This window comes from Nocardia sp. NPDC003963 (assembly GCF_053605105.1).
Genome location: NZ_JBSGIP010000001.1, coordinates 1031654 through 1853543, shown reverse-complemented (window position 1 = coordinate 1853543; position 821890 = coordinate 1031654). Strand labels below are relative to the sequence as shown.

The following is an 821890-nucleotide window of genomic DNA, read 5'->3' as shown; positions in this document are numbered from 1 at the left end:
CACCCGTTACGCCAAGCGTGCCGCTTACTACCAGGCCGAACTCACCATCGCCGCGATCGTGCTCTGGTTGCGATGAATTACAGGACAGGCCCTAGCCGACGAGCTGACGCGTGTCACGCGGCCACTGCCGGTGCTCTGCGTCGATGACGTAGGGGTGGGTGTGCCGGTAGAGGCGGTCGCTGACACGGATCGCATCGACCAGGCGGACAGGGTCGATGGTGCCGACCTCGTGCAGGTGGGTGATCCGCTCGGGGTCGTGACGCGGCCAGGACCGCAGCGCGACTGTGGTTCCGACGGTGGCGAGCGCCACCAACACCACCCAGGTGGAGGTGAAACCGACTGCGCTGGTCAGCCATCCGGCGATCGGATAGGTGAGCAGCCAAGCCAGGTGCGACAGCGAGAACTGGGCAGCGAACAGTGCGGCGCGGTCGGCGGGCTGCGATGAGCGGCGCAGGATCTGCCCGGTGGGGGTGAGCACTGCGGCGGTGCCCGCGCCGATCACGGCCCACACCGCGATCGCGGCACCCCAGCGCCATTGTTCGCCGGTGGCGGTCGACAGTGCGACGGCCGAGCCGAGTCCGAAGATCAGCATTGCCGCGCCGGACAGCATTACCGGGCGAGGGCCGATTCGATCCAGGACCCGTGGCAGTGACAAGGCGCTTACCATCGTTCCGAAACCGTTGGCGGCCAACAACAGTGCAACGCCGGTTTGCGTTCCGCCGAGGGTGTCACGAACATAGTTGACGGTGTTGACCATGATCACCGAACCTGCTGCGGCGACGGCCAGGTTCAGGCCGAGCAGCCCGCGCAGCCGAGGAGTGGCGGCGAAGATCCGCATGCCGACCGAGATCCGTTCGCGGAAGCTACCCTGGGTGGTTCGGCCCGCGTCGGGGATTCGAGTCGAGATCACCAGTGCGGCCGAGACCACGAAGCCGATCGCGGTGCCGACGAACAGCCAGTGGAAGCTGATCAGGGTCAGCGCGGCCGCGGCCAGCATGGGGCTCAGCAGCGTTTCCATGGTCGCTGCGAGTTGAGCTGCCGACAGTGCGCGGGTGTAGTCCCGTTCGTCGGGCAGGATATCGGGGATCACTGCCTGGTAAGTCGGGGTGAAGGCGGCTGAGGCGGTCTGCAGGACGGCGATCAGTACGTAGATGTGCCAGATCTGGTCGATGAAGGGCAGTGCCAGTACGACGCCGCCACGAATCATATTGAGCGAGAAGAGGAAAAGTCGGCGGGGGAATCTGTCGGCGTAGGCGGCCACGATCGGGGCCACGGTGACGTAGACGGCCATCTTGATGGTCAGGGCGGTGCCGAGCACGGCTCCGGCATCGGCTCCGGCGAGCTCGTAGGCGAGCAGTCCGAGCGCGACCGTGGTCAGGCCGGTACCGAACAGGGCAGTCATCTGTGCGGTGAACAACCGCAGGTAGTCGCGGTCGGCGAACAGTGACGTGATCATCGGGGTCGTCCTTCTGTTTTCTGTGTCGGTGCGTGGCACCTGCTGAGCGCGGGCACCCGTCCGGACGTGCCGACTTCCCCGGGGAAGGCCACCGTGTCATCGAGTCGGAGTCGATGACACGGTGGTGGGGGCGTCAGTTCTGGACGAGTTCGTAGCCGAGGTTCTCGACGGTGTCCTGGATCAGCGCGTCGTCGATCGCGCTTGCGCCGATGACGGTCATCCGGCCCGTGGCGAGTTCGATATCGACACCGTCGATGCCGTCGAGCTTGCCGATCTCGTTCCTGACCTTGCCGACGCAGCTGCCACAGGATATGCCCGAAACGACGTAGGTGCTCGTGCCGTTGTTGGTGCTCATGACCGCTTTTCTCCTTGTGTTTCAGGGGGTTCCGAGAACGGACGATACGACAATTGCCGCGGATTGTCTACCCCTAGGGGGTATGGGTATGAGTCCCGTCGCTGCCGTCGAGGGGTATGCGTGGTGGTGGCATGACGAAGTTGAATCAGGTCGTCGTTGTCGGAGCATCGCCGGTGGGTCTGCGCGCGGTGCAGGCGCTACACGCTGCGGATTTCCCCGGTGGCATCACGTCGATCGGCGCGGAAACCACGCACCGATCAACCGGCCGCCCGTGTCGAAAAGCGTCCTGGACGGCGGCGACGACATCAACCCGCCCGGCGCGGAGCAGCCTCCACAAAGTGGCCTACACAGAATCCGAGCGTGCTGCGGCGGATGGTCAGCGGAGTTCGTCTTCCGCGGCGGCCAGTGCGGCGAACTCCTCGTCGGGGGAACCGGTGACCAGTCGCGACCGGCTGTAGAGGGCGAAATACAGCATGAACAGCACGAATACGACCAGACAGCCGAAGGCTGCCGTGGAATCGACCAGGAAGGTCGCGATTACCGACAGGACAGCGATCACCAGGGCGAAACCGGCGGTCAGGAGGCCGCCGGGCGTCCGGTAGGGCCTGACCATACCCGGTTCCCGGATCCGCAGCACGATATGGCTGACCATCATGAGTACGTAGCTCAGCGCGGCGCCGAATACAGCCATATTGAGCAGTGTCGCGCCGTTGCCGAAGATCGACAGCACGAAGCCGATGACGCCGGGCACGATCAACGCGAGCGTGGGAACCTTGCGCGCGTTGGTGATCGAGAGCCCACGTGGCAGATAGCCGGCGCGTGACAGCGCGAACAGCTGTCGTGAGTAGGCGAAGATGATGGAGAAGAAACTGGCGACCAGGCCGGCCAGGCCGATGTAGTTCACGACCGTTGCCGCCGTACCCGAGCCGAGCGCTTCGACGAGGGGATTGCCGGACGCCTGCATCGCCGCCGCGCCGCCGGCGCCCGGAACCAGGATCAGCACCACCGCTCCGGTCACGATGAGGACGGTCATCGCCGCGATGATGCCTCGCGGCACATTGCGCGCGGGATCCCGGGCTTCCTCCGCGGCGAGCGGGACCCCTTCCACGGCGAGGAAGAACCAGATGGCGAAGGGCAGCGCCGACCAGATCCCGAGGTAGCCGAACGGGAGGAACTCGCCGGCGCCCGCGGCATCGGGGTCGGGCGCGATATCGGTCAAGTTCGACCAGGAGAAGCTGCCGAGGCTCGCGAACGCGAAGATCACGAGACCGATGAGCGCGATGGCGGTGATGACGAACATCGCCTTCAGGGCCTCACCGACCCCGGCCAGGTGAACACCGACGAAGAGTGTGTAGACCGCGAGATAGACCCACCACCCATCGACGATGCCGAACAATCCGAGGGATTCGACGTAGGCGCCGATGAATGTGGCGATCGCGGCCGGCGCGATCGAATATTCGATCAGCACCGCCGTCCCCGTCGCGAACCCGCCCCACGGACCCAGGGCCCGGCGCGCGAACGTGTAGCCGCCACCCGCTGTCGGCAGGGCGGCCGACATCTCGGCCATACTCAGCACCATCGCGCTGTACATGGCCGCGATCACGACCGTGGCGACGGCCAGGCCGCCGAACCCGCCCTCCGCCAGGCCGAAATTCCATCCGGAATAGTCGCCGCTGACCACATAGCTGACGCCGAGCCCGGCCAGCAGCACCCAGCCCGCTGTTCCGGTACGCAGCGTCCGCTTGCCGAGGTATTCCTGGTCGATTCCGGGGTCGGACCGGCCGGGTTCGGTGACGCTCATTCGATACTCCCCGCAACGGTGCTGCCCGTCCGGATTTCATCTCCGCCGGGTCGACACAGGACATCTGGACAGCGTGAGAGTAATGATCCGATATTTCACAACACTTGCGGGTGTGTTTCGGTGGCGAGTATCCGGCGCGCCGATCACCGGTGAACTCGCCGTCGGTGCCTGAAGTTCCCCGCAGGCGCCCCACCGGCCCGCCGAGACGGCGAGAAGGCAAGGGCCGCCCGACCCGGCAGCCGCGACGGGTCGAGCCCTCGTCAGGAGTTCTCGATCTGCGCGACGTAGGCGGCGTAATCGTCGGCTTCCATCAGCAGATCAGTGGTGGCGTCATAACCGGTGACCTCCAGTTCGAACAGCCAGCCTTCGCCGTACGGGTCGTCGAGAACCAGGTCCGGGTTGTCGATGACCCTGCTGTTGAGGACTGTGATGCGACCGTCGACCGGCATGCAGAGCTCGAAACCCTCGTCGTTGTAGTCGTCGTCACCCTCATAGCCCCAGCCCAGATAGCCGAAGATGTCACCGCAGATGTGGGTGCTGTCGATCTCCGGCAGGCTCATCACCAGATTCGGTTTGCCGGCGGCCACTTCATTCACCACAGCGGTGAAGCCGACCTTCACCCGGTCGCCGGCCCGGTAGAGCCCGTCGCTGTCGTTCTCGCCGCAACCCTGTCCCCATACCTGCATTTGGGAGTACAGGCGGTCCCGGGGGTACTCAGCCATCTTCGTCCTTCTCGCTGATGTAACTTGCTCGTCAACTACATACGAAAGATAGCGCAGCCCTTCATATTTCGTGATCAATTGCCTTTCGGGCGCTCGGCCGACCGTCGACGTCGAGGTGACGATTCGACCCGCGGATCGCGCGGCCCATTCGGGTGTGGATCAGGAAGCCTCTGTGTGACTGTTGATCCGATGGGGTTCTTCCGTGACCGCGGTGCCGTGGCCTGATGTGGCAGCGATCCAGTCTCAGGCGAGGGGCGGGCTCGGTATTCGGGTGCGCGGACCGCGGGCATCTGGGATGTTTGCCAGATGCCTCACCATCGAGGTCTCGCTTCGGATCGGTGCCGTCCCGTCCCGTGTGTGCGCATAGTGCACTTGAACCGCGCGGTGTTCGAGGCGCTCGCCGAAGGTGATCGTGCAGCCGCGAACACGGCCAGCCCGGTCCCGCTGACGGTTCACTTCGCCGGACCGGACCGGCGACGGCTGTGGCAGATGCGTAGCGAACAGGTCCGGCGGGAACCGGCCGGCGCGGGGTGGGTCACTGGCGTCATCTGGGACGAACAAGAGCAACTGGCGGTGGGCAGGGCAGGCTTCCACGGGCTTCCCGACGGATCGGGGATGGTGGAAATCGGATACGCTGTCGACCCCGGGTACCGACGCCGCGGTTATGCGCGCGGCGCTGGAGTCTTTGTTGCGGCGCGCTGCTCGCGAGCCGAGGGTCGGAACCGTTCGGGTCAGCATCAGCCCCGACAACCTGGCGTCGTATCGGTTGGCATCGTAGTACGGCTTCGTCGAGGTAGGGCAGCAATGGGACGACGAGGACGGGCTCGAGATCATCTATGAGATCGCTGCGGATAGTTGGTAGGCCGCTGCGGTGCTCGCCCATGTCGGCCCGGCGGGCAGTTCGGCGGTTTCCTCATCGGGTTCGAGTGTCGGGCCAACGGTCGGCGCAGGTGATCGCGAACAGGTTGATCGCAGGGTTCCAGCACCTGGTCCAGCGTGCCCGACAGGCGCCGGTCGCATCGAGTGCGCGGGTCACCGACACGGCACCGATATCGGGCCGGCGAGATGGCCGAGGGCGGTCTGTAGCGCCGCGCCCGGCGATCGTCCTACGGTTTCCGCCCGCTGAACCGGCGGTGGTCGCGCGAGCGTTCACACGGTGCGCCTGTTCGCGGCCGGGCCGTACGTCAGGCGGCGCAGCAGAGTTTCGGCGAGGCCGGGGCTCGCCCGCCGTTCGAGCAGGACGGCGCCACCGAGGGTGACGAGCCATACCGCGACGGCGAAGGCGGCCATACCTGCGCTGCCGAGCGTGCCACCGAGTCCGAGACCCCATGCCGCCAGGATCGGTGCGCACAGCACCGACTGTGCCAGATAGCAGGTCAGCGAACGTCTGCCCACCGCGGTAACCGCCTGTGTACCCGGTCCGATCCGGCGGTCCGCCAAGCGGCCGCCGATCAGCCCGAACACCGCGACGTAACCGAGACCGCATGTGAGGCCGGTGGCCAACTGCGGTGCCGCGAACGACGCCATCGCCGGTCCCGCTCCGCTGATCACCCCGGCGTGGGCCAGGGCGTGTACGAGCCCGAACCCCCAGCCGATCCCGATCCCTCCGATCGCGGTTGCCCACAGCAGTTTCCGGTGTTCCTGTGGCCGTTCCAGAACCCGGCGGCGCGCGGCCCAGAGGCCCAGCAGGATCGATACGGGCACCACCATGCCGAAGATGCCCTGGATGAACGTCACTTGGAGGGGCCACATCGCCATCCGAGCCACCGCCGCGGCTCCGACACTCTCGGCCGAGACACTGGAGTACGCCGACTCCAGGAGCTCCGGCTCGAGACCGGGCGCGGTGCGCTCACCGGCCAGGACGGCCACGGCCTCGAGCGCCGACAGGCCCGCCACCAGAACAACGATCGCCGTGCCGATCCCGGCCCAGACCAGAAGTGTGCGGTCGGACCGGTGCATGAACAGCCAGACGAGGATCAGACCGGTGAGACCGTAAGCGCCGAGAATGTCGCCCCCCACAGGAGCAGGGCGTGCACCGAGCCGAAGACGATGAGCCACAGGTTGCGGCGTTGCACCACCCACCGGGTCTCCCTCTCGGAGAGCCCGTGTCGCTGCTGCTGCCGGGCGATCAGCACCAGGCCGTAGCCGAACAAGAACGCGAACATCGGATACACCCGCAGATCGACTGTGGTGATGAGTGCCCCCTGCACCACCGTGTCCAGCGCCGAACCGTCCACCGGATGAGCTCCGGAGGCCGAACGCTCCCGACCGAACAGATAGTAGGCCGAATTGGCCAGCACGATCAGCAGCAGCATGAACCCCCGGGCCAGATCAGGTCCGGGAATACGCTCGGTGTCGCCGCGCGGTGCGGAGTTGTGTGTAATTGCCTGATCCATTGCCATTGCTACTCCGGGAGCGGGATGAACTGGGTCGACGGGTGGCGGTGACCCCGTGTGCGAAAGATCGGTCGGCTCCGCGGCGTGGGTCTCGAGATCATGATCGGGGTAGGAGTACGAGCGGGCGATCATCGCGTCGATATTGCGGGTTGGAGTGTCGCACTCAGGTGACCGTCGAGCCAGGTGTGGATGTCGTCGAGCGCGGCCGGCGCCATCCGGGTCGGGCACTCTCGGTCTCGGGAATCGACGGTCGCCCGGCCGAGAGCCAGGCATCGAGCCGGGTGACGGCGCTGTCGCGTGGATTGTCGAGCGCGTTCGCCCCGACATCGAGGAGATACTGCTTCATCAGGCGAAGCGCACCGTGTTCCAGTGATATCAGGTGGTCGCGGAGTTCGGCGGTGCGCTCGTCGAGCCGGTCATCGGCTACCACGTGGCTGATGAGTTGTGCTCGTAGTGCCTCCCCGGCCGACAGGGAACGCCCGGTGAAGATCAGATCCGCGGCTGCCTTGTGGCCGACATAACGGGGTAGATATTCGGCGACGATCAACGGGGCCAGTCCGTGGAGCACTTCATCGAAGGCGAAGGTGGCGCTCTCCTCCGCGAGGGTCAGATCGGATTGCACGGCCAGGCCCGCTCCGAAGCCGAAGGCCCGGCCCCGGACAGCACAGATGCTGATCCCGGGGAACCCACGTAACGTGTCGTTGGCGGTGAGGATCATCCTGAGCGATTCGTCACGGCCCACACCCTCGACACGCTCATTCTGATCGCGGCCCATTGTGAAGTCGTGTCCGGCGGACCGGATGACCAGCAGGAGGGCGTTCTCGAGGGTCGCTGTCCGGAAAGCTTCGATGAGCAATCGCATCGCGCCCACGGTGATCAGGCCGGTCGGGCTGTCGATGACCACGTCCATGACTCCGCCGCGCAGTTCGGATCGGATCGGCCTGTGACGGTCCGGCATGATCACGCTTCCTTCGGTGGAGGGGGCGTACGCAGTCCACGACGTTCGAGGATCGGCACGACTTCGGCGACGAAGAATTCGAGTTCGGGCGAGTAGTCGTAGAACCCGATCTGTACACCGTGGACCCCGGCGCGATGCAGGCCCTCGAGCTGGTCGGCGACCTCCACGGGGTTTCCGACGATCTGGATATGCCCGCCGACCACGCGATCCGCCGGGACATGTTCGGGCCAGCCCTGGGCATCGCCTGCGCGGTGCCGGGCGTCGTAGTTGACGATCGACCCGGTATCGGGTGCCGCCGCGATCGCCTCGTACGCCGCGATCGCTTCGTCGTGAGTTTCCCGGCAGACGATCATCGGGAAGACGATCGTACGGTGGTGTCGGCCGGTTTTCTCGTACGCGTCGTCGATCTCGGTGGTGATGGCGGGTATCGACTGCATTGCTTTCTCGTACGGAGCGCCCGACTTGCTGGAGGTGAAGATGATGTCGGAATGTTTCGCCGCGTACTCGAAACCGGCGGCCGAGGCGCTGGCCGACACCATGATCGGGCGTCCGAAGGCCGGCCGGGGCGACACATAGGCATCTTGCAGGTCGTACCACTTGCCGTCGAAGGTCAGATTGTCCGCGCCGAGCCAGAGATCTTCCATCACCGAGGAGAATTCGTCGGCCCGCCGATAGCGCTCGTCGTGTTCGATTCGTTTCATGCCGAACATCAATGGCTCGCGGGCGTCGTATCCCGTGACGATGTTGAGCCCGAAACGGCCACCGGCGATATGGTCCGCTGTCGCCGCGAATCGGGCGAGCATCAGTGGATGCCAGGATCCGTAGAGGACATGCACGGTGGAAATGGTGATGATTCGCGAGGTGACCGGAGCGAGCGCGACCGTGGAAATGAATGGGTCGAGGAAGTTTTCGCGGTAGTTGGATTCACCACCGAAACCACCCTTGCCGACCCATTGCTGAAGCCCGAAGACGAAATCGAAGCCGGCTTCCTCGGCTCGGGTGGTCAACTGCCGATTGAAGTCGAAATCCCATCGCGTTCCGCGGGGCAGCAGCGATTGGGAGAAGCCGCCGGTCTGGGTCGGGAGGAAGAGTCCGAGCATCAGTGGCTGACGCGCCGCCTCGGAGAGCGGACTGTGCGGGTCCTCCAGCGGAGACGGTGCACGATTGAGCGGGCGGGTCATGTGAAACGTTCTTTCTTCTTCAGGGGTTCGACCGGCGCATCGCCGGATCACGCAGCGTCGGGCAGCGGTCTGCCTTTTGTTTCCGGCCCGATGACCGGGGTTACCAGAGCGCCGATGCCGTAGGCAGCACAACCGATAACGATGGCTGCCGCCGCGATGGATCCGAACGCCGTGATCAAGGCGGGTGTCACCAAGGCCCCGATCGCGGCAGGGAAACGCGCGAGATTGAACACCACCGACATCGCGGTGGCTCGAATATTGGTGGGGAACAGTTCGCTCGGATACAGCGCGAGCCAGGTCATCTGACCGAGGGTGAAGAAACCGTTGGCGAAGGCCAGGACGATCAATTGTGTTCTGTTGTCGGGTACGAGGAAGAACACGGGCGTCATGATCACCGAGCCGGCGAAGAAGGCACACAGCACCGGCTTGCGGCCGAGCACATCGGTGAGCCACCCCATAGCCAGATAGCCCAGAACCCCCGCGGCGTTGTAACTCACGACGACCAGCGTCATGGAGGTGGCGAGATCGTCCACCTGTCCGTCCATCACCGAGCGGGCGAACTCCGGCACCCAGGTCGATACCGCCCACCAGCCGAGCATGGAAGCCAGAGCGGCGACCAGGAGTCGCCACACCTGCCTGCGCCGTGCCTGGTCGGAGAACAACTGGACCAGGTGTGCCCTCGCCAGGATCCGGGTCTCCGGTGCTATATCCGCCCCGGAGTCCACCAGATCCGCGACCCGTCGTCGTTCACGATCCGCCCGTTTCCACAGTGCGGAGTCCTCGACATTGCGCCGGACGAAAAGGACCAGTAGCGCCGGAAGGACTCCGATCGCGTACATCCAGCGCCAATCGCCGGAATTGCCATTGTTCACCAGCTGCCACAGCCCGGTCGCGAGCAGGAACCCGACTCCGAACCCGCTCTGCAGGAACGCGATACGACGCCCGCGCGTCTGCGGGGACGCGGTCTCGGATACGAGGGAACTGCCACCGCCCCACTCGGCGCCCATACCGAGCCCGGTGCAGAACCGCAACACCAGCAGCACCGCGTAATTCGGCGAGAGCGCCGTCAGACCGGCACAGACGGCGTACCACAGAATCGAGAACATCATGACCCGGCGCCTGCCGAACCTGTCGGCGAGTGTGCCGGACACCAGGCCGCCGATGGCCCACGAAACGAGAGTGACCGCGAGGATGCCACCCACGTAGAGCGGCGCCGTCCGGGAGGTTCCGGGTCCGACCAGGTCGTTGACCACCAGGGCGGCGACGAGCACCGTCGCGAACGTCTCGTATCCGTCGAACATCCAGCCGAGGTACGCGCCGACGAACGCATTCCGGCGCTGGGTTCCGGTATCGGTAACCGTGTCGGCGGCCGGAGGCGATTTCGTCGTCACAACGGGCTCTCGGTGGTCAGAGTGGGGAACCGCGCCGACAGGAAATCGACTGCGGCGACGGCGACATCGTGATCCTGTGCCGAGTTTCCACCACTGATGCCGATACCACCCACCACGACTCCACCGTCCTCCACGATGTGGACGCCGCCGCCGATCGCGGTGAAATGACCGCCGTTGGTTCCGTCGATACCCCAGGCCGGCGCCCCGGGCTGGGAGACCTGCGCGTAGAACGTCGTGTGATTCCGTGCCCCGGCGGCGGTGAACGCCTTGTCGATCGCGATCGAGATGCTGGTGGGCTTCGCGCCGTCTTCGCGTACGAAGGCCGCCAGGTTGCCGCTTTCGTCGGCCACCGCGATGCACATCGCGACACCGATCTCGCCGGCTCGGCGCCGCGCCCCTTCCACGAGAATCTCCGCTTCTTCCAGGCCCAATCTCCGAATGGTCTGCATCAGTTCGTCACTCCGGAATTCGTTTCGACGGCCGGTAGGTCCGGCCATGTCTGGGTTATCTCGGCTATGGCATCCAGGACCGCGGCGGGTGGCGCGTCGAACGGGGCGGCCGGTGCGCCCAGCGGCCTGCCGATGGCCCGCATCGCGGCTTTCGCGAGCGGAAGCAGACCGTGACCCGCCCACGCGGCCGGCAGGCGGGCGATCATCGACTGGGCCCGGCCGGCCCGGGCGAGATCGCCCGCGGCGACGGCATCGCGGATCTCCGCGCCGACGAGCGTGAAGGGCGGCGGCATCATCGCGCCCGCGCCGCCGCTGAGGAGGATGGCCAGCATCGGTTGTACGGTCCCGAGATACTGCGCATGACCCGCGTCCTGAATTTCGGCGACCGCGCGCAGGTTGCGCGATATATCGCGTGAGCTGTCCTTCAGCGCCACGACACCGTCGACGGCACAGGCTTCGACGATGAGATCGAAGGCAGGGTCGGCGCCGAGTCCCGGCTGGTGGTACAGCACGAGGGGCAGCGGGCTGCGCTGCGCGACCTGCTGAACATAGGACAGCAATTCGTGCCGCCCGGGAGTCCCGCCCCAGGTCCGCTGTGGCAGCAGGAGCTGGCCGAACTCGGCACCTGCCGCCGCGGCGATCTCGGCCAGCTCGACGGCCTCCGCCACCGTGGGGGCGCTGATGCCGGCGAGGACCCGGGTCCGGTCCCGGAGAGCGTGAACGGCTTCCACGAGAAGTTCGCGACGCTGAGAGCTGGTGAGAGCCCGATATTCCGATACTTCGGCCCCCAGCACGCTGACCGCGTCGCAATGTCCGCTCAGGAAGTCGTATTCGTCTTCCAGTAGATCGTGGTCGGGGTTGCCGTCTTCGGCGAACGGGGTCAGCAATGCGCCGACGACCCCTGCCAGCGGATTCATATTCACTCCTCGATGTAGGTCGGTACCGCGGCGGATGACGTCGACGTCAGCCGGAACGCGGGCTGCCCAGTGCGGTGATCGCATCACGCGCCGCGCGCAGGGCCACTAGTGCGGAATCCCGGTCGACCCGATGGTGGGGACCCACCAGGGTGAGTGCTGTGGTGCGCAGACCGAACTGGTCGTACAGCGGAATGGATACTGCCGATGCGTGGTCGACGAACGCGTCGACCGTATGAGCGAAACCGGCCGAATGTACTGCTGTGATCTGCTCTTCGGGAGCCACCGCGGCGCCGGCGGCCCGAAGAGATTCTCGCTGTTCGGCCGTGGTCGCGAATGCCAACAGGACAAGATTCGAGGCGCCGTCACGCAACGGCAGCCGACTGCCGACGCGAATATCGGCGCTGACCACCCGGTCGCTCTCTGCCCGCTGCACGATCAGCCCGGCGTCGTTGTCGAGTGCGGCGATCGTGGCGCATTCGCCGGTGGAAGCGGCCACCCGTTCGAGAACCCGCTGGACTTTCTCGCCCAGCCCGGATTGCCGGAGGGCGGCCTGTCCGATACGTACGGGCAGCAGGCCCAGGTGATAGCGGCCGAGGGCGTCCTGTTCGACCCATCCGGAGGCCACCAGGGTCGAGAGCTGTTTGTGTACCGTGCCGCGCGACGATCCGAGCAGCTGCGCCAGCTCCGAAACTCCCACCGGTGCCCCGCACTGCGCCATGACCTCCAGCACCCGCAGCGTCTTGAGACTGGAACTCAGAACGTGCGGTCCGGACTCGGCCGCTGACGTATTCGATACGGATACGCTGTCATCAAACACGATACGAAGGTTGGTGGTTCGGCGGTATCCCAGCAACGGTTGGGGGTCACCTGATCCGTACTCTTGACGGCAAGGCGTTTCCGGTGTTAAAGGCTGCCGAACTCATCGCCTTCTGTCGTTCGGAACCGGTCGGCCGCAAAATGCCCGCGTTCGATCGATGTCATCGCGGCACCACCGCGTGATCCGGGCGGCATGCTCTACCGACGGAAGTTGCGGCAGGGAGGACCGGGAGAAGCTCATCCGCTGAGGGAATTCGGCGGATCGGATACGGTGTCCGTCGGTGCTCGCCGGGCGAGGCGGAGTGCCTGCGCGCTCTTCTATGCTGGGGCGGTGAGCCGTGGTGAGCAGGCAAGAGCGGAGATTCTGGATGCCGCGGAGCGTTTGATCGCGGAGCGGGGCGCGCAGGTCCCGCTCCGCGAAATCGCTGTCGCCGCGGGCCATCGCAACAATTCCGCGGTGAATTACCATTTCCGGAACCGGCAGGAACTCATCCACGCGGTGGTCGAGCGGCGACTGGAGCCGATGGAGCGCGACCGCGCGGTCATGCTGAAAGCGCTCGGCGATGACGGGCGCGGTGATGTCGAGGCACTGCTGCGGATTCTCGTCGTTCCGCTGATGTCGGTCCGGAGTCGGTATTACGCGCGGTTTCTCCAGGCGGCGGCACTGTATCTGCCCACCGATCTGGACGGGACCCAGGGTTCGGTGTGGCCCGAGGTCCTGTACGAGCTCGCCCGGGCGATCCCGACGGCGGATCCGGCGGCGAAGCGGCGCCGGATCGACGGGGTCGGGACGGCCATGTTCGCGCTACTGGCCGAATGGGAACGTAGGGCGGCCGCCGCGCCACCGCCGCCGACCGCGGCGGCGGAGGTCGTCGTCCTGCTCGCCGCGATGCTGTCGGCGCCGGTTCCGTAGGTTTCGGCCGGCCCGAGCGGCGCGGAGTGTCGTCGCGGTGGAATCGCTGGGCCGCTGTGGTCAGCCCGCGGTTTTGCCGTTGTCGACGAGGTGGACCGCACCGTGGACGGCGGCGGCGTCGTCGCTCGCCAGGAAGGCGATCACCTTCGCGACATCGGCGGGATCGCTCATCCCGCGTGGTGCGGCAGCACGCATCACCAGGCCGAGGTCGGCATCCTCGGGCAGCGTGAATCCGGTGACCTGCGGTGTCGGCATACCACCGGGGCATACCGCGTTGACGCGTAGCCGGTCGGCGCTGAACTCCACCGCCAGCGCCCGCGTCAGCCCGATGAGGCCGTGCTTGGCCGCGCAGTATCCCGCCGAATAGGCCTGCCCTTCGACCCCGGCGATGGATGCCACATTGACGATGTTGCCGCCGGCGTCCAGTAGATGAGTGAGGGCGGCGCGGCACAGGTGGAACGGGCCGTCGAGATTGACCGCGAGGTCGTGGCGCCACTGTTCATCGGTGACCTCGGTGGTGTGGCGCATGCGGTGGAAGCCCGCGACGTTGATCAGCGCGTCGAGACGCCCGAAGTGTTCGACGCATTGCTCCACCACCGAACGGCAGGCCTGCGGGGTCGATATATCCGCCACCGTGAACCGCCCGCCGGCCGCGGCGGCGAAGGTGTCCGACAATCGCTGCTCGTCGCGCGCGACCCCGAATACCGACGCGCCCCGGCTCGCCAGCAGTTGCGCTACCGCCGCTCCGAGACCGGACGACGCTCCGGTCACCAGCACCACTTTGTCCGACATATCGCTCAATTTCCGCTCCTGTTCAGCTGTGCTCACCGGGCGCCGTTTCGTATACGGCACTCGTATCGCTTCGGTTCGCGCCGGTGCGCGGCCTCGCCGGATGCCGGTGCGTTCCAGAACTCTGGACAATTTAAGCAGAAATGCTTAATCTCTGGGCGAGCGGTCGGGAGTTGCCGAAACTCGGTGACCGGGCGTCCGGTGTGTGGTCGCGCGAGCGTCCACACCGCCGGCGCCGACCGGGCGCGACCATCGGTAACCGGGTGGAACAGGAACGATCATGACCACTGATGCGGACGTCCGTTCGATCGATATCGGAGCGCGCCGGACGCGGTACGCCCGGGGCTGGCACTGCCTCGGCCCGGCCGCCGGCTTCCGCGACGGCAGACCCCACTCCGTACAGGCTTTCGGTACGAAACTGGTGATCTGGGAGGACAGCACCGGCGCACTGCGGGTGCTCGACGCCTACTGCCGGCATATGGGCGCGGACCTGTCCCGGGGGACGATCAAGGACAACTCCCTCGCCTGCCCGTTCCACGACTGGCGGTGGGGTGCCGACGGGCGTTGCACAATGGTGCCCTACGCGAAGCGGATCCCGAAGCTAGCGCGCACCCGCACCTGGATCACCGCCGAACAGAATCTTCAGCTGTTCGTGTGGAACGATCCGGAAGGCAACCCGCCGTCGGCGGAAGCGGTCATCCCGGCCATCGACGGGATCGGTACCGACCGGTGGAGTCCGTGGACCTGGGACTCCGTCCTCATCGAAGGCTCCAACTGCCGCGAGATCATCGACAACAACGTCGATATGGCCCATTTCTTCTATATCCACGGCGCCTACCCCGTCTATTTCAAGAACGTGTTCGACGGCCATGTGGCCACCCAGCTCATGCATTCCCGGCCGCGCCCCGATATCCAGAAGGTCGAGGACGCGCTCCTGCGTTCCGAAGCCTCGTATTACGGGCCCGCCTACATGATCAACTACCTGCACAACGATTTCGGTGGCAACACCGTCGAAGTCGTCCTGACCAACAGTCACTACCCGGTGACCCAGGACTCGTTCGTCCTGCAATGGTCGGTCAGTGTCCAGCGGATCCCGGGTATGTCCGCGGACGCGGCCGGTAAGCTCGCCGCCGCGTTCTCCGGCGTCTTCTCCACCGGCTTCCTCGAGGACGTCGAGATCTGGCGCAACAAGACCCGGATCGACAACCCGCTGCTCACCGCCGAAGACGGCCCGGTGTATCAGCAACGCCGCTGGTACGAACAGTTCTATGTGGACGTCGCCGATATCACCCCGGATATGACCGCCCGATTCGAATGTGAAGTCGATACCCGCCACGCGCACGAGGAATGGAAGAAGGAGGTCGCCGCCGGTCTCCGCCGAGCGGAAGCCCGTACCGGCCGCTGACCTCGCTGCCGGAGGAAGATGCCGGCACGGACAACCGCACCGCGGGCGAATCGCGGTGATCAGACCAGGCATTCACCGTTGCGCGCCACGACCCGGCCGCGCTTGAGCACGAGACGGTCCACCGGCCGCTCGATGATGGTCTGGACATGCGTTTCGCCGGGTAGCAGCACGAGGTCGGCGTAGCAGCCGACTGCGAGGCCGTACGATTCGGCGCGCATCACCCCGGCTCCGCCGTAGGTGGCCAGGTCGAGCGCGATCTCGAGTTCGTCGTCGCCACTGAGACGGCTCCGGAACGCCACGAGATACGCGCGGTTCAGCACGTCGGGACGGTTGAAGGGATTCCAGGTGTCGCCGATGCCGTCGTTGCCCATACCGCAGGTGACGCCGGCTTGATGCAGGCGCTTCACGGGCGGGTTGGGATGCGCGCCACCCGGGCCGTTGCTGGTGATCGAGATGCGGTTCTCGGCGAGCTCTTCGATCAGCCGGTCCGCGTACGCGGCCTCGATATCACCGAGGAAGTTCGGATGGCTGATCACCGTGCGATCGTGCCAGCCCAGTGCCTTGACGCGCTCGATGATCAGCTCGCACGTGAACGCGCCGAGTGTGCCGACCTCGTGGAAGTGGATATCGACGTCCTTGTCGTACTTCTCCGCGAGACCGAAGATGACATCGAGGTGCTTGACCGGGTCGCGATCGTAGTAGGCCGGGTCCATTCCGCCGACCGAATCCGCTCCGTTGCGCAGCGCTTCCTCGAGCAGTTTCTCGACGCCCGGGGTGACGAGCAGGCCGCTCTGCGCGAACGCGACGATATTGATCGTGAGCGCGCCGTCGAGTTCCGCCCGGGTCTCGAGGACACCGTCGAGGCCCTTCAACTGCGCACTCGGGTCGATATCGACGAAGGTGCGTAGGTGGGTGGTCCCGGCCGCGATCGACGCGCGCGCCTGCCGGGCGGACTGCACATGATGGTCGAAGTCCGGCCGCTCGCGGTAGTCCTGGCCGTCCTGGATCATCTCGGCCCACGATCGTCCCGATCGCCGGCTGTACCAACCCATTCCGAGGGTGCATTTGTCGATATGGGTGTGCGCGTCGGCCAGTCCGGGCAGGACCAGGAGCCCGTTTCCGTCGATCACCTCGGCGTCCGGAGTTTTCGCTGCCAAGGCCGTACCGATCGCGGCGATCCGTTCGTCCTGGACGAGGATGTCGACGGGTTCGCTGGCGAGTGGACGGACGTTCTGGATCAAGATTTCCTGCACGGGTCTTCCCTCCGATAGGGGATGGATATTCGCGCCGGCCGGGCGCAGAGGCAGTCTATGGACTAACCAGTCCATACATTAACTCGCCCGTTACTCGCATGCAAGAGTGCCCACGCGCCCGTTACGGAGGCGTGAATGTCGCGGGGGGACGGAACGACAGAGGCGGTCCGGCACCGCTGGTGCCGGACCGCCTCTGTCGGCCTGCGGGCTTGTGGCCCGGCCGGTATTCACTCCTGGCGGGGCTGCCGCGGGTCGGTCGTGAGATAGCTGACGACGAGATCGCCGATCATGGCGCGGTAATGATTCCGGTAGTCGGGATCGCGCAGGTCGCGCCCGAACAGGGTCCGGAAGGTGTACCGGTTCGCCACATGGAACACGCAATAAGCGCTGATCATCATGTGGACGTCCAGGGGGTCGGCCCGGCGGACGAAAACGCCCTGTGCCCGGCCCCGTTCCAGGACTCCTTCGATCACCCCGAGCGCCGGCGTGCGCAGGTTGCCCAGCATCTCCGACTTCTCCAGATGCTGGGCTTGATGGACGTTTTCGATCCCCACCAGCTTGAGGAGGTTCGGGTTGGCGTCGTGGTGGTCGTAGAGCAACGCGGTGATACTGCGGATGGCCGTCACGGGGTCGAGCCGGTCGACATCGAGCCCGTCCTCGGCCGCCTGAAGGGCGAGGTAGGCACGTTCCAGGACGGCGATGAACAGCTGTTCCTTGCCGCCGAAATAGTAGTAGACCATGCGTTTCGCGGTGCCGACCTGGTCGGCGATCCGGTCGAGGGTGGCGCCGGTGTAACCCATCTGCGCGAATACCTCGGTTGCCGCGTCCAAGATCTCTTCGCGCGTTCTTTCCTTGTCACGCTTGCGCGTCACCCCTGATGACACCACATCTCCTTCTCGACGTATCCGGGCAATGGTAGGTGCTGCGGGCGGGGGTCCGGTGAGTGGCGGCAGGGCCGGCTTCGCGGCCGTCGTGCGGCCGGGTGGCCTTCGCTCGCCCTCGTGCCCGGCGCCTCCTTCGCCGGCGGGGTCGCCGATCCGCCCGCCGGAAAAAACTTCCGGAAAGGGACTAGCGGTAGGTGACGGAGGACCCCATAATGGACTAACTGATCCATACATAACCGATCAGTTGTCACTCTACTCTTCGCGCGCCAACGATCTGGGACAACGTCGCCCAGCCGCCGGGCGCTTCAGCATCGAACGCACAAGGCTCATCGCATATGAACGATAATCCCGCGTCGACACAGTCGGCCAGCGCGCTCACACCCCCCTCGCTCCAATCGGAGAAGGAACGTCGGAGAGATATCCGGCGAGTCCTCATCGGAGCTCCGATGGGAACCATGCTCGAATGGTTCGACTTCGGGCTCTACGGGGCAGTGTCTGCCATCGTCCTGCCGCAGGTGTTCTTCCCTGGGCTCGACCCCGTGGCCGGCACTCTCGCATCGCTGGCCTCCTTCGGTGTCGGATTGGCAGCCCGGCCGCTCGGCGCCGTGGTGTTCAGCCATATCGGCGACCGCGCCGGCCGGAAACAGGCCATGGTTATCGCGATCATCCTGATGGCCACTGCCTCTCTGGGTATGGCTGTTCTACCCGGCTACGACTCCTGGGGGCTCTGGGCGCCGCTGGTGCTCGTCGTCCTGCGATGTCTGCAGGGCCTCAGCCTGGGCGGGGAATCCACCGCCGCCCAACTGATGGCCATGGAATACGCCCCACCGGGGCGCCGGGCCTTCTACGGCTCGCTGGTCAATGTCGGCGCTCCGCTCGGCCTCGGCCTCGTCTCGCTGACCCTGGTCGCCATCCGCGGCGCGGTCGGTGAGGAAGCGTTCATCGACTGGGCGTGGCGCATCCCGTTCCTCATCGGTTTCGTCATGGCGATCACCGGCTTCGTCATCCGCCGCTATGTCAACGAGACGCCGGTGTTCGAGGAGTCCAGGAAGAAGCAGGCGCCCATGCGCCGGCCGATCATCACGATGTTCACGAGCTACCCCCGGACCGTCACCCGGCTGACCCTGCTGTGGGCCGCCAATGTGGCGACCGCCTATATCGTCAACACCTATTCGGCCGCCTACATCACCAAGAACCTGGGGATGTCGTCCCAGACCGTGTTCACCCTCGTCCTGACGGCGACACTGCTCGGCGCGATCGCGACGCCCACCGGTGGATACCTCGCCGATCGGTTCGGCCGGAAGAAGGTCCTCTACGCCGGTACGATCATCAGCCTCATCGGTGTCGTCGCCTACTTCCCGTTGCTCGATACCGAGGTCTGGCTGCTGATGGAGCTCGGCATGATTCTCGCGCTGAACGGGCAGGGATTGGCATTCGGTGCCCTGGGCGCGGTACTCGCGGAACATTTCCCCACTCCCGTCCGGTACTCGGGACACGCCGCCACGTACACCCTCACCAACCTGGTCGGCGGTGCGGCGACACCGTTCATCGCGGCCTGGCTGATCGATGTATCCGGTACGACATGGAGCATCGTGTCCATCTTGATCGTCGGCTACACCGTGAGCCTGACCATGATCTTCCGGACTCCCGAGACCCGGGATGTCGATTTCTACGCGGACGAGATGAACATCGTCGCCGCGAAATAGGGCACGGGCGGGCTGCCGGTGATGCGATACCGCGAGCCGGCCCCGCCATCCCTCGATCGATTCCACCAGACCCGTACGAGATGGCCGAGGTTGTCGCCGTGTACAGAGAAGACCGCATGCGGGAAGTCGTCGACCTGTCGGCGAACGCGATCGGCCGGCCGGGCCGCGCTCCGTTCGCCGCGATGGTCACCCTCGGCGGGTCCCCCGTCGGGATTGGATACAACGACGTCGGAGAATCGGCCGATCCCACAGCACACGGCGAGATCTCGGCGATCAGAGCGGCCTGTCGCACACTCCGGCGTACCGAACTGGTGGGCTGCGAACTCTACACCTCGTGCGAACCGTGTCCGCTCTGTACCGCGGCGATCTCGATGACAGGCATTTCTCATGTGTACTACGCCGTCGGCCGGACCGGGGCACGGGCCCTGATCGGATCACCCCGTTCGGGCCGCCCGCCCTTGATGCGGATCGACCGGGTTCTGGCCGATATCGCGTCACCGATTTCCGCGCGCAGCGCATCGGCGTCCCAGCACCTGGAAGCGGAAGCCTCGACGGTACTCAGGTCGTGGGCGGAGACGCGCTGAGACCCGCGCACCGATGCGGCCGATATCGAGCGCGCCGGGCACGCCCGCGTACCTCCGGAAACCACTGTGCGGAAACACCTGTCGATATCCACGAACAAACGGAAAGGAAGGTGAGTGCCATGCCCTCGGTTCTCGTTCTCAACGGTCCCAATCTCGATCTCCTCGGTAGCCGCGAGCCGGGTCACTACGGCTCACAGACACTTCAGGACGTCGAACGACTGTGTCGCGGCGCCGGGGCGGATCTGCAGGTCGACGTCGACTGCCGGCAGTCGAATCACGAGGGCGAGCTGATCGACTGGGTACACGAGACGGCCGAGGGGCTGCGTGCCGGTACGACCCTCGGCGCTGTGGTCAATCCGGGTGCCCTCGCCCATACTTCCATCGCGCTTCGCGACGCGATCGTGGGCGTACAGCTGCCGGTGATCGAGCTGCACATCTCGAATGTGTATGCCCGGGAAACCTTCCGGCACCGATCGTTCATCGCACCGGTAGCGGCCGGTATCGTCGCCGGCCTGGGCATCGATGGCTACGAATGGGCGCTGCGCGCGCTCGTACGCGCAACGGCGCGCCTCGGATGAGCGCCTCGACCGCCCCGCGAGCAAAGGCGATCGCGACGGTATGCCTCTCGGGCACACTCGAGGACAAGCTCGTCGCGGCAGCGCATGCCGGTTTCGACGGAATCGAACTGTTCGAGCCGGATCTGCTCGGATCGGAGCTCGCACCCGCACAGATCCGGGCGAGATGCGCGGAGCTCGGGCTCGATATCGTCCTCTATCAGCCCTTCCGGGACCTGGACAGCACCGATCCCGATCGCTTCGCGGCCAACCTCCGCCGATTCGAACACAAACTCGAGATCATGGCGACGCTGGGGACGGACACCGTTCTCGTCTGTTCCAGCGTCGGTGCAGATGCCGTGGCCGACCCCGGCGAGCTCGCTCGCCAGCTCGCCGCGGCGGGCGATATCGCCGGGCGGCGCGGTATCCGTATCGCCTACGAAGCACTGGCCTGGGGACGTGAAGTCAATACGTGGAGCCGGTCCTGGGACGTGGTCCGGCGCGCCGCGCATCCCGCGGTCGGCCTGTGTCTCGACAGTTTCCACATTCTGTCGCGGGAGCCCTCCATCGACGGTATCGCCGGCGTGCCCGGTGAGAAGATCTTCTTCCTGCAGCTCGCCGACGCCTCCGCGAAGGAGGGGGACGTCCTGCAGTGGAGCAGACACCACCGGCTCTTCCCCGGGGAAGGGTCGTTCGACCTACCCTCCTTCGTCCGTGCGGTCCTCGCGACCGGATACACCGGTCCGCTGTCGCTGGAGGTCTTCAACGACGTCTTCCGGCAGGCCGCCCCGGTGCGCACCGCCGTCGACGCGATGCGGTCCCTGCGCGTGCTCGATATGGCGGTGGCGGGCACAGATGCCGCGCCCGCGGCCGTGCGGGCGGCATTCGTCGAGGTTTCCGTCACCCCGGACGTTGCCGGGCCGGTCCGGAACGCGCTGTCGGGATTGGGATTCGCCCGAGCTGCCACGCACCGGTCCAAGGACGTCACTGCGTGGACCCAAGCCGATGCGGCGGTCCTGCTGACCGTTTCCGCCGATTCGAGTTCCGACAGCACGGCATCGCTGGCGGCGATCGCCTTCGAGATCGAGGCGCCCGGGGAAGCTGCCGCGCACGCGCGGGCCGTACTCGCCGACCCGCTCCCTCGTGTCGTCGGTCCCGGGGAATCGCCCCTGCCCGCCGTTTCGGCACCGGACGGCACCGCCGTGTTCTACGTCTCCGGCGCGGGGGGCGAATTCGACTGGCGCCGGGATTTCGTCGCGACCGGCGTGACCGGGGGCAGTCGCGGTATCACCGGAATCGATCACATCTCGACCACCCCGCCGTTCGACAGGTACGCCGAATCGCTGCTGTTCTACCGCTCCGTCGCCGCGTTGACCACGGCGGACGTCTCCGAGTACCCGGGTCCGTACGGTCTGGTGCGCAGTACGCTGCTCCGCGGTGCCGCGGGAACCGGGCCGGGCGTCGCGCTCGACGGACCGCTGCTGCGGCGGGGAAAGTGGAGTCCCGGAGTGCGGACGCCACAGCACATCGCGTTCACCACGACCGATATCTTCGCCACCTTGTCCGCGCTCGGGGACGAGGCGCCGATGCTGCCGATTCCCGACAACTACTACGCGGATCTCGCCGCGCGCTTCCAGCTCGAGCCGCGGTTACTGCGGGAGCTGCGCCGGTACGGCATTCTCTACGACCGCACCGGTACCGGCGAATATCTGCACGCCTACACCACGGTGTTCGGCGGGCAGCTGTACTTCGAGCTGGTGGACAGACGTGGCAACTACCCGGGTCGCCCCGCGGCGAACGCGCCGATTCGGATGGCCGCACACGTGAACGCCCGCCGCGGCCGGCCGGCCGCGGCCCGGGAGACGGTCTGAACGTATCCCCCGATCCGCCGAAGCCTCGGCGGTACGCGGTGTCCGGCACAACGCCGGAGCCCGGTCACGCACGCTCGTCCGGTACCGGACGAGCAGCGGCCCCCTTGGACAGTAGATATCGCATCGCCCGGAAGTGAGCGCACCTTGGCCGTAACCGAAACTGCCCGTACCGATATCGATGCCCCGGCCCGTATCGAGGCGCCGTCCGCCCCGGCCTTCCTGTGCGGTCTCGTCGGATCGGGGATATCGCGATCGCTGACACCGACCCTGCACGAGGCAGAAGGGCGCGCGCACGGCGTCGGGTACGTGTACCGGCTGCTCGATATCCGGGAACTCGGCGGCATCGAAGCGCTTCCCGAGATAATCGGCGGCGCAGTCGGTTTCGGATTCGATGGGCTCAACGTCACGCATCCCTGCAAACAGGCGGTGGTACCGCTGGTCGATGATCTGACCCCGGACGCGCGTTTCCTCGGTGCCGTCAACACCATCAAGATCCAGGGTGGCCGACTGCTGGGGGCGAATACCGATTGGACGGGTTTCGGACGCAGTCTCGACGCGGGCCTCGGTGACACCCCGATCGGCCGAGTCGTCCAACTCGGGGCCGGTGGCGCGGGCGCCGCGGTCGCCTATGCGACTCTCGTGCGGGAGCCGGCGGTTTTCACGATCATCGATATCGATCGGGACAGATCGCGCGCACTCGCGGAGCTGCTGTCCGAACAGTTCCCGCAGCGTGTCATCGTCTCCGGTGGCGTGGCCGACCTGCCCGCGGCAGTGCGCGCGGCCGACGGGCTCGTCCACGCGACGCCGATCGGCATGGCCGCGCACCCCGGGACGGCCCTGGACGCCGCACTGCTGCGACCGGACCTCTGGGTCGCGGAGGTCGTCTACAGACCCACCGAGACCGAACTGCTCCGCCGGGCGCGGGCGGTCGGGGCACGCACGATCAGCGGGATCGGAATGGCTGTCGGCCAGGCGGTCGACTCGTTCCGGATCTTCACCGGTCTCGAACCCGATACGGCGCGGATGACCGAACATATGCGCCGAGTGCTGTCCGCTGAATAGGAGCGTGCGCGACCGCTGTTCCAGCTGCTCCGGGAGGGCGGATCCGGCGAGTTCGACAGCCGGTACCCCGCCTGCCGTTCGTCGTGAAAGTGGTTCCCGCCGTGGCGATCCGGCGATCTCCCGCACTACACCTGTGCCTCGGAAAGGATGTACTGCGGGGGTTTCGGTTCCGGTACCCGCGAACAGCGCAGTTCCTTGCGCACTTGTGTTCTGCCGCCGCAGTAGGCAGGCTGGCCGATCGTGCGGTGCGCCGGTTTTCCGATGGCCGGGCGAGCACGATCGGGTGGAGGGTATTGAGGTGTTGACGGCGAAGCTGCCGGATTCGATCGAGGTCTCGGAGGGGGTTCCGCAGCGTAGCGGCCGGTCGTGGCCGGCGCCGGTGGCAGCGGTGGTCGGCGGTGCGGTGTTGCTGGGGTGGCGCGCGACCGAATACGGCAACTGGATCGTCGACGACGCGGGTATCACCTTCGCGTACGCGCGCAGTGCCGCCGCGGGCCTGGGCCCGGTGCTGCAGCCCGGTGCGGCGCCGGTCGAAGGGTTCTCGAACCCGACCTGGCTGCTGGTGCTGATGGTGGGCAAATGGTTCGGTCTCTTCGATCGAGGTGCCGTTTTCGGTATTCCCGACTATGCCCTCTATCCGAAGGCGGTCGCGCTGATCTGCTGTGCGGTGATCCTCACCGCGTGCTACGCCGCCGCGCGACGGGTATCGCGGTGGCCCGCGCTGACGACGTTCGCGACGGGCGCGACCCTGGCAGCGATCCCCTCCTTCGTGATCTGGTGCTTCTCCGGCCTGGAGAACGCGTTGTTCGCCGCGGCGGTATGTGTGCTGGCCGTCCACTTGTTCCTGGCGGTGCTGGACGATCGGTTGTGGACGCCGGTGGTGGCGGTGATCGCCGGCGCGCTGGCGGCGTTCGCCGCGTTGACACGTCCCGACGGCCTGATCTACCTGGCCGCGTACCCCGTGGTCGCGGCGATTCTGATGCGGCGCACGACGCTACCCGTGGCGCTTCGATGCGGACTGTATTCGGGACTCGCGTTCGCGATTCCCTTCGGGACCTATCTGGTGTGGCGGATCATCGAGTTCGGCAGGGTCGTGCCGAATACCGCGGTCGCCAAACATCAGTCGCCGCCGTCCCCCTACGACCTCATCAGGGCCGGCGAACTGGTGCAGTACGCGGGGGTACTCGCGGTGGGCGCGGCCGCGGCGATGATCGCGTTCTCGCTGTGGCCGCCGAGCAGGTGGCGTGACGGTGCCGTCGCACTGCTGGTGCCACTGGCGTTGGCGGTGATCGCCTACTGTGTCCTGGAGCAGGACTGGATGGCGCAGTTCCGGTTCGCCACCCCGGCATGGACGCTGGGCGCGGTCGTTCTCGTGCTCTCCGCCGGGCAGGTGCTGTCGAGGCTGCGCAGCCAGGGCCGAGCGCTGGTCGTGCTGGTACTGATCGGTGCCCTGATCCCCTCCGGCTGTGCGTTCGCCGCGGCATCCGAGTCCTATAGTGCCGACGAGGATGTACCCGTGTGCTGGATCGCCCTTCGATTCGGGCGCCTGTTCAACGGTTACGCGGATATCCTCGGTATCCGGAACGGCACCCTGCTCACCCCCGATATGGGTGGAAGTTCGCTGACCTCGCGGCTGCAGGTGATCGATATGGCCGGGCTCACCCATACCCGGATGGCGGACATCATCTCCGGCGCGGATCGCACCACCTTCGGAGACTATGTGTTCGAGGAGCTCCGGCCCACCTTCGTGCATTCGCACGGGCCCTGGCTGGAGAACAACATCACCACCGACCCGCGCATCACCCGCGACTACTACGTCCTGCAACGATCCCAGGATCCCGCCGTGCCGGACGAGGACTGGGTCCGCAAAGACGTTGTGCGCGACGAAGGACAGCTCCGGCAACTCCGCGACTACGCGGGCGCGGCCATCCCGCCCCTCGTCGAGAGACAGATGACGGTCGGTTGCGGACCGACGCTGCGTCCGGGCCAGACCCTCCGGGACTGACCGGTTCCGCGGCGCGCGGGAGGAGTGCGGGAGTCGGTCGGTCCGGGGTCGCACTTCGCGCCGACCACGCCGCATCGTCACGGCTCGAGATACGCGGCGAGGTTCGTCAGCGACGACATGATCCCGGCCGCGTGGTCCCGGGCGCGAATCCCGTCCGGGACGTTGCGCGCCTCGATCTCGACCACGGTGCCTTCCTCGGCACCGTGGATCCGCCACTCCATCTGCATCGTCGCCTGCAATGCCGGATCGTCGGATTCGAAGTCGACCTCCTGCACGACGCGCTCGCCCGGAACGAGCTGCGCGATGCGGACTTCGGCGATATCCGAATCGGCCGATGTCTTGCCGGGGGAGAGGGAAGCGTCGTCGTAGGTCAACACGAGGCGGTACGAACCTCCGGGACGCATATCGAAACGTTCGAACCGGCCGTGCATCCCCTCGGGCGGTAGCCAGGTGAGCAGTGCGTCGGGGCTCACCAGGGCCTGGAATACCGCGGCCGGGCCGAGATGGATCAGGAGGCTCGCACGATCCGTTCTGCTCATCCCTCGACCCTAGGCGTTCCGCTCGTCGCCGGTGTCCCGGATCCGGCGCACGTTCGTCACGTGTTCCGCCACTCGGCCGGGCCGGAGCCGGTCTGTGCGCACGGTGGCCGCGAGGAGTGCGACCGCGCCCAGGGCGATCGTCGCGTACGGCCACCATCGGCGATCGGCCGTCGTGACAGTCGGTTCCGCCGCCGCGGTGGTTGTGCGGGGCAGCGCGTCGGTCGCCGATCGCACATTGTCGGTGATCCCCGCGACGACCCCGCCGACGGGCCCGACACCCTCGACGAGCTGTCCCGTACCGTCGGTCAACGCGCGCCCGCCGTCGTCGAGCAGCACGAGACCGTCGCGGAGCCGGCGGGATCCGTCGGCTGCCGCGGTCATACCTGCCACGAACTCGGCATCCGGGTCGGTGAGTTCGTAGGTGAGCCGGCGGGCGCCGTCGCGTAGCAGGGTGAGCTGTTCGAGAGTGTCCGGACCGAGCCCCTGGGTGTTCAGCGTGTCCACGAGAGTGCGCAGTTGTGCCGCGGTGCCGCGGGCCGCCGGGTCCGGTGATACCCCGAGCGTGTCGGCGACGGACGTGAGTTGCGCGATCACTCCATTCTGGATATCGCCGAATCCGAGGAGCCGGCCGACGACCTCGTCCACTCCGGCGCTGATCTGGGACGCGCCGTCGCCGAGCAGGTGTACACCACCGTTGAGCTGGTCGAGTCCGGTCGTGAGTTGTTCCCCGCCGTCCCGTGCTTGCCGGAGACCGTCGGCGAGCAGATGGGCACCGTCGTCGAGCTGGTGGCTGCCGTCGGTCAGTTGCCCGACGCCGCCGTCCAGCATTGCCAGCGGTAGTCCGGCCCGCTGCAGGTTGCTCCGGGCCGCGCCGAGGCCGTCGTCGGATCCGCCGGACTGCTCCGCGGGCCGGTCCACGGTCACGGTTGTTTCCGGGACGTCGAGGTAGGCGAATATCGAACCGGTCGCGAGGAAGGCGAGACCGGCTACCGCGACGGAGAGGGTGACAACACGTGAACGCACGATCGCCGACAGTAGTGTTCGTCATTGTGGATTCTCTGAGGCCCGATCCCGCGCCGGCGAGCAATGAGCGCACCGACCGCGCAGCTCCAGCGTGTGGCTGATCTCGGTGAAGCCGGTCGACCCACTCCTCGACGATTTCGATATCCAGGACCGTGCTCCTTCCCCATCTCCGGCAGATCGGATGATGCCGATGGTGCGGGCCGGCGCCGGAATGGTGGGCCGCTCGTGGGCCGGGTACCGGCTCGGCTCGGCCGGTGCTCAGCCGCGCGTACCGAGTGGGACCTTCGTGCCGAGCAGCTCGAGTGCGTTGTCGCGCATCACCTTCCGGGTGTCCTCGTAGGAGAACTTCGGGAACTGCGGGATATCCGCGGTGAAGGTGGTGGGATCGGCGAGCCCCTCGCCGTGGGGCCAGTCCGATCCGAACAGGATCTTGTCCACGCCGATGGTCTCGGCGAGCAGTTCCACATCGTCCTCGTAGTACGGCGCGATCCACACGTTGTTCCGCAGCTGCGCCACCGGATCCTCGGTGAAGTGGTAGGGCGCCGTATTCGCCGCCTTCTTCAGTCGTTTGATCAACCGGTGCACGAAGTACGAGCCGTTCTCGATGCTGACCACCTTCAGCGCCGGGTGGCGGGTGAACACCTGGTGCACGATCATCGAGGCCATCGTGTCGTGGATCGCGCGGTCGTCGAGCAGGATCTGATCGAGCGGGTCCTTCTTACCGAACCCCTCGAAGGTCGCCTTACCACCCCACAGCGCGGCGATGGCGAGGTAGCCGCTGTCGGACAGGTGGAATCCCACCGGCACACCGGCTTCGGCCAGGCGGGCCCACACCGGATCGTGCCGCGGATCGCCCAGGGAACGGGGGCCGGTCACTCCCGGCACGGGTGCGGGGCGCACCAGCACCAGTTTCGCGCCGCGCTCCAGGACGAAATCGACTTCGGCGACAGCGGCTTCCGGGTCGGCGAGGGAGATGATCGGTGCCGAGATGAACCGCCCGTCCGGTCGATCGAACCCCCAATCCTCGTCCAGCCACAGATTGAACGCGTGCAGTGACGCCATGGTGGCGGGGATATCGTGCTTGAGCGCCTCCTCGACGCCGCAGGCGAAGGTGGGCAGCATGAAGACCGTTTCCAGCTTCTGCCGGTCCAGGACCTGAACCCGCGCGTCGCGGTTCTGGTACTCCGGGTGGTCCGGTAGCCGGTCGAGTTTCATCAGCGATCCCGGATCCACCCCGTCGGGAATCTCACCGCGGAACAGCAGATCGAGGCAGCCCGGTTCGACGATCGGATCGAAGGTCGGATTGGGGACGAAATGGTTGACCTTCTCGCCCATCACCGCCAGCGTGCGCCTGCCGCTGGTGACCATCTGCACCCCGCGCGTCCGGAACTCCTTGGGCAGATGGCGGGTGAACGCGTCCAGCGGTTCGTAGTAGTGGTTGTCGACGTCTACGGCCAGATAGTCCAGTGTCGTCATATTCGTATCCTTTCGGTCCGGTCGGCCGAGTTCCCGATCGTCGGGGGACCGCTATTCGGCGGCGGTGTGTGCGGTGGCTGCCTCGATCTGGCTGCGGAAGGCCGCCAGTTTCTCTGTGGCACTGCTCTGGTGCCGGCTGCGCGCCCTGATGCTCACATCGTGATCCGCCGAGGCCGCGCGCAGCGCGCCGACGGTCGCCTTCTCTCGCGGTACGTGCGTGAAGGGGTCGAACGAGTACCACTTCATGGCATTGAGGTGGGTCATCTTCTGGATCTCGTCGTCGGTGACGTTCTCCGCGCCGAATACCGAGTTCAATTGCTCCGGTGCTCCCGGCCACATCGAATCGCTGTGGGGATAGTCCATTTCCCAGGCGATATTGTCGATGCCGATCTCCCGGCGCAGCCGGACGCCGATCGGGTCGCTGATGAAGCAGGTCAGGAAGTGCTCACGGAAGACCTCGCTGGGCAGTTTGCCGCCGAAGTCCTGCATCGTCCAGGTGGAGTGCATCTCGAAGGTCCGGTCGACGCGTTCCAGGAAATAGGGAATCCAGCCCGTGCCACCCTCGGACAGCCCGATCTTGAGATCGGAGTACTCCTTGACCGGGCGCGACCAGAGCAGGTCGGCGGCCGCGGAGACGATATTCATCGGCTGCAGCGTGATCATCACATCCGGTGGCGAATCCGTGGCGGGGATGGAGAGTTTGCCGGACGAGCCGATATGCACGTTGAGTACGGTGTCGGTGTCCACCAGGGCTTTCCACAGCGGGTTCCAGTAGCCGTCGTGGAAGCTCGGGTAGCCCAGCGCCGCCGGATTCTCGGTGAAGGTGAGCGAATGCACGCCCTTCTTCGACACGCGGCGGACTTCCTCGGCGCACAGTTCGGCGTCCCAGATCACGGGCAGCGCCATGGGAATGAAACGGCCGGGGTAGGCGCCGCACCATTCGTCGATATGCCAGTCGTTGTACGCCCGCACCAGGGCCAGCGAGAAATCCGAATCCTCGGTGGCGAACAGGCGGGCGGCGAAACCGGGGAAGGACGGGAAGTTCATCTGCGCCAGCACACCGCCGGCGTTCATATCCTGGACCCGTTCGTCGACGTTGTAGCAGCCGGGGCGGATCTCGTCGAGGCCCTCCGGTTCCAGGCCGTATTCCTCTTTCGGGCGGCCCGCGACGGCGTTGAGCGCCACGTTCGGGATCACCCGGTCCCGGAATTTCCACATATCCGCGCCGTTCTCCATCCGGACCAGGCGCGGTGCGTCGGCGGCGTACTTGGCGGGCAGGTGGCCGGTGAACATATCGGGTGGTTCGATGATGTGGTCGTCGACGCTGATGAGGATCATCTCGTTCTTGTCCACGGAGGTACTCCCTTCGAGCCCTTTACTGTAAGTAGAACTACGACGTGGCCGACGCCGCGGTGACCGGTGGGTCGGTGGCGGCCGGATCCGGATTCCGGATCGGCAGACCCATGAACCGGCGAGCGTTGTCGCCCAGGAAATCCCAGGTCCGCCGGTTGTCCATACCCTCGGCGTACCTCCAGTACGCGTTCGGCTCGGGCAGCCCCTCCGGATGCGGGTAATCCGAGCCGAACATCACCCGATCCCAGCCGACGGTGTCGACCACGTCGGCCACCGAACCCTCCCAGAACGGGCTGACCCAGATATTGCGGCGGAAAACGTCCAGGGGGTCTTCCGGGAAGTTCTGCGGCATCTTCTTGGTCAGATCGGCCAGATCGTGGAACAGCGGGTGGATCCACGAGCTGCCGTTCTCCACGCTGGCGATACGCAGTCGGGGGAACCGGGTCAGCGTGCCGTGGCAGATGAGGCTGCCGATCATGTCCGAGATCTCGCGGTGCCCGAGCGCCAGCCAGCGGAACGAACTCATCGCCATGAAGTTCTTCGTGGCGGGCGGTTCCCATTTGTTCACGTACTCGTCCAGTGGGGGCTGGCTGGCGTGCAGCACGATAGGCAGGCCCGCGTCCTCGACATCGCGCCAGAACGGATCGAACTCGGGTAGGGCGGGTGAGCGCCAGCCGTGCACGCCCTTCACCGGCGCCGGTTTGATCAGTGCCACCTTCGCGCCGTTGTCCAGGATGTACCGGAGCTCGCGCCGGGCGCCGTCGACCTCGGCGCAGTTGATGATCGGAGTGCTGAAGATCCGGTCCTCGTAGGCGTAGCTCCAGTGCTCCAGCATCCACCGGTTCAGCGCGTGGATGACGGCCATGGTCAGCTCGGGGTCGTCGGCCGCGGAGTGTTCGACCAGACTGGCCAGTGTGGGGTAGTTGAGTGTTTCGCGGACGCCCTGGTGATCGAGTTCGGCGATCCGGTCCGCCGGGTTCCGGGTGGCGGCCGGTGCCTCGATGGCATCGCCCTGCATCTCCCGAAGGGTGCGGCCCTCGGTGTTCTCGCCGGCGAAGAACTTCTCGTGGGCACCCGGTGCGGCGACCCGCTCGAAGGTCGGGTTCGGGATGAAATCGGTGATCCGGCCGTTGACGGCGAGCCGGGTATGCCGTCCGATCCGTACGTACTGCACCGCGTGCCGATATCTGTCGGGCAGGTACCTGGTCAGCGCGTCGGCCGTCTCGTACATATGCGAGTCGGCGTCGAAGAGCGGGATATCCGGTGCTCGGGTCATATCGATGTTCTCCTGAACGGCTATTTGGCGACGAACCTGGTCGCGTCGAGAATCAGGACCACTCGGTCGTCCACATCCGCGGGGGGCTCGCCACCGGCGCCCCCGTAGCGCTCGCCGAGTTCCGCGTAGAACTTTCCGTCCGCGTCGCCCTGGACGGTCACCAGCCAGCCGCGGGTCTCCAGGCAGCGCGACGGCGCGTCCGGATCGGTGAGGAGGAACGAGTAGTTCGGATTGGCCTGCAGGCTGGTGAACTTCCGCCGCGGGATCGTATGGCTCATGCGCAGGTGCGCGCCGTCCCAGGTGAAGCGCATGGGGGATTGATCCGGTGATCCGTCGGGGGTCACGGTCGCGAGGATGCCCACGAGGGGCCGGTGCAGTAGGTCCTCGAGGCCGCCGGGAATTTTCGAGCTCATGACTCCACCTCGCGACTAGCGGGTCGAAACAGTTACCGTTGATATTACCGTAAGCTACCATTCCATGGTCGGGTACGGCGCGCCGTCCGGACGCCCACCTATACTGTAAGGCTATCGGTAAAAGCGAGGGCAACGATGCAGCGAATGATCGCACCGGAAATATCGACCTGGCCGGATGGAGACTTCCGGCTCGTCGGTGGGGCCTGCGCCGAGTGCGGGGCGACGGTCTTCCCGGTGCAGGAACTGTGCCCGCGGTGCAGCCGCCCGTCGGTCGCGGCGGTGAACCTGCCCGGCGAGGGTGTGCTGGTGGCCTGGACGACCCAGGGATTTCTCCCCGGACCGCCCTACCTCGGCGACACGACCGCGCAGACGTTCGTCCCGTTCGGCGTCGGGCTGGTGCAACTCGGCGATGTCATCCGGGTGGAGGGCAGACTCACCGAGAACGACCCGGCGAAACTGGAATTCGGCATGCGGGTCGGCCTGACCACCGTTGCGCTCGGTACCGACACCGCCGGCGACGACGTACTCACCTTCGCCTTCCAGCCGCTGTAGACGACCAGGAGTTCCGGATGAGCAACGATATCGCGATCATCGGAGTCGGCCTGCATCCGTTCGGCCGCTTCGCGGGTAAGACGGCGATGCAGATGGGTGCGGACGCGATCCGGGCCGCACTGGGCGATGCCGGATTGGAGTGGAGGGATATCCAGTTCGCGGTGGGCGGCAGCTGGGAGGTGGCCAACCCGGACGCGATCGTGAGCCTGATGGGGCTCACCGGCCTGCCCTTCACCAATGTGTTCAACGCCTGCGCCACCTCCGCGAGCGCCACCGAAGCCTGCGCCGACGCGATCCGGCTCGGCAAATACGATATCGGGATCGCGATCGGGATGGACAAGCATCCGCGCGGCGCGTTCACCGTCGATCCGACCCTCGTCGGGATGCCGAAGTGGTACGGCGAGAACGGCCAGTACCTGACCACCCAGTTCTTCGGTATGAAGGCCAACCGTTACCTGCACGATCACGGTATCTCCCAGCGCACCCTGGCCAAGGTGGCGGCGAAGAACTACCGCAACGGCATGCTGAACCCGAATGCGTTCCGCCGCAAGCCGATCGCGGAGGACGATATCCTGGCGTCACCGATGCTGAACTACCCGCTGACGCACTACATGTTCTGCGCGCCGGACGAGGGCGCCGCCGCGGTGATCATGTGCCGGGCCGATCTGGCACACCGTTTCACCACCGTGCCGGTGTACGTGCGGGCGGTCGAGATCCGGACCCGCCGATACGGTGCCTACGAGGTGAACACGACCTACGCGCCGGTGCGCGAGGATGTCGCACCGTCGGTCTATGCCGCGCGGGCCGCGTTCGAGGCCGCGGGGATCGCACCGTCCGATATCGATATCGCTCAGTTGCAGGACACCGACGCCGGCGCCGAAGTGATCCATATGGCGGAGGCCGGGTTGTGCGCGCACGGTGATCAGGAGAAGCTGATCGCCGAGGGTGCCACCGAGATCTCCGGCTCGATGCCGGTGAACACCGACGGCGGGCTCATCGCCAACGGCGAACCGATCGGCGCCTCGGGGCTGCGCCAGCTGCACGAGCTGGTGCTGCAATTACGCGGCACCGCGGGCGAGCGGCAGGTGCCGAACGAGCCGAAGGCGGGCTTCGCGCTGCTCTACGGTGCCCCCGGTACCGCCGGGGCGACGATCGTCACGACCTGAGTGGTTCCCCTGGGCGCGTCCGCGAGCCGGTGGGCCGCGCGCTGATCTCTGGCATGCCGGGCCTGTCTCATCGCGGCCTACTGCCGGTGCGTGCGGTCCCGCTGTTCAGGTGAAATCCGAACCGCCGTCGACATTGATATCGGCACCGGTCATGTAGGAGTTGCGCCGCGAGGCGAGGAAGGCGACCACCGGTCCTATTTCCTCGGGGAGCCCGGCGCGCGGTAGCTGGGCGGGATGCCCGAAATGCTCGCCGATCGCCGCCATGAGCCGGTAGGGGTCGGCACTGTCGATACCGGTCGAACGGGCCCAGTTCTGTAGCGCCGGCGTCACGAAGGTGCCGGGCGAGACCACATTGACCAGGATTTCCTCGGGAGCGAGCAGCAGGGACAGATTCTTGGAAACGCTGGTGACCATCGCCTTGGCGGCGGTATAGGCCACCAGGCCGGTGCTCTGCCGCCGGGTGGACTGCGCGGAGAAGTTCACGATGCGGCCCCACTCGGCGCGGCGCAGCAGCGGCAGCGCGGCCCGGACGCAGTGCACCATCGTCATCGCCCCGTGGTCGATCGCCTCGCGCCATTGGCCGGGGGAAAGGGTGTCGAAGGTGCCTCGGACATCCGGACCGACCGCATTGATCAGTACATTCAGCCGGCCGTCCCAGCGGTCGCCGAGTTCGCCGAAAAGCGCGCTGACGGCGGTGGTATCGCGCACGTCCGCGGACAGGCCGACCGCGTCCGGGCTGCCCCGTCCGGTCAGCTCCCGGGCCGCGTTCGCGACACGGGTCGCCGAGCGCCCGACCACGGCGACGCGCGCTCCCTCCTCGGCGAGGCAACGCGCGGTGGCGAGTCCCATTCCGCTGCTGCCACCCACTACGACCGCGGTCGCGTCGGCGAATCCGAGATCCATTGTCGGTGGCTCCTGTCGGTTCAGCGGCGCGCGCCGATTCTCCGGCGTCTCGGGCCCGCGGGTCCCGGCCGTCCCGGTACGGTCGCGTCCCCGGCGCAGTCGGTCGAACGGTTCGTCCACGTGCCTCGGCGATGAGACGGTAACTACAACGGTATACATTACCGTATGGTGTCCGAGGGTGGCGGGATCTGCGGTGAACCGAATCGGCGACCGACAGTCACCGGAGGGCGGTGTGGTCGATGTGCGGATGCGCGCGAGATGCGACGCCGCGGGCCCGGCCCGGAAGGTCCGGTCGTTTCCGAGACCTTATGGAAGGGCAAACAGTATTCTTTACTATAAGTGTTCATCGGGCTGTGGCCGGCGTCCGCCCGCTCCGGTCCGGGCCACCTGCCGCAATGAGCCGACCACCGCGTCGAGAGGACGAGAATGACGAACGCGCGAGGCTGGAAGGAAACGCTCGAGGATCTCGACGGCCGCAGAGAGCGGTCGGCGGCCATGGGCGGACCGGAGCGGGTGGCCAAACATCGGGGGAAAGGCAAACTGACGGCGCGGGAACGGATCACGTTTCTGCTCGATCCCGGGACGTTCCAGGAATTCGGTGCCCTGGTCGGCGGTGAGGTCGCCGCCGACGCCGTCGTCACGGGCTCGGGACTGATCGACGGCGCGCCGGTCATGGTGGGCGCCGAGGATTTCACCACCATGGCGGGAACCATCGCACCGGGCAGCAATGCCAAACGTTATCGTCTGGCCGAACTCGCCGAACGCAACAAGATCCCGCTCGTGATGCTGCTGGAGGGTGCGGGCTTCCGGCCCACCGGGGCACACTACGGGCGGACCCCCACCGATCTGCTCGCCCAGGCGCGGTGTTCGGGCCGGGTACCGATGGTCACCGGAGTGCTGGGGGCCTCGGCCGGCCACGGCGCGCTCATCGCGCCGGTATCGGATTTCGCGATAATGAGCAGGCAGGGGGCCATTTTCACCGCGGGCCCGCCGGTGGTGCGCGAGTCGACGGGGGAGGACATCAGCAAGGAGGATCTCGGCGGCCCCGGCGTGGCGGTACCGAGCGGCCTGATCCACAATCTCGCCGACAACGACGAAGACGCCCTCGACGATATCCGGCGGTACCTGTCCTATTTCCCGTCCAGTGCGTGGTCGTATCCGCCCGCGCTGCTCTCCGACGATGCCACCGAGCCGCGGCCCACCCCGGAACTGCTCGACATCATCTCGCGGGACAACCGCAACACCTACGACATCCGGGCGGTCCTCGACGCCGTATTCGACACCCCCGACTGGTTCGAGGTCCAGCCCGGCTTCGGCACCGCGATCGTATGCGCCCTGGCGCGTCTCGGGGGACATCCGGTGGCGGTGGTCGCCAACCAGCCGCAGGTCCTGGCCGGGTCCATCGACACCGCGGCAGCCGACAAAGCCGCGCATTTCATCTCGGTGGCGGATTCCTTCCATCTGCCGCTGGTGTTCCTCGCCGACAATCCGGGGATGCTGCCCGGCAGCGAATCCGAACGCGAAGGCGTCCTGCGGGCGGGCGCCCGGATGTTCGTCGCCCAGACCACGGCGACCACGATCAAGCTGCATGTGACGCTGCGCAAGGCGTACGGTTTCGGTTCGATGGTCATGTCGCTCATCGGCTTCGACAACCAGACCGCGGCCTTCGCCTACCCCGGGGCGACCATGGGGGCGATGAGCGCGGCGGCCCTCGGGCTGGCCTCGGGCGCGGACGAGGATATCGCGGCGCAATTGCGGGAGATGGAACTCCTCGCCTCCTACCACTCCGCCGAACATATGGGTTTCGACGAGCTCATCCGGCCGGAGGAGACCCGCGACGCCCTGCTCACCGCCCTGCGGCGCGGGATCTTCGCACGCCAGGAGGCGCCACAGCCGGTGACGCGCTCCGCGATCGTCCCCTGATCCGGATGCTTCGGCCCGATATGCATCCTGTGGTAACGACTTCGATAGGAGACTTCCTACGACTTCCCTGTTCGCCGCTTCAGCGCCCCCACAATGAGTGCTCGGGCGGCGTCGTTGTACGCGGCCTGTTCGCCCAGCAGGGTGAAGGTCCTCTCGTGCAGTGTGATTTCGGACGGCCGGGTGATGTTCGGCTCGGCGCTGACGGTCTCGGTGACCACCCGGGTGCGGTCGTACACGACGAAGTTCGTCGCCGCGGCGCGGTACTCGGCGTCCAACGGGGGCACTCCGGGCCGAACGTCAGGGCGGTCCAGCCCGCCGCGGAGGTAATCGAGCTGCGTAGTCAAGACCGCGCCATCACCGACGGTCCGGTGTAGCGCCGCCTCGCCGACCAGGGTGTGGAAGCGTTGTCCGGTGATGGCGGCCTGGCGATTCTGCTCGGTTCGCTCATGGCGGTCGGCGTGCCGGTGGCGGTGCTGCTCTGGGCTGTGTGGTGTAGCCGTAGCGGTGACCGACCGGACCTGTCCTTCCGATTGCGCTGTGCGTCGTTCGTGCTGTGGTCAGCCGCGGGCCGGTACCCGATGGCCGATGGTTTTCGTCTCGAGGTACTGCTGGAAGCCCTCCAGGCCGCATTGCCGCCCGACACCGCTGTTCTTGTAGCCGCCGAACGGGGCGTCGGCGCCGTAGAACATGCCACCGTTCACCCCGATGGCTCCGGCCCGGATCCGTCGCGCGATTCCCATCCCGCGGTCGAACGAGGCGGACAGGACCGCGCCGGCGAGCCCGTAGGCACTGTCGTTGGCGAGGCGGACCGCCTCGTCGTCGTCGGCAAACGGGGTCATCACCAGAACAGGGCCGAAGATCTCGTCGCGGGCGATGGGCAGACTCGGGTCCTCGCAGACGAACACGGTCGGTTCGACGTAGTGGCCGCCGGCCAGATGCGGCGGCAGCCCTTTCGGCGCGCCGCCGCCGACGATCAGGCGGGCACCGTCGCGGACCGCCCGCTCGTAGGCGTCGAGCACCCTGGTGCGCTGGGCGGCGCTGATCAACGGCCCGACCAGGGTTTCCGGCAGAGCCGGGTCGCCCACCGGCACCGCGTGGAAAGCTGCCGCGACGCCGGTGACCATCTCGTCGAATATCGACCGGTGCACCAGCATGCGGCTGGTTGCGGCACAGGCCTGCCCAGCGTGGACGCAGACACCGGCCGCACTGCGCAGGGCGGCCCGGGGATCGGCGTCCGCGAGCACGATGAGCGCGGATTTTCCGCCCAGTTCGAGAAAGGTCCGTTTCATGGTGTCCGCGCCCTGCCGCACGAGCATGCGGCCGACCGCGGTCGAACCCGTGAACGAGATCAGATCCACGCGCGGGTCGGTGGCCAGCAGTTCGGCGACCTCGTTCGACGGGGTGGGCACGACATTCACCACCCCGGCGGGGAAATCGGTGTGCTCGGCCACGATCCGCCCGAGCCGGGTCGCGTTCCACGGCGTATTCGGGTCCGGTTTCAGCACGACTGTATTACCCGCGGCGAGTGCGGGTCCCAGCTTGTTGAGGACGACCTCGACCGGGAAGTTCGACGGGCAGATCGCGGCCACCACGCCCACCGGCTCCTGGACGACTGTGCGTACGTTGCGGTCACCGAACAGGCCGCCGCCGGGGAGTGCACGTTCCCAGGGGAATTCGTCGATCAGGCGCGCGGGGTAACGCAGAGCTTCGGCCAGCGGCCAGTCCAGCTGGGCGATCCGCGTGGTGGAGACCGGGCAGCCGACCTCGGCGACGAGTTCGTCACGCAGGAATTCGCTCTCGGACTCGAGTGCCTGCTGCAATTGTTCGAGGCAGCGCTGTCGCAGCGGCCGGTTCGTGGACCAGTCGGTCTCGTCGAAGGCGCGCCGGGCGGCCGCGATCGCGTGGAGCATATCCTCGGCGCCGGCCGCTGCGGTGGTGCCGAGTACCCGGCCGGTCGCCGGGCCGACATTGTCGAATGTCTCGCCCGAGACAGCCGGCACCAGCTCCGCGTCGATCAGCATCCGGGGTTCGCGGCGCTCGGCGGCCAGCCGGCCCAGTTCCAGGCTGGGGGCCTCGCTCTGCCTGTCGACCTCGCTCATATCTGCCTCCTGCCCGGCGCTCCCGCACGACTGACTGGATATAATACGGTATAGCGAACCGTGCATCTTACGGTATGGCGGGAGTAGAGCGCTCCGGGTGCTCGCTCGCGTGAACCGGTCGCCGATCGGGCGCTGCTCGGTACGGCGCTGCTCGTCACCCGCCCCTCGGTGCTCGTCTGCCGGGATGCGTGGCGTGTCGTCGGAATCGTTCTCGCGGGCGGTAGTTGTGCACGGTTCCCTCGTCGATGGCGCTTTCCCGGACTTCGCCGATGAGCGTCAGCGGAGCTTCGCGCAGGGGTGGTGTCCGGTTTCGTATCCGGTGGGTGTCCGGTTGCTGTCGGCGAGCCTCGGGTCGAATTCGCGAACGGTCCTCCCATTGGGTTCCCGAGTGCTACTGTTGCCATTACTGGATGGATCTCTGTCAGTGGGTTGCCCGGTCGGTCCGCGCGGCGGCGAGCTCGGGCTCATCGCTAGTGAGGAGCATCGATGTCGCAGGTTGTCGGGTTTGTCGGAGCGGGCCGGATGGGCGAGCCGATGGTGTACCGGCTGGTCGCCGCGGGCCACCGTGTGCAGGTGTACGCCCGGCGGGAACCGGTGCGGGAACGGCTGCGCGCCGGCGGTGCCACGGTGGTGGATTCGGTCGCCGCGGCCGCGTCGTCCGCCGATCTCGTGATCCTGTGCCTGTTCTCCGACGCTCAACTCGTCGAAGTGCTGAGCGGGCCCGGCGGGGTGCTCGCCGCGGCGCCGCCGGACGCCGTCGTCGTATCGCACACCACCGGTGCCGTCACCACCGTGACCGGCGCGGCCGACGGCACTCCCGGCGGACCGACCCTGCTCGACGGACCGGTGAGCGGCTCCGCCGACGATATCGCCGCTGGTGAACTCACCGTACTGCTCGGTGGCGCCGCGGCGGCGGTCGCGCGGGCCCGGCCGGTGCTCGAATCCTATGCGAGCACCGTCGTCACGACCGGTGCGCTCGGTACGGCGTTGAGCGTCAAACTGGTGAACAACGCCCTGTTCGCGGCGAACGCTCAGATGGCCGCGGCGGCCGTGGAACTGGGCATACGCCTCGGTATCGGGGAGGAACAGCTACTGGACGCGCTGGCCGTATCCAGCGGCCGTAGCTTCGCCGCCGGTTCGATCGGCCGGACCGGGGGGCTGGGGAAGTTCGAACAGGTGGTGGCGCCCTTCCTGCGCAAGGACGTGGCCGCCTGCCGGGCGGCCACCGCCGACCTCGGAATCGATATCGGCCGGCTCGGCACCGTTGTCGACGGTGGCCCCCTCGACCTCGGCTAGCCCAGCGGAAAGTGCGCACACTATGGACAGCAGTACCCCGGATACGACCGTGGAAGAGAGCGGGACCGGTACGCCGTCGGCCGGCGGTGCCGATCCGGCCGCGATCCTGGACCGCCAGCGGCAGGCATTTCTTCGTGCGGGCCCGCCGACCGCCGCGGTCCGCCGGGATCGCATCGACCGGTTGATCGCCATGGTCCTGGACAACACCGATGCCTATGTCGCCGCCCTCGTCGCGGATTTCGGTACCCGGTCCCGGACCGGCATCCTGTTCGCCGAGATCATGGGCATGCTCACCGCGATCGAATACGTCCGCTCCCATACGACCCGCTGGATGCGGCCGCGGCGCCCCGGCCGACCGGCCCGCCTGTACGGGATCCGCGCCGAGGTCCGGCCGTGCCCGCTCGGTGTGGTCGGCATCGTCGGGCCCTGGAACTTCCCGCTGAACCTGGTGATCCTGCCCGCCGCGACCGCGTTCGCCGCCGGGAACCGAGTGATGATCAAGATGTCGGAGATCACCGCGCAGACGGCCGAACTCACGCGGCGGCTGGCGGCGCAGTACTTCGACGAATCCGAACTCGCGGTCGTCACCGGCGGTCCGGAGGTGGGGGCAGCCTTCACCGAACTGCCGTTCGACCACCTGTTCTTCACCGGCTCCACCCGGGTGGGCCGGCTGGTACAGCGCGCCGCGGCACGGAATCTGGTGCCAGTGACACTGGAACTCGGGGGAAAGAATCCGGTGGTCGTGGCCGCCGACGCCGATCTGGACCGGGCCGCGGACCGGATCGCCCGGGCGCGGATGGTCAACGGCGGGCAGGTCTGCGTCTGCCCGGATTATGTGCTGGTGCCACAGGACCGGATGGACCGCTTCGTCGCTGCCCTGGCCGGGGCCTGGCGGCGGATGTTCCCCGAGATCGTCGGTAACGAGGACTACACCGCGGTGGTGAACACGGCGAACTACGAGCGCATCATCGCGCTGATCGACGATGCCCGCGACCGCGGTGCCCGCGTGGAGCCGATCGCTCCCGCCGCCGAGGTATTGCCCGATCCCGGCCTGCGGAAGATCGCGCCGACGATCATCAGTGGGGTGACCGAAGATATGGCCATCGCCTCGGAAGAAGTGTTCGGCCCGGTCCTCACCGTGCTGCCCTACCGGGAATTGAACGAGGTCGTGGACTACATCAACCGGCGGCCCGCGCCCCTGGTCGCCTACTGGTACGGGCCGGACCGCGCCGATTTCCGTACCTTCGTCGCATATACCCGCAGCGGTGGGGTGGCCCGCAACGAATTCGCCATCCAGATGTTCCCCGACGACGCACCGTTCGGTGGTGTCGGGGAAAGCGGTATGGGGGCTTACCACGGTAAGGCCGGATTCGACACGTTCAGCCATCACCGCACAGTGGTCGGTACCGATCTGCCCGTACCGATCACCAGCCTGGCCGCCCCGCCCTTCGGCCGGTGGACCGGGCGTCTCGTCGGCCTCGCGCTGCGCACTGCGCACCGGCGCACCCATCGGCGGCTGCGTTCCGCTCCGGCCGCCGGCGAACTCACCGCACCATCCCGTACTTCGCCGCCGGCCCGGTCCGTCGCCGGTGGCCCCGCAGCATCCCCCGGATCTGATCCGGCCTGCGTCACCGCGCAGCAGACGAACGAGGAGTCACCGTTGTCCCCTTCTTCCGCGACCGGATCCGAACCACTGTTCACCCTCGTATCCGCCACCGACGCTGCCGCCGCTGTGATCCCGGACCGGGAACTGATCGTGCAGGGCGCGTGCCGACGCACCTATGCCCAGGTCGCCGACCGCTCCCGGCGGCTGGCCGCGTATCTGCACGCGCACGGGCTGGGGTGCCGTGTCGAACGTCCGGATCTGGCGAATCACGAAGTCGGCCAGGATCTGCTGGGTATCTACGCCTACAACGGGCCGGAATTCGTCGAGAGCATGATCGGCGCCTTCCGGGCGCGGGTGGCGCCGTTCAATGTCAACTACCGCTACGTGAAGAACGAACTGCAGTACCTGCTGGCCGATTCGGGGGCCACCGCGCTGGTGTATCACGCCGCGTTCGCACCGACGCTCGCCGAAGTACTGCCGGAACTGCCCGGGCTGCGGGTACTGATCCAGATCGCCGACTCGTCCGGTAACGAGCTGCTCGACGGCGCCGTCGACTACGAGACCGTGCTCGCCACCACGGAACCGGAGCCGTTGCCGGTCGAACCCTCGCCGGACGATCTCTACGTGCTCTACACCGGAGGTACCACCGGGATGCCCAAGGGCGTGCTGTGGCGCCAGCACGATATCTATATGGGAGCCTGCGGTGGCCGGGACGCCGGCAGCGGCACCACGATCGCGTCCTACGACGAGATCGCGGAACGGACCCGGGCCAACCCCGGTATGAAATTGCTGCTGGTCCCGCCGCTGATCCACGGTGCGGCGCAATGGGCGGTGCTGACGGCCATGACCACCGGGCAGACGATCGTGATGTCCTCGGTCACCGACCGTATCGATGCCGAGGAGATCGTAGGCACCATCGAACGGGAGAAAGTATCGGTGGCCATGGTGGTCGGCGATGCGATGGCGCGTCCGATACTGGCCGCCGTGGCGGGCGGGACCGCGGATCTGTCCTCGATGGTGGCGCTCGCCAACGGCGGCGCGGTGCTCAGCCCGGCCGTCAAAGAGCGCTGGATCGCCGCGGTGCCGGGATTGGCCGTGCTCGACGGAGTCGGCTCCTCGGAGACCGGGGCCCAGATGCATCATGTGTCCGCGGCCGGTTTCGTCTCGACCGGGAGGTTCTCGGCGGGGGCCGATACCCGGGTGGTCGCCGAGGATTTCGGCACCGTGCTCGAACCCGGGCACGACGGTATCGGCTGGCTCGCGCAGCGCCGGTTCACGCCCCTCGGCTACAAGGGCGATGCGAAGAAGACCGCGGCCACCTTTCCGACGATCGACGGTGTGCGCTTCGTCCTGCCCGGTGACCGGGCCCGCCTCCTGGCCGACGGGTCCGTCGAATTGCTCGGCCGCGACGCCGTCACCATCAATTCCGGCGGGGAGAAGATCTTCGCCGAGGAGGTGGAGGTCGCGGTCTCCTCGCATCCGGCCGTGGCCGATGTGCTGGTGGTGGGCCGCCCGAGCGAGCGCTGGGGCCAGGAAGTGGTGGCTGTCGTCGCGCTCGCCGAGGGCGCCACGGCCGCTGCCGACGAGTTGATCGCCCATGCCGCGCAATCCCTGGCGCGGTACAAACTTCCGAAAGCGGTGGTGTACCGGCCCGAGATCATGCGGAGCCCCGCGGGAAAGGCGGACTACCGCTGGGCCCGTGAACAGGTGGCCGCGAATCCTGATCGCCGCCGGTTCGGCTCGCTGTCCTCGTGACCGAAGCATCGTTTGATCTGGCGTTCGCGCTGGGTGTCCAGGGCATCGGTGCTCGAGAGCCGGGAAGCGCGGCGACTCCGACGGCCGGCACCTGATGGCGCAGGGGCTGAAGACCAAAGCTCAGGAATTCGTACCCGGCCGCCGCCGAGTACCGGAGCTCGAGACCATGCGCCACGACAGTGAAAGGGTCGTCAGCCACACCTACCTGTCGCGTCTATGCAGTGTCGAGACGTGGGAACAGAACTTCCTGAGCGATCAAATGCAGGGCGGCCGCGACCGGGATTGCCACCAGTGCCCCGACCAGTCCGAGCAGTGCCCCTCCGACGAGGACAGCGACGAGGGTCGTCAAGGCCGGCACCTTCACCGACCGTCCGATAATTTTGGGTACGAGTAGATAGTCCTCGCCGAGGCGGAAGGCGACGAAGAACACGACCGTGGCCACGCAGACCGGCACCGAGACCGTCAGCGCCACCGCTGCCACCGCTGTGCCCGCGATGGTCGACCCGACCACCGGTACCAGATCGAGCACGGCAACGAACAAGGCCAGCAGCAGCGCGTACGGCACCGAAAAGGCAGTCAGCCACAGAAACGTTGCCGCTCCCGCGATCACCGAGATGAGTATGTTGCCGGCGACGTAGGCGCCGACCTTGGCGAAGATCTCGTCGCCGAGCAGAATCGCACGGGGTCGGCGGGAATGGGGGATGAACCGGTACAGCGCGGCCCGTAAACGTGGCAGGCCGGCCAGGAAGTAGACGGTCAGGACCGTGACGATCACAGTGTCGGTCAGGGCAGTGAAAACCGCCGCACCGGCCGTGGCGACGTCGCCGATCACCGACGAACCAGCGCCGTTCCACATCTGGCTCAGCCGATCCTGCAGGTCGAACCGTTCGTTGAGACGCCCGGTCCACGACGAGGGATCGGTGAGCCGGTCGAGATAGTGCGGGGCCGCATCGATCAACTGCGACGCCTGCTGGGTCAACGGCGGAACAGCTGCTGCCACCAATCCCGCTACCGCCGCACCACCGAGGACGAACACGATGGTGACCGCGGCCCACCGCGGAATATGCCGTGCCGTCGCCCATCGGACGAGTGGTTCGAGGCCGAGGGCAAGGAAGAATGCGACTCCGATCAGAATCAGAACAGATTCCACCGCCCGCAACGCCAAGACCGCTGCCACCGTGGTGAACACTCCGGCAGCGCCGGCCATCCCGACGAAGAACGGCGAACTCCGGTCGAATCGCGGCCCTGGACCGCCGCGCGGGAGCGCGCCGCTGCTCAGTGCCGCCGCGGTGCGTTCGGCTTCACCGATCGGATCGGCGCCGATATCGGAGACCGGTACGGGATCCGGTGACCGGGACGATCGTGGCTCGTTATCGGGAGTGCTCATCACCGCACCTCATGAGTCGTTTTTCGGTGTCTCGGCTGATCAGGTGTGCAACACCGTAGCCATGCGCACCCGCCTTCAGCGTGGGTGTAGTGATCGGTATCGACAGCGGGCGGGCGATGGTCGGCGGTGCCTCCGAACCTGTCGTCGTGGCCGCTGTGGTATCCGGGGCGGGGCGAGGGACTCGGGCCGGGGACCGGGCGCGGTCGGTAAGGCACACCGGCAACGGCCCCGGTTCGAAATGCAGCCTGGTCTTCGGTCGCGGCGCGCTCTGGTCGTGCAGTAGTTGCTTCCACCAGGGGCCGGCGACGTGTTCGGGAATCATGATCGTCACGACGTCGCGGGACAGCCGCAGCGCAGCCGGTGAACAGAGCCGGGGATCGGCCGGGTGATCTCCCGGTAGGGGACTCGACGATTGTCAGCGGGATATCGAAGTGGTGGCGCCTCCATCGGACGCGGAGTCGATGGGCTTCGGACTCGTCGCCGGCGACCGACAGCGCGGTGAGCTGGGTCGGGGTGGGTGAGTTCAGCGCAGCCGACTACGAACACGGTGGGCTGATCGACCTGAGAAACCAGGACGGTGGCACGGTTGCGGCTGGGCTGGACCAGTTCGGCGTTATCGGGCACCGACATCGCCTCACCGGACCGGTGGTCCTGGCCGGGCCGGCCACTCGGGCACCAATCGCCCCCGCTCGCGTTCGGTACGCAACGCGGGCACCACCAGCAGTCGCTCGACGACGCCGACCACTTCCGAAGCATAGATCTACACAGCACCAGCGAACAGAGTCCTTGTTCCACGGCTCTCGAGGGCCGCTCACCCGATCCGAGGCCCCGGCCCAGGACGAGACACCACGGTCTCGCCGCTGTTCAACCGCGGTCTCAGCGGCACCGAGGACACGGGCGCCGCGGTCGCTGCAGGAGACGCCCATACCGGTCGATACGGTCAGCGTCGTATGCGCACCAGGTGTCGAGCTTCCGGGCACCGATGGCACCCGTCCGCACGACATAGCAACCCGGCCACGTCCACCGCGTATTCGCAGAAAACCTCCAGCGCTATACTTCAGGTGTTCATTGAGGTGTCTACGATGGCCTCACCAGCACGGATGCGCATCGGGTCGATACCGGAGCGGGCAGGCGCGACATGGTGCGTTTCTCCGGCGACAACGCAATCATCCATATCGAGACCCCTGGGGACCCGGCGAACTCCCCGTGCGAGCGCTCGGAGCGAACACTGCAGCGTGCTGGTGGAAACCTCGGGAGGACCACCGTGACCGGACAATCGCGGCCGTGCGAGAGCCGCCCGGGACAGGCCCCCGTGGGCCCGCCTCGCGGGGTTACCCGCGCCGGCTACCGTGACATGGCATACACCACTGCGTCCCCGGCGCGCAGCGCGCTTTCCGTCGTGACTCTGGTGGTGGTACTGGTCTCGGCCTACGGAGCCGACATCACCTCCCACACCGGCGTTCACTCGTGGTTCACCTCTCTTGCCCTGGCGAGCCTATTCGTGGCCCGCGGACTTCACCTACGCCGCCCGATCACGTTCGCGCACGCCACTGCCTCGCTGCTGATAGTGGCCCTTGCGAACATCGCCTACCGTGCCGGCCATCCCGGTGCGGGCTTCGTGCTCCTCGCTGCAACCGGCTTCGTCCTGGTTCTGCCACAGAGCACCCGGCCGCAGCCCGACCAGGCCGGCCGGGTCGCCGAACTGGTCGCCCGCACCGAGAGCGACCCGCTGGCACCGTTCGCCCTGCACTCGTCCAAGGCATACTTTTTCAACACGCTGTCGACCGCGGTCATCGGCTACCGGACCCGCTTCGGTATCGCCGTCGTCGGCGGTGATCCGGTCGGCGACCGCGACGCGTTTCCCGAACTGATCCTGGCATTCTCCGAATTCGCCGCCGCTCGCGGCTGGCGGATCGCAGTGCTGGGCGCCAGTCCCGGCCTGGCCGGACTGTGGCAACTGTGCGCGGTCGAGCACCACGGACTCCATCCTGTGCCGATCGGCCACGACGTGGTACTCGACGTCGACGAATTCGACCTCGCCGGTCGGAGATTCCGTAATCTGCGCCAGGCGGTGAGCCGCACCGAGAACGCCGGTGTCGGCACCGAGGTGGTGGACGAATCTGCGTTGACCGGGACGCGGCAGTCCGAACTGCTGGCCATCGTCGATCAATGGGGCAAGGGCCGACAGATTCGAGGCTTCTCGATGATCCTCGACCACCTACTCGACAGCCGGCACCCGAACATGCTGGTCATCGTCGCCAACGACCGGGACGGCGCCCCGATCGGCTTTCAACGCTACGGCATCTCCGGGCGGGGGCGGGAACTGAGCCTCGATGTTCCGTGGCGGCGCAAGGACGCGCCCAATGGCGTCAACGAACGCATGATCGTAGACATGGTCGGTTATGCCAGGACACATGACATCCATCGGATCTCCCTGACATTTGCGCCATTTCCGGAGATGTTCGACGCGAAATCGCTCACCGCCAGACTGACGTGCGGGGTGGTGCACTTGGGCGATCCACTGATACGACTGGAATCGCTCTATCGTTTCGTGGCGAAGTTTCATGCGCTGTCCGACCAGCGTTATGTCCTGGTCCGCCGCCGCGAAATGGCCGCCGCAGCAGCCGCTCTGATCACCCTGGAGTTCCTACCGCACCGTCGGCAACACTAGCCCGGGACCCTGTCCACGAGAGTCGTCACCGCCGATTCCGCCTCCATCCATTTCGCCCTCGATCAGGTTGCCCGCCACCACTGGTGGTCCTGCTGGTGCTGTCACGGTGCCATTGATACGGGGATGCCCGACAGCGCGGCTGCCGATGTAGCGATCGCTTCGATCGGCTCATCGATCACGCCGTCCATGAGGACCAGTGGAGAGGTAGGTCTTCCTGTTCATTTGTGCGAGCAATGCCTGCCGGCTCGGGAGTCGGCCGCCCAAGCTACATCACCTTGTCGAGATGCCGTGAAGTCATACAGGTTGTGGGCCTGCACCGGCGGTGAGGGCGCGAAGTTCTGGATGAGTGTGTTCACCGAGATCCGGCACCGCGGGGTCGAGGACGTGCTCTTCCTGGTCTGCGACGGGTTGTCGGAGGTGATCGGGAACGTGTGGTCGCCGACCACGGCCCAAACCCGCATGATCCATCTGATCCGCAACACCTTCCGCCGGGCCGGGCCTCGACCCGGCGATACTGTGGCCGGCCCCGGAATCGACGATCAGGCCGGTGTGCCCTGCTGCCGGGCGCTCGCGACCAGGCCGCGTCCGATGATCAGTCGCTGGATTTCGCTGGTGCCCTCGTACAGGCGCAGCAGCCGGACATCGCGGTAGATCCGCTCGACCGGTACATCGCGCATATAGCCCGTCCCGCCGTGGACCTGGACCGCGAGATCGGCCACCCGACCGGCCATTTCGGTGCAGTACAGTTTCGCCGCCGACGGCGCCGTGCGCCGGTCCGCGCCGGAAACCCAGCGCCGGGCGGCGTCGCGGACCAGCGCCCGCCCTGCCAGCACACCGGTCTGCATATCGGCCAGCATGGCCTGTACCAGCTGGAATTCGCCGATCGGCGTATCGCCCTGGGTGGCCGTGGCGGCGTAGCCGACCGATTCGTCGAGCGCACGCTGGGCGGTACCGACCGCCAGTGCGGCGATATGGACGCGACCGCGCGCCAGCGAGGTCATGGCGGCCCGGTAGCCGATATTCTCGCTGCCGCCGACGAGGGACTCCGGTCCGACCCGCACATCCCGGAACCGCACCGCCGCGGTCCACGCGCCCTCCTGCCCCATCTTGCGGTCCTTCGGGCCGACCTCGACACCGGGGGAGTCGGCCGGAACGAGGAAGACGGCGATCCCCGCGCCCTTCTCGTCGGCCGGCCGGGTGCGGGCGAAGACCACGAACAGGTTCGCCACCGGCGCATTGGTGATGAACCGCTTCTCCCCATCGATCAGCCAGTCCGCGCCGTCGCGCCGCGCGCGCGTCCGCAGCGACACCGGATCGGATCCGGCCCCCGATTCGGTGAGCGCGAACGAGGCCACCACGGTGCCCGCGGCGATGGGTTCGAGCCAGCGCGATTTCTGGTCGCCGGTGCCGAAACCCACCAGCACCTGGCCGGCGATCCCGTTGTTGGTGCCGAACATCGACCGTAACGCGAGGGTGGTGTAGCCCAATTCCATGGCGAGTTCGACATCCTGCGTCAGATCCAGGCCGAGCCCGCCCCATTCCTGCGGTATCGCGTAGCCGAACAGTCCCATGGCCCGGGCCTGCTCGACGATCTCGGCGGGCATCCGGTCCGCCTCGGCGATATCGCGTTCCCGCGGCACCACGACGCCGCGGACGAAGCGGCGGGTCTGGGCCAGGATCTCCCGGAAATCCGCTTCGGTGACCGGTTCGTTTCCGGTGGGCGCGCTCGTCATGGCCGGACCTCCCCGGCTCGGCGGTCATCCCGGCTACCCGCGCGTGTGTTGTGCCCGACGACCGCGAAACTCACCGTGGCCAGCGCGGCGAGCTGGTCCCCGGGCATGTTCCGCACCTCGACCTGTACGACTATCGAGCGTTTTCCGGCGTGCACGATCGTGGACACCGCACGGGCGGTGCCGGTGGTGACGGCGCGGAAATAACGGACACTCGGATCCGAGGTCACCACACCGCCGGTCGCCAGGTGCTCCAGTGCCACGGTGCCCGCGGCGATATCGGCCGGCGTGGCGATCAGTCCGCCCTGCAGTCCGCCGGCGGTGTTGACGACATGCGGTGCCACCGGCAGTTCCCAGGTCACCGCGCCGGATCCATCCGGGTCTCGACGGAAACCGATGTGGTCGAGTAGGTCATCGATCGCCTGAGTCGTGCTCATAACATATTTCCCTGTCGAGTCGTGTCCGAGACGCATGGCCGGTTCCGGATGCGTGGGTGGATCGGCCGACGCCGCGCCGGCGGCCGGTGTTCAGCGAGGTGGCCCGGTGGCCGTATCGGCGTCGATACCGCGCTCGGCGAGCAGCGTTCGCAGCGCGGCGATATCGACCTTGCCCGTCGCCCCGCGCGGAATATCGGCGTCGGAGTCGAGCAACAACCAGAGGGTCGGCACCTTGAACGAACTCAGGATCTCCTTCGTCCTGGTGCGCAGCCGGCCGATGCCCGGGCGGCCCGTGACGATCAGGGCCGCGGCCACCCGGTCGCCGTCGCCGCGGTCGATATCGGTGACGAACGCGCCGGTCACGCCGTCCAGCGACCGCAGCGCTCTCTCGACCTCGCCGGGGTACACGGTGGCGCCGTTGACCTTGAACATATCGTCGCGGCGACCGTGATAGAAGAGGAAACCCGCTTCGTCGAGGCGCCCGAGATCGCCGGTGGGGTAGTAGCCGTCGGCAGTGAACAGGTCTTCGCGGGCGCGACCGCAGATCCCGCGCAAGATATGCGGGCCGCGCAACTGGATCTCACCGATGGTGCCGGCGGTCACCGGATTTCCCGCGGGATCGGCGATGCGCACCCGCATCCCGTCGAACGGTCGGCCGCAGCTGCCGTGCGCGGACTCGGGCATATCGGTATCCGCGGGGTATCCGCAGTAGGGACCGAAGGATTCGGTCATCCCGAACAGGTTCGCCCGGGCGCCGGGCCGCGCGCGTTGTGCGGGCGGTAACAGTGCCTCGAGACTGCCGGGCCGCAGCGCGGACAGATCGGTGCCGAGGATCTCCGCGCGGCGGGCGAGGGCGGCGGCCTGGTCGGGCCAGCCCCGGAACAGCGTGACCCCCTCGCGTTCGAGCAGCTCCAGGGTCGATTCGGGCCGCGGTATCTCCTCGGTGACCAGGGTGGCGCCCGCCGCGAGTGCGGAGAGAATCCCGCCACCGAACCCGCCGATCCAGAAGAACGGCATCGGGAGGTAGAGCCGGGTCTCGGCGTCGATACAGCGGGCGGTGAGCCCGGAGCGTACGGCGGCCAGTGCGTTCCCGTGCGAATGGATCACGCCTTTGGGCAGGCCCCGGCTGCCGGAGGTGAACATGATGAGCATCGGGTCGGCCGGGCGCACAGTAGCGGCGAGTGCCTCGGCGACCGCGTTCGCGGTCGGTGTCACCGTGAATTGCGCATCGGCCGGCGTATCGGGGTGCCGTGTGCCGCTGGGTTTCCGAGCGGGCCGAATGCCGATGCGCGGGGGGTCGTGTGGGCGCGGAACGTCGGGTGGGTCAGCAGGTCCGATGGCGGTCGGTGCGTGTGCGCGCGGAGCATCGGGTGTGCAGGGGAGTTCGGCGGGGATCGGTGTCGCTACGATCTCGGTGACTGCCTCGACGGTGTAGATCTGCCGGAGCGCGGGCAGTTCGGCCCGGCGGATCGGTGCGGTGTCGATCGAGTCGCCCAGCTCGGCCCGTAGCCCGTCGAGACAGCGGTGGCCGCGGAATTCCGGGGCGGCGATCAACACCTCGACACCGGCAACGCGCAGCTGGGCGATCAGTTCCGGCGGTTTCAGCAAGGTACTCAGCGGGACGAGGACCGCACCCGTCCGGGTGAGCGCGAGCGCGATCCGTACCCAGCCGACACTGTTGGGAGCCACCAGAGCCACCCGGGTACTCTTGGCGATCCCGGCCGCGACGAACGCGGCGGCCATCCGGCGGGTCGTGCTGTCGAGGTCGGCGTAGGTCGTGCGCGTGTGCGGATCGATCACCGCCGGATGGTCCGCGCGCTCGGCGGCGCGACGGCGCAGCAGTGTGTCGATGGTATCGGCCGCCGCGGTGAGTTCAGACATCGAAGATCTTTCCGAGTCGCTGGATATCCACTTTGCCGCCGGGCCGCAGCGGCACCTCGCCGGGAGACAATGTGGCGAATCGCCGGGGAACCTTGTAGGCCGACAACTCCCGCCGGAGGCGGTCGCGCAGTGCGGTGCCGTCGACGGACGCGTCCGCGGTGACGAGTACGGCGGCCACGATCTGCCCGCGCTCGGGGTCGGGCAGGCCGAGCACATGCGCGGGCATACCGGTTACCTTCGTGATGGCCTTCTCCACCTCGGGCGGGGAGACATTGGCGCCCGCGGTTTTGATCACGGAACCGCGCCTGCCGAGGAAGTAGACGAATCCCTCGTCGTCCACCCGGACCAGATCACCGGTGGGGAACCAGCCGTCGGCGTCGAAACACTCCTCCCGGCCGCGCCCGTAATAGCCCTGCATCAGATACGGACCGCGGATGTACAGTTCACCGGTCGCGGCGTCGGCGCCGGTATCGGGATCCACGATCCGGGTGTCGAATCCGGGTGCCGGCCTGCCGAAGGAGCCACGCCGGTGTTCCGGCTGATCGGAATCGTCGCCGCTGAGCAACACCACGCTGCCCGCTTCGGTCATCCCGAGCATGTTGTGCCGCAGTTCGGGGTCGGCGGGGCGCGTACCGGCGGGCATGACGGCGTACAGGTTGCCGCGGCGCATCGAGGACAGATCGCGCCCGGCGAAACTCGGATGCCGGGCCAGCTGGGCGACCCCGGCCGCGAAACCGTTGGTGACCGTCGGCCTCTCGGTTTCCAGCAGATCCAGGGTGGCGCCCACGTCGGTGGCGTCGGAACAGATCAGCGTCGAACCGGCCAGCAGGCTCGCCAGCAAGGCGAAACCGAAACCGCCGATCCAGAAGAACGGCGAATTGCAGAACAGCCTGTCGTCGGCGGTGAGGCGGCGGATCTCGTTCAAGTTGCGCTGATGGCCGAGCAGCGCGCCGTGGGTGTGCACGACGCCCTTCGGGGCACTGGTCGAACCGGAGGTGTAGATGATCGCCAGCGGATCACCGGCCCCGACATCGTGTTCCATCGCCGCGAGGAGTTCCTCGTCGACGGTATCGGCGAACCGGTCGAGTTCGCCGATATCGTGCGGCAGCGGTCCGGTGCCGGTACTGCCGTGATTGATACCGATGTGGCGCAGCTGTGGGATTTGCGCGCACAGCAGCCGGACCCCGGCGGGTGGCGCGTCCGCACCGAATGCGCCGGGCAGCAGCTCGGCCAGCCGGGCGACGTAGTCGTGTGCGCGATAGCTGTCGGTGGTCAGCAGTATTCGAATATCGCTGCCTACCAGCTGTTCACCCAGTTCGCGTGCCGTGGCGAAGGTCGAGAAAGGTACTACTACGGCCCCGATCCGGGCCGCGGCGAACGCGGCGATCACGAAATCCGCCCCATTGGGATACAGCAGCCCGATATGCGTGCCCCTACCGGCGCCGAGGGCGATCAGCGAGCGGGCGAGCCGAGCGGAGCGGGATTGTGCCTCGGCGTAGCCGATCCGCTCCAGGTCACAGATCAGCAGGGGGTGTTCGCCTCGATCCCTCGCCTGCCGGCGAAGCAGCGAGGCCAGGGTGTTGTCATCGGCCGGCACGGTCGCCTCCCCCGAGGTCTGCCCGACAGGGGTCGGGGTGGCGTGCCGGTCCACTTCGCGCCGCCGTATCGTCGAAATGACTTCGTACCGCCCGCAGATCCGGTTTGCCCGAAGGGGTGCGGGGAATCGCTTCTACCACAGCCACTTCCGCCGGAATCTCGTAACGCGCCAGTCGAGTCCGCAGGAACGCCGTCAACTCGCCGGCGGCGGCAGTCACGTCCGCACGCAGTTCCACCATGGCCACCGGTGTCTCGCCGAGTCGTGCGTCCGGCCGGCCGACCACCGCGGCACCGCGCACCGCCGGATGGCTTTCCAGGGCACCGCGTACCTCCTCGGGCATGATCTTGAAGCCGCCCCGGATGATCGCCTGGTCCGCCCGGCCCAGGATCCACAGGAACCCGTCCGCGTCGATCCGCGCCATATCGGTGGTACGGATCCACTCCGCTCCGGGCCCCAGCTGGCCGGGGATCACTTCGAGCAGACCCGGTTCGCCGGCGCCGAGAACCCCGCCGTGCTCGCCGACCACCCGTAACCGGGCGCCGCCGGTGGCCCGGCCCACACTGCCGCGTTTGGCCGTCCGGTACCGCGCGTGATCGGCCAGCGTCCAGCCGGCCACGCCGCCGCCGAATTCGGTGGCGGCGTAGGAGGTCAGTACCGGGATGCCGTACTTCTCGTAGAAGGCGTCGGCGTCGTCGGCGGACAACGGCGCGGTACCCGAGGTGACGACACGGATTCCGGCGAGATCCGCGCGCCGCAGATCGGAATGCAGCACCATTCGCAGCGCCGCCGGCACCAGTGAAACCGCACCCGGGCGGTGTGCGCGCACCGCCCGCACCCAGGATTCCAGCTCGAAGCGGGGCAGCAGGACGAACGGCCGGGCCTCGGTGACGCATTGCAGCACCCGGAACACGCCACCGATGTGCACCAGCGGCGCGTTGACGATCGCGATACCTTTCCGGGGCCGGGCCGGTGCCGCGGCCGTCGCCGGATCGGTGCCCATGACGCTGCGGGCCAGCATGTCGTAGGTGATGTCCACCCGCTTCGGTGGTCCGGTGGTGCCGCTGGTCAACATGCGGACAGCCACGCCGGGCCGTGCCGCGCCGGCGTACGGGTCGGTGGCCCTGGTCCGGATCCGGGGCGGCGCGTCCGGACCCGGAAGCGTGACGACGGTGGTCTCCGTATCCGGTGCCACCAGCGCATCGAGGTCGCCGGGCGCGCCGATGAGCAGCGGTAGCCGTAGGGCGGCGATATCGTCGCGGGTCCGGTCGTCGCCGCGCGACGGGTTGATCACCACCACCGTATCGCCGGTGCGCAGCACCGCCAGCAGCGCGGCCACGTGCTCGGGCCGGTTCCGCAGCAGGATCCCGACCGGGCGCGGCCCCGGGTCCGATTCGACGATCGCCGCGACGCGTCGGGTCAGGTCATCGATATGCCCCCACGAGTACCAGCGCTCGTCGAATTCCAGAGCGGGTGAATCCGGTCGCAGTGCCAGGACATCGGCTATCCGGCGGCTCAGCGGATGAGTATGCGGTCGGGTGCCGGTCATCAGCGGAGCCTCGGTTCGGTCGCGGTGGGTGCCTCGGCGGCCAGTTCGGATCTGCCGATCGGATTGCCCAGGCGGGTGTAGACGAGCCCGTGGTCGAGCGCCGCCCGGTAGGGCTTGTCGAGCGATTCCCAGATCGCTTTGACGGTGCCCTGGGTGGCCGTCGGTGGTTTGGCGGCGATGGTCGCGGCGACGGCGTGGGCGCGGGCCCACAGCTGCTCGCGGGCGACGACCTCCGATACCAGGCCGATCCGCAGCGCGGTCTGCGCGGTCACCCGCTCGTCATTGCCCATCAGCGCCATCCGCAGCGTCTCTCCGAGCCCGATCCGGCGCATGAGTCCGACCGGTTCCAACGCCGAGACCAGGCCGGCCGAGACGTGTGAGTCGAAGAAGGTCGCCTCGTGCGAGCAGAGCACCACATCGGCTTCGTTGACGAAGTAGAACGCCCCCGCCGTGCAGATTCCGTGTACCGCGCACACCACCGGCTTCCACATCTTCTGCCATTTGGGACTGAGCGACTCACCGGGATCCTCGTGATGCCAGATACCGGCCGGCTGCCCGTAGGGGACGGTGATGTCGAGGCCGGCGCTGAAGGCCCGGTCACCCGCCGCGCGGAGGACGACGGCATTGACCGAATCGTCGAGTTTCACTATTTGCCAGGCGCGTTCGACCTCTGCGCACATCGTCCGGTTGAACGCGTTCAGCCGTTCCGGGCGGTTCAAGGTGAGTGTCGCGACTCTGTCGACCGGATCGACCTCCAGCAGAATCGTTTCGAATTCGCCGCTGTAGTAGCGCGCTACCGCTTCGGTTGCCGGGCCGGGACTCGTGACCGCGGATGTCTCGGTCCGATCGTTCGTCGAACCAGGGTTCGAGGTCTCGGATTCCCGGGGCGCGGGGCTCATCGGCATTGCCAGACGGGCGCGCGCTTCTCGACGAACGCGCGGGGACCTTCGAGCGCGTCCTCGGTGCGGGTGACGCGTTCCCGGAACGATTCGGCGAGCATCTCCGCCTCGTGCAGCGGGATATCCAACCCCTTGACGATCGCCAGCCGGGTGCCCCGGACCGCCAACGGCGCGTTGGAATTGACGATTCCCGCGATCTCGTGCGCGCGTTCGAGCAGCCGGTCGTGCTCGACGATCTCGGTGACCAGACCCAGTTCGTAGGCACGCTGGGCGCTCATACGCTCGTGTCTGCCCATCAGGGCCATCCGCAGCGCGACGGTACGCGGCAGGACCCGGGCCAGCCGAACGACCTCACGCCCGGCGACCAGGCCGATACTGACATGCGGATCGAAGAAAGTAGCCCTATCGGAGGCGATGACGATATCGCCGGTGGTCACCCAGTCCAGCCCGGCTCCGCAACATACACCGTTGACCGCGGTGAGTACCGGTTTGGTCATGGTCCGGAACGGAGGAGTGCCCTCCTGGGGTGCCTCCCACTGCTCATAAGTGGACAGGTACGGCCGTTCGTTGATCACCTTGCCGTCGCCCGGGATGGCCTTGACGTCGGCGCCGGTGCAGAACGCGCGGCCGGCGCCGGTGACGATGAGCGACCACACCGTGTCGTCGTTCTCGGCCTCGTCGTATGCGGCGCGCAGCTCGGTGATCATCCATGGGCTGAGCGCGTTGAGGGCGTCGGGTCGATTCAGCGTGATCGTGGCCGTATGTCCGTCGACGGTGTAGCCGATGGTGTCGAACGGCATGGTTCCCTCCTGGGCGGACCGGGGGCAGGGTGCATACTGATATAGATACAGTAGACAGTACCGTTGTCATTCTGCCAAGGTTTGGGTGGACGTATCGGCGACGAAAGCAGGGTTCGATGGCCGCGAACGAGATATCCGATCCCGAAGTGGTGAGTACCGCGGCGCCGCTCCGCTTCGGCGAACAACCCCTGGCGCAGACGGTGGCCGCGGCCGGTGCGCTGCGCCGGATCGCCGGTCTGCTGATCTCCCTCGAGCATCCGCATCCGGCGGCCGACACGATGATCGAACATCTCGACCGATGGGAGCGGGAACTGGCCGCCGCGGCGCCCCCGGACCCCGCACCCCGGGTGGGTACACAGCCGAGCGAAACCCAGCGGGTCTACCTGGACCACGCCTTCGATATCGGCGCCTACAACCCGTGTTTTCCCGAATACCGTTTCGACCTGCTCGGTCCCGGTCACGCCGCCGGCCGGATCACCTTCCCGCTGGTGCACGAGGGCCCGCCCGGTTTCGTGCACGGAGGTTTCCTCGCCGTGTTCTTCGACGCGGTGGTCCAGCATCAGAGCTGCGCGGTCGGCGTCACCGGGAAGACCCGGTCGATGAACATCACCTATCGCCGGCCGACGCCGATTCTGGTGGAATTGCGCTTCGAGATCGACCGTGTCGTGCACGAGGCCGGAATCCGGTCGACGGCCCGGTTGCTGTGCGACGACCTCCTGCTGTGCACCGGAGATGTCGAGACCGTCGCGGCCTCCGCGGCCGCACTGGCCGGAACCCGGTTCGGCCGGCGCCGGGCATCCGACCGGTCCGCGGCCCCGGTCCGCGATATATCCGGTGAAGAGAACAGGAATACACGATGAGCAGCTCCAGCGGCGCCGGCGGCCGAGTCCACTACGACGTGGACCCCGGCGGCCGGATCGTCACCATCACCCTGGACAACCCCGCGCGGCGCAACTCCTACAACGCCACCATGCGGGACGAGCTGGCCCGGCACCTGGACCGCGCGGCCGAGGACGACGACGTCACCGTCGTGCTGCTGCGCGGCGCCGCGGGGGTGTTCAGCACCGGCGCCGATATGAACAACGCCTACGGCTGGTACGGCGAACGCCCGGGCACCGGCGGCGACGGTAACGGCATACCGGCGAAAAGCCGTCCGAGCCAGCGCCGCCGGCTGACCGTGGACCGGAAATCGTTCGGCTTCTATCACGATCTCATGGGCTATCCGAAGGTCACCGTGGGCGAGATCGCCGGTTACGCGCTGGGCGGTGGTTTCGAGATGGCGCTGATGACCGATATCGCGGTGATCGCGCGCGACACCAGGATCGGTATGCCGGCCACCCGCTTCCTCGGACCGGCGCTCGGCAGTCTGCACCTGTTCTTCCACCGGCTCGGCCCGGTGCTCGCCCGCCGCATGCTGCTGACCGGCGATATCCTCGAAGCGGGCGAGGTCGAACATCTCGGTGTGTTCACCGAGACCTGCGATCCGGCCGCGGTGACCGCGCGGGCCCGCTATTGGGCCGAGAAGACCGCGAAAATGCCCGCCGACGGCGTCGTCATCGCCAAAGAGGCGTTCCGGCTGGTCGAACAGAACCAGGCGTACCAGGGGGAAGAGGTCGCCGGCTACCTCATCCACGCCTTCGGCACCAACCTCCAGTTCGCCCCGGGCGAATTCAATTTCGTCAGAACCCGCGCCGAACACGGCACCCGGGAAGCTTTCCGGTTGCGGGACGAACACTTCCACGTCCCGGAACCGGACGTCGGCTGAGCGTTCGATACCGAATCGCGGACCGCTCTCGCCTGCTCCCGAGCCTCAGTCGCCCGGACCGAACCGTGCGAGTCCGGTGACGCGGAGCGATTCGAGGGCCGCGGCGGTGGCGGTGCCGGGAGCTGCCGAGTAGACGACGACTGTCTGGTCGTCCTCGGGCACGAGCAGGGCATCGCAGTCGAATACGAGAGTGCCGAGGTCGGGGTGCGCGATGGTCTGCGTGAGGCTGCGCAGCTGCCCGGAACGCCCGGCCGACCACAGCCGGTCGAATTGCGCACTCCCGGCGCGGAGTTCGGCGATCAGCCGGGCCAGGCCCTGATCCTTCGGGTATTTGGCCTGTGCCGTACGCAGACAGCCGACGCAGGCCGAAGCGTTGGCCGCCGCCTCCTCGGGCGTCATGACCAGCCGGTCGGCGCCGGACCCGAGGAAACGCTGCCACATGATGTTGCGCCGGGCGGCCGGTCGTTCGGAGAAGTCGCCGAACAGCGCCACCGCCGGTGCGTTCCAGGCCAGAACATCCGATTTCGCGGATATCACCAGGGCGGGCAGATCGGCCATGCGGTCCAGCAGGCGTAGGACACTCGGCCGGATCCGCAAGGGAATCCGCCCGGCCCGCGGCGGATCGGATCCGGCGAGCCGGAAGATCAGGTCGCGGTCGGAGTCGGTCATCCGCAGCGCCCTGGACAATGCGGACAGCACCTGATCGGAGGGTCGCGGGCCGCGGCCCTGCTCGAGGCGGACGATGTAATCGACACTGAGCCCGGCCAGCTGCGCGACTTCCTCGCGCCGGAGGCCGGGTACCTGTCTCCGGGGCCCGGCCGGTAGCCCCACCTCGGTGGGCTCGACGCGCGCTCGCGCTGTGCGCAGCACAAGAGCCAATTCGGATCTGTCCACCTACCCATCCTGCCGTGGGACGGCGGAACCGGGGTGGTACCGCCGGTCCTATGCCCGGCCGGCCCTGGAGACCGGTCGCGACCGGTGTGAGGCTGCGACCGTGACGACGAAGACGATTGCCGTGGTAACGGGTGCGAACAAGGGACTCGGACGGGAGACCGTACGCCGGCTGGCCCGAGGCGGATGGGAGGTGTTTCTCGCCGCGCGCGACCAGGTGCGCGGCGCCAGGGCCGTGGACGAGTTGGCCCGAGAAGGCGTACAGGCCCACTTTCTGGCACTCGATGTGACATCCGAGGAATCCGTGGTCGCGGCGGCCGCCGCGGTGCGGAATCGTGCCGGACGGGTGGACGTACTGATCAACAACGCCGCCGTCGGCGGGTCTGCGCTACCTCCGGCCGCTACCGGCGTCGACGATGTGCGCGAGGTATTCGAAACCAATGTCTTCGGTCCCATCCGGGTTGTTCGCGCCTTTCTGCCGCTGCTGCGTGCTTCCGGCCACCCGCGCATCGTCATGGTTTCCAGCGGTATGGGTTCGATCCCGACTGTCACCGACCCGCGCTGGCAGGACCACCTGCGACCCACGCTCGGCTATCCGACGACCAAAGCGGCGCTGAACATGCTCACCACCATGTACGCCCTCGCCCTGCGCGATATCCGGATCAACGCGGTCGACCCCGGTTATACGGCGACGGACCTCAACGATCACACCGGTCCGCAGAACCTCACGGAGGGGACCGACGCCATCGTCGAACTGGCCTCCATCGGGCCCGACGGGCCCACCGGCGCGTTCTTCGACAGGAACGGTAAAGTCTCGTGGTGAAGGCAGTGCTCGGTGCGGTGGCTCTGCTGACACTGGTCGCGGCGCTGTTCGTATTCGTGATGAGATCGCAGAATTATCCGATGGACCAGAAGGATCCGAATGAGATGACCGTCCTGTCGATAGGGCTGCATCCCGGCGCGGTCGACTACAGCCGACATCCGGCGATCGACGAAGCCACCCTCACCGCGCGTATCGAGGCGGGCGATGCAGCGCTCCGCGATGCCGGATTCGATATCGTGTCCTGCCGGGTGCCCGCGGATCCGGATGCGGCCGAGGCGGCAGTGCGCCGATGCGCCGCGACCGGGTCGTTCCGGGTGGCCATGATCGGCGCGGGTGTGCGCATGGCGGCCGAGCACACCCTGCTGTTCGAACGGCTCGTGAATGTGGTCACCGAGGTGGTGCCCGGAATACGGCTGTGCTTCAACACTTCACCGGAGACCACTGTCGACGCCCTGCGGCGTTGGGTACAACCCACCGACAGGTGAGGTTCGGCCGAGCAGTCCGCGGTTCGGTGTGCATTCCCGCCGAAGTGGTGGTCCACTATCGGTCGGCTTCGATCAGCCGGCTCACGTGTTCGAGGAGACACTGCAGGCCGTATTCGAAATTGTGCTCGTCCGGCGCCCCCGACTTGCGGCCCTGCGACATCGCCTGGGAGAGCAGCGGTGTCTTCTCCGGGTCGACCTGGATCCCTTCGTAGTAGGCGCGGGCCGAGCCGTCGAGTTCGGAGTTCCTGTCGTAGAGCCGTTGCAGCACCACCGAACCCCTGATGTGCAGGTTCACCGCCGAATAGATATCGAATGCCTGCTCGACGGTCAGCCCCGCCTCGACCAGTGCCGCCACCGCCCGCTCCATCCCGCGGGCGCCGAGGCGGGCGGCGGGTGGGCTCAGCGCGGACCGGATGAGGACGAGATCGCACAGGATGGGGTTGCCGAGGAAGGCCGCGCGCATGGTCCGGGCATGCCGACTCAGCGAATCCCGCCAGTTCGCCGGATCGATGAACGGGGTGTCGAAGACATGCCGGCTCAGTGCGCGGTCGGTCATGGCATTGAGCAGATCGTCCTTCTTGCGGAAATACCAATAGATACTGGTGACACCCACATCGAGGTGCTTACCGAGCAGCGGCATGCTCAGCCCGTCGATCGATACCCGCTCGGCGAGTTCGAAGGCACCGTCGATGATGTCCTCGGGATCGATCGAGCCACGTTCACGCCGGCGGCGCTTCACGCCGGTAGCTTTTCGATTCACAGCGGACCTCGTTTCTTCCGGAGGGTCGGGCATCCGCCCCGCGGGTGTACACCGGATCGCGTTTCTCGCTGAACGCGGCGAACGCCTCGAGTACATCGGGACAGGTCAGATTGATCCGCTGCGCGTGACCTTCGTTGAGCAGCGCTTCACGCATGGTGCGGTCGGCGCCTTCGTTCAGCAGGGATTTGGTGTGCGCGAGGGCGGTGGGCGGTCCGGCCGCCAGGCGTGCCGCCGCCTCGTCGACGAATGCGTCGACGGTGTCCTCGGGTCGTATCCAGGTGACCAGGCCCAGCGACCGGGCTTCTGTGGCATCGATGGTGTCGGCGAACATCGCGAGCCGCTTGGCCTGCTGGAGTCCGATCAGTCTGGGCAGCAGCCAGGAGCCACCGCAATCCGGTGAGAGTGCCCGGCGGGTGAAGATCTGGCAGAACCTCGCCTCAGGGGTGGCGACGACGAAATCGCAGCCGAGCGCGAGATTCCAGCCGGCGCCGGCCGCGATTCCGCGCACCTTCGCGATCGTGGGCACCGGTAGATCGTGTAACTGCAGTACCGCCTCGTTGATCGCGCGCATCTCCGCGGCGGGATCGGGGAACTCGTCCATTCCGGCGGCGTCGGCGATATCGGCGCCGGAACTGAACGCACCGCCCGCTCCGGTGAGAACGACCGCGCGGACCTCGCCGCCGTAGGCGATATCGCGGAGTTCGTCGCGCAGCGCGGACCACATCGCGCGGGTGATCGCGTTCTTGCGGCGCGGCCGGTTGAACGTCAGCGTCCGTACGCTTCCGCTCTGATGACTGAGCAGTTCCGGCTCTTCGGTCACGATATCGTCCTTTCCACTACAGCCCCGCGAGGAGTCGCGGGACTTGTCGCACTTCGATCACGCGGCGTCTGCCGGGCCCGGCAGACGCCGGTCGCGAACTGTGGACCAGCGGCCGGATCGGACCCCGCCGCCATCACCCATCTCCGGGCCGCCGGAGACCGGAAAGCTCCGGCCGATCACGAATGGGCCTGTTTCGGAGAGGAAGAGGGGCGGTGGATCAGGCGACGACATCGAAGGTCACCGGGAGTGCGTTCGGCGAACGGAAGGGCTGGCCGAAGATATGCGGATCGCCCTCGGCGAGTAGTTCGAAACCGGTCAGCCGGGTGAGCAGACGGTCCAGCGCGACCCGGGTCTCCATCCGCGCCAGGTGCAGGCCGAGACAGGTGTGCGCGCCCGCGGTGAAACTGATGTGCGGGATGCGGCGCCGGTGGATATCGAATTCCTCCGGGCGTTCCCAGCGGGTCTCGTCCCGGTTGGCCGACCCCAGGCACAGATCCAGTACCGCGCCGCGGGGGATGGCGACACCATCCAGTTCGGTGGCCTCGGTGACGTACCGTTGCACCAGGGTGAGCGGGGTCTCGTAGCGCAACCCCTCCTCGATCGCCGCGGGGAGCAAGCGGTGATCGGCTTGTACGTCCGCGAACTGGTCCGGGTGTTTCAGCAGCAGGTAGAGCAGATTGCCGGCGGATCGGTAGGTGGTCTCCAGGCCGGCCGGCAGCAGGAGCCGCAGGAACGAGTAGATCGCCTCGTCGGTGAGTTTCTCGCCGTCGATCTCCGCGGTCGCCAGATCGCTGATGATGTCGTCGGTCGGGGCGCGGCGGCGCTGTTCGATATGCCCGAGGAAATACCGCTGCAGATCCTTCGACGCCGTCAGGGCGCGACCCACATTGCCGGCGTAGCTGATAATCGATACCGCGGCCTTGCGGAAGAACGGCAGATCCTCCTCGGGCAGGCCGAGCAGGCGGGCGATGACCCGGGTGGGGAATTCGAAGGTGAAATCGCGGACCAGATCGGCACGACCGCGTTCGGCGAATTCGTCGATGAGCGCATCGCAGATCGGCCGGACGATTTCGGGCTCCCAGGTGAGGAGCGACTGCGGTTTGAACGCCGCCGAGACGAGACCGCGGTGCGCCCGATGCCGGGCGCCGTGCATCGCGAGGATGGTCGGCCCCATGAAGACGCCGATCGTGGAATCGTAGAGTTCGGTGCTGAAGACCGGACTGTTGCGCAGGGCGGAGTTGACCGCGTCGTAGGAGAACGCCGCGTAGGAATCGCTGGGCCGCAGCGATTCCGGGGTTTTCGAGTAGTCCATCACCGTACCGTGCGAAACGCCGCTCTCGGCGCGCCGCGCGGCGAAATACGGGTAGGGGTCGCGTAGCTCGAGGGCGTCCCCGACCCGGGTCGATTCGTCCTGTACAGGGCTGTCCACAGCTCACCTCTAGCGTTGTCGGGACCGTGCGGGATCCGCGATTCTCAACATACTGTAATACATACAGTAAATGTCATTGTCTGCCTCGGCAATCCTGGTCGGCATGGTGACTTGCCCGATGCTCCGGCCGGGGTCCGGAGGTCCCCCCGGCCGTGCGGTTCGGGCGGGCGGTGATTTCCGCCGGTGCTGTCAGAGTTGTCTCGGCGCTCCGGCCGCCATCGGCGCCACGAACCCGCCGTCCACGTGCAGGTCCTGGCCGTTGATCCAGCGGGCAGCCGGTGAGGCCAGGAAGGCGATCACCGGGACGATATCGTCGACGCTCGCATGCCGACCCACCGTCGCCTTGACCATATCGAGGACATCCTTGCCCATGCTGGTCTCGAAATCGGTCAGGATCGGGGTCTCGGTCGGCCCCGGGCTCACTGTGTTGATCCGGATCCCGTACTGCTGCCACGCGGCCGGGGCCAGGCGTTTGGTGTGGATGATCGCCGCCTGTTTCGAGGTGCTGTACACCGGGTAGTCGGGATCCTGGCTGTCCTGCCAGCGCCGGACCGTTTCGAGATCGGCCGCGTCGAGCAGGCCGGCGAGTTCTTCGATCCGCTGCTGCCAGCCGAGTGCCGCGACCGACGCGACGGTCACGATAGCGCCACCCTCCCGCAGTCGGGGGAGCATCCCCTCGGTCATCAGTCGCATACCGAAGTAGTTCACCGCGAGCACATCGTGGGCCGGGGCGGTGCCGGGTACGCCCGCGATATAGGCCAGAACGTCCCACCCCGTGCCGATGCGCTCCAGTAGCCCGTCGATCGCCGCGGCGTCGCGGAGGTCGCACCGTTCGTGTCGGGTGGCCGGGGTGTCGCTCGCGCGCAAGTCCACCGCGAGGACGAAATCCCCCTGCCGGTGGTAGTGCGCGGCGGTCGCCGCGCCGATTCCCGATCCGGCGCCGACGACGACGATCCTGCGTTGCTCAGGGGACATGACTACCACCGCTCCAGTGCCCGGTACGAGTTATAGAATGCTTGACAGTAAGGCTGACTATAAATCACTCTGGTGGACGGCACAACGCGCCGGACCGGCCGTCGGCTACGGGGTCCGACCAGGAGCGTTACGAACATACGGAACGGAAGAACCGCATATGAGCATGCCGATCGTCGATGATGCCGCGAAGGTACTTGCGGACCCGGCCGCCTACACCGACGAGGTGCGATTGCACACCGCGCTGAGCTCGCTGCGGGCGAATACCCCGGTATCGCTGGTGGACGTACCGTCCTACGAGCCGTTCTGGGCGATCACCAAACACGCCGATGTCATGGCCGTGGAACGTGCCCACCGGGTGTTCACGAACTGGCCGCGGCCGGTGCTGATGCCGGCCGCCTCGGACGAGATGCAGGCCGCGGCCGGTATCCGGACGCTGATCCACATGGACGATCCGCAGCACCGGGTCGTGCGGGCGATCGCCGCGGACTGGTTCAGCCCCAAGTCCATGCGCGCGATGGGTGAGCGGATCGAACAGCTCGCCGTCCGTTTCGTCGACCGGATGCGCGATACCGGCGGTGAATGCGATTTCGTGCAGGAGATCGCGGTCGACTACCCGCTGTATGTGATCATGTCGCTGCTCGGCGTTCCCGAATGCGATTTCCCGCTGATGCGCAAGCTCACGCAGGAACTGATCGGAAGCGACGACGACGAGTACAAGCGCACGATCTCGGAAACCGAGACGATGAACGCGCTGGCGGAAATGTTCGCCTACTTCAAGACATTGACCGATTCGCGACGGGCCGATCCGACCGACGATCTCGCCTCCGCCGTCGCCAACGCGACGATCGACGGCGAACCGCTGTCCGATATCGACACCATGTCCTACTACGCGATCATCGCCACCGCCGGGCACGACACCACCAGCGCCACGATCGCGGGCGGTATGCGCGCCCTGGTCGAACATCCGGGACAGCGCGCGGAGCTGCGCGCCGACCTCGGTCTCGTGCCGCAGGCCACCGAGGAGATGATCCGCTGGGTCACCCCGGTGAAAGCGTTCATGCGGACCGCGGCGCGGGACACCGCTGTGCACGGCGTACCGATCGCGGAGGGGGATTCGCTGCTGCTGTCCTACGTATCGGCGAACCGGGACGAGGAAGTCTTCGACAACCCGTTCCGGTTCGATATCCACCGCGAACCCAACAAACATGTGGCGTTCGGATTCGGTATCCATTTCTGCCTGGGTGCGGCGCTGGCCCGGATGGAGGTCGGCAAATTCTTCGCCGAACTGCTGCCGCGACTGTCGTCGGCCGAGCCGGCCGGCGAGCCCGAGCTGATCGCGACGACCTTCGTCGGCGGGCTCAAGCATCTGCCGATCCGCTTCTCGCTCACCTGAGAACCTCGGCCCGGCGGTCTCCGGCGGCGTTCGCATCGTGGCGCTGCCGGGGGACTTTCCGGACAGGCGGGAGCCGCCGGATCGTCAGCGACCTCGGAACCGCGGCGCCCGGCGCTCCCGGAACGCGGCCAGCCCCTCCTTGAAGTCCGCAGTACGGCAAGCGAGTTCGAGGGTCAGCAGTTCGTGGCTCAGCGCCCGGGGCAGGCTCGCGCCCAGGTTGTCGTGGACGGCCTGTTTGCTCAGCCCCAGCGCGACGGTGGGGGCGGCGGCGAGCCGGCCGACCAGCGCTGAGCTGTTCCGGTCGAGATCTTCCGGTGCGCACGCCTCGTGGATGAGTCCCCACCCGGCCGCGTCGCTACCGGCGACCTTCTCGCCGAGCAGCAGCATACGTTTGGCCCGGGCGAGGCCCACGAGGCGCGGCAGCAGCCAGGTCGACCCGGTATCGGGACTGAAGCCGCGGCTCAGGAACGGTTCCCAGAACACGGCGTCGCCGGCGGCGACGGTGAAATCGGCGGCGAGGGCGAGGTTGCACCCCATCCCGGCCGCCCAGCCGCGCACGGTGCACACCACGGGGAGATGGATGGTGTGCACGAGCTCGATCAGCCGGTTGGCGGTATGGGGGATCCGGCGTACCAGGTCGCCGGTGCGGGGTCGCCGCTCGTCGCTGTTGGTGGCCACCCAGTCCACGCCGGAGCAGAAATCGGCGCCGGTGCCCTCGATATGCACCACTCGCAGGCTTTCGTCGGTCGCCGCCCGGGTGAGCGCGTCGATCAGTTCGGTGATCATCCCCGGCGCCAGCGCGTTCCGCCGCGCCGGCCGGTCGATGGTCAGTCGCAGCACCGGACCGTCCTGGTCGCGGTGGACTGTTCCCGCCGAGGGTGATGCCTGGATATCGTCGCTCACTGCTCTCCCGCGTCTTTCTGGGTGTCCAGTCGATCCGGCTATACCGTTGACCATACCGTAAGAGTGACCAAAGCTGGGTCGGTGATGTTCGCCGACGGTGGGTGCGACCTGCCCGCCCCGCCGCTCATCCGCTGCTCCGTCCTCCCCGCCGCTTCCGGTGTCCCGGCTGCTGATCCGCGGTCGCGGTGGAGTGGCGGCGGGTGTGGATTCCGGCCGACGGCTGCCTGTCGGCCCGGGTCCGGTGCCGTCGCCGGGTGCGACGTCGCTTCCGGTCGATCCGGTGGTGCGGTCTCGCCGGGTATTCGGTAAACCTTGCGCCAAGCAGTACTGATAGCTATACAGTAGATGCAACTATCAGGTGTGCGGGAGTGCGCGGCAATGGAGGTGGCAGGTGGACGGATCCGACGGTGTACCGGCGCCGCAATACGGTCGCCGAGTGGGCGGCCGGCCGGTCCTCGCCTCCGGAGGTCCCCGGTGACCGAATGGAGTATCGGCGCCGTATTCGACGCGGTCGCCTCCGCGGCCGGCGACCGCACCATGACCATCTGCGGCGGTCGCCGGACCACCTTCGCCGACTCCGCCGTGCTGACCCGCCGGTTCGCCGATTTCCTCGCGGCCCGCGGGCTCGGCGCGCATACGCCGCGCGAACGGCTGGCCCGCTGGGAATGCGGCCAGGACCGGGTCGCGCTCATCATGCGCAACGACCGGTACCTCGACGTGATGATCGGCTGTATGAAGGCGCGTACGGTGCCGGTGAACGTCAATCATCACTACACCCAGCACGAGATCGCCGACCTGCTCGCCTATATCCGGCCGAGCGCCGTCGTCTACCACCGCTCGTTCGGGCCGGTGGTCGCCGCCGCCGTACCCGCCGATGTGCGGCTGCTGATCTCGGTGGACGACGGTAGTGATGTCGACGAGCGACCGGACGCGGTGCGGTTCGCGGAGGCGGTGGCCGCCGGCGACGCCGACCGGGTGATCGAGACATCGCCCGACGATGTGGTGATGCTGTGCACCGGCGGTACGACCGGGCGCCCCAAAGGTGTGCTGTGGCGGCAGAGCGATATGTACGTATCGTCGATGAACGGTGCCGACCACGAATCACTGGCGCCGCTTCGGGAACTGGTGGCGGCGACCGGATACGTATGGTTCGCGGTCTCCCCGCTGTCCCATGCCGCCGGTATCTGGACCGCGTTCGCGGGGCTGCTCGCCGGCCAGACGATTCTGCTCTACGACGACCGGATGACGTTCGACGCCCGCACCGCCCTGGCGGCGGCACAGCGGGAACGGGCCGCGCTGATGACCATCGTCGGCGATGCCTACGCCGGTCCGCTGGTGCGTGAACTCCGGGCGCGCCGGTACGACCTCGCTGCGCTCATGGCGATCGGAACAGGTGGTGCCGCGACCAATCCCGCGCACCGGCACGCGCTGCTCGAACTTCTGCCACACGCCACCGTGGTCGAAGGATACGGTTCCTCGGAGACCGGCGGGATGGGCTACGGCCGCAGTAGCAGAGGCGCGGAGGTGGACACCTTCGCACCGATGGCCGGCGGAACCGCTGTCTCGCAGGACCGCAGCCGTTTCCTGGAACCCGGGGACACCGAGATCGGATGGGCGGCCCGCACCGGCCGCGTACCGCTCGGGTACTTCGACGACCCGGACGCGACGACGCGCACCTTCCCGGTCGTCGACGGCCGGCGCCTGGCGATCCCCGGTGACCGGGCCACGGTCGCCGCCGACGGGAGCCTGCGCCTACTGGGCCGGGATTCGCTGGTGGTCAATACCGGGGGCGAGAAGGTCTTCGTCGAAGAGGTCGAGGAAGTACTGCGGGCCGCGTCCGGCGTGCACGACGCACTGGTCGTCGGGCGGCGGAGTGCGCGGTGGGGGAAGGAAGTCGTGGCCCTGGTGTGTATCTCGGACGGTTCGGAGGTCACCGAGCTGATCTTGCGGGATGCCTGCAAACTGCGCCTGGCCGGCTTCAAGGTGCCCAAGGAGATCATCTTCGTCACCGAGATCAGACGGCTCGGCAACGGGAAACCGGATTACCGCTGGGCGTCGCGACGCGCGACCGCGCGGGTCGCGGCGGAAAACGAGGTCTGAACTATGCGCAAGGTCATCGATTGCCTGGTCAATGTGCACTTCGGCGAGCAGGAACAGCCGGCCTGGATGTTGCAGGTCCGGGACGACTACTTCAAGGGCCCGAAATCACTGTACGAACAGGTGGAGCTCGGTGCGCTGCTCGACGAGATGGACGAACAGGGCGTCGAGAAGGCCGTCCTGATGTATTCGATGCGGAAGCCGTCGGCCACCGCGCTGAAATTCGCCGACGCCCATCCGGAACGGTTCGGTCTCGCGCTCAACGGTGTGGATCTGCGGCATCCGGTGTCGTCCCTGCGGGAACTCGGAGCGCTGGTGAAAGATCTTCCCGTCGTCTACACCACCATGGGACCCAGCTTCTGGGGCGACGGGCAGTTCCCGCCTACGGACGCGATGTACTACCCGCTGTACTACAAATGCGCGGAAATGGATCTGCCGCTGTGTATGAACACCGGACTGCCCGGTCCGCCGATTCCCGGCGAGGTACAGAACCCGATCTATCTCGACCGTGTCTGCTACCGCTTCCCCGAATTGCGCCTGTGCATGATCCACGGGGCCGACCCCTGGTGGGACGTCGCGATCCGGCTGCTCATGAAATACCCGAACCTGCGGCTGATGACTTCGGCTTGGTCGCCGAAACGGCTGCCCGACAGCCTGATCCATTTCATGCGGACCCGGGGCAAGGACAAGGTGATCTTCGGTTCCGACTGGCCGGTGCTCACCATGCGCCGAGTGGTTCCGGAAACCCGGGCCCTCGATCTGCCCGGCGACGTCCTCGACAACTACCTCTACCAGAACGCGCAGGATTTCTTTTTCGGCGACCGGTCCGCCGGGGATTGAGTCGCGCGGGACCAAGGAGCACGCAGAATGGATCGCTACGAATTGCGCCGACAGGACTACAGCCTCGCCGAGGACCAGTCCGAATTACAGGCCGCCTATGCGAAATTCTTCAGAACCCGCTGCCCGCTGGAGGTGGTGCGGGCGGCGGAGCCCACCGGTTTCGACAAGAACCTGTGGGAGCGGCTGTGCGGTACCGGCGCGACCACGATGGCGCTGCCCGAATCCGTGGGCGGCGACGGTGCGACGCTGGTCGATCTGGTCCTCGTCGCGGAGGAACTCGGCCGTGCGATTGCCCCGGTCCCGTGGATCGACCATATCTGTGCCTCCCGTTTGCTCGCGCGGCTGGGCATGCTGGACACCGGTGACACCGCGGTCGTGGAGGGTCGCCGGCTGATGGGGCTGGAACCCCGGCTCGGGGCCGGAACGGCCGGTGCCCGGCTGATACCGGCCGGGGCGGTCGCCGACCATATCGTCATCCGCGCGGGCGACGAGATCGTGCGCCTGAGTTTCGATACCCGTCCGGCTCGCGTGGACAATATCGGCCGGCTGCCGATGGCCTGGATCGATCCGGCCGCGGCCGACCGGCGCACCGTATTGGCCGCCGGCGCGGCGGCGGTCGCCGAGCACGACCGCGTGCTCGACGAATGGCGGGTACTGATGGCGGCCGCGCTGGTCGGGCTGGTCGAGGAAACACTGCGTATCGCGGCGGAATTCGCCACCACGCGGTACACGATGGGGGTGCCGATCTCCACGCTGCAGGGTATTTCGCATCCGCTGGCCGATATCGCCGTCACGGTCGAAGCCGCGCGCAATCTCACCCGGCGCGCAGCCTGGTTCCGCGAATTCGAGCCCGGCGTACAACCGGCCCTCGCCCCGGCGGCGTTCGTGTACATCGCCGAGGCGGCCCCCCGGGCCGCCACCACGGCGGTGCATGTCCAGGGCGGTCTCGGGGTCTCCGACGAATCCGCGGCCGGCGCCTATCTGGTTCGGGCCAAGGGCTGGCCACTGGCGGCAGGCGACATCGCCGCCGACGCGGTGCGAGCCGCCGAACTGTACGCCGCCGCACAGATCTAGAACGGAGCACCTCCATGGATTTCTCACTGGTCGAACTGTCCGACGAGGATCGGGCGTTCCAGGAGCGGGCACGGGCGTTTCTCGACACCCGTGTCACCGACGAGGTCCGGCGCCGGGACCGCGAAACCGGCGACAACTTCGACGAAGGTGTCCACCTGGCGATGGGTGCCGAGGGCTGGCTCGCCGCGGAACTGAACAGGCCGGGCGAGGGCGGGCTGAACCGGCTGCGGCGCCGCATCTGGGACCTGGAGAAGCGGCGCGCCCGCGTGCCGTGGGTGACCTGGGGCACCACCGCGATCGTGCTCGGTTCGGTGCGCGACTACGGCTCCCGTGAGCTGAAGGAAGAGGTCCTGCCGCGGGTGGCCGCCGGCGAGGTGCGGCTGTGCCTCGGGTATACCGAACCCGAGGGTGGCTCCGATGTGGCGACCTGTAAGACCCGCGCGGTCCGTGACGGCGATCAGTGGGTGATCAACGGCGCGAAGATGTTCACCACCGGCGCGCACAACTGCCAGTACGTCTTCCTGATCACCAATACCGATCCGGAGGCGCGGAAACACAAGAGTCTCACCATGTTCCTGGTCCCGCTCGACACCCCCGGTATCGAGATCCAGGGTATCCGCACCGTCGACGGCGACCGCACCAATATCGTCTACTACAGCGATGTCCGGGTCGACGACAAATACCGGCTCGGTGCGGTGAACGCGGGCTGGTCGGTACTGATGGGCCCGCTCAACACCGAACACGGCGTGGTGGACGCCGCCGGCGACGGTCTGCAGGACGTATCGATCATGACCCACCAGGGCGCGATGATGGCGGTGGCGGTCGACCGGATCGGCGCACTGGCCGCGCGACCGCGTCCGGACGGCAGCCGCCTGCTCGACGACACCTCCGTGGCGTACCGGTTGGGGCGCAGTGTCGCCCGGATGGAGGCCGCGCTGGCCGCACCGCATATGTTCGGCCGCGTGGCCATCGCGCAGGCCATGCGGGATATCGCACCGGATCTGATGGACCTGCTCGGCCCGGCCGCGGCGCTGCCCGCGGATACCGAGGGCGCCGCGGACGACGGGGGAGCGGAGTACATCTACCGCTGGGCGCCGCTGTGCGGTATCTACGGCGGCACCCTCGAAGTGTTCCGCAATATGATCGCTCAGCACGTACTCGGTCTGGGGAAGCCCCACTACTCGTCGCCGGCCGCGCCGAAGGCCGCCTGACGGGCTCCGCGGGAACCGACGAAGGAGCGTGCGAACATGCCTCGGTACCGCACCGGTACACCGCTCGCCGATACCGGCGCCACCGGTCGGCCGGTGCCGGTCACCGAACGGATCGTCGAGGTCGACGGTATTCCGATATCGGCGCGGTGCGTCGCGGTGGACCGGCCCCGGGCCGTCGTGGTCGCCGTGCACGGCGGCGCGACCACGGCGCGCTACTTCGATTTTCCCGGATTGCCGCAGCTTTCGCTGCTGCGGCTGGGCGCCCGGCTCGGTTTCACCGTGCTGGCCCTGGACCGTCCGGGATACGGTGCGTCGGAGCCGTACGGGGACGCCTTCGACGCACCGGAGCGCCGGGCCGAGGTGACCTATCGTGCCATCGATGCGCTGCTCGGCCGGGGCCACCGGGGCGCCGGGATCTTCGTGACGGCCCATTCCGCGGGCTGCGATCTGGCCGTGCACATGGCCGCGCACGTCCGCGGTGGATCACTGCTCGGGATCGAGCTGGCGGGCACCGGCCGGCGTGGGCACCCGGAAGCACTGCGCCGGATCGAGGAGGTCCGCCGAACCGGTAGTGGGGCCGCCGTGCGGGCACTGCTGTGGTATCCGGAAGCCGGCTACCCGCCGGAACTCGCGAGCGGACGGGCGATCTCGTCGGCTTCGCCGCCCTACGAAAGCGCGGTCGTGCGGGACTGGCCGGCGAATTTTCCCCGGCTCGTCGCGGGGATACGGGTTCCGGTGCGATTCAGCTACGCCGAGTACGAACGGGTATGGCGTTGCGACCCGGCCGCGCTCACCGAGATCACCGGGTTCTTCACCGCGTCCGCGCGCTTCGTACTGCACCGGCAGCCCGGTGCCGGGCACAACATGAGCGTGAGTTTCGCGGCCGAGTCCTACCACCGCAGCGTGTTCTCGTTCGTCGAGGAATGTGTGCGCACCGAAACCGACTCGTAGACATCGGAGTTATCCCGTGCAGGTTCCATTCACCTGGAAAGTCACCGGCTGGTTCATGGTCGGCTGGTCCGCCGAGTTCCCGCTCGGCGAGGTGCGGCCCCTGCGCTATTTCGGCGAGGACCTGGTGGCCTACCGCGACGAAGCGGGCGTTCTGCATATCCTCACCGGCCACTGCCGCCACCTCGGCGCGCATATCGGCCACGGCGGCAAGGTGGTCGGCGACTGCGTCGAATGCCCGTTCCACGGCTGGCGGTGGGGCCCGGACGGGCGCAACCGCAGGATACCCGGTGAGGACCGCGTCAACCGTGGCCTCCGGTTGCGGGTCTACCCGGTGAACGAGCAGAACGGCTGCGTATTCATGTGGCATCACCCCGACGGGAAGGCGCCGCACTGGGAGATGCCGGATATCCTGCGGATGTTCCCCGAGCTCGGTGGTGATCCGGCCGGCTACTACCGCCCCTATCCCGAATTCTCGCGCAGAACCGAGCGGGAACCGGTGCATCCACAGGTCGTCCTGGAGAACGGTCCGGACAGCCTGCATTTCGAGTACGTCCACGGCGCCACCGTCACTCCGCGGATGCTGGACTACGCCGCGCAGGGGCACATCTGGTCGTTCCGCACCGGCTGGCCCGATGCCCGCAGTGCCGATCCGGACCGGATGGCGCTGAAGATCCACGCCGAGATGTTCGGCCTCGGCGGCTCCATCAGCGCATTCGAAGGGTCGTCCGACCACCGGCTGATCTTCGCGACCACGCCCGTCGACGACGAATGTTCGGATCTGTTCTACTCGATCTGGTGGCCCAGGAATCCACGCGACGAGTCCGATGTTCCGCCACCCGAGGTCCGGGAACGGGTGGAGCGGCAGTTCCTGGTCACCGTATGGGAGGACCTGAGCATCTGGCGATACCAGAAGTACGTCGAGCATGCGCCGCTGTCACCGAAGGACGCCGAACCGTATCTGTCCCTGCGCAAGTGGGCGAAACAGTTCTACGATGTCCCGCCCGTGCAGGCCGGTCACCCGTGATGCTCCCGGGCTACGGCCGCGTAACCGATCGTGGGTGAGCGGGCCCTGCGCGATCTGGTGGACCCGGCGCGCACCGCGCTGGTCACTCAGGAGTGCCAGGGCGCGGAGTCGATATCACTCCGGGCAGCCCCGGCGCGCGGTTGCTCCCCGAATTCGGGCCCGAACCGGCGGATCTGGTGCTGACCCGGAGTCACGGTCTCGGGCCCATGGGCGGCACCGACCTCGACGCGGTGCTGCGCAACCTGGGTGTTTCGACGATCGTCGCGGTGGGTGTGTCACTGAATGTGGCCATCCCGAACCTGGTCATGGACGCGGTGAACGCCGCCTACGAGGTGGTGCTACCCCGGGACGCGGTGGCCGGCGTGCCGGCCGCGTACGGCACCGCGATGCTCGACAACACCCTGTCACTACTGGCCACGGTCACTTCCACGCGGGAACTGCTCGATATCTGGAGGGGATGACGATCGCGCGGGAACCGGGCGATCAGGCGCCGGGGGAACCGGCACCGGGATCCACGGGTGAGCGCGCCGCGCCGGCGCGATAGGCGCGGATCAGCACGACACCACCCTCGACCACCCGGCCCAGCACGATCCCCGCCGCCACCGACACCACGTTCACCCAGATGCCGTCGAATCCGAACCCCACGACGAGGACCGCGGCGACAACCAGGGCGGCGGGGAGAGCACAGGCCGTCTCGCGGAGAATCTTCTTCAGCTCCGGCATATCGGCTCCCTCCCCAGGACATGCGGACCGCCAGTTTATCCGATGCCGCTGTACCGAACTACTTTTCCCGACAGCCGGTGCCGGGGGCTCGGCCGATCCGCGGGCGAGGACGGTCAGTCGCTCGCCGGGAGCGGTTTCGCGGCTCTGATCGCGAGCGGCACCGTATCCACACTGAGGGTGCCCGCGCCCCCGCGGGTTACCAGGATTTCCGCGCCGCTCTCGTGGACATATCTCTTGCCGATGCCGGTGCCCCCGGCGAATGCGGGATCGAGCACCGCACCGGCCGGTTTCGCGGTACCGAGGGCGACCATGGGCGCGCCCCCACAGCACAGCCCGGCCGGCGCGCCGGTGGCGCGGATGACGATCACCTGCGTCTGACAGACCTGGCTCTCCAATCGGCTGCCGCTCTCGATCACGATGGTTCCTCCCGGTACGTTCCGGTCACAGAATCGCTCCCGCGTCCTTGGCGGCGATGATCTCGTCCCAGTCCATACCGAGTTCCAGCAGGATCGTCTCGGTGTGCTCGCCGTAGGCCGGGGCCCTGCTCGGCGGGGCGGGAGTCTGGTCGAACTGCACCGGGGCGGCGACGGTGCGGTAGTCGCGGCCGGCATCGTCGCGCACCGACATCAGATAGCCGTTCGCCGCGACCTGGGGATCGTCGAGGACCTCTTGTGGGCTGGCGATCGTCGCCCATACGCCCGGTTCGTCGGCGAGCATCCGCTGCCACTCGGCCAGATCGCGTTCGGCGAAGATCTTGCGCAGTTCGGTGGTGGCGGCCTCCTGGTGCAGTACCAGGTTCGCCAGCGGTACGAATCGTTCGTCGGTGCCGAGCTCGGGCCGACCGATCCGGTCGCAGAAGCCCTTCCAGTAGCGATCGGTCTGCAGGAACATCAGCTGGACCCAGCGGCCGTCGCGAGTGCGGTACCGGTTCACAGCGGGGTTCAGCGCCGACCCCGCCGGCCCGGCGGGGATCCGATCGACGCCGTAGTAGTCCGCGGCCGAGATATCCGGGGCCACGGCCCACATGCCCTGGGCGAGCAGCGAACTGTCCACGACCGGTGCGTGCCCGGTCCGTTCGCGGTGGAACAGTGCCGCCGTGATTCCGCCGGCCAGGGTGATACCGCCCTGGAGGTCGCCGAAGGCCGGTCCCTGGCTCACCGGATATTCGGTGTCCGGCGGGCTCAGTGCGTAGGCGACACCGGCGCGGGCCAGGTAGCTGGCCGCGTCGAAGCCGCCCCGGTCCCGCTCCGGGCCGCGGCTGCCGTGACCGCTACCCCGGGCGATGATCATGGTGGGATTCGCTTCGCGTAGGCGCTCCATCGTGAGACCGGCGCGTTCGAGGGGGCCCGGCAGCCAGTTGGTGAGGAAAACATCGGCCTGGGCGAGCAGCGCGGCCAGGATCCCGCGGCCGAGCTCGGATTTGATGTCCACGCCGATACTGCGTTTGCCGTGATTGCCGATCTCCATCATGAAACTGGCCTGTACCGGGGAATCCTCGACGGTCAGTCCGCCGACGACCAGATTCCGGCACGGATCGCCACCGCGGGTGTCCTCGACCTTGATCACATCGGCACCCCAGTCCGCCAATGCCGCACCCGCGCTGGGCACATACGTCCACGAGGCCAATTCGACCACTCTGACACCGTCGAGCAGACCGGTCATCGGTGCTCCCTTCCGAACGAGCAGCTGTCGTGTAGAACTATACGGTAATGATTACAGTTGATCATCCTGGATGGTGTTGACGGTGGCAAGGCGGGAGGGCGCCGCGAGTGCTCCCTGGGTTCCTGTAGTTGTTACTGTATGTAATACTGTTGGAAGACATCCACGATGCACACCGCTACATCACGTATGTGGCTCGAGCAGAGGTCGAGAGATATGGCCGAACCCGTCGTCGTCGGCGCCGTCAGAACAGCGATCGGGCGCTCGTTCAAAGGCGCCCTGGCGAATGTGCCGACCGAAACCCTCGCGACCACCGTGCTGCCGGAAGTGGTCCGCCGGGCCGGTCTGCGGCCCGGCGCGGTGGACGATGTGGTGTTCGCGGAATTGAATTACGGCGGTGGCGATCTGGCCCGCCACGCGGCGGTGGCCTGCGGGATCGAGAACGTCCCGGGTCAGGCGGTCAACCGGCACTGCGCGGGCAGTCTCACCGCGATCGCCAACGCCGCCGCGCATATCCGATCCGATATGGAGCGGGTACTCGTCGCGGGCGGTGTGCAGTCGCTGTCCACCGCCCCGCTGATGAAGTGGCGAGTCCCGGACTCGGGGCCGGAGACGCGGTTCGCCGAACCCTGGATTCCGCCGTCGCATCCGGAGACTCCCGACGCCCCGACCATGGATATGTCGGTCACGGTGGGCTGGAACACCGCGAAGGCGGCCGGTATCACCCGGGCGGAGATGGACGCGTGGGCGCTGCGGTCACATCAGCGCGCCTGTGACGCCATCGAAGCCGGGAAGTTCGTGGACGAGATCGTGCCGCTGAAGGTCACCCGGGCCGACGGCACGGTGATGGATTTCGCGGTGGACGAGCATCCGCGCCGCGATACGACGCTGGAGCGCCTGGCCGCGCTGCCGGTACTGCATCCCGAAATCGACGGATTCTCGATCACCGCCGGGAACAGCAGCGGTATCAACGATGCCGGTGCCGCGGTGGCGCTGGTAGGCGACGATTACGCCGCCGCGGAAGGGCTCGAGGTGATGGCGACGGTGCGCGCCTGGGCCAATATCGGGGTGGCGCCACGGGATACCGGACTGGGTGCGGTGCAGGTGATCGGCAAAGTCCTGCAGCGGGCCGGGCTCGGCGTCGCGGATGTGGCGCTGTGGGAGATCAACGAAGCCTTCGCCTCGGTGCCGATCGCCGCCTGCCGCGAGTACGGGCTCGACGCGGAACGCGTGAATTTCTTCGGCAGCGGATGCAGCCTGGGGCACCCGATCTCGGCCAGCGGTGCCCGCATGGTGACCACGCTGATCTACGAACTGCGCCGCCGCGGTGGCGGTATCGGTGTCGCCGCGATGTGCGCCGGTGGCGGTATGGGCGGTGCCCTGGTGCTCGAGGTCTGATATCGCCGCCATCCGCGTCCCCGGCCGCACGCTGGTGATCACGATCAGCGGAGAAGCGACCTCCCGAGTGGACCGGTACCTGAACGGTGCGTGCACGCCTCCGGTACACCGGATCCTCACCTGTCGATCCCGGAGAGTCCGTCGACCCCGAAGAGTAAGGAGAACCTCGTGTCGTTCGAGGGAGAAGTCGTCCTGGTGACCGGCGGCGCCGGCGGACTCGGAGCCGCTACCGTACGCCGGCTGCACGGCGCCGGAGCGGCGGTGGTCATCGCCGACGTCGCCGACGAGAAGGCCCGGGAGCTGGCCGACGAGTTGGGCAACAAGGCCGTCTACGTGCGCACCGATGTGCTGGACGAGGATGCGGTGAACGCGGCGCTGGACACCGCGGCGGAATTGGGCGAATTACGCTACTCGGTGATCGCCCATGGTGGCTTCGGAGTACTCGAGAAGGTGGTGAACCGCGACGGCAGCCCGCACACCCTGAAGGGTTTCACCGACACCGTCGCGCTGTATCTCACCGGGACCTACAACGTGCTGCGGTTGGCCGCGGCGCGGATGGCGACACTGGAGCCGAAGCCGAACGGTGAACGTGGCGCGATCGTGATGACGAGTTCGATCGCCGGGTACGAGGGGCAGATCGGGCAGTCGGCGTATTCGGCGGCCAAAGGGGGCGTTGTCGCCCTGACGCTGACCGGCGCGCGGGATCTCAGCTCGCTCGGGATCCGCCTCAACAGCATAGCTCCCGGCACCATGCTGACTCCGATCATGGAGTTGATCGGGGAAGAGGGCCTGGCGAAATTCGCTTCGACGGTACCGTTCCCGAAACGTTTGGGTACGCCGGGCGAATACGCGAACCTGGCCCAGCATCTGCTGGAGAATCCCTATATGAACGGGGAGGTCGTGCGGATCGACGGCGCGCAGCGTTTCCAGCCCCGTTGAGTCGCCGAACAGGCGCATATCGGAGCCGATCGGGCTCCCACGCCAGCGCGTATCCTGCGGCGACTATCGGCCGATCGGATTCCGGCCGGCAGCGTCGTAGGGGGCCAGTAGTGGTGGTGGGTCGGTCAGCGCGCCCCCGAACGCGGGGGCGGCGCACCGCGCGGCGTGCCCGGGGCCGTTCTCGGGGACGAGGACAGAGCCGGTGATCGTCACCGGAGGGTCGAGCGGTATCACCACCACCCGGGTGGAGGCGATCTCGGTGACCTGATCGGCAGGCAGGACCGTCCACGTGTGCGGATCGGAGCCGACTTCGACGGCCGTGTCCTGCGCCGCGCCCGCGGGACGCCCGAGCCGGAGTTCCGATCCGTGCACGGCGCCGGATACCGCGTCGTGCAGATGGCGGTCGTGCCGGCGCGCGGGTATCCGCAACGCGCCGCCGGCCAGTTCACGCGGCCCGACCGCGCCACGGTGGGCGAGTGGGTGCCGGGCGGATACGATCGCCACGAGCGGTTCGGTCCAGGTCGGGATCGCCGTGAGTCCCGGTTCGGTGGGTTCGCCGCGGGCCAGCACCAGATCGAGTTCGCCCCGGCGCAGGGCGTTGAGGCGAGCGGTGAGCGGGAGATCGACCAGCACGACCTCGAACGGTGAGCCGGCAGTGCGCAGTGCGTCGATTCCGTGTTCCAGCCGGGTGGTGAGTCCGGCGGCGGCGCCGATTCGCAGGGAACCGGCGGGCGGCTGTGCCGCGAGCCGGACATGTTCGGCCGCCGCGAGCGCCGTCCGCGCGGCATCGAGGACCCGGGCGCCCGCCGCGGTGAGCCGGACCCGGCGGGGCGAACGTTCGAGCAGCCGGACGCCCAATTCCCGTTCCAGCCGGGCGATCTGCTGGCTGACCGCGGGTTGCGCGATACGCAGTCGTTCGGCCGCCCGGCCGAAATGCAGTTCCTCGGCCACCGTCACGAAGTACCGCAGCGCCCGCAGTTCCATCGCATCCTCCTGCCGGACTCGACATCGTGGACGATAAGCGCAGCTTATCGCTGCGCATGCGTTCCGGGTCTGGTCGCCCCTCCGCCGGCCTGCTGAAGTCGTTGTATGACTATCGAATCGGGACTGCTCGGCGCACATCTACGCGAGCACGAGGTGACCCCGCCGGATGCCCGGCTGCTGGAGGAAGCCGGTTACGGCACGCTGTGGCTGGACGCGTCGCCGCCCGCCGACCTGGCGCTGGTCCAGCGACTGCTCGAGGCCACGACCCGGATGACCGTCGCGACCAGCGTGGTGAACGTATGGACCGCCGCCCCGGAAACGGTCGCGGCCTCCTACCACCGCCTCGAGGCCGCACATCCCGGCCGGTTCCTGCTCGGCGTCGGTATCGGCCACCGTGAGACCGATACCGAGTACGCCTCGCCCTACGACACACTCGTCTCCTACCTCGACGTGCTCGGCGGCGCCGGTGTACCCGCGGAGCGGATCGTCCTGGCGGCGCTGGGCCCGCGGATGCTGCGACTGGCTCGCGACCGCACCGCGGGCACCGTCCCCTGCATGGTCCCGGCCGCCCATACGCGCGGCGCCAGGGCGATTCTCGGCGCGGACCGGTTGCTGCTACCGGGTCATTTCGTGGTACTCGACGCCGAGCGCGAGCGGGCCCGGGCGACCGCCCGATCCGGTCCGCCGGGACAGGCACTCGGAGTCGCCAACTACGCGAACAACCTGCGCCGGCTCGGCTGCACCGACGCCGATCTCGCCGACTCCGGCAGTGACGAACTGATCGACGCGCTCACCGCGCACGGGGACCCCGCCACGGTCGCCGCGCGGCTCACCGCACACCTGGACGCCGGAGCGGACCATGTGGGCGTCTACCCGCTGGGCGCCGACCCGATCACCACCCTCCTGGGTGTGGCGGAGGCGTTCCCCGGCGCGCACACACCACGATGAGCCGGGTATCCGGTGCACGGCCGCCACCCGGATTCCCCTCAATTGCGGCTCTCGCGGCTCTTCCGGACGATGAGGTAGATCAGATAGGGAGCGCCGAGTACCGCCGTGACGATGCCGACAGGTATTTCCGCGCTGCCGAAAGCGGTCCGGGAGACGAGATCGGCGGCCAGGACGAGCGCCGCGCCCAGGACCATGGACAGGGCGAGTGGCGGTCGCGGCGACCTCGCCAGGCGTAATGCGATCTGCGGGCCGCAGAGCGCGACGAACTGGATCGGCCCCGATACGGCAGTGGCGATCGCCGCGAGGGCGATCGCCACCAGCAGGGTGACGGCCCGGGCGATATCCAGCCGGACGCCCAGGGTCCGGACATTGTCGTCGTCGAACTGCATGATGTCGAGCAACCGGGAGAAGAGCAGCGACGGTGGCACGAGCAATACGAGCGCGAGCGCGAGGGCCAGGGTGGCGTCCCAGCTCACTCCGTTGAGGCTGCCGGTGAGCCAGACCAGCGCCCGTCCGGCGTCGTTGACCTCGCCGGCGCTGAGGAGCCATACCGTGGCGCTCGACGCGATGGTCGTGACACCGACGCCCACGAGCAGCAACCGTAGCGAGTCGAGCCCTTCTCGATAGGTGAGGCCGAATACCAGCAGCCCGGCCAGGAGTCCGCCGGCGAGCGCGGTCAGCGGGAGTCCGAGCGTCTCCAGGACCGCCCCGGTGGTTCCGCCGAGGACGATGGCGGCGGTCACCGCGGCCCCGGCACCCCAGGTGACACCCAGCGTGTCCGGGCTCGCCAGGGGGTTACGGGCGACCGTTTGCACGATCGCGCCGGAAAGTCCCAGTGCGGCGCCTACGAGCAGGGCGGAAACCGCGCGGGGTAACCGTAGTTCCAGCACGGCCAGGCGATCCGCCGGATGGCCGCCGCCGAGGAGGACCCCGACCACCTCGGCGGGCGCGATCGTGAAGGTGCCCAGACCGAGACAGAGCACGAACAAAACGGCGAGCAATACCGTCGCGATACCCAGCACGAGCAGCATGCCGGGGCGCAGCACCAGGGAGAGCCGTCCGATCCGCACCGCCCTGTGCTCCGGGGGGAGCAGCGCGGCCCGTATCGGCTGCGCGGTCCGATTGCGGTTCACAGGCGCACCAACTTCCGGCGTCGGACCAGGTAGATGAAGAACGGAGCGCCGATCAACGCCAGCATGACACCGACTTCGACCTCGCCGGGACGGGCGACGAGCCGGCCGGCGGTATCGGCCACCAGGACCAGGATCGCGCCGGCCAGTGCGGAGAAGGGGAGCAACACCCGATAGTCGGGGCCGGTCACCACCCGGACCGCGTGCGGGACCACCAATCCCACGAAACCGATCGGCCCGCAGACCGCCACGCTCGCGCCGACCAGGATGGTGATCGCGGCCAGGCCCAGGCCGCGAACTCGCCGGATCCGGTGTCCGAGTGCGCGTGCCATATCGTCGCCGAGGGCCAGTGCGTTCAGCCCCGCGGCGCCGGCGAGACCGACGGCGAGGCCGATCAACAGGAACGGCAGCACCTGCCACACCATGGTGAAACCGGCGACCGCGATGGAACCGACCTTCCAGAATCGGAAAGTGTCCAGACTCCGCTGGTCCACGAGCACGAGCGCGAAGGTGATCGCCTGGAGCAGTGCGCTGATCGCGGCGCCTGCCAGGACGAGGGTCAACGGCGTGGGTCCGCTCCGGCCCATGGATCCGACCGCGAAAACGGCGCCGGCGCCCAGTGCGGCCCCGGCGAAACCGAACCAGATGAATCCGTAGAGGGTGGTGATACCGAACGCGTAGGTCGCGAGGACAACGGCCAATCCGGCGCCCTGGGTGATCCCGAGGATGCCGGGATCGGCGATGGGGTTCCGGGTGTGCGCCTGGGTCAGCGCGCCGGCCAGGCCGAGCGCGGCCCCCACCAGCGCGCCGATGAGTGTGCGGGGTAGCCGCAGGTCCCGGACGATCGTATCGTCCTCGCTGCCGGTCGGTGTGACGAGCGCGTGCCACACACCGTCGATCGCGATCGGTTTCGCCCCCAGGGAGATACTCAGCAGGCAACTCGCGACCAAGAGCGCGAACAGTATCGCGCCGCCGGTCAACTGGGTTCGATTGCGGGACAGGAATCGGCGAACGGCCGAGTCGGCAGGGTCGGCGGAACCGGCCGCCGAGGTGGCTTCCGGGCCCGGTATCCCGGAGCGCGGACTCGATGTAGTGCCCCGCATACGTGGACTCCTCTCGCGCCGTTGCGGCGAAACCGGGCTCGAGTCGGATGAGCCCGTCGGTAGCGGCCGCGGAGAGCGGCCACCCCATTGTGACCCAAACTTAGGATAGGCTTTTCAAAATCGAGGCTGGATGTGGGAGGGCTCGTGCGCCTGGGAGACATGGTTGTCGACATCACCCCGCTGCGGGCCGTTCCGCAATTCCGTTTGGTCTTTGCCGCCCAGGCGATTTCGATGCTCGGCACGAATCTCACCGTGGTGGCGGTGAATCTGCAGGTATACGAGATCACCCGTTCCTCGCTGCAGGTCGGCGCGGTGGCGTTCGTGTTCGGGATTTCGCTGCTGGCCGGGATGCTGACCGGCGGAGTGCTCGCGGATCGGGCCGACCGCCGCACGATCGTGGTCGCGGCGCGGGCGGCCGTGGTGATCGTCTTCGCGGTCCTCGCGGTGAACGCCCTGCTCCCCGATCCGAAGCTGTGGGTGGTGTACGCCGCCGCGGTGACCGCGGGTGGTATCAACGGACTGGGCGGTCCCGCGCTACTCGCGATCGTCCCGTCGCTGGTCGGGCCGGGAAGCCTCGCGGGTGCCGCGGCATTGACCGCTCTCGCGACTCAGTTCGGCGCGGTGATCGGTCCCGCCGTCGCCGGAATGGTCGCCGCCGGTCCGGGCTTGGCGGTGTGCTTCGCCGCCGACGCGGTGTGTTTCGCGATCAGTGCCGTGCTGTTGTGTTTCCTGCCCCCGATGCCGCCGGATGCGGGTGAGAGTCCGCGACCGGTGCAGGCGATGCTCGAAGGTTTCGCGTTCGTCCGCCGCGATCGGGTGGTCGGCGGCGTACTGCTGATCGATACGCTGGCAATGGTTCTCGCTATGCCGTACGTGCTGTTCCCGGAGCTGGCCGCGGAACATTTCGGTGGCGGTCCGCAGACGGTGGGACTGCTGTACGCCGCACCCGCGGTCGGCGCCCTGCTGGGTGCCCTGGCCAGCGGTTGGGCCGGGCGGGTCACCGGTACCGGAACGGTACTCACCGGGGCGGTGCTCGTCTGGGGTGCCGCCATCGCCTGTGTCGGGCTGACCGCCTCGCTGTGGCTGGCTCTGGTGGCGCTGGCCGTCGCGGGTCTGGCCGACACCATCTCCGAGATCGTGCGGCGCGCGTTGTTGCAGAACCGCACACCCGACCGGCTGCAGGGCCGGGTCGGCGGGTTGTGGCTGGCGCAGGCGATCGTGGCACCCGGTACGGGCAATATGACGGCGGGTCTGCTGGCGCGGGTACTTCCGGTGTCCGCGGTTCCGGTACTCGGCGGTGTCCTCAGTGTCGCGGCGACGGTCGTGCTGATCGTGCGGATGCCACAGCTGCGCCGCGCGAGCCTCGTCGCGGCGGACCGGGTCGACACGGTCGTCGACGACCGGGTCTGATAGCGCGAAAAACGTTGGTGGCGAACGTCCTACCGTCGAGGTGAATCGGTCGAATCCGCGCAAAGGGGTTGCCATCATTAGGTAAGGCTTGCTTTACTGTCGCGGGGTCGGTTGTGATCGCCGCCAACGGTGCCGGTGCGCAGGCGCGCGACAATGCCGGCCCTCCACTCGAAGGAGGAGACACTTTGTCCCGCAATCCATTCGATGATGAGAGCCTGCTGTTCCAGGTGCTGGTCGACACCGAGACGCAGTACTCGCTGTGGCCACTGTTCGCCGAAATTCCCGCAGGATGGTCGATCGTGCACGGTCCGGCGAATCGCCGGGACTGTGTGGAGTACGTCGAGCGCGTCTGGACCGATATGCGTCCGGCGAGCGTGGCGGCAGATATCGGCCGCTCTACTGCGCAGGCCTGAAGCCCGATGACCAGGGAAGGAGAACCGGGCGGGACACCGGATCCGGTTCTCCTCGATACGAAAGGCGGCCCCGGATGAGTACGGACGGCGCAGCGAGCCCGGCCGAACGTCGCAACGAGTTGATCCGCCGTCGCCTGGCGGAGGCCGATCTCCTGCACGCTCCCGCACCACGGCCGGACCGCCCGGATCCACCGGCGCAGCGGACCCTCTCACCGGGACAGCAGCGGATGTGGTCCATTCAGCAATTGGACCCCGGGACAGTCGGTTACAACGTCACGATCGCGATCGATATCACGGGCCACCTCGATCCGGATCTGCTGGGGCGGGCGGTGCAATGCCTCGTCGCGCGGCACGACATCCTCCGCACCACCTACCGGCTCGCGCACGAGCGCGTCGTCCAGGTGGTCGCCGACGATCTGCCGGCGGTGTACGACCGGCACGATATCGCCGAGCTCGCCGCGGACGACCGAGCGGCGCGCCTCGACGAACTCGCCGGCGCGCTCGCGGGCCGCCCCTTCGATCTGTCGGCGGATACACCGTTGCGGGTCGGCTGGATTCGAACCGGCGAGGAGACGGGCACACTGATCGTCGTCGCGCACCACATCGTCTGGGACGACGCCACGACAGCCGTGTTCTTCGGCGAACTGATGGACGACTACCGGCAGTTGGCGGCGGGCCGCCCGGTGCGCTACGAACGCGCGGCGCACCAGTTCTCCGATATCGCGGCCGGCGCGCGTGGTGCCGACGAATCCGGCCTGGCCTACTGGCGTACTCGGCTCGACCCCTTACCGCCGTTGGTGGACCTGCCCGGCCTGTCCGGCGGCGCCGGGGGCCCGGGGCGGGAACGGTCACGGAAGACGCGCCCCGGTACCGGCGGCCGCGTCCGGGAATTCGCCCGCCGCGAGGGCGCCTCGACCTACATGGTGCTGTTCGCCGCGGTATCGGCCCTGCTGCACACCCATACCGGCGCGCGTGACTTCCTCGTCGGGGCACCGGTGGTCAACCGCGATTTCAGCGGCGCCGAACGGGTCGTCGGATACCTGGGCAATACGATTCCGTTGCGGGCCGAGATCGACCCGCACGAGGATTTCCGATCGCTGCTCGCCCGGTGCCGGACCACCTGCCTGGCGGGCTACACCCACCAATACGTCGAACTCGACGATATCGCGCGGACCGTATCGGATCAGCGTTCCCCGGGCGGCGGCCGGCTCTTCAACGTCGTGCTGTCGTTGCGCTCGCCGATGCTGGATGCCTTCCGGCGGTCCGGGTTCGGAGCGACCCGGCGCCATGTGCCGGGTACCGACGCCCGTTTCGATCTCACCCTGGCGGTCGAGATCGACGGGGACGAACTGTCGGTGGAGGCCAACTACCCGGCCGGTCGCACGTCCGACGAGCAGGTGGACGGGCTGCTCGACCGGCTCGACGAGCTACTCGACACCGTTCTCGCCGACCCCGGGGTGTCCATCCTGGAGTCGGTGCCGATCGCCGCCGCCGATCGCCGCCGCGTGGTGCGCGAATGGAACGACACCGCCGCCGAATCCGATATCCGGCTGCTGCCGGAACGTTTCACCGCACAGGCCGGACGATCCCCGGACGCGCTCGCGGTCGTCACCCCGGACGCGTCCGACGCGGGCGAACTCACCTACCGGGAACTGGATATCCGCGCCAACCGGCTCGCCCGGCAACTCGCCCGGATGGGTATCGGACCGGAGAACATCGTCGCGCTGGCCGTGCCCCGATCGCCGGCCGTGCTGGTGGCGGCGCTCGGGATTCTCGCCGCGGGCGCCGCGTATCTCCCGGTGGACCCGTCCTACCCGCCCGACCGGGTGCGGTTGATGCTCGGCGACGCACGTCCCGATCTCGTGGTCACCGTGCGCTCGGTGGCCGGAACGCTTCCCCACGACGGGGTACCGAGGTTGGTGCTGGACGACGCGGAGGCGGTGGCGCAGGCGGCCGGTCTGTCCGGAGATACCGTCCGCGATTCCGAACGGGTGGCTCCGCTGCACCCGGACCATCCCGCGTACATCATCTACACCTCGGGGTCGACCGGTACCCCGAAAGGTGTCGTGGTCACCCATCGGGCGGTGAGCAACCATCTCGATTGGGCGGTCCGGCGTTTCACCGGACTGGGTGGCCGGACACCGTTGCATTCCTCGATCTCGTTCGATTTCACGGTGACTCCGCTCTTCGGCACGCTGTTGCGCGGCGGAACACTCGAACTGTGCGACGACGGGCCGGATGCCCTGGCGACAGCGCGCGGGCCCGCGACCTTCCTCAAGATCACCCCGAGCCATCTGCCGCTGCTGCCCGCCGTATCGTTCGCCACCGAAGGACCGCGCACGGTGGTGATCGCGGGGGAGGCGTTGCACGCGGAAGCGCTGGCCGGCGGCCTCCCGCCGGCGATCGCGTCCGCCGCGGTGATCAACGAGTACGGACCGACCGAGACCACGGTCGGCGCCACCCTGCACGAGATCGTGACCGACGGTGCGGACGCACCGGTATCCGGCCCGGTCCCGATCGGGCGGCCGGTGTCGAACACCCGGTGCTATGTGCTCGATCCGGCGCTGCGTCCGGTGCCGGCCGGGTCGGTCGGTGAACTCTATATCGGCGGGGTGCAGGTCGCCCGGGGTTACCTGCGGCGGCCCGGGCAGACCGCACCGAGGTTCGTCGCCGATCCGTTCGACGAATCGGGCCGCGGTGCGCGGCTCTACCGCACCGGCGACCGGGCGCGCTGGAGCGCGGAGGGCGCGCTCGAGTTCCTGGGCCGGGTCGACGATCAGGTGAAGATCCGTGGCTTCCGAGTCGAACCCGCGGAGATCGAATCCGTGCTGACTCGGCATCCGGCGGTCGCCCGAGCCGTGGTCGTCGGGCGCTCGGACGGGCCCGGCGGAATGCATCTCGCGGCCTATGCGGTCCTGCACGACCGGTCCGAGGCCGATATCGACGGGGCCGCGCTGCGTGACCATCTCGCCCGCGCACTGCCCGAACATATGGTGCCGGCCGGTGTGCAGCTGCTCGGTGAGCTGCCGCTGTCGCCCTCCGGCAAGATCGAACGCCGGGCGCTGCCGGCGCTCGACTTCACCGCGACCGCGACGGCGACCCGAGCTCCCGCCGGAGCGGCGGAAGAGATACTGGCCCGGATCTTCGCCGAGGTGCTGCACCGGGATTCCGTCGGCGTCACCGATTCGTTCCTCGAGATCGGCGGCGACAGCATTCTCACGATCCAACTGGTCGGCCGGGCGCGGAAGGCGGGACTGAAGATCCTGCCGAAAGACGTCTTCGAGTACCGGACGATCGAGGCACTCGCGGCCTTCGCGTCCCGCGCCGCCGCGCCGGAGCCGCGGCCGGTCGCCGAGCGTGCCGCCGGGGCGGTCGAACCCTCCCCGATCATGCGGTCCTTCGCCGAGCGGGGTGCGCTCGGCGATCGGCACCGGATGTCGTTGCTGCTGGATATCCCGCCCCTCGCGCACAGCACTCTCGTAGGTGCGGTGGCCGCGGTGATGAACACCCACGACGCGTTACGGTCACGGCTGGTCCGCGGGGAACGACCGCATCTGATGATCGGCGCGGAGGGCAGCGGGGACGCGGCCGCACTGATCCGTCGTATCGAGGTTCCGGAACTACCGCCCGAAGACGTCGTCGCCGCCGAACTCGCCGCGGCCGCCGAGCGGCTGGATCCGGAGAACGCGACAATGGCGCAGTTCGTATGGTTCGACGCCGGTCCCGAGCCGGGCCGGCTACTGCTCGTCCTGCATCATCTCGTGGTCGACGGGGTCTCCCTGCGCATCCTGGTGGAGGATCTGGCCGCCGCGGCGCGCGCGCTCGCGGCGGGTGCGGAACCGGCCCCGGCGCCGGCCGGGACATCGCTGCGGTCCTGGGCACGCGGTCTCGCGGACCGGGCATCGTCGCGGGCGAACGAGTACACATACTGGGAATCGGTCCTGCGCGGCACCGACAGCCTGCTCGGAACGCGGCGCCCGGATCCGGCGAAGGACATCTGGTCGACCGTCGAAACGGTCACCGTCGCACTGGACGACGAGACCACCGGTGCCCTGCTGGATACGGTGCCACAGGCTTTCTTCGGATCCGTCGAGGACGTATTGCTCACCGCTTTCGGCCTCGCGGTGGCCGGGTGGTCCGCCGAACGCGGCGATATCACGGAATCGGTGCCGGTTCTGATGGAAGGGCACGGTCGCGAGGAATCCGCCGTTCCGGGAGCCGATCTCTCCCGGACGATCGGCTGGTTCACCACGCAGTACCCCGTGCGGCTGGACTTCGCCGGTATCGATATCGCGGAGGCGTCGGTGGGCGGGCCCGCGGCCGGTGACGCGGTCAAACGCGTCAAAGAACATCTCCGTTCGATACCCGATCACGGTATCGGCCACGGAGTACTCCGCTATCTCGACGGCGACGGGCCGGCGCGGTTGGGCGGGTACCCCGGCCCACAGCTGGGTTTCAACTATCTGGGCCGGATGGACGCCGGCGGCGGTGACTGGTCGATCGCCGACGGGGGAGTGGGCGCGGCCTACGACCCCGAGATGCCGGTGCCGACCGCGCTGGTCGTCAACGCGGTCACCGAAGTCGGTCCCGCGGGTAAGCGGCTGACGGCGCACTGGATGTACGCCGGCGGCATTCTCGACGCCGCCGATATGCGCGCCCTGACCGCGCGGTGGACCGATGTCCTCGACGGCCTGATCCGGCATGCGGCCGGACCGGGCGCCGGTGGGCACACCCCCTCGGATCTGTCCCTGGTGTCACTGGACCAGGGACAGCTGGATGCACTCGAAGCCAAATGGAGGGCCCTGTGACCGCGACCGGATCGAAGATCGAGGACATCCTGCCGCTGTCGCCGCTCCAGCACGGCCTGCTGTTCCACGCCACCTGGGACGAGCATGACGAGGACGCCACCGATGTCTATGTGGCACAGCTCGTTCTGGACCTGGCCGGTCCGCTCGAGCTGGATAGATTACGGAGTGCTCTCACGGCGCTGACCGCACGGCACGCGGTGCTGCGCAGTGCGATCGTCCGGGATTTCGACGAGCCGATGCAGATCGTGCTGCGCGGGGTCGAGGTGCCCTGTGCGCATATCGATCTGTCGGGTCACGCCGATCCCGCCGCCGCGGCGCGGCACCTCGTCGACGCGGATCGCCGTACGCGGTTCGACCTCGAGCGTCCGCCGTTGATCCGCTGCACGGTGCTCGAGTTCGACGAGCAGCACTACCGTCTGATCCTGACCAACCATCACATCATCAGCGACGGCTGGTCCACCCCGCTGCTGATGCGTGATCTCTTCGCGCTCTACGCGACCGCGGGCCGGGCGGGCAGCGGTGCCGCACCGCGGCCCTATCGCGACTATCTGGCGTGGCTGAAACTCCGTGACAACGACGCTTCCGCGGCTGTATGGGCCCGGACCCTGGCCGGGGTCGACGAACCGACCTTGCTCGCTCCGCGGGTCCGTGGCCTGCCGCCGGTCCTGCCGGACAGGCTCGTGCGGCCGCTGCCCACGGATCTGGCATCGGGGCTCGACGGGTCGGCCAGGCGTCTGGGCGTAACCGTCAATACCGTCCTGCAAACCGCATGGGGTCTACTCCTCGCGCGTCTCACCGGCCGCGACGATGTGGTGTTCGGGACGACCGTATCGGGCCGCCCCGCGGACCTGCCCGGGGTGGAATCGATGGTCGGCCTGTTCATCAACACCGTGCCGGTCCGGGTTCGTCTCCGACCGGGTGAGCGTCTCGCCGATCTGCTGACCAGGATCCAGTCCGAGCAGGTGGCGCTGCTGGAGCATCACCACGTGGGCCTGGCCGATATCCAGCGGGCGCTCGGCATCGGGGCCGGGGAACTCTTCGACACCCTGGTCGTCTTCGAATCGTTCCCGTTCGATGCGGCGGCGATCACCGTCGCGCAGCAGGACGCCGGACTGAGTTGTACCGCCGTCGAGCGGCCGATCGCCACGCACTATCCGCTCACACTCATGGCGATGCCCACGGGCAGTACCTTCGAACTCACCCTCGACTACCGCGCCGACGCGTTCGACGGTACTGCCGTCGAGGTGCTCTACGAGCGGCTGAACGCCGTGCTGACCGCGATGGTCCGCGGCGCGGACCGCTGTGTCGCGAATGTGGATCCGTATACCGAGGGCGAACGGGCGGCGTTGCTCCGAGCCGGTCGCGGCGGGGCGGTCGGCGTCCCCGGCGCGACACTTCCCGAACTGTTCACCGCCCGGGTACAGCGGGATCCGGAGGCCGGTGCGGTGATCTGCGGCGAGACGACTCTCACCTACGCTGCTCTCCACAGCCGGGCCCGCGGGCTCGCACACAGGTTGGCCCGGGCGGGAATCGGCCCCGGCGACCGGGTGGCGGTCCTGCTCGGACGGACCGCGGATCTCGTGGTCGCGGTGCTGGGCATCCTGAAGTCCGGCGCGGCCTACGTCCCGATCGATCCCGCCTATCCGGCCGACCGTATCCGGTTCGTACTCGCGGACGCCGCGCCCACCGCCGTGGTCACCTCCGGCGATATCGCCCATCCGGTCGACGGTGAGCTGCTGCGCTTCGACCTCACCCCGGGGTCCGATGATCCGGTCGACGAGTTCACCCCGGTCCGGCCGCCGCGTCCCGACGACGCCGCCTATGTCATCTACACCAGCGGATCCACCGGCACACCGAAAGGTGTCGTCGTCTCCCATCGCAGCGTCGTCGCCATGCTCGCCGCGACGCGGCAGCAGTTCGACTACGGCCCCGGCGATATCTGGACGCTGTTCCATTCCTGCGCGTTCGATTTCTCGGTCTGGGAGCTGTGGGGGCCGCTGCTGAGCGGTGGGTGTTCGGTGGTGGTACCCGCCGAGATCACCCGGTCGCCGGAGGATCTGCTGGAGCTGCTCGCCGAGCACGGGGTGACCGTACTGAGCCAGACGCCGTCGGCATTCGAGGAACTCGCGCGGGCGGCCGCCGAGCGGGCCGGTCCACCGCCGGCCCTGCGCGCCATAGTGTTCGGCGGTGAGGCCCTCGACCCCTCGCGGCTGTCGGGCTGGTTCGCGCGTTACGCGGACGGCGGGCCACGCCTGATCAATATGTACGGGATCACCGAAACCACGGTGCACAGTACATTCCTGGAGCTGAGCCCGGACCACGCCGGATCGACCGCGAGCGTGATCGGCCGGGGACTGCCGGGGATGGATCTGTACCTGCTCGATCCCGCGTTGCGGCCGGTCCCCGACGGGGTGGCCGGCGAAATCTACCTCGGCGGGTCACAGTTGGCCCGGGGCTACCTGGGGCGTCCGGGCCCGACCGCGGCCCGGTTCGTCGCCGACCCTTTCGGCGGCGCCGGACGGCGCCTCTATCGGTCCGGTGATCTGGCTCGCCGTGGACCGGACGGCCGGCTCGAATACGCCGGCCGTGCCGACGATCAGGTGAAGATCCGCGGTTTCCGGATCGAACCGGGTGAGGTGTCCGCCGCCTTGGCGAGCCATCCGGAGATCACGCAGTGCACGGTCGTCGCCCGCGACGACCGGCCCGGCGGAGCCTATCTCGTCGCGTACCTCGTCGGGGGTTCCGTCGATCCCGCCGACCTGGGCGCGTACCTGCGGTCCCGGTTGCCCGAGCATATGGTCCCGAATATCTTCGTCGAACTACCGCGACTCCCGCTGACGGCCAACGGCAAACTCGACCGGCGCGCCCTGCCGGCCCCCGATTTCACCGCGGGCGCGGACAGGCGAGCTCCGGTGGGCGAGACCGAGCGGGCACTCGCCGAATCGTTCGCCGAGATCCTGGGCCACGACCTCGCCCGGATCGGCGCCGACGATTCCTTTTTCGCGCTGGGCGGGCATTCGCTGCTGGCCACCCGGCTCGCCGCGCGGGTCCGGACGCGTCTCACCCGTGAGATCAGCGCCCGTACGGTGTTCGACCACCCGACCGTGGCGGGACTCGCCACCGCGATCGATGACACCGGCGCGGGCGCCCGGCCCGCGCCGGCGGCGAGCGCGCGGCCGTCGCGCGTTCCGCTCTCCTACGCCCAGCAGCGGTTGTGGTTCCTCTACCGTTTCGACGGGCCGACCCCGCTCTACAACATCCCGTTCGCGCTGCGCCTGCGCGGGGCACTCGACGTATCCGCACTGGGCCGCGCGATCGTCGACCTGCTGGACCGCCACGAGAGCCTCCGCACGATCATCGCCGTCGATGTCGACGGGCCGTATCAGTACGCGGGCCCCCTGGACGACTGCCTTCCGGATCTCGAAGTCCGGGATCTGTCCCCGGAGCGGGCGGACGAAGCGATCGTGGAAGCCGCGGCGGTATCGTTCGAACTCGATCGCGTCGTCCCGATCCGATTCCGGCTGTGGCGGCTGGGATCCGCGGACGACCACCTGCTGTCGATCGTGCTGCACCATATCGCGGGCGACGGATGGTCCATCGGTATCCTCCTGAACGATCTGGCCACCGCCTATCACGCTCGCCACGCCGGGCACCCGCCATCGTGGGCGCCGCTACCGGTGCAGTACGCGGACTACTCCCTGTGGCAGCGCGTGCTGCTCGGGGACGAGGCGGACCCGGAGAGTCTCGCCGCCGGGCAGATCCGTTACTGGCAACGGGAACTGGAAGACCTGGGCGACGAACTCCCCCTGCCCACGGACCGCCCGCGCCGCCGGCAGCCGTCTCACCACGGTGGCACCGTGGCCGCGGGCGTCGATGCCGCGACAGCTGCCGGGCTCCGCGCACTCGCGCGCAGCCTGGGCGCCAGCGATTTCATGATCGCGCAGGCGGCCGTCGCGGTGACACTCGCCAAGGTCGGTTCCGGCCACGATATTCCGCTGGGTGCGCCCATCGCGGGGCGTACCGACGAATCACTGCACGATCTCATCGGCTTCTTCGTCAACACCCTGGTGGTGCGCAACGATGTCTCGGGCAATCCGACCTTGCGGGAGGTGGCCGCCCGCGCCCGCGATGCCGTCCTCGGCGGCCTGGAGAACCAGGATCTTCCGTTCGAGCGACTGGTGGAATCGCTGAACCCGGACCGGACACCGGCCCGGCATCCGTTGTTCCAGGTCATGGTGAGCCACGACGACGCCCCACCCGGTATCGACCTGGACGGCCTGGATACGAGGCTGATCGTGCCCGACCTGCGGGTCGCCAAATTCGACCTGTCGTTCCGATTCGCCCACCGTCCGGACGATTCCGGTCTCGATATCGAAATCGGGTACAGCAGCGATCTGTTCGACCGAGCGACCGTGACCGGCGTGCTGGACAGGCTACGGCGGGTCCTCGCGGTCACCGCCGCCGCGCCCGATACCCGGATCGCCGAACTGGATGTGCTGGATCCGGCCGAACGCCGGCAGCTGCTCGACGAGTTCAACGACACCGCCGCGCCGGAACCGGAAACCACCCTGACGGCGCTGTTCGCGGAGCAGGTCCGGCGGGCACCGGACGCGATCGCCCTGGTGGGGGCGGGTGCGCGATACACCTACGCCGAACTCGACGCTCGATCCACCGCGGCGGCGGTACGTCTCGCCGCGCACGGCGTGGGCCCCGAACAGATCGTGGTGGTACATCTCGACCGTGGTGCCGAGCTGATCGTCGCACTACTGGCGATCCTCAAATGCGGTGCGGCGTTCGCCCCCGCCGAACCGGCACTGCCGGCGGCGCGGATCGCCGAGATCTGCCGGGGATCGGGTGCGGAACTCGTGCTGACCACGCAGGGTAACCGCGCGGACCTCCCCGATCTCGACGGTGTGGCGGTGCTCTGCGTCGACTCGACGGACGTACCGGTCCCGGGGGAGGCCGCGGCCCCGTCCGCGGCGGTCTCCGGTGACGGTCTCGCCTACGTCATCTACACCTCCGGAACCACCGGGCGTCCGAAGGGCGCGATGATCCGGCAGCGGTCGATCTGTTTCCGACTGCTGTGGCAGGCGGATCTATTGGGATTCGGCCCGGGTGACGCGGCACTGTTCAAGGCGCCGCTGAGTTTCGATATCTCGATCAACGAGATCTTCCTGCCCCTGGTCACCGGGGCGCGTCTGGTGATCGCCGAACCCGGCGCCGAGCGCGATACCTCCCGGCTCCTGGAACTGATGACCGAGCACCGGGTGAGTTTCACCTATCTGGTCGCCTCCGTACTCGATGTACTGCTGGGGCTTCCGGGAGTCCACGAGGTGTCGGGGACGCTGAAGCATGTGTGGTGCGGTGGGGAAGCGCTGACTCCCGAACTGTTCACGCGGTTCCGCGACCGGCTCGGCGACGCCGTCATGTATCACGGATACGGTCCGGCCGAGGCGACGATCGGGGTGAGTCATCTGATCTACCGGCCCGGCACCGAACGCGGTTCGGTGAGTATCGGGCGCCCCAATCCGAACACGCGGATCTACGTGCTGGACGAACTGCTCCGGCCCGTCCCGATCGGGGTGCAGGGCGAACTGTACGTGGCCGGAATCTTCCTCGGCCGCGGCTATGTGCGCGATCCCGGTGCCACCGCCGCCCGATTCGTCGCGGATCCGTTCGGCACCCCGGGCGAACGGATGTACCGGACAGGGGATCTGGGCCATTGGACAGCACACGGGGAACTGGAATTCCGGGGCCGCTCCGACGATCAGGTCAAGATCCGCGGTATGCGGGTGGAACTGCAGGAGATCGAATCGGTGCTCGCCGAACACCCGGCGGTCCGCAACGCCATCGTCACCGTCGGGTCGCGGTCGAATGCGGCGGCCCCGATCGGCTACGTCACCACGGACGCCGATTCGATCACCGGTGAGCAGTTGCGGGGCTGGCTGCGCGGACGGCTGCCCGAGCATATGGTGCCGCTGGCGGTCGTACTGCTCGCCGAATTCCCGTTGCGACCCTCGGGCAAGGTGGACCGGCGCGCGCTGCCGGTTCCGGAGCTGGGTGCGACGGCCGATCACCGTGCGCCCGCGACTCCGACCGAGGAGGTGTTGTGCGCGCTGTTCGTGGAGGTGCTCGGGATCGATACCGTCGGTGCGGACGATTCGTTCTTCGAACTGGGCGGTTATTCGCTGCTGGCGACCGCGCTGGTGGCCCGGGTGCAGGCGGAGTTGGGCGTCGAAGTGGCCCTCCGGACCGTTTTCGACGCGCCGACCGTAGCGGCCCTGGCCCGCATCGTCGACGTCGGTGACGTCGCCGCCCTGCCCGCGGGCCGCCGGGAGGACGGCGCGTTCGCGCCGCTGCTGCCGATCCGCCGGACCGGTGACCGGCCGGCCCTGTTCTGCGTCCATCCCAAACTGGGCCTGGCGTGGATGTATTCGGGCCTGCTGCCACATCTGGATCGTGATCGGCCGGTGTACGGCCTGCAGGCCACGGCCGTCGATCCCGCATACGCGGCCGCGCCGGATATCCCGTACCTGGCCCGGAGCTATGCCGCCCGGATCGTCGAGCGGCAGCCACAGGGCCCGTACTTCCTGCTCGGCTGGTCGCTCGGGGGCCGGATCGCCCAGATGGTGGCCTGTGTTCTCGAAGAGTGGGGGCACGAGGTTCCGCTGCTGGTCCTGCTGGACGCCTATGCCGAGACCGATGCGGCCGTCCCGGCGGACGATCCGCCGCCGGATCCGTCGACGCTGTATTTCCGGTGGCTCGAGCGCGCCGGCTACGACGTGCACGATCTGGATCCACACGCCGTCACCGCGGCGACCGTGCGGCACCGCGCCGCGGCGGCCGGTGGGGTGTTCGGTGGACTGGAGGAGAACGAGATCGACGAACTCGTCGACAGTCTGCTCTCCATCACCCGGATCGATCGCTCGGCCGCACCGCAGCGGTTCGGCGGTGACGTGCTGTTCTTCTCCGCCGAAGACGGGGACGGTTCGGCGCTGGCGGGGTGGCGGCCGTTCCTGTCGGGCCGCGTGCACGAACACCGGGTCGATTTCGGGCACGACGATCTCATGGCACCGCATTCGCTGAAGCAGATCGGTCCGGTGGTCGCCGAATATCTGCGGGGCCGGTGAGGACGCCCGATCCGGCCGCGTGGTGGTACGCGGCCGGACCCGTCACGAATCCCGCTGTCTCAGGTGAGCTGCTCTTTCAGCAGCGGCACCAGGCCCTCGACCGCGAAGGGGATACTCAGCACCGACCCCGCCGCGAACGCCAGCGAGATATCGAAATCGTCGACGATGACGACCCGGTTCTCCCGGACCGCGCGCGATGCCGCGAGCGCGGGATACTGCGCCAGGGTGTCGGCTCGGCTCAGCCCTTCGCGAGTGAGGACGATGACGATATCGGCGTCGGCTTCGTTGACGAGTTCCGCGGATACGTCCACGAAGTACTTCGCGGGGTCCAGCCCGGCCACATACGGCGAGGGAACCAGACCCAGCGCTGTCGCCACCTTCATCCGGGTGTCGCTGACGGTGAAGACGCCGAGCTGCCGGGAACTACCGAGCAGAATCGATACCGTCTTCCCGTGGAAGGCCGGATTATCGTTCCGGGCCCGATCCAGCAGCGCCGTGGTGTCGCCGATCAATCGTTCGCCGTCGGCCTTCCGCCCGACCGCGGTGGCGATCATCCGGGTCGATTCCTGCCAGGTGACCGTATTCGGGGCGGTGCCGGGGGGCAGGCCGACGGTGGGAGCGATCTTGCTCAGCGCCCGGTACTCGCCCTCGTCACCGGTGGACTGCACATTGAGGACGAGGTCCGGCCGGGCGGCCAGCACCTGTTCGATATTGATCGGGTTGGTGAGTATCGCCGGTTCCGCGGCACCGAGCCGGGATTCGGCCCACACGCCGACACCGCGCTTCATCGTGGGCACGAAGCGGTACACCGTGGCCGGAACGATCCCCAGCGCGAGCAGTACGTCGTGGTCGGTGCGACCCACCGACGCGATCGTCGAGGGCGAACTCTCGATGGTGACTTCGCCGAATTTATCGCCGACCGTCACGGGGAAGGTATCGGTCGAGCCGGCCGATGTGGTGTCCCCGCCGGGGCCCGAACCGTCTCCGCAGGCGGCCAGCAGCATCGCGGATCCCGCGGCCGCCGCGCCGAAGCCGAGGAACCGGCGTCGGCTCCACCGTCGCTCGGCCCTGAGTGTTTCTCTGGTCATAGGAGATGCTCCTTGGGAGGGACGAGCCGACAGCCCGGTCGATCTGCCACGGCAGTCTCGCAGGTGTGCAACGGCTTTCGCCGCAACGGACATTTCACCGCGTAAAGTAGCATAGGCTAACCTATTTTCAGTGACCATTCGGGAGGATGAATGACCACCGAGGCGGTTTCGATGCCGGTAGCAATGCCCTGGGTGATCGACGGCGAGGGCGCTGCCGCCGACCATCTGCTCCATGATCGGACGGCGATCCGCCGGCGTCTCTTCGAACACGGTGCGGTACTGATGCGTGGTTTCGATATCGGCGGCACCGATGGATTCGAGAGCTCGGTACGTGCGTTGTCGGGTGGCCTGCTCACGTATACCGAGCAGTCGACGCCGCGCACCCGTATCAAGGGAAACGTCTACACCTCCACCGAATATCCACGGCACGCCGAGATACCCCTGCACAACGAGATGTCCTATCAGGCGGTGTGGCCCCTGGTGTTGTTCTTCCACTGTGTGGAACCGCCGGAGACCCGGGGTGCGACCCCGCTGGCGTCGACGCGGAAGGTGTACGAATCGATCGATCCCGCGGTCCGGGAAGAGCTCGAACGGCGCCGGTGGATGGTGGTCCGCAACTACGGCGACGATATCGGCCTGCGCTGGTGGACGGCCTTCGGTACCGATGATCGCGCCGCGGTGGAGGAGAAGTGCCGGGCCGGCGGGGTACGACCCGAATGGCGTCCGGACAACGCGCTGCGTACCCGCGCGGTTCGCGAGGTCGTGCACACGCATCCGGCGACCGGCGCGGCACTGTGGTTCAACCATATCGTGCTGTTCCACGAGAGCAGTCTGGATCCGGCTGTCCGCGAGGGCCTGCTGGACATCTACGGTCCGGACGGTCTGCCGAACAACACCTATTACGGTGACGGCGCACCGATTCCCGATGACGTCGTCGATCACCTGCGGCGCTGCTATCGGGACGCGGCGGTGCGTTTCGACTACCGCCGCGACGATCTGCTGATCATCGACAACATGGCGACAGCGCACGGGCGTGAGCCGTACACCGGCCCGCGCAGTATCGCTGTCGCCATGTCCGAGGCCTCCGACGCCGCCGATCAGGCTCCCAGGTAGCCGCCCATGGTGTGGAAGTAGTCGCGGGCGGCGAGCTCGGTGCCGTCCTCGGTGCGCACCCGCTCGACGACGAGTCCGCGATTGCGGCCCCGGCGGGCGTCGGCGCCCGCCACGATCACCACACCGTCGCCTTCGGGAATGAAGATGCGGCCCGGTGTGCCCCCGTACGGCCGCCGGGATACCGAGGCGCGGATGATCCGGAGCCGTCGGCCGCCGTGGGTGGTGAAGGCGTTCGGGTACGGATCGGACTGGGCGCGGACCAGTCGCTCGATATCCGCGGCGGGCCAGGTCCAGTCGATCCTGCTGTCCTCCACGGAACGTTTGTGGAAGAAGCTGGCCTGTGCGGGATCCTGGCGTGCGCCGCCCGGATCGCCCGAGGCGATGAGCTCCAGCGCATCGGTGACCACCGGTTCGATGAGATCGACGGTCTTGTGGAACAGATCGGCCCCCGTGTCGGTCGGGCCGACCGGTACCGCGCGCTGTAGCACGATATCGCCGGCGTCGAGTTCCTCGTTCATCATATGGGCCGTGACGCCGACCTCCTGTTCGCCGTTGATCAGTGCCCAGATGACCGGTGCGAAGCCGGCGTAGGAGGGCAGTAGCGAATCGTGCACATTGAGCGTGCCCAGCGGGGGTGCCGTGAAGATCTCCGGGGGAAGCCAGGTACGCCAGTTGTTGGCGACGATGATGTCGGGTTCCGCGGCCTCGACCGCGGTCACTACATCATCGTCGGGCCGGTTCCGGACGAGTACGGGTATGTCGTGGTCGGTGGCCAGATCCGCGACCGAGTCGGCCCAGATCCGCTCGTAGGCGTGCTCGCTTCTGGGATGCGTTACCACTTGGACGATTTCGTGACCGCCGTCCAGCAGAGCCTTCAGGGTGCGGTGGCCCCAGGTCTGGTACCCGAACATCGCTACGCGCATGCTTGCTCCTTCTGACCGAATGTCCGATTTGCCGACTAAGTTAACCAATCCTCTCCTAATTTAGGTTAGGCTTGGCTCGATCTGGAATCGAACGAATGGGACGAATATGGCGTTACGTCAGGATGTTTCGGTCCATGACCTCATCGGAGTCGGCTTCGGGCCTTCGAATCTGGCACTGGCGATCGCGATCAGCGAACACAACTCGGCCGAAGGTACGCCGGTCTCGGCGCACTTCCTGGAGAGACAACCTCGATTCGGCTGGCATCGGGGGATGCTCATCGAGAACGCCACTATGCAGGTGTCGTTCCTGAAAGACCTTGTCACCATGCGCAACCCGACCAGCGAATACAGCTTCCTCGCCTACCTGCACAGCTGCGGACGCCTGGTCGACTTCGTCAACCACAAGAACCTCTTTCCGCTGCGTATCGAGTTCCACGACTACCTCGAGTGGGCAGCGGCCGCGATCGACCACATGGTGTCCTACAGCAGCGAAATCGTCTCGGTGGTACCCGTGGACGATCTGTTCGAAGTGCGCACCGCCGACGGGTCGGTCCACCGCGGTCGCAATGTCGTGTTCGGTACCGGGCTGCGCCCCCGGCTGCCGGACGGGGTGGCCCTGTCCGATCGGATCTGGCACAACCAGGATCTGCTCCATCGGATCGACAGCGTCGAAGATCCGTCCGTATGCGTGGTCGTCGGCGCCGGCCAGAGCGCGGCCGAGGTCACGGCGTACCTGCACGATCAGTTCCCCGCCGCGGAAGTGTGTTCGGTCTTCGCGCGGTACGGCTACAGCCCCTCCGACGACAGCCCGTTCGCGAACCGGATCTTCGACCCGGACGCGGTCGATGCCTTCTATTCCGCGCCGGAGGACATCAAACAGCAGTTGATGGACTATCACGGCAACACCAACTACGCCGTGGTGGATCTCGAACTCATCGAGGACCTCTACCGGCGGGTCTATCGGGAGAAGGTGCGCGGCGAACACCGGCTGCGCGTGTTCAACGCCTCCCGCCCGGCGGATGTGGTCGAACTCGGTGACCAGGTACGGGTGGTGGTGGAATCCCTGACCAGCGGCGAGAAGACCATGCTCGACGCGGATCTGGTCGTCTACGCCACCGGCTACCTGCCCGCCGACCCTTCCGCGCTGCTCGGGCCGTCGGCCCGGTTCTGCCGGCGTGACGACCGGGGCCGCCTCCAGATCGAACGGGACTACCGGCTGGTGGCCCCGGAGGTGCCCGGTGGACTGTATCTACAGGGCGGAACCGAACATACGCACGGCATCACCTCGTCGCTCCTGTCCGCCACGGCGATACGGGCCGAGGAGATCCTGCGCTCCATCGTGGATCATCGGGAACCCGCCGGACGGGCCGCTTCCCGGCCCGGGGCCGAGGATCCGTCATGATCGAGTACGACACCGAGACGATCTCGTTCCGCCACGATCCGATCGGCCGGGTCGCTCGACTCGCACGTACGGACTTCGACGAGTACGTCGTCTACGAACGCGCCGGGGAATACGTTTTCGCCGGGGGCGCCCTGGCCACGATCAGCCTGGACGCCCAACGGGTCCACTACCGTTGCGGCGACGAAGAATACAGTGAGACCTGGTCCGGTTCGTCGGGCGGGCCGCTCCAGCGGGCGCTGTCCCGCCTGCCCATCCGGGACTGGCACGCCTACGGGCGAATCGACTTCGGCTTCGCCGAGATCGTGCCGGGATTGCGATTACAGGGAACCCCGGTCCCGCCGGGTGAGCTGATCCGGCTCATCGTGCCCCGGGTCGAGGTCCGGTTGAACGGGCAGCGGGCATTCGTCCGCAGTGTCGACCCGGTGGAGCGAGAGCGCGTGCTCATCTGCCTGAGCGCATCGCCGGAACCGGTCGATCATGTGGTTGAGCAGATCGACGTTCGCGGCGGTGGTCCCGCCTACCGGGAGCGGGTCGCGCAGGCGGTCAAGGAAATCCGGCAGGGGCAGTATCAGAAGGTCATCCTGTCGCGGAGCGTGCAGATTCCCTTCCCGATCGATCATGTCGCCACCTACGAACTCGGTCGGCGCCACAACGCGCCCGCGCGATCGTTCCTGTTGCGGCTCAACGGTATCGAGGCGGCGGGTTTCAGCCCCGAGGTGATCGTGACCGTCGACCGGGACCGGAAGGTCACCACCCAGCCGTTGGCCGGAACACGGGCGTTCGGGTTGGGCACCCGGGCGGACGCGGCCGCCCGGCTGGACCTCGAGACGAACCCGAAGGAGATCTACGAACACGCGGTATCGGTGCGTACCGCGGTGGCGGAACTGGCGCCGATCTGTCGATCCGATTCGGTGCACGTCCAAGAGTTCATGGGGGTCAGGGAACGCGGCAGTGTCCAGCATCTGGCCTCGCTCGTCACCGGTTCCCTCGCGGCCGATCGCACGGTCTGGGACGCCCTGGAGGCAGTGTTTCCGGGGGTGACCGCCTCCGGTATCCCGAAGCGGGAGTCGCTCGACGCGATCGCCCGGATGGACGATCCCCGCGGCCTGTACTCGGGGGCGGTACTCGGGTTGTCCCAGGACGGGACCCTCGACGCCGCACTCGTCCTCCGCGCCGTCTACCAGGAAGGCGATCGGGCCTGGCTACGCGCGGGCGCGGGGATCGTCGCCGATTCTACGCCCGAAAGAGAATTCGAGGAGACATGCGAGAAGCTCGCATCGGTAGCGCCCTACATCGTGAGCGCGTAGACCCGGCCGCCCGGCGGCGGTAGCGGGCCGATCGGCTCCGCCGGGACCACCGGGTCGGCAGACCCGCCCACCAAGGCCCCATCGAGTGGCCGTTCACCATATCGGTTCGGACAAGGGAAAAATGATGAGGGAAATATTCCGGCACCCACTGCGCCGGCACGGCCGGCTGACCGGAGTAGTGGTGGCAGCGGTGGTGAGCGTGGGCGCGCTGGCCGCGGGCTCGGCGCACGCGGACGTGTTCCTGCAACTACCGGACGGGAGCAAGGACGGGGCCGGTGTACGGATCGACCGGGTACACGAGCGCGCCCTGCTCTCGCCGTCGATGGCCGCCAACGGCGCGGGCCGGGTCGTGTGGGTATCCGGGATCGTCACGGCCGATGTCACGGTCACACCCGAAGGAGAAGTGGGCCCGACCAACGGCGCCACCGGCGCGCCCGGAACCAACAACTCGTCGACATCGGGCCAGTCCCGGATCAACACCGGCTATATCGTGGGCTGCCAGGTCAGTATCGGAAGCGACGCCGTCGGGGCGGGCCTGAGCGCGGGAACCAGCGTCCAGCGCGGCGGCTCGGTCAGTGGTTCGGTCGGAATCCAGCTCGCTCCGGGCGAGGTGAAACTCGTCGCCATCGACGGCAAGAACATCCCGGCCCCCGGTCGCTATTCGATCCAGTACCGGGACCACGAACTCGAGATCCAGGGCTGTGCCGGCTACGCGCAGGCCCGCTCCTACACCGTGGTGGAGATCATCGGCGAACACTACTCGAAGACCACCCTCTACGGGGCACCGTTCAGCATCGGCTGACGATCACCGATCACCCCTTCAACCGTGGCCGAACGGCACTCATCGATCGAGGTAGTAAGCAATGATCAACATTACGACCGGCCTGCTGCGCGCCGCGGGAATCGGGGCCGTCGCGGTCCTGGCGAGCAGCATACTGTCGCTGGGCACCGCGGGCGCCGACACCTTCGTGCCGCTGCCCGGCGGTGAGCTCACCGAGACCCTGGTCGACGGCACCGTGGTCACGGTGCGCACGGCGGCGGAATCGGCGACCATCGGTCCTTCCGTCGGCGGCACGCCGCTGCACCGCAACGCCTGGGTATCCGGGACCGCGCAGGTGCAACTGGCCGGCCGGAACCTGAAGGGCGGCTCGATCAGTCCCGGGTACGTGGTCGGTTGCCAGGTCGATATCAGTGGCGGCGGCGTCAACGGCGGTGCGGGCGCGTCAACCGATTTCGAGGGGCAGCGGCCGGATCTCAGCAACAGCGGCGGCGCCCAACTGACCCTGGGACCCGGACAGGCGCGGTCGTTCTTCCTGCTCGATATCGAACGACCGAACGACTACGGGGACGAATCGCATAAGAAGTTCACCATCTTCCGCGGCCCGAACGGCTCGGTCACCTGGAGCGATTCCACCATCGAGCTGACCGGGTGCGGCGGCTACGCACAGGCGCGTTCGTTCGTCCGGGTCAAGGTGGAGACCGCGGGAGTGCTGACCTGGGTCACGCTCTGGGGACAGCCGTTCAGCCTCGGCTGATCCGTATACGACCGATCCCGGAGCAGCCGTATCCCGCCGGGCCGCTCCGGGCACAGGCCGCCGAGACAAGGAGACGCAGGGGCCATGCCATCATCGCCGAAGCCGGAACCGGGCATCACCCGGGACGAGATCCGTAGCGCGGTAGCCGGACAACTGGGCCGCGACGATATCGAGATCGCCGACCTGGACGACCTCATCCAGCTGGGATTGGACTCCATCCGCACCATGAAACTCGCGGGTGCCTGGCGTAAGCGGGGCGCCGCGGTGAACTTCGCGGAACTCGCGGCGGAACCGACCGTCGACGCCTGGCACCGGCTGCTCGGGGGCGACCCGGATCCGCGCGCGGCGGCCGCGGAGAACGCCGGAGTATCCGGCGGGCCCTCGTCGCCGGATCCCGCCGGACCGATCGACCCCGGTACCCCCTTCGCTCTGGCTCCCATGCAGCACGCGTACTGGATCGGGCGCTCCGAAGAACAGGAACTCGGTGCTGTCGCCGCGCATCTGTACGTCGAATTCGACGGCGAGAACGTCGATCAGGAGCGGTTGCGCGCGGCGGTCGACGAACTGATCCGAAGGCACCCGATGCTCCGGACACGGTTTCTTCCGGACGGGACGCAGCAGACCCTGCCGCGTCTCCCACGGGATGTTCTGGATCATCTGGATCTGCGATCCGCCGACCCGGCGGAAGCCGCGCGCGTACTGGAGTCGCTACGCGAGCGCCGGACCCATCAGCGTCTTGCGGTGGCCGACGGTCAGGTACTCGAAATCGCGCTGACGCTCTTGCCCGAGCACCGCTGCCGCCTGCACATCGACGTCGATATGCTGGCCGCGGACGCCGCGAGCTATCGGATCCTGGTCGACGACCTCGCTCGGCTGTACCACGGTGAACGAACCGAACCACCGGGCTACACCTTCCGCGAGTATCTCGCCGGGCAGCGGCCGGCCGGTACCGAATACGAGCGCGATCGTCGATGGTGGCAGCAACGGCTGCCCGATCTCCCCGGCGCGCCCGATCTTCCGCGGGTGTACGGGGCCGGCCCGGGCAGGGATCCGCGCACCGCCGCCGACCGGCAGCCGGCGCGGACGGTGCGTTTCCACCACTGGCTCGGCCCGGAGTCGAAAGGCCGGATCTTCGCCGAGTCCCATCACCGCCGGGTGACCCCCGCCATGGCCTTGGCCTCGGTATTCGCGGAAGCGATCGGTGGCTGGTCCGCGGACGACCGCTTCCTGCTGAACCTCCCGCTGTTCCATCGCGATCCGGTGCATCCGGAGGTGGACGGCGTGATCGGCGATTTTACCTCGTCGGTGCTCTTGGAGGTGGATATCTCCGAACCGGCCACGGTGCTCGAAAGGGCCCGTGCCCTACAGCGCGAACTGCACGCCGCCGGTGCGCACACCGCCTATTCGGGTCTGGAGGTACTGCGCGATCTCGGCCGGGCCCGCGGCGAGCCGGTCCTCGCTCCCATCGTCTACACCAGCGCCATCAACCTGGGTGAGCTGTTCTCCGAGCGGGTCACCGAAACCTTCGGTGAGCCGGTGTGGATCATCTCCCAGGGCCCGCAGGTACTCCTCGACGCGCAGGTCACCGAGGTGAGTGGGGGACTGCTGCTCAACTGGGATGTGCGGGCCGACGCTTTTCCGCCCGATACGGTCGCCGCGATGTTCGCCCGGTACATCGAATCGGTGCGGGCACTGACCGGCCTGGAGAACGCCGGTACCCCCGAGACCGGCGAGAGTTCCGGCGCCCGCGACGGCTGGGATACCGCGGCGGCGGTGCGACTACCGCCGGAACAGGCGGAGGTCCGGCGCCGGGTCAACGACACGTCCGGCCCGGTGACCGGGCGACTGCTGCACCAGGGCCTGTTCGAATACGCCGCGACGGAACCGGACGCGGTGGCCGTCATCTGGGAGAGCGACCCGGAATCGGCGGGGCCCGAGAGTGTTCCGGTCGCGGAAGGCCCCGAGCGTGCGGCGGCCGGCTCGCGTGTTCCCCCGGAGTGCCGGGCGCTGACCTACCGGGAACTCGCCGACCGGGCGCTGGCGATCGCCGGTGCCCTGCGCGAGGCCGGAATCCGCCCCGGGGACGCGGTCGCGATCCAGCTCCCCAAGGGCCCGGACCAGATCGTGGCGACGGTGGGGGTGCTGGCCGCGGGGGGTGTATACGTGCCGATCGGGTACGACCAGCCGGCGGCCCGGCGATCGGAGATCGTGCGCGCGGGAGAGGTACGGGCGGCGGTGACCGACGGTGCGACGATCCCCGGCATCCCGACCGTGACCGTGGGAGACGCCGCTTTCCACCCCCGCCCGCTGGAACGACCCGTACTGCCCGATACCGAATCGATTGCCTACGTGCTCTTCACCTCGGGATCGACCGGGCAGCCCAAAGGTGTGGAGGTCCCACACCGTGCCGCCATGAACACCGTCGACGATCTGAACGAGCGGTTCGGCCTCGGCCCGGCCGATCGGGTGCTGGCGCTGTCGGCCCTGGAGTTCGACCTGTCGGTCTACGATATCTTCGGACCGCTCGGCGTCGGCGGTGCCGTGGTGACGCCGGATCCCGGACAACGGGAAGACCCGGCCCGGTGGGTGCAAATGACAGGGCGGCACCGGGTTTCGATCCTGAACTGTGTCCCTAGCCTGCTGGATATGCTGCTGACCGCGGCCGGCGATACCGGTCTGGGCACGCTGCGGACCGTGCTCTCCGGTGGTGACTGGGTGGATGTGGCGCTCCCGGCGCGGCTGGCCCGCTCCGCACCGGACTGCCGGTTCGCCGGCCTCGGGGGCGCCACCGAGACGGCGATCCACTCCACCATCTGTGAGGTCGTCGACGCGCGCGTGCCCGCCGACTGGGTCGCGGTGCCCTACGGCACCCCGCTACGTAATGTGCGCTGCCGGGTGGTCGGTCCGTCGGGCCGGGACTGCCCGGACTGGGTGAGGGGCGAACTCTGGGTGGGCGGCGCGGGTGTGGCGGCAGGCTATCGCGGTGACCCCGACCGCACGGCACAGCGGTTCGTCGACCACGAGGGCCTGCGCTGGTACCGCACCGGTGATCTCGCCCGCTACCGCCCCGACGGCGTCATCGAATTCCTGGGGCGCGCCGATCATCAGGTGAAGATCCGCGGTTACCGGGTAGAGCTGGGCGAAGTGGAGAGTGCGCTGCGCTCGCTGCCCGAGGTCCACCATGCCGTCGCGGCGGTCGTCGGCACCGCCGCGCCCGCACTGGCGGCGCTGGTGGTCCCGGCGGACGGCTGCGCACCCGATGCGGAATCCCTCCGAGCCGCCGTGGCCGAGCTCCTGCCCGGCTATATGGTGCCGGTCCGCATCGAGTCCCGTCCCCGGCTACCGTTCACCGCCAACGGCAAACCCGACCGGAAAGCTGTTGCGGCGCTGCTGGCCTCGAACGATCCCGGCATCGAGTTCGTCGCTCCGGGTACGCCGCTCGAGAGTGCCCTCGCCGATATCGTCGCCACGGTGCTGTCGGTCGAACGCGTGAGCGTGACCGGTGACTTCTTCGCGCTGGGCGGCGATTCGGTACTCGCCACCACCGTGGTGGCACGGGTGCGTGAGTTACTGGACTGCCCCGAGACCGTCGTCGCGGATTTCATCGTCGACGGTACGATCGCCGGCCTCGCGCAGCGCCTGCGGGATCGAGCGGCGCGCCGCGGCGCGGTGGATCGGCTGACCGCGGTCGCGCGGGTGTACCTGGAGGTCGCCGGGATGAGCGACGAGGAGGTTCTCGCCGAATTCTGACGACGACCTGCGGCTCCGGCTGTGCCCGGCCACCTCGGTGTCCGGAAACGGATCGAGGCCGGCTCGGCTGTCGCGGACCGCGCGGCCCGCACCACCCGCGGACCCGGCATTATGCTGGGGGCGATGAGTGTATCGACGGTCGACCGGCGGACACTCCGGGAGACGATCGGGGACCGAGTATCCGACAGCGCCCTGGTCCTGGTGGCCGTCGCGATAGCGCTGGTCGCGGTCGCTCATCGGCTGGCGGTGCCGCAGCCGGTGCCCGCCTGGATCGTGTACGGGGATTGGTTCATCGGGGCGCTCGGCTGTGCGGCGCTGTGGTACCGGCGTCGCTTCCCCGTTTCACTGGCCGGCGTACTCATCGTGTGCAGTGCGTTCTCCGAGACGGTTTCCGGGGCGGCGATCGTGGCGTTGTTCACGGTCGCCGTGCACTGCTCGACCCGAGCCACGGCGTTGCTGTGTACGGCGAGCGTGGCGGCGCTCAGTACATATCAACTGCTCCGGCCCGAACCGAATGCCGCGCCGGTTGTCGTATTCGCCGCCATCGTCCTCGGGCATATCGCGGTGGTGGGGTGGGGGCTGTTGGTGCGCAGCCGGCGGGAACTGATCACCTCGTTGCGGGAGCGGGCCGCGGCGGCCGATGCCGAGGCGCGGCTGCGGGCCGAACGCGCTCAGCACGAGGCACGGTCGGCTCTCGCGCGCGAGATGCACGATGTGCTCGGTCATCGGCTGTCGCTGCTCAGCGTGCACGCCGGTGCCCTCGCCTACTATCGTGACGCGCCCGCCGGGGATATCGCGAACGCGGCCGAGGTGGTCCGGGAGAACGCGCATCGCGCCCTGCAGGACCTCCGCGAAGTGATCGGGGTACTCCGGGCTCCGGTGGGGGAGCTGCCGTTACCTGTCGTCGAGGATGTGCTGGAGCTGATCGACGAGGCGGAGCGGGCGGGTTCGACGGTCGAACTCCTGGACGAGACGGGAGTGACCACCGACGGCCGGATGCTCTCGGCGACGCAGGGCCGGACCCTGTATCGCCTCGTCCAGGAATGCCTGACCAATGTGCGCAAACACGCCCCGGGTGCGTCGGTCGTCGTCCGGATCACCGGGCAGCCCGGGACTCGGCTGGTCACCGAGATCGTCAACGACGCGCCGTCGAACGCGCCGGCACAGTGCGGCGGCTCCGGCGAAGGGTTGCGCGGGCTGGCCGAGCGGGCGCGGCTGGTGGCCGGGCGGCTCGAGTACGGCCCGACCACCGCGGGCGGCTGGCGGGTGCGGATGTGGCTACCGTGGCAGACGTGACCGACTCTGTGCCGACCATCGATGTACTGGTCGCCGACGACGACCCGGTGGTGCGTTTCGGGTTGAAGATGATGCTGCGCGGTGCCGCCGATCTGCGGGTGGTCGCGGAGGCGAACGACGGTGCGGAAGCGGTGGAGCTGGCGCGCCGGCACAATCCGGCTGTCGTGCTGATGGATATCCGGATGCCCGGTACCGATGGGCTCACCGCGACCGAGATATTGCGGTCCGGGCGACGCGCGCCCGAGGTCATCGTGCTCACCACCTTCGACGCCGACGCCCATGTTCTGCGGGCGCTGCGGGCGGGTGCCGTGGGGTTCCTGCTCAAGGACACCCCGCCGGACGAGCTCGTCGTCGCCATCCGGCACGCGGCCCGGGGTCGACCCGTGCTCTCACCCGAAGTGACCCGGCGGCTCATCGCCCGGGTCGCGGAGTCGGAGTACGACACCCGGCGTAGCGCGGCCCGCCGACGCCTCGACCTGCTCGCCGACCGGGAACGCACGGTCGCGCTCGAGATCGGTACGGGGCGTTCCAACGCAGAGATCGCCGCGCGCCACCACCTCGGCCTGACCACGGTCAAAACCCACGTATCGGCGATACTCACCAAACTCGATCTCAACAACCGCGTGCAGGTGGCCCTGCTGGTCCACGATGCCGAACTCGACCTCCCGGACTGAGCGGTCCGCGCCGCTCCGGTCACCGGGTGTGCCACCGGGGTAGCGCGGCACTCCTACTTCGGTCGGAATATGCGGACCTTCGGGAGGATCAAATCCACCGGGTCGCCTTCCTAGCATGTTTCCATGCCCGGACCAACACCACCGCCCGGTCGGTGGGCTGCTTCTCCACCGAACACCACACTCGTCCGACCCCTGCCGAGAAAATTATCGTGGCGCGTCGCGCGCCACAGCGCGGCGGGATTCGCCGCCGCGCTGGTGCTGACCGGATGCGCCGGTGGATCGGTGGCGTCACCGGCCGGCAGCTCGTCGGCCACGGCCCCTGCCGCTATCGCCTGGCGCGAGTGCGGACCCGAACTGGAATGCGCCACCGTCGAGGTGCCCCTGGAATACACCGAACCCGACGGCGCGCAGATCCCGATCGCGGTGAAACGCCACCGCGCCACCGACCCGGCCCAGCGCATCGGCAGCCTGTTCATCAATCCGGGTGGACCCGGCGTCCCGGCCACCGAGGTGATCGGCACCATCGATCCCGGCAGCGACACCAGCCCCTTTTCGCCCGCCCTGGTGGCGCGGTTCGACATCATCGGCATGGATCCGCGTGGCGTCGGCGAATCCGGTGCCGTCCGCTGCCGCACGGACGAACAGCGCGCCGCGGTCGCGGCCATCGATCTCGACCCGGCCGTCCCGGGCGGGAAGCCGCTACCGGACCTGCTCGCCGACACCACCGCCTTCGACGACGGATGCCTGGCGCACCAGAGCCCGGAATTCCTGGCGAGCCTGTCCACCGATAATGTCGCTCGCGATATGGACCGGGTCCGCGCCGCGCTCGGGGAGGAGCAGATCTCCTACTACGGCATGTCCTACGGCACCGTGCTCGGACCCATGTACGCCACCCTGTTCCCGGATCGCGTGCGCCGGATGGTGATCGATGCCCCCGTCGACACCGACCTATGGCGAAACGACTCACTGGCACTTCTCGACGACGTCTCCCGCTCCAACGAAGCGACGCTGAACGCGTGGTTCGAGACCTGCCGCACCGAAGGACCGCAGGTGTGCCCGTTCGGCGACGGAAACCCGGAAGCCGCATTCGACTCCCTGATCACCCGGCTGGAGGCGCAGCCTCTCCGGGTTCCCGCGGCGGCCGGCCGGGCGGGCGGGACGATCGACGGTGCCGTGGCGCTCGAAGCGGTGCGGGCCGCCGCGGGGGTAGCGCAACTGTGGCCCGTACTCACCGCGGGGCTGCTGGCCGCGCAACAGGGCCAGGGTGAACTGCTCCAATTCCTCGTATCGAATGTCACGGTCGCCCCCTTCGGCGGTCCGTACGCGATTCTCCAGGAACCCCATATCGCCGTGCGCTGCGCCGACTGGCAGGTACCGGCCGATATCGCCGCGCATACCGCCGCCGCGACCGCTATCGCCGAACGCGATACACGTCTGGCGGGCCGGGCCGGCTACAGCGCGCTCGACTGCGCGATATGGCCCGCGCCGAACGCGGACCGGGTCACCGAGCCGCTCACCGGCGCGGGTGCCCCGCCGGTCCTGGTGGTCGGTGGGCGGTTGGACAATGTGTCCCCCTACCACTGGGCCGAGCGCGTGGTCGAGACCATGGAGAACAGTGTCCTGCTCACCCGAGAGGGCGTCGGCCACACGTCTTACCGCCGCGGTATCCCGTGCATCGATACCGCCGTGGACGCCACGCTGATCGACGGCGACCTGCCCGCCGACGGTACCGTCTGCGCCGTGCCTCCGGCCACCACCGCGCCCGTCGGGACGACCGGGTAACAGGACCGATGAGGCGTATGCGGTCGGGCACGGTGGGGCCGGCTCCGGAATACGCCCTAGCGTTTGCGTCCCCGAGCCGATTTCTTCCCGGAAGCGACCGGTTTCCGCGCGGGGCGCGGTCGCTTTCCGGCGGGGCGCGGCTTCCGCGATTCCGGTTCGGTGGTCTTTCCGGCGGGGGAGCGGGAGCTGTGCGCCGAGCGGCCGCGCACTACGCCGATGAACTCCTCGACCGCGTCGGTGGTCTCGGTGAGCGGCCAGACCAGGGCGATTTCGGTATCTTCGGTATCGGTCACCGTGCGGTAGACGAGGTCGCGCCGGTGGTGCAGGCGGGCGATCGAATGCGGCACGATGGCGACGCCGACTCCGGCGGCGACGAGTTCGACGGTATCCCTGACGGCGTCGATATCGGCGGCGTCCTGTAGGCGTTCGTCGGCGAGATCGGCCATGGTGACCTCGTCGAACAACGCGATCGCGTGGTCCTTGGGTACCACGACGACAGGCAACTCACGGTAGAGCGGGATCGCGTTCATACCGCTGCGGTCGATCGGCAATCGGACGAAGCACATATCGACCCGGCCTTCGCGCAGCGCCGCCTCCTGGTCGGCCTGGGCGACCGCGACCAGCTCGAGCGGAGTATCCGGGAACCGCCGGCCCCAGATCCGCTCCCACTTGCTGACGGTGACGCCGGGCACGAACCCGACCCGCAGCGGGGCGGGGGCGGCGACCGCCGCGGTATCCACCTCGTTCTCGGCACGCGCGATGACGTCGCGAGCCTCCTGCAGCAACTCCCGCCCGGCGTCGGTCAGCTGGGTCGGCTGTGCTCCGGGCACGAACAGCTTCGTGCCGAGCTCGGCCTCCAGGTCGATGACCGTATGGCTGAGCTTCTGGCGGGAGATGTGCAATGCCTTCGCGGCGCGGGCGAAGTGCAGCTCCTGCGCGACTGCGGCGAACCAGCGCAGGCGCTGCACATCGATCGAGGAGAACCGGCTCATACCGGCAAGCGTATGGCACCGCGGCGGCCGGACCGGCTCGGCGGCCCGATACGCTGTTCCGGTGAGCCTGGACAAGAAACCGCAGATGATGAAGCCGCTGACCGCGGCGAACAAACTCGGCATCTATCTTCCGGCGGCTCCCGAAGAGTTCCGGAACGACCCGATCTCCCGGACCGAGCTGGACGAGCTCCGGGCGAACCCGCCGCAGTGGCTGACCGAACTGCGCCGCACCGGACCATTCCCGCGCGATATCGTGGCCCGTAAGCTCGGTATCTCCAACAGTGGTCTGACCCGGGCCGGCGTTTCGGACGCGCTCACCGCCGACGAGATCGCCGCTGTCCTCGCGGATCCCCCGGAGTGGCTGGTCCGCGAACGCGAAAGCTATGCCGCCGTCCGGGCCGAGGACGAACGAGTCCAGGCCAAGGAAGCCGAACGCCGGGCAGCGACCAACCGGTCGGCGAAGGGCCGCCAATCCTTCTGACTCCGTGGGCATGGTGTGACCGAGTGCGGCCGGACCCCGCGGTGTCGGAACACCAGCGGCCGGCGGACTCCAGCGCTCCTCGGCCGGCCGGACCCGGTGATGGGCGGTAGGAACTCGAACGCCGCGCCGCGGAAGAATTCCTGTCGGCCGCCGAGCGGCCCGGCGGCACATTCATCCAACACTCCACCCGTGAGAAGTGAGTCGCCGGCCCGCGATCCTCGGCCGGGAATTTCGGCGGAAATGTGACATATAAAAGACGTTGCCCACCGGATGGGGCGGAATTTTCGTCATCGTGAACACTGGATCACGGAACATATTGTAGCGAAGCAGATTTGGGTTCGCGTCCCAGCGCACGGGCCGTGCCTGCGCTTATGGGAGACCCGTGCCGGTCATCGGCCGTCCCGGGCGGATGCCGGTGCCGCTTGGAGTGGTCGACTCCACTGATCTCTCGCTTGCGGCCGATCCGTCGCACCAATAGTGTTCCGACACAAGAGATGTCCCAGAAGGGACAATCTCTTGGATCTGTCGCTGTTGCATTCATTGGAGTTCCCGGCATTGACCAAGTCTCTACCGTCGTCCACAACCGGTACCACCAAATGCCCGTACTCCGACCGAGGCCCGACCGGTGCGCCACCCCGTGTCGCGCTGTACACCGAGGAGTACGCCGCCGACCCGCACCGTGTTTACGCCGAGATGCGCAAGCGGTACGGATCTCTCGCACCGGTGGAGCTGGCCCCCGGCATACCGGCCACCTTGGTGCTCGGGTATCACACCGCGATCAGTATCTACAACGACCCGGAGCATTTCCCGGCCGACGCCCGGTCGTGGGAGAAGACCGTGCCCGCCGACCATCCGCTCATGCCCATGATGGCGTGGCGTCCCAATGTGATGCGCAGTACCGGCCGGGAGCATGCCCGATACCGGCAGGCGATCACCGCGGCTCTCGACGGGGTCGATCTGTTCTCCATGCATCAGAACGTGGAAGAGGTTGCCGCGCCGCTGATCAACAACTTCTGCATGAACGGCCGAGCCGAGATCATCGGCCAGTACGCCTTCCCGCTGACCTTCCAGGTACTCAACGCCATGCTGGGTTGCCCACCGGATCTCGGGCAGCACATCGCCGCCGGGATGGCTGCCATGTTCGAAGGCGGCGCCGCCGCCACCGACGCGGATGCCCGGATCAACGAAGCACTTCTGGAACTGGTCGCACTCAAGCGCGCCCACCCCGGCCGCGATATCACCTCGCGCCTGGTGAACCACTCCGCAGGACTCCAGGATTCGGAGATGGTGCACCAGTTGGCCGTGCTCTACGGGGCCGGGATCGAGCCGCTGACCAATCTGACGGTCAACACCCTGCTGCTCATGATCACCGACCCGCGGTTCACCGGCACCGCGTCACCCGGCGCGGCCCCGACGACCCGGGACGCACTGAACGAGCTGCTGTACACCGACCCGCCGATGGCGAACTACTGTCTCAGCTACCCGCGGCAGCCGATGATGCGGGACGGAGTCTGGTTGCCCGCCGATCAGCCGGTCGTCATCGGAATGGCCGCGTGCAACAACGATCCGGCGATCCACTCGGGCCAGTACACCGATAACAACGCACATCTGGCCTGGGGTTCCGGCCCGCACGCCTGCCCCGCCAAGTCGATCGCCTATTCGGTTGCCCAGAACGCGATCGATCAGCTGCTCGACGCGCTTCCCGAAATGCGGCTCGCCTGCTCGGTCGACGAACTGCACTGGCGGCCCGGGCCTTTCCATCGCGCGCTCTCCGCGATGCCCGTGGTGTTTCCCCCCTCGCCGCCGCTCGGTCTGTGACATCGGCGCGGTGCGGCATCTGCGGCCGCACCGCGACGATCCGCCCTCTTCCCGACGCGCGGTGTCTCGGCCGCGCAGTGTCCGAACCGCACCACCGGGTGCGTAGAATCTCTACATTGAATACCGTTGCGCCGTAATAAATCCGGCGAGATACTTGCATATCACCAAGATCATCAGTGATAGCTCGGAACGATTACCCTGTATCAGGGTTTGTCCTAGAATCATTTGTAGCGCTGACGAGCCCCCAGACCCGTAAGACCGCTCCGTATCCGCATTCTCGCCAATCCATCTGCCGATCCGCATGATCGGCAGCGCATCGGGAGCACTGTCGATTTTCGACATGTCCGACTCGCCGGTGACATCCAGCATCGCGCAAAACTCGCCGCATCGCACCGAGGAGGATGTCGTGTCTCAGCCCGTTTTCCTGGAAGTCAGGCCAAGTAAGGAACGCATTGTAACCAGAGCATTCGAGCTCGCGCAAGACGATCCGGCATTGGCGGAGCGTTTGATGCGTGTGAACGAAGTAGCCCGCGGTATCCGCACGGTGGAGGTCTGGGTTACCGACGCCTGTAACCTGCGGTGCAAGGGCTGCTGGTTCTTCGAACACGATATGGACAAGCAGAGCGTCGAGATCCGGGATCTGGACTCGATCCGCGCGTTCGCCGAAGACCTGCGCGATTCCAAGAAGATCACCAGCACACTGCTGATCGGCGGTGAGCCGGCACTGGTCCTGGATCGGGTCCGCGTGTTCGCGGAGACGATTCGCAATGTCACGGTGGTGACGAACGGGACGCGGCCGATCCCCTACGACGGACTGGAAGATCTCGCCATCGCGGTCTCGCTGTGGGGCGGAGGTCCGGTGGACGACGAGTTACGTGGTCACGGGCCCAACGGCCGGCGGATGAGCGGATTGTTCGGCAAGGCGCTGCGCACCTATGCCGGCGACCCGCGGGCCACCTGGGTCTACACGCTGAGCGAGGCCGGGATGCCGTACCTGGAACAAACCGTCGAGGCCATCGCCGCCAACGGCAACCAGATCAACTTCGGTTACTACAGCGACAACGGCACCGATCCCACTGCGCGACTGCACAACGAGGAACGGGCGATCGAGGAGATGACTCGTATGCGCGAGACATATCCCGACACCGTGATCGGGGACCCGTATTACTTCCGCACGCTGGTCACCGGCCGCACGCATTGGGGTACCTTCGGCGCGGAGACCTGCCCCAGCATCAGCAATGACCACCCGGCGCATGCCCGGCGCCTGACCGAGGGCCACCCGATCGTCGGCCGTTTCAACGCCTACCGGACCGATCACAGCGTGCAGTACTGCGCCACCACCGGAGACTGCGACAACTGCCGGGACAGTCAGGCCGTATGGAGTTGGCTGCTGGTCAACATGCACCGCTTTCTCGGTGATCGCGAACAGCTGAACACGTGGGTGACGCTGGCCGAGAACTTCTATCGCCAGTACTACTGGTCCAGCTACCATCCCGCCCGGCCGGCGCCCGTCGAGGCGGTCGGTGCCTAGGGCGGGCGGTACCCACCATGGCGACAATGTCTCTGGAGAAGGCGCGAATCCTCTCGGATGTTCTTCGCGGTGACCCCGGCGCCCGGATCCTCTGGGCCCGGCCCGGGGCCGACCGGCATCGGCAATACGAGAAGATCCGTGCCCGGGGCGCGCTGGCCACCAGTCGTCGCGGCCTGTTGTTCACCGCCTCGCACGCGTCGAGTCATCAGGTACTCACCAGTAGCGATTTCGGCCCGGCGCCCATCGGGGCGTCGGCCCGCCGCCGCAACGAAGCCGGCGATGTCACGCTGGTGCATCCGGTCGACGACTCCTTTCTGAAACTGGAACCGCCACGGCATACGGAGCTACGATCCCTGGTCGCACCCGTATTCCACCGGCGTGAACTCGCCGACCTCGGGCCGCGCATCGAAAAGATCGCCGGGCACTGCCTGAACGAGCTTCCCCGTGACCGGGTCACCGATCTGATCACCAACTACGCCGAAGCCGTTCCCATGGCGATGATCTCGGAAATCCTGGGGCTGCCGGATAGCGAAGCCCCGCGCTTCGCCGCGTGGGGAAATATGCTCGCCTCATTGCTGGACGGCGCCAGAACGGCGGAGGAACGGCAGCGTTCCCGTGCCCTCGTCACCGAGATGACGGCGTACTTCAGGGAGCGTCTGCGTCATGCCGATCCGGAAGGCCCCGGGCTCATCGCCGGTCTGGCGCGGCAATGCCCGGCGCAACTGAGTCTGCGCGAGGCCATCGCCACGTGCAGCATGCTGCTGGTCGGCGGTTTCGGCACCACCACGCATCTCCTCGGAAACACTCTGAACATGTTGCTGAGACATCCCCACCTGCGGCCGGAAGACGGTGATTACGCGCCGGTGATCGAAGAATCCCTGCGCTACGACGCTCCCGTCCAGTACGTCGTCCGGGTCGCCGCGACCGATACCCGGCTCGCGGGTCGGATCATCACCGCGGGAACGCCGATCGTGGTGCTGCTGGCCGCGGCCAATCGCGATCCGGAAATATTCACCGACCCACACGTGTTCGATCCCCGGCGCCGGGAACCTCATCGCCACCTCACCTTCAGTGCGGGGATCCATTTCTGTATCGGCGCCGCGCTGGCCCGCGCGGAAGCTGTGATCGCGGTCCAGCGATTCTTCGAAAGGTATCCGAACGCGCATATCGCGGGGAAGGAAGCTCCGCTGCGTTCCCGCGCGCTCCACGGATTGCGGCGGCTGCCCGTCGTGCTGGAGGCATGAAGACGGGCAGGTTACTCTGCGCTGTGTCGCGTCGCCGTCGTGGCGTTCGAGATGCCGTCCGGGTGGCCACCGTCCAGCAGGTTCTGGACGATATCGCCGAAGCGCAGCAACACCTGATCGGAATGCGCGGCGGAATGCGGGGCTTCGAAGATCCGCAGCGCGGCGGCTAGGCCCATCAGCGCACCGACAGCCAACTCGGACCTCAGCTCGGCGTCCGCGCCGCCGCCGAGCCGTTCGGCCAGGGCGTCGAAGTAGCCGCTGGTGAACTTCTCCTGAATCGTGGCGGGATCGGGGGCGGTGAGCCGCAGCATGATCGCGCGTCCCAGCGGCTCCACCGCATTCGCCTGCATGCGGTCGATGATGTTGCGGACCAGGGCCCGGCCGAGTTCATCGTGCGGTATTCCGTCGAGGTCGAGCGGCTGCACCTCCGCTACCTCGTGGAAGAGCTTCTCCTTGCTGCCCACCGCCTTCATCACCATCGCGGGCGACAGCCCCGCGGCCAGCGCGATATCGCGGATGGTCACGTGGCGGTATCCGCGCTCCGCGAACAGCTTCGACGCCGCGGCCACCGCGGCATCCCTGGCTCGGGTCACCGCACCGATACCGTATCGGCGTGCACCGGCGCGGCGGGTCCGAGAAGTTCGATATCGAACTGGCGAGCCGAGCCCCAGATGGTGATTGCGCGTGCGCTGGACGAGGTATTCGTGAACGCGGTGATGATGTATCTCCCGTTCTGCGGAAGCGGCAATTGGTAATCTCCGATCGCACCGGTCCGGGTCGTTCCGACGGCTTCGCCGGTCTGCCGGGTGAGGACCACATGCGCACCGTCCACCGGCCCGCTCGCATCGATCACGGTGCCCGCCATCATCAAACGTTCCTTCAGCACGATCGCATCGATTCTGCCACCGGTGTCGATATCCACCAGACGGGAGTCCGGTGTCCATCCGTCGGCCGCGGTGACCAGGAGATAGCGGCCGGGGCCGGGGAGGGCGACCGAGAAGTGGCCCGTGGAGTCCACCTGACTCCAGTCGACGTGGTCCGCCGACGGTGTGAACACGGTGACGACCGCGTGACCGATCGGGCGGTCCGTGCGGCTGAGCACTTTCCCGCCCGCCACTGCCTCGTGCGCATGGTCGGATTTGTCGAGCTCCTCGGTGTTCTCGTCCGGTGTCTCCCGAAGTCCGGTCATGGCCAACGCGATGACGGCGGTGATCGAGCAGGCGCCCGCGGAAACCCAGAACACCACGGTGAAGGCCTGGAAGCTGGGAAATACCTCGTCGGCGACTCGGATCGTGCTCATGGTGGCCACCGCGGCCATGACTGCGCTGGACAGAGCCGTACCGATGTATCGCAGTAGGGTGTTCAGTCCGTTGGCCGATGCCGATTCGGTGAGCGGAACGGCGCGCATGATCAAGGTGGGCAGTGCGGCGTAGGTCATCGATGTTCCACCGGCCACCAGCACCGAGCCGACGACTATCTGCCAGAGATTGTCACTGAGATACACCCGGGCCACATAGGACCCCCCCATCACGAGCGTGCCGGTGAGTAGTGTCGCCACCGGGCCGTATCGACGGATGATCCGCGCGGACACCGGCGCCATCGCGCCGAATACCAGCGCGATCGGCGCCATCCACAGCCCGGTGTTCAAGATGTCGTATCCGAGCCCGTATCCCGAACTCACCGGCAGCTGCAGCAATTGGGTGGTGACGAGCATGTTCGCGAACATCGCGAAGCCCAGCAGCAGCGAGGCCGCGTTCGCCAGCAGGACGGCCGGGCGGGCGGCGATCCGGACATTGACGAGCGGATTCCGGACGCGGAGTTCGAGCGGTACCCAGGCGACCAGAAGTGCTGTGCCCACGCCGACGATGGTCAGGGTGATACCCGAGGTCCAGCCCCAGTGCGCCCCTTTGGACAACGCGAGCATCACCGCGGTCAGGGCGACCGATCCGATGATCGCGCCCCGGTAATCGAACGACCCGCCGGTTTTGACCGGCGACTCGCGGATCACCCGCCAGACGGCGACGAGGACGACGACCCCTACCACTCCGGTGACCCAGAATATGGCGTGCCAGTCCAGATGTGCTGCTATCAGTCCGGACAGGGGTAGTCCCGCACCGGAGCCGATCGCCAGGCTGGCACTCATCAGTGCGACACCCAGCGGCGTGCGATCGCGCGGCAGTTCGTCCCGGAGAATCGCAATACCTACGGGAATGAGGGAGAGCCCCACACCCTGCAGCGCGCGAGCGACGATGATGAGGATGAGGTCGGTGCTGACCGCGCCGAGGACCGAGCCGAGCACCATGATGGCGAGTGCGACCATCATCATCCGCTTCTTCCCGAACATATCGGCGAGCCGGGTGACGGTCGGAATCGAGACCGCGCCGAAGAGCAGGGTCGCGGTCACCAGCCAGGACGCGTTGTCGGCGGTCGTGTTCAGCAGGCCGGGAAGATCGGGCAGCAGCGGGAGGACGAGCGTTTGCTGGAGTGAGACGACGGTGCCGGTGAGCGCCAAGGTCGCCATCACTGTCCAGCTCCGTGAGCCTTCGGATTTCGCGACGTGGTCTTGCGCGCTCACTCAGGAACCCTTCTATTCGGGGTGAACGAGTGTTCACCCCGAACGAGTGAACCAGTGTTCACCACGCTGAGTCGAGCGGTGGGCGGCGATTGTGATGCAGGTCGCGCTGTCGGCAACCCCGGCCGCCCGCCGGATCGTCACCGGGCCGGAGGTGTTCCACCGACGAACGGGCGGCCGGGACCTCAGGGGCGGTCGCCGACCTCGTGTGCGGCGACTGTCCACGCGCGCGCCTGGTCGCTGAGGGTGATCCCGAGGCCGGGCCGGGCGGAGACGTGCATCCGCCCGTCGCTGATCTCCAAGCGTTCGTTGAACAATGGCTCCAGCCAGTCGAAGTGCTCCACCCACGGCTCGATCGGGTAGGCGGCGGCGAGATGGAGGTGGATCTCCATGGCGAAATGCGGTGCGAGTTGCAGATTGTCGTGTTCGGCCAGGGCAGCGAGCTTGAGGAACTGGGTGATACCGCCGATCCGGGGCGCATCGGGCTGGATGATATCGGCGGCGCCGTGCCGGATCAGTTCCACGTGTTCGGCAACGCTGGCGAGCATTTCGCCGGTCGCGACAGGGGTATCCAGGGCGGTGGCCAGTGCGGCGTGCCCCTTGGCGTCGTAGGCGTCGAGTGGTTCCTCGATCCAGACCAGGCCGAATTCCTCCATGGCGCGGCCCATACGCTGGGCGGTCGGCCGATCCCACTGCTGATTCGCGTCGACCATCAGCGCTGTGTCGTCACCGATATGCTCGCGTACCGCGGTCAGGCGGGCCAGGTCGTATTTGCCGTCGGGATGGCCGACCTTGATCTTGATTCCGCCGATACCGCTGGCCAGTGAGGCGGTGGCGTTCTCCAGTACCTGCTCGGTGGGGGTGTGCAGGAAGCCGCCGGAGGTGTTGTAGCAGCGGACGGAGTCGCGATGCGCGCCGAGCAGTTTGGCCAGGGGCAGTCCGGCGCGTTTGGCCTTCAGATCCCACAGTGCGATATCGAAGGCGGCGATGGCCTGGGTGGCCAGACCGCTACGGCCCACCGACGCACCCGCCCACGCGAGTTTGGTCCAGATCTTGCCGATATCGCTGGGATCCTCCCCGAGGAGAGTCTCGGCGATCTCCTGGGCATGGGCGAACTGCCCCGGACCGCCTGCCCGCTTGGAATAGCTGAACCCGATCCCTTCGTGGCCCTGTTCGGTGGCGACCTCGACGAACAGGAAGGCGACCTCGGTCATCGGCTTCTGCCGGCCGGTGAAGACCTTCGCGTCGCTGATCGGCGTTACCAGCGGCAGCGTCACCGAGGAGAGTCGCAACCAGGCGATCCGGTCGAGGGTTGCCGGACCGGCGGAGATCGGACTGGTTCGAGGCGTCGCAGCGGTCGTGGTCATCAATTCCGTCCTTGATCGAGTGGTGGTCGACGTCCGGGTCGCAGTGGACCGCGATGCCGCGTGGGCGGCAGGCCCGGACCGGGGGAGGCGCTGTGGCCGTCCGGGTGACCTGGTTCACCCTGTGGTGTGGCATCGACGTTATGGGCGCGAAGCGATCCAAGTCCAACATAAGAATTAGATGCCACGATTCGAATTGGGTATCGTAACGGGCTGGTGCGGGAGGGCTGCCATGGCTGCGGCGATACATACAAAATAGGTATCGCAAACAATAATTTTCGATATGGACGTGAATCGTTACCGTCCTTACGGTCTAACGCAGCCACACATTCTGTGGCTCGGACCACATGCGGCAGCGCAGCTCGCATCACCCAGGTCTAGGAGACCGACCATGCATACTCTCGACCGGCCGGACGAGCCGACGGGCGCCCTCCCGGCGGCCGCCGCCAAGGTGGGCCGCACCAGGTACCTGATCCTGGCGATGCTCTTCCTCGTCACCACGATCAACTACGCAGACCGCTCCACTCTTTCCATTGCCGGCGATTCCATGCAGGATCAGCTGCACATCAGTTCCAGCGAGCTGGGTCTGTTGTTCTCGGCCTTCTCCTGGTCCTATCTGATCGCGCAGATACCCGGCGGCTGGCTGCTGGACCGGTTCGGATCCAAGAAGGTCTACGGCCTGGCCATCTTCCTCTGGTCCGTTTTCACCATGATGCAGGGCGCCATCGGCTTCTTCGCCGGTGCCGCGATCTTCCTGCTGTTCATTCTCCGATTCGCGGTCGGTCTGGCCGAGGCACCGTCGTTCCCCGGCAACTCGCGGATCGTCGCGGCGTGGTTTCCCACCAACGAGCGCGGCTTCGCCTCGGCCCTGTTCAATTCCGCCCAGTACTTCGCCACGGTGGCCTTCGCTCCGCTGATGGGCTGGCTGGTCACCGCCATGGGCTGGGAGCACGTCTTCACCGTCATCGGCGGCGTCGGCGTAGTTCTGGCCGTCATCTGGACCAAGGTCATCTACGCGCCCCGCAGCCACCCCCGTATCGAACAGTCCGAACTGGATTACATCGCCGCCGGCGGTGCGCTGGTGGATATGGACGCCGCCCCCACCGCCGAACAGCAGCAGCAGGCCGAGGACGCCACCTCGGGCACCCAGAATCTCCGCCATATCGCCACCCTGCTGAAGAACCGCACGACCCTCGGTGTCTTCGTCGGCCAGTACTTCATCAACACCATCACCTGGTTCTTCCTGACCTGGTTCCCGGTATATCTGGTTCAGGAACGCGGGATGAGCATCCTCGAGGTCGGATTCGTCGCGTCCCTGCCCGCACTGTGCGGATTCGGCGGCGGCGTGCTGGGCGGCTGGCTCTCCGATCGGCTGGCCCGGCGCGGCCTGAGCCTCACCGCCGCCCGCAAGATTCCGATCGTGGTGGGCCTGCTGCTGTCGACGAGCATCATCGTCTGCAACTGGGTGTCCGCCTCCTGGCTGGTGGTCGTCATCATGTCCCTCGCGTTCTTCGGCAAGGGCCTGGGCGCGCTCGGCTGGGCGGTCATGTCGGATGTGGCCCCCAAACAGATCGCCGGGCTCGCGGGCGGTGTCTTCAATACCTTCGGCGCCGTCGCCGGTATCGTCACCCCGCTCGTCATCGGCTACATTCTCGACGCCACCGGGTCGTTCGATCTGGCGCTGGCCTTCGTGAGCGTCTGCGCGGCCCTGGCCGTGTTCAGCTACCTGTTCATCGTTCGCGAGATCAAGCGAGTCGAACTGCCCGAGTACCAGAACTCGGCGGCATAGGGATCACGGCATCCCAGGGTGCGACGCGAAACTGTCCGGGGCCGAACGGCCCCGGACAGTTTCGCGTCTCCAGCGGCTACGAGTCACGCCTCCGCCACGACGAAACGCACGGCTCCCGCGGCTACCCCGGCCACGATTCCCGCCGTGACGTTCGCGCACTCACCCCGTGGTGACCGAGCGCCGCGCGTCGACGACCGCACCGATCCACGGCACGACCGCACTGCGGACATCGACCGTCCGAGGCAGCAAACCGTTGGAGTGCAACAGATCCGCGGAACGCTGCTGCTCGTCGAGGAATTCGTCGGTGACCGAGCCGATCCCGAAGGGGCGTCCGCGCAACGCCGCCTCCCAGCGATCGAGATCGGCGGAACCACCGCGCCCTTCCGCATCGTCGACGAAGAAACGCGCCGCCGCACGCGGGTTCGCGACGATCCACGCATCCGATTCCTGCAGGGCCGTGATGATCGCTTCGAGCTCCGGGCGATGGTTCTCGGCGAACGCACGCCGGACGAACCACAGCGACGGATGACTGAAGAGGCCGTCGGTGTCGACGAGTGTGTGCACCCGCGCGGTCGCCTCGACCTCCGCCAGGGCGGGGTAGGCACCGACCCACGCATCGATCTCACCGCGCAACAGGGCCTCCCCGCCGTTGTTCACGTCGATATCGACCGGGACGATATCGGACCAGCGCTGCTCGGCGCGGTCGAGCGCGAGCAGCGCCAGCGTGGTCTGCCACGAACCGTGCGCGATCCCGACCCGCTTACCGCGCAGGTCGGCGACGGTGCGGATACCGGAGTCCGCGAGGCTCACCAACCGCCCGTTCTCGACACGGGGGCCGGAGATACCGATGTACACCAGATCGCGTCCCTGCCCCAGACCGGTGATCGGCGGGGTGAACCCGGTGCCGATGAAATCGTATCCACCGTCCTCGAACAACCAGTCCGAGTGCAGGGTCGGCAGCCCTGTACGAGGATCGGCCCGCGGCGGAGCCGGTAGCTCGCGCAGGTCCACCCACTCGACATCGGGGAGATAGCGTTCGAGCAGGCCGTTGTGGCGCAGCACGAACAAGGAGTTGTTGTTCGGGAAGTAACCGATACGAATAGTCATGGGGGAGTTCCTTTTCGGCGACGAATCAGACGAGACCGCGGCGGCGGGCCTCGTCGACCAATCCACTGCGGCCCCATTGCGCCACGAGGTTGGTCGGGTCGAAGTCGACGGCGCCGCCGACGAGTTCACCGAGCGCCTGGTACTGGGCGCCCTCTTCGAGCAGGACCACGAATTTGGCGAGATCGAGTAGCCCCGACCGGCCGATCACATTGACGCCGCCGTTGGCCTCGAAGATCGCGACGAGGTCCGGATCGTCGACCAGGCGGTCGAGGATGAAATCGCCCGCGGCCTGGCTGCGGTCGATATGTGCCGGAATATCACGGGAGAGGGTCAGGCGCTGCGAGGCCGCGTATTTGATGCGCAGCGTCCGGTGGGTCTGGGCCCATCCACCCAGCCACGGCGTATGCGCGTGCACGATCGAGGTGATCTCGGGGTGCTCGCGGAACACCCGGGCGTAACCGGTGACGAAGCCGGCCGGACCGGTGCCGGCCAGTACCTCTCCGTCGAATGTCGCGAGGATCGGCTTCGCGCTGCGGTCGTCCGCCCACGGGCCGGGCTCGTTGAGCGCTACGGCCAGTTCTTCGCCCGGGACCCGCTCGACGAAGTTCACGGTGCCGTTGGCGGAAACGGTCCCGGTCTCGCGGAAGACCCGGAAGGCCGTGTCGGCGGCGCGGCGCGCGTTGTCGACGAAAGCCTCGACCGAAGGGGTGACGCGCGATTCGGTGCTGGTCATGCTGATTCTCCTATCGAGTGGAAAGGGGGCGAACCCGGGTGGGGGTGGTGCGCCGGAGGAGCGGTAGCACTTCTTCGCCCACCCGGTAGGCCTCTTCGAGATGGGGATTGCCGGCGAGGATGAACGCGTCCACGCCGAGGTCGGTCAACTGGTCCAGTCGTTCGGCGATCTGCTCATAGCTGCCCACCAGCCCGAATGCCGGCCCGCCGCGGATGAGGCTGAATCCGCACCACACGTTGGGCTGGACTTCCAGGTCGCGGTAACCGGTGATGTGTTCCGGCACCCAGCCCTTGATCCGGGCGGCACCGACGGAATCGCCCTGGGCGGCCCGATCGGCCGCGGCCCGGTCGACGGAGGCCCAGCCCTTCTCGATCTCCGTCCAGGCGGCCTCTTCGGTATGCCGGGCGACGATATCGATCCGGACCGCGAATTTCGGTGTGCGGCCCGACTTCCTGGAATGCGCACGGACTCCGTCGAATTTCGCCCGCAGATCGTCGAACGGTTCGAGCCACGACAGGTAGTAGTCGGCGTGCCGGCCCGCGGCGTCCACGGCGGCACCGGACGACCCGGAGAAGTACACCTCGGGGAACGGCCGGCCCGCCAGCAACGGTGGCAGCGCCGCACCCGCGGTCCGGAAGAACCGCCCGGCGTAGTCGAACGGGTTGCCGTCCCACACACCACGGAGCACGTCGAGGAACTCCGAGGTGCGCGCGTAGCGGTCGTCGTGCGCCACCTTGTCGCCCCACCACAACTGCGGTGCTCCGCCGCCGCCGCTGATGATGTTGTAGACCAGGCGTCCCCCGGTGGCGCGTTGCAGGCTCGCCGACATCCGGGCGGCCTGTACCGGGTGCAGGAACCCGGGCTGGAACGCCACCATGAAACGGTAGGTATCGCTTTCCCGGGCGAGCGCGGACGCCGTGGCCCACGGATCCTCGGTGATCGGGAACGAGGGCAACAGCCCGCCGACGAACCCCGCGGATTCCGATGCCTTCACCACCGCGGCCATATGGTCGATATAGCTGTATCCGTCCAACCTGCCGCCGCGGATCGCCGGAGCGATATTGCCCGGCCCGTGGCCGCCCGCATGCCCCCGGTTGTAGCGACGTGGCGTGCGCAACGACGCATGGTCGCCCTCCATACCGATGCGCCAGTAGAAGTCCGTGCTCACGCGTGGTTCTCCTGTCCTGCGAGGATGCGGCCGGCCGGATCGGCGAGGTGCAGCAGATGTTCGCCGGCGCGGTGCAGTTCCTCGATATGCGGGTGCCCGGTCAGTTCGAATATCTCCAGGCCGCGCCGCCGGTAGTCCGAGAGTGCCCGCGCCACCTGTGCGTAACTGCCGACCAGGCCGATCGACCGCGGGTAACCGATGCGGTCGAAGCCCGACCAGCGGAAGCCGTCGAGCGCGAGCGCCCGGACCTCGGCGTCGTCCGCCTCCGGACGAACCTCGCGCCACTGGCGCAGGACGCGTGCCCATGCCTCGTCCGCGCTCTCCCGGGCGATAATCGGCAGGGCGAGTCCGGCACGCACGGTGCGCCCGAACCTGTTCGCCGCCTCCCGCAGGGCGGCCACCGCACCATCGATACCGGCCGCGGTCTCGGCGAATATATGCACGTCGCCGTGCTCGGCCGATAGTTCGATCGCCGCGGCCGAAACGCCGGACAGGTGGACGAGGGGAAAAGGCAGACCGGACAGGATCCCGCGGAATCCGCCGTCGACGACGTCGTAGTAGTCGCCCGCGAACTCGAAACCGGTCCCGCCGAACCGTCCGGGCAGCACCTGCTCCTCGTTCCATACGCCCCGTGCCACGGTGAGGAATTCGGCTGCCCGCCGGTAGCGATCGGCGCCGGTGACCCGGTCCCCGAGCGCCGCGGCGTCGGCGGCGTCGGTTTCTACCCGCAACCGCCAGTCGAGCCGGCCGGCCGAGAGCCGCTGCAGGGTCGCCGACAGTTTGGCCGCGTACACGGGTGTCCCGAACGCGGGATGGAATTCGACGCCGACCCGCAGGTGGCGGGTCTGCCGCAGGGCGGAGCCGGCGACCACCCAGGACTCCTCACCCGCCGGGTCGTACGGTACGACGACACCGTCGAGTCCGGACAGTTCGGCAGCGAGGACGACCTGATCCAGGAAATCGAATCCGTCGCGGTGCGCGGAGACGGAATCGACATGGCGGCCGTCACCGCGCACCGGAAGTTCCCACCGGAACTCGGTCACGACGTCACCTCTCGTTCGGCGGCGAGCCGCGCGCTCGCCTGTCGCAGCGGTTCCGGGGCGACCCACGAGGCGAGATCGAAGTCGGTGGCGAGGAAGCCGTGGGTGTAGAGGAACTGCTTCTGGATATCGAGCAGTTCGATCCGCTCGTCGGACAGGTTCGGGTGCAGGCCGCGGTGGAAGGTGTCGCCGTACGCGGCCTGCACTCCCGCCGCGCCGGAGAAGGTCTCCCGGGCCAGTACCGCGCGGACCTCGTCGAGGTTGCCGGCGGCCCAGTCCGCGGCGCGCAATGTCTGGGTGAGGAACCCGACCACCAGATCGGGGCGCGATTCCAGCAGGTCCGCGTGCACGGTGATCGGGCGCGGGGTCCCATTGTTGACGCGCGACCGCTTCGATTCGGTGGTATCCAGGTCCACCGCGGTACGCAGGCCGTGTTCGCGGGCGACCTCCTGAGCGCGCGCACCCTTGACGTAGATCGCGTCCACGTCGCCGGCGAGCAGCGCCTCCACACCCCAGGTGGTGATTCTGCGGCCCGTCGCGTTCTCCCCCCGTACCTGCGGGTCGCGCTCGACCGCGACCTCGACGGGTCGGACGTCGGCGAGGGTGAGCCCGCCGAGTGCGAGCGCGCTCGCGAACCCGTGGAGAGCCATCGCCCGGGGGAAACTGCGGGCCCGGTCCTGCGCCCAGGCCGGGACCGCGATCCGCAGCCCGGCCAGATCACTCGGTCCGGAAGCGGGTGAATCGGGCGCCACCAGGATCGCTTGCGCTTCGTCGATCCAGGTCAGGCCGATCAGCCGGGTGGGTGAGCCCGCGGCCCGCGCCGCCAGCGCGGGCACATTGCCGCCCTCGCGGATCAGGCCCAGCAGCTGATGGTCGAAGTGTCGCGGTGCCAGTTCGGGACCGGCGTCCTGCAACACGCCCAGGTCGATTCCCGCCGCGGCGGCGGTCTCGCCCAGCCAGCCGAGACTGTGCGCCAAACCGCTCGCGGTGGGCACGGGGCAGCGTGTGTACCAGAGAGTGTCGAGGACGGGGTCGGTGGCAGCGGTCATCGCATGCTCCTTCAGCGGGTCGTGGGGGAGGGGGTGCGGCCGACACCCAGCTCGGCCAGGAAAGCCGCGCGGTAGCGCAGGGACTCCGGATCGGTGCGGTCGCGGGGGCGGGCGAGGTCGATATCGGTATCGACGGCGAACCGGCCCTCGTTCAGGATCAGCACCCGGTCGGCCAGCCGGACTGCTTCGTCGACATCGTGGGTCACCAGGAGTACCGCCGGCCGGTGCCGCGCGACGAGATCGCCGACCAGATCCTGCATCTGGAGCCGGGTCAGCGCGTCGAGCGCCGCGAACGGTTCGTCGAGCAGCAGCAGTTCCGGTTCGCGAACCAGCGCCCGCGCCAGCGCCACGCGCTGTGCCTCGCCGCCCGAGAGGGTGGCCGGCCACTGGCGCGCCTTGCCCTCGAGATTGACCTCGGCCAGGGCGCGGGTAGCGCGATCCTTCGTCTCGGCGGTACGGCGCTGCCCGATGGTGACATTGCCGAGCACCCGTTTCGACGGGATCAGCCGGGGTTCCTGGTAGACGGTCGTCCGGCGGGGCGGTACGAGAATCTTTCCGCCGTCCGGCTTCTCGAGACCGGTCAGCAGCCGCAGCAGGGTGGTCTTGCCGGTACCGGACGGACCGAGCAGGACGACGAATTCGCCCCGGCGGATCTCCAGGTCGATCCCGTCGAGAACGGTTTTGTCCCCGAATCTCTTGTGCAGACCGGTGATCGAGACGGCCACCGGTTCGCCCGCTCTGCGGGCGGTGGCCGACGCCGGGCTCCGGGTGCGCGTGGACAAGGGCGGCAGGGGCGCTTCGGGGCTCATCGGGCAGCCACCTGTCCGCGCCACGGCATCGCGAACCGTTCGATGATCCGGACCGCCCCGTCGAAGATCAGGCCCAGTACGGCGTACAGGACCACGCAGAGCACCATGTAGTCGGTGCGGTTGTACTCCTGCGCGAGGGTCACCAGATAGCCGATCCCCTCCCTGGTTCCCACCTGCTCGGCCGCGATCAGGCCGGTGATCGCGATGGACAGGCATATCCGCAGTGCCATCAGCACTCCGGGAAGGGCCGAAGGGAGGATCACCTCGAATACCAGCCGCGGGCCCGTCGATCCGAAGCTCCGCGCGGCTTCGACCATCTTGCGATCGACATTGCGGACGCCGAGATAGGTGTAGGCGTACATGGGCCCGACCGTGGCGAACGCGATGAGCAGCACCTTGAACGTCTCGTCGATCCCGAACCACGCGATGAAAAGGGGAACCAACGCGAGGAACGGCACCGCGCGGTTGATCTGCATCGTGGAATCCACGAGTTCCTCACCGAGGCTGGACAATCCGGAACAGACACCGAGGACCAGCCCGGTCACGACCCCGAACAGGACTCCGAGTGCGGCACGATGGAACGAGGCGATCGAGAAGTCGACGAGCTGCCCGGTTTCGTACAACTCGGCGAAAGCCGTCCACACCTTCGGCGGTCCGGCGAGGATCTCCTCGCCGATCACGCCGGTTGCCGAGCCGAGCCACCACACCGCGACGAGCAGGCCGGGTACGAGGAAGCGCAGCGGGATCGACACCCACCGGGGCCGGCGCCGGCCGGCCCGGTAGTGCGGCACCTCGAGGCCGGGTTCCCCGCGGCTCTGATCGGGTCCTCCCGGCGCGCGCGGTGGTGTCACGACGGACATCTCATTTCCCCGTGGTCGGTGCGGGCAGGTTCCCGGCGGCGGCGAGATTCTCCTGGAGCGGATAGAAGACATCCGCCGCGGTGACGGCCCGGGTGATCACCCCGTTCTCGTAGAACAGATCCGCGACGCCCTGCAGGTCGGCCGCGTCCTCGGCCGTCGGATAGTGCGGCACCGACGCCCGGCGACCGAGATCGATCGCACGCTCGAGCCGGTCACCGGACAGTGCTCGCGGCCCGGCCTTCTCGAATACGTTCTCGAAGTCCGCGGGATCGGATCGTTGACGCTCGACCAGCTGCTGCAAGGTCTCGAGATACTTCGCGGCGATATCGGGCCGGGCTTCGAGCACCTCGGTGCGGAACGCGACGATCGTATTGTCCGTCGAGCCGACGGTGGCCTCGGTCGCGATCTCGACGGCCCCGCGGGCCTTGGCTTCCGCGTACGGATCGTTGAACGACGCCCACGCGTCGACCTGCCCGGTGGAGAAGGCGGAGGCGGCATCCGATATCTGCAGCGGCACCCGCTCGACCCGGTCGGCCGGAATCCCGGCCTGCTCCAGCGCCTTCAGCGTGATGTACTCACCCTTCCCTGCCGGGTTGACGGCGATTCGCTTGCCGACCAGGTCGGCGACCTCCCGGATACCCGAGTCCGGCCCGGCGACGATGCCGGCCTGATCCTGATCCACCGGGTCGGCGACCGCGATGATCCGAACGCCGACATCTTTCGAGAGCGCTCCCACGACCGGGCTGTAGGCCCCACCGGAGACATCGAGTTCACCGGCGTTGAACAGTTTGAGGTTCGCGCTGAACGAAGGCGGCGCGTTGACCCATTCGACTTTCGCGCCCAACGGGGCGAGCGCTTCGTCGAAAGTCCCGTCGCGCTTGGCGACCGCGAGCGGACCGGAATTGCCTTCATCGGTGACCTTGAGCACGAAGGTGGGTTCGCCTCCCGCGCCGGAACGGTCCGAACCCGCTCCGCCGGAACCACACGCGGCGGCGACCAGCGCGACGACGGGAAGGATTGCGAGAGCGGCGCGCACACGAGGTCGGCGGTGGTGGGGACGCATCGGTGGTGGCTCCTAGTCGAGAGATGACGAGATGCTCAGAAAACTAGGCGGCATCCGCAGCAGCACCCACCCTTACCGTTCCTTTGAACGGAAAGCTTGACGCGAGAGCCGGACGTGTGTTCGTTCGCCGCAGAAGGCAGAGTCCGCCGGAATTACCAGTTAGAAGTCATATCGAGAAGCCGAAGCGTCGCACGAGAACGAGTAGAAGCTTTCCACAATACGGAAAGTCGGAGACCGAAACGGCCACGCTCCGTGCTAGCGTCGGCGCGTGGAGCCCACGTCCTCGGCCAACGGCCGACTCCAGTCCGTCTCGCGCGCGCTGTCCGTCCTCGCCTGCTTCCGCGACGGCGACGACCTCGGTGTCTCCGCGATCGCCCGTCGGCTCGACCTGCCGGTGAGCACTACTCATCGCCTGCTCTCCGCACTCGTCGAGGCCGGCTTCCTGGACAAGGTGGACTCACCCAGCCGATACCGGTTGGGGACCACGCTGGCCGAATACGGTCAGCTCGCCTATCGGCAGCACCGCATCCACCTCGCCGAACCGCACCTCGAAGAGCTGGCGACGATCACGGGCGCAAAAGCTTCCGTCGCGACCCGGCACGGCAATGATGCCGTGCTGCTGGGAACCAGTAGTTGGCGCGAAGCGGATGGACACGAACTGCAGGGCCTCCGACTTCCGCTGCATGCGAGCGCACTCGGTAAGGCGCTCCTCGCCTGGACGCAGGCCGGCGAGGAGCAGCTGACCCGGCTGCCGTACGACAGCGGCACCGCACGTTCGATTTCCGGGCCGGTGGAACTCGGAAAGGAGCTCGCCCGCACCCGGGAACGTGGATACGCGTTCAACGACGAAGAACTCGTGCACGGATTCCGGACCATCGGCGTACCCATCGGTGCCGGGGCGGGACAGGTCCGGTTCGCCCTCGGGCTGCGCGGGCCGGTCGAGCTGATGATCGACGAACGGGTTCCTTTCTTCGTCGATCTCGCGAAGGTCACCGCCCGCAATATCGCGGGTGTCCTGGTCTGAGCGTCCGATCCGCCGACGCTTCCTCGCCGCGCCGGCCACCGGTATCCGGGCCCGCCGCAGCCGGTGATCAGCCGTGATCGTTCGAGAGTCGCGAGAGCTGAATTAGGATCGAGGTGGTGAGCACTTCGTCGCCAGATACCACGGTCCGCCCGGATTCGCGCACGGTACACAGACCCCTGCGGGCGCTCGCGATCGCCGCGACGCTCGTCTCCGTCCTGCTGGTCCTCTTCGGTGTCCCGTGGTGGACACTGGTGATGTCCGGAACCCGGTGGCCGACACCCGTGGTCGCCGTGGGAACAGCGGCCTTCGCGATCACTCTCCTGGCTCTACCCGTGACACTGGTGCTGAGCCATGGCCGGCGTCAGCTCGACTGGGCGGGCCGGCTCGGTGACTCCATCCTGGGAATCATCTGGGTGCTCTTCGCGTGGTCGGCGATCGGCACGGTCGCGCGGTTCGCGCTCGGCTTCCTGGGCGTGGACGACCCTGTTCGCTCACGTTCGGCCGCCACCGCGGTCGTTCTCGTGACTGCGGTTCTCCTGATCTGGGGCAATCGGGAGGCCATGCGCATTCCGCGGATCAAGTATGTGGACGTCACCCTGCCCCGCCTCGGCCCGGGTCTGGACGGTACCCGGGTCGTCGCCGTCACCGATACACATTTCGGTCCGATCGACCGGACGAAGTGGTCGCTCGGAGTCGCGGCTGCCGTGAACGAGCTACGACCCGATATCGTCGCCCATATCGGTGATATCGCCGACGGATCCGTGGCGCAACGACGTGTGCAGGCGGCCCCGCTCGCCACCATGGACGCCGGGCTCGCCAGGGTCTATGTCACGGGCAATCACGAGTACCTCGGCGAGGCGCAGGGCTGGCTCGACTATATGGATTCGATCGGCTGGCGAACGCTGCACAACGATCACATCGTCGTCGAGCGCGGCGGCGACCGCCTCGTCGTCGCGGGTGTCGACGACGCGACGGCGAAGTCGGCGAAGCTCAGTGGTCACGGCGCGAACTTCGAAGACGCGCTGGCGGGAGTCGATCCCGAGCTTCCGGTGCTCATGCTCGCGCATCAGCCCAAACAGGTCGTCGAGTCCGTGGCTGCCGGTGTCGACCTCCAGCTCGCCGGCCACACCCACGGTGGTCAGATCTGGCCGTTCAACTTCCTGGTCCGCCTCGACCAACCCACCGTGCACGGGTTGAGCCGCCACGGCGAACGCACCCAGCTGTACACCAGCAGGGGTTCCGGGTTCTGGGGTCCGCCGTTCCGCATCTTCGCGCCCAGCGAAATCACCGTGATAACGCTGCGTTCCGCTCGACAGCGGTGAACATCCCGGAGCCGGATCCGGATCCGGCGCACGAGACTGTGGTCAGGGCAGATGGGCCCGCCGCTCCGCCTCGGGCCGTTCTCGGTCAGAGCGCCCCGCCGGCATCGATCACCTGTGTGGTGCCGGTGATGTATTTGCCGCTGTCGGATACGAGGTGCAGCACGGTGTCGGTGATATCGCCGGGCTCCAGCGCCGCGACCGGCAGCCGATTGAGCGTGCGTGCGGCCTCTTCGAAATCCGCACGTGTCGGGTCTTCCAGGTCGGGCCGGAACAGTCGATAGGTAGCGTCGTTCAGAATCATATCGGTGGCCACCGTGGTCGGATGAACGGTGTTGACCCGGATACTGTGCGGCGCGAGTTCCTTGGCCATCACCTTCATCAACGAGACCAGTCCGGCCTTGGCCGCCGAGTAGTGGGCGGTGTTCTCGTTGGCGTAGATCGCGGCCAGTGAACTCGTGATGACCACCGAGCCGCCGCGCCCGCCGGAAATGATGTGCGGGACCGATGCCTTGAGCGATTTCCACACCCCGGTCAGGTTGATATCGATCATGTCCTGCCAGGTTTCGTCGCTCATCTCCAACGTCGGGGCCGGGCTGGAGATGCCGGCGTTGGCCAGCACTATGTCCAGGCGCTCGAACTTCGCGAGGCCTTCGCCCACCGCGTCGGCCAGCGCGGCGGAGTCGCGCACATCGGCCTCACGGGCAACGATCCGGCGGCCGGTCGCTTCGACGAGCCGGGCCGTTTCGGCGAGATCGTCGGCTGTGGCGAGCGGGTAGGGAACGGTGTCGACCTTCGCGGTGGTGTCCACCGCGATGATGTCCGCGCCCTCCTCGGCGAGACGTACTGCATGACTGCGTCCTTGGCCACGCGCTGCACCGGTGATGAAAGCGACCTTGCCGTCCAGTCTGCTCATGGCGATCTCCGTGTTCATTCCGACCTCGATGTCACCCCAAGGTTATGGCACGGTGTGCCAAAAGTCGAGAGCTGAGTCCCGCGTGCGATCATGGGGCGTGCACAGTCCAGTCGAGCGTGACCGAGGTGGCCGTCCCGCGCTGACCAGTGCCCACGAACTGGCCGAACTCGCCCAGGACCTGTTCCTGGAGAACGGGTTCGAGCAGACTTCGGTCGATGACATCGCGGCAGCGGCGGGTATCAGCCGTCGCACGTTCTTCCGGTACTTCTCCACCAAGGCCGACGTGCTCTGGGTCGAATCCCCGGCCGAACTGGCGCGCTTGCGGGAGTCGCTCGCGGCGGCATCGGCGGGCGAGGCCTTCGACCAGGTCCTCATCCGCGCGACCCCGGAGGCATTGCGTCATCCACCGGAACACCGACAATGGGCGCTGCATCGGGCGCAGTTGATCCTGAATGTGCCGCTGGTACAAGAGAAAGCCGCCGCGCGTCATCACGAGTGGCGGCACGCTGTCACGGAGTTCGTCGCCGCCCGGCGCGGTACCGGGCCGGACGATCTGGTCGCCGTGGCCGTCGGCCATGCGGTCCTCGCCGCGACGCTGGCCGCGCACGAGTACTGGCTGGCGCATCCGGACGAGGAATTGTGCGCCATCATGACCCGCCTGCTGCGCCTGATGATTCCCCGGGCGGAGTGACCGCGAGCTGTCGGCCGGGTCTGCCCGGCCGAGATCCAGGGACGAAGTCGGTCGCGGGCGCCCTGGTTCCGACTATGTGGTTCCTGCCCGATCCGGGCCCGATGCCGCTGCGACCCCGACCCGGCCCGACGCCACTGTCACCGCGGGCTGGAACGACGTCACCGCGCGGTGTCCGCAGAAGAGGTTGGTTGCCCGGCTTGCCTCTCGCGGCGCGACGAATCATTCTCGTGTGCGAGATCGATCGTGTGATCGCGCGAGTCGGTGACGGGCGAGTCGTTCGCGTCGCCGGTGGCCAACGACTGTCGAGGGAGACAGATATGTCGCGGGACGAGCAGCCAGTTGACGACGCAACAACCGAGGCGTTGGCCGACGCGGTGCTGGCGATCGGGCGATCGCTGCGGGTACTGGCCCTGACCAGCGCCGACGCTTCGTTGCCTTTGTCCTTGGCCGGTGTCCTTGCTGCTCTCGCGACCCGCGGAGAATGCCGGCAGAGCGAGCTCGCCGCCGATCTTCATCTCACTCCCTCCTCCATGAGCCGTCAGATTTCGGAATTGGTAGCGAGCGGGTACGTGCTTCGTACGACGGATCCGGCCGATAAGCGCGCCTTGCTGATCCGGGTGTCGTCCCGTGGTACCGAGATCTTGCGCCGGACCACCGAACGGCGCTCCGAACGACTACGCGCGATGTGCGCGGATTGGTCCCAGCAGGACGCTCTGACGGCGGTAGCCTCCCTGCGGCATCTCAATGAGACATTCGTTGCGTCGATTCGGGAAGCGGCGCCGCGTTATTCGAGCCGTGCGTCCGGGGAACCGCCGAGCCCACCCGAGGCGGGGCGCTGACCGGAGACTCGTCCCCGAGCAGCGACGATCAGTGTGCGATGGGTGCGGAAGAGTCGGAAGCGCTCGAATTCGCCCGGCTCACGGGGAAAACCAGCAGTGGATTCGGATCGTCCGGTGCCGAATCCACTGCTGAACCCTCGCCCGATCAGCGCTGTCGGAACCGACGCTGCGGGGTACCCGGCAGGGGAGGTACAGCTACAGTCTTGTTCCGCCGGTAGTCTCCGGTCGGCACTGAACACCGCGCGTACCCGGACAACGAGCGGCGGTGTGCTGCCGCTCGCGGTCCGGGTACAGCTGCACCGGCGGCGATTCAATATTTCCGAGGATCCGTTGTTCGTGGGCAAAGTCGAACGATTCGCCTCATGATTGCATCGAACTCTCGGCGCGGGGCACCGGGAGCTGCCGCTGTGCTGCCGCGAGTACCTCGGTCTGCGAGGGCAGCATCCTCGCGCTGACCGGCGGCGAAACCCAATACCACCCGATCGGATGGTCGGTCATCGGCAGCCATAGTCGCTGCCCGCTCTCCAGAAGTCGAACGCCCGTTCCCTGAAGTTTCCCAGGGGCCGTCCGACGCCCCTTGTCGCCGGTCGGTGGGCCGACCAGAAAGATCCATTCGGGGTGGGCCCGCCGGTAGCTGATGATGGGTAGCGTGGTGATCGGGTCGTCCTGCTGGACGATGTGCCGCACTTGTTTGCCCATACCGGCCGGCATTGCCACCGCCCCGAGCGACCTGGACGCGATCAACGCCAGCCGCTGGTACGAGTACGACACCTCGAACCCCATTCTGCGATAAAGGTGGGCGATCTCGTGCGGACTGTGACGCCTTTCGAACATTACGGTTCCCTCCGATCGGTGGCTGTTTCGCCCCGGGGTCGGGCTCCGGTTCGTTTCGGTTCCGGAAGACCTGCGGACGGTGCGATATCCGCGAGTCCAGGTCCGGCTTTCCTGCCGGTCGCGGCACCTTGCCGGGCACGGTGACCGCTAACGCTCGTGCACGGTGACAGCCTGTTGGGCAACATTTCTCGAAGCATCCTCTGGCGTCGTGATGTCATCGCGATACGATTCGCGAGCAAGGTAGATGGCGATGAATGAGATCGAGCTCACGACCACTATGTAGAGCGAAAGCGGCCAGCTGGATCCGGACCAGGCGAAAAGTGCTGCCGCGACGAACGGTACCGGGCCGCTCCAGATCATGGAGCCGACTTGGTAGCCGATTGCCGACCCGCTGAAGCGGAGTCGGGTTTCGAAGAGCTCGGAGATGAAACTCGCCATCGGCGCATATGCGGTCGAATGGACAATCGAAACCGCGATGATCATGGAAAGGGTGGCTGCGAAGAAATTCCCGGTATCGAGCAACCAGAAGATCGGGAAAGCGGCGATCGCGGCCAGCACACATCCGGCGAGTAACACCGGCCGACGTCCGTGGCGGTCGGCCAGGATCGCCGCTACCGGCAGAGCGACGATCTGCAGCAACGCCGCGATCATGATCGCGACCAGCATCGTGCCTCTCGTCAGGCCGTCCTGACCGGCACCGTAGCTCAGTGCGAAAACGGTCGCCATGTAGAACACCACGCTGTTGACCGCCATGGCCATGATCGCGGTCAGGGTCGGAATCTTCGCGGTACGCAGCACCTCGGCTGCCGGAAACCTCGACTCCTGCCGCTGTTCGCGCACCGCTCGGAAGACCGGGGACTCGGTGACCCGCAACCTGATGTACAGGCCGACGAGCAGCAATATCGCGCTGGACAAGAAGGGGATTCGCCATCCCCAGCTGAGCATCGCATCCTCGGGAAGCAATTGCACGAAGTAGAACGCGGTGGTTGCCAGGACGAGCCCCGCCGGAACTCCGCACAGTGGCCAGCTGCCGTAGAACGCCCGCTTGCCCGGCGGGGAGTGTTCCACAGCCATCAGAACCGCACCGCTCCATTCGCCGCCGATGGCCATGCCCTGGAGCATCCGGGTGCCGACCAGCAGGATCGGTGCCCATATCCCGATCTGTGCGTAGGTCGGTAGCACTCCTACCACTGCTGTTCCGCCGCCCATCAGCACGAGGCTGAACACCAGCATGGTTTTGCGCCCGAGGCGGTCACCGAAGTGCCCGAATACCGCGCCGCCCAGCGGCCGAACCACGAAGGCTACGCCGAACGCTGCGAAAGAGGCGAGCGTTCCCGCGAGTGGGTCCAGATCCGGAAAGAACAACTTGTTGAAGACGAGCGCTGAGGCCGTCCCGAAAATGAACATGTCGAAGAATTCGATCAGCGTCCCGATGAAACTCGCGAAGGCGACTTTCGGGACCGACACGCTCTGAAGCGCATCACGAGTGGCCATGTCGGCGTACTCCTTGCCTGTCACTGTCACTACTACTTCGTTGTAGCTAGGCAAACAGTAAGTTATCGGTCGGACATGCACAAGGTCCAACTTTTACATGAGAGTTCAGGGAGTGTGCTGCCCGCGGTTCGGGTCGACGGCAGGTGACGAAAACGGCTCTGTACGTTCGGCGTTGCGAAATCCCCAGGTGGTTCCAGGGGTCGGTGGCGCGGTGGCGGCCAGTTCGGCGATGATCCGGCCTGTTATGCCGTCGTCCGTTGCTACCAGCGGGAATGGCGTTGCGGAGACTGCTGCTTCAGCTATCGCGGCGGTGTCGGCTTGTGGGCCGGGTCGCTGCCTCGCGGTCTGATCGTCGCGTGGTACCGGATGCCGGGCGGCCCTGCGCTCGGCTCGGTCCGAACAGCGCTAGTGCTGATACCTCTGGCATCCCTGGAAAAAGTCCTACAAATACTTTAATGTCTACTCATCTGTCGCGGCGTCGATGGTGAGCGGCTCACGGTCTCGGGCGACGCACGCCGGCTCCGCGGCGGAGGGATGACATGCCGATGCATCCGACAAACCTGTGCCGGCACCTTCCGGGGCGTACCGCCGGACTTCGGCGGTCGCGCCGCTGCCGCGACCGCGAAGACAAGGCATCGGATCCAGAACTACCCCTGATGGAGTCGAAACTATGAGGCATATCGATGACGTCTCTCACCGTGTGGCCACCTCGATCCGAGGTGTGGGCCGATGAAGCGAGACCTCGGATTCATCGGAGTCGGCACCATGGCGACCCCCATGGTGTGGCGATTCCTCGAGCACGGATGGACAGCCCACCTGGTCGATCCGGACCGGGCACGCACCGCGCAGTTCCGCGACCATCCTCGGATCGTGATCCACCAGGATGCCGCGGCGCTGATGGCGACAACGAGCTACATCCTGCTCAGCTTGCCGACCCCGAGCGCGCTGGCGGAGGTCACTGCCCGGCTCGCATCGGTGACCACCCGGTCTCCGGCGATCGTGATCAACACATCGACCACTGGGCCGGCCGCGACGCGGAAGGCGGCGGACCGGCTGGCCGCGGCCGGGACGGCTTTCGTCGATGCGCCCGTCAGCGGAGGCGAGGTGGGCGCGCGTGAGGGTTCGCTCACCGTCCTGGTCTCCGGAGCAGACGAATCCGTCCGGGCATGTGGACCCGTATTCGAGGTAATCGGCGGGCAGATCCTGCGAATAGGCGCCGAGGTGGGCCAGGCGCAGGCCGTGAAGTTGGCCAACAATGTGTTGTCCCTCGGCGCGCTCGCCGCCACCGCGGAGGCTGTTGCGCTGACCCGCCGGGCCGGCATTCCGATGGATATCGCGATCAGCGCGCTCGACGCCGGGTCCGGCCGCAACTCGGCCACTTCCGTGAAGTTCCCACGCCACGTGCTGAGCGGGAAGTTCGATTTCGGATTCCCCGCCGAAGGGGCACTCAAGGATGTATCACTGTTCACCGCGTTCGCGGCGGAACTGGATATCGCGACACCGCTGGCGCAGGCGGTGGTCGACTGCTGGCGTCGTGCTGTCGAATCCGGATACGGCCCGCAGGACTGCACACGAATCGTGACGATGTACGAGCGGATGGCCGGATCGGCCGGCGAGGACGAGCGGTGATACGAGCACGAGGCGCGAACACCGGCGAACAACTGTGGCACGCAAGCCGTGCCGCCGCGGAATCGGCTGATCACGGGACCCTGCTGCGCGCGGCGGGATGTCTCGCGGTCGGGCTCGCCGATATGGCCGGGTCCGCCCGTGAGGAGGTGCATCGTAGGAGCGCACGCGCGCTCGCCGCGGCACCCGGCGTATGCACTGTCGCCGGATCGGGCGACGGCGCCTATTTCACGGCCGCCGCCACCGCCAACGCTTATCTGATGCACGCCCGGCTCACCGACGATTCCTTCATGGTGGCCGCGCATCCCGGACTGATGGTGATCCCTGCGGCGCTGGCCGCCGCCGAACACGCCGTGCACACGGCTTCGATGGAAGTAGAGGGCGTCGACCTCCTCCGAGCGATGGTCGGCGGCTACGAATGCGCCTGCTTGCTCGCCGAAGGATTGCTACCGGCGGTATCCACCCGGGGGTGGCGGGTGACCTCCGTGATCGCGCCGTTGGCAGCCGCGGCCACGGTGGCGCTGGTCCTGCGGCTGTCCGACGAGGTCGCGCGCTCGGCCCTGGGGTTGGCGTCCGCCGGTACCGGTGGTCCGCTCAGCGTGGTGTCGACCGAGGGGGACGGCTGGCGGCTGCAGCCCGCGCTGGCCGTCCAGGCCGGCGTGACCGCCGCCCTGGCCGCCGCCGCCGGTCTGCGTTCGGCTGACGATGCCTTGACTGCCGAACACGGCTTCTATGCCCTGTTCGGTGGCTCGGCCGTGGCCCGCGATCGGGTGCAGCAGCCCGCGATTCACCGAGTGACGTTCAAGCGGTACCCGATCGCGATGTTCGGCCAATCGATCTTCGATGCCATCCGCATGCTGCCTCCGATCGTCGGTATCGTCGACCGGATCGTGGTCCGAGTGGCGCCGTTCGCCGCGGGTTACGGCGGCCGGCGGGGCGGTGCGACGACGTCCATAGCCAGCGTCGAGGGCATTACCCGCGCGGCCGTCGAGCGGTTCCTGCCCGCGCTGCGACTCGGATCCCGAACCGATCGGATTGCTGTCCAGGTGGTGAGCGATCCGGAGATGCCGGATCTGGCCACCCGCGTCGAACTCGCCCTGGTGGACGGGCGGTGCTTCTCGGCGACCGGCGACGGCGATACCAGCAGTTGGGGGGCCGATGATTTCGCCGAGCACTGCCGCACTCTGCTCGGTGCCGAGGGTGCGCTGCTGAGCGATGCCGCCGCGGCGCTGCTCGAACCGGCCGGGATGGACCGGTTGCTGGCGCGGTGGAAATCCATCCGATGAGACCCGGGTGGTGCGCCGTGGCGGCACCGTCTCATCGAGAGCCGGCGAACGGAAGGGCCGAATCGGGAACAACCACAGCGCCCCCGTCGACGACGACGGTCGCGCCCGTGGTGCTTCCCGACAACGGCGAGGACAGGTAGACCACCGTGGCCGCGATCTCGTTCGGTGCGACCGGGCGGCCGAGCGGCACCGTACCGTCGATATGCTTCCGGGCCGTCTCGGCGTCCACGCCGTTCTGCACGCGAGCTCGTTCTACCCGTCCCTCGTAACGGTCGGTAGCCGTGGTCCCCGGGACCACCGTATTGGCTCTGATCCGGCGGTCGGCCAGTGCGGCCGCATAGTGGCGGGTCAGTGCTTCCACTGCCGAGTTGATGGCGCTGACATGCGGCGACAGAGGCCAGTAGCGCATGGAGGCGATACCGGAAATGTTCACTATGCTGCCGCCGTCGTGGAGGTGCCCGAGTGCCGCCTGGATCACGGCTTCATAGCCGAGCAGCTTCAGTTCGAACAGTTCCTGCCAAGCCGTCCGGTCCGGATGGCCGTGGTCGATCGAGAAGCCGGAGGCATTGTTCACCACACCGTCGAGTGGGCCGAATCGGTCGACCGCGGCGGTGACGGCCTGTCGGCCGCCGTCGGCGTCGCGTAGGTCGACCTGTGCGAAATCCACTCGGGGGTGTTCGACGAGTTCAGCTCGTGCGCGGTCGATCGACTGTGTGGTGCGCGCCGCGACAAGAACCTCGGCGCCTTCTTCGAGCAGCAGTCGCGTGGTCGCGAGACCTATGCCTCGGCTACCACCGGTGACAAGGAAGACCTTGCCGCGCAATCCCAGATCCATAACTCCATGCTCCTGTCGTCACTGCACTGCCGGGCATCCGTCGAATGGACGAATATGTTGGACATTAGCAAACATGGGCAGCTATGCCTATGCTGAGTCTGCTTGTTCCTTGTGGAGGCAGTATCGGATTCCCCTTGACTGCAATGTGTTCGCATGGTTAATGTTGGACAAATCGGAGATCATGCGGCGAGTGGGCGGGTGCGCGGATGGCCGGCCCGGTGCCGTGCTCATCCTTCTCCGGTTCACGGGTAGTGATTCACGAACATGAGGAGCGCAGATGAACTCGGCGACCAAACCTTGGACCGGCGTTGTGCCCGAGGCGGACCTGGCCAGTTTCGGCAGGGAATTCGCCGAGGAGGACCGCCCTTTACGGGCGGGGACGCGGCCCGCGGTCCTCGTGATCGATATGACCAGAGCATTCGTCGATTCGACCTATTCGACCGGCTGGAGCTCGACGGGGTATCCGGCGGTCCATGCCACGGCGAAGTTGCTCGCCGCGGCCCGCGCGGCAGGTCTGCCGGTTTTCTACACCAAAGCGTATGCCGACCCGGATCACCGGCCGCATCCCGCCGAGCGTGGCCGGTGGAAGTTGAACGCAAACCCTGATCCGCTGCCCGCGGGAACGCCGCCGGGCGATGTCATCGTGGACGAGATCGCACCGCAGCCGGGTGAGATCGTCATCAACAAGGGCGGCAAGCCCAGTGGGTTCTTCGGAACTCCGCTCGCCTCCCAGCTCGTGTACGCGGGCTGTGATACGGCGATCGTCACCGGAATGACTACCAGCGGATGTGTTCGCGCCACGGTACTCGACGCATTTCAATACAATTTCCATGTGATCGTCCCCCACGAGTGTGCGGCCGACCGTAGCCAGATCTCTCATAAGGTCAATCTCTTCGATATGCATATGAAGTATGCCGATGTAGTGGGCGTCGACGATACGATCGAATACATCCGAAGCCTGTGAGGGCGGTGGCTCCTGGCGGGCGCGGAATTTCTCCGCGTCGCCGGAGGGCCGGGCGTATCCGATCCGGCCCGGCCCGGGCGGCGGAAGTCGGTAGCAGCGGGAGCTGCGGGTGCGTCGATATGTCCGCACGGCCCGTACGGCGTTGTGCTCAGGGGCCTTCGGCGCTCGGTGGGGCGGCGGGCTGTGCGGAGGGCGGCCCCTGGATTTCCTTGAAGCCGGCGATATGGACCCGCAGGTAACTCAGGTGTTCGACGATGGCCGCTTCCGCGGCGTCGGGATCTTTTGCGCTGATGGCGTCCACGATGGCCCGGTGCTGACGCACCGTCGCTCGTCCGACCTCGGGTGAGAGATCGAGGTAATGAACGGGTTCGGTCTCGTGATGGAGCGCGGCGACGAAGGACGCGAGTACCCGATTGCGGGAGGCCTGCGCGATCAGTGAGTGGAACTGCTCGTCGAGTTCGGGAATGTCGGGGTCCTCGACGGACCCGGACTTCTGCTGTTCGACCACTGCGTACAGTTCTTCTAGTTCCTTCGCTGTGCAATTGGCGGCCGCGAGTCGTACGGCTGGCACTTCGAGATACTGCCGGATCTCCGCGACCTCGGAGAACGTGATGCTGCCCAGTTCGAGCAGGTTGTGCAGCGACTCCGTGACTGCGGTGCCCAGCGAGTGATGGTCCACCGAGCTCACGAAATTCCCACCGCGTGCGCCGGGAACCTTGTGGATCAAACCCTGTGTCGTCAGGGATCGCAGAGCTTCGCGCAGGGTCGTTCTGCTGACGTTGAACTGCTTTGCCAGCGTGGTTTCGGGCGGCAGCATCTCGCCACTGTTCAGTTCGCCGGACAGGACCATCTGGCGAATGCGGTCCTCGACTTGCTCTCGTGGGCGGAGCACCTTCTGGCCGATTGTCCGCACAGGCTGTGCGGCCTGTGGATCAGACATACGGCTCCCGTTCCTTGGCATCATGCTGTCACAATACCGCGACTATTGTCCAACATTGATCCGGGTGATCGAACGTGAACTCGGTACCCGGCCTACTGGCGGAGATCGGACGGAAGATGGACTCGCCGTGCCCGACCGCCGATCGCCTGTCGCCGAACGGCGCGACTCCCGGTGGCGGTGCGTGGATGTATTGGCGTAGGCCGAACGGGTGTGGTCGAGTGCGCGGCGCGATCTGTCGCTGTCGGGCTCGGCGGCTTTGTGCGAATCCGTGGGTTGCCGCGTCTGCCATGCGCGGTGCCGAAGTGATCGTCCGCTGCGTGGGCGGGCGCGGCGGCGAGCGGGTGCCCGGCCACGATCTGTCGCACCTGGACTCGGCATCAATGTCCGATATTCGCATCATCGGTGTGACACGGATTTCCGTCCATGGTTGCGCGGCGGCTGCCGGATGGTCCGCCGGCCGGTCTCGTGCCGCGGAGGCTTCGTGCGATATCAAAGGTGGCGTATCGGTGCCTTGTTCGCTCTCTTCGCCTTGGGTACGCGGCCCAGCACCGGCGGTACGACCGGTGCGCTGCGGGCCAGGAAGTCCCATAGCCGATCGGCGATCGGTCCGTGCGGCCGGTCGCGTCGGCGAGCTGCCGAGAGTTCCTCGACTATGCCGGGAAAGTGCTGTCCGGCTATGGAGAGCAGGCTTCCGTCGCGTAGCTCGTTCTCGATCATGAATCGCGGCAGATGTCCCCAGGCCATACCGTGCAGGACCAGTTCCTTTTTCATCAAGTGATCCGGAACGGAACATCGGGGCGCGCCTTCGATCAGGAAATGGCCGTGCTCGGCCGGGTTCCGTGCCGAATCCCGGAGGACACACTGGGTGAAAGCCTGCATTCGCTGCGGTGTGATGTCGGGGGCAGGGGGGAAAGGGAGGAATCCGGGCGCCACAACGGGTACCAGCGCGACGCGGCCGAGGTCGATCCACTCCATCCGGACGTCACTTTTGGGAACACGGTGCACGATAAGGTCTGTCTCGTCGTCCAACAGCCGCTCCCAGGGGCCGGTCACCGCCTCGAACTGCAGGTGTAGCCGAGTCTGCGGACACTGCCCGAAGAAGCGGCCGAGCATCTCCAGCGCCGGCGGCAGCGGGCACAGGTCCCCGAGCGCCACGCGCAGTTCGGCCTCCTCGCCCATCGCCAGCTGTGCGGCGTAGGTCCGCAGTTCGTCGCTCTCCTGCAGAAGAGAACGCGCCCTGCGGTGGAACGCGCGCCCTGCCTCGGTGAGCTGCACCCGGTAACCCGAGCGGTCCAGCAGGTTCAGGCTCAACTCGCGTTCCAGCTTGGCGACCGCCGCGAAGACCGACGGATGCGAACGGTGCAGTTGTTCGGCGGCGGCCTGGAAACCGCCGGCGCTCACGACGGCGTCGAAGCACTGCAACTCGTGGAGCGTGAAACCGGACATTGTCGGAACAGTCTACAGAGCATGTTCTGTCTTTGTAATAGATATCGACCGATGAAGCTCGTAGGTTGAGGACATCGGCTGACAGACCATCGGAGCAGACATGGACTCACGGACCCACTCCGCCTTCACCACTGGTGATGGCATTCGCATCGCTTACCGCTTCGACGGTGATCGGGGCAAACCGGTGTTGTTGCTCTCCAACTCCATCGGTACCGATCTGCACATGTGGGACGGCCAGGTATCGGCTCTTACCGAGCACTTCCGGCTGCTGCGCTACGACGCGCGCGGCCACGGCGCCTCCGGCGTCCCGAGCGGCGCCTATTCCCTGGACCGGCTGGGGCGTGATGTGGTGGAGCTGCTGGATGCGCTGGACCTGCCGCGGGTGCACGTGTTGGGTTTGTCGCTGGGGGGAATGGTCGCGCAGTGGATGGGGATCCATGTGCCGGAGCGAGTCGACCGCCTGGTGCTCTCCAATACCGCCGCGTACCTCGGCCCGGCGCACCAGTGGGACCGGCCGATCGCCGAGCTGCTGGAAGCACTCGACATGCAAGCCACCACAGACACTTTCCTGCACAACTGGTTCCCGGCCCATATGTTGCAGGGCGGCAACGAAGATGTCGAGGGCTTCCGCCGCACACTTCTCGCATCGCAGCGCGCGGGCGTGGCCGGGAGCTGGGCTGCGGTGCGCGACTTCGACCTGCGCCGGACGGCTGCGCTCATCGGCAATCCGACGCTGGTGATCGCGGGCGAGCACGATACCGTCACGTCTGCCGAGCACGGGAAGGAACTCGCCGCGATCGTGCCCGGCGCGCGGTTCACCCTCCTGCCCACGGTGCATATGGCGAATGTCGAACGACCGGCTGAGTTCCTGGACGCAGTGCTGACCTTTCTCACCGAACAGTCCTGACAGCTGCCGCACTTCTCGATCTGGGTCCGTGTTCGCCCACGGTGGACTGACGATCGGGGTGGAGTGTGGCGGTGGGCGATCGCGGCCGCGGGCACACTTGTGATCGCGCCGACGGCGAGATTCACCCGATTCTCGGCCGATCCCGATCGATGCGGGAGACGTCGCCGAAGCTCTCGCTCTACATCGTCAAGGGCTCGTCGTCGCTCGCGCGGCCACCGATCCCCGGGCCGTCGCCCTGGCGCAGGAGGGACTTGCCGGCGCCTATTCCTCGGCCGGGCCACCCTTCGATGACCGCCCGCTCGCTCGGGACGGCCGCGCGGGCCCGCGAATCGGTAGGCGTACCGCTGCCGGAAGCCGAGCGCGTCGATGTCGACGGCATCACCGCGCGGATCGTGGACGTTCCGGGAGAGGAGGGTTTCGCCGCTCAGTTCGCCGTGGACGCCGAAGAGCCCGCCTGCTACTTCCTCGACGCGCCTCGGCACTCGCCGGACTCGGTGTTCACGCAGCGTTACGGCTCAACGGCCGCGGTGGGATCTGTGCGGCTGCTGCCCGACTCGGCGCGGTATGCGCCCGGCATCCCGGTGAACCAGTTCTATCTTTTCTTCGGGGACCAGCTTGATGATATCTCCCCGGGAAGAAATCATCAGTTTCCGGAAAACTGCGGCCATATGTGCGTCGACCGTCCTGGAAGAATTACCCCGGCGATCGGCGATTGCGCTGTTCGTCCATCCTGCCGCTGCGAGAATGGCTACCTGTTCTTCGGTCGCCGACAGTTCGTGCCAGTGCGACGGAACGGTCTTCCTGGCAGGATGGTCCAACGGCATTCTGTCGATATGCAATTCGCCCAGGGCGAGGCGCTGCACTTCGTGATGATCGGGACGCAGTAGTCGCCCCTGTTTCTCGGCAAAGGAAAATTCGTCCCTGTCGAGTATCTGTTCGATAATTTCGACGGCTCGCTGTGTTTCGTGACCGAAATGACCGTTATCTATATCTATGTCGAGTTCGTCCCGCATCCTCGCCGCGCCGCCGGCGAGCCGCGCCGCCTCGATCGCGAGAGCTTTGATCGTTGCCTCGTCCGCACTTCCGGATTCACGCATTTCAGTGATTGTTTCGGCCAGCGACCATTGCACAATATGCACCGACATGGTCGCGCCCCATTGATCTCGAAGGGGTAATTGCCGGGACAGGACCGAGCGGGCGATTTTCAACGACTCGGTGGGATCGCCGTGTTTCGTCAGCGCGATCGACCAGGCCATTTCGGCCCAGGACTTCGCCCATTGGGATCCGGATGCGGTCGCGTGATCGAGATGGCGTCGAGTGATCTCCAAGGCCACTGACGCGGATCCGAAAAAGCTCGCCGCCATGGCCTCGTCCAGCTCGCTCCTGGCCGCACCGGCGCGATCGCCGAGCTCACGGTACTTCTCGCGGGCGCGCGCCAAAACCTGGATCGCCCTCGGGTCCCGGTGCCCGGTCATCAGCTCGACCCCCCATACTGATTCCAGAGCTGCCGGCAGCCCGGTGTCGATTTCCGGGGAACGGCGCCAACCCTCTGTTTTCGAAGCGCCGCCCAGGCAATCGGCTGCGCATTGCTCCAGCATCCGCTCCGCATCTTCCCGCAAACCCTGGCTCAGTAGAATCCATATGATCAAAGCCGTCGCTTCCAGTTGGAGGCCGGTTATCTGCCCGGTCTGTGCCCGCGACGCCCGCAAGGCGCGTTCGGTCCATTTGCGCATTTCCCTGATCGACCCTTTGAAAACAGGTGCGCGTACCGATATAAGATCCTTACAGATCTGCAGGCCGACCTCGGGTTCGTGGGAGGAGATACTCGTCTCGATCGCGATGAGGATGTTGTCCCAGGCAGCATGTCCCCAACCCAGAAGCTCCGCTGATCCGGACCGGAACCAGATACTCTGTGTGCCGGCAACTCTGTCCCGATAATACTGACGGTGACGTCTGGCGAAACGGGCAGGCTCATCTCCTGGGCGGTTTTCCAGCTCCTCTTCAGCGAATAAGCGAATACTTTCCAATAGTGAATAACGCACGGTCGTAGGCGCGATGTGCAATGTCACCAACGACTGGTCGACGAGACGCTCGAGCAGACCCTCGATCTCCTCGGCAGTCAGAATGGCCGCCGGCTCGCCGTGCCACGTCCGCGCCGCACTCGGATCGTCGGCGCAGATCTCCTGTATGGCCTCCACATCGACGCCGACATCCAACGTAGGGCAACTGTCGTCTTCGGCGTTGGTGTCGTAGCCTGCGGCGAAGACCGACATTCGAGCCAGAAGTATCCGCTCCTTCTCCTGGCAAAGGTCGTACGACCAGGCTATGACGTCACGGACCCGCCGGTGTCGCGGCTCTGCGCCCGCACGGGGCACATGCGGCCATCGCATGCGTCTGTCGGCGGTTTCACCGCTCAACTCCTGCAAGACGACCTCCAACGGCCGGTGCAGCAAACGCGCGGCAGCCAGACGGATATACAGGGGGTGGTAGTGGACGCGATGGCAGATCCGGTTGGCTACCGCGCGCTGATCACTGTCGGCTATAGGACGATCGGCCAATTCTGCGCGTTCCCGGAACAACGCCAGAGCTTGTTTCCGGGTCAGCGGCGGAACTACGATCACGTGCTCGTCCACCCAGCCGATCGCTTCACGACTGGTTGCCAGAATGGTCAACCCGGTCGTTTCGTCGAGCAACTCGGCGATCAGGTGGCCGGTCGCCTCCAGTACATGCTCACAGTTGTCCAGGACCAATACGGTGCGCCCCGCGATATCGGGCTCAGCCAACTTGGCGACGAGCGCTGCCCGTGCGGATTTACCCGAGTAGCCGGCACCGACGACCGAGGCGGCGATTTCCTCGGCTACCGAGGACTTCTCGGACCCTTTGGACAGACGGGCCAGTCGCGCCCAGTACACCCGATCGTGTCCGGCCCGGCCGAATCGGCGGAGGGCCTCGGTCGCGAGTCGTGTCTTTCCGATCCCGCCGGAACCGACCAGAGTGATCAAACGCGCCGGACTCTGTAGCAAAGTGCTGATCTTGTCCAGCTCGGGTCCACGACCAACGAAATTTTCCGTTGCCGGCCTCGGTTCCGCAGCGTGCTCTCGGCGTATCGCCGACATGGTCGCAAGTCTAGCCAGCCTCCCCGTTCCGGGCGGGTGGTCCGGAGCATGATCGTGATCTGCGATCGGCCGCTCGAATCGGGCTGGGAATGCCGTCCGTCCACCAGCCGGTGAGAGCGGCGACTGTCCGCCGGGCGCGCGGGCATCCGAGGATATTCCGGCAACCGCCGGCATCTGCTACGGATGCTGTCCCCCTACCTATCGGTGAATGGTGGTTCTCAGCCCAGCTACCGAGTACAAGCACAGACAATCCGCGTCTGGTGCTCGAAATCGATACGCATCGGCGCTGAGGCCGGCTCGAGCTCCGCACAGCCCGGGCTCGGCAACCAGACGTGCAGTCACTATTCAGGGAGGTACCGATGACCGGCAACCTGGACACCACCCAGGAATGGAAGCCACAGCTGTATTCGGATTACGCGCGCCTTCGGAAGCTCGCCGACGAGCTGAGGGCAGCCGCGTCCAGCCATGACCTCACTCCCGGCGAATTACATTCGATGCTCGATCGCATCGATGTGATTCGCGCCGAGTGGGATCACGCCCCGGTTGCCGCACGCAGAGCGTGGGCGTTGCTCGAGGCACCGCACCGAGTCCCGATGGAGGTGCGCCGTGAAATGCGCGATCGCCGCAGTGCGTGAATCTTGCCCAGGTAACCGGCCGACGGTCGACGCCGATCGGGATGAGACAGTCGGAGCCGTCTGGTCCCACGGGGATTCGCGTCACCGGGTATTCGTGGAACCGGGATGTCCCATCGACAGCGGTCCTCGTCCGCCCGATTACTCGCCGAAGTCCGGCGTCGGCCCGATGCCGGAAGAAGTGAACTCGCTGTGAGCAGCGGGCGATATACGGTCGGGCGCCGGAGCAATCGATACATTCGTCCGGAAGCCGTTGCGCAGCCGCTCACGATGCGCGACTTGCAGGTGGTCAGTCGCGCATTCGGGTTCCGGGATGTCGAAGAGTTGGTCGAGAGTCTGATCGGCCTCGGTGGACTCGGAGGCCGGATATCGACGAGGAACGAGGCCTCTCGGGATTCGCCGACTGGACCGGCGCCGGTTTCGGTGCCGCGCTCGACTGATCCGGTCGGCGCGGACTCGACCGCCTCGGCATTCGGCCGGAACGGCCCGACCTTCGGTGCTCAGGTCGTCGATCGGGTGGTTCGCAGGTATGCATGAGGACGGAGAGCGCGGCAGACGGCTTCGATCGAGCCGCGACCGGTGACCGGAATGTTCGGTCCGGAGACGCGGCGCGCGCAGCGTAGCGAGAGGAAGCGATGAAGGGAATCGCGAGCTGCCACGCCGACCGCAAGGCAATGCCGGTAGGCGCAGCATCGGAGCCGGACTCCTTGTTCCCGGCAAGGGACGATCTGCTGGCGGCTATTCGTGGCGACCACATCGGGCATCATCCGCTGGCCAGGATCGCTCACCAGCTGGGCCGGTCGCACCACCGACATCTGCGGGAGCCGGCCCGCGCCGGGCGGCACCGGCGGATCGAGCTGGCGCGCGAGGCCGACCGATGGGTGGCCGAACGTATGCCCCCACCGCATCCGGCTGCGAGCCTGCACGCGGAGTCGATAGGTACGGTGATCGACCGACTGGCGCAGCAGCAGGTCCGCGCCTACCACCTGCTGATGACCATGGGAGCGGGGGAGTCCGTCGTCCATGCGGCGTGGTACCGGCTCGCCGAGCTGATCGACGACTACACCGACCTGGTCACAGCGGTTGCCGACCGAGCTCGTTACCTGCCGAATACGCCGATCGCGTAGCCGCCGGCGGCCCACCGCTTCGATCGGATTTCCTGATATCGGCTCACGAGAATTCCGCAACCGGAGATCGAATTCGAATGGTGCCGGGAGTGCAAAGCAAAAACGTCCGATTTCGGGGTCTTCCCGGTACGTGAGAAACATTCGTTATCGGCCATGGAACTGAAGTGCGATGTGCCCGGTGCCCGGGTATGCGGTGTCCGGTCGCCTGTGCCCGGAGCCGGATCGGACATCGAGAATCGGGCGTAGTGATTGTGACGCAGACAGGTAGAATATGCATTCGACCTCTTCACCTCGACTACTCTCTGGTGCTGTGTTGGCAGGACGTATCTCTGGTCCGGGGCCGCCACGCGGAGCCCCGAGCGATTTCGTGGGTCGTGACGAGGAACTGGAAAAGATCGGAATGGCATTGCTGGGCGGGACACGCCTGGTGACGTTGATCGGGAGCGGTGGTATCGGGAAGACCCGGCTGGCGACCGAGGCTGTCCACCGGTTCCACAAGGCACGTCGGATCCCGGTGTATTGGGTTCGATTGGCAGTGTTACCTCGGGATGCCGACGTGGCGGCGGTCGAGGAACAGGTAGCGGCCTCGTTGATCGAGGCTGATTTCTCCGGAAGGTCCGCCTGGGACGCGGTGGTGGATACGCTGGGCAGCCGAGGCGCTCCTGGACGAGCACGGCAGGCGATTCTCGTGATGGACAATTGCGAGCATGTGCTCGTCGGCGCGAGCCGGGTGATCGCCGACCTGCTGGACGCGGTCCCCGGGCTCACTGTGCTGGCCACCAGCCGGGAGGCGATCGGGTGGGGGGACGAGTATCTGGTACCGGTGACCGCACTGTCGCGGGATCAGGCTCTGGCTCTGTTTCGCGTTCGTGCAGGTTTGGTGGGGTACACGCTCGCCGATGACGAAGCCGTCTCGGCGGCGGCGATCTGCCGGCATGTACACGATCACCCGCTCTTCATTCGGCTCGCCGCCGCACGGCTGTCGCGGCGACCGCTGCCGATGATCCTCAGCGACCTCAGCGGGGAGCGGGCGGACCGACGGCTGCGCTGGCAGCACGGTCCGCGAGTCGGCGTGGATACTCGGCATCGGAGCATTCGTGACGTCATCGCCTGGTCCTACGATCTCTGCCGCGACAAGGAGCGGTTGCTTTTCGATCGTCTGTCGGTCTTCGCGGCCGGCTACGACGCAGATTCCGAGGGCGCCGATGCGTCGGGCCAGGACATCGGTGCCGAACTGGAGGCGATCGAAGTGGTCTGCGCCGACGACGACCCCGTGAGTACGGCGAACGGGCTGCCCCGGGCCGAGGTCGAAGGTCTGCTGGAGCGGCTGGTGGATCAATCGCTGGTGTCGGTTCACGTGACCGCGACCACCGTGCGCTATTCCCTGCCGGAGACCATTCGAGTCTTCGCCCAGCAACGTCTGGGCGGGGACAGCGAGGAATCCCGGCGGTTGGAGTGCAGGCACCGGCGCTATTACCGCGATAAGGTCGCCGCGGTCAGAGCGGGTTGGTTCGGCCCCGACGAGCACGAGGTACTGAACTGGGCGCGAGCGGCCTGGGGCAATCTGCTGTGTGCTGTGGAAGGCAGCATCGGCACGCGGGGAGAAGCCGCGGTCGGATTGGAGATCGCGGCGGGGCTCATCGCGCTGCGCATTCCGTTCTTCACCGGGTCTCTGCGGGAATCGCGCCGGTGGGCCGAGAGTGCTCTCGCCGCCAGCCGGAATCTCGAACCCCAGCCGGTATTGCTACAGGTCGAGTCGATGTCTTTGATTGCATGGGTCAGTTTGTGCCAAGGGCTGCATCACGATGCCGGCCAGATGCTCGACGAGTGCGTCGCGCTCTGCGTGTCCGAACCCGAGGTCCGGTCCAGGTGGCGAGAGCAGCCCGGTCGCGATCTGGGTTTGCCCGCAGAGGTCGAGTTCGCCAGAGGTGCGGAGCTGATGTTGGTGTACCGCGATATCCGCGCGATCGCGGTACTGGCCCGGTCGCGGGAGCGATTCGCCGCTGAAGGAGATGCCGGCGGTGCGGCGATGAGTGAGCTGTTCGAGGCTCTGTCGGCCGCCTTTTTCGGCAGTCGTGAACAGGCGCTGGAGATCTGCCGTCGCCATCTGGACAACGCGGAGCGCTCCGGGGCCAGATGGGCGGCCTCCTGGGCAAATCTGGCCTGGGCTATCGCCCTGAGCAAGCACGGTGACCCGAATGAAGCACTGACTGTGGGGCGGAGCACCCTCTCCAGACAGCTCGCAATGCGCGATCGTTGGGGGGTGGTGTGGGCTGTCCACATTCAAGCCTGGATTCTGGCTCGCCTGATCGACGCACCGAACGGCGAAGAATCCGGGAACAACGAGGCACGGGCTTGCGATATTGCGCGCTTGCTCGGTGGAAGTGCCACGCTCCGTGGCGATCTCGGTGTCGATATCGCCAATCTCGGCCCGTTCGCCGTCGAGACCGACCGCGCAGCGCAGATCGCCCGTTCGGTACTGGGTGGTGCGGCTTTCGAAGAGGCGGAGCGCGACGGCGCGCTGCGGCGGCCGGAACTCGGCGAGGTCGTGCAATTGGCGCTGGGTAATTCGTCGATGGGCCGGCTGCCGGTCGAACATCCTGTGCGGCAACGCCGTCGGTCACCGTGGGAGGACCTGTCGACGGCCGAACAGGAAGTGGCCGTACTCGCCGCGGCCGGCTGGACGAATACGGCTATCGCCGCCCGCCGGGGAAGCTCGTTCAAAACCGTCGACGCGCAAATGGCCTCTGTCTTACAGAAACTGATGATCGACAGCAGGGAGGGCATCCGTTCCCTCGTACCCCTCGACCGCCACGACCAGCTGACCGAGGAATCTGCGCGTCGACCACCACGCAACCGGCCTGATCGGCGTCGGCGATGAAACCGGCGAAGCGCGACAGTCGCTGTCGTAGCGTCGCGCGGATTTCGTAACTGCCGCCGATGAGTGACGTAGGTGCAGCGGTCCAGCGTTGCGGGATGATCGGGCCGCGGCTGTCTCGGTGGATTCGGTAGGTCTCGCTTCCCGTTCGACGAGTGCGATCCGTGCCGGCGCGAACCGGAATGATTGTTCAGGGTTCGTAGCGTCCGACGGCCGGATACAGTTCCCAGATCTATGCTTCATCATCCGGGAGGAGAGCTCCCGACGCCGATGGCTTCGGTATGTCTCCCACCCGCTCGACCGAGAGAGATGCGCGGTCCAGGGCGTGTTCCCATACGACCTGCTCCGTGCGGCTCACGTATACATCGCGCCGCAGCTGCTCCTGATTCTGCAGAGCGTCGGCGAAGCGTTGTCCGAGGGTGGAGCCGGGTGCGGCGGCGCTGCTCGAGATGACCACTATGGGTCGGTCCTCCTCTGCTGAGACGAGTTTGCGAATATCGTGGTCGTTCGACACGATCTTGGCGAACATTTCCGGCGAGATCGTCATGACCGAGCCGCCCGGACCGGTGTCGTTGTGGATCGCGGACGGGGAAACATCCGCATTGATATAGAAAACTTCCAGCTCGGGGTCGGAATCGGCGTGAAGTACTATCGGTCGCCGTGGCCGCCATGCCGGAATAGCGTCATGGAAATCTTTGATCTCTCGTCCGGAGCGGGCGTGGGTGTTGTGCAATGCGAAATCAGGGTGGAATCTCACTCTCCTGAAGAACGCGGCCTGTCCGCGGGTCGAGGGGAAGGAGACGCCGGTCAGCACCTCTGTTGCTCGGCCGGTGGCATCGAATTGTTTACTGTGCAGGATTTCCCTTCCGACATCGCCGGTCCACAGGGAGAGCTCGACACCGCGCGCGACATCCCGCGCCACGATGGGCTCCCCGGCGATCGGTGGAGGCGACGCCGCGGATCGCCCCCAGTACTCGGACTCTGTCCACCGTGTACCTCCTGCCGATCGGCCGTCGGCTCGGAGGAAGTCGTCAGTCGCTCGTACGAGCCTTGCACGTGTTCCGCGAACGACGTCCTCGGCGATGAAATGGCTGAATTTCCCGGTGGCATCGATCAGCGGTTTTCCGAGAAGCAGGCCGACCTCCGTCGGTAAATCGAACCCGCCGAGCAATCTTGCCATCGTAGGAGCACTATCCTCTCGCCACCGACGCCCAGCAGCGGAGCTGAGGCCCGACCTGAACCGCTGCCCCGCCCGAACGGCGAGACAGGAGCCCATCGACCACTATTCGCGGATAGGTAGATCGAGCGCATCCGTAGCCGGTTCCGATCGGCGCGCGGTACAGCACCGCGGGCGCACGGAAAGCGAATGGCCCGCCCTCCCGGCCCCGGGCCACCAAATTGCCTGCGGGATCGGTGTCGGGTACGGCGTTACTCAGCGCTCCTCGCCTGATGCTTCTCGCGATCGCTACCGGAAAGGTAGTGCGGCGCCGTGCCGCCGCGTTCGCCCGCTGCTCGGTCGGCATCAGCGGAACCCGACCTTCCGTTGCGCCGGGTGAATGATTCGGTGCTGCCGGTCGGACAGGGAATAGGACTGCGGAAGGCGCGGGTGAAGAATTGGACCGATCAGCACTTGCTGCTGATGCGCGCTACCTACCTAGGCGACGATTCTGGAGGTAGCGACGGGCGAGACACCCCCTATCAACTGCGTCGGCTCGTCGAAGGTGATAGCGACCTCGCAGTCCACAGCGTCGTGGCTGTTTCGGGCAACGGCGCCCCAGAGGTCGCGATTGTCGATCGGACATCGCTGTTACGAGTGCCGGGCTCACCTGTGCGGGCGAGTCGCGGTGAATGCATCCCTTTCACTGCCGGAGGAATCTTCTCCGCAGTCGTCGATCCGGAACTGGTTTGTCATGACTTTACTCATGCCCCTTGCCTATGGCTATCTGCGTGATGACCTGATCGGTGATCTCGACGCCGGTATCGCAGAGAACGTATTGCGCACCGCCGCCGGGATGTTGGGATACGAACTCGGGACGGTGTTCCACGAACCGCCGTGTCGGAGTGGAGTCCTTCCGCCGGTCTTCGTCGATCTGGTCCAGGAATGCAGGCGGGCGGCCTCGCATATGGTCCTCACTCTTCCCGGGCATATATCCGTTTCGGACAGCTCCGTGTGCAGCAGGATATTGCGAGCGGCTCTGAACGCGCGCGCGGAGGCGATCGTCCACGAGGTGAGGCACTGACGATCTCACGACCGAGTGCTCATGGTGCTGGTGAATCCGGGTCGGCGGATCGCGGCGAAGACGTGGTTCCGGTCGTCCTCGGGGGCGATCCCGGCGTCAGCGGGCGTGATCAGCCGCATGGTGCGGACAGCGCTCCCGACTACACAGCCGTGCCTCACCACAGGTTCAGAAAGGTCCGGACGTCGTCGTACCCATCCATTGCCCGCCCGTCCACGTCGGATGGATCGGCCTCGGCGCGCGCCGCCAGCAACTTCACCAGGGCGAGGGCATCATCGCTGAGTCGCCCGAAACGCCGAGCGGTATGTCCCAGGCACAGGCCGGCCAGTCCCAGTAGCGGACTACCCGGCGCAGCCCGAGTCCCGACCTGGACGCACCAGTGTTCGACGAACTCCACATCGTCGTCGTGCAACGCGCTTCCGACCAGTACACCGGCGGCCTCGGCCTCTGCCTCGCGCTCACGCAAGGCCCGCTCCAGCGTCTCGACCACGGTCTCGTGCGGCAGCGCGGGGGGATTCTCGAAATGGAGATGCGAGTGCACCGCACGAGGGTACGTGCCTCGTGCGCTGTCTACGCGGCCCTGGTCGAAAGTCGGCGAGGCGCGGGTACATGTTCGCGCCGACCTGTCATCCCCGGTCTCGTCTTCCGTCGATGATCACACCCGCGGCCGCTTCGAGAGGTTTGACGATCGTCGTGAAGTCGGCGTCCGGGCCCTGAGAGTCGACGGTTGCCTCCCAGAGCCGGGCGACCGTCTCCGCGAGCTCGGTGGGAGTGTCGAGCTGCGCGGCCTCCCGCAGATAGAGTCGCACGTCTTTCGTCATCAGTCCGGTGGCGAAACCGAAGTCGAAGCTACGCGGCAGGACCGCGCGGGGGAACTTGTCGCGGCTCGCGTGGGTCGCTCCTGATCCGGCGTTGAGTACGTCGATCATCACCGTGGGGTCCAGGCCGGCCTTCACTCCCATGACCATTGCTTCGGCGGTCGCGGCCAGTGTCGCCGCGGCCATCAGATTGTTGACCAGCTTCATGGTCTGGCCCGCGCCGGGCTCGGCCGAGAGGAAGAACGGCCGGCCCAGTGCTTCGAGTACAGGTGCGGTGTGCGCGAATTCGTCGGCCGGGCCGGAGGCCATGATGGCGAGCGTGCCGTTGCGCGCCCCTGTGACACCGCCGCTGACCGGGCAGTCGAGCACGGCGATACCGCGATCGGTCAGCGCGGCCGAGAGCTGCCGGGCGGTATGCGTGCCGATCGTGGACAGTTCGACGAGTCGGCGCACTCGTGCTCCGTGGACGATGCCCGCCGGTCCGGTGGCGACCTCCAGCGAAGCCTGCGGCGACGGCAGGCTCGCCAGCACTGTCTCGGCGCGGTCGGCCACCGCCGTGGGGGAGACGGCGGGCTCGGCGCCGAGCGCGACCGCGCGGTCGACCGATTCGGGCCGGGCGTCGAACACCACGAGTCGATGGCCGGTTTCCAGCAGACGTGCGGCCATCGGAAAGCCCATATTGCCCAGGCCGATCAATCCGAGTTCCATGGTGCCCACCTAGCCGTTGTCCACGTCGGCGAATGCCTCCCGGGCTATCCGGAAACCATCGACGGCGGCCGGGACACCGGCATAGACAGCGACCTGCAGCAGCACCTCGCGGATCTCGTCACGGGTGACGCCGTTGTTGAGCGCCCCTCTGACGTGGGTGCGGAACTCGTTCGGCCGGTTGAGCGCGGAGATCATCGCCAGGTTGAGCATCGAACGGATCTTCGGTGACAGACCGTCGCGGCCCCAGACCGCTCCCCAGCAGTACTCGGTGACGAGATCCTGGAGCGGCGCGGAGAAGTCGTCGCCCGCGGCGTGGCGGATATAGTCCTCGCCGAGTACCTCCGCGCGTATTCGGCGCCCCCTGTCGTAGGTGTCCTGGTCCATGGATATTCTCCGTTCCCGTTCGCGGGCGGTGAACCCGCCGGCATTATTTCCAGGCCTCGTCACCGGCGAGGGTGGTGCGGTGCATGGTCCGCTCGGAGGCCGGATCGTAGGGCAGTGCCCGATGCAGCATCCCGGTGTTGTCCCAGATCACCAGGTCGCCGACCGACCATTCGTGGGTGTAGCGGAATCGTTCCCGGGTGGACCATTCGAGGAGTTCGTCGAGCAACTCGCGGCTGCTGTCCGGGTCCATGCCGACGATATGGTCGGCAGTGGCGCCGATGACCAGCGAACGCCGCCCGTCGCGACGTTCCCACACCAGCGCGCTCTCGCGGGGCGCGATCCGCCGCCATCGGGCGAGTTGTTCGTCGCTGGGATCCGGGTTGACGGCACGCTGCGCGGCCTCCAGGCTGTGGACCACGCGAAGGTCGGCACAGCGTTTGCGTTCGTGCTCGGGCAGGTTCTCGTAGGCCGCGTAGGTGCTGGCGAATTCGGTGCCACCGCCGACCATCGCCACATGACGAGCGGTGAGCATCGTCGACTTCGCGGGTATCCGGTTGGTGGTGTCGTCGATATGCCAGCAGAAGGTTCCCCTGAGATATTCGGCAGTGGGGTTCTTCGCCGGATCCAGCGAAACGGTGAAGATCTCCCTGCCGCCGGGAGCCAGCACCGTACCCAGTTTCCGGCTGAGCTGCAGCTGGGTGTGGTCGTCGAGATGGGCGCCGCGCACCAGCAGTACCCCGCGCCACTTGATCGCCTCCTGGATCCGGGCGATGGTGGCGTCGGCGAGCAAGTCGTCGAAATCGACCAGCTCGGCACCGGATTCAGGGCTCAGTGCGATTGTCTCTGTCATCGGAAGGTCTCCCTTACACTCTGTTTTCGCCGCGTGTTTCCGCGGTCGCGGTACGTCGGGTCGACGCGCCGAGGACGGGCGGCCCGGACCATCAGAGCTGCACCACAACGGTTTTGGTGGCCGTCACGGCGTCGAGGGCCGCAATACCCTTCTCCCGCCCGTAACCCGATTTCCGGAATCCGCCGAACGGCAGTTCGACACCTCCGCCGGCTCCGTAGGTGTTGATGTAGACCTGTCCGGCGACCAACTCGGCCGCCAGGCGGTGCGCGCGTGAGAGATCTCTGGTCCACACCGCCGCCAGCAGTGCGTACTCCGTCCCGTTGGCGAGGTCGAGCGCCTGGTCTTCATCCGTGAATGTGTTGACGGTGAGGACCGGTCCGAAGATCTCCTCCTGGGCGATGGTCGCTGCCGGATCGACGCCATCGATGAGAGTCGGCGGGTAGTACGCGCCCTCGGTCATGGGTCCGTCGGTAGGAGTGGTACCGCCGCAGAGGATCTCTCCCTCGGTGAGCCCCGCTACCATCGTGGCCACCCTGGTCTGCTGTTTACGGGAGATCAGCGGTCCTATATCGGGATCGTCCCGGCCCGGTCCGAGAGTCACCCGGGCGAACCGTTCGAGTACCTTCTCCAGCAGCGCGTCGTGGACGGGTTCTGCCACGAGCAACCGCGAACCCGCCGAGCAGGTCTGTCCGGCGTTCTGCAGGATGGCCTTGGTGACGAAATCGGCCGCGGTGTCCAGGTCGGCGTCGGCGAAGACGATCTGCGCGGACTTTCCGCCGAGTTCCAGCACGGTCGGTACCACGCGTTCGGCGGCGGCATGGGCTACTTCCGATCCGATACGGGCGGATCCGACGAATCCCAGGAAGTCGATACCGGAATGGGCGGCCAGTGCGGCACCGGCTTCTGATCCGATCCCCGTGACGACATTGAAGACGCCGGCGGGCAGACCGGATTCGACAGCGAGTCGCGCGAGTTCGACTGCCGTTCGGGGGGTTTCGTCGGCGGGTTTGGCCACCGCGGCGTTGCCCGTCGCGATCGCGGGTGCCACCGCCCGCGAGATCAGCTGGATCGGGTAGTTCCATGCCACGATATGCCCGGTCACGCCCAGGGGTTCGCGGCGGGTATAGACGTGTAGGTCGTTGCGCAGCGGGATGGTCTGTCCGTAGTAGCTGTCTATCGCGTGCGCGTAGAAACGGAAGTAGCGCGCGGCGACGGTGACATCCGCGCGCGCCTGGCTCGCGGGTTTCCCGGTGTCCTCGCTTTCGTACCGGGCGAGATTCTCGTGGTGTGCGTCGATGGCGTCGGCTATCCGATCCAGTACGAGTGCTCGCTGTTCGGGCGACGTGGTGCGCCATTCGCGCTGCGCTCGCCGGGCCGCGGTGACCGCCCGGTCCACCTCGTCCGCTCCGCCCCGCGCGACCGGACCCAGGGACCGAGTGGTCGACGGATCGATGTTGTCGTACACATCGGCAGCGGGCACCGCGGTCCCGTCGATGAACGATGTGGTAGCGGACATGGGAATTCACCTCGCGACTCTGCGCTCCGGCCGGGCGATCTGCGCGGCCGGTCCGGCGCCGAGCTCCTACAATAAGTAGCCGGTATCGTATATTTATGTCAAGGTCCGGCCCGGTCCGGCCGGCTCGCGGACCGGTTGGATTCGGCCGGTCGGCGTCAGCCGAGGGGATTGCGCTCGACGAGCTGGCGGGCGATCACGGTGCGCTGCACCTCGTTCGTACCTTCCCCGACGAGCATCAGCGGTGCGTCGCGGAAGTACCGCTCCACATCGAATTCGGTGGAATAGCCGTAACCGCCGTGGATCCGGACCGCGTTCAGGGCTATCTCCATCGCGGTCTCGGACGCGAACAGCTTGGCCATTCCCGCTTCCATATCCGCCCGCGCGCCGGAGTCGTAGCACCGGGCGGCATAGTGCACCAGCTGGCGGGCAGCGGTGAGTGTGGTGGCCATATCGGCCAGATAGTTGCCGATCGACTGATGCTTCCAGATGGGCGTGCCGAAGGCCGACCGTTCCTGCGCGTACCGAATCGAGTCCTGCAGGGCCGCGCGTCCGACTCCGAGGGCTCGGGAAGCCACCTGTATCCGGCCGATTTCCAGCCCGCGCATCATCTGGCCGAACCCTCGCCCTTCGACCCCGCCGAGTAATGCGCCGGTGGGCACTCGGAGATCGTCGAAGACCAGTTCGCAGCTCTCGACACCCTTGTAGCCGAGTTTGGGCAGGTCGCGCGAGACCGTGAATCCGGGTCCGGGTTCTACGAGCAGGATGCTGATGCCGCGATGGGCGGGTGCGGCCGCCGGATCCGTTTTGCACAGCAGGGCCACCAGGCCGGACCGGCGCGCATTGCTGATCCAGGTCTTCGATCCGGTCACGCGATAGGTATCGCCCGCGCGCCGGGCCACGGTGCGCACGGCCTGCAGATCCGAGCCGCCGCCGGGTTCGGTCAATGCCATCGTCGCCCGGAGTTCACCGGTCGCCATACGTGGCAGATAGCGGTCGCGCTGCTCGGGGGTTCCGTAATCCAGCAGTAGTTTCGCCACGACCGTATGGCCGCCCATCGCGCCGGCCAGGCTCATCCAGCCCCGGGAGAGCTCCTCGGTGACCGCGGAGTAGCACACCGTGGATACGCTGCCCTCGCCCCAGGGCGGCGGTATCGCCAAACCGTAGATCCCGATCCGCTTCATCTGCTCGATCAGGAGTTCCGGGTAGGTGTCGGCATGTTCGAGCCGGCGGGCCACCGGCCTGACTTCACGGTCGACGAAATCCGCTACTACGGCGACGAATCCGGCCTCGACCTCGTCGATCTCATCGGCCTTCACGGCATCTCCTTGCCATTCGCTCGCCGGTCGGTGTGCCCGGGAGCGCGTCGGTGTTCCGCTATCGATGTGATCCGCCCCGGGGTGGTGCGGGCGAGAGCGTACGTCGCCTCCGGGCTGCCCATCCGGCGCAGCAGATCTTCCGCCGGGGATGCGCCGGCGGGGGTGGGTTCGCGGGGTGGGTACCACCGCACGGCGCCGGTGCGGAAGTCTTCCGTGGGCCGGACGATATCGACCTCGCCGCCCACGGCGCATACGGCCTGATACTTGAAGTAGCGGGCCGCGTGACTGAGCCGGTGCGTGGTGGAATTCGTTCGGCCCGCGACCTGCCCGGTGTGCGGCTGCCCCCAGATCGAGACCTCGGTCGGTCCGTGGTCGATGCATTCCTGGACTCTGCCGCGCAGCCGGCTTTCGGTGGCCAGCAACGCCGCCGAGATCGCCAGCGCATGCGGCGTCGGCCCCGGTCGCTGTGTCAGCGCGGATTCCAGATCCACCGCGCCCGCGCCCAGGATCCGGGCCGGTCGCGGATCGCCGAGATCGCCGGCCACCACCACGACATCCCAACCGGCCATCGAGCGATCGAACATCCAGCCGCCGACGGCACTCACCGCGTCGTCCATGCTGGTCCCGAGTACGGCCAGGCGCAGCCGCAGGCCGTTTCGTGCGCGCCGGCGGGCCCGCGCGATCTCGGCGATCTTCTCCGTATTCCTCGGTCTCGGCGGGAATATCGATGTGGGTGTGGTCATGGTCCTCCCTCGTCGCGGAGCGGCCGGATCGCCGGGCGAGTTCGACGGTAAGGCACGATGTGCATTAAATATACGAACTCGTGTATTTAACTATAGGTCCGCGACGGCGGGGATGTGACCGTTTTCGGGTGACTGCTCAGCGGGGCGCGGCGCCTCTGAGGAACAGCCGGACGGCATGCTGGAGGTGACGCTCCTCCTGCTGCTTCGAGCGGAAGAATCCGAAGTCCGCCATCCGGCCCGGGACCAACTCCACCATGGCGAGGAAATGCTCGGCGGCCAATTCGATATCGTCGACGTCGACGGTGCCCTCGGTCGTGCCGCGGCGCAGCACCCTCACGACTGCCCGCTGCCGCCCCGACCACATCATCGAGTCCGCGGTGATCGCGAATTCCGGAAACCGGGCCGATTCGTTCATCGCGATCCGCATCAGCCGCACGGTGTCCGGGTCCAGTGCGCGTGCGAGGGCTACCCGGCCGATCGCGATCAGTGCTTCCGCCAGGTCCGTGTGGTCGTCGATCGAGGGTGTGTCGTCGGAGCTCTCGTACTTCGACAGGGCCCACGGGATGACATCGGCGAACACGGCGCGTTTATCGGGGTAGCGCGCGTACAGCGAGCGTTTCGTGATCCCGGCCGTCCGGGCGATGGCCTCCATTGTCGCGCCGTCGTAGCCGGACTCCAGGAAGGTGGCGACCGCGGCCTCGCGCACCGCCAGGTTCAGCTTCTTCGCCTCGGCCTGGGTGGGGCGGCCGCGCCTCGTCGTCGTCATATGGGCAACCTACTGTCCCTCGCGGAGATAATATCCGGACAAGTATACTTTTCGAGGTGCGCGGTCGGTCCCGCCGACTCGTTCCCGCATATTCTGCACCTCCCGGATCGGAGAACCGATGACGATTCCGCCCATCATCGATCGGACAGAGTCCGGTGGCTCGCGGCCCACGGCCCGCGAGATCATTGCCGGATCGGATCTGACCGGGCGTACCTGTGTGGTCACAGGTGCGTCGTCCGGGCTCGGCCGCGAATCCGCCGATGCCCTCGCCCGGGCCGGTGCCCACGTGATCCTGGCGGCCCGGCGGCGCGACGCTGCCGACGAAGCCGCGGCGGCGATTCAGCGGGACGTGCCTGCGGCGCTCCTGTCCACGGTCTGCCTGGATCTGGCCTCGCTGGCCGGTGTCCGGGCGGCCGCCGCGCGTATCGCCGAACTCGCACCCGCCGTACATGTGCTCATGAACAACGCCGGAGTGATGTTCACGCCGTTCGACCGGACCGCCGACGGCTTCGAATTGCAATTCGGCACCAACCATCTCGGCCACTTCGAACTGACCCGGTTGCTGCTCGACCGGCTGTGCGCGGCGGAGGGGGCCCGGGTCGTCAACCTCGCCTCGGAAGGGCATCGGATCGCCGATGTCGACCTCGCCGATCCACACTGGGAGAAACGGGACTACGACAAGTTCCGGGCGTACGGGGCGTCCAAGACGGCGAACATCCTGCACGCCGTCGAACTCGACCGCCGGCTGCGCGACAGCGGAGTCCGTGCCTATGCGGTGCACCCGGGCCGGGTCGCGACCCGGCTGGCCCGCCATATGACTCGTGCGGATATCGCCGCCGTTCCCGCCGCTCGGGCCGGAACTCCGCGGGGATCCGCGCCGGATCGCGCGGTACGCACGCCGCAGGAAGGCGCGGCGACTCAGGTGTGGGCGGCCGTCTGTCCGGAGCCGCTCGGTCTCGACCGTGTCTATCTCGCGGACTGCGCGGCCGCGCCGGATGTGGCGGAGTACGCGGTGGCCGCCGACCGGGCGGTGCAGTTGTGGGAGCTGTCCGAGCGGTTGTGCGGGTAGCGGGTTCGGCCCCGGTATGCCGCTGTCTATCCGGAAGTGGCTGGTACCAGCGGTTTCGAAGTTCTTTTGGCCGTTTCCTCACAACCCGACTCTAGGTAGAATATGCTTCTACCTAGAACGCGATTGTGAATCTTCTTACTAAGAATTCGATTCTCATACCGGTCGCGTCAGCCCGCATCAGACCAAGAATCGCGAGCCAGGCACCCCGCGGGTGTCCGGCCGAACGGTCGCGCGCTCCGGAAAGGCGAAGGTGGATGATGTTCTCCATCGTGAGGCGATTGGGCAGAGGCCTACTGGTGGTCCTCCTGGTCACTCTGGCGGTCGTGGTGCTCCTGAGTTTCGCTCCGGGATCCGTGGCACAGGTCATCCTCGGCGACGCGGCCACGCCGGAAGCTGTTGCGGCGTTGAACAACAAGCTCGGTCTCGACCGTCCCGTGTGGGCGCAGTATCTCGGTTGGGCCGGAAATGCGGCCCGGGGAGATCTGGGCACCTCACCGCTCACGGGACAATCGGTGACGGCGGCGATCACGGAGCGGTTGCCGGTGACGTTCCAACTGGCCGCCATGGCACTTGCCATCGCGCTGGTCAGCGCGATCTTGCTCGCCGTGCTGTCGGCGATGCGGCCGGGCGGTCCGGTCGACCGCGGGACGGCCGCGCTCTCCTCGGTTTTTCTCTCTGTACCCGCGTTCGTCGCCGGCCCGGTGCTCATCTACTTCTTCGCTGTGGAACTCGGCTGGCTTCCGGTGACCGGTTGGAACCGCATCGGCGACGGGATCGGGCCGAACCTGCAGTCGGCGCTGCTACCGGCCGTCGCGATGGCGCTGATGGAGATCGCCGCGTTCCACCGGTTGCTGCGGACGGATCTGATCACCACCCTGCGTGAGGATTTCATCGGGGCGGCCCGTGCCAAAGGTATGGGCGAGTGGTACCTGATGTTCCGGCACGCCCTTCGTCCGTCGTCGTTCTCGTTGATCACGCTGGCCGGTATCAATCTCGGGCGGCTGATCGGCGGGACGGTGATCGTCGAAACGTTGTTCTCGCTGCCCGGACTCGGCCAGTTGCTCGCGTCCTCGATCGTTTCCCGGGATCTCGTCATGGTGCAGGGAATCGTGGCGTTCATGGCGGTCGTCTATGTCGTCGTCAACATCCTGGTCGACTCGAGCTACGAGCTGATCGACCCGCGGGTCAGAAAGGTGGCGACGGTATGACTCGAGCCGAAGTGCACAGCGAGCGCGAGCAGCGGATCGAGGCACCGCGGCGGCCGGAAGTCCCCCGGTTGCGGAAAACTCGCTCGACACTGGTGTACCTGTCGTACGCCTGGTTGCTCGTGATGATCGCGGCGGCGATCTTCGCCGACCTGCTCCCCTTGGCGTCGTATTCGATCCCGGTCGGACCACCACGGCAACCTCCGCAACTCGGGTCGCTCGATCTACTGGCCGGCACCGACAATCTGGGGCGGTCGATGTTGTCCCGGTGTGTCTACGGTGCTCAGGTGTCGTTGCTGATCGGTACGGTCGCGACGCTCATCGGTTCGGCCCTCGGATCGAGTATCGGGATGCTGGGCGGCTATTTCCAGAAGCGGACGGACTCCGGGATCCGGCTGCTCAGCGATACGATGCTGGCCTTCCCGCCGCTGATCCTGCTGATGGCGCTGACCGCGGTCTTCACTCCGGGACTGGGTGTCCTGATGGCCGGTCTGTCGCTGATCATCATCCCCTCGTTCATCAGGCTCGCCCGGGCGAACACGTTGACGTGGACGGCCCGTGAGTTCGTACTCGCTGCCCGGAACACGGGTGCCGGGCACGGCCGGATCCTGGGCCGGGAAATCCTGCCCAATGTGCTGCCACCGTTGCTGGCCTATCTCCCGATCGTCATGGCGGCGCTCATCGTCGCGGAAGGTTCGCTGAGCTTTCTCGGGCTCGGTATTCCACCGCCGACACCGAGCTGGGGCGGAATGATCTCCGACGGCAAGGACAGTCTGGCCGGCGCGCCGCACCTGGTTTTCGTGCCCGCCGCGGTCATCTTCTGCACCGTTTTCGCGTTGAACCAGGCCGGCGACCACCTGCGTGGCCGATTCGATCGCACGATGCGCGACTGACCGGCTCATCTGCTCCTGAACTGCCATCCCGTGCTAGCGCTGAGGTACCCGATGATGATCCGACGCTGTTGTCTGCTCGTCACAGCCCTGATAACCCTGGCATCGCTGCTGACAGCGTGCGGTGCCACGAACAGTGAAAGATCGGCCGGCGATGTCCCGGTACCCGGCGGCACCGCCCGCATCATCCAGATCACGGAGCCGCGCAGCCTCGATCCGGCAACTCTGGGTAACCAGTGGGTGCTCAACTCATTGCTCGGCAATGCCTTGTTCGGGACGTTGATGATCGACGATCCGGAGACCGGCGCGCTCGTATTCACCATGGCGGAGAGTTTCGCCAGCCACGACGGGGGCGCCACGTTCGAGTTGAGGTTGCGGCCGGATCTGCGGTTCTCCGACGGTAATCCGCTCGATGCGGCGGCCGTGAAATTCAACTGGGACCGGCTCGCGGATCCGGCCAACGGATCGGCCTATGTGCAGGAAGCATCGATGGTGGCCGCCGCCGAGGTCGTCGACTCCACCCGGCTGCGCCTCATAATGGCCGAGCCGGTACCGAACTTCTCGGGGGCGGTGTACGGCACCGCGCTGAATTGGATCGCGTCGCCGGCCGCGCTCGCGGCCGGCAGACAGCAGTTCGACAGCCGTCCGGTCGGGGCCGGACCTTTCACGCTGAGCAACTGGGCGCGCGGCGACGCCATCGAACTGGCGAAGAACCCCGGGTACTGGGATGCGCCCAAACCCTTTCTCGACGCGCTCACGCTGCGGACCAACGCCGATACCGCGCAGCGGATCAACACTTTGATCAGCGGTGGTGCCGATCTGGTGATCGAGACGAACTCGGCGAGCCTCACCGAGGCCGGCGCGGCCGGATTCCCGACCGACACTGTGCCGTTACACGGCGGGCAGACCCTGACCATGAACACGCGCCGGCCGCCGTTCGACGATCTGCGCGCCCGTGTGGCGGTCGCAGCGGCGATCGACCTCGAGGCGATCAATGTCGCCGTCTACCACGGCGAAAGTCAGGTCCCGAAAACCCTGTTCGCCGCGTCTTCGCCGTTCCACACGGATCTGCCGCTCCCGCAGCCGGATCGCGAAACCGCGCAACGACTCTTCGACGAGCTGGCGGCCGCGGGCAAGCCGGTATCTTTCACCTTCACCAGCGGGCCCACCGCGGAGATCAGGGCGCTGGCGGAGAACGTGCAGGCGCAGCTCGGCGCGTTCGACAATGTGGAGGTCGCGGTCGTGGTCGCCGATATCGCCGAAGTGGTCGCGCTGCGCCGGACCAACGACTTCGATATGACTACGAGCTCGGCGAACTTCACCGATCCGGAACCCGCGCTGTGGTCGGCGTTCCATCGCAATTCCCGGCGCAACCTGTCCGGTATCGACGACGTGGAGCTGAGCCGGGCACTGGAGGACGGCCGGACCGGGACCACGATCGAACAACGCACGGCCGCGTACCGCCGGGTGCAGCAACGACTGAATGCGCTCGTCCCGGTGATCTTCCAGGTGCGGAACGAGCCGAGCGTCGTTTCCCGCAGGAACGTCGGCGGTGTCGTGCAGTACGGCTACGGGTCGCTGCTACCGGAGGAACTCTGGGTCGAGAACTAGCCACCGCAAACCATCCGGATTCTTACCGATTCTCCACTGAGAGGAACAATGATGTTCCGAGCATCCCTATTTCGTTCGATCGCCGTGTGCTGTACGGCTTTCTTCCTGGCGGCCTGCGGCGGAACCGGCGCCGGAACCGGAACCGGCCCCGGCGGCGACCCGGTGCCCGGCGGTACCGCACAGATCATCCAGATCAGTGAGCCGCGCACCCTCGACCCGGTGGCCCTGGGGAATCAGTGGGTGATCAACGCGATCCTCGGCAATGCCCTGTTCGGGACCTTGATGGTCAACGATCCCGACAGCGGAGAGATCGAATACACCATGGCGACAGACTTCGTCACGCCCGACGGAGGCGCCACGTTCGATCTGAGGTTGCGGCCGGATCTGCGGTTCTCCGACGGCACCGCGCTGGACGCGGCGGCCGTGAAGTTCAACTGGGACCGCTTCGCCGACCCGGCGAACGGATCGTCCTATATCGAGGATGCGGCGGTGATCGCCTCGACCGAGGTCGTGAACCCGACCACGCTGCGGGTACGGATGCGTCACCCCGCACCACATTTCGCCTACACCATTGTGGAGAGTTCGATGAACTGGATCGCCGCACCGCAGGCGCTGCAGGCGGGACGGGCGGCCTTCGACGGCGAACCGGTGGGTGCGGGACCGTTCACCCTGGCGCGGTGGGCCCGGCAGGATGTGATCGAGCTGGTGAAGAACCCGCACTACTGGGATGCGCCGAAACCGTACCTCGACCGGATCGAACTGCGCACCTCCGGCGACTCCGTTCAGGGCTACAACACGCTGATCAGCGGTGGTTCGGATGTGATCATCAGCTCCAACTGGGGAAGTATCGAAAAGCTGAAGGATCAGGGCTTCCCCACCGCGGTTTCGCCGCTGCACGGTGGACAGCACCTGTCGATGAACATGCGGCGAGCGCCGTTCGACGATATCCGAGCCCGGCAGGCCGTTGCGGCCGCGGTGGATGTGAACGCGCTCGATCTGACCATCTACAACGGAAGCGGGGAACTCCCGACCACCCTGTTCCGCGAATCCTCGCCCTACTACACGCCGGATCTGCCCTTGCACACACCCGATCCGGCGCGGGCGCAACAGTTGTTCGACGAGCTGGCCGCCGAGGGCAAGCCCGTATCGTTCACTTTCACCACCACCGCGCAGACGGAGAACCGGCTGCTGGCGGAAAGTGTTCAGGCTCAGCTCAGCGCGTTCGACAATATCGACGTCGAAGTGAAGGTCATCGATATCGTCGACCTGATCAAGCTGCGTTATACGCACGACTTCGACATGATGACCGGCGGCGCGTTCTTCGATGATCCGGAGCCGCGACTGGGGACGGCCTTCCACGGGGACTCGGGTCGCAATACTGCGGGCATCGACGACGAGAGCCTGAACGAGGCACTCGATATCGGTCGGACGGCGACGGATGTGCCACAGCGCAAGGCGGCCTACCGGACGGTTCAGGAGCGGTTGATCGAACTGATGCCCGCCATCTTCTACACACGAACTGTCGCGGGTGCCGCGACCGGGAAGAACGTCGGCGGCCTCACCATGTACGGCGCCGGCTCGGTTCGGCCGGAGGAACTGTGGATCGTCGAGTAGCGGGCACGACCCGAGGAGGGCTGAGACCATGAGTGCTCAACCGAGTCTGCAGGTGCGAAATCTGCACACCTATATCAGGACCGCACGCGGTGTCGTGCGAGCCGTGGACGATGTGTCCTTCGATGTGGATCGGGCCCAGGCGCTGGGCGTGGTGGGCGAGTCGGGATCCGGGAAGTCGGTGATGGCGCGGGCGATCATGGGACTGCTGCCGCCCCGCGCGGGATGCTCCGGTGAGGTGGTGTTCCGGGGCCGGAACATCCTCGCGCTCTCCGAGAAGGAGAAGCTCGATATCTGGGGCAAACAGATCGCCATGGTCTTCCAGGACCCCGGACGGTCGCTCAATCCGGTCGTGCGTATCGAACGTCAGCTCACCGAGGGCATGCGCAGACATCTGGGCACCGGTCGTTCCGAAGCGAGAACCCGCGCCCTCGAACTCCTCCGGGAGGTCGGGGTCCCCGATCCGGAGCGCCGGCTGCGCAACTATCCACACGAGATGTCCGGTGGTATGCGGCAGCGAGTCATGATCGCGATCGCCCTGGCCTGCGAGCCCGACCTGCTGATCGCCGATGAGCCGACGACTGCTCTGGATGTGACGATCCAGCGCCAGATTCTCGACCTGCTGCGCCGCGTGCAGCGGGATCGGGGGATGTCGCTGATGTTGATCAGCCACGACCTGGCAGTGGTCGCCGGCCGCACCGACCGGGTGTCGGTCATGTACGCCGGGCGGCTCGCCGAATGCGGGGCGACCCGCCAGGTCTTCACCGCTCCGCGGCACCGATACACCCGGGCGCTGATGGCCGCCACCCCGGCGATCGATCACCAACGGCACGAGCCACTCCGGCTGATCCAGGGCAGCCTGCCGGATCCGGTGGCACCGCCGCCGGGGTGCCGGTTCGCACCCCGGTGCCGTCATGTCACAGACGGATGTCGCGAGGCTCCCGGCCCCACGCTGATCGAGATCGCCGCGGACCATTCGGTGGCATGCGCGCATCCTGCGCAATCCACACCAGCCCATTCCGAGTCCGGTGGTGATATCCATGGCGGGTAGCGGAACCGCGCATCTGCGCGACGAACCGGCACTGCTCAGTGTGCGCGACCTGGTGGTCGAGTACGACACCGGCGGCGGGACCGTGCAGGCGGTGTCCTCGATCAGCTTCGATGTCCTGCCCGGCGAAACCCTCGGGATCGTCGGGGAATCGGGGTGCGGAAAGTCCACGACCGGCCGGGCCGTACTCCGCCTGGACACACCGACCTCCGGTCGGATCACCTTCGCCGGCGAGCGGATCGACGAGGCCGACGGCCGCCGCATGCGGGCGCTGCGGCGGGAGATGCAGATGATCTTCCAGGATCCGGTGGCTTCGCTGAATCCGCGCAGGCCGGTGCGCGATATCGTGGTGGAGGGCTTGGCGGTGGCCGGAAAACCCGCGGACGAACGCGCCTCGCGATCCGCGGAGGTGCTGGCGAAGGTGGGAATGGGCGACGAGCGGTTCGCCCGCGCGCTGCCCCGGCAGCTGTCCGGTGGTCAGGCCCAGCGTATCGCGATAGCGCGGGCGCTGGCGCTCGATCCCCGGCTGTTGATCTGCGACGAACCGGTATCCGCGCTGGATGTTTCGGTGCAGGCGCAGATTCTCAATCTCATTGCCGAGCTCAAAGCCGAATACGACCTGACCGTGGTCTTCATCAGTCATGATCTCGGTGTCGTCCGAACGATCAGCGATAACGTCATGGTCATGTACCTCGGCAAGGTGTGCGAGTTCGGCGATGCCGTCGAGGTGTACGACCACCCGGCGCACCCGTACACGAGGGCGCTACTCGATTCCGTTCCGCTCGCCGACCCCGACGCGGGTTTCGCGGGTCCGGCGCTGGCCGGCGATATTCCCTCACCACTCGCACCGCCCGGCGGCTGCCGGTTCCGGACACGCTGCCCGCGCGCTCGGGACCGATGCGCGGCGGCGGAACCCGAGATTCGCGAGGTCGGGCCGGGACAGTATGCCGCCTGCCACTTCCCGCTGACCGAAGGCTGAGTACGGATCCGCGCCGCGGTGCCCCGCCTCAGTTGCTGAGTGCACTGGCGGCCGTCACTGGAAAATCGCTGTTCGACAGCGCGTCCGACAACGAGAATGACTCACCGCAGACCCCTGCGGTGCCGCACCACCCGCGGGCGCCGTCATGATGAGAACAGGACATCGAAACGTGGCCGGATCCAGTGAACGCCGCACGATCGAGGGGTTGGTCTACCGACTCGACGCCGACCACACCGACGACGCGGAGGACGCGAAGGCGGAAATCATCGACCTCGGCCGCGACACCGACGTGATGACTGCGCTGCTGCCGGCCCTCCCGGAACTGAGCCGCTATGGACAGCTGTGCGCCGTCGAGATCATCGATGAACTCGCCGATCCACGCGCAGCGCCGGCGCTGATAGATCTGCTCGGCGGCGAGCACGACACCGTCCGCGAATGGGCGGCCCGATCGCTGGCCACGCTGCGTATCACGGACGCGATCCCGGCGCTGCGGCGCGCCTATCAGGCATGTCGAGACCGCGCCGATCCACCGGACTGGTGCGAACCCGTGTGCATCCGAAGCGCCTTGACCGACCTCGGCGATCGTGTCGCCGTCACACCGGCGCTGACCGCCGGTCTGGCGGTGACCAGGTCTTATGGAATCCAGGCGTGGCCGTCGCACCGGCTGATCGACGTACTCGACGATCTCGCCGCCCACGACCAGGCGACTCTCTATTTCCAATTGTGGCGTGTCGAGACCGACGGCCGGATGTATCGGCAACAATCGCCCGGCGCTGAGGACGAAGTCGACTACACCCGGCCCTGGCCCGTCCTGGTTGCCCGGACACACGACCGTGCTACAGCCGCAGCAGCACAGGCGCGACTCGACCACAACATCGTCGTCACGATCGAGTGGATCGGCTCGGACGATCTCTGACAGCGCATCCGAGTGAGTTCGTTTCGGAATCCTGAAGAGTTGGCGGGAACTCCGGATCTGTTGTGCTGACCGACCCGGGTTCAGCGCGGCCGCAGGCCGTCGAACAACAGGTGCACCATGAAGAGCACACGCTGTTCGAGCTGTTCGGTACTCGGTGCGCGACCCGCCTCGATACTGCGTACCTGGGTGCCCACGACCATGCTCATGAACGCCCGTGCGGCGAGGTCGGTATCGGTGGTGGTGATCTGTCCGGCGGCGGCCGCGCGGTCCAGCACCTCGGCGACGAAAGCGACCACCGGGCCGGTGTTCAGGGAATTACTGAGTGTGTAGATCTCGGGAAAGCGCACATTCTCGAGGGCGAGTATCCGGTGCAGCCGACGGCCGTTGGGGGTCATGGCCTGGCCGATCCGGAGTCGCGCGATCGCCGCCAGCGTTTCGGCCGGATTCCCGTTGTCCAAGTTCTCCAGGTCTTCTCGCGGTACGGCCTGGGCTTCGATCGCGCGCCGGACGGCGGCGAGGAAGAGGGATGCCTTGTCGGTGTAGCGGGCGTAGACGGTGCGTTTGGCCATATGGACCCGGGCGGCGATCAGCTCGATCGTGGTCTGTTCGTAGCCCTGTTCGAGGAAGAGATCCAACGCGGTGTCCAGTAGCTCCCGCTGTCGCGCTCGGGCCTGTTCCCGGGTCGGACGCCCCGCTCCGCGATGCCGGTCGCGCCCTTCGCTCGTCGTGTCCACGGATGTCAGTTCATCGCATTCGGGTCATGGGCGTCGACCGGGGTGCTACATTAATAGCACCTGACGGGTGCTATTAAGCATGCAGGGTGTACGACTTTCGAAGGGGTGGCCATGATTTCGGCCGTAGCACGACTGACAGACCTCGCCGGTGATCCGAACCGGTTCGATCACTCCGCCGCCGAGTTGCGGGACGCGCAGCTCGCGGCACTGGACGAGCGGTTCCGGGAGCGACGCGGTCGCATCGGATTACTGGAACACCGCGCGGACGAGGCGGGCGTCACCCGAGTGGGCCGATTCGAGGACGCGGTCCCGCTGCTGTTTCCGCACTCGGTCTACAAGAGCTACCCGGAGAGCTTTCTGACCGAGCAGCGCTGGGACCGGCTCGGTAGCTGGCTGGGCACCCTGGCCTACCATTCGATCGCCCCGATCGAGACGGGGGATATCGCCGGAATCGATCGATGGATCGAGCTGCTCCGCGACGCGGGTCACTACGTGTCCTGTTCGAGCGGGACAACGGGTAAACCCGCGATGCTGCTCGCGTCCGAGGCCGATATGACCTGGTCGCGCCGGGACACCGTGAACATCTTCGCCTGGGGCTCCGGGGTGCGGCCGGCCCGGGACAGGCGAATGATGGGGCTCGGTCTGGCGGCGGCCGTGCCCAGGAATGTCGTCATCGGTACCGCCCAGCACGAGGCGTACGGCGATCCGGAGAAGGACCGATTCGGGCTGCCGGTTCCGCCGCTCACGGTCGAGGCGATGACCGATCAGGTGCGGTTGCGCCGGAAGATCACGGACGGTACCGCGTCGCCGGAGGAGCTGGCCGCCTATGAGCGGACGTCGGCGCAACGACAGGAGGAGCTCGGCCGAGCGCTGATCGCCGGTGCCGACGCGATGATCGAACACCGCGCGGAGAAACTCTATATCTCGGGGATGTGGAGCACCCTGTACCAGGTCGCCGGGCTGGTCCGGGAGCGGGGGTTCCGGGCCGCCGACTTCCATCCCGACAACTGTATCTATGTGGGTGGTGGCCTCAAACGAGCCCAACTACCCTCCGACTACCGGCAATTCGTGTACGAAACGTTCAATATTCCGTCCGGACGGGAGTTCCAGAACTACTCCATGCAGGAGCTGAATTCGGGAATGCCGAAGTGCCGGAACGGGAACCGCTACCATGTCCCGCCCTGGGTGGTGCCCTTCGTGCTCGACGATGCGGGCGAAACCCTGCTGTCCCACGGCGCGGGCGAGGTGTCGGGGCGTGCCGCCTTCTTCGACCTGTCACTCGACGGACGCTGGGGCGGGATCATCACCGGAGACCGCGTCAGCGTCGATTTCCGGCCGTGTGCCTGCGGTGCCGAGGGGCCGTCGATCGCCGACTCCATCGTCCGGTACACCGATATCGCGGGCGACGACAAGATCACCTGCGCCGGCACCGCCGATGCCTATGTACGGGGACTCGTATGACCGCCGTCGAATCGCCGCAGGTGCTGTCCGCTCCCTTCTTCCTCCGCGGCGAAGTGGTCGAAGGCGCCGCCGCCGTGCACCGGTCGCGGGATCTGGGTGTGTCCTTCGCGACGCCCGAGATCGGCCTGGACCGGGTGGTGCCGCCGCGCAGTGTGGTCCCCCCGCTGCTCGACGTACCGCTGGACGATATCGTCGCATTCCTGGTCGAGGCCGGACGGCGGATCCGCGACCCACGCAACCCGTTTCTCCGGGACTGTATCGACCGGATGTCGACTACCCATCCGCTGCCCCGCGCGCTGCTGGAAGCGCAGGTGATGGGCGCGGCCGCCTACCTGGACGAGCGCGTTCTGCACGCGGTTGTCGAGCAGAACTTTCCCGCCCCGGAAGCGCTCGACGGATGGATTCCCAAACGGGACTTCCTCGGCCGCAGGAGTTTCATCCGGGCCTTCCCACCCCGGCTGATCCACGTTCTCCCCGGGAATTCGCCGGGGCAGGCGGTGAAATCCATCGCCCAGGGAGCGCTGGTCAAGGCGATCAATCTGTTCAAGATGTCCTCCAGCGATCCGTTCACCACGGTGGCCATCCTGCGCACCATGGCCGATATCGATCCGGATCACCCGGTGGTGCGGTCGATGTCGGCGATCTACTGGCGCGGCGGCGACGCGGCCGTCGAACGAGTGCTCTTCCGCCCGCAGTATTTCGACAAGATCGTCGCCTGGGGTGGTGGCGATGCCATCGACAATGTCGTCAAGTATCTCGGCCCGGGATTGCAACTGGTGTCGTTCGACCCGAAGACATCGATATCGATGGTCGGCCGGGAAGCGTTCGACAGCGCGGCGAGGCTCGAGCATATCGCCGGACTCGCGGCCGAGGATGTCATGGTGCTGAACCAGGACGCCTGCGTCGCGAGCCGGTTCGTCTTCCTGGAGGCGGGGGAGGCGGACGCGGACCTATTCTGTGACCTGCTGTACCGGCGGATCGCCGAGCGCGCGAACGCATCCGGTGGCAACCGGCCGTTGGACGCGGAACTGAAAGAGCAGATTCGTACCCTGATGCTGCTCGACGACGAGTTCCGGGTGTGGGGCGCCACCGACGGTACGGGTGTGGTGATCCGTTCCGGCACCCCGGTCGATTTCCATCCGGTCGGTAAGACGGTAAATGTGGTCCCGGTGGAATCGCTCGACGACGCGATCCGCCGTGCCGGTGTCGCCACCCAGACCGTCGGATTCTTTCCCTTCGATCGGATGCCGGATTACCGCGACCGGCTCGCGGCCGCCGGCGTGCAGCGCATCGTTCACCTCGGCGAGGCGGGCCCGAGCACGATCGGCAATCCGCACGATGCCATGTACCCACTGCATCGCTTCGTCCACTGGATGGTTCACGAAGACGGGGGAGAGCCGGATTCGTGATCGCGCGGTCGGGTGATCGACGAAAAGCGTGAAACCGTCTACGCGGAATAGAATGTAGTTCTACTCTTGGGTAGAGCGTTATTTCGCGCTCGTGGCCGGGTTTGCCCGGCTTCCGGCAATCCGGTTCTCCGGCACGGCCGCCGTACGCGTGCCGGGTCGTCGGAGTTCACCGTGCACAACTCACCCGGACCTGCCCGGACAGTGGGAAGCCGGGGCTCGGCGAGACGCTTGTGCGGGTAGTCGTGCGTGGGCGCGCGTCGGTCTTACCGGCTTTCGCACCGCCCAGAGTTTCCGCTTATCCGGCTGCCGGGGTCGGCGCGGATGAGCGGTGACCGAGCCGGCGTCCGTGGTTAGGAGTTGGAGCAATGCGTCCATCGACCATCTACGACGTCGCGGCCGCGGCGGGAGTTTCCCCCTCGACGGTATCGCGGGCGTTCTCCCGGCCGGGGCGCGTCAGCGCCGAAACCGCGGCACGTATCCATCGGGTCGCCGCGGAGCTGGGATATCGAGCGACCGCCATCAACGGGGCGTCCGCGAACGGCCGGACTTCCGCCGTGGCGATGGTGGTGCCGGATGTCACGAATCCGGTCTACTCCGGGCTCATCCGCGGATTCGAGGCGGCCGCGACGCGGGCCGGCTACACGATGGTCCTGGCCGATACGCGATGGACGACCGTGCCGGAACGCACCGTGCTGGACCGGATCCGGCCTGCCGTCGACGGCTTGGTGGTGGCCGGTTCACGGCTGTCCGACCGGGGTATGCGGGCGGCCGCGGGCCACCGGGCGCTGGTGCTGCTGAATCGAATCGTGCCCGGGACGCGCACCGTTATGGTCGATACCGCGGCGGGAGTGGAAGCGGCCCTGCGGCATCTGGCCGGCCTCGGCCACCGCTCGGTGACCTATATCGGCGGGCCGACGGCGTCGTGGGCCGACGGTATGCGGTGGCGTTCGCTGCTCGATACGGCCCCGCGGTTCGGGCTGAAGGTCTGCCGGATCGGACCGTACCCGCCCACCATGGCGGGTGGTACCGCGGTGGTCCACGAGCTGCTCCGCGACCTCCCCTCCGCTGTGCTGGTGTTCAACGACCTCGTGGCGATCGGACTGCTCCACGCGGTGAAGGAAGCCGGTATCGGCGTGCCGGACGATATGAGCGTCATCGGCTTCGGGAATGTGCTCGGCGTCGATTTCTGCACACCGCCACTGACCACGGTCGGAGCTCCCATGCGAGCGATGGGTACCGCCGCCTTCGGTCAATTACAGCGGGCGATGAGCGGCGAGGCGATGGATACGCACGCGATCGTCACGCTGACCGCTCGTCTGGTGGTGCGGGGATCGACCGGAACCCCCGGACGGGCCCGGGCCCGGCCGCCGGCTGTCGCCGCTCGGCCGATGCGGGCCTCGCGGCGGGTGCCGAGAACGGCGGCAGCCGAATCGTCTTGGTACTGCAACGGCACCTGAGTGAGGGGGTGCTCAAAGATCTGCTGGGACGAGAGCAAAGCGTTATCCTCGAGTACACAAAGTAGGGGGGAGCAAAGATGAACAACACCCGAACAGGGCCGATTTCGGTGACCCGCGGTCTGGACTGTTATGTTGCCAGCGCGGGTGCCGGGTTCGTCATGGCTCTGACACTTCTCACCGGGGTCATCGTGTTGTCCGGGCCGAGTGATCCAAGGTCTTTGGTGATCACGATCAGCGGATTGGTGCTGTTCGTGCTGTTCCCGGTACCCATCGCGCTGTTCACGGCGGCCTCGCTGGCGAGGCAGGGCCGCCGATGGGCCTACATATCCACCATGGTCGTAGGTTGGCTCGGCGTGATCATCGGCGGGCTGATCGCACTTGCGCTTCTGCCGCGATTGGTACCCGGCTCCGGGTGGAGCGTGCAATATACCGTGTTCACGGTGATCGCGGTGTGCGGCGGAGCGGCTGGCGCAGCGTTCGGGATCGCTGGTGGCGTCCTGCTGTGTCTGCCGGCATCCCGGCATTGGTTCCGGAGCCGGCCGTTCGGGGCGGGGCAGGCAACGGGCGGGTACTGATACTGCGGCCTCGTCGGTCGGTCGAGTGGGTGGCCGCGTCGTCGGTAACGGCCGAGTCGGGCTTGGTGCCGGCGTCGGCGACCACCGCGACCACGCCCGGATGTGGCCCCGCCGCGTGGACCGGGGCGAGTACGAACGAGGCGGGGAGCCGCCGGATCTCGGATAGGTCAGGGCGATCATGTCTTCAGCGGTGTCTGCGATTCCCCTTTTGCGGCAGGGGTTTCGAATCGGTGAGCCAGGCGAGGGCGCGGATCGACGGGGTGATGTCGGCATACCGGGCCGTCGGCTGCGGACCCGGTGGTGATCGAGTCCGGCCTCGCCCTACGCCTGCTGAAACGCCCTCTTCCACATGCCACCTGGTCCCGGCGGTCCAGGCCGGGTCGACCAACCGGGACCGTGCTGGGCCGTAGCAGATGTAGTAGGCGATCTCGGTCGGGTCGCTGATGCTGCGCCGTGCCGGCAGCCAGTGCCCACGCCCGCGAGCCCAGCTGCCCTCGATCGGGATGTCACCCCAGGCCGAAAGGCTGTCCCCAGAGAGTGATGATCTCCTTGGCCTTCGAGGTCTCGACCTCTACCTGGACGAATGCGCGGGCTTGCGCGTAACCGGCGCAGCCGGCGAGGCCTATGGTGCTGTTCTTCCAGGTGACGCTGCCGGTGGGGGAGGTGACGCGATTGAAGGGGCGATGGCTTTCTTCGCCGAAGGCATTGGGTGCTTCGATATCGAGCAGATAGTACTTCTCGGCCTGGCCCGGTCCGAGTGTGAGATTACCCCCGGTACTGGTGGACAGGTCCGGGTTCTGACTGCCGGCGCGCTGCGAAGCGCCGGCACCCGCGTTGACACCGCCGCCGGCGATATTCACCTGGCAGCCCACGACATAGCCGGGACGGATGGCCATGCTGCGGGGTGGCCGGGACGCCTCGGCACCGGCGCTGCCGGAGACCCAGGTGTTGCGGTGCAGGGGTGTGGCACCGAGAGAGGGGCTGATGACGGCGGATTCGCCGGTGAGGTGGACGGTGACGGTGGTGCCGTCGCCCAGGGTCTCGGTGATCCGACCGCCGGGCAGCGGTACGAAGGTATCGCCGTGTGCGGGAGCCGGCAGCAGTGCCAATACGGCTGCGGCGAGCAGTGTGCTCCCCGCTGCTGTGAGAACGGAGCGGAGGGTTTTCGTGGTGTCGATCATTTGTTCGCTGAACCTCGTTGTTCTGATGGGTGCCGGCTGGGTCAGCCGATGCTGAAAGGCGCTCCGTAGAGGGTGGTCTTGGAGTAGTGGTCCCCGATGATTTCGACGACGGTGTAGGAGCGGGCCTGGGCAAAACCGCCGCAGCCCTGGATCTGGATTTCGTAGTCGCGGTAACCGAGGGTGTACGTGCCCGGACCGGGAACATCCTTGATGCCGATCTGCACGAATCCGACTTCCCCCGGTCCGATCTGGATTCCGGCGGAGCCGCTGATGCCCAGCTGTGTGGTGGAGACACTGGCGCTCGCGCCGAGCGAGATCGCGCGGTCGCCGATGCTGACCTGACAGCCGACGATATAGCCGGTATTGACCTGGGATACGCCGTGGGTGGAGGAATTGTTGGTGCCGGGCAGGTTGTCCGGGGTGCTGTAGGGACCGGTTTCGGTGACCGTGGGCGTCCGGGTGATATCGGCGGTGATCGTGCCGGAGACCCAGGTGACCCGCCCGGCGCCGTTGGCGGCCATGGAGGGGGAGACCAGGGCGCTTTCACCGCTACGAGTGACGATGTAGCCGGGGCCGGTTTCGGTTCCGCCGGGAAGCGGTACGAACGCGTCGGCCGTACCGGTGGCGGTGCTCAGCAGCCCGAAAGCCGCTGTCAGCGCGGCGATCCCGGCTGCGGTGCGGCCGCGGGCGGCGGGTCCGCGGAAAAGGGTGGTGCGTTTCATCAGGTGGTTCCTCATCTCGATCGGCCTGTGTGGGCATCGACGTGCGTCCGGTGTGCGGGAGGGGTCGAGATCGGCCGCGTGCCGTGGTCCGGTCGTTGCGTTTCGCCGATGGGTTGCGGTGCGAATGCGATCGGTATCGCACCGGCGGGCGAGGAAACCGGTCGGGTCTCCGTTGCCTCGGTGATGCCGGTCACACAGTGGAGTCATGGTTTACGACCGGCCGATCTTCTGGCAAATGTATTGCCTCGAGTTGCCGTGGGTCTCGTGGTGTGCCGTGGTCGATTCGGGCGACACCCGTTGCCGGACCGGTGAAAATCCCGGAATCGCCAACGGGAACGAGAATGAGATTCTACTCTGAGGTAGAGTCGCGTTTCGCGCTCGTGGCCGGGCATACCCGGCCTCCGACGACCCTGTTCTCCGGCAACGTCGCCGTACGACCGCGGCGGACGCGTGCCGGGTGGTTGGAGATCACCATGCGCACAATTCCCCCGGACCTGGCCAGACGGTACGAAGAGCAGGGGTGGTGGACGCGCGACACCCTGGGCGAGCTACTGGCCCGCGGCCTCGCATCCGCTCCGGACACCACCTTTCGCGTTCATTCGGATATCCGGCCCTACTCGGGCACTTTCCGTGATGTCGAGCTGATGGCGCGCCGGTTGGCAACGGGCCTGCGGGACCGCGGTGTCGAGCCCGGGGATATCGTCGCGCTCCAGCTACCCAACTGGATGGAGGCCGCGGCCGCGTTCTGGGCGGCGTCGCTGCTGGGCACGGTCGTGGTGCCGATAGTGCACACCTACGGCTCACGGGAAGTCGGCCATATCGTGCACACGGTGCGGCCCAAGGCTTTCTTCGGTGCCGAGCGGTTCGGGAACCTGGTCTACGACCCCGCGGTCCACGCGAGCGTGCCGATCGTGGGTGTCGTCGGCGGGGGCGACCCCGCGCTCCGCTTCGACGCCTTGCTCGCCGACGAGCCTTTTTCCGGTGTGACGCAGGTTGATCCGGCCGGACCCGCGGTGATCGCCTTCACCTCGGGCACGACGCGGGTGCCCAAGGGAGTCGTCCACAGCCATCGGACGCTCGGCTGCGAGACCCGGCTGATGCCGCAGCGCTATCCCGACGAGCTGGGGCCACTGATCAACGCCGCGCCCATCGGCCATTTCATCGGAATGCTCTCGGCCCTGCTCGTCCCGGTCGTGGAGGGGGTCTCCATCGACCTCGCGGATACCTGGAATCCCGGACGCATTCTGGAGGTGATGACCAGCTACGGCGTCAGCCTGGGTGGTGGCGTGCCGTACTACGTGACCAGCCTGGTCGACCATCCGGACTGTACCCGGGACCATCTGGCGCGACTGAAGTACCTCGGGATGGGCGGCGCACCGGTCGCCGCGCCGGTGGCCGAGCGGCTGACCGGCCTGGGCCTGACCGTCTACCGCTCCTACGGCAGCACCGAACACCCGTCGATGACCGCCTCGTACTGGACCGCACCACAATCCAAACGGCTCTACACCGACGGTGTTCCGCAACCCGGTGTCGAACTCCGCTTGACCGAAGACGGCGAAATCCTCAGCCGCGGACCGGATCTGTGCCTGGGCTACCTCGACGACGCCCTGACCGCGGCCGCGTTCGACGACGAGGGCTGGTACCACACGGGCGATATCGGAACTCTCGACGCCGACGGCTACCTCACCATCACCGATCGCACCACGGACCTGATCATCCGCGGCGGGGAGAACATCAGCGCTCTCGAGGTCGAAGAAGTACTGCTGACAGTGCCCGGAGTCACCGAAGCCGTCGCGGTCGCCGCGCCCGACGCCCGGCTCGGCGAACACGTCGCGGCGGTACTGCGGCTACAACCCGGCACGGCCGCGCCCCTACTCGAGGACCTGAGCGCCTACTTCGCCGACGCCGGGCTGGCGAAACAGAAGTGGCCGCAGGAAGTCCATGTGGTCGACGACTTCCCGCGCAGCCCCAGCGGCAAGGTGCAGAAGTACAAGATCCGGCAGAGTCTGGCCACGAAGTGACCCGGGGGCACACCTGAGCAGCGTCGCCCGGCGGGTGCTGTACCGGTTCCCCGCGGCGTTCGGCCTGCTGCCGACTCCCGGTCCGGAACAGACGAAGCTCCGGGTACCGAGCAGATCTCGGCACCCGGAGCTTCGTCCTCGTGTTCAGACCTCGAGGAGATCGAGGCTTTCGTGCCGGGCGACCGCCGTGCCCAGGCGTCCGGTGAGGTGCTCGATGATCGGGCGGTCGACCGCGCGGGTCATCGACCACAGGTAGAGCCCGTAGGGCAGATGTGCCCGGTACATCCACCAGGCGTGTTCCCGGTCCGGCGGTTCGACGCCGTACCCGGCCAGCCGGTCGAGGTAGTGCGCGAGCAGGTCGCGCTCGGCGCCGGCGAGGTCGTCCGGGTGCAGAACGGTCGCCAGGTGGTAACCGACGTCCTGGGCCCAGTGGCCGCGTTGCACGACCTGCCAATCGATGAGCCCCGGGCTGCCGTCGGGCATTTCGTAGATATTGCCGGCATGCAGATCGCCGTGGACCAGGCACCGCACGGAAGAAGCGCCCAGGGTATCCATCGCGGCCATGGCCGCCAGCAGCCGATCCGCGCGCCGCACACGGTCCGGGATACCGGCGGTCCGGCCGTCGTCCAGCAGCTCCTGGAGCTTCGCGGCGGTCATATGTCCCGCCAGCGAGGCCAGGCGTGGCGGGAACGGATCGTACGCCGCCTGCCGGCTGTCCCAGGTCGCCGCGTGCAGGGCGGCGAGCTGGTCGAGGGTGCCCGCGGCCCGGTCGGGGCTGTAACCGACCAGCGGATCGAGGAACCGGGCGCCCACCTCGACGAGATCGTGCATGAGCACCAGCGCGTGGCCGGTCGTCTCGTTCACGGCCGCATGCACGCACGGCGGTGTGCGCACCGGCAGCCGGTGGGCCAGCAACCGGTAGAAGTCGGCCTCGGCGCGCGAACCACGCCGGCGGTCCGGGTGGAAATAGCCCTTGGCGCACAGGGCCGGGGGAGAATCGGCCGGCTGCGTGTAGGTCACGCGGAAACGGAGTTTGGTGGCCACCGTCTCGATCCGCTCGACGACCTCGGTAGCGATCGGGACCACGTCGGGGCGGCCGGTGTCCAGCACTCCCGTGAGCCATTCGGGCGACAGTACGACCGCCTCGTCGAACGGTGCGGGATCGGGTGTCGTCGTCACAGGCCCTCCTGGGGTTCGGGAATCCCCACCAGCTCGCAGGCGCGCCGCAGGAAGGAGTAACGCCGGGTGTCGCCGATCGGCGGCAGTTGGAGGACACGCCGGGTGCGGAGGCTGAGCAGACCCGCTTTGAGGCACGCGAACACCTCGTGCCAGTGCAGATCACCGGCCCGCAGACCGGTCAGGTCCTGCCACAGGTCGATCGTCTCGTCCCTGGTCCCGAGGCCGTCGAGCCGGGGGACGCCCAGGCCGGTGCTGTGGGCTTCGTCGAACACCAGCCACCACGCGAGATCGGCCACCGGACCGGCCATCGAGGCCTGTTCCCAGTCCATGACCGCCGAAACACGGAAATCGGTGCCGAACACGATGTTCCCGATGCGGGCATCGCCCCACGACAGTCCCGGTACGGAGTCCGCCGGCCGATTGTCGGTGAGCCACTGCAGGAGCGTGCGCACCGTTGCCGGGACGTTCTCCTCCAGAGTCCAGTGTGCGTGCGCGTTCCAGTAGGCCAGTTGCTGCTGATCGCCCGAGGCGCCGTATTCGGGCCGGTCGACGAAACCGACGGTGTCGACGGGGACCCGATGGATCGCGGCCAGCTGGCCCATCGCGTCCTCCCACAGCGTCCGCCGCTGCCCCGGAGTGGCCTCCGCGAGGAACCCGGACAGGTTGTACACGGGCATGCTCACCGGCACCGAGCCGGTGACCCGTCGCATCAGGTAGAACGGCCGGCCGAGCACCGCCGGATCCTCTTCCAGCCACAGCGGTTCCGCGACCCGGACGTCACTGTGTTGCCGCAGGGCGACAAGGATTCGGTGCTGAATGCGGAACCTCGGATCGAGAAACATCTGATACTCGGCCGCCGGTGCTACTCGCAGGACCATGTGTTCGACTGCGCGCGCGGTGCGCACCCGGACGAAGACGGTCTCGTTGGATACTCCGGCACCCTGTGGGTAGGCCGGATCGTCGATCTCGACGGCGGTGACCTCGTGCCGGGCTGCCAGCCACGAGTACAGGATCGTGGCGGTGGTATCCAGATCACGACCTTTGGGGAATACCGGCGCTTGCTCCATTGCTTGTGCCCCGTTACTAATCAGGTGGACGACCGCCGAAGGCGGTCGAACAGAATGACCACAATTGTTCGGTGACGGCCTCGATGTTTTCGCGTGGTGCGTACGCGAAATGGTGGTAAACCGACATCACCAGGTTCACCGCCAACCAGGCGTCGGCGGCCGGATCGTTCGGGTGCAGAAGGCCCGATTCGGCCGCTGCCCGCAGCTCCCGCTCGACCAATTCGGCGAATGGCCGGTTGACCTGGGCCATTTCCTCCGGAAATATCTGGTAGAGCCGCCAGTGCTCGGACGTGATGAATTGTCGCGCGCTGCCGCCCTCATCGGTGCGCAGTGATCGCAGTGCCGCGAGAATATAGAAACGTAAGCGCGCCACCGGATCCGGCAGTTCGCTCGCGGCCGCCGCCATCTCGGCCATCCGATCGGAGATCACATCCTCCAGGACGGCGAGGAGCAGATGGTCCTTGCTGGGGAAATGCCGGTAGAAGGTCTGCAGGGCGATTCCCGCTTCCTTCGACAATTCCTGGGTCGTGAAGGCGGATCCCTTGACCTCGATCAACCGCTGCGCGGCCGCGACGATCGTCTGCGCCTGCTCGATGGTGCGAGCTCGGGACCGGCGCACCGACTGCGATTGATCCGCGGCCCGGTCGGCCCACAGGGGCGGTGCGGTGGTCGGGGCGTCGGGGCGGGCGGGCCTCTTGGGTGTGGACACGCCTGAAGTCCTATCACGACGGGCTGAGCACGACGAGCGGGATAACGCGGCTGGTACGGGTCTGATAGACGTCGTAGTTGGGCCAGTATTCGGTTGCCAATGCCCACAGGCGGGGCCGTTCCGCCGCGGTGGCGGTGTGGGCCGTCACCCGGACCCGCTCCGCCTTGATCTGGATCTCCGCCTCCGGGTTCGCTCGCAGATTCAGATACCAGCCCGGGTGTTTCTCGGCACCGCCGGCCGAGGCCACGACCAGGTAGTCCGCACCGTCACGGCCGTAGATCAGTGCCGACGTGCGCGGGCGGCCGGTTCGGCGGCCGGTGGCTGTGAGCAGCAGGATCCGGGTGCCGTTCCACACGTATCCGACCTCACCGTCGGTCTCCTGGTATCGGGTGACGTGGGTGGCGCCGACCAGACTGAGGTCCGGCGGCCGGTAACCGGGTTCGTTCATGGACTCTCTCCTCTTCGCAGGGATCGGGCGGTTCAGCCGAAGACCACGGGTATCTCGGTGGGCCCGCGCTCGTACATGCCGATGAGGCGGGTGGGTTCGGCGTCCGGGTCGGCCCGCAGATTCGGCAGCCGGTCGAGCAGGGCGCCGATTCCGGTCGTCATCTCGGCCTTCGCGACATGCATACCGAGGCAGGCGTGGGCGCCGCCGCCGAAGGCGAAGGAGGGCCGCAACCGCCGGGTGATGTCGTATTCGTCCGGTTCGTCCCAGCGTGCCGGGTCCCGGTTCGCGGCCCCGATGCACAGGTGCAGGACCGATCCCGCGGGCAGCGGCACTCCCTGTAGTTCGGTGTCGCGGGTGACGTACCGGGAGAACATCGGATCGGTCGGTGTCCAGCGCAGCGCCTCGTCGATGGCCGGACGCAGTAGCGACCGGTCCGCCGTGACCGCCGCGAGCACGTCCGGCCGTTGCAGCAGCGCTGTCAGCGTGATCCCCATCTGTTTCCAGGTGGTGCCGGATCCGGCGGCCAGCAGCAGCACCACGAAGGAGTGGATCTCCGCATCGGTGAGCCGCTGTGTCGAGCCGTCCTCGCCTTTCAGCTCGGCCTCGACCAGCACGCTGACGAGGTCGTCCTGCGGCGCCTTCCGGCGCTGCGCGACGATCGGCCGGATCAGGTCGACCACGGCGTCCGGCCGGCCGAGCGCCGCCCGGAACTCCAGTGCCTGCTCGACCGGCACACCGAAGCTGCCGGTGATCGTCAGCACCGGGATAGCAGCGCAGAAATCGACATTCAGTTCGGCGCGGCCGTCGGCGGCGAACCCGTCGATCAGCTGGTGCACGGTCTGCTCGATCCAATTGCGAATCCACCACTGGGCTCTGGCGGGCACGAAGGACGGCTGGACGAGGGCCCGGTAGCGTCGGTGCTGCGCCCCGTTCATCGAGATCATGCTGTTGAGCGCGTCGAGTCTGCCCTCGTTCGGATCGACGGGTTCCGGCGCGGAGGCGAACAGGTCGGGGTTGCGGTAGGCCGTATCACAGGCGGCGAAGCCGAATGCCGAGAAGTGCGGGCGGTCGGGGTACGGCAGCCCGCTGAATGCCGCCGGGCCCGGATACCCGGTCAGTTCGTGCACGGTACCCGGGTGCACCTCGGCCTCGGCACGCAGTCGATGCCATGCGGGGTAGGGGTCGTCCCGATACCCGCCTCCCGTTTGGGCCAGGTAGGCACCGCGTAGATCGAACAACTCGCGTACGCGCTCGCGATCCAAAGCCGTTCCAGGACTCATTCGTTCACCTCGCCACATAGCCGCCGTCGACCGGAAACAGGACTCCGGTGATATTCGCGGCGCGATCGGATACCAGGAATACGGCTGCCTCCGCGCAGTCCTCCGCCGTGATCGGGCGGCCGAGGGGATGGTTGGCGGCAGTGCTCTCGGCCAACTTCGCGGTCATCTCCGCGCTGTTCTCGAGGCCACCGGCCGCCATGAAACCGGTGTAGGGCATCCCGGCCGGGCACAGGGCGTTGGCCCGGATCCCGAAGGGCGCGCCCTCGATCGCCACCGCTTTGGTGAGCTGGTGCACCGCACCCTTGGTCGCGGCGTAGACCGCCCCGCCCCAGGCCACCAGACCCGCGACCGATCCCGTGTTGAGAATGACGCCGCCACCGCCCTGCCGTTTGAATTGCAGTACGGCATAGGTACAGCCGAGGAACACGCCACCGATGTTCACCGATACGAGGCGTTGGAAATCCTGGAAGGTATGGTCCTCGAGCGCGGCACCCAGGCGCGGTGTCGGGATACCCACATTGTTGAAGACGATATCGACGCGACCGTACCGGTCGGCGGCGGTGGCGATCATCGCGGCGACATCCTGCTCGTGCGTCACATCGGTTTCGACCGCGACCGCCACCCCGCCGACGGCTTCGATCCGGCGGACTGTGTCCTTCGCCCTATCGAACTGGATATCGGCGCAGACGACCCGGGCGCCTTCCTCGGCGAAGCGCCGCGCCGCCGCGGCACCGACGCCGGATCCGGCGCCGGTGACCACAGCGGACTTTCCCTCGAGCAACACGTGGCTCACCCTTCTCGTTCGACGACGGCGATATCGGTGATCGCCAGGCTCAGTGCCCCGGCCGGGCAGTTGTCCACGGCTGTGCGAACCAGGTCCAGCGGATCGGCCGGCGGATCGCGCAGAACTGCCTGTCCGTCGCTGTCCTGGGTGAAACTGCCCGGTGCGTATGCCGTACAGACCCCGGCCCCGAGGCAGAGGGTGCGGTCGACCCGAACGCTCCAGCCCGGCATCTCAGCCCGCTGCCCGGGCCGGTGGTGCGGCGGGGGTGAACCGGTACAGCCGTTCGGCGTTACCGCGCAGGATCTTGTACTGCGTTTCGGCCGGCAGATGATCGATCTGCTTCTTGACGGCGTCGATGCAATTGGGCCAGGTCGAATCCGAATGCGGGTAGTCGGTTTCGCACATGATGTTGTTCTCGCCGATCTCGGCGATACTCGCGATCCCGTGCGTGTCCTCGATGAAACAGCCGAAGATGTGGTCGCGGAAGGTTCGGCGGATATCGAGGGTGTCGAGATCGACACCGCGGCTACCGGCATGGTCACCCCAGCTCATACCCCGCTTCACCCAGTGCCGCTGTTTGTCCAGGACCTGTTCGGCGCGCTCCAGAAAGTAGGGCATCCAGCCGATCTCGCCCTCGGACAGGGCGATCTTCAGATTGGGGAAGCGCTGGAACATACCGCTGAACAACCAGGACAGCATGGCGCCGGAGGTCCGGGTGGCGCCCCATGCCAAGTTGGCCAGGAACGGAGCGTCCTTCGAGATCTGCGGAACGGTCGAAGACGAACCGACGTGCATGGAGACGACCAATTCCATATCGTTCGCGGCTGCCATCACCGGGTCCCAATAGCCACCGGCATCGTGAATGGTCGGCAGACCGAGCGGCGCGGGATTCTCCGAGAAAGCGAAGGTGGTCGCCCCTCTGGCCGCGCAGCGTTCCAGCTCCCGCACCGCCAACTGCGGATCCCAGAGCGGAATGAGAACCAGCGGAATGTAACGACCCGGGGCCGCGCCGCACCAGTCCTCGATCACCCAGTCGTTGTAGGCCTTCAGGCAGACCAGGCCGAATTCGCGGTCGCCGGCCTCCATGAACAGCTGACCGCAGAACCGGGTGATCGTCGGGAAGGAGAGCGAGGCGAGAATGCCCGCGCGATCCATATCCTCGAGCCGCGCGACGGGGTCGTAACATCCGGGCCGCATCTCGCTGTACGACAGCGGTTTCGGACTGAACTCCTCTTTCTCCTTACCCGCCACCGCACTCAGTCCCGAACTGGGGAAGCGTTTGCCGTCGTAGACCCAGCAGTCCACACCGTTGTCGTCGAATTCCATATGCGGTGCGCGATCCCGGTCGGCGCGCGGTACGCGGTCCAGCCACAGGTCGGGTGGTTCGAGAATATGGTCGTCGACCGAGATCAACCAGTCGAGTTCGAATTCAGTGGACATGGTCACTCCTTCGGAATCGGGTCGCAGCTCAGCGGAGTTCGCCGATGACGAGATGCTTTACTTCCTGGAACGCCCGGATACCGTCCGGACCGCGTTCACGGCCGAGGCCGCTCTGCTTGTAACCCCCGCTCGGGGCATAGGCGCTGAACAGCGCGGTGTTGACATTGACGGCGCCGGTTCGCAACCGGCGCGCGACGGCCGTCGCGGCAGCGGGGTCCGTGCCGTACACCTGGCCGGACAGGCCGTACCGGCTGTCGTTGGCCATTCGGACGGCGTCGTCGATGTCCCGGTAGCCCAGCACCGACAGGATCGGGCCGAAGATCTCCTCCTGCGCGGCCGGGTTGCCGTTGTCGGGGACGTCGAGCACGGTCGGTTCGAAGTAGTAGCCGTGCGGGATCGCCGGCGGTCGCCCGCCGCCCTGGACGACCGTCGCGCCCTTGTCGACGGCCCTGCCGACGATATCCTCGCACCGTTGCCGCTGTGCGGCGCTGATCAGCGGCCCGATCGTGGTGGACGGGTCGGTCGGGGCGCCGACGACGAGACCCGCGTAGGCCCGCGAAACCGCCTCGAGTACTTCGTCTTTGTTTTCTCGTGGCACCAGCATGCGGGTCGCCGCGACACACGCCTGGCCCGCGGTGCCCCCGATCACGGCGGCGGCACCGGTGGCGACTCTGCCGATCGCGTCGCCGAGATAGATCTGGGCCGATTTGCCGCCGAGCTCGAGCGCGACCCGCTTCAGAGTGGGCGCCGCCTGCGCCATGATGCTCCGGCCGACGGTCGTCGACCCGGTGAACGACACCATATCCACCGCCGGATGAGTGGTGAGCAGTTCCGCACCGGCCGAACCGGATTCGACCACGACGCTCAGTACACCGCGGGGGAGTCCGGCCGCTTCGGCGGCGGCACCGAAGATCAGCGACGATATCGGCGTGAGCGGACTCGGTCGCAGCACCACCGAGTTACCCGCCATGAGCGCGGGGACGAGCTTCTGCAACGCCATGATGAGTGCGGCGTTGTACGGGGTGATCGCGGCGACGACACCGACGGGCTCGTGTCTGCGGACGCTGAGTGCCACCCGCCCGCGGATCAGTTCGTCGACGGGTACCGGACCGGACTCTTCATGCGCCATGGACAGATACAGGTCGATCATGCCGCGGGCCATGGCCAGGCCCGACAGGAACTGGGAGCGTTCGGCGAATGCGGTCGGCTGCCCGGCTTCGGCGACCATCGTCGCCACCAGTGGCTCCCGCGCTGTTTCGAGATGAGACAGCATCGCGCGCAACACAGCGGCTCGCTCCGCGGCCGGTATATCGGCCCATACACCACTGTCGAAGGCGCGCCGCGCCTCGCGTATCGCGCGGTCGATCTCGGGCAGCGGGGTGGCCGGGATATCGACCAGGTGGGATTCGTCGGCCGGGTTCTCCACCGCGATGTACTCCGCGCCCGATACCCAGTCGCCCGCGATATACGAGCGGTGGTCCGTGAGAAGTGTTGACATGAAATCGGTCTCCTGGCTGCCGGGGCGCGGCATAGATCGTCGGTGGTTATCCGGGCTCGGTGGTGTAGGCGACGGCACCGCCGTAGTGCGGAGAGGAATGGCAGGCGAGAGCGACCGATGCCCGCTCGCGCTGGCGTTCCCCGGCGCGGCCGGACAGCTGCAGGTAGCACTCGAGCATCTGGGGGATGCCGTGCATGCGGCCGTTGCCCAGCGCGCCGCCACCCGACAGCACGGGTAAGCGACCGGGTAGATCGCTGTCGATACCGCCGTCCCGGACGAAACGGTGCGCCTCTCCGCGTGGGCACAAACCCAGTGCTTCGAGCCAGAAGTACACGAAGGGGGAGAATCCGTCGTAGAGCTGAGGTAGGTCGATCTCGGCGGGGTGTAGACCGGTGGCCTCCCAGAGGCGCCGGGCGGTGACCTCGCCGCCCGCCATGATGTCGTCGAGCGGCCAATGCAGTGGTGCGCGGTGTCGCGGGGGCGGGCTCTGCGCGTAACCCGCCACGTATACCGGCCGGTGGGGGAGATCCCGGGCGCGTTCGGCGGAGGTGAGGACGAAAGCGGCGACACCGTCCACCGGCAGATCACAATCGAAGCGGCGGACCGGATCGCTGACCATCGGCGCCGCCAGGTACTCCTCGGTGGTGAGGGGTTTTCCGTACCAGTACGACCACGGGATACGTGCCCCGTTCTTCCGGGCCTCGACCACGACCTCGGCCATCGTGCCGGGATCGGCGCTGTACCGGTTCAGGTACTCCGTATAGGGAAAGGCGATCATGGGCAGTGGGCCACCGAAGCCCTGCGGAACGGTCCACTGGTGAGGCCCCTCGGCCGATATCGTCGGATTGTCGTGATAGCCGCCGGCCGGGTTGTGCAGGGCTCGGTGCAGGACGATGTAATCGGCCGCGCCGGAGACGATCGCATTCACCGCCAGCGCCACCGCGCCGGGAATCTGCCCGATACCGCTGAATCCGGCGACATACCGCGGCGAGCCACCCATTCCGGCTGCCAGCAGATCCGCCGATACCGTACTCACGCCGTCGATGACGCGGTGCCCACCGGCGGTCGGGAACAGCGCCGAGGTGACGAAACCATCGATCTGCTCCGGCCGCAGCCCGGCGTCGGTGACCGCCGCCCGTGCCACCTCGACGGCGAGCGCGCCGAGCGGACGATCGATATGACGGCGGATATCACTGTGGGCGTATCCGGCGACGGCCACCCGGCCGCCCCCGCGGAACCGGCCGGTCACGACGGCCTCCCGGATATCAGTGTGAAGCCCGGGACCGCTGTTCCCACCCCGATGTCCTCGAACGTCACCCGCACCGGAACCCCCTCGCGCAGTTGGGTGCCGGGCCCGTCCAGGAGCCGTCCGATCATCCGCAGTCCGGGCTGTACCGCCAGCTCGACGTCGACCAGCAGATAGGGCACCTCGTCGGCGAAACCGAGTAGCGAGGCCCGCCGGACAACGGTCCAGGATCGGACGATGCCGAGGCCGTCGACGGCTTCGAAGCGGAAGCCGGGATCCGTTGCGCCGCACTGCGAACACACTTGGCCCGGCGGTATCTCGAAGCTCTCGCAACGGCCGCAGCGGGCGAGGGCGAGGATATGCCGTGCCGCGGCCGCCCAGTACGGAGCCGAGCGGGCGTCGGGTGCGGGGAGCGGGCGGGTGCTGGTCACGGGACCACCCCGGCTTCCTTGAACTCGGCGATATCGGTCCAGGAGTAGCCCAATTCGAGGAGCAGTGTCTCGGTGTGCTCACCGTGCTCCGGCGCCCGCCGTAAGGCCGGCGGGCGCTCGTCGAATTGGACCGGCCCGGTCGGGAGCCGGTATTGCCGGCCCGTTTCCGTTTCGACGACACCGATATAGTCGTTGGCCAGCACCTGGGGGTCCTCGAGCAGTTCGCCGACCGATTGCACCGGAGCCCACGGCGCGTCCAGGCGGGAGAGCAGTTGTTTCCACTCGTCGAAGGTGCGGCGCGCGAATTCCGTGTCCAGTTCGGCCACGCACGCCGCGCGGTTCGCGGCACGGGATTCCATATCCGCGAAGCGTGGATCGGTGCGTAGATCCATGCGCTGCACCAGATCGCAGAACGGTACCCAGTACCGGTCTGCCTGGAGGAAGACCAGCTGGATATGGCGCCCGTCCTTGGTTCGGAAGGCGCCGACGAGTGGATTGGCCGAGGACCCGCGCCCGGAGACCGTACTGGGCTGGTTTCCCGCCAGCGCGGCGAGCACATCGGACGAGAGCATCCACATGGCGGTCGCGAGCAGTGAGACGTCGACCACCGACCCGCGGTCGGTCCGGTGCCGGCGCAGTAGTGCGGTGGCGATCCCGAAACCCAGTGCCATCGCGCCGTTCCGATCCCCCATCGCGCCGCGCTGGCTGATCGGGTATTCGCGGTCGAGCGGCGTCAGGATATGGGCGGGCCCGCCCTGTGCCCAGAATGCCGAGGAGTCGTATCCCGGCTTATCGGCCTCGGGCCCGCGGACTCCGTAGCCGTGACCGCGGGCGTAGACGAGGCGAGGAAACCGCCGGGTGAGTTCGTCGGCATCGAGTCCCAACCGGCGCAACGCCGCGGGACGGAAATTCGTGAGGAACACATCGGCGGTCGCGAGTAGTTCGTCGAGCAGTTCCCGCCCCCGCTCGGTGCCCAGATCGAGCGAGACCGACCGCTTTCCTCGATTGGCAAGGGCCACCGAGAGGTTCACGCCGCCGCTGTCGGATCCGATTCCCTGCGTGGCGAGATTGCGGTACGGGTCTCCGTCGGGACGCTCCACCCGGATGACATCCGCGCCCCAATCCGCAAGAAGGGCACCGGCTACGGGGACGAACACCCACTGCGCGAGTTCCACCACGCGCACACCGGAGAATGCCGCGCTGTCCATCGGATACCTCCGCGCACTAAAAGTAGAATTGGAATCTACCTAAGCGTAGAACCATATTCTTGTTGCGGGGTGGGATTCGGGCAGCGCAGGCAAGCGTTGCTTCAAGTGCCTGATGTTGCGATCTTTTTCCGGACTCTGCGCGGAGCGGGAAATGAATTTATGGTCCGATGACCGATAGGACATGCAGGCGCTTGTTCGGGGCCGCGGTCCCGGCCGACCGCTGTGTGCCGTGCGGTCGGCGGCGTCAGATGAGTGATCCGCCCGAGACTTCGATGCGTTCGGCGGTGACCCATCGCATATCGCCGGAGGCGAGGGCGGCGACGGCATCGCCGATCTCATCGGGTTCGCCGACGCGCCCGAGCGCTGTCTGCGCGGCGAGGGTGCTGCGGAGTTCGGGGTCGTCGCGCATGGCGCCGCCGTTGAAATCGGTGACGCTCGGGCCGGGGGCGACCGCGTTGATGCGGATGCCACGGGACCAGCCGGTAAACCGCCCGTTGGACGAGCAGGTCCTGTCCGCGGGTATCCACCGCCGCGCGCACGCGCGATGGCCGGCCATCGCGCGTGCGGAGCGGGCCGCCGAATCGGCTCGGTGCGATGCCGCTGCCCGCCACCTCGCTGCGTGCCGAGACCGGCCTGTCCACGGCGGCTGTCGTTCTCGCCGTCGCCGACCTGCCCTGTGCCACGGTGCGTCGATATCTCACCGCCGAGCGGCGATACCCGCAGAACTGGGTCTCCAGGTACCGGCCACGGTGCGCACGTTGCTGAACAGCGGGCCCGCCGCGACGGATCGCGCCGGGGTTCGATCGAGCTCGCGGACGACCGCGACCGAGGGCCGGCCGGAGCGGTGTGCCGAGCCGCTACGACAACACCTCGATCGATATCAGCGCCGCGCGAGGTCGGCGGAGTGCGGCGGCGCCGTCGGACGGCGCTTCTTCGGCCATGAAATTGCCCGAGGTGACGGTGCGGTGGTCCGATCGGGTGCGCGGGTCGACCACGGAGCGGTGGCCTCGTGGCCGAGCGTCGACGACCCACGATGTCCGTCGGGAACCCACAGAAGGCTGCGGAGGTCGATGGTGATTTCCTCATCTGTACACGGCGATCGGGGATCGGTCATGCCGACACGGTCGTCCGGAGCCGGTGGGTTGCCTGATGGTCGTGCGTGGGGACGATGCGGGCGGAGTGGCGGGCGAGATGGAGCCGGTGCAGGGTTTCGAAGGTGCGGTCGCGGTCTTCGTCCAGCAATGATCCCGGGTAGCTGGCCTTTTGGCGAATCTCGTCGACTTGCAGAGTGTGCCAGGCAGCGTCGCCCGCGAGCAGGATCCAGCCACGCTCGGTGTGGGCGAGCACCCCGATACTGCCGGGTGTATGCCCGGCCAGATCGACCAGGAGAAGTGTCGAGTCGCCGAACAGATCGTGACTGCGGGTGAAGGTGAGTACCGGCGGGCCCTCCAGTTCGTATTCGACGACGGGGCGATCGCGTAGCGCGTCACGGACCCCGCCGGTCGGGGCCACCGGTCCGCCCGAGACCCACTCCCGTTCCGGGCGGTGCAGATATACCGGGAGCCCCTGCAGATCCAGCAGTCCGCACACGTGGTCCCAGTGCGTGTGCGTGGGCAGTGCGAAGTCCAGTTCTGGAGGGCCGGGCAGTTCTCGCAGGGCCTCGACCGTGGCGATCGTGCCGGCCGGCGGACGGACCGCGATCCGCACTGCCGCGGGTAGCTGAGCGATCGCGCGCCGCTCGACATCGACACAGACGCTCGGATCGACGATGAACCGCGCCGCGGGATGCTCGACCACGAACGACGTGAGCGAATTGGAAATCCGCCAGGGCGTGAACCGCCCTTCCACCACCCCGAAGGTCGGCACCGACCGCGGTGCCTGACGCAACGCGGTCACCGTGACCACACCGCGCGGCGCAGGCAGTCCCGCATCGGTGATCGAACGGAGCAACCGCTGGTCGGGTCGACGTGGCCGGATCATCCCGGGCGCGATTCCCGCTGCGGCAATACAATATTCGACAAGACTCGGTGTGCGTGCCCGATCGGACATATCGCCACTTCCCCCGTTCCCCGGCTTACTGCAGGCGACTCGATCGGTCGCCGCTGAGGTGGGACCGTAACACCATGTGTCGACACGAGGAATCGGACCGAAGGACCAGCTGGTGTCCAACCCCGGTGGGAAGGAAGCTCCGTCCGTAGCCCGTATCCAGCGCACGATGCGCGCGGTACACTCCGTTTTCGTGGCGGCAGGAGCGATTTTCGTCCTCGCGACTCAATTGCGCAGCGATCGAATGGCTGTCCGTTCGAGGACTTACCGAACCGGGACCAGCCGGGAATCCAGACGAAAAGTAGAGTCACTCGGGGCGGCCGGAGCATCGACGGCGCAGCGGTGCCCGGTCCGGAATCCGCGGGCGTAGGTCAGCTGTCAGCGAAACGGGAGGGCTCGACCGACACCGAGCTGGCAGGGTGGGGGCCATGGAGAAGGACTTGCGAGAAGCCGAACGGCGACTTCAGGCCGCGCAGCTGGCCGGGGATGTCCAGGTGCTGGACGAGTTGCTCGACGATCGGTTGATCTTCACGCTCGGCGCCGACACGGTCACCAAGGCCGATGATCTCGAGCTGCACCGCACCAGAGCTCAGATCGTGAACAAGCTCGAGGAAGAACAGCTGACCGTACTGGTGGAAGGGACAACCGGGGTCACGTGGTTCCTCGGCCTCGTCGAGGGAAGTGTTCACGGGTCACCGTTCGTGGCCAGGATGCGTTATACCCGCACCTGGGCGCACGACGACTCCCGTGGCTGGCGGGTCGTCGCCGCTCATGCCTCGGCGGCCGAGTAGTCGAGCGTCGCTGTGGTGTTCCCCGCCTGATTCGACATTGTGTGCAGCTGGAACTCGTCCGGTTTCAACGCCCGCAGCGGGTGCTTCTTGCGCCGTCGTCGGCCGACCACGCCGAACTCGCAATGTGGTGGTCACCCGGTGATACCGGCCGATTGCGTACGTTCGCGATCGCGGTGGTGGCGGTGGCGGGTCAGCGCTACATCGTGCAGGCATTCCCGAAGGCTGCCTGGGTGGTCAATGCGCGTGCGGCCGATCAGGTCACGCTGACGCGCGGCCGTCGTTCGATACCCGCGCGGCTGGTGGAGCTGCCGGTCGAGGACCGCCGTCCGGTACTGCACCGGCTGGTCGAAGAGAGCCCCGCCAGCGTCGGCAAACGCTACGCCGACAATGGACTCTCCCCGAGCGCGGCGCCGCAGGATGTGGCCGCCAGCGCCGAGCGCATCGCTGTATTCCGGGTGGAGGCGGTATGAGGCCGAAGGCCGAAATCCGTTGGTAGGGGCGCGGGCGCCGGTCGCGTCGAGTGAAGCCGATCGGCACCCGGGTCGGCGAGTAGCGCCACGACTCGGAACCGGCAGCTCGATGTGCTCGCGGAGCGCCGAGCGGTTCCGGAACGTCGGTGGCCCCGGGTGGGGGACCGGGGCCACCGACGTTGTCGGGGTCGGATCAGCCGATGCTGAAGGGCCGGCCCCGGACGCGGAATTCGGAGATGCCCTGTTCGGTGGTCGATCGCCTTCGAACGACCTCGGCGCCTTCGAGGGTCGCGTACCGGGTCTCGAACGCACGCCAGGCGGAGTGTCACTCGTGCCGGCTGCCGAGTCCGAACCGATCACCGGCGGACGCCACCGACGCGGTCGCGCCGGTGGCGTGGTGATCGGTGGCCTCAGCGATCCTGTTCCCTGGATCGCGCGACCCGAGTTCCGGATGCCAGTGCGACGGTTCTGAGGAATACGGCCGGCTCGGCGCCGTTGTTGCGGTAGCTGTAGGGGCGATCACTGCGCAGTCGTCCCGATTCGCCGGCCGCCATCGTGACTTCGATACCGTCGGTGACGATGCTGAGCCGGCCGGCTGTCACATGGAAGAGTTCGAACGAGCCGCTGGGGTCGGGCAGGCCGCTGTAGGTGTCGCCGGGTGCCAGGGTCCATGACCAGAGGTCGGCGGTGCGCACCCCCGGTGTGGAGACCAGAAGGTAGGCCGAACTACCCGCCGGTGATGTCCAGACCAGCGAATACCGTTCTGCCGGTATACGTTCGATCGGGCTCTCCGCGGGTCCGGTATCACCGATGAGCTCGGTGGACTCGGTGCCGAGGCTGCGGGCGATCCGGGTGACCGCCACGAGGCTGGGATTCGCCTGTCCGTGCTCGATCTGCGTGAGCAGTCGCCGGCTGACGCCGGAAAGGTCGGCCAGATGCTGAACGGTCATCTCGCGGTCGATGCGGAGGGCTCGTATCCGTTCGCCCACCCTGAGCAGGAAGTCGCGGGCCAGGACACCTTCTTCGGTGGTGTCCCCGCCCGCGGCCTCGTCGCCTTGGCCGGTCACCGGACTCAGACGGCGAACAGCTGATCGATATTGCGGAATGCCTTGAACTCCAGTGCGTTACCGTACGGGTCGAGGAAGAACATCGTCCACTGCTCGCCCGGCTCGCCGGCGAACCGTACGTAGGGCTCGATCACGAACTCGGTATCGACGGCGCGGAGGCGGTCGGCGAGCTGTTGGAACTCGTCGACCGACAGGACCAGTCCGAAGTGGGGGACCGGGACCTCGTGTCCGTCGACAGGATTGGTCCCGCGGATGGCTGTATCCGGTTCGCCGCCGACCTCGTGGGTGACGACCTGATGGCCGCGAACGTTCCAGTCGGTCCATTTCTCCGCGGAGCGGCCCCGCGGGAAACCGAGAACGTTCCCGTAGAACTCGCGGGCGGCCTCGATATCGGCGACCGGGATCGCGAGGTGGAAAGGGGGAATGGTGGGGGCGGTTCCGCCGGCGATCGTAGTCATATTGAGCACTTTAATTCTCATTTAGTGCGCAGTCAAATGCGCATCAGTGGGTTCGTTACGGGTGATCCGCGCACGCCCGGTCAACGCGACCGGTGACAGCAGCAGTTCGATCGCCGCCGGGCTCAGCAGGCCGGCCTCCTCGGCCAGCTCGGCCACGGTGCGATCCGACGACAGAGCCCGGGCCGCCAGTTCCGTCGCGGCCTCGTAGCCGATATGTGGGTTCAGCGCGGTGATCAGCCCGGTGGATCGCTCGACGTTCGCCCGCATCCGTTCGGCGTCGGCGGTGATACCGGGTACACAGCGCCGCGCCAGGGTCCGGGCGGCATTCGACAGATGGGTGATCGATTCCAGGAGCTTGTGGGCGATCAACGGCTCGAAGGCATTGAGCTGGAGTTGCCCCGCCTCCGCCGACAGGGTGATCGCGATATCGTTCCCGATCACCTCGTAGGCCACCTGCGAGACGACTTCGGGAATCACCGGATTGACCTTGCCCGGCATGATCGAGGAACCGGCCTGGACGGCCGGCAGCCGGATCTCGCCCAAGCCCGCTCGCGGGCCGGAAGCCAAGAGCCGAAGGTCGTTGCATACTTTCGATAATTTCACCGCGGTCCGCTTCAGGGTTCCGGAGATCTGGACGAATGCGCCGACATCCTGGGTGGCCTCGAGCAGATCAGTGGCCGTCGTGAGCGGATATCCGGTGAGCGCGCTCAGCGCCGAGCACGCCAGTACGGCGTAATCGGGATGAGAATTGAGACCGGTGCCGATCGCGGTTCCGCCCAGGTTGATCTCGTCGATCAGGCCGGCGGCCTCGGTGAGCCGCTGGATATCCTCGCCGATCATCACGGCGTACGTCCCGAATTCCTGGCCGAGGGTCATCGGTACCGCGTCCTGCAACTGGGTTCGGCCCATCTTGAGGTGATCGGCGAACTCGACCGCTTTGGCGGCGAAGGCCGCGGCGAGGTGGGCCAGGGCGACGTGCAACTCACCCAGCGCCGTCCGGACCGCGATCCGGACGGCCGTGGGGTACACGTCGTTGGTGCTCTGGCCCAGGTTGACGTGCTCGATCGGATGAACGAACACGTACTCACCGCGACGATGACCCAGTAGTTCCAGGGCTCGGTTGGCTATGACCTCATTGGTGTTCATATTGGTCGAGGTCCCCGCGCCGCCCTGGACGACATCGACCACGAACTGCTCGTGCAACGCGCCGTCGGCGATCTCCCGGCATGCTGCGACGACGGCTTCGGCGATATCGGCCGGGAGCAACCCCAGCCGCCGGTTCGCTTCCGCGGCCGCCGATTTCGTGAGGGCCAACGCGCGGATCAGGGCCGGGTAGTGCGAGATCGGCGTACCGGTGATCGGAAAGTTCTCCCGGGCCCGCAGGGTATGGACACCCCAGTAGGCATCGGCGGGCACCTCCCGCTCGCCGATGAGGTCGTGTTCGGTCCTGGTCTCCGTCATGGGGCGACCACCGCGTCGAGAACGAGCATATGTCCCGGATAGTGCGTGGCCGCGTACTCGAGCCCGGCGGCGGCGAGCGCGAGCTGCGGCGTGACACCACAGTTCCAGAACACCGGTATCCGACCGGGTTCCATCCCGGGAAATACCCCGTAGTCGGGTGTGGTCAGGTCGGCGATACCGATATCCGCCGGATCCCCGATATGCACGGGCGCACCGTGCCCGGTGGGAAGTGCCGCCGTGACCTCGATCGCGATATCGACCGACTCGGCCCGGACCGGCCGCATACTCACGGCCACGGATCCGTCGAACCGAGTCGAGCCGTGCGTGCGGATACTGCTGACGTAGACCGGGGGCGCCGTCCCGGCGACCGGGATACCCGCCCGCCGCAACGGCCCGTCGAGCGTATGGCTGCAGCCCAGGGCGAAGGCGACCGAGTCCGCGCGCCACCACGGCGTCAGATCGTAGGGTTCGGCGACGATCCGATCGTGTTGCCAGACCCGGTAACGCGGCAGCATCGTGCGCACGTCGACCGTGCAGCCTCGATAGGTGAGGTGTGGGTCGCCGGTCGCGGTCGAGGCGAGGACCGGGCAGGTGGACGGATTCGCTCGGCAGTACTCGGCGAATTCCGTCGCCGCCGCGACCGGAACGACCACCAGATTCGCCTGCTGGTGCCCATCGAGTATGCCCGCGGTGGCGCCGGTCCAGGTGCCCACTGCGATCGATCGGCGCAATTCCGCGGGGGTCGCCGGCGCGGTGGGGGCGAGTTCACTCACTGCCGGGACTCCTTGCCGCATCGCGCACGGTCGTCAGCGCGATGAGCGCGAGCACCACAGCCAGGATGAGCAGGAATCCGGGTGCGAGGAGGCTGCCCGTCCGATCTATGAGATAGGTCGCCAGATAAGGGGTCAGTCCGCCGCCGACGATGGTGCCGATATTGAAGGCCAGCGATAGGCCGGTATACCGCACGCGGGTCGGGAACTGTTCCGCGTAGGTCGGGTAGGTGACCGATTGGACGATCGGCATCGGTAACGCCAACACCACCATGGCGCCGACCGCCACCGCGAAACTTCCCTGATCCATCGCGATCATCGCCGGTAAGACGAGTACGGCATAACCGAGGAAGCCACCGGTGATCACGCGCTTGCGGCCGACCCGGTCGGAGAGCGCGCCGAAGTACGGCATCAGCACGGCGACGAACAGGCTGATCGCCCCCATGATCCAGAACGTATTGGATTTGGAATAACCCAGATACGTCGTGAGGTAGATGTTCATGAAGATCAAACCGACCCAGTAGCCCGCATTGGAACCGATGGCGAGGAAGATGACCCGCAGAACCGCGCCGCCGTGTTCGGTGACGACCTCGCGCAGCGGTGCTTTGGCGGGGGCGTCGGTTTCGGTGGCGACAACGAATTCGTGCGAATCCTCGAGTTTGCTCCGCGCGATCAGGGTGATCGCGATGAGCGGCAGCGCGAGCAGGAACGGAATCCGCCAGCCGAAGTCCCGCAGCTGTTCCTCGCTGAGCAAGGTAGTGGTGAGCCCGGCCACCAGTGCCGCGGTGCCACCACCGATCGCCACGCCGACCGGTGTGAAGGCACCGAAGAACCCGCGTCGCCCGGCGGGCGCCGATTCCGAGAGATATGTCGCCGAACCGGTGACCTCGCCGCCCGCGAAGAACCCCTGGGCCAATCGCACGAGCAGCAATGCCAGTGGCGCGAGAACCCCGATGGTTTCCGCGGTCGGCAGCAGTCCGACGATCGCGGTCGCCGATCCCATACCGACGACCGTCGTGATCAGGACGGGTTTACGGCCGATCCGGTCACCCAACCGGCCGAGCACGAGCCCGCCGAGTGGGCGCATGAGAAACGCACTGCCGAATACAGCGAGCGTCGACAACAGTGAGGCCGTCGGATCGTCGCTGGGGAAGAACAGCGGCCCGATGATGACCGCCAGGTATCCGTATACGCCGAACTCGTAATATTCGACAGCGGTTCCGGCCGCGGCCGCGATCGCGGCCCGCCTGGGTCGCATACGATTGGGCTCCTGCTGGCCCGGAGGCGAGGAAGCAGTGGCTACAGTGGACATGGTAGCTCCAGAAGCAGTGGTTGAGGTCGAGACGCAACACCGTGGTCGACGGTCCGGTCAGGCTGTGATCGCCACGTTGCTGAATCGCTGGTGAACGGGGTGCCTGCCATCGGCGGGACGGCAATCCTGCCGATGGCATCTGCCGCGGTCGTTCCGCGGTGGCTTCGGGTGCCCTGCGTTGCCGGGCGAACGGTGCTGGTCTCCTTTTCCGGTCGGCACGGATCGGTGCGGTCGGGTCTATGCTCCGGTCATGGCGGAGAACGACACCCGAGCACCGGGTGGTGCCTGGGCCAGTCGATCGAGGTCGGACTCGGTGACCACACCGATGACCGGATAGCCGCCGGTCACGGGATGGTCGGTCAGGAAGACGATCGGTTGCCCCGCCGGTGGGACCTGGATCGCTCCCAGTGGCATCCCTTCGCTCGGTAGATCCACCGCCCCGATGGACAGCGGTGGCCCGCACAATCGCACGCCCACCCGGTTGCTGTCCGGGCTCACCGACCAGGTCGTCGACGTGAGTACGTGCATATCCGCGGTGCCGAACAGGGAATGCCGTGGACCCCAGCGGAATCCGAGGTCGATCACGCCGGTCGGAAGGGGGCTTCCGATCAGTTCGAGTCGAGCGTACGGCGGAGTCGATGCCACCGGCCCGATCTCGAGTTCGTCGCCGGTCCGTAACGGGGGCGGCCCGAGACCCGAGAGCGAATCGGTACTGCACGAGCCGAATACCCGCTGACCGGCGACGCCACCGGCGACGGCGAGATAGACGCGTACCCCCCACGGGGGTCGTGCGATGGACAGGCGCTCTCGCGGACGCAGGTAGAGCCGTTGGGGTTCGGCCACGATCCTTCCGTCGACCCGCACCTCGGCGGGTGCGCCGGTTACCGACACATACCGGGCGGTCGATGCTGTCACCGTGAGCCCGCCCATGACATTCTCGAGTACCGGCGCGCCCTCCGGATTCCCCACCAGCCGGTTCGCCAATGCGGCCGCGGCGCGATCGGCCGGGCCGCACGCACCGATCCCGAGGTGGGCGAAGCCGGTACGGCCGGCATCCTGGATGGTTGTCGACGGGCCCGGGTCGACGATGTGCAGCAGCGCGTTCGTGCCGGCGGAGCCCGGTGCGCATATCCGCGAATCGAGCAGTGCGGTCACGATGTCACCTCCTGGAAGATGATGCGATCACCGACTGCGAGGCGGCTCGGGTCGTCCCATTCGATATTCCACAGCACCTCGTCCGTATGGCCGATGATGTGCCAGCCACCGGGGGTGCCGCCCGGATATACGACGGTCTGCGTACCCGCGATGGCGACCGCCCCCGCGGCGACCCGCGGGCGCGGCGAGGCCCGTCGCGGCATCGACAACCGTTCCACCGCACCGTCGATGTAGGCGAACCCCGGCGCGAAACCGAAAAACCCGACGCGATGGATCGCGCTGGTGTGCGCGTGCACGATCTGCGCGCGATCGAGGCGCAGTATCTCGGATACGTAGTCGAGGTCCTCGCCGTCGTAGACGACCGGGACCACCAGGCTGGCGCCGGCGGTATCACCGGCCGGGGCGGTCCAGTCGAATTCGCGCAGGAAACTCTCGACCCCGGTGCGGATACGCGCCATATCGTCGATCGAGTGCGCGATCACCAGGACGGATGCCGCTGCCGGCACGAGGTCCTGAACCAGGGAGAACCATGGGCGGCGGCGGAACCCGAGTACCACCGGCGCGATATGGACCGGCGGGATGTCGACGAGCCAGCCGCGATCACCCGCCCGGTGGATCGATATCGGAAGCAGTGCGTTCGAGCTCATCGGCGGCGTCCGATCGGTGCGGTCGGCAGACCGTTCTCCACCAGGGCCGCTCGGGTGGCCCGCGCCATTTCCACCGCACCCGGAGTATCACTGTGCACGCAGAGCGCGATCGCCGAGTCCTGTGGTGGTGCCACCGTCACCCGATCGCCGTCGACCGAGGTCACCTCCCGCTGCGTCACCATCGAGACCGCGCGGTGTGCGGCCGCGGTGATATCGGTCAGCAGCGCCGCGGGGTGTTTCCGGGATACCAGGCGCCCCTGTGCGGTATAGCCGCGGTCCACGAACACCTCCGGGATCGGGGTGATACCGAGATCGAGCGCCCGGTCCCAGACCTCGGTGCCGTACTGGCACAGGAGGTGCAGCGTGGGATCGACGAGTGTCACCGCCTCCACGATGGCCGACGCGTGCTCAGCGTGTTCCGCGGCGACGTTGTAGAGCGCGCCGTGGGCCTTGACATAGGTCACGTCGGTTCCCGCGATCCGGGCGAATGCCTGTAGCGCGCCGATCTGATAGGCGATCTCGTTGACCAGTGTCGACTTTTCCACGTCGATGAAACGGCGGCCGAAACCGGCGAGGTCCCGGTAGGACACCTGGGCGCCGATCGACACACCGCGCTCGGCGGCGAGGGATGTGGTACGGCGCAGAATATCCGGGTCGCCGGCGTGGAATCCACACGCGATATTGGCCGCCGAGACATGGTCCATCAGTTCCGACTCGTCGAGAATCCCCCATACACCGAACCCTTCGCCGATATCGGTGTCGAGGTGTACTGTCGGGGCGCTCATACGTTGTTTCCCCAGTACACGCGCATCTCGTCGGCGGAGTTCTCCCACGCCCGGTGCAGGCCGGTCTGCCCGCCGTCGATATGAGCCAGAATCTGCGCGGCCAGCCCGTCGGCATCGCCGTCGGCGAGCGCCCGGACCATCGCTTTGTGCTCGCCCTGGACACGGTCGTAGGCACAGGTGCCGTGGACGTAGAAGCGGGAGTAGGGCTCCAGCCGGTGATACATCTGCGCGATGAACTCGTAGCGCAGCGGAAGGCCCGACAACCGATACATATCCAGATGGAACGCCAGATTCGTCCGGGACCAGCCGGCCGCACCTATCTCGGAGACACGGTCCATCTCGGTCGCCATCGCCTCGAAACGTGCGATATCGCGGCGCGACACCCGTTCGGTGACATGCTCGGCGAAGCTCGGTTCGATGAGACGCCGTAGATCGTAGATCTCATCGATCTCATGGATATCCAAGGCCGTCACGTATGTGCCGCGTCCCGGCTCCGAGCGGAGCAGCCCTTCGCCGACCAGCGTACGGATCGCTTCCCGGAGCGGGATACGCGAGACGCCGAAACGATCGGCCAGTTCCTCCTGGACCAAACGATGTCCGGGTGGATATACGCCTTCGACGATCGCGGTGCGCAGCTGGCCGGCGAGGTCGTCTTGCGGGCCGAGCTGGTGTGACGCAGGTGACATATACTCTGTATACACTGGATGCAGACATTGGGGAAGTCGTGGCGCGGGATCTGCGCCATCATTTACGCGGTTGTGCTCCGGCGTAACACGATGCTTACCCGGTGGATCGTGCGCGGCCCGCGCCGAGCGACCACATATCGTCGGCGGCCGCGACCCGCATCGCCGGATTTGCTCGACTGCACGGCGAGAACGGTGACGTTGTACCCGCCAGTGAGGTCATCGTCCTCTGCCGCGGTCTCGGGGTCGGTCGCGATCGTGGATGGAAGCGATCCGGCGCGGCGTAGGAGGTTGGCGTGGAGGCGTGCATTCCGGAGGTGCGTAAGCGGCGCGATGAAGGCAGGGCCCGGCTGTGCTGATGTGGTACGGCACCGGAATGGGCGGTTGGGGTTTCGGGCTGATGGTTGTCGGCGCGATCGTGTTCTGGGCGTCGGTGGTCACGGGATCGGTCCTACTGGTTCGATATCTGACCTCGTCGCCGCAACCGCCGGCGCCGCCTCGTGGTCCGGTCGGCCCCCGGCAGATACTGGCCGAGCGGTACGCACGGGGGGAGATTTCCGACGATGAGTTCGCGCGACGTATGAGAACGCTCGATTCACACGCCGATGTATGAGAACCAGCGAGAATCGACATGTTCACTCCGTCCGCATGGAGCAGGGCATCGTCGGTGACGCGGAGGATTCGGTGATCGGCAGGTGGGCCGGTGGGATCCGGCCGTGGATCGAACCCGGACTGCTGGGTTCGGTGGCTTTCGCGTTGATCGGTGGCGTGATTGCCTGGGCGGCCGGCTCGCCGGGCGTGGCGGACGGGTTCTGGATCGCGGCGACCGTGGTGGCAATAGTGCCCGCGGTGTGGTGGATGGGTGCCACGGTACGGAAGGGGCGCGCGGGGGTCGATCTGATCGCGGTATTGTCCCTGGTCGGCACGCTGGTGGTCGGTGAGTATCTGGCCGGTGCGTTGATCGCTGTCATGTTGGCGACCGGCCGCACGCTGGACGCCGCCGCGCAGCGCAGAGCCGCACACGATCTGCGGGCGCTGCTCGAGCATGCGCCACGATCCGCGAGGATCCGTGTCGGCAGTACCGTGACCACCGTGGACCTCGACGCCGTCGAGGTCGGCGACATCGTCGTAGTGGCCGCCGGCGAGGTAGTTCCGGTCGACGGACGGATCATCGGCCCGTCCGCAGTGCTGGACGAGTCGGTGCTGACCGGTGAGCCGCTCCAGGTCGAACGCGCTGTCGGGGAGCCGGTCCGCTCCGGAGTGGTCGATGCAGGCGCGGCCTTCGAGATCCGTGCCACCGCCACTGCGCAGTCCAGCACCTACGCGGGGATTGTGCGGCTGGCCCAGCAGACCGGAGCCGAGAGCGCATCGGTAGTGCGGTTGGCCGACCGGTATGCGACGTGGTTTCTGCCGCTGACGTTGCTCGTCGCGGTGGGCGCGTGGGTGTTCAGCGGTTCGCTGGTGCGTGCGGTGGCCGTTCTGGTGGTGGCGACACCGTGTCCGCTGCTCTTGGCCGCGCCGGTGGCGATCGTATCGGGGCTCTCCCGTGCCTCCCGGCTGGGCGTGATCATCCGCGGCGGTGGCGCGCTGGAAGATCTCGGCCACGCGACGACTTTGGTAATGGACAAGACCGGCACCCTGACCGTCGGCCGACCGGTGGTCACCGACGTGATCGCCGCACCCGGCGACGATCCTGTCGATGCGTTGCGGCTGGCGGCCTCGCTCGATCAGCTGTCGCCGCATGTGCTGGCCGAAGCGATCGTCACCGAGGCGTCGGCCCGGAATCTGGTGCTGTCGTTGCCGTCGGATGTCACCGAGCAGCCCGGGCGCGGGGTACGCGGTGTCGTCGACGGGCATCGCGTCGAGGTCGGGAAACCATCCGGCGCAGCAACCGGCGCCGACTGGGCGCGGTCGGTGGTCAACCGGGCGAGCTTGGATTCGGCGGCGATCGCGTGGATTGTCGTCGACGACCGGCTCACCGCCGCGATACTGCTGCGCGATCCATTGCGTCGCCATGCCCCGCGTACGGTGCGCCGGCTACGCCGAGCCGGGCTGAACCGGCTGGTGATGCTCACCGGCGACCGGCCCGAACCTGCCCGTGAGGTCGCTACTGTATTGGGGCTGGACGAGGTGTACGCCGGACAGAGTCCCACCGACAAAGTCCGTGCGGTGCAACGCGAGCGCGGTGACGCGGTGACGGTCATGGTGGGCGACGGAGTCAACGACGCGCCGGCACTTGCCGCGGCCACGGTCGGAGTCGCGATGGGTGCGCGTGGTTCGACCGCGTCCTCGGAAGCCGCCGATATCGTGCTCGCCGCCGACCGTCTCGACCGCCTCGCCGACGCGATGGACACTGCGCGCTGGTCACGGCATATCGCGGTCCAGAGCGCGGTGGTCGGCATGAGCTTGTCGCTGATCGCGATGATCATCGCCGCGCTGGGCCGGCTGCCGCCCGCGGCCGGCGCGCTGCTCCAGGAGGCGATCGACGTCGCGGTCATCGTCAACGCCCTGCGCGCGCTACGTGGTAGCCCCGCTGCACGTACGCGACTGCCCGCCGAAACCGGCCGGCTGCTGTACCGCTTCGCTGGTGAACACGACGAACTGCGCGACACTCTCACCCTGCTCCGCACCGCTGCCGACCGGCTGGCGCAACACCCGGACCGAGCCGCACTGTCTGCGGTAGAAGACGCGTACAAGTTCCTCGTCGACTGTCTGCTGCCACACGAAATCGCCGAGGAAACCCAGCTGTATCCGATGTTGGCCGGGCCGCTCGGCAGTAGCGAAGCCACCGCCACCATGAGCCGCACCCATGCCGAGATCCAGAGACTGGCCACCCGTATCGGCACCCATCTCCGCTTGGCACAGGCCGCCGGCGGTATCGCCCCCGACCAGCTCGACGATCTGCTCGCCTGTCTCTACGGCCTGCATGCCGTGCTGCAGCTGCATTTCCTGCAAGAAGAAGAGAACTATTTCACCCTGGCCGACGATGATCGCGCACCAGTACACCCCCGTGCCGGTCATGATCCCGGCCCGGCCGGCCCGGCCCCCGCTCCGGCGCCGTAACCGGACTCACGCCGTCCGGCGCATACGGACTACCGCCGAGGAGGAATACGCGCCGACGTGTATGCCCTCGGCAGCGCGTATTCGGAAGAACCAGCTGTCGGTCGCCGATGTGCCTGCGTCGATCGACCCGGTCCATCGACGGAAATACGATCAGCTTCCGGCCACTGTGAGCGAGAGCAGTACCAGATTGAGAGCAGTGACGAGGATGGCCACCGACCAAGCGGCCAGTGTGGTGAGACGGTGGTTCGCGTTCGCACCCATCAGGGTTCGGTCACTGGTGAACCGCACCAGTGGGATCAGCGCGAACGGTATTCCGAACGACAGGATCACCTGCGAGACGATGAGCGCCCGCGTCGGCTCGACGCCGACCGCCAGCACGACGAATGCGGGAACGATTGTGATCAGCCGGCGCGTGATCAGCGCGACGCGCCGGTGGAGAAGGCCCTGCATGATCATGGCGCCGGCGTAGGCACCGACCGAGGTCGATGCCACGCCCGAGGCGAGCAGCCCGATGGCGACCAGCAATCCCGCTGCCGGACCCAGCGCATCGCTGATCCCCGTGTGCGCCGTGGCGAGTGTGGCGCCTGCCGCGTGGCCGTGCAGAGTGCGAGCGGCCAACAGCAGCATCGCCAGGTTGACCGCGCCGGCCAGCATCATGGCCAGAGCGACATCGCCGCGGGTCACCCGCAACAGCCGGGTGCGGTGCGCGGGCGTTCTCGGATGGCCGTGCCGGTCACGGACCAACCCCGAATGCAGATACACCGCGTGCGGCATCACGGTCGCACCGATTATGGCCGCGGCCAGCAACATGCTCTCGGTACCGTCGAAGCGCGGCACCGCGCCGCCGAAGGTATCGGTTATCGATGGGCGCGCGATGACCGCGGAGACGAGAAAACCCAGGGCTACGACGCTGAGCAGGCCTATCGCCAGCCGTTCGAACGGCTGCTGCCCCCACTTGCTCTGCACCGCCAGCAGCAGCAGCGAGGCGATCCCGGTGAGGACGCCGCCCACGACGAGCGGCAGGCCGAACAGGATGTTCAGCGCGATAGCGCCGCCCACCACCTCCGCGAGGTCTGTGGCCATCGCGACGGTTTCGGCCTGGGCCCAATAGGCCAGCCGCACGGGTCTGTTCGTATGTCGCCGGACCATCTCCGGCAAGGTCCGGCCCGTCACCAGCCCCAGCTTCGCGGACAGGAACTGCACCAGGCCTGCCATCACATCGGCGGCCACGATAACCCACACCAGTAGGTATCCGAATCGTGCGCCCGCGCTGATATTGGCGGCGACATTGCCGGGATCGACATACGCGATCGCTGCGACGAACGCCGGGCCGAGGAGCGCCGCGGCCGAACGAACCCGCATCAGTGCTACGCGCCGAGACACGAAATCGGTCGTGCCCATGAACCCCGATAGTACGACGGGCCGAATCTCGGTGCGCGCGCGAATCCGGGTTCCCATACGTCGGCGACTGCTGTGGTCACCACGCTGTACCGAGCACGGGGCACCGGGCGCGGGTTCGTAAGCGATCGCTACCGGTCGTGAAGCCGGTGTGCTCGTCATCGCCCAGGGAATATCGAGGTATCGGGCACAACTGTCACTCGCCGCGGCAGCTGTGCCGACGACGCCGAGAGCGGGGTGATCGGCCGGTTCCGCCGACCGGCGGGGATCTCATCCGGCTCGTCGAGATCGGTGACTTTTGTCCCTCCCGGCGCCGGTGACACCGGACCAGACTCGAAAGAGCGGGGCTGGACTCGACCGAACGGAGGCTGCGATGACGTCCGGCAGCACAGCGGTGATCGATCGCCCGGGCCTGGATCGGCTCGTCGATGTACTGCGCGCTCGCGGATACCGGGTGATCGGTCCACAGGTCCGTGACGCGGCCATCGTGCTAGACGAGCTCGAATCGGGTGCGCAACTGCCCGACGGGTGGGGCGTGGAGACCGCGCCCGGGCACTATCGGCTCCGGCGCCGTGCCGACGGAGCGGTTTTCGCGCATTCCGCCGGCCCTGGCTCCTGGAAACAGTTCCTTCACCCGCCCCGGCGGAAAGTGCTCGCCCTGGGCCCCGATCTGGAGCCGGAACCCGTCGCGCCGGCTCCGGCGCGTTCGGCCTTCCTCGGCGTTCGCGGATGTGACCTGGCGGCGATCGGAATTCTGCGCCGGGTGCTGGGCGAGGGCGAGCACCCCGATACCGGTTTCACCGGCCGCTGTGGTGGCCTGTTCGTCGTGGCGGTGAACTGCACCGAGCCGGGTGGTGTGTGCTTCTGCGCGTCGATGGGTACCGGACCGGGCGCTGCCGCGGGCTATGACCTCGCGCTTACCGAGGACGCCGGTGCCGAACACCGCTTCGTCGTGGAGGTGGGGACCGAGGAGGGCGCGGATGTGCTCGCCGAACTGCCCTGTCGCCCGGCCGGGACCGACGAGGTGAACCGCGCTCACGAGTCGGTGGCGGCCGCGGCGAACCGAATGGGTCGCACGATGCCGGACGTCGATCTCCCGGGTCTGGTTCGTGACTCCCGGGAGTCGCCGCATTGGGAAGATGTCGCGTCGCGCTGTCTCACCTGCGGGAACTGCACCATGGTCTGCCCGACGTGTTTCTGCACCACGACCGAGGACATCACCGACCTCACCGGTGACCACGCCGAACGCTGGGAGCGGTGGGCATCGTGTTATGAGCTGGACTTCTCCTACGTGCACGGTGGTAGCGTCCGCCGGACGGGGGAGAGCCGGTATCGGCAATGGCTGAGTCACAAACTCGGCACCTGGCATGATCAGTTCGGCAGCTCGGGATGCGTGGGATGCGGCCGGTGCATCGACTGGTGCCCGGCCGGTATCGACCTGACCGCGGAGGTGGCCCGGCTCGCCGAATCGGCCGAGGAGTCCGGAGATGCCCACTGCCGATGACCTGGCGTCGTTCGCGAGTCTGGCGGGACTGGACACCGAAACACTGCGTGTGCTGGCGGGGGCCGGTCGCGAGGTCTCGTTTCCGGCCGGGCACCGGGTGATCCAGGAAGGGCAGCAGGCAGGCCGGTGCTGGCTGATCCGCAGCGGCCGGATCCGGCTGGACGCACGCATCGGTGGGCATACCGATATCGTTCTGCAAACTCTCGACGCGGGTGATCTCCTGGGGTGGTCCTGGTTGGTGCCGCCGTACCGCTGGCATTTCGGAGCGTTGACCACCGAACCGGTGCGGGCCGTCGAATTCGACGCAGCCACCCTCATTGCGCTGTCCGAAAGCAATCCGCAGTTCGGCCGAGCGTTGCTGCTCGTCCTGTTCGAGACGGTATTGGGTCGGTTGCAGGCGACGCGAGCGCGGCTGGTCGATCTCTATCGCAATCCGGCCGAGCCCCTGGGACTCGGTGGTACGGGCAGTCGATCATGACCAGTGCCGCCGTTGCCGATATCGTCGCGGACGATACGACTCTGCCGTATCGGGCCGTGCGGCGCATGCCGCAGACCCGGGACACCACGACCGTGGTGCTGGAACCCGTACACCGCGCTGTGCCGCGATTCCGGGCCGGACAGTTCATGATGCTCTACAGTTTCGGCGTCGGCGAGGTGGCCATCTCCGTGAGTGGCGATCCGACCGCCCCCGACGAACGGCTCGAGCATACGGTCCGCGCGGTCGGCGCGGTGAGTGCGGCGCTGCACGATACCGCCGTCGGGGGTTTGATCGGGGTACGCGGCCCCTTCGGCACCGGATGGGATCCGGACGTGGCGACCGGGGGAGATCTCGTCATCGTCGGTGGCGGTCTGGGGTTGGCGCCGCTCCGCCCACTGGTGCTCGCCGTTCTCGCGGCCCGCGATCGCTTCCGGCGCGTCACGGTGATCAGTGGTGCGCGCACACCCGCCGACGTGTTGTTCCCACTGGACCAGGATCGGTGGGCGAGCGAGGGGCATATCGAATTGCTGCGCACCGTCGACCATCCGGCGCCGGACTGGACCGGCCGGGTCGGGTTCGTCACCGAACCGCTGGGCCGGTTGAACCTCGATCCCGCCCGGACCACCGGATTCCTGTGCGGACCGGAACCGATGATGCGGTTCTGTGCCCAGGTACTGCTCGGCAAGGGTGTACCCGGCGACCGGATCCGAGTGTCGCTGGAGCGCAATATGAAATGTGGAGTCGCTCGATGCGGACACTGTCAGCTGGGCCCCCTCCTGCTGTGTCGTGACGGACCGATCGTCGACTACACGGTGGCCCAACCCCTGCTCGCGGTGCGCGAATTATGACCGCCGTACCGACACTGGCGGTCTGGAAGTTCACCTCCTGTGACGGGTGCCAGCTGACGCTGCTCGATTGTGAAGACGAATTGCTCGCACTCGCCGGCCGTGTCCGCATCGTGCATTTCACCGAAGCGTCGGAAACGGCGGAACCGGGACCGTACGATGTCTCGCTGGTCGAAGGTTCGGTGACCACCCCCGACGAACTACGGCGTATCACTGAGATTCGCGAGCAGTCCCGCATTCTGGTGGCCATAGGAGCGTGTGCGACCCACGGCGGTATCCAGGCACTCCGGAATTTTGCGAATATCGAGGAGTTCACCTCGATCGTGTACGCCAGTCCGGAGTATATCGAGACCCTGGCCACGTCCACACCGATCTCGGACCATGTGGCCGTCGATTTCGAGCTGCGCGGCTGCCCGATCGATCGCCGCCAGCTCATCGACACACTGTGCGCCTTCCTGGCCGGGCGCGCCCCGGATATCCCGAACACCAGCGTCTGCACCGAATGCAAACGCCGGGGAACCACCTGTATCACTGTCGCCGAGGGGATTCCGTGCCTGGGACCGGTGACCCAGGCGGGGTGCGGGGCGCTGTGCCCGGCTTACCACCGGGGATGCTTCGGGTGTTTCGGTCCGATGGCCGATCCGAATATGCACGCGTTGTTGCCGATTCTCCGGGTGAACGGAATGTCGGTCGACGATGTCGATCGGGCATTCCGCACGTTCGCCGCGGCGGCCCCCGAATTCGCGGAGCCGGGTCGTGACGAGCGAACGTAGGCGGCTCGAAGTCGGTGCCCTCGCGCGCGTGGAAGGTGAGGGTGCTCTGCACATCGTCGTCGAGGACGGCGTCGTGAGCTCCGCCGAACTCCACATCTACGAGCCGCCACGGTTCTTCGAAGCGTTGCTGCGCGGCCGTGCCTATACCGAACCGCCCGACATCACCTCCCGTATCTGCGGTATCTGCCCGGTGGCCTACCAGGTGAGCGCATGCAACGCGCTGGAGCAGTTGTGCGGAGTCGAACTGGATCCGCCGCTCCGTGAACTGCGCCGGTTGCTCTACTGCGGCGAGTGGATCGCCAGTCACTGCCTGCACATCTTCCTACTGCACATCCCCGACTTCGTCGGCGTTCCCGATGCGGTGGCGCTGGCCCGGCAGGACCGCGAACTGGTGGAAAAAGGGCTGATGATGAAGAAGGCGGGCAATATGCTGCTCGAACTGCTCGGCGGGCGGGCGATCCATCCCGTGAACGTCCGGCTGGGCGGCTTCTACTCGGTCCCCGAGCGCCGCGATTTCGGTGCGGTCGCCGAGGCGCTGCGCCGCGGCCTGGACTGCGCAGTATGGACCGCGCGGCGAGTGGCCGGATTCGACTTTCCCGAGTCCGAACTCGACTGTGAACTGGTCGCGGCCGCCGATCCGGGACGCTACGCGATCGAGACCGGGGAGATCCGGACCAGCGGTGGACTGTGTTTCCCGGCGTCCGGTTTCGCTGATCACATGGTCGAGCGGCAGGTCCGGCATTCCACCGCGCTGTACGCGGACCTCGCCGGTCGCCCGTATCTGACCGGTCCGCTGGCGCGGTACTCGCTGAACTCGGCGCAGTTGTCGCCCGGCGCAAGGGAACTCGCTGCCGATATCGGCCTCGGGGACGGTTGCCGGAACCCGTACCGCAGCATCCTGGTGCGCCTGGTGGAGGTCGCGCATGCCATGGAGGTGGCGTCGGCACTGATCGCCGGTTATCGGCGCCCGCCTCGCGCGGCGGTGGCGGTCCGACCCCGGCCCGGGACCGGGTACGGGGTGAGCGAGGCGCCCCGTGGACTGCTCTACCACCGCTACGACATCGATGCCGACGGAATCGTCCGCTCCGCCGATATCGTTCCGCCGACCGCACAGAACCAGGCGGTGATCGAGGGGGACCTCCGGCAGGCGGTGGCGGCCGATCTCGACCTGCCGGACCGGGAACTGACCGCGCTCTGCGAACGGACGATCCGCAACTACGATCCCTGTATCTCCTGTTCAGCACATTTTCTGACACTCGACGTGACCGGGCGCTGACAATGTGGAGCGCAGTCGTCGTGGGCGTCGGGACCGGCTGTCGCCGGGACGACGGGGTCGGGCCGCTGGTGGTGTCGCGACTGGCGGCGCTCGATATGCCCGGACTCGTACTGACGGTCTCGGACGGTGACTGCGCCCAACTGTTGGAATTGTGGACCGGCATGGACCTGGCGATCGTCGTCGACGCGATGCGCGCAACTCCGGCTCGTCCGGGCCGTATCCGGCGTATCGATGGGTCCCGTTTGCGTTCGTCGGCCACCGCGGCCAGCTCACACTCCCTCGGCGTGGCCGAAGCGGTCCGGCTGGGTCACGCGCTGGACCGCCTCCCGCGCCGCCTGGTGGTCGTCACAGTCGAGGCCGCGCGCCTGGACCCCGGTATCGGTCTGACCGCGGCAGTGGCGGCCGCGGTACCGAAGGTGATCGAAATCGTGCGCACCGAGCTGAAGAGCAGTGCCGCCGCCTGGGTCGTGCGCCCGGAACACCTGCCGCCGGGCGATCCGCCGATGCGCGGAAGATTGTCGTAGACCGGCCCGCCCGGGACGACCGCATATCATGCCGCGGCGCTGTGTCGGCGACGGCCGCCGTATCGGTCGCCGGACTCACCACCTCGATCGGCACGGTCATGGCGGAGGCGACATCGGCGGTGGTTGTCCCGGCGGCCGTGATGTCGGATTCGCAGAGTATCCACATCTCGCGGTCCTGATCGTCCACAGTGTGCGCTCGCCGGGGCCACCGGGTAGGGCCGAACCTACCCGGTTCGCGGGCCGACCGGCCCCACCGGATGGTCTCCGGGCCTCTTGGCGCTGCCGCTTCGTCCACCGACGCTGGAACTATGTCGTGTACAGGTGCTCTCTCCGCGGCCACGGTAGCCGGAGCCCGCGCCCGGGACATACCGTGGACGTTCCCGTACCACGTTCCGGACTCTGTTCGTTCAGGAACAGCCACACCGTGACGGATGATCCGTCCGCCGACCGGTCGCCGCCGGACGTGCCGGGTCGGGATCCGACGTCTCCGGTGCCGACGCGCGCGGGTCCGGGCCACGGCCGTCCGGCCCCGCCGATCGACGGACTCCATCACCTGGGGGTGCCCGCCGTCGATCCCGTCGCAGCCGGTGACTGGTACGCCACTGTGTTCGGTTTCCTGCGCGTACTCATCGAGGAATGCGCGGATGAGGTGTCGACTGTCCTGCTGGACCATCCCAGTGGCGCCCAGCTGTTGCTCCGCCGTGCGACCGGCCCCCGGGCCGTGGGGTCGAGCGAGTTCGGTTTCCGGGTCCCCGATCACCGCGCACTGCAGGATTGGGCAGGCCGTCTCGACGATCTGGACGTCGAGCACGGCCCGGTGCATCGCGCGCATCTGGGCTGGGCATTGACCCTGATCGGGCCCGACGGTGTACACATCCAACTCCGCGCCGGTGCAGGGCCGAGTGGTGAAGCGGGATGACCGCGCACGGCGGTACCCGGTTCCGAGGGGTCCTCGGCTGTGGTGCGGGACCAAGGTCCCGCGGTGGCATCGACGAGTGGCTCTACTGACTGTCGCATTCGGAGATCGAGAATTTTTCTGGAGGGTCGACGAAAGCAGGAGGGCCTGATGCCGGCATTACCGGACTTTCTCGACCGCTTCCGGCCCGCGGGGTTGCCCGGGGCGGCCGCTGCTCGCGGTATCCCGGTCGATCGGTCTGCCGCCGCTGCCGCGGAGCTCATGCCGGTGCTGGCGCGGCTGGACCCGGTACAGGACGAGGCCGAACGGTTGCGGGCGGCGGCGCTGGATCAGGCGGCGGATATTCGCCGCGCGGGCCGCGACGACGCTGCCGCGGTAGTGCGGCGAGCGCGCGAGAACACCCAGCGTGTCGCCGCACGAGCCGAGTCGGTGGCAATGCGCTCGCAGGCGGGCGCGTTCCCGGATGTCCTCGATGCCGCGACCGAGGCCGGGGTTGTCGTCGACCGCTTGCCGCCGTATGTCGAGCAGGTCGTCTCCGCCGCGCGTGACCTGATCGCCGGCATGTGCGCGCCACCCGACGAGGCGGCGGTCCGGTGAGTGCCGGATGGGTGGCGGGCAATGTGCGGGCCGCCGGTCTGTGCGGGCGCCGGTTGGGAGTCGAGCGAACCCGTGAATTGGCCCGGGCCGGGGCGTTGGACGCCGCGCAGCGGGTGTTGGCCCGGAGTTCGTATCGGCGCGACCTGCGGATCGGGGCGACTCTGCTGGAGACCGAACTCGCGGTATCGGCAACGCTGCTCTGGCATCTGCGAGTCCTCGCCGGCTGGCAATCCCGGCGGGGCGCACGCATGATTCGTACCCTCGCCGGTGGATTCGAAATCGCCAATATCGGTGCGCTCGCGGCGCGGCTGGCAGGGGCCGCACCGTGTGGCGAATACGAACTGGGAACTCTCGATTGGGCCTGGAACAGGCTGCGGCATGCCCGGACTTTGTCCGAACTCTCTGCCGCGCTGCAAAATTCGGTCTGGGGCGACCCTGGCGGCGAGACGGCCCGGGATATCGTCGATGTCGCACTGTCGGTCTGGGCCGACCGAGTCGCGGCGACCGTACCGATCGGCCGCGCCTGGGCCCACGGCGCGGTGGCTCTGCTGACAGCGCGCCGCATCTTTGCCGAACCACAGCCGCTGCCGCTACCCGGGCCCCTGTCCCGGCACGTCGCGCATCTGCTCGGTCCTGCCGCGCTTTCGGTGACCGATCTGTCCTCCTACCGAACGGCATTGCCGTCGACGGCGCGCTGGGTGCTCGCCGATGTCGACACTGTTCCCGACCTGTGGCACGCGGAGTTCTCCTGGTGGCGGCGACTGGGCACCGACGGCGCGACGCTGATGGCGGATATGCCCTTCGGTGCATCGCTTCCGGTCGGCGCGACCGCGCTGCTGGCGGTGGACGCGTGGCAGGTGCGGGCTGCTCTACAGGTCGCGGCCGGTACGGGAAATCCGGAGGAGTTCGATGAGCTGGTCTGATTCGGTGCTCCCGGTACGGATGCAGCGCATTGCGCTGGTAGCCCCGGCGGATGGGCTGCGCGATCTGCTGGTCCGAGTCGCCGCCACCGGAAAAGTGGATGTGGACCACGGTGAGAATTCGGTCGACCATCACGAAACAGTGGTGGCACTGGCGGCGCGGGAGCCGGATCCCGCCGCACTCGTACAGACCGGAAGAGCCGACCTGGCGGCCGGTGAGAACCAGCTGCGCCTCCGCCGTGATGCAGCGGTGCACCGGCGTGCGGTCGTCGCTGTCTCCGGATGGTGCCCGAAGCGGGACATGGCCGGTGTGAGCGCAAGTATCGAGTCCGTTCCGGCAGCACTGGTGCCGTTGAGTTCGCCACCCGGTGTGGACCCGCCGACACTGCTGCGCGATTCGCCGCGGTTGCGGCGCGCGTTCGCGCCGTTGGTCGGGCTGTACGGCGTGGTGCCGTATCGCGATATCGATCCGTCCATTGTCGCCGGACCGGCCTACGCGGCGATGTTCGGAATGATGTTCGGTGATGCCGGGCACGGGCTGCTGCTGCTCGCGGCAGCGCTGGTGCTGCGCAGTGGCCGGATCCGGCGCCTGGCCTCGTTGCGGCGCCTGTGGGTATTCGTCGCGGGTGCGGGTTCGGCCGCAATTGTCTTCGGGCTTCTCTACGGCGAGTTCTTCGGACCGACAGGGGTGCTGCCGGTGTTGTGGTTGCAGCCGCTGGAGGAGCCGGACCGGCTATTGGTGGCGGCCGTCGCGGCCGGGGCAGGATTGTTGGCGGCGGCCTACGGGTTGGGGGTAGCCAACCGCTGGCGTGAAGGAGGACTGCCGCTGGCTCTCTACGCTGCGTCCGGAGTTGCCGGTGCGGCGACGTTTCTCGGTCTGGCCGTTCTCACCACCGGTGCCCTGATACATGACCGTGCGGTCGGATTCGCCGGCGCCGGACTCACTGCGGCCGGACTGACGCTATCGATGATCGGCGCGTTCACCGAATCGGGCGGGGGACCCACCGGAGTCGCCCGCGCCGGCGTGGGTCTGATGGATCTGGTGATGCATATCGTTGCGAACCTCGTATCGTTCGCTCGGCTGGCCGCGTTCGGTATGACCCACGCTGCCCTGGGCCAGGTGATCTGGCACGCCACCGTGGCCACCGGCGCCGCCGGAACCGTAGCCGGTGTCGTGACCGCCGTCGCGATTTTCTCGATCGGAAACGTGCTCGCGTTCGCGCTCGAGGCCTTGGTCGCCGCGGTTCAGGCGCTGCGGTTGGAGTTCTATGAACTGTTCTCCCGGGTCTTTGTCGATGCTGGAAGGTCTTTCAGGCCATGGCGGGTTACCGTCGTCGAATCTGCAGGAGTGTCATGATCTGGATTCTCACTCTTCTTCTTGTCGGGGCCGCCACGGGTGCCGGTGGTCTGCCGCGGCGGCGGCACAGCCGGGTGGGGGCGAGGCGGTGTGCCGGATTCGCTCTGGTAGCCGGTGCGACACTGTTCGCCATGGCCCTTTCGGCGGGTCCGGCTTCGGCCGCTGATCCGGCCGCCGCGGCCGCGAGCGGATCGAACTGGGCGGCCCTGATCGGTGCGGCGATCGCTGTCGCGGGATCGTCGATTGCGGCGGGTGTGGCCGTTGCCTACACCGGCGCGGCCGCTCTGGCAGCTCTGAGCGAACGACCCGAGCTTTTCGGGCGCGCGATGGTCATCGTCGGTCTGGCGGAGGGAATCGCCATCTACGGGCTGGTCGTGGCGATCTTGCTGATCGGAAAGGCCTGATATGGGGACAGTCGTGGTGCTCGGCGAACCCGGACAAGTGCGGTCGTACGCCCTGGCGGGTGCGGTGGTGGTGCCCGCAGTGGGGGCCGCGGCGGTGCGGCAGGCGTGGCGCGAGCTGGACGCCGGCACAGCCGTGGTCGTCGTGACAGCGGCAGCGGCGAAGTTTCTCACCGAGGAACTGGAGGCGAGTTCGCTGCCGACGGTGGTGATGCCGGAATGACGCAGGCGAGCGTGGGGCGATGAATGGCGGGAGATCGGTTGACCTTCTACTCGAACCGCTGCGTGCGGCGATGCTCAGCCGGGCACATTCCGAGGCGGACCGGATTGTCGATTCTGCGCGCATCGCGGCACGAAACGAGAAGGCGCGGGCCGACACCGCGGCAGTGGAGATCGCGCGCCGGGCAACCGAGATCGGGCGTGCTCGGGCCGCTGAACGGCTCGCTGCCGCCCGCCGGGACGCGGCCCGGCGCCGCCGGGACCGGGTTCTGCTGGCCCAGCGGGCAGCGTACGACCGATGGCAGGACGCGGCGACGGCGGCGGTACTGCGGATACGAACCGAGCCCGGCTATCCGGAAGTCCTCGCCGGGCTCCGGGCTTTCGCGGTGCGAACGCTCGGCACGGAGGTGCGTATCGCCGAGGACCCGGCGGGCGGCCTGGTCGCTCGGGCCGGCAGCCGGATTCTCGATCTGCGGTTGACGACCATCGCCACCCACGCACTACAGCGGACTCGGCCGGGAGTCGACGGGCTGTGGACATGATCGGCACGAACCTTTCACCGCCGCGCCAGTGAGGTGTGACTATGAGCCGGAGGATTTTCGCGACCGACGAGGGTTCGATGCCCGCGGGCGAGCCGCTGCGGTCCGGAAGCGGCGCCGCGGAGAAACTGTCCGGCATCGTACCGGGCGCACGCGCGGTAACGCCGGCGCTCGGTACGGACAACGCTTCGGGCAGTGATACGGAAGCCGATGCGACGGTGGAGCCGGCCCGGATCCGTCGCGTTGTCGGACCATTGGTCCAGGTCGACCGTTTTCCGGGAGCAGCGATGAACGAGCTCGTGACGCTGGGCAGCGATGCCTGCCCGGCCGAGGTGGTCGCTATCGCGGGCGACCGGGTGACAGTGCAGGCCTACGAATACACCGGTGGCCTCGGCCCCGGCGCCCCGGTGTTCCCGCTGCGCCGCCGGCTGTCGGCGCGGCTCGCGCCCGATCTGCTCGGCGGAGTCTTCGACGGACTGCTGCGACCACTGCACGACGCACCGACCTGGCTGCTGCCCGGCGCGGTGGTGCGAAAAACGTCGCAGTGCTGGCGTTTTCGCCCCACAGTGGCAGTCGGCGATCGGCTCGCGGCCGGTGCCGCACTCGGTGTTGTCGACGATGCCGGTGGGCCGTTGGAATACCGGGTGCTCGTCCCACCCGGAGGCGGCGGAACAGTGAGTTGGGTGGCGGACCACGGAGATCACCGTGCCGAGGACACCGTGGCGACGGTAGCGGGACACGCTGTCACTGTCGCTCAGGGCTGGCCGGTACGGGTACCACGTCCCTACCGTGAGCGAGGGAGCCACGCAGAATCTCTGCGGACCGGACAACGCGCGGTGGATCTACTCTTCCCCCTGGTCAAGGGCAGTACCGTGGGCGTGCCGGGGGGATTCGGTACCGGCAAGACGATGCTCCTGCAGCAGATCGCGAAATGGTGTGATGCCGATGTCATCGTCTACGTCGGCTGCGGGGAACGCGGCAATGAGATGGCCGAGATCGTCGGCGAGCTGTCCGGGCTCGAAGATCCGCGCACCGGTGGGCGGCTGATCGAACGGACAGTGGTCATCGCCAACACTTCGAACATGCCGCTCATGGCACGTGAGGCGAGCGTGTATACCGCGGTCACGGTGGCCGAATATTTCCGGGATATGGGATATCACGCGGTGGTGATCGCCGATTCCACCTCGCGATGGGCGGAAGCGCTGCGTGAATTCGGCTCCCGGCTCGGCATGATGCCCGCCGAGGAAGGGTATCCGGCAGACCTCGGCTCGGCACTGGCGGCTTTCTACGAACGCGCCGGGACGGTGACCACGCTCGCCGGCGCCGCGGGGTCGGTGACCATCATCGCCGCCGTCTCACCACCGGGTGGGGACCTGTCGGAACCGGTGACGGCGCAGACCGAGCGATTCGTTCGCTGCCGTTGGACCCTGGATCGTGAACTCGCCTATGCCCGGCACTATCCGGCGGTGTCGTGGTCGGAGTCGTTCTCTCACGATGTGGACGTAGTGGCCGCGGATCACGCGGCGGCCGGGGACCCCGACTGGGGTACTCGGCGCGCTCAGGTGGCGGGTCTGCTGATCGAGGCCGATCGACTCGCTACCCTCACCGAATTGGTCGGCGTGGACACCTTGCCGCCGGATCAACGAATGGTGGTGCTGGCCGGTCGTCTGCTGCGTGAGGGCTTCCTACAGCAGAACGGCCTCTCGGCCCGCGATGCCCATTGTTCGATGGCCAAGACCGTCGCACTCGCCGACGCGATTCTGACGGTGGTCGGCCGTTGTCGTGAGCTGGTCGCTTCCGGAGTGTTGCCCGAACAGCTGGAAGAGCTGGATTTCGGGCAACTCGTCCGGGCCCGCGAAGCTGCCGGGCCCGAGGACACCGTGGCGGTGGCAGCCGCCCGCGAAACCGTGCTCGGGATGCTGTCGAGGGCGCACAAGCGGTACCGGGCGTCGGAAGCGATTCTGCCGGAGGAGAAATGATGTCGCGGCCCTGGATCGACTACACCGATATCCGTGAATTGCGTGGTCCGTTACTGGTGGTGGGTGGTGTCACCGGAGTGGGCTGGGACGAGTTCGCCCGAATCGAGTTGCGCGGCGGCGGTAGACGGCACGGCACCGTACTGGAAGTGACGGATGATCTGGCGGTGCTGGAGGTACTCGAGGGCACCGAAGCCATCGACCCCGCGGAGACTGTCGTCGAATTCTCCGGGGCTCCGTTCGTGGTGCCGGTCGGCGACAACTGGTTGGGCCGGGTGGGCGACGGACGCGGCGAACCCCTGGACGGCGGTCCGCCCGTGGTGGGGCCGCAGATGCCGGTCTTCGGCGCGCCTTTGAATCCGACGCGCCGTGCACCACCCGCCGACCCGGTGCTGACCGGGGTGTCGGTGATCGATGCGCTGACGACCCTGGTGCGTGGGCAGAAGCTGCCGATCTTCTCCCGGCCAGGACTGCCACATCTCCGGTTGGCCTGTCAGATCGCCGCGCAATCGAGTGTGGGACCCGAACCGTTCTGCGCGGTGGTCGCGACCATGGGACTGACCCACAGCGACGCCGACTATGTGCGCGCCACCCTCGAAGAGCGGGGCGCGGCGGGAGAGCTGATTCTCCTGATCAACCTTGCCGGTGATCCCGTGATCGAGCGGTTGCTCACCCCCCGGGTGGCTCTGACCATCGCCGAGCAACTGGCATTCGGGGATCCGGGCGGTCGGCATGTCCTGGTGGTACTCGCCGATATGACGAACTACGCCGAAGCCTTGCGCGAGGTCTCGGCGGCGCGCCATGAAATGCCCGGCCGCCGCGCGTATCCCGGCTATCTCTACAGTGATCTGGCTTCGATCTACGAGCGTTGTGGTCGTATTCGCGGCCGAGAGGGCTCGGTGACAGTGTTGCCGGTTCTGACGATGCCCGGCGGTGACATCACCCATCCGGTTCCTGATCTCACCGGGTATATCACCGAAGGACAGATCGTGCTCTCGGCGGACCCGTCCGCTGGTGGCGTCTATCCACCGGTCGATGCCCTGTCGTCGTTGTCTCGACTGATGCGCTCCGGTGCGGGGGCCGGCCGTACCCGAGCCGATCATCTGCCAGTGGCTACGCAACTGCTGTCGGCGCTGGCCCGGGCCCGGCAGGTGCGCGAGCTGACCGAACTGATCGGCATCGGGACACTGACCGAGGTCGACCGAGCCCATCTGGAACTCGCCGATGCCTTCGCCGCCGAACTGGTCGATCAAGGTACCGCCGAATGCCGCTCGCTGGACGATACCTTGGACCGGGCCTGGCGGGTGCTGACCCGGCTGCCGCGCAGCGCGCTGACCGCGCTTCCGGATGACCTGCTCGACGCACACGAGGTGAAATAGCGTGGCCGCCGTGCGGGTTCCGCCGGGCCGGGCCGGGCGGCTCTGGTTGCGGGAACGTTCGGCTGTCGCATCATCGGCGCTGTCGCTGCTCGACCGTAAGCGGGCGCTGCTGGAGGCCGAGCTGAAGAAGGCACGGATACGCAGCGATCACGCCGCGCGCGCATGGGCGACCGCATACGAAGCCGCCCGGGTGTGGGGGACCCGGGCCGCGCTACTCGGTGGCGCGCGGGCACTGCTGGCCGCAAAACCTACACAGCGGGCGGAAGTCACGGTCCGTACCACGACGTTGGTGGGTGTGCGCTATCCCGACCGGGTCGAATGCTCACTGCCGAGCGACGGTCCGGCTGCTGTGGACAGCAGTATCACCGCGGTCCGGGCGCGCAACGCCTGTCGTCACGCACTCGTGGCCGCTGCCGCTGCCGCCGCTGCCGCCGCTGCCGCGCGGGCCGTCGAACAAGAGTTGGCCCGCACCCGGATCCGGGTCCGGGCGCTGCGGCACCGGCGTATTCCCGCCCTCCGGGCGGCGCTGGCCGAACTCGATCTGGCGTTGGAAGAGCGGGAACGCGAAGCGCGCGCTGCCGCCGGAGCCGAGTAGGGCGGGTCACCGCTCACCCACGCCGGCACGATCCTCGGCATCGGCCGGAGCCGGCGTGGTGGGCCGGCGGCGGAACCGGCGGGTACCCGGCCCGTGACGGTCCCGAACCGGGACCGTCACGCCTTCCGGGCGGGTGCCGTGCTGCCGGAGCGAGCGAGATGCGGACCTTCGCCTCTGTCGGCGGCAGGCCGAACGGCCCAGAATGAACCCGTGGCTCACAGCACGGCCTCGCCGTGGATCGATACGCGCCGGTACGACGCGGTGATCTTCGATATGGACGGCGTGGTGACCGATACCGCCTCGATACACGCCGCCGCGTGGACCGAACTGTTCGATACCTTCCTCGCCGCCCGACCGGTCCGTCCCGGTGAGAACAGGTCGCCGTTCACCGAAACCGACTATCTGGAGTATGTGGACGGCAAGCCGCGATATCGCGGTGTCGCCGATTTCCTGGCCTCCCGCGGCATCTATCCGGACCGGGGTGATCCTGCCGATCCCGAGACCGCCGGGACCGTATGCGCCCTCGGCAACCGCAAAGACCGGATATTCCTCGAGCATCTCACCCGTTCCGGTGTGACGCCCTTCGATTCGACCGTCGCCCTGGTCCGGCGCCTGCGGTGCGAAGGGATCCGGACCGGGGTGTTCTCCGCGAGCCGGAACTGCGCACGGGTTCTCTCCGCCGCCGGTCTCGGTCATCTGTTCGAGGCCCGGGTGGACGGACTGGACGCCGAGGAATTGGGCTTACCGGGCAAGCCCGATCCCGCGGTCCTGCGCGAAACGGCGTCCCGGCTGGGTAGTACTCCCGGCCGGACCGTTGTCGTCGAGGACGCCGAAGCCGGGGTCGCGGCGGGCAGCGGGGGAGGTTTCGGGTTGGTTGTCGGTATCGACCGCACAGGTCATGCCGACAGATTGTCGGCCGCCGGCGCAGACAGCGTCGTCGCGGACGCGGCCGGTATCGGTGTCCGCGGCGGTTTCCGCCGGATCGAGGAAACCCGGGATGTCTTCGAATTCTGGCCGCGGATAACGGATCTGCTGGAAATCGAGAATCCGGCAGTGCTGTTGGACTTCGACGGAACCCTGGCCGAGATCGTCACCGATCCGGACGCCGCCGAGCCGGTCGACGGCGCGGCCGCAACGCTCACCGAGCTCGCCGCGCTGTGCCCGGTGGCCGTGATCAGCGGGCGCGGCCTCGACGATCTGCGGCGACGGCTGCGCGTCCCCGGGATCTGGCTGGCCGGCAGCCACGGGGTCGAACTCATGGCACCCGACGGTTCCCGGCGCTCCCACCCTGTTCCGGCCGGTAGCGGCATAGTTCTCGACCGCGCGGCCGCGGCGCTGCGGGCGCAGCTGCGCGATCTCGGCGGCGTCTCGGTCGAACAGAAACCCCATACGGTGGCTGTGCATTTCCGCAATGCGACGGTCGCGGACGGCGAGCGGGCGATCGCCGCTGTGCGGGTGTACGGCCGCACGGTCGGTTTGCGCGTGACTTCCGGTCGTAAGATCGTCGAACTGCGGCCCGATATCGACTGGGACAAAGGCGACGCGCTGCGTTGGATACTGGAGCATATCGACCTGCCGGTGCTCCCGATCTATCTCGGCGACGATGTGACCGACGAGGACGCGTTCGAGGCAGTCGCGCCGGACGGGATCGCGGTGGTGGTGCGTGATGCCGAGAACTGCGCGCGATCCACCGCCGCCCAGTTCTCGGTGGCCGGCCCGTACCGGGTCCGGGAACTACTCGAACGACTCATCCGGCTGCTCGGCACCGGTCCGGCCGAACCGGAAACCTGGTCGCTGGTCTACCCGGGCTATGAACCGGACCGGGAAATGCTGCGCGAAGCCCTGTGTACGGTCGGGAACGGATACTTCGCCACCCGCGGGGCCGCCCCGGAGAGCGAGGCCGAAGGCCACCATTATCCGGGCACCTATGCCGCCGGTGTCTACAACCGGTTGACCGATCGGGTGAACGGGCAGCTGATCGAGAACGAGAGCCTGGTGAACCTCCCGAACTGGTCGGCGGTGACCTTCCGGATCGGCGACGGTGAATGGTTCGATCCCGATACCGCCGAGATCCTGGAATACGAACAGCGACTGGATATCCGCCGGGCCGAGCTGAGCCGACGGCTGCGGTTCCGCGATCCGGCCGGCCGCGTCACCCGGGTGGAACAGCGGCGCTTCGTCGCTGTGCACCGGCCCCACTCGGCGGCGGCGTCGATGACCCTCACCGCCGAGAACTGGTCGGGCACGATACAACTGCGTGCGATGATCGACGGCGCGGTCTCCAACGGTCTCGTGGCTCGTTACCGGGACCTGTCCGGAGAGCATCTGGACGCGATCCGGACCACGCGCCTGTCCACGGATTCGGTTCTGCTCGCCGCCCGGACCAATCGTTCGCTGATACCGCTGGCCGTGGCAGCCCGCGATATCGTGCACGGCGGCGCCGCGGTGTCCGATACCGCGTACGGCCCGGCCCGGATCGGGCACGAATTCACCGTCGAGGTCCACGAGAGCGATCCGGTGTCGTTGGAGCGGTCGGTAGCGCTGTGCACGGGCCGTGATCGCGCCTCGGCCGGACCCGACGACGAGGCCGCCCGGTGGCTGGCCACCGCGGGGGACTACGCGGAACTGTTCGCCGGCCACGCCGCGGCCTGGGACCGGATCTGGGGCCGGTTGCGCATCGACCTCGACGGCAACGCGGACGCGGTGCGCACCCTGCGGCTGCACCTGCTCCATCTGATCCAGACCTTATGGGTCGGGGCCGCTGACCCGGACGTGGGTGTGCCCGCGCGAGGACTGCACGGTGAGGCATACCGCGGCCACGTCTTCTGGGACGAATTATTCGTTTTCCCGGTGCTGAATCCGCGCTTTCCCGCGCTGACGAGATCGTTGCTGCGGTATCGGTATCGCCGGTTGCCGGAGGCGCGCCGAGCGGCCGCGGCGGCCGGTCTGCCCGGTGCGATGTTTCCCTGGCAGTCGGGTAGCGACGGGCGCGAGGAGAGCCAGCGACTCCACCTGAATCCGCTGTCGGGCCACTGGATTCCCGATCCGAGCCGACGGGCCCATCATGTCGGATCGGCCGTCGCCTACACGGTGTGGCAGTACTACCAAGCGACCGGCGATCTCGATTTCCTGGCCGACCAGGGCGCCGAGCTCCTGGTGGAGATCGCCCGGTTCTGGGCCGGGCTGGCCGATTTCGATCCCGGACGCGGCCGGTACGTTCTCTGCGGGGTCATCGGGCCGGACGAGTTCCATACCGGGTATCCGCACGCCCCGTACGCGGGTATCGACAACAATGCCTACACGAATGTGATGGCGGCCTGGACAATCTTCACCGCGCTCGAGGCGTTGGCCGCACTCGCGCCGCGGGCCCGGGCCGAACTGCTGGAGAAGCTCGGTGTGGGACCGTCCGAAACCGCCCGGTGGCGTGCGGTGGCGCATCGGATGTACGTACCCTTCCACGACGGGATCATCAGCCAGTTCGAGGGCTACGAACGGTTGCGCGAACTGGATTGGGAGTCCTACCGGCGCCGGTACGGCGATATCGGGCGGCTGGACCGGATACTGGAGGCCGAAGGCGACGATATCGGCCGTTACCGGGCCGGTAAACAGGCCGATGTCCTGATGCTCTTCTACCTGTTCTCCGCCGAGGAACTACGGGAGCTGTTCGCGCGCCTCGGCTACGAACTACCGGGGGAAATGATCCCCCGGTCGATCGAGTACTACTCCGCGCGGACCTCGCACGGATCGACACTGAGCGCGCTGGTGCATTCATGGGTGCTCGCCCGCGGCCATCGCGACCGGGCCATGGAATTCTTTGCTCGGGTACTCCGCTCGGATGTTGCCGATATCCAGGGCGGTACGACCGGTGAGGGTATCCACCTGGCGGCCATGGCCGGCAGTGTCGACCTGGTCCAGCGGTGCTTCACCGGTCTGGAACTCCGTGGGGACAGGCTGATCTTCTGCCCGCACTGGCCCAAAGCGCTCGGTAACCTCTCGTTTCCGATGCTGTACCGCGGGCATCGGCTCATCGTGCGTATCGACGAGCGCAGGGTGGAGGTCGGGTCGGAGCCCGGGACAGCGGCCCCGGTCGAGGTCGTCTGCCGGGACCGGGTCGTCTCGCTGTCGCCCGGCGAAACGGTCGTCCTGGTGGACCGTGCCGCGGTATGACCGGATTCTCGCGCCGGACGATACTGCCGACCGAACGTCCTGTCACGATCGACCGATCTCCGACTTCCGCGCGCCGCGTCGGTCGTTGTCGCGCGGATGCCGGATATGCGTCGCGCGCGGCGGCCCGGCCGACAGGTCGAATGGGCCTCGGTCCTCCAACTTGTCGGCCTCGGTAGCCTCCGAACCCGATAGTGCCGCGAAGAAGATCGAGGTCACCACTTCGGGCGATTGAGCAACCACCGCGTCGGTCCGGTGGCGCGACGCTTCTGCCGGACCGACGCGGTAGCAGGGGTTCGGATCCCCGCCGATCACATCGTCGGTGTGGTCGGGCCGTGGAACTCACACCGGCCGCCGGTCGATCGCCGGATCGTACTGCGGGGCGGCGGAATCGGAGACCCGAGCGACGGTGCGGGTACGGACCTGTCCGACCAGTACGTCCGCCGCGGCCGGTTCGAAGACCTCGGTTCCGGGCAACGAGACCGTCGCCGCCGCGGCGGCGACCCCGTATTCGCACGCGGACAGACAGCGGTCCCCGCGTGCGATGCGGTAGGTGACAGCGGCCATCAGGCTGTCTCCGGCACAAGCGTCGCTGCGCGGACGACCGGGCAGCGGCGGGGCGGAGATCTCGTGATCGGCGGCGAGTTCGGAATATGCGGCGCCGAGGGCTCCCACCGTGGTGATCGCGTGCCGGGTCGATCCGGATTCGAGCAGCCTGCGATTCGCCCGGCGGGCGTCGGCGAACGAGACGATCGGGTGTCCGATCAGCCCGGCGGCTTCCTTTCGATCCAGTCTGATGAGAAAGACATCCGCACCTCTCAGATGCCGGAGCTGGCCGCCCGTGACATCGAGGAGGGCAGGTATCCGGTGGGCACGGGCCTGCTGGACGACCGCGGCCGTGAACTCGTCCCCGACGCCCGGTGGGACGCTGCCGGTGACAACGACCAGGCAGCAGTGCGCGGCCTCGACATGTATCGCCGCGAGAACCTCCGCGACTTCTGCTTCGGTCATCGACGGTCCGGGCGGAACGATGTGGTAACTGTGCTGTGCTCGGGTCTCGGTGACGACCAGGGCCTCGCGTGTTTCCCCGGCGATCCCGATACTGTGCCCGTCCAAATTTTCGGCCGCGAGCAGACGGCCGAGGCGCAGTCCGGTTTCCCCGCCCGCGGCGTAGACGGCCGTAGCGGTCCCGCCCAGCCGCCGGAGACAGCGTGCGACGTTGATACCGCCGCCACCGGGCCGCACGGACCGCACCCGGGCACGGTTCTTGCCCTCGGCTCGCAACTCGTCGACTTCCAGGCAGATATCGACAGTCGGGTTCAGCGTCACCGTGAGAACCCGGCCCGGGTCCTGCCTTACGGCGCACGCGGAATCGGCTGCACCGGTTCGTTCCGCACCGGCTACGCCGATCCGGTCCGTACCGTGAGCATCGGAATTCACTACCGCCTCCACCACATGTCCACCGCCGTCGAGGCGACCAGATCCGGTGCGTGCCGGGTATCGAGTACATCCGCCTCGGGCCAAGGCGCCGCCGACCCCGATATGGCATGCGCGAGTTCGGGGGTCGCATCGGAGTCGCCGCCGCGCCGGCCGCGTAACCTCTCATCGGCCAGCCGGCGCGGGCAGACACAGTGCAGCTGTACGAGTTCCGCGTCCGCATCCGCGGCGAGCCCGGCCGCTGCCCGGCGCTCATATACGTCGGGCCAGCCCGCGTCGAGGACCACCGGCCGACCGGTCGCGAGCAGCGGACGTGCCCGGTCCAGGAGCTCGGTGTAGACCCGGTGCCGGCCCGCCGGTGAGTAGACGCCGGTGTCGTACTGTCCGACCGGCCCCGATATCGCACCGCCGTGGATCAGTTCCCGGCGTACCGTGTCGCTGGAGAGGGCATGCGCGCCGGTGGCGCGGGCGAGTCGCTGGGCGACCGTCGTCTTCCCGGTGCCCGGCAGGCCACCGACCAATGCCAGGCGAATCGCGCCGTGCCGCAGATGCTGCTGGGTCAAGGCGAGATGCCGCCGGGCCCGTTCGTATGCCGTGCGATCACCCTGGTCGTGCCGGATCGTATCGACCTTCGCCCGGACTGCGGCCCGGTAGGCGCGGTAGTGGTGGTCGAGAGAGTGTGGTGCGTGGTCTCCGCTGAACTGCCGGTATTCGGCGAGCAGCCGGGCGGCGGCCCGCGGGTGCCCGAGGAATTCCAGATCCATGGCGAGGAACGCCAGATCGTCGAGCCGGTCGAGACGGCGCAGTTCGTCGTCGAAATCCAGGCAGTCCAGCACCCGGAAACCGTCCGGCAGATCGAAGATGTCCTGGGCGAGGAGATCACCGTGCCCGTCCACGATCCATCCCTCGTCGATCCGCTGCTCGAACAGCGCGATCCGGCCGGAGATATAGCGCATCGCGTCGTCCTCGACCGCGTCGAGTTCCCCGGGGCCGATCACCGGGGAACGGCCGCGTAAGGCGCCGAGCACCGTCTGCCAACGTTCGCGCAATGCGGCCGCGGTACCGGCGCGAGCGGTTTCCGGACTGCTCTGTGCGCGGCGATGGAATTCCACCAGCGTCCGGACCAGCGTCCGGAGTCGGGTCGTGTCGTATCCGGGTTCGGTGAGCAGTGTGGCGAGTCGGCGTTGCTCGGGCATCCTGCGCATGACGAGAACCGGTTCTCCGGCCCCGTCGGTGATACCGGTCAGATGCGCGATTCCGAGGTAGACGTCCGGAGCCAGCCGCCGGTTGAGTTCGAGTTCACGGCGGCAGGCCTTTTCGCGGGCACGCACCGTGGCGAAGTCGAGGAAATCGGTGGTGACCGGTTTCTTGATCTTGTACGCCCGTTCACCGAACAGGACGACCAGACCGGTGTGTGTTTCGCGCAGCGCCGCCGGCTCGGAACAGGTGCCGGACCGGGCCGGGCCGGCGGTTTCCGAGGTGGAGGCGGTCATCGGACGTCCGCCGCGGTGAGGGCACGGTCGAGCAGAAGACGGCGTTCGGCGGCGGCCACCGCGCGCCGAGCGGCCGCTACGGCATCGGGTGTCACCGATATCGAGGTGATCCCCATCCGCACCAGATGCTCGGCGAATTCCGGGCGATTGGAGGGCGCCTGTCCGCACAGGGACGAGGTGATGCCCACCTCGCGGGCCGTGGTGACGATTCTGGAGATCGCGTCGAGCACAGCGGGATCGGATTCGTCGAACAGCTCACCGCAGTACTCGGAATCGCGGTCGACGCCCAGGACGAGCTGGGTCAGGTCGTTGCTGCCGATGGAGACGCCGTCGATTCCGAGCCCGGCGTATTCGCTCAGCCGGTACACGACCGACGGTACTTCGGCCATCACCCAGCGGTGCAGCCCGCGCTGGTGCCCGAGTGGACTCGCGTCGATCAGGTCGAGGCAGGATTCCAGTTCCCAGCGAGTGCGGACGAACGGGATCATCAGATGCAGGTTCGGCGACTGCTCCCGGACCGCGGCCAGAGCCGCCAATTCCAGCCGGAACACCTCGGGGTCACGGATGTAGCGGTAACAACCGCGGTAACCGATCATCGGGTTGTTCTCGACGGGCTCATAGCGCGAGCCCTGCTCCAGTCCCCGGAACTCGTTGCTGCGGAAGTCACTGGCCCGGTAGACGACCGGCCGGGGATGGAACGCGACGGCGATCCGGCGCAGGGATTCGGACAACCGATCGACGAAGCGGCCCTGTTCGCCGTGTGCGATCAGGTCACGCGGATGGCGATTGCCCAGTGCCCGGACCAGCAGGGTTTCCGCGCGAAGTAATCCGACTCCGTCGACGTCGGTCGCGGCGACCCGCTCCGCGGCCTCGGGCAGAGCGAGGTTCACATAGACGCGGGTGGCGGTCGGCTCGGTGACGGTGGGTGCGGTCACCGGTGCGCGGGCGACGGTCTCGGCTCCGGCGCGCGGGCCTCCGGCGCGAATTTCACCGGTGGCGCCGTCCACGGTGACGACGGCATGATCGGTGAGGGTAGTGGTGGCCGTTCGCGCCCCGACCACACACGGTATCCCGAGTTCACGCGCGACTATGGCGGCGTGACAGGTCATCCCGCCGCTATCGGTGACCACCGCGGCAGCGCGGCTCAGCGTCGGCAGCCAGTCGGGATTGGTCATGGGTGCCACCAGGACCTCGCCGTCGCGCAGGGTATGTCCGAGATCGGGTGAGGCGAGTACGCGGACGGCTCCCGTGGCCGAGCCGGGCGCGGCGCCGAGACCGCGAACCAGGACCCCGGTCCGGTCACCGGTTCCGGGGATATCCGGCGGCGGCCCGGTCGGTGTCGTGATCGGCCGCGCCTGGACCAGCCAGAGTTTGTCGGTATCGAACACCCACTCGACATCTTGCGGGGTTCCCGCGTGGTGTTGCTGGACAGCCAGAGCCAGCCGCGCGACGGCGACCGCCTCGTCTTCGCTGAGCACCGGCTCGGCAGTCTCGTCGTCGGACAGCGCGATCTCTCGATCGCCGTGGGGCCCGGCCACCACCGCGGACTGCTGGTGTCCACTGCGGGTACTGATCACCGTCGGCCCCGAGGTATCCAGCAGATAGGTGTCGGGCTCGGCGGTACCGGATACCACCACCTCGCCCTGCCCGCGCGCGGCCTCGACCACCAAGCGGTCGGTCCGGCCGGTCGCCGGGTCGGCGGTGAATGCGACACCGGCGACCCGCGCGGCGACCATGACCTGCACTACCACGGCCATCTGCGGGCGTGCCTTGATCCCGCGCCTGATCCGGTAGGTCAGCACGCGCGGCGTGAACAGGGAGGCCCAGCATTCGGTGATCGCGTCGAGCAGGTTCTCGTCGCCGCGCACGTTGGTGCGGGTGAGATTCATCCCGGCGAACGATGCGGTGGCGCTGTCCTCGCCCACCGCGGAGGATCGGACCGCGACGGTGACCTCCGGGCCGAGCGCGTGGTAAGCGGACAGGACGGCGTCGCGGACCGGGGGGTCGAGAACAGTGGCGTAGACGAGTTCGCGCATGGTGCGGCACTGATCGGCCAGTCCCGGGTCGTCGGTGGCGGTCTGTAGTGCGGCATCGTGGCGACGGTCCAGTTCCGGCCCGTGCGGCCCGTGGGTGATCACATGGTCGTAGCAGGCGCGCAGGACGACGAAACCGGGTGGGACCGGCAGCTGGGCGGCCACCAGCTCGCCGAGGTTCGCGCCTTTGCCTCCGGCTTCACCCGAGTCGCTCATCCGCAGTTGTTCGAATAGCGAGACGTACTGGCCCATATGCGCTCCTCGGATGTACCCCCGGCGGAGCTCAGGGGTGGATGACGGTGGTTTCGGCGGCCGGCAACCCGAGCGCGTCACCTGTGTCGGTGGTCCACTTGCGGATCGCGGACCAGTCGCGCAGATCGCCGTATCGCCTGCCGCCCATCAACCGATAACGTATGCGTGCCCGGCGGGAGATACCGGCGCGTTCGTAATGGCCTGCGAACGCGTGATAGTCGGCGGCGGCGACCTCGTCGCGTAGTGCCGCGATCTTCGGCGGTATCTTCCGGCCGATACGCTGGCCCAGCGGCCCGCGCAGTGCGGGACCCAGCCCCACGCTGAACAGCCGGACATCGGTGGCGTCGAGCTGTTCGCGGTTGTTCCGGAGATATGCGCCGGCTTCCGGAAGAAGGTCCATCTCGTGGACGGCGCTGCCCAGGACGACGGAATCGAACCGGGACGGGTCGGGTGCGTGGTCGATATCGTGAAGTTCCACATCGGCGGAGCGGTCGGCGAGTTCGGCCGCCACGAACTCGGCGATATCGCGGGTAGAGCCTTCTTCGGTGGCGTAGAGCACGGCGATTCGCGGATGCTTGGCTGTCATATACCGAGCGTCCAACGAGTCGTGGTCGGCGAGGAGAGTCCTGCTGCCCCGGCTGCGAGGACCATGGACCTGTACGGCCGACAGCGTACGGAGTAGACGCTGCCCCGACCACGATAGGCGCACAATGCCCCTGTCCGGTTGCACGGCCGGAGGGCACATCGAGAGGTGACCTTCGCCCGTCTCGGACGGCCGGGGGAAGACGCGACGCTGGATACGAACCTTTCCTGCGACGAGAGGGCGTCCAGATGACCGCATCCAACGGTCGCAGCGCACTGGCCACCGGTCGATCCCGGGGTGTTCGCGCGGCGATCGTTCGCGCCTCGGTCGAGGCGGACATCGATGTCGTTATCGGGGATCTGCTCGAACATGCCGGACTCGAGCCGGCTGATTCGGCGGGGCCGCACGCGACGTTCCACCGGCTCGATGTCACCGATGAGCGGAACTGGCGACGCGTCGCGACCGCGGGCCTGGTGCCGAACCTGTCCCAGCCGTCATGAGCTTCATGAAGCCCGGCAGCGCTCGGTGTGGCGGGATGGTTGCGGACGATATCGAGAGCGAGGAGTCGTCATGACCGGGATCCACCCGGATACCGAGGCCGTTCGGACGGCCCTGGCGCTGGCTGTCAGGGCTCCCTCCGTACACAACACCCAACCCTGGAAGTGGCGGGTGGGGGACCGGACAGTGCATCTCTACGCCGATGAAAGTCGCCGGCTGACCAGTGCGGATCCCGACGGTCGCGACGAGATACTCAGTTGCGGTGCGGCACTGCACCACTTCCGGGTCGCGGCGAGATCGCTGGGCTGGCGGTCGATTGTGCACCGCATCCCGAACCCCGCGGATCCCGCGCACCTCGCGGCGATCGAATTCGCCCGGGTCGCTCCGACCACCGACGACGAGGAGCTGGCCCGCGCGATCAACCGCAGACATACCGATAGACGCGGCCTCTCGTCCTGGGAGACCCCGCCCGGTCACCTGGCGACCCTCTCCGCGGCGTGTACCGAAGAAGGTGCCGGTATCCGGGAGATCAGCGGCGAGTCGAGCCGGACCGCCCTGGTCTCGGCGTTCGCCCGCGCGGCGGACGAACACCGCGCCGATCCCGCCTATCGCGCCGAACTCTCGCGGTGGAGCGGGACGCACGCGGTCCCGGAGGGGGTCCCCGCACGCAATGCGGTGCCGGTGGACGACGACCCGTTCATCCGCGAATTCGCCGGGGCTACCGGGACCGGGCCGGAAGTACGCGACGACCTCGGGGGTGGCGATCTGCTGCTGATCCACACACCCGACGACGACCGCCTCGCCCGCCTGCGCGCAGGCGAGGCCGGGAGCGCTGTGCTGCTCGCGGCGACGGTGCTCGGGTTGGCGACCTGCCCCTTGACCGAGCCGCTCGAGGTGCCCGATACCCGCATGATGGTGCGCGGCGATGTGCTCGACGGTATCGGGTATCCGCAACTGTTCATCAGGGTCGGTTGGGCGGCCGCGGAAGCCGACGAGGTTCCGGTGTCACCGCGACGTCCACTCGCCGACGTGATCAGCCCCCTGCGATGACGGTGCCGATTGAACGAGTCCCGGGATCGACCACGGTGGCGCTGCTGTACGCCGTGGACTGCACCGTGCCGATCTTTCCACCGGCGAGATCCGTCGAACCGTTCGTAACGCACCGCCGGACCCGAACGTCGAGAGCCGCCCGCCGAGTACCAGGGCACCGAGCCCATCGTCTCGGTGACCTTCTTCTCTGACTCGCGGCAGCCACGAACGGGATGCTCGAGGAGGAGGTTCGGCCCGGGAAAGGAAGGCAACCCCATGACCGAGTTCGTATCCGGTCCCGGAGAGCACGTCGCCCCGCCGGTGGTGGTGGCCGTGGACGGTTCGCCGAGTTCGTATCGGGCGGTGGCCTGGGCAGCCGTCGAGGCGAGTACGCACAGGTGCGCTCTGCACCTGGTCAATTCGTGGGTGCTACCGGTCGGGATCGGCCCCGAAGCCACCTTGACGGAAGACGACCTGCAAGATCTGTACGACGAAGCCGATCACCTGCTTGCCGAAGCTGTCCGGGTCGCCCGGACCACAGTGCCGGATGCCGAGTTCGCGGTCACCACCGAGGCCGTCGACAAACTCGTCGTACCCGATCTCATCGAGCGATCACATTCGGCTCGGATGCTGGTCCTCGGCAGTCGTGGGCTGGGGGCCTTCCAGCGTGGACTGATCGGATCGGTGAGTACCGCGGTGGCCCATCACGCCCGGTGCCCGGTCGCGGTGATCCACGCGGACGCACCGCTGGACGCGGCGGCCGCGGGCCGGCCGGTGCTGGTGGGTGTGGACGGCAGCGGTAACAGTGTGCCGGCCGTGGAGCTGGCGTTCGACGAGGCGACGCGCAGGCAGGTGGGATTGATCGCCGTGCACGCGTGGAGCGATACCAGCGGCTTCGAGATCCCGCTCCGCAACTGGGACGGTGCGCGGGAAGCGGCGCGGGCACTGCTCGCCGAGAATCTCGCCGGTTACGCGGAGAAGTATCCGGAGGTTCCCATCGAGCGCATCGTGACGGCGGACCGGCCGGTGCGCTCGCTGCTCGACGCTTCCGCGGAGGCCCAGCTGCTCGTCGTCGGTAGCCACGGGCGCGGCGGCTTCACGAGCATGTTGCTCGGATCCACCAGCAATGCGCTTCTGCACGTTGTGGATATCCCGATCATCATCGTTCGTCCACGCGACCGATGCTGAGTGGCTGTGGCCGGTGTTCCCGGTCGGCACCGGATATGTCGGCGTCAACGAGTTCGGGGGCTCCTTCTCAGAGCGACCACGCTGAGAGCGGCGGCGGCGAGCCCGATGGCCAGGGCCAGGAATCCACCGATGATCCCGTGCCCGGTACCCGGGCCGCCGTCGGCGGCGGCCACGACGAGCACCCCGATCACCGAGCCGATCAGCCCGGCAACCGATGCGGCGACTGCGGAGCGGCGTCCGGCGCGGCGGATGAGGGTGCGGGCGCCGATGACGAGACCGGCCGATCCCACTGCAACTCCCACCAGGGACCAGAAACGCCCGGCCGTCAGCCCCGAGAATCCCGACTGGGCCAGCATCTCCGGGCTGACGAGCAGGTCATGAACGGACATGATGTTCTCCTTGTTCAACAGCTGGAACAAGGACCGATTCTCTCGCCGGTCGCGTCGCTCGTCGTTGTGCGCAGGCAGACACTTCATGCTGCTGCCAGGGGTGCAGGAGCCCGTCTCTGTACCGCGTCCGCCGTAGGCGATGGTCGTTCTCGTGTGCGATTTCCTTCCGTTGACGTCGGGTTATCATGCACCCATGGGCCGGCTTCGGGACTGGGCGATTGCGCTGGGCGTCGCTGCTTTTCAGCTCGTCTCCGGGTTGGCCGGGCCGCCGGTCGGCTGGGTATTGCTGGTCGTCGGCGGGCTGTCGCTGGCCACCGGGAGCCTGGCGCCGGTCGCGGTGCTGGCCGTGACGGGGTCGACAGCGTTGGTTTACCAGGCTCTCGGGGTGGATGTGCCCGCGGTCGCGTTCCTGGTCGCTGTGTACGCGGCGTTCCGGGTGGGGCGTCGGGTGGCAGCGGTGGCCGGGTCGGTGGTCATGGTGCTGGTGATGCCCCTGGCACTGCTGATTTCGCCACGCGGATTGCTGGTGGGCGAGGCATTCATGGAGGCGCGGGATGTACTGCAGCTGGCGTGGCTGGTCGCCGCAGGCGCGGCGGGCGAAGCGCTGCGACAGGCCGAGCGGCGGGCCGACGACGCCGAGCGCACCCGAGAGGAGACCGCGCGGCGGCGGGCCGATGAGGAGCGGCTGTATATCGCGCGGGAGCTGCACGATTCGCTGACTCATCAGATTTCGGTGATCAAGGTGCAGGCTGAGGTGGCCGTACATCTGGCCCGTAAGCGCGGTGAGCAGGTGCCCGAGGCGCTGCTGGCGATTCTGGACGCCGGCCGTGAAGCGGCCCGGGAGCTACGGGCCACCCTGGAGGTGTTGCGCGCCGACCGCGCTCCGTCGTATGGGCTGGACCAGGTGGCGCACCTAGTGGAACGGGTCCGTGCGACCGGTCTGGATGCTCGGCTGACGATCGAGGGGCGGCGCGACATCCTGCCGCCGGACGTGGACCGGACTGCCTACCGGATCGTGCAGGAGTCGCTGACCAACGTTTCGCGGCACGCTGCCGCCGAGACCGCCTCGGTCCGTATCGAGTACTGCTCCGATTCGCTGGTTATCCGGGTGGACGACGACGGACGTGCCACCCCGGACAGCGCTGTCGCGCCGGGGGTGGGGTTGCTCGGGATGCGGGAACGGGTTACCGCGCTCGGCGGGCGGTTACAGGCGGCACCCGGCCGCGGCGGCGGGTTCACCGTCCATGCCGAGCTGCCGGTGGAGCGGACGCTGTGATCCGAGTCCTGCTGGTGGACGATCAGCCACTGATTCGCAGCGGTTTCCGTGCGCTGCTCGAGGTGGAGGACGACATCGAGGTGGTTGCCGAGGCCGCCGATGGTGCACGAGCCGTCGAGCTGGCACGTGAACACTTGCCCGATATCGCACTGGTGGACATCCAGATGCCGTTCGTGGACGGCATCGAGGCGACCCGGCGCATCGCCGCTGATCCGGCTCTGTGCGGGGTGCATGTGGTGATCCTGACCAACTATGGCCTGGACGAGAATGTCTACAACGCCCTGCGCGCGGGCGCGGCCGGTTTCCTGGTCAAGGACATCCATCCGGAGGACTTCCTGCACGCCGTGCGGGTCGCGGCCCGCGGTGACGCGCTGCTCGCACCGTCGGTCACGCGCACGTTGATCGACCGCTATGTCAGCCAGCCACTGGACCCGGGCGCGGGTTCCGGTCTGGCCGAGCTGACCAACCGTGAGCGGGAGGTGGTCGTCCTCGTCGCGCGGGGTTTGTCGAATGATGAGATCGCCGCTCGTTTGGTGATCAGCCCGCTGACCGCCAAAACCCATGTCAACCGGGCCATGACCAAGCTCCACGCCCGCGACCGTGCCCAACTGGTGGTCCTGGCCTACGAATCCGGTCTCGTGGCCCCACGCCGAGCCTGACCTCCGGTCCGCCCGCCCGGCTCCACCGCGGACGCATTGCGCTGTCGACGCCGACACCGGGCTGTCGCGCTCACCGGCCGACCCGGCCGACCACCGTGCACTGGTCGAGCGGTTCCTTGCCGCCGCACAGGACGGCGATCTCGCCGGCCTGGAGCTGATGCTCGCCGCGGACGTCGGCTCGGTCACCGACGGTGGTGGCCGGCCCGGGGTAGCGCGCCGGCCGCTGCGGGGCGCGGCGCAGGTCGCACGATACCTGGCGGCGACGGCGAGCCGCAGTGTTGCGAGTGTGCAGACGTGCGTCCACGAGGTCAACGGTGTGCCCGCATTGCTGGCCTGGTCGGGTTCCGTGCTGGTCGGCGTGCTCGTCCCCGAGATCGCGGACGGGCGGATCACCGTTGTCCGGATCGTGGCCGACCCGGACAAGCTCCGCTTCCTGGGAATCCGGACCGCGCGGTTGTCACGTTGACCGGAGCTGTCCGGTTCCTAGTGGTGTAAGTCGAATCCTCGAATCATGACGGAGCAAGAATGACCACAACCGTATCGGTCACCGGTGGTACCGGACGGCTCGGACGGGCCCTGGTGCCGCGGCTCGCCGCCGCCGGCCCGGAAGTCCGCGTTCTGACGCGCTCGAACCGCAACCCACCCCGGGAGAGCGGGTGGTCGGCGATCTACGCACCGGACACGGAATCGTGGAAGCGATCACCGGTGCACAGGTGATCGTCCACTCGGCCACTACCAACGGACGCGGCGATATGCCCGCGATCCGCAACCTGATCACGTTCGGCCGGCTCACATTCGACGAGTTCGTCATGAGGGCCGCGTTCGAGCGGAGTGGCCGATGAACGGGTGGGTGCGCGCCGGAATCGGATTCCTTGCCGCGAGCCAGACCGGCGTCGGCATCTGGGCTCTGTTCTTCCCTGTGACCTTCTTCTCGCTCGAATTCGTGGGCATGGGAATGGCCTACAACGAGCATCTGATGCGCGACTACGGTGCCATGACGCTTGCCAGCGCGGTGGTGCTCGGCGTCGCAACAGTCCAGATGGGGCGGATGCTCACGGTTGTCGCGCTGGCAATGTATCTGACGTGGTCGGTTCCGCACTTTGTCGTGCACCTGACGATGCTCGACCATCTCGCTCCGTCGACGGGTGCCGTGCTGATCACGGCACTCGGCGCGGCGGTGGTCCTTTCGGCCGGGCTGCTGGTCTGCGTGGTGTCGTCACGCCCATCGGCAAGTTGACACCGACACCCTGGCTGTCCTGGACGACCGCCCGCACTTCCGCGCCGTACTCGAGCGAGATACCTGCCGTCGGCATGCGACATCGAGACAACTTCGCCGGATGTGTCGATTCGTCAGCAGGTGGCGGGCGCAGGTTCGCCGCGGACCCGGCCCTCGAGCCACCGCAACATCTCGGGGGCACCTACAGCTGCTGCGGACAAATGCTCGAACGCGGGGACCTGGAGCGTCTGCAATCGCACCCCGGACGCGCACCAGCGGCGGTTGGTGTTGTTGATCGCGTCGACCGGGATCAGTGGGTCGGTCGGCGAATGCCATTCGAATATCGGCACTTCTGGGACCCGGTCGTAGAGCTCCACGCTGTTCTCGGCCACCACGGCCCAGGCATCGGGCTGGTCGAAGGCGGAGGTGCTCGTGGCGAGCTCCTGCGCGCTGCCTCCGGCGCCGATGGCGAGGATGTCGTTGGTGCAACTGTTGGCGATCGCGTCACGGAACGCGATACCGCGCTGATTGAGATTCGAGCTGATCGGTACCCGGTCCGGGTATTCCCGCTCCAGGCCTATGGCCGCGGCCATCGCCAACCCGAAGGCCGGGTGGGGATTGTGGCCCAGCCCCCGTGCCATCGATACCAGGTTCATGGGGGCTCCGCCGATGGCCGCACCCGCGAGCCGCAACTCGGGTGCGTAGGACGGTTGCAGCGCGGCTGCCCATGCTGTCGCGAGACCGCCGCCGGAGTAGCCGGCCAGTACCGCCGGGCTGTCCGCGACGGCGAGATCGGGCACCTGTTTCACCGCCCGGACGCCGTCCAGCGTGATCTGCCCACCCAAACGTCCGGCGCCGAGTGCGAACTGTGGTCCGAGATGATCCGGCAGCGCCACGCTCCAGCCCTGCTGCAGCAACATACTCAACACCGGCATGATCATCGACAGATTCAGATCGGCGTCGTAGAGCCGGTGCGATACCGCGCAGCTGGTGCCGAGCGAATTGATGAAATGCTGATACGACAGCAAGGGTGCGCCGGGTCGATGGCCTGCGGGGGTGGCGATCGTGGTGGTCGCCGCGATCGGCGCGCCCCGCGAATCGGTGGAGCGAAACTTGACCAGCCGGATCGTCGCGCCGGCGAATACGACCACTGGTGGTAGTACCCGCACATCGAGCACGTCACCTGGTCGATGCGCCGCCAGATCGGCCGGCGCGGCATAGAACGTGTCCGGATCGGGGTGCGGGTACATCGGTTCGGCGGTTGCCGTTGTCGCCACCAGCAGCGCACATGACAAACCGCCGAGCACACCCAGAAAACGAAGAGACGGACGAGTCACGATCCTGACCTCCAGGAGGGGTGTAGTTCGCCGCAATCGCCGATTCGAATCTGAAACAGATCGATTTCGGTCAGCAAAACTATCACGCCACGTCGAGCAGCGGCCGTATTGACGAAGAAGCATGTTCATGTGCGCACGATCTTCCACCGATGACGACCCCGGCAGCGGGCGGTCCTCGATCCCACGCCGGGCGATACGAGCAACGATCCCGCGAGCACGCAGCCGGCGGCGATGGATATCGAAGTCCCGGCGAATTCCGTTCGCGCCGCGAAAGCGCTCCGTCGGCAGATCGAGAGGCGAGAGGAGTGGTCGGCCGTCGTGCATCGCCCCTGGGCGGGGCACCGCCGGGTCCGGTCGTGGTTTATCGGCCCAGCACAACCCTGTGCATCAGTGCCGACCGCGTGTCGGCAGGGTCGGCGGGCCGGGCCCGGTGCAGCGTCAGCGTTTCACCGGGAGGTCCGCGACGGCGCGGTGGCCGAATAGCGTTGGGGTACAGAGGCGTGGCGAGTGCGCCAGGAGCCGATCAGGCCACCGGCGCCGACAGCGAGGCGGCGGGGTAGCGGTACTCGTGCGCGGCGGGAGAACACGGCGAAGTCGCTGTCCTCGATCCGATCGAGAATCTCCGAGTACAGGGTGAGTGCGGCGCTCACGCACGGCCGGGAGCGGGGATGGAGGAGCGCGATGCCCTCGCGTGCGTAGGAGTAGCGCTCGCGGGTGAGCGCGTGCTGGTGGGCGAGTGCGCGCCGGAGCCGGGTATCGGTGCGGCGCTGGGCGCGGCAGCGTTGCAGCAGTTCTCGGTCGACTCCGAAGGCGGCGAGTTCGTCGGCGGGCAGATAGACGCGACCGCGGGCGAGGTCTTCGTCGATATCGCGCAGGAAGTTGGTGAGCTGGAAGGCGTAGCCGAGCGCGGCAGCGTACGGCGCGGCTTCTTCACGCGGGACCACGGTGCCGAGCACGGGCAGGACCTGGAGTCCGATGACTTCGGCGGAGCCGTGGACATATCGGTCGAGGGCGGCGCGGTCGGGATAGTCGGTGACCGTCAGGTCCATCCGCATGGAATCGAAGAACGAGTCGAACAGTTCGCTGGGCAGCCGGTAGGTGCGCACGGTGTCGAGCACGGCAGCCAGGACCGGGTCGGCGGCGCTGTCGGTGGCCCGGAAACGGGAGGCCAGGGTTTCCAGGGCCGCGGCGCGGTCGGCGGGACCGGCGGCGGGATCGAGGGAGTCCAGGATATCGTCGGCGCGTCGCGCGAAGCCGTAGAGAGCGTGGACGGCGGGCCGCTGGTCGGGGGCGAGCAAGCGGGTGGCCAGGAAGAATGTTCTGCCGTGGCGGGCGTTGAGTGCACGGCACGCGGTGTAGGAGCGGCGCAGCTCGGTGCCGTGGATGCCGGCGGCGTCGAGTTCGGTGCGGGTCATGGTGTCGGCCTCCGGGATCGCTGGGTCAGGGGTTCGGCTGTGCGGGGCGCGGTGCCGGTGATCCGGTCGGCGGCCAGGCGCCCGGAGATCAGCACCGGCGGAATACCCACCCCGGGTACGGTGGAGCCACCGGCGAGGACCACGTTGTCCAGGCCTCGGATCATATTGGCCGGGCGCAGCGGTCCGGTCTGGGACATGGTGTGCGCCAGCGCGAACGGACTTCCGGCGAGCATGTCCTGACGGGCCCAGTCGGCGGGTGTGATCGTGCGCAGTATCTCGATATCGGTCAGCGGTGCCGGTAGCCGCTGGTTCACCGTCGTGAGTAGCTCTGCGGCGTAGGCGGGCGCCTCGCGGTCCCAGTCGATCGGGGCCCGGGCGAGATTGGGGGCGGGAGCCAGAATCGACACCAGGTCGCGGCCGGGTGGAGCGAGTGCCGGATCGGTGGCGGTGGGGCGGGTGAGCAGCAGCGATGGGTCGCGCATCGGCCGGCCCGTAGTGAGGATGTCGTCGAAGGTCTGCTCCCACGCGCGGCCGAACAGCAGCGTGTGGTGGGCCAGGTTCGCAGCAGGTGCGCAGCTCAGATGTAGGACTACGGCCGAGGGGGCGGCGACCGGCCGGATCGGGCGGTGTGAACGGTGACCCAGCAGTGCGTAGGTGCGGTGCAGTTCGGTGGTGAGGACCAGCGCGTCGCAGGCGATCTGCTGTCCGCCGGTGGTGGTGACGGATTCCACGCGCGGGCCCCGCCGCCGGACGGCGGCCACTGCGTCGCCGTAGTGGAACTGCACCCCGGCGCGGGCAGCGGCGGCAGCCATCGCGTCCGGTAGCGCACGCATCCCACCGACCGGGAAGAACACGCCGCCGATGGTGTCCATATAGGCGATGACGGCGTAGGCGGCCAGCGCGCGCTGCGGAGCGACACCGGCGTAGAGGGACTGGAAGGTGAACAGTCTGCGCACGTCGGGGTCGTGCAGGTGGTCGGCGACGGCACGATCCCAGCGGCGCAGTGCTCCCGCTCTCACGAGCCGCGCAGTGGCCGGTTTCAACAGGGCGGCGGGTGAATCGAAGTCGGCGGCGATGAAATCGTCGAATTCGGCGCGGTAGAGATCGGTGAGCCATTGTCGTAGTCGGCGGTACCCCGCTGCTTCGCGCGCACCGGCGAAGTCGGTGATAGCCGCAGCCATGGGCTCGGCGCCGGTGTGCACTTCCAGCGCGCGGCCGTCGGCGAAATGCGCCCGGTAGGCAGGGTCGATGGGTACCAGACGAATATGGTCGTCGGTCTGTGCGCCGACGGCGGCGAACGCGTCGTCGATCAGGTCGGGCATGGTCAGCACGGTCGGTCCGAGGTCGAGCCGATGCCCGGCGATATCGGCGCGGGCGGCGCGGCCGCCGGGCACCTGTTCGCGTTCGACGACGGTGACCTGTTTCCCGCGGCCGGCCAGATACAGCGCGGCCGACAGTCCGGCCAGGCCTGCCCCGACCACGACGATCTGGTCGGTCGGGCCGATGACGTGGCGCATGAAATGCCTACCTTCAGTATTTGCGGGCGGCGCAGCTCTCGGCGAATGCGTCGAGCATCGCGCGCGGGGACGCCGGTAACGGTGCGGTGGACAGTGTCTGCCGGGAGGCAGCGAGGCGTTGCTCGATCATCTCTTCGACTCGGGTGGGTGCGCCGGTCGCGATGATCAGGGCCCGAATGTCCTCGATCGCCGCTGGGTCGTGGACCGGTGCGCGCAGCAGGGTGGTGAGCCGGTGGTGTAGCCGCGGGCCGGCCATTGCCAGAGCGGCCACGATCACGGTGTTCGCCTTGTGCTCGGTGATGTCGTTGTCGCCGGGTTTACCGGTGACCTCGGGTGCCCCGAAGACCCCGAGCAGGTCGTCACGTAGTTGGAAGGCTTCGCCGACCAGGCGACCGTAACCCGCGAGCGCTGTGGTGACCGGGTCGTCGCAGCCGGCCATGGCCGCACCCATCACAACCGGCCATTTCACCGTGTAGTCACCGGATTTGGCTCGCGCGATCGCCAATACCGACTCCAGTGCCGGTATCGTGGAAGCGCGGACATCGTTGGCCAGATCGGCGAACTGGCCGCGTGCCAGCTCGATCCGCATTTGGTCGTAGTGCGGCCAGACCCGCGCCAAGGATTCGGCCGGTACTCCGCTTCCGCGCATCATCTGCTCGGCCCACACCAGGCACATATCGCCGAGCAGAGTGGCCGCCGATTCACCGAACCGGCGCGCGGACCCGGCCATACCGAGTTCGCGATGCTGCTCGGTGAACTGCAGGTGCGCCGTGTGAGTCCCGCGCCGGACAGTCGAGCTGTCCATCACATCGTCCTGGAGTAGCGCGAACGCATGCAGGAATTCGATTGCCGCGCATGCCCGCAGCGCCGCTTCGTCCTCGTCGCCGCCGCACAACCAGCCCAGATACATCACCACCGACCGCACGCATTTGCCGCCACCGGCATACTGCCGCAGGACCTGATCGACCTCGACCCCGGCAATCGGCTCCGACGGAACCGTGGCACGGAACCGCGCCAATTCCGCTTGTACGCCGGCGCGTATCTGTTCGCGCCGCTGCGACCACCCCGAGCTGTCGGTGACGAAAACGGGGTGGCAGCGCTCCCGCGCAGGCCCACGGCCCCGGACGGTCTCGGTGTTCATCGGCACTCCTCGATTCCGAGGGGAAGTAGCGGATACCGAACCCACTCAACCCGTATTCGATGCGTAAACGATGCAAGTTTCATGGGGTGTGCACCGCCCGGACGACTTCGGCGAGTGCGTCCTCGAGGGCGTCGACGCGCAGCGCTCCGGGGACCCCATCGCTCGCGGGTACCGGCCAGCCGGGTCCGGCCAGCAGCAGCCGCGCGGGGACCCGGCTGCCGGCCGGGATCGGCGCGGCCGCGGCAGTTCCACGTGTCTGCGCCCACAACACCACCACGGGTCGGCGTGGTTGCCGGGCGATGGCGGCCGCCAAGGCGCCCGCGGGCGTATCGGCTCCCAGCAGGACAGCGGGTATGCCGGCTTCGGCCAGCGCCGCGCGCAACACTTCCAGCGGAAGTGCGTGGTTTTCCCCAGGGGTACATGCCAGCAGAACCGGAGTCGGCCCCGCGGTGACCGCCGGCGGCGGCACCGCCCGGTGCAGCGCCGTGGTGATGGTCCAGGACAGAACGTGTTCGACGTCGACGAGTCCGAGCTCGTGGGCTTGGCGATCCACGATGTCGGCGAAGGCGGGCCGGCACAGCCGATTCCACGTGCTCACCACTCCGTAGTGGGCGATATGGGTGGTGAACAGTGTCAGCAGGTGCGCCGATTCCAGCCGGTCGGCGGCCGCCAGTACCGGCGCGGTGTCTCCCAACGCGGGTCTTGTCCGACCGGCCGCTCGCGCTGCGGCGGCCGCGCTGACCGGCGTGATTCCGGCGTGTACCAACTCCACCATGCGTCGCAGGACCGCGACGTCCTCGGGTGTGTAGTAACGGTGTTTGCCGGGGCTGTGTCGTGACGGCCCGAGCTCGTAGCGCTGGGTCCAGCTCCGCAGTGTCGCCACGGGGATGCCCAGAGTCCGGGCCACCGCACCCACGGGCAGCTCGATCGCGGTACCGCCGTCGAAATCGGCCTGGTTTTCGTTCACCTCTGAACCCCTTTCGGCCGACCGGGCCGGCGAGCCGGCGTATGTGTCGTCGATACCCGGTCCGGCGTCCCCGGAGTCGGTGTCGTCGGGCGTAGGGGACCGGTGGGGCGTCAGCGCGTGGATACGCATCCCTGCAAGGTCTGGAAGTCACCGGCGAATCCCGGGCCGCCGGTGCAGATGGGGGTGGATGTGCCGGTCACGGTGACCGTGGCGCCGGGCCCGGCGATACCGATCGACAGCCCCGGTCGCACCCCGGTGGTATCGACCTGCGCGCCCGGTCCTATCGCGATCGCGGCCGGCCCGGACAGGAACCGGGAGGTGGAGGTGGCCGAGCCGCCGTCGGCGGCGATCGCCAGCGACAGGCTCGTTGCCGCGGCATCGGCGCGCGCACGGCCGTCGATCCCGTAGGCCGCGGCGGCGCCGCCGGCGGTACCGGACGCGGAGCAGGCGGCGCCGCCATCCCCGGCTTGTGCGACAACCCCGCCCGGTGCGGGGCAGGCTGCCGGTGGCGCGGCGGCGGCAGTGGTTCCGTCGACAAGAGCCCATATCGCGGCCGCGCTCGCACTCACCGATATCGCGAGTGCGCGGGTGGTTGTGCGGTGGAACATGACGGTCTCCTTCGTTCGATCGGTTCCACGGCCCGCCCGGGGCACGCCGCGAGGATTGAAGAATTTGCGTCTGTCAGCACTCTACTCCTAAAACGATGCAGAAGCGATGCATCGTGGTGGATTGATTCGCGGGGCGCACGACGGAACGGGCCGCAGGCTCGGCCCGCACGCCCACGGCTGCGCCGACCTCGAAGACCGCTCCGGTACCGGCCTCGTCGCCGGATGGCTCGACGGACCTCCGGTGTTCGAGGCGAAGCGCTTGCCGGACGCCACGGCGTTCGGTGAACCCGCCGCGTCGATCCGGTACTCCGTACCGCGCCGCTCTGGACCGACCTCGGATATTCAGGGCCCGGCATCGCGGAAGACACCCTCTAAACTCGGATCCACGTCTCACGCTCGAATCGCTGCCCGGGTTGCGGAGCAGTCGCGCGACAAGTCTCCGTGCGCGAGGTGAAGGCGGCATTCGGGCAGTACCGAGCCGTCCGTGTGGATCGGCTTCCGCGTATACGCCGCCGGTGCTCGTTCTACGGCGACCGGCAGGTCGAGCCGCTGAGCGGATGGCAGCGGGCCGGACAACGACGGTTGCCGGAAGGAATCGAGGAACAACGTAATGAACAGCAGCGACGACATCACGCCCGCCCCGGCACGCCTGCACAGCACACCGAAACTGCGTTCGGTCCGCATCGGTGATATCCGGGTCAGCTACGTCCATGACGGCTGGGTGCAGCTGAACCCGATATTGTGGCTGCCGGACAGTACGGCCGAGTACTGGGCTCAGCACCCTCAGTATCTCGACGATGAGGGCTACCTTCGGGCGGGAATGGGTGGGGTACTCGCGGAAACGCCCGCCGGTACCGTACTGATCGACGCCGGTTTCGGGCCCGGCCGGATTCCGGCCGATCCCGCTGTGCCTCGAATCGGAGCGACCACGGGCGGGTCATTCCTCACAAGTCTGGCAACGCTCGGCGTCGGACCTGATCAGGTCGATGTTCTGGCGTTCACCCACTTGCACCTCGACCACATCGGATGGATCTCCGCTCGCGACCCAGCGACCGGACATACGCCGTTCATCCACGCACGAGCGGTGACGACCGCCGCCGAATGGAATCACGGTACCTCCGATGTGCACGGTCCCTTCGAGGAGACGATGAGAGTGCTGCGACCTCGACTCGAGCTCGTCGAGGACACCAGTGAGATATTTCCCGGAATCACGCTGATCTCCGCGCCGGGGCATTCAGCCGGCCATGCGGTCTACCAGATCGCATCGCGCGGTCGGCGCCTTCTCGCTTTCGGGGATCTGTTCCACTCACCGGTGCAGATCGAGAACCCGCACTGGTCCGCGGAGCCGGATTTCGATGCCGTGCTGGGCACTCGAAGCCGCTGTGCAATTCTCGAACACCTGATCCAGGACAACACGCTGGGATTCGGGATACATTTCGCCGACGTCACCTTCGGTCGTGTTGTGGTGAGCGACCAGGGACAGCATCGTTGGCAGCCTGTCGCCACGCAGGTGATCGGGTAGAAGCCTCTGTCTCGGGTCGAGACCTGTAGGTGTGATCGTCGTTGCCGGGAAACCGAATCAGCTCGGATTCGATAGGTGCGGCCGGGAGGGGTTATCAGCTCGGCTGGTGGGGACCACTGCTCTCCTGGCACTCGCCGCTACGAAATGCGCGTCCTGGTTCCGTGACGTCATCGATGAGGCCGTCGAGAATGTGTGTCGTTGGAGTGTTCCACGACCCAGGCCGCGATCTGCGCTCGTGAGTTGAATCCGAATTTGGCGAGTATGTTCTCCACATGTCCCCGTGCTGTGCGCTGGGAGATGGTCAATCGCGCAGCGATCGCCTTGTTGGTCATTCCCTCGGCGATCAGGTCCATGACTTCCCGTTCGCGCTTGGTGAGCGCCACCTCGTCGTGTGCCGATGCCCCGTCTCGGGTCTGCTGTCCGAGAGCGAAGTCGATGGCCGATTCGAGCGTCATGGTAGAGCCTTTGCGGTGTGCCGACTCGAATCGTCTCGTTCCGAGAGAGTCCTGGGCCCTGCGTTCACAGTCGGTATGAAAGGCGGCCATGTCGGGGAACACGATGCTGGTGCCGATGGAGTGACCGAGCCCGTGTGCTGCGCCGAGTAACACCGCTGTTCGTTGGGCTCGGTTGTTCTCGATCGAGATCCACGCCGAAATCTCCAGCGCGACAACGGCGACGAGCGGGTCTACCAGTCGGCGAGCGGTTTCGAGAGCTTCGTTCAACAGGTGAACCGCTCGCTCGCTGTTCCCGTGGCGCCAGACTGCGAGCGCCAAGGGCCGCAGTGCCAGCGATCGGATCTCCGTCTCATCGTGAGCATCGGCAATTGTCAGTGTTCTCTCGAGGCAGGCGATGCCGTTCGGTATGTGGCCTCGGAGCACGAGGGCCCAGCCGAGGACGACCAGGGCCCTGAGCTCGAACAGGATATTCTCTCGGGCACGGAATGCTTCGACAGCATCGTTCAGTCGTACGCAGGCGAGATTCAGATCGCCACTGTTGAGCGCGGTGCATCCGGACGCGTAGGCGAGTAGTGCATCGATCGAGGGGTCGGCGGTTTGTGCCGCGAGGTTTTCGAGCTCGGTGAGCCGCTCCGTCGCGGTCATGAGATCGCCGACCTGGCCCGCGAACACGATCGCAATGTTGAGTACTCCGGCTCGGTCGATGGCCGGTGCATCGGATACGGCGTCGAGCAGGCGATCGCACCAGCGGCGCCCTTCGTTGATCCGACCGGTCGAGAACCAGAAACTGAAGAGGTGGGCAGCGGTGTGTAAGCCGCCGGCATCGCCCTTCGAGACGCTGTGCTCCATGCTCCGACGGAGATTCGGTACTTCCCGTTCGAGCAGGGTGATCCACTGGAGTTGCCGCGCACTCACCCAGTCGGCCTCTGCCCACGTAACCAACCGGTCGTACCAGTTGCGATGGCGTTGGTCCAGTTGTGCCTGTTCGCCGAGCTCGGCCAGCTTCTGTGCGCCGTATGCCTGCACGGTCTCCAACATCCGGAAGCTCGGCTCGGCACCGAATTGTTCCCGGACAAGGACGGACTTGTCGAGTAGTCCGGAGAATGCGTCCAGGAAGCCCTGTTCGGTGAGGCCGGTGCCGCAGATATCCTCGGCGGCAGCGAGATCGAAGGTTCCGGCGAACACTGACATCCGGCTCCACAGCTGTTGTTCGGTAGCGGTACACAGGTTGTAGCTCCAGTCGATGCACCAGCCCAATGTCTGCTGCCGGGTGGGAGCACTCCGGCTGCCACGGGTCAGCACGGCGAATCGGTCGGACAACCGCTCCGAGATCTGTTCTGCGGACAGGGTGCTCAGTCGTGCTGCGGCCAGCTCGATCGCCAACGGTAATCCGTCCAACCGTGCACAGATATCCGCCACAGTGCTCCGATTGCTTTCATCGAGCTGGAAATCCGGCACTACGGCAACAGCACGCTCGGTGAACAACGTCACGGCCTCGCTGACGGTCGTACCCGGGATAGACGATTGTGTGGAGCTCAGCGGCGGCACCAGGATGACCGCTTCACCACCGATTCCCAATGGTTCGCGACTCGTGGTCAGAATCTTCAGCTGCGGTGCCGATCGCAGGAGGATTTCCGCGAGTTCCGCCACCGCATCGAGCATATGTTCGCAGTTGTCGATGACCAGGAGGACTTTGCGACTGGACAGGTATTCCACCAGGGCTTCCAGTGCCGGTCGGTCGACTGGTCGTAGACCGAGGGTGGTGGTTACCACGTCGACCAACAACAACGGGTCGCGCAGTTCGGCCAGCTCGACCAGCCAGACGCCGTCGGCGTAGCTCCGCTGGAGTGTGTGGGCGGCCCGTAGTGAGAGACGCGACTTGCCCACTCCTCCGGTCCCGGTCAGCGTCACCAGAGGCGACTGCGACAGCAGGTTCTTGACCTCTGCGACCTGGCTGCGCCTGTCGACGAAGCTGGTCAGTTCTTGCGGCAGGTTCCCGGCGGCGGTCTGCCGTCCGGTTCCGCCGCGGTGCGGGCGGTGGCCGTGGGCGGGCGCGGGCGTGGCCGTCGGCCCGGGTCGCTCGCCGGGCTCGCCACGCAAGGCCATGTGATCGACGGCGAATCCATGGCCGGCTTGAAGGTGCCGCAGTTGCTCGCCGAGCGCTTCCGCGGTGGGCCGTTGCTCGCTGTCGCGAGACATGGCCGTCTCGATGACGGCAGCCAGATCCGCTGGGATACCGTGCCCGCGCAGGTCCGGTACCGGCTGGGTGGCGATCCGCACGAACTGTGCCATGACTTGTTCGCCGCTTCGGCGCTCGAATGCGGCGTGCCCGGTCGAAGCACAGAACAGGGTGGCGCCGAGACTGTACACATCGGAGGCACGGGTCGATGGAGTGCCACCGAGGACTTCGGGTGCGGTGAACGCCGGTGAAGCGGTCACCGTACCGGTGGCGGTACGGAAACCTTCAGCGAGGTGGGCGATGCCGAAGTCTGTCAGCGCCGGTTCGCCGTAGTCGGTGAGCAGGATATTGCCCGGTTTGACGTCCCGGTGAAGTATGTCGGCACGATGCGCGGTTTCCAGCGCGCCCGCGAGCTTCACCCCCAGCCACAACACTTCGTCGAGCTGTAACGGGCCTGCGCGGCGTATTCGGGCCTCCAGTGAGCCCAGCGGATAGAAAGGCATCACCAGGTACAACCGGCCGGACGCTGTCTCCCCGACCTCGAGCACCTCGACGATGTTGGGGTGCCCGGTCAGCCGGCCCATCGCCCGCTGCTCGCGGAGAAATCGTTCCCGATCACCATTCAGCTCGAACGTCAGGACCTTCACGGCTACCACTCGGTCGAGGACGGACTGAATGCAGCGGTACACAACCCCGGACCCACCCCGGCCGATCTCCTCGGCATCCTCCAATCCGACACCCCTCAGCTCCGCGACCGCATCTACACCCAGGTTGCGTTGCGTTGCGAAAGGGTCAGATCCCATCCACAGTCACTTCGTGCCGTACCACCCACCCCAAACAAAGAATACATGCGGCAGCGCCGGATATCAGGTCGCCGCCATCGGTGTACTCGATCAACGCGGCCGCGGGCAGCCCTGTGGTCGTGGCCGCTGGGGGACGGCAGAGCGGACAGAACCCCTGCCGGCACCCATCAGTTCCCCGCCGCGGATGCCGAGATCCGCCCCAGCCTCCACGAACAAGCCTCGACCAGCTTCTGTCGTCCTGTGGTTGGGATGAATTACAGAACAGGTCCTGGATGGCGGGTCGAGGAGCATCCGGGAGAAAAGTCACCCTGGGCAGGCCGGCTGAATCCTGCTGTTGATCTCTATCGGCGTGATCGTGCGGGTGCACCTCCGGTTTCTCATACGGCAGCGATTGCATGGCGTGACCAGCAGAAACACGCCACATTCAACTGAGAATCGGCCATTGCTACGGCGACCCAGGTCGTAGACTGCGAGAAGTGACGGCCGAGCCGACCCCTACGCCCCGCGGGCAGTTCGTGCGGTGGGCCGTGCCCGTTGTCAGCTGCCTTGCCCTCGCCACACTCGCTGCCCGAACCCGCCCGTTCGACTGGGCAGCGACGGCACTGGTCGCGGCACCGTCGATTCTCCTGCTTGCGCATGCCCTCCGGCGCCCCGACGAGCCGTTACCCGCGGATCCGCGGCTACGCAACGGCTTGCTGCTGTGGTCCCCATTGGCCCTCGCGGTATCGGCCTGGGAGTTGTTCGCACTGTCCCAGCAGTCGTCGTGGCGCGTGCCGGACCCGTCCCATCCGACCTTGTCCACACTGCTCGACACCACGCTGGAACAGGGCCCGGGACGCTGGGTCGGCTGGCTGCTGTGGCTGGTCGTCGGGTGGTGGCTGCTGCGATGACCGACCGGTCGGTGATCATTATCGGATTCGCCGCCCTCGCTGCCGCCGGGCTGGCGGCCGAACTCACCGCGCGCCGCCTGCCCAACCGCCTCACCCCGCTCGGGCAGACGCTCCGTCTGCTCCTACGATCCCGGATACTGCGAGTTCTGGCCGTTCTTGTCTGGGCCTGGCTGGGCTGGCATTTTCTGGCCCGATAGGGCCGGTGAGGTTCCGGCGCTTCCCTGGAGGGCACTCGTCGGGTTCGGTGCCGCTCCGTTGCCGAGGCGGGGCTCGGCGGCTTGTCGGGCGGCCGTAGGTGATCTGCGAGGGATCCGTGGTCGTACGGTGTCCCATGCTGTGCGCAGGGCGGGAGCAAGCAGGTCGGTTACATGGTGAGCACCATGCGGTAGCGAGCTCGCCCTTCGTCCGCGACCGTGTACGCCTGGGCGGCGTCGGCCAGAGCACGTTCCTCGGTGCGGGCCCGGACGCCGGTGAGGACGGCGAACTGCATCGCCTCTTCGATGTCACGGGCGGTGCCCGAGGGATGGCCGGTCACGCTGTATCCGGGCAGGATCAGCTGCAGGGGACTGATCGGGAGCGGGTCGGTGGCGGCGCCGATCAGGATGAGTTCGCCTCGGGGAAGCAGGCCGCCGATCGTGGCGGCCATCGCTGCCGAGTTCGCGGCGGTGGCGAGTACGACGGACACCCCGCCCAGCCCCTGTAATGTGTCGCCGACGTCGCCGTCGGTGGAGTCCACGTAGTGGTGGGCACCGAGCGCGAGGGCGTCGTCGCGTTTGCCGGTTCCGCGGGCGATCGCGATCGTCTCGAACCCCATCGCGCGGGAGAACTGAATTCCGAGGTGGCCGAGACCGCCGACGCCCAGGACGGCGACTCGGTCACCGGGCAGCGCACGGGTCTTGCGGAGGGCGTCGAAGGTGGTGACTCCGGCGCAGCTGATCGGTGCGGCGTCGATGAAGGAAAGCTCTTCCGGAATGCGGGCCAGGGCGTTGGCCGGGACGGTGATCGACTCGGCGTACCCGCCCGGATAGTGCCAGCTCGGGACCTGCAGATTCTCGCAGTGGATGAAGATGCCCCGGCGGCAGGGAACGCACCGGTTGCAGTGACCGCCGAACCATCCCACCGCGACGCGGTCCCCGACATCGAAGCCGGCCACGCCGGCGCCGAGCTCGGCTATTGTTCCGGCGATTTCGTGGCCCGGGGTGAGGGGCCAGGTCATCCCGGGGAATCCACCGTTGACGAAGCCGTGATCGGTTCCGCAGATTCCACATGCCGACACCGCGATTCGGACATGACCAGGGTTGGGTGAGAGGGTTTCGACGTCGACGAGGGCCAACCTCTCCCCGGCTGATGCGACGTGTACCGCGCGGTGAGTGGGCATCTTCATCCTCGCTGTCCATGTCGGGTGCTGCTGGGATCGAACGCTGTATACGCAATAGTCGACCGATTACGCGCCGACTCGACCGACAAGGTCCGACGCTGCCTTCGAAACGCGGGCGCGCCTACCGGTCGCGGTGTCATATTTCCGGGCCTCGTTCGTCGACCGGCTGCTTGTCGAAGCGACCGGCCGAGTTCCGATCGAACCGTTCAGCACCTGCCCTGTGGTACAGGTCGATGAACGCCTGAATTCGCGACTGCACCCTGGGGCATGCCCAGGTGATCGTGTTCCCTACCGGCGACCACTTCGGGTGATTGCCGCTGTCGAACGCGTACTCGACGAACCCGTCGTCGGCCGCTCCAGGCTACGCCGAGTCTGCTCCGTGCGGCGTAGCCTCGCCGGGACTTCGTTCCCGGCCGGTCGAGAATTGCCTTCCATGGCTCGACGCCATCGAAATCGGCAGCAACTAGAACTCGCTTATGCGAGATGACGTGGGACGATACGTCCGGTGGATAGGCCGGCGCACCGACGGTGCGGTCATCGGCGGGCTGGCTGGGTGTGCACTCCGACGAAGGAGAGTGACCATGGACTTGCATCTCGACGGAAAGATCGCGGTCGTCACCGGCGCGAGCAGGGGTATAGGGCTTGCGATCACCGAGCGCCTCGCCGACGCCGGTGCCCGCGTGGTCGCGGGAGCACGCACCATGAGCGATCGCCTCGATGAGCTCGTTTCCCACGGGAGTGTGACGTTCGTACCGGGAAACCTCGCCGGCGCCGAAGGCCCTGCGGCGCTGGTCGCGGCCGCCTCGGAGTTGGGCGGGACGGATATCCTGATCAACAACGCCGGTGCGGTCACCCCGAGACCGGGTGGATTCACCACTGTCACGGACGAGGACTGGGAGTCCTCGTGGAACTTGGGCATGATGGCGGCGGTCCGCACCACCCGCGCGGTGATCCCCGAGATGCTCCGCCGGGATGGTGGCGCGATCGTTACGATCGGGTCGGTCAATGCCTTCTTCCCGGACCCTGGTGTGGTCGACTATTGCGCAGTCAAGGCGGCACTGACCAACCTCACCAAGGCGCTGTCGAAAGAGTTCGGCCCGCAGGGCATTCGGGCGAATTCGATCAGTCCGGGACCTGTGCTGACGGACTTGTGGTTCGGCAGCGAGGGAGTGGCCGAGACTGTCGCGAAAGCCGGCGGCGGCAGCGCCCGGGAGGTGGCGGAGCAGGCTGTGGCGGGCACCCCGAGCGGACGATTCACCACCCCGGAAGAGGTCGCAGACCTGGTCTTGTTCCTGGTCTCGGACCGGGCGGCAAACATCACCGGCGCCGATATGACGATCGATGGTGGGTTCATCACCACTGTGTAGCTGGCTCCGGAGCGGTGGTGGTGACAAACACACCGACCCCGAGCGTCTGCCTGGTGAGACGAGCGAAAAGAGGACGCGGATGAATACTCGGCACACCGAGATCGACACCGCGGCGCAGATCACGATCCGGTCCGGCCACCGTCGCGCGCACCGTGCCCGCCGGGAGTGTCGCCTGCGCACAGCGTCCCCAGCAGGCCGATTCGAGTATCAGCGTGTGAAGGTTCGTCGCGTCCAGTCGCGAAAGGATGTCCACTCGATCTCGGGGTTCGCTTGATGCAGAGCATCGATATCGACGCGATAGCCGGCATCGTCGAGGAATGCCCACATGGCGCGCATATCTGCGTTACCCACCGCGTCGAGTGACGTCTGCCGATGGATGACGCGGCGTCCCGATGCCTCGCCGATCGCAGCGGCCATTTCGGCCGGGGTGGGGGCGTCGCCCGCCAGCTCGATGCGTTCGCCGAGATACTTCTTCGGTCCGGTCAGAACGTGAGCGACGAACTCTCCCAGATCTTCTCGCGCCAGCTGCTGTAACGGCCGATCGGCCGGCAAGGGCAGATCCAGCACGCCCTCGAGCAGTGCTTGCCGACCACCGAGTGCATTGTCGAAGAAGTAGGTCGGCGCGACAACTGTCGCCGGGAGTCCGCTGGCGGTGAGTTCTTGCTCGATCACCGCCTTGCTCATGAAATGCGGAATCGCGGTGTGCTGATCCGCCGAGGCCACCGAGCTGAACACCAGATGCGCCACCCCCGCATCACCGGCCGCGCCGATGATCGCCCTTCCCTGCCGGATCTCCGCATCCACGCCCGCTTCGAACGGTGTGGTCACAGCGAACACGCCCGCGACGTTCGCCATAGCCGCCGCCAGCGCGGCCCGATCCTCCAGCGATCCGTCCCCGAGTTCCACACCGCGCTGACCGAGCCGTTGCGCGCGCGGACTGCCGCTGTCACGCACCATCGCTCGCACCGCCACCCCACGCGACAGCAATGCATCGACAACGGCCCCGCCCTGTCCGCCGGTAGCCCCGAGCACCAGAAACGAAGGATTTGCCACAGCTCTCCAATCTGAACAGTCGGTAGGACGGACGGCCCAGTGCACCGTAGCGTAGACGCGGACAGGCACGCCCGTCCCAGTACATGCCGATGTCCGGGGTGAGGATCGCATCGCCCGCGGCGAGTTCGTCGACTACCGCGGGGCCGAAGCCGTCCAGGCCGTCGGCAGCCTCGGGATTGTGCCGGCGGTAGGTCTGGGTGGAGATGTAATCGGTCAGAACCCCAGTGCGCCCGATCGCTCCGACTTGCGTAATTCCGGATAGGACCGCCGGTGCACTGCAACTGTTGACTCAGTGCCGTGCGGTGATCACCACTGGTTCGATCTCATCCGGAATACCTGCCAGCGCGGAGGCCGGAATACCGAGTACGGCCGCTGTGACTTCGCGGGGTATCGAATTCAGTGCCGCACGAATACCGATGTCATCGCTTGTTTCCGGTGCACTGGTATTGAAGACGATGAGTAGCTCGAGTGGGGCGTCGGTGCGTGCGTTCTCGAAGTAGTGGAAGAAACCCTGCGGCGCGAAGACCAGATCGCCCGCATGTGCTTCGAACACATCGGTGTGATAGCTGCCGTCCGGATGGGTTCCGAGGATGGTCCATTTCGCGGTACCGGAGATGTGGTAGTTGAGTTCCCATGCCGTGGGGTGCCAGTGGGGCTCGCGGATTCCACCCGGGTCGAGCCGCACGAAATAGGCCGCACCGTTCTGGCCGGCCAGAACCGGAAAGTTCTGTTCGTGCGCGCCTTGCAGGGTGCCCCCATCGTATCGACCGGGTTCGGCGTCGGTGAGATGGAACAGATGGGCCGAAGTGTTGAGGTTGGCATCGATCTCGCTCGCGCTGGGCAATCCCGACTCGGCGGGCTCTGCACACGCGGTGACCGAACTCAGCCCCGCGGCAATTGCCGCGCCGCCCAGGGCTGCCGCGCCGGAACCGATTGCAGTCCGGCGATTCACGGTCGCCGGTTCCTCACCATGGTTGCTCGACATCGCGCTCCGTTCCACCTGCCTCGTCGCAGCAGACTCCGAAAAGCGTCACCACCATGCATTCGACCGCAGATGCTACCTCGCGGGACGGCTCCGGAATCCGAACGACACCGCGGATGTTCCCGGACGGGCTCCGCGGCCCGTCGAGTGAGTGATCACCGAAACGGTGCGCAGGGGCGCGGCTGCTGGTTCCGACGGGATGGTTCCACCGCCTGCCGCTGTGCCAGACGCCCGGCTTCTCCGGCCCGGCGGTCGATCCAGTGGGTGGGCGACGCGCGAAGTCCGGTGCGTGCTCGGGCAGTACGCCGCGTCCGATGAGATACGGGAAGAGCGCTGCGCGCCACGGCCCAGCATGCCCAATGGCTGCCCACCGTCGAACCCGACTCTCTCTTCGCCACCGCCGGCGGCGGTATCGGCTGGGCAGTACCGGCTGCCGTCGGTATCGCGCTCGGCGACCGGGATCGCGGCGTCGAGCGTCCGGTGATCGGTTTGATCGGGGACGGGTCGTTCCAGTACTCGGTGCAGGGCCTGTGGACCGCAGTACAGCACAACCTGTCCGTCGTCTATGTCGTCATGCGCAACCACGAGTACTCGATCCTCAAATCCTTCGCAGACCTCGAGAAGGAGTTGGGACTCGCGCTGGAATCCGGAACCACAACGGTCGTTGTGGTGACCACCCGGCCGGAGAAGGTCCACCTCTGAGCGGTCGCCGGTAGCCCTGTCGATCGTCGATATCCCGGCGCGTCGGCGCACAGGCCTGTGGTCAGCGCATGCGCTCTTCGGTGCGAGCGTCGAAGAAGAACACTTCGCCGGGCCTCGGCCGCAGGTTCAACCGCTCGCCGAAGCGTATCCGGAAGCGGCGGTCGACCCGTGCGACCACCTTCCCCGAACGACTGCGCCACCCATCGGTGACCCCGCGGCTGTAGACGAAGGACTCCGGGCCGATCTCTTCGAGCAGTTCCGCATCCACTGCCAGGGCGCCGACGGCCTCGGTGACGAGTTCCCAGGATTCCGGCCGGATCCCGAGCACCACGTTCTCACACGCCGACGTTCCGGGCGGTAACGGGATCCTCAGCTCGCCCAGGACCGCCGCGCCCTCGTGCACCGGTGCTTCCAGCAGGTTCATCGCCGGCGAGCCGATGAATGCCGCGACGAACGTGTTCACCGGATCGTCGTAGAGTTCTCGGGGCGCGGCGATCTGTTGCAGAGCGCCGTCGCGCAGCACGGCCACCCGATCGCCCATGGTCATCGCCTCGACCTGGTCATGGGTGACATACACGGTGGTGGTTCCCAGACGCTTCTGCAAGGCCGCGATCTGCGACCGCGTGCTCACCCGCAATTTCGCGTCGAGGTTGGACAGGGGTTCGTCCATGCAGAACACCTGGGGACGCCGGACGATGGCACGTCCCATTGCGACACGTTGCCGCTGGCCGCCGGACAGCCCGGCGGGTTTGCGGTCGAGCAGATCCTCGAGTTCCAGCATCGTCGCGGCCTCGCGTACCCGCAGAAATGTATCGGTCCTGCTCATCCCGGCGTTGCGCAGCGCGAAGCCCATGTTCTGTGCCACGGTCATAGTGGGGTAGAGCGCATAGCTCTGAAAAACCATCGCGACATCGCGGGCTCGCGGCGGCACTCCGGTCACATCCTTGCCGCCGATCAGGATGCGCCCGTCCGCGACGGATTCCAGGCCGGCGAGCATGCGCAGGCTGGTCGACTTGCCGCAGCCCGACGGACCGACCAGCACGAGGAACTCGCCGTCGGCGATATCGAGTTCGAGCCGGTCGACGGCCGGGGCCGGGGCGCCGGGGTACTGATGGGTGACGCCTTCGAACTGCACGGTGGCCATGCTGGTGGACTCCTCGGGGACGGGCGGGCGCTATTTCGGCAGTTTGGGCGTGATCTGCCGATCGATGATCGCTTGCAGCTGGTTGGTGACATCGGCGAAGGTGGCCGCCACATCGGCGTTGCGCAGTCCGATCTTTTCCAGCCCGGTGCCGATGATCTGGTCGCCGCCCGGCACGAACACTCGCGCGTAGTCCTGCGATCTGGTCAGCGGGAGCTGATCGATCGCCACCTTCGAGTTCGGATTCGCCGTGAGGAATGCCTGCTCGCTCGGGTCGGTCACGGCCGACTTACGCACCGGCATGTACCCGGTGCCCTGGGAGAAATACGCCGTGTTCCGGGTGTTGGTGACGAACTCGATGAACTTCAGCGCGTTCACCTTTCTCTCATCGGAGATGCGCGCGGGGATAGCCAGGCCGGCGCCGCCGGTGGTGACGCCGGGTCCGTTCGGATGCGGCAGGAAGGCGGTGCCGAATTCCAGTGTGTTCCGGGCGCTCTGTGCAATACCGCTGAGGTCGCCGGTGGAGGCGATGGTGGAGGCGATCACGCCGGCGGCGAAGTCGACCGCGATCTGCGGTTTGATGCCCGCGTACTTCTTGGTGTTGATCATATCCCGCAAGAACGTGCCCGCTGCGAGGGTGCCGGGGTCGTCGAACTTCAGTGTCCACTCGTCCGAGTAGGCCCCGCCGAAGGTCCAGTTGGGGCCCTGGAAGGTCCAGGCCAGGTAGTTCTTGGCGTCACCCCAGCCGTGCGCGAGTTTGCCGGGACCGACGACCTCCTGCAGCTTGGGACCCCACTCGTCGAATTCCGGCCAGCTCTGTGGGCCGCGGTCGGGTAATCCGGCTCGGTTCCACACATCCTTGTTGTAGTAGAACAGCGGTGTCGAGCGGGCATAGGGCAGCGCGTAGTGCTTGCCGTCGAACCGATAGTCGGCGACCAGCGAGTCGACGTAGTCTTCCAGCCGCACGCCGACTTCGGCGAAGTGACCATCCAGCGGTTCGATGGTGCCGTTGAGCGCGTAGTTGAACCACCAGACATCGGAGAGCACGACGATATCGGGCAGATCCCCGCCCGACAGTGCCGCATTGAATTTCTGCGATACCTCTTCATAGTTCTTGCCCGCGTCGACCAGGTTCACCGTCAGGTCGGGATGCTGCTCCTGGAAGCGCCGGATGATCTCGGTCTCGAGGTCCTTGGACGTGCCCGGATGGTTGGACCAGAAGTTGAGGGTCCGGGCGTCGCCGGACTGGTTGCCGCCGCCACCGGTGCCCGCACAAGCGGTCAGCACGGCGCCCGCCGCGGCCGCACCGGTGAGCCCGAGAAAGCCACGCCGGTTGAAGGCGGGGAACTGTGTGGACACGTGGTTGCTCCTCTATCGGTTAACTCTTGACCGCACCCGAGGTGAGGCCTTTGATCATGTGGCGTTGCAGCAGCAGGAAGACGACGAGGATCGGCAGCACGGTCAGCAGCGTCCCCGCCATGACCGGACCCCAGTTGGTCACGCTCGGATTCTCGGTGTTCTGTAGCAGGGTCAAACCGACCGGCAGCGTGGCGACTGCCGCGTCGTCGGCCATGAGGAACGGCCAGAGGTACTCGTTCCATTCGTTGACCAGCGTCACCACCGCGAACGCGACCATGGTCGGCCCGGACATCGGCAGCACCACCCGGGTGAGCAGCCGCCACCAGTCGGCGCCGTCCATCCGGGCCGCCTCGATGACCTCCGGGGGTAGCGACAGGAAGTGGTTTCGCATGAGGAAGGTGCCGAAGGCGACTCCGCACAGTGGAACGATGATGCCTTGGAAGGTGTTTCGCCAGCCGAGCTCGGCGATCAGCGCGTAATTGGAGATCACCGTGATCTGGTTGGGCACCATCAGCGCCGCGATGATCCCGAGGAAGATCGCCGTCTTGCCCGGGAATCGCAGGAAAACGAGTCCGTAGGCGCTGAACACACCCAGCACGAACTTCACCGCGGAGACGACGCCCGTGACGATCAGCGAGTTGCGTAGGAACGTCCAGAACGGCAGCGCCGTGGTGGCTTCCCGGAAGTTCTCCGGGTGCCAGCTGCGCGGCCAGTACACCGCGGGCTGCACATAGATGTCCGGTCGCTCCTTGAACGCCGTGATGAAGATCCAGAACAGCGGGACGCCCACGATCATCAGGACGCACGTCATCGCGGCGTAGCCGAGTACGGTCACCGCTCGCTGCCTGCGCCGATAGGAAAGCGTCCGCACGCTGTTTCCATGGCGCCCTCCGCGGGTCGCTACGTGGTCACGCACGCTACCTTCTCCCCGCCCGTCGCTCGGGCCGCGTGTGTTTCACTGCCGGTTCCGATCCATGGCACGTACCTGCACGAGCGTGACCACCAGCAGCACGAGGAACATGACAGTGGCCACCGTCGCGCCGTAGCCGGCGCGGAAATTGCGGAAGGACTCCTCGTAGACCTGGTAGACCATCGTGGTCGTACCGGTACCGAGCGGCCCGCCTCGGGTCATCACGTTGATGATGTCGAAGACCTGCAACGAATTCAGCAGCACCGTGATGGACAGGAAGAAGGTGGTCGGCCGCAGTTGTGGCAGCAACACTTTCGTAAACGTGGTCCAACGGCTCGCGCCGTCGATCTCGGCGGCCTCCAGCAGATCTTCCCGGACCCCCTGTAGTGCGGCCAGATATATGACGAAGGTGTAGCCGAGGTTCTTCCAGATGTAGGTCACCGTCACCATGAACAGTGCCCAGTGCGGATCCTGGTAGAAATCGGGGACCTCGTGCACACCGAGCCGGTGCAGCAGATCTCGGATCAGGCCGAAGCTCGGGTCGAAAATGAACTGGAATGCGACACCGATCGCGGCGCCGGAGATGACGAACGGCGCGAAGACCGCGGAGCGGACCACATTGCGGCCGAAAAGTTTCCGATCCAGCAGCAACGCGAGACCGAGTCCGAAGACCATGCTCACGGCCACCGCGGCCACTGTGAACACCACGGTGTTGGTGACGACGGTCCAGGAGTCCGGTCTCGTCCACCATTCGCGGTAGTTGTCGAACCCGACGAACGTGGCGACCGGATCGGAGATGTTCCAGTCGAACAGTGACAGCCGGATATTGTCGATCAGCGGGCGATAGACGAACAGCACCAGCAGCGCGAGGTTCGGTAGCACCAGTACGAGAAACAGCGCGTAGTCGGCCCACGGACGATTGCGCAGCCCCCGGCCAGGGGGCTGCGGCAGTACTCGCTCCGGCCTGACTCGCACCGCCGAGACTCTACGGACCGGCGCAAACTTCTGGTTACAGAATCCGGCCTTGGCGCTGAACTTCACGTGCCCTCATGGGGCGGGGATCTCCGGCCCGCCCCGGGGTCTGTCCGCAATCCATCCTATTGACTCGGTTAACGCTGTTAGCCAGAATGGGGCTAACAGTGTTAACCGAGCGGAGGCAAGGTGTTCGTGCGATGACGGTGATCGAGGACCGGGCCCATGGGCGGCAGGACGGGGCAACCGGGCGTATCCGGGTCGCTCGCGCCCTGCTCTGGCTGGCGGCGGCCGGTGCGCTGGCGTCCGCGGTGACTGCGGTCGGCGGGGTCGCCGCGGCGGAACCCGCGGTCAAGGTGGTCGAGACGTGGCGTGCGTACGGCTATGTCGTCTTCGCCGGCCTGTTCGCACTCCTCGCGCTACGACCGAATGGCTACCGAGGCGTCTGGGAGCTCGTCATCCTCCACAAGGTGGCACTCACCGTCACCGCCATCGTCTACCGCAGCAACGACGCGATCGAAGGCGCCGGAACGGTTCTCGCCTGGGATGGAGGTCTGTCTGTCGTGCTGCTCGTCGCCTACCTGCTCTGCCGCGGCTGGGCTTCACCGGCAGCGACCCGGACGCCGGGTAAGCGGGGATGAACCGACGCGAAGAAATCATCGACGTGGCCGAGCGGTTGCTCGAACGGGACGGACCCGACGGCGTAACCATGCGCCGATTGGCCGAGCAACTGGGGGTCCGGGCGCCTTCGCTGTACAAGCATGTCGCGGGGAAAGCCGATATCGAGGCGGCATTACAGCAGAAAGCGCTACAACGCCTCACCGCGGCGCTGCGACCGGCCGAGGACCTGCCGGCACTCGCCGCGGCCTATCGTCGGTGGGCACTGGAACATCCCCGGCTGTACGAGTTCGCGACCCGCACATCCCTTGCCCGGGACCGGATCTCACCAGGTGTCGAAGACGGCGCGGCTGCCCCGTTGCTGCGAATCACTGGTGGGGACCAGATCACGGCGCGGGCGTTGTGGGGCATCGCGCACGGGCTCGTGGATCTCGAACTGGCCGGCAGGTTCCCGGCCGACGCGGACCTGGACGCAGTATGGACGCGGGCCGTGGCGGCGTTCGACCTGTCCTGAGCTGCCCGGCGCTCCGCTCGAGGCGCCGTCGGCATTGTTTGTCAATGAAGTCCGGCGTCGTGCGGAGCCTGTCGGACGTGCTCGTGACGGCGAGAGATGACGTCACTGCGCGTGTGCGAGACAGCGCGGGGAGGATGGTCCGCGCGCAGGAGAGGCGCCATGGGTGCCGACGGCTCGGTAGGCCAGGTCCGTGAGTGCGCATGCGCATCCACCGCGTCGGCGCACAGGGTTGCCGGCGGTCGACAGGCCGGTCGGCGAGCAGGTTCGCCGGGTCCGGCTTTCGGATTCGAATTTCACCGGCACGATCCCGTCCGGCCGCCGTGCGGGGTGCAGGCGTGTCCGTTTCGTACAAGACCGCCGGCCGTTGTGCCCATATCGTCCGGAACGTGAATACGACCTCGGTTCTGGTGGGAGCGGGCCGTGCCGCCGCCCGCCTGGATGCCGCCATCCTTTCTCACTCGGCAGTCCGGACCACAGCGAATGCGCATGTCCAGGATAACGACCTGGCTGTGTCCTTCCGACGACGGCTACCGGAACGAGCTCCGCACCGACAACCACTCGGTCGTCCACCACCCACGGGTGGTGTGTCCGGCCGCGTCGCCGGCCGAGGTGGCAGAGGCCGTGGACTTCGCGAGCGAACGAGGCATGTCGGTCGCGGTTCAGTCCACCGGGCACGGAATGTCGCGGGCTGCTGACGGTGTCCTCGTCACCACCGGGCGACTCTCGCGCAGCGCCGTCGACCCGGTCCGGCGCCGGGCGCGGGTCGGTGCCGGAGTGCGCTGGCGCGAGGTGATCACCGCCGCGGCCGAGCACGGTCTGGCGCCGTTGAACGGATCGAGTCCACACGTCGGAGTGATGGGGTACATCCTCGGCGGCGGCGTCGGGATGCTGGGCCGTCAGTACGGATACGCGGCGGACCGCGTGCACTCCATCGAATTGGTCACCGCCGACGCCGTGGTTCGCAGGATCTCCCCGGCCACGGACCCGGAGCTCTTCCATGTGGTCCGCGGTGGCAAGGACAATTTCGGGATCGTCACCGAGATCGAGATGGATCTCTTCCCCGTGACCGGTTTCTACGGTGGCAGCCTCTATTTTCCGGCCGGTCGAGCGGGGGAGCTGCTGAACCGGTATATCCGCTGGACCGGCGGCCTTCCGGACACCCTCGCCACATCGATCTTCTTGTTCGGTTACCCGGATCATCCCGATATTCGCCCGGAGCTGCGGGGGCGCTATATCGCACAGTTGCGCATCGCGTATTTCGGTCCACCCGAGCAGGCCGAATCGCTGCTCGCGCCGATTCGAGCGGTCGGGCCGCCGGTGCTCGACACGGTGGGGCCGATGCGTTACACCGATATCGGCATGGTCCACCACGAACCTCTCGGGCCGTACACGGTGCACGAATCCGGTTTCTACAGCGGTCCTCTCGACGAGACCGATGTCGACAATATTCTGTCGGTCGCCGGGCCGGACGCCGCCGAGCCACTGAGTTTCGAACTACGCCACCACGGCGGCGCGTATCGGAAACCGCCGGAAGTACCGAATGTCGTGGGTGGGCGGGACGCCGAATTCACGGTGTACCTCGGCTCGGCCATCGACCCCCGCCACGAGGTCGACCGAGCCCTGCACGCCGCGGCCCGCCGCCGATTCCGCCGCGGCGACTTGGGCAGCATGCTCAATTTCCTGGGCGTCCACACCGACCAGGCCGTGGTGGCGGCGGCCTTCGACACCGCCGATCTCCGATTACTCCGCGAGGTCAAGACCCGCGTGGACCCGCACAACCTCTTCCGCGTCAACCACAACATCGCACCGCTGACGAAAGGCTGAACCATGTCTGTTTCGCTCGATCTGATCGGTATCGTCACCACCGACCTGGCCCGATCGCTCGCCTTCTACCGTGTACTCGGTGTCGAAACACCCGAGGTCAGTGGCAGCGAACCCCATGTCGAGGTCGTACTCCCGAACGGACTGCGGCTCGCCTGGGACACCCTCGACACGATCCAGAGCTTCGACCCCGACTTCACACCAGCCGCCGGAGGGCACCCGGTGGCCCTCGCGTTCGCGACCGCGAGCCCGGCCGATGTCGACGCACTGTACAAGACCGTTGTCGCAGCGGGGTTCCACGGCCACAAGCAGCCGTGGGACGCCGTCTGGGGACAGCGCTACGCCATCGTCCACGACCCGGATGGCAATACCGTCGATTTGTTCGCTCCCTTGCCGTGAGCGATCGCGACCGGTGGGCAGGGCGCGAGGTACCCGGGTTCGGTGATCGCGAGCCGTCACCGCCGAGCGTGTGTGGATTCGGTGTCGTCACGACACGGTGGTCTCCTGCGGACAGTTCGTGTTCGTGGTGGTTCAGCTCAACAGCGAACTCGGGGTGAGGCCGGTCATTCGTCGTGTGTCACGGCTGAGATGCGGCTGATCGGCGTAACCCGCGGCGACGGCCACCGTCGACAGCGGGGTGTCCGGCGCCCGGCGAGCCAGCCGGATCGCCCGCTGTAGGCGGCCCACGATACGAAGGGTCTTCGGCGTCAGCCCGGTCTCCTGTTCGACCAGCCGACGTAGATGACGAGGTGTGAGCGCGACACTGTCCGCGGCGGCCTGGACGCTCGTCGCCTCCGCAGTCAGTAACTCGACCGCCCTGTCCACTCGCGGATCCACGGTGAGGCGCGGCCACAACGAGTGTGCTGTCAGCTCGTCGAATTCGCCCGCGCCGAGACTATCGACGAGCACGCGAGCGACCCGAGCGGGCAACAGGTCGTCCACCGCGATCGCGGTATCCCGCAGCTCGAAACCCGCCACGCCGGTCACCGTGCGCAACGCCGCGGTGCGGATGCGCGCGCCGTGCAGAACCGTTCCCGGTGACAGCTCCGGCAGATCGACCGTCGTGGCGGGGCCGACGAGCCAGCTCCGGCCGGTGCTGCTCACGATGAAGTCGGCGTGGTTGTCCGGAATCACGCGCTGGGCACCACCGCCGATCCGATGGGTCCACCTGCACAGGAACCCGTGGCTCGATCCGGTGAAGGCGATCTCACGGTAGTAACCGCGTCCGTCTTCGAGACCCTCACTGTCGGCACGCCGGCCGGGCAGAACTCGATCCACTGTTCACACCACCTCCGGGCGGGCAGCTACGCCGCAGTTCACTGAACCTCCATTATTGCTCCGTGCTCCGTGCTCCGTGCTCCGTGCTCCGTGCTCCGTGCTCCGTGCTCCGTGCTCCGTGCTCCGTGCTCCGTGCTCCGTGCTCCGTGCGGTTAACGGGTGCCGGGCCCCTTTTCGTGGCAGCGGCTGGTTCAGCTCGGCTGCTCCGGCGTAGTCCGCGCCCGAGTTGCCTCAGAACGTCCGGTACAGATCTTCCGTCCGACCGGCGTGATCCGCAGCGAATGCCGCATGATCCTGCCCGGGTGATCCGGTCACTCGCTCACGGCCGCGACCCTTTGGTCGCGCTTCACTGCGCGAAACCGTCGAGCGCTTCGGCGAGCAGGTCGATCTGCTCTGGCGTCCCTGGGAGGGTCGGCTGGAACACCGCTTGGTATGACAAAGCGCCCAAGTTGGACTCTGCTACTGCAGCGGCATGGTCTTCGAATGGGCCCGGCCAATGCTCCGCGGCCCTCGTCGTTCAGTGAATGCCACATTTCTCGGATCCAACGCGCAGAGTCGTTCGTGTGACCCGCAAGTGCGAAATACAAAGTGATGAATGATCCCGGCTCCGCGGGTGCATCTTTTCCGGGCCTCAGTGGGGTTACCTCGGCGCGGTGAAACCGTCGACCCGCGAAGATCCAAGGGCCACTGGTGCGCGGAACGCTAGCCGAGGTGGGACGGATGGATATCCGAGCCTATGGTGGCCGCGCAGTCGTGCAGGTGGCGATAGATCTCGCCGGTCTCGTCCCATAGCTCGTCCTCCCCGGTGTGGGTCGAGATATTGAGCCCGGCGACGATTTCGCCTCTACGGTCGCGCACCGGAACGGCGAGCGTGCTCAGGCCTGCGTCGAGTTCTCCGCTGGAGCGGCACCAGCCCTCGGCGCGGATCTGCTCGAATTGTTCGAGTAGATCCGCCTTTGTTTGGAGTGTGCGGGCCGGGTTGTCGCGGTAGGTATCCGAGGCGAGATATGCCGTCAACTCTTGTTCGGGGAGCCACGCGAGCATTACCCGCCCGATCGCGGGGAGGTGAGCGGGTAGCCGTGTGCCGACTTCGATCGATACGTCCATCAGGCGGGGGAGTCCCACGCGGACCAGGTAGACGGCCTCCGGGCCTTCGAGTCTGGCGAGTGACACGGTGTGTCCGGTGACGAGGGTCAGTGATTCGCAGTGCGGCCGCGCCACCTCGGCCAGGGACAGGCGGGACTGCTGTGGGTAGCCGAGGTCGAGTAATCGGGCCGTGGGTGCGAAGTGGTGGCCGTCGAATCGGATGTGGCCGGCAGCCATCAGGGTGCGCAGTAGTCGCCGGGTTGCCGACCTGCTGATACCGCTGCGGGCGGCGACCTGGTCCAGGGTCAGCGCGGGGTTGTCGGCGTCGAATACCCGGATCACTGCGAGGCCGCGCTGGAGCGATTGCACGAGGTCGCGACCGGGTGGCGCCGTCTGGTCGGTGCTGGGTTCCGCCATGCGCACAAATCTACTGATTTGTGGAACACATTGCCGACTCGGCTTGACCGGGTGTGACCTGGGTGACATGCTGTACCGCGAAGAACATACACTTGTACGCAGAGTGGAATGAAACATTGGGTTTTCAAAAATTGTCCGAGGGTGTCGAACCTCTCGACGATGGGGGCGTCGTGCTGTGGGTCGCCCTGGCTGCTTGCATGGGCGTGGGGCCGCTGGTCCTCTATGCTTTCACCGCGCTCTCTCCACTGGTGACCGGCGATCTGGGATTGACGCCGACCCAGTACGGCGCGGTTTCGACCATCGCCTTCGCGGCGGCGGCCGTGACCGCACTCCTGCTCGGGCGCCGCACTTCGCGGGTCGAGTCGGGCACGCTCATGATCGCGGTCTCGGTCGGCGCCGCCGTGGGAATCCTGCTGCTGGCGGTTGCCACCACTTATGCCGTGGTGGTCGCCGCAGCGGTGGTGGCGGGGGCCGCCCAGGCGCTGTCCAACCCGGCCACGAACCGGCTCGTCGCCGGTCTCACGCCCGACCGCCGCGGCGCACTGATCGGCTGGAAGCAGTCCGGGGTGCAGATGAGCCAGCTCGCGGCGGGGCTGCTGGCCCCCTCGCTCGCGGTGCTCGCCGGCTGGCGGGTGGCGGTGGCGTGCTGCCTCCTGGTCGCGGTGATCGGCGTGCTGAGCGCGCGCCGAGTGCGTAGTGCCGCGGAGGTCGGGATGTCCGGCCCCGAGCGGAGCGCCGGCACGGTCTCGGTCCCGATGCTCACCGTGTACACCTTCTTCATGGGCTTCGGCCTCCAGGCGACCAACGCCTACACGCCGCTCTTCGCGCACCAGCGCCTGGGGTTCGGGGTCCGCACCGCCGGGCTGACAGCCGCGGTGATCGGCGTTGTCGGGTTGGTGAGCCGCATCTGGTGGGGACGACGGTCGGATCGGCAGGAGCTCGCATCCTCGACCTTCACCGTGCTGGCGCTCGGCGCGGCGGCCGGTGTGGCGCTGGTGGTGTCGGCGGTCCGGCTCGGTGGCTGGGCGGTCTGGGCCGGCGCCGGTGTGTTCGGCGCGTCCGCGCTGGCCTCCAATTCCGTGATGATGTCGGCTCTGGTACGCAGCGTGCCCCGGGCTCGGCTCGGGGCCGCTACCGCCCTACTCGTCACCGGGCTCTACCTGGGTTTCGCGACCGGTCCGCTCACCTTCGGCCTGGCGCTGGACCGCGCGTTGTCCTTCGAGCTCGCCTGGCTCATACCACTGGCGGCCTTCGCGGTCGCTGCTGTTCTCGGCTGCCTCACCGGTCAGTCTCGTCCCCAGTTGAAAGGCACATCATGCTGACTCGCGAACAGAACGAACTACTCACCCGTACCGGCCCCGGCACGCCGATGGGTGATCTGTTCCGCCGGTACTGGATCCCGGCATTGCTCGCCGACGAGGTTGCCGAGCCGGACTGCGACCCGGTGCGCGTCACCCTGCTCGGTGAGCAGTTGATCGCGTTCCGCGATACCCAGGGCCGACTGGGTCTGATCGATGAGTTCTGCAGTCACCGAACCGCCTCGCTCTTCTTCGGGCGTAACGAGGAGTGCGGACTCCGGTGCGCGTACCACGGCTGGAAGTACGACGTGGCGGGTAACTGCGTCGATATGCCCTCCGAACCGGAGGGCACGAAGATGCGCGAGAAGATCAAACAGCGCGCCTACAAGACCGTGGAGATCGGTGGCGTGATCTGGGCGTACCTGGGCCCGGCGGAGAAGGAACCGCCGCTACCCGATCTGGAGTGGATGTCGCTACGCCCTGCCCAGCGCTTCATCACCAAGCGGCGCCAGTTCAGCAATTACCTGCAGGCCATGGAGGGCGGTATCGACTCCAGCCATGTCTCGTTCGCTCATCGCTACAACCTCGACAACGATCCGCTGCACAGCGGCACCGAGGGCAATAAATACCTCAAGGCCGACACCCGTCCGAAATTCGAAGTGGCCGAGTCCGACGGTGGGCTGCTGATCGGTGCACGCCGCAACGCGGACGACGAACACTTCTACTGGCGCGTCACCCAGTGGATGATGCCGTGGTACACGATCATTCCGCCGTTCGGTACGCACAATCCGCTCGGTGGTCACGCCTGGGTTCCGATCGACGACGAGACGTGCTGGGCCTGGAGCTGGAACTACCACCCCACCGAGGATTTCGACGAAGCCACGCTCGAGGCCCTGGCCAGTGGTGACGGCATCCATGTGAAGTACAAACCCGGTACTTTCGATCCTCTGGCGGAGAAAGCCAACGACTATCTGATCGACCGCGGCGCCCAGCGCCGCCGCGAATCCTTCTCCGGCGTCGCCGGGATCGCCGCGCAGGACTTCTCCCTGCAGGAGTCGATGGGCACGATCTGTGATCGCACCAAGGAGCGCCTCGGCACCAGCGACGCGGCCATCATCTTGGCCCGCCGCCGCCTGCTCGCGGCGATGGAGGAGCTCGAATCCGACGACCTGCCCGGCCTCGACCCCGCACACACGCGAGTGCGTTCCACCTCGATGGTGCTGCCGAAGGCAGTTCCGTTCCAAGAGGGAACCGCCGGGGCGACCAGGGTCACGCCCGGCGAGAACTTCGTCTCGGTCTGATCGGCACAGGAGAAGGTATGCAGAAAAGACCACGGCGCCTGCGCGCGGTAGCGGCCACCCTGGCCGCCGCCGCGTTGGCTGCGCCGCTCACCGCGTGCTCGACGAGCGCCGCCGGCGCTACTTCCTGCGGGGGTGCCGGCATCGATGCCGGCATCGTCAGCAGTCTGTCCGACGCCATTCTCTACATCGCCGACGGGAAGGGATATTTCGCCGACGAAGGCCTGGCGGTGAACCTGCGCTCGTTCAAGTCCGCCGGTGAGATGATCCCCTATCTCGCGGCGGGACACCTCGACGTGGGCGCGGGTGCCCCGTCGGCCGGGTTCTACAACGGCATCGCCCGCGATATCGACATCAAAATCGTTGCCGACAAGGGCAAACTGGTCACCGATTACGACTATATGCCGCTGCTGGTCCGAAAGGATCTGGTCGAGTCCGGCACGGTGCGGTCACCCGCGGATCTCGCGGGCCGCACGGTCGCCGAGCCCGCGCCGGGAACCGCGACGGCATCGACGCTGGCCTCCGTGCTGGCCGCACACGGTGTGGGGTATGACGATGTCGGCCATACCTTCCTCGGGTTCGCCGACCATGTGGCCGCCTTCCAGAACGGTTCGATCGACGCGGCGATGACCACCGAGCCGGCGGCCACCTCGGCGCTGCGCGCGGGTTCGGCGGTGAAACTGGCCGATTCCACCGAGGTCTACAACGAGCAGCAGCTCGCGGTGCTGCTGTACAGCGGCGACTTCATCGGTCGCCGGGGCGCCGCCGCCCAGTGCTTCATGAACGCCTACGTGCGCGCGGCGCGGGATTACAGCGCGGCGGTGGAAGGCGGTAGCTGGGACGGGCCGGGGGCGGAAGAGATCGTCGGCATCGTGTCCGAGGGCACCGGTCTGGACCCGGCGATCATCGTGAAAACCGTGCCGGGGTACGTCGACCCGGACGCGATCCCCAATACCGAGAGCCTGCGGCGGGATTACGAATTCTTCGCCGACCAGGGCTTGTATCGCGGTGATACGGCTGTCGACTTCGGCTCGCTGGTCGACACCGACTTCGTCGAGAGAGCGGCGCAGACCGTGCCGAAGGGACAATGACATGACAGCAACGACCATCGACGCGCCGATCGTGGCCAAGGCCGCCGTAGCGCCGCGTCGCCGCCCGGCGCTCGGCCGTACCACACAGCGCGCGATTTCGATTCTCACTCCCGTCGTGATCCTGGTGGTGTGGGAGCTGCTGGCCCGCGCCGGCGTGATCGACGAGCGTTTCTATCCAGCACCGACCGCGATCTTCGGCGCCCTGTGGGACCAGGCCACCAGCGGCGCGCTGTGGGAGCAGTCCGCAGTGAGTATCGGCCGTCTCCTGGTGGGCATTGTGCTCGGCACCGTTCCCGCGATCCTGATCGGCGTGGCGATGGGGCTGTCCCGGGTGGTGCGCGCCGCACTGAAGCCGCTGGTCTCCGGGCTGTATCCCATCCCGAAAAGTGCCGTCTTCCCGCTCTTCCTGCTCTTCTTCGGCCTGGGGGAGTGGACTACCTACTGGTTCGTGGCGGTGGGCGCGTTCTTTCCGGTGGTGATCAACACCGCCGCCGGTGTCGCGAATGTCTCCAGCGTCTACTACGACGTTTCCGACAACTTCGGTGCCAGTCGCTGGCAGGTCTTCCGCAGCGTCGCGATTCCGGGCGCGATGCCGAGCATCATCACCGGGATCGAGCTCGGCGCCGGAATGGGCCTGATCATGCTGTCCATCGCCGAGATGATGGGCGGCGCGGGATCCGGTTGGGGCTTCATGGTGTGGAACTCCTTCCAGCTCTTCGCCATCGACGCCATGTATGCGTACTTGCTGGTCTTCGCGGTGGTCGGCTTCGGAGTCGCCATCATCGTCGGCGCGATCGGGCGCAGGCTCACTCCGTGGATCACGCGCGACTGACGCGCTTCCCTCAACGATCGGAACCACCTCTCATGTCCCACACAGCTACGCCGGCGCCGGCTCCGGCGCACAGTGCCGGCACCAAGCTCGCCATCCGCAACCTCAGCAAGCGTTTCACTGTTCCGGGCGGCCACGTCGTCACGGCCCTGGAGTCCTTCGATCTGGATGTCCCGCAGGGACAGTTCCTCGTCATCGTCGGGCCCAGTGGCTGCGGGAAGACCACCTTCCTGCGCATGCTCGCCGGCCTGGAAGAACCGACCGAGGGCACCATAGATATCGCCGGTGGTACCGCAGGACGGCCGGAGAACTCCATGGTCTTCCAAGGGGACACGATATTTCCCTGGATGACCGTGCGGGGGAACGCGGCCTACGGACTGGCCATGCGCGGTGTGCCGAAAACCGAGATCGACGAGACCGTCGGTCACTACCTCGACAAGACGGGGCTGACGAAGTTCGCCGAGGCATACCCGCACCAGCTGTCCGGCGGTATGCGCCAGCGCGTCTCGATCGCCCGGGCGTTCGCCAACGACCCGGAGATCCTGCTGATGGACGAGCCGTTCTCGGCGTTGGACGAACAGAACAAGACACTGTTGCAGGCCGAGCTGCTACGTATCTGGGACGAGACCCGGAAGACGGTTGTCTTCATCACCCATTCGGTCGACGAGGCGGTCACCCTCGGTGACCGGATCATGGTGATGAGTGCCCAGCCCGGGCAGGCGAAGGCTTTTATCGATGTCCCGTTCGAGCGGCCGCGCGATGTGCTCGAACTGCGTCACAAACCCGAATACGGCGCCATCGTCTACGACATCTGGCAGCAGTTGCGCGAAGAAGTCGAACGGGCGAAGCAGCAGGCCGAGGCGAAGAAGACCCCGGTCAAACGCGGGTGGTTCCGGCGATGAGCGATCTGCAGGTCCGCGCCGCCGTCAGTGACGGTCGGGGCGGGACCGCCGTCCGCACGCAGGTGCTCTCCGACCGGGTCAGCCGGCTGCGGGTGGAATCCTCCGCGGTCTGCGGTACCGATGTGACCCTGCATGCCGGTGGACTGAAGAAACCGGCGGTACTCGGTCATCACACCATCGGCCGGATCGAGTATCTGACCGAGGCCGATGCCGCGGCACTCGGCGTCACCATCGGCACCCGGGTTGCCGTCGAGGAGTACGTCGGGTGTGGGTGCTGCGCCGACTGCCGGGCGGGCCGATACCGGCTGTGCCCGAGCGTCGACCTGTGGACCGGCGGCGAGCGGGTCGGGATGATCCCGGCCGACCGCCGCTCGGGCCTGCACGGCGGCAACGCCGAGTACCTGGAGCTCACGGCGCACCATGCGCTGCACCCGCTGCCCGAACACCTCACCGTCGACGAGGCGGCGTGGACTCTCCCGCTGGCCAACGCTGTCGACTGGACCCTGGACGCCGGAGGTGTCGGGACGGGCGCCACCGCGGTGGTCATCGGGCCGGGCTACCACGGCCTCGCCTGCGTGGCTGCGGCTGCGGCCGGGGGTGCGGAGTCGGTGACGGTGCTCGGCCTGCCCAGCGATACCGCGCGTCTGGAGATGGCGCGTGGCCTGGGCGCGCACCCCGAGATCAGCGATGACACCGTGGTCGAGCGGGTGCTCGACCGGGCCGGGCGGGCCGACGCCGTCATCGATACCATCGGATCACCCGAGACCGTGGCAACCGCGCTTCGGCTGCTCGGCCGGTTCGGTGTCCTGGTGCTCGGCGGCCTCGGCGGCGGTGCCGCCGCCCTGGATCCGAGTGTGATCGTGCGCAATCTGCTGACGGTGCGCGGGGTACGCGGGCGCTCGCCGGAAGCTGTGCGCCGGGCCATCGGGCTGCTGGACTCGCGCGGCACCCGATTGGAAACCATCGAGTCCCATCATGTCCCGCTGGAACTGGTAGGCCCGACCCTGCGGGCGATGGGCTCGCACACCGGGCCCGCGACACCGCATGTGGTCGTCTCGCCCTGGCTTTCCTCCGGCGCCACCACACGTTCTTCTTCGGAGGCAACCGCATGAACCCACTACGCCGTTCCTACGAGGCGCGGGTGCTCGTCGTCCCGCTCGGCACCGGCAGCGCGCTTCTCACCGACGAGCTGGCCGCGCTCGGTGTCGACGGGATCCGCATCCTGAGCGACCCGGATCCGGTGCAGGCTCTGACGAAGCCACTGGGCGGCACTGCTTGGGAGCCACCGGTCTCGGCCGGCACCGGCGAGGTGACCAGGTCGGCCGATATGGTCGTCCTGATCGGCACCGATCTGTCCGATGTCCCCGAAGCGATTGTGCGCGAAGTCTGTACGGCCGGCCGGGAGGGCGGCGATCTGCTCGCCGCGGTGCTGGTGGACCCGCAGAACTGGACGGACCCGGCCGGTGCCTCCGCCATGGTCACGTTGCGCCAGGAAGTCGATATGGTGATCTCCGTCCGCGGACCGAAGCTGCTCGCCGCGCTGCTCGATGTACTCCGCGGCGGCGCACGCTCCGAGACCGCCCCCGCGGAGGTACCGGCATGAACGGCGCGGAGCAGGAATTCATCGAGGTCACCGTCCGGCAGGCCACACTCGAGGCCGACGGGGTCATTTCGCTGGAGCTGATTCCGGACAACGGCCTGCTGCCGCCCTGGGAACCGGGCGCGCATCTCGACATCATGCTGCCGTCCGGGCTGATCCGTCAGTACAGCCTGTGCAGCCCGCCGGGGGACCCGAGCTTCTACCGGATCGCCGTCCGGCGGGAAAACGACGGCCGGGGTGGGTCCGCCGAACTCCACGACACCGCGCTCGTCGGGCGCAAGGTGAGAATTCGTAAGCCGCGCAACCACTTTCCACTGGAACCGGCGCCCAGATATCTCTTCATCGCCGGCGGTATCGGCATTACGCCCATACTGGCCATGGCGATCCGGGCGGAGCGGGAGAAGTCACCCTACGAGCTGGTGTATGTCGGGCGCGACCTGAAGTCGATGGCATTCCGGCAGAAACTGGCAACCGGCCCGCACGTCAAGGTGCTGGTGAGTTCCCGGACCGGGCGTCCCGACCCGGCCGAGTTGGTTCAGTCGGTCACCGACGACACCTTGATCTACGCCTGCGGCCCCACCGGCCTGCTCGCAGACCTGGAGAAGGCCTGCGAGCAGGCCGGTCACACCGGTCGACTGCGCATCGAGCGCTTCGAGGCCACCGGGGCGGCCGCGGCGGAGGCGGCCTCGGGCGGCGCGTTCGAGGTCGAGTTGAAAAGGTCCGGAACGGTGTTGACCGTTGGTGCCGACGATCTCCTGCTCGATGTCGTCCGAGAATTCTGTCCGGACCTGATGACCTCGTGCGAAGAAGGCTTCTGCGGGACGTGCGAAACGAAAGTCCTCGGTGGCGAGCCGGAACACCACGACACCATCCTCAGCGAAAAAGAGCGGTCCGCCGGCAAGACGATGATGGTCTGTGTGGGCCGTTCGAAATCACCCCGGCTCGTACTCGACCTCTGAGAGGTCCCCGATTTCATCTCGCGGCGGCGGTCAGCGCCGCGCTGATCGCCGCCGCGGTATCGAGGAGCCTGGGCAGGATCGACTCACGCAACTGTTCCAGCGACGTCCGGGTGACATGGGTGGAGACGTTCACCGCTGCGACAGCACGTCCGTCCATCCCGCGTACCGGGGCGGCGACCGAGCGCAGCACCGGATCGAGCTCCTGGTCGGCGATTGCGTAACCATCGGTGCGGGCAGCGGCGATCATGCGCGCGATCTCGGCCGGGTCGGTCCGGGTGCGGCCGGTGAGCGGCTCGGCGTGGAGGTCGGACAGAAAGGTCTGCAATCGTTCGTCGTCGAGATCGGCGAGCAACACCCGCCCGGTGGAGGTGGCAAACGCGGGCAACCGTGTCCCGACCGCAATGTTCACCCGCAACACCCGAGATGCCTTCACCCGGTCCACATACACGACGCTGTCGCCGTCGAGAACCGTCAGTGAACAGGTATCGCGGACCTCATGCGCAAGGGCGGCCAGCCAAGGGTGTGCGACAGCGGTGAGGCCGAGGGAATCGAGGTAGATGTCTCCCAGCTCCATGATCTTCGGCCGCAACCAGAAGGTGGGGCCGTTCGTGGCCACATATCCCATATGCTCGTACGTGAGCAGAAATCGCCGCGCCGTGGCACGAGTCGTATCGACCGCCCGGGCGACCTCGGCCAGGGTCAACGGTTTCTGGCTGCTGCCGAGAATGTCGAGCACCTCGAGCCCCCGCAACAGGGAGGTGACCAATTCCTCGTCCGGTGCAGTTGTAGGGCTCACGCCTGGATTCTAGCCGCGCCTGGAACTGCCGTCGGTAATCGCGGTCCGGCGACCATCGACGAACGGTAGTGGACGGGTACGTCCGGTCGCACCGACCTGCGCCCATTTCGACCGGGCCGATTGCGAGGAATTTACGTTGAAGGTGAGGCGGTTTCAAAGGGTCAGTCCATCAACGCTGTTCAGATGTTCGGCGTAGACCTCGGCAGGGCTGCGGTATCCGTGGATCCTGCGGGGCCGATGGTTGAGTTCGCAGGCGACGGCATCGAGATCGTTCTGGTTGAATCGGCGCAGGTCAGCGCTCTCAGGTAGGTATTGGCGCAGCAGTCGATCGGTGTTCTCGTCGGTGCCGCGCTGCCCGGGGCTGCGGGGTTTGCGGAGGTAGATCGATGTCTGCGTCGCGGCGGTGATGGTTTGGTGGCCGGCGATCTCGCGGCCGCGGTCCCAGGTCAGGCTCCGGCGCATCGGTGCGGGCAGCCCGAGTAGGGCCCGTGTCAGGTGCGGTGTGACCTGCTCGGCTTCGATGCCGTCGGGCAGCGCCACCAGGACGGTGAACCGGCTGGTCCGCGCCACCAGCGTGGCGATCGCCGACGGGCGCGAGCCCATCACCGGATCGCCTTCCCAGTGGCCGGCGACCTGGCGGGTTTCGACCTCGGCCGGACGTTCGGTGATGGGCACGAGTTCGCGGACCACGCCTCGCCCGTCAGCTTTGCGGGCCCGTTTCGGGTGTCGCATCGGGCGTCCGGTGCGTAGCCGCTGTGTCAGGGTGCGGTCGATCGCCTTGCGCCGCGGGTCGAACAGGGCCAGGTAGATCGCTTCGTGCGAGATCCGCATCGCCGGACCGTCAGAGAAGTGTCGCCGCAGCCATCCGGCGATCTGCTCGGGTGACCACAAAGATTTCGGCTTGTCCTCCACCAAGGCCCGCAAGGGTGAGCAGGCCGCGAGCTTGACCGGTTTCGGCCGCCGCGCTCGCTGGCGGGCCAGCTGGCCGGCGACCGCAGCCCGGTAAGTGATCTGGCCGCCGTTGCGGGCGATCTCGCGTGAGATCGTCGACGGTGAGCGACCGAGCGACACCGCGATCATGCGCGATGAGCAGCCCATAGCCAGGCCCCGCGAGATCTCCTCATGCTCGGCCAGCGTCAGATGCCGGCTCTGCCGAATTCGGCGTCGCTTTCGAACTCCTCCGGTCTGGGCCAAGAACCGGCGCATATGCTGCAGGACCTGATCTCGATCGTGGCCGACCTGCGGCGCCGCGGTATCGGGTTCCGGTCCCTGCACGAATCCCTCGACACCACCACCCCCGGCGGTCGCCTGGTGTTCCATGTGTTCGGGCTGCTGGGGATCTCGCGGACCACGCTGTACAAGTACGTTCCCGAGTTGACCGGTAGGTAGCGGTCGTCGACGGGAACGACACCGCAGACCTGGTCATTGCGTGGGTGGGACCTGCTGGCTGTGGTCTCCGGAGCGGAAGGGCGCAGTGAGTACCCCGGCGATGTAGCGGCGATTGACGATCAGGGCGACCAGTGTGATCGCGGCGTAGACGCCGGTGAGGATCAGCCGGGCCTGGGTGCCGGGGAACGGGAACTGGATCGCGAACAGCACCAGCAGCGCCCATGCCGACCAGCGGTGGAACCGCAGCGACAGGATCAGGGCGACGCCCATGAGGGTCTGGGCAGCAGTGAGCAGGATTTCCTCGGTCTGGCGAGCGTCGAGCATCATGGCCGTGCCGCCGCCTCCGGCCATGTAGGCGATGGGTAGTGAGCCGATGAGCAGGGTCCATTGGTTGACCTTGCTGGAGATCAGGGTGGCGATGGCGGCGGTGCCCTTGCCGCGGGTGGCGAAGATGATGGCGATGACGAACTCCGGCGCTTCGGAGGCGAGCGGGGCCAGCCATTGCACCAGCAGGAACTGGTCGATACCGAGTGTGGTGCCCGCGTCGATCAGGCTGTTGGCGAACGGTTCCGCGCAGGCCAGGATGATCGCGGCGGCGACGACGAACAGCGTGATCACTACGGTCCGGCGGTGGGTGGCGGGCAGCGCGCCGATGGCGGCCGCGGTGCCGATCAGGTCCGGTTCCTCGGCTTCTCCGCGCGTGAGCTTGTAGAGGTAGAAGCCGAACCAGGCCATCAACGCCAGTCCGAAGACCAGGTGGATCTGGCCGGTCGCAGGTGCGACGAACGCCGCGATACCGGCGATCAGCAGGAAGCCGAGTTCCACCCGGTTTCCCGGTTCCAGGACCAGTTCCCGCACCGGGCGCCCGGACATCCTCGACGCGACCGCTACGGCGACCAGGACCACCACCGGCCAGCCCAGGCCCATGAGCAGCCGGTTGGAGCCGGTCATGTTGGCAGCCGCGTACTGCACGTAGGCGGGGTCGTGCCCGGCGGTCCAGGCGTAATAGAGATCGACCGCGTACTCCGGCAGCACCGCGATCAGCGCCAATACCGCAATCGCCAAGCCGCCGGAGATATCGACCTGCGCGGCCTCGGCGGCCCAGGCGAGCAGGAAACTGGCGGCGACCACCGCGGCCCCGTAGAGCAGCAGCGACAACACCGGGGCGGCATGGATACCGGTCACCCGCAACGCCAACGCTGGAACGATGAACACCGCCGCTATCAGCAGCGAACGGATCAGCACTCGCGGCGGGGCCGCCAGCCGGGAAGATTCGAGGGTCATGCCGGAGCATCCTTCGGTCATGGGCCGACCGAAGTCTCCGGCAACAAGGGAGGCTCCAGCCGACGAAATGGTCTGTCGGCCGAAGGTCTCGCTCGCCGTATCGCCACCGCCGTGGCCTCCGGTGGACGGCCGGGCACCGTGAACGATGCCAGCATGTCGACCGCCCGCCCGGCCCGGCAAATCACCGGACCGGAGAGCTACTCCCCTTCGCTGACAACGACCATAACCACACTCACACCGACCTGGCAAAACCTCGTATCGATCGAAAAATGTTGCATGACAAGCCAAAACAAATAGTAAGCCTCGCACCACGGGCAGAACACGGGCTTACGAACATGCAGCGTTCGCATCACCGAATAAAGCATGAAGCCGCAACCAAAACCCACCAGCGAATACCTAGCACACCGACAACAGGCAACCCGAAGGCCGCCGGCCTCCCGAGGTCCTCCAGGCCGCACGAGGACCGGCCAGCCCCCATCGCGCCCCGCAGCCTCTCCAGCCCGCCACCCAGCCGATTCGGGTCACTTATCGGTGGCCAGGTATCGGCGTTCTCCCGGGTAGAACTGCTGTCAGGTTGCGTTGCCGCCGATAGAGCGTGATTACTCGGGGCGGCTTTGTGCGAGAGTTCACGAAACGTGAGTACCGAAACCGCACGCGCTTCCTCCTGGATCCAGGACGAATCTTCGATGGGCTTGTCGAGCATGGATACCTGCGGACCGATTTCGGATGTTCAGGGTCCGGCATCGCGGAAGATCGGTCGATTCTGGGACACGGCGAACCCGGGCCTAGTACTTTCAATCAGTTGATTGAACGGCATACGGGAACGAGAGCGCAGTGAGCGGAACAGATCGGTTGTTCGGCATTCTCCGGCCGAACCTGCCGGTGGTCGACTTCGACGAATGGAGTAGAGGGACCCGGGCCGAGAAGCTCCGCCCGATGGCACGGCACTGGGCCGAGGTCGGTTTCGGCACGCCGGTGGTCCTGCATCTGTGTTACGTCGGCAAAATCGCGCTCTACATCCTCGGCGGTTGGTTGTTCGCGCTGACCACCACCGGTATCGACGGATTCACCTCGGTCGGTAGCTGGTGGTCGGAACCGATCGTGTTCCAGAAGGTCGTGCTCTTCACCATGCTGTTCGAGGTGGTCGGACTCGGCTGTGGGTTCGGGCCTCTGAACAACCGGTTCTTCCCGCCCATGGGGTCGATCCTGTACTGGTTGCGGCCCGGCACGATCCGGCTGCCTCCATGGCCGGACCGGGTGCCGGGCACCCGGGGTGACCGCCGCACCCTGTTCGAAGTGGTGCTGTACGCGGCGCTGCTGATCATGCTGCTGGTGGCGCTGTTCTCCGACGGGACCGGACCCGACGCCGCGCTCGACACCTCCGTCGGTGTGCTGCCCGGCTGGCAGATCGCGGCGGTGCTCGGTCTGCTCGCGGTGCTCGGCCTGCGTGACAAAACAATTTTCCTGGCGGCGCGCGGTGAGGTGTATGCGGCGCTCGCGGTCACCTTTCTCTTCGGTGGCGCGGATCTGATCGTCGGGGCGAAGATCGTTTTCGTCGTCATCTGGATGGGTGCCGCGGTCTCGAAGCTGAACAAACACTTCCCGTTCGTGGTCTCCACCATGATGTCGAACAGTCCGGTGGTGCGGCCCCGGGCTCTCAAACGACTCTTCTTCGAACGCTTCCCAGACGATCTGCGACCGGGGCAGTTGTCGCGGTGGTTCGCGCACGGCGGTACCGCGGTGGAGATGTGCGCGCCGCTGGTGCTGTTCTTCTCCCACGGCGGCTGGCCGACCGCGCTCGCCGCCACCGCACTGATCTGCTTCCACCTGGTGATCCTCACGTCCATCCCGATGGGCGTGCCGCTCGAGTGGAATGTCTTCATGATCTTCGGTGTCCTGACGTTGTTCGTCGCGCACGCCGATATCGGTATCTCCGCGGTGGGCAACCCGGTACCCGTGGTACTGCTGTTGATCGTGCTCGCGGGTGTGGTCGCGCTCGGGAACTTCTTTCCGCGCAAGGTCTCCTTCCTGCCCGGGATGCGGTACTACGCCGGCAACTGGGATACCACGCTGTGGTGTATCCGGCCGTCGGCCGACGCGAAGATCCGCGAGGGGATCGTCGCGGTCGCCACTATGCCTGCCGCGCAGTTGCAGCGTTTCTACGGCAGTCCGGAGGCCGCGCAGATACCGCTGTATCTCGGCTATGCCTTCCGCTCCTTCAACACCCACGGTAAGGCGTTGTTCACGCTGGCCCAGCGGGCCATGGCCGATCAGGACGAAACCGGATATGTCCTCACCGACGGTGAGCGGATCTGTTCCACCGCACTGGGCTGGAACTTCGGTGACGGGCATCTGCACAGTGAGCAGTTGATCGCCGCCCTGCAGCGGCGCTGCGGGTTCGAGCCGGGCGAGGTGCGGGTGGTCTTGCTGGACGCGCAGCCGATCCACCGGCAGACCCAGCGCTACCGGCTGGTGGATGCCGCCACCGGTGAGTTCGAAAGTGGTTCGGTCCGGGTCGCCGATATGGTCGTCCGGCAGCCCTGGGACCATGATGTGCCGGTATTCCCGGACGACCGGTCCTGAATGCCCGACGGCGACCGAATACGGCCGTAGCCGGATATCAGCTCAGCCGGACGCTGAGCTGGGCACCGAGCTCGCGGAACCCCAATGCCAGGGCAACTTTCCGGGATTCGGGCGCTCGTGCCCGCCACTGGGCCAGCAACCCGGCATCGAGCGCGTGTTGCACCGCAGCGGACCCCGCCACTCGGGCCAGACCCTCTCCGCGCCGGTCGGGCGCGGTGAGAACGGACAGCTGCGCGGTGCGGTTCGGCCAGATGCGGTACCCGGCGGCCGCGATCACCGCATCGCCGGCGCAGACCGCGAAAGCGGGAGAGGTGATTTCGTCCATACCGCTTTCCGCCGCGTCCTCGCTGCCGGCCGACCGGAGCAGCCGACCCAGGCCGGGATGCCGGCCGGGTAGTCGTTCGAGCCGGGCCCGGCCCGGCGGGACCGGCCGGAACCCGGCGTTGCCGGTGTAGGCCAACGTTGCCGGTCCGAGGACAGCCGCGAGCGGTAGTACCGCACCGAGCGCCACCGGGTCGACGAGATCATCGACCGGAAGGCGGGTGATCGCGGTTTGTATCAGCGTCGCGGCGGCGCTGCTCGGGGCGGTCGCTATCGCCTGGTTCCCGAGCCGGATGAAACCCGCCCATCCCGGTGGGCAGATCATCGCTCGCGGCGCGACCGCCGGTACCAGCCCGGGCGCCGGTGTGAACGAAACAGTTACTGCGGCAAGCTCTTCCCAGAGCGCACGCGCGTCGGCCGCTACCGGATCCGTCGACATGACTGCATTCTGCCGGGTTCTCCGCACCGAATCGAGGAGTGCCGGCCCCGCGGTTCTACCGGTCGCCACTGGGGCGCGCGCCGGCGGCACCGGGGACGCGAGGCGGCCGCGCGCGCGATGGCCGAGGGGCGTCCGGACATTGTTCGAGGCGATCCTGGCAGTCGGGGGACCGGTGCGGGCAGCCCGGACGACGGGGTGAGGGCGGCCACCGCTCGGCCGGGAAGACATTGGGTAGGGTCGCGACCGTGACGACGATCGAGATCGCGATGCCCGGTGGGGCCGCGGAAGCGTATGTGGCGGGAGACTCCGGGCCGGGAGTTCTGCTCTATCAGGACGCGATCGGCCTGCGACCCCAGATCGAGCGTATCGCCGACCGGATCGCGTCCTGGGGGTATGTGGTGCTGGCCCCCAACGTCTTCTGGCGGGACGGGCGAGCCGTGGATCTCGCTCCGGCCGGTGATCTGAACGATCCGGCGATCCGGCAGGCCTTCTTCGCCTCCGGTGTCATGGATCGAGTGCACGGATTGACGCCGGAGATCCTGCGCGCGGACGGGGAGGTGTGGCTGGCCGCGCTACACGGTCTCCCCGGCGTCACCGGGCAGGCCGTCGGGGCGACCGGCTATTGCTTCGGCGGGCGGGCCGCGCTGCGACTCGCCGCGCATCGGCCCGGCGAAGTCGCCGCGATCGGTATGTTCCACACCGGCGGGATCGTCACCGATGAACCCGACAGCCCCCACCTCGAGGTACCGGCGGTCCGGGCGGCGGTGCTGGCCGGACACGCCGACAACGATTCGTCCAACACCCCGGAACAGATCGCCGCGTTCGACAGCGCATTACAGGCCGCCGGGATCGATTTCCGTACTGCGGTGTATCCGGGTGCGGTACACGGCTACACAATGGCCGATACGGCCGCGTACCAGGAGGCCGGCGCGGAACGGCACTATCGCGAACTGCGTGAACTCTTCGCGCGGACGTTGACCGGGTAGCCGGCGGAGTCAGCGGTCCATCACGAATAGCAGGCCCTGTCCGGAATCGGCCGGCGCGCTCACCGCTCTCGGCTCGGTGCACGCCAATCGGTAGCCCAGCCGGCGCGGGACCGCGGCACTGCGTTCGTTGGTGGCATCGCAGCGGATCTGCACCTGCTCGATACCGGGAAGCCGCAGTGCCACCTCGGTGAGCGCGGCGACCGCGCGGGTGATCACACCGCGGCCGGTATGGGAGATATGGCACCAGTAACCGATCTCCAGAGTGGCCGGACCCACTCGGTCGTGCAATCCGATCGCACCGAGCAGGACGCCGTCGGAATCGAAGATCCCGAAGCCGAATTGCCCGTCCGACGGCGGCCAGCCGGTGGCGGCATCGTTGTAGGCGCGCTGTTCATCGAATGTGCGCGGAGTGGGCAACCACGGCATCCACGGATGCAGATGGTCGAAGGAGGTATTGATCGCCTCGAGCTGAGCCGTGATATCCGCGGCTTCCCAGCGCCGCACCAGGAGGTCACCGAGGTCGATCCGCTGTGGTGGGACGATCCCGGGCGCCAGGGCCGGTAGGTGCTCGGTGGTCACCTCGGAATCATCTCCGCGCCGTGGTCACCGGGCAACCGATTTGTCCGGGCGACCCACGTGACCGGCTGGGCGACGATTTCGCCACACGAGAATCTCGCCGGTCCGCTCCCGCCGCGGTCGTGGTCGATACAGTCGAAACGGTGCGCACCGATCGGAAACTCGTCGTCCTCCTGACCGCGCTCGGTCTGACGCTGGCCGGTTGCTCCTCCGGGCCGCCCGAACCGGATACCGTCGCCGAACGCTTCACCGAGGCTCTCGGCCGCGACGATATCGCCGCTGCCGCCGCGCTCACCGATGATCCGGCGCGAGCCGGAGCCGGTCTCGGTTCGCTCTTCGACGGATTGGGCAAGGGAGCGACCTTCGAAGTCGCCGGGGTGCGCGACGATACCTTCACCCTCGACGTGACCTGGAAATTGGGTCCCGATGGAAACCGGGAATGGAAGTACACCACCACGGGCACCGCCGGTGAGACCGAGGACGGCTGGCGGGTGCACTGGGATCCGGCCACCGTCGCGCCGGGGCTCGATACCGGCCCACTGAGCTACGCACCGGTCTATCCGCGACCTGCCCGCGTCCTCGACGCCGCGGGCGGCGAACTGATGGCCGAACAGGTGGTGACGCTGGTGCAGTTGGCACCCGGCGCGGACACCGCCACCGCCGCCGGTCTGCTCGCCCCGCTCGCGCCCGGGATCACCGCGGCCTCGCTGGATGCCGAACTCGCCGCCGCTCAGGGCAAACCGATCACGGCGATCAGTCTGCGCGACGCCGATATCGCGCCGATCCGTGACGCGCTGAGCGCGACCCGCGGGGTGACCCTCGCTCCGCAGACCCGGCTGCTCACCACCGATAGAACGATATCCGGGCCGACACTGTCCGGCCTGAGCGAACTCTGGCAGCAAGAGGCCGATGACGCCGCGGGCTGGGCGGTGCGGGCCGAAACGGCCGACGGCGCGACCCGGATCGCCGGTGCGGAACCGCGGCCCACCGCCGATATCCGGTCCACCATCGATATCGGATTGCAGCGCGCCGCGGAAACCGCCCTGGATCCGATCGGGACCCCCGCGGCGATCGTGGCGGTGCGGCCGTCGACCGGTGAGATCCTCGCGGTCGGGCAGAACGCCGCGGCCGATTCCGCGGGCCCGATCGCGCTCACCGGTTTGTATCCGCCGGGGTCGACATTCAAAACCGTCACCGCCGCCGCCGTGCTCGACGCGGGGCGCGCCGCCCCCGACACCGTGCTGCCGTGCCCCGGGGTGGCCGATATCGAAGGTCGCCGGATCCCCAACGACGACAGTTTCGATCTGGGACAGGTTCCGCTGCACACCGCGTTCGCCCACTCCTGCAACACCACCATGGCCGGGCTCGCGGTTCGATTGCCACCGGAGGCGCTGCGGAACACCGCCGAGCGTCTCGGCCTCGGTGTGGACTATGTGACACCCGGACTGACCACGGTGACGGGAAGTGTTCCGGTCGCGCAGACTCCGGCGGAACGGGTCGAGGCCAGTATCGGTCAGGGCCAGGTGACGGCTTCCCCGTTCGGCATGGCGCTGGTCGCCGCGTCCGTCGCGCACGGGACCACTCCGGCGCCGGTGATGGTGGCCGGTGCGCCCGGCACACCCGACCGGACACCGGCGCCGTTGCCCGCCGCGGTCAGCGACGATCTGAAAACCATGATGCGGGAGACCATCACCGCCGGAACCGCCACGCAGCTCGCCGATGTGCCGGGCCTGCTGGGTAAGACCGGTACCGCCGAATACGGCGACAACAGCAAGGCGCACGGCTGGTTCATCGGGATCCAGGACGATCTCGCGTTCGCCGTGTTCGTCGCCGACGCCGGCAGCTCCGGTCCCGCGGTGGACGCGGCCGGGCGAATGCTGCGGGCGCCGCGCTGATCACGAAGTGCCGGTCGGCGGTGATCCGACCCGCCGTCGGGCGCTAGGTCGTTGTCGCCGAGCGCAGCCGTCGTACGCCCTCGTCCAAGGTCTGCCGCCGCTTGCAGAAGGTGAACCGGACGAGATGACGCCACGGATCCGGATCATCGGTGAAAACGCTCACCGGGACCGCGGCGACGCCGAGCCGCCCGGGCAGTTCCCGGCAGAACCGCACCCCGTCGTCCGCTCCCAGCGGACGGATATCGGCGCAGACGAAATAGCTACCCGCGCTCGGATGTACCCGGAAACCCGTATCGGTGAGTGCGGCGGACAGGCGCAACCGCTGGTCGGCCAGCGTGCTGCGGAGCCCGGCCACCCAGTCGAGTTCGTGGGTCAGCGCGTGCGCGACCGCGGGCTGGAACGGGCCACCACCGACGAAGGTGAGGAACTGTTTGGCGGCGAGTACCGCGTCGATCAGCGGTGCCGCGCCGCAGATCCAGCCGATCTTCCAACCGGTGACACTGAACGTTTTCGCGGCACTCGACACCACCAGCGTCCGCTCGGCCATCCCCGGGAATGTGGCGATGCTCAGATGTTCGGCGTCGTCGTAGACGAGATGCTCGTAGACCTCGTCGGTCAGTACCAGCAGATCGTGTTCACACGCGATCTCGGCGATCGCCGCGAGATCGGCGCGACCCAGGACGGTTCCGGTGGGGTTGTGCGGGGAGTTCAGGATGAGCATGCGGGTGGCCGGGGTGATCGCGGCGCGCAGACTGTCGTGGTCGAGTACGAAGCGGTCGCCCGCGGCGACCAGCCGCGCGGTGCGCCGCCGGGCCCCGGCCAGGGCCACCGCCGCGGGATAGGAATCGTAGTACGGCTCGATCAGCACCACTTCTTCGCCGGGTTCCACCAGCCCGAGCACCGCCGCGCTCACCGCTTCGGTGGCCCCGACCGTCACCAGTACCTCGGTATCCGGGTCGTATCCGGTGCCGTAGCGGCGCGCGCGGTCCGCGGCGATCGCGTGGCGCAGTACCGGCATCCCGCGGCCCGGCGGGTACTGGTTGAGACCGTCGGCGATGGCGCGGCGGGCCACCTCGAGCATGCCCGCGGGCCCGTCGCTGTCCGGAAAACCCTGCCCCAGATTGATCGCCTCGTGGCGGACCGCGAGTTCGGTCATCTCGGCGAAGATCGTGGCGGCGAAGGGACGCAGCCGGTCGACGGTAGGGGCTCGGGAAGGCATGGGTCGAGCCTAGCCAGCACCTCCGGCCAATCGGCTCTCGGTGCTGCGCGGCACACCCGCCCGCCCGCGGGATCGCGGTCGGGTAGGGCCGGGGCTATACCTTCGCGCTACGCGGGACACCGGTGGACCACAGTGCCCACAGGATCAGTACCGGCTGGAACAGCAGTCGTACGAAGCGTTTCCGGTCGGTATCGAGCCGGAAGGCCGTGCGGTGGCCCTGCCACTGGGCAATATTGCCGGGGAAGACCGCGACGAAGAACAGCGCCGCGATCCGGCCCATCCGGACGCGGTCGCGGGTGAACACGGCCAGGCCCGCGCCGAGCATGATCTCGACACCACCCGAGGCCATCACCACGCCGTCCTTGTCCAGCGGCACCCAATCGGGCACCTGGGCCTGGAACTCCTCCCGGGCCCAGAACAGATGAGCGAGACCCGCGAAGACCAGCGCCGCCGACAACAGATAGCGGGCGGTCCGACGAGCCGGTGTGGTGGGCGCACTCTCCGATTCGCGACTGGCCATACCCGGAGCCTACCTGCGGGGCCGGCGTGGGTGAGGTTGTACACGAGCGTGTCCCGGGCCCGTATCCGGCGCACACCCCGGCAGCTACAACCTGTGCTGTGGCGGCGGATCCCGGCATCTTCCGGGCCGGGCGGGCGGGTCGCGAAAAATGCTGTGGAACGGTACTTTCGGGCTTTCCGGGCATGCTCCGACCCCGCCGGGAGGGCGCTCGCACCCGTGTAAGAATCATCGCGATGCTCACCTACGTTCAGGCCACGGTCATCGGTGCGGTGCAGGGTGTCACCGAACTCTTCCCGGTGTCGAGTCTCGGCCACTCCGTACTGTTCGCTGCCTGGCTCGGCGGTGACTGGCAGACGCTGGTCGGCCACGACGAATCCGAGACCGGAACACCGTATCTGGCCTTCGTCGTCGCGCTGCACGTGGCGACAGCGGTCGCGTTGCTCTGTCACTATCGCCGGGACTGGTACGAGATCGTCGCCGGTTTCGTGACGACGCTGCGGACGCGGCGGCCGGTCACCGTGGCACAGCGGCTGGCGTGGTTGATCGTGATCGCCTCGGTTCCGGTGGCGGTGCTGGGCCCGTTGCTCGTACATCCGTTGCACGCTCTGTTCGCCGCTCCGATCTGCGCCGGTTTCTTCCTGACCCTCAACGGAGTCGTACTGCTGGTGGGCGAAGGACTGCGCCGGCGCAACGAGCCCACGCTGGCCGAATACGGGCGGCGTTTCGCGTTGCAGGGGTCGGGCCGGCGGAACCCGGCCGGCGCCGAGAACGCCCGACTCCGGGCCGACCGGCGCCTGGCGGCGCTCGACGCGCGCGACGCGCTCGGTATCGGTGCCGCCCAGCTCGGTGCCCTGCTGACCGGGTTCAGCCGGGCAGGCCTGACCATGGTCGGCGGGTTGTGGCGTGGTCTCGAACACGCGCACGCGGCGAAATTCGCCTTCCTGCTCGCCACTCCGGCGATCCTGGGTGCGGGTCTGGTGGAGCTTCCCGAGCTGATCGGACCGGAAACCGAGGGCATCCACGGCCCGATTCTCGCGGGTGCGCTGGTTTCGGGGATCTCTTCGTGGCTGGCGGTCCGGTTCCTGGAGCGTTACTTCCAGACTCGCACGCTGCTGCCGTTCGCGGCCTATTCGCTCATCGTCGGGGTTGCTTCCATGATCAGGTTCTGCTGACTGCCCGGACGCGGATATCACCGTCCTTCGCGGCGTACGCTCTGGGCACCGGGCTGTTCTCGATCTTCGGGTTCGGTTCGGCCACTGTCCGGCGCGCACGGCTCCGGCCGGGTGTCCCTTGTGGTCGATCACGTGCGGAATCGGCGTGTCGCGGTGAGATCGGGACACGTCCGGGAACCCTCCCTGCCCGGTGGATATTCATGCTACTTTTCGTCACACATAATCCATCAGGGTGTGGAGGTCCTGTGCCGGACGGTGCGTACGAGGTACTCGGATGGTCGGCGGCGCCGGCCGGTGAAGGCGGCGGCGCGGCGCTGGACCAGGTCGCGATCATGACCGGATCCGCCGGTGTGATCGCGCTGGTGCTGCTGTGGGTCGGCTACCTGCACCGGACCCGCCGGATCACCTGGTTGCAGCGGATCGCCGACCGGCTCGGCCGGGTGTTCAACCGGCCCGGCTGGGTGGCGCTGCCGCTGGCGATGTTCCTCGCCACCATCCTGACCGCCCTGCTCGGATTCATCTGGGATGTGAGCCTGCACATCGGCAACGGCCGCGACGAGGGGCCGCTGGCCAACCCGGCGCACTATTTCATTCTCGCGGGCCTGTTCTTCCTGTTCACCGCCGGTATGTCCGCGATAGTGCTGCCGTTGGACGAGAAGCCCGGGGTGGCGGCCGTGCGGATCACGCGGACCTGGTGCGCGCCGGTCGGCGGGATCCTCGTCGCCGGTGCCGGGCTCTACGCCCTGATCGGGTTCCCGCTCGACGATGTGTGGCACCGGATCTTCGGCCAGGACGTCACGCTCTGGGGACCGACCCATCTGATGCTGATCGGCGGGGCCGGGTTCTCGCTGGTGGGCGTGCTGCTCCTCGAATTCGAGGGGATGCGCAACCGGCCGGATCCGGACCGCCCGGAAACTCGGCGGATGTGGCTGCTGCGGGCCTTCGCGTTCGGCGGCCTGCTCATCGGACTGTCGGTTTTCCAGGTCGAATACGATTTCGGTGTCGAACAGTTCCGCCTGGTACTGCAGCCGATGCTGATCGTCGCGGCGGCCACGATCGCCCTCGTCGCGGCCCGGCTGACTCTCGGCGCGGGGAGCACCCTGGTGGTGGTCGGTTTCGCCGCGGCGGTGCGGGCTGTTGTCGCCGTACTGGTCGGGGGGCCGATCATCGACGCGCCGCGCAATGTGTTCCCGCTGTATCTCGGGGCGGCCGTCGTGGTGGAACTGCTGGCCCTGCTGCCGCTGGCCCGGCGCCGGATCCTGTGGGGCGCGATCTGCGGTCTGGCGGCGGCAACGGTCGGGCTCTGGCTCGAATCGCGGTGGATCGCCGCGATGTTCGTCGATCCCTGGCCGACGGCGATATGGCCGGAACTGCTGGCGATGGCGATTCCGACCGGGGTCGCGGGGGGTGTCGTCGGCGGGATGTTCGCCGTCGTACTGCGTGGCGAGCCGCTCCCGCGGCCCGCGATACGCCGGGCGCTGGTGGTCGCGGCGGTGGCGGTCGTAGCGGCTGCCACCACCAACGGCCTGATGATCGATGTCCCGCAGGACGCCCGGGCCACGGTACAACTGCGCGACGCGCCCGAAGAGGGCGGCCGGATGGTGTACGCCGATATCCGCATCACCCCGGCGGATCTGGTCGGCACCGACCCCGAATGGATCCAGATCCTGGCCTGGCAGGGCGGCGTCGGTAGCGACAGTCCGGGCCGTGGGCTGGTGGTCGACCAGTTGCGGCGCGCGGGTGAGGGGCATTACGTATCGACGAAACCTGTTCCGGTGCACGGAAGCTGGAAGACTCTGCTACGGGTCCAGGACGGCCGGACGATGACCGCGCTACCGATCTTCATGGCCGCCGATCCCGGTATCGGCGCCGCGGAGGTCCCCGCCCTGGAATCGTTCACCCGGCCCTTCGTCGCCGAGATCACCGTGCTGCAGCGTGAGCGGTCCTTCGATCATCCGGCGTGGTTGTTCGCCGCGGCCGGGCTGGTCGTGCTGGCGTGCAGTCTCGTCCTGATCGCGGCACTGTCCTGGGGCGCCGCGCGGATCAACGATCGGTATCTGCGCGACTTCAGCACAGGGGAGAAGGAACAGGCACCCGTGCCATGACCGATCGATACGACGGCGTGGTGCTGCTCGCCGACCATTCGATCCTGCTGGCGGTCCCCGCCTTTCTCCCGGCCTTTCTCATCGCGGGGGTGGTGGTCGTGATCGCGGTCCGGGACCGTAGAAGCGCGGCGGACGAGGACCGGCCGCCGCACCGGGACGCCGATCCCGATACCGAACCCGACGAGGAGGACTGATGCCGTCCGTTTCCCGCCTGTGCCTCACGGTACTGGCCGCCGGTCTTTTGCTGGCCGGTTGTGCGAGCAGCGAACCGGAACCTTCCGGCACGGGCGAGGCGAGCGCGTCGCGGAGCGCCGCATCCGTGATCGTTCCGGTACGGATCGTCGCCGGTACGGTCACTCCGTCCGACGCCCGGTTCGAAGCACACGTGGGCCAGCCGATCGAGATCGTCGTCGACAGTGATACCGACGACGAACTGCATGTGCACGCCGAACCCGACCACACCTTCGCGATCACGCCCGGAACCGGTGAGCGCTTCCGGTTCACCGTCGCGGTGCCGGGGCGGGTCGAGATCGAACTGCATCACGCCGGGCATACGGTGGCCACCCTGCTCGTTCGCGAATGACGCTGCTCGCCCACGGCCTGGGCGGTGCGGCGGACCTGCCGATTCCGCTGACCTACGCGCTGATCGGCGCCGCCTGGGCACTCACCTTCTCGTTCGCCGTGATCGCCTCCGCCTGGCGGGAACCGCGACTGGACCCGGACGCTCCCGGTATCGCGCTGCCCGCCGGTCTGCGGTCGTTCGCCGACGCACCGGCACTGCGCGCGAGCGTCGCGACGCTGAGCGTTCTGGTATTCGGCGCGGTACTGGCCGTCGGAGTCGCCGGTCCCGCCGATCCGGCCCGCAATCCGGTCCCGGGGGTCGTCTACGTATTCCTGTGGGTCGGGGTACCCGTCGTGTCACTGGTGGCCGGACCGGTGTGGAAGGTGCTGTCCCCGGCGCGGGCCGTCCACCGCGTGCTCTGCGCGGCCGGCGGGCGCTCACCCGAGGCCGGGCTGCTGCGATATCCCGAGGTGCTGGGGCACTGGCCGGCGGCATTCGGGCTGTTCACCTTCGTCTGGCTGGAACTGGCCTCGCCCGACCCCGGTTCGGTGCGGGCGGTGACTCTGTGGCTCACCGGATATCTGGTCGCCGCCGTGGCCGGGCTGATCGTTTTCGGTACCACCTGGGCCGAACGGGCGGATCCGCTGGAGGCGTACAGCAGTCTGCTCGGCCGGTTGAGCCCCGTGGGCCGGGGTGCGGTCGGCGCATTCGTACTGCGCTCCCCGCTCGCGAATCTCGCCGGGACACCCGTCGGCGCCGGTTCGGTGGCGGTGGCGGCGACGCTGCTGGGTTCCACGGCGTTCGACAGTTTCTCGTTGTTTCCGTGGTGGCGCGGTCTGGTGTCCGACGCGAACTCGGCGGGACTTCCGGTGACGCTGGTATCCACTCTCGGACTGCTGGTGTTCATCGGTGTCGTCGGGGTGAGCTTCCGGTTCGCCGCGGCGGCCGCGGGAGGCATGCCGCGGGCCGAACGCCGGCTGCTACCCAGGCGCCTCTCCTATACATTGACGCCCATCGTCGCGGGATACGTAGTCGCACACTATCTGACTTTTCTGGTCGAAAAGGGGCAGGCGACCGTGATCCTGTTCGCGGATCCCTTCGGGGTCGGCTGGAATCTGCTGGGTCTGGCCGATCGCGATATCGCCTATCTGCTGTCCGCGCACCCGGCTCTGCTCGGCACGGTCAAGGTCCTCGCCGTGGTCACCGGCCATATCCTGGGAGTCGCGGCCGCCCACGATCGGTGCCTGCGACTGCTCCCACCGGCGCATCGGCTCACCGGCCAGCTCGCGCTCATGCTCCTCATGGTCGGATTCACCTTCACCGGGCTCTATCTGCTCTTCGACGCTTGACGGAAACGGTACGACCGGCGGCCGTTGTCCGCGCCGGGCGGTGATCGGCCGGCCCGCCGTCGCCGGCCCGATCGGCCGTCGATCCACGGCTGGGTGGCCTTCGTCCTACTGCTCGGACAGTTTGTCGATATCGGCCAGCACCTTTTCGTGCCAATCGATCTCGGTCCGGATCCGCATCCGGGCGTGCTCGGCGATGAGATCGTCGGCGGTGCGCTGGTCGGGCCAGCGCCGGTCGAGCTGGTGCTCGATCCGGGAGCCGAGGGCGCGGAGCGCGGCGATCCGATCTTCGAGGTAGCCGCGCAGCAGTTCGGTATCGAGGTCGTCGCCGACGGCCAGCGCGAGATCCACCGGGTCGGGCCGGACGTCGACTTCGGTGAAGGCTTCGTCGCGCAGGGCACGCAGTTCCCGTAGGCCCTCGTCGGTGATCCGGTAGATCGTGCGGGCCGGCAACGCGCCCTGCTGTTCGGTGCGTACCGGCTGAACCAGGCCCTCGCTCTCCATCCGATGCAGTGCGCCGTACAGCGATCCGGGCTTCACCCGCGACCACAGGTCGGCGCGGTCGAGACGGGCATCGCGGCGCAGCTGGTGGCCGTGCATCGGGCCGCGCCGGGCCAGCGCGGCCAGTACGAACAACCGGGTTTCGTTCACCCGATCAGTCTTACACGACTACTCGTATTTGAGTAGTCTGCCCGCATGACTGTGCGACCGATACTCATCGCCGGCGATCCGCGGCTCGTCACCGCCGCGGTTCCGGTCGGTGTTTTCGACGACGACCTCGCCACGCTCGTCGACGATCTGTTCGATACCAATACGGCCGCCCCGGGTGCCGGGCTCGCGGCGAACCAGATCGGGGACCCGCGTGCGGTGTTCGTCTACGACCTCCTCGATGCCGGAACCCGATATCGCGGCCATATCGTCAATCCGGTGTTGCGTACCGCCGAACTCCCGGAGACGATGCCCGACCCCGACGACGATCTCGAGGGATGCCTTTCCGTTCCGGGCGAATGGTTTCCGACCGGGCGGGCGTACCGGGCCGAAGTGGTGGGTGTGGATATGACCGGAGAACCCGTCACGATCGAAGCAGCCGGATATCTGGCCCGCTGCCTCCAGCACGAAACCGACCATCTCGCGGGAATGCTCTACCTGGACCGGTTGATCGGCCGGAACCGGCGAGCGGCCCGCAGGATGATCAAAGAGCGGGGCTGGACCGTACCCGGTAACAGCTGGCACCCGGATGTTGATCCGAGCCGCCCCGACGCTCAGTAGAAGGTCGCCTCGATCAGGCGCCGGCGCAGCCAGGTGAGCGCGGTGGCACCGGCGGATCGACAATGTAGGAGGGATAGCTCTGGTGGGCGCCGGATGAGTGCCGCGTACGCCCACTCGCCCGCACGGAAGCATTCCGCGCGGGCTGGGGCGGTGGGTCAGCGCGGGGGCCGGCTCATATCCCGGTTCATCGTGGGGAGCTCGATACTGATGGGCATCCGGAGTTCGGCCAGGTACCACAGCGCGAACTGGCGCAGGAACTCGTCGAAGAGCCAGTACGCCTCCTGGGCCGGTGGGGCGACGGTGAGTACGCCTTCGCGGACCGCGATGAACGGGCCCCAGCTGAACCGCAGCAGCGGATCCCAGACCGGCTCACGGGCGATGGCCAATCCGTCGGCGATCCTGTCGCCGAGCAGGAACCGGGTGAAGGCGCCCAGGACTCCTTTGCTCAGGATCGCCAGGTCGAGGTTGGTCCCCAGCCGCAGCAGGCGATCGGCGAGCTTCGCTCCTTCGGGGGTGGGCGCGATGATCGGATCCAGTACCTGGGCCGCCTGGGAGTTGGCCTGATCCCAGGAATTCGGTATGTACTCGTCGCGGACGCCGAGCATATGCGCGGCGACCTGCCACGAATGGAGGAACGCATCCGATTCGTGGGCGGGGATCGGCACTTTCCAGGCTGTGAGATGACGCATCACGGTGGTGGGCAGGCTGTGCCAGGTGACCATGATGTCGTTCTGGCTGATCGGAATATCCTCGTCGGCCGAGGCGACCCAGTGCGGCGACTGTGGCAGCAGATGCCGCACCGCGGCATGGACCAGGCGCGTCTTGACGCAGGTGACGACCATCTCGCCGTCCGGACCGTAGGCGTTGCCGCTGCCGATGTCGTAACCGAGTTTGGCGGTTTTGGAGATGCGGTCCTTCAGATCGTGGCCGCCCTTGGAGTAGTAGACCGCCCGGGCCTCCTTGGGGATGACCGTGCTCATCATGCCGCTGGCCAGGCCGTAGAGTACACCGAGGTAGAGGCCGCGCTTCTTGTTGAAATCGACGGCGGTGGCGAGTTTTCCCTGATCGGTCCACTGCGGCAGCTGCCGTGCGTATTCCATGAAGTCCCGCAGGTCGGGGGGTAGTCCGGCCGGTAACGGCTGACCGTTGCGGGTCCAGGTCCGCAGCAGGCCGTTGATCGCGGGAACCTCGCCGCGGTCGATGAGGGAGGCGACCAACTGGTCGGCCTCGGGATCCCAGACCCCCATCGGATCTACGCCTGCTCCGCTCCCCGCGACCGAACCCTGTGGCGACCATGTCCACGGTTGCGCTCTGGCCGGGCCGGCTATGGCGAGTGCGCCGACCGCGCCCAGTACCCCGCCCGCTTTCAACGCATCGCGCCTGTTGAATCGGTCCATGTCGCCACTCCTCGTCGAGTTGGAACACCGCGGTGGTCGTTCGGCTGCCATCCGCGTCGATATTGGAAGAATACTCAGTAACTTAGTTCCTGTACAGATGTCTAGTTCACCGATTCGGCGTTTCGCGGGCTCGGGGCTGTCTACCGCCGTTGCGGACCTGGATGCCGAGTTGGATAGCCGTCAGCCTGCGTGTATGTGTGGATCGGCGAACGATTGGGGAGCGTTGGACTGCGCTGCGCCGGTGAGCGCGATCTGGTGCTCCGGGGTGCTTTAGGTAAAGAATTGACGATAACTGCAGGTAGCTGACTCAGACGGGCTCGGGTCGAGATGCCGGCGGGGCGGTTCGGCCTTGCCCGAAAGCGTCTGCCACGACCGGCGATGTGGACAGAAATGCGCATGGTCGTGCAGCGACGAGTTGTGCCGTATCGAGTGCGGCCCGCGCTGGACCGGCCCAGTCAGTGGATTCCGGGTCGTGGCACCGTCGAACTCCCGCCCGACGAGGGCTGCTGCGCGGTGGGCGGTGCCCCGGGGCGGGGCCCGCAGCCCGGCGCACCCCGATATTCGTGATGAGCCGGATCACCGGCTGGACGGCCCACATCATCGAACAGGGCGAGTCCGAGGCGCTGATCCGGCCGTTCAGCGAATAGGTCGGCGTAATCCCAGCGGCCGGTCGTGGCCCGACGGAACGGTCACCGCCGCGCTCCGAGGCGCTCAGCGCGGCCCGCGGATCACTACTTCTCCCGCCGCCGGGCGCGCGCACGTGCCCGGTCGTGAGCGATATCCAGCAGTTCCCGGATCGCCGGTGCGGTGCGCGGACCCGGCGCCACGACGGCGAGCCAGCCGAGCTTTCCGTAGACCGGGTGGGCGATGACGGTATCGGTCACGCTCGGGTCAGTACCGGCCGGCTCGGGGTCGCGGGGCGCGCGGCCGATCCGGGTCGTGAACAATTCCGTACCCACGTGGATGTTGACCCGGAAAACGCCGGGCCGGTCGAGCCGGGAGCGTTCGTCGCCGGGATAGTCCTTGGTGACGACGGTGGCGAAGGGCTGGGTAGCCGCCGGGATCTCGCCGTCGGGGGAGTAGTAGAAGAATTTGTCGCCCCAGGCGAGTTCGGGGGTGCCGTCGCCGGGACCGGGCTGCACGATCAGTACGCCGTCGCGGGTGCCGAGGTATTCCATGATCTCGTCGATTTTCATACCTTCGAGCGTTACATTCGAGTGCTTGTGGAGACTTCTGGCGGGATATACGCGGGCAATGCCGTGGAAAGTCGCAACTACGCCGAGTTCCGGACCGTCGATATCGCCCGGTGTACGGGCTATTCGGTACAGCAGGTGCGCAACCTCGAGCGCGACGGCGTGCTCCCTCCCGTACCGCGTACGCGCAGCGGCTACCGGATCTACCGCGAAACCCATCTGTGGTCGGTACGCGCCTACCGCGCACTGGCTGCCGGGACCGGACCGGTGGAGGCCAAACGGATTCTGCGCGAGGCGCGGGAACAAGGCCCGCCCCGGTTGTACCTGTTGCTGAATCGGGCGCACGCCGGATTGGACCGGGAACGCCGGGATCTCGAATTCGCGCGGAAAGCGGCTCGGGTGATCGCCGACGAACCGGTCGGCGATATAAGCCCGGCGGATGCCATGAGTATCTCGGAACTGGCGCGGGCGCTGGGAGTGCGGCCCTCGACCCTTCGGCACTGGGACGCGGAGGGACTGGTCGTACCGCATCGGGCGGAGCAGTCGGCTCGCCGGTACACCCCCGGCGATGTCCGGATCGTGCGGCTGGTGCATCAACTGCGCCTGTCCGGATACGGTATCGAGCCGCTGCGCGAACTGGTCCCCCGGCTCCGGGGTGCCGGGGGATGGGACGAGATCGCGGGGGTCCTGGCCGCGCGCGACGCCGGAATCGATACCCGGTGCGCGGCGCTGTTCGAAGCCGCTGCCGCGCTGCATATGCTGCTGAGCGTGTCGTAGTGCGGCGGGAATACGCGGCTCGCGGCCGGACCCGGCGCGGTTCGTCGCGCCAGTCGGTCGGGCCGAACTGTTCGGCGCGGACGCGGGCGGACCGTACGCCCCGTCCCCGCAGCGCACTGCGCGCGGCCGACAGGAATCCGGTGGGACCGCAGAGGAGGAGATCGGCGTCGTCCGGGAGTTCGGATCCGGTGAGATCGGACTCGATCCGGGCGCTGTCCTCGGTGTGTGCGTGGTAGCGGATCCGCAGGGTGAGCGCGGGGAGCCGGTCGGCTACCGCGAGCAGGCGATCCCGCAGCGGATGAGTGGCGGGCGCGCGGTCGGTGTGGATCAGCAGCACTTCCCGGTGCGGGGCCCGGTCGGCCAGCTGTTCGAGGATGCCGATCATCGGGGTGATGCCGATTCCGGCCGAGACGAGGACCAGTGGGGTCTCCGTCTCCGGATCCACGGTGACATCGCCGAAGGGCAGGGTGATCGTCGAGGTGTCACCTATCGCGATCCGGTCGTACAGCCAGGTCGACACCTCTCCCGCCGGATTCGCGGGGTGCTCGTGCATCCAGCCGGGTGGTTCTGATGAGGTTATTTCTGGATTACATAGTGGATTAAAGATCCAGTCGAAGGCTCTGTAATAGTCAAAATCATCAGTTACTTGTTCGGTCGTATCGGCATCGACCGGGTTGCGTCGTCGCGAACCCGGTGGGTGTGCGCCGGTCCGGTCTCCCGGCCGTGGCCCGCGCGTATCACACCTACGCGCCACCCCGCGGGATCGACCGCTGGGCGATAACCATGACGTATCTCACCAACCCGGTCACACTCCGCGCCGGCTGACCCTGCTCGACCCGGTCGGCCCCGGAGAGGCGAGCCTCGGCGGCAGCCAAGGGATCCGCAGCGTCGCTGCGCGCACACGGCATTACCGAGCGGCGCACAGGGTTTTGCCAGGTTCGCCGGGCAGGGTGGACGTCGAAGCGATACGAGGAGGTTCCCATGATGGTCTACGCGACCGCTGCGGCCGGTTTCGCCGTGCTCGTGCTGATGGTGTTGTCCAGCCATATGGCCGACGCGGCGCCGCGCACCCTGGTGCGGGTGCGGGCGCGCGGCCGGTGAGCGCCGGGCCCGGTGACCGGATACCCGCTACGACTCCGGTGGTGTGTCCGGTGATCGGCCCGGCCCCGGTCGTGCTGCCCGTCGCCGATTTCGCCGATCGGCTACCGGCCCCGGTGATCTGACCGATCACGCGGAGTAGCTCCCCGTGGCCTGCCGACCGGGGAACTTCGCATACACGCGAGTTCGCGGGGTGCGATGATTCCGGGCGGGAGGAGGATCCGATGTCGTCGACAGATCCACGGGAACCGCGGGAACGGACCACGATCGGTGACTGGGTGCTGCGGGGAATCGCGGTGGCGCTGCTGGTTCCGGTGCGGTTGCTCTGGGAAGCGGTGAAGCTGTGCGGCCGGGCGTTCGCCGCGGCGTGCCTCTTCGTACTGGAGAAACTGGTGGAACCGGTGGCCCGGTTCCTCTGGTACTGGCTGGTGCGGCCACTGTGGCTTTTCGTGAAGGATGTGCTGTGGGGCTGGGTGATACAGCATGTGCTGTGGGGCCTGGTGCTGACCCCGCTGGGTGCGCTGCTGATGGACTGGCTGCTGCGGCCCCTGCGCTACGCCGTCGAGCAGTGGCTCTGGCGGCGACTGGTGCGGCCGGTGCTCGTACTGCTGTGGCGGTGGATCCTGCGGCCGGTACTCGGCGCGATCGCGGTGACCGTCCGGTGGTTGTGGCGGTGGTGTGTGGAGTGGCCGCTGCGGTGGTTGTGGCGCTGGGTGCTGCGGCCGTGCGGGTCGCTGCTCGCCGCGCTGTTCTCCTACGGCTGGCGCGGCGCGACCGCGGTGGTCCGGGTGCTGGTCGTGGTGCCGTGTGTCTTCGTCTACCGCACCGTGCTGCGACCGGTTCTGCGCGCGCTCGCAACGTGCTGGGACTTCGTCGCCGTACGCCCGCTGCGATTCGTACACCGGCGGATACTGGCCCCGATGAACCGCATCGCGGCCGATCTGCTGAATACAGTGTTCGGCCGCTGAACCCGCACCGGTGACCGCCGCCGTGTCCGCGCCCCGGCCGCATCGACCGCTGAGACCCGATCTGCGCCGACGTCGCTCGGGGTAGCCGGTTCAGTCCGGCAGGCCGGCGACGGACCGGATCGCCTCGGCCACGGCGGCCAGTGCCATCAGCCGGACGGTATCGATATGGGCGTCGACACGGCCGGTGGCGGCGGCGATGAAACCGTCCCCGTCGAAGCGGGTGTGCGGTGGCGTGAGCGCCCGGGAGAGACCGTCGTGGGCGCCCTGGGCGACGATGCGGCAGCCCACTTTGTCCAGCCGGGCGTTGGTGAGGATCGCGCCGATGGTGGTGTGGTCGCGCGTGCGTGCGAAATCGAACCCGCCGTCCAGCCGGGCGACCGCGTCCAGTGAGATATCCGCCGTCCCGAGGTCGATATCGCCGAAGGCGTTGACCGCGCACAGCGCGCCGACCACCAGATCGCCCAGTCGCCGCTCGGCGTATCCGAGACCGCCGGGCCGGCGCGATTGCGGTCCGCGCCACTGGGAGGTGTAGGCGCCGGTGCCCGCCCCGACGCGGCCTACGAGAACCTGCTCGCCGGCCGCCGCCCGGGCCGCGAGGTACCCGGATTCGGCGGTGGGCCGCGCGCCGGGGTCACCCGCGCCCAGGTCGAACAGTGCCAGGGTGGGGACGATGGGGACCCGCCCGGCCGGGGTCGGGACACCGCGCCCCTGTTCCTCGAGGAAGCGCAGCACACCGTCGGCGGCGGCGAGGCCGAAGGCCGACCCTCCGGTCAGGACGACGGCATCGATGGAGACGACCGCCTTGTCCGGCGCCAGCGCGTCGAGTTCGCGACTGGCGGGCGCGCCGCCCCGCACTTCGCAGGACGCGACGGTATCCGCCGGGAGCAGGAGCACGGTGGATCCGGTCTGTCCCACCCTGTCCGTCCAGTGGCCGACCCGTACTCCGGGAATTCCGATACCCACCGATCAGCCTCCGCTCGTCCTGGTTCCTGGAATCAGCTGTGGACGCACCGATCATCGCACCGATCGCGGGAAGTCGCGGGATCTGTCGCGGTGGCCGGGTGCGGCACGGGGACACCGGTGAAATCCGCTTGCCCCGGGTGCCGGTGCGCGGTCCAATGGCCGGTGATGCAACCCGAAAGAGAACTCACCGGACGTGTGGCCGTGGTGACCGGGGTGGGTCGCCGTGCCGGTATCGGATATGCGATCGCCCGCCGGCTGGCTGATCGGGGCGCTGCCCTGTACCTGACCCACTGGCGACCGCACGACGCGGAACAGCCCTGGGGTGCCGATGATTTCGACGTGCTGCGGCCCGGACTGTCCGCCGCGCCCCGGGTAGTGGACCACAGTGTGGATTTCGCCGACCCCGCCGCGCCCACCGAAGTCGTGTCCGCGGCGACCGCCGCGTTCGGGCATATCGACATCCTGATCGCCAACCATGCCCGTAGCGGCGGTGACGGGTCACTGTCCGATATCGACGCCGCGACACTCGACGCGCACTGGGCGGTCGACGCTCGTTCGGTACTGCTGCTCACCCAGGCCTTCGCGACGCAGTTCCGTCCCGAGCGCGGCGCGGTCGCCGATCGCGGCCGGGTGATCTGGATGACCTCGGGACAGCATCTGGCACCGATGCGCTCCGAGATCGCCTACGGTTCGGCGAAATCGGTGCTGGCGGGGATGACGGCCACGGTCGCCGACGAATTGATCGACCGCGGAATCGTGCTCAACACGGTCAATCCGGGCCCGGTCGACACCGGTTTCCTCACCCCGGGCACTACCGGTCTGCCGCCGGATCTCGTCGCCGAGGTCCACTCCGCGTTCCCCCGGGGCCGCGCGGGCCGGCCCGACGACCCCGCCCGGCTGATCGAATGGCTGGTATCCGACGCGGGCCGCTGGGTGGTCGGGCAGGTGCTCGATTCCGAGGGCGGATTCCGCCGGTCCCGCTTCTGAGCCGGAGTTCCGTTGCCGGGCCGGGGTGCCGGGCCGAGCTCCGCGGACCCGGCGGCCGGTCCGGCTCTACCGAACCGGCCGGCGCCGGGCGCTTCCCGCAACTCCGCTCAGGCGTTGTTCTTCGCGCCGGCGCCCGCGTCGACCGGGAACACCATCCCGGTCAGGTGGGCGCTCGCCTCGGCGGCCAGGAAGAGGACGACACGGGACACTTCCGCCGGGTCCAGGGCCGCCACGGGCTGGAGATGGGTCAGCCCGGCGAGGATCGGCGCCACATCCTCCCAGGTGGGATCGGTCAGATCGGGCCGGAACCGGCGATACATGGACTCGTTCTGCACCATCGGTGTGGCGATATTGCCCGGGGCGACCGAATTCACCGTGATGTTGTGTGCGGCGAGCTCCATCGCCAGCGATTTGGTCATCCCGATGACACCCCACTTCGATGCCACGTAGGCGGCCATCGCCGGGCTCGCGCCGCGACCCATCATCGACGAAGTGGTGATGATGCGGCCGTACTTCCGGGAGATCATGCCCGGGGTGACGGCGGCCAGGGTGTTGAACACCCCGGTGAGATTGCTGCCGATCACCTCGTGCCAGAGCTCGGAAGTGTGTTCACCGATCGGGGCCACCCCGGTCACGCCGGCGTTCGCGACCGCGATATCGACCGACCCGAGTTCGTCCTCGGCCCGCCGCACGAGCTCGTCCATCGCGGCTCGATCGGAAGTATCGGCCCGCACACTCACACAACGCCGTCCGAACGCGGCGACCAGTTCCGCGGTACGGTCGAGTTCGGCACGCGTGCCGAGCGGATAATCCAGGGCCGCATTGTCTTCGCAGCGATCGCAGATGACGATATCGGCGCCGCGTTCGGCGAACGCGAGTGCGTGCGCGCGCCCCTGACCGCGCGCGGCACCGGTCACCAGCGCGACCCGGCCCTGGAATTCCTGCGACATCGTTGTCCTCCTCGGGTGCGCGACCCGCGCACGACAGTGGGATCGGCCGCGAACTTCGCGCGGACCGCGTCGCTCACCGTAGGTGCGCGTGGACGGTGTCGTGGTCCGCGCTCTCACTGGCCGAGACCGCGACGTCCGGGTGCCGGCGCCGGATCGGTAGCGTCGACTCCACCGGCGGGCAGTCCCACCCGACGTAGAGTTCTGCCGTCCGTTGCGGACGGCCGGCACCGTCGAGACGGTCGCCGATGGCGGTGGGACGAGAAAGGGGAGATATGCCGAGGATCGCCGAAACGCGCGATGCCGCGGCACCGAGTTCCACCGAGCAGCATGCCCGGGTGGTCCGAATACTCGCCGCCGCCGCCACGCTGGCCACCGACAAAGAGCTCGAACGGGTCCAGATGCACGAGGTGGCGAAACTCGCGGGTGTCGCGGTCGCCACCCTGTACCGCTACTTCCCGTCCAAAACCCATCTCTTCGTGGCGGTGATGCTCGACCAGATCGATCGGATGAGTGCGAAGTACGCCCGGCGCGCGCATCCGGAACAGAGCGCGAAGGACGCGGTCCACGACACGCTGCTCCTGGTGGTGCGCGGCCTGCTGCGCCGGCCGCTACTGGCGACGGCGATGATCCAGTCCAACAGCACCGCCAAGGCCTCCGCTGTTCCGGATACCGCGGGGGTGGACCGTAATTTCCGGCACCTGCTCTACGACGCCGCCGGTATCGAGCAGGTCACCGAGCGGGATGCCCGGTTGCTGCGAGTGCTCATCCACTCGGTATTCGGCATCATCCAGTCCTGCCTCAACGGGCGCATCACCATCGCGGACGCCGAAGCGGATCTGCGGGTGTCCTGCGATCTGCTGCTCGCGGAGTGGCCGGAATCCTTCGCGTCGGTATGATCCGGAAACGGCCGCCGTCGGCTCCGTCAGGGTGTCCGCCGCGTGGTGATCGCAGATCAGGCCGCGGTGCGGATTGCGCGGCCCGCCGCGGTGTGGGTTGCGCGGCCCGCCGCGGTGTGGGTTGCGCGGCCCGCCGCGGTGCCGGACGTGTGATGCCCGCCGCGGCGAGCCGCTGTCCTGGGTCAGGCGGTGAGACCGCGCCGGATCACCTTGCCGGTCGCGTTGCGAGGTAAGGGTTCGGCGGTGATCCGCCAGCGGGTCGGGACTTTGAAATACGACAACCGCTCCGCCGCGTACTCGCGCAGTTGCTCCGCGTCGACGACCGCGCCGGGCCGCGCGACGACGATCGCCGCCACCTCCTGCCCGAGATCCTGATGTGCGACGCCGACGACCGCGCACTCCGCCACGTCGGGATGTTCGTCGAGGCACTGTTCGATCTCGGTGGGGTAGACGTTCTCACCACCGCGCAGGATCAGGTCCGAGCGGCGGCCGGTCAGCCGCAGCCGGCCGTCTTCGAGGATGCCGAAATCGCCGGTGCGCAACCAGCGATCGGGTGTTATCGAGGCGGCGGTCGCCGCCTCGTCCGCCCAGTACCCGAGCATGACGAACGGGCTCCGCACACACACTTCACCCTCGGTGCCGTCCGGTACCCGCTCGCCGAACGGGTCGCGGATCTCCACGGCCACGGTCAGAATCGGGCGGCCGAGGGTCCCGGGACAGTGCTCCAGATCGGCTGTCGTGGCGACGGCGATCGCGGTACTGCATTCGGTGAGACCGTAGCTGTCGACCAGTGCGTTACGGGCGAACGGGAACCGTTCCCGCAGCCGGTCCTTGAGCGCGATCGACGACGGAGCCGACGCGAGGGCGAACCCGGTCAGCGACGAGAGGTCGTAGCTGTCGATATTGCCGTGTTCGAGCAGCCGCGACGCCATGGTCGGGACCGCGCCCCAGTTCGTGACCCGCTCCCGTTCGATCAGCCCCAGCACCTTGTCCGCGGCGAACCCGCCCTGGTACATCACCACTGCGCTCCCGGTCGCGAGCCGCGGCACGATCAGGTTGTGCAGGCTGGCTATATGGAACAGCGGCGAGGTCAGCAGATAGCGCAGAGGACTCGGCTCGGTATCGCGATAGTCGCGCCCGGTGAATTCGGCCGCCAGCGCATCGGAGAAGCGATGGTAGTCGACGACGGCCAGGAGGTTGCGCTGCGAATGCAGGGCGCCCTTGGGTCGGCCGCTGGTTCCGCTGGTGTAGAGAATGACCGCCGGATCGTCCTCGTCGACTTCGGCACGGGGCAGTTCGGCGCCCGAGTAGGCCGCTGTGAGCCGCGGCAGATCCTCTTCGACAGTGAGAACCGTGATCCCCGCCGTATCGATATCGGTCAGCAGGGCAGCGCGTTTGGTATCGACGATCAGTACCGCCGGTCGGCAGTGTCCGAGCCCGTATTCGATCTCCCGGGGCATCCACCAGCTGTTGAGCCCGACGCAGACGGCGCCGAGGCACTGGCTCGCCCAGAACGCCACCACCCATTCGGGGCTGTTGGCCGCCAGCACGGCGACCCGGTCGCCCCGGCCGACCCCGTACTCGTCGCGCAACGCGGTCGCGAGAGCGGCGACAATGTCCGCATGCTCCGCGTAGGAGATGCGGCGGTCGGCGGTCACCAGATAGTCGCGGTCCTGCCAGGCCCGCGAGGCTGCCACCAGATCGCGCAGTGTCCGGCCGCGATTGCGCATCACGGGCAGGGTGACACCGAGGACCTCTTCCGGGACTATCTCGAAACGGCCGCCCGGGCCGGTCAGTCGGGTGATGACTTCGTTCAGCCGCTGTGCTGCGTCTGCCGGTGTCGTCATGGTGGCGCCTCTCTCGTTCACGGTGCCCAGCGGCTGGCAATCTCTCACGGCGAGCGGCCGAGCCCGGCCGCCGTTGCCACTGAGCGGGACCGGACCCACAACGGCTCCGGCTGCCCCGGCTAGCGTTCGGACGCCGCGGGTGGCGGAGCCCCACCGGATGGTCGGCCGGGGTAGGTGCCGGCGGTCGGCGACCGTGGTGCCACCTCGCCCGCGGCACCACGACACATCGAGAGCGGGAGAAGATCGGCAATGGGTGCACTGGACGGCAAGGTCGCCATCATCACCGGGGGCGGACAGGGAGTGGGGCAGGGTATCGCCTACGCACTCGCCGCGGCGGGCGCGTCGATCGCGGTGGTGGGCCGGACCGAGGCAAAACTGCGCGCGACCGCCGAACACATCCGCGCGGCGGGTGGCCGGGCCGAGCCGGTGGTGTGCGATATCGGCGATACCGACGCGCTGGAACCCATGGTCGAGCAGGTCGCCGAATCGTTCGGCGGTATCGACATCCTGATCAACAACGCCAACCAGAGTGCGCTCGGGCCGCTGCTCGATATCACGCCGGAACTCATGGACAAGGCGCTGACCACCGGTCCTGTCGCCACACTGCGCCTGATGCAGGCGTGTCATCCGTATATGAAGGCCCGCGGCGGCGGTGCGATCGTCACCATGGTCACCTCGGCGGCGGTGCGCTGGGATACCGGTGGGTACGGGTTGTACGCGGCCACGAAGGAAGCGATGCGCTCGCTGACCCGGACCGCGGCCAGCGAATGGGGCCGGGACGGTATCCGGGTGAACGCGGTCGCCCCGCACGCCCTCTCACCCGGGCTGAAATGGTGGACCGAACACAATCCCGAGGAGGCCGCGGAGTTCGTCGCCACGATCCCGCTGGGGCGAATCGGCGACTGCGAGAGCGATATCGGTCGCGCGGTCGCTTTCCTGGTGGGTCCGGATGCCGGCTATCTGACCGGCGCCACCGTTCCGCTCGACGGGGGCCAGGCACGCTGGTCCTGACCGGCACCGGCCCGGTTCAGGGGCGGTCGACGTCGGGAACGATGGTCTCGGGCTTGAAGATCACCTTGTAGTGGTACCGGCTCACGCCGGCGCCTTCGAGCTGTTCGACGAAGTAGCTCACGTTGTCCGAGAGCCCGAGGAAGTGTTTCTTGTATTCGTCGTCACCGGTTTTGCAGGTGACCTCGAGCTGGTTGTTCGCATCCTTGATCGAACACAGGCCCTCGATGGACAGCAGATACTTGTCGGTGATCCCGTTGAAGAACACCACGCGACGGTTGATCTTGAACTGGTCCGATTCCTTGGACAGGTTCTCCGAGACCACGTCCGCGTCGCTCGAGCATCCGGTCAGTGCGATGACGCCCGCGGACAGTGCCGCGGCGGCGGCGATGAGCTTCTTCATTCCGCACCTCTACCTCGGTGGTGGCGAATCCCGTTGCGCCGGCCACGGGATGACCCATGATATCCGCGGACGAGCCGCCGCCGGGCCCGGTCACCTCACGGCTGAGAAACTCCACCGCCGACTCGGGGCCGAGGCTCCACCGGCTCTTCTCTCGGATATGTACGACCGCAGGGCCGGCCCCGCTGCCCCCGCCGCTGATCACGGCCGGGCACCCGGTGCCGGCATCGACTCCGGGCCCCGCCGGCCCGGGAGCCGATCCCGGTGAGCGCGGTCTGGGCATTCGGCGGCGGTTCGGGGTCCGGCTGATGTCGGGTCGCCGACTGTCACGTCCGGGTTCCGTTCCCTCGCTGATTCCCGCGGGCGCCGAAGCCCTCGGGCCACCGCCGGACCGTCCACCTTCACCGATTCCGCTCCGCCGCTGTCGGCGAGTGTTACTGTGAGGCGAGAGTCAATTTCAGTTTTTGCCTATGAGAGGGCTTCTGAACAGCTCATTTGGAGATATCGATGACCATCATTGATTCGCTGACCGATACCGGCGAGCAGGACGGCAAGCCGGATCTGCCGCCGTCCATGGTCGAGCGGATGACCCGGATCCTGGACGCGTTCGACAGTCGCGCGACGCGGTTGTCCCTCGAGGAGGTCGCGCGCCGCGCGCAGCTGCCCCGCTCCACCGTCTATCGCATCCTGCACCAGCTGACCGAGTCGAGCTGGATCGAGCACACCGCTTTCGGCTATGCGCTCGGCCGCCGCGCGCTCGGCCTCGGCGGTAGCGACGGAAACGACCGGATCCGGGCTGCGGCGGCACCGCTGCTGCACGAACTGCACCTGCGGACCGGCATGGTGGTGCACCTGACCGTGCTCGACGGTGGCGAGAGCCGGTATCTCGACAAAGTGGGTGGGCGGTTCGCCACCCGGCTGCCGTCCCGGGTGGGCGGCTGCGCCCCGGCCTACTCCACGGCCGGCGGCAAGGCGATTCTGGCGGGCCTGGAGCCGGAGGCGGTGGATCGTCTCTACCGGACCGCTCTGGTCCGCCGTACCGGGAAGACCATCGCCGAACGTGCGACCCTGCACCACGAGCTCAGCCGGATCCGGTTACGCGGCGGACTCGCTTTCGACGACAGTGAATCCGTGCTCGGGGTGGCCTGCGTCGGTGCGGCGGTACGTGGGCACAGCGGCCCGGTCGCCGCCGTATCGCTGTGCGGCGAGGCCCGTTCCGTACGGTTCGACCATATCGCGCCGCTGGTGGCGAACATATCCCGCGAGGTATCGCGCACGCTGTTTCCCGGATCGCCGGATCCGCAGTCCGGCGGCGCGGAAACCCGACGACTCCAAGCGGCCGGGACCCGCTGAGCGAACAGGTGCGCGCCGCCCGGACCCCCAGTGCGACGGGTCTCCGGAGAATCCGGTCTCACTGATCGGAAGATGCTGTGTGCGAGCGGCGATCCGCCTGGCAGCCTCGGCGATACGACCGGGGTGCCCGCCGCCCGAGGAGACGTGGCGACGCCGCGATCCCGTGGCGTCGCGCGCCACGTGCCCCGCGAGAGACCGAGCAGGAAGTTGTAGCCATGGGTCAGGTTCTGGACCGGATCGAGCAGCACGCGGAAGAGATCCGTGCCGAAGGGGTGGTGGGCGACCAGCTCATGCGCCTGTCCGATACCTCGGCCGGGCGCCTGCGGGAATCCGGTGCGATACGGATGCTGCAGCCGAAGGAACACGGCGGGCTCGAATGCCATCCACGCGAGTTCGCGGAGACCACGATGGCCGTCGCCGCGATGGACGGAGCGGCGGGCTGGGTCACCGGGATCGTCGGTGTCCACCCGTGGGAGCTCGCCTTCGCCGATCCCCGCGTGCAGCAGGAGATCTGGGGCGCCGACCAGGACACCTGGGTCGCCTCGCCGTACGCCCCGATGGGGGTGGCGACTCCCGTCGACGGCGGTTACCTGCTCAACGGGCGCTGGTCGTTCTCCTCGGGCACCGACCATTGCCAATGGGCTTTCCTCGGCGCGCTGGTCGGCGATGCCGACGGGAAACCCGTGATGCCGCCGAACTCCCTGCACGTGATCCTGCCCCGGGCGGACTACGCGATCGTCGCCGACTCCTGGGATGTGATCGGACTGCGCGGCACCGGTTCCAAGGACCTGATCGTCGCGAACGCGTTCGTCCCCGAGTACCGGACGCTGTCGGCGGCGGAGGTGATGGACGGTACCGCCGTGCAGCGGGCGGGCCGCACCGAAACTCTCTATCGGATGCCGTTCTCCTGTATGTTCCCCCTCGGTATCACCTCCGCGGTGATCGGTATCGCCGAGGGCGCGCTGGCCTGCCATATCGCGGCGCAGCGGGAGCGGGTCGCGGTGACCGGGATCCCCATCAAGGACGATCCGTACGTTCTCTTCTCCATCGGCGAGGCGGCCGCCGAGATCGCCGCGTCGCGGGCCGCGCTGCTGGAGAACGTGGATCGCTTCTGGGACAGCACGGAAAAGGGGCGGGAGGCGAGTTTCGAGGAACGCGCGATCGGCCGTCGCACCCAGACCGCCGCGGCCTGGCGGGCGGTACGCGCGGTCGACGAGATCTTCGCCAGGGCCGGCGGCGGCGCGCTGCACTACCGCTCGCCCATGCAGCGTTTCTTCCGTGACGCGCATGCCGGGCTGGCACATGCGATCCACGTTCCCGGATCGATTTTCCATGCCTCGGCGCTGACGCAGCTGGGCGGTGAACCGCAGGGCATCCACCGCTCGATGATCTGAACGGCCCGGTCCCGCACCGGAGCTTCCGATGAGAAACCCGGCACCCTCGCCCCTGTCCGGTCCGGGCGCCGGTGATGTCGTTGTCGTACCTGTGTATCCCCGCTATCGGCGGTGGGTCATCTCGGCCAGCCGCAGGTCGCGGGTGCGGGACTGGTGGGTCTCCATGGTCTTCGCGGCGCGTTCGGGATCGCGGTCGCGGATCGCCTCGAAGATCTGCGTATGCTCCTCCTCGATGAGATCGAGGTTGTCCCGGGTGCGCGATACCGCGCCGTCGTAGACCCGCAGCCGGGCGTCGAGGAGGGCCATCAGTTCGAGGGCGGTGGTGTTGTGTGCGGCATGCCGTAGCGCGACATGCCATTCCGCGTGCCGGTCGAGCCGCTCCTGACCGCTGAGCCCTCGGGCGGATTCCAGCAGGTGCGCCAGTTTGGCGAGATCGAAATCGGTGCGGCGCGCGGCCGCGCTGCGAGCGACCGTGGCCTCCAGGGCTATTCGTGCCTCGCAGATATCGAGGATCTCCTCGGGCGTGCGCACCCGGACGACGAAACCGCGTGATTCCTTCGCCATGAGGCCCTCGACTTCCAGTCGCATCAGGGCTTCGCGGGCGGGCGTACGGGATACGCCCAGGTCGGCTCCGACGTTCGCGGGGACCAGCAGCGTGCCGGGTGGATAGGTGCCGCCCACGATGCGGGCACGCAGCTGTCGATACGGCGAATCCGGTGAATCGCGGGATTCGGGCATAGGGGTTTCTCCTCGGAGCGGGAAGGCGATCGTTCACCGATACCACAGTCGCTCCGCGAAGAACAGAGTTCTGAACGCAACTGTATACAACTGGCGACACTTGCGTACGTCGGCTCTACCGTGCCTGGAGAAGCACGACAGGAGGGTCATGTATCCGCAAGTGAACGAGGACCACCGATGACCGGATCGGTGGTGGCGCCGGCCCCGGCGCGAGCGCGCCGATGGACACCGAGCGGGAAGTCCGGCGGGTATCCGCGGGCACTGCTGCCCTGGGTGGTGCCGGTGCTGATCGTCGCGGCCTGGCAATGGAGCTCGACCGCCGGGATCATCGCACCGGCGATCCTGCCCGCGCCGTCGGTCGTCCTCGATACCGCGAGCACACTGTGGCGCAGCGGTGAACTCCCGGACCACATCCTGGTCAGCCTGCGCCGGGTGGCGATCGGGTTCGGAATCGGCGCGGCGATCGGCCTGGCCTTCGGTTTCGCGGTGGGTCTGTCCCGGCTCGCGGAAGGGGTGTTCGACCGCAGCCTGCAGATGATGCGGGCGCTGCCGCATCTGGCGCTGGTGCCCCTGCTGATCGCCGCGTTCGGGATCGGCGAGACACCGCGCATCGTGCTGGTCACCCTCGGGGTGATCTTCCCGGTCTACCTCAACACCGTCAGCGGTATCCGGACCGTCGACGAGAAACTGATCCAGTTGGGCAGCTCCTACGGGCTCACCCGCTGGGGGTTGATCCGCCACATCGTCGTGCCGGGCGCGATGCCGATGATCCTCACCGGTATCCGGTACGCGCTGGGCGTGGCGTGGCTCACCCTCGTCGTCGCCGAGACCATCGCGACCCGCGAGGGTATCGGCTACCTGGCGCAGAACGGCCGCGAGATGTTGCGCACCGACCGGATCGTGCTGGCCATCGTGCTCTACGCCCTCGCCGGGCTGCTCGCCGATCAGATCACCCGGCTCATCGAACGCCGGGCCCTGCGCTGGAACCCGACGATGCGGAAGGTGCGATCGTGAGCGCACGAACGAAGAGTCCGGTCGGTCTCACGCTGCGTGATGTGGGCATCCGATATCGCGACACCTGGGTGCTGCGCCATCTGGACCTGACGGTGGAAGCGGGACAGTTCGTCGCGATCGTCGGACCGAGCGGCGTCGGCAAATCCAGTCTGCTCCGGCTCCTCGCGCAGCTCGAAAAGCCCACCGAAGGAACCGTCGCCACGGTCGGCGCGGCCACCTGTTCGGCCCGGATGATGTTCCAGGAGGACCGGCTGCTGCCCTGGAAGCCGGTGCTCGGCAATGTCACGCTGGGGACCCGGCGCCGGGAGGACGCCGCGCGCGATCTGCTCGCGCAGGTGGGCCTAGCGGGGCGCGAAAAAGACTGGCCCGCCGAACTCTCCGGCGGGCAGCGGCAGCGGGTCGCCCTGGCCCGGGCACTGCTGCACCACCCGGACATCCTGCTGCTGGACGAGCCGTTCGGCGCCCTGGACGCCATCACCCGGGTGAATATGCACGAACTCGTCGAATCGCTGCTGGCGCGGGAACCCCGGACCGTGGTGCTGGTCACCCACGATGTCGAAGAAGCGCTGATGCTGGCGGACCGGGTGCTGCTGCTGACCCCGGAGGGCATCACCACCGATCTCGCCGTCGCGCAGCCGCGGCCGCGCAGCCGCGGCGATGCCGAACTCGCCGATCTCGAACAGCGTTTGCTGGACGATCTACTCGCCGCCGACCGACAGGCGCGGCAATCCCGGAAAGGCACCACAGTATGAGCAGGCCGTTATCGCTGAACAGGCGGGGATTCCTGAAGGCCGGCGGCCTCGGCGCGCTGGGCGTGGCCGGTGCCGCGGCACTTTCGGCCTGCGGGCCCGGGACCTCGGGCCCGGCGGCGCTCACCGAGATCCGTTACGCCCTGATCGGTGACGGTAAGGCCGAACCGGGCACGATCCTGTCACATCGGCTCGGCGGTTTCGATATGAGTGCCGAGCTGGGGATGCCGGTGTCGTTCCCCACCGGGTTCGCCGCCTCACTGCCGGTGATGGAGGCGATCAAGGCGGGCAGTATCGAATTCTCGTTCGCCACCGCGACCGCGATCATCTACGCGATCGGTGGCGGCGTACCCGTGGTGCCGCTGGTCGCCTATCCGCTGCCCGCGAACGAGGTCGACATCCTGGTGCCGAAGGGTTCCGATATCGAGTCCGCGGCCGATCTCGCCGGCCGCAGGATCGCCGACCATCAGGGCACCACCGGGACCTACAGTCTCGTCGAATATCTGGAGACCGCCGGTCTGACGATCGACGATATCGAGTACGTCAACCTCACCGCCGCGGACGCGGAAGCCGCCTTCGCGCAACGGCATGTGGACGCCTGGATCAACTGGCAGCCCACCATCGAACTGGCCCGCCGCAAACACGACGCGGACGTGCTGCCCGGTGTGCGTACCTACGATTACGCCTTCTTCGTGGCCTCCGAACAGTTCGCGTTCGAGCGTCCGCGCGAGGTGGCGACCGTGGTGCGCAATGTGCGCGACGCGCAGCGCTGGATCGAGGCGAATCCCGAAACCGCTGTCGCGGAATTCGCGGCACTGGGCGGATTCGGTGATTCCACCCTGGAGAAAGACGTCTACTACGACCTGGTCCGGCAGAAGCGGCTGTCCTATTCCGGTGCCGGCGATTTCGGCGTCGTCGATCAGGCGGCGATCGACAGCACCCAGGACCTGGCGGACAACTTCCACGAGCTGGGCGTGTACCCGGAGGCCGTCGATGTGCGTGGCTGGTTCGCCGACACCCGGTTCGCGCCGGTCGCCGACGCCGTCCGCGCCGAACTGTCCACGCAGTGATCGATAGATATCGGGAGACCATTCGATGAACAAGAAAATGCGCCTCGCCGCATTCGTCACCGCGGGCCCGGGCCGGCCGGGCGGCTGGCGTTATCCGGGATCGATACCCGGCTGGCTGGACGCGTCCTACTATCACAACATCGCGCGGACCCTGGAGGACGGCCGGTTCGATCTGGCGTTCTTCCCCGATATCCTCTCGGTCCCGGATCGGTTCGGTGGCAGCACCGATTCCCAGCTGCGCTACGGCGCGTTGGGTTCGTTACGGGTGGACCCGCTGCCGGTGATGGCGTCGATGGCCGCGGTGACCCGGCATCTCGGTATCGCGGCCACGGTATCGACCAGCTACGCCCAGCCCTTCAGTGTCGCGCGGACTTTCGCCAGCCTCGATCATCTCACCGCGGGCCGTTCCGCCTGGAATATCGTGACCTCGTTCCAGGAATCCGAGGCCCGCAACTTCGATCTCGACGCGCAGTTCGACCGCTCCACCCGCTACGAACGCGCCGATGAATTCCTCCAGGTGGCAGCCGAACTCTGGGACAGCTGGGAGGACGACGCGCTGGTCCTGGACGCGCGGGCACCGCTGTTCGCCGACCCGGACCGGGTGCACCGGATCGATCACCAGGGCAAATATTTCGCCGTGCGGGGCCCGCTCAATGTGCCGCGGCCGCCGCAGGGCTACCCCGTGCTCATCCAGGCGGGCGCTTCCTCCAAGGGGAAGGATTTCGCCGCGCACTGGTCCGATGTGATCTTCTGCAGCCACGCCTCCAAAGAGTCCGCGCAGTCCTTCTACACCGAGATCAAAGAGCGGGCGGCGACTTTCGGACGTGATCCCGAGAGCATCAAGATCCTGCCGTCCATCACGCCGATCGTCGCGCCGACCGCTGCGCGGGCGAAGGAACTGGCCGAGGAGATCTTCGAACTGGTCCCGCCGCTGGGCGGTCTGTCGACCCTGGCCTACCACCTCGATATCGACCTCTCCACCTTCCCGCTGGACGAACGCCTGCCCGAAGTGGAGGTTCCGGGTGTGGAAGGCCACTACCACGAGGTCCGGGAGATCACCGAGCGCGACGGCCTGACACTGCGCCAGCTGGGCAAACAGTACGGCGGCCGGACCGAAGGAGATTTCATCGGCACCGCCGGCGAGGTCGCCGACGGACTACAGGAGTGGTTCGAGGCCGGTGCCGCCGACGGTTTCACTCTGCAGGTGCCGCATCAGCCCGGCGGGTTCGAGATCTTCACCCGACAGGTGGTGCCGGAGCTGCAGAAGCGCGGGCTCTTCCGGACCGAGTACGAGGGTGCGACACTGCGCGAGAACCTCGGCCTCGACCGGCCGGCCCGTGGTGACTGGGTCGCCCGTGCGGGTGGTGCCCGGTGAACGACCCGGTGCGGGGCGCGGTGGTGGTGGCGGCCGAGATCGCCACGCCGGGACGGTTCATCGTCTCGGCGCGGGCGAACCATCTGGTCAGTGATTCCCGGCTGACCGGAGGCGAGGCGATCCACGCCGGTGAACTCCTGCTCGCGGCCCTGGCCTCGTGCGCCCTCGCCAATATCGAGAACCACGCTGCCGAACTGGGTCTTTCCGCGGTGCGGGTCGCGGCCACGGCCTCCCACACCCGCAACGAGGACGCGCCGACCTACTACCGTCACACGCTGCTGGAGATCGGCATCGATGGGGTCGGTGAAGCGGACGGCCGGGCGCTGGTGGACAACTTCGTGGCCACCTGCCCCATCTACAACACCATCCTCCGCGGCAGCGGGATCGAGATCGTCCTCAACGGCAGTATCCGTCCCGGGGCCGCCGTCCCGGAGAACGGGAACGAGCGGGGTGACCATGGGCGGCAGTGAGGACCGGTGTACCGGGTCGGCGGACGACCACTATTGCCGGGGCGCGGTGCTGCGTACGCGACGCTACGCGCTGGAGTCGGCGCATTTCCGCCGACACGATCCCGCCCGGGACCGGCCGGGATCGTGCCGGCCCCGGCTGGTCCCGGGCACGATCGACCCACCCGAAGTCTGACGGCCCGCACGCCGATCCGGCTACCGTGCCCGGAGAATCACTCTTCGCGTATCCAGGCGGGCAGGATCCGTACCTCGCCCGATCGTCGGCCCCGCGGTCTGCGCACCACGGTGGAAGTCGGCCGCAGACCGCCCGTTCTACGTGACACCGGCAAAAGTGATGCTCAGATCGCGCAATCCGCGCAGCAGGAAAGTGGGCTCGTATCGGTAGCTGTGCCCGCCGGCCGGGCCGTGGCGATCCTCGTCGACCGCGATATCGGCCATCCGGTCCAGCATCCGGTTCAGCGTGACCTGTGCTTCCACCCGGGCCAGCGGCGCGCCGGCGCAGGTGTGCACGCCGCGGCCGAATGCGATGTGCTCGCGGGCATTACGGCGATCGGGGCGGAACTCGTCGGGATCGTCGAATTTGCGCGGATCGCGGTTGGCGGCGCCGATACACAGCATGACCACGGTGCCGGCCGGGATATCGACCCCGCCGAGTGTGGTCGATCTGCGGGCCAGCCGGAAGTCGACCTTGGTCGGGCTCTCGGTGCGCAGCGATTCCTCGAGGAAACCGCCGACCAGACCGCGTTCCCCGCGCAATCGCTCCTGTAGTGCGGGATTCTCGGCCAGTACGCGCACGGCCGAACTGAGCAGTTTGGTGACCGTCTCCTGTCCGGCCGCGAAGAGGAATGTCGCCGGGCGCACCACCTCGATGATCTCGGTAAGGGTTCCGTCCGGGTAGGTCGTCGAGGCCAGGGCGCTGAGGACATCTTCGCGGGGGCTGTGGCGGCGCTCGGAGAGATAGGACCCGAAGGTTTCGTCCAGCCATTCCAAAGGGTTGCGGCCGACGGGTTCGTGATCGAGTGAGCCCGGGTAGCCGCCGTTACCGGCCAGCGTCTGCCGGAAGGTCTCGCGATCGTCCTCGGGTACGCCGAGCAGGTCGGCGATCACCAGTGTGGCGAAGGGTTTGGCGTAGTCGGCGAGGAATTCGCAGCGGCCCGCGTCGAGGAATTCGTCGAGCTGGCGGTCGGCCTGCCGCCACATGTATTCCTCGTTCTCCTTCAACCGGCGCGGTGTGAGGAGCCGGTTCAGCAGCGACCGGGCGCGGGTGTGCTCCGGCGGATCCATGGTCACCATATGCTCGAAGATCGGGAGCTGGTGGCGGTGTTCGGCGATCTGCTCGGTGATGTCGTCACCGGTGGGTTCGAACGGTAGTGGCGGAAACGGGCCGCCGATCGATACGCAGGCCGAGAACGCCTCGGTATTGCGGAACGCCTCGACGGCCTCTTGGTAACCGGTCACGGCGACGACACCGTAATGGGGTTCGCGGAATACCGGATTACGGCTGCGTAGGTGGTCCAGATACGCGTAGGGATCCTGCGCGAGGGCTTCGTCGGAGAAGAAATCCAGTGCGGCAAGGTCGGTCATCGGCTCGCGGGCCTTTCGTGGGGGGCGCCGCGGGCGGTCGCTGTGGCGCCGCGGAGCCGTATCGATCCGATCGACCCCGGAGCAGCTCGAGTTTTGCCGCCCAGCAAAAATTTGATCGATCGATAAAATGTTAAGGTGCACCATGATTACCACGCGCCGCGTCGGCCGGTCAAGGAATACGGCAGGGCTCGCGAATCGGCTTCTCGGAGACGTGTCCGGGCGGTTGCGCTGAATGCCCGCGAAACGTGCCACCAGGACCGACGAGGCCGGAACCCGACTGCGGCTCATGGAGGCGACCGCTCGGATCATCCGCGAAGAGGGGTACGCCGCGGCGACCTCGCGCCGGGTCGCCACCGCGGCCGGCGTGAAATCGGCGCTGGTCTACTACTACTTCCCCACTATGGACGATCTGTTCGTCGCCGTGATGCGGGCCGGTGCCGAACGCGCGCTGGGGCGGATGCGCCGGGCGCTCACCGCGGAAGACCCGCTCCAGGTGCTCTGGGAGATCAACACCGATGACCGGTTCACGCAGCTGAACACCGAATTCATGGCCTTGGCGAACCATCGCAAGGCGGTCGGCGCCGAGCTGAAGTCGTATGCCGAGCGGGTCCGGGATATCGAGACGGCCGCGGTGACCATCGTCTTGCGCGCGCACGGTGTCGATCTCGAGCGGTTTCCGCCTGTCGTGGTGTCGATGCTGCTCACCGGCGCGGCGCGCATCCTGTGCAACGAGGACGCGGTGGGGGTCCGGCAGGGACACGCCGAACTGCGTGCGTTCGTCGAAGAGTTGATGGGGCACTACGGCTTGCCGTTGTCCGGCCCGGGACCGGCGGACAGGCGGTAGCCCTCGCGCTGGGCGTGCTGATCGGGCGATCCGGTGGACCGGTTCGGTGAAGGCCCGGGTGCTCGGTGGTCACCTGATCGAAAGGTGTGGTCCGGCCTCGGCAGCCGATTTTCGTCGTTGACATCGCGGCGTGGTCACTGTCAAAGTTTGATCGATCGATCAAATCGATCGATACGGGTGCGCCGGCTCTCGGCCGTGCCCGGGCTGCGGCAGAACGAGGTGTTCCATGGCAGGGCGAGTCGAAGGCAAAGTCGCCTTCATCACGGGTGCGGCGCGAGGGCAGGGGCGCAGCCACGCGGTGCGATTGGCGGAGGAAGGCGCCGATATCATCGCGATCGATGTGTGCGGGCCGGTGAGCGGAAGCGACGAGATCGCGCCCTCGACACCGCAGGACCTGGCCGAAACCGCTGAACTGGTGGAAGCCCGGGGCCGGCGGATCGTCACCGAACAGGTCGATGTGCGTGACTACGACGGGCTGAAGGCCGCGCTGGACAGCGGTGTGGAGCAACTCGGCGGCCTCGATATCGTCGTGGCCAATGCCGGTATCGGCAACGGGGGAGACACGCTGGACAAGACCGGCGAGCCGGACTGGCAGACCATGATCGATATCAACCTGTCCGGCGTATGGAAGACCGTGAAGGCCGGTGTCCCGCATCTGCTCGCCGCCGGGTCCGGTTCCATCGTGCTCACCAGCTCCGTCGGCGGCCTCAAGGCATACCCGAACACCGGTCACTACATCGCGGCCAAACACGGTGTGATCGGGTTGATGCGCAGCTTCGCGGTGGAACTGGGTCAGCATTCGATCAGGGTGAACTCGGTGCTGCCCACGAACGTGAATACGCCGATGTTCATGAACGAGGGGACGATGAAACTGTTCCGCCCCGATCTGGAGAACCCGGGCCCGGCGGATTTCGCTCCGGTCGCCCAGCTCATGCACGTACTGCCGGTCGGTTGGGTGGAGCCGGTGGACATCAGCAACGCGGTACTGTTCCTGGCCTCCGACGAAGCCCGCTACATCACCGGACTGCCACTACCGGTCGACGCCGGCAGCCTGCTGAAATAGACAGCGCGGGAACGGAGGAATACCCGGCGCCACCGCGGGCCCGGGACGATCGCGCAGGGGTCGTTCAGAGCCGTGCCGGTACCGAACTGCGCGAAAACGGTCGACCGATACCGGTGCGCCGGGGCAGAATGTCGTGCGAAAGGGGGGAACGATGCTGGTCGAGTCCGCAGTCGGGGATGCCTACGGAGCGGGGTTCGAATACGCCGATGCCCGGTTCGTGGCACAACACAACACCCTGAACGGGTATGTGCAACATCCGCGGCACGCCGGTATCCGCCCCGGGGCCTACACCGACGACACCCAGATGAGCCTGGCCGTCGCCGAACTTCTCGTCTCCGGTGCCCCGTGGACCCCGCTGAACCTCGCGGACCGGTTCGTCTCGTGTTTCCGGCGTGATCCGCGCGAGGGGTACGCGGGCCGTTTCTACGATTTCCTGCTCTCGGTGGGTGACGGTGCGGAGTTCCTGCACCGGATCCGCCCCGACAGCGACAAGAGCGGCGCGGCCATGCGTGCCGCGCCGGTCGGGCTGCTACCCACCGTGGACGATGTGCTGCACCATGCCGCCGTCCAGGCCGCCGTTACGCACGACACCCCCGCCGGTATCGCCTCGGCCCAGGCCGCCGCGCTGGCGGTGTACTACTGCCGCCGGGATCTCGGGCCGCTCGCCGATATCGGCAGCTGGCTGGATCGCCGGGTGCCGGGGGGCTGGGCGCGGCCGTGGCGCGGCAAGGTCGGGTCGAAAGGACGGATGAGTGTCGCCGCCGCCCTGACCGCGCTGTCCGGTGCCACCAGTACGAGCGGGTTGCTGCGCGCCTGCGTCGCGTTCACCGGTGATGTCGATACGGTCGCCACCATCGCACTGGCGGCCGCCTCCTGTTCGCCTCGAATCGAGCAGGATCTGCCGCGGCCGCTACTCGATACCTTGGAGAACGGTCCCTACGGGCGCGATTACCTCGCCGGACTGGATGCCCGGCTGCCCGGCTGATCGCACTCCGGGCGCGCTGCGACCGGGATGGCGGCGCTCGAGTAGCCGGAGGTCGGCGGGTGCGCTCTCCGGTATTCGGTGACGACAGGCCCGCGTCCGGGAAACAGCTACGGTACGTGTCCACGATCCGTCGGTGCAGCGCCTGCCCGGTGTCACGACCTCGCATAATTCACCGGCGCGGGTTCGAGCTGCCGGGTGGACGCGGTAAGGTCCGGGTCGAGGCCGGTACGGCTCGAAACCCTGTCGCCGGCTCGCCCGGCTCGCGCCGTGGCGCAGCCGGTGCTGATCCGGTCTGTCCCGAGCTGCGGAGGTAGATGATGTCTCAGGCCATCGAAGGCATCGACCCGGCCGTGCCGCCCAGCGGCCCGGGGTGTGTCGAGTGCGAACAGGCGCAGGGCTGGTGGGTGCATCTGCGGCGCTGCGCGCAGTGCGGACATATCGGATGCTGCGATTCGTCTCCCGCCCAGCACGCCACCGCGCATTTCAACGCGACGGGGCACCCCTTCGTACAGAGTTTCGAACCGGGGGAGGACTGGTTCTGGAATTACCGGTCCGATGAGATGTTCGGCGGGGGGCCCGAACTCGCTCCGCCGCACGAACATCCGCGAGCCCAGACGGTGCCGGGGCCGCGTGAGCGGGTGCCGGCCGATTGGCAGAACCACATCCACTGAGCACGCCGGCGTTCCCGTCAGGACGCGCCGGACCACCAGCGGCGCACGCGGCCGAAACCGGATTTCCGCGGCCGGGGCGGGCGGCGGTCCGGGTCGAACCAGCCGGGTAACGGCTCCCGTGCGGACAGCCACCACTGCGGGACACCGGTTCCGGGGAGTTTGCCGGTGTGGGCGGCGACGATCCCGCCGACGATCGCCGCGGTGGTGTCGATATCCCCGTCCGCTTCGATACAGGTCGCGACGGCGGCCGGATAGTCGCCGAGATACGTCGCCGCGACCCATATCGTGAACGGCACCGTGTCCTCGGCGGTGACCCGGGAGCCGTTCCCGAGTTCGGCGGCGGCGTCCCGGGTGGAGGTCCCGAGCAGCGTGCGGGCGCGGTGGATCGACCGGCGTGTCTCGCTGTCGCTCAGGTACTCGAGGACCGAGTCGATGAATTCCGCCGGCATGGGCCGGGTTCCGGTGCGCCGGGCCCGGGTGGCCGCGGCGGCGGCGAGCGCTACGGCCACCGCGCCGGCGATCCCTTCGGGATGTCTGTGCGTGACCTCCGCCGAGCGGGTCGCCTCGGCGGCGACTCGTTCCGGATCTCCGGCGAAACAGGCGCCGAGCGGGGCGACCCGCATGGCCGCACCGTTACCGCGGGAACCCTGATTCTCGAACAGCGCCCCGGCCACGTCCCGCCAGTCCGCACCGTCACCGATCCGGCGCAGCACCCCGACGGTGTTGAATCCGTAGTCACGGTGCGGCTGGAACCGGCGCGCGAAGGCTGCGGCGAGCCGATCCTGGTCGATCGAGCCGTTGCGCAGGAGTTCGGCGACAACGCTGCACGCCATTTCGGTGTCGTCGGTCCAGGTCCACGGCCGCTCGGTGGGGAGGTCACCTGCTCGGAGGTCCGCGAGGGACCGGCGCATGACGGGAAACTGCTGTCCCAGCGCGTCCCCCACCGAAAGTCCGTCCAGCGAATCGAGCATCGAGTCGATATGCATCGCGTCGAATGGTAACCGGACCGGGTATTCGTCCGGATACCAAGTGAGCATCGGGAGGCGGCGTGTACGGCGAAACCGACGAGAACACCAGCGACGGCATCCACACCTTCGCCGAGCTGTACCACTACCGGATGTTGTACAACGCACTCGTGTTCAACGAATGGGCACGTGGCGGCCGGTACGACGTGCACAAGAGTATCCGGCACAGCGACGGCGAACTCTGTTTCGGCGGTGGCTGGTTCGTGGTGTACGCGACGCTGCCGACCGGGCAGATCGCCAACCACTACCGGATGCGGCACTGGGGTCTGTTCCGGATTCCCGAACGTCCGGTGCCCGCGGTCTGGGACGGCCACAGCGCGCACGACGCCGCCGACCGGATGCTCCGTTTCCTGACGGGGCAGGTCCGACCGGATTCGGACAATACCTGCGCGACCTGAGCGGTACCAGTGCACCGTGCGGCCGCTCGGGGCCCGGTCGCCACGGCCGGTGGGAGCAGATCGAATTCCCGGTTCCGGGCGGGATCGGGGCGAAATTGTCCCGGGATCATCGGCACTATTTCCCGGTGGACGATCCGATCCGTCGTCTGGGTCCGGCCGAGCGGGTTCCGTAAGCCGAAAGGCGCTTTCTCCCAGGTGATCGCGCCGAAATCGGGCATGGTGCTGATCGGGCAGAGGGCAGCCGACGCGTGGTGCGGATCGTGCACGATTGCCGTGCTCGGTAGGTGAATTCTCGCTAGGCTCGACTTTCGAGGTGCCGCAGGCAAAGGAGAGACCGCGATGTGGCCCGTCACCATGATGGATGATGCCGCGGAGCGGCTCGTCGCCGCGACCGCAACGGTGGTGCGCGATGTCCACCGACGAGTCGAAGCCTTCTCCGACTGCAGCGGGGGCGGGGCACGGCTGCTCGGGGCGGCGGACCGACCCGTGCCGGACCAGAGCACAATGCACCTACCCGGCGATTTCCCCGCACCGCGGTCCGCACCGCGCCGGGGCATCGTCGGAACCGATCTCTCCACCGGCAAGGACGTGGAGATCGACCCCGCCGATATAGTCAGCACCGGGCTGCGCGACGCCGACGGTCGTCCGATCGGTGTGTCGTTCCCGTTGTCGGACAACGACGAGCGGATCGTCGCGTGGGCGTCGATGCGTCACCGCACCAGTGACGAGTACATCCGCGCCGCGTATTATCTGCCCGGCCGTCCGCCGGAGAGACCCGAATTCGAGTACGGGCCGCTGACGGACGCAGCGTGGGCCAAGGAAGTGCGACGCACAGGAGTCCCGCCCGTCTATGTCTTCGCGCACTCCAATCAGGCCGGGTACGGCCTTCAGGTCCGGGCGACCGGAGGTGTGCCGCGAAAGATGTTGCTCGAAGGCGGATCCTACGGTCAAGCAGTGGAACTGAGCCGGGATTCCGTCCGCGCCTACAGTGAGAACGAATTCAACTCCATGGTGCACGTTTCGTGCGGTGCCTCGCGGCCCGGCAACGCAACCGGGCAGCTCGCCGCCGACCATCTCATCGAGCGTGCCGATATGTACCGCAATATCCATGTGCCACGGAGCGTCATCGAGTACACGTCGGATCCGGACTCGAGTACCTCCTGGCTGAATGCCGTGGCCGTCATCGACTCCATCGGATCTCGGCATCCGGATTTCGACACCTTCTGGGGGTCCCCGTACGCGGAACTGGACATGCCGTGAATGCCGGATTTCCGCGCGTGGCGGAGCTCGATTTTCGAGCTCGGTTGTCGGACGAGAGTCCAAGTGCCTCTTTCTCATTGGTTTCTCAGCGTTTCTGAGGCGGTATTCCGGGGTGGGGCCAGTACGGTGTCGCGTGCCGGGTCGGCCGGTGGTGTAGTGAGTGAAGGGATGTGGGTGTGGCGCGCAGGGTAACTGTCACGATGATCGACGATCTGGACGGCGAATCCGTCGCGACGGAGACGGTGTCGTTCGGCGTCGACGGATTGCTGTACGAGATCGACCTGTCCGAGGTGAACGCGCGGGAGTTCCGGGCGGCACTGGACAAATGGACACCGTTCGCGCGGAGAGTCGGCAGGCCGCGCCGGGCGAAGGTCCAGACGCCGGACCGCCCGCAATCGGCGAAGGCGGTGCGGGAGTGGGCCCGGCGCAACGGGCACGAGATACCCGACCGCGGCCGGATTCCCGGTGTCGTGCTGGACGCCTATCAGCGCGCCGCCGGCTAGGGCGCGGAAGACGCCGCGCGCGGCCGGTCGTTCCCGGCGGCGATCAGTTCGCCGGGTCGGGCGGTGTGTGGACGGCGATCTCGCCGCTGAGGGTGTGGCCGCCTTCGAGTTGTAGGCGGTCTCCGCTCCAGAAGCGGCCCGGGTCGTACCAGTCGGGACTGCGCGTGTCCGGTAGCAGTTCCATCGCCTGGTAGGTCGCCGCCACGATCTCCGCGCAGTAGGCGTTCTCCACCTCGCGTGCCGCGGGCGGGCGGGAACGCCTGCGCGGCAGGCGGACCCGGCCGCGGAACCAGCGACCGGCCAGGGCCGCCGTCGACGGGAACGGGGTGCCGTCGAGCCGGGCGACCGTGCGCAGCATGCCGTCCTCCATCTCCCGGGTGGCGGGCGGTTCCAGCTGGCGCAGCCATGCCTGCTGGCCGTACCGGTTCGCCCAGACCATCACCGCGTCGCGCAGATTGTGCAGCTGGGCGCCGCGGTGCGCGGTGCCCGACCACATATCCGGTAGCGACCGCCCGAGTTCCGCGTGCCAGATCAGCGCGGGGAGATCGTCGATCACCACCGACATCCCCACGTGGTTCACCGGACTGTTGGTCGTCATCCGGATCATCCGGTCGGCCGTGGAATGCCCACGGAACAACCAGATATCGCCTGTTCTGGTGATCTCGACCGCCCGGTCGAGATCGAGATCCGCACCCGCCATACAAGTAGCCTATGCGTATGAGGTGGTGGAAGGTATTGGGATTGGCGGGTGCGGCCGGTGTGGTGGCCACCGGTGTGGTGGTGGTGCGCGCCGAACGCCGCCGCCGCGCCTACACCCCGGACGAGGTTCGTGAGCAGTTGCACGCGCGCTTCGCGCAGGCGGTGGCCGTCGAGGCCGCGGCCGAACCCGCGGAGCCGGAATCGCGTTCCGGCCGGTTCCGCGGCCGGCTGCGGCGGTTGTTCCGACGCTGACCGCGTCGGCCACGGCTCCTCGCGGGCGGGGTTCCGAGTGCGCGATCGCCTCGGCAGCTCGGCCGGGGCGGAGTTTTCCGGTGCGGCACTCGTCAGACGACGGCTGCCGACCGGAGCCGCGCGAACTCGATGACCTCCTCGGTGAAGGGGGAGGGCGCCCGGTGCGCGAAACAGTCCTGGAGCCGGTGGATCGCCTCGTCGAGCCGGGGTCCGGGGCCCCGGTCGGCCAGCAGGACGACGATCGCTTCCCGGGTGCCGATCCGCTCGCCCGGCTGAGTCAGGAGTTCGTCGAGATAGCGGTCGGGTTCGGCCAGCGCGATCGCCCGGCGCGCGTAGGCGTGTACCCGCCGGGGCAGTTCCGCGCGGATGGTGTCGATATCGTCCTGCAGGGCATGCCCGCCGGGCTGGTCCGGATCGACACGTAGTGACCACGGCCGGGTGAGACTCTCGGGTAGTCCGTGATCATCGATCAGATCGGGGCCGCTCGCTTTCTCCAGCGGTATCGGTGGCAGCCCGTGCCGGTCGTTGCGCCAGTTGCCGAATTCCCACCATGCCCGCGGAGTGGCATCGAGGTGCAGACCGAATTTCATGACCTGCTGACCGTCGGCCCAGGTGCGGGAGATCCGGGTGCGGCCGACCGCCGCGACACCGTCCGGCTCGATCCGTACCCATGGGGCTTCGGGGCCGTCGAAGCCGTACGGTTGTAGCAACTTTCCGGTGTCGCGCAGCAGCCGCCGCAGTGCCGGATCCGGTCTGACCATTCCGGCAGACTATCGATTCCGCCCGACAGTTCACGCTTCGCGGCCGGTACCGGGAACGGCGGCGTCGCCGGACTGCGATCGCACCGGCTCGTCCCGGGGCCGGTGAACCCGGGTGAGCCCGTATCTCACGGCATCCGGGCGGTCGCCCCGAGCCCGACGTCCAGCACCGATCCGGTGGTATAGCGTCCGGATTCACCGACGAGATGATCGACCGCGTCGGCGATCGCCTCGGGTGGGCACCAGGGGATACGCATCGGACTCATCCGCGCGTAGCGATCCACGACGTCTGCTCGTGTGGGGTTGTCCAGATCGGGAGCGAACAACGAATACAGGGCCGGGTTGTGCAACATCGGGGTGTCCACATTGGTGGGGCAGACGATATTCGCTGTCACACCGCTTTCCGCGCATTCGAGGGCGACGGACTTGACCAGGCCGATCACCCCCCATTTCGACGCGGAATAGTGGGCGAGGTTCGGCGTGCCCTGACGGCCGCTCATGGACGAGATGGCGACGATCCTGCCCGACCCCGCGGCGACCATATGGGGAAGGACCGCTCGGATGCAGTGGAAGGTTCCGGTGAGGTTGGTGGCGAGCATATCGGCCCACATGGCGTCGGTGAGTTCGGTGGCCGGCGCGAAGCCGACGATACCGGCGCAGGTGACGAGGATATCGATCCCGCCCGACTGCGCGGCGACGGCATCGGTGAAGGCCGTGACGGCGGCGGAGTCCCGGATATCGAGTATCGAGGAGGAGCAGTGCCCGCCCTCTTCCGCTATCAGACGGGCCGTTTCGGCGAGATCGTCTCGGGTCGCCAGTGGGTAGGGCGCGGTATCGCTGGGTGCGCACAGATCGGCGAGCCGGACGGTGGCGCCGCGCCGGGCCAGTGCCCGCGCGACGGCACGTCCCTGGCCCCGTGCGGCACCGGTGACGACCGCGATACGGCCACCGAGATCGTCTCCGGTCCTGCGGTCGGTCATCTGTCTTCCTCCCTGCCGAGTTCGATCAATTCCTTGACCTGAGCTTTCGCGATCTTCCCGCCCGGGGCCAGGGGCATCCGGTCGAGTACGCGCAGTCGTTCCGGTAGGTATTCCCGGGTGATTCCCCGTTCGCGTAACCAGGTGTTCAGCTCCGCGAGGGTCAGCGGATCGGCTTCTCTGGTCAGGGTGACTGCCGCGCACAGCCGTTCGCCGAAGATCGGATCCGGCACGCCGACGGCCGCGACCATCTCCACCGACGGGTGCTCGCGCACGAAATCCTCCACTTCGAGGGCGGAGATGTTCTTTCCACCGCGGATGATCAGATCCGCCAGGCGACCCACGACGCGCAGCCGGTCCGCCGCGTCGACTTCCACGATATCGCCCAGCAGTATCCAGCCGTCGCCGGTGAACAGTTCGGCGTTCGCGGCGGCGTCGTTCCAGTACCCGGGGGACATGAGCGGCCCCCGCACCGCGGGTTGCCCACGCCGGATACCCGGTCCGCCGCTGTCGGTACCGTCTTCGAGGATCCGCACATTCATCTCCCCGATGAGATGCCCACCGGTGCCCAGCCGAGTCTCCTTGTCGTCGGTGACCGTGGTGGCACTCGCCGCCCCGGTCTCGTTGGAGCCGTAGAACTGCAGGACCAGCGCCCCCGTGGCCGCCTCGAACCGTTCGGCTTCGGCGTAGGGCACGGCCTCACCGCCGGTGAACATGACCCGCAGCGCACCGGCGCGGGCCAGCGCCCGGTCCGGGGTCTGCAACATCATCCGGAACTGGGTGCTCACACAGGCGAGCACCGTCGCCCCGTGCTCGGCCATCAGATCGATCGCGACCGCGGGATCGAAACGCTGCATCACCAACGCCGGCCGGCCCAGCAGCGCGGGCAGGAAGTGCGAGGTCCACAGTCCGAATCCGAAGGGTGCGGGTACGAACGCGGCGACGATCTCCCGGGTGTGCATAGCGGCGTTGCGGCAGGCGATGGCCGCGAATGTGCTCCAGCGTCGCTGGGTCTGCATGACCAGCTTCGGCCGGCCGGTGGTCCCCGAGGTGCTGTTGAGCAGGCAGACGTCGTCCACGGTGAACCCCTGCGTACGTCCGGGCCGGCTGCCGCCTCCGGCCTCGGTGGTGCCGGTGGTCACCGTGGTGACCTCGGTTCCGTCGATCAGCACGAGATCGACGGGTGGTGCGTCGCGACTGCGCAGATCGCCCAGCAGTTCCGCGACCGGACGGCCCCGGTTATCGCTCGTGGTCACCAGCACGGTGGCGCCGGACGCGGTCATCAGATGCGCGAGTTCCGCCGGGCCGGAGCGCGCGCCGACAGCGACGGCGAGCACGCCGGCCCGGTAGGCGCCGACCAGCGCGGCATGGAACTCGGCGGTATCGGGCAGGTACACCGCGGCCGCGGGGATATCCCCGAGCGCGTGCAGCGCCGCGCGGACATGTTCGGCGAGCCGGTCGTATTCGGCCCAGGTGGTGGTCCCGGCCGGACTGATGTAGGCGGGCTCGTCCGCGCGGGTATCGGCCCAGTGGGTGACCAGATCGCTGACGGAGTAGCCGGTGAACGCGTCCGGGTCGGCCGTGAAATCGGGTGTGCCGGTGGGGTGGGCCGGGCGCATCACAGGGCTTCCTCGAGCATCCCCATGGACGCTCGGTAGGCGGTGTCGAGTGCGTCGGCGTTGTGCTTCGGCTCCGATACCGAACCGCGGAGCACGACATATCCGCGGTCGACGATACGAGACACCCGGTGCAGCGCCGGTTCGGCGACGAGCACGGTGATACCCGAATCCGCGAGTGCGCGGATATGGTCGAGTAGTTCCGCGGATATCTTGGGCGACAGCCCCGTGGTCATCTCGTCGAGCAGCAGTACCCGCGGCGGCACCAGCAGGGCCCGGGCGAGCAGCAACATCTGTTGTTCGCCCCCGGAAAGGACACCGGCGAGTTGACCGGACCGGGTCGCCAGGATCGGGAACCGCTCGAAAGCCGTATCGAGGGTGTCGTTCCCGACACCCAGCAGCCGGGCCCCGATCTCGAGGTTCTCCCGTACGGTCAGCCGCGGGAACAGTTGCCGCCCCTGCGGGACGAACGCGATTCCGGCGCGGAGCCGCCGCTGCGCCGTGACGGTCCCCAGTTCGGTGCCGTCGACGGTCACCGCACCGGTGGCCGGTGTGCTGCCGAACAGCGCGGAGAGCAGACTCGACTTCCCCGCCCCGTTCGGCCCGACCAACGCGGTGACCTCACCGGAGCGCGCCTCGATCGCCACATCCCGAACCGCGACAGCATTTCCGTATCGGACAGTGAGCCCTTGCACAGTGATCAATGGACTTCCTTCCCAGGCGCATGCGGTCCGCGGAGGCCGTAGCGAAGGCGGAGGGTTCGCATCAGAGTTCCTTCTTCCGGTCCGTGCTGTTCGTGGAAACAGTTACGCGGAGGAGGTTTCGCATCGCGGTGCCTCCCTCTGACAGGCGGATGCTGTTGGTGGAAGCCGCCGTGCAGAGTAGGTTTCGCAGCATCACGTGCCTCCTTCGGGCAGGACGCATGCGGTCCGCGGAGGCCGTAGCGAAGGCGGAGTTATCGCAGTATCGCATCATGAAACTTCCTCGGCGGGCCCGGTGCCGAAGTACACCGACCGCATCTCCGCGCTGCGCATACAGTCGCGTGGGCTGCCGCTGAAGGCCACCGCGCCGTCGGCCAGCAGCACCACCGAATCGGCGAGTTCGGCGATCAGATCGACATTGTGGTCGATCAGGATCACCGAGCGTCCGGCGTCGCGGACCTGACGGACCGCGTGCGAGATCGCCGCGATCCCTTCGGTATCCGATCCGGCGAAGGGTTCGTCCAGGAGCAGGATCCGGGGTTCGGCGGCCATCGCCCGGGCGATTTCGACGAGACGCTGGGAGCCCAGTCCGAGGCTACCGGTGGGCACACGGTCGGTGGTGACGCCGTATTCCCGGGCCACCGCGGCCGCCTTCTCGAGGACCGTCCGTGGCGTGCCCGCGAGACCGCGGAGCAGCGCGCGCACCGAGGCTCCGTAGGAGCCGATCGACCGCCCGACGATACCGGGCACGATATTCTCGACCGGCGTGAGTTCCAGCGCCAGCTGCGGGTGCTGGAACGTGCGGGCCAGTCCGGCCCGGGCGCGTACGGCGGGACCGGAACCGAGGGTGTGGCCGTCCAGTTCGACCGCGCCCGCACTGGGGGACTGGGTGCCGACGATGCAGTCGACCAGCGTGGTCTTCCCGGCGCCGTTGGGGCCGACCAGGCCCAGAACGCTGCCGGTGGGTAGGTCGAAACTCACCCGGTCGACCGCGGTGACCCCGCCGTAGTGTTTGGTCAGCCCCGTGACGGACAGCAGGGCCGGAGAAGTGGTGGGAGACATCGTCGTCACCTCCTGTCCTGGGTCCGGGATGATCTGAGCCGCTCGAGGATCCGTTGCGCCCAGCCGATGACCCCACCGGGTGCGAGCAGTAGGATCGCCAGGACCACCACGGCCAGCAGGAGTTCACCGGAGCCCTGGTAGCCGGGCATGTTCAGGGTGACAACGACGACGATCAGCGCCCCGAGGGGAGCGCCCCAGGCCGATCCGCGACCACCGATGATCGGCATGAAGATGGCGAGGAACACCAGGTCCAGGCCGAATGTCTCCGGTGTCACCGCTTGGACGGATACGGTGAACAGCGCACCTCCGGTGGAGGCGATCGCCGCGCCGACGGTCAGCGCTACCACCGTCAGATGAGCCGGGGAGATACCGGTGGACTGTACCGCCGGCGCGTTCTCCCGGGCGGCGGAGAGCGCGAGCCCCCAGGCCGATCGGCGCAATCGGTCGATCAGGACCGCGATCGCGCAGACGAAGACGATGGCGGCCACCACCTGTGCGTAGCGCGGCGGTTCCCAGCCGAACAGCGACGGCACCGGGATTCCGGAGATACCCGAGGCGCCGCCGGTGATCGTGCTGGCATCGCCCAGCCAGTGCTCGAATGCGATGGCGAAGAGCAGGGTCACCGCCGCGAGGTAGAAGCCCGACAGTTTTCTGGTCGATATCGCGAGCACCAGCGCTACCGCGCCGGCGATCAGCATTCCGGCGAGCCAGCCCCACCAGGGTGAGAGACCCTGGTCGACCGAGAGATAGGCCACCGCGTACGCGCCGATGGCGGCATAGGCGCTGTAGGCCATGGACAGCGAGCCGGCCAGTACAAAGGGCAGGTACATACCCAGCGCCACCAGTGCGTAGGTGGCGGCCAGGAAGACGAGGTCCTGGCGGTACAGGCTGGGCCCCATCCAGAGGAGGACCACGGCGAGGACGGCGAGGCAGCTGCCCAGTTCCGCGAGCACGGTCCGGGCGGCGGGTCTGCTGGTCGTGGTGGTCGTGATCACGGCGGTACTCATCACACACGCACCTTTCGCTGGAACAGGCCTTCGGGCCGGAAGGCGAAGAACACGAGGGCGACGAGGAATACGGCGACCGAACTTCCGGTCGCGCCGAAGTAGAAACTGCCGAACACCTGCACCCAACCCAGTGCGAGACCGCCGATCAACGGCGCCCACGGTTTTCCGGTGCCGCCGACGACCAGGGCGAGGAACCCGGTGAGCGTCCAGGACAATCCATTGGTGAACTGCGCACCGGATTTGGCCGCGAATACGATGCCCGCGATTCCGGCGACGGCGCCCGAGATGCCGAACGCCCACAGCCGGACCCGGGCCACGTTCACCCCGATCATGCGCGCGGCTTCGTGGTTGTCGCCGACAGCCCGCAGGAGCTGACCGGTGGTGGTGGTCCGCAGCCAGAGCACGGTGGCGAGGAGTACGAGCATCGTGACCGCGATGATGATGGCCGTCGTGCCCTGGATCGATACCGAGCTCACCTGGAAGTCCGGTACCGGCAGCAGGTTCGCCACCGGCACCGGGGTCCGGCCGAAGATCGTGCCGGCCAGCTGCTGTATGGCGAACAGCGTCGCGGTGACGGCGACCAGGGCGGGCAGTTCCGCGCCGCCGGCGCGGCGCTGGACCGGCCGGACCACTATCACTTCGGTCAGCAGTGATATCCCCACTGCCAGTGCGATTCCCAGCAGCGCGCCGAACAGGATCGGCACACCCCAGTGGGCCGCCGCGTAGCCGGCCAGCAGTGCGGCGGCCATCGCGTACGGGCCGGCGGCGAAGTTGAAGAACGACGCGCCCACCACGACCAGATAGATCGACAGTGCGACGAGGGCGAAGAAGCAGCCGATTTCGGCCGCGGCGAGCCACAGTTGCGGATCACTCATCGGCCGGCTCCCTTCGGTGTGCACGCGGGCTGGTAGTCCGGCCAGGGGCCGGTGGGGATGCCTGCGGCCCCGAATTCGATGAGCACCAGTCCGCAGGCCGAATCCGGGGCGATGTGATCGCCGGGTGCGAAGGACAGGGTGAGCGGTTCCTGGCCGAAACTCGCCGGCAGACCGCGGACCTGCTGCATCGCCTCGTTGAGGCGGTGCCGATCGGTATGGGTACCGGCGAGTTCGATCGCCCGCGCGAGCAGCATCACCGAGTCGTAGGCCTGGGCGTCGTAGGCGGTCAGGGAGTAGTCGGGTCCCTTCACAGTGCGCAACCAGGTCTGCAGTTCCGCGGTCCGTGGATTGTCGTCGCTGAGGCTGCCCATGTAGACGAGGCCGTCGAGGGAACCGGGTGCGGCGAGTTTCCACGACTGGGGCTGGTTGCCGATCGAGGCCAGTGAGAAACGCTGGAGACCGGGAGCCAACCGGTGCACGGTGTTCTGTGCGAGCAGTTCGAAGTTCCCACCCACGCTCGCGACCAGCACCACATCCGGATCGCTGTCCAGCAGGCGGCTCACCGCGGCCGTGAGATCGGCGGTGTCGACAGCGGCTTTCTGGGTGCCGACCACGTCGACGCATTCGTTCAGATCGGGCGAGAGCGTCGCCAGGATTCCCGCGATCGCCGGACTGGAATCGGCGATCACACCGAGGCGCTTCTTACCCTTCGCCGCGAAGGCGCCGCAGTAGACATCGGCGTACTGGGCCAGGGGATTGGGGACCATATAGGCGAACTCGTTACCCGGCGGACCGGCGACCGCGTCGGTCAGCGCGGTGGGCGCGATCGTGACGACCTCGGTGGATTGCGAAATCTGTTTGGCCTGCAGGGCAGAGCCGCTGCCCGTTGCCAGTATCACGGCGGAGGCGCCCTGGTCGACCAGTTTGCGAATGATCGAGGGCGTATTCGTCGGGCTGCTCTCGTCGTTCTCCACCACCAGCCGGACCTCTTTGCCGCCGATCCCGCCTCCGGCGTTGAGCCTGTCCACCGCGGCGCGGACCGTGTCACCGGCAATGGTCGAGTAGGCCGCTCCCGGGCCGGTCGAATCTTCGTCCATACCGATGACGATGTAGTCGTCCACCGGCTCTCGAACCTGGGCACATCCCGCCGGCACGAGCGCCGCGGCCAGTACCCAGGAGAAAATCCGGGTACGTCTCATCAGACCACCACCAATCAAGCGAACGCTTGGTTTGAACCAAGCGAATGCTCGATAGTGTGGCCTGCGCCACTCCTTCTGTCAATGGCCTGCTGTGTGCCCCGGTGGTGCGAATACCGGTTACGAGTCGTTCAACAGGGCATTCGACAGTTCTTCGAGACGGCGTTCGATACGGTCGAGCCGATCGGCGACCGACCGATCGGCACTCCGCCCGTTGTTCGCCCGCGCGTCCGGAGCGGCGCCGCCGTCGACGAAAGCTCCCACCACGGTGTCGGTTATCTCGCCGCGCCGGTCGGCCAGGTGTCCCCGGTGGTAGCGGATCGACCACCACACACTTTCCCGCAGCATCCGCGCGAATTCGACCGGGTCGAGCCCGGCGCGGAGTTCGCCGCGCGCACTCGCCCTGGTCGCGGTATCGATCCAGAAGGTGTGCGCCGTGCGGACCGCGGTCGCTATCTCGGCAGGCGCGCCGGGGCCGTGATACGACTTCTCGTTCTGGTAGATCTCGGTCGCGTACGGATGGGCCTCGGCGATCTCGATCGACGAATGGACCAGCGCGCGCAGTTCCTCGCGCATTCCGGTGACATGGGGGAGAACCGAGCGATAGCGGGTGTTCAGATCGGTCAGGAAATCATCCAGGATCGCGAACGCGATCGCGTCCTTCGACGGGAAGTGATGGTAGAGGCTGCCGGACAACATGCCGACACCCTCGGCGATATCCCGGACGCTGGTCCCCGCCACTCCGTTCTCGACGAAGAGTCCGGCGGCTACACGCTTGATCTGGTCTCGGCGGTTACCCACGTGCTAATGCATACCCTCGGCATCGGCTGCTGTCGAGGAGCCGTGCGCGCATACGGCGGTCCGGTGCCGAACTCCGGGCAGACCGTCGCGTAGAAGGTCTCGGGCGGGCACCACCGCGGAACCCGCCGGGCCTGCCGGTGTCGGCGCGGCCCGGGACTGCTGCGCCGACGCCGGACCGATCACGGTGCCGCGCAACGTGTCCGCGGCCACCGGCCGGCCGCGGTGAGGTCGCGGGTCCCCGGGTTCGGGCGCCGGCGGTGTAGGGCTGCATCGGCTCGTCTCCGTGTTCGAGGAGGTCGCGACGGCGAGGAAGGGCAGCTATCGCTTGGCGTAATCGGCCGAACCCTGCCAGTCGATCACGACGCAGGGCTCGTCGCCGACGGTCCATGCGTCGTGCCCAGGCGGGATGATCATGAAATCGCCGGGTCCGTACTCCTGCTTCTCGCCGTCGTCCATGACCACCGCCGAGCGGCCCGAAACGCAAAATCCGGTGTGTGCCGCCTGGCAGCTTTCGGTCTGCGCGATCGGCCGGACATGCTCCGACCAGCGCCAGCCGGGTTCGAAAACCGCCCGGCCGACCGCGCCATTCGCCCGCCCGTCGCGGGGGTTGCCGAGCCGCATCGGTCCGGCGGGCCGGGTACTGCGCGGTTCGGTGGCGGGCAGCTTCAGGAATGGGTGAAAGGGAATTCCGCGCAGAGTTCGCCGGCGAAAGGGTGGAACTCGGCCGCCCGGAATTCCCCCATCTCGTCGGCCACGATACGGTGCAACGGACGCGGGGTGAGATTGCCGTCGGTATCGAACCACTCGTATCGTGCCAGCAGTTTTACCTAGACCCAAGGGATGGAAGCGTAGGAAAGGACGGAGGCACCCGGATCGGAGCGCACCCGTTCCAGTGCGCGTTCGGTGAGAGGAACTCCGTGGGCCGGATCGGCCAGGTTTGGCGACATGCCGCGAAAATACTCGCGCGCACCGACCGGAATTCACCGTTCGACATTCGGCGTAGGGGCTCAGACGGCCGCGGCCTGGGTATCCTCCCAGGTCTTCAGGGTGTCGACCGCGTATTGCTGGCGTTGTGGGGTCGTACTGCCCGAACTTATCTCGTACTTCTCATCGAAGTACATCGCGACCTTACTCGGGTCGTTCTTATTCGCGTCGATCAGATTCTCGGCTTCTTGATAGGTGTTGTTGTTGCGCAATTCGGCAGCCATGTAGTCGATCTGGGTTTCCCACGCGTTGGGATCCATACCGTTTTCGGCCGCGAATTTCTGTAGCCCCGCGTATCGTGCGCCACGCCACTGGAAAAGCCCATGAGCTTTGTCCGCCAGGTCGAGATCTCCCACGACCGTGGTGCTGAAGTTCGACTCGTGTTTCGCATTGCCGATGATTCCGGCCGCCTGTGCCGGTGTGAAACCGAGTTGGTTGACGAGCCGATCCATCATTTTCAACACCAGATCGCGCTCCTCGCCGGGGCTGAGAGCCTTGGGAGGGTTCACCGCGGCGGCCCGACCTGAGCTCCACGGGGTGCGCCCGGCACTCGGACCGTTGTACGCCGCCGGCTGGACGCCGGTCGTGCCACGCATGGGGGAGACGGGCGGCTCGTCGTCGGTGATCGTGACGGCGGCTGCTGCCGCCTGGTCCGATACGCCCCGGACCTGTTCGTAGGTCGTGTCCAGAGTGGTCCAGACCCCGGTGAACACCCCGTTTATCAGGTGCTGGGACACACCGTGCTGGACTTTCCCCTCACCATCGGTCCAGGTGTGGTTCGCCCGGGCGGCGTCGATCTTGTCGTTCAGATCGTTCACCGAGGCGTCGATGGCGTCGTAAGCGTCCGTCACCACCTTGCCGATACCGGCGGTCTTCACGACGATCCCGTCGTCCTCGGCCTCGTAGGTCGACCTGACCTTCTCCACCTCGGTCTTGTGGTTGGTGTACTCGGTGATCATCGTCGACTGGTCCTCGGGCTTGTCTATTCCCTCGTCGCGTAGTAGTTCGCGCAGGTCGGGTGCCTTGGACGGCGTGCCGGACCCCAGCAGTTCGATCTGCTCCTGGATGATTCCCTCGGCCAGACCGACCAGTGCCTGCAAACCCGCGGGCGCGCAGTCCGGTAGGTCGTGCAGATCACCCATCTGCCTGGTGCCCTCGGGGCTCATACGCACCTCGCTCTCACCCTGGCAGACAGTCTCGACACATGTCGATTATCGGATGTTCCCGAGTCTGGGAAAGTCAGCGGCCGCCTCCGGCGTGCGGCGGGACCCGGAACTCGAGCAGGGCCGGGCTAGATGACGACGGGATGGTCGGGGACCACTCGCCCGCCCAGGTGGATCCACCCGCCGGGGTCGTGCCGGGTGAACAGTTGCGACCCCTGCCCCTGCGTGATGTCCAGGCCGCGTTCCAGGCGGGCGGTGAGGGCGATGGCGGCGGCGCCGGTGGCCTCGTCCTCGGCGATACCCATGGCGGGGGCGAACATACGGGAACGTACGACGCCGTGCTCACGGTCGGTCCAGGCCCAGACGTAGTGCTGGCCGCTGTCGAAATCGGCGGGGTGCAGCGTGCGGAGCAGTTCGAGGTCGTCGAATTCGTGAAAAGTGAAATCCGGTGCCCAGTCCGCGCGGGCCCGCACCCAGGTGAGGCCGGCGGCCGAGTCGACGGTCACCGGTCCGGCGGGTACCGCGAGGGTTTCGACGGGAGTGCCCTGGTCGGCCAGCCACCAGGCGGTTCCGACAGTGGGATGACCGGCGAAGGGGAGTTCGACGGCCGGAGTGTAGATACGCATCCGGGCGGTCTCGCGTTCCGGGGATTCGACGACGACCGTTTCGCTGTAACCCAGCCGGGCGGCCAGCGCCTGATGGTCGACGCCCCGCACATCACCGGCCCGCGCTATCCCGAGAGCGTTGCCCCACTGCCCCGCCGCATCGGTGAAGACCCGGACAACTTCGACCTGTGTACCGCCGTCCTGTTCCGTATTCACGGCGTGGAGCCTACCCGGGAGGTTCCACGCAGCGCGGGGACCAGGGCATTTCCGCGGGCGCCGTGTCACAGACGATGAGCAGGGCCGGCGTATGGCCGGATAGACCGCTCGCGCGGGGTTGAGTGTGCCGTTGCGGCATGGTTTTTCATGGGGAAGAGCTCGACAACCACACGGGAGGACGGGATGACCATGACGGAGCAGCGCTTCGATCGGACCGAGAACGACGAGGTTGCGACGGCGGGTCTCGAGCCGGTCGCCGAGACCGGCGTCGCCGAGCAGAAGCCGACACTGCTCGATCAGATGGGCGGCCCGATGGGGTTCGTGTATTCGACCCTGCCGGTGGTGGTGTTCGTGGCGGCGAACGCGGTGTTGCCGCTGCCGGTGACGATCGGGATCTCACTCGCGGTCGGGTTGGCGCTCACCGTGTTCCGGTTGGTGCGGGGTGAGCGTTTCGCCTCGGCGATCGGGGGTCTGCTGGGTATCGGGATCGCGGTGGGAATCGTCGCGTGGACCGGGTCGGCGAAGGATTTCTTCGTGCTCGGGATCTGGGTGGCACTGGCGGGGTTCGTCGTCACATTCGCCTCGGTCCTCATCCGGCGGCCGCTGACGGGCGTGGTCTGGAATCTCGTGCACGGCGGTGCGCGGGACTGGCGTGGGGACCCGGTGGCACTGCGCGCGCACGATATCGCCACCCTCGCCGTAGCGGCGATGTTCGGCGCCCGGTTCGTCGTCAAGGAATGGCTGTACCTCGCCGATTCGACGACCTGGCTGGCGGTCGCCAAAATCGCGATGGGGACACCGTTGACGGTGCTGGCCGCGCTGGTGGTGCTCTGGGCGTTCCGGCGGACCACCAAGCGGGTGCCGGCCTAGTATCTGCTCTTCCCGCGTGCGGGTCCGGTGCGAGCCGGGCCCGCACCGCTCGTTGCGTTGCTCCGCGCCCGGCGGATCCCGCACCGGAAGCCACCTGGGCGGGGCGCCGCGCCGGGCCGGGATCGAGAGTCCCGAGTTCAGGCGCCGAGCATCCCGGATCTCGGTATCGAGTTCGGCCGCCTGCAGGGTGAGTGCCCGATCGTCGGGGTTCGCGCCGACCCGTTCGGCGAGCGCGGCCCGGGTGACGACGGGCAGACCCTGCGCGGCGGCCTCGGCATCGGTCTCGACGCGGATCCGCCCCTCCACCAGCACCAGCGTGGCCTGGGGATCGTCCGTATCGAGTAAGCGGCGTAGATCGGCCGGTGCGACCCGGGCGTGTGGTGGTAACGGCGCGCCCGTGTCGGCCGGTGAGTTTCCGGGTGTCCGGTTCTCGGCGTCCATGGCCCCCGGTTGCCCAGCTCGGCCGTGGCGAAACCTGCGTTTATCCGTGCAGTTCAGGGCACTGTTCCGCCGTTCGGTACGCCGTATCCCGGCCACCGGCGCACAACCGCGCTCTACCGGTACTCGTGCCGATCTGCGCGCTGGGGATCTGTCAGTCGGCCGAGCGTTCTGCGAGCACTCCGGCGAGTGCCGACGCGATCAGGGCGACGGCCGGGTCGGGATCCCGGGCCAGGTCACGCAGGGCGTCCAGGGCGAGGGTCCCCGGCATCTCGGCGAATGCCTGGGCCAGGCGTATCCGCACCGCGGAGTCGGCGGTCCGTACGGTGAGTTCCGCGGTGAGTGCACTCATGACTCGTTGTCCGAGAACGGGATCCAGGGCGAGGGTACCCAGGATCTCGGCGGCGTCCACATCGTTGCTGCCCTCGACCACCATGGTGACGAGTATCGGGATCGCGGTGGGTTCGCCGCGTCCGCCCGCGGCCAGGGCGGCGCGCCGCCGGACTGCCGCGTCGGTGTGCTCGAGGGCCGCCACCAGTGCCGAACTCGCTGCCGCGCCGGATATCTCGGCGAGCGCCAGGATCGCGCGGTGCCGGGTATCGGCGTTCTCCGACGACAGACCGGCCACCATTCTCGCGACGCCGTCACCGCCGGCCCGCGCGAGGGCCCAGCGCAGGGCGCCGGCGACATTGGGATCGGATTCGGTGAGTACGGCTCCGGCCAGCAGCTCGGTGGATACCGGTACGTCCTCGGCCGAGGTCAGGACGGCCTGCTGGCGCCGCGCGGCGTGCGGCGACTCGAGGCCGTGCAGGAGTTCGACCATGCGCAGCACGCCCTGCCAGCCGTCCGGAGCCGACACATCGACCGTCCGCAGCCGGTCGAGTAGTTCCTGCTCCTGGCGCAGGCGTTCCTCGGTCCGCCGGATGAGATCGCCGACCAGTGCCGCCGGTGTGAAGGCGGGGTCGCGCAGGGCGCGTCCGACCTCCCGCAGCGACAGACCCAGCGATCGCAGGCTCTCCACATGGAAGATCCGGCGGATATCCTCGGCGGCGTACTCGCGGTAGCCGCCGACAGTGCGGCCGGTCGGCCGCACCAGCCCGAGGGAGTCGTAGTGCCGGAGCATCCGGGTGCTCACCCCCGAGCGGCGCGCGACCTCACCGATCAGCATGCGGCTTCACCGGCGTGTTCCGGACCGAGCGCGACGATCCGTTTCGCATCGTCGACGGCGGGTTCGAACGCGGCTTCCGGGTCGTGTAGCAGCAGACGCGTGGCCCGCGCGTGTGCGCGCACCACCGGATCGGTGCCGTTCAGAGCTTTCTGCAAGGCCGGTTCGATCACTTCGCCGAGCGTGATCAGGGCCCGGCTGAGGCTCAGCTGCATCGTCCGGTCGCCCCGGCCGAGTTGGGCGGCCAGTTCCGCGGCCAGGCCGGCTTCGGCTCCCGCCGGCACGAGGACGACGGCGGCCCGCCAGGCGCTGCGCGCGACCTCGTCGTCCGCGTCGCGCAGCAACGACCGGGTGATCGCCGGCCATACGGTCCGGTCGCCGATCTTGGACAGGGTGTGCAATGCCTGGCTCCGGGCCTGCGCGCGTTCGGACCGTAGTTCGGCGCGGAGTACGGGCACCGTGATCTCCACAGGGAGCCGGGTCAATGCCCAGGTGAGCATATCGCGGACGAAGAAATCCGGTTCGATCGCGCACCGCGCGACGAGCGCGGCGGTATGACCGGGGTCGGCGCCGGTGCCGGCCGCCAGCGCGGCGCGCAGCCGCACCGACGAGTCCGTGGCACCGAGCGCCGCGAGCAGGCGCGTGGCCGGTGAATCGGGTGACGAGTTGATGGGAACCACCTCCTGCGCTCAGTGAAGACCTTGTCACAGTGTCAAGGTCAAGTGCGCGATCTTCCGGCGCCGGAGATTCCCGATTCCCGGGTGGGCCCCGGGCGCCGGCCGGGTATTCGAGGCGCCGGGAGATACGCGCCGACGACCGGATCGGTGCGGTGGACCTCGTCGTCGACACCCGCACCGTATCGATCTGCCGGATCATGTCGGGCGCCCTACTCGGATGCGGTATACCTGCGGGAGAATAGATCTCGACATCACAAGGAGAATTCGCCGTGTCCGACGGCTCTATCGACCTTCGCACCGATGTGGCTCATCCGGCCCGTATGTACGACTACTTTCTCGGCGGCAAGGACTCCTACGATGCCGACCGGGCCGCCGCGGAACAAGCACTACAGGATTTTCCGGCGGTCCGCCTGACCGCTCGGACGAACCGTGAGTTCATGCGCCACGCCACGCGCTTCCTCACCGAGCAGGGTATCCGCCAGTTCCTCGATATCGGCACGGGGATCCCGACCGCACCGAACCTGCACCAGGTCGCCCAGGGGCTGGCGCCGGAATCACGGGTCGTCTACGTCGACAACGACCCCATTGTGCTCGCGCACGCGCGCGCCCTGCTGGTGAGTTCGGGCCCGGGCCGCACCGCCTATATCCAGGCCGATGCCGGGCAGCCGGAGTCCATTCTCGCCGCGCCGGAACTGCAAGCGACACTGGATCTGTCGCAGCCGGTCGCGGTATCGCTCATGGCCCTGCTGCATTTCGTGCCCGGCGATGTCTACGACATCGTGCACACCCTGATGGAGCCGTTGGCGCCGGGTTCCTATCTGGCGATGTCACATGTCACGACGGAACTCGACGACGGCCCCGACGATCCCGAGGGGATGGCACGGCTGCTGCAGGTCTATGTGGACCGCGGGATTCCGGTGCGCCCGCGGACCCGGGCGGAAGTCGCGCGCTTCTTCGATCAGCTGGAACTGGTGGAGCCGGGTGTTGAGGTGATCCACCGGTGGCGTAACCCCGGTATCGAACATCCGAAGAGCCACGACAAGAAGGTATCGCTCTACGGTGCGGTAGGCCGTAAGGCCGGATGATCTCCGCCGCCGGAACCGGGCCCGCCGCGATCAGCGCGCCCGCGCGCGGGCCAGGTTCCAGCTGTTCCAGGTATCGCCGTCGAGCTGATATCCGAGCCGATGGTGGAGGTCGAGACGGATCGCCGCCGGTAGGCGATCGATCGCGGGGACGATATCGACCGACAACCCGGCGAGGTAATCGATATCGATGTCCTCGCCGCGCTGCCAGCGGTCGATGTTCTCCTGTGCCACCAGGCCCTCCGGGTTCAGCGCGGCCAGGGTGAGCAGTGCGGCGACGGCGGTGGCCGCGCCGGCCCGGGGCAGCCAGGCCAGTCGCAGACGCAGAACGGCGACGATCACCAGGATGTATACGAGGCCGAGCCAGAGTTCACAGGTCCCGACCAGGATCCGGAGCACGGTGAAACCGTAGGCCTGCTGATAGGTCCACATCCGGCCGAGCGCGGAGGCGATCATCACCAGCGTGAGACCGCTGATCGCGCACAGCAATCCGCGCAACCACCGGCGGTCCGACGCTGAATCCGTTGCGGCCCTGTGCAATACGGGCAGAATGACCGCGAGGGTGAGCACTGTCACCGCGGACAGTTGCCAGAACCCGCCGCGGGCGTATTCGGCGTAGGTGAGGCCCGCGGTGCGCTGTACGTAATCGTCGCCACCGAACAAGGCCATCAGTTGCGCTCCGACGAACAGCGCGAATACCGCGGTCAGCGCACCGACCGGCAGGCTCCACTCCGCGCGCCGCAGTGTTCTGCGCCCGGCACCGGTCCGCCGGTCACTGTCCGCCGCGGCCCCGGCGAGCAGGTACACCGCGCCGAGGCACCCGATGCCCACGACCAGGGATACGCCGGCCCAGCGTGTGAGGGTGCCGCCGTCCATCCGGGGCACCAGCGCATCGACCCAGGTGGCGAAGGTGGCGTCGGCGCCGGCCAGCAGTGGTACGAACACCACCAGCAATCCGGCGGTGACAGCCCCGGATACACCGAGGTTCCGGCGCCGGGACCCGGCGCCCTCGGACAGGACGCGCTGCGCGTCGTACACCCACCGCACTGCGCCGGCCGCGGCCAGCGGGACGGCTACCGCGTCGCGGAACAAGCCCCGTGCGGATCGCCGGTCCACCACCGCCAGCGATCCGGCCACCGCCGCGGCGGCCAGACACAGGAGGAACAACCATCCGGCGGCCCGGAAGGCGCCGACCGAGAGCAGGGCCAGGGCCGCGACCGTCCACCACAGGCGGCCCCGGTCGGACCGTACGGCGGGTTCTTCCGCCGCCGCGGATCGAACGGCCCGGCGGTGGACGGCGGTCACCGCGCCCACCGCGACGGTCCCCGCCAGGAGCCAGCCGATTCCGGGCCCGTCGACGGGTACGGTGACGGCCGCGACCACCCCGGCGATCACCACCGCGGGCAGCGCCCCCGCCGGGTAGGCCACCTGCGGCCGGCGCGGCCGGGCCGCCGGTGCGGGCGTTCGGATCCGGTCCGCCGGGGCCTTCGTCGTGCCGGGCCGGTGCTGCTGCGCGGGCTTTCCGGGACTCGCGCCGGTCGCCTCGGTGTGGTCGCCGGTGGCTTCCGGCCGTGGGCCTCCGGGCCCGCCGTCGGCAGCGGGTTTCTTCTCGGTGCGCAGACCTGTGGTGGACGGGGAGCTCACCGGCGCGGCCGCATCATCGGGTGCCTCGGCGTCGGCGTCCTGCGGATCGGACTCTCGCGCGTTCGATTCTGCGGTGTCCACGGCTGATTCAGCTGGTTGTGTTCCGGTTGCGGTGCCGTCCGGAGTGGCTCGTTCGGGCATGGTCGTCCTCCTGTGGGTGTGCGGGATCGCCCCCGGAGCCGATCGGCAGCCGGGGTTCGGGAGCGGAGATCAGTTCAGTGGTTGCGGGACTCGGTGGCCGGCAGGGCCACCCGGATCCGCGAGCCGGGGTCGATGACGGCGATACGGCCGTGATGCAGATCGACCACCCAGCGCGCGATGGCGAGCCCGAGTCCGGTACCGCCGCCGTCGGTCCGGCCACCACGGGTGAAACGGTCGAAGATGCGCTCTCGTTGCGCGTACGGTATGCCGGGGCCGTCGTCGTCGACATCGAGCACGGTGTCACCGCCCACGCTATGGGCGCGGAGCCGGACCTCGCCGCCGGCCGGGCCGTGCCGGGCGGCGTTGTCCAGCAGATTCAGCAGGACCTGGTGGAGTCGTGCCCGGTCGGCGTACACGGTGCCGGTACCGGGGGCGACCGTGCTGTGGAAGCGGATACCGCGGCCCAGGCCCGCCGTGGTCACCTCGGCCTCGGCCACCACGTCGGCGAAAAGGGCAGCGATGCTCAGCTCTTCGCGTTCCAGCGGTACGGCGCCCGCCTCGATACTGGACAGATCGAGGAGTTCGGCGACGAGCCGGCCGAGCCGTTCGGTCTGGGCGAGAGCGGTTTCCAGTGTTCCCGGGTCCGGCTCGGATACCCCGTCCACCAGATTCTCCAGGACGGCGTGCAGTGCGGTGATCGGCGTGCGCAGTTCGTGCGAGACATTGGCGATCAGATCACGGCGCTGCCGGTCCGCGGCGGCGAGATCGGCCGCCATCCGATTGAAGGCCTCGGCCAGCTGCCCGACCTCGTCCCGGGACGAGGCGCGCACTCTGCTCGTATAGTCGCCTCGCGCCATCCGCTGGGCGGCCGCGGTCATCTCCCGGAGCGGCTTGGTGATGCCGTGGGCCAGGAACTGGGAGGACACCAGCGCGATGACCATGGCGGTGAGCGTGGTCATCGGCGGCAGCCAGCCGATCCGCAGGCTGAACCAGCCGAAGGCGAGACCGCCGGCGAAGGTCATGAGGACGGCCAGCTTCAGTTTGACGGAACGGATCCGGTCCAGTGGCCGCGGCAGGCTCGCCGCCAGCCGATCCGTCATCCGCCGTACGCCGTACGTGATCGCACGCCGATCGGTGGCGCTGCCCGCGGCGATATCCTCGGTCATCGGGTCTCCAGGGCATAGCCCACACCGTGGACGGTGCGGATCAGGTCGGCGCCGAGTTTGCGGCGCAATGCCTTGATATGACTGTCGACCGCCCGGGTCCCCGCGGCGTCGGCCCAGTCCCATACTTCCTCGAGCAGGCGCTCCCGGGCGAGTACCGCACGCGGTCGCCGGGCCAGCCGCGCGAGCAGATCGAACTCCAGTGGCGTGAGCTGGGCTTCGACACCGTCCCGCCAGACCCGTCGTTGGTCGGCGTCGATGCGCAGATCGCCGACCACGGTGACGGTGCCGCTGTGCGCGCCGGCGCGGTCGACCCGGCGCAGCAGAGCGTGCACGCGTGCGGTGAGGACCCGCAGCGAGAACGGTTTGGTGAGGTAGTCGTCGGCGCCGACGCCGAGTCCGACGAGCTGATCTGTTTCGTCCGTCCGCGCGGTGAGCATCAGGACGGGAACCGGGCGTTCGGCCTGGATACGCCGGCACACCTCCAGCCCGTCGTAGCCGGGCAGCATCACATCGAGCACCACGAGATCGGGCGCGAAGTCGTTCGCCGCCGTCACCGCAGTGGGCCCGTCGTGTGCCGTATCGACGGTGAAGCCCTCGGCGCGCAGCCGTGCGGCAACAGATTCCGCGATGGTGGGTTCGTCGTCCACGACCAGGATCCGCCGCGCCGTCGCTCCCCCTGCCGGTGCGTTCTGTTCCATGCTCGGGGAGCCTAGCCAGTGCGTGTGGAGAGAACGGGCGCCAGTTGTGGAGATTTCGTGTGCACTACGCCGGCGTTCGGCCCGGGACCGCGTTGTCCTCCGGTCCGGCCTCCGGCTCCGGTTCGGGTGCGACGGGCCGCCGCGACCGCTGGGCATCGACCACCGCTCCCAGCAGAATCGCGAAATTGGTGACCCACAACCAGAGGAGGAACAGAACTGCCGCCGCGAGCGAACCGTAGACCTTGTTGATGGAGTCGAAATGCGAGGCATAGAAGGACAGACCGGCCGAACCGGCGAGCCAGAGGGCCACCGCCATGGCACTGCCCGCCGACGGCCACCGGAACGGTTGTCCGGTCACATTCGGCGCGACCCAGTAGAGCAGCGAAAGGGCGAAACTCACCACGAGAGCGAGTATCAGCCATTCGAGGATCATCCAGGCACCGTGCGCGAACGGCAGGTCCGCGAACAGGCCGCCGTAACGACCGGCCATCCCGTCGGTCACCACGACACCGAGACCGGTGAAGACCAGCATCAGGATCAGCACTGCGCTGAACGACAGTTGCAGCAGCACCGTCTTCTGCCAGGAGCGGCTCTCCACCACCCCGTACAGGGCATTGGCGGCCCGGATGAACGCGCCGATATAGCCGGATGCCGTCCACAATCCCGAGACCAGTCCCGCGAGCGCGATCGGCGCGGACCACGATCGGACCTGCTGCAGATGGCGTACCGAATCGGCGAGCAGGGTGCCGCTGCCCTCCGGGCCGAGATGACCCGCCGCACCGGCCAGCGCACCGCTCGGTTCCGGACCGACCAGCCCGAGTACCGCGACGGTGAGCAGTAGGGCCGGGAACAGCGACAGCATGCTGTAGTACGTCAGCGCGGCAGCCCAGTCCGACAGTTGGTCCGACCACGCCGCGCGCAGCGTCCGCACCGCGACCCGGGCCTCGGCGCGTCGCAGCACTCGTGTGCTCAACCTGCGAAAACGCCGTTTCACCCCGGCACCACCTCCGGTTCTGTCGGCTACCCGCACGGTACCCGGCGCAAACGCGACAGTCCGGCCGTGGTTCACATATGTGAACCACCGTCGACGCGCATTTCGGTCCCGGTGACGAAATAGGCATCCGGCGAGCCGAGCATCGCCACGACCGCGGCCACCGCATCGGGTCCGGCGAACGGTACGCCGCCCGGGAGGGGCAGGGCCGGCGCGGCCTTCGCGAACAGGGCGATATTCGCGTCCGCGGGCAGCCCGGGTCCGGTGCTCTGCCCGGACGCGCCGGAGCCGTCGGTCATCCCGGACGAAATGGAACCCGGCTGGACCGCGTTGAACCGGATGCCCTGCGCGCCGAACTCCATCGCCAGCGCGTGGGTCATCGCCTGGATACCACCCTTGGACGCGGCGTAGGCCGACATGTACGGATGTGCGAATGCCGCGGAGGTCGAGCTGAAATTCACCACCGCCGGACCGTTTCCGGTCCGCAGCGCCGCGATGGATTCGCGGGTGACCAGGAAGGTACCGACGAGATTGATCCGCAGGATCTGCTCGAACTCCTGGACCGAGGTCTGCTCGAAATGCGCCGAGCGCAGGATACCGGCGGCGTTGACCAGTGTGTCGAGGCCGCCGAGCAGCCGCACGGCGTCCGCGACGCCGGACCGGACGGATTCCTCGTCGGCGATATCCATGACCGAGGTGGTCAGCCGTTCCCGGTCGGTGCCGGCCGCGGCCAGGGTGTCCGCCAGTCCGGCCGCACTGATATCCACGGCGACCACCCGGCCGCCTTCGCGCAGTATGCGCAAGGTGGTGGCCTGACCGATACCGGACCCACCACCGGTGATGAGGACACGGCGATCACGGTATCGCTGAAGATCGGACATGGGCGGCTCCTGTCGGGAATCGGCGGGCAGTGCGTCGGTGCGCTGTCCGACTCCCGAGGATGCGGTCCGCGGCGGACCTGTGACCGCAGGATTCCGCTGAGTGGACGCTTCCGTCCGCAACCGGCGTCCCCGCTCCGAGAATCACGATCATGATCGAACTCCCCACCGCGAACGAGGTAGCGGCGCTGCCCGAGAAGATTGCCGGCACGGTCACCAGCGAGACACTCGCCGGCGGTGACCATATGAACGTGGTGCAGTACCTCGGATGGGGGTCCGCGGGCGCCGATGCCCTGGTCCGTGCGGTGGGTATCGATGACGACTACCGGGCCCGCCGGCGGCTGGGTGTGTTCACCGCCGAGCATCATCTGGCCTATTACAGCGAGCTACACGAGGGTGACCGGTTCGCCGTGGCCGGCCGGTTCCTCGAGCGGAGCGCCAAAGCGGTCCACATGATGATGTTCCTGGCCGATACCGGCCGCGGCCGGATCGCGAACACACTGGAGATCCTGTTGATCCACGTGGACCTACAGGAGCGCCGTTCGGTCGATCTGCCCGGTGATATCGCAGCGGGACTGGACGAGCACATCGCCTATTCGCGTGAGCTGTCCTGGGCGGCGCCGGTATGTGGCGCGATCGGGATCCGGCGATGAGGTGCCGTGGCTGTTCGATCCCGGCCGCTGTTACCCGGTCAGTCCGGCTTCGGCCGCACCGGCGGCCAGCGGGTCGAGACCGAAGGCCTCGACCGGGCCCAGCGCCCCGGTACCGCGCAGGCCACCGTCGAGCGCGGTGAGCGCACCCCAGGCGAGAATCCCCGCGGTGAAACCGTAGGGGTCTCCGGCGGAGAGCGTCACCGACGCCAAGACCTCGCCGGCGTCGTCGGATACCTCGGCGACGGCCCAGGTCCGGGTACGGGCCCGGGCGGTGGGTGCCGGGCCGCCGGTGGATCCTTTGACGACGCGGGTCAGCGCATCCTCGGCCAGCCGCTTCACCGGATCCACCCGGGCGACCGCACCGGCGAGCAACGAGGTGACCCGGAGTCCGTGCGCGGCTCCGGCGGGCAGGCCGAGGTAGACGTCGGCATACCGTAGTTGCGGGTAGGACCGGGTGAGGGCGAGATGCTCCGAACCCGGTACGGACGCGCCCGTGCGCTTCCGGCCCTCGACCTGGAAGCTGCGGACCCTGGCGGCTGTCCGCTCGGTGACGATCCGGCCGTCGCGCAGGGCGAAACCGTTCTCGAACAGCATGCCCGCCATGGAGGCCCGGGTGCCGCCGCTGGTGCCGGGGGCGTCGATGAAGTAACCGATATCGGCGCGTACGGCTCCGGGCGCTTCGCGCAGCGCGAGAGCCGCGGCCAGATTGCCCGGCACATAGTCGAATCCGAACGCGGTGAGCAGTCCGATCTCCGCCCGGCGGGCGTCCGCGTCGTGGTCGAAGACCGTGCGGATGAACGGGCCTTCTCCGGTGGAGTCGAAATAGTGCGCGCCCGCCGCGAGGGCGGCGGCCAGCGCGGGGCCGCCGTAGCGCAGGAACGGCCCCACCGTGGTGACGAGGACGTCGCCGCGGCCCAACAGCGCGCGTACCGAGTCCGGATCGGTCACATCGGCGACCGCGGTCTCGGCACCGCCGACGTCGGCGGCCACCTTCGCCAGCGCGGTGGCGTTGCGGGCGGCCAGCACGGGTGCGCCGCCTCGGGCGACCAAGGTCTCGGCGATCAGGCGGCCGGTGTAGCCGGTGGCCCCGAACACGACGATTTTCGGCATCGCTGGTTCTTCCCTCGCTGTTCGTCGGTAGAGCTGGACATGCTGGAGTTCACGGCGGTGGCCGCGCCGTTCATCCGGTGCGGGACCGGTCCCGCCCTGTCACCACCACACGATTCCTGTTCAGCACATCGACCATCACCCCCATCCTCGCAGAAGCGTCCCCGGCGCACCGCGCGCGCCGACTGCCTCCGCCGCTGCCGCGCAGACCGGGGCGATGCGCTCGGCTTCCGGTTTCCGGTGGGGCTGCGAATCTCCGCCGGTGTCCCCGCGCAGCGCCCGCCGGGCGGCGCGGTCCACTACCTGTCGTCCGACTCCATCGCCGCCGGTCCCGCGAATCCCGGACCGGCTCGCGCACTTCCCAGCCGGGAGAGTCGTGGTAGCTCGCGCTTCGCACCTCGACATTACAAACTGTTTTCATGTCAGTGCGTGTCATACCGTCGATGTGGGCCGAACCGGTGCACGGTCCGGTCCGGCTGCTGTGACGATTTGCGGAGACATCTGTGAGCCAGAGCCCGAAGGTGGACGCGGCCGAATTACGCGCATTGGTATCGACACTGGAGACACTGATCGCCGAAGCCTCCCGGGTCACCGGGGAGTTGAAGGCCGCCATAGCCTCGGCGGAGCAGGCCTCGGATCGGAGCGGCACCGCCGCGGCTCCTGACCGGTCCGCGGCCTCCGGTAACGGTGCCCCGGTCGAGAACCGTGGTGCTGTCGGCGCGCGGACCCACGGCTCGGCCGCACGCGTACGCCGGCCTGCGGCGACCCCGTGGGCGCGGAAACGGGCGAATACCGCCGACCCGGGCTCGGCCGGCGCAGCCGGGGTGGCCGTCGCGGACGCCCCCGCACCTCCGCTGCCGTCTGCCGCCGAGGCCGCGGAAAAGACCACCGCGACTCCCGCCGGTGTGCGACCTCAGGTGCCCGGGACGGCGCCCGCGGTCACCACGCCGACGGCCGAACCGGCACATTCCGCGCCGGCTCCCCCCTCGGCCGAACCGCTACCCGGCCTGTTCTCCTACGAGATCGCCGGCGCGGCCGGGGAAGGGCAGGGCGTGCCGGGTCCGCCCGGCCCGCCGCCGAGGATGGCAGCGGAAGCGGCCGGTCCGGCCCGCGAGACCCGACGCCCCCCGCAGCTACTCGATATCGGATCTTTCCCGCCGGTCGCCGGCACCGGGAACGATCCGCGGATCGTCGATTCCGGGAGTACACTGCCGACCGTCCCGGGCGGGGAAGAGTCACGCGAATCCGCTGCGGTGGATCGTGGTGGATTGCCCGAGTTCCTGTTCACCGCGATCGCCCGAATCACACCCGAGGCGCCGCCGGAGCGGAACCGGCCCGCGCCACCGGACTGCTCCGCCGAATCGCTACCGGGCAGCGCACAGCGTGATGTGCCGGTATCGCGGGCCAGCGAATCGCCGCCGGAACTGGCGCTGTTGGTCGACGACGAGGCCCGGCCGGCCGCCGGACAGCCGAACTCCGCCGATCCGGCACAGCACGCGCCGGCATCCGTGCCGCTGAAGCTGGTGGCGGATCCCCGTACGCCGGAATCCGCGCCGGCTTCCGAAGCACGGACCGTGGCGCCGGTGCCGCTGCGGGACCGGGATTCCGGGGTGACGCGGCTGGTCCACGAGATGGCCCGCAGGCACGGTCTGGAGAGCCGCGGTTTCGAGACGGCGGGGATCGATGCCGCTGTCGTCCACGAGATAGGCGTGGCCCTCGACGATCTGCTCGGGAAGTACCCGGTCCCGCTGTACGGCATCGAAATCGCCGAGCAGCGCGAGGATACGATCCGCCGGGAACGTGAGAAAACAGCCGAATCGGGTGGGGCGGACCTGCCCGAGGTGTGGATCACCTTGGCACGGGCCGAGCTGGCCGAGGCGCGCACAACCGGCCCCGAACAGACCAGAAGGCGCTTCCGCCGATCCGATGACACCGGCCGGCCGGTGCACGCGGCGGTGGTCCGCGCATTCGCCGCCGCGCTCGACGAGGTAGGCGGCTACCGGGCCCGTCAGGAGGCCTGGCGGATCCTGATGGCCGGTTCCCTCAGCGGAGGCCCGAATATCGGGATCGGGCTGCTGGACCCGCGGTGTGCGCTGATCGACGGTTTCGCCGAATTCGAGTTGCGGGGTAAACGCGCCGGCGAACCGGCAGTCACCCTGCACGCGACGCTGCTGAAGATGGCTCAGGCCAAACCCGAGGAGACCTCGGCCTGATCCGTGGGTGAGCGCAGGCCCAGGTTGTCACGCAGGGTGGTACCGGTGTACTCGGTGCGCAGTACGCCGCGGTCCTGTAGCAGCGGAACCACCCGGTCGACGAATTCGTCCAGGCCCCATGGCACGAGATGGGATCCGAGGATGAAACCGTCCGAACCGCCGCCCTGGACGAAGGTGTCGATCTGCTCGGCGACCCGGGCCGGGGTGCCGACCAGCGGGCCGCGTTCGAACTGGTCGATCACCACTTCGCGCAACGTGAGTTTCTTCGCCGCGGCGACCTCGCGAAGGCGGCGTGCGGTGGCGAAGCGATCCTGATGCAGGAATGCGCGCCCCTGGATGATCGGGGGGCCGTCGGGATCGGGGTCGATCCCGGGGACCGGGCCTTCCGGATCGTAGCCGGACAGATCACGGTTCCAGATCTGCTCGAGCAGGATCAGCGCGGTCTGCCCGGTGACCTGTTCGTCGCGGACGGTGTGGTACTTCTCCACGGCCTCGGCCTCTGTATCGCCGAGTACGAAACTCGCCGAGGGCAGGATCTTGATATCGCCGGGCGCCCGGCCCGCGGCCACCGCCCGGGTCTTGATATCGCGGTAGAACTCCGCGGCCTCCGGCAATTTGCCGTAGGGGGAGAAGATCGCGTCGGCGTTCGCGGCCGCGAAATCACGCCCCTGCGGCGAAACGCCGGCCTGCAGGATCACCGGTCTGCCCTGCGGGCTGCGCGGCACCGTGAAGCGGCCCGAGATATCGAATTGGGCGCCGTGGAAAGCGAAGGCCCCGGCCTCCGCGCGGGCGAGGTACCGGCCGGACGCTTTGTCCGCGACCGGATCGCCGGGCTCCCACGAATCCCACAGCGCGCGTACCGCGTTCAAGGTCTCCTCGGCCCGCACATAACGGTCGGCCGGGTCGAGGAAGCCGCCCCGCCGGAAGTTCCGGCCGGTGAACGCGTCGAAAGAGGTCACCACATTCCAGGCGGCCCGCCCGCCGGACAGATGATCGAGACTGGCGAACCGGCGGGCCAGCTCGTAGGGCTCGTTGAAGGTCGCGTTGATCGTGCCCGCCAGACCGAGATGTTCGGTGACGGCGGCCAGCGCGGCCAGCACTGTGAAGGTATCGGGACGGCCGATGATGTCCTGATCGAAGATCTTGCCCGCGCGTTCGCGCAGTGCGAGCCCTTCGGCGAGGAAGAAGAAATCGAACCGGCCACGTTCGGCGGTGCGGGCGGTGTGTTCGAAACTGCCGAAATCGATCTGGCTACCGGCGTCCGGATGCCACCACGCGGTGTGATGGTTGACGCCGCCGAGGTAGGCGCCCAGGATGACCTGTTTACGGGGGGTGCTCATGGATTTCCTCGCTCAGGCGGTCGCGTAGCGGTTGGGGACGGTGGTGGGCAGACCGAGCAGCGCGCGTAGTGATCCGTCCGGGTAGCCGGTCCGGAACACCCCGCGGCGCTGCAGGACTGGAACGAGAGTGTCGGCGACAGCGGGCAGATCGTCGGCCGTGACCCCGGGACGCAACCGGAAACCATCGATTCCCCGCGCGCTCCAGTCGACGAGCAGTTCGGCGAGCTCGTCGGCGCTGCCCGCGAAAATCTCCGCGTCCGAGGTGTATTCGATACCCGCCGTTTCATCGAGACGCGCCAGTCGCTGCCGTCCGGTCGCCGCGGCGGTATCGAGGAAGATTTCGAGGTCCGCGTAGACCCGGAGGGGCTCGCCCGTCCGTCCCACCGTCGCCGCGGCCGCGGCGACCTGTCCGAGTATCGTCGTGGGACCGTCTTCGCCGGTGGGGGTCACGAATACCAGATCCGCGCTCCGCGCGGCGAATTCGTATATCAAGGGTGCGTGCGCGAGTGCGGTCACCACCGGCTGGCCCTGCGGTGGCCGCGGTGTGATCGCGGGCCCGCGGACGCTGAAATAGCTGCCCTGGAAATCGATGTGGTGCAGTTTGCCGCGGTCGATGAAACGCCGGGTGGCCACCTCGCGGATCTCGGCGCCGTCCTCCCAGCTGTCCCACAGCCGCCGGACCACCTCCACCGCGTCGGTGGCCTCCGCGAACCGGTCGTGTACGAAGCCGGGGAAGGTGCCGGTGGCCCGGACCTCCGCCAGTTCGGCGGCGTCGAGTTCGCGTAACGGGCGGCGGCCGAAATGGGCGGCTTCTTCCGCGGTGCCCGATACCCTGACCTGCCAGCCGGCCCGGCCGCGGGAGATATGGTCGAGCGTCGCGATCGCGGTCGAGACGTGGAACGGTTCGGTATGGGTCGTGGTCACCGTCGGGACGAGACCGATATGCCGGGTGACCGGCGCGAGTCGCGCGGCGATCAGCTGGGCGTCGATCCTGGCCCGGACGCGGTCGAGAGCACCGTCGGCCGGTGCGCGGCGATCGCCGGGGACCGCGAGACTGTCGTCGATGGTCAGGAAGTCGAGCAGACCGCGCTGGGCCGTCGCGGCCGAGTCGATCCAGTATCCGGGGCTGAAGAGTTCGGCCGGCCGGGAGTTCGGTTCCCGCCACGCGGCCGGATGCCGGCCCGCTCCGTCGAGCGCTACGCCGAGATGTAGTTTCGGTGCCATCGTCTCCCGTTTCTGTGCGTACGCGAGTGGTGTAGGGGTCAACGCGGAATCCGGGCGGCGCGGCGCTGTCCGGGGATCTGCCCGGACAGCTCGATTCCGCGGGGGTCGGTGCGGCGGCGGATCGCGTACCGGATAACAGGTGGCCGGGTGCTTCGCGTGCGCCGGACCGGCGCCGGCGGCCCCTACCTGTCAACGATTGGGATCAGTTCGAGCCCGGCGAAATACGGCCGCATAATGTCGCATCGTGATCGCGAGACTGATCGAATCCCCACGCCGGGTGATCGCGGGGCTCACCGCCCTGCTCGTGCTGCTGGCCGCGGCAGCGGTCACCGTGGTCGCCGAAGGACGCGGCCCGCAGCCGGTCCCGGCCGCGGTGGCCGATCGGTTCAGTGCCGAACGGGCCATGACCCACCTGAACCGGTTCGCGACCGAGCCGCGCCCGCTGGGCAGCCCGGCGAGCGACCGGGCCCGGGACTACCTCACCGGCCGGTTGGCGGCGGCAGGCTTCTCGGTGCGGACGCAGCACGGCGTCGGTGCCCGGGCCGCAGCCGGACTCGCGACATTCGGCCGGGTCGACAATGTGATCGCCACCCTGCCCGGCCGCGCGCCCACCGGGTCGGTACTGCTGGTCGCCCACTACGATTCGGCCGCCACCGGTCCGGGCGCCTCCGACGATGGGGCGGCCGTGGCGGCAATGCTGGAGGTCGGTGCGATGATCGCCGGGCAGGGGGGTCTGCGCAACGATCTCGTACTGCTGTTCACCGACGGAGAAGAGGACGGCCTGCTCGGCGCCGACGCGTTCGTCCGGGATCATCCACCGGCGAACGCGGTGGTCCTCAACTGGGAGGCGCGCGGTGTCAGCGGGCCGTCGCTGATGTTCGAGACCTCGGCGGACAATGCCGCGCTGGTCGCATTGTTCGCCGCCGCCGTACCGCATCCCCGGGGCGACTCGTCGCTGGTGGAGGTGTATCGGACGATGCCGAATTCCACCGATTTCACGGCGCTGTCGAAAGCCGGGTACACCGGACTCAATTTCGCCTACATCGAGAACTCGTCCTATTACCACACCGCCGGCGACACCATCGCCAATCTGGATCCGCGCAGCCTGCAACACCATGGTGAGAACATGCTCCACCTCGCCCGCGCGCTGGGCGACAGCGATCTGGCCGAGCTGAGATCCGATCACGACGCCACCTATTTCCGGCTCGCCGGCGTGATGATCACCTACTCCAACGCGCTGGTCCTGCCGATTGCCCTGCTGGCCCTGGCGCTGGTCGGCGCGGTGGCGGCGGTGGTGTGCCGCCGGGGTTCGACCGGAGTCCGGCAGTTGCTGTTCGGCGCGGCGGCGGTGGCGGTGCCACTGGGCGCGGCGGCACTGCTCGGGCAGGGGATGTGGTGGGCGCTGGTATGGCTGCGTCCCGCTTACGCGCAGATGGGCGGATTGCTGCATCGTCCGCTGATCTACCAGTGCGCACTCGTCGCGCTGGCCGCGGTCTCGGTGGTCGTCTGGTATCCGGCGGTCCGCCGCCGGTTGGGGGCGGTCGCGCCGGCGGTCGGCGCGTGGGTGTGGCCGGCGGTGCTGGGTGTGGTGTGCGCGGTGGTGGCGCCGGGGGTGTCGTTCCTGTTCGCGCTACCGGCGTTGTGCGCGGCGCTGGGCGCGCTGGCGGCGCTGCTGCCGGTGCGGTGGAGCCTGTGGCCGGTCACGGTGTTCACGCTGGGCTCGCTGGTATCCGCCGCGCTGCTGGCGCCGCTGGTCGGCGGTCTGGCCGACGGGGTCGGGCTGGCCCTGGGCGGGGCCGCGGCGGCGGGCGCGGCGCTGTTCGCGGTGATGGTGCTGCCGTTGATCGAACTGGTGCTCCCCGCGGACAGCGCCAGTCGCCGGGTCGCGGTCGCGGTGCCGGTGGTGGCCGCGACCGCGACGATACTGGTGATCGCCGCGGGTACGGTCGTGGACACCTTCGACGACCAGCACCCCGGCCGTGCCCACCTCGCCTATGTGCTGAACGCCGATACCGGCGCAGCCGACTGGGTGAGCAGTGACCCCGAACCGGACGACTGGTCCCGCGAATTCCTGCGCGGTACCGACCGTTCCCGTCTCTCGCCCGGATACGCGCGCGGCACACTGTGGACCGGTCCAGCGGAGCCGATGGCACTACCGGGCCCGACGATCGAGACTCGCGGTCGCGACGGCGATACCGTCACGATGCGGGTGCGGTCCCCGCGCGCGGCCACCTCTCTGGTGCTGCGTTTCGACCATCGGATCGACCGGGTGGTCGCCGCTGTTCCCGGGGCGGCGCCGGTCGAACTCGAGGTCACGGGCGTCCGGGCCGATACCTGGCCGGGCGAGATCCGATTCCGTGATCTACCGGCGGCGGGCGTCGACATCACGGTGCGCACCCCGGGCGTTACCCGGACCCGGGTGACCGCTATCGATGAAACCCACGACCTCGCCGCGGCTCCCGGCTTCCGGTCCCGCCCCGGCGACAAGGTGGCCTCGATCCGGGAGGACGGCGAACTGATCGCGGTGACGCGCACTTTCGAACTCTGACGGGGCCGGCGCGAGTGCGGGTCGCGTTCAGGTGGTCCGCAGATGCGCGATCAACAGGTCGAGAACCGCTTCGAGATGTTCGGTCGATCCGGTCGAGCGCAGGACCTGGACGCCGCCCTGGATACCGGCGATGAACGCGGCGGCGGTCCGCCCGGCGGGGAGTTCGGGCCGGATATCGCCGGTGCCCTGCATGGTTCGGATGCCCCGCTCGATATCGCGCTGCCATTCGGTGAGCAGTACGGTGACCACTTCGGAAGCACCCGGCGTATTCCTGACCTGGTCCATCAGTGTGCCCAGCGGGCAGAGCCGACCCTGCGCCCGGTAGCGAGCGACCAGTGCGTCGCGCCAGCGGGTCCAGGACGGCCAGCTCGTGAGATCGGCCAGATGCGGTTGCTGGTCCAGCAGTACACGTTCGGCCTCCAGCCGGGCGACAGCGAGTAGCAGTTCCTCTTTGCCGCCGGGGAAGTAGTGGAAGATCTGCCCTTTGCTGGTGCCGGTGATCGCCCGGACATCGTCGAGTGTGACGGTCCCGGGATCGGCGCTGCGCAGATACGTCGCGGCGCCCTCGACGATCCGGTCGCGGGTGGCACGCCCTTTGGTGGTCAAGGCCATGGCGAAAAGCATACTTTCGACCCGGTTACTCCGTACCGGTGAACTGGCCTTACCACGAGTATTGCTGGTAAATTTCTGGACTTGCCGGTCCAAAAATGGGCGGTTACCGTCGCCGGTATGACACAGCGACTGCAGGGCCGGACAGCCCTGGTGACCGGTTCCACCAGCAATATCGGGCGCGCTATCGCCCTGGCCTTCGCCGCCGAAGGTGCCCACGTGGTCGTATCCGGCCGCGATCGAATCCGCGGCGAGGAGGTGGTCGCCACGATTCGCGCGGCCGGTGGGCGCGCCGATTTCGCGCCCGCGGATCTGGACGGATCGGCCGAACGCAGCCACCGGCTCGCGGAAGAGGCGCTGCGACTCCTCGGTGGGCGCCTCGACGTACTCGTGAACAATGCCGGAATCTATCCGCCGGTCAGCACGGTCACCGCTCGTGACGAGGATTTCGATCGGGTGTACGGGGTCAATGTCAAAGCGGCGTTCTTCCTCGTACAGGCCCTCGCCCCGGCGATGATCGAGGCCGGTGGCGGTGTGGTGATCAATCTCGGGTCCTGGGTGGCGCGGCTCTCGGTCGGCGTGGGCGCGCTGTACGCCTCCTCGAAAGCGGCGCTGGAATCACTGACCCGGGCATGGTCCGCGGAATTCGGCACCCGCGGCATCCGGGTGAACGCCCTCTCGCCGGGAGTGATCCGGGATCCCGCGCTGGACCCCGCGGCGGAGTTCCCGGGAGAACATCTGATGCGTGACACCCCGGCCGGTGCCCCCGGGCATCCCGGCGCGATCGCCGCCGCCGCGGTGTATCTGGCCTCCGACGACGCCGCTTTCGTCCACGGCACCGTCCTGGACGTGGACGGTGGCCGGGTGAGCGTCGCCGAGGCGGTACCGGTCTGAGAAGCCGGCCGGCCGGCTATATCGGGCGGGCCGGCCGGCTCGCCGCGGCCGGGCGGCGACACAGCCCACAGCCGCGGTCGGCCGGGCGCCGGTGCGGGCGGGTTACGGTGACACCCGTTGATCTCCCGAGTGCTCGTCCGCAACGCGCCGGCCGATCGGCCGGCGCGGGTTTCCCGCCCGGAAGGATCCGGCCCGTGCCGAAACCGGATATATCCCGCAGGACGGCATTGTTCGATGCCGACGCGAGGTTGTCGTGGGTGCTCGCGGGACTCGCCGGACTCATCGGGGCCGCGGCGTTCACCCATACCGCGGGCTATTTCGTCACCTTCATGACGGGTAACACCGAACGAGCGGTCCTCGGCTATTTCCGGGACGAGTCCGAGATGGCGGCGGCCGCCCTGGGGTTGATCGCCGCGTTCGTGGCCGGGGTCGTGGTCGCCTCATGGTGCCGCCGCCGCTACTGGGCCAGGCATCCGCACGGTCCCACGCTGTTGACCACTGGCTGCCTGGCCGTGGCGGCGGGTACGGATCTGCTCCTGTACGGAGCGAACCCGACCGATATCGACTTCGTGCCCATCCTTTTCGTCGCGTTCGGTGTCGGAGCCCTCAACACCTCGTTCCTCGCGAACGGCGAAGTATCGATACCGCTGAGCTATGTGACGGGCACGCTGGTCAAATTGGGTCAGGGGATCGAACGTCATGCCAGCGGTGGTGATTACGCGGACTGGGTCGGATATTTCCTGCTCTACGCGAGTTTCGTGCTCGGGGCGCTGGCGGGTGGTGTGCTGAGCCTCGTCGTCGCGGGGTGGGCGATGCTGATCACGGCCACGGTGGTCTGCCTGATCGTCACCGGCTACACCTATCTGCATCTGGACCGGCACGGTCCGCTCGCGGAGTGACCCGCGGTGCCGAGGCCGGTGTCGCGCGGCCGCGGGTGTTCACCGGCGGGCCGCGTCCAGCGCGCGCCGGACCGCCGCGGGGGCGTGGACCCGGGCCGATTCGAAAGCGGCCCGCCGGTGATCCCGGCGCATGAAATTCCAGCCCAGCCCGCGCATATCGTCGCGGCCGGGCGTGATCGCAACCACGGTCCGGACGCGGTTGCGGACCTCGTCGATTTCCCGCCGGAACTCCTGCGACATCGGATTGCGCAGCAGGTACTGCTCGGCGCGGCCGCCGAGGCCGGGTGCGCGGACACCGGTGGCGGCGGCCATCGGGGCGATGACATAGATCTCGTCGGCTTCGCCGGTGCCGATCAGATCGACCGATGCCGTGGACGCGGCACCGCCGTCCACGTAGTAGCGGCCGCCGACCTGTACCGGGGGCATCCAGCCCGGTATCGCCCACGACGCGCGCAGCGCTGTTCCCGCGGGCACCGGTGGTGCGCCGGGGGCGCCGAATACGACGCGCCGGTTGCGGCGCGGTTCGTAGGCGACCAGCCGCGCACCGGGATGCGGAAGCAGGCCGTCGGGCCCGGCGACCGATTCGGCCAGCTGCTGGAGCCATATCGCGTCGCCGCGGCCACGGGGCGCTATCCCGGTGAGTCGGCGGTGCCCGCCGCCGCGGTGGCGCAGCAGACCGGCCGGGGCCAGCGGCACCGGCCGGGGGATCGGCGGTATACCGCGGGGTGTCGCGGCGATATGACGCCGGAGAATCGGATCGGTGGTGGCGCCGGTGTGCATATCCACCAGGTCGTCCATGCTGTATCCTCCGGCGAGCAGTGTGACCAGTTCGGCTCCGGCGGAGGTGCCCTGGAGGACGGCGGCGTCCCGGGGGTCCCAGTCCAGCTGCTCGGCCAGCGCCGCCAGCGCCGCCACCGACCAGGCGCCGCCGATGGTCCCGCCGCAGCCGAGGATGAGCGCCCGCCGGGTCACGACCGCGCCTCCTCGCGATGGGCCCGAGCCTGGCGGTCGATCCGCGCCAGATAGTCGCGGCGGGCCACGGCGTCGAGGTCCAGCGCCCGCCGGTCCCCGGCCACGCGTCGCACGAACCGTTCCACGAACTCGGGGACGAACGCGTCGACGAGCGACCACGCCGGGGCCACCCATCCCGGTACCGAGGTCCGCGCGGCGCGGGTGCGCAGTGTGGCGACGACGGCCGCCGCGACATCCTCGGGATCGACCGTGGGCAGGAGGCCGCCGAGCCGGGCCCCGGAAGCCAGTTCGGTCCGGACGGCAGCCGGTAGAACGGCACAGATCGTGACCCCGGTGCCGTCGAATTCGCGCCTGGCCGCGAGCGAGGCGCCGAGGGCGGCGAACTTGGCGGCGTTGTAGGTGACCATTCCGGGAAGGGGGATCATGCCCGCCATCGAGGCGATGTTCACGATATGCCCGCTGCCGCGCGCGAGCATGCCGGGGAGGACGGCGCGCATACCGTTGAGCACGCCGCGCACATCGACATCCAGGATCAGGTCGGTGGTGTGCCCGGCTTCTTGGTCGAACGCGCCCACCGGCATCACGCCGGCGTTGTTGACCAGGATGTCCACCGGGCGGACGGATTCCGCGGCGACTCGTTCGAGGAAATCGGTCCACGAGCCGGGATCGGTCACGTCGAGGGCGCCCGCGTGGGCGTTCGGTACGGATCGCGCGGTGGATTCGGCCACCGCTTCGTCGATATCGCCGATCCATACGGTCGCGCCGCGGCTCGCGAACGCGGCAGCTGTCGCGGCGCCGATTCCGCGGGCTCCGCCGGTGACGACCACGGTCGCACCGCGCAGATCGGGCGTCCTTCTCCTCAGTGCGGCCATCGCCGTGTACTCCTTCGGGCCCGGAGGCATCCGGTCGGGAACCATTCGTCAGTAATAGAATGACGTGTCATTCTGACGATAGCGCCCGACCGGCCGGCCGCGCCAGAGCCCCCGGCCGCGGATGGGACGGGACCGAAGGAATCGGTTACCGCACGAGTTGTCGGTGCCCGGGAACGGCTCGGCGAGCGACAGGGGAAGAGTGCGTGCCGTTTCAGCCCGCGGTGGCGCCGGGCGGCGCGGACCGACCGGCCTCGCCGAGCCACCTATCGTCCACGCGATCGAGGAAGCCGCAGTGGGCGCGCAGCGTGGAATCGAGAAGTTCCCGCTCGTCGTCCAGCCACTCCACATGAATCGCACCTACGAGGTACGAGCGCAATTCGAACTCACCGGTGAATCCGGCGGGGATTCCGAAATCGCGGGTCTGGGCGACCACCTGCCGGTCACTGCGTTCCAGCCCGAAACGGGCGGCGAGCTGACGGCTCAGTTCGTCCCCGGAGGCGACCCGCTTGCGCAGGAAATCGCGGAGCACGACCGTGGTTCCGCGACGCATGCCGAAGGTCCCGTCGAGCGGGCCGGGGCGCGGATGGTAGTCGTGCTCGGTATCGGAGAGCATCTCGTCCAGGTTCAGCACGATATTCGCGACCGGCCGGCTTTCCGATACCTTTGCGGCCCATCACCGGCCGTTCCGGTTCCCGGGAGAGATCGCTACCCGTCCGGCGCCGGCGGTCGGAGCCGACCCGCAGGTAGTGATCGTTGATCTCGTCGGTGGTCATACCGTGGCCGTTGTCGCGCACGACGATCCGGTAGGGCTCGTGCCCGGCCGCCCGCACGGTACCGGCGAGTGTCACGCCCCACGGCAACGCGACCTCGACCCGGGTGGCATCCGCGTCGTAGGAATCGGCGATCAGTTCCGCCGGGACGGCCGAAACCCGGTCGTACAATCGGATGCCGAGTTCATCGATGGTCAGCCGGCTGATCCGCATCGTGTATTCGGGACGGTCGGCGTGGTGGGTGTCCATATGAGCTCCGATCGCCCTGACCGTTCCGATTCGCGATCCGCTGGTATCCGGAGTCCTTGCCGCGGTTGACCGCCGGTCGAATTACGGACGACAGCGCGGACCGGTTCGCATCCGCGTAGATCAGGTGCGCGCGGGCGGTTATCCTCGACGGGTGGTACCCGAGTCGGGTATTCACCCACGCGCACCGCGGGTTCGGTCCGGGCGCACGGTGTAGCCGAGCCTCGACGGCAGGCCGTTCCGAGAGCGGGAGAACATGTCCGATCGGTCCACGAAGTCCTTCGTCCCCCCACGCTGGTTCGTCCGGTCCTTCTGGGCGGGCCATCGCCTGTTCTATCGGATCACGAAGCGAGGGCTGGTGCGCCCCGAACTGCACGGCCGAATGGGCATGCTGCGCTTACGAACGCGTGGCCGGCGGACCGGACGGGAACGCGCCGTCATCCTCGGCTACTTCCGGGACGGCGGCAATTTCGTGACGCCGGCGATGAACGGCTGGGCGGATCCACCGCCGGTCTGGTGGCTCAACCTGCAGGCCGATCCGTCCGCGGAGGCGGATACCGTCGACGGCGTGGTCCGGCTCCGCGCCCGGGAAGCCACCGGCAGTGAACGTGAGCGTCTGTGGGCGGAATTCCCGCTCTACCAGGGGTGGGGTGGAGCGGAGTTCGCCCGGAATGCGGCCCGGCGTTCGCACGACACACCGGTGGTCGTCCTGGAGCCGGTGTAGCGCGGCATCCGGTCGATCTCGACCCACCGCGTGGCGGTTCTCGATCACCGAGTCGGAGCCCGGCGGCCGAACCGAGTTCCCCGGCCGGCCCGGTGGGCATTGTATTGCGGTGCGTGACTGTCTGTTCGGCGTGCCGACTCCGCACGCCCGGGGCCGATCGCCGGCGGGTATACCGGTGGCGGCCGCGTCCGTGGCAGCCTCGTACCAGCCGACAACCTGTGCGACCCGGACGGTTTGCGGGAGCGGGGCCTTGCCGAACATGAAATTCGTTGGCCTTCGTATCCTTCCGGACCTAGGCGCCGGGCGCGAAAATAATTACACTCGGCATCGGGCTCCGGCTGTGAGCCCGAGGCAGGGGTCGGGTAGCTGGAAGGTGTCGGTATGGATATCGAGCTCGTTCCGGAAGTACGGAGTTCATGCGATCGGGGTTCGCGCGATCGGGTCGGTCACGGATACGGCGGGCGGGTGAAGCGCCCGGTTCCGGCTCTCCGGACGGCCGGACGCCTCCGCTGATCCGGGAGGCGCATTCGCTCAACCGCGCCACGTCGGCCTCCGGAAGGCGTCGAGTGGGAACTGTCGGACTCCGCGGGGGATGCGGGATACCTCGCGAGTGTGGATCGGTCAGAACTGGAAACGCTCATGGGCAACGAAGCTCCGGACCGCCCAGCTGTGACGATGGCGGATTACCTGGACGATGATCTCAGCACGCGGACCGTATCGGCGTTCGTCGCCGAGGCGCGCCGGCGCGGTATCGATCCGTCTCCGCTACTGGATGCCGATTTCTTTCTCCGCGGCGCCGACTAGTTCACTCGGCCGGATACCGAACGCCCGGCAGATCTTGTACATCTGCGATATCGTCATCGCCCGCTCACCCCGTTCGAGCCGGATGATGGTCTTCTTGTTGTAGCCGGTCTTCTCGGCGAGGACTTCCTGGCTCCAGCCACGCCGTGCCCGCATCGCGCGCACTTCCGCGCCCAACGCCGCGTCCAGTCTTGCCTCCTCCTCGGCGGTCGCTTCTTCCGACTCCGCGGGCGTCGCATTCATGTCGACCATTCTGGGATCGGGCAGGTTCTGAATCAAGTGCCCGATAGTTTCGCGTCGGGCGGCGTCGATCCGAGGAATCAGAGACTGATGTAGGTCTATTAGAGACCAAAAAGGGTTGTGAAGAGACCAAAATAGGACTAGGTTGAGGTAGAGCGGTTGACTATCACCGCAGTTCACGCCCCGAGGTTCCGATCGTGCCGCTCCGGCGAGCGCGGTCGTCGCGGCGGGGTGCCGACGATCGGCGCGGGACAGGAGGGTCCGATGAGCTGGAGTGGAGACCCGGTATGGCTGGCCGATGTGCTGCGCGGCGCCGGTCTCGCGGTCATCGAGCACGACGGCTGGCGCGAACGCGGGCACGGCGATTTCCTCGATATCCGTGGTGTGCTGTGCCACCACACGGCGGGGGGTGGTCCGGACGACTGGCGGGTCGTCCAGAACGGCCGCCCCGGGCTGCCGGGTCCACTGGCGCAACTCGTGCTGGAGAAGGACGGCACCTACCGGGTGATCGCCGTCGGTGTCTGCTGGCATGCCGGGCGTGGTAGCTGGCCGGGCTGGCCGACCGACAACGCGAACTATCACACCATCGGTATCGAAGCCGTATCGCGCGGCACCCCGCCGTGGGATTGGACTCCGGCCCAGCTCGACGCCTACAAGCGGGGGTGTGCGGCCTTGCTCCGGCGTATCGGCCGCGGTTCGGGCGATTGCGTCGCGCATCGTGAGTACTCCAGCGAGGGGAAGATCGACCCGGCGGGAATAGATATGAACGCCTTCCGCCGGGATGTTCAGGCACTGTTGGACGGAAGAGGTGGCGAGATGGCGTTCCTGGAAGAGAAGATCACCAACTATCACGGTGAGCAGGTCACGGTCGGGACGCTGCTGCACTATCTGGACAAGCATATGGGGCTGGCGTTGGACCAGCTCGCCGGTGCCGGAACCGCCCGCGGGGCGGACTTCCCCGGCTGGGATTTCCTGGGCGACCGGACGACTGCCGAGGCACTCGGTGTGATCGGTGCGGCGCTGAAGATCCCGGGTTTCCGTGACCCCGCCACCGATGAGCGCGCCTGAGGAAGGGCGCGACGAACCTGCCGCACAAGGGAGGGCAGCATGATCACCGAAGTGGTATCTGTCCTCGGCGGCCTGGTCACGGGTGTCGGCGGGGTTTTCGTGGCCGGAATCTTCAACAGGCGCAAGCGTCGTGCCGATGCGGTCGCGGTACTGACCCGCGCCGCCGCCCAGATGGTCGAACCGCTGTCGCGCCAGCTCGCCGCGATGACGGCGGAACTCGAGGCGCATCGCCGGATGGTCGCCGACGCGGAACGGCGGTGCCGGCTCGCCGCGCCCCGGCATGCCAGCTGGGACATCGTGGTCCGGTCCTCGCTGCTGGATCTCGGGGTCGATGTACCGCCTCCGCCGCCGCTCGAACCGGAGGAGGTGCTCCGGGCCGGCTCGGCTCCGGGGTGACATCGAGGGGGCGTTCTGGGGGACACCCCGGAATCCCCCGCCCCGATATTGATCGCCTATTGCTATAACACTTCCGTGCGCGTCATCGGCGTTACCGAGAGAGGGAGCCGTTCGTGAGGAAGATTTTCGCGGCGTTCGCGTCGATGGCCGTGGCTGCCGTGGCTGCGGTGCCGGCGGCGGTCGCATACGCCGAACCGCAGCACATCGATGCGAATGTGGGCGTGTTCAAGGTTGTTCATACCGACCATTCGGTGATCGTGGCCTACGACTGCCCCAGTGGTGCGACAGCGGCCGTCACCGTCGACCTCACCAACGCCACTACCGGCCGGGTCGGCAAAGGTGTTGTCACCGATCTGACCTGTGCCGGTGGGCTGTCGATCCGTTCCGTCGCCACCGATCTCGGCGCCGGTGCGCGCGGTGACCGGGTCGTGGTCACGGTGGGGATCAAGGCGCGCGACAGTGACGGCGGGATCGTGGAGAACTCGTCGACCTACTACGGAGAATCCGACTCGTTCGAGATCGGGTAGCCGGGTTCGGGGCCCGCCGACGGTTTTCCGGCCGATCGTCGCCGGGTAGTTTTCCACCGGCCTTTCGGTGTCGTTTTGTCCGAAATGTTCGATGTGTATCCGCAGGTCATCGATAGGATCCGGATTTTCGGCACTTTTTCGGGATTCGGCTTTCCGCCGCGGCAGTTCCTGTGCAACACTGCATCCACTTACCGAGCTTTGGTAAGCCTAGGTTTAGTTTTTCGGGAGTGGATGTGATCGAGCGTGCGTTCGCTTCCGATGCGCCGTCGGCCGCGGCCCAGGTATTCGGGAGCGGTCTGATCGGCGTACGTGAGGGCCTCGAAACCGGGATCGTCGTGATGATCCTGGTCGCCTTCCTCGTGAAATCCGGGCGCCGTGACTCGTTGAAATGGGTAGCGCTCGGTGTCGGCGCCGCGGTGGCGATGGTCGTGGGAATCTTCGCCGGCGTGCATTTCGGCACCTCCACGGTCACCGGGGTGGCGGCCGAACTGATCGCCGGGATCGCCTCGCTGGCCGCGGTCGTGGTCGTCACCTGGATGGTGCTGTGGATGCGGACGGCCGCGCGATCCATCTCGGGAGAATTGCGGGCCGATCTCGCGACCGCGTTGCGTGCCGGGCCCGCCGCGGTGGTGGTACTGGCATTTCTCGCGGTGGGTCGCGAGGGTGTGGAAACCGCGCTGCTGATGGTCGGATACGCGGAGAACGCCTCCGGGAGCCGATGGCCGTTGCTCGGCCTGCTGGCCGGTATCGCGGTCGCCGCGGCAGTGACCGTGGCACTGTATTTCGGCGCGGTGCGCTTCGACTTCGGAGTCTTCTTCCGATACACCGGCGCGTTGCTGATCGTGGTCGCCGCCGGCATCCTCGCCTACGGTATCCGCGCACTGCAGACCGCGAACTGGCTCCCCGGGGTCTCCCGCTACGCATTCGACATCTCGTCGTGGTTCTCCATGTCCAGCTGGTACGGCACTGTCGCCCAGGGCATTTTCAACTTCCGCGCGGACCCGACGGTGCTGCAGGCCTTCGCCTGGGCGCTGTACGTGGTGGTGGTGTTACCGCTGTTCCTGCGGCCGGCGGTCGCCGGCCCGGGCGGAGCGGACCGGTCGGCGCCGGAATCCGCGGCGCCGTCGAAATGAGGGAAAGGTCCAGATCCGTGCGAAGTTCCATGATCGCGGTCGCACTGGCGGCTACCGCGCCGCTGCTGCTCGTCTCGTGTACCGGCAAAACCGATCCGGCCGCGCCGGACGAGATCGCGGTGAGCGCCGATGACTCCTCCTGCGATATCGCCCGCGATTCGGCCTCGACCGGGACGGTGACCTTCCGGATCGCCAACAACGGCACCAAGGTCACCGAGTTCTACGTCTACGGGGCCGGAGATCGGGTGCTCGGTGAGGTCGAGAACATCGGTCCCGGTCTGAGTCGTCAGCTGATCGTGTCGGTGCCCGATCCGGGTACCTATCGGACGGCGTGCAAACCGGGAATGGTCGGCGACGGTATCCGGCACGACTTCACGGTGACCGGGCAGGCCCGGCAGCGCGACGAATCCGGCGAACTCACGGAAGCGGCGGACGGCTACAAGCGCTACCTGATCAGCCAGGTCACCGCATTACAGGACACCGCGAAGACCTTCGTCTCGGCGGTGAAGAACGGGGATATCGACACCGCGAAGAAGCAGTATCCGCTGACCCGCACGTACTACGAGCGGATCGAACCCGTCGCGGAGAGTTTCCCCGACGATCTGGACCCGCGACTGGATCTGCGCGAGGCCGATCTGGCCGAGGGCGACGCGTGGACGGGATTCCACCGGCTGGAGAAGGATCTGTGGGTCCGCGGGCCGCAACCGGATACGAACCGGATCGCCGATCAGCTGCTCACCGATATCGGCGAATTGGTGGCCGGGGTGAGCGCCGCGGACTATTCGATCGACCCGGTGCAGGTGGCCGGTGGTGCGCAGACACTGCTCGACGAGATCGCGCGTACCAAGATCACCGGTGAAGAGGATCTCTTCTCCCATACCGATCTCTGGGATTTCCAGGCCAATGTCGACGGTTCACAGGCGGCGATCGCGAGCCTGCGCCCGATCCTCGACGAACGCAATGCCGAACTGGGTACCCAGATCGACCGGCGCTTCACCGAACTCGACGGTGAGCTGGCTCAATACCGCCGCGGTGACGGCTACGTCGGTTACGACACCGTCGGTGACGCGCAGCGCGGTGCGCTCTCGCGCCGGATCGATGCGCTCTCGGCCGTGGTGAGTCAGGTACAGGGCGTTGTCGCCGGATCCTGAACCGCGGCGGACGGCGGGCCGTGGCGGTATCACCCGCCGGGGCCTGATCGGGTCGGCCGGAGTGGGTGTCGTCGCCGCCGGTGCGGGGGTGGTGGCCGGCCGGGTCGGGGCGCGGGCGGCGAGCGCGCCCGAGGTCGTCGCGTTCCGGGGTGAGCATCAGTCCGGCATCCTCACCGCCGCACAGGACCGCCTGCACTTCGCCGCATTCGACGTACACACCGAGTCCCGTGCCGAACTCGTCGACCTGCTGCACACCTGGACCGTGATGGCCGAGCGGATGACACAGGGCCGGGAAGCGTTCGCGGACGGCGCGATCGGTTCCGGCGCCTACAAGCCGCCGGCCGATACCGGTGAGGCGCTCGATCTCTCCCCGTCGCGCCTGACACTGACGATCGGGTTCGGACCGTCCCTGTTCACCGACGCGGCGGGCCGCGATCGGTTCGGGATCGCCGGCCGCCGGCCCGGCGCACTCACCGAGCTGCCGAAATTCACCGGCGATTCGCTCGATCCGAAGCGCAGCGGCGGCGATATCGCCGTCCAGGCCTGCGCCGACGACCCGCAAGTCGCGGTGCACGCGATCCGGAATCTGGCCCGCGCGGGATTCGGCGCGGTATCGGTACGGTGGTCGCAACTGGGATTCGGCCGGACCTCCTCGACCACGACCACCCAGGCGACACCGCGCAACCTGTTCGGGTTCAAGGACGGCACCCGCAATATCAAGGCCGAAGAACATGCCGACGTGGACGATTTCGTCTGGGTGGGCGATACCGACGACCAGGCCTGGATGGCCGGCGGTTCCTATCTGGTGGCACGCCGGATCCGGATGCTCATCGAACCCTGGGATCGTACGAGTCTGCGCGAGCAGGAGCGCGTGATCGGCCGGGCGAAGGGCAGTGGCGCACCGCTGGGCGGCAGCGGTGAGTTCGACGAACTCGATCTGCAGTCGTCCGGCCCGTCCGGCCCGTTCATCGATACCGACGCCCACGTCCGGCTGGCCTCGGCCGAGGAACTCGGCGGTATCAAGATCCTGCGCCGGGGCTACAACTTCACCGACGGTTCCGACGGGTTCGGCCATCTCGACGCGGGACTCTTCTTCATCGCCTACTGCCGCGATCCGGGTACTCAGTTCGTGCCGATGCAGGACCGGTTGGCCCGCAACGACGCACTGAACGAGTACATCCAGCACGTCGGGTCGGCGGTGTTCGCCTGTCCGGGTGGGCTGGGGGACGGGGCGCACTGGGGCTCGGCTCTGTTCGGCGGGTAGATCCCCAACGGCGTATCAGACCTCGACCTGCGAACCCATGATCACGGTCCGGCTGCGCGGCAGACCGAAATAGTCGGCGGCATCGGCGGTGAGATAGGAGGTCGCGATGAAAAGGCGTTTGCGCCACGGCGCCATAGTGGGAGCCGGGCCCTTCTTGAGTTCGATCTTCGACAGGAAATAGGAGGCGTCCGCCACCGAGATCGGCCCCTCGGTCTGCGCTGGATCGAGGGCGCGCAGCAGCTGCGGAACCTTCGGCGTCTCCATGTAGCCGTGCCGGGCCGCGACATGGATGATGCCGTCGTCGCTGTGCCCCAGCGCGTCGATGGAGAGACGCTCCGGGCCGGATACCCGGGGTACCGGTTGGGTTTCGAGCGAGAGGATCACGACGTGTTCGTGCAGTACCCGGTTGTGTTCGACATTGGCGCGCATGGCCAGCGGTGTGGTGTCGCTGCCGCGGTTGAGGAAGACCGCGGTACCGGGGACGCGGACCAGGGGCGGGCGGGAGTTCCGCAGCTGCTCGACGAATTCGGGTAGCGGGCCCTCGGCCCGCCGCCGGGCGGCGGTGACGATGACGCGGCCGCGTGCCCAGGTGATCATCACGGTGAACGCGGTGATCCCGATCAGCAGCGGGAGCCATGCGCCGTGGACGAATTTGGTCAGGTTCGCGGCTACGAAGAGGGCGTCGACAGTGAGCAGTGGAATCGCGCCGAGCAGCACCAGCCACAGCGGTGTCCGCCAGCTGGTGCGGGCGATGTAGAAGAACAACGAGGTCGTGATCGTGATGGTGGCAGTGACCGCCATACCGAAGGCGTAGGCCAGCGCCGCGGAACTCCGGAAGGCGAATACCAGAGTCAGCACCGACACCATGAGCAGCCAGTTGATCCACGGCACATAGATCTGCCCGATGGTCGACGCGGAGGTGTGCGCGATCCGCAGTCGCGGCAGATAACCCAGCCGCACCGCCTGGGAGGCCACCGAGAAGGCCCCGGTGATCACCGCCTGCGAGGCGATGACCGTCGCGGCGGTCGCCAGCAGGACCAGGGGCAGGCGGGCCCAGCCGGGAGCGAGCAGGAAGAAAGGACTGCTCACCGCGGCCCCGTCGCCGAGTACCAGCGCGCCCTGCCCGAAATAGCTGAGTGTGCACGCCGGTAGTACCAGGCCGAGCCAGCCCCAGGTGATCGCCTTCCTGCCGAAATGCCCCATATCGGCGTAGAGCGCCTCGGCACCGGTGACCGCGAGAACGACGGCGGCGAGGGCGAAGAACGCGATATGGAAATGCCCGGTGGCGAAATCCAGCGCGTAGGTCGGTGCCAGCGCCTTCAGGATCTCGGGGCGGCCGGCGATCTCGGCGACGCCCAGGGCACCGATGGACAGGAACCACACGATCATCACGGGCCCGAACAGTCGCCCCACCGTGGCCGTGCCCCGCCGCTGAACACTGAAGAGACATACGATGATCACGACCGTGATCGGGATGATCAGGTCCTCCAGGTCCGGTTCGACGATCCTCAGCCCCTCCACCGCGGAGAGCACCGAGATCGCGGGCGTGATCATACTGTCGCCGAAGAACAGTGCGGCGCCGAAGATACCGACCGCGGCGAGTAAGACGGCCGCCCGCCGGCCCGGCTTCCCACCGAGGCGGCGCAGCAGCGTGATCAGCGCCATGATGCCGCCTTCTCCGTCGTTGTCCGCGCGCATCACCAGCGAGATGTAGGTGAAGGTCACGATGATCATCACCGACCAGAAGATCAGCGATACCACCCCGTACACATTGCCGGGCGTGAGCGGGACGGGATGCGGATCCTCGGGATCGAACACGGTCTGGATGGTGTAGATCGGGCTGGTACCGATATCGCCGAAGACCACTCCGAGCGCCCCGACGACCACCGCTGCCCGCACCGGGCCCCGGCCCGCGGTGTGTGCCGAGGGATCGGTCTGAGCTTCGCTGACCATGGATTCGCTCCTCGTCGCCCGGGTTCGTTCCCTATCGTGCACGGTGAACCGCGTATCTGCCGGTAGCGACCGACCGGGCATATCGCGACAGCGGTCAGTGCTTCTCGGGAGCTGGATCGACGGGCGTCGCGGTGATCCGGCCCAGTGCCGTGACGAGGAGGAGTGCCGCGACCACCGGTAGGCACGCGAGGAGCACGATCGTACTGGTGGAGGCGCCGAGGGCGATGAGCGCGCCGCCGGCGATCGGACCCAGGACCGATCCCAGTCGTCCCATCGAGGAGGCCCATCCGACCCCGGTGACCGCGGTCCGCTCGGGGTACAGCGAGACCGCGAGGGCGGCCTGCCCGATCATGCCGGCCTGCAGGCCGAGGCCCACCCCGCCGAAGACGATGAGCAGCAGGCCCTTGTCCGCGCCGAGGAAACCCGAGACGATCAGGAACACGATGGCCGCGACGGTGGTGGCCGCCAGTACCGAGGTCATCCGGAAACGCAGTGCGCCCAGCATGAGCAGTCCGGCTCCGACGATGCTGCCGACGCCCAGTGCCGCCGAACCCAGCGGGGCCAGGCCGGTGGTGAAGCCGTAGCTGGTGAGCAGGGTGGGCAACCACGAGGAGAAGATGTAGTAGACCGAGAAGGTGAGGAAGGAGAACCCCCACAGCAGGACGGTGCGGGTGCGTGCACCCGGGTCGAAGAGGCGGGCGACCGAGGCACCGTGCTCGGCCGCGGTGGGTTCCACGGTGCCGAGGGCGGTGTGTTCGTCCGGCAGGCCCAGCCACAGCAGCGGGAACAGGGCGGCCGAGGCCAGTGCGCCGACGATGAACACCGACTGCCATCCGTAGGTCCCGACGAGCCGGCTGCCGAGGATGCCGGCCAGGAGCGCGCCCAGGGAGATACCCATTGTCACGAATACGGCGATGGACTGCCGGAGGCGCGGGGGATTGAGAACGGTCGCGTGGGCCACGGCCGCGGGCATCACCGCGCCCAATCCGAGACCGGTGAGGAAGCGCAGCGCGGTGAGCTCCCAGATCGAGGGTGCCGCCGCGGTCAGCAGCGAACCCACGGTGAACAGCAGCACGGCGGCGAGGATGACGCGTCTGCTCCCGAACCGGGCGACCAACTGGCCGACAGCGATGTATCCGATCGCTACCCCGAGGCTGGTGAGTGACAGTGCCGGGGTGAAATGCGATGCCGAGACGTCCCATTCGCGGGCGAGTGCGGGTATGGAGAGACCCAGGGCGATGGTGTCGTAGCCGTCGAGTACGACGGCGACGAAAGTCAGGGCGAGCACTGCCCGGTTGGGGCGGGTGGCGGTTCTCACGGGGCGGGCTGTGCTGGGTCCGCTCATGGTGGCGTCCTCGGAAACTGGTCAGGCGGTAGGCGCCTGATCGACAGGGCGGACCCGGTGGTGGTCCTGGGGGATGGAAATGGGAGAAAGCGGTGACGGTACCTGCGCTCAGGAGGTGCGGTCCGTCGCACCGGTGATGTCCGGATCCGGCCGCGCCGCGCGGGCGGAACTCTCCGGCCGCGCCGGCAGAACCTCGAGCCCGCGACCCTGCGCCGTCATCTCGACGTAGCGGATACGAGCGTCCGTGGCATCGCGGGTGCGGGTCACCAGGCCCGCCCCTTCGAGGCGTTCGACGCGGAGCGACAGGCCACCTGTGGTCACCACGTCTGTTCCGTCGGCCGCCCGGCCGTGAGTCGATGGTCGGGTACCGCCCGGCGCAGGCACGCCAGGACGTCGAAGCCCGACTCGGTGATGTTGTGGCGCTCGAATATCGCCGCGATAGCGGATTTGTAGACGAGGAAGCTTCGGTGCAGTCGGCCGAACACCCGCGGCACCGATACATCGAGCTCCGGTCGGGCGACGGCCCGATTCGCCACGATGACATCCATTCCGTCCACAGCGCCGAGCGTACCGTCGGCAGCCGGGACCGCGGCGCGCACGGCGCGACCTCGGATCACGAGGAATGGACGCGGCGATCCGTCCGCGCAATTCCGGCCGGTTCCGTCGCTGCCCGGTCGCGTCGGGACGAGGTGTACCCGGCGTGATTCCGCGTTTCGGCATGGTGCGGGACCGGGCGCCGCGGTCGCGGTGCGGTTGGGCCCGGCCGTCCGGCCGCGCCGTGGTCACGGCGGATACTAGGGGGCTGTGGGCGGCCCAGCGCGCCCACGGACGAGGTCGACGGAACCGGAGGCTGCCTCGATGACGAGTCCGATCCCACTACCCGTGGTGCTGATCGGTTACGGGCCGGTCGCGCGCGAGTACGCGGCTGTGCTGCGTTCGCGCCGCGCGGAGTTCCGTAGCCGGTACCGCGTCGATCCGTATATCGTCGCGGTGCGGGGACGGGAGCGGCAGGTTCTGATATCCGGCGGTGGCGAACCCCCCGACCGGAACCTGTGGGTGGCCCGTACCCCCATCGAAGCCCTGCTGTCCGAGACCGCGCCCGCCGTTGTCGCGCAGGCGGTGCCGTCGCATCCCGCGGGGGCGGCGGAGGCGCTCGCCGACGGGCTCGCGGCGCTGGCCGCCGGGGCGCATCTCGTGACCGCGACCAAATCGGCGCTGCTGTCCGGCTGGTCCGTATTGCGTTCGGCGGCAGCCGAATACGGACGCGATATCCGTATCTCGGGGGCGACGGGTGCGGCGTTGCCCGCCGGTGATCTCGCCCGTGCCGGGCTGCGCGGTTTCGAGGTCGACGAGATATGCGGCTGTGTGAACGGAACGGCGAGTTTCGTCCTCGATCGCCTCGGCGAAGGTATGCCGACGGCCGCGGCGCTGGAACTCGCGCGGGATCGAGGTATCGCCGAGGCGGACGCCACCGCCGATCTCTCCGGTGCCGACGCCGCTACGAAGATACGCCTGCTGGCGGGTCTCCTCTGGGAATGGGATGTCGGTGCCTGCCGGGTCGAGACGGAACCGATCACCGCGGATACCGCGGCTCGGGCCGTCGGCGCGCACGATCGTGGCGCGGTGCTGCGGCAGATCGGTTCGGCACGGGCCGCCGATCCCGGCGGCGTGGTTGTCGATCTGCGGGAGATACCCCGCACCGCAATGCCTTTCGGATCGTTGACCGGGCCGGAGAAAGCTGTGCAGTTCCGGTGCGGCGACGCGGGTGACATCACGATCTCCGGTGGCCGATCGAGCCCGCTCGGTGCGGCACTGGCGATGGTCAAGGACACGCTGGCGGTAGCGGACCGCCTACCGAACCGCTCTGCGCATACTGCGCAGAATCGGCCACCCGATCTCGGCGGGAGCCGATCACCGGACGTCGAGTAGCCGATTCAGTGTCGCGACGATGGCGGTGGTGGCGATATCGGCGGCGAATTCCGGGGTGCCCTCGGCATCGAGTAGTACGGCCTGGGTGAACAGCGGGCTCAGATGGGCGGCGACGGTCCGGCGCAGCTGCTCCGGTGCGGATCCCACGCCGCCCGCCGCTGCCCAGGCCGCGCCGGTGATGGTGGTGAACAATTCGTGCAGTGCCCGCAGTTGCTCGTCGTGTGCCGCGGCCAGGCCGGGAGGTAGCCGGCGAGTACGCAGATGCCAGATGATCCGTCCGGCTTCGGCGGACCCGCGGTGTACCCGGCGGGCCAGTTCGGCCAGCCAGCGTTGCCAGTCGGTCCCGTCGTAGCGGGGTAGGGCACCGGTGAAGTCGGCGAAACCCGCCGCGATGGCGGCCCGGATCAGGTCTTCCCTGGTGGTGAAGTGCCGGAACACGGTGCGACGGCCGACTCCGGCGTGCGTCGCGATCTCGGCGACGGTGACGTCCAGGCCGTGCTCTCGTAGTGCGCGCTGCGCGGCGTCGACGATCGCGTCGGTGGTGCCCTGTGCCCTGCCCGATCGAGTGGAACCGCGCTGGTCAGTGGTACCGGTCACGTTCCCTCGATCTCTGCTTGACGCGCCACAGTGCCGCTCCGACACTTGAGAGTGTCATATGACACTCGAGAGTGCCACCTGCGAGTTTCGAATTACGAGTTTCGAAGGTGAGAGTCCGATGTCCGATACGCGGGAGTCCCGGCTCGAACAACGCATCGCGCAGTTGTATCGCACCGACCGGCAGTTCGCCGCTGCCCGGCCCGACCCGGAGATCTCGGCGCGGGCCGAGAAACCGGGTCCGCGGCCGTTCGAGGTCGCCCAGGTCGTGATGGACGGGTACGCGCGGCGTCCCGCGATCGGGCAGCGCGCGGTCGAGTTCGTCACCGACCCCCGTACCGGCCGCACCACGGCGGAACTGCGACCACGTTTCGACACTCTCACCTACCGTGAGACCTGGGATCGTGCCGGTGCGATAGCCGCGGCGCTCGCCGGCGACCCGGTGCGCCCGGGGGATCGTGTCTGTGTCCTGGGATTCGCGAGCGTCGACTACGCCCTGGTCGATATGGCGCTGACGCGGCTGGCCGCGGTCGCCGTGCCGTTGCAGACCAGCGCGACGGTCGCGCAGCTGCGCCCGATCGTGGCCGAAACCCGGCCGACCGTGATCGCGACGAGTATCGACAACCTCGCCGCGGCCGTCGAACTGGCGGATACCGCCGGTCCGGTGCGCCTCGTCGTATTCGACTATCACCCCCGGGACGACGACCAGCGCGCGGCCTTCGAAGCCGCCGCAGCGCGTCCGGCCGGCCCGGTGACCGTGGAGAGTCTGGCCGATGTGATGCTGCGTGGGGCCGCCCTACCACCGGTGCGCGTACCACCCGCCGCCGAATCGGATCCGCTCGCGCTGCTCGTCTACACCTCCGGCAGCACCGGAGCACCCAAGGGCGCGATGATCACCGAGCGACTGGTGGCCGATCAATGGCGGGCCTCGACCAGTGAGCGGTGGGGCCAGCGTGGCGGCGACCCGGCCATCGCGCTCGGCTTCATGCCGATGAGTCACATCATGGGGCGGGCGATCCTCTACACCGCGCTGGCTCGCGGTGGCACTGTCTGCTTCGCCGCCCGCAGCGATCTGTCGACCCTGCTGGACGATCTGGCCCTGGTCCGGCCCACCCAGCTCGCGTTCGTCCCCCGGATCTGGGAGATGCTGTTCCAGCGGTTCCGCGGCGAGGTGCAACGCCGGATCGCGGCCGGTACCGACCCGGCCGCGGCCGAGGAGACGGTGACCGTGGACCTGCGCCGGAACCTGCTGGGTGGGCGGTTCCTCGCCGCCACTACAGGTTCGGCGCCGATCTCGCCGGAGCTGCGGAACTGGGTGGAATCGTTCCTCGATATACATCTGGTCGACGGCTACGGGTCCACCGAGGCCGGGAGTATCGCCGTCGACGGCCTGGTCCGCCGGCCACCGGTGCTCGACTACCGGCTCGACGATGTCGAGGATCTCGGCTATTTCCACACCGACCGGCCGTATCCGCGCGGGGAGCTGGTGCTCCGCTCCGAGGCGTTGATCCCGGGCTATTATCTCCGCCCGGATGTGACGGCCGAAGTGTTCGACGCCGACGGCTGGTACCACACCGGAGATATCTTCGCCGAGGTCGGCCCCGACCAACTCGTCTACCTGGATCGGCGCAGCTTCGTGCTGAAACTGTCCCAGGGCGAATTCGTGACGGTCTCGAAAGTGGAGGCGGCGTTCGCCGAGAGTCCACTGGTCCGGCAGATCTATGTCTACGGCAACAGCACCCGGTCCTATCCGCTGGCGGTCGTGGTGCCCACCGTGGCCGCGCAGGAGCGAACCGGCGGCGATATCGAAGCGTTGAAGTCACTGCTCGTCCGGTCGCTGCAGGAGGTCGCGAAATCGGCCGGTCTGCAGTCCTACGAGATCCCGCGCGACTTCCTCGTCGAGACCGAACCGTTCACGCCGGAGAACGGCCTGCTCACCGGGATCCGCAAACTCGCCCGGCCGAATCTGGTGCAGCGATACGGTGCCCGCCTGGAGCAGTTGTACACCGAACTGGCCGAGGCCGAGGCCGAGGAGTTGCGCGCGCTGCACCGCGGTGCGGACCGGCCGGTGTTGGAGACCGTCGTCCGTGCGGCGGGCGCGCTATTGGGTGTGGCGACCGATGATCTGCGTGCGGACGCGCATTTCACCGATCTGGGCGGCGATTCGTTGTCGGCGCTGACCTTCGCGCAGTTGTTGCGGGAGATCTTCGATATCGACGTGCCGGTGGGGTTCATCATCGGCCCGGCCACCGATCTCCGGGCCCTCGCCGGCTACCTCGAAGAACAGCGCGGCGGTGTCCGGCGACCGGATTTCGCCGCGGTACACGGGGCCGGGGCCACCACGGTGCGCGCGCGTGATCTGACGCTCGGTGAATTCCTCGACCCCGGCATCGTGGCGGCCGCCCCGGACCTCCCGGAGGCCGGTACACCACCGCGGACCGTGCTGCTGACCGGCGCCACCGGATTCCTGGGCCGGTACCTGGCGCTCGAATGGCTGGAACGCCTGGCCCGCACCGACGGCACGCTGATCTGCCTGGTGCGCGCCCGGGACGATGCGGCGGCGCGGGCGCGACTGGACGACATCTTCGATACGGGTGATCCGAAACTGGCCGCCCACTACCGGGAAACGGCCGCCGGGCATCTCGAGGTCGTCGCCGGTGACAAGAGCGAGGCCGGCCTCGGGCTGGACCACACCACCTGGCGGCGACTGGCGGATACGGTCGACGCGATCGTGGATCCGGCGGCACTGGTCAATCACGTCCTGCCCTACCGCGAGTTGTTCGGTCCCAATGTCGCGGGTACCGCCGAACTGATCCGCCTCGCACTGACGACGAAGCAGAAGCCCTACACCTATATCTCGACCATCGGTGTGAGCGACCAGATCGAACCCGCCGCGTTCACCGAGGACGCCGATATCCGGGTGATCAGCCCGGAGCGTTCGGTCGACGGTGGTTACGCGAACGGGTACTCGAACAGCAAATGGGCGGGGGAGGTGCTGCTCCGGGAGACTGCCGAGCTGTGCGGACTGCCGGTCGCGGTCTTCCGCTGCGATATGATCCTGGCCGATACCGAGTACGCGGGGCAGCTCAACCTTCCGGATATGTTCACCCGGCTGATGCTGAGCCTGGAGGCCACCGGCACGGCGCCCGGCTCCTTCTACGAACTCGATTCCGACGGCCATCGGCAGCGGGCCCACTACGACGGGCTCCCGGTCGGATTCATCGCCGAAGCGGTGGCCGCGCTCGGTGCGCGGGCGGGAAGCGGATTCCGGACCTACCACGTGATGAATCCGTACGACGACGGGATCTCGCTGGACACCTACGTCGACTGGTTGATCGAGGCCGGCAGCCCTATCGAGCGGATATCCGGTTACGACACCTGGTTGCAGCGATTCGAGACGGCCGTGCGTGCGCTGCCGGACCGGCAGCGCCGGTATTCGCTGCTACCGCTGCTGGACAATTACCGGAAACCGCAACAGGTGGTCCACGGCTCGATCGCGCCGACCGAACGGTTCCGGACGGCGGTGCGGGACGCGGGGATCGGTCCGGTCGACGATATTCCGCATGTGACGCCGGAGGTCATCGTCAAGTACGCGACCGACCTCGAACTCCTGGGACTGCTGTGACCGGTACCGGCGTCCGGGCCGCGCGTCCGGTGTACCCGGTTCGCACTGATTACTGCGACTGTGCGCCGGCGGTCGAGGCCGCGGGTTCGGCACCCGACGGTTTGCGTAGTCGATCGACGATCAGCCCCGCCGCCGCCAAGGCGCCGGCGATGGGTAATTCGACCGCACCGGCGACGGTGAGCGCGCCCAGCCCGCCGTAGTACAGATAGCGCGTCGGCAGCGCGAACTCGAACGGCCCGGCCTTGACGCTGATTCCCGGGCCCGGGATCGCCACCCGGGCGCTGAGGTAGGGCAGCTCGAGAGTTGCCGCTGGTGCGGCGGGCGGGTCGGCCGGATCCGCCGGGGCGGCGAAGGTGGGAGCCGCCCGGCCGGTACTGGTCGCCTTACTGCGGGAAGGCATGGGACACGATCCTCTCGTGGTCGAGAACTACCGGTTGTCGAGGGCGCCGGCGTCGCGGACGGGCCGGTGCCGTCGAGCGTGATCCCCATCGATGATCGCGCCTGGGCCGGCGGCAGGGCAACCGGTCGGCCCGCCTGTCCGGTGTCGCCGGGCGAACCGTGACCGGATCCGGCGGTCGGGAACATTCTTCCGATACAGGGTGGGCTCGCCCGGTGGACAGTGATGGCCGGTCGGATTCTCCCGGTGCCCGGGCACCGGCGCGACCGTCACCCAGCCGGAGTACGAGAGGACACCTGTCGTGACGAATTCACTCGATACCGAGCGGTTGCAGACCGCCCTGGAGAACATCCATCGCGCGGGAATGCCCGGCGTGGTCGCCGAGGTGCGCGACGGCGACCAGGTCTGGCGCGGCACCGCCGGAGTCGCCGATACTGCGACCGGACGTCCGGTCTCCGCCGATATGCGGTACCGGGTCGGCAGTATCACCAAAACCTTCACCGCCGCCGCCGTCCTGCAGCAGGTGGAGAGCGGGCAGATCGGCCTCGACACACCGATCGGCCATTATCTGCCGGAGCTGGTCCCCGGTGAGCGCGGTACCGCGATCACGGTCCGGATGCTGATCGGCCACACCAGCGGCCTCGCCGAATACCTTCCGGTCGCCTACCCGTCCCTGGCGAAGTTCCCGGTCGTCGCCGAGACGACACCGGACAGTCTGGACGACAACCGGTTCACCCGGTTCGACCCCCGCGATTTGATCGCGATGGGGGTGGCGGCACCGCCGGTGGGCGCGCCCGGCGGCACCCCGGGCATCTATTCGAACACCAACTACCTGCTGCTCTGCCGGCTCCTTGAACTGGTGACCGGCACCAGCGCGGAGAAGTGCATCACCCGCGATGTCATCGAGCGCGCCGGACTGCGGGATACCGAACTGCCGACCAGTCCATATATCGACGGTCCGCACTCGCAGATCTACGAATCGTGGTTCGGCATGATCGATCCGCCACGCGACTTCAGCGTTTTCGATATGTCGTGGGTGGGACCGGCGGCCTCGCTGATTTCCACGGTCGCCGACCTCAACCGTTTCTTCGGCCGGTTGCTCGCCGGTGAGATCGTCGGCCGGTCCGCCTTGGCACAGATGCAACGCACCGGTCCGGTCATCTCCTTCGAGGGCAGGACGATCGAATACGGTCTGGGGCTGCACCGGACCGAGATACCCGGGAAGGGTGTGTACTGGGGTCACGACGGTTCGGTCTGGGGCGGCGGGGCGATATCGATGACCCGCGCGGACGGTGGGCGGCAGCTGACGATCGCGGTGAACATGCAGCGCTGGAACAGGCTCGACGCCGCGGGCCGGCCACAACCACACCCGATCGACGGCGCCCTCGCGGAGTTCTCCGAGCTCGCCCTGTGATCGCACCGGTTCGGCGTTCCGGAAGCCTCCGGCCGGAGCGGGGGCGGACCGGCCGGGGTCACGAACGTGTTCGAGATCCGGCGCGGATCGCGACCGGGGGGCGGACCGGCGTGGTTGTATAGGGTCGGCCGGACCGGAAGGAGCGGAGAGCACCGTGACGGAGCGCGACGATAAGCGAGCAGCGCATCGCGCACTGGTGGACAGTGTCCTGACGGGCGAGGGCAGGGCGTCGCCCGAACAGCGGGTCCGCGCGTTCGACGGTACCGAGCTCCCGGCGGAGCCGGCCGAACTGACCGGTAAGGTCCGCAGCGCGCCGGCGCAGCTCACCGATGCGGATTTCGCTGCGGCGACGGCGGCGGGATTCAGTGACGACCAGGTCTTCGAACTGGTGATATGCGCGGCGGTCGGCCGGTCGGCCCGCCTGTACGAGGCGGGGCTGGCCGCCCTGGCCGAAGCCACCGCGGACGGCGGGGTGCGGTGATGCGACCCGATGTGCTGAACCACGGTTACCGGCCCACGACCAAGCTGCTGTTCGCGCTCATCCGGTTGTTCTCCGGGCATCCACCACCCGATGCCGCCAAACTGGTCTGCTACCGGCCGGATTTCTACGGTGCCGCGGCGAAGGAGTTCACCCATCAGGCGATGCGGGGGCCTTCCGCCTGGTCGGTAGCAGACCGTGAGCTGATGGCGGCATTCGTATCGCAGGTGAACGGGGCGGCCTTCTGTATCGGCGCGCATACCGCGACCGCAGGGCGCGCGTACGGGGACGAGACCAAGGTTCGTGCCGCGCTGACCGATCCGGAATCGGCGCCACTCGACGAGGGGCTCCGGGCCACGCTGCGCATGCTCGGCAAGCTCACCCGGGACGAAGCGGTATCCGCCGCTGATATGCGGGAAGTACTGTCCTCGGGTGTCTCGCCCGCACAGATCGAGGATGCCCTCGCGGTATGTGCCGCGTTCGATACCACCGACCGGCTCGCCGACGCGTTCGGATTCGACGTACCGAGCGCCGAAGGATTCGCGGCCGGGGCCACTTATCTGCTGAAGCGCGGGTACCGATAGCGCTGCCCGATAGGGAGGAGGTCGCGGACCCGGCTGTGCGTGGTCCGGGCCGCGGGGTGCACCCCGGCACCGTTTCCGCCCGCTGGCAGACTGGGCGGATGGTGAGTCCCGCTGCGTACCGCCCCACACCGGCCGATCTGGCGGCCGCGGCCGGAAAGACCATCCCCGATGTGCTGGCACCGGATCTGCGTGTGCTGTTCTGCGGGATCAACCCCGGCTTGTGGTCCGGTGCGACCGGGCATCATTTCGCCCGGCCCGGAAATCGCTTCTGGCCGGCTCTCTTCCGCTCGGGATTCACCCCGCGCCTGTTCCGGCCGGACGAACAGGACGACCTACCGGCCCTGGGCCTGGGGATCACGAATGTCGTACCCCGCACGACCGCGAAAGCGGACGAGCTGACCAAGGAGGAACTGCGCGAGGGCGGCCGGGCTCTCGTCGAACGGGTGACCCGGTATCGGCCGCGCGTCCTCGCGGTCCTGGGCCTGGGTGCCTACCGGACGGCCTTCGGACGGCCGCGCACTACCGTCGGACGACAGCCCGAGGCGCTGGGCGCCACCGAGGTCTGGGTGCTGCCCAACCCCAGTGGTCTCAACGCCCACTACACGCTGGACGCGCTGGCCGCCGAATTCCGCAACCTCCGCGTGGAGGCGGAGCGTGCTGCGGGCGGATAACAGCCGCTGCGGACATTCGGGGACCCACTGCCTCACCCGCCGGCGACCGACGGAATGATCATGACCTCGGTCCCGCCGCCGAGCGGTGTGTCCGGGCCCCGCAGGGTCCGGCATTCGTCGCCGTCGACGTAGAAGTTCACATATCGGCGTAGCGCGCCGCTCTCGTCGCGCAGCCGGCGCTCCAGCGCGGGCGACCGCTCGCGCAGGACATCGAGAACCTCGCACAGGGTCGCACCGTCGATATCGAGTTCCTTCTCCCCGCCGATATAGGTCCGCAGCGCGGACGGCAGGCGTACACGCGCCACGGCGTCAGCCGAGGATCCGGGCGCGCACGCACAGCACATCCGGCAGTTTGTCGACCACGAGCTGCCAGTGTTCGCCCTCGTCGGCGCTGCAGTAGACCTCACCGTTGCGGGTGCCGAAATAGATTCCCGTCGGGTCGGCGTCGTCGGCGCACATGGCATCGCGCATCACCGCCGCCCAGAACGGCACCCGCGGCAGCCCCTCGGTCTGCGCGGACCAGGTCGCACCGGCATCGGTACTGCGGTAGACCGCGCATTCGGCCGCCGGCGGGAAACGGAACCGTTCCATCTCCGCGACCAGCGGAAACGTATAGATCACTCCGGGGCGGCGCGGATGCGCGACAATCGGGAAACCGAAGTTCGACGCCGGTAACCCGCCGTCGATGGATTGCCAGCTCGCACCGTCGTCGGTGGTCCGGAACACGCCACCGTGGTTCTGCAGATACATCGTGCTCGGCGTACCCGCGTCCATGGCGACCTTGTGCACACACTGTCCCCACTCCGGCAGCTCACCCGGCAGGAAATCGGCCGTGACGCCCTTGTTCGTCGGCTTCCAGGACGCTCCGCCGTCGGCCGTCTGATAGACACCGCCGGTGGATATGGCGACGGCTATCCGCTGGGAGTCCACCGGATGCGGAATCACCGTATGTAATGCGAGCCCACCGCCGCCCGGCATCCACTCGGTGCGGTGTGGATGATCCCACAGCCCTCTGACCAGCTCGAACGTCCGGCCGCCGTCGGTGGAGCGGAACAGCGCGGACGGTTCGGCCCCCGCGTACACCACATCCGGTTCGGCCGCGGTCGCGGGCGCGATCTGCCATACGCCCTGTAACGCCGCCTCGGTATCGGCGGGGAAGGCCAGCGGTGCGTCGTCCGGTTCGCTCCACGTCTCGCCGAGGTCGTCGCTGGTCACCAGGGTCGGCCCGAAATGGCTGTCGAGCACGCCGGCCAGTACCCGTGGGTATGCCCGGCGGGTATCGATCGCCACGGCCTTCACATCCGCCACCGCGAACCGGGGCGGATCCACCTCCCAGCTCGAGCGGCCGTCTCTGCTGCGCGCCAGGAACAGGCCCTTGCGCGTCCCGATTGCGAGTAGAACGTCCATCGCCGACCTCCAGGTGCCACCGCCACGCCGACGCGTGCGAGCGTACTCCGCGAGCTCGCGGGAACGGGCCGGAACGGGGCCGGGCGCGTCGGTTCGGGTACCCGCCGGGATCAGCCGAGGTCCGTGCTCTTGGCGGCCGGGTCGAACGTGCCGGCCCGGGGCGCAACGGATCCCGCGCTGTCGGTGGTGGACGGCACGGTGTCGGCGCCCAGGCCCTTCTCCGCCGCGGTGGTCCGGATCGCGTCCACGACCAGCAGTAGCGCTGCCCGCCGCGCCGTATTGGTGCGGTATGCCAGCGAGACGGTGCGGGTGAGCACATCGCCGAGCGCGACGATATCCACCCCGGGCGGACGCAGTGCCAGGCCGAGATCGGAGACCAGTGTGACGCCGAGGCCGGACGCCACCATCGCCATCGCGGTCGCCTGCTCCTCGACCTCGTGGTCGATCCGGGGCGCGATCCCGACCGATTGGAATGCCAGCCGGGTGGCATGGCCGAAATGCGACCGGGCGGGTGCGAGGATCCAGGGGTGGTCGGCCAGTTCGGCCAGGGTCACACTGGCCGCCGGGACCGCCCCGGGCGGGACCGCGGCATAGATGCGTTCGACCGCGATCACTGCGCGCTCCAGACCGCTGTCCCAGGTCATCGGGTAGTTCGAGTAGTCGAGCACAAAAGAGAAATCGAGTGCGCCGTCGCGCACCGCCGCGGCGGTCGATTCCGGTGCGAGCTCCCGAGTGCGGACCGAGATTTCGGGGTGGGTGCGCGCGAGCGCGGTGAGCGCGTCGGGCAGCAGACCGGACGCCACCGAGGCCCAGACACCGGCGGTGAGTTTCGCGGTCACTGTTTCGCCGGCATCTTCGAGCGCCTGCGTCGCACGCTCGACCGATGCCAGTATCTCCTCGGCGTGCTCGGCCAGCAGTACCCCGAGATCGGTGAGCTGCAGCCGGCGTCCCCGCCGTTCGAACAGGCGCGTGCCCACATCGCGTTCCAGTTGCGCGAGCTGCTGGGAGACCGCCGAGGCGGTGTAGTGCAGTGCGGTCGCGGCCGCCGTCACCGTGCCGCGTCGATGCAGCTCACGCAACATTCGTAGCCGGGCCAGCGACAGGTCCATGTCAATGAGCCTATGCGCTGGGGCTCGTCACGCCCCAGCGTTGTGCAGCAACGCTGAACACTGCCGTCAACGAACCGTAAATAGACGTGCGGACAGGTACGAATGCAGGCTGGTCTGACCGGAACAGAACCATCGGCCGGGGACGACGTGGTCCGAGCAGGAGATCACGCGACCCGGCGATTCTCCGTGGGTGATGGTGTATCCGGCCCGAACACGAAGAGGAGGTGGTTCGCCATGACGATGATGCAGGACCCGGCCGCAGGCGCCGCACAGGTCACCGCACAGGCTGTTCCCGCTGTTCCGGCTTTCCCGTCGGAGGTGGCCCTCACCCCCGCGGTCCGTCGTCCCGAGCCGTATATGCGCCTGCATTGGACGGATTCGATCACGGGCGCGGTCGGATACCTCGTCGTGCACACCCTGCGCGGTGGCCTGGCCACCGGCGGTACCCGGATGCGGGCCGGGTGCACGGTGACCGAGGTCGAGGATCTGGCGCGCGGTATGGCCAACAAGACCGCGACCTTCGACCTGCCGATCGGCGGCGCCAAGGGCGGGATCGATTTCGACCCCAAGGATCCGCGTGCCGTCGAGGTGCTGGAGCGGTTCTACGAGGCCATGCGCCCCTGGATCGATTCGCACTGGGTGACCGCCGAGGATCTGGGCGTGCCGCAGCACCTGATCGACGAGGTCTTCGAAAAGCTCGGCCTGGGCCAGAGCTATCACGCCGCGATCCGGCGCGCCGACGATCCGGTCGCGACCCTGGACCGGGTGCGTCGCGGATTGAACGCGGCCGTCGAGGGCGGATTCCTGCTCGGTGATGTGATCGGCGGTTACGGTGTGGCCCACGCCTGTCTGGCCGCCGCGGTCTGGTGGGGCCGGGTGCCCGCCGACACCACCGTCGCCATCCAGGGCGTCGGCACCATGGGTGGGTCGGCCGCCTACTACTTGTACGAGGCCGGGATGAAGGTCACCACCGTCGCCGATGCCGCCGGGACCCTGTACTGCGCCGAGGGTCTCGATATCCCCGCGCTGCTCGACCTGCGTGACGGCTACGGCGAGATCGATCGCTCCCGGCTGCCCGCGGGTATCGAGCAACTGCCGCGCGCCGCGATCCTGTCCGCCGAGGTGGATATCCTGGTTCCGGCGGCGATCTCGTACGCGATCACGCCCGATAATTCCTTCGATGTCCGGGCGCGGGTGATCGTCGAGGCGGCGAACGCCGCGACCACACCGGAAGCCGAGGCGATGCTCGCGGCGCGCGGTGTCGCGGTCCTGCCGGACTTCGTGGCGAACGCCGGGGCGGTGGCCTGGGCGTGGTGGCTGCTGCTCGGCGAGGTGGACGACACTCCGCAGAACTCGTTCGATCGTCTGCGCACCATCATGCACAGCAAGGTCGCGCTGCTGCTGGCTGCCTGGGCCGATCAAGGTGTGACTCCACGTGAGACCGGGCACCGCTGGGCCGACGAACCGTCGCCGCTGCTCGGCGCGGTCGTCATTCCGTGATGCGTGGACACATTCATCGAGTACCCGCGCCCGGCCGCCGGAAACCACCGGCGGTCAGGTGCGTACCGGTCGCCTGATCTCGACCGCTCGGCGTGCCGGCCACTGGAAGTCGTCCCACAGTTCGGGTGCGTTCCGGTCCACCCGGTACTTTGCGATCAAGGGTTCCAGGACATTCCAGCACGTCCGGAGGGAATCGCCCCAGGAGTCCGCGACGACATCGGCCGGGATGAATCCGCTGCGGCACATGATGCCGACGCAGTCGTAGCTGTGGCAGACCCTTTCGGCGCGTTGGATCTCCTCGTCGGTCCACGCCGCGAACTCTCGTGTTCGCAGCTCCCGTATGACGAAGCGGCGGTCCTGGCGCAGCGATTCGGCCTGCAGCATGTCGTAGACGGCCTTGAAAGCACTGGCATAACTCGTCTTCCGCATCTCGAAGACCTGCCAGACCACCAGCGCGGCGGCGACGAGCGCGATGAGCGCCGTCGCGACACCGGCCGCCGCCGCGACCGCGGACGAGTCCATCCGGTACACCCCATATCAGCGAGACGCCACAACCGGCCCGAGCGTATCGGACGCGGCACCGGTCCTCGCCCGCCCGGTCGGCTCCACCGCGCGAACTCTGTTCCGGCGCTGCTCATCTCATGTATATGATCCGGACGCCGATGCACCCGGTGCGATCGGTGCGTGACGCGGCCCGGGCCCCGTCGGCGCGGGGTGTATGTGCGCGAACGGTTCTCAGGCTTCGGGGTCGCGGTGGACGACGATGGGGCGATCGGCGCGGTGGAGCAGATTCTGGCCGGTGGATCCCATCAGCGCGCCACGGAGCCGTCCCCAGCCCTTGCTGCCGACGATCGCCAGTTGCGCGTCGTCGAGCGCGCGCAGCAGTTCACGCGCCGCCGATCCGCGGCGTGACTTCTCCTCGACCGCCACGTCCGGAAATTCCTTCCGGTACGGCGCGATGATCTTCGACAGGGTGTCCGCTTCGGCGCGCGCGATCGCCTCCCAGTCGACGACCATAGCCGTCGGGCCCATGAGCGCCAGCGCCGTGGGGACCGAATCCCCGACCGCGGTACTGTCCGACCACACCCGTACGGCCGTGACCGGAACGGAGAGCAAGCGCGCCCATTCGAAGGCGAGCCGGGTCGCCGCGGCGGACAGCGGACTCCCGTCGGCCCCCACCACGATCGGCCGGTCGTCGGGTGCGGGGTCCGCGGTGTCGCCGCGCCAGACGGCGACGGGGCACCGGGCATGGTTGGCCACCCGCAGGGCTGTCGAGCCCAGCAGCCATCGTTCCACCGATCCGGCGCCGGTGGCACCCAGCACGATCAGGGCTGCTCCCTCGGCCGCCTCGAGGAGCCCTGTCGCGGGGGCCTCGGTTTTCGCGACCGTCGTCAGCTCGACACCGGGTGCGTATTCGCGCAGTGCGGTTTCGGCTGTGGACAGCAGTTCGGCGCGGTAGGCGCGATGCCGCTCGGCGAGCTCGGCGGGAGTGAGCGCGATATCGGGCATCGGGCCCGGCGCGGGTGCGGAGTGCACCAACTGGAGGGGCAGGCCCAGTTCGCGGGCGAATACGGTGGCCCACCGGGCGGCCGCCAGCGAGGTCTCCGAACCGTCGATACCCGCCACGATATGTGTCGCGGTCGCCTGCATATCTTCCGCCTTTCGTGCCGTATCGCCTGATCGTCGCCTGCCCACCCGCTCTTTCGATCGACACGGCGGTGACGTCGGGAGTACGTCGCGCCGCCGAGCACAGGATAGAAGTCCGCTCCACCGGGCCGGCGCGACGACACGCGGCGAGCCGGCCGCGGACGTCCCCGCCGTGCGCCCGGGTCGCGATTCGCGCTCGGCGAGCTTCCGGCGGATCGACCGGCCGGGCCGGCGGTTCCTGCCGGATCGCGTCTGCGGCGGTGATCGGCCGATACCGGGTACACAAGATCCGGGTGCACCGACATTCGAGCGCCACGACGGGGGTGGGGTGTCCGGTTGCCGTCGCGGCCGGTATCGGAGTGCTCGGCAGGTGCTGCGGGGCGTGATCGTCTGCGGGGGCACGACCACGACCGGATAGCGGCCGGCGGACTGCACGCGCGGTGATGGTGGCCGCCCGCGCGAGCGATGGCATCCATTCTGGCCGCTGTGCTCACCACTGTGGCGCTGGTGACGGTTGCCTGCGGCGGCGGTGGTGTACCCGGTGACGAAGTCCGCACCGCCGACGGTCAGGTCTTCGACCTCTCACCGGAACAGTCGACCCGGATCCGGACCGACGCGGTCGACGTCATCGCGGCGCGGGTTCCGCAGTACATCCGGGACCGGGGCACGTTCGTAGTCACGGGTTCGGCCACCACCGGCCCGCCGCTGCGGTTCCACGCCACCGACGACCGGACACTGGTCGGATCGGAGATCGATTTCGCCTATCTGGTCGCCGATATCCTCATCCTCGGCCTGCGGCTGGAGGCCATCGCCGCCGACTGGTCGCAGAATTTCGTGAAGATCGATTCCGGCGAGGTGAACGCGTTCATCTCCAATGTCACCGTCACCGAGGAGCGCAAGGAGAAATACGACTTCGCCACCTACCGGCTCGACAATATCGCGCTGGAGGTCCCGGATGACGACGGCTGGAGCTATACGGACCGAAAATCGCTGGCGGGTAATCGGATCGGTGTCGGCAGCGGTACCAACCAGGAGCAGTTGCTGGTCGAATGGAACGAGCGCAATATCGCCGAGGGCCTGCCGGCCATCGATATCGCCTACTACCAGCAGTCGACCGATTACTACCTGGCGCTGTCCTCGCACCGTATCGACGGATATCTCGGACCGAATCCGGTGGCGGTCTACCATTCGGCCGCGTCTGCCGTGTCGCACAGGACGATCCGCTCGCCGCGCCGCTGCTGGCCGAACTGGCAGTCGAATACAGCAGCCGGTACGGCGGTAGTGCCGACGAGGTGCGACACGATCTGACGACGTATCCCGCCACAGAATTCGCCGCGCCGGATGGTGCGTTACTGGTGGTGGTCGAGGACGGGCAACCGGTCGCCGGTGGGGCCTTCCGGCGCTACGACACCACGACCGCCGAACTGAAACGTATCTGGACCGCGCGCGAGCACCGCCGCCGCGGCCTGGGCCGATTCGTCCTCGCGGAACTGGAGGCCGAGATCGCCCGGTGCGGATACCGGCGTATCTACCTCACCACCGGGCCACGCCAGCCCGAGGCGGTCGCGCTGTACCACGCCGCCGGTTACTCAGCGTTGAAACGCGATATCGAAATGGGTATCGGGCGACTGCATCCGTTCGAGAAGTACCTGGAGAGTCCGCCGAAAGGGCCGGGCCGCCCGGGTGCGGGGGTGTACACGGCGCACTGCTGACGGGCGTGCACCTGCGCACCTGATCGGTGCCGGCGTCGCCGGGGTTTCCCCGCCGGACCGGGCGAACGATGACCGACCGGCCGCACAGGTCGCGGTCGTCCGGTCCCGGCGGGGAAGCGCGGTCACTGGTCTTCGACCACCTGGGTTCCGTCCGCGATTTGGTCGTGCCAGCCCTGTTTCGTCGAGCTCGAACCCACCGTGACCCCGATGGCGAGCGCGGCGAAGAACCAGAGCACGCCGCCGATGCACGGAACCAGGTTGAGCAGCATATAGGCATTACGCAGTGCGGAATCCTTGATACTGGGTTTCTCCGCACCGTCGGACCCGAGGACGCGCAGGCCGAGCAGTTTCTTACCGGGGGTCGAACCGGTGACGACCTCGAAGCCGAGGAAGTACAGGAAAGCGAACCCGGCGCCGGGCAGGATCGAGACCCAGCCGGGGGTATGCGCGGATTTGTTCAGCAGCCAGAAGAAGATCCCGCCGACGATCAGCGCGATGATCCAGTCGATGAAGCGGGCGGCGGCGCGTTTGCCGAGCCCACCCGGAGTCACTCCGGTGGCCGTTCCGAATCGGGGATCGTAGTTGCCGGTGCTCATGATGCTCCTCCTCGATTGCGAACGCACCCGGATCGCGGGCCCGCGACCCGTACGGGACGCGGTTCCACGATCTCACATCCGGCCGGGATGCTCGGTGCGGTTCATTGTTGTGCGAGTGCGGCGTTGTGCGATTGCGGCCGTTGCTGTTTCGTGCGGCTGATGTTTCGTGCGGCATGGGAATCTCCGCGTCGCCGTGTCGGAGACGCGGAGATCCGGTATGGGTCGGTCAGCCCGGTGTGGTCTCCGTAGCGGGTCGGGGCAGCAGGCGCTGCAGGACATCGGTGATGGTGATGAGGCCGATCGGGTCCGCACTGCCGGGAGCGGTGACGGTGGCGAGATGGCTTCGGGTTTCGCGCATGGTCTGCAATGCCTCGTACACCTTGGTCGTGGATACCAGGGCCAGCACCGGGCGCATCAGTTCGCGCGCGGTGGTATCCGGTCCGGCGTGCAGGCTGTCCCGCACGTGCAGAACACCGTCGATCCGGGGCCCGGCGCGGACCAGCAACCGGAGATGACCGGAATCGCGGGCAATCGCCTGGATCGTCTCCGGCCCCGCGTCGGGGGCGACGGCACTGAGACCGCTGTCGGGCCGGAGAATATCGGCGACGGTGAGCTGTTCCAGTTCGAGGGCGCTGATGAGATTGCCGTGGTAACGCTCGTCGAGAGTGCCCGCGGTGGCCGAGTGTTCGACGAGATGGCGTAACGCGGCCGGGTCCTGCCCGGAATCGACCTCGTCGACGGGTGTCACGCCGACCGCGCGCAGGCACCGGTTGGCGGTGCTGTTGAGCGCGGTGAGCAGCGGACGGGTGAACCACATGAACGCGCGCATCGGAATCGCCAGGAGCGTGGCCGATTTCTCCGGGTGCGCGATCGCCCACGATTTCGGCGCCATCTCACCGACGACCAGATGGAGGAAGGTCACCACGATCAGCGCGAGAACGAACCCGATGACATCGGCGACCCACAGCGGGGCGCCGAGATCTTCGAACAGCGGGGTCAGCCAGTGGTGCACAGCGGGTTTGGTGACCGCGCCCAGTGCGAGGGTGCAGACGGTGATACCGAGCTGAGATCCGGCCAGCAGTACCGACAGCTCCGACGCACTGCGCAGTGCCGCGCGCGCCGCCGCGCTGGTGGCGGCGGCATCCTCGAGCCGGTGCCGGCGGGCGGCGATCAGCGCGAACTCGACCGCGACGAAGAACGCGCTGGCCGCGATCAACCCGATCGTGACCGCCGCGACGGTCCAGGGACTACTCATCGCCGGTGTCCTCCGCCTCGGCCCGCACGGTGACGAACACCGCCGCGGGAACATGCTTGTCGACCCGGCGTACCTCGGCGAACAGCGCGCGGGCCGGTCGTGGCGGGTCGGCGATATAGTCGGCCGCCTCCGCGTGCAGGTCGATGCGGACGTGATCACCGACCTGGGGGAGGCCGCCGAACGCACCGATGACCAGCCCGGCGACGGTTTCGTGATCACCGGGGGGAAGGGTCAGATCGAGCAGACGCTCGACCTCGTCGAGATGGACGGCACCGGCCAGCAGCCACCCGTCCCCCTCGGCGACGATATCCGCGGCGGTTCCGGGATCGTGTTCGTCGGCGATCTCGCCGACCAGTTCCTCGGCGATATCCTCGACGGTGACGATGCCCGCGAAACCACCGTATTCGTCGACGACGAGGGCCATCTCCTCGCCCGCGCTGTCGAGCCGGTCCATCAGTTCGGGCAGCGGTAGCGATTCCGGCACCAGGACGGCGGGGCGGGACCGGGTCTGCGCGGTGCCGGCGGCATCCCCGCCGAGCAGGTCGTGGAGTTGGATCACCCCGCGCAGATCGTCGCTGGAGTCGCCGACGACCGGATACCGCGTATGACCCGTTCGCATCCGGGTGAGTACCTCGGCGACCGGATCGTCGGCGTGCACTGTATCGACGCGCGCACGGGGGATCATGGCGTGCTCGGCGGTGCTGGTCGGGAAGTCGAGGATCCGGTCGAGCAGCGTGGACAGTTCGACGGGCAGCTCCCCGGAGTCACGTGACGCCGCGACTATATGCTCGAGGTCACGGGGCGTGGCCGAATGCTCGACATCGTGGACCGGTTCGATACGTAGTGCGCGCAGCAGTAGATTCGAGGACTGGTCGAACAGCCGGATCAGCCATCCGAAGGCTTTGAGGTACACCGTCGTCGAGGCGGCGAGCCAGCGGGCGACCGGTTCGGGACGGGCGATGGCGAGATTCTTCGGCACCAGCTCGCCGAAGAGCATCTGCACCACGGTCGAGAACGCGATCGCCAGAACCGCCCCGATTCCGATCCCGACCGCGGTCGGTACCCCGACACCGCCCAGCAGCTCCCCGAGGCCCCGGCCGATGAGCGGTTCGGCGACATATCCGACCAGCAGCCCGGTCACCGTGATGCCGAGCTGCGCGCCCGAGAGCATGAACGAGGTGCGCCGGGTGACCCGCAGCGCGCGTCCGGCGGCCTTGTCGCCGTCGGTCGCCCGGGCCTTGAGCCGGGAGCGGTCCACCGCCATGTACGCGAATTCCTGCGCGACGAAATAACCCGTCAGCGCCGTGATGAGCAGGACGACCACGACACCGGCCACGATATTCAACACGGTCAGCACGGCCGCGCTCCGGCCGGACGCGGGGGCGGCTCGTCGTCACGGCGCGAGCCGGGTTGTCGATATTTGCGCGAAGCGCGTTTCATGAGCTCTCTCTGCTCGGGGAATCGGATTCGCCGCGGACCGGGTGGCCGGGGCGAGCTATTTGCGGCCGGCCGCCCAGCGCATACCCCACTGGTAGGCGCGGTCGAGATCGGCTTGGCCGCCGTTGATGTACTCGACCTCGCGCTGCACGGTCAGGCCACTGCCGGAATTGGTCAGCAGCGCGACCGCGCACAGCCGGGCCCCGTCGACCGCCGAATCCAGGCGTACCTCGATCTGCGGGCCGGCCGTCGGGTACATCGTGACCACGCCGTCCACGGCGGCCCAGTTCGGCACACCCTCGTAGATCATGGCGAAGACCAGGATCCGGCGGAACACGGTGGGATCGGCGAGGTTGATGTGCAGATTCTCACCACCGGCCGCGGCGCCGGTGCGGTCGTCGCGGTCGAGGGCGATGAACGGGGGTGTGCGCAGATCGCCGTAGGTGTTGCCCAGCGCCTGGACCACACCCTTGGATCCGTCGGTGAGTTCGTAGAGGCAGCCCAGGTCCAGATCGATACCGCCGCCGGCGCCCAGGAGTTTGGCGAAGAATCCGGGTTTGCGGGCCGGCTCCGGGTTGGTCCAGTTCAGATTCACCCGCATCACGCCCTGGGGCTCACCGGATTTGGTGAGGTCGACGCTGCGCTCGGACTTGGTCAGCGTGACTTTGCTCAGGCTCACCCCGGAGGCGGCGCCGCCGGGCGCGGGAGTGCCGGTCGGCGCCTGTCGTTTGGTGTAGTCGATTCCCATCGGATGGTCTCCGCTCGTACCCGGGTCAGACGTTCACGCCGTAGTCGCGGGCGATTCCCGCCAGGCCCGAGGCGTAGCCCTGCCCGATAGCGCGGAATTTCCATTCCGCGCCGCTGCGATACAACTCACCGAACACCATCGCGGTCTCGGTCGAGGCGTCCTCGCTGAGGTCGTAGCGCGCCAGTTCGGCACCGTTCGCCCGATCGACTACCCGGATGAACGCGTTGCGCACCTGACCGAACGACTGCTGGCGGGTATCGGCGTCGTGGATCGAGACGGGGAAGAAGATATTGGTGATGGTCGGCGGCGTGGCCGCCAGGTCGACATTGATCACCTCGTCGTCGCCTTCGCCTTCGCCGGTGAGGTTGTCGCCGGTGTGCTCGATACTGCCCTCGGGGGAACGCAGGTTGTTGTAGAAGACGAAATGCTGATCCGAGACCACTTTCTGATCGGGTCCGGTCGCGATGGCACTGGCGTCCAGATCGAAATCCGAGCCGGTGGTCGCCCGTACATCCCAGCCCAGCCCGACCGCCACCGCGGTCAGGTTCGGCGCCTGCTTCGACAACGAGACATTGCCGCCCTTGGCGAGACTGACACTCATTCGGCTACTCCTGATTCTCGAGGGGTTATCGGTTGTCCGGCGCCGCCGCGGGCGTCCGGCCGGCCGCGACGACATCTTGCGCATCGCCGGCATCTCCGCGGGTGACGAGCGGTCGCCGGTAGGCATGCGCGAAAGTAGCCGTGGATATGTGCCGGCCGCGTCCGGTCAGCACGGGCAGGCGATTCGGCGCGACAGCCGCCCCGTACCGGTGCTGCTCGGCGTTTGCCGAGATCCAGATGCGGACATACTCCGACACTAGCACGCACCACTGTATGGTTGTGGGTGGCGGAAGGAGGTGATGTGTGTCCGAGTCCCTACTGAGGATCGGTGAGTTCGCTGCCCGCGCCGAGGTCAGCGCCCGCACGATCGACTACTACACGGGTCTCGGCCTGCTGACCCCCGCCGAGCGCACGACGGGAAACTACCGGCTCTACGCCGCCGACGATATCGCCCGCGTCCACCTCGTCCGGCGCCTCGAGGCCCAGGGGCTGCCCCTGGAGGAGATCGCCACCGCGTTGAGTGCCGCGCCCGGGGATATCGAGAACGTCCTGACCCGGATCGATGACGATCTCAAGCTGCTGCACGCCGCCGCCGAAACCGCGCCGGCCGAGATCCACGGCCTGTTGACGGTGATCAGTGCCCGTATCCACTCGTTGATCACCGTCGCTCTGCAGATACCACCCGACATACCGATCCTGTGAGCGGAAAACCGTGGTGACGGAACCGGTTCGACTCCTTCGATCCCCGCTGGACTGCCGGCCGGATCCTCACCGACGCCATCCGGCTGGGCGATCCCGTAACGCGCGCCGCGCCCGCGCCCGTACGCTGTTCGGGCCGGACCGGAACCCACGTGCCGGAGATGGCGCCCACCGCGCCACCGGACCCCACCCTCGCGGCCGCGCCCGGGCGGCCTGTCGAGGTGACCGATATCGCCGAACCCGATGCGCGGGAACAGATGCTGGCCGCGGGTGCCACCCTCGAATTCGCGGACGGTGCGCTGGCCGGACAAGGCTTTCACCCGGGGGCGGCAATGCGGTGGTGACCGGCGACGTCGCCGCGGTCCTCGGCCGACCGGCTCGCACCTGTGCCGACTGGGTCGCCGACCGTGTAGAGGCTTTCACGGCGGGACCTCCGGCGAGCGACCGGCGTTCGTGACCGAAGAGACGGCCCCGGATTCCCGAAAGCTGTCAGGAGCGGTAGCGGCCTCCGATTTCGCCGGGCGTGTGCAGAGACCGGTCTCTCCTTCCGCGCGCCCTCCGGGGCTACACGGATCAGCGGGCACCGGACGACGCGTCGGTCCCGTTCTTGCGCCGGTTGGCAAGGAAGCGCGCCTTCTTCTGGCGATTCCCACAGGTGTTCATATCACACCATTTTCGGGTCCGGCTCTGGCTGGTATCGAAGAAGGCGGCGCGGCAGGTCGGCGATGCGCACAGGGCCAATTTTCCGTCTCGTTCACCCGCGATGATGCTGATCGCGTCGGCGGCGATCACGCTCAGGGCATCCTCCACACGTGCAGTCGGGCCGAGTCGCCATCGACGATCGCCCGCGGGCGTGAGAACAGCCGCGGCCCGGCCTTCGATGCTGCGGTCGTTGATGATTCGGACAGCCGACGCGGGGAGCTCGTCATGGATCGCGGTCGCTGTCGCTGCGGCGTGGATCGATTCCCGTAGTTCCCGGGCGAGTTCGAGCTGGGCGGCAGTGCAGTACTCCACGGCCAGGCCGTTCACCGCCAGCCAGTCGACGAGTCGCTGCGGCGTGGGGATGCGCTCCACCGCGTCGCCACACCGTTCCGTCAGGGTCGCCGTGAAGCTGGTCGCCAGCACACTACCGAGACGAAAGTCGGGGAACCGGGCGGGCATGGAACCACCTTAGCAGGTTGCCCGCTGCCGTCCGGGCGTGTTAGAACCTTCTCAGCCGGTTCGCGAGTGACTGGACCGGTGCCACGATGGCAGGAGGTCCCATGTCCACACAGTGGTTCGTCGCCGCCGCGGCCGGTATCGATCGGGGCGCTGTCACCACGGCAGCTGCTTTCGGTGGCATCGCATGAACCGGCCGGCCCGCGACGTTCAGACATTCGAATCTCATGCGACCGCCGGCGACCTCGACGATCTGCGCGCGCGATTGGCCGCGGCGCGGCTACCGGAGGTAGAGACGGTCCATCCCGCCGCGCCCGGCCGGCGCCGATGGGAACAGGGCGTTCCCCTCGCCGATCTCGTCGATGTCGTGAACTACTGGCGTACCGGGTACAACTGGCGGTCGTTCGAAGAGCGCCTCGACCGCATCGGCCAGTTCCGCACGACCATCGACGATCTGGGCATCCACTTCCTGCACCGCCGATCCGCGCGCGCCGATGCCACCCCGCTGCTCTTGACGCACGGCTGGCCGGACAGCATCACCCGGTTCGTCGACATAGTGGACGAGCTGGCGGATCCGAAAGGCGCGGACGCGCCCGCGTTCCATGTCGTGGTCCCATCGCTGCCGGGCTTCGGTTACAGCGACAAACCGGTCACCACCGGGTGGGGAACCGAGAAGATCGCGGCGGCGTGGGTCGAACTGATGGGCAGGCTCGGCTATCGCAGGTTCGCGGCCCACGGCGGCGACTGGGGAGGCAATATCACCACGGTTCTCGGCGGCCGGTTCCCGGAGCATGTTCTCGGCATCCACACAACATTCGCGGAGGCGCCGCCCGGGTCGGCAACCGACGGGCTGACGGCGGTCGAGCGCGAATGGATCGAGGAAACCCGCGATTTCTGGCGCCATCGCGCGGCCTACGCGAAGCAGCAGGCGACCCGGCCGCAGACCATCGGCTACTCGCTCGTCGACTCACCGGTCGGCCTGCTCGCCTGGATCCTCGACAAGTTCGCCGAGTGGTCGGATACCGAGGACAGCCCGTTCGAGACGATCTCCATGGACAGCGTTCTCGATGACGTCACCCTGTACTGGCTGACCCGGACCGGCGCCTCGGCGGCCCGCATCTACTACGAAAGCCACAACTCGCTCGACCCCGGACTCCGGGTCGACGTCCCGTCGGCACTCACGATGTATCCCCGCGATATCGAGAAGTGTCCACGTCCCTGGGCACAGCAGCGGTACCGGCGGATCGTCCGGTGGAAGGTGCCCGAAACCGGGGGACATTTCCCGTCGCTGGAGGTCCCCGAGTATTTCGTCCAGGACCTGCGGGAAGGTCTCGCGGCAGTGCTGGCCGCCGGTCGGTGAACGCGGCTCCGGTCCGGCCGCCCTGCTCGATCAGGCCGCGAGCTTCTTGAGCATCACGCTGATCTCGATGGCCTGTCCCGAACCGAAGCTCGGGGCCAGGGTGCTGAACGCTTCCCAGCCCTCACGGCCGAGATCGTTGAGGTCCTGCTGGATGCGGTCGTAGTCGAAACCCTTCATGCGCAGTTTGTAGGTCAGCACCTTGTACTCCCACTGTGCGGCCACGATCGGTCCCCTTCCGGTATTCGCGTCACGAGCCCGCCGACGCGGACGCGCCGGCACGGACAGTGGAAACCATGCCGCAACGGCATGGTCAAGCGGCGGATCCACGGACCGGCGCGCCCGCCCCGCCTCCGCCCACGTCCGTCGTCGCATCCGCTGTTCGCGGACCGGATACCCGGGTCCGACGTATCGGTCGCGCGAACGGTTGACGGCTTTGGCTAATTGAATTAGCTTTAAAGCTATCACTGGTAGCCAGTAGCTCTACAGGAGTCGATATGACCGAGTACCTGACCATCGACGGTGGACAGCTCGCCTACGACGTGGCCGGAGACGGTCCGCTGATCGTGCTGTCGCCCGGTATCGGCGACGTCCGGCAGGCCTACCGTTTCCTGGCTCCGAAGCTGATCGCGGCCGGGTACCGGGTGGCGACCGTCGATATGCGCGGACACGGGGAATCCAGCACGAACTGGAAATCCCACGACGGCGGGGACGCCATCTCGCGCACCGATGTCGCGGGGGATCTGCTGGCGCTGATCCGTCATCTCGGCGGGCCCGCGGTGATCGTCGGACATTCGCTGTCCGGTGGCGCGGCTACCATCGCCGCCGCGCAGGCGCCCGAACTCGTCCGTGGGATCGTCGGACTCAACCCGGTGACCAGGACGCAGAAGTTCGCGCTGGGTGCGATGTTCACCCTGCCGCGTTATCGCCGCGGGATGACGCATCTGGCGGCGGCGATCGTCTTCAAGAGCCTCGGGCAGTGGATGCGGTATCTGGATATCGCCTACCCGATGAAGCCCGCGGACTACGACCGATATATGACGGACCTGTCGGCGAAACTCCGCGAACCCGGCCGGATGGCGGAATTCGGGAAAACCGGTAAGTCCACCCCGGCCGACGCCGAAGCGCAGCTGCCCGCGGTGGAGGTCCCCGCGCTCGTCATCATGGGTACCGAAGACCCCGATTTCGCCGATCCGCGCGCCGAGGGCGAGGCTGTCGTAGCGCTGATGCCGGCGGGCAGGGGCCGCGTCGAAATATCCGAGGGGTCCGGGCACTATCCGCACGCGGACGCACCCGACCGGGTCGCCGAGCTCGTACTGGCCTTCCTCGCGCAGACCGCTGATGCCTAGGGCGGGGCTCAACACGGCCGAAGTCGTCCGGGCCGGCGCCGAACTGGCGGACGAGGCCGGCTACGACCAGCTGGCGATGGGGCCGCTGGCCGCCCGGCTGGGCATCCGGACGCCTTCGCTGTACAAACATGTCGCGAGTCTGGCGGAGCTGCGGCGCGGTATCGCGCTGCTGGCGCTGACCGAACTCGACCGCGAGGTACGCGACGCCATGCACGGATTGTCGGGGCGGGACGCACTGTGCGCCTTCGCCCGGGCCTTCCGGGGATATGTGGTCGCGCATGCCGGCCGATACGCGGCCACCGTCGGTGTCGTATTCGCGGGAGATGCGGATCCTTTGCTGGAACCCAGTACCCGCCTGGTGGATTCGATGGTCGCGGTACTGCGCGGCTACCACGTGCCCGAGGGCCAGATGGATCACGCGCTGCGTACGCTGCGCAGTGCCTTCCACGGGTTCGCCTCGCTGCAGGCCTCCGACGGGTTCCAGTGGACCGGCGACCCCGAAGTCAGCTTCGAGTGGATGATCGATTTCATCGATCGCGGTCTACGGTCCATGTGCGGTGCGCAGGCCGACGGGCACGAGTAGAACTGCCCGCCGGCCACAAGTTATCCCGGTTCCAGCCGGTTCCGCGCGGGTCTCACCCGTCGGCCGGATGCTGCTCGTCCAGCCGGGCCACCAATGTCCTCGGTGCCACCGCGCGGTAGGCATCGAGGACGATCTCGCCGATTTCGGCCCAATCGACCGGTACGTCGAGATAGACGCCGAGCCAGCCGCGATGGCCGACGTAGGGTGGCCGGAAGAACCGGGCGGGTTCGGCGGTGACCATGGCCTCCTGGGCGCCGGGCGGTGCCGCGCACCAGAATCCCACCCGATCGTCGTGATGGTGATCGGCGAACATGACGAAGGTCTTCTTCCCCCGGACGAACCAGGCGGGTTCACCGTGGCTGAGCCGTTCGGTGGTCTCGGGCAGCGCCGTGCACAGCGCACGCAACCGGGTCAGCGGCGTCTCGGCCATGGCGTCACCCTAGCGCGCGGATCGCGCACGCGTTCGTGTCACGCGGGTTCCGGGAGTCGGGCTCGATCGGCGAGTTCGGGCCGCGCGGCAGATCCGTAGCCGTGGATCACGACCCTCCGGCGGTCAGGGCCGCGCGGCGGCGGTGCCCGCGTCGGCCGCACTGGACGGTGTCGCCGCCGTATTCGGAATTCCGCCGGTGGCCTACGGGCCGGCCGGCACCGATACCGAAGCACTCCGGGTGATCCACCCCGGTCCGCGCACCTTCGGCGATCGGCTCGCCGAATCCGGAGCCGCGCTGCGGCGCGATCATCTCACCGGACGGGCCGGGCGAACTGAGGTGGCGAGCAGTGGGCGTGCGGGTGGCCCGCCCACTGCGCACCGGCGCCTACTGCTCCCGGCGAATGCCACGGACACAGAAGTATGTCGCGCACTCATCCGGATCGACGCGGGCCGGCCGTCCGGCTCGAACCGGAGAGCGGTTTCAGGCGTCGGCCGCCGACGGCTCGCCGACCTCGACGGGATTGGCGGCGTCCGCGCTCCACTGCGACCACGAACCGGGGAAGAGGCTCGCCTCCCGCCCGGCGGCGGTCAACGCGGCGACCGCGATCGCGGCCGTCACTCCGGAACCGCAATAGACGGCCAGCGGTTCCGCGGCGGCGGAGTCCGATTCCGGGTACCGGGCGCGGATCTCGTCGTCCGGGAGGAATCGGCCTGCCGCGTCGAGCAGCGCCGTCGCCGGGATATTGACCGCCCCCGGGATATGCCCGGCCACCGGATCGACCGGTTCGTGCTCGCCCCGGTACCGCTCCGGTGCGCGAGCGTCGACGAGGGTGCCGTGCGCGACGATATCGCCCAGTTCCCCGGCGGTGACGACCCCGAGTGCCCCGGCGTAGAGGTCGGGGTGGGTGACCGTCGCGTCACCGGGAGCCGGGGTCACATCCCCCTGCTCGACAGTGCCGCCGGAATCCCGCCACGCGGTGAGGCCCCCGTCGAGAATGCGCACTTCGGGCACTCCGGCAGCGGTGAGCACCCACCACGCGCGAGACGATCCCGCGCGATTCCAGTCGTCGTAGACCACCACCGGGACACCCTCGCGTACGCCCCACGCCCGCAGATCCCGTTGCAGTGCCGCACCGTCGGGCAGCGGGTGCCGGCCGCGGCCGGCCAGCGAATGGTCGGACAGCGCGGTGTCGAGATCGACGTAGACGGCACCGGGTAGATGGCCCGCGCGATAGTCCGCCCGGCCGTCGGGACGGTCCAGCCGCCAGCGCACGTCGAGTAGTGTCACGGGCGCTCCGGAGGCGATCGTCGCCGCCAGTTCGCCGGCGGTGGCGAACACCTCAGTGCGAATAGTCATCGAACAGCCTCCACCTCTGCGGCCGGCCGTCCCGGGTTCACCCCGCGGGGTGGTCGGCGCGGGTCGGCCGACGACGGCACAGCGGGATGCTAGCAGCGCTGCCGCGGTTTCTTCGTGGTGCGCGGACAACAGCCGGCCGATCACCGAGGTGGCGCCCGATCCGCGGATTCAGAATTCCCGTGACGCGAATTCTGCTGTCGTACCGGGTGTGGGCTCCGACGGCACGAGCGAGCGACGATCGCCGACCGGTAGGTTCAGAGCTCTTCGCCGCCGGACGATTCTCCGTCGGGACCGGGCGTAGGCCGAACCACCCACGACCGACGGATCGGTTCACGAGCCCGCCGGGTGCCCGCCATCGGGAAAGCCGATCCGCGCCACCAGTGCCCGGTGATCCGCGCCGGGCAGGGCGGCCGTCTCCACCGTCGTCGCACTGCCGCCGGCGACGAGAATGTGGTCGATTCCGACCAGCGGTGGCCACCGTTTATCGGTCGGGTAGGTGACCAGATGTCCGGCGCCCGCCTGGACGGCGGCGTCTGCGAATCGCCCGTCCAGCAGCGCGCGGTACTGCGCATGGTCGTAGGTCGCGTTGAAGTCGCCGCCGACGATCGCCGGACGGTCCGCGGGAGCCGCCCGCAGGATCGCGTCCAGCCGCGACAATTCGTCGGCCCACACGCGAGTCCCGTACACCGGTGGTACCGGATGGAAGGCGTAGACAGCCACCGGCCCGATATCGGGCACAGTGGCCGTCGCGGAGAGCTGGTTCAGGACGAACCCGTCGTATTCGACGGTGTCCGACAGTGGATAGCTGCTCCAGATTCCGGTACCGGTCGCGGTCCGGCCGGGGGAGAGATACCGGTGGGGCAGTAGCTCGTCGAGCCCGGCCCGGCCGAGCGCCTCGACCGCGGCGGGGGTGAGTTCGTCGACGGTCAGCAGGTCGACCTGTCGCGCTCGTACCTCGTCGACGAATGCCCGCGGCTCGGCCCCGTCGAAGAGGAGGTTCGCCTGTAGCACCGTCAATGTGTGCCCGGTGTTCGCGGCGTCGTCCGACCGGTACAGCGGAAGCTGCGTCCACATCCCGGCGGTCGCGACCAGCAGCGCCAATCCGGCACCGCTCCAGCGCCGCCCGGCGGCGAACGCGGCGACACCGACGAGTGCGGAACCCATCAGATACGGCGCACCCGATGCGGCGAGCACCGGTAATTGCGCGGACGAACGGCTGAAGTGCAGCCCGATGCCGGCGGTACCGGCGAGCGTCGCCGACCAGGCGAGCATATCGGCGGCGGTCCGGACCAGCGTGGAATTCACGTGCGCAAGCCAAGCACATCCGTCGGGGGTGCCCGGTATTCCGGCCCGGCCTCAGGCGGGTGGGATGAGCCCGGCGGCCAGCGCGCGGCCCAGGCGTAGTGGTTCCACGGCGTGCTCGAGTTTGGAGCCGGCCAGGGCGCCGTCGTAGATCAACTGGATGCGGCGGGCGAGGCCGGCGGCGTCGGGGGCCCCGCGAGCCTCGAGCAGTTCGGCGAGGGTGTCGAGCATCCAGCGGCGGTGGGCGACCACGGGTGCGAGCGCCTCGTCCGGGAATTCGGTTGCGGCATTGGCATATTGGCAACCACGGAAACCGCGGTCCGGCGCGGACGCGAGCGCGAGGTCGAAGAAGGTGAGGATGCGGGCGGCCGGATCGGTGATCGCGGCGGTGGCGTCGTCCCACCGGGCGCGATCGCGGCGGTCCAGATGTTCGAGGTAGGCGATGACCAGTGCGTCCTTGGAGCCGTAGCTGGAATACAGGCTGGCTCTGGCCACGCCGGATTCGGCCAGGATCCGGTCGATTCCGATCGCGCGGATACCGTGCCGGGCGAACAGGGTGGTCGCGGTATCGAGCAGGCGCTGTACCGGCGCGGGTTTGCCGCGCCGTTCGGCGGATGCCGGTGCCGCGGACTCGGTTGTTGTGGCCACATGTCCACCATAACCATTTCTCGATATAGACAGATCGTTCTATCTATGGATACCCTGCTTCCGTGACCCGCAGCAATCTCACCCGCCGCCTGCACGTGGACCTCGTGCGCGTGGCCACCGCTGCCTGTCGTCACCGGCGCTGATCCGGCTCCGCTCCGCGCGGCGCCGATCGTTCGCACTCTCTCCCGGCCGCCCGCGCGGCCGCGCGCTCGCACAGATCCCACCCCGGAAGGCGGCTGCCCTCATGTCCCTGTATCTCTACGAACTCCTGCCCACCGGCGCTGCGGCCCGCACCATCGAGGAATTCGGCACCCGCGTCGAGAAAGAAGGCGGCGCACTGATCGAAGCCCAGGTCACCGCCGGGGCGACCCGGATCTTCGCGATCACCGAATTCGCGAGCTGTCGCGCTCCCGCGCTCCCGGCTGCGGATCTGCTCGCCGATACCGTCGACGGTCCACACGAAATCCGGCTGGTGGGTGCCGATCCGGCCGCGATCAAGGCAGCCCGGCCCGGCGCCGGATATCTGGTCGAATGGGATATCCCCGCCGAGATCGATATGGACACCTATCTGGCCCGGAAGAAGGCGAACGCCCCCAAGTACGCCGATGTGCCCGAGGTGAGCTTCCTGCGGACCTATGTCCGTGAGGACACGGCCAAATGCCTCTGCTTCTACGACGCGCCCGACGAAGCCGCCGTCCGCCGCGCCCGCGACGCGGTGAACACCCCGGTCGACCGGCTGCACGAACTGGCGGATCCGCGGATATGACCGTCACCGTCACTTCCGCCGCCGGGCGCGCGGTCGCCGAATTCGTCCGGGCCCGCGCCGCCGACCTCGACCTGGGACGGACCGATATCCGTGCCGATATCGCCGAGATCGGCGGGCACGGCCTGCTCACCGCCGGACTCGGTGGCTCCGATATCCGCGAGATCGCCGGAGTCGTCGAGCGGGTCGCCGCCGAGAGCCTGGCGGCGGGATTCTCGGTGTGGGCCCAGCGGATGACCCTCGAATACGTCCGGCGCGCACCGGAACCGGTGCGCGATCGCTACCTGGACGATCTGGCGTCCGGTCGGCAGATCGGTGTGACCGCGATGGCTGCGGCGCTCAAACATCTCGCCGGCCTGGGGGAACTGCCGCTGCGCGCCGACGAGGCGGTAGGTGACCGGGTCACCGGCCCTATCGCATGGGCTTCCAATGTCTTCCGGGATTCGCTGATCGTCTTCCCGTTCCGGGGTCGGGACGGCGGCGGCCGGGTGGGTGTGGTCCGCGCCGACGCCGACGGTGTGCACATTCGCCCGGCGCCGGAATTGCTGGCGCTCGGGGCCACGGCCTCGACCGCGCTGACCTTCGACCGGGTCGAAGTGCCCGCCGACCGACTGGTCACCGCCGATCTGCCGGCGTTCTGCGCGACGATCCGGCCGGTGTTCCTGCTGCTGCAGACCGCGTTCTGTGTAGGAGTCGCCGGTACCTCGGTGACCGAGGCCGGCACCCGGCTCGACGGTCTCGGTGCCCAGTTCCGCACGCAGTACCGCACTCTCGCCGACAAGTATTCCTCGGTGCGGCAGCGTTTGCACGGCTTCGCCGCCGATGCCCACGCGACCCTGCCCGCCGAACTCATCCGCCTGCGTCTGGACGCGGCGTGTACGGCGGTCGACGCGACCCGGCTGGAATCGACCCTGCGCGGTGGGGCGGGTTATGCCCTGCACTGCGATACCAACCGGCGGTTCCGGGAAGCCGCTTTCCTCCCTGTTCAATCTCCCTCGGAAGGCCAATTGCGGTGGGAACTGTCGCAGTACGACTAGCAGGTGCCCGCAAGACCTATTCCGGACGCACGGATCCCGTACTCGACGGCGTCGATCTGGAGATCGGCGCGGGCGAACTGCTCGTCGTGCTCGGTGCCAGCGGTAGCGGTAAATCGACGCTGCTGCGCGTGGTCGCCGGTCTGGACCGGCTCGACGGCGGTGAGATCAGCTGGAGGGAAGGAGAGACCGGGAGGCCGGCCACCGGTGTGGTCTTCCAGCAGCCGTTGCTGATGCCCTGGCTGTCGGTGCGGGACAATGTCGGCTTCGGCGGCCGGTTCGCGCGGCACCGGGCCGGTTTCGACCCGGACCATGTGGCCGGACTGCTGGATCGGTTCGGTCTGGCCGGTCTCGCCGACCGCCGTCCCGATCAACTCTCCGGCGGACAGGCGCAACGGGTCGCGGTGATCCGGGCGGTGGCGGTACGACCGCGCCTGCTGCTGCTGGACGAACCGTTCAGCGCGCTGGACCCCGCGGTCCGCGCCGATCTGCAGGACTGGCTGGCCGGACTGGTCCGCGAAATCGGTTGCACCACGGTACTGGTCACCCACGATATCGACGAGGCCCTCCGCCTCGGTGACCGGATCGTACTGATCGGGACGGGCGGTACGGTGCGTGCGGAGTTCCGCGAACTCGGTGGCGCCGCCGAACGGGATCTGTTGCGGCAGCGCATCATCGACCGCTACCGGGATTCAGCGGTGATATCGTGAGCGTTCCGTCGATATCGCGGCGGGGATTGCTCTGCGGATGTGCCGGACTCGTCGCGGCCGGTGGCCTCGCCGGCCTGGCCGATCTCGGCCGGGCGGCCGCGCAGCGACCCGGCCGCGGCGGTGAGCGACTACGGATCGGCTATCTGCCGATCACCGACGCCGCGCCGCTGCTGCTCGCCGACCGCGGCCCCGCGGCCGCCGACCTCGCCGAACCGGTGCTGTTCCGCAGCTGGGCCGCCCTGGCCGAAGCGTTCCTCACCCGCCAGGTCGATATCGTGCACCTGCTCATGCCGATGGCGGTGCAGTTGCGCTTCGGCCTGGGCGCGCCGGCACGGGTTCTCGGCTGGAATCACACCAACGGATCGGCCCTGACGGTCGCGCCCGGCATCACCGAGCTCGGGCAACTGGCCGGGACGCAGGTCGCCATCCCGTTCTGGTGGTCCATCCACAACATCGTGGTGCAGCAGTTGCTGCGTGCCAACGGGTTACGGCCGGTGATCCGTGGTGCGGCCTCGCGTTCGGCGGGCACGGTCGAGCTGGTCGTGATGAGCCCCTCGGATATGGTCCCGGCGCTGGCCAACGGTTCGATCAGTGCCTTCACCGTGGCCGACCCGTTCAACGCTGTCGCCGAACTACGCGGGGTCGGCCGGATCCACCGGTTCCTCGGCGATCTCTGGCGTGACCACGCCTGCTGCGCGCTGGTCGTGCACCAGGAGCTAGTGGACCGGCGCCCGGCGGCCGTGCAGGCGGTCGCCGATTCGGTGGTCACCGCGCAGCTGCGGATCGGCGCCGACCGTTCCGGCGCCGCGAAACAGCTGGCGGGTGCCTACCTGCCGCAGCCGCTGCCCGCGATCACCGCGGCGCTCACCTATCCCGGATCGCGTCCGGTCCGGCACCCGTCCTGGCAACCACAGCGAATCGGCTTCCAGCCCTTCCCCTTTCCGAGCTTCACCACCGCACTGGTGGCGGCCATGCACGACACCGTCGTCGACGGCGATACCCGATTCCTCGGCGGCCTGGATCCGGACCGGGTGCACGACACCCTCGTCGACGACCGTTTCGTACGTACCGCGCTCGACCGCGCGGGCGGCCCGGCCGCCTTCGGCCTTTCCGACCGGCTCACCCGCATCGAGGAGATCGATCCATCGTGAACACCGTCGACACCCGGCCCCGGACCGCTACCTGGCTGCCCCGTCTCGCCGCCGTCGCCGCTGCCCTGCTGCTGTGGTGGGTGCTCACCGATCTGGTGGCCGGACCCGAATCGCTGCTCCGCGAGTTCGGCCCGCAACACGTTCCCGGCGCGGCCGGGCAACTGTTCGACCGCGGGGTGCTGCTCCCGGATATCGCGGTGAGTATGTGGCGGTTGCTGGTGGGGTTGCTGATCGCGATCACCGTCGGTATTCCGCTCGGGTTGCTGCTGGGCTTGCACGCCGCCACCGAACAGGCGGTGGCCCCGGTGGTGCAGTTCCTGCGGATGATCTCCCCGTTGTCCTGGGCGCCGATCGCGGTCGCGCTGTTCGGTATCGGGAACCAGCCGGTGATCTTCCTGGTCGCGGCGGCCTCGGTATGGCCGATCGTGCTCAATACGGCGGCCGGGGTGCGGGCGATCGATCCTGGGCTGTTGCTGGTGGCGCGTTCGTTCGGTGCGACTCGGCGCGAACAGCTCTCGACCGTGATCCTGCCCGCGATCCGCGTACAGGTGCAGACCGGCGTACGGATCGGCCTGGGTATCGCCTGGGTGGTGCTGGTGCCCGCCGAGATGCTCGGCGTGCGTTCCGGACTCGGGTACCAGATCCTCAATGCTCGCGACCAGCTCGCCTATGACCAGGTGATGGCGGTGATCGTGGTGATCGGCGTCCTCGGCTACGCGCTCGATACGCTCTCCCGGGTGGTGCTCGACCGCCGCTGACCGTCGTTGCGGGATCGTGCGTTGCCCGGCGTCAACCGGCGAAACCGGTTCCGGCGCTACGGATCGCGGCCCGCATGGCGGTCACCCGGTCGGCGGGTGCGGCGATGACCGCGGCGGCGACCGCGGCACCCAGACACGCGCCGAGATGGGTGGCCATTGTCGGCCACAGCGCCGGGTCGGCGAATCGGGCCCGTAGTGATTCGAGGAGCAGGGTGTGCGCGGATTGCAGCCGTGACATGAGAGACGCGGGAATTCCGCGGGCGCCGCGCACGACCTCGGCACGTACATCGGCGAGTTCGTCCGAGCGGTCCGTGGCGGTCTCGAAGGCGTCGACCAGGGTGAGCGCCGCGGCCTGCACCGAATCCCATGGGCCGGTGCCGGGATCCAGGCGGTCGAGTGCGTCGAGCGCGGCCCGGATATGTCCTTCGAGGTGATGGAAGAGGACATCCTCTTTGGCGGGGAAATAGTGGAAGAAGGTCCGCCGGGAGACGCCGGCCGAGTTCGCGATATCGGTCGCCGAGGTCGCGGTGAATCCGCGGTCGAGGAACAGATCCGTCGCGGCGCGGATGATGGCCGCGCGGGTCTCCGCGCGTTTCCGATCTCGTAGACCCGTCGTCTCGCCCATCGGAGCAGACTAACCCCTGGCGCAGCACAATGCACTAGTGCATACTTGCACTGATGCGTAGTTACTCGAGTGGACGACTCGGCGTGAAGGAGGAGACGGCGATGGGCGAACTGGACGGCCGGACTGTGCTGGTGACCGGTGCGGGCCGCGGTATCGGACGGGCCGAGGCCCTGTATCTGGCGGCCGCGGGAGCGAACGTGGTGGTCAACGATCCGGGAGTGGATATCGACGGTTCGGGCGGCGACGAATCCGTGGCCGCGGCCGTGGTGGCGGAGATACGGACGCGCGGCGGTTCCGCGGTCGCCGATACGGGCAGTGTGTGCGACTGGGCCGCCGCGGAAGCCATGATCGACCGGGCCGTAACGGAATTCGGCGATCTGCACGCCGTGGTGAACAATGCGGCGATCGAGGCCAACCGGCCGGTGGACCGGCTCGCCGAGGCCGAATTCGACGAGGTGGTCGCGGTGAAGCTGAAGGGAACCTTCGCGGTGAGCCGGCATGCGGCGGCCTACTGGCGCGAACGCTACGCCGCCGGTGACCGTCTCGACCGATCCGTGGTGAACACCGCCTCCGGGTCCGGCCTGCTCAATCCGCTACCCACGCAGACCAATTACGCCGCGGCCAATGCCGCGGTCGCGGCGATGACGACAGTGCACGCCCTGGAACTGCGGCGGCTCGGCGTACGTGTCAACTGTGTCAGCCCGTCCATGGTGCGCACTCGGCTGACCGAATCGGTGCCGACCATGGCCGAGAATCCGGGGCCGGATGCTTTCGATCCGAAAGATCCGATAGTTCTCGCTCCGGTGGTCGGCTATCTGGTCGGGCCCGGCTGCCCGCTCACCGGTCAGGTTCTCTCGGTCCGGGGTGGTTCGGTCGCGGTGAACCACGGATGGCGTCGCGGCGAACAGGTGGACCGGGACGCGTTGTGGACGATCCCGGAGCTCGCGGCGGCCCTGGAAGGGCTACCGCTGGAGGATCCGTTCGAGCGGTTGGCCGAGGCGCTCGGCGGCGCACTCGGCACTGCTGGTCGCGCCGAGCTGGAGGCGCTGGTCGCCGCACAGCTCGACGGCGCGATACCGGCCGGGTAGCGGCGACAAGCGATCAGGAATCGAGAAGCGCCGGCCACAGCACCGCCCTTAGCGTCATCGGCAACGTCGTTCGTACGGCAGATCGCCGGGAACACGAACCTCCGAGGAGAACATGATGACCTGGAACAAGCGGTTCCGGCGGGCGCACCGGGTGCTGGCGCCGATCTTCGCGGCGACTCTCGTGGTCACCGTCGTCGCACTGGCGCTGCGGGGTCCGGAATGGTTGTCCTATCTACCCCTTCCGCCGCTCGCCTTGCTGTTCTTCTCCGGTGTGTATCTGTATGTCCGGTCCCTCGTCGCGGTCCGGCGCGGCGGCCCGGCGGGTCGGTCGGCGCGATTCCCGGAATCGGGTACCCGTCCGGCGGCGAGCGGGGTCCGGACACTGCATCGCTGGGCGGCTGTCGCGTTCACGGTGACCGTGCTGGCGACTTTCGTAGCGCTGTCGCTTCCGGAGCCCGTCGTCTGGATTTCCTATCTGCCGCTGATCCCGCTGACGCTGCTCTTCTTCTCCGGGCTGTACCAGTTCGTCCTGCCCTATCGGAACGCGCGCTCCGCCGGTGCGCCCGATCGGCGGCCCGCCGCTGTCTGATGCCCACGGCGGGGATATCGGTTGTCCTCCGGCGGTGTTGTAGCTGGTCAGCGATACAGCCCGACCAGGGCGCGCGACGCCGCGTCGACTATCTCGTCGGCCGAAGCCTGTGATGAGCCGTCCAGCCAGGCGGTGACCAGTTCGGCCATACCGCCGACGAAGAGCAGGCCGGCGGTTTCGTCGGCGTTCTCACTGCGGTCGCGGGGCCCGAAGAACTCCCGCGCCTCCAGCGCCGACTGATGGGCGAGGTGGCGCAGGAGTTCGGTCCGGCGCCGGCGTAATTTCGGGACCGCGACCGATTCCACGATGGCTACCCGGCCCTTGCGCGGATCGTCGATCAGCTGTTGGACGAACGCGCGGATCGAGGCCCGGGCGCGCGCGGCCGGGTCCGCGCCGGCGAGCTCGGCGGCCCGCCGGCTGATCTCCTCGATCTCCGCGGCGATCCCGTCCATCACCGCTTCGAGCAACGCGTCGAGTCCGGCGAAGCTTTCGTAGAAGTAGCGCTCGCTGAGTCCGGCCGCGGCGCAGACGGCGGTCATCGTGGTCCGCGTGTCCGGGTCCGCCCAGACGGTCAGGCCCGCTTCCAGTAGCCGGGCGCGGCGTTCGGCGGCGCGATCGGCCGCGCTGACGCCCCGGTAGATCCCCGATTGCACGGCCACATCCTCAGCATGCCACAGGAATCGGCCGACGAAGGTTGACAGGACATCCTTCCTGAATCAGGCTGGACGTGACCACCGCCACACCAGCACGAGGTGAGCAGATGAAGGCCGAGGCCCTGGAGCCACGCGAGGAAGCCGCTACGACGGGGCCGGCGGCTACGCGGCCGATCCCGGTCCAGCACCGCGACGACCGCGGATTACCCCTGCTCGGGCAGGTGCTGGAGTACGCCAAGGATCCGGTCGCGCTGTGCCGCGGCCGCTGGGAGCGCTACGGGCCGGTGGCTCCCTTCCGCGCGCTCGGGAAAAACGCGGTGATGCTGCTCGGACCCGACGCCTGCGGCGCGGCTCTGCAGAACAAGGACAAGGCGTTCGCCAACGAGCCCGCCTGGTCCGAACTCGTCGGCCCGTTCTTCCACCGCGGTCTCATGCTCATCGACTTCGAGGAGCATCTGGCGCACCGGCGGATCATGCAGGAGGCATTCACGAGAACCCGCCTCGAGGCCTACACCCAGCGCCTGCACCCGGCCATCGAGCAGGGGGTGGCGGCTTGGGAAGAGGGCACCGAGTTCCCGTCGTACTGGAAGCTCAAGCAGCTCACCCTGGATATCGCCGCGGATCTGTTCATGGGCGGTGTGCAGGACACCGGGCAGGCCGAGATGGACCGGATCAACAAAGCGTTCATCGCCTGTGTGCAGGCCGCCGCCGGGATCGTCCGGATCAACGCGCCGTTCACTCGCTGGGGCCGGGCCTATCGCGGTCGCAAGGTGCTCGAGGATTTCCTCCGCCACTATCTGCCCGCCAAACGCGCCGAGCGGACCGACGATATCTTCTCGGTGCTCTGCCATGTGGAAGACGAGGACGGCGAGCGGTTCGGTGACGACGACGTGGTCAACCATATGATCTTCCTGATGATGGCGGCGCACGACACCTCCACCATCACCACCTCCACCATCCTGCAGTACCTCGGGCAGCATCCGGACTGGCAGCAGCGTTGCCGGGCCGAGGCGCTCGCCCTCGGGCCGGCGCCGACAATGGCCGAGCTGGACAAGCTGGTCTCGATCGATCTGGTGATGCGGGAGGCACTGCGCCTGCGGGCTCCGGTTCCGGTGCTGGTCCGGTACGCGGTGAAGGACACCGTGGTCGAGGGCGTTCGTATCCCCGCCGGTACCGATGTCATCGTGGGTATCCAGTTCACCCAGCTCATGGAGGACTACTGGACCGATCCGTTGTCCTTCGACCCCGACCGGTTCGGCCCCGAACGCCGTGAGGACAAATCGCACCGTTTCGCGTGGGAACCGTTCGGCGGCGGTGTACACAAATGCATCGGAATGTATTTCGGGGGTCTGGAGGTGAAGGCGATCATGCACAGGTTGCTGCGCGAGTACCACTGGACGGTCGATCCCGGCTATGTCCCACCGATGGACTACCACTCGCTTCCGTTTCCGAAGGACGGCCTGCCGATCACCCTGATCCGCAACTGAACCGCCGGAGGTCTGCTTCCCGGTGTCGCTTCCGGCGGAAGCCGCACCGGGGCTCGCAGGCGGGACCGTGACTCGGCGCTCTACCCGATACGAGTTCCCGGTGTGACGCGCTGCGGCGGGACCGCCGAGCGATTGCCGGACGAAGGGTCGCTACGGGGTCTCGCCGGTTCGCCGCCGTGTTCGTTTCTTGCCCTGTATTCCTATCGACCATGCGGATAACCAGGAATACGCTGGAAGCCGTCCACCGTAATGTGGTCTGTCCCATTTCTGGGGTCTCTGGTCTCGGCCGCTCCCGTCGTGAGGTGTAGCGGTACCCGAGGCGGCGAGGAGTGAGCATGAAAGGCGGAGCAAGAATTGCGTTAGGGGTGGGAATCGGATATTTCCTGGGTCGTACCCGCAAAATGCGCTGGGCCATGGGACTGGCGGGCGCGGCGATGACCAAACGATCCACGGGGCTCGCAAGCGAACTGATCGAACGCGGCGCATCGACGCTGGGTGGTACCGCGGAGCTGGGCAAGATCACCGATACCGTGCGGGGCGAACTGCTCGGCGCGGTGCGGTCGGCGGCGGTGACCGCGGCGAGCAACCGCCTCGACGCGTTCAACGAGCGGCTGCAACTACCGGTGCCGACCGAGGACGAGGACAGCGGTGGCCGTCGGCGGGCCGCCGCGGTGGAGACGAAGGACGCCGAGCCCGAGCCGGCGGACGAGGAAGTCGGCGACGAGACCGCCGAGTTCCCGGACGAGGAAGAACCGGACGAGGAAGAAGCCGGAGAACCCGCGCCCCGGCCGCGTGCACGCCGATCGACCGCGGCCGGGACATCCCGGTCCGGCGCACGGACCTCGTCCCGGTCGTCCGGGCCCGCGGAGGGCAGGAATACCGCGGCGCGGCGGCGCCGCTCGACGACCGATACCGACGCGGCGCCCGTGCGGCGCACCAGGCGGTGACCAGTCATGGCGAAAGTATTGCGTGATGCCGCCTCGGGCGTCGGAAAGGCGGCTACCGGCACCGCCGACCGTGCGACCGGGGTCGCGAAATCGGCCGGTTCGACGGCCAGGAAGACCGCGGAGCAGGCGAGTCCCGGCGATCTGCTCCGGCAGTCGGCGCAGAATCTCGCCGGAACCCTTGCCCAGCGGGCCGTGTCCAGTCTGTCCGGCGGGGTATCGGGCGCGGCCGACCGGTTGAACGAATATGCCGAAGGCCAGGGTGGCAACCTGCTCGCGGCGTTGACGGGAGTCGAAAAGCTCTCCGAAGGCGCGTCCCCGATGCGGGCGGCCCTGAGCGCGGGAGTGAGCAAAGTCGGACAGTCGTTCAAGGACACCGTGTCCTCGGCCAAGGACGCGCTCACCGGCGGGGGCGGCAAGGGTGGCAAGGGGAAGAAACTCAAACTGGCCAATATCGTCGAGCACATCGATATCGGCGCCGAGGTCGAGCTCGTGTACGACCTGTGGACCCAGTTCGCGGAATTCCCCAAGTTCATGAAGAAGCTGGAACAGGTGGAACAGGTCGCCGACGAGAAACTCTCCTGGACCGGGCGCGTGTTCTGGTCGCGGCGGATCTGGGAGTCCACCATCCTCGAACAGGTGCCGTTCGAGCGGATCGTCTGGCGTTCCAAGGGGGCCAAAGGCTATATCGACGGCGCGGTCACCTTCCACGAATTGGGCCCGCATTTCACCCGGGTGCTGGTGGTTCTGGAATATCACCCGCAGGGATTTTTCGAGAAGACCGCCAATATCTGGCGTGCGGCCGGGCGCCGATGTCGCCTGGAACTCAAGCATTTCGAGCGTTATGCGATGACCGAGGCGGTGTTGAGTCCCGACGATATCGTGGGCTGGCACGGCGAGATCCGTGACGGCGAGGTCGTCGAGGACGACGAGACCGCGCGGCGCCGGGAAGAAGAGGAGAGCGCCGAGGACGAGGGCACGGAGGAAGAAACCGGCGCGGACGAAGAAGCCGCCGAAGGCGAAGAAGACTACGAAGAAGAAAACGGCGGAGAAGAAGACGAAGCAGGCGAACTCGACGAGGACGAGGACGGCGAGACCGAAGAGGATTCGGCTGAAGACGACGCGGCCGACGAGGCCGAACCGGAGCCCGCGCGCCGCCCGGGCGCCCGGCGCCGCGCCGCCGCACCACGCCGTTCCCGCGAGAGGCGAGGAGCGCGCACATGACCATAGAACCCGCGGGCGGTGGCGGTAGCGGCGCTGTCGCCCGTCCGAACTCATCCGGCCTGGCCGAGGTCGTCGACACCATCCTGGACAAGGGACTCGTCGTCGACGCGTTCGTCCGAGTGTCCCTGGTCGGTATCGAACTGGTGACCATCGACGCCCGCGTCGTGGTCGCCAGCGTCGACACGTATCTGCGTTTCGCCGAAGCCGTCAACCGGCTGGAGATCTCGAGTAACGAGCCCAAGGGGCTGACCGACCTCGTGGGCGATGTCACCGAGGGCGCGGCCGAGCACAAGACGAAAGGTGCCATCGAAGCGGCGGGGAAGAAGGTGCAGGACTTCCTCGGGGACGTGCAGGACCAGCGCCAGACCTCCCGGGTCTCCAAACGAGGGGAGCGATGATGTCCACCGCGAGTACCGCAACCGAAAGCGATCGCGATCAGCGGACCGGGGTGTACGTCTACGGCATCGTGACCGCCGATGTGGAGCCGGAACCGCACGCCCAGGGGATCGGTGACCCACCCGCCGACGTCGCCGTCGTACGGCACGGCGATATCGCCGCCCTGATCAGCGAGGTCTCGCTCGACCGCCCGCTGGGCATGCCCGACGATCTCACCGCGCACGCGCGCCTGCTGGACGGGACGGCCGCTGTGGCCCCCGTGTTGCCGCTGCAGTTCGGCGGCGTGGTCACCGATACCGAGGCGGTGGAACAGGAACTACTCGCCCCCAACCACGACCAGTTCCGCAGCGCGCTGAACGATCTGGAAGGCCGCGCCCAGTACGTGATCCGCGGACGTTACACCGAGAACACGGTGCTCCAGGAGATCCTGGACGAGAACCCCGACGCGGCACGATTGCGCGCGGAGATCCGCGACAGACCCGAAGACGCCACCCGGAACGAGCGGATCAGGTTGGGCGAGATCGTGAACCGGGAGATCGAGGCCAAACGCGCCGCGGACACCCGCCGGGTGGCGGCCGCGCTCAGCGATCTCGATCCGACCGTGCGGGAGCGTGAGCCCACACACGAAGAGGAGGCCGTCCACCTCGCCGTACTGCTCGACCTGTCCCGGGAGGACGATCTGCTGCGCGCGCTGACCGAACTCGGCGCGGAATGGGACGGACGGGTCCAGCTGAACCTGCTCGGGCCGATGGCGCCCTACGATTTCGTGACCGCCGGCGAAGTCCCGGAGTGAGGATATGGGACTGCTGTCGTCGATCGTCCTGTTACCGCTGGCTCCGGTCCGCGGGGTGATCTGGCTGGGTGAAGTGATCGAGGAGCAGGTCGATCGGCAGTGGCGCAGTCCGGCCGCTGTCCGCCGCGATATCGAAGAGATCGAGGAGGACGCCCGGGCCGGTGAGATCTCCGAGGACGAGCGGGACCGGGCATTGCGGGAGGTTCTCTCCCGGATCAGGCGCCCGGCCCGCGGATCCCCGCCGACCGGTGAGAGGAGAGAGCCACTATGAGCCGCAGGCCGACCACCGAGGACGGCGCAGACGTCGATCCGGATCCGGACAGGCCGCAACCGCTCACCGCCCGGGAGGCCGCGGCGGCGGCGGTCGAGCATCTGATGGAGTTGACATCTAAGCAGGTGGAAGGTGTCACGTCCATGGAGCCGCTCGAGGACGGCCGGCTGGTGGAGATCGAAGTACTCGAGGATCACCGCATCCCCTCGTCGGCGGATACGCTGGCGCTCTACGAGGTGGAGGTGGATTTCGACGGGAATCTGCTGGCCTACCGCAGAACCACCCGCTACGCGCGCGGTAGCACCGAGATCGGCGGACGGGGCCGGCGATGACGGTGGTCGGTGGCGGCGGATCGTACGAACCGCAACCCTACAGCGGTGGGCACCAGTCGACGAACCTCGCCGATATTCTCGAGCGGGTCCTCGACAAGGGCTTGGTGATCGCCGGTGATATCCAGGTGAATCTGCTCGATATCGAATTGCTCACGATCAAACTGCGTCTGGTCGTCGCCTCGCTGGAAACCGCCAAAGCGGTGGGCATCGACTGGTGGGAGACCGACCCGTGGCTCAACAGCAAGGCTCGGACGCTGGAGCGGCAGGACCGTGACCTCGAACTCGAGAACCGCGAATTACGCGACCGGATAGCCGAACTCGAAGCCGGCCGCCGGGAGGCCGTCGAGGCCCGCCACGAACAGCAGGAGAAGAAGCGGCCGTGACCGGCGACACCGGCGTCTGGCTGTACGCGGTGACCGCGGCCCCGGACGCCGCGCCGGGGTTCGCCGGACTCACCGGAGTGGCCGGTGAGCCCGTCCGTGTCGTGGCCGCGGAATCGCTTGCCGCGCTGGTCGGATCGGTCCCGCTCGCGGTATTCGGGGCGCAGCCGCTGAGCCGGAATCTGGAGGACCTGGACTGGCTGGCCGCTACGGCGCGGGCGCACGACGCGGTGGTATCCGCCGCGGTGCGCCGGGCACCCGCGGCGCCGCTGCGGCTGGCGACCGTTTTTCTCGATGACGAGCGGGTGCGCGAACTGCTCCGCGAACGGCAGGCCGATCTGGAGGCGGCGCTGGTCCTGGTCAGCGGGCGCACCGAATGGGGTGTGAAGGTCTACGGCGACCGTGCCGCACTCACCGCCGCAGTCGCCGAGGCCCGGGCCGACGCCACCGCGCAGGGGGCCGGCGCGGCCTACCTGGCCCGCCGCCGCGCTCAGCTGTCTGCTCAGGAGACGGTGGAAGCCGATGCGGCGCGGCGCGCGGAGACCATCCACGCCCGGTTGAGCCGCCGGGCCGCGGCCGGTAGACGCCAGCCGACCACGGATCCCGCGCTGAGCGGGCGCAGCGATTGGATGGTGCTCAACGGTACCTATCTGGTGGACGACGACCGCGCCGACGATTTCGCCGCGGCGGTGGATGCCCTGGGTGCCGAATTCCCCGGTATCCGGCTCGAACTCACCGGACCGTGGCCGCCGTACTCGTTCGCGGGCGTGGACCGCGAGGCATCGTGAACAGCGTCGACAGCGAGCGCCGGATCGCACTCGTCGACCTGCTGGATCGCGTTCTGGCGGGCGGGGTGGTCGTCTCCGGCGATATCAAACTCGCCATCGCCGATGTCGATCTGGTCCAGATCTCGTTGCGGGCCCTGATCTCCTCGATCAGCACCCTGTACGGTCCGGCCCCGGGGCAGCCGCGATGACCGAATTCGACGGGCTGTCACCGCGTATCGACACCGACCCGGAAACGGTGGAGCGCGGTCTGGTCACGCTGGTTCTCACCCTGGTGGAACTGCTGCGCCAGCTGATGGAACGACAGGCCCTGCGCCGGGTGGACACCGGTGATCTGAGCGACGACCAGGTCGAACGCATCGGTACCACGCTGATGCTGCTGGAACAGCGGATGGACGAGCTCCGTGAACATTTCGGACTCACGCCGGAAGATCTGAACATCGACCTCGGACCCCTCGGTCCGCTGCTTCCCGAGAACCCCTCGGGACGGTGACCGATAACCGCGATCCCGGACGGAGGCGGACTCGAACGGGTGGCGTAATCCGATCGCCGTCAGGGCGGTTCCCACTTAGAATCCGGTGATGGTCCCTGCCGCCAATCTGCTCGCGTTCGTGGCCGCGGCCACTCTCATCGTCGTCGTTCCCGGGCCCGGTGTCCTGTTCACCATCGGTCGTGCGCTCACCCTGGGGCGGCGAGCGGCCCTGATCTCGGTGCTCGGCCATTCACTGGGCGTGCAGATCGCGTTGCTGTTCGTCGCGGTGGGACTGGGTGCGGTACTCGCGGCCTCGGCGACGGCCATGGCGATCGTGAAAGTGACCGGCGCCCTGTACCTGATCCACCTCGGGGTGCAGGCGTTCCGGGAGCGCAAGGCGTTACACGAGGTGCTGGGTTCGCCCGCGTCGCCGACCAGTGGCCGCCGGGTGTTCCGGCAGAGCGTGGTGGTCGGGGTGACCAATCCCAAGGCGATCGTCTTCTTCGCCGCGGTCCTACCGCATTTCACCGACGCGGCATCCGGATCGCTGCCGCTCCAGCTCCTGGTGCTGGGCTCGTTCTTCCTGGTGATCGCATTGATCAGCGATACCGCGTGGGCCCTGCTCGCGGCGTCGGCCCGCAACTGGTTCGCGCGGTCACCGAAGCGGCTGGAAGCGGTCGGGGGTGCGGGCGGTGCGCTGATCGTGGGGCTCGGTGCCTCGGTCGCCGCCGAACAAGGGTTCTCCGGCCGCTGAGCGGTTCATCAGCAGGTCACGTGAATATCGGCCGCCGAGTCGAAGGACACGTGTACGTGGTCGTAGTGGTTCTGGGTGGGGCTCCCGCGGTCCTCCATGTACGTCCAGCCGCTGCCGTCGTTGTACCGCTGCTGCCAGATCACATAGGACACCCCGAACCGCTCTTTGTTGGCCAGCACGAAGTCGGCGATCGCATCGCCCCGGGCGGGATCGGACATCATGAAATCGAGCGCCAGACCGGCACCGTGATCACCGTCGTACCGGCCGTTCGCGCCACCGATATCACCGACGCCGAACGTCTTGTCGATCAGATTTCCCACCTGCGCCACCTGCGGCTGCGCTCCCGCGAGTTCGGCGGAGCAGGGGATCGCCGGGGGTGCGTGCCGCTTGGCGTATCTGGCGGGTTCCGGTGGCCGCGGCCGATCGACCGCGGCCACCGGAACCGGTGCCCCGGGTGCGGCCTCGGGCGCCGCCGTGCCGATACCGGCGGCGGGGACCGCGGGCATATCGACAGCCGCCGCCGCGGGCCGAGCGTCCGGGCCGGGCCGGGCCGTCACCGACAACGCGATCACCGCCGTCGCCGCGATCGCGCTTCCGGCCAGCGGAGCGATCTTCTTGGCTCGGGCCGGTTTGCGGTGTTGACCAGGCATAATAGGGACCACTCGTAACGCTCGACGACAAGATCACTGTTAGATTACGAAACGGTCGCGGCGATGTCACGGTGACGGCGCACATGGGTCACCTGTCGCGCTTCGAAGCAGGGCCGATACCCATGAGGCCGACGGTGTGCACCATTCGACCGGCTCATGCGCGACTGAGCCGGTCGACCGACCGGGAGCTGCGATGCCCTGGTCCGTCTCGGACTCCGACAGCCCGCCGGATCGCGTCACCGGTGCGTTCCGGCGCAGTGTTCCCCGGCCGCCCGCCGCGTACCTGGTCCCCACCGCGGGCCCGGTCACTGCTATGGTCGGATTCGTTCTGACACGGGGTGCTCCGCGACGCGGGGCTGAGAACATACCCGAGAACCTGTCCAGGTAATGCTGACGAAGGAATGTCTTGGCTACACGCGCGCACGACACCGAATCCGGCCGATTCACCGAACACCTCTGGGATCGGACGAAGAATCTGCGCGGAGCCATCGATGAGCTCGAATTCCTGCGGCGGCTCGGCGACGGCACCCTGCCGCTCGATGTGTTCCGCACCTACGTGGAACAGGATTCGCTGTACCTCGCCGGCTATTCGAAGGTGCTGGCCCTGCTCGCGGCGAAATCGCCCGACGCGCAGGCCGCGCAGTTCTGGGCGGGTTCGGCCGCCACGGCCGTGGCCGTCGAGGCGGGTATGCACAACGACCTGCTCAGCGATGGTCGTCTCCCGGCCCGGGAGGGCGAGCCGGAGCCTTCGCAGGCCTGTCTGGGATATGTCTCCTATCTGGTCTCGACCGCCGCGACCGAGTCGTACGCGGTAGGCGCGGCGGCCGCGCTGCCGTGCTTCTGGATCTATGCCGAGGTCGGTCGCGAGCTGGCCGTCGGCGCGGCCGCGGTACTCGCCGCCGACCCCCGGCACCCCTATGCGCAGTGGGTGTCCACCTACGGCGCCGCGGAATTCCAGGAATCCGCGACCACCGCCCGGGCTTTCGTCGATACCGCGGCCGCGGCCGCGAGCGACCGGGATCGCGCGGCGATGGCGACCGCGTTCACCGTCGCCACCCGGTACGAACTGATGTTCTGGGATACCGCCCTGCATCCGCAGCCGTGGCCCGCGCCATGAGCGGCCGGTTACGCCGGGCTCTCGCGGCGGCGGTCGCGGCCGTGGCGGTATTCTCCGCGCTCACCGCCTGCGATACCGGGCCCGGTGACGGCGCGACCATACGGTTCGCCCTGGACTGGACACCGAACACCAACCATTCCGGATTGTTCGTCGCGCAGCAGCGCGGCTACTTCGCCGACGCCGGTCTGGATGTGCAGATCCTGCCGTACAACAACACAGCCGTCGATACCGTCATCGACGCCGGGAACGCCGAATTCGGGGTCAGTACCCATAATTCGTCGACCTTCGCACGGGCCTCCGGCGCGCACACCCTGTCGGTACTCGCCCCGCTGCAGCACTGGGCCACGGGAATCGGTGTGAAGGCCGACCGCGCCGATATCACCCGCCCGAAGGATCTGGACGGCAAGACCTATGCCGGTTTCGGTGATCCCGGCGAGGTGGAGGCACTCCAGCAGGTGATCCGCAACGACGGCGGCCGCGGCGAATTCACCACCGTCACCCTGGGTACCTCGGCCTACGAGGCCGTCTACTCGGGCAAAGCCGACTTCACCGTCTCCTATCTCGGCTGGGAAGGGATCGAGGCCGAACACCACGGCACCCCGATGCGGTATTTCCGGTACACCGATTTCGGTTTCCCGGACGCGTACGCGATCGTGATCGACGCCAACCAGGACTGGCTGGCCGCCAACCCCGACCGCGCCCGGAAATTCGTGCAGGCGCTGCAACGCGGATACCAGTTCGCCGCCGACGATCCGGACGCCGCCGCCCAGGATCTCATCGACGCCAACCCCGGTGCGTTCAACGACGAGAGACTGGTGTTCGAGAGTCAGCGCATGCTGGCCGAACAGTTCATGAAGGCGCCCGACGGCCGGGTCGGCGGTCAGACCCGCGAGCAGTGGGCCGCGAATTCCGGCTTCCTGTACGAAAAGGGCCTGCTCACCGGGCCCGACGGCGCAGCGCTGACCGAGGAGCCCGACTGGTCGGGCTATTTCACCGATGACTACCTCGCCACCCCGTAGCGATTCCGCATCCGATACCCCGTTCGAGCCCGCCGCCACCGTTCCGGGCCGATCGGCCGGGATCGGCCGGTCGATACCGGCCCTCGTGATCGTGGCGGTGCTGGTCGCGCTCTGGCAGGTCTATGTCGAGGTCAGCGGTATCCGACCGCAGCTGCTCCCGTCCCCGGTGCGGGTGGTGGAACAGGGATGGGCACACCGCGACGAGATCGGTGTCCATGCCGCCGCCACCCTCCAGGTCACCCTGATCGGTTTCGCGGTATCGCTCGGCCTGGCCTGGCTGCTGGCTGTCGTGGTCGATTTCTCGCCCTGGCTGCGCCGGGCGTTCGTACCGCTGTTCGTCGCCTCCCAGACCCTGCCGATCATCGCGATAGCGCCGTTGATGATCATCTGGTTCGGTTTCGGGTTGCTCCCGAAAGTTCTCGTCGTCGCACTCGTCACCTTCTTCCCGATGGCGATCGGGCTCATCGAGGGGTTCGCCGCGGCCGACCGGGAGGCGGGTGCGCTGCTGCGCAGTATGGGGGCCTCACGAGTCCAGGTGTTCCGGTATGTCCGGCTACCGTCCGCCGTGCCACGATTCTTCACCGCGCTCCGGATCGGGATCACCTACGCGGTCGTCGGTGCGGTATTCGCCGAGTACGTCGGCGCCAGCCGCGGCCTCGGCATCTATATGAGCCTGCAGAAGAACTCCTTCCGCACCGACCTGGTGCTCGCGGCCGTACTCGTCACCGCGCTCATCAGTATCGCGCTGTATCTGCTCACCTTCGCGATCGAACGTATCGTCGCACCGTGGGCCCGCGCGGAGAACAGGAGCCGGCGTGACTGAGGCCCGCGGCAACCGGATCGTCGTCGACGCCCTCACCAAATCGTTCCCGCGGCCCGGTCGGCGCCGCCCCGACCGGCAGGTACTGGGCGGAGTGTCGTTCACCGCGCAGCCGGGGGAGTTCGTCTCCGTCATCGGCCCGAGCGGCTGCGGTAAGAGCACCGTTTTCAGTATGCTCGCCGGTCTGGAGACGCCCGATTCGGGCAGTATCCATTTCGGTACGAGCGACGGTGAGCCGAGCGCGGCGCACTGCGCCTATATGCCGCAGAAGGACCTGTTGTTCCCGTGGCGTACGGTGCTCGACAACACCGCCCTGGGCCTGCAGGTACAGGGCGTCCCGAAACCGGAGGCCCGGCGCCGGGCCCGCGCACTGTTCCCCGTTTTCGGGCTCGCCGGTTTCGAGGACGCACGACCGTCCCAGCTCTCCGGCGGTATGCGGCAGCGGGCGGCGATGCTACGGACCGTGGTGCAGGAGCGGGAGTTGCTGCTGCTGGACGAGCCGTTCGGTGCTCTGGACTCGCTCACCCGCACCGAGATGCAGGCGTGGCTCCAGGATGTCTGGCAGCGCTATCGATGGATGGTACTGATGATCACCCACGACATCCGGGAAGCGGTATACCTGTCGGACCGGGTGATCGTGCTGTCCGCGCGACCGGCCACGGTACGTCGCGAGGTGGATATCGAGCTGCCCAGGCCGCGGCACCTGTCGATGATCACCTCTCCGGAATTCGTCGCGCTGGAACAGGAACTGCTGGATGTGCTCCACGAAGAAGCACGCCACGCACTGGCCCAGCAGGACCACTGAGACCCACGATCCGGAACCGTGAGCCCGGCGAACACGTCGCCGACCCAGCGGTTCGGAACCCGGCGAAACGCCCCGGGCATCGAGGTTCCGACCGTTCTCGCTCAGCGTGACGGCCGCCTCGGATACTCCTCGTCCGCTCCGCGGAGAGACCGCCGCAAGAATTCCGGCCCGCCGGGCCGGGTTCGGGGGAGACAATCGTCGGACCGCCGGAAGGTCCGCGGAATCGTCTCCGGGCGTACGCAAGATCTCCTAGGAGGACCATGTTCGTCCCGCTCACCGTCCCCGATTTCCTCGACCGCGCCGAAACCGTGTACGGCGACCGGATCGGTATCGTCGACGAACCCGTCCAGCCCGCGCCCGGCCGCGGCGCAGCGACCTATTCCGAAGTGGCCGACCTCGCCCGTAGACAGGCCGCCCGCCTCGACGAACTCGGTATCGACCCCGGCGACCGGGTCGCGATCGTCAGCCATAATTCGAGCCGGTTGCTGACCTCTTTCTTCGGGGTGAGCGGATGGGGCCGGGTACTGGTCCCGATCAACTTCCGCCTGCGCCCCGACGAGGTGCGCTACATCGTGGCGGATTCCGGTGCCCGTGTGCTGTACGTCGATCCGGAACTCGCGGACTCGCTCGCCGAGATCGACTGCGAGCACACGTTCGTTCTGGGCTCCGACACCGACCTCTACGCCACGCCGGGTTCGGTGCCGCGGTCGTGGCAACCGGACGAATCCGCTACCGCCACTATCAACTACACCTCCGGCACCACTGCGCGCCCGAAAGGCGTACAGATCACCCACCGCAATATCTGGGTCAACGCGGTCACCTTCGGCCTACACGCCACGATCAGTGATCGCGACGTCTACCTGCACACCCTGCCGATGTTCCACGCCAACGGCTGGGGTATGCCGTTCGCGATGACCGGTGTCGGCGCCCGGCACATCGTGCTGCGCAAGATCGACGGCGCCGAGATCCTGCGCCGGGTCCGCGATCACGGTGTCACGGTGATGTGCGCGGCTCCGGCCGTCGCCGCCGCGGTTCTGGAGGCCGCGCAGACCTGGGAGGGCGAGATCCCCGGACGCGACCGGGTCCGGATCATCATGGCGGGTGCCCCGCCGCCCACGAAAACCGTCGCCCGCGTGGAGCGGGAACTGGGCTGGGAGTTCATTCAGATCTACGGCCTGACCGAAACCTCCCCGCTGTTGACCGTCAACCGCTCGCGGGCGGAATGGGACGACCTCGAACCGGAGGACAGGGCAGCCGAACTGACCCGTGCGGGCGCCCCGGCACTCGGTGTCCGGTTGCGGGTCGAGGAATCCGAAGCGGGCGCGGGGGAAGTGCTGGCCCGATCCAACGTGGTGATGGAAGGCTATTGGGGGCGGCCCGAGGAAAGCGAACAGGCGCTGGCCGACGGTTGGTTCCACACCGGCGACGGTGGTGTGGTGGGCGACGACGGCTACCTGACCATCGCCGATCGGAAGAAGGACGTGATCATCACCGGTGGCGAGAACGTCTCCTCGATCGAGGTCGAGGACTGCCTGTTCTCCCATCCCGCGGTGGCGGAGGTGGCGGTGATCGCGGTGCCGAGTGAGAAGTGGGGCGAAACGATCAAGGCGCTGGTGGTACTGAGTCCGGGTATCGACGCGAGCAACGCCACCGAATCGGAACTGATCGCCTGGTGCAAACAGCGGCTGGCGGGTTACAAGGCGCCGACGTCGGTCGAGTTCCGGGAAGAACTGGCGCGGACGGCGACCGGCAAACTACAGAAGTTCAAACTGCGCGCACCGTACTGGGGCGGGCGGGGGCGCCAGGTGAACTGATATCTGGGCCGGCCACGTGGTGGCGGGTCGATCCCGACCGGCGCGGGCTCCGAGCTGGACTACGCCACCACTACACGCCACGGGATTTCGGCGGTATCCAGCGCATCTCGCAATTCCGCCCGGGCGGCTCCGGAAGGATGACGTGATCGATATCGGCCAGTGTCACACCGCCGTGGATCCGGGCTTCGGCGAATTGCCGCTGCCGGAACGTTTCGCCGGTGTATCGAATATCGTTGCGGCCGGCCGTCTCGCCGGCCTACTTCGAACATGCGCTCCGGGTAGCTCGCTACGGGACGAACGAGTCCGCCGAACCGGATGCCACCCGTTCGGCCGAGGCGAGCGGAATCGGTTCGAACATCGCGGGTTCGTCCTCGGGAAACAGCGCGGTCGGGCCGTAGACCCAATCGGTGAACGAGTAGTCGGCGACCTCCCGCTCCCGCAACAGGACATTGCGCTGTGCCCGCCGGATCCCGTCGAGATGCCACAGTTCACCCCACACGCGTGCGGTCAGGACCACCCGGCGGCAGTGTTCCGGCCGGACCGCTTCGTAGGCCGCGAGCGCACCCGTCCAGTCCACCGCACCGTCCCGGCCCCGTAACCGCCGCACGTGTTCGGCGAGCACCCATCCGTCCTCGATCGCCATGATCGCGCCCTGCGCCATGTACTGCAGCGGCGGATGGGCCGCGTCGCCGAGCAGGGCGATCCGGCCATCGACCCAAGTGTCGATGGGATCGCGGTCGTACATGCGCCACCATTTGTCCCGCCACATATGCGGTAGCCGCCGCTGGACGAAATCGCAGGTCTCGGCGAAGGCACTGTCGAGTTCGTCGGGTGTGCCCCAGTCGTCGAGACCGGCACGCGCCTTCGGGGATTCGAATACCGCGACCTGATTGAGCAGGTCCCCGCCGCGCAGCCCGTAGTGTACGAAATGGCACCGCGGCCCCACGTAGACGACCACTTCGGACAGGTCCACCGGACGGTCGACCTCCGTGATCGGCACGGTACCGCGGTAGGCGACATACGCCGAGGAAACCGGCTGGTCGTCGACGAAGAGGGTGCGGGCGACCGAGTGCAGTCCGTCGGCCGCGATCACGATATTCGCCGTGTGGACGGTCCCGGCCTGCGTTGTCGCGCTCGCCGCACCGGCGGCCTGCGCGTACGACACCACCCGCTGCTCGGTGAGCAGTTCGACGCCGGCGTCGCGGCACGCCCGGAGGAACAGCGAATGCAGATCGCTGCGATGGATCACCAGATAGGGGAAGCCGTATTCGCGTTCGAGATCCCGCAGATCGAGTGCGGTCAGCTCGCTCCCGTCGACCGCGTCCCGCATCACCATCCGGTCGGGTACGACCCCACGGGCTTTCACTTCGTCCAGCAGTCCGTAGTCGTCGAGGATGCGGGTGCAGTTCGGCGCGAGCTGGATTCCCGCGCCCACCTCGCCGAATTCTTTCGCCTGCTCGAGGACCCGCACCTGCATGCCGATCCGCGCGAGTGCGAAAGCGGTGCTCAGCCCGCCGATTCCGCCGCCGACGATGACGACGTCAGGGGTGCTCACGTGGCAGCTCCTCTACAGCCAGGCGCCGAGGTCGGGAACACCGGCGAGGGTATGGGGGCGACCGGCGAGATAGGCGGTCACCTCGGGCAGCGGGCCGTCGGGTACGGTATCGAGCCCGCGCTTGGCCCGGATATCGGCCGCGAGCGCGGTCAGGAAATCGTGGGGGAGATCCGCGAACGTGGTGCCCGTGCCGAGATCGATCGTATGGACACACACCTCGCGCGCCCGCAGCCACGGGATCTCCGTGGCCGGGACGGTCCGGCCCTGCGCGGTGACGACCTCGGCGCGCCACTGCTCGCCGGTCAGGGCATGCACGGCGGCGCCCAGCGTGTGCACCGACGCGTTCAGCCACGCCACCAGGTCGGGGGCGGGCAGCCGTGCGCCGGCGTCGATATCGGCGGTGCGCCGGTCCGCCGAGGAATACATCGGCGTATGTTCACCTGTCCGGGCCCAGTGCACCAGATTTCCGAGCGCGTCCGCGTTCGCGGCGATATGCGCCACCAGATGTTTACGCGTCCAGCCGGGGAGCGAGCTCGGCGCCGACATCGTCTGTTCGTCGAGCAGCGCGACCTGGGTGACGAACGATCCGGTGCCGTGCTCGACCCATTTCAGGGAATCGGCGTGCGTCCGACCGGTCACGACGCTTTCACGACCTTGTTGGTGCAAGCCCCCAGCCCGGCGATCCGGGTGACGACGGTTTCGCCGCCGACCAGATAGACCTTCGGATCGCGCGCGTGGCCGACCCCGGCCGGGGTCCCGGTGGCGATCAGATCGCCCGGGTTCAGCCGGATCACGGTCGATACATACTGCACCAGACCGACGGGGTCGAACAGCAGTGTGCCCGTATCGTCGTGCTGCATGACGGCGCCGTCGACCAGTGTCTCCACCTCGAGCGCCGGCCGTACGCCGCCGACTTCGTCGGGCGTCACGACATAGGGCCCGACCGGGGTGGAGGAATCCCAGATCTTGCCCTGTGTCCATTCGATGGTGCGGAACTGCCAGTCCCGCACCGACACATCGTTCATCACCGTGAAACCCGCGATGGCGTCCGCGGCCTCTGCCTCGGTGGCCCGGCGGACGGGTTTCCCGACCACGACCACCAGCTCGACTTCCCAGTCCAGCGCGTCGGTCTCGGCGGGTTTCACGATCGGATCGTTCGCGCCGATGAGGCTGTCCGCGAACTTCGGGAAGAGCGTCGGGTAGCCGGGAAGTTCGCGCCCCATCTCCTTGATGTGGTTTGTGTAGTTGTGACCGACGCAGATCACCTTCGACGGGTTCGGGACGACGGCGGCGAAGTCGGCGCCGGCGGCCGGCCAGGTGACACCGGCGGCGTTCGCGGCGACGGTGGCCCAGTCGTCCTGGGCGAACAGCGCGCCGAGGTCGTCGTAGCCGAGATCGACCAGGGTGTCACCGTCGAGGCGGACCGCGCGGGTGCCGCCGTCGACGCGCAGGGTGGCGAGTTTCATCGGATGGTCTCCTGACGGTTGAGCTGCAAGGCCTCGAACACGGGGGCGTCCGAGAAACGGAAGAGATCGAATGCGCCGGAATCGGAATCGGAGGAACCGGCTTCGGATCTGGCGGAGAACGGCTCCCACGACGGGACCACGAACAGGTCGCCGCGCGTCACCGACCAGGACCTGTCACCCACGGTCACCGTGCCGGAACCGTCGAACACCTGGTACACCGACGACCCGGTCTCGCGGGCCGGTGCTGTTTCCGCCCCGCGCGCGATCCGGCGGAACTCCGCGCGGATGGTCGGCAGCACATCGGTGCCGTTGTGCGGGTTCGAGAACCGCACCGCCGCGTGCCCGGGTTCGACCGTGCCGCCGTGGCCCTCCTTCTCCAGCAGCAGTTGATCGTTCAGCGCGGCGTCGGTGTGCTCCCACTTGTAGGCCAGCAGCGGTGACCCCGGCGCGACCTCACCCACCGACAGCGGACGCAGCCCCGGATGGCCCCACAACCGCTCGGAGCGCGATCGGACCGGTGTTATCCGCTCCGCCGCGCTGATCTCCGCCCGCCCGAACTGGAAGAACTGCGATTCCATGACGTACTGGAACGGAATATCCAGCCCGTCGATCCAGGCCATCGGCTCCGATGTCGCATTGTGGTGCGCATGCCAGTTCCAGCCGGCCTGCGGCAGGAAATCACCGCGCCGCATCGGAACGGCGTCACCGTCGGTTGTATCGCCGGTACCGCCGACCACGGTCCACACCCCCGAGCCCTCGACAACGAACCGGAAGGCGTGCTGGGTATGGCGGTGCTCCGGGGCGTCCTCGCCGGGCATCAGGTACTGGATCGCCGCCCACAGGGTCGGGGTGGCGAACGGCCGTCCGCCGAGGGCCGGGTTCGCCAGCGCGATCGCCCGCCGCTCCCCGCCACGGCCGACCGGCACGATATCGCCCGCCTTCGCCGCGAGTCGCAGCAGCTTCTCCCACCGCCAGACATGCGGTACCGCACACGAGCGCGGCCGGTCCGGCATGAGGTCGCCGATCTCGGTCCACAGCGGAACGAGCAGTTCCTGCTCGAAGCCGCGGTACAGCTCCTCGAGGGCCGGGGTCACCTGCGGCTGGTCCGGCGCGGCGACCGCCCGCAAGCGGACAGGGGTGTCACTCGTGGTCATGTGGTCTACAGTGGCCCTCGTCGACCCAGCAGAACACAAGATTCTGGAGAGCAGAACCACGCCATGGCCGTCGCCGCGCAGAAGAACCCACCCGCCTATATCGTGACCAGCGCTGATCACGCGCTCCGGGCCGCCGTCATGCTGCAGCTGGAGGGCGGTCTGACGGTGAGCGAGATCGCCGGACGGTTGGGGGTGGCGCGGTCGACGGCCCATCGGCTGTTGCAGACGCTGGTCTACCGGGACTTCGCCGTGCAGGACGAACAGCGGGTCTACCACCCGGGGCCGGTGCTCGAACTGGCCACCCATTCGCAATCGCGGACGTCACGGCTGCGGGCGGCGACACTGCCGCATCTGCAACGACTCGTCGACCTGGTGGGGGAGTCCGCGAACCTGACGATACGGACCGGGGATATCACCCGCTTCATCGCCAGCGTCGAATGCCGCCAGGCGTTGCGGGTGGGATCGCGCGAGGGGATGGTGTTCCCGGCCCACCGCACCACCGCGGGTCTGGTATTGCTGGCCGACCTCGACCCGGCCGAGTTGGACGAGCTCTACGACGAGCGCAGGTTCGCCGAGCGGCCCGACGAACGACCGGACCTGCCGAGCCTGCGGGCTCAGCTCGGCCGGGTGCGCCGGGCCGGGTTCGCCCTCAACAACGGGTTGTCCGAGCGCGGCGTGGTGGCGGTCGGCGTTCCGGTCCGCGATGTGGACGGGACAGCACTGGCCGGGCTGTCGGTCTCGATGCCCTCGGTCCGCTACGACCGGCACCGGTTACCGGCTCTCGTCGCCACCCTCCACCGCGCCGCCGGCGCGATCGAAGCGGGTCGCGGCGGCGACCGGTGAGCCGTGCCGCTGTCCGAGCGGTCCCGGCATCCGCACCCGCCACCACGGCGGTGGCCGATGCGTCGGCGCCGATCAGCCGAGCCCGGGAATCGCGCCGTTGCGGAAGGCATCGACGAAAAGCTCATGGTCGGCGCGGGTGCGGTGGGCGTAGGACCGGCCGAAATCCACCATATCGCGGATGAATTCTTCCTCGGCGCCGCCGATGGCCGCCGTGATCGCCTCCTCGCTCTGGAAATCGACCAGTGTCTGATCGGAGTCGGCGTCGGAGACACAATGCATACCCGCGGTCGCCTGGCCGAGATATTCGATCACCGGTCGCATTTCGTCCGGTTCGGTGAGATCGGACCAGTCGAGGTCGCTCACATAGGGGGAGAGCTCGGAGACGATATAACCGTCCCCGCCGAGCTCGGTGTAAGCGAGCCAGGGGTCGGCATGGGCCTGCAGGGCGCGCTGGGATACGGCGGTGCGGTGCCCGTGGTGCCGGAAATAGTCGCGGATCCGCTCGTCCCGCACGATTCGGCTGGGCGCGGCGATATTCCCCTGTTTCATGGACAGGATCACATCGTTCTCGAGTGCCTCGGTCTGCCCCTCCACAAGGACGTTGTACGCGGGCAACCCCGCCGATCCGATCCCGAACCCTTTGCGGCCGACGATATCTTTCACCTGGTAGGTGATGCTCCGGAACCGTTTGTGCTCCGGGATGGTCTCCAGATACCGGGTGAAGGCATCCAGCACCAGATCGCGTTCCGCGCCGTCCACCGCGCGGACACCCTTGCCGGGCCGGAAGCGGCGTTCGTAGTCCTCGACCATCGTGGTGCTCGCCAACAGGGCGGTGCGGGTGTTCATCCGGGCATCGAGCAGCACATCGTGTACCGGGCCCGTGGTGTTCCGTAGGTGCAGTTCGAAGTCCTGCTCGTGCTGGGTGCCGTCGCGAAAGGCGCGCACCATACGCACATAGGCGCGCACATATGTCGCTGTCAATGTCTCGATATCGGCATCGGAGACGGCCTTGCGACGGGCCAGCAGCGCCACACTGGCGCAGAAACGCTTGATATCCCAGGTGAATGCGCCCAGATATGCCTCGTCGAAATCATTGACGTCGAAAACGAATTGTCCGGCGGAATCCATATAGGTGCCGAAATTCTCCGCATGCAGATCGCCCTGGATCCAGATCCTGCTGGTGCGCTCATCGGCCCACCGATCCTCGGTGGCGGCCATATCGCTGTAGAACAGGCAGGCGGATCCGCGATAGAAAGCGAAGGGATTATCGGCCATCTTGCGGAACTTCTTGCGGAACGCGTCCGGGTCGTCAGCGATCATCTCGCCGAAGGCGTCGGCGAAGACCTCGATGATCTCGTCCCTGCGATCGTGCGCACTGTCCTGGCTGATTCCGCTGTCCATACCCACGATCTCGGGCCGGTCCTCTCGTCACGACGCTGTTGCCACCGCCGTGGCCCCGGGCGACGACGACATACTCGATCGTGCCAGAACCACACCCGAGGTGCTCGTCTGTCTCACCTCAGCGCAGCTCGACCTCCACTGCTGCCGATAGGGCCCGTATCCACGGAAGATCGGCTGCCGGGCCGGGTCCACACGGCGCGCAAGGGAGCGATTCGGCCTCGATCGACAGGGCGGACGCGGTGTGTCCGGCGAATACCGCTCACTTCGGCGCCGGTGTGGTTCGCGACGGAGTCGCCCGCCGGATCTCCGACGTGATCCGGTCGACGAGGTCGTCGAGGCGGTGCTGATGGGTGCCCGCCCAATAGATCCGGTCGCAGCCGGTGCAACGGCGGAAGGTGTCGTGATATCGGCGGGTCAGCGGCGGCAGCCGGTCGATGATGTCGGCCTCGGGCACGTCCGCCAAGAGTGCGCCGCACCGGAGACAGCGGGTCAGCGGGGCGAGCCGGTTCGACAGGTCCAGTCGATCGATCACCTCCACGACCTGGTCGACCGGGAGATCGGCACGGACGAACAGGCCGTGGGTGACGATTCGGCGGGCGAGCAGGCCGCGGTCTCTGGTGAGCAGGATGCGGTGATCGCTCAGGGAGATATCGGCGAGTCGCGCGTCGCCGGCGTCGAATTCGCAGCGTACGTCGAGGCCCATCAGTCGCAGCAACCGGGCGGCGCCACCGAGATTGACATCGACGAGCAGGCGCGGTTCGCGGAGCGGACGCGGTCGCACCAGGGTCAGGGCGGCGATATCGAGGCTTTCGAATACGGGGTAGACGGCAAGCCTGTCGCCCGGACCGGGACGGTGCCCGAAGCCGACGGATTCTCCGTTCACCAGGAGCAGGTCGATCTCGGTGTGCGGGATACCGGCTGCCTCGACGATATCCTTCACGGTCTGATGCGTTCGCACCGGCCGCCGCAGCACGCAGAACCGGGACCGCGGCGGCAGGAAGTCGTTCAGTTCCGCGTATACCCGTAATTCGAGGCTGTCGCGTCGTTCGGTGCTGCCCTCGGTATGCGTGTCCATGATCGAACTCCAGGCCGGTACCACTCCACTCGAAACCCTGCGCGAACTCGTAGTTTACTCTCGGTGTCCGGCAGTGTCCGGCAGTGTCCGGCAGTGTCCGGTGGTCCGCGGACGGCCCGGTGCGTACCGTCAGTGCGCCCCCAGCGCGTCCAGGATCATCGGGCGGGCGGTGGCCAGTGCCCGCCCCCAGTAGGGCCAGGTGTGGGTGCCGTCGACGATATCGACGCGGGCCGGGATACCCAGGGCCGCGACCCGATCGCGGAAGATCCGAGTGCCTACCGCCGCTGTTGCCTCCAGACCCATGGCGTTCACCGTGTTGCCGACTCCGTACGGCACATCGGGAGCGCCCGGGTTGCCGTTGCCCGCCGAGACGTACATCGGCAGTCCGCGCAGTAGTTCGGCCTGGACGGTCGGATCGTTGCGGCTCCAGGCGGGGTCCCCGGCCGGGCCCCACATATCGTCCACGTTGAACCGGCCCTCGTCCCACATCGCGGCGCGGATAGCTTCGTTCCAGAGCGGGAAGGTCGGATTCAGGAATCCGGAGAACGATCCGGCGAATCCGAACTGGTCGCGGTGATGCGCGGCCAGTGCCATGGCCGCCCCGCCGCCCATGGAGGCACCCACGATGGCCTTGTTGGTGCGCGATACCCCGTATCCGGCCAGGAAATCGGGCAACTCACCGGTGAGGAAGGTCTCCCATTTGTAGGTGTTCGCCTGACCGTTGGTGCCACTGGGCCGGTACCAATCGGTGTAGAAACTGGAGCGGCCGCCGACCGGGAAGACCAGTGTGACGTTGTCACCGGCGAACTGCCGCAGCGCGTCGGTATCGCTGGTCCACTGATTGTGATCCTGCGGTGCGCGGAGGCCGTCGAGTACGTAGAGTGCCGCACTCCCGCCGCGCGCCGCCCACTGCACCTGGATCTTGATCGGTCCCATACCGGACGGCACGAAGAGTTCCTCGTACCCACCCGCCGGGGACCGCAGCACCGGAGTGCCGGGCGGCGCAGCACTGACCACGGCCCCGCCCACACAGGTGGTCAGCACCATCGACGCAACAATCGCAGCGAGTCGCCTCAGCCGCCTCCGCACCACCCGCCGACGCTTCGCGCGCACCGGTACTCCTTCTCGGTCTCGGATATCGGTCGGGTGAGCACGCTACCGAAGCAACCCGGATTCGCCCGCGCGCCGCACAGGCATTCCTCGAAATTTCCGCTTCCGCGGGACCTACGGCCTTCCGAAGCGTCCGCCTCGTACAACCGAGGCTCCGCGAAGGAGCGGACTCACGGTATTCGGTCGGCCCGCCGAATCCGTATCGACCAGCATTGCGGTGACGTGGCGCCGGTACCGACGGCGAGACGGGTGGCATCGGTCGCTTCGCGCGGGCGGCAGGGGATCCACCATGGCGGATCCGGGAGATCCGGCATCGCTGTTCTGCCGTTCGGTGCCACCGAGAGCGCTTCGTTCTCTAGGCTGACCGGCGGGTGTCCCGATCGGGGCTCGTGGAAGATCGGAGAACACTGTGGCGCTTCGTGACTGGATCCCGCGGGTGTCGGATGCCGCGCGGAGTACTGCCGGACGTGTCACCGGTCTCGCGTCGAGTGCGCGCCGGAGTGCACGGGCGCGGATCGAGCGGTTCGGCGAACGCGGTGCGGACCCGACCAGCCGGCTCATCCCGGACGAGCCGTCGATACCTGTCCCCGCGGACCTGTCCGAATCCGGCTCCGCACCAGACCTTTTTCCGGTGGCGGCCGAGGCCGTGCCACGCGATGCGGTAGAGGATCGGCCCCGGTTGATTCCACGGCGAATGCGTGATCCGGAATACCGGCGCACCCAATATGCGCAGATCTACGATTCCCATATCGAGCCGATCAACCGGCTCGTCGACCGGTTGCGCGAGGAATCGGGTGCGTGGGTGCCCCATGTCGCGCCGATCTACGGCGGCACCGGTGCCCGCGTCCTGGCTGTTTTCCGGGACCCGGGGCCGACGACGCAGCAGGACTCCGGTAGTGGGATGCTCTCGCTGGAGAACGACGACCCCTCCGCCGAACGTCATCTCGGGCTCGTCGAGAATTCGGGACTGGCGGCCACGGATCTGATCTCCTGGAATGCCTATCCCTGGTATATCAACCGCACACCCACCGGTGTGGAAATCGACCGTGGCGCCGAGGCGATGCAGCGGTTGATCGAGTTGCTGCCCGAACTCGTCGTTGTCGTCGTGCACGGTAAGGATGCGCAGACGGCGTGGCGGCGGTTCGTGCGCAGCGGCCGTTCGGCCGGTCGGCAACTGGACGTGGTGACCACCTATCACACCAGTCGCCAGGCGTTCCGGACATCCGATCCGGACGAGCGTGCGAGGCGGGAGAAGAAGCTCGTCGACGACTACGCGCGGGTAGCCGCGCTGCTCGCGGACGCGCCGCGGTAGGCCGATGCCGCGGGTACACCGGATGATCACGCAGCCCCCGGCATCGGACTCGTGGAAGACAGCACGGCCGCCGGCCGCAGCCGGGCGAGGATGCCGTCCAGGTCGAGGGTGAACATCTCGGGCCGGAAGACGTGACCGCCGGGCACCTCGTGCCATTCGTGCGGGATGCCGGCGTCGCGCAGGCGGGCGCGGAATTCGCGCTGGCCGGCCAGTACCTGGGTCTCGTTCACGCTGTCGAACCAGTTGATCGGATCCGGACTGGTGCCGGCGACCAGGAAGATCCTCTTGTTCCGGTAGCTGTCGATCCGCTCGACCGGATTGTCGGCGCTGACCCTGGCCTGGTTCCAGAACGGTGCGCCGTAGACCGTGCCGCCGGCCAGGTCCGATACCGCCGAGGACAGGTTCGCCCAATGGACGACCAGGCCGAAATCGCGCCGAAGACTCGCCGGGCCGGAATGGCTGCTGACCGAGGCGAAGTGGCCGTAGTACTTGGCTGTGTACTTCAGCGCACCGAAGCCACCCATCGAGAATCCGCCGACCGCACGGCCGTCGTATTCGGCGTACGTTCGGAAATTGGCCTCGATCCAGGGGAGCAGCTGGGCGATATGGAACGTCTCCCAGTTGCGCGGGCCGACGAACGAGCTGACCGGATTGGAGTACCAGCCCGCGTGCCCGCCGTCGGGCATCACGACGATGATCGGTCTCCCGGCGGTCAGGTCGCGGATGCCCAGATAGTCGAACTGGCGGAAATCCTCACCGCCACCGTGGAACAGGTAGAGGACGGGGTAGGTCAGCCCACTGGTGGTGTAGTCGTCGGGGAGTAGAACGTTGACTCCGGGATTCCAGCCGATCGCACTGGTCTGGAACCGGTAGTACCACATACGCGGGTCGTTCTCGTTGCGGTCCACGATCGACAGTCCGAACCCGTCGCTGCGCCCGGCGAATACGGCCAGCACCTGCCCGGCGCAGATTGCGCCGGGTTCGGCGATATCGTCGACGGTGGTGATCAGTGGGGCGAACGAGGGGTCACCGTAGAAGCGAACTGCCAGGTCCGGCAGCGTATCCCCCGCGCGGACCCGATATCTCGTGAGATCGGGGACGATCAGTTGTTGCCCGATATCGATGCCGCCGGGGTCGGTGATCCCGCTGGCGGCGGCGATCAGCGGGGAAAGCGCGGGGTCTCCGTAGAAGTGAGAGGACAACGCCGGCAGCGTATCTCCGGCGTGGACCACGTATCTGGTGAAGTCGGGGACGATCAGTTGTTGCCCGATATCGATGCGATCGGGGGCGGAGATCCCGCTGGCGGTGGCGATGAGCCGGTGTAGTTGTGCGTCGCCGTAGAAGCGCAGCGCCAGATCCGGCAAGGTTTCCCCGGTGACGACGATATGTGTTCTGACCATGCCGTTCACCCCATCGATAGCAGATGGCTCTAGTGTCCAACGCCGGGAATTCGTTGTCCAGTACTCCTGGGGCACAGGATGGTGTGGGCGAAAAACGTTGTGGAAACGCGACCGTTCCACACGACTTTCGACGCATGCCACCGGTCCGGATCCGGTGCCGCGAACAGCGGATCGGGTTCCCGGCGTTCGTGCGCCCGCCCGTCCGGTGCGAAGTCGTCCATCATCGGTGACTGTGGCCCGGGCGAACGAAGCCGCGGGGTGGCCCGCTCGCCGCTATTCGGGCGCGAGGACCTCCACGGCCCGGGAGAACTCGCACTGTGTCACATAGATTTCGTGGGTCGCGCTGTCCACGGCGACCCCCCAGGTGCATCGGCCTCCGGTAGGCGTCTTCGCCACGATGCGGGAAGCGCTGACCGTACGTGTCCGCGTATCGATCATCGTGACGCTGCCGAACGACGCGGAGGTGAGGTAGGCGGTGTGCGCGGGGGCATCCACCGCCACCGCGAACGAAGGTTCCCGTTCCAGCGAGATATCGCCGACCGTATGGGTCGCCATATCGATGAACGACACTCTCTTCCCGGTGAAGTCGGTGACGAAGGCCGTGCGCGTCCCGGAATCGATGGCGATTCCGCGCGGTTCGCCGCCGACCGCGATCGTGGTGGTCACCGCCGCCGTGGCCGGGTCGACGATCGATACGTTCTTTCCATTGGCGACCCATATCCGATGATCCGTGGGGTCGACGGCCAGTGCGTTGGGTTCATCGTCGACCGGAATCGTGGACACAGCGGTCCGGCTGCGGGTGTCGATCGCTGTGATGGTCCGGTAGTAGCGGTTGGCCACGTAGACGGTGTGGCGATCGGAATCGACTGCGACGGCGCTGGGGTCGCTCTTGTCCGCGACAGGGATACGAGCTGTCTCGGTGCTGCTCGCGGGGTCGAGGATCGACAGCGTTCCCACCGAGCTCTCATCGATGAGATACACCAGGTGCGTCGACTCGTCGACGGCGATCGACTGGTGTCCTTTGACGAACACATCGTCGACTTCGACGGTGGCGGTCACCGCCGCGGAGCGGGTGTCGATGACCGAGACCGTGTGGTCACCGTTGGCGATATAGGCCCGTTGCAGGGCGGAGTCGACGGCGACGCTGCGCGGGCCCTCACCGACCTGCACGGTCACCCGGCTGCGATACGGCCCTACGCCGACATCCTCGAACATCCGGTTGGTCGCCGGATCCGTGGTCGTGGGAACAGTGGTGGTGGTCGGAGAAACATGGGTAGGCACCGAGGGCGCACAGCTGCTGGTCGCGACCGCGACGATCGCCGCAAGACAGATCCCCCCAGCGCGTCTCGAAGTGATTCGCACTTGCCGGAAGGTATCACTCGTGCCGCGCGCGGCGCCACACTCGAACGGTCCCTGGTCGCGGTGGAACCTTCCGGAGGCCCGGCTCGAACCCACGAAACACGCCGACGGCGACCTGTGGCGGTCGCGCGCAGGGCCTCCGCGAAGCCAGGGGAGCCGCGAATCAGGCGTTACGGCACCGGTTTTCGACTCGGCTTGCTAGCATCCGAACCGATATCGGCCACTGCACCGGCGGCGGACAAGGGGCGATGATGGAAGTGGAGAACGTCCACCACTCGTACGGCAGGAGGTCGGTGCTACGTGGCGTACACATCACGCTGCCCGCGGGGGCGCTGGTGGGCATCGTCGGTGAGAACGGGGTCGGGAAGTCGACGCTGTTGAAGGTCCTCTCCGGGGCCCTGCGACCGGACCGGGGAACCATCCGGCACCGTGGGCGATTCGGTTACTGCCCGCAGCAGGTGGTGCTCAACGATGCCTTCACCGTCCGCCAGCACCTGGATTTCTTCGCCGCGGCCTATTCCGTTCCGGATCTGCGCCGGGCCGAGGAGACCATGGCGATCCTCCGGTTCGCCGAATACGCCGACGAGCGGGTCGCGACACTGAGCGGCGGTACCCGGCAGAAGCTCAATCTGACGTTGGCGGTGATGCACGACCCGCAGGTGCTGCTGCTCGACGAGCCCTATCAGGGCTTCGATTGGGAGACGTATCTGCGCTTCTGGGATCTGGTCACCGAGTTCCGTGACACCGGCGGGTCGGTGCTGATCGTCTCGCATCTGGCCCACGACACCGACCGGCTGGACCAGGTGTGGCGGTTGCACGAGGGGGTCCTGCGAGACAGACAGGAGAAGCTCGGATGAGCAACGGTGTCCGACTGTTCCTGATCGCCACTCGCTTCGGTCTCGTCGAGCACGCGCGCAACCGGTTCGCCATGCTGCTGGTGGCCGTTTTCGTTCCTGTCCTGATCACCCTGGCGCGGGTGGCCGTCACCGATATCGAGGTGCCGTTCCGGCTGCGGGACAGCGGTCTCGTGCTGCGTGCCGACGGTAACGAGCTGGCCCAGCTCAGTGCGGCCCTGATGGTGGTCTCGTTGATCGTCGGATTCATGATGTTCGCGGCGACGTTCAGCAGTGGCGCATTCGACCGCCGACTGTCCATGGCCGGATATCCCCGGGTCGCGCTGGGTACGGCGAAGATCGCCTGCCTGGTGTCGGCCTCGCTGGTGGTCTGTACGTACGCCACCGCGATCATCTGCTGTTATTGGTCGCCGCGGCAGCCGGTGCTGCTCGCTGCGGCGCTGTTCGGTGCGGCGATGACCTACGGGGCGCTGGGTGTCGCGCTCGGTGCGCTGCTGCGCCGTGAGGTGGAGGGGATGTTCGCCATCGCGATGATCAGCTGTGTCGATATGGCCGTACAGAATCCCATCGCCAGCGCCGGGGCGGACAGTGATCTCGTGCGCTGGCTGCCCTCTTACGGGGCGATGCAGGCGTCGACCGCGGCCGGTTTCTCCGATGCCACACCGTTCGCGGGCTTCGCCGTGCAACTGACCTGGTTCGTCGCCAGCGCCCTCGTCGGACTGGTCGCCTTCCATCTGCGCACCCGCTCGTCTCTTCGGCCCATGCTCCGGATGCGAATCTCCGGACCACGCCTGCGCGGATCTCGTATCCCGGAAGCGACGAAAGCCGGACAGCCGGTGGAGCAGTGAGAACGTGTCCCGCCCGATCGCCGTGGCGGCTCGGGCGGGACTGCCGACTGTATTACAACGCGGTGGCAGCCGGTTCGTCCGCCCGGTAGTAGATCTCACGGCGCAAACGCTCCAGATCCGGTGCCGGAGTGGCGGAGGTCTGCTCGTACCGATCGCTCTCGCGTCCCCACAGCGCGACATTCGTGATGTTCGCGTACATCTGCGCGTAGTCTTTCCGTTTGCCCGGCAGGCCGGGAAGTACGCGGATGAGCCCGGGGATATAGCGGATCACCGCCTCGAGCTGGGCGCGATACTCGGCCACTTGGCGCTGTACTTGCTCGACCGCCGCGCGCCGGGTGCAGCCGGACTCCTGCCGGACCGCCCGCACCAAGTTGTAGGGCACCCGGTCTGCCTCGTCCTGATCCAACCCCACCAGATCGTTCTCCACGAAGGTCACCCAGAAGGCGAGCTCCTCGAAGCGGCGGATCACCGGGTGGTTGCGCAGTTTCGCCGGCAGCTCTCCGTCCTGGTACACCTCGATACAGGCGAGAGCGACTTCGATTCCGCTGGTCGCGATCCGCAGCGGCAGATAGTCGGCCGTGCCGGGAACGTAGCCGTCGATGCGATGGTGCGCTTCACGTTCGGCTGCCTCGAACCAATCCTCGAGGCCGTCGAGGAACCGCTCCTGCCAGCGGGCGGTCCGGCCCTCGCGCAGCCGTGGCCACAGACTCTCCCAGGCCGCGGGGATCGCGCCGGGCCGGGCGGGCGTCTCCGGATCCCGGCGCACCATCGCGACCATGCCCCGCCGCAGCGCGGTGACGGCCGCCGGGTCCGTCAGCCGCGGATCCTCGAAGAGGTCGTCCAGTACGAGGGTCAGTACGGCCATACCGTAGGTCGTCTGTTCCCGTGCCGTACTCGCGGCCGGGGTCAAGGTCTGTGCCGGGAGCTGGATCGCTCCTGTCCACCGGTGGTAGTCGGCCTCGGCGGGTGTGCGGGCGAGTCCGGTGTCCACCAGCCAGTTCCGCAACCATGATGCGACATGCGGCGGGAGCCCCGCTTCGCGGGACCGGGGCGGTTGCGCCGCGGGCAGGGCCGCCGCCGGCCCCGGAGTCCGCCGGTCGAGGATGGATCGGGTGTAGTCGAGCATCGCGTGGCGGATACGGGGGTCGACGGACACCGCGGTGAGCCGGTCGGCGGCCCGGTCCATGAATTCACCGGCCGTCGTTCGTGCTTCCTCCACGGCGCCGGAAGCGACGACGAGTGCATGGGCCCGCGCGGCTTGTTCACGCGTCATCGCTCTGCGGAGCAGCCGGGTGAGGTCGGCGTCGCGGGCGGCGGCCCGGATCACCGGAAGTGTGTAGATACCGTCGGGCAGATCCGCGTTGACGGGCTTACCCATCTCTTCGGCGGTCGAGGTCAGATCGAGGATATCGTCGTAGAGCTGGTAGGCCATCCCGAAGTGCCGGCCGAACAGGGCCAGCGCCTCTTCGGCGTCCTCGGCGCGGCCGGCCTGCATCGCGCCCACCCGGCAGGCCAGCGACAGTACCGCCGCCGTCTTACCCTCGATCGAGTCCAGGTAGGACTGCTCGCTCCGCGAGGTCACGTAGAGGTCGGCGGCCTCGATCACCATGCCCGCGCACATCTGCTCACCGGCGATCGCTCCCGCGAGAACCTCCCGCCGGCCGAGCTCGGCCAGCATCCGAACGCTCGTGAGCATCATGGAGTCCCCGCCGAGGACCGCCATATGCGAACCCCACACCACATTGGCGCTGGGCCGCCCACGCCGCGCGTACGCGTGATCGACGACGTCGTCGTGGTAGAGCGAGCCCAGATGCAGCAACTCGACGGCAGCGGCGGCGCGCACCACCCGGTCGCCGGCCGGGATCGAGGGATCGGTGAGCAGGTAGTACGACAGCAGGGTGAGCGTGGGCCGGACCAGACGGCGCGCGGTATCCGGTCCCTGGTCCGTGAGCGCGGTCAGATCCGGTCGGCCCTCCAACCGGACGGGTCCGAGAACATCACGGACACGATCCAGGTCCGCTTCCAGATGTGGGAAGACAGCGGAATCGATTCCACGTGGCATGAGGGCACTCCTGACTGGTTGCAGCGGTCATCGGAAACACCATCGATCAGTGGAATTCGACACCATGAATGCGCGGAAGGTGTTGGTATCGGCGAAGTTCGATGAATCTGCTGGTTCAGCGGAGCGGAGTCGCCGGGCCGAGGCGGGCGGGCGCGGCAGTTACCTCCGGTACGCCGCGCCCGGGTGGCCGGCGGCCAGTAACGGACCGTCACCCCCCAACTTCTCGCGCAGGGTGGTGTTCTCGGTCGTCTCGGGAACCCGGCCGCGGCGGCGCAGCTCCGGCACCACGAGCCGGGAGAAATCGGCGAAGGTTCCCGGTGTGGTCACGTAGGCGATATTGAAACCGTCGATATCGGCCTCGTCGACCCAGCGTTCGAGTTCGTCGGCGACCTCCGCGGGCGATCCGGCGACGACCGGACCACGGCCGCCTATGCCGAGTGAGGTGGCGAGTTCCCGTGGGGTCCAGGTGCGGGTCGGGTCCGAGGTGAAGGAGGTCAGTGCCGACCGGTTCGCGTCTGTTTCCACGTGGCGCAACGGCTCGTCCGGGTCGGCCCGGGACAGATCCACTCCCGTCCATCCGCCGAACAGGGCGAGCGCCCCGTCGACGCTCACGAACTGTTCGTAGGAGCGCAGGTCGGCCAGCGCCCGCTCCCGGGTCTCGGCGACGATCGGGGTGAGCATGGTGAACACCTTGATCGACCGGGGATCGCGGCCGAGTTCGGCCGCCGCCTCGCGCAGCGCCCGCACCGGCCGCCGCACCACGTCTGGATTCGGGCCGGAGACGAACACCGCTTCCGCGTGCGCGGCGGCGAACCGCACACCACGCGGGGACGTTCCGGCCTGGAACAACGTCGGGGTGCGCTGTGGTGACGGTTCGCACAGGAACGGTCCCGGGACCGTGAAATAGCGGCCCTCGTGCCCGATATCGTGCACCTTCGCCGGGTCGGTGAAGAAGCCGCGGCGCGGGTCCCGCTGCACCGCATCGTGTTCCCAGGACGATTCCCACAGTTTGTAGCAGACCTCGAGGTACTCCTCGGCGATCTCGTAGCGTTCGTCGTGCGGAATCTGATCGCCCAGTCCCAGATTCCGCGCGGCACTGGCCAGATACGACGTGACGATATTCCACGCGACCCGCCCGCCGGTGAGATGGTCGAGTGTGGTGAGCCGCCGGGCGAGCGCATACGGCTGCTCGTAGGTCAGCGATATCGTGACCCCGAAGCCCAGGCGTTCGGTGACCGCGGCCATCGCCGAGACCGCCAGGGTCGGATCGTTCACGGGGAATTGCGCGGCATCGCGGACCGCGGCATCGCGGGAGCCGCCGTACACGTCGTAGGTGCCGAGCACATCGGCAAGGAAGAGGGCGTCGAAGCCGCCTTCCTCGAGCAGGCGGGCCAGGCCGGTCCAGTAGCCGAGGTCGTGGTAGCGGTGTCCCTGGTCGGCCGGATGCTTCCACAGTCCCGGCGATTGATGGCCTACGCAGGCCATATCGAAGGCGTTGAGATATATACGTGTCATCGGACCTCGCCGAGATCGTCGCGGTAGGTTTCGCGGGCCGCCGCGGCCGCGAGCGCGGTGAGCGCGGACAGGACGACGAAGTAGCCGACGATGAGCCACGGCCGCCCACCACCGGCGACCAGCAGCGCGGCCGCGATGAGCGGGGCGAACCCACCGGACAGCACCGCCCCGATGTGATAGCCGAGCGAGGTACCGCTGTAGCGGACCCGGGTGTCGAACAGTTCCGCGAACCAGGCGGCCTGCGGTCCGTACATCGCGTCGTGCAGGACGTTGACACCGAAGACGATCGCCAGGACTATGGCGATCTCCGAACCGCTGTCCACTGCCAGGAAGAACAGGACGAGGGCGAGCGGCCCGCCGAGGGCGCCGAGCAGGTAGAGCGGCCGGCGTCCGACCCGGTCCGACAGCTTCGACCACAGCGGAGTGCTGAGCAATCCGAGTGCCGAGGCGATCAGCACGGCCACCAAACCCACCTGGCCGTCCTCGTCGAATTCGTCCTGGAGATAGGTCAGGGAATAGGTGGTCAGCAGGACGAACAGGCCGACCCGGGAGAGTCGTAAACCGGTGGTCAGCACTACGTTCCGAGGCTGGGTGCGGAGCACCTCGACGACGGGGAGTCGTGCCAGCTCGTCCCGTTCACGTAACCGGTCGAATATCCGCGCATCGGTCAGCCGCAGCCGGATCAGCAATCCGATCACCACCAGTACGACGCTGAGCAGGAACGGGATCCGCCATGCCCCGTCCAGGAATGCCTGTTCGCCGGCTGCGGCGCGCACGATGTAGAAGACCCCGGTGGCCAGCAGCATTCCGGCCGGCGAGCCGAGCTGCGTGAAGCTGCCGTACCATCCGCGCTTTCCGGCCGGCGCGTGTTCGACCGACAGCAGCGCCGCACCACCCCATTCCGCGCCGACCGCGAGACCCTGCAGCACCCGCAGTGTCGCCAGCAGCGCGGGGGCCGCGAGTCCGACCTGCGCGTAGGTCGGCAGGACACCGATCGCGATGGTCGCGGCGCCCATCAGCAGCAATGCCCCCACCAGCACCGTCTTCCGGCCGATCCGGTCGCCGAGATGTCCCGCGATGATCGCGCCCACCGGTCGGGCACCGAACCCGGCGGCGTAGGTGGCGAAGGTGGCCAGGGTGCCCGCGGTGGCGGAGATGTTCGGGAAGAAGAGCGGTTTGAACACCAGTGCGGCGGCCGTCGCGTAGAGGTAGAAGTCGTACCACTCGATGGTGGTGCCGATCATGCTGCCGAACGCCACGGTCCGCGGGGTCGGCCGAGCGCTCGGCGCGGCCTCCGGATTGCCGAACGCGATACTCACCGGCGCGAAACCAGCGGTCGAACGCGCTGGGGCACAGCCTTCTTCTCGCCGTGATCACAATCCGACCGGCCTGCTGATCGCCTACCGCGTGCGCGCCCGGGCGCCGGGCAGCGGGTGCGAGCTCTTCCGGCGCCGGAGCAGACGCCGGCGGTTACCGCGGCGCGGTCGATTCGCGGCGCGAACCCCTCACCGGCGGAACAACGACGGTGCGTATGCCCCGGGCCGGGCCCCGGGTACCAGGACGGTCGTATGCCATCGGTCTTCCTCCCACATATGTTCCGGGAGGGGCCGGTGTGCGCGGTGGTCGACGGGCGCGGCCAAGGCGATCACCAGCGTGGTGCGTTCGATCAGGCGACGCCGTCTGCGGGTCATCGGACCGGAGACCTCCAGCACCCCCGGTCCGGGACCTATCGTCGTGGGAACGCCGACCTCCAGTGGCTCTTCTTTCCAGGTGGCGGGGTGGGCGGGGCGCCGGGCGAGATAGGTGCGCGGCGCGCTCTCGGTGCCGAACGTGAGAGCGGCCAGCACCCGGTCGGCGCGGGGGAGACCGAAGAGATCCCAGAATCCGGCGGACAGCCAGGAGTGGATCGGCAGCGCGATCGTCCGCTCGTCCCGGATGATCACGGGGGAGTCGATATTCAGCAGGGTGATCTCGCTCGTGGACACACGCATTCCCGGGCTCGATCGTTCGCCCGTGGTCATCATACGCCGGGAGGGACGCCGGCGGCCGTGCGACCGTAGGGAACCGCCTCGAGCAGGGTCACCCGGAACTCGGTGCCGTTCGGTACGCGGTACGTGCGCTGTTCGCCGCGGCGTGCTCCGGTGAGCGCGGCGCCGAGGGGCGAGTCCGGGGAGTAGACCTCGAGCGGGCCCTGTTCGCCGTCGCGGCTGCCGAGCAGGAACGTTTCCGTATCGCCGGTGGCGTCGTAGCTCACGGTGAGCACCATTCCGGGTTCGGCGATGCCGTCGTCCGGTGGGTCCTGCCCGAATACGGCGTTGCTCAGCAGGTCCCGGATATGCGCGATCCGCGCCAGTCGCTGGTGCCGGACGGCCACCCGATCGTCGGAGTCGGAGAGTTCGGCGTGCCCGCCGGTATCGGCGGCGAGCAGGTCGGCGAGCTCGGCGCGGAGCTGATCGTGGGCATCCGGTGTCAGCCAGATGGGTGCGCTGGTGGTCATATCTGTCCTACAGGGTTCGATCGGAAAAGTGATACGGCCGCCGGGGCGGCGGAAGGAGGAGGAACGCCGCCCCGACGGCAGAACTCCGTGGAGCCGGGAACTGACGACACCGACTCCACGGATGGGAAAATGGTCGACGACTCAGCCGGGTGCCGGGCTCTCCACTCGATACCGATCCACTCGTTCGCGGTCGAGCCGACTCGTTGTGCGCGCCATGCTCACCTCCACTGTCGAACGACGGCCTGTCACAGCCATGATGACTCGGACGGAGGCGATGCGCATGTCCGAACGGCACAGTTTCGATAGTGCGAGTTGTTCGATCACCACAATGGATGGTCAGTTGTCCTCGAAGGCGGCCAGATCGATCGTCATGGCCAGCCGCGTGCGGGCATCGTCGAGTGCGAGCACGGTCAGCTCGCGCATCTTCCGCAATCGATTGCGCACGGTATTGGGATGGACACCGAGCCGGGCGGCGGCCCCGACCGGGTCACCCTGTGCGTCCAGCCAGGCGCGCAGGGTCGCGACATAGTCCGTGGCGTGCTCGCTGTCGTATCGGCGCAAGTCCGCGACCGGCCCGCGCGCCGGTATCCGGCCGGCCCGCGCCGCCGTCCGCAACCGCTGCAGCAGGATCTCGCCCCAGGATTCGTCGTAGGCGGGAGATTCGATATCCGTCGTGCCCTGTTCGCGCAGCGCCAGGCATTCGTCGGCTTCCTGCCGGGAGGCGGGTAGATCGGTCGCCGACGCCGGCCCGCCGATACCGGCCGACAGCGTCACCCGGGCGGGGAGTGCCGCCCGCAACGACGCCACCCAATCCCGCGCCGCCCCGACCTGCTCGCCGGGCAGGATCGTGTAGACGGTGTTGTCCGACAGCGCGCTGCGACCCGGACGCGACCAGCCGAAACCGAAGGTGGCCTGCTCGAACGCGAGCAGTAACCCGGCATGCCTTTCCGTCGCCGCCCGAGCCCGGACCGCGACGACCCGCAACGGTGCCGGTGCCAGCCCGAGCCGGCCGGCCACCGTCGCGGCATCGGGACTGCCCTCCAGCAGACGGATCACCAGATCGGACTCCACCTGCCGTTCCAGATCCGCGCTCGCCCGCGACCGGAGCAGATGCAGAGCCACCGTCCGGGCGCCGGCGGCCAGGGCGGCGCACCGCGCGCTCGGTAACGGCACGGCGCACGCCACCCATACCGAACCCAGCAGCTCCCGGCCCACACGCACCGCGACCACCATCCGGCCGTCGAATCCGTGCTCGGGGCCGGGTTCGACGAAGAGGGGTTCGTCGGAATTCGCCAGATGCGCGAAAACGCCGCGAGATTCCAGCGATTCCCGCAGCGCGGCGGGTTGCTGCCGGTGCAGCACTGTTTCCGACAGCGCGCGGTCGGCTCCGCGTTGCGACGCGGAGTGGGCCATCACGCGCGCGAGCGGATCCTCTATCGTCACCGCCCCGTCGACGGCGGCCGCCAGGCTGTCCGCCAGGGCGAAAAGGTCCGTCGGGCCCCGCCCCGAGGCGGTTTCCCGGCCCTCCAGTACCAGCCCGTACACGACTCCGGCGAGTTGGCTCCACGACACCGCGGGATCCACCACCAGCACCGCGACGCCGTCGTCGGCCTCGGCCGCACGTCCGGCGTCGCCGCGCACCAGTACGGCGACCGCTTTCGCCGCGCGGGCCGCGCTCACCGCTTCGGGTACGGAGCCGGCGCCCACGGCGAGGAAGATATCGCCGGTCGCTTCCTCCGCGCCGGTCGCGTCGAACATCGCGACACTGCGGATCACGGTCGCGCGCGATACCGGGTTGCTGTGCAACCGCACTCCGTATCCGCCCAATACGTTCACGAGATGGTCCAACCGCACCATCGACGACTCCTGTTCATCCTGGTCCAGCCACCGTAGCCGCCGGCGCACGGCGATTCGCCCAGGAGAGTCTCAGCGGCACCCCCCGGAGCCGCTCGTGCGGGATTCCGCTCTCCGGCGCGCACCGGAGCCGGCCGCGTCGCCGGTCCGCGCGACTGTGTCCCGGCGTCCGGTCACCTGCCATATCCTCCGATCGTGGGGAATACGCCGTGAAGCCGGCGTCGCGCTCCACGAAACCTCCTACCCCGGCGACGGATCGCTTCCCGCGCCCGCCGGTCGTGGATACAGCTACGCGGAAGATGTGCTGGTCGATGTCACCGACCGCACCCCGCCGGGTGTGTACGGTGCGGCCGGGGCGATGGTGTCCTCGACAACCGATCCGGCAGCGTATGCGTCCGCGCTGGGGCGGGTCCCGAGGCCGCCGATTCGCCGGCCTGCCACTGATAATCGCGAGGGGCCGTCGCGCGGGTCCGTCCTGGATATCGCCGATCGCCTCGTTCAGCCGTTCATCGGAGCGTTCGCGGATTTCCGGATCGACCGCAGCGGCTTCGAATGTCGTGGTGGTGTCAGGGCGTATCCCCGTGTCCACCACGCGCGGTGCTCCGATTAGAGTCCCTGAGCTGTGGTGATCGAGACGCACAGCGACAGCGATACGTGTGATCGGATACGAGCCTCCTGGATTCGAGTTCTGCTGGGGGTGGTGGTTCTCTTCGCCGGTTGTCTCGGTCCTGCCGGGGTTTCCGCGGCGCAGGAGGTGGACGCGATCCGGGAGATCGCGACCCCGCCGAACTATTCCGGCACCGTGGACAACAGTGCCGGTTGTGAGCGGACCTACGAGACCCGCGGCTACGAGCCGAGTTCCGCTGGTACCGAGCGTCATCCGCTGTTCCTCTACTTCGTGGGCACCGATATCGGCAAGGATCCCGAGACCGATCGCCGCGAGAACGCACCCGCGGCCGCGGCCGTCACCCGGGCGATGGCCCACCGCGGTTTCGTCGCGCTCACCGTCGATTACGACAACAGTGTCGCGGCCCTGCTCAGCGATCACGGTAATCAAACCCGCTGCCTGTTCGCGGCACAGGAGCCGCGCAGCCTGCTCGCGACCGCCTGCGCGCTCACCACCGTCGACTGCGACCGGGGTATCGCGGCCTGGGGGCACAGCCAGGGCGGTGCGGTCGCGCATCTCGCCCCGAACCGCGATCCACGGGTGCGGGCGGTGTGGGCCACCGGCTACGCGGGTGAGATGCCGTCCTCGCTCCCGAAGAACCGGCTGCGCGTACTGGCGGGCGAGAACGAGGACAACGGCGACATCGCTGCGTTGAACAGGGCGGCCGGTTTCACTTCCGGTGAATGCCCGGACGACGGCCGGAGTCAATGTCTGCGACCCGACGGTAGCGGCTGGGTGATCGTCCGGAAGTCCGAGGTGGAGACCGGTGCGGATCACTGCTGGTTCTACCGTCGTTCGTGCTGGGAGAGTGAGGTCTTCCTGGAGCCGAGCTGGGTCGATCCGCAGTCGGTGAAACCGTACGCGATCGCATCCAACGCCGACTGGGTGGCGCGCACCGCACTTGCGCCGTAGCAGGGTCGTATTCGATCGCGGGGCAGCGCGATCGCTGTCGCGGCGAGACGCCTCGGGCCCGGCTGCGGTGTCCGGTGATCGGCTCTACGAGCGGAGCGGTCGGCGGCCGCCGGTTTCCTCGCGCTTCGGATAGACACCATGGCCGACCTGCAGATAGGAAAGTCTGTCGGCCAGCCGGGTACTGAACCGGCGGACGAGGTCGTAGACGCGGGCGTCCTTACCGATGACAACGCGGCCTTTCCCGCGGGCGGTCGCATCGACCATCCGGCGAGCGACTTTCCCGGGTTCGGCCGAAAAGCCGCGGGCGAGTTTCTCGGGGGCACCCAGTTCCCGGGCGACCTTGCGGACGAGTTCGGTCCACACCGATCCCGGGAGCACCGTGGTCACGGTGATATTCGAGCGGCCACGCAGATCCTGGGCCAAGCCGTAACCGAACAGCGCCAGCGCGGCCTTCGACGCGCCGTAGATCGCCGACCCCGGCACCGGAACGATCGCCGAGAGACTCGAGGTGTTCATGATGACGGCCTCGGGACGTTCCAGGAGATGCGGCAGGAAAGCCCGCGACATCCATACCGCGCCGAAGAAATTCACCTGCATCAGCAGATCGATCCGGCTGTCGCTCAGTTCGGCCACCGGTAGGAGCTCCTGAGCGATCCCCGCGATATTGAACAGCCCGTCCACCCGTCCGTGGGCGGCGATCACCGAATCCGGGAACGCGGCCACCGCGTCGCGGTCGGCGATATCGAGTGGCCGGGAGAAGAAACGCGCCGGGTCCGACACCAGGGCGGCGGTGCCGGCGAGTGCCTGTTCGTCCAAGTCGGCGCCGACAACGACGGCACCCCGATCGACCAGCTCCAACGCCACGCATCGGCCTATTCCGTTGCCGGCCCCGGTGACGACGAATACATTTCCCGCGACCTGCATACCCGGACCTACTCCCTGCTACCTCGAAGCGCATTCAACGTATCAGGGTGCCCGTACGGCCGATCCGACGACCGCCGGCACAGTTCGTCTCTCCGGGCGGCCGGTCCTGCCGAGGGTCTCACCGAGCGGCGACCTCCGATCGCGCGCGGCGGTATGCCACGATTGCCCGCACCGCCGGGGTGGCAGCTGTGACCACTCCGCCGAACCCGCGAACGGAGCATCAATGCCCACCGGTACTCCTGATGCCCCGGTCATCGTGTCCACCGAACCGGAATCGTTCCCGTGGACGGTGCTGACCCGCAGACATCCGGCCATCATCGGTCAGGTCGCTGCCGCACACCCCTATCCGCCCGAGATCCGGCATCGTCTCGACGAGCTCCGTGCGCAGATCACCGGAACCGTGCAGCCGCTGCCCGAGGGCAGTGCCGGAAAAACGCAGTGGGACCGGTGGGGCCGGGAGATGTACGGTCGGCGATGGCTCGATATCCCCTTCCTCTGGGCCGAGAGCTACTTCTACCACCTGCTGCTGGACGCGGTGGGCTACTTCGGGCCCGGTCCCTGGCAGGGAATCGACCTGTTCACCCGCAAGCAGGCAGAACTCGCCGATCCCGCGCTGAGTGCCGAACTCTCCCTGGTACCCGAGAACGCCGCCGATTCACTCCGGCAGCGCACCACCGCCCTGATCCATGCCGCCCTGTGGGGGAACCGGGCCGATCTGGGCTTCCGTTTGTCCGGGCCGGCCACCGCGACCGCACCCGGGCGGATTCTCGATGATCACACCGTGGCCGTGGCCGACCATCTCAACGCTCACCCGGCCGGAACCATCGGCCTGATCGCGGACAATGCCGGTCGTGAGCTGATCCCCGACCTGCTTCTCATCGACCACCTCCTGCAGCTGCACCCGGCCCTCACCGTCGAACTGCACCTGAAACCGAGGCCCTACTTCGTTTCCGACGCGACCACCGCCGACCTGCTGATCACCCTCGAACGTCTCGTGCGCATCCCGGGGCGGGCGAGTACGGCGGCCACGCGGCTCGGTACCGCGCTCACGACCGGCCGCCTGCGTGTCCGGGCGGACGAGTTCTACTGCGCGCCCCTGTCCTTTCACGACCTACCCGATGATCTGCGCGCCGATCTCGCCCGCATCGATACGGTGATCGTGAAGGGCGATCTCAACTACCGGCGGCTCGTCGGCGACCGCCACTGGCCGGCCACGACATCCTTCACGGAGCTGACGCGGCACTTTCCCACCCGGGTGATCGCATTGCGGACGCTCAAATCCGAGGTCGCGGTGGGGATGGATGCCGGCGTCCTCGCGGCTCTCGAGGACGCCGAACCGGATTGGCGGACCAGCGGATCGCACGGCGTCGTGCAGATGAGCGGCCCGCGGGCTCAGCCGGCGACGGAACGCATCCAATCCCGCACCGCGGCCTGGTAGTCGGCAGTGTTGCGGGCGAGGTTCACCGAATGGCCGCTACCGGGTAGCACGTAGGCGCGCAAGCGCGCGGCCGGGGCGAAATGCGGGGTTTCGGCGGCGTGCAGCGTGGCCGTATCGGCGCAGACCCGGGAGCACAGCACATCGTCGCTGCCGTTGACCACGAGTACGGGGACGGTGATCTCGGTGGACATGGGCGGCAGGGTGGAGGTGAGGCCGTCGGGGTATTCGGTCGCGGCGAAAACATCCTTGGTCGCCTCGTCCACGGCCAGTACCTCGGGGTCCGAGGTCGCGGGCGAATGGAACGAGGATGCGCGCGTACCGGGCCGGGTGGTGAGATATCCGGTGTCGTAACCCCGTCCGGTGAATGCGGCGTCCTGCTCGGCCGGTTGGTAGGTGCCGACGATACCGAGTGCGCCCGCGACGTTCAGGCCGTGCGAGTATCCCGTCAACAGCACGCCGTCGACATCGTGATGTTCGGTCGCCTCCAGCACGGCTACGCCGGAGCTGAGCGAATGGCCGCCGGTGACGACCGTGCCGAAGGGCCGGGCGCCGGGGGGACCCGCGCGGAGGGCGCCGACCATCTCGTGCAGTGCCTGCGCGTCCCCGGTTGCGGTGACGCCGGTGCTCACCGGCCGGGTGCTCGCGCCGGTGCCGAGCCGGTCGACCACCAGGGTGGCGTAGCCGGCGGCGTTCATCGCGCGCCGGAAGTTGTAGGTCTCCGGCGCGTGCGGGAAATCCCAGTAGGTGGAGTTGTAGTTGGATCCCGGCATCAGCACCATGACGGTGTCGGCGTGGTCCCCGGCCGGTGTGCACAGTGTGGTCGCCACCGTGCCGCCGGCACGCAGCGGGAAGGGGATCGGTGTGCAGTGCGCGGGCTCCGGCTCGTCCGCGTGGGCCGCCACGGGCGTCTGGAAGGCGAGGACGGCAACCGCCGCGACCGCCATTCGTATCGCGATCGTCGACGGACACATCCGCCGCGCCCGGCCGAACGGAAACCTTCGTGCAGTCATGTGCCCGGGACCCTAACGGGGGCTGCGCGGACGCGCAACGCAGGTGACGTCAACGGCACTGGAAAATCATGGGGGACAGGTGGTCCGCTGCGCTTCGAGCACACCGGAGGCGGTCCGCGGAGCTAGGATGCCAGGGTGATCAGGCGGGCCGTCCATTGCGTCGGAAGCTTTCCGGCCGACGATACCGAGACCGCGATGCGAGCCATGCTCGATTCCGCGGGTCCTCGGCTCCGGACGCTGCCGACCGGGGAGACGAATCGCTACGAGTTCTATATCCGCCCGATCATCGAGGATCTGGTCGCGCAGGGCGCCCTCGAGGTGAAGCAACCCCGGGAGTGGCAGAGCAGCCGGGACCGGACGCGCCATCGCGTTCCACGGGGTAGCGCGCTGACCGCCGATTCACTCGCTCTCGGGTACACGAAGGAAACCGAGGAGGCACTCCCGGTTTTCGCCGAACTGCGCCGGACCCGCGCGCTCTCCGGGACAGCGCTGCAGATCGGGATGCCGACCGATTTCACTCTCGCCTTCGTCGCGCTGGGTGCGACCGGTGTGCTGCGGCACCGCCGCGCTTTCGCCGAGGCCACCGTCCGCGAGATCACCGCGGTGCGCGAACTGGCCGGAACCGATGTGGTCGTCCAGCTCGAGGCGACCGCCGAACTGGTGCTGATGGCCACGGCGCAACCGGTGCACCGTGCACTGGACATGGCGCTGGGATTATCGCGGGGGATCGCCGAACTGGCCGCCGCCGCGCCCGCGGGCACCCGCTTCGGGGTGCATCTGTGCCTGGGCAGCCTGCGCAACAGGGCGCGCGCCACACTCCGGGATACCCGGCCGCTGGTGGATCTGGCCAATGCGGTCGCCCGGCACTGGCCCGCGGATCGGCCGCTGGAATTCGTGCACGGCCCCCTCGCGGCGGGAGCTGTCCCGCCCCCGGCGCGAGCGGAGTTCTACACGCCGCTCGGCGATCTGGCGCTGGCCGAACAGACCGCGTTCTACGCGGGATTGGTGCACGATGTACCCACCGAAGCGGAACAACTGCAGATTCTGACGATGGTCGAGGAGGCGTTGGGGCGCCCGGTGGACGGTGTCGGCAGCGCCTGCGGTCTGGGGCGGCGGTCACGTCCGGTGGCCGACGCGCTGCTGGCCCGCGCGGACCGTATCGCGGGCGGGGGAGAGTCGAGAACATGAGTCCGGACCGGGTGGTCGCTACCATCGGTGGCGGAAGATCGGAGGGGCCGTGTCCGAGATGAAACGTATTCCGCAGGGCGTGGATCCACACGAGCCGCGCTCGGCCCGGGTCTTCGATTATCTACTGGGCGGAAAGGACAACTACGAGGTCGATCGCGCGCTCGCGCATCGTATTCTCGCGGTGGCACCGGAAACCCGGTCGCTGGCGTGGTTCAGCCGGAATTTCCTGCTGCACGCGGTGCGGACGGCCGCGGCGGCGGGGGTACGCCAGTTCGTCGATCTGGGCTCGGGTATCCCGACCTCGCCGAATGTGCACGAGGTAGCGCACGAGACGCATCCCGCGGCGCGCGTGGTCTACGTCGACAACGACCCGGTGGTATTCGTGCACTGCAACGCCCTCATGGGAAATCACCCCGGCGTGAGCGCGCTACACGCGGATGTGCGGCACCCGGCCGAATTGATCCGGCGACTCGAATCCGAATCGGGTATCGATTTCACCGAGCCGGTGGCGATCACCCTGGTCGGTGTCCTGCACTACGTGATGGACGACGAGCACCCGGCCGAACTGGTCGCCGGTTACCGGGATGCCCTCGCTCCCGGTAGTTATCTGGCGATCACCCACGGCGCCGATATCAGCCATCCGGAGATCATCGAGCGGACCTCCGACGACGCCAGGAACAGCTCCGCGCAGGTCCGATACCGATCGTGTGCGGAAGTGACCTCGTTCCTAGACGGTTTCGAGAACACCGGGCCGGGGGTGGTCCCGCTACAACAGTGGCTCGACGACGACCTTCCGGAGACCAAGCTGGTGCTCTACGGGGCTGTCGGCCGGAAGAACTGATCCCGGGGACGCGCAACGGAGCAGAACGCCGAACCGGAGCCGAGCGGTCCGGGACCTATTCCGCGGGGTCGAGTTCGCGGAGCACTTCGACACGTAGGAAGTCCGGCGCCCGGATCACTCTGCGCAGTACGAACCGGATGAGCGGCGGCATCTCGGCGGCGGTCTCGTCGTGCTGGATACGGGGCGAACCGGCCAGGTAGCGCCGGCGGCGGGTTTCCAGTTCGCAAACGCCGGCGGTGAGCACGTTCTGCACCCAGTCCGATTCGGCACCGTAGGTCAGTGCGATCACATAGCCGCCGTCGCGGCGAAAGGCCCACAGCGGTGTGCGGAAGACCCGGCCGGATTTCCGGCCGCGATGCACCACGACCGCCCATCCGGGCGCCCAGGGCGCGAGGTATCCGGTGGCCTTGTTGAGCCCGGCACGGTTGGCGCGGGCGATCCATCGTGGGGCCGGCATCGACAACTCCTCGCTCGTGGAATGTCCGCGACCAGGTTATCCCGTGGACGGCGGTATGCGGCCGTCGGCACGCTCCGGATGCCACGCCCCGCCCTGAACGCTCGGTCTTGTGTATCCGGCTGAGCGCGAACACAATTGGATGCTGTCGGCTTGTGGGCCCGTTTCGCTCGAGGAGCAGCCATGGACTCTGTGCAGTCGCCGCGCGCGGTGGACGTCATTCATTCGCTGGACGATCTACGGGTCGATCTGGCACGTCGTCATCGGGCCACCGCTACCACTTCGGAGGTCGATCCGGAAACGGTCGCCGCCGATCTGGCCGCGCTCGATCGCGACGGTTATGTCATCTGGGAGAACCTGCTCGGCGACGAGGAATGCGAGCGCCTGCGTATCGCGCTCGCGCCGCTGCTCGAGCGCAACGGCCGGAACACATTCGAAGGGCAGCGGACCCGGCGCGCCTACAACCTGCTCGAGAAAACGCGCGCGTGCGACGGACTCGTCGAACATCCGCGGGTGCTGGCTCTGCTCGACCGGTTGTTCCTGCCGAATTACCTTCTTTCCCAATTACAGGCGATCGATATCCATCCGGGTGAAGAAGCCCAGATGCTCCACCACGACGACGGGTTCTATCCGCTCGCGCGTCCCCGGCCACCGCTCAGTGCCGCGACGATGTGGGCGATCGATCCCTTCGCCGACGTCAACGGCGGCACAGTGGTACTGCCGGGTAGCCATCGCTGGGGCTCCGAACGTGTCCCGGCCGATTCCGATACGCGGGTGGCCGTGGCGATGCCGGCGGGATCGTGCACGTTCTATCTGGGCACGCTGTGGCACGGCGGTGGCGCGAATCGGTCCGCCGGTTCGCGACTGGGGGTGACCGTTCAGTACTGCGAACCCTGGTTGCGGCCCCAGGAGGCGTACACCCTGGCCACCGGCCGGGACACCGCACGCACGGTATCGGAGAACATTCGCCGGATGCTGGGCTACAGCATCCATCCGCCGTTCATGGGCGCGGTGGACGGTATGCATCCCAAACGTCTGCTCGACAGTTCCGAACCGGCCGCACCGGCGCCCGACCCGTCCGATCGGCCGGTGTGACCGGATGCCGTCCACGAAGGAATCGTGGACGGCGATCGCCGCGGAGCGCCGAGCCGGCACGGCGGCCCGGCGCGCCGTTACCAGCCGGAAGCGCTCGGGCCGTCCACCTTCCGGAGCACGATCCGGTAGAGCACCAGGTGCTGCTCGTCGAACTGGCGGATGGATGCCTCGAGGTAGCGCTCGTAGGCTTCGGTGACCCGGGCTCCGGCCAGTCGCTCCGCCTCGGACCGATGGGTCCGTAGCCGTTGCAACCATTGCGCGCAGGTGGTCGAGTAGTCGTGGCGATCGTTGACCACCGAGCGTATCTCGAAGAGTTTCTCCGACGCGTGGGCGAGCTCCGCGAGCCGCGGTGGATCCGATTCGGGGAAGATCTCGTTCGCCAGGAACTGCACATCGGTGATCGAGTTCTGGTCCAGTGGGCGATTGCCCTTACCGATCGTTTGAACCACGAGCCGGCCCCCGGGCCGCAGCATGCTGTGGCAGTAGGTGAAGAACGCGCGATAGGTCGCGGTACGTTCTCGGCGCGACAGCCCGAAACGCACGAAATGTTCGAGTGCGCCCACGCAGAAGACGGCGTCGTAGGGGGTTGCGGGACGATGATCGTTCCAATGTCGTAGGTGGACCTCGGTACGGTCCGGTATATCGGCGAGCACGTGGCGGTACTGGTCGCGGCTGAGGGTCAGGCCGGTGATATCGGCCTGCGGGTACCGGGCCGCGACGGCCCGCATCAGGCTGCCCCAGCCGCACCCGATATCGAGGATGCGGTCGGCACCGCCGATCCGGGCGTGCTCGATGAGATAGTCGAGTTTTCGCTGCTGGGCGCGTTCGAGATCGTCGCCGTCGGCCCACAGCGCACACGAGTAGGTCAGGCCGGAATCCAGCCAGAGCCGATAGAATTCGGTGCCGATGTCGTAGTGGTGTTCGACCGCATCCGCGGAAGCGCCCCGGTGTTCACCGATATCCGATGTCATCACAGATCTCCAGTCTCTGGTCGTTCCGGTGGTTCCGGAGCGGTATCGATGCCGCGCGCGGGACGGTGCGCCGCGGACGGCTGGGGAGAGCCCGGTGCGCACGGCTGTTGTCCCGATCTGCGCGGCCGGGGATCGGTTCGAGAGAGCCCTGCGCACGGTCGTGTCAGGGGAGGGGCTCGGAAGAAGTGTCCGGTTCCACCCGGCGGGCGATTGCTCCGGAACGAGGAGGTCTACCGGATCCCCGGTAGTCGGTCTGCAATACCTTCCATGGCAATGGATCGCGTTGCCGGACGGTTCCGGATCTCCGCGGCGTGCGGTCGGAGAACACGGGAGCCGGCCCGGCACCGTGATCATTCTACGGCCGCCGGGCCGAACGCGTCCAGACGTTGCATGTACGAATCAGGTTGGGGGAGCGCATATATCGCGCATCATCGACGATGATCCGTTGGGGCGTCCGCGCCGCCGGAACCGGCGGCCACTCTGCGCCTGCCAGTTGCTCGCACCGGCCCGTGGGACCGGCCGGTCATGACAAATGTCATCGCCGACCCGTGCACGATCCACCGGGATCCGGTGACTGCGCTTACTACAGATACGCGGCCGAGCGGCCGATCGTAGAGGCTATGAACAGCGCGAATTCCGATACGCAGTATTTGCGTGGACAGCCGCACGGCGGAGTCGTCGTCGCCCGCGGTCTGCGCCGGACCTACGGCCAGGGCAAGAACGCGTTCGAGGCGGTGAAAGGGGTCGACCTCGAGGTCGCGGAGGGAGAGGTCTTCGCACTGCTGGGCACCAACGGCGCCGGCAAGACCTCGACCCTGGACATCCTGGAAGGCCTCGCCGTACCGTCCGCGGGTTCGGTCGAGATCTTCGGCCTCGACCCGCGCCGCCACCGTGCCCAGGTCCGCGCCCAGCTCGGCATCATGCTGCAGTCGGGCGGGCTGCCCGCCGAACTGACCGTCGGCGAAACACTCGAGATGTGGCGGGGTACCTGTAGTAATCCCACCACCACGGCGAAGGTGCTCGCGCAGGTGGATCTGGGACACCGCACCGATGTCCGGGTCGGCTCGCTGTCCGGCGGTGAGCAGCGCCGGGTCGATCTGGCATGCGCACTGCTGGGACAACCCCGGTTGCTGTTCCTCGACGAGCCGACGACCGGACTCGATCCGGAGAGCCGCCGCGGGACCTGGCGGCTGCTGTCCGATCTCAAGGACGCCGGGGTGACGATGGTGCTCACCACGCACTACCTGGACGAGGCCGAGGCGCTGGCCGACCGGATCGCGATCATGCACCGGGGCGAGGTCGCGCGGGCCGGCACCCTGCGCGAGATCGTCGAGGGGCATCCGGCCCGGATCGTCTTCGACCATCCGGGGCTGCCGTTGCCGAACCTGTCCGCCGCGTCCATCGAGGCGCGCGCCCGGGTCACCGTCACCACTCACGATCTGCAAGGCGATCTGTCCGTGCTGCTGGGATGGGCGAACGAGCACGGTGTGCGGCTGGGTGGGCTGGAGGCCCGCGCCGCCTCGTTGGAATCGGTTTTCCTCGATATCGCGAACGACCCCGCCGCCGCGCCGGTGAACGACCCCGCACTGATCGGAGCTCTGTGATGACCACGACCGCGACACCCGCCGCGGGTTTCCGCCGCCGCCCGCTGGCCGCCCTCAGCAAGGCCGAGTATCTGCAATTCCGGCGGAACAAAACGCTCGTCTACCTGGCCACCGTGTTCCCGATCGGTTTACCCCTGGCCCTGTTCTTCATCGCGCGTCGAGGCGACACTCCGGCCGCGGATATCGCGGTGCTGACCTTCGAAATGCTCGCACTGGTGACCCTCTTGTTCGTGCAGTACTACTCGGTGCTGTCGATGGTCACCACCCGCCGCGGCGAGGGCGTGCTGAAACGGCTGCGGACCGGTGAGGCCGCCGATTGGCAGATCCAGACCGCGCCCGCCGTCCCAGGCGCGATCGTGACACTGGGTTGTACGGTGGTCGTCGCCGCGATCGTCTACGGGCTGGGCGCACCCGCGCCGGTGAATCCGGTGGCGCTGCTGCTCGCGCTGGTGGGCGGGATCGTGCTGTTCTCGGTGCTGGCGCTCGCGACCAGCGCGGTGACCAAGAACGCCGAGGCCGCGCAGATCACTTCGCTGCCGGTGATGACGATCGCGATGCTCGGCATGGCCTCCCTGCGCACTCTGCTGCCCGGTCGGCTCGCCGATCTGGCCGACTGGACCCCGTTCGCCGCGGTGTCCGACCTCGTTTCCCTCGGTATCGCCGGTAAACCGGCCACCGCCGCCGCGGATACGGCACTCGATTTCGCCGGTACCTTCGCCGAGCTCGGACGGCCGTTTGCGACACTGGCGATATGGACCGTCCTGGCGTTCGCGCTGACCCGCCGGAGTTTCCGCTGGGACGACCGCGGATGAGCCGGTGGACGTCCTGGTGGCACGAGCTGCCGGCGTCCGCGAAATTCCGGCTCTACACCGGGGTCACCTTCCAGGTCGCCATCGCCGCGGTGGTCGTCGCCATGGCGATCACCGTGCGGTCGCCGTGGGCGGTGGCGGTGGTCGTTGTCGCCGGTATCGCGGCGGTGGTCGCGGTCGAGGCCCGGGCCGATTTCGCGGTATCGCCCCGGTTGGCGTCCCATCGCTGGGCATGGATCGTATCGGTGGCGATACCGGTGGTCGCGTGGCTGGTCTGTGCCGTGGTGGCCCGGGTGACCGACGACGCCACGACCGATACCCGCGCCCGGCTGACCGGCTTCTATATCGCGATGCTGATCGTGTACTCGGTGCTCTCGCTGATCAGCAACAAATGGTGGATCCTGCTCGCGCTCAGCGTCGCGACAGGTCTGGCTTTCGGTTCCTCGCTCACCACGACGCTCGGGGTCGCGCTGCTGACCCTCGGCTCCGGCGCGCTGGTCATCGTGACGACACTGCTCACCGTCTGGGGCCTGCGGATGGTGGAGGAAATCGAGCGCGCGAAGGAGATCGAGGCCGAATTGCAGGTGGCCGAGGAACGGTTGCGCTTCGCCCGGGACCTGCACGATGTAGTGGGACGGGCGTTTTCGGCGATCGCCGTGAAAAGCGAACTCGCCACGGCACTGTCACGCTCCGGCGACTCCGCTCGTGCCGCGGGGGAGATGGACGAGGTGAGATCGCTGGCCGTCGAATCCATGGGGCAGATGCGCGAACTCGTCCGCGGCTACCGGGGAATCGATCTGACGAGTGAGGTGGCCGGGGCTCGTTCGCTGCTGGCGGCGGTGGACTGTCGGCTCATCGTCGAAGGCGACCCGGCCGTGGTTCCGCAGCAGTTCCACCAGGTCGCCGCCTGGGTCGTGCGCGAGGGGACGACGAATATCGTCGAACATTCCGCGGCGACATCGGCGACGCTCGCGCTCGGTGGTGCCGGGATGTCGCTGTACAACGACGGTCCGCGGGGCGCACCGGGGCAGCAGTCGGGTCTGCGCGGTCTCGCGGAGCGATTGGCCGCGGTCGGCGCGAGCCTGGACGTCATCGCCACGCCCGACCGGTTCGGGCTCGAAATCCGCTGGGAGAAGATTTGATACCCGTCCTGCTGGCCGACGACGAAACGCTCATCCGCGCCGCGCTGGCGACAATGCTCGCGCTGGAAGCCGATCTCGAGGTCGCCGGCCATGTCGGTTCGGGCGAGGAACTCGTGGCTGTCTGGAATGCGCGGGCGGCCGCCGGTGATCCGGTCGCGGTCGCGGTCATCGATCTGCAGATGCCCGGTATCGACGGTATCGAGACCGCCGCGCAACTGCTGCGGATCACCCCCGGCGCGGGCACCCTGATCGTCACCAGCCACGGCCGGCCCGGCTACCTCAAACGCGCCCTCGCCGCCGGTGTCCGGGGGTTCCTGCCCAAAACCACCTCGGCGGCGACCCTGGCCGAGGTGATCCGCACCGTGCACCGCGGCGGCCGGTACGTCGACCCGGAACTCGCCGCGGAAGCCATCAGCGCGGGCGATACGGTGCTCACCGCCCGCGAGGCCGACGTCCTCGAATACGCCATCGACGGTTCGTCGGTCGACGATATCGCCAGACGCGCGCATCTGTCGCCGGGCACCACTCGTAACTACCTGTCCTCGGCGATGGCGAAACTCGGTGTGTCCAACCGGTACGAGGCCGCTCTCCGAGCCCGGGAGAAGGGATGGATCTAGCCGGGCGCTCCACGACGGCGGGTCACCGCCGCAACAGCGCTTCCGCCGCGCGGTACATCTCGGCGACGAGGTCACCTGCCGGACGGGCCCGGGTGAGAGCTCCGACGCCCTCACCCGCGTCGACCGGGGACAGCCGGGGGTCTTCCGCGGCCGCGGCCGCCGCGACCTCGTCGCGCGCGGTGTCGTCGCGGGACAGTTCGTCCTCGTGCGTGGCCCAGTGCCGGGTCGTCTCGTTGCGCAGGACGCGCGCGGGATAACGGTCCGGCCAGGGCAGCCGTTGCCCCAGGTCGAAGATACGTGTGACGACGGTATCCGTGGCCGCCGCGCGGAGCAGCGCGGCGCGCGCCGGTTCGGGGGTGAGGGCTTCCGGGCAGGCCGACAGACAGGTACCCAGCCAGGCACCGGAAGCTCCGGCCGCGAGTACGGCCGCAAGACCGCGGGCGGTGGCGATACCACCGGCGGCGAGGACGGGTCCGGGCACCGCGTCCAGTACCGCGTCGAGCACCGCGAGTGTGCCGAGCCGGGGGTCGCCGTGACCGCCGCCTTCACGGCCCCGGGCGACCAGGATATCCACGCCGGCCGCCGCGGCGCGGCGCGCGTGGTCCGCGTCGTAGACCTGGGTGACCGCCGGTATGCCCGCCGCGTGCACCCGGCCGACCCAGGACCAGTCCTCGGTGAAACCGACCGAAACGAGCGCGGGACGGGCGGCCAGGGCCGTTTCCAGCAGCGCGGGCTCGCGCTCGACGACCCACGCCACCATCCCGATCCCGAATACCGCCGGCTTCGGATCCAGTTGTGCGAGTTCGTTTTCGAGCGCTTCGGCCGATCCGGCGCTGCCCATTCCGATCATCCCCAGCCCGCCGGCGGCCGAGACGGCGGCCGCGAGCCGGCCGCCGGCCACTCCGCCCATCGGGGCGTTCACGATCGGGACCGTCAATCCCATGCGGTCCGACCAAGGTGTTCCCGGCACCCGCCGCCTCCTCCACTGTCCGCGGCGATCCGCGCTCCGAAGTCGGGGCAACAGTACGGGATCCACTCGCCGGTTGTCGGTCCACAGTGCCGCTGTCCGAGCGCGGCGACGGTTGCCTGGTCAGGTCGCGGTGGTCCCGCCGGTGAAGGCATCGAGCACCGCCGTTCCGATCCGTCGCTGGATCGGATCGGCCTCCGGCCCGAACAGGCGATCGTCCACCTCGGCGACGACCTGCTGGGCGGCCCGCAGCAGCCGGACGCCGTCCGGGGTGAGTTCGATCGCCGACGCCGACCCGGCCCGCGCCGTACGGTCCCGGACCAGGCCGGCCCCGACCAGACCCTTCACCGCGGTGTGCACACTCTGCACGCTGATCCCCGACATCCGTGCGAGATCGGAGAACGATGCGCCGGGTACGCCGGAGATATGGCCGAGCAGGCCCAGCCGCCCGACTGTCAGGTCCACGGCGGCCAGGGCGGCGTTGAGTTCGGACTCCACTCGGCGCGCGAGTGTCAGCACGATGATCGAGGCGCTGGTCGCCGGTGGCGTCCGGTCGTTGTCGGTACTCACCGACCCAGTCTCGCGCACCGGCCGCGACGGACAGGTCGGCAGGCGTGTCCGCTGCCGGCCGGGGACGACCGCTCGGGGTATTTCAGGCGAGTGCCAGGGCGAACCAGGCGCAGGCGGCGAGCAGGACGAGGGTGATCACCCAGACCGCGCGGGTGGTGTAGGTGTGTCGCATATCGGCCTCCCGGTCAGACGAAGGTGAAGCGTTCGGTGTGGACGCGCTCGGCCGGTACATCCACCTCGGCCAGCGCATCCTCGACGGCGGTGACCATGGGCGCGGGTCCGCAGACGAAGTACTGCCGGTGCCGGTACCGGTCGGGAAGATGCCGCTCGAGCAGTGCCCGATCGACGAATCCGCTCTCGTCCTGCCACCCCGGCGGCGGGTTCTGGAGGACGAGGACGACGGTGAGATCCAGACGTTCGGTCAGCGCGGCGATCTCCTGGTCGAAAGTCTGCTCGGCCAGGGTCCGGACGGCGTAGATCAACAGGAACGGGCGACGGTCCCCGCGGTCCGCCATAGTGCGCAGGATGGAGATCACCGGGGTGATGCCGACGCCGCCGGCGATGAGGACGAACCCCGGCCCTTCGTGGCGATCGGGGGTGAACACGCCGTGCGGGCCGTCCAGGAACGCCCGGGTGCCGGGGCGGATATCGCCGACGGTGGAGGTGAAGTCACCGAGCGCTCTGATGGTGATCCGGACGCTGTCGTGCGCTTCGGCGCTGGAGGAGAACGAGAACGGGTGGGCGGTGATCGCGAAGGGGGACCGGTCCACGGTGAGCCAACCGAACTGCCCCGGCGCGAAGCGCAGACCCGCGTGCCCTTCGGGAACCAGGACCAGGGTGCGGGTCTCGCCGCGTTCGGCGATGTTCTGCTCGATGCGCCACGGCCGGCGCAACCGCCGGATCGGCGCGACGATGCGCACCCACACCAGCAGCCCGACCAGCGCGAGCGTCATCGCCAGCCACAGCCACACCTTCCAGGCCGCGTCGAGGTAATAACCGACCAGCAACATATGCGCCAGCGCCAGTCCCACCACGGCCACCGACAGCGTTCCGTGCAGCACCTGCCACACCTCGTATCGGATCCGCAGCCGGCGCCGCCACACCGAAGTCACCACCACGATCAGCAGCAGTACCGTGGCGGCCACCGCGCAGCGGGCGCGCCACGGCGCTTCGGCGATATTCATCAGCGCCACGATGTCGATACCACCGATCTGCAGCAGGACCGGGTGCGCGAGAACGAATGCGAGCGCCACATAGGAGACCTGGCGGTGGAACTGCACCAGGGCGTCCTCGCCGAATGGAGCCGCGACAGCCCGGAACCGGGCGACCAGCGCGAACTGCGCGCCCAGCATGGACATTCCGACGAATCCCAGGGCCACGGAGAATTCCACCCAGAAACCGCGTCCGCCCTCCACCGGACCTATCACCGCGAACACGAGCGGCACCACTGCCACCGCCACGTACAGCGCGATCCATCCGATACCCCGAACCACCACAGACACCACTGACCTCCCGATCGACAGGTGCTCGGCTACGCCCGGCCGGCGCGCGTCCACGCTAACCGGGACCCGCAGGCCCGACCGGGTGCTCGCCCGCGCGTGTCGGTCCGCCGCCGGACCCGGCGGCGACACAGGTGCGCGCGAGAAGCTGTCGTCGGTCGAATCCGATCGATCCGACGCCGCGGTGGCGCCGATAGAGCTGGACCGAAAATGCCGGTCCGGCAGGGTGGCTCGCCGGGTATCAGCGGACGGCGTCGATCAGATGCCGGGTGGAGAACGCGACGAACGGCCGACCGGAGCGCATCTCACCGTCGAGCTCGCGGAGGATGTCGTAGTAGCGGCCGACCGAGAAATCCGGCACCCACCAGACACATTTGCGCAGGATCCACACGATCGCACCGATATCGGAGAACTCCATCCGGCAGCGCGCGGTCCGCAACTCGACCACGGTCAGCCCGGCCGCGGCGGCCGCGGCGGCTTCCGCGGCGGGATCGCGCCGAGCCCGCTGTCCGGGAAGCGGGCCGAGAAAGCGTTCGATGAGTCCGAACGCCGAGCCCGGGCCGACGTGCTGCGCGAAATAGTGCCCGCCTGCGGTGAGGACGCGGTGGATCTCCGGCCAATCGGGCTGTACCGGATGCCGGGCGGTGACGAGGTCGAAGCTGCGGTCGGGGAAGGGAAGCGGGGCGCCGGGCGTGGTCGGCACGATCTCGACGCCGCGTCCGCTCAGCCGGCGCCGGGCACGTTCGGCGTTCGGTGGCCAGGACTCGGTCGCGTACGCGACCGGCGGCAGTACCGGAGCCTCGGCCAGGACCTCGCCACCACCGGTATCGATATCGAGGGCCGAACGCGCCGTGGCCGATCGCTGTGCGAGTTGCCGGGCGTAACCCCAGGGCGGCCGCTGTTCGGTGGCCCGGCCGTCCAGCCAGTCGAAGCCCCAGCCGCTGATATCGGCGGCTTCGGCCTCGGCCACCAGCTCCTCGAACGTTCGCACCCGGCGATGGTTCCAGACCTGCCGCACCAGGGCAAAGCACTTTCGGCCGCGCGGCACCGGGTTCGGCCGCCGCGGCCGGATCCGCCACGAACGGCGTTATCGCACGGGATTTCCGCGCCCCGCCCCACCTGCTCGGCTACTGTCTACCGAGCATGCGGGGCGGGGGCTTTCGGACCGGACGCTCCACGCGGGCGGGATCTCCGATGCCCGGTGCACCGATCCGCTGCACACGGGGGAACTGTCGAACAGGAAAGGATCGTATGTCTCGTACCCGTAGGACCGTAATGATCGCCGCACTGATCGCACCGTTGACGCTGGGTCCGGCGATGGGCGCCGCCACCGCGGCCCCGGTGACCACCCCGCTGCCGATTCCGGTGGTGACCGGGCCCGAGATCGGCCCGGGTGGCGTCCCGGGCGGTATGCTCCAGACGATCTCCGTGGTCGGCACCACCGGTGAACAGCCGGGCGCGGTCACGTTCGCCGTGCCGGCCCCGGCCCCGTACCACTACCAGTACAACTACCGGTGGATCACCGTGCACTGGCAGAACCTGAGCACCGGCGCCGCGGGCGCTGTCGAGCTGCGCCACTGGCTCGGCGGCGGTGTCCCGAACGGCGAGAACTATGCCGCTACGCTGCCCACCAGCGCGCAGGCGGTGACGGGAGCCGGACCCGTGCTGGTCACGGTGACCCACAACCGGGAGCAGTACCAGGCACCGCCCCAGTCCAATGCGGTGCTCCCCGGCGCGGGTGTCGTCCTGGCGGCCTGAATCCGCTCCGGAACCCCGCGGCGAGCACGCTGTACGTGCTACCGATCGGTGCGGTCGTGCCGGGTTCGTCCGCACTCATCGATATGCGCGGGAGCTGTCCCGCTCCCGCGCATATCGCGGGCTCGGCCGGGTTCGGTTCCGGTTCGCTCAACCCGTTTCGCGGTCCACGGCCGCCCGATTCGCCGTCCACCGCTTCTCGAAGGGGTAACCCCGATGCCGACCGCCGACCGGGCCACGAGCACCAGCCACGGCCGGAGATGCTGATAGCCGGGGAAATGGACGATGGTGTGCTGCGCGGCGACGGACGCGCCCGGCGGCAACCAGCCACTGATCGTCGCCGCCGTCGTGGTGGCGTGTTGCCGGTGTCCGGCGCTACCGCCCCCGTTACCGGACGGTTCAGGGAAGACTGGGCAGATCAGGGAGGGGTTGAGCGGTCAGCCGCTGCGCGGTGCGTTTGTTCATGCCGAACATGCGCAGCATGCGATAGGTCATCTCGTCGGAGAGCGTATCGGCGTCGGCCTCGGGGTGGGCGTCGAGCCACTGCAGCAGGCCCAGCAGTGAACCGCCTGCCGCCATAACGGCCATATCCGGGTCCATGGGCTCGAACCGGCCGGCTTCCTGCGCGGCGACGATATCGCGCCGGGCGCGCGGCACCAGGCCCTCGTCGCGCAGCAGGATCGACATCCCGGAATTGAGCACGACGCGGACCATTTCCGGAATCTGACGCTGGAGCCGCCCGGTCATCCGGAAACTCACGGCGAAGACCTCGGCGGGATCGTCGTAGAGGGCGACGATCGCGTCGCGCATCTCGCTGTAGACCTGGAGTGCGGACCGGACCGCCGCATCGAAGAGATCGTCCTTGGACCGGAAATGGTTGTAGAACGAACCGAAGCCGACATCAGCGGCATCGGTGATCTCCTGGATGCTCACGGTCGACCGGCCTTCGGACAGGAATTTGCGGGCGGCTGCCAGCAGCGCGCCGCGCGTGCGCTCGCGGCGCCGGTCGGTACGGGTCGGTGCCCCGGATTCGACGGTCATCGGGCCTTCCTTCTGGATCTCGAGCGCCATCGTAAGTGACGAAACGATCAGACACGATTCTTCCACCGATGCCGCGGCGCACTTATTGATGATTTCATCAGAATTCCTTGACAAGGGACTCGATCGTGACTGATGATTTCATCAATAAGTCTTCGGAGGTGGGCGTGACCAGCACTGACAACGATGTCGAACCCGGCCGAATCGTCCGGGTCGGCGACCGCGAGATCTTCTGCACCGAATCCGGCCACGGGCCCGCGGTGGTGCTGCTGCACGGCGGCGGCCCCGGCGCCTCCGGTTCGTCGAACTACTCCCGCAATATCGAGGCACTCGCCCGGCGGTTCCGGGTGATCGTCGTGGATATGCCCGGGTACGGCCGGTCCACCAAGCGGATAGATCAGTCCGATCCGTTCGGTGATCTGGCGAGCGCGGTGGGCGGGCTGCTCGACGCGCTCCGGATCGACACCGCCCATCTCGTCGGCAATTCCTACGGTGGGGCCGCGGCGCTACGGCTGGCGATGGACCGCCCGGAGAAGGTCGGCCGGATGATCCTGATGGGACCGGGCGGTATCGGGACCACTCGTGCCCTGCCGACCGAGGGACTGCGGGCGCTGCTGTCCTACTACGGGGGGAGCGGGCCCAGCCGGGTGAAACTGGCGGAATTCGTGCGCGAGTATCTCGTCCACGATGCGAGTGCGGTCACCGACGAGATGATCGACGACCGGTACCGGGCGAGCCTCGATCCCGAGGTGATCGCGAACCCGCCGTTACGGCGTCCGGCGGGATGGTCGGCGCCGCGGACGCTGTGGCGGATGGATCTCACCCGGGACCGGCGGCTGGGGCAGGTCACCCATCCGACACTGGTGATCTGGGGCGCGCAGGACCGGGTCAATCGGCCGTCCGGAGCGCGGATGCTCGCCGACCGCCTGCCCGATTGCGATATCTACCTGCCCGCGAATACCGGGCACTGGGTGCAGTGGGAACGTGCGGAGCTGTTCGATTCGCTCGCGACGGCTTTCCTGGAGGCGGCGTCGTGACCGATACCCGCCGCCCGGACCGCGAGGGTTCGGTCTTCGGGGCCGTCCACCTGGGCTACCTCACGGTCGAGTCCCGCCTGCTCGCCGAGTGGCGCCGGTTCGGCGCGCAGGCCATCGGTCTGCATATCGACGAACTCGATGCCGATACGCTGCGGTTCCGGCTCGACGACCACCTCTGCCGGTTCCTGATCCGGCGCGGACCGGCCGAAGATGTGACCGCGCTCGGCTGGCATATCGAAGATCACGAGACCTTCGACCGCGTCCTCGCCCGGATCAGCGACCGCGGCGTGCCGATCGAAGAGGGCACCGGCGAACAGGCCGCGCTACGTGGCGTCCAGCGGCTCTGGCGGTTTCCGGGGCCGAAGGGTATCGCGACCGAGATCTTCACCACCGCGACGACCACTGCCGAACCGCTGCGGATGCTGAGTTCGGGCTGGGTGACCGGCGCGGCGGGCATCGGGCATGTGGCGCTGATATCCCGCGAACCCGAAGCGATGCACGGTTACTACCGCACTCTGTTCGACTCGCGGCTGTCGGATCTGATCGAGGAGAACATCTCCGGGCTACGGATGAAGATCCGCTTCCTGCGGGTCGACGAACGGCATCATTCGATCGCGATCGCCAATATCCGCGGTATCGCCGTCGATCCGATCCGCACGCGGGTCCAGCATGTGAACATCCAGTCCGCCACGCTCGACGATATGCTCGCCGCCTACGGCCGGGTCACCGACCTCGGGTTCCGGATGGCCTGGTCGGTGGGCCAGCACACCAACGACCGTGAGCTGTCGTTCTATTGCGTCACACCGTCCGGATTCGAACTCGAGGTCGGCTGGAATCCGATCGTGTTCACCCCGGACGTCGAGGCCGCGTGGAAACCGGTGACGCATCAGGGCATCAGCGTCTGGGGCCACGGGACGGTCTCGGAGACGGCACTGGACAAACTGGCACGGATCGGCTGGGCGGCCCGGCGGCTGCGCACCCCGGAGATCACGGTTCCGGAGCTGGCGGGGGCCGGGCCCCGATGAGCGAAGTCGACTACGAGGTCGTGATCGTCGGGCTCGGCCCGACGGGGCTGACTCTGGCGAACCTGCTGGGGCGGCGCGGTATCGGGGTACTCGTGCTCGAACGCGAGCCGGAATACTACGGGCTGGCCCGGGCGGTGTACACCGACGACGAATGTATGCGCATATTCCAGACCGCCGGTGTCGCCGACGAACTGGCCGCCGATATGAACGTCGACTCCACTGTGCAGTGGGTACGCGGTGACGGACGAGTGCTGGCCCGGTTCAACCGGACCGATCGGCCACTGGGCTGGCCGATCGCCAATTTCCTGTACCAGCCGTACCTGGAGAACTCGCTCGAACGAGCGCTGGCACGTTATCCGCACATCACGGTGCGCCGCGGTCGCGACATGACCGGCTTCGACCAGGACGGCGAGATCGTCGGCATCGAACATGCCGAGTCCACCGGCACCGGATACGGCAGCCGCGAGTCCGGGACCGATCCGCGCGCCGTCGAGCGGGTGCGCGCGAAGTTTCTGGTCGGCTGCGACGGTGGGCGCAGTATGGTCCGGACCCGGCTGGGAATCCGGATGTCGGGCATCAGCTTTCCCGAGCGCTGGCTGGTGGTCGATCTGAAAGCGCGCCCCGGCGTCGATGCCTTCCGGCATCTGCCGTACTTCGATTTCGTCTGCGATCCCGGAGCGCCGATCGTGTCGTGCCCGCAGCCGGGCGGGCATCACCGGTTCGAATTCATGCTGCGCGCGGACCAGACCGCGGCGGAGATGGAGGACGCTGCGACGGTCCGTCGCCACCTCGCGCGCTTCGTCGACCCCGACGAGGTCGAAGTGCTGCGAAAACTCGTCTACACCTTCAATGCCGTGGTCGCCGACCGCTGGCGTGCCGGGCGCGTCCTGATCGCGGGTGACGCCGCGCATATGACTCCCCAGTTCATCGGGCAGGGCATGAATTCCGGAGTGCGCGACGCGGACAACCTCGCCTGGAAGCTCACCGCCATCCTGCGGCACGGCGCCGGCCCGGCGATCCTGGACAGCTACGAGACCGAACGCCGGCCCCACGCGAAGGCCATGATCGATCTGTCGGTGCTCAACAAGAACATCGTGTCCCTGGGCAACCCGGTGCTGGCGAGAGCTCGCGATCTCGGGCTGGCGGCGGCTGTCCGGGTCCCGGGACTGGGCGGCTGGATCCGTGGCGCGAAGATGAAACCCGCGCCCCGATTCCGTCGGGACTCCTATCTCGGCCTGCCCCGCCGGTCCATCGGAAGAGCCGAGGGGACATCGGCTCCGCAGCCCGATATCCGGACCTACGACGGCCGGCACCGGCGCCTCGACGATGCGCTGGGTCCCGGTTGGGCCGTCCTGGGCTACGGCGCCGACCCCCGTCGTGCCCTGTCGGCCGGTGAACTCGCCACTCTGTGCGTACTGGACGCGACCTTTGTCACCGTCTACCCGCTCGGTGGCCGGCCGCGCGGAAATCCGGGCGACGGACGCGACGATCCGGTCGATATCGAAGATCACACCGGAGCACTGACCCGGTGGTTGCGCCGGGCCCGGGTCCCCGACGGCGGTGTGGTGGTGCTGCGTCCGGACCGATTCGTCTTCGGTATCGCGGCGAGCGGCTCGGCGGCAGCACTGGTCGGGGAGCTGCGTCGCCAACTGCGATTGCCCTACCGGCAGGACGCCCGCGACGGAGGCCGGTGTATCGCCCGACCCGGGGCCGCGGGGGATCCCGCGCAGCGCGGCGGCGGCCCCGATACACACCTACGCACCGTGGAAAGTGAGTTCTGATGAGCATATTCGGGCCCGACGGATCCACCGGCCGACGGCGTTTCCTCGGGGCAACGGCCGCCGGGACCCTGAGCGTGGCCGCACTCGCCGCGTCGGGCCTGTCCACCCCGCGAGCTCGGGCGACCCCCGCCCGCCGGCAGGCACCGCCGATCGGCCCGTACCGGATCGATCTGCATGCCCACTTCCTGCCGCCGGACTACCGCGCGTCCCTGATCGAGCACGGGCATCTCACCATCGGCGGCTATCCGACTCCGAACTGGTCACCGGAGGAGGCGATCGGATTCATGGACTACTACGGCATCCAGGCCCAGGTCCTGTCGGTCTCCGATCCCGGAGTGTCCTACCTGCGGGGCCGGGAAGCCGGTGAGATGGCGCGGTACTGCAACACGTACGCCGCGGGCCTGTTCGCGAAGTACCCGACCCGCTTCGGGGCGTTCGCGGTACTGCCGATGCCCGATATCGCGGCATCCGTCGGCGAAGCGATCTTCGCCCTGGACACGCTGCGGTGCGACGGTGTGGTGCTGTTGTCCGCCTACGACGGTGTCTACCTCGGCGATCCGCGATTCGAACCCCTGATGGCCGTACTGAACCAGCGCCGGGCCTACGTTTTCGTCCATCCGGCTGCCCTTGCCGCCGATGCCAAACCCGAACTGCCGCTGCCGGATTTCCTCGCGGAGTTCACCTTCGACACCACACGCGCGGCAACGTTGATGATGGCGACCGGTATGACGCAGCGCTACCCCGGAATCCGCTTCCAGCTCGCCCATGCCGGAGGTACGCTGCCGTTTCTGTCCCATCGCATCGGCGTCGCCGCGCAGTCCGTTATCGGTGCGCTGTGGCCCGACGACCTGCCCGCACCTTCGATACTCGATACCGAGCGGCAGATCTCGCGTTTCTTTTACGACACCGCGCTGAGCGGGTCACCGGCCGCCATGGCCGCGACCCTCGCGGTCACCGAACGCGACCATATCGTCTTCGGCTCGGACTGGCCCTTCAGCGCCGCGACCCTCCCGCAATCGGGCGACCGCGACCCCGCCCCACGGCTCAGCGAGATCTTCGACGCCGGACAACGGATGGAGATCGAACGGCACAACCCACTACGGCAGTTGCCGCGGCTCGCCGACGCTGTCGGTTGAGACCGCCGGGCTCGGAACACGGAGTAGGTGACCGCGCGAACCGAGCGGGGAGCTCTACGGTCTCGCGAAGATCCGGCCCGCCGGGTGGGTGAGCCGGGCCGCGGAGATCCGGTGGTGATGTGATGTGATGCGGTAGGAGCCGGTTCGGCCGGGACCGGCGGACCGTTTCGGATACCGGCCGTCGAACGAGGAGGCCGAATGTCCGGATCACCGTTACCCGAGTCCGACCTGGCCCAGCGCATCACCCTGCTGGAAACCGTCGAAACGCCCGAGGCACTGAAACACCGGTACTTCCGGGCCCACGGTCTGCACCCCGATATCAGCGTGCACGCCGACGGCACCGCCTCCGGACAGTGGACACTGCAATTTCGCCAGGTGAACCTGCTCGACCGCACCGATACGCTGTCCACCGGCGAATACGACGACTCCTACGTCGTCGAGGACGGTCGTTGGAAGATCGCCGCCTCCCGGTTCCGCCGGATCTGGTCCATCACCCGGCCCGTCGACGGGACCTGCCGGATCGGGCAGTACGGAGCGTGACGGCACCGGTCCCGGCGCGGCGGACCAGCGCCGGGCATGGTCGCGAGAGTCCCGGGCACCCGCCCGCCGGGGCCGGACTGCGGGCCGCTACACTGCTCATCGCGGCGGTGGGGCTCGCCGCTCCGGCCGCCGGATCCGGAACAACCGCGGAGATACCGTCCGCCGACAGTCCCTACCCCATCACCCCGCCCGGACCGGGCGGCTGTGGAGTAGGAGACCGCTGTGCCCGATGACCCCGGACCTTTCCAGGATCCGTCGTTGCCGATGGATTCCGATATCGATCTGCGCTTCCCACCGCAGCGCGCGGAACTCACCACCTCCCACGGCGTGGTTCTCGCTGTCATCGCGGCCGGTGGTGCGCTGGGCGCACTGGCCCGGTACGGACTGACGCTGTCCTGGCCGGCACCGCCCGGCGGATTTCCGTGGGCGGTCTTCGTCGTCAATATCATCGGCAGTTTCCTGCTCGGCGCGCTGATGGTGGTGGTCACCGAATTGCGTACGCCGCATCCCCTGTTGCGGCCGTTCCTCGGTGTGGGAGTCCTGGGCGGCTTCACCACGTTCTCCACCTACGCCGACGATTTCCGGTCCCTGCTGGAAACCGGCACAGCGGCTATCGGTGCCGCCTATCTGGGGTCGACCCTTTTCGCGGCGGTGGCGGCCTGCGGACTCGGTATCGGCCTGGCCCGGCGTATCGGCTGGAGTGTGGCGCGATGAATGTACTGCTGGTGATCGCCGGGGCGGCGGTCGGCGCACCCCTGCGCTATCTCCTGGACCGAGCTGTACAGGCACAGCACACCAACCGGTTCCCATGGGGCACCTTTGTGGTGAATGTGTCCGGGTGCTGGATACTGGGCTGTCTCACCGGAGCGGGACTACCCGCCGCCTGGACGGTTCTCGCCGGTACCGGGTTCTGCGGCGCCTTCACCACATACAGCACCTTCGCCTACGAGACCGTCCGCCTGACCGAACAGCACGCCTACCGGCACGCGATCGGCTACGCCGCGGCCAGTATCGCCGCGGGGTCGGTCGCGGCGATACTGGGGTATGCGGCGATACACGCACTGGTCGGCTGAATCGGCCGCTCGAAACCCGGACGATCTCGGGAAGCCCCGGCTCCGATCGGAGCAATCCCCGGTGTTTCCTCAGATATCGAAACGGCCGGCGAACGCTCGCAGTGGTAGATCGGCGCTGGTGATGATCCCCGGCCGCGCGGCGACGACGGACCTGATCGAGTTCAGGGCGGGCAGCCCGGTGACTGTCATCCCGATCGAGGCGAAGTTCTCGGGATTCGACAGATCGAACCCCTTGGGCGGGAAGATCATATGTTTGCTGTAGATGCTGGGGTCGCCGGTGATCTGAGTGATGTAGCAGCCCTTGATATTCCAGGCGGGGTCGGTATGCGGGGTCATCTGCCATTCGAGATGGGTCTCCACCCGCGGTACGCCGTCGACCATGCCCTGATATTTGATGTAGTTGGCGCCGAGTGAACCCTTGGGCATGAAATACCAGCCCAGATCGATATCTTCGGTGCAGGCACCGAGTTCGTAGTGGAAAGTGACTTCGTCCAGTTCCAGATCGAAGGCATCGGCCATCAGATATACCGAATCGGCGAAAACGGCGGTGTATTTGTGCAGTGAATCCGGGATGGTCGGATCGTCGATCGGGCGCCCGTAGCCGACCGCTTTCCAGGTGTCGACCGAATGATGGCAGGATACGTCGACCGATTCGGTGACGGTGATGTTCTCGATCCGCGCGACATCCGCGGAATGCACGATGCCGAGGATCTGCGCCAGGCCCGGATTCATGCCGGTGCCGTAGAAGGTCGAATTGCCGCGCTCACAGGCGGCCTGGATGATGTCGCTGACTCTGCGGCCCGACGGGTGCGGGTGATTGGTGTCGCGATGGAATCCGGTGATCCAATCCGCAGTGGTCACCACATTGATTCCGGCTTCGAGTACCTTCTCGTAGAGGTCCTCGTCGGGGAAGACGCCGTGGAAGGTGAGGACATCCGGCTGTGCGGCTATGATCTGCTCGACAGTGCCGGTGGCGATCACGCCGACCGGGTCGATCCCCACGATCTCGCCGGCGTCCCGGCCGATCTTGTCCGGGGTGTAGCAGTGCAGGCCGACGAGCTCGAGATCCGGATGGTCGCGGATCCGGCCGATCATCTCGGTGCCGAGATTGCCGGTGGCGACCTGGAATACCCGGATCTTGCCGGAGGTGCTCATGGTGTGGCCTTTCTGTCTCATGGTGCGGGTCGAGCGGATTCGCGGTCAGGTACCCGGTGCGGTCGCGTTCACAGTCGCTGCTGGTGGGGTCGTGCTGCCGTCGGGGTAGAACTGCCGCGCCCATTCGCGCAGCGCCCGGAATCCTTCGAATTCCTTGCGCGACAATGCGGGTGGATCCGAGTAGCGCTGGTGCGCCCAGATATGGATATCGGCTTCGAACTGCTCGATCACGAAACCGGCCATCGCCTTGCCGTAGGAGCTGATCTCCGGGCTCTCGTCGCCGGGCTTACGGCCGATCCATACGGTGAACCGGACGTCGGAGGTGGATTCGTCGACCGGAGTCACCGCGGGCATGGTGCGGTTGTCGACCATGCCCCAGCTCTTGGTGATCGAGCAGCCCAATCCGGCGTTGATCGATTCGACTCCGCTGTTGATCTGGTCTTCGGCCACGCCTTCGTCGAAGGCGATGGTGAAATCGACGTAGGAGACCGGACCGGAGAAGTCGTGGCGGGTGAACTCCGGGATGAACGGCGTTTTGTGGACGTACTTGAAATGCGCGAAGTCGACGCCGTTCTCCATGACGTACTGCGGATGCAGTTCGAGCCCCGACCGGTACAGCGTGGCGGCGGGAACCGGGGGGTAGTAGTCCGCGGCGGTGCTTCCGTCGCCGAACGCTGCGAAGATATCGGGTACGTCGAAATACGGCGGCCGGCCGTCGATGTCGTACCAGATCCACACGCCTTCGTTGCGCTCGGCGACCGGGTAGCTACGGATGCGGCGGCCTTTGTTCGGGTGGCTCTCGTACGGGATACAGACATTGCGGCCCTCGCGATTCCACTCCCAGCCGTGGAACGGGCAGACGAGGTTCTCGCCCTCCACATGGCCGCCGTAGCCGAGATGCGCGCCGAGGTGCTCACAGTAGGCGTCGAATACGGCGACCCGGCCCGATGCCGACCGCCAGGCCACCATTTCGCGGCCGAAGTATTTCATCCGGTGCACCGCCCCGACGATGATCTCACTACACCAGGCCACCTGGAACCAGCCCGTCGGCTCCATCGGCAGTGGTGGTTTGGCCATCGCGATCCTCCAGGGCTCTCCAGGGCTGTTGCGGGCGCGACGACAACACCGAGAACGCTTCGGTCTATGACGTCGGTCACGCGGCGCTGTCGAGCATAGAACCCTCTTTGAAAGATTACAAGAGACCTTGGTGAAACTGGAGAACCCTGGTCAGGGCCGGTAAGCTCGGATCCCGTGACGGATGTGGCGGTAGGCGGGCGGCGTGCGAACAGGCGCGGTATCCAATCCCGGGAGAGCATGCTCGAAGCGGCTATCGCCTCGTTGGCCACCGGCGATCCCGCGGCGGTCTCGGGCAACCGGATCGCCCGTGATATCGGCGCCACCTGGGGGGTGATCAAGTACCAGTTCGGCGATATCGACGGTCTGTGGGCGGCGGTTCTGCGGCATACGGCGGACAAACGCGGCGATCTGCCCGCTGGGATCAACCCCGACGGCACGCTGCACGAACGGGTGGCCGCCATGATCGACGCCATGGCCGGTGGACTGCGCCGGCCGGAATCGCTGGCCATCGAGACCCTCCGTGCCGCACTGCCTCGCGACCATGCCGAACTGGAACGTGACTACCCCCGCACGGCCGCCGAGCTGGCCTCGTGGAAACCGAACTGGGATAAGGCATGTCAGCGTACATTCGCCGATCTCGGCCTCGATCCGGCGAAGGTGCGGCAGGTGGCCGCCCTGATTCCGGCGGCCATGCGCGGTATCACCTCCGAACGCACCCTGGGTACCTACGGCGACCTCGACGACGCGCTCGAGGCGCTGATCGGTGGTATCGCCGCCTATCTGGCGGAACCGGGCTCGGGGGCGGTATCACCCGGTCGCTGAGCCGCTGAGCCGCTGAGCCGCTGAGCCGCTGAGCCGCTGAGCCGCTGAGCCGCTGAGCCGCTGAGTCGCTGAGTCGCTGAGTCGCTGAGCCGCTGACTGTCGAGTTGCGGAGCCGGTCGTCGGGATCGTGCTGCGTAACCGTCCGGATGACCGGCTCCTGTTCCGTCCGAGGCATCTTCGGTGTGAGTCGGCTCCGTATCCGGCGTGCCCCGGGCTATCGGTGCCGGTATCCATTTGCTGTCGGGTGGGGTGCTGGTGCGCACGCTGGGCGGCCGCGCACAGTGCCCGGCTCGGTGGGGTGTGTATCCGGCTGCTGAGGGGAGTGCGAACAGTCGTTAGTGCCGTGTGCGGGTTCGCCGGCCGCCGTGGCGGCGCTCGCAAGAATATTCCTTGACGTGAATATTCACTTTGGTGAATACTCGGACCGTGGATGAGATCGCATCAGCACTGGGTGACGCGGCGCGGTGGCGCCTGGTCGAACTCCTCGCCGAGCGGCCGCGGTCGGTCGGTGAACTCGCCGAGCTCACCGGTCTGCGGCAACCGCAGACCACCAAACATCTGCGCACCCTTGCCCAGGCCGGTGTCGTCGCCGTTTTCCCATTGGGCCAGCGACGTGTCTACGCGCTCGAGGCGCCGTCACTGAAAGCGTTCGCGGACCGCCTGGCGGAACTTGCGGATATCGCCGGTGCCCATGCCGGAGACCGGGACGTCATCGCGCGCTACCGTGCCGCGATCGAGGCCGAGGCCGCCGTCGCTGATCGGGATCGGTGGGCCGACGGACGGAGGTTCTGCTTCGATCGCGTATTCGCCGCGCCCCGCGAGGTGGTCTGGCGGTACTGGGTCGAACCGGATCTGCTCGGATCCTGGTGGGCCCCGGCGCCGATGACGATCACCGAATGCGTTCTGGAACCCGAGCCGCAGGGGCGCGCGCTACTGGACTATCGCGATACCGAAGGGCGGCAGTACCGCTCCGTGGGCACGGTCACCGTGGCCGAGGAACCCGAGCGGCTCGACTTCCGGCTCTCGGTGCTGGATACCGCGGGTGCGGTTCTGTTCACCGGGCACTACGACCTGGCCCTCACTGTGGCCGCGGCCGGAACCCGCCTGCGCCTCGGTCTGACCGTCACCGATACCGACACCACCGCAGTGCCTTTCATCGCCGGAATCGAAACCGGCTGGCAGCAGGTGCTGGACAACCTCGCCGGAGCCGTCGGCGAGGGCACCCCTGTGGTGCGCGACAACGAACAGGAAGTACGACGATGACCGAATCCACGGGACGCTCCGTCACCGCGAATATCAATCTCACGCTCGACGGGCGGTACAGCGGGCCGGGCGGCCCGGCCGATCTGGGCGCGATCGTCGCGTATGCGGCCACCGAAGTGGCGCGGCGTCATCTGAGCCGCATCTGGGCGGGCGCGACCACGGCGCTGCTCGGTCGTCGAAATGCCGAGGGTTTCCTCGGCTACTGGCCCTCGGTCGCCGCCGACGATACGGCCGACCCGCGCGACCGCGGCTATGCGCAATGGCTGGTCGAGACGGAGAAGGTCGTCCTGTCGACCACGCTGACCGAGGCGCCCTGGGCAGGCGCCCGTGTCGTGAACGCGCCGGCGGCCGACGTCGTACGGCAGCTGAAAGCCGAAGGGACGGGCGATATCCTGGTGAACTGCAGTGCGAGCATCATCAAACCGCTGCTGGGCGCCGACTTGCTCGACCGGTTGTATCTGATGATCACCCCGGAGATCGCGGGTGGTGGGCAGCGGCTGTTCGAGGACGGGTTGCCCGCGTCGGCATGGGCGCTGACACACCAGGAAGTCGGCGAACGGGGCGAGATGGCGCTGATCTACGACCGCCTACGGTAGGTCGCCCGGGGCGCTGGACCGCCGCACCGGGTGGTGATTTCGGGATCATCGGGATCGCACAGCCGCCGGCGTCCGGTTCGCGGCGATGCCCGGATCTCGGCTTTCGGGATGAAACGCTGCATCAGCGATTCGCCTCGGAGCGGATATATCGGCCGGAGGGAGCGCGGCTGTGGTGGTGCTGTTCCGTCGGCCGCGCGAGTGATTCGATCAGATGCACCGCGTCGTCGAGTGCGCGGACCCGGAACGCTCCGGCCTGCGTCGGCCAGCCGGGGCCGGCCAGCAGTAGCGGGGCCGGTATCCGGATCCCGGCGGGCACTGGATGCGCGGGATCCAGCGGTGCTGTTCTCCGCGTTTGTGACCACAGCACCACCACCGGGATGCGCGGTTGCCTGCGCACCGCGTCGGCCAGCGCCCCGCCGGGTACCGAGGCGCCGAGCAGTGCCGCCGGAATGCCGATTTCGGCGAGTGCGGCCCGCAGCACCTCCAGCGGCAGTACATGTGCTTCGCCGCCGGTGCAGGCCAGCAGCACCGGGGCGAACGCTGCCGTGCTGCGCAGGGGCGGCACCGCCCGGTGCAGGGCGGTGGTGACAGCCCAGGACAGCGCGTGTTCCACGGCGATCAGGTTGTGGCCGTGGCGCTGGCGCGCCACCACTTCGGCGAAAGCGGGCCGGCATGCGCGGTTCCAGGTCGGCACCACGCCGAAATGCGCGATATCGGCGCCGATCGTGTTCAGGAGTTCGCCGGTGTCGAGCCGTTCGGCGGCCGCCAGGAGCGGTGTGGGTGTTCCCGGAACGGGCCGGACGGCGTCGGCGGCCCGGGCCGCTTTCGCGGCGTTACGCGGGCCGACGCCCGCCCGGACGAGGTCGACCATCCGCCGCAGCACCGCCACGTCACCATGTGTGTAGAGGCGGTGCTCGCCGGGCCGGCGCGGTGCGGGCCCCAGGTCGTAACGCAGATTCCAGCTGCGCAGGGTCGCGACGGGGACGTCGAGGGTCCTGGCCACCGCACTGACGGTCAGTGCGACCCCTGTGCCGGATTCGACCATCTCCGCCTCTTTCGTGACCACCTGGTAGGTGCCACCGGGCCGGCGCGCCGACCCGCCTGCTGAAATTCCGGCCGAGCCCCGGTGGGCACTGCCGTCGCCGGCCGCTTCCGCCACCGGATGCGATCGACCGAGCTGAAATATCTGTCGATAGGTATTCACAGTACGCGCTGAACGATGCAAAATCGACGCATCAGAGAATTCGGTTCCAGGTCGGCGGGACACCACGACCGGGCGCAGCCGCCCACCCGGCGGTATCGCGGCCCCGGGTATACGACCGCGGGCCGAGTCATCCGTTCGAGAAAGGGCACGTTATGAAGATCCACAGCGATACCGCGGCCCTGTCCGCGGCTCCACGGCATGCCGAGCACATCCACCCCGATCCATCGCGGGCCGACCCTGCCGAGTCGGCGCCCGCCGCACCTGTGCGCGTATTCGACGATCCACTGCTCACGACGCTGGCCGAAGCGGTGTCCGGGCGGTTCAATCCGCAGGTCGATCTCACCGATCTCCTCGGCAGCGGTGAGATCACCGTTTTCGCACCGGTCGACAGTGCTTTCGCCGCGCTGGGTCCCGCGACGCTCGCGGCGTTACGAACGGATTGGGTGGCGCTGACCACGATCCTGGCCTATCACGCCGTTCCGGGCCGTCTCACGCCGGATGCGATCACCGGCGTGCTCGGCACCGCCGAAGGATCCGATCTCGCGGTGACGCGCACCGGTGACCGGATCGCCGTGAACAACGCGACGGTGGTCGGCGGCGACGCCGGAATCGGCACCGCCACGGTCTATCTCATCGACCGGGTGCTGATACCGCCCACTGTGGCCGGCGCCTGAGGGTCGCCCGCGCCGGTCCGGGAGCGGATCCGGTACGGGTCTACGGGGCCGCGGGCCGCGCTCGCCGACCGGGGAGGTCGGCGGGTGCTGCTCCGGCCGGCGGCAGCCGGTCGGGTCCGGACGATATCCCGCTGGGCATCGCGCCGAGTTCGTCCGGGTGGACACCGACCAGCCTGCTCCATCGATTCGAGAAGTTCGAGATACCCCAGCTGTCCAATCTGGTGTACGCCTCCGTCAGCTCGGCCCGAGGCAGCAGACCCGCCCGCTGGGCCGCGGCGATCGCTTCGATATAGGCCGTTTCGGCCGATATCAGCTCGTCGACGACGCGAGCCTGCTCATCGAGCAGGCTTTCCACTCGGCAGGCGATGTCCTGCGGCGCCGCGTTCGTGTCCTGACCGGAAAATCGGTGCATACGCCATCCTCGGAAACGTTCGGTGGAACCTGTGGAAGGGGCGGACGCCCTGGGGTGCACATCGAACACCGCACCGCCCGAACGCCGTGAAGCTCGTGGCATCACTACTACCCTGTGCTCCCGGCACTCTCGCACCCGGTCCCCACTGCGGGCACCGGGAGAATGCGATCGCAGGTCTGCTGCCGTGTTCCGGCCGTAGCGCGGGCGGCTCCGGCCCGCGGGATTCGGTTCACCGGGCCCGGCCCCCTTGGCCGACGACGCGATCGAGGGGCGGAACCGATCTGGATGTGGTGTCGGAGTTCAGGCTGTCGGGTGTGTGTGGAGGGCTTTCGCGGTGGGGGAGTTCGGGATCGTCGCGGGGTCGGGATAGGTGCCCAGGATTCGGTCCGCGGTACCCGCGGTGGTCACCGCGAACCAGTAGTGCTCGTTCTTGAAATGATGCAGCCGGTGGTTGCGGCGCACCGCCCGCAGGAGCGCGCCGCGCGGCTGGTAATCGGTGTGGACGAGCAGGTGGGTCCATTCGTAGATCAGCCCGAGCGCGGCCACACCGGTCAGGAATGTCAGGCCGAGACCGGGGCGGCCGAAGGCCAGGAAGGCGATGGCCACGAGTGCGGGGAGCAGCCACAGGAAGGTCTGCCACGGGATGAAGACCAGCTCCCGCACCCGTGGATCGGCGTGGTGTTCGCGATGTTTGCGGGCCAGCAGCGAGTCGATCCGCCAGTGCCCCACGGTGCGGGGGCGCCAGTGCAGAACGCAGACGTGGATGACCCATTCGACGAACGGGAACGCGGCCAGCAGCGCGACCGGTACCAGAAGGTCGGTGAGCTGCCAGTCGCCCACCAGGATCCGTGCGCCGGCCGCGACGACCAGCAGACCGGCGATCACCCGGGCCGACGGGGCTTGGCGGAACGAGCGGAACACTTCCGGGAGCGATTCCCGGCCGCGCCGTGCGGCGGTGGCCTCGTCGGCGGCCAGGCGCCGGTGGGCGAGACCGTCGATCGCCGAATTGCGCAGGCGACGGGCGCGCAGGGTGTGCGAGAAATTCATGGTGCGGTCTGTTCCAATCGGTGCAGGAGATCGTCGAATTCCGCGGTGGCCGGGCTGAGCAGTTCCGCCGCGCGGGCCCGGGCCGACTCGGCGTCGCCGGTGGTGACCGCGGCCGCGAGGGCGCGGTAGCGGTCGGGCCGGCCCACCTCGGTATCCATCACCCCGGTGAGTGCCGCCATGGCGGGTTCGTAGACGGCGCGCAACTGGTTGAACAGCAGGCGGTAGACGATCGAGTCCGCGGCATCGACGAGGTGATCCCAGAAGATGAGGGCCACCCGCTGGCGGTCCAGCGAATCTTGTTGGGCGGCGAGCTCGTCCACCGCTGCGGTGAGCGCCGGGCCGATGGCGGCGCCGTGGCGCCCGGCGGCCAATCCGGCCACTTCGCGACCCAGCGATGCCCTGGTCTCCAGAATGCTGCGCACCACCGAGTGGTCCAGCCGGCCACCGCGCAGGATCAGCCGCGGCAGTAGTTCCAGGCCCCCGGAGCGGCGTGGGTCGCGCACCGTGGTGCTGCCGCCCTGGCGTATCTCCACCAGTCCGGCGCGGGCGAGCCGCTGGACTGCCTCCCGGACAGTCGGCCGGGAGACACCGAGCGCCTCGGCCAGCTGGCGTTCGGCGGGCAGCGTCGAGCCGGGTGCGAGTTCGCCGGTGAGGACATCGTCGACGAGCTGGTCGAAGATCTCGTCCGGGACCGACCGCCGGGCGATCCGTTTCAGTGCCATATTCGGACAATAACTCCGGCAATGGTCAGAGGTCAAGTGGTCGGACCAGTTGCCGAGGGTGCAGTCGATACGACCGGGCGATGCGAGGAGTGCGAGGTCAGCTACGTATTTCGGATCCTGATGGCGGTTCGGGTACCCGGCCGCGGGTCCTGGGAGCGTCGTCGGCCGCGGCGTCCGGCGGTGCGGGTACTGCCGGACGGTGACCGAGCGCCGGGGCGATCAGCTCGACCGCGTCGTACAAGATCTGCTCGTAGTCGTCGCGATGGAATTCGTACGGGAGTTCCAGGCGTAGCTCGGTGGTCCGGGCGAGGACCGGATCGGCGCGCAGCCGCTCGACGATCTCCGCGGACGTTCCGGCCAGGTCGGGTGCGAACAACACCCGCCGATCGCCCTGTGGCGCGCGGGTCCGCTCGTTTCGGCCGGCCGCGTACCGCCGGTAGCGCTCCCGGGTAGCGCGATCGGCACTGTCGAACGGGACGATCACCCGGCCCACCGCGACGCGGGCCGGCCGGGACGGGACCGCCTGCCGGCGGTACTCGTCGATCAGGGCGAGCTGGGTGGTGCCGAAATCATCGCTGTGCTCACCGAATACGATATTGCCGGTGAGCAGGTTGAGCCCACCGGCGCCGGCCCAGCGCACCGATCGAATGCTGCCACCGCCGTACCAGAGCCGGTCGATCAGCCCCGGATTGTGCGGTTGCAGGCGTGGCCGCTGGGTGGCGCCGGGGGACTGGATCACCGTGCCGGGTCCGCCCAGATACTCGCCGCGCAGATTGTCGACGAGCCGGGAGATCCGCCCATAGGAGAGGTCGTAGCCGCGCCAGTCGCCGTCGAAGACGAGGTCTCCGATCAGTTCCGCATGCGGCGGAGTGCCCGCGCTGAAGCCGGGTTGCAGCCGGCCGCCGGACAATACATCGGCCATCGAAAGATCCTCGGCCAGCCGGAACGGACTCTCGTACCCGATGGGGATCACCGCCGTGCCCAGCTCGATCCGACGGGTTCGCTGACCGGCAGCGGCCAGGAAGACCGCCGCCGACCCGACCCCGTGTTCGAGGTGCCGCTGCCGGATCCACGCGCCGTCGAAACCGAGTCGTTCACCGAATTCGAACAGGCGGAGGGTGTCCTCGAGACCGGCGGCCGGATCACCGTCGGGATAATTGCCCGGAGTCAGGAACGACAGCTTCTCGATCGCTGGTTCTGCCGTGCTCATCGGGTCACCGGCGCTCGTAGGGGATCTTCTCGCCCGCCTCGATCGCGATCGGGAGCCGGTTCTCGGCCGGCGGTAACGGGCAGGTCGCCAGGTCGGTGTAGGCGCAGGGCAGGTTGACCGCCCGGTTGAAGTCCAGCACCACCGTCCCGTCCGCCGCGGGGGCCGCCGAGTGCAGTACTCGATCGGCCGCGTACGTGGTGACCCCGGAGGTGGCGTCGGTGAACAGGATCGTGAGGGCGCCCGGCGTCCTGCCGGGAAACACGGTGAGTGCCGACTTCTGACCGGACAGTTCGAAATCGACGCGTCCGGGCGCTGCGTAGACGTGTTCCAGCCCCGGCACGGCGGCGCCCACGGTGGTCGCCCGCGGTTCGGCGAAGGCGGTGTAGCGCCCGGTGACAACCCATTTCGGATCCGGTGCGTAGGCCGGTGTCCCGCGGAATCCGGTGCGCAACGGGTTGTCCGGATGCCGGGGCCGGACGATATCGCGCCCACCGCGTCTGGCGACCTCGATCACCGCGTCACCCCAGACCGCGTCGACCCCACCCCGTTCGGGAACGATGCCGAACCGGTGGGTTCCAGCCACCACGGCCCCGTCGATCTCCAGCTCCTCACCGTCGTCGAGGAATACGGTGACCCCGCCGGCGCCGGTGGACCAGGCGCCCGGCGCGCCGGGGAACCGCCGGGGTGTTCCGGTGAGCCAGTACAGGCCGGTGACGGCGAGAAACCCGTGTGCGTCGGCCAGCTGTGCCTCGTGCCGACGATGCCAGTCCTGCCATTCGGCGGTGAAGGTTTCGGTGCTCACTGCTACCCGGGTCGGCATACGGCGCTCCTTCGAAACCGCCGGCGGAAAGCCGTCGGCGCGATAACGATCCAACTCCGCGTGCTCGGAACCGGACAGGATTGTGATCACTCCGAACGCAACTTCGCGGACGGCCCCGCCGAGCCCACTCCGCGCCGGGTGGACCCAGCGCCCGGCGCAGTTGTCCGGCGAGGTCGACGGCGTGGGCGAGTGGCCACGGAATCACGCCGTTCTCGGCCATGCGCAGGTGGAATTGCTGTTCGCGATACGGCACGCCGGGTGGTGGCGGCGCGATACTGCGATGCTCCCGCCGGAGCCGCCTGATCCGTGCGGACCGGACCTGCTACGTTCCGAGGTACGAAATCGGGACGGTGGAGATGGACGTGCGAACCCTTACCGCGGCGGATGTGGCCGGCGGCGCGTTCCTGGAATCGGTTCTGGACCCCGCCTCGTTGCTGGAGCCGGTGCTGATCGTCGATCTGGACGGTGCCGACAGTGCGACGGCCGAGGCCGCGGCCACCCGGGTGGCGCGGCTGGGAAGCCTGGCGGTGGGTGTGTGCTCCGGTGCGATCGCCCCGGAGTCGGCGCCACTGACCGCGGCCCTGGATCTGACCTATGCCGCGGTGGCCGAGCCGGGGAATCGTGCCGTCGTGGGCGTGGCGGACCCCGATCGGGCGCTCACCGATTTCCTGTCCTGTGTGCGCCGGTTCCCACAGGCGTCGCATATCGTCGGGCAGGTGTTGCGCGCGTCGGAACATCTTCCGGTGGACGCGGCGATCGATGTGGAATCGCTGGCGTATTCGACCCTGCAGGGAGGGCCGGAATTCGGTCGCTGGCTCGCCGAGCGTCGCGGCCTGGGCCGGCCCCTTCCACCGCCACCCGGGACATCGCCGGTTCTGGTATCGGCCGAAGGGGACACGCTGCGGATAACGCTCAACCGGCCGGAACGGCGCAATGCCTACGGCACCGCGCTCCGGGACGGTCTGGTCGAGGCGCTGCGCACCGCGACCCTTGCCGAAGGGTTCACCCGTATCGTCCTCGACGGCTCCGGTTCGTCCTTCTGCTCCGGCGGGGATCTGGACGAGTTCGGCCATACGCCGGATACCGCGACCGCGCACCTGATCCGTACCCGCGGTGGTGCCGCGCGGCTGACGGCCCGGCTCGCGGAGCGCCTCGAGGTCCGGTTGCACGGTCACTGCGTGGGGGCCGGTATCGAGATCTCGGCGTTCGCCGGACGGGTGATCGCCGCACCGGACACCGTGATCCGCCTGCCCGAGGTGGCGATGGGTCTGATTCCCGGTGCGGGCGGCACGGTGAGCGTGCCCCGGCGGATCGGGCGCCGGCGTGCGCTGCACCTGTTCGTGACCGGTACCGCGCTCGGCGCCGAGCAGGCGCGGGAGTGGGGATTGGTCGACGAGATCACCGCGGAATTCCGCTAGCGAACGAGCCGGGGCGGACGTCGGCATTCGGTGGATGCGCGTGTCCCGCGCACGGATTGCCCGGCCTGGAAGGTCGGCCGCGGGTGGTCCGGCGAGCGCGTTTTTTCGTCACGGAACCGGGCCCGTTCAATATGGTATTTGCCCCTCAAATGAGGTAAACATAATCATAGATTGTCGGGGCTTCGAACTCCAGTGGGTGCGGGGGAGCGGCCTTACCGTATGGAGGTACGTGTCATGGGACAGCCAGGGCTTCGTCCGCAGAAGACCGCGATGCTGGTCGCACAGCGGATCGTCGAGGGCATCAACAAGCGCGGTAACAAGGTCGGCGACAAGTTGCCGCCCGAACGGGTGATGCTCGAGGACTACGATATCGGCCGGGGCACACTGCGTGAATCGCTGCGGTTCCTCGAGCTCCAGGGCGTTATCGCGCTCAAACCCGGTCCGGGTGGCGGTCCGATCGTGCAGCAGCCCGACGGTATGGGCCTGGCCACGGCGATCACCCTGCTGCTGCAGTTCGAGAACGCGCCCTTCCGCACGATTGTCGAAGCCCGCACGGCCCTCGAACCGATGATGGCCAGACTCGCCGCCGACCGGATCAGCGAGGAACAACTCGCCAAGCTGAAGTACTCGGTCGACACCATGCGCGAAAACCTCGACGACGAGGAAGTTTTCGTCGAGATGAGCCGCGTCTTCCACGACACCATCGCCCAGGGCTCGGGTAACGCGCTGTTCGGCTATCTGATCCACGCGTTGCTGGATATGCTCGACGGTTCGGCCGTCGGGATGGAATACCCGGAGCGGCACCGGGTCGCGACCTGCGATATCCACGAGAAGATCTATCGCGCGGTCGCCGCCGGGGATGCCGCCGCGGCGGTCACGGCGATGGAGGAGCATATCGACGCGATCTGGCGCTACGAGGAGAAGCACTATCCGGAGGTGCTGGATACGCCGATCGCCTGGGGTACCCGCAGCTGATCGACGGGGGCATCCGGAGGCTGTCCGGGCACGGCGGAGGCGACGCTGGTCGCCTCCGCCTTTCGTATCGACCGGTGGGAACAGTACTTACGCGGGACACAGCGCCCGGACGGCGTGCACCCGCCGTCCGGACCGTGTCCGGTGTTCACGGACGGTAGGGGTCCGCGCGTTCGACCGGTGGTGCCGACTTCCAGTCGGGCAGGCCGAGTTCGGGAGTCCCGACCGGGCTCTTGCCGCCGGACAGGTACGTCCACTGCGCGTGGCCGAGTTGATGGATGGAGAAACAGGCGTCGAGGGCGGTGGAGAACCCCATCGCGTCCTGACTCTGGTTCACCGATTCCTTGACCAGCAGGGCCGCCATGGTCGGTACCGCGGCGATGCGGCGGGCGAATTCCAGTGTGCGCTCGCTCAATTCCTCGGCCGGGAAGATCTTGTTGACCATTCCCAGCGAACGCGCGTCCTCGGCATCGAGGCTATCGCCGGTGAGCAACAGCTCCTTGGCTTTTCGTGGGCCGAACTCCCACGGGTGCCCGAAATATTCGACGCCGCACATGCCCAGCCGGGTCGCCACGACGTCGGCGAACCGGGTGCCCTCGGCGGCAACGATCAGATCGCAGGCCCAGGTGAGCATCAGGGCCGCGGAGAAGACATTTCCGTGCACTTCGGCAATGGTGATCTTGCGGAGTTTCCGCCACCGGCGCGTGTTCTCGTAGAAGTAGTGCCACTCCTGATGGAGCCGGGATTCGACGGCGTCGTAGCCGGCTCCGGTGCAGGTGAACGACCAGTGCTGGTCCGGTCCGGGTTCGCGTTCGGCCCGGTACTCGGAGCTGCCCAGATCGTGGCCCGAGGAGAAGACGGGGCCGTCGCCGGCCAGGATGACGACGCGGACCGTATCGTCGGCTTCGGCGCGCAGGAAGGCCTCGGTGAGTTCTACGAGCAGGCCGCGGTTCTGGGCGTTGCGATACTTCGGGCGGTTCAGCACGATACGCGCGATGGTGCCGTCGTCATGGGTTTCGTAGCGCAGGTACTTGTAGTCCGCCGGAGTCGCGAGTGGGCCTTCGGCCATGATGTCGTCCTTTTCGTGTCGAGCGGGCTCGGATTACGGCCGGATGAGCCGGCCGGCCTGGTCGAGTAGTGCCTGAGCGACACCGTGGAAGCGGCGGCCGAGCGCGGCGTCGGCCTTGCCGGCGTCCGCCCGTGCGGAGGTGCCCTCGAGGATGATGGCGAGCCGGTAGCACGCGAGTACCTGGTACCAGTCGAAATCGGATATATCGCGGCCGCTGCGTGCGGCGTAGCGAGCGATGAGTTCGTCGCGACCGGGCAGGCCGTCGAGTTGCCGGGCCAGACCGACGGTGCGGGTTTCGGCCGGGTCCGGCCAGGTGGCCAGGAGATGTCCGAGGTCGAGGAGCGGATCGCCGACCGTGCCCAGTTCCCAGTCGACAACCGCCGCGACGGCCGGACTGTCACGGCGGAACATGACATTGCCGAAGTGGTAGTCGCCGTGGATGATTCCCTTGCGCCAGTGGCCGGGGCGGTGGGCGTCGAGCCAGCGCCCGGTCTCGTCGATACCGGCGAGCCGCGGTCCCGGCCGGCCGTCGAGTTCGTGATAGGAATCGAGCTGGCGGCGCCAGCGGCCGACCTGCCGGTCGAGCCAGCCGTCGGCGCGGGCGAGTGGGGTCGCGCCGAGGACCACGGGATCCACCAGGCTCAGGGCCGCGAGGCTGTCGACCATGGACATACCCATCGCATGCTGGAGGTCGGGTGCGGACGCGTGTGGTTCGGGCACCTCGGCGGTGGCGGTGAATCCGTCGATCGCCGCCATGACGAAGAAGACGCAGCCCAGGACGTCGAGGTCCTCGCAGACGGCGACGAGGCGCGGATGGGGTACCGCGCTGTCGGCGAGCGCGGCGAGCAGCCGGGCTTCCCGGCGCATCGTCTCGTCACTGTTGGCGCGTTTGTGTACCGGCGGCCGCCGAAACACGTAGTCGGTCCCGCCTCGGGTGAACGCGACCAGGATGTTCTGGGTGCCCCCGGTCAGCGGGACGACATCGGTGACGGGCCCGGCCCCGACCTCGTTGCGGTCGAGCCATGACGTCAATACGGCGACGTTCACCGGGTCCTGATCCCTCATCGATCCACCTCGTGCCTTCCTGTGTGCCGTGCCCCGCCGCACAGTGCGACCGGAGGCTCCCGATCACGGAGCTTACACATTTCCTACGAACCATAATCATAGTTTCTTCATATTCCGGCGCATAGTTGTTATCGTTAGCCGCGGACGGGCTCCCGGTGCTTCCTGCCGCGTACGGCTCAGCACCTCGGGTGCACCTCAACAATCCAAGCGTTCTCACCAGGTGGTGCAATGGGTATCGAAATGGTTCTGGATATGGCCGCATCGGTCCATCCGGACAGACTCGCCATGGGGCGTCGCGATTCGGGTACGACGTATCAGCAGCTCAGCGACGCTGCCTCCGGTGGTGCCGCGGTCCTGGCCGGACACGGTGCGGCGCACCTGGTGTTCGTCGGCGTCAACGGGCCGGTACTACCCGTGCTGACCTTCGCGGCGGCGCGGGCCGGGATACCACTGGCCCCGCTGAACTATCGGCTGGCGACGGATCAGCTCCGCGACCTCGTCGAGCAGTTGGAGCGGCCGCTGATCGTCGCCGATTCGGCCTATCGGGAGAAGCTGGCGGGCGCGGCGGAGGTCGTGCTCACCAGTGAGGAGTTCCTCGAACTCGCCCACTCGACCCCACCCGCGCCCGCCGCGACCGCGCCCGACGACGCCACGGCGGTCGTCCTGTTCACCAGCGGGACCACCTCGGCGCCGAAGGGTGTGCTGCTGCGCCATCAGCATCTGCTGTCCTACCTGCTCAACACTGTCGAATTCGGTTCCGCGGCGGCGGACGACGCGACGCTGGTCAGCACCCCGCCGTATCACATCGCCGGGATGGGCGCGGTGCTCAGCAATGTGTACGCCGGCCGCCGGATGGTGCACCTGCCGGATTTCACACCCCGGGCCTGGCTCGACACCGTCCGGGGCGAAGGGATCACCAGCGCGATGGTGGTACCGACCATGCTCGCGCGCGTGGTCGAATACCTCGACGGTGGGCCGGGGGACGCGCCGAACCTGGTGTCACTGGCCTACGGCGGGGCGCGCATGCCGCAGCCGGTGCTCGAACGCGCTCTCGCGGCCTTTCCGGACACCGGATTCGTCAATGCCTACGGGCTGACCGAGACCAGTTCGACCATCGCCGTGCTGGGGCCCGACGACCACCGGGAAGCCCTGGCGGATGCCCGGCTGCGTGATCGGCTCTCGTCGGTGGGCCGGGTGGTGCCCGGTATGGAGGCGCAGATCCGGGACGAGGACGGCAACGTGCTGGCCGATGGGGAGATCGGCCTGCTCTGGGTGCGCGGCGACCAGGTCAGCGGAGAGTACATGGGTAAGGGGTCCGCGCTCGACGCCGACGGCTGGTTCCCGACCCGCGATCGCGCCCGCCTCGCGGACGGCTACCTCTATATCGGCGGCCGCGCGGACGACACGATCATCCGCGGTGGCGAGAACATCGCCCCCGCCGAGATCGAGGATGTCCTGGTCCACCACGACGATGTGCGCGAGGTCGCCGTGATCGGCGTCCCGGACGACGAATGGGGCGAACGGATCTGCGCGGTCGTCGTCCCGGCGGGTGCCGCGCATGCCGACGCGCAGACGATCCGTACCTGGTGCCGGGAACGGTTGCGCGGTTCGCGGACCCCGGACGAGGTCGTATTCGTGGACGAACTACCCAGGACCGCCACCGGGAAGCTGGTGCGCCGCGATCTCGTCGCCCGGGTCACCGCGCCGGATGCCCACTGACCTCACCGTTTCGTCATCAGGTCCGCATTTTCTGGAGGAACCATGCGTAGTGCCGTACTCGTCGATATCGTCCGTTCGGCCGCGGGCCGGGGCAAGCCCGGCGGCGGCCTGTCCGCTGTCCACCCGATCGATCTGCTCGCCGAGGCGCTGCGCGCACTGACGGCCCGCAGCGGTATCGACCCGGTACTGATCGACGATGTCATCGGCGGTTGTGTGAGCCAGGCGTCCGAACAGGCCGGGAACATCACCCGGTCGGCCGCGCTGGCCGCGGGACTGCCCGAATCCGTACCCGCCACCACGGTGACGCGCGCGTGCGGATCCAGCCAGCAGGCGGTGCATTTCGCGGCACAGGGTGTTATCGCCGGGGCCTACGATGTCGTGATCGCGTGCGGAGTGGAATCCATGAGCCGGGTGCCGATGGGGACCGCGCCGATGGGCCGGGACCTGGTCGGCGCCGGCCTCGCCCAGCGTTATCCGGAGGGCTGGATCGGTCAGGGTGTCGCCGCCGAACTGGTGGCGCAGCAGTACGGGCTGACCCGCGACGATGTCGACCGCTACGCGTTCGAATCGCATCGACGGGCCGCTGCCGCTGCCGCGGCCGGGCATTACGCTCGTGAGATCGTTCCGATTCCGGTACCCGGTGGTGTGCACGCCACCGACGAGACGATCCGCGCGACGACCACACTGGAAAGCCTGGGCGGGCTGCGTGCCTCCTTCCGTTCGGCGGAATCGGAGCGGCGCTTTCCCGAGCTGGGCTGGCTGATCACCCCCGGTAATTCCTCGCCGCTCACCGATGCGGCCGCCGCGACCCTGATCATGTCGGAGGAGGAGGCCGCGCGGCTCGGTCTGACGCCGCGGGCTCGTTTCGTCGATTTCGCGGTCGCCGGCGACGACCCGATCGCCATGCTCACCGCGCCGATCCCCGCTACCCGGCAGGTGCTCGACCGGACCGGGCTGAAACTCGACGAGATCGATGTCTACGAGGTGAACGAGGCGTTCGCCTCGGTGCCGCTGGCCTGGGCCCGGGAATTCGGCGCCGATCCCGCCCGGCTCAACCCCGCCGGCGGGGCCATCTCGCTCGGCCATGCGATCGGTGCGTCCGGGGTGCGGTTGCTCGCGACCATGGTCGGCGAGCTCGAACGAACCGGCGGCCGCTACGGCCTGCAGACGATGTGTGAGCACGGCGGTATGGCCAATGCCCTCATCGTCGAACGTATCTGAACCACTCGGCAGTCCGGCCGAGGACAAGGAAGGCACAGTGTGAATATCAACGGCAAGGTCGCCCTCGTCACCGGGGGTGCGTCCGGTCTCGGACTCGCGACCGCGCGCCGCCTCCTCGGCGAGGGCGCCAAGGTGGTGCTGCTCGATCTGCCGGGCTCCGACGGTGCGGCCGTGGCCGCCGGGCTCGGCGCGAACGCGCTGTTCGCCCCGGCGGATATCACCGACGAATCCGCGGTGGCGGCCGCGCTCGACGCGGCCGAGGAATTCGGTGAACTGCGCGCGGTCGTGAGCTGTGCGGGGACCGGCCGTTCGCTGCGGGTGGTCGGCCGTCAGGGCGTTTTCCCGCTCGAGGTGTTCACCCGGGTCGTGACGATCAACCTGATCGGTACCTTCAATATCGTGCGCCTGGCCGCCGAACGGATGTCGCGGCTCGAACTCGACGGTGAAGAACGCGGTGTCCTCGTGACCACCGCGTCGGTCGCCGCGTTCGAGGGACAGATCGGGCAGGCGGCCTATGCCGCCTCGAAGGCCGGTGTCGCCGGGATGACCCTGCCGCTGGCGCGTGACCTGGCCTCGCTCGCGATCCGGGTCGTCTCCATCGCACCCGGACTGTTCGATACCCCGCTGCTGGCGGGACTGAACGACGAGGCCAAGGCATCGCTCGGCGCGCAGACTCCGCATCCGAGCCGACTCGGGGATCCCGCGGAATTCGGGGCGCTGGCCGCCCATATCCTGTCCAATTCCATGATCAACGGTGAGGTCGTCCGGCTCGACGGTGCCATCCGGATGGCACCGCGCTGATGACCCGGCAAGGAGGTAATCCGATGACGGATCCGGCTCTTCCCCTGGCGGGCAAGGTCGCCCTGGTCACCGGCGGTAGTCGCGGGCTCGGCCGCGAGATGGTGCGCGCGTTCGCGGCGGCGGGCGCCGATACCGTCATCGTCAGCCGCAAGATCGACAGTTGCGCGCAGCTGGCCGCCGAGGTCACCGCCGATACCGGGCGGCGCGCGCTACCGGTCGCCTGCCATGTGGGTGACTGGGATGCCCAGCAACAACTGGTCGACCGCGTCTACGCGGAGTTCGGCCGGATCGACGTCCTGGTCAACAACGCCGGGATGTCGCCGTTGTACGCGAGCCTCGAGGATATCTCCGAGGCGCTGTTCGACAAGGTTGTCGACGTCAACCTCAAGGGTGCCTTCCGGCTGACGACGCTGGTCGCTCCGCGGATGGCCACGGGGGAGGGCGGATCGATCATCAACATCAGTTCGATCGCCGCGGAGCGGCCCACCCCGGGGGATCTGCCGTACGCGGCGGCCAAGGCGGGGCTGAACATCCTGACCAAGGGTTTCGCGCAGGCCTACGGCCCGAGCGTACGGGTCAACGCGATCATGGCCGGTCCGTTTCTCACCGATATCAGCAAGGCGTGGGATATGGACGCGGTCGGCGAGAAACTGAAGGAACTGCCGCTGGGCCGGGCCGGGGAGCCCGCCGAAATCGTCGGCGCGGCACTGTATCTCGCCGGACCGGGTGCCGCATATACCTCGGGCGCGATCATCCCGGTCGACGGCGGCCGTACGGCGATGCGCTGAACCGCGCTGCCGCGACGCGATCTTTTTCAGAGAGGAATCAGGATATGAGCTGGGGATTCGAGACCGACCCCGAGTATCGGCAGGTGCTCGACTGGGCGGACGAGTTCGTCACCCGGGAGGTCGAGCCGATCGACCAGGTCATCACGCACGCCTGGGATCTGCAGGATCCGCTGCGGCGGAAGCTGATCCCGCCGCTGCAGGATCAGGTCCGGGCCAAGGGGCTGTGGGCGACCCACCTGGGCCCCGAACTGGGCGGTCAGGGTTACGGCCAGCTGAAGCTGGCACTGCTCAACGAGATCGTCGGCCGCACCCATTCGGGGCCGATCGTCTTCGGTTGCCAGGCACCCGATTCCGGGAATACCGAAATCCTCGCGCACTACGGCACCCCGGAACTCAAACAGCGGTATCTGCGCCCGCTCATCGAGAACGAGATCGTGTCCTGCTATGCGATGACCGAACCGCAGGGTGGTTCGAATCCGGTCGAGTTCGAGACGACCGCCGTCGCGGACGGCGACGAATGGGTGATCAACGGCGAGAAATGGTTCGGTTCGAACGCCCGTTTCGCCTCGTTCTACATCATCATGGCCGTGACGGATCCGGACGCGGAACCGCATCGGCGGCTCTCGCAGTTCATTGTCCCCGCCGAGACTCCGGGAGTGGAGATAGTCCGGAACACCGGGGTCTGGGGACACGACTACGAGGTCGGTACCCACGCCTACACCCGGTGGACCGATGTCCGGATTCCCCGGGACCACATCCTCGGTGGGGTGGGGCAGGGATTCGAGGTGGCACAGACCCGGCTCGGCGGCGGGCGGATCCACCACGCCATGCGTACGGTCGGTCTGGTGCGGCGTTCGCTGGACATGATGCTCGAACGCGCGGTGTCGCGGACGACGCGCGGCAGCCGGCTCGGTGACAAACAACTCGTGCAGGAGATGATCGCCGATTCGTGGTTGCAGCTCGAGCAGTTCCGGCTGCTGGTGCTGCGGACCGCGTGGCGGATCGATCAAGAGAACGATTACCGCAAGGTCATCAAGGACATCGCGGCGGTCAAGGCGGCGATGCCCAAGGTGCTGCTCGATGTCACCTCGCGGGCCGTGCAGTTGCACGGTTCGCTGGGCGTATCCAAGGAACTCCCGCTGGGTAAATGGCTTTTCGAGGCCTATCACATGGGGTTGGCCGACGGCGCGACCGAAGTCCACAAGATCGGTCTGGCGCGCCAGCTGCTCCGGGACGCGGCACCGCACGAAGGTCTGTTCCCGAGCTATCACCTGCCCGCTCTCCAGGAGCAGGCGCGGGAGAAGTTCGCGGCCGAGCTGAGTGAGGCCGGGCCCGGCCGCGAACCGGTCAGCCGTCGCGGCTGAGGACGAAGGCCGTGGATCCGGCGAGCCCGTTCGATACGGTGACGATCGAGCGGGCCGCGCCGGGTACCTGGCGTTCGCCCGCTCGGTCGGTCACCTGGTAGGCGGCCTCGGCCAGCTGAGTCATCCCGTGCAGGCGGCCCTCGGCCAGACAGCCACCGCCGGTGTTCAGCGGTAGCGAACCGGTGAGCCGGCCCAGGCCGCTGTCGATGAATCCCGGTGCCTCGCCACGACCCACGAAGCCAAGGCCTTCGAGCCAGGTGAAGGTGAAGATCGAGAAACCGTCGTAGAGCTGTGCGTTGTCGATCTCGTCGCGACCGATTCCCGCGGCGTCCCACAGCCGCTCCCCGGTGCGCGCGGCACCTTCGAGAATGCTTTCCAGTGTCATCGGCGCACCGGTCGGGCCCACCTGGTTGCTCGCCGCGTAGCCGGTGACGAGTGCCGGTGGGTTACGCAGATCGCGGGCCCGTTCGGTGCGGGTGAGGACGATCGCGACGGCGCCGTCGACCGGTAGATCGCAGTCGAGCATGGTGATCGGGTCCGCGATCATCCGCGACTCCAGGTATTCGGCCTCGGTCAGTCGCTTCCCACGGAAGTACGCGTGCGGATTGCGGTGCGCGTTCTCCCGGTTGCCGACGACGAAGGTCGCCAGCGATTCCCGGGTGGCACCCGCCAGATCCAGGTACCGTCGTGCGACCGTGGCGGCCCAGCCGGCCGGCATGGAGAAACCGTACGGAGCGAAGAACTGGTCGCGCCCGGCGGCATGTGCGGAGGTGTAGCTGGAATACCGCCCGACGGGCATGTGCAGGGCGCGGTAGAGCACGACGTGACTGCAGGCTCCGGCGACCAGCGCGTTGATCGCGTCGATGGCCGCGTGGGTGACCATCGGGGCGGTATTGCCCAGCCAGGTGATCCGGTCGCGGATGCCCAGTGCTCCCGCGAGGTGACCGGGTGTCATCACATCGATCCCGTCCAGGTCGCCCTTCGCGCCGCCGTACACCGGCATGGACGGTGTGGTGGCGAGGCCGTCGATATCGTCGCGACCCAGCCCGGCGTCCGCGAGGGCCCGGTCGGTGGCCTCGACGGTCAGTTCGGCCAGTGAGCGTGGATTGCGCCGGATGAGTTCGGTGTAGCCGATTCCGGCGATCGCGACCCTGTCGCGGAAGTCCCACATCTCATGCGCTCCTCGGCCGGAACTGCGGTACGACCGAATCCGGCGCCAGCTCCTCGAATGTCACTTCCAGCGGCATTCCGAGCCGGATCGCTTCCGGCCGGACGTCGAGCAGGCCGGCCGTGATCAGGAGGCCGGGCTGTTCGTCGAGTTCGGCGATACCGACGAGGTAGGGCAGCGCATCGGCGAAACCGGGGGCCGGTGCATCGTGCATCACCGTGTAGGAGTACAGCGTCGCCGCGCCCGAGACATCACGCCAGATCAGGTCGGCGGAGGTGCAGTGCGGGCAGAATGCGGACGGTAGGTGTACGAACCGGGCACAGCCACGGCAGAACTGCAGGGAGAGCCGGTGCTCCCGGGCCGCCGCCCAATAGGGCGCGGTGAGGTGGTCGGCGAGCGGCAGCGGTTTGGCCGGTGTATCGGGCGTACTCGGTGGGCTCATACGGCCTCCTCTGCAGTGCGGGGTCTCGAAATCCAGATAATGGTAATCATCTATTGGTGATTCTGTGATGCGAGTCTCGGGTTCGTCAAGTCGCTCACCTGCGTATCCGGTGTCGGTGCGCGGTCCGTGGATCGTCATCACAGGCAAATGATTCGCATGAAAGCTTGACTTTCGGGTGAAACCAGGCGAATGATATGCACGTCTTCGGTGACGTGGATCACGACAGGAACAGCCGCGGCCGGTCCGTGTGGTTTCTGCCGGATGTCACCGCATTCCATCCCCTCAATCCTGCGGAGTTCACATGAGCGCATCGACGCGCGCTACGAGCGCACGGCCCCACCGGCTGCGGCTCCTGATCGAGGTCCCGGCAGTCATCGTGCTCTTCGTCATGATGCTCCACGTGACCGCCAACGCCCTGCTCCGGGCGTTCGCCTCGAGTCCCATCCAGAACACGCTCGAGATCACGCAGTACATCTACCTGCCGATCATCGCGCTGCTCGGGTTCATGGCGGCGCAGTCCCGTGGCGAGCACATCGTCGCGGATCTGGTCACCCACTACTTCCCGCGGCGGGTCCGCCGGGCGGTGCTGGCCACCGGTTATGTGGCCGCGCTGATCGTGATGGCCGGTTTCGCCCGGTACGGCCTGGCGGAAGCGCTGCACGCCCGGGATATCGGCCAGACGGCCGGTGTGTCGACGGTGGTGTCGTGGCCGGTGCTGTTCCTGGTGCCGATCGCCTTCGCGGTACTCGCGGTGCAACTGGGTTTCGCCGCCGTCCGGGCACTGCGCGGCGGCGAGGACGCGGACGGGGCCGATAGCACAGGCGAGGCCGACCGCGCGGGCGAGGCCGACAGCATCGACGAGATCGAGACCGGTGCCGCGGCTCCGGTCGGCACGACATCGGATTCGGAGAAGAAATGACCACCACCACCGTGCCCGCGGACAACACGGGCAGCCGTCCGGTCGATCCTCCACCGGTGGGCCCGAGCCGTACGCACACCGTCCGTTCGTGGACCGTTTTCGGCGTCCTGCTCGTCGTGCTCGCCGGCTCGGTCGCGGCGATCTTCATGCCGTTGAAACCGCAGGCGATCGGTTGCGCCGCGCTGGTGATGATGCTGGCGCTGCTGCTTCTGCGGGTACCGGTCGCGATGACGATGATCATTCCGTCCTTCGCCGGTCTCTACGCGTTACGTGGTGAGAAGACGGTGGTCAGCGCGCTGTCGTCGCTGCCCTATGATCAAGTCGCGAGCTGGACTCTCAGCGTGGTGCCGATGTTCGTGCTCATGGGATTGCTGATGTGGCGGTCCGGACTGACGGCGAATCTCTATACGGTGGCCCGGCACTGGCTCGGCTGGCTGCCCGGCGGCCTGGCCGTGGGAACCAATGTGGCCGGCGCGGGACTGGCCACGGTCAGCGGATCGACCACCGGTACCGCCTACGCGCTCGGCCGGATCGGTATCCCGGAGATGCTCAAGGCGGGATACGATCGCCGGCTGGCGGTCGGCGCGGTTATCGTGGCCGGGCTGCCGGGTCAGCTGATCCCGCCCAGTATCCTGCTGGTGCTCTACGCCGGTATCGCCGAAGTCCCGGTGGGTAAACAGCTCCTGGCCGGTATCGGCCCGGGCATTCTGGTGGCGATTCTGTTCAGTCTCGCGATCGTGGGCTTCGCCGTATTCGGCAAGGGACTCGCCGGGCCGAATCTCGGCCGGGGCACCGAGAAGATCTCCTGGAAAGCGAAATTCACCAGTCTCGCTCAGGCCTGGCCGGTACCGGTACTGATGCTGGTGATCGTGGGCGGCATGCTCTCGGGCATCTTCACCGCGACCGAGGCCGGTGCCGCGGCGGCGCTGTGCTCGGTGGCCGTGGTGCTGCTGTGGAAGCGGAAGACCGGTGGAGCGTTCCGGGCGCTCGCGGACGGTGCGGTCGGCACGGTGTCCACGGTGGGTGCGGTGTTCCTGCTCCTGGTCGGTGTCGAAGCGTTGTCCCGCATGATGACGCTCAGCGGTATCAGTAACGGGTTCGCCGATCTCATCGCCGGTATGGATCTCGGCCGGGTCGAGTTCCTGCTGTTGATGGTGGTGGTCTATCTGCTGCTCGGGGCGTTCATGGAACCGCTGCCGATGATGGTGCTCACCATCCCGATCCTGATCCCCACACTGGAGGCGCTCGATATCTCGCTGCTGTGGTTCGGCGCCTTCACGGTGTTCATGGGCGAGCTGGCCATCCTGTCGCCGCCGGTCGGTGTGCTGGCGATGGTCATCCACTCCATCGCCAAGGATCCGGAGGTCAACCTGGGGCGCAATATTCCGTTGAAGGATGTGTTCGTCGCTTCGCTGTGGTTCCTGCCGATGGCGATCGTGGTGGTGCTGATCCTGATCTTCTTTCCGGAGATCGCGACCTTCTTGCCGGATCGTTCGAGCGCCGGCTGATCCCGCGCCGTAGCGGACACGACGGCCGGAGAGGAATTTCCTCTCCGGCCGTCGCGCTGTCCGGCGTGTATGTCCGCTGCGAGCCCGAACACCACCGGATCCGATGCGTCGGGGCAGCTCGTCCTAGTCGCCCAGTACCCCCGCCTCGGTGAGCGCCGCGATTTCGGCGTCCGTCAGTGCCAGCACCTCGCGTAACACCGCCGGCCCGTCGGCGCCGAGTGCGGCGGCCGGTCCGGTTCGCGGATGGGTGCCGTCGAACGATGCGGGCAAGGCGGCGGCGAGATACTCGCCGATGCGCGGCTGGACGAGCGGGGCGAAGAGTGGGTTCGCCGCGAGATCGCCGGACCGGACCGTCTGCTCGAACGTGCGGTACCGCTCGTACAGGACCGAGGTCGCGGCCAGTGCCCGGCCGACTTCATCGGCGGTCTGCCCCCGGAACCAGCGGGCGAACAGCGCGGTGAGCACCTCGCGATGCTCGAAGCGGTCGCTCTCCTGCCCGAAATCGGCGTTCAGGGCGGATTCCAGTGCGGCAACGGGCCGCTCGGTCCCGGTGACGACCGTCAGATCGCGGAAATGCCGCGTGGTCAGCGCGACCACCATGAACCGCTCGCCGTCGGCGGTCGTGAAATCGGAGCCGTAGGTGCCGTATACAGCGTTACCGGTACCGGCCCGGCCGATACCGTTCACCTGAACTTCGGTGAGATACCCCAGCGCTCCGGCGGTGGCGAGCGCGACGTCTTCGAGCGGGAGGACGATCCGCGCGCCGTGTCCTGTGGCCGCGCGGCGGTGCACCGCCGCGGTGACCGCGAGTGCCGCGTGCAGTCCGGCGGCCACGTCCCACGCGGGCAGTACGTGATTGACCACGCCGGCGTGGTCGAGCGGGCCGGTGATCTGTGGGAACCCGAGCGCGGCGTTCACGGTGTAGTCCACGGCCGGCCGGCCGTCGTGACGGCCCAGTAGTTCCAGAGTGATGACATCGGAACGCTCGGCGACCAGGCCCTCATGGCTCATCCAGCGGCGGCCGCCCGCATTGGTGACCAGGATGCCGCCGCCGTCGCCGGGTGCGGTCACCAGGCGGCGGACGATCCGCTGTCCCGTTTCGCTGCGCAGATCGAGTGTCAGCGACCGTTTCCCGCGATTGAGTCCGGTCCAGTAGATGGATTCACCGGCTGCTGTCAACGGCCAGCGGTCGATATCGGCGGCACCGCCGAGCGGATCGATCCGGATCACCTCGGCGCCCAGCTGGGCCATGGTGAGTCCGCACAGGGGGGAGGCTACGAAGCTCGAGATCTCGACGATGCGCAGCCCTGCCAAGGGTTTGGCTGCGGAGTCCGGTCGGGTCATTCGGGAACTCTTTCGGTCGGTGCGGCCTTCTGACCAGGCACGTCAATAATTAATGATAATAGATCTCACCATAGTATTGACATGCATGATTGAAGGGGGCAATACTTCCACCATGGCCTCCATTTCGGCAGTCGGTCCGGAAGATTTCGCCGACATCCTGGCGCAGACACGCGAGTTCATCCGTAAGGGTGTGGTGCCACGTGAACAGGAGATCGCGGATTCCGACAGCATCCCCGACGATATCCGCCGCGACGCCGCGGCGATGGGTTTGTTCGGCTACGCGATCCCTCAGGAGTGGGGTGGTCTCGGGCTGGACCTGACCCAGGATGTCGAACTGGCAATGGAATTCGGTTACACATCGCTGTCGCTGCGATCCATGTTCGGTACCAACAACGGCATAGCCGGTCAGGTGCTGGTGGGCTTCGGTACCGACGACCAGAAGGCGCGGTGGCTCGAGGGCATCGCCTCCGGTGCCGTCGTGGCCTCGTTCGCGCTGACCGAGCCCGGCGCGGGCTCGAACCCCTCCGGACTGCGCACCAAGGCGGTCCGCGACGGCGACGGCTGGGTGATCGACGGCGAGAAACGATTCATCACCAACGCGCCGCTGGCCGACCTGTTCGTCGTGTTCGCCCGTACCCGGCCCGCCGATGAGAACGGTACCGGTATCGCGGTATTCCTCGTCCCGGCCGATACTCCCGGGCTCGAGGTCGCGCCCAAAGACCGCAAGATGGGCCAGGAGGGAGCCTGGACCGCCGACGTCCACTTCACCGGGGTCCGCGTTCCGCACTCCGCGCTGGTGGGCGGTAACGAGGATGTCGGATACCGGGCCGCGATGACCTCGCTGGCCCGAGGGCGCGTCCATATCGCGGCGCTGTCGGTGGGTGCCGCCCAGCGAGCACTCGACGAAGCCGTCGAATACGCGGCCACCGCCACTCAGGGCGGAACTCCGATCGGGGATTTCCAGCTGGTGCAGGCCATGATCGCCGATATCGCCACGGGGGTGATGGCGGGCCGGGCGATGGTCCGGGAAGTCGCGGCACGCTACGTCTCGGGCGAGGATCGGCGAATCGGCCCGTCCGCGGCGAAGCTCTATTGCACCGAAATGGTCGGCCGCGCTGCCGATCTCGCGGTACAGATCCACGGTGGCACCGGCTATATGCGGGAGGTCGCCGTCGAGCGGATCTACCGGGATGTCCGGCTGCTGCGGCTGTACGAGGGAACCAGTGAGATCCAGCGCCTGATCATCGGTGGTGCGCTGGTCAAGGCCGCGCGGACCGGCACGGGTGGGGGGCGCTGAGATGGATATCGCATCGACAGGCGAGTTGCCGCTCGCCGGGATCACTGTGGTGAGCCTCGAACAGGCCGTAGCCGCACCCATCGCCACCCGGCATCTCGCCGATCTCGGCGCGCGCGTCATCAAGGTCGAACGAATCGGGGAGGGCGATTTCGCCCGCAACTACGACACTGCGGTGCACGGCCTGGCCTCGCATTTCGTCTGGCTCAACCGCGGCAAGGAATCGCTGTGTGTGGACCTCAAATCCGAGGCGGGCCTGGCCGCGGTGCGGACGCTCGTCGCGGAAGCGGATGTGTTCGTCCAGAATTCGGCCCCCGGTGCCGCCGAACGCCTCGGTCTGGGTGCGGAGGAGTTGCGCGAAAACCATCAGGCACTCATCGCGGTCAATATGTCGGGGTACGGCACTTCGGGGCCCTTCGTCGACCGTAAGGCCTACGATATGCTCGTCCAGGCCGAGACCGGACTGGTCTCGATCACCGGAACGCCGGAGACGGCGACCAAGACCGGTATCCCCACATCCGATATCGCCGCCGGTATGTACGCGTTGTCGGCGATCCAAGCGGCGCTGTTCCGCCGGGAGCGCACCGGAATCGGTGCGACCATCGACGTCGCGATGTTCGACGCCACCGTGGAATGGCTCGGCCATTCGATCTATATGCAGATGTACCAGGATGTGCAGATCCGGCGGATGGGTTTGTCGCACGCGTCCATCGCGCCCTACGACGCGTATCCCACCCGGGACGGGCAGATCCTGATCGGGGTGCAGAACGACCGGGGCTGGCGCACGCTGGTCACCGAGGTGTTCGAACGTCCGGAACTCGCCGACGACCCACGGTTCGCGACCAATATCGAGCGGGTGCGGCACCGGACCGAGGTGGACGAACTGGTCGGCAAGCTTACCGGGGACTGCGATACCGCCGAACTCGACGGCCGGCTCGCCGATGCCGGGATCCCCGCCGCGCAACTGGGTGATATGCGGAGCCTGATCGCGCATCCGCAGCTCGCGGCCCGGGACCGGTGGCGTGAGGTGCAGACCGAGGCCGGGCCGATCCGGGCGGTACTACCGCCCATGACCTTCCGCGATGTGGAGTTGCGAATGGGTGCGGTACCGGGGCTGGGCGAGCAGACCGACACGGTGCTCGCCGGGATCGGCCTGACCGGCGAGCAGATCGCGGCCATGCGGTCGGCCGGAATCGTGCAGTAGTCGCGGCGCCGGATGCCTACAGGACACGGATGGGAGCGGTAGTGGGATTACTGGAGGGAAAGGTCGCCGTCGTCACGGGGGCCGCGCAGGGGATCGGCCTGGAGATCGCGCGGGCCTTCGCGCGAGAGGGCGCGAAGGTCGTGGTCGCCGATATCAATGCCGAGGCCGGCGCGCAGGTGGTGGCCGATCTCGGCGGTACGGAGATCGCCCGGTTCGTTCGCTGCGATGTGCGTGACGGTGCCGCGGTGGAAGCCGTGGTCGACGCCGCCGAGGAGGCGTTCGGCCCGCTCGGCGTATTCGTCAACAATGCCGGTATGACCCGGGACGCGACAATGCGCAAGATGAGCGAACAGGACTTCGACGACATCATCGCCGTACACCTGAAGGGTGCGTGGAACGGTACCCGGGCGGCCGCGAATCGGATGCGCGAGCACGGTGCCGGCGCCATCGTCAACATCTCTTCGCTGTCGGGCAAGGTCGGGCTCGTCGGCCAGACCAATTATTCGGCGGCCAAGGCCGGGATCGTGGGCCTGACCAAGGCGGCCGCGAAAGAGGTCGCGTTCAAGAATGTGCGGGTCAATGCCGTGCAGCCGGGACTGGTCCGGACCCCGATGACCGAGGCCATGCCCGAGCGGATCTGGGAGCAGAAGATGGCAGAGATTCCGCTGGGCCGGGCGGGCGAGCCGAGCGAAGTCGCCTCGGTGGTGCTGTTCCTGGCCAGCGATCTGTCGAGCTATATGACCGGCACCGTCCTGGAAGTGACCGGTGGCCGGCTGATGTGACCCCGCCGGGGTCCGCGGGCAGGGGCCACACCTTGCCATAATCTATGAATATCATTATGGTGAACTGGATAACGTCCAGTGCCGGTGGACGGGCCATCGTGCCTGCTCCGGCCGGTGCTGTTCCCGGATGAAGGAGCGGATATGGCCGAGACAACTGCCGGCACGGAGGCCACCAACGGAAGCCGGTTGCGCTGCAACGAATGTGGTTCCGAGGCGATCGTCACCACTGCGGGTGGCTCCGCGCTGACCTGCTGCGGTATCGCTCTCGAAATCACTTTCGCGGGCCGCTGACCGCCTGCCACCAGATCGAGGAGTACACCGTGAACGAAACCGGTAAGCGCTATACCTGCGGGACCTGCCGGACCCAGGTCATCTGCGTGAAGAAGGGCGAGGGCCGCTTCACCTGCCACGGCGCGCCGATGGAACTGCTCACCGCCAAACCGCTGCCGTCCTCGGACTAGGACCGCGGCACCCCCATTCTTGTCCCGCCACACCGTGTCCGCCGACGGGAGCGGCAATCGTGTAGAAGAAGGAGCCTCCGATGGCCGGTCCACTCGACGGACTCGTCGTGATCGATGCGAGCTGGGGAATGCCGGCCGCACTCGCGACGATGATGCTCGCCGACTACGGCGCCCGCGTCGTCAAACTGGAGCGTCCGGGCGGCGGGAGCGGCGCGGATTCGGTGTTGCGTAAGACGACCGATCGCGGGAAGTGGAGCGTCGAAGCCGATCTGCGCACCCCGGCGGGCCGGGGCGTCGCCGAACAGCTGGTGGCCGGGGCGGATGTCTTCGTCGAATCCTTCGGCACGGGCCGGGCGGACGCCCTCGGTATCGGATACGAGCCGTGGCACGAGAAGTTCCCCGAACTGGTCTACTGCTCGGTGACCGGTTACGGTAACGACGGCCCGCTCGCGTCCCGCCCCGGATACGAGGCCCTGCTCAACGCTCGCCTCGGCCAGATGGCCGAACAGCAGGGTCACCGTGCAGGGCCGGTCTTCATGGGGCACCCCACGGTGTCCTACGGCACGGCCTTCATCACCACCATCGGTATCCTCGCGGCGCTGCGGGCGCGCAAACTCAACGGCACCGGGCAGAAGGTCGACACCTCGCTGCTGGACGGGATGCTGGCGATCTCGTCGATGAACTGGTGGTGGAACGAGCAGGACATCTCCTATCTCGCGCGCAGCGGCAACCAGAAGGGTTTCGGCAGCAAACGGCTGATCACCGACCCGTTCCAGTGCGCGGACGGACAATGGCTGATCCCGCACACCGGCGGACCGGGTTCGTACAAGCGGATGATGGATCTGCTGGGATTCGGCGAGCAGACACAGACGATCGCCGGCCCGGAGATGGCGGTACCGCTGAACGAGGCGGAACTCGATATCGCCCGTAACAAGGTGCCGGAGGCGTTCCGCTCCCGGCCGCGCGACGAATGGCTCGAGCTGTTCCACGCCGCCGATATCGCCGCGCTGCCGGTCCTGCACCCCGAGGAAACCTTCGCCGACGATCAGGTGCGGTTCGCCGAGGTCGCGATCGATGTACCCGACGACGACTACGGCACGTTGCGCCAGATCGGTCCGGTGATCCGCTTCGAGAAGTCGGTGCCGGCCACACCGCGTCCCGCGCCCCGGTCCGGGGCGCACAACGAGCGCATCGGTGAGATCGCCCGCTCGCCGCTGTGGGCGCCCGCCCCGGTCGGCGACGCGGTGAACGCGCCCCTGCAGGGCGTGAAGATACTGGACTTCAGTTCGTATTTCGCGACCGGTTTCGGCGCGCGCCTGCTCTCCGATCTCGGCGCCGACGTGATCAAGGTCGAACCCCTGGTGGGCGACCAGATGCGCCCGCTCGGGGACCTTTTCGAGGGCGCCAACCGGGGCAAGCGCACCATCGCGCTCGATCTGCGCACCCCGGAGGGGCAGCAGATCGCCCACCGTCTGGCGGCCGAATCCGATGTGGTGATGCAGAACTACCGGCCCGGTAAGGCCGAGAAGATCGGTCTCGGGTACGAGCAGCTGAAGGCGCTGAACCCGGACCTGATCTACGCCTATCTCCCGGGATTCGGCTCGGCGGGGCCGAAATCGACGTTGAAATCGTTCGCGCCGCTGGTATCCGGTCTGGTCGGACTGAACTTCGAGGGCGCGGGGGAGGGTAACCCGCCGATCCGCCGGGTGATCGGCAACGAGGACCTCTACAACGGTTTCCTCGGCGCCGTCACCGTGCTGCTGGCGCTGCACCACCGGGCGAACACCGGCGCGGGACAGTACGTCGAGAGCCCACAACTGCATTCGAGCCTGTTCGTGATCAGTGAACACGCGGCCACGCCCGACGGTGCCGCGGTGCCCGCGCATCGACTCGACTCCGAACAGATGGGTCTGTCCCCGCTCTACCGCCTGTACCGCACCGCCGACGGCTGGATCGCCCTCGCCGTCTTCGGTGACGCGGCCTTCGGACGACTCGGCGCGGCGCTGAACCTGCCCGGTCTCGATGCCGACCCCCGCTTCACCACTGTCGCGGACCGGACCGCGAACGCGAACGCCCTGGCCGAACTGCTGGCGTCCCGGTTCGCGGAACTGAAGAGCGCGGAGGCATTCGAGGTGCTCGACGGCAACGATGTCCCCGCCGAGATCCCGCTCGACTATCCGATCATGCCGGAACTGCTGTGGGAGGAGTGGGCGCTGGACTCGAACCGTATCGTCGAGCACCACCATCCCGAATACGGCTGGTCGCGTGAGGTGGGCATGGTGATCCATCTGTCCGACACCCCCGGCCGGTTCAAGGGCGGCAGTCCGCGGCTGGGCGAGCATTCGGCCGAGATCCTGGACGGGCTCGGCTATCACCCCGACGAGGTCGCCGCGCTGATGGCGACCGTATGCAAGCTGCCCACCGCGGCGGCGAAGGAATCCTGAACATGGACATCACGTATCCGGCCGAGGCGCAGGACTATCGCGCCCGCGTGCGCGAACTGCTCGAATCCGAGCTACCCGAGAACTGGCAGGGTATCGGTGCCCTTTCCGTTATCGAACAGGAAGAGTTCCTCACGAGCTGGCGCAAGGTGCTCTCCGACAACGATCTGCTGGCGGTCTCCTGGCCCCGGGAGTTCGGCGGCGCCGGTCTGTCGAGTATCGAACAGGTGGTGCTGAACGAAGAACTCATGCGCCTCGGCGTGCCGGACGGTACCGAGAACGACACCCTCGGTATCAAATTGCTCGGCAACACCATGACCGTTCTGGGCACCGAGGAACAGAAGCAGTACTTCCTGCCCCGCATGCTCTCCGGGGAACATGTGTGGTGCCAGGGCTATTCGGAACCCGAAGCGGGATCGGATCTCGCGGGAATGCGCACCCGGGCGGTACTCGAGGGCGACGAATGGGTGATCAACGGCCAGAAGACCTGGACCTCACAGGGACACAAGGCCAACTGGATCTTCGTGATCGCCCGCACCGACGCCACCGTCGCCAAACACAAGGGCCTGTCGTTCCTGCTGGTCCCGATGGACCAGCCGGGCGTCGAAGTGCGGCCGATCGTCAATGCCGCCGGTTACGTCGCCTTCAGTGAGGTGTTCTTCACCGACGCGCGGACACCGGCCTCGTATGTTCTCGGCGGGGTGGGCGGCGGCTGGAACACCGCCAACACCCTGCTCGGTTTCGAACGCGGCGTGCGGGCCACCACCGATGCCGTGCGGTTCGGCCGGGAAGTGGAACGCCTGATCGAACTCGCCCGCGAACGCGGGCTCACCGCCGACCCGCGGATCCGAGCCGAACTCGCCTGGTGCTGGTCACGGGTGCAGACCATGCGTTTCCGCGGTTATCGCGCGCTGACGAAACTGCTCAACGGTGGCTCCTACGGAGTGGACGGCTCGTTCTCGAAAGTGATCTGGAGCGAATTCTTCCAGCGGCTCACCGAGGTCGGGATGCAGATCCTCGGGCTCGAGGTACTCACCCCGGCCGGGGGCGGTAACGACGGCATGCTGGTGACCCCCAATCCGGGCGCCGACAACTCGTCCCGGTGCTGGACCGATATCGCGCTGTATGCGCGAGCCGCCACCATCTACGGCGGCAGTTCGCAGATCCAGCGCAACATCATCGGCGAGCAACTGCTCGGGCTGCCGAAGGAACCCCGCCTGGACGGCGGGCCCTTCCAGGACATCGGCCGCCGCAAGAGCGCCTGACCCGCTACTCTCCGCCGTCGCGGCGGACCGAAGAACGGAAGAAACCGTGTACTTCGCTTTCGACTCCGAGCAGGAGGAATTCCGGAGCTCGCTGCGGCGGCTGCTGACGGAACGCGCTCCGATGAGCCGCGTCCGCGAGATCGCCGAAACGGGCACCTACGATGCCGAGACCTGGCGCCTGCTGGCGTCGAATATGGGGGTGCCCGGCCTGCACGTCGACGAGCGGTTCGGTGGGGGCGGCTTCAGCTTTCTCGAAACCGCGCTCGTCGCACAGGAACTGGGGCGCGCGCTCACGCCGGTACCGATGATCACCACGACCGGAGCCATCGAGGCCGTGCTGCGGCTGGGCAGCCGGGCACAACAGAGCGAACTGCTGCCGGATCTGCTCGACGGCAGCGCGATCGGCACGCTGGCGCTCAGCGGTGCGCAGGACACCGACGTGGCGTTCGCGCCGGTGCGGGCCGGCGGCGATCCGGCGGCACCGGTGCTGACCGGCCGCCTCGACTATGTCGCTTTCGGGCATGTGGCCGATCTGTTGGTGGTCCCGGCGGTGACTCCGGCCGGTGACGCGGTGGCCCTGTACGCGGTCGATGCCCGCGCGGCCGGTATCGAGGTGACCGCCCGGCCGTCACTGGACCTCACCCGTACCGTGGCCACGATCGAATTCACCGATGCTTCCGCCGCGCTGCTCGGTGCCGATCCAGTGGCGATCCGCCGGGTGGTGGATATCGTGCGGATCCTGCTGGCGAACGAGGCGCTGGGCGCGGCCGAGGCCGCGCTGGACATGGCCGTGGCGTATGCGAAACAGCGGGTCCAGTTCAACCGCCCCATCGGATCGTTCCAGGCCGTCAAGCACAAATGCGCGGATATGGCCATCGCGGTCGACGCCGCGCAGGCCACCGTCATGTACGCCTCCCTCTGCGCGGCCGAGGACAACGAGGAGTTCCCGCGACTCGCGGTGATGGCGAAGGCGCAGGCAGCGGAATGCCTGAGTCTCTGTGCGGCACAGAATATTCAGATCCACGGCGGAATCGGGTTCACCTGGGAGGCGGACCCGCACCTGTACTTCCGGCGGGCGAAGGCGGTCGAACCGCTTTTCGGCGATCAGGCGCACCATACGGAGCTGCTCGCCGAGCTCGTCGGGATCTGACCGGTGGGTGGCCCGAGCGGTCGCGCGTCACCCACCGCCCTCCCGGCCGAATACCGTCCGGCCGTCGATGATCGTGGCGCGCACCGCTGCGGCGGTCGGCGCCGCGAGCAACTGCTCGATCGGCCGGTCCAGGAGCACCAGATCGGCCGCCGCGCCGGCGGTGATCACCCGGGCCGGGCCACCCGGTTCGGGTAACGGCGCGAGACAGCGTTCGAGTGCCTGTGGCGCCCGGAGGGTTTCACCGGCGCCGACGATACGGCCGTCGGGCGCGCGCCGCGCCAGCGCGGCGCCGATGATCTGCCAGGGGTCGACCGGACCGTACGGCGCGTCGCTGGACAGGGCCAACCCCACGCCGCCCGCGGTCAGACTGCGGCAGCGGTAGAGATCGGGCAGGTCGGACGGCTCGACCCGGTCGAGATAGTCGTCACCACGCGCCGCGATGAATCCCGGCTGGGTCACCACGGTGATCCCGAGACGCCGTAGCGTGCCGACGGATTCGCCCGGAACGACCGCACCGTGCTCGATGCGGTCGCCGGGTATCGTCCCGGCCTCGTCGAAGGCGGCGAGCAGGATGAGCAGGGCTTCCCGGCTGACGCAGTGCACCGCGACCGGGCGCCCGAGCGCGTGCGCCTGCCGCACGGTGCCGACCAGGGTGTCGATCTCGGGGAACCCGGAATCGGCGAGGACGATTTTGTACGCCCCGGTGGTAACACCTGGGCCACTCTGTCCGCCGAGCGGGACACCCAGCAGGTTCAACCGCTGCGGGATAGCGCCCGATATGGCGGCGGCGGTCAGATGAGCGAGCGAATCGCCGGTGAGATCCGGTGTCGCATCGGTGATCCCGGTGATGCCGTAGCCGGCCAGCCGGGCGCCCACGTCGGTGAGATCGGGCGGACCGGTATCGGGGAGCCGTGACCGGAGCCAGGTGTCCGCGCGCCAGAGCCGGCCCGTGGGCCGGCCCGCGGAATCGCGCTCGATACCCGGTGCGTCCGCCGTCGCGAGGCCGATCCGGCGAGCTCCCGCCGAATTGAGAATCCACAGGGCGCCACTGCGGTGCTGGATACGTACCGGTCGTGCTGCGCAGAGTGAATCGAGCGTGGCGGAATCGAGCTGGCCGGCAACGGTTTCGACATAGCCGACCCCGCGGATCCAGTCGTCACCCGGTGCGGTGGCCAGGACGCGGGCGAGATCGGCGGCAGTGTGCACCCGGGGCGGCCCGCAGCGGACCGAGGCCGTGTCCGCGGCGAGCGCGTGCAGGTGCAGATGATGATCGTGCAGGCCGGGTAGCAGAGCTCCGCCCGCGGCGTCGAGTACCGGGACCCGGGCCGCGGGGAGATCCGTACCGACCGCGGCGACCACACCCGCGCGGAGCAGGACATCGGTACCCGGTATGCCCGATACTTCGGCATCGCGGATCAGCAGACTCGTCATCGCGGGCGTATACCCAGTTCGGTGAGCACCGCCTCGGTGTCCCGGCCGGCCTCGGGCGCGTCACCGGTGGCCGCGCGGCGGCTCGGTGCGATGACGCGGGATTCGTCGATCGCCGCAGTCACGGCCGTATCGGGACCGAGTGTCGCGACCACCACCGCCGACATGGATATATCCCACAGTCGTCCGGATCCGTCGCCGGGGGCCGACATCGCCAGGACCGCCGCGGTCAGGCCCGCCAAGGGATCGGCGATCGCATCGCCGACGAACACCGGTGTGGCGCGGTCGCGGGCCACCAGACCGGCGGTCGCGGCGATATCGTCGCCGAAGCCGATCCGATTCGCGGCCCGTCCGTGTGCGGTGATCGAGATCCAGGTACCGCCTGCGGCGGCGAACTCCGATGCGTTCAAACCGAATCCGGCAAGAGCGCGTGGCCGCGACGCTTCGATCACGATATCGGCCGAGGCGACGAGCTCGCTCAGCGCGCGGCGCTGCGCGGAGTCGCCGGGGTCGAGTACGACGGATTCGTGACCGCCGTGCAACAGCTGGTAGAAACCGGGTTCACCGCGACGGGCGCCGTCGGGCCGGGTGGGAGTTTCGACTTTGATGACGCGTGCTCCTGCCAGGCCCAGCAGGTGGGCGCACAGCGGTCCCGCCCACAGCGCGCTGAAATCGACTACGCGCAATCCCCGCACCGGGCGCGGCTGTAGCGGGTGCGGAAGATCCGCCGGTGCCGGTGCGACCGGCCCCGCGGCCAACCCCAGCAGGTCCGCGCGTTCAGCGAGTTCGGCGCCGGTGTGCGTGCGCAGCCAGTCCGCTACGCCGGGCCAGGGATCGTCTGTGGCGTCCCGGCAGATGAGTGCGGCGAGCAGTACCGGGTCGTCGGGTCGCGCGCAGCTGACGGCGGCCCACCCGTCGGCAGTGGGCAGCAGGCGGCAATGCCGTCCGGCCGAGTGGGTACCGCCGCGCCCGAATCCGGTGAACGCGGCGCGCTCGGAGAGCAGGCGGGCGCCGTCCAGCCGGACTCTGCCGTCGGTGATCGCCGCGATCCGGTCGGTGTGCCGCCGCGCGATCGTCGCCGCCGATCCGGGTGGGATCAGCGCGGGACCGTCGGGAAATCCGGTGAGGGCGGGCACGCCGCTCTCGGCCCAGTCGAGCACCCGGTGCGCTGTCGCGCTCACGCTTGCTCCCGAGGTGCCGGACACGGCGCTGATGTTACCCCGTGCTAATAATCATGCGCATAGATCTTGACAAGACTTTAATTCAGACGCATGATTAGCATCATCAAAGTGAGCCGCCTCACTTTTCTCGCGACGGTTGTGTGTGACCGACCGACCTCGCTCACACCGCATTCCGGCCGTCGGGCTCGTCAAAGGGAGATCCAGTGACCAAGTTCTTCACCCGCACCGGCGCCCTGGTGCGCGCCGGTGCCTTCGCCGCGGCCGGTGCGCTCGTACTCGCCGGATGCGCCGAAACCGGCGTCGGCGGCGCGGGGGGAGGTGGTACCAGTGTCGCCTTCGGCGCCACGAAGGCCGAATACCAGGCGGCCTTCGTCGATATGGATCCCATCCTGCTGCACACGCAGTCACCCGGAGCGAAGGGTTCGGTGGCCGGCTCGTTCGTCGAGAAGTACGTCGCGGCCGTGCAGGACTGGTCCGGTGGCAAGATCACCTTCGATCTCGCGTACTCGGATGCGATCGCGAAATCCACCGAGATCGACGATGCCGTGAGCGATGGACGTCTCGATATGGGCCAGGTACTGACCGTGTACGAGCCCAAGGAGTTCCCGGCCTCGGCGGCGCTGCTCGACGCGGGAGTGCTGTCGGACCAGAGCGTGGTGACCGGTGTGCTGCAATCCAACGCGTGGCCCGCCGAGGTGGCGTTCGAGACACCGGAGATCGTCTCGGAGTTCGCGGACAAAGGGCTCGAGCTGATGCTGCCGGCCTACAACGCGGGGATGAACGCACTGTTCTGCGCGCAACCGAGCACCCGGTTGTCCGATTTCGCCGGTAAGAGCGTCTCGGTGGGCAGCACGGTGGCCGGCGAACAGATCGAGGCCCTGGGCGGTACCTCGACCTCGGTGGCCTACACCGAAGCCTACGAGGCGCTGCAGCGTGGCGTCATCGACTGTTCGATGGTGAGTCCGTCGGCGGCCACGATCGGCGGGATCGTGGAGGTCGCGCCGCATACCGTGATCGACCCCGGCGCCGGACTGGCCGTGCCGACCGGGAATATGGTCTTCAATGCCGATCTCTGGGCGAACCTGCCGCTGGCCGCCCGGCAGCTGCTCTGGGATCGTCTCGATATCTTTCTCGCCGCGGCCATCGAGGACAAGATCTGGCCGGTCACCGCGAACGCGATGCGGAAGATCGAACAGTACGGCGGGGCGGTCGTGCCCTTCTCCGACGACGCGCGGGCCGCGGTCCGGAAGGTCAACGACGCCATCGTGGAGAAGCGGGCCGACGATCCGGCGCTGCTGGACGGGCGGGCGTTCGTGAACGCGGTGCGCGAGAAGTCCGCGAAGTGGAGCGATATCGTCGCCGATCTCGGCTACCGGAACGAGACGGACTACAACGGCTTCGCCGATTGGTACAAGCCCGGAAAGATCGATATCGCGCCCTATGTGCAGCGGGTCTTCGAAGAGATCCTGCTCGACCGGCGCCCGGTGTGACGAGTGCCGATCCCGGCGGTCCGCCGGGATCGGCGGGGGACCGGTGGTGCCGAGTTGCGTTCGGCACGAGCGGGTCCGGGTGAGCCGAAGGCCCCCGGGAAACACGGTTCGGTGTCCCGGGGGCCTTCCGCTGTCGCTGTCAGAACGCGCTGCGACCGCCGTCGACGGTGTAGATACCACCGGTCACCCAGTTGGCTTCGTCGCTGGCGAGGAACAGCGCGATCGAGGCCAGATCGTCCGGAGTTCCCAACCGGCGCAGGGGGAAGCGGGCGGCGGCGTCGGCATCGAGCACGGCCTGGTCCGCCTCCGGTTCGGCGGCACCGCGGTCGACCCGGGAACGGTAGACGAGCGGAGTCGGGATGGTTCCCGGGCAGATCGCGTTGATACGCACGTTGTCCGGCCCGTAGGTGACCGCCATCTGCTTGGTCATGGCGATCACGCCGCCCTTGGCGGCGGTGTACGGAAAGATGCCGGGCAGTCCGATGAGGCCGCCCATACTGGCCTGGTTGATGATCGAACCGGTGCGCCGCTCGATCATATGGGGGAGGGCGTACTTCGAGGTCAGCCACACGCCCTTGAGATTGATCGCGATCACCCGGTCCCATTCGTCCTCGGTGGTATCGGCCGCGTTACCGGCGCCGTTGATCCCGGCATTGGCGAAAACGATATCGAGCCGGTCGAATTCGGCGAGGGTTTCGGCGATCATGCGCTGCGCGTCGGCGTCGGAGGTCACGTTCGCGGTGACGGGCAGCGCGCGCCCGCCCGCGGCGGTGATCTCCGCGGTGACCGAACCGGCCGCGGTGGGATCGAGATCGACGACCGCGACGGCCGCGCCCTCGGCGGCGAAGCGCAGGGCCGAGGCGCGGCCCAGCCCCGAACCCGCACCGGTGACGAGTGCGATCTTGCCGGCCAGACGTCCGGTGGTGCTCATGGTGATACCTCTCGGCAGTAGTTGTTGATCAGGCGAACAGGGCGGTGAAGCGCCAATCCAGGACAGCGGCCGGTGCGTCCGTCCCGCGGTGGGCGTACACACACGACCGGAGATGCAGCAGACCGCCGCCGGTGCGCAGTGGTTCGGCGGATTCGACGTGCAGGCAGCTGGTGAGCGTATCGCCCTCGTGCACGGGTCCGGTGTGCTCGCAGGACTGCCAGCCCAGCACGGTCACCAGGTTCGGCAATGCGCGGGTCGCCTGGGCGAGAGCCAGGCCGATGGTGTGTCCGCCGTACACCAGACGACCGGCCGTACCGACGCGCTCGTCGTGGTGGGTGGCCGCGATATTGAGGGTCAGCCGGGCGAGTTCGGGTGCGCTGCCGACGACATCGCCGCTGGAGGTGAAGGTGGTGCCGGCGAGCGACGGATCGAAATGTGGCCCGGGCACCCGACGCCGGTAGGCGGCGAGATCCAGTCCGGCGGGGGCCTCGAAGGGTGTCGGTTCGTCCGAACCGATCGTGGTGAGATCGTCGGCGTGGACCGTGCGGTCCGGTGCGGCGGGATCGTGCGACGGTACCTCCAGCGCGCGCAGCGGCAGCATCGCGCAGCGATGGAAATCCAGCACGATGGCACCGTGCTGGTCGGTGGTGCGGATCCGCAGGGCGGCCAGTCCGGTGGGCCGGCGGCCGGGTCTGGGCGAATTCTCCTTCAGCCCTACCACTTCGGTCGTGGTGTAGAGGGTGTCGCCGATAAACGGGAGCCGGTGGAACCGCAGACCCCGATAGAACAGATTGGCCTTCACATGGTGGGTGACGAGGGTGGACTGACCGATCGAGAGATCGGCGACCAGCCCCGGATGCGCGACCGGACCGCCTGCCACGGCCGCGGCGAGTGAGCTGTCGAGCGGTAGCCGCAGCCGGTCGCCGAGGATGCTCTGGTGTACCGCGGCGAGACCGTCGGTGAGCGTGACTCCGGGCGCGGTATCGAATACCTGGCCGGGCGAGAGTTCGTCGAAACAGGGCCCGCCGACAGTACGTACGGTGTCAGTACTCATCGCGGGCTCCGGTCAGCGAGAGGGTGCGCCGGGCCGCCACCGCCACCGCCTCGTCCAGCATCTGCCCGTCCAGCCGAGCGGCGCCCGCGCCTTGCGCGGCGGCTTCGGCGAGGGTACGGAGCACGCGCCGTGCCTGTTCGGCCTGTTCGGCGGTCGGGGTGAAGTACTGCCGCGCGGTGGCGATCTGCGCGGGATGGATGACCCATTTCCCGTCGAATCCGAGATCGGCGACCCAGCGTAGTGCCCGGCGGAATTCCGCGTCGTCGGCGATACCGAGGTACGGGCCGTCGACGGCCTGCACACCTGCCGCGCGCGCGGCGTGCAGGACGCGGTCCTGGACGAACAGCCACTGGTCCGGTGTCGCGGTGCGGGATCGGCCGAGGGCCGCGCCGAGGTCGGCGTATCCGATCACCACGGTGGTGAGGCGTGGGGCAGTGACGATCTCGTCGATCGCGCCGAGACCGGTGGGCGTTTCGATCAGGGCCTGGACGGACAGACCCGGGGCGTCGGCGAGCGCGTTGTCCGCCTCTTCCAGCGCTGCGCGGTTCTCGACCTTCGGTATCACCACCGAGGTCAGGGCTTCTCCGAGGGTGGCGCAGGTGCGCAGATCCGCGGCGAACCATTCGGTAGTGGGGCCGTTGACCCGGATCGACACGGCACGGTCGCCGCCGAATTCGTCCACCAGTTCCGCGACCAGCGTCCGCGCGGTGGTCTTGTGGGCGGCGGTGACCGCGTCCTCGAGGTCGAGGATCACCTCGTCCGCGGTGCCGGTCAGGGCTTTGCGGGCCTTGTGGGCGTCGGAGCCGGGGGCGACCAGGGCTGCTCGCCGGCGCGGGTGTCTCATAGAGCGGTTCCTTCTCGATCGTGGGCAGAACTGCGGGTTTCGTCGTCGCGGTGGCCGGGTGCGGCGCGTATCGGCCGATGCCGGCCGATACCAATCTAACCGAAATCCTGCAATTGCTTATCATGATTGACATTTATTTCCGGTTGGTCGAGTATGGCCGTAACAGATCCACGGGCTCGGGCGGGCCCGCGACACGGTGAGGACATCGCGCGTGAGCTATTACCTGAACGACGAAGAAGCGCTCCTGGTGCAGACGGTGCGCGCATTCATCGATCGGGAGGTGAAGCCGTCGGTACGGGAGGTCGAACACGCCGATACCTACCCGGAGAACTGGATCGACCAGATGAAGCAGATCGGTATCTACGGTCTGGCCGTCCCGGAGGAATTCGGCGGCACCCCGGTCTCGATGCCCTGCTACGTCCAGGTAACCGAAGAACTCGCCCGCGGCTGGATGTCACTGTCCGGGGCCATGGGCGGTCATACGGTGGTCGCGAAACTCATCGATCTGTTCGGCACGGCCGAACAGCGGCAGCGCTACCTGCCGCGGATGGCGACCGGGGAGATCCGCGCGACCATGGCCCTGACCGAACCGGGCGGCGGTTCGGATCTGCAGGCCATGACCACCACCGCCCGACGCGACGGCGACGATCTGGTGATCGACGGCGCCAAGACCTGGATAACCAACGCGCGCCGCGCGGGCGTTATCGCGCTGCTGTGCAAGACCGACCCCGACTCGACCCCGCGCCACCGGGGGATGTCGATCGTGCTCGTCGAGCACGGACCGGGGCTCACCGTCTCACGCGATCTCCCCAAACTCGGCTACAAAGGAGTCGAGAGCTGCGAGCTGTCCTTCGCCGGCTACCGGATTTCCGCGGACGCGGTACTCGGTGGTGTGCCCGGTAAGGGTTTCCCGCAGATGATGAAAGGCCTGGAGACCGGCCGGATCCAGGTGGCGTCCCGGGCGCTCGGCGTCGCCGCGGCCGCACTCGAGGATTCGCTCGCCTACGCGCAGCAGCGGGAGAGTTTCGGCGAGCCGATCTGGAAGCACCAGTCGATCGGTAACTATCTGGCGGATATGGCCACGAAGCTCACCGCGGCCCGCCAGCTCACCCGGCACGCGGCCGAGATGTACGACCGCGGCGAGCGGTGCGATATGGAGGCCGGGATGGCCAAGTTGTACGCCTCGGAGGTGGCGATGGAGGTCGCGTTGAACGCGGTCCGGATCCACGGCGGTTACGGCTATTCCACCGAATACGATGTGGAGCGCTACTTCCGCGATGCCCCGCTGATGATCGTCGGCGAGGGCACCAACGAGATCCAGCGCAATGTCATCGCCGCGCAACTGGTGGCACGGGGTGGGTTGTGAGCGGCCGTGGCGCAGACCGGGGGACCGGATCATGAAGGTGTTCCGGGGAATCGATGAGGTGGCGGCCGCGGTCGGCACCCATCTCGGTTACGGCGACTGGTTCGAGATGACCCAGGACCGGGTCGACGCGTTCGCCGCGGCGACCGAGGACCGCCAGTGGATCCATATCGATCCCGAACGGGCGGCGGCGGGGCCCTACGGCACCACCATCGCGCACGGCTATCTCACGCTGGCATTGCTCCCGGCACTCGGCGGCGCGCTCTTCGATATCGCGGGCGTGCGGATGAAGATCAATTACGGCGTGAACAAGGTCCGTTTTCCCGCTCCGGTTCCGGTCGGCGCGCGGATCCGGTGCGGCGCCCGGCTCGAATCGCTCGAGCGTACGGCCGGGCGCGCCCGACTGATCACCGGCTACACCCTCGAGATCGAGGGCGCGCAGCGTCCGGCGCTCGTCGCCGAGACCATCCGCGTCCTCGTCGAATGACGAAACGAGTTCCCATGACACGAGCAGCACTGGTGGCCCCGGTCCGGACGGCAGTGGGCCGGTTCGGCGGCGCCCTGCGCGATGTACCGGCGGTAGCACTGGCGACCACGGTCCTGAAGGCGACCGTGGCGCGTTCCGGCATAGATCCGGAACGTATCGACGAAGTCGCCATGGGGCAGTCCTACGCCAATTCGGAGGCGCCGTGTATCGGCCGCTGGGCGGCCCTCGACGCGGATCTGCCGCTGTCGGTCGCCGGTCTGCAGACCGACCGGCGCTGCGGGACCGGGCTGCAGGCACTGGTCACCGCGGCGATGATGGTGCAGACCGGCGCCGCCGAGGTCGTGGTGGCCGGTGGCGTCGAATCGATGAGCAATATCGAGCACTACACGACCGGCGCCCGGTGGGGTTCGCGATCCGGTGGTCTGCACCTGTTCGACCGGCTCGACCGCGGCCGCGAGCGTTCGCAGCCGGAACGGCGGTTCGGCCCGATCAGCGGCATGCTCGAAACCGCGGAGAACGTCGCGGCGAAATGCGGGATCACCCGGGAGCAATCCGATCTCCTCGCCGCGGAGAGCCACCGCCGTGCCCATACGGCCTGGGCGGCGGGGCGTTTCGACGCGGAGGTCGTGCCGGTCGAGATCGTCGATCGCAAGGGGAATGTCACGGTGTTCGCCCGGGACGAGGGAATCCGGCCGGAGACCACCGCCGATACACTCGCGCGATTGCGGGCGGTCCGCCCGGGTGGTGTCGTCACCGCCGGAAACGCCAGTCAGCAGAACGATGCGGCAGCGGCGGTTCTCGTTGTGGCCGAGGATCGCCTCGACGAACTGGGGCTCGAACCGATGGGATTTCTCGAGGGTTGGACGGCCGCCGGATGCGATCCCGCGCTCATGGGGCTGGGGCCGGTGCCCGCGGCGGCGAAGTTGTTCGCGCGCACCGGATACGGTTTCGCGGATTTCGACCTGATCGAACTCAACGAGGCTTTCGCGTGCCAGGTACTCGGCGTGCTGCACGAATGGGGCTGGGACGATCGAGACCGGCTGAACGTCAACGGTTCCGGTATCTCACTGGGTCATCCCATCGGTGCCACGGGTATTCGTATGCTGACCACCGCGCTACACGAGTTGCGGCGTCGCGGCGGGGGCCGCGCGCTGCTCACGATGTGTATCGGCGGTGGCCAGGGTATGGCGGCCGCGGTGACCTCGGCCTGACCGTGTGACGGCCGGTGGTGCCGGTCCGCCACCGGCCCGGAGCGGGCTGTTGTTGCGCGGCCGCATCCGGCCATGTGTGTCGCCGAGATCCGGACCACGCGGATCCGTATCTTCGGTGAGGTGAATCCCACCGAGCTGCCCCGTCTCGGGTCGGCCTCCGGCCGCTGGATCGTACTGGCCACTGTGCTCGGCTCCTCGGTGGCGTCTCTGGACGCCACCGTCGTCAATATCGCACTACCCCGGATCGGCGCCGCACTGGATACCGATGTCGCGGGCCTGCAGTGGACGCTCAACGGTTACACCCTGACGCTCGCCTCGTTCATTCTGCTCGGCGGCTCCTTCGGCGACCGGTTCGGCCGGCGCAAGGTGTTCGTCGCGGGCGCCGTGGGGTTCGCCGCCGCGTCGCTGCTCTGCGGTGCGGCGGTGAACATCGAGATGCTGGTGGCGGCGCGGGTGCTGCAGGGGGTGGCCGGTGCCATGCTGACCCCGGGCAGTCTCGCCCTGATCTCCGCGTCCATCGACCATCGCGATCAAGGCGCGGCCATCGGGTTGTGGTCGGGATTCGGGGGCGTGGCCGGGGCACTCGGGCCGTTCCTCGGCGGCTGGTTGATCGAGGTCGCGGGCTGGCGGTCCATCTTCTTCATCAATGTGCCCCTGGTGATAGTGGTCGTACTGGTCTCGCTGCGGCATGTGCCGGAGAGCCGGGACCCCGCCGCCACCGACCGGCTGGATCTGCCGGGCGCGCTGACCATCGCGATCGCGCTCGGCGCGATGACGCTCGGACTGATCGACGAATTGCCACTGCTGGTAGGAGCGGGTGTGCTGCTGCTGGCGGCTTTCGTGATGATCGAGCTGCGCAGCGATCATCCGCTCGTCCCACCGTCGCTGTTCGCGTCCCGTGTGTTCACTGTCGCCAACCTGGTCACCCTCGCGGTGTACGCCGCACTCGGTGGGGTGTTCTTCCTGCTGGTTCTGGAACTGCAACTGGTCGCGGGGTATTCGCCGCTGCTCGCGGGGCTGGCCACCCTGCCGGTGACGCTGCTGATGCTGGTCCTGTCGGCGCCGTCGGGTCGCTGGGCGCAGCGGCACGGCCCCCGGCTGCCCATGACATTCGGACCGGTTCTCGCCGCGGCCGGATTGATACTGCTGCTCCGGGTCGGCCCCGGCGCCTCCTATCCGGTCGATGTACTGCCCGGGGTGCTCGTGTTCGGTCTCGGATTGTCGGTGCTCGTCGCTCCCCTCACCGGAGCGGTGCTCGGTGCGGTATCGCCGAGCGAGGCGGGGATCGCCTCCGGTGTCAACAACGCGGTCGCCCGGACGGCGCAACTACTCGCGGTGGCGGCGCTGCCCGGACTGGCCGGACTATCCGGGGCGCTCGACGATCCGGCGGTCTTCGATTCCGGGTTCACCGTCGCCATGTGGATCTGTGTCGGCCTGCTGCTCACCGGCGCGCTGCTGGCGGCGGTACTGCTGCGGCCGCCCCGGCGCGCACTCGAACCGGACCGGGTGGACTGCCTGCCGCAGTGCGGAGTCGGCGGGCCCGCGGTCGCTCCCGCGCGGGCACTGCGGTGAAGATCATTCGGTATCCACAGGGAATTCACGTCTCCGGGGGAATGATCCGGCGGATCCGGGGTAGACGCCGGGTATGACTTCGACTGCCTCTCCCGTACCGGCCCCGGTGATCTGCTGGACTCCCGTGTCCGGCGCCACCGGGTGACGGTGCGGTGGTGACGCGGCCGAGTCGTTCGGGCCGGTCGATACCGGCTGCCGGGTACGCGGCGATGATCGCGCTCGGATCCGGTCCATCGGCCAAGGGGCGCGCGAGCCCGATCCGGTGAAATGCTGTCACCGGACCCGCGCACCCGCAGCGGTCCGGTGACCACCGTCGAACTTGCCGTATCTGTGTTCGCTGCCCGGCTCCGGGTATCCGATCACCTTGCTCCTGCCCAGTCCCACCGATTCACAAGTTTGGAGAATTACCTGCTCATGGGTGTTATCGAAGGATCGACAGCATCGGCGTCGGACGGATCCGTCGCGGCCGGGACCCGGATGACGGGCTTGCAACCGGGGCGGTGGCACCGCATGGTGCGCGATGAGCGGGCCGGTGCCCGGTGACGGCGCCGGTATCCCCGCCGCTCGACGGCGGCGCGGGCCGGTCGGGCGCGGCGGGTGCGATATCGCGTCGGCGCGGCCGGGTGATCTGGTACGACGCCCAGAAGGGCTTCGGCTATCTGGCGCCCGAGGACGATATCGCACCGGTCTTCGTGGAATATCGCAGTATCGAAGCCGACGGCTACCGGGTGCTGTTCGCCGATCAGAGTGTCGAATTCTCCACGGTGCGGCGAGCGGGTGGCGCGGAAGCGGTGGCTGTGCGGCCGTGCCCCTGAAAGTGGCAGTGCGACCCTGCTGCTGAAAGCCGTGCACGACGCCGACGACCGCGAACCGCCGCATGCTTGACTCATTCCAGAAAAGAGACGAGACTTTCGGCTGTGCATGCGGCCGTGGATTTCCAGCAGATGCTGCGGGGAGTTTCGCTGCGCGTGACAGCCCCACGCGTGGCGGTGCTCGGCGCCGTGCACGACCACCCGCATGCCGATACCGATTCGATCATCCGCGCCGTGCGGTCGCGCCTCTCGGCGGTATCGCACCAGGCGGTGTACGACTCGTTGCACACCCTCACCGCGGCCGGATTGATCCGTTGTATCCAGCCCTCCGGTCTCGTGGCCCGTTACGAGTCGCGCGTCGGTGACAATCACCACCACGTCGTTTGCCGGACCTGCGGTTCGATTGCCGATGTGGACTGCGCAGTCGGCGAACCCCCGTGTTTGACAGCCGCCGACGATCACGGCTATTCGATCGACGAAGCCGAGGTCATCTACTGGGGTCTGTGCCCCGGCTGTGCAGCCGTACAGCACACTTGATCGCAGTTCCGACCACATATTCAGGAAGGAAAGTCGTGACCTCTGATAGTCGTCCACCCGCTCCTGACACCGGAACTCGCAGTACGAGCGAGAGCGAGAACCCGGCGATCCCGTCGCCCACTCCCCGTACCGATCACCGTCCGCGCACCAACGCGGACTGGTGGCCGGAACAGATCGATGTGTCGGTGCTGCACGCCCATTCCTCCAAAGCCAATCCGCTGGGGGAGGATTTCGACTACCCGGCGGAGTTCGCGAAACTCGATGTCGAAGCCCTGAAGGCCGATGTCGCGGCGGTACTGACCGATTCGCAGGACTGGTGGCCCGCCGATTACGGAAACTACGGTGGCCTCTTCATCCGGATGAGCTGGCATGCGGCGGGCACCTACCGGATCGCCGACGGGCGGGGTGGCGGCGGTCAGGGCGCGCAACGTTTCGCACCGCTCAACAGCTGGCCCGACAATGCCAGCCTCGACAAGGCGCGTCGGCTGTTGTGGCCGGTCAAGCAGAAGTACGGCAACAGTATCTCCTGGGCGGACCTGCTGGTTTTCGCCGGAAACGTCGCGCTCGACTCGATGGGATTCCAGACCTTCGGATTCGGTTTCGGGCGCCCCGATATCTGGGAGCCGGAAGAGGTCTACTGGGGTCCGGAGGACACCTGGCTCGGCGACGAGCGCTACAGCGGTGACCGCGATCTGGCGAATCCGCTGGCCAATGTCCAGATGGGCCTCATCTATGTGAATCCCGAAGGGCCCAACGGCCGGCCCGATCCGGTGGCGGCGGCGCGCGATATCCGGGAAACGTTCGCGCGGATGGCGATGAACGACGTGGAGACCGCCGCGTTGATCGTGGGTGGGCACAGCTTCGGTAAGACCCACGGCGCCGGCGATCCCGATCTGGTGGGCGCCGAGCCCGAGGCGGCCCCGATCGAACAGCAGGGCCTGGGCTGGAAGAGCAGCTACGGCACCGGTAAGGGCAAAGACGCCATCACCAGCGGGCTGGAGGTCGTCTGGACCGCCACGCCCACCAGGTGGAGCAACGGCTTCCTGCAGAATCTGTACGGCTACGAATGGGAGCTCACCAAGAGCCCCGCGGGCGCCTACCAGTGGAAGCCGAAAGACGGTGCGGGCGAGGGTGCGATCCCGGATCCGTTCGACGGACCCGCGCGTACGCCCACCATGCTGACCACCGATCTGTCGCTGCGCGAGGATCCGATCTACCGCGAGATCACCAGCCGCTGGCTCGAACATCCCGAGGAACTGTCCGAGGCCTTCGCCAAGGCGTGGTACAAACTGCTGCACCGCGATATGGGACCGATCAGCCGTTACCTCGGTCCCTGGGTTCCGGAGCCGCAGCTGTGGCAGGACCCGGTTCCGGCGGTCGACCACGAGCTGATCGACGAGCAGGACATCGCGAATCTGAAGCGCAAGGTTCTCGAATCCGGCCTGTCGGTCCCACAGCTGGTCAAGACCGCGTGGGCCGCGGCTGCCAGCTTCCGCAGCACCGATAAGCGCGGCGGTGCCAACGGCGCCCGTCTCCGGCTCGAACCCCAGAAGAACTGGGAGGTCAACGAACCGTCCGAGCTGGCGAAAGTACTGCCCGTGCTCGAGCAGATCCAGCAGGATTTCAACGGGTCGGCGCCGGGCGGTAAGAAGGTTTCGCTGGCCGATGTGATCGTCCTCGCCGGGTCGGCGGCGGTCGAGAAGGCGGCCGGCGACGCGGGCCACGACATCACCGTTCCGTTCCGGCCCGGACGCACCGACGCGACCCAGGACAACACGGATGTGGAATCCTTCGCCGTGCTCGAGCCGCGGGCCGACGGGTTCCGCAACTATGTGCGGCCCGGCGAGAAAGTTCCACCGGAACGGTTGCTGCTGGAACGGGCCTACCTGCTCGATGTCACAGCCCCGGAACTGGCGGTGCTGGTCGGCGGGCTGCGGGCGCTCGGCGCGAACCACGGTGGTACGGAACACGGTGTCTTCACCGATCGCCCGGGCGTGCTGACGACCGACTTCTTCGTCAACCTGCTCGATCAGAACACCGAGTGGAAGGCCTCGGAGTCGGCGGAGAACGTGTACGAGGGCAGCGATCGGCGGACCGGGGCGAAGAAATGGACAGCCACCGCCAACGACCTCGTATTCGGATCGCATTCGGTACTGCGCGCAGTGGCCGAGGTCTACGCCCAGCGGGACGCCGATGCCAGATTCGTCGACGATTTCGTGGCCGCGTGGGTGAAGGTCGCCCACAATGATCGGTACGACTCGGCCTGATCGGCACAGTCGTAATTCCGGGCCGTCCCACGGGGGCGGCCCGGAATGGTTTCCGGGCATTCGGGCGGATAGCGCGGGGCCGATGCGGAACAGCGCGGGAAGGTGGGTTGACGCCTGTCGCCGCCGAGATCGCCCGGGAGAGTTCGCCGGGTCAGTAGGATCTGGTGCCGTGGTCGAGTATCTGCCCCCGCCACGGACGTTGCTGACCGGCCTGGCCATGGTCGAGTCGGCGCGGTGGCACGACGGCCGGTTGTGGTTCGCCCACTGGGGTGCGGGGGAGGTCCTCGCCGTCGATATGGACGGCCGTGTCGAGAAGATGGGGGAGGGTCCGCCTGCGATGGGCTGGGCCATCGACTGGTTGCCCGACGGTCGTCTGATCACGACCGGTCCGGCCGTCACCCGCCACGAATCCCACGGCCAGCTGGTGGACCACCGTGCACGTGGTGGTAACGAGATCGTGCTCGATCCACACGGGCATATGTATATCGACGGGTTCGATTTCGACTTCCTCGGCGGCGGTACCCCGGAACCGGGCTGGATCGATCTGGTCGCGCCGGACGGCACCTCGCGGCGGATGGCCGGCGACCTCGAGTTCCCCAACGGGATGGTCGTGACGCCGGACGGCGACACTCTGGTGGTCGCCGAATCGTTCGCCGGCCGGCTCACCGCCTTCGATATCGGCGACGACGGATCGCTCACCGGCCGCCGGGTATGGGCCGAGGGACTGGCACCCGACGGGATCTGTATCGACGCGGAGTCGGCCGTCTGGGCCCAGACCGCCGACACCGCAACACATACGGGCGATCACCGGGCTCCGGCCGGCGCCTGTGCCCGGGTGCTGGACGGTGGCGAGATCACCCACCGCGTAGATACCGAACTGCCGTGTTTCTCCTGTGTGCTGGGTGGTCCCGGCGGACGCCATCTCTTCCTGCTCTGCAATGAGTTCGAGGGTGTCGGCCGGATGGAAGCGGTGCAGGTGCGCCGGTCGGCGAAGATCTTCGTGACCGAGGCGCCGTGCCGCGGCCCGGCACGGGACCGGCGGTAGCGGACTCCGTCCGAAGACACGGAATCGGCCACCGCGCCGAATCGGGCGGCCGCGCACCGCGCCGCCCCGGCCGGTTCCCGGGGCCGGACATATGCCGAGGTAACGCGGCGCCGCACCCCGGCGACGTATCTGTTATGGAATTCATTCTGGTAGCACTCGCCGCGGGATATATCGCTGTCACCCAGTTCCTCGGCGGCGTCGCGCAGGCCCTGGGCTCGGCCGGCCTGTAGCCGCCCGGCGTCGGTGTGGGCACCCAGTTCTTCGGCGGCGGGCGCCTCGACCGGCGATCGGCAGCCCGGGTTTCAGGCCTCGGGGATCTCGATACCGAACTTCTCGAGCGTGATATCTGCGGGCTCCGGGCCGCCGCGAACGCCGGTGTCGAGCGCATCGATGGCAGCCAGCTCGGAATCGGTGAGTTCGAAGCCGAAAATATCGAAGTTCTCGGCGATCCGGTCCGGCCGCACCGATTTCGGAATCGCCTGCCGGCCCTGCTGCAGATGCCAGCGCAGCATCACCTGAGCCGGTGTCCGGCCGTGCGCGGTGGCGATCTCACCGATCACCGGGTCCTCCAGCGTCGAGCCGTGTGAGCCGTCACGATAGAAGGTGATACCGCCGATCGGCGACCACGCCTGGTTGAGGATGCCGTGCGCGGTATCGACCGCGAGCAGTTCGGACTGCCGGAAATACGGATGGACCTCGATCTGGTTCACGGCCGGTACCACCGCGGATTCGGTGAGCAGCCGGGTCAGATGATCGGGCATGAAGTTGGAGACTCCGATCGCCCGGACCCGGCCGTCGGCGTAGAGCTTCTCCAGCGCCCGGTACGCCTCGACGGTCCGCTCGAAATCGGTGGGCAGCGCCTGGTGCAGGATCAGCAGGTCGATCCGCTCGACGCCGAGTTTTCCGGCGCTCTTGTCGAAACTGTGCAGGGTACGGTCGTAGCCGAAATCGGTGATCCAGATCTTGGTCTCGACGAAAACCTCGTCGCGGGCGAGCCCGGAACGGTGGACGGCCGCGCCGACCTCCCGCTCGTTGCCGTACACGGCCGCGGTATCGATATGGCGGTAGCCGGTCGCCAATGCCGACTCCACCGCGGCGACTGTTTCGTCCGGGGGCGTCTGATAGACGCCGAATCCGAGGGCGGGCATCTCGACACCGTTGTTGAGGGTCAGGTTCGGAACGGTCATATACCCGACCCTAGGCCGCCGCGCGGCGGAGACGGTGTCGCCGCCGCTGGGCGGACCGTGTCGCCGAGGTAACGACGGCCGGATATCCGGTGGGAACGAGTCACCGGACGACGATGCGGACCCGGGTGAGATTGTCGATCCGGGCATAGGAGGTGGTCTCCTCGCCGTCGGGTCGGGTGGACGCGCGCACGGTGACGAAATGGGTGCCGGGTTCGGTGAACACGTGATCGACTGCGGCGGTCACGATGGTGCCCGGCGCGAGTTCGGCACTGTCGGTGAAATCGCCCGTTCCATCGAAGTCCCAGTGCAGCGCGACGACCGGGCCCGTGCCCGGGGGTGCTTCGGCGACCGCCGCCAATCGGCCGCTGTCGCCGGCGGCGATCTCGGCGCGATCCGTACCGTCGGCGGTCAGTTCGACCACGGGCTGTACACCGCGGCGCTCGGCCGCCCGGGCGGGGAGCACCACCTGGCCGTCGTCGACGGTGTAGCGGGTGCTGTCCGCGGGAGCGCGCCCCGATTCCACCCAGGAACTGAGCGCCCGCAGTGCGCGGTGCAGCACACCGAGATAGCTGACCGTGCGGGTGGGATCCTCCTGGCGTTCCTCGTCGCCGTGCAATGCGTGATCGACGTACCAGAGGCGGAAGTGATCATCGGTCGCCGGGCCGAAATGATCGCGTACTCGACCGGCGTACCAGTCGGCCTGCCAGGGAAAGGCTTCGCGGTCCAGTAGACAGGACACGACGATCATTTTCCCGGTGAAGTCCCCGGTCGGCAGATGGCCCGAGGCGGCCTCGGTGAACAGCGGTCCCAGCAGCAGTGGTCGCTGCGGGTGGCTCGGAGCCCCGGCCCGGTCGCGGAACTGATCCCATACGGGGTAACCGGATTGCGGAACCTGGTGCCGGTGATAGGTCTGCGCGGCGAGGAACGCGCTGTTGTCGATCTCGACGATATCGCCGGGTGCCAGGCCCGCGAGCGCGCCGATGTGGTCGGGAGTGTCGAGGACGGCCAGGTCCTCGTGCAATCCGGTGACGGTGACCCGGGCTCCGGCGGCGGCGCCGGTCCGCACCAGCAGATCCGCGCCCTGGATCGACCCGCCCGCGGGCGGATCGGATATCGCCACGGCCACGACGGTGTCCTCGCCGGCGCCGGCACCTCGGAACGCCTGGTCGACGCCGCCGCTCGGTGTGCCGGCCGGACGATGATCCGGGACGCCGCGAGCGGTGGCCCGGGCGCGGGTGACCGGACCGGTGGCCGGGCAGCGGTGTCGGATCCCGCGGCGTTCCGCAGGCTCACCGGCCAGAACTGGATGGAGGCCCGGCAATCGCTGTTCGGGCCGGGCGCGGGTCTGTGATCAGGGAGGGCGCTCGGCCGCGGAGATGATGTGGCGAAGCGATTTCAGCGTTGCGCACTCTCCACGACCCAGGCCGCGATCTGCGCACGTGAGGTGTATCCGAGTTTGGTCAGGATGTTCTCGACATGGCCCTGGGCGGTGCGCTGGGAGATCACCAACTTGGTCGCGATCTGCTTGTTGCTGAGTCCGCGCGCGACCAGATCGGCCACTTGACGTTCCCGCTTGGTCAGCTTCGGCGCCGGATCGGCTGCCGCACCGGACGCCGCACCGGCCGATTCGCCGAGCGCGTAGGCAGTAGCGGCTTCCATACCCATGGTCTGCCCCTGCTGATGGGCCGCGTCGTACCGGCGGACGCCCAGGGCCGCGCGGGCGTCGCGCTCGCATTCCTCGTGATATCCCGCCATATTGCGGAAGACGGTCATCACCCGGGCTCCGGCGGGCCAGAGCGCCTGCGCGGCCCCCATGAGAATCGCGGCGCGTTCGGCTTCCGTGCGCATATCGACGATCCAGGCCAGCCCCTCCAGACAGAACATATTGAGAACGGTGCTGTTCAGCCCGCTGTTGACCCGTAGCGCTTCCGTCAGTAACTGCCGGGCCCGGTCGCGGTCGCCGTCGCGCCAGACCGCCACCCCCACACCGCGCAGCGATGCGGCGCGATGCAGAATCTCGTGACACGGTTCGGTGACCGCGAGGACTCGGCGGTAGTACTCGCGCGCTCGGTCGGTATCCCCGCTGAGTTCGTGCGCCCAGCCCAGTAGCGTGAGCGCGCTCATCCGCAGCTTATCGGCCGGGTTCGAATCGGTGAGCTCGACGGCGCGTTCGAAATGTGCGGGAGCGGTATCGGATTCGCCGCGCGACAGTGCGAAGAGACCTTCGAGGAAAGCGATCTGTGCCCGGCTCTTCGGCGCGGACTCCGGTCCGGCGAGCTCTTGTGCCTCGGCCAGCGCCTCGGCGGCCGCTGTGAATTCCCCGTGCTGCGCGGCGAGACCGCCCGCGGCGCAGAGCGCTTCGATCCGATCGGGTGGCGAATGCCATCCGGGCCGGGCGAGTGCGCGCCGCAGCCACGACCGTCCCTCGTTGTAGAGCCCCCGGAAGTTCCAGAACTCGTAGAGGCCGGCCGCGGTGCGTAATCCGGCATCGGCCGCGGTGTCGGTGTCCTCGGAGAGGCAGTACTCGATCGCCTCCCGGAGATTGGGTTGTTCGCGGGTCAGCCGGGCGATCCAGTCCGGTTGCGCGGCGCTGATCCAGCCGGCGGCCGCATTCGCGCACAACTGCTCGTACCACTGGTGATGCCGGCGGCGCAGTTCCCGTTCCAGGCCTGCCGCGTTCAGTTCCCGGCGGCCGTAGTCGCGCAATGTCTCCAGCATCCGGAAACGCACCGCGGTGCCGGATTCCTCCCGGATCAGGACGGACTTGTCCACGAGCGAGGACAGCACATCCAGCATGCTGAGCGGGCCGGGATCGATATCGCAGATACCTTCGACCGCGTCGATTTCGCAGCTTCCGGCGAACACCGAGAGCTGGGCCCACAGCTGTTGTTCGGCCGGACTGCACAGGTCGTGACTCCAGTCCATACACATGCGCAATGTCTGCTGGCGCGCCGGTGCGGTGCGGCTGGACCTGGTCAGCAGCGGGTTACGGATATCGAGCCGCTCCAGGATCTGCTGCGGCGTCATGGTCCGCAGCCGGGCGGCAGCCAGCTCGATGGCCAGCGGCAAGCCGTCCAGCCGAGCGCAGATCCGGGCCACCGCGCCCTTGTTCTCCTCGTCGATCTCGAATCCCGGCACCGCCGCGACCGCGCGTTCGCAGAACAGGGTCACCGCGTCGAACCGGGGCAGCCCCAGCAGGGTGGGCTCCCGGCCCGGATCGGGAACCTTCAGCGGCGCCACGCGCAGCACCGCCTCCCCGGCGATATTCAGCGGTTCGCGGCTGGTGGCCAGGATCCGCAGGCCCGCGCAGCCCTGCAGCAGGACCTGATCCAGTTCGGCGACGGGATCGACCAACTGTTCGCAGTTGTCCAGGACGAGCAGCATCTCCCGCGGGCACAGATGCTCCACCAGTACATCGATGAGCGGCCGACCCGCTTCGTCTCGGATCCCGACCGCGGCGGCCACCACATCCACCAGGATCGCGGGATCGGAGACTTCGGTGAGGTCGGCCAGCCATACACCGTCGGCGAAATCCCGCGCCACCTGTGTGGCGGCCCGCACCGCCAGCCGCGTCTTGCCCACGCCGCCGGTTCCGGTCAAGGTGACCAGCCGGGAGGTCGCCAGCAGATTCTTCAGCTCGGCCAGCTCGGTGCGCCGGTTCACCAGACTCGTCAGCTCCAGGGGTAGATTTCCGCTGTGGTCGGGTCCGATCGGTTTACGCTGCGCCGGTATCGGGGACCTGTCCGGATGCGCTACGCGGGCGGGGCGGTCCGGATGCCCTTCGTGGGTGGGGCGGTCCTGGAGCGCCATATCGTCCACCGGATACCCGTGCCGCTCCTGCAGCCGCCGGATGGCCTCCCCGAAAACGGCCGCCGACGGCCGTTCCCGGCTGTCGCGATTCATGGCCGATTCCACCAGATCGCTGATATCCGCGGATATCCCGCTTTCGCGCAGGTCCGGTAGTGGCTGGGTGGTGATCCGGAGGAACTGGGTCACCATTTTCTCGCCACTGCGCCGCTCGAAGGCCGCGTGCCCGGTGAGCGCGCAGAACATGGTGGCTCCCAGTCCGTAGACATCCGCACTGGGGGTGGGCGGTTCGCCCTCGAGCACCTCGGGCGCGGTGAACGCGGGCGATCCGGTCACCGTACCCGCCGCCGTTCGGAAACCGCCCGCGATATGCGCGATCCCGAAATCGGTCAGAGCGGGTTCGCCGTAGTCGGTGAGCAGGATATTGCCCGGTTTCACGTCCCGGTGCACGACGCCGAGCCGGTGCGCGCTCTCCAGCGCTCCCGCGATCTTCACACCGATCTGCAGGACGTCCTCGGCGGGGAGCGGGCCGTGATCGCGCAGCCATGCGTCGAGCGAACCCAGCGGATAGAACGGGGTCACCAGATAGGGCCTCCCCCGGGGCGTGACGCCCTCCTCCAGCACGGTGACGATATTCGGATGCCCGGTCAGCCGGCCCATCGCGCGTTGTTCCCGGGCGAACCGGGCTCGATTGTCCTCATCGGACTCGGCGGTGAGCAGCTTCACCGCGACCGTCCGGTCCAGGGGTTCCTGGGTGCACCGGTAGACCACACCGAAACCGCCGCGGCCCACCTCGGCCGCATCCTCGAAACCGGACGCGTCGAGTTCCGTCGCGACCGACATCGTCGATTCGCGGCGCGTCCGTACCGGGTCGTCGCCGCTCATCGGGCGACCGTGATCCATCGAATACGATTGTGGGAACCGGGTGACATACACGTCCCTCTCGCCACCACAACTCTATCGCCGGGATATCACGGCGGCGGAGCGGGTGAGCGACGCGGGAGTGTCGATCCGGCCGGGTCACTCCGCCGCGACGGCCTGCCCCGCGTTGATCACGAAAACCGGGAAACGGTCCCCGCGCGGCGGCGCCTGGAATCGCACCCGGACCGGGCGGCGTCCGGCTCGCGGCGGCTCCCCGTCGATGGTCGTGTACACCCATGGACCCTCATCGAGTTCCACGATGGCGATCATCGATTCCACCGCTTCGGTGCGGGCGTCCGGCGCGCAGGTCACCGTCCGCCAGCAGACGATGGATCCGTGGCCGGCGGCGGGGACGTGCTCGAAATCGTCGGACCGGCATGCCGAGCATCGGGTGACCGGTGGCGCGAAGAGCCTGCTACACCCGCCGCAGCGGCGGATCATCAGTGCGGCCTCGGTGCACTCCGCGTGCATATCGCTACATTTCCGGATGTTCTCGGGATTCCACTCGTGCATTACTGCCCTCGATGTGCTGGTGCCGATTCGGGTTCGTACTCCAGGATCTGGGATCCGGCGCCGGGGCGCGCCGGTCGAACGGCCCGGGGTATACCTGTTTTCGGATAATGCCTGGTCATGGCGGTATAGGGTCGGCCGGTGCCCGCCCAGCGGGAGTGACCGGGGTCACGATCGCATCGTTCGGGGGAAGTTTCGCGTCTCGCCCGATGTCCGGGTAGTGCGGTGCCCGGGCGTGCGCACCGCCGGCCGCGCGCCCGATACGCGGACCTTCTCCCGCGGTTTCGCGGCGATGCTCATCGGTGCGGCCGGGTTCGTGGGCCCGTCCGGTGCGCGCAACGTCCGTACCGGACGGGATCTCGGTGCCGAACCGGTGGTTCTCCATATGATCTACGCACGGCCGGCCTGCGCTCTGCTGTCCCGGGGTGCTTCGACGCCCGGCTGTGCATGATCGAATTCGGTGATTGTTTCGGGCGATACCGCATCCCGGAATGGATCGACGATCGGCGATCACCCGGTGCCGCACTTCCGGTGGAATTCCCGGACTTCTCGACGGCCGCGATTTCGGACCTCGCATTCCGGACAAAATGGTTCCTTCCGGAAGTCGGTGCGGAAACCGCAGGCCGGTGAATCCTGTTGATACCGGTCGAATTCCCGACGCCCGGCGCCGTTCACCGGCGACCGGAATGCGGGAGCGTATATCCGGGCGGCCGGCGATGTGGGGCCGGGAACGCCGACAGCCCTCCGGGCGTAGTCCGGAGGGCTGCGGTCACAGGATCCCCTGTTCATGCGGTGTGCATGTTATTCGGCAGAGAAGCTCGACAGGGTCCCGATGCCGCCGAAGATGTCACCGAAGGCGCCGAAGATATCGCCGAGGGTGCTGAAATCCACTGAACCCATGGTACTGCTCCTGTCTCAAATCATTTTCTTCGACGATGCCGGTTGCTCCGCCGCACACCTTCGTAGTGGTGTTATCCGAACGTTATAGGTATCAGAGGTTAAATCAAACCGAACTGTGATCTATCCGACATAAATTACGGCGGGGTGAACTAATTACCTTCGTGTTGTTTTCCGCCGGATCATGATCGAATACCGTGGGTAATTGTGTGAGTTTTTCATATATCGCGCCCGCGGCCGTAATTATGCATTTCGCACCTTTCAGCACGTCTTGTCATGTCGCGCTTTTCTTTCCGGGTCCCGGTGGGTGACCCACCGCCCGCCGGTCCTCCCTTCGCAGGGCCGGCAATCGTCCGATCGGACGACGCGTCCCCGGGGCGCGCGACCGTAGTTTTGCTATCGGCCGCCGCCGAGACCAGCAGAGGACGCACGATGTTCGACACCCTCCGGGACAACCCGGTCGCACTGATGATCGTGGCCTCCGAGATCGGGCTGTGGGTGCTACTCGGTGCGGGACTCACCGCCCGCTATCTGCTCCGGCTGCGCGCGGCCGGAGCGGCACTGCTGTGCGGGATCCCGCTCCTGGATGTGGCCTTGATCGTGGCCGCGGCGGTCGATCTGCGGCGGGGTGCCGAGCCCGGGGTCGTCCACGGTCTGGCCGCGATCTACCTCGGTGTCAGTATCGCGTTCGGTCCCGCCGTCGTGCGCTGGGCCGATATCCGTTTCGCCCATCGCTTCGCGGGTGGTCCGGCACCGGTGAAACCGGCGCGCGGTAGCAGGGAGCGTGTCGCCGCGGCCTGGCGGGAGTGGGGCCGGGTGGTGCTCGCCGCGGTGATCGCTTCGGCCGCGCTCGGGCTCGTCGTCGTCACCGTCGCCGACGGCGAGCAGGCGGCCGGGCTGTACTGGTGGATGGGCCGGGCCTGGACGATCGTCGGCCTGTGGCTGATCTTCGGGCCGGTCTGGGAAGAGCTGGCTCCGGCGGACGAAGCGAAGCAGCGGCCCTGAGCGAGCCGGGCCACCGGCTTTCGCGGCAGCGTCAGGCGGCCTGGTAGCCGAGCGCTGCCGAGATCCTGCCCGCGGCCCGCCGGACCACCGGGACCAGGCCGCGCATCCGCTCGTGCGGCATGTACGGCGTGGTCGCCGAAACGCTGATGGCTCCGACGATGGCCCGGGAGGCGTCCCGGATCGGCGCGGCGACGCAGCGGATACCGGGTTCGTTGTCTTCCAGGTCCATGGCGGCGCCGGTCCGGGCATATGCCTGCATCCGGGTGAGGAAGTCCGCCGGATCGCCGGTCCGGGCTCCCGCCGGAACCCGGGCCTCGTCGGCGGCGTACTGCTCGGCCCAGCGATCGGCGGCGTCGAGTAACAGCGCCTTGCCGACCCCGGCCCGGGTCAGCGGCATCCGGTACCCGATTCGCGAGCGCATCTCCGCGCCCCGGGAGCCGGGCAGTTTGTCGAGGTAGAGCACCGAACCGCCGTCCTCGACGGCCAGGTGGATCGTATCGAGCACGGTGGCCGACAGTTCCTCGAGTACCGGGCGGGCCACCAGTGGCAGCGGGTTGCCGTGTAGCGCCTTGAAGCCGAGTTCGATCAGCGCCGGTCCCAGGGAGTAGCCCCGGTTGTCGTGGCGCAGAAAACCCTGGGTGACCAGGAGCTGCGCGAGACGGTGAGTGCTGCTGCGGCCCAGGCCGGTGGCGTCGACGATTTCCCGCAGCCCGTGCGCGCCGTCGCCGACCGCCCGGATCACGGCCAGGCCGCGGGCGAGAGTCTGGGTGCCGGGTGGGATGGCATCGGGAGGTGCGGTCGTCACCGGTCCAGAGTCCCACAAATAGGGACCAGGTTGGAAATAACGGGACCCGCTCTTCATAGTGACCGTCATGACACCGGACCGACCAGGGCTCTCGACGCCGCGCCTCATCGGACTCGACTGGGGTACGACGTCGATGCGGTGCTGGTTGCTCGGTGGCAACGGCCGGATTCTGGATACCCGGCGATTCGCCGGTGGGCTGCTGGATATGGCCACCGGGATCGACGCGACCGATCCGGTGGCCCGGGCGCGTGCCTACGAGACCACCTTCCTGGACGTATGCGGGCCGTGGTTGCGCACCACCCCGGGGCTCCCGGCTCTGGCCTGCGGCATGGTGGGCAGCGCGCAGGGCTGGCGGGAAGCCGGCTACCTCGACGTCCCGGCACGCCTGGACATCACCGGTCCCGCCCTGACCCGGGTCGCGACGGCCGCCGGCACGGTGCATCTCGTCCCCGGGCTGCGCGTTCCCTCCGATCCGCGCCACGATATCGCCGGGGATGTCCTGCGCGGAGAGGAGACGCAGGTCATCGGCGCGCTCCAGTCCATCGAACGACCCGACGCCGAGCATCTGCTGGTCCTGCCGGGCACCCATACCAAGTGGATCCGGATCGCCGACCGCAAGGTACTGTCCTTCACCACGGCCATGACCGGAGAGCTCTACGCGCTGGTCACCCAGCACGGACTGCTGAGTCATACCGGAACCGCCCCGCGCCGCGACGACGCGGCTTTCGCCCGCGGACTGACGGCGGGTTTCTCGGTCCGGGAACGCGGTCTGGCGGCCACGTTGTTCGGTGCGCGGGCGCTGGTTCTCGACGGCCTGCTCGAACCGGCAGCGCTGGCGGACTATCTGTCCGGGGTCGTGATCGCCGACGAGGTCCGCCATCTGCTGCCGCATCACGGTGGTGCGGAGCGAATCGTGCTGTGTGGCAACGGTGATCTGTGCCGCCGATACGCCGCCGCATTGCGGACGCGTGGGGTGGATGCACAGGTCGTCGACGAAGACGCGGCGGCCGCGGGGTTGTGGTCGGTCGCGGTCGCGTCCGGTCTGGTCGCGGCCGGTGCGTACCGATGACGACCGCACATCAGGAAAAGAACAGCAGCGAGGAGAGATTCATGGTGGGCGTATCGGAGGCACCCCGGTCCGGGTTGATCGCCATTCTGCGCGGTATCACCCCGGCAGAAGCCGTCGCCGTGGGGTCGGCGCTGGTGGAGGCGGGCTTCCACGCCATCGAAGTGCCGTTGAACTCACCGGACCCGTACCGGTCCATCGAACTGCTGGCCACGAACTTCGGCACGGTCTGCCCGATCGGTGCCGGTACCGTCCTGCGTACCGAGGAGGTGGAACGGTCGCGTTCGGCGGGTGCCGAGATCATCGTTTCGCCGAATACCGATGTCGAGGTGATCGCCGCGACGCGCACTCTCGGGATGCGCTCGTACCCCGGGATCGCCACTCCGACCGAGGCGTTCGGCGCGATTCGGGCCGGGGCTCGCAGTCTCAAACTCTTCCCGTCCGCGATGCTGGGCAGCTCCGGTATGCAGGCCCTGAGCGCTGTGCTGCCGACCGGCGTGGAAGTGATTCCGGTGGGTGGAGTCGACGAATCCAACCTCGCGCAGTGGCGTGCGGCCGGAGCCGGTGGTGCCGGTATCGGTACCAGCGTGTACCGGCCGGGCGATAGCGCCGCCGAAGTGCGCGCCAAAGCTCGGCGCCTGTCCGATATCTGGGCGTCCACCCCGTAGTACCGCTCGTCACCGGACAATGCTGTCCGCTGCACAGGAGGAAATTCATGAAGATCGCGTCGATCGAGACGTTCACGCTACCGCCGCGCTGGCTGTTCGTGCGTATCGAAACCGATGACGGCATCGTCGGCTGGGGCGAACCCGTGCTGGAGGGGCGTGCCGCGTCGGTCGCCGCGACGGTCGAGGAACTGTCCGACTATCTGATCGGACAGGATCCGGGCCGGATCGAGGATCTGTGGACGGTGCTCTACCGGGGCGGGTTCTATCGCGGTGGCGGTATCCATATGAGCGCCTTGGCGGGTATCGATCAGGCGCTCTGGGATATCAAGGGCCGAGCGCTCGGTGTCCCCGTACACGAACTACTCGGCGGCCGGGTGCGCGATCGCATCAAGGTCTACTCCTGGATCGGCGGTGACCGGCCGGACGAGACGGCGAAGGCCGCGCGGGAGGCCGTCGGGCGCGGCTTCACCGCGGTGAAGATGAACGGCACCGAGGAGCTGCAGTACCTCGATACCTGGGACAAGATCGATCGCTGCGTGGCCAATGTCGCCGCGGTCCGCGACGCGGTCGGGCCGGATATCGGCATCGGGGTCGACTTCCACGGCCGCGTGCACAAACCGATGATGAAAGTGCTGCTGCGCGAGCTGGAGCCGTTCCGGTTGATGTTCGTCGAGGAGCCGGTGCTGTCCGAGCACGTCGACGGTGTGGTGGATGTGCTCCGGCAGTCCCCGATTCCGATCGCGCTGGGGGAGCGGTTGTTCTCCCGCTGGGATTTCAAATCGGTGATCGCCTCGGGTGCTGTCGATATCATCCAGCCCGATCCGTCGCACTGCGGCGGTATCACCGAAGCCCGCAAGATCGCCCATATGGCCGAGGCCTACGATGTGGCGCTCGCGCTGCACTGTCCGCTCGGACCGATCGCGCTGGCCTCGTGTCTGCAGATCGACGCGGGCTGCTACAACGCGACGATCCAGGAGCAGAGCCTGGGTATCCACTACAACACCACCAACGAATTGCTCGACTATCTGGTGGATCCGGCCGTCTTCACCTACGCCGAGGGGCAGGTGCGGATTCCCTCCGGGCCCGGACTCGGTATCGAGATCAACGAAGAATATGTGGCGGAACGGGCCGCCGTGGGACATAGGTGGCGCAACCCGATCTGGCGTCACAGTGACGGTTCGTTCGCGGAGTGGTGATCATGAAAACAATGCTCGACAAACGGACCGCCGTCCCCGGCGCACTCGCCGCCAAGGCCAGTAAGGCGCGCATCCTCATCGCGGTCATGCTCTTCCTGACCGTGGTCATCAACTATATGGACCGCGCGAATCTCTCCATCGCGGTGCCCGCCATCGCCGACGAAATGAATCTGTCCTCGGCGCAGCAGGGTCTGCTGCTGTCGGCCTTCGGCTGGACCTATGCGGCGCTGCAGATTCCCGGCGGCTGGTTCGTCGACCGCGTTCCGCCCCGGGTGCTGTATCCGGTCTGTCTGCTGCTGTGGTCGCTGGCGACTGTGTTCATGGGCATCATCGGCGGTTTCGTCGCGCTCATCGCACTACGCCTGCTGGTCGGCGTCTTCGAGGCGCCGGCCTATCCGATCAACAACCGGGTGGCCACCGCCTGGTTCCCGGAACGGGAACGTGCCTCGGTGATCGGGTTCTACACCTCGGGACAGTTCATCGGCCTCGCCCTGCTGACCCCGGTGCTGTCCTGGCTGCAATCGGTACTGAGCTGGCACTGGGTGTTCATCTTCACCGGCGGTGTCGGTGTGGTGTGGGCGCTGGTCTGGTATCTCGTCTACCGTGAGCCGCGCGATTCGCGGGCCGACGACGCCGAGATCGCGCATATCCGGGACGGCGGCGGGCTGGTCGATCTGACCGAATCGCGGCCCGAGCGCGCCAAGATGACCTGGAACGATATCGCCACGGTCCTGGGACGGCGAAAACTGTGGGGTGTGTACCTGGGACAGTTCTGTCTCACCTCCACACTGTGGTTCTTCCTCACCTGGTTCCCGACCTACCTGGTCAAATACCGCGATATGGACTACATCAAGTCCGGCTTCCTGGCCTCACTGCCGTTCATCGCCGCGGTGGTCGGCGTGCTCTTCTCCGGTGTCTTCTCCGATTTCCTGCTGCGGCGCGGTGTTTCGCTCGGGATCGCCCGGAAGGGGCCGATCATCGCGGGCCTGTTGCTGAGTACCACCCTGATCGGCGCGAACTTCACCGATTCGACCGCCCTGGTGATCGTGTTCCTGTCCGTCGCTTTCTTCGGCAACGGGCTGGCTTCCATCACGTGGTCCCTGGTCTCGGCGCTGGCTCCGGAACGGCTCATCGGCATGACCGGCGGAATGTTCAATTTCATCGGCAACCTCTCCGGTATCGCCACCCCGATCGTGATCGGCTTTCTGGTCACCGACGCGAGTTTCGCACCCGCGTTCGTCTACATGACCGTCGTGACGGTGCTGGGTATCGCCTCGTACGTCATGCTGGTCGGGCGCGTGGAGCGGGTCCGGGAAGCGCGTCCCGCCGCCGCGGCGCAGTAGCGTCCGGGCTGCGCGTTCAAGCGACGCGCAGCCCCCGGCGGGGGGAACGGGTCCCGTTGTGGCGGCACGGGGGATGGGACATGATCCCCGGATGCCAACCACAACGGATCCGAAAGCGAACCCGAAAGCGCAGCGCTGGAACGGGTTTCTCGATCTGGCGGGCAGCCGGCACCTGGCGGTCGCCGTGCTCGCCACCATCACCGGTTTCTACTATCTGCTCGTCGCGTTCACCAACTGCACCGATACCGAGACCAATCGGCGGGGTGTGGCCGCGGTGCTGTCCATGGAGCAGACCATCCACAACGCGGGCACCGACTGGCGGGCGATCGGCAACGAGACCGTCGCGCTCATCGCCTACATCCTGGTGGTCGGGTGGGAATTCCTCATCGCGTTCGTCCTGCTCGCGGCCGCGATCGCCTGGGTCCGCGCGTTGCGCGGCCGGCCGGGCACCGCCGGTACCGCCGCGAAACTGTCCAGCCTGGGGTGGACGATGGCGGTGCTGCTGTTCGCGGGCGGTTTCCTGACCATCGGTGGTGAGTGGTTCCGGATGTGGGCCAACAACCAGGTGAACGCCTCGTCGGCCGCGCTCCAGAATTTCCTCATCGCCGCGGTGGGACTGATTCTCGTCCATCTGCCGCGGTCCGGGGAGCGCGATCGGATCGGATGAGCGCCCGCGGACCCGCCCGACACGGGCGCGGTCCTGTCGGGGGCGGTCCGCGTGAGGTCGTAGTCTCAGCGGAAACACCGGTCCACGATATGGAGCCGCGATGATCTCCGATCGAAGGAAGGCACCGCCGCGGGCCGTCGTTCGCGCGGTGGAGCGGGTCCGTGACGGGCTGGCCGGGGTGCATCGGCGGCTGGTCCCCGGCCATTTCGCCCTGCTCGAGCTGGTCGCCGCGGGATGGCTGTCGCAGGCGATCCACGCGGCTGCCGCCCTGGATATCGCGGGCGCTCTCGCCGACGGGCCGCGGGAGGGTGCCGATCTCGCCCGGGCGGTCGGGGCGGACCCCGACGCGCTGCACCGGCTGCTGCGGTTGCTGACCGCCTACGGTATCTTCGCCCGCCGGCGCGACGGTCGCTACACACTCACCCCGATGGCCCGGGCACTGCGGCGGGACGCGGCTGTACCGTTGCGGGACGCGGTGCTGTTCTACGGGTGCGCGACCCATCGCGACCACTGGACACATCTGGTGGACGCCGTCCGTACCGGCGCGCCGGCAGTTCCCGCACGAGCGTTCTTCGACCGGGTGCGCACCGACCGCGAACTCGGCGATATGTTTCACCGCGCCATGTCCGATATCGACGGCCTCGGGCAGCAGGCGGTGCTCGCCGCGCACGATTTCACCCGCTACCGGTCGATCGTCGATATCGGCGGTGGCCGTGGAGCGCTGCTGTCGGAGATCCTGCGCCGCGCGCCGGGCTGTACGGGGATTCTGTTCGATCTGCCCGAGGTGGCGGCCGCCGCCCCGGGATGGTTCGCGGAAGCGGGGACGGCGGGCCGGTGCACCGCGGTCGGGGGTTCGTTCTTCGAGACCGTCCCCGCGGGCGCGGACGCCTACCTGCTCAAACACATCCTGCACGACTGGCCCGCCGAACAGGCCGGGCAGATCCTGCGAACAGTACGGGCGGCCATGCCGCCGACCGGTCGGTTGCTGGTGATCGAACTCGTTCTCCCGGAACGCGATCGACCGCATCCGGGCAATTTCATCGATCTCGAGATGCTGGTGAACACCGGCGGGCGGGAACGGACCGAATCCGAATACCGAGCCCTGCTCGCCGCCGCGGGGTTCACTCTGCTCTCCTGTACACCCACGATGTCGCCGGAGAATGTGCTCGAGGCCGTACCGGCGCTGTGACGTCGGCCCGCGTGGGATGTGGCGCCGGCTACCGCGGCGGTCAGGTCAGCCGGCGTGATGTGCGACCCTGGCCCGGTGCCGGGCCACGTTCACCCGGTTGGCGCACCGCTCGGAGCAGAAGCGGCGCCGTCCGTTCCGTGAGGTGTCGACGAAGACGCGTGGACAGTCGGTCCGGCCGCACTCGCCGATCCGGCCGGGCGCCGCGCAGTAGAGCTCGGCCAGTCCGGCGGCCGTATAGGCCTTGACCCGCTCGTCGATCGGCGCGTCCTCGGCGGCGTAGTGCAGGTGTGGTGCGCGACCGTCGTGGGTCGAGATATAGGGACGGCTGGTGGTCTCGGCGAGGAGTGCGTTGATCTGGTCGACGCCGGGGGCGCGGAAGGTCGCGTCGAGGCGGGCGGTCCAGCGGCGGAGTTCGACTGCCTGGCGGGGGCTGATCGTGCCGATCGGCTTGTATCCGGCATCGTCGAGCAGTGCGGTCAGGTCCTGGTCCGGTGCGGAATTGACCAGCCGGGCCGCGAGCTCGGCGGCCAGTCCGCCGTAAGGGTTGAAATGCACAGAACCATTACAGCAGACTTCGGATATGACCATCACCTGTTCCGTGTGCTCCTGGCCCGACCCCGTCCTGATCTCCGAGCACGGCGCGGTCCGTTACTGGCGCTGTGTCTGCGGACAATGGCTGGTGAGCGAGGCGGGCACCGTGACGGCGTCGCCGGGTGCGAGTGATCTGGCGCAGGTCCGCGGCTGAGCCCGCGGCGGGAAGTGTGAAGCGGGCCGGCGGGGGTATGCGCGGGCACGAGAGGAGGAGTGATGAGCCATCGAGATGTGGTGCGCGCACTGCTCGACCGCGCGGGCACCACCTACGCCGCCGAAGCCGGGATCCGGCTGGACGACAAACCGGCCCCGCTGTTCCAGCTGCTGATGCTGACCGATCTGCTCAGCGCCCGGATCTCCGCCGATATCGCCATCGCGGCGACCGCGGAGCTGGTGGACAGCGGTTATCGAACCGCCCGGCAGGTCGCGGACGCCGACTGGCAGGAGCTGGTCGATGCGCTCGATCGCGGGCACTACCGCCGCTACGACGAGAGCGCGGCCGACCAGCTGGGTGACGCCGCCACCGCCGCGCTGGACAAATACGACGGCGACCTGCGCGAACTCGCCGAGGAATCCGGCCACGACACCGGTCGGGCCGCCGAACTGATCCAGCAGTTCAAAGGTATCGGTCCCACCGGTGGCGATATCTTCCTGCGTGAAGTGCAGGACGTGTGGACCTGGGCACGTCCCTACTTCGACGAACGTGCGTTGCGTGGGGCGGCGAAAGCCGGCCTGCCCGTCGATCGGACCGAACTCGCTCGCCTGGCGCCACGGGGCCGGGAGGCCGAGTTCGCGGCGGCGCTGGTCCGGATCGGTATCGACGACGACGCGGCCGACGAAGTGCGTTCGGCGGCGCACTGAGCGGATGCGGTACCGGCTTTCCTCCCACGCGGCGCGACCGCGCCACGGAAGGAGGTGCGCGCGATGAGCGAACTGCGGCCGCTGGACACCGGGTTCATCGAGCTCGAGGATGCCGACCGGCGGACAAGTCTCGGTATCGCCATAGTCGCGATCGTGGCGGGGTCGCCGCCGTCGCGGGAGGATTTCACCCGCACCCTGGGTGCGCGGCTGGCCGCCTTGCCACGGCTGCGGCAGCGGGTTCGACGGGCCCCGCTGGATATGACAGCCCCGGTATGGGAGGTCGATCCGGTATTCGACCTCGCCCATCACCTGCGCTGGACGGCGCTGCCGCGGCCCGGTGGCGAGGAAGCGCTGGCCGAATTCGTGGGCGGCGTGATCGAACAGCGATTCGACCGCGAACGGCCGCTGTGGCAGTGCATTGTCGTGGAGGGTTTCGCCGAGGAGCGCTGGGCACTGGTGATGCGCGCGCACCACAGTCTGGTGGACGGGGTTTCCGGCGTAACGGTGTTCGAGAAGATCTGCGACCCGGGCCCCGACGGCCGCTCGGCCGCGCCTGCCGTCGCACCCGGCCGCGCTCGGCACCGGCCGCCGTCGTTGCCCGACCTCCTGAAGCTGCCGGTATCCCTGCCGGGCACGGCGTTCGCGACGCTGCGCAGCCTCGTCCCGGTCGCGACCGCTGTGCTGGGGCAGGGGAGCGGATCCTCGCTCAACGGTCCGATCGGCCGGCAACGCCGATACGCACCCGTCCGGGTGTCGTTACCGGTCGTGGCGGGGATCGGCGCCGAATACGGGGTGACCGTCAACGATGTGGTGCTGGCCGCGATCACCGCCGGCTACCGTGAACTGCTGCGGCGACGTGGCGAGCAGCCGTCCCCGCACGGGTTGCGGATCGTGGTTCCGGTCTCCATGCGGGCCGAGCACGCCGCGTATGTGCTGGACAACCGGATATCGGCGGTGCTGCCGTATCTTCCGATCGACCGATCCGATGCGGTCGATCGGCTCCGCGTGGTGCATTCCCGGATGAAAACCCAGAAATCGGGTGGCGCGCCGGCTGCCGAGCGTACGGTGCTGAGCCTGGCACATCTACTCCCGTTCGCCCCGGTGGCGTGGAGCCTGCGGCTGGCAGCGCACTTTCCGCAGCGTGCGGTCGGCGCGCTGGCCACCAATGTGCCCGGGCCGGAGCACGCACTCGCGCTGCAGGGCCGGGAGGTACTCGAACTGTGGCCGGCCGCCCCGATCGCCATGCGGCTCCGCACGGCGGTCGCGGTCCTCAGCTATCACGAACACTTGGTCTTCGGTATCACCGGCGATTTCGACAGCACGCCCGATATCGGGGCGCTCGCGGCGGGAATCGAGCGGGAGGTAGGCGAACTCGCCGCCCGCGCGGGCCACGTGCGGTGAGACCTGCCCGCGCTGCGTGCCGCCGTACGAGTGCCGTCAGCGCCCGGCGGCCGATTCGGTCAGCGTATCGATGGCCGACTGCAGTTTGGCCGCCGCCTCCGCCGCGACGGGTTGCAGACCGGGTTCGCCGGTCACCTCGACCATCAGCTGCGGATTCATCGCATCGATCACAACGGTGTTCGCGTCGCCGGGGTCGCGGCGAACGACCACATTGCACGGCAGCAGCAGGCCGATCTGCCGATCCACCCCGACGGCTCGTTCGGCCAGCGGTGGGTTGCATGCGCCCAGGATGAGGTAGTCCTCCATCTCGGCACCGAGTTTTGCGCGCAGGGTCGCCCGCATATCGATTTCGGTGAGGATGCCGAACCCCTGTTCCGACAGTGCGGTGCGCGTGCGCTCGACCGCGTCGTCGAAGCCGGTGTGCAGGGTGGCGGTCAGTGCGAGGTCCATCTGCGATCGTCTCCTTCGGTCTGTTCGTCGGTGGGTTCGTGCGGGGAGTCGCGAACGGGGGTGGTGGACCGGCCGGCCGCTTGTTCGAACACAGGGACGCGAGTGACGCGGCGGCCGGGCGGTCGATCGGTACGCGCGGACTGTCCGGTTGCCGGGCCGACAGCGCCCGGATACCCCGAAACCGGCTGCCCACACGCGCCTCGTCGCACCCGAAACGACCGGTACCCCACGGGCACGGGATACCGGCCGTCGACAGGCGGTGCTGCACTGATGCGGGTACGGGTTCCATACGGCGTAAGAACTCGATACGGTGAAGCGGATATCGGGCAGCGGAAGGAATGAAGATGTCGGTCGGCGCCTCAGTGAACGCGCATATCCAGCAACTCGGTGGCGGTTTCATGTTCTCCAGGGAGGCGAAGGAGTACGCCGCCGAAACAGGTGTGGCCGAATTCTTCGGCCCCTACACTCGTGGCCGGGGTGGCGTGCTGGGTGATGTGGACGCCGAGGTGGTCACCGCGGCATTCGGTTTCTTCCCGGAACATTCGATACGTACGGCCTGGGAATCCGTGCCGATCCCCGCTGTGAAGGCCGCCCACCGGTATGCACTCGCCTGCCAGGACTTCGGCCGACGGAAACTCACCTCTTTCGAGGGGGCGGCACGCCTCGCCGAACTGCTGGAAACCGTAGTCGCCGCGGCGGATCCCGCCGGGCTCCCGTTGTTCGCGGGCTGGCGCGCCGTACCGCTACCCGATGACGCACCCGGCCGCGTCATGCAACTCGCCCACGTCCTGCGCGAACTCCGCGGCGGATTGCATCTCGTCGCGGTGCGGGCCGCGGGTATCACCCCGCTGCAGGCCGTTCTCATCTCGGGCTCGCCGCTCAACGACGGTCCCGGCCAGGCCCGTTGGTACGGCTGGCCCGAACCGTTCGAGGAGATCACTGCCGAGACCCGGGCCGCGTGGCAGCGTGCGGAATCGACCACCGACGATCTCATCGCTCCCGCCTTCGCCGCGCTCGGCGGGACCGCGGGTGCCGATCTGGTCGAACTCGTCGCTGCCGCGCATACCGCGACCTTCGCGCGCTGAAGCCCGACGGTCGCGACTGCGCTCGGCGGTCCGGGTCCGTCCGCGTTCGGCGGACCGCGGCCGGAGCCGAATGTGGTCTGGAGCGCGGGCAATCCATCCGGTGGTAAAAGATCCGCCGTAACCGGTGGGGGAGTGCGGCGACCGCCCCGGCGGCCGATCGTGGCCGCCGGTGCCGACCGCGCGCGTCGAAAGGTGAAGTAGCCCAAGTCTGTTCGGGTCTGCTGTGGACACTTTCCGGTGACTGGTCGTTTAGGGGGCCGGAGGTCTCGCTCCGTAGGGATCGCCGGTGCCGAGCGCCGGATACCGGCGAGCTGCGGAGCCGGGCGGTCCGATCGAACCGAAACGCTCCGATCGAACACTTGGCGATACCGAGATATGCGCATCCGACAATCCGAACCCTGAACCATCCGGGCGGAACGCCACGAAGTCGCAGGGACACCCTGATCGGGAATTGATCGCGCTGGGCGGGAAAGCCGGCCCTCAGACTGCCGCGGATTCCCAGGCGAACCCGTCCGGATCCGTGAACGGGCCGGCGTCGCTGCCGATGACCAGCCGGTGCGAACCGCTGCCCTCAGGAGCGATACCGGCGTCCTTGGCAGCGGCGCGGCGCCCGTAGAGCGCCAGTCCGACGGGTGAGTCCGGGGTCGCGAATTCGACGTATTTGCTGCCGAAACTCTTCGCTACGGTCAGGCCGCGCCCGAGATAGAACTGCTTGCTCGCCTTGACATCGTCCACGCCGAGCAGCAGGACGACCTGATCGATATCGCGGGTGATCGGACCGGTGTTCTTCTTGTTCGAGGTGGTGACCTTCCAGATCGCCCCGTCCGGGGCCCGGACCACACCTCCGTATCCCCAGAATGTCTTGGTGGCCGGTTTCAGGGTCGTGAACCCGGCCTCGAGTGCCGTGCCGACGAGACTGTCCACGGTGCCCGGCTGGGATACCACCAGGGAAACGATGAACCCCCGGAATCCGCTCGTGGGTGCCTGGGCGGAACGGAAACTCACCTGCGCGCCCAGACCGAAGGCGGCGGTGTAGGTGGCGCGTGCGATTTCGGGCTCAGGCACCTCGAGGTGGACGGTGAGAGCGGTGGTGGCTGTTGTCGTGTTCATACCGCCAACGCTAATTCCGGACCCGTGACCGGCGCTTCTCGATTCCTGATCAGTCGGGGGCCTGCGCCGGAGAGCCGCTCGGTGAGTGTGGTTCAGGCGGTTTCGAGGGTGGTGTGCACGGGTGTCGCACCGGTGGTCAGATCCAGCACGGGGCAGTGGGCATCGACCGCCGCCCGGAGTTCGGCGTAGCGTTCGGCGGTCTCCGGTCCGGAGATCCGCACCCGCACCCGTACGGCCTGGAACCCGGCCCGGACCTGATCGTCGAGACCGAAGAAACCGCGGATATCCAGATCGCCCTCGGCCGATACGGCCAAGTCGTCGATCACGACGCCCAGACGTTGCGCCCAGAACCGGTAGGTGACGATCTGGCAGGAGATCAACGCGCCGAGATAGACCTCCACCGGGTTCGCGGCGGTATCCGCCCCGCCGAGCGCGGGTGGTTCGTCCACCTGGATACGGTGTACTCCCGCCGTGATCGTGCTGCCTACTGTGCCCAGTGGGGTGCCCGCGGCACGGAAGACCACCGCCGCCTTCGCGGCGTCCTCCCGTACCGCCTGCGCGGTGGCTTCGGTGATGTCGTTGAGCGCTGTGGTCCCGGTCGTCATGACCGCGACGCTAGGCCGGCGGGGTGGCGGCGGCCAGGATTGCGCTCGCGCTGAGGCCGATCGGCGCTGTCGCGGCCGAGCCGAGCGGTCAGTACACCACCGCGAAGGAATTGTCGGCCGGGTCGACGACGACCTCGAAGGTGTCGCCGACGGCCCAGGGTGGCTGCCGGACGTGGAGGTCACAGTCCGCGTCGAAGGCCTCGAAACCGATACCGCGGATGCGGACCGCGAGTTCGGCGACGTCGGTGTCGTCGCCGCCGTCCCGTATCCCGCGCACCGCGACTACCTCCGCGGTCGCGGCGAGCCCGGCCGCCGCGAACCTTTTCGCCGACCGTCGCCATTCCGCGGCGGCGAAAGCGAGGCCCACGCCTAAGGGGAGGGTGACGAGACCGGGACACAGACCGTCCACCCACGACTCGCCCACCAGTGCGAAAATCGGTCCCATCAGTATCATTCCGGCCGCCGCGCAATAGCAGAACGCGCCCGCGAACGGGCCGATGGGTGTGAGTTGCCGGGGTCCGGCCCGTTCCGGTTCTTTCGCACCGCGGCGCCTCATATCCGCACTCTGCCATATTCGCGACCGTCCCGGTCCTGGCCGCGTGCCGGAAGTGAGATCCCTGGACGGGATCGCACACACCAGTGCGGCCGCTGCCGGTAGGCAACGGCCGCACTGGTTCTCGCGGTCACCTGGTGTCCCGCCGGCGGGACACCAGGATCTCGACTATCTCTCGTCGCGAGTGGCTATCCCGGTTGTCACCGGGCCAGCCGGGCCTCGATCGCCTCGATGATCCGCGGCCGCAGTTCGGCGGCGCGGATGACCGCGTCCACCGAACCGACCTCGACGGCACGGTGGATATCGTGCACGCGGTCGAATTCCGAAGCGACCTCACCGAGTTTCTCGGTGCGGACCGAGGACCGGAGCTCGTCGAGCTCCGCGGTGAGGGTCGCGCGATCGGTACCGGAGGCGTTCGCGGCGCGGGCCTCCAGGTCCCGGACCCGCGGATCGGTCGCGGTGCGTTTGTCGACCTCACCGGCGAAGACCACCGCGGCAGCGGGGGCGCCGCCGAGCACCGAGGCGAACGAACCCTCGAGCGCGAGCACGGTCATATTCGGGTTCAGCGTCTTGGAGAACACCACGAACGCGCCACCGTGGTACCGCGAGATCACCGTGAACACGATCGGACCCTCGAAGTTGACGATCGCGCGGCCGATCTCGGCGCCGTACTCCAGCTGGAGTTTGCGCATCGATTCCGGCGACCCGTCGAAGCCGGACAGGTTCGCCAGCACCACCAGCGGCCGGTTACCGCTGGCCGCGTTGATCGCCCGCGCGGTCTTCTTCGACGACCGCGGGAACAGGGTGCCCGCGGTGTAGGTGTCCGGACCGTCGGTGGCCGGGAAACCGCGCCGCGGCACACCGCGCGATTCGATACCCAGCAGGCATACCGGGATACCGCCCAGATGCACGTCCTGGACCACCGAGGTCTCGGCGTCGGCCATGCCCGCCCAGCGTTCCAGCACCTCGTGGTCCTGGTCGGCGACCGCCCGCATGACCGTGCGGATATCGAACGGCTTCTTGCGGTCGGGGTTCGCGGCGGCGGAGAAGATCTGGCCGACGGTGGTGAAATCGCTGTCTGCCATGACATGCGGGAAATCGGAGATATCGCGATCCACCGGATCGGTCGTCCGCGCCCGCCGCGGGCCCTGTTCGCCGGGGACCACATAGGTGTGGTCGTAGTGCGACATCAGTACGGCGCGGGCGGCGTGCAGGTTCGGCGCCCAGTACTGCGCCTGTCCGTTCGGGCCCATCACCCGGTCGTAGCCGCCGATACCGAAGTTGTCCTCGGCCGAGACGCCGCCGGAGAAGTCGAGGGCCTGTTTACCGGTGAGGACCATGGCCGAATCCGGCGTCATGACGAGAATGCCCTTGGTGTGCATGAGCATGGTGGCCTCGGCGTTCCAGTACGGCTGGGCGCCGACATTGATACCCGCGACCACGATATTGATCTCGCCGCCGTCCTGGGTGAACTCGACGATGCGCTTGAGCGCAGCCGCCACCCAGTCCATGTTCTCGGTACCGGAGGTCATCGAGATCCGGGCACCGGAGGACAGCGCGTACCACTCGAGCGGTACCTGCAGCTGCTCGGCCAGATCCAGCGCGGCGATCACCCGGCGGCATTCCGGCTCCGACAGCGCGCCGAGCGATTTCGTCGGATCGCCGAGCAGTACCACCCGGGTGACACCCTCGGGGTGCCGTTCGGTCGGTGTGGTGACCACACCGGCGACCATGGCGGCGGTGTTCTTCCCCTTGGGCCGGTCGACCGGTACCAGCGTGTGGTCGGCGTCGAGGTCGTACTCGGCGAATTCCCCGAGCAGACCGGTCAACTCGTAGGGGTAGACCGTATTGCGGCTGCTGGCCCGCAGCACCTTCTGCCGGTAGGCGTCCAGCGGTTCGACCGGATCGTCGGACCGTTCGCCGACGATCACCTCGGTGCCGCCGGTGGCGTCGAACGAGATCCGCAGGGCCAGCTTGACCAGATCGCCGGTCCTGGCGTCGCGCTGCCGCGCGATCAGCAGGATCTCCTCCAGGCCCGCGCCCGTGGTGGTGGGCCGCACTCGCTCGACGATCGCTTCCAGCTCGCTGCGGGTGATATCGATCGGCGGCCACACGTACATCACGATGCGGTTGGTCTGCAGCCGCTTGGACGACGGGCGTCCGGACTGCGCGCGGCGGATCGAGTCGAGGCAGGTGGCGATGGTGCTCTCCGCCGTCGGCAGGGTGACCAGGCGGCCGTCGTGATCGCGCAGTGCGGTCAGGTCCCGGACCTGGGCGAAGGCCACGAGCCGCTCATCGGCCGGGTTCTCCTTGGCGACACACCGGAACAGGTACACCTCCTCGTTGTCCGAGGACGGCAGCTGGGTGAGGTCGAACTTGTGCAGCCGCTTCATCTGCATCCGCTGCGCGATATAGGGATGCAGGCCCCGGATGAGGCGTTCCTCGTGCAGGCCGGTGGCCGACGGGCGGAACGTGAAGTGGTGGTGCATGACCGCGTTGGCGCTGCCCGCGACGGTGGCGGTGATCCGGTGCACCTGGTTGGACAGCGGCTGCGCGTTCAGCGCCTCCTGCAGTCCCGCCGCCATGGATTCGAAGTCCTCGGGCTGGTTCTCCCAGGCCACGTAGATATCGGCCTCGATGGAGGCGGATCCGGTCGACAGTTCGGCGAGCCCGCTCACGACCCGGCCGAGGGATTCGAAGCTCACCGCGGCCGAGACCAGGCTGACGCCCTTGCGCTCGGCGACGACGAACGTGGTGTCGCCGGCCTCCCGGGTACGCACGTCGGTGAGGTCCTTGTTGCCGTAGTAGCGGCGGGTCAGCACCTCCAGCATGACCGTGTTGTCCGCGGAGCCGCGCGAGAGCCGCTGGCCGAGCAGCCGCACCAGCGGTTCGGTGGCACTCACCATTTCGGCGATACGCGTGGAGCGGTCGGTCGCGTCGGGCCGGGCGTCGAGGTAGCTGAGGTGTTTACGGGCGTCGGTGTAGGCGCGGGCCCGGTTGCGGCGCAGCACCGGCTGCCCGTACCAGGCGAAGACCAGACCACGGGTGAGATCGGCGATCACCGGGAACCGCACCTGGGTCGCGGCGACGAGCCGCTCCAGCGCCAGGCCGACGGGCTCGCGCAGCACGCGATCCGGCATCGGTTCGTTCAGCCATTCACGCAGCAGGGCCGAGATGACCTCGACGGTATCGGCGGGCCGCTGCTGGGCGAGGAAGATCCGGAATACCGCGGCCTCGAGGTCGGGGGTGCGTTCCAGATCGGTGACGCCGTAGTGCCCGAGCGCCTGCGCGAGCTTGGCACGGTAGGACTCCGGCAGTCCGGCCCGCTCGACATCGAGGCTCTGCAGGTAGGTGTGGAAGTATTCGCGGGCGCTGTGGACGTGGCCCGGGGCGCTGTCCTCGTCCGACGGCCGGTTGTGGCTCAGTTCGGCCAGATCGGCGAAGACCTGCACGAGTTCGAGTTCCTCGGCCAGCGGGCGGCGGTTGTCCGCGACGGCCGCGCGCCGCGCTGTGACGTAGTCGTCGAGTACCCGGCGGTCGTCGTGCGGGTCGACGTCGAAGCCCAGCAGCAGACTGCGCAGATCCTGCTGGCCGCGGCTGATCTGCTGGTTCGGCAGCTGCCGATCCGATTCCGTGGGCAGATCCAGTTCGACCGTCGCGGTGGCGGCGTCGGCCTCGGTCTCCTCGCCCTCCTCGGCCAGCGGTTCCAGCCGCAGCAGCGGTGCGCCGGTCTCCACCTGGGTACCGACCGAGACGGCGCATTCCTTGAGCCGGGCCCGGAACGGTGCGCGCAGCACCGTTTCCATCTTCATGCTCTCCAGCACCAGCACCGGTGCGCCGGCCTCGACCTCGGCACCGACTTCGAGCGGAGTGGCGACGACCAGCGCGGGGGCGGGGGAGCGGACCACGCCGCCCTCGTCCCGGCTGACCCGGTGCGTCACACCGTCGACGTCGACCAGGTGCACGGGTCCGTGGGTTCCGGTGATCAGCCGGTACCGGATGCCGTTGACCACGAGCTGACCGGTGTGCTGATCGAAACGTTCGAGATCGACGTCGGCGGTACGGATATCGGTACCGGCCTCGATCCCGACGCGGAAGCGGTGCGCGCCGATCCGGGCGACCCGCACCCGGTAGCTCGCGCCCCGCAGTTTGAGGTCGAGCGGGCGTCCGCTGTCGTGCTGGACCTGGGGGCGGCCGCCGGAAGCGGTGGACAGCAGGCGATGCTGTTCGACCCGTTCCTCTTCCTCGTAGGCGTCGATACCCGCGGCGGCGAGCGCGATGGCGGAGTGCCGGTGCGAGACCAGGCGGCCCTCACCACGTACGCGGTCGATCCAGCCGGTGTCGGCGCTGCCGTCGATCACCTCGGGCTGGTCCAGCAGGTCGAGGACGAAACTCTTGTTGGTGGCGCCGCCCTCGATGATCACCCGGGTCTCGGTGACCGCGCGGCGCAGCCGGCCCAATGCCTCGTCGCGGTTGCGGCCGTAGGCGATGATCTTGGCGATCATCGAATCGAAATCGGCGGGGATGGTGTCGCCCTCGCTGACCCCGGTATCGACGCGGATACCCGGTCCGGCCGGCAGGTCCAGATGCGCGATCCGGCCGGGGGACGGGGCGAAATCGCGGTCGGGGTCCTCGGCGTTGAGCCGGGCTTCGATCGCGTGCCCGCGTTCGGCCGGGGGTTCGCCCTCGAGCCGGCCGCCCGAGGCGACGTGTAGCTGGGCGCGCACCAGATCGAAACCGGTCGTGATCTCGGTGATCGGGTGCTCGACCTGGAGGCGGGTGTTGACCTCGAGGAAGGCGAACAATTCGTCGCCGGGGTGGTACAGGAATTCGACGGTCGCCGCGCCGCGGTAACCGACCGCGACCGCCAGCCGTTCGGCCGAGGCCTTGAGTTCGGCCGCCTGATCGGGTCGCAGGACCGGCGAGGCCGACTCCTCGATGACCTTCTGGTTGCGCCGCTGGACCGAGCAGTCGCGCACACCCAGTGCCCAGGCGGTGCCCTGGCCGTCCGCGATCACCTGGACCTCGACGTGCCGGGCACCGGTGACCAGCCGCTCCAGGAACACGATGCCGCTGCCGAACGCACGGGCCGCTTCCTGGCTGGTGCGTTCGTAGGCGTCGACGAGCTCGGCCTCGTTGTTGATCACCCGGATACCGCGGCCGCCGCCGCCGGCGGTCGCCTTCAACATCAGCGGGTAGCCGATCTCGGTCGCGGCGGCGACCGCGGCCTCCACGGTTTCGACCGCGCCGCGGCTCCACGGCGCGACCGGTACGCCCACTTCCTCGGCGATCAGCTTCGCGCCGATCTTGTCGCCGAGTTTGCGCATGGCATCGGGGCTGGGCCCGATGAAGGTGATGCCGATCTGCTCGCACAGTTCCGCGAACGCCGGGTCCTCGGCCACGAAACCCCACCCGACCCAGGCGGCGTCGGCGCCGGTGGCCACCAGCGCGCGCTCGAGGGCCTTCAGGTCCAGGTAGGGGCGGGCCGCTGCCGGGCCGAGGTCGTAGGCGATATCGGCTTCCCGGACGAAGGTGGCGTTCCGGTCGACATCGGTGTGCAACGCGATGGTCCGGATCTGCTGCCCCGTCTCGGCCGCGAGATCTCGGACAGCGTGGACAAGGCGCATCGCCGCCTCTCCCCGGTTCACGATGGCGATACGACTGAACACTATCGCTGGCTCCTTCGTCTGTTGAGCACGGTTGTGGGTGAGCCGTTTTTCGGCTCGGCTCTGCGTAGTGTGCACCGGCGGGACCACTATGTGCACAGCGTGCGGGGGCTACTGGCCCGTATTTTCGGTGGACGTGTCCCTCGGCCGGTCGGAAGTGACCGATGGATCCGGAGAACACTTACCCGAAAGGGATGTCGCAATCCACCGACACGGCGCTACAGTCACCGATCCGTAGGAGTTGCGCCGGGTCGGCGCGCGGTGTCAGTGGAGCAGTGTGCCCAGCCGTCGCGCGGCTTCGCCGACCGCCGTGGCCAGCGCTTTCTCGTCGTCGACCTCGAAAACGGAGATACCGATGGTGGTCTCCGGTTCGCCGCGGCGGCGGGGGACCAGCGCCGAGATACCGAATACGGTCGCGACGACCTCGCCGCGGGTGAGCGCGTAGCCCCGGTCGCGGGCGGCCTCGACCTCCGGGCGTTCCCCGGGAACCGGTGCGAGCGCGGCGAGCATCGCCAGCCCCGCGGAGCCGCGGTCTATGGGGTGGATCTGACCCGGCCGGAAGGCGACGTGGACCTGCGCATTGCGCGGTTCGACCACCAGTAGCGCGCGGACCTCGGTATCGCTCTCCCGTAGAACCAGGTGGACGGTGGCGCGGGTGCGCTCGGCCAGCTCCTCCATCACCGGCCGGGCGACCGTGCGCAGATCCTGTTCGACCGGCTCGGCGAGGGTGACCAGACCGGCGCCGAGGGTGACGCGTTTGGTGTGGTCGCGGCGGCACAGGCGATGGGCTTCCAGGGTGCGGACAAGGCGGTGCGCGACCGTCCGGTGGACGCCGACGGTATCGGCGAGATCGGTGATCGAGAGCCCGTGTGGATGGCGGGCCAGGGTCTCCAGGATCTCCAGTCCGTGGTGCAGCGTTTTCGACATTCCCGAGTCGAGTTGCGCCCCGGCGACACGTTCGCTCCCGGGGGAAGTGCTGTGGTTCATCGCGTCCTTCTTGACTTTTGTGAGTGGCGACACTTAGCCTTCACTCATATCGCACAGTGCGTGCGATTATCGCACACTAGAGCCGGCGGGGGCAAGCGGAGGCTCTGCGATGATGTCGAGGAGAATTCGATGACCACGGTTTCGGTCGGCGACCAGCCGGACGCGGCGACGGTCGCCGCGGTCCACCAGCTGTACGGCTTCCAGAGCGGGCACATCGACAACGGCCGGGCCGCCGACTGGGCGGCCACCTTCACACCCAACGGTGAATTCCATTCGCCGAGCTATCCCGAGCCGGTCGCCGGGACCGCGGCGCTGACGGAATTCGCGCGCGCGTTCGACGAAGCGGCCCGGGCCGCGGGCGAGGTGCATCGTCACGTCGTCACCAATATCGCGATCCGGCGGCCGGCCCCCTCGACCCTCGAGGTCAGCGCCTACCTGCAGATCGTCGCCACCCCGCGCGGCGGGTCCGCGCACCTGGTGCGGATGACGACGATCGAGGACCGCCTCGAACTCGCGGACGGCCGCTGGTCGGTCGCCCGCCGGCGCGTCTCGCGTGACGACGCGCCACAGCGGTAGGCCGCGCCGCGACCCCGCACGGATTTCCACATGATTTCGGAGGACCTGTTGATGAGCACCACCACCGAGAAGCCCAACCCCGGGCGGACCGACGCGGCACCGATGACCGCGCATTACCCGGAAATGGCCGGCAAGGTCGCCGTGGTCACCGGAGCGGCCCAGGGGATGGGCGCGGTGTTCGCGGCGGGACTGGCCACCCGCGGGGTATCGGTGGTCGCCGCCGATATCAACGAAGACCAGGTCCTCGCCACCGCCGAGGGGATCGGCGCCGAACTCGCCGCGCATTCGCTCGCGGCGGAACCGGGACGGATCGTCGGTATGCGCGCGGATGTCACCACTCCCGCCGACCACGAGAAACTCGCCGAACGCGCCGTCGCCGAGTTCGGGCGGATCGATTTCTGGATCAACAACGCCGGGATCTTCCCGTTCGCGCTCGCCGAGGACATCTCGCCCGAACAGATCGGCGCGACCTTGCGAGTGAACGTCGAGGGTGTGCTCTACGGTGCCCAGGCCGCGGCCCGGCATATGGCCCCGGGCGGCGCCATCGTGAACATGTCCTCGGTATCGGCACTGCGGGTGCGCAAGGGTCGCGGCGCGTACTGCACTTCCAAGGCCGCCGTCGCGCATATGACCGAATCGCTCGCCGTCGAACTCGGCGACAAGGGGATCCGGGTGAACTCGATCGCCCCCGGCTATATCGACACCGCGATGACCCGCTGGGTGCAGGACGACCCGGCCGCGCTCGCGCACGCGCTGGAAGTGGTGCCGCTGCACCGGCTCGGCTCACCGGAGGAAGTATTCGGTCCGTTGTTGTTCCTGCTGTCCGACAGCGCCCGCTACGTCACCGGGCACAGCATCGCCGTCGACGGTGGTTCCCGCCATGTCTGATCGCCCGAACTATCCCGGTGTCGTACTGGTGACCGGTGCCGCAGCGGGGATGGGCGCGGCCCACGCCCGGGCGCTGGGTGCCCTCGGCACCCATGTGTGCCTGGCCGATGTCACCGACACCACCGACCTCGCGGCCGAGATCACCGCCGCCGGCGGGTCCGCGAGCGCCCACACCCTCGATGTCGCCGACCAGGTGGACTGGACCCGGGTGGTGGACGAGATCGGCTCCCGCCGTGGCGAACTCGGCGGACTGGTCAACAACGCCGGAATCTCCCGGCGGCTCGAGTTCATGGACACCCCGGACGAGATCTGGGAGCGGACACTGCGGATCAACCTGTTCGGCCCCTTCTACGGGATGCAGGCCGTGGCGCCGCTGATGCGTGACTCCGGTGGCGGGTCCATCGTCAACATCTCCTCCATCTCCGGGCAGATCGGATACTTCTCACCCGCCTACTCCGCCAGCAAATGGGGGCTGACCGGGTTGTCGAAATCCGCCGCCGGCGGTCTGGCGAAATGGAATATCCGGGTCAACTCCGTGCATCCGGGCCTGGTGGGCACGGCACTGGTGAGCGGTTCGGGCGGATTCGTGGAATCGTCGCTGCGCTCCATTCCGATGGGCCGGATGGGTGCGGTGCAGGAGATCACCGACGCCGTCCTGCATCTGCTGTCGGATCGGTCGAGCTATATGACCGGTAGCGAGGTCACCGTCGACGGCGGGCTGGTGTCCAACGGCCTGTACCACCGGATCGTCGCGGAGACCGAGGGGAGTCTCTAGTGGACGACGAATTCGATGTCATCGTGATCGGCGGCGGCGGGGCCGGGCTGGCCGCGGCGGTCTCCGCGGCCGAGGACGGCGCCTCGGTCCTGCTGTTCGAATCGGAGCGGGAACTCGGCGGATCCACCCAGCTCTCGGCGGGCCTGTTCACCGCCGCCGGGACCAGTGTGCAGCGTGCGCTCGGTATCGAGGATTCGGCGGAGAAATTCTTCCAGCACTATATGGACCTCAACCAGTGGGTGCTGCGGCCCGGACTGATCCACACCTTCTGTGAGCAGGCCGCGCCGACGCTGGAATGGCTGATCGGCCTCGGGGTGGAGATTCCCGCGGTGGAGTCCGGCAACGCCCATCAGCCGGGTCTGGCCCGGGCGGGGGTCGAGGACGTATGGCGGGCCCACGTACCCAAGGACCAGGGCTACGGCCTGGTCCGGGCACTGGACCGGGCCCGCCGCGCACACGGTGTGGAAGTGGTGCTCGACACCCGCGTCGAGGAACTCCTGGTGGTCGACGGACGGGTCGTGGGAGTAGTGGCCGACGGTATCGAGATGCGCGGCGGGGCCGTGGTCGTCGCCAGCGGTGGCTTCGCGCAGGACCCCGCTTTCGTGGACCGGTACTTCCCGGCGGCGCGCGCGGCGGGCGAATCGCTGTTCGTCGTCGCCGCACCGGGTAGCCGGGGCGATCATCTGCGCTTCGGTGCCGCGGTCGACGCGGCGCTGGCCGGGCACGACTGGGGCCTGCTCATGCCGACCGTCTATTTCCAGCGGTATCACCACTGGCAGTCCGGATTCCCGCCCGCGTCGCGGTTGTACGTGAACCGGGACGGCCGTCGATTCATGGACGAGGACGCCCCCTACGCGGTGTCCACCGGGATCCTCGACCGGCAGGGCGGCTACGGCTGGATGATCTTCGACGAGAAAGCGCGGGTGGGGCTCCCGGCCGGTTACACCGACTGGACTCCCGACCGGGTCGCCGAGGAGGCCGCCACCGGGCGCACGGTCCGCGCCGATACCTGGGACGAGCTCGCCGCGGCCATCGATGTGCCCGCCTCGGCGCTGCGCGCGAGCGTCGACCGCTGGAACGCCCAGCTACCCGCGGGCGCCGACGACGACTTCCGCCGCCATATCTCGCTCGCGGCGAAGCACAGCGATACGAACCTCGAACCGATCACCGAGGGCCCGTTCTACGCGGCGAAGATCCTGCCCGCCGAACTGGTCTGCACCCATACGGGTCTCGAAATCGATTCGGATACCGCCGTTCTCGACGCCACAGGGCGCCCCGTTCCGGGGCTGTTCGCGGCGGGCGAGGCCGGAGGCGGGGTCCTCGGACTCCGCTATGTGGGTGGCGGTAACGCCGTCGCCAACGCATTGACTATGGGGCGCATCGCCGGTCGCGCGGCCGCGGCCGAGTCGCTCTCTCGCACGAAAGCACAAGGTAACTGACATGTTGGAAAACGAGCTGATGCCCAAAGAAGCGCACCGCTCCGATTCGGCCGGCACCGGATCCGGATCCGGCGGCCAATCGTCGGTGAAGGTCGTTCGGGCCGCCATCGTCGGCACTGTCGTCGAGTACTACGACTTCGGTATCTACGGATACATGGCGACCGTCGTCGCCACCCTGTTCTTCGTATCCGAGAACGAGACGGCCGCGCTACTGGGCACCTTCGCCGCGTTCGCGGTGGCGTTCTTCCTGCGGGTACCCGGCGGGATCTTCTTCGGGCACATCGGTGACCGGTACGGCCGCAAGAGCGCACTGTCCTGGACCATCCTGCTGATGGTGATCGCCACGGTGCTGATGGGCCTGATGCCCACCTATGTCACCCTCGGCGTCTGGGCGACCGCCGCCCTGGTACTGGCGAGGTGCCTCCAGGGTTTCGCCGCGGGCGGTGAACTCGGTGGGGCGAACGCTTTCGTCTCCGAATCCGCGCCGCGGCGCTGGCGGGCGACGCAGACCTCGATGGTCAACTCCGGCACCTACCTCGGATCGCTCGTCGCCTCACTGGTCGCGCTCACACTGACCTCGGTGTTCTCCGAAGAGACCATTCTGGCCTGGGCCTGGCGTATTCCGTTCCTGCTCAGTGTGGTGATCGGTGTGGTCGGTATCTGGATCCGCAACCATATGGAGGACACCCCGCAGTTCGAGGAACTGGCCGAGAAGGGCGAGACCAAGAAACTGCCGGTGATGGAACTGCTGCGTACCTCCGGCGGCGCCGTGGTCAAGATCGTCTTCCTCGGTGCGCTCATCACCGGCGGCTACTACATCGCCTCGGTGTACGCCGCGACCTATCTGCAGACGGCGGGCGGTCATTCCTCGACGCTGGCCTTCCTGTCGACATCGCTCGCGCTGGTCCTCGGTGTGATCACGCTGCCCATCGCGGGCTACCTCGCCGACACCTACGGTCGTAAACCGGTGCTGCTGTGGGGCAGTGTCGCCGCGGCGGTACTCGGTGTGCCGATGTTCGTGCTGATGGCCGGGGCGGGCGCCTGGCAGGCAGTGGTCGGTCAGTCGGTGCTGTTCATCTGCGTTTCGGTGGTCAACGGCGCCTCGTATGTGACCTACGTGGAGATGCTGAAGGCCTCGGTCCGCTACAGCGGTCTGGCACTGGGCAACAACATCACCAATATGTTGCTCGGCGGTACCGCGCCCTTCATCGCGACCTGGCTCATCGACGTGACCGGCAACTCGCTGGCACCCGCCGGATACTTCGTGTTCTGCGCACTGCTGACGCTGGGCACCGTCTTCTTCATCGAAGAGACCAAGGGCATCGAACTACGGGTGGACTGATCGCGGCGGTGCCGCGCGCGACTCTCCGCGCGGCACCGCCGTGCCACCCCTTCTCATTCGCATTCTTTCCACGAGGAGGCAGGTCATGGCGTACTACCGCCAACTCGGCAACGTTCCGCCGAAACGCCACACCCAGCACCGCGACGACAGCGGCCGCCTGTACTACGAGGAGCTGATGGGAGAAGAGGGTTTCTCCTCGGATTCCTCGCTGCTCTACCACCGCAATATTCCGTCGGCGATCTCCGGTTCGAGTATCTGGGAGGTCCCCGACCAGACGACCACGCCCAACCATCCGCTGGAACCGCGGCATCTGAAGTTGCACGAGCTGTTCCCGGCCGGGTCGTGGGCGGATACCGATATCGTCACCGGTCGCAGACTGCTACTGGGCAACTCCGATGTGCGTATCTCCTATGTGGTCGCGTCGAAGGAATCGCCGCTGTACCGCAACGCGCTCGGCGACGAACTGGTCTACGTCGAATCCGGTGCGGCGCGGGTGGAGACGGTATTCGGCGCGCTCGCGGCGCGACGCGGCGATTATGTGCTGATCCCGACCTCCACCACACACCGCTGGATTCCGCTGGGAGACGAGCCGCTGCGCGCGTACGCCATCGAATCGAGCAGTCATATCGTGCCGCCCAAGCGGTATCTGTCGCGGTTCGGGCAGCTGCTGGAGAACGCGCCCTACTGCGAACGTGATCTGCACGGCCCGCGCGAGATATCGCTCGCCGACGACACCGATGTCGAAGTGCTCGTCAAGCATCGCACTTCCCGGGGCATCGTCGGCACCCGGATGACCTATCCGCGGCATCCCTTCGATGTGGTCGGCTGGGACGGTTGTCTCTACCCGTACACCTTCAATATCGACGATTTCGAACCGATCACCGGCCGCGTCCATCAGCCGCCGCCGGTCCATCAGACGTTCGAGGGCAACGGATTCGTGGTGTGCAATTTCGTACCCCGCAAGGTCGACTACCATCCGCTCGCCGTCCCGGTGCCGTACTACCACTCCAACGTCGACTCCGACGAGGTCATGTTCTACTGCGGCGGAAACTACGAGGCGCGCAAGGGATCCGGGATCGATCTGGGTTCGGTCTCGGTACATCCGGGTGGGCACGCACACGGGCCGCAGCCCGGCGGGATGGAGCGGTCGCTCGGCCTCGAATACGTCGAGGAGACGGCGGTCATGGTCGATACCTTCGCTCCGCTGGAACTGGGCGAGGGCGGGCTGGCCTGCGAGGATCCCGGATACGCCTGGTCGTGGCTGGGGGAGGCGAGCGCGTGATCCCCGCACTGTTGCGCGGGCTCTGTGACGATGCGGCGCTGTTCCCACCCGGTAACGCACCCCTGCCCGCGGCGCTGGCCGGCCACGCCCGCTATCGGGACAGTGATTTCGCCGCGTTCGTCGGGCCGCTGATCTTCCCGATCCCGCGGCTCGCCGAATCGGCGCTACGGGAATCCGGCCCGCTGACAATCGTCTGCACAGCCCCCGGTGGGCCGGAGACCGTCGCGCCCGCACTGGACCGGGCCGCCGCGATCGAGGGGCTCACCGTGGCGGGTCTGGAGATCGCCGCCCCGGCGCAGATGTCCGCGGCCGAATTCTTCGCGGCGGTGACCGCGCTCGCCCCGGTGACCGGCGATCTCGATCTGTACGTCGAGGTACCTCGTGACGATCGGCGGCCGGCCTTCCTGGAGCGGCTCACGGACTCGCCGTACGCGGCGAAGTTCCGTACCGGCGGCACGGTCGCCGCGGCCTATCCGGACGAGCGGGAACTGGCCCTGGCACTGCGGTCGGCCGTGACCGCCGGGATCCCCTTCAAGGCGACCGCCGGATTGCACCACGCGATCCGCAACACCGATCCGGACACGGGTTTCGAACAGCACGGTTTCCTCAATCTGCTGCTCGCGACCCGGCTGGCCCTCGGTGGTGCCGATACCGGCGCGCTCGAGGCGGTGCTGGCCGACCGGGCCGGTCCGGCCGTGGCCGCCGAACTGGCCGCCCTGTCCGATACCGAGGTACGCGCCGTGCGGTCCGCGTTCCGCTCGTTCGGAACCTGCAGTATCGGCGACCCGCTCACCGAACTGGTGGACCTGGACCTGCTCCCGGCCGCGCTGCGGCCCGTCTCCGAAAGTTCCGCGTCATGACAGCTATCGATATCCCCGCCGATTCCCCGTTCGGGATCGACAATCTGCCCTACGGTGTGTTCTCCACCGCCGGGACCACACCACGCGTCGGTGTCCGGGTCGCGGACAAGGTCGTCGACCTGACCGTCCTCCTGGGCGACGAGGTGTTCGCGCGGCCCTCACTCAACGATTTCATGGCCCTCGGCCCGCAGGCGTGGGCCGCGGCCCGGGCCCGGATCACCGAATCGGTCCGCGGTGAACTCCCCGCGAACGCGGTGGCCGACCTCGGCGCTGTCACGATGTATCTGCCCATCGAGGTCGCCGACTACGTGGACTTCTACGCATCCGAGCAGCACGCCACCAATCTGGGCCGGCTCTTCCGGCCCGATTCGGCGCCGCTCATGCCGAACTGGAAGCACCTACCCGTGGGTTACCACGGCCGGGCCGGTACCGTCGTCGTCTCCGGAACCGATATCGTCCGCCCGTGCGGGCAGCGGAAACCACCCGCCGACCCGGCACCGTCGTTCGGTCCGTCGCAGCGTCTCGATATCGAAGCCGAGCTCGGCTTCGTCGTCGGCGTACCGTCCGAACCGGGCACCGTGATCACCCCGGACGAGTTCGCCCGGCACGTCTTCGGTGCCGTAGTGGTCAACGACTGGTCCGCCCGCGATATCCAGGCCTGGGAGTACGTACCGCTGGGCCCGTTCCTGGGGAAGAGTTTCGCGACCTCCATCTCGCCGTGGGTCGTACCGCTGGCCGCCCTGGAGGCCGCCCGGATCGACACCCCGGTCCAGGATCCCGAACCACTGCCCTATCTGCGGGGCGAGGAGAAGTGGGGTCTGGACATCGATCTCACCGTCGAATGGAACGGGCAGCTGGTATCCCGTCCGCCCTATGCGCAGATGTACTGGTCACCCGCGCAGATGCTCGCCCACACCACGATCAACGGCGCCGCGGCGCGCACCGGTGATCTGTTCGCCTCGGGCACCATCTCCGGTGACCGTAAGGACCAGCGCGGCGCATTCATCGAACTCACCTGGGGCGGAGCCGAACCCGTCGAGGTGAACGGTGCGCCCCGCACCTTCCTCGAGGACGGTGACGAGATCACCGTCGCCGCCACCGCATCCGGCCCCGGCGGCACCCGGATCGGTTTCGGCGAGGTCCGTGGCCGGATCCTGCCCGCCACCCAGGACCGGCGCTGAGCGCGAACCCTGATCCCGAACCAGCGTGAAGGTCGTCCTGCATTCGGAGAACGGGGATCGACCGCCGGAGCCGGGCCGATCGCCCACTCATCCGAGTCGTGCGAGTCTGGCGTTGAGGTAGCGCTGTTCGGGCAGGCTCGCGGTGAGTTCGGCGGCGTGGCGGTAGTTGTCCGCCGCGGCGGGTAGGTCGCCGGCCATCTCGAGCAGGTGGGCACGCACCGCGTAGAGGCGGTGGTGGCGGCGCATCGCCGGGTCGTCGAGGAGCGGCCGGGTGAGCCGCAGTCCCAGATCGGCACCGCCGGCCATGGCCACCGCGACCGCTCGGTTGAGGGTCACCGCGGGGCCGGGTGCCACCCGGTCGAGCATGGCATAGAGCACGCAGATCTGCGGCCAGTCGGTGTCCGCCCAGGTGGGCGCCTCCGCGTGAACCGCCGCTATCGCGGCTTCCAGCTGGTAGCGCCCGACGGGTCCACGCGGGAGCACGCGTTCGAGCAGGGTGACACCCTCGGCGATGGCGCGACGATCCCAGCGGCCGCGGTCCTGTTCGGCCATCGGGACCAGCTCGCCGTGGATATCGGTGCGGGCGGCGGCGCGGGCGTGGGTGAGCAGCATGAGCGCCAGCGCGCCGGCCACCTCGTCGTGGTCGGGCACCGCGCGGTGCAGGGACCGGGTCAGGCGCAAGGCCTCCCGCGCCAGCTCCGGATCGTGCACGACCGCACCGGTGCTCACGGTATGCCCGGCGGTGAACATCAGATGGCAGATATCGAGCACCGCGGCCAGCCGTTCCGGTAGGTCCGCGGGTGCGGGTAGTTCGAATCGGGCGCCCGCGGCGCGCAGGGTCGCGCGGGCCCTGGTGAGGCGCTGGGTCATGGTCCGTTCCGGAACGAGGAAGGCCGTGGCGATCCGATCGGCCGACAGCCCCGCGACGGCGCGCAGAGTCAGCGCCACCTGGGAGGGGCGGGTCAGACTCGGATGGCAGCAGAGCAGGAACAACCGCAGTGTGTCGTCACCGGACGCCGGCTCGTGCGCGTCGGCGGACGGTGCGAGATGGACGTCGGCGGGGCGCGCCGCCGCGACCGCCACCTCCCGGCCGATCCGGGACCGGTCGGCCCGCAGCTGGTCGATCAGCCGCCGGGACGCCACCCGGATCAGCCAGCCGCGCGGATTGTCCGGTATCCCGTTGCGCGCCCACTCCACCGCTGCGGCCGCCGCTGCCTCCTGTGCCGCGTCCTCGCAGTCACCGAGGTCACCGTGCCGGCGCAGCAGGGCGGCGAGGAGGTACGGCGCCTCCCGGCGCCAGACCTCCGCCACCGCCGTGCGCGAACTCACCGGTCGTCGCCACCGGGCCACATGGTGGGCCGCAACTCCACCGTTTCGCCCGGTCCGGCGAAAACGGTGGCGATCTCCTCGGCCCGCGCGTGATCCTCCACATCGATCAGGAAGAAACCGGCCAGATGTTCCTTGGCCTCGGAGTAGGGCCCGTCCCCGGCCACCGGCGCACCGGCCGCACCCCAGCGGTAGAGGCGTGCGGAGCCGGGCGCGCCCAGGGCTTCGCCGCCGAGGAGCTCGCCTTTTTCCTGCATCTCGGTGAGCAGCCGTTCGAAATCGCCGGAGATGCGGTCGCGCTCCTCCTGCGGGAGAGCCTGGAATTCGGCGAGATAGTCGCCGGTGGGATGACCCCAGGGCTGCGGATCGGAATGGATCAGGACCACGTATTTCACAACCGACTCCTTCTGCGGGCGTGGACGGCCCCGTACGACCATCCTCACCGAGAACGTCGGAGCCGGAGCGTTGCTGTCTACATCGATCCGGCTTAGCATCCAGTTATCCCTCGATGAGCCGAGAACGTGATGCACGAACTCGCGATTGCGCAGAGTGTTGTCGACGCCGTGTGCGACCACGCGGCGGGGCGTGCGGTGTATCGCGTCACCGTCGAGGTGGGTGTGCTGACCGCCGTGGTGCCCGATGCGCTGCGATTCGCGTTCGAGATCGCCGCCGAGGGCACCGTCGCGGACGGCGCGAGTCTGGATATCCGGTGCGTACCGGGTGCGGCGCACTGCCGCGACTGCGGTACGGACTTCACCCTCACCGAGTTGTTCCTGCTCTGCCCGTGCGGAAGCGCGGATGTGGTGGTGGGAGCAGGCCGGGAGCTGCGGATCCGGTCGATGGAAGTGAGCCGAGAATGTGCGCAACCTGTGGATGTGGAAACGATACGACAGGCGTGATCACGGTCGGGCGCGACAAACCGGCCGCTCCCGGACACGAACACGGCCGGGACGGGCCGCCGCATTCGCACGGTCCCGGCCATGAGCATGCGGACGGCCACGACCATGCGCACGGCGTCGAGCCCGAACACGGCGGTGCGGCCGCTCCCGCGCACCCACCGGCCACCGAGACGGTATCGCTCGAGCAGAAGGTGCTCGCGAAGAACGACCACCTCGCCCGGCACAACCGGGAATGGCTACGCGCGCGCGGCATCGTCGCACTGAATATGACCAGTTCCCCCGGAGCGGGGAAGACCACCCTGCTCGAGCAGACGATCAGGGCGCTGCCCGATACCCCGATCGCGGTGATCGAGGGCGATCAGGAGACTGTGCGCGATGCCGAGCGGATCGCCGCGACCGGAGCCGGGGCGGTGCAGGTCAACACCGGGGCCGGTTGTCATCTGGACGCCGAGATGACGCGGCGGGCACTGTCCGCGCTGGATCCCGGACCGGGCACACTGCTGTTCATCGAGAACGTCGGCAACCTCGTCTGCCCGGCGCTGTTCGATCTCGGCGAGTCCCGCAAGGTCGTGATGATCTCGGTGACCGAGGGGACGGACAAACCCCTGAAATACCCGCATATGTTCGCGGCCGCCGGCCTGGTGCTGGTGAACAAGATCGATCTGTTGCCGTATGTCGATTTCGATTTGACGGCCTGCGCCGCGTACGCGCATGCGGTGAATCCCGGTGTCGAGATCCTTCCGGTCTCGGTGACGGCCGGTGAAGGTCTCGAGCGGTGGTACGAATGGCTCGCGGACCAGCGCCGGGAGGCCGCCACGAGCCTTGAGGGTGCCGGTCACCCCGTCTAGACTGTTGTGATCAGAGTCACAATCCGTGGTCAATGAGCCGGAACGGCCAGTCCCCGCTTCGACTCCGGAAGGTGGCAGCGTATGCCCACTCAGGAAGCGGTCCGAGCCGAAGAGACCTTGATCCACGTGCTCTGGATCAATGCCGGTCTCAGTTGCGACGGCGATTCGGTGGCGTTGACCGCCGCCACCCAGCCCAGTGTCGAGGAAATCGCCCTCGGCGCCCTCCCCGGTCTCCCGAAAGTGGCCGTGCACTGGCCGCTCATCGATTTCGAGTGCGGTCCCAACGGTGGTGCCGACGATTTCCTCGAATGGTTCTTCCGGGCAGACCGAGATGAACTCGACCCGTTCGTACTCGTCGTGGAGGGGTCGATACCCAACGAGCAATTACACGAGGAGGGCTACTGGTGCGGTTTCGGCAACGATCCCGCCACCGGCCAGCCCCTGACCACCAGCGAATGGCTGGATCGCCTGGCCCCGAAGGCCACCGCGGTCGTCGCGGTCGGCACCTGCGCGACCTACGGCGGTATCCACGCGATGGCGGGTAACCCGACCGGTGCCATGGGCGTGCCCGACTATCTCGGCTGGGATTGGAAGAGCAAGGCGGGGATCCCCATCGTCTGCGTACCCGGCTGCCCCATCCATCCGGACAATCTGTCGGAGACGCTCACCTACCTGCTCTACACCGCCACCGGCCAGGCACCGATGATCCCGCTCGACGAGGCGCTACGCCCCACCTGGCTGTTCGGCGCGACCGTGCACGAGGGTTGCGACCGTGCGGGCTACTACGAGGAGGGCGATTTCGCCACCGAGTACGGGTCACCGAAATGCATCGTGAAACTGGGGTGCTGGGGCCCGGTGGTCAAATGCAACGTGCCCAAACGCGGGTGGATCAACGGTGTGGGCGGCTGCCCGAATGTGGGCGGTATCTGCATCGGATGCACCATGCCCGGTTTCCCGGACAAATTCATGCCGTTCATGGACGAGCCGCCCGGCGGGAAGCTCTCCTCCGCCGCTTCCGGTCTCTATGGATCGGTGGTCCGCAGCCTCCGCAACATCACCGGTCGTACCGTCGACAAAGAGCCACGCTGGCGGCACAGGGGCGAAAAGCTCGAGACCGGCGCGACCCGAACCTGGTAGGAGGTTCTGGCGATGACACAGATCATCCCCGAGCCGTCGCATCGGACGATCGAACCGGACAGCCTCGTCGAGATGGCGTGGGACCCGATCACCCGGATCGTCGGCAGTCTCGGTATATACACCAAAATCGATTTCGACAACAACGAAGTCGTGGAATGCCACAGCACTTCCTCGATCTTCCGCGGCTACTCGGTGTTCATGCGCGGCAAGGACCCGCGCGACGCTCATTTCATCACCAGCCGTATCTGCGGTATCTGCGGCGACAATCACGCGACCTGCTCCTGCTACTGCCAGAACATGGCCTACGGCGTGCAGCCGCCGCATCTGGGTGAGTGGATCGTCAATCTCGGCGAGGCGGCCGAGTACATGTTCGACCACAACATCTTCCAGGAGAATCTGGTGGGGGTGGACTTCTGCGAGAAGATGGTCGCCGAGACCAATCCCGGTGTGCTGGCCGTGGCCGAGCGGACCGAGGCACCGAACGTGGCGGCGCACGGCTATCGCACGATCGCCGACATCATGCGCGCGCTCAACCCGTTCACCGGCGAGTTCTACCGCGAAGCCCTGCAGGTGAGCCGGTACACGCGGGAGATGTTCTGCCTGATGGAGGGCAGGCATGTCCACCCGTCGACGCTGTACCCCGGCGGCCCGGGCACCACGGCGACGGTACAGCTGATGACCGACTACATGACCAGGCTGATGCGGTACGTCGAGTTCATGAAGAAGGTCGTGCCGATGCACGACGATCTATTCGATTTCTTCTACGACGCGATACCCGGCTACGACAAGGTCGGCCTGCGGCGCACGCTGCTGGGCTGCTGGGGTTCGTTCCAGGATCCCGAGTTCTGCAACTTCTCCTACGCGGATATGGAGGACTGGGGCCGCAAGATGTTCGTCACCCCGGGGGTGGTGGTCGACGGCGAACTGCTCACCACCTCCCTGGTCGATATCAATCTGGGCCTGCGCATCCTGCTGGGCAGTTCGTACTACGAGGACTGGACCGATCAGGAGACGTTCGTGGCGACCGATCCGCTGGGCAATCCCGTGGACCGGCGGCACCCCTGGAACCAGCACACCAATCCCAAACCGCAGAAACGCGATCTGGAGGACAAGTACAGCTGGGTGATGTCACCGCGCTGGTTCGACGGCAGCGACCATCTCGCCCTGGACACCGGCGGCGGTCCACTGGCGCGCCTGTGGACGACGGCGCTGGCCGGACTGGTCGATATCGGCTATGTGAAAGCGACCGGACGCAGCGTGCAGATCAACCTGCCCAAGACCGCGCTCGCGGGCCCGGTCACGCTGGAATGGAAGATCCCCGCATACGGCAGCAACACCATCGAACGCGACCGCGCCCGGACCTACTTCCAGGCCTATGCCGCGGCCTGCGCGCTCCATTTCGCGGAGAAGGCGCTCACCGAAATCCGGGCCGGCCACACCAAGACCTGGAAGGAGTTCGAGGTCCCCGACGAAGGTATCGGTTGCGGTTTCACCGAGGCGGTACGCGGTGTGCTCTCGCACCATATGGTGATCCGGGACGGCAAGATCGCGAATTACCACCCGTATCCGCCCACCCCGTGGAATGCCAGCCCGCGTGACAGCTTCGGCACTCCGGGCCCGTACGAGGACGCGGTACAGGGACAGCCGATCTTCGAAGAGAACGACCGTGAGCATTTCAAGGGCATCGACATCATGCGTACCGTGCGCAGTTTCGACCCCTGCCTGCCGTGCGGGGTGCACATGTATCTCGGCAAGGGGCAGAGCCTGCGGAAACTGCATTCCCCAGCCCAGTCGCTCACGCCGGAGTGAGTCCCGTATCGGTACCGGCGACGGGAGGGTGAGGTGGACGGATCCCCACGGGAGCAGCGCGATACCGCAGCCGGCGAGCAACGCTGGCGAGTGGCGGGCGAGCGGATCGAAACACTGCTGGACGCGAGTTCGGCGGGCGGCACCGTGGCGCGGGAGCGCGCCGAGCAGTTGGTGCGCGAAGTGGTCGAGCTGTACGGCGCGGGACTGACCCGCGTGGTCGAAGTGCTCGACGCCGAGACGCTCGACCTGCTGGCTCGCGATGATCTGGTCGCGAGCCTGCTGCTCGTGCACGGACTGCATCCGCACGATGTGGAGGCCCGGGTGCGGGCCGCGCTGGACAGTGTGCGGCCGTACCTGGGCTCGCACGGCGGCGATGTCGACCTGGTCGGCATCGCCGACGGTGTGGTCCGCCTGGAACTGACCGGTAGCTGTCGCGGCTGCCCCTCGTCGTCGGTCACGCTGGAACTGGCGGTGGAAGACGCGATCCACACCGCGGCGCCGGAGATCGAGGCCGTCGAAGTCGTCGCGGCGCAACCGGAACACGACGGGTTGATCGCCGCCGATACGCTGTTCGCGCGGGTGCGGGCCGACGATCGCGCGCCGGGTAACTGGGTGGCGGTCCCCGAGCTCGCCGAGCTCGTGCCCGGTGAGGTGGGTGGTTTCACCGTCGCCGGACTGACGGTGCTCGCCTGCCGGGTGGGTGAGCAACTGTTCGCCTACCGGGACCATTGCCCGGCTTGTGCGCATTCGCTGGCGGGTGCCGCGCTGCACCGGCGGGCCGGATTCCCGGTCGGTGACGCGGTACTGCGCTGCCCGAGCTGTCGCGCGCATTTCGATATCGTCCGAGCCGGTGCGCGGATCGACGGGGACGGTCATCTCGAACCGCTCCCGGTCCTGACGCGTTCCGGTGAACTGTCGGTGGCCCTGCCGGTGGGGGTGCCCGGGTGAACACGCCGTTGCGTGTACTGCGGCGGATCACCGCCGAGCGCCCGGCCGCGCCCCGGGCGGGTGAACGCTGCGAGATGTGTGCCGAGCCGATCGCGGCCGAACACGGGCATGTCGTGGATATCGAAGGCCGGCAGCTGATGTGCGTCTGCCGCGGCTGCTATCTGCTCTTCGTCGACCAGGAAGCGGCGCTGCGATACCACGCGGTACCCATCCGCTATCTCTCCTTCCCGGGGTTCACGATCGGACCCGCGGAATGGGACGCATTGGAGATACCGGTGGGGCTCGCCTTCTTCTTCCGCAACTCCGCGTCGGGCCGGACGGTGGCCTTCTATCCGGGCCCCGCGGGCGCGACAGAATCGGAACTGCCACTGGAACAGTGGAATACGATCCTGCGGCGCCATCCGGAACTCGACGTGCTCGCCGCCGATGTCGAAGCCCTGCTGATCCGCGTCCCCGAGAACGACACCACGGCGGCGCGCTGTCTACTGCTGCCGATCGACGCCTGCTACGAATTCGTCGGCCGGATACGGTTGCTGTGGAGGGGCTTCGACGGTGGCCGGGAGGTACGCGACTACCTGGACGAATTCTTCACAACGGTCTCGGGCCGGGCCCGGAGTGCGGTATGAGCCCCGTGCATTCGACGACATTCGCTGTTCTCGAAATCGGGCCGCAGCCCTATTCGGTCGTGCCGAACCTGTCCGCCCGGGTCGGTATCGCCTCGCTCGCCGACGAACCGGTACACGCGATCGCGTTACGCGCGCAGGTGCGGATCCAGCCGTCGCGGCGCCGCTACTCCGAGGAGGAGGGCGCGGGGCTGACCGACCTGTTCGGCGCCCGCGACCGCTGGCGCGATACGCAACGATCGTTCCTCTGGATGCACTGCGCCACCATGGTCCCCGGGTTCACCGGCGGCGCCGAGGTGGATATGCCGATGCCGTGTACCTACGACTTCGAGGTCACCGGCTCGAAATACCTGCATGCCCTGCGCGACGGCGCGGTGCCGTTGATCTTCCTGTTCAGCGGCACCGTTTTCATCAAGGGCAGCGGCGGATTCGCGATCCAGCAGATCCCCTGGGATCGCGAGGACACCTTCGATATGCCGGTCTCGGTCTGGCAGGACCTGATGGCCGCGCATTTCCCGAATACCGGTTGGGTGCGCCTGCACCGGGACACTCTCGACGAGCTGGCCGCGTACAAATCCGGCCACGGTCTGCTCGGTTTCGACGACGCGGTGAACCGGCTGCTGGCCGCGAACGAGGAATCGCCGTGACCGCCGATCCGCTCGCCCGGGCCCGCGCCGTCGCCGACGCGGTGCTCTACGAGGGCTATCTGCTCTACCCGTATCGGGCGAGCGCACGTAAGAACCTGTCGCGCTGGCAGTTCGGCGTCCTGGGACCGCCGCGGGCGGCCGCGGACGGGTTCGGTGAGGAGCCCTGCCTATCGGCCGGGTTCCTCCTGGACCCGGGTGCGGATCCAGTGCTGACGTGGACGATCCGGTTCCTCCAGCTCCAGCGGCGGCAGGTGGTCGATCGGGCCGGCCGGCCACGTGCCGAACTGTCCGCCGGCTCCCGGTCGTGGTCGACCTGGGACGAAGCGGTCGCCCAGGAGATCGGCACCGGACCGGTCGCGGCGGCGGCGCTCGTTCATCCGCTGGCGGTGTCCGGGAGTGTCGATATCGAGGAGATCGGCGATGCCGACCGGCGGGCGGTGGGGGCGCTGGTGCGGACCCGGCAGCCGCTCGCGGGTGAATTCGAGGTCGCCGCCGAACGTGACGGCCGGTTCCTGCGGCTGACAGTACAGGTGCGCAATACGGGCGTGCCCGCGACCGGGTCCCGGGACGCCATCGACCGTTCACTGATCGGTGCGCACATTCTCGGACAGGTCACCGGTGGGGAGTTCGTCTCCTCGCTGGATCCGCCGGCCGAGGCCGGGCCGGCGCTCGAACGCTGTGCTCGAGATCGGTGTTTCCCGGTGCTCGCGGGTCCGCCCGGCGATCACAGCCTGCTGCTCGTCTCGCCGATCATCCTCTACGACCACCCCGAGATCGCGGAGCAGAGCGCGGGGGAGCTGTTCGACTCCACCGAGATCGACGAGATCCTGACCCTGCGGGTGATGACGATGACCGACGAGGAGAAGGCGCAGGCCCGGGCGACCGATCCGCGGGCGGCCGCGATCGTCGACCGCTGTGACGCGATATCGCCGGACGCGATGCGGCAGCTGCACGGTGTGCTGCGGGAGCCGGGATCCGACCGGCCGCGTCCGGTACCCGAGGTACCGGACGGTTTCGACTGGTGGGATCCGGAGGCGGACGGCGCGGTCCGGCCGGAGACCGATGCGGTGCCGGTGGCGGGTGTGCTGGTGCACCGGGGCAGCCGGGTCCGGCTGCATCCGTCCCGCCGGGCCGATGCCCAGGATCTGTTCGTCGACGGGGCGGTCGCTCGTGTCGTCTCGGTGCACCAGGACGTGGACGGGGAGTCGCACGTCGGTGTCGTACTCGACGACGATCCGGCGGCCGAACTCCACGAATGGTTCGGCCGGTACCTCTATTTCGCGCCCGATGAACTGGAGCCGCTGGACAGTCCCCGAGAAGTGAAAGGAAGTTCGTGATGCAGACGGTGGGAGTGATCGCGACAGCGCTGGTGGCGGCAGCGGCCGCGGCCGGGGTCTACCTCGGCGTGCGCTCGGTACCGGACCTCCGGAGATATCTGAAGATCCGGCATATGTAGCGACGGATCGGAAGGAGACATGATGCAGGACCCGAAAGGAGAACCGCAGGAGGTCCGCGGCGAGCCGGGCTCGCGTGATACCGGATCGGACACTGCGGCAGGTGGCGGCACCGAGCGCGAACCGGGCGATCTCGGTCACGAGGAGACGACCTCCGTGCCCGATGAAGCCGCCGAACGCGAGGCCGAGTTCACTTCGGAGCCGGCCCCCGGCAGCGAACCGCCGGTTCCGCCCTACAGCGATCGCAAAACGACCGCGAACGAGCCCGGGGAGACGGCTACCGGGACGGCGGACGACAAGAAGGTCGGCGGGGCGACCGCGCCGACCGCGGAAGAGAGGTGATCCGACGGATACCGTGCTGATCGCCGGGATCGGCAATATCTTCCTCGGCGACGACGGTTTCGGACCCGAGGTGGTGCGGCGGCTGCCGGACCATCCGGTGACCGGTGTGCGCGTGGTCGACTACGGCATCCGCGGTATGCATCTGGCCTACGACCTGCTCGACGGCTGGGACGCGCTGGTCCTGATCGACGCGATTCCCGATCGTGGTACACCCGGCCTGGTCGAGGTGCTGCGGGCCGAGACCGGCGGCGCGGGCGCCGTGGAACTCGACGCGCACGCGATGAACCCGGCGGCGGTGTTCGCCGGTGTCCGCGCGCTGGGCGGCACCGTTCCCCCCACCGTGCTCGTCGGCTGCCAGGTCGAGTCGGTGGACGAGCGGATCGGTTTGTCCGCGCCGGTCGAGAACGCGGTGGACGCGGCCGCGCGGGAAGTGCGACGCGTGGTGGCCGATCTGCGGCGACCACGTCAGGAGGTGTGACCATGTGTCTCGGAATTCCGGGCCGGGTCGTCGAGATCCCCGACGGATATCACCGCCAGCTCGCCCTGGTGGACGTATCCGGTGCACAGCGCCGGGTGAATATCGGTCTGCTCGAGGACGATCCGGCGCGGCCCGGTGAGTGGGTGATCATCCATATGGGCTTCGCGGTCGAGAAGACCGACGAGGCGGGCGCCGCCGCGGCGATGGCCGGGTTGCGTCTGCTCGGGAGCGGTGAGCAGCCGTGACCGGGGATCGGGCGCGGCGAAAGTTCGTGGTGCGCGGCGTCGTACAGGGCGTGGGTTTCCGGCCGTTCGTGTACACCACTGCCGCGGAGCTGTCGCTGAGCGGCAGCGTAGCCAACGACAGCAGCGGTGTCGTCATCGAAACCGAGGGCGGCCCGGCTGATCTCGCGGAATTCGAATCGCGTCTGCGGGACGCTCCGCCGCCACTGGCGGTGATCGAATCGATCGAGCGGACCGAACTGGCGCCACGCGGGGGCACCGGATTCCATATCGCCGATACCACCGGCGGCCCGGGACGCACCCTCGCCGCACCGGATATCGCCCTCTGCGCGGCGTGCGCCGCCGAACTGCGCGACCCCGCCGATCGTCGCTACCGGCACCCCTTCGTCAACTGCACCGACTGCGGGCCCCGGTTCACCATCATCGCGGCGCTGCCCTACGACCGGGTGAATACCTCGATGGCCGATTTCCCCATGTGCGACCGCTGCGCGCGCGAATACCACGATCCCGCCGACCGCCGCTTCCACGCGCAGCCCATCGCCTGCCCCGACTGCGGGCCGAGCCTGTACTACACCGGGCCGGGCGGCGGCGAACCACTGGCCGCGGCCCGTGAACTGCTCCGCGCGGGGGGAATCCTCGCGGTGAAGGGGATCGGCGGCTACCACCTGGCCTGCGACGCGGCGGACGAATCCGCGGTGGCCGAGCTGCGCCGCCGGAAACGTCGCGGCGGGAAACCTTTCGCGGTGATGGTGCCCGATCTCGCGACCGCCCGCGAGATCGCCGTCGTGGACGCCGCGGCCGCCGCGCTGCTGACCGGACCGCAGCGCCCCATCGTCCTGCTGCCACGTGGCCGGCGCGCAATCGCCGCGTCCGTCGCGCCGGACAACCCCGATCTGGGTGTGCTCGTGGCCTACACCCCGCTGCATACGCTGCTGTTCGGCCTTCCGGGTGACCCGCCGGGACCCGATGTGCTGGTGATGACCTCCGGCAACCGCAGCAGCGAGCCGATCTGCTACGACGATATGGATGCCGGTGAACGCCTGGCCGGTCTGGCCGACGGGTGGTTGTGGCACAACCGCCGGATCCTGGTGCCCTGTGACGATTCGGTGGTGCGGTTGGTCGACGGTGCCGAATCGCCGGTGCGCCGGTCGCGCGGATACGCGCCACTGCCGCTCGCACTGCCCGTACCCGTGGCACCGACACTCGCCGTGGGCGCCGATCTGAAGAACGTCTGCGCGGTCGCCGACGGCCGATACGCGTGGCTGAGCCAGCACACCGGCGATATGGACGATCTGGCGACACTGCGCGCCTTCGACGCCACCGAGCGGCATCTCCGGGAACTCACCGGTGTCCACCCGGTGCAGCTCGCCGCCGACACCCACCCCGGCTACCGGTCCACGGAGTGGGCGCGCCGCCACGCGAACGGGCGTCCGGTGCATACGGTGCAACATCACCATGCCCATATCGCGGCGGTGATGGGGGAGCACGGTCTCGGCCCGGCCGAGACGGTACTGGGAATCGCCTTCGACGGCACCGGGTTCGGTCCCGACGGCGCCGTCTGGGGCGGCGAGATCCTCGCCGCGGGATACAAGGGCTACCGGCGCTTGGCGCATCTGAAGTACGTACCGCTCGCCGGCGGCGATACGAGCGTGCGCCGGCCGTACCGGATGGCGCTCGCGCATCTGTGGGCGGCGGGGATCGAATGGTCGCCCGCGATCGCGTCGGTGCGCGCCTGCCCGGCCGCCGAACGTGCGGTGCTCGCCCATCAATTCGACACCGGACTGGGTTGTGTCCCGACCTCGAGCATGGGCCGGTTGTTCGACGCGGTGGCCTCGCTGGCCGGGGTCCGGCACACGGTGGAGTACGAGGCGCAGGCGGCCATCGAACTCGAAGGCGTTTCCCGGCGCGGCGAAACAGGTGGTGCGGAGTATCGGTTCGCGGTCGATTCCGGTAGCGATCCGGCGTCGATCGACCCCGCCCCGGTCCTCGCGGCGGTGGTCGCCGATACCGCGAGCGAGGTACCGGCGGCGGTGATCGGGGCCCGTTTCCACGCCGCCCTCGCACAGCTGGTGCTCGATATCGCGCTGGCCCGCGCCGGTCCGGCCGAATGCGTCGCCCTCTCGGGCGGCGTGTTCCAGAACGCCCTGCTGTTGTCGGCCACCCGGCGACTACTACGGGAACACGGCTTCACCGTGCTCACCCATCACCGGCTGCCCCCCAACGACGGGGGCCTCGCGTTCGGACAGGTGCTCGCGGTGGCCGCGGGCTGAGCGGAGAAGGAGGACGATCATGTGCCTGGCAGTTCCCGGAAAGGTGCTCAGCCTGGAGGAGCGCGACGGCACCCTGATGTCGGTCGTCGATTTCGGCGGGGTGCACAAGGACGTATGCCTGCAGTACATCCCGGACGCCGCGATCGGTGACTACGTCGTCGTGCACGTCGGATTCGCCATCCAGCGACTGGACGAGGAATCGGCCCTGCGCACATTGGCCGAATTCGAACACCTCGGGGTGTTGAACGAGGAATTCGCCGATGGTTTCGCCGTCGCGGCCGCGCAGGCCGGAGTGGACAACCCGGCGGCGCCGCAGCCGCGCGACCCCGAGGAGGAGCCGTGAAATATCTCGACGAATTCAGTGATCCGCACTTGGCGAAGAAACTTCTCGACCGGATCCGCGCCACCACCGACCGTCGCTGGGCGATCATGGAAGTATGTGGCGGGCAGACGCATTCGATCATCCGGCACGGGATCGATCAGCTGCTCCCGGATCAGATCGAGATGATCCACGGTCCGGGTTGCCCGGTATGCGTCACGCCCCTGGAGGTTATCGACAAGGCGCTCGAGATCGCCGCGCGGCCCGGGGTCATCTTCTGCTCGTTCGGCGATATGTTGCGGGTTCCGGGCAGCGAGAAGGATCTCTTCCACGTGAAGAGCGAAGGCGGAGACGTCCGGGTGGTCTACTCACCGCTGGACGCGCTGGAACTGGCTCGGGCCAATCCGGACCGGCAGGTTGTCTTCTTCGGGATCGGATTCGAGACCACCGCGCCCGCCAACGCGATGACCGTCTATCAGGCCCAGCGGCTCGGTATCGAGAACTTCTCGCTGCTGGTGTCGCATGTGCTGGTGCCCCCGGCGATCGCCGCGATCATGGAATCGCCGCAGTGCCGGGTACAGGCCTTTCTGCTGGCCGGGCATGTGTGCACGGTGATGGGCACCCAGGAGTATCCACCGCTGGCCCGGCGGTACCGGGTGCCCATGGTGGTCACCGGGTTCGAGCCGCTGGACATCCTCGAGGGCATCCGCCGCACCGTGGCGCAGCTCGAGGCGGGCCGGTACGAGATGGAGAACGCCTATCCGCGCGCGGTATCGGATGCCGGGAACCCGGCCGCCAAGGCCATGCTGGACGATGTCTTCGAGGTGACCGACCGCGCCTGGCGTGGTATCGGGATGATCCCGGGCAGCGGTTGGCGGCTGTCGGCGCGCTACCGCGACTACGACGCCGAACACCGGTTCTCCGTCGGCGATCTGCATGCGGCCGAATCGGCGGTCTGCCGGTCGGGGGAAGTGTTGCAGGGATTGATCAAGCCGAACGAATGTGCCGCGTTCGGTACCCAGTGCACACCGCGCAATCCGCTGGGCGCGACCATGGTGTCCTCGGAGGGCGCATGTGCCGCCTACTACCTGTACCGCCGCCTGGACCAGCGTGCGGAGGTGGCCCATGCGTGAAGACCTGAAGACGCCCGCCGTCGATATGGACGGCTGGGTCTGTCCGATGCCGTTACGTGACGCGCCGAATATCGTGATGGGCCACGGCGGCGGCGGTGCCATGTCGGGCGAACTGATCGAGCATCTGTTCCTCCCGGCTTTCGGTGCGGCCGCCGATGCCGGTATGGGGGATTCGGCGGTACTCGCGATCGGCGATACCCGGCTGGCGTTCTCCACCGACTCCTTCGTTGTGAAACCGCTGGTCTTCCCGGGTGGTTCGATCGGTGAGCTGGCGGTGAACGGAACCGTCAACGATCTCGCGATGGCCGGCGCGCGACCCCTGGCGCTGTCCACCGCTTTCATCCTCGAGGAGGGAACCGCCCTGTCCGAGATCGCCCATGTGGCCGAGGCGCTCGGCACCGCGGCCGCGGCGGCCGGCGTATCGCTGGTGACCGGCGATACCAAGGTCGTCGACGCCGGGCACGGGGACGGGATCTTCATCAACACCACCGGTATCGGGGTGCTCGCCGCGAGCGTCGATATCCGGCCCGAGCGGGCGGCCCCGGGGGATGTCGTCATGGTCAGCGGCGATATCGGTGTACACGGGATCGCCGTCATGAGCTGCCGGGAGGGGCTGGAATTCGGTACCACCGTACTCAGCGATACCGCACCGTTGGGCGGACTGGTGTCGGCCATGCTGGAAACCGGTGCGGACCTGCACGCGCTGCGCGATCCGACCCGTGGCGGAGTCGCCGCGACCCTGAACGAGATCGCCCGCGCCGCCGGTATCGGCGTCACACTGGACGAATCCGCGCTGCCGGTACCGGCAGCGGTCCGTGACGCCTGCGGACTGCTCGGCCTGGACCCGATGTATGTGGCCAACGAGGGCAAACTGGTCGCCTTCGTACCCCCCGCGGACGCGGAGCGGGTGCTGGCGGCGATGCGCGCGCATCCGCTCGGGGCCCGTGCGGCGGTGATCGGTACCTGTGTCGAGGAGCATCCGGGAATGGTGGTGGCGCGTACCGCGCTCGGCGGCACCCGGGTGGTCGACCTACCCGCCGGGGAGCAGCTGCCGCGGATCTGTTGACGCGGCAGCCCCGATCGGACTGCCGCCCGGAAGGAACGAGGGACACCGACGGTGCGGATATCGGTGGCCGCTGTGCGGCGGGGATGGTCGGATCTGGACCCGGCGCAGCGGCGCAGTGTCGCCGGGTTGAGTCTCACGATCGTCGCCCTGCACGTGATCGGGTTCGCGACGTTACTATTGCTCGTGGTGCCCGGCGGCTATCTCGTGGACGGGGCGGTCTTCGGCGCCGGGCTCGGGATCACGGCCTACACCCTGGGGATGCGGCACGCCTTCGACGCCGACCATATCGCGGCCATCGACAATACGACCCGCAAACTCGTCGCCGAGAACAAGAAGCCGCTCTCGGTCGGGTTCTGGTTCTCGCTGGGGCATTCGACCGTGGTGTTCGCTCTGGTCGCCCTGCTGGCGGCAGGTGTGAAGGCGCTCGCGGTCAATCTGCAGGACGACAATTCGCGTCTACAGCACTGGACCGGTGTGTTCGGTACCGGGGTCTCGGGGACGTTTCTCATCCTGATCGGCTTGCTGAACCTGGTATCGCTGATCGGGATCTGGCGGGTGTTCCGCGGGATGCGCGGCGGTCGGTACGACGAAGCCGAACTCGAACGCCGGCTCGACGACCGCGGCGCGCTCAACCGGGTGTTCGGCCCGCTGATCCGGACCGTGCGCGAACCCTGGCAGATGTATCCGGTCGGGTTGCTGTTCGGGCTGGGGTTCGACACCGTCACCGAGGTGGGCCTGCTGGTCATCGCCGGTGGCGCCGCGGCCACCGATCTGCCCTGGTACGCGATTCTCGTACTGCCCGTGCTGTTCTCGGCGGGTATGTCGCTGTTCGACGCGCTGGACGGGACCTTCATGAACTACGCCTACGGCTGGGCGTTCGCGGGCCCGGTGCGCAAGATCTACTACAACTTCGTGGTCACCGGTCTCTCGGTGGCGGTGGCCCTGCTGATCGGTGCCCAGGAGATCATCTCGATCATGACCGAGAAACTGGACCTCACCTCGGGCCCGCTCGCGTGGATCGGTTCGCTCGACCTCGGCGCGATGGGGTTCATCATCGTCGGCCTGTTCGTGGTGACCTGGGCTGTCGCTGTCGCGGTGTGGCGGTTCGGCGAGGTCGAACAGCGATGGCGGCGCGGATTGCCGGTGGACCCGTGAACACGAGCCCGAATGCTGTCACCGCCCGGGGAACCGAGATGTTCGCCCGATTCGCCTACGCGCCCAACCGGCTCGGCTACTGCGGCCCGGCCGGGACCTCGGACCTGCGCGCGGGCTCCGACGAGCGGGTGCGGGCCGCGGCGCGCCATTTCACCGGGGCCTGGCCCTATCTCCGGGTGATGTCAGGGATGACCGGTATCGCCGATCCGCTCGATCACCGGCTCGTCGCGTCCTACTGGCTCGGTGGCGGTATCGGCGCGGCGCTGGATCCGGCCGCGTTCGTCACCGAACTGCTCGCGGTGATCGGCCCGGCCGCGGGAACCTATTGGCAGTATCTGACCCGGGATCGGCTGGCCGGGGAGGCGGCGCCGAATCACTGCTTCCACGTCTTCGGCATCTATCCGTGGACCCGGTTGCTCGATCGTGGCGGGGAGCAACCGATCCGGGTGCTCGACCGGTGCCGGATCGGCTGGGGCACGGTATCGGCCCGCGACGGGGATGTCCTGACGGTGCGATGCCGCCGCCTGGATTTCGACGGGAGCCGACTGTTCCTCCGGGCACCGGAGCCGGTTGCGGTGCCGGTCTGGGAAGACGGGTTCTCCGCGGTTCCGGACGCGGCCCCGGGGCAGCTCGTCGCATTGCACTGGGACCGGCTGTGCGGTCCGTTGACCCTGGCCGAAGTACGCACCCTGGCCGCGACGACCGCTCGGCAGTTGCGGGTCACCAACCGGAGGCTGGCCGGTTAGCCGACTGGTGTGGGCCACCGCCGGTGGTCGTCGTCGATGACGAAGGTGTGCGTGTGCCGATAGGTGGCCGCGCCGACCGGCACGGCGTCGTGCAGATGATCCGGATCGGCTCGGTCGTCGTGGATATGCCCGAGCGCCGCCGGGTCGTTGCGCGGCCAGCATCGGATCGCGACTACCAGCCCGCCGACCGCGGCCGCGGCCAGGACGGTCCAGGCGAAGGCGAAACCCACCGCGGTCGCGAGCCCGCCCGCGAGCGGGTAGGCCAGGAGCCAGCACAGATGCGACAGTGAGAACTGGGCGGCGAAGAGGGCCGGCCGGTCCTGCGGCCGGGCGGAGCGGCGCAGTATTCGCCCCACCGGGGTGATCGCCAGCCCGGTACCGGCGCCGATGACCAGCCAGATCATCAGGGCGCCCGTCCGGCTACCGGTATCGGTGCGCGCCATCGCCATCGCGGCGGCGATACCGAGTACCAGCGTGCCCGCGCCGGTCAGTACGATCGGGCGCTCACGTACCCGGTCCAGCACCGGGGGCAGCGCCAGCGCGGCGAGCATCGTGCCGAAACCATTGGCCGCCAGCAGTACCGCGACATCGGACGGTGAGCCGCCCAGGACATCCCGGACGTAGTTGACGGTATCGACCATCACCACCGATCCCACCGCGGCCACCACCATGTTCACCCCGAGCAGTCCACGCAGGCGCGGGGTGGCGGCGAATATCCGCATTCCCGCGGCGGCGCGGTCCCATATCCCGGTCGTGGCGCGGTGGGCGGCGTCCGGGATCGCGGTACCGGATATCAGCGCCGCGGACGCGAGGAAGCCCAGGGCGGTCCCGGCGAACAACCAGTGGAAGTCCAGCACCGTGAGCAGCAGCGCCGCCGCCAGTGGGCTGAGCAGGTTCTCCATCGTCGAGGCGAGTTGGGTGGCGGACAGGGCCCGGGTGTAGTCGCGCTCGTCGGGCAGGATATCGGGCAGTACGGCCTGGAAGGCCGGGGTGAACACCGCCGACGCGGTCTGCAGTACCGCGATCGACAGGTAGACCTGCCACACCTCGTGCACGAACGGCAGGGTCAGCGCCACCGCGACTCGTACCAGGTCCAACCCGACCAGCAGTCCGCGCCGCGGCAGCCGATCCGCGTACGCCGCCGCCACGGGTGCCACCGATACATAGACGACCATCTTGATCGTCAGTGCGGTGCCGAGCACCAGGCCCGCGTCCCGGCCGGCCAGCTGATAGGCCAGCAGGCCCAGCGCCACGGTCGCCAGACCGGTGCCGCCCAGCGCCGATACCTGCGCTGTGAACAGACGCCGGTAGGCGCGATGGCCGAACAGTGACACCCTCGACTCCTCGATCCGTTCCGAGCACCGGCAGAATATGTGCTCGTGTACGCACACGATAGTAGTAGCCATTGGTCCGAACTTCCGCCCCCGGATCTCGTGGAGGCGGCGTCGCGGGCGATGCGGATGCTGTCGGACCCCACCCGGCTGCGGCTCCTGTGGTTGCTGAGCGGCGACGAACTGGATGTCGGTTCGCTGGCCGAACGGGTATCGCTGGCCCGGCCCGCGGTATCGCAGCATCTGGCCAAACTCGAACTCGCCGGGCTGGTGATCCGGCGGCGCGACGGCCGGCGCATGCTCTACCGCACCCGGGGCGGGCATGTGCGCCGCCTACTGGTCGAAGCGCTGAACGCCGCCGAGCATCACGTACGCGGGATACCCGACCACGACTGAGATCTCAGGTCCGCGCGCGGTGCGGGTTCGGCTCAGCCGGCCGCTTCGGGGCGGTCGGCGAGTCCCAGACGCAGGTGTTCGCTGTGGTAGATCGCTTCGTCGAGCAATTGGGCGACATGGTTGTCGTAGAGGCTGTAGACGATGCTGCGCCCGGCGCGCGCGCCGGTGACCAGTCCGAGATTCCGCAGCAGCCGCAGCTGATGGGAGACCGCGGACTGTTCCATGCCGACCGCTGTCGCGAGTTCGGTCACCGGTAGCGGTCCCTGCCGGAGTTCGCTGAGGATCAGTAGCCGGCTCGGCGTCGCCAGCGCCTGCAGCGTTGTCGCGACCCGGCCCGCCGCGTCGGCGTCCAACCGTGTGGTCGGGCGGTCCCGGCCTTCGACCCCGTGTCCCATAAGCGAACAGCATATCAACCAGCAGAGATGAAGACATGTTCATGTGTTCTGTTATTGTCGGCTGATCTGTTCGTTCCCTGTGGAGGTGCCCCGTGGTTGTTCCGACGCGTACGCCCACTGTCGTGACATCGGTACCCGCACCGGTGGCCGTCCGTCGTACGAGTCTTTTCTCGCTGACCGAAACACGATGGGCGGCAACGGCAGTAGCGTTCTTCGGGGCCGGCGGCGCGGCGCAGCTCACCGGCGGCCCGGACTGGCTGTGGTGGTCTCTCTACCTGGCCTGCTACGCAGCCGGGGGGTGGGAACCGGCCGTGGCGGGCCTGCGGGCATTACGGGAGAAAACTCTGGACGTGGATCTGCTGATGGTGGCCGCGGCCTTCGGTGCGGCGGCGATCGGGCAGGTCGGAGACGGTGCCCTGCTGATCGTCATCTTCGCCACCTCGGGCGCGCTGGAAGCCTTCGCGAGCGCCCGGACCGAGGATTCGGTACGCGGGCTGCTCGATCTCGCTCCGGATACCGCGACCCGGGTCACCGAATCGGATGGGGAGGAGACGGTCGCGGTCGCCGATCTCGCGGTCGGCGATACCGTCCTGGTGCGGCCCGGCGAACGGATTCCCGCGGACGCCACAGTCGTATCCGGTGGCAGTGAGGTCGATCAGGCCACCATCACCGGGGAACCGTTGCCGGTGGACAGATCCGCCGGGGACGAGGTATTCGCCGGCACGGTCAACGGCACCGGCGCGCTGCGGATCCGGGTCGATCGCCGTGCGCGGGATTCGGTGGTCGCCCGGATCGCGGCGCTGGTGGAAGAGGCGAGCCGCACCAAGGCCGGTGCGCAGCTGTTCATCGAGAAGATCGAACAGCGCTACTCGGTGGCGATGGTCGTGGCCACACTGGCGATCTTCGTGGTCCCGCTGCTGTTCGGCGATACCGTGCAGCGCGCACTGCTGCGGGCGATGACGTTCATGATCGTCGCCTCTCCGTGTGCGGTGGTGCTGGCGACCATGCCGCCGCTGCTCGCCGCGATCGCCACCGCGGGCCGCCACGGTGTCCTGGTGAAGTCCGCGGTCGCGATGGAGAAATTGGGGACCACCGATGTGCTCGCGTTCGACAAGACCGGAACCCTGACCCGGGGCACTCCCGAAGTGGCCGAGATCCGGTGCCCGGCGGGCGGATCCGGCGCGAGCGAAGTGCTCCGGCTCGCGGCGGCGGCGGAACGGGCCAGTGAACATCCGCTCGGCGCAGCTGTCGTCCGGGCCGCCGGTGCGCGGGGGCTCGACGTACCTCCCGCGGATGATTTCATCGCGCATCCGGGGCGCGGTGTGAGCGCCCGTGTCGAGGGATATCGCATCGCGGTCGGCTCGCCGGCGGTACTGCCGGTGGATGCCGAGGTGGGCTCCGCCGCCGCGGCGGCGGCTGCCGCGGTCGCGACGATGGAAGCGGGCGGCCGCACCGCGGTGGTGGTGACGCGCGACCACCGTCCCGTCGGGGTCCTCGCTCTCGCCGACGAGCTGCGTCCGGAAGCCGCGGCGGCGGTCGAGGCGGTACGGCGCCTGACCGGAACTGTCCCCGTACTGCTGACCGGTGACAACCGGGCGGCGGCCGACCGGGTGGGCGCCCGGGTCGGTATCGCCGATATCCGGGCCGGACTGCTCCCCGCCGACAAGGTCGCCGCCGTCCGGCAGCTGCGTGCGGGTGGCGCCGGCGTCACGGTCGTGGGTGACGGCATCAACGACGCGCCCGCGCTCGCCGCCGCGCACGCCGGTATCGCGATGGGCGGAGTGGGTTCGGATCTCACGCTCCGCACGGCCGACGCGGTGATCGTGCGCGACGATCTCATCGCTGTTCCCGCGGTGATCGCACTGGCCCGGCGTGCTCGCCGGGTCGTCGCCGCCAATCTGGTGATCGCCGCATCCTTCATCGTGGTACTGGTGGCGTGGGATCTCTTCGGTACGCTGCCGCTGCCGCTCGGAGTGGCGGGCCACGAGGGCTCCACGATCCTGGTCGGGCTCAACGGCCTGCGTCTGCTGCGCACTGCCGCCTGGCACCGCGCCGCCGGCACCGACCGGTAGCAGGCGGCGGCGCCGGCTCGGCCGTCCACTCGGTTATGTAACCGAATTTGTATATTGGTTACATGGCTGAAAGTGGCGACAGCGTCGACGAAGCGATCATGGACGCCGCACTGGAGAGGATTCTGCAGGTCGGGATCCGGCGGGCCAGCCTCGAAGATATCGCCCGGCGGGCCGGGCTCAACCGGATCACCATCCACCGGCGCTTCGCCGGTAAGGACAATCTGGTCGAGGCCGTCCTGGAACGGGAGACCCAGCGGATGCTGACCGAGGTCACCGCGATCGCCACCACGGCCACCACGGTGGAGGCCCAGATCGAGGAGACCATACTGCATGTGCTGTTGCAGACCCGGATCCACCGCTTGGTGACCCAGCTGCTGCGGGTGGCGCCGGAGGAGGCGCTCGGGTTCTACACCGTGCAGGGGGAGCGGCTGGTCGCCATCGGTATCGACTACATCGTCGATATGCTCACACACGCCCAGGACGCCGGCCTGGTCGACCGCTACGACCCGCACCCGGTCGCCGAACTCATTGCCCGCCTGGCGCATTCGCTGATGTTGACCCCGGGCGTCGGTGGTGTCGATTTCACCGATCCCGAGGCGGCGCGCACGTTCGTCCGGACGACCGTCGTTCCGCTGATGAAATACGGGATCGCTCCGCCGGGTGCCGGAACCGCCGGTGGCCCCGCCGCCGAATCGGAAGGCACAGCCTAGGAACACGACCGGTCCGTCTCCGTGGAGTACGCGGGGAGCGGGCGCAGCCGCTCCGGCATCGGCCCGCGGTGCTCACGCAGGGCCGGCCGGGCGCCCCGGGTCAACCCGGTATCGGCGCGCGGAAGTGGCTGGGTTCGGCGTCGGCCGGCAGATCGGCAGCGGTGGCGAACGGTTCTGCCTCCGCCCGCAGATCGACCAGGTGGCGGGCATGGGCGGCCAGGGAACGATCCTCGTCGGACACCGGTGTCCACTGCTGGATCGGGCGGGCCTTCCCGTTGGCGTCCACCGCCACCACGACCGCCAGGCCGTGCGCGGCGAGCGCGGGTTCGTCGGAATGCGGGTCGGTCGAGGTCACGTGCACGCTGATATGCATACTGCGCGGCCCGGTGTGGATGAGCCGCGCGGTGACTTCCACGATATGGCCGATGACGATCGGGCGGTAGAAGCGGATACCTCCGAAATAGGAGGTGATCACATGCTGCCCGGCCCAATCGGCGCCGCAGACATAGGCGGCGTCGTCGATCCACCCCATCGTGCGGCCCCCGTGGACCTTGCCGCCCCAGTTGATATCGGACGGGGCCGCGAGGAAACGCAGGGTCGCGCTGGGCGCGGTACCGTCCGCCGTGTAGCGCTGTGCCGCCATCGCCTCCTCGATTCGCTTCCGGACCGAGATACGTGCCCTGGCCTGCCGGTGGCGCCGCAGTTCGAGGATGGTGGACGGTTCCCACTGGGGCACCTCGACGGTCCGGCGTTCGTCGTCGACAGCGACGAAAATGGTGAGGCACTGGGCCGACTGGACCGGTTTCTGCCGGGTGGGGTCGGTCGAATAGACGCTGACCAGGATATGCATGCTCGTCCGCCCCGTGTGGACGAGATTCGCGTGCAACTCGACCAGTTCGCCGACCACGATCGGCCGGTCCAGGTGGATATTGCCGACGTAGGCGGTGACGCAGTAGCGCCCGCTCCACTGGGCCGCCGCCGCGTAGGCGACCTTATCGATCCATTCGAGGAGTTTGCCGCCGTCCACCGCGCCCGCGATACCCGCCTCGGTGGGTTTGACGAGGAAACGATGGATCGCCTCGGGCCGTCTGCCGGACGCGGCCGGAGTCGGGAGGGGTTCGATAGTTGTCGTAGTCACAGCCTGCCGATCTGCTCGGATGGACGGATGGACGGTTCCCGACTCCGTTGTCATCGGTGGAGGATAGGCAGCCGCGACGCTACGGGCGAGTAGTGCGCCACCGGCACTGGAGAAAGTCCGGCGGCCGGGGCCGGACGGCGGGTGGCCCAGGAACGATTCGCGCCGGGCTGTTTGAGACCGCGGTCGGTGGTTAATCGCCCCACGACCGGCCGGACAGCAGGCCGGGCACACCCGACGAGAGAGGTCAGGCGATGAGTGCTTCGGACAAGTTGAACAACAAGGCCGAAGATCTCGCCGGTCAGGCCAAGGAAAAGCTCGGGCAGGCCACCGGCGACCAGGACAAGGAGAACGAGGGCAAGGCCGATCAGGTCAAGTCCAACCTCAAGGACGCGGGGGAGAAGGTCAAGGACGCCTTCCGCGACTGAGCCGAGCGTACGAGTGGGCGATGCGGGGAACCGGCGTCGCCCACTCGACGTGCGGAGATATCGTGCCGTGGCCGGACGCGGAGTCTTCGGTCAGGTACGCGATCGGACCTGATCGTCGCCGCGACTCGGGCGTGTATGGGCCGGCCGGGGCTCGGTCTTCGGTGCCGTGTCGAATCCGGGCAACCGTCCCGCCACCAGCGGAACCATGAGCTGGATGAGCGGTCCGATGGCGATCGCGTAGACCACCGTGCCGATACCGACACTGCCACCGAGGAGCCATCCGGTCGTCAGGACCGATACTTCGAGGACGGTACGCACCAGCCGGATGGACCAGCCGGTCCGCCGGACCAGGCCGGTCATGAGACCGTCGCGCGGGCCCGGTCCGAGACCTGCGCCGATGTAGAGCACGCTGGCCGCGGCGTTGAGCACCACCGCCGCCGCCATCGCGCCCAGCCGGACCGGTATCGACTCCCATTCGGGAAGTATCAGCAGCCCTACGTCGACCGAGATGCCGACGACCAGTACATTGCTCACCGTGCCCACACCGGGCCACTGACGCAGGGGAATCCAGGCCAGTAGTACCACTACGCCGGTCAGCGCGGTCACGGTGCCGAAGCTCAGCGGTACCTGCCGGGTGACACCCTGGTGGAAAACGTCCCAGGGGTCCAAACCCACTGCGGCGCGGATCATCACGGCCATCGAGAAGCCGTAGAGCCAGAGACCGGCGAACAGCGCGGTGACACGTCTGATCATAGGGCGAGCATTCCCGGCGCCGGCTCGGTCGTACAGAGCCACCTCTATGCGACTGGACCTCGACGAGGGGCCGGGAGTTCCGGGGTCGCGTACCCACTTCGTGGCCGGTCGGTGCGCGCGCCCCGAATCCGGGACGCGGTCCACCGCCGGATTCCTCCGGACGATCGAGTGGACCGTACGGCCCGCTCGATGAACCCGGGTGTCAGCAGTTCGACGGCGCGGGGTCGCCGCGGAATCGGCCCTCGAGCCACATGAGGACCGCGGGCACACCGAGTACCGCCGCGGACAGATGCTCCGGCGATAGCGTCAGTTCCGCCTGGAGGGGCACCCCGGCCGCGCAGTAGCGTTCATTGGTACGGACGATGGAATCCACCGGAATCAGCGGATCGCTGGCCGAATGCCATTCGAGCACAGGTATATCGGGTGTGCCGTCGAACAATTCGAGACTGTTCTCCTCGAGCACCGCCCGGGCGTCCGGATCGCTGACCATCGACATATCGCCGGCGAATTCGGCCACACTGCGCCCGGCTCCGGCGGCCAATATCTCGTTGGTGCAGCCGTTCGCCACCGTGTTCCGGGTCAGCAGCCCGCGGGTGTTCATCGATTCGCTGATGGGAAAGCGGTCGGGGTATTCACGTTCGAGACCGATACCGGCCGCCAGCACCAGGCCGAACGCGGGATGCGGTCCGGTGTTCACGGCTTCGATCATGCGAACCAGGTTCATCGGTACGCCCCCGGTGGCCGCCCCGGCGATCTCGAGGTCGGGCGCGTACTCCGGGGCGAGCGCGGCGGCCCACGCAGTGGCCATACCGCCGCCGGAGTAACCGGCCATGGCGACCCGGCTGTGCTGTAGGCCCAGACCCGCGGCCTGTGCCGCCCGGATACCGTCCAGGGTGATCTGGCCGCCCAGGCGCGCCGCGCCGTAGGCGAAGCTCGGGCCGAGATGGTCCGGTAGTGCCACGCTCCAGCCCCGGGCCAGCGCCACGTTCAATGCGGCGGCCTCGCGCACCTGCAGGGTGGGGTCCTCGGTGTAGAGGACCCGGGAGACCGCGCACCGGCTTCCGAGGCCGTTGATGATGTGCTGATAGGACAACAGCGGCCCGTCCGGGGCCCGCCAGTGCGGGGTGAGCACCGTCGAGGTCGCTGCGATCGGATGCCCGGTCGAATCGGCCGAGCGGAATTTCACCAGGGTCACGGTGGTCCCCGGGAATATCGGTAGCGGCGGCATCACCCGGGTGTCCAGCACCTCCCCGGGGGATCGGGCATCGATATCGGCCGGTGCGGCATAGAACGGATCCGGATCGGGTACGGGGTAGATGGGCACTGCCACGGCTGGGCTCGCGCCGATCACGGACACCACGGCCATAATGCCGAGGAGTGCGGCGCCGACGGCGCGCACGAAGAGAGTTCGATCGGTTCTCGGGATCTGCACGCGACAAGTATCACGGAACCCGGCGGAGAAACTGTGCAGACACGTGTTCCAGTCGCGTTGTCTCGCGGCTTCTTCCGGTTCACTTCGAGTTCTCACCCGGAGTCCCGGGCCGCTTCCGGCTGTCGCGGCGCCGGGCCCGCGGTGGGCCCGGCGACCCCGGTCACCAGGTGACGTTGATCGGACCGGGGCTCCACAGGCCCGGGTGTTTCTCCTGACCGACCATCGGCGTGGCCGTGCGGGCCGAACCGTCGAGCGGGGTGAGTCGTTGGAGCTGTCCCCAGTCGTGGCTCCAGTCGTTCTTCAGGTAGGTGGCCAGGGTCTGCGAGCGCAGCAATTGCCGGGTCCAGCCCAGTGGTCCGCCGCCGTCGTGACGCTGCCAGAGATTGGTGGTGTTCGCGGCCGGGCGGTCGGGCAGGATGCGCCAGCCGGGGACCTGGGCGATACCGTCCTTGTGGTCGAACGGACGCTGGCACGGGAACTGTAGGCCCACCGCCCAATCGAGCAGTACCGGCTGATCCGATCCGATCAGATCGTTGAGCGTGCGCGTCTGCGGAATCCGGGGCGGGGTCAACGCGATCCACTGGTCGGGATCGAGCGTTTTGTCCTTGGCCACGATCCTGACCACATCGGCGTCGTCCGGAATCTCGTCCAGCGGGACGCGCAGATTCCGCCAGGACGGGGTCGGGCCGATATCGATGGGTATCACCTCGCCGAGCGACCGCGCGCCGGCCGCCGAATCCGCGACACCGTATTCGATATCCACGGGCTGGCCCGGCATCACCTCGCCGTCCTGGGTGATCGCCCGGAACCGCCCCGCGGCAGTGACGGCCATGATCCCGGAGCGGTCGTCCGGCTCGGGTAAGCGGTACCAGCCGGTGGTCAGTTCGGCGGCCTCCTGCTGCCCGGCGGTACCGAGCACCGGCGTATCGTCGGACAGCCCGAAAGGCAACGGCGCGCCGCCGGTCTGCGTGACCGAGGTGCCGTCGTTGGTGTCCTTCAGCGCGGCGGCGATGCTGTTGTCGTCCGCCGAGGCGTCGTCGTCGGAGGTGACGTCGGCAACCCCGCCGGGTACGAATCCGGTGGCCTCGGCCGCGAAGGCGCCGGCCGGGTCACCGGCCAGCGGTGCGAGCATCGAGGCGTTCGGATCGGATTCGACGAGGACATCGTCGGCCAGTCCGCACGGTTGCCCGCGTACCGCATCGATATTCGAGCGGGCCAGCGAGAACGCCGGATACTGCGTGGCCGCGGCGGTGGCGAACGAACCGACCTGGAAGACCACGATCACGGCGGCGGCGACGGTGAGCGGCGGAATCTTCACCAGCCGCCAGGCATGTGGCGAAACCCGGTGCGGTGTTCCCGGTTCCGGCGCCCGAAGGTGCCACCACCCGGCCAGCACCAGGCACAGGACGGCGAGGGTCAGGAAGATCTCGCTCATCCCGATACCGGCGATCGTCGGCGCCGAATCCCACCACGGAATGCCGTGGCCGGATGCGTAGAACCATTTGTTGACGCCGGTGAAGATCTGTGCCATCGCCACCGCCACGATGGCGGCGAAGAGCGCGCGATACCGCGGCGCCCGCATGACTTTCGGCCCGACCGCCACCGCGGTGACGACAGCGACCGCACCGGCCAGACCGGCGAAGACTCCGTTGTGATGGGTGAATTTGGTCGGCACGGTCGCCATCAGCAGCATCGCCCCGAAGGTGATACCCAGCAGGCGTTTCGCCGGACCGGAGGCGACGAACGGGATACGTCCGCCCTTGCGCAGGAGTACGAAGGCACACACCAGCAGTCCGAGCCACATGGCGACCACGCCGAACCGGCGGCCGATCGAACCGTCCGCGGTGGGTGTGAACAGCCGTTGATAGGCCTGCCAGTCGTCGAACCAGGGCACCGCCGGGCCGACCGCGTTGTGCACCCGTGTCATCTCGAACATGGCGGACAGGGGCTGGACACCGAAGGCGAAGACCAGCACCAGGGTTCCGGCCGCGGCCAGGGGGGCCAGCAGCGCGCCGTAGGCGAGGATCCGGGCCGGCCATTGCGCACCCGGTCCGGCGCGCTCGCTCGCCGGCACCAGTGCGCGGGCACGCCGGATACCGAACCGCACCACCGAGCGGGCGCCGGCGGCCAGCGGCGCGAAACAGATCACCCCGGACGGCGCCGCGGTGAGACTGAACGCCGCGATCATGATGGCGATCGCGTACGGCAGCATCCGGCCGCTCGCGATGGCGCGTTCCACGAAGACCCAGGTGAGCAGGACGGCTACCGCGATCACCGGTTCCGGGCGCAGGCCGTTGTTGTAGGGCAGCCAGATGGCGAGAAAACCCAGCGCCCCGGTGCCCATGACGATCTTGTCGCGGCGCAGCCCGGCTCCCAGCCGGGGGACCACCTCCCGGCTCAGCGCCAGCCACGCGAGGAACCCGGCCAGCAGCGTGGGCAGGCGCACCCAGGGGCTGGCCGTGCTGATCTCGGTCATATGCGCGATCACATCGTAGGGCGGCGTACCGACCGGGTTCTCCGGGACACCGAAGAACCGGAAATAGTTGGCCATATAGCCGGACACCAGCGAGGTACGCGCCATACCGAACTGGTAGCCGTCGTCGGAGGTGGTGGACCCGATGAAATGCCACAGCACCAGGGTCGCGAGCACACCGGCGTCGATACCGGTGAAAGTGCGCCAGCGCTCCGGCAGCAGACGCCGGACCCGGCGACCGTCGGACCGGTCGAGCTGTAACAGCGCGACCAGGGCCACCGCGGCGAGTACGACGGCCAGCACCGTCGCGGTGCGTTTCGTGAAGGTCGGTGTGACCGAGAACCGGCTGTCGACCTCCACCGTGACGCTGGTTCCCGCCGAACTGGTCAGATCGCTGAACACACCGACCAGCTGTGGCCGGAAATCGCCGGCCAGGAACAGCGGTTCGGTCGCGGTCCCGGTCAATTCGGCCGTGGTGGCGGAGCTGTCGGAGTGCACGGTGAGCGTGGCGTCACGGAGTTCGTCGAGCGGCGCGCTGAACATCGACTGGCTGCGCAGCACCACCTCGAGGCGAGCCGGTCTACCGTCCTGTGCGGGCTGTACTCGTGCCACGAACCCGTATTTCTCGAGATCGGGTGCGTCCGCGGGCATGGTCGCGGCGGCCTGTCCGCCGGTCTCGGCCAGCTGTTCCAGCGCCGCGCCGGGGACGGTGACATCGAAGGTGAGCGGCGCATAGGACATCAGCGGGGCGGTGATACTGCCGGTCGATCCCTGCTGTGGCCAGGTGAGAGTCGTTTTGTCCACGTGGACCGGGAGCAGTGGTACCGCGACCGCGAGGACCGTGGCGAGCAGGCCGGAAACCAGGGCGGTCCATACCGCCCATCTACCGTATGCCGGCCCCGGTGGTGGTGGTTGCTCGCCCGTGGGCGCCTCGTCCGCCCGCACCATGGTGTCCGTCACGGGGCGCGATCGTATCGTGACGCATTCGTAACCGGAGGAATCGGGCGCGGGATTCTCAGCCCGCGTTCAGGCGCGGAATTTCCCGTAACTGTGTGAACAGCAGCGATGGCCGAACCGAATCACCGAGACCGGACGGCGGGCTGGTGAAATGGCACTTTTCCACACGGTGGACCGGTCGTGTGCCGCACCGCCGGCGAGTGAGCGGTCGACTATTCGGGCCACGGACCGGATTCGATGACGTCGACGAAGTCCGTGCGGGTGAAATCGGGCTGGAAATGGACGAGTACATCGGCATTGACGGTGCCGAAGGTGGTTTCGGGTCGATCGCCGAAACCGTGCGCGAAGGCGGCCAGGATCTGTTTCTTGAAGTCCGGTCGCGGATGGGCCGCGACGACCGCCCGGATATCGGCGGGGTCCAGATCGTGATAGCCGATGCCGAGCACATCTGTTTCCACACCGGCTGCCACCAGTGCGATCTCGGGTTCCATATGTTCGGGGATGCCGGGCGTCGTGTGCAGGGCGATGGACGTCCACACCCGCTGCGCCGCGGCCGTGTCGATACCGTGCTCGGTGAGGAACCGGCGGGCTTCGTCGGCGCCGTCGACCTCGAACCGCTGGTCGGTGCTGCGGTAGGTGTCGGTGAGGCCGAGATCGTGGAAGAGCGCGCCGACGTAGAGCAGTTCGGGGTCGGGTTCGAGCCCGCGCCGCCGCCCGTGCAGCATCCCGAACAGGTAGACCCGCCGGGAGTGGTGGAAGAGCAATGGCGGTGCGCTGTCGCGGACCAGTTCGGTGGCCTCCGCGGCCAGGTGGCCGCCGGGAATCGCGACTCCTGCGATGAACTCGGTCATGCCGATCCCTCCTGTGCGGATATCGCTGCTGCCGGCGGCTCGATACAGCGGGAGGTGCCCGTATCGCGTTGCTCCGGCCGCGTGGGTGCGGGAGCGGGTGGGGCATGGACTGCCGGAAATGCCGAAAGTGCTGGTGGACGGGTCGGAGCGCGTCCGGTCCGAGCATAGGCCGGGAGGCGGGCGAGGGAAAGCCGGCACCGCACGAGGCGGAGTGATGCCGAATGAGAATCGCATGTTCGTTTGCTCGTAATAAAGATTCCGAAATAGGGAAACGGTATTATCGGCAGGCGGCGCCGGCCGTCCGTCCGGAAGGGCGGCAGGCGGACTCGGCGGGGACCGCAGCGATCGAAGGAGTTCGCCCGTGCGTGACGACGACCCCGTCTACTGGGATCCCTTCGACCGCGCGATAGCCCGCGACCCCTATCCGATCTACCGGCGGCTGCGCACCGAATCGCCGCTCTATTACAACGACCGGCACGATTTCTACGCGCTGAGCCGGTACGACGATATCGACCGGGCGCTACTGGACTGGCAGGCATTCTCGTCCGCCCGCGGCCCGATCCTGGAGATCATCAAGGCGGGTATCGAGATCCCGCCGGGGACGCTGCTGATGGAGGACCCACCGGCGCACGACATCCATCGCGCACTGCTGGCGCGGGTGTTCACACCCCGGCGGGTCCTTTCGCTGGAACCGCGGATCCGGGCACTGTGCGTCCGCTCGCTCGACCGGCTGGCCGGCGCCCGCCGATTCGACCTCATGAGCGAGTTCGCCAACGAGGTGCCGATGCGGGTGATCGGGATGCTGCTGGGTATTCCCGAAGCTGATCAGCAGGCCGTGCGCGATCGCGCGGACGCCCACCTGCGAACCGAGCCCGGACAGCAGATGCAGGTATCCGACAGGGCGATTCCGCACGCGGACCATTTCGCGGAGTACATCGACTGGCGAGCCGACCATCCCTCCGACGATCTGATGACAGAACTACTACATGCCGAGTTCGTGGACACCCGGGGTGTGACACGAACCCTCACGCGCGAAGAGATCCTGACCTATGTGTCGGTCGTCGCGGGTGCCGGTAACGAGACCACCGCCCGGCTGATCGGCTGGCTGGGTTCGGTACTGGCCCGGCATCCCCGTCAACGTGCCGAACTCGTCGCGGACCCGAGCCTGATCCCCGGCGCGATCGAGGAGACTCTGCGGTTCGAGCCGACCGGTCACGCCATCGCCCGCTACGTCACCGCCGATATCGAACTCCACGGCACCACGGTGCCCGCGGGCAGCGCGATGATGCTGCTCGTCGCCTCGGCGAACCGGGACGCCGACCGCTGGCCGGACCCCGACAGCTTCGATATCCATCGCCGCATGAGCAATCTGCGGACCTTCGGGTTCGGCACTCACTACTGCCTGGGCGCGTCCCTGGCCCGGCTCGAAGCCAGAGTCGCACTGGAGGAGTTCCTGCGGTACTTCCCGCGGTGGGAGGTCGACTGGGACGCACTGGAGCTGTCCTCGACCTCGACCATGCGCGGCTGGGAAACACTCCCGGTCACGGTGAACTAGGCGCTACCGCCGCCGATCCGACATTCCCGTCCACCCACGCAGTCCACGATGTTCCGAGGAGAGATCATGGGAAAGCTCGACGGCCGAGTCGCTTTCGTCACCGGCGCCGCCCGCGGCCAGGGCCGCAGCCACGCTGTCCGGCTGGCGCAGGAGGGCGCCGATGTGATCGCGGTGGATATCTGCGAGCAGCTCGGATCCGTGCAGTATCCGATGGGGACGGCGGCCGAACTCGAGCAGACCGTCCGCGCGGTGGAGGAATTGGGCAGGCGTATCGTCGCCCGGCAGGCCGATGTCCGGGATGCGACAGCACTGAAGCAGGCGTTCGACGACGGCCGTGCCGAACTGGGTCCGGTCGATATCGTCCTGGCCAATGCCGGAATCGGCGCGGGCGGCGCGGTGGCATCCGAGGATCAGGAATGGGACGAGGTCGTCGGCGTCAACCTGAAAGGCGTATGGAACACCGGCCGCGTCGCGATCCCGTCGATGCTCGAACACGGTCGCGGCGGTTCGATCGTGCTGACCAGTTCGACCGGCGGCCTCATGGGCGTCGGTATCCCGACCGCCGGATTCCTCGGCTATACCGCGGCCAAACACGGAGTCATCGGATTGATGCGGTCGTGGGCGAACTTCCTGGCGCCACACAATATCCGGGTCAACAGCGTCGCCCCGACCGCCGTCCGCACCCCGATGGCCGGGGACGGGAACCTACAGGCGATCATGGAGCACGCCCCGGAACTGGCACGGGCGCTGTCCAACGCGATGCCCGTCGACCTGGTGGAACCGCTGGACGTGTCCAACGCGATCGCCTGGCTGGTCTCCGACGACGCCCGCTACGTCACCGGTACCGTCGTTCCTGTCGACGCGGGTCAGCTGAACAAGCGATAGAACCGCCGCGCCTCGTGATCACCGCGCGATAGGCTGGGCCGCGGCCGGAGCCGGTACCGCGGAATCGGTGAGCCCGTTCAGCGCGGTGGGCAGCGGCTGCCGGTGCAGCACGCCGAGGCGCTGGGTGGCCCGGGTGAGCGCGACATACAGTTCGGCCGCGCCCCGCGGGCCGTCGGCGAGGATCCGCTCCGGTTCCACCACCAGGACGGCGTCGAACTCCAGGCCCTTGGTCTCGGACGCGGGGACCGCACCGGGAACATCCGGCGGGCCGATGACGATACCGGTGCCCGGACGACCGGCCTCGGCGTGGACGAACTCCGCTACGGCGGCGGGTAGTTCGTCGCCGGTGACCTGCCTGGACCACGGCCGGACACCGCAGGCCCGGACCGATTCCGGTGGCCGGGCATCGGGCGCGAATTCGGCCAGGACCGCGGCCGCGACCGTCATGATCTCCGCGGGGGTGCGATAGTTCACCGTCAGCGACCGGTACGCCCAGCGGCCCGGTACATACGGTCGCAGTACCGAATCCCACGACCGCGCACCGGCCGCCGACCGCCGTTGCGCGAGATCGCCGACGATGGTGAACGATCGGCCCGGACAGCGCCGCATCAGTACGCGCCAGTCCATTTCGGACAGTTCCTGAGCTTCGTCCACCGCCACATGCCGGTAGGTCCAGTTCCGATCGGCGGCGGCGCGTTCGACGAGTTCGCGGGTATCGCGTTCGACGAATCGATCGGCCAGATCCTCGGCGTAGAGGAGATCCTGGGCGAACAGATGGTCCTCGTCGTCCATCATATCGGCGCGGTCGACCATGATGTCCAGTACGCCTGCCGCGTATTCGGCTTCGGCCCGGCGTTCCCGTGCGGCGATCTCCTCGGTCTGATCACCACCTCCGAGCAGATCGACCAGTTCGTCGAGCAGCGGCACATCCGAGACGGTCCAGGCCGTACCGTCGGCGCGGAACAACACCTGGTCGGCGCCCGCCGCCCGGAGCCGTTCGGGAGAGGTGTACAGCGACGCCAGCACACCCTCGGGCGTGAGGATCGGCCAGAGCAGTTCCAGCGCGCCGGTGAACTCGGTGTTCTCCGCGAGTTCGGCGAGCAGATCCGTGCGCAGATCCTCCCACGCCTCCTTGTCCGCGCGCGTGATCCAGCCCCGGCCGATCCGGGCGATCGCTCGTTCGGTGAGGACATAGGTGACGATCTCGCGGAACACCGTCCGGGCCTCGTTGTGCGGCAGCCCGCTTCCGCGCGCCTCCTCGCGGGCCCATTCGGCGGTTGCGGCGTCGATCCGCACGGTGATATCCGCGAGTTCGATCGATAGCGGCTGCTCCGGCAGGCGCTGCCGGTCCCTGATCGCCGCCGCGAGAACGTCCAGGATCCGCAGTGAGCCCTTGAACCGCGCCGCCTCGGGTACGTCCTCGGCCGTCACCCGCAGACCGGGTACGAGATCACCGGTGGTCATGAAGACCACATCGGATTCGCCGAGGGAGGGGAGTACCCGGCCGATATGGTTCAGGAAGGCGGTGTTCGGGCCGACCACGAGCACGCCGTGCCGTTCGATCCGCTCCCGCTGGGTGTAGAGCAGATACGCCACTCGGTGCAGCGCCACCACTGTTTTCCCGGTACCCGGGCCGCCCTCGATCACCAGCACTCCGGGATGCTCGAGCCGGATGATCTCGTCCTGCTCGGCCTGGATCGTGGCGACGATATCGCGCATCCCCTCGCCGCGCGGCGCGGCGACCGCCGCGAGCAGTGCGGCATCGCCGCGCTCGTCACCACCCGGCCGACCCAGCACCTCGTCGGTGAACTCGACCACCCGGCGTCCGCGGGAGTGGAACTGACGGCGGCGGCGCATATTCTCCGGACTGGCGGCGGTAGCGGTATAGAACGCCCGCGCGGCCGGGGCCCGCCAATCGAGCAACACAGGTTCGTATTCGTTCGCTTCGTCGAAAAGACCGATGCGCCCGATATAGGAGATCTCACCTGTTTCGGAATCCAACCGGCCGAAACACAGTTTGTTGTCCGCCACGTCCAGCCGCTTCACTTCTCTGGCCAGGGACCGCACCTCGGCATCACGTTCCAGCAGCGTGGCGCCGCTCCCACGCAGTGCGGTGCGGTACTTCCCCATCGCCAGTGTGCGTTCGGCATCCAGCCGCGCATAGAGGCCGTCCACATAGTCGCGTTCGGACCGCAGCTCGTCTTCGTACCCCTGCTCCGACATAAGCCCTCATTTCGTTCGACGATCGCTGCCCTGGCCCGGCCGGCCCTGGGTTTCCGGCTGCGCGCTGGACGATTCTGCGGTACGACCCGGGCCTTGCCGCAAGGCCCGGGGTCCGCTATATATTGATCATGGAAGGGACTGGAAAAGTCCTTTGCTCTCGAGTGGCCGACCCCGTTTCGCCGGATACGGCTTCGAATCCCAGCGCACCCACCCCCTCCGGGATTTTTATCGATGCACTGGTCAGCGCGTATTTCCGGCTATCGGTGCTCGTGCCGAACCACCACGTCGGCGTCGACCGACAGGGGACCGCGGCCGCACCGCGTATCGGTCCGTGCGCTCGAGCCCAGGCCCGATCACCTCGACGTCGTGTCCTCCTCGGTGCGGAAGATCACTGCCCGGCGGCGCGCGGGGGTACCAGCCGCAGCGACTGAGCGGATTCGGGGGCGCGGGCGACCAGCCACACCACCACACTCTGTTCCCGGCCGCTCTCCAGACTCTCGAACGGAACATCGACCGCGCCCAGGCCCGGATGATCGAAACGCAGCGTCTGCGTCATCGGGCGTCCGGGCCCCTCCGGATGCCAGCGAGTCGCGAACTCGGGAGTCTTGTGCAACCTGTCGATCGTCTCCCGCAGACCGGCGTCGCCGGGCCAGCGCAGACTCGCGCGGCGCAGCGTCTCGGCGAAGGTATCGGCGGCCTCGGTCCAGTTGCGCAGCACCTTCCGTGCCATCGGATGCTGGTAGACGTAGCGTGCGAGATTCACCTCGTCCCGGTTGTCCAGGAGACCCAGCGGGGTGGCGAAATCCTCCCAGGCCATATTCCAGCCCAGTACGTTCAGGCGTCTGCCCAGTACGAACGCCGAGGTGGGTGCCAGTGCCCGCAGTACTGCCTCGATCGTCTCGGGAACCTGTTCGGGTTCGTCGGCCGGCTCCGGACATCTGGCCTCGTGGGTACTGGTCAGCGCGAGCCAGCCGAAGGTGCTGCGTTCCCGTTCGTCCAGCAACAGCGCCGTGGCCAGCGCTTCCACCACCGCGATCGAGGGATTGGTATCGCGGCCCTGTTCGAGCCGGGCCAGGTAGTCGGCGCTGACCCCCGCGCGTACGGCGACCTCTTCACGCCGTAACCCCGGGGTGCGGCGGCGGCCGCCCGCGGGTAGTCCGATATCGCCGGGTCGGAGTTCGGCGCGGCGTCTGACCAGGAACTCCGCGAATGCGCTACGGGCCATACGACCATCGTGCCCTGTTCCGGCCCGCGCAGCCGCGCCTTGTCAGGTCCAGGATAACGGGGGTCTGGTAAACGGTTCCCGGGCTCGCGATGGTCGAAGACATGACAACACCACCGGAAACCACTGGCTCCGCCACCACCCTGCGCCCTGGTGCCTGGGCGCTCGACACCGCGCACTCCTCGGTCGCGTTCACCGTCCGCCACCTCGGCATCGCCAAGGTACGCGGCGGATTCACCCGATTCGAGACCGAATTCGTGGTCGACGAATCCGGCGCCGCCACCATCGGCGCGGCCGTCCACCTCGACTCGTTCGACACCGGCAACCCCGACCGCGACGCACATATCCGTACTGCCGACTTCCTCGACGTCGCCAACCGCCCGACCCTGACCTTCCGTGCGCTCGAACCGGTCCGCGTCGCGGATTCGTTCACGGTGGCGGGCGAGGCCACCCTGGGCGGAGTCACCCGGCCGGTCGCGCTCGATGCCGAGTGGGGCGGGATCGGCGATTTCGGGCCCGGTGGTGAACGGCATGCCGGATTCTCGGCGACCGGCACCATCAAACGCACCGAGTTCGGTGTCGGGGGTCCGTTGCCCGGGATGCTGAGCGATGCCGTGAAGATCGAACTGGAGATCCAGCTCATCGAACCCCGGTAGGCCGTCCGGTATCGGTGTAGCCGGCGGGCCGGGCGCACTACGCCGCGGCCCGCCGCCGAACTCCGCACCGTGGGATGCCCATACGTCCCGGCGGCTATGCTCGCTTCTTTCCCGGTGGGCGGCGGGCGCCCGGCCGGACCGACGAGCAGTCGCGTCGTCGTGGAGCGGAGAGGGAGATATCGGTGCCGAACCGAGACGGGTCCCGCTGGTTGCGCGAGCTGAAGGCCGGGGACGGCGGTGACCGGGTGCTGGTGTGCTGCCCGCCGGGCGGCGGCTCGGCCCAGAGCTACCGCGGTCTCGCCGCGAGCTTCGGCCCCGGCCCCGCGGTGTACGCGGTCCAGTACCCCGGCCGGCACGATCGGATCGGTTCGGAATTCGTCTCCTCGGTCACCGGCCTGGCCGATCACATCGCCGGGTCGATCGACGACGAGATCCCCGGGAACCCGGTGCTCTTCGGTCACAGTATGGGCGCGACCGTCGCGTTCGAGACCGCCCGGCGGCTCGAACGGCGCGGGCGAACCGTCGCGGCCCTGTTCGTATCGGGCCGTCCGGACCCGGCGTTCGTCGATCAGGGCACGCTGCACCGCGGCCCCGACGCCGGTCTGATCACCGATCTGGAGCGGCTCGCCAACGATCCTTCGTCCGTCCGTGTGCTGCGTGAGAGCCCCGAGCTCGCCGAGATGGTACTTCCCGCGGTGCGCAACGATTACCGGGCGGTGGAGACCTACCGGTACGCCGCCGGAGCCCGGCTGCGCTGCGATATCCACGCGCTGCTCGGGCGGTCCGATCCGACGACCACGCCCGAACAACTGGAGAGATGGCGGGACCATACGACCGGTGGTTTCGCGACGAGCCTGTTTCCCGGCGGTCATTTCTATCTCGACGAGCGATCCCGCGAGATCGCGGATCTCATCACGACGGCTTTCGGGCCGAGTGGCGACACCAGGTCCTGACCCGGCGGCTTCGGTGCTGTCAGAGCACAGTTCGCTCGCGTCGCAATACGGCCCGGGCCAGTTCGGCGGGACTGCCGGTGGTGGTATCGACCATCGTGTCGTAGGGGCGGCCGTGGTCGTGGACCGTGCGCAGGTGTCCGCGTGCCAAGCCGATCGGGTGTCCGCGATCCCGTTCCCGCTGTTCGGCGACAGCGAGCGGGCATATGACGCGGACGAGCTGAATATCCAGCCCGGCCAGCGCATCCAGCCATATCGGCAAGAGGTCCGGGGTCAGCAGCATCTCGTCGACCACCAGATGATCACCGCCGCGGGCGAACGCGGCAGCCGCGGTACAGGCCGACCGCAACATCCGCCGTCCGGTCGGGCCGTAACGGATCACCACCAGTGGCCGGCCGGCCCTGTCGTGGCCGGTCCGGTCGTACCAGAACCCCTCCCGGCTGCGTGGACCGTCTCGCCCACCGCCCCAGTTCGGCGGTACGAGCCCGAACAGCGTGTCGATTCCCCAGTAGACGAACGGAGTATCGCTCTCGTCCTGGACGGCACGGGCCAGGGTCGTCTTACCGGCGCTGGAGGTCCCGTTGAGGAAGATGACCCGGGCCGGTGCCACGGTGTTCTGCATCGGCCCACGGTAGCGGCGCGCCCGGTCACATTCCGCGGGTGAACCGTTCGCTGCGTCCGGCCAGCGCGCGTTCCGGGAGAACGGTATCCAGCAGCGCTGCCATCCGGCCCAACAGCGGCCCGACCTGCGGGGGACGGTCGGTGAGGGTGCGGCAGATGATCTGCGCACCCTGCTCCGGCGTCAGGGCCGCGGTATCGCGGTAGCGCGCATTCGGCGCGAGCATCGGGGTGCGCACCAGCGGCATGTACACCGAACTGAAATGCACATCGTCGGAGAGGGTTTCGGCGTGCAGGCTGGCGCCGAGCGAATCCAGCGCCGCCTTCGAGGCGATATAGGCGCTGTACCCCGGACCGCCGAACAGGTTCGCCACCGACAGAATGTTGACGATATGTCCCGACCGTCGCTCGCGCATCCCCGGGAGAACGGCGAGCATCAGCCGCAGTGCCGCGAAATAGTTCAGTCGCATGGTGCGCTCGAAATCGTGGAACCGGTCATAGGATTCGTCGAGCCGGCGCCTGATGGACCGTCCCGCGTTGTTGATCAGGATGTCCACGCCGCCGTGTTCGGCCAGGATCTCGGCGACCGCCGCGTCGAGTGCGTCGAAATCGTTCAGATCGCACGCGTGCACGGTGGCCGTACCGCCGTCCGCCCGGATCTCCGCGGCCAGGCGATGCAGTTCTTCTTCGCGCCGGGCGACGAGTGCCACCCGGGCGCCCGCCGCGCCGATACGGACCGCTGTCGCGCGGCCGATCCCCGAAGACGCTCCGGTGACCAGTACGGTCCGCCCGCCCACCACTTCGGTGAGTGCGGGCCGGCGGCGGAGGCGGGGGAGCCCGATATGGGTGTCCAGTCCGTGGCCGATCTCGTAGAACAGACGAGATATTCCATGCATAGTGATGGATCATAAGTTATATGACTTGCGATGTATATTGCCGTGATGGATGCTGCGAGCCTGCACCTGGTCGCCCGGCGGCTGCGGGCGATCGCGTTCGTCGCGACCGGTAACACGGGCCGACGGCGGATACCGCCGAGTGAATACGCCGTGCTCGAGGATGTCGCGTTGCATCCGGGATCGTCGATCCGCGATATCACCGAGCGGACGGCCATTACGCAGAGCCTCGTATCGCGCATCGTCGCCCGATTCCGCGAGCAGGGCCTGCTGACGACCGCGCCCGACCCGGCCGACGGCCGCCGCGTACTGACAACTGTCGAACCCGGCGTCGCCGAAGAGATCTTCCGCGCGCGCGGGCGGGCGCCGATCGACCTCGCGCTGGGCAGTGAACTCCCGCATCTGACGCCGGAACGACGGGCCCGGGTCGTCGAACTGCTCGACGAACTGGAGGGGCTGCTCGGTACGACCGGTCCGGGCGCCCGCCCGGAGACCCGCGACAGCGGCGGGTGATACCCGAATCCTCCGGATGGGCCGGTCGCCACCAGCGGGCCGGTGGGCACGTCGCGGTACCTGCCCGCGAGCGAAGGACGGCGGTCGCCGGGCGTGGTCCGGTCGTGTTCCGGGGTGGTTGGAGGATGATGGCCCCGTGGCTTCTGAACCGAATGTTCCCGATATGAAACCCCGCAGCCGCGATGTCACCGACGGGCTGGAGAAAACGGCGGCGCGCGGCATGCTGCGCGCGGTCGGTATGGGCGACGACGACTGGGGGAAGGCGCAGATCGGGGTGGCTTCCTCGTGGAACGAGATCACCCCGTGCAACCTGTCCCTCGACCGGCTCGCCGGCGGATGCAAGGACGGGGTGTTCGCGGCGGGTGGGTTCCCGATGCAGTTCGGCACCATCTCGGTCTCCGACGGTATCTCGATGGGCCATGAGGGAATGCACTTCTCGCTGGTCTCGCGTGAGGTCATCGCCGACAGCGTGGAGACGGTGATGCAGGCCGAACGCCTGGACGGGTCGGTATTGCTGGCCGGCTGCGACAAATCCCTGCCCGGCATGCTGATGGCGGCGGCGCGGCTGAACCTGGCGAGTGTCTTCCTCTACGCCGGCTCGATTCTGCCGGGTATCGCGAAACTGTCCGACGGCAGCGAACGCGAGGTGACCATCATCGACGCGTTCGAGGCGGTGGGTGCCTGTTCCCGCGGTCTCATGAGCCGGGCGGATGTGGACGCTATCGAACGGGCCATCTGTCCGGGCGAGGGCGCCTGCGGTGGTATGTACACCGCCAACACCATGGCGAGCGCGGCCGAGGCGCTGGGGATGTCGTTGCCGGGTAGCGCGGCACCACCGGCCACCGATCGCCGCCGCGACGGTTACGCGCGCCGCAGCGGTCAGGCCGTGGTCGAACTCATCCGGCAGGGGATCACCACCGCCGATATCCTCACCCTCGAAGCGTTCGAGAACGCGATCGCGGTGGTGATGGCCTTCGGCGGATCCACCAACGCCGTACTGCACCTGCTGGCGATCGCGCACGAGGCCGGGGTGCCGCTGAGTCTGGACGATTTCGCCCGTGTCGGCCGGCGCGTCCCGCATCTGGCCGATGTGAAACCGTTCGGCCGGCACGTGATGACCGATATCGACCGGGTGGGTGGTGTCCCGGTCCTGATGAAGGCACTGCTGGACGCCGGGCTGCTGCACGGTGACTGTCTCACTGTGACCGGTCGGACGGTGGCCGAGAACCTGGCCGATATCGCGCCGCCCGACCCGGACGGCAAAGTCGTGCGCGCCCTGTCCGAGCCCATCCACCCGACCGGCGGGATCACCATCCTGCACGGGTCGCTGGCGCCCGGCGGTGCCGTGGTGAAGTCCGCCGGGTTCGAATCCGATGTCTTCGAGGGCACCGCCCGGGTTTTCGACGGCGAGCGGGCCGCGATGGACGCGCTGGAGGACGGGACGATATCGGCGGGCGATGTGGTGGTCATCCGGTACGAGGGTCCCAAGGGCGGACCCGGGATGCGGGAGATGCTGGCCATCACGGCGGCGATCAAGGGCGCCGGTCTCGGCAAGGATGTGCTGCTGCTGACCGATGGACGTTTCTCCGGCGGGACCACCGGTCTGTGCGTGGGCCATGTGGCTCCGGAGGCGGTCGACGCCGGACCGGTCGCATTCGTGCTCGACGGGGACCGGATCCGTCTCGATGTCGGCGCCGGAACCCTGGACCTGCTGGTCGATCCGGCCGAACTCACCCGCCGTGCCGAGGGCTGGTCCCCGCTACCGCCCCGGTACACCCGCGGAGTGCTCGCCAAGTACGCGCGGCTGGTGGGTTCTGCCTCTTACGGAGCCGTATGCGACTGAGTCCGTAGATGATTCGGCGGCGGCCGGGCGCGGGCCGCCGCCGGTGGGGGTAGGCTCGGCACGGACGCTCCGAGACACCACCAACCGGGGGTGACCATGACGACGACAACCGCGAACACCGTGGGCGGACTGATGTCCGCGCTCACCACACCGGCCGGGCAGGCCGACCCCTATCCGCTGTACCGCGAGCTACGCGCACTGGGTCCCGCGGCGCACACGCCGGACGGGACCCTGGTGGTGAGCGGTTACCGGCTGGCCTCCGCCCTGCTGCGCGATCACCGGCTGCTTAAACGTCCGGAGCACGGCCTCACCGTCAGCGGGTTTCCGGACTGGCGCGATCATCCGGGCCTGCGCATGATGTTCACCAGCATGCTGGTGCGCAATCCGCCCGATCACACCCGGTTGCGTCGATTGGTTTCCGGCGCCTTCACCGCGCGCCGCGTGGCCGGGTTGCGCCGGGCGATCACCCGGACCGTCGATCGGTTGCTCGGTGATCTGGCCGGTTCCGGTCCGGTGGATTTCATCGACGCGTTCGCGTTTCCGCTGCCCGTCACCGTGATAGGTGAGCTGCTCGGGGTGCCCGAAGCCGACCGGCTCGGATTCCAGCCGCTGGTGCGGGACTGGGCCGGTGTGCTCGATGTGCTGGACGGCCCGGTCGTCGCCGCGGCCGATACCGCCGCCGTCGAGATCGGCGGCTATCTGCGCGAATTGGCCGCGCAGCGGCGGCGCGCACCACAGGACGATCTGTTGTCGGCCCTGGTCGTCCCGGCCGCCGACGGTGTGCGCCTGGACGAGGACGAACTCGTCACCATGGCGGCCCTGCTGTTCGCCGCCGGGTTCGAGACGACCACCGGACTGCTCGCCAACGGTCTGGTGGCGCTGCTCGGAAACCCGGAACAGGCGGCGCTGCTGCGGGAGGATGCCGAACTGGCCGGTCCGGCCACCGAGGAACTGCTGCGCTACGACTCGCCGGTACAACTGCTCACCTCGCGGACCGCGCCCGAGGATCTGCACAGCGGCGGTCTCATGTTGCCGGCCGGGCAGCGCGTCGTCGTACTGCTGGGCGCGGCCAATCGCGATCCGGAGGTCTTCCCGGAGCCGGACCGGCTGCGCCTGGACCGGGGTGGTGAACCACCGCTGTCGTTCGGCGGTGGTGTGCACTACTGCCTGGGCGCACCGCTGGCCCGGCTCGAAGCCCAGATCGCCTTTCCCGCCCTACTGCGTGCTTTTCCGCAACTGGCACAGGCCGGGCCCGCCGTCCCGCGCAAAGGGCTGGCCCTGCACGGCCTCACCGCCCTGCCCGTCGCCGCCGGAGCGCGTGCTGCCTGAGGGCAGGAAGCCACCGCTACCGCCACACGGTCGCACTCGGTCCGTGGCGCGCGCATACGGCCGGTAGTCGGGCGTCCCAGGTGTATTCGGGCCCGCGGTCAGGTCTCCAGCCGGACCGCGTAGCGTACCGCCGGCCGGCCGGCGCCACTGCCGACGGTCCCGACCGGCTGTGCCAGACCCGACCGTTCGAGTTGTTTCAATGTCCTTCGCGCCGAACGTGGTTCGATCCCCAGTGCCGCGGCGATATCCGCGGCGGTGACCTCGCCGCCGGGGTGAGCGGCGACCGCAGCCTCGAGTTTGACCAGCGTCGCCCGGGACAGCCCGGCCCGGCGGGCCGCCACATGCAGGCTCACCGGCTCGTCGGGCCGGCCGGTATCGGAATCGGTTTCGGTGATCACGAAATCGCGTCCGGAGCCCACCGAAACGATCGCGGTGAAAGGTCCCGCGGTACGGCATCGTTCGACGGCGCGCCGCGCCAGCGCTTCGGCATCGGCCGCCGAACGACCGACACCGAAACCGATCCGCACCCAGTTGTGCCGTTGCGCGAGTTGTTCGAGCAGCGGCATGACGGTCCAGTCGCAGGTGTGCTGGGCCAGTACGCCACGGGTGCTGACCAGCACATAGCTCGCCGGTCCGGTCGGGAACAGGCTCCCGGCCAGCGTGCGGATATCGTCGGTCAGCCGATCGTCGGGTTCGGGCAGTTCGATCATGCCGAGGACGACCTGAGCGTCGGAAGAGATCCGGCCCGCCAGCTCCATCGTCACCGTTTCGAGCGCGGTCCGCACGGAGGCGATCGCGGGGGCCAGCCGGATCGTGTAGACATCGTCGCGGATGAGGTCGTACACCGAGCGGACGCAGGTGATGGCGACCGCGCCGGGACGGGCGCGGGCGTGGTCACGGTGGAAATGAGCGAAGCGCCGGACATCGATACCGCTGCGATATTCGGCGGTGGCGATATCGGCGGTGGCGATACCGACATGGGACAGGCTCTCGACCACCAGTGGGCGCGCCAGGGTATCGATGGATATCCGCGCCGGGTCGTGTCCGGCCGACATCAGCTCCACCAGTGCGCCGTAGAGAGTCGCGCCGGTGTAGTCGATATAGGCGGCGGGCCGGTTGAGTACGCCCGCGGTCTGGGCCAGTGTGTAGGGGATGACACCGGTGAACAGCAGCGCGTCGATATCGGGGCGGGCCGAGATCACTTCCACCGCCTGCGCCTCGTTGCGGTAGGTCAGCGGGACGACGAGATGATCGGTGAACTCCAGTGCGGCAACACGTTTGACCAGCGATACCAGATCGGACGGTCCGACCACGCCGATCCGGTAGGCGTGCTCAGCATTCGACGACATTGACGGCGAGGCCCCCCATCGATGTTTCTTTGTACTTGGACTGCATGTCCGCTCCAGTTTCGCGCATTGTCTCGATGACAGTGTCCAGGCTGACCCGATGTGTTCCGTCACCGGCCGCGGCGATCCGCGCGGCATTGATGGCCTGGACGGCCGCGACGGCATTGCGTTCGATACACGGGATCTGGACGAACCCGCCGACCGGATCGCAGGTGAGTCCGAGGTTGTGTTCCATCGCGATCTCGGCGGAGTTCTCGACCTGGGCGGGCGTACCGCCGAGGACCTCGCACAGGGCGCCCGCCGCCATCGAGCACGCCGACCCGACCTCACCCTGGCAGCCGACCTCGGCGCCGGAGATGGAGGCATTGCCCTTGTACAGGGCGCCGATCGCGGCGGCGGTGAGCAGGAACCGCCGGATGCCTTCCGCGTCGGCGCCCGGGACGAAACGGTCGTAGTAGTGCAGTACCGCGGGAACGATCCCGGCCGCGCCGTTGGTGGGGGCGGTGACGACCCGGCCCCCGGCGGCGTTCTCCTCGTTCACGGCCATGGCGTAGGCGTTCACCCAGTCCAGCTGGTGCAGGGGATCGGCACCGGCGCCGCTGCTCCGGAGCCTGCGGTGCAGATCCGGGGCACGTCTGCGGACCGCCATCGGGCCCGGGAGCAGGCCGTCGGTGCGCAGACCGGTGGCCACGCATTCGCGCATGACCGACCAGATCCGGTCGAGGCCCGCGGCGATATCGGCTGCCGGTCGCAGTGCCCGCTCGTTGGCGAGTACGAGATCGCTGACGGGCAGGCCGGTTTCGGCTGCCCGGGCGAACAGTTCGGCGCCGGACCGGAACGGGTGCGGTACGGCGACGGCCGCCGCGGGTGCCGGCGCCGCTGCCTCGGTGACGAATCCGCCGCCGATCGAGAAATAGGTCCGTTCGAACAGCGTGCCGTCGGTGCATTCGGCAGTGAGTGTCATGGCGTTGGGGTGGCCGGGGTGGCGGATGGTTCCGTCGAGCACCAGGTCGGCGTCGGTGAATCCGATCGAGTGCCCACCGGGTAGGTGGAGCAGTCCGGTCGTGGCGACGGCCGTACGCAGGCGGGCCGGTTGCCGTGGATCGACGGTCTCCGGATCGTCGCCGTGCAGACCGGCGATCACCGCGGTATCGGATCCGTGCCCGCGACCGGTCGCGCCGAGCGAACCGGTCAGCAGGACGCGTATCCGGTGGACGCGTTCGAGGCGGCCGATCGCGCCGAGTTCGGTGACGAACATCCGCGCGGCGCGCATGGGTCCCACGGTATGCGAACTCGACGGTCCGATACCGATCGAGAAGAGGTCGAACACGCTGACGGTCACGGTCCGGTGGCTCCTTCCTATTGCGCTTTGCCGGATACTCGCCCATTATTACGGTCCTGACCGAAATAGTCCATCCGAGAAAGGGCCGAGTGATGTTCGCGGATGAGAAGGAGCTCGAGCGAGAGCTCGGCCGGCCGGGTGCGGGGCTGGTCGCCGAAGCCGCTACCTGGGAGGGTGATGTGATCATCCTGGGTGCGGGCGGAAAGATCGGGTCCGGAGTGGCGGCCATGGCGCGCCGCGCCCTGGACGAGGCGGGGCGCGAGGAGGTGCGGGTCCTGGCTGCGTCGCGCTGGACCGACGCGGAGGCGAGGGCGCGTTTCGAAACCGCCGGAATAGATACGGTCACGACCGATTTATCGGATCCGGCTGCCGTCGACGCACTTCCCGACGCAGGCAGCGTGGTCTTCCTGGTGGGTGCGAAATTCGGTACCGCCACCGATACCGACGAAGCCTGGATGACCAATACCGTGCTGCCCGCCTATGTCGCGCGCCGCTACGCGAACTCCCGGATCACCGCGCTGTCGACCGGTAATGTCTACCCGCTGACCGCCCCGATGACGGGCGGTCCGGTGGAGACCGACGAGACCGCACCGGTCGGTGAATACGCCATCACCTGCCGCGGCCGGGAACAGGTCTTCACCCACGGCGCGCGGACCCGGGGCACCCGGGTGGCGCTGGTGCGGCTGAACTACGCATGCGAACCGCGCTACGGCGTCATCGCCGATATCGCCCGCCGGATACAGGCGGGCGAACCCGTGGACCTGTCCATCGGGGCGGTGAACGTGGTCTGGCAGCGCTACACCAACGAAGTCGTCCTGCGGACGCTCGGACAGGCCGACACCGACCCCTTCCTCCTGAATCTGACCGGCCCGGAAACCGCCTCGGTGCGTGCAATCGCCACCCAGCTCGGCGCCGCGCTCGGCATCGAACCGGTGTTCACCGGTGTGGAAGGGGAAACGAGTCTGCTCAGCAATGCCGGCAGGTGCCACACCCTGTTCGGCTATCCCGACCGCACCCTGGGCGAACTGATCCGGATGCAGGCCGATTGGCTCGGCGCGGGCGGGCGGCTCTGGAACAAACCCACCAAGTTCGAGCGTCGCGACGGGAAGTTCTGATGTCCCGATCGCTGACCGAAGCCGAATACGCTCTACTGCATCAGGGCACCGTCATCCCGGCCCACCCGCTCGCACTCGACCACACCCGGGCGCTCGACGAGCGCCGCCAGCGTGCGCTGACCCGCTACTACGTCGACGCGGGCGCCGGCGGGATCGCGGTCGGCGTGCACACCACCCAGTTCGAGATCCGCCGCCCCGAGATCGGCCTGCTGAGACCGGTCCTCGAACTCGCCGCGGCCGAACTCGACGCGCGGGTCGGCGACCGGCCGTTCCTGCGCATCGCCGGGGTCGCCGGGCCCACCGGCCAAGCCGTGGCCGAGGCGGAACTGGCCCGTGAACTCGGGTACGGTGCGGTACTCGTCTCACCCGGTGGCCTCGCCGACCGAGACCTCGACTACCTGCTCGACCGCTCCGCCGCCGTCGGCGAGGTCCTGCCGGTGATCGGGTTCTATCTGCAGGAGGCGGTCGGCGGCCGCTATCTGCCGCGGGAGTACTGGCGCCGTCTCGCCGACCAGGAATCCACCGTCGCGGTGAAGGCGGCGCCGTTCGACCGGTACCGGACACTGGAGCTGGTCCAGGGCATCGTCGACTCCGCGCGCGGTGCCCAAGTAGCGCTCTACACCGGCAACGACGACAACATCGTCGGCGATCTGCTGGCCAGGTACGATCTGCCCGGCCCGGACGGTCCGGTGAGCAGGCGTTTCGTCGGCGGCCTGCTCGGTCACTGGGCGGTCTGGACCCGGTCGGCGGTGCGGCTGCACGAGATCGTCGGCAAGGCGTGGTCGGGTGACGAGCACGCCCGTGACGAGGCGCTGTCGCTCGCGGCGGCGGTCACCGACGCGAACGCCGCCGTGTTCGATGTCCGTAACGATTTCGCCGGGGTGATCGCCGGGGTGCACGAGGTGCTCCGCCGCCAGGGCCTGCTCGCGGGCACCTGGTGCCTGGACCCCGACGAACGACTTTCCGACGGCCAGGCCGCGGAGCTGACTCGAATCTCCGAAGCGTACGAATGGTTGCGCGCCGAGGACGGCTTCATCGCCGCCGGATCAGAAGGATGGATGTCATGAGATCGACCGCAGTCGAGGCGCCCGCGTTACCGGGTGCCGAAAAGGGCCGCCGGGCGAAGAAGGCGGTGTTCGGGGCCTGGCTCGGGTTCTACGTCGACCTCTTCGATATCTATCTGCCGGTGATCGTGCTGGCGCCCGCCTCGGCCTACTTCCAGGCGACCGGGGTCTCCGCGAGTACCACCGCACTCATCAACGGTTCGGTATTCGCCGCCACACTGATCGGCAGACCGCTGGGCGCGATGCTCTTCGGACACCTGGCCGACAAGTTCGGCCGACGCCGGATCACGGTCGTCTCGGTGACCGGTTTCGGTGTGACGACCATGGCGATCGGTCTGCTGCCCGGTTATCAGCAGATCGGTATTCTCGCCGTGGTCCTGCTGATCGCGCTGCGGTTCATCGACGGTGTGTTCCTCGGCGGCGAATACACCTCCGCCACCCCGACCGCCCTGGAACAGAGCGCGAAGGAGCGGCGCGGCCTCAACGGCGCGATCATCTCCACCGGTTTCCCCCTGGCCTACTGTTCGATCGCGCTGATCACACTCGGCCTGCTGCAGATCATGCCGGCGCAGGGTATCGACTCCGCCTACGTGCAGTGGGGCTGGCGTATCCCGTTCTTCGTGGGTGCGGTGCTGTCGGTCGGTTTCGCGATCTGGTACGCGCGCAATGTCGAGGACAGCGAGGAATGGCAGCAGTCGGAGAAGGTGAAGACTCCGCTGCTGGAACTGTTCAAGGGCCGGTCCGGCCGGGACTTCCTGCAGGTTTTCGTCCTGACCACCGGCCTGTGGTTCACCAGTTACATGCTCACCACCGTGCTGCCCGGCCTGATGAAAAGCGAAGCGGAACTCAGTCCGAACGCCACCACGTTGGCATTGGTGATCGCGAACGCGATCGTGGTGGCCGTCTATATGGGCAGTGGCCTGTTGTCGCAGCGGGTGGGGCGGCGGCCGGTGCTCATCGCCGGTGGTCTGCTGTGCCTGTTCGTGGCGCCGGTGCCGTATACGCTCATCGCCTCCGGCAATGTGCGGACATTCGGCACCGTCCTGATCCTGCTGATCTCGGTGACGGTGCTCATCAGCGTCCCGTGGGGATGTCTCACCACCTATCTGACCGAGCGGTTCACGCTCGGCGTCCGGGCTTCGGGCTATGGACTCGGGTACTCGCTGGGCATGGTGATCCCCGCCTTCTACGCGTATATCCAGAGCGGACTGTCGGCCTTCATGCCGTTGCCGTACACGGCGGTGGCGTTGCTGTGCTTCGGCGGGCTGCTGGTCGTGGTGGGTGCCGTGCTCAGTCCGGAGACACGCGATGTCGAGATGAACTGAAGGAGATCGCATGCGTATCGGTTTCGCCGGCGTGGCCCACTCGCATCCGTTCAGCGATGCGCGCAACGCGCGCACGCTCGGAGTGACGGAACTGGCCGTCTGGGATCCCGACGACCGGTCCCGGCGCGCGGACTTCGTCCGGGAACAGCAGGCGGATACGCACGAGAGCCTGGCCGCACTCCTGGACTGGGAACCCGATGTGGTGATCGTGACGCCGCGACCGCACCGGATCGCCCCGGTGGTGGCGGCGGTACTCGACCGCGGTATCGCATGCTTCCTCAACAAGGTTCCGGCGGCCGATGCCGCCGCGCTGGCAGCGCTGGACGCGGCGGTGGGCGACCGGTCCGGCCGGTTCCTCACCTGTTCGGTACTCAGGTTCGCCCCCGGTATCCGGGCGCTGGCCGCCGAACTCGGTGGGGTGGAACCGATCGCCGCGCATATCTCGGTGCGGCACGGTATCGACGCGTTCACCACGAACGAGCGCCGCTGGCAGGACGATCCGGCCGCCGGCGGCGGTACCGCCGTATCGATGGGACTGCACGCGTGGGAAATGCTCGATACCGTCCTGGGCCGGGAGGTCACGCCGCTCGGCGGGGTGACCTCCCGGATTCCGGGCAGTGCCACTATTTCCGAGAACGTCGCCGCACTACACGCCGTCGCGGCGGGCGGCGTCCCGGTGAGCGTGGACATTGTCGGAGCGGGTACCGGCGAATGCTACGAGGTGGTGGTGCACACCGAGTCCGGGGTCCGGCGGGTATCGCTGGAACCGCCCGGCAGCCTCGGTTATCTCGACTGCCTGCGGGCGGTCCTGGCGATGGCGGAGGGCGCGCCGCCGCCGGTGCCGTGGCCCCGGAGCCGAGCCGTGGTGCGGACTACGCTGGCGGCGGCTCAGCTGGCGCGAACCGGGGCCTGATCCGCCGTCAGTTCCCGGTGCACGGCCAGGACCCGGGCCTGTTCGCCGGCCGCCAGCGTGGGTGCGTAGGGGTCGGTCAGCAGGTCGCCGGGCAACAGTCCCTCGGCCCCGGCGATCCAGGCCATCCGCTGCACGTAACCATCCATCGGTTCCCGGAACGTCGTGGCCGCCAGCGTATCGAGTCGCCGGGTCGCCGCGCGGAACGCGGGCAGATCGTCGCCGGCGAAGGTATCGAGTACCGCGCGGGTGACACCTACCGCGGCCGCCGCGATCCCGACGAGCGCGGCCTCGGCGCCCCAGGTGAGCGACGCACCGAACATCCGGTCTTCGCCGGTGACGGCGAGTTTGCCGTGCTCCCGGACCAGCGCGATCCGGTCCTGGCAGGCGATCGCCTCGGACAGCCGGGCGAGTTTGATCGCCGCCACCGCCGGATGCGCGACGACCGCGGCGAAGACCTCGTCGGGATAGGGTGCGGTGTAGAGGTCGAACCCGATCAACGGCAGGCCGCCCGCCTCCCACAGCCGATCGAGGTGGTCGCGTACCGCCGCGGCGTCGCCCGGTACCGGGAACACCAGGACCGCTTCCGCGCCGGCCTCGGCCGCCACTCGGACCTCGCCGGTGTCGACCACACCGGCGACGGTCGCGGCACCCACCCGACGCGCCGCGGCGATCAATTCCGCGCGCACCGGGGCGGACAGATGCGGGCCGCGGCCGGTGTGGGCGGCGATCGCCAGGCCGTCGGCGCCGGCCGCCACCAGAGCCCGGAAATAGCTCTCCGCGAACTCGGGTCGCGCCCGGCCCGCGGAATCGAAGGGCGTGGCGGGCGCCGCGTACAGGCGCCCACGTGCCGCGGCGGCCCAGTCGCGCGCTTTCCCGAACCACTCCATATCGCCAACCCTATCCATCCCGGACCGATCGTCCCGAACAGGAGTGACCGATGACCGTTTCGATACCCGATCCGATCTTGTTGCGTCGCGAGCTGCACCGCAACCCGGAGGTCGGCCTGGTACTACCGTGGACCCAGGCCCGCATCCTGCGCGCCCTCGACGGGCTCGGCCTGGAGGTGTCCACGGGGTCCGCCACCACCTCGGTCACCGCCGTCCTGCGGGGTGGCCGGGTATCCGACCACCCGCGCCCGGTCGTCCTGATCCGGTCCGATATGGACGCCTTACCGGTCGCCGAGTCGACCGGTCTGGAATACGCCGCCACCAACGGGGCCATGCACGCCTGCGGTCACGATCTGCACATGGCCATCCTGATCGGTGCCGCCCACCGGCTCGCCGCCCGCCGGGCCGAACTGGCCGGTGACGTGGTCTTCGTATTCCAGCCCGGCGAGGAGAACTGGGGTGGGGCGCTGGCGATGCTGGCAGAAGGTGTACTGGAGGCCGCGGGCCGCCCGGTCGATGCCGCGCTGGGGCTGCACGTCTTGTCCTACAATCTGCCGCACGGCGTGTTCGGGATGCGGCGCGGCCCGATGATGTCGGGATCGAATACGTTCACCGTCTCGTTCGTGGGCAGCGGCGGGCACGGTTCGGCGCCCGAGACGGCCCGCGATCCGATCGTCGCCGCCGCGGATTTCGTCTCCGCGCTCCAGACGGCCGTCACCCGGACCTTCGGCATGCTGACTCCGGTCGTCGCCGGCGTCGGGCAGATCAGCGGTGGGCACAGCGGTAATGTCATTCCGGATACCGCGCAGGTCAGCGGTACGGCGCGCGCGTTCACGGCACAGGATTCGGCGCGGCTGCGAGCATTGGTGGCCCGCGTGGCCGATGGCGTGGCCCACACCCACGGGGTCGAGGCGACCGCCGAACTGGTCGAGGTCGCGATCCCGACGGTCAGCGCGGACGCCGAGGCCGATTTCGCGGTCACCACCGCGCGGCGGCTGTTCGGAGACCGGGGGGTCGAGGTGATGGAGCATCCCTGCACGGCCTCCGAGGATTTCTCGTGGTTCCTCGATCGGGTGCCCGGCGCCTTCGTACTGCTCGGTGCCTGTCCGCCCGATCGCGACCCCGCCACCGCGCCGTCGAACCATTCCCCGTACGCCACTTTCGACGATGCGGTGATCGAACGGGGAATCGACTTCGAAACCGAATGGGCTCTCGCCCGGCTCGATCGGCTCGCGGCTCGCTCACCCGAAGCCCGGACCGACCACACATAGTTCGGCGATCCGGCCCCGCGGCGTTATTCCGCGCGCGGGGTTCCGGCGGCGGCCCGGCCGACCGTGTGCAGATGTCCCAGCGACTGTGCGTAGGAGTCGATCACACCGGTCTCGCAGTAGGGCACGTCGATCTCCGCGCAGTACTTCGCGACGATCGGCTGAGCGCGGCGCAGATTGGGCCGGGGCATCGAGGGGAACAGATGATGCTCGATCTGGTAGTTGAGACCGCCGAACGCCGTATCGACGACGGCACCGCCCCGGACATTGCGTGAGGTGAGCACCTGGCGGCGCAGGTAGTCGGTATTGTCGCCCGCCGGGAGCACCGCCATACCCTTGTGGTTGGGTGCGAACGTGGTTCCCATGTAGAGCCCGAACAGCCCCTGCTGCACCGCGATGAATACGACCGCCTGCAATGGCGGGAGCACCAGGAAGACGATGCCGAGGTAGCCGGCCGCGTGCACGAGCAGCAGGGTGGCCTCGAGGCCGCGTCGCGGGATATCGCGCCGCACGATCGCCCGGACACTCGAATAGTGCAGGCTGGCGCCCTCCAGCAGCAGCATCGGGAAGAAGAGCCAGCCCTGGTACCGGAAGATCAGCCGGCGCAGGCCGCGGCCCGCGCGGGCCCGGACGCTCGAATGTGCCAGCACACCCATGATGTCGGGGTCGGCGTCCTCGGTGTTCGGATGCGCGTGGTGCCGGTTGTGGTTGCTGGTCCACCAGCCGATGCTGACCCCGATCGCGAGGTTCCCGAACAGCGTTCCCAGCAGGTAGTCGGACCGCCTGCTGCCCGCGATCTGCCGGTGTCCGGCATCGTGGCCGAGGAAGGCGCACTGGGCGAACATCGCGGCCAGGAAGGCGGCGGTGGCCAGTTGCCACCACGATTCGCCGATCAGTACGAATGCGGTCCAACCGGCGGCGAGTGCCAGCAGGACGGCCCCGCCCTTCCAGACGTAGTACCACGGGCGCCGATCCAGCAGGCCCGCGTCGCGCACCCGCCGCAACAGCACCGCGTAGTCGCTGTGGCGGGCCGGGCGTGCGGGAGCCGCGGGAGGTCCGGAGACCTCGATCCGGTCGGCAGGAGCATCTTGTGTGGCGGCGTTTGCCGTCATTTCGTCACCGATCTGTGCACAGGTGTCGTTCACCGGTAGACGGTCCGTATGCCGCGCGGGCCCGGCCGTCCTTGCCGACTCGCGCATCACCCTACCTGCGTCCCGATACCCGGTCGCCCGGCCGGGCCGATTCGCCGGAGGCACCGGCGTGGACCGGGGGCGGCGGAACAGCGAGCGATCCCGCCCGGGGGACGTGATATCCGCACGGTGCGGTCGAGGGCCGGCCACTGCGGAATACCGGTGCAAGAGTATCCACCGAGATCTGTTGCGGGGTAGCCTCTTCTGCGGTGGAGCGAATATTCGGGGAGGTACCATGCTGTTCATATCGGCTGTGGCGGCCGCGCTCATCGGCCTGATCCTGACCGACCTGTTCGGGTTGATCGTGGGTGGCTGGTTCTTCGCGGCGGCTGTGGTGCTGGTGGTCATCGCGGTCGTGCGCAGGGTCCGGCAGGACCGGGCTCCGCTCCGCGCCTCGTCCCGGTCGGCCGGCGCGGCGGGTGCCGCGGGCCTGGCCGGGTGGCATTTCGGAAACTCCGGCGGTGGGAGCGACCACAGCGGCGGTTGCAGTGGTGGTGGTGACAGTGGCTGCGGTGGTGGCGGAGGCTGTGGCGGGGGCGGCGGTGGCTGTGGCGGGGGCGGATGAGCCGGGGACGCGTCGTATCGATGGCCGCGTGCTCTGCCCGACGGCATACCGCTGCCGTCCGCGCGCGGTGTAGCCACTCCCGCGGGGCAGCGAACTAGAACACGTTCTTGCGATAGGCCGGCGTGTGCCCGATGCTGGGGCGATGGATATCGGGATCGCACTACCCACCATGTGCCGGGGCTACGACCGGGCGGCCACTGTCGATTGGTGCCGTCTGGCCGAGCAGGGGCCGGTCTCCAGCATTTCGTGCGGAGAGCGCATGGCGTTCCACAATCCCGAGATGTGGACGACTCTCGCCGCTGCCGCCGCGGTCACCGAACGGGTGCGCATCATCGCGAACCTGTCCGTGCTGCCGGCGCATCCGGTGGCATTGGTCGCGAAACAGGCGGCGACGCTGGATGTGCTGTCCGGCGGTCGCTTCACGCTGGGTGTCGGGGTCGGCGGCCGCGGCGACGACTACCGCAGTCTCGCCGCGGGTTTCGGGCGCCGGCACGACCGGCTCGATCGCGCGGTGGGCGAATTGCGCGCACTGTGGGCGGGTGGGCCCGCGACGGACGGCGGACATCCGATCGGACCGCCGTGTGTCCAGCCCGGCGGTCCGCCCGTACTCGCCGGTGCGCTCGGCCCGAAATCGCTCGCCCGCGCCGCGCGGTGGGCCGACGGGGTCGTCGCATTCAGTGTGGGTGGAGTGCCGGCCGAGATCGAATGGTCCGCCACGGCCGCGCGACGCGCCTGGTCCGAGGCCGGCCGGGATACGCCGCGCCTGGTGAGCGGATGTTTCTACGCACTCGGGGTTGCGGAGCCCGACCGGGTACTGCGCGATTTCACGGCGGAGTACCTGGGTTTCCTCGGTACCGAGGCGGCCGTGGGAGCGGCCGCCTCGATGAAGACCTCCGACGCCGCGGCACTGCATCGCACCCTCGACGCCGCGGAGGCCGCCGGATTGGACGAGTTCATCCTGGTGCCGAGCGCGGTGGAGCTCCGTGTGCTGGAGGAGACGCTGGAGTTGATCGCGTCCCGCTGAACGTCGCGGCCGGTCAGCCTTCGGGATAGAAGACGAACAGCACGCAGCCGGTCGCGCTCTGCGGCACATGCCAGGATCCGGCCGGTGCGTGGATGAAGGATCCGGCCGGATAGTCGCGGACACCGTCGTGGAAGGTGCCGGAAACCACGAAGACCTCCTCCGGTCCGGGCCGGTGCACATCCACACCCTCCCATCGGCTGCCGGGTTCCATTTCCAGAACATGCGCCGAGGCGCCGTCGGCGCCGGACCAGAGCGAACGCAGCCGGATACCGGGGAACAGGTCCCGTGCAGGTGCGTCGGATGTGCTCGACCAGGCATAACCGGGCATGGTCGGCCCGTTCTCGGGATGCGGGGTGGCGGTCATGGACTCAGCTTGCCGATCCATGACCCGGCCCTGCCAGTGTCAGGAAAGTCATTCTGAGGTACTTTTCTGCCATGACCGTCGCGTGGGCCGCCCCGGACGGGCGGCATCGGGTCGCCGCCCTTGTTACGCCGCCTCAGGCACCGTTCGAACTCGGTTGTGTGGTGGAGGTTTTCGGTACACCGCGCGAGGGGCTGCCCGGGCGTTACGACTTCGTGGTCTGCACCGAACATCCGGGCGAGGTGGCGACCACCGCCGGATACACGATGCAGGTGAGCGCCGGCCTCGAGGCTCTCGATACCGCGGATACGATCGTCGTCCCCGGCTGGCTGCCGTTCACGGCGCAACTGTCACCGGCGCTGCTGCGGGCACTGCGCGGCGCCGCCGAACGGGGCACCCGCCTCGTCTCCATCTGCTCGGGGGCCTTCGCACTCGCGCAGACCGGCCTGCTGGACGGGCGGAGCGCGACCACGCATTGGGCGCGGACCGACGAGCTGCGGGCCCGTTTCCCCCGGGTGCGCGTCGAGCCCGGTGTGCTGTACGTCGATCACGGTGATATCGCCACCAGCGCGGGTGCGGGCGCCGGTATCGATCTGTGCCTGCATCTGGTCCGTACCGATCACGGCGCGTCCTATGCCGCCCAGCTCGCTCGGCATATGGTGATGCCACCACATCGGGAAGGCGGCCAGGCCCAGTTCGTCCCGGCGCCGATCACCACGCACACCACCGGCGAGTCCATCGCCGCCCTGCTGCACTGGAGTATCGCCCATCTCGACCGGCCGATCACCCTGGCGGATCTGGCCGCCCGGGTGGGTGTCTCGTCGCGGACCCTGGCCCGCCGGTTCGAGGAGCAGCTCGGCACCACACCGGGCCGCTGGCTGCTCACCCAGCGGGTCACCGCGGCCCGCCGGCTCCTCGAGGAGACCGATCTCCCGGTCGAGGCGATCGCCACCCGGGTCGGACTCACCTCCGCCACGAACCTGCGCCGCCGGTTCCATACGCTCCTGGGCACCACCCCGGCGGCCTACCGGCGCGCCTTCCGCGGCTGACGCGAGACCTACCTCGACCGGCCGATTCCACCGGCGGGAGAACGAGTCCGGGCCACGGCTGCACTAGGCTGTTGCCGCGCCCGGCAGGGGCGGCTCGCGTGAGCGCTGCCGTTCCGTCTTCATCGCCGGTAGTCGGATTGCACGGCCCGGTCGTCCTTCCTCGGTCGAGTGAAAGCGAAAACAGGTATGACCAGCGAACGCCTCGTGCGGTCGAATCATCTCGTCCTCGTCCTCGCGTCCAGTTTCCTGATTGTCGTATCCGGGCTGGTCGTACCGGTGCGCGCGGCGGCATCGGAGCTCGATACCGCCTGCGGCACACCGCTGTCGGCCACGGAGCTGGCCGAGGTCGCCGACCTCTCCGAGACCTCGTCGCTGAGTGACGAAAGCGCCGGATCTGCGCTGGACCGGCTCGAGCGCGCGGTCGGACAGCATCGGCGGATCACCGAGATCCTGGTGGCACATCGGGATCGGCGTGGGCTGCTCGCCCTGGGGCTCGACGCCGTCGAACAGGCGGCGGTGATGCCGTTGCAACGGGACCCGAGCGCCTTCGACGACCCCGAGTGGGCGCACCGCATCAGCCTGGATCTGCTGTTGCGGTTCCTGCACAATGTGCACGCGGAGTTCACCGGGGCGCCCACCGAACCGCAGTGGGATCACTATTTCCGGCTCGCGCATCGCTGTGAGCTGTCCGCCGCCCGGGTGGCGATGGCGGGTTACAACGCCCATCTCAGCGTCGACCTGTCCAATGCCGTCGCCGCGACGCATGCCACCCCCGCCAACGCGGCGGACCACTTCCGGATCGTGGACGCGATCGCGGGACACGGTTCGCTCATCGTCGATCTGACGAAGGAGATATACGGCGGCGATCTGGGCCCGCTGTGGCGGTTCTATTTCTTCGGGGAGGGCCTCGACGCCGTGCTCGGCGCGGGCGTGGCGACCGGCCCGCTGCTGCGGCTGGCCGATCTGGGGGCCAATGTGGTGATCTTCGGTAACGGTCTGGCCCTGCAGGATCCGGCGGCGGAACCGGCTGTCCGCGCGGAGATGGATGTGTTGTGGCGCAGTGCCGACGCCGCCTTCGAGGTGCTGGCGGCGAACGGCGCGCTGTGAACGGCCGTGCCCGGTCACCGCTGTCCGGCGACCGGGCACGGCCTGAGTCGCGACCGATCAGACCACGACTTCCGCGAGCCTGCCGGTGGCGATATCGAAGACGAAACCGCGCAGCGACGAGGTCGCGGTGACGAACGGGCTGGCCTCGATACGCCGGAGAGACTGCCGTACATCTTCGTCCAGATCGGGGAACGCCTCGGCGGACCAGGCCGGTTTGATCCCGGTTTCGTCCTGGATGCCGCGTTTGAAATCGTCGTCGGTGAAGGTGAGCATCCCGCAATCGGTGTGGTGGATCAGGATGATCTCGGTGGTGCCCAGCAGTCGCTGACTGATCGCCAGCGAACGGATCTCGTCATCGGTCACTACACCGCCCGCATTGCGGATGACATGTGCTTCGCCCTCCGCCAGACCGAGGATGCGGTAGACATCGAGCCGCGCGTCCATACAGGCGACCACCGCGACGTGCTTGCTGGGCGGTAGGGGCAGCGGGCCGCCGAACTGCTCCGCGTAGCGTGCGTTGTTGGCCAGATAGTCATCGGTCACTGTCATACGTACCGACCTCCGTTCGTCGACGTCTCGATATGCGAATGTCCGCATCCACATTCCCAAGCTGTCGTCCGCGATCACGACCGATAGAACCGGGCAGAGTCGAACCCTGGCGTGTCGCGAATTGTATGCGTCGTGCCGAGCGCAGTGAGGTACTCACCGTACGTGGCGACCGGTGCCGGGCCCGCCCACCGCGCCGCACGCCCGCTCCGGCTGCACAACCGGGATCCCGAGGTGGCCGGTACGAATCCCCGTCCACCTCCCGCTCACCGTCGCGCGCGGCCATCCGTTAAGATCATCTTCGCCTCTCGGTCCAGCAACCGGCCGCTGAGTCAGTGAGCGTGCGCTGTGTCGCCGCTGTTTCCTGTGTGATCGGAGGCCGGGGTGTCGATGCCTGCTGCCGAGTTCGGCGGTGACCGTGCGCGGTGACCTTTCCGGGGCCGATTCCGGTCCGGCCGACGGTACGGGCTGGTTCGAACGGGAACCCTTGGTCCTGCTGGTCGAAGACGATCCCGGAGACGCGTTGCTCGTCGAGGAACTGGTTGCCGACGCCGAACACGGTATGCGGCTGGAATGGGTACGCACGCTGGCCGAGGCGGGTGCGCGGCTCGCCGTCGAGGTACCCGACTGTGTACTGCTCGACCTGCGCCTACCCGATGCCCAGGGCCTGGAAGCGGTGGCCCGTATCCGCGCGCACAACGATCGGGTCGCCGTGGTGGTGATGACCGGGCTCGACGAAGAAGGTACGGGGCTGGCGGCCCTGGCCTCCGGCGCCCAGGACTATCTGGTCAAGGGCCGGGTCGAACCGGACCTGTTCGCCCGTGCCGTGCGGTACGCGATCCAGCGTAAACAAGCCGAACGTACCAGTGCGGCACTGCAGGCCAGTCAGATGCGGGCCCAGGAGAATTCGCGTCTGGAACGCGGCCTGCTACCGACTCCGTTGCTCGGCGCCGACCGGGTGGTGGATGTGGTCGCCCGCTACCGGCCGGGTCGCGCCCATTCACTGCTCGGTGGCGATTTCTACGATGTCGTCCAGGGTCCCGACAGGATCGTGCACGCCATCATCGGTGATGTGTCCGGACACGGACCCGATGCGGCCGCCACCGGTGTCGCGTTGCGATTGGCCTGGCGCACACTGGTGCTCACCGGGGTGACCGGGTCGCGGCAACTGCAATTGCTGGAGCAGGTCCTGCTGGCCGAACGCGCCGACCGGCTGACCTTCGCCACCGCGACCAGCCTGACCCTGGATCCGTCCACGAAGCGGGTCGTGGTGCGCCGTGCCGGGCATCCCGGCATGCTGCACCACCGCGCCGGCGAGCTGTGCTGGCTCGAGGTCGCCGGTGGGGCGGCACTCGGATTCATGCCGGGCCGGGCCGAATGGCCGGCGGCCGAGATCGAATTGGCCCCGGGTGCCGGGCTGGTGCTGTTCACCGACGGCCTCTTCGAAGGCCGGGTCGGCCGTGACGGCGGCCGGCTCGGCGAAGCCGGTCTGCTGGACGTCGCCAGATCGGTCCCCGCGGCCCGTCCCGGCGTGTTCGTCGACGATCTGATCGGCCGCGTCGAAGAACTCGCGAGCGCGGCAGGTGGTCTGGACGACGATCTGGCCATTCTCTACATGTGCTGGAACGACGGTCGAAAGGGTGAACTTCCGTGACGAACGCCGATTCCCGGGTGGTCGGGCGGCTGACCGCGCAGGCATGGTTCCAGCTGGTCTTCGGGTCGATGATCCTGGTGGTCCTGATCGGTGCGGTGGCCGGTGCGCAGGTGATCGCCAATACCGGCGAGGTCACCGACCGGCTGGCCCGGCAGACTTTGCCCGCCGCCGCGGAGGCATACCGGTTGCAGAGCGCGCTGATCAACCAGGAGACCGGGTTGCGCGGTTACGCGATCGCCGCCGATCCGCAGTTCCTCGAACCGTATGTCCAGGGCACCCGGGACCAGGACGGCGCGGCGGCCCGGCTGCGTGAACTGCTGTCCGACCGGCCGGACCTGGCCGCCGATCTCGACGCGATCGAACGCGGTGCCCAGCAGTGGCGCACCGAGTACGCCGGTCCGCTCGCCGCGACCACGTCGCCCGAGCAGGCGCGGACCCTGGCCGCGCGAACAGTGGTCCGGGCCAAGGATCTCTTCGACGAGTTGCGCGTGCTGTTCACCGTGCAGAACGACCGGCTGGCCGCCGCGGTCGCGGAGGACAACCGGGCGCTGGCGCATGCGCGCACCGTTCGTGATGTGGTGCTGGCCGGTATGGTCGTCGCCTTCCTGCTGACCGGAATCGTGCTGACCGTCCTGCTGCGCAGGCTGGTCGTCCACCCGCTGGCCGCACTCACCGAATCGTCGCTGCGGGTGGCCGACGGGGAGTTCGACCATCACATCGACAGCCGCGGGCCCGCCGATATCGTCCAGGTCGCCGAAGCGGTCGAGGATATGCGCACACGGATCGTCGCCGAACTGGGCTCTTCGCGGTCGCAGGGCACCCTGCTGCGGCAGCAGAAGGCGGAACTGGACCTGCAGGCCGACGAACTACGCCGTTCCAATGCCGAACTGGAACAGTTCGCCTACGTCGCCTCGCACGATCTGCAGGAACCGCTGCGCAAGGTCGCCTCCTTCTGCCAGCTGCTGGAGAAACGCTACGGTTCCCAGCTCGACGATCGCGGTAAGCAGTACATCGACTTCGCCGTCGACGGTGCCAAGCGGATGCAGGTGCTCATCAACGATCTGCTGACCTTCTCCCGGGTGGGCCGGGTCAGTGAGGGGACACAGCCGGTTCTGCTCGATGAACCGCTGGACCGGGCACTGAGCAACCTGTCGGCCGGGCTCGAAGAGGCCGACGCGGTGGTGGAGCGGCCGGACGAACTCCCCGAGGTCATGGGCGAGCCGATTCTGCTGACCATGCTGTGGCAGAACCTTCTCAGCAACGCGGTCAAATTCCGCTGTCCCGACCGTGCTCCGGTCATCCGGGTCGAGGTGGATGCGGTCGCCGACGATCCGGCGGTCCGCCTGTTCTCGGTGACCGACAACGGCATCGGTGTCGCCCCCGAATTCGCGGAAAAGGTTTTCGTGATCTTCCAGCGGTTGCACGCCCGGGACGAGTACAGCGGTACCGGTATCGGTCTGGCAGTCTGCAAGAAGATCGTCGAATACCACGGCGGCACCATCTGGCTCGATACCGAGAACGCGGAGGGGACCCGGATCTACTTCACCCTCCGTATCGCCGAGCCCGCGCTCGGGGCCGACCTCGATGCCGCGGCCCCGGCCGCACCCGTCCCCCAAGGAGGAAATCTATGACCGTACCCGGCCAGCCGATCGATATCCTGCTCGTCGAGGACGATCCGGGTGACGAGCTGATGACCCGGGAGGCGTTCGAGGACAACAAGATAGGGAACACCCTGCACGTCGCGCACGACGGCCAGGAGGCGCTGGATTTCCTGTACCGCGTCGGCCCCTACGCGGACGCGCCGCGGCCCGATCTCATCCTGCTCGACCTCAATCTCCCGAAATACGACGGCCGACAGGTACTGGAGAAGATCAAGGCCGACCCCGACCTGTCGCATATCCCGGTGGTCGTACTGACCACCTCCGCTGCCGAGGAGGACATCCTGCGCAGCTACAAACTGCACGCCAACGCCTATGTCACCAAACCGGTCGACCTCGACCAGTTCGTGGCGGCGATCAAGCAGATCGACGATTTCTTCGTCCAGGTGGTCCGGCTGCCCCGCGCCCGGTAACCGCGGGGCAGCCGCGGCTCACGATGCCGAAGAACCGGTGCCCGCGGCGAGGGCCGCCGCCAGCGATTCGTGCACCGACAGCAGTTTGTCCAGACCGGTGAGCTCGACCGGACGCCGGACGGCGTCGGAGACGACCACGCGCAGCCCGGCCTCGGGATCGGCGGCCTCGGAGACCACGAGCAGCACACTCAAACCGGCCGACCCGAGGAAGCCGACTGCCGACATGTCCACGATCAGTTGATTCCCGCCCCGCTGGGCGTCTTGGAGGGCAGTCTGCAGCTGGGGTGCCGACGCCATATCCACCTCGCCCTGCACAGTGACGATCGCGGTCCCGTTCTCCGTGCGCACCGCTACGTCGAGCAGGCGGGGTGTGCTCTCGCCACTCATCGCGGATCCTCCGGCTCGCAATTCGCCACTTCTCACCTCTGCAGTATCGAGGCCCCGCCGCGTGTCACGCGACCGGGGCCGGGGTCGATCTCCGCAGAGAATCTACCCGATCGGGAAAACGTAGTCATCGCTACGGATCCACTCGCCGGAGTTCGTAATCTGCGCCACGTTTGAGCCGGATCGAAGGCGACCACCGGGCGTGATCCACACCGGTCGTCCCGCAACACCGGTCCCCGGAAGTGTCTACGACGCTCGGTCGAATGCGCCGGGAACGAATGGGTATGGCTAGCAGTGAACACATGAACCGACTGGACAGAAAGCCGAACGCCACGGACCCGGTACCGCCTACGCCGTCCGTCCGGCGAGACCTACAGGAGGCGATGAGGTGACGACAACCCACCCACCCGGGCTGGACTGTCCGCCGACCCGATGGGAGTTACAGTTCCCGGCGAAAGCCGACCGGTTGGCCGAGGTCAGGCACCGGACACAGAAATGGCTGGCGCAGTGCCCGCTCGACGAGTATCAGGCCTACGACGTCCTGCTGGCAGTGGGGGAGGCATGCGCCAACGCGATCGAGCACGGCCACCGGGGTGACGGTGGCACGATCCGGTTGCGGTTCGCCCGTGAGGCCACCGGCCTGCGGATAACCGTCGCCGATCACGGTCGCTGGAAGAACCCCGACCCCGGCCCGGACCAGGTCCGCGGGCGCGGTATGGCCATCATCCGGGCGTTGATCCCGCAGGTGGAGGTCACCATCACCGCCCGCGGGACAACCGTCGAAATGCGTATCCCGTCCACACGGTGAGCGTGTCCCGCCGGCCCGGCCGATCCGCGGCGATTCAGCCCAGGCGGTAGAAACGCCAGAAACCGAAGCCGTCGATCGGCAGGACCTCGACCGAGGTGAATCCGGCGGCGAACGCGTACTCCCGCAGGGTCTGCTGCCGCATCACTGTGCCGGTGCCCGCGCTGGGCCGGCTGGACATCCCGTCCGGCAGGCAGATGAACAGGCTGAAGCCGTACATCAGCCGCTCCACGGCGTCGCCGTCCGGGGCGAACTCGTCGGCCACCGCCTCGTCCATCACCACCAGCGGGGCGCCGGGTCGTAATGCGCGCCGGACGGCCGCCAGCACGTCGACCGGGCGGGGCATATCGTGCACGCATTCGAAGGCGAAGGCGATATCGAAGCTTCCCTCCGGTAGCTGTGCGGCGTCGGCCGCCGTGAACTCACAGCGCTGCGCGACGTCCGCGGTGATGGCGTTGTGTCGCGCTGCTCTGACCGAGGGTGCGTCGATATCGACACCGCGTACCCGCGCCGCCGGGTAGGCCCGCGCCAGCGCGATCGCCGACCACCCTGCCCCGCATCCGATATCGAGGATCCGGGCGCCCGGGGCGCGTAACAGCATATCCACCGCGGGGACTCCCGCCAGGGCAGCGGCGAGCCGGTGTTCGTACCAGGGCCGGGTTCCGTCGGCCTGACCCTCGCGCGCATCGTCCCCCAACTCGTCCCAGCCCACTCCGCCCCCGGTCCGATACGCCGCGAGCAGTTGCGGTAGTGCCGGACCGGTCGCGCCGAACAACCGCGCGACAGGGGCCAGATAGTCGACGCTGTGCTCATCGGTGAGTACCTCGGCGACGGCGTCCGGTATCGCGAAAACCCGCTCGTCGGCGGCACCGTCGCGCTGTACGAGGAGCAGTCCGGTGACCGCCTGCTGTTCCAGCCATTCCCGGGCGTACCGGGGGTGGGTGGCGGTGCGTTCGGCCAGTTGTGCGGCCGTCGCCGGGCCCTCGTCAGCGAGGCTGCGATACCAGCCGAGCCGATCTCCCACGAATATCGACAACAGATCGACTGTGCCGAGCGCAGCATGGAGAACCCGGTCGGCCGCCGCTGCGGTATCCCTGTCCGCGTCCATACGGCAACTATTCCCGGTAGGGTCCGCGCTGCGGTCGAACCGCCGGTCCGCGCCGAAGCGTGTCGTCGGTGAACCGGTCGCCGTTGGCCGGATACCACAAAATCACGTCGCGTACGGAACCCGCGCTCTGCCATGCTGGCGATATGTCGGGCTCCGTTTTCATGATCACCGGTATCCAGGCCGCGGGTAAGTCGACGGTCGCGCAGGCGCTCGCCGAGCGGTTACCGCGCTCGGCGCATGTGCGGGGCGACACCTTCCGGAGATTCGTGGTCAACGGTCGTGCGGAGATGAGCGCGGACCCCGCTCCGGCGGCGCTGGAGCAGTTACGGATGCGTCATCGGCTGGCCGCGGCGGCCGCCGACGAATACGCTCGCGCCGGTTTCGATTCTGTCCTGCAGGATGTCGTGCTCGGTGAATTCCTGCCGTGGACTGTCGAACAGATACGAACCGATCCGCTGTACGTCGTGGTCCTGGCCCCGCGGTCCGTGACCGTCGCCGCGCGCGAAGCGGGCCGCGACAAGAATGCCTACGGGGCGTTCACGGTTTCCGCGCTCGATACCGTGCTCCGCGATACGACACCGCGACTGGGTCTGTGGCTCGACACGTCGGACCTCACCGTCGACGAGACCGTGGCGGCGATACTGGACCGCGCGCGGCCGGTCCGCCGCTGAGGGCCGGACCGGCGGTCAGCGGCGCAGTACTTTGCGCGCGGTCCAGTTGCCGAGGAACTGGACGGCCTGCACACCGGCGACGATGAGGAGTGTCGCCACCAGCGTGACCTCCCAGTCGAACCGCTGATACCCGTACACCAGGGCGAAATCGCCGAGCCCGCCGCCACCGACCGTGCCCGCCATCGCGGACATGTCCACGATGGCGATGATGATGAAGGTGTACCCGAGGATCAGCGGGCCCAGCGCCTCGGGAACGAGCAGGGTGAGGATGATCCGGAGTGGTCCCGCGCCCATCGCGCGCGCCGCTTCGATCACACCGGGGTCGACGGTGACCAGGTTCTGTTCGACGATGCGGGCGATGCCGAAGGACGCGGCCACGATCATGACGAAAGCCGCCGCGTCGGTGCCGATGGTGGTGCCCACCACCTCGAGGGTGATCGGGCCCAGCGCGGCCAGCAGGATGATGAACGGGATCGGGCGCACAATATTGACCAGCACATTGAGCAGCCAATTGATCGGGCTGTTGGCCAGCAGCCCGCCCTTACGGGTGGTGTAGAGCGCCGTGCCCAGGAACAGCCCGATGATCCCGCCCACCATGAAGGTGAGCAGGACGAGATAGATGGTGGTGCCGACGGCCTCGGTGAGAATCGGTCGCAGCTTGTCCCAGTCGGTGTCCATATCGGTCCTCGCTACCGTCGGTCCAGTTCGGCGATCACCTTCTCGACGGCCTCGTCGGGGCCGTCGAGCGCGAGGGTGATACTGCCGAAAGTCTTGTCCTGCAGAGTGCTCACCCCGCCGTACACCACCTCGAAACCCACCCCGGCGTGGGCGGCGGTCGAGAGCGCGGGCCCGATACCCCGGGCGTCGTCGATATCGACGGTCACCAGCCGGCCGCGGTGGAGTTCGCCGAGGCGGCGGAGTTCTCCGGGCGCCGGGCGGTTGTGCAGCACGGTATCGACGAACGACCGGGTGGGCGCCGAACGCGGTGCCGCGAAAACATCGAAGGTGTTCGCCAGCTCCACGATCCGGCCCTCGGCCAGGACCGCGACCCGGTCCGCCACGGCCCGGATGACATCCATCTCGTGGGTGATCACCACGATGGTCACACCCAGCTCCGCGTTGATCTTGCGGAGCAGGCGCAGCACCTCACCGGTCGTCTCCGGGTCCAGGGCCGAGGTGGCCTCGTCCGCCAGCAACAAGGACGGCGAGGTGGCCAGGGCCCGTGCGATTCCGACGCGTTGTTTCTGCCCACCCGACAACTGATCCGGGTAGCTGCGGGCCTTATCGGACAGTCCGACGAAATCCAGCAGCTCGGCCAGCCGCTCCTTACGTTTCGCCCGCGGCCAGCCCGCGACCTTCAGTGGGTACTCGATATTTCCGGCCGCCGTCCGCGAGCGGAAGAGATTGAACTGCTGGAAGACCATACCGATATCGCGGCGTATCCGCCGCACCCCGGCCTCCGGCACACCCGTGATCGGGGTGCCGGAGATCTCGATGGTCCCGCTGGTGGGCTTCTCGAGCGCGTTGATGAGCCGGACGAGGGTGCTCTTACCCGCGCCCGAGTAGCCGATCACCCCGAAGATCTCGCCTTTTTCGATCCGTAGATCGATACCGGACAGCGCTCGCTCTTCGTGCTTACCCGTTCGGAATATCTTGGTCACCGAACGGAATTCCACCGCGGGAACCGAGGTATCCGGCCCGGTCGATGTACCGGTCACTGTCCGTCGCGGATCGTCTGCTGCACCCGCTGCAGAATGGGTTCGAGATCGGGACCACTGCGCCGGACCTCCACCGAGGTGCCCTTGGACGATTCGGCTACCGCCTGCTGGACCTCGGGATCGTGCCAGATCTCCACCAGCCGCTGATAGGTCGGGTCGGCTTTGTCCTCGGCGCGGACGACGAAGGTGTTGATGTACGGTTCGGCGCCCGGACTGGACGGATCGTCCTTGAACAGCGCTGTCAGAGGGTCGATACCGGCCCGCTCCAGGAAGGTGTTGTTGATGATGGAACCGTCCACCGATGCCAGGGACAGCGCGGTCTGCGCGGCGTCGACCGGAGTCACCTTCACCTTGGACGCGGCCCGATCGATATCGGCGGGGGAGGGCGCCAGGGTATCCGAGGACAGTGTCACCAGTCCCGCGGCTTTCAGGACGAACAGCGCCCGCGCCTGGTTGGAGGGGTCGTTGGGAATCGCGATCTCACCGCCGGCGGGGATATCGGCCACAGTTCTGTGTTTCTTCGAGTACAGGCCGAGCGGCACGATCTGGGTGGCGCCGATCGGGGTCAGATCGGCATTGTCGGCGACATTGTATTCGCCGAGGAATTGGAGGTGCTGGAAGAGATTGATATCGATCTGTCCCTGGGAAAGGGCGATATTGGGTTGTGAGTAGTCGGAATAGTTCGTGATCTGCAGCGTGATACCCGCGTCCTGGGCTTTCTGCTCGAACACGTCCCATGCCCGGTCGCTTTCGGTGGTACCGATCCGTACTACGCCGTCCGAGCCGGAATCACTGCCGCCGCAGCCGCTGAGGGCGAGCGCGGCAGCGATTGCCAACGCTGGGATCGCCAGTACCCGAGGGAATTTCAACGCCTGCTCCCGAATGATCGTGACCGTGTGGACTCGACCATCCAAGCGGCGGTGCGGGCGGGGCGGCAACGGTTGCGATTGGGCTGAACCAAATTCTGGCCGCGGCGGTACACGACCGCCTAGTTTGCGCACAATGCGAGGTCTGCGTCGTTTCGTCGTCGTTCCGGTCCTGCTCGCGCTGGCCGCCCTGCTGCCGGCCTGTGGTGCGAGTCGTGATCCGGATGTGGTCCGGATCGGGGTGAACGATCTGGCGCTGCCGCACTGGGAGGTGTACCGGGAGAAGGCCGCCGAACGTGGTATCGCCGTGGAATTCGTGAATTTCTCCGATTACAACCAGCCGAATCCGGCCCTGTCGCAGGGCCGGATCGACCTCAACAAATTCCAGCACGTGCGCTATCTCGCCAACTACAACGTGGCCGACAACGACAATCTGACCCCGATCGGCGCCACCGAGATCTTCCCGCTGACCCTCTACTCGAAGAAATACGATTCGGTCGCCGAAATCCCGCGCGGCGGCGAGATCACGCTGAGCAACAACCCGGCCAATCACGTGCGGCCGCTACTGGGGCTGGCCGCCGCGGGACTGATCGTCCTGAAAAACGGTCCGAGCTGGGATTCGCGAATCGAAGATGTCGACACCGCCGCCTCGCGGGTCCGGCTCACCACGATCGACCCCGCCCTGACCGCGCAGTCCCTGGACAGTGTGGCCGCCGCATTCGTGGACGATACCTTCGCCGTCCCGGCCGGTCTCACCGCCGACGATGTCGTCTACACCGACGATCCGCAGCGTCCGGAGTTGACCCAGTACATCAATATCTTCGCCGCTCGCGACGAGGACAAGGACGATCCGACACTGCTGGCGCTGGCCGAGCTCTATCACGACCCGGCCGTGGAAGCAGCGATCCGGGCCGAATCCGGATACGACGGGATCTTCAAGCGCAACGATCCGGCCGAGCTGCGGGCCACGCTCGCCGAACTGGAAGCCACCTTCCGCGGCCGTTCCGGTCCGCGCTGAGCTACCGAATGTCCGCTAGTGCGCCGGGCTTCAGCCGGGTGGTGAAGGCGGACGCGGGAGGGCCGCCGAGCCCCGAGCGTGCCCTGAACCGGACGTTGCTGCTGTTGCGGAGAGCGCAGAAAGCGTTGTTCCGCAAGGAGAAGGGCTCAGCCGATCGAGTCAAGGCGCCTTCGGCAAGGTGGACCGATTCTTCCCGTCGACACGCATGTGTTCGGTATGCGGGGCGATCGGCGAGAAGAAACCGTTGCATGCCAGGGAGTGGACGTGCACGTGTGGTGTGACCCACGACCGGGATCTCAATGCCGCGAAGAACATCTTGGCGGCCGGACGGGCGGACAGGCTGAACGCCTACGGAGGGACCGTAAGTCCTGCCGCCCAGCGGAAGGCAAGTCCCCGTGGAACAGGAACCCACCGGAGAACCGCAAGGTTCAGGAGGAATCCCCGTCGGTCACGGCGGGGAGGACGTCAAAGCCAGTGCCGATCGCCGATCGCCGCGGCTTCGGTGCCGCCGTCGGCGAAGATGATCTGGCCGGTGACGAAGCGGTTGTCCACCCCGGTCAGCCAGCAGAGGAGTTCGGCGATCCACTCGGGGCGTCCCGGGAATCCGCCCAACGGTTGTGGAGAGGAGGCCTCGACTGTTCTCCGTACCTCGTCGTCGGCGAAGATCCAGGCGGCGGCCGGGGTATCGACCACTCCCGGCGCCACGGCATTGAGCGCGATACCGGCGCCGGCCCAGGCGGCGGTCGGAGCCGTCCGCCGCACCCAGCGGTTGAGGGCTCGCTTGGCGATTCCGTAGCCGCCGGTGAGACCTCCCGCGTCGGGATCTGCTTCGAGGTAGGACACCGCGGCCGCTTCGTCGCCGTCGAGGCAGGCCGCCACGATGCGCTCGTCGGCCGGGGCCAGCGAGGAGGTCGAGGACACTGCCACCGCGCGCGGCGCCGGGCTCTGCGCGAGCAGCGGGCGCAGACCCTCCAGGGTGGCCACCGCCCCGAAATAGTTGGTCTCGAGCAGGCCGGTGGTACCGCCCCCGGCCACCGCGAGCACGCCGTCGACGGGCCCGCTCACCTGGTCGACCAGTGTCCGCCGCCCGGCGGGCCGGGACAGGTCGGCCCGGATATCGGCGTCGGCCAGGTCGCATCCGATCACCGTGGCCCCGCGTTCCCGGAGCAACGTCGTAGCCGCGGCGCCGATACCGGAGGCCGAACCGGTGACGACATAGGTTCGCCCGGCGAACCCCGTATGCGAGGACATGACACCTTCTTCCGTCGGGGCCCGGCCTAGCGGCCGGGCGTACCAGCACCGTACGCCCGCGGTTTCCGGCCCTGCGGTCCCGCACGGCGCCGCGGATTCGAAAGGCCATTACTGCACTGAATCTCGACATCCGCGAACGTCGCGTACCCGCCCGGCCCGAACCTCCGCGGGACCCGGTGCCCGTGCGCGGTCCGATCGTGGTGGTGTCTCCCGGCCTGCCGAGGTGGCTGGTCGTCCGTCCAGCTGCAAGACTGTCAGCGCACCGCCGGGGGCGGCACCGGTGCCCGATCCGGCGAAAGGAACACCATGCGGAAACTACGTACCGCCGCGGTCACCGCGCTGTTCGCGGCGGCGGTCGCCGGTCTGCCGGGCGGGTACGCGTCCGCGGATCCGGGGACCGGCCTCGTCCAATCCGTCGAACCATTGGCCGCGCCGGCCGTGCTCCCCGGATCGGTGGACGGCGAGCGGATGCTCTACACGAGCACGACGGTAGGTGGGCAGCCTGCCCTCGCCAGTGCGGCGGTGTACTTCCCTCCCGGCGCGCCACCGGCCGGTGGCTGGCCGGTCATCGCGTGGGCACACGGCACGGTCGGTCTGGGCGATTCCTGCGCCTACAGTGTGGCGGGCCCCGGTGCGGTCGAACGGGACTGGGCCTACCTGGGAAAATGGCTGGAACAGGGCTACGCGATCGTTGCCGCCGACTATGCCGGACTGGGTACTCCCGGTGAGCATCCGTATCTCAACGGAGTCGTGGAGGCGCACAATATCGTCGACGCGGTGCGCGCCGCGTCCGGGCATTATCCGGCGCTGTCGAACAAATGGGTCGTGGTCGGGCAATCCCAGGGCGGCGGCGCCGCGGTGACCACCGCTCGGTACGCCACCGAATTCGGCGGTCCGGATCTGGACTACCGAGGTGCGGTCGCGACCGGTGTCCCCGCCTACATCGAGAATGTTCTCGCGCTGATGGGGCCCGGCGTGCCGCCGGTGAAACTCGGCGCGCACACCACGGGCTACGCGCTGTATCTGCTGAACGGTCTGCGCACCAGCTATCCCGGACTGGATATCGAAGCACTGCTGACCGATTCCGGCCGGTACTGGCTGGAACGGGCACGCACCGAATGTCTGTCCCCGCTCGGCGAGGCGCTGGTGGCCGATGGTGTGGTGATCGGTGAGCTCTTCACTCGCCCGCTGGCGGATATACCGGACCTGCGCGGGCTGCTCACCCGTTATCTGGGGCTGCCGGAATCCGGCTACGCCGAACCGCTGTTCCTCGGGCAGGGGCTGCTCGATACCGATGTGCTCACCCCGGAGACCTTGCGCTTCGCCGCAGTGCTGGCGGCGAACCGGCAGCCGGTGACACTGAAGGTGTACCCCACCGACCACGACGGAGCGGTCAACGATTCGCTGCCCGATTCAGTGCCGTTCGTGCGCGACCTGTTCGCCTGAACTCCGGCCGGAACGGGCACCGGCGCAGCGTATTCGGTGGATCCGTTCGGCGGATATCGGCCGTGCGGCGTTTGACATCGCATCGACCGGGAATAGCGGGAGCATAACGTCCCTCTACCCCTTGGGAATTGCCATGATCGTTGTTCTCGGGCTCGTGATCGCCGTCGCGGCGGTTGCCGCCGGTGTCGCCGGCGTCGCGGCCAATACCAGTGATGTCAATCGGCTGACCAGTGACTTCTCGGTCTTCGACTACCACTTCGCCGGTACCACCGGCGAACTGTTCCTCATCGGCATCGCTGTCGGTGTGGTCGGTGGGGTAGGCGTCGGTCTCGTCTCGGCGGGCGCGTGGCGTTCCACTCGCAAGGGCGCGGCGACGCGTCGTGAACTCCGGCAGTCGCGCAAGGAGATCGCCGCGGTTCAGCGGGATCTCGCCAATACCAAGGCGCCGGCGAAGAAGCCGGCACCGGCACCCGCCGGACCGAAAGCTCCGGCCTGGTCGATGAGCAAATTGCTGCGCAAACCGAACAGGGACGCGGCGGCGGCCAAGTAATCACGGGCGGCTGCCCGGATTTCGGATCTCGAATCAGGAAGTCAATGTCATGATCGTTCTCGGACTCGTTCTGCTCATCATCGGTTACCTGCTCGGTATCGGTGTGCTCACCACCATCGGACTCGTCCTGCTCGTCGTCGGCGCGGTGCTGGCCATCGCCGGCTCGGTGGGTCGCCCCGTCGCCGGTCGGCGGCACTATTACTGACGCCGTCCACTACAGACCGCTGACGGCCACGGCGGTGCGGGTGCCCCTTCGCGGACCACCGGCACCGCCGTGGTCGTTCGTAGAGGGCGCGAACCGGTTCGCGGATTCAAGCGCTCCCGGCCCGCAGCCCGTCGAAGGCCAGAGTCAGGCAGCGGACGGCCGCCTCGGGCCCCGCTGCTTCGCCCAGTAGCGATAGCCCCCAGATCAGATGCACGACATCGTTGTCGGTGACCTCCCGGCGCAGCACTCCGGCCGTGCGGGCCCGTTCGAGCAATCGCGACAGCTGGGCCATGCTCCGGTGACATGCCTCGACGAGGTGCTCGGCTGCCGGGTGGTCGCCGGTGATCGCTTCCAGGAGTCCTCGGTCTGCGGTCATCCTGTCGAGCAGCTGGGATACGAATCCGGAGCACGCGCGCCAAGGGTCCGGTTCGGCGTCCGAGGCCGCGGCCAGCTCGTCGAGTGCCGCCACTCGTGCCGGAAGCAAGGCGTCGATCAGCGCGTCTCGATTCGGGAAATGGTTGTACACCGTACCGATACCGACGCCTGCCCGGCGCGCCACCTCTTCCAGGGATCCGCTCAGTCCCTGCTCGGTGAACACCGCGGCGGCCGCCGTCAGTACCTTTTCCCGGTTGCGGGCGGCATCGCGGCGCAGGGGTTTGGACACAGACGCCATAGTACAAAATCGAGGATCTCCTCGACTTCATCCGGGACCGCGCTCAGTCGAACACGTCGAAAACCTCTTCGGCTCGATCGCGGCTCCGGACCATATCCCACGCGGTGTCGGCGATCCGGTCGGGATTCAGGGTATGGCCCGCGAGCGAGCCGTAACGTGCGGTATCGGCGCTGATCAACGCGTGGATATCGCCGCGCTCCACGACGCCGCCGATAGTGAGGGTGCCCGCGTACAAGCCGTCCTCGGCGAGTGCCGCGTGCAGCGTGATCGCATAGTTCCGCAGCGCCGCGGCGGCCAGCGCGAGCTGGCCGAGAGCAGGCATCGGCCGCACGCTGGAGAGTCCACCCGCGAAGAGCAGGCCACCCCGGCCCCGGGCCCGCATTCCGGGAAGTACCGCGTTCACGACATCGACTGCGGGCCAGACCCAGGAGAACGCCGCCTCGGCGGTTGTCGAATCCACCTCGGTGATAGGCATCGGATGCTGGACCGGGCCGGGGCCGTAATAGACCAGACCGATATCGCCGCTGCCGATTCGGCCGAGCGCCGAGCGCAACCGGAGCCGATCGGTGACATCTACCGGATAGGTCTCGGCGTCGATTCCGTCCCCGGCCAGCTCGCGCCGGAATTCGTCCAGCCGGGTGTCGCTACGCGACAGCAGCGCTACTCGATACCCGTCGCCACCGAAGCGGCGGGCCATGGACATTCCCAGACCCGGTCCGGCGCCGACGATCACGGCCGTTCCCTTGGCGGACATCGTGTTCCCTTCTATTTAAGTCGAGGCCCCCCTCGATTTCGAGCGTAACATGAATTCGAGGGGGGCCTCGACTTGACCGATGGGGGATATGGCGGAGGCGTCCCCGTATACCGCTGCGGGCGATATCGCCGGCGCGATCACCGGTTATCCGAGCGCGCCGGTGACGATCAGAGGCGGAATCGGGAACCGGCGGGCAGGGTCCGCGTCCGAGTGGTCACTACTGCCCCGTCGAGTCGGATCGTGCGCGACGATCGGCGAACGCTCCGGCGATATCGAACCGGGAGGAGCGGTGTCCGGCTTACCCGGAAGTCAGGAACATTCGCCGATCGGCCGGCCGGCCGGCGACCGCGGCGGGGGAGCTCCCGCGAACTACCTGGGGATGATTCCTGCGAAATATCGTGATTCCACCGACGTGCTCCTCGTGCCTACGCGGATCATTGGAACTGGACCGCGAGCTTGCGGTATCGGATTTCGCGTTCGTGGAAAGGGTCTTCCGCGGTGGCGGAGCGGGCCAGCTCCCCATAACCGACCGCTATGCGGCGGCACAACTGCGCTTTCTGCTCGCCGAAATCGGCTCTCGGGCAGATCAATAGGTGTGCCCGGTCAGCGGACCGGCCGCCGTTCCTGCTCCCGGGTGCCGGCGACGACCGGGGCGCCGGCGGCCCCGTGCGGATTCGTCAGTGCCATGCTCACTCCGATCAGCAGCACTACGGTGACGACACTGATGGCGCCGAGCAGTGGGCCCAGTACCTGTAGCGGTTCGGCACCTTCCGGGGGAGCGGCATCGGGTACGGAATGCGCGTGCATGGCGGACATGCCGGTGTAATGCATCGTCGCCACCGCCGCGGCCATGACGAGGGCCGCGGCCAGGGTGGACAGCAGGCCCCAGGACCGCATGCTGAACCAGAGGGTGGCGGTGGCCGCGACGGTGGCGATCACCAGCGAGAGTGCCACGCGGGCAGGGTCGTATTCGATATGGACGTCGGTGCGCATCGCGTACATGCCGGTGAAGTGCATCGCTCCGATACCGAGCCCGGTGATCGCGCCACCGGTCAGCAGTGCCGGGATACCGGACTTCGGTGTGGTCACCAGGGACAGGCCGAGACCGACCACACCGATCGCGATGGCCGCGCTCAACAGGGTGAGCGGTACATCGAAGCGTATCTGGGCGCCGTCGATGGAAAAGCCGAGCATCGCCACGAAATGCATGACCCAGATACCGGTGCCGCCGACCGTGATCGCGGCCAGGGTCAGCCAGACCGCTCGGCGCCTGCCGTAGCGTGCCTGTCTGGTGCACTGTAGTCCGATGGCGCAACCGGTGGCCGAGAGGAAGTAGGCGAGGGCGGGCGTTAACCAGCCGAACGCAAAGTGTTCGAGGTGAAGCATGTCCATCCAACGTTCCGCCGGGAATCCCGGAATTTCTGTGTAGGGCTAGACAGTACGACGCGCACCTCGTCGCAGTGTGCTGATCATTTGCTTAAAAGCCTGTGGTTTCAATCACATCGGCGCTGTGTGAAATGTTGAATCCGCAACCTTGCATTGTCTATGTTGCGGAATCGGGGCGGCTCCGAGAGTTGGGCGGATGTGCACCGAAGGGCCGGAATCGTCTATGCCGCCGCACTCTTGGGAAGTGCCCACTGTCGGGGGCGTCGAACCCGCTTTCGTGAAATGGGGGCGATTCAAATTCCGGCCCGACCGATACCGCGTTACTGATCCTTTGATAACTGATCCATAACTGGTCCATAACTTCTCGGCGGCAGTTGCCCGATCGGTGAAACGTTCACGGGCGGGGCCGGTGTGGCATCAGTTCCGAAGCCGGGGTCAACCGGCTGTCGAACGCTGTCCACAGCGATCCGTCTGTCAGCCGCCGCAGGACGAACCGGTATTTCCCGTAGCTCGCCCGCGAGACCGCTGTCAGCCGAGTCCTGCCCACTACTCGGTAGGGGTGTCCATCGATACGGACCGTCGGATTCATGATCTGCATTCCCCTTTCGTCGTCTGCTTCCGGTCGCCACTGTCGCAAGCAGGTGCTGAAAGGAGCCTGAAGCGGTCTGAAGGCTGCTTCAGGAAAGGGAGTTATTCGTGCGCGCCCGCGGAGCGGGGCAGTGGCAATCCCATCACCACCGCGTCCCACAGGTCGCCGTTGCGACGGCGGTAGTGCGCTCGCAGGATTCCTTCGACCTCGAATCCGGCGCGGGTGTACAGTGCGAGGGCCGGTTCGTTGTGGGGCCACACCTGCAGGGAGACCTTGTGTGCGCCGTGTTCACGGGACCAGCCGATCACCTGGTCGAGCAGCAGCGTGCCGGCGCCGCGGCCCCGATGGAGTTCCAGGAGCATCATGGCGAAGCTCGTCACGCCCGGCGAAGCGAACTCGACGACGGCGGTGCCGATGACCGTATCGTCCGCCTCGGCGACGAATACGCCGCGCTCGCCATCCTCGATCGCGGCCCGGATCCCGCGGGCCGCCGCGGTGATATCGAACGGCGCTTCGGCGCCGATCCATCTGCCCTCCTCGGCCACCCGATGCCGAATCGTGACGATATGGCCGGTATCGGTGGGGACCGCTCCGCGAACGGTGGGCTTGTCGGCCTCGCGTGTGCGATGGCTTTCGTCGGGGTCTGTATTCGGCGCCACCGGATCATCATCGCCGAGCGTCTTTCGCTACGACGACGGATTTGTTCCGGTGTGCCGGAAGGGCTGTGCTGCTCCGATGGATGGCCGCCCGCCCGCCGCTCGGATCCGAACCGCCGTGTCCGCACGACGCGCGGGTGGTCGGGGACTCAGCGGTTCGTATCGAGCCAGTCCCGATAGTGGGTGGGGGCCAGGTGCGCGTCCGGTCCCGCGACGAGTTCGTCCCCGGTGACAGCCGCGAACATCCCGGCCGTCTCGTCGGTGACGACGATCCGATCGTCGTGCCGGGCGATCAGTGTCATCCGGCCGATCTCGTCCAACGGGAAAACATCGGGACCGGCGATATTGCGGATGCCCTGCAACGGAGCGCCCAGGGCGACGCCCACCACCGCGTCCACGACATCCGCGGCCGCCATCGGCTGCAGGCGTGTCGCGGGCAGCCGGACCGTGGAGTCGTCGGCGGACCAGGACATCACCGCGTCCATGAACTCGAAGAACTGGGTGGCGCGCACGATCGAATACGGTGTGGGGCCCTGCCGGAGGATCTCCTCCTGCAGCGTCTTGGCGCGGTAGTAGTCCAGCTGTGGAACCCTGTCCGTCCCGACGATCGAGAGCACGACCTGGTGTTTCACGCCGGCGCGGTCACCGGCAGCGATCAGGTTGTCCATGGAGGTGCGGAAGAAATCCAGCGAGGCTTCGTCGAAGGTCGGCGAGTTGGCCAGGTTCACCACCACGTCGGCGCCCGCCAATGCCTGGTCGATACCCGCCCCGGTCAGCAGGTCCACACCGGTGGACGGGGCAGCGGGTACGGGATCGTGACCGGCTGCCTTCAGCTTCGCGACGACCTGCGAACCGATCCGGCCGGTGCCGCCGATGACTGTCAGCTTCATGTTGCTCACCTTTCACCGCCTGCGGGGGCAGGACGGGGTTCAGAGAGTTCGATGTGCACTGAATTTCGGGGATGCATCCACTGCGGCGCTCCGGGGCCGGCCGGGTGCCGATCGGCCCCGGGAACCGGGCGATCATTCGTGCCGGTGTCCAGCATCGCATCAGTGGGCCGTGGTGCCGTGGGCGGGCACCGGAGTAGATGATTTCGAGACCTGCGACTGTTCGAACCGGAACCCGTAGGTGTGCCGTGGGCGGTCCGAGAAAAGGGCCTTCAACCGATTTCATACGTCCCCGAGGGGGGGATCCGGGACGGCCGCCGGAACACGTGCCGGCCACCCGGGTCGCCGGGCGGGCCCACCCTCGGGTGGCCGGTCGTATCCGGATCAGATGGTGAGTCGCGCGTCGGGCATCACCCGGGTGATCGTGAGATCCCGGTGCGCGATCCCGGGGTCGTGCTCGTGCACCGGACGTACTGCCTCGATCACGTTCACGCAGGTCAGATGGTCGGCGGGATGGAGTCCGTCGGTGAACCGGAACCGGACGTTGGCTGTCCCCTTCGCGGTATCGGTCGTCGTGACGAGCTGATACCGCAGTGGCGCGCGGTCCGCGGTGGCGGTGGTCCAGATCGATCGGTAGCTCAACCCGGGGCCGAGTTCGCGGTCGACGATAACCTTCTGGACCGTGCCGGAATCATCGGTCACGGCCTCGACGGCGCGGCTCGGGGTCGCGGTGGTACTCGCGGCGCCGTGGAACACCGCGTCGTCGAGAACGCGCAGGCCCGCCGCGTAATAGCCGTCCACCGCGGTGGCACGCGTGGTGGCGGTCTCGGGCCCGACGGTTCCGATGCCGATATCGTCCCGGGTGTCCCACGGGTACACCCCGTTGTCCGGGAAATCGAGTTCCTCGATCAGTTCGACGCGACGGATCCCGCGCGTCACCTCGGTCAGCGAACGGATGAGCCGGGCCGGGATCGTGGCCTGGAAGGCTCCGGTGGCGTGGAAGGTGGAACGACCGGAGCGGCAGGCGTCCAGCAGTTCCGCCGGTGGTGTGGGTCCGTCGAGCGGTGCTGTGGAGACGACGTCGTAGCCGTCCGCCAGCAGCCGGGGTAGCACGTCTGCCGGTGTACCCGCGGCGATCTCGGCGAAAGCCGGGATGTAGACGACGCAGGCAGTCCCCTCCGGCGGTGCCTGGACGGTTTCGGCCCGGACGGATACCGACAGGTCCGCCCGCGCGCGGATCCGGTCTGCGATCCGGTCGGCGAGCGGGCCGGCGCCGAGCACCGCGACGGCGAGCGTGGGTGAACTCATGACGACTCCAGAAGGTAGTGAGGACGCAGGTCCGGCATGACCACACCGGGTGGCGCGGCACACAACTCGGGCACCACACCGAGCATTGCGGCGACCGAGATATCGGTGACGGCCGACCAATCTGCGCTATAGCCCTCGGCATCCATTTCGTTACGCATCTCGATGGTGCCGGGGTTCCCGTCGAGCGTGATCACATGCCCGCCCGCCGGGCTGCTCGGATGGTCGGGTCCCAGGTGGGCATTGCCCTGCCCGATATGCCAGCACTCCTCGTTCGTCATGAAGAGGTGGTCACCGATGTATCCGCGGTAGGTCATATGGATCGCGCCGACCGTGCCGGGTTCGACAACCGTGCCGCCGGCCTGTACCCGCACCCGCGCCGGAACCGGGTAGAGGTGCCGTTCGACCCGGACCGCGTCGGATCCGGCTCCGTACAACGCGTGGGCGACATTGCCGAGTACCGCGTCGAAATAGAAATGCTGCACGAGTCCTATCGCGTGGTCGGAATCGACTGCGGACAAGGGCATTCCGAAGCCGAGGCTCTCCAGTCCGCCCCACATGCCGTCGGGGGCGGCGGACAGATCCCCCACCTCCAGGAACCGCACTTCGTGCACTTCGTCGAGCAGCGCGGTCATCCGGAGCAGGACCTGTTCGACCATCAGTCCCGGATGCAGGCCGGTGCCGTGCAGGGAGACCCCGCCGGCCAGACAGGCGCGCTGTAATCGGCTGCCGGGTTGCCGCCGCGGGATCGCCCGGTCCACGAGTGGGCCGGCCAGTAATTCGAGCCCGGGGCGCAGCGGTCGCGCGAGTGGGGAGTCCACGGCGTGCATCCCGATACGCAGCGTATCGAGCGCGGTGCGCAGTCGAGGTCCGAACGCGTCGCCGGTGACTTTCATCCGGGCGACCGTGCGCAGCACGGAGAGGGATGACTGTGTGGCCGATAACCAGGTCGGCATGGACGGATTGTGGTACGCGGCCGCCGATACGACGTTCTTCCCCGATTCGAGCAGCTCGACGACATCGTCGTCGGCGCCCTGTATCAGGGCGGGTGTGGTCGGGGTATGGATGACACAGTCGGCCTCGAGGGCGAGGATCTCGGCTTTAGATGTGGTCGCGGTGACCCCGGTCGGGGGCAGCCCGACCAGCTCGCCGATATCTCTGCCGTCCTTGTGCGGACTGAACACCTTGACGCCGACTACGTCGAAATCGGGTGATTCGAGGGCGGTGCGCAGAGCGCGACCGCCCATATCGCCCGGGCCCCAGATGATCAGCCGGTATGGACCTGTCACAACCGTCTCCTTGCCGCTCGCGCACTTTCTAACACACCGCCGGAAGTGACACACCCGTTCTCCGCCGCGCGGCGCGGCCGATTTCGGGAGACCCGCTGTGCGAGGCGATTTCGAGTTCGACCGAAATGTGATGTGACCGGCTGTTCGGCGGCAGTGGAACGTTCGCGAGGCTGTGTGGACGGTCAGAGCGGACCCGGGCCGATCGCGGTGCCGTCCCGGAAGGCGGCGAAGGAGGCGTCGAGTTCTCCGGTGGCGCTGCACATCACCTGCGTACGGTTCTCCAGGTCGAGCGCATGACGTAGGCTCGGCGCGTCCACGGTCTGCCACATCGTCTCTTTGGTCATCCACACCGCGAGCGGGGAGTTGCGGGCGATCTCCTCGGCCTTGGCGACCGCGCGCCCGAGCAGCGCGTCGTCGTCGACGACCTCGAGTACCAGCCCGATCCGCAGGGCTTCCGCGGCGGCGAACACTCGTCCGGTGAGTAGTAGTTCGGCCGAGCGCGCGGCACCGACGAGCCGTGGCAGATGGTAGCTGGTGCCCATATCGCAGGCCGAGATACCGTGCCGGATGAAGACCGCGCCGAAGGAGGCGTCCGGGGCGGCGTAGCGGATATCGCAGGCGAGCGCGAGCGCGAACCCGCCGCCGACCGCGGCGCCGTTCACCGCGGCGATCACCGGCTGGCGCAGCCGGTGGATCTTCTCGAACGCCGACGCCATCAGCTCCTGCGCGGTATAGATCCGGGCGACGGGCGATCGGACAGTGCTCAGCAGTGCCGCGGTCGGTGTGGCATCGGTGGCGGTGAAATCCGCCGGCTGTGCCTTGATATCGGCGCCGGCGCTGAAGGCGGCGCCCGCGCCGGTGACGATGAGCGCCCTGACCTCGGGTCGGCCGTTGATCTCGTCGAGCACGGTGTGCAGTTCGGCGACCGTCTGGTTGTCGAGCGCATTGCGCCGGTGCGGCCGGTCGATCGTCAGTACGACGACACCGGAGGGCAGGTATTCGGTGGACAGTGCGGACACGGATCTCTCCTTCGGTCGACGGAATCAGCGGGCGACGGTACCGCCGTCGATCAGGAAGGTCTGTCCGGTGATGAAACTGCCCGCGTCCGAACACAACAGCAGCGCCGCCCCGACCATCTCGTCGGGCCGGGCGATCCGGCCCAGCAGGGTGGCTCCGGCCATGGCCTCGACGAATTCCGGCGGATTCTTGCGGACCATATCGGTGTCGACCGCACCCGGTGCCATGGCGTTCACCCGGATACCGTCGGTGGCGAACTCCGCGGCCATGGAGCGGGTGAACGACAGCAGGGCCGCTTTACCCGCGGCGTACATGGACAGGGCGGGCGCGAACTGTAGCGCCGCGACCGAGCCGAGATTCAGAACGGCCGCGTGCGCGCTCGCGCGCAGCTGGGGGAGAGCCGCCTGGACCAGGAACAGGGGGCCTTGCACATTGACGCCGAAAGACTTCTCGACCGCCGCGGGCTCCATGGTCGCCAACGGCTGGGCGAGGGCATTGGCAGCGTTGTTGACCACGATATCGATGCCGCCGAAGGTTTCCGCGGCGGTATCGACCAGGGCGTGCAATGCGTCCACATCGCCGAGATGAGTCGGTACGCCGATCGCGTCCGCGCCGAGTTCACGCAGCCTGGCCGCGGCCTGTGCACAGGCATCCGGTTTACGGCTCGCGACCACGAGTCGCGCACCTGCGCAGGCGAATCCCTCGGCGATCGCGAGTCCGATGCCCCGGGTGCCCCCGGTGACGATCGCGGTCCGCCCGCTCAGGTCGAACAACTTCTGATAGGAGGTGTTGTCCACGTGTCCAACCTCTCGATCTGCGGGACTCGTACCCGTTCGGAGCCGTAGGGCGCTCTACGGCCGCAGCCAGTTGTATCAGGCTCCGAGTGGGCGCGAAACGATCGGTCCCGGTCGTGGCGACCCGATACCGGCCGGGCGCCACTCCTGGCCACGGGCCGGGAAACCGGGTCACCACACCAGCCGCGACAGATAGCGCCGGCGATACTCGCGAATCGCGGCGGGATCCGAGATATCCAGCCGCCCTTCGGGGTTCACCAGAAGTGACAGCGCGAGCCGGACGAGCAGTTCGGCGACCGCCTGCAGATCGTCGTCCGGCATGGTTACGCCACTGCGGCGCAAAGTGGCGCCACGTCAACCGGCGGCGCTGACCACCGGACGGAGGGCGATCTCGGCGTCGCGGCAATGCTCCATCTCGGACTCCTGACCAGGACAGGCCGGCGGACAACTGGTCGCATGGTGCGTGTCGGACCGTTTCGAGGTATCGGTAGGTTCGGCTCTTGTGAATGCGGACGTGGCAGGGCTCGAGCTGGTCGACATCCCGGCGGGACGGATCGTGCTGTCGGATCGGCGGACGCAACGTAGGTGGCCGGTCGAGGTAGGTCCGTACCAGCTGGCTACCGTTCCGGTCACGCAAGGGCAGTACGCGGAGGTATCGGGCCTGCGGCCCAGCGGGAACCGGGGCGACCGGTTGCCCGCCGAGAGCATTTCCTGGAACGAGGCGATTCGTTTCTGCAATGCCTTGTCCGAACGGAGCGGCTCGACGCCGGCGTACCGTTTCGACGGCGACGACGAGGTCGTCCGGATTCCCTCGGCCGACGGGTACCGACTGCCTACCGAGGCGGAGTGGGAACACGCGTGCCGCGCGGGTACGACCGGACCGCGTTACGGCCGGATCGACGATATCGCCTGGTACCGGGAGAATTCCGCGGGCGCCCTACCCGAGGTCGCGACCAAGCGCCCCAACGCCTGGGGGCTCTACGACATGCTCGGTACGGTCTGGGAATGGTGCTGGGACCTGTACGACCCGGACGTGTACGGCAGTTACCGGGTACTGCGTGGCGGTGGGTGGTTCGACGAACACTGGAGCTGCCGGGCCTCGGTCCGCCGCCGCAGCCACCCCACCGTCCGGCTCGACGATATCGGATTCCGGATCGCGAGGTCGGCGCCGTGAGCTCCGCGCCGGCCCGTAGTTCATGAAATCACAGGCAGTCTTTGCGACCAGGTCCAGCAGTGCCGAGAACGACATCGCACCACCCGCGTTCGGGCAGGGTGTCCGGCCGGGACTGCGTTATCACGCAGTCCCGCTCCACCACGGTCGCTATCGGGCTGTCGCCGGCGCTGCCGGTGTGGCCTGCCGGAACGCGCGTTCGTACTGAGGAGGGTGCGGCAGTTTCGCGCCCAGCCGGTCCGCGGCCCGCCGGATCCAGGCGGGATCGCGCAGCAGGGCTCGGCCGAGGAAAACCGCGTCCGCCCGGTCTCGCGCAATGATCTGTTCCGCCTGCTCCGGGTCGACGATCATGCCGACCGCGCCGGTACGGACCCCTGCCTCGGTGCGTATCCGCGCGGCGAACGGGACCTGATAGCCCGGGCGCACCGTGATCGCTGCGTCGGGCACGGCACCCCCGCTGGATACGTCCACCAGGTCGACTCCGAGCCGCTCGAGCTGCGGCGCCAGCGCAATGGACTCCGCGACGGTCCATCCCGGCCGGGGGTCCTCGGTGTCTCCGCCGAGCCAGTCGGTGGCCGATACGCGGAAGAACAGCGGTAGTTCCGCCGGCCATTCGCGGCGGACCGCGGTCACGACCTGGAGTGCGAAGCGAATGCGGTTGTCGAAGCTTCCGCCGTAACTGTCGGTGCGGGTGTTGGACTGCGGCGACAGGAACTGGTGGATGAGGTATCCGTGGGCGCCGTGGAGTTCGAGGACCTGGAACCCGGCGGTGGCGGCGCGGCGGGCGGCGGCGGCGAATTCGTCGACGACAGTGGCGATGTCGGCGGCGCTCAGCTCGGCGGGTGCGGGCAGCCGCCCGAACGGCACCGCGCTCGGACCCACCGTGGGCCAGGTCCGCTGTGCGCGGCCGGGATCGGGCCACGGCCGCCCGGTCGCCGCCTTCCGGCCGGCGTGTACGAGCTGGATACCCGGCACCGTGCCCTGGGCGCGCAGGAAATCGGTGTGGCGGCGCAGCACCTGGGCCTGCCGGTCGTTCCAGAGCCCGAGGTCGTAGTCGCTGCTGCGGCCGTCGGGGGTGACGGCGGTGGCCTCGACCATGATCAGCGCCGCCCCGGCGGCCGCCCGGGATCCCAGGTGCTGTAGATGCCAGTCGGTCGCTGTGCCCACGTCCGGACCGTCGGGGACGGCGGCGAACTGCATCATCGGTGACATCCACGCCCGGTGCGCGATGGTGATCTCGCGCAGGGTGATCGGAGTGAAGAGCTGACTCATGGCCTGCCTCTCCTGGTACTCGGTGGGACGCGGGTGGCGTCGGTGGTGTGCCCGCTGCCTGTCACAGCGATGCGAGGCCGAGAAATTCCCGGGCGGACGCGACCAGCTCGGGTTCGGTGACACCGTGGGTGACGGCGAAACGGACGGGATCGGCCTCCGCCATATCGAAGGGGTAGTCGCTGCCGCAGACGATCCGGTCGGTACCCGCGTGGCCGCGCAGCAGGGTCAGCAGATGGGGATCGTGGGCCACGGTGTCGAACCAGAGCTTCTCGAACGATTCCGCCGGTGGCCGCGTGGATCCACTCCGGACATCGGGGCGCGCGTGCCAGGCGTGGGTCCAGCGTCCGAGCAGCCCGGCCGAGCAGCCACCGGCGTGCACGAAGCAGAGGCGCAGTCGCGGGAGTTCCTCGAGGACGCCGCCGAGCAGGGCCGAAGCCACCGCGGTGGCGGTCTCCACCGGGTTTCCGATCAGATTGACCAGGTAGTAGTCGGGCCATTCGGGCCGGGGGAGTTGCATCGGGTGCACCAGCACCGCCAGATCCAGCCGGGTGGCCTCGGCGAGCACATGGTGCAGCGGACCTCGATCGAGGGATTCGCTGCCGAGTAGCGGCGGGATCGCGACTCCGGCGATACCCGGTGTCCCGGCGAGTTGTTCGAGTTGCGCGGTGGTCCGGCCGGGATGGCCGAAGGTGACCATGCCGAGGCCCAGCAGGCTGCCCTCCGACGACGCGACAACCTCGGCCAGTGCGTCGTTGAATGCGGCGGCGTAGTCCTCGGCCCCGTCGGCGTCGTGTACGGGGAAAGCGAACGGAGGTGCGGAGAGCACCCGGACGCCGACCCCGGCGCGGCGCATATCCGCGCGGATCGCGGGCACATCGCTCATTGCCGTGGCCCGGATCGATAGCGGGACGGTCCCGAGGTACAGCTCGCCGTCACGGTCGTGCATCCGCCCGAACGGAGAGCCCGGCGGCAGGTGGAAGAGCTCACGCGGCAGCCAGTGTGCGTGGACGTCGACGACGCCGGGCGCGATATCGGACTCGATCATGCCCGGCCGCCCTCGGTGCCGGCCTGGCTCAGCGGCAGTGCCGGGTTGGCGCTGTCGAGGTGTTCGACCGTGGTGAAGACGAGGTCGGTATCGCCGATGTTCTCGATATCGTGGAGCAGGTATTCGCCCGGGCCGAAATGGAAGTGCCGGGTCTCGCCTGCTGTGTAGGACACCTCCCGGACGGTGCCGTCATGGGTGTGCTGACGACTGCGGCCCGCGTGGACGGCCGTCCAGAAGTAGTCGAGTACGTGCCGGTGGGCGTGCCATCGCTCACCCGGGGCGAGCCGGATCTCCCAGACCCGCACCCGGGGCGATTCGCTGAGCAGGGCCGAGCCGACGTGGCCGTCGTAGGCGTGATCGGCGAACTCGGTGCGCAGCCAGTCCGGCCAGCTGTCGAAATCGGTGGCGACGAGCTCGCCCGCGATCGGCAGGTCGTCGAGGAATCTGTTGTCGGTCATATCTTTTCCTGTCTCGAGTGGATGGTGGGTCAGTGACCCGGTCCGTAGAGGCCGAAGCGCAGCTCGGGATCGCCGGGCGTCCAGGTGTTGGTGAACTGGGAGCGGGTGCCCATCGCCTGTACCCGGGCCAGCAGCGACGCACTGAGTTCGAGCCGGCCGGGCTCCCATTTCGCCAGCGCCGCGGCGATCAGCCCGTCGGCGTCGGCCAAGGCCGAAGCCAGTGCCCAGGCATCCGCCGCGGCTTTCGCGGTGCCCGCTGCGGCGTGCGGACGCGCGCCGCACGCGGCATCACCGATCAGTGCCACCCGTCCCAGCGCGGTGCTCGCGGCGCGACAGTCCGAAACCACCTGGAGGTAGGGCTGCTCCGTCGCGGTGACGATCTCCGCGGCGGCCGGCGCCAGCACGGCCGCCGCGGTCTCTTTCATCTCCGCGATGTAGCGGTCCTGCACCTGGCCGGGATGGACCGAGACCGTCCCCGCGAACCCGCGTTTGTCGAGCAGCAGTTCGGTCAGCTCCGGCCCGGCGGGGACGTTGCGATACCAGACGTAGTTCATCAGCCGGTGCTCCGGGCCCGGGCCCTCATCGCCCGGGATCGGATAGAGCGTGATGTGGGAGTTCGGCACCACGCTGTAGGTGATGGCGTTCCCGGTCAGCTCCGATGTGGCCGGGGAGACGTCGCGGACGGGTACGGTCCCGCGCCAGCCCACATAGCCGGAGTACTGCAGCGTCGCGTCGGGGTCGAAGTGGGCGCGGGCGACCGAGGTGATGCCGTCGGCGAAGACGACCAGGTCGGCGGTCTCCGTACGACCGCTGACGAATCGGACGGTGGCCGCGTCGTCGTCCTGATCGAAGCCGCAGGCGAATTCACCGAGGTGGTAGTGCTCGGTGCCGAAATCCGCGAGCAGCGCCCGGTAGAAGGTTCCCCACGAGGTATAGGTCCAGGTGCGTTCCTCTCGGTATACGACGGAGTTCGCCCGATCCAGGTACTGCACGTACGAGGTCGATGTGCTCAGGTCGGCGAGCTGCTGGGTGCTGCGCTCGGCGAACCAGCGCACCGTATCGGGTTGCAGGACGATCCCGCTGCCGCGCCCGTCGAGGGCGCTGGGTGTGCGTTCGTAGACATCGACCGAGAAGCCGAGGTCGCGCAGGAGCAGCGCGGTGGTCAGTCCGCCGATGGATCCGCCGACGACTATCGCCCGGGCGGAGTCGTAGGTGTTCATGAATGGCTCTCTTCTCGGCCCGTGGCCGGTGCGGAGGGATGGGACGGTTCCGGTGCGCCGGTGTTGTCCGGGGGCATGGGGTCGGTGGGCAACGGCTTGCCGCGGGTCTCGGTCGCGAACGCGAGTCCGACGAAGGCGACGAGGCCCAGTGCGGCGATCGCGGCGGTGGCGACGCCGAGGTTGCCGCTGAACCAGGACGTGGCGATCACGCCGGCGACCAGCGGCCCGGCCGCGGTGATCACCCGGCCGACGCTGTTGACCACGGCGAGGGCGGTGGCCCGCACGCTCGGTGGGAAGACCTCGGGTCCGTAGATGAAGGTGCCGGACAGGGCACCGAACAGTCCGAAACCGAGCACCGGCATCGCGATCAAGAAGCCGAGATAGCTGTGTTCGAAGGGGAATACGTAGCCGATCGCCACAGCCGACAGGACGAAACTCAGCGCGAAGGTGCGGCGTCGCCCGAGCACTTCGGCGAGGAAACCCCACGACGCGTAGCCGAGGATCCCGCCGGCGTTGAAGAGCATCGAGGCGAGTGCCACCCGGTGATCGGCGGTGCCGGCGGTCACGGTGGCGTCGCCCGCGGTCATCTGCCGGATGATCTGCGGGTACCAGGTCGATACGCTCCAGAAGGAGATCAGCGAACCGGTTGCCAGCGCGGTACATACCAGGGTGGGCCGCAACAGCTGCCCCGAGAACAGGCGCCGCAGCACGAATACGTCCTCGGCAGTGGCCTTCTCGCGATCCTTGCGGTTCCTGCGCGCCCGGATGCTCGCTTCGATCTCGGGCGGTTCCGGAACATAGCGGCGGATGAACCAGACCAGCAGCGCGGGAACGACCGCGAGCGCCATCATCATGCGCCAGCCGTGACTGCCGAGGACCGCGTATGTGGCCGCGGCCACGAAGAATCCGGCGGCGTATCCGGACATCATCACACCGCCCGCGCGGGCGCGATACCGGTTGCGCCAGGTCTCCGCGATGAGCGCGGCGCCGACGGGTGCCTCGACGCCGGAGCCGACGCCCGCGATGAAACGCAGGATACCCATCTGCCACCAGGTATCGGCGAACGCGGCGACCGCGGTGAACACCGCGTAGGTCAGGATTCCGAGGGACAGGACCCGGGTGCGGCCGAAATAGTCGGCGAGGATGCCGAACAGGATCCCACCGACCGCCCAGCCGAGAAGGAACAGGGCGACGGTCAGGCCGCCGTAGAAGCCGATCGCCGAGCTGTCGGCGGTGATTCCGCTGTGGGGCAGCAGTTCGGACATGGCCGGACCGAGGACCAGGACATAGAGGCTGCCGGCGAATCCGTCCAGGCCCCACCCGAGGGTGGTGCCGACGAGTACCAGCCACTGCATCCGGCTGATCTCGGTGCGGACGGTGCCTGCACCGGTCTGTGGCGTCGTCATCGACGCTCCTTCCGCGAAGGTCGCGTGGTCGAAAAGGGGAGGTGGGCGCGCGGCATCGCCCCGGGCGGGCTCGCCGGGGTGGACGCGACGCGAGGGTCAGTTGAGGCGGGTGTTGTCGTCCGGGCTGCCGTACCAGTCGACGTGGTCGTCGGCGATGCGCACGACGACGGTTTTGATCCAGGAGAAGTCGTCGAAGGACTCGGTGCCCGCGTCCTTGCCGGTGCCGGACTCCTTGACCCCGCCCCAGGGCAGCGACGGTTCGAGCCGGTGATGATCGTTGACCCATACCATCCCGGCGACGATCCGGTCCGCGACGCGATGTCCGCGGGCGATATCGCGGGTCCACACGCCGGCACCGAGTCCGTAGCGGTTGTCGTTCGCCATCACGACGGCGTCCTGTTCGCTGTCGAACGGGACGACGACGGCGACGGGACCGAAGATCTCCTCCTGGGACACCGTCATATCGTTGGTGGCGTCGGCGAGAACTGTGGGTTCGAAAAAGAACCCGTCCCGGAGCGGCGCGGGCAGCTCGGGAACGCCGCCGCCCGCCACGAGACGAGCGCCTTCCCGGACACCTGTGCCGACGAGTTCACGGACCCGGTCGCGGTGATGTGCGCTGATGAGCGGACCCAGCTGAGTATCGGATGCGGCGGGATCGCCGATCCGGATGGCGCGGGCCCGCTCGCCGAGAGCGGTGACGAATTCGTCGTAGACCGCGCGCTGGACGAGGAATCGGGATCCGGCGACGCAGGATTGGCCCGCGGCGACGAAGGCCGCGAATGCGGCGCCCTCGGCGGCGACGACCGGGTCGATATCGTCGAAGACGAGGATCGGTGTCTTGCCGCCCAGTTCGGCGGTGACGCGAGCGAATCGGGACGCGGTGGCGACCGCGGCCGACCGGCCGGCTTCGGTGCCGCCGGTGAGGGTTATCTTCGCGACATCGGGGTGGTGGGTGAGCCGCTCGCCGGCCTCGCGGCCGCCGGTGACGACGGTGACGACTCCGTCGGGGAGTCCGGCCTCCCGCAGGATACGGGCCAGTGCGAGGGTGGTGAGCGGGGTGGTCTCGGAGGGCTTGACCACCACGGTGTTGCCGTTGGCCAGGGCGGCGGAGAGGCTGCGCGCGAGAATCAGCATCGGGTGATTGAACGGCGTGATGATGCCGCATACGCCGAGCGGGGCACGGCGCTGATAGGTCAGATACGGTCCGTCGCTGGGCAGGACGGCGTCTCGCTGGGCGACGAGCAACCCGGCGTTGTACCGGAACCATTCGGGTACCCGTGACAACTGGGCACGGGTTTCGGTGACCGGTCGGCCGTTGTTGCGAGTTTCGAGCCGGAACAGGTCGGCGGAGGCGGCCTCGACGGCATCCGCGATCCGCAGCAGCAGCCGGGCGCGTTCGCTGCGTTGCATGGTCGGCCACGGCCCGGACTCGAATGCCGCGCGGGCTGTCCGGACTGCCTCGTCGACGGCGTCGGCGCCCTGTTCGGCGACGATATCGATGACTGCTCCGGTCGACGGATCCAGGATCTCACGCGTGGGGCCGGTGGCTCGGCCCGTGGCGGCCTCGTGCGGGTGCAGGTCGGTCGTGCTGTCGGTCATGGCGCCGAGCCCTTCGTATCGCGTCTCGATGGGGACGCCCGGTGTAGGACCGTGCTCGGGTCGAAGACTTCGGCACAACAACGGGCGCAGATCGAGTATCGAGTCCGGTGTCCGCGACATCAATGTTCTGGACTACATAATCTCTCGAAAGATATGTCCGATGGATACATAGTGTGTCACGCTGGGCCGGTGACCGAACGACAGCAGGGCGGCCATTCCGCCGAATTGGTGACCTGGCTGGACAGCCTGCGCACACTCAGCTCGGCCGCAGTATCCGGTGAGGGCCTGCGGGATGTGCTCGACCTGGTTGCCGCCACGGCCCGCTCGCTGCTCGGGTTCGACTTCTGTGGAGTCCTCACACCTGCCGCTACCGAGGGGAGTTTGCTGATCACCGGCTGGAGCGGGTTGTCCGCCGACTATGTGGCCCGGATCAACGCCGACCGCCCGGTGGGTTTGGACAGCGCGGCACCCTCCACCCGTGCTTTCCGGACGGGACGGCCGGTGGTCATCAGGGACATCACCGCCGAACCCCAATTCGGCCCGTGGGGCGATGTGGCACGTGACCAGGGCTATCGCGCCATGGTGTCCGTGCCGCTCATCGCGGCCGGTCACGTCCTCGGAACTCTCAACGGGTACTACAAGCCCGTTCACACCTTCACCCAGTACGAGACCGAGCGGATGTCGCTGCTCGCGAACCACGCGGCGATCGCCCTCACCTCCGCGCGCAGGCTGGCGGAACTGAGCCGGCTCAACGCGTCCCTGCGCGATCAGCGTGACCTGCTGACCCGCTCGGAACAGATTCACGAGCGCCTACTCGAGGTAACCCTCCGATCCGGCGGGCTGCAGGGCATAGCCGAGGTGCTCGGTGAGCTGATCGCGCGCCCGTTGCTCGTCGAGGACCCCGGCGGAGCTGTGCTCGCGACGGCGGGAGATATCGCGCGACTCCCCGGTCCGCCGTACCGCGCCGAGGCCGATGTGCCCGCGGCCGAATCGGCGAAACCAGTTGCGGTAGCGGATACTCCGGACTCCTACTGGGTTTCGGTGGTACGGCTCGACAGCGAGGTCGTGGCCCGGATCTGGTATCCGGGCGACCGCGGGCCACTCGATCCGCTCGGGGAACGCGCAGTGGAGCACGCGGCGCTGGTCATCTCGCTCGAGCTGTTCCGGATCCGTACCGGAACGGAGGTCGAGCATCGGCTCCGGGGCGAGCTGCTGGCGGAGCTGCTCACCGGCGGCGACGTGCCGCAGGAAACGATGCGGCGGGCGCAGCGGCTCGGCCACGACCTGACCCGACCACACTGCGCGATCGTGGGATCGCTGACAGTCGACGGCAGCGAGGCCGATATCCGCACCTATTCGCGCGCCCTCAACTCGGTGACACAGCTGGCCCGCGGCCATCGTCCGCGACCTCTCGCAGCCATGCACCGCGGAAATATCGTGGTGTTGTGGCCGCACGGCGCCGCGGCGGAATCGGGTGAAGTCGAGGGAGCGGGCCGCCGGATGGCAGAGCGCGTCCGGGCGGCGCTGACGCTGTCACGTGCGGTTACCGCGACTGTCGCCCTCGCGGGCGGCGACCGGGACTCCTGTGCGCAGTCCTACCGGGTCGCCCGGGGCGCGCTGGACGTGGCCGTCCGGTCGGGAAACCTTGGAGCGGTAGTGGAATTGGGTGATCTCGGCCTGGCGGGTCTGCTGCTCCAACTCGACGACCCGGACCAGCTGGCGGCCTATTCCGATCGAGTGCTGGCACCGTTGGTCGGCTACGACCGAAATCACCGGACGCATCTCGTCGATACGCTCGAAGCATTCCTCGGCTGCAAACTGAGCCGGCCCGAAACGGCGGCAGTGCTCCATGTGCACGTGAACACCGTGAAACAGCGTATCCACCGGATCGAGGAGCTCACCCACTGCGATTTCGCGGATCTCGACACTGTTGTGCAGTTCGGCACCGCCCTGACTCTCCGTGATATCGCGAACGCCGGACGCTGAACACACCGCGGCGGCCGGTTGCGGCCCGTCCCACTGTGGATCGGTGAGCTTCTCGACCACCGCGACCGGGCGGCGATCCCGGCTGCCGACTCGACGGTGATCGACGCTCCCGCGGCAGTTATGCCGGTTCGTCGAGGTTTCCATCGAGCTCGCGGTATGTCTTGCGGCTGGAGACGATGCACAGGGGAGCCGGTGGCTGTCCGCTTCGGATGGTATTCACTGCGGGTACCGGGCCGACGATCGCGTGGTGGCACATTCGGTACCTGACCAGCGAGGTCGGTGCTCGCCTACGACGTGAGGTGTCGTTCGACCGATTCGAGCTTGTTGTTCAGAGTGTTGGTGCGGCCCGGTCGGATATCGGCCTTGATGACGATGGAGGCTCGGTTCGAGACCGCCATGACCGCATCGGTGGCTTGTTTGATCACTGCCATGACTTCGTCCCATTCCCCTTCGAGCTCTGTGAAGGATGCCGCAGTCCGAGAAGGGAGGCCGCTGGCGCGGATGACCCGGACAGCAGCGGCGACCTGTTCGCCGACGCTCTCACTATCGCCGATCGGGGTGATCGAAAATGCTGCGAGCACAGGGTTCTCCTTGTCCGACCGGTTTGCGGGCGCCGTCGGAAGTTGTCGCTGTGGCCAGTGCAGTTACACAGTACGCAGGAACTCGCGGCCTTCCGGCATAGTTCAGCCACCGCCGGGTGCTCTTTACTTCAGCCGCTATCGCTCGGACAGCTGAATGGCAGCGATTATATGTGTTGGACGTAGTCCTGGGCCCGGTCGAATACTTTTCGGTATGAAGAGGTATTCGCGCCGAGGGCCACGGCCGGGGCGGTGGGCCCGGTGAGTGCCGGATCATCCGATGACCTTCCGCGGGCGGCGGAGGATTCGGGTGCGGCCGGCTCCGCCGCGGAGATGGCCGGGCTGTTCCGGCGGTTCGGCGTGTATGCGCTGGTGCTGGCCGGGGTCGTCGGGCTGGGCGGTCACGATATCCTCGCGGGATGTGTGGCGCTGGTGGGATTCGGTCTGCTGTTCGCGCGGGTGCGATAGTGGCGGCGGCGCTTTCAGGGCAGTAGATGGGCCAGCAGAGCGCGGGCAGCCGGGTTCGACGGTGTCTGCTCCCGGCCGGCGAGGTGGATCCGGCGCCGGAAGCCGGGATGGTCGAGGTGGGTGAACGGTAGACCGGAACGTTCGGCCACATCGTATGGGAGCAGGGTGACCCCGAGACCGGCCGCGACGAGTTCGATCAGCAGGGGGACATGCGTCGCTTCGCATACCCGGTTCAGCCGGACACCGGCCGCGGCGGTGTGCCGGTCGAGCATCTCCTGGATACCGCTGCGGCTGAACACCAGGAAAGGCTCGTCGTCGAGTTCGGTGAGCGGGATCCGGCGCCGAGTTCCGAGCCGGTGCCCGGCGGGGCAGAGCAGTACGAGATGCTGGGTCCACTGCGTGAAACTGATCAGCCCGTCGGGCAGTGGTCGATCACGGGCGAGGAACGACAGGTCGAGTTCGCCGCTACCGACCGCGGCGGCCAGGGCCGGAACAGTGCCGTCGCGTACGTAGAGGTGGATACCGGGGTATCGCTGCCGGAACCGGCCGAGCAGGTCGGGCAGATCGATGACGGTCAGGGTCTGGATGGTGCCGATGGCCACCCGCCCCCGGGTCAGTTCACCGAGGGCGGCGATCTCGTCGCGTGCCGCGTCGATATCGGCGACGAGTCGCTGGGCTCGCGGCAGAAAGGCTTGTCCGGCCTCGGTGAGTCGCAGCCGGCGGGTGGTCCGTTCGAACAGGGCGGCGCCGAGTTCGGTTTCCAGTTTGCGGATCGACGCGCTCAATGCCGACTGCACGATGTGCACGTCGTGGGCCGCGGCGGTGAAGCTTCCGGCTCGCGCGACCGCGAGGAAATGCTCGACCTGCCTGAACTCCATCGTGTGATCCTAGTGCGCACACCGCGTGCGCCCGACCGGGTTCCGGACGGCCGGCACGAGGTCAGGCCGGTGCGGCGGCCCTCGCGGTTCCGCTGGCCCGGGGGGTAGCGGGGTCGCGCAGGGTGCGGAACATCAGCCAGCTGAGTGCGGGCATAAGGACCAACGGGGCCAATGCGATCTGCAGGGAAGTGGCATCGGCGAGGCGGCCGAGCACCGGACCGGCCAGCCCGCCGATGGAGACCGTCAGCCCGAGCGTGACGCCGCCGGCCGTGCCGACGTGCGCGGGAAGATAGTCCTGGCCGAGGGTCACCTGCAGCGAGAACGGCACGTACAGGCCCACCGCGGTCGCCGCCACGAACAGATAGACACCGGGGCCCGGCATCCACACCACCCCGGCGATCGCGAGAGTGGTCGCCGCATACGACCATTTCGATACGGTCACCCGGTCCCAGCGGGCGGCCAGATGGCCACCGAGTACCGAGCCGGCCACGCCGCCGAGGTAGAACAGGAACAGCGCCACCGTGCCCGTCGCCGCGTTTCCGCCCATCCGCTGGCCGATATAGAGCGAGATGAAGGTGCTCGTACCGACGAACGCGATCGACCGGAACACCACAGCCAGCGACAACCGCGCGAACGACGCGAAATCGTCGCGACCGGCCGGTGTCCACTCGGCGCCCCGGTCGGTCCGGCGCTGCTGTAGGGCGCGCAGTACCGGCACTGTCACCGCCGCTCCGGCCATGGCCGGGACCAGCAGCAGCGGTGTCCAGCTCAGCCCACCGATCGAGACCGTGCCCGCGACCAGTAGCGGCGCCAGCGCGAACCCGATATTGCCGCCCGTGGCGAAGTAGGCCATCGACGTGTGGCTGCCTCGGCTCACCACGCGCGCGATCCGGGCCGCCTCGGGATGGTAAGCGGCCACACCGATCCCGGATATCGCCGCGAACCCCAGGGTGAGCGCGTAGGAACCCGATAGGCCACTGACACCGATACCCGCGCCCGCGACCACCGTGCTCACCGGCAGCAGCCATGGCATCGACCATCGGTCGGTCAACGCGCCGAACACCGGTTGTACCACCGAGGACAGCAGCGACGCGGCGAGCACGATCCCGGAGACCGCCGCGTATGTGTAGGCGCGTTCGGCGACGAAGAACGGCACGAGCGCGGCGACCGAGCCCTGGTGGACATCGACGCAGGCATGACCGGCGGCCAGCAGGAGAACGGAGGTTTTTCGTCGCACGGGCTCCATGCTCACAACCGGCCCTCGTGTCACGCTTCCGATAATCTGACAGTTTGCAACGGAAATCCGCCATCCGTCGTTCGCGCGGACGCGGGAACGAGTTCGCCGGTTCCCGGCGTATTCTCGATCGGCGCCGGAGCCGGGGCCGGCGGTGGCCGGACTCGGCATCCGGCCCGGTGGGCGCCGAGATGGATTCCGGTCCGCAGCGCTTGTTCGCCGCGGATCTCTCGATACACCTTCCGGTCGGTGTATCAAAGAGCCATGATGGTGTCATGGTCGCACCGAACCCTGCCGCACCCGATACCGCCGTCCGGAACCTGCTGCGTACCTGCCCGCTGTGCGAGGCGGCCTGCGGCCTGGAACTGACCGTCGATTCGCGCGATCGGGTGACCGGGGCGCGTGGCGACAAGCTGGATCCGTTCAGCAAAGGCTTCGTGTGCCCGAAGGGCGCCAGCTTCGGACAGCTCGACGGCGATCCCGACCGGCTCACCGAACCCATGGTGCGAGATCGCGCCACCGGGGCGTGGCGGACGGTGGCGTGGGCGGAAGCCTTCGATCTGATCGCGTCGCGGATTCCGGCGATCAAGGCCGAGCACGGTAACCAGTCGGTGGCGCTGTACCTGGGCAACCCCAATGCGCACACCGTGGCCGGGACGCTGTACGCACCGGCGCTGATCCGGGCGCTCGGGTCGAAGAACGTCTTCTCCGCCAGCACCGCCGATCAGATGCCCAAACAGCTCGCGTGCGGGTTGATGTTCGGCGATCCGCTCGCGGTCCCGGTACCCGATCTGGATCGCACCGATTACGTGCTGATGCTCGGCGCCAATCCGCTCGAATCGAACGGTTCGCTGTGTACCGCTCCGGATTTCCCGGGCCGGTTGCAGGCCTTGCGGGCGCGCGGCGGCCGTCTGGTCGTCGTCGATCCGCGTCGCACCCGCACGGCGGCCCGTGCCGACGAGCACCTCTTCGTCCGGCCGGGCACCGATGCCTATCTGCTGTTCGGCATCGTGCACACCCTCTTCGCGGAGGGGCTCACGGAGGTCGATATCGAGGTCACCGGCCTGGACGAGTTGCGTGCGGCCGCTATGGAATTCGATCCGGAGTCGGTCTCCGCGCGGACCGGCGTGCCCGCCGAAACGGTGCGTCGGCTCGCGCGTGAACTCGCGGCGGCCCCGACCGCGGTGGTGTACGCCCGGATCGGGACCTGCACCGCGGAATTCGGCACCGTGACGCAGTGGCTGGTGGACGCCGTCAACGTGCTCACCGGGAATATCGATACCCCGGGCGGTGCCATGTTCGCGACGGCGGCGGTCCGCGGGATCGTACGCACCAAACCCTTCCGGCCGGGCCGCTGGCGCAGCCGGGTCCGCGACCTGCCCGAGGCGATGGGTGAACTGCCGGTGGCGACCCTGATCGACGAGATCACCACACCCGGCGAAGGTCAGGTCCGGGCGCTGATCACGGCGGCCGGTAACCCGGTGCTGTCGGCGCCGGGCGGTGCCCGGCTGGACGCCGCCTTCGCCGGACTGGATTTCATGGTCAGTCTGGATTGCTATCTCAACGAGACCACCCGGCATGCCGATGTGATCCTGCCGCCCCCGCGCCCGGTGCAGTCCCCGCACTACGATTTCGCGCTGCTGCAGTTCGCTGTCCGCGACTACGCCCGGTACTCGCCTCCGTTGGTGCCGCTGGCGGGCCGGCCGTCGGAGGCCGCGGTGTACGTGCGGCTGGCCGCGGCGGTCGGCGGACAGCCGCACAATCCGACCGCGGATTACGATCCGCTCGCCGCGTTCGACGAACTCGTCATCGGTACCACCCTGCGGTCGGCCGGTCTCGAACAGCGGCGACACGAACTGGCGGGCCGGACCAGCACCGAGCAGCGCTTGGACTTGATGTTGCGGCTGGGCCCGTACGGTGAGTGGAACGGCGGAGAGCTGAATCTGCGCACGCTGCTGGACAATCCGCACGGTATCGATCTCGGCGCACTGCGTCCCCGGCTGTCCGAGGTGCTGCGCACCGAATCGGGGAAGGTGGATCTGGCCCCGGCGCCGCTACTCGCCGATCTCGCTCGGCTGCGGGCCGGCTCGGCCGCGGTACCGGCGGAAATGGTTCTGATCGGACGCCGCCATCTGCGCTCCAACAACAGCTGGATGCACAATGCGCCCCGGCTGGTGGGCGGGACGAATCGTTGCACACTGCAGATCCATCCCGACGATATCGCCCGCCTCGGACTGGGGGAGCGGGCGCTGGTGAAATCCGCCGTCGGTTCGCTGACGGTTCCGGTGGAGGCCACCGATTCGATCATGCCCGGGGTGGTGAGCCTGCCGCACGGGTGGGGGCACGCCACCAGCTCCCAGCAGGTGGCGCGGCAGAACGCGGGTGTCAATGTCAATGTGCTGACCGACGATTCGGTGCTGGACGTTCCGTCGGGTAACGCCGTGTTCAACGGCGTGCCGGTATCGGTGACCCCTGCCTGACGGGTTCCATCGCCTCCGGTGGACCGATAGTCCACCACACGGGAGTCTCCGGAACCGGTCCATCGATCGGCAACGATTGATAGTCTGTTGATTGATCCACTATCACTGTGGGTTTCGGTTCGCCGATGCGGTCCGCCCCGACGACGCGGCGGACCGCCCGCGCCAGGAGTCGCCATGTCCCAGGATCGCGTTGCCGCGGCCGGTGGACCCGCCGCGGCCGCCGTCGGCTTCCGGCCTTTCGAGGTGTGGTCCGGCTCGGAGCTCGCACCTCGATGATCACTCCGGCGGACAACGCGCGCCCGCGCATCCCGGTACCCGAAACCCTGCCCCGGACAGCGCTCTTCGCGGCGGCTTCGGCGCTGTCCGCCGATGGGATATCGGTACCGATCGGTGTGCGCACGCATCGGTGTCACCACGACCACCGCCCGCGTCGTGATATCGAATCGGGCCGCGGTGCCGGACGGTCGCCGATGCGAGTGGTTCGCGGCCGGCGGCCGGTCCGGCGCCCGTACCATCCCGATCCGCGCCGGGATCCGCTGAATGTTCCATCACCCTCTGTTCAGGAGAAAGTATGACAACCGCATCCGCGTCCGAAACCCCGCGAGATTCGACGACTATTACGAGCGCATCGTCACCGAGGTGCTCTCGGCCGACGACGAGGTGCGCGAACAGTACCGTCAGTTGCGCACCGGTGATCTGGACCAGTTCCGCGCCATGGGATTTCCCGCGGGGCGTATCGCCGGGTTCCTCGGTTATCCGATGATCCGGTTCAACTACCTGTCCATCGTCGGGCTGCTCGACCCCCGACTGCGCGCGATGATCGGCGCGCACTGGTCCGAGGCGGACCAGCGAGCACTGGAACGCATCTATTCGGTCCGGTTCGCCTACCGGGTGCTGCCGGACCGGCTCACCTACTTTCCGATCGCCTATCATGCCCGCAAACATCATCAGCAGATCCAGAAGATGAAACAGCGGGAGCTGAAATCGGCGGCCTACCGGGTGCGGCCGCGGCAGGAGACGCCGCGCGAACCGATCACCCTCGTTCCCGGCGGCTGAGTCGCGGGGTCAGCCGATGCCGGGATGGGGATACATGAGCGGCGCCAGATAGCGGCGGGCGAATGCCCGGGCGGCGTCGGTATCGCCGAGCGGCAGTACCCCGCGCGGGTTGGAGATGAAGGAGACGGTGAGCCGGACGAAGAGTTCGGCCACCACCTCGGGATCGAAACTGCCGAGTTCGCCACGGTCCTGCCAGTACGTGAGGAATTGCGCGACCAGTCCCCGCCCCTGCTGGATCACATCGTCGTCGCCGAGGAAGTCGGTGAGCTGCCCGGCCGCCCCCGACAGTCGCAGGCTTCGGGTCAGGAGTTCGGGTGCGGTGGCCTCACCGACGAACGCGGCGAACATATCGGCGAGCGCCCCGACCGGGCCCGCCGACCGGTGCATCGCGTCGGCCACGATCGTCGCCAGCCGCTGCGACTCGGCCATGAGCGCGTACCGGACGATGGCCGATTTGGTACCGAAGCGGCGGTAGACGGTCGCCACGCCGACGCCCGCGAACTCGGCGATCCGCACCATGGTGGTCTCCTCGAAACCGTGCGCGGCGAAGCATTCGCGGGCGGCGTCGACGATGATGCGTGATTTCGCGTCCAGCTGCTGCAGTTCACTCCACTGCGCAGCTGTCGTTTCCATTCCGCTCAGCCTACCGGCTCGGTAGCGGGACCGGTGCGGTGCCGCCGGGCTCGTCGACCGGCTGTGGTGGAGACCGGGGTCCACCCGAGCCGAGTGAGTGCGGCGGACACCGAACCGTGGGGACGGCCCGCGCCGAGCCGTGGTCTCCGGACACACCGAATGATAGAATCAGGGTGTTCAATCTATCACTTTCCGTACCGATTTCCCGCCCGAGGTGACGAGATGGCGACCCACGCTACGGAGCGCACCGCCGAAGAGTCGACCGACCCCCGAGTCCGGCCCGAGGTCCTGCGCGAATTCCGCAAACATTCCGGCAGCGTCCTGGCCGGTGCCTTCGCCGGCGCCGCTTTCGACCAGGTGGCGCTGGTCCCGGTCGCCGCCGCGGTGGACCGGACCGGCCGGTTCGAGCAGAACTTCGCCGATCGCGGGGTGCGCAGCGGCGTTTCCGCGATGATCGCGCTGTGGGGTGATTCCGACGACCGCCGGGCCGAGGCGGAATGGCTGAAGCTCCGGCACCGTGATGTGCGCGGATCCGGTAGCGCGGCATTCGGTGAGGTGAAATACAGTGCGCTGAACCCGTTCGCCTGGAAATGGATCGCGGTCAGCGGCATCTTCGTGGTGCTCGACACCTTCACCTATTGCACCGGTACCGAACTGCGGCCGGACGAGGAGGAGGCTGCCTACCAGCAGCTGCGTGCGGCCTTCGCCGATCTCGAATTGCCCAGTGCCGCTGGAAAACTACCCGTAGATCTGGCCGAGGCGCGCGCCTACTACGACCGGATGGCGACCGAGGAACTGGCGGAGAACCCGTTCCTGGTCCAGAAATTCGCCGATCTGACCAAATTGCCGCTGCCGACCCTGGGCCTACCGCCGCTGCTGCGCCGTGCGCTGACACCCATGTGGCTGGTGGTGCGTCCGGTCGCGGGGCATGTGATCCAGGTGTGCTCCGCCAAGGCCATGCATCCGGCCGTGCAGCGGCTCACCGGATTCGAACTCGCGCCGCGCCACGACCGGGAATTCGCGCTGTACGTGTGGTTGCTGCAGCTGGCCTGGCGGACACTGCCCGATCGACTGCTGATGCAGCCGCTGGCCTACAACCGCTTCCAGTACGAGAAACTCGTGGCCGCCTGCCGCAGTTACGGTCTCGAATCCTTCGCGGTGCCCGCCGACCGGCGGTGAGGCATTATCCGATCACCCCGAGAGGACTTCGTGACAACTGCGGTCAAGAGGAGGTTGCCCGCCGGGCCGGGCGCCCGGCCCGGCGGATCCGCGTTCAGTCGGCCGCGACCTCGGACCGGTCCGCGCTCCACAGGGTGTGGAACTTGCCCTCGGCATCGATCCGCTCGTAGGTGTGCGCGCCGAAGAAATCGCGCTGTGCCTGGGTGAGCGCGGCCGGGAGCCGGTCGGCCCGCAGCGCGTCGTAGTAGGACAGCGAGGAGGAGAACGCTGGAACCGGAATACCCAGCAGGGTGGCGGTCGCGACCACCCGCCGCCAGCTGTCGATCGCGGTTTCGATCGCGTCCCGGAAATAGGGCGCGAGGATCAGGCTGGGCAGCGCCGGATCGGTCTCGTAGGCCTCTTTGATCCGGTTCAGGAAGCGGGCACGGATGATGCAGCCCCCGCGCCAGATGGTGGCCAGATCGCCCGGGGTCAGATCCCAGTCGTATTCGGCGCTACCGGCCGCGATCTGATCGAAACCCTGGGCGTAGGCGACGACCTTGGACGCGTACAGCGCCTGCCGGATGTCCTCGGTGAACTGTACGATATCGGTGGGTTTGGCGGCCAGTTCGCCGGCGGCCAGACCCTGCGCGGCGGCGCGCTGCCCACGGGATCCCGACAGGGCCCGCGCGAAAACCGCCTCCGCGATGCCGGTGACCGGAACACCGAGGTCGAGTGCGGATTTCACGGTCCAGCGACCGGTGCCCTTCTGCTCGGCCGCATCCACGACCACATCGACCAGGGGCTTACCCGTTTTCGCGTCGACCTGGTTCAGTACCTCGGCGGTGATCTCCACCAGGTAGCTCTCCAGGTCGCCGGAATTCCACTGGGTGAAGATATCGGCGATCTGCTTCGGATCCAGGTCCAGCGCCGCCCGGAAGAGGTGGTAGGCCTCGCCGATCAACTGCATATCGGCGTATTCGATACCGTTGTGCACCATCTTCACGAAATGACCGGACCCGTCCGGGCCGATATGGGTGCAGCACGGCGTGCCGTCCACCTGGGCGGCGATCGACTCCAGCAGGGGACCCAGTGATTCGTAGGATTCCGCCGGCCCGCCCGGCATGATCGACGGCCCGTTGAGCGCGCCCTCTTCGCCACCGGAGATACCGGCACCGACGAAGTTTAGCCCGCGGGCACGCAGGGCGGCCTCGCGCCGGATGGTGTCGGTGTAGAGGGCGTTGCCGCCGTCGATGATGATATCGCCGGTCTCCATCGCGTCGGCGAGTTCGGAGATCACCGCGTCGGTGGCATCCCCGGCCTTCACCATGATGAGCACTCGGCGGGGTTTCTCCAGCGCGGCGATGAATTCGGCGACGGTTTCGGTGCGGACGAAATCACCGTCGTCGCCGTGTGCGGCGAGCAAGGCGTCGGTCTTGGCGACGCTGCGGTTGTGCAGTGCGACGGTGTATCCGTGCTTGGCGAAGTTGCGGGCGATATTGCTGCCCATCACGGCCAGGCCGGTGACCCCGATCTGTGCACGGGCTGTGGAGGACGCCATGAACCAGCTCTTTCGCTCGACTGTATCCAACATTTCGGCGGGTTCCACCGGGGCCCGCGACGATCGTGGAGATCATCCGCGAGTCCGGCGACTACCCTGTCTTCTTTCTACCGGGTGGCCTGTCGCGTGCGTGCGCGGACCCGCCGACAACCGTGCGCACGTGGCCGGCACGACACGGGGAGCGGTGGGAGCGCCACGCCGACGGGCGGCGGTTCCGGTGGTGTCGTATGCCGGTATCGAACGTATCCCGGGTCTGCCGCCCGAGCTGCCGATTTCCCCGGTGGCCGGCGAGTCGTGCTGGCGCACAACGGAACTTCGGCACATTCGGTGGCGGCGCTCCGGCTTCCGAATGGGTACACCGGAGGGGTGCGGTACAAACTCTTGCTCACGATGCCGGCCGCGGTACTGGCCGTCGCGGCAACCCTGTTCACTGTCCAACCCGCCGCGGCCGCCCCGGGGCCGCGGATCGATACGGAGAAATCGATCGACGGCCGGGCGATCGTCCTCGAAGTGTATTCACCCGCCATGAACACCGTGGTGGCCAATCGAGTCATTCCGGCGGCGGGGGGCGGACCGGCGCCCACGGTGTACCTGCTGACCGGTATCGGGGGCGGGGTCGACGGTATCTCCTGGTGGGACGATACCGATGTCCGGCAGTTCTTCGGGGACAAGAACGTGAACGTGGTGCTGCCGATCGGGGGCGCCTACTCGATGTACACCGATTGGCAGACCGACGATCCCGTGGTGGGGCGGGCCCGCTGGCAGACCTACCTCACCCAGGAACTGCCCGCGGTGGTGGACGCCCGTTTCGGTACCACCGGGCGCAATGCGATCGCGGGAGTCTCTATGAGCGGGGGGTCGGCCGTCGATCTGGCGATCCAGGCGCCGGGCCGATACCAGGCGGTGGCGTCCTACAGCGGATGTCCGTGGTCCGCCGATGCCGCGGGCGTCGCGATGGTCAGTGCGCAAGTGGTGCGCGGCGGCGCCAACCCGGGGAATATGTGGGGTCCGCCGGGTGCCGCCGGTTGGCTGGCCCACGATGCCTTCGCGAACGCCGCCCGGTTGGCCGGTAAGACCGTGTACCTCTCCGCCGCGTCGGGTGCGCCCGGCGATATCGACCGCGGCTGGGGTTTCCCGCCGGTCGAGGCCATCGCCAGTGCGTGCACCTCGGCCTTCGCCGGCCGCCTGGGGGCGCTCGGGATCGGCGCGGTCCATATCGACCGGCCCGCCGGGGCACATACCTGGGGTCAGTTCGAGTACGACCTGCACGATTCGTGGCCGCATCTGGCGCGGGCGATCGGCGCCTGAACGCGGGTATTCCGCACCCACCCCCCGGGGGGCGCGTTACCCGCGGGGTGTACGGCGCCCGGGGTGGGCCGCGGTTCCGCTGCCCGGTCCGATCGCTCGGTGGAGGGCGCGGGCCGCCACCGCGGCGGGCACTGAACCGGCGACTCCGGCAGCGCGGAGATCCGCACCGCCGCCACGAGTACCACAGGGACGTCGGCGTGGAAAGTATGAGCCGGCACAGGGATCGGTCCGGGGCATGGCGCGATCGTCACCGATGGACCAGGATGAACCGGAATCGGAAACACCGGCCCGGTGGGCCGGATCGGGACGGGGAGTGTTGTGCGGCGAAACAGAACGGCCGACCGGGGTGGGCGCTGATGGGGGCGGTCTGGGACCGGTTCCGGCTGTTCAATATCGGTGATCTGCTGGTGCACCGGGGGCGCAGTCTGCTGTCGCTGACCGTGATGGCGGTATCGGCCGCGCTGCTGGTGGCGGTGTTCAGTATCTCGGGCTCGGTCACCGGGTCGGTGGACCAACTCGTCGCCGGACTCGGCGGGAACGCCGTCCTCGAGGTCAGCGGTATCACCGATGCCGGATTCGGTCAGGACCTGCTGGGACCGATTTCGGCGACGCCCGGGGTCCGGACCGCGGTTCCGATGCTGCGTGCCCAGACCGGGGCCGATGCCGATCGGGCCCTGCTGGTCGGCGCCGACGCGCGGATCGCCGAACTGGGTAGTTCGCTCACCGGATCGCTCGGTAGCGGCGCCGCGAAACTGCTCACCGTGCCCGACGGTGTGCTCACCGGTGCGGCGATGGGATACCGGGAAGGCGATACTTTCCCACTCGGTAACGGTACCGCCACTGTCGCCGGGATCCTGGACGCCGACGGCGCCGGACAGCTCAACGGTGGCTACCTGGTGGCCACCACGCTGGTGACCGCCCAGAAGCTGACCGGCCGGCCCGGACAGCTGGATTCGGTGCAGATCATCGCCGAACCCGGTGCCGATCCGGGCCGACTGCGGGCAGCGCTGACCGATACCGTGGCGGGGCGGGCGGTGGTCGCCGATTCCGGGCTGCGCGCCGCGCAGGCCGGTGGCGCAGTGCTGATCATCCGCTACTCCACCCTGATGGCCGCCGCGGCCGCGCTGGTGGTCTCGGCGTTCCTGATCTACAACGCCATGGCCATGGCGATCGCCCAGCGCCGCCCCACCCTGTCGCTGCTGCGCGCGATCGGCGGCCGGCGTGCCCCGATGGTGCGCGATCTGCTCGGCGAAGCCGTACTGGTCGGGGTCCTCGGCGGGGTGATCGGCGCGGGTTTCGGCATTCTGATGGGCCGGGTGGCGATCGGACAGCTGCCCGCCGCGATCGTGCAATCGGTAGAGGCCCGCACCGAATACCAGGTGCCCGGATACGCCGTCCCCGTGGCGGTCGCGCTGTGCGTACTGGCGAGCGTGCTGGCCTCGGCGTTCGCTGCGCGCGCGGTCTACCGGGTCCAGCCGATCGAAGCGCTGGTACCGGTGGGCGCGGCCGGTACCGATACCGTGCGCCCGGCACGGCGCCGGGCGGCGGTGGTGGCGGGACTGCTCATGGTCGCCGCCGCGATCTATCTGGCCGAAACCGATCTCGGTCTGTGGTCACTGGCCTCGATCTCCCTGTCGTTCGGCGCCGCGATCGTCCTGTGCTTCGCCGCGACCGGGCCGATCGTGCGGGGCGCGGGCGCGATCGCCCGCTGGTTCGGCGGCCCGGGCGCGCTGGGCGCGACCACCCTCGAACGGGCGCCGCGCCGGGTGTGGGCGACCGCGATGACGGTGCTGATCGGGGTCGCCGCGGTGGTGTCCACCGGGAGCGCGACCCGCAATGTGGTCGATTCGGCGGGTGAGAGTTTCGAGAACCTGGCCGCCACCGACTTCTGGGTCACCCCGGGTTCCATGGCACAGTTCCCGACCGGTCCGCTGCTACCCGACGGCCTGGACGAGCGGCTCGCGGCCGTGCCGGGTGTGGCGGCGGTGAATCCGGCACAGCTGGCGTTCGCCAGTGTGGGCGCGGGACGGATACTGCTACAGGGTTTTCCGGCCGCCGCCGACAGCACCCGGCTCAGCGCGGAGATCACCCCGGAAGTCGGCAGGCAACTCGTCACCGGCCAGGGTGTGGTGGTCTCGCGCGATGTCGCGCGCTCGCTGGGGGTATCGGTGGGCGATGCCCTCACCCTGCCGACGCCCACCGGCCGCCACGAAGTCCGTGTCCTGCAGGTGATCCCGTATTTCTCCGCGATCGCCGGTGTCATCATGATGGACCTCGAACGGATGCGCACCTGGTACGAGCGCCCCGGCGAGACCACCCTCGCGGTGGATCTCGTGCCCGGCGCGGACCCGGCGACAGTGCGCGCCGCACTCCGCGAGGTGGTTCCGCCGGAGCTCTATATCGACTCGGGTGCCGAGGCCGTGGCGGCCACCTCGGGCAGTTTGCGCCAGGGCACCGCACTGGCCACGAATATTCTGTGGATCGTGGTGCTCGTCGCTACCATCGCACTGCTGAACACGCTCATGCTGTCGGTGCTCGACCGTCGCCGCGAGATCGGGGTCCTGCGCGCCATGGGCACCAGCCGCCGCTTCCTGATCCGATCTGTGCTGGCCGAGGCGGCCGGAATCGGCGTGATCGGTGCGACTCTCGGTCTGCTGGTCGGGGCGGCGGTGCAGTATCTGTCCGCGATCGCCATCGGCCACGCGATGACCATCGATGTGGTGTACGAACCGAGCGCGCTGCTGGTGGTCTACGGTGTGGTGGCGTTACTGCTCGCACTGCTCGGTTCGGTGCCGCCGGCGCTACGGGCCGCGCGGATGCCCATCGTCGAGGCCCTTGCCGTGGACTGATCGGTCAGTGTTCGCGGGCGGCTTCGCGCAGAACGCGGCCGAGGGCGTCCAGATAGCGGTCCACCGATTCGTGCGCGGTCGAATTATCGGGGTAGATCACGCTGACGGTGGTTTCGGTGGGTAGCCGGTTGATCCAGACGAGGGCCTCTTCGCTCGCGGCCCGGTTTCCGTAGAGCCCGCCGCGGGCGATATCGAAATACTCGCTGCCCGCGAAGTCGCGCGCATCGACATAGGAGATCATCGGATTGGACCAGTTCGGGCCGACCTGGATACCGCTGTCGGGCGGCGCCAGCTCCAGCACACGGTGGATGGTCGCCGTTTTGAGACGCATCCCGTTCTCGTAGGCGCGTTGCGCGCGGGCCACGGTCCGTTCGAAGGTGGGGCGCACACCGATCGGGAACGCCACCGGGACCAGCGCCACATACCAGCCGATCGAAGCCATCTCCTCGAAGGTCGACCGGGTGTTCAGCGGGGTGATCCCGAAGTAGTAGTCGCTGCCGGTGAGTTCCCGTTCGGCCAGGGCCGCCGCCGCGAACACACCGCCGGCGAATTCGCCGCCGTGGTCCCGGCAGATCTTCTCGAACCGGGCGGCCTCGTCCTCCTCGAAGAGGGGCACCGTGCGATGGGCGCTGCGATCCGAATCGCCGTCGCGGATCCCGAGATCGAGCGGGAAGGACGGTAGCTCGCCGTCGTTCCCGCGCAGCAGGCGTAGCCAGGTCGCGACTTCCGGAGACGCGGGAGTCAGCCGGTCCGACGCGGCACGCTCCCGGGCGCAGTACTCGGTATAGCTGGCCGGTCCCGGTATGGGCGGCGTGTGCCCCCAGGCGTGTTTCGCGTACAGACAGGCGAGTTCGAAGCACGAGATGTGCTGTCCCACACCGTCGGTGTGCAGATGGTCGACCGCCAGGTACACGGTGGTGGACTGCTCGTGTTCGATGGTCCAGAAGGTGAAGCAGTCCCATTGCGACGGCGGGGGTGTCTGTTTCTGGACCAGATCGCGTACGGCCTCGGCATTGTCGATACGACCGTGGTCGACGGGGGCGAATTCGATCCGGCCGGGTTCGAGCAGGTGCCGCCGGATCGCACCGTCGGACGCCAGCGAGAACCAACTCCGGAACGTGTCGTGCCGTTCCAGGAATTCGTTGACCGCCGCGGTCATGGCGTCCCGCTCCAGGAGGGCCGGTACCTCCGCGGTCACCAGGCACAGCCCGGAGGTGCGATAGTCGGCGCCGGTGCTGCGATGGGACCGGCGTAGATAATGTTCCTGCTGGTGGGACGGCGGTACGTCGTGTACCGGCGCCGCATCGGCGGCCGCCCGGGACCGGGGTGTCGCCACCCAGCTCACGACCCGGCCGGGCGCCGGATTCCATTCGTCGATGAGTCCGAAATCGACCATCACTCGTTCCTCAGTTCACCACCGGCGCGGTCGCCGGTTCGGAGCGGTCCGGCGCCGGTGCCGGGTCGGGCAGCGCCAGTGTCACCGCGGCGAGAGCGAATGCCACCACCGCGATCGCCGACAACATGACGGTGCTGCCGCCCAGAGTGTGCGCGCGGAAGAACACCGCGGACAGCAGCGCCAGGCCGACCCCGTTGCCGATCTGTTCGATAGTCGGCAGCAGCCCGGAGGCCTCGGCCAACTGCCCGTCGTCCAGTCCGGACAGCATGATCGGTTGCAGGGGTACCGCGAACAACCCGGCTCCGAATCCGCACAGGAAAACCGGTGCGGCACAGAGCAGCAGGCTGACCCGGCCGTCGGTGATGTTCACATAACCCACGCCCACCAGCACGCACCCGGCGAACAGTGCCAGCCCGCCGGCCAGTGTGCGGACTCCCCAGCGCTGGACGAACACCGGCGAGAGCAGCGCGCCCGCGCCCGCGCCGAGCGCGAACGGGGTCATCGCGATACCGGTCGTCAACGGCGAGAAGTCCAGCACATCCTGGAGGGTGATGGAGATGGCGAAGACGAACGCCGTGAACACCCCGAAGAATCCGGTGACCACGATCGAGCCGATCGCGAAGCCGCGATCGCCGAACAGGTCCAGGCGTAGCAGCGGCCCGCCCCCGCGACAGGCCACTCGGCGTTCGTGCCGGATCGTCACCACCCCGAGCAGGAGCGCGGCCGCGATGACCAGACAGGGGATCGGCCGCCAGCCGCTCAGATGGATTTCCGACAGGGCGTAGAGCAGACCGAACAGGGTCGCGGCGGACAGCGCGACACCCGTGAGGTCCAGCGCCGACCGCTGCCGCGGGGCATCGAGCCGCAGGTACCGCCAGGCCAGGACGAGGGTGACGATACCGAGCGGCAGGTTCATCAGGAAGATGCTGTGCCAGCCGTATCCGCCCGGATCCGCGGTGACCAGGGCGCCGCCCAGAATCGGCCCGAGCAGCCCCGCGAATCCGGAGGTGGCGCCGTAGAGCGCGAAAACCCGGGTGTGCAGCTCGCGCGGGAACAGAGCGGTCAGTATCGCGATGGTCTGCGCTGCCATACCCGCCCCCGCCAGCCCCTGTGCGACGCGGGCGACGACGAGTTCATCTGCGCTGCCGGCCGTCCCGCACCAGACCGACGCCGCGGTGAACGCCACCACCGCCGCCAGGAACATCCGGCGGCGGCCGATCATCGCCCCGGCCCGGGCGGCCGGCAGCAGCGTGCAGGCGAAGGCCAGCGAGTACCCGGAGACGATGAGCAACTGCTGGGCGGCGGAGGCGTGCAGATCCGCGGTGATCGCCGGTAACGCCGTGTTGACGATCGTCACGTCGATCATCTGCATGAACACCGACAGCAGGCAGCCCGCGAACGCCGCCCAGGCGCCCGGGCCGGACCCGGATGGGGCGGCGCCGGATATCACGGACGCGCCTCGTCGACGACCAGCACCTCGCGGGCCGGGGTAGCCACCTGGGCGGACCCGTTCCCGTTCCCCGATTCCGCGGCCACGGGAGCGCCGTTCCCGTTCGCCGCGTGACCGTTCCCGGACGAATCGTCTCCGCCGGCTCCCACCGGAGCACCCGCCGCACCGGTGTCGGCGGGCAGCGATGCCGCGAAATCCGCCGCCGGATCGGTCGCCAGGATCAGCTCGGCCACCTTCGGCCCGGCCTGCTCCAGGCTGAACGACCTGCCCATCTGCAGCGACATCAGCTCGATACCGAGCTGTTTGCTCACCCGGGAACCGAATTCGACCGCCATCAGGGAATCCAGGCCGAGTTCGGTGACCGGGACCGTCAGATCGATGGTGTCGGGTTGTACGCCCATCACGACGGCCAGTTGCTCGGCGAGCATCCGGGCCATGGCCTGGCCGCGTTTACCGTCCTCCAGCGCGGCCAGTTCGGCTTTCAGCGTGGCCAGTATCGAATTGTCCTGGACCGACGCTGCCACCAGGGCGGCGAGCCGGCCGGTCCGGCCCATCTGCGGGAACGCCGCGGTGAGCTTCGACCAATCGGTCGGGATGACGGCTGCCCGCGTGACCCCCAGGCGCAGAACCTGTTCCAGGTAGAGGGTGCCCTCGGCCATATCGATCGCCCCGAATCCGGCCAGTTCCAGATACTTCGCGACCTTGTCGTCGGCGGCCATACCCCCGGCCGCGCCGGACATATGTCCCCAGCCCACACACAGCACCCGCTCCCCGGCCCGGGACCATTCCTCGGCCAGTGCCTCCACTGCCAGATTCGCGGCGGTGTAGTTGTACTGGCCGAAGATCCCGAACATGGATCCGCCGGAGGAGTACAGCACGAACATATCCGGTTCGGCGCCGGCCGCGAGCACCGCGGCGTGCAGGACCCGCGCCCCGTGCACCTTGGCGCGGTACACCCGGGCGAGCTGCTCCTCGTCCATATGCTCGACCCGGTTGTCGGCGACCGCGCCCGCCGCGTGGAACACCCCGCGCAGCGGATGCGCCGCGTCGTGCGCACGGTTCACCACGGCGGCGACCGCCTCGGGGTCGGCGATATCGGCGCGTTCCTCGATCACCGTGATATCGGCGGCCCGCCACGCCGCGAGTTGCCGGCGCGCTGTGGGAGTGGCCGCGCCGTTGCGGCCGACCAGTACCAGCCGCCGCGCACCCCGGTCGATCAGCCAGGTACCGGTGGCCATCCCGAACCCGCCGAACCCGCCGGTGATCAGATAGGCACCGCCCGGGTCGATTTCGAGTTCGGGCAGCATCGGGCGAACCGGTGGCGCCTCGTCGGTCATCGACAGCGCGATCCGGCCGATCTTGCCGGACCGGATGGTGTCGTCGAAGGCCTTGGCGACCTCGTGGGTGCCGTACAGCTCGTAGGGCAGCGGCCGGTATTCACCGGACCGGAACTTCTCCACCACCCGGCTCAGCAGATCCGCGAGTTGCAGGGGCCGGACCCGGCACATGCGGTCCAGGTCCATGGAGAAGTAGGAGAGGTTCTTGTCGAAATTGGCGAGTTCGAGCAGTCCGCCGGTGTAGATATCGGCCTTGCCGACCTCGACGATCCGGCCGAATTCGCGGATCGCCTTGAAGTTCTGGCGCAATGCTTCGCCGGGCGCCGAACTCAGGATCACGTCCACGCCGGCGCCGTCGGTGAGACCCAGTACATCGTCGGCGAAATTGAGCGATCGCGAGTTCAGTGCGTGATCGGCGCCGAGTTCGAGAATATGCGCGCGGCGCTCTTCGGTGCTCGCCGTACCGATGATCCGGGCGCCGCGCGCCTTCGCCACCTGGATGGCCGCCGAGCCCACGCCACCGGCGGCGCCGTGGACGAGCACGGTTTCGCCGGGTTCGAGCCGGGCCAGATCCAGTAGCGAATACTCGGCCGTCCCGAATGCGGTGGTGCTGGTGCACACTGCCGGGTCGGTACCCGGCGGTAACGGGATCACCGCGCCGCGTTCCACCACGTGATAGCGCCGCATCATGCCCTTGGCGGCCAGCGCCACGATATCGCCGACGGCGAGATCGGTGATCCCCTCGCCCAACCGGGTGACGGCACCGACACCCTCCATACCCGGACTGGTGCCGAAGAAGGTTTCGGCGAGTTCGCGTTCGCCGAGGATCCCCATGACCTTCAGCGGGTCCTTGTAGTTGAGCCCGATGATCCGCAGGCCGACCTCGACCTCGCCCGGCCCGGGATCGCGGCGCGGGGCGCGCCGCCAGGCCAGCGCGGACAGCAGTTTCGATCGCGGTATCTCCAGCGCGAAATCGGCCTCGGCGTCGATGAGCGGTTCGGCGGTCTCCAGCGCGTCGATCCGCTCGGGCAGCGGCTGGGTGATCCGCGGCAGCAGCCGGCCGCCGGACCGCAGCAGCACTTCGTCGGAGTTGTCGTATCGGAATGCGCCGGGCACAGCCAGTTCGGTGAGCAGTTCGGCCGCCGTCGTGGCCGGCTCGGTATCGATCAGCCGCCACCGCAGGGCGGGTTGCTCGTTGAGGAGGACCCGGCGGGCACCGGCCAGCGCCGCCTGGCGTGAATCCGGGGCCGTGGCGGTGCCGGGTAGCGCGAAGGCGTACTCGGTCACCAGGGAGATATGGCAGGTGCCGTCCCCGATGCCCACCATCGGGGTCTCGCTCTCGCCCGGGGCGATGAACTGGTGGGCCGCGACCGCGATCCGTTTCAGCGTCCACAGATCCGCGAGATCGTCGCCCGTCCGCCCGGCCACCACTACGAGGTGCACCCGGTCGGTACCCGGGTCGTCGGCACCCGCACGCAGCAGGGCGATGAGCTCGGTTTCCAGGCCGGGATCGGCACCCGTGGTGAGCCGGTAGGTCGCCCCGGGCAGGGCCGCGGCGAGATCGCGGGCCCGTTCGCTCTCGCCGAGCGCGAGCACGATCGTCGCGGCGGCCCCGGTATCGCCCAGGACCGCCGGGTCGATCGGTTCGGCCGGTTCGACCGTTTCGGAGTAGTAGAAATCCGCCATCCGCTGGAGTGGGCTGCCACCGGGCGTGAGCGCGCCCAGTTGTACGCCGCGCAGATGCAGGCACAGAGTGCCGTCACCGGCCAGCAGCCGGACATCGGAGAGATGAGCGGCCTCCGGATCGCGCCGGGCGACCACGGTCACCTCCGCGGGCAGCGCACGGTACATGCGCACCGCCGAGACCCCGACCGGCACCATGGCGCCCGCACCCAGACCGTCCTGCGCGAACAGCAGCGCGACGGTCTGCATGGCGGCGTCGACCACGGCCGGATGTACCAGATGCCCGGAATCGGCCGCGATACCGCCGTCGACCGTGGCGACGACCGCGTTCCGCCCGGCCCGCACCGCGGTGACCCGCCGGAATGCCGGACCGTACTGCAGACCGCGTGCGGCGAGTGCGGCATAGAAGATCCCGGGTTCGATATCGATCGCCGATTCCGGTTCGGGGACGGCCTCCACCGCTGTTTCGTAGGCGCCGGTGAGCACCCGCCCGGTGGAGTGCACCGTCCATACCGATCCGGTGGCACTGCGCGATCTGATGAGGAATCGGCCACTGGCGTCCTCGATCCCGAGTTCGAGGAACGGCACATCCGGCTGGGCCATCACCAGCGGTGCGACGAATCGGACATCCTCGAGCGCGACCCGTCCATCGCCCGAGCGGGTGGCGGCGGCGCTGAGCGCGGCATCGAGATAGGCCGCGCCCGGCATGATCCGCATCCCGCCCACCACGTGATCGGGTAGCCAGGGCAGCAGCTCGGTCCCGACCTGCAGCAGCCAGCCAGGCCTCCCCTCCATATCTGGGTCGCCGAGCATCGTGTAGGTGTCCGGGCTCCCGAGCCGCAGCTGTTCGAAGAGGGGAAGGGGGTTGTGCAGCCGGGTGTTCTGCCACGGGTAGCGGGGCAGCGGAAGATGTTCGGTGGCGCGCCGGTCCGCGGGGAACGCGCCGCTCGTATCGAGTACGCCGGCGGCGTACAGACCCGCCACGGTCCGGCGGATACTGTTCTGATCGTCCTGTTTGCGGTTCAGCGTGGCGACCGTGGCGCCGTTCTCCCCGGCCGCCAGCAGGATCTCGCGGATATTGCCGGACAGCACCGGATGTGGCCCGACCTCCAGGAACACCCGGTGCCCGGCCGCGACCAGTCCGGCGACGGCGTCGGCGAACCGCACAGGTTGCCGGACATTGGCGCACCAGTATTCGGCATCGAACCCGTCCTCGGCCTCCACCACCGCTTCCGCTGTCACCGTCGACACCAGGGGGATACGCGGCGCGGCGGGCCGCAGGCCGGCGAGCACAGTGCGGAGTTCGTCCAGGATCGGATCCATGAACCGGCTGTGGTACGGCACCTCCACCCGCAGTGCCCGGGCGAATGCGCCCTCCTCGGTGAGCTTCTCGGCGATCTCGTCGAGCCGGTCGATATCGCCGGCGAGGGTGAGCGACCCCGGGCTGTTCACGGCCGCGATATCCACCGCGTCGTCCGTGCCGAAATATTCCCGCACCTTGTCCGGCCCGGTGCCCACGGCCAGCATCGCCCCCGCGCCGGCTGTCGTCGCCTGCAACCGCGACCGGTGGTAGGCCACGGTGACCGCTTCGTCCAGCGACAGCATCCCGGTCACATAGGCCGCCGACACCTCGCCGACACTGTGTCCCACGATCCGCGCCGGGGTGATGCCGTACTCGGCGAGCTCGGCCACCAGTCCCACCTGCACCAGGAAGTTCGCGGGCTGGGCGACCTCGGTCGCGCTCACCCGGGACTCCGCCTCCGGGCGCAGCAGTTCCTCGATGATCGACCATCCCGCCACCCGCTGGAAGGCGGAGTCGACCGCACGTGCCGAATCGGCGAACGCACCGTCGGCGGCGAGCAGGTCGCGTGCCATACCCCACCACTGCGGACCCATACCGGAGAACACGAAGACCGGTTCGCCGACGCGCTGAGAAACCGTCCGTACAGCGTCCCGGCCCTCGCCGCCCGCGTACTGCCGCAGCTCGTCGACCATCTCGGTACGTTCGCGCACCGGTACACCGGCGCGGAAGGAGTGGTGGGCCAGTCGCGTCCAGGCCGCCTCTGCCAGATGATCCGGGTCGGCCCCGGCGGCGAGCAGATCGGCGAACCGGCCGGCCATGGCCCGGACCGCCGGAGCGCTGCGCGCGGAGACCGGCAGCACTCCGAGATGTTCGCGCACACGCGGCGCGGGCGGACCGGCGACCGGCCGGAATTCCTGCAGGATGGTGTGCGCGTTGGTGCCGCCGTATCCGAACCCGTTCACCGCGATACTCATCGCCCCCGCGTCGGCGGGCAGCGGTTGCGCCTCGAGCTGGATATGCAGATTGAGGTCGGCGAACGGGATGTCCGGACTGGGTTCGTTCAGCCAGCCCTGCGGCGGAATCGTGCGATGGTGCAGGGCGAGAGCGGATTTGATGACGCTCGCGATACCGGAGGCGGCCTCGGTATGCCCCAGGGTCGCCTTGAGCGATCCCACCCCGAGGGTCTGCCCCCGCACTTCGGCGGCGCCGTAGACCGAACCCAGCGCGCGCAGTTCGATCGGATCGCCGACCGGAGTGCCGGTACCGTGCGCCTCCACATAGGTGATCTGCTCGGGCGCCAGTCCCGACCGTTCGCACACCGTACGCGCCAGCGCCTCCTGCGAATCGGCGTTCGGCACCGTGATGGCCGCCGTGCGCCCGTCCTGATTGGATCCGGTGGCCTTGACCACCGCGTACACCCGGTCCCCGTCGCGCAGCGCGTCATCGAGTTTCTTCAGCACGACGATACCGCCGCCTTCACCGCGCCCGTATCCGTCCCCGGCGGCGTCGAAGGATTTACAGCGTCCGTCGACGGCCAGGAATCCGCCTTTGCACATCATGACGAAGGTTTCCGGCTGCAGCATGACGTTCACGCCGCCGGCGAGCGCGGTCGTGCAGTCGCCGTCGCGGATCGCCTGACAGGCCAGATGGAATGCCACCAGCGACGACGAACACGCGGTGTCGACGGTGAGTGCGGGCCCGATCAGGTTGAGTGCGTAGGCGATCCGGTTGGACAGCATGGTGTAGGAGGCGGCGGCCGCGGTGTGCATATCCACATGTGCCAGCGCCGGGCCCACGACGCCCACTACCGACTGATCGACCACGAACCCGCCGATGTACACCCCCACCGATTCGCCGGCGGCGCGTCCCGCGACACCCGCGTCGTCGAGGGCCTCCCAGGTCACCTCGAGCAGCAGGCGCTGCTGGGGGTCGAGGCCGGTGGCCTCACGCGGGGAGATGCCGAAGAAATCCGGATCGAATTCCCACGGATCGGTGGTGAGGAACGCGCCGTGCCTGGTGTAACTACGTCCCGGGGTGCGTTTCTCCGGGTCGTAATAGCGGCGGTAGTCCCAGCGGTCCGGTGGTATCTCGACGACTGCATCGCGTTTGTCGACGACGAAATCCCAGAAGGATTCCGGGGAGTCGATTCCCCCGCCGAAGCGGCAGCCGATTCCGACAATGGCAATGTCCGACATCTGTATGTCCTCCCGAATCCCGGGGCGAGCCGCGGTTTCCCGCCGGGAACATCTGAAAGCAGGGTTACGCGTCGCGCATATCGCCGGAGTTTCCTGGTCGTGTCGAAAGTCCGGCAGTGGTGCCGAGAATTCGCAAAATGTCCGGTGCCGCTACGACATCGGGGCCGAGACTACCGAGCGATTCCCGGTCGCTGGAACGGGTCGCGGGCAACCTTCTGTCACCGCACAACCGTGCCGGTACCGAATTGTGAAGTAGCCCAGGATATTCGAATCGGCCGCGCGACCACCGCGCCCGGCGCTCAATTCCGCAGTGCCGCAGCGAGAAGCGGCCAGGATTCGTGCAGGTCGCGCTGCCAATAACCCCAGGAATGAGTGCCGTCGGGTCGCAGTGTAACCGTGGCCGGAATATCGAGCTCGCGCAGTCTGTCGCGCAGCCGTACCGCGCAACCCGCCGCGACGGCTTCCAGTAGCCCGCCGACGAGTATCCGGTCGGCGAGTTCGGCCGGATCGCCGTGTATTCCCGGCCCGTCCATGGTGTCCAGCGGCCCCGGTGAGCCGGTTCCCGCGGACAGGTAGAGCGCGATGCCGCGCAGGCCCTCGGGGTGGAGGAAAGGATCGTTGTCCGCCCAGGCGCGGTCCCCGGGCGGGCCCCACATGTTCTTCGGGTCCCCGCCGTTGCTGCGGACGACCAGTTCCACGATGGCACGCCCCTGCGGATCGCTGGTCCGCACACAGCCACTGTAGGAACCGAGTGCCCGATAACGGTTGGGCGCGGCCAGCGCCAGCTGTAGTACCGAGGCCGCGCCCATCGAGATCCCGGCGAGCGCGGCGGCGCCGGTACCGTGGAACCGGCCGTCGATCAGCGGTGGGAGTTCCCGCGTGAGGAAGGTGGTCCAGCGCTGACGTCCCAGTACCGGATCGTCGGCGCGCCAGTCGGTGAAATAGCTGCCCGCCCCGCCGAGCGGGTTGACCACGGTGACCTGCTCGTCCCGGAAGAACTCGGTGATATCGGTGCGGTCGAACCAGTTGCCACCGTCCGCACCGCCGGTGATCCCGTTGAGCAGGTAGAGCGCGGGCGCCGGGCCCGCGGGGTCGGCCGCGGGCAGCACACGCACCGGGACCACCCGGCCCATCGCGGCGGAGTACACCGCCAGCTCGAGTTCGCGCGCACCGCGCGGAGCGGCTCCGAGGATCGCCGAGGCGGCCGCGACCGGGTGTCCGGGTGGAGCTGTTTCCGGTGGTGTGGCCGTTCCTGTCCCCGGCGCCACAGGGGCGAGGGCGAGAACGGTGGCGGTGACGAGCAGTGCCCGGCTCGTACGGCGTGGCCGGCGCGGATATGGCATCGCCGGAAGCTAATCCCCGCACCGGACCGGGCACCGCCGATCCCGTGGATTCTGTGAAGCGGGCCAGCTGGGTGCGGTCTTTCCTGCGCCGGGTCCCAACTCAGGGCACCCGACCGGACCGCTATGGACAGATGACTGGACAGGTGTAACCATCGGTGTGCGGCCGGGAGGGCGCGGCCGCACCGACCGACGAGAGGAACCTGCGCATGAACGACCGGAAACAGGGGAGCGGATACGGCGGTGGCCGGCGATGAGCACCTTGCGTCCGTGTGAGCGCGTCGGTCTCGAGTTCATCGACAACGCTCCACTGAAGTTCAGCAACAGTGTCGATCTCGCGATCACCCCCGCGCAGCTGTTCGAAGTGCTGGCCGATGCCGAATCCTGGCCGCACTGGGCCACCGTGATCACCAAGGTCACCTGGACCAGCCCCGAACCTCGCGGGGTGGGTACCACCCGGGTCGTCGATATGCGCGGCGGAATCGTCGGCGACGAAGAATTCCTGGCGTGGGAGCCGAACACCCGGATGGCGTTCCGGTTCAACAGCAGCTCCACCAGTGCGCTGGCGGCTTTCGCCGAGGACTACCGGGTGGTGGAGACCCCGGAGGGGTGCCGGCTGACCTGGACCCTGGCGCAGCGGCTGGCCGGTCCGGCCCGGTTCACCGCCTTCGCCGCGGCTCCGCTGATGAACCTGGCGTTCCGCCGCTTCCTGGCGAATCTGCGCCGCTACACAGATCGCCGCTTCGCGACCGCGGCCTCCTGAACGTCCGTGCCGCGGCCCACAGCGGGCCGCGGCACGCACACAGCTCAGCCCATCAGGAATGAACCCGCCAGCCAGGCGGCGAGTACCAGTACCAGCCCGAGCAGTGCGCCCGGGTAGAGCGCACGGCCGCTGCGCGCGGCATTGACAGTGGTGGCGGCGCCCACGAGGAACCCGAAGCAGCCGCCGAGGACGATGATCCAGTTACCGGTGCTCGGATCGGTACTGCAGTCCGCGCGCCCCTCGCATACTCCGGTGGCCAGCAGGAACCACGGGGAGATGGCGACCGAGACGATCGCCAGCGTCGCGAGCAGGAACCACAGCAACCCGGTGATCACCAGGTCGGATTCGCGGGGCGCGGGAATCGGCGCGCCGCTGCCGTAGACGTCGTCGGGGATGGGGGAGACCGGATAGTGGGTGGAGGTCTGGTCAGGGAACATATGCCTCGCGATCGCTCGAGCCGAGTGGGGGCCGGGGGATGATACTCCGAACTTTCCCCTGTGCCGCAACTGATCCGGCACCGCGCGCGACACTACACTGCGCACAGTCCCGTGGCATTCGCTGCGGCGGGATCGACAACCGTGCGTGATACGAGCAGAGGAGACGGCGATGCGTGTGCTGTACACGGCCGAAGCGCTGGCCACCGGAGACGGCCGTAACGGCCATACCCGCACCACCGACGGCCGGATCGACGTGGAACTGGCCGTCCCGAAGGAAATGGGCGGCAGCGGCGCCGGGGCCAACCCCGAACAGCTCTTCGCCGCCGGATACGCGGCATGCTTCCATTCCGCCCTGCGTCTGGTCGGTTCCCAGGCCAAGGCCAATGTGAACGATTCGGCAGTGGGTGCGAAAGTGGGGATCGGCAGTACCGAGGGCGGTGGTTTCGGGTTGACCGTGATCCTCGAGGTCACCCTCCCGCATCTGTCCGCCGAGGAAGCACAGGATCTGGCGGACAAAGCGCATCAGGTGTGCCCGTACAGCAATGCCACTCGCGGAAATATCGATGTCGAGGTGCGGGTCGCCGAGGACTGACCGGATTCCGGGCCCGGGTCAGCTCTTCCCGGGCCCGGAATCGCCGGTGGCGGGATCGGATTCGCCGGTCGGGGCAGTGTGCGCGGGTGCGGCGGGCTCCGGTGCGGGCGATGCTGCCGTGCCGGCCGCGGCGGGTTCTTCCGCCGGTGTGGTCCGGGCTGCTTCCGCGGGTTCGGCGCCGGACGCCGAGTAGTTGGTCGTCGCCTCCCTGGATACGGTGACCCGCCAGGGCATCCGTGTTCCGGTGGCGGTGCGCGGCATCGTCGCCACCGCGATCACCGCCGAACCGACCGCGATGATCACCGCCGCGATCGCGGCGGTCGTGATCGTACCGCTGGCCACGTATTCCACTTCGTTCAGACCGGCCACGGGCTTCGACCCGTCGTTGACCGCCCAGTTGATCCAGGAACCGACCTGACCGCCGAGATCCCAGCGGCGGATCGTCATATTCTTGAGCTGTTTCTGCCGGGCGGTCAGATACAGCATATTCGCGATCACCAGCAGCGCCGTGCAGACCGCGCCTCCGGTGGCGATACGTGCGAAACGTTCGGAGTTGGTGGCGATATGGATCGCGATCGCGGCGATGGTCAGCGCGATCATACTGCTCGCGGTGACCGCCCACGAACCGGTGAGATCGGCGGCGGGCGGTGTCCCTTGCGAAGACCAGACGGTCAGATACCGGGTGGTCGAATCGACCTGGCCGAACGGGGTGGCCGCGGCCATACCGTCCGGCCCGTGCGCGACCATCCAGTGTTTGAACATCAGGACGAAGACGATGACACCGCCGAGGGCCGTGCACACATATCCCCACTTGCCACTCATCCGGGGCGAAGTGCGGATGGCCTCGGCATGTTCGGCGGCGCGTTGCAGACCGTCCCGGGCCACAGTCCGGCGTCGCTCCCAGACCTCCGACCGGGCGCCGGCGGGAGCCGCGACCGGCTCCGGTGTCGCGGTGCGCACCGTGCTCGACGACCCGGCGCCGTCACCGCCGCTCGCTCCCCACGGGCTCGGTTTGACCATCACCCCAGTTTAATTCTGCGTCCACCACTGGGAACATCGGCGATATCGCGGTGTGCCGGTGCCGGACGCCGAGTTCAGGCCGCGTCCGGATGCTCCGCGCGACCGTTGGCCACGAGGTCCACTACGAGGTCACGGACCACGGTCTGGATCCGGCGCGCGTGCTCACGGACCTCTTCGGGGACCGGGCCGCCGTCCGCCGTTCCGGTTTCGGCGATCTCGACCAGATCGTTGGCGATATGGCAGAGGGCGACGAGGCGTCGCACCATCTCCACCCGCTCTGTCGGCGGAAGTACTTCGGGATTCACATCCCTGTCATCGTCGCCGGCCGCGTTGGTGTTTCGCGGGTGCGCCGGGGCTGGGCGCGGTATCCCGCAGTCCGGAAATCGGAGGGGCCGAAATCGTTCCGGATGCGCGGCCCCGCAGCACCGCTGCCGGGCCGTACCCGGCCGGGTCGCCATCGGATACGGTGACCCCGATCCAGTCGCGGGACCACAGCCGGGAGAGGGGGTGACCATGCGCCGGGCGTTGCTGTCGGTGACGAGTGTGCTGTTGTGCGTACTCGCCGCCGGATGCGGCGGCGAGGGGAACGACGATACGGAGGGACTCGAACGTGGCAGCGTCGTCTCGGTGGCGCCGGTTTTCGAGATGACCGGAGCGGAGACATCCGATTATCTCGCCGAATGGAAGTATCCGGTCGCCGGCGCGAACGGGGTTCGCGCCCACCGGGTCGTCTACGGAACCGTCGCTGCCGACGGTGCGCCCACGACCGCCAGCGGTCTGGTCGTGATCCCGGAAACGGGCACTGCGCGGTTGCGTATGGTCTCCTACGCGCACGGCACCACGGTGCGCCGGGACGAGGCCCCGTCGGCGGACGGTGAAATCGAACGCGCCCGCACTGTCCAGTTCGCCGCCGCCGGATACGTCGCGGTCGCACCGGATTATCTCGGTCTCGGCGAGGGCCCGGGTTTCCATCCGTACGCGCATGCCCCGACCGAAGGATCCGCGTCCGCGGATCTGCTCCGGGCGGCCCGATCGCTGCTCACCGACCAGGGCCGGGAACTGGACCCGAATGTCCTGGTCACCGGTTTCTCCCAGGGCGCCCAGGCCGCCCTCGCGCTCGGCCGCGAGCTCAGCGACGGCGCGGTCGAGGGATTCGGCCTGGCTGCCACCGCGGCGGTGAGTGGGGCCTACGCCGTGCAGGAAGTGCAGGCCCCGGCCGCCCTCGACGGCCGGGTCGAAGGCCGTGGAGCGGTGCTCTACCTGGGTTACTGGATCACCGCGATGAACCGGATCTATCACCTCTACGACGATCCGTCCGAGGCCTTCCGGCAACCCTATGCGCAACGGATCGAAACGCTGTTCGACGGGCGTCACGATCTACTGGCGGTGTCCTCGGGCCTGCCCGCGGACCCGGAGGAACTGCTCACCCCGCAATTTCTGGAGCTGGCACGCAATCCCACCGGCGCCGCGCTGCGGGCCATGGCCGACAGCGATACCGTGTGCGATTGGGCGCCGGCCGTGCCGGTCCGGCTCTTCGCGGCGACGGGTGATCGCACTGTGCCCTTCGAGAATTCGCAACGCTGTATGAAGGCCGAACTGGGTGGGGCCACCGAACTGGTGGAGCTCGGCGATATCGATCACGGCGAAACCGTTCGCGTCGCCCTCCCACAGGTTCTCGACTGGTTCCGGAAAACGCAACCGCCCGCCTGAACCGGTGGGTTCGAGCGGGCGGTGCGGACCGGAATCGCCGGAATATCAGTGCATGAGCACCGGGGCCGGCGTGTCGGAATCGGATTTCGGGACATCGCTCGCCTTGCGCGGGAGCAGGACGGAGAACCCGAGGGTGACCAGGCAGAGCGCGAATGCCACCCAGAAGGTTCCGGCGTAGGCGTCCGACATCTCGCCGAGCACGACGGATTCGAACTTATCGCCCAGGCTCGCGACGTACTGCAGCACCGACGGATCCGGCTGTTCGCCGGTCCGCTGGGCCTCCATCATCGCCTGCCCGGCCGAGACGGCCTCGGAGTTCTGCATCCGGTTGGTCAGCACCACCGAGATCACCGCGACACCGACCGAACTGGCGATCTGCTGAATGATGTTCAGCAGAGTCGATCCGCGGGCGACCTGTGCCTCCTTCAGCGTGCGCAACGCGGCCGTCATCAGCGGCATCATGGTGAGGCCCATCCCGAGACCCATCACGAACAGCACACCCAGGACGTAGAAATACGAGCTGTCGGCCTCGATCTGAGTGAGTCCGAACATGGTCGCGGTGAGGATCGCCAGCCCGACCGGCACGACCCGGCCGACCGGCAATTTGTCCACCAGCATGCCGGCGATCGGCATGGTGAGCAGCGAACCGATGCCCTGCGGCGCCACCAGCAGTCCGGCCAGCAGTGCGCTCTCGCCCCGCACCTGCTGGAAGTAGGTGGGGATCAACAGGAGTCCACCGAAGAAGGAGGCGGAGAACAGGAACATCGTGACAGTGGCCACGGTCAGATCGCGGTTCTGGAACAGTCGCAGGTCCAGCAGCGGATTCTTGGGTTTGAAGGAATAGAACACGAAAGCGACCACCAGGGCGCCGCCGACCAGCATGGTCGCCCACACCTTCGGCGTGGCCACGGTGCCTTCCTCGGGGATGGAGGAGATGCCGTAGAGGAACAGCGCCAGACCCGGCGAAAGCATGAGCATGCCCACGAAATCGAACGATTCACCGGCATGCGGTTCGTCCTTGGGCAGTACGAACCAGGCGTAGACGAGGGCGATCGCGCCGAGCGGCAGGTTGATCAGGAAGATCCAGTGCCAGGAAGCATCCTCGATGAGCCAACCACCGAGGATCGGGCCCAGGATCGGGCCGAGCAGCATCGGAACACCCAGGATGGCCATCAGTCGGCCCATCCGCTCGGGGCCCGCGGCCTTGGTCATGATGGTCATACCGAGTGGCATCAGCATGCCGCCACCCAGCCCCTGGATGACCCGGAACCCGATGAGCGCGCCGATGTTCCAGGACAGCGCGCACAGCACCGAGCCGATAGTGAACAGCACCAGAGCCGTCATATAGAGCCGTTTCGTGCCGAAACGGTCCGCGGCCCAGCCGGTGAGCGGAATGACGGTGGCGAGCGCCAGCGTGTAGGCGGTGACAGTCCAGGCCACCGTGGAGTAGTTGGCGACGTCGAATTCGGTCTGGAACGTCGGCATTGCGACGTTCACGACCGTGATGTCCAGGATGGACATGATGGCGCCGAGAACCACCACACCGGCCAGTTTCAGAACCGACGCGTCGATTCTGTCCGAAGCCCCCGCGTCGGTCGCGGGGGCTGGGCTTGCGTTCACGAATTGTCTCCTGACGATGCTGGGGGGCACGCCACGACGTTGTGTATGGCCCCGGACTCGAGCACAGCCGTGAGAACCCGTCGGAGGTCCTCACGTAAGGCGTCGGGCATGCGGTCGACGACCTTGTCGATCGTCGCCCGGTGGATCGCGATCTGGTCCCAGGCGAGGTGGTGCCCGTGTTCGGTGGGACCGACGAGCTTCACTCGCCGGTCGGTGGGGCTCTCCTGCCGCGTGAGCAGACCGAGGCGGACCAGCCTGTCGATATTGCGGCCGGCCGCGGTCATCGACAGGCCCAGTTCGCCGGCAATGGTGTGGATCGGTTGTGGCTCGGTACGCCGGACGACGCTGAACAACACCCGGGCCTGCGCCAGGGTCAGATCCAGTTCGGCCAGCCGGTCGACTCCCTGCCACCGTCCGGGATCACAGACGCCGAGCACGAAGTGCTCGATCAGGGTGCTCGTCTCCGACTCACTTGCCACCGCGCGATCATATGAGCATCCGTAATAGTCGCGGAAGCGGGATTATCTCGGATGTGACCGGAAACATAGCGGGTCTGCGGTCGTATGGAGTCCGGATATGGCGTGGCAGCCCACCCGGAGTGTAGAAATCACGGCTCCGGGACCGGGGGAGCGGTATCAGTGCGCGCCGGGTGACCGGTCGGCGAAGAAATCGACCAGAAGCCCCACTACACGCGCTGGCTGCTCCAGATGAAGGAAATGGCCGGCTCCGGGAACGGTCTCGGCGATCCCGCCCGCTGGTGCCACCACCTCGCCCACCCCGGCGGCGAACGCCGGATCGATGGTGGTGTCGGCACCGCCGTGCAGATACAACAGGGGGACGCGCGGAGCGCCGTCCCAATGCCGATGGAGTTCGGTGTAGGGGGCGGGTGGCCGACCGGCGACGCGGGCGACCGCCCGGTAGTAGGACAACGCCGCGGTCCGGTGGGCGGCGGTGGGAAGGGCGGCCAGGGCGTGGGCGATATCCGCGTCGGCCGCGTATCCGGGGGACCAGTCGTGCCACAGCCTGGGAATGAGCCGATCCAGCGACCGCTCGGAAATCCGGGGCAGCTGGTTGAACAGGATGTACCAGCTGAATCGCAGCTGCCGCAGGTACGCGGCCACACCGGCGCCCCGCCCCGGGCGCATGGCCGGAATCGGCGGTACCGCGAGCGAAGCGACTCGGGAGAACGGGCAATCCGGCTGAGCGGCAACTGTATTCGCGGTCAACGCACCCCAGTCGTGGCCGATCAGGACAGCCTCGGGTGGCGCGCCGAGTTCGCGGTGCAGTGCGAGGGCGTCGTAGGCGAGGGCACCCAGCTTGTAGACGCCGTCATCCGGTACGGCGGTCGGCGCGTAGCCGCGGGTGAACGGAGCGATCACCCGGAAGCCCCGATCGGCGAGTGCGGGCCCGATATGCCGCCAGGTCCAGGCGCTGTCGGGAAACCCGTGCAGGCACAGGGCCGGGCGTCCACCGGGATCACCCCAGGCGAGCGCCGTCATCGCCAGGTGCGGTAGCCGGTACTCGATCGTCTCGGGACGATCGGCCTCGTGCACGCCCATGGGAGTTCCTCTCGTTCGGCCCCGTCACGGTAACCCGGGTCGATCGATCGTGCCCCGCCGATATCTCCGCGGCCGACAGCGGTATGCTCACATCCCCCGGAGGAGGTCGCTGTGCCGGTGCTGTGGGCAGGCCCGGATCTTTTCGCACAGCCGCGGGGTAGCTGATGTCATATTTGGCAAGGTAATTGGGGATCGGAGGAGCAAGCCCATGGCGCGCAAGGTCGTCATCAGTTTGATCGATGACCTCGACGGCGAATCACCCGCGGCCGAGACTGTGGTGTTCGCGTTCGAGGGCGTGATGTACGAGCTCGACCTGACCGAAGCCAACGCGGGGGAACTGCGCGCGGTCTTCGGTAAGTGGACCCCGTTCGCCCGCAAGGCCGGACGGGCCGCGCGAACGAAGCGCGAGCGGCCGGCCCGGTCGGCCTCGCCGAAGGTCATCCGGGAATGGGCGCTACGAAACGGGCACGAGGTGTCGGCGCGGGGCCGGATCCCGTCCGGGATCCTTGCCGCGTTCCGCCGCGTCAACGGATAGTGGCCGTCCGGCCCCGGTTTACGGCGGTTACGTCGTAGGTAGGGTGCCGGCGGTTGCCGGTTTGTAGGCGACGCCACCGAACATGGCGTTCTCCTCGGGATACCGCGGCCGCAGCGGAGGTCCGGCGGGCCACCACTCGTCCAGCTGAACCAGGCCGGGCTCGATGAGCTCGAGGCCACAGAAGTATTCGAGGATCTGCTCGCTGGTGCGGTACCAGCCCGAGCCCAGACCTTTTTCGGTGAAGCTGCGTTCGAGTTCTTTGGCGAGTGCGTGCTGCTGGGGGTCGGCCGGGCCCGGATCGTGGAAATGGCTGATGGCCAGATAGGACCCCGGCGGCAGCAGTTCCACGTATTTGCGCATGATTCCGACCGGATCGAGTTCGTCGTCGACATGATGCAGCAGCCCGCACAGGATCAGCCCGATGGGCCGGTCCATATCCAGATACTTGGTGACATCGGAATTACGCAGCAGGGTCTCGTCTTCGAGGAGATCGGCGGGCACGAAGTGGGTGTTCTCGTTCTGTTCGAGAAGTACTCGTCCGTGTGCGTTGCAGACCGGGTCGTTGTCGACGTAGACGACCTGGGCGTCCGGATTCTGCTGCTGGGCGACCTCGTGGGTGTTCGCGACGGTGGGCAGACCGGCTCCGATGTCCAGGAACTGGTCGATACCGGCCGAGCCGGCCAGATGCCTGGTGACACGGTGCAGCCAGCGCCGGTTCATGATGGATACATCACCCTGCCGTGGTGCGACCTCCAGGATCGCCGAATAGGCAGCGCGATCGATATCGTAGTTGTCCTTGCCGCCGAGGCTGTAGTCGTAGACACGAGCGATGCTGGCTCGGGTGGTGTCCACGCCGACCGGTTTGCGAACGCCGGTCCGGTGCGCCGGTTCGGCCATATCGACCCTTCCTTCGTGCAATGAAATGAGCTGGAAAATTCGAGTCCGGTCACCGAGCCCAGTACGCGGTGCCGGAGTGGGGCGATCGGCGCCGATCGAACTGCGCGAGAGGATGGTTCGCGTCGTCGGAGTGGGCCGAGCCTATCTCGGATATGCGCCTTCGGCGCGGCGATCGGACAGGGTTGTCCCTATTGTGAAAACATCTGTGCGAAAAGTGGCGCCGCTGTTGTCCGGCCGTGGCGGCCGCCGGGTGGAAACCCGGCGTCGTGCACCACCGGACAACAATCCCTTCGCTAATCTCTTCCGTTCACGCTGTGCAGTCGTACCTTTTCGGCAGGGCGTTTGAAGCCGACCCCGCCGATGATCACCTTCTCTTCCGGAAGTCGCGGCCGGGTGGCCGGCCCGGCGGGCCACCAGTCCTCGAGCTCGCCCAGGCCGGGCGGGATCAGTTCCAGGCCGTCGAAGTATTCGAGTTGCTGTGCGCGGGTGCGGTACCAGCCCGAGCCCAGCCCCATCTCCGTGAAGGCCCGCTCCAGTTGTTTCGCCAGCTCGTGCAATTCGGGATTCTCGTCCGCGGGATCCCAGAAATTCGTGATCGCCACGTACGACCCGGCGGGGAGCCGGTCGATGTATTCCCGCATGACCCGCGGCGGATCCAGTTCGTCGTCGAGATGATGGAGCAATCCGCACAGGATCACCGCGATCGGCCGGTCGGGATCCAGGTACTGCAGGACATTCTTGTTCTCCAGGAGAGTGTTCTCCTCGAGGAGATCGCCGGAGACGAAGTGGGTGTTCTCGTTCTGTTCGAGAAGTACTCGTCCGTGTGCGTTGCAGACCGGGTCGTTGTCGACATAGACGACCTTGGCCTCCGGGTTCTCCTGCTGGGCGATCTGATGGGTGTTGCCGACCGTGGGCAGACCGGCTCCGATATCGAGGAACTGGTCGATACCGGCCGGCCCGGCCAGGTAGCGGACAACCCGATGGAGCCACCGCCGGTTCATCCGGGAGACATCGCCCTGTCTCGGTGCTATTCGCTGGATCTGCTCGAAGGCGGCGCGGTCGACGTCGTAGTTGTCCTTGCCGCCGAGGCTGTAGTCGTAGACACGGGCGATGCTCGGCCGGGTCGTGTCCACTCCGACCGGTACGCGAACCCCTGTCCGATGAGCCGGTTCGGCCATGAATACCTCTCTCTACGTTGCGAATCGAACAGAGCGATGTTATGCCGTCCGTTCGGTGGCGTCCCCTCAGGCGTCCGCGCTGCGCTCGAGCACCTTGCCCGGCAGCCAGCCGCCACCCAGATGAGTGACCCGCCACCAGTCGATATCGACGAGGATCGCGGTGACCGGGGTGGCGAAGAACGGTTCGATCTGGGGTTCCTTGCGCAACAGGGCCTGGAAGGTCTCGTCACGGTCGGCTTCGTCGCGCACTGTCACCGTGCCCAGGCCCTGAGCGAAGGGCTCCGCGACTCCACCCGGGACGACCTTCACACCCACATTGGGGTTGGCCCGGAGCTGATCCAGGGTCCGGCCACTGTTCTCCAGGATGAGGGTGAGCCGGAAGAGGTCTTCGTCGAGATTGGCGAAATAGGCGCTGGTGGCCCAGTTGACCCCGTTCTTGGAGGTGGCCAGGTCGATACTGGAGTGGCCGAGTACCTCGGTGAGTTTCTTGCGGATCTCGGTTGTGGTGACTTCGTCTGTCATTTCGGGCCTCCGTTGTTTCGTCGGTGTGTGGGGTCGATTCGGCCCGGGGCGCCGAGGTGGGCGTCCCGGATCGCTGCGGTCAGGTGGAAGAGAGCCGGATACCAGAGGCCGTCGAGCCGTGGTCGCGGGGAGATCCGCGCTGTGACGGGTCGCGTGGCGGTCGGTGGGGCATACGCGGAGCCGGGTCCTGTTCGTCGAGATGTGCGGCGGAATCAGGCTGCCTCGGCAGTAGCGGCCGGTTCCGGGTGACTGCGGACCACCCTATCGGCACGTGGCCGTTCCGGCTGAGCGAGGAGGCAGGTAAAGCCTTGGCGGCCAGCGGCTTACGCGAATCGACGGTCGCGGTGCGCCGGTTCGCGTGATCGTTGCCGGAGTGGTGGGGACCGGCCGGTTGGCCTTCGCGGCTCGGGGAGGCACGCGCTATGCTGGAGACAACTGCAGTGGTACTCGCTCCTTCTGCCGATGCCGTCATCGGGTGTCGTCTCCCCAGGTCTTCGCGGTACAGGTGAAGCCGGACGTCGTGTCGTGGGCGAGTTTACGCAAGGAAACCTGATACCGCGTGCAAACAGGAAAGTGCTACGGGTATGCGGCACTGTAGGATTCGATCGAGATATCCGTGGCGGCCGGTTCACCCCCGGTCGCCGGTCCCGTCGGGGGTGGGCGCGTTACCGGAATACGCGTCTACCAGAGAGTAGGATCGCCTGCCGACCGGTGCGGTTCGGCGGTGGCGGGCGCCGTACGATGCAGCACAGCACGAACTGGCCAGAGGCGACCATGACTAACGAGCAGGACGATTCCGATATCCCGGATCAGGCGGAAGCCGATCGTGGGCCGACAGTGCTGCGTATCTCGCTCGGCAGCAGATTGCGCCGGTTGCGGGAGGCGTGCGGGATCAGCCGTGAGGACGCGGGCGACCATATCCGCGGTTCCCATGCCAAGATCAGCCGACTCGAGCTGGGGCGGACCCGGTTCCGTGAGCGCGACCTGCTCGATCTGCTGAAGCTCTACGGCGTCGACGATCCGGACAAACTGGCCGTGTACCTGGATCTGATGAAGAAGGCCAACGACCCGGGTTGGTGGCAGCCGTTCAACGATGTGCTGCCGAACTGGTTCGAAACCTATATCGGCCTGGAACAGGCCGCGACGACGATCCGCACCTATGAGGCACAGTTCGTACCGGGCCTGTTGCAGACGGAATCCTATGCCCGTTCGGTGATCACGCTCGGCAACGACGACGAGACCGAACGCCGGGTCGGGATGCGAATGCGTCGCCAGGACATCCTGAGCCGGGCCGCCGCGCCGACGCTGTGGGCGGTGATCGACGAGAACGCGCTGCGTCGCCCGATCGACGGCTATCCGGAGTTGCGCGATCAGATCGAACATCTCATCGCGGTCTCCGATCGCCCGAATGTGAAGATCCAGGTACTGCCGTATTCGGTGGGCGGGCATCCCGCGGCCGGCGGTTCCTTCAGTATCCTCCGGTTCCCGGAGCCGGAGCTGCCCGATATGGTCTACATGGAGCAGCTCACCACCTCGCACTACCTGGAGAAGAAACAGGACGTCGAGGTCTATATGACGGTGATGAACAAGCTGAGCGTTATCGCCCTCACCCCGGGGGAGAGCCGGGACTATCTCCGCAGAGTGCTCTCCGAGTTGCCCGTCGAGTAACCCCGCCGAGGAGGCGGCCCCCCACCCCGAGACCGAGTGGAGCAGGGGAGTGGCACAGGGCCGCACGTGCTCGCGGAACATCCCATCTCTCGGGCTGTAGCCGGTTCCGCGTAGGAGTTCGGCGATTTCTCGCCGAACATCCCGGCCGGCCGAGAACCGGACCAGTCCGAAGTGCCGATTTAAAATGCTCCTACGTAGATATGCGCATCTGAATATGTATAGGTCATCGATCAACCGAACCAAAAGGAAACAAAGACGCCCGAGATGGTAGGAAGGGGGCGTGGCCGCTACTGGTGATAACTCGGGTTCCTCTCGTTCTCGTGCCGTGGCGGAGGTGGTAGAGCTGGTCAGCACGCTGATCCGGTTCGACACCTCCAACACCGGCGATCTCGCGACCACCAAGGGCGAACGAGAGTGTGCCGAGTGGGTGGCGCAGCAGTTGGAGGAGGCGGGCTACACCACCGAGTACGTGGAATCCGGCGCCCCCGGTCGCGGAAACGTTTTCGCGCGGTTGCCCGGCGCCGACCCGAGTCGCGGGGCACTGCTGATGCACGGGCACCTCGATGTCGTGCCGGCGCAGGCTGCGGACTGGAGCGTGCACCCGTTCTCCGGCGCCGTACAGGACGGGTATGTATGGGGCCGTGGCGCGATCGATATGAAGGATATGGTCGGGATGATGCTGGCGGTGGCGCGTCAGTTCAAGATCGAGGGCACGGTTCCGCCGCGGGATCTGGTCTTCGCCTTCCTGGCCGATGAGGAGAACGGCGGGAAGTGGGGTTCACAGTGGCTGGTGGAGAACCGGCCGGACCTCTTCGCAGGAGTCACGGAGGCAGTCGGTGAGGTCGGCGGATTCTCGCTGACCGTTCCGCGCCCGGACGGCGGCGAGCGCCGCCTGTATCTGGTGGAGACCGCGGAGAAGGGACTGGGCTGGATGCGGCTGCGTGCGAAGGCGCGCGCCGGTCACGGCTCGTTCCTGCACGAGGACAACGCGGTCACCATACTGGCGGCCGCGGTGGCCCGGCTGGGTACCCATACCTTCCCCCTGGTGCTCTCGGATTCGGTCGCGGAGTTCCTGGCGGCGGTTTCCGAGGAATCCGGGCTGGTGTTCGATCCGGAGAGTCCCGATATCGAGGGCACCCTGGCCAAACTCGGTTCCATCTCCCGGATCATCGGCGCCACCCTGCGCGATACCGCCAACCCGACCATGCTGAACGCCGGATACAAGGCGAACGTCATCCCGCAGACCGCCGAGGCGGTGGTGGACTGCCGGGTGATCCCGGGTCGGCAGGCGGCTTTCGAGCGTGAGGTCGACGAGCTCATCGGACCGGATGTGGAGCGGGAGTGGATCACCAAACTCGACTCCTACGAAACGACTTTCGACGGTCATCTGGTGGATGCGATGAACGAGGCGATCCTGGCGCACGATCCGCAGGGACGGACGGTCCCGTACATGCTTTCCGGAGGTACCGACGCGAAAGCCTTCGCACATCTCGGTATCCGGTGCTTCGGGTTCGCACCGCTGCGGTTGCCGCCGGAGTTGGATTTCGCGGCCCTGTTCCACGGGGTCGACGAGCGAGTTCCGGTGGACGCGCTCGAATTCGGCACCCAGGTACTGGAACACTTCCTGTTGCACAGCTGATCCGATTCGAAAGAGGAGAACATGGCCGACAACCCTTACGAAGCTCTGCCTTCGGTACCGTCCTTCACGCTGACCTCCGCGGATGTCTCCGACGGCACGTCCCTGGGCAACGATCAGGTCAGTGGTGTGTTCGGCGCCGGTGGCAAAGATGTTTCACCGCAGCTGAGCTGGTCGGGTTTCCCGGCGGAGACGAAAAGTTTCGCGGTCACGGTCTACGATCCCGATGCCCCGACCGCGTCCGGTTTCTGGCACTGGGCAGTGGCGGATATCCCCGTTACGGTGACGGATCTGCCCGCGGGTGCCGGCAGCGAGGGCGGCGAGCTGCCGTCGGGTGCGGTGACTCTGCGTAACGACGGCGGGTTCGTGGGATACGTGGGCGCGGCTCCGCCGGCCGGTCACGGCCCGCACCGGTATTTCATCGTGGTGCACGCGGTGGATGTGGATTCGCTGGGTGTGCCACCGGAGGCCTCGCCGGCCTTCCTGGGATTCAACCTGTTCTCGCACACGCTGGCACGTGCTGTCCTGGTGGGTACCTACGAGCAGAAGTGAGTCGTCACGTGGTGTGGGCCCCGGCTGATCCGCCGGGGCCCACACCACGTCTATCTCGCTTGCACCTCGATCACACCCGCCGGGAGCGGGTCCGCGTAGAGGTCGGTGATCCGCGCCGCGTATTTTGCGGCGATCGGCGCCCGCTTCAGCGACATCTTCGGGGTGAGCTCGTCACCGCCGGGTTCCCATACCGTGTCGACCACGACGAACCTCTTGATCTGTTCGACCCGGGACAGTTTCGTGTTCCCGGCCGCGACTGCCGCGCGGATGTCCTCGATGATCTCGGGTCGGCGGGACAGCTCGGCGATATCGGCCGACGCGGCTTCTATCTCCTTGGCGCGCACGGCGGCCATATCACCGTCGAGCACGATCAGCGCGGTGATGTAGGGCTGGGCTTCGCCGAGAGCGACGACCTGCCCGACGAGCGAGGAGGCCGCTTTGACAGCGTTCTCGATATTGCTGGGTGCGATGTTCTTCCCGCCCGCGTTGATGATCATTTCTTTTTTGCGGTCGATGATGCGGAGATAGCCGTCGTCGGCCAGGACTCCGATATCGCCGGTGCGCAGCCAGCCGTCGGAGTCCAGGGCTTCCGCGGTCTTCTCGGGCATACCGCGGTAGCCGTGGGTGACGATCTCGCCCCGCACGAGGACTTCGCCGTCAGCGGCGAGGCGGAGTTCGATTCCGTCGACCGCGCGGCCCACCGACCCCGGGCGCGGTTTGTCGAGCTCCGTGTAGGTGGCGACACCGGTGGTTTCCGACATCCCCCAGACTTCGGAGACGCAGAATCCCAGGCCGAGAAAGAATTCGAGGGTTTCCGGTGGGATGGGGGCGGCGCCCGAGGAGGCGACGCGCAGATCGCCGAGCCCCAGGGCGTCCCGGACCTTGCCGAGGAGCAATTTTTCGGCGATCCGGTGCTGCAGGCCGAGCAGCGGTCCACGCCCGGTTCCCGCGAGATCTGCTCTGGCGGCGGCGATTCCGGTGGCCAGTGCCCATTCGGCGATGGCCTTCTTGGCGCCCGTCTCGGCGGCCAGTTTCGTTTCGACGCCGCCCTTGATCTTCTGCCAGACGCGGGGGACGCCGAAGAACACGGTCGGCCGGGCGTCGGGTAGTGCGGCGGCGATCTCCCGGGGGTCGGGGACGGTGGTGATCTGGATACCGGTGACGAGGTTGATGGCGTGCCCGGAGATACGGTCGGCGACATGGGCGGCGGGGAGGTAGGACAGTGCGCGATCGTCGAGTCCGACGTCCATGGGTCCGCTGTTGAGTGCGGTGATCTGGGCGAGCACATTGCGGTGGGTGAGCTCGACGCCTTTGGACGGCCCGGTGGTGCCGGAGGTGTAGATGATGGTGGCGAGGTCGCCGGCTTCGACGGCCCGCCAGGCGGCGTCGAAGTCGAAGTCCGGGTCGGGATCGTTTTCCAGGTCGGCCAGTGAGCGGGTGCCGTCCGCGGGTCCGTCGACGAGCACGATGTGTTCGAGGGGGACGCCCGCGGCACGGATGGTGTCGAGGAACTGCTGTTCGGTGAGGACGACCTTGTTTCCGGCGTTGGTGAAGGCGTGCGCGATCTGTTCGGGCGAACAGGTGTTGTAGACGGAGAACGGGGTGGCGCCGATATGGAGGGTGGCGGTGTCGAGGAGGTTGAATTCCGGGCGGTTGGTGAGCATGACACCGACGGTGTGGCCGGGGCGTACTCCGAGTGCGGACAGGCCGGCGGCGAGGGTGCGTACCCGGTCGCCGTATTCGCGCCAGGTGATCTGCCGAGTCCCGCCGACGGTACGCAGCGCGACGGCGTCGGGGCGAAGGGTGAGGGTCTGCTGGAAGGCCGCGGGCACCGTGTCGACGAGCGTGCCCGTGCGGTGCCGGTAGGCGGTTTCTGTGGTCATGGTCCGATCCCGGTGCTGGGTGTGCCGCGGCCACGTGTGTGTACTGCCGGCCCCGTCGGGAACGGTCCGCCGCGGGAGTGATGTGGGCCACTATGTTACCGAGGGTTCGGCATCCTGTACGGCGATTTGCCTGCGTGAGCGCCTGCTTACGCAGGCGGTATCAGTGTTTCTCGGATGTCAGCCGGATGATGCGGTCCACTTCGTCGACCGTCGGCATCGTGCCGGGGATATTCCCGGCGAAGGCCTGTGTCGCGACCATGGCGGCTGTCGCCCAGGCGAAGTCGTGTTCGTTCGCGAAGCGCCGCGTGGGGTCCGTCCGGTCGTGCTCGCGGGTCCCGGACAGCAGGCGGTAGATGAGTGCGCCGACGAACGCGGACCGGGAGCCGGGGATATCGGTGAGTGCGGCTGCCTGCATACGCGGTATGTCGAGGGCCAGCCGGTCGGAGCGTACGGTGCAGCCGAAGTCCTCGACGACGCAGACGGCCGGGGCGCCGAGCATCCGGAGTTGTTCGGCGATGTGCGGGCCGGAGCGGGCGGGCACCTCGGGGACGAGGTAGTCCAGTTCGCGGACCGATCCGATCAGGTAGTCGACGGCCGGCAGGTAGCGGTAGAGGACCTGTGGTGTGTCGACCTTCGCCGAGGTCACGAGTACCGGTGGGCGGTCCGGTAGGGCCGCGACGGTGGCCAGGGCCTGTTCGATCACCGGAAGAGGTGGTTCGAGGGTGATCAGGACCGCATCGGAGTCGGCGAGGGCGGATCGGACGAGTGGAGCGGTGAGTTCGGTGTCGGTCAGCCGGATTCGGTCGTCGGTGCAGGCGATGGTGCCGGTGATCCCGGTACGGCTGACGAGGAGGGCGGTGATCGGTGTGGCCGCCTTCGGTACGACTTTCACCGATGAGGTGTCGATGTTCTCCGAGCGCAGGTAGTCGAGGATGCGCCGGCCGCCCTCGTCGTCTCCGACGGAGGTGATGAACCGGACGTCGATTCCCAGGCGAGCGGCGGCGACGACACAGTTGAGGCCCTTGCCGCCGGGGTTCGCGGTGAAGCGTCCGCGGGCGAAGCCGCGGGCGTCGGGGATGGTGTCCACCTGGTACACGTGGTCGATCACGGCGTCGCCGATGACGGTGAGTGTGCCGGTTCCGGTGCGTTCGGGGATGCGGCCGGGGCGGTCGTCGGTGTGCACGGTGCCGGTGACCAGCAGGGCGGCCAGGGCGGTGAAGGCGCGGCGTTCGGGGGTCGCGCGGAGGGAGCGGACGGTGGGGGCCGGTGGGATGGGGTCCGCGGCGGCGATTTCGTGCAGCCGCCGCCAGTGCGCGGAGAGGTATTCGCGACGTGCGCCGAGGTCCTGGGAGTAGAGCGCGGATCGGTCGATTTCCGGTTCCTCGGTTTCCCGGAGGAGCCCGAGGGACAGTTCGGCGTCGGTGATCACGCGGTGGGTGGGTGGTAGCCGGCGGGCGTGTTCGCGTACGACCGGGGGGACGGCTTGGAGGCGGGTGAGGTTGTGCTCCTCGGCGTACCTCCGTACCACGGGCAAATCGAGGAGGGGGCTGATGTCGATTTCGGTCGTTCGGAGCCGGTCCTGGCTGAGGCCCGAGCGTTTGCAGAGCCGGGTGAGGATGTTCCGGATCGCGACGATGGCCGTGTCGTCGTGGGGGACCATGTGGCACGCCTTTCTGGTGTTCCGCCGCCGCCCGGGGTTTCGACCCGTTCGATATTGGCAATAACCATAGTGCAAAGGGCGTTTGACATCTGCATTGACCGACAAAGTGTCAAATGACAGACTTGAGGAGAGTTTTTTCCCTCGATCAAGAGGAACGGGAGGGCCTGGTGATCGCAGTTCGGAAATCCCTGGCCGGCGGGCGACGGTTCGAGGCACGACGAGGTATCGATCGTGCGAGTGCGGGTGCGAGCGCGGACGCGGAGCCATCCTCCGCCGGGGCGCGCTGAGCGCCCACGCCGATTCGTCGTTCACCCCCGACGGCAGCGATGCCGTGCCGGCCGATTCACCGGCCCGGTCTCGGTGCCGAGCCCCCTGAGGAGGCAGCTGTGACCATCCATATCACCGACTGGCTTATGACCAGTGGTATCTCGCCCGAATTCGCTGAACGTGTACAGACCCGGCACGGGTCCCGGTGGCGGTTGAGCTGGTTGCCCGGCCACGATCTGTCGTTCGACCAGGCCTATGCCGGGATGGCGGTGGACGAGACCCTGTCCGATCCCGCGTTGATACACGACCGGGCTGCGATGGCCCGTGCTGCCGAGGCGGTGGATCTGCTGGGCATGGTGTGGGAGCAGGTGGTCGTACTGCTGGCGAAACGGGTGGAGGCCCGGCTGCTGGAATCGCAGTTCTCGAACGACCGTATCGCGCCGGGCGGTCTCTACCGGGATGATTCCGGCGCGATACGCAGCGGTTCCGCCGCGTGAGGAACCGGCGGTTTCAGCGGTGCGCAGCCTGGCCGGCGCCGACGGCGTCGGCCAGGCTGCGGTAACCACCGGCCCGCAGTTGTGCCGCGATTCCACGGTGTATGCGCCGTGCCCACAGCGGCCCGCCGTAGATGAATCCGGTGTAGCCCTGCAGGAGGGAGGCCCCGGCCAGGATGCGTTCCCAGGCTTGTTCGGGGGTTTCGATACCGCCCACGGAGATCAGGATCAGCCGGTCGCCGACCCGCGCGTACAGCCGGCGCAGCACTTCCAGGGCGCGGTCGGCCACCGGCGGACCGGACAGTCCCCCGGCTCCGATCGCGTCGATTTCCTCGGGCGAGCTGGCGAGCCCGGTACGGCCGATGGTCGTGTTGGTGGCGACGATTCCGGCGACGCCCAGTTCCACCGCGAGATCGGCCGCCGCGTCGATGTCCTCGTCGGACAGGTCGGGCGCGATCTTGACCAGGACGGGTACCCGCACGCTGTCGAGGACGGCGGTGAGGACCGGGCGCAAGGATTCGACGGCCTGTAGATCCCGGAGTCCCGGTGTGTTGGGCGAGCTGACGTTGACGACCACGAAATCGGCGAGCGATCCGAGCAGGCGGGCGCTGGTGGCGTAATCGTCGGCGGCGTGTGCGGCGTCGACGACTTTCGTCTTGCCGATATTCGCGCCGATCGGGACGGTCGTCTTCCGGCTGTGCAGGCGGGCGGCCGCCGCGGCCGCGCCGTGGTTGTTGAAGCCCATCCGGTTGATCAGGGCGCGGTCGGTGGGGAGTCGGAACAGGCGGGGTTGCGGGTTACCCGGCTGGGCGGCGGCGGTGACGGTGCCGATCTCGGCGAATCCGAAACCGAGGGCGCCCCAGGCGTCCACTCCGGAGGCGTCCTTGTCGAAGCCGGCGGCCAGGCCGAACGGGGCCGCGAATTCGACGCCGAACACGGTGGTGCGCAGGATCGGGTCGTTCACTCCGAACAGGCGGCGTAGCAGGGCCCGGGTGGGAGCCAGCGCGGTGGCCGCACGGATCACGCCGAATACGATGCGGTGGATGCTCTCCGGGGGGAGCAGGAACATGACACGGAGCAGTAATCGGTACAGCACGCTCATAGCTCCGCGGAATGCCCCGCGGGGCTGGTGAGCGCGGTCTTGCGGCGGCGTAACAGGACGCGGCGGCTGCCGTCGGTGTAGGCGCGGACGCGGGAGAGTTCCCAGCCGCCGTATTCGGCCTGGATCGCCAGTCGCATCGAGGCGGTGACCCTGGTTACGTCGGGGGGAAGACGCAGCGGTACGTATTCGTAATCGTCGCTGCTGGTCTCCCAGCCGGCCGGGAGCACGGTGCGCGAGCTCGCTGCACGTCGAGTGGATGCCATCACTGCCCTCTCTTGCGCTGGTCTGCGGGGATGCGCTGCAGACCCGGGTCGGTCGCGGAGCCGATATAGAGATCGCCGGTCGCGTCGTCGACGGTGACCGCGTTCGGTTGCCGGACGGTGGGGTACCGGCCCACCTCACGCGGTGTTCCCGTCGACAGGTCGTAGCCGACGATTTCGTTGCTCTGCGTGCACGTCGCCCATACGGTGTCAGAACGCCGGTCGTAGGCGAGTGCGTAAGGCGACGATCCTACCGGGTAGCGCTGACGGAGCACGAGCGGATCGGTGGTGAACACCAGGAGTTGGCCGCTGTCGGGGTCGGTGACCACGACCCGGTCGTAGGGTGCTTCGACGAGCTGGGCGGCGCCGGTTCCGGCGCGCAGAGCGAGCCCGAGTCGTTCGTATCCGGGTGCGATCTCGGTGAGGAGGGTCTGCCGGCGGTCCAGCACTGCGAGCGTGTCGCCGGTGAGGGCGAGCGCGTCGGCGGAGACCAGACCGGACACCTTCTGCTGGACGTTGCCCGTCCGGTCGAGGACCATGACGCGGCCGTCGGCGGTGCCGGCGATCAGGGTCCCGTCGGGACGGGACTGCACACTGTGCAGATTTCCGTCGACGGGGATCCGGGTGACGGCTCTGGTCGCGGCGTCGACGCGCAGGATCGCACCGTCGGTGGCGGCGAGGATCTCCCCGGGGGTCCCTGCGGCGATCGCGGCCGCGGGAGCGGGGAGCGGCACCTGGTGGGCGGTGGGTGGTGTGGTGGCCGGGGTGAACAGGGTGAGGGTGGTTCCGGCGGGATCGAGTCCGGCGAGGTTGCCGCTACCCGGGTCGCTGACGAGCGCGGTGAGCCGGGTCGGTGCCGGGAGCAGCTGCCCGGCGGGTGCGGTGGCCACCGGCGGTGACACTGCCGGTGTCGCCGGTTCGCGGGTCGGTACGTCACCGGCGCCGGGCTCGGAGTCACCGGAGCAGCCGCTCAGCAGCACGGCGGCGGCGAGCAGTGTGGCGGCGGCGGTTACGCGGGGTTTCCGGCGCCGGACCCGTCGCGCTGTGTCCGGAGACGACCGATGCTGCATTCGATCATCTGATCACGACGAGGATTGACGGTGGTGGCAGGGGGGTATGTGGGGTGTCGGCAGCCGGGCTCTTTTGTGGGCCGGGTTACCGTACGGATCAGACGGTGCGGAGGTCAGGAGTTGACGATGCACGAGGTGCCGGGTTTTTCCGCCGACGAGGTGACCACGGGCCCGTTCGCGCACGGATTCGGTCGTACCGGTGACGGGCGGTCGTTCGCGTTCCGCACGGTGCGGGCGATATTGCGGCTGGAGGTGTATCGGCCGGATCTGGGTGCGGAGGATGTGCCGGGCCCCGAGGACGTGGTGGCGATCGCGGAAACCCATGTGGCCGATACCGATCTCGACGATGTGCGCAGTGTGGTGGCGTTGGTGCGTGATCTGCTCCCCACGGCCGAGCCGCCGCCGCGGGGCCGTAATGTTCCGACCGTCCGGGCGTTGCTGGCCCGGATCGGGTCCGTGATCGAAGGTATGCAGTGAATGATGGTATTCATGACGTGATGCGGTACATACCTGTTTTCCGGCTGGTGCGCGAAGTGCGCACCGGATTTATGTCACTCGTGATTCTGCTCGCGGCGGCGGTGTCGGTAACCGCCTGTGGGTCCGGGGTCGACGAGGACGCGGTAGCGGCGGCGCGGTCGTCGGCGAAAGCGGCACTGTCCTCGTCCGCGGCGGCCACGTCACGGGAACTGGCATCGCGGGCGCTGCCGACGGCGGCCGAGCTGGACGGCCGGATCAAACAGGCGCTGGACCCGGCGCTGCCGGATTCGGAGCGGATCGCGCTGATCGAGGACGGCGAGGCGTTCGCGCAGGCCATTCCGGATATGTACAAGGCGCTGCAGGACAATCCGCGGGCGGTGTACGGAGTCACCGATCCGGTGTTCGACAATCACGACGGTACGGTGACGGCGACGCTGCGGCTGGACAAGGACGGTTCCGGAACCGCGGTGCGTACCACGGTGGTGCATTTCATCTTCCTCGACGGTTCCTGGAAGCTCTCGCGAACCGATCTGTGCGGAATCCTGCGTTCGGCCGATTATCGAACCGCGGCCTGCGGGTAGGCGGCGGGCCGGGGAGATGCGCACGGCGGGGATCCATCGGTGGGGTCGTTTCGTGTACCGGCACCGGGCCGCGGTGCTCACGCTGTTCCTGCTGCTGGTGGCAGTATCGGGCCTGTACGGCCGCGATCTCGCGGACCGGCTGACCCAGGAGGGCTGGTTCGACGAGTCCAGCGAATCGGTGGCGGCCTCCGAACTCGCCGACGCGACCTTCGGCCGGGATACCGACAGTGACGTGATCGCCCTGTACACCGCGCCGCCGGGGCGCACGGTGGACGATCCGCAGGTGCGGGCGGCGGTGACCGCGCAATTGGCGGGGCTGCTGCGTGACCATCCCGCCGAGGTACTGCGGATCGACAGTTATTGGGACAGTGCCCTGTCGGGGCAGTTCGCCGACGATTCCCGCACCCACGCGTTCGCCAGTATCGGGCTGCGGGGCGAGGGTTCGGCAACCGTCGACAATTTCCAGGCGATCGCCGGTGACCTGGTCGCCGGCGGTACCGGTACCGGTCCGGCCGGGACGACGGTGCAGCTGGCGGGGTTGCAGCCGGTGGTGGAGGGCATCAACACCGGGATGCAGGACGATATCCGGCGGGCGGAGATGATCGCGCTGCCACTGGTGGCGATCCTGCTGTATTTCGTGTTCGGCGGGGTGGTGGCCGCGCTGCTGCCGGTGCTGGTCGGCGGTATGACGATTCTGGCCACCCAGGGCATCATGCGGATGCTCACCGGATTCATCGAAGTGAACGTTTTCGCCAGCGCCGTGGTGACCCTGGTGAGTCTCGGTCTGGCGATCGACTACGGCCTGTTCACCGTGACCCGGTTCCGGGAAGAGCTGGCGGCGGGGCGCAGTGTGGAGGACGCGGTGGCGCGGACGATCGCCACCGCGGGGCGCACCGTCCTGTTCTCGGCGGCGATCATCGCGGTGAGCTTGGGCGCGCTGCTGATCTTCCCGAACGGGGTGTTGCGCTCGGTGCCCTACGGTGGGATCAGTTCGGTGCTGCTGGCCGCGGTGTTGTCGGTGACCGCGCTGCCGGCGATGCTGGCGATCGCGGGTCACCGGATCGATCTGTGGCAGTGGCGGCGGTTCGCGCGGGCCGGCAGCGAAGCCGAGATCGATCGCGGGATCTTCTCCCGCCTGGCGGTGTGGGCCACGGCGCGGCCGTGGGCGGTGATCGTGCCGGTGGTGCTGGGCCTGCTCCTGTTGATGGTGCCGTTCCGGCATATCGAGTTCGGGGGGCTGAGCGAAAAGTATCTGGCCCAGGACAATCCGGCACGGGTGGCGCAGGAACAGTTCGACGCGTTGTTCCCCGGCTTCCGGACCGAACCGTTGCGCCTGGTCGTGACCGGAGCCGATGCCTCGCAGCTGAGCGATATCCGCATCCAGGCGAATGCGACCCCCGGTCTGACCGGGCCGTTCGAGCCGGCGGCGCCTACCCGGGACGGGATCAATGTACTGGAGGCCGGGCTGCTCGACGATCGGGCCGCCGATACCGCGATCGCCGTCCTGCGCGGTATCGAGGAGCCCGACGGTGTGCGGGTGATGGTGGCCGGAGTCCCGGCGCTGGAACGCGACAGTATCAACGGGCTGCTCGACGGATTACCGCTGCTGGCCGCGATTCTGGTGGCGGCGGCGCTGGCGCTGATGTACGCGGCGTTCCGGTCGCTGGTCCTGGCGGTGAAGGCGGTGGCGATGTCGGCGCTGGGACTGGGCGCCACGCTCGGCATCTTGACCTGGATCTTCGTGGAGGGGCACGGGGCGCAGTTGTTCGATTTCACGCCGGGGCCGCTGATGTTCGCCGTGCTGGTGCTGATCGTGACCGTGGTGTTCGGGTTGTCGACCGATTACGAGGTGTTCCTGCTGTCGCGGGTGGTGGAGGCACGGGCCGCCGGGGCCGAACCACCGGAGGCGATCCGCTACGGGATCGCGCACACCGGCGGGGTGATCACCTCGGCTGCGGCGATCCTGATCGTGGTGACGGGCGCGTTCGGATTCTCGGAACTGGTGATGATGAAGTACATCGCCTACGGGATGATCGCGGCGCTGCTGCTGGACGCGACCGTGATCCGGATGCTGCTCACCCCCGCCGTACTGAAACTGGTGTGGCGGCCGAAGTGACGGGCGCTGCCGCTCAGCCGCGTCCCCGGCGGACAGGCAGCACCATCTGCGCACCGGTACCGGGATGGTCGAGGACCTCGACCGGGTACCGGTAGACGCGGCTGAGCAACTCACCGGTCAGGACCTCGCGCGGCGGCCCGGCGGCCGCGACCCGTCCCGCGTCGAGAACGGCGACGCGGTCGGCGTAGGCGGCGGCCGAGGCCAGATCGTGCAGTACCACCACCACGGCGGCACCGGCGGCGGCACGTTCGGCGGCGAGCGTGAGCACAGCCTCCTGATGCCCCAGGTCCAGTGCGGCGGTCGGTTCGTCCAGCAGCAGGGTCGCGGTGTCCTGTGCCAGTACCCGGGCGAGTGCCACGCGGGCCCGCTCGCCCCCCGACAGGCTCGGGAAGGCACGACCGGCGAGATGGGTGCTGTCGGTGGCGGCCATGGCGCCCGTGATGATCTCCTCGTCGCGTTCGGCGCGGAGCGTGTGCTGCCAGGGCGCGCGACCCATGGCGATCACCTCGGCGGCGGTGAACGGGAACCCGACAGTATGGGATTGGGGCAGTACCGCGCGGCGGCGGGCCATATCGATCGGTGTCCACCGGTCGAGCGGGCGGCCGTCGAGTTCGACACTGCCGTGGCCGGGCTCCAGCTCGCCCGCCAGCACCGCGAGCAGGGTCGATTTCCCGGCACCGTTGGGGCCCACCAGGGCCACGACCTCACCGGCCGCGACGTCGAAATCCACCGTATCGAGTACCCGCCTGGTCCCGCCGCCGCCTCCGTGCCGGTCCAGGGTGACCTCCCGGGCCCGTAACATGACCTGGCCTGTTTCCGGGGGGCGGGGCAGTTCGTGGGCGCGGCGGAGCAGCCCGGTCAGACCGTGGCGCAGGGAGGACTGTGTGCTCGTCATGCCCAGCCTCCCGCCCGCGCCCGGGTGCGGCGCAGCAGCCAGAAGAAGAACGGGGCGCCGATGAGCGAGGTGAGCATGCCCAGCGGCAGGTCGGCATTGTCGACCAAGGAGCGGGCGGCGACATCGGCAGTGAGCAGTACCACGGCGCCGAGGACCGCACTGACCGGGATGAGGGCCCGATGCCCGGGGCCGACGATCATCCGCACCACGTGTGGGACGATCAGGCCGACGAACAGGATGATCCCGGTGAACGCCACCCCCGCCGTGGTGAGTACCGCGACGATCACGATCACCGTGCGCCGCAGCCGTTCCACATCGACGCCGAGGTGGCGGGCCGCGCTCTCCCCGAGCGCGAGCAGGTCCAGCCGGGGCGCGACGGAGACCGCGGCGGCGATTCCGGCGGCCGTGAGTACCGCGACGACCGTGACCGCGTCCCAGGTGGCGCCGTTGAGGCTGCCGAGCTGCCAGAACACGATCTGGTCGCGGGCGGCGGGGGAGGCGACGAACAGCAGGAACGCGATGAGCCCGCCCGCGAAGGCGTTGACAGCGACACCGGTGAGTACCAGGGTCACCACTTCGGTGCGGCCGCCCGACCGCGACAGCAGATACACCAGCGCGGTCGTGACGAGTCCGGCGACGAACGCGGCGGCCGCGACCGACCAGGCGGCGACGAAGGCGCCACCGAATACGATCACCGCCCCGGCTCCCACCGCGGCGCCCGAGGACACGCCGATCACGCCCGGTTCGGCGAGCGGGTTGGCGAACACCCCCTGGAGCAGTGCCCCGGCGGTGGCGAGGGCGGCTCCCACCAGGATCGCCAGCACTACGCGCGGGAACCGGACCTCCCAGAGCGTGACCTCTCCGGCGGGATGCGCGGGGAGCGGTCCCCAGTCCAGTCCGATGCGGTGGGCGACGCTCCCGGCGACTTCGGCCGGGGTCGTCGGCACCTGCCCGATGGCGGCGGAGGCCAGTGCCAGCGCCACCAGCGCGACCGCGGCCACGGTGAAGGCCAGTACCGCACGGCGCCGTCGATGACCGCCGACCGGGGGCGCCTGTGGTTTCTCCAGCTCTACGGTCATACCGGGTCCGTACGCACGAGCGAGGACCCGCCGTGGCTGGTGTGCGCTGCCGTTTCCGGCTCCGGTTCGCTCATGCGCCGGTGTGGCCGTAGACGGCGTCGGACAGGGCGGAGATGACACGGCCGGTGTTGGGGCCGAACGAGAGCAGGACCGCGTCGGACATATCGACGACGCGTTTGTTGCGCCCCGCCGGGGTCTGCGCGATGCCGGGGATCTGCACGATCCCGTCGACCCCGCCGATCGATTTCATCCCGTCGGTCATGACGAGCAGTACATCCGGGGATGCCGCGATCATGGCTTCGCTGGTGATGGCGGTGAACGGTTCGGTGAGCCCGGCCCGCTGTCCGGCGTCTTCTGCGTGGAGCGCGGCGATGAGCGCGTCGGCGCCGGAGCCCGGCCCGGCGAGCATGGTGATGGCGCTGGACCGCAGGTACAGGAACGCGATCCGCAACCGCGGGTCCGGGGCGGGTACGGCGGCGGAAGCGGCCGCGATCTCGTCACTGGTGCGGCGCCCGAGTTCTTGTCCGCGCTGGGGTACGCCCAGGGCGGCGGCGACCGCCTCGATCTGCGGGACCACTCCTTCCATGGTGCGTTGCGGATCGAAGTACACGACGTTGATCCCGGTGGCGCGCAACTGTTCCCGGACGGCGGGGGAGGCGCTGGTGGTGTCGGTGAGGAATACGCTGGGCCGCAACGCGAGAATCGACTCCACATTCAGGGAGCCGTTGCCGCCGGTGACGTTCGGCAGCTGGGAGACGGCGGGAAACGCCGCGGCGGTGCTGCGTCCGACCAGGTTCTCGCCCATGCCCAGCGCCCAGACGATCTGGGCGAGGGTGCCGTACCGGTCGGCGGCGACGATACGGCTCGCGTCGGTGACGGTGACGTCGGTGCCGTCGAAGGAGCGGACGGTGGCCGGCAGGACCGGGGCCGGTGGCGGGGTGATGGGTACCGGGTCCAGGTCGGTGAGGACCGCGGTGGCCGGCCCCTGCTGTCCGGCGGCGCCGGCGGGTTCGGGGCTGTCGCAGGCGGCGGTGAGGACGAGCAGGATCGCCGCGAGTCCTGCCAGCAGTGCGCGCGCCCGTCCGGATCGGACCCGGTGATACCTCATGAAGGCAAGGCTAATCCGTGGGGGTGTGTACGGTGATCGCCCGCCCCGGTCTACGGGGTAGAGCTCACATCGTCGAGGGCGGCGGCGATCGCACGCGGCAGTTCCAGTGTTTCCGCGGCCAGCACCCCGGTGAGCTGACCCATATCGCGGGCACCGACGAGCATGCTCGCGACCCCGGGCCGGTCGCGCACCCAGGCCAGCGCGACGGCCAGTGGTGAGGTGGCGAGTCCGTCGGCGGCGGTGACGAGGGCGTCGACCACGGCGGTGGCGCGGTCGTCGTCGAGGCGGCCGCGGATCTCGGCGGCGGTGGCCTCGTCGGCGGCGCGCGAATCGGCCGGGACGCCGTCGCGATATTTGCCGGTGAGGATGCCGCCGGCCAGCGGCGCGGTGGCGACGAGGCCGGCGCCGTGATGGGCGGCGGCGGGCGCCGTATCGTCTTCCGCGCCGCGGGTGAGCAGCGAATACGATGTCTGCACAGCGGTGATCGGACTCACGGCGGCGAGGCTGGCCAGCTGCCAGGCGGTGAATCCGCGGACGCCCGCGTAGCGGGTGCGCCCGGAGGTGACGGCGTACTGCAGGGTGGCGGCGATCTCGTCGAGTGGGGTGCCGGGATCCCAGGCGGTGATCTGCCACAGGTCGAGATGGTCGGTACCCAGTTCGAGCAGGGTGCGGTCGAGTTGCCGGAGCAGGGTGCGGCGGGAGCAGTCGACGCTGATCCGGGCCTGCGTGTGTGGCGGGTCGCTGCCGGCGGGGGTCGCCGGCAGATGCGGTACCAGGCCGGCGCCGGCACACAGCACGAGTTCGTCGCGGGAAACCAGATCGCCGAGGAGGTCGGCGAGGATCCGTTGCGCGGCCCCGCCGGTGTAGGCGGGGGAGGTGTCGACGAGGGTGCCGCCGGACTCGGCGAACGCGATCAGTTGCGCGGCGGCGGTCTCCGGGTCGGTGTGGCTACCCCATGTATGGGTGGCCAGCCCGATCCGGGATACCCGCAGCCCGCTGCGGCCGACGGTGCGCTGTTCCATCACCGAGTCTCCGTGTCCGGCACGGTCCGACGTTTCCTCACGGCGCCCAGCCTAGAGCGTGCCGGCGCGGAGGAGGTCCGGGACGAACCGTCCGCGCGGCGTGTCCGCCGCGCGAGCGGCCGCCGCGCGGGACCGGAAGCGGGCACTGTAGGGTCGCTGCCGGTCGTCGCCGTGCCCGGATGCGACCGGGGTGCCGTAAGACCGAAGGCGGAGCGGGTTTTCGGCGTTGTACAGGAGGATGTGTGGTTGGCGAGTCGATGACCTGGGTGCAGGCGTTGGTGCTCGGGTTGGTGCAGGGTCTGACGGAGTTCCTGCCGGTTTCGTCGTCGGGGCATCTGCGGATCGTGTCCTCGGTGTTCTTCGGTGACGATGCGGGCGCCTCGTTCACCGCGGTCACCCAGCTCGGCACCGAAGCCGCTGTCCTGTTGTTCTTCGCGAAGGACATCTGGCGCATCATCTGCGTGTGGTGCGCCACCGTGTTCCAGAAGCTGACCGGGCGTTCCCGGGAGAATGTGCCGGTGAGCGAAATGGTCACCACCAAACTCCCGGTCGTCACCGGATCGGGTCCCGCCGGATACGACCCGGGCGCGGAAGCGCAGCGCGAACTCGATTACCGGATGGGCTGGTATGTGATCATCGCCACCATCCCGATCGGCGTGCTGGGGATCGTGTTCAAGGACCAGATCCGCACCGGGGCCCGCAATCTGTGGCTGGTGGCGATCATGTTGATCGTGTTCGCGCTGGTGATCGCGGCGGCCGAACATTTCGGCCGGAAAGAGCGGGCGCTGGAACAGCTCACCACCCGCGACGGTCTGGTGATGGGTTTCGCGCAGTGCCTGGCGTTGATCCCGGGGGTTTCCCGGTCGGGCGCCACCTCCAGCGCGGGCCTGTTCCTCGGTTTGAAACGTGAGGCGGCGGTGCGTTTCTCGTTCCTGCTGGCGATCCCGGCGGTCACCGCGTCCGGACTGTTCAGTCTCCCGGACGCTTTCGAACCCGCGGGTGAGGGCCTGAACGCGTCGGGTGCGCAGTTGCTGGTGGCGACCCTGGTGTCGTTCGTCGTCGGCTACGCGTCGGTGGCGTGGCTGTTGCAGTTCGTGACGAAGCATTCGTTCTACTGGTTCGTCGGCTACCGGATCGTGCTGGGATTCGTGATCATCGGCCTGCTCGCGGGCGGAGTCGTGTCGGCCACATGAGGTTCGCTCCGGCTGTGCGTGGGCTCGCGGATGGGCTGCGCCCACCTGCGCCCATTAGGCTGGCCACATGACGGTGATCCTCCTGCGACACGGTGTGTCGACATCCAATATCGGTGGCACTCTCGCCGGCCGCAGCCCCGGTGTGGAACTCACCGGGCGCGGTGGTGAACAGGCCCTGGCCGTCGCCGAACGCCTCACCGGCCTGCCGATTGCGCGGATCGTCACCTCGCCGTTGCTGCGTTGCCAGCGCACGGTATCCCCGCTGGCCGCCGACCTCGGGCTGGAACCGGTGGTCGACGACCGGCTCGCGGAGGTCGATTACGGCGAGTGGACCGGCCGCAAGATCGGCGATCTGCTGCAGGAACCGCTGTGGCAGGTGGTGCAGCGGCATGCCTCGGCCGCGGTGTTCCCCGGCGGGGAGGGCCTGGCCCAGGTGCAGGCGCGCGCGGTGTCGGCGATCCGGGAACACGACCGGGCCCTGGCCGAATTGCACGACGGAGACCAGCTGTGGGTGGCCTGCACCCACGGTGATGTGATCAAGTCGGTGCTCGCCGACGCGCTCGGTATCCATCTCGACGGATTCCAGCGGATCATGGTCGAGCCCGCGTCGTTGAGCGTCGTCCGCTACACCCGCACCGCGCCGTTCGTCACTCGGATGAACGACACCGGCGCGGACCTGTCCGGTCTGGCACCCGCGCCGAAGGCCGAATCCGGCACATCGGGACCGGTGCCCGGTGGGGAGATCGGCGCGGGAAGGAAAGACGGATAATGGGTATGCCCGATATCGGCGGACGCGGCCGGCTCGGCGGCATCGGGTGAAGCGGCGTCCGCGCCGGGATACGGCGCAGCGGAGCACCGCAGCCGAACAGGGTCACGTATCAGGAGGTGCATGTGTCACGCGCAATCCATGTTTTCCGCACCCCCGAACGTTTCGTCGCCGGAACTGTCGGTGAGCCGGGCGATCGCGCGTTCTACCTGCAGGCGGTGGAGGAACCCCGGGTGGTGAGCGTGCTGCTGGAGAAGCAGCAGGTCAAAGTACTCGCCGACCGGATGGGGCTGCTGCTCGACGAGGTGGCGCGGCGGTTCGGTGCCGAGGTACCGCCGCAGGCCGATCAGGTCGCCGACAACGACCCGCTGGTGACCCCGATCGACGCGGAGTTCCGGGTCGGCACCATGGGCCTGGGCTGGGACGCCGACGCGGGCGCGGTGGTGGTGGAACTGCTGGCGATCACCGAAACCGAGGTCGACGAATCGGTGGTCCTCGACGACACCGAAGAAGGCCCGGACGCGGTGCGGGTGTTCCTCACCCCCGATCAGGCGCGCGAATTCGCGCTGCGCTCCACCCGGGTGATCGCGGCCGGGCGGCCGCCGTGCCCGCTGTGCGGGGAACCGCTGTCGGCGCGCGGGCATATGTGTGTGCGTACGAACGGGTACAAGCGCGGTGAACTGTTCGGCGCGAGCGATCTGGAGGAATGACCGTGTCCGGCACCGTGGACGCGCTGCGCGCGGGTGAGTTGACGGTGCTGGGCCGGGTGGGGGTCGCCAGCAATGTGACGCTGGTCTGCGATCTCGCCACCGGCGACGGTGACCTGCGGGTGGTGTACAAGCCGATCCGCGGAGAGCAACCGCTGTGGGATTTCCCGGACGGGACCCTGGCCGGGCGTGAGGTGGCCTCGTATCTGATCAGCGAGGCGCTCGGGTGGACGGTGATCCCGGAAACGGTGTTACGGGACGGGCCCTACGGTGCCGGGATGGTGCAACGCTGGATCACCATCCGGGAACCCCGGGAGCCGGGTGGAGGCCGGCTGGATCTGATCGACCTGTGCCCGCCCGAACTGGTGCCGGACGGTTTCCGGGAGGTGCTGCGGGCCTACGACGGCGCCGGGGACGAGGTGGCGCTGGTCCATGCCGACGATCCGCGGTTGCTGCGGATGGCGGTACTGGATGTGCTGTTGAACAATGCCGACCGCAAGGGCGGGCATGCCCTGGAATCGGTGGACGGGCAGGTGTACGGCGTCGATCACGGGATCTGCCTGCACCAGCAGAACAAACTGCGCACGGTGTTGTGGGGCTGGGCCGGGGAGCCGATTCCGGCCGATCTGCTCGCCGATATCGCGGCGCTCGCCGAAACCCTGCCCGGTGAACTCGCCGACCTGCTGGCCGAACATCTCACCGACCCCGAGATCGACGCGCTGTTGCGGCGGGCGAAACGGCTGCTCGACGAACCGGTACTGCCGTTCCCGGAGACCTCGCGCCCCATTCCGTGGCCGGCTTTCTGACTCCGTGACCGGCACCGTCGCCGAATTCGCTCTGTCCGACTCCAACGGTTGCCTTCTCCCGGGCGCCGCGTCGGCGCAGGTCCGTGCGCTCCGGATGAGCGTGGTCGCGGAACACGCGGCGGGGTGGGCGGTGCCCGGTGTGTCGCGACCTCTACTCTCGAAGGTATGCAGTCCTGGTCCGATACCCCGATCCCCGCGGTCCCCGGAACAGGGCCACCGTTGCGGTTGCACGATACGGCCGACTCCTGTATTCGGCCGGTGACCCCCGGCAAGACAGCCACCATGTACGTATGCGGGATCACCCCGTACGACGCCACCCACCTCGGCCATGCCGCCACCTATCTGACCTTCGATCTGGTGAACCGGCTGCTGCGCGACGGTGGGCACGAGGTGCACTACGTGCAGAACGTCACCGATGTCGACGATCCGCTGTTCGAGCGGGCGAACCGGGACGGGGTGGACTGGCGGGATCTGGGCACCGGCGAGATCGAGTTGTTCCGCGAGGATATGGCGGCGTTGCGGGTGCTGCCGCCGCGCGAGTACGTGGGCGCGATCGAATCGGTGGACGAGGTCGTCGAACTGGTCGGGAAACTGCTGGCTTCGGGTGCCGCGTACACCGTCGAGGACGACCAGTACCCCGATATCTACTTCCGTACCGATGCCACCGAGCAGTTCGGATACGAATCCGGCTACGACCGGGCCACCATGGAGCGGTTGTTCGCCGAACGCGGCGGTGATCCGGACCGCGCCGGGAAACGTGATCCGCTGGACGCGCTGCTGTGGCGGGCCGAGCGGGCGGGGGAACCGTCGTGGCCGTCGCCGTTCGGTCCGGGCCGGCCGGGCTGGCATATCGAATGCTCCGCGATCGCGGTGAACCGGCTGGGCTCCGAGTTCGATATCCAGGGCGGGGGCAGTGATCTGATCTATCCGCATCACGAATACTCCGCGGCCCACGGTGAGGCGCTGGCCGCCGGCCGCCGCTTCGCCCGCCACTACGTGCACACCGGGATGATCGGGCTGGACGGGGAGAAGATGTCCAAGTCCAAGGGCAATCTGGTGCTGGTGTCGAAACTGCGTGCCCAGGGTGTGGATCCGTCGGCGATCCGGCTGGGTCTGTTCGCCGGCCACTACCGGGCGGACCGGATGTGGACCGACAGCGTGCTCACCGAGGCCGAAGCGCGGTTGCGGCGGCTGCGGCAGGCCGTGGCGGCACCCACCGCGCCGCCGGCCGCCGATACGGTCGCTCGCCTGCGTACCCATCTCGCCGACGATCTGGACACTCCGGCCGCGCTCGCGGCCCTCGACGCCTGGGCGCGTGACACGCTCGCCTACGGCGGCGCGGACCCCGGGGCGGGCGCCGATATCGCGGCCGCGGTGGACGCGCTGCTGGGTGTGGATCTGCGCTGACCGGTCGCGCCGGGAATCCGGGCTTCCGGGGCCGGGTCTTCCATTCGACGACGGCACCCCCGCCACGGCGGTGACCTTTCACCACCGGCGGCCGGGATGTGGTGTCATGGGGTACTGTTCGATCCTCGAAATCCCCACCCGTTCACCGAAGAGATCGGCGCCGCATGTCTCGTATCGTCAGTAAGGACAACTACTTCGACACCGGCCTGGAGGTTCTGTCCGAACTCGGTTTCCGGCATCTCAATATCGGTGTGCTGTGCCGGCGGCTCGGGGTGACCAGCGGTTCGTTCTATCACCATTTCGGCAGCTGGCAGTCGTATGTGGATGCGCTGCTGGACCATTGGGAGAACCGGCAGGTGCTGATCCTGCGTACCCTCAACTTCGACCCGTCCACTCCCGACGACGCGATCCGGGCACTGTCGGATCTCACACTGGGCCTGCATCATCGGGCGGAAGCGGCGATCCGGGCCTGGGCGGCCAACGACGAAGCGGTGGGGGTGGCGCTGAAGCGGGTGGACGAATCCCGGCGCCGGACGGTGCGCAAGACCATCATGACCGTGGTGGGGGACGAGCGTATCGCCGCGGTGGACACCGAACTCGGTATGGCACTGCTCATCGGTTACCAGCAGATGGTGGCCGCCGGTCAGCAGGTGTGCCTGGAGGAACTGCTCGGCGAGTACGCGCGGCTGGTCTACTCCCATATCCGCCGCCCGGTGGTGAGCGGCTAGCCGACCGTCATTTCAGGACCAGGAGCGCGGCCCGTTCGAGCCGGTCGGCGATATCGGCATACGATTCGTAGCCCATACCCGCCCGCACCAGCGCTCCCGCGTACAGCAGTTCCAGCGATTCCACGGTTGCGGGATCGGCCTCGGGCTCCATGGCCCGGGTGATGCGCTGACGGATCTCCATCCCGATCCGGGTGCGCAGATGCTGGACATCGGGGTCGCGGCCGAGCAGAGCGCTGGTGACCGCGCCCGACAGTTCCTGTTCGTCGGCTACCAGCAGCGCGATTCCGCGGAGTTCGGCCAGAACGCGCACCGTGGGGTCGGCGTCGTCGCTGACCGGAGTCTCCGAGGACCGGATGCGCCGCCAGAAGATCTCCGCGACCAGATGTTCTTTGGAGGAGAAGTACGTGTAGGCGGTCGCGGTGCCCACACCGGCGGCGGTGGCGACCATTCGGATGGTGAGGCCGGCGAAACCTTCCCGGGACAGTACTTCCATCGCGGCTCTGGTGAGTTTGTCCACGGTGTCCGCCTGCTTGCCGCTCAAGCGCCGCCGGGTGGCCTCGAGAATTCTGGAATCGCCTTCGGACATGTGTCTAGATAGTAGTGTCGGTCAGGTGCCGGATCAACTTTTTCCCAGCACACGGCCCATGAAGTAACGTCGGTCACCGCCGTGATGCGATACCTCCGTCAACACTTCGGCCTCCGCGGCCCGTATGTACCTGCTTCGAAGGAGGCTCGATGCCCCTGCCAGTCCCCACCCGATCGCTGACCGACGAGCAGCTGTTCGACCATGCCCGCCGGGCCACCGGATTCATGCCGGAGGAGGAAGGCCGCGCCCTGCACGCCGCGGCCGTGAAGTACTGCCGCGGCGGTGGCGTCATCACCGAAATCGGTACCTACTGCGGCAAATCGGCCGTCCTGCTCGGCGCCGCGGCCCGCGCCCGGGACGGGGTGGTCTTCACCGTCGACCACCACCACGGCTCCGAGGAGCACCAGCCGGGCTGGGAGTACCACGACACCACCCTGGTCGACCCGGTGACGGGCCTGTTCGACACCCTGCCCCGCTTCCGGCACACCATCGATACCGCGGGCCTCTCCGATACCGTGATCGCGATAGTCGGCAACTCCGCGCGGGTCGCGGCCACCTGGCGCACCCCCATCGACTTCCTCTTCATCGACGGCGGCCACACCGAAGAGGCCGCGGACCGCGACTACCGCGGCTGGGTGAAATGGGTCGTCCCCGGCGGCGGCCTGGCAATTCACGATGTCTTCCCCGACCCGGCCGACGGTGGCCAGGCCCCCTACGGCATCTACCGCCGCGCGCTCGACAGCGGTGAATTCCGCGAGGTCTCGGTCACCGATTCCCTGCGCGTGCTGGAACGGGTCCACCCGGGCGAACACCCCTGACAGCGCGGCCCGTCACACCGGCCGACGGCGGATCAGGCCGGCCTCGGTGGCTGCCGCGACAGCGGCCGTGCGGGAATCGACGCCGAGTTTGGTGTAGATGCGCGCCAGATGGGATTTGACGGTTCCCTCGGTGAGGTGCAGATCCGTGCCGATCGCCCGGTTGGACAGACCCGCCGCGACCAGAGACAGGACCTCGGTTTCGCGGCGGGTCAGCGCGGCACCCGGTGTGCGCAGCCGGTTCATCAACCGGTCGGCGACCGCGGGTGCCAGCGCGGTGCGACCGGCGGATGCCGACCGCACCGCCGCCACCAGATCTTCGGGTGGGGAGTCCTTGAGGACGTAACCGGCGGCGCCCGCTTCGATCGCGGGCAGGATATCGGCTTCGGAATCGTAGGTCGTCACCACGAGAACGCGCGGGCCGCCCGGCCGTGCGGTGATCCGGGCGGTGGCCGCCGCACCGTTCATACCCGCACCGAACTGCAGATCCATGAGCACGATATCGATATCGCCGGCGGCGGCACGGACGATCGCCTCTTCGGCTGTAGCGGCCTCGGCCACCACCTCCACCCCGGGTTCGGTCTCCAGCACGGCGCGCAGCCCCGCCCGCACGACCGGGTGATCATCGGCCAGCAGTAGCCGAATCCGGGCCCCGGTCATGGATTCACCGCACTTCCGGCGCGCGGATCCAGCGGAAGCCGGGCCGTGAGAGTGGTGCCCGAGCCCGGCTCCGATTCGACAGTGAGGCTCCCACCGAGCGCGCGGGCACGGTCACTCATCGACGCCAGCCCGAAGCCACCTCCCGCCGAGGTCCCGGAAGGTGATCCGCCGGAGTCGAAACCGCGTCCGTCGTCGGCGATATCGAGAACGACACGGTCGCCGAGATATCGCAGGGTGATCTCGGCGGTGCCCGCATCGGCGTGGCGGACAGTGTTGGCCAGAGCGGACTGAGCGATTCGCAGCAACGCGACCTCGTAGGAGGTGGGCATCGGTACCGGGTCGCCGGTGCGACGGAAATGGGCGGTGATCCGGTGCCGCGCACCGGTCGCGGCGCAGAGCCGTTCCAGTGCGTCGGCCAAGGAAGCTCCCTCCAGCGTGGGCGGAGTGAGGGCCGCGACGAACCGGCGGGCCTCGGCCAGGTCGTCGACCGCGGTCTGACGGGCCTGCCGGACATAGCGCAACGCGTTGTCCGGCGCGCCCGGGAGTACACGTTCGGCAGCACCCAAGAGCAGTTGGATACTGGACAGCCCCTGGGCCAGCGTGTCGTGGATCTCGCGGGCCAGACGTTCCCGCTCGGCCAGCACCCCGGCCGCGTGCTCCGCTGCCGCGAGCTCGGCGCGGGTGCTGGTGAGTTCCTCTATCAGACGCCGGCGCTGTTCGCTCTCCCGGTAGAGAGCCTGATACCCGCGGACGACCGCGACGGCCACCGCGGCCCCGAGCGCCGGCCCGATCGCCATCGGCGCACCGAACGAACTCTGATGCGCCGCGAACCCACAGACGGCGACCGCCGCGGTCGCGGCGACCGCGATGACCCCGGCGCGGCGAGGCAGCAGATGTAGCTGGAGGAAATACAGCGGGAACGCGACCCACACCCCGTCGGCGGTGACCACCAGCAATACCAGCCACGCGCAGACGAGGACGGCCAGCCACACCGCGGCGGCCCGCCGGGAACGACGGGTCGCCGGTAGCACCGATCCGGCCGTATAGACGAGTCCGCACGCCGCGGCAGCAGCCGCGACCGCACCGAGATGCGAATGGTCACCGGCGACCGCCCGGCCGACCGCGAGGAGGAGCAGCGCGGCGACCAGCAGGTGCAGGCACCAGGCCAGAGCTCGTGGGGTGAAGGTGTGGACGGTGGTGTTCACGGTGCCTTCAGCCTAAACAGCGTGCCCCACTACCGCCTCTGTCGAAAGTTGGAACCGGTGCACCGTCTTCGGGACGGCCGGATTCCGGCCTGGGACAGATGTGCGGACCGGGCCGTGCGGTGAAGGTGAAAGGGTCACCCCCTCACGAAAAGGACCCGGAAGTGTTCGTCGCCTGGAGAGACCTGCGGTTCGCCCGTGGGCGATTCGCCCTCATGGGCACCGTCATCGTCCTGATCACCCTCCTGATCGGCGTGCTGTCCGGTCTGACCGCCGGCTTGGCCCAGCAGAACATCTCGGCGATCACCGGCCTGCCCGCGGACAAGATCGTCTTCGGCATGTCCGGCGACGGAGCGGACCCGTCGTACACCGAGTCCACGGTCACCGAGCGCCAGTGGCAGACGTGGGCCGGTGCCCCCGGCGTCGACATCGCCGAGCCGCTGGGAATCAGCACGGTCACCGCGAAAGCGGGAAGCGCGAGCGCCGGTGTGAGCGTTTTCGGTGTCCTTCCCGGCTCGGTCCTGGCCCCCGGCAGCGACCGGATCGGCGACCGGACCGCGGTCCTGTCGAGCGCCGCGGCCGACGATCTCGGAGTCGGGCCCGGTGCGACCCTCACATTCGCCGGGCAGACGCTCACGGTGGCCGCGGTGGACGGGGACGCGTCGTTCGCGCATACACCGGTGGTCTGGACCGGACTGGATACGTGGCGCCGCTCGGTGCCCGTCGCGGTAGGGGGCAGCGAACCCGCCGCCACTGTCCTCGTGTTGAACACGGCCCCGGGCGTGGATACGCGCGCCGTCGACGAAGCCACCGGAACGACGACTGTCTCGACGCGGGATTCGCTGGCCGCGATCGGGTCCTACACCTCCGAGAACAGTTCGCTACAGCTGATGCGCGGCCTGCTGTTCGGTATCTCCGCGCTCGTAGTCGGCGCTTTCTTCACGGTGTGGACGATTCAGCGCAGCCGCGATGTGGCCGTCCTGAAAGCGCTGGGCGCGTCCACGACGCGGCTGCTCGCCGATGCCCTGGGCCAGGCTGTGGTGCTGCTGGCCGGAGGCACCTTGCTCGGCACCGCGCTCGCCGTCGTGCTGGGTGCGGTCGCCGTGGGATCGGATGTGCCGTTTCTGCTGACGCCCGCCACCGCCGCGGTCTCGGCTGTGTCGATGACCGTGCTGGGACTGTTCGGTTCCGCCCTGTCCATCCGCCACATCACCTCGGTCGACCCGCTGACTGCCCTGGAGAGCATCCGATGAGCCTGAATCTGACCGGTGTCACCCTCACCTATCCCGATGGCCCCACCCGTTCGACCGCACTCCGTGACGTCGGCCTGGATGTGCCCGCCGGCACGCTCACCGCGGTGGTCGGTCCCTCCGGCTCCGGTAAATCCAGCCTGCTGGCGGTCGCGGCAACTCTCATCGTTCCGGATACCGGCACGGTGACCGTCGCCGGTATCGGGACAGCGGGCCTGCCGCGGCGAGCGCTGGCCGAGTTGCGCCGGGAGAAGATCGGGATCGTCTTCCAGCAGCCCAACCTGCTGCCCTCGCTCACCGCCGCCGAACAGCTGGTGGTCACGGCTCGGATCGCCGGTCGCAGTTCCCGGGGCGCGCGCGACCGAGCTCTGGCGATACTCGAATCCGTCGGCCTGGCGGAGGTGGCCGGCCGGCGCCCACATCAGCTCTCCGGCGGGCAGCGCCAGCGGGTGAACATCGCCCGGGCCCTGATGAACGACCCTGCGGTCCTCCTGGTGGACGAACCCACCAGTGCCCTCGATCGAGAACGTGGCGCGGCCGTCGTCGATCTGATCACCCGCCTGACCCACCGGCGTGGCACCGCTACTGTCATGGTCACCCACGACCCCACTCATCTCGCGTCCGCCGACCGGGTCGTGGAAGTACGCGACGGGCAGTTGCGTTCGCCGGCGATCGCCGGGCCGCGCGCCGAATCCACCGGAGGTGCGGTGCTGGACGATCGGATCCGTGGTGCGCGTGATACCGAACAACCCGCCGGTTGGTGATCCGGCGCGGCTACGGTCGGGTGAGCCGGTCCAGCGCGAGGTCGCCGGACCGTGAGGGGACAGCGTCGAGACCGGTAGTTGTCGTCTCGTCGAAGGCGATCGCGCCCGCGGCCACATTCTCCTCCAGATGTCCGGTATCGGCCGTGCCCGGGATCAACAGCACGTTCGGGGCGTGGTGCAGGAGCCAGGCCAGGCCGATCTGCGACGCCGTATGACCGAGCGAAGCGGCGGCCGCCCGGACCGCGGGTTCGTCGGTCACCTTCGGCATACCGGGAAACGAGCCACCCAGCGGGAAATACGGTATCCACGCGATGTTCTCGGCGAGGCAGAGTCGCAGTATGTCCTCGTCGTCGCGGGACACCAGGCTGTAGGAGTTCTGTACGCAGGCCACGCCCGCGACGAGGTCACCGGAAGCGTCGCCACTCTGCTCGCCGCAGGAACTCCCGAGATCGCGCTACGTGCGTGGCTGGACCGCTACGCACGTTTCGTCGCCACCAAACGCGGACTCGCCGGAGCTCTGCGCGCCGGCGGGTCCACCGGCGGAATCACGACCCCGGCCACCCGGGAACGCATCACCGCGGCGATCGGCACTCTCCTCGCCGCCGGAGCGGATACGGGTGCACTGCGCGCGGATATCGACGCCGGGGATGTGACCGCCCTGCTGCTCGGCGTCTTCCTCGGTACAGCCACCGACGAGACACCGGACCGGATCGGACGCCTGCTGGACCTCGTCGTCGACGCACTCCGCCGCCCCGTCGGCGCGACGACCACAGGTGACGAGTAATACGGCGCGGACCGATCGGTCCGCGCCGTATTACTCGTCAGTCCGCCCGATGGTCGGGGTCTCGCTCCGCCGCGTACTTCCGGGCCCAGGTGTAATCCGGTTTACCGCTGGGTGAGCGGACGATCGTCTCGGTGATCCACACCGCGCGGGGCACCTTGTAGCCGGCGAGGTGGCGACGAACATGTGTGCGCAGATCGTCTGGATCCAGCGTGTCACCGGTGAGGCTCACGACCACCGCCACCTGCTGTCCCCAGCGTTCGTGCGCCACCCCGATCACCGTGGCGTCGTAGACGGCGGCGTGCGATTTCACCACGCCCTCCACCTCTTCGGCGAACACCTTCTCCCCGCCGGTGTTGATCACCATATTGCCGCGGCCGATGAGACTGATGGTCCCGTCGTCCTCCAGCCGGGCCCGGTCGTCGGTGACCACGATCCGCTGCCCGTCCACGACTTTGAACAGCTTTTCGGTGCGTTCGGGATCCTTGTAGTAGCCGAGCGGGACAGCCCCCGTTTTCGCCAGCCAGCCTTCGTCGCCGGGCGCCACCGGATGCCCGGCGTCGTCGACCACCACCGCACCGCGCCCGATGGATACGCGGGGTTTACGCGCCGGGTCGTCATCGCGCTGCGCGAATCCGATCCCGCCGAAACCGGTTTCGGAGGAACCGATGGAATCGGAGACGAACAGGTTCGGCATCAGATCCAGCAGGGCGTTCTTGGTCGGCTGAGTGAGCAGGGCGGCACCCGAGGCGATCATGAACAACCCGGTGGCATCCACCGGGTCGGCGCGGTAGGAATCGATCAACGGGCGGGCCATCGCGTCACCGGTCACCACCATGACCCCGGGCCGTTCGGCGGCGACCGTCCGCCATACCTGCGCGGGATCGAACCGGGGCACGAAGATCACGCAGTTACCCGACCACAGCGCGATGAAGGTCGGCATCATCGCCGCCAGATGCATCAGCGGCGGCAGGATCATCCATGTGGAGGGTTCACCCGCGGCACCGGTCCGCGACTGCTGGTATTCGTCGGTGACCGGCTCGTTGTTGTAGAAGTCGATCCCGCCGCCGAGGACCCGCCACATATCCTCCTGCCGCCACAGCACCCCCTTGGGCATCCCGGTGGTGCCGCCGGTGTACATGACGAACAGATCATCGGCGGTACGCGCCACCTCGGGCCGGCTCGCGGGGGCCGCCGCGGTCACCTCGGCCAGACAGTCCACCCCGGAGTCGGCCGGGGTGCGGTCGTCGGCCGCGCACAGCAGGTATTTCAGCCGCGGCGAACGCTGCGCCGCCGCGCGCACCGCATCCCCGTAGCACGCGTGATAGACGAGGTATTCGAGGTCGGCGTTGTCGTAGAGGTAGGCGAGTTCGTCGGGGCCGTACCGGAAATTGATGTTGACCGGTACGGCCGCCAGTTTGAAGCAGGCGATCAGCGTCTGCATCGTATCGATGCTGTTGTGCATCTGGAACCCGATATGGGTGCCCCGGGTGACACCCTGCGCAGCGAGATGGTGGGCGAGCCGGTTGGCGCGCTCCTCCAGCTCGCGGTAGGTGATACGCCGGCCCGCCTCGATCAGCGCGATCCGGTCGGGCATGGCGTCGACCGAGTGTTCGAACAGGTCGGCGAAGTTATTGGCCATATCAGTCCTGCGGTGAGCCGGGCACTGGGTGCCGGGAGGGATCAGAGAACAGTGAGGGGCAGCGGGATACCGCGGTCGGTGAACTGGAAGTCGACGCCCGTACTGAACCGGGTGACGGCGACCTCCGGCGCCTCGGCGAACGGTTCGTCGGCGCGGGATATCTCGGCGGTCCACCCGTCCGGGCCCTCGTCGACGACCCGGCTGCGCAGATGCGGGTCGACCCCGCGGACGAGGGAATCCAGCGGCCCGAGATGGTCCGGGTCGATCATCGACAGCCAGCCGCGGTCGGTGAGCGCGCCACTGCTCGCGGGGAACCGGATCCGCAGTACATGGATGCCGGGCTCGACTTCGACATCGGTGTAGTGCCGCGGATTCAGTGCCGGATGCACCGCCAGCACCCGGGCGAGTGCCGCCAGGTCGGTGCCCAGCCCGAGGCAGGCGCGGATACGTTCGGAGGCCACTCCGGCGATCCCGGTGAACTGTTTGCGCCCGATCTCCAGCGCGGCGTCGTCGTCGATGCGTTCGTGCACCGCGATCATGAATCCGAGTACGAGCAGATGCTGCTGCAGGCACACCTCCTCGGCGATCCGCACCAGGGCCGAATGCGAGAAATCGCCGAACCGCAGATCACTGAGCAGTGGACCGCTGTAATCGGCCCGGCCCTCCCCGGCGGGATCGATATCACCCAGCGGCAGCTGCGCGGCAACCGATCCGGCGACCAGCGGCGTATTGCGCGGTACCTCCGGCGGAGTGTGCGATTCGTCGATGATCACCGTCCACGCGCACATGGGGTGACGATCGGCGGGGTGGCGTGGCGGGCGGTGGATGGGCCGCACCTGGGCGTACTTGTTGGTGGCCAGTGCCGTGGCGTCGAAGGTGGGGTCCTCGATGTCGTGGCACATGGCCTTCACATAGTCCGGACCCATCGGCTCCACATCGACCAGGGCGCCGCAGTGGTCCAGCCAGAACTCGCCGTGGCGGGAGTCCTCGACACGGAACCGGAAGTCCATGAACTGCGGCGGTGCCCCGATATCGAGTTGCAGGCCCTTGAAGATGGTGACCACATCGTCGCCGGTGTAGCCGAGCGCCTGCTGCATCCGCCGGGTATAGATCGGGCTGGACAGCTGCCATTCCTCGATGGCGACCTCGGCCATACCTTCGCGGCCGAACGCGGAGATGCAGTGCGCCATCCCGGACCGGTCGATCAACTGCCCGCACAGCAGCAGTTCGGGCACCAGTGCGGCCAGCTGTTCTCGGCTCAGCTCGTGGAAACGACTGGTGGGAACGGTCATCGGAGTCACCACAGCGAGGCCGGCGAGGTGCCGATCCTGTACCACCCGGGCAGCCGGCCGGAGGTGGCCTTGGTGATCCGCGCGTTCATCCCGTCCGACATCGCCTTATCGGTCATCATCTCCAGGAACAGCGCCGAGACATTGCCGAAGTCGAAGAAATCGCGCTGCCACGACCACTGGTAGTCGCCGCCGTAACGGAACCAGCTGCCGCCGATGCCGTTCACGGTGTACTTGCTGCCGTCGGCGCGGGGTGTGGTGTCGTAGACCTGTTTCCAGAAGCCGATCACATCGCCGCTGCGTTCGTCGATGACGAACTGCTGGTAGGGGTACTCCCAGCCGTCCAGGCCCTCCATCTCCTGGCCGAGGGCGAGATCGCGGATCTCGTCGCGGCCGACAGCCATGAACTCGTCTTTGGGGCCGTAGTTCCATCCGTAGGTGGCATCCGCGGTGTACATCTCGGCGAGAGGCTTCCAGTCGCCGAGCTTCTCACATCGTTCGTTCTCCGCCACCCAGCGGCGCACCATCTCGTCGAGCTCGGCGCGATCGAAACCTGTCATGAATTCGTCCCTTTCGAAAAGAACCTGGTCGGGGTGGGTCGGTCGGTCGCTGTGTTCGCCGGGAACGAGCGAGGCCCCGGCGTGGTCGCGCTACGCGACCACGCCGGGCTGCCCGCTCATTCCGTATCGGCGGCGATCATCAGGGCCTGGGTCGGGCAGTAGCGGACGGCGTTGTCGACATCGGCCTGGAGTTCCGGGCCCGGGTTCGGGTCGAGGATCTCCACCTGCCCGCGCTTGGGTACGGAGAAGACGTCGGGCGCTTCGGCGGCGCAGACGGCATGTCCCTGGCACAGGTCCAGATCTGCCACGATTTTCATGGTGTGTGCTCCCTCGGCGTGGGGTGTGCGGGGCGGTTTCCCGGGGTAGCCGGGTGTAGCGCTACCGGGGCGGAACCTTCCCGGTCCGAGAACGAGTTCCTCCCCGGTGACCGGCCGGCGGCCGCTCGGGAAGACACATAGCTGGACATGTGTCTGGACGCTACCATCGACAGGTGTGTCCGACAACGATTCAGCGATTTTCCCAGAATCGGAGTCAGCCCTCGAGGTGATTCGGGAATATCACGCAACGGCCGGTCCGGACGGTTTCCCGCGGCGCGAACGAGAACATGTTCTTGCGTGGCCTAGAGTGTCCGAATTATATTCCGTACACCTGTCCAGACACTTCCGGCCGGCCGATCCGCCGGAGAAGGAGCAGCCATGAGCGACCCCACCCCCGAGTCCACCGTGCGTGAACGCGGGCTGGCCAAGATGGCGGAAGTGTACGGATGGGAATTCAAGGACGGCCCCGGCGACCACTTCGCCGTCACCGCCGACCACCTGTTCGCCGATATCTGGTCCCGCCCCGGCCTCACCCTGCGTGACCGTCGGCTGCTGCTCCTCGGGGCACTCACCGCCCAGGGCCTGTTCGATGTCGCCGGTATCCAGATCGGCGCCGCCCTGCAGAACGAGGAACTCGACGAAACCGAGCTGCGCGAGATCTCGCTGTTCCTCTGCCACTACGTCGGCTGGCCGGCCGGAACCTCGCTGGACCACGTGATCGGCGCCCAGATCGACCAGCACGCCAAGAAGGCGAAGAAAGCCGCCCAGAACGGTCACTGACGACCGCAATCCACAACCCGCCGGGACGCCCACCACCGCCCGCCGGCCCCACCACAGACAAGGCATATGTATGCGTTTCGGCATCGTTCTGTTCACCAGTGACCGCGGGATCGCCCCCGCAGCGGCGGCCCGCGCCGCCGAGGACAACGGATTCTCCTCGTTCTACGTCCCCGAGCACACCCATATCCCGGTGAAACGCGAGGCCGCGCATCCGCAGACCGGCGACTCCTCACTGCCCGACGACCGCTATATGCGCACCCTCGACCCGTGGGTCGCGCTCGCCGGCGCCGCCGCGGTCACCGAACGTATCGAGCTGGCCACAGCCGTCGCGCTACCGGTCGAACACGACCCGATCACCCTCGCCAAGACCATCGCCTCACTGGACCACCTCTCCGGCGGCCGGGTCACCCTCGGCGCGGGCTTCGGCTGGAACACCGACGAACTGGCCGACCACGGCATCCCCGGCAACAAACGCCGCACCGCACTGCGCGAATACCTGGAAGCCATGCGGGCGCTGTGGCGCGAGGACGAGGCCTCCTACGACGGCGACTTCGTGAAATTCGGCCCGAGCTGGGCCTGGCCCAAACCGGTCGACCGCACGGTGCCCGTACTCATCGGCGCCGCCGGTACCGAACGTACGTGCGCCTGGATCGCGAAACACGCCGACGGCTGGATCACCACGCCGGGCGAGAACGATATCTCCGGCAGCCTGGCGACCCTGAAGAAAGCCTGGGCCGACGCCGGCCGAGAGGGTGCGCCGCGCGTGGTCGCACTCGATTTCAAACCCGATGCCGAACGCCTCGCCTCCTGGGCCGCCGACGGTGTCACCGACGTCCTGTACGGCCTGCCGGACAAGGGCGAACCGGAGGTGCGTGCCTATCTCGAACGGCTGGCTGGCAAACTGCGGAGCATGAATTCGATCACCGAGACGGGCGAGGACAGCTAGTGCGGATAGCCCTGTTGTCCTACCGCAGCAAGCCCCATTGCGGTGGGCAGGGGGTCTACGTGCGCCGCCTCAGCGCCGGACTGGCCGAACTCGGCCACGACGTGGAGGTGTTCTCCGGTCAGCCCTACCCGGCCGACCTGGACCCGCGCGTAACCCTGACCGAGGTGCCCAGCCTGGACCTCTATCGCGACGAGGACCCGTTCCGCACCCCCCATCCCCGCGAGATCCGGGATCGGATCGATCTGCTGGAACTGGCCACCATGTGGACGGCGGGATTCCCCGAGCCGCGGACCTTCAGCATGCGCGCGGCCCGGCTGTTGCGCGGCCGGATCGACGATTTCGACGTGGTACACGACAACCAGTGCCTGGGCAGCGGGTTGCTCGATATCGCGAAACGGCTGCCGCTGGTCGCGACCGTGCATCATCCGATCACCAAGGACCGCGAGGTGGATCTGGCGGCCGCGATCTGGCGGCGCAAACCCCTGGTCCGCCGCTGGTACGGCTTCCTGGGTATGCAGGAGCGGATCGCCCGCCGGATCCCCGATCTGCTCACCGTCTCCTCGTCGTCGGCGACCGATATCGCCGACGACTTCGGTGTCGACCCCGGCCGGATCGATGTCGTACCCCTCGGCGTGGACACCGAACTGTTCGCGCCGCGCGGCCCCCGGGTCCCGGGCCGGATCGTCGCCGTCGCCAGCGCCGACAAACCCCTCAAGGGCATCACCCACCTGCTGCAGGCACTGACCCGGTTGCGGATCACCCACAAGGTGGAGCTGCAGCTGGTGGCGAAGCTGGAACCCAACGGGCCCACCGAGAAACAGATCGCCGAACTCGGCCTCTCCGATATCGTGACCGTCCGCGCCGGGCTGACCGATACCGAACTCGCCGAACTGCTGGCCTCGGCGGAGATCGCGTGCATCCCGTCGCTGTACGAGGGGTTCTCGCTGCCGGCCGTGGAGGCCATGGCCTCGGGCACCCCCTTGGTGGTCAGCCGCACCGGTGCGCTCCCCGAGGTCGTGGGCGAACCGGGCGTCTGCGCCGAACTCATCACCCCCGGCGATTCCGCCGAACTCGCCCGGGTGATCGCGCAACTGCTCGACTCCCCGCAGACCCGGCAGCGGATGCAGACCGCCAGCCGCCAACGCGCCGTCTCGGTGTTCAGCTGGGAATCGGTGGCCGCCCAGACCGTGCAGGTGTACGAGCGGGCCATCGCCCGGCACACCGGCGCAGAACTCGTAACAGGAGGCGCCTCGTGCTGACCGTCGACTTCGACCGCGCCGGTATCGGCCCGGGCACCCGGGTCATCGATGTGGGTTGCGGTGCCGGCCGGCATTCGTTCGAGGCCTACCGGCGCGGCGCCGATGTGGTGGCCTTCGACCAGGACGCACCCGAACTCGCCGGGGTCGCGACCATGTTCGAGGCCATGGCCCGGGTCGGGGAAGCACCCGCCGGAGCGAAAGCCGAAGCGGTGCACGGTGACGCCCTCGACCTGCCCTACGGTGCGGGTGAGTTCGATGTCGTGATCGCCTCGGAGATCCTGGAGCACGTCCCCGCCGACGATGCCGCCATCGCCGAACTCGTCCGGGTGCTGCGCCCGGGCGGACAGCTCGTGGTAACCGTGCCGCGGTGGCTGCCCGAACGGGTCTGCTGGGCGCTGTCGGACGAATACCACGCCAACGAGGGCGGGCATATCCGCATCTACAAGGCAGACGAGTTGCGGGACAAGATCACCGCGCTCGGCTTGCGGCACACCCACCGCACCCACGTCCACGCGCTGCATTCGCCGTACTGGTGGATCAAATGCGCGGTCGGCGTACACAAGACCGAACATCCGCTGGTGCGCGGCTACCACCGGATGCTGGTGTGGGACATGATGAAACAGCCGATGCTCACCAGGGCCGCCGAGAAGGCACTGGACCCGCTGGTCGGTAAGAGCGTCGCTCTCTACTTCAGTAAACCGGCGGTGGCCCGTGCCGCCGGTTGACCTGCCGTCGGTACCCTCGGTGCTCACCCGCCGCCAATGTCTGCAGACCGCACAATCGATCGCCGCCGAACAGGAGTCCTCGGGTGCCATCCCGTGGTTCTCCGGCGGTCACACCGATCCGTGGGATCACATCGAATCTGCGATGGCGCTCACCGTGGCCGGGCTGCGGGACGAAGCCGTCGCCGCCTATACCTGGTCGGCTCGCACCCAGCGGCCGGACGGTTCCTGGCCCATGCAGTTCCGTGCCGGTGAGATCGAGGACGCTGCTACCGACGTCAATTTCTGCGCCTATATCGCCACCGGGATCCGGCACTATCTCGCTGTCACGGGCGATACTTCGTTCGCATCCGATATGTGGCCGGTGGTACGTGCGGCGATCGACCTCGTCCTCGACTGCCAGGGCGAACAGGGCCAGATCTACTGGTTACGGGACGGCGCCGATATCCTGCCCGAAGCGCTGGTGACCGGTTCGGCCAGCATGTATCACAGTATCGGCGCCGCTCTGGAGCTGGCACGGCAGTTCGGCGACCCGCATCCGGAATGGGAACGTGCCCGCGGCCGTCTCGGGACCGCGCTGCGTGAAACCCCCGAGGTCTTCACCGCAAAGGACCGTTATTCGATGGACTGGTACTACCCGGTCCTCGGCGGTGCGCTCCGTGGGCGCGCCGGGTACGCCCGCATAGCTGAACGCTGGGACACCTTCGTCGTCGGCAATATCGGTATCCGGTGCGTCTCCGACCGTCCCTGGGTCACCGGCGCCGAAACCTGCGAACTGGTCATGGCCCTGGATGCCCTGGGCGACCACGAGCGAGCACAGCGGTTGTTCGCCGATATCCAGCATCTCCGCGAGACCGACGGCTCCTACTGGACCGGGCTGGTTTACGCCGACGGGAAGCGCTGGCCGGTGGAACGCACCACCTGGACCGGCGCCGCGGTCGTCCTGGCCGCCGACGCCCTCTCCCGAACCACCACGGGTAACGGGATCTTTCGCGACCTCGCCGCCGATGCCGGTCCGGCCGAGCCCGTACCCGTCCAGGTCAGCAGCGGGTAGCCCACCGTCCCATAGGGCGTACCGTCCCGGTCCCGACGGAGACGAACCTGTATTAGCCCCGGCCGGTTGTGCCGAGTCGCGACTGATATCGGCCGGCTCGCTCCGGCGTCTGCAGACCGGGCCGGGGCGCGTGGGCCTCGGCCGGGGCCGCTCGGCGGGCTCGCGTCGCCTTCGGTGGACGCCGCCCGGAGGGGTGTGTCGGGATCGCCCGTGGGCCGGTCATGGACGGGTAGTTCGCGGAAGCCGCGGCTGTAAAGAACGCCTCCGACGAAATCAAGAAGATCATCGGAACCTTCCACGAGGCCAAGACGGCGGCACCGGATCTCGTGGATGTCGAGAACCAGCTGACGACGTTGTCGAGCGGCGGCAGCTGTGGCATCGGTTTCGCTGTCGATGTCCGGATCGGTCGCGGTCGCGGGATATGTCGCGAGCATGAACGAGCACGGAAGCAGCTTGCAGCTGAATATGCTCGGCCGACTCTCCCGGCAGCCGGTTCCACCGGCACTGGTCGACGATATGCCCGTCATCAACGGAATACTGTCGGTCATCGCGCTCCGATGGCCGTTACAGCGGCCACACGTCGAGGAGGTCCGGAAGAGTCTGCTGTCGGCGCCGCCGGAATCCGGCGCGTGATCCGATACCGGGAGCGGAAGATATCACCCGCATCGGTGACGCGGTGGCCGTGCCACCCTGTCCAGGGGATGCTCGGTCCACGGGTGACCGGGTAACCGCCTGGACGGCGGCAACGCCTCAGAGTTCGGCGAGCCGCGGAACGACCGGGCCGAGCGTGTCGATCCAGCCGGCGGGGGAGCCGCCGGGCGGCATCACGATCGCGGAGTGCACACCGAGTTCGGTGTACCCGGCCATCTGCCGTACGAAATCGTCGTGCGCGGTGGGGTCGGGGCTGCCCGCGAGCACGGTTTTGCGGATGCGGTCGTAATCGGTGCCCAGATCGTCGCAGTGGCGGCGCAGTACATCGAGTTTGTGCGCCACCTCCTCGGTGCTCGACGCGAACAGGTTGCAGGCATCCCCGTAGCGCGCGACCAGTTTCAGGGTCCGCTTCTCACCACCGCCACCGATGAGCACGGTGGGCCGGTGCAGCGGCTGTGGCGAGCACAGGGTCTCCGCGAGCTGATAGTGCTTGCCCTCGAACGGCCCGTTGTTCTTCGGATCCCACATCTGCGCGCAGATCCGCAGCGTTTCCTCCAACCGGTCGAACCGTTCGCCGACCGGCGGATACGGCACACCCAACCCGTGGTGTTCGCGTTCGAACCAGGCGGCCCCGATACCGAGTGCGGCGCGGCCGCCGGAAAGCACATCGAGGGTGGTGACGATTTTGGCGAGCAGGCCCGGATGCCGGTAGGTGACGCCGGTGACCAGCAGGCCGAGTTCGATGGTGGAGGTGTGCGCGGCCATATACCCCAGGCTGGTGTAGCCCTCCAGCATATTCGCCTCGGCGGGCAGCCCGGTCGGTTCGATCTGGAAGAAATGGTCCATGAACGACAGCCAGGTCGCTCCGGCCTGCTCCGCGGCCGCGCCCACGCGCGCCAGTTCCCCGGCGATGGCGGCGGTACCGCCGTCGATCTCGAAGATAGGTATGTGCAACCCGAGTTCCATCGGAGTCGTCTCCCCTTGCCGTGGTGGATTATCCGTCCAGGACACGCTACGACTTGGAGAGCACTCCAGGTCAAGGCGCGGCGGCGGTCGTGCCCGGGATGTGTCCGGCCCGATACCGTACGTTCAGTCCCCGGTCCGGGTGGCGGCGCGGACCATATCCGCGACCAGCCCGCGAACCTGCTCGAACGAGGCCGTCGAGATCGCCGGTGCCCCGACCACATCGCGCAGCACACCCAGCCCGAGCAGTAACGCGCCCACCATCTCGGCGCGCAACTGCGCGTCCGGCCCGCCGATCCCGTCCGCCATATCGGCGAGGTATCCGCCGCAGATCCCGTCCCGCAGTTCCGCGCGTACACCCGGATGACCCGAGGAACGCAACATCGCCACCAGCGGGTGCTCCCCGTCGAATTCCGGCCACTGGCCGAAGACGACCTCCCGCAGCATGGCGTCGGCGATATGGGGGACCGGACGCTGCGACCCCCGGGTGAGCCCTTCCGGGACGGGTAACCGCATGGCTTCGGTATAGAGCGCTCCCTCGAACGTGCCACCGCCCCCGTCGTGCTCAATATCTGCGGCAGCGGCGGCCTCCCCGGCACAGTCCACTGGGACGATCTCACCCTGGGCTCGGGCTACACCGGTATGCGCCCATGCAGGCCCCCCGCTGCAACGACCTTCTCGGCGTAGCCCACCCGCGCCGGTACCCCGCGGCCCGCACCCGCTATGTGCTGTACAACCCGTTGTTCGGACGCACCGCGATGGCCGATCCGCTGCCGCCGGTCACCCGCACGATCACCCGGGCACTGGCCGCCGTCGCGGCGCAGCCGGTCGACCGGGCGGTGAAACCGTTGCTCGCTCTCCTGGACCACCCCCCGGGCCGAACCGGTCACCGCATTCCGCCGCACCACCGCGTTACCGCTGCGCGGCCGCAATTTCGACGCTGCCCGGGCCGACCGTCTCACGGCCCTGACCGAGGAGCTGCTGGCCGGTCGCGGAGTGAGGTGACCCGGCCCGCTCTCGCCCGCCGGGATCGCGGCCGATCATTCGAATCGGTCTGATCCCAAACCCGGTCGCCCGCCGGCGGGTGGCGCAATAACGCTCCCGCCCGGGATCCGCGCTGGTGGAGCCGCTCGGCACCCGGCGAATTCCGGCAGTCCGCTCGACCGTCGTCCGCGGCCGGTCCGATACCGGCCCCGGACACCACTATCGTCAGCGTTCATGCAGGTCAGCGATATGAACACCGAGCGGGCAGGCGGTACGGCCGGGGTCCGCAGGTTACGAGCCGACCAGGCCCGGCGCATTGCCGATATCCTCCGCCACCAGATCCACGCGGGCACCCTGGGCGATACCCTGCCCAGCGAACAGCACCTCGCCGCCGAACACGAAACCTCCCGCAACACCATCCGCGACGCTCTGGCGCTGCTCCGCGACGAAGGGCTCATCGACCGCGCACCCCGCGTCGGTACCCGGGTGGCCGCCCGTAAATTCGATCACGGACTCGACGCCCTGCTGGGCCTGCAGGAAACCCTGGAGGGCCGCGGCACCGTCCGGAACGAGGTGCGGGCCGGGCAGCTCATCACCGCACCACCGGCGGTGGCCCGGCGGCTCGGTATCGCGCCGGGCGAGCCGGTCGTCTATCTGGAGCGGTTGCGGTATCTGGCGGAGCAGCCGCTCAGTCTCGACCTCACCTACCTCACTCCCGATATCGGTGTGCGCGTCCTCGAACACGATCTCGCGCACACCGATGTCTTCGTCCTGCTCGAACAGCTCAGCGGCCGGTCGCTGGGATCGGCCGATCTCACCGTGGAGGCGATCCCCGCCGATCGGCACACCGCCGCCACTCTCGACGTCCCCGGCGGCGCTCCGCTGCTCATGCTCGAACGCCTCACCCGGCTCGACGACGGAACCCCTGTCGACCTGGAATACGTCCGGATGCGCGGTGACCGGATCACGCTGCGCGGCAGCCTCTCCCGCGGCATCCCCGAATGGAAGGTCCTCTAGATGGCATTGGCGAACCAGCGCACCGATATCCCCGTGACCATTGACGAATCCCTGTGTATCGAAGGCTGCACGCTGTGTGTCGAGATCTGCCCGCTCGACTCCCTGGCCATCAACCCGGACAACGGGAAAGCCTTCATGCACGTCGACGAATGCTGGTACTGCGGCCCCTGCGCCGCCCGCTGTCCCACCGGCGCCGTCACTGTCAACATGCCGTATCTCCTGAGGTAGACCTCCTATGCCTGTTCTGAAACGCCTGGCCGCGTCGGCCGCCACCGCGGCCCTGGCCCTCACCGGGTGCTCGCTGGAAGAAGCCGCCGCCGGCGATACCGTCACCGTCGTCGTCGGCTACCAGTCCAAAACCATCAACACCGTCACCGCGGGCACCCTGCTGCGTGCCCAGGGCTACCTGGAACAGCGGCTGCGGCAGATCACCGAGAACGGCGGCCCCGCCTACCGAGTCGAATGGCAGGACTACGACACCGGCGCCCCCATCACCGCCCAGATGGTGGCCGAGAAGATCGATATCGGTTCGATGGGCGACTACCCGCTGCTCATCAACGGCTCCCGCACCCAGGCCGGGGAACGTTCCCGCACCGAATTCCTCTCCGTCACCGGATACAACCCCGAGGGCGCGCTGAACATGGTGGTCGTCCCGCCGGATTCACCGCTCACCGGTATCGGTGAGCTGGCCGGTAAGAAGGTATCCGCCAGTGTCGGTTCCGCCGGGCACGGCACGCTGGTGCAGGCCCTCACCCGCGCCGGGGTCGACCCGGCCGGCGGCGTGGAGGTGCTGAACCAGCAGCCACAGGTGGGTGCCTCGGCGCTGGAATCCGGTCAGGTCGCCGCGCTGTCCCAGTTCGTGGCGTGGCCCGGGCTGCTCGTGTTCCAGGACAAGGCGAAACTGCTCTACGACGGCGCCGAACTGAACGTGCCTACCTTCCACGGGGTCGTCGCTCGCGAGCACTACACCGCCGAACATCCCGAGGTGGTGGACGCGTTCCTGCAGGCCCAGCTCGACGCCACCGAATTCCTGTGGAAACAGCCGCTGGAGGCGGCGCGGATCGTGGCCGAGGGCTCGGATCTGCCACAGGAGGTCGTGTACCTCTACAACGGCCCGGGCGGCACCTCGTTCGACACCACCCTGAAACCGAACCTGATCGCGGCCTTCAAGGACGATGTGCGGTACCTGAAGTCGATCGGCGATTTCGCCGATCTGGATATCGACGGTTTCGTCGACGACCAGCGCTTGCGCGCCGCGTTCGCCGCCCGCGGTCAGGACTACGACAGGGCACTCGCCGATACCACGAACCGCACCGCGGGTTCGGGCACCGAACTGTGGCTCGACGGCCAGGACACCACCCGTCCCGCCGGTAGCTCGGCCGAACTGCTGCGTGCCGTCGCAGCCGCCCGCGCCGCGGGCACGAAAGTCCGTGCCGCCTATATCGCCGATACCGAACTCGGCACCCGCTGGTTCGCCGACAAGGCGGTCTGGTTGCGCGACGGCACCACCTTCCTGCCCTTCACCACTCAGGCAGCCGCGCAACGCTACCGGCAAGCGCATCCCGCTGCCGCCCCGGTGACCTACGACCAGGCCGTCGCGGAGGTCCGGTCATGACCACGGTCACCGCGCTCGCGGAGGACGCCGCGGCCGGCACCGCTACCGCGGCGGTCCGGCGGCCCGGCCGGACGGTGTGGCCGGGCCGGCTGCTGCGGCTCGGTTCGGTTCTGGGGGCGATCCTGCTCTGGCAGGTGCTGACCACCGCCGATATCCGGCTGTGGCTGCGGTTCGACACCCTGCCTTCGGTAACCGAGGTGATCGCCGCGTTCGGCCGTCAGCTCGGTACCGACGTCTACTACTTGGACCTGGCGCAATCCCTGATCCGCATCCTCGCCGGCTTCGGTATCGCCACCGTCCTCGGCGTGACCAGCGGTATCGCCCTGGGCCGCTCGCGGCTGTTCGCCGGGATCCTGGGGCCGCTGACCGAACTGGCCCGGCCGGTCCCGGCCATCGCGGTCGTCCCGATCGCGATCCTGCTGTTCCCCGACGACGAAGCCGGCATCGTCTTCATCACCAGCCTCGCCGCCTACTTCCCGATCATGGTCAGCACCCGGCACGCGGTCCGCGCGCTGCCCACTCTCTGGGAGGACTCGGTGCGCACCCTGGGCGGCAACCGCTGGGAGGTCCTGCTGCGGGTGGTGTTCCCCGGCGCGCTCCCCGGGATCTTCGGCGGGCTGTCGGTGGGAATCGGTGTCGCCTGGATCTGCCTGGTGTCCGCGGAGATGATCTCCGGCCGCCTCGGGGTCGGCTACCGCACCTGGCAGGCCTACACGATCGTCGACTATCCGGGGGTTTTCGTCGGCATCATCACCATCGGCATCCTCGGTTTCGGGACTTCGGCGGCGATCGAACTGCTCGGCCGCCGGGTCACCCGCTGGCTGCCCCGGGGAGAGGAGAACAACCGATGACCACCACACTCACCGCCGAAACCCCCGCCGCCGGCACCGGCGCACCGGGAATGAGCCTGCGCCTGGACGAGATCTCGCTGTCCTACACCGGGGATCCGGTGATCGACCGGCTGACCTTGGAGGTGCGCCCCGGCGAGATCCTCGTCCTCACCGGCCCGTCGGGCTGCGGAAAGTCCACGGTGCTGCGCGCGCTGGCCGGGCTGCTGCCCCCGGACTCCGGCCGGGTCCTCGCCGACGGGGAACCGGTCACCACCACTTCCCGCGATCGGGCCGTGGTGTTCCAGGACAACGCCCTGCTGCCGTGGCGCAGTGTGCGATCGAATATCGAACTCGCGCTGCGGTTACGCGGTGAACCCAAGGCGGGGCGCCGGGCCGCGGCCGACCGCTGGATCGACGAGGTCGGGCTCACCGGATTCGCCGATTTCCTGCCCAAGAGCCTGTCCGGCGGTATGCGGCAACGCGTACAACTGGCCCGCGGCCTGGCCGGTGCGCCGCGCGCGGTGATGATGGACGAACCGTTCGGGGCGCTGGACACCCAGACCCGCGCCACCATGCAGCGGTTGCTCATCGAGACCTGGCGAACCCATCCCGCAACGATCGTCTTCGTGACCCACGATGTGGACGAGGCGCTGTTGCTCGGCGACCGGGTCGCCGTCCTCGGCCGCGCCGGGAAACCGTTGCGCGCCCTGGTCGATGTGCCGAATCCGCGTGCGGGCGCCGACCGGCGACAGCAGCGCGACCGACTCGTGGAGGCCCTGTCGTGACCGCACCCACCCTGCTCGCGGCCCCGGATCTCGCCGATACCGTCCGCCTGGACTGCGATGTGCTGGTCATCGGCGGCGGCACCGCCGGAACCATGGCCGCGCTCACCGCCGCCGAACAGGGCGCGAACGTCCTGCTCCTGGAAAAAGCCCATGTGCGGCATTCCGGTGCACTGGCGATGGGCATGGACGGTGTGAACAATGCCGTCATCCCCGGCAAAGCCGAACCGGAGGACTACGTCGCCGAGATCACCCGCGCCAACGACGGCATCGTCGACCAGCGCACGGTGTACCAGACCGCAACCCGCGGTTTCGCGATGGTGCAGCGATTGGAGAAGTACGGCGTCAAGTTCGAGAAGGACGAATACGGCGAGTACGCGGTGCGCCGGGTGCACCGCTCGGGCTCGTACGTGCTGCCGATGCCCGAGGGCAAGGATGTGAAGAAGGCCCTCTACCGGGTCCTGCGGCAGCGCAGGATGCGGGAGAAGATCCGGATCGAGAACCGCCTCATGCCGGTACGGGTGCTCACCGACGGTGGCCGGGCCGTCGGCGCGGCGGCACTGAACACACGCACCGGTGAGTTCGTCACGGTCGGCGCCAAGGCCGTCGTGCTGGCGACCGGGCCGTGCGGCCGGCTGGGGCTGCCGGCCTCGGGATACCTGTACGGCACCTACGAGAACCCCACCAACGCCGGCGACGGCTATTCGATGGCCTATCACGCGGGCGCAGAGCTCAGCGGTATCGAATGTTTCCAGATCAACCCGCTGATCAAGGACTACAACGGTCCCGCCTGCGCCTACGTCGCCAACCCGTTCGGCGGCTACCAGGTCAACGCCCGAGGGGAGCGGTTCGTCGATTCCGACTACTGGTCGGGGCAGATGATCGCCGAGGTGAAACGGGAGATCGATTCCGCGCGCGGACCCATCTATCTGAAGGTCTCGCATCTGCCCGACGAGACCCTGACCGCGCTCGAAGATATCCTGCACACCACCGAACGCCCCACCCGCGGCACCTTCCACGCCAACCGCGGCCACGACTACCGCACCCACGATATCGAGATGCACATCTCCGAAATCGGTTTGTGTGGCGGGCATTCCGCCTCCGGGGTGTGGGTGGACGAGAACGCCCGCACCACCGTGCCCGGCCTGTACGCGGCCGGTGATCTGGCGTGCGTCCCGCACAACTACATGATCGGGGCCTTCGTATTCGGCGAACTCGCCGGCGCGCACGCCGCCGCCGCACTGGCCGATACCGCGGCCCCGGGCGAGCTGCCCGCCGATCAGGTGACCGCCGCCCACGAACTCGTCTACCGGCCGCTGCGCAACCCGGACGGCCCCCCGCAACCACAGGTCGAATACAAACTGCGCCGTTTCGTCAACGACTATGTGGCGCCGCCGAAAACCGCGGCGAAACTCTCGCTGGCGGTCGAAACCTTCGAACGGATGCGCGGCGATATCGCCGAGATGGGCGCCCGCACCCCACACGAGCTCATGCGCGCCGCCGAGGTCTCCTTCATCCGCGACTGCGCGGAGATGGCCGCCCGCAGTTCCTTGACCCGCACCGAATCCCGCTGGGGCCTCTACCACGAACGTGCCGACCTCCCGGAACGCGACGACGACACCTGGCGCTACCACCTGAACCTGCGCAAAGGCACCGACGGTGCGATGCAGTTCCTCAAACGGCCGGTCGCCCCCTATCTGGTGCCGGTCCCGGGGCTCGACGATCTGCCGTCCCGGGGCGAACCGGTACCGGTCGAACAACCCGAACTCGTCGGCCACCGCCGCGCCCCGAGCGTCGTGGCGGCCGAACCCCGCACCGCCGCAGCGGAATCGACCTCCACCGCATCTCCGCGACTGCTCGCGCTGCTCGCACTGGACGCCCCCACCGCCGAAGAACTCTCGGAGTACCTGTCCGACACCGATGAACGGGTCCGGGTGGCGGCGATCGCGGCACTCACCGAGAACACCCCCGACGGTTTCGCGGCACTGCTGGTGGGCGCGCTCGACGATACCGCCGCCCCGGTGCGCACCGCCGCCGCTGCCGCCCTGCGCGAACTGGTGGAGGTGCTGCCCGCCGCCGACGGTCTCGCCGAACGCCTGCACTCCGGGGACCCGGTCGTCCGTGCGGTCGTCCTCGATCTGTTGCGCGCGGCCCGCGCCGGTGCCGCGGCCGACTATCGTGCGGCACTGGCCGACCCCGATCACCGGGTGCGGATCGCGGCGGTGCGGGCACTGGTTTCTTTGGACGAGTACGACGCGCTGGCCACCGCGGCGGCCGATACCAACCGTGAGGTCCGCATCGCGGCCGCGCAGGGCCTGGCCACCATCGGCACCGGAGGCGCGGGCACCGTCCGGGCACTGGTCACCGACCGCGACCCGCTGGTCCGGGCGGCCGCACTGGCCGCGTTCGCCGACATCGGTGCCACCGAAGCCGATATCGCATCGTGCGCCGCGGCGCTGCGCGACAGCGCCTGGCAGGTCCGGGTAGGTGCGGCCAGAGGTCTCGCGGGCGCCGAACCAGGCCCCGCCGTCACCGAATTGACCACCGCGCTCACCGACCCCCATCTGGATGTCCGCAAGGCCGCCGTACTCACGCTGGCGTCCTGGCCGGATCACGCACCGGCCCACGAGCTGCTGCGGCGGGCCGTCGACGATCCGGACGCCGATGTCCGTGCCTATGCCCGCCGTGCCGTGACCGGCTGATACCGGCCGGCCCGCGCCCCCCTCTCTCGAAAATCGGCGCGGGCCGGCCGGCGTCAGCCGCGGCGCGCGGTGGCGAGCAGCTGCTCCACCGTCGCCAGCTTCACCCGCGGACGCCCGGCGGCCGCGCCCGCGGCACGTTCGGCGCGGTCCACCGCCTGCCACGCCGTACGGTCGACCACCTCGGGCTGCCGGGTCCGCACCAGATCCGCGAGCGCGGCCCGGTCCCGGCCGGGAACCGGCAGAACCCCGGCCTTGAAATCGTCGAGGATCGCGGCCACCGTCTCCGCCGCATCGGCCCGATTGGACCCGATCACCCCGCGCGGCCCACGTTTGATCCACCCCGCCGCGTACACACCGGTCACCGGCGCCCCGGCCGCGTCCACCACGCGGCCGTCCGCCGTCGGCAGCACACCGCGCTGTTCGTCGAACGGCAGCTCACCCACCGGTTCACCCCGATATCCGACCGCGCGCACGACCAGCGACGTATCGACTTCCCCGGTTTCCCCGGTCGGCCGGGCAGTCGGTGTGGCGGCCGGGCCGGTGAGTTCGTTGTGGACATACCGCAACCCGGTCACCCGGTCGGTGCCCACGATCTCGGTGGGGGAGACGCAGTACCGGAAGACGATCCGTTTGTTGCCCTCGTGCGGCGGACGGGCGGCGAATTCCTCGGCGGCGGCCAGTTTCAGCCCGAGTTCATAGGGTGCGTCCGAGCCGGTGCGGTAGGCCTGCGCGGCCTCGTCGAAGACGAGGTCACCCGGATCGACCACGATATCGACACCGTCGAGCTGTGCCAGCGCCCGGAATTCGGGCGCGGTGTAGGCCGCCTGCAGCACCCCGCGGCGCCCCAGGATCACCACCTCGCGGATCGCGCTCTCCCGTAACGCGGCCAGTGCGTGATCGGCGATATCGGTGCGCGCCAGTTCGTCGGGATCCATCGTGAGCACCCGCGCGATATCCAGGGCCACGTTCCCGTTGCCGACGATCACCGCCCGCTCCCCGGACAGGTCGAATTCGCGGTCGGCGTAGCCGGGGTTGCCGTTGTACCAGGCCACGAATTCGGTGGCCGATACGCTGCCCGGCAATTCCTCCCCGGGCACATCGAGCCGCCGGTCGGCGGGCGCGCCGACCGCGTAGATCACCGCGTGCGCGCTCTCCCGCAGTTCGGTATGGGTGAGATGGGTACCGATCTCGGTGTTCAGATACATCTGCAGCGCATCACGTTTGAACGCGGACGCGAACATATCGGTGACCCCGCGGGTCTGGGCGTGATCCGGTGCGACACCGTAGCGGGCCAGACCCCACGGGGTGGGGAGCCGGTCGAACATCTCCACCTCGACCGTCCCGGCGACCAGCAACTGTTCGGCGGCGTAGCAGGCGGCCGGGCCGGTGCCCACGATCGCCACCCGCAGCGTGCCCAGGTCTTTGGCCAGGCGCCGCACCGGTGCCGGGGCGGACATATCCGGTTCGAGTGGGTGCCGGGCGAAATAGCCCGCGTTGACCTCCCGGAACCCGTCCAGATACGGCGGCAGATCCTCCTCGGCGTAGATGGCGTCCACCGGGCATGCCTCGTAGCAGGCGCCGCAGTCGATACAGGTGTCCGGATCGATGTAGAGCATTTCCGCGGTCGCGAACTGCGGATCCTCCGGCCGGGGCCGGATACAGTCCACCGGGCATTCGGCCACGCAACTGGCGTCGTTGCAGCAGCGCTGGGTGATGACGTAGGCCATCTAGTTCTCCTGCTGCCTGCGGCGGTACCGCACCCGGCACGGCTGCTGCAGTTGCACCACCATCTTGGAGTGGTCGTTGCGGTAGGACTCCGAAGGCTGCACCATCTCGAATTCCCAGTCCCGCAGCAGCACCGAGAAGATCGCCTTGAGCTGCATCAGCGCGAAGGCCGCGCCGACGCAGCGGTGGCGGCCGGCGCCGAACGGGATCCAGGTCCAGCGGTTGATCAGGTCTTCCTGATTGGGGTCGATATAGCGGCCGGGATCGAAACTGTCGGGGTTCGGGAAATCCTCGGGCAGCCGGTTGGAGATCGCGGGCGTCGCGGCCACGTGATCGCCGGGTTCGATCCGGTTCCCGCACACCTCGAACTCGCCCTGCGCCACGCGCATCAGGATGATGAGCGGCGGATGCAGCCGCAGCGTCTCCTTGAGCACCGCCTCCAGTTGCGGGATCTGGCGCAGCGCGTGGAAGCTCACCTCCTGGCCGTCGGCGTAGAGCTCGTCGAGTTCTTTCACCACGCCGGACAGTACTTCGGGGTGGCGCAGCAGTTCGATCACCGACCAGGCGGCGGTACCCGAGGTGGTGTGGTGCCCGGCGAACATCATCGAGATGAAGATGCCGGTGACCTCACTGGCACTGAAATGCGGGGTGCCGTCCTCTTTCTTCACCGAGACCAGCACATCGAGCAGGTCGCGGTCCTCTTTGTCGGCGGGCGGGTTCGCGATCCGCCCGTTCATGATCTCCTGCACGAGCTCGACCAGCGCGGCGCGGGATTCGTCGCGGATGCGGAAGCTCTCGATCGGCATATACGGGTCCACGTACGCCAGCGCGTCGGTCCCGCGCTCCAGGTTGTGGTAGAGGTGCGCGAACCGGCTGTCGAGTTCCTCGCGGAACTTGGTTCCGATCAGACAGGCCGAGGATGTGTAGATGGTGAGTTCGGCGAAGAAGTCGAGCAGATCGATCTCGCCTTCGTCACCCCAGGTCGCCAGCATCCGGTCGACCTCTTTTTCGATGGTCGCCGCATGCCCGCGCATCTGGTCGCCGCGCAGCGCGGAGTTGTGCAGCATCTCCTTGCGCCGCTCCGGGCTGGCGTCGAACACCACACCTTCGCCGAAGATCGGTTTCATGAAGGGGTAGGCGGCGGCCTGGTCGAGGTCCTCGTCGGCGGCGCGGAAGAAGAATTCGTTCGCTTCGGCGCCGGTCAGCAGGATGACGTGACGGCCGGCGAGTTCGAACTCACCGACATCACCGCATTCCTCGCGGACCCGGCGCATCAGCGCGATCGGGTCGGTGCGGAACTCCTCCAGGTGGCCGTGCTCGTGTTCGCCTCCGGACACCCGCGGCGGTTTCACCGAAGTCATGTGGAAATCCTTCCCCAGATTACTGTCCAGGATCTATGGTAGACACCTGTCTGGACAGTACTACGGGGTGTTGTGCGCAAGCAAGGCGTGCCGGTCCGCGCGACACTGCGATCGGCCACCGGGACGCCGTCAGAATGCCATACTGTCCGGACACCTGTACGGAATAGTGTTCGGGCGAGAGAAACGAGCGAGAACAGGCCCATGAGCGGAAACCAGACCCTGTGGGGACGCGGCGCCGTCGTCGTCGGCGCCACCAGCGGCATCGGCCACGCCGTCGCCCACGCCCTGGCCGGGCACGGCGCCGGAGTGGTCGTCAACGGACGCAACGCACCCGCAGTCGAACGCACCGTCAACTCCCTGGCCCTGGCCGGACACCGCGCCGTCGGCGTCACCGGCAGCGCCGCCGACGAAACCACCGCCACCGAACTCGTGGACACCTGCGTGCGCACCTTCGGCGCCATCGACGTCCTCGTCAACTGCGCCGGTATCGCCGAACCCGCCGGATCCTCCATCCTCGACGTCAGCACCCGCGACTGGCACGCCCTGCTCGACTCCCACCTCACCACCACGTTCAACACCTGCCGTGCCGCCGCCCCGAAAATGGTCGCCCAGGGCCGCGGCAGCATCATCAACACCAGTTCCTTCGCCTACCTGGGCGACTACGGCGGCACCGGATACGCCGCCGGCAAAGGCGCGGTCAACTCCCTCACCCTCGCCATAGCCGCGGAACTCGCCGAACACAAAGTCCGCGCCAATATCGTCTGTCCCGGCGCCAAAACCCGGCTCTCCAGCGGATTCGCCTACGAAGCAAAGATCATGGAGCTCTACCGCCGCGGCATGCTCGACGAGATCAGCAAGAACGCCGCCCTCGACGCCCCACCCGCCGACTGGGTCGCCCAGCTGTACCTGTACCTCGCCGGTGCGGCCGCCGAACAGATCACCGGGCAGATCTTCGTCGCCGCGGGCGGATTCGTCGGCCGCTACGACCGCCCGACCCCGAGCATCCTCGCCTTCCGCGACCACCACGACACCCAGCCCTGGACCCAGGACGAACTGCACCGCATGATCGGCGGCCGCGATACCGAGGACGGTTCCCGGTGACCGAATTCCCCGAACTCGGCTGCTACGGCCTCGCCGGGCACGCCACCGACCCGCACATCCTGCTCGACGAAGCCCGCGATGCCGAACACCTCGGCCTCGGCGCCGTGTTCCTGTCCGAACGCTTCAACACCAAAGAAGCCTTCGCCCTCGCCGCCGCCGCCGGCGCGGTCACCACCGAACTCGGTATCTGCACCGCCGCCACCAACCACAACACCCGCCACCCGCTGATCGCCGCCGCCGGCGCCGTCACCCTGCACCGCCTCACCAGGGGCCGCTACAGCCTCGGCCTCGGCCGGGGATTCGGCGCGCTCTTCGACGTCATCGGCCTGCCCCGGATCACCTCCGCCCAACTGCGCGACGCCACCGACCTCTACCGGCGGCTCTGGCGCGGCGAAACCGTCGTCGGCCACCACGGGCCCGCCGGTGACTACCCGATCCTGCACCTGGACCCCACCTACGACGAAGCCATCCCGATCACCCTCACCGCGATCGGCGCCAACACCCTGCGCCTGGCCGGACAGATCGCCGACTCCGTCGTCCTGCACACCTTCTTCACCGACGACACCACCGCGCGTGCCGTACACACCATCCGCACCGCCGCCGCGGCCGCCGGCCGCGACCCCGCGACCGTCCGGATCTGGTCGGTCCTGGCCGTCGTGGACGACACCCAGGGCGAAACCGCCCGCCTGCGCAAACTCGTCGGCCGCCTCGGCACCTACCTTCAGGGCTACGGCGATATCCTCGCCCAGGTCAACGGCTGGGACCCGCAGGTACTCGACGACTTCCGCGCGCACCCCCTGGTCACCGGCGCCGGTGGTGCCCTCGACGCCGTCGCCGACACCACCACCCTCGCCGCGGTCGAAGACCTGCTGCCCGCCGAATGGCTCGCTGCCTCCGCCACCGGAACCCCCGAGAAGTGCGCCGCGCGGATCGCCGACCAGTTCGACGCCGGCGCCGACGGTGTCATCCTGCACGGCAACACTCCCACCGAACTCGCCCCCGTCCTCGACGCGTGGCGGCGGCACCGCGACCCCGCCCGGTTCGCCGGCCTGCCCGCCAACCCCGGCAGGAGCCGCGCATGACCAGCCCCACCGATATCGCCGGCCTCACTCCCGACTGGCTCACCGCCGCCCTCGGCCGCCGCGTCACCGCCGTCACCGCCGAAGCCGTGGGCACCGGCCAGATCGGCACGGTGCACCGATTACGGCTCACCGGCGACGGGGTCCCGGGACAACTGCTGGCGAAACTACCCGCCGCCGACCCCGGCGTACGCGCCATGCTGGCCGGGGCCTACCGCCAGGAGGTCCGCTTCTACACCGAGATCGCTCCCACCGTCGCCATCCGCACACCCCGCTGCCATCATGCCGAGATCCACGGCGACGGAGCCGAATTCGTACTCCTGCTGGAAGACCTCGCCCCCGACCGGCAAGGGGACCAGATCGCCGGCTGTCCGGTCGCGCACGCCCATCCGGCGGTCGCCGATCTCGCCGGCCTGCACGCCCCCCGCTGGTGCGACGACACCCTGCTCGAAATCGAGGGGTTCAGCCGCAACGGCCCCGGCGAAGCGGAAACGCTGCGCGAACTCTACGGACCCACCACCGATATCTTCCTGGACCGGCTCGGGCACCGGCTCACCACCGAAGACCACACCACCCTGCGCGCCTGCGGCGAGGTGATCGCCGACTGGCTGCTCGCCCGCCCCGAACGGTTCGGGCTCGTCCACGGCGACTACCGCCTGGACAACCTGCTCTTCGGTACCGGCGCCACACCGCGGGTCACCGCCGTCGACTGGCAGACCGTCAATCTCGGCCTCCCGGCCCGCGATCTCGCCTACTTCATCACCACCGGACTCGACCCCGAGATCCGCCGTACCGCGGAGGAAGACCTCGTCACCACCTATCACCAGCGCCTCACCGAACTGGGCGTGACCGGCTACACCGTCGAGGACTGCTGGCAGGACTATCGCTTCGCCGCTCTCCAGGGACCGCTGGTGGTGGTGTTCGGCGCCGCCTACGGCACTGCGTCCGAACGCGGCGACGCCATGTTCGCCGCCATGATCCGGCGCAGCTGCGCCGCGATCCGCGACCTCGACTCCCTGAACCGGCAGCCGGCGCCCCTGCGCTCGCCCGCACCGCGCCCGGCTCCGGCCGAGTGACCTCACCCGGACGACAGTCACGAATCCGCGCCGACCACTCGAGCGCCGCCGCGGGCAGGCCCGCGCGGCCTACCGACCGAGAGCGTCCGGCCGTGGACAGTGCCCTCCACCGCGTCCACATAGAGCTGAGCGATATCGGCCACGGGGGTGCCGCCGGCCGGGTCCATACCCAGTCCGATCAGGGTTTCGCGCACCCAGCCCGGACTGACGGTGTTCAGGCGGATACCGCGCGGCATCTCGATCGCCGCGGCCTGCACGAACGCCTCCAGGCCCGCGTTCACCAGATAGCCGAGCGAACTCCCCGGGACCGGTTCGGTGAACCGGCCGCTGGTGAGGGTCACCGAACCGCCGTCCCGTACCCGGGCCGCCGCTCGCCGGACCAGATCCACCTGCCCCACGAGTTTCCCGTCGAGACCTGCCCAGAACGCCGTATCCGACCGGGCGTCCAGCGGCGTCAGGCCGCCGCTCGCGGCGCAGCACACCACGGCATCCACCGCGCCGACCTCGGCGAACAGCCGATCGATCGTCGCGGTATCCGCCATATCAACCCGCGCGGGCCCACGACGTGACGCACGCACCACCCGATGACGCACCGACAGCCCCGCGGCGACGGCGCCACCGATAGTGCCCGTCGCCCCGATCACGAGAATCCTCATCGCTGTCCTCTCCTCCGGTTCGGCCCCTTGACATCAGCCTGCGACGGCCGGTGCCCCGGTCCCAGACCACTGCCGTAGGTACACCCGCGATGGGTGCATCCGGCAGGTGCAGGTTCACCGGCCGCGGATCCGCGAGACTGGTAGCCGTGAGCACGTACACCGAGCTGGGCGAATTCCTGCGATCGAGGCGGGCCCGGCTGCAACCGGAGGAGGCCGGTCTGCCCGTGTACGGAGGCCGGCGCCGGGTGCCGGGACTGCGCCGCGAGGAGCTCGCGCAGCTCGCCGGCGTGAGCGCGGGCTACTACACCCGTCTCGAACAGGGACAGAGCCCCAATGCCTCGGATTCCGTCCTCGACGCGGTCGCCCGCGTCCTGCGTCTGGACGAGGCCGAGCGCGCGCACCTGTATTCCCTGGCCCGGCCGAAACCGAAAGGTCGCCGCCGTACTATCGCCGAGCCCGAGCAGGTGCGGCCCGGCGTACGACGCATGATCGACTCGTTCGGTGACGTACCCGCCCTCGTCCTGGGACGGTTCGTCGACATCCTCGCCTGGAACCCGATGGCACACGCGCTACTGGCCGGCCATCTCGACGTCGACGCGCCGAACCGTCCCGACGATCGCCCCAATATCGCCCGCATGGTGTTCCTCGACCCCCATACGCGCGAACTGTACGACGACTGGCCCCGTAAAGCCCGATCCACCGTGGCCGACCTGCGCCTGATCGCCGGACAGCATCCCGGCGCACCCGCCCTGAGCAATCTGATCGGTGACCTGACCCTCGCGAGCCCCGACTTCGCGACCCTCTGGGCCGCGCACTCCGTGGCCGACTGCGGCGGCTCCACCCGCACCCACCACCATCCGGTCGTCGGCGCCATGACGCTCACGACCGAGTTCATGACCCTTCCCGAGGACGAGGGACAACGGGTGGCCGTTTACACCGCCGAACCCGGCTCATCCGCCGAATCCGCCCTGCGAATCCTGTCCGGACTCGTCGCCGCCACACCATTCGGCCGGCCTGTGGAATAACCCCACCACCCCCGCCGTTCAAGTAGATGCAAACGCATAGAAACTACGGTGGGAGTGACACACGATGCAGTTCGGAATCTTCTCGGTCAGCGACATCACGCGCGATCCCGTGACCGGCGTGACGCCCAGCGAAACCGAACGGATCGACGCGATCGTCCGGATCGCCCGCAAAACCGAAGAAGTCGGCCTCGACGTCTTCGCCATCGGCGAGCACCACAACCCGCCGTTCTTCTCCTCCTCACCGACCACGCTGCTCGGCCATATCGCGGCCACCACCGAACGGTTGATCCTCACCACGGCCACCACCCTGATCACCACCAACGACCCGGTGAAGATCGCCGAGGACTACGCCATGCTGCAGCACCTGTCCAAGGGACGCATGGACCTGATGCTCGGCCGCGGCAACACCGGACCCGTCTACCCGTGGTTCGGCAAGGACATCCGCGCCGGACTACCGCTGGCCCTGGAGAACTACAACCTTCTGCACCAGCTGTGGCGCGAAGACGTCGTCGACTGGGAAGGCAACTACCGGACACCGCTGCAGGGCTTCACCGCCACCCCGCGCCCGCTCGACGGTGTGCCACCGTTCGTCTGGCACGGATCCATCCGCACCCCGGAGATCGCCGAACAGGCCGCCTACTACGGCAACGGCTTCTTCGCCAACCACATCTTCTGGCCCACCGCCCACTCGCTGCAGCTCATCGAGTTCTACCGGCAGCGCTTCGAGCACTACGGCCACGGCACCAAGAAACAGGCCATCGTCGGACTCGGCGGCCAGGCCTACATCGCCAAGAAATCCCAGGACGCCTGGAACGAATTCCGCCCCTACTTCAACGAAGCCCCCGTCTACGGCCACGGCCCCTCGCTGGAAGACTTCGCCGAGATGACCCCGCTGTCGGTCGGCAGCCCGCAGGAGATCATCGACAAAACCCTCACTTTCCACGACACCTTCGGCGACTACCAGCGTCAGCTGTGGCTGATGGACCACGCCGGCCTCCCGCTGAAAACGGTCCTGAACCAACTGGACCTGCTCGGCGAGGAAGTGGTGCCCGTCCTGCGCAAGGAACTCGACGACCGCCGCGACCCCGAATCCGCGCCCGCGCCCACCCACACGGCCCGGGTCGCCGCCGAATACGGTGACAAGCCGGCCCGGCAGGCCCGCCCCAACGCCAACCAGGGCGACAACCTGGCCGGCGCCAGCCCCTACCAGGACGCCACCGTATGAGCGGGACAGGCCCGGAGTCGGTAGCGAAGCGTGACCACGCAGGGCCCCCGCTCATACGCCGAGGAGAGACAGCATGAGCGAGCCCGGTCCGCGCGCAGTAGCCGGGCGGGAGCGTGACGATCCCGCGCTCCCGCCCGCCGGGCCCCGAAGCCCCGGCGCGGAAACGGCCAGGACCAGCGGACGACTCGCCAACGACGCCTGGGAAGCGGTACTGACCGCGCACGCGCTACTGATGAAACAGTTCGCGGCACAGGACGTGTGGCACGGACTCACCATGCGCGAGTACGACGTCCTCTACACGCTGTCCAAATGCCCCGAACCCATCCGCCCCGCCGAACTCAACCGGCACGTCCTGCTCACCCAGCCCGCACTGTCCCGGATGGTGGACCGCCTCATCGACCGCGGCTTCGTCCAACGCACCCGCGACCCGCACGACGGCCGCGGGGTCCGGCTCTCACTCACCACCGAGGGCCGGACCCGGCAACGCCGCATCGGCGGCCGCCACGCCGTCGGCGTCGCCCGGGCCCTGACCGGTGTCCTGACCGACGAAGAACTGCGCACCCTCGAACAGATCTGCGGCAAACTCGCCGACACCACGAAAGGGAACGAGATATGACAACCACCAACGGCCAGGGAACCACGCCCTACCGGCTGGTCGTGGTCAGCGGCGGCACCAGCAACCCGTCCTCGACCCGTATGCTCGCCGACCGCGTCTCCGCACGTATCGGTGCACTCACCCGCCGCCGCGGGGCCACTACCACTGTCACCGTCATCGACCTGCGGGAACTGGCCACCGAGATCACCACCGCGCTGGTCTCCCAGCTCATGGGCCCCAAGATGACCGCCGCCATCGACACGCTCGCCGCCGCCGACGGCCTGATCGTCGCCGCCCCCGTCTACAAAGCCGCACCCAGCGGCCTGCTCACCTCCTTCTTCCACGTCCTCGACAACGATCTGCTCATCGCCAAACCGGTGATCCTGGCCGCCACCGCCGGTACCTCCCGACACGCCCTCGTCGTCGACGAACAGATGCGCGCCCTGTTCGCGTTCCTGCGCACCATGACCGTGCCCACCTCACTGTTCGCCGCCTCCGAGGACTGGAGCGATACCGACCTCGACAAGCGCATCGACCGCGCCGCACTCGAACTGGTACTGCTGATGGAGAGCGGGTTCGCGCACCAGGTCAAAAACGAATCATGGGACAGCTACCAGCACAGTTTCGGGAGCGCCGGAGGTAGCGAAACCGGCGTCGACCTCGACACCGACCTCATGCGGCTCGCTGCCGGCGGAGGACCGACCGTGAAACCCCGCGTCTGACCTGCCCGGTGGGCGCCACGCACCCCGCCCGCGGCGCCCACCACCACCGAAAACCGGAAACCGGGCGTGTTAGTTTGCTGCGGTGGCCGCACCCATCGACACCATCGACCAGGTCACGCGCTATCTCGACCTCGCGGGAGTCTTCGCCTGCGCCATGCTCGGCGGCGCGGTATCCCGCACCGAGGGACTCGACCTGTTCGGGTTCCTCGTCGTCGGTATCGTCTCCGGACTGGGCGGCGGCATCATCCGCGACACCCTGCTCCAGCAGGGCCCACCGGTAGCGCTGACCGACTACGCCTACCTACCCACCGCCGTCGCCGGAACTCTCATCTCGTTCCTCATCCACCTCAGCGAACACTCCTGGGACCGGTTGTTCACCGCCCTCGATGCCGCCGTGATCGGCTTCTGGGCGGTCACCGGCGCCCAGAAAACCCTCGCCGCGGGCCTCGGCTGGCTCCCCGCCGTCCTGCTGGGCATCACCACCGCGGTCGGCGGCGGCGCCACCCGCGATGTCCTGCTCCGGCGGGTACCGGCCGTCTTCGGCGGCAACGGTCTCTACGCCACCGTCGCCGCCGTGGTCGCCGGAACCATGGTGATCTCCACCTACCTGGGCGCACCCGCCGTCGGCATCGTCGCCGGTATCGCCTTCTCGCTGGTGCTCAGGCTCGCCGCCGTCCGATTCGGCTGGGGCCTGCCCAACGGCCTGAACTGGCAGCCGCACACCCGCCTCGCCGCCGCCTTCCGCGGCGCCCGCACCACGCGCCGCATCCGGAGCACCGGTACCGACGAGGAAGCCCGTCCCGACGAACCGTGACGCCGCACCTGTTCGCACCGGTCGAACGCCACACGCGACGAGATCCGGTACCGCCGTGCACCGCGGCTATACGCGCGATTGCGAGTAGCCGACACCGAGCGAGGAACCCCGGAAACCGGTCGGTGCACCACCGTTCCAGATCCGGAGATGTTTCGGGTGCGGCAACCGACGGACACCGGAGCGACCCCGGCGAGTTCGCTCGGTGTCGGTGAACGCGTGTAATTTACGGGCGATGCGCAAGATCGACTCGGACGGGCTCTCGGACAAGCTGCGGGCCCTACTGGCCGCACAGAGATCGGAACCGAGTCACGACTGGCTGTCCTGGTCGGCGGCAAAAAGGTTGCTGCACTGCGTGCGGATGCTGGCCACCGATACCGATCCCGTCATCCGACGGGAGACGTGGGAAGCGCTGGAACTCCTTCTCGACGAGAGCACTCGGAAGGATTTCTACGGTGCGCTCACAGGCGATCTCGAGACACCGCAATTCGAAACACTGCTCACCGAGACCGACCCGCAGATCCGCGCCCAGGTACGCCGGGTTATCCTCGCCGACCAGCAGCACCTGGCCCCGACGGCCCTGAACCTGTTGCGGGACGATCGCTTCGACTACGCATGGCCCGATGCCATCGAAGTACTACGACAGTCGCCGAACACCAGGATCCTCATGCTGAGAGGGCCGGTGATCGACCACACGACCCTGATCGGGGTGCTGGCCGACGCCCCCAGCGAACGACTGACCGAGGTACTGTCCGCCGCGCTCGGCCTGCCCGCCGCGACTCGCGTACCGGCACTCCTCCCGGACTGCCCGCCGACGCCCATCGACTGCGAGTGGCCCGGCTGCGGTGGCGTCGTCGCGGCAGACCAGTGCACACACCTACCCGTTGTGATCGCCCTCCTCGGTAGCTCGATCGAGCGTATCCGCGACGAAGCGATCACGGCACTGTGCCGATTCGGGCCGGGCCCGATCGATGCGCTCCACGCCGCGCGCCGAACGAACCCCTCGATACGACGAGTCGCGCTGACAGCGCTCGCCGAATTCGGATGGCACCACATCCCGGCAGGTGACCTGGACGTGCTGCGACGGTTCGTCCGGATGAAACAACGCGACGAAACACCGGAACCACAATCTCTGCGCGACGTGCGCGGGGCATGGTATGCCCTGCCGACCACCGATCAGACCGCCGTCCTGGACGCCCTGGACCTCACCGATCCCGTACCCGCCACACTGCGCACGGGATTCCGGTCTTGGCGGTGGCAGCCACGCCGGGCGATACCCACATACGGATGGAACGAGCGGGCAGACGAATTCTGGACCGAGAATCTGCGGTTGTACGACCACGACGAATACCCCGAAGTATTCGTCACCCCGGCACTGGACGGGTGGACACTGGTCCTCTGCGGTAACACGGCACTCGGGGGAGTGGAACCGGGCCCGATCCCGGTCCGGCGCCGGCACGAGATGTACCGGCGGATGGAGCACCTGAGCCGGCGGTTCGGGACCGCGCACTGGTTCGAGCATTTCCCGGACGAAGCCTACGACGAACTCACCGGTGACTACACACCCACAGCATGGAGCCAATGGTGCAGCGCCCAGGACGGTGACATCCGCATGCACTGCATATCCGCCGACGATGTCTACGTGTACCGCTGCGAAGAAGCGGATCCGGTCGACTCCCTCGACGAACTGAACGCCTGGATGGAAACCAACGACCGACGGCACGAACCGCACTCACCGAAGGAAGAAGAAGCTCGGGCGGAAGCACTGTCGTTCCTGCTACACCAACGCCATGGAGACAGTCGACTCCCGCCGGAAGACCAGGAACCCGAGGCACCCGACGAGTTCGAGGGACTCGAAGTCGACCCTGAACAAGACCAGACGTTCGGCGCGGGTGCGGCGGCCCGGCGATTGTCCGCAGATATCGAGGCCCTGGGCCCACACACCGAAGTCCGCGGTTCCGGAGTGCTGACCGTACCTCGCGCACTGCGACACCAGCTACGCCGCGGCACCCTACCCATGTGACCTCCCGGGCGACCCGATCCCACCACTGGAAACTGGGCAAGCCGGGCACGATATGGAACGATCGGCCTCGTGACCAGCAGACCCACCGCGGAGCAGCATCTCCGCGACCTCGCGCTGTTACGCCGCGTCCGCGACCGCATGGACCGGGAATACGCGCAACCCCTCGACGTCGAAGCACTCGCCCGCGGCGTCAACATGTCCGCCGGGCACCTCAGCCGCCAATTCAAACTCGCCTACGGCGAATCACCCTACGGCTACCTGATGACACGCCGTATCGAACGCGCGATGGCGCTGCTGCGCCGCGGCGACCTCAGCGTCACCGAAGTCTGCTTCGCGGTCGGCTGCTCGTCCCTGGGCACCTTCAGCACCCGCTTCACCGAACTCGTCGGCATGCCACCCAGCGCCTACCGGCGACAGGAAACCGACGCCACCGCCGGCATCCCGTCCTGCACGGCCAAACAGGTGACCAGACCGATCAGGAATCGAGAAGCCCCGGTAACCGACCCGCAGCTAGCGTGATCTGCATGGATATCAGCATTCACGCCAGCTACCTGCCCCAGGACGACCCCGAAGCAGCCATCCGCTTCTACCGCGACACCCTCGGCTTCGAAGTCCGCAACGACGTCGGCTACAACGGCATGCACTGGATCACCGTCGGGCCCGCCGGGCAGCCCGGAGTCTCGATCGTCCTGCACCCCCCGGCCGCCGATCCCGGCATCACCGAAGAAGAACGCAAAACCATCGCCGAAATGATGGCCAAGGGCACCTACGCCGGTATCAACCTCGCCACCGCCGACCTCGACGGCACCTTCGAACGCCTCCAGGCCGGAGACGTCGAAGTCGTACAGGAACCGACCGAACAGCCCTACGGCATCCGCGACTGCGCCGTCCGCGACCCCGCGGGCAATATGATCCGCATCCAGCAACTGCGCTGACCGGCGGTACACCCACCCGGACCCGACCGGAACAAGCCGGCCCGCCCCGCCGGGCCGGCCGGTAACACCCGGCCGCCCCGAACCGACAGGCCGATGTCGACGACCGCACCAGAGGGAGACAGATGACCACCGCCACCAAGACCGATATGCAGGCGTCCACGACACACGCCGCCGACAGCCACGACCTGATCCGGGTCCAGGGCGCGCGCGTGCACAACCTCAAAGACGTCAGCGTAGAGATCCCGAAACGGCGGCTCACCGTCTTCACCGGCGTCTCCGGCTCCGGTAAGAGCTCCCTCGTCTTCGCCACCATCGCCGCCGAATCCCAGCGGATGATCAACGAAACCTACAGCGCCTTCGTCCAGGGTTTCATGCCCAGCCTCGCCCGGCCCGACGTCGACCTGCTCGAAGGCCTCACCACCGCCATCATCGTCGACCAGGAACGCATGGGCTCCAACCCCCGCTCCACCGTCGGCACCGCCACCGACGCCAACGCCATGCTGCGCATCCTGTTCAGCCGCCTCGGCGACCCCCATATCGGCTCGCCCAACGCCTACTCCTTCAACATGCCCTCGGTCACCGCCACCGGCGCCATCACCGTGCAACGCGGCGCCAAAACCGTCGCCGAGAAGGCCACCTTCAGCCGCCTCGGCGGCATGTGCCCACGCTGCGAAGGCATGGGTTCGGTCACCGACTTCGATATGACCGCGCTCTACGACGAGAACCTCTCCCTCAACGACGGCGCCCTCACCGTCCCCGGCTACAGCATGGACGGCTGGTACGGCCGCATCTTCCGCGGCTGCGGCTTCTTCGACGCAGACAAACCGATCAAGAAATTCACCAAGAAACAACTGCACGACCTGCTCTACAAAGAACCGACCAAAATCAAGATCGAGGGCATCAACCTCACCTACGAGGGCCTCATCCCCAAAATCCAGAAATCGTTCCTCGCCAAAGACGTCGACGCCCTGCAACCCCATATCCGGGCCTTCGTCGAACGCGCCGTCACCTTCACGACCTGCCCCGAATGCGACGGCACCCGGCTCACCCGGGAAGCCCTCGCCTCCAAGATCAACGGCAAGAACATCGCCGAACTGTGCGCCATGCAGATCAGCGACCTCGCCGACTGGGTCCGCGAACTCGACGAACCCGCCGTCGCACCCCTGATCAGAGGTCTGCAGCACCTGCTCGACTCGTTCACCGATATCGGCCTCGGCTACCTCTCCCTGGAACGCCCCTCCGGCACCCTCTCCGGGGGAGAGGCACAACGCACCAAGATGATCCGCCACCTCGGCTCCTCGCTCACCGACGTCACCTACGTCTTCGACGAACCCACCATCGGCCTGCACCCGCACGATATCCAGCGCATGAACGACCTGCTGCGCCAACTCCGCGACAAAGGCAACACCGTCCTCGTCGTCGAACACAAACCCGAAGCCATCGAAATCGCCGACCACATCGTCGATATCGGCCCCCGGGCCGGCAGCGAAGGCGGACAGATCGTCTTCCAGGGCACCGTCGCCGGACTCCGCGCCAGCGACACCCTCACCGGCCGCCACCTCGACGACCGCGCCACCCTCAAGAAAACCGTACGCACCCCGTCCGGCGCCCTCGAAGTACGCGGCGCCGACTCCCACAACCTGCGCGACGTCGACGTCGACATCCCCCTCGGGGCCCTCGTCGTCGTCACCGGTGTCGCCGGATCCGGTAAGAGCTCCCTGATCACCGGCTCGGTATCCGGCCGCGACGGCGTCGTCACCATCGACCAGAGCGCCATCCGCGGCTCCCGCCGCAGCAACCCCGCCACCTACACCGGACTACTCGACCCCATCCGCAAAGCCTTCGCCAAAACCAACGGCGTCAAACCCGCCCTCTTCAGCTCCAACTCCGAAGGCGCCTGCCCCACCTGCAACGGCGCCGGCGTCATCTACACCGACCTCGGTGTCATGGCCACCGTCGAATCCACCTGCGAAGAATGCGAAGGCCGGCGATTCCAGGCCGCCGTCCTCGAATACACCCTCGGCGGCCGCAATATCGCCGAAGTACTCGAAATGTCGGTCGCCGAAGCAGAAGAATTCTTCGGCTCCGGCGACGCCAAAATCCCCGCCGCCCACAAAATCCTCGACCGCCTCGCCGACGTCGGACTCGGCTACCTCCGCCTCGGCCAGCAACTCACCACCCTCTCCGGCGGCGAACGCCAACGCATCAAACTCGCCACCCAGATGGCCGAAAAAGGCGGCATCTACATCCTCGACGAACCCACCACCGGCCTGCACCTCGCCGACGTCGAACAACTGCTCGGACTCCTCGACCGGCTCGTCGACTCCGGAAAATCCGTTATCGTCATCGAACACCACCAGGCCGTGATGGCACACGCCGACTGGATCATCGACCTCGGCCCCGGCGCCGGCCACGACGGCGGGCGCATCGTCTTCGAAGGCACCCCCGCCGACCTCGTCGCCGACCGCTCCACCCTCACCGGCGAACACCTCGCCGCCTACGTCGGCGCCTGACCCGGCCTCACCGCACGAACGTGCCGAACCCGTCCGAATCGTAGAACTCCAGCCACAACCGATCCCCGTCGAACCGGGCCTGCGAAACACTGCCCGGATTCGCACTCTCACCAGTGGGGGAGAAGACGAACGTGTCACCGTCGCGATGCCGCAACGGCATCGCGACGTGACGCGGCCCCATCGTCAACAACAGCGAATCACCGTCCACCGACACCGCGGCCGGACCGTAGAAGTCGTTACCGTAGCTGCCCGCATAGTCCTCCAGCGGCCGCGCCGGGACCGGGGCAGCCGGTAGCGGCGCCCCCACCAACTCACCGACCGGTGCGTTCACCTGCGCGAATGCCCCCGAATACAGCTCCCACCAGTTCTGCCGCACCTCACCGAACTGCACCAGATCAGCGAACTCCGCATTCAACGTCTCCGGCACACCGACCGGCGCCGCATTGGTCAGCGTCACAATCCCCACATTCGCCGACGGAATCATCGTCATCGCCGTCGCCGCACCCTGATCGAACGCCCCCGAATGGCTCAGCACCACCCGCCCCGCCGCCGAATTGCCCACATTGAAACCGAACCCGTAATCACCCGCCCGCGCATCCGGCGCACTCGGCGGCGACGCCACCGACTGCGGCGACACCGCCGGCAGCAGCGCCTCGGGCGCCACCAGCTGATCACCGCCGTGCTTCCCGTTCGCCAGCACCATCATCATCCACTGCGCCATATCCGATACCGACGAACTCACGCCACCGGCGGGGGACTGGGCATCGGGCTGCCGTCCCGGCCGCGCCGGCCGATACTCACCGTCCACCAGCACATGCCCCGACGCCCGGTCACCGGCCGCCAGGAAATCGGCATACCGGGAACTGGTCGACATCATCCCCAGCGGCCGATAGATCGACTGCTCCGACAACACCGACCAACGCTGCTTCGCCGCATCCGCGACCGCCATCGCCGCCGCGGTGAGCCCGAAATTCGTGTACGCATACGAATCACGGAACGGCGCCAGCGGCAGCATCCGCAAGCGATCCAGGATCTGGGCCCGGTCGAATCCCAGATCCTCCAACTTGTCACCGGCATGCTCGGGCAGCCCCGAGCGGTGCGCGTACAGGTCACCGACAGTCACATGGTCACTCACATACGGATCGCTCAACGCGAACCAGGGCGCCCGCTCCCGCACCGGCGTATCCCATTTCACCACGCCCGACCCGACCTGACGCGCGACCACGGTGGCACCCACCGGTTTGGACAGCGACGCCAGCTGGAACACCGTCTCCGCATCCACCGGCTGCCGCCCGTCCACATCCCGGACCCCGAACCCCTTCTCGAACACCACCTCACCGTCGTAGACGACGGCCACCGCCATACCGGGAATATTCGTGTTCCGCATCAATTCCTCGGCACGATATTCGAGAGTGCCCAGGATATGTTCCACCCGGCCACGCGGGATCGCCACTCCGGCGGCCTGATCGGGCCGCGGCGCCGCCTCCGACGTCGAGGGCGCGGCAGCGCCCGGCACCGGCGTGGGTTCCCGGTTACCACACCCCGACACCAGACCCGCGGCGGAAACCACCGCCACCCCGAGAGCCACCACCCGACGTCTGCGCATTGCTCACCTCTGGAGGTCGTCGCTGACCGAGCCCTGAACGTCCGAGCCTAGCCGGAGCGGTTCGCCGCAGCCGCGAACCGAACGCCGTCGGCTCGTCGCGGGGGAGGAGCACCACCAGGGGCGGATCAGTCCAGACAGAACTCGTTGCCCTCGGGATCGGCCATCACGATGAAACCGGTCTCCAACGGGGGAGCGGGTTCGTGACGCCGGATCCGCGACGCCCCCAGCGCGAGCAGCCGGTCACATTCGGTCTCCAGCGCCGCCATCCGATCATCACCCTGGAGACCCGGAGCCACCCGGACATCGAGATGCACCCGGTTCTTGGTTACCTTGTCCTCCGGCACCTGCTGGAAGAACACCCGCGGACCCTGCCCGGCCGGATCCTCGATAGCCGAGCGTGTATTGCGCTGATCCTCCGGGACCCCGATCCGAGCCAGGAACTCGTCCCACGCCGCGAGCGGATCGGCGCCCGCGGACAACTCGACCCCCGGCGGACCGGGAAGGACATAGCCCAGCACCTCGCGCCAGAACAACGACAGCGCCCGCGGATCATGGGCGTCGAAAGTGATCTGGATATGACGACTCATCGAGTGGCTCCGTTCTCGGAAAGGTGAGTGTGCAGGTAGAGGTCACGCAGCAGACAGACCTCGGACAGATGATGGATCAGTTCACGGTGGATATGAAGCACCAGAGCCGCGACCGGCAAGTCCGGGTAGGGCTCGATCTCACCGACCGGAGCCCGGAGCCCGGCCGCGCCGACAGTACGCAACCCGTCCAGCCAGACACCGAGCTGAGTCTCCAGCTGATCGAGCGCGCCGGTGGCGGTCTCGGCATACTCCCACGTCTCGTACGACGCCGGTGCCGCACCGAAATGCGCCGCGTTACGCGCGGCGAGCACACCGACGATGACATGGCCGAGACGCCAGGCAATGGTGGTGAACGGAACGGGGACCGGCTGCGGAAAAGCGAAGTCGATCGTGAAATCGCCCGCGCCGGCCTGCACAGGTGCACTCGACCTACCCCGGCGACGCACACTCCAGGCATCCGGCACCGGTGACCAGAAATACTCCGCATCGGTGAGCCCGGAGAGCCGGTCACGCAGCTGATGGTTCCAATGGAACTCCCACTGGTCGCGCAGTGTCCCGTTCCAGTCGAATTGGTCTGCATCCATGAGGCCAGCCTGGCACACCGGGCGGACAGAATCGGTCCGCTATATCTGGCAGGCTGGCCCGAGTGGACGGAACAGGCGATAACGAGCGGGGTACGACCGAACGCGTACTCACCCTGCTCGGGCTGCTGCAACAACGACGGACCTGGACCGGCCCCGAGATCGCTGCCCGGCTCGGGATCACACCGCGTACCGTGCGCCGCGATATCGAGCGGTTGCGCACCCTCGGCTATTCGATTCACGCCAACCAGGGCGCCGGCGGCGGTTACCGGCTCGGCTCCGGACAGGACCTGCCGCCACTGCTTCTGGACGACGAAGAGGCGATCGCCGTCACGGTCTCGCTCCTCATCGGCGCGGGCGACGCGGTAGCAGGCTCGGGCGACGCCGCACTCCGGGCACTCACCAAACTGGACCGCGTCCTGCCCACCCGCTTGCGGCACGAAGTCCGGGCCCTGACCGGTTCGGTGGAGTCCTTCGGCGGCGGCCGAACCCCGGTCGATCCCGAGGTTCTTCTCACGCTGGCCAGAGCATGCCGTGACGAGGTGGAGGCCGGGTTCGACTACCTGTCCGGGAGTCCGACCCGGCGGCGGGTCGAGCCCTATCGACTGGTCGCCTCCGACCGCCGCTGGTACCTGCTCGCCTACGATCTCGACCGAGCCGATTGGCGGACGTTCCGGGTCGACCGGATGACCGAGGTGACCGCGCGGACCTGGCGCTACCCGCCACGCCCGGCACCCGAAGCGGCAGCATACGTACAGGAAGGTGTGGCCAGCCGGGTCTATTCGCACCGGGCACGCTTCCTCGTCCACGCACCGGCCGAGACGGTACGCGCGCAGATTCCCGCTTCGGCGGCCGTTGTAGAACACCGTGCCGACGAACTGTGCGAAGTACGCAGCGGCGCCGACAACAGTCTCGACAGCGTGCTCCTGCATATGGTCCTGCTCGGGCACGACTTCGAGGTGCTCGACCCGCCGGAGCTGGCGCAGCGCTGCCAGGCCTTGGCACAACGACTGCTGGCCGCCGGTACGGCAATTTCGTCGCAGCCGGATCCGGGAGGCGCGTGAGCCGAGGACGTGCCGGAAGAGCTTCCACCCACCTTCATTTCATCACAGGTGACGAAATGAAGGTGGGTGGAAAGATGCACGGAATCAACGCACTCCGAAGCCTTCCGGCGATACCGCGACGGCCGCCGACGTCTGCAGACGCTCCGACGGGCGACCGGTCGGGAAACCGCCTCGGCGGGCCTTGCACCGAAACCGCACCCGCCTCGGAACCCGCGCTTCCTCAAACGCCGATAATCTACATTATGTCAACTGAAGTACTGCCTATTGCATCAGATGAATCATTGAAGCCTCCCCTCTGGCGATCCGCCCCGAGCCCTGACCGGACTAGAAATGGTCTTCTGCGAACCCTTGTCACTCAGATCCCGCCACCCGCCGCCGAAATGCTTGGATACAGTCACCAAGTCGCGCACAAACACGCTGAACTCGCGGCACAACCATGGGCCCGATACGCCGTCGGCGGCACGTCCGCACAGCCCGGCGAAAACCGTGGAGTTCGATAGGTATGGTCGTCATACGGCCGAGAACCGTTCATGACCTGCCAGAATGTGTCGTTGCCCTTCGTGGGGTCCACGAGACTGACGGTTATCCTGCCGTTTGGCCTAAGGACCCTGAGGGCTGGTTGACGCCGTCGAAACTCGTTGAGGCATTTGTCGCGGAAATCGATGGCGCCGTCGTCGGCCAAATCGGCCTGGGCGACAGTGCGATTCCCGCCGCAGTTCGGCGCATACTCCCGAACACGCCACTGATCTCGGTGATTCGCCTCTATGTCGCCCCATCGAGCCGTGGGTTCGGCGTCGGCCTACGGCTTCTCGATTTTGCCGCCATGAAGGCCGATGCACTGAAGCGAAAGGCCGTACTCAACGTCGAGACGGGCTCCGCGGCAGCGATCGCACTCTATGAGCGCGCGGGTTGGAGACGAGTCCATAGCGAACCAGGCGGCTGGACGACCGCCGACGGGCGAGCCTCAGTCCTTCACCACTACGTCAGTCCGTGACCCGACCGCTGTTGAGGACCAGGTGGTCCGCAAACCTCTCCGCGCCGCCAATGCGGCGCGGAGAGGTTTAAGTCAAGCGGCTGCTCTGCCTACTGAGCTACAGCCCCATGTTGTGGAGCTGACGGGACTTGAACCCGCGACCGGCCGCTTAGTGGATTACCTGGATTCGATCCTGGAGCCATCGTGCTGCTCAGCAATCCTGTTGCCGCTCAACACCATACCACGCCCCTGAGGCAGGGTTCCCGGCGCAACGAGCCAGGCGGAATCTCTGAGCCTGCGGGGAATAGATCTCGATCGAATACGCAGGGTTACCAGTAAACTCCTACATGCAGCACCGGACAATCGATGAAGCGCGACCTCGATCGGTCAGCGGCGGGGCGTCAGCGTGATGGCGCCGACCATCACTCCACCCAAATACGCCGGACCCTTGTACCCGCCATGCCCGTCGCTGATCAGTAGAACTCGGTGGCCGGGAAACAGATCCACGTAACCACCGTCGGGCGTCGAATGAATTGGATAACGCCCTATCAAGACCAGGTCCCCGCCCTCGACGCGCCCGTCGCGTTGTAGGAGCACGATGCCGGACGACCACGTCGTGGACGTATAGGCGCCGGGTTCGACGTCGGCGGACGCTTCTCCAACCGTGCCGAAGAGCGTGGCGGCACCCACGGCCACGGCGATCGCAGCCGTCCGGACTATCGCTGGTCTGGCGTGTATGGACATCGTCAACTCCTGCCGCATCGAGCTGCAAACTCTACGCCTGCCAACTCTGATCCGGCCGAATACGCACGAATCGGATACGCAGGGTAGTAGATCGCCGAGACCTCTCCCCGTGCACTATCGACACGCTCCGAGGTTTCGCCGCGACCACCCCGGGCGGTCGGTGGCGTGCGCACTGGCATCGTCCGAACAGTCGGCTCGTCAGTCTCGTGCGTTCACCGCGTATTCGTCCAGCGACTGATCCGGACTACGCCATAGCGACTCGGCTGGGCTCGTCGAAATCGCATTCGAGCCGACCGGCTACCGTAGCCATCACCTCCGGGGGTCGGACGGGGTGGGCGCTCCGGGTGTGACCGACGGCCGACGGCCCCGACCGTCCGGCCTGTCCCCCGGCAGGTGATCCCCGCTGCCGCCGGATCGAGAGGCCCGGTGGGTACTTGCGCGCTACGGTTGAGTCGCCCGTTCCCGATCACGTAGTCGAGGCTTCCGCTCGGGTCGACTGCCGCCGTCCCATGAGCCCGACGGAGAATCGTCACTTGACGTATATTGCGGTGAACGAGCACCGGCGTAGTTGTCAACTCCTGGATGCTTTGCCGCCGGTCCCCGGACTTCGGGCGGTATCCGCACGAAGTCCGGTCCGAAGGTCGTGCGAATGTTATGCGCGTCCCTGCCGCGAAGGCTGATCCCGGCCGGCGAGGTCGTTCTCCGGAGTACCGGGACGTTTCACTCCGAATACGGTCAGTAGCGGCGCGGTCATCGCCGTCGTCACCAGTGCCATCATCACCAGGATCGAATACAGCTGCGTATCGATCACGCCGATCGTGAGCCCGACATTGAGGACCACCAGTTCGGTGAGCCCTCTGGTGTTCATCAGCGCGGCAAGAGCACCGGAGGTCCGCTTGTCGAAGCGGCATACCCGGGCAGCGATGTAGGTGCCGCCCAGTTTGCCGACCACGGCCGCCACCAGGATCAGGATGGCTTCCACCCATGCCGCTTTGTCGAGCCCGCTGAGATCGACGCGCAGCCCGGCACATACAAAGAATGCGGGCAAGAAGATACTGCTGATCAAGCGGGCGCCGGGCTCGACGGTCGGGCGTTCCGAGCGCGGGAATATCACCCCGAACAGAAATGCTCCGAAAATCAGGTGCAGGCCCATCCACTCGGTGACAGCCGCGGTGACCATCGCGCCCGCGATACCGATCGTGATGGTGGCTGCTTCGTTCGCGCGTCCGGCGGTGATCCGGGTGAGCAGAGGCCGGACTCCCCACCACAGCACGGCGGCCAGCGGGACGAGGAGCAGCAGGCGCCAATGATCGTCGAACTCGGGGCGGGCGAGGGCGAACACCGCGGCCAGCGCGCCCCAGGCGAGGATATCGACAATGGCCGCGCTGCCCAGGCTGAGCTGGCCGAGAGAGGTGGTGAACAGGCCGCGGTCCTGCAGGATCCGGGCGAGGACCGGGAAAGCGGTGACGGCGAGCGCGCATCCGATGAAGAGTACGAATCCGAGGTGGCCGTCCTGGTGATGCCGGGCCAGCGGCCAGAGCGCCACTGCGCAGCCGAGAACGAACGGTGTGGCGAACGAGGCGAGCGCGATCGTGGTGATCGAGCTCCGGTTCCCGCTGATCTGCTCACGGTCGACTTCGAGGCCGGCCAGGAACATGAAGATGACGACGCCGATATTGGCGAGCGCGGTCAGTTGCGGAGTGATATCGGCCGGGAAGATCGTCGAGGAGAGGCCGGCGCCGAGAACTGTGGGACCGGCGAGGATCCCGGCCGCGATCTCGCCGATGACGGCGGGCTGGCCGAACCGTTGGGCCAGCCCGCCCAGCATGCGGGCGAGGCCGATGATCAGGACGAGGTCCAGCAGAAGGACGATCATCTGGTTACTGGACATTCATGTCTCCGATCGCCTGACGCTCGGGTGCCATCCAGCTCGTGCTGAGAGCGATGCTGTGCTGGATGGCACCCGTCGATTCGACGCACGCGCGGCTGTGTATACGAGGTCGGGATGGCACGCGCCGGGCTTGTCTCGATGCGGCCGACTCGACGAGCGAACGCTCGACGGGATTCAGCGTGGTGCGTGCGCGTAGGGGTGGCCGTCGAGCTTCGGAGTCTTGCGCTGCTTGCCGAAGTATGCCTGGTGTTTGGCGACTGTGTCGTCGTCGAGGATTTCGAAATATCCGCGGTCGGCGTACACATGCCGTGGCATATCCGGGCCTACGGCCGCCATTTCCTCGATCTTGTCCAGATAATCCGGGTCCCTGTTCCAGCCGGTGGTCACTGTCATGTCCTGTTCCGCGAGCCAGCGTGGAACCGACGCGTAGCGATCGACCTCCCCGGTCTCCAGGTACCAGGTGAGGTTGACATGTGTGCCGGTCTCTTCGACCCAGTGCAGGATTTCCACGCCGGGCGCCGGACGGCGCAGGGTGGGTATCTGGATCGCGTGGCGGCCCTTGTGGGGCCCTTCTTCCAGGTGGTACTCGATGAAATCGGGCCCGGTGAACCAGGGTTCGAAGACCCAGCCGTTGGGGAGGAAGAGCCGCAGGTGTTTTCCGACGATGGATTTCAGCATATGGCGGTCGGGGCTCGCCCCGACCGCGGGGGCAGGACCCCTGCCCCCTTTCCAACTCGAACATCAGAACGTAGATCCAAGATCATCATCCCATATATTCTTTGTCCGCGAACGCATCCCGTGCGATCGCACGATCCGGCCTGCTCCGGGCCGGGAGCCGATCCACGGTGGCCGGGTGGGCCGACCCGCGGGTACGGGTCGGTGTCCCCGACCGCGGTCGGGGACACCCGGAAGGTCACATGGGTGGAACCGGGTCGAATACGACCGGAAGCGCGATCAGACCTCGCGAGAAGGGACCGGGCCGCCATACCAGCTGCTGATAGGGCACCGCCACTTGCATATCGGGCAGGGCGTTCAGCGCCCAATCGATCGCGATCTGGGTGGCGTTGTAGGCCAGCGGCTTCGCCGGGCACGCGTGCGCTCCGACGCTCCAGGCCAGATGGGACCGGTTGCCGCTGTGCGGACCGCCCGGTACTTCCAGATGGGAGTCGCGGATATCGGGATCGTTGTTGCACGCGGCGAGGCTGATGACGACCGGTTGGTGCGCGGGGAGCCATTCGCCGTCCAGGGATACCGGCTGCCGCGGGTACGTGGTGCAGAAGTTCGCCATAGGTGGGTCGTTGAAAAGCACCTCGTCGATGGCCGGACCGGTCGACAGGTTCCGGCCGGCGCCGTCGTTGTACCGGGAGTCGGTGAGCATCATCAGCAGGGTGTTGACGATCAGGTTCCGCTGCAGCTCGAAGCCGGCGCCGTAGAACGACATGAGCTGAGCCCAGACCTCGTGGTCGTCGAGGTCGGTGGGATGCTGCACCAACCGGGTCGTGGCGTCGTCGCCGGGCTGATCACGTTTGAGCTGGATCAGCTCCATCAGCGCGTTCTTGAGTTGTTTCATACCCTCCGCCGCCTCGGCGGGGCTGGATTGGTCGAAACGTTTCGCCATGCCCTCGGCGACGGCGCGGCCGATATCGTCGGGGCAGCCGCAGATGCGGTTCAGGAGCTCCAGGACCAACGGGAACGCGTAGTCCATCATCAGGTCGGCGGTTCCGGACTCACAGAAATTGTTGATCAGCTCGGTGCCGATCGCTTCGATCGTCGGCATCAGGCCGTTGAGGTTGACGCCCTCGATGCTGAACATCGATGCGCTGCGGTAGCGCTCGTGTGGTACACCGGTGTTGAATCGCGCGGCGGGGAGGTATCCCAGCATGGCGAGAATGGGTGAGTCCTTCGGGACGGACTCCTGCCAATCTCTCGGGTCACGCTGGAAATGGGCCTCGTCGTGGAGAATTTTCACCGCGGTCTTATGGCTGATCACCAGTGTGGCGGGTACGCCGGGTGCGATTTCGACGGGTACCAGGGCATCGTGGTGTTCGCGCATATCTCGGTACACCCGATGCGGATCGGCGGCGAACTCCGGCAGGTAGAGGGCATACCGGCGTTCGGGTTGGGGCGCGTGGCCCGGGTAGGTCGGAAACGACTGCATGGTCAAGACGTAGCTCCAGACGAGTGGACAGGGCCTGAATCGCGATTATGGGTAGAGATTCGAGCTGTCTGCACAACCTGGAACGGGGAGGAATCCGCCCGGATTCGGCTCCGACTGTTGTTCCGAACGATCATGCAGGCGTCGATGGGCGTACGGATGAATTCGATCCGCGCGATTCGCCGCGGATCTCAACCCTTGCATTAATTGGTCCGGACCATGAAATCTTCACGGCGCCACCTACATTCATGCTTGCCTCTCGTCAGCTCGGACCAGAACTATAGTCCGCGCTATGAAGATCGCAATTCCTGGGTGGTAGCTGACCGGCGACCGTCCCGGCCAGCAACCGAAACGCCGGCACACTTCCGCTGGAGCGCCCCGGCGGTGCGGGCTCGCGCGCCGCCGGGACGAACGGTCCCGGCGGCAACCGCACCGGAGACTGCGTGAGTCAGCGGACCGTCGGGTGGACGCCCGCGGGGCCGGGCTCATCGTCCCAGAAAATACGTCGGCCCGGGTCGGAATGATCCGGCGGGACGACCTCCGGGGAAAAGGACTCCCTGATGTAGCACAGGGGGCGGTCGTCGAGCATCATCACGTATGCCCGCGCCGCACACAGCCGGCCGTCGGTCCAGTACGCAAGACCGGCCCGCAGGATGCGCCGTTGCTGGTCGGCACGGCGTGCTATCAGACTCCGCCCGATCGGAGTGGTGACATCGTCGACCCCGAAGTCCGCGGCCCGGCCGCGAGCGGCGAACACGAGATTGACCGATGCCGTCGAGCCCGAGTGGACCAGCTCGGATCGCCGGACCAAGACCAGATCGCGCCCGGAGACGGACAGGACACCGGCCACGGTCGGTGGTAGCCGGGACGCGCAGGTGTCGTGCTGCTGGAGTACACGCACCGTCAGATCGGTTCCGGCGATCGCCTCCAGGGCGGGGGTGGTGAAGCCGTGGTCGGCGAGTAACGACCGGGTGACGGGGTTTCGGAACCCCGAGGCGCCCGGGGGGAACCCGGACGGCTCGGGCAGCAGGGGCGCGGCGGTCATCGCCGGCTCCGCGCTTCGCGGATCATGGAGATCTCCGGACCGTTCAGCCTGCCGGAGCGTCTTCGGCGGCGACCGGTGGCCGGACCGGGCGCACCACTGCCGCTTTCTCCGCAGCGCTGCGAGTCGCTGTGGTGATCCCCAGCGGAACGGTGGATATCCGGTAGTCGCCCATCGTCACATCCGCTCCCAAGGGGTCTCGCCACAGATCCCAGACCGGAGCCATATCGATGGCGCCCATGTACTCGGTGTTCGCGCCGTCCCCGTATTCGGCGTGATAACCATCGGCCTCGTCGACGATGGTCGCGGTCGCCGTCCGGCCCTGGCTGCCGTCCGATTCGAGGACGTCGGTGATTCCGGCCATGATCATGGTGAACGACTGTGCGGGGCTGTCCGTCGCGCGTTCTTCGGTGAGTGTGGCCGCGTGCTCGAAATATTCCTCGGAGCCGATGTAGTCGCGGTACATACGCGAGACCAGGCTCAGGAACCGCTCGTAGGCCCGCCGGTAGACGTATTCGTGGAATGCGAGCGCCTGCGCTTCCTCCATCTCACCGCGCAGGTAGGTGGCGATGGAAGCGGCGGCGGTCAGGCCGCCGAAGGTGGCCAGGTGCACTCCGGTGGACAACAGCGGATCGAGGAACAGCGCCGAGTCCCCTACCAGGGCGTAGCCCGGGCCGCAGAGGCGGTCGGCAACGTAGGAGTAATCCTGCTCGGTGCGCACGTCGGAGATCTGCTCGGCATCGGCGAGCAATTCCTGTAGCTCCGGGGTCTCGCCGATGATGGCCTCGTAGAACGCTTCTTTCGACTGGTGTCTACGCAGTCGCTCGGCGGCCACCTGGGTGGAGACCACATAACCGACGCTGAACTTCCCGCCCGCGAGCGGGATATGCCAGAACCAGCCCCCTTCCGGCGTGGACACCACGTTGATGGCGCCTTCGGGGCTGTCGGGATGCAGGCGTGCGCCCGTCCAGTACGACCAGATACCGATATTGCGGAATCCGTCGTGCATTCGGCGCATGTTGAAGTGCTTGGCCAGGATTCCCGCGCGTCCAGAGGCGTCGACCAGGAAGTCGAACTCGATCGTGCGCACGGTATCGTCTCCGGCCCGGACCCACTCTGCGGCGGACGGACGGCCCTCGTCGTCGAAGACGACTCGTTTGACGGTGGCCTGTTCGATGACCTCGGCGCCCTGATCCGCCGCGTTGTCCAGGAGGATCTTGTCGAATTCGGCCCGGTCGACCTGCCATGACCAGGCTTCGGCGTCGACCAGCTCAGACCAGTTCAGCAACCACGGGTCGTCCTTCCATAGGAAGTGGGCACCGCGTTTGACCTGGAAGCCGTGTGCGGCAACCTTGTCGTAGGCCCCGGAGAGCCGCAGTGTCGACAGGACGGAGGCCAGTAGCGACTCGCCGATGTGGTAGCGCGGGAAAGCTTCCTTCTCCAGGACTGTGACGCGGATGCCGGCTCGCGCGAGCAGGGCCGCGGTGGTCGACCCGGCGGGGCCGCCGCCGATGACGAGTACATGGGGATCGTGCGCCATAGCTGACTCCTGGATTGGCTGAACGGACCATGAGGTCCGCCATCGGTGGCCGGGCCGACCGGGCCCATGGACCCGAAATCGCGATGCCGCAGATGGTTTCAAACAGAATGGCGCCAGAGGAAGTGTATCAACGAACGCACGATTGCGCGTGCAAGTGCACAATGCACATGCACGAACAGCCGGCCGTGCGACGCGGGTCCGGCAATCGACGGGCGACCGGGGTGGCTACCTGCGATATCCGCGCTGCGTCATTCCGGCAGAGAGCTTTTCAGATTAGCAGCCGAGCGATGGCGGCACCCCGGAATCCGGCCGCGGAACGCCCGGCTCCGTAGAGCCGGGCGTCCCGCGGGCTGTCGCGTCCGATCCGGGCCGCGCCGGTTCAGCTCGTGGCGGCCCGGTCCTGGCCGGCGAGTTCGACGGTGATCTCCGCGACCTGCGCGGCATCCGCTGTACTGTGTCGCCCGAAGCCGCACGCGGCGGCCACGCCGTAGGCGGTTCGGCCGGTCGCCGCCTCGAACAGGCCGAGGGCCTGTGTGCTCTGTTCCTTGTCGGGGGAGGCGATGCCGGCGATCACATTCCACTGGGGGCTCAGCTTGCTCAGTGGCGCATAGAACTTCGCATCCAGTGGCGCCGCGTGGGCGCCGTAGGCGCACGGAATGTGGACCGCCGGAAGGGGCGAGTTCCGGCGCTCCAGCAGTCGCGCGGTCCGATTCAGCAAGGCGACCGCCGGGGCCAGATTGCGCGGGCTCAGCAGGCTCTGATGCTGATAGTCGCCGTAGCAGAGGTGCACCGAGATACCTCCCTCGATACCGTGCTCACGATCGATCTCGTGCGCCTTCTCCAGGAAACCTGCCAGCTGTCCGGCCACGAGCGGAGCCAGTGCCCACAACGACCCCAGCTGTTGTCCCTTGACCGTACTCAACAGCGAGACCGGCGATTCCACCTGCCAGAGCACGGAGTCGCCGTATCGACGGCGTACTTCGGCCAGCTCGGCCAGCGCGGCGGCGGCGAACACCGGCAGTTGCCGTAGTGCCGCGACCACCAGGCCGGAGCGGCGCAGCGCGAGCCCGACGGGCATCCCGCCGGCCACCGCTCCCCCGGCGAAGACGAACATCGCCAGGTCCAGCGGGTGTGGCTGTCCGATCTGTAGTTTCACCTCCGCCAGTTCGGGCCGGTCTCGTTGTAGGGAACGGAAGGCTGTCACGACCTCGTCGATCCGGTCCAGGCGGTTCATCGAGATATCCGCGGGTTCGAGCGTCCGGCCGGGCCGGACGCCATAGGTCGTGAAATCGGCGTAACCGTCGAATTCGCCCGGGTCGAGAATCTCCAGGGCGTCGGTACGTTCTCCGAGGCTCCGCAGATAGGCCACGATCCAGTCGGGGTCCAGATCACACGGCACCGCGGTCAACGGGCGACCGGCGGACCGGGCGAGGAACCATTCCAGGACGCTGCGGTCTCCTCCTTTCATCAGCTCGGTGGGGAGGCTTCCTACGAAATGCGCGTACCTGGTCATGCATCAACTCTTCTGTCACCCGGCTCGATAGTGAGCTGCTCTGACAGCAGCTCACTTCGCCCGAGGCTACACATCGACTCCTGCGGGCACTTCCCATTGGACGACAACCCTTTCCGGCGCGAGCCGGTTTCACCAATATCGTGACTTCGTGGTATTCCGATCCTCTCCGGGTGCCGGTGACCAGGTGTTTTCGCGTCGGCGGTATGTGCCCTTTTCGCGTCTCCGGCGGTCTCGGTGGTCCGCACCGGTACGTCGAGCGGATCGATTACCGGCGGCACCGCGGACCGCCTTATCACATCATCGCCGGTATTCGAAACCCTGAGTACCACAATCTATTTGGTGAGCGGCGATCAGAAAACTGTGTGATGCTCGGACATGTCCGGCCGACCGGACAAACCCGACGGGGTGGCGACACCCGCGGCACGGCGCCCGCGCCGGCCGCAGTGCAGACAGAGAGGGCGGTGCTCCGGTGCAGTTCGACGACCGAAACGCCGTCCTCCCGGTCGACGCTCCGTCTTTCGTTGAACCAGCCCTTTGTGAGGACCCCGATGCCCGATCTCCAGACCGCTACAACCCCTCCCGCAGTACTCGACGTAACCGGTGCGGATATCGCCGGTGAAGGCACGAAACTGCGCGAACGGGGACCGATTGTTCCCGTGGTCCTTCCCCGGGGTGTGCGGGCCTGGTCGGTCACCGAATACACAGTCCTACGCGAGCTCCTGGCCGACCCGCTGGTATCCAAGGATCCCAAACAGCACTGGACCGCTTTCATCAACGGTGAGATCCCCGCGGACTGGCCCCTGGGGACCTGGGTGGGCGTCGCCAATATGTTCACCGCTTACGGTCCCGACCACCGAAGACTGCGGAAGCTGGTGGCTCCCGCCTTCACCCACCGCCGTACCCAGATCATGAAGCCACGGGTCCAGTCCATCACCACGGAGCTGCTCGACGCGCTCGCCGAGCACCCCGCCGGCGAGCCGGTCGACATCCGGGCCGCGTTCGCCGAACCTCTGCCGATCCGGGTGATCACCGAGCTGATGGGTGTCCCACAGGATCTGCAGCCGCCGCTGCGGGTCTGCGTCGACGAACTGTTCTCGGGTACTCCGCAGCGTGATCCCCAGGAGAACTACCTGGAGTTCCTGCGCACACTCGGTGAGTTGGTCCAGCGCCGCCGCGTGGATCCGGGCGACGATCTGACCAGCGCGCTGATCGCCGAATGCGACGAGGACGGCGACCGGCTGACCGAACAGGAACTCGTCGACACCCTGCTCCTGATGATCAGCGCCGGCTTCGAGACAACGGTCAACCTGCTGGGCCAGGCCATCTATATGCTGCTGAGCGACCCCGCGCAGCTGACCGCGCTGGGAGCCGGGAAATTCACCTGGCCCGATGTCATCGAGGAGACGCTGCGTTTCGCCCCGCCGGTCGCGCACCTTCCGTTGCGATACGCCGTCGACGATATCGCCGGGACCCCGATCCGCAAGGGTGAGGCCATCCTGGCCTCGTTCGCGCCGGCCAACCGTGATCCCAAGATCCATGCCGTCCGACCGGACGAGTTCGACCCCGCGCGGACGTCGAAAGATCATCTGTCGTTCGGATACGGCGCGCACCACTGTCTGGGGGCGTCGCTGGCTCGCCTCGAAGCCGAAATCGCTCTTCCGGCGCTGTTCGAGCGGTTCCCCGATATGTCCTTCGCTGTCGATCCCGCCACGATCGACACTATCGACAGTTTCATCGCCAACGGGCACACCCGGCTCCCGGTCCATCTGAGCGGATCCTGATCCCGCGGCCTTCGCGCGGCCCGTGCCGCCCCGAACCCCGGGGCGGCACGGGCCGCGCCCACCTGACGGGCCGGGGACCGGAATGCCGCCCGACTTCTCATATGGGCCAAATACGCACGCGCACAGTGCCTTACGGTGCCGCATCGGACTAGAGTCGCATTCGTACGGATCGTCGATCGCTATCGATCGGCACGGACGAAACCTTCATCGGTAAGGTCCGGAGTCCGGCCTCACTATCAATGATCGATCAGAGTTCCATGGAGCAACACCGTTGACGACCGACCCGCACACCACTGCCCGCCCTGTATTGCACGGATCGCCGCTGGGCAGTGCCGGCGGGTTCGCGCTGTACACCGAGGAATTCGCCGCGGACCCACACCGGATCTACGCGCGGATGCGGCAGTCCCACCACTCACTGGTCCCGGTGGAACTCGCCGAAGGCGTGCCCGCGACCCTGGTCATCGGATACGACGCCGCGGTCAAGATCCTCAACGATCCGGACAGGTTCCCGGCCGATCCCCGGACCTGGCAGAAGGCGCTGCCGCCGGACAGCCCGGTCAAGAGCATGATGGAGTACCGGCTCAATGCCCTGCGCAATTCCGGGCCCGAGCACACCCGGTATCGGCAGCCGACGGTGGCGGCGCTGGCGGGAGTGGACCCGTACGCACTGCACAGGATGGTCGGGGAGCGTGCTCTCCCGCTGATCAACGCCTTCTGCCGGGACGGGTCGGCCGAGCTGTTGCAGCAGTACGCGTTCCCGCTGGTGTTCGATGTCCTCAATGTCATGATGGGGTGCCCGCAGGAAGTCGCCGGCGAGCTCGTCGAAGCGTTCGCGGCGATGTTCGAGGGCGGAGACGCCGACGTCATCAACGGTAAGATCTTCCACGCTCTCTCGACGCTGATCGCGGCCAAGCGAGAGACTCCGGGTGAGGATGTGGCCACGCGCCTGATCACGCACGCCGTCGGATTCAGCGACGCGGAACTGATCGACCAGCTGATCACCATGTACGCGGCGGGTATCGAACCGGGTGTGAACCTGATCGGTAACGCACTGCGACTGATGCTGACCGATCAGCGTTTCGCCGGTGATGTGCTCGGCGGGAGCCTGTCGGTACGGGCGGCGCTCGACGATGTGCTGTTCAACGATCCGCCGATGGCCAATTACTGCATCAGCTATCCGCGGCAACCCACCCTGGTGGAAGGTGTGTGGCTGCCCGCGCACCAGCCCGTGCTGATCAGTATGGCGGCGTGCAATACCGACCCCGCGATCCGCGGTACCGCCCACGTCGGCGCCAACCGCTCGCATCTCGCGTTCAGTGCCGGACCGCACGTATGTCCGGCACGGGACCCGGCGTGCATGATCGCCGAAGTCGCCCTCGAACAGCTCCTGGATGTGATCCCCGAGATCGAGCTCGCGTGTCCTCCGGAGAAGTTGCAGTGGCGGGTGGGACCGTTCCACCGGGCGCTGGCTGCGCTCCCGGTGACATTCCCGCCGTCGGCACCGCTACCGATCTGAGAACTCGGCGCGGCGGCTCTCGTGAACAGGGCTGAACTCGATACCCGAGCTGCCCGGGTATCGAGTTCAGTCGAGGTGGGCGTCGAGGATTCGGGCGATCTGCTCGACGGCCGCCGGATCGGTCATGGCGAGGTGGGTGGCGTCTATATCGGTATTCGAGATCCGGCCGCGGACGACCGGCGTCCAGCCTTCGTAGCCGGTGGCGTCGGGGCTGCGATCCACCGTCGCGGTGAAGTAGAGCAGATCGGCGTCCAGGACCTGCGGCCGCCACATACTCGCTGCGCGCATGGACTGGTTGTAGGCGTCGGTCATCCGCTGGATCATGTCCGCGTCCACCGGGAACCCCTCTCCCAGATGCTGCCTGATGAGGTCGGCGGCTTCCTGGGATGTGGCGTCCTCGTCGACGAAATCGATGCCCAGGACCGGCCCCAGGTTGCTGATCAGTTCACCGGCGGTGACTGTGGCGAGCTCGGCCGGATCGATAGCGCCGGCCTCGGCATCCAGCAGGGCCAGCAGGGCGACCTGCTCACCCGCCGCCCGCATCTCGACGGCGATCGCATGGGCTATCTGGCCACCCAGCGACCAGCCGAGCAGATGGTAGGGGCCGTGCGGCTGGACCTGCCGGATCTCGGCGAAATAGCGGTGGGCGGTCTCCTCGATCGTGGCGGGCCCGGGAGTGTCCCCACTGATCTGGGGAGCCTGGATACCGTAGATCGGCCGGTCGGATGTGAGGTATTCGGCGAACGGGCGGTAGCTCCAGGCCAGGCCGGAGGCGGGGTGGATACAGAACAGGGGAGCTCGGTCGCCGCCGGTGCGGATCGGCAGCAGGACATCGAAACCGAAGGCTGCCGCCGGATCGGTATAGGTGTGGCCGGAACGCATCCCCGATTCGATCCGCTTCGCGAGATCGGCCGGGCGCGGGTCGGTCAATATCCAGCTGATCGGGACGTCGTAGTCCAGTTCCTTCTTCAGCTCGCTCACCACCTGCACCGAACGCAGCGAGTTGCCGCCGAGGGCATAGAAGTCGTCGTCGGCTCCGACACGTTCCACGCCGAGCACGTGACCGTAGGCCCGGACGACTTCTCCTTCCAGCCAGGACGCCGGCTCCCGGAACTCCCCTACCGCGAATTCCGGCTCCGGCAGGTGACCGCGATCGAGCTTGCCGGAGGCGGTGAAAGGCACCGTATCGAGCACCATCACGGTGGTGGGGACCATGTAGCCGGGTAGTTCCGTGGCGGCGTGCGCGAGAACAGCGTCGGGGTCGACGGTGGCGCCGGCGGTGGGGACGAGATAGCCGACGAGCTGGTCACCGGCAGGGGCGGTGTGTACCGCGACGATCGCGCGGGCGACGGTGTCGTGTTCGGCGAGAACCGCTTCGATCTCGCCGAGTTCGATCCGCAGGCCACGTAGCTTCACCTGGAAGTCGGTACGGCCCAGGTATTCCAGTTCGCCACCGGGCAGCCGGCGAGCCAGGTCGCCGGTGCGATAGAGCCGCTCCCCCGCGGTGAACGGGTCGGGTACGAATCGTTCCGCGGTGAGACCGGGCCGGTCCTGGTAACCGCGGGCGACCTGACGGCCGGCCAGGTACAGGTCTCCCGCGACTCCGGGGGGTGACGGTTGCAGTCGGCTGTCGAGCACATAGGCGCGTACGTTCCAGACCGGTGTGCCCATCGGGATGTTGCCGGTGTCGTCTCCGGTGACGAGGTGTTCGGTGGCGTGCAAGGTGAATTCGGTGGGCCCGTACAGATTGTGCAGGTCGACATCGGGCATCACCCGGCGGGCGGCGGAGACGACGTCCTGGCCGAATGCCTCGCCGCCCACGAGCAGTGCCCGTACCGATGCCAGCGATCCCGGCGGGGCGGCGTCCGCGAACGCGGCGAGCATCGAGGGTACGAACGAGGTGACGGTGACCTGGTGGGCGTCGATGGTTTCGGCGAGGTAGGCGGGGTCGGTGTGTCCGTAGGGTGCCGCGATGACCATCCGCGCACCCGCGATCAGGGTGGCGAACAATTCCCATACCGAGACGTCGAAGGTGGCGGGGGTCTTCTGCAGGACCACATCATCGGGGGTCAGCGAATACGTTCCGTTGATCCAGCGCAGCTGGTTGAGCACTGCGCGGTGCGGTACGGATACTCCCTTGGGCCGTCCGGTGGAACCGGAGGTGAACAGCACGTAGGCGACGTTCTCCGGCCGCAGCGGGATGTGACGCTCACGGTCGGTGACGGGGCTGTCGTCGAATCCGGAGGCATCGAGGCCGTCCAGTGTGGACAGGACCATGACGGGATGCGCGGTGTCGAGCATGTAGTCGATCCGTTCGGCCGGATGGTCCGGGTCGATCGGGACGTATCCGCCGCCGGCGGCGAGGATCGCGTACATCGCGGTGACCTGATCCAGCGATCTGCGCATCTGTAGTGCCACCAGGGTTTCCGGGCCCACCCCGCGGGAGATGAGCAGCCGGGCCAGCCGGTTGACGCGGGACGCGAACTGCGCGTAGGTGAGGGTTTCGTCGGCGGTGGTGACGGCGGGCAGATCGTGGTGGGTGTGCACCGAGTCGGTGAACACCGAGGCGAGTGTCTCGTCCTGTCCGAGGTGGTAGGCGGTGGTGTTCCACCACACGAGTTCGGCGTCGCGTTCGTCGGGATCGAGCAGGTTCACATCGTGGACGGACCGGGCGGGGTCGCCGGCGATCGCGTCGAGCAGTCGCAGGAGGCGGTCGACAAAGGTGGTGGCGGTGGCCTCGTCGAAGAGGTCGGTGGCGTAGGTGATACCGCCGGTGATGCCGGTCGGCGCGCCGGCGGCATCGTGCGAGTCCGATACCGTGATCTGGAGGTCGAACAGGGAGGTTCCGGTATCGGCTTCGACCGCAGACACCGACAGTCCCGGTAGTTCGAAGTCGGTGGTGGCGAGGTTCTGGAAGGCGAGCATCACCTGGAACAGCGGGTGGTGGGCGTGGGTCCGTACCGGGTTCAGTTCCTGCACCAGCCGTTCGAACGGGACATCGGCGTGCCCGAAGGCCGCCAGGTCGGTGCCGCGGACATGTTCGAGCAGTTCGGTGAACGACATTCCGGGGGTGAGCCGGGTCCGGAGGACGAGCGTGTTGACGAACATGCCGACCAGGTCGTCGAGTTCGGGTTCGCCACGCCCGGCGTAGGGGGTCCCGATAGCGATATCGTCGGTGTGCGCCAGCCGGGCCAGGGTGGCCGCGAGTGCCGCGTGGAACACCATGAACAGAGTGGTGTTGTGTGCCCGGGCGACCTTTTCGAGCTTCGCGTGCAGTTCGGCATCGAGTTCGATCGGGACATTGGCGCCCGCGTAGGTCTGGGTGGGCGGCCGCGGCCGGTCGGTGGGAAGTTCCAGCAGCGCCGGTAGGTCGGTGAGCTGTTCGGTCCAGTAGTCGATCTGGGCGTGCAGCAGCGAATCGGGGTCCTCCTCGGTGCCCAGGACGCTGTGCTGCCACAGCGCGTAGTCCGCGTACTGCACGGCCAGCGGCGGCCAGGCGGGCGGCTCGTGGTGCAGCCGCGCCGAGTAGGCGGCCATCATGTCCCGGGCGAGCGGGGCCAGCGATGATCCGTCGCCGGAGATGTGGTGCAGGACCACGGCCAGGATCCACTCGTCGGGTCCCAGTTCGTACAGGCGCACCCGGAACGGCACTTCGGTGGTCACATCGAACACTGCCGATACGAAAGCCGAGAGTTCGGTGACCAGGTCGGCTCGTTCGACCGGGGTGACGGCCATCGGCGGCATCGCGCCGGCGGCGGGTAGCACGACCTGCGCCGGGGTGCCCTCGAACTGTGGGTAGACCGTGCGCAGTACTTCGTGCCGGGTCATCACATCGTCGACGGCGGTGCGGAGCGCGTCGATATCGAGCCGTCCGGTCAGCCTGATCACGATCGGGATGCTGTAGGCGGCGGAATCGGGTTCGAACCGGTTCAGGAACCACATCCGCTGCTGGGCGTAGGACAGCGGGATACGATCCGGGCGCTGCTGTGTGGTGAGCGAGATCCGGCCGGTATCGGCGTGTGATTCGGCACGGGCGGCCAGTTTCGCGACGGTGGGTGCCTCGAAGATGATCGATACCGGGACCGAGGCGTCGAGGGCGGCACCGATCCGGGCGGCGACGCGGGTCGCGACCAGGCTGTTGCCGCCCAGTTCGAAGAAGTCGTCGTCGGCGCCCACGGGGCCGTCGACGCCGAGCAGTTCGGCGTACACCCCGGCCACGATCTCCTCCACCGGTGAGGACGGGGCCCGGAACTGCCTGGCCTGGAGTACCGGTGCGGGCAGGGCCTTGCGGTCGAGTTTCCCGTTGGGTGAGAGCGGGATCTCGTCGAGGACCATCACCGCGGCGGGGACCATATAGGAGGGCAGTTTCGCGGCGGCCGCCGCGCTGAGTTCTTCGCTGGAGACAGCGGTGCCCCGCGCCGGTACCACGTAGGACACCAGGAGGACGGGGCCGACACCGTCGCGGCGTGGGACGGTGACGGTGAACGCGATATCGTCGCGGGCGTTGAACACCGCATCGATTTCGCCGAGTTCCACCCGGAAGCCGCGCACCTTGACCTGGAAGTCGTTGCGTCCGACGAATTCGAGGTCGTGGTCGGCGTTCCAGCGTACGACGTCGCCGGTGCGGTACATCCGCAGGCCGGGTTCACCGTAGGGAGTGGCGACGAAGCGGCCGGCGCTGACGGCGGCCCGGTTGAGGTAGCCGCGTGCCAGCCCGGGGCCGGCCAGATACAGTTCGCCCGCCACTCCCACGGGTACGGGCCGCAGCCGGTCGTCCAGTACCAGAGCCCGCATTCCGGCTCGGGGGCCGCCGATGCGGGGACGGTCGCCGGGCAGCATGCGGGGTGCGCTGGTGGCGACGACGGAGGTTTCGGTCGGTCCGTACAGGATCCGGAATTCCCGGGTACCGGCCCGGTCGGTGCCGGCCCACCGGTTCACCAGTTCGGAGGGCACCTCTTCGCCGCCGGCCATGACGACCTGCAGGTCGTCGAGTCCGGCGGGGTCGACCGAGGCGAGGGCGACCGGGGTGACGAATGCGTGGGTGACCCGCTGGGTGCGGAGCAGGGCGGCGAGTTCGCTGCCGCCGTACATACCGGCCGGTGCCAGGACGAGCGTGGAGGCGCCACCGATCGCGAGCAGGATCTCCAGTAGCGAGGCGTCGAAGGACGGTGACGCGAAATGCAGTACCCGGGAATCGGGTCCGGTGTGGTGCCAGGCGTGCTGGGCGGCGAGGAAATCGGCGATGGCGCGGTGCTCCACGACGACGCCCTTGGGGACGCCGGTGGATCCGGAGGTGAAGACGATATAGGCGGTGTGGGTGGCCAGGAGCGGGGCGCGCCGGTCGGCGTCGGTGACGGGGTCGCCGGGCAGTGCCCGGATCCGGGTGCGCACGGAGGCGTCGTCGAGGACGAGCCAGTCCAGGGCGTCGGGTAGTTCGGTGCGGGCAGCCGTCACCGTGACGCCTAGCGTGGCACCGGAATCGACGATCATCTGTTCGATCCGGCTCGCCGGATAGCGGGCGTCGACCGGTACATAGGTGGCACCGGATTTGACCACCGCCCACCACGCGATCACCGATTCCACCGACCGCGTCGCGGCGACCAGTACCGGATCCTCCGGTCCGGCGCCGCGCTGGATCAGCGCGCGTGCCAACTGGTTCGACCGGATATCGAGTTCGGTGTAGGTCAGTGCGGTATCGCCGGCGATAAGGGCCGTGCCGGGACCGTTGTCCCGGACCGCGGCGGCGAAAGCGTCCGGTAGCAGTGCGGGCGCACCCTCGATACGGGGTCCGACGCGGGATACGAGGGTGGTGTGTTCGTCGGTATCGAGCCAGTCGATATCACCGACCGCGGTGGACGGATCGGCGGCGACGGCTTCCAGTACCCGGATCAGCCGCTGGACGAACACGGCGACCGTCGCTTCGTCGAACAGGTCGCGCGCGAACATCATCATTCCGGAGATGCCCTGTGCCGCACCGCCCCTCCCGTAGTTGTCGGAAACGATGAGCTGCAGGTCGAACTGGCACATACCGGTATCCACTTCGGCGCGCGACACTCTGACATCGGGGAGCACCACATCGACCGACGACAGGTTCTGGAATGCCAGCGCCACCTGGAACAGTGGATGCCGGTCCGGCGACCGCTGCGGTTTCAGCTCCTCCACGACCCGCTCGAACGGGACGTCGGCGTGTTCGAATGCCTGGAGATCCGTTTCCCGCGTCCGCGTCAGCAGGTCGGCGAAGGGTTCGCCGGGGTGGACCTGGGTGCGCAGTACCAGGGTGTTGACGAACATCCCGACCAGATCGTCGAGGCCGGGTTCGCCGCGTCCGGCGATCGGTGTGCCGATCACCACGTCGTCGGTGTTGCCGGAGCGGCCGAGTAGTACCGCGACGGCGGCGTGCAGGACCATGAACAGTGACGAACCGCGCGCGTGCGCCAGATCCATCAATCGTTGGTGCAGATCCGCGCCGATTTCGAGGGGGACCCGGCCACCGGCCAGCGAGGCCACGGCGGGGCGGGGCCGGTCCGACGGTAGGTCGATCCGGTCGGGTGCGTCGGCCAGGGTGTCGCGCCAGAACTCCAGCTGGGCCGACATGAGCGAGCCGGGGTCCTGCGCGGATCCCAGCATCCGGCGCTGCCACAGGGCGAAATCGGCGTACTGCACCGGCAGGGGTTCCCACAGGGGTGCGTGTCCGGCTACCCGGGCGGCGTAGGCCCGCATCACATCGCGGGCCAGCGGACCCATGGACTGGCCGTCACCGGCGATATGGTGGACCACCAGCACCAGCAGGTACTCGGCGGGCCGGTCACCGGAACCGGTTTCGAACAGTCCGACGCGCATCGGCACCTGCACGGTCACATCGAAGCCGCGGCGCAGGAATTCGCCGACCACTTCGGGGATCGCGGCCTCGTCCACCGGTACCGGTTCCAGGGCTGCCTCGGGTTCGTCCAGGATCACCTGTTCGGGCTCACCCGCGGTTTCGGGATAGATCGTCCGCAGCACCTCGTGGCGATCGGCGATATCGCGCAGGGCCTCGGCCAGGGCGGCGATGTCGAGGCGGCCCGTTAGTCGCAGCATCACCGGGATGTTGTAGGCGGCCGATTCCGGTTCGAAGCGGTTGAGGAACCACATGCGCTGCTGTGCCAGCGACAGCGGGACCGGGTCCGGGCGTGCTCCCGCGGTGAGCGGTACGCGGTCGCCACCGTGCAGTGAGGCCGTGTATTCGGCGAGACCCGCGACGGTGGGTGTTTCGAACATCGCCCGCACCGGCACCCGGACATCCAGGGCGGCGCCGACTCGCGCCACCACCAGTGAGGCGCTGAGCGAATCACCGCCGAGTTCGAAGAAGTCGTCGTCGGCACCCACCCGTTCGGCGTCGAGGACATGTTCGAAAGCTTCCGCGATCACGGTCTCCACCGGTGTGCCCGGCGCCCGGAACTCCCGGACGGCGAAAACCGGCTCCGGAAGGCGGTCGCGGTCGAGTTTCCCGTTGGAGGTCAGCGGCATGTGGTCGAGCAGCAGCACCGCGGCGGGCACCATGTACGCGGGCAGCGCTTCGGTCAGCGCCGCGGTGAGTTCCGCACCGGTGACGGTCGCCCCCGGGGCGGGCACCACATAGGACACCAGCACCACGGGCCTGCCCTCGGTACTGCGCGGCACGGTCACCGCGAACGAGACGTCCGGTCGGGCGCCCAGGGCGGCATCGACCTCACCGAGTTCGACCCGGTTGCCGCGCACCTTGACCTGGAAGTCGTTACGTCCCACGAACTCCAGTGCGCCGTCGTGGTTGCGGCGCACGATATCGCCGGTGCGGTACATGCGGTGGCCGGGCCCGTCGAACGGGCAGGCCACGAACCGGGCCGCGCTGAGTCCGGGGCGGCCGATGTAGGCATCGGCCAGCCCGGGACCGAACAGGTACAGTTCGCCCGCGACTCCGGCGGGGACGGGTCGCAGCCAGGTGTCGAGGACGGTGGCGGAAACCGGCCCGACCGGCCGGCCGATCGTGATGGGAGCACCCGCGGCCAGCGCGCTGTCTGCGGTGGCCCATATCGTGGTTTCGCTGGGCCCGTACAGGTTGACCATGGTGCGGTCCGGGGCCCACTGTTCGACCAGTTCCGGTCCGACCGGTTCACCGGCGGTGGAGAGCATCCGCAGGTCGTCGAGTCCCTCGCGGGGCAGGGTGGCCAGCGCCGACGGGGTCAGGACAGCGTGGGAGATATGTTCGCGGCGGATCAGATCGGCCAGTTCGGGGCCACCGTACACATCCGCCGGCGCCACGACCAACCGGCCGCCGGAACCGTGCGCCATCAGCAGTTCGAACACCGAGGCGTCGAAGTTGGGTGAGGCGACCTGCAGAACGGTCGCGTCGGAACCGACGCCGAGAATGCTGCGCTGGGCCGCCACGACCTCGGCCAGCGCGTGGTGGGCGACCAGCACACCCTTCGGTGTTCCGGTGGATCCGGACGTGTAGATCACGTACGCGGGGTGCGCCGGCCGGACGGGTCCGCCGCGCTCGGCGTCGGTGATCGGGGCGGGCTCGTCCGGTTCACTGCTCGCGGCGGAGTCGACGATCAGCCAGTCGATACTGTCGGGCAGCTGTGGACGGGAGGCGCGGTCGGTGAGCCCGAGAGTGGTGCCGGAGTCCGACAGCAGGAACTCGGTCCGGTCCGGGGGCAGATTCGGGTCCATGGGCAGGAACGCGGCGCCCGCTTTCGCCGCGGCCCAGATCGTGACGATCATGTCGAGCGAGCGGGGCAGCGCGGCGGCGACCAGGACACCCGGGCGGCCGCCGCGGCGGAGCAGCAGCCGGGCGAGGTGATTCGCGCGTTCGTCGAGTTGCCGGTAGGTCAGAGCGACCGGACCGTAGGTGACCGCGATCTCATCGGGGTGGGCGGCCGCGGTGGCGGTGAACAGGGCGCCCAGCGTGATCTCGGGGAGGTTCTCGGCGCGGGGGGCGGGCAGTACCGGGCTCGCCGGATCGTCCGGGGCGAGTTCACCGAGCCTCGTTGCCGGTTGGTGGGCGATCCGGTGCAGTAGTTCCACGAAGCGGTCCAGGATCCGGCCGGCCTGCGGGGTGTCGAATTCGCGGTCGAGGAAGCGCAGGGTGATGTGCAGGCTCTGTCCCGCGCCGTCCTCGTCCTGCTTCGGCGCTACCACCAGGCTCAGCGGGAACGGGGTGGCGTCGACGCCACTGATCTCGTCCACGCGCAGGCCCGCCGATTCGACGAGCTGCTGCAGGGCCGGACGGTCCACCGGGAAGGACTGGAACGCGATCGCGGTATCGAAGAGCTCGGTCACGCCGGCACTGCGATGGATATCGGGGAGCCCGATGTAGTGGTGGTCGAGCATACCGGCGTGCTGGGCCTGGATACGGGTCAGCAGTTCGCGCAGCGAGACCGCGGGGTCGAGCCGAACCCGGACCGGGATCGTGTTCAGGAACATGCCGAGTGTCTGCTCCACTCGCGGGAGTTCGGGTGGACGGCCCGAGACCGCGGACCCGAAGATCACATCGGTCTCGCCCGTCAGCGTGCGCAGGTTCAGTGCCCAGGCGGCGGCGACGGCGGTGTTGAGGGTGACGGCGGCATCGGCGGCCACCGCGCGCAGGTGTGCGAGCTGTTCGGCCGGGAGTTCGGCGGTGACCTCGGTGGCCGAGACCGAGCCCGCCGGGCCGGCGCCGCGGGCCACGAGGGTGGGGGAATCGACGTCGGCGTAGGCCTGCGCCCACGCGGCCCGGGACGCGGCGAGGTCCTGCCGGGCGAGCCAGCTCAGGTAGTCACGATAGGACGGGGCAGGTCCGGCGGCGCCGATATGTTCCGGCGCTCCGTAGTATTCGAGCAGTTCGCGCAGCATCAACGGCATCGACCAGCCGTCGAGGATCACATGGTGGTTGGTGATCAGCAGCCGGGACATGCCGGAGGCGGCGCGGATGAGGGTGAAGCGGATCAGCGGCGGAGCCGACAGGTCGAAACCGGCCGCGGCGTCCGCGGTGGCGATCCGGTCCCATTCGGCCGTCGGGTCGGTACCGTCGCCGAGCGCGAGATCCATCTCCTGGAAACGGACTTCGGCGTGGTCGAGTACCAGCTGACACGGCCCGACCGGGGTTTCCACGTATGCGGCGCGCAGGATGTCGTGCCGGTCGACCACCGCCTGCGCGGCGCGGCGTAGCCGCTCACCGTCGACGTGACCGGTGAAACCGATGACCGTCTGCACGGTGTAGCTGTCGCCGACGCCGGGGTCGAAGGTGGAATGGAAGTGGATACCGGATTGCATCGGCGACAGCGGCCATACGTCGGCCAGTGTGCTGTAGCGCTGTTCCAGTTGCTCGATATCGGGTTGGCCGAGCGAGACCAGCGGGAAGTCGGCCGGACGGTACGCGCGGTCCTCGATGCGGCGCGCGCGACCGGGTAGATCCGCGGCGGTCGGCGCGTCGGATTCGCTGCGGGCCAGTGCGGCGAGGGCGGCGACGGTTTTGCCGTCGAACACATCACGCGGGGTGAGGGTGAGCCCGGCTGCGCGGGCCAGCGCCACCAGCCGCATGGAGACGATACTGTCACCGCCGAGGGTGAAGAAGTTGCTCTCCGCCGACACGGTGTCCAGGTGCAGTACCTCGGCGAACAGTTGCGCCATCACCTGTTCGGCGGATGTGGACGGTGGCCGGCCGGCCGCCTGTTCGGCGAGGAACGCGCGTTCGCGCAGCGCTTTCCGGTCGATCTTGCCGACCGGGGTCAGCGGCATCGACTCCAGTTCCACGATCGCCGCCGGGTTCATGTAGCGGGCCAGCTCGGCGGCGAGATCATCGTGCAGGGCCGCCACATCCAGCGTCGTTCCGGGGGTGGGAACGACATAGGAGACCAGTACCGGCTCACCGGCGGGGCCTTGCTGAGCGACGGTGGCGACGCGGGCGACGGCGGAGTGCCGGGCCAGATGGGCGTCGACCTCGCCGGGTTCGATCCGCAGACCGTGGATCTTCACCTGCTGATCGCCCCGGCCCAGGTATTCCAGTTCCAGGCCGGTGCGGCCGCGTACCCAGCGCACCGAATCGCCGGTGCGATAGAGGCGGTCCCCGTGGGTCGATCGTGGATCGGCGACGAATCGTGCCGCGGTGGTGGCCGGCCGGTCGAAGTAGCCGCGGGCCAGCCCGGGACCACCGATGTACAGTTCCCCGGCTGTGCCGACCGGTACCGGGCGCAGCCACATATCGAGCACCGCGGCGGTCGCACCGCGGATCGGGCCGCCGATGGTGACCGGTTGGCCGGGACGCAGGAGATCGGAGCCGGTCGCCCAGATCGTGGTCTCGGTCGGGCCGTAGTGATTCATGAGCCGGCGGCCGGGTGCCCACTGGTGCACGATGTCGGATCCCGTGGCCTCGCCGACCACCGCGACCGTGGTGAGCGCCGGCAAACCGGCCGGGTCCATGGTGCTCAGTACCGACGGGGTGATGATGGCGTGGGTGACCCGTTCGGCGCGCAGTAGTCGCGCCAGATCGTCACCGCCGTATACCTCCGGTGGCGCCACGACGAGGCAGGCGCCGCTGCTGTGCGCGAGCAGCAACTCCGATACGGAGGCGTCGAATCCCGGCGAGGCGACCTGCAGCACCACCGAATCCGTGGTCGTGCCGAACGCTTCGGCTTGAGCGGCAGCGATATCGGCGAGGCCGCGGTGGCCGACCTGTACTGCTTTCGGTTTACCGGTCGACCCGGAGGTGTAGATCACGTAGGCGGTGTTGTCGGGTAGCAGACGCCCGGGGACGACCGGTTTCCGGGCCGGGGCCGGGAGCTGCGCGGCGTCCACGGTGAACCAGTCGACCGAATCCGGCAGCTGCCGGGCGACGGCGTCGATCGTCACGCCCAGTTCGCTGCGTGAATCGGCCAGCAGCTCCGCGATACGTTCGGGCGGGTTGGCCGGATCGAGGGGGACGAAGGCCGCGCCGGTCCGTGCCACGGCCCATACCGCCACGACCAGCTCGACGGATCGCGGAAGCGCCAGCGCCACGAACGTTTCCGGGCCGGCGCCGCGGGTGATCAGTCGCCGGGCCAGTGCGTCGGCGTGCTGTTCCAGTTCACGATAGGTCAGGGCGGTATCGCCGTGGCGGACGGCGAGAGCGTCGGGGTATCGGCGCGCGGTGCGGGACAGGATGTCGTACAGGCTGCGTTCGGCGACCGGAGGTTCGCCGTGTACCGAGAGCAGCTCCGCTCGTTCGGGATCCCAGTTCGTGGCGACCGCAGCGACCGGGCGTTCCGGATCGGTGACGAGCCGGGTCAGCAGCAGCTCGAAACGTTCGAGCAGGGTGCGCGCGTCGTCGGGCTCGAAGCGGTCGCCGGCGTACCGCAGGGTCACCGTATGGGTCGCGGACTCTTCGGTATCGGCGGCATCCCGCGACGGCGGGGTCACCTGCAGGCTCAACGGGTAGGGTGTCGCGTCCTGGGCGTCGAGATCGACGAGCCGCAGTCCCGCCGCGCCGAGATCACGGGCCAGGCCCTCCCGGTCGAGCGGATAGGACTCCAGCACCGTGACCGTGTCGAACATATCGGCGACACCGGTGGCCCGTTGCAGTTCCGCCAGACCGATATGGCGGTGATCGAGCATGGCGGCCTGCTCGGTTTGCGTACGGACCAGCAGATCGGCGACGGTCTCACCGGGATCGAGCCGTACCCGGACCGGCAGGGTGTTGATGAAGAGGCCGACCATGTGCTCGACGCCCTGGATATGCGGCGGGCGATCCGACACCGTGTTCCCGAACACCACATCGGACCGGCCGGTCAGCACCGTGAGCAGCAGCGCCCACGCCACCTGGATCGAGGTATTGGCGGTGACCCCGTGGGAGCGGCCCAGATCGAGCAGCGCGGCGGTGGTCGCGGCATCGAGTTTCAGCCCGACCTCGCCGCTGCGCGCGGTGGTCGTCCGGTCCGCGCGGCCGGTGACCCGCGTCGGGCTCTCGATCCCGGCCAGCATCCGCTGCCATGCCGCGGTCGCCGCCGTGGAGTCGCGGCTGTGCAGCCACTGGAGGTAGTCGCGGTAGGAACGCGGCGGCGCGAGTTCGGCTGCCGCGTCGCCGAACGCGTACAGCGACAGCAGTTCGTGGATGAGCAGCGGCATCGACCAGCCGTCGAGCACGATGTGATGGTTGGTGACCAGCAGCCGGCATTCGTCGGCGGCGGTGCGGATCAGATGGAACCGCAGCAGCGGCGGCCGGGCCGGATCGAACGGGGCTGCCGCCGCGACCGCGAGCTCGCGGAGCCGGTGGTCGCGGTCGGTGGCGTCACCGATATCGCTGATATCGGTGTACTGCCAGTCGGCACGGGTGTCGCCGAGTACGAGCTGGCGTGGTCCGCCGGCGCTTTCGACGAACGCGGTACGGAGGCTGTCGTGGCGGTCGACGAGTGCCTGCGCGGCCCAGCGCATCCGCTCGGCGTCGGCTTCCCCGGCGAAGGTCAGCGCCGCCTGCACGGTGTACCCGTCGGTGGTGTCGCGGTCGTAGATCGCGTGGAACAGCAACCCGGCCTGCAACGCGGTCAGCGGCCACACGTCGGTCAGCGACGGGTAGTCGCGCGTCCAGTCGTCGATCTCGTCCTGCGTAACGGTGACGAGCGGGAAATCCGACGGGGTGAAACCGCCCGCGGATTCGGACCGGATATGTCCCGCGAGGGAGCGCAGCGCGCGCACCCAGAGTCCGGCGAGTTCGTCGACCTCGGTGGCGTCGAGGACCTGCGCGGCGAACTCCCAGGTCGCTTCGAGTTCGAGTCCCTCGGGTCCCGGTTCGGCGATCGCGTTGATATCGAGCAGGGCGGGCAGCGTCATCCGCGGATCGCCGGTGGAGGTCAGCGAGGTGAATTCACGGGTGGGTGTCCACGCCCCCGAAAGTTCGCGGACACCCACCCGCCCCAGATAGTTGAAACTGATCTGAGGTTCCGGCGAGCTCCCCAGCTCGGCCCTACCCCGGGAGTCCAGATACCGCAGCATCCCGTAGCCGATACCGTTGTCCGGCACCGCCCGCAGCTGCTCTTTCACCTGCTGGATCGCGCGACCCGCGGCGGGACCGCCGGCGAAGGCATCCTCCGGATCGATATCCCGCAATTCGAGACGGATCGGGAATCGGGTGGTGAACCAGCCCACCGTGGCACTGAGATCGGCCCCCGGTACGGCCTGTTCCTCGCGGCCGTGGCCCTCCAGAGTGATCAGTTCCGCACCGGCGTTCATACCGCGCCGGCGCCGCCATTCACCCAGCGCCAGGGCCAGCGCGGTCAGCAGTGGATCGTTGGCGCTGCCGTGGAAGCGAGCCGGGACAGTGGTGAGCACGGCTTCGGTGACATCGGCCGGGATCCGGATCCGGATCTGTCCGGCGGTGGCCGCGACATCGCGTTCGGGGTCCAGGCGCCGGGCGCCGAGAAGCCGGTCGCCCGCTGCGTGGACACCTTGCCACAGCTCCAGTTCCGCGGCACGTCCGGCCGGTGCCTGTTCGACCAGCCCGTGTACCCAGCGCCGCACCGAAGTGCTGGGCGCGGGAAGATGCGGTTCGCCGCCCTCGGCGGCCTGCGCCCAGGCCTGGGCGAGATCGGTGAGCAGGATCCGCCACGATACGGCATCGACGGCCAGGTGGTGGATCACCAGCCACAGCAGGTCGGGTCCCGAACCCGTGCTGTCCTGTAGCCGGACGGCCTGCAGCAGTACCCCGTTGCCCGGGTCCAGCCGATCCGCGGCCGCCTGGAGCTGTGCGTCCACCTCGGCGGCGTCGCGCTGTTCCAGCGGCACCCGCAGCAGGGCCGCGTCGGCGTCGACGGTGCCCTGGTCGAGAACGTCGACGAACCGATCCAGCGATTCGGCGCCGCGCAGTACCGCGCGCAGGATGTCGTGGTGGTCCAGCAGTGACTGCAGGGCCCGGACCAGGTCGGGGTCCTCGACGTGCTCCGGTAGCTGGACCAGGGTGGCCTGCGCGAACCGGGTGTAATGACCGCGGCCGAGCATGGCGTGCATGATGGGCGACAGCGGCATGGGCCCCACACCGCCGCCGGGCAATTCGGCCAGTAGCGGTGCGTCACCGGCCTCGGTGGCCACGGCGGCGAGCCCGGCGACGGTCTTGCACTCGAAGACATCCTGGGTGGAGAAGCTCAATCCGACGGCCTTGGCCCGGGCCACCAGCTGGATCGACAGGATACTGTCGCCGCCCAGCGCGAAGAAGCTGTCGTCCGCCCCGGGATCGCCGACCCCGAGAACTTCGGCGAACAGGCTCGCCATCAGGTTCTCCCGGGGTGTGGCCGGTGCCCGGCCGGCGGGCGCGGTCGCGAAATCGGGTTCGGGCAGGGCGCTTCGATCCATTTTGCCGAACGCGTTCACCGGCAGGCGGTCCATCGGCAGGATGACCGCCGGGACCATATGCGGAGGCAGGGATTCGCGGGCGAAACGCTGGAGTCCGGCGGTATCGATGCGGCGGCCCTGGATCGGGACGACATAGGACGCCAGTACGGTCGCGCCGGCCTTGTTCTGCACCGGCACGGTGACCGACAGTTCCACGTCCTCGTGGCCGGTCAGGGCGGCGTCGATCTCCCCCGGTTCGATCCGATAGCCACGGATCTTCACCTGGAAATCGCTACGTCCCATCAGTTCCAGCGCCAACTCGTCGTGGTCGGCGGAGGACCAGCGCGCGAGATCGCCCGTCCGGTACATCCGGTCTCCCGGAGTGCCGTAGGGGTCGGCGACGAAACGGGCCGCGGTTTCGCCGACGCGGTGACTGTAGCCGCGGGCCAGGCCCGGACCGGCCAGATACAGTTCGCCCGCGGTGCCCCTGGGCACCGGTTGCAGGGTCCGGTCCAGCACCATGGCGGAAACACCCCGGATCGGGCCGCCGACGGTGAGTTCGCGACCGGGGTCGACCGGCGTCCCGGCGGCGGTCACGGTGGCCTCGGTGGGGCCGTACTCGTTGTGCATCACCGCGGATCCGGTCCACCGCTCGATGACGTTCGGCGGGCAGACATCGCCGCCGACCACGACGACGCGGAGATCGGTGAGCGGTTCGGGGTCCACGGTCGCCAGCATGGCGGGCGTCAGGATCAGGTGGGTGACGCGTTCTTCGGCGAGCAGCCGGGTCAGCGGGTCACCGCCGATCACCTCCGGCGGTACGACGATCAGCGTGGACCCGTTCGCGAAGCAGGTGAGGAACTGTTCCTGGGAGGCATCGAAGCTGGGTGAGAGCGCATAGGACACCCGCGATGTCGTGTCGATACCGTGTGTTCCACTGCGGTCGGCGATGAGGTTGGCCAGCCCGGTATGGGTGACCTGTACGCCTTTCGGGAGACCGGTGGAGCCGGACGTGTAGGTCAGGTAGGCGAGATTACCGGGCCGCAGGGGCCGGATCCGGTCGGTATCGGTCACCGGATCGCCGGCGGCGGAATCGAACTCGTGCCGGGTCGCCGGGTCGTCGAGGACGACCGGGCGCACCTGCCGCGGTAGCCGATCCCGATGGTCATCGAGGGTGATCGCCACCCGCGCGCCGCTGTCGACGACCATGTGCTCGATACGTTTGGACGGGTACTCCGGATCGATCTGCACGATGGCGGCACCGGATTTGGCGACCGCCCACGCGGCGACCACCGATTCGACGGAACGGCGCAGCACGATCGCGACCGCGGTCTCGGGGCCGCAGCCCAGCGTGATGAGATGCCGGGCCAGCTGCGAGGATCTGGTGTCGAGTTCGGCGTAGGTCACCGTCCGGCCGGGTGCGACCACGGCAGTGTTGTCGCGATACGCGGCAGCGCTGTCGGACAAGATATCGGGTAACAGCCGGGTTCCGGTGCCGCGCGGACCCCGGACGGGTAGCAGCGCGGCGCGTTCCCGCGCTTCCAGCAGCGGCAGGCCGCTGACCCGGTATTCCGTACCTCCGGCGAGGAATTCGTGCAGGAACATGAGGAATCGCCGGTGGTGGTCGGCGAGCTCGGCACGGCTGTAGACGTTCGGGTTCCCCTGGAAATCGATATGGGTGCTCTCACGCCCGGCACCCGGGTAGATGTTGACGAACAGGTCGGCGGTGGGGCCGGAGGTGAGCACGTTGAGGCGGCCGGTCGTCTCACCGAACACGACCTCGTTCTCGACCATCATGAGGTTCACGGCCGGCCCGAACGACGCGGCCTCGTCCCGTGCGATCCCCATATCGTGGAAGATGTCCTCCTGGCGGTAACGCTGACGCCGCAGCGCGCTGGTGAGTTCGCTCTGCGTAGCGTCGATCAACGCACCCACGGTGCGGCCGGCGACCGCGACCCGCAGCGGGACCACATTGGCGACCATGCCGCCGGAACGGCGCAGCACCGCGGAATGCCTACCCGACACCGGCAGGCTCAGCAGCACTTCGTCGCTTCCGGTCATCCGGGCCAGGTAGGCGGCGAACGCCGCGACCACGATCGGGGTGACGCTGGTACCGCGCTCGGCCACCACATGGTCGAGCAGCCGCGCGGTCTCCGCGGGCAGGGACGCGCTGATGAGTTCCGGATGGATGGTCGGTTTGCTGACGCGGCCCGCCAGGCTGACCACGGGCGGAGCGCCGGCGAGGTGTTCGGTCCAGTACCTGCGGTCGTTCTCGAACCGCTCCGACCCCCGGTAGCCCAGGTCCTGCTCGATGATCTCGCCCAGGTACTTCGCGGTCGCGGGCGGTGCGTCGTTCCCTTCGATCCAGGCGTTGTAGAGCTCGGTGATGCGGTGCAGCATCGTCACGGCGGCGAATCCGTCCAGCGCGATATGGTGGGCGCGCTGATACCACAGGTAGTGGTCCGCGCCGACCTGGTAGACAACGCTCTTCATGAGGTGGTCGCCCAGCAGGTCCAGCGGCGCCGCGTAGTCCTCGACCATGAGGCGGTGTGCGGCCGCGGCCGGATCGTTGTGGCGCCGTAGATCCACTACCGATACCGGGGATCCGACGGATTCGTCGACGTACTGACAGGGCTCGCCGTCCACCTCGATGAGGTGGATATGCCCGGAGCCGAACTCGCGGTCGGCGGTCTCGCACGCTTCGATGAGCAGATCCGTTTTCAGTTCGCCGATGATCTCGACGTACTGGGCGACCGAGATCGGTGAGGAACCGGCGAGATGTTGGGCGAACCAGATTCCGCGCTGCGCGGCCGACAGGCGGAGGATGTCACGGCGGGACGGCCCGGTGAACGTACCGGTGCCCGGTTGCGCGCCCGAACCGTTACCGTAGGCCGGACCGGCCGGCGTCGTGGACGGGCCGGGCTGCGTGGAGCCGGTCCGGCTCGGGCTGCTGTCGATTTTGCGCTCGGACTGGGTCACCTGTCCTCCAATTTCCCGTAACGGGGAAGCTGCTCCGAAGAACCGCCGGCGGCTTCCCCGAATGCGCAGGGGATATTATTGAAACGACAATTCATGTCGCCGATTCGAGATATTTCTGCATCGTTGCCCAGGGAATGCAGCACCCGATCTCCCGAATTCGATTCCGAATGGAAATAAATTGGGATGAGCGAGACCTGACGGTTATGTTTCCGGCAGGTTCCGGAGGCGCGCTCGACCTATCGCCGTAGTCGCCGTGAGAAGCTAGATATTGCGCCGTCTTCGCCGAGCCGGACGGCTGCTGAGTCGCCGCCCGGCGGGCCCTGCACAGAGGGGTTCCGCACTGCTCGTGCACGCATCGTTACCATCCCAGAGGTGGGATACATGCAGGTCACGTATATGGCTCGAAACCGAGTCGGGGTCGGTGAGCGGGGGGCGAACATCGTCGATATTCATCGGTAGCACCAAATCGCCTTCTGGCCGTGGCTTACCTCTGTGCCAGTTGTCCCGGTGGATTCCCCACAACCCCGACAATCGGAGGAACCCCTTTGTCGTGCCGATCTGCCGCAATTCCGGCAATCGGACCGGCAGTCGTCGAAGTGCATTCTCGGAAATCTCGACGACCAGCTTCGGAACGCCATAATAAGCGAGGTCCGGCGAGGTCCGCAACGACGATTCTCACAGCCCGCCACAGCGGGGGAAAAGAAGGGTTTACGGGCGATTTCCGGTAGTTCGTCAGGATAAGCAATCGGGTATTGCGTGATCGACGCGGAAATCTGCCGGGTAATCGTGTCGTCACGGCCCGGCGGCCGGGATGCCCGCGACGGCACGCGGGAGAGCCGGCATGTCCGGGGCTGCAGCGGACCGCGCGCAGGCGAGAGCCGCACGGGCCGTCATCCGGCCCGGCGCCCACGCGACCTCAGGCGGTGGGGCGCAGGCTGGACAGCACGCGGATGGCGTCCGACAGCGGGATCATCCGTTCGGGCTGTTCGCTGGACAGGCCCAGTTCGATGTACTGGCGGATCAGCATCGACGGTGTGATGCAGTGTGCCGCGGCGACCTCACGGATACGGTCGCGCATATCCTGCGGCAGCTTGAGCGAAGTCGTGACCATACCGCGTTCGATCTCGTCGGTGGCCGGCGGGAGCGGCGGCACCTGCACGGTGTCGTCGAAGGCCAACTCGTCGAGGAACTGGTCGGCTTCGGCGGCGCTGCGCGGGAAACCGGGTTCGTGTTCGTTATTCATCTCGGGTCGCCTCCCATGTGGTGAATTCGGCGAGCTGACGTGACCCCATGGGTGCGGCCATGAGGATCTGCCACCGGTCGGGATACGAACGCGGTCGCAGGACCACCACCAGCGGCCGCCCGCCCTCGGTGCGGCCCCATACGGTGAGCACCGCCAGTCCCTGAGCGGTGGCCGCCGGACGCGACCACCGCTGCGGCGAGTACAGCACCTCCACCACTTCCCAGGCCGCGACCTCGAAGTGCCGAAGGAACGGTTCGCTGGATGCGTGCCATTCGTACTCCACGACTGCTTACGATAATACCCCGGTATTACCGTATGCGAGCGCGCTGTCCGCCGGGCGCGACGGACGCGCGGAGGTACTCGGCCGGGCGGTGGGTCAGCGCCAGTGGGCGGCGTCCGGGATGCCGGTGGTGAAGATGCTGTAGAAGAACTGCCCGGGGGCGAGTTCATTCATATCGTGCCAGGCACCTGCCGGGTCGCGCTGGTAGAAGTCGGCCGTTCCGGTTCCGTTGTCGTAGCAGACGATTCCGCTGGTGCCGAACGGGCTCCAGTACACCGCGCCGGGACGGGGAGCTTCCAGCGGTGTCCGGAACAGGTGGCCGCAGTGGCTGATCTCGGGGTCGTAGTAGGTGGGTTGCGCGGCCGCTGTCGCGGCCGGACCGCCGCAGCCGAGGGCGGCGGCAGCGAATGCGGTGATAATCCTGCGGCGAACCGTGCTGCGCATATAGTCTGCCCTCCCGAGTGGGTCGGAATCGTCACGAAGCGTGGGTGCACGATACCGAGCGCACCGCCCTGCCGGGCGGTTTCTTGATCAAGCCCAGATTCTGACCCGAACAGATACTTGATTCATTCAAGAAAGTCGGTAAGCTCCGGAATGTGACCACGACCGCGGAGTTCGAGAACATGTTGCGCGAGGCAGCGCTGCGTGTGACCGCACCGCGGCTGGCGGTACTGAGCGCGGTACACGAGAGCCCGCATTCCGATACCGACACGATCATCGGCCGGGTACGCGAATCGCTGGGAGCCGTCTCCCACCAGGCCGTCTACGACGTATTGCGCGCGTTGACGACCGCGGGTCTGCTGCGCCGTATCCAGCCCACCGGCTCGGTGGCCCGGTACGAGACCCGGGTCTCCGACAACCATCACCATCTCGTATGCCGGTCCTGCGGCGCGATCGCCGATGTCGACTGCGCCACCGGCCCCGCCCCGTGCCTGACCGCCGCCGACGACCACGGTTTCACGATCGAAGAAGCCGAGGTCATCTATTGGGGTCTGTGCCCCGACTGTTCTGTATCGCCCAGCCCGAAATGACCCTTATCCACCGGAAGGAACGCAGTGTCCGACAGCACCACAGGCCAGTGCCCGTTCACGGCCAAACACCCGACGACGGGTGCCGGCAACCGTGATTGGTGGCCCAACCAGCTCAACCTGAAGATCCTGCGGAAGAACGCGCCCGCGTCCGACCCGATGGCGCCGGACTTCGATTACGCGACCGAGTTCGAAACCCTGGACCTGAACGAGGTCCGCCGCGATATCACCGAGATCCTGACCGACTCGCAGGACTGGTGGCCCGCCGACTTCGGTCATTACGGCCCGCTGATGATCCGCATGGCCTGGCACAGCGCCGGCACCTACCGCACCATCGACGGCCGCGGTGGCGGCGGTGGTGGTATGCAGCGCTTCGCGCCGCTGAACAGCTGGCCCGACAACGGCAACCTGGACAAGGCCCGCCGGCTGCTGTGGCCGGTCAAGAAGAAGTACGGCAAGAAGCTGTCGTGGGCCGACCTCATGATCTTCGCCGGGAACGTCGCGCTGGAATCCATGGGCTTCGAGACCTTCGGCTTCGCCGGTGGCCGCGCCGATCTGTGGGAGCCGGACGAGGACGTCTACTGGGGCCCGGAATCGGGCTGGCTCGACGACGAGCGCTACTCCGGGGAACGCGATCTGGAGAACCCGCTCGGCGCGGTCCAGATGGGGCTGATCTATGTGAACCCCGAAGGCCCGAACGGTAACCCGGATCCGCTGGCCGCCGCCGTGGACATCAAGGAGACCTTCGGCCGGATGGCGATGGACCACGAGGAGACCATCGCGCTGATCGCCGGCGGTCACACCTTCGGCAAGACCCACGGCGCCGGTGACGCCGATCTGGTCGGCGCCGAACCCGAGGCCGGGCTCATCGAGCAGCAGGGCTTCGGCTGGAAGAGCACCCACGGATCGGGTAAGGCCGGTGACGCGATCACCAGCGGCCTGGAGGTCACCTGGACCACCAAACCGGCGCAGTGGACCAACGATTTCTTCGAGATCCTCTTCGGCTACGAATGGGAACTCACCAAGAGCCCGGCGGGTGCGAACCAGTGGGTCGCCAAGGACGCCGAGGAGATCATCCCCGACGCCCACGACCCGGCGAAGCGCAAGAAGCCGATGATGCTCACCACCGACCTCGCGCTGCGTTTCGACCCGGAGTTCGAGCCGATCTCACGTCGCTTCCTGGAGAACCCGGACCAGTTCGCGGACGCGTTCGCCCGCGCCTGGTACAAGCTGACCCACCGCGATATGGGCCCGGTCGAACGGTACCTGGGCGCGGAGGTCCCAGCCGAGGTGCTGCTCTGGCAGGATCCGATCCCGGCCGTCGACTACGAGGTGATCGACGAGGCCGATATCGCCGCCCTCAAGGAGCAGGTGCTGGCCACCGGCCTGACCGTGCCGCAGCTGGTGTCCACGGCCTGGGCCTCGGCGTCGACGTTCCGCTCCAGCGATAAGCGCGGCGGCGCCAACGGTGCCCGTATCCGGCTGGAGCCGCAGAAGAGCTGGGATATCAACGAACCCGAGCAGCTCGCCACCGTTCTGAGTGCGCTGGAGAAGGTGCAGGAATCGTTCAACGGCGCCCAGTCCGGCGGTAAGAAGGTATCGCTGGCCGATCTGATCGTGATCGCCGGCGCCGCCGGTGTCGAACAGGGCGCCAAGGCCGCGGGCGTGCAGGTCACCGTGCCGGTCGCGCCAGGACGCAACGATGCGCTGCAGGAGCAGACCGATGTGGATTCCTTCGGGGTGCTCGAACCCCGTGCCGACGGTTTCCGCAACTACATCGGCAAGGGCCACCGGCTGCCGTCGGAGCATCTGCTGATCGACCGGGCGAACCTGCTCGGTGTGACCGCACCGGAGCTGACCGTGCTGATCGGTGGCCTGCGTGTGCTGGGCGCGAACTACAAGCAGTCGGCGCACGGTGTGTTCACCGACAAGGTCGGGACGCTCACCAACGACTTTTTCGTGAACCTGCTCGATATGGGTATCGAGTGGAAGTCCACCGATGAGTCGCAGGAGACCTTCGAGGCCCGCGATACCGCGACCGGCGAGGTCAAGTGGACCGGCACCCGCTACGACCTGGTGTTCGGCTCGAACTCCGAACTGCGCGCGGTGGCCGAGGTGTACGCGGCCGACGACGCCCGGGAGAAGTTCGTGCACGACTTCGTCGCGGCCTGGAACAAGGTGGTGAACGCGGACCGGTTCGATCTGGTCTGATCCGGCCCACACCGGCCGCGCGGCGCCCGGGAGTCTTCGGACTCCCGGGCGCCGCGTCGTCATCCGGGTCAGCGTCGCCAGAAGAAATGGTGCACGACCCCGCTGGGACTGGGAATCTTCTCCAGATGGAATCGATCGGTGAGTTCCTCGGGGCGTTCCCAGAGGCGTTCGCCGTCACCGAGTTCGATGGGCGCCACCGCGATATGCAGGGTGTCGATGAGATCGGCGGCGAGGAATTCGCGGACTGTGGTGGCACCCCCGCCGATGCGTACATCGCGCCCGTCGGCGGCGGCGAATGCCTCCTTCAGGGCCGCTTCCGGGGTGGCGTCGAGAAAGTGGAACGTGGTGTCGGAGAGGGTGAACGACGGGCGCGGATGGTGGGTGAGAACGAAGACCGGGGTGTGGAACGGGGGTTCGTCGCCCCACCAGCCCTGCCAGTCGTAGTTCTCCCAGGGGCCGCGCTGTGGCCCGAATTTGTTGCGGCCCATGATCTCGGCGCCGATATTGCGGGGCATATCGCGGGTCAGATAGTCGTCGAGGCCGCGGGTGCCGCCGGGTTCGGTGCGGTTCACCCAGCTGGCGGTCGCGCCGGCCCAGGACATCATGGCGCTGGGGTCGGCGTGGCCGAACGGGCGGTCGAGGCTCTGGCCGCGCCCGGCGGCGTAACCGTCGCTGGAGACAGTGAAGCATTGCACTCGAACGAGCTGGGTCATCGGGAATCCTAACTGATTGTAATATGCAATTGGTTGAGAACCTACCTAGACTGATCTCATGACGCAACCAGTTTCGCCGGAAGTGCTGCCTGTGCCGCCCGGAAAATCCGGCTGCCCGATCAATATGACGATGGAACTCCTCGGCGACCGGTGGAGTCTGATCGTGCTGCGCGACATCATGTTCAGTGGAAACACCCACTTCCGCGAACTGCTCGGCGCATCCATGGAGGGCATCGCCTCCAATATGCTCGCGGCCCGGCTGTCCAAACTCGTCGACGCCGGACTGCTCAGCCGCGACGACGACCCCAGCCACCGGCAGAAGGTGGAATACCACCTCACCGAAGCCGCGATCCAGCTGGTACCGCTGATCACCGAGCTGGGGGCATGGGGCGCACGCTGGATGCCGACCACGCCCGAACTCGCCATCCGGGCCCGGCTACTCGCCGAGGGTGGGCCCACGCTCCGTACGAGATTCATGGACGAACTCCGCGATATCCACCTACGGCGGCAGGGGACCCCGGACCGCGGAGTGCTCGCCGAACTGACAGCGGCGTATCTGGAAGTGGCCGGACACTCTGGCACGCAGGCCGGCGGCGGAGGCTCCGAGGACCGCGTCGGTATCGGCGAGGGTGAGTCCGCCCGGACCGACTGACCATCGCGCCCGGATGGGGCCGCGGGCGTTCGATATCCGGAAACAGCCGTCTTCCGTCGCGCCCTGGAAGGCGGCTGGCGGTGACAGCGGCGCGCCGCGGATTCAGCAGTCGTCGCGGCAGCCGATCGGGGGCTTTCCGGACCCGGCGGCAGTAGCGTGGCGGCATGAGCACCGCACTTCCCGCGTTCGCGCGGCAGGCATGGAGCCTGCTCGAACCGCTGCACGCCGTCACCTACTTCTCCCCCGAACCGTTGCAGGCCCTGAAAGCGGCGGGGTATCGCGGGTTCTGGATGGGATACTTCGCCGGCCGTGCGGCTCCACTCGGCGCGGCCGGACCCGAAGTCGTACACGCGCTGTTCTACAACTTCACCCTCGAACGGGTGCGCCGGGCCCTGCCGTCGGCGTGGGAATACGCCCCGCCGGCGGCCGCGCTCGCCGCCCGGGAACAGGGCGCGACAGCCGCGTTGCGCCGGCAACTCGGCGAACTGGCCGACAGTCCGGACATATCCGTCGCGGCCGAACTCGCCGAGTCCGCCGTCGCCGCCGCGCCGCTGGAGGGGCGGACGCTGTTCGCCGCCAACCGGGCGCTGCCGCTACCCCGAGACCCGGTGGCCCGGCTGTGGCACGCGGCGACACTGTTGCGCGAACATCGCGGCGACGGTCATATCGCCGCCCTGCTCGCAGCCGGCATCGGGGGCCGCGAATCGCATGTCCTGCAGACCCTGGTGAACGGGGTTCCGCGTGAGATCTACACGGTATCCAGGGACTTCGACGAACCCGAATGGGAGATCCGGCTCGCGGCCCTGGGCGCCGCGGGCCTGGTCGGCGCGGATGGCCCGACCGCACAGGGGGCGGCGGTGAAAGCCGAGATCGAGGCCCGCACCGACGCGGCCGCCGCGGCCGCGTACGCGACACTCACCGACGAGGAACGTGACGAACTCGTGCGGGTGCTGCGCCCGTTGACCCGGGCCGTGTTGGCCACCGGGGAGATCCCGGCCGTAACCCCGATCGGGCTGGACCTGCGGGACGAGAAAGCGTGAAATCGGGGCAGCGGTATCGGGCCGAGGTCACTCCGGCGGTTACCAGACCAGCGTGAAGTCCGGGATCCGCACCCGGCCGAAGAAACGTTTCGCGATATCGCTGCCGTCGCAGTTGTAGCCGTTCATGATGTCGGCCAGTTCGGTCGCCAGCTCCTGCAACTGCGGGCTGACGCATTCGATACTGTCCTCGACCACCCAGCCCCAATCCCGGGGAACGTTGTCGATGGTGATATCGATACAGCCGTGATGGGGCAGATCCACGGTGATCAAGATCTGCACCGGCGCATCACCGAGCGGATCCCGCACCGCCGGCTCACCGAGCCGGGTCTGCGGAGCGAACATGATGCGGCCCAACGCGATATCGGCACGGATCATCTCGGCCACCGACGGCAGATCGGCATGTTTGCCGACCCGGTGATGACGATTGCCGTACGTGCGGTCACCGGTCGCCGAATGACCGGAGCGGTCCAGCATCCGGTCCAGCATGCGCTGCGCTGTCGCGCGCTCGTCGGCGCCGGTATTGGGATGCTCGATGAGCGCCCGCAGGCGCATGATCCGATGGCTCGTAATGATCGCCATACCAGGAAGGGTATCGAAACAGCGGTCCGTACGGCGCCTCAGTCGCGGGTGCGTCCCCCGGAACCTCCCGCGCTCGCGATCACCGTGGTCAGATGCTCGTCCGGAGTCAGCGCATCGGACCCCGCCGCACCCCGCACCGCCGCCGGCGAACGGACCGCCGTCCAGATCTCCAGCCCCCCGAACGCCGTGATGCAGCATCCCGCGACCAAGGCAAGCGTCTCGATATCGTCGAACGGCGCGATCGCGATCACCAGGCCGGCGGTGAGCGTCACCAGACCGAACACCTCCTGCTTCCCACTGCCCGTCACCTCGTCGTCGTCCCACACCCCCGCCACCGCATGCGCGATACCGCGCACCGACCACGCCAGCCCCAGCCACATCGCCAGCAGCAGCGTCCAATCCCCCGCCCGGAAACACAGGGCCGCCGTCAGCAGCGATACCAGCGCCGCGAGCAGCAGCAACACACGCGGGAACCGGCCCAGCCGGCTACCGAACGCCACCGCCGCCAAGGTCACCGCGCTGCACAGCAGCGAGAACATGAACAGGTTGCCGACCGTACTCAGGGATTTGTCCGGCCAGATCACCGTCGCCACTCCGATCACCACCGAACAGACCCCCATCGCGAGCACTGTCTGGCGTACACCACGACCGAACACCGGAACGGCATCCGCTTCCTCGTAGGTCGGCATAGCAGAATGATATGGGTCATCACCCTGGATTGCCCAACGGTTGCCGGGAGTGTCCGTTCATCCCCTGACATCGGTCGCATCACCTTCAGCCCCGCACCGGGCTCGGGCGCACCGCGGATACCGACTAGCCCGGCGACCCTTCGACGCCACCTGCGCAAACCCCGGTGCGTGCGGTTGCGCGGCTACAGTCGCCCCAGTCCCGCACAGTGCACCGGGCAGGAGGGCGATGTGACCGTTCCCGCGCTGGCATGGGTGTGTGCGCTCACGCTTATCGCCGGTCTGCTGCTGTTCGATTTCTTCTTCCATGTCCGGAGCGCCCACACACCGTCGTTGTCCGAGGCGGCGATCTGGTCGGCCGCCTATGTCGGTGTCGCCATCGCGTTCGGATTCGGCGTATTGCTGTTCGGTGGGACGACGATGGGAGTCGAATACTTCGCCGGGTACATCACCGAGAAGGCGTTATCGGTGGACAACCTGTTCGTCTTCCTCATCATCTTGACCACCTTCCGCGTACCGAGCGCGGCACAGCAGAAGGTACTGCTGGTGGGGATCGTGTTCTCGCTGCTGGTGCGCACCGGTTTCATCTTCGTCGGCGCCACCCTCATCAACCGGTTCGCCTGGGTCTTCTACATATTCGGCGCCGCGCTGCTGATCACCGCCGGGAATATGCTGAAACCGGAGAGCGAGGACAGTCATTCCGGCGACACCTTCGTCCTGCGGCTGGCCCGCCGGTTCCTGCGCACCACCGACCGCTACGACGGCGACAGACTGGTCACCGTGGTCGACGGCCGCACCCGGCTCACCCCGATGTTGCTGGCCATGGTCGCCATCGGTGGCACCGATGTACTGTTCGCCCTGGATTCGATTCCCGCCATCTTCGGACTCACCCAGAACGTCTTCCTCGTCTTCACCGCCACCGCCTTCTCCCTGCTCGGTCTGCGTCAACTGTTCTTCCTGCTCGAAGGACTGCTGGATCGCCTGATCTATCTGGGTTTCGGACTGGCCGCGATCCTGGCGTTCATCGGGGTGAAACTCGTCCTGCACGCGCTGCACGAGAACACTGTGCCTTTCATCAACAACGGTGATCCGGTGCCGGTCACCGAGATATCCACCGCCGCGTCCCTGGCGGTGATCGTGGTGGTGCTGCTGGCAACCGTCGCGGCCTCCCTGCTCAGCCCGGCGGGCCGCGCGCAGACCGCGGTGGCCAACGCCCGCCGGCACGCCACCCGCTATCTCGATCTCGGCTACGAAGCCGACCAGACGCTACGCGAACGCACGTATACGAAGATGACCGGCGAAGAAGACACGATCGCCGGGCTACCACGTAAATACGCCCGGCGGATCCGGGAAGGCGAAACCGAACTGATGGCGCTGCTCGAACAGGCCCATATCGTGCACGACGACCGAGTCGCGCGAATGGAAGCCGGTCTGCCGCTGCGGATGTGAACACAAGAGAAGCGGAAAGTTAACGCGGTCACAATATTTCGCTGACGCGTTAACCGAATGGGAAGGCCGCGGGTAACGGTGGGGTAACACTGCGCACCCACGATCGTCTGGCGGGTACGTATGCCGGTACGGACCCGCCGAGCGCCCCCACGATGAGGTCCGGGTGGGGCAGCTCGTATCCATTTGCCGCAAGACAAAGGCTGTAGACAGATGCAAACTCGCCGGTACATCGCCGCTTCCCTGCTCGCCGTCGCCGCTCTCGGCGCCACCTCCGCCACCGCCTACGCCGCGCCGGCGCCCTCCGCACCGGATAACGGCTCCACTCTGCAGACCGACATCATGCCGGGTATCCACTACACGGCGAGCATCGTCGACAGCTCGGTCGTGCTGCGCACCGAGGGCGGCTCGCTCACGGTGCAGGGCAGTCAGTTCCAGGTCCTCGACGACCAGGGCCGCCTCGTCGCCGGCCTGCCCCTCACCTACCTCAAAGACGGTAAGGAATGGCCGATCGCGGCCCAGGTCGACGGGAACACCGCCACCTTCACCCCCAGTACCGATCCGGCACAGGCCCGCCCGGCGGCCATGTTGCAGCCGGTCGGCGCCGAGGACTTCGACAGCGCATTGAGCATGGCCGCGACCCAGTTCGGTCTGGCCACCGGCATCGGCACCCTGCTGGGCAGTCTCATCGGTGGGGCTCTCGGGTGTGTCGCCGGGGCCGTCATCGGAGCCCCGCTGGTGGTTCCGACGTTCTTCGTCGGACCGATCGGATTGTGCATCACCGGGGCCGCGGCCGGGGTCACGCTCGGTGTCGCCGCGGGTGTGGTTCTGATCGGGGTGCCGGTCGGGATCGCGGCGGCGATGCAGTTCTACGACACGGTGTACGTGAAGTAAATCCCGAACGGCGGAGTGCGTCGCCCGGTCAATCATCCGGTGGTCGCCGCGCTCCGCCCGGGGTCGTCGCGTCGTTCCCGGTACGGCGTCCGGTGCACGGGAGTTCGAGCCCGGCGCGTACGCATGGTTCGCCGTACGTTTCCCCGGCACACCCATCCTCACCGCACTCGGGCAGCGGGATATCCCGTACCGAATACGGCACCGGCCGACCGGGCCCGATCCGAAGACATTGCGCTGGTGTCAGCGCAATTCGGAGAGCACCACACTGCGTACCGTGCTGCCGTCGGGCGCACTCCACGGCACGATCACCTGACCGGAACGCAGCACCGGCTCCGACCGGCCGAGTACCCGGTGCACCCGCAGCTGACCGTCGGTGACGGTGATATCGGTACCCACCGGGTTCTCCGCCGCCGACACCAGCGCCGACCCGTCGGTGGGAAGCCCGGCGGCAGCGACCAGAACACCGAGCTCGGGAGTGGCACTGTCGGTAGCGTGCTGTGCCTGCGCACCCCCGGCCAGCAGCGCGGCCATCCGTTCGACAGCCACCGGGTCCCGGGTGCCGTCGTAGATCCACCGGGTGCCGAGCACTCCGTGCTCCGAAGTGCCCAGCAACGCGTCGGTGTCGGTCTCCGGTTCGATACCCCGGTAGCTGAGCGGTACGAAGTAGGTGATCGGCTCGGTACTGCCGGTATCGGTCACCACCAGCATCTCGATCCCCACCTCACCGGCGGGATCGTCGAGCCGGAAACCACCCACGCGGCGCAGATCCTCCGCTCTGCCCGGTCCCGAATACCACGGGCGACTGGGGAGCCAACGGCCGAGCAGGTCCAGTTTCGACGGTTCCATGGTCGTACGGTGGATAACAGCCATACCGGAGATTGTGCTACGTCATCCCGCGTCACCGGCGGGTACCCGGGCATGTGCAGCGTGTGCCGCGCGTTCGGCGAGAAGATCGTCGAGCTGCCGTTCGGCACGTTCGGCGCGAGTCAGCGTCTGAGCGCGTGCGTGTTCCAGCGCTTCCATTCGCTGGGTAGCCTCGGTGACCGCCCGTTCCAGCCGGTCGCCGGCTTCCGTACGCGCTGCCGCGAGGTCGGCCGCGGCGGTGCGGCGGACCTCCGCGAGTTCATTGCGCAGCACATCGGTATCCGCGCGCAGGCGTTGCAGCTCCAGCCTCATCTCCTGGGCGGCCTCGGCACGTTCGGTGGCCGATTGCTCGGCGCGATCGAGGGCACGCTCGGTATCGGCGGCACGTTGCACGGCCAGGTCACGTTCGGCCGCCGCGGCCGATTCACGCTGGGTGTACTCGCGTCGCATCCGTTCTAGTTCGGCATCGGCGGTGTGCTGGGCACGCCCGATCTCGGCGGTGCAGTGGTCGCGCAGACGTTGCTGCTCATCCGCGGAATCGTTGCGTACGGTGCGGATCCGGTCTTCGGCGTCGCTGCGGGCGGCGAAGACTTCATCGGCGGCGCGGGCGGTCACTTTTTCCACCTCGCGTAACGCTTCATCGCGATCGCGGAGGGCTGCTGCGGTTCGGGTCTCCGCAGCGGCGATAGCGGTTTCGGCGGTTTCGGCGGCGGATGCCGCGTCCTCGGCGGCTGCTTCGGCTCGTTCGCGGGCTTCGTGGGCTTCCCGCCGTGCCTGTTCGGCTGCGGCGGCGGCCATTTCGGCTTCGGCGATCCGGCGGGCGGCATCCGCCTGCACCGCCTGTACCTGTGCCTCGGCGGCGGATGGGTCGGCCAGGGTGTTCATCTCGGTGACGGCGGCGGTGAGGGTGGTGCCGAGCTGGTCTGCGAGTGTGCGGAATTGGGTGAGCAGTTCATCGGCTCGCAGCCGGGCGATGGTAACCGGACCCTGCGTTGTCACAGTGACGTTTTCGGTGGGACTCTCCGCTTCCTGCTGTAGCCGCTGTCGCTCTCGCCAAGCGCGCCAACGGGTGTGGTCCGGAAGTTCGCAGTATTCGGAGGGGCGACCGGGGCCGGCGGGCTTGGCGAGGGGGCGGGTGCAGCCGGGGTAGTTGCAGACTGTGGGCACCGGAGAATCGTAGCGTTGTTTCGTTGGAATACTACGTATTTACACGAAACGTAATGGAATGAGGCTCTCGGGAGAGGTTGAGAATCCGATTGGTTCTGGCCACCGATAAGTGAACATTATCGGAGGCCAGGATTGTAGGGTGAGTGGTGATCGGTTTGTTCGCAATATGTTTCGTTTCGTTGCTGCAAACCAAACGATTCCTGCTACGCAATTACCCAGGGGCCCAGATGAACGAGCACGACACCGACCTCGCGCTACCCGACACCGTGCGCACCGAACTCCGCCGCGGCGTCACCAGCGTCCTCGTCGACACCGCCGCACTGCGGCAGGTACGCGAACGCTTCGATACCGAACAGGCCACCGCGCTCGGCCGCTACCTCACCGCCTCCCAATCCCCCAACACCGTGCGCGCATACCGCAGCGACTGGATCGCCTGGGCTGCCTGGTGCGCCAACGAGAACCGCTGCGCGCTACCGGCAGACCCGCTCGATATCGCCGTCTACCTCGCCGCCGCCGCCGACGCCCGCACACCCGACGGCCGCCACGCCTACGGACCGGCCACTCTGGAACGCAAATCCGCCGCCATCGCCGCCGTGCACGCCGCCAACGGACTACCCGCGCCCACGCGCAGCGACGTCGTCCGGCTCACCCTGCGCGGTATCCGGCGCACCCGCCGCACCCGGCCCAACCGGAAACGACCGATCCTGCTGCACACGCTCGGCGAACTCCTCGCCGGACTACCCGAACCCGGCTGGCCCGGCGAACCCGCCCGGCGCCGCGACACCCTGCTCCTGCTCCTCGGTTTCGCCGGGGCACTGCGCCGCAGCGAACTCGCGAGCCTGCGCCTCGCCGATATCCAGTTCGGCACCGACCACGGCACCGGCGAACCCCTCCTGCTGATACACCTGCCCACCACCAAAACCGACCCCACCGGCATCACCGAACAACACGTCGCGCTCCCCCGCGGCCGGCAGGCACACACCTGCCCCGTCTGCGCCTGCGCCGACTGGATGCGTCTGCTCACCGCGCACACCGAAGATCCCGCAAACCTGCGCGGCTGGGTCACCGAACAGGCCGCCACGGAATCCGATACCCGTATCCATCGCTGCCACAGCTATCACCCCGACCCGCGGCTGCGGCCGGAACAGCCGCTGTTCCCCGCGATCAACCGGCACGGCGGGCTGGGTGCCACCGCGATATCCGGGCGGGCGGTCGCCGAACTCGTCAAACGCTACGCCGGGCGCGCGGGACTGGATCCCGCACTCTTCTCCGGCCATTCGCTGCGCGCCGGATTCGCCACCCAGGCCGCCCTCGGTGGCGCCGCAGACCGCGAAATCATGCGGCAGGGCCGGTGGAGTAACCCGCGTACCGTGCACCGCTACATCCGCACCGCAGACCCCCTCGCTGACAACGCAGTCACCAAACTCGGACTCTGACCGTCCGCGCCCGGGGTGACGGTGCGCGAGGTAGCTTCCGGCCGAGCTCGGGAAACGACTGCACACCCCGCATCGGGACGCGTAGCGAGTTTCGGGATTTCGGGGCCAGCGGTGGTCCCGGTCCGCCGGTACCACCGCGGCGTCGGGGGTCGCCCGGGGCCGGTGCACATGACGGTGCGGTCTCGGTATGGCATCCGCCGATGGCGCGGGTGCGTGCATCGCCCGGCGTCGTACCGGGGTCGCGTCCGATAACCGCGATATGCCGCCCGAGCTGCGGTTTTACCAGCGATGTTTGCTCGAACGTGACCATGGTCAGCGCCCGTGCTGTGCGAGGATATTGAGCGCTCCACGAGTCAGTCCGTTTCAAACCAACCCTTTGGAAGGATGCTCAGATGGCGCAAGACACCAGCACTGCCACCCGTTCCAGCAACGGAAGCAGTCAGCAGGAAATCCAGAGCCTGGACATGCTGCGCATGGGCCTGGACGAAATCCGGCAGGAATGCCAGAACGCGCGGCAATTCGCGCAGCAGGCGCAGAACCTCGCCCGCCAGGTGCAGCAGCAGTCCCGCCAGGTTCAGCACCAATCGCAGATCGCGCAGAACCAGGCCAACCAGGCCAACAATCAGGCCCAGCAGGCTCGCCAGCAGGCGATCCAGGCGCAGAACCAGGCGCAGCAGGCGCTGAGCGAGGCCGACCGGGCCCAGGCTCAGGCCCAGCAGGCGCAGAGCGAGGCCAACCAGGCGGCCCAGCGCTGTCAGTCGGCCCAGGACCAGGCCGACCAGGCGGCCCAGCTCGCGCAGCAGGCCGAGGATCAGTCCAGCCGCTCCCAGGACCGTGCCATGCAGTGGGAGCTGCAGCTGCACCAGGTACGCCAGCAGATGCGCCAGATGTAATCGAGTGTGTATCCGGTCGGGCCTTCGCCCGGTACCCGGATACAGCCGAGGCGGGGTCCGATGAACTCACCGGTTCAGCGGACCCCGTACTCGTTTCCGGCTCTGCGGGAGTTTCCTGTGGGGCAGCCGGCAGCCACGGCACGATGGCAGAACTCGGCCGATACGAACCTGCCGGCGGGGGTGAGAGCTCACGGATTCCGAAATCGGCAATCGATGGAGCTCACAGTTTCGTATCTGATAATCGTGGCGTGTCGCTATCGGAATTGTGCCGAGCGCATCGTAGCGGGGCCCGGTACGATGCGGTTGTTGCCGCAGATGCTGGTCGGCCGCCGACCTGGACCGCCGTTCCTCACCGACCGTAAGGCTCGTCGTATGCAGCGATCAACAGAGCGGGTGGTGTCGTGGAGACGGTGATCGGACGGCATCGAGTTCTGTTGCGCCGGTTGCTGCCGGACACCGAACCGGAGGATTTCGCTGTCCGGCAGGGGCAGTTCCATCTGGTGGTGATCGGCACGGACCGTGTTGTGTGTCTGCCTCGCACCGAGGCGGCGGCGGCCCGCCTGCCGCGGCGAGCAGCTGTGCTGCGTGTCCTCGCCGACTTCGACCTGGGTTTCCGTATACCGGTTCCGCTGGAGGAAGGCGACGCGGACGGTATCGGTGAGCAGCCTTTCCTGGTGTCGAGTCGTGTTCCCGGAGCTCCGTTGACCGCTGAGGTACTCGATGATCCACAGGTGGCTCAGGTGGTAGCGGGCCAGTACGTCGGGCTGCTGGCCGGTCTGGCCGGAGCCGGCGCCGACGACAGAGTGCGCTCGGCACTGCCGGCTCCGGAAGACCGGTGGCATCGGTTCGCGGCGGAGGTCCGCACCGAGCTGTTCGGGCTCATGTCCGCCGGTGGGCGACGACGTGCCGAACAGGAACTCGGCGCAGTCGAAGGTCTTCCCCACCTCACGGCGGCGGTGGTGCACGGTGACCTCGGGCCCGAGAACGTGTTGTGGGAGAGCGCCGACGGGCTGCCGCGCCTGAGCGGGGTGGTCGACTGGGATGAGGTCGGTCTCGGTGACCCGGCCGAAGACCTGGCAGCCATCGGCGCCGGCCACGGCGATTCCCTGTTACGGCGCGTACTCACACTCGGTGGCTGGGCGGATCACGAAACGACCGCCCGCATCACTGCGATCGCCTCGACCTTCGCCCTGCAGCAGGCCCTCGCCGCCCACCACGATGGTGATGAGGAGGAATTGGCGGACGGTCTGACGGTCTACCGCTGAATCGGGTCGCCGATGGTGCCGCGAAATCCGGTGATATGGGGGTCGTCTCCCAGGGCGGCGGTCAACTGGTCGGTCACCTCTCCCGGGACACTGGCAGTGTTGATGCAGAGCAACCGCCGGTATCCGAGCGCGCGGTAGTCGGCCCACATCGCGACGAGGTTCCGCTCAGCTGACCGAACACTTCCGTCGATACTTGGGCAGCAAGGCCGCTGGCTTGATCGTTGATCATGTTCGGCCAGGTGGTCCCACGTTCGAGGCCGAAGTACTTGGTGTCGGGCGGGCATGGATGGTGCGCACCGGGCCACGAACCGCAGCCCGTCCACCGACACCGCCCCAGACATGGGCCAGCGGGATCCGGGACTGGGGCGGATCACGAATCCGTGATTCGCTCCAGCACGATCTGCGCCAACCTGCCGGGAACCTCCTCGGGAATCCAGTGACCGGTACCCTCCAGCACCACCAGTCGATACGGACCGGTCAGATGATCCGCGCTCCGCTCGACTCCGGACCGCGCCACCGCCAGATCCGCATCGCCCCAGACGAACGTCGTGGGCACCTGTACCGCCGGGACCGACTCCCACGAATCCCCCGCCGCCCGATACCAGTTCAACGCGGCCGTCATCGCGCCCGGCTCCCGCAACCGAGCGATATGGCGGTCCGCCAACTCCGCCGGCACCGCCTCGCCGAACCCGATTCGCAACCCGGCACAATCATCGGCCAGCAACAGCTCCTCCGGGGCCTCCGGCTGCTGGAAGAACTCCATATACCCCGACTTCTCCGCCTGCACCGGGTCGTGCCGGCGAGCCCACGCGAACGCCGCCGGATGGGGTACCGAAACCGCGGTCAACGAAGCGACCCGATCCGGATGCCGGGCGGCCACATTCCACGCCACGATCGCGCCCCAATCGTGGCCGACCAGATGAACACGGTCCGATCCCAGCGCGTCACAGACCCCGAGGACGTCCGCGGTGAGTTCCGGCAGCGCGTAGGAGTGCACCGCTACGGGTCGCGCGCGCGGTGAGTAACCGCGTTGCTCCAGGGCTGCGGAGCCCACACCGTCGAGGGCCAGCAGTTCCGACACCGGCCCCCAGGACGCCGCGCTCTGTGGGAATCCGTGCAGCATGAGCACATCCGCACCGTTCACACGCGCCCCCGGGCGGACACGTACTTCGAAATCGAATCCACCCGCGCGTAGCGTACGTAGCTCCTCCGTGCTCATCGCTGCATGCTAGCCAAATCACGGCCCGACTGCTAGACACCTGTACAGATGCTTGTCCGTAGATTGTGTCCGACACCGGACACCAGCAACCCCGGCAATCGAGCGCGACGGAGGAACACCCATGAGCACAGACCACCCCGTATCGGTCGTCATCGGCGGCGCCTCCGGAATCGGCTGGGCCACCGCACAGCTCATGGCCGGACGCGGAGACACCGTTGTCATCGCCGACCTCGACGAAGACGCCGCGCGCTCCCGCGCCGCCGAACTCGGCGCCCCCGCGAGCGGCCACCCGGTCCAGGTGACCGACGAAAACAGTATGCACACCCTCTTCGACACAGTGACCGCACAGCACGGGCCCGTCGACACCGTCGTCGACTGCGCCGGAATATCCCGGCCCGGAACCCTCGCCGAACTCTCCCTCGACGACTGGAAGGCCACCGTGGATGTCTGCCTCACCGGCGCGTTCCTGACCGTCAAAGAGGCCGCACGCGCCCTCCGCGACAGCGGCTCCGTGGTACTCGTGGCCTCCCTCAACGGTCGCCAGCCCGGAGTCGCGATGGGAGCGTACTGCTCGGCCAAAGCCGGAGTCCTCATGCTCACCGAAGTCGCCGCCATGGAACTCGCGCCCCGCGGCATCCGCGTCAACGCGGTCAACCCCGGATTCGTCCACACACCACTCACCCACGGTGCGACGCTCGTCCCCGGCCTCGTCGAGGAATACGTCGAGAACACACCGCTCGGACGTCCCGGAACACCCGAGGACATCGCACAGACGATCGGGTTCCTCACCTCCGGCGCAGCCGGCTGGATGACCGGCGCGGCCATCGATCTCGACGGCGGCGCCCACACCAAACGCTATCCGGACATCGTGGCACGTATCGCGGACCTGGCGGCCGGCACCACCCCGGCATGACCCGGATCCGAAACCTGGGAATCAGCACGGCGCGAGAACGGTGACACCCGGAGCGGCCGCCGCGGCGTAGGACCCACCGGCCAGAACCAGCGTGCGAGCCCGCCGATACGGACACCCGGCCGCTTCGGGGGTCCGGGAACATCGGCGAGAAGAGTCACGCTAAGGAGTTACCGCAGATACTCACACACCATGTGGTGCGGTTGCGGGCGAGGCCCGCGCCGCCGGATTCGAGCAAGGCGTTGCGCCACTCCCGACTCACCCATGCTGCGGAGGACGGTGCTTCGACGCCGGTGTTGATGAAGCTGTCCGGGCACACCTCGGTACGCAGCCTGGCGAAGTACGCGCGGGTTTCCGACGAAGGGCTGCGGCGATATCAAGCCGACAGCGATCCGGCTGCCCGGCGCCGTTCCAGTCGCTGACCGCGTGCGTGAGCAGTCCCAACGCGAAACCTACAGCTGGATTTCGCCGGCGCGGCGGGCCCCGTATCCGGGGGCCGGCCGGTCCGGCGCCCTGTCGTCAAAGGATGGTTTGGTGACACGGACGGTCCGGTGATTGCGTCGGTCACCTGCAAGGCGTGGCCACGGGCACTCGACCGGGTGGCGTCGCGGGTCTAGCTTGACCTTGACCCGAGGTCAAGGTGAAGGCTGGTCACACGACTCGTTCATCCACTTCATATTGGGCAGGCATGGTGCCCGTCGATGACACGGCCCTGTCGGTCACCGACACCGAAGGCCCCGGCCGTCCCGTTGTGTATCTGAACGGCTCCTATGCCAGTCAGCGGTCCTGGCGACGTGTGATTGCCGAGCTCGGCCCGCAGTGGCGGCATGTCACCTACGACGAGCGGGCTCGCGGCGGGTCGAAGCGGTCGGCGGACTATTCCTTCGAGGGGTGTCTGCGAGACGTCGACGCAGTAGTCGAGGCGACTGGGGTGGACCAGCCGTTGCTGGTCGGCTGGTGCTTCGGCGTGCTCGGCGAGCATCGCCGACGGCTCGTGCGGTGTCCCAGTGCGCGCCGGTCAGCAGGTGCGCTCGGGGATCGCGCCGAAGGCCGGGCCGCGCATCTGGCCCGGATCGGAGAGATCCTGGCGGAACCGGTGAGCTGACCGGCCGTAACGGTCTTCCTGCGGTATCGGTGCGATACCGCAGGAAGACCCTCCCTTGTCCTAGTTGCTTTTTGGGGAACAGCCTTCAGTCCGTTTGGTTGGTTGAGTGGTAGATAACTAACATGTCTGGATGCGCATATCGTTGTATCGCTCTTTATCGAAAGGTCGTGCACAACGATTCCACCTGATCCAGTTCGCTCGCCGGCGCCGGGCCGCCGATCTCGACCTTTTGCGGACCTCGATCGAACCGGCGCGGGCGCGGATCGGTTTCTGTCCCCGCCACTCCCCTACCCCGCTACCGCCCATCGGACCCACAGGAGCACCGGTACTCGTCATCGGATAATCCTTTGTTACTCCGGTCGGAGCGGGGCGGAATATCTCGTTCGATTCCATGGTCGAGGCGGCACGGTCGTCAGCGGGTGTGACGATGGGTGAGGTTGCTCGCTCCGCCGATTCCGGGCAGGCTCTTCCGATGAAGGACAGCTCTGACGATCTGCGGTTATGGGATGCGGCCGCCGACAGTTATGCCGCGACGGTATCCGGTCCCGGCGACAGTTTCTACCGGCGGATACACGGATTCCTGTGGTCTCAGCTGGGGCCGGTCACCGATCTCGATGTCCTGGACCTGGGATGCGGGCACGGCTGGCTGGCCGAGTGCATCCGACGGGCCGGCGCCCGCGTCAGGGGTATCGACGGCAGCGAGGCACTGTTGACCACCGCGCGAACGCACTACCCCGGAATCGACTTCCGTCAGCACGATCTGACGCTCGGACTTCCTGCCCCGGCCCACCGATACGACCGGATCGTCGCGCATATGGTTCTCATGGACGTACCTGTCCTGGACCGGCTGTTCACCGATATCGAGGCGGCACTGCGAGACGAAGGCGTCTTCATTTTCTCCATACTGCATCCGGCCTTCTTCAGCCGTGAGATCGTCGACGAGAGCCCCGGCGGGGAACGCTATCGCAAGGTCACCGGCTATCTGGATCATGAAGTCCGGTGGATCGAGTCGTTCGGTGGACATCGCCACTACCACCGCCCACTCTCGTGGTACGCAGAACAGCTGACCCGGCACGGACTGGTGATCACCGGAATTCACGAACCACCTTCTCTACCGCACGAAGACATACCTGTCACCGATTGGACCGGGTACCAGAAATGGTTCAGCACTGTGCCCACCATGTTGGCGATGTCGTGCATACCGCGCCGACAAGGCAGTGCGCGACCTGGGTCGGTATGAGGTCGGCGATGTGATTCGGAGCGCGCAGGCTTTCGGAATCGGGTAGCAAGTGTTTCGGGCCGCTGGTGGCCTCGGATCACAAGCGGGCGCCGCCCGTGGGGCCGAGCGGGTGCGGGGTGTCGACTGGCTACAGTGGCCGGAATGAGCAGCAACCGCGACCGGCGAACAATACTGGCGAGTGCGGGATACAGCATCGAAGACTGGTCACCTGTCACTACAGGTGAGTCGGGCGCCCAAGTCTTTCGCAACGAGGACATCACCCGATACGCCAAATGCGTGCCCGCCACGGAGACCGCCGCACTGCAGGCAGAGCACGATCGTGTCGAATGGCTGGCCGACCAGGGCGTGCCAGGTCCACGGGTGCTCGACTGGCACTCCGACGAGGTAGGAGCGATGCTGGTGACCAGTGCAGTCTCCGGCGTTTCCGCGGATCGGCTACCGGCCGCGAATCTCCACGCGGCCTGGGAACACATCGCGGACGCAGTGCGTGGGCTGCACGAACTACCGACGCAACGGTGCCCGTTCGACCGACGTTTGGACACGATGGTCACCATCGCGGGTGACGTCGTCGGCCGTAATGCCGTGAACCCGGAGTTCCTTCCCGTCGAGCAGCAGCGGACACCGCCTGAGGAACTACTGGCCCGCCTCGAACCCGATATCGCGCGAATGATCGCCCACGAGGCCGTGGACACCGTCGTCTGTCACGGAGACCTGTGCCTCCCCAATATCGTTGTGGACCCGGAAACACTCCAGTTGTCCGGATTCATCGACCTGGGCCGTCTCGGGACTGCCGATCGTTACGCCGATCTGGCTCTCCTGCTCGCCAACGCACGGGAAACCTGGGAGAACGAGGAGCAGGCGCTGGCTGCGGACACGGCGTTCGCGGACAGGTACGGCCTCGGCCTGGACCGTAACCGCTTGAACTTCTACCTTCACCTGGATCCCCTCACCTGGGGATGAGACGAGACGCCATCCGCGCATCACCCGGTGCCGTCCATGACAAATCGCTCCCCCGGGTGCGATTACTGCAAACGGTAGATACATAGGTAGATGCGCATATCTAGATAGTTACTTGTTTAAAAACGTGACCCGGCGACGGCCCTCGGGAGAATCGGAGTTACGCAGAACGCGTCGCCGGCCGGGACAGTTTCTCCGGCCTGGTCGCACATCACTCCTCTGGCCTGCGGCCGGTCGGGATACGTCCGCTTCGGCCCGATTACGTTGCTGCGCCGTTAGTCTGGTGCGAGCGCCGCGATGACGAACAGAGAACAGGAGACGATCCGATGGGCCCCGTGAACCGTCGCCGATTTCTGACCACCAGCGCGATAGCCGCCGGCACTATCGTATTCGGAGCGGGACAGGCGGGTGCCCGCCCCGCTCCCCCGGTCGAGGTCGCGCCGCTCGGACCCGACTTCCTGTGGGGCGTCGCGTCCTCCGGATTCCAGTCCGAAGGTCATGCGCCGGACAGCAATTGGACTCGCTATATAGCGGCCGGGAAAACCGACGACCCCTATCGCGAGTCCGTCGACTTCCACTCGCGCTACCGCTCCGATATCGCCCTGGCCCGGAAACTCGGGGTGCGCGCCTACCGGATCGGGATCGAATGGGCGCGGGTACAACCGCGACCGGGCGAATGGGACGAGGACGGGTTCCGCTTCTACGACGAGGTCGTCGGGGCCATCCGCGCCGCGGGTATGCGGCCGATGCTGACCCTCGACCACTGGGTCTATCCCGGTTGGCAGGTGGATATGGGTGGTTGGCGGCGCGCCGGGATGGTCGACGACTGGCTGGCCAACGCGCGGACAGTGGTCGATCGGTACGCGCGGCACGATCCGCTGTGGATCACCTTCAACGAACCCGCGGTATATCTGATGAACGAGGTGCGCCACGGTGGAATCGGGTTGACCGATATCCCCGCGATGCAGGATCGGATGGCGTCCGCGCACAACGCGGCCTACGACCATATCCACCGCGTGCAACCCGGGGCGATGGTGAGCAGCAATGTCGCCTACATTCCCACTGCCGAAGATATCGTCAACGGCGCGTTCATCGACCGGGTCGGCGCGAAACTCGACTACATCGGTATCGACTACTACTACGGGTTCTCCCCCGCCGGGGTACTTGCTCGGATCCCCGACCCCGGCAAGCTGTGGACACTGTCGCTGCAGGCCGAGGGTATCTATTACGCGCTCGACCACTACGCGAAACGCTTTCCGGGCAAACCTCTGTACATCGTCGAGAACGGCATGCCCACCGAGAACGGGAAGCCACGGGCGGACGGCTACACCCGCGCCGATCTGCTGCGCGATACCGTCTACTGGCTACAGCGCGCGGCAGCCGACGGTATGAACGTGATGGGCTACAACTACTGGAGCCTGACCGATAATTACGAATGGGGTTCCTACACCCCCCGATTCGGTCTCTATACCGTCGATGTCCTCGGCGATCCCACCCTCACCCGCCGGCCCACCGACGCCGTGGCCGCCTATACCGCGATCACCGGGAACGGTGGGGTACCGAGCGACTACCGGCCGACCCGGGGGCCCGCCACCTGCTCGATCGTCGACGGACTCACCAGCTGCGTCGACCGGGTCACCGTGCCGCGCTGAGCCGCGCCACGGTGACCCGGTCGCTTCGGTCCGCTCAGCCGACCTCGACGGGCGGCGTGGATGTTCCGCTGGTTTTCGCGGCCGGTTCCTGCGGTCCGTCGGCGGGGCCGAGGGACCGCCAGCGCGATACCGCGAAGGCGATCACCGCGGACATGGCCGATAGTCCGGCGATCAGATAGAGGCCGGTGTCGTCGGTTCCGGTGAGGTCCTTGACCCAGCCGAAGATGTAGGGGCCGGCGAAGCCGCCGAGGTTGCCGATCGTGTTGACCAGTGCGAGTCCGGCAGCCGCGGCGGTGCCGGCGAGGAATTTCGTCGACATCCCGAAGCAGAGCGGGATACCCGAGCACAGGCCCATCGCCGCGAGCGCGACGCCGACGAGTATCCCGAACGGTGAATCGACCCAGATCGCGAGCAGGATTCCGGTCGCACCCAGGACGGCCGATCCCGCGACATGCAGCGGGACCTCGTCGCGGGCACGGGAATGCCAGGCCCAGAACAGCGTGAACAGGACCGCGCAGCCGTAGGGTACGGCCGTCAGCAGACCGACCTCGACGATCGAATAGGTGACACCGAACCGGTCCTGGAAACCGTCGATGATGGTGGGCAGGAAGAAGCTGATCGCGTACAGGCCGTAGACGAGCCCGAAGTAGCCGAGACCGAGCAACCAGACCTTGCGGTTGCCGAGAACGCCGCGGACGCTGTGGCCGGAGTTCGTCTGTCCGGCGTCGGCGGCGATATCGGCTTCCAGCACGGCGCGTTCGTCGGGGGTCAGCCAGGAGGCGTTCGCGGGACGGTCGGGCAGGACGAACAGACAGGCCAGGCCCAGCAGCACCGCCGGCAATCCGGTCACCAGGATCATGAACCGCCAGCCGTCGAGTCCGAACAGGCCTTCACCGCTCTGCACCAGCCAGGAGGCCAGCGGCGAGCCGATGGTCGAGGACAGCGGGATGCCGACGAGGAAGAGCGCGAACGCCTGGGCCCGGTCACGCTGGGCGAACCAGTAGGTGAGGTAGAGCAGGATGCCCGGGGTGAAACCGGCCTCTGCCACGCCCAGCAGGAAACGCAGGCAGTAGAGCATGGTGGCGTTCTGTACGAACGCCGTCAGCGCGGCGACCACACCCCAGCTGATGAGGATGCGGGCGATCCAGATCCGGGCCCCGAAACGGTGCAGCGCCAGATTGCTGGGCACCTCGAGCAGGATGTAGCCGATGAAGAAGATTCCCGACGCGATACCGAACATGGTCGCGGTGAGCCCGAGCGCCTCGTTCATCCCGTTCGGACCGGCGATACCGATATTGCTGCGGTCGAGGTAGTTGACGAAATAGCAGAGCAGAAGGAACGGCATCAGCCGGACGAGGACTTTACGGCGCACCACGGGACGCAGCGCTGCGGCGGTGGAATCGGACATCATATGACTTTCGATCGTAGGTAGACATTCCGCCGGGGCGGCACGGGGCGGCAGGTCCGGCGGGCGGGGAGAGCGATCAGCCGCGGCGGAAGACCTCGACGATGCCGGAGTCGTCGGCGGCGCCGAGGCCCAGTTCGTCGGCCGCCACCCAGGCCAGGCCCGCGGCCCGGGTGAGGGGTGCGTGGGCGCCGCTGCCCTCGGCTGCGGCGCGGACCAGATGACTGTCCTTGACGAAGACCGACAACTGCGTTTCGGTGGAACGCCGATCGGCGGGCAGGCACATACGGGGGCCGCGGTCGGTGAGCATCCAGGAGGACGCGGCGCCGGTCGTCAGCAGTTCCTGGACCAGTGCCGGATCGAGACCGAGCCGTTCGGCGAACGCGATCGCCTCACCGGCGGCGGCCAGATGGATTCCGGCGAGCATCTGATTGACCAGTTTGAACGATTGGCCGTCGCCGAGACGCGACCCGACCGGACGGACGGTACCGACGACGGCGAGCGCCGGGCGGGCGGCGTCCAGCACGGATTCGGGGCCGGCGGCGAAGAGGGTCAGGCGGCCGGCGGTTGCGCCCCGGACACCGCCGGTGACCGGGCAATCGAGGACGCGGACCCCGTGGCGTTCGGCCAGGGCGGCCGCGTCGCGGAGCTGTTCGGGGCCCACGGTGCTCATGACCACCAGTACCGCGCCGCGCAACCCGCCGCCGGTGATCACCGGGTCGGCGAGCAGATCGCACAACTGCCGGCCGGTGGCGACCATGGCCAGGACGATATCGCTACCGGCGACGACCCCGAGCTCGGTAGCGGCACGCATACCCTCGGCGCGGCACTGCTCGACCCGGTCCGGTGCGATATCGGCGGCCCGGATGGGAAACCCGTGCGCATGCAGCCTGCGAGCCATGGGCAGGCCCATCGCGCCGACCCCGACGATGCCCACGGTCGGTGGGCCGGAGGTGTGGCTCGCGCCGGAGCTCTGGAAGGTATCGGATTGCGTCACGTCACGATGGTGCATCGCATGTGATCGGGGTCACGACCGTCAGGCGTTGGGATCTGAGCGGGCTTTTTCCACGCTTTGTAGGAAAGTCACGGGGCGCGCTCCAGCAGGTCCAGCAGGTAGACACCGAGATGCAACTCGAGCCGGGCCCGGCCGTCGTCGAGATCCACACCGGCGAATTCCTCGATCCGCTGGAGCCGGTAGTACAGAGAGGTGCGGTGCAGGTGCAGCGCTTCCGCGGTCGCCGGGGACGAACCGGCGTGGTCGAGATAGCAGCGCAACGTATGTACGAGACGACCCTGCCGATCGTGGGCACGCAAGCGGCGCAGCGGTTCGGGTAGTGATGCCTCGGTGAGCTCGGCCTCGGGGATCTTCAGCAGGAGTTCCAGTGGTCCCAGATCCGCGGCGAGCGCCGTACCCCCGACAGCAGCCACCCGGTCGGCAGCCCGCAGAGCCGTCTCGGCTTCGCTGTACGAGCGATGGGCGTCGAGCATGTTGTCGTATACACGTCCGACTCCGGCGATCGACGACGTATGTGGCCCCAGGACCCGGATAACCGACTCCCGGAGTTCGGCGGCCTGTTCCCGGAGTCGTTCCGGTCCGGGCGGCCGGTCCCAGGTCTGCACCAGCACTCCCCTGTTCCCGAGTACGACTCCGACCGCGTAGCCGGAACGCGACCGGGCCACTCCGGCGGTCGCGATCCGCAGCGCCTGGGCGGTTTCGGTGGCATCCGGGGTGGCTCCCGCGCGCGTCGATTCCACCGCCGTGACCGATACCTGGGGGGCGTGCCGCAGTGCGGTGTGGCGGTCCAGGTCGCGGATCGCGGCGCCGCGCCGGGCAGGATCGGGGCCGAGCAGATCGGCGACCGCTGCCTCCACCTCCCGGCGCAGCCGGTCCTGCCCGAGCAGTTCGCCGAGCAGCAGTACCCCGATCTCACGGCCGGTGCGGATCACTTCGTCCGTCTCCAGCTCCGTGATGGACTGGTCGTCGTCGATCACCAACAGCAGCCCCAGCAGCTGGCCCTGCCAGCGGATCGGATGGCACAACCGGCTCTTCATACCCAGGTCCGGACGCGCCGGGATCACCCCCGGGCCGTTCCAGCGGGTGACCCCCTGCCCCAGGATGTAGCCGATCGCGGCGCCGCCGACATCGCGTTGCAATACCGCGCGGACGCGCTGTTCGTCGGCATCACCGAAGTGGCGGCTGGCCACGATGAGATTGACCTCGGGGTCGTCGAGCACCACCGACCGGCCGAGTTGTTCGGCGAGGGTGTCGACGAGGCGTTGTAATTCGCGTTCCGCCATGCGCTCACTGTCCCACTGCTTTCCTACAAAGCGAGGAACCGGCCCCGGGATCTCCCGTCAGGCCGAGGTGGTATCGGAGTAAGCCGTCTCACACACTGGCCCTATGAGCACTGATCCCTTCCTGATCGGGTGGGCGCATACCGTTTTCGGTAAGACCGCCCCCGAGGTCACCGTCGAGGACCTCATGGCCGAGGTGTCCACCGCCGCCGTGGCCGATGCCGGACTGGCCGCCGACGATGTGGACGCGGCCTTCGTGGGCGTTTTCAACTCCGGCTTCTCCAGGCAATCCTTCGAGGCCGCGCTGCTGGGTGCGGGACGGCCCGAACTCGCCCGCATTCCGGCCGCACGCCAGGAGAACGCGTGCGCCACCGGCAGCGCCGCACTGCACGCGGCGATGGACCATATCCAGTCCGGCCGCGGCCGGATCGCCCTGGTGGTGGGCGCGGAGAAGATGACCGGGGTCGGGTCGGAAGTCGTCAACGACGCGCTGCTGGGGGCCAGTTATCGCCGTACCGAAGAAAGCGCCGGTAGTTTCGCGGCGATATTCGGACGGCTCGCCGATATCTACGCCGACCGGTACGGTGATCCGCGCGTAGCGCTGGCACAGATCGCGGCGAAGAACCATCGCAACGGTGTCGCGAACCCCTGGGCGCAGATGCGGCGCGATCTGGGTTTCGAATTCTGCTCGACCCCATCGGCGAAGAATCCGGTGACCGCGGGACGGTTGCTGCGGACCGATTGTTCGCTGGTCTCCGACGGGGCGGCGGCACTGGTGGTGGCCTCGGCCGATATCGCGCGCACTGCCCGACGGCGGGTGCGAGTGGCGGCGCGGGCGCACGCCAATGATGTTTTCGCTGTCGCCGACCGGGCCGATCCGGTGGCCTTCGATGGGGCGCGGCGGGCCTTCGGCCGCGCTCTGGGCGATGCCGGTATCGGGTTGGACGGGCTGGATCTCATCGAAACCCACGACTGCTTCACCCTGGCGGAACTGATCCAGTACGAAGCGTTCGGACTGGCCGAACCGGGCAGAGGTGCCACCGTGCTCGCCGAGGGCATCACCGAACGGGACGGCCGGTTACCGGTGAACGTGTCCGGGGGGCTGAAATCGAAGGGACACCCGGTCGGTGCCACCGGTGTATCCCAGCATGTGATGGCCGCGCTGCAGCTGACCGGGGAGGCCGGCGAGATGCAGTTGCCGAAAGCCGAGCGGGCGGCGGTGTTCAATATGGGCGGCGCCGCGGTGGCGAACTACGCGTCGGTGCTGGAGGTCGCGTGATGGGGACCCCGTCGGCTCGCGCGATGAATCTCGCGCATTTCCTGACCCAGACCGCGCGCCGGTTCGGCGACCGGGACGCTCTGGTGCACGGGGATACCCGGTGGACGTGGCGGGAACTCGACGATCGGGTGTCGTTACTCGCCGCGCAGCTGCGCAGCCGCGGTGTCCGGACCGGCGACTGCGTCATGCTGCACAGTCCCAATCACCCGGAATTCGTGCAGGCGATGCTGGCGACCTGGCGGGTCGGTGCGGTGCTGGCGCCCACCAACTTCCGCCTCACCGCCGCTGATATCGCGGTGATCGCGGGCGTCTGCCGGCCGCGACTGCTGCTGATCCACGAGAGCCTGACCGAGCAGGTGCCCGAGATCGCGGCCGCCGGAGGGCTGGACTGCGGCACGATGCTCATCGGCGGCGGCGGACCGGACGCCGTGTCCGGGATACCGCAGGACGGGGCCCGGTTGGGTGACCAGGACGTCACCGTCGGACAGCACGCCTGGTATTTCTTCACCTCCGGGACCTCGGGCACCCCGAAAGCCGCGGTCCTCACCCACGAGCAGATGGGTTTCGTAACCCTGAACCATCTGTGCGATCTCATGCCCGGCACCGGAGCCGGCGATGTATCGCTGGCGGTGGCGCCGCTGTCGCACGGTGCGGGTATCCATCTGCTGCCACAGATCGCGCGCGGTGCCCGTACGGTCATCCCGGTCGCCGCGGGTCTCGACGGCGACGAGGTGTGGCGGCTGGTCGAGCAGGAACGGGTCAGCAATATGTTCACGGTGCCGACCATTCTCAAGATGCTGGCCGAACATCCGGCCGCGCGGACCCGGGATCATTCCTCGCTGCGCTACGTGATCTACGCCGGGGCCCCGATGTACATCGCGGATCAGGAGAACGCGCGGCGGGTGCTCGGCGATGTGCTCGTGCAGTACTACGGACTGGGTGAGGTCACCGGCAATATCACCGTGCTGCCGCCCGATGCCCACGACCATCCCCGCCCGGCGGGCGTGGAATTCGGAACCTGTGGTGTCCCGCGCACCGGTATGCAGATCAGCATCCAGGACGACGACGGCGGTGAACTCCCGTCCGGTGCGCAGGGCGAGATCTGTGTGGCCGGGCCGGCGGTCTGTCACGGTTACCTCGATAATCCGGAAGCGAACGCGGCGGCGTTCCGCGACGGCTGGTTCCGGACCGGTGACCTGGGCATGTTCGACGATACGGGCTTCCTCTACGTGACCGGCCGAGCCTCGGATATGTACATTTCCGGCGGTTCGAACATCTTTCCGCGCGATATCGAGGAGAAACTGCTGCAGCATCCGGATGTGGGTGAGGCGGCGGTACTGGGGATGCCCGATCCGAAATGGGGCGAGATCGGGGTGGCCGTGTGTGTGCCGCGCCCGGGTGGCGCGGTCGACGGCGAGGCGGTGCGGGAGTTCCTGCGCGCGAAACTGGCGGGTTACAAGGTGCCGCGCCACGTCGTGGTGTGGGAGGAACTGCCGAAATCCGGGTACGGCAAGATCGTCAAACGGACGTTGCGGGACATGCTGCTGGCCCAGGGGTGGCCGCCGGTCGCCGCGGCGCCGGCGGCCGGTGCCCAGGTGGGTGCGGGAGCCGCTCGATGACATCGGCGGCGGTCGATCGCCGGACGGAGTTGGCGGGCGCGCTGGGCGATCTGGCGGCGGAGATCGTGATCGGTGACCCCGGGATCATCGCCGGGTACCAGCGGGACCAATCACGGTTCACCGAGGCCGGGATACCGTTCGCGGTGCTCGCACCGCGTAGTACCGCGGAAGTGTCCGCTTGTCTGCGGGCCTGTCACGACCTGCGGGTACCCGTGGTGCTGCGGGGTGCGGGCAGTGGGTTGAGCGGCGGCGCCAACGCGGTATCGGGCGGGGTGGTGCTCTCGCTGCACCGGATGGACGCGATCCTCGGTATCGATCCGGTGGAACGGCTGGCCGTCGCGCAACCCGGGGTGGTGACCGGTGAGCTGCGGGCAGCGGTCGCCGCGCAGGGGCTGCTGTATCCGCCGGACCCCGGTTCGGTGGCATTTTGCACGCTCGGCGGGAATGTGGCCACCGGCGCGGGTGGTATGTGCTGTGTGAAGTACGGGGTGACCGGTGATTTCGTGGTGGCGCTCGAGGTGGTGCTCGCCGACGGCCGGGTGATGCGGACCGGGACCCGCACGGTCAAGGGGGTGGCGGGCTACGACCTGACCGGGCTGTTCGTCGGTTCGGAGGGGACGTTGGGTGTCGTCACCGAGATCACCGTGCGCCTGGTACCGGCGCCCGGACCCGCCGCCACGGTGGTGGCGACCTTCGCCGAGCTGGCCGCGGCGGGTGCGGCGGTGGCCGCGATCACCGCCGCCGGGGTCCCGTGCTCGGCGGTGGAGATCCTGGACCGGACGACCCTGCGCGCCGTGGACGCGCACGCGAAGATGGGGCTGGGTGAGGCCGCGGCGATGCTCCTCGTGCAGGCGGACTCCGCCGACGCCGACCAGATACTCACCCGGGTGGCCGATATCTGCGCCGAGGCGGGTGCGGAGGTCGGGCGTAGCGATTCGGCCGCGGAATCGGAGATGCTGCTCGAGACGCGGCGGCTGGCGCTGCCCGCGCTGGAGCGGCTCGGCGACTGGCTGCTCGACGATGTCTGTGTACCGCGGGCGAAGGTCGTCGATCTCATCCGAGCTGTCGAACGGGTCGCGACGGATACCGGGCTCACCATCGGTGTGTTCGGCCACGCCGGGGACGGGAATCTGCATCCGACGATCATTTTCGACGGTGCGGACGACGGTTCGGTCGCCGCGGCAACCGCCGCTTTCGACGCGGTCACGGCGGCGGCACTCGCGCTCGGTGGCACCGTCACCGGTGAACACGGCATCGGGCGGCTCAAGGCGAGCTGGCTCACCCGGGAGCTCGACCCCGTGAACGTATCGGTGCAGCGTGAGCTGCGCCGGGCGTTCGATCCGCGCGGCATCCTCAATCCCGGCGTGGCGCTGTGACCTGTTCGGCCCGGTCCGGTGCGGTGCCCGGGCGGACCGGGCATGCGAGACTGGCCGGGTGAACGGGGAGAAGGAAATCCACGCCGACAGCACTCGCTCCGCCACCGCCACCCGGCCGCCGGATCGGGGGGAGATATTCGGCTCCGGCGTGCTGTGGGTGGCGAAATGGGCGATATGCGTGGTCGCGATCGCGGCCGGGGCCTGGGTTCTCGGGTTCCTGGCCGCGCGCCTGTGGGTGGTGCTGTTACCGGTACTGCTGGCGATTGTGGTGTCCACGGTGCTGTGGCCGCCGACCCGGCTACTGGTGAAGGCGGGGTTACCGCCGGCCGCGGCGGCCTCGCTCACGGTGGTCGGATTCATCGGCGTGCTGGCGGGTGGTATCGCCTTGATCGTGCCCTCGGTGGTCGATCAGGTGCCCGAACTCTCCGATAAGGCGACCAAGGGAATCAACACCGTCCGGGACTGGCTGCAGGGCCCGCCGCTGAACATCAGGGACGAACAACTGAATTCGGCGGTCGACGCCGTGGTCTCGCGCGTACAGTCCAGTGCCGAACAGATCGCCTCGGGTGTGTTCACCGGCGTCAGTACCGCCACCTCGGTGCTGGTCACGATATTCCTGGTGCTGATTCTCTGCTTCTTCTTCGTCAAGGACGGGCCCAAATTCGTCCCGTGGATGCACAGGTTCACCGGGGGGCGCAGCGGCCGGCATTTCGAGGAAGTACTCGTACGGGTCTGGGATGTGCTCGGCGGATTCATCCGCACTCAGGCGCTGGTCAGTTTCATCGACGCGTTCTTCATCGGCCTCGGACTCGTACTGCTCGGTGTACCGCTGTGGGGAGTTCTCACGGCACTGACGTTCCTCGGCGGGTTCATTCCCATGGTGGGCGCGTTCGTCGCGGGTGCGCTGGCGGTGCTCGTCGCGCTGGTGGGCAACGGGTTCACCACGGCGCTGATCGTGCTCATCATCATCGTCGCGGTCCAGCAGCTCGAGGGCAATGTGCTGCAACCGGTGCTCCAGAGCCGCACGATGAAACTACATGCGGTCGTGGTCCTGCTCGCGGTCACCGGCGGTGGCACCCTGTACGGCATCACCGGAGCGTTTCTGGCGGTGCCGGTGGTGGCCGTGGTCGCGGTGGTCGTCCGCTACATCAGCGAACAGATCGATGTCGTGGTGGCCGAGGCCGATCCGGTCGCGGAGAAGTCCGCGGAGCCCGCTGCCTCCGAGGTGGGCACCGCGAAAGCCGGAACCGCCACGGAATCCGACCAGTAGCCGCCCGGCCCCGGTGGGGATAGCCCTCCGGGGCCGGATCTCACGCCACGCCGAGCAGGGTTTCCAGCGCGGCGATATGGGTTTCGAAGACCTGTGCGCGGTCGGAGAAGGTATCAGCGCCGTACATATCGAATACATCGAAACTCACGGCCCCGAACAACGCGCACCAGACAGTGAGTCCGCGCGCGAGCAGCCAGTCCGGGACCTCCAGCCCGAATTCGGCACGGATCCGGACGAAATCGCCGGCGAGCGGTCCGGCGAGGGGTGGCCCGGCCGCCGCGGGCGGCACGAGCAGCCCCCGGCGGTGGGCCGCGTCGAACAGTCCCATCAGCGTGACGATCACCCGGGTGCCCGGCGTGACCGTGCGATCGGCGGGGGCGGCGTATCCGGGTACCGGGGTGCCGAACAGCAGGCCGTACCAGGCGGGTTCGGCGAGGGCCCAGGAGCGGACGGTGCGCGCGGTGACGCGGAACTGTTCGATCGGGTCGTCGGGCGCGGCGGCGAGGGCGGTTTCGACCGCGTCGCCCAGCGCGTCGTAGCCGTCGACCACCAGCAGGGTCAGGAGTTCGTCCCGGCTGCGGACATAGCGGTAGACCGCCGAGGAGACCACGCCGAGATCGCGGGCCACCGCGCGTAACGACAGGGCGGCGGCACCTTCGGTGGCAAGATGTTCGCGCGCGATCCGCTTGATATCGGTCATCGTCTGGACCCGGGCGCGGGCACGAGGGGTGGTCATCCCCTCAGCCTGACCAATTTTGAGAGCAGTGTCAACAATAGTGAGCATTGCTCCCATCGGCCTGTGTTAATGTTACCGCAAGTCACTGCTGACCATCCGAATCGAGGAGAAGCCCCATGTCCGAGGCGGCCACGGATTTCGATGTTCTGATCGTCGGTTCCGGGTTCGGTGGCAGTGTCACCGCCCTGCGACTCGTCGAGAAGGGCTACCGCGTCGGCGTCCTGGAGGCGGGCCGCCGCTACGCCGACGACGAGCTCCCGAAAACCAGCTGGGAACTGCGCAAATTCCTGTGGGCGCCGAAACTGGGCTGCTACGGCATCCAGCGCATCCACCCGCTGCGCAATGTGCTCATCCTCGGGGGCGCGGGAGTCGGCGGCGGATCGCTCAATTACGCCAACACGCTGTATGTCCCGCCGGAGCCGTTCTTCCAGGACCCGCAGTGGCGCGATATCACCGACTGGCGCGGCGAGCTCACCCCGTACTACGAGCAGGCGAAACGGATGCTCGGCGTGGTACAGAACCCGCATATGACACCGGCGGACGAGGTTTTCAAACAGGTGGCCGAGGATATGGGCGTCGGCGAGACCTTCGTACGGACACCGGTCGGGGTGTTCTTCGGCGAACCCGGCGAAACGGTGGACGACCCGTATTTCGGCGGAGTGGGGCCGGCCCGCACCGGATGCCTGGAATGCGGCGACTGCATGGTCGGCTGCAAATTCGGCGCGAAGAACACCCTCGTCAAGAACTATCTGTACCTCGCCGAACAGGCCGGGGCGCAGGTGGTGCCGATGACGACGGTCACCGAGCTGCGGCCGCAGGCGGACGGTAGCTGGGTGGTGTCGGCGCAGCGCACCGGCGCCTGGTTCCGCAAACAGCGCACCACCTACACCGCACGGCAGGTCGTGGTCGCGGCAGGAACTCTGGGAACTCAGCGGCTACTGCACGAGATGCGGGATCGCCGGGTACTACCCGAGCTGTCCGACCGGCTCGGCCTGCTCACCCGTACCAACTCCGAATCGATCGTGGGTGCCGCGACCAAGAAACTCGCCCCGGGACAGGATTTCACCCGCGGCGTCGCGATCACCTCGTCTATCCATCCCACCCCCGACACCCATATCGAACCGGTGCGCTACGGCCGGGGCTCCAACGCGATGGGACTGCTGCAGACCCTGATGGTCGACGGTGGCGGCCGGGTTCCGCGCTGGCTGCGGTTCCTCGGCACCGCAATGCGCCATCCCCTACTGCTGCTCAGTTTCCTCAGCGTCCGCAATTGGAGCGAGCGCACCATCATCTCGCTGGTGATGCAGCATCTGGACAACTCCATCACCACCTATACGACCCGCGGGTTGTTCGGCCGCAAACTCACCAGCAAGCAGGGACACGGCCAACCCAACCCGACCTGGATCCCCGCGGGCAACGAGGCCACCCGCCGGGTGGCCGAACAGATCGGCGGAACCGCGGGCGGCACCTGGGGCGAGGTCTTCAATATCCCGCTCACCGCGCATTTCCTCGGCGGTGCCGCGATCGGCGCCGACCGCGACTCCGGGGTGATCGACGCCTACCACCGGGTGTTCGGCTATCCGACGCTGAGCGTGGTGGACGGGGCCGCGGTATCGGCCAATCTCGGGGTGAATCCGTCGCTGACCATCACCGCGCAGGCCGAGCGGGCGGCCGCGTACTGGCCGAACAAGGGTGAACAGGATCCGCGCCCCGCGCAGGA

Annotated in this window: 750 protein-coding genes and 12 pseudogenes (1 of these 762 only partly in view); 406 read left to right on the top strand and 356 right to left on the bottom strand. The window is 67.9% G+C overall.

Going from position 1 to position 821890, the window contains the following annotated elements:
• Positions 1 to 91: 91 nt before the first annotated feature.
• The 4 genes from ACWEWT_RS08625 to ACWEWT_RS08610 form a co-directional block, all read right to left on the bottom strand.
• A complete protein-coding gene (locus tag ACWEWT_RS08625; protein WP_452557603.1) occupies positions 92 to 1456 on the bottom strand; it encodes an MFS transporter in 1365 nt (454 codons plus the stop codon).
• A gap of 133 nt (positions 1457 to 1589) precedes the next feature.
• Positions 1590 to 1811 (bottom strand): heavy-metal-associated domain-containing protein, encoded by a 222-nt coding sequence (locus ACWEWT_RS08620; RefSeq protein ID WP_452557601.1) that lies wholly within the window; start codon positions 1809 to 1811, stop codon positions 1590 to 1592.
• A 376-nt stretch (positions 1812 to 2187) separates the two neighbouring features.
• Positions 2188 to 3612: an ethanolamine permease gene (gene eat, locus ACWEWT_RS08615; RefSeq protein ID WP_452557599.1), complete on the bottom strand. Its 1425-nt coding sequence runs from the start codon at positions 3610 to 3612 to the stop codon at positions 2188 to 2190.
• A gap of 260 nt (positions 3613 to 3872) precedes the next feature.
• On the bottom strand, positions 3873 to 4334 hold the full coding sequence (locus tag ACWEWT_RS08610) for a hypothetical protein (RefSeq protein WP_452557597.1): 462 nt from the start codon (positions 4332 to 4334) through the stop codon (positions 3873 to 3875).
• A gap of 306 nt (positions 4335 to 4640) precedes the next feature.
• Here ACWEWT_RS08610 and ACWEWT_RS08605 point away from each other — a divergent pair, with 306 nt between their 5' ends.
• Positions 4641 to 5174, top strand: coding sequence for a GNAT family N-acetyltransferase (locus ACWEWT_RS08605; RefSeq protein WP_452557595.1), 534 nt, complete (start codon positions 4641 to 4643; stop codon positions 5172 to 5174).
• A 309-nt stretch (positions 5175 to 5483) separates the two neighbouring features.
• On the opposite strand, the gene ACWEWT_RS08600 is transcribed toward ACWEWT_RS08605, so the two are convergent.
• The 8 genes from ACWEWT_RS08600 to ACWEWT_RS08565 all read right to left on the bottom strand — a co-directional run bounded on the left by ACWEWT_RS08600 (position 5484) and on the right by ACWEWT_RS08565 (position 12443).
• Entirely contained in the window at positions 5484 to 6353 is an 870-nt protein-coding gene (locus ACWEWT_RS08600; protein ID WP_452557593.1) for a DUF418 domain-containing protein, read from the bottom strand.
• Positions 6311 to 6736, bottom strand: a complete 426-nt coding sequence (locus tag ACWEWT_RS08595; RefSeq protein ID WP_452557591.1) for a DUF418 domain-containing protein — start codon at positions 6734 to 6736, stop codon at positions 6311 to 6313. Before ACWEWT_RS08595 ends, ACWEWT_RS08600 begins: the two co-directional genes overlap by 43 nt.
• A gap of 157 nt (positions 6737 to 6893) precedes the next feature.
• The gene (locus ACWEWT_RS08590; RefSeq protein ID WP_452557589.1) at positions 6894 to 7688 is read right to left on the bottom strand and encodes an enoyl-CoA hydratase/isomerase family protein; all 795 of its coding nucleotides are present in this window, start codon (positions 7686 to 7688) and stop codon (positions 6894 to 6896) included.
• A gap of 2 nt (positions 7689 to 7690) precedes the next feature.
• On the bottom strand, positions 7691 to 8869 hold the full coding sequence (locus ACWEWT_RS08585; RefSeq protein ID WP_452557587.1) for an LLM class flavin-dependent oxidoreductase: 1179 nt from the start codon (positions 8867 to 8869) through the stop codon (positions 7691 to 7693).
• Between the two features lie 47 nt (positions 8870 to 8916).
• On the bottom strand, positions 8917 to 10260 hold the full coding sequence (locus tag ACWEWT_RS08580; protein WP_452557585.1) for an MFS transporter: 1344 nt from the start codon (positions 10258 to 10260) through the stop codon (positions 8917 to 8919).
• Entirely contained in the window at positions 10257 to 10709 is a 453-nt protein-coding gene (locus ACWEWT_RS08575) for a GlcG/HbpS family heme-binding protein (protein WP_452557583.1), read from the bottom strand. Before ACWEWT_RS08575 ends, ACWEWT_RS08580 begins: the two co-directional genes overlap by 4 nt.
• The gene (locus ACWEWT_RS08570) at positions 10709 to 11626 is read right to left on the bottom strand and encodes a dihydrodipicolinate synthase family protein (protein WP_452557581.1); all 918 of its coding nucleotides are present in this window, start codon (positions 11624 to 11626) and stop codon (positions 10709 to 10711) included. Before ACWEWT_RS08570 ends, ACWEWT_RS08575 begins: the two co-directional genes overlap by 1 nt.
• 46 nt (positions 11627 to 11672) lie before the next feature.
• On the bottom strand, positions 11673 to 12443 hold the full coding sequence (locus ACWEWT_RS08565) for an IclR family transcriptional regulator (RefSeq protein ID WP_452557579.1): 771 nt from the start codon (positions 12441 to 12443) through the stop codon (positions 11673 to 11675).
• Positions 12444 to 12773: 330 nt separating this feature from the next.
• Between ACWEWT_RS08565 and ACWEWT_RS08560 the strand changes: the two genes are divergently transcribed.
• Positions 12774 to 13355: a TetR family transcriptional regulator gene (locus tag ACWEWT_RS08560; RefSeq protein WP_452557577.1), complete on the top strand. Its 582-nt coding sequence runs from the start codon at positions 12774 to 12776 to the stop codon at positions 13353 to 13355.
• Between the two features lie 60 nt (positions 13356 to 13415).
• On the opposite strand, the gene ACWEWT_RS08555 is transcribed toward ACWEWT_RS08560, so the two are convergent.
• The gene (locus ACWEWT_RS08555; protein WP_452557575.1) at positions 13416 to 14156 is read right to left on the bottom strand and encodes an SDR family NAD(P)-dependent oxidoreductase; all 741 of its coding nucleotides are present in this window, start codon (positions 14154 to 14156) and stop codon (positions 13416 to 13418) included.
• A gap of 268 nt (positions 14157 to 14424) precedes the next feature.
• Between ACWEWT_RS08555 and ACWEWT_RS08550 the strand changes: the two genes are divergently transcribed.
• On the top strand, positions 14425 to 15549 hold the full coding sequence (locus ACWEWT_RS08550) for a Rieske 2Fe-2S domain-containing protein (protein ID WP_452557573.1): 1125 nt from the start codon (positions 14425 to 14427) through the stop codon (positions 15547 to 15549).
• A gap of 59 nt (positions 15550 to 15608) precedes the next feature.
• Here the strand turns inward: ACWEWT_RS08550 and ACWEWT_RS08545 are convergent, their stop codons facing one another.
• Both ACWEWT_RS08545 and ACWEWT_RS08540 read right to left on the bottom strand, forming a co-directional pair.
• Positions 15609 to 16802, bottom strand: a complete 1194-nt coding sequence (locus tag ACWEWT_RS08545) for an amidohydrolase (RefSeq protein WP_452557571.1) — start codon at positions 16800 to 16802, stop codon at positions 15609 to 15611.
• Positions 16803 to 17029: 227 nt separating this feature from the next.
• Positions 17030 to 17686 carry a TetR family transcriptional regulator gene (locus ACWEWT_RS08540; RefSeq protein WP_452557569.1) on the bottom strand — a complete coding sequence of 219 codons (657 nt, stop codon included), beginning with the start codon at positions 17684 to 17686 and terminating at the stop codon, positions 17030 to 17032.
• Between the two features lie 446 nt (positions 17687 to 18132).
• Here ACWEWT_RS08540 and ACWEWT_RS08535 point away from each other — a divergent pair, with 446 nt between their 5' ends.
• The 6 genes from ACWEWT_RS08535 to ACWEWT_RS08510 all read left to right on the top strand — a co-directional run bounded on the left by ACWEWT_RS08535 (position 18133) and on the right by ACWEWT_RS08510 (position 25468).
• Positions 18133 to 19392: an MFS transporter gene (locus ACWEWT_RS08535; RefSeq protein ID WP_452557566.1), complete on the top strand. Its 1260-nt coding sequence runs from the start codon at positions 18133 to 18135 to the stop codon at positions 19390 to 19392.
• 116 nt (positions 19393 to 19508) lie between these two features.
• Positions 19509 to 19976: a nucleoside deaminase gene (locus ACWEWT_RS08530; protein WP_452557564.1), complete on the top strand. Its 468-nt coding sequence runs from the start codon at positions 19509 to 19511 to the stop codon at positions 19974 to 19976.
• Between the two features lie 119 nt (positions 19977 to 20095).
• Positions 20096 to 20554 (top strand): type II 3-dehydroquinate dehydratase, encoded by a 459-nt coding sequence (gene aroQ, locus ACWEWT_RS08525; RefSeq protein ID WP_452557562.1) that lies wholly within the window; start codon positions 20096 to 20098, stop codon positions 20552 to 20554.
• On the top strand, positions 20551 to 22401 hold the full coding sequence (locus ACWEWT_RS08520; protein WP_452557560.1) for a TIM barrel protein: 1851 nt from the start codon (positions 20551 to 20553) through the stop codon (positions 22399 to 22401). Before aroQ ends, ACWEWT_RS08520 begins: the two co-directional genes overlap by 4 nt.
• A 174-nt stretch (positions 22402 to 22575) precedes the next feature.
• The gene (locus ACWEWT_RS08515; RefSeq protein WP_452557710.1) at positions 22576 to 23463 is read left to right on the top strand and encodes a shikimate dehydrogenase; all 888 of its coding nucleotides are present in this window, start codon (positions 22576 to 22578) and stop codon (positions 23461 to 23463) included.
• A 298-nt stretch (positions 23464 to 23761) separates the two neighbouring features.
• A complete protein-coding gene (locus ACWEWT_RS08510) occupies positions 23762 to 25468 on the top strand; it encodes a hypothetical protein (protein ID WP_452557558.1) in 1707 nt (568 codons plus the stop codon).
• A gap of 77 nt (positions 25469 to 25545) precedes the next feature.
• On the opposite strand, the gene ACWEWT_RS08505 is transcribed toward ACWEWT_RS08510, so the two are convergent.
• The 6 genes from ACWEWT_RS08505 to ACWEWT_RS08480 form a co-directional block, all read right to left on the bottom strand.
• Complete coding sequence (locus ACWEWT_RS08505; RefSeq protein ID WP_452557556.1) at positions 25546 to 26007, bottom strand: SRPBCC domain-containing protein; 462 nt, start codon at positions 26005 to 26007, stop codon at positions 25546 to 25548.
• A gap of 9 nt (positions 26008 to 26016) precedes the next feature.
• A complete protein-coding gene (locus ACWEWT_RS08500; protein WP_452557554.1) occupies positions 26017 to 27030 on the bottom strand; it encodes a hypothetical protein in 1014 nt (337 codons plus the stop codon).
• A gap of 258 nt (positions 27031 to 27288) precedes the next feature.
• The gene (locus tag ACWEWT_RS08495) at positions 27289 to 28506 is read right to left on the bottom strand and encodes an amidohydrolase family protein (protein ID WP_452557552.1); all 1218 of its coding nucleotides are present in this window, start codon (positions 28504 to 28506) and stop codon (positions 27289 to 27291) included.
• A gap of 51 nt (positions 28507 to 28557) precedes the next feature.
• The gene (locus ACWEWT_RS08490; RefSeq protein ID WP_452557550.1) at positions 28558 to 29859 is read right to left on the bottom strand and encodes an amidohydrolase family protein; all 1302 of its coding nucleotides are present in this window, start codon (positions 29857 to 29859) and stop codon (positions 28558 to 28560) included.
• Positions 29860 to 29896: 37 nt separating this feature from the next.
• Positions 29897 to 31135: an amidohydrolase family protein gene (locus ACWEWT_RS08485; RefSeq protein ID WP_452557548.1), complete on the bottom strand. Its 1239-nt coding sequence runs from the start codon at positions 31133 to 31135 to the stop codon at positions 29897 to 29899.
• A 20-nt stretch (positions 31136 to 31155) separates the two neighbouring features.
• Positions 31156 to 31548 carry a pyridoxamine 5'-phosphate oxidase family protein gene (locus tag ACWEWT_RS08480; protein ID WP_452557546.1) on the bottom strand — a complete coding sequence of 131 codons (393 nt, stop codon included), beginning with the start codon at positions 31546 to 31548 and terminating at the stop codon, positions 31156 to 31158.
• Positions 31549 to 31683: 135 nt separating this feature from the next.
• Between ACWEWT_RS08480 and ACWEWT_RS08475 the strand changes: the two genes are divergently transcribed.
• Together ACWEWT_RS08475 and ACWEWT_RS08470 are read left to right on the top strand one after the other, a co-directional pair.
• Positions 31684 to 32100 carry a Zn-ribbon domain-containing OB-fold protein gene (locus ACWEWT_RS08475; protein ID WP_452557544.1) on the top strand — a complete coding sequence of 139 codons (417 nt, stop codon included), beginning with the start codon at positions 31684 to 31686 and terminating at the stop codon, positions 32098 to 32100.
• A 17-nt stretch (positions 32101 to 32117) separates the two neighbouring features.
• The gene (locus ACWEWT_RS08470; protein ID WP_452557542.1) at positions 32118 to 33266 is read left to right on the top strand and encodes a thiolase family protein; all 1149 of its coding nucleotides are present in this window, start codon (positions 32118 to 32120) and stop codon (positions 33264 to 33266) included.
• A 105-nt stretch (positions 33267 to 33371) separates the two neighbouring features.
• On the opposite strand, the gene ACWEWT_RS08465 is transcribed toward ACWEWT_RS08470, so the two are convergent.
• The gene (locus ACWEWT_RS08465) at positions 33372 to 34169 is read right to left on the bottom strand and encodes an SDR family NAD(P)-dependent oxidoreductase (protein ID WP_452557540.1); all 798 of its coding nucleotides are present in this window, start codon (positions 34167 to 34169) and stop codon (positions 33372 to 33374) included.
• A gap of 426 nt (positions 34170 to 34595) precedes the next feature.
• On the opposite strand from ACWEWT_RS08465, the gene ACWEWT_RS08460 reads away from it, so the two are divergent.
• Positions 34596 to 36092, top strand: coding sequence for an acyl-CoA carboxylase subunit beta (locus ACWEWT_RS08460; RefSeq protein WP_452557538.1), 1497 nt, complete (start codon positions 34596 to 34598; stop codon positions 36090 to 36092).
• Between the two features lie 56 nt (positions 36093 to 36148).
• On the opposite strand, the pseudogene ACWEWT_RS08455 reads toward ACWEWT_RS08460, so the two are convergent.
• Positions 36149 to 36613, bottom strand: a pseudogene (locus ACWEWT_RS08455) (Scr1 family TA system antitoxin-like transcriptional regulator); the annotation flags it as partial.
• 36 nt (positions 36614 to 36649) lie between these two features.
• Positions 36650 to 38191 carry an aldehyde dehydrogenase family protein gene (locus tag ACWEWT_RS08450; RefSeq protein ID WP_452557537.1) on the bottom strand — a complete coding sequence of 514 codons (1542 nt, stop codon included), beginning with the start codon at positions 38189 to 38191 and terminating at the stop codon, positions 36650 to 36652.
• Between the two features lie 486 nt (positions 38192 to 38677).
• On the opposite strand from ACWEWT_RS08450, the gene ACWEWT_RS08445 reads away from it, so the two are divergent.
• From ACWEWT_RS08445 to ACWEWT_RS08435, 3 genes and pseudogenes are all read left to right on the top strand, one after another.
• The gene (locus tag ACWEWT_RS08445; protein ID WP_452557535.1) at positions 38678 to 39487 is read left to right on the top strand and encodes an NAD(P)-binding domain-containing protein; all 810 of its coding nucleotides are present in this window, start codon (positions 38678 to 38680) and stop codon (positions 39485 to 39487) included.
• A gap of 22 nt (positions 39488 to 39509) precedes the next feature.
• Positions 39510 to 41009, top strand: a pseudogene (locus ACWEWT_RS08440) (aldehyde dehydrogenase family protein); the annotation flags it as partial.
• Positions 41010 to 41147: 138 nt separating this feature from the next.
• Positions 41148 to 42848, top strand: a complete 1701-nt coding sequence (locus tag ACWEWT_RS08435; protein WP_452557709.1) for an acyl-CoA synthetase — start codon at positions 41148 to 41150, stop codon at positions 42846 to 42848.
• Between the two features lie 214 nt (positions 42849 to 43062).
• Here ACWEWT_RS08435 and ACWEWT_RS08430 read toward each other — a convergent pair whose 3' ends face one another.
• Complete coding sequence (locus tag ACWEWT_RS08430) at positions 43063 to 44235, bottom strand: AI-2E family transporter (protein WP_452557533.1); 1173 nt, start codon at positions 44233 to 44235, stop codon at positions 43063 to 43065.
• A 1354-nt stretch (positions 44236 to 45589) separates the two neighbouring features.
• On the opposite strand from ACWEWT_RS08430, the gene ACWEWT_RS08425 reads away from it, so the two are divergent.
• Together ACWEWT_RS08425 and ACWEWT_RS08420 are read left to right on the top strand one after the other, a co-directional pair.
• On the top strand, positions 45590 to 46906 hold the full coding sequence (locus tag ACWEWT_RS08425; RefSeq protein WP_452557531.1) for a bifunctional lysylphosphatidylglycerol flippase/synthetase MprF: 1317 nt from the start codon (positions 45590 to 45592) through the stop codon (positions 46904 to 46906).
• A 303-nt stretch (positions 46907 to 47209) separates the two neighbouring features.
• A pseudogene (locus tag ACWEWT_RS08420) lies at positions 47210 to 47402 on the top strand (transposase); the annotation flags it as partial.
• 43 nt (positions 47403 to 47445) lie between these two features.
• Here ACWEWT_RS08420 and ACWEWT_RS08415 read toward each other — a convergent pair.
• From ACWEWT_RS08415 to ACWEWT_RS08385, 7 genes are all read right to left on the bottom strand, one after another.
• Complete coding sequence (locus ACWEWT_RS08415) at positions 47446 to 48639, bottom strand: acyl-CoA dehydrogenase family protein (RefSeq protein ID WP_452557529.1); 1194 nt, start codon at positions 48637 to 48639, stop codon at positions 47446 to 47448.
• Positions 48636 to 49073, bottom strand: coding sequence for a PaaI family thioesterase (locus ACWEWT_RS08410; RefSeq protein WP_452557527.1), 438 nt, complete (start codon positions 49071 to 49073; stop codon positions 48636 to 48638). Before ACWEWT_RS08410 ends, ACWEWT_RS08415 begins: the two co-directional genes overlap by 4 nt.
• 90 nt (positions 49074 to 49163) lie before the next feature.
• Positions 49164 to 50954 carry an AMP-binding protein gene (locus ACWEWT_RS08405; protein ID WP_452557525.1) on the bottom strand — a complete coding sequence of 597 codons (1791 nt, stop codon included), beginning with the start codon at positions 50952 to 50954 and terminating at the stop codon, positions 49164 to 49166.
• Positions 50947 to 52551, bottom strand: a complete 1605-nt coding sequence (locus ACWEWT_RS08400) for a class I adenylate-forming enzyme family protein (protein ID WP_452557523.1) — start codon at positions 52549 to 52551, stop codon at positions 50947 to 50949. Before ACWEWT_RS08400 ends, ACWEWT_RS08405 begins: the two co-directional genes overlap by 8 nt.
• Positions 52538 to 54097, bottom strand: coding sequence for a class I adenylate-forming enzyme family protein (locus ACWEWT_RS08395; protein ID WP_452557521.1), 1560 nt, complete (start codon positions 54095 to 54097; stop codon positions 52538 to 52540). Before ACWEWT_RS08395 ends, ACWEWT_RS08400 begins: the two co-directional genes overlap by 14 nt.
• Entirely contained in the window at positions 54097 to 54996 is a 900-nt protein-coding gene (locus tag ACWEWT_RS08390) for an enoyl-CoA hydratase/isomerase family protein (protein ID WP_452557519.1), read from the bottom strand. The genes ACWEWT_RS08395 and ACWEWT_RS08390 overlap by 1 nt, the downstream gene beginning before the upstream one ends.
• Complete coding sequence (locus ACWEWT_RS08385) at positions 54993 to 55796, bottom strand: enoyl-CoA hydratase/isomerase family protein (protein WP_452557517.1); 804 nt, start codon at positions 55794 to 55796, stop codon at positions 54993 to 54995. The genes ACWEWT_RS08390 and ACWEWT_RS08385 overlap by 4 nt, the downstream gene beginning before the upstream one ends.
• A gap of 116 nt (positions 55797 to 55912) precedes the next feature.
• Between ACWEWT_RS08385 and ACWEWT_RS08380 the strand changes: the two genes are divergently transcribed.
• Both ACWEWT_RS08380 and ACWEWT_RS08375 read left to right on the top strand, forming a co-directional pair.
• Positions 55913 to 56656 carry a PaaI family thioesterase gene (locus tag ACWEWT_RS08380; protein WP_452557515.1) on the top strand — a complete coding sequence of 248 codons (744 nt, stop codon included), beginning with the start codon at positions 55913 to 55915 and terminating at the stop codon, positions 56654 to 56656.
• The gene (locus ACWEWT_RS08375) at positions 56653 to 57561 is read left to right on the top strand and encodes an enoyl-CoA hydratase/isomerase family protein (RefSeq protein WP_452557513.1); all 909 of its coding nucleotides are present in this window, start codon (positions 56653 to 56655) and stop codon (positions 57559 to 57561) included. The genes ACWEWT_RS08380 and ACWEWT_RS08375 overlap by 4 nt, the downstream gene beginning before the upstream one ends.
• A 45-nt stretch (positions 57562 to 57606) precedes the next feature.
• On the opposite strand, the gene ACWEWT_RS08370 is transcribed toward ACWEWT_RS08375, so the two are convergent.
• Positions 57607 to 58455 (bottom strand): helix-turn-helix transcriptional regulator, encoded by an 849-nt coding sequence (locus tag ACWEWT_RS08370; protein WP_452557511.1) that lies wholly within the window; start codon positions 58453 to 58455, stop codon positions 57607 to 57609.
• 100 nt (positions 58456 to 58555) lie between these two features.
• On the opposite strand from ACWEWT_RS08370, the gene ACWEWT_RS08365 reads away from it, so the two are divergent.
• Together ACWEWT_RS08365 and ACWEWT_RS08360 are read left to right on the top strand one after the other, a co-directional pair.
• On the top strand, positions 58556 to 59275 hold the full coding sequence (locus tag ACWEWT_RS08365) for an SDR family NAD(P)-dependent oxidoreductase (RefSeq protein WP_452557509.1): 720 nt from the start codon (positions 58556 to 58558) through the stop codon (positions 59273 to 59275).
• The gene (locus tag ACWEWT_RS08360) at positions 59272 to 59760 is read left to right on the top strand and encodes a hypothetical protein (RefSeq protein ID WP_452557507.1); all 489 of its coding nucleotides are present in this window, start codon (positions 59272 to 59274) and stop codon (positions 59758 to 59760) included. The genes ACWEWT_RS08365 and ACWEWT_RS08360 overlap by 4 nt, the downstream gene beginning before the upstream one ends.
• 55 nt (positions 59761 to 59815) lie before the next feature.
• On the opposite strand, the gene ACWEWT_RS08355 is transcribed toward ACWEWT_RS08360, so the two are convergent.
• The 4 genes from ACWEWT_RS08355 to ACWEWT_RS08340 form a co-directional block, all read right to left on the bottom strand.
• Positions 59816 to 60520: a TetR/AcrR family transcriptional regulator gene (locus ACWEWT_RS08355; protein WP_452557505.1), complete on the bottom strand. Its 705-nt coding sequence runs from the start codon at positions 60518 to 60520 to the stop codon at positions 59816 to 59818.
• Positions 60480 to 61340 (bottom strand): enoyl-CoA hydratase/isomerase family protein, encoded by an 861-nt coding sequence (locus ACWEWT_RS08350; RefSeq protein WP_452557503.1) that lies wholly within the window; start codon positions 61338 to 61340, stop codon positions 60480 to 60482. Before ACWEWT_RS08350 ends, ACWEWT_RS08355 begins: the two co-directional genes overlap by 41 nt.
• A gap of 217 nt (positions 61341 to 61557) precedes the next feature.
• A complete protein-coding gene (locus ACWEWT_RS08345) occupies positions 61558 to 62769 on the bottom strand; it encodes a cytochrome P450 (RefSeq protein ID WP_452557501.1) in 1212 nt (403 codons plus the stop codon).
• A gap of 189 nt (positions 62770 to 62958) precedes the next feature.
• Entirely contained in the window at positions 62959 to 63744 is a 786-nt protein-coding gene (locus ACWEWT_RS08340; RefSeq protein ID WP_452557499.1) for a coniferyl-alcohol dehydrogenase, read from the bottom strand.
• Positions 63745 to 63901: 157 nt separating this feature from the next.
• Here ACWEWT_RS08340 and ACWEWT_RS08335 point away from each other — a divergent pair, with 157 nt between their 5' ends.
• Positions 63902 to 65137 carry a cytochrome P450 gene (locus ACWEWT_RS08335; protein ID WP_452557497.1) on the top strand — a complete coding sequence of 412 codons (1236 nt, stop codon included), beginning with the start codon at positions 63902 to 63904 and terminating at the stop codon, positions 65135 to 65137.
• A gap of 84 nt (positions 65138 to 65221) precedes the next feature.
• On the opposite strand, the gene ACWEWT_RS08330 is transcribed toward ACWEWT_RS08335, so the two are convergent.
• Complete coding sequence (locus ACWEWT_RS08330; protein WP_452557495.1) at positions 65222 to 66040, bottom strand: enoyl-CoA hydratase/isomerase family protein; 819 nt, start codon at positions 66038 to 66040, stop codon at positions 65222 to 65224.
• Between the two features lie 474 nt (positions 66041 to 66514).
• On the opposite strand from ACWEWT_RS08330, the gene ACWEWT_RS08325 reads away from it, so the two are divergent.
• The 7 genes and pseudogenes from ACWEWT_RS08325 to ACWEWT_RS08295 all read left to right on the top strand — a co-directional run.
• Positions 66515 to 68140, top strand: coding sequence for an AMP-binding protein (locus ACWEWT_RS08325; RefSeq protein WP_452557493.1), 1626 nt, complete (start codon positions 66515 to 66517; stop codon positions 68138 to 68140).
• 3 nt (positions 68141 to 68143) lie between these two features.
• Positions 68144 to 68977 carry an amidohydrolase family protein gene (locus ACWEWT_RS08320; protein WP_452557491.1) on the top strand — a complete coding sequence of 278 codons (834 nt, stop codon included), beginning with the start codon at positions 68144 to 68146 and terminating at the stop codon, positions 68975 to 68977.
• Positions 68978 to 69004: 27 nt separating this feature from the next.
• Complete coding sequence (locus ACWEWT_RS08315; RefSeq protein WP_452557489.1) at positions 69005 to 70051, top strand: acyl-CoA dehydrogenase family protein; 1047 nt, start codon at positions 69005 to 69007, stop codon at positions 70049 to 70051.
• A 14-nt stretch (positions 70052 to 70065) separates the two neighbouring features.
• A complete protein-coding gene (locus tag ACWEWT_RS08310; RefSeq protein WP_452557487.1) occupies positions 70066 to 71262 on the top strand; it encodes an acyl-CoA dehydrogenase family protein in 1197 nt (398 codons plus the stop codon).
• 36 nt (positions 71263 to 71298) lie between these two features.
• Positions 71299 to 72213, top strand: coding sequence for an alpha/beta hydrolase (locus ACWEWT_RS08305; RefSeq protein WP_452557485.1), 915 nt, complete (start codon positions 71299 to 71301; stop codon positions 72211 to 72213).
• A 16-nt stretch (positions 72214 to 72229) separates the two neighbouring features.
• On the top strand, positions 72230 to 73237 hold the full coding sequence (locus ACWEWT_RS08300; RefSeq protein ID WP_452557483.1) for an aromatic ring-hydroxylating oxygenase subunit alpha: 1008 nt from the start codon (positions 72230 to 72232) through the stop codon (positions 73235 to 73237).
• Positions 73238 to 73335: 98 nt separating this feature from the next.
• Positions 73336 to 73698 (top strand): annotated as a pseudogene (locus tag ACWEWT_RS08295) (isochorismatase family protein); the annotation flags it as partial.
• Between the two features lie 22 nt (positions 73699 to 73720).
• On the opposite strand, the gene ACWEWT_RS08290 reads toward ACWEWT_RS08295, so the two are convergent.
• The 3 genes from ACWEWT_RS08290 to ACWEWT_RS08280 all read right to left on the bottom strand — a co-directional run bounded on the left by ACWEWT_RS08290 (position 73721) and on the right by ACWEWT_RS08280 (position 75622).
• Positions 73721 to 73960 carry a hypothetical protein gene (locus ACWEWT_RS08290; protein ID WP_452557481.1) on the bottom strand — a complete coding sequence of 80 codons (240 nt, stop codon included), beginning with the start codon at positions 73958 to 73960 and terminating at the stop codon, positions 73721 to 73723.
• Positions 73961 to 74073: 113 nt separating this feature from the next.
• Positions 74074 to 74376, bottom strand: a complete 303-nt coding sequence (locus tag ACWEWT_RS08285; protein WP_452557479.1) for a hypothetical protein — start codon at positions 74374 to 74376, stop codon at positions 74074 to 74076.
• Between the two features lie 25 nt (positions 74377 to 74401).
• Positions 74402 to 75622, bottom strand: coding sequence for a CaiB/BaiF CoA transferase family protein (locus ACWEWT_RS08280; protein ID WP_452557477.1), 1221 nt, complete (start codon positions 75620 to 75622; stop codon positions 74402 to 74404).
• 213 nt (positions 75623 to 75835) lie between these two features.
• Between ACWEWT_RS08280 and ACWEWT_RS08275 the strand changes: the two genes are divergently transcribed.
• Positions 75836 to 77017: a thiolase family protein gene (locus tag ACWEWT_RS08275; RefSeq protein ID WP_452557475.1), complete on the top strand. Its 1182-nt coding sequence runs from the start codon at positions 75836 to 75838 to the stop codon at positions 77015 to 77017.
• 168 nt (positions 77018 to 77185) lie between these two features.
• Positions 77186 to 77956, top strand: coding sequence for an SDR family NAD(P)-dependent oxidoreductase (locus ACWEWT_RS08270; protein ID WP_452557473.1), 771 nt, complete (start codon positions 77186 to 77188; stop codon positions 77954 to 77956).
• Positions 77957 to 78019: 63 nt separating this feature from the next.
• Here ACWEWT_RS08270 and ACWEWT_RS08265 read toward each other — a convergent pair whose 3' ends face one another.
• Entirely contained in the window at positions 78020 to 78940 is a 921-nt protein-coding gene (locus ACWEWT_RS08265) for a LysR family transcriptional regulator (protein WP_452557471.1), read from the bottom strand.
• Between the two features lie 105 nt (positions 78941 to 79045).
• On the opposite strand from ACWEWT_RS08265, the gene ACWEWT_RS08260 reads away from it, so the two are divergent.
• Positions 79046 to 79888 (top strand): TIGR03620 family F420-dependent LLM class oxidoreductase, encoded by an 843-nt coding sequence (locus ACWEWT_RS08260; RefSeq protein WP_452557469.1) that lies wholly within the window; start codon positions 79046 to 79048, stop codon positions 79886 to 79888.
• Between the two features lie 38 nt (positions 79889 to 79926).
• Here ACWEWT_RS08260 and ACWEWT_RS08255 read toward each other — a convergent pair whose 3' ends face one another.
• On the bottom strand, positions 79927 to 81021 hold the full coding sequence (locus ACWEWT_RS08255; protein ID WP_452557467.1) for a FecCD family ABC transporter permease: 1095 nt from the start codon (positions 81019 to 81021) through the stop codon (positions 79927 to 79929).
• Entirely contained in the window at positions 81018 to 82121 is a 1104-nt protein-coding gene (locus ACWEWT_RS08250; RefSeq protein WP_452557465.1) for a FecCD family ABC transporter permease, read from the bottom strand. Before ACWEWT_RS08250 ends, ACWEWT_RS08255 begins: the two co-directional genes overlap by 4 nt.
• A 159-nt stretch (positions 82122 to 82280) precedes the next feature.
• On the opposite strand from ACWEWT_RS08250, the gene entS reads away from it, so the two are divergent.
• From entS to ACWEWT_RS08230, 4 genes are all read left to right on the top strand, one after another.
• Positions 82281 to 83531, top strand: a complete 1251-nt coding sequence (gene entS, locus ACWEWT_RS08245) for an enterobactin transporter EntS (RefSeq protein WP_452557463.1) — start codon at positions 82281 to 82283, stop codon at positions 83529 to 83531.
• Positions 83532 to 83644: 113 nt separating this feature from the next.
• Positions 83645 to 83944, top strand: coding sequence for an MbtH family protein (locus ACWEWT_RS08240; RefSeq protein ID WP_452557461.1), 300 nt, complete (start codon positions 83645 to 83647; stop codon positions 83942 to 83944).
• Between the two features lie 74 nt (positions 83945 to 84018).
• Complete coding sequence (locus ACWEWT_RS08235; RefSeq protein ID WP_452557459.1) at positions 84019 to 88752, top strand: amino acid adenylation domain-containing protein; 4734 nt, start codon at positions 84019 to 84021, stop codon at positions 88750 to 88752.
• Positions 88749 to 95882, top strand: coding sequence for an amino acid adenylation domain-containing protein (locus ACWEWT_RS08230; protein WP_452557458.1), 7134 nt, complete (start codon positions 88749 to 88751; stop codon positions 95880 to 95882). Before ACWEWT_RS08235 ends, ACWEWT_RS08230 begins: the two co-directional genes overlap by 4 nt.
• A gap of 59 nt (positions 95883 to 95941) precedes the next feature.
• Here the strand turns inward: ACWEWT_RS08230 and ACWEWT_RS08225 are convergent, their stop codons facing one another.
• Positions 95942 to 96970, bottom strand: a complete 1029-nt coding sequence (locus ACWEWT_RS08225; RefSeq protein ID WP_452557456.1) for an ABC transporter substrate-binding protein — start codon at positions 96968 to 96970, stop codon at positions 95942 to 95944.
• Between the two features lie 150 nt (positions 96971 to 97120).
• On the opposite strand from ACWEWT_RS08225, the gene ACWEWT_RS08220 reads away from it, so the two are divergent.
• Positions 97121 to 98083, top strand: a complete 963-nt coding sequence (locus ACWEWT_RS08220; protein ID WP_452557454.1) for a TauD/TfdA family dioxygenase — start codon at positions 97121 to 97123, stop codon at positions 98081 to 98083.
• Here the strand turns inward: ACWEWT_RS08220 and ACWEWT_RS08215 are convergent.
• Positions 98068 to 99006, bottom strand: coding sequence for a methionyl-tRNA formyltransferase (locus ACWEWT_RS08215; RefSeq protein WP_452557452.1), 939 nt, complete (start codon positions 99004 to 99006; stop codon positions 98068 to 98070). The two genes, ACWEWT_RS08220 and ACWEWT_RS08215, sit on opposite strands and share 16 nt — an antisense overlap.
• A gap of 106 nt (positions 99007 to 99112) precedes the next feature.
• On the opposite strand from ACWEWT_RS08215, the gene ACWEWT_RS08210 reads away from it, so the two are divergent.
• The 8 genes from ACWEWT_RS08210 to ACWEWT_RS08175 all read left to right on the top strand — a co-directional run bounded on the left by ACWEWT_RS08210 (position 99113) and on the right by ACWEWT_RS08175 (position 110752).
• Entirely contained in the window at positions 99113 to 100408 is a 1296-nt protein-coding gene (locus ACWEWT_RS08210) for a lysine N(6)-hydroxylase/L-ornithine N(5)-oxygenase family protein (RefSeq protein ID WP_452557450.1), read from the top strand.
• Positions 100405 to 101715 (top strand): salicylate synthase, encoded by a 1311-nt coding sequence (locus ACWEWT_RS08205; RefSeq protein WP_452557448.1) that lies wholly within the window; start codon positions 100405 to 100407, stop codon positions 101713 to 101715. Before ACWEWT_RS08210 ends, ACWEWT_RS08205 begins: the two co-directional genes overlap by 4 nt.
• Before the next feature lie 124 nt (positions 101716 to 101839).
• Positions 101840 to 102517, top strand: a complete 678-nt coding sequence (locus tag ACWEWT_RS08200) for an MspA family porin (protein WP_452557446.1) — start codon at positions 101840 to 101842, stop codon at positions 102515 to 102517.
• Positions 102518 to 102578: 61 nt separating this feature from the next.
• The gene (locus ACWEWT_RS08195; protein ID WP_452557444.1) at positions 102579 to 103250 is read left to right on the top strand and encodes an MspA family porin; all 672 of its coding nucleotides are present in this window, start codon (positions 102579 to 102581) and stop codon (positions 103248 to 103250) included.
• Between the two features lie 84 nt (positions 103251 to 103334).
• Positions 103335 to 107000 carry a non-ribosomal peptide synthetase gene (locus ACWEWT_RS08190; protein ID WP_452557442.1) on the top strand — a complete coding sequence of 1222 codons (3666 nt, stop codon included), beginning with the start codon at positions 103335 to 103337 and terminating at the stop codon, positions 106998 to 107000.
• A gap of 123 nt (positions 107001 to 107123) precedes the next feature.
• Positions 107124 to 108296: a sensor histidine kinase gene (locus tag ACWEWT_RS08185; protein ID WP_452557440.1), complete on the top strand. Its 1173-nt coding sequence runs from the start codon at positions 107124 to 107126 to the stop codon at positions 108294 to 108296.
• Positions 108293 to 108970, top strand: coding sequence for a response regulator (locus ACWEWT_RS08180; protein ID WP_452557438.1), 678 nt, complete (start codon positions 108293 to 108295; stop codon positions 108968 to 108970). The genes ACWEWT_RS08185 and ACWEWT_RS08180 overlap by 4 nt, the downstream gene beginning before the upstream one ends.
• A gap of 123 nt (positions 108971 to 109093) precedes the next feature.
• Positions 109094 to 110752, top strand: coding sequence for an alpha/beta hydrolase (locus tag ACWEWT_RS08175; protein ID WP_452557436.1), 1659 nt, complete (start codon positions 109094 to 109096; stop codon positions 110750 to 110752).
• A gap of 56 nt (positions 110753 to 110808) precedes the next feature.
• Here the strand turns inward: ACWEWT_RS08175 and ACWEWT_RS08170 are convergent, their stop codons facing one another.
• Entirely contained in the window at positions 110809 to 111744 is a 936-nt protein-coding gene (locus ACWEWT_RS08170) for a LysR family transcriptional regulator (RefSeq protein ID WP_452557434.1), read from the bottom strand.
• Positions 111745 to 111805: 61 nt separating this feature from the next.
• Between ACWEWT_RS08170 and ACWEWT_RS08165 the strand changes: the two genes are divergently transcribed.
• Positions 111806 to 112225: a DUF5997 family protein gene (locus ACWEWT_RS08165; protein ID WP_452557432.1), complete on the top strand. Its 420-nt coding sequence runs from the start codon at positions 111806 to 111808 to the stop codon at positions 112223 to 112225.
• A 555-nt stretch (positions 112226 to 112780) separates the two neighbouring features.
• A complete protein-coding gene (locus ACWEWT_RS08160; RefSeq protein ID WP_452557430.1) occupies positions 112781 to 114043 on the top strand; it encodes a cytochrome P450 in 1263 nt (420 codons plus the stop codon).
• 111 nt (positions 114044 to 114154) lie between these two features.
• On the opposite strand, the gene ACWEWT_RS08155 is transcribed toward ACWEWT_RS08160, so the two are convergent.
• Positions 114155 to 114412, bottom strand: coding sequence for a hypothetical protein (locus tag ACWEWT_RS08155; protein WP_452557428.1), 258 nt, complete (start codon positions 114410 to 114412; stop codon positions 114155 to 114157).
• Positions 114413 to 114551: 139 nt separating this feature from the next.
• Between ACWEWT_RS08155 and ACWEWT_RS08150 the strand changes: the two genes are divergently transcribed.
• Positions 114552 to 115574: a radical SAM protein gene (locus tag ACWEWT_RS08150; protein WP_452557426.1), complete on the top strand. Its 1023-nt coding sequence runs from the start codon at positions 114552 to 114554 to the stop codon at positions 115572 to 115574.
• 26 nt (positions 115575 to 115600) lie between these two features.
• The gene (locus ACWEWT_RS08145) at positions 115601 to 116818 is read left to right on the top strand and encodes a cytochrome P450 (protein WP_452557424.1); all 1218 of its coding nucleotides are present in this window, start codon (positions 115601 to 115603) and stop codon (positions 116816 to 116818) included.
• Positions 116819 to 116829: 11 nt separating this feature from the next.
• Here the strand turns inward: ACWEWT_RS08145 and ACWEWT_RS08140 are convergent, their stop codons facing one another.
• The 3 genes from ACWEWT_RS08140 to ACWEWT_RS08130 form a co-directional block, all read right to left on the bottom strand.
• Positions 116830 to 117411 carry a TetR/AcrR family transcriptional regulator gene (locus tag ACWEWT_RS08140; RefSeq protein WP_452557422.1) on the bottom strand — a complete coding sequence of 194 codons (582 nt, stop codon included), beginning with the start codon at positions 117409 to 117411 and terminating at the stop codon, positions 116830 to 116832.
• A complete protein-coding gene (locus tag ACWEWT_RS08135) occupies positions 117408 to 119393 on the bottom strand; it encodes an MFS transporter (RefSeq protein ID WP_452557420.1) in 1986 nt (661 codons plus the stop codon). Before ACWEWT_RS08135 ends, ACWEWT_RS08140 begins: the two co-directional genes overlap by 4 nt.
• 182 nt (positions 119394 to 119575) lie before the next feature.
• Positions 119576 to 120757: an L-talarate/galactarate dehydratase gene (locus tag ACWEWT_RS08130; protein WP_452557418.1), complete on the bottom strand. Its 1182-nt coding sequence runs from the start codon at positions 120755 to 120757 to the stop codon at positions 119576 to 119578.
• A 388-nt stretch (positions 120758 to 121145) separates the two neighbouring features.
• Between ACWEWT_RS08130 and ACWEWT_RS08125 the strand changes: the two genes are divergently transcribed.
• On the top strand, positions 121146 to 122543 hold the full coding sequence (locus ACWEWT_RS08125; RefSeq protein ID WP_452557416.1) for an MFS transporter: 1398 nt from the start codon (positions 121146 to 121148) through the stop codon (positions 122541 to 122543).
• Between the two features lie 159 nt (positions 122544 to 122702).
• Here ACWEWT_RS08125 and ACWEWT_RS08120 read toward each other — a convergent pair whose 3' ends face one another.
• From ACWEWT_RS08120 to ACWEWT_RS08085, 8 genes are read right to left on the bottom strand one after another with little or no spacing between them, the layout of a single operon-like run.
• Positions 122703 to 123650 (bottom strand): ABC transporter substrate-binding protein, encoded by a 948-nt coding sequence (locus tag ACWEWT_RS08120; protein ID WP_452557414.1) that lies wholly within the window; start codon positions 123648 to 123650, stop codon positions 122703 to 122705.
• Between the two features lie 25 nt (positions 123651 to 123675).
• On the bottom strand, positions 123676 to 124383 hold the full coding sequence (locus ACWEWT_RS08115; protein ID WP_452557412.1) for a class II aldolase/adducin family protein: 708 nt from the start codon (positions 124381 to 124383) through the stop codon (positions 123676 to 123678).
• 10 nt (positions 124384 to 124393) lie between these two features.
• Positions 124394 to 125551 (bottom strand): LLM class flavin-dependent oxidoreductase, encoded by a 1158-nt coding sequence (locus ACWEWT_RS08110; protein ID WP_452557410.1) that lies wholly within the window; start codon positions 125549 to 125551, stop codon positions 124394 to 124396.
• Entirely contained in the window at positions 125548 to 126594 is a 1047-nt protein-coding gene (locus ACWEWT_RS08105) for an LLM class flavin-dependent oxidoreductase (RefSeq protein WP_452557408.1), read from the bottom strand. The genes ACWEWT_RS08110 and ACWEWT_RS08105 overlap by 4 nt, the downstream gene beginning before the upstream one ends.
• Entirely contained in the window at positions 126591 to 127640 is a 1050-nt protein-coding gene (locus ACWEWT_RS08100) for an ABC transporter substrate-binding protein (protein WP_452557406.1), read from the bottom strand. Before ACWEWT_RS08100 ends, ACWEWT_RS08105 begins: the two co-directional genes overlap by 4 nt.
• 11 nt (positions 127641 to 127651) lie before the next feature.
• Positions 127652 to 128449, bottom strand: a complete 798-nt coding sequence (locus ACWEWT_RS08095) for an ABC transporter ATP-binding protein (RefSeq protein ID WP_452557404.1) — start codon at positions 128447 to 128449, stop codon at positions 127652 to 127654.
• Entirely contained in the window at positions 128446 to 129309 is an 864-nt protein-coding gene (locus ACWEWT_RS08090; protein WP_452557402.1) for an ABC transporter permease, read from the bottom strand. Before ACWEWT_RS08090 ends, ACWEWT_RS08095 begins: the two co-directional genes overlap by 4 nt.
• Position 129310: 1 nt before the next feature.
• A complete protein-coding gene (locus ACWEWT_RS08085; RefSeq protein ID WP_452557400.1) occupies positions 129311 to 130372 on the bottom strand; it encodes an NrtA/SsuA/CpmA family ABC transporter substrate-binding protein in 1062 nt (353 codons plus the stop codon).
• Positions 130373 to 130640: 268 nt separating this feature from the next.
• Here ACWEWT_RS08085 and ACWEWT_RS08080 point away from each other — a divergent pair, with 268 nt between their 5' ends.
• Positions 130641 to 131396 (top strand): IclR family transcriptional regulator, encoded by a 756-nt coding sequence (locus ACWEWT_RS08080; RefSeq protein ID WP_452557398.1) that lies wholly within the window; start codon positions 130641 to 130643, stop codon positions 131394 to 131396.
• A 116-nt stretch (positions 131397 to 131512) separates the two neighbouring features.
• Positions 131513 to 132718: a metallophosphoesterase gene (locus tag ACWEWT_RS08075; RefSeq protein WP_452557396.1), complete on the top strand. Its 1206-nt coding sequence runs from the start codon at positions 131513 to 131515 to the stop codon at positions 132716 to 132718.
• 85 nt (positions 132719 to 132803) lie between these two features.
• On the opposite strand, the gene ACWEWT_RS08070 is transcribed toward ACWEWT_RS08075, so the two are convergent.
• The gene (locus ACWEWT_RS08070) at positions 132804 to 133631 is read right to left on the bottom strand and encodes a mycofactocin-coupled SDR family oxidoreductase (protein ID WP_452557394.1); all 828 of its coding nucleotides are present in this window, start codon (positions 133629 to 133631) and stop codon (positions 132804 to 132806) included.
• Between the two features lie 97 nt (positions 133632 to 133728).
• Here ACWEWT_RS08070 and ACWEWT_RS08065 point away from each other — a divergent pair, with 97 nt between their 5' ends.
• On the top strand, positions 133729 to 134322 hold the full coding sequence (locus tag ACWEWT_RS08065) for an acyl-CoA-like ligand-binding transcription factor (protein WP_452557392.1): 594 nt from the start codon (positions 133729 to 133731) through the stop codon (positions 134320 to 134322).
• Positions 134323 to 134639: 317 nt separating this feature from the next.
• On the top strand, positions 134640 to 135161 hold the full coding sequence (locus ACWEWT_RS08060; RefSeq protein WP_452557390.1) for a MarR family winged helix-turn-helix transcriptional regulator: 522 nt from the start codon (positions 134640 to 134642) through the stop codon (positions 135159 to 135161).
• Positions 135162 to 135521: 360 nt separating this feature from the next.
• On the opposite strand, the gene ACWEWT_RS08055 is transcribed toward ACWEWT_RS08060, so the two are convergent.
• Together ACWEWT_RS08055 and ACWEWT_RS08050 are read right to left on the bottom strand one after the other, a co-directional pair.
• Complete coding sequence (locus ACWEWT_RS08055; RefSeq protein WP_452557388.1) at positions 135522 to 135995, bottom strand: hypothetical protein; 474 nt, start codon at positions 135993 to 135995, stop codon at positions 135522 to 135524.
• 147 nt (positions 135996 to 136142) lie between these two features.
• Positions 136143 to 137570, bottom strand: coding sequence for an MFS transporter (locus ACWEWT_RS08050; RefSeq protein WP_452557708.1), 1428 nt, complete (start codon positions 137568 to 137570; stop codon positions 136143 to 136145).
• A gap of 648 nt (positions 137571 to 138218) precedes the next feature.
• Here ACWEWT_RS08050 and ACWEWT_RS08045 point away from each other — a divergent pair.
• A complete protein-coding gene (locus ACWEWT_RS08045) occupies positions 138219 to 139118 on the top strand; it encodes an NAD(P)-dependent oxidoreductase (RefSeq protein WP_452557386.1) in 900 nt (299 codons plus the stop codon).
• On the top strand, positions 139115 to 140401 hold the full coding sequence (locus tag ACWEWT_RS08040; RefSeq protein ID WP_452557384.1) for an MmgE/PrpD family protein: 1287 nt from the start codon (positions 139115 to 139117) through the stop codon (positions 140399 to 140401). Before ACWEWT_RS08045 ends, ACWEWT_RS08040 begins: the two co-directional genes overlap by 4 nt.
• A gap of 31 nt (positions 140402 to 140432) precedes the next feature.
• Here the strand turns inward: ACWEWT_RS08040 and ACWEWT_RS08035 are convergent, their stop codons facing one another.
• Positions 140433 to 141236 (bottom strand): SDR family NAD(P)-dependent oxidoreductase, encoded by an 804-nt coding sequence (locus ACWEWT_RS08035; RefSeq protein WP_452557382.1) that lies wholly within the window; start codon positions 141234 to 141236, stop codon positions 140433 to 140435.
• Positions 141237 to 141513: 277 nt separating this feature from the next.
• Here ACWEWT_RS08035 and ACWEWT_RS08030 point away from each other — a divergent pair, with 277 nt between their 5' ends.
• Positions 141514 to 142200, top strand: coding sequence for an isochorismatase family protein (locus tag ACWEWT_RS08030; protein ID WP_452557380.1), 687 nt, complete (start codon positions 141514 to 141516; stop codon positions 142198 to 142200).
• Between the two features lie 148 nt (positions 142201 to 142348).
• Here ACWEWT_RS08030 and ACWEWT_RS08025 read toward each other — a convergent pair whose 3' ends face one another.
• Both ACWEWT_RS08025 and ACWEWT_RS08020 read right to left on the bottom strand, forming a co-directional pair.
• Positions 142349 to 143140, bottom strand: a complete 792-nt coding sequence (locus ACWEWT_RS08025) for a FadR/GntR family transcriptional regulator (protein ID WP_452557378.1) — start codon at positions 143138 to 143140, stop codon at positions 142349 to 142351.
• A 489-nt stretch (positions 143141 to 143629) separates the two neighbouring features.
• Positions 143630 to 144586: a LysR family transcriptional regulator gene (locus ACWEWT_RS08020; protein WP_452557376.1), complete on the bottom strand. Its 957-nt coding sequence runs from the start codon at positions 144584 to 144586 to the stop codon at positions 143630 to 143632.
• 100 nt (positions 144587 to 144686) lie between these two features.
• On the opposite strand from ACWEWT_RS08020, the gene pcaD reads away from it, so the two are divergent.
• Positions 144687 to 145493: a 3-oxoadipate enol-lactonase gene (gene pcaD, locus ACWEWT_RS08015; protein ID WP_452557374.1), complete on the top strand. Its 807-nt coding sequence runs from the start codon at positions 144687 to 144689 to the stop codon at positions 145491 to 145493.
• A 515-nt stretch (positions 145494 to 146008) separates the two neighbouring features.
• On the opposite strand, the gene ACWEWT_RS08010 is transcribed toward pcaD, so the two are convergent.
• Complete coding sequence (locus tag ACWEWT_RS08010) at positions 146009 to 148609, bottom strand: AAA family ATPase (RefSeq protein WP_452557372.1); 2601 nt, start codon at positions 148607 to 148609, stop codon at positions 146009 to 146011.
• Positions 148610 to 148968: 359 nt separating this feature from the next.
• Here ACWEWT_RS08010 and ACWEWT_RS08005 point away from each other — a divergent pair, with 359 nt between their 5' ends.
• From ACWEWT_RS08005 to ACWEWT_RS07995, 3 genes are all read left to right on the top strand, one after another.
• Entirely contained in the window at positions 148969 to 149244 is a 276-nt protein-coding gene (locus ACWEWT_RS08005) for a hypothetical protein (protein ID WP_452557370.1), read from the top strand.
• 632 nt (positions 149245 to 149876) lie between these two features.
• Complete coding sequence (locus tag ACWEWT_RS08000) at positions 149877 to 150368, top strand: DUF4254 domain-containing protein (protein WP_452557368.1); 492 nt, start codon at positions 149877 to 149879, stop codon at positions 150366 to 150368.
• Positions 150369 to 150735: 367 nt separating this feature from the next.
• A complete protein-coding gene (locus tag ACWEWT_RS07995) occupies positions 150736 to 153249 on the top strand; it encodes a helix-turn-helix transcriptional regulator (RefSeq protein WP_452557366.1) in 2514 nt (837 codons plus the stop codon).
• 229 nt (positions 153250 to 153478) lie between these two features.
• Here the strand turns inward: ACWEWT_RS07995 and ACWEWT_RS07990 are convergent, their stop codons facing one another.
• Entirely contained in the window at positions 153479 to 154426 is a 948-nt protein-coding gene (locus ACWEWT_RS07990; RefSeq protein WP_452557364.1) for a hypothetical protein, read from the bottom strand.
• 664 nt (positions 154427 to 155090) lie between these two features.
• Here ACWEWT_RS07990 and ACWEWT_RS07985 point away from each other — a divergent pair.
• Positions 155091 to 155486: a hypothetical protein gene (locus ACWEWT_RS07985; protein WP_452557362.1), complete on the top strand. Its 396-nt coding sequence runs from the start codon at positions 155091 to 155093 to the stop codon at positions 155484 to 155486.
• 154 nt (positions 155487 to 155640) lie between these two features.
• Here the strand turns inward: ACWEWT_RS07985 and ACWEWT_RS07980 are convergent, their stop codons facing one another.
• The 8 genes from ACWEWT_RS07980 to ACWEWT_RS07945 all read right to left on the bottom strand — a co-directional run bounded on the left by ACWEWT_RS07980 (position 155641) and on the right by ACWEWT_RS07945 (position 162584).
• Entirely contained in the window at positions 155641 to 156024 is a 384-nt protein-coding gene (locus tag ACWEWT_RS07980; protein ID WP_452557360.1) for a hypothetical protein, read from the bottom strand.
• An 85-nt stretch (positions 156025 to 156109) separates the two neighbouring features.
• Positions 156110 to 157009, bottom strand: a complete 900-nt coding sequence (locus ACWEWT_RS07975) for an NAD(P)-dependent oxidoreductase (protein ID WP_452557358.1) — start codon at positions 157007 to 157009, stop codon at positions 156110 to 156112.
• Positions 157010 to 157018: 9 nt separating this feature from the next.
• Positions 157019 to 157393: a carboxymuconolactone decarboxylase family protein gene (locus ACWEWT_RS07970; RefSeq protein WP_452557356.1), complete on the bottom strand. Its 375-nt coding sequence runs from the start codon at positions 157391 to 157393 to the stop codon at positions 157019 to 157021.
• 43 nt (positions 157394 to 157436) lie between these two features.
• Positions 157437 to 158243 (bottom strand): TauD/TfdA dioxygenase family protein, encoded by an 807-nt coding sequence (locus ACWEWT_RS07965; protein WP_452557354.1) that lies wholly within the window; start codon positions 158241 to 158243, stop codon positions 157437 to 157439.
• Between the two features lie 91 nt (positions 158244 to 158334).
• The gene (locus ACWEWT_RS07960; RefSeq protein ID WP_452557352.1) at positions 158335 to 159759 is read right to left on the bottom strand and encodes an aldehyde dehydrogenase family protein; all 1425 of its coding nucleotides are present in this window, start codon (positions 159757 to 159759) and stop codon (positions 158335 to 158337) included.
• Between the two features lie 155 nt (positions 159760 to 159914).
• A complete protein-coding gene (locus ACWEWT_RS07955) occupies positions 159915 to 161075 on the bottom strand; it encodes an acyl-CoA dehydrogenase family protein (RefSeq protein WP_452557350.1) in 1161 nt (386 codons plus the stop codon).
• Complete coding sequence (locus tag ACWEWT_RS07950) at positions 161072 to 161818, bottom strand: hypothetical protein (protein WP_452557348.1); 747 nt, start codon at positions 161816 to 161818, stop codon at positions 161072 to 161074. Before ACWEWT_RS07950 ends, ACWEWT_RS07955 begins: the two co-directional genes overlap by 4 nt.
• Positions 161819 to 161954: 136 nt before the next feature.
• Positions 161955 to 162584 (bottom strand): TetR/AcrR family transcriptional regulator, encoded by a 630-nt coding sequence (locus tag ACWEWT_RS07945; RefSeq protein WP_452557346.1) that lies wholly within the window; start codon positions 162582 to 162584, stop codon positions 161955 to 161957.
• Between the two features lie 118 nt (positions 162585 to 162702).
• Here ACWEWT_RS07945 and ACWEWT_RS07940 point away from each other — a divergent pair, with 118 nt between their 5' ends.
• From ACWEWT_RS07940 to ACWEWT_RS07905, 8 genes are all read left to right on the top strand, one after another.
• A complete protein-coding gene (locus tag ACWEWT_RS07940; RefSeq protein ID WP_452557344.1) occupies positions 162703 to 163653 on the top strand; it encodes an SDR family NAD(P)-dependent oxidoreductase in 951 nt (316 codons plus the stop codon).
• A 254-nt stretch (positions 163654 to 163907) separates the two neighbouring features.
• Positions 163908 to 164861: an ABC transporter permease gene (locus tag ACWEWT_RS07935; protein WP_452557342.1), complete on the top strand. Its 954-nt coding sequence runs from the start codon at positions 163908 to 163910 to the stop codon at positions 164859 to 164861.
• On the top strand, positions 164858 to 165751 hold the full coding sequence (locus ACWEWT_RS07930) for an ABC transporter permease (protein WP_452557340.1): 894 nt from the start codon (positions 164858 to 164860) through the stop codon (positions 165749 to 165751). The genes ACWEWT_RS07935 and ACWEWT_RS07930 overlap by 4 nt, the downstream gene beginning before the upstream one ends.
• Before the next feature lie 51 nt (positions 165752 to 165802).
• Complete coding sequence (locus ACWEWT_RS07925) at positions 165803 to 167359, top strand: ABC transporter substrate-binding protein (protein WP_452557338.1); 1557 nt, start codon at positions 165803 to 165805, stop codon at positions 167357 to 167359.
• Positions 167360 to 167407: 48 nt separating this feature from the next.
• Positions 167408 to 168973, top strand: coding sequence for an ABC transporter substrate-binding protein (locus tag ACWEWT_RS07920; RefSeq protein WP_452557336.1), 1566 nt, complete (start codon positions 167408 to 167410; stop codon positions 168971 to 168973).
• 28 nt (positions 168974 to 169001) lie between these two features.
• Positions 169002 to 170021, top strand: a complete 1020-nt coding sequence (locus ACWEWT_RS07915; RefSeq protein ID WP_452557334.1) for an ABC transporter ATP-binding protein — start codon at positions 169002 to 169004, stop codon at positions 170019 to 170021.
• Entirely contained in the window at positions 170011 to 170997 is a 987-nt protein-coding gene (locus ACWEWT_RS07910; protein WP_452557332.1) for an ABC transporter ATP-binding protein, read from the top strand. Before ACWEWT_RS07915 ends, ACWEWT_RS07910 begins: the two co-directional genes overlap by 11 nt.
• Before the next feature lie 169 nt (positions 170998 to 171166).
• Positions 171167 to 171913, top strand: coding sequence for a HEAT repeat domain-containing protein (locus tag ACWEWT_RS07905; protein ID WP_452557330.1), 747 nt, complete (start codon positions 171167 to 171169; stop codon positions 171911 to 171913).
• Between the two features lie 80 nt (positions 171914 to 171993).
• On the opposite strand, the gene ACWEWT_RS07900 is transcribed toward ACWEWT_RS07905, so the two are convergent.
• Positions 171994 to 172647 (bottom strand): TetR/AcrR family transcriptional regulator, encoded by a 654-nt coding sequence (locus ACWEWT_RS07900; protein WP_452557328.1) that lies wholly within the window; start codon positions 172645 to 172647, stop codon positions 171994 to 171996.
• 111 nt (positions 172648 to 172758) lie between these two features.
• Between ACWEWT_RS07900 and ACWEWT_RS07895 the strand changes: the two genes are divergently transcribed.
• The 4 genes from ACWEWT_RS07895 (at position 172759) to ACWEWT_RS07880 (ending at position 177549) form a co-directional block, all read left to right on the top strand.
• Entirely contained in the window at positions 172759 to 174108 is a 1350-nt protein-coding gene (locus ACWEWT_RS07895; protein WP_452557327.1) for a hypothetical protein, read from the top strand.
• Positions 174105 to 175517, top strand: coding sequence for an acyl-CoA reductase (locus tag ACWEWT_RS07890; protein ID WP_452557325.1), 1413 nt, complete (start codon positions 174105 to 174107; stop codon positions 175515 to 175517). The genes ACWEWT_RS07895 and ACWEWT_RS07890 overlap by 4 nt, the downstream gene beginning before the upstream one ends.
• Before the next feature lie 365 nt (positions 175518 to 175882).
• Positions 175883 to 176974 (top strand): LacI family DNA-binding transcriptional regulator, encoded by a 1092-nt coding sequence (locus ACWEWT_RS07885; protein ID WP_452557323.1) that lies wholly within the window; start codon positions 175883 to 175885, stop codon positions 176972 to 176974.
• Between the two features lie 221 nt (positions 176975 to 177195).
• Positions 177196 to 177549 (top strand): hypothetical protein, encoded by a 354-nt coding sequence (locus tag ACWEWT_RS07880; protein WP_452557321.1) that lies wholly within the window; start codon positions 177196 to 177198, stop codon positions 177547 to 177549.
• Between the two features lie 184 nt (positions 177550 to 177733).
• On the opposite strand, the pseudogene ACWEWT_RS07875 reads toward ACWEWT_RS07880, so the two are convergent.
• The 3 genes and pseudogenes from ACWEWT_RS07875 to ACWEWT_RS07865 form a co-directional block, all read right to left on the bottom strand.
• Positions 177734 to 178063: pseudogene (locus ACWEWT_RS07875) on the bottom strand (IS701 family transposase); the annotation flags it as partial.
• Positions 178056 to 178730: an MspA family porin gene (locus tag ACWEWT_RS07870; protein ID WP_452557319.1), complete on the bottom strand. Its 675-nt coding sequence runs from the start codon at positions 178728 to 178730 to the stop codon at positions 178056 to 178058. The gene ACWEWT_RS07870 and the pseudogene ACWEWT_RS07875, both read right to left, overlap by 8 nt.
• 41 nt (positions 178731 to 178771) lie before the next feature.
• Positions 178772 to 179452 (bottom strand): MspA family porin, encoded by a 681-nt coding sequence (locus tag ACWEWT_RS07865; protein ID WP_452557317.1) that lies wholly within the window; start codon positions 179450 to 179452, stop codon positions 178772 to 178774.
• 473 nt (positions 179453 to 179925) lie between these two features.
• Between ACWEWT_RS07865 and ACWEWT_RS07860 the strand changes: the two genes are divergently transcribed.
• Positions 179926 to 181473, top strand: a complete 1548-nt coding sequence (locus tag ACWEWT_RS07860) for an AMP-binding protein (protein WP_452557315.1) — start codon at positions 179926 to 179928, stop codon at positions 181471 to 181473.
• Positions 181474 to 181617: 144 nt separating this feature from the next.
• Here ACWEWT_RS07860 and ACWEWT_RS07855 read toward each other — a convergent pair whose 3' ends face one another.
• From ACWEWT_RS07855 to ACWEWT_RS07795, 13 genes are all read right to left on the bottom strand, one after another.
• Complete coding sequence (locus ACWEWT_RS07855; protein ID WP_452557313.1) at positions 181618 to 182652, bottom strand: phosphotransferase family protein; 1035 nt, start codon at positions 182650 to 182652, stop codon at positions 181618 to 181620.
• Positions 182649 to 183719, bottom strand: coding sequence for a phosphotransferase family protein (locus ACWEWT_RS07850; protein WP_452557311.1), 1071 nt, complete (start codon positions 183717 to 183719; stop codon positions 182649 to 182651). The genes ACWEWT_RS07855 and ACWEWT_RS07850 overlap by 4 nt, the downstream gene beginning before the upstream one ends.
• Positions 183720 to 183735: 16 nt before the next feature.
• The gene (locus ACWEWT_RS07845) at positions 183736 to 184428 is read right to left on the bottom strand and encodes a TetR/AcrR family transcriptional regulator (protein ID WP_452557309.1); all 693 of its coding nucleotides are present in this window, start codon (positions 184426 to 184428) and stop codon (positions 183736 to 183738) included.
• Between the two features lie 13 nt (positions 184429 to 184441).
• Complete coding sequence (locus ACWEWT_RS07840) at positions 184442 to 184876, bottom strand: nitroreductase family deazaflavin-dependent oxidoreductase (protein ID WP_452557307.1); 435 nt, start codon at positions 184874 to 184876, stop codon at positions 184442 to 184444.
• Positions 184877 to 184908: 32 nt separating this feature from the next.
• Positions 184909 to 186156, bottom strand: coding sequence for a cytochrome P450 (locus ACWEWT_RS07835; RefSeq protein ID WP_452557305.1), 1248 nt, complete (start codon positions 186154 to 186156; stop codon positions 184909 to 184911).
• Positions 186157 to 186160: 4 nt separating this feature from the next.
• Positions 186161 to 186940 carry an SDR family NAD(P)-dependent oxidoreductase gene (locus tag ACWEWT_RS07830; protein WP_452557707.1) on the bottom strand — a complete coding sequence of 260 codons (780 nt, stop codon included), beginning with the start codon at positions 186938 to 186940 and terminating at the stop codon, positions 186161 to 186163.
• Positions 186941 to 186945: 5 nt separating this feature from the next.
• Complete coding sequence (locus ACWEWT_RS07825; protein ID WP_452557303.1) at positions 186946 to 187170, bottom strand: ferredoxin; 225 nt, start codon at positions 187168 to 187170, stop codon at positions 186946 to 186948.
• Between the two features lies 1 nt (position 187171).
• On the bottom strand, positions 187172 to 188380 hold the full coding sequence (locus ACWEWT_RS07820) for an amidohydrolase family protein (protein ID WP_452557301.1): 1209 nt from the start codon (positions 188378 to 188380) through the stop codon (positions 187172 to 187174).
• A 28-nt stretch (positions 188381 to 188408) separates the two neighbouring features.
• Positions 188409 to 189878, bottom strand: coding sequence for an aldehyde dehydrogenase family protein (locus tag ACWEWT_RS07815; protein WP_452557299.1), 1470 nt, complete (start codon positions 189876 to 189878; stop codon positions 188409 to 188411).
• Positions 189879 to 189924: 46 nt separating this feature from the next.
• On the bottom strand, positions 189925 to 191127 hold the full coding sequence (locus tag ACWEWT_RS07810) for a thiolase family protein (protein ID WP_452557297.1): 1203 nt from the start codon (positions 191125 to 191127) through the stop codon (positions 189925 to 189927).
• Positions 191124 to 191555 carry a Zn-ribbon domain-containing OB-fold protein gene (locus ACWEWT_RS07805; protein WP_452557295.1) on the bottom strand — a complete coding sequence of 144 codons (432 nt, stop codon included), beginning with the start codon at positions 191553 to 191555 and terminating at the stop codon, positions 191124 to 191126. Before ACWEWT_RS07805 ends, ACWEWT_RS07810 begins: the two co-directional genes overlap by 4 nt.
• Positions 191552 to 192763, bottom strand: a complete 1212-nt coding sequence (locus ACWEWT_RS07800; protein WP_452557293.1) for a CaiB/BaiF CoA transferase family protein — start codon at positions 192761 to 192763, stop codon at positions 191552 to 191554. The genes ACWEWT_RS07805 and ACWEWT_RS07800 overlap by 4 nt, the downstream gene beginning before the upstream one ends.
• Positions 192764 to 193007: 244 nt before the next feature.
• A complete protein-coding gene (locus ACWEWT_RS07795; RefSeq protein ID WP_452557291.1) occupies positions 193008 to 193319 on the bottom strand; it encodes an SDR family oxidoreductase in 312 nt (103 codons plus the stop codon).
• Between the two features lie 38 nt (positions 193320 to 193357).
• Between ACWEWT_RS07795 and ACWEWT_RS07790 the strand changes: the two genes are divergently transcribed.
• Entirely contained in the window at positions 193358 to 193528 is a 171-nt protein-coding gene (locus ACWEWT_RS07790) for a hypothetical protein (protein ID WP_452557289.1), read from the top strand.
• A gap of 345 nt (positions 193529 to 193873) precedes the next feature.
• On the opposite strand, the gene ACWEWT_RS07785 is transcribed toward ACWEWT_RS07790, so the two are convergent.
• Complete coding sequence (locus tag ACWEWT_RS07785; RefSeq protein ID WP_452557287.1) at positions 193874 to 194743, bottom strand: MBL fold metallo-hydrolase; 870 nt, start codon at positions 194741 to 194743, stop codon at positions 193874 to 193876.
• A gap of 494 nt (positions 194744 to 195237) precedes the next feature.
• On the opposite strand from ACWEWT_RS07785, the gene ACWEWT_RS07780 reads away from it, so the two are divergent.
• Both ACWEWT_RS07780 and ACWEWT_RS07775 read left to right on the top strand, forming a co-directional pair.
• Positions 195238 to 195600 (top strand): nuclear transport factor 2 family protein, encoded by a 363-nt coding sequence (locus ACWEWT_RS07780; RefSeq protein WP_452557285.1) that lies wholly within the window; start codon positions 195238 to 195240, stop codon positions 195598 to 195600.
• A gap of 41 nt (positions 195601 to 195641) precedes the next feature.
• Positions 195642 to 196070 (top strand): nitroreductase family deazaflavin-dependent oxidoreductase, encoded by a 429-nt coding sequence (locus tag ACWEWT_RS07775; protein WP_452557283.1) that lies wholly within the window; start codon positions 195642 to 195644, stop codon positions 196068 to 196070.
• A 410-nt stretch (positions 196071 to 196480) separates the two neighbouring features.
• Here the strand turns inward: ACWEWT_RS07775 and ACWEWT_RS07770 are convergent, their stop codons facing one another.
• The 9 genes from ACWEWT_RS07770 to ACWEWT_RS07730 form a co-directional block, all read right to left on the bottom strand.
• The gene (locus ACWEWT_RS07770; RefSeq protein WP_452557281.1) at positions 196481 to 197137 is read right to left on the bottom strand and encodes a helix-turn-helix domain-containing protein; all 657 of its coding nucleotides are present in this window, start codon (positions 197135 to 197137) and stop codon (positions 196481 to 196483) included.
• A 5-nt stretch (positions 197138 to 197142) separates the two neighbouring features.
• Positions 197143 to 197595, bottom strand: coding sequence for a VOC family protein (locus ACWEWT_RS07765; protein ID WP_452557279.1), 453 nt, complete (start codon positions 197593 to 197595; stop codon positions 197143 to 197145).
• Between the two features lie 21 nt (positions 197596 to 197616).
• Complete coding sequence (locus tag ACWEWT_RS07760; protein ID WP_452557277.1) at positions 197617 to 199056, bottom strand: aspartate ammonia-lyase; 1440 nt, start codon at positions 199054 to 199056, stop codon at positions 197617 to 197619.
• Positions 199053 to 199829, bottom strand: coding sequence for a D-glutamate cyclase family protein (locus ACWEWT_RS07755; RefSeq protein WP_452557275.1), 777 nt, complete (start codon positions 199827 to 199829; stop codon positions 199053 to 199055). The genes ACWEWT_RS07760 and ACWEWT_RS07755 overlap by 4 nt, the downstream gene beginning before the upstream one ends.
• The gene (locus tag ACWEWT_RS07750; RefSeq protein WP_452557273.1) at positions 199822 to 201084 is read right to left on the bottom strand and encodes an MFS transporter; all 1263 of its coding nucleotides are present in this window, start codon (positions 201082 to 201084) and stop codon (positions 199822 to 199824) included. The genes ACWEWT_RS07755 and ACWEWT_RS07750 overlap by 8 nt, the downstream gene beginning before the upstream one ends.
• A gap of 291 nt (positions 201085 to 201375) precedes the next feature.
• Positions 201376 to 202293, bottom strand: coding sequence for a 5-oxoprolinase subunit C family protein (locus ACWEWT_RS07745; RefSeq protein WP_452557271.1), 918 nt, complete (start codon positions 202291 to 202293; stop codon positions 201376 to 201378).
• Positions 202290 to 202940 (bottom strand): 5-oxoprolinase subunit B family protein, encoded by a 651-nt coding sequence (locus ACWEWT_RS07740; RefSeq protein WP_452557269.1) that lies wholly within the window; start codon positions 202938 to 202940, stop codon positions 202290 to 202292. Before ACWEWT_RS07740 ends, ACWEWT_RS07745 begins: the two co-directional genes overlap by 4 nt.
• Entirely contained in the window at positions 202937 to 203725 is a 789-nt protein-coding gene (locus tag ACWEWT_RS07735) for a LamB/YcsF family protein (RefSeq protein ID WP_452557267.1), read from the bottom strand. Before ACWEWT_RS07735 ends, ACWEWT_RS07740 begins: the two co-directional genes overlap by 4 nt.
• The gene (locus ACWEWT_RS07730) at positions 203722 to 204411 is read right to left on the bottom strand and encodes a GntR family transcriptional regulator (RefSeq protein WP_452557265.1); all 690 of its coding nucleotides are present in this window, start codon (positions 204409 to 204411) and stop codon (positions 203722 to 203724) included. The genes ACWEWT_RS07735 and ACWEWT_RS07730 overlap by 4 nt, the downstream gene beginning before the upstream one ends.
• A 355-nt stretch (positions 204412 to 204766) precedes the next feature.
• Here ACWEWT_RS07730 and ACWEWT_RS07725 point away from each other — a divergent pair, with 355 nt between their 5' ends.
• The gene (locus ACWEWT_RS07725; RefSeq protein WP_452557263.1) at positions 204767 to 205021 is read left to right on the top strand and encodes an SHOCT domain-containing protein; all 255 of its coding nucleotides are present in this window, start codon (positions 204767 to 204769) and stop codon (positions 205019 to 205021) included.
• Positions 205022 to 205056: 35 nt separating this feature from the next.
• Positions 205057 to 207471: a heavy metal translocating P-type ATPase gene (locus tag ACWEWT_RS07720; protein WP_452557261.1), complete on the top strand. Its 2415-nt coding sequence runs from the start codon at positions 205057 to 205059 to the stop codon at positions 207469 to 207471.
• A gap of 150 nt (positions 207472 to 207621) precedes the next feature.
• Here ACWEWT_RS07720 and ACWEWT_RS07715 read toward each other — a convergent pair whose 3' ends face one another.
• Positions 207622 to 208872, bottom strand: a complete 1251-nt coding sequence (locus tag ACWEWT_RS07715) for an Nramp family divalent metal transporter (RefSeq protein ID WP_452557259.1) — start codon at positions 208870 to 208872, stop codon at positions 207622 to 207624.
• A 370-nt stretch (positions 208873 to 209242) separates the two neighbouring features.
• Here ACWEWT_RS07715 and ACWEWT_RS07710 point away from each other — a divergent pair, with 370 nt between their 5' ends.
• The 18 genes from ACWEWT_RS07710 (at position 209243) to otsB (ending at position 227335) form a co-directional block, all read left to right on the top strand.
• On the top strand, positions 209243 to 210373 hold the full coding sequence (locus ACWEWT_RS07710) for a 4Fe-4S dicluster domain-containing protein (protein ID WP_452557257.1): 1131 nt from the start codon (positions 209243 to 209245) through the stop codon (positions 210371 to 210373).
• Positions 210357 to 210851 (top strand): Crp/Fnr family transcriptional regulator, encoded by a 495-nt coding sequence (locus ACWEWT_RS07705; protein WP_452557255.1) that lies wholly within the window; start codon positions 210357 to 210359, stop codon positions 210849 to 210851. Before ACWEWT_RS07710 ends, ACWEWT_RS07705 begins: the two co-directional genes overlap by 17 nt.
• On the top strand, positions 210848 to 211699 hold the full coding sequence (locus tag ACWEWT_RS07700) for an FAD/NAD(P)-binding protein (RefSeq protein WP_452557254.1): 852 nt from the start codon (positions 210848 to 210850) through the stop codon (positions 211697 to 211699). The genes ACWEWT_RS07705 and ACWEWT_RS07700 overlap by 4 nt, the downstream gene beginning before the upstream one ends.
• The gene (locus tag ACWEWT_RS07695; protein ID WP_452557252.1) at positions 211696 to 212469 is read left to right on the top strand and encodes an NADH-quinone oxidoreductase subunit B family protein; all 774 of its coding nucleotides are present in this window, start codon (positions 211696 to 211698) and stop codon (positions 212467 to 212469) included. The genes ACWEWT_RS07700 and ACWEWT_RS07695 overlap by 4 nt, the downstream gene beginning before the upstream one ends.
• Positions 212453 to 213745 carry a Ni/Fe hydrogenase subunit alpha gene (locus tag ACWEWT_RS07690; protein WP_452557250.1) on the top strand — a complete coding sequence of 431 codons (1293 nt, stop codon included), beginning with the start codon at positions 212453 to 212455 and terminating at the stop codon, positions 213743 to 213745. Before ACWEWT_RS07695 ends, ACWEWT_RS07690 begins: the two co-directional genes overlap by 17 nt.
• 20 nt (positions 213746 to 213765) lie before the next feature.
• Entirely contained in the window at positions 213766 to 214269 is a 504-nt protein-coding gene (locus ACWEWT_RS07685) for a hydrogenase maturation protease (protein WP_452557248.1), read from the top strand.
• Positions 214270 to 214310: 41 nt separating this feature from the next.
• Entirely contained in the window at positions 214311 to 214448 is a 138-nt protein-coding gene (locus tag ACWEWT_RS07680) for a hypothetical protein (protein ID WP_452557246.1), read from the top strand.
• Between the two features lie 311 nt (positions 214449 to 214759).
• Positions 214760 to 215188 carry a VOC family protein gene (locus tag ACWEWT_RS07675; RefSeq protein WP_452557244.1) on the top strand — a complete coding sequence of 143 codons (429 nt, stop codon included), beginning with the start codon at positions 214760 to 214762 and terminating at the stop codon, positions 215186 to 215188.
• A 147-nt stretch (positions 215189 to 215335) separates the two neighbouring features.
• Positions 215336 to 215782: a hypothetical protein gene (locus ACWEWT_RS07670; RefSeq protein ID WP_452557242.1), complete on the top strand. Its 447-nt coding sequence runs from the start codon at positions 215336 to 215338 to the stop codon at positions 215780 to 215782.
• Positions 215779 to 216705 carry a hypothetical protein gene (locus ACWEWT_RS07665; protein ID WP_452557240.1) on the top strand — a complete coding sequence of 309 codons (927 nt, stop codon included), beginning with the start codon at positions 215779 to 215781 and terminating at the stop codon, positions 216703 to 216705. The genes ACWEWT_RS07670 and ACWEWT_RS07665 overlap by 4 nt, the downstream gene beginning before the upstream one ends.
• Complete coding sequence (locus ACWEWT_RS07660) at positions 216692 to 218059, top strand: V-type ATPase 116kDa subunit family protein (RefSeq protein ID WP_452557238.1); 1368 nt, start codon at positions 216692 to 216694, stop codon at positions 218057 to 218059. Before ACWEWT_RS07665 ends, ACWEWT_RS07660 begins: the two co-directional genes overlap by 14 nt.
• Positions 218056 to 218463, top strand: coding sequence for an ATP synthase subunit C (locus ACWEWT_RS07655; protein ID WP_452557236.1), 408 nt, complete (start codon positions 218056 to 218058; stop codon positions 218461 to 218463). Before ACWEWT_RS07660 ends, ACWEWT_RS07655 begins: the two co-directional genes overlap by 4 nt.
• Before the next feature lies 1 nt (position 218464).
• Positions 218465 to 218683 carry a hypothetical protein gene (locus ACWEWT_RS07650; protein WP_452557234.1) on the top strand — a complete coding sequence of 73 codons (219 nt, stop codon included), beginning with the start codon at positions 218465 to 218467 and terminating at the stop codon, positions 218681 to 218683.
• A gap of 70 nt (positions 218684 to 218753) precedes the next feature.
• A complete protein-coding gene (locus ACWEWT_RS07645) occupies positions 218754 to 219221 on the top strand; it encodes a hypothetical protein (RefSeq protein WP_452557232.1) in 468 nt (155 codons plus the stop codon).
• Between the two features lie 41 nt (positions 219222 to 219262).
• The gene (locus ACWEWT_RS07640) at positions 219263 to 221197 is read left to right on the top strand and encodes a V-type ATP synthase subunit A (RefSeq protein WP_452557230.1); all 1935 of its coding nucleotides are present in this window, start codon (positions 219263 to 219265) and stop codon (positions 221195 to 221197) included.
• Positions 221194 to 222573: a V-type ATP synthase subunit B gene (locus ACWEWT_RS07635; RefSeq protein ID WP_452557228.1), complete on the top strand. Its 1380-nt coding sequence runs from the start codon at positions 221194 to 221196 to the stop codon at positions 222571 to 222573. The genes ACWEWT_RS07640 and ACWEWT_RS07635 overlap by 4 nt, the downstream gene beginning before the upstream one ends.
• Position 222574: 1 nt before the next feature.
• A complete protein-coding gene (locus ACWEWT_RS07630) occupies positions 222575 to 223168 on the top strand; it encodes a V-type ATP synthase subunit D (protein WP_452557226.1) in 594 nt (197 codons plus the stop codon).
• 210 nt (positions 223169 to 223378) lie between these two features.
• Positions 223379 to 227335, top strand: coding sequence for a trehalose-phosphatase (gene otsB / locus ACWEWT_RS07625; protein WP_452557224.1), 3957 nt, complete (start codon positions 223379 to 223381; stop codon positions 227333 to 227335).
• Positions 227336 to 227377: 42 nt separating this feature from the next.
• Here the strand turns inward: otsB and ACWEWT_RS07620 are convergent, their stop codons facing one another.
• The 5 genes from ACWEWT_RS07620 to ACWEWT_RS07600 form a co-directional block, all read right to left on the bottom strand.
• Entirely contained in the window at positions 227378 to 227647 is a 270-nt protein-coding gene (locus ACWEWT_RS07620) for a hypothetical protein (RefSeq protein ID WP_452557222.1), read from the bottom strand.
• Between the two features lie 27 nt (positions 227648 to 227674).
• Positions 227675 to 228661: a 1-phosphofructokinase family hexose kinase gene (locus ACWEWT_RS07615; RefSeq protein ID WP_452557220.1), complete on the bottom strand. Its 987-nt coding sequence runs from the start codon at positions 228659 to 228661 to the stop codon at positions 227675 to 227677.
• Positions 228662 to 228771: 110 nt separating this feature from the next.
• The gene (locus ACWEWT_RS07610; RefSeq protein ID WP_452557218.1) at positions 228772 to 230262 is read right to left on the bottom strand and encodes an AAA family ATPase; all 1491 of its coding nucleotides are present in this window, start codon (positions 230260 to 230262) and stop codon (positions 228772 to 228774) included.
• Entirely contained in the window at positions 230259 to 232547 is a 2289-nt protein-coding gene (gene ppsA, locus ACWEWT_RS07605; RefSeq protein ID WP_452557216.1) for a phosphoenolpyruvate synthase, read from the bottom strand. Before ppsA ends, ACWEWT_RS07610 begins: the two co-directional genes overlap by 4 nt.
• Positions 232548 to 232578: 31 nt before the next feature.
• Positions 232579 to 233133 (bottom strand): flavodoxin domain-containing protein, encoded by a 555-nt coding sequence (locus ACWEWT_RS07600; protein ID WP_452557214.1) that lies wholly within the window; start codon positions 233131 to 233133, stop codon positions 232579 to 232581.
• Between the two features lie 245 nt (positions 233134 to 233378).
• Here ACWEWT_RS07600 and ACWEWT_RS07595 point away from each other — a divergent pair, with 245 nt between their 5' ends.
• From ACWEWT_RS07595 to ACWEWT_RS07585, 3 genes are all read left to right on the top strand, one after another.
• Complete coding sequence (locus tag ACWEWT_RS07595) at positions 233379 to 233630, top strand: hypothetical protein (RefSeq protein ID WP_452557212.1); 252 nt, start codon at positions 233379 to 233381, stop codon at positions 233628 to 233630.
• 70 nt (positions 233631 to 233700) lie between these two features.
• Entirely contained in the window at positions 233701 to 234678 is a 978-nt protein-coding gene (locus ACWEWT_RS07590; RefSeq protein ID WP_452557210.1) for an Acg family FMN-binding oxidoreductase, read from the top strand.
• A gap of 255 nt (positions 234679 to 234933) precedes the next feature.
• Positions 234934 to 235845, top strand: a complete 912-nt coding sequence (locus ACWEWT_RS07585; RefSeq protein WP_452557208.1) for a universal stress protein — start codon at positions 234934 to 234936, stop codon at positions 235843 to 235845.
• 44 nt (positions 235846 to 235889) lie between these two features.
• On the opposite strand, the gene ACWEWT_RS07580 is transcribed toward ACWEWT_RS07585, so the two are convergent.
• Entirely contained in the window at positions 235890 to 236234 is a 345-nt protein-coding gene (locus ACWEWT_RS07580) for a DUF6223 family protein (protein WP_452557206.1), read from the bottom strand.
• Between the two features lie 193 nt (positions 236235 to 236427).
• Between ACWEWT_RS07580 and ACWEWT_RS07575 the strand changes: the two genes are divergently transcribed.
• The 6 genes from ACWEWT_RS07575 to ACWEWT_RS07550 all read left to right on the top strand — a co-directional run bounded on the left by ACWEWT_RS07575 (position 236428) and on the right by ACWEWT_RS07550 (position 239406).
• Positions 236428 to 237510, top strand: a complete 1083-nt coding sequence (locus ACWEWT_RS07575; protein ID WP_452557204.1) for a sensor histidine kinase — start codon at positions 236428 to 236430, stop codon at positions 237508 to 237510.
• Positions 237507 to 238169: a response regulator gene (locus tag ACWEWT_RS07570; protein ID WP_452557202.1), complete on the top strand. Its 663-nt coding sequence runs from the start codon at positions 237507 to 237509 to the stop codon at positions 238167 to 238169. The genes ACWEWT_RS07575 and ACWEWT_RS07570 overlap by 4 nt, the downstream gene beginning before the upstream one ends.
• A 157-nt stretch (positions 238170 to 238326) precedes the next feature.
• The gene (locus tag ACWEWT_RS07565; protein WP_452557200.1) at positions 238327 to 238635 is read left to right on the top strand and encodes a hypothetical protein; all 309 of its coding nucleotides are present in this window, start codon (positions 238327 to 238329) and stop codon (positions 238633 to 238635) included.
• Between the two features lie 59 nt (positions 238636 to 238694).
• Positions 238695 to 238886, top strand: a complete 192-nt coding sequence (locus tag ACWEWT_RS07560) for an NAD-dependent epimerase/dehydratase family protein (RefSeq protein WP_452557198.1) — start codon at positions 238695 to 238697, stop codon at positions 238884 to 238886.
• Positions 238826 to 239011: a hypothetical protein gene (locus ACWEWT_RS07555; RefSeq protein WP_452557713.1), complete on the top strand. Its 186-nt coding sequence runs from the start codon at positions 238826 to 238828 to the stop codon at positions 239009 to 239011. Before ACWEWT_RS07560 ends, ACWEWT_RS07555 begins: the two co-directional genes overlap by 61 nt.
• Complete coding sequence (locus ACWEWT_RS07550; RefSeq protein WP_452557196.1) at positions 239008 to 239406, top strand: hypothetical protein; 399 nt, start codon at positions 239008 to 239010, stop codon at positions 239404 to 239406. Before ACWEWT_RS07555 ends, ACWEWT_RS07550 begins: the two co-directional genes overlap by 4 nt.
• Before the next feature lie 113 nt (positions 239407 to 239519).
• Here ACWEWT_RS07550 and ACWEWT_RS07545 read toward each other — a convergent pair whose 3' ends face one another.
• The 6 genes from ACWEWT_RS07545 to ACWEWT_RS07520 all read right to left on the bottom strand — a co-directional run bounded on the left by ACWEWT_RS07545 (position 239520) and on the right by ACWEWT_RS07520 (position 246370).
• Complete coding sequence (locus ACWEWT_RS07545) at positions 239520 to 240722, bottom strand: lipase family protein (RefSeq protein ID WP_452557194.1); 1203 nt, start codon at positions 240720 to 240722, stop codon at positions 239520 to 239522.
• 446 nt (positions 240723 to 241168) lie between these two features.
• Positions 241169 to 242137 carry a phytoene/squalene synthase family protein gene (locus ACWEWT_RS07540; protein ID WP_452557192.1) on the bottom strand — a complete coding sequence of 323 codons (969 nt, stop codon included), beginning with the start codon at positions 242135 to 242137 and terminating at the stop codon, positions 241169 to 241171.
• Entirely contained in the window at positions 242134 to 243654 is a 1521-nt protein-coding gene (gene crtI, locus ACWEWT_RS07535) for a phytoene desaturase family protein (protein WP_452557190.1), read from the bottom strand. The genes ACWEWT_RS07540 and crtI overlap by 4 nt, the downstream gene beginning before the upstream one ends.
• 13 nt (positions 243655 to 243667) lie before the next feature.
• Positions 243668 to 244795, bottom strand: a complete 1128-nt coding sequence (locus ACWEWT_RS07530) for a polyprenyl synthetase family protein (protein WP_452557188.1) — start codon at positions 244793 to 244795, stop codon at positions 243668 to 243670.
• Positions 244796 to 244874: 79 nt separating this feature from the next.
• Positions 244875 to 245762: a MerR family transcriptional regulator gene (locus tag ACWEWT_RS07525; RefSeq protein WP_452557186.1), complete on the bottom strand. Its 888-nt coding sequence runs from the start codon at positions 245760 to 245762 to the stop codon at positions 244875 to 244877.
• A 110-nt stretch (positions 245763 to 245872) separates the two neighbouring features.
• Complete coding sequence (locus ACWEWT_RS07520; RefSeq protein WP_452557184.1) at positions 245873 to 246370, bottom strand: DUF6764 family protein; 498 nt, start codon at positions 246368 to 246370, stop codon at positions 245873 to 245875.
• A gap of 610 nt (positions 246371 to 246980) precedes the next feature.
• On the opposite strand from ACWEWT_RS07520, the gene ACWEWT_RS07515 reads away from it, so the two are divergent.
• On the top strand, positions 246981 to 247892 hold the full coding sequence (locus ACWEWT_RS07515) for an MBL fold metallo-hydrolase (RefSeq protein WP_452557182.1): 912 nt from the start codon (positions 246981 to 246983) through the stop codon (positions 247890 to 247892).
• 167 nt (positions 247893 to 248059) lie between these two features.
• Here ACWEWT_RS07515 and ACWEWT_RS07510 read toward each other — a convergent pair whose 3' ends face one another.
• Positions 248060 to 251329, bottom strand: coding sequence for a protein kinase domain-containing protein (locus ACWEWT_RS07510; protein WP_452557180.1), 3270 nt, complete (start codon positions 251327 to 251329; stop codon positions 248060 to 248062).
• A 476-nt stretch (positions 251330 to 251805) separates the two neighbouring features.
• Between ACWEWT_RS07510 and ACWEWT_RS07505 the strand changes: the two genes are divergently transcribed.
• Positions 251806 to 252219 (top strand): hypothetical protein, encoded by a 414-nt coding sequence (locus ACWEWT_RS07505; RefSeq protein ID WP_452557178.1) that lies wholly within the window; start codon positions 251806 to 251808, stop codon positions 252217 to 252219.
• On the top strand, positions 252216 to 252416 hold the full coding sequence (locus ACWEWT_RS07500) for a DUF6186 family protein (protein ID WP_452557176.1): 201 nt from the start codon (positions 252216 to 252218) through the stop codon (positions 252414 to 252416). The genes ACWEWT_RS07505 and ACWEWT_RS07500 overlap by 4 nt, the downstream gene beginning before the upstream one ends.
• Before the next feature lie 167 nt (positions 252417 to 252583).
• Here ACWEWT_RS07500 and ACWEWT_RS07495 read toward each other — a convergent pair whose 3' ends face one another.
• The gene (locus tag ACWEWT_RS07495; protein ID WP_452557706.1) at positions 252584 to 253597 is read right to left on the bottom strand and encodes an alcohol dehydrogenase catalytic domain-containing protein; all 1014 of its coding nucleotides are present in this window, start codon (positions 253595 to 253597) and stop codon (positions 252584 to 252586) included.
• A gap of 581 nt (positions 253598 to 254178) precedes the next feature.
• Between ACWEWT_RS07495 and ACWEWT_RS07490 the strand changes: the two genes are divergently transcribed.
• On the top strand, positions 254179 to 254964 hold the full coding sequence (locus ACWEWT_RS07490; protein WP_452557174.1) for an oxidoreductase: 786 nt from the start codon (positions 254179 to 254181) through the stop codon (positions 254962 to 254964).
• A 207-nt stretch (positions 254965 to 255171) separates the two neighbouring features.
• Here the strand turns inward: ACWEWT_RS07490 and ACWEWT_RS07485 are convergent, their stop codons facing one another.
• Together ACWEWT_RS07485 and ACWEWT_RS07480 are read right to left on the bottom strand one after the other, a co-directional pair.
• Positions 255172 to 256017 carry an NmrA/HSCARG family protein gene (locus tag ACWEWT_RS07485; RefSeq protein ID WP_452557172.1) on the bottom strand — a complete coding sequence of 282 codons (846 nt, stop codon included), beginning with the start codon at positions 256015 to 256017 and terminating at the stop codon, positions 255172 to 255174.
• 289 nt (positions 256018 to 256306) lie between these two features.
• Complete coding sequence (locus tag ACWEWT_RS07480; RefSeq protein ID WP_452557170.1) at positions 256307 to 257002, bottom strand: cupin domain-containing protein; 696 nt, start codon at positions 257000 to 257002, stop codon at positions 256307 to 256309.
• A gap of 330 nt (positions 257003 to 257332) precedes the next feature.
• On the opposite strand from ACWEWT_RS07480, the gene ACWEWT_RS07475 reads away from it, so the two are divergent.
• Positions 257333 to 257701, top strand: a complete 369-nt coding sequence (locus ACWEWT_RS07475) for a thiamine pyrophosphate-dependent enzyme (RefSeq protein ID WP_452557705.1) — start codon at positions 257333 to 257335, stop codon at positions 257699 to 257701.
• 61 nt (positions 257702 to 257762) lie between these two features.
• On the opposite strand, the gene ACWEWT_RS07470 is transcribed toward ACWEWT_RS07475, so the two are convergent.
• The 4 genes from ACWEWT_RS07470 to ACWEWT_RS07455 all read right to left on the bottom strand — a co-directional run bounded on the left by ACWEWT_RS07470 (position 257763) and on the right by ACWEWT_RS07455 (position 262086).
• Positions 257763 to 258845 (bottom strand): ABC transporter ATP-binding protein, encoded by a 1083-nt coding sequence (locus tag ACWEWT_RS07470; RefSeq protein ID WP_452557168.1) that lies wholly within the window; start codon positions 258843 to 258845, stop codon positions 257763 to 257765.
• Between the two features lie 30 nt (positions 258846 to 258875).
• Complete coding sequence (locus tag ACWEWT_RS07465) at positions 258876 to 260201, bottom strand: ABC transporter substrate-binding protein (RefSeq protein WP_452557166.1); 1326 nt, start codon at positions 260199 to 260201, stop codon at positions 258876 to 258878.
• 19 nt (positions 260202 to 260220) lie between these two features.
• Entirely contained in the window at positions 260221 to 261012 is a 792-nt protein-coding gene (locus ACWEWT_RS07460) for a carbohydrate ABC transporter permease (protein ID WP_452557704.1), read from the bottom strand.
• Positions 261013 to 261156: 144 nt separating this feature from the next.
• Positions 261157 to 262086: a carbohydrate ABC transporter permease gene (locus tag ACWEWT_RS07455; protein WP_452557164.1), complete on the bottom strand. Its 930-nt coding sequence runs from the start codon at positions 262084 to 262086 to the stop codon at positions 261157 to 261159.
• A 197-nt stretch (positions 262087 to 262283) separates the two neighbouring features.
• Between ACWEWT_RS07455 and ACWEWT_RS07450 the strand changes: the two genes are divergently transcribed.
• From ACWEWT_RS07450 to ACWEWT_RS07435, 4 genes are all read left to right on the top strand, one after another.
• Positions 262284 to 262724, top strand: a complete 441-nt coding sequence (locus ACWEWT_RS07450; RefSeq protein WP_452557162.1) for a hypothetical protein — start codon at positions 262284 to 262286, stop codon at positions 262722 to 262724.
• Positions 262721 to 263215, top strand: a complete 495-nt coding sequence (locus tag ACWEWT_RS07445) for a TetR/AcrR family transcriptional regulator (protein ID WP_452557160.1) — start codon at positions 262721 to 262723, stop codon at positions 263213 to 263215. The genes ACWEWT_RS07450 and ACWEWT_RS07445 overlap by 4 nt, the downstream gene beginning before the upstream one ends.
• 486 nt (positions 263216 to 263701) lie before the next feature.
• Complete coding sequence (locus ACWEWT_RS07440; protein WP_452557158.1) at positions 263702 to 265039, top strand: FAD-binding oxidoreductase; 1338 nt, start codon at positions 263702 to 263704, stop codon at positions 265037 to 265039.
• 3 nt (positions 265040 to 265042) lie between these two features.
• Positions 265043 to 265435: a VOC family protein gene (locus ACWEWT_RS07435; protein ID WP_452557156.1), complete on the top strand. Its 393-nt coding sequence runs from the start codon at positions 265043 to 265045 to the stop codon at positions 265433 to 265435.
• A 132-nt stretch (positions 265436 to 265567) separates the two neighbouring features.
• On the opposite strand, the gene ACWEWT_RS07430 is transcribed toward ACWEWT_RS07435, so the two are convergent.
• Both ACWEWT_RS07430 and ACWEWT_RS07425 read right to left on the bottom strand, forming a co-directional pair.
• Positions 265568 to 266314 (bottom strand): helix-turn-helix domain-containing protein, encoded by a 747-nt coding sequence (locus ACWEWT_RS07430; RefSeq protein WP_452557154.1) that lies wholly within the window; start codon positions 266312 to 266314, stop codon positions 265568 to 265570.
• Between the two features lie 702 nt (positions 266315 to 267016).
• Positions 267017 to 267817: an IclR family transcriptional regulator domain-containing protein gene (locus ACWEWT_RS07425; RefSeq protein ID WP_452557152.1), complete on the bottom strand. Its 801-nt coding sequence runs from the start codon at positions 267815 to 267817 to the stop codon at positions 267017 to 267019.
• A 116-nt stretch (positions 267818 to 267933) separates the two neighbouring features.
• Here ACWEWT_RS07425 and ACWEWT_RS07420 point away from each other — a divergent pair, with 116 nt between their 5' ends.
• From ACWEWT_RS07420 to ACWEWT_RS07385, 8 genes are read left to right on the top strand one after another with little or no spacing between them, the layout of a single operon-like run.
• Complete coding sequence (locus tag ACWEWT_RS07420) at positions 267934 to 269139, top strand: MFS transporter (protein ID WP_452557150.1); 1206 nt, start codon at positions 267934 to 267936, stop codon at positions 269137 to 269139.
• Positions 269133 to 270416, top strand: coding sequence for a Rieske 2Fe-2S domain-containing protein (locus ACWEWT_RS07415; RefSeq protein WP_452557148.1), 1284 nt, complete (start codon positions 269133 to 269135; stop codon positions 270414 to 270416). The genes ACWEWT_RS07420 and ACWEWT_RS07415 overlap by 7 nt, the downstream gene beginning before the upstream one ends.
• A 17-nt stretch (positions 270417 to 270433) precedes the next feature.
• Entirely contained in the window at positions 270434 to 271504 is a 1071-nt protein-coding gene (locus ACWEWT_RS07410) for an ABC transporter substrate-binding protein (RefSeq protein ID WP_452557146.1), read from the top strand.
• Between the two features lies 1 nt (position 271505).
• Positions 271506 to 272336, top strand: a complete 831-nt coding sequence (locus tag ACWEWT_RS07405) for an ABC transporter permease (RefSeq protein ID WP_452557144.1) — start codon at positions 271506 to 271508, stop codon at positions 272334 to 272336.
• A 32-nt stretch (positions 272337 to 272368) separates the two neighbouring features.
• Complete coding sequence (locus tag ACWEWT_RS07400) at positions 272369 to 273235, top strand: ABC transporter ATP-binding protein (protein WP_452557142.1); 867 nt, start codon at positions 272369 to 272371, stop codon at positions 273233 to 273235.
• Positions 273232 to 274347 (top strand): zinc-binding dehydrogenase, encoded by a 1116-nt coding sequence (locus tag ACWEWT_RS07395; RefSeq protein ID WP_452557140.1) that lies wholly within the window; start codon positions 273232 to 273234, stop codon positions 274345 to 274347. Before ACWEWT_RS07400 ends, ACWEWT_RS07395 begins: the two co-directional genes overlap by 4 nt.
• Positions 274344 to 274838 (top strand): hypothetical protein, encoded by a 495-nt coding sequence (locus tag ACWEWT_RS07390; RefSeq protein ID WP_452557139.1) that lies wholly within the window; start codon positions 274344 to 274346, stop codon positions 274836 to 274838. Before ACWEWT_RS07395 ends, ACWEWT_RS07390 begins: the two co-directional genes overlap by 4 nt.
• Positions 274835 to 275794: a PDR/VanB family oxidoreductase gene (locus ACWEWT_RS07385; protein WP_452557137.1), complete on the top strand. Its 960-nt coding sequence runs from the start codon at positions 274835 to 274837 to the stop codon at positions 275792 to 275794. The genes ACWEWT_RS07390 and ACWEWT_RS07385 overlap by 4 nt, the downstream gene beginning before the upstream one ends.
• Before the next feature lie 13 nt (positions 275795 to 275807).
• Here the strand turns inward: ACWEWT_RS07385 and ACWEWT_RS07380 are convergent, their stop codons facing one another.
• Complete coding sequence (locus tag ACWEWT_RS07380; protein WP_452557135.1) at positions 275808 to 276590, bottom strand: IclR family transcriptional regulator domain-containing protein; 783 nt, start codon at positions 276588 to 276590, stop codon at positions 275808 to 275810.
• 153 nt (positions 276591 to 276743) lie between these two features.
• Positions 276744 to 277796, bottom strand: coding sequence for an IS30 family transposase (locus ACWEWT_RS07375; RefSeq protein ID WP_452557133.1), 1053 nt, complete (start codon positions 277794 to 277796; stop codon positions 276744 to 276746).
• Between ACWEWT_RS07375 and ACWEWT_RS07370 the strand changes: the two genes are divergently transcribed.
• Positions 277797 to 277979 (top strand): recombinase family protein, encoded by a 183-nt coding sequence (locus tag ACWEWT_RS07370; RefSeq protein WP_452557131.1) that lies wholly within the window; start codon positions 277797 to 277799, stop codon positions 277977 to 277979.
• A gap of 33 nt (positions 277980 to 278012) precedes the next feature.
• Here the strand turns inward: ACWEWT_RS07370 and ACWEWT_RS07365 are convergent, their stop codons facing one another.
• The gene (locus tag ACWEWT_RS07365; protein WP_452557130.1) at positions 278013 to 279263 is read right to left on the bottom strand and encodes a sodium:proton exchanger; all 1251 of its coding nucleotides are present in this window, start codon (positions 279261 to 279263) and stop codon (positions 278013 to 278015) included.
• 834 nt (positions 279264 to 280097) lie between these two features.
• On the opposite strand from ACWEWT_RS07365, the gene ACWEWT_RS07360 reads away from it, so the two are divergent.
• Positions 280098 to 281846 carry a DUF3556 domain-containing protein gene (locus ACWEWT_RS07360; protein WP_452557128.1) on the top strand — a complete coding sequence of 583 codons (1749 nt, stop codon included), beginning with the start codon at positions 280098 to 280100 and terminating at the stop codon, positions 281844 to 281846.
• Positions 281847 to 281883: 37 nt separating this feature from the next.
• Here ACWEWT_RS07360 and ACWEWT_RS07355 read toward each other — a convergent pair whose 3' ends face one another.
• A complete protein-coding gene (locus ACWEWT_RS07355; protein WP_452557126.1) occupies positions 281884 to 282606 on the bottom strand; it encodes a GNAT family N-acetyltransferase in 723 nt (240 codons plus the stop codon).
• Between the two features lie 266 nt (positions 282607 to 282872).
• Here ACWEWT_RS07355 and ACWEWT_RS07350 point away from each other — a divergent pair, with 266 nt between their 5' ends.
• Complete coding sequence (locus ACWEWT_RS07350) at positions 282873 to 283592, top strand: dienelactone hydrolase family protein (RefSeq protein WP_452557703.1); 720 nt, start codon at positions 282873 to 282875, stop codon at positions 283590 to 283592.
• Positions 283593 to 283601: 9 nt separating this feature from the next.
• Here the strand turns inward: ACWEWT_RS07350 and ACWEWT_RS07345 are convergent, their stop codons facing one another.
• Complete coding sequence (locus ACWEWT_RS07345; protein WP_452557124.1) at positions 283602 to 284171, bottom strand: GNAT family N-acetyltransferase; 570 nt, start codon at positions 284169 to 284171, stop codon at positions 283602 to 283604.
• A 140-nt stretch (positions 284172 to 284311) separates the two neighbouring features.
• Here ACWEWT_RS07345 and ACWEWT_RS07340 point away from each other — a divergent pair, with 140 nt between their 5' ends.
• A complete protein-coding gene (locus tag ACWEWT_RS07340) occupies positions 284312 to 286063 on the top strand; it encodes a penicillin-binding transpeptidase domain-containing protein (RefSeq protein ID WP_452557122.1) in 1752 nt (583 codons plus the stop codon).
• A 43-nt stretch (positions 286064 to 286106) separates the two neighbouring features.
• Here ACWEWT_RS07340 and ACWEWT_RS07335 read toward each other — a convergent pair whose 3' ends face one another.
• Complete coding sequence (locus ACWEWT_RS07335; protein ID WP_452557120.1) at positions 286107 to 287282, bottom strand: pyridoxal phosphate-dependent aminotransferase; 1176 nt, start codon at positions 287280 to 287282, stop codon at positions 286107 to 286109.
• Positions 287283 to 287376: 94 nt separating this feature from the next.
• The gene (locus ACWEWT_RS07330) at positions 287377 to 287802 is read right to left on the bottom strand and encodes a DoxX family protein (RefSeq protein ID WP_452557118.1); all 426 of its coding nucleotides are present in this window, start codon (positions 287800 to 287802) and stop codon (positions 287377 to 287379) included.
• A 227-nt stretch (positions 287803 to 288029) separates the two neighbouring features.
• Between ACWEWT_RS07330 and ACWEWT_RS07325 the strand changes: the two genes are divergently transcribed.
• The 5 genes from ACWEWT_RS07325 to ACWEWT_RS07305 all read left to right on the top strand — a co-directional run bounded on the left by ACWEWT_RS07325 (position 288030) and on the right by ACWEWT_RS07305 (position 292990).
• Positions 288030 to 288974, top strand: coding sequence for an undecaprenyl-diphosphate phosphatase (locus ACWEWT_RS07325; protein WP_452557702.1), 945 nt, complete (start codon positions 288030 to 288032; stop codon positions 288972 to 288974).
• Between the two features lie 332 nt (positions 288975 to 289306).
• Complete coding sequence (locus ACWEWT_RS07320; RefSeq protein WP_452557701.1) at positions 289307 to 291079, top strand: hypothetical protein; 1773 nt, start codon at positions 289307 to 289309, stop codon at positions 291077 to 291079.
• Positions 291076 to 291273, top strand: a complete 198-nt coding sequence (locus ACWEWT_RS07315) for a hypothetical protein (protein WP_452557116.1) — start codon at positions 291076 to 291078, stop codon at positions 291271 to 291273. Before ACWEWT_RS07320 ends, ACWEWT_RS07315 begins: the two co-directional genes overlap by 4 nt.
• Positions 291273 to 291662 carry a hypothetical protein gene (locus tag ACWEWT_RS07310; protein ID WP_452557114.1) on the top strand — a complete coding sequence of 130 codons (390 nt, stop codon included), beginning with the start codon at positions 291273 to 291275 and terminating at the stop codon, positions 291660 to 291662. The genes ACWEWT_RS07315 and ACWEWT_RS07310 overlap by 1 nt, the downstream gene beginning before the upstream one ends.
• Positions 291659 to 292990, top strand: a complete 1332-nt coding sequence (locus ACWEWT_RS07305; RefSeq protein ID WP_452557112.1) for a hypothetical protein — start codon at positions 291659 to 291661, stop codon at positions 292988 to 292990. The genes ACWEWT_RS07310 and ACWEWT_RS07305 overlap by 4 nt, the downstream gene beginning before the upstream one ends.
• 105 nt (positions 292991 to 293095) lie before the next feature.
• Here ACWEWT_RS07305 and ACWEWT_RS07300 read toward each other — a convergent pair whose 3' ends face one another.
• Entirely contained in the window at positions 293096 to 293638 is a 543-nt protein-coding gene (locus ACWEWT_RS07300) for a PadR family transcriptional regulator (protein ID WP_452557110.1), read from the bottom strand.
• 45 nt (positions 293639 to 293683) lie between these two features.
• On the opposite strand from ACWEWT_RS07300, the gene ACWEWT_RS07295 reads away from it, so the two are divergent.
• Positions 293684 to 294256 carry a peptide deformylase gene (locus ACWEWT_RS07295; protein ID WP_452557108.1) on the top strand — a complete coding sequence of 191 codons (573 nt, stop codon included), beginning with the start codon at positions 293684 to 293686 and terminating at the stop codon, positions 294254 to 294256.
• A gap of 155 nt (positions 294257 to 294411) precedes the next feature.
• Here ACWEWT_RS07295 and ACWEWT_RS07290 read toward each other — a convergent pair whose 3' ends face one another.
• The gene (locus ACWEWT_RS07290; protein ID WP_452557106.1) at positions 294412 to 295653 is read right to left on the bottom strand and encodes an oxygenase MpaB family protein; all 1242 of its coding nucleotides are present in this window, start codon (positions 295651 to 295653) and stop codon (positions 294412 to 294414) included.
• A gap of 551 nt (positions 295654 to 296204) precedes the next feature.
• On the opposite strand from ACWEWT_RS07290, the pseudogene ACWEWT_RS07285 reads away from it, so the two are divergent.
• Positions 296205 to 296300: pseudogene (locus tag ACWEWT_RS07285) on the top strand (citrate/2-methylcitrate synthase); the annotation flags it as partial.
• A gap of 84 nt (positions 296301 to 296384) precedes the next feature.
• On the opposite strand, the gene ACWEWT_RS07280 reads toward ACWEWT_RS07285, so the two are convergent.
• Positions 296385 to 296849 (bottom strand): DUF6194 family protein, encoded by a 465-nt coding sequence (locus ACWEWT_RS07280; RefSeq protein WP_452557104.1) that lies wholly within the window; start codon positions 296847 to 296849, stop codon positions 296385 to 296387.
• Positions 296850 to 296876: 27 nt separating this feature from the next.
• Here ACWEWT_RS07280 and ACWEWT_RS07275 point away from each other — a divergent pair, with 27 nt between their 5' ends.
• Positions 296877 to 297623 (top strand): MerR family transcriptional regulator, encoded by a 747-nt coding sequence (locus ACWEWT_RS07275; RefSeq protein WP_452557102.1) that lies wholly within the window; start codon positions 296877 to 296879, stop codon positions 297621 to 297623.
• A gap of 178 nt (positions 297624 to 297801) precedes the next feature.
• Here ACWEWT_RS07275 and ACWEWT_RS07270 read toward each other — a convergent pair.
• Positions 297802 to 298008: pseudogene (locus ACWEWT_RS07270) on the bottom strand (hemin transporter); the annotation flags it as partial.
• Positions 298009 to 298720: 712 nt separating this feature from the next.
• Between ACWEWT_RS07270 and ACWEWT_RS07265 the strand changes: the two are divergent.
• Together ACWEWT_RS07265 and ACWEWT_RS07260 are read left to right on the top strand one after the other, a co-directional pair.
• The gene (locus tag ACWEWT_RS07265) at positions 298721 to 298846 is read left to right on the top strand and encodes a hypothetical protein (RefSeq protein ID WP_452557100.1); all 126 of its coding nucleotides are present in this window, start codon (positions 298721 to 298723) and stop codon (positions 298844 to 298846) included.
• Between the two features lie 99 nt (positions 298847 to 298945).
• On the top strand, positions 298946 to 299689 hold the full coding sequence (locus ACWEWT_RS07260; protein ID WP_452557098.1) for a hypothetical protein: 744 nt from the start codon (positions 298946 to 298948) through the stop codon (positions 299687 to 299689).
• A 90-nt stretch (positions 299690 to 299779) separates the two neighbouring features.
• Here the strand turns inward: ACWEWT_RS07260 and ACWEWT_RS07255 are convergent, their stop codons facing one another.
• Positions 299780 to 300652 carry a P1 family peptidase gene (locus tag ACWEWT_RS07255; RefSeq protein WP_452557097.1) on the bottom strand — a complete coding sequence of 291 codons (873 nt, stop codon included), beginning with the start codon at positions 300650 to 300652 and terminating at the stop codon, positions 299780 to 299782.
• Between the two features lie 165 nt (positions 300653 to 300817).
• On the opposite strand from ACWEWT_RS07255, the gene ACWEWT_RS07250 reads away from it, so the two are divergent.
• Positions 300818 to 301639 carry an SDR family oxidoreductase gene (locus tag ACWEWT_RS07250; protein ID WP_452557095.1) on the top strand — a complete coding sequence of 274 codons (822 nt, stop codon included), beginning with the start codon at positions 300818 to 300820 and terminating at the stop codon, positions 301637 to 301639.
• 107 nt (positions 301640 to 301746) lie between these two features.
• Here the strand turns inward: ACWEWT_RS07250 and ACWEWT_RS07245 are convergent, their stop codons facing one another.
• On the bottom strand, positions 301747 to 302589 hold the full coding sequence (locus ACWEWT_RS07245; RefSeq protein WP_452557093.1) for a mycofactocin-coupled SDR family oxidoreductase: 843 nt from the start codon (positions 302587 to 302589) through the stop codon (positions 301747 to 301749).
• A 272-nt stretch (positions 302590 to 302861) separates the two neighbouring features.
• Here ACWEWT_RS07245 and ACWEWT_RS07240 point away from each other — a divergent pair, with 272 nt between their 5' ends.
• Complete coding sequence (locus tag ACWEWT_RS07240; RefSeq protein ID WP_452557091.1) at positions 302862 to 303485, top strand: TetR family transcriptional regulator; 624 nt, start codon at positions 302862 to 302864, stop codon at positions 303483 to 303485.
• A gap of 182 nt (positions 303486 to 303667) precedes the next feature.
• Here the strand turns inward: ACWEWT_RS07240 and ACWEWT_RS07235 are convergent, their stop codons facing one another.
• Entirely contained in the window at positions 303668 to 305332 is a 1665-nt protein-coding gene (locus ACWEWT_RS07235; RefSeq protein WP_452557089.1) for a class I adenylate-forming enzyme family protein, read from the bottom strand.
• A gap of 249 nt (positions 305333 to 305581) precedes the next feature.
• Here ACWEWT_RS07235 and ACWEWT_RS07230 point away from each other — a divergent pair, with 249 nt between their 5' ends.
• The gene (locus ACWEWT_RS07230; RefSeq protein WP_452557087.1) at positions 305582 to 306343 is read left to right on the top strand and encodes an SDR family NAD(P)-dependent oxidoreductase; all 762 of its coding nucleotides are present in this window, start codon (positions 305582 to 305584) and stop codon (positions 306341 to 306343) included.
• Between the two features lie 16 nt (positions 306344 to 306359).
• Here the strand turns inward: ACWEWT_RS07230 and ACWEWT_RS07225 are convergent, their stop codons facing one another.
• Positions 306360 to 306743, bottom strand: a complete 384-nt coding sequence (locus ACWEWT_RS07225) for a beta-sandwich lipoprotein (protein ID WP_452557085.1) — start codon at positions 306741 to 306743, stop codon at positions 306360 to 306362.
• Positions 306744 to 307247: 504 nt separating this feature from the next.
• Between ACWEWT_RS07225 and ACWEWT_RS07220 the strand changes: the two genes are divergently transcribed.
• Together ACWEWT_RS07220 and ACWEWT_RS07215 are read left to right on the top strand one after the other, a co-directional pair.
• Positions 307248 to 308093: an IclR family transcriptional regulator gene (locus ACWEWT_RS07220; RefSeq protein WP_452557083.1), complete on the top strand. Its 846-nt coding sequence runs from the start codon at positions 307248 to 307250 to the stop codon at positions 308091 to 308093.
• A 215-nt stretch (positions 308094 to 308308) separates the two neighbouring features.
• Positions 308309 to 309487, top strand: a complete 1179-nt coding sequence (locus ACWEWT_RS07215; protein WP_452557081.1) for a hydroxylase — start codon at positions 308309 to 308311, stop codon at positions 309485 to 309487.
• Between the two features lie 102 nt (positions 309488 to 309589).
• Here ACWEWT_RS07215 and ACWEWT_RS07210 read toward each other — a convergent pair whose 3' ends face one another.
• The gene (locus ACWEWT_RS07210; protein WP_452557079.1) at positions 309590 to 310225 is read right to left on the bottom strand and encodes a GntR family transcriptional regulator; all 636 of its coding nucleotides are present in this window, start codon (positions 310223 to 310225) and stop codon (positions 309590 to 309592) included.
• Between the two features lie 177 nt (positions 310226 to 310402).
• On the opposite strand from ACWEWT_RS07210, the gene ACWEWT_RS07205 reads away from it, so the two are divergent.
• The 5 genes from ACWEWT_RS07205 to ACWEWT_RS07185 are packed head-to-tail and all read left to right on the top strand — an operon-like array spanning position 310403 to position 314903.
• A complete protein-coding gene (locus tag ACWEWT_RS07205; RefSeq protein WP_452557077.1) occupies positions 310403 to 311239 on the top strand; it encodes an ABC transporter permease subunit in 837 nt (278 codons plus the stop codon).
• A complete protein-coding gene (locus ACWEWT_RS07200) occupies positions 311236 to 311991 on the top strand; it encodes an ABC transporter ATP-binding protein (protein WP_452557075.1) in 756 nt (251 codons plus the stop codon). The genes ACWEWT_RS07205 and ACWEWT_RS07200 overlap by 4 nt, the downstream gene beginning before the upstream one ends.
• Positions 311988 to 313058 carry an NrtA/SsuA/CpmA family ABC transporter substrate-binding protein gene (locus ACWEWT_RS07195; protein WP_452557073.1) on the top strand — a complete coding sequence of 357 codons (1071 nt, stop codon included), beginning with the start codon at positions 311988 to 311990 and terminating at the stop codon, positions 313056 to 313058. The genes ACWEWT_RS07200 and ACWEWT_RS07195 overlap by 4 nt, the downstream gene beginning before the upstream one ends.
• A gap of 25 nt (positions 313059 to 313083) precedes the next feature.
• A complete protein-coding gene (locus ACWEWT_RS07190) occupies positions 313084 to 314433 on the top strand; it encodes an LLM class flavin-dependent oxidoreductase (RefSeq protein WP_452557070.1) in 1350 nt (449 codons plus the stop codon).
• Complete coding sequence (locus ACWEWT_RS07185; RefSeq protein WP_452557068.1) at positions 314430 to 314903, top strand: OsmC family protein; 474 nt, start codon at positions 314430 to 314432, stop codon at positions 314901 to 314903. Before ACWEWT_RS07190 ends, ACWEWT_RS07185 begins: the two co-directional genes overlap by 4 nt.
• A gap of 309 nt (positions 314904 to 315212) precedes the next feature.
• Here ACWEWT_RS07185 and ACWEWT_RS07180 read toward each other — a convergent pair whose 3' ends face one another.
• Positions 315213 to 316484, bottom strand: coding sequence for a cytochrome P450 (locus ACWEWT_RS07180; RefSeq protein ID WP_452557066.1), 1272 nt, complete (start codon positions 316482 to 316484; stop codon positions 315213 to 315215).
• Between the two features lie 232 nt (positions 316485 to 316716).
• Between ACWEWT_RS07180 and ACWEWT_RS07175 the strand changes: the two genes are divergently transcribed.
• The 4 genes from ACWEWT_RS07175 (at position 316717) to ACWEWT_RS07160 (ending at position 320047) form a co-directional block, all read left to right on the top strand.
• Entirely contained in the window at positions 316717 to 317328 is a 612-nt protein-coding gene (locus ACWEWT_RS07175; RefSeq protein ID WP_452557064.1) for a TetR/AcrR family transcriptional regulator, read from the top strand.
• Between the two features lie 226 nt (positions 317329 to 317554).
• A complete protein-coding gene (locus ACWEWT_RS07170; protein ID WP_452557062.1) occupies positions 317555 to 318391 on the top strand; it encodes a mycofactocin-coupled SDR family oxidoreductase in 837 nt (278 codons plus the stop codon).
• A 151-nt stretch (positions 318392 to 318542) separates the two neighbouring features.
• Positions 318543 to 319376, top strand: coding sequence for an ADP-ribosylglycohydrolase family protein (locus tag ACWEWT_RS07165; RefSeq protein WP_452557060.1), 834 nt, complete (start codon positions 318543 to 318545; stop codon positions 319374 to 319376).
• Positions 319377 to 319693: 317 nt separating this feature from the next.
• A complete protein-coding gene (locus ACWEWT_RS07160; RefSeq protein WP_452557700.1) occupies positions 319694 to 320047 on the top strand; it encodes a UBP-type zinc finger domain-containing protein in 354 nt (117 codons plus the stop codon).
• Between the two features lie 17 nt (positions 320048 to 320064).
• Here ACWEWT_RS07160 and ACWEWT_RS07155 read toward each other — a convergent pair whose 3' ends face one another.
• Positions 320065 to 321033 (bottom strand): ADP-ribosylglycohydrolase family protein, encoded by a 969-nt coding sequence (locus tag ACWEWT_RS07155; protein ID WP_452557058.1) that lies wholly within the window; start codon positions 321031 to 321033, stop codon positions 320065 to 320067.
• 62 nt (positions 321034 to 321095) lie between these two features.
• On the opposite strand from ACWEWT_RS07155, the gene ACWEWT_RS07150 reads away from it, so the two are divergent.
• The 3 genes from ACWEWT_RS07150 (at position 321096) to ACWEWT_RS07140 (ending at position 323233) form a co-directional block, all read left to right on the top strand.
• On the top strand, positions 321096 to 321470 hold the full coding sequence (locus ACWEWT_RS07150; RefSeq protein ID WP_452557056.1) for a WDGH domain-containing protein: 375 nt from the start codon (positions 321096 to 321098) through the stop codon (positions 321468 to 321470).
• Positions 321471 to 321809: 339 nt separating this feature from the next.
• Positions 321810 to 322730, top strand: coding sequence for a hypothetical protein (locus ACWEWT_RS07145; protein ID WP_452557054.1), 921 nt, complete (start codon positions 321810 to 321812; stop codon positions 322728 to 322730).
• A gap of 176 nt (positions 322731 to 322906) precedes the next feature.
• Positions 322907 to 323233, top strand: coding sequence for a histone-like nucleoid-structuring protein Lsr2 (locus ACWEWT_RS07140; RefSeq protein ID WP_452557052.1), 327 nt, complete (start codon positions 322907 to 322909; stop codon positions 323231 to 323233).
• A 43-nt stretch (positions 323234 to 323276) separates the two neighbouring features.
• Here the strand turns inward: ACWEWT_RS07140 and ACWEWT_RS07135 are convergent, their stop codons facing one another.
• On the bottom strand, positions 323277 to 323933 hold the full coding sequence (locus ACWEWT_RS07135; protein WP_452557050.1) for a hypothetical protein: 657 nt from the start codon (positions 323931 to 323933) through the stop codon (positions 323277 to 323279).
• Positions 323934 to 323950: 17 nt separating this feature from the next.
• Here ACWEWT_RS07135 and ACWEWT_RS07130 point away from each other — a divergent pair, with 17 nt between their 5' ends.
• Positions 323951 to 324184, top strand: coding sequence for a hypothetical protein (locus ACWEWT_RS07130; RefSeq protein WP_452557048.1), 234 nt, complete (start codon positions 323951 to 323953; stop codon positions 324182 to 324184).
• Between the two features lie 92 nt (positions 324185 to 324276).
• Here the strand turns inward: ACWEWT_RS07130 and ACWEWT_RS07125 are convergent, their stop codons facing one another.
• From ACWEWT_RS07125 to ACWEWT_RS07070, 12 genes are all read right to left on the bottom strand, one after another.
• On the bottom strand, positions 324277 to 324945 hold the full coding sequence (locus ACWEWT_RS07125; protein WP_452557046.1) for a hypothetical protein: 669 nt from the start codon (positions 324943 to 324945) through the stop codon (positions 324277 to 324279).
• A 125-nt stretch (positions 324946 to 325070) separates the two neighbouring features.
• On the bottom strand, positions 325071 to 325922 hold the full coding sequence (locus ACWEWT_RS07120) for a mycofactocin-coupled SDR family oxidoreductase (RefSeq protein WP_452557044.1): 852 nt from the start codon (positions 325920 to 325922) through the stop codon (positions 325071 to 325073).
• Positions 325919 to 327538, bottom strand: a complete 1620-nt coding sequence (locus ACWEWT_RS07115) for a class I adenylate-forming enzyme family protein (protein ID WP_452557699.1) — start codon at positions 327536 to 327538, stop codon at positions 325919 to 325921. The genes ACWEWT_RS07120 and ACWEWT_RS07115 overlap by 4 nt, the downstream gene beginning before the upstream one ends.
• The gene (locus tag ACWEWT_RS07110) at positions 327538 to 328230 is read right to left on the bottom strand and encodes an ATP-binding cassette domain-containing protein (RefSeq protein ID WP_452557698.1); all 693 of its coding nucleotides are present in this window, start codon (positions 328228 to 328230) and stop codon (positions 327538 to 327540) included. Before ACWEWT_RS07110 ends, ACWEWT_RS07115 begins: the two co-directional genes overlap by 1 nt.
• A gap of 276 nt (positions 328231 to 328506) precedes the next feature.
• Entirely contained in the window at positions 328507 to 329298 is a 792-nt protein-coding gene (locus ACWEWT_RS07105) for an ABC transporter ATP-binding protein (RefSeq protein WP_452557042.1), read from the bottom strand.
• A 5-nt stretch (positions 329299 to 329303) separates the two neighbouring features.
• Positions 329304 to 330305, bottom strand: a complete 1002-nt coding sequence (locus ACWEWT_RS07100; protein ID WP_452557040.1) for a branched-chain amino acid ABC transporter permease — start codon at positions 330303 to 330305, stop codon at positions 329304 to 329306.
• Positions 330305 to 331180, bottom strand: coding sequence for a branched-chain amino acid ABC transporter permease (locus ACWEWT_RS07095; RefSeq protein ID WP_452557038.1), 876 nt, complete (start codon positions 331178 to 331180; stop codon positions 330305 to 330307). The genes ACWEWT_RS07100 and ACWEWT_RS07095 overlap by 1 nt, the downstream gene beginning before the upstream one ends.
• Positions 331177 to 332379 carry an ABC transporter substrate-binding protein gene (locus ACWEWT_RS07090; protein ID WP_452557036.1) on the bottom strand — a complete coding sequence of 401 codons (1203 nt, stop codon included), beginning with the start codon at positions 332377 to 332379 and terminating at the stop codon, positions 331177 to 331179. The genes ACWEWT_RS07095 and ACWEWT_RS07090 overlap by 4 nt, the downstream gene beginning before the upstream one ends.
• Positions 332380 to 332496: 117 nt before the next feature.
• Positions 332497 to 333177, bottom strand: a complete 681-nt coding sequence (locus tag ACWEWT_RS07085) for a TetR/AcrR family transcriptional regulator (protein ID WP_452557034.1) — start codon at positions 333175 to 333177, stop codon at positions 332497 to 332499.
• 318 nt (positions 333178 to 333495) lie between these two features.
• Positions 333496 to 333798 (bottom strand): cupin domain-containing protein, encoded by a 303-nt coding sequence (locus tag ACWEWT_RS07080; RefSeq protein ID WP_452557032.1) that lies wholly within the window; start codon positions 333796 to 333798, stop codon positions 333496 to 333498.
• Positions 333799 to 334184: 386 nt separating this feature from the next.
• Positions 334185 to 335327 (bottom strand): phage tail tip lysozyme, encoded by a 1143-nt coding sequence (locus tag ACWEWT_RS07075; protein ID WP_452557030.1) that lies wholly within the window; start codon positions 335325 to 335327, stop codon positions 334185 to 334187.
• A 125-nt stretch (positions 335328 to 335452) separates the two neighbouring features.
• The gene (locus tag ACWEWT_RS07070) at positions 335453 to 336145 is read right to left on the bottom strand and encodes a PhzF family phenazine biosynthesis protein (RefSeq protein ID WP_452557028.1); all 693 of its coding nucleotides are present in this window, start codon (positions 336143 to 336145) and stop codon (positions 335453 to 335455) included.
• A gap of 183 nt (positions 336146 to 336328) precedes the next feature.
• Between ACWEWT_RS07070 and ACWEWT_RS07065 the strand changes: the two genes are divergently transcribed.
• Complete coding sequence (locus tag ACWEWT_RS07065) at positions 336329 to 337015, top strand: DUF3159 domain-containing protein (RefSeq protein ID WP_452557026.1); 687 nt, start codon at positions 336329 to 336331, stop codon at positions 337013 to 337015.
• A gap of 592 nt (positions 337016 to 337607) precedes the next feature.
• On the opposite strand, the gene ACWEWT_RS07060 is transcribed toward ACWEWT_RS07065, so the two are convergent.
• Both ACWEWT_RS07060 and ACWEWT_RS07055 read right to left on the bottom strand, forming a co-directional pair.
• Positions 337608 to 338621 carry a HEAT repeat domain-containing protein gene (locus ACWEWT_RS07060; protein ID WP_452557024.1) on the bottom strand — a complete coding sequence of 338 codons (1014 nt, stop codon included), beginning with the start codon at positions 338619 to 338621 and terminating at the stop codon, positions 337608 to 337610.
• Entirely contained in the window at positions 338615 to 339298 is a 684-nt protein-coding gene (locus ACWEWT_RS07055; protein WP_452557022.1) for a HEAT repeat domain-containing protein, read from the bottom strand. Before ACWEWT_RS07055 ends, ACWEWT_RS07060 begins: the two co-directional genes overlap by 7 nt.
• 266 nt (positions 339299 to 339564) lie before the next feature.
• Here ACWEWT_RS07055 and ACWEWT_RS07050 point away from each other — a divergent pair, with 266 nt between their 5' ends.
• Entirely contained in the window at positions 339565 to 340380 is an 816-nt protein-coding gene (locus tag ACWEWT_RS07050; RefSeq protein ID WP_452557020.1) for an SAM-dependent methyltransferase, read from the top strand.
• 30 nt (positions 340381 to 340410) lie between these two features.
• Here ACWEWT_RS07050 and ACWEWT_RS07045 read toward each other — a convergent pair whose 3' ends face one another.
• The 5 genes from ACWEWT_RS07045 to ACWEWT_RS07025 all read right to left on the bottom strand — a co-directional run bounded on the left by ACWEWT_RS07045 (position 340411) and on the right by ACWEWT_RS07025 (position 345898).
• Positions 340411 to 342102, bottom strand: a complete 1692-nt coding sequence (locus tag ACWEWT_RS07045) for a DUF4153 domain-containing protein (protein WP_452557018.1) — start codon at positions 342100 to 342102, stop codon at positions 340411 to 340413.
• Between the two features lie 134 nt (positions 342103 to 342236).
• The gene (locus tag ACWEWT_RS07040; RefSeq protein WP_452557697.1) at positions 342237 to 343262 is read right to left on the bottom strand and encodes an ATP-binding protein; all 1026 of its coding nucleotides are present in this window, start codon (positions 343260 to 343262) and stop codon (positions 342237 to 342239) included.
• 62 nt (positions 343263 to 343324) lie between these two features.
• Positions 343325 to 344026: a response regulator gene (locus ACWEWT_RS07035; RefSeq protein ID WP_452557016.1), complete on the bottom strand. Its 702-nt coding sequence runs from the start codon at positions 344024 to 344026 to the stop codon at positions 343325 to 343327.
• A 64-nt stretch (positions 344027 to 344090) separates the two neighbouring features.
• A complete protein-coding gene (locus ACWEWT_RS07030; protein ID WP_452557014.1) occupies positions 344091 to 345020 on the bottom strand; it encodes a YihY/virulence factor BrkB family protein in 930 nt (309 codons plus the stop codon).
• 71 nt (positions 345021 to 345091) lie between these two features.
• Complete coding sequence (locus ACWEWT_RS07025) at positions 345092 to 345898, bottom strand: SDR family NAD(P)-dependent oxidoreductase (protein ID WP_452557012.1); 807 nt, start codon at positions 345896 to 345898, stop codon at positions 345092 to 345094.
• A 149-nt stretch (positions 345899 to 346047) separates the two neighbouring features.
• Here ACWEWT_RS07025 and ACWEWT_RS07020 point away from each other — a divergent pair, with 149 nt between their 5' ends.
• Positions 346048 to 346548: a thioesterase family protein gene (locus tag ACWEWT_RS07020; protein ID WP_452557010.1), complete on the top strand. Its 501-nt coding sequence runs from the start codon at positions 346048 to 346050 to the stop codon at positions 346546 to 346548.
• 30 nt (positions 346549 to 346578) lie between these two features.
• Here the strand turns inward: ACWEWT_RS07020 and ACWEWT_RS07015 are convergent, their stop codons facing one another.
• Positions 346579 to 347658 (bottom strand): saccharopine dehydrogenase family protein, encoded by a 1080-nt coding sequence (locus ACWEWT_RS07015; RefSeq protein ID WP_452557008.1) that lies wholly within the window; start codon positions 347656 to 347658, stop codon positions 346579 to 346581.
• Between the two features lie 500 nt (positions 347659 to 348158).
• On the opposite strand from ACWEWT_RS07015, the gene ACWEWT_RS07010 reads away from it, so the two are divergent.
• Positions 348159 to 349868: a hypothetical protein gene (locus tag ACWEWT_RS07010; protein WP_452557006.1), complete on the top strand. Its 1710-nt coding sequence runs from the start codon at positions 348159 to 348161 to the stop codon at positions 349866 to 349868.
• Here ACWEWT_RS07010 and ACWEWT_RS07005 read toward each other — a convergent pair.
• Both ACWEWT_RS07005 and ACWEWT_RS07000 read right to left on the bottom strand, forming a co-directional pair.
• Entirely contained in the window at positions 349838 to 351208 is a 1371-nt protein-coding gene (locus ACWEWT_RS07005; RefSeq protein WP_452557004.1) for an NtaA/DmoA family FMN-dependent monooxygenase, read from the bottom strand. The genes ACWEWT_RS07010 and ACWEWT_RS07005 overlap by 31 nt on opposite strands.
• A gap of 12 nt (positions 351209 to 351220) precedes the next feature.
• The gene (locus ACWEWT_RS07000; RefSeq protein WP_452557002.1) at positions 351221 to 352432 is read right to left on the bottom strand and encodes an LLM class flavin-dependent oxidoreductase; all 1212 of its coding nucleotides are present in this window, start codon (positions 352430 to 352432) and stop codon (positions 351221 to 351223) included.
• A 244-nt stretch (positions 352433 to 352676) separates the two neighbouring features.
• Between ACWEWT_RS07000 and ACWEWT_RS06995 the strand changes: the two genes are divergently transcribed.
• On the top strand, positions 352677 to 354980 hold the full coding sequence (locus ACWEWT_RS06995) for a M28 family peptidase (protein WP_452557000.1): 2304 nt from the start codon (positions 352677 to 352679) through the stop codon (positions 354978 to 354980).
• Positions 354981 to 355007: 27 nt separating this feature from the next.
• On the opposite strand, the gene ACWEWT_RS06990 is transcribed toward ACWEWT_RS06995, so the two are convergent.
• Complete coding sequence (locus ACWEWT_RS06990) at positions 355008 to 355592, bottom strand: TetR/AcrR family transcriptional regulator (RefSeq protein ID WP_452556998.1); 585 nt, start codon at positions 355590 to 355592, stop codon at positions 355008 to 355010.
• A gap of 117 nt (positions 355593 to 355709) precedes the next feature.
• On the opposite strand from ACWEWT_RS06990, the gene ACWEWT_RS06985 reads away from it, so the two are divergent.
• On the top strand, positions 355710 to 356483 hold the full coding sequence (locus ACWEWT_RS06985; protein WP_452556996.1) for an SDR family NAD(P)-dependent oxidoreductase: 774 nt from the start codon (positions 355710 to 355712) through the stop codon (positions 356481 to 356483).
• A 194-nt stretch (positions 356484 to 356677) separates the two neighbouring features.
• The gene (locus ACWEWT_RS06980; RefSeq protein ID WP_452556994.1) at positions 356678 to 357382 is read left to right on the top strand and encodes a YoaK family protein; all 705 of its coding nucleotides are present in this window, start codon (positions 356678 to 356680) and stop codon (positions 357380 to 357382) included.
• A gap of 39 nt (positions 357383 to 357421) precedes the next feature.
• Here the strand turns inward: ACWEWT_RS06980 and ACWEWT_RS06975 are convergent, their stop codons facing one another.
• The 4 genes and pseudogenes from ACWEWT_RS06975 to ACWEWT_RS06960 all read right to left on the bottom strand — a co-directional run.
• A complete protein-coding gene (locus ACWEWT_RS06975) occupies positions 357422 to 358354 on the bottom strand; it encodes a patatin-like phospholipase family protein (protein ID WP_452556992.1) in 933 nt (310 codons plus the stop codon).
• A complete protein-coding gene (locus tag ACWEWT_RS06970; RefSeq protein ID WP_452556990.1) occupies positions 358351 to 359226 on the bottom strand; it encodes an SDR family oxidoreductase in 876 nt (291 codons plus the stop codon). The genes ACWEWT_RS06975 and ACWEWT_RS06970 overlap by 4 nt, the downstream gene beginning before the upstream one ends.
• Before the next feature lie 211 nt (positions 359227 to 359437).
• On the bottom strand, positions 359438 to 359857 hold the full coding sequence (locus tag ACWEWT_RS06965) for a hypothetical protein (protein ID WP_452557712.1): 420 nt from the start codon (positions 359855 to 359857) through the stop codon (positions 359438 to 359440).
• A gap of 22 nt (positions 359858 to 359879) precedes the next feature.
• Positions 359880 to 360209, bottom strand: a pseudogene (locus ACWEWT_RS06960) (ATP-binding protein); the annotation flags it as partial.
• 289 nt (positions 360210 to 360498) lie between these two features.
• Between ACWEWT_RS06960 and ACWEWT_RS06955 the strand changes: the two are divergent.
• Entirely contained in the window at positions 360499 to 360966 is a 468-nt protein-coding gene (locus ACWEWT_RS06955) for a nitroreductase/quinone reductase family protein (protein ID WP_452556988.1), read from the top strand.
• Positions 360967 to 361578: 612 nt separating this feature from the next.
• Positions 361579 to 361770, top strand: coding sequence for a hypothetical protein (locus tag ACWEWT_RS06950; RefSeq protein WP_452556986.1), 192 nt, complete (start codon positions 361579 to 361581; stop codon positions 361768 to 361770).
• On the opposite strand, the gene ACWEWT_RS06945 is transcribed toward ACWEWT_RS06950, so the two are convergent.
• Positions 361732 to 362010, bottom strand: coding sequence for a helix-turn-helix domain-containing protein (locus tag ACWEWT_RS06945; protein ID WP_452556984.1), 279 nt, complete (start codon positions 362008 to 362010; stop codon positions 361732 to 361734). The genes ACWEWT_RS06950 and ACWEWT_RS06945 overlap by 39 nt on opposite strands.
• Before the next feature lie 261 nt (positions 362011 to 362271).
• Between ACWEWT_RS06945 and ACWEWT_RS06940 the strand changes: the two genes are divergently transcribed.
• The 6 genes from ACWEWT_RS06940 to efeB all read left to right on the top strand — a co-directional run bounded on the left by ACWEWT_RS06940 (position 362272) and on the right by efeB (position 367546).
• Positions 362272 to 363075, top strand: a complete 804-nt coding sequence (locus ACWEWT_RS06940) for a peptidoglycan recognition protein family protein (protein ID WP_452556982.1) — start codon at positions 362272 to 362274, stop codon at positions 363073 to 363075.
• Between the two features lie 39 nt (positions 363076 to 363114).
• A complete protein-coding gene (locus ACWEWT_RS06935) occupies positions 363115 to 363471 on the top strand; it encodes a hypothetical protein (protein ID WP_452556980.1) in 357 nt (118 codons plus the stop codon).
• Positions 363472 to 363584: 113 nt separating this feature from the next.
• Positions 363585 to 363998 (top strand): hypothetical protein, encoded by a 414-nt coding sequence (locus ACWEWT_RS06930; RefSeq protein WP_452556978.1) that lies wholly within the window; start codon positions 363585 to 363587, stop codon positions 363996 to 363998.
• 236 nt (positions 363999 to 364234) lie between these two features.
• A complete protein-coding gene (gene efeU / locus ACWEWT_RS06925; RefSeq protein WP_452557696.1) occupies positions 364235 to 365131 on the top strand; it encodes an iron uptake transporter permease EfeU in 897 nt (298 codons plus the stop codon).
• Positions 365128 to 366282 carry an iron uptake system protein EfeO gene (gene efeO / locus ACWEWT_RS06920; RefSeq protein WP_452556976.1) on the top strand — a complete coding sequence of 385 codons (1155 nt, stop codon included), beginning with the start codon at positions 365128 to 365130 and terminating at the stop codon, positions 366280 to 366282. The genes efeU and efeO overlap by 4 nt, the downstream gene beginning before the upstream one ends.
• The gene (gene efeB, locus ACWEWT_RS06915; protein WP_452556974.1) at positions 366266 to 367546 is read left to right on the top strand and encodes an iron uptake transporter deferrochelatase/peroxidase subunit; all 1281 of its coding nucleotides are present in this window, start codon (positions 366266 to 366268) and stop codon (positions 367544 to 367546) included. Before efeO ends, efeB begins: the two co-directional genes overlap by 17 nt.
• 15 nt (positions 367547 to 367561) lie before the next feature.
• Here efeB and ACWEWT_RS06910 read toward each other — a convergent pair whose 3' ends face one another.
• The 3 genes and pseudogenes from ACWEWT_RS06910 to ACWEWT_RS06900 form a co-directional block, all read right to left on the bottom strand.
• Complete coding sequence (locus ACWEWT_RS06910; RefSeq protein ID WP_452556972.1) at positions 367562 to 369499, bottom strand: potassium transporter Kup; 1938 nt, start codon at positions 369497 to 369499, stop codon at positions 367562 to 367564.
• Positions 369500 to 369593: 94 nt separating this feature from the next.
• Positions 369594 to 370844, bottom strand: a complete 1251-nt coding sequence (locus ACWEWT_RS06905; protein WP_452556970.1) for an MFS transporter — start codon at positions 370842 to 370844, stop codon at positions 369594 to 369596.
• Between the two features lie 195 nt (positions 370845 to 371039).
• A pseudogene (locus tag ACWEWT_RS06900) lies at positions 371040 to 371392 on the bottom strand (MarR family winged helix-turn-helix transcriptional regulator); the annotation flags it as partial.
• Between the two features lie 310 nt (positions 371393 to 371702).
• Between ACWEWT_RS06900 and ACWEWT_RS06895 the strand changes: the two are divergent.
• Complete coding sequence (locus tag ACWEWT_RS06895) at positions 371703 to 372773, top strand: hypothetical protein (RefSeq protein ID WP_452556968.1); 1071 nt, start codon at positions 371703 to 371705, stop codon at positions 372771 to 372773.
• Here the strand turns inward: ACWEWT_RS06895 and ACWEWT_RS06890 are convergent.
• Positions 372756 to 373370 (bottom strand): TetR/AcrR family transcriptional regulator, encoded by a 615-nt coding sequence (locus ACWEWT_RS06890; protein WP_452556966.1) that lies wholly within the window; start codon positions 373368 to 373370, stop codon positions 372756 to 372758. The genes ACWEWT_RS06895 and ACWEWT_RS06890 overlap by 18 nt on opposite strands.
• Positions 373371 to 373488: 118 nt before the next feature.
• On the opposite strand from ACWEWT_RS06890, the gene car reads away from it, so the two are divergent.
• Entirely contained in the window at positions 373489 to 376992 is a 3504-nt protein-coding gene (gene car, locus ACWEWT_RS06885; protein WP_452556964.1) for a carboxylic acid reductase, read from the top strand.
• Positions 376993 to 377041: 49 nt separating this feature from the next.
• Here car and ACWEWT_RS06880 read toward each other — a convergent pair whose 3' ends face one another.
• Entirely contained in the window at positions 377042 to 377392 is a 351-nt protein-coding gene (locus ACWEWT_RS06880; protein WP_452556962.1) for a hypothetical protein, read from the bottom strand.
• Positions 377393 to 377690: 298 nt separating this feature from the next.
• On the opposite strand from ACWEWT_RS06880, the gene ACWEWT_RS06875 reads away from it, so the two are divergent.
• The 4 genes from ACWEWT_RS06875 (at position 377691) to mug (ending at position 380536) form a co-directional block, all read left to right on the top strand.
• Positions 377691 to 378803, top strand: a complete 1113-nt coding sequence (locus tag ACWEWT_RS06875) for a serine hydrolase domain-containing protein (protein ID WP_452556960.1) — start codon at positions 377691 to 377693, stop codon at positions 378801 to 378803.
• A gap of 154 nt (positions 378804 to 378957) precedes the next feature.
• Entirely contained in the window at positions 378958 to 379284 is a 327-nt protein-coding gene (locus tag ACWEWT_RS06870; RefSeq protein WP_452556958.1) for a hypothetical protein, read from the top strand.
• Entirely contained in the window at positions 379284 to 379865 is a 582-nt protein-coding gene (locus ACWEWT_RS06865) for a carboxymuconolactone decarboxylase family protein (RefSeq protein ID WP_452556956.1), read from the top strand. Before ACWEWT_RS06870 ends, ACWEWT_RS06865 begins: the two co-directional genes overlap by 1 nt.
• 98 nt (positions 379866 to 379963) lie before the next feature.
• Positions 379964 to 380536 (top strand): G/U mismatch-specific DNA glycosylase, encoded by a 573-nt coding sequence (gene mug, locus ACWEWT_RS06860; RefSeq protein WP_452556954.1) that lies wholly within the window; start codon positions 379964 to 379966, stop codon positions 380534 to 380536.
• Between the two features lie 32 nt (positions 380537 to 380568).
• Here mug and ACWEWT_RS06855 read toward each other — a convergent pair whose 3' ends face one another.
• The 3 genes from ACWEWT_RS06855 to ACWEWT_RS06845 all read right to left on the bottom strand — a co-directional run bounded on the left by ACWEWT_RS06855 (position 380569) and on the right by ACWEWT_RS06845 (position 383052).
• Positions 380569 to 380841: a MoaD/ThiS family protein gene (locus tag ACWEWT_RS06855; protein WP_452556952.1), complete on the bottom strand. Its 273-nt coding sequence runs from the start codon at positions 380839 to 380841 to the stop codon at positions 380569 to 380571.
• Between the two features lie 4 nt (positions 380842 to 380845).
• Positions 380846 to 381943 (bottom strand): WD40/YVTN/BNR-like repeat-containing protein, encoded by a 1098-nt coding sequence (locus ACWEWT_RS06850; protein ID WP_452556950.1) that lies wholly within the window; start codon positions 381941 to 381943, stop codon positions 380846 to 380848.
• Positions 381944 to 382053: 110 nt separating this feature from the next.
• Complete coding sequence (locus ACWEWT_RS06845; protein ID WP_452556948.1) at positions 382054 to 383052, bottom strand: LysR substrate-binding domain-containing protein; 999 nt, start codon at positions 383050 to 383052, stop codon at positions 382054 to 382056.
• A 234-nt stretch (positions 383053 to 383286) separates the two neighbouring features.
• On the opposite strand from ACWEWT_RS06845, the gene ACWEWT_RS06840 reads away from it, so the two are divergent.
• Positions 383287 to 384552: a Glu/Leu/Phe/Val dehydrogenase dimerization domain-containing protein gene (locus tag ACWEWT_RS06840; protein ID WP_452556946.1), complete on the top strand. Its 1266-nt coding sequence runs from the start codon at positions 383287 to 383289 to the stop codon at positions 384550 to 384552.
• Positions 384553 to 384606: 54 nt separating this feature from the next.
• On the opposite strand, the gene ACWEWT_RS06835 is transcribed toward ACWEWT_RS06840, so the two are convergent.
• Positions 384607 to 385074, bottom strand: coding sequence for a DUF4760 domain-containing protein (locus tag ACWEWT_RS06835; protein ID WP_452556944.1), 468 nt, complete (start codon positions 385072 to 385074; stop codon positions 384607 to 384609).
• A 213-nt stretch (positions 385075 to 385287) separates the two neighbouring features.
• Positions 385288 to 386202 (bottom strand): universal stress protein, encoded by a 915-nt coding sequence (locus ACWEWT_RS06830; RefSeq protein WP_452556942.1) that lies wholly within the window; start codon positions 386200 to 386202, stop codon positions 385288 to 385290.
• Positions 386203 to 386664: 462 nt separating this feature from the next.
• Here ACWEWT_RS06830 and ACWEWT_RS06825 point away from each other — a divergent pair.
• Positions 386665 to 387399 (top strand): annotated as a pseudogene (locus tag ACWEWT_RS06825) (transporter substrate-binding domain-containing protein); the annotation flags it as partial.
• Positions 387354 to 387911 (top strand): GNAT family N-acetyltransferase, encoded by a 558-nt coding sequence (locus ACWEWT_RS06820; RefSeq protein WP_452557695.1) that lies wholly within the window; start codon positions 387354 to 387356, stop codon positions 387909 to 387911. The pseudogene ACWEWT_RS06825 and the gene ACWEWT_RS06820, both read left to right, overlap by 46 nt.
• 122 nt (positions 387912 to 388033) lie before the next feature.
• Here ACWEWT_RS06820 and ACWEWT_RS06815 read toward each other — a convergent pair whose 3' ends face one another.
• From ACWEWT_RS06815 to ACWEWT_RS06795, 5 genes are all read right to left on the bottom strand, one after another.
• Entirely contained in the window at positions 388034 to 388507 is a 474-nt protein-coding gene (locus ACWEWT_RS06815) for an RDD family protein (protein WP_452556940.1), read from the bottom strand.
• Between the two features lie 226 nt (positions 388508 to 388733).
• On the bottom strand, positions 388734 to 389762 hold the full coding sequence (locus tag ACWEWT_RS06810; protein ID WP_452556938.1) for a hemolysin family protein: 1029 nt from the start codon (positions 389760 to 389762) through the stop codon (positions 388734 to 388736).
• On the bottom strand, positions 389755 to 391119 hold the full coding sequence (locus ACWEWT_RS06805) for a hemolysin family protein (RefSeq protein ID WP_452556936.1): 1365 nt from the start codon (positions 391117 to 391119) through the stop codon (positions 389755 to 389757). Before ACWEWT_RS06805 ends, ACWEWT_RS06810 begins: the two co-directional genes overlap by 8 nt.
• A gap of 138 nt (positions 391120 to 391257) precedes the next feature.
• Positions 391258 to 391947 (bottom strand): TerD family protein, encoded by a 690-nt coding sequence (locus ACWEWT_RS06800; protein ID WP_452556934.1) that lies wholly within the window; start codon positions 391945 to 391947, stop codon positions 391258 to 391260.
• A 25-nt stretch (positions 391948 to 391972) separates the two neighbouring features.
• Positions 391973 to 392548: a TerD family protein gene (locus ACWEWT_RS06795; RefSeq protein ID WP_452556932.1), complete on the bottom strand. Its 576-nt coding sequence runs from the start codon at positions 392546 to 392548 to the stop codon at positions 391973 to 391975.
• 302 nt (positions 392549 to 392850) lie between these two features.
• Here ACWEWT_RS06795 and ACWEWT_RS06790 point away from each other — a divergent pair, with 302 nt between their 5' ends.
• Positions 392851 to 393249, top strand: a complete 399-nt coding sequence (locus ACWEWT_RS06790) for a MerR family transcriptional regulator (RefSeq protein WP_452556930.1) — start codon at positions 392851 to 392853, stop codon at positions 393247 to 393249.
• A gap of 149 nt (positions 393250 to 393398) precedes the next feature.
• The gene (locus ACWEWT_RS06785) at positions 393399 to 393590 is read left to right on the top strand and encodes a hypothetical protein (RefSeq protein WP_452556928.1); all 192 of its coding nucleotides are present in this window, start codon (positions 393399 to 393401) and stop codon (positions 393588 to 393590) included.
• Between the two features lie 229 nt (positions 393591 to 393819).
• Here the strand turns inward: ACWEWT_RS06785 and ACWEWT_RS06780 are convergent, their stop codons facing one another.
• The gene (locus ACWEWT_RS06780; protein ID WP_452556926.1) at positions 393820 to 394407 is read right to left on the bottom strand and encodes a CGNR zinc finger domain-containing protein; all 588 of its coding nucleotides are present in this window, start codon (positions 394405 to 394407) and stop codon (positions 393820 to 393822) included.
• 184 nt (positions 394408 to 394591) lie between these two features.
• Here ACWEWT_RS06780 and ACWEWT_RS06775 point away from each other — a divergent pair, with 184 nt between their 5' ends.
• A complete protein-coding gene (locus ACWEWT_RS06775) occupies positions 394592 to 395764 on the top strand; it encodes an epoxide hydrolase family protein (protein ID WP_452556924.1) in 1173 nt (390 codons plus the stop codon).
• Between the two features lie 30 nt (positions 395765 to 395794).
• Here ACWEWT_RS06775 and ACWEWT_RS06770 read toward each other — a convergent pair whose 3' ends face one another.
• Positions 395795 to 395986 carry a DUF4177 domain-containing protein gene (locus ACWEWT_RS06770; protein ID WP_452556922.1) on the bottom strand — a complete coding sequence of 64 codons (192 nt, stop codon included), beginning with the start codon at positions 395984 to 395986 and terminating at the stop codon, positions 395795 to 395797.
• Between the two features lie 272 nt (positions 395987 to 396258).
• Between ACWEWT_RS06770 and ACWEWT_RS06765 the strand changes: the two genes are divergently transcribed.
• Entirely contained in the window at positions 396259 to 397110 is an 852-nt protein-coding gene (locus tag ACWEWT_RS06765; RefSeq protein ID WP_452556921.1) for an alpha/beta fold hydrolase, read from the top strand.
• Entirely contained in the window at positions 397103 to 397693 is a 591-nt protein-coding gene (locus tag ACWEWT_RS06760) for a TetR/AcrR family transcriptional regulator (RefSeq protein WP_452556919.1), read from the top strand. Before ACWEWT_RS06765 ends, ACWEWT_RS06760 begins: the two co-directional genes overlap by 8 nt.
• Positions 397694 to 397745: 52 nt before the next feature.
• On the opposite strand, the gene ACWEWT_RS06755 is transcribed toward ACWEWT_RS06760, so the two are convergent.
• The 4 genes from ACWEWT_RS06755 to ACWEWT_RS06740 all read right to left on the bottom strand — a co-directional run bounded on the left by ACWEWT_RS06755 (position 397746) and on the right by ACWEWT_RS06740 (position 401430).
• On the bottom strand, positions 397746 to 398123 hold the full coding sequence (locus ACWEWT_RS06755; RefSeq protein WP_452556917.1) for an MmcQ/YjbR family DNA-binding protein: 378 nt from the start codon (positions 398121 to 398123) through the stop codon (positions 397746 to 397748).
• Positions 398124 to 398604: 481 nt separating this feature from the next.
• Positions 398605 to 399480 carry a sulfurtransferase gene (locus tag ACWEWT_RS06750; protein ID WP_452556915.1) on the bottom strand — a complete coding sequence of 292 codons (876 nt, stop codon included), beginning with the start codon at positions 399478 to 399480 and terminating at the stop codon, positions 398605 to 398607.
• Positions 399481 to 399810: 330 nt separating this feature from the next.
• Entirely contained in the window at positions 399811 to 400785 is a 975-nt protein-coding gene (locus ACWEWT_RS06745) for an endonuclease/exonuclease/phosphatase family protein (RefSeq protein WP_452556913.1), read from the bottom strand.
• Between the two features lie 51 nt (positions 400786 to 400836).
• Positions 400837 to 401430 (bottom strand): TetR/AcrR family transcriptional regulator, encoded by a 594-nt coding sequence (locus ACWEWT_RS06740; RefSeq protein WP_452556911.1) that lies wholly within the window; start codon positions 401428 to 401430, stop codon positions 400837 to 400839.
• A gap of 62 nt (positions 401431 to 401492) precedes the next feature.
• Between ACWEWT_RS06740 and ACWEWT_RS06735 the strand changes: the two genes are divergently transcribed.
• From ACWEWT_RS06735 to ACWEWT_RS06710, 6 genes are all read left to right on the top strand, one after another.
• Positions 401493 to 401573: a putative leader peptide gene (locus ACWEWT_RS06735; RefSeq protein WP_452557694.1), complete on the top strand. Its 81-nt coding sequence runs from the start codon at positions 401493 to 401495 to the stop codon at positions 401571 to 401573.
• Between the two features lie 101 nt (positions 401574 to 401674).
• Positions 401675 to 402196: a DUF4242 domain-containing protein gene (locus ACWEWT_RS06730; protein WP_452556909.1), complete on the top strand. Its 522-nt coding sequence runs from the start codon at positions 401675 to 401677 to the stop codon at positions 402194 to 402196.
• Entirely contained in the window at positions 402193 to 403230 is a 1038-nt protein-coding gene (locus tag ACWEWT_RS06725) for an acyl-CoA dehydrogenase family protein (RefSeq protein WP_452556907.1), read from the top strand. The genes ACWEWT_RS06730 and ACWEWT_RS06725 overlap by 4 nt, the downstream gene beginning before the upstream one ends.
• Positions 403206 to 403937, top strand: coding sequence for an ABC transporter ATP-binding protein (locus ACWEWT_RS06720; protein WP_452556905.1), 732 nt, complete (start codon positions 403206 to 403208; stop codon positions 403935 to 403937). The genes ACWEWT_RS06725 and ACWEWT_RS06720 overlap by 25 nt, the downstream gene beginning before the upstream one ends.
• Positions 403934 to 405088, top strand: coding sequence for an ABC transporter substrate-binding protein (locus tag ACWEWT_RS06715; RefSeq protein ID WP_452556903.1), 1155 nt, complete (start codon positions 403934 to 403936; stop codon positions 405086 to 405088). Before ACWEWT_RS06720 ends, ACWEWT_RS06715 begins: the two co-directional genes overlap by 4 nt.
• Complete coding sequence (locus tag ACWEWT_RS06710) at positions 405085 to 405846, top strand: ABC transporter permease (protein ID WP_452556901.1); 762 nt, start codon at positions 405085 to 405087, stop codon at positions 405844 to 405846. The genes ACWEWT_RS06715 and ACWEWT_RS06710 overlap by 4 nt, the downstream gene beginning before the upstream one ends.
• 31 nt (positions 405847 to 405877) lie before the next feature.
• Here ACWEWT_RS06710 and ACWEWT_RS06705 read toward each other — a convergent pair whose 3' ends face one another.
• Entirely contained in the window at positions 405878 to 406471 is a 594-nt protein-coding gene (locus tag ACWEWT_RS06705) for a TetR family transcriptional regulator (RefSeq protein ID WP_452556899.1), read from the bottom strand.
• 53 nt (positions 406472 to 406524) lie between these two features.
• Here ACWEWT_RS06705 and ACWEWT_RS06700 point away from each other — a divergent pair, with 53 nt between their 5' ends.
• Together ACWEWT_RS06700 and ACWEWT_RS06695 are read left to right on the top strand one after the other, a co-directional pair.
• Positions 406525 to 407559, top strand: coding sequence for an SDR family NAD(P)-dependent oxidoreductase (locus tag ACWEWT_RS06700; protein ID WP_452556897.1), 1035 nt, complete (start codon positions 406525 to 406527; stop codon positions 407557 to 407559).
• Between the two features lie 112 nt (positions 407560 to 407671).
• Positions 407672 to 408148 (top strand): hypothetical protein, encoded by a 477-nt coding sequence (locus tag ACWEWT_RS06695; RefSeq protein WP_452556895.1) that lies wholly within the window; start codon positions 407672 to 407674, stop codon positions 408146 to 408148.
• Positions 408149 to 408195: 47 nt separating this feature from the next.
• Here the strand turns inward: ACWEWT_RS06695 and ACWEWT_RS06690 are convergent, their stop codons facing one another.
• The gene (locus ACWEWT_RS06690) at positions 408196 to 408807 is read right to left on the bottom strand and encodes a TetR/AcrR family transcriptional regulator (RefSeq protein ID WP_452556893.1); all 612 of its coding nucleotides are present in this window, start codon (positions 408805 to 408807) and stop codon (positions 408196 to 408198) included.
• Positions 408808 to 408908: 101 nt separating this feature from the next.
• Between ACWEWT_RS06690 and ACWEWT_RS06685 the strand changes: the two genes are divergently transcribed.
• The 12 genes from ACWEWT_RS06685 (at position 408909) to ACWEWT_RS06630 (ending at position 416639) form a co-directional block, all read left to right on the top strand.
• Complete coding sequence (locus tag ACWEWT_RS06685; protein WP_452556891.1) at positions 408909 to 410288, top strand: cytochrome P450; 1380 nt, start codon at positions 408909 to 408911, stop codon at positions 410286 to 410288.
• Between the two features lie 335 nt (positions 410289 to 410623).
• Positions 410624 to 411235 (top strand): hypothetical protein, encoded by a 612-nt coding sequence (locus ACWEWT_RS06680; RefSeq protein WP_452556889.1) that lies wholly within the window; start codon positions 410624 to 410626, stop codon positions 411233 to 411235.
• 6 nt (positions 411236 to 411241) lie between these two features.
• Positions 411242 to 412456: an SRPBCC family protein gene (locus ACWEWT_RS06675; protein ID WP_452556887.1), complete on the top strand. Its 1215-nt coding sequence runs from the start codon at positions 411242 to 411244 to the stop codon at positions 412454 to 412456.
• Positions 412453 to 412854: a gas vesicle protein GvpJ gene (gene gvpJ / locus ACWEWT_RS06670; protein ID WP_452556885.1), complete on the top strand. Its 402-nt coding sequence runs from the start codon at positions 412453 to 412455 to the stop codon at positions 412852 to 412854. The genes ACWEWT_RS06675 and gvpJ overlap by 4 nt, the downstream gene beginning before the upstream one ends.
• The gene (locus ACWEWT_RS06665; RefSeq protein ID WP_452556883.1) at positions 412854 to 413645 is read left to right on the top strand and encodes a GvpL/GvpF family gas vesicle protein; all 792 of its coding nucleotides are present in this window, start codon (positions 412854 to 412856) and stop codon (positions 413643 to 413645) included. Before gvpJ ends, ACWEWT_RS06665 begins: the two co-directional genes overlap by 1 nt.
• A 4-nt stretch (positions 413646 to 413649) precedes the next feature.
• The gene (locus ACWEWT_RS06660; protein WP_452556881.1) at positions 413650 to 413916 is read left to right on the top strand and encodes a gas vesicle protein GvpG; all 267 of its coding nucleotides are present in this window, start codon (positions 413650 to 413652) and stop codon (positions 413914 to 413916) included.
• A complete protein-coding gene (gvpO, locus tag ACWEWT_RS06655; RefSeq protein WP_452556880.1) occupies positions 413913 to 414248 on the top strand; it encodes a gas vesicle protein GvpO in 336 nt (111 codons plus the stop codon). The genes ACWEWT_RS06660 and gvpO overlap by 4 nt, the downstream gene beginning before the upstream one ends.
• The gene (locus ACWEWT_RS06650; RefSeq protein WP_452556878.1) at positions 414245 to 414631 is read left to right on the top strand and encodes a gas vesicle protein; all 387 of its coding nucleotides are present in this window, start codon (positions 414245 to 414247) and stop codon (positions 414629 to 414631) included. Before gvpO ends, ACWEWT_RS06650 begins: the two co-directional genes overlap by 4 nt.
• Complete coding sequence (locus ACWEWT_RS06645) at positions 414628 to 415416, top strand: GvpL/GvpF family gas vesicle protein (RefSeq protein ID WP_452556876.1); 789 nt, start codon at positions 414628 to 414630, stop codon at positions 415414 to 415416. Before ACWEWT_RS06650 ends, ACWEWT_RS06645 begins: the two co-directional genes overlap by 4 nt.
• The gene (locus tag ACWEWT_RS06640; protein ID WP_452557693.1) at positions 415410 to 415604 is read left to right on the top strand and encodes a gas vesicle protein; all 195 of its coding nucleotides are present in this window, start codon (positions 415410 to 415412) and stop codon (positions 415602 to 415604) included. The genes ACWEWT_RS06645 and ACWEWT_RS06640 overlap by 7 nt, the downstream gene beginning before the upstream one ends.
• Positions 415601 to 415906, top strand: coding sequence for a gas vesicle protein K (locus ACWEWT_RS06635; RefSeq protein WP_452556874.1), 306 nt, complete (start codon positions 415601 to 415603; stop codon positions 415904 to 415906). Before ACWEWT_RS06640 ends, ACWEWT_RS06635 begins: the two co-directional genes overlap by 4 nt.
• 88 nt (positions 415907 to 415994) lie before the next feature.
• Positions 415995 to 416639, top strand: a complete 645-nt coding sequence (locus tag ACWEWT_RS06630; protein WP_452556872.1) for a LysE family translocator — start codon at positions 415995 to 415997, stop codon at positions 416637 to 416639.
• A gap of 8 nt (positions 416640 to 416647) precedes the next feature.
• Here ACWEWT_RS06630 and ACWEWT_RS06625 read toward each other — a convergent pair whose 3' ends face one another.
• The gene (locus ACWEWT_RS06625) at positions 416648 to 417289 is read right to left on the bottom strand and encodes a hypothetical protein (protein WP_452556870.1); all 642 of its coding nucleotides are present in this window, start codon (positions 417287 to 417289) and stop codon (positions 416648 to 416650) included.
• Between the two features lie 406 nt (positions 417290 to 417695).
• Here ACWEWT_RS06625 and ACWEWT_RS06620 point away from each other — a divergent pair, with 406 nt between their 5' ends.
• From ACWEWT_RS06620 to ACWEWT_RS06600, 5 genes are all read left to right on the top strand, one after another.
• Positions 417696 to 418406 (top strand): TenA family protein, encoded by a 711-nt coding sequence (locus tag ACWEWT_RS06620; RefSeq protein WP_452556868.1) that lies wholly within the window; start codon positions 417696 to 417698, stop codon positions 418404 to 418406.
• Positions 418403 to 419425 (top strand): ABC transporter substrate-binding protein, encoded by a 1023-nt coding sequence (locus ACWEWT_RS06615; RefSeq protein WP_452556866.1) that lies wholly within the window; start codon positions 418403 to 418405, stop codon positions 419423 to 419425. Before ACWEWT_RS06620 ends, ACWEWT_RS06615 begins: the two co-directional genes overlap by 4 nt.
• Positions 419403 to 420248 carry an ABC transporter permease gene (locus tag ACWEWT_RS06610; protein WP_452556864.1) on the top strand — a complete coding sequence of 282 codons (846 nt, stop codon included), beginning with the start codon at positions 419403 to 419405 and terminating at the stop codon, positions 420246 to 420248. Before ACWEWT_RS06615 ends, ACWEWT_RS06610 begins: the two co-directional genes overlap by 23 nt.
• Positions 420241 to 421050, top strand: coding sequence for an ABC transporter ATP-binding protein (locus ACWEWT_RS06605; RefSeq protein WP_452556862.1), 810 nt, complete (start codon positions 420241 to 420243; stop codon positions 421048 to 421050). The genes ACWEWT_RS06610 and ACWEWT_RS06605 overlap by 8 nt, the downstream gene beginning before the upstream one ends.
• A 260-nt stretch (positions 421051 to 421310) precedes the next feature.
• Positions 421311 to 422864 carry an AMP-binding protein gene (locus ACWEWT_RS06600; RefSeq protein ID WP_452556860.1) on the top strand — a complete coding sequence of 518 codons (1554 nt, stop codon included), beginning with the start codon at positions 421311 to 421313 and terminating at the stop codon, positions 422862 to 422864.
• 286 nt (positions 422865 to 423150) lie between these two features.
• Here the strand turns inward: ACWEWT_RS06600 and ACWEWT_RS06595 are convergent, their stop codons facing one another.
• The 4 genes from ACWEWT_RS06595 to ACWEWT_RS06580 are packed head-to-tail and all read right to left on the bottom strand — an operon-like array spanning position 423151 to position 427039.
• Positions 423151 to 424419 (bottom strand): FAD-dependent oxidoreductase, encoded by a 1269-nt coding sequence (locus ACWEWT_RS06595; RefSeq protein ID WP_452556858.1) that lies wholly within the window; start codon positions 424417 to 424419, stop codon positions 423151 to 423153.
• Between the two features lie 12 nt (positions 424420 to 424431).
• Positions 424432 to 425058 carry a maleylpyruvate isomerase family mycothiol-dependent enzyme gene (locus tag ACWEWT_RS06590; protein WP_452556856.1) on the bottom strand — a complete coding sequence of 209 codons (627 nt, stop codon included), beginning with the start codon at positions 425056 to 425058 and terminating at the stop codon, positions 424432 to 424434.
• Complete coding sequence (locus tag ACWEWT_RS06585; protein ID WP_452556854.1) at positions 425055 to 425885, bottom strand: fumarylacetoacetate hydrolase family protein; 831 nt, start codon at positions 425883 to 425885, stop codon at positions 425055 to 425057. Before ACWEWT_RS06585 ends, ACWEWT_RS06590 begins: the two co-directional genes overlap by 4 nt.
• Positions 425882 to 427039 carry a cupin domain-containing protein gene (locus ACWEWT_RS06580; RefSeq protein WP_452556852.1) on the bottom strand — a complete coding sequence of 386 codons (1158 nt, stop codon included), beginning with the start codon at positions 427037 to 427039 and terminating at the stop codon, positions 425882 to 425884. Before ACWEWT_RS06580 ends, ACWEWT_RS06585 begins: the two co-directional genes overlap by 4 nt.
• Positions 427040 to 427102: 63 nt before the next feature.
• Between ACWEWT_RS06580 and ACWEWT_RS06575 the strand changes: the two genes are divergently transcribed.
• A complete protein-coding gene (locus ACWEWT_RS06575; protein WP_452556850.1) occupies positions 427103 to 427882 on the top strand; it encodes an IclR family transcriptional regulator in 780 nt (259 codons plus the stop codon).
• A gap of 72 nt (positions 427883 to 427954) precedes the next feature.
• Here ACWEWT_RS06575 and ACWEWT_RS06570 read toward each other — a convergent pair whose 3' ends face one another.
• From ACWEWT_RS06570 to ACWEWT_RS06560, 3 genes are all read right to left on the bottom strand, one after another.
• Positions 427955 to 429283: a DUF2252 domain-containing protein gene (locus tag ACWEWT_RS06570; protein WP_452556848.1), complete on the bottom strand. Its 1329-nt coding sequence runs from the start codon at positions 429281 to 429283 to the stop codon at positions 427955 to 427957.
• 259 nt (positions 429284 to 429542) lie between these two features.
• Positions 429543 to 430358 carry a Mut7-C RNAse domain-containing protein gene (locus ACWEWT_RS06565; protein WP_452556846.1) on the bottom strand — a complete coding sequence of 272 codons (816 nt, stop codon included), beginning with the start codon at positions 430356 to 430358 and terminating at the stop codon, positions 429543 to 429545.
• A 129-nt stretch (positions 430359 to 430487) separates the two neighbouring features.
• Complete coding sequence (locus ACWEWT_RS06560; protein ID WP_452556844.1) at positions 430488 to 431471, bottom strand: alpha/beta hydrolase; 984 nt, start codon at positions 431469 to 431471, stop codon at positions 430488 to 430490.
• A gap of 691 nt (positions 431472 to 432162) precedes the next feature.
• Between ACWEWT_RS06560 and ACWEWT_RS06555 the strand changes: the two genes are divergently transcribed.
• Complete coding sequence (locus ACWEWT_RS06555) at positions 432163 to 432780, top strand: uracil-DNA glycosylase (RefSeq protein ID WP_452556842.1); 618 nt, start codon at positions 432163 to 432165, stop codon at positions 432778 to 432780.
• 26 nt (positions 432781 to 432806) lie between these two features.
• Here the strand turns inward: ACWEWT_RS06555 and ACWEWT_RS06550 are convergent, their stop codons facing one another.
• Together ACWEWT_RS06550 and ACWEWT_RS06545 are read right to left on the bottom strand one after the other, a co-directional pair.
• The gene (locus tag ACWEWT_RS06550; protein ID WP_452556840.1) at positions 432807 to 434180 is read right to left on the bottom strand and encodes an alpha/beta hydrolase-fold protein; all 1374 of its coding nucleotides are present in this window, start codon (positions 434178 to 434180) and stop codon (positions 432807 to 432809) included.
• Positions 434181 to 434453: 273 nt separating this feature from the next.
• Entirely contained in the window at positions 434454 to 435542 is a 1089-nt protein-coding gene (locus tag ACWEWT_RS06545) for a YncE family protein (protein WP_452556838.1), read from the bottom strand.
• A 245-nt stretch (positions 435543 to 435787) separates the two neighbouring features.
• Here ACWEWT_RS06545 and ACWEWT_RS06540 point away from each other — a divergent pair, with 245 nt between their 5' ends.
• Together ACWEWT_RS06540 and ACWEWT_RS06535 are read left to right on the top strand one after the other, a co-directional pair.
• The gene (locus ACWEWT_RS06540) at positions 435788 to 436396 is read left to right on the top strand and encodes an ABC transporter ATP-binding protein (RefSeq protein WP_452556836.1); all 609 of its coding nucleotides are present in this window, start codon (positions 435788 to 435790) and stop codon (positions 436394 to 436396) included.
• Complete coding sequence (locus ACWEWT_RS06535) at positions 436393 to 437241, top strand: hypothetical protein (RefSeq protein ID WP_452556834.1); 849 nt, start codon at positions 436393 to 436395, stop codon at positions 437239 to 437241. Before ACWEWT_RS06540 ends, ACWEWT_RS06535 begins: the two co-directional genes overlap by 4 nt.
• A gap of 52 nt (positions 437242 to 437293) precedes the next feature.
• On the opposite strand, the gene ACWEWT_RS06530 is transcribed toward ACWEWT_RS06535, so the two are convergent.
• The 6 genes from ACWEWT_RS06530 to ACWEWT_RS06505 all read right to left on the bottom strand — a co-directional run bounded on the left by ACWEWT_RS06530 (position 437294) and on the right by ACWEWT_RS06505 (position 445172).
• Positions 437294 to 439303: a polyprenyl synthetase family protein gene (locus tag ACWEWT_RS06530; RefSeq protein ID WP_452556832.1), complete on the bottom strand. Its 2010-nt coding sequence runs from the start codon at positions 439301 to 439303 to the stop codon at positions 437294 to 437296.
• 159 nt (positions 439304 to 439462) lie between these two features.
• Positions 439463 to 440818: an LLM class flavin-dependent oxidoreductase gene (locus tag ACWEWT_RS06525; protein ID WP_452556830.1), complete on the bottom strand. Its 1356-nt coding sequence runs from the start codon at positions 440816 to 440818 to the stop codon at positions 439463 to 439465.
• Positions 440815 to 442062, bottom strand: coding sequence for an MFS transporter (locus ACWEWT_RS06520; protein WP_452557692.1), 1248 nt, complete (start codon positions 442060 to 442062; stop codon positions 440815 to 440817). The genes ACWEWT_RS06525 and ACWEWT_RS06520 overlap by 4 nt, the downstream gene beginning before the upstream one ends.
• Positions 442063 to 442323: 261 nt before the next feature.
• On the bottom strand, positions 442324 to 442803 hold the full coding sequence (locus ACWEWT_RS06515) for a hypothetical protein (protein WP_452556828.1): 480 nt from the start codon (positions 442801 to 442803) through the stop codon (positions 442324 to 442326).
• A gap of 35 nt (positions 442804 to 442838) precedes the next feature.
• Positions 442839 to 443315: a GreA/GreB family elongation factor gene (locus tag ACWEWT_RS06510; RefSeq protein WP_452556826.1), complete on the bottom strand. Its 477-nt coding sequence runs from the start codon at positions 443313 to 443315 to the stop codon at positions 442839 to 442841.
• 336 nt (positions 443316 to 443651) lie between these two features.
• Positions 443652 to 445172 (bottom strand): PucR family transcriptional regulator, encoded by a 1521-nt coding sequence (locus tag ACWEWT_RS06505; protein WP_452556824.1) that lies wholly within the window; start codon positions 445170 to 445172, stop codon positions 443652 to 443654.
• 619 nt (positions 445173 to 445791) lie between these two features.
• On the opposite strand from ACWEWT_RS06505, the gene ACWEWT_RS06500 reads away from it, so the two are divergent.
• Positions 445792 to 446748: a hypothetical protein gene (locus tag ACWEWT_RS06500; RefSeq protein ID WP_452556822.1), complete on the top strand. Its 957-nt coding sequence runs from the start codon at positions 445792 to 445794 to the stop codon at positions 446746 to 446748.
• A gap of 84 nt (positions 446749 to 446832) precedes the next feature.
• Here the strand turns inward: ACWEWT_RS06500 and ACWEWT_RS06495 are convergent, their stop codons facing one another.
• The gene (locus ACWEWT_RS06495; protein WP_452556820.1) at positions 446833 to 447672 is read right to left on the bottom strand and encodes an SDR family NAD(P)-dependent oxidoreductase; all 840 of its coding nucleotides are present in this window, start codon (positions 447670 to 447672) and stop codon (positions 446833 to 446835) included.
• Positions 447673 to 447895: 223 nt separating this feature from the next.
• Between ACWEWT_RS06495 and ACWEWT_RS06490 the strand changes: the two genes are divergently transcribed.
• The gene (locus ACWEWT_RS06490; protein WP_452556818.1) at positions 447896 to 449110 is read left to right on the top strand and encodes a damage-control phosphatase ARMT1 family protein; all 1215 of its coding nucleotides are present in this window, start codon (positions 447896 to 447898) and stop codon (positions 449108 to 449110) included.
• Here ACWEWT_RS06490 and ACWEWT_RS06485 read toward each other — a convergent pair.
• Positions 449065 to 450120 carry an alpha/beta hydrolase gene (locus ACWEWT_RS06485; RefSeq protein ID WP_452556816.1) on the bottom strand — a complete coding sequence of 352 codons (1056 nt, stop codon included), beginning with the start codon at positions 450118 to 450120 and terminating at the stop codon, positions 449065 to 449067. The two genes, ACWEWT_RS06490 and ACWEWT_RS06485, sit on opposite strands and share 46 nt — an antisense overlap.
• A 135-nt stretch (positions 450121 to 450255) precedes the next feature.
• Between ACWEWT_RS06485 and ACWEWT_RS06480 the strand changes: the two genes are divergently transcribed.
• Positions 450256 to 451308, top strand: coding sequence for a hypothetical protein (locus ACWEWT_RS06480; protein WP_452556814.1), 1053 nt, complete (start codon positions 450256 to 450258; stop codon positions 451306 to 451308).
• Positions 451309 to 451366: 58 nt separating this feature from the next.
• Positions 451367 to 452149 carry an SAM-dependent methyltransferase gene (locus ACWEWT_RS06475; protein WP_452557691.1) on the top strand — a complete coding sequence of 261 codons (783 nt, stop codon included), beginning with the start codon at positions 451367 to 451369 and terminating at the stop codon, positions 452147 to 452149.
• 55 nt (positions 452150 to 452204) lie between these two features.
• Here the strand turns inward: ACWEWT_RS06475 and ACWEWT_RS06470 are convergent, their stop codons facing one another.
• On the bottom strand, positions 452205 to 452606 hold the full coding sequence (locus ACWEWT_RS06470; protein ID WP_452556812.1) for a nitroreductase family deazaflavin-dependent oxidoreductase: 402 nt from the start codon (positions 452604 to 452606) through the stop codon (positions 452205 to 452207).
• Positions 452607 to 452786: 180 nt separating this feature from the next.
• On the opposite strand from ACWEWT_RS06470, the gene ACWEWT_RS06465 reads away from it, so the two are divergent.
• Positions 452787 to 453698 (top strand): phytanoyl-CoA dioxygenase family protein, encoded by a 912-nt coding sequence (locus ACWEWT_RS06465; protein ID WP_452556810.1) that lies wholly within the window; start codon positions 452787 to 452789, stop codon positions 453696 to 453698.
• A gap of 77 nt (positions 453699 to 453775) precedes the next feature.
• Here the strand turns inward: ACWEWT_RS06465 and ACWEWT_RS06460 are convergent, their stop codons facing one another.
• Positions 453776 to 454669 carry a class I SAM-dependent methyltransferase gene (locus ACWEWT_RS06460; RefSeq protein ID WP_452556808.1) on the bottom strand — a complete coding sequence of 298 codons (894 nt, stop codon included), beginning with the start codon at positions 454667 to 454669 and terminating at the stop codon, positions 453776 to 453778.
• A gap of 620 nt (positions 454670 to 455289) precedes the next feature.
• On the opposite strand from ACWEWT_RS06460, the gene ACWEWT_RS06455 reads away from it, so the two are divergent.
• From ACWEWT_RS06455 to ACWEWT_RS06440, 4 genes are read left to right on the top strand one after another with little or no spacing between them, the layout of a single operon-like run.
• The gene (locus ACWEWT_RS06455; protein WP_452556807.1) at positions 455290 to 456273 is read left to right on the top strand and encodes an ABC transporter ATP-binding protein; all 984 of its coding nucleotides are present in this window, start codon (positions 455290 to 455292) and stop codon (positions 456271 to 456273) included.
• Entirely contained in the window at positions 456273 to 457085 is an 813-nt protein-coding gene (locus ACWEWT_RS06450; RefSeq protein WP_452556805.1) for an ABC transporter permease, read from the top strand. Before ACWEWT_RS06455 ends, ACWEWT_RS06450 begins: the two co-directional genes overlap by 1 nt.
• Entirely contained in the window at positions 457082 to 458224 is a 1143-nt protein-coding gene (locus tag ACWEWT_RS06445) for a sensor histidine kinase (protein WP_452556803.1), read from the top strand. Before ACWEWT_RS06450 ends, ACWEWT_RS06445 begins: the two co-directional genes overlap by 4 nt.
• Positions 458221 to 458841 carry a response regulator gene (locus ACWEWT_RS06440; RefSeq protein ID WP_452556801.1) on the top strand — a complete coding sequence of 207 codons (621 nt, stop codon included), beginning with the start codon at positions 458221 to 458223 and terminating at the stop codon, positions 458839 to 458841. Before ACWEWT_RS06445 ends, ACWEWT_RS06440 begins: the two co-directional genes overlap by 4 nt.
• A 22-nt stretch (positions 458842 to 458863) precedes the next feature.
• Here ACWEWT_RS06440 and ACWEWT_RS06435 read toward each other — a convergent pair whose 3' ends face one another.
• The 4 genes from ACWEWT_RS06435 to ACWEWT_RS06420 form a co-directional block, all read right to left on the bottom strand.
• Positions 458864 to 459811, bottom strand: coding sequence for an NAD(P)H-dependent flavin oxidoreductase (locus ACWEWT_RS06435; RefSeq protein WP_452556799.1), 948 nt, complete (start codon positions 459809 to 459811; stop codon positions 458864 to 458866).
• A 120-nt stretch (positions 459812 to 459931) separates the two neighbouring features.
• Positions 459932 to 460378: a MarR family winged helix-turn-helix transcriptional regulator gene (locus ACWEWT_RS06430; protein WP_452556797.1), complete on the bottom strand. Its 447-nt coding sequence runs from the start codon at positions 460376 to 460378 to the stop codon at positions 459932 to 459934.
• Between the two features lie 185 nt (positions 460379 to 460563).
• Complete coding sequence (locus tag ACWEWT_RS06425; RefSeq protein ID WP_452556795.1) at positions 460564 to 461880, bottom strand: ferredoxin reductase family protein; 1317 nt, start codon at positions 461878 to 461880, stop codon at positions 460564 to 460566.
• 238 nt (positions 461881 to 462118) lie between these two features.
• Positions 462119 to 462868 carry a class I SAM-dependent methyltransferase gene (locus tag ACWEWT_RS06420; protein WP_452556793.1) on the bottom strand — a complete coding sequence of 250 codons (750 nt, stop codon included), beginning with the start codon at positions 462866 to 462868 and terminating at the stop codon, positions 462119 to 462121.
• Between the two features lie 284 nt (positions 462869 to 463152).
• Between ACWEWT_RS06420 and ACWEWT_RS06415 the strand changes: the two genes are divergently transcribed.
• Complete coding sequence (locus tag ACWEWT_RS06415; protein WP_452556791.1) at positions 463153 to 463635, top strand: hypothetical protein; 483 nt, start codon at positions 463153 to 463155, stop codon at positions 463633 to 463635.
• Between the two features lie 396 nt (positions 463636 to 464031).
• Here ACWEWT_RS06415 and ACWEWT_RS06410 read toward each other — a convergent pair whose 3' ends face one another.
• A complete protein-coding gene (locus ACWEWT_RS06410) occupies positions 464032 to 464673 on the bottom strand; it encodes a TetR/AcrR family transcriptional regulator (protein WP_452556789.1) in 642 nt (213 codons plus the stop codon).
• 158 nt (positions 464674 to 464831) lie between these two features.
• Between ACWEWT_RS06410 and ACWEWT_RS06405 the strand changes: the two genes are divergently transcribed.
• The 7 genes from ACWEWT_RS06405 (at position 464832) to crcB (ending at position 471262) form a co-directional block, all read left to right on the top strand.
• Positions 464832 to 465707, top strand: coding sequence for an alpha/beta fold hydrolase (locus tag ACWEWT_RS06405; protein WP_452557690.1), 876 nt, complete (start codon positions 464832 to 464834; stop codon positions 465705 to 465707).
• Positions 465704 to 466732: a VOC family protein gene (locus ACWEWT_RS06400; RefSeq protein WP_452556787.1), complete on the top strand. Its 1029-nt coding sequence runs from the start codon at positions 465704 to 465706 to the stop codon at positions 466730 to 466732. The genes ACWEWT_RS06405 and ACWEWT_RS06400 overlap by 4 nt, the downstream gene beginning before the upstream one ends.
• Positions 466729 to 468513 carry a bifunctional 3-(3-hydroxy-phenyl)propionate/3-hydroxycinnamic acid hydroxylase MhpA gene (gene mhpA, locus ACWEWT_RS06395; protein ID WP_452556785.1) on the top strand — a complete coding sequence of 595 codons (1785 nt, stop codon included), beginning with the start codon at positions 466729 to 466731 and terminating at the stop codon, positions 468511 to 468513. Before ACWEWT_RS06400 ends, mhpA begins: the two co-directional genes overlap by 4 nt.
• Complete coding sequence (locus ACWEWT_RS06390; protein ID WP_452556783.1) at positions 468513 to 469649, top strand: amidohydrolase family protein; 1137 nt, start codon at positions 468513 to 468515, stop codon at positions 469647 to 469649. The genes mhpA and ACWEWT_RS06390 overlap by 1 nt, the downstream gene beginning before the upstream one ends.
• Before the next feature lie 198 nt (positions 469650 to 469847).
• Entirely contained in the window at positions 469848 to 470189 is a 342-nt protein-coding gene (locus ACWEWT_RS06385; RefSeq protein ID WP_452556781.1) for a nuclear transport factor 2 family protein, read from the top strand.
• A 222-nt stretch (positions 470190 to 470411) separates the two neighbouring features.
• Positions 470412 to 470903, top strand: coding sequence for a fluoride efflux transporter FluC (locus ACWEWT_RS06380; RefSeq protein ID WP_452556780.1), 492 nt, complete (start codon positions 470412 to 470414; stop codon positions 470901 to 470903).
• Positions 470900 to 471262, top strand: coding sequence for a fluoride efflux transporter CrcB (gene crcB / locus ACWEWT_RS06375; RefSeq protein ID WP_452556778.1), 363 nt, complete (start codon positions 470900 to 470902; stop codon positions 471260 to 471262). Before ACWEWT_RS06380 ends, crcB begins: the two co-directional genes overlap by 4 nt.
• Before the next feature lie 69 nt (positions 471263 to 471331).
• On the opposite strand, the gene ACWEWT_RS06370 is transcribed toward crcB, so the two are convergent.
• Together ACWEWT_RS06370 and ACWEWT_RS06365 are read right to left on the bottom strand one after the other, a co-directional pair.
• Positions 471332 to 472417 carry an NAD(P)H-dependent amine dehydrogenase family protein gene (locus ACWEWT_RS06370; protein WP_452556776.1) on the bottom strand — a complete coding sequence of 362 codons (1086 nt, stop codon included), beginning with the start codon at positions 472415 to 472417 and terminating at the stop codon, positions 471332 to 471334.
• 45 nt (positions 472418 to 472462) lie between these two features.
• Entirely contained in the window at positions 472463 to 473494 is a 1032-nt protein-coding gene (locus ACWEWT_RS06365) for a Rieske 2Fe-2S domain-containing protein (RefSeq protein ID WP_452556774.1), read from the bottom strand.
• 237 nt (positions 473495 to 473731) lie between these two features.
• On the opposite strand from ACWEWT_RS06365, the gene ACWEWT_RS06360 reads away from it, so the two are divergent.
• The 3 genes from ACWEWT_RS06360 to ACWEWT_RS06350 all read left to right on the top strand — a co-directional run bounded on the left by ACWEWT_RS06360 (position 473732) and on the right by ACWEWT_RS06350 (position 476175).
• Positions 473732 to 474316 carry a TetR/AcrR family transcriptional regulator gene (locus ACWEWT_RS06360; RefSeq protein WP_452556772.1) on the top strand — a complete coding sequence of 195 codons (585 nt, stop codon included), beginning with the start codon at positions 473732 to 473734 and terminating at the stop codon, positions 474314 to 474316.
• 426 nt (positions 474317 to 474742) lie between these two features.
• Positions 474743 to 475579 (top strand): metalloregulator ArsR/SmtB family transcription factor, encoded by an 837-nt coding sequence (locus tag ACWEWT_RS06355; protein WP_452556770.1) that lies wholly within the window; start codon positions 474743 to 474745, stop codon positions 475577 to 475579.
• Positions 475576 to 476175 carry a dihydrofolate reductase family protein gene (locus tag ACWEWT_RS06350; protein ID WP_452556768.1) on the top strand — a complete coding sequence of 200 codons (600 nt, stop codon included), beginning with the start codon at positions 475576 to 475578 and terminating at the stop codon, positions 476173 to 476175. Before ACWEWT_RS06355 ends, ACWEWT_RS06350 begins: the two co-directional genes overlap by 4 nt.
• A gap of 121 nt (positions 476176 to 476296) precedes the next feature.
• Here ACWEWT_RS06350 and ACWEWT_RS06345 read toward each other — a convergent pair whose 3' ends face one another.
• Positions 476297 to 477220, bottom strand: a complete 924-nt coding sequence (locus ACWEWT_RS06345) for a MerR family transcriptional regulator (protein WP_452556766.1) — start codon at positions 477218 to 477220, stop codon at positions 476297 to 476299.
• A gap of 311 nt (positions 477221 to 477531) precedes the next feature.
• Between ACWEWT_RS06345 and ACWEWT_RS06340 the strand changes: the two genes are divergently transcribed.
• On the top strand, positions 477532 to 478053 hold the full coding sequence (locus ACWEWT_RS06340) for a fasciclin domain-containing protein (protein ID WP_452556764.1): 522 nt from the start codon (positions 477532 to 477534) through the stop codon (positions 478051 to 478053).
• A 40-nt stretch (positions 478054 to 478093) separates the two neighbouring features.
• On the opposite strand, the gene ACWEWT_RS06335 is transcribed toward ACWEWT_RS06340, so the two are convergent.
• The 5 genes from ACWEWT_RS06335 to ACWEWT_RS06315 form a co-directional block, all read right to left on the bottom strand.
• A complete protein-coding gene (locus tag ACWEWT_RS06335) occupies positions 478094 to 478465 on the bottom strand; it encodes a hypothetical protein (protein WP_452556762.1) in 372 nt (123 codons plus the stop codon).
• A gap of 300 nt (positions 478466 to 478765) precedes the next feature.
• Positions 478766 to 479512 carry a sterol desaturase family protein gene (locus ACWEWT_RS06330; protein ID WP_452556760.1) on the bottom strand — a complete coding sequence of 249 codons (747 nt, stop codon included), beginning with the start codon at positions 479510 to 479512 and terminating at the stop codon, positions 478766 to 478768.
• Complete coding sequence (locus ACWEWT_RS06325; RefSeq protein ID WP_452556758.1) at positions 479509 to 480234, bottom strand: FadR/GntR family transcriptional regulator; 726 nt, start codon at positions 480232 to 480234, stop codon at positions 479509 to 479511. The genes ACWEWT_RS06330 and ACWEWT_RS06325 overlap by 4 nt, the downstream gene beginning before the upstream one ends.
• A 97-nt stretch (positions 480235 to 480331) precedes the next feature.
• Entirely contained in the window at positions 480332 to 481444 is a 1113-nt protein-coding gene (locus tag ACWEWT_RS06320; protein WP_452556756.1) for an LLM class flavin-dependent oxidoreductase, read from the bottom strand.
• 4 nt (positions 481445 to 481448) lie between these two features.
• The gene (locus ACWEWT_RS06315) at positions 481449 to 482264 is read right to left on the bottom strand and encodes a DUF1684 domain-containing protein (RefSeq protein ID WP_452556754.1); all 816 of its coding nucleotides are present in this window, start codon (positions 482262 to 482264) and stop codon (positions 481449 to 481451) included.
• A 356-nt stretch (positions 482265 to 482620) separates the two neighbouring features.
• Between ACWEWT_RS06315 and ACWEWT_RS06310 the strand changes: the two genes are divergently transcribed.
• The gene (locus ACWEWT_RS06310) at positions 482621 to 483682 is read left to right on the top strand and encodes an enoyl-CoA hydratase/isomerase family protein (protein ID WP_452556752.1); all 1062 of its coding nucleotides are present in this window, start codon (positions 482621 to 482623) and stop codon (positions 483680 to 483682) included.
• A 234-nt stretch (positions 483683 to 483916) separates the two neighbouring features.
• The gene (locus ACWEWT_RS06305) at positions 483917 to 484657 is read left to right on the top strand and encodes a FadR/GntR family transcriptional regulator (protein ID WP_452556750.1); all 741 of its coding nucleotides are present in this window, start codon (positions 483917 to 483919) and stop codon (positions 484655 to 484657) included.
• Positions 484658 to 484802: 145 nt separating this feature from the next.
• On the opposite strand, the gene ACWEWT_RS06300 is transcribed toward ACWEWT_RS06305, so the two are convergent.
• A complete protein-coding gene (locus ACWEWT_RS06300; RefSeq protein WP_452556748.1) occupies positions 484803 to 485723 on the bottom strand; it encodes an enoyl-CoA hydratase in 921 nt (306 codons plus the stop codon).
• A gap of 33 nt (positions 485724 to 485756) precedes the next feature.
• Entirely contained in the window at positions 485757 to 486788 is a 1032-nt protein-coding gene (locus ACWEWT_RS06295) for a phosphotransferase family protein (RefSeq protein ID WP_452556746.1), read from the bottom strand.
• A 228-nt stretch (positions 486789 to 487016) separates the two neighbouring features.
• Between ACWEWT_RS06295 and ACWEWT_RS06290 the strand changes: the two genes are divergently transcribed.
• Genes ACWEWT_RS06290 through ACWEWT_RS06270 form a run of 5 tightly spaced genes read left to right on the top strand, consistent with a single transcriptional unit; the run spans position 487017 to position 492681 of the window.
• Positions 487017 to 488507, top strand: a complete 1491-nt coding sequence (locus ACWEWT_RS06290; protein ID WP_452556744.1) for a class I adenylate-forming enzyme family protein — start codon at positions 487017 to 487019, stop codon at positions 488505 to 488507.
• Positions 488508 to 488549: 42 nt separating this feature from the next.
• Entirely contained in the window at positions 488550 to 489728 is a 1179-nt protein-coding gene (locus ACWEWT_RS06285) for a thiolase family protein (RefSeq protein WP_452556742.1), read from the top strand.
• A gap of 39 nt (positions 489729 to 489767) precedes the next feature.
• Positions 489768 to 490529 carry an SDR family NAD(P)-dependent oxidoreductase gene (locus ACWEWT_RS06280; protein ID WP_452556740.1) on the top strand — a complete coding sequence of 254 codons (762 nt, stop codon included), beginning with the start codon at positions 489768 to 489770 and terminating at the stop codon, positions 490527 to 490529.
• Positions 490530 to 490552: 23 nt separating this feature from the next.
• Positions 490553 to 491317 carry an SDR family NAD(P)-dependent oxidoreductase gene (locus ACWEWT_RS06275; RefSeq protein ID WP_452556738.1) on the top strand — a complete coding sequence of 255 codons (765 nt, stop codon included), beginning with the start codon at positions 490553 to 490555 and terminating at the stop codon, positions 491315 to 491317.
• Between the two features lie 44 nt (positions 491318 to 491361).
• Complete coding sequence (locus ACWEWT_RS06270; RefSeq protein ID WP_452556736.1) at positions 491362 to 492681, top strand: acyl-CoA dehydrogenase family protein; 1320 nt, start codon at positions 491362 to 491364, stop codon at positions 492679 to 492681.
• Here ACWEWT_RS06270 and ACWEWT_RS06265 read toward each other — a convergent pair.
• A complete protein-coding gene (locus ACWEWT_RS06265) occupies positions 492665 to 493852 on the bottom strand; it encodes a thiolase C-terminal domain-containing protein (protein ID WP_452556734.1) in 1188 nt (395 codons plus the stop codon). The genes ACWEWT_RS06270 and ACWEWT_RS06265 overlap by 17 nt on opposite strands.
• A 1-nt stretch (position 493853) precedes the next feature.
• Positions 493854 to 494291: a Zn-ribbon domain-containing OB-fold protein gene (locus ACWEWT_RS06260; RefSeq protein WP_452556732.1), complete on the bottom strand. Its 438-nt coding sequence runs from the start codon at positions 494289 to 494291 to the stop codon at positions 493854 to 493856.
• A 301-nt stretch (positions 494292 to 494592) separates the two neighbouring features.
• Here ACWEWT_RS06260 and ACWEWT_RS06255 point away from each other — a divergent pair, with 301 nt between their 5' ends.
• Together ACWEWT_RS06255 and ACWEWT_RS06250 are read left to right on the top strand one after the other, a co-directional pair.
• Positions 494593 to 495210: a TRAP transporter small permease gene (locus ACWEWT_RS06255; protein ID WP_452556730.1), complete on the top strand. Its 618-nt coding sequence runs from the start codon at positions 494593 to 494595 to the stop codon at positions 495208 to 495210.
• The gene (locus tag ACWEWT_RS06250) at positions 495207 to 496718 is read left to right on the top strand and encodes a TRAP transporter large permease (RefSeq protein WP_452556728.1); all 1512 of its coding nucleotides are present in this window, start codon (positions 495207 to 495209) and stop codon (positions 496716 to 496718) included. The genes ACWEWT_RS06255 and ACWEWT_RS06250 overlap by 4 nt, the downstream gene beginning before the upstream one ends.
• A 123-nt stretch (positions 496719 to 496841) precedes the next feature.
• Here ACWEWT_RS06250 and ACWEWT_RS06245 read toward each other — a convergent pair whose 3' ends face one another.
• Positions 496842 to 498062 carry a CoA transferase gene (locus tag ACWEWT_RS06245; RefSeq protein WP_452556726.1) on the bottom strand — a complete coding sequence of 407 codons (1221 nt, stop codon included), beginning with the start codon at positions 498060 to 498062 and terminating at the stop codon, positions 496842 to 496844.
• A gap of 112 nt (positions 498063 to 498174) precedes the next feature.
• Between ACWEWT_RS06245 and ACWEWT_RS06240 the strand changes: the two genes are divergently transcribed.
• The 8 genes from ACWEWT_RS06240 (at position 498175) to ACWEWT_RS06205 (ending at position 506659) form a co-directional block, all read left to right on the top strand.
• On the top strand, positions 498175 to 499359 hold the full coding sequence (locus tag ACWEWT_RS06240; protein ID WP_452556724.1) for an acyl-CoA dehydrogenase family protein: 1185 nt from the start codon (positions 498175 to 498177) through the stop codon (positions 499357 to 499359).
• A 1-nt stretch (position 499360) separates the two neighbouring features.
• Positions 499361 to 500560 carry a CaiB/BaiF CoA transferase family protein gene (locus ACWEWT_RS06235; protein WP_452556722.1) on the top strand — a complete coding sequence of 400 codons (1200 nt, stop codon included), beginning with the start codon at positions 499361 to 499363 and terminating at the stop codon, positions 500558 to 500560.
• Between the two features lie 29 nt (positions 500561 to 500589).
• Complete coding sequence (gene fabG, locus ACWEWT_RS06230) at positions 500590 to 501342, top strand: 3-oxoacyl-ACP reductase FabG (RefSeq protein WP_452556720.1); 753 nt, start codon at positions 500590 to 500592, stop codon at positions 501340 to 501342.
• Between the two features lie 141 nt (positions 501343 to 501483).
• Entirely contained in the window at positions 501484 to 501633 is a 150-nt protein-coding gene (locus ACWEWT_RS06225; RefSeq protein ID WP_452556718.1) for a hypothetical protein, read from the top strand.
• Positions 501634 to 501662: 29 nt separating this feature from the next.
• Positions 501663 to 501803 carry a hypothetical protein gene (locus tag ACWEWT_RS06220; RefSeq protein ID WP_452556716.1) on the top strand — a complete coding sequence of 47 codons (141 nt, stop codon included), beginning with the start codon at positions 501663 to 501665 and terminating at the stop codon, positions 501801 to 501803.
• An 80-nt stretch (positions 501804 to 501883) separates the two neighbouring features.
• A complete protein-coding gene (locus tag ACWEWT_RS06215; protein ID WP_452556714.1) occupies positions 501884 to 504247 on the top strand; it encodes a CaiB/BaiF CoA transferase family protein in 2364 nt (787 codons plus the stop codon).
• 2 nt (positions 504248 to 504249) lie between these two features.
• Positions 504250 to 505509, top strand: a complete 1260-nt coding sequence (locus tag ACWEWT_RS06210; RefSeq protein WP_452556712.1) for an acyl-CoA dehydrogenase family protein — start codon at positions 504250 to 504252, stop codon at positions 505507 to 505509.
• A gap of 46 nt (positions 505510 to 505555) precedes the next feature.
• Complete coding sequence (locus ACWEWT_RS06205; protein WP_452556710.1) at positions 505556 to 506659, top strand: acyl-CoA dehydrogenase family protein; 1104 nt, start codon at positions 505556 to 505558, stop codon at positions 506657 to 506659.
• A 27-nt stretch (positions 506660 to 506686) separates the two neighbouring features.
• On the opposite strand, the gene ACWEWT_RS06200 is transcribed toward ACWEWT_RS06205, so the two are convergent.
• Together ACWEWT_RS06200 and ACWEWT_RS06195 are read right to left on the bottom strand one after the other, a co-directional pair.
• Entirely contained in the window at positions 506687 to 508090 is a 1404-nt protein-coding gene (locus tag ACWEWT_RS06200) for an amidohydrolase family protein (protein WP_452556708.1), read from the bottom strand.
• The gene (locus ACWEWT_RS06195; RefSeq protein ID WP_452556706.1) at positions 508087 to 509268 is read right to left on the bottom strand and encodes a CoA transferase; all 1182 of its coding nucleotides are present in this window, start codon (positions 509266 to 509268) and stop codon (positions 508087 to 508089) included. The genes ACWEWT_RS06200 and ACWEWT_RS06195 overlap by 4 nt, the downstream gene beginning before the upstream one ends.
• Positions 509269 to 509471: 203 nt before the next feature.
• Between ACWEWT_RS06195 and dctP the strand changes: the two genes are divergently transcribed.
• Positions 509472 to 510758, top strand: coding sequence for a TRAP transporter substrate-binding protein DctP (gene dctP, locus ACWEWT_RS06190; RefSeq protein WP_452556704.1), 1287 nt, complete (start codon positions 509472 to 509474; stop codon positions 510756 to 510758).
• A gap of 139 nt (positions 510759 to 510897) precedes the next feature.
• Here dctP and ACWEWT_RS06185 read toward each other — a convergent pair whose 3' ends face one another.
• Genes ACWEWT_RS06185 through ACWEWT_RS06175 form a run of 3 tightly spaced genes read right to left on the bottom strand, consistent with a single transcriptional unit; the run spans position 510898 to position 513587 of the window.
• Complete coding sequence (locus ACWEWT_RS06185; protein ID WP_452556702.1) at positions 510898 to 511689, bottom strand: SDR family NAD(P)-dependent oxidoreductase; 792 nt, start codon at positions 511687 to 511689, stop codon at positions 510898 to 510900.
• Between the two features lie 28 nt (positions 511690 to 511717).
• A complete protein-coding gene (locus ACWEWT_RS06180; protein ID WP_452556700.1) occupies positions 511718 to 512743 on the bottom strand; it encodes a MaoC family dehydratase in 1026 nt (341 codons plus the stop codon).
• Complete coding sequence (locus tag ACWEWT_RS06175; RefSeq protein WP_452556698.1) at positions 512733 to 513587, bottom strand: HpcH/HpaI aldolase/citrate lyase family protein; 855 nt, start codon at positions 513585 to 513587, stop codon at positions 512733 to 512735. Before ACWEWT_RS06175 ends, ACWEWT_RS06180 begins: the two co-directional genes overlap by 11 nt.
• A 211-nt stretch (positions 513588 to 513798) precedes the next feature.
• On the opposite strand from ACWEWT_RS06175, the gene ACWEWT_RS06170 reads away from it, so the two are divergent.
• From ACWEWT_RS06170 to ACWEWT_RS06135, 8 genes are all read left to right on the top strand, one after another.
• On the top strand, positions 513799 to 514953 hold the full coding sequence (locus tag ACWEWT_RS06170) for an acyl-CoA dehydrogenase family protein (protein ID WP_452556696.1): 1155 nt from the start codon (positions 513799 to 513801) through the stop codon (positions 514951 to 514953).
• Positions 514954 to 514984: 31 nt separating this feature from the next.
• The gene (locus tag ACWEWT_RS06165) at positions 514985 to 515437 is read left to right on the top strand and encodes a MaoC family dehydratase (protein WP_452556694.1); all 453 of its coding nucleotides are present in this window, start codon (positions 514985 to 514987) and stop codon (positions 515435 to 515437) included.
• Positions 515438 to 515451: 14 nt separating this feature from the next.
• Positions 515452 to 516648, top strand: coding sequence for an acetyl-CoA C-acetyltransferase (locus ACWEWT_RS06160; protein WP_452556692.1), 1197 nt, complete (start codon positions 515452 to 515454; stop codon positions 516646 to 516648).
• Positions 516649 to 516768: 120 nt separating this feature from the next.
• A complete protein-coding gene (locus ACWEWT_RS06155) occupies positions 516769 to 518220 on the top strand; it encodes an MFS transporter (protein ID WP_452556690.1) in 1452 nt (483 codons plus the stop codon).
• Positions 518221 to 518759: 539 nt separating this feature from the next.
• Positions 518760 to 519035 (top strand): cold shock domain-containing protein, encoded by a 276-nt coding sequence (locus ACWEWT_RS06150; RefSeq protein WP_452556688.1) that lies wholly within the window; start codon positions 518760 to 518762, stop codon positions 519033 to 519035.
• 129 nt (positions 519036 to 519164) lie between these two features.
• Complete coding sequence (locus tag ACWEWT_RS06145) at positions 519165 to 519569, top strand: Fur family transcriptional regulator (RefSeq protein WP_452557689.1); 405 nt, start codon at positions 519165 to 519167, stop codon at positions 519567 to 519569.
• A 35-nt stretch (positions 519570 to 519604) separates the two neighbouring features.
• Positions 519605 to 521836: a catalase/peroxidase HPI gene (gene katG / locus ACWEWT_RS06140; protein ID WP_452556686.1), complete on the top strand. Its 2232-nt coding sequence runs from the start codon at positions 519605 to 519607 to the stop codon at positions 521834 to 521836.
• Positions 521837 to 522005: 169 nt separating this feature from the next.
• Complete coding sequence (locus ACWEWT_RS06135; RefSeq protein WP_452556684.1) at positions 522006 to 522881, top strand: SMP-30/gluconolactonase/LRE family protein; 876 nt, start codon at positions 522006 to 522008, stop codon at positions 522879 to 522881.
• A 302-nt stretch (positions 522882 to 523183) separates the two neighbouring features.
• On the opposite strand, the gene ACWEWT_RS06130 is transcribed toward ACWEWT_RS06135, so the two are convergent.
• Together ACWEWT_RS06130 and ACWEWT_RS06125 are read right to left on the bottom strand one after the other, a co-directional pair.
• Entirely contained in the window at positions 523184 to 524068 is an 885-nt protein-coding gene (locus tag ACWEWT_RS06130) for an aldo/keto reductase (RefSeq protein WP_452556682.1), read from the bottom strand.
• A 100-nt stretch (positions 524069 to 524168) separates the two neighbouring features.
• Positions 524169 to 525194: a hypothetical protein gene (locus ACWEWT_RS06125; protein ID WP_452556680.1), complete on the bottom strand. Its 1026-nt coding sequence runs from the start codon at positions 525192 to 525194 to the stop codon at positions 524169 to 524171.
• Between the two features lie 72 nt (positions 525195 to 525266).
• On the opposite strand from ACWEWT_RS06125, the gene ACWEWT_RS06120 reads away from it, so the two are divergent.
• Positions 525267 to 525419, top strand: coding sequence for a hypothetical protein (locus ACWEWT_RS06120; protein WP_452556678.1), 153 nt, complete (start codon positions 525267 to 525269; stop codon positions 525417 to 525419).
• A 44-nt stretch (positions 525420 to 525463) separates the two neighbouring features.
• Here ACWEWT_RS06120 and ACWEWT_RS06115 read toward each other — a convergent pair whose 3' ends face one another.
• The gene (locus ACWEWT_RS06115; protein ID WP_452556676.1) at positions 525464 to 528760 is read right to left on the bottom strand and encodes a protein kinase domain-containing protein; all 3297 of its coding nucleotides are present in this window, start codon (positions 528758 to 528760) and stop codon (positions 525464 to 525466) included.
• Between the two features lie 135 nt (positions 528761 to 528895).
• Positions 528896 to 529309, bottom strand: coding sequence for a Zn-ribbon domain-containing OB-fold protein (locus tag ACWEWT_RS06110; protein WP_452556674.1), 414 nt, complete (start codon positions 529307 to 529309; stop codon positions 528896 to 528898).
• 232 nt (positions 529310 to 529541) lie between these two features.
• Here ACWEWT_RS06110 and ACWEWT_RS06105 point away from each other — a divergent pair, with 232 nt between their 5' ends.
• On the top strand, positions 529542 to 529757 hold the full coding sequence (locus ACWEWT_RS06105) for a hypothetical protein (RefSeq protein ID WP_452556672.1): 216 nt from the start codon (positions 529542 to 529544) through the stop codon (positions 529755 to 529757).
• An 878-nt stretch (positions 529758 to 530635) separates the two neighbouring features.
• On the top strand, positions 530636 to 531208 hold the full coding sequence (locus ACWEWT_RS06100; RefSeq protein ID WP_452556670.1) for a hypothetical protein: 573 nt from the start codon (positions 530636 to 530638) through the stop codon (positions 531206 to 531208).
• Positions 531209 to 531239: 31 nt separating this feature from the next.
• Here ACWEWT_RS06100 and ACWEWT_RS06095 read toward each other — a convergent pair whose 3' ends face one another.
• Complete coding sequence (locus ACWEWT_RS06095; RefSeq protein WP_452556668.1) at positions 531240 to 532013, bottom strand: IclR family transcriptional regulator; 774 nt, start codon at positions 532011 to 532013, stop codon at positions 531240 to 531242.
• 67 nt (positions 532014 to 532080) lie between these two features.
• Between ACWEWT_RS06095 and ACWEWT_RS06090 the strand changes: the two genes are divergently transcribed.
• The 6 genes from ACWEWT_RS06090 (at position 532081) to ACWEWT_RS06065 (ending at position 538142) form a co-directional block, all read left to right on the top strand.
• Positions 532081 to 533082, top strand: coding sequence for a 2-dehydro-3-deoxygalactonokinase (locus tag ACWEWT_RS06090; RefSeq protein WP_452556666.1), 1002 nt, complete (start codon positions 532081 to 532083; stop codon positions 533080 to 533082).
• On the top strand, positions 533079 to 533747 hold the full coding sequence (locus ACWEWT_RS06085; protein ID WP_452556664.1) for a 2-dehydro-3-deoxy-6-phosphogalactonate aldolase: 669 nt from the start codon (positions 533079 to 533081) through the stop codon (positions 533745 to 533747). The genes ACWEWT_RS06090 and ACWEWT_RS06085 overlap by 4 nt, the downstream gene beginning before the upstream one ends.
• Positions 533748 to 533794: 47 nt before the next feature.
• Positions 533795 to 534943, top strand: a complete 1149-nt coding sequence (gene dgoD / locus ACWEWT_RS06080; protein WP_452556663.1) for a galactonate dehydratase — start codon at positions 533795 to 533797, stop codon at positions 534941 to 534943.
• 11 nt (positions 534944 to 534954) lie between these two features.
• Complete coding sequence (locus ACWEWT_RS06075; protein WP_452557688.1) at positions 534955 to 536286, top strand: MFS transporter; 1332 nt, start codon at positions 534955 to 534957, stop codon at positions 536284 to 536286.
• A gap of 91 nt (positions 536287 to 536377) precedes the next feature.
• Complete coding sequence (locus ACWEWT_RS06070; protein WP_452556661.1) at positions 536378 to 536953, top strand: DUF2165 domain-containing protein; 576 nt, start codon at positions 536378 to 536380, stop codon at positions 536951 to 536953.
• A 100-nt stretch (positions 536954 to 537053) separates the two neighbouring features.
• A complete protein-coding gene (locus tag ACWEWT_RS06065; protein ID WP_452556659.1) occupies positions 537054 to 538142 on the top strand; it encodes a methyltransferase in 1089 nt (362 codons plus the stop codon).
• A 45-nt stretch (positions 538143 to 538187) separates the two neighbouring features.
• On the opposite strand, the gene ACWEWT_RS06060 is transcribed toward ACWEWT_RS06065, so the two are convergent.
• Positions 538188 to 538697 carry a CGNR zinc finger domain-containing protein gene (locus ACWEWT_RS06060; RefSeq protein WP_452556657.1) on the bottom strand — a complete coding sequence of 170 codons (510 nt, stop codon included), beginning with the start codon at positions 538695 to 538697 and terminating at the stop codon, positions 538188 to 538190.
• Between the two features lie 25 nt (positions 538698 to 538722).
• Here ACWEWT_RS06060 and ACWEWT_RS06055 point away from each other — a divergent pair, with 25 nt between their 5' ends.
• From ACWEWT_RS06055 to ACWEWT_RS06045, 3 genes are all read left to right on the top strand, one after another.
• Positions 538723 to 538887: a hypothetical protein gene (locus tag ACWEWT_RS06055; protein ID WP_452556655.1), complete on the top strand. Its 165-nt coding sequence runs from the start codon at positions 538723 to 538725 to the stop codon at positions 538885 to 538887.
• A gap of 62 nt (positions 538888 to 538949) precedes the next feature.
• Positions 538950 to 539594, top strand: coding sequence for an endonuclease (locus ACWEWT_RS06050; protein WP_452556653.1), 645 nt, complete (start codon positions 538950 to 538952; stop codon positions 539592 to 539594).
• 63 nt (positions 539595 to 539657) lie between these two features.
• Positions 539658 to 540995: a wax ester/triacylglycerol synthase family O-acyltransferase gene (locus tag ACWEWT_RS06045; protein ID WP_452556651.1), complete on the top strand. Its 1338-nt coding sequence runs from the start codon at positions 539658 to 539660 to the stop codon at positions 540993 to 540995.
• A gap of 36 nt (positions 540996 to 541031) precedes the next feature.
• Here the strand turns inward: ACWEWT_RS06045 and ACWEWT_RS06040 are convergent, their stop codons facing one another.
• A complete protein-coding gene (locus tag ACWEWT_RS06040; RefSeq protein WP_452556649.1) occupies positions 541032 to 541445 on the bottom strand; it encodes a DUF302 domain-containing protein in 414 nt (137 codons plus the stop codon).
• Positions 541446 to 541789: 344 nt separating this feature from the next.
• Between ACWEWT_RS06040 and ACWEWT_RS06035 the strand changes: the two genes are divergently transcribed.
• Positions 541790 to 542530: an SCO6745 family protein gene (locus ACWEWT_RS06035; protein WP_452556648.1), complete on the top strand. Its 741-nt coding sequence runs from the start codon at positions 541790 to 541792 to the stop codon at positions 542528 to 542530.
• Between the two features lie 480 nt (positions 542531 to 543010).
• On the opposite strand, the gene ACWEWT_RS06030 is transcribed toward ACWEWT_RS06035, so the two are convergent.
• The 5 genes from ACWEWT_RS06030 to ACWEWT_RS06010 form a co-directional block, all read right to left on the bottom strand.
• Complete coding sequence (locus ACWEWT_RS06030) at positions 543011 to 543640, bottom strand: glyoxalase (RefSeq protein WP_452556646.1); 630 nt, start codon at positions 543638 to 543640, stop codon at positions 543011 to 543013.
• Positions 543641 to 543732: 92 nt separating this feature from the next.
• The gene (locus tag ACWEWT_RS06025) at positions 543733 to 544245 is read right to left on the bottom strand and encodes an OsmC family protein (RefSeq protein WP_452556644.1); all 513 of its coding nucleotides are present in this window, start codon (positions 544243 to 544245) and stop codon (positions 543733 to 543735) included.
• A gap of 88 nt (positions 544246 to 544333) precedes the next feature.
• Positions 544334 to 544801 (bottom strand): hypothetical protein, encoded by a 468-nt coding sequence (locus ACWEWT_RS06020; RefSeq protein WP_452556642.1) that lies wholly within the window; start codon positions 544799 to 544801, stop codon positions 544334 to 544336.
• 197 nt (positions 544802 to 544998) lie between these two features.
• Entirely contained in the window at positions 544999 to 550467 is a 5469-nt protein-coding gene (locus ACWEWT_RS06015) for an ATP-binding protein (protein WP_452556640.1), read from the bottom strand.
• A 261-nt stretch (positions 550468 to 550728) separates the two neighbouring features.
• Complete coding sequence (locus ACWEWT_RS06010) at positions 550729 to 551451, bottom strand: IclR family transcriptional regulator (protein WP_452556638.1); 723 nt, start codon at positions 551449 to 551451, stop codon at positions 550729 to 550731.
• A gap of 129 nt (positions 551452 to 551580) precedes the next feature.
• Between ACWEWT_RS06010 and ACWEWT_RS06005 the strand changes: the two genes are divergently transcribed.
• The 8 genes from ACWEWT_RS06005 (at position 551581) to fahA (ending at position 559794) form a co-directional block, all read left to right on the top strand.
• Complete coding sequence (locus tag ACWEWT_RS06005; RefSeq protein WP_452556636.1) at positions 551581 to 552027, top strand: nuclear transport factor 2 family protein; 447 nt, start codon at positions 551581 to 551583, stop codon at positions 552025 to 552027.
• 51 nt (positions 552028 to 552078) lie between these two features.
• Positions 552079 to 552915, top strand: a complete 837-nt coding sequence (locus ACWEWT_RS06000; RefSeq protein WP_452556634.1) for an SDR family NAD(P)-dependent oxidoreductase — start codon at positions 552079 to 552081, stop codon at positions 552913 to 552915.
• Positions 552908 to 553690, top strand: coding sequence for an SDR family NAD(P)-dependent oxidoreductase (locus tag ACWEWT_RS05995; RefSeq protein WP_452556632.1), 783 nt, complete (start codon positions 552908 to 552910; stop codon positions 553688 to 553690). Before ACWEWT_RS06000 ends, ACWEWT_RS05995 begins: the two co-directional genes overlap by 8 nt.
• Positions 553690 to 555129, top strand: a complete 1440-nt coding sequence (locus ACWEWT_RS05990; protein ID WP_452556630.1) for an FAD-dependent oxidoreductase — start codon at positions 553690 to 553692, stop codon at positions 555127 to 555129. Before ACWEWT_RS05995 ends, ACWEWT_RS05990 begins: the two co-directional genes overlap by 1 nt.
• Before the next feature lie 19 nt (positions 555130 to 555148).
• A complete protein-coding gene (locus ACWEWT_RS05985; RefSeq protein ID WP_452557687.1) occupies positions 555149 to 556471 on the top strand; it encodes an MFS transporter in 1323 nt (440 codons plus the stop codon).
• Positions 556472 to 556556: 85 nt separating this feature from the next.
• The gene (locus ACWEWT_RS05980) at positions 556557 to 557753 is read left to right on the top strand and encodes a homogentisate 1,2-dioxygenase (protein ID WP_452556628.1); all 1197 of its coding nucleotides are present in this window, start codon (positions 556557 to 556559) and stop codon (positions 557751 to 557753) included.
• Positions 557750 to 558613 carry a hypothetical protein gene (locus ACWEWT_RS05975; protein WP_452556626.1) on the top strand — a complete coding sequence of 288 codons (864 nt, stop codon included), beginning with the start codon at positions 557750 to 557752 and terminating at the stop codon, positions 558611 to 558613. Before ACWEWT_RS05980 ends, ACWEWT_RS05975 begins: the two co-directional genes overlap by 4 nt.
• Entirely contained in the window at positions 558610 to 559794 is a 1185-nt protein-coding gene (gene fahA / locus ACWEWT_RS05970; RefSeq protein ID WP_452556624.1) for a fumarylacetoacetase, read from the top strand. Before ACWEWT_RS05975 ends, fahA begins: the two co-directional genes overlap by 4 nt.
• Positions 559795 to 559881: 87 nt before the next feature.
• Here the strand turns inward: fahA and ACWEWT_RS05965 are convergent, their stop codons facing one another.
• Both ACWEWT_RS05965 and ACWEWT_RS05960 read right to left on the bottom strand, forming a co-directional pair.
• A complete protein-coding gene (locus ACWEWT_RS05965; RefSeq protein ID WP_452556622.1) occupies positions 559882 to 561123 on the bottom strand; it encodes an RNA polymerase sigma factor in 1242 nt (413 codons plus the stop codon).
• Positions 561120 to 561515 (bottom strand): YciI family protein, encoded by a 396-nt coding sequence (locus ACWEWT_RS05960; protein ID WP_452556620.1) that lies wholly within the window; start codon positions 561513 to 561515, stop codon positions 561120 to 561122. The genes ACWEWT_RS05965 and ACWEWT_RS05960 overlap by 4 nt, the downstream gene beginning before the upstream one ends.
• A gap of 129 nt (positions 561516 to 561644) precedes the next feature.
• Between ACWEWT_RS05960 and ACWEWT_RS05955 the strand changes: the two genes are divergently transcribed.
• The 18 genes from ACWEWT_RS05955 to ACWEWT_RS05870 all read left to right on the top strand — a co-directional run bounded on the left by ACWEWT_RS05955 (position 561645) and on the right by ACWEWT_RS05870 (position 577236).
• Positions 561645 to 562019, top strand: coding sequence for a hydrogenase maturation nickel metallochaperone HypA/HybF (locus ACWEWT_RS05955; RefSeq protein ID WP_452557686.1), 375 nt, complete (start codon positions 561645 to 561647; stop codon positions 562017 to 562019).
• On the top strand, positions 561977 to 562867 hold the full coding sequence (hypB, locus tag ACWEWT_RS05950; protein WP_452556618.1) for a hydrogenase nickel incorporation protein HypB: 891 nt from the start codon (positions 561977 to 561979) through the stop codon (positions 562865 to 562867). Before ACWEWT_RS05955 ends, hypB begins: the two co-directional genes overlap by 43 nt.
• 81 nt (positions 562868 to 562948) lie before the next feature.
• The gene (locus tag ACWEWT_RS05945; RefSeq protein ID WP_452556616.1) at positions 562949 to 564004 is read left to right on the top strand and encodes an NADH-quinone oxidoreductase subunit B family protein; all 1056 of its coding nucleotides are present in this window, start codon (positions 562949 to 562951) and stop codon (positions 564002 to 564004) included.
• Between the two features lie 12 nt (positions 564005 to 564016).
• The gene (locus tag ACWEWT_RS05940; RefSeq protein WP_452556614.1) at positions 564017 to 565813 is read left to right on the top strand and encodes a nickel-dependent hydrogenase large subunit; all 1797 of its coding nucleotides are present in this window, start codon (positions 564017 to 564019) and stop codon (positions 565811 to 565813) included.
• A gap of 33 nt (positions 565814 to 565846) precedes the next feature.
• Positions 565847 to 566761, top strand: coding sequence for a NifU family protein (locus ACWEWT_RS05935; protein WP_452556612.1), 915 nt, complete (start codon positions 565847 to 565849; stop codon positions 566759 to 566761).
• The gene (locus ACWEWT_RS05930; RefSeq protein WP_452556610.1) at positions 566758 to 567387 is read left to right on the top strand and encodes a DUF5947 family protein; all 630 of its coding nucleotides are present in this window, start codon (positions 566758 to 566760) and stop codon (positions 567385 to 567387) included. Before ACWEWT_RS05935 ends, ACWEWT_RS05930 begins: the two co-directional genes overlap by 4 nt.
• Complete coding sequence (locus ACWEWT_RS05925) at positions 567384 to 568031, top strand: DUF6084 family protein (RefSeq protein WP_452556608.1); 648 nt, start codon at positions 567384 to 567386, stop codon at positions 568029 to 568031. Before ACWEWT_RS05930 ends, ACWEWT_RS05925 begins: the two co-directional genes overlap by 4 nt.
• Complete coding sequence (locus tag ACWEWT_RS05920; RefSeq protein WP_452556606.1) at positions 568028 to 569368, top strand: hypothetical protein; 1341 nt, start codon at positions 568028 to 568030, stop codon at positions 569366 to 569368. The genes ACWEWT_RS05925 and ACWEWT_RS05920 overlap by 4 nt, the downstream gene beginning before the upstream one ends.
• On the top strand, positions 569368 to 569487 hold the full coding sequence (locus tag ACWEWT_RS05915; RefSeq protein WP_452556604.1) for a DUF6893 family small protein: 120 nt from the start codon (positions 569368 to 569370) through the stop codon (positions 569485 to 569487). Before ACWEWT_RS05920 ends, ACWEWT_RS05915 begins: the two co-directional genes overlap by 1 nt.
• Before the next feature lie 19 nt (positions 569488 to 569506).
• The gene (locus ACWEWT_RS05910; RefSeq protein ID WP_452556602.1) at positions 569507 to 569827 is read left to right on the top strand and encodes a hypothetical protein; all 321 of its coding nucleotides are present in this window, start codon (positions 569507 to 569509) and stop codon (positions 569825 to 569827) included.
• Positions 569828 to 569840: 13 nt separating this feature from the next.
• The gene (locus ACWEWT_RS05905) at positions 569841 to 570305 is read left to right on the top strand and encodes a hydrogenase maturation protease (RefSeq protein WP_452556600.1); all 465 of its coding nucleotides are present in this window, start codon (positions 569841 to 569843) and stop codon (positions 570303 to 570305) included.
• A gap of 2 nt (positions 570306 to 570307) precedes the next feature.
• Positions 570308 to 570550, top strand: a complete 243-nt coding sequence (locus ACWEWT_RS05900; RefSeq protein ID WP_452556598.1) for a HypC/HybG/HupF family hydrogenase formation chaperone — start codon at positions 570308 to 570310, stop codon at positions 570548 to 570550.
• On the top strand, positions 570547 to 572817 hold the full coding sequence (hypF, locus tag ACWEWT_RS05895; protein WP_452556596.1) for a carbamoyltransferase HypF: 2271 nt from the start codon (positions 570547 to 570549) through the stop codon (positions 572815 to 572817). Before ACWEWT_RS05900 ends, hypF begins: the two co-directional genes overlap by 4 nt.
• Before the next feature lie 19 nt (positions 572818 to 572836).
• Entirely contained in the window at positions 572837 to 573160 is a 324-nt protein-coding gene (locus ACWEWT_RS05890; protein ID WP_452556594.1) for a HypC/HybG/HupF family hydrogenase formation chaperone, read from the top strand.
• Entirely contained in the window at positions 573157 to 574269 is a 1113-nt protein-coding gene (hypD, locus tag ACWEWT_RS05885; protein WP_452556591.1) for a hydrogenase formation protein HypD, read from the top strand. The genes ACWEWT_RS05890 and hypD overlap by 4 nt, the downstream gene beginning before the upstream one ends.
• Positions 574262 to 575335: a hydrogenase expression/formation protein HypE gene (gene hypE, locus ACWEWT_RS05880; RefSeq protein ID WP_452556589.1), complete on the top strand. Its 1074-nt coding sequence runs from the start codon at positions 574262 to 574264 to the stop codon at positions 575333 to 575335. Before hypD ends, hypE begins: the two co-directional genes overlap by 8 nt.
• Positions 575336 to 575428: 93 nt before the next feature.
• A complete protein-coding gene (locus ACWEWT_RS05875) occupies positions 575429 to 576490 on the top strand; it encodes a HoxN/HupN/NixA family nickel/cobalt transporter (RefSeq protein WP_452557685.1) in 1062 nt (353 codons plus the stop codon).
• The gene (locus ACWEWT_RS05870) at positions 576460 to 577236 is read left to right on the top strand and encodes a DUF6390 family protein (protein WP_452556587.1); all 777 of its coding nucleotides are present in this window, start codon (positions 576460 to 576462) and stop codon (positions 577234 to 577236) included. Before ACWEWT_RS05875 ends, ACWEWT_RS05870 begins: the two co-directional genes overlap by 31 nt.
• Here ACWEWT_RS05870 and ACWEWT_RS05865 read toward each other — a convergent pair.
• Positions 577233 to 578570 (bottom strand): MFS transporter, encoded by a 1338-nt coding sequence (locus tag ACWEWT_RS05865; protein WP_452556585.1) that lies wholly within the window; start codon positions 578568 to 578570, stop codon positions 577233 to 577235. The genes ACWEWT_RS05870 and ACWEWT_RS05865 overlap by 4 nt on opposite strands.
• A gap of 45 nt (positions 578571 to 578615) precedes the next feature.
• Here ACWEWT_RS05865 and ACWEWT_RS05860 point away from each other — a divergent pair, with 45 nt between their 5' ends.
• Positions 578616 to 578963: an ArsR/SmtB family transcription factor gene (locus tag ACWEWT_RS05860; protein ID WP_452556583.1), complete on the top strand. Its 348-nt coding sequence runs from the start codon at positions 578616 to 578618 to the stop codon at positions 578961 to 578963.
• Positions 578964 to 578995: 32 nt separating this feature from the next.
• On the opposite strand, the gene ACWEWT_RS05855 is transcribed toward ACWEWT_RS05860, so the two are convergent.
• Positions 578996 to 579358: an ArsR/SmtB family transcription factor gene (locus ACWEWT_RS05855; protein ID WP_452556581.1), complete on the bottom strand. Its 363-nt coding sequence runs from the start codon at positions 579356 to 579358 to the stop codon at positions 578996 to 578998.
• A gap of 92 nt (positions 579359 to 579450) precedes the next feature.
• Between ACWEWT_RS05855 and ACWEWT_RS05850 the strand changes: the two genes are divergently transcribed.
• On the top strand, positions 579451 to 581430 hold the full coding sequence (locus ACWEWT_RS05850; RefSeq protein ID WP_452556580.1) for a heavy metal translocating P-type ATPase: 1980 nt from the start codon (positions 579451 to 579453) through the stop codon (positions 581428 to 581430).
• Between the two features lie 62 nt (positions 581431 to 581492).
• Positions 581493 to 582140, top strand: a complete 648-nt coding sequence (locus tag ACWEWT_RS05845) for a TetR/AcrR family transcriptional regulator (RefSeq protein ID WP_452556578.1) — start codon at positions 581493 to 581495, stop codon at positions 582138 to 582140.
• 100 nt (positions 582141 to 582240) lie between these two features.
• Here ACWEWT_RS05845 and ACWEWT_RS05840 read toward each other — a convergent pair whose 3' ends face one another.
• Complete coding sequence (locus ACWEWT_RS05840) at positions 582241 to 583332, bottom strand: acyl-CoA thioesterase (protein WP_452556576.1); 1092 nt, start codon at positions 583330 to 583332, stop codon at positions 582241 to 582243.
• Between the two features lie 197 nt (positions 583333 to 583529).
• Between ACWEWT_RS05840 and ACWEWT_RS05835 the strand changes: the two genes are divergently transcribed.
• Positions 583530 to 583703, top strand: a complete 174-nt coding sequence (locus ACWEWT_RS05835) for a CsbD family protein (RefSeq protein ID WP_452556574.1) — start codon at positions 583530 to 583532, stop codon at positions 583701 to 583703.
• A 90-nt stretch (positions 583704 to 583793) separates the two neighbouring features.
• Here the strand turns inward: ACWEWT_RS05835 and yczE are convergent, their stop codons facing one another.
• The 4 genes from yczE to ACWEWT_RS05815 all read right to left on the bottom strand — a co-directional run bounded on the left by yczE (position 583794) and on the right by ACWEWT_RS05815 (position 590169).
• Positions 583794 to 584456, bottom strand: a complete 663-nt coding sequence (gene yczE / locus ACWEWT_RS05830) for a membrane protein YczE (RefSeq protein WP_452556572.1) — start codon at positions 584454 to 584456, stop codon at positions 583794 to 583796.
• Positions 584457 to 584658: 202 nt separating this feature from the next.
• The gene (locus ACWEWT_RS05825; RefSeq protein ID WP_452557684.1) at positions 584659 to 585822 is read right to left on the bottom strand and encodes a lipase family protein; all 1164 of its coding nucleotides are present in this window, start codon (positions 585820 to 585822) and stop codon (positions 584659 to 584661) included.
• A gap of 226 nt (positions 585823 to 586048) precedes the next feature.
• The gene (locus tag ACWEWT_RS05820; RefSeq protein ID WP_452557683.1) at positions 586049 to 589309 is read right to left on the bottom strand and encodes an arabinosyltransferase domain-containing protein; all 3261 of its coding nucleotides are present in this window, start codon (positions 589307 to 589309) and stop codon (positions 586049 to 586051) included.
• A gap of 221 nt (positions 589310 to 589530) precedes the next feature.
• The gene (locus ACWEWT_RS05815; protein ID WP_452556570.1) at positions 589531 to 590169 is read right to left on the bottom strand and encodes an HD domain-containing protein; all 639 of its coding nucleotides are present in this window, start codon (positions 590167 to 590169) and stop codon (positions 589531 to 589533) included.
• A 361-nt stretch (positions 590170 to 590530) separates the two neighbouring features.
• On the opposite strand from ACWEWT_RS05815, the gene ACWEWT_RS05810 reads away from it, so the two are divergent.
• Both ACWEWT_RS05810 and ACWEWT_RS05805 read left to right on the top strand, forming a co-directional pair.
• Positions 590531 to 591724: a cytochrome P450 gene (locus tag ACWEWT_RS05810; RefSeq protein WP_452556568.1), complete on the top strand. Its 1194-nt coding sequence runs from the start codon at positions 590531 to 590533 to the stop codon at positions 591722 to 591724.
• Between the two features lie 66 nt (positions 591725 to 591790).
• Positions 591791 to 592609: a mycofactocin-coupled SDR family oxidoreductase gene (locus ACWEWT_RS05805; RefSeq protein ID WP_452556566.1), complete on the top strand. Its 819-nt coding sequence runs from the start codon at positions 591791 to 591793 to the stop codon at positions 592607 to 592609.
• An 18-nt stretch (positions 592610 to 592627) separates the two neighbouring features.
• On the opposite strand, the gene helR is transcribed toward ACWEWT_RS05805, so the two are convergent.
• Together helR and ACWEWT_RS05795 are read right to left on the bottom strand one after the other, a co-directional pair.
• On the bottom strand, positions 592628 to 594832 hold the full coding sequence (helR, locus tag ACWEWT_RS05800; protein ID WP_452556564.1) for an RNA polymerase recycling motor ATPase HelR: 2205 nt from the start codon (positions 594830 to 594832) through the stop codon (positions 592628 to 592630).
• A gap of 388 nt (positions 594833 to 595220) precedes the next feature.
• Complete coding sequence (locus ACWEWT_RS05795) at positions 595221 to 596057, bottom strand: helix-turn-helix transcriptional regulator (RefSeq protein WP_452556562.1); 837 nt, start codon at positions 596055 to 596057, stop codon at positions 595221 to 595223.
• Positions 596058 to 596158: 101 nt separating this feature from the next.
• On the opposite strand from ACWEWT_RS05795, the gene ACWEWT_RS05790 reads away from it, so the two are divergent.
• Both ACWEWT_RS05790 and ACWEWT_RS05785 read left to right on the top strand, forming a co-directional pair.
• The gene (locus tag ACWEWT_RS05790; protein ID WP_452556560.1) at positions 596159 to 596710 is read left to right on the top strand and encodes a YceI family protein; all 552 of its coding nucleotides are present in this window, start codon (positions 596159 to 596161) and stop codon (positions 596708 to 596710) included.
• A gap of 182 nt (positions 596711 to 596892) precedes the next feature.
• Positions 596893 to 597663, top strand: a complete 771-nt coding sequence (locus ACWEWT_RS05785; protein WP_452556558.1) for a thioesterase II family protein — start codon at positions 596893 to 596895, stop codon at positions 597661 to 597663.
• 19 nt (positions 597664 to 597682) lie between these two features.
• On the opposite strand, the gene ACWEWT_RS05780 is transcribed toward ACWEWT_RS05785, so the two are convergent.
• Together ACWEWT_RS05780 and ACWEWT_RS05775 are read right to left on the bottom strand one after the other, a co-directional pair.
• Positions 597683 to 598282, bottom strand: coding sequence for a chloramphenicol phosphotransferase CPT family protein (locus ACWEWT_RS05780; protein WP_452556556.1), 600 nt, complete (start codon positions 598280 to 598282; stop codon positions 597683 to 597685).
• 25 nt (positions 598283 to 598307) lie between these two features.
• Positions 598308 to 599174, bottom strand: a complete 867-nt coding sequence (locus ACWEWT_RS05775; RefSeq protein WP_452556554.1) for an SDR family NAD(P)-dependent oxidoreductase — start codon at positions 599172 to 599174, stop codon at positions 598308 to 598310.
• A gap of 45 nt (positions 599175 to 599219) precedes the next feature.
• Here ACWEWT_RS05775 and ACWEWT_RS05770 point away from each other — a divergent pair, with 45 nt between their 5' ends.
• The 3 genes from ACWEWT_RS05770 to ACWEWT_RS05760 all read left to right on the top strand — a co-directional run bounded on the left by ACWEWT_RS05770 (position 599220) and on the right by ACWEWT_RS05760 (position 602856).
• Positions 599220 to 599684: a MarR family transcriptional regulator gene (locus ACWEWT_RS05770; protein WP_452556552.1), complete on the top strand. Its 465-nt coding sequence runs from the start codon at positions 599220 to 599222 to the stop codon at positions 599682 to 599684.
• Positions 599685 to 599847: 163 nt separating this feature from the next.
• Positions 599848 to 601527: a dihydroxy-acid dehydratase gene (ilvD, locus tag ACWEWT_RS05765; protein ID WP_452557682.1), complete on the top strand. Its 1680-nt coding sequence runs from the start codon at positions 599848 to 599850 to the stop codon at positions 601525 to 601527.
• Between the two features lie 96 nt (positions 601528 to 601623).
• Positions 601624 to 602856 carry a cytochrome P450 gene (locus tag ACWEWT_RS05760; RefSeq protein WP_452556550.1) on the top strand — a complete coding sequence of 411 codons (1233 nt, stop codon included), beginning with the start codon at positions 601624 to 601626 and terminating at the stop codon, positions 602854 to 602856.
• Positions 602857 to 602954: 98 nt separating this feature from the next.
• Here the strand turns inward: ACWEWT_RS05760 and ACWEWT_RS05755 are convergent, their stop codons facing one another.
• On the bottom strand, positions 602955 to 604205 hold the full coding sequence (locus ACWEWT_RS05755; RefSeq protein WP_452556548.1) for a hypothetical protein: 1251 nt from the start codon (positions 604203 to 604205) through the stop codon (positions 602955 to 602957).
• Complete coding sequence (locus ACWEWT_RS05750; protein WP_452556546.1) at positions 604189 to 605544, bottom strand: L-serine ammonia-lyase; 1356 nt, start codon at positions 605542 to 605544, stop codon at positions 604189 to 604191. The genes ACWEWT_RS05755 and ACWEWT_RS05750 overlap by 17 nt, the downstream gene beginning before the upstream one ends.
• Before the next feature lie 89 nt (positions 605545 to 605633).
• On the opposite strand from ACWEWT_RS05750, the gene ACWEWT_RS05745 reads away from it, so the two are divergent.
• The 4 genes from ACWEWT_RS05745 to ACWEWT_RS05730 are packed head-to-tail and all read left to right on the top strand — an operon-like array spanning position 605634 to position 609961.
• Positions 605634 to 606659, top strand: a complete 1026-nt coding sequence (locus ACWEWT_RS05745; protein WP_452556544.1) for an NAD-dependent epimerase/dehydratase family protein — start codon at positions 605634 to 605636, stop codon at positions 606657 to 606659.
• Positions 606659 to 607726 (top strand): dihydrodipicolinate synthase family protein, encoded by a 1068-nt coding sequence (locus ACWEWT_RS05740; protein ID WP_452556542.1) that lies wholly within the window; start codon positions 606659 to 606661, stop codon positions 607724 to 607726. The genes ACWEWT_RS05745 and ACWEWT_RS05740 overlap by 1 nt, the downstream gene beginning before the upstream one ends.
• Positions 607723 to 609048 carry an MFS transporter gene (locus tag ACWEWT_RS05735; RefSeq protein WP_452556540.1) on the top strand — a complete coding sequence of 442 codons (1326 nt, stop codon included), beginning with the start codon at positions 607723 to 607725 and terminating at the stop codon, positions 609046 to 609048. Before ACWEWT_RS05740 ends, ACWEWT_RS05735 begins: the two co-directional genes overlap by 4 nt.
• 10 nt (positions 609049 to 609058) lie before the next feature.
• The gene (locus ACWEWT_RS05730) at positions 609059 to 609961 is read left to right on the top strand and encodes a hypothetical protein (protein WP_452556538.1); all 903 of its coding nucleotides are present in this window, start codon (positions 609059 to 609061) and stop codon (positions 609959 to 609961) included.
• Here the strand turns inward: ACWEWT_RS05730 and ACWEWT_RS05725 are convergent.
• Positions 609937 to 610848 carry a dihydrodipicolinate synthase family protein gene (locus ACWEWT_RS05725; protein WP_452556536.1) on the bottom strand — a complete coding sequence of 304 codons (912 nt, stop codon included), beginning with the start codon at positions 610846 to 610848 and terminating at the stop codon, positions 609937 to 609939. The genes ACWEWT_RS05730 and ACWEWT_RS05725 overlap by 25 nt on opposite strands.
• Before the next feature lie 50 nt (positions 610849 to 610898).
• On the opposite strand from ACWEWT_RS05725, the gene ACWEWT_RS05720 reads away from it, so the two are divergent.
• Entirely contained in the window at positions 610899 to 612119 is a 1221-nt protein-coding gene (locus ACWEWT_RS05720) for a M20 metallopeptidase family protein (RefSeq protein WP_452556534.1), read from the top strand.
• 23 nt (positions 612120 to 612142) lie between these two features.
• Here the strand turns inward: ACWEWT_RS05720 and ACWEWT_RS05715 are convergent, their stop codons facing one another.
• The gene (locus tag ACWEWT_RS05715) at positions 612143 to 613228 is read right to left on the bottom strand and encodes a fatty acid desaturase family protein (protein WP_452556532.1); all 1086 of its coding nucleotides are present in this window, start codon (positions 613226 to 613228) and stop codon (positions 612143 to 612145) included.
• Positions 613229 to 613541: 313 nt separating this feature from the next.
• Here ACWEWT_RS05715 and ACWEWT_RS05710 point away from each other — a divergent pair, with 313 nt between their 5' ends.
• The gene (locus tag ACWEWT_RS05710) at positions 613542 to 613871 is read left to right on the top strand and encodes a hypothetical protein (RefSeq protein WP_452556530.1); all 330 of its coding nucleotides are present in this window, start codon (positions 613542 to 613544) and stop codon (positions 613869 to 613871) included.
• 142 nt (positions 613872 to 614013) lie between these two features.
• A complete protein-coding gene (locus ACWEWT_RS05705; protein WP_452556528.1) occupies positions 614014 to 614895 on the top strand; it encodes an LLM class flavin-dependent oxidoreductase in 882 nt (293 codons plus the stop codon).
• A gap of 13 nt (positions 614896 to 614908) precedes the next feature.
• On the opposite strand, the gene ACWEWT_RS05700 is transcribed toward ACWEWT_RS05705, so the two are convergent.
• Positions 614909 to 615259 carry a cupin domain-containing protein gene (locus tag ACWEWT_RS05700; RefSeq protein WP_452556526.1) on the bottom strand — a complete coding sequence of 117 codons (351 nt, stop codon included), beginning with the start codon at positions 615257 to 615259 and terminating at the stop codon, positions 614909 to 614911.
• Between the two features lie 71 nt (positions 615260 to 615330).
• Here ACWEWT_RS05700 and ACWEWT_RS05695 point away from each other — a divergent pair, with 71 nt between their 5' ends.
• Together ACWEWT_RS05695 and ACWEWT_RS05690 are read left to right on the top strand one after the other, a co-directional pair.
• Positions 615331 to 616305, top strand: a complete 975-nt coding sequence (locus ACWEWT_RS05695; protein WP_452556524.1) for a GlxA family transcriptional regulator — start codon at positions 615331 to 615333, stop codon at positions 616303 to 616305.
• 186 nt (positions 616306 to 616491) lie between these two features.
• Positions 616492 to 617412, top strand: a complete 921-nt coding sequence (locus ACWEWT_RS05690) for a DUF5995 family protein (protein ID WP_452556522.1) — start codon at positions 616492 to 616494, stop codon at positions 617410 to 617412.
• A 57-nt stretch (positions 617413 to 617469) separates the two neighbouring features.
• On the opposite strand, the gene ACWEWT_RS05685 is transcribed toward ACWEWT_RS05690, so the two are convergent.
• Complete coding sequence (locus tag ACWEWT_RS05685; RefSeq protein ID WP_452556520.1) at positions 617470 to 617961, bottom strand: beta-class carbonic anhydrase; 492 nt, start codon at positions 617959 to 617961, stop codon at positions 617470 to 617472.
• A gap of 409 nt (positions 617962 to 618370) precedes the next feature.
• Between ACWEWT_RS05685 and ACWEWT_RS05680 the strand changes: the two genes are divergently transcribed.
• From ACWEWT_RS05680 to ACWEWT_RS05670, 3 genes are all read left to right on the top strand, one after another.
• Positions 618371 to 619612 (top strand): PP2C family protein-serine/threonine phosphatase, encoded by a 1242-nt coding sequence (locus ACWEWT_RS05680; protein ID WP_452556518.1) that lies wholly within the window; start codon positions 618371 to 618373, stop codon positions 619610 to 619612.
• 68 nt (positions 619613 to 619680) lie between these two features.
• Positions 619681 to 621243 (top strand): sensor histidine kinase, encoded by a 1563-nt coding sequence (locus ACWEWT_RS05675; protein ID WP_452557681.1) that lies wholly within the window; start codon positions 619681 to 619683, stop codon positions 621241 to 621243.
• Positions 621240 to 621683, top strand: a complete 444-nt coding sequence (locus ACWEWT_RS05670; RefSeq protein WP_452556516.1) for a response regulator — start codon at positions 621240 to 621242, stop codon at positions 621681 to 621683. Before ACWEWT_RS05675 ends, ACWEWT_RS05670 begins: the two co-directional genes overlap by 4 nt.
• Before the next feature lie 18 nt (positions 621684 to 621701).
• Here ACWEWT_RS05670 and ACWEWT_RS05665 read toward each other — a convergent pair whose 3' ends face one another.
• Entirely contained in the window at positions 621702 to 622070 is a 369-nt protein-coding gene (locus tag ACWEWT_RS05665; RefSeq protein ID WP_452556514.1) for an STAS domain-containing protein, read from the bottom strand.
• A gap of 385 nt (positions 622071 to 622455) precedes the next feature.
• Between ACWEWT_RS05665 and ACWEWT_RS05660 the strand changes: the two genes are divergently transcribed.
• Positions 622456 to 622875, top strand: a complete 420-nt coding sequence (locus ACWEWT_RS05660) for an ATP-binding protein (RefSeq protein ID WP_452556512.1) — start codon at positions 622456 to 622458, stop codon at positions 622873 to 622875.
• 34 nt (positions 622876 to 622909) lie between these two features.
• Here the strand turns inward: ACWEWT_RS05660 and ACWEWT_RS05655 are convergent, their stop codons facing one another.
• A complete protein-coding gene (locus ACWEWT_RS05655) occupies positions 622910 to 623980 on the bottom strand; it encodes a class I SAM-dependent methyltransferase (protein ID WP_452556510.1) in 1071 nt (356 codons plus the stop codon).
• A 143-nt stretch (positions 623981 to 624123) separates the two neighbouring features.
• Here ACWEWT_RS05655 and ACWEWT_RS05650 point away from each other — a divergent pair, with 143 nt between their 5' ends.
• Complete coding sequence (locus ACWEWT_RS05650) at positions 624124 to 624651, top strand: AAA family ATPase (RefSeq protein ID WP_452556508.1); 528 nt, start codon at positions 624124 to 624126, stop codon at positions 624649 to 624651.
• Positions 624652 to 624666: 15 nt separating this feature from the next.
• Here the strand turns inward: ACWEWT_RS05650 and ACWEWT_RS05645 are convergent, their stop codons facing one another.
• Genes ACWEWT_RS05645 through ACWEWT_RS05635 form a run of 3 tightly spaced genes read right to left on the bottom strand, consistent with a single transcriptional unit; the run spans position 624667 to position 627238 of the window.
• On the bottom strand, positions 624667 to 625329 hold the full coding sequence (locus ACWEWT_RS05645) for a methionine ABC transporter permease (protein ID WP_452556506.1): 663 nt from the start codon (positions 625327 to 625329) through the stop codon (positions 624667 to 624669).
• An 11-nt stretch (positions 625330 to 625340) separates the two neighbouring features.
• Positions 625341 to 626369: a methionine ABC transporter ATP-binding protein gene (locus tag ACWEWT_RS05640; protein ID WP_452556504.1), complete on the bottom strand. Its 1029-nt coding sequence runs from the start codon at positions 626367 to 626369 to the stop codon at positions 625341 to 625343.
• Positions 626366 to 627238, bottom strand: a complete 873-nt coding sequence (locus ACWEWT_RS05635) for a MetQ/NlpA family ABC transporter substrate-binding protein (RefSeq protein ID WP_452556502.1) — start codon at positions 627236 to 627238, stop codon at positions 626366 to 626368. Before ACWEWT_RS05635 ends, ACWEWT_RS05640 begins: the two co-directional genes overlap by 4 nt.
• Positions 627239 to 627371: 133 nt before the next feature.
• On the opposite strand from ACWEWT_RS05635, the gene ACWEWT_RS05630 reads away from it, so the two are divergent.
• Positions 627372 to 628253, top strand: a complete 882-nt coding sequence (locus ACWEWT_RS05630; protein ID WP_452556500.1) for a MetQ/NlpA family ABC transporter substrate-binding protein — start codon at positions 627372 to 627374, stop codon at positions 628251 to 628253.
• Between the two features lie 178 nt (positions 628254 to 628431).
• Positions 628432 to 628581, top strand: a pseudogene (locus ACWEWT_RS05625) (zinc ribbon domain-containing protein); the annotation flags it as partial.
• 137 nt (positions 628582 to 628718) lie between these two features.
• Here ACWEWT_RS05625 and ACWEWT_RS05620 read toward each other — a convergent pair.
• Positions 628719 to 629504: an SDR family oxidoreductase gene (locus ACWEWT_RS05620; RefSeq protein WP_452556498.1), complete on the bottom strand. Its 786-nt coding sequence runs from the start codon at positions 629502 to 629504 to the stop codon at positions 628719 to 628721.
• Positions 629505 to 629810: 306 nt separating this feature from the next.
• Here ACWEWT_RS05620 and ACWEWT_RS05615 point away from each other — a divergent pair, with 306 nt between their 5' ends.
• The 3 genes from ACWEWT_RS05615 to ACWEWT_RS05605 all read left to right on the top strand — a co-directional run bounded on the left by ACWEWT_RS05615 (position 629811) and on the right by ACWEWT_RS05605 (position 631705).
• On the top strand, positions 629811 to 630950 hold the full coding sequence (locus ACWEWT_RS05615) for an alpha/beta hydrolase family protein (RefSeq protein ID WP_452556496.1): 1140 nt from the start codon (positions 629811 to 629813) through the stop codon (positions 630948 to 630950).
• A gap of 133 nt (positions 630951 to 631083) precedes the next feature.
• Positions 631084 to 631500: a hypothetical protein gene (locus ACWEWT_RS05610; RefSeq protein ID WP_452556494.1), complete on the top strand. Its 417-nt coding sequence runs from the start codon at positions 631084 to 631086 to the stop codon at positions 631498 to 631500.
• A 49-nt stretch (positions 631501 to 631549) separates the two neighbouring features.
• The gene (locus tag ACWEWT_RS05605) at positions 631550 to 631705 is read left to right on the top strand and encodes a hypothetical protein (RefSeq protein ID WP_452556492.1); all 156 of its coding nucleotides are present in this window, start codon (positions 631550 to 631552) and stop codon (positions 631703 to 631705) included.
• A gap of 106 nt (positions 631706 to 631811) precedes the next feature.
• Here the strand turns inward: ACWEWT_RS05605 and ACWEWT_RS05600 are convergent, their stop codons facing one another.
• The 10 genes and pseudogenes from ACWEWT_RS05600 to ACWEWT_RS05555 form a co-directional block, all read right to left on the bottom strand.
• The gene (locus ACWEWT_RS05600; RefSeq protein ID WP_452556490.1) at positions 631812 to 632369 is read right to left on the bottom strand and encodes a TetR/AcrR family transcriptional regulator; all 558 of its coding nucleotides are present in this window, start codon (positions 632367 to 632369) and stop codon (positions 631812 to 631814) included.
• A gap of 52 nt (positions 632370 to 632421) precedes the next feature.
• Positions 632422 to 633132, bottom strand: coding sequence for an SDR family NAD(P)-dependent oxidoreductase (locus tag ACWEWT_RS05595; protein ID WP_452556488.1), 711 nt, complete (start codon positions 633130 to 633132; stop codon positions 632422 to 632424).
• A 603-nt stretch (positions 633133 to 633735) separates the two neighbouring features.
• Positions 633736 to 634524, bottom strand: a complete 789-nt coding sequence (locus tag ACWEWT_RS05590) for an MHYT domain-containing protein (protein ID WP_452556487.1) — start codon at positions 634522 to 634524, stop codon at positions 633736 to 633738.
• Positions 634525 to 635208: 684 nt separating this feature from the next.
• Positions 635209 to 635766 (bottom strand): N-acetyltransferase family protein, encoded by a 558-nt coding sequence (locus tag ACWEWT_RS05585; RefSeq protein WP_452556486.1) that lies wholly within the window; start codon positions 635764 to 635766, stop codon positions 635209 to 635211.
• Between the two features lie 146 nt (positions 635767 to 635912).
• Positions 635913 to 636653: an SDR family oxidoreductase gene (locus ACWEWT_RS05580; protein WP_452556483.1), complete on the bottom strand. Its 741-nt coding sequence runs from the start codon at positions 636651 to 636653 to the stop codon at positions 635913 to 635915.
• 381 nt (positions 636654 to 637034) lie between these two features.
• Entirely contained in the window at positions 637035 to 637958 is a 924-nt protein-coding gene (locus ACWEWT_RS05575) for a hypothetical protein (protein WP_452556481.1), read from the bottom strand.
• The gene (locus ACWEWT_RS05570) at positions 637955 to 639244 is read right to left on the bottom strand and encodes a hypothetical protein (protein WP_452556479.1); all 1290 of its coding nucleotides are present in this window, start codon (positions 639242 to 639244) and stop codon (positions 637955 to 637957) included. The genes ACWEWT_RS05575 and ACWEWT_RS05570 overlap by 4 nt, the downstream gene beginning before the upstream one ends.
• A 182-nt stretch (positions 639245 to 639426) precedes the next feature.
• Entirely contained in the window at positions 639427 to 640254 is an 828-nt protein-coding gene (locus tag ACWEWT_RS05565; protein WP_452557680.1) for an enoyl-CoA hydratase/isomerase family protein, read from the bottom strand.
• A gap of 33 nt (positions 640255 to 640287) precedes the next feature.
• Positions 640288 to 641058 (bottom strand): SDR family NAD(P)-dependent oxidoreductase, encoded by a 771-nt coding sequence (locus ACWEWT_RS05560; protein WP_452556477.1) that lies wholly within the window; start codon positions 641056 to 641058, stop codon positions 640288 to 640290.
• 168 nt (positions 641059 to 641226) lie between these two features.
• Positions 641227 to 641403, bottom strand: a pseudogene (locus ACWEWT_RS05555) (TetR/AcrR family transcriptional regulator); the annotation flags it as partial.
• A 181-nt stretch (positions 641404 to 641584) separates the two neighbouring features.
• On the opposite strand from ACWEWT_RS05555, the gene ACWEWT_RS05550 reads away from it, so the two are divergent.
• Entirely contained in the window at positions 641585 to 642229 is a 645-nt protein-coding gene (locus ACWEWT_RS05550; protein ID WP_452557679.1) for a formylglycine-generating enzyme family protein, read from the top strand.
• A gap of 147 nt (positions 642230 to 642376) precedes the next feature.
• On the opposite strand, the gene ACWEWT_RS05545 is transcribed toward ACWEWT_RS05550, so the two are convergent.
• The 6 genes from ACWEWT_RS05545 to ACWEWT_RS05520 all read right to left on the bottom strand — a co-directional run bounded on the left by ACWEWT_RS05545 (position 642377) and on the right by ACWEWT_RS05520 (position 649226).
• Positions 642377 to 643498, bottom strand: coding sequence for an NADH:flavin oxidoreductase/NADH oxidase (locus tag ACWEWT_RS05545; protein ID WP_452556475.1), 1122 nt, complete (start codon positions 643496 to 643498; stop codon positions 642377 to 642379).
• Positions 643499 to 643559: 61 nt separating this feature from the next.
• Positions 643560 to 644543 (bottom strand): amidohydrolase family protein, encoded by a 984-nt coding sequence (locus ACWEWT_RS05540; protein WP_452556473.1) that lies wholly within the window; start codon positions 644541 to 644543, stop codon positions 643560 to 643562.
• Positions 644540 to 645001: a hypothetical protein gene (locus ACWEWT_RS05535; RefSeq protein ID WP_452556471.1), complete on the bottom strand. Its 462-nt coding sequence runs from the start codon at positions 644999 to 645001 to the stop codon at positions 644540 to 644542. Before ACWEWT_RS05535 ends, ACWEWT_RS05540 begins: the two co-directional genes overlap by 4 nt.
• Before the next feature lie 29 nt (positions 645002 to 645030).
• The gene (locus tag ACWEWT_RS05530; protein WP_452556469.1) at positions 645031 to 646221 is read right to left on the bottom strand and encodes an FAD binding domain-containing protein; all 1191 of its coding nucleotides are present in this window, start codon (positions 646219 to 646221) and stop codon (positions 645031 to 645033) included.
• Positions 646218 to 647627 (bottom strand): MFS transporter, encoded by a 1410-nt coding sequence (locus tag ACWEWT_RS05525; RefSeq protein ID WP_452556467.1) that lies wholly within the window; start codon positions 647625 to 647627, stop codon positions 646218 to 646220. The genes ACWEWT_RS05530 and ACWEWT_RS05525 overlap by 4 nt, the downstream gene beginning before the upstream one ends.
• A gap of 96 nt (positions 647628 to 647723) precedes the next feature.
• Positions 647724 to 649226 carry an aldehyde dehydrogenase gene (locus tag ACWEWT_RS05520; protein ID WP_452556465.1) on the bottom strand — a complete coding sequence of 501 codons (1503 nt, stop codon included), beginning with the start codon at positions 649224 to 649226 and terminating at the stop codon, positions 647724 to 647726.
• A gap of 189 nt (positions 649227 to 649415) precedes the next feature.
• On the opposite strand from ACWEWT_RS05520, the gene ACWEWT_RS05515 reads away from it, so the two are divergent.
• Positions 649416 to 651212, top strand: a complete 1797-nt coding sequence (locus ACWEWT_RS05515; RefSeq protein WP_452556463.1) for a helix-turn-helix domain-containing protein — start codon at positions 649416 to 649418, stop codon at positions 651210 to 651212.
• 287 nt (positions 651213 to 651499) lie between these two features.
• On the opposite strand, the gene ACWEWT_RS05510 is transcribed toward ACWEWT_RS05515, so the two are convergent.
• Positions 651500 to 651793: an MTH1187 family thiamine-binding protein gene (locus ACWEWT_RS05510; protein ID WP_452556461.1), complete on the bottom strand. Its 294-nt coding sequence runs from the start codon at positions 651791 to 651793 to the stop codon at positions 651500 to 651502.
• Positions 651794 to 652051: 258 nt separating this feature from the next.
• Between ACWEWT_RS05510 and ACWEWT_RS05505 the strand changes: the two genes are divergently transcribed.
• Positions 652052 to 652258: a hypothetical protein gene (locus ACWEWT_RS05505; protein ID WP_452556459.1), complete on the top strand. Its 207-nt coding sequence runs from the start codon at positions 652052 to 652054 to the stop codon at positions 652256 to 652258.
• Between the two features lie 14 nt (positions 652259 to 652272).
• Here the strand turns inward: ACWEWT_RS05505 and ACWEWT_RS05500 are convergent, their stop codons facing one another.
• Positions 652273 to 653136, bottom strand: coding sequence for a LysR family transcriptional regulator (locus tag ACWEWT_RS05500; RefSeq protein ID WP_452556457.1), 864 nt, complete (start codon positions 653134 to 653136; stop codon positions 652273 to 652275).
• A gap of 61 nt (positions 653137 to 653197) precedes the next feature.
• On the bottom strand, positions 653198 to 654373 hold the full coding sequence (locus tag ACWEWT_RS05495) for an MFS transporter (protein ID WP_452556455.1): 1176 nt from the start codon (positions 654371 to 654373) through the stop codon (positions 653198 to 653200).
• Between the two features lie 272 nt (positions 654374 to 654645).
• Between ACWEWT_RS05495 and ACWEWT_RS05490 the strand changes: the two genes are divergently transcribed.
• Positions 654646 to 656850, top strand: a complete 2205-nt coding sequence (locus tag ACWEWT_RS05490; RefSeq protein ID WP_452556453.1) for a molybdopterin oxidoreductase family protein — start codon at positions 654646 to 654648, stop codon at positions 656848 to 656850.
• Between the two features lie 540 nt (positions 656851 to 657390).
• Positions 657391 to 657906, top strand: a complete 516-nt coding sequence (locus tag ACWEWT_RS05485; RefSeq protein ID WP_452556451.1) for an oxygenase MpaB family protein — start codon at positions 657391 to 657393, stop codon at positions 657904 to 657906.
• A 9-nt stretch (positions 657907 to 657915) separates the two neighbouring features.
• Here the strand turns inward: ACWEWT_RS05485 and ACWEWT_RS05480 are convergent, their stop codons facing one another.
• Complete coding sequence (locus tag ACWEWT_RS05480) at positions 657916 to 658539, bottom strand: TetR/AcrR family transcriptional regulator (protein WP_452556449.1); 624 nt, start codon at positions 658537 to 658539, stop codon at positions 657916 to 657918.
• Positions 658540 to 658761: 222 nt separating this feature from the next.
• On the opposite strand from ACWEWT_RS05480, the gene ACWEWT_RS05475 reads away from it, so the two are divergent.
• Positions 658762 to 659718 carry an oxygenase MpaB family protein gene (locus ACWEWT_RS05475; RefSeq protein WP_452556447.1) on the top strand — a complete coding sequence of 319 codons (957 nt, stop codon included), beginning with the start codon at positions 658762 to 658764 and terminating at the stop codon, positions 659716 to 659718.
• A gap of 94 nt (positions 659719 to 659812) precedes the next feature.
• Here the strand turns inward: ACWEWT_RS05475 and gndA are convergent, their stop codons facing one another.
• Positions 659813 to 661258 carry an NADP-dependent phosphogluconate dehydrogenase gene (gene gndA, locus ACWEWT_RS05470; protein ID WP_452556445.1) on the bottom strand — a complete coding sequence of 482 codons (1446 nt, stop codon included), beginning with the start codon at positions 661256 to 661258 and terminating at the stop codon, positions 659813 to 659815.
• 390 nt (positions 661259 to 661648) lie between these two features.
• Here gndA and ACWEWT_RS05465 point away from each other — a divergent pair, with 390 nt between their 5' ends.
• A complete protein-coding gene (locus ACWEWT_RS05465) occupies positions 661649 to 662566 on the top strand; it encodes an alpha/beta hydrolase (protein WP_452557678.1) in 918 nt (305 codons plus the stop codon).
• A gap of 356 nt (positions 662567 to 662922) precedes the next feature.
• Positions 662923 to 665415: an FtsX-like permease family protein gene (locus tag ACWEWT_RS05460; protein ID WP_452556443.1), complete on the top strand. Its 2493-nt coding sequence runs from the start codon at positions 662923 to 662925 to the stop codon at positions 665413 to 665415.
• 4 nt (positions 665416 to 665419) lie between these two features.
• Here ACWEWT_RS05460 and ACWEWT_RS05455 read toward each other — a convergent pair whose 3' ends face one another.
• The 4 genes from ACWEWT_RS05455 to ACWEWT_RS05440 form a co-directional block, all read right to left on the bottom strand.
• The gene (locus ACWEWT_RS05455; protein WP_452556441.1) at positions 665420 to 666811 is read right to left on the bottom strand and encodes a condensation domain-containing protein; all 1392 of its coding nucleotides are present in this window, start codon (positions 666809 to 666811) and stop codon (positions 665420 to 665422) included.
• A 10-nt stretch (positions 666812 to 666821) separates the two neighbouring features.
• Positions 666822 to 668261 carry an MFS transporter gene (locus ACWEWT_RS05450; RefSeq protein ID WP_452556439.1) on the bottom strand — a complete coding sequence of 480 codons (1440 nt, stop codon included), beginning with the start codon at positions 668259 to 668261 and terminating at the stop codon, positions 666822 to 666824.
• Complete coding sequence (locus ACWEWT_RS05445) at positions 668258 to 674779, bottom strand: type I polyketide synthase (protein WP_452556437.1); 6522 nt, start codon at positions 674777 to 674779, stop codon at positions 668258 to 668260. The genes ACWEWT_RS05450 and ACWEWT_RS05445 overlap by 4 nt, the downstream gene beginning before the upstream one ends.
• Positions 674780 to 675078: 299 nt before the next feature.
• On the bottom strand, positions 675079 to 676122 hold the full coding sequence (locus ACWEWT_RS05440; RefSeq protein ID WP_452556435.1) for an alpha/beta hydrolase: 1044 nt from the start codon (positions 676120 to 676122) through the stop codon (positions 675079 to 675081).
• A gap of 259 nt (positions 676123 to 676381) precedes the next feature.
• Here ACWEWT_RS05440 and ACWEWT_RS05435 point away from each other — a divergent pair, with 259 nt between their 5' ends.
• Complete coding sequence (locus tag ACWEWT_RS05435; protein ID WP_452557677.1) at positions 676382 to 676882, top strand: SRPBCC family protein; 501 nt, start codon at positions 676382 to 676384, stop codon at positions 676880 to 676882.
• Between the two features lie 44 nt (positions 676883 to 676926).
• Here the strand turns inward: ACWEWT_RS05435 and ACWEWT_RS05430 are convergent, their stop codons facing one another.
• Complete coding sequence (locus ACWEWT_RS05430) at positions 676927 to 677319, bottom strand: hypothetical protein (protein WP_452556433.1); 393 nt, start codon at positions 677317 to 677319, stop codon at positions 676927 to 676929.
• A gap of 169 nt (positions 677320 to 677488) precedes the next feature.
• Here ACWEWT_RS05430 and ACWEWT_RS05425 point away from each other — a divergent pair, with 169 nt between their 5' ends.
• Positions 677489 to 677911, top strand: coding sequence for an organic hydroperoxide resistance protein (locus ACWEWT_RS05425; RefSeq protein ID WP_452556431.1), 423 nt, complete (start codon positions 677489 to 677491; stop codon positions 677909 to 677911).
• A gap of 18 nt (positions 677912 to 677929) precedes the next feature.
• On the opposite strand, the gene ACWEWT_RS05420 is transcribed toward ACWEWT_RS05425, so the two are convergent.
• On the bottom strand, positions 677930 to 678931 hold the full coding sequence (locus tag ACWEWT_RS05420) for a hypothetical protein (RefSeq protein WP_452556429.1): 1002 nt from the start codon (positions 678929 to 678931) through the stop codon (positions 677930 to 677932).
• Between the two features lie 74 nt (positions 678932 to 679005).
• Complete coding sequence (locus tag ACWEWT_RS05415; protein ID WP_452556427.1) at positions 679006 to 679236, bottom strand: hypothetical protein; 231 nt, start codon at positions 679234 to 679236, stop codon at positions 679006 to 679008.
• A 202-nt stretch (positions 679237 to 679438) separates the two neighbouring features.
• Here ACWEWT_RS05415 and ACWEWT_RS05410 point away from each other — a divergent pair, with 202 nt between their 5' ends.
• Positions 679439 to 680641: an alpha/beta hydrolase family protein gene (locus tag ACWEWT_RS05410; RefSeq protein ID WP_452556425.1), complete on the top strand. Its 1203-nt coding sequence runs from the start codon at positions 679439 to 679441 to the stop codon at positions 680639 to 680641.
• Positions 680642 to 680686: 45 nt separating this feature from the next.
• Here the strand turns inward: ACWEWT_RS05410 and ACWEWT_RS05405 are convergent, their stop codons facing one another.
• The 3 genes from ACWEWT_RS05405 to ACWEWT_RS05395 form a co-directional block, all read right to left on the bottom strand.
• A complete protein-coding gene (locus tag ACWEWT_RS05405; RefSeq protein ID WP_452556423.1) occupies positions 680687 to 682261 on the bottom strand; it encodes a DHA2 family efflux MFS transporter permease subunit in 1575 nt (524 codons plus the stop codon).
• On the bottom strand, positions 682258 to 682740 hold the full coding sequence (locus tag ACWEWT_RS05400) for a MarR family winged helix-turn-helix transcriptional regulator (RefSeq protein ID WP_452556421.1): 483 nt from the start codon (positions 682738 to 682740) through the stop codon (positions 682258 to 682260). The genes ACWEWT_RS05405 and ACWEWT_RS05400 overlap by 4 nt, the downstream gene beginning before the upstream one ends.
• A gap of 156 nt (positions 682741 to 682896) precedes the next feature.
• Entirely contained in the window at positions 682897 to 683820 is a 924-nt protein-coding gene (locus tag ACWEWT_RS05395) for an alpha/beta fold hydrolase (RefSeq protein ID WP_452556419.1), read from the bottom strand.
• A 208-nt stretch (positions 683821 to 684028) separates the two neighbouring features.
• Here ACWEWT_RS05395 and ACWEWT_RS05390 point away from each other — a divergent pair, with 208 nt between their 5' ends.
• Positions 684029 to 684355 (top strand): histone-like nucleoid-structuring protein Lsr2, encoded by a 327-nt coding sequence (locus ACWEWT_RS05390; RefSeq protein WP_452556417.1) that lies wholly within the window; start codon positions 684029 to 684031, stop codon positions 684353 to 684355.
• A 27-nt stretch (positions 684356 to 684382) separates the two neighbouring features.
• Here ACWEWT_RS05390 and ACWEWT_RS05385 read toward each other — a convergent pair whose 3' ends face one another.
• The 3 genes from ACWEWT_RS05385 to ACWEWT_RS05375 all read right to left on the bottom strand — a co-directional run bounded on the left by ACWEWT_RS05385 (position 684383) and on the right by ACWEWT_RS05375 (position 686952).
• Positions 684383 to 685252, bottom strand: coding sequence for an SAM-dependent methyltransferase (locus ACWEWT_RS05385; RefSeq protein WP_452556415.1), 870 nt, complete (start codon positions 685250 to 685252; stop codon positions 684383 to 684385).
• A gap of 293 nt (positions 685253 to 685545) precedes the next feature.
• Positions 685546 to 686430 (bottom strand): SAM-dependent methyltransferase, encoded by an 885-nt coding sequence (locus ACWEWT_RS05380; protein ID WP_452556413.1) that lies wholly within the window; start codon positions 686428 to 686430, stop codon positions 685546 to 685548.
• Positions 686431 to 686496: 66 nt separating this feature from the next.
• Positions 686497 to 686952 carry a hypothetical protein gene (locus tag ACWEWT_RS05375; RefSeq protein ID WP_452556411.1) on the bottom strand — a complete coding sequence of 152 codons (456 nt, stop codon included), beginning with the start codon at positions 686950 to 686952 and terminating at the stop codon, positions 686497 to 686499.
• Between the two features lie 774 nt (positions 686953 to 687726).
• On the opposite strand from ACWEWT_RS05375, the gene ACWEWT_RS05370 reads away from it, so the two are divergent.
• From ACWEWT_RS05370 to ACWEWT_RS05360, 3 genes are all read left to right on the top strand, one after another.
• On the top strand, positions 687727 to 688620 hold the full coding sequence (locus ACWEWT_RS05370; protein WP_452556409.1) for a helix-turn-helix domain-containing protein: 894 nt from the start codon (positions 687727 to 687729) through the stop codon (positions 688618 to 688620).
• 280 nt (positions 688621 to 688900) lie between these two features.
• Positions 688901 to 690259: a M20/M25/M40 family metallo-hydrolase gene (locus tag ACWEWT_RS05365; RefSeq protein ID WP_452556407.1), complete on the top strand. Its 1359-nt coding sequence runs from the start codon at positions 688901 to 688903 to the stop codon at positions 690257 to 690259.
• Positions 690260 to 690280: 21 nt separating this feature from the next.
• Positions 690281 to 690808 carry a YbhB/YbcL family Raf kinase inhibitor-like protein gene (locus tag ACWEWT_RS05360; RefSeq protein ID WP_452556405.1) on the top strand — a complete coding sequence of 176 codons (528 nt, stop codon included), beginning with the start codon at positions 690281 to 690283 and terminating at the stop codon, positions 690806 to 690808.
• A 50-nt stretch (positions 690809 to 690858) separates the two neighbouring features.
• Here ACWEWT_RS05360 and ACWEWT_RS05355 read toward each other — a convergent pair whose 3' ends face one another.
• A complete protein-coding gene (locus ACWEWT_RS05355) occupies positions 690859 to 692691 on the bottom strand; it encodes an AMP-dependent synthetase/ligase (RefSeq protein ID WP_452556403.1) in 1833 nt (610 codons plus the stop codon).
• Between the two features lie 160 nt (positions 692692 to 692851).
• Entirely contained in the window at positions 692852 to 694351 is a 1500-nt protein-coding gene (locus ACWEWT_RS05350) for a carbohydrate kinase family protein (protein WP_452556401.1), read from the bottom strand.
• Between the two features lie 386 nt (positions 694352 to 694737).
• Between ACWEWT_RS05350 and ACWEWT_RS05345 the strand changes: the two genes are divergently transcribed.
• Positions 694738 to 695115: a hypothetical protein gene (locus ACWEWT_RS05345; protein WP_452556399.1), complete on the top strand. Its 378-nt coding sequence runs from the start codon at positions 694738 to 694740 to the stop codon at positions 695113 to 695115.
• 13 nt (positions 695116 to 695128) lie between these two features.
• On the opposite strand, the gene ACWEWT_RS05340 is transcribed toward ACWEWT_RS05345, so the two are convergent.
• From ACWEWT_RS05340 to ACWEWT_RS05330, 3 genes are read right to left on the bottom strand one after another with little or no spacing between them, the layout of a single operon-like run.
• Complete coding sequence (locus ACWEWT_RS05340) at positions 695129 to 696205, bottom strand: quinone-dependent dihydroorotate dehydrogenase (RefSeq protein WP_452557676.1); 1077 nt, start codon at positions 696203 to 696205, stop codon at positions 695129 to 695131.
• A gap of 5 nt (positions 696206 to 696210) precedes the next feature.
• A complete protein-coding gene (locus tag ACWEWT_RS05335) occupies positions 696211 to 696477 on the bottom strand; it encodes a DUF5703 family protein (RefSeq protein ID WP_452556397.1) in 267 nt (88 codons plus the stop codon).
• Positions 696477 to 697544 carry a YncE family protein gene (locus tag ACWEWT_RS05330; protein ID WP_452556395.1) on the bottom strand — a complete coding sequence of 356 codons (1068 nt, stop codon included), beginning with the start codon at positions 697542 to 697544 and terminating at the stop codon, positions 696477 to 696479. Before ACWEWT_RS05330 ends, ACWEWT_RS05335 begins: the two co-directional genes overlap by 1 nt.
• 126 nt (positions 697545 to 697670) lie before the next feature.
• On the opposite strand from ACWEWT_RS05330, the gene ACWEWT_RS05325 reads away from it, so the two are divergent.
• Genes ACWEWT_RS05325 through ACWEWT_RS05315 form a run of 3 tightly spaced genes read left to right on the top strand, consistent with a single transcriptional unit; the run spans position 697671 to position 700718 of the window.
• Positions 697671 to 698021 carry a hypothetical protein gene (locus ACWEWT_RS05325; protein ID WP_452556393.1) on the top strand — a complete coding sequence of 117 codons (351 nt, stop codon included), beginning with the start codon at positions 697671 to 697673 and terminating at the stop codon, positions 698019 to 698021.
• Positions 698018 to 698602 carry a hypothetical protein gene (locus ACWEWT_RS05320; protein ID WP_452556391.1) on the top strand — a complete coding sequence of 195 codons (585 nt, stop codon included), beginning with the start codon at positions 698018 to 698020 and terminating at the stop codon, positions 698600 to 698602. The genes ACWEWT_RS05325 and ACWEWT_RS05320 overlap by 4 nt, the downstream gene beginning before the upstream one ends.
• A gap of 16 nt (positions 698603 to 698618) precedes the next feature.
• A complete protein-coding gene (locus tag ACWEWT_RS05315; RefSeq protein WP_452556389.1) occupies positions 698619 to 700718 on the top strand; it encodes an MMPL family transporter in 2100 nt (699 codons plus the stop codon).
• Positions 700719 to 700731: 13 nt separating this feature from the next.
• Here ACWEWT_RS05315 and ACWEWT_RS05310 read toward each other — a convergent pair whose 3' ends face one another.
• The 4 genes from ACWEWT_RS05310 to ACWEWT_RS05295 form a co-directional block, all read right to left on the bottom strand.
• On the bottom strand, positions 700732 to 701520 hold the full coding sequence (locus tag ACWEWT_RS05310) for a heme ABC transporter ATP-binding protein (protein ID WP_452557675.1): 789 nt from the start codon (positions 701518 to 701520) through the stop codon (positions 700732 to 700734).
• Between the two features lie 89 nt (positions 701521 to 701609).
• A complete protein-coding gene (locus ACWEWT_RS05305) occupies positions 701610 to 702692 on the bottom strand; it encodes a FecCD family ABC transporter permease (RefSeq protein WP_452556387.1) in 1083 nt (360 codons plus the stop codon).
• 70 nt (positions 702693 to 702762) lie between these two features.
• Positions 702763 to 703800, bottom strand: a complete 1038-nt coding sequence (locus ACWEWT_RS05300; RefSeq protein ID WP_452556385.1) for a heme/hemin ABC transporter substrate-binding protein — start codon at positions 703798 to 703800, stop codon at positions 702763 to 702765.
• A 50-nt stretch (positions 703801 to 703850) separates the two neighbouring features.
• Positions 703851 to 704822 carry an aldo/keto reductase gene (locus ACWEWT_RS05295; RefSeq protein WP_452556383.1) on the bottom strand — a complete coding sequence of 324 codons (972 nt, stop codon included), beginning with the start codon at positions 704820 to 704822 and terminating at the stop codon, positions 703851 to 703853.
• On the opposite strand from ACWEWT_RS05295, the gene ACWEWT_RS05290 reads away from it, so the two are divergent.
• The 6 genes from ACWEWT_RS05290 (at position 704756) to ACWEWT_RS05265 (ending at position 710429) form a co-directional block, all read left to right on the top strand.
• The gene (locus tag ACWEWT_RS05290) at positions 704756 to 706015 is read left to right on the top strand and encodes an undecaprenyl-diphosphate phosphatase (RefSeq protein ID WP_452556381.1); all 1260 of its coding nucleotides are present in this window, start codon (positions 704756 to 704758) and stop codon (positions 706013 to 706015) included. The two genes, ACWEWT_RS05295 and ACWEWT_RS05290, sit on opposite strands and share 67 nt — an antisense overlap.
• Positions 706016 to 706082: 67 nt before the next feature.
• Positions 706083 to 706784 (top strand): histidine phosphatase family protein, encoded by a 702-nt coding sequence (locus ACWEWT_RS05285; RefSeq protein WP_452556379.1) that lies wholly within the window; start codon positions 706083 to 706085, stop codon positions 706782 to 706784.
• A gap of 122 nt (positions 706785 to 706906) precedes the next feature.
• On the top strand, positions 706907 to 707491 hold the full coding sequence (locus ACWEWT_RS05280) for a DUF3090 domain-containing protein (protein WP_452556377.1): 585 nt from the start codon (positions 706907 to 706909) through the stop codon (positions 707489 to 707491).
• Positions 707488 to 708294: an SCO1664 family protein gene (locus ACWEWT_RS05275; RefSeq protein ID WP_452556375.1), complete on the top strand. Its 807-nt coding sequence runs from the start codon at positions 707488 to 707490 to the stop codon at positions 708292 to 708294. Before ACWEWT_RS05280 ends, ACWEWT_RS05275 begins: the two co-directional genes overlap by 4 nt.
• 165 nt (positions 708295 to 708459) lie before the next feature.
• A complete protein-coding gene (gene mshC / locus ACWEWT_RS05270; protein WP_452556373.1) occupies positions 708460 to 709701 on the top strand; it encodes a cysteine--1-D-myo-inosityl 2-amino-2-deoxy-alpha-D-glucopyranoside ligase in 1242 nt (413 codons plus the stop codon).
• 164 nt (positions 709702 to 709865) lie between these two features.
• Positions 709866 to 710429: a TetR/AcrR family transcriptional regulator gene (locus ACWEWT_RS05265; protein WP_452556371.1), complete on the top strand. Its 564-nt coding sequence runs from the start codon at positions 709866 to 709868 to the stop codon at positions 710427 to 710429.
• A 7-nt stretch (positions 710430 to 710436) separates the two neighbouring features.
• On the opposite strand, the gene ACWEWT_RS05260 is transcribed toward ACWEWT_RS05265, so the two are convergent.
• The gene (locus tag ACWEWT_RS05260; protein WP_452556369.1) at positions 710437 to 711015 is read right to left on the bottom strand and encodes a TetR/AcrR family transcriptional regulator; all 579 of its coding nucleotides are present in this window, start codon (positions 711013 to 711015) and stop codon (positions 710437 to 710439) included.
• Between the two features lie 149 nt (positions 711016 to 711164).
• On the opposite strand from ACWEWT_RS05260, the gene ACWEWT_RS05255 reads away from it, so the two are divergent.
• A complete protein-coding gene (locus ACWEWT_RS05255) occupies positions 711165 to 711833 on the top strand; it encodes a class I SAM-dependent methyltransferase (protein WP_452556367.1) in 669 nt (222 codons plus the stop codon).
• 12 nt (positions 711834 to 711845) lie between these two features.
• Here the strand turns inward: ACWEWT_RS05255 and ACWEWT_RS05250 are convergent, their stop codons facing one another.
• Positions 711846 to 712490, bottom strand: coding sequence for a response regulator (locus ACWEWT_RS05250; RefSeq protein WP_452556365.1), 645 nt, complete (start codon positions 712488 to 712490; stop codon positions 711846 to 711848).
• Positions 712487 to 713695 (bottom strand): sensor histidine kinase, encoded by a 1209-nt coding sequence (locus ACWEWT_RS05245; RefSeq protein WP_452556363.1) that lies wholly within the window; start codon positions 713693 to 713695, stop codon positions 712487 to 712489. Before ACWEWT_RS05245 ends, ACWEWT_RS05250 begins: the two co-directional genes overlap by 4 nt.
• Before the next feature lie 161 nt (positions 713696 to 713856).
• Here ACWEWT_RS05245 and ACWEWT_RS05240 point away from each other — a divergent pair, with 161 nt between their 5' ends.
• Both ACWEWT_RS05240 and ACWEWT_RS05235 read left to right on the top strand, forming a co-directional pair.
• Entirely contained in the window at positions 713857 to 714945 is a 1089-nt protein-coding gene (locus ACWEWT_RS05240; RefSeq protein ID WP_452556361.1) for an ABC transporter permease, read from the top strand.
• Positions 714942 to 715706: an ABC transporter ATP-binding protein gene (locus tag ACWEWT_RS05235; protein WP_452556359.1), complete on the top strand. Its 765-nt coding sequence runs from the start codon at positions 714942 to 714944 to the stop codon at positions 715704 to 715706. Before ACWEWT_RS05240 ends, ACWEWT_RS05235 begins: the two co-directional genes overlap by 4 nt.
• Positions 715707 to 715716: 10 nt before the next feature.
• On the opposite strand, the gene ACWEWT_RS05230 is transcribed toward ACWEWT_RS05235, so the two are convergent.
• Complete coding sequence (locus ACWEWT_RS05230) at positions 715717 to 716067, bottom strand: aldo/keto reductase (protein ID WP_452556357.1); 351 nt, start codon at positions 716065 to 716067, stop codon at positions 715717 to 715719.
• Here ACWEWT_RS05230 and ACWEWT_RS05225 point away from each other — a divergent pair.
• Positions 716002 to 716490, top strand: a complete 489-nt coding sequence (locus tag ACWEWT_RS05225; protein ID WP_452557674.1) for an SbtR family transcriptional regulator — start codon at positions 716002 to 716004, stop codon at positions 716488 to 716490. The two genes, ACWEWT_RS05230 and ACWEWT_RS05225, sit on opposite strands and share 66 nt — an antisense overlap.
• Positions 716491 to 716527: 37 nt before the next feature.
• On the opposite strand, the gene ACWEWT_RS05220 is transcribed toward ACWEWT_RS05225, so the two are convergent.
• From ACWEWT_RS05220 to ACWEWT_RS05205, 4 genes are all read right to left on the bottom strand, one after another.
• Positions 716528 to 718129, bottom strand: coding sequence for an acyl-CoA synthetase (locus ACWEWT_RS05220; RefSeq protein ID WP_452556355.1), 1602 nt, complete (start codon positions 718127 to 718129; stop codon positions 716528 to 716530).
• A gap of 41 nt (positions 718130 to 718170) precedes the next feature.
• A complete protein-coding gene (locus tag ACWEWT_RS05215) occupies positions 718171 to 719421 on the bottom strand; it encodes a hypothetical protein (RefSeq protein ID WP_452556354.1) in 1251 nt (416 codons plus the stop codon).
• Between the two features lie 5 nt (positions 719422 to 719426).
• Positions 719427 to 719978 carry a nuclear transport factor 2 family protein gene (locus ACWEWT_RS05210; RefSeq protein WP_452556352.1) on the bottom strand — a complete coding sequence of 184 codons (552 nt, stop codon included), beginning with the start codon at positions 719976 to 719978 and terminating at the stop codon, positions 719427 to 719429.
• 116 nt (positions 719979 to 720094) lie between these two features.
• Positions 720095 to 720295: a ferredoxin gene (locus ACWEWT_RS05205; RefSeq protein ID WP_452556350.1), complete on the bottom strand. Its 201-nt coding sequence runs from the start codon at positions 720293 to 720295 to the stop codon at positions 720095 to 720097.
• A 378-nt stretch (positions 720296 to 720673) separates the two neighbouring features.
• Between ACWEWT_RS05205 and ACWEWT_RS05200 the strand changes: the two genes are divergently transcribed.
• The 6 genes from ACWEWT_RS05200 (at position 720674) to ACWEWT_RS05175 (ending at position 725689) form a co-directional block, all read left to right on the top strand.
• Positions 720674 to 721075: a carboxymuconolactone decarboxylase family protein gene (locus ACWEWT_RS05200; RefSeq protein WP_452556348.1), complete on the top strand. Its 402-nt coding sequence runs from the start codon at positions 720674 to 720676 to the stop codon at positions 721073 to 721075.
• A gap of 70 nt (positions 721076 to 721145) precedes the next feature.
• Positions 721146 to 722021: an LLM class F420-dependent oxidoreductase gene (locus ACWEWT_RS05195; protein WP_452556346.1), complete on the top strand. Its 876-nt coding sequence runs from the start codon at positions 721146 to 721148 to the stop codon at positions 722019 to 722021.
• Positions 722021 to 723280 carry a glycosyltransferase family 4 protein gene (locus ACWEWT_RS05190; protein WP_452556344.1) on the top strand — a complete coding sequence of 420 codons (1260 nt, stop codon included), beginning with the start codon at positions 722021 to 722023 and terminating at the stop codon, positions 723278 to 723280. Before ACWEWT_RS05195 ends, ACWEWT_RS05190 begins: the two co-directional genes overlap by 1 nt.
• Positions 723274 to 724005 carry a class I SAM-dependent methyltransferase gene (locus tag ACWEWT_RS05185; protein WP_452556342.1) on the top strand — a complete coding sequence of 244 codons (732 nt, stop codon included), beginning with the start codon at positions 723274 to 723276 and terminating at the stop codon, positions 724003 to 724005. The genes ACWEWT_RS05190 and ACWEWT_RS05185 overlap by 7 nt, the downstream gene beginning before the upstream one ends.
• The gene (locus ACWEWT_RS05180; RefSeq protein ID WP_452556340.1) at positions 723992 to 725056 is read left to right on the top strand and encodes a prenyltransferase; all 1065 of its coding nucleotides are present in this window, start codon (positions 723992 to 723994) and stop codon (positions 725054 to 725056) included. Before ACWEWT_RS05185 ends, ACWEWT_RS05180 begins: the two co-directional genes overlap by 14 nt.
• A 432-nt stretch (positions 725057 to 725488) precedes the next feature.
• Positions 725489 to 725689: a hypothetical protein gene (locus ACWEWT_RS05175; RefSeq protein ID WP_452556339.1), complete on the top strand. Its 201-nt coding sequence runs from the start codon at positions 725489 to 725491 to the stop codon at positions 725687 to 725689.
• A gap of 117 nt (positions 725690 to 725806) precedes the next feature.
• On the opposite strand, the gene ACWEWT_RS05170 is transcribed toward ACWEWT_RS05175, so the two are convergent.
• A complete protein-coding gene (locus tag ACWEWT_RS05170) occupies positions 725807 to 726673 on the bottom strand; it encodes an LLM class F420-dependent oxidoreductase (RefSeq protein WP_452556337.1) in 867 nt (288 codons plus the stop codon).
• 123 nt (positions 726674 to 726796) lie between these two features.
• Positions 726797 to 727186, bottom strand: a complete 390-nt coding sequence (locus ACWEWT_RS05165) for a TetR/AcrR family transcriptional regulator (protein ID WP_452556335.1) — start codon at positions 727184 to 727186, stop codon at positions 726797 to 726799.
• A 702-nt stretch (positions 727187 to 727888) separates the two neighbouring features.
• Between ACWEWT_RS05165 and ACWEWT_RS05160 the strand changes: the two genes are divergently transcribed.
• The 6 genes from ACWEWT_RS05160 to ACWEWT_RS05135 are packed head-to-tail and all read left to right on the top strand — an operon-like array spanning position 727889 to position 734600.
• Positions 727889 to 728671 (top strand): GntR family transcriptional regulator, encoded by a 783-nt coding sequence (locus ACWEWT_RS05160; protein ID WP_452556333.1) that lies wholly within the window; start codon positions 727889 to 727891, stop codon positions 728669 to 728671.
• On the top strand, positions 728672 to 728899 hold the full coding sequence (locus ACWEWT_RS05155) for a 4Fe-4S dicluster domain-containing protein (protein ID WP_033246130.1): 228 nt from the start codon (positions 728672 to 728674) through the stop codon (positions 728897 to 728899).
• A 7-nt stretch (positions 728900 to 728906) separates the two neighbouring features.
• A complete protein-coding gene (locus ACWEWT_RS05150) occupies positions 728907 to 730286 on the top strand; it encodes an ABC transporter substrate-binding protein (RefSeq protein WP_452556331.1) in 1380 nt (459 codons plus the stop codon).
• Positions 730283 to 731137 (top strand): ABC transporter permease, encoded by an 855-nt coding sequence (locus tag ACWEWT_RS05145; protein ID WP_452556329.1) that lies wholly within the window; start codon positions 730283 to 730285, stop codon positions 731135 to 731137. Before ACWEWT_RS05150 ends, ACWEWT_RS05145 begins: the two co-directional genes overlap by 4 nt.
• Positions 731134 to 731901, top strand: a complete 768-nt coding sequence (locus ACWEWT_RS05140) for an ABC transporter ATP-binding protein (protein WP_452556327.1) — start codon at positions 731134 to 731136, stop codon at positions 731899 to 731901. The genes ACWEWT_RS05145 and ACWEWT_RS05140 overlap by 4 nt, the downstream gene beginning before the upstream one ends.
• Entirely contained in the window at positions 731898 to 734600 is a 2703-nt protein-coding gene (locus ACWEWT_RS05135) for a fumarate reductase/succinate dehydrogenase flavoprotein subunit (RefSeq protein ID WP_452556325.1), read from the top strand. Before ACWEWT_RS05140 ends, ACWEWT_RS05135 begins: the two co-directional genes overlap by 4 nt.
• A gap of 53 nt (positions 734601 to 734653) precedes the next feature.
• Here ACWEWT_RS05135 and ACWEWT_RS05130 read toward each other — a convergent pair whose 3' ends face one another.
• The gene (locus tag ACWEWT_RS05130; protein WP_452556323.1) at positions 734654 to 736327 is read right to left on the bottom strand and encodes a 4Fe-4S binding protein; all 1674 of its coding nucleotides are present in this window, start codon (positions 736325 to 736327) and stop codon (positions 734654 to 734656) included.
• Positions 736328 to 737686 (bottom strand): cytochrome P450, encoded by a 1359-nt coding sequence (locus ACWEWT_RS05125; RefSeq protein ID WP_452556321.1) that lies wholly within the window; start codon positions 737684 to 737686, stop codon positions 736328 to 736330.
• Between the two features lie 201 nt (positions 737687 to 737887).
• Between ACWEWT_RS05125 and ACWEWT_RS05120 the strand changes: the two genes are divergently transcribed.
• The 3 genes from ACWEWT_RS05120 to ACWEWT_RS05110 are packed head-to-tail and all read left to right on the top strand — an operon-like array spanning position 737888 to position 740942.
• A complete protein-coding gene (locus ACWEWT_RS05120) occupies positions 737888 to 738787 on the top strand; it encodes an SDR family NAD(P)-dependent oxidoreductase (protein ID WP_452556319.1) in 900 nt (299 codons plus the stop codon).
• Positions 738784 to 739869, top strand: a complete 1086-nt coding sequence (locus ACWEWT_RS05115; protein ID WP_452556317.1) for a TIGR03857 family LLM class F420-dependent oxidoreductase — start codon at positions 738784 to 738786, stop codon at positions 739867 to 739869. Before ACWEWT_RS05120 ends, ACWEWT_RS05115 begins: the two co-directional genes overlap by 4 nt.
• The gene (locus ACWEWT_RS05110) at positions 739866 to 740942 is read left to right on the top strand and encodes a phosphotransferase (RefSeq protein WP_452556315.1); all 1077 of its coding nucleotides are present in this window, start codon (positions 739866 to 739868) and stop codon (positions 740940 to 740942) included. The genes ACWEWT_RS05115 and ACWEWT_RS05110 overlap by 4 nt, the downstream gene beginning before the upstream one ends.
• 17 nt (positions 740943 to 740959) lie before the next feature.
• On the opposite strand, the gene ACWEWT_RS05105 is transcribed toward ACWEWT_RS05110, so the two are convergent.
• Positions 740960 to 741598, bottom strand: coding sequence for a short chain dehydrogenase (locus tag ACWEWT_RS05105; RefSeq protein WP_452556313.1), 639 nt, complete (start codon positions 741596 to 741598; stop codon positions 740960 to 740962).
• 146 nt (positions 741599 to 741744) lie between these two features.
• On the opposite strand from ACWEWT_RS05105, the gene ACWEWT_RS05100 reads away from it, so the two are divergent.
• The 9 genes from ACWEWT_RS05100 (at position 741745) to ACWEWT_RS05060 (ending at position 751447) form a co-directional block, all read left to right on the top strand.
• Positions 741745 to 742623 (top strand): helix-turn-helix transcriptional regulator, encoded by an 879-nt coding sequence (locus ACWEWT_RS05100; RefSeq protein WP_452556311.1) that lies wholly within the window; start codon positions 741745 to 741747, stop codon positions 742621 to 742623.
• Positions 742624 to 742687: 64 nt separating this feature from the next.
• Positions 742688 to 743848, top strand: a complete 1161-nt coding sequence (locus tag ACWEWT_RS05095) for an LLM class flavin-dependent oxidoreductase (protein WP_452556309.1) — start codon at positions 742688 to 742690, stop codon at positions 743846 to 743848.
• Between the two features lie 73 nt (positions 743849 to 743921).
• The gene (locus ACWEWT_RS05090) at positions 743922 to 744464 is read left to right on the top strand and encodes a MarR family winged helix-turn-helix transcriptional regulator (protein WP_452556307.1); all 543 of its coding nucleotides are present in this window, start codon (positions 743922 to 743924) and stop codon (positions 744462 to 744464) included.
• On the top strand, positions 744461 to 745165 hold the full coding sequence (locus ACWEWT_RS05085) for a CE1759 family FMN reductase (protein ID WP_452556305.1): 705 nt from the start codon (positions 744461 to 744463) through the stop codon (positions 745163 to 745165). The genes ACWEWT_RS05090 and ACWEWT_RS05085 overlap by 4 nt, the downstream gene beginning before the upstream one ends.
• 82 nt (positions 745166 to 745247) lie before the next feature.
• Positions 745248 to 745979, top strand: coding sequence for a trimeric intracellular cation channel family protein (locus tag ACWEWT_RS05080; RefSeq protein WP_452556303.1), 732 nt, complete (start codon positions 745248 to 745250; stop codon positions 745977 to 745979).
• Between the two features lie 232 nt (positions 745980 to 746211).
• Positions 746212 to 747999 (top strand): hypothetical protein, encoded by a 1788-nt coding sequence (locus tag ACWEWT_RS05075; protein ID WP_452556301.1) that lies wholly within the window; start codon positions 746212 to 746214, stop codon positions 747997 to 747999.
• Positions 748000 to 748068: 69 nt separating this feature from the next.
• Positions 748069 to 748518, top strand: coding sequence for a helix-turn-helix transcriptional regulator (locus ACWEWT_RS05070; RefSeq protein ID WP_452556299.1), 450 nt, complete (start codon positions 748069 to 748071; stop codon positions 748516 to 748518).
• A 5-nt stretch (positions 748519 to 748523) separates the two neighbouring features.
• Positions 748524 to 748934 (top strand): VOC family protein, encoded by a 411-nt coding sequence (locus tag ACWEWT_RS05065; RefSeq protein WP_452556297.1) that lies wholly within the window; start codon positions 748524 to 748526, stop codon positions 748932 to 748934.
• Between the two features lie 122 nt (positions 748935 to 749056).
• Entirely contained in the window at positions 749057 to 751447 is a 2391-nt protein-coding gene (locus tag ACWEWT_RS05060) for an ATP-binding cassette domain-containing protein (protein ID WP_452556295.1), read from the top strand.
• 7 nt (positions 751448 to 751454) lie between these two features.
• Here ACWEWT_RS05060 and ACWEWT_RS05055 read toward each other — a convergent pair whose 3' ends face one another.
• The 3 genes from ACWEWT_RS05055 to ACWEWT_RS05045 form a co-directional block, all read right to left on the bottom strand.
• Complete coding sequence (locus ACWEWT_RS05055; RefSeq protein WP_452556293.1) at positions 751455 to 753053, bottom strand: serine hydrolase; 1599 nt, start codon at positions 753051 to 753053, stop codon at positions 751455 to 751457.
• Between the two features lie 125 nt (positions 753054 to 753178).
• Positions 753179 to 753640 carry a VOC family protein gene (locus ACWEWT_RS05050; protein WP_452556291.1) on the bottom strand — a complete coding sequence of 154 codons (462 nt, stop codon included), beginning with the start codon at positions 753638 to 753640 and terminating at the stop codon, positions 753179 to 753181.
• Positions 753637 to 754224: a DinB family protein gene (locus ACWEWT_RS05045; protein ID WP_452556289.1), complete on the bottom strand. Its 588-nt coding sequence runs from the start codon at positions 754222 to 754224 to the stop codon at positions 753637 to 753639. Before ACWEWT_RS05045 ends, ACWEWT_RS05050 begins: the two co-directional genes overlap by 4 nt.
• 62 nt (positions 754225 to 754286) lie before the next feature.
• Here ACWEWT_RS05045 and ACWEWT_RS05040 point away from each other — a divergent pair, with 62 nt between their 5' ends.
• Both ACWEWT_RS05040 and ACWEWT_RS05035 read left to right on the top strand, forming a co-directional pair.
• A complete protein-coding gene (locus ACWEWT_RS05040; protein WP_452556287.1) occupies positions 754287 to 755285 on the top strand; it encodes a helix-turn-helix transcriptional regulator in 999 nt (332 codons plus the stop codon).
• Between the two features lie 619 nt (positions 755286 to 755904).
• Positions 755905 to 756279: an N-acetyltransferase family protein gene (locus ACWEWT_RS05035; RefSeq protein ID WP_452556285.1), complete on the top strand. Its 375-nt coding sequence runs from the start codon at positions 755905 to 755907 to the stop codon at positions 756277 to 756279.
• A 366-nt stretch (positions 756280 to 756645) separates the two neighbouring features.
• Here the strand turns inward: ACWEWT_RS05035 and ACWEWT_RS05030 are convergent, their stop codons facing one another.
• From ACWEWT_RS05030 to ACWEWT_RS05000, 7 genes are all read right to left on the bottom strand, one after another.
• A complete protein-coding gene (locus ACWEWT_RS05030; RefSeq protein ID WP_452556283.1) occupies positions 756646 to 757002 on the bottom strand; it encodes a hypothetical protein in 357 nt (118 codons plus the stop codon).
• 652 nt (positions 757003 to 757654) lie between these two features.
• Positions 757655 to 758893, bottom strand: a complete 1239-nt coding sequence (locus ACWEWT_RS05025) for a cation:proton antiporter (RefSeq protein WP_452556281.1) — start codon at positions 758891 to 758893, stop codon at positions 757655 to 757657.
• A 174-nt stretch (positions 758894 to 759067) separates the two neighbouring features.
• A complete protein-coding gene (locus tag ACWEWT_RS05020) occupies positions 759068 to 759571 on the bottom strand; it encodes a phenolic acid decarboxylase (protein ID WP_452556278.1) in 504 nt (167 codons plus the stop codon).
• Positions 759572 to 759806: 235 nt separating this feature from the next.
• Positions 759807 to 761051 carry a cytochrome P450 gene (locus ACWEWT_RS05015; protein ID WP_452557673.1) on the bottom strand — a complete coding sequence of 415 codons (1245 nt, stop codon included), beginning with the start codon at positions 761049 to 761051 and terminating at the stop codon, positions 759807 to 759809.
• 445 nt (positions 761052 to 761496) lie between these two features.
• On the bottom strand, positions 761497 to 762093 hold the full coding sequence (locus ACWEWT_RS05010; protein WP_452556276.1) for a hypothetical protein: 597 nt from the start codon (positions 762091 to 762093) through the stop codon (positions 761497 to 761499).
• A gap of 43 nt (positions 762094 to 762136) precedes the next feature.
• Positions 762137 to 763630, bottom strand: a complete 1494-nt coding sequence (locus ACWEWT_RS05005; protein WP_452556274.1) for an NAD(P)/FAD-dependent oxidoreductase — start codon at positions 763628 to 763630, stop codon at positions 762137 to 762139.
• A 379-nt stretch (positions 763631 to 764009) separates the two neighbouring features.
• Positions 764010 to 765143: a hypothetical protein gene (locus ACWEWT_RS05000; protein ID WP_452556272.1), complete on the bottom strand. Its 1134-nt coding sequence runs from the start codon at positions 765141 to 765143 to the stop codon at positions 764010 to 764012.
• A gap of 548 nt (positions 765144 to 765691) precedes the next feature.
• Here ACWEWT_RS05000 and ACWEWT_RS04995 point away from each other — a divergent pair.
• The gene (locus ACWEWT_RS04995) at positions 765692 to 766924 is read left to right on the top strand and encodes a cytochrome P450 family protein (protein ID WP_452556270.1); all 1233 of its coding nucleotides are present in this window, start codon (positions 765692 to 765694) and stop codon (positions 766922 to 766924) included.
• A 271-nt stretch (positions 766925 to 767195) separates the two neighbouring features.
• Positions 767196 to 768440 carry a cytochrome P450 gene (locus tag ACWEWT_RS04990; RefSeq protein WP_452556268.1) on the top strand — a complete coding sequence of 415 codons (1245 nt, stop codon included), beginning with the start codon at positions 767196 to 767198 and terminating at the stop codon, positions 768438 to 768440.
• A gap of 66 nt (positions 768441 to 768506) precedes the next feature.
• Here the strand turns inward: ACWEWT_RS04990 and ACWEWT_RS04985 are convergent, their stop codons facing one another.
• The 4 genes from ACWEWT_RS04985 to ACWEWT_RS04970 all read right to left on the bottom strand — a co-directional run bounded on the left by ACWEWT_RS04985 (position 768507) and on the right by ACWEWT_RS04970 (position 788677).
• On the bottom strand, positions 768507 to 786710 hold the full coding sequence (locus ACWEWT_RS04985; protein WP_452556266.1) for an amino acid adenylation domain-containing protein: 18204 nt from the start codon (positions 786708 to 786710) through the stop codon (positions 768507 to 768509).
• A 916-nt stretch (positions 786711 to 787626) separates the two neighbouring features.
• A complete protein-coding gene (locus ACWEWT_RS04980) occupies positions 787627 to 787953 on the bottom strand; it encodes a hypothetical protein (RefSeq protein ID WP_452556264.1) in 327 nt (108 codons plus the stop codon).
• Positions 787946 to 788236 carry a hypothetical protein gene (locus tag ACWEWT_RS04975; protein WP_452556262.1) on the bottom strand — a complete coding sequence of 97 codons (291 nt, stop codon included), beginning with the start codon at positions 788234 to 788236 and terminating at the stop codon, positions 787946 to 787948. Before ACWEWT_RS04975 ends, ACWEWT_RS04980 begins: the two co-directional genes overlap by 8 nt.
• 93 nt (positions 788237 to 788329) lie before the next feature.
• Positions 788330 to 788677, bottom strand: a complete 348-nt coding sequence (locus ACWEWT_RS04970; RefSeq protein WP_452556260.1) for a hypothetical protein — start codon at positions 788675 to 788677, stop codon at positions 788330 to 788332.
• A gap of 179 nt (positions 788678 to 788856) precedes the next feature.
• On the opposite strand from ACWEWT_RS04970, the gene ACWEWT_RS04965 reads away from it, so the two are divergent.
• Together ACWEWT_RS04965 and katG (ACWEWT_RS04960) are read left to right on the top strand one after the other, a co-directional pair.
• On the top strand, positions 788857 to 789264 hold the full coding sequence (locus tag ACWEWT_RS04965; RefSeq protein WP_452557672.1) for a Fur family transcriptional regulator: 408 nt from the start codon (positions 788857 to 788859) through the stop codon (positions 789262 to 789264).
• Between the two features lie 24 nt (positions 789265 to 789288).
• Complete coding sequence (katG, locus tag ACWEWT_RS04960; RefSeq protein ID WP_452556258.1) at positions 789289 to 791472, top strand: catalase/peroxidase HPI; 2184 nt, start codon at positions 789289 to 789291, stop codon at positions 791470 to 791472.
• 68 nt (positions 791473 to 791540) lie between these two features.
• Here the strand turns inward: katG (ACWEWT_RS04960) and ACWEWT_RS04955 are convergent, their stop codons facing one another.
• Positions 791541 to 792185 (bottom strand): dihydrofolate reductase family protein, encoded by a 645-nt coding sequence (locus ACWEWT_RS04955; RefSeq protein WP_452556256.1) that lies wholly within the window; start codon positions 792183 to 792185, stop codon positions 791541 to 791543.
• Positions 792186 to 792243: 58 nt separating this feature from the next.
• Between ACWEWT_RS04955 and ACWEWT_RS04950 the strand changes: the two genes are divergently transcribed.
• Positions 792244 to 792837, top strand: coding sequence for a winged helix-turn-helix transcriptional regulator (locus ACWEWT_RS04950; protein WP_452556254.1), 594 nt, complete (start codon positions 792244 to 792246; stop codon positions 792835 to 792837).
• A 164-nt stretch (positions 792838 to 793001) separates the two neighbouring features.
• Positions 793002 to 793877: an SCO6745 family protein gene (locus tag ACWEWT_RS04945; RefSeq protein ID WP_452556253.1), complete on the top strand. Its 876-nt coding sequence runs from the start codon at positions 793002 to 793004 to the stop codon at positions 793875 to 793877.
• A gap of 39 nt (positions 793878 to 793916) precedes the next feature.
• Here ACWEWT_RS04945 and ACWEWT_RS04940 read toward each other — a convergent pair whose 3' ends face one another.
• Positions 793917 to 794456, bottom strand: coding sequence for a hypothetical protein (locus ACWEWT_RS04940; protein ID WP_452556251.1), 540 nt, complete (start codon positions 794454 to 794456; stop codon positions 793917 to 793919).
• 38 nt (positions 794457 to 794494) lie between these two features.
• Entirely contained in the window at positions 794495 to 795145 is a 651-nt protein-coding gene (locus ACWEWT_RS04935) for a DUF308 domain-containing protein (protein ID WP_452556249.1), read from the bottom strand.
• 228 nt (positions 795146 to 795373) lie between these two features.
• Between ACWEWT_RS04935 and ACWEWT_RS04930 the strand changes: the two genes are divergently transcribed.
• Together ACWEWT_RS04930 and ACWEWT_RS04925 are read left to right on the top strand one after the other, a co-directional pair.
• Positions 795374 to 796591, top strand: a complete 1218-nt coding sequence (locus ACWEWT_RS04930) for a TerC family protein (protein WP_452556247.1) — start codon at positions 795374 to 795376, stop codon at positions 796589 to 796591.
• Between the two features lie 210 nt (positions 796592 to 796801).
• A complete protein-coding gene (locus ACWEWT_RS04925; RefSeq protein WP_452556245.1) occupies positions 796802 to 797482 on the top strand; it encodes a hypothetical protein in 681 nt (226 codons plus the stop codon).
• A gap of 240 nt (positions 797483 to 797722) precedes the next feature.
• Here the strand turns inward: ACWEWT_RS04925 and ACWEWT_RS04920 are convergent, their stop codons facing one another.
• Both ACWEWT_RS04920 and ACWEWT_RS04915 read right to left on the bottom strand, forming a co-directional pair.
• The gene (locus ACWEWT_RS04920; RefSeq protein WP_452556243.1) at positions 797723 to 798352 is read right to left on the bottom strand and encodes a maltokinase N-terminal cap-like domain-containing protein; all 630 of its coding nucleotides are present in this window, start codon (positions 798350 to 798352) and stop codon (positions 797723 to 797725) included.
• Positions 798353 to 798370: 18 nt separating this feature from the next.
• Positions 798371 to 799345, bottom strand: coding sequence for a hypothetical protein (locus tag ACWEWT_RS04915; protein WP_452556241.1), 975 nt, complete (start codon positions 799343 to 799345; stop codon positions 798371 to 798373).
• A gap of 395 nt (positions 799346 to 799740) precedes the next feature.
• Between ACWEWT_RS04915 and ACWEWT_RS04910 the strand changes: the two genes are divergently transcribed.
• The 3 genes from ACWEWT_RS04910 to ACWEWT_RS04900 all read left to right on the top strand — a co-directional run bounded on the left by ACWEWT_RS04910 (position 799741) and on the right by ACWEWT_RS04900 (position 803107).
• Positions 799741 to 800949: an integrase gene (locus tag ACWEWT_RS04910; protein WP_452556239.1), complete on the top strand. Its 1209-nt coding sequence runs from the start codon at positions 799741 to 799743 to the stop codon at positions 800947 to 800949.
• 392 nt (positions 800950 to 801341) lie between these two features.
• Positions 801342 to 801842 carry a hypothetical protein gene (locus ACWEWT_RS04905; protein ID WP_452556237.1) on the top strand — a complete coding sequence of 167 codons (501 nt, stop codon included), beginning with the start codon at positions 801342 to 801344 and terminating at the stop codon, positions 801840 to 801842.
• Between the two features lie 410 nt (positions 801843 to 802252).
• Complete coding sequence (locus tag ACWEWT_RS04900; RefSeq protein ID WP_452557671.1) at positions 802253 to 803107, top strand: phosphotransferase family protein; 855 nt, start codon at positions 802253 to 802255, stop codon at positions 803105 to 803107.
• Here ACWEWT_RS04900 and ACWEWT_RS04895 read toward each other — a convergent pair.
• Together ACWEWT_RS04895 and ACWEWT_RS04890 are read right to left on the bottom strand one after the other, a co-directional pair.
• Positions 803098 to 803256, bottom strand: a complete 159-nt coding sequence (locus ACWEWT_RS04895; RefSeq protein ID WP_452556235.1) for a hypothetical protein — start codon at positions 803254 to 803256, stop codon at positions 803098 to 803100. The genes ACWEWT_RS04900 and ACWEWT_RS04895 overlap by 10 nt on opposite strands.
• A 221-nt stretch (positions 803257 to 803477) precedes the next feature.
• Complete coding sequence (locus ACWEWT_RS04890; protein WP_452556233.1) at positions 803478 to 804326, bottom strand: alpha/beta fold hydrolase; 849 nt, start codon at positions 804324 to 804326, stop codon at positions 803478 to 803480.
• 121 nt (positions 804327 to 804447) lie between these two features.
• Here ACWEWT_RS04890 and ACWEWT_RS04885 point away from each other — a divergent pair, with 121 nt between their 5' ends.
• The 5 genes from ACWEWT_RS04885 to ACWEWT_RS04865 all read left to right on the top strand — a co-directional run bounded on the left by ACWEWT_RS04885 (position 804448) and on the right by ACWEWT_RS04865 (position 810190).
• Complete coding sequence (locus tag ACWEWT_RS04885; RefSeq protein ID WP_452556231.1) at positions 804448 to 805239, top strand: SDR family NAD(P)-dependent oxidoreductase; 792 nt, start codon at positions 804448 to 804450, stop codon at positions 805237 to 805239.
• 685 nt (positions 805240 to 805924) lie between these two features.
• Positions 805925 to 806341 carry an alpha/beta fold hydrolase gene (locus ACWEWT_RS04880; RefSeq protein ID WP_452556229.1) on the top strand — a complete coding sequence of 139 codons (417 nt, stop codon included), beginning with the start codon at positions 805925 to 805927 and terminating at the stop codon, positions 806339 to 806341.
• 472 nt (positions 806342 to 806813) lie between these two features.
• On the top strand, positions 806814 to 807581 hold the full coding sequence (locus ACWEWT_RS04875; protein WP_452556227.1) for a class I SAM-dependent DNA methyltransferase: 768 nt from the start codon (positions 806814 to 806816) through the stop codon (positions 807579 to 807581).
• A 141-nt stretch (positions 807582 to 807722) separates the two neighbouring features.
• Positions 807723 to 808541, top strand: coding sequence for an APH(3'') family aminoglycoside O-phosphotransferase (locus tag ACWEWT_RS04870; RefSeq protein ID WP_452556226.1), 819 nt, complete (start codon positions 807723 to 807725; stop codon positions 808539 to 808541).
• A gap of 323 nt (positions 808542 to 808864) precedes the next feature.
• Entirely contained in the window at positions 808865 to 810190 is a 1326-nt protein-coding gene (locus ACWEWT_RS04865) for a family 1 glycosylhydrolase (RefSeq protein ID WP_452556224.1), read from the top strand.
• A gap of 34 nt (positions 810191 to 810224) precedes the next feature.
• Here ACWEWT_RS04865 and ACWEWT_RS04860 read toward each other — a convergent pair whose 3' ends face one another.
• The 3 genes from ACWEWT_RS04860 to ACWEWT_RS04850 form a co-directional block, all read right to left on the bottom strand.
• Positions 810225 to 811598, bottom strand: coding sequence for an MFS transporter (locus ACWEWT_RS04860; RefSeq protein ID WP_452556222.1), 1374 nt, complete (start codon positions 811596 to 811598; stop codon positions 810225 to 810227).
• A gap of 76 nt (positions 811599 to 811674) precedes the next feature.
• On the bottom strand, positions 811675 to 812592 hold the full coding sequence (locus tag ACWEWT_RS04855) for an NAD(P)-dependent oxidoreductase (RefSeq protein WP_452556220.1): 918 nt from the start codon (positions 812590 to 812592) through the stop codon (positions 811675 to 811677).
• A gap of 86 nt (positions 812593 to 812678) precedes the next feature.
• Entirely contained in the window at positions 812679 to 813893 is a 1215-nt protein-coding gene (locus tag ACWEWT_RS04850) for a PucR family transcriptional regulator (protein ID WP_452556218.1), read from the bottom strand.
• Between the two features lie 103 nt (positions 813894 to 813996).
• On the opposite strand from ACWEWT_RS04850, the gene ACWEWT_RS04845 reads away from it, so the two are divergent.
• Genes ACWEWT_RS04845 through ACWEWT_RS04830 form a run of 4 tightly spaced genes read left to right on the top strand, consistent with a single transcriptional unit; the run spans position 813997 to position 819434 of the window.
• Positions 813997 to 815169 carry a thiolase domain-containing protein gene (locus tag ACWEWT_RS04845; RefSeq protein ID WP_452556216.1) on the top strand — a complete coding sequence of 391 codons (1173 nt, stop codon included), beginning with the start codon at positions 813997 to 813999 and terminating at the stop codon, positions 815167 to 815169.
• On the top strand, positions 815169 to 816788 hold the full coding sequence (locus tag ACWEWT_RS04840) for an AMP-binding protein (RefSeq protein ID WP_452556214.1): 1620 nt from the start codon (positions 815169 to 815171) through the stop codon (positions 816786 to 816788). The genes ACWEWT_RS04845 and ACWEWT_RS04840 overlap by 1 nt, the downstream gene beginning before the upstream one ends.
• A complete protein-coding gene (locus ACWEWT_RS04835) occupies positions 816785 to 818164 on the top strand; it encodes an FAD-binding oxidoreductase (protein ID WP_452556212.1) in 1380 nt (459 codons plus the stop codon). The genes ACWEWT_RS04840 and ACWEWT_RS04835 overlap by 4 nt, the downstream gene beginning before the upstream one ends.
• Before the next feature lie 58 nt (positions 818165 to 818222).
• Positions 818223 to 819434: an AI-2E family transporter gene (locus ACWEWT_RS04830; protein ID WP_452556210.1), complete on the top strand. Its 1212-nt coding sequence runs from the start codon at positions 818223 to 818225 to the stop codon at positions 819432 to 819434.
• 40 nt (positions 819435 to 819474) lie between these two features.
• Here ACWEWT_RS04830 and ACWEWT_RS04825 read toward each other — a convergent pair whose 3' ends face one another.
• A complete protein-coding gene (locus ACWEWT_RS04825) occupies positions 819475 to 820170 on the bottom strand; it encodes a TetR/AcrR family transcriptional regulator (protein ID WP_452556208.1) in 696 nt (231 codons plus the stop codon).
• A gap of 116 nt (positions 820171 to 820286) precedes the next feature.
• Between ACWEWT_RS04825 and ACWEWT_RS04820 the strand changes: the two genes are divergently transcribed.
• On the top strand, positions 820287 to 821890 hold the 5' portion of the coding sequence (locus ACWEWT_RS04820; protein WP_452556206.1) for a GMC family oxidoreductase N-terminal domain-containing protein. Its footprint extends 115 nt past the window's final position; only the first 1604 of its 1719 coding nucleotides appear in the window; its start codon is at positions 820287 to 820289; its stop codon lies off the right edge, out of view.

Bases quoted from the DNA above. Each gene is read 5' to 3' on its own strand.
- ACWEWT_RS08625 (WP_452557603.1), bottom strand. From the start codon at position 1,456: ATGATCACGTCACTGTTCGCCGACCGCGACTACCTGCGGTTGTTCACC.
- ACWEWT_RS08620 (WP_452557601.1), bottom strand. From the start codon at position 1,811: ATGAGCACCAACAACGGCACGAGCACCTACGTCGTTTCGGGCATATCC.
- eat (WP_452557599.1), bottom strand. From the start codon at position 3,612: ATGAGCGTCACCGAACCCGGCCGGTCCGACCCCGGAATCGACCAGGAA.
- ACWEWT_RS08610 (WP_452557597.1), bottom strand. From the start codon at position 4,334: ATGGCTGAGTACCCCCGGGACCGCCTGTACTCCCAAATGCAGGTATGG.
- ACWEWT_RS08605 (WP_452557595.1), top strand. From the start codon at position 4,641: ATGCCTCACCATCGAGGTCTCGCTTCGGATCGGTGCCGTCCCGTCCCG.
- ACWEWT_RS08595 (WP_452557591.1), bottom strand. From the start codon at position 6,736: ATGGCAATGGATCAGGCAATTACACACAACTCCGCACCGCGCGGCGAC.
- ACWEWT_RS08590 (WP_452557589.1), bottom strand. From the start codon at position 7,688: ATGCCGGACCGTCACAGGCCGATCCGATCCGAACTGCGCGGCGGAGTC.
- ACWEWT_RS08585 (WP_452557587.1), bottom strand. From the start codon at position 8,869: ATGACCCGCCCGCTCAATCGTGCACCGTCTCCGCTGGAGGACCCGCAC.
- ACWEWT_RS08575 (WP_452557583.1), bottom strand. From the start codon at position 10,709: ATGCAGACCATTCGGAGATTGGGCCTGGAAGAAGCGGAGATTCTCGTG.
- ACWEWT_RS08570 (WP_452557581.1), bottom strand. From the start codon at position 11,626: ATGAATCCGCTGGCAGGGGTCGTCGGCGCATTGCTGACCCCGTTCGCC.
- ACWEWT_RS08550 (WP_452557573.1), top strand. From the start codon at position 14,425: ATGACCACTGATGCGGACGTCCGTTCGATCGATATCGGAGCGCGCCGG.
- ACWEWT_RS08535 (WP_452557566.1), top strand. From the start codon at position 18,133: ATGGGAACCATGCTCGAATGGTTCGACTTCGGGCTCTACGGGGCAGTG.
- ACWEWT_RS08530 (WP_452557564.1), top strand. From the start codon at position 19,509: ATGCGGGAAGTCGTCGACCTGTCGGCGAACGCGATCGGCCGGCCGGGC.
- aroQ (WP_452557562.1), top strand. From the start codon at position 20,096: ATGCCCTCGGTTCTCGTTCTCAACGGTCCCAATCTCGATCTCCTCGGT.
- ACWEWT_RS08520 (WP_452557560.1), top strand. From the start codon at position 20,551: ATGAGCGCCTCGACCGCCCCGCGAGCAAAGGCGATCGCGACGGTATGC.
- ACWEWT_RS08505 (WP_452557556.1), bottom strand. From the start codon at position 26,007: ATGAGCAGAACGGATCGTGCGAGCCTCCTGATCCATCTCGGCCCGGCC.
- ACWEWT_RS08495 (WP_452557552.1), bottom strand. From the start codon at position 28,506: ATGACGACACTGGACTATCTGGCCGTAGACGTCGACAACCACTACTAC.
- ACWEWT_RS08485 (WP_452557548.1), bottom strand. From the start codon at position 31,135: ATGACCCGAGCACCGGATATCCCGCTCTTCGACGCCGACTCGCATATG.
- ACWEWT_RS08480 (WP_452557546.1), bottom strand. From the start codon at position 31,548: ATGAGCTCGAAAATTCCCGGCGGCCTCGAGGACCTACTGCACCGGCCC.
- ACWEWT_RS08475 (WP_452557544.1), top strand. From the start codon at position 31,684: ATGCAGCGAATGATCGCACCGGAAATATCGACCTGGCCGGATGGAGAC.
- ACWEWT_RS08470 (WP_452557542.1), top strand. From the start codon at position 32,118: ATGAGCAACGATATCGCGATCATCGGAGTCGGCCTGCATCCGTTCGGC.
- ACWEWT_RS08465 (WP_452557540.1), bottom strand. From the start codon at position 34,169: ATGGATCTCGGATTCGCCGACGCGACCGCGGTCGTAGTGGGTGGCAGC.
- ACWEWT_RS08460 (WP_452557538.1), top strand. From the start codon at position 34,596: ATGACGAACGCGCGAGGCTGGAAGGAAACGCTCGAGGATCTCGACGGC.
- ACWEWT_RS08450 (WP_452557537.1), bottom strand. From the start codon at position 38,191: ATGAGCGAGGTCGACAGGCAGAGCGAGGCCCCCAGCCTGGAACTGGGC.
- ACWEWT_RS08445 (WP_452557535.1), top strand. From the start codon at position 38,678: ATGTCGCAGGTTGTCGGGTTTGTCGGAGCGGGCCGGATGGGCGAGCCG.
- ACWEWT_RS08430 (WP_452557533.1), bottom strand. From the start codon at position 44,235: ATGAGCACTCCCGATAACGAGCCACGATCGTCCCGGTCACCGGATCCC.
- ACWEWT_RS08425 (WP_452557531.1), top strand. From the start codon at position 45,590: ATGGCATACACCACTGCGTCCCCGGCGCGCAGCGCGCTTTCCGTCGTG.
- ACWEWT_RS08415 (WP_452557529.1), bottom strand. From the start codon at position 48,639: ATGACGAGCGCGCCCACCGGAAACGAACCGGTCACCGAAGCGGATTTC.
- ACWEWT_RS08410 (WP_452557527.1), bottom strand. From the start codon at position 49,073: ATGAGCACGACTCAGGCGATCGATGACCTACTCGACCACATCGGTTTC.
- ACWEWT_RS08405 (WP_452557525.1), bottom strand. From the start codon at position 50,954: ATGTCTGAACTCACCGCGGCGGCCGATACCATCGACACACTGCTGCGC.
- ACWEWT_RS08395 (WP_452557521.1), bottom strand. From the start codon at position 54,097: ATGACCGGCACCCGACCGCATACTCATCCGCTGAGCCGCCGGATAGCC.
- ACWEWT_RS08390 (WP_452557519.1), bottom strand. From the start codon at position 54,996: ATGAGCCCCGCGCCCCGGGAATCCGAGACCTCGAACCCTGGTTCGACG.
- ACWEWT_RS08385 (WP_452557517.1), bottom strand. From the start codon at position 55,796: ATGCCGTTCGACACCATCGGCTACACCGTCGACGGACATACGGCCACG.
- ACWEWT_RS08380 (WP_452557515.1), top strand. From the start codon at position 55,913: ATGGCCGCGAACGAGATATCCGATCCCGAAGTGGTGAGTACCGCGGCG.
- ACWEWT_RS08375 (WP_452557513.1), top strand. From the start codon at position 56,653: ATGAGCAGCTCCAGCGGCGCCGGCGGCCGAGTCCACTACGACGTGGAC.
- ACWEWT_RS08340 (WP_452557499.1), bottom strand. From the start codon at position 63,744: ATGTCCCCTGAGCAACGCAGGATCGTCGTCGTCGGCGCCGGATCGGGA.
- ACWEWT_RS08335 (WP_452557497.1), top strand. From the start codon at position 63,902: ATGAGCATGCCGATCGTCGATGATGCCGCGAAGGTACTTGCGGACCCG.
- ACWEWT_RS08320 (WP_452557491.1), top strand. From the start codon at position 68,144: ATGCGCAAGGTCATCGATTGCCTGGTCAATGTGCACTTCGGCGAGCAG.
- ACWEWT_RS08315 (WP_452557489.1), top strand. From the start codon at position 69,005: ATGGATCGCTACGAATTGCGCCGACAGGACTACAGCCTCGCCGAGGAC.
- ACWEWT_RS08310 (WP_452557487.1), top strand. From the start codon at position 70,066: ATGGATTTCTCACTGGTCGAACTGTCCGACGAGGATCGGGCGTTCCAG.
- ACWEWT_RS08305 (WP_452557485.1), top strand. From the start codon at position 71,299: ATGCCTCGGTACCGCACCGGTACACCGCTCGCCGATACCGGCGCCACC.
- ACWEWT_RS08290 (WP_452557481.1), bottom strand. From the start codon at position 73,960: ATGCCGGAGCTGAAGAAGATTCTCCGCGAGACGGCCTGTGCTCTCCCC.
- ACWEWT_RS08280 (WP_452557477.1), bottom strand. From the start codon at position 75,622: ATGACCGGTCTGCTCGACGGTGTCAGAGTGGTCGAATTGGCCTCGTGG.
- ACWEWT_RS08275 (WP_452557475.1), top strand. From the start codon at position 75,836: ATGGCCGAACCCGTCGTCGTCGGCGCCGTCAGAACAGCGATCGGGCGC.
- ACWEWT_RS08265 (WP_452557471.1), bottom strand. From the start codon at position 78,940: ATGGAACTGCGGGCGCTGCGGTACTTCGTGACGGTGGCCGAGGAACTG.
- ACWEWT_RS08260 (WP_452557469.1), top strand. From the start codon at position 79,046: ATGACTATCGAATCGGGACTGCTCGGCGCACATCTACGCGAGCACGAG.
- ACWEWT_RS08250 (WP_452557465.1), bottom strand. From the start codon at position 82,121: ATGCGGGGCACTACATCGAGTCCGCGCTCCGGGATACCGGGCCCGGAA.
- entS (WP_452557463.1), top strand. From the start codon at position 82,281: ATGGTTGTCGACATCACCCCGCTGCGGGCCGTTCCGCAATTCCGTTTG.
- ACWEWT_RS08235 (WP_452557459.1), top strand. From the start codon at position 84,019: ATGAGTACGGACGGCGCAGCGAGCCCGGCCGAACGTCGCAACGAGTTG.
- ACWEWT_RS08225 (WP_452557456.1), bottom strand. From the start codon at position 96,970: ATGACCAGAGAAACACTCAGGGCCGAGCGACGGTGGAGCCGACGCCGG.
- ACWEWT_RS08220 (WP_452557454.1), top strand. From the start codon at position 97,121: ATGACCACCGAGGCGGTTTCGATGCCGGTAGCAATGCCCTGGGTGATC.
- ACWEWT_RS08215 (WP_452557452.1), bottom strand. From the start codon at position 99,006: ATGCGCGTAGCGATGTTCGGGTACCAGACCTGGGGCCACCGCACCCTG.
- ACWEWT_RS08210 (WP_452557450.1), top strand. From the start codon at position 99,113: ATGGCGTTACGTCAGGATGTTTCGGTCCATGACCTCATCGGAGTCGGC.
- ACWEWT_RS08205 (WP_452557448.1), top strand. From the start codon at position 100,405: ATGATCGAGTACGACACCGAGACGATCTCGTTCCGCCACGATCCGATC.
- ACWEWT_RS08200 (WP_452557446.1), top strand. From the start codon at position 101,840: ATGAGGGAAATATTCCGGCACCCACTGCGCCGGCACGGCCGGCTGACC.
- ACWEWT_RS08195 (WP_452557444.1), top strand. From the start codon at position 102,579: ATGATCAACATTACGACCGGCCTGCTGCGCGCCGCGGGAATCGGGGCC.
- ACWEWT_RS08190 (WP_452557442.1), top strand. From the start codon at position 103,335: ATGCCATCATCGCCGAAGCCGGAACCGGGCATCACCCGGGACGAGATC.
- ACWEWT_RS08185 (WP_452557440.1), top strand. From the start codon at position 107,124: ATGAGTGTATCGACGGTCGACCGGCGGACACTCCGGGAGACGATCGGG.
- ACWEWT_RS08175 (WP_452557436.1), top strand. From the start codon at position 109,094: ATGCCCGGACCAACACCACCGCCCGGTCGGTGGGCTGCTTCTCCACCG.
- ACWEWT_RS08170 (WP_452557434.1), bottom strand. From the start codon at position 111,744: ATGAGCCGGTTCTCCTCGATCGATGTGCAGCGCCTGCGCTGGTTCGCC.
- ACWEWT_RS08155 (WP_452557428.1), bottom strand. From the start codon at position 114,412: ATGCTGGATGTCACCGGCGAGTCGGACATGTCGAAAATCGACAGTGCT.
- ACWEWT_RS08150 (WP_452557426.1), top strand. From the start codon at position 114,552: ATGCGTGTGAACGAAGTAGCCCGCGGTATCCGCACGGTGGAGGTCTGG.
- ACWEWT_RS08145 (WP_452557424.1), top strand. From the start codon at position 115,601: ATGTCTCTGGAGAAGGCGCGAATCCTCTCGGATGTTCTTCGCGGTGAC.
- ACWEWT_RS08130 (WP_452557418.1), bottom strand. From the start codon at position 120,757: ATGACCACGACCGCTGCGACGCCTCGAACCAGTCCGATCTCCGCCGGT.
- ACWEWT_RS08125 (WP_452557416.1), top strand. From the start codon at position 121,146: ATGCATACTCTCGACCGGCCGGACGAGCCGACGGGCGCCCTCCCGGCG.
- ACWEWT_RS08120 (WP_452557414.1), bottom strand. From the start codon at position 123,650: ATGACTATTCGTATCGGTTACTTCCCGAACAACAACTCCTTGTTCGTG.
- ACWEWT_RS08115 (WP_452557412.1), bottom strand. From the start codon at position 124,383: ATGACCAGCACCGAATCGCGCGTCACCCCTTCGGTCGAGGCTTTCGTC.
- ACWEWT_RS08100 (WP_452557406.1), bottom strand. From the start codon at position 127,640: ATGACCGCTGCCACCGACCCCGTCCTCGACACTCTCTGGTACACACGC.
- ACWEWT_RS08095 (WP_452557404.1), bottom strand. From the start codon at position 128,449: ATGAGCCCCGAAGCGCCCCTGCCGCCCTTGTCCACGCGCACCCGGAGC.
- ACWEWT_RS08090 (WP_452557402.1), bottom strand. From the start codon at position 129,309: ATGTCCGTCGTGACACCACCGCGCGCGCCGGGAGGACCCGATCAGAGC.
- ACWEWT_RS08085 (WP_452557400.1), bottom strand. From the start codon at position 130,372: ATGCGTCCCCACCACCGCCGACCTCGTGTGCGCGCCGCTCTCGCAATC.
- ACWEWT_RS08070 (WP_452557394.1), bottom strand. From the start codon at position 133,631: ATGAGCAGACTGGACGGCAAGGTCGCTTTCATCACCGGTGCAGCGCGT.
- ACWEWT_RS08060 (WP_452557390.1), top strand. From the start codon at position 134,640: ATGTCGCGGGACGAGCAGCCAGTTGACGACGCAACAACCGAGGCGTTG.
- ACWEWT_RS08055 (WP_452557388.1), bottom strand. From the start codon at position 135,995: ATGTTCGAAAGGCGTCACAGTCCGCACGAGATCGCCCACCTTTATCGC.
- ACWEWT_RS08045 (WP_452557386.1), top strand. From the start codon at position 138,219: ATGAAGCGAGACCTCGGATTCATCGGAGTCGGCACCATGGCGACCCCC.
- ACWEWT_RS08035 (WP_452557382.1), bottom strand. From the start codon at position 141,236: ATGGATCTGGGATTGCGCGGCAAGGTCTTCCTTGTCACCGGTGGTAGC.
- ACWEWT_RS08030 (WP_452557380.1), top strand. From the start codon at position 141,514: ATGAACTCGGCGACCAAACCTTGGACCGGCGTTGTGCCCGAGGCGGAC.
- ACWEWT_RS08025 (WP_452557378.1), bottom strand. From the start codon at position 143,140: ATGTCTGATCCACAGGCCGCACAGCCTGTGCGGACAATCGGCCAGAAG.
- ACWEWT_RS08020 (WP_452557376.1), bottom strand. From the start codon at position 144,586: ATGTCCGGTTTCACGCTCCACGAGTTGCAGTGCTTCGACGCCGTCGTG.
- pcaD (WP_452557374.1), top strand. From the start codon at position 144,687: ATGGACTCACGGACCCACTCCGCCTTCACCACTGGTGATGGCATTCGC.
- ACWEWT_RS08010 (WP_452557372.1), bottom strand. From the start codon at position 148,609: ATGTCGGCGATACGCCGAGAGCACGCTGCGGAACCGAGGCCGGCAACG.
- ACWEWT_RS08005 (WP_452557370.1), top strand. From the start codon at position 148,969: ATGACCGGCAACCTGGACACCACCCAGGAATGGAAGCCACAGCTGTAT.
- ACWEWT_RS08000 (WP_452557368.1), top strand. From the start codon at position 149,877: ATGAAGGGAATCGCGAGCTGCCACGCCGACCGCAAGGCAATGCCGGTA.
- ACWEWT_RS07990 (WP_452557364.1), bottom strand. From the start codon at position 154,426: ATGGCAAGATTGCTCGGCGGGTTCGATTTACCGACGGAGGTCGGCCTG.
- ACWEWT_RS07975 (WP_452557358.1), bottom strand. From the start codon at position 157,009: ATGGAACTCGGATTGATCGGCCTGGGCAATATGGGCTTTCCGATGGCC.
- ACWEWT_RS07970 (WP_452557356.1), bottom strand. From the start codon at position 157,393: ATGGACCAGGACACCTACGACAGGGGGCGCCGAATACGCGCGGAGGTA.
- ACWEWT_RS07965 (WP_452557354.1), bottom strand. From the start codon at position 158,243: ATGACAGAGACAATCGCACTGAGCCCTGAATCCGGTGCCGAGCTGGTC.
- ACWEWT_RS07960 (WP_452557352.1), bottom strand. From the start codon at position 159,759: ATGTCCGCTACCACATCGTTCATCGACGGGACCGCGGTGCCCGCTGCC.
- ACWEWT_RS07950 (WP_452557348.1), bottom strand. From the start codon at position 161,818: ATGACCACACCCACATCGATATTCCCGCCGAGACCGAGGAATACGGAG.
- ACWEWT_RS07945 (WP_452557346.1), bottom strand. From the start codon at position 162,584: ATGACGACGACGAGGCGCGGCCGCCCCACCCAGGCCGAGGCGAAGAAG.
- ACWEWT_RS07940 (WP_452557344.1), top strand. From the start codon at position 162,703: ATGACGATTCCGCCCATCATCGATCGGACAGAGTCCGGTGGCTCGCGG.
- ACWEWT_RS07935 (WP_452557342.1), top strand. From the start codon at position 163,908: ATGATGTTCTCCATCGTGAGGCGATTGGGCAGAGGCCTACTGGTGGTC.
- ACWEWT_RS07930 (WP_452557340.1), top strand. From the start codon at position 164,858: ATGACTCGAGCCGAAGTGCACAGCGAGCGCGAGCAGCGGATCGAGGCA.
- ACWEWT_RS07925 (WP_452557338.1), top strand. From the start codon at position 165,803: ATGATGATCCGACGCTGTTGTCTGCTCGTCACAGCCCTGATAACCCTG.
- ACWEWT_RS07920 (WP_452557336.1), top strand. From the start codon at position 167,408: ATGATGTTCCGAGCATCCCTATTTCGTTCGATCGCCGTGTGCTGTACG.
- ACWEWT_RS07915 (WP_452557334.1), top strand. From the start codon at position 169,002: ATGAGTGCTCAACCGAGTCTGCAGGTGCGAAATCTGCACACCTATATC.
- ACWEWT_RS07910 (WP_452557332.1), top strand. From the start codon at position 170,011: ATGGCGGGTAGCGGAACCGCGCATCTGCGCGACGAACCGGCACTGCTC.
- ACWEWT_RS07895 (WP_452557327.1), top strand. From the start codon at position 172,759: ATGATTTCGGCCGTAGCACGACTGACAGACCTCGCCGGTGATCCGAAC.
- ACWEWT_RS07890 (WP_452557325.1), top strand. From the start codon at position 174,105: ATGACCGCCGTCGAATCGCCGCAGGTGCTGTCCGCTCCCTTCTTCCTC.
- ACWEWT_RS07885 (WP_452557323.1), top strand. From the start codon at position 175,883: ATGCGTCCATCGACCATCTACGACGTCGCGGCCGCGGCGGGAGTTTCC.
- ACWEWT_RS07870 (WP_452557319.1), bottom strand. From the start codon at position 178,730: ATGATCGACACCACGAAAACCCTCCGCTCCGTTCTCACAGCAGCGGGG.
- ACWEWT_RS07865 (WP_452557317.1), bottom strand. From the start codon at position 179,452: ATGAAACGCACCACCCTTTTCCGCGGACCCGCCGCCCGCGGCCGCACC.
- ACWEWT_RS07860 (WP_452557315.1), top strand. From the start codon at position 179,926: ATGCGCACAATTCCCCCGGACCTGGCCAGACGGTACGAAGAGCAGGGG.
- ACWEWT_RS07850 (WP_452557311.1), bottom strand. From the start codon at position 183,719: ATGGAGCAAGCGCCGGTATTCCCCAAAGGTCGTGATCTGGATACCACC.
- ACWEWT_RS07840 (WP_452557307.1), bottom strand. From the start codon at position 184,876: ATGAACGAACCCGGTTACCGGCCGCCGGACCTCAGTCTGGTCGGCGCC.
- ACWEWT_RS07835 (WP_452557305.1), bottom strand. From the start codon at position 186,156: ATGAGTCCTGGAACGGCTTTGGATCGCGAGCGCGTACGCGAGTTGTTC.
- ACWEWT_RS07825 (WP_452557303.1), bottom strand. From the start codon at position 187,170: ATGCCGGGCTGGAGCGTTCGGGTCGACCGCACCCTCTGCCTCGGGGCC.
- ACWEWT_RS07820 (WP_452557301.1), bottom strand. From the start codon at position 188,380: ATGTCCACTGAATTCGAACTCGACTGGTTGATCTCGGTCGACGACCAT.
- ACWEWT_RS07815 (WP_452557299.1), bottom strand. From the start codon at position 189,878: ATGTCAACACTTCTCACGGACCACCGCTCGTATATCGCGGGCGACTGG.
- ACWEWT_RS07800 (WP_452557293.1), bottom strand. From the start codon at position 192,763: ATGGACAGCGCGGCATTCTCCGGTGTGCGCGTGGTGGAACTCGCGCAG.
- ACWEWT_RS07795 (WP_452557291.1), bottom strand. From the start codon at position 193,319: ATGGCCGGCCATCGCGCGTGCGCGCGGCGGTGGATACCCGCGGACAGG.
- ACWEWT_RS07790 (WP_452557289.1), top strand. From the start codon at position 193,358: ATGCCGCTGCCCGCCACCTCGCTGCGTGCCGAGACCGGCCTGTCCACG.
- ACWEWT_RS07785 (WP_452557287.1), bottom strand. From the start codon at position 194,743: ATGATCCGGCCACGTCGACCCGACCAGCGGTTGCTCCGTTCGATCACC.
- ACWEWT_RS07780 (WP_452557285.1), top strand. From the start codon at position 195,238: ATGGAGAAGGACTTGCGAGAAGCCGAACGGCGACTTCAGGCCGCGCAG.
- ACWEWT_RS07765 (WP_452557279.1), bottom strand. From the start codon at position 197,595: ATGACTACGATCGCCGGCGGAACCGCCCCCACCATTCCCCCTTTCCAC.
- ACWEWT_RS07760 (WP_452557277.1), bottom strand. From the start codon at position 199,056: ATGACGGAGACCAGGACCGAACACGACCTCATCGGCGAGCGGGAGGTG.
- ACWEWT_RS07750 (WP_452557273.1), bottom strand. From the start codon at position 201,084: ATGCGACCCAGGCGGGCCGCGATCGCGGCCGCGGCCGGAACCGCTGTC.
- ACWEWT_RS07740 (WP_452557269.1), bottom strand. From the start codon at position 202,940: ATGAGCTCGAACGCACTGCTTCCGATATCGATCCACCGGGCGGGTGAT.
- ACWEWT_RS07735 (WP_452557267.1), bottom strand. From the start codon at position 203,725: ATGAGCGCCCCGACAGTACACCTCGACACCGATATCGGCGAAGGGTTC.
- ACWEWT_RS07730 (WP_452557265.1), bottom strand. From the start codon at position 204,411: ATGTCACCTGCGTCACACCAGCTCGGCCCGCAAGACGACCTCGCCGGC.
- ACWEWT_RS07725 (WP_452557263.1), top strand. From the start codon at position 204,767: ATGTGGTACGGCACCGGAATGGGCGGTTGGGGTTTCGGGCTGATGGTT.
- ACWEWT_RS07720 (WP_452557261.1), top strand. From the start codon at position 205,057: ATGGAGCAGGGCATCGTCGGTGACGCGGAGGATTCGGTGATCGGCAGG.
- ACWEWT_RS07715 (WP_452557259.1), bottom strand. From the start codon at position 208,872: ATGGGCACGACCGATTTCGTGTCTCGGCGCGTAGCACTGATGCGGGTT.
- ACWEWT_RS07710 (WP_452557257.1), top strand. From the start codon at position 209,243: ATGACGTCCGGCAGCACAGCGGTGATCGATCGCCCGGGCCTGGATCGG.
- ACWEWT_RS07705 (WP_452557255.1), top strand. From the start codon at position 210,357: ATGCCCACTGCCGATGACCTGGCGTCGTTCGCGAGTCTGGCGGGACTG.
- ACWEWT_RS07700 (WP_452557254.1), top strand. From the start codon at position 210,848: ATGACCAGTGCCGCCGTTGCCGATATCGTCGCGGACGATACGACTCTG.
- ACWEWT_RS07695 (WP_452557252.1), top strand. From the start codon at position 211,696: ATGACCGCCGTACCGACACTGGCGGTCTGGAAGTTCACCTCCTGTGAC.
- ACWEWT_RS07670 (WP_452557242.1), top strand. From the start codon at position 215,336: ATGCCGGCATTACCGGACTTTCTCGACCGCTTCCGGCCCGCGGGGTTG.
- ACWEWT_RS07660 (WP_452557238.1), top strand. From the start codon at position 216,692: ATGAGCTGGTCTGATTCGGTGCTCCCGGTACGGATGCAGCGCATTGCG.
- ACWEWT_RS07655 (WP_452557236.1), top strand. From the start codon at position 218,056: ATGATCTGGATTCTCACTCTTCTTCTTGTCGGGGCCGCCACGGGTGCC.
- ACWEWT_RS07650 (WP_452557234.1), top strand. From the start codon at position 218,465: ATGGGGACAGTCGTGGTGCTCGGCGAACCCGGACAAGTGCGGTCGTAC.
- ACWEWT_RS07645 (WP_452557232.1), top strand. From the start codon at position 218,754: ATGCTCAGCCGGGCACATTCCGAGGCGGACCGGATTGTCGATTCTGCG.
- ACWEWT_RS07640 (WP_452557230.1), top strand. From the start codon at position 219,263: ATGAGCCGGAGGATTTTCGCGACCGACGAGGGTTCGATGCCCGCGGGC.
- ACWEWT_RS07635 (WP_452557228.1), top strand. From the start codon at position 221,194: ATGATGTCGCGGCCCTGGATCGACTACACCGATATCCGTGAATTGCGT.
- ACWEWT_RS07610 (WP_452557218.1), bottom strand. From the start codon at position 230,262: ATGACCGCCTCCACCTCGGAAACCGCCGGCCCGGCCCGGTCCGGCACC.
- ppsA (WP_452557216.1), bottom strand. From the start codon at position 232,547: ATGGGCCAGTACGTCTCGCTATTCGAACAACTGCGGATGAGCGACTCG.
- ACWEWT_RS07600 (WP_452557214.1), bottom strand. From the start codon at position 233,133: ATGACAGCCAAGCATCCGCGAATCGCCGTGCTCTACGCCACCGAAGAA.
- ACWEWT_RS07595 (WP_452557212.1), top strand. From the start codon at position 233,379: ATGACCGCATCCAACGGTCGCAGCGCACTGGCCACCGGTCGATCCCGG.
- ACWEWT_RS07590 (WP_452557210.1), top strand. From the start codon at position 233,701: ATGACCGGGATCCACCCGGATACCGAGGCCGTTCGGACGGCCCTGGCG.
- ACWEWT_RS07585 (WP_452557208.1), top strand. From the start codon at position 234,934: ATGACCGAGTTCGTATCCGGTCCCGGAGAGCACGTCGCCCCGCCGGTG.
- ACWEWT_RS07580 (WP_452557206.1), bottom strand. From the start codon at position 236,234: ATGTCCGTTCATGACCTGCTCGTCAGCCCGGAGATGCTGGCCCAGTCG.
- ACWEWT_RS07575 (WP_452557204.1), top strand. From the start codon at position 236,428: ATGGGCCGGCTTCGGGACTGGGCGATTGCGCTGGGCGTCGCTGCTTTT.
- ACWEWT_RS07565 (WP_452557200.1), top strand. From the start codon at position 238,327: ATGCTCGCCGCGGACGTCGGCTCGGTCACCGACGGTGGTGGCCGGCCC.
- ACWEWT_RS07560 (WP_452557198.1), top strand. From the start codon at position 238,695: ATGACCACAACCGTATCGGTCACCGGTGGTACCGGACGGCTCGGACGG.
- ACWEWT_RS07550 (WP_452557196.1), top strand. From the start codon at position 239,008: ATGAACGGGTGGGTGCGCGCCGGAATCGGATTCCTTGCCGCGAGCCAG.
- ACWEWT_RS07540 (WP_452557192.1), bottom strand. From the start codon at position 242,137: ATGACCCGCACCGAACTCGACGCCGCCGGCATCCACGGCACCGAGCTG.
- crtI (WP_452557190.1), bottom strand. From the start codon at position 243,654: ATGCGCCACGTCATCGGCCCGACCGACCAGATCGTCGTGGTCGGGGCA.
- ACWEWT_RS07530 (WP_452557188.1), bottom strand. From the start codon at position 244,795: ATGAACACCGAGACCGTCCGGGGCCGTGGGCCTGCGCGGGAGCGCTGC.
- ACWEWT_RS07520 (WP_452557184.1), bottom strand. From the start codon at position 246,370: ATGTTCCACCGCACAACCACCCGCGCACTCGCGATATCGGTGAGTGCG.
- ACWEWT_RS07515 (WP_452557182.1), top strand. From the start codon at position 246,981: ATGAACAGCAGCGACGACATCACGCCCGCCCCGGCACGCCTGCACAGC.
- ACWEWT_RS07510 (WP_452557180.1), bottom strand. From the start codon at position 251,329: ATGGGATCTGACCCTTTCGCAACGCAACGCAACCTGGGTGTAGATGCG.
- ACWEWT_RS07500 (WP_452557176.1), top strand. From the start codon at position 252,216: ATGACCGACCGGTCGGTGATCATTATCGGATTCGCCGCCCTCGCTGCC.
- ACWEWT_RS07495 (WP_452557706.1), bottom strand. From the start codon at position 253,597: ATGCCCACTCACCGCGCGGTACACGTCGCATCAGCCGGGGAGAGGTTG.
- ACWEWT_RS07490 (WP_452557174.1), top strand. From the start codon at position 254,179: ATGGACTTGCATCTCGACGGAAAGATCGCGGTCGTCACCGGCGCGAGC.
- ACWEWT_RS07480 (WP_452557170.1), bottom strand. From the start codon at position 257,002: ATGTCGAGCAACCATGGTGAGGAACCGGCGACCGTGAATCGCCGGACT.
- ACWEWT_RS07470 (WP_452557168.1), bottom strand. From the start codon at position 258,845: ATGGCCACCGTGCAGTTCGAAGGCGTCACCCATCAGTACCCCGGCGCC.
- ACWEWT_RS07460 (WP_452557704.1), bottom strand. From the start codon at position 261,012: ATGACGTGCGTCCTGATGATCGTGGGCGTCCCGCTGTTCTGGATCTTC.
- ACWEWT_RS07450 (WP_452557162.1), top strand. From the start codon at position 262,284: ATGACGGTGATCGAGGACCGGGCCCATGGGCGGCAGGACGGGGCAACC.
- ACWEWT_RS07445 (WP_452557160.1), top strand. From the start codon at position 262,721: ATGAACCGACGCGAAGAAATCATCGACGTGGCCGAGCGGTTGCTCGAA.
- ACWEWT_RS07440 (WP_452557158.1), top strand. From the start codon at position 263,702: ATGTCCAGGATAACGACCTGGCTGTGTCCTTCCGACGACGGCTACCGG.
- ACWEWT_RS07435 (WP_452557156.1), top strand. From the start codon at position 265,043: ATGTCTGTTTCGCTCGATCTGATCGGTATCGTCACCACCGACCTGGCC.
- ACWEWT_RS07425 (WP_452557152.1), bottom strand. From the start codon at position 267,817: ATGGCGGAACCCAGCACCGACCAGACGGCGCCACCCGGTCGCGACCTC.
- ACWEWT_RS07415 (WP_452557148.1), top strand. From the start codon at position 269,133: ATGCTGACTCGCGAACAGAACGAACTACTCACCCGTACCGGCCCCGGC.
- ACWEWT_RS07410 (WP_452557146.1), top strand. From the start codon at position 270,434: ATGCAGAAAAGACCACGGCGCCTGCGCGCGGTAGCGGCCACCCTGGCC.
- ACWEWT_RS07405 (WP_452557144.1), top strand. From the start codon at position 271,506: ATGACAGCAACGACCATCGACGCGCCGATCGTGGCCAAGGCCGCCGTA.
- ACWEWT_RS07400 (WP_452557142.1), top strand. From the start codon at position 272,369: ATGTCCCACACAGCTACGCCGGCGCCGGCTCCGGCGCACAGTGCCGGC.
- ACWEWT_RS07395 (WP_452557140.1), top strand. From the start codon at position 273,232: ATGAGCGATCTGCAGGTCCGCGCCGCCGTCAGTGACGGTCGGGGCGGG.
- ACWEWT_RS07390 (WP_452557139.1), top strand. From the start codon at position 274,344: ATGAACCCACTACGCCGTTCCTACGAGGCGCGGGTGCTCGTCGTCCCG.
- ACWEWT_RS07385 (WP_452557137.1), top strand. From the start codon at position 274,835: ATGAACGGCGCGGAGCAGGAATTCATCGAGGTCACCGTCCGGCAGGCC.
- ACWEWT_RS07375 (WP_452557133.1), bottom strand. From the start codon at position 277,796: ATGCGCCGGTTCTTGGCCCAGACCGGAGGAGTTCGAAAGCGACGCCGA.
- ACWEWT_RS07370 (WP_452557131.1), top strand. From the start codon at position 277,797: ATGCTGCAGGACCTGATCTCGATCGTGGCCGACCTGCGGCGCCGCGGT.
- ACWEWT_RS07365 (WP_452557130.1), bottom strand. From the start codon at position 279,263: ATGACCCTCGAATCTTCCCGGCTGGCGGCCCCGCCGCGAGTGCTGATC.
- ACWEWT_RS07355 (WP_452557126.1), bottom strand. From the start codon at position 282,606: ATGTCGACGGATCCGGTAGCGGCCGACGCGCGTGCGCTCTGGGAAGAG.
- ACWEWT_RS07350 (WP_452557703.1), top strand. From the start codon at position 282,873: ATGCCCGGTGGGGCCGCGGAAGCGTATGTGGCGGGAGACTCCGGGCCG.
- ACWEWT_RS07335 (WP_452557120.1), bottom strand. From the start codon at position 287,282: ATGCCTTCCCGAGCCCCTACCGTCGACCGGCTGCGTCCCTTCGCCGCC.
- ACWEWT_RS07330 (WP_452557118.1), bottom strand. From the start codon at position 287,802: ATGGCCAGTCGCGAATCGGAGAGTGCGCCCACCACACCGGCTCGTCGG.
- ACWEWT_RS07320 (WP_452557701.1), top strand. From the start codon at position 289,307: ATGACCGGATCCGCCGGTGTGATCGCGCTGGTGCTGCTGTGGGTCGGC.
- ACWEWT_RS07315 (WP_452557116.1), top strand. From the start codon at position 291,076: ATGACCGATCGATACGACGGCGTGGTGCTGCTCGCCGACCATTCGATC.
- ACWEWT_RS07310 (WP_452557114.1), top strand. From the start codon at position 291,273: ATGCCGTCCGTTTCCCGCCTGTGCCTCACGGTACTGGCCGCCGGTCTT.
- ACWEWT_RS07305 (WP_452557112.1), top strand. From the start codon at position 291,659: ATGACGCTGCTCGCCCACGGCCTGGGCGGTGCGGCGGACCTGCCGATT.
- ACWEWT_RS07295 (WP_452557108.1), top strand. From the start codon at position 293,684: ATGACTGTGCGACCGATACTCATCGCCGGCGATCCGCGGCTCGTCACC.
- ACWEWT_RS07290 (WP_452557106.1), bottom strand. From the start codon at position 295,653: ATGGACCGATTCAACAGGCGCGATGCGTTGAAAGCGGGCGGGGTACTG.
- ACWEWT_RS07280 (WP_452557104.1), bottom strand. From the start codon at position 296,849: ATGAAAATCGACGAGATCATGGAATACCTCGGCACCCGCGACGGCGTA.
- ACWEWT_RS07260 (WP_452557098.1), top strand. From the start codon at position 298,946: ATGTCGTCGACAGATCCACGGGAACCGCGGGAACGGACCACGATCGGT.
- ACWEWT_RS07250 (WP_452557095.1), top strand. From the start codon at position 300,818: ATGCAACCCGAAAGAGAACTCACCGGACGTGTGGCCGTGGTGACCGGG.
- ACWEWT_RS07245 (WP_452557093.1), bottom strand. From the start codon at position 302,589: ATGTCGCAGGAATTCCAGGGCCGGGTCGCGCTGGTGACCGGTGCCGCG.
- ACWEWT_RS07240 (WP_452557091.1), top strand. From the start codon at position 302,862: ATGCCGAGGATCGCCGAAACGCGCGATGCCGCGGCACCGAGTTCCACC.
- ACWEWT_RS07235 (WP_452557089.1), bottom strand. From the start codon at position 305,332: ATGACGACACCGGCAGACGCAGCACAGCGGCTGAACGAAGTCATCACC.
- ACWEWT_RS07230 (WP_452557087.1), top strand. From the start codon at position 305,582: ATGGGTGCACTGGACGGCAAGGTCGCCATCATCACCGGGGGCGGACAG.
- ACWEWT_RS07225 (WP_452557085.1), bottom strand. From the start codon at position 306,743: ATGAAGAAGCTCATCGCCGCCGCCGCGGCACTGTCCGCGGGCGTCATC.
- ACWEWT_RS07220 (WP_452557083.1), top strand. From the start codon at position 307,248: ATGACCATCATTGATTCGCTGACCGATACCGGCGAGCAGGACGGCAAG.
- ACWEWT_RS07215 (WP_452557081.1), top strand. From the start codon at position 308,309: ATGGGTCAGGTTCTGGACCGGATCGAGCAGCACGCGGAAGAGATCCGT.
- ACWEWT_RS07210 (WP_452557079.1), bottom strand. From the start codon at position 310,225: ATGCCCGAATCCCGCGATTCACCGGATTCGCCGTATCGACAGCTGCGT.
- ACWEWT_RS07205 (WP_452557077.1), top strand. From the start codon at position 310,403: ATGACCGGATCGGTGGTGGCGCCGGCCCCGGCGCGAGCGCGCCGATGG.
- ACWEWT_RS07195 (WP_452557073.1), top strand. From the start codon at position 311,988: ATGAGCAGGCCGTTATCGCTGAACAGGCGGGGATTCCTGAAGGCCGGC.
- ACWEWT_RS07190 (WP_452557070.1), top strand. From the start codon at position 313,084: ATGAACAAGAAAATGCGCCTCGCCGCATTCGTCACCGCGGGCCCGGGC.
- ACWEWT_RS07180 (WP_452557066.1), bottom strand. From the start codon at position 316,484: ATGACCGACCTTGCCGCACTGGATTTCTTCTCCGACGAAGCCCTCGCG.
- ACWEWT_RS07175 (WP_452557064.1), top strand. From the start codon at position 316,717: ATGCCCGCGAAACGTGCCACCAGGACCGACGAGGCCGGAACCCGACTG.
- ACWEWT_RS07170 (WP_452557062.1), top strand. From the start codon at position 317,555: ATGGCAGGGCGAGTCGAAGGCAAAGTCGCCTTCATCACGGGTGCGGCG.
- ACWEWT_RS07165 (WP_452557060.1), top strand. From the start codon at position 318,543: ATGCTGGTCGAGTCCGCAGTCGGGGATGCCTACGGAGCGGGGTTCGAA.
- ACWEWT_RS07160 (WP_452557700.1), top strand. From the start codon at position 319,694: ATGTCTCAGGCCATCGAAGGCATCGACCCGGCCGTGCCGCCCAGCGGC.
- ACWEWT_RS07155 (WP_452557058.1), bottom strand. From the start codon at position 321,033: ATGCATATCGACTCGATGCTCGATTCGCTGGACGGACTTTCGGTGGGG.
- ACWEWT_RS07145 (WP_452557054.1), top strand. From the start codon at position 321,810: ATGTGGCCCGTCACCATGATGGATGATGCCGCGGAGCGGCTCGTCGCC.
- ACWEWT_RS07135 (WP_452557050.1), bottom strand. From the start codon at position 323,933: ATGGCGGGTGCGGATCTCGATCTCGACCGGGCGGTCGAGATCACCAGA.
- ACWEWT_RS07130 (WP_452557048.1), top strand. From the start codon at position 323,951: ATGAGGTGGTGGAAGGTATTGGGATTGGCGGGTGCGGCCGGTGTGGTG.
- ACWEWT_RS07125 (WP_452557046.1), bottom strand. From the start codon at position 324,945: ATGGTCAGACCGGATCCGGCACTGCGGCGGCTGCTGCGCGACACCGGA.
- ACWEWT_RS07120 (WP_452557044.1), bottom strand. From the start codon at position 325,922: ATGACCGACCGCAGGACCGGAGACGATCTCGGTGGCCGTATCGCGGTC.
- ACWEWT_RS07115 (WP_452557699.1), bottom strand. From the start codon at position 327,538: ATGCGCCCGGCCCACCCCACCGGCACACCCGATTTCACGGCCGACCCG.
- ACWEWT_RS07105 (WP_452557042.1), bottom strand. From the start codon at position 329,298: ATGTCTCCCACCACTTCTCCGGCCCTGCTGTCCGTCACGGGGCTGACC.
- ACWEWT_RS07100 (WP_452557040.1), bottom strand. From the start codon at position 330,305: ATGAGTACCGCCGTGATCACGACCACCACGACCAGCAGACCCGCCGCC.
- ACWEWT_RS07095 (WP_452557038.1), bottom strand. From the start codon at position 331,180: ATGAGTGATCCGCAACTGTGGCTCGCCGCGGCCGAAATCGGCTGCTTC.
- ACWEWT_RS07090 (WP_452557036.1), bottom strand. From the start codon at position 332,379: ATGAGACGTACCCGGATTTTCTCCTGGGTACTGGCCGCGGCGCTCGTG.
- ACWEWT_RS07080 (WP_452557032.1), bottom strand. From the start codon at position 333,798: ATGCGGCTCGGCAACCCCCGCGACGGGCGGGCGAATGGCGCGGTCGGC.
- ACWEWT_RS07075 (WP_452557030.1), bottom strand. From the start codon at position 335,327: ATGAGCCCCGAGGGCACCAGGCAGATGGGTGATCTGCACGACCTACCG.
- ACWEWT_RS07065 (WP_452557026.1), top strand. From the start codon at position 336,329: ATGACCATGACGGAGCAGCGCTTCGATCGGACCGAGAACGACGAGGTT.
- ACWEWT_RS07060 (WP_452557024.1), bottom strand. From the start codon at position 338,621: ATGCTGATCGGTGAGGTCGCGCGCCGCTCGGGGGTGAGCACCCGGATG.
- ACWEWT_RS07040 (WP_452557697.1), bottom strand. From the start codon at position 343,262: ATGACGGATCGGCTGGCGGCGAGCCTGCCGCGGCCACTGGACCGGATC.
- ACWEWT_RS07035 (WP_452557016.1), bottom strand. From the start codon at position 344,026: ATGGAACAGAACGCACCGGCAGGGGGAGCGACGGCGCGGCGGATCCTG.
- ACWEWT_RS07025 (WP_452557012.1), bottom strand. From the start codon at position 345,898: ATGTCCGATCTTCAGCGATACCGTGATCGCCGTGTCCTCATCACCGGT.
- ACWEWT_RS07020 (WP_452557010.1), top strand. From the start codon at position 346,048: ATGATCGAACTCCCCACCGCGAACGAGGTAGCGGCGCTGCCCGAGAAG.
- ACWEWT_RS07015 (WP_452557008.1), bottom strand. From the start codon at position 347,658: ATGCCGAAAATCGTCGTGTTCGGGGCCACCGGCTACACCGGCCGCCTG.
- ACWEWT_RS07005 (WP_452557004.1), bottom strand. From the start codon at position 351,208: ATGAGCACCCCCCGTAAACAGGTCATCCTGGGCGCCTACCTCGGCGGC.
- ACWEWT_RS07000 (WP_452557002.1), bottom strand. From the start codon at position 352,432: ATGGCACCGAAACTACATCTCGGCGTAGCGCTCGACGGAGCGGGCCGG.
- ACWEWT_RS06990 (WP_452556998.1), bottom strand. From the start codon at position 355,592: ATGGCCTTGACCACCAAAGGGCGTGCCACCCGCGACCGGATCGTCGAG.
- ACWEWT_RS06985 (WP_452556996.1), top strand. From the start codon at position 355,710: ATGACACAGCGACTGCAGGGCCGGACAGCCCTGGTGACCGGTTCCACC.
- ACWEWT_RS06970 (WP_452556990.1), bottom strand. From the start codon at position 359,226: ATGGCCGCACTGAGGAGAAGGACGCCCGATCTGCGCGGTGCGACCGTG.
- ACWEWT_RS06955 (WP_452556988.1), top strand. From the start codon at position 360,499: ATGTCCGATCGGTCCACGAAGTCCTTCGTCCCCCCACGCTGGTTCGTC.
- ACWEWT_RS06945 (WP_452556984.1), bottom strand. From the start codon at position 362,010: ATGAATGCGACGCCCGCGGAGTCGGAAGAAGCGACCGCCGAGGAGGAG.
- ACWEWT_RS06940 (WP_452556982.1), top strand. From the start codon at position 362,272: ATGAGCTGGAGTGGAGACCCGGTATGGCTGGCCGATGTGCTGCGCGGC.
- ACWEWT_RS06935 (WP_452556980.1), top strand. From the start codon at position 363,115: ATGATCACCGAAGTGGTATCTGTCCTCGGCGGCCTGGTCACGGGTGTC.
- efeO (WP_452556976.1), top strand. From the start codon at position 365,128: ATGAGGGAAAGGTCCAGATCCGTGCGAAGTTCCATGATCGCGGTCGCA.
- ACWEWT_RS06910 (WP_452556972.1), bottom strand. From the start codon at position 369,499: ATGGTCAGCGAAGCTCAGACCGATCCCTCGGCACACACCGCGGGCCGG.
- ACWEWT_RS06905 (WP_452556970.1), bottom strand. From the start codon at position 370,844: ATGAGCGGACCCAGCACAGCCCGCCCCGTGAGAACCGCCACCCGCCCC.
- ACWEWT_RS06895 (WP_452556968.1), top strand. From the start codon at position 371,703: ATGACGAGTCCGATCCCACTACCCGTGGTGCTGATCGGTTACGGGCCG.
- car (WP_452556964.1), top strand. From the start codon at position 373,489: ATGTCCGATACGCGGGAGTCCCGGCTCGAACAACGCATCGCGCAGTTG.
- ACWEWT_RS06880 (WP_452556962.1), bottom strand. From the start codon at position 377,392: ATGCCTTCCCGCAGTAAGGCGACCAGTACCGGCCGGGCGGCTCCCACC.
- ACWEWT_RS06865 (WP_452556956.1), top strand. From the start codon at position 379,284: ATGCGACCCGATGTGCTGAACCACGGTTACCGGCCCACGACCAAGCTG.
- mug (WP_452556954.1), top strand. From the start codon at position 379,964: ATGGTGAGTCCCGCTGCGTACCGCCCCACACCGGCCGATCTGGCGGCC.
- ACWEWT_RS06850 (WP_452556950.1), bottom strand. From the start codon at position 381,943: ATGGACGTTCTACTCGCAATCGGGACGCGCAAGGGCCTGTTCCTGGCG.
- ACWEWT_RS06845 (WP_452556948.1), bottom strand. From the start codon at position 383,052: ATGGACCTGTCGCTGGCCCGGCTACGAATGTTGCGTGAGCTGCATCGA.
- ACWEWT_RS06840 (WP_452556946.1), top strand. From the start codon at position 383,287: ATGACGATGATGCAGGACCCGGCCGCAGGCGCCGCACAGGTCACCGCA.
- ACWEWT_RS06835 (WP_452556944.1), bottom strand. From the start codon at position 385,074: ATGGACTCGTCCGCGGTCGCGGCGGCGGCCGGTGTCGCGACGGCGCTC.
- ACWEWT_RS06830 (WP_452556942.1), bottom strand. From the start codon at position 386,202: ATGCAGGCGACCGCGACACATATCGTGGCGGGTATCGACGGTTCGGAG.
- ACWEWT_RS06815 (WP_452556940.1), bottom strand. From the start codon at position 388,507: ATGAGCACCGGCAACTACGATCCCCGATTCGGAACGGCCACCGGAGTG.
- ACWEWT_RS06810 (WP_452556938.1), bottom strand. From the start codon at position 389,762: ATGAGTAGTCCCTGGACCGTCGCGGCGGTCACGATCGGGTTGATCGCG.
- ACWEWT_RS06800 (WP_452556934.1), bottom strand. From the start codon at position 391,947: ATGGGAATCGACTACACCAAACGACAGGCGCCGACCGGCACTCCCGCG.
- ACWEWT_RS06795 (WP_452556932.1), bottom strand. From the start codon at position 392,548: ATGAGTGTCAGTCTCGCCAAGGGCGGCAATGTCTCGTTGTCGAAGCAG.
- ACWEWT_RS06780 (WP_452556926.1), bottom strand. From the start codon at position 394,407: ATGCCCGCCCGGTTCCCCGACTTTCGTCTCGGTAGTGTGCTGGCGACC.
- ACWEWT_RS06775 (WP_452556924.1), top strand. From the start codon at position 394,592: ATGAACCGGCCGGCCCGCGACGTTCAGACATTCGAATCTCATGCGACC.
- ACWEWT_RS06765 (WP_452556921.1), top strand. From the start codon at position 396,259: ATGACCGAGTACCTGACCATCGACGGTGGACAGCTCGCCTACGACGTG.
- ACWEWT_RS06760 (WP_452556919.1), top strand. From the start codon at position 397,103: ATGCCTAGGGCGGGGCTCAACACGGCCGAAGTCGTCCGGGCCGGCGCC.
- ACWEWT_RS06755 (WP_452556917.1), bottom strand. From the start codon at position 398,123: ATGGCCGAGACGCCGCTGACCCGGTTGCGTGCGCTGTGCACGGCGCTG.
- ACWEWT_RS06750 (WP_452556915.1), bottom strand. From the start codon at position 399,480: ATGACTATTCGCACTGAGGTGTTCGCCACCGCCGGCGAACTGGCGGCG.
- ACWEWT_RS06730 (WP_452556909.1), top strand. From the start codon at position 401,675: ATGTCCCTGTATCTCTACGAACTCCTGCCCACCGGCGCTGCGGCCCGC.
- ACWEWT_RS06725 (WP_452556907.1), top strand. From the start codon at position 402,193: ATGACCGTCACCGTCACTTCCGCCGCCGGGCGCGCGGTCGCCGAATTC.
- ACWEWT_RS06705 (WP_452556899.1), bottom strand. From the start codon at position 406,471: ATGGGCGAGACGACGGGTCTACGAGATCGGAAACGCGCGGAGACCCGC.
- ACWEWT_RS06700 (WP_452556897.1), top strand. From the start codon at position 406,525: ATGCGTAGTTACTCGAGTGGACGACTCGGCGTGAAGGAGGAGACGGCG.
- ACWEWT_RS06695 (WP_452556895.1), top strand. From the start codon at position 407,672: ATGATGACCTGGAACAAGCGGTTCCGGCGGGCGCACCGGGTGCTGGCG.
- ACWEWT_RS06685 (WP_452556891.1), top strand. From the start codon at position 408,909: ATGAAGGCCGAGGCCCTGGAGCCACGCGAGGAAGCCGCTACGACGGGG.
- ACWEWT_RS06680 (WP_452556889.1), top strand. From the start codon at position 410,624: ATGAAAGGCGGAGCAAGAATTGCGTTAGGGGTGGGAATCGGATATTTC.
- ACWEWT_RS06675 (WP_452556887.1), top strand. From the start codon at position 411,242: ATGGCGAAAGTATTGCGTGATGCCGCCTCGGGCGTCGGAAAGGCGGCT.
- gvpJ (WP_452556885.1), top strand. From the start codon at position 412,453: ATGACCATAGAACCCGCGGGCGGTGGCGGTAGCGGCGCTGTCGCCCGT.
- ACWEWT_RS06665 (WP_452556883.1), top strand. From the start codon at position 412,854: ATGTCCACCGCGAGTACCGCAACCGAAAGCGATCGCGATCAGCGGACC.
- ACWEWT_RS06660 (WP_452556881.1), top strand. From the start codon at position 413,650: ATGGGACTGCTGTCGTCGATCGTCCTGTTACCGCTGGCTCCGGTCCGC.
- gvpO (WP_452556880.1), top strand. From the start codon at position 413,913: ATGAGCCGCAGGCCGACCACCGAGGACGGCGCAGACGTCGATCCGGAT.
- ACWEWT_RS06650 (WP_452556878.1), top strand. From the start codon at position 414,245: ATGACGGTGGTCGGTGGCGGCGGATCGTACGAACCGCAACCCTACAGC.
- ACWEWT_RS06635 (WP_452556874.1), top strand. From the start codon at position 415,601: ATGACCGAATTCGACGGGCTGTCACCGCGTATCGACACCGACCCGGAA.
- ACWEWT_RS06630 (WP_452556872.1), top strand. From the start codon at position 415,995: ATGGTCCCTGCCGCCAATCTGCTCGCGTTCGTGGCCGCGGCCACTCTC.
- ACWEWT_RS06625 (WP_452556870.1), bottom strand. From the start codon at position 417,289: ATGCCTGGTCAACACCGCAAACCGGCCCGAGCCAAGAAGATCGCTCCG.
- ACWEWT_RS06615 (WP_452556866.1), top strand. From the start codon at position 418,403: ATGAGCGGCCGGTTACGCCGGGCTCTCGCGGCGGCGGTCGCGGCCGTG.
- ACWEWT_RS06610 (WP_452556864.1), top strand. From the start codon at position 419,403: ATGACTACCTCGCCACCCCGTAGCGATTCCGCATCCGATACCCCGTTC.
- ACWEWT_RS06600 (WP_452556860.1), top strand. From the start codon at position 421,311: ATGTTCGTCCCGCTCACCGTCCCCGATTTCCTCGACCGCGCCGAAACC.
- ACWEWT_RS06585 (WP_452556854.1), bottom strand. From the start codon at position 425,885: ATGAAACTCGCCACCCTGCGCGTCGACGGCGGCACCCGCGCGGTCCGC.
- ACWEWT_RS06580 (WP_452556852.1), bottom strand. From the start codon at position 427,039: ATGACCACGAGTGACACCCCTGTCCGCTTGCGGGCGGTCGCCGCGCCG.
- ACWEWT_RS06575 (WP_452556850.1), top strand. From the start codon at position 427,103: ATGGCCGTCGCCGCGCAGAAGAACCCACCCGCCTATATCGTGACCAGC.
- ACWEWT_RS06570 (WP_452556848.1), bottom strand. From the start codon at position 429,283: ATGGACAGCGGAATCAGCCAGGACAGTGCGCACGATCGCAGGGACGAG.
- ACWEWT_RS06565 (WP_452556846.1), bottom strand. From the start codon at position 430,358: ATGGACACGCATACCGAGGGCAGCACCGAACGACGCGACAGCCTCGAA.
- ACWEWT_RS06555 (WP_452556842.1), top strand. From the start codon at position 432,163: ATGCGTGATCCGGAATACCGGCGCACCCAATATGCGCAGATCTACGAT.
- ACWEWT_RS06550 (WP_452556840.1), bottom strand. From the start codon at position 434,180: ATGGTCAGAACACATATCGTCGTCACCGGGGAAACCTTGCCGGATCTG.
- ACWEWT_RS06540 (WP_452556836.1), top strand. From the start codon at position 435,788: ATGATGGAAGTGGAGAACGTCCACCACTCGTACGGCAGGAGGTCGGTG.
- ACWEWT_RS06535 (WP_452556834.1), top strand. From the start codon at position 436,393: ATGAGCAACGGTGTCCGACTGTTCCTGATCGCCACTCGCTTCGGTCTC.
- ACWEWT_RS06530 (WP_452556832.1), bottom strand. From the start codon at position 439,303: ATGCCACGTGGAATCGATTCCGCTGTCTTCCCACATCTGGAAGCGGAC.
- ACWEWT_RS06525 (WP_452556830.1), bottom strand. From the start codon at position 440,818: ATGACACGTATATATCTCAACGCCTTCGATATGGCCTGCGTAGGCCAT.
- ACWEWT_RS06520 (WP_452557692.1), bottom strand. From the start codon at position 442,062: ATGATCGGCACCACCATCGAGTGGTACGACTTCTACCTCTACGCGACG.
- ACWEWT_RS06510 (WP_452556826.1), bottom strand. From the start codon at position 443,315: ATGACCACCAGCGCACCCATCTGGCTGACACCGGATGCCCACGATCAG.
- ACWEWT_RS06505 (WP_452556824.1), bottom strand. From the start codon at position 445,172: ATGGTGCGGTTGGACCATCTCGTGAACGTATTGGGCGGATACGGAGTG.
- ACWEWT_RS06495 (WP_452556820.1), bottom strand. From the start codon at position 447,672: ATGCAGGTCGCGGGAAATGTATTCGTCGTCACCGGGGCCGGCAACGGA.
- ACWEWT_RS06490 (WP_452556818.1), top strand. From the start codon at position 447,896: ATGCCCACCGGTACTCCTGATGCCCCGGTCATCGTGTCCACCGAACCG.
- ACWEWT_RS06485 (WP_452556816.1), bottom strand. From the start codon at position 450,120: ATGACTGCACGAAGGTTTCCGTTCGGCCGGGCGCGGCGGATGTGTCCG.
- ACWEWT_RS06475 (WP_452557691.1), top strand. From the start codon at position 451,367: ATGAAACGTATTCCGCAGGGCGTGGATCCACACGAGCCGCGCTCGGCC.
- ACWEWT_RS06470 (WP_452556812.1), bottom strand. From the start codon at position 452,606: ATGCCGGCCCCACGATGGATCGCCCGCGCCAACCGTGCCGGGCTCAAC.
- ACWEWT_RS06465 (WP_452556810.1), top strand. From the start codon at position 452,787: ATGGACTCTGTGCAGTCGCCGCGCGCGGTGGACGTCATTCATTCGCTG.
- ACWEWT_RS06460 (WP_452556808.1), bottom strand. From the start codon at position 454,669: ATGACATCGGATATCGGTGAACACCGGGGCGCTTCCGCGGATGCGGTC.
- ACWEWT_RS06455 (WP_452556807.1), top strand. From the start codon at position 455,290: ATGAACAGCGCGAATTCCGATACGCAGTATTTGCGTGGACAGCCGCAC.
- ACWEWT_RS06450 (WP_452556805.1), top strand. From the start codon at position 456,273: ATGACCACGACCGCGACACCCGCCGCGGGTTTCCGCCGCCGCCCGCTG.
- ACWEWT_RS06445 (WP_452556803.1), top strand. From the start codon at position 457,082: ATGAGCCGGTGGACGTCCTGGTGGCACGAGCTGCCGGCGTCCGCGAAA.
- ACWEWT_RS06415 (WP_452556791.1), top strand. From the start codon at position 463,153: ATGATCGCCGCACTGATCGCACCGTTGACGCTGGGTCCGGCGATGGGC.
- ACWEWT_RS06410 (WP_452556789.1), bottom strand. From the start codon at position 464,673: ATGACCGTCGAATCCGGGGCACCGACCCGTACCGACCGGCGCCGCGAG.
- mhpA (WP_452556785.1), top strand. From the start codon at position 466,729: ATGAGCGAAGTCGACTACGAGGTCGTGATCGTCGGGCTCGGCCCGACG.
- ACWEWT_RS06390 (WP_452556783.1), top strand. From the start codon at position 468,513: ATGAGCATATTCGGGCCCGACGGATCCACCGGCCGACGGCGTTTCCTC.
- ACWEWT_RS06385 (WP_452556781.1), top strand. From the start codon at position 469,848: ATGTCCGGATCACCGTTACCCGAGTCCGACCTGGCCCAGCGCATCACC.
- crcB (WP_452556778.1), top strand. From the start codon at position 470,900: ATGAATGTACTGCTGGTGATCGCCGGGGCGGCGGTCGGCGCACCCCTG.
- ACWEWT_RS06370 (WP_452556776.1), bottom strand. From the start codon at position 472,417: ATGAGCACCTCCGGCAAGATCCGGGTATTCCAGGTCGCCACCGGCAAT.
- ACWEWT_RS06365 (WP_452556774.1), bottom strand. From the start codon at position 473,494: ATGGCCAAACCACCACTGCCGATGGAGCCGACGGGCTGGTTCCAGGTG.
- ACWEWT_RS06360 (WP_452556772.1), top strand. From the start codon at position 473,732: ATGCTCGAAGCGGCTATCGCCTCGTTGGCCACCGGCGATCCCGCGGCG.
- ACWEWT_RS06350 (WP_452556768.1), top strand. From the start codon at position 475,576: ATGACCGAATCCACGGGACGCTCCGTCACCGCGAATATCAATCTCACG.
- ACWEWT_RS06345 (WP_452556766.1), bottom strand. From the start codon at position 477,220: ATGGTCGAATCCGGCACAGGGGTCGCACTGACCGTCAGTGCGGTGGCC.
- ACWEWT_RS06340 (WP_452556764.1), top strand. From the start codon at position 477,532: ATGAAGATCCACAGCGATACCGCGGCCCTGTCCGCGGCTCCACGGCAT.
- ACWEWT_RS06335 (WP_452556762.1), bottom strand. From the start codon at position 478,465: ATGCACCGATTTTCCGGTCAGGACACGAACGCGGCGCCGCAGGACATC.
- ACWEWT_RS06330 (WP_452556760.1), bottom strand. From the start codon at position 479,512: ATGAATTTCTCGCACACCCTGCGCGCCCGTCGCCTGCGCAATTCGGCG.
- ACWEWT_RS06325 (WP_452556758.1), bottom strand. From the start codon at position 480,234: ATGGCACTGAAACGGATCGCCCGGCGGTCGGTCCCGGACGAGATCTTC.
- ACWEWT_RS06320 (WP_452556756.1), bottom strand. From the start codon at position 481,444: ATGAGCACGGCAGAACCAGCGATCGAGAAGCTGTCGTTCCTGACTCCG.
- ACWEWT_RS06315 (WP_452556754.1), bottom strand. From the start codon at position 482,264: ATGCCGACCCGGGTAGCAGTGAGCACCGAAACCTTCACCGCCGAATGG.
- ACWEWT_RS06310 (WP_452556752.1), top strand. From the start codon at position 482,621: ATGGACGTGCGAACCCTTACCGCGGCGGATGTGGCCGGCGGCGCGTTC.
- ACWEWT_RS06305 (WP_452556750.1), top strand. From the start codon at position 483,917: ATGGGACAGCCAGGGCTTCGTCCGCAGAAGACCGCGATGCTGGTCGCA.
- ACWEWT_RS06300 (WP_452556748.1), bottom strand. From the start codon at position 485,723: ATGGCCGAAGGCCCACTCGCGACTCCGGCGGACTACAAGTACCTGCGC.
- ACWEWT_RS06295 (WP_452556746.1), bottom strand. From the start codon at position 486,788: ATGAGGGATCAGGACCCGGTGAACGTCGCCGTATTGACGTCATGGCTC.
- ACWEWT_RS06290 (WP_452556744.1), top strand. From the start codon at position 487,017: ATGGGTATCGAAATGGTTCTGGATATGGCCGCATCGGTCCATCCGGAC.
- ACWEWT_RS06285 (WP_452556742.1), top strand. From the start codon at position 488,550: ATGCGTAGTGCCGTACTCGTCGATATCGTCCGTTCGGCCGCGGGCCGG.
- ACWEWT_RS06275 (WP_452556738.1), top strand. From the start codon at position 490,553: ATGACGGATCCGGCTCTTCCCCTGGCGGGCAAGGTCGCCCTGGTCACC.
- ACWEWT_RS06270 (WP_452556736.1), top strand. From the start codon at position 491,362: ATGAGCTGGGGATTCGAGACCGACCCCGAGTATCGGCAGGTGCTCGAC.
- ACWEWT_RS06265 (WP_452556734.1), bottom strand. From the start codon at position 493,852: ATGTGGGACTTCCGCGACAGGGTCGCGATCGCCGGAATCGGCTACACC.
- ACWEWT_RS06260 (WP_452556732.1), bottom strand. From the start codon at position 494,291: ATGAGCCCACCGAGTACGCCCGATACACCGGCCAAACCGCTGCCGCTC.
- ACWEWT_RS06255 (WP_452556730.1), top strand. From the start codon at position 494,593: ATGAGCGCATCGACGCGCGCTACGAGCGCACGGCCCCACCGGCTGCGG.
- ACWEWT_RS06250 (WP_452556728.1), top strand. From the start codon at position 495,207: ATGACCACCACCACCGTGCCCGCGGACAACACGGGCAGCCGTCCGGTC.
- ACWEWT_RS06245 (WP_452556726.1), bottom strand. From the start codon at position 498,062: ATGACCCGACCGGACTCCGCAGCCAAACCCTTGGCAGGGCTGCGCATC.
- ACWEWT_RS06240 (WP_452556724.1), top strand. From the start codon at position 498,175: ATGGCCTCCATTTCGGCAGTCGGTCCGGAAGATTTCGCCGACATCCTG.
- ACWEWT_RS06235 (WP_452556722.1), top strand. From the start codon at position 499,361: ATGGATATCGCATCGACAGGCGAGTTGCCGCTCGCCGGGATCACTGTG.
- fabG (WP_452556720.1), top strand. From the start codon at position 500,590: ATGGGAGCGGTAGTGGGATTACTGGAGGGAAAGGTCGCCGTCGTCACG.
- ACWEWT_RS06225 (WP_452556718.1), top strand. From the start codon at position 501,484: ATGGCCGAGACAACTGCCGGCACGGAGGCCACCAACGGAAGCCGGTTG.
- ACWEWT_RS06215 (WP_452556714.1), top strand. From the start codon at position 501,884: ATGGCCGGTCCACTCGACGGACTCGTCGTGATCGATGCGAGCTGGGGA.
- ACWEWT_RS06210 (WP_452556712.1), top strand. From the start codon at position 504,250: ATGGACATCACGTATCCGGCCGAGGCGCAGGACTATCGCGCCCGCGTG.
- ACWEWT_RS06200 (WP_452556708.1), bottom strand. From the start codon at position 508,090: ATGACGAGTCTGCTGATCCGCGATGCCGAAGTATCGGGCATACCGGGT.
- ACWEWT_RS06185 (WP_452556702.1), bottom strand. From the start codon at position 511,689: ATGAGCACCACCGGACGTCTGGCCGGCAAGATCGCACTCGTCACCGGT.
- ACWEWT_RS06180 (WP_452556700.1), bottom strand. From the start codon at position 512,743: ATGAGTACTGACACCGTACGTACTGTCGGCGGGCCCTGTTTCGACGAA.
- ACWEWT_RS06175 (WP_452556698.1), bottom strand. From the start codon at position 513,587: ATGAGACACCCGCGCCGGCGAGCAGCCCTGGTCGCCCCCGGCTCCGAC.
- ACWEWT_RS06165 (WP_452556694.1), top strand. From the start codon at position 514,985: ATGAAGGTGTTCCGGGGAATCGATGAGGTGGCGGCCGCGGTCGGCACC.
- ACWEWT_RS06160 (WP_452556692.1), top strand. From the start codon at position 515,452: ATGACACGAGCAGCACTGGTGGCCCCGGTCCGGACGGCAGTGGGCCGG.
- ACWEWT_RS06145 (WP_452557689.1), top strand. From the start codon at position 519,165: ATGCTGCGGGGAGTTTCGCTGCGCGTGACAGCCCCACGCGTGGCGGTG.
- ACWEWT_RS06130 (WP_452556682.1), bottom strand. From the start codon at position 524,068: ATGACCGTTCCGAACCTGACCCTCAACAACGGTGTCGAGATGCCCGCC.
- ACWEWT_RS06120 (WP_452556678.1), top strand. From the start codon at position 525,267: ATGATCCGGGACGCCGCGAGCGGTGGCCCGGGCGCGGGTGACCGGACC.
- ACWEWT_RS06115 (WP_452556676.1), bottom strand. From the start codon at position 528,760: ATGAGCGGCGACGACCCGGTACGGACGCGCCGCGAATCGACGATGTCG.
- ACWEWT_RS06110 (WP_452556674.1), bottom strand. From the start codon at position 529,309: ATGCACGAGTGGAATCCCGAGAACATCCGGAAATGTAGCGATATGCAC.
- ACWEWT_RS06100 (WP_452556670.1), top strand. From the start codon at position 530,636: ATGTTCGACACCCTCCGGGACAACCCGGTCGCACTGATGATCGTGGCC.
- ACWEWT_RS06090 (WP_452556666.1), top strand. From the start codon at position 532,081: ATGACACCGGACCGACCAGGGCTCTCGACGCCGCGCCTCATCGGACTC.
- ACWEWT_RS06085 (WP_452556664.1), top strand. From the start codon at position 533,079: ATGACGACCGCACATCAGGAAAAGAACAGCAGCGAGGAGAGATTCATG.
- dgoD (WP_452556663.1), top strand. From the start codon at position 533,795: ATGAAGATCGCGTCGATCGAGACGTTCACGCTACCGCCGCGCTGGCTG.
- ACWEWT_RS06075 (WP_452557688.1), top strand. From the start codon at position 534,955: ATGCTCGACAAACGGACCGCCGTCCCCGGCGCACTCGCCGCCAAGGCC.
- ACWEWT_RS06070 (WP_452556661.1), top strand. From the start codon at position 536,378: ATGCCAACCACAACGGATCCGAAAGCGAACCCGAAAGCGCAGCGCTGG.
- ACWEWT_RS06065 (WP_452556659.1), top strand. From the start codon at position 537,054: ATGATCTCCGATCGAAGGAAGGCACCGCCGCGGGCCGTCGTTCGCGCG.
- ACWEWT_RS06055 (WP_452556655.1), top strand. From the start codon at position 538,723: ATGACCATCACCTGTTCCGTGTGCTCCTGGCCCGACCCCGTCCTGATC.
- ACWEWT_RS06050 (WP_452556653.1), top strand. From the start codon at position 538,950: ATGAGCCATCGAGATGTGGTGCGCGCACTGCTCGACCGCGCGGGCACC.
- ACWEWT_RS06045 (WP_452556651.1), top strand. From the start codon at position 539,658: ATGAGCGAACTGCGGCCGCTGGACACCGGGTTCATCGAGCTCGAGGAT.
- ACWEWT_RS06040 (WP_452556649.1), bottom strand. From the start codon at position 541,445: ATGGACCTCGCACTGACCGCCACCCTGCACACCGGCTTCGACGACGCG.
- ACWEWT_RS06035 (WP_452556648.1), top strand. From the start codon at position 541,790: ATGTCGGTCGGCGCCTCAGTGAACGCGCATATCCAGCAACTCGGTGGC.
- ACWEWT_RS06030 (WP_452556646.1), bottom strand. From the start codon at position 543,640: ATGAACACGACAACAGCCACCACCGCTCTCACCGTCCACCTCGAGGTG.
- ACWEWT_RS06025 (WP_452556644.1), bottom strand. From the start codon at position 544,245: ATGACGACCGGGACCACAGCGCTCAACGACATCACCGAAGCCACCGCG.
- ACWEWT_RS06020 (WP_452556642.1), bottom strand. From the start codon at position 544,801: ATGAGGCGCCGCGGTGCGAAAGAACCGGAACGGGCCGGACCCCGGCAA.
- ACWEWT_RS06010 (WP_452556638.1), bottom strand. From the start codon at position 551,451: ATGAACCACAGCACTTCCCCCGGGAGCGAACGTGTCGCCGGGGCGCAA.
- ACWEWT_RS06005 (WP_452556636.1), top strand. From the start codon at position 551,581: ATGACCACGGTTTCGGTCGGCGACCAGCCGGACGCGGCGACGGTCGCC.
- ACWEWT_RS06000 (WP_452556634.1), top strand. From the start codon at position 552,079: ATGAGCACCACCACCGAGAAGCCCAACCCCGGGCGGACCGACGCGGCA.
- ACWEWT_RS05995 (WP_452556632.1), top strand. From the start codon at position 552,908: ATGTCTGATCGCCCGAACTATCCCGGTGTCGTACTGGTGACCGGTGCC.
- ACWEWT_RS05985 (WP_452557687.1), top strand. From the start codon at position 555,149: ATGCCCAAAGAAGCGCACCGCTCCGATTCGGCCGGCACCGGATCCGGA.
- ACWEWT_RS05980 (WP_452556628.1), top strand. From the start codon at position 556,557: ATGGCGTACTACCGCCAACTCGGCAACGTTCCGCCGAAACGCCACACC.
- fahA (WP_452556624.1), top strand. From the start codon at position 558,610: ATGACAGCTATCGATATCCCCGCCGATTCCCCGTTCGGGATCGACAAT.
- ACWEWT_RS05955 (WP_452557686.1), top strand. From the start codon at position 561,645: ATGCACGAACTCGCGATTGCGCAGAGTGTTGTCGACGCCGTGTGCGAC.
- hypB (WP_452556618.1), top strand. From the start codon at position 561,977: ATGTGCGCAACCTGTGGATGTGGAAACGATACGACAGGCGTGATCACG.
- ACWEWT_RS05945 (WP_452556616.1), top strand. From the start codon at position 562,949: ATGCCCACTCAGGAAGCGGTCCGAGCCGAAGAGACCTTGATCCACGTG.
- ACWEWT_RS05940 (WP_452556614.1), top strand. From the start codon at position 564,017: ATGACACAGATCATCCCCGAGCCGTCGCATCGGACGATCGAACCGGAC.
- ACWEWT_RS05925 (WP_452556608.1), top strand. From the start codon at position 567,384: ATGAGCCCCGTGCATTCGACGACATTCGCTGTTCTCGAAATCGGGCCG.
- ACWEWT_RS05915 (WP_452556604.1), top strand. From the start codon at position 569,368: ATGCAGACGGTGGGAGTGATCGCGACAGCGCTGGTGGCGGCAGCGGCC.
- ACWEWT_RS05910 (WP_452556602.1), top strand. From the start codon at position 569,507: ATGATGCAGGACCCGAAAGGAGAACCGCAGGAGGTCCGCGGCGAGCCG.
- ACWEWT_RS05900 (WP_452556598.1), top strand. From the start codon at position 570,308: ATGTGTCTCGGAATTCCGGGCCGGGTCGTCGAGATCCCCGACGGATAT.
- ACWEWT_RS05890 (WP_452556594.1), top strand. From the start codon at position 572,837: ATGTGCCTGGCAGTTCCCGGAAAGGTGCTCAGCCTGGAGGAGCGCGAC.
- hypE (WP_452556589.1), top strand. From the start codon at position 574,262: ATGCGTGAAGACCTGAAGACGCCCGCCGTCGATATGGACGGCTGGGTC.
- ACWEWT_RS05870 (WP_452556587.1), top strand. From the start codon at position 576,460: ATGGCGGCGCGGATTGCCGGTGGACCCGTGAACACGAGCCCGAATGCT.
- ACWEWT_RS05855 (WP_452556581.1), bottom strand. From the start codon at position 579,358: ATGGGACACGGGGTCGAAGGCCGGGACCGCCCGACCACACGGTTGGAC.
- ACWEWT_RS05845 (WP_452556578.1), top strand. From the start codon at position 581,493: ATGGCTGAAAGTGGCGACAGCGTCGACGAAGCGATCATGGACGCCGCA.
- ACWEWT_RS05840 (WP_452556576.1), bottom strand. From the start codon at position 583,332: ATGACAACGGAGTCGGGAACCGTCCATCCGTCCATCCGAGCAGATCGG.
- ACWEWT_RS05835 (WP_452556574.1), top strand. From the start codon at position 583,530: ATGAGTGCTTCGGACAAGTTGAACAACAAGGCCGAAGATCTCGCCGGT.
- yczE (WP_452556572.1), bottom strand. From the start codon at position 584,456: ATGATCAGACGTGTCACCGCGCTGTTCGCCGGTCTCTGGCTCTACGGC.
- ACWEWT_RS05825 (WP_452557684.1), bottom strand. From the start codon at position 585,822: ATGGCCGTGGTGTCCGTGATCGGCGCGAGCCCAGCCGTGGCAGTGCCC.
- ACWEWT_RS05820 (WP_452557683.1), bottom strand. From the start codon at position 589,309: ATGGTGCGGGCGGACGAGGCGCCCACGGGCGAGCAACCACCACCACCG.
- ACWEWT_RS05815 (WP_452556570.1), bottom strand. From the start codon at position 590,169: ATGACCGAGTTCATCGCAGGAGTCGCGATTCCCGGCGGCCACCTGGCC.
- ACWEWT_RS05805 (WP_452556566.1), top strand. From the start codon at position 591,791: ATGGGAAAGCTCGACGGCCGAGTCGCTTTCGTCACCGGCGCCGCCCGC.
- helR (WP_452556564.1), bottom strand. From the start codon at position 594,832: ATGTCGGAGCAGGGGTACGAAGACGAGCTGCGGTCCGAACGCGACTAT.
- ACWEWT_RS05795 (WP_452556562.1), bottom strand. From the start codon at position 596,057: ATGGCCCGTAGCGCATTCGCGGAGTTCCTGGTCAGACGCCGCGCCGAA.
- ACWEWT_RS05790 (WP_452556560.1), top strand. From the start codon at position 596,159: ATGACAACACCACCGGAAACCACTGGCTCCGCCACCACCCTGCGCCCT.
- ACWEWT_RS05780 (WP_452556556.1), bottom strand. From the start codon at position 598,282: ATGCAGAACACCGTGGCACCGGCCCGGGTCATCTTCCTCAACGGGACC.
- ACWEWT_RS05775 (WP_452556554.1), bottom strand. From the start codon at position 599,174: ATGCATGGAATATCTCGTCTGTTCTACGAGATCGGCCACGGACTGGAC.
- ACWEWT_RS05770 (WP_452556552.1), top strand. From the start codon at position 599,220: ATGGATGCTGCGAGCCTGCACCTGGTCGCCCGGCGGCTGCGGGCGATC.
- ilvD (WP_452557682.1), top strand. From the start codon at position 599,848: ATGAAACCCCGCAGCCGCGATGTCACCGACGGGCTGGAGAAAACGGCG.
- ACWEWT_RS05760 (WP_452556550.1), top strand. From the start codon at position 601,624: ATGACGACGACAACCGCGAACACCGTGGGCGGACTGATGTCCGCGCTC.
- ACWEWT_RS05755 (WP_452556548.1), bottom strand. From the start codon at position 604,205: ATGTCGTCGAATGCTGAGCACGCCTACCGGATCGGCGTGGTCGGACCG.
- ACWEWT_RS05740 (WP_452556542.1), top strand. From the start codon at position 606,659: ATGTCCCGATCGCTGACCGAAGCCGAATACGCTCTACTGCATCAGGGC.
- ACWEWT_RS05735 (WP_452556540.1), top strand. From the start codon at position 607,723: ATGAGATCGACCGCAGTCGAGGCGCCCGCGTTACCGGGTGCCGAAAAG.
- ACWEWT_RS05730 (WP_452556538.1), top strand. From the start codon at position 609,059: ATGCGTATCGGTTTCGCCGGCGTGGCCCACTCGCATCCGTTCAGCGAT.
- ACWEWT_RS05725 (WP_452556536.1), bottom strand. From the start codon at position 610,848: ATGGAGTGGTTCGGGAAAGCGCGCGACTGGGCCGCCGCGGCACGTGGG.
- ACWEWT_RS05720 (WP_452556534.1), top strand. From the start codon at position 610,899: ATGACCGTTTCGATACCCGATCCGATCTTGTTGCGTCGCGAGCTGCAC.
- ACWEWT_RS05715 (WP_452556532.1), bottom strand. From the start codon at position 613,228: ATGACGGCAAACGCCGCCACACAAGATGCTCCTGCCGACCGGATCGAG.
- ACWEWT_RS05710 (WP_452556530.1), top strand. From the start codon at position 613,542: ATGCTGTTCATATCGGCTGTGGCGGCCGCGCTCATCGGCCTGATCCTG.
- ACWEWT_RS05705 (WP_452556528.1), top strand. From the start codon at position 614,014: ATGGATATCGGGATCGCACTACCCACCATGTGCCGGGGCTACGACCGG.
- ACWEWT_RS05700 (WP_452556526.1), bottom strand. From the start codon at position 615,259: ATGACCGCCACCCCGCATCCCGAGAACGGGCCGACCATGCCCGGTTAT.
- ACWEWT_RS05695 (WP_452556524.1), top strand. From the start codon at position 615,331: ATGACCGTCGCGTGGGCCGCCCCGGACGGGCGGCATCGGGTCGCCGCC.
- ACWEWT_RS05690 (WP_452556522.1), top strand. From the start codon at position 616,492: ATGACCAGCGAACGCCTCGTGCGGTCGAATCATCTCGTCCTCGTCCTC.
- ACWEWT_RS05685 (WP_452556520.1), bottom strand. From the start codon at position 617,961: ATGACAGTGACCGATGACTATCTGGCCAACAACGCACGCTACGCGGAG.
- ACWEWT_RS05675 (WP_452557681.1), top strand. From the start codon at position 619,681: ATGATCCTGGTGGTCCTGATCGGTGCGGTGGCCGGTGCGCAGGTGATC.
- ACWEWT_RS05670 (WP_452556516.1), top strand. From the start codon at position 621,240: ATGACCGTACCCGGCCAGCCGATCGATATCCTGCTCGTCGAGGACGAT.
- ACWEWT_RS05665 (WP_452556514.1), bottom strand. From the start codon at position 622,070: ATGAGTGGCGAGAGCACACCCCGCCTGCTCGACGTAGCGGTGCGCACG.
- ACWEWT_RS05655 (WP_452556510.1), bottom strand. From the start codon at position 623,980: ATGGACGCGGACAGGGATACCGCAGCGGCGGCCGACCGGGTTCTCCAT.
- ACWEWT_RS05650 (WP_452556508.1), top strand. From the start codon at position 624,124: ATGTCGGGCTCCGTTTTCATGATCACCGGTATCCAGGCCGCGGGTAAG.
- ACWEWT_RS05645 (WP_452556506.1), bottom strand. From the start codon at position 625,329: ATGGACACCGACTGGGACAAGCTGCGACCGATTCTCACCGAGGCCGTC.
- ACWEWT_RS05630 (WP_452556500.1), top strand. From the start codon at position 627,372: ATGCGAGGTCTGCGTCGTTTCGTCGTCGTTCCGGTCCTGCTCGCGCTG.
- ACWEWT_RS05620 (WP_452556498.1), bottom strand. From the start codon at position 629,504: ATGTCCTCGCATACGGGGTTCGCCGGGCGAACCTATGTCGTCACCGGT.
- ACWEWT_RS05615 (WP_452556496.1), top strand. From the start codon at position 629,811: ATGCGGAAACTACGTACCGCCGCGGTCACCGCGCTGTTCGCGGCGGCG.
- ACWEWT_RS05610 (WP_452556494.1), top strand. From the start codon at position 631,084: ATGATCGTTGTTCTCGGGCTCGTGATCGCCGTCGCGGCGGTTGCCGCC.
- ACWEWT_RS05605 (WP_452556492.1), top strand. From the start codon at position 631,550: ATGATCGTTCTCGGACTCGTTCTGCTCATCATCGGTTACCTGCTCGGT.
- ACWEWT_RS05595 (WP_452556488.1), bottom strand. From the start codon at position 633,132: ATGTCCGCCAAGGGAACGGCCGTGATCGTCGGCGCCGGACCGGGTCTG.
- ACWEWT_RS05590 (WP_452556487.1), bottom strand. From the start codon at position 634,524: ATGGACATGCTTCACCTCGAACACTTTGCGTTCGGCTGGTTAACGCCC.
- ACWEWT_RS05580 (WP_452556483.1), bottom strand. From the start codon at position 636,653: ATGAAGCTGACAGTCATCGGCGGCACCGGCCGGATCGGTTCGCAGGTC.
- ACWEWT_RS05575 (WP_452556481.1), bottom strand. From the start codon at position 637,958: ATGAGTTCACCCACGCTCGCCGTCGCGGTGCTCGGCGCCGGCCCGCTC.
- ACWEWT_RS05545 (WP_452556475.1), bottom strand. From the start codon at position 643,498: ATGAGTCAGCTCTTCACTCCGATCACCCTGCGCGAGATCACCATCGCG.
- ACWEWT_RS05540 (WP_452556473.1), bottom strand. From the start codon at position 644,543: ATGATCGAGTCCGATATCGCGCCCGGCGTCGTCGACGTCCACGCACAC.
- ACWEWT_RS05535 (WP_452556471.1), bottom strand. From the start codon at position 645,001: ATGACCGACAACAGATTCCTCGACGACCTGCCGATCGCGGGCGAGCTC.
- ACWEWT_RS05530 (WP_452556469.1), bottom strand. From the start codon at position 646,221: ATGAACACCTACGACTCCGCCCGGGCGATAGTCGTCGGCGGATCCATC.
- ACWEWT_RS05525 (WP_452556467.1), bottom strand. From the start codon at position 647,627: ATGACGACGCCACAGACCGGTGCAGGCACCGTCCGCACCGAGATCAGC.
- ACWEWT_RS05520 (WP_452556465.1), bottom strand. From the start codon at position 649,226: ATGACCGACAGCACGACCGACCTGCACCCGCACGAGGCCGCCACGGGC.
- ACWEWT_RS05500 (WP_452556457.1), bottom strand. From the start codon at position 653,136: ATGGAGTTCAGGCAGGTCGAGCATTTCCTCGCGGTCGCGCGAGCCGGA.
- ACWEWT_RS05490 (WP_452556453.1), top strand. From the start codon at position 654,646: ATGGTCGCACCGAACCCTGCCGCACCCGATACCGCCGTCCGGAACCTG.
- ACWEWT_RS05485 (WP_452556451.1), top strand. From the start codon at position 657,391: ATGTTCCATCACCCTCTGTTCAGGAGAAAGTATGACAACCGCATCCGC.
- ACWEWT_RS05480 (WP_452556449.1), bottom strand. From the start codon at position 658,539: ATGGAAACGACAGCTGCGCAGTGGAGTGAACTGCAGCAGCTGGACGCG.
- ACWEWT_RS05475 (WP_452556447.1), top strand. From the start codon at position 658,762: ATGGCGACCCACGCTACGGAGCGCACCGCCGAAGAGTCGACCGACCCC.
- gndA (WP_452556445.1), bottom strand. From the start codon at position 661,258: ATGGCGTCCTCCACAGCCCGTGCACAGATCGGGGTCACCGGCCTGGCC.
- ACWEWT_RS05465 (WP_452557678.1), top strand. From the start codon at position 661,649: ATGCCGGCCGCGGTACTGGCCGTCGCGGCAACCCTGTTCACTGTCCAA.
- ACWEWT_RS05460 (WP_452556443.1), top strand. From the start codon at position 662,923: ATGGGGGCGGTCTGGGACCGGTTCCGGCTGTTCAATATCGGTGATCTG.
- ACWEWT_RS05455 (WP_452556441.1), bottom strand. From the start codon at position 666,811: ATGGTCGATTTCGGACTCATCGACGAATGGAATCCGGCGCCCGGCCGG.
- ACWEWT_RS05445 (WP_452556437.1), bottom strand. From the start codon at position 674,779: ATGTCGGACATTGCCATTGTCGGAATCGGCTGCCGCTTCGGCGGGGGA.
- ACWEWT_RS05440 (WP_452556435.1), bottom strand. From the start codon at position 676,122: ATGCCATATCCGCGCCGGCCACGCCGTACGAGCCGGGCACTGCTCGTC.
- ACWEWT_RS05430 (WP_452556433.1), bottom strand. From the start codon at position 677,319: ATGTTCCCTGACCAGACCTCCACCCACTATCCGGTCTCCCCCATCCCC.
- ACWEWT_RS05425 (WP_452556431.1), top strand. From the start codon at position 677,489: ATGCGTGTGCTGTACACGGCCGAAGCGCTGGCCACCGGAGACGGCCGT.
- ACWEWT_RS05420 (WP_452556429.1), bottom strand. From the start codon at position 678,931: ATGGTCAAACCGAGCCCGTGGGGAGCGAGCGGCGGTGACGGCGCCGGG.
- ACWEWT_RS05395 (WP_452556419.1), bottom strand. From the start codon at position 683,820: ATGGGCGTGCACGAGGCCGATCGTCCCGAGACGATCGAGTACCGGCTA.
- ACWEWT_RS05390 (WP_452556417.1), top strand. From the start codon at position 684,029: ATGGCGCGCAAGGTCGTCATCAGTTTGATCGATGACCTCGACGGCGAA.
- ACWEWT_RS05385 (WP_452556415.1), bottom strand. From the start codon at position 685,252: ATGGCCGAACCGGCGCACCGGACCGGCGTTCGCAAACCGGTCGGCGTG.
- ACWEWT_RS05380 (WP_452556413.1), bottom strand. From the start codon at position 686,430: ATGGCCGAACCGGCTCATCGGACAGGGGTTCGCGTACCGGTCGGAGTG.
- ACWEWT_RS05375 (WP_452556411.1), bottom strand. From the start codon at position 686,952: ATGACAGACGAAGTCACCACAACCGAGATCCGCAAGAAACTCACCGAG.
- ACWEWT_RS05370 (WP_452556409.1), top strand. From the start codon at position 687,727: ATGACTAACGAGCAGGACGATTCCGATATCCCGGATCAGGCGGAAGCC.
- ACWEWT_RS05360 (WP_452556405.1), top strand. From the start codon at position 690,281: ATGGCCGACAACCCTTACGAAGCTCTGCCTTCGGTACCGTCCTTCACG.
- ACWEWT_RS05355 (WP_452556403.1), bottom strand. From the start codon at position 692,691: ATGACCACAGAAACCGCCTACCGGCACCGCACGGGCACGCTCGTCGAC.
- ACWEWT_RS05350 (WP_452556401.1), bottom strand. From the start codon at position 694,351: ATGGTCCCCCACGACGACACGGCCATCGTCGCGATCCGGAACATCCTC.
- ACWEWT_RS05335 (WP_452556397.1), bottom strand. From the start codon at position 696,477: ATGGCATCCACTCGACGTGCAGCGAGCTCGCGCACCGTGCTCCCGGCC.
- ACWEWT_RS05330 (WP_452556395.1), bottom strand. From the start codon at position 697,544: ATGCAGCATCGGTCGTCTCCGGACACAGCGCGACGGGTCCGGCGCCGG.
- ACWEWT_RS05325 (WP_452556393.1), top strand. From the start codon at position 697,671: ATGCACGAGGTGCCGGGTTTTTCCGCCGACGAGGTGACCACGGGCCCG.
- ACWEWT_RS05315 (WP_452556389.1), top strand. From the start codon at position 698,619: ATGCGCACGGCGGGGATCCATCGGTGGGGTCGTTTCGTGTACCGGCAC.
- ACWEWT_RS05310 (WP_452557675.1), bottom strand. From the start codon at position 701,520: ATGTTACGGGCCCGGGAGGTCACCCTGGACCGGCACGGAGGCGGCGGC.
- ACWEWT_RS05305 (WP_452556387.1), bottom strand. From the start codon at position 702,692: ATGACCGTAGAGCTGGAGAAACCACAGGCGCCCCCGGTCGGCGGTCAT.
- ACWEWT_RS05300 (WP_452556385.1), bottom strand. From the start codon at position 703,800: ATGAGGTATCACCGGGTCCGATCCGGACGGGCGCGCGCACTGCTGGCA.
- ACWEWT_RS05290 (WP_452556381.1), top strand. From the start codon at position 704,756: ATGTATGGGTGGCCAGCCCGATCCGGGATACCCGCAGCCCGCTGCGGC.
- ACWEWT_RS05295 (WP_452556383.1), bottom strand. From the start codon at position 704,822: ATGGAACAGCGCACCGTCGGCCGCAGCGGGCTGCGGGTATCCCGGATC.
- ACWEWT_RS05285 (WP_452556379.1), top strand. From the start codon at position 706,083: ATGACGGTGATCCTCCTGCGACACGGTGTGTCGACATCCAATATCGGT.
- ACWEWT_RS05275 (WP_452556375.1), top strand. From the start codon at position 707,488: ATGACCGTGTCCGGCACCGTGGACGCGCTGCGCGCGGGTGAGTTGACG.
- mshC (WP_452556373.1), top strand. From the start codon at position 708,460: ATGCAGTCCTGGTCCGATACCCCGATCCCCGCGGTCCCCGGAACAGGG.
- ACWEWT_RS05265 (WP_452556371.1), top strand. From the start codon at position 709,866: ATGTCTCGTATCGTCAGTAAGGACAACTACTTCGACACCGGCCTGGAG.
- ACWEWT_RS05260 (WP_452556369.1), bottom strand. From the start codon at position 711,015: ATGTCCGAAGGCGATTCCAGAATTCTCGAGGCCACCCGGCGGCGCTTG.
- ACWEWT_RS05255 (WP_452556367.1), top strand. From the start codon at position 711,165: ATGCCCCTGCCAGTCCCCACCCGATCGCTGACCGACGAGCAGCTGTTC.
- ACWEWT_RS05250 (WP_452556365.1), bottom strand. From the start codon at position 712,490: ATGACCGGGGCCCGGATTCGGCTACTGCTGGCCGATGATCACCCGGTC.
- ACWEWT_RS05235 (WP_452556359.1), top strand. From the start codon at position 714,942: ATGAGCCTGAATCTGACCGGTGTCACCCTCACCTATCCCGATGGCCCC.
- ACWEWT_RS05220 (WP_452556355.1), bottom strand. From the start codon at position 718,129: ATGGCCAATAACTTCGCCGACCTGTTCGAACACTCGGTCGACGCCATG.
- ACWEWT_RS05215 (WP_452556354.1), bottom strand. From the start codon at position 719,421: ATGACCGTTCCCACCAGTCGTTTCCACGAGCTGAGCCGAGAACAGCTG.
- ACWEWT_RS05210 (WP_452556352.1), bottom strand. From the start codon at position 719,978: ATGACAGGTTTCGATCGCGCCGAGCTCGACGAGATGGTGCGCCGCTGG.
- ACWEWT_RS05205 (WP_452556350.1), bottom strand. From the start codon at position 720,295: ATGAAAATCGTGGCAGATCTGGACCTGTGCCAGGGACATGCCGTCTGC.
- ACWEWT_RS05200 (WP_452556348.1), top strand. From the start codon at position 720,674: ATGAGCGACCCCACCCCCGAGTCCACCGTGCGTGAACGCGGGCTGGCC.
- ACWEWT_RS05195 (WP_452556346.1), top strand. From the start codon at position 721,146: ATGCGTTTCGGCATCGTTCTGTTCACCAGTGACCGCGGGATCGCCCCC.
- ACWEWT_RS05175 (WP_452556339.1), top strand. From the start codon at position 725,489: ATGAACGAGCACGGAAGCAGCTTGCAGCTGAATATGCTCGGCCGACTC.
- ACWEWT_RS05170 (WP_452556337.1), bottom strand. From the start codon at position 726,673: ATGGAACTCGGGTTGCACATACCTATCTTCGAGATCGACGGCGGTACC.
- ACWEWT_RS05165 (WP_452556335.1), bottom strand. From the start codon at position 727,186: ATGCGGTTACCCGTCCCGGAAGGGCTCACCCGGGGGTCGCAGCGTCCG.
- ACWEWT_RS05160 (WP_452556333.1), top strand. From the start codon at position 727,889: ATGCAGGTCAGCGATATGAACACCGAGCGGGCAGGCGGTACGGCCGGG.
- ACWEWT_RS05155 (WP_033246130.1), top strand. From the start codon at position 728,672: ATGGCATTGGCGAACCAGCGCACCGATATCCCCGTGACCATTGACGAA.
- ACWEWT_RS05150 (WP_452556331.1), top strand. From the start codon at position 728,907: ATGCCTGTTCTGAAACGCCTGGCCGCGTCGGCCGCCACCGCGGCCCTG.
- ACWEWT_RS05145 (WP_452556329.1), top strand. From the start codon at position 730,283: ATGACCACGGTCACCGCGCTCGCGGAGGACGCCGCGGCCGGCACCGCT.
- ACWEWT_RS05140 (WP_452556327.1), top strand. From the start codon at position 731,134: ATGACCACCACACTCACCGCCGAAACCCCCGCCGCCGGCACCGGCGCA.
- ACWEWT_RS05130 (WP_452556323.1), bottom strand. From the start codon at position 736,327: ATGGCCTACGTCATCACCCAGCGCTGCTGCAACGACGCCAGTTGCGTG.
- ACWEWT_RS05125 (WP_452556321.1), bottom strand. From the start codon at position 737,686: ATGACTTCGGTGAAACCGCCGCGGGTGTCCGGAGGCGAACACGAGCAC.
- ACWEWT_RS05120 (WP_452556319.1), top strand. From the start codon at position 737,888: ATGAGCGGAAACCAGACCCTGTGGGGACGCGGCGCCGTCGTCGTCGGC.
- ACWEWT_RS05110 (WP_452556315.1), top strand. From the start codon at position 739,866: ATGACCAGCCCCACCGATATCGCCGGCCTCACTCCCGACTGGCTCACC.
- ACWEWT_RS05105 (WP_452556313.1), bottom strand. From the start codon at position 741,598: ATGAGGATTCTCGTGATCGGGGCGACGGGCACTATCGGTGGCGCCGTC.
- ACWEWT_RS05095 (WP_452556309.1), top strand. From the start codon at position 742,688: ATGCAGTTCGGAATCTTCTCGGTCAGCGACATCACGCGCGATCCCGTG.
- ACWEWT_RS05090 (WP_452556307.1), top strand. From the start codon at position 743,922: ATGAGCGAGCCCGGTCCGCGCGCAGTAGCCGGGCGGGAGCGTGACGAT.
- ACWEWT_RS05085 (WP_452556305.1), top strand. From the start codon at position 744,461: ATGACAACCACCAACGGCCAGGGAACCACGCCCTACCGGCTGGTCGTG.
- ACWEWT_RS05075 (WP_452556301.1), top strand. From the start codon at position 746,212: ATGCGCAAGATCGACTCGGACGGGCTCTCGGACAAGCTGCGGGCCCTA.
- ACWEWT_RS05065 (WP_452556297.1), top strand. From the start codon at position 748,524: ATGGATATCAGCATTCACGCCAGCTACCTGCCCCAGGACGACCCCGAA.
- ACWEWT_RS05060 (WP_452556295.1), top strand. From the start codon at position 749,057: ATGACCACCGCCACCAAGACCGATATGCAGGCGTCCACGACACACGCC.
- ACWEWT_RS05055 (WP_452556293.1), bottom strand. From the start codon at position 753,053: ATGCGCAGACGTCGGGTGGTGGCTCTCGGGGTGGCGGTGGTTTCCGCC.
- ACWEWT_RS05050 (WP_452556291.1), bottom strand. From the start codon at position 753,640: ATGAGTCGTCATATCCAGATCACTTTCGACGCCCATGATCCGCGGGCG.
- ACWEWT_RS05045 (WP_452556289.1), bottom strand. From the start codon at position 754,224: ATGGATGCAGACCAATTCGACTGGAACGGGACACTGCGCGACCAGTGG.
- ACWEWT_RS05030 (WP_452556283.1), bottom strand. From the start codon at position 757,002: ATGTCCATACACGCCAGACCAGCGATAGTCCGGACGGCTGCGATCGCC.
- ACWEWT_RS05025 (WP_452556281.1), bottom strand. From the start codon at position 758,893: ATGTCCAGTAACCAGATGATCGTCCTTCTGCTGGACCTCGTCCTGATC.
- ACWEWT_RS05020 (WP_452556278.1), bottom strand. From the start codon at position 759,571: ATGCTGAAATCCATCGTCGGAAAACACCTGCGGCTCTTCCTCCCCAAC.
- ACWEWT_RS05015 (WP_452557673.1), bottom strand. From the start codon at position 761,051: ATGCAGTCGTTTCCGACCTACCCGGGCCACGCGCCCCAACCCGAACGC.
- ACWEWT_RS05010 (WP_452556276.1), bottom strand. From the start codon at position 762,093: ATGACCGCCGCGCCCCTGCTGCCCGAGCCGTCCGGGTTCCCCCCGGGC.
- ACWEWT_RS05005 (WP_452556274.1), bottom strand. From the start codon at position 763,630: ATGGCGCACGATCCCCATGTACTCGTCATCGGCGGCGGCCCCGCCGGG.
- ACWEWT_RS05000 (WP_452556272.1), bottom strand. From the start codon at position 765,143: ATGACCAGGTACGCGCATTTCGTAGGAAGCCTCCCCACCGAGCTGATG.
- ACWEWT_RS04995 (WP_452556270.1), top strand. From the start codon at position 765,692: ATGCCCGATCTCCAGACCGCTACAACCCCTCCCGCAGTACTCGACGTA.
- ACWEWT_RS04980 (WP_452556264.1), bottom strand. From the start codon at position 787,953: ATGAATAACGAACACGAACCCGGTTTCCCGCGCAGCGCCGCCGAAGCC.
- ACWEWT_RS04970 (WP_452556260.1), bottom strand. From the start codon at position 788,677: ATGCGCAGCACGGTTCGCCGCAGGATTATCACCGCATTCGCTGCCGCC.
- ACWEWT_RS04965 (WP_452557672.1), top strand. From the start codon at position 788,857: ATGTTGCGCGAGGCAGCGCTGCGTGTGACCGCACCGCGGCTGGCGGTA.
- ACWEWT_RS04955 (WP_452556256.1), bottom strand. From the start codon at position 792,185: ATGACCCAGCTCGTTCGAGTGCAATGCTTCACTGTCTCCAGCGACGGT.
- ACWEWT_RS04950 (WP_452556254.1), top strand. From the start codon at position 792,244: ATGACGCAACCAGTTTCGCCGGAAGTGCTGCCTGTGCCGCCCGGAAAA.
- ACWEWT_RS04945 (WP_452556253.1), top strand. From the start codon at position 793,002: ATGAGCACCGCACTTCCCGCGTTCGCGCGGCAGGCATGGAGCCTGCTC.
- ACWEWT_RS04940 (WP_452556251.1), bottom strand. From the start codon at position 794,456: ATGGCGATCATTACGAGCCATCGGATCATGCGCCTGCGGGCGCTCATC.
- ACWEWT_RS04935 (WP_452556249.1), bottom strand. From the start codon at position 795,145: ATGCCGACCTACGAGGAAGCGGATGCCGTTCCGGTGTTCGGTCGTGGT.
- ACWEWT_RS04925 (WP_452556245.1), top strand. From the start codon at position 796,802: ATGCAAACTCGCCGGTACATCGCCGCTTCCCTGCTCGCCGTCGCCGCT.
- ACWEWT_RS04920 (WP_452556243.1), bottom strand. From the start codon at position 798,352: ATGGCTGTTATCCACCGTACGACCATGGAACCGTCGAAACTGGACCTG.
- ACWEWT_RS04910 (WP_452556239.1), top strand. From the start codon at position 799,741: ATGAACGAGCACGACACCGACCTCGCGCTACCCGACACCGTGCGCACC.
- ACWEWT_RS04905 (WP_452556237.1), top strand. From the start codon at position 801,342: ATGGCGCAAGACACCAGCACTGCCACCCGTTCCAGCAACGGAAGCAGT.
- ACWEWT_RS04895 (WP_452556235.1), bottom strand. From the start codon at position 803,256: ATGTGGGCCGACTACCGCGCGCTCGGATACCGGCGGTTGCTCTGCATC.
- ACWEWT_RS04890 (WP_452556233.1), bottom strand. From the start codon at position 804,326: ATGAGCACGGAGGAGCTACGTACGCTACGCGCGGGTGGATTCGATTTC.
- ACWEWT_RS04885 (WP_452556231.1), top strand. From the start codon at position 804,448: ATGAGCACAGACCACCCCGTATCGGTCGTCATCGGCGGCGCCTCCGGA.
- ACWEWT_RS04880 (WP_452556229.1), top strand. From the start codon at position 805,925: ATGGTGCCCGTCGATGACACGGCCCTGTCGGTCACCGACACCGAAGGC.
- ACWEWT_RS04875 (WP_452556227.1), top strand. From the start codon at position 806,814: ATGAAGGACAGCTCTGACGATCTGCGGTTATGGGATGCGGCCGCCGAC.
- ACWEWT_RS04870 (WP_452556226.1), top strand. From the start codon at position 807,723: ATGAGCAGCAACCGCGACCGGCGAACAATACTGGCGAGTGCGGGATAC.
- ACWEWT_RS04865 (WP_452556224.1), top strand. From the start codon at position 808,865: ATGGGCCCCGTGAACCGTCGCCGATTTCTGACCACCAGCGCGATAGCC.
- ACWEWT_RS04860 (WP_452556222.1), bottom strand. From the start codon at position 811,598: ATGTCCGATTCCACCGCCGCAGCGCTGCGTCCCGTGGTGCGCCGTAAA.
- ACWEWT_RS04850 (WP_452556218.1), bottom strand. From the start codon at position 813,893: ATGGCGGAACGCGAATTACAACGCCTCGTCGACACCCTCGCCGAACAA.
- ACWEWT_RS04845 (WP_452556216.1), top strand. From the start codon at position 813,997: ATGAGCACTGATCCCTTCCTGATCGGGTGGGCGCATACCGTTTTCGGT.
- ACWEWT_RS04840 (WP_452556214.1), top strand. From the start codon at position 815,169: ATGGGGACCCCGTCGGCTCGCGCGATGAATCTCGCGCATTTCCTGACC.
- ACWEWT_RS04835 (WP_452556212.1), top strand. From the start codon at position 816,785: ATGACATCGGCGGCGGTCGATCGCCGGACGGAGTTGGCGGGCGCGCTG.
- ACWEWT_RS04825 (WP_452556208.1), bottom strand. From the start codon at position 820,170: ATGACCACCCCTCGTGCCCGCGCCCGGGTCCAGACGATGACCGATATC.